This window comes from Paraburkholderia sp. BCC1876 (assembly GCF_902833695.1).
Classification (GTDB): Bacteria; Pseudomonadota; Gammaproteobacteria; order Burkholderiales; family Burkholderiaceae; genus Paraburkholderia.
Map to the genome: position 1 here is coordinate 1 of NZ_CADFGI010000002.1, position 922,746 is coordinate 922,746.

800 protein-coding genes, 8 tRNA genes, 1 rRNA gene, 1 other RNA gene, 9 pseudogenes and 5 riboswitches (1 of these 824 only partly in view) are annotated in these 922,746 nt (G+C 63.0%); of the genes and pseudogenes, 516 read left to right on the forward strand and 303 right to left on the reverse strand.

Features of this window, described 5'->3' with window-relative positions:
* From rrf to HWY05_RS06500, 4 genes are all read left to right on the forward strand, one after another.
* Window positions 1-112 (forward strand): 5S ribosomal RNA (gene rrf, locus HWY05_RS06485); the annotation flags it as partial.
* Between the two features lie 571 nt (window positions 113-683).
* A complete protein-coding gene (gene imuA, locus HWY05_RS06490) occupies window positions 684-1,520 on the forward strand; it encodes a translesion DNA synthesis-associated protein ImuA (protein ID WP_035562036.1) in 837 nt (278 codons plus the stop codon).
* A complete protein-coding gene (locus tag HWY05_RS06495) occupies window positions 1,423-3,168 on the forward strand; it encodes a DNA polymerase Y family protein (RefSeq protein ID WP_176057819.1) in 1,746 nt (581 codons plus the stop codon). Before imuA ends, HWY05_RS06495 begins: the two co-directional genes overlap by 98 nt.
* A 5-nt stretch (window positions 3,169-3,173) precedes the next feature.
* A complete protein-coding gene (locus HWY05_RS06500; protein WP_176057820.1) occupies window positions 3,174-6,662 on the forward strand; it encodes an error-prone DNA polymerase in 3,489 nt (1,162 codons plus the stop codon).
* Between the two features lie 99 nt (window positions 6,663-6,761).
* On the opposite strand, the gene HWY05_RS06505 is transcribed toward HWY05_RS06500, so the two are convergent.
* On the reverse strand, window positions 6,762-7,688 hold the full coding sequence (locus HWY05_RS06505) for an SDR family oxidoreductase (RefSeq protein WP_176057821.1): 927 nt from the start codon (window positions 7,686-7,688) through the stop codon (window positions 6,762-6,764).
* A gap of 13 nt (window positions 7,689-7,701) precedes the next feature.
* Complete coding sequence (locus HWY05_RS06510) at window positions 7,702-7,944, reverse strand: heavy-metal-associated domain-containing protein (RefSeq protein ID WP_176057822.1); 243 nt, start codon at window positions 7,942-7,944, stop codon at window positions 7,702-7,704.
* Window positions 7,945-8,068: 124 nt separating this feature from the next.
* On the opposite strand from HWY05_RS06510, the gene cueR reads away from it, so the two are divergent.
* The 3 genes from cueR to HWY05_RS06525 all read left to right on the forward strand — a co-directional run bounded on the left by cueR (window position 8,069) and on the right by HWY05_RS06525 (window position 9,542).
* Window positions 8,069-8,491, forward strand: coding sequence for a Cu(I)-responsive transcriptional regulator (cueR, locus tag HWY05_RS06515; protein WP_176057823.1), 423 nt, complete (start codon window positions 8,069-8,071; stop codon window positions 8,489-8,491).
* A gap of 317 nt (window positions 8,492-8,808) precedes the next feature.
* Window positions 8,809-8,955, forward strand: a complete 147-nt coding sequence (locus HWY05_RS06520) for a DUF3563 family protein (protein WP_081935903.1) — start codon at window positions 8,809-8,811, stop codon at window positions 8,953-8,955.
* 233 nt (window positions 8,956-9,188) lie between these two features.
* The gene (locus HWY05_RS06525) at window positions 9,189-9,542 is read left to right on the forward strand and encodes a hypothetical protein (protein WP_035551668.1); all 354 of its coding nucleotides are present in this window, start codon (window positions 9,189-9,191) and stop codon (window positions 9,540-9,542) included.
* A 212-nt stretch (window positions 9,543-9,754) separates the two neighbouring features.
* On the opposite strand, the gene rlmJ is transcribed toward HWY05_RS06525, so the two are convergent.
* Complete coding sequence (gene rlmJ / locus HWY05_RS06530) at window positions 9,755-10,600, reverse strand: 23S rRNA (adenine(2030)-N(6))-methyltransferase RlmJ (protein ID WP_176057824.1); 846 nt, start codon at window positions 10,598-10,600, stop codon at window positions 9,755-9,757.
* 213 nt (window positions 10,601-10,813) lie between these two features.
* Window positions 10,814-11,785 carry an aldo/keto reductase gene (locus HWY05_RS06535; RefSeq protein WP_035551665.1) on the reverse strand — a complete coding sequence of 324 codons (972 nt, stop codon included), beginning with the start codon at window positions 11,783-11,785 and terminating at the stop codon, window positions 10,814-10,816.
* A 223-nt stretch (window positions 11,786-12,008) separates the two neighbouring features.
* On the opposite strand from HWY05_RS06535, the gene HWY05_RS06540 reads away from it, so the two are divergent.
* Window positions 12,009-12,806 (forward strand): 3-hydroxybutyrate dehydrogenase, encoded by a 798-nt coding sequence (locus HWY05_RS06540; protein WP_035551664.1) that lies wholly within the window; start codon window positions 12,009-12,011, stop codon window positions 12,804-12,806.
* Between the two features lie 10 nt (window positions 12,807-12,816).
* A complete protein-coding gene (locus HWY05_RS06545) occupies window positions 12,817-14,055 on the forward strand; it encodes a patatin-like phospholipase family protein (RefSeq protein ID WP_035551661.1) in 1,239 nt (412 codons plus the stop codon).
* A gap of 107 nt (window positions 14,056-14,162) precedes the next feature.
* Here the strand turns inward: HWY05_RS06545 and HWY05_RS06550 are convergent, their stop codons facing one another.
* The gene (locus HWY05_RS06550) at window positions 14,163-15,362 is read right to left on the reverse strand and encodes an amino acid aminotransferase (RefSeq protein WP_035551658.1); all 1,200 of its coding nucleotides are present in this window, start codon (window positions 15,360-15,362) and stop codon (window positions 14,163-14,165) included.
* A 310-nt stretch (window positions 15,363-15,672) separates the two neighbouring features.
* Here HWY05_RS06550 and uvrB point away from each other — a divergent pair, with 310 nt between their 5' ends.
* The 5 genes from uvrB to HWY05_RS06575 all read left to right on the forward strand — a co-directional run bounded on the left by uvrB (window position 15,673) and on the right by HWY05_RS06575 (window position 21,538).
* Window positions 15,673-17,763 (forward strand): excinuclease ABC subunit UvrB, encoded by a 2,091-nt coding sequence (gene uvrB, locus HWY05_RS06555; RefSeq protein WP_035551655.1) that lies wholly within the window; start codon window positions 15,673-15,675, stop codon window positions 17,761-17,763.
* A 423-nt stretch (window positions 17,764-18,186) separates the two neighbouring features.
* Window positions 18,187-18,735: an iron transporter gene (locus HWY05_RS06560; protein ID WP_176057825.1), complete on the forward strand. Its 549-nt coding sequence runs from the start codon at window positions 18,187-18,189 to the stop codon at window positions 18,733-18,735.
* 155 nt (window positions 18,736-18,890) lie between these two features.
* Window positions 18,891-19,223 (forward strand): cupredoxin domain-containing protein, encoded by a 333-nt coding sequence (locus HWY05_RS06565; protein WP_035551649.1) that lies wholly within the window; start codon window positions 18,891-18,893, stop codon window positions 19,221-19,223.
* A 66-nt stretch (window positions 19,224-19,289) separates the two neighbouring features.
* Window positions 19,290-20,135 (forward strand): FTR1 family protein, encoded by an 846-nt coding sequence (locus HWY05_RS06570; RefSeq protein WP_176057826.1) that lies wholly within the window; start codon window positions 19,290-19,292, stop codon window positions 20,133-20,135.
* Window positions 20,132-21,538 (forward strand): 4Fe-4S binding protein, encoded by a 1,407-nt coding sequence (locus HWY05_RS06575; RefSeq protein WP_176057827.1) that lies wholly within the window; start codon window positions 20,132-20,134, stop codon window positions 21,536-21,538. The genes HWY05_RS06570 and HWY05_RS06575 overlap by 4 nt, the downstream gene beginning before the upstream one ends.
* A gap of 313 nt (window positions 21,539-21,851) precedes the next feature.
* Here the strand turns inward: HWY05_RS06575 and HWY05_RS06580 are convergent, their stop codons facing one another.
* The 4 genes from HWY05_RS06580 to HWY05_RS06595 form a co-directional block, all read right to left on the reverse strand.
* Entirely contained in the window at window positions 21,852-22,112 is a 261-nt protein-coding gene (locus HWY05_RS06580) for a hemin uptake protein HemP (protein WP_035551641.1), read from the reverse strand.
* Between the two features lie 217 nt (window positions 22,113-22,329).
* Entirely contained in the window at window positions 22,330-22,812 is a 483-nt protein-coding gene (locus HWY05_RS06585; protein ID WP_176057828.1) for an SRPBCC family protein, read from the reverse strand.
* A gap of 87 nt (window positions 22,813-22,899) precedes the next feature.
* Complete coding sequence (locus HWY05_RS06590) at window positions 22,900-23,298, reverse strand: OsmC family protein (protein WP_035551634.1); 399 nt, start codon at window positions 23,296-23,298, stop codon at window positions 22,900-22,902.
* Window positions 23,299-23,542: 244 nt separating this feature from the next.
* A complete protein-coding gene (locus tag HWY05_RS06595; protein WP_035551631.1) occupies window positions 23,543-24,421 on the reverse strand; it encodes a pirin family protein in 879 nt (292 codons plus the stop codon).
* A 123-nt stretch (window positions 24,422-24,544) separates the two neighbouring features.
* On the opposite strand from HWY05_RS06595, the gene HWY05_RS06600 reads away from it, so the two are divergent.
* The gene (locus HWY05_RS06600) at window positions 24,545-25,531 is read left to right on the forward strand and encodes a LysR family transcriptional regulator (RefSeq protein ID WP_176057829.1); all 987 of its coding nucleotides are present in this window, start codon (window positions 24,545-24,547) and stop codon (window positions 25,529-25,531) included.
* Between the two features lie 408 nt (window positions 25,532-25,939).
* Here HWY05_RS06600 and HWY05_RS06605 read toward each other — a convergent pair whose 3' ends face one another.
* The 12 genes from HWY05_RS06605 to HWY05_RS06660 all read right to left on the reverse strand — a co-directional run bounded on the left by HWY05_RS06605 (window position 25,940) and on the right by HWY05_RS06660 (window position 35,274).
* Window positions 25,940-26,359 (reverse strand): biopolymer transporter ExbD, encoded by a 420-nt coding sequence (locus tag HWY05_RS06605; protein ID WP_176057830.1) that lies wholly within the window; start codon window positions 26,357-26,359, stop codon window positions 25,940-25,942.
* A 16-nt stretch (window positions 26,360-26,375) separates the two neighbouring features.
* Window positions 26,376-27,107, reverse strand: a complete 732-nt coding sequence (locus HWY05_RS06610) for a MotA/TolQ/ExbB proton channel family protein (RefSeq protein ID WP_035551624.1) — start codon at window positions 27,105-27,107, stop codon at window positions 26,376-26,378.
* 27 nt (window positions 27,108-27,134) lie between these two features.
* The gene (locus HWY05_RS06615; protein ID WP_035551622.1) at window positions 27,135-27,836 is read right to left on the reverse strand and encodes an energy transducer TonB; all 702 of its coding nucleotides are present in this window, start codon (window positions 27,834-27,836) and stop codon (window positions 27,135-27,137) included.
* A 291-nt stretch (window positions 27,837-28,127) separates the two neighbouring features.
* Window positions 28,128-28,364 carry a (2Fe-2S)-binding protein gene (locus HWY05_RS06620; RefSeq protein ID WP_035551619.1) on the reverse strand — a complete coding sequence of 79 codons (237 nt, stop codon included), beginning with the start codon at window positions 28,362-28,364 and terminating at the stop codon, window positions 28,128-28,130.
* Between the two features lie 238 nt (window positions 28,365-28,602).
* On the reverse strand, window positions 28,603-29,499 hold the full coding sequence (gene murI, locus HWY05_RS06625) for a glutamate racemase (RefSeq protein ID WP_176057831.1): 897 nt from the start codon (window positions 29,497-29,499) through the stop codon (window positions 28,603-28,605).
* 156 nt (window positions 29,500-29,655) lie between these two features.
* A complete protein-coding gene (bfr, locus tag HWY05_RS06630; protein WP_035551614.1) occupies window positions 29,656-30,135 on the reverse strand; it encodes a bacterioferritin in 480 nt (159 codons plus the stop codon).
* A 206-nt stretch (window positions 30,136-30,341) separates the two neighbouring features.
* On the reverse strand, window positions 30,342-31,877 hold the full coding sequence (locus tag HWY05_RS06635; protein WP_035551612.1) for a fumarate hydratase: 1,536 nt from the start codon (window positions 31,875-31,877) through the stop codon (window positions 30,342-30,344).
* A 56-nt stretch (window positions 31,878-31,933) separates the two neighbouring features.
* Window positions 31,934-32,500 carry a TIGR00645 family protein gene (locus tag HWY05_RS06640; protein WP_244146534.1) on the reverse strand — a complete coding sequence of 189 codons (567 nt, stop codon included), beginning with the start codon at window positions 32,498-32,500 and terminating at the stop codon, window positions 31,934-31,936.
* A gap of 197 nt (window positions 32,501-32,697) precedes the next feature.
* Window positions 32,698-33,591, reverse strand: a complete 894-nt coding sequence (locus HWY05_RS06645) for a DMT family transporter (RefSeq protein ID WP_176057833.1) — start codon at window positions 33,589-33,591, stop codon at window positions 32,698-32,700.
* A 92-nt stretch (window positions 33,592-33,683) separates the two neighbouring features.
* Complete coding sequence (locus HWY05_RS06650) at window positions 33,684-34,295, reverse strand: hypothetical protein (RefSeq protein WP_156126625.1); 612 nt, start codon at window positions 34,293-34,295, stop codon at window positions 33,684-33,686.
* Between the two features lie 112 nt (window positions 34,296-34,407).
* Window positions 34,408-34,815 (reverse strand): hypothetical protein, encoded by a 408-nt coding sequence (locus HWY05_RS06655; RefSeq protein ID WP_035551603.1) that lies wholly within the window; start codon window positions 34,813-34,815, stop codon window positions 34,408-34,410.
* Window positions 34,816-34,974: 159 nt separating this feature from the next.
* On the reverse strand, window positions 34,975-35,274 hold the full coding sequence (locus HWY05_RS06660; RefSeq protein ID WP_063771778.1) for a ribbon-helix-helix domain-containing protein: 300 nt from the start codon (window positions 35,272-35,274) through the stop codon (window positions 34,975-34,977).
* 429 nt (window positions 35,275-35,703) lie between these two features.
* On the opposite strand from HWY05_RS06660, the gene sctC reads away from it, so the two are divergent.
* The 17 genes from sctC to HWY05_RS06745 are packed head-to-tail and all read left to right on the forward strand — an operon-like array spanning window position 35,704 to window position 49,879.
* Window positions 35,704-37,671: a type III secretion system outer membrane ring subunit SctC gene (sctC, locus tag HWY05_RS06665; protein WP_176057834.1), complete on the forward strand. Its 1,968-nt coding sequence runs from the start codon at window positions 35,704-35,706 to the stop codon at window positions 37,669-37,671.
* Window positions 37,661-38,758, forward strand: coding sequence for an FHA domain-containing protein (locus tag HWY05_RS06670; RefSeq protein WP_176057835.1), 1,098 nt, complete (start codon window positions 37,661-37,663; stop codon window positions 38,756-38,758). The genes sctC and HWY05_RS06670 overlap by 11 nt, the downstream gene beginning before the upstream one ends.
* On the forward strand, window positions 38,736-38,996 hold the full coding sequence (locus HWY05_RS06675; RefSeq protein WP_176057836.1) for a hypothetical protein: 261 nt from the start codon (window positions 38,736-38,738) through the stop codon (window positions 38,994-38,996). Before HWY05_RS06670 ends, HWY05_RS06675 begins: the two co-directional genes overlap by 23 nt.
* Window positions 38,997-39,011: 15 nt before the next feature.
* Window positions 39,012-39,359: a hypothetical protein gene (locus HWY05_RS06680; protein ID WP_176057837.1), complete on the forward strand. Its 348-nt coding sequence runs from the start codon at window positions 39,012-39,014 to the stop codon at window positions 39,357-39,359.
* Window positions 39,360-39,413: 54 nt separating this feature from the next.
* A complete protein-coding gene (locus HWY05_RS06685; protein ID WP_035562023.1) occupies window positions 39,414-39,899 on the forward strand; it encodes a hypothetical protein in 486 nt (161 codons plus the stop codon).
* Complete coding sequence (locus tag HWY05_RS06690; RefSeq protein ID WP_176057838.1) at window positions 39,899-40,210, forward strand: acyl carrier protein; 312 nt, start codon at window positions 39,899-39,901, stop codon at window positions 40,208-40,210. Before HWY05_RS06685 ends, HWY05_RS06690 begins: the two co-directional genes overlap by 1 nt.
* Window positions 40,210-41,181, forward strand: coding sequence for a type III secretion inner membrane ring lipoprotein SctJ (sctJ, locus tag HWY05_RS06695; protein ID WP_244146535.1), 972 nt, complete (start codon window positions 40,210-40,212; stop codon window positions 41,179-41,181). Before HWY05_RS06690 ends, sctJ begins: the two co-directional genes overlap by 1 nt.
* The gene (locus tag HWY05_RS06700) at window positions 41,178-41,840 is read left to right on the forward strand and encodes a hypothetical protein (RefSeq protein WP_244146536.1); all 663 of its coding nucleotides are present in this window, start codon (window positions 41,178-41,180) and stop codon (window positions 41,838-41,840) included. The genes sctJ and HWY05_RS06700 overlap by 4 nt, the downstream gene beginning before the upstream one ends.
* Window positions 41,834-42,649 (forward strand): FliH/SctL family protein, encoded by an 816-nt coding sequence (locus tag HWY05_RS06705; protein WP_176057839.1) that lies wholly within the window; start codon window positions 41,834-41,836, stop codon window positions 42,647-42,649. Before HWY05_RS06700 ends, HWY05_RS06705 begins: the two co-directional genes overlap by 7 nt.
* Window positions 42,646-43,617 carry a FliM/FliN family flagellar motor switch protein gene (locus HWY05_RS06710; protein ID WP_176057840.1) on the forward strand — a complete coding sequence of 324 codons (972 nt, stop codon included), beginning with the start codon at window positions 42,646-42,648 and terminating at the stop codon, window positions 43,615-43,617. The genes HWY05_RS06705 and HWY05_RS06710 overlap by 4 nt, the downstream gene beginning before the upstream one ends.
* Window positions 43,614-44,258: a type III secretion system export apparatus subunit SctR gene (gene sctR, locus HWY05_RS06715; protein WP_176057841.1), complete on the forward strand. Its 645-nt coding sequence runs from the start codon at window positions 43,614-43,616 to the stop codon at window positions 44,256-44,258. The genes HWY05_RS06710 and sctR overlap by 4 nt, the downstream gene beginning before the upstream one ends.
* Window positions 44,255-44,530: a type III secretion system export apparatus subunit SctS gene (gene sctS, locus HWY05_RS06720; RefSeq protein WP_035551582.1), complete on the forward strand. Its 276-nt coding sequence runs from the start codon at window positions 44,255-44,257 to the stop codon at window positions 44,528-44,530. The genes sctR and sctS overlap by 4 nt, the downstream gene beginning before the upstream one ends.
* 11 nt (window positions 44,531-44,541) lie before the next feature.
* Entirely contained in the window at window positions 44,542-45,276 is a 735-nt protein-coding gene (locus HWY05_RS06725) for a flagellar biosynthetic protein FliR (RefSeq protein WP_176057842.1), read from the forward strand.
* Complete coding sequence (locus HWY05_RS06730) at window positions 45,273-46,013, forward strand: EscU/YscU/HrcU family type III secretion system export apparatus switch protein (RefSeq protein WP_176057843.1); 741 nt, start codon at window positions 45,273-45,275, stop codon at window positions 46,011-46,013. The genes HWY05_RS06725 and HWY05_RS06730 overlap by 4 nt, the downstream gene beginning before the upstream one ends.
* Before the next feature lies 1 nt (window position 46,014).
* Window positions 46,015-48,093, forward strand: coding sequence for a flagellar biosynthesis protein FlhA (locus tag HWY05_RS06735; RefSeq protein ID WP_176057844.1), 2,079 nt, complete (start codon window positions 46,015-46,017; stop codon window positions 48,091-48,093).
* Window positions 48,090-49,451 carry a FliI/YscN family ATPase gene (locus HWY05_RS06740; RefSeq protein ID WP_176057845.1) on the forward strand — a complete coding sequence of 454 codons (1,362 nt, stop codon included), beginning with the start codon at window positions 48,090-48,092 and terminating at the stop codon, window positions 49,449-49,451. The genes HWY05_RS06735 and HWY05_RS06740 overlap by 4 nt, the downstream gene beginning before the upstream one ends.
* The gene (locus HWY05_RS06745) at window positions 49,451-49,879 is read left to right on the forward strand and encodes a hypothetical protein (RefSeq protein WP_244146537.1); all 429 of its coding nucleotides are present in this window, start codon (window positions 49,451-49,453) and stop codon (window positions 49,877-49,879) included. Before HWY05_RS06740 ends, HWY05_RS06745 begins: the two co-directional genes overlap by 1 nt.
* A 150-nt stretch (window positions 49,880-50,029) precedes the next feature.
* Here the strand turns inward: HWY05_RS06745 and HWY05_RS06750 are convergent, their stop codons facing one another.
* On the reverse strand, window positions 50,030-50,911 hold the full coding sequence (locus HWY05_RS06750) for a DUF1521 domain-containing protein (RefSeq protein ID WP_176057846.1): 882 nt from the start codon (window positions 50,909-50,911) through the stop codon (window positions 50,030-50,032).
* A 602-nt stretch (window positions 50,912-51,513) separates the two neighbouring features.
* Here HWY05_RS06750 and HWY05_RS06755 point away from each other — a divergent pair.
* From HWY05_RS06755 to HWY05_RS06790, 8 genes are all read left to right on the forward strand, one after another.
* The gene (locus tag HWY05_RS06755) at window positions 51,514-51,924 is read left to right on the forward strand and encodes a hypothetical protein (RefSeq protein WP_176057847.1); all 411 of its coding nucleotides are present in this window, start codon (window positions 51,514-51,516) and stop codon (window positions 51,922-51,924) included.
* Window positions 51,925-52,231: 307 nt separating this feature from the next.
* Entirely contained in the window at window positions 52,232-54,214 is a 1,983-nt protein-coding gene (gene acs, locus HWY05_RS06760) for an acetate--CoA ligase (protein ID WP_035562008.1), read from the forward strand.
* A gap of 142 nt (window positions 54,215-54,356) precedes the next feature.
* Complete coding sequence (locus HWY05_RS06765; RefSeq protein WP_176057848.1) at window positions 54,357-54,773, forward strand: DUF4212 domain-containing protein; 417 nt, start codon at window positions 54,357-54,359, stop codon at window positions 54,771-54,773.
* A 4-nt stretch (window positions 54,774-54,777) separates the two neighbouring features.
* On the forward strand, window positions 54,778-56,796 hold the full coding sequence (locus tag HWY05_RS06770; RefSeq protein WP_176057849.1) for a sodium:solute symporter family protein: 2,019 nt from the start codon (window positions 54,778-54,780) through the stop codon (window positions 56,794-56,796).
* Window positions 56,797-56,856: 60 nt separating this feature from the next.
* Window positions 56,857-56,947, forward strand: a tRNA-Ser gene (locus HWY05_RS06775).
* Window positions 56,948-57,390: 443 nt separating this feature from the next.
* On the forward strand, window positions 57,391-57,882 hold the full coding sequence (locus HWY05_RS06780) for a hypothetical protein (protein WP_176057850.1): 492 nt from the start codon (window positions 57,391-57,393) through the stop codon (window positions 57,880-57,882).
* Entirely contained in the window at window positions 57,875-58,603 is a 729-nt protein-coding gene (locus tag HWY05_RS06785; RefSeq protein WP_176057851.1) for a hypothetical protein, read from the forward strand. The genes HWY05_RS06780 and HWY05_RS06785 overlap by 8 nt, the downstream gene beginning before the upstream one ends.
* 183 nt (window positions 58,604-58,786) lie before the next feature.
* Window positions 58,787-59,728 (forward strand): reverse transcriptase family protein, encoded by a 942-nt coding sequence (locus HWY05_RS06790; protein WP_176057852.1) that lies wholly within the window; start codon window positions 58,787-58,789, stop codon window positions 59,726-59,728.
* Between the two features lie 64 nt (window positions 59,729-59,792).
* Here HWY05_RS06790 and HWY05_RS06795 read toward each other — a convergent pair whose 3' ends face one another.
* The 3 genes from HWY05_RS06795 to HWY05_RS06805 all read right to left on the reverse strand — a co-directional run bounded on the left by HWY05_RS06795 (window position 59,793) and on the right by HWY05_RS06805 (window position 63,279).
* Window positions 59,793-60,392, reverse strand: a complete 600-nt coding sequence (locus HWY05_RS06795) for a recombinase family protein (protein WP_176057853.1) — start codon at window positions 60,390-60,392, stop codon at window positions 59,793-59,795.
* A 153-nt stretch (window positions 60,393-60,545) separates the two neighbouring features.
* Window positions 60,546-61,814: a hypothetical protein gene (locus HWY05_RS06800; RefSeq protein WP_176057854.1), complete on the reverse strand. Its 1,269-nt coding sequence runs from the start codon at window positions 61,812-61,814 to the stop codon at window positions 60,546-60,548.
* Window positions 61,815-61,956: 142 nt separating this feature from the next.
* Window positions 61,957-63,279 carry a hypothetical protein gene (locus HWY05_RS06805; protein ID WP_176057855.1) on the reverse strand — a complete coding sequence of 441 codons (1,323 nt, stop codon included), beginning with the start codon at window positions 63,277-63,279 and terminating at the stop codon, window positions 61,957-61,959.
* A 399-nt stretch (window positions 63,280-63,678) separates the two neighbouring features.
* On the opposite strand from HWY05_RS06805, the gene HWY05_RS06810 reads away from it, so the two are divergent.
* From HWY05_RS06810 to HWY05_RS06840, 7 genes and pseudogenes are all read left to right on the forward strand, one after another.
* Window positions 63,679-66,189, forward strand: a complete 2,511-nt coding sequence (locus HWY05_RS06810) for a type VI secretion system Vgr family protein (RefSeq protein ID WP_176057856.1) — start codon at window positions 63,679-63,681, stop codon at window positions 66,187-66,189.
* A 52-nt stretch (window positions 66,190-66,241) separates the two neighbouring features.
* Window positions 66,242-69,082 (forward strand): lytic transglycosylase domain-containing protein, encoded by a 2,841-nt coding sequence (locus HWY05_RS06815; protein ID WP_244146538.1) that lies wholly within the window; start codon window positions 66,242-66,244, stop codon window positions 69,080-69,082.
* Between the two features lie 7 nt (window positions 69,083-69,089).
* On the forward strand, window positions 69,090-69,779 hold the full coding sequence (locus tag HWY05_RS06820; protein ID WP_244146539.1) for a hypothetical protein: 690 nt from the start codon (window positions 69,090-69,092) through the stop codon (window positions 69,777-69,779).
* Window positions 69,780-69,806: 27 nt separating this feature from the next.
* Window positions 69,807-70,058 carry a PAAR domain-containing protein gene (locus HWY05_RS06825; protein WP_176057857.1) on the forward strand — a complete coding sequence of 84 codons (252 nt, stop codon included), beginning with the start codon at window positions 69,807-69,809 and terminating at the stop codon, window positions 70,056-70,058.
* Window positions 70,059-71,024: 966 nt separating this feature from the next.
* Window positions 71,025-71,381: a lysozyme inhibitor LprI family protein gene (locus tag HWY05_RS06830; protein ID WP_176057858.1), complete on the forward strand. Its 357-nt coding sequence runs from the start codon at window positions 71,025-71,027 to the stop codon at window positions 71,379-71,381.
* A gap of 9 nt (window positions 71,382-71,390) precedes the next feature.
* Window positions 71,391-71,641: pseudogene (locus tag HWY05_RS06835) on the forward strand (PAAR domain-containing protein).
* 305 nt (window positions 71,642-71,946) lie between these two features.
* Entirely contained in the window at window positions 71,947-72,423 is a 477-nt protein-coding gene (locus HWY05_RS06840; RefSeq protein ID WP_176057859.1) for a hypothetical protein, read from the forward strand.
* A gap of 159 nt (window positions 72,424-72,582) precedes the next feature.
* Here HWY05_RS06840 and HWY05_RS06845 read toward each other — a convergent pair whose 3' ends face one another.
* Complete coding sequence (locus HWY05_RS06845; RefSeq protein ID WP_176057860.1) at window positions 72,583-73,524, reverse strand: LysR family transcriptional regulator; 942 nt, start codon at window positions 73,522-73,524, stop codon at window positions 72,583-72,585.
* 122 nt (window positions 73,525-73,646) lie between these two features.
* Here HWY05_RS06845 and HWY05_RS06850 point away from each other — a divergent pair, with 122 nt between their 5' ends.
* Window positions 73,647-75,068: an aldehyde dehydrogenase family protein gene (locus tag HWY05_RS06850; RefSeq protein ID WP_176057861.1), complete on the forward strand. Its 1,422-nt coding sequence runs from the start codon at window positions 73,647-73,649 to the stop codon at window positions 75,066-75,068.
* Between the two features lie 227 nt (window positions 75,069-75,295).
* Window positions 75,296-76,591, forward strand: a complete 1,296-nt coding sequence (cqsA, locus tag HWY05_RS06855) for an alpha-hydroxyketone-type quorum-sensing autoinducer synthase (protein ID WP_176057862.1) — start codon at window positions 75,296-75,298, stop codon at window positions 76,589-76,591.
* A gap of 19 nt (window positions 76,592-76,610) precedes the next feature.
* Here the strand turns inward: cqsA and HWY05_RS06860 are convergent, their stop codons facing one another.
* The 3 genes from HWY05_RS06860 to HWY05_RS06870 form a co-directional block, all read right to left on the reverse strand.
* Complete coding sequence (locus HWY05_RS06860; protein ID WP_035551502.1) at window positions 76,611-77,636, reverse strand: response regulator; 1,026 nt, start codon at window positions 77,634-77,636, stop codon at window positions 76,611-76,613.
* On the reverse strand, window positions 77,633-78,988 hold the full coding sequence (locus tag HWY05_RS06865; RefSeq protein WP_231584942.1) for a HAMP domain-containing sensor histidine kinase: 1,356 nt from the start codon (window positions 78,986-78,988) through the stop codon (window positions 77,633-77,635). The genes HWY05_RS06860 and HWY05_RS06865 overlap by 4 nt, the downstream gene beginning before the upstream one ends.
* 272 nt (window positions 78,989-79,260) lie before the next feature.
* The gene (locus HWY05_RS06870; RefSeq protein ID WP_035551499.1) at window positions 79,261-80,064 is read right to left on the reverse strand and encodes a LuxR C-terminal-related transcriptional regulator; all 804 of its coding nucleotides are present in this window, start codon (window positions 80,062-80,064) and stop codon (window positions 79,261-79,263) included.
* Between the two features lie 123 nt (window positions 80,065-80,187).
* Here HWY05_RS06870 and HWY05_RS06875 point away from each other — a divergent pair, with 123 nt between their 5' ends.
* The 6 genes from HWY05_RS06875 (at window position 80,188) to HWY05_RS06900 (ending at window position 87,929) form a co-directional block, all read left to right on the forward strand.
* Window positions 80,188-81,591: an APC family permease gene (locus HWY05_RS06875; RefSeq protein ID WP_176057863.1), complete on the forward strand. Its 1,404-nt coding sequence runs from the start codon at window positions 80,188-80,190 to the stop codon at window positions 81,589-81,591.
* Window positions 81,592-81,609: 18 nt separating this feature from the next.
* On the forward strand, window positions 81,610-82,734 hold the full coding sequence (locus HWY05_RS06880; protein ID WP_176057864.1) for a P1 family peptidase: 1,125 nt from the start codon (window positions 81,610-81,612) through the stop codon (window positions 82,732-82,734).
* 88 nt (window positions 82,735-82,822) lie between these two features.
* On the forward strand, window positions 82,823-84,076 hold the full coding sequence (locus HWY05_RS06885) for an MFS transporter (protein ID WP_176057865.1): 1,254 nt from the start codon (window positions 82,823-82,825) through the stop codon (window positions 84,074-84,076).
* A 57-nt stretch (window positions 84,077-84,133) separates the two neighbouring features.
* The gene (locus tag HWY05_RS06890) at window positions 84,134-85,051 is read left to right on the forward strand and encodes a LysR substrate-binding domain-containing protein (protein ID WP_176057866.1); all 918 of its coding nucleotides are present in this window, start codon (window positions 84,134-84,136) and stop codon (window positions 85,049-85,051) included.
* 222 nt (window positions 85,052-85,273) lie between these two features.
* Window positions 85,274-86,581, forward strand: a complete 1,308-nt coding sequence (locus HWY05_RS06895; RefSeq protein ID WP_176057867.1) for an MFS transporter — start codon at window positions 85,274-85,276, stop codon at window positions 86,579-86,581.
* 100 nt (window positions 86,582-86,681) lie between these two features.
* Window positions 86,682-87,929 carry an amidohydrolase family protein gene (locus HWY05_RS06900; RefSeq protein WP_176057868.1) on the forward strand — a complete coding sequence of 416 codons (1,248 nt, stop codon included), beginning with the start codon at window positions 86,682-86,684 and terminating at the stop codon, window positions 87,927-87,929.
* 67 nt (window positions 87,930-87,996) lie between these two features.
* Here HWY05_RS06900 and HWY05_RS06905 read toward each other — a convergent pair whose 3' ends face one another.
* Complete coding sequence (locus HWY05_RS06905) at window positions 87,997-88,944, reverse strand: DMT family transporter (protein WP_176057869.1); 948 nt, start codon at window positions 88,942-88,944, stop codon at window positions 87,997-87,999.
* Between the two features lie 124 nt (window positions 88,945-89,068).
* Here HWY05_RS06905 and HWY05_RS06910 point away from each other — a divergent pair, with 124 nt between their 5' ends.
* On the forward strand, window positions 89,069-89,989 hold the full coding sequence (locus HWY05_RS06910) for a LysR family transcriptional regulator (protein WP_176057870.1): 921 nt from the start codon (window positions 89,069-89,071) through the stop codon (window positions 89,987-89,989).
* 279 nt (window positions 89,990-90,268) lie between these two features.
* On the opposite strand, the gene HWY05_RS06915 is transcribed toward HWY05_RS06910, so the two are convergent.
* The gene (locus HWY05_RS06915; RefSeq protein ID WP_244146540.1) at window positions 90,269-91,156 is read right to left on the reverse strand and encodes a LysR family transcriptional regulator; all 888 of its coding nucleotides are present in this window, start codon (window positions 91,154-91,156) and stop codon (window positions 90,269-90,271) included.
* Window positions 91,157-91,426: 270 nt separating this feature from the next.
* Here HWY05_RS06915 and HWY05_RS06920 point away from each other — a divergent pair, with 270 nt between their 5' ends.
* The 3 genes from HWY05_RS06920 (at window position 91,427) to HWY05_RS06930 (ending at window position 95,417) form a co-directional block, all read left to right on the forward strand.
* Window positions 91,427-93,196, forward strand: a complete 1,770-nt coding sequence (locus HWY05_RS06920) for an adenine deaminase C-terminal domain-containing protein (RefSeq protein WP_176057871.1) — start codon at window positions 91,427-91,429, stop codon at window positions 93,194-93,196.
* Window positions 93,197-93,390: 194 nt separating this feature from the next.
* A complete protein-coding gene (locus tag HWY05_RS06925; protein ID WP_176057872.1) occupies window positions 93,391-94,101 on the forward strand; it encodes a DUF6198 family protein in 711 nt (236 codons plus the stop codon).
* A gap of 233 nt (window positions 94,102-94,334) precedes the next feature.
* The gene (locus tag HWY05_RS06930) at window positions 94,335-95,417 is read left to right on the forward strand and encodes a porin (protein ID WP_176057873.1); all 1,083 of its coding nucleotides are present in this window, start codon (window positions 94,335-94,337) and stop codon (window positions 95,415-95,417) included.
* Between the two features lie 339 nt (window positions 95,418-95,756).
* Here the strand turns inward: HWY05_RS06930 and HWY05_RS06935 are convergent, their stop codons facing one another.
* Window positions 95,757-96,737, reverse strand: coding sequence for a chemotaxis protein (locus tag HWY05_RS06935; RefSeq protein ID WP_176057874.1), 981 nt, complete (start codon window positions 96,735-96,737; stop codon window positions 95,757-95,759).
* 420 nt (window positions 96,738-97,157) lie between these two features.
* Here HWY05_RS06935 and HWY05_RS06940 point away from each other — a divergent pair, with 420 nt between their 5' ends.
* From HWY05_RS06940 to HWY05_RS06950, 3 genes are all read left to right on the forward strand, one after another.
* Window positions 97,158-97,718 (forward strand): DUF4142 domain-containing protein, encoded by a 561-nt coding sequence (locus tag HWY05_RS06940; RefSeq protein ID WP_035551469.1) that lies wholly within the window; start codon window positions 97,158-97,160, stop codon window positions 97,716-97,718.
* Window positions 97,719-98,001: 283 nt separating this feature from the next.
* Window positions 98,002-99,711 (forward strand): tetratricopeptide repeat-containing glycosyltransferase family protein, encoded by a 1,710-nt coding sequence (locus HWY05_RS06945; protein ID WP_176057875.1) that lies wholly within the window; start codon window positions 98,002-98,004, stop codon window positions 99,709-99,711.
* Window positions 99,712-99,801: 90 nt separating this feature from the next.
* A complete protein-coding gene (locus tag HWY05_RS06950; protein ID WP_035551465.1) occupies window positions 99,802-100,827 on the forward strand; it encodes an aldo/keto reductase in 1,026 nt (341 codons plus the stop codon).
* 132 nt (window positions 100,828-100,959) lie between these two features.
* On the opposite strand, the gene HWY05_RS06955 is transcribed toward HWY05_RS06950, so the two are convergent.
* A complete protein-coding gene (locus HWY05_RS06955; protein WP_035551463.1) occupies window positions 100,960-101,703 on the reverse strand; it encodes an SDR family oxidoreductase in 744 nt (247 codons plus the stop codon).
* A 138-nt stretch (window positions 101,704-101,841) separates the two neighbouring features.
* On the opposite strand from HWY05_RS06955, the gene HWY05_RS06960 reads away from it, so the two are divergent.
* Window positions 101,842-102,741, forward strand: coding sequence for a LysR family transcriptional regulator (locus HWY05_RS06960; protein ID WP_176057876.1), 900 nt, complete (start codon window positions 101,842-101,844; stop codon window positions 102,739-102,741).
* 168 nt (window positions 102,742-102,909) lie between these two features.
* On the forward strand, window positions 102,910-103,227 hold the full coding sequence (locus tag HWY05_RS06965) for a single-stranded DNA-binding protein (RefSeq protein WP_035551458.1): 318 nt from the start codon (window positions 102,910-102,912) through the stop codon (window positions 103,225-103,227).
* On the opposite strand, the gene HWY05_RS06970 is transcribed toward HWY05_RS06965, so the two are convergent.
* Window positions 103,197-104,129, reverse strand: a complete 933-nt coding sequence (locus tag HWY05_RS06970) for a LysR family transcriptional regulator (RefSeq protein WP_176057877.1) — start codon at window positions 104,127-104,129, stop codon at window positions 103,197-103,199. The genes HWY05_RS06965 and HWY05_RS06970 overlap by 31 nt on opposite strands.
* 145 nt (window positions 104,130-104,274) lie before the next feature.
* Between HWY05_RS06970 and HWY05_RS06975 the strand changes: the two genes are divergently transcribed.
* From HWY05_RS06975 to HWY05_RS07075, 21 genes are all read left to right on the forward strand, one after another.
* Window positions 104,275-106,038, forward strand: coding sequence for an acyl-CoA dehydrogenase family protein (locus HWY05_RS06975; RefSeq protein WP_176057878.1), 1,764 nt, complete (start codon window positions 104,275-104,277; stop codon window positions 106,036-106,038).
* Complete coding sequence (locus tag HWY05_RS06980; protein WP_244146541.1) at window positions 106,038-107,309, forward strand: CoA transferase; 1,272 nt, start codon at window positions 106,038-106,040, stop codon at window positions 107,307-107,309. The genes HWY05_RS06975 and HWY05_RS06980 overlap by 1 nt, the downstream gene beginning before the upstream one ends.
* Before the next feature lie 70 nt (window positions 107,310-107,379).
* A complete protein-coding gene (locus HWY05_RS06985) occupies window positions 107,380-108,693 on the forward strand; it encodes an MFS transporter (protein WP_035551451.1) in 1,314 nt (437 codons plus the stop codon).
* Window positions 108,694-108,853: 160 nt separating this feature from the next.
* Window positions 108,854-110,491, forward strand: coding sequence for an amino acid racemase (locus tag HWY05_RS06990; protein WP_176057879.1), 1,638 nt, complete (start codon window positions 108,854-108,856; stop codon window positions 110,489-110,491).
* Between the two features lie 287 nt (window positions 110,492-110,778).
* The gene (gene uvrA, locus HWY05_RS06995; RefSeq protein WP_176057880.1) at window positions 110,779-116,682 is read left to right on the forward strand and encodes an excinuclease ABC subunit UvrA; all 5,904 of its coding nucleotides are present in this window, start codon (window positions 110,779-110,781) and stop codon (window positions 116,680-116,682) included.
* Window positions 116,683-117,774: 1,092 nt separating this feature from the next.
* A complete protein-coding gene (locus HWY05_RS07000; protein ID WP_051980550.1) occupies window positions 117,775-118,437 on the forward strand; it encodes an energy transducer TonB in 663 nt (220 codons plus the stop codon).
* Between the two features lie 76 nt (window positions 118,438-118,513).
* Entirely contained in the window at window positions 118,514-119,431 is a 918-nt protein-coding gene (locus HWY05_RS07005) for a MotA/TolQ/ExbB proton channel family protein (RefSeq protein ID WP_035551446.1), read from the forward strand.
* Between the two features lie 12 nt (window positions 119,432-119,443).
* Window positions 119,444-119,866: a biopolymer transporter ExbD gene (locus HWY05_RS07010; protein ID WP_035551443.1), complete on the forward strand. Its 423-nt coding sequence runs from the start codon at window positions 119,444-119,446 to the stop codon at window positions 119,864-119,866.
* Between the two features lie 64 nt (window positions 119,867-119,930).
* Window positions 119,931-120,359, forward strand: coding sequence for a biopolymer transporter ExbD (locus tag HWY05_RS07015; protein ID WP_035551441.1), 429 nt, complete (start codon window positions 119,931-119,933; stop codon window positions 120,357-120,359).
* A gap of 9 nt (window positions 120,360-120,368) precedes the next feature.
* Complete coding sequence (locus HWY05_RS07020; protein ID WP_176057881.1) at window positions 120,369-121,574, forward strand: tetratricopeptide repeat protein; 1,206 nt, start codon at window positions 120,369-120,371, stop codon at window positions 121,572-121,574.
* Window positions 121,575-121,878: 304 nt separating this feature from the next.
* On the forward strand, window positions 121,879-122,454 hold the full coding sequence (locus HWY05_RS07025) for a cupin domain-containing protein (protein WP_035551439.1): 576 nt from the start codon (window positions 121,879-121,881) through the stop codon (window positions 122,452-122,454).
* 378 nt (window positions 122,455-122,832) lie between these two features.
* Window positions 122,833-125,568 carry a TonB-dependent receptor gene (locus tag HWY05_RS07030; protein WP_176057882.1) on the forward strand — a complete coding sequence of 912 codons (2,736 nt, stop codon included), beginning with the start codon at window positions 122,833-122,835 and terminating at the stop codon, window positions 125,566-125,568.
* 315 nt (window positions 125,569-125,883) lie between these two features.
* Window positions 125,884-127,764, forward strand: coding sequence for an extracellular solute-binding protein (locus tag HWY05_RS07035; protein ID WP_244146542.1), 1,881 nt, complete (start codon window positions 125,884-125,886; stop codon window positions 127,762-127,764).
* An 8-nt stretch (window positions 127,765-127,772) separates the two neighbouring features.
* Window positions 127,773-128,825: an ABC transporter permease subunit gene (locus HWY05_RS07040; RefSeq protein WP_176057883.1), complete on the forward strand. Its 1,053-nt coding sequence runs from the start codon at window positions 127,773-127,775 to the stop codon at window positions 128,823-128,825.
* On the forward strand, window positions 128,779-129,894 hold the full coding sequence (locus tag HWY05_RS07045; protein ID WP_035551433.1) for an ABC transporter permease: 1,116 nt from the start codon (window positions 128,779-128,781) through the stop codon (window positions 129,892-129,894). The genes HWY05_RS07040 and HWY05_RS07045 overlap by 47 nt, the downstream gene beginning before the upstream one ends.
* Window positions 129,891-131,540: a dipeptide ABC transporter ATP-binding protein gene (locus tag HWY05_RS07050; RefSeq protein WP_176057884.1), complete on the forward strand. Its 1,650-nt coding sequence runs from the start codon at window positions 129,891-129,893 to the stop codon at window positions 131,538-131,540. The genes HWY05_RS07045 and HWY05_RS07050 overlap by 4 nt, the downstream gene beginning before the upstream one ends.
* A 31-nt stretch (window positions 131,541-131,571) precedes the next feature.
* Entirely contained in the window at window positions 131,572-133,008 is a 1,437-nt protein-coding gene (locus HWY05_RS07055; protein WP_176057885.1) for a TldD/PmbA family protein, read from the forward strand.
* A complete protein-coding gene (locus HWY05_RS07060) occupies window positions 133,008-134,369 on the forward strand; it encodes a TldD/PmbA family protein (protein ID WP_051980549.1) in 1,362 nt (453 codons plus the stop codon). Before HWY05_RS07055 ends, HWY05_RS07060 begins: the two co-directional genes overlap by 1 nt.
* Before the next feature lie 43 nt (window positions 134,370-134,412).
* A complete protein-coding gene (locus tag HWY05_RS07065) occupies window positions 134,413-134,982 on the forward strand; it encodes a GNAT family N-acetyltransferase (RefSeq protein ID WP_347880800.1) in 570 nt (189 codons plus the stop codon).
* Entirely contained in the window at window positions 134,979-135,548 is a 570-nt protein-coding gene (locus HWY05_RS07070) for a GNAT family N-acetyltransferase (protein WP_176057887.1), read from the forward strand. The genes HWY05_RS07065 and HWY05_RS07070 overlap by 4 nt, the downstream gene beginning before the upstream one ends.
* A gap of 12 nt (window positions 135,549-135,560) precedes the next feature.
* On the forward strand, window positions 135,561-138,770 hold the full coding sequence (locus tag HWY05_RS07075) for a multidrug efflux RND transporter permease subunit (RefSeq protein WP_176057888.1): 3,210 nt from the start codon (window positions 135,561-135,563) through the stop codon (window positions 138,768-138,770).
* A 122-nt stretch (window positions 138,771-138,892) separates the two neighbouring features.
* Here HWY05_RS07075 and HWY05_RS07080 read toward each other — a convergent pair whose 3' ends face one another.
* Window positions 138,893-139,258 carry a DUF4148 domain-containing protein gene (locus HWY05_RS07080; RefSeq protein ID WP_051980548.1) on the reverse strand — a complete coding sequence of 122 codons (366 nt, stop codon included), beginning with the start codon at window positions 139,256-139,258 and terminating at the stop codon, window positions 138,893-138,895.
* Window positions 139,259-139,641: 383 nt separating this feature from the next.
* On the opposite strand from HWY05_RS07080, the gene HWY05_RS07085 reads away from it, so the two are divergent.
* The 5 genes from HWY05_RS07085 to HWY05_RS07105 all read left to right on the forward strand — a co-directional run bounded on the left by HWY05_RS07085 (window position 139,642) and on the right by HWY05_RS07105 (window position 144,590).
* Entirely contained in the window at window positions 139,642-140,319 is a 678-nt protein-coding gene (locus HWY05_RS07085; protein WP_035551424.1) for a response regulator transcription factor, read from the forward strand.
* 13 nt (window positions 140,320-140,332) lie between these two features.
* Window positions 140,333-141,730 (forward strand): HAMP domain-containing sensor histidine kinase, encoded by a 1,398-nt coding sequence (locus HWY05_RS07090; RefSeq protein ID WP_051980547.1) that lies wholly within the window; start codon window positions 140,333-140,335, stop codon window positions 141,728-141,730.
* Window positions 141,731-141,765: 35 nt separating this feature from the next.
* A complete protein-coding gene (locus HWY05_RS07095) occupies window positions 141,766-142,485 on the forward strand; it encodes a response regulator transcription factor (RefSeq protein WP_176057889.1) in 720 nt (239 codons plus the stop codon).
* Window positions 142,486-143,052: 567 nt separating this feature from the next.
* Window positions 143,053-143,460 carry a hypothetical protein gene (locus tag HWY05_RS07100; RefSeq protein ID WP_176057890.1) on the forward strand — a complete coding sequence of 136 codons (408 nt, stop codon included), beginning with the start codon at window positions 143,053-143,055 and terminating at the stop codon, window positions 143,458-143,460.
* Window positions 143,461-143,492: 32 nt separating this feature from the next.
* A complete protein-coding gene (locus HWY05_RS07105) occupies window positions 143,493-144,590 on the forward strand; it encodes a porin (RefSeq protein WP_176058420.1) in 1,098 nt (365 codons plus the stop codon).
* A 324-nt stretch (window positions 144,591-144,914) separates the two neighbouring features.
* Here HWY05_RS07105 and HWY05_RS07110 read toward each other — a convergent pair whose 3' ends face one another.
* Complete coding sequence (locus HWY05_RS07110) at window positions 144,915-145,193, reverse strand: DUF4148 domain-containing protein (RefSeq protein ID WP_176057891.1); 279 nt, start codon at window positions 145,191-145,193, stop codon at window positions 144,915-144,917.
* A gap of 326 nt (window positions 145,194-145,519) precedes the next feature.
* On the opposite strand from HWY05_RS07110, the gene HWY05_RS07115 reads away from it, so the two are divergent.
* Window positions 145,520-146,698, forward strand: a complete 1,179-nt coding sequence (locus HWY05_RS07115; RefSeq protein WP_035551415.1) for a porin — start codon at window positions 145,520-145,522, stop codon at window positions 146,696-146,698.
* Between the two features lie 139 nt (window positions 146,699-146,837).
* Here the strand turns inward: HWY05_RS07115 and HWY05_RS07120 are convergent, their stop codons facing one another.
* From HWY05_RS07120 to HWY05_RS07150, 7 genes are all read right to left on the reverse strand, one after another.
* Complete coding sequence (locus tag HWY05_RS07120) at window positions 146,838-148,337, reverse strand: efflux transporter outer membrane subunit (RefSeq protein ID WP_176058421.1); 1,500 nt, start codon at window positions 148,335-148,337, stop codon at window positions 146,838-146,840.
* Between the two features lie 37 nt (window positions 148,338-148,374).
* A complete protein-coding gene (locus HWY05_RS07125) occupies window positions 148,375-149,577 on the reverse strand; it encodes an efflux RND transporter periplasmic adaptor subunit (protein ID WP_035551412.1) in 1,203 nt (400 codons plus the stop codon).
* Window positions 149,567-152,824: an efflux RND transporter permease subunit gene (locus HWY05_RS07130; protein ID WP_176057892.1), complete on the reverse strand. Its 3,258-nt coding sequence runs from the start codon at window positions 152,822-152,824 to the stop codon at window positions 149,567-149,569. Before HWY05_RS07130 ends, HWY05_RS07125 begins: the two co-directional genes overlap by 11 nt.
* Window positions 152,825-153,067: 243 nt before the next feature.
* Window positions 153,068-153,742 (reverse strand): response regulator transcription factor, encoded by a 675-nt coding sequence (locus HWY05_RS07135; protein WP_035551406.1) that lies wholly within the window; start codon window positions 153,740-153,742, stop codon window positions 153,068-153,070.
* Window positions 153,743-153,758: 16 nt separating this feature from the next.
* On the reverse strand, window positions 153,759-154,682 hold the full coding sequence (locus tag HWY05_RS07140; RefSeq protein ID WP_035551403.1) for a LysR family transcriptional regulator: 924 nt from the start codon (window positions 154,680-154,682) through the stop codon (window positions 153,759-153,761).
* Window positions 154,683-155,006: 324 nt separating this feature from the next.
* A complete protein-coding gene (locus HWY05_RS07145) occupies window positions 155,007-155,381 on the reverse strand; it encodes a hypothetical protein (RefSeq protein WP_176057893.1) in 375 nt (124 codons plus the stop codon).
* A 345-nt stretch (window positions 155,382-155,726) separates the two neighbouring features.
* The gene (locus HWY05_RS07150; RefSeq protein WP_176057894.1) at window positions 155,727-155,960 is read right to left on the reverse strand and encodes a hypothetical protein; all 234 of its coding nucleotides are present in this window, start codon (window positions 155,958-155,960) and stop codon (window positions 155,727-155,729) included.
* 181 nt (window positions 155,961-156,141) lie between these two features.
* Here HWY05_RS07150 and HWY05_RS07155 point away from each other — a divergent pair, with 181 nt between their 5' ends.
* On the forward strand, window positions 156,142-157,137 hold the full coding sequence (locus HWY05_RS07155) for a helix-turn-helix domain-containing protein (protein WP_035551399.1): 996 nt from the start codon (window positions 156,142-156,144) through the stop codon (window positions 157,135-157,137).
* Between the two features lie 120 nt (window positions 157,138-157,257).
* Entirely contained in the window at window positions 157,258-157,809 is a 552-nt protein-coding gene (rfbC, locus tag HWY05_RS07160; RefSeq protein WP_176057895.1) for a dTDP-4-dehydrorhamnose 3,5-epimerase, read from the forward strand.
* A 48-nt stretch (window positions 157,810-157,857) separates the two neighbouring features.
* Here rfbC and HWY05_RS07165 read toward each other — a convergent pair whose 3' ends face one another.
* On the reverse strand, window positions 157,858-158,745 hold the full coding sequence (locus HWY05_RS07165; RefSeq protein WP_176057896.1) for an EamA family transporter: 888 nt from the start codon (window positions 158,743-158,745) through the stop codon (window positions 157,858-157,860).
* Between the two features lie 108 nt (window positions 158,746-158,853).
* Here HWY05_RS07165 and HWY05_RS07170 point away from each other — a divergent pair, with 108 nt between their 5' ends.
* Together HWY05_RS07170 and HWY05_RS07175 are read left to right on the forward strand one after the other, a co-directional pair.
* Complete coding sequence (locus tag HWY05_RS07170; protein WP_176057897.1) at window positions 158,854-159,726, forward strand: LysR substrate-binding domain-containing protein; 873 nt, start codon at window positions 158,854-158,856, stop codon at window positions 159,724-159,726.
* 80 nt (window positions 159,727-159,806) lie between these two features.
* A complete protein-coding gene (locus tag HWY05_RS07175) occupies window positions 159,807-160,436 on the forward strand; it encodes a GNAT family N-acetyltransferase (RefSeq protein ID WP_176057898.1) in 630 nt (209 codons plus the stop codon).
* Window positions 160,437-160,613: 177 nt separating this feature from the next.
* Here the strand turns inward: HWY05_RS07175 and HWY05_RS07180 are convergent, their stop codons facing one another.
* Complete coding sequence (locus tag HWY05_RS07180) at window positions 160,614-160,775, reverse strand: DUF1328 domain-containing protein (protein ID WP_035551387.1); 162 nt, start codon at window positions 160,773-160,775, stop codon at window positions 160,614-160,616.
* 204 nt (window positions 160,776-160,979) lie between these two features.
* Between HWY05_RS07180 and HWY05_RS07185 the strand changes: the two genes are divergently transcribed.
* The 11 genes from HWY05_RS07185 to HWY05_RS07235 all read left to right on the forward strand — a co-directional run bounded on the left by HWY05_RS07185 (window position 160,980) and on the right by HWY05_RS07235 (window position 172,089).
* Complete coding sequence (locus HWY05_RS07185; protein ID WP_176057899.1) at window positions 160,980-161,957, forward strand: LysR family transcriptional regulator; 978 nt, start codon at window positions 160,980-160,982, stop codon at window positions 161,955-161,957.
* A 124-nt stretch (window positions 161,958-162,081) separates the two neighbouring features.
* Window positions 162,082-163,581: a 2-hydroxymuconic semialdehyde dehydrogenase gene (locus tag HWY05_RS07190; RefSeq protein WP_176057900.1), complete on the forward strand. Its 1,500-nt coding sequence runs from the start codon at window positions 162,082-162,084 to the stop codon at window positions 163,579-163,581.
* Window positions 163,578-164,399 carry a 2-keto-4-pentenoate hydratase gene (gene mhpD, locus HWY05_RS07195; RefSeq protein WP_176057901.1) on the forward strand — a complete coding sequence of 274 codons (822 nt, stop codon included), beginning with the start codon at window positions 163,578-163,580 and terminating at the stop codon, window positions 164,397-164,399. Before HWY05_RS07190 ends, mhpD begins: the two co-directional genes overlap by 4 nt.
* 11 nt (window positions 164,400-164,410) lie before the next feature.
* Entirely contained in the window at window positions 164,411-165,361 is a 951-nt protein-coding gene (locus HWY05_RS07200; protein WP_176057902.1) for an acetaldehyde dehydrogenase (acetylating), read from the forward strand.
* 30 nt (window positions 165,362-165,391) lie between these two features.
* Window positions 165,392-166,429, forward strand: a complete 1,038-nt coding sequence (dmpG, locus tag HWY05_RS07205) for a 4-hydroxy-2-oxovalerate aldolase (protein WP_176057903.1) — start codon at window positions 165,392-165,394, stop codon at window positions 166,427-166,429.
* The gene (locus tag HWY05_RS07210; protein WP_176057904.1) at window positions 166,426-167,202 is read left to right on the forward strand and encodes a fumarylacetoacetate hydrolase family protein; all 777 of its coding nucleotides are present in this window, start codon (window positions 166,426-166,428) and stop codon (window positions 167,200-167,202) included. The genes dmpG and HWY05_RS07210 overlap by 4 nt, the downstream gene beginning before the upstream one ends.
* Window positions 167,199-167,627 carry a RidA family protein gene (locus HWY05_RS07215; protein ID WP_035551368.1) on the forward strand — a complete coding sequence of 143 codons (429 nt, stop codon included), beginning with the start codon at window positions 167,199-167,201 and terminating at the stop codon, window positions 167,625-167,627. Before HWY05_RS07210 ends, HWY05_RS07215 begins: the two co-directional genes overlap by 4 nt.
* A gap of 33 nt (window positions 167,628-167,660) precedes the next feature.
* Window positions 167,661-168,185 carry a 3-hydroxyanthranilate 3,4-dioxygenase gene (locus HWY05_RS07220; RefSeq protein ID WP_176057905.1) on the forward strand — a complete coding sequence of 175 codons (525 nt, stop codon included), beginning with the start codon at window positions 167,661-167,663 and terminating at the stop codon, window positions 168,183-168,185.
* Between the two features lie 26 nt (window positions 168,186-168,211).
* Window positions 168,212-169,234 (forward strand): amidohydrolase family protein, encoded by a 1,023-nt coding sequence (locus HWY05_RS07225; RefSeq protein WP_035551361.1) that lies wholly within the window; start codon window positions 168,212-168,214, stop codon window positions 169,232-169,234.
* 77 nt (window positions 169,235-169,311) lie between these two features.
* Window positions 169,312-170,541, forward strand: coding sequence for a kynureninase (gene kynU / locus HWY05_RS07230; RefSeq protein WP_176057906.1), 1,230 nt, complete (start codon window positions 169,312-169,314; stop codon window positions 170,539-170,541).
* 147 nt (window positions 170,542-170,688) lie between these two features.
* Window positions 170,689-172,089, forward strand: coding sequence for an amino acid permease (locus tag HWY05_RS07235; protein ID WP_176057907.1), 1,401 nt, complete (start codon window positions 170,689-170,691; stop codon window positions 172,087-172,089).
* Window positions 172,090-172,428: 339 nt separating this feature from the next.
* Here the strand turns inward: HWY05_RS07235 and HWY05_RS07240 are convergent, their stop codons facing one another.
* From HWY05_RS07240 to HWY05_RS07270, 8 genes are all read right to left on the reverse strand, one after another.
* Window positions 172,429-172,785: a hypothetical protein gene (locus HWY05_RS07240; protein ID WP_176057908.1), complete on the reverse strand. Its 357-nt coding sequence runs from the start codon at window positions 172,783-172,785 to the stop codon at window positions 172,429-172,431.
* Window positions 172,786-173,020: 235 nt separating this feature from the next.
* A complete protein-coding gene (locus tag HWY05_RS07245; RefSeq protein WP_176057909.1) occupies window positions 173,021-173,698 on the reverse strand; it encodes a response regulator transcription factor in 678 nt (225 codons plus the stop codon).
* Window positions 173,699-174,557: 859 nt separating this feature from the next.
* Window positions 174,558-174,968 carry a c-type cytochrome gene (locus tag HWY05_RS38710; protein ID WP_347880801.1) on the reverse strand — a complete coding sequence of 137 codons (411 nt, stop codon included), beginning with the start codon at window positions 174,966-174,968 and terminating at the stop codon, window positions 174,558-174,560.
* 74 nt (window positions 174,969-175,042) lie between these two features.
* A complete protein-coding gene (locus tag HWY05_RS07250; protein ID WP_035551346.1) occupies window positions 175,043-176,845 on the reverse strand; it encodes a hypothetical protein in 1,803 nt (600 codons plus the stop codon).
* Window positions 176,846-176,864: 19 nt separating this feature from the next.
* Window positions 176,865-177,905: a porin gene (locus HWY05_RS07255; RefSeq protein ID WP_035551342.1), complete on the reverse strand. Its 1,041-nt coding sequence runs from the start codon at window positions 177,903-177,905 to the stop codon at window positions 176,865-176,867.
* A 203-nt stretch (window positions 177,906-178,108) separates the two neighbouring features.
* A complete protein-coding gene (locus HWY05_RS07260; RefSeq protein WP_035551339.1) occupies window positions 178,109-179,134 on the reverse strand; it encodes a porin in 1,026 nt (341 codons plus the stop codon).
* Between the two features lie 133 nt (window positions 179,135-179,267).
* Window positions 179,268-180,245, reverse strand: coding sequence for an NAD(P)-dependent oxidoreductase (locus tag HWY05_RS07265; protein WP_244146543.1), 978 nt, complete (start codon window positions 180,243-180,245; stop codon window positions 179,268-179,270).
* Window positions 180,242-180,694, reverse strand: coding sequence for a VOC family protein (locus HWY05_RS07270; RefSeq protein WP_051980543.1), 453 nt, complete (start codon window positions 180,692-180,694; stop codon window positions 180,242-180,244). Before HWY05_RS07270 ends, HWY05_RS07265 begins: the two co-directional genes overlap by 4 nt.
* A 234-nt stretch (window positions 180,695-180,928) precedes the next feature.
* On the opposite strand from HWY05_RS07270, the gene HWY05_RS07275 reads away from it, so the two are divergent.
* Together HWY05_RS07275 and HWY05_RS07280 are read left to right on the forward strand one after the other, a co-directional pair.
* Window positions 180,929-181,891 carry an alpha/beta fold hydrolase gene (locus HWY05_RS07275; protein ID WP_176057910.1) on the forward strand — a complete coding sequence of 321 codons (963 nt, stop codon included), beginning with the start codon at window positions 180,929-180,931 and terminating at the stop codon, window positions 181,889-181,891.
* Window positions 181,892-181,952: 61 nt separating this feature from the next.
* Window positions 181,953-182,924 (forward strand): dihydrodipicolinate synthase family protein, encoded by a 972-nt coding sequence (locus tag HWY05_RS07280; RefSeq protein WP_176057911.1) that lies wholly within the window; start codon window positions 181,953-181,955, stop codon window positions 182,922-182,924.
* A gap of 122 nt (window positions 182,925-183,046) precedes the next feature.
* On the opposite strand, the gene HWY05_RS07285 is transcribed toward HWY05_RS07280, so the two are convergent.
* Window positions 183,047-183,706, reverse strand: a complete 660-nt coding sequence (locus HWY05_RS07285) for a GntR family transcriptional regulator (protein ID WP_035551334.1) — start codon at window positions 183,704-183,706, stop codon at window positions 183,047-183,049.
* Window positions 183,707-183,972: 266 nt separating this feature from the next.
* Between HWY05_RS07285 and HWY05_RS07290 the strand changes: the two genes are divergently transcribed.
* The 5 genes from HWY05_RS07290 (at window position 183,973) to HWY05_RS07310 (ending at window position 188,425) form a co-directional block, all read left to right on the forward strand.
* The gene (locus HWY05_RS07290; RefSeq protein ID WP_035551331.1) at window positions 183,973-184,902 is read left to right on the forward strand and encodes a fumarylacetoacetate hydrolase family protein; all 930 of its coding nucleotides are present in this window, start codon (window positions 183,973-183,975) and stop codon (window positions 184,900-184,902) included.
* A 96-nt stretch (window positions 184,903-184,998) separates the two neighbouring features.
* Window positions 184,999-186,090 (forward strand): ABC transporter substrate-binding protein, encoded by a 1,092-nt coding sequence (locus HWY05_RS07295; protein ID WP_244146544.1) that lies wholly within the window; start codon window positions 184,999-185,001, stop codon window positions 186,088-186,090.
* 94 nt (window positions 186,091-186,184) lie between these two features.
* On the forward strand, window positions 186,185-186,808 hold the full coding sequence (locus HWY05_RS07300; protein WP_176057912.1) for a VOC family protein: 624 nt from the start codon (window positions 186,185-186,187) through the stop codon (window positions 186,806-186,808).
* A 22-nt stretch (window positions 186,809-186,830) separates the two neighbouring features.
* A complete protein-coding gene (locus tag HWY05_RS07305; RefSeq protein ID WP_035551325.1) occupies window positions 186,831-187,574 on the forward strand; it encodes an ABC transporter permease in 744 nt (247 codons plus the stop codon).
* On the forward strand, window positions 187,574-188,425 hold the full coding sequence (locus tag HWY05_RS07310) for an ABC transporter ATP-binding protein (protein ID WP_176057913.1): 852 nt from the start codon (window positions 187,574-187,576) through the stop codon (window positions 188,423-188,425). The genes HWY05_RS07305 and HWY05_RS07310 overlap by 1 nt, the downstream gene beginning before the upstream one ends.
* Before the next feature lie 147 nt (window positions 188,426-188,572).
* Here the strand turns inward: HWY05_RS07310 and HWY05_RS07315 are convergent, their stop codons facing one another.
* Entirely contained in the window at window positions 188,573-189,433 is an 861-nt protein-coding gene (locus HWY05_RS07315; protein ID WP_176057914.1) for a spherulation-specific family 4 protein, read from the reverse strand.
* 57 nt (window positions 189,434-189,490) lie between these two features.
* A riboswitch (cyclic di-GMP riboswitch) is annotated at window positions 189,491-189,569 on the reverse strand.
* 721 nt (window positions 189,570-190,290) lie between these two features.
* Here HWY05_RS07315 and HWY05_RS07320 point away from each other — a divergent pair.
* From HWY05_RS07320 to glmS, 11 genes are all read left to right on the forward strand, one after another.
* The gene (locus HWY05_RS07320; RefSeq protein WP_176057915.1) at window positions 190,291-193,059 is read left to right on the forward strand and encodes a sugar ABC transporter; all 2,769 of its coding nucleotides are present in this window, start codon (window positions 190,291-190,293) and stop codon (window positions 193,057-193,059) included.
* Window positions 193,052-197,047 (forward strand): tetratricopeptide repeat protein, encoded by a 3,996-nt coding sequence (locus tag HWY05_RS07325; RefSeq protein WP_176057916.1) that lies wholly within the window; start codon window positions 193,052-193,054, stop codon window positions 197,045-197,047. Before HWY05_RS07320 ends, HWY05_RS07325 begins: the two co-directional genes overlap by 8 nt.
* A gap of 35 nt (window positions 197,048-197,082) precedes the next feature.
* Window positions 197,083-197,634: a transporter gene (locus HWY05_RS07330; protein WP_035551316.1), complete on the forward strand. Its 552-nt coding sequence runs from the start codon at window positions 197,083-197,085 to the stop codon at window positions 197,632-197,634.
* Between the two features lie 76 nt (window positions 197,635-197,710).
* Window positions 197,711-199,129 (forward strand): PelD GGDEF domain-containing protein, encoded by a 1,419-nt coding sequence (locus HWY05_RS07335; RefSeq protein ID WP_176057917.1) that lies wholly within the window; start codon window positions 197,711-197,713, stop codon window positions 199,127-199,129.
* On the forward strand, window positions 199,122-200,132 hold the full coding sequence (locus tag HWY05_RS07340; protein WP_176057918.1) for a hypothetical protein: 1,011 nt from the start codon (window positions 199,122-199,124) through the stop codon (window positions 200,130-200,132). The genes HWY05_RS07335 and HWY05_RS07340 overlap by 8 nt, the downstream gene beginning before the upstream one ends.
* Complete coding sequence (gene pelF, locus HWY05_RS07345; protein ID WP_035551313.1) at window positions 200,129-201,787, forward strand: GT4 family glycosyltransferase PelF; 1,659 nt, start codon at window positions 200,129-200,131, stop codon at window positions 201,785-201,787. The genes HWY05_RS07340 and pelF overlap by 4 nt, the downstream gene beginning before the upstream one ends.
* Window positions 201,787-203,160 carry an exopolysaccharide Pel transporter PelG gene (gene pelG, locus HWY05_RS07350; protein WP_035551311.1) on the forward strand — a complete coding sequence of 458 codons (1,374 nt, stop codon included), beginning with the start codon at window positions 201,787-201,789 and terminating at the stop codon, window positions 203,158-203,160. The genes pelF and pelG overlap by 1 nt, the downstream gene beginning before the upstream one ends.
* Window positions 203,161-203,294: 134 nt before the next feature.
* The gene (locus HWY05_RS07355; protein ID WP_176057919.1) at window positions 203,295-204,434 is read left to right on the forward strand and encodes an endo alpha-1,4 polygalactosaminidase; all 1,140 of its coding nucleotides are present in this window, start codon (window positions 203,295-203,297) and stop codon (window positions 204,432-204,434) included.
* Between the two features lie 76 nt (window positions 204,435-204,510).
* Window positions 204,511-205,410: an endo alpha-1,4 polygalactosaminidase gene (locus HWY05_RS07360; protein WP_176057920.1), complete on the forward strand. Its 900-nt coding sequence runs from the start codon at window positions 204,511-204,513 to the stop codon at window positions 205,408-205,410.
* Between the two features lie 63 nt (window positions 205,411-205,473).
* Window positions 205,474-206,496 (forward strand): UDP-glucose 4-epimerase GalE, encoded by a 1,023-nt coding sequence (gene galE / locus HWY05_RS07365; RefSeq protein WP_176057921.1) that lies wholly within the window; start codon window positions 205,474-205,476, stop codon window positions 206,494-206,496.
* A gap of 64 nt (window positions 206,497-206,560) precedes the next feature.
* Window positions 206,561-208,378: a glutamine--fructose-6-phosphate transaminase (isomerizing) gene (glmS, locus tag HWY05_RS07370; RefSeq protein ID WP_176057922.1), complete on the forward strand. Its 1,818-nt coding sequence runs from the start codon at window positions 206,561-206,563 to the stop codon at window positions 208,376-208,378.
* A gap of 193 nt (window positions 208,379-208,571) precedes the next feature.
* Here the strand turns inward: glmS and HWY05_RS07375 are convergent, their stop codons facing one another.
* The 9 genes and pseudogenes from HWY05_RS07375 to HWY05_RS07410 all read right to left on the reverse strand — a co-directional run bounded on the left by HWY05_RS07375 (window position 208,572) and on the right by HWY05_RS07410 (window position 214,313).
* Window positions 208,572-208,925: a hypothetical protein gene (locus HWY05_RS07375; RefSeq protein WP_035551269.1), complete on the reverse strand. Its 354-nt coding sequence runs from the start codon at window positions 208,923-208,925 to the stop codon at window positions 208,572-208,574.
* Between the two features lie 3 nt (window positions 208,926-208,928).
* Window positions 208,929-209,282: a hypothetical protein gene (locus HWY05_RS07380; protein ID WP_035551266.1), complete on the reverse strand. Its 354-nt coding sequence runs from the start codon at window positions 209,280-209,282 to the stop codon at window positions 208,929-208,931.
* Complete coding sequence (locus HWY05_RS07385; protein WP_035551262.1) at window positions 209,279-210,091, reverse strand: hypothetical protein; 813 nt, start codon at window positions 210,089-210,091, stop codon at window positions 209,279-209,281. Before HWY05_RS07385 ends, HWY05_RS07380 begins: the two co-directional genes overlap by 4 nt.
* The gene (locus HWY05_RS07390; protein WP_176057923.1) at window positions 210,091-210,627 is read right to left on the reverse strand and encodes a PAAR domain-containing protein; all 537 of its coding nucleotides are present in this window, start codon (window positions 210,625-210,627) and stop codon (window positions 210,091-210,093) included. The genes HWY05_RS07385 and HWY05_RS07390 overlap by 1 nt, the downstream gene beginning before the upstream one ends.
* Window positions 210,628-210,791: 164 nt before the next feature.
* Window positions 210,792-211,071: pseudogene (locus tag HWY05_RS38715) on the reverse strand (hypothetical protein); the annotation flags it as partial.
* Window positions 211,072-211,093: 22 nt separating this feature from the next.
* A complete protein-coding gene (locus HWY05_RS07395; protein WP_176057924.1) occupies window positions 211,094-212,311 on the reverse strand; it encodes a pyridoxal phosphate-dependent aminotransferase in 1,218 nt (405 codons plus the stop codon).
* Window positions 212,311-212,958 (reverse strand): dimethylmenaquinone methyltransferase, encoded by a 648-nt coding sequence (locus HWY05_RS07400; protein ID WP_244146545.1) that lies wholly within the window; start codon window positions 212,956-212,958, stop codon window positions 212,311-212,313. The genes HWY05_RS07395 and HWY05_RS07400 overlap by 1 nt, the downstream gene beginning before the upstream one ends.
* The gene (locus HWY05_RS07405; protein WP_176057925.1) at window positions 212,955-213,635 is read right to left on the reverse strand and encodes an RraA family protein; all 681 of its coding nucleotides are present in this window, start codon (window positions 213,633-213,635) and stop codon (window positions 212,955-212,957) included. Before HWY05_RS07405 ends, HWY05_RS07400 begins: the two co-directional genes overlap by 4 nt.
* Window positions 213,636-213,653: 18 nt before the next feature.
* Window positions 213,654-214,313 carry an RraA family protein gene (locus tag HWY05_RS07410; protein ID WP_176057926.1) on the reverse strand — a complete coding sequence of 220 codons (660 nt, stop codon included), beginning with the start codon at window positions 214,311-214,313 and terminating at the stop codon, window positions 213,654-213,656.
* Window positions 214,314-214,488: 175 nt separating this feature from the next.
* Between HWY05_RS07410 and HWY05_RS07415 the strand changes: the two genes are divergently transcribed.
* Window positions 214,489-215,424, forward strand: a complete 936-nt coding sequence (locus tag HWY05_RS07415; protein WP_176057927.1) for a LysR substrate-binding domain-containing protein — start codon at window positions 214,489-214,491, stop codon at window positions 215,422-215,424.
* Between the two features lie 27 nt (window positions 215,425-215,451).
* Here HWY05_RS07415 and HWY05_RS07420 read toward each other — a convergent pair whose 3' ends face one another.
* Complete coding sequence (locus HWY05_RS07420) at window positions 215,452-216,261, reverse strand: alpha/beta hydrolase (protein ID WP_176057928.1); 810 nt, start codon at window positions 216,259-216,261, stop codon at window positions 215,452-215,454.
* Between the two features lie 204 nt (window positions 216,262-216,465).
* Window positions 216,466-217,083, reverse strand: coding sequence for a LysE/ArgO family amino acid transporter (locus HWY05_RS07425; RefSeq protein ID WP_035551247.1), 618 nt, complete (start codon window positions 217,081-217,083; stop codon window positions 216,466-216,468).
* A gap of 98 nt (window positions 217,084-217,181) precedes the next feature.
* Between HWY05_RS07425 and HWY05_RS07430 the strand changes: the two genes are divergently transcribed.
* Window positions 217,182-218,075, forward strand: a complete 894-nt coding sequence (locus tag HWY05_RS07430; RefSeq protein ID WP_035551245.1) for a LysR family transcriptional regulator ArgP — start codon at window positions 217,182-217,184, stop codon at window positions 218,073-218,075.
* 27 nt (window positions 218,076-218,102) lie between these two features.
* On the opposite strand, the gene HWY05_RS07435 is transcribed toward HWY05_RS07430, so the two are convergent.
* The gene (locus HWY05_RS07435; protein WP_176057929.1) at window positions 218,103-218,798 is read right to left on the reverse strand and encodes a heavy metal response regulator transcription factor; all 696 of its coding nucleotides are present in this window, start codon (window positions 218,796-218,798) and stop codon (window positions 218,103-218,105) included.
* A gap of 415 nt (window positions 218,799-219,213) precedes the next feature.
* Window positions 219,214-219,624, reverse strand: a complete 411-nt coding sequence (locus HWY05_RS07440) for a hypothetical protein (RefSeq protein WP_176057930.1) — start codon at window positions 219,622-219,624, stop codon at window positions 219,214-219,216.
* Window positions 219,625-219,984: 360 nt separating this feature from the next.
* Here HWY05_RS07440 and HWY05_RS07445 point away from each other — a divergent pair.
* Window positions 219,985-221,448: pseudogene (locus tag HWY05_RS07445) on the forward strand (cytosine permease); the annotation flags it as partial.
* Between the two features lie 257 nt (window positions 221,449-221,705).
* Window positions 221,706-223,097 (forward strand): FAD-dependent oxidoreductase, encoded by a 1,392-nt coding sequence (locus HWY05_RS07450; protein WP_035551237.1) that lies wholly within the window; start codon window positions 221,706-221,708, stop codon window positions 223,095-223,097.
* 111 nt (window positions 223,098-223,208) lie between these two features.
* Here the strand turns inward: HWY05_RS07450 and HWY05_RS07455 are convergent, their stop codons facing one another.
* Window positions 223,209-223,580: a cupin domain-containing protein gene (locus tag HWY05_RS07455; protein ID WP_176057931.1), complete on the reverse strand. Its 372-nt coding sequence runs from the start codon at window positions 223,578-223,580 to the stop codon at window positions 223,209-223,211.
* A gap of 232 nt (window positions 223,581-223,812) precedes the next feature.
* On the opposite strand from HWY05_RS07455, the gene HWY05_RS07460 reads away from it, so the two are divergent.
* Entirely contained in the window at window positions 223,813-225,249 is a 1,437-nt protein-coding gene (locus HWY05_RS07460; RefSeq protein WP_035551231.1) for an aldehyde dehydrogenase family protein, read from the forward strand.
* 62 nt (window positions 225,250-225,311) lie between these two features.
* Here HWY05_RS07460 and HWY05_RS07465 read toward each other — a convergent pair whose 3' ends face one another.
* Window positions 225,312-226,262: a LysR substrate-binding domain-containing protein gene (locus HWY05_RS07465; protein ID WP_035551228.1), complete on the reverse strand. Its 951-nt coding sequence runs from the start codon at window positions 226,260-226,262 to the stop codon at window positions 225,312-225,314.
* Between the two features lie 117 nt (window positions 226,263-226,379).
* Here HWY05_RS07465 and HWY05_RS07470 point away from each other — a divergent pair, with 117 nt between their 5' ends.
* The gene (locus HWY05_RS07470; RefSeq protein ID WP_035551225.1) at window positions 226,380-227,552 is read left to right on the forward strand and encodes a M20 aminoacylase family protein; all 1,173 of its coding nucleotides are present in this window, start codon (window positions 226,380-226,382) and stop codon (window positions 227,550-227,552) included.
* A gap of 98 nt (window positions 227,553-227,650) precedes the next feature.
* Window positions 227,651-229,024 carry an MFS transporter gene (locus HWY05_RS07475; RefSeq protein ID WP_176057932.1) on the forward strand — a complete coding sequence of 458 codons (1,374 nt, stop codon included), beginning with the start codon at window positions 227,651-227,653 and terminating at the stop codon, window positions 229,022-229,024.
* Between the two features lie 814 nt (window positions 229,025-229,838).
* On the opposite strand, the gene HWY05_RS07480 is transcribed toward HWY05_RS07475, so the two are convergent.
* Window positions 229,839-231,089 carry an MFS transporter gene (locus HWY05_RS07480; RefSeq protein ID WP_035551221.1) on the reverse strand — a complete coding sequence of 417 codons (1,251 nt, stop codon included), beginning with the start codon at window positions 231,087-231,089 and terminating at the stop codon, window positions 229,839-229,841.
* Window positions 231,086-232,042, reverse strand: coding sequence for a PRC-barrel domain-containing protein (locus HWY05_RS07485; RefSeq protein WP_176057933.1), 957 nt, complete (start codon window positions 232,040-232,042; stop codon window positions 231,086-231,088). Before HWY05_RS07485 ends, HWY05_RS07480 begins: the two co-directional genes overlap by 4 nt.
* A 469-nt stretch (window positions 232,043-232,511) precedes the next feature.
* Between HWY05_RS07485 and HWY05_RS07490 the strand changes: the two genes are divergently transcribed.
* The 4 genes from HWY05_RS07490 (at window position 232,512) to HWY05_RS07505 (ending at window position 235,749) form a co-directional block, all read left to right on the forward strand.
* Window positions 232,512-233,894, forward strand: a complete 1,383-nt coding sequence (locus HWY05_RS07490; RefSeq protein WP_035551215.1) for an NCS2 family permease — start codon at window positions 232,512-232,514, stop codon at window positions 233,892-233,894.
* Between the two features lie 291 nt (window positions 233,895-234,185).
* The gene (locus HWY05_RS07495; protein WP_176057934.1) at window positions 234,186-234,608 is read left to right on the forward strand and encodes a metalloregulator ArsR/SmtB family transcription factor; all 423 of its coding nucleotides are present in this window, start codon (window positions 234,186-234,188) and stop codon (window positions 234,606-234,608) included.
* Window positions 234,518-234,946, forward strand: coding sequence for an SRPBCC domain-containing protein (locus tag HWY05_RS07500; RefSeq protein ID WP_176057935.1), 429 nt, complete (start codon window positions 234,518-234,520; stop codon window positions 234,944-234,946). Before HWY05_RS07495 ends, HWY05_RS07500 begins: the two co-directional genes overlap by 91 nt.
* Window positions 234,947-235,008: 62 nt before the next feature.
* On the forward strand, window positions 235,009-235,749 hold the full coding sequence (locus tag HWY05_RS07505) for a thioredoxin family protein (protein ID WP_176057936.1): 741 nt from the start codon (window positions 235,009-235,011) through the stop codon (window positions 235,747-235,749).
* Window positions 235,750-235,778: 29 nt separating this feature from the next.
* Here HWY05_RS07505 and HWY05_RS07510 read toward each other — a convergent pair whose 3' ends face one another.
* Window positions 235,779-236,642 (reverse strand): helix-turn-helix transcriptional regulator, encoded by an 864-nt coding sequence (locus HWY05_RS07510; protein ID WP_035551206.1) that lies wholly within the window; start codon window positions 236,640-236,642, stop codon window positions 235,779-235,781.
* Window positions 236,643-236,775: 133 nt separating this feature from the next.
* Here HWY05_RS07510 and HWY05_RS07515 point away from each other — a divergent pair, with 133 nt between their 5' ends.
* Complete coding sequence (locus tag HWY05_RS07515) at window positions 236,776-237,612, forward strand: carbon-nitrogen hydrolase family protein (RefSeq protein ID WP_176057937.1); 837 nt, start codon at window positions 236,776-236,778, stop codon at window positions 237,610-237,612.
* Between the two features lie 151 nt (window positions 237,613-237,763).
* On the forward strand, window positions 237,764-239,119 hold the full coding sequence (locus HWY05_RS07520) for an APC family permease (RefSeq protein ID WP_176057938.1): 1,356 nt from the start codon (window positions 237,764-237,766) through the stop codon (window positions 239,117-239,119).
* Window positions 239,120-239,227: 108 nt separating this feature from the next.
* Here the strand turns inward: HWY05_RS07520 and HWY05_RS07525 are convergent, their stop codons facing one another.
* Together HWY05_RS07525 and HWY05_RS07530 are read right to left on the reverse strand one after the other, a co-directional pair.
* Window positions 239,228-239,410 (reverse strand): hypothetical protein, encoded by a 183-nt coding sequence (locus tag HWY05_RS07525; RefSeq protein ID WP_035551199.1) that lies wholly within the window; start codon window positions 239,408-239,410, stop codon window positions 239,228-239,230.
* A 156-nt stretch (window positions 239,411-239,566) separates the two neighbouring features.
* The gene (locus HWY05_RS07530; RefSeq protein WP_176057939.1) at window positions 239,567-240,463 is read right to left on the reverse strand and encodes an NAD-dependent epimerase/dehydratase family protein; all 897 of its coding nucleotides are present in this window, start codon (window positions 240,461-240,463) and stop codon (window positions 239,567-239,569) included.
* Between the two features lie 105 nt (window positions 240,464-240,568).
* Here HWY05_RS07530 and HWY05_RS07535 point away from each other — a divergent pair, with 105 nt between their 5' ends.
* From HWY05_RS07535 to hutG, 8 genes are all read left to right on the forward strand, one after another.
* Window positions 240,569-241,465: a LysR family transcriptional regulator gene (locus HWY05_RS07535; RefSeq protein ID WP_035551193.1), complete on the forward strand. Its 897-nt coding sequence runs from the start codon at window positions 240,569-240,571 to the stop codon at window positions 241,463-241,465.
* A 339-nt stretch (window positions 241,466-241,804) separates the two neighbouring features.
* The gene (gene hutH, locus HWY05_RS07540; protein ID WP_156126614.1) at window positions 241,805-243,328 is read left to right on the forward strand and encodes a histidine ammonia-lyase; all 1,524 of its coding nucleotides are present in this window, start codon (window positions 241,805-241,807) and stop codon (window positions 243,326-243,328) included.
* 71 nt (window positions 243,329-243,399) lie between these two features.
* Window positions 243,400-244,095, forward strand: coding sequence for a histidine utilization repressor (hutC, locus tag HWY05_RS07545; protein WP_035551191.1), 696 nt, complete (start codon window positions 243,400-243,402; stop codon window positions 244,093-244,095).
* 66 nt (window positions 244,096-244,161) lie between these two features.
* Entirely contained in the window at window positions 244,162-245,850 is a 1,689-nt protein-coding gene (gene hutU, locus HWY05_RS07550) for a urocanate hydratase (protein ID WP_035551188.1), read from the forward strand.
* Window positions 245,851-245,852: 2 nt separating this feature from the next.
* Entirely contained in the window at window positions 245,853-246,509 is a 657-nt protein-coding gene (locus HWY05_RS07555) for a HutD family protein (protein WP_035551185.1), read from the forward strand.
* An 85-nt stretch (window positions 246,510-246,594) separates the two neighbouring features.
* A complete protein-coding gene (gene hutI / locus HWY05_RS07560) occupies window positions 246,595-247,812 on the forward strand; it encodes an imidazolonepropionase (protein WP_176057940.1) in 1,218 nt (405 codons plus the stop codon).
* Between the two features lie 15 nt (window positions 247,813-247,827).
* Window positions 247,828-249,225 (forward strand): formimidoylglutamate deiminase, encoded by a 1,398-nt coding sequence (locus HWY05_RS07565; RefSeq protein WP_176057941.1) that lies wholly within the window; start codon window positions 247,828-247,830, stop codon window positions 249,223-249,225.
* Window positions 249,226-249,271: 46 nt separating this feature from the next.
* A complete protein-coding gene (gene hutG, locus HWY05_RS07570; RefSeq protein WP_035551177.1) occupies window positions 249,272-250,084 on the forward strand; it encodes an N-formylglutamate deformylase in 813 nt (270 codons plus the stop codon).
* Window positions 250,085-250,374: 290 nt separating this feature from the next.
* Here hutG and HWY05_RS07575 read toward each other — a convergent pair whose 3' ends face one another.
* Window positions 250,375-250,512, reverse strand: a complete 138-nt coding sequence (locus HWY05_RS07575) for a hypothetical protein (protein ID WP_176057942.1) — start codon at window positions 250,510-250,512, stop codon at window positions 250,375-250,377.
* Window positions 250,513-250,864: 352 nt separating this feature from the next.
* On the opposite strand from HWY05_RS07575, the gene HWY05_RS07580 reads away from it, so the two are divergent.
* Together HWY05_RS07580 and HWY05_RS07585 are read left to right on the forward strand one after the other, a co-directional pair.
* On the forward strand, window positions 250,865-251,530 hold the full coding sequence (locus tag HWY05_RS07580; protein ID WP_176057943.1) for a hypothetical protein: 666 nt from the start codon (window positions 250,865-250,867) through the stop codon (window positions 251,528-251,530).
* A 74-nt stretch (window positions 251,531-251,604) separates the two neighbouring features.
* On the forward strand, window positions 251,605-253,479 hold the full coding sequence (locus HWY05_RS07585; RefSeq protein ID WP_176057944.1) for a DUF3857 domain-containing protein: 1,875 nt from the start codon (window positions 251,605-251,607) through the stop codon (window positions 253,477-253,479).
* Between the two features lie 82 nt (window positions 253,480-253,561).
* Here HWY05_RS07585 and HWY05_RS07590 read toward each other — a convergent pair whose 3' ends face one another.
* The 5 genes from HWY05_RS07590 to glgC form a co-directional block, all read right to left on the reverse strand.
* The gene (locus HWY05_RS07590; RefSeq protein WP_035551170.1) at window positions 253,562-254,710 is read right to left on the reverse strand and encodes a branched-chain amino acid ABC transporter substrate-binding protein; all 1,149 of its coding nucleotides are present in this window, start codon (window positions 254,708-254,710) and stop codon (window positions 253,562-253,564) included.
* 355 nt (window positions 254,711-255,065) lie between these two features.
* A complete protein-coding gene (locus HWY05_RS07595) occupies window positions 255,066-255,527 on the reverse strand; it encodes a hypothetical protein (protein WP_035551167.1) in 462 nt (153 codons plus the stop codon).
* Between the two features lie 125 nt (window positions 255,528-255,652).
* Window positions 255,653-256,519, reverse strand: coding sequence for a pyridoxal kinase PdxY (gene pdxY, locus HWY05_RS07600; RefSeq protein ID WP_035561912.1), 867 nt, complete (start codon window positions 256,517-256,519; stop codon window positions 255,653-255,655).
* 284 nt (window positions 256,520-256,803) lie between these two features.
* Window positions 256,804-258,264 carry a glycogen synthase GlgA gene (gene glgA, locus HWY05_RS07605; protein WP_176057945.1) on the reverse strand — a complete coding sequence of 487 codons (1,461 nt, stop codon included), beginning with the start codon at window positions 258,262-258,264 and terminating at the stop codon, window positions 256,804-256,806.
* Window positions 258,265-258,377: 113 nt separating this feature from the next.
* On the reverse strand, window positions 258,378-259,643 hold the full coding sequence (gene glgC, locus HWY05_RS07610) for a glucose-1-phosphate adenylyltransferase (RefSeq protein ID WP_035551161.1): 1,266 nt from the start codon (window positions 259,641-259,643) through the stop codon (window positions 258,378-258,380).
* A 521-nt stretch (window positions 259,644-260,164) separates the two neighbouring features.
* Here glgC and HWY05_RS07615 point away from each other — a divergent pair.
* The gene (locus HWY05_RS07615; RefSeq protein ID WP_176057946.1) at window positions 260,165-261,340 is read left to right on the forward strand and encodes an alpha/beta hydrolase; all 1,176 of its coding nucleotides are present in this window, start codon (window positions 260,165-260,167) and stop codon (window positions 261,338-261,340) included.
* A gap of 118 nt (window positions 261,341-261,458) precedes the next feature.
* Here HWY05_RS07615 and HWY05_RS07620 read toward each other — a convergent pair whose 3' ends face one another.
* Window positions 261,459-262,406 carry a LysR family transcriptional regulator gene (locus tag HWY05_RS07620; protein ID WP_176057947.1) on the reverse strand — a complete coding sequence of 316 codons (948 nt, stop codon included), beginning with the start codon at window positions 262,404-262,406 and terminating at the stop codon, window positions 261,459-261,461.
* A 187-nt stretch (window positions 262,407-262,593) separates the two neighbouring features.
* On the opposite strand from HWY05_RS07620, the gene HWY05_RS07625 reads away from it, so the two are divergent.
* Both HWY05_RS07625 and HWY05_RS07630 read left to right on the forward strand, forming a co-directional pair.
* Window positions 262,594-263,328, forward strand: coding sequence for an SDR family oxidoreductase (locus HWY05_RS07625; RefSeq protein WP_176057948.1), 735 nt, complete (start codon window positions 262,594-262,596; stop codon window positions 263,326-263,328).
* A gap of 72 nt (window positions 263,329-263,400) precedes the next feature.
* Window positions 263,401-264,003: an NADPH-dependent F420 reductase gene (locus HWY05_RS07630; protein ID WP_176057949.1), complete on the forward strand. Its 603-nt coding sequence runs from the start codon at window positions 263,401-263,403 to the stop codon at window positions 264,001-264,003.
* A gap of 135 nt (window positions 264,004-264,138) precedes the next feature.
* Here HWY05_RS07630 and HWY05_RS07635 read toward each other — a convergent pair whose 3' ends face one another.
* The 3 genes from HWY05_RS07635 to HWY05_RS07645 all read right to left on the reverse strand — a co-directional run bounded on the left by HWY05_RS07635 (window position 264,139) and on the right by HWY05_RS07645 (window position 267,759).
* A complete protein-coding gene (locus HWY05_RS07635; RefSeq protein WP_176057950.1) occupies window positions 264,139-266,343 on the reverse strand; it encodes an OsmC domain/YcaO domain-containing protein in 2,205 nt (734 codons plus the stop codon).
* Window positions 266,344-266,711: 368 nt separating this feature from the next.
* The gene (locus HWY05_RS07640) at window positions 266,712-267,281 is read right to left on the reverse strand and encodes a hypothetical protein (protein ID WP_176057951.1); all 570 of its coding nucleotides are present in this window, start codon (window positions 267,279-267,281) and stop codon (window positions 266,712-266,714) included.
* Window positions 267,271-267,759, reverse strand: a complete 489-nt coding sequence (locus HWY05_RS07645; protein ID WP_176057952.1) for a hypothetical protein — start codon at window positions 267,757-267,759, stop codon at window positions 267,271-267,273. Before HWY05_RS07645 ends, HWY05_RS07640 begins: the two co-directional genes overlap by 11 nt.
* A 290-nt stretch (window positions 267,760-268,049) precedes the next feature.
* On the opposite strand from HWY05_RS07645, the pseudogene HWY05_RS38245 reads away from it, so the two are divergent.
* Window positions 268,050-268,157 (forward strand): annotated as a pseudogene (locus HWY05_RS38245) (SAM-dependent methyltransferase); the annotation flags it as partial.
* Between the two features lie 63 nt (window positions 268,158-268,220).
* Here HWY05_RS38245 and HWY05_RS07650 read toward each other — a convergent pair.
* Together HWY05_RS07650 and HWY05_RS07655 are read right to left on the reverse strand one after the other, a co-directional pair.
* Window positions 268,221-268,667 carry a type II 3-dehydroquinate dehydratase gene (locus tag HWY05_RS07650; protein ID WP_035551139.1) on the reverse strand — a complete coding sequence of 149 codons (447 nt, stop codon included), beginning with the start codon at window positions 268,665-268,667 and terminating at the stop codon, window positions 268,221-268,223.
* A gap of 4 nt (window positions 268,668-268,671) precedes the next feature.
* Window positions 268,672-269,955: an MFS transporter gene (locus HWY05_RS07655; protein ID WP_176058425.1), complete on the reverse strand. Its 1,284-nt coding sequence runs from the start codon at window positions 269,953-269,955 to the stop codon at window positions 268,672-268,674.
* A gap of 188 nt (window positions 269,956-270,143) precedes the next feature.
* On the opposite strand from HWY05_RS07655, the gene HWY05_RS07660 reads away from it, so the two are divergent.
* On the forward strand, window positions 270,144-270,929 hold the full coding sequence (locus tag HWY05_RS07660; RefSeq protein WP_176057953.1) for an IclR family transcriptional regulator: 786 nt from the start codon (window positions 270,144-270,146) through the stop codon (window positions 270,927-270,929).
* Between the two features lie 69 nt (window positions 270,930-270,998).
* Here the strand turns inward: HWY05_RS07660 and HWY05_RS07665 are convergent, their stop codons facing one another.
* Together HWY05_RS07665 and HWY05_RS07670 are read right to left on the reverse strand one after the other, a co-directional pair.
* Window positions 270,999-272,447 (reverse strand): D-aminoacylase, encoded by a 1,449-nt coding sequence (locus HWY05_RS07665; protein ID WP_176057954.1) that lies wholly within the window; start codon window positions 272,445-272,447, stop codon window positions 270,999-271,001.
* Window positions 272,448-272,496: 49 nt separating this feature from the next.
* The gene (locus HWY05_RS07670) at window positions 272,497-273,795 is read right to left on the reverse strand and encodes a D-amino acid dehydrogenase (RefSeq protein WP_176057955.1); all 1,299 of its coding nucleotides are present in this window, start codon (window positions 273,793-273,795) and stop codon (window positions 272,497-272,499) included.
* Window positions 273,796-274,194: 399 nt separating this feature from the next.
* Between HWY05_RS07670 and HWY05_RS07675 the strand changes: the two genes are divergently transcribed.
* Window positions 274,195-275,418 (forward strand): MFS transporter, encoded by a 1,224-nt coding sequence (locus HWY05_RS07675; RefSeq protein ID WP_176057956.1) that lies wholly within the window; start codon window positions 274,195-274,197, stop codon window positions 275,416-275,418.
* A 145-nt stretch (window positions 275,419-275,563) separates the two neighbouring features.
* Entirely contained in the window at window positions 275,564-276,517 is a 954-nt protein-coding gene (locus tag HWY05_RS07680; RefSeq protein WP_176057957.1) for a LysR family transcriptional regulator, read from the forward strand.
* Between the two features lie 93 nt (window positions 276,518-276,610).
* Here HWY05_RS07680 and HWY05_RS07685 read toward each other — a convergent pair whose 3' ends face one another.
* Window positions 276,611-277,606, reverse strand: coding sequence for an LLM class flavin-dependent oxidoreductase (locus HWY05_RS07685; RefSeq protein ID WP_176057958.1), 996 nt, complete (start codon window positions 277,604-277,606; stop codon window positions 276,611-276,613).
* A gap of 306 nt (window positions 277,607-277,912) precedes the next feature.
* Between HWY05_RS07685 and HWY05_RS07690 the strand changes: the two genes are divergently transcribed.
* From HWY05_RS07690 to HWY05_RS07710, 5 genes are all read left to right on the forward strand, one after another.
* Window positions 277,913-278,992, forward strand: coding sequence for an LLM class flavin-dependent oxidoreductase (locus HWY05_RS07690; RefSeq protein ID WP_176057959.1), 1,080 nt, complete (start codon window positions 277,913-277,915; stop codon window positions 278,990-278,992).
* 11 nt (window positions 278,993-279,003) lie between these two features.
* Complete coding sequence (locus HWY05_RS07695) at window positions 279,004-279,840, forward strand: class II aldolase/adducin family protein (protein WP_244146546.1); 837 nt, start codon at window positions 279,004-279,006, stop codon at window positions 279,838-279,840.
* Window positions 279,841-279,920: 80 nt separating this feature from the next.
* Window positions 279,921-280,982, forward strand: a complete 1,062-nt coding sequence (locus tag HWY05_RS07700) for an ABC transporter substrate-binding protein (protein WP_208459083.1) — start codon at window positions 279,921-279,923, stop codon at window positions 280,980-280,982.
* A gap of 34 nt (window positions 280,983-281,016) precedes the next feature.
* A complete protein-coding gene (locus HWY05_RS07705; RefSeq protein ID WP_176057960.1) occupies window positions 281,017-281,625 on the forward strand; it encodes a cysteine dioxygenase in 609 nt (202 codons plus the stop codon).
* Window positions 281,622-283,223, forward strand: a complete 1,602-nt coding sequence (locus HWY05_RS07710; RefSeq protein WP_176057961.1) for a rhodanese-related sulfurtransferase — start codon at window positions 281,622-281,624, stop codon at window positions 283,221-283,223. The genes HWY05_RS07705 and HWY05_RS07710 overlap by 4 nt, the downstream gene beginning before the upstream one ends.
* Before the next feature lie 27 nt (window positions 283,224-283,250).
* Here the strand turns inward: HWY05_RS07710 and HWY05_RS07715 are convergent, their stop codons facing one another.
* Entirely contained in the window at window positions 283,251-284,162 is a 912-nt protein-coding gene (locus HWY05_RS07715; protein WP_176057962.1) for a LysR family transcriptional regulator, read from the reverse strand.
* A 277-nt stretch (window positions 284,163-284,439) separates the two neighbouring features.
* On the opposite strand from HWY05_RS07715, the gene HWY05_RS07720 reads away from it, so the two are divergent.
* From HWY05_RS07720 to astE, 13 genes are all read left to right on the forward strand, one after another.
* Window positions 284,440-285,333, forward strand: coding sequence for an ABC transporter substrate-binding protein (locus tag HWY05_RS07720; protein WP_244146585.1), 894 nt, complete (start codon window positions 284,440-284,442; stop codon window positions 285,331-285,333).
* A gap of 509 nt (window positions 285,334-285,842) precedes the next feature.
* A complete protein-coding gene (locus tag HWY05_RS07725; RefSeq protein ID WP_035551110.1) occupies window positions 285,843-286,394 on the forward strand; it encodes a lipoprotein in 552 nt (183 codons plus the stop codon).
* A gap of 22 nt (window positions 286,395-286,416) precedes the next feature.
* Entirely contained in the window at window positions 286,417-287,370 is a 954-nt protein-coding gene (locus tag HWY05_RS07730; RefSeq protein WP_035551107.1) for a patatin-like phospholipase family protein, read from the forward strand.
* A 388-nt stretch (window positions 287,371-287,758) separates the two neighbouring features.
* The gene (hisQ, locus tag HWY05_RS07735; RefSeq protein WP_176057964.1) at window positions 287,759-288,448 is read left to right on the forward strand and encodes a histidine ABC transporter permease HisQ; all 690 of its coding nucleotides are present in this window, start codon (window positions 287,759-287,761) and stop codon (window positions 288,446-288,448) included.
* 4 nt (window positions 288,449-288,452) lie between these two features.
* Window positions 288,453-289,166 (forward strand): ABC transporter permease, encoded by a 714-nt coding sequence (locus HWY05_RS07740; RefSeq protein ID WP_035551101.1) that lies wholly within the window; start codon window positions 288,453-288,455, stop codon window positions 289,164-289,166.
* A 109-nt stretch (window positions 289,167-289,275) separates the two neighbouring features.
* Complete coding sequence (locus HWY05_RS07745; protein WP_035551098.1) at window positions 289,276-290,067, forward strand: ATP-binding cassette domain-containing protein; 792 nt, start codon at window positions 289,276-289,278, stop codon at window positions 290,065-290,067.
* A 25-nt stretch (window positions 290,068-290,092) separates the two neighbouring features.
* Window positions 290,093-291,142: a GlxA family transcriptional regulator gene (locus HWY05_RS07750; RefSeq protein WP_035551096.1), complete on the forward strand. Its 1,050-nt coding sequence runs from the start codon at window positions 290,093-290,095 to the stop codon at window positions 291,140-291,142.
* A gap of 113 nt (window positions 291,143-291,255) precedes the next feature.
* The gene (locus tag HWY05_RS07755; RefSeq protein WP_176057965.1) at window positions 291,256-292,491 is read left to right on the forward strand and encodes an aspartate aminotransferase family protein; all 1,236 of its coding nucleotides are present in this window, start codon (window positions 291,256-291,258) and stop codon (window positions 292,489-292,491) included.
* Window positions 292,492-292,558: 67 nt separating this feature from the next.
* Complete coding sequence (gene aruF / locus HWY05_RS07760; RefSeq protein ID WP_176058428.1) at window positions 292,559-293,641, forward strand: arginine/ornithine succinyltransferase subunit alpha; 1,083 nt, start codon at window positions 292,559-292,561, stop codon at window positions 293,639-293,641.
* Window positions 293,638-294,675 carry an arginine N-succinyltransferase gene (gene astA, locus HWY05_RS07765; RefSeq protein WP_176057966.1) on the forward strand — a complete coding sequence of 346 codons (1,038 nt, stop codon included), beginning with the start codon at window positions 293,638-293,640 and terminating at the stop codon, window positions 294,673-294,675. Before aruF ends, astA begins: the two co-directional genes overlap by 4 nt.
* A gap of 2 nt (window positions 294,676-294,677) precedes the next feature.
* Window positions 294,678-296,141 (forward strand): succinylglutamate-semialdehyde dehydrogenase, encoded by a 1,464-nt coding sequence (gene astD, locus HWY05_RS07770; protein WP_035551085.1) that lies wholly within the window; start codon window positions 294,678-294,680, stop codon window positions 296,139-296,141.
* Between the two features lie 9 nt (window positions 296,142-296,150).
* Window positions 296,151-297,491 (forward strand): N-succinylarginine dihydrolase, encoded by a 1,341-nt coding sequence (astB, locus tag HWY05_RS07775; protein ID WP_176057967.1) that lies wholly within the window; start codon window positions 296,151-296,153, stop codon window positions 297,489-297,491.
* The gene (gene astE, locus HWY05_RS07780) at window positions 297,475-298,569 is read left to right on the forward strand and encodes a succinylglutamate desuccinylase (protein ID WP_244146547.1); all 1,095 of its coding nucleotides are present in this window, start codon (window positions 297,475-297,477) and stop codon (window positions 298,567-298,569) included. The genes astB and astE overlap by 17 nt, the downstream gene beginning before the upstream one ends.
* Before the next feature lie 130 nt (window positions 298,570-298,699).
* Here astE and HWY05_RS07785 read toward each other — a convergent pair whose 3' ends face one another.
* The 4 genes from HWY05_RS07785 to HWY05_RS07800 form a co-directional block, all read right to left on the reverse strand.
* Window positions 298,700-299,179, reverse strand: a complete 480-nt coding sequence (locus HWY05_RS07785) for a hypothetical protein (protein ID WP_176057968.1) — start codon at window positions 299,177-299,179, stop codon at window positions 298,700-298,702.
* Window positions 299,180-299,622: 443 nt separating this feature from the next.
* A complete protein-coding gene (locus HWY05_RS07790) occupies window positions 299,623-300,126 on the reverse strand; it encodes a hypothetical protein (RefSeq protein ID WP_176057969.1) in 504 nt (167 codons plus the stop codon).
* Complete coding sequence (locus HWY05_RS07795; protein ID WP_176057970.1) at window positions 300,123-300,794, reverse strand: hypothetical protein; 672 nt, start codon at window positions 300,792-300,794, stop codon at window positions 300,123-300,125. The genes HWY05_RS07790 and HWY05_RS07795 overlap by 4 nt, the downstream gene beginning before the upstream one ends.
* Window positions 300,791-303,484, reverse strand: coding sequence for a type VI secretion system Vgr family protein (locus HWY05_RS07800; RefSeq protein WP_176057971.1), 2,694 nt, complete (start codon window positions 303,482-303,484; stop codon window positions 300,791-300,793). The genes HWY05_RS07795 and HWY05_RS07800 overlap by 4 nt, the downstream gene beginning before the upstream one ends.
* Before the next feature lie 562 nt (window positions 303,485-304,046).
* On the opposite strand from HWY05_RS07800, the gene HWY05_RS07805 reads away from it, so the two are divergent.
* Entirely contained in the window at window positions 304,047-304,841 is a 795-nt protein-coding gene (locus HWY05_RS07805; RefSeq protein ID WP_035551072.1) for an ABC transporter substrate-binding protein, read from the forward strand.
* A 143-nt stretch (window positions 304,842-304,984) separates the two neighbouring features.
* On the opposite strand, the gene HWY05_RS07810 is transcribed toward HWY05_RS07805, so the two are convergent.
* Window positions 304,985-305,743, reverse strand: coding sequence for an acetoacetate decarboxylase (locus HWY05_RS07810; protein ID WP_176057972.1), 759 nt, complete (start codon window positions 305,741-305,743; stop codon window positions 304,985-304,987).
* A gap of 267 nt (window positions 305,744-306,010) precedes the next feature.
* Here HWY05_RS07810 and HWY05_RS07815 point away from each other — a divergent pair, with 267 nt between their 5' ends.
* Window positions 306,011-307,459 (forward strand): EAL domain-containing protein, encoded by a 1,449-nt coding sequence (locus HWY05_RS07815; RefSeq protein WP_176057973.1) that lies wholly within the window; start codon window positions 306,011-306,013, stop codon window positions 307,457-307,459.
* Between the two features lie 154 nt (window positions 307,460-307,613).
* Here HWY05_RS07815 and HWY05_RS07820 read toward each other — a convergent pair whose 3' ends face one another.
* Both HWY05_RS07820 and HWY05_RS07825 read right to left on the reverse strand, forming a co-directional pair.
* Entirely contained in the window at window positions 307,614-309,071 is a 1,458-nt protein-coding gene (locus HWY05_RS07820; protein WP_035551064.1) for an HDOD domain-containing protein, read from the reverse strand.
* Window positions 309,072-309,177: 106 nt separating this feature from the next.
* Window positions 309,178-310,992, reverse strand: coding sequence for a sensor domain-containing phosphodiesterase (locus HWY05_RS07825; RefSeq protein ID WP_035551062.1), 1,815 nt, complete (start codon window positions 310,990-310,992; stop codon window positions 309,178-309,180).
* 280 nt (window positions 310,993-311,272) lie between these two features.
* Between HWY05_RS07825 and HWY05_RS07830 the strand changes: the two genes are divergently transcribed.
* The 4 genes from HWY05_RS07830 (at window position 311,273) to HWY05_RS07845 (ending at window position 315,292) form a co-directional block, all read left to right on the forward strand.
* Window positions 311,273-312,604, forward strand: coding sequence for an EAL domain-containing protein (locus tag HWY05_RS07830; protein ID WP_176057974.1), 1,332 nt, complete (start codon window positions 311,273-311,275; stop codon window positions 312,602-312,604).
* A 280-nt stretch (window positions 312,605-312,884) separates the two neighbouring features.
* Window positions 312,885-313,448 carry a peroxiredoxin gene (locus HWY05_RS07835; protein ID WP_035551056.1) on the forward strand — a complete coding sequence of 188 codons (564 nt, stop codon included), beginning with the start codon at window positions 312,885-312,887 and terminating at the stop codon, window positions 313,446-313,448.
* A gap of 101 nt (window positions 313,449-313,549) precedes the next feature.
* Window positions 313,550-314,014 carry a hypothetical protein gene (locus tag HWY05_RS07840; protein ID WP_035551054.1) on the forward strand — a complete coding sequence of 155 codons (465 nt, stop codon included), beginning with the start codon at window positions 313,550-313,552 and terminating at the stop codon, window positions 314,012-314,014.
* 825 nt (window positions 314,015-314,839) lie between these two features.
* Window positions 314,840-315,292, forward strand: coding sequence for a hypothetical protein (locus HWY05_RS07845; protein WP_035551052.1), 453 nt, complete (start codon window positions 314,840-314,842; stop codon window positions 315,290-315,292).
* Between the two features lie 636 nt (window positions 315,293-315,928).
* On the opposite strand, the gene HWY05_RS07850 is transcribed toward HWY05_RS07845, so the two are convergent.
* The 4 genes from HWY05_RS07850 to HWY05_RS07865 all read right to left on the reverse strand — a co-directional run bounded on the left by HWY05_RS07850 (window position 315,929) and on the right by HWY05_RS07865 (window position 325,006).
* Window positions 315,929-319,243, reverse strand: a complete 3,315-nt coding sequence (locus HWY05_RS07850; RefSeq protein WP_035551049.1) for an efflux RND transporter permease subunit — start codon at window positions 319,241-319,243, stop codon at window positions 315,929-315,931.
* Window positions 319,244-319,246: 3 nt separating this feature from the next.
* Entirely contained in the window at window positions 319,247-322,369 is a 3,123-nt protein-coding gene (locus tag HWY05_RS07855) for an MdtB/MuxB family multidrug efflux RND transporter permease subunit (protein WP_176057975.1), read from the reverse strand.
* A gap of 18 nt (window positions 322,370-322,387) precedes the next feature.
* Window positions 322,388-323,809 (reverse strand): MdtA/MuxA family multidrug efflux RND transporter periplasmic adaptor subunit, encoded by a 1,422-nt coding sequence (locus tag HWY05_RS07860; RefSeq protein WP_176057976.1) that lies wholly within the window; start codon window positions 323,807-323,809, stop codon window positions 322,388-322,390.
* A 360-nt stretch (window positions 323,810-324,169) separates the two neighbouring features.
* Window positions 324,170-325,006, reverse strand: coding sequence for an IclR family transcriptional regulator (locus HWY05_RS07865; RefSeq protein WP_035551040.1), 837 nt, complete (start codon window positions 325,004-325,006; stop codon window positions 324,170-324,172).
* Window positions 325,007-325,570: 564 nt separating this feature from the next.
* Between HWY05_RS07865 and HWY05_RS07870 the strand changes: the two genes are divergently transcribed.
* Window positions 325,571-326,533, forward strand: a complete 963-nt coding sequence (locus tag HWY05_RS07870; protein ID WP_176057977.1) for a DUF1571 domain-containing protein — start codon at window positions 325,571-325,573, stop codon at window positions 326,531-326,533.
* A gap of 60 nt (window positions 326,534-326,593) precedes the next feature.
* Here the strand turns inward: HWY05_RS07870 and mntP are convergent, their stop codons facing one another.
* From mntP to HWY05_RS07895, 5 genes are all read right to left on the reverse strand, one after another.
* Complete coding sequence (gene mntP / locus HWY05_RS07875) at window positions 326,594-327,160, reverse strand: manganese efflux pump MntP (RefSeq protein WP_035551038.1); 567 nt, start codon at window positions 327,158-327,160, stop codon at window positions 326,594-326,596.
* Window positions 327,161-327,172: 12 nt separating this feature from the next.
* Window positions 327,173-327,340, reverse strand: a riboswitch (yybP-ykoY riboswitch).
* Between the two features lie 79 nt (window positions 327,341-327,419).
* Window positions 327,420-328,328 carry a cation diffusion facilitator family transporter gene (locus HWY05_RS07880; RefSeq protein WP_244146548.1) on the reverse strand — a complete coding sequence of 303 codons (909 nt, stop codon included), beginning with the start codon at window positions 328,326-328,328 and terminating at the stop codon, window positions 327,420-327,422.
* A gap of 29 nt (window positions 328,329-328,357) precedes the next feature.
* Window positions 328,358-328,948 carry a TMEM165/GDT1 family protein gene (locus tag HWY05_RS07885; RefSeq protein ID WP_051980531.1) on the reverse strand — a complete coding sequence of 197 codons (591 nt, stop codon included), beginning with the start codon at window positions 328,946-328,948 and terminating at the stop codon, window positions 328,358-328,360.
* 7 nt (window positions 328,949-328,955) lie between these two features.
* Window positions 328,956-329,146: riboswitch (yybP-ykoY riboswitch) on the reverse strand.
* A 126-nt stretch (window positions 329,147-329,272) separates the two neighbouring features.
* Complete coding sequence (crcB, locus tag HWY05_RS07890; RefSeq protein WP_035551031.1) at window positions 329,273-329,653, reverse strand: fluoride efflux transporter CrcB; 381 nt, start codon at window positions 329,651-329,653, stop codon at window positions 329,273-329,275.
* An 80-nt stretch (window positions 329,654-329,733) separates the two neighbouring features.
* Window positions 329,734-329,794, reverse strand: a riboswitch (Fluoride riboswitch).
* A 53-nt stretch (window positions 329,795-329,847) separates the two neighbouring features.
* Window positions 329,848-331,035 (reverse strand): ammonium transporter, encoded by a 1,188-nt coding sequence (locus tag HWY05_RS07895; RefSeq protein ID WP_176057978.1) that lies wholly within the window; start codon window positions 331,033-331,035, stop codon window positions 329,848-329,850.
* A gap of 409 nt (window positions 331,036-331,444) precedes the next feature.
* On the opposite strand from HWY05_RS07895, the gene HWY05_RS07900 reads away from it, so the two are divergent.
* The gene (locus HWY05_RS07900; protein WP_035561879.1) at window positions 331,445-333,220 is read left to right on the forward strand and encodes a sensor histidine kinase; all 1,776 of its coding nucleotides are present in this window, start codon (window positions 331,445-331,447) and stop codon (window positions 333,218-333,220) included.
* 69 nt (window positions 333,221-333,289) lie between these two features.
* On the opposite strand, the gene HWY05_RS07905 is transcribed toward HWY05_RS07900, so the two are convergent.
* Window positions 333,290-333,616: a hypothetical protein gene (locus tag HWY05_RS07905; RefSeq protein WP_035551025.1), complete on the reverse strand. Its 327-nt coding sequence runs from the start codon at window positions 333,614-333,616 to the stop codon at window positions 333,290-333,292.
* A gap of 201 nt (window positions 333,617-333,817) precedes the next feature.
* Window positions 333,818-334,399, reverse strand: coding sequence for a DJ-1/PfpI family protein (locus HWY05_RS07910; protein ID WP_035551022.1), 582 nt, complete (start codon window positions 334,397-334,399; stop codon window positions 333,818-333,820).
* Between the two features lie 325 nt (window positions 334,400-334,724).
* On the opposite strand from HWY05_RS07910, the gene HWY05_RS07915 reads away from it, so the two are divergent.
* The 4 genes from HWY05_RS07915 (at window position 334,725) to HWY05_RS07930 (ending at window position 339,396) form a co-directional block, all read left to right on the forward strand.
* Window positions 334,725-335,204, forward strand: a complete 480-nt coding sequence (locus HWY05_RS07915) for a hypothetical protein (protein ID WP_176057979.1) — start codon at window positions 334,725-334,727, stop codon at window positions 335,202-335,204.
* 88 nt (window positions 335,205-335,292) lie between these two features.
* A complete protein-coding gene (locus HWY05_RS07920) occupies window positions 335,293-335,772 on the forward strand; it encodes an Rrf2 family transcriptional regulator (protein ID WP_035551017.1) in 480 nt (159 codons plus the stop codon).
* 132 nt (window positions 335,773-335,904) lie between these two features.
* The gene (locus tag HWY05_RS07925; RefSeq protein ID WP_176057980.1) at window positions 335,905-336,552 is read left to right on the forward strand and encodes an NAD(P)-dependent oxidoreductase; all 648 of its coding nucleotides are present in this window, start codon (window positions 335,905-335,907) and stop codon (window positions 336,550-336,552) included.
* 183 nt (window positions 336,553-336,735) lie between these two features.
* Window positions 336,736-339,396, forward strand: a complete 2,661-nt coding sequence (locus HWY05_RS07930; protein ID WP_176057981.1) for a mechanosensitive ion channel family protein — start codon at window positions 336,736-336,738, stop codon at window positions 339,394-339,396.
* 146 nt (window positions 339,397-339,542) lie between these two features.
* Here the strand turns inward: HWY05_RS07930 and HWY05_RS07935 are convergent, their stop codons facing one another.
* Window positions 339,543-340,109, reverse strand: a complete 567-nt coding sequence (locus HWY05_RS07935) for a cysteine dioxygenase family protein (protein ID WP_244146549.1) — start codon at window positions 340,107-340,109, stop codon at window positions 339,543-339,545.
* 137 nt (window positions 340,110-340,246) lie between these two features.
* On the opposite strand from HWY05_RS07935, the gene HWY05_RS07940 reads away from it, so the two are divergent.
* The 6 genes from HWY05_RS07940 (at window position 340,247) to HWY05_RS07965 (ending at window position 347,050) form a co-directional block, all read left to right on the forward strand.
* On the forward strand, window positions 340,247-340,714 hold the full coding sequence (locus HWY05_RS07940; protein WP_176058431.1) for an Lrp/AsnC family transcriptional regulator: 468 nt from the start codon (window positions 340,247-340,249) through the stop codon (window positions 340,712-340,714).
* A 331-nt stretch (window positions 340,715-341,045) separates the two neighbouring features.
* Entirely contained in the window at window positions 341,046-342,506 is a 1,461-nt protein-coding gene (locus HWY05_RS07945) for a patatin-like phospholipase family protein (protein ID WP_176057983.1), read from the forward strand.
* 306 nt (window positions 342,507-342,812) lie between these two features.
* Window positions 342,813-344,351, forward strand: coding sequence for a TolC family protein (locus HWY05_RS07950; RefSeq protein ID WP_176057984.1), 1,539 nt, complete (start codon window positions 342,813-342,815; stop codon window positions 344,349-344,351).
* 6 nt (window positions 344,352-344,357) lie between these two features.
* A complete protein-coding gene (locus tag HWY05_RS07955) occupies window positions 344,358-345,491 on the forward strand; it encodes an HlyD family secretion protein (RefSeq protein ID WP_176057985.1) in 1,134 nt (377 codons plus the stop codon).
* A complete protein-coding gene (locus HWY05_RS07960) occupies window positions 345,481-346,539 on the forward strand; it encodes a DUF2955 domain-containing protein (protein WP_176057986.1) in 1,059 nt (352 codons plus the stop codon). Before HWY05_RS07955 ends, HWY05_RS07960 begins: the two co-directional genes overlap by 11 nt.
* A gap of 13 nt (window positions 346,540-346,552) precedes the next feature.
* The gene (locus HWY05_RS07965) at window positions 346,553-347,050 is read left to right on the forward strand and encodes a transporter suffix domain-containing protein (RefSeq protein ID WP_035550997.1); all 498 of its coding nucleotides are present in this window, start codon (window positions 346,553-346,555) and stop codon (window positions 347,048-347,050) included.
* A gap of 431 nt (window positions 347,051-347,481) precedes the next feature.
* Here the strand turns inward: HWY05_RS07965 and HWY05_RS07970 are convergent, their stop codons facing one another.
* Window positions 347,482-347,928 (reverse strand): DUF2471 domain-containing protein, encoded by a 447-nt coding sequence (locus HWY05_RS07970; RefSeq protein WP_244146550.1) that lies wholly within the window; start codon window positions 347,926-347,928, stop codon window positions 347,482-347,484.
* On the reverse strand, window positions 347,925-348,206 hold the full coding sequence (locus HWY05_RS07975; protein WP_035550990.1) for a hypothetical protein: 282 nt from the start codon (window positions 348,204-348,206) through the stop codon (window positions 347,925-347,927). Before HWY05_RS07975 ends, HWY05_RS07970 begins: the two co-directional genes overlap by 4 nt.
* A gap of 398 nt (window positions 348,207-348,604) precedes the next feature.
* A riboswitch (ZMP/ZTP riboswitch) is annotated at window positions 348,605-348,688 on the forward strand.
* Between the two features lie 155 nt (window positions 348,689-348,843).
* Here HWY05_RS07975 and HWY05_RS07980 point away from each other — a divergent pair.
* Together HWY05_RS07980 and HWY05_RS07985 are read left to right on the forward strand one after the other, a co-directional pair.
* Window positions 348,844-349,695 (forward strand): tetrahydrofolate dehydrogenase/cyclohydrolase catalytic domain-containing protein, encoded by an 852-nt coding sequence (locus tag HWY05_RS07980; protein WP_176057987.1) that lies wholly within the window; start codon window positions 348,844-348,846, stop codon window positions 349,693-349,695.
* A gap of 291 nt (window positions 349,696-349,986) precedes the next feature.
* Window positions 349,987-350,946, forward strand: coding sequence for a LysR family transcriptional regulator (locus tag HWY05_RS07985; protein ID WP_035550985.1), 960 nt, complete (start codon window positions 349,987-349,989; stop codon window positions 350,944-350,946).
* On the opposite strand, the gene HWY05_RS07990 is transcribed toward HWY05_RS07985, so the two are convergent.
* Window positions 350,943-351,887: a cupin domain-containing protein gene (locus HWY05_RS07990; RefSeq protein WP_176057988.1), complete on the reverse strand. Its 945-nt coding sequence runs from the start codon at window positions 351,885-351,887 to the stop codon at window positions 350,943-350,945. The genes HWY05_RS07985 and HWY05_RS07990 overlap by 4 nt on opposite strands.
* Window positions 351,888-352,209: 322 nt before the next feature.
* Here HWY05_RS07990 and HWY05_RS07995 point away from each other — a divergent pair, with 322 nt between their 5' ends.
* The 4 genes and pseudogenes from HWY05_RS07995 to HWY05_RS08010 all read left to right on the forward strand — a co-directional run bounded on the left by HWY05_RS07995 (window position 352,210) and on the right by HWY05_RS08010 (window position 354,403).
* Entirely contained in the window at window positions 352,210-352,821 is a 612-nt protein-coding gene (locus HWY05_RS07995) for an alpha/beta fold hydrolase (protein WP_035550979.1), read from the forward strand.
* Window positions 352,822-353,441: 620 nt separating this feature from the next.
* Window positions 353,442-353,781: pseudogene (locus HWY05_RS08000) on the forward strand (tlde1 domain-containing protein).
* Window positions 353,778-354,059 carry a hypothetical protein gene (locus HWY05_RS08005; protein ID WP_176057989.1) on the forward strand — a complete coding sequence of 94 codons (282 nt, stop codon included), beginning with the start codon at window positions 353,778-353,780 and terminating at the stop codon, window positions 354,057-354,059. The pseudogene HWY05_RS08000 and the gene HWY05_RS08005 overlap by 4 nt, the downstream one beginning before the upstream one ends.
* 134 nt (window positions 354,060-354,193) lie before the next feature.
* Window positions 354,194-354,403 (forward strand): hypothetical protein, encoded by a 210-nt coding sequence (locus HWY05_RS08010; RefSeq protein ID WP_035550973.1) that lies wholly within the window; start codon window positions 354,194-354,196, stop codon window positions 354,401-354,403.
* Window positions 354,404-354,451: 48 nt separating this feature from the next.
* On the opposite strand, the gene HWY05_RS08015 is transcribed toward HWY05_RS08010, so the two are convergent.
* Window positions 354,452-356,785 (reverse strand): FUSC family membrane protein, encoded by a 2,334-nt coding sequence (locus tag HWY05_RS08015; RefSeq protein WP_176057990.1) that lies wholly within the window; start codon window positions 356,783-356,785, stop codon window positions 354,452-354,454.
* A 201-nt stretch (window positions 356,786-356,986) separates the two neighbouring features.
* Here HWY05_RS08015 and recC point away from each other — a divergent pair, with 201 nt between their 5' ends.
* Genes recC through recD form a run of 3 tightly spaced genes read left to right on the forward strand, consistent with a single transcriptional unit; the run spans window position 356,987 to window position 366,191 of the window.
* Window positions 356,987-360,364, forward strand: coding sequence for an exodeoxyribonuclease V subunit gamma (gene recC, locus HWY05_RS08020; RefSeq protein WP_176057991.1), 3,378 nt, complete (start codon window positions 356,987-356,989; stop codon window positions 360,362-360,364).
* A complete protein-coding gene (gene recB / locus HWY05_RS08025; RefSeq protein ID WP_176057992.1) occupies window positions 360,361-364,059 on the forward strand; it encodes an exodeoxyribonuclease V subunit beta in 3,699 nt (1,232 codons plus the stop codon). Before recC ends, recB begins: the two co-directional genes overlap by 4 nt.
* On the forward strand, window positions 364,056-366,191 hold the full coding sequence (gene recD, locus HWY05_RS08030) for an exodeoxyribonuclease V subunit alpha (RefSeq protein ID WP_176057993.1): 2,136 nt from the start codon (window positions 364,056-364,058) through the stop codon (window positions 366,189-366,191). The genes recB and recD overlap by 4 nt, the downstream gene beginning before the upstream one ends.
* On the opposite strand, the gene HWY05_RS08035 is transcribed toward recD, so the two are convergent.
* Window positions 366,192-366,833, reverse strand: coding sequence for a VC0807 family protein (locus HWY05_RS08035; RefSeq protein WP_176057994.1), 642 nt, complete (start codon window positions 366,831-366,833; stop codon window positions 366,192-366,194). It abuts the gene before it with no gap.
* 165 nt (window positions 366,834-366,998) lie between these two features.
* Here HWY05_RS08035 and arfB point away from each other — a divergent pair, with 165 nt between their 5' ends.
* Window positions 366,999-367,403, forward strand: a complete 405-nt coding sequence (arfB, locus tag HWY05_RS08040) for an alternative ribosome rescue aminoacyl-tRNA hydrolase ArfB (protein WP_035550959.1) — start codon at window positions 366,999-367,001, stop codon at window positions 367,401-367,403.
* A gap of 23 nt (window positions 367,404-367,426) precedes the next feature.
* On the opposite strand, the gene HWY05_RS08045 is transcribed toward arfB, so the two are convergent.
* On the reverse strand, window positions 367,427-368,725 hold the full coding sequence (locus HWY05_RS08045) for an EAL domain-containing protein (RefSeq protein WP_035550955.1): 1,299 nt from the start codon (window positions 368,723-368,725) through the stop codon (window positions 367,427-367,429).
* Between the two features lie 591 nt (window positions 368,726-369,316).
* Between HWY05_RS08045 and HWY05_RS08050 the strand changes: the two genes are divergently transcribed.
* Window positions 369,317-369,607, forward strand: a complete 291-nt coding sequence (locus HWY05_RS08050) for a putative quinol monooxygenase (RefSeq protein WP_035550953.1) — start codon at window positions 369,317-369,319, stop codon at window positions 369,605-369,607.
* A gap of 121 nt (window positions 369,608-369,728) precedes the next feature.
* On the opposite strand, the gene HWY05_RS08055 is transcribed toward HWY05_RS08050, so the two are convergent.
* The 3 genes from HWY05_RS08055 to HWY05_RS08065 all read right to left on the reverse strand — a co-directional run bounded on the left by HWY05_RS08055 (window position 369,729) and on the right by HWY05_RS08065 (window position 371,438).
* The gene (locus HWY05_RS08055; RefSeq protein ID WP_035550951.1) at window positions 369,729-369,986 is read right to left on the reverse strand and encodes a hypothetical protein; all 258 of its coding nucleotides are present in this window, start codon (window positions 369,984-369,986) and stop codon (window positions 369,729-369,731) included.
* A 236-nt stretch (window positions 369,987-370,222) separates the two neighbouring features.
* Window positions 370,223-370,465 carry a hypothetical protein gene (locus tag HWY05_RS08060; RefSeq protein WP_035550948.1) on the reverse strand — a complete coding sequence of 81 codons (243 nt, stop codon included), beginning with the start codon at window positions 370,463-370,465 and terminating at the stop codon, window positions 370,223-370,225.
* Window positions 370,466-370,718: 253 nt separating this feature from the next.
* The gene (locus tag HWY05_RS08065) at window positions 370,719-371,438 is read right to left on the reverse strand and encodes a YdcF family protein (protein WP_244146551.1); all 720 of its coding nucleotides are present in this window, start codon (window positions 371,436-371,438) and stop codon (window positions 370,719-370,721) included.
* 265 nt (window positions 371,439-371,703) lie between these two features.
* Between HWY05_RS08065 and HWY05_RS08070 the strand changes: the two genes are divergently transcribed.
* Window positions 371,704-372,027: a hypothetical protein gene (locus tag HWY05_RS08070; RefSeq protein ID WP_035550943.1), complete on the forward strand. Its 324-nt coding sequence runs from the start codon at window positions 371,704-371,706 to the stop codon at window positions 372,025-372,027.
* Between the two features lie 285 nt (window positions 372,028-372,312).
* Here the strand turns inward: HWY05_RS08070 and HWY05_RS08075 are convergent, their stop codons facing one another.
* A complete protein-coding gene (locus HWY05_RS08075; protein WP_176057996.1) occupies window positions 372,313-372,567 on the reverse strand; it encodes a hypothetical protein in 255 nt (84 codons plus the stop codon).
* A gap of 307 nt (window positions 372,568-372,874) precedes the next feature.
* Window positions 372,875-373,261 (reverse strand): annotated as a pseudogene (locus HWY05_RS08080) (transposase); the annotation flags it as partial.
* A 409-nt stretch (window positions 373,262-373,670) separates the two neighbouring features.
* Between HWY05_RS08080 and HWY05_RS08085 the strand changes: the two are divergent.
* The 9 genes from HWY05_RS08085 (at window position 373,671) to truB (ending at window position 386,516) form a co-directional block, all read left to right on the forward strand.
* The gene (locus HWY05_RS08085) at window positions 373,671-374,573 is read left to right on the forward strand and encodes a LysR family transcriptional regulator (RefSeq protein WP_176057997.1); all 903 of its coding nucleotides are present in this window, start codon (window positions 373,671-373,673) and stop codon (window positions 374,571-374,573) included.
* A gap of 107 nt (window positions 374,574-374,680) precedes the next feature.
* Complete coding sequence (locus HWY05_RS08090) at window positions 374,681-375,922, forward strand: pyridoxal phosphate-dependent aminotransferase (protein WP_176057998.1); 1,242 nt, start codon at window positions 374,681-374,683, stop codon at window positions 375,920-375,922.
* 370 nt (window positions 375,923-376,292) lie between these two features.
* On the forward strand, window positions 376,293-377,345 hold the full coding sequence (scpB, locus tag HWY05_RS08095) for an SMC-Scp complex subunit ScpB (protein ID WP_035550928.1): 1,053 nt from the start codon (window positions 376,293-376,295) through the stop codon (window positions 377,343-377,345).
* 64 nt (window positions 377,346-377,409) lie between these two features.
* Entirely contained in the window at window positions 377,410-379,293 is a 1,884-nt protein-coding gene (gene rluB, locus HWY05_RS08100) for a 23S rRNA pseudouridine(2605) synthase RluB (RefSeq protein ID WP_176057999.1), read from the forward strand.
* Between the two features lie 606 nt (window positions 379,294-379,899).
* Window positions 379,900-380,358, forward strand: a complete 459-nt coding sequence (rimP, locus tag HWY05_RS08105; protein WP_035550921.1) for a ribosome maturation factor RimP — start codon at window positions 379,900-379,902, stop codon at window positions 380,356-380,358.
* Entirely contained in the window at window positions 380,355-381,830 is a 1,476-nt protein-coding gene (gene nusA / locus HWY05_RS08110) for a transcription termination factor NusA (protein WP_035550919.1), read from the forward strand. Before rimP ends, nusA begins: the two co-directional genes overlap by 4 nt.
* Window positions 381,831-381,924: 94 nt before the next feature.
* The gene (infB, locus tag HWY05_RS08115; RefSeq protein WP_035550916.1) at window positions 381,925-384,897 is read left to right on the forward strand and encodes a translation initiation factor IF-2; all 2,973 of its coding nucleotides are present in this window, start codon (window positions 381,925-381,927) and stop codon (window positions 384,895-384,897) included.
* A 200-nt stretch (window positions 384,898-385,097) separates the two neighbouring features.
* Entirely contained in the window at window positions 385,098-385,463 is a 366-nt protein-coding gene (gene rbfA, locus HWY05_RS08120; RefSeq protein WP_035550913.1) for a 30S ribosome-binding factor RbfA, read from the forward strand.
* A gap of 117 nt (window positions 385,464-385,580) precedes the next feature.
* Window positions 385,581-386,516: a tRNA pseudouridine(55) synthase TruB gene (truB, locus tag HWY05_RS08125; RefSeq protein WP_176058000.1), complete on the forward strand. Its 936-nt coding sequence runs from the start codon at window positions 385,581-385,583 to the stop codon at window positions 386,514-386,516.
* 127 nt (window positions 386,517-386,643) lie between these two features.
* Here truB and HWY05_RS08130 read toward each other — a convergent pair.
* The 4 genes and pseudogenes from HWY05_RS08130 to HWY05_RS08145 all read right to left on the reverse strand — a co-directional run.
* A pseudogene (locus tag HWY05_RS08130) lies at window positions 386,644-388,218 on the reverse strand (DHA2 family efflux MFS transporter permease subunit); the annotation flags it as partial.
* A gap of 19 nt (window positions 388,219-388,237) precedes the next feature.
* Window positions 388,238-389,482: an HlyD family efflux transporter periplasmic adaptor subunit gene (locus HWY05_RS08135; RefSeq protein WP_035550902.1), complete on the reverse strand. Its 1,245-nt coding sequence runs from the start codon at window positions 389,480-389,482 to the stop codon at window positions 388,238-388,240.
* Between the two features lie 78 nt (window positions 389,483-389,560).
* Entirely contained in the window at window positions 389,561-391,069 is a 1,509-nt protein-coding gene (locus tag HWY05_RS08140) for an efflux transporter outer membrane subunit (RefSeq protein WP_176058001.1), read from the reverse strand.
* Window positions 391,070-391,115: 46 nt separating this feature from the next.
* Window positions 391,116-391,634, reverse strand: coding sequence for a MarR family transcriptional regulator (locus tag HWY05_RS08145; RefSeq protein WP_035550896.1), 519 nt, complete (start codon window positions 391,632-391,634; stop codon window positions 391,116-391,118).
* A 344-nt stretch (window positions 391,635-391,978) separates the two neighbouring features.
* On the opposite strand from HWY05_RS08145, the gene typA reads away from it, so the two are divergent.
* The 6 genes from typA (at window position 391,979) to HWY05_RS08175 (ending at window position 401,831) form a co-directional block, all read left to right on the forward strand.
* Window positions 391,979-393,805: a translational GTPase TypA gene (typA, locus tag HWY05_RS08150; RefSeq protein ID WP_176058002.1), complete on the forward strand. Its 1,827-nt coding sequence runs from the start codon at window positions 391,979-391,981 to the stop codon at window positions 393,803-393,805.
* A 363-nt stretch (window positions 393,806-394,168) separates the two neighbouring features.
* Complete coding sequence (locus HWY05_RS08155; protein WP_035550890.1) at window positions 394,169-397,030, forward strand: 2-oxoglutarate dehydrogenase E1 component; 2,862 nt, start codon at window positions 394,169-394,171, stop codon at window positions 397,028-397,030.
* Window positions 397,031-397,176: 146 nt separating this feature from the next.
* The gene (gene odhB / locus HWY05_RS08160; protein WP_035550887.1) at window positions 397,177-398,454 is read left to right on the forward strand and encodes a 2-oxoglutarate dehydrogenase complex dihydrolipoyllysine-residue succinyltransferase; all 1,278 of its coding nucleotides are present in this window, start codon (window positions 397,177-397,179) and stop codon (window positions 398,452-398,454) included.
* Between the two features lie 146 nt (window positions 398,455-398,600).
* Window positions 398,601-400,031, forward strand: coding sequence for a dihydrolipoyl dehydrogenase (gene lpdA, locus HWY05_RS08165; RefSeq protein WP_035550885.1), 1,431 nt, complete (start codon window positions 398,601-398,603; stop codon window positions 400,029-400,031).
* 90 nt (window positions 400,032-400,121) lie between these two features.
* Window positions 400,122-401,219: a cell division protein ZapE gene (gene zapE, locus HWY05_RS08170; protein ID WP_035550883.1), complete on the forward strand. Its 1,098-nt coding sequence runs from the start codon at window positions 400,122-400,124 to the stop codon at window positions 401,217-401,219.
* Window positions 401,220-401,381: 162 nt separating this feature from the next.
* Complete coding sequence (locus HWY05_RS08175; protein WP_176058003.1) at window positions 401,382-401,831, forward strand: transposase; 450 nt, start codon at window positions 401,382-401,384, stop codon at window positions 401,829-401,831.
* A gap of 109 nt (window positions 401,832-401,940) precedes the next feature.
* On the opposite strand, the gene HWY05_RS08180 is transcribed toward HWY05_RS08175, so the two are convergent.
* The 4 genes from HWY05_RS08180 to HWY05_RS08195 all read right to left on the reverse strand — a co-directional run bounded on the left by HWY05_RS08180 (window position 401,941) and on the right by HWY05_RS08195 (window position 407,871).
* Entirely contained in the window at window positions 401,941-402,426 is a 486-nt protein-coding gene (locus tag HWY05_RS08180) for a DUF2147 domain-containing protein (RefSeq protein WP_035550878.1), read from the reverse strand.
* A gap of 296 nt (window positions 402,427-402,722) precedes the next feature.
* Window positions 402,723-404,429: a POTRA domain-containing protein gene (locus HWY05_RS08185; protein WP_035550877.1), complete on the reverse strand. Its 1,707-nt coding sequence runs from the start codon at window positions 404,427-404,429 to the stop codon at window positions 402,723-402,725.
* A 306-nt stretch (window positions 404,430-404,735) separates the two neighbouring features.
* Window positions 404,736-406,157, reverse strand: a complete 1,422-nt coding sequence (locus HWY05_RS08190) for a collagen-like triple helix repeat-containing protein (RefSeq protein ID WP_035550874.1) — start codon at window positions 406,155-406,157, stop codon at window positions 404,736-404,738.
* A 202-nt stretch (window positions 406,158-406,359) separates the two neighbouring features.
* Window positions 406,360-407,871 carry a collagen-like triple helix repeat-containing protein gene (locus tag HWY05_RS08195; protein WP_176058004.1) on the reverse strand — a complete coding sequence of 504 codons (1,512 nt, stop codon included), beginning with the start codon at window positions 407,869-407,871 and terminating at the stop codon, window positions 406,360-406,362.
* Window positions 407,872-408,529: 658 nt separating this feature from the next.
* Between HWY05_RS08195 and HWY05_RS08200 the strand changes: the two genes are divergently transcribed.
* From HWY05_RS08200 to HWY05_RS08265, 14 genes are all read left to right on the forward strand, one after another.
* Window positions 408,530-408,706, forward strand: coding sequence for a Flp family type IVb pilin (locus tag HWY05_RS08200; RefSeq protein WP_176058005.1), 177 nt, complete (start codon window positions 408,530-408,532; stop codon window positions 408,704-408,706).
* 137 nt (window positions 408,707-408,843) lie between these two features.
* Complete coding sequence (locus HWY05_RS08205) at window positions 408,844-409,344, forward strand: prepilin peptidase (protein WP_176058006.1); 501 nt, start codon at window positions 408,844-408,846, stop codon at window positions 409,342-409,344.
* 89 nt (window positions 409,345-409,433) lie between these two features.
* Complete coding sequence (locus HWY05_RS08210) at window positions 409,434-409,862, forward strand: TadE/TadG family type IV pilus assembly protein (protein WP_244146552.1); 429 nt, start codon at window positions 409,434-409,436, stop codon at window positions 409,860-409,862.
* 115 nt (window positions 409,863-409,977) lie between these two features.
* A complete protein-coding gene (cpaB, locus tag HWY05_RS08215) occupies window positions 409,978-410,925 on the forward strand; it encodes a Flp pilus assembly protein CpaB (protein ID WP_176058008.1) in 948 nt (315 codons plus the stop codon).
* A gap of 154 nt (window positions 410,926-411,079) precedes the next feature.
* Window positions 411,080-412,369, forward strand: a complete 1,290-nt coding sequence (locus HWY05_RS08220) for a type II and III secretion system protein family protein (protein ID WP_244146586.1) — start codon at window positions 411,080-411,082, stop codon at window positions 412,367-412,369.
* 132 nt (window positions 412,370-412,501) lie between these two features.
* Complete coding sequence (locus HWY05_RS08225) at window positions 412,502-413,743, forward strand: fimbrial protein (protein WP_176058010.1); 1,242 nt, start codon at window positions 412,502-412,504, stop codon at window positions 413,741-413,743.
* 3 nt (window positions 413,744-413,746) lie between these two features.
* A complete protein-coding gene (locus HWY05_RS08230) occupies window positions 413,747-415,120 on the forward strand; it encodes a CpaF family protein (protein WP_035550855.1) in 1,374 nt (457 codons plus the stop codon).
* Window positions 415,113-416,132: a type II secretion system F family protein gene (locus tag HWY05_RS08235; RefSeq protein ID WP_176058011.1), complete on the forward strand. Its 1,020-nt coding sequence runs from the start codon at window positions 415,113-415,115 to the stop codon at window positions 416,130-416,132. Before HWY05_RS08230 ends, HWY05_RS08235 begins: the two co-directional genes overlap by 8 nt.
* Window positions 416,133-416,134: 2 nt before the next feature.
* Complete coding sequence (locus HWY05_RS08240) at window positions 416,135-417,145, forward strand: type II secretion system F family protein (RefSeq protein WP_035550850.1); 1,011 nt, start codon at window positions 416,135-416,137, stop codon at window positions 417,143-417,145.
* A gap of 10 nt (window positions 417,146-417,155) precedes the next feature.
* Window positions 417,156-418,007, forward strand: a complete 852-nt coding sequence (locus HWY05_RS08245; protein ID WP_176058012.1) for a tetratricopeptide repeat protein — start codon at window positions 417,156-417,158, stop codon at window positions 418,005-418,007.
* Window positions 418,008-418,065: 58 nt separating this feature from the next.
* On the forward strand, window positions 418,066-418,467 hold the full coding sequence (locus HWY05_RS08250) for a DUF3613 domain-containing protein (protein WP_244146553.1): 402 nt from the start codon (window positions 418,066-418,068) through the stop codon (window positions 418,465-418,467).
* A gap of 79 nt (window positions 418,468-418,546) precedes the next feature.
* Window positions 418,547-420,262, forward strand: a complete 1,716-nt coding sequence (locus HWY05_RS08255; protein ID WP_231584929.1) for a TadG family pilus assembly protein — start codon at window positions 418,547-418,549, stop codon at window positions 420,260-420,262.
* 10 nt (window positions 420,263-420,272) lie between these two features.
* On the forward strand, window positions 420,273-421,664 hold the full coding sequence (locus HWY05_RS08260; RefSeq protein ID WP_035550837.1) for a sigma-54 dependent transcriptional regulator: 1,392 nt from the start codon (window positions 420,273-420,275) through the stop codon (window positions 421,662-421,664).
* A gap of 47 nt (window positions 421,665-421,711) precedes the next feature.
* Window positions 421,712-422,440, forward strand: a complete 729-nt coding sequence (locus tag HWY05_RS08265; protein WP_035550835.1) for a DUF2968 domain-containing protein — start codon at window positions 421,712-421,714, stop codon at window positions 422,438-422,440.
* A gap of 214 nt (window positions 422,441-422,654) precedes the next feature.
* Here HWY05_RS08265 and HWY05_RS08270 read toward each other — a convergent pair whose 3' ends face one another.
* Window positions 422,655-422,843, reverse strand: a complete 189-nt coding sequence (locus HWY05_RS08270) for a hypothetical protein (protein ID WP_176058014.1) — start codon at window positions 422,841-422,843, stop codon at window positions 422,655-422,657.
* A gap of 353 nt (window positions 422,844-423,196) precedes the next feature.
* Between HWY05_RS08270 and HWY05_RS08275 the strand changes: the two genes are divergently transcribed.
* A complete protein-coding gene (locus HWY05_RS08275) occupies window positions 423,197-423,424 on the forward strand; it encodes a hypothetical protein (protein WP_035550827.1) in 228 nt (75 codons plus the stop codon).
* A gap of 20 nt (window positions 423,425-423,444) precedes the next feature.
* Here HWY05_RS08275 and hfq read toward each other — a convergent pair whose 3' ends face one another.
* A complete protein-coding gene (gene hfq / locus HWY05_RS08280; protein WP_035550824.1) occupies window positions 423,445-423,984 on the reverse strand; it encodes an RNA chaperone Hfq in 540 nt (179 codons plus the stop codon).
* A 348-nt stretch (window positions 423,985-424,332) separates the two neighbouring features.
* On the opposite strand from hfq, the gene HWY05_RS08285 reads away from it, so the two are divergent.
* The 6 genes from HWY05_RS08285 to HWY05_RS08310 all read left to right on the forward strand — a co-directional run bounded on the left by HWY05_RS08285 (window position 424,333) and on the right by HWY05_RS08310 (window position 428,952).
* Window positions 424,333-424,473, forward strand: coding sequence for a hypothetical protein (locus tag HWY05_RS08285; RefSeq protein WP_176058015.1), 141 nt, complete (start codon window positions 424,333-424,335; stop codon window positions 424,471-424,473).
* Between the two features lie 139 nt (window positions 424,474-424,612).
* On the forward strand, window positions 424,613-425,143 hold the full coding sequence (locus HWY05_RS08290; protein ID WP_035550821.1) for a sigma-70 family RNA polymerase sigma factor: 531 nt from the start codon (window positions 424,613-424,615) through the stop codon (window positions 425,141-425,143).
* Window positions 425,143-426,078, forward strand: coding sequence for an anti-sigma factor (locus HWY05_RS08295; protein WP_176058016.1), 936 nt, complete (start codon window positions 425,143-425,145; stop codon window positions 426,076-426,078). The genes HWY05_RS08290 and HWY05_RS08295 overlap by 1 nt, the downstream gene beginning before the upstream one ends.
* A 320-nt stretch (window positions 426,079-426,398) precedes the next feature.
* The gene (locus HWY05_RS08300) at window positions 426,399-426,872 is read left to right on the forward strand and encodes a hypothetical protein (RefSeq protein ID WP_176058017.1); all 474 of its coding nucleotides are present in this window, start codon (window positions 426,399-426,401) and stop codon (window positions 426,870-426,872) included.
* Between the two features lie 33 nt (window positions 426,873-426,905).
* On the forward strand, window positions 426,906-428,483 hold the full coding sequence (locus HWY05_RS08305; protein ID WP_176058018.1) for an FAD-binding oxidoreductase: 1,578 nt from the start codon (window positions 426,906-426,908) through the stop codon (window positions 428,481-428,483).
* A 43-nt stretch (window positions 428,484-428,526) separates the two neighbouring features.
* On the forward strand, window positions 428,527-428,952 hold the full coding sequence (locus tag HWY05_RS08310) for a hypothetical protein (protein ID WP_035550807.1): 426 nt from the start codon (window positions 428,527-428,529) through the stop codon (window positions 428,950-428,952).
* Here the strand turns inward: HWY05_RS08310 and HWY05_RS08315 are convergent.
* The 8 genes from HWY05_RS08315 to HWY05_RS08350 all read right to left on the reverse strand — a co-directional run bounded on the left by HWY05_RS08315 (window position 428,949) and on the right by HWY05_RS08350 (window position 441,217).
* A complete protein-coding gene (locus HWY05_RS08315) occupies window positions 428,949-429,938 on the reverse strand; it encodes a DUF1571 domain-containing protein (RefSeq protein WP_176058019.1) in 990 nt (329 codons plus the stop codon). The two genes, HWY05_RS08310 and HWY05_RS08315, sit on opposite strands and share 4 nt — an antisense overlap.
* Before the next feature lie 41 nt (window positions 429,939-429,979).
* Entirely contained in the window at window positions 429,980-431,797 is a 1,818-nt protein-coding gene (locus tag HWY05_RS08320; RefSeq protein WP_176058020.1) for an AMP-binding protein, read from the reverse strand.
* A gap of 149 nt (window positions 431,798-431,946) precedes the next feature.
* Window positions 431,947-433,248: an acetyl-CoA C-acetyltransferase gene (locus tag HWY05_RS08325; protein ID WP_035550799.1), complete on the reverse strand. Its 1,302-nt coding sequence runs from the start codon at window positions 433,246-433,248 to the stop codon at window positions 431,947-431,949.
* A 37-nt stretch (window positions 433,249-433,285) separates the two neighbouring features.
* Window positions 433,286-434,257, reverse strand: a complete 972-nt coding sequence (locus HWY05_RS08330) for a MaoC/PaaZ C-terminal domain-containing protein (protein WP_035550797.1) — start codon at window positions 434,255-434,257, stop codon at window positions 433,286-433,288.
* Between the two features lie 2 nt (window positions 434,258-434,259).
* Complete coding sequence (locus tag HWY05_RS08335; RefSeq protein ID WP_035550794.1) at window positions 434,260-435,684, reverse strand: 3-oxoacyl-ACP reductase; 1,425 nt, start codon at window positions 435,682-435,684, stop codon at window positions 434,260-434,262.
* Between the two features lie 216 nt (window positions 435,685-435,900).
* On the reverse strand, window positions 435,901-438,399 hold the full coding sequence (locus tag HWY05_RS08340; protein ID WP_176058021.1) for an acyl-CoA dehydrogenase: 2,499 nt from the start codon (window positions 438,397-438,399) through the stop codon (window positions 435,901-435,903).
* A 320-nt stretch (window positions 438,400-438,719) separates the two neighbouring features.
* Entirely contained in the window at window positions 438,720-439,616 is an 897-nt protein-coding gene (locus tag HWY05_RS08345; RefSeq protein WP_176058022.1) for a TetR/AcrR family transcriptional regulator, read from the reverse strand.
* 386 nt (window positions 439,617-440,002) lie between these two features.
* The gene (locus tag HWY05_RS08350; protein WP_035550784.1) at window positions 440,003-441,217 is read right to left on the reverse strand and encodes an MFS transporter; all 1,215 of its coding nucleotides are present in this window, start codon (window positions 441,215-441,217) and stop codon (window positions 440,003-440,005) included.
* 420 nt (window positions 441,218-441,637) lie between these two features.
* Here HWY05_RS08350 and HWY05_RS08355 point away from each other — a divergent pair, with 420 nt between their 5' ends.
* The 3 genes from HWY05_RS08355 to HWY05_RS08365 all read left to right on the forward strand — a co-directional run bounded on the left by HWY05_RS08355 (window position 441,638) and on the right by HWY05_RS08365 (window position 444,850).
* Window positions 441,638-442,012 carry an MAPEG family protein gene (locus HWY05_RS08355; RefSeq protein WP_176058023.1) on the forward strand — a complete coding sequence of 125 codons (375 nt, stop codon included), beginning with the start codon at window positions 441,638-441,640 and terminating at the stop codon, window positions 442,010-442,012.
* A gap of 188 nt (window positions 442,013-442,200) precedes the next feature.
* The gene (locus HWY05_RS08360) at window positions 442,201-443,532 is read left to right on the forward strand and encodes a chloride channel protein (RefSeq protein ID WP_176058024.1); all 1,332 of its coding nucleotides are present in this window, start codon (window positions 442,201-442,203) and stop codon (window positions 443,530-443,532) included.
* 265 nt (window positions 443,533-443,797) lie between these two features.
* Window positions 443,798-444,850 (forward strand): hypothetical protein, encoded by a 1,053-nt coding sequence (locus tag HWY05_RS08365; protein WP_176058025.1) that lies wholly within the window; start codon window positions 443,798-443,800, stop codon window positions 444,848-444,850.
* A gap of 194 nt (window positions 444,851-445,044) precedes the next feature.
* On the opposite strand, the gene HWY05_RS08370 is transcribed toward HWY05_RS08365, so the two are convergent.
* Window positions 445,045-445,131, reverse strand: a tRNA-Leu gene (locus HWY05_RS08370).
* A 238-nt stretch (window positions 445,132-445,369) separates the two neighbouring features.
* Window positions 445,370-445,456 (reverse strand) — tRNA-Leu (locus HWY05_RS08375).
* A 341-nt stretch (window positions 445,457-445,797) separates the two neighbouring features.
* Here HWY05_RS08375 and rnr point away from each other — a divergent pair.
* The 3 genes from rnr (at window position 445,798) to rpiA (ending at window position 450,026) form a co-directional block, all read left to right on the forward strand.
* A complete protein-coding gene (gene rnr, locus HWY05_RS08380; RefSeq protein WP_176058026.1) occupies window positions 445,798-448,311 on the forward strand; it encodes a ribonuclease R in 2,514 nt (837 codons plus the stop codon).
* A 199-nt stretch (window positions 448,312-448,510) separates the two neighbouring features.
* The gene (gene rlmB / locus HWY05_RS08385; RefSeq protein ID WP_035550768.1) at window positions 448,511-449,254 is read left to right on the forward strand and encodes a 23S rRNA (guanosine(2251)-2'-O)-methyltransferase RlmB; all 744 of its coding nucleotides are present in this window, start codon (window positions 448,511-448,513) and stop codon (window positions 449,252-449,254) included.
* A gap of 76 nt (window positions 449,255-449,330) precedes the next feature.
* Window positions 449,331-450,026, forward strand: a complete 696-nt coding sequence (rpiA, locus tag HWY05_RS08390; protein WP_035550766.1) for a ribose-5-phosphate isomerase RpiA — start codon at window positions 449,331-449,333, stop codon at window positions 450,024-450,026.
* Between the two features lie 149 nt (window positions 450,027-450,175).
* On the opposite strand, the gene HWY05_RS08395 is transcribed toward rpiA, so the two are convergent.
* Window positions 450,176-451,372, reverse strand: coding sequence for a glycosyltransferase family 4 protein (locus HWY05_RS08395; RefSeq protein WP_244146554.1), 1,197 nt, complete (start codon window positions 451,370-451,372; stop codon window positions 450,176-450,178).
* 357 nt (window positions 451,373-451,729) lie between these two features.
* Here HWY05_RS08395 and HWY05_RS08400 point away from each other — a divergent pair, with 357 nt between their 5' ends.
* The 3 genes from HWY05_RS08400 (at window position 451,730) to HWY05_RS08410 (ending at window position 453,975) form a co-directional block, all read left to right on the forward strand.
* A complete protein-coding gene (locus HWY05_RS08400; RefSeq protein WP_176058028.1) occupies window positions 451,730-452,947 on the forward strand; it encodes a glycosyltransferase family 4 protein in 1,218 nt (405 codons plus the stop codon).
* Between the two features lie 309 nt (window positions 452,948-453,256).
* Window positions 453,257-453,556 (forward strand): type II toxin-antitoxin system HigB family toxin, encoded by a 300-nt coding sequence (locus HWY05_RS08405; protein ID WP_035550759.1) that lies wholly within the window; start codon window positions 453,257-453,259, stop codon window positions 453,554-453,556.
* Window positions 453,553-453,975, forward strand: coding sequence for a transcriptional regulator (locus HWY05_RS08410; protein WP_035550756.1), 423 nt, complete (start codon window positions 453,553-453,555; stop codon window positions 453,973-453,975). Before HWY05_RS08405 ends, HWY05_RS08410 begins: the two co-directional genes overlap by 4 nt.
* 152 nt (window positions 453,976-454,127) lie before the next feature.
* Here HWY05_RS08410 and HWY05_RS08415 read toward each other — a convergent pair whose 3' ends face one another.
* The 10 genes from HWY05_RS08415 to HWY05_RS08460 all read right to left on the reverse strand — a co-directional run bounded on the left by HWY05_RS08415 (window position 454,128) and on the right by HWY05_RS08460 (window position 468,034).
* Window positions 454,128-456,533 (reverse strand): polysaccharide biosynthesis tyrosine autokinase, encoded by a 2,406-nt coding sequence (locus HWY05_RS08415; protein WP_176058029.1) that lies wholly within the window; start codon window positions 456,531-456,533, stop codon window positions 454,128-454,130.
* A gap of 22 nt (window positions 456,534-456,555) precedes the next feature.
* Window positions 456,556-457,755: a polysaccharide biosynthesis/export family protein gene (locus HWY05_RS08420; protein WP_176058030.1), complete on the reverse strand. Its 1,200-nt coding sequence runs from the start codon at window positions 457,753-457,755 to the stop codon at window positions 456,556-456,558.
* 37 nt (window positions 457,756-457,792) lie between these two features.
* On the reverse strand, window positions 457,793-458,743 hold the full coding sequence (locus HWY05_RS08425; protein WP_176058031.1) for a glycosyltransferase: 951 nt from the start codon (window positions 458,741-458,743) through the stop codon (window positions 457,793-457,795).
* A gap of 2 nt (window positions 458,744-458,745) precedes the next feature.
* Window positions 458,746-460,140: an undecaprenyl-phosphate glucose phosphotransferase gene (locus tag HWY05_RS08430; RefSeq protein WP_035550747.1), complete on the reverse strand. Its 1,395-nt coding sequence runs from the start codon at window positions 460,138-460,140 to the stop codon at window positions 458,746-458,748.
* Between the two features lie 35 nt (window positions 460,141-460,175).
* Window positions 460,176-460,910: a Crp/Fnr family transcriptional regulator gene (locus HWY05_RS08435; protein ID WP_006048767.1), complete on the reverse strand. Its 735-nt coding sequence runs from the start codon at window positions 460,908-460,910 to the stop codon at window positions 460,176-460,178.
* A gap of 630 nt (window positions 460,911-461,540) precedes the next feature.
* Entirely contained in the window at window positions 461,541-464,117 is a 2,577-nt protein-coding gene (locus HWY05_RS08440) for a glycoside hydrolase family 2 protein (RefSeq protein WP_244146555.1), read from the reverse strand.
* Window positions 464,118-464,198: 81 nt separating this feature from the next.
* Window positions 464,199-465,302, reverse strand: coding sequence for a DUF1839 family protein (locus HWY05_RS08445; protein ID WP_176058033.1), 1,104 nt, complete (start codon window positions 465,300-465,302; stop codon window positions 464,199-464,201).
* A complete protein-coding gene (locus HWY05_RS08450; RefSeq protein ID WP_176058034.1) occupies window positions 465,299-466,396 on the reverse strand; it encodes an amino acid--[acyl-carrier-protein] ligase in 1,098 nt (365 codons plus the stop codon). Before HWY05_RS08450 ends, HWY05_RS08445 begins: the two co-directional genes overlap by 4 nt.
* A 4-nt stretch (window positions 466,397-466,400) precedes the next feature.
* Entirely contained in the window at window positions 466,401-467,603 is a 1,203-nt protein-coding gene (locus tag HWY05_RS08455) for an acyl-CoA dehydrogenase family protein (protein WP_176058433.1), read from the reverse strand.
* A gap of 179 nt (window positions 467,604-467,782) precedes the next feature.
* Entirely contained in the window at window positions 467,783-468,034 is a 252-nt protein-coding gene (locus tag HWY05_RS08460) for an acyl carrier protein (RefSeq protein WP_035550733.1), read from the reverse strand.
* Window positions 468,035-468,325: 291 nt separating this feature from the next.
* Here HWY05_RS08460 and HWY05_RS08465 point away from each other — a divergent pair, with 291 nt between their 5' ends.
* The 11 genes from HWY05_RS08465 to HWY05_RS08515 all read left to right on the forward strand — a co-directional run bounded on the left by HWY05_RS08465 (window position 468,326) and on the right by HWY05_RS08515 (window position 479,100).
* Window positions 468,326-468,859: a GNAT family N-acetyltransferase gene (locus tag HWY05_RS08465; protein ID WP_035550729.1), complete on the forward strand. Its 534-nt coding sequence runs from the start codon at window positions 468,326-468,328 to the stop codon at window positions 468,857-468,859.
* On the forward strand, window positions 468,859-470,427 hold the full coding sequence (locus HWY05_RS08470) for a hypothetical protein (RefSeq protein WP_176058035.1): 1,569 nt from the start codon (window positions 468,859-468,861) through the stop codon (window positions 470,425-470,427). The genes HWY05_RS08465 and HWY05_RS08470 overlap by 1 nt, the downstream gene beginning before the upstream one ends.
* Before the next feature lie 11 nt (window positions 470,428-470,438).
* Window positions 470,439-471,617, forward strand: a complete 1,179-nt coding sequence (locus HWY05_RS08475) for a glycosyltransferase family 4 protein (RefSeq protein ID WP_176058036.1) — start codon at window positions 470,439-470,441, stop codon at window positions 471,615-471,617.
* Window positions 471,614-472,771 carry a glycosyltransferase family 4 protein gene (locus HWY05_RS08480; RefSeq protein WP_176058037.1) on the forward strand — a complete coding sequence of 386 codons (1,158 nt, stop codon included), beginning with the start codon at window positions 471,614-471,616 and terminating at the stop codon, window positions 472,769-472,771. The genes HWY05_RS08475 and HWY05_RS08480 overlap by 4 nt, the downstream gene beginning before the upstream one ends.
* Window positions 472,772-472,784: 13 nt before the next feature.
* On the forward strand, window positions 472,785-475,166 hold the full coding sequence (locus HWY05_RS08485) for a hypothetical protein (RefSeq protein WP_176058038.1): 2,382 nt from the start codon (window positions 472,785-472,787) through the stop codon (window positions 475,164-475,166).
* Window positions 475,163-476,284, forward strand: a complete 1,122-nt coding sequence (locus HWY05_RS08490; RefSeq protein WP_176058039.1) for a glycosyltransferase family 4 protein — start codon at window positions 475,163-475,165, stop codon at window positions 476,282-476,284. Before HWY05_RS08485 ends, HWY05_RS08490 begins: the two co-directional genes overlap by 4 nt.
* A gap of 202 nt (window positions 476,285-476,486) precedes the next feature.
* A complete protein-coding gene (locus HWY05_RS08495; protein ID WP_176058434.1) occupies window positions 476,487-476,915 on the forward strand; it encodes a PAAR domain-containing protein in 429 nt (142 codons plus the stop codon).
* Between the two features lie 3 nt (window positions 476,916-476,918).
* Window positions 476,919-477,422 carry a DUF4123 domain-containing protein gene (locus HWY05_RS08500; protein WP_176058040.1) on the forward strand — a complete coding sequence of 168 codons (504 nt, stop codon included), beginning with the start codon at window positions 476,919-476,921 and terminating at the stop codon, window positions 477,420-477,422.
* On the forward strand, window positions 477,415-477,891 hold the full coding sequence (locus tag HWY05_RS08505; protein WP_176058041.1) for a hypothetical protein: 477 nt from the start codon (window positions 477,415-477,417) through the stop codon (window positions 477,889-477,891). Before HWY05_RS08500 ends, HWY05_RS08505 begins: the two co-directional genes overlap by 8 nt.
* Before the next feature lies 1 nt (window position 477,892).
* On the forward strand, window positions 477,893-478,375 hold the full coding sequence (locus tag HWY05_RS08510) for a restriction endonuclease fold toxin 5 domain-containing protein (RefSeq protein WP_347880802.1): 483 nt from the start codon (window positions 477,893-477,895) through the stop codon (window positions 478,373-478,375).
* Between the two features lie 8 nt (window positions 478,376-478,383).
* Window positions 478,384-479,100: an immunity 52 family protein gene (locus HWY05_RS08515; protein ID WP_176058043.1), complete on the forward strand. Its 717-nt coding sequence runs from the start codon at window positions 478,384-478,386 to the stop codon at window positions 479,098-479,100.
* Window positions 479,101-479,141: 41 nt separating this feature from the next.
* Here the strand turns inward: HWY05_RS08515 and HWY05_RS08520 are convergent, their stop codons facing one another.
* Entirely contained in the window at window positions 479,142-480,599 is a 1,458-nt protein-coding gene (locus HWY05_RS08520; protein ID WP_176058044.1) for an oligosaccharide flippase family protein, read from the reverse strand.
* Window positions 480,600-480,875: 276 nt separating this feature from the next.
* Here HWY05_RS08520 and HWY05_RS08525 point away from each other — a divergent pair, with 276 nt between their 5' ends.
* The 6 genes from HWY05_RS08525 (at window position 480,876) to lepB (ending at window position 487,966) form a co-directional block, all read left to right on the forward strand.
* Window positions 480,876-481,853: a glycosyltransferase family 2 protein gene (locus tag HWY05_RS08525; RefSeq protein ID WP_176058045.1), complete on the forward strand. Its 978-nt coding sequence runs from the start codon at window positions 480,876-480,878 to the stop codon at window positions 481,851-481,853.
* A gap of 162 nt (window positions 481,854-482,015) precedes the next feature.
* Entirely contained in the window at window positions 482,016-483,965 is a 1,950-nt protein-coding gene (locus HWY05_RS08530; RefSeq protein ID WP_176058046.1) for an alpha/beta hydrolase, read from the forward strand.
* Window positions 483,966-484,010: 45 nt separating this feature from the next.
* Window positions 484,011-484,844: a class I SAM-dependent methyltransferase gene (locus HWY05_RS08535; protein WP_176058047.1), complete on the forward strand. Its 834-nt coding sequence runs from the start codon at window positions 484,011-484,013 to the stop codon at window positions 484,842-484,844.
* Between the two features lie 420 nt (window positions 484,845-485,264).
* A complete protein-coding gene (locus HWY05_RS08540; protein WP_035550695.1) occupies window positions 485,265-485,987 on the forward strand; it encodes an FCD domain-containing protein in 723 nt (240 codons plus the stop codon).
* 142 nt (window positions 485,988-486,129) lie between these two features.
* Entirely contained in the window at window positions 486,130-487,149 is a 1,020-nt protein-coding gene (locus tag HWY05_RS08545; RefSeq protein ID WP_176058048.1) for a Gfo/Idh/MocA family oxidoreductase, read from the forward strand.
* A 115-nt stretch (window positions 487,150-487,264) separates the two neighbouring features.
* Entirely contained in the window at window positions 487,265-487,966 is a 702-nt protein-coding gene (gene lepB, locus HWY05_RS08550; protein WP_035550691.1) for a signal peptidase I, read from the forward strand.
* A gap of 70 nt (window positions 487,967-488,036) precedes the next feature.
* On the opposite strand, the gene HWY05_RS08555 is transcribed toward lepB, so the two are convergent.
* From HWY05_RS08555 to HWY05_RS08570, 4 genes are all read right to left on the reverse strand, one after another.
* Window positions 488,037-488,696: an amino acid ABC transporter permease gene (locus tag HWY05_RS08555; protein WP_035550687.1), complete on the reverse strand. Its 660-nt coding sequence runs from the start codon at window positions 488,694-488,696 to the stop codon at window positions 488,037-488,039.
* Between the two features lie 174 nt (window positions 488,697-488,870).
* The gene (locus tag HWY05_RS08560) at window positions 488,871-489,665 is read right to left on the reverse strand and encodes a cystine ABC transporter substrate-binding protein (RefSeq protein ID WP_176058049.1); all 795 of its coding nucleotides are present in this window, start codon (window positions 489,663-489,665) and stop codon (window positions 488,871-488,873) included.
* A gap of 169 nt (window positions 489,666-489,834) precedes the next feature.
* Entirely contained in the window at window positions 489,835-490,896 is a 1,062-nt protein-coding gene (locus HWY05_RS08565; RefSeq protein ID WP_176058050.1) for a quinone-dependent dihydroorotate dehydrogenase, read from the reverse strand.
* Window positions 490,897-491,027: 131 nt separating this feature from the next.
* Window positions 491,028-491,849: an arginyltransferase gene (locus tag HWY05_RS08570; RefSeq protein ID WP_035550679.1), complete on the reverse strand. Its 822-nt coding sequence runs from the start codon at window positions 491,847-491,849 to the stop codon at window positions 491,028-491,030.
* Window positions 491,850-492,100: 251 nt separating this feature from the next.
* Here HWY05_RS08570 and HWY05_RS08575 point away from each other — a divergent pair, with 251 nt between their 5' ends.
* From HWY05_RS08575 to HWY05_RS08585, 3 genes are read left to right on the forward strand one after another with little or no spacing between them, the layout of a single operon-like run.
* The gene (locus tag HWY05_RS08575) at window positions 492,101-492,538 is read left to right on the forward strand and encodes a hypothetical protein (protein ID WP_176058051.1); all 438 of its coding nucleotides are present in this window, start codon (window positions 492,101-492,103) and stop codon (window positions 492,536-492,538) included.
* A 30-nt stretch (window positions 492,539-492,568) separates the two neighbouring features.
* The gene (locus HWY05_RS08580; protein ID WP_176058052.1) at window positions 492,569-492,934 is read left to right on the forward strand and encodes a CHAP domain-containing protein; all 366 of its coding nucleotides are present in this window, start codon (window positions 492,569-492,571) and stop codon (window positions 492,932-492,934) included.
* 7 nt (window positions 492,935-492,941) lie between these two features.
* Window positions 492,942-493,400, forward strand: a complete 459-nt coding sequence (locus HWY05_RS08585) for a DUF3828 domain-containing protein (RefSeq protein ID WP_035561856.1) — start codon at window positions 492,942-492,944, stop codon at window positions 493,398-493,400.
* Here HWY05_RS08585 and aat read toward each other — a convergent pair.
* A complete protein-coding gene (gene aat / locus HWY05_RS08590) occupies window positions 493,391-494,134 on the reverse strand; it encodes a leucyl/phenylalanyl-tRNA--protein transferase (RefSeq protein WP_176058053.1) in 744 nt (247 codons plus the stop codon). The two genes, HWY05_RS08585 and aat, sit on opposite strands and share 10 nt — an antisense overlap.
* A gap of 9 nt (window positions 494,135-494,143) precedes the next feature.
* Window positions 494,144-494,689: an NUDIX hydrolase gene (locus tag HWY05_RS08595; RefSeq protein WP_035550671.1), complete on the reverse strand. Its 546-nt coding sequence runs from the start codon at window positions 494,687-494,689 to the stop codon at window positions 494,144-494,146.
* Between the two features lie 295 nt (window positions 494,690-494,984).
* Between HWY05_RS08595 and HWY05_RS08600 the strand changes: the two genes are divergently transcribed.
* The gene (locus tag HWY05_RS08600) at window positions 494,985-496,037 is read left to right on the forward strand and encodes an iron-containing redox enzyme family protein (RefSeq protein WP_244146556.1); all 1,053 of its coding nucleotides are present in this window, start codon (window positions 494,985-494,987) and stop codon (window positions 496,035-496,037) included.
* 172 nt (window positions 496,038-496,209) lie between these two features.
* On the opposite strand, the gene HWY05_RS08605 is transcribed toward HWY05_RS08600, so the two are convergent.
* A tRNA-Met gene (locus tag HWY05_RS08605) sits at window positions 496,210-496,286 on the reverse strand.
* 271 nt (window positions 496,287-496,557) lie between these two features.
* On the opposite strand from HWY05_RS08605, the gene HWY05_RS08610 reads away from it, so the two are divergent.
* A complete protein-coding gene (locus tag HWY05_RS08610) occupies window positions 496,558-497,055 on the forward strand; it encodes a heme-degrading domain-containing protein (RefSeq protein ID WP_176058055.1) in 498 nt (165 codons plus the stop codon).
* Window positions 497,056-497,059: 4 nt separating this feature from the next.
* Window positions 497,060-497,398 (forward strand): multidrug efflux SMR transporter, encoded by a 339-nt coding sequence (locus tag HWY05_RS08615; protein WP_035550665.1) that lies wholly within the window; start codon window positions 497,060-497,062, stop codon window positions 497,396-497,398.
* 43 nt (window positions 497,399-497,441) lie between these two features.
* On the opposite strand, the gene HWY05_RS08620 is transcribed toward HWY05_RS08615, so the two are convergent.
* Together HWY05_RS08620 and HWY05_RS08625 are read right to left on the reverse strand one after the other, a co-directional pair.
* A complete protein-coding gene (locus HWY05_RS08620) occupies window positions 497,442-497,822 on the reverse strand; it encodes a hypothetical protein (RefSeq protein ID WP_035550662.1) in 381 nt (126 codons plus the stop codon).
* 81 nt (window positions 497,823-497,903) lie between these two features.
* Complete coding sequence (locus HWY05_RS08625; protein ID WP_035550659.1) at window positions 497,904-498,095, reverse strand: hypothetical protein; 192 nt, start codon at window positions 498,093-498,095, stop codon at window positions 497,904-497,906.
* A gap of 264 nt (window positions 498,096-498,359) precedes the next feature.
* Here HWY05_RS08625 and HWY05_RS08630 point away from each other — a divergent pair, with 264 nt between their 5' ends.
* Both HWY05_RS08630 and HWY05_RS08635 read left to right on the forward strand, forming a co-directional pair.
* Window positions 498,360-498,629: a hypothetical protein gene (locus HWY05_RS08630; protein ID WP_035550656.1), complete on the forward strand. Its 270-nt coding sequence runs from the start codon at window positions 498,360-498,362 to the stop codon at window positions 498,627-498,629.
* Window positions 498,629-499,054, forward strand: a complete 426-nt coding sequence (locus tag HWY05_RS08635; protein WP_244146557.1) for a DUF1488 family protein — start codon at window positions 498,629-498,631, stop codon at window positions 499,052-499,054. The genes HWY05_RS08630 and HWY05_RS08635 overlap by 1 nt, the downstream gene beginning before the upstream one ends.
* A 44-nt stretch (window positions 499,055-499,098) precedes the next feature.
* On the opposite strand, the gene HWY05_RS08640 is transcribed toward HWY05_RS08635, so the two are convergent.
* The gene (locus HWY05_RS08640; RefSeq protein WP_176058056.1) at window positions 499,099-500,100 is read right to left on the reverse strand and encodes an NAD-dependent epimerase/dehydratase family protein; all 1,002 of its coding nucleotides are present in this window, start codon (window positions 500,098-500,100) and stop codon (window positions 499,099-499,101) included.
* Between the two features lie 135 nt (window positions 500,101-500,235).
* Here HWY05_RS08640 and HWY05_RS08645 point away from each other — a divergent pair, with 135 nt between their 5' ends.
* Window positions 500,236-501,048 (forward strand): TetR/AcrR family transcriptional regulator, encoded by an 813-nt coding sequence (locus tag HWY05_RS08645; RefSeq protein ID WP_176058057.1) that lies wholly within the window; start codon window positions 500,236-500,238, stop codon window positions 501,046-501,048.
* A gap of 46 nt (window positions 501,049-501,094) precedes the next feature.
* A complete protein-coding gene (locus HWY05_RS08650; protein WP_176058058.1) occupies window positions 501,095-502,225 on the forward strand; it encodes an enoyl-CoA hydratase/isomerase family protein in 1,131 nt (376 codons plus the stop codon).
* Window positions 502,226-502,277: 52 nt separating this feature from the next.
* Here the strand turns inward: HWY05_RS08650 and HWY05_RS08655 are convergent, their stop codons facing one another.
* Entirely contained in the window at window positions 502,278-502,703 is a 426-nt protein-coding gene (locus HWY05_RS08655; RefSeq protein ID WP_105508464.1) for a hypothetical protein, read from the reverse strand.
* 513 nt (window positions 502,704-503,216) lie between these two features.
* On the opposite strand from HWY05_RS08655, the gene ssuD reads away from it, so the two are divergent.
* The 4 genes from ssuD to HWY05_RS08675 all read left to right on the forward strand — a co-directional run bounded on the left by ssuD (window position 503,217) and on the right by HWY05_RS08675 (window position 506,642).
* Window positions 503,217-504,377, forward strand: a complete 1,161-nt coding sequence (gene ssuD / locus HWY05_RS08660; RefSeq protein WP_176058059.1) for an FMNH2-dependent alkanesulfonate monooxygenase — start codon at window positions 503,217-503,219, stop codon at window positions 504,375-504,377.
* Window positions 504,378-504,447: 70 nt separating this feature from the next.
* Window positions 504,448-505,281: an aliphatic sulfonate ABC transporter permease SsuC gene (gene ssuC, locus HWY05_RS08665; protein ID WP_176058060.1), complete on the forward strand. Its 834-nt coding sequence runs from the start codon at window positions 504,448-504,450 to the stop codon at window positions 505,279-505,281.
* Complete coding sequence (locus HWY05_RS08670) at window positions 505,281-506,369, forward strand: ATP-binding cassette domain-containing protein (RefSeq protein WP_176058436.1); 1,089 nt, start codon at window positions 505,281-505,283, stop codon at window positions 506,367-506,369. The genes ssuC and HWY05_RS08670 overlap by 1 nt, the downstream gene beginning before the upstream one ends.
* A gap of 57 nt (window positions 506,370-506,426) precedes the next feature.
* Window positions 506,427-506,642: a molybdopterin-binding protein gene (locus tag HWY05_RS08675; RefSeq protein ID WP_011488137.1), complete on the forward strand. Its 216-nt coding sequence runs from the start codon at window positions 506,427-506,429 to the stop codon at window positions 506,640-506,642.
* 17 nt (window positions 506,643-506,659) lie between these two features.
* On the opposite strand, the gene HWY05_RS08680 is transcribed toward HWY05_RS08675, so the two are convergent.
* The gene (locus tag HWY05_RS08680; RefSeq protein ID WP_244146558.1) at window positions 506,660-507,010 is read right to left on the reverse strand and encodes a hypothetical protein; all 351 of its coding nucleotides are present in this window, start codon (window positions 507,008-507,010) and stop codon (window positions 506,660-506,662) included.
* 162 nt (window positions 507,011-507,172) lie between these two features.
* On the opposite strand from HWY05_RS08680, the gene HWY05_RS08685 reads away from it, so the two are divergent.
* Both HWY05_RS08685 and HWY05_RS08690 read left to right on the forward strand, forming a co-directional pair.
* On the forward strand, window positions 507,173-507,370 hold the full coding sequence (locus HWY05_RS08685) for a hypothetical protein (protein ID WP_105508460.1): 198 nt from the start codon (window positions 507,173-507,175) through the stop codon (window positions 507,368-507,370).
* Between the two features lie 116 nt (window positions 507,371-507,486).
* Window positions 507,487-507,729 (forward strand): hypothetical protein, encoded by a 243-nt coding sequence (locus HWY05_RS08690; RefSeq protein ID WP_035550636.1) that lies wholly within the window; start codon window positions 507,487-507,489, stop codon window positions 507,727-507,729.
* Window positions 507,730-507,903: 174 nt separating this feature from the next.
* Here HWY05_RS08690 and HWY05_RS08695 read toward each other — a convergent pair whose 3' ends face one another.
* Window positions 507,904-508,170, reverse strand: a complete 267-nt coding sequence (locus HWY05_RS08695; RefSeq protein ID WP_035550634.1) for a hypothetical protein — start codon at window positions 508,168-508,170, stop codon at window positions 507,904-507,906.
* Window positions 508,171-508,606: 436 nt separating this feature from the next.
* Here HWY05_RS08695 and HWY05_RS08700 point away from each other — a divergent pair, with 436 nt between their 5' ends.
* Window positions 508,607-508,843, forward strand: a complete 237-nt coding sequence (locus HWY05_RS08700) for a type II toxin-antitoxin system HicA family toxin (protein ID WP_081935862.1) — start codon at window positions 508,607-508,609, stop codon at window positions 508,841-508,843.
* A gap of 22 nt (window positions 508,844-508,865) precedes the next feature.
* A complete protein-coding gene (locus HWY05_RS08705) occupies window positions 508,866-509,285 on the forward strand; it encodes a type II toxin-antitoxin system HicB family antitoxin (protein WP_035550630.1) in 420 nt (139 codons plus the stop codon).
* A 183-nt stretch (window positions 509,286-509,468) separates the two neighbouring features.
* On the opposite strand, the gene HWY05_RS08710 is transcribed toward HWY05_RS08705, so the two are convergent.
* The 3 genes from HWY05_RS08710 to HWY05_RS08720 all read right to left on the reverse strand — a co-directional run bounded on the left by HWY05_RS08710 (window position 509,469) and on the right by HWY05_RS08720 (window position 511,117).
* A tRNA-His gene (locus HWY05_RS08710) sits at window positions 509,469-509,544 on the reverse strand.
* An 89-nt stretch (window positions 509,545-509,633) separates the two neighbouring features.
* The gene (dusA, locus tag HWY05_RS08715) at window positions 509,634-510,584 is read right to left on the reverse strand and encodes a tRNA dihydrouridine(20/20a) synthase DusA (RefSeq protein WP_231585114.1); all 951 of its coding nucleotides are present in this window, start codon (window positions 510,582-510,584) and stop codon (window positions 509,634-509,636) included.
* Window positions 510,585-510,772: 188 nt separating this feature from the next.
* Entirely contained in the window at window positions 510,773-511,117 is a 345-nt protein-coding gene (locus tag HWY05_RS08720; protein WP_176058061.1) for a hypothetical protein, read from the reverse strand.
* A 369-nt stretch (window positions 511,118-511,486) separates the two neighbouring features.
* Between HWY05_RS08720 and HWY05_RS08725 the strand changes: the two genes are divergently transcribed.
* Both HWY05_RS08725 and cysC read left to right on the forward strand, forming a co-directional pair.
* Window positions 511,487-513,067: a sulfotransferase gene (locus HWY05_RS08725; RefSeq protein ID WP_176058062.1), complete on the forward strand. Its 1,581-nt coding sequence runs from the start codon at window positions 511,487-511,489 to the stop codon at window positions 513,065-513,067.
* The gene (cysC, locus tag HWY05_RS08730; protein ID WP_035550626.1) at window positions 513,064-513,600 is read left to right on the forward strand and encodes an adenylyl-sulfate kinase; all 537 of its coding nucleotides are present in this window, start codon (window positions 513,064-513,066) and stop codon (window positions 513,598-513,600) included. The genes HWY05_RS08725 and cysC overlap by 4 nt, the downstream gene beginning before the upstream one ends.
* A gap of 140 nt (window positions 513,601-513,740) precedes the next feature.
* On the opposite strand, the gene HWY05_RS08735 is transcribed toward cysC, so the two are convergent.
* Together HWY05_RS08735 and HWY05_RS08740 are read right to left on the reverse strand one after the other, a co-directional pair.
* Window positions 513,741-514,088, reverse strand: a complete 348-nt coding sequence (locus HWY05_RS08735; RefSeq protein WP_231584920.1) for a hypothetical protein — start codon at window positions 514,086-514,088, stop codon at window positions 513,741-513,743.
* Window positions 514,089-514,256: 168 nt separating this feature from the next.
* The gene (locus HWY05_RS08740) at window positions 514,257-514,469 is read right to left on the reverse strand and encodes a DUF3820 family protein (protein WP_035550621.1); all 213 of its coding nucleotides are present in this window, start codon (window positions 514,467-514,469) and stop codon (window positions 514,257-514,259) included.
* A gap of 160 nt (window positions 514,470-514,629) precedes the next feature.
* Between HWY05_RS08740 and HWY05_RS08745 the strand changes: the two genes are divergently transcribed.
* Entirely contained in the window at window positions 514,630-515,682 is a 1,053-nt protein-coding gene (locus HWY05_RS08745; protein WP_176058063.1) for an NADP(H)-dependent aldo-keto reductase, read from the forward strand.
* Between the two features lie 44 nt (window positions 515,683-515,726).
* On the opposite strand, the gene HWY05_RS08750 is transcribed toward HWY05_RS08745, so the two are convergent.
* Both HWY05_RS08750 and HWY05_RS08755 read right to left on the reverse strand, forming a co-directional pair.
* Window positions 515,727-517,010 carry an MFS transporter gene (locus HWY05_RS08750; protein WP_176058064.1) on the reverse strand — a complete coding sequence of 428 codons (1,284 nt, stop codon included), beginning with the start codon at window positions 517,008-517,010 and terminating at the stop codon, window positions 515,727-515,729.
* A 114-nt stretch (window positions 517,011-517,124) separates the two neighbouring features.
* A complete protein-coding gene (locus HWY05_RS08755; protein ID WP_176058065.1) occupies window positions 517,125-518,522 on the reverse strand; it encodes a M20 family metallopeptidase in 1,398 nt (465 codons plus the stop codon).
* 141 nt (window positions 518,523-518,663) lie between these two features.
* On the opposite strand from HWY05_RS08755, the gene HWY05_RS08760 reads away from it, so the two are divergent.
* Entirely contained in the window at window positions 518,664-519,650 is a 987-nt protein-coding gene (locus HWY05_RS08760; RefSeq protein ID WP_035550610.1) for a LysR family transcriptional regulator, read from the forward strand.
* Between the two features lie 246 nt (window positions 519,651-519,896).
* On the forward strand, window positions 519,897-520,319 hold the full coding sequence (locus HWY05_RS08765) for a hypothetical protein (RefSeq protein ID WP_035550606.1): 423 nt from the start codon (window positions 519,897-519,899) through the stop codon (window positions 520,317-520,319).
* A gap of 65 nt (window positions 520,320-520,384) precedes the next feature.
* On the opposite strand, the gene HWY05_RS08770 is transcribed toward HWY05_RS08765, so the two are convergent.
* A complete protein-coding gene (locus HWY05_RS08770; protein WP_176058066.1) occupies window positions 520,385-521,224 on the reverse strand; it encodes an ABC transporter permease in 840 nt (279 codons plus the stop codon).
* A 160-nt stretch (window positions 521,225-521,384) separates the two neighbouring features.
* Entirely contained in the window at window positions 521,385-522,299 is a 915-nt protein-coding gene (gene nodI, locus HWY05_RS08775; RefSeq protein WP_035550601.1) for a nodulation factor ABC transporter ATP-binding protein NodI, read from the reverse strand.
* Between the two features lie 332 nt (window positions 522,300-522,631).
* Here nodI and HWY05_RS08780 point away from each other — a divergent pair, with 332 nt between their 5' ends.
* Entirely contained in the window at window positions 522,632-523,096 is a 465-nt protein-coding gene (locus HWY05_RS08780) for a universal stress protein (RefSeq protein WP_035550599.1), read from the forward strand.
* 27 nt (window positions 523,097-523,123) lie between these two features.
* Here the strand turns inward: HWY05_RS08780 and HWY05_RS08785 are convergent, their stop codons facing one another.
* The 3 genes from HWY05_RS08785 to lexA all read right to left on the reverse strand — a co-directional run bounded on the left by HWY05_RS08785 (window position 523,124) and on the right by lexA (window position 525,075).
* Window positions 523,124-523,798: a DUF2939 domain-containing protein gene (locus HWY05_RS08785; RefSeq protein WP_176058067.1), complete on the reverse strand. Its 675-nt coding sequence runs from the start codon at window positions 523,796-523,798 to the stop codon at window positions 523,124-523,126.
* A 130-nt stretch (window positions 523,799-523,928) separates the two neighbouring features.
* Window positions 523,929-524,285 (reverse strand): hypothetical protein, encoded by a 357-nt coding sequence (locus HWY05_RS08790; RefSeq protein WP_035550593.1) that lies wholly within the window; start codon window positions 524,283-524,285, stop codon window positions 523,929-523,931.
* Between the two features lie 139 nt (window positions 524,286-524,424).
* Window positions 524,425-525,075, reverse strand: coding sequence for a transcriptional repressor LexA (gene lexA, locus HWY05_RS08795; RefSeq protein ID WP_035550591.1), 651 nt, complete (start codon window positions 525,073-525,075; stop codon window positions 524,425-524,427).
* A gap of 313 nt (window positions 525,076-525,388) precedes the next feature.
* Between lexA and HWY05_RS08800 the strand changes: the two genes are divergently transcribed.
* The 6 genes from HWY05_RS08800 to HWY05_RS08825 all read left to right on the forward strand — a co-directional run bounded on the left by HWY05_RS08800 (window position 525,389) and on the right by HWY05_RS08825 (window position 531,741).
* A complete protein-coding gene (locus HWY05_RS08800) occupies window positions 525,389-526,429 on the forward strand; it encodes a sulfate ABC transporter substrate-binding protein (protein ID WP_035550588.1) in 1,041 nt (346 codons plus the stop codon).
* A gap of 159 nt (window positions 526,430-526,588) precedes the next feature.
* The gene (gene cysT / locus HWY05_RS08805) at window positions 526,589-527,485 is read left to right on the forward strand and encodes a sulfate ABC transporter permease subunit CysT (protein WP_035550584.1); all 897 of its coding nucleotides are present in this window, start codon (window positions 526,589-526,591) and stop codon (window positions 527,483-527,485) included.
* Window positions 527,482-528,528 (forward strand): sulfate ABC transporter permease subunit CysW, encoded by a 1,047-nt coding sequence (gene cysW / locus HWY05_RS08810; RefSeq protein ID WP_176058068.1) that lies wholly within the window; start codon window positions 527,482-527,484, stop codon window positions 528,526-528,528. Before cysT ends, cysW begins: the two co-directional genes overlap by 4 nt.
* The gene (locus HWY05_RS08815) at window positions 528,528-529,586 is read left to right on the forward strand and encodes a sulfate ABC transporter ATP-binding protein (RefSeq protein ID WP_035550582.1); all 1,059 of its coding nucleotides are present in this window, start codon (window positions 528,528-528,530) and stop codon (window positions 529,584-529,586) included. Before cysW ends, HWY05_RS08815 begins: the two co-directional genes overlap by 1 nt.
* A gap of 98 nt (window positions 529,587-529,684) precedes the next feature.
* The gene (locus tag HWY05_RS08820; RefSeq protein ID WP_035550580.1) at window positions 529,685-530,611 is read left to right on the forward strand and encodes a CysB family HTH-type transcriptional regulator; all 927 of its coding nucleotides are present in this window, start codon (window positions 529,685-529,687) and stop codon (window positions 530,609-530,611) included.
* 86 nt (window positions 530,612-530,697) lie between these two features.
* On the forward strand, window positions 530,698-531,741 hold the full coding sequence (locus HWY05_RS08825) for an asparaginase (RefSeq protein ID WP_176058069.1): 1,044 nt from the start codon (window positions 530,698-530,700) through the stop codon (window positions 531,739-531,741).
* A 124-nt stretch (window positions 531,742-531,865) separates the two neighbouring features.
* Here HWY05_RS08825 and HWY05_RS08830 read toward each other — a convergent pair whose 3' ends face one another.
* From HWY05_RS08830 to gcl, 4 genes are all read right to left on the reverse strand, one after another.
* Complete coding sequence (locus tag HWY05_RS08830; protein WP_035550577.1) at window positions 531,866-532,267, reverse strand: DUF3597 domain-containing protein; 402 nt, start codon at window positions 532,265-532,267, stop codon at window positions 531,866-531,868.
* A gap of 573 nt (window positions 532,268-532,840) precedes the next feature.
* The gene (locus HWY05_RS08835; protein WP_035550574.1) at window positions 532,841-533,749 is read right to left on the reverse strand and encodes a 2-hydroxy-3-oxopropionate reductase; all 909 of its coding nucleotides are present in this window, start codon (window positions 533,747-533,749) and stop codon (window positions 532,841-532,843) included.
* 121 nt (window positions 533,750-533,870) lie between these two features.
* A complete protein-coding gene (gene hyi, locus HWY05_RS08840; protein ID WP_176058070.1) occupies window positions 533,871-534,680 on the reverse strand; it encodes a hydroxypyruvate isomerase in 810 nt (269 codons plus the stop codon).
* Window positions 534,681-534,835: 155 nt separating this feature from the next.
* The gene (gene gcl, locus HWY05_RS08845; RefSeq protein ID WP_035550570.1) at window positions 534,836-536,611 is read right to left on the reverse strand and encodes a glyoxylate carboligase; all 1,776 of its coding nucleotides are present in this window, start codon (window positions 536,609-536,611) and stop codon (window positions 534,836-534,838) included.
* 296 nt (window positions 536,612-536,907) lie between these two features.
* Between gcl and HWY05_RS08850 the strand changes: the two genes are divergently transcribed.
* The 10 genes from HWY05_RS08850 to HWY05_RS08895 all read left to right on the forward strand — a co-directional run bounded on the left by HWY05_RS08850 (window position 536,908) and on the right by HWY05_RS08895 (window position 544,913).
* Complete coding sequence (locus HWY05_RS08850; protein ID WP_035550568.1) at window positions 536,908-537,822, forward strand: LysR family transcriptional regulator; 915 nt, start codon at window positions 536,908-536,910, stop codon at window positions 537,820-537,822.
* Between the two features lie 175 nt (window positions 537,823-537,997).
* A complete protein-coding gene (locus tag HWY05_RS08855; protein ID WP_176058071.1) occupies window positions 537,998-538,792 on the forward strand; it encodes an RNA polymerase sigma factor in 795 nt (264 codons plus the stop codon).
* On the forward strand, window positions 538,782-539,915 hold the full coding sequence (locus HWY05_RS08860; protein ID WP_176058072.1) for a zf-HC2 domain-containing protein: 1,134 nt from the start codon (window positions 538,782-538,784) through the stop codon (window positions 539,913-539,915). The genes HWY05_RS08855 and HWY05_RS08860 overlap by 11 nt, the downstream gene beginning before the upstream one ends.
* A 156-nt stretch (window positions 539,916-540,071) precedes the next feature.
* The gene (gene rpsF, locus HWY05_RS08865; protein ID WP_035550559.1) at window positions 540,072-540,446 is read left to right on the forward strand and encodes a 30S ribosomal protein S6; all 375 of its coding nucleotides are present in this window, start codon (window positions 540,072-540,074) and stop codon (window positions 540,444-540,446) included.
* 53 nt (window positions 540,447-540,499) lie between these two features.
* Window positions 540,500-540,799, forward strand: coding sequence for a primosomal replication protein N (gene priB / locus HWY05_RS08870; RefSeq protein WP_035550556.1), 300 nt, complete (start codon window positions 540,500-540,502; stop codon window positions 540,797-540,799).
* A gap of 2 nt (window positions 540,800-540,801) precedes the next feature.
* Window positions 540,802-541,077: a 30S ribosomal protein S18 gene (gene rpsR / locus HWY05_RS08875; protein WP_035550554.1), complete on the forward strand. Its 276-nt coding sequence runs from the start codon at window positions 540,802-540,804 to the stop codon at window positions 541,075-541,077.
* 27 nt (window positions 541,078-541,104) lie between these two features.
* Complete coding sequence (rplI, locus tag HWY05_RS08880; RefSeq protein ID WP_035550551.1) at window positions 541,105-541,557, forward strand: 50S ribosomal protein L9; 453 nt, start codon at window positions 541,105-541,107, stop codon at window positions 541,555-541,557.
* Between the two features lie 134 nt (window positions 541,558-541,691).
* Window positions 541,692-543,080, forward strand: a complete 1,389-nt coding sequence (locus tag HWY05_RS08885) for a replicative DNA helicase (protein WP_035550548.1) — start codon at window positions 541,692-541,694, stop codon at window positions 543,078-543,080.
* Between the two features lie 196 nt (window positions 543,081-543,276).
* On the forward strand, window positions 543,277-543,903 hold the full coding sequence (locus HWY05_RS08890) for a DUF47 domain-containing protein (protein WP_035550545.1): 627 nt from the start codon (window positions 543,277-543,279) through the stop codon (window positions 543,901-543,903).
* On the forward strand, window positions 543,903-544,913 hold the full coding sequence (locus HWY05_RS08895) for an inorganic phosphate transporter (RefSeq protein ID WP_176058073.1): 1,011 nt from the start codon (window positions 543,903-543,905) through the stop codon (window positions 544,911-544,913). The genes HWY05_RS08890 and HWY05_RS08895 overlap by 1 nt, the downstream gene beginning before the upstream one ends.
* 89 nt (window positions 544,914-545,002) lie before the next feature.
* On the opposite strand, the gene HWY05_RS08900 is transcribed toward HWY05_RS08895, so the two are convergent.
* From HWY05_RS08900 to HWY05_RS08955, 12 genes are all read right to left on the reverse strand, one after another.
* A complete protein-coding gene (locus HWY05_RS08900; protein ID WP_176058074.1) occupies window positions 545,003-545,809 on the reverse strand; it encodes an SDR family oxidoreductase in 807 nt (268 codons plus the stop codon).
* Between the two features lie 119 nt (window positions 545,810-545,928).
* Window positions 545,929-547,050 carry a C40 family peptidase gene (locus HWY05_RS08905; protein WP_176058075.1) on the reverse strand — a complete coding sequence of 374 codons (1,122 nt, stop codon included), beginning with the start codon at window positions 547,048-547,050 and terminating at the stop codon, window positions 545,929-545,931.
* A 207-nt stretch (window positions 547,051-547,257) separates the two neighbouring features.
* Window positions 547,258-549,117, reverse strand: coding sequence for a PhoH family protein (locus HWY05_RS08910; protein WP_035550532.1), 1,860 nt, complete (start codon window positions 549,115-549,117; stop codon window positions 547,258-547,260).
* Between the two features lie 356 nt (window positions 549,118-549,473).
* On the reverse strand, window positions 549,474-549,935 hold the full coding sequence (locus tag HWY05_RS08915; protein WP_035550529.1) for a peroxiredoxin: 462 nt from the start codon (window positions 549,933-549,935) through the stop codon (window positions 549,474-549,476).
* 147 nt (window positions 549,936-550,082) lie between these two features.
* Window positions 550,083-550,976: a polysaccharide deacetylase family protein gene (locus HWY05_RS08920; protein WP_035550526.1), complete on the reverse strand. Its 894-nt coding sequence runs from the start codon at window positions 550,974-550,976 to the stop codon at window positions 550,083-550,085.
* 10 nt (window positions 550,977-550,986) lie between these two features.
* Window positions 550,987-552,033, reverse strand: a complete 1,047-nt coding sequence (locus HWY05_RS08925) for a bifunctional UDP-4-keto-pentose/UDP-xylose synthase (protein ID WP_051980521.1) — start codon at window positions 552,031-552,033, stop codon at window positions 550,987-550,989.
* Entirely contained in the window at window positions 552,030-552,977 is a 948-nt protein-coding gene (locus tag HWY05_RS08930; RefSeq protein WP_035550523.1) for a formyltransferase, read from the reverse strand. Before HWY05_RS08930 ends, HWY05_RS08925 begins: the two co-directional genes overlap by 4 nt.
* Window positions 552,974-554,017: a glycosyltransferase gene (locus HWY05_RS08935; RefSeq protein WP_035550521.1), complete on the reverse strand. Its 1,044-nt coding sequence runs from the start codon at window positions 554,015-554,017 to the stop codon at window positions 552,974-552,976. Before HWY05_RS08935 ends, HWY05_RS08930 begins: the two co-directional genes overlap by 4 nt.
* A 6-nt stretch (window positions 554,018-554,023) precedes the next feature.
* The gene (locus HWY05_RS08940) at window positions 554,024-555,175 is read right to left on the reverse strand and encodes a DegT/DnrJ/EryC1/StrS aminotransferase family protein (protein WP_176058076.1); all 1,152 of its coding nucleotides are present in this window, start codon (window positions 555,173-555,175) and stop codon (window positions 554,024-554,026) included.
* A gap of 297 nt (window positions 555,176-555,472) precedes the next feature.
* Complete coding sequence (locus HWY05_RS08945) at window positions 555,473-555,844, reverse strand: SMR family transporter (RefSeq protein ID WP_176058077.1); 372 nt, start codon at window positions 555,842-555,844, stop codon at window positions 555,473-555,475.
* 25 nt (window positions 555,845-555,869) lie between these two features.
* Window positions 555,870-557,591 carry a glycosyltransferase family 39 protein gene (locus HWY05_RS08950; RefSeq protein ID WP_176058078.1) on the reverse strand — a complete coding sequence of 574 codons (1,722 nt, stop codon included), beginning with the start codon at window positions 557,589-557,591 and terminating at the stop codon, window positions 555,870-555,872.
* Window positions 557,592-557,873: 282 nt separating this feature from the next.
* Complete coding sequence (locus HWY05_RS08955; RefSeq protein ID WP_176058079.1) at window positions 557,874-558,248, reverse strand: Mth938-like domain-containing protein; 375 nt, start codon at window positions 558,246-558,248, stop codon at window positions 557,874-557,876.
* 501 nt (window positions 558,249-558,749) lie between these two features.
* Here HWY05_RS08955 and HWY05_RS08960 point away from each other — a divergent pair.
* The 6 genes from HWY05_RS08960 (at window position 558,750) to HWY05_RS08985 (ending at window position 565,175) form a co-directional block, all read left to right on the forward strand.
* Window positions 558,750-560,000, forward strand: a complete 1,251-nt coding sequence (locus tag HWY05_RS08960; RefSeq protein WP_105508355.1) for a pyridoxal phosphate-dependent aminotransferase — start codon at window positions 558,750-558,752, stop codon at window positions 559,998-560,000.
* Between the two features lie 92 nt (window positions 560,001-560,092).
* Window positions 560,093-561,424: a homoserine dehydrogenase gene (locus HWY05_RS08965; protein ID WP_176058081.1), complete on the forward strand. Its 1,332-nt coding sequence runs from the start codon at window positions 560,093-560,095 to the stop codon at window positions 561,422-561,424.
* Between the two features lie 8 nt (window positions 561,425-561,432).
* Entirely contained in the window at window positions 561,433-562,884 is a 1,452-nt protein-coding gene (thrC, locus tag HWY05_RS08970; protein WP_176058082.1) for a threonine synthase, read from the forward strand.
* Window positions 562,885-563,127: 243 nt separating this feature from the next.
* The gene (gene glp, locus HWY05_RS08975) at window positions 563,128-564,378 is read left to right on the forward strand and encodes a gephyrin-like molybdotransferase Glp (protein WP_176058438.1); all 1,251 of its coding nucleotides are present in this window, start codon (window positions 563,128-563,130) and stop codon (window positions 564,376-564,378) included.
* Between the two features lie 26 nt (window positions 564,379-564,404).
* Window positions 564,405-564,662 carry a molybdopterin converting factor subunit 1 gene (gene moaD, locus HWY05_RS08980; RefSeq protein ID WP_035550499.1) on the forward strand — a complete coding sequence of 86 codons (258 nt, stop codon included), beginning with the start codon at window positions 564,405-564,407 and terminating at the stop codon, window positions 564,660-564,662.
* 36 nt (window positions 564,663-564,698) lie between these two features.
* Window positions 564,699-565,175, forward strand: coding sequence for a molybdenum cofactor biosynthesis protein MoaE (locus tag HWY05_RS08985; RefSeq protein WP_035550496.1), 477 nt, complete (start codon window positions 564,699-564,701; stop codon window positions 565,173-565,175).
* Between the two features lie 156 nt (window positions 565,176-565,331).
* Here HWY05_RS08985 and HWY05_RS08990 read toward each other — a convergent pair whose 3' ends face one another.
* Window positions 565,332-565,874 carry a group III truncated hemoglobin gene (locus tag HWY05_RS08990; RefSeq protein WP_176058083.1) on the reverse strand — a complete coding sequence of 181 codons (543 nt, stop codon included), beginning with the start codon at window positions 565,872-565,874 and terminating at the stop codon, window positions 565,332-565,334.
* A 377-nt stretch (window positions 565,875-566,251) separates the two neighbouring features.
* On the opposite strand from HWY05_RS08990, the gene HWY05_RS08995 reads away from it, so the two are divergent.
* Window positions 566,252-566,761 (forward strand): Rrf2 family transcriptional regulator, encoded by a 510-nt coding sequence (locus tag HWY05_RS08995; protein WP_035550491.1) that lies wholly within the window; start codon window positions 566,252-566,254, stop codon window positions 566,759-566,761.
* 119 nt (window positions 566,762-566,880) lie between these two features.
* Window positions 566,881-569,478 (forward strand): ATP-dependent chaperone ClpB, encoded by a 2,598-nt coding sequence (gene clpB / locus HWY05_RS09000; protein ID WP_176058084.1) that lies wholly within the window; start codon window positions 566,881-566,883, stop codon window positions 569,476-569,478.
* A 136-nt stretch (window positions 569,479-569,614) separates the two neighbouring features.
* On the opposite strand, the gene HWY05_RS09005 is transcribed toward clpB, so the two are convergent.
* Both HWY05_RS09005 and HWY05_RS09010 read right to left on the reverse strand, forming a co-directional pair.
* The gene (locus HWY05_RS09005) at window positions 569,615-570,043 is read right to left on the reverse strand and encodes a YidB family protein (protein WP_035550486.1); all 429 of its coding nucleotides are present in this window, start codon (window positions 570,041-570,043) and stop codon (window positions 569,615-569,617) included.
* 201 nt (window positions 570,044-570,244) lie between these two features.
* Window positions 570,245-570,808, reverse strand: coding sequence for a helix-hairpin-helix domain-containing protein (locus HWY05_RS09010; RefSeq protein WP_176058085.1), 564 nt, complete (start codon window positions 570,806-570,808; stop codon window positions 570,245-570,247).
* Window positions 570,809-571,169: 361 nt separating this feature from the next.
* Between HWY05_RS09010 and HWY05_RS09015 the strand changes: the two genes are divergently transcribed.
* Both HWY05_RS09015 and HWY05_RS09020 read left to right on the forward strand, forming a co-directional pair.
* Window positions 571,170-571,619 (forward strand): MerR family transcriptional regulator, encoded by a 450-nt coding sequence (locus HWY05_RS09015; protein ID WP_176058086.1) that lies wholly within the window; start codon window positions 571,170-571,172, stop codon window positions 571,617-571,619.
* Complete coding sequence (locus HWY05_RS09020) at window positions 571,616-572,053, forward strand: carboxymuconolactone decarboxylase family protein (protein ID WP_035550478.1); 438 nt, start codon at window positions 571,616-571,618, stop codon at window positions 572,051-572,053. The genes HWY05_RS09015 and HWY05_RS09020 overlap by 4 nt, the downstream gene beginning before the upstream one ends.
* A 176-nt stretch (window positions 572,054-572,229) precedes the next feature.
* Here the strand turns inward: HWY05_RS09020 and HWY05_RS09025 are convergent, their stop codons facing one another.
* From HWY05_RS09025 to trxA, 8 genes are all read right to left on the reverse strand, one after another.
* Entirely contained in the window at window positions 572,230-573,609 is a 1,380-nt protein-coding gene (locus HWY05_RS09025; RefSeq protein WP_035550476.1) for an MATE family efflux transporter, read from the reverse strand.
* A 2-nt stretch (window positions 573,610-573,611) separates the two neighbouring features.
* The gene (locus HWY05_RS09030) at window positions 573,612-575,369 is read right to left on the reverse strand and encodes a UDP phosphate-alpha-4-amino-4-deoxy-L-arabinose arabinosyl transferase (RefSeq protein WP_035550474.1); all 1,758 of its coding nucleotides are present in this window, start codon (window positions 575,367-575,369) and stop codon (window positions 573,612-573,614) included.
* Window positions 575,370-575,852: 483 nt separating this feature from the next.
* Window positions 575,853-576,119, reverse strand: a complete 267-nt coding sequence (locus HWY05_RS09035) for a type B 50S ribosomal protein L31 (RefSeq protein ID WP_035550471.1) — start codon at window positions 576,117-576,119, stop codon at window positions 575,853-575,855.
* Window positions 576,120-576,407: 288 nt separating this feature from the next.
* Window positions 576,408-577,241, reverse strand: coding sequence for a M90 family metallopeptidase (locus tag HWY05_RS09040; protein WP_176058087.1), 834 nt, complete (start codon window positions 577,239-577,241; stop codon window positions 576,408-576,410).
* A gap of 15 nt (window positions 577,242-577,256) precedes the next feature.
* Window positions 577,257-578,813 (reverse strand): MFS transporter, encoded by a 1,557-nt coding sequence (locus HWY05_RS09045; protein ID WP_176058088.1) that lies wholly within the window; start codon window positions 578,811-578,813, stop codon window positions 577,257-577,259.
* Window positions 578,810-579,286, reverse strand: a complete 477-nt coding sequence (locus HWY05_RS09050) for a MerR family transcriptional regulator (protein ID WP_176058089.1) — start codon at window positions 579,284-579,286, stop codon at window positions 578,810-578,812. The genes HWY05_RS09045 and HWY05_RS09050 overlap by 4 nt, the downstream gene beginning before the upstream one ends.
* Before the next feature lie 227 nt (window positions 579,287-579,513).
* Entirely contained in the window at window positions 579,514-580,782 is a 1,269-nt protein-coding gene (gene rho, locus HWY05_RS09055; RefSeq protein WP_006048863.1) for a transcription termination factor Rho, read from the reverse strand.
* Window positions 580,783-581,020: 238 nt separating this feature from the next.
* Window positions 581,021-581,347 carry a thioredoxin TrxA gene (gene trxA, locus HWY05_RS09060; RefSeq protein WP_035550463.1) on the reverse strand — a complete coding sequence of 109 codons (327 nt, stop codon included), beginning with the start codon at window positions 581,345-581,347 and terminating at the stop codon, window positions 581,021-581,023.
* Between the two features lie 464 nt (window positions 581,348-581,811).
* Between trxA and ffs the strand changes: the two genes are divergently transcribed.
* From ffs to HWY05_RS09100, 8 genes are all read left to right on the forward strand, one after another.
* An RNA gene (gene ffs / locus HWY05_RS09065) (signal recognition particle sRNA small type) lies at window positions 581,812-581,910 on the forward strand.
* A gap of 239 nt (window positions 581,911-582,149) precedes the next feature.
* The gene (gene dnaX, locus HWY05_RS09070; RefSeq protein WP_176058090.1) at window positions 582,150-584,939 is read left to right on the forward strand and encodes a DNA polymerase III subunit gamma/tau; all 2,790 of its coding nucleotides are present in this window, start codon (window positions 582,150-582,152) and stop codon (window positions 584,937-584,939) included.
* A 92-nt stretch (window positions 584,940-585,031) separates the two neighbouring features.
* Window positions 585,032-585,358 carry a YbaB/EbfC family nucleoid-associated protein gene (locus HWY05_RS09075; protein WP_007182071.1) on the forward strand — a complete coding sequence of 109 codons (327 nt, stop codon included), beginning with the start codon at window positions 585,032-585,034 and terminating at the stop codon, window positions 585,356-585,358.
* 256 nt (window positions 585,359-585,614) lie between these two features.
* Entirely contained in the window at window positions 585,615-586,211 is a 597-nt protein-coding gene (gene recR, locus HWY05_RS09080; protein ID WP_035550459.1) for a recombination mediator RecR, read from the forward strand.
* Between the two features lie 133 nt (window positions 586,212-586,344).
* Entirely contained in the window at window positions 586,345-587,619 is a 1,275-nt protein-coding gene (locus HWY05_RS09085; protein WP_176058091.1) for a CaiB/BaiF CoA-transferase family protein, read from the forward strand.
* 135 nt (window positions 587,620-587,754) lie between these two features.
* The gene (locus tag HWY05_RS09090; RefSeq protein ID WP_035550452.1) at window positions 587,755-588,792 is read left to right on the forward strand and encodes an ABC transporter substrate-binding protein; all 1,038 of its coding nucleotides are present in this window, start codon (window positions 587,755-587,757) and stop codon (window positions 588,790-588,792) included.
* 162 nt (window positions 588,793-588,954) lie between these two features.
* Entirely contained in the window at window positions 588,955-589,767 is an 813-nt protein-coding gene (locus HWY05_RS09095; RefSeq protein ID WP_176058092.1) for an ABC transporter ATP-binding protein, read from the forward strand.
* A gap of 90 nt (window positions 589,768-589,857) precedes the next feature.
* A complete protein-coding gene (locus HWY05_RS09100) occupies window positions 589,858-590,682 on the forward strand; it encodes an ABC transporter permease (RefSeq protein ID WP_176058093.1) in 825 nt (274 codons plus the stop codon).
* A 145-nt stretch (window positions 590,683-590,827) separates the two neighbouring features.
* On the opposite strand, the gene HWY05_RS09105 is transcribed toward HWY05_RS09100, so the two are convergent.
* Window positions 590,828-591,802, reverse strand: coding sequence for an NADPH:quinone oxidoreductase family protein (locus tag HWY05_RS09105; RefSeq protein WP_176058094.1), 975 nt, complete (start codon window positions 591,800-591,802; stop codon window positions 590,828-590,830).
* 281 nt (window positions 591,803-592,083) lie between these two features.
* Here HWY05_RS09105 and surE point away from each other — a divergent pair, with 281 nt between their 5' ends.
* The 6 genes from surE (at window position 592,084) to rlmD (ending at window position 598,274) form a co-directional block, all read left to right on the forward strand.
* A complete protein-coding gene (surE, locus tag HWY05_RS09110) occupies window positions 592,084-592,842 on the forward strand; it encodes a 5'/3'-nucleotidase SurE (RefSeq protein ID WP_035550443.1) in 759 nt (252 codons plus the stop codon).
* The gene (locus tag HWY05_RS09115; protein ID WP_176058095.1) at window positions 592,839-593,930 is read left to right on the forward strand and encodes a protein-L-isoaspartate(D-aspartate) O-methyltransferase; all 1,092 of its coding nucleotides are present in this window, start codon (window positions 592,839-592,841) and stop codon (window positions 593,928-593,930) included. The genes surE and HWY05_RS09115 overlap by 4 nt, the downstream gene beginning before the upstream one ends.
* A 5-nt stretch (window positions 593,931-593,935) precedes the next feature.
* Window positions 593,936-594,865, forward strand: a complete 930-nt coding sequence (locus tag HWY05_RS09120; protein WP_035550437.1) for a peptidoglycan DD-metalloendopeptidase family protein — start codon at window positions 593,936-593,938, stop codon at window positions 594,863-594,865.
* A gap of 11 nt (window positions 594,866-594,876) precedes the next feature.
* The gene (gene rpoS, locus HWY05_RS09125) at window positions 594,877-595,959 is read left to right on the forward strand and encodes an RNA polymerase sigma factor RpoS (RefSeq protein WP_035550435.1); all 1,083 of its coding nucleotides are present in this window, start codon (window positions 594,877-594,879) and stop codon (window positions 595,957-595,959) included.
* 4 nt (window positions 595,960-595,963) lie between these two features.
* Complete coding sequence (locus HWY05_RS09130; RefSeq protein ID WP_035550433.1) at window positions 595,964-596,740, forward strand: 3'-5' exonuclease; 777 nt, start codon at window positions 595,964-595,966, stop codon at window positions 596,738-596,740.
* Between the two features lie 115 nt (window positions 596,741-596,855).
* Window positions 596,856-598,274, forward strand: coding sequence for a 23S rRNA (uracil(1939)-C(5))-methyltransferase RlmD (gene rlmD / locus HWY05_RS09135; protein WP_176058096.1), 1,419 nt, complete (start codon window positions 596,856-596,858; stop codon window positions 598,272-598,274).
* Window positions 598,275-598,411: 137 nt separating this feature from the next.
* On the opposite strand, the gene HWY05_RS09140 is transcribed toward rlmD, so the two are convergent.
* A complete protein-coding gene (locus tag HWY05_RS09140; RefSeq protein ID WP_176058097.1) occupies window positions 598,412-599,272 on the reverse strand; it encodes an outer membrane protein assembly factor BamD in 861 nt (286 codons plus the stop codon).
* 38 nt (window positions 599,273-599,310) lie between these two features.
* Between HWY05_RS09140 and HWY05_RS09145 the strand changes: the two genes are divergently transcribed.
* From HWY05_RS09145 to HWY05_RS09210, 14 genes are all read left to right on the forward strand, one after another.
* Window positions 599,311-600,648 (forward strand): RluA family pseudouridine synthase, encoded by a 1,338-nt coding sequence (locus tag HWY05_RS09145; protein WP_035550426.1) that lies wholly within the window; start codon window positions 599,311-599,313, stop codon window positions 600,646-600,648.
* On the forward strand, window positions 600,645-601,502 hold the full coding sequence (pgeF, locus tag HWY05_RS09150; protein WP_176058098.1) for a peptidoglycan editing factor PgeF: 858 nt from the start codon (window positions 600,645-600,647) through the stop codon (window positions 601,500-601,502). The genes HWY05_RS09145 and pgeF overlap by 4 nt, the downstream gene beginning before the upstream one ends.
* Before the next feature lie 623 nt (window positions 601,503-602,125).
* Window positions 602,126-603,973, forward strand: coding sequence for a class I poly(R)-hydroxyalkanoic acid synthase (phaC, locus tag HWY05_RS09155; RefSeq protein WP_176058439.1), 1,848 nt, complete (start codon window positions 602,126-602,128; stop codon window positions 603,971-603,973).
* A gap of 159 nt (window positions 603,974-604,132) precedes the next feature.
* On the forward strand, window positions 604,133-605,314 hold the full coding sequence (locus HWY05_RS09160; protein WP_035550418.1) for an acetyl-CoA C-acetyltransferase: 1,182 nt from the start codon (window positions 604,133-604,135) through the stop codon (window positions 605,312-605,314).
* A 222-nt stretch (window positions 605,315-605,536) separates the two neighbouring features.
* On the forward strand, window positions 605,537-606,277 hold the full coding sequence (locus HWY05_RS09165) for a 3-ketoacyl-ACP reductase (RefSeq protein WP_035550415.1): 741 nt from the start codon (window positions 605,537-605,539) through the stop codon (window positions 606,275-606,277).
* 133 nt (window positions 606,278-606,410) lie between these two features.
* Window positions 606,411-607,031 carry a polyhydroxyalkanoate synthesis repressor PhaR gene (phaR, locus tag HWY05_RS09170; RefSeq protein WP_035550412.1) on the forward strand — a complete coding sequence of 207 codons (621 nt, stop codon included), beginning with the start codon at window positions 606,411-606,413 and terminating at the stop codon, window positions 607,029-607,031.
* Window positions 607,032-607,236: 205 nt separating this feature from the next.
* The gene (locus HWY05_RS09175) at window positions 607,237-608,259 is read left to right on the forward strand and encodes a tRNA-dihydrouridine synthase (RefSeq protein ID WP_176058099.1); all 1,023 of its coding nucleotides are present in this window, start codon (window positions 607,237-607,239) and stop codon (window positions 608,257-608,259) included.
* A 964-nt stretch (window positions 608,260-609,223) separates the two neighbouring features.
* A complete protein-coding gene (locus HWY05_RS09180; protein ID WP_176058100.1) occupies window positions 609,224-609,460 on the forward strand; it encodes a hypothetical protein in 237 nt (78 codons plus the stop codon).
* Window positions 609,460-610,188 carry a hypothetical protein gene (locus HWY05_RS09185; RefSeq protein WP_176058101.1) on the forward strand — a complete coding sequence of 243 codons (729 nt, stop codon included), beginning with the start codon at window positions 609,460-609,462 and terminating at the stop codon, window positions 610,186-610,188. Before HWY05_RS09180 ends, HWY05_RS09185 begins: the two co-directional genes overlap by 1 nt.
* 14 nt (window positions 610,189-610,202) lie before the next feature.
* Entirely contained in the window at window positions 610,203-610,643 is a 441-nt protein-coding gene (locus HWY05_RS09190; RefSeq protein ID WP_176058102.1) for a hypothetical protein, read from the forward strand.
* Window positions 610,644-610,912: 269 nt separating this feature from the next.
* Window positions 610,913-611,281: a hypothetical protein gene (locus HWY05_RS09195; RefSeq protein ID WP_176058103.1), complete on the forward strand. Its 369-nt coding sequence runs from the start codon at window positions 610,913-610,915 to the stop codon at window positions 611,279-611,281.
* A gap of 139 nt (window positions 611,282-611,420) precedes the next feature.
* On the forward strand, window positions 611,421-612,410 hold the full coding sequence (locus HWY05_RS09200; RefSeq protein WP_244146587.1) for a phage regulatory protein/antirepressor Ant: 990 nt from the start codon (window positions 611,421-611,423) through the stop codon (window positions 612,408-612,410).
* Between the two features lie 70 nt (window positions 612,411-612,480).
* Window positions 612,481-612,708 carry a hypothetical protein gene (locus tag HWY05_RS09205; protein WP_176058105.1) on the forward strand — a complete coding sequence of 76 codons (228 nt, stop codon included), beginning with the start codon at window positions 612,481-612,483 and terminating at the stop codon, window positions 612,706-612,708.
* Entirely contained in the window at window positions 612,695-613,249 is a 555-nt protein-coding gene (locus HWY05_RS09210) for a hypothetical protein (RefSeq protein WP_208459084.1), read from the forward strand. Before HWY05_RS09205 ends, HWY05_RS09210 begins: the two co-directional genes overlap by 14 nt.
* A gap of 59 nt (window positions 613,250-613,308) precedes the next feature.
* Here the strand turns inward: HWY05_RS09210 and HWY05_RS09215 are convergent, their stop codons facing one another.
* On the reverse strand, window positions 613,309-613,542 hold the full coding sequence (locus HWY05_RS09215) for a hypothetical protein (protein ID WP_176058107.1): 234 nt from the start codon (window positions 613,540-613,542) through the stop codon (window positions 613,309-613,311).
* A 150-nt stretch (window positions 613,543-613,692) separates the two neighbouring features.
* On the opposite strand from HWY05_RS09215, the gene HWY05_RS09220 reads away from it, so the two are divergent.
* The 14 genes from HWY05_RS09220 (at window position 613,693) to HWY05_RS09285 (ending at window position 619,234) form a co-directional block, all read left to right on the forward strand.
* Window positions 613,693-613,950, forward strand: a complete 258-nt coding sequence (locus HWY05_RS09220) for a hypothetical protein (RefSeq protein WP_176058108.1) — start codon at window positions 613,693-613,695, stop codon at window positions 613,948-613,950.
* Window positions 613,951-614,022: 72 nt separating this feature from the next.
* Window positions 614,023-614,169, forward strand: coding sequence for a hypothetical protein (locus HWY05_RS09225; RefSeq protein ID WP_176058109.1), 147 nt, complete (start codon window positions 614,023-614,025; stop codon window positions 614,167-614,169).
* 67 nt (window positions 614,170-614,236) lie between these two features.
* On the forward strand, window positions 614,237-614,401 hold the full coding sequence (locus tag HWY05_RS09230) for a hypothetical protein (RefSeq protein ID WP_176058110.1): 165 nt from the start codon (window positions 614,237-614,239) through the stop codon (window positions 614,399-614,401).
* Between the two features lie 64 nt (window positions 614,402-614,465).
* Window positions 614,466-614,843, forward strand: a complete 378-nt coding sequence (locus HWY05_RS09235) for a hypothetical protein (RefSeq protein ID WP_176058111.1) — start codon at window positions 614,466-614,468, stop codon at window positions 614,841-614,843.
* Window positions 614,844-614,883: 40 nt separating this feature from the next.
* Complete coding sequence (locus HWY05_RS09240; RefSeq protein WP_176058112.1) at window positions 614,884-615,489, forward strand: hypothetical protein; 606 nt, start codon at window positions 614,884-614,886, stop codon at window positions 615,487-615,489.
* Window positions 615,490-615,589: 100 nt separating this feature from the next.
* Window positions 615,590-615,736, forward strand: a complete 147-nt coding sequence (locus HWY05_RS09245) for a hypothetical protein (RefSeq protein ID WP_176058113.1) — start codon at window positions 615,590-615,592, stop codon at window positions 615,734-615,736.
* Between the two features lie 14 nt (window positions 615,737-615,750).
* Complete coding sequence (locus tag HWY05_RS09250) at window positions 615,751-616,281, forward strand: hypothetical protein (RefSeq protein WP_176058114.1); 531 nt, start codon at window positions 615,751-615,753, stop codon at window positions 616,279-616,281.
* Window positions 616,282-616,316: 35 nt separating this feature from the next.
* Window positions 616,317-616,829 carry a surface-adhesin E family protein gene (locus tag HWY05_RS09255; protein WP_176058115.1) on the forward strand — a complete coding sequence of 171 codons (513 nt, stop codon included), beginning with the start codon at window positions 616,317-616,319 and terminating at the stop codon, window positions 616,827-616,829.
* Window positions 616,826-617,776 (forward strand): hypothetical protein, encoded by a 951-nt coding sequence (locus HWY05_RS09260; RefSeq protein WP_176058116.1) that lies wholly within the window; start codon window positions 616,826-616,828, stop codon window positions 617,774-617,776. The genes HWY05_RS09255 and HWY05_RS09260 overlap by 4 nt, the downstream gene beginning before the upstream one ends.
* Window positions 617,777-617,871: 95 nt before the next feature.
* On the forward strand, window positions 617,872-618,180 hold the full coding sequence (locus HWY05_RS09265) for a hypothetical protein (protein WP_176058117.1): 309 nt from the start codon (window positions 617,872-617,874) through the stop codon (window positions 618,178-618,180).
* 64 nt (window positions 618,181-618,244) lie between these two features.
* Window positions 618,245-618,415: a hypothetical protein gene (locus HWY05_RS09270; protein ID WP_176058118.1), complete on the forward strand. Its 171-nt coding sequence runs from the start codon at window positions 618,245-618,247 to the stop codon at window positions 618,413-618,415.
* A gap of 17 nt (window positions 618,416-618,432) precedes the next feature.
* Window positions 618,433-618,675, forward strand: coding sequence for a hypothetical protein (locus HWY05_RS09275; protein WP_176058119.1), 243 nt, complete (start codon window positions 618,433-618,435; stop codon window positions 618,673-618,675).
* A complete protein-coding gene (locus HWY05_RS09280) occupies window positions 618,666-618,902 on the forward strand; it encodes a hypothetical protein (RefSeq protein WP_176058120.1) in 237 nt (78 codons plus the stop codon). The genes HWY05_RS09275 and HWY05_RS09280 overlap by 10 nt, the downstream gene beginning before the upstream one ends.
* On the forward strand, window positions 618,899-619,234 hold the full coding sequence (locus HWY05_RS09285) for a hypothetical protein (RefSeq protein ID WP_176058121.1): 336 nt from the start codon (window positions 618,899-618,901) through the stop codon (window positions 619,232-619,234). Before HWY05_RS09280 ends, HWY05_RS09285 begins: the two co-directional genes overlap by 4 nt.
* Before the next feature lie 333 nt (window positions 619,235-619,567).
* Here HWY05_RS09285 and HWY05_RS09290 read toward each other — a convergent pair whose 3' ends face one another.
* Window positions 619,568-620,416, reverse strand: coding sequence for a hypothetical protein (locus HWY05_RS09290; protein ID WP_176058122.1), 849 nt, complete (start codon window positions 620,414-620,416; stop codon window positions 619,568-619,570).
* Between the two features lie 308 nt (window positions 620,417-620,724).
* Here HWY05_RS09290 and HWY05_RS09295 point away from each other — a divergent pair, with 308 nt between their 5' ends.
* The 3 genes from HWY05_RS09295 to HWY05_RS09305 are packed head-to-tail and all read left to right on the forward strand — an operon-like array spanning window position 620,725 to window position 622,066.
* On the forward strand, window positions 620,725-621,480 hold the full coding sequence (locus HWY05_RS09295) for a helix-turn-helix domain-containing protein (RefSeq protein ID WP_176058123.1): 756 nt from the start codon (window positions 620,725-620,727) through the stop codon (window positions 621,478-621,480).
* A complete protein-coding gene (locus tag HWY05_RS09300) occupies window positions 621,481-621,807 on the forward strand; it encodes a hypothetical protein (RefSeq protein ID WP_176058124.1) in 327 nt (108 codons plus the stop codon).
* Between the two features lie 7 nt (window positions 621,808-621,814).
* Complete coding sequence (locus HWY05_RS09305) at window positions 621,815-622,066, forward strand: hypothetical protein (RefSeq protein WP_176058125.1); 252 nt, start codon at window positions 621,815-621,817, stop codon at window positions 622,064-622,066.
* A gap of 32 nt (window positions 622,067-622,098) precedes the next feature.
* On the opposite strand, the gene HWY05_RS09310 is transcribed toward HWY05_RS09305, so the two are convergent.
* The 9 genes from HWY05_RS09310 to HWY05_RS09345 all read right to left on the reverse strand — a co-directional run bounded on the left by HWY05_RS09310 (window position 622,099) and on the right by HWY05_RS09345 (window position 630,251).
* A complete protein-coding gene (locus HWY05_RS09310; protein ID WP_176058126.1) occupies window positions 622,099-622,428 on the reverse strand; it encodes a hypothetical protein in 330 nt (109 codons plus the stop codon).
* A 285-nt stretch (window positions 622,429-622,713) separates the two neighbouring features.
* Window positions 622,714-623,403, reverse strand: coding sequence for a GIY-YIG nuclease family protein (locus HWY05_RS09315; protein ID WP_176058127.1), 690 nt, complete (start codon window positions 623,401-623,403; stop codon window positions 622,714-622,716).
* 151 nt (window positions 623,404-623,554) lie between these two features.
* Window positions 623,555-624,502 (reverse strand): hypothetical protein, encoded by a 948-nt coding sequence (locus HWY05_RS09320; protein WP_176058128.1) that lies wholly within the window; start codon window positions 624,500-624,502, stop codon window positions 623,555-623,557.
* 1,268 nt (window positions 624,503-625,770) lie between these two features.
* On the reverse strand, window positions 625,771-625,899 hold the full coding sequence (locus HWY05_RS38610) for a hypothetical protein (RefSeq protein WP_279614120.1): 129 nt from the start codon (window positions 625,897-625,899) through the stop codon (window positions 625,771-625,773).
* Window positions 625,900-625,909: 10 nt separating this feature from the next.
* Window positions 625,910-626,305 (reverse strand): hypothetical protein, encoded by a 396-nt coding sequence (locus HWY05_RS09325; protein ID WP_176058129.1) that lies wholly within the window; start codon window positions 626,303-626,305, stop codon window positions 625,910-625,912.
* Window positions 626,306-626,307: 2 nt separating this feature from the next.
* Window positions 626,308-626,532, reverse strand: a complete 225-nt coding sequence (locus HWY05_RS09330; RefSeq protein ID WP_176058130.1) for a hypothetical protein — start codon at window positions 626,530-626,532, stop codon at window positions 626,308-626,310.
* A 39-nt stretch (window positions 626,533-626,571) separates the two neighbouring features.
* On the reverse strand, window positions 626,572-628,485 hold the full coding sequence (locus tag HWY05_RS09335; RefSeq protein ID WP_176058131.1) for a hypothetical protein: 1,914 nt from the start codon (window positions 628,483-628,485) through the stop codon (window positions 626,572-626,574).
* 158 nt (window positions 628,486-628,643) lie between these two features.
* Window positions 628,644-628,901, reverse strand: a complete 258-nt coding sequence (locus HWY05_RS09340) for a hypothetical protein (protein WP_176058132.1) — start codon at window positions 628,899-628,901, stop codon at window positions 628,644-628,646.
* Between the two features lie 15 nt (window positions 628,902-628,916).
* Window positions 628,917-630,251: a hypothetical protein gene (locus HWY05_RS09345; RefSeq protein ID WP_176058133.1), complete on the reverse strand. Its 1,335-nt coding sequence runs from the start codon at window positions 630,249-630,251 to the stop codon at window positions 628,917-628,919.
* 19 nt (window positions 630,252-630,270) lie between these two features.
* On the opposite strand from HWY05_RS09345, the gene HWY05_RS09350 reads away from it, so the two are divergent.
* From HWY05_RS09350 to HWY05_RS09400, 11 genes are all read left to right on the forward strand, one after another.
* Complete coding sequence (locus HWY05_RS09350) at window positions 630,271-630,465, forward strand: AlpA family phage regulatory protein (RefSeq protein WP_176058134.1); 195 nt, start codon at window positions 630,271-630,273, stop codon at window positions 630,463-630,465.
* Between the two features lie 4 nt (window positions 630,466-630,469).
* A complete protein-coding gene (locus tag HWY05_RS09355) occupies window positions 630,470-630,817 on the forward strand; it encodes a hypothetical protein (protein WP_176058135.1) in 348 nt (115 codons plus the stop codon).
* A 28-nt stretch (window positions 630,818-630,845) separates the two neighbouring features.
* On the forward strand, window positions 630,846-631,388 hold the full coding sequence (locus HWY05_RS09360; RefSeq protein ID WP_176058136.1) for a hypothetical protein: 543 nt from the start codon (window positions 630,846-630,848) through the stop codon (window positions 631,386-631,388).
* A 62-nt stretch (window positions 631,389-631,450) separates the two neighbouring features.
* Window positions 631,451-631,813: a hypothetical protein gene (locus HWY05_RS09365; RefSeq protein WP_176058137.1), complete on the forward strand. Its 363-nt coding sequence runs from the start codon at window positions 631,451-631,453 to the stop codon at window positions 631,811-631,813.
* Window positions 631,814-632,000: 187 nt separating this feature from the next.
* Window positions 632,001-632,171: a hypothetical protein gene (locus tag HWY05_RS09370; protein ID WP_176058138.1), complete on the forward strand. Its 171-nt coding sequence runs from the start codon at window positions 632,001-632,003 to the stop codon at window positions 632,169-632,171.
* 90 nt (window positions 632,172-632,261) lie between these two features.
* Window positions 632,262-635,216 carry a phage tail tip lysozyme gene (locus HWY05_RS09375; protein ID WP_176058139.1) on the forward strand — a complete coding sequence of 985 codons (2,955 nt, stop codon included), beginning with the start codon at window positions 632,262-632,264 and terminating at the stop codon, window positions 635,214-635,216.
* A 99-nt stretch (window positions 635,217-635,315) separates the two neighbouring features.
* On the forward strand, window positions 635,316-637,379 hold the full coding sequence (locus tag HWY05_RS09380) for a hypothetical protein (RefSeq protein ID WP_176058140.1): 2,064 nt from the start codon (window positions 635,316-635,318) through the stop codon (window positions 637,377-637,379).
* Window positions 637,380-637,391: 12 nt separating this feature from the next.
* Entirely contained in the window at window positions 637,392-638,303 is a 912-nt protein-coding gene (locus tag HWY05_RS09385; RefSeq protein WP_176058141.1) for a hypothetical protein, read from the forward strand.
* A gap of 92 nt (window positions 638,304-638,395) precedes the next feature.
* Window positions 638,396-639,013, forward strand: coding sequence for a DUF2634 domain-containing protein (locus tag HWY05_RS09390; protein ID WP_176058142.1), 618 nt, complete (start codon window positions 638,396-638,398; stop codon window positions 639,011-639,013).
* A 12-nt stretch (window positions 639,014-639,025) separates the two neighbouring features.
* Complete coding sequence (locus HWY05_RS09395) at window positions 639,026-640,375, forward strand: hypothetical protein (protein WP_176058143.1); 1,350 nt, start codon at window positions 639,026-639,028, stop codon at window positions 640,373-640,375.
* Between the two features lie 175 nt (window positions 640,376-640,550).
* Window positions 640,551-640,787 carry a hypothetical protein gene (locus HWY05_RS09400; RefSeq protein ID WP_176058144.1) on the forward strand — a complete coding sequence of 79 codons (237 nt, stop codon included), beginning with the start codon at window positions 640,551-640,553 and terminating at the stop codon, window positions 640,785-640,787.
* Between the two features lie 83 nt (window positions 640,788-640,870).
* Here HWY05_RS09400 and HWY05_RS09405 read toward each other — a convergent pair whose 3' ends face one another.
* The 3 genes from HWY05_RS09405 to HWY05_RS09415 all read right to left on the reverse strand — a co-directional run bounded on the left by HWY05_RS09405 (window position 640,871) and on the right by HWY05_RS09415 (window position 643,402).
* The gene (locus HWY05_RS09405) at window positions 640,871-641,200 is read right to left on the reverse strand and encodes a hypothetical protein (protein ID WP_176058145.1); all 330 of its coding nucleotides are present in this window, start codon (window positions 641,198-641,200) and stop codon (window positions 640,871-640,873) included.
* Window positions 641,201-641,251: 51 nt separating this feature from the next.
* Window positions 641,252-641,608 carry a hypothetical protein gene (locus tag HWY05_RS09410; protein ID WP_176058146.1) on the reverse strand — a complete coding sequence of 119 codons (357 nt, stop codon included), beginning with the start codon at window positions 641,606-641,608 and terminating at the stop codon, window positions 641,252-641,254.
* Between the two features lie 159 nt (window positions 641,609-641,767).
* Complete coding sequence (locus HWY05_RS09415; RefSeq protein ID WP_176058147.1) at window positions 641,768-643,402, reverse strand: recombinase family protein; 1,635 nt, start codon at window positions 643,400-643,402, stop codon at window positions 641,768-641,770.
* 17 nt (window positions 643,403-643,419) lie between these two features.
* On the opposite strand from HWY05_RS09415, the gene rimO reads away from it, so the two are divergent.
* The 6 genes from rimO to HWY05_RS09445 all read left to right on the forward strand — a co-directional run bounded on the left by rimO (window position 643,420) and on the right by HWY05_RS09445 (window position 649,798).
* Window positions 643,420-644,793 carry a 30S ribosomal protein S12 methylthiotransferase RimO gene (rimO, locus tag HWY05_RS09420; RefSeq protein ID WP_176058440.1) on the forward strand — a complete coding sequence of 458 codons (1,374 nt, stop codon included), beginning with the start codon at window positions 643,420-643,422 and terminating at the stop codon, window positions 644,791-644,793.
* Window positions 644,794-644,796: 3 nt separating this feature from the next.
* Window positions 644,797-645,747 carry a sugar kinase gene (locus HWY05_RS09425; protein WP_176058148.1) on the forward strand — a complete coding sequence of 317 codons (951 nt, stop codon included), beginning with the start codon at window positions 644,797-644,799 and terminating at the stop codon, window positions 645,745-645,747.
* 74 nt (window positions 645,748-645,821) lie between these two features.
* Entirely contained in the window at window positions 645,822-647,006 is a 1,185-nt protein-coding gene (gene bktB, locus HWY05_RS09430) for a beta-ketothiolase BktB (RefSeq protein ID WP_035550404.1), read from the forward strand.
* Window positions 647,007-647,195: 189 nt separating this feature from the next.
* A complete protein-coding gene (locus HWY05_RS09435; protein ID WP_176058441.1) occupies window positions 647,196-647,807 on the forward strand; it encodes a hypothetical protein in 612 nt (203 codons plus the stop codon).
* 169 nt (window positions 647,808-647,976) lie between these two features.
* Window positions 647,977-649,161 carry a cystathionine beta-lyase gene (locus HWY05_RS09440; RefSeq protein ID WP_035550398.1) on the forward strand — a complete coding sequence of 395 codons (1,185 nt, stop codon included), beginning with the start codon at window positions 647,977-647,979 and terminating at the stop codon, window positions 649,159-649,161.
* Between the two features lie 223 nt (window positions 649,162-649,384).
* Window positions 649,385-649,798: a hypothetical protein gene (locus tag HWY05_RS09445; protein WP_244146559.1), complete on the forward strand. Its 414-nt coding sequence runs from the start codon at window positions 649,385-649,387 to the stop codon at window positions 649,796-649,798.
* A gap of 254 nt (window positions 649,799-650,052) precedes the next feature.
* Here the strand turns inward: HWY05_RS09445 and serB are convergent, their stop codons facing one another.
* Window positions 650,053-650,892 (reverse strand): phosphoserine phosphatase SerB, encoded by an 840-nt coding sequence (gene serB, locus HWY05_RS09450; RefSeq protein ID WP_035550393.1) that lies wholly within the window; start codon window positions 650,890-650,892, stop codon window positions 650,053-650,055.
* 268 nt (window positions 650,893-651,160) lie between these two features.
* On the opposite strand from serB, the gene HWY05_RS09455 reads away from it, so the two are divergent.
* The 4 genes from HWY05_RS09455 to HWY05_RS09470 all read left to right on the forward strand — a co-directional run bounded on the left by HWY05_RS09455 (window position 651,161) and on the right by HWY05_RS09470 (window position 657,253).
* Window positions 651,161-652,390 carry a cytochrome P450 gene (locus tag HWY05_RS09455; protein WP_176058150.1) on the forward strand — a complete coding sequence of 410 codons (1,230 nt, stop codon included), beginning with the start codon at window positions 651,161-651,163 and terminating at the stop codon, window positions 652,388-652,390.
* A gap of 359 nt (window positions 652,391-652,749) precedes the next feature.
* The gene (locus HWY05_RS09460; RefSeq protein WP_035550388.1) at window positions 652,750-653,811 is read left to right on the forward strand and encodes a Ku protein; all 1,062 of its coding nucleotides are present in this window, start codon (window positions 652,750-652,752) and stop codon (window positions 653,809-653,811) included.
* 61 nt (window positions 653,812-653,872) lie between these two features.
* Window positions 653,873-656,869 (forward strand): DNA ligase D, encoded by a 2,997-nt coding sequence (ligD, locus tag HWY05_RS09465; RefSeq protein WP_176058151.1) that lies wholly within the window; start codon window positions 653,873-653,875, stop codon window positions 656,867-656,869.
* 66 nt (window positions 656,870-656,935) lie between these two features.
* Complete coding sequence (locus HWY05_RS09470; RefSeq protein ID WP_035550383.1) at window positions 656,936-657,253, forward strand: hypothetical protein; 318 nt, start codon at window positions 656,936-656,938, stop codon at window positions 657,251-657,253.
* Window positions 657,254-657,319: 66 nt separating this feature from the next.
* Here the strand turns inward: HWY05_RS09470 and HWY05_RS09475 are convergent, their stop codons facing one another.
* Window positions 657,320-658,273, reverse strand: coding sequence for a LysR family transcriptional regulator (locus HWY05_RS09475; RefSeq protein ID WP_176058152.1), 954 nt, complete (start codon window positions 658,271-658,273; stop codon window positions 657,320-657,322).
* Between the two features lie 146 nt (window positions 658,274-658,419).
* Between HWY05_RS09475 and HWY05_RS09480 the strand changes: the two genes are divergently transcribed.
* Both HWY05_RS09480 and HWY05_RS09485 read left to right on the forward strand, forming a co-directional pair.
* Window positions 658,420-659,436, forward strand: coding sequence for a zinc-binding alcohol dehydrogenase family protein (locus HWY05_RS09480; protein ID WP_176058153.1), 1,017 nt, complete (start codon window positions 658,420-658,422; stop codon window positions 659,434-659,436).
* Between the two features lie 316 nt (window positions 659,437-659,752).
* Entirely contained in the window at window positions 659,753-660,316 is a 564-nt protein-coding gene (locus HWY05_RS09485) for a DUF6013 family protein (RefSeq protein WP_035550375.1), read from the forward strand.
* A gap of 147 nt (window positions 660,317-660,463) precedes the next feature.
* On the opposite strand, the gene fetB is transcribed toward HWY05_RS09485, so the two are convergent.
* Together fetB and HWY05_RS09495 are read right to left on the reverse strand one after the other, a co-directional pair.
* Window positions 660,464-661,270, reverse strand: a complete 807-nt coding sequence (fetB, locus tag HWY05_RS09490; protein WP_176058154.1) for an iron export ABC transporter permease subunit FetB — start codon at window positions 661,268-661,270, stop codon at window positions 660,464-660,466.
* Entirely contained in the window at window positions 661,267-662,037 is a 771-nt protein-coding gene (locus HWY05_RS09495) for an ATP-binding cassette domain-containing protein (protein ID WP_244146560.1), read from the reverse strand. Before HWY05_RS09495 ends, fetB begins: the two co-directional genes overlap by 4 nt.
* Before the next feature lie 225 nt (window positions 662,038-662,262).
* Between HWY05_RS09495 and HWY05_RS09500 the strand changes: the two genes are divergently transcribed.
* Window positions 662,263-664,773, forward strand: coding sequence for an AsmA family protein (locus HWY05_RS09500; protein ID WP_176058155.1), 2,511 nt, complete (start codon window positions 662,263-662,265; stop codon window positions 664,771-664,773).
* A 268-nt stretch (window positions 664,774-665,041) separates the two neighbouring features.
* Here HWY05_RS09500 and HWY05_RS09505 read toward each other — a convergent pair whose 3' ends face one another.
* Window positions 665,042-665,536, reverse strand: coding sequence for a hypothetical protein (locus tag HWY05_RS09505; RefSeq protein ID WP_035550363.1), 495 nt, complete (start codon window positions 665,534-665,536; stop codon window positions 665,042-665,044).
* 404 nt (window positions 665,537-665,940) lie between these two features.
* On the opposite strand from HWY05_RS09505, the gene HWY05_RS09510 reads away from it, so the two are divergent.
* From HWY05_RS09510 to HWY05_RS09520, 3 genes are all read left to right on the forward strand, one after another.
* A complete protein-coding gene (locus HWY05_RS09510) occupies window positions 665,941-667,551 on the forward strand; it encodes an ATP-binding protein (protein WP_035550361.1) in 1,611 nt (536 codons plus the stop codon).
* A 240-nt stretch (window positions 667,552-667,791) separates the two neighbouring features.
* Entirely contained in the window at window positions 667,792-668,283 is a 492-nt protein-coding gene (locus tag HWY05_RS09515; protein ID WP_035550359.1) for a response regulator, read from the forward strand.
* 89 nt (window positions 668,284-668,372) lie between these two features.
* Window positions 668,373-670,346, forward strand: coding sequence for a response regulator (locus tag HWY05_RS09520; RefSeq protein ID WP_176058156.1), 1,974 nt, complete (start codon window positions 668,373-668,375; stop codon window positions 670,344-670,346).
* A gap of 144 nt (window positions 670,347-670,490) precedes the next feature.
* Here the strand turns inward: HWY05_RS09520 and mscL are convergent, their stop codons facing one another.
* The 4 genes from mscL to mfd form a co-directional block, all read right to left on the reverse strand.
* The gene (gene mscL / locus HWY05_RS09525; RefSeq protein WP_035550355.1) at window positions 670,491-670,937 is read right to left on the reverse strand and encodes a large conductance mechanosensitive channel protein MscL; all 447 of its coding nucleotides are present in this window, start codon (window positions 670,935-670,937) and stop codon (window positions 670,491-670,493) included.
* A gap of 89 nt (window positions 670,938-671,026) precedes the next feature.
* Window positions 671,027-672,061: a pyridoxal-phosphate dependent enzyme gene (locus HWY05_RS09530; RefSeq protein WP_035550352.1), complete on the reverse strand. Its 1,035-nt coding sequence runs from the start codon at window positions 672,059-672,061 to the stop codon at window positions 671,027-671,029.
* Between the two features lie 55 nt (window positions 672,062-672,116).
* On the reverse strand, window positions 672,117-673,343 hold the full coding sequence (argE, locus tag HWY05_RS09535) for an acetylornithine deacetylase (protein ID WP_176058157.1): 1,227 nt from the start codon (window positions 673,341-673,343) through the stop codon (window positions 672,117-672,119).
* Between the two features lie 208 nt (window positions 673,344-673,551).
* The gene (mfd, locus tag HWY05_RS09540) at window positions 673,552-677,034 is read right to left on the reverse strand and encodes a transcription-repair coupling factor (RefSeq protein WP_176058158.1); all 3,483 of its coding nucleotides are present in this window, start codon (window positions 677,032-677,034) and stop codon (window positions 673,552-673,554) included.
* A 121-nt stretch (window positions 677,035-677,155) separates the two neighbouring features.
* On the opposite strand from mfd, the gene ispD reads away from it, so the two are divergent.
* Both ispD and ispF read left to right on the forward strand, forming a co-directional pair.
* A complete protein-coding gene (gene ispD / locus HWY05_RS09545) occupies window positions 677,156-677,869 on the forward strand; it encodes a 2-C-methyl-D-erythritol 4-phosphate cytidylyltransferase (RefSeq protein ID WP_035550345.1) in 714 nt (237 codons plus the stop codon).
* Window positions 677,870-677,962: 93 nt separating this feature from the next.
* The gene (gene ispF, locus HWY05_RS09550) at window positions 677,963-678,442 is read left to right on the forward strand and encodes a 2-C-methyl-D-erythritol 2,4-cyclodiphosphate synthase (RefSeq protein WP_176058159.1); all 480 of its coding nucleotides are present in this window, start codon (window positions 677,963-677,965) and stop codon (window positions 678,440-678,442) included.
* A 95-nt stretch (window positions 678,443-678,537) separates the two neighbouring features.
* Here ispF and HWY05_RS09555 read toward each other — a convergent pair whose 3' ends face one another.
* From HWY05_RS09555 to ompR, 4 genes are all read right to left on the reverse strand, one after another.
* On the reverse strand, window positions 678,538-679,062 hold the full coding sequence (locus tag HWY05_RS09555; protein ID WP_035550339.1) for a carboxymuconolactone decarboxylase family protein: 525 nt from the start codon (window positions 679,060-679,062) through the stop codon (window positions 678,538-678,540).
* Between the two features lie 74 nt (window positions 679,063-679,136).
* Window positions 679,137-679,685 carry a peroxiredoxin gene (locus tag HWY05_RS09560; protein WP_035550336.1) on the reverse strand — a complete coding sequence of 183 codons (549 nt, stop codon included), beginning with the start codon at window positions 679,683-679,685 and terminating at the stop codon, window positions 679,137-679,139.
* A 197-nt stretch (window positions 679,686-679,882) separates the two neighbouring features.
* On the reverse strand, window positions 679,883-681,232 hold the full coding sequence (locus HWY05_RS09565) for an ATP-binding protein (RefSeq protein WP_035550334.1): 1,350 nt from the start codon (window positions 681,230-681,232) through the stop codon (window positions 679,883-679,885).
* Between the two features lie 44 nt (window positions 681,233-681,276).
* On the reverse strand, window positions 681,277-682,002 hold the full coding sequence (ompR, locus tag HWY05_RS09570; RefSeq protein ID WP_033379433.1) for a two-component system response regulator OmpR: 726 nt from the start codon (window positions 682,000-682,002) through the stop codon (window positions 681,277-681,279).
* A 239-nt stretch (window positions 682,003-682,241) separates the two neighbouring features.
* On the opposite strand from ompR, the gene HWY05_RS09575 reads away from it, so the two are divergent.
* From HWY05_RS09575 to HWY05_RS09585, 3 genes are all read left to right on the forward strand, one after another.
* Window positions 682,242-682,568, forward strand: coding sequence for a hypothetical protein (locus tag HWY05_RS09575; protein ID WP_081935856.1), 327 nt, complete (start codon window positions 682,242-682,244; stop codon window positions 682,566-682,568).
* Between the two features lie 181 nt (window positions 682,569-682,749).
* Complete coding sequence (locus HWY05_RS09580) at window positions 682,750-684,441, forward strand: DUF1800 domain-containing protein (protein WP_244146561.1); 1,692 nt, start codon at window positions 682,750-682,752, stop codon at window positions 684,439-684,441.
* A 74-nt stretch (window positions 684,442-684,515) separates the two neighbouring features.
* Window positions 684,516-685,733 carry a DUF1501 domain-containing protein gene (locus HWY05_RS09585; protein ID WP_176058160.1) on the forward strand — a complete coding sequence of 406 codons (1,218 nt, stop codon included), beginning with the start codon at window positions 684,516-684,518 and terminating at the stop codon, window positions 685,731-685,733.
* Between the two features lie 89 nt (window positions 685,734-685,822).
* On the opposite strand, the gene HWY05_RS09590 is transcribed toward HWY05_RS09585, so the two are convergent.
* Window positions 685,823-686,656, reverse strand: a complete 834-nt coding sequence (locus HWY05_RS09590) for a squalene/phytoene synthase family protein (RefSeq protein WP_035550326.1) — start codon at window positions 686,654-686,656, stop codon at window positions 685,823-685,825.
* Window positions 686,657-686,875: 219 nt separating this feature from the next.
* On the opposite strand from HWY05_RS09590, the gene HWY05_RS09595 reads away from it, so the two are divergent.
* A tRNA-Leu gene (locus tag HWY05_RS09595) sits at window positions 686,876-686,962 on the forward strand.
* Between the two features lie 104 nt (window positions 686,963-687,066).
* On the opposite strand, the gene HWY05_RS09600 is transcribed toward HWY05_RS09595, so the two are convergent.
* Window positions 687,067-687,354 (reverse strand): hypothetical protein, encoded by a 288-nt coding sequence (locus HWY05_RS09600; RefSeq protein ID WP_035550324.1) that lies wholly within the window; start codon window positions 687,352-687,354, stop codon window positions 687,067-687,069.
* Window positions 687,355-687,629: 275 nt separating this feature from the next.
* Here HWY05_RS09600 and HWY05_RS09605 point away from each other — a divergent pair, with 275 nt between their 5' ends.
* A complete protein-coding gene (locus tag HWY05_RS09605) occupies window positions 687,630-689,123 on the forward strand; it encodes a DUF3999 domain-containing protein (RefSeq protein WP_176058161.1) in 1,494 nt (497 codons plus the stop codon).
* A gap of 37 nt (window positions 689,124-689,160) precedes the next feature.
* On the opposite strand, the gene HWY05_RS09610 is transcribed toward HWY05_RS09605, so the two are convergent.
* Together HWY05_RS09610 and HWY05_RS09615 are read right to left on the reverse strand one after the other, a co-directional pair.
* Window positions 689,161-689,613, reverse strand: a complete 453-nt coding sequence (locus HWY05_RS09610) for a MarR family transcriptional regulator (protein ID WP_035550319.1) — start codon at window positions 689,611-689,613, stop codon at window positions 689,161-689,163.
* A 63-nt stretch (window positions 689,614-689,676) separates the two neighbouring features.
* A complete protein-coding gene (locus HWY05_RS09615) occupies window positions 689,677-690,822 on the reverse strand; it encodes a glycerate kinase (protein ID WP_035550314.1) in 1,146 nt (381 codons plus the stop codon).
* 409 nt (window positions 690,823-691,231) lie between these two features.
* Here HWY05_RS09615 and tig point away from each other — a divergent pair, with 409 nt between their 5' ends.
* The 8 genes from tig (at window position 691,232) to HWY05_RS09655 (ending at window position 700,494) form a co-directional block, all read left to right on the forward strand.
* Complete coding sequence (tig, locus tag HWY05_RS09620; protein WP_035550310.1) at window positions 691,232-692,578, forward strand: trigger factor; 1,347 nt, start codon at window positions 691,232-691,234, stop codon at window positions 692,576-692,578.
* A gap of 215 nt (window positions 692,579-692,793) precedes the next feature.
* On the forward strand, window positions 692,794-693,447 hold the full coding sequence (gene clpP / locus HWY05_RS09625; RefSeq protein WP_007182010.1) for an ATP-dependent Clp endopeptidase proteolytic subunit ClpP: 654 nt from the start codon (window positions 692,794-692,796) through the stop codon (window positions 693,445-693,447).
* Between the two features lie 184 nt (window positions 693,448-693,631).
* Window positions 693,632-694,903 (forward strand): ATP-dependent Clp protease ATP-binding subunit ClpX, encoded by a 1,272-nt coding sequence (clpX, locus tag HWY05_RS09630; RefSeq protein ID WP_035550307.1) that lies wholly within the window; start codon window positions 693,632-693,634, stop codon window positions 694,901-694,903.
* A 203-nt stretch (window positions 694,904-695,106) separates the two neighbouring features.
* Window positions 695,107-697,530 carry an endopeptidase La gene (gene lon / locus HWY05_RS09635; protein ID WP_176058162.1) on the forward strand — a complete coding sequence of 808 codons (2,424 nt, stop codon included), beginning with the start codon at window positions 695,107-695,109 and terminating at the stop codon, window positions 697,528-697,530.
* A 388-nt stretch (window positions 697,531-697,918) separates the two neighbouring features.
* Window positions 697,919-698,191 carry an HU family DNA-binding protein gene (locus HWY05_RS09640; RefSeq protein ID WP_035550302.1) on the forward strand — a complete coding sequence of 91 codons (273 nt, stop codon included), beginning with the start codon at window positions 697,919-697,921 and terminating at the stop codon, window positions 698,189-698,191.
* A gap of 75 nt (window positions 698,192-698,266) precedes the next feature.
* Window positions 698,267-698,342 (forward strand) — tRNA-Val (locus HWY05_RS09645).
* 51 nt (window positions 698,343-698,393) lie between these two features.
* A tRNA-Asp gene (locus HWY05_RS09650) sits at window positions 698,394-698,470 on the forward strand.
* 86 nt (window positions 698,471-698,556) lie between these two features.
* Entirely contained in the window at window positions 698,557-700,494 is a 1,938-nt protein-coding gene (locus HWY05_RS09655) for a SurA N-terminal domain-containing protein (RefSeq protein ID WP_176058163.1), read from the forward strand.
* Between the two features lie 138 nt (window positions 700,495-700,632).
* Here the strand turns inward: HWY05_RS09655 and HWY05_RS09660 are convergent, their stop codons facing one another.
* Both HWY05_RS09660 and HWY05_RS09665 read right to left on the reverse strand, forming a co-directional pair.
* On the reverse strand, window positions 700,633-700,974 hold the full coding sequence (locus tag HWY05_RS09660) for a hypothetical protein (protein WP_035550297.1): 342 nt from the start codon (window positions 700,972-700,974) through the stop codon (window positions 700,633-700,635).
* A gap of 119 nt (window positions 700,975-701,093) precedes the next feature.
* A complete protein-coding gene (locus HWY05_RS09665; RefSeq protein WP_176058164.1) occupies window positions 701,094-701,798 on the reverse strand; it encodes an arylesterase in 705 nt (234 codons plus the stop codon).
* Between HWY05_RS09665 and HWY05_RS09670 the strand changes: the two genes are divergently transcribed.
* On the forward strand, window positions 701,797-702,483 hold the full coding sequence (locus HWY05_RS09670) for an ABC transporter ATP-binding protein (protein WP_051980518.1): 687 nt from the start codon (window positions 701,797-701,799) through the stop codon (window positions 702,481-702,483). The genes HWY05_RS09665 and HWY05_RS09670 overlap by 2 nt on opposite strands.
* A 150-nt stretch (window positions 702,484-702,633) precedes the next feature.
* On the opposite strand, the gene pgi is transcribed toward HWY05_RS09670, so the two are convergent.
* The 3 genes from pgi to HWY05_RS09685 form a co-directional block, all read right to left on the reverse strand.
* Window positions 702,634-704,256, reverse strand: coding sequence for a glucose-6-phosphate isomerase (pgi, locus tag HWY05_RS09675; RefSeq protein WP_176058165.1), 1,623 nt, complete (start codon window positions 704,254-704,256; stop codon window positions 702,634-702,636).
* Window positions 704,257-704,548: 292 nt separating this feature from the next.
* Entirely contained in the window at window positions 704,549-706,138 is a 1,590-nt protein-coding gene (locus HWY05_RS09680) for an NAD(P)H-hydrate dehydratase (RefSeq protein WP_176058166.1), read from the reverse strand.
* Between the two features lie 106 nt (window positions 706,139-706,244).
* Window positions 706,245-707,540 (reverse strand): FAD-dependent oxidoreductase, encoded by a 1,296-nt coding sequence (locus tag HWY05_RS09685; protein WP_176058167.1) that lies wholly within the window; start codon window positions 707,538-707,540, stop codon window positions 706,245-706,247.
* Window positions 707,541-707,866: 326 nt separating this feature from the next.
* On the opposite strand from HWY05_RS09685, the gene purL reads away from it, so the two are divergent.
* A complete protein-coding gene (gene purL / locus HWY05_RS09690; protein WP_176058168.1) occupies window positions 707,867-711,961 on the forward strand; it encodes a phosphoribosylformylglycinamidine synthase in 4,095 nt (1,364 codons plus the stop codon).
* Between the two features lie 146 nt (window positions 711,962-712,107).
* Here the strand turns inward: purL and HWY05_RS09695 are convergent, their stop codons facing one another.
* The 5 genes from HWY05_RS09695 to HWY05_RS09715 all read right to left on the reverse strand — a co-directional run bounded on the left by HWY05_RS09695 (window position 712,108) and on the right by HWY05_RS09715 (window position 715,906).
* Window positions 712,108-712,887, reverse strand: a complete 780-nt coding sequence (locus HWY05_RS09695) for a peptidylprolyl isomerase (RefSeq protein ID WP_035550281.1) — start codon at window positions 712,885-712,887, stop codon at window positions 712,108-712,110.
* Between the two features lie 10 nt (window positions 712,888-712,897).
* Entirely contained in the window at window positions 712,898-713,218 is a 321-nt protein-coding gene (locus HWY05_RS09700; RefSeq protein WP_176058169.1) for a BolA family protein, read from the reverse strand.
* A gap of 1 nt (window position 713,219) precedes the next feature.
* Window positions 713,220-713,750 (reverse strand): septation protein A, encoded by a 531-nt coding sequence (locus HWY05_RS09705; RefSeq protein WP_012432930.1) that lies wholly within the window; start codon window positions 713,748-713,750, stop codon window positions 713,220-713,222.
* Window positions 713,751-713,862: 112 nt separating this feature from the next.
* Window positions 713,863-714,294 carry a peptide-methionine (R)-S-oxide reductase MsrB gene (gene msrB, locus HWY05_RS09710; RefSeq protein ID WP_035550275.1) on the reverse strand — a complete coding sequence of 144 codons (432 nt, stop codon included), beginning with the start codon at window positions 714,292-714,294 and terminating at the stop codon, window positions 713,863-713,865.
* 55 nt (window positions 714,295-714,349) lie between these two features.
* On the reverse strand, window positions 714,350-715,906 hold the full coding sequence (locus tag HWY05_RS09715; RefSeq protein ID WP_035550272.1) for a protein adenylyltransferase SelO: 1,557 nt from the start codon (window positions 715,904-715,906) through the stop codon (window positions 714,350-714,352).
* A 98-nt stretch (window positions 715,907-716,004) separates the two neighbouring features.
* Between HWY05_RS09715 and HWY05_RS09720 the strand changes: the two genes are divergently transcribed.
* The 3 genes from HWY05_RS09720 (at window position 716,005) to HWY05_RS09730 (ending at window position 721,357) form a co-directional block, all read left to right on the forward strand.
* Entirely contained in the window at window positions 716,005-717,681 is a 1,677-nt protein-coding gene (locus HWY05_RS09720) for a 3-(methylthio)propionyl-CoA ligase (protein WP_176058170.1), read from the forward strand.
* Window positions 717,682-717,898: 217 nt separating this feature from the next.
* Window positions 717,899-719,983 (forward strand): 3-hydroxyacyl-CoA dehydrogenase NAD-binding domain-containing protein, encoded by a 2,085-nt coding sequence (locus tag HWY05_RS09725; protein WP_176058171.1) that lies wholly within the window; start codon window positions 717,899-717,901, stop codon window positions 719,981-719,983.
* A 195-nt stretch (window positions 719,984-720,178) separates the two neighbouring features.
* The gene (locus HWY05_RS09730) at window positions 720,179-721,357 is read left to right on the forward strand and encodes an acetyl-CoA C-acyltransferase (RefSeq protein ID WP_035550265.1); all 1,179 of its coding nucleotides are present in this window, start codon (window positions 720,179-720,181) and stop codon (window positions 721,355-721,357) included.
* 28 nt (window positions 721,358-721,385) lie between these two features.
* On the opposite strand, the gene HWY05_RS09735 is transcribed toward HWY05_RS09730, so the two are convergent.
* Both HWY05_RS09735 and HWY05_RS09740 read right to left on the reverse strand, forming a co-directional pair.
* Window positions 721,386-721,889 carry an LEA type 2 family protein gene (locus tag HWY05_RS09735; RefSeq protein WP_035561810.1) on the reverse strand — a complete coding sequence of 168 codons (504 nt, stop codon included), beginning with the start codon at window positions 721,887-721,889 and terminating at the stop codon, window positions 721,386-721,388.
* 70 nt (window positions 721,890-721,959) lie between these two features.
* Window positions 721,960-722,337 (reverse strand): hypothetical protein, encoded by a 378-nt coding sequence (locus tag HWY05_RS09740; protein ID WP_176058172.1) that lies wholly within the window; start codon window positions 722,335-722,337, stop codon window positions 721,960-721,962.
* A 178-nt stretch (window positions 722,338-722,515) separates the two neighbouring features.
* Here HWY05_RS09740 and HWY05_RS09745 point away from each other — a divergent pair, with 178 nt between their 5' ends.
* From HWY05_RS09745 to HWY05_RS09765, 5 genes are all read left to right on the forward strand, one after another.
* Window positions 722,516-724,030, forward strand: coding sequence for a PLP-dependent aminotransferase family protein (locus HWY05_RS09745; RefSeq protein WP_035561807.1), 1,515 nt, complete (start codon window positions 722,516-722,518; stop codon window positions 724,028-724,030).
* 102 nt (window positions 724,031-724,132) lie between these two features.
* A complete protein-coding gene (locus tag HWY05_RS09750; protein ID WP_035550259.1) occupies window positions 724,133-724,618 on the forward strand; it encodes a PaaI family thioesterase in 486 nt (161 codons plus the stop codon).
* 150 nt (window positions 724,619-724,768) lie between these two features.
* Complete coding sequence (locus HWY05_RS09755; RefSeq protein WP_176058173.1) at window positions 724,769-725,767, forward strand: NADP-dependent oxidoreductase; 999 nt, start codon at window positions 724,769-724,771, stop codon at window positions 725,765-725,767.
* Window positions 725,768-725,786: 19 nt separating this feature from the next.
* Window positions 725,787-726,746 (forward strand): SDR family oxidoreductase, encoded by a 960-nt coding sequence (locus HWY05_RS09760; protein ID WP_176058174.1) that lies wholly within the window; start codon window positions 725,787-725,789, stop codon window positions 726,744-726,746.
* Between the two features lie 106 nt (window positions 726,747-726,852).
* A complete protein-coding gene (locus tag HWY05_RS09765) occupies window positions 726,853-727,812 on the forward strand; it encodes an alpha/beta hydrolase (RefSeq protein WP_176058175.1) in 960 nt (319 codons plus the stop codon).
* 194 nt (window positions 727,813-728,006) lie between these two features.
* Here the strand turns inward: HWY05_RS09765 and HWY05_RS09770 are convergent, their stop codons facing one another.
* Together HWY05_RS09770 and HWY05_RS09775 are read right to left on the reverse strand one after the other, a co-directional pair.
* A complete protein-coding gene (locus HWY05_RS09770; RefSeq protein ID WP_176058176.1) occupies window positions 728,007-728,852 on the reverse strand; it encodes an NRDE family protein in 846 nt (281 codons plus the stop codon).
* A gap of 23 nt (window positions 728,853-728,875) precedes the next feature.
* Window positions 728,876-729,955 carry a folate-binding protein YgfZ gene (locus HWY05_RS09775; RefSeq protein WP_176058177.1) on the reverse strand — a complete coding sequence of 360 codons (1,080 nt, stop codon included), beginning with the start codon at window positions 729,953-729,955 and terminating at the stop codon, window positions 728,876-728,878.
* A gap of 78 nt (window positions 729,956-730,033) precedes the next feature.
* On the opposite strand from HWY05_RS09775, the gene mltG reads away from it, so the two are divergent.
* The 11 genes from mltG (at window position 730,034) to HWY05_RS09830 (ending at window position 741,372) form a co-directional block, all read left to right on the forward strand.
* Entirely contained in the window at window positions 730,034-731,044 is a 1,011-nt protein-coding gene (gene mltG / locus HWY05_RS09780) for an endolytic transglycosylase MltG (protein ID WP_176058443.1), read from the forward strand.
* Entirely contained in the window at window positions 731,044-731,664 is a 621-nt protein-coding gene (gene tmk, locus HWY05_RS09785; RefSeq protein ID WP_035550239.1) for a dTMP kinase, read from the forward strand. The genes mltG and tmk overlap by 1 nt, the downstream gene beginning before the upstream one ends.
* Window positions 731,665-731,758: 94 nt before the next feature.
* Window positions 731,759-732,793, forward strand: a complete 1,035-nt coding sequence (locus HWY05_RS09790) for a DNA polymerase III subunit delta' (RefSeq protein WP_035550237.1) — start codon at window positions 731,759-731,761, stop codon at window positions 732,791-732,793.
* A gap of 77 nt (window positions 732,794-732,870) precedes the next feature.
* Window positions 732,871-733,404, forward strand: a complete 534-nt coding sequence (locus tag HWY05_RS09795) for a GNAT family N-acetyltransferase (protein WP_035550234.1) — start codon at window positions 732,871-732,873, stop codon at window positions 733,402-733,404.
* A gap of 77 nt (window positions 733,405-733,481) precedes the next feature.
* The gene (locus tag HWY05_RS09800) at window positions 733,482-734,273 is read left to right on the forward strand and encodes a TatD family hydrolase (protein WP_176058178.1); all 792 of its coding nucleotides are present in this window, start codon (window positions 733,482-733,484) and stop codon (window positions 734,271-734,273) included.
* A 68-nt stretch (window positions 734,274-734,341) separates the two neighbouring features.
* Window positions 734,342-735,082 carry an ankyrin repeat domain-containing protein gene (locus tag HWY05_RS09805; RefSeq protein WP_244146562.1) on the forward strand — a complete coding sequence of 247 codons (741 nt, stop codon included), beginning with the start codon at window positions 734,342-734,344 and terminating at the stop codon, window positions 735,080-735,082.
* 280 nt (window positions 735,083-735,362) lie between these two features.
* Window positions 735,363-735,719, forward strand: coding sequence for a Rap1a/Tai family immunity protein (locus HWY05_RS09810; RefSeq protein WP_035550226.1), 357 nt, complete (start codon window positions 735,363-735,365; stop codon window positions 735,717-735,719).
* A gap of 191 nt (window positions 735,720-735,910) precedes the next feature.
* Window positions 735,911-737,155: a mechanosensitive ion channel domain-containing protein gene (locus HWY05_RS09815; protein ID WP_176058180.1), complete on the forward strand. Its 1,245-nt coding sequence runs from the start codon at window positions 735,911-735,913 to the stop codon at window positions 737,153-737,155.
* Window positions 737,156-737,319: 164 nt separating this feature from the next.
* The gene (gene otsA / locus HWY05_RS09820) at window positions 737,320-738,732 is read left to right on the forward strand and encodes an alpha,alpha-trehalose-phosphate synthase (UDP-forming) (RefSeq protein ID WP_035550221.1); all 1,413 of its coding nucleotides are present in this window, start codon (window positions 737,320-737,322) and stop codon (window positions 738,730-738,732) included.
* Window positions 738,733-738,811: 79 nt separating this feature from the next.
* Window positions 738,812-739,978 carry an AAA family ATPase gene (locus HWY05_RS09825; RefSeq protein WP_176058181.1) on the forward strand — a complete coding sequence of 389 codons (1,167 nt, stop codon included), beginning with the start codon at window positions 738,812-738,814 and terminating at the stop codon, window positions 739,976-739,978.
* 326 nt (window positions 739,979-740,304) lie between these two features.
* Window positions 740,305-741,372: a glycosyltransferase family 4 protein gene (locus HWY05_RS09830; RefSeq protein WP_035550216.1), complete on the forward strand. Its 1,068-nt coding sequence runs from the start codon at window positions 740,305-740,307 to the stop codon at window positions 741,370-741,372.
* Between the two features lie 193 nt (window positions 741,373-741,565).
* Here the strand turns inward: HWY05_RS09830 and HWY05_RS09835 are convergent, their stop codons facing one another.
* From HWY05_RS09835 to HWY05_RS09845, 3 genes are all read right to left on the reverse strand, one after another.
* Entirely contained in the window at window positions 741,566-742,159 is a 594-nt protein-coding gene (locus tag HWY05_RS09835; RefSeq protein WP_035550213.1) for a YSC84-related protein, read from the reverse strand.
* Window positions 742,160-742,552: 393 nt separating this feature from the next.
* On the reverse strand, window positions 742,553-743,005 hold the full coding sequence (locus HWY05_RS09840; RefSeq protein ID WP_035550210.1) for a membrane protein: 453 nt from the start codon (window positions 743,003-743,005) through the stop codon (window positions 742,553-742,555).
* Between the two features lie 212 nt (window positions 743,006-743,217).
* On the reverse strand, window positions 743,218-743,514 hold the full coding sequence (locus HWY05_RS09845; RefSeq protein WP_176058182.1) for a PsiF family protein: 297 nt from the start codon (window positions 743,512-743,514) through the stop codon (window positions 743,218-743,220).
* A gap of 449 nt (window positions 743,515-743,963) precedes the next feature.
* On the opposite strand from HWY05_RS09845, the gene HWY05_RS09850 reads away from it, so the two are divergent.
* Together HWY05_RS09850 and HWY05_RS09855 are read left to right on the forward strand one after the other, a co-directional pair.
* Complete coding sequence (locus tag HWY05_RS09850) at window positions 743,964-744,260, forward strand: YciI-like protein (RefSeq protein WP_176058183.1); 297 nt, start codon at window positions 743,964-743,966, stop codon at window positions 744,258-744,260.
* 584 nt (window positions 744,261-744,844) lie between these two features.
* Entirely contained in the window at window positions 744,845-746,161 is a 1,317-nt protein-coding gene (locus HWY05_RS09855) for a transposase (RefSeq protein ID WP_176058184.1), read from the forward strand.
* Between the two features lie 341 nt (window positions 746,162-746,502).
* Here the strand turns inward: HWY05_RS09855 and HWY05_RS09860 are convergent, their stop codons facing one another.
* Together HWY05_RS09860 and HWY05_RS09865 are read right to left on the reverse strand one after the other, a co-directional pair.
* A complete protein-coding gene (locus HWY05_RS09860) occupies window positions 746,503-748,080 on the reverse strand; it encodes a mannose-1-phosphate guanylyltransferase/mannose-6-phosphate isomerase (RefSeq protein ID WP_176058185.1) in 1,578 nt (525 codons plus the stop codon).
* Between the two features lie 80 nt (window positions 748,081-748,160).
* Entirely contained in the window at window positions 748,161-748,517 is a 357-nt protein-coding gene (locus HWY05_RS09865) for a hypothetical protein (RefSeq protein ID WP_176058186.1), read from the reverse strand.
* A gap of 221 nt (window positions 748,518-748,738) precedes the next feature.
* Here HWY05_RS09865 and HWY05_RS09870 point away from each other — a divergent pair, with 221 nt between their 5' ends.
* The 10 genes from HWY05_RS09870 (at window position 748,739) to HWY05_RS09915 (ending at window position 761,769) form a co-directional block, all read left to right on the forward strand.
* On the forward strand, window positions 748,739-750,136 hold the full coding sequence (locus HWY05_RS09870) for an undecaprenyl-phosphate glucose phosphotransferase (protein ID WP_176058187.1): 1,398 nt from the start codon (window positions 748,739-748,741) through the stop codon (window positions 750,134-750,136).
* A 48-nt stretch (window positions 750,137-750,184) separates the two neighbouring features.
* Window positions 750,185-751,636 carry a UDP-glucose/GDP-mannose dehydrogenase family protein gene (locus HWY05_RS09875; RefSeq protein WP_176058188.1) on the forward strand — a complete coding sequence of 484 codons (1,452 nt, stop codon included), beginning with the start codon at window positions 750,185-750,187 and terminating at the stop codon, window positions 751,634-751,636.
* A gap of 105 nt (window positions 751,637-751,741) precedes the next feature.
* A complete protein-coding gene (locus tag HWY05_RS09880; RefSeq protein WP_035550193.1) occupies window positions 751,742-752,197 on the forward strand; it encodes an exopolysaccharide biosynthesis protein in 456 nt (151 codons plus the stop codon).
* The gene (locus HWY05_RS09885) at window positions 752,191-753,405 is read left to right on the forward strand and encodes a polysaccharide biosynthesis/export family protein (RefSeq protein ID WP_035550190.1); all 1,215 of its coding nucleotides are present in this window, start codon (window positions 752,191-752,193) and stop codon (window positions 753,403-753,405) included. Before HWY05_RS09880 ends, HWY05_RS09885 begins: the two co-directional genes overlap by 7 nt.
* 115 nt (window positions 753,406-753,520) lie before the next feature.
* The gene (locus tag HWY05_RS09890; RefSeq protein ID WP_176058444.1) at window positions 753,521-755,716 is read left to right on the forward strand and encodes a polysaccharide biosynthesis tyrosine autokinase; all 2,196 of its coding nucleotides are present in this window, start codon (window positions 753,521-753,523) and stop codon (window positions 755,714-755,716) included.
* 62 nt (window positions 755,717-755,778) lie between these two features.
* Complete coding sequence (locus HWY05_RS09895; protein ID WP_035561804.1) at window positions 755,779-756,714, forward strand: glycosyltransferase; 936 nt, start codon at window positions 755,779-755,781, stop codon at window positions 756,712-756,714.
* Complete coding sequence (locus HWY05_RS09900; protein ID WP_176058189.1) at window positions 756,711-757,865, forward strand: glycosyltransferase; 1,155 nt, start codon at window positions 756,711-756,713, stop codon at window positions 757,863-757,865. Before HWY05_RS09895 ends, HWY05_RS09900 begins: the two co-directional genes overlap by 4 nt.
* Window positions 757,866-757,868: 3 nt before the next feature.
* Window positions 757,869-759,341: a glucose-6-phosphate isomerase gene (locus HWY05_RS09905; protein ID WP_176058190.1), complete on the forward strand. Its 1,473-nt coding sequence runs from the start codon at window positions 757,869-757,871 to the stop codon at window positions 759,339-759,341.
* On the forward strand, window positions 759,338-760,606 hold the full coding sequence (locus tag HWY05_RS09910) for a glycosyltransferase family 4 protein (protein WP_176058191.1): 1,269 nt from the start codon (window positions 759,338-759,340) through the stop codon (window positions 760,604-760,606). Before HWY05_RS09905 ends, HWY05_RS09910 begins: the two co-directional genes overlap by 4 nt.
* Window positions 760,603-761,769 (forward strand): glycosyltransferase family 4 protein, encoded by a 1,167-nt coding sequence (locus HWY05_RS09915; protein ID WP_176058192.1) that lies wholly within the window; start codon window positions 760,603-760,605, stop codon window positions 761,767-761,769. The genes HWY05_RS09910 and HWY05_RS09915 overlap by 4 nt, the downstream gene beginning before the upstream one ends.
* Window positions 761,770-761,795: 26 nt before the next feature.
* Here the strand turns inward: HWY05_RS09915 and HWY05_RS09920 are convergent, their stop codons facing one another.
* From HWY05_RS09920 to HWY05_RS09940, 5 genes are all read right to left on the reverse strand, one after another.
* Window positions 761,796-763,298, reverse strand: coding sequence for a Fic family protein (locus tag HWY05_RS09920; protein ID WP_176058445.1), 1,503 nt, complete (start codon window positions 763,296-763,298; stop codon window positions 761,796-761,798).
* A gap of 260 nt (window positions 763,299-763,558) precedes the next feature.
* A complete protein-coding gene (gene gmd, locus HWY05_RS09925) occupies window positions 763,559-764,602 on the reverse strand; it encodes a GDP-mannose 4,6-dehydratase (RefSeq protein WP_035550178.1) in 1,044 nt (347 codons plus the stop codon).
* A 79-nt stretch (window positions 764,603-764,681) separates the two neighbouring features.
* Complete coding sequence (locus tag HWY05_RS09930) at window positions 764,682-765,482, reverse strand: SGNH/GDSL hydrolase family protein (RefSeq protein WP_176058193.1); 801 nt, start codon at window positions 765,480-765,482, stop codon at window positions 764,682-764,684.
* The gene (locus tag HWY05_RS09935; protein ID WP_176058194.1) at window positions 765,479-766,603 is read right to left on the reverse strand and encodes an acyltransferase; all 1,125 of its coding nucleotides are present in this window, start codon (window positions 766,601-766,603) and stop codon (window positions 765,479-765,481) included. Before HWY05_RS09935 ends, HWY05_RS09930 begins: the two co-directional genes overlap by 4 nt.
* Before the next feature lie 313 nt (window positions 766,604-766,916).
* Complete coding sequence (locus HWY05_RS09940) at window positions 766,917-767,354, reverse strand: hypothetical protein (protein ID WP_244146595.1); 438 nt, start codon at window positions 767,352-767,354, stop codon at window positions 766,917-766,919.
* Here HWY05_RS09940 and HWY05_RS09945 point away from each other — a divergent pair.
* From HWY05_RS09945 to HWY05_RS09955, 3 genes are read left to right on the forward strand one after another with little or no spacing between them, the layout of a single operon-like run.
* Window positions 767,260-769,428, forward strand: coding sequence for a hypothetical protein (locus HWY05_RS09945; RefSeq protein ID WP_244146588.1), 2,169 nt, complete (start codon window positions 767,260-767,262; stop codon window positions 769,426-769,428). The genes HWY05_RS09940 and HWY05_RS09945 overlap by 95 nt on opposite strands.
* Window positions 769,429-769,483: 55 nt before the next feature.
* Window positions 769,484-770,950, forward strand: a complete 1,467-nt coding sequence (locus HWY05_RS09950; RefSeq protein ID WP_035550169.1) for a flippase — start codon at window positions 769,484-769,486, stop codon at window positions 770,948-770,950.
* On the forward strand, window positions 770,947-773,397 hold the full coding sequence (locus HWY05_RS09955) for a glycosyltransferase family 4 protein (RefSeq protein ID WP_035550167.1): 2,451 nt from the start codon (window positions 770,947-770,949) through the stop codon (window positions 773,395-773,397). The genes HWY05_RS09950 and HWY05_RS09955 overlap by 4 nt, the downstream gene beginning before the upstream one ends.
* Before the next feature lie 228 nt (window positions 773,398-773,625).
* Here HWY05_RS09955 and HWY05_RS09960 read toward each other — a convergent pair whose 3' ends face one another.
* A complete protein-coding gene (locus tag HWY05_RS09960; protein WP_035550165.1) occupies window positions 773,626-774,855 on the reverse strand; it encodes an acyltransferase in 1,230 nt (409 codons plus the stop codon).
* A gap of 269 nt (window positions 774,856-775,124) precedes the next feature.
* Here HWY05_RS09960 and HWY05_RS09965 point away from each other — a divergent pair, with 269 nt between their 5' ends.
* Together HWY05_RS09965 and galU are read left to right on the forward strand one after the other, a co-directional pair.
* Complete coding sequence (locus tag HWY05_RS09965) at window positions 775,125-775,268, forward strand: hypothetical protein (RefSeq protein WP_176058197.1); 144 nt, start codon at window positions 775,125-775,127, stop codon at window positions 775,266-775,268.
* A 306-nt stretch (window positions 775,269-775,574) separates the two neighbouring features.
* Window positions 775,575-776,504, forward strand: a complete 930-nt coding sequence (gene galU / locus HWY05_RS09970; protein ID WP_081935854.1) for a UTP--glucose-1-phosphate uridylyltransferase GalU — start codon at window positions 775,575-775,577, stop codon at window positions 776,502-776,504.
* A 264-nt stretch (window positions 776,505-776,768) separates the two neighbouring features.
* On the opposite strand, the gene HWY05_RS09975 is transcribed toward galU, so the two are convergent.
* The gene (locus tag HWY05_RS09975; protein WP_176058198.1) at window positions 776,769-778,940 is read right to left on the reverse strand and encodes a malate synthase G; all 2,172 of its coding nucleotides are present in this window, start codon (window positions 778,938-778,940) and stop codon (window positions 776,769-776,771) included.
* Window positions 778,941-779,008: 68 nt separating this feature from the next.
* A complete protein-coding gene (locus tag HWY05_RS09980; RefSeq protein ID WP_035550161.1) occupies window positions 779,009-779,413 on the reverse strand; it encodes a heme-binding protein in 405 nt (134 codons plus the stop codon).
* A gap of 285 nt (window positions 779,414-779,698) precedes the next feature.
* Between HWY05_RS09980 and HWY05_RS09985 the strand changes: the two genes are divergently transcribed.
* Window positions 779,699-780,586: an MOSC N-terminal beta barrel domain-containing protein gene (locus HWY05_RS09985; protein WP_035550158.1), complete on the forward strand. Its 888-nt coding sequence runs from the start codon at window positions 779,699-779,701 to the stop codon at window positions 780,584-780,586.
* 42 nt (window positions 780,587-780,628) lie between these two features.
* Here HWY05_RS09985 and HWY05_RS09990 read toward each other — a convergent pair whose 3' ends face one another.
* Window positions 780,629-781,009, reverse strand: a complete 381-nt coding sequence (locus HWY05_RS09990) for a response regulator (protein ID WP_035550154.1) — start codon at window positions 781,007-781,009, stop codon at window positions 780,629-780,631.
* Window positions 781,010-781,151: 142 nt separating this feature from the next.
* Here HWY05_RS09990 and HWY05_RS09995 point away from each other — a divergent pair, with 142 nt between their 5' ends.
* Complete coding sequence (locus HWY05_RS09995; RefSeq protein WP_035550151.1) at window positions 781,152-782,360, forward strand: GAF domain-containing sensor histidine kinase; 1,209 nt, start codon at window positions 781,152-781,154, stop codon at window positions 782,358-782,360.
* On the opposite strand, the gene cobA is transcribed toward HWY05_RS09995, so the two are convergent.
* Window positions 782,357-783,130: a uroporphyrinogen-III C-methyltransferase gene (gene cobA, locus HWY05_RS10000; RefSeq protein WP_051980516.1), complete on the reverse strand. Its 774-nt coding sequence runs from the start codon at window positions 783,128-783,130 to the stop codon at window positions 782,357-782,359. The two genes, HWY05_RS09995 and cobA, sit on opposite strands and share 4 nt — an antisense overlap.
* A 741-nt stretch (window positions 783,131-783,871) precedes the next feature.
* Here cobA and nirB point away from each other — a divergent pair.
* From nirB to HWY05_RS10025, 5 genes are all read left to right on the forward strand, one after another.
* Window positions 783,872-786,418 (forward strand): nitrite reductase large subunit NirB, encoded by a 2,547-nt coding sequence (gene nirB / locus HWY05_RS10005; RefSeq protein ID WP_176058199.1) that lies wholly within the window; start codon window positions 783,872-783,874, stop codon window positions 786,416-786,418.
* A gap of 41 nt (window positions 786,419-786,459) precedes the next feature.
* Window positions 786,460-786,813, forward strand: a complete 354-nt coding sequence (gene nirD / locus HWY05_RS10010) for a nitrite reductase small subunit NirD (RefSeq protein WP_035550146.1) — start codon at window positions 786,460-786,462, stop codon at window positions 786,811-786,813.
* Between the two features lie 35 nt (window positions 786,814-786,848).
* Window positions 786,849-791,123 carry a bifunctional nitrate reductase/sulfite reductase flavoprotein subunit alpha gene (locus HWY05_RS10015; RefSeq protein WP_176058200.1) on the forward strand — a complete coding sequence of 1,425 codons (4,275 nt, stop codon included), beginning with the start codon at window positions 786,849-786,851 and terminating at the stop codon, window positions 791,121-791,123.
* A gap of 223 nt (window positions 791,124-791,346) precedes the next feature.
* The gene (locus HWY05_RS10020) at window positions 791,347-792,714 is read left to right on the forward strand and encodes an MFS transporter (protein WP_035550142.1); all 1,368 of its coding nucleotides are present in this window, start codon (window positions 791,347-791,349) and stop codon (window positions 792,712-792,714) included.
* Window positions 792,715-792,809: 95 nt separating this feature from the next.
* Complete coding sequence (locus HWY05_RS10025) at window positions 792,810-793,484, forward strand: type IV pili methyl-accepting chemotaxis transducer N-terminal domain-containing protein (RefSeq protein ID WP_035550138.1); 675 nt, start codon at window positions 792,810-792,812, stop codon at window positions 793,482-793,484.
* Window positions 793,485-793,561: 77 nt separating this feature from the next.
* Here the strand turns inward: HWY05_RS10025 and HWY05_RS10030 are convergent, their stop codons facing one another.
* Window positions 793,562-794,488 carry a LysR family transcriptional regulator gene (locus HWY05_RS10030; RefSeq protein WP_176058201.1) on the reverse strand — a complete coding sequence of 309 codons (927 nt, stop codon included), beginning with the start codon at window positions 794,486-794,488 and terminating at the stop codon, window positions 793,562-793,564.
* 145 nt (window positions 794,489-794,633) lie between these two features.
* Between HWY05_RS10030 and HWY05_RS10035 the strand changes: the two genes are divergently transcribed.
* Window positions 794,634-795,650, forward strand: a complete 1,017-nt coding sequence (locus tag HWY05_RS10035; protein WP_176058202.1) for an NAD(P)-dependent alcohol dehydrogenase — start codon at window positions 794,634-794,636, stop codon at window positions 795,648-795,650.
* A gap of 130 nt (window positions 795,651-795,780) precedes the next feature.
* Here the strand turns inward: HWY05_RS10035 and HWY05_RS10040 are convergent, their stop codons facing one another.
* Window positions 795,781-796,956: a porin gene (locus HWY05_RS10040; RefSeq protein ID WP_176058203.1), complete on the reverse strand. Its 1,176-nt coding sequence runs from the start codon at window positions 796,954-796,956 to the stop codon at window positions 795,781-795,783.
* A 284-nt stretch (window positions 796,957-797,240) separates the two neighbouring features.
* On the opposite strand from HWY05_RS10040, the gene aldA reads away from it, so the two are divergent.
* The 4 genes from aldA (at window position 797,241) to HWY05_RS10060 (ending at window position 803,082) form a co-directional block, all read left to right on the forward strand.
* Window positions 797,241-798,677 (forward strand): aldehyde dehydrogenase, encoded by a 1,437-nt coding sequence (aldA, locus tag HWY05_RS10045; RefSeq protein ID WP_176058204.1) that lies wholly within the window; start codon window positions 797,241-797,243, stop codon window positions 798,675-798,677.
* Between the two features lie 193 nt (window positions 798,678-798,870).
* The gene (locus tag HWY05_RS10050; RefSeq protein ID WP_231585112.1) at window positions 798,871-800,133 is read left to right on the forward strand and encodes an MFS transporter; all 1,263 of its coding nucleotides are present in this window, start codon (window positions 798,871-798,873) and stop codon (window positions 800,131-800,133) included.
* Entirely contained in the window at window positions 800,134-801,351 is a 1,218-nt protein-coding gene (locus HWY05_RS10055) for a mandelate racemase/muconate lactonizing enzyme family protein (protein ID WP_176058205.1), read from the forward strand.
* Window positions 801,352-801,420: 69 nt separating this feature from the next.
* A complete protein-coding gene (locus HWY05_RS10060) occupies window positions 801,421-803,082 on the forward strand; it encodes a GMC family oxidoreductase N-terminal domain-containing protein (RefSeq protein ID WP_176058206.1) in 1,662 nt (553 codons plus the stop codon).
* A 112-nt stretch (window positions 803,083-803,194) separates the two neighbouring features.
* Here the strand turns inward: HWY05_RS10060 and HWY05_RS10065 are convergent, their stop codons facing one another.
* The 3 genes from HWY05_RS10065 to tam form a co-directional block, all read right to left on the reverse strand.
* The gene (locus tag HWY05_RS10065; protein ID WP_035550115.1) at window positions 803,195-804,130 is read right to left on the reverse strand and encodes a LysR substrate-binding domain-containing protein; all 936 of its coding nucleotides are present in this window, start codon (window positions 804,128-804,130) and stop codon (window positions 803,195-803,197) included.
* Between the two features lie 431 nt (window positions 804,131-804,561).
* On the reverse strand, window positions 804,562-804,927 hold the full coding sequence (locus tag HWY05_RS10070; protein ID WP_035561788.1) for a hypothetical protein: 366 nt from the start codon (window positions 804,925-804,927) through the stop codon (window positions 804,562-804,564).
* 218 nt (window positions 804,928-805,145) lie between these two features.
* The gene (tam, locus tag HWY05_RS10075) at window positions 805,146-805,922 is read right to left on the reverse strand and encodes a trans-aconitate 2-methyltransferase (protein WP_176058207.1); all 777 of its coding nucleotides are present in this window, start codon (window positions 805,920-805,922) and stop codon (window positions 805,146-805,148) included.
* A 175-nt stretch (window positions 805,923-806,097) separates the two neighbouring features.
* Between tam and HWY05_RS10080 the strand changes: the two genes are divergently transcribed.
* Window positions 806,098-806,994, forward strand: a complete 897-nt coding sequence (locus tag HWY05_RS10080) for a LysR family transcriptional regulator (RefSeq protein WP_176058208.1) — start codon at window positions 806,098-806,100, stop codon at window positions 806,992-806,994.
* A gap of 40 nt (window positions 806,995-807,034) precedes the next feature.
* Here the strand turns inward: HWY05_RS10080 and HWY05_RS10085 are convergent, their stop codons facing one another.
* The 3 genes from HWY05_RS10085 to HWY05_RS10095 form a co-directional block, all read right to left on the reverse strand.
* Window positions 807,035-807,682 carry a GntR family transcriptional regulator gene (locus HWY05_RS10085; protein ID WP_035550107.1) on the reverse strand — a complete coding sequence of 216 codons (648 nt, stop codon included), beginning with the start codon at window positions 807,680-807,682 and terminating at the stop codon, window positions 807,035-807,037.
* A gap of 181 nt (window positions 807,683-807,863) precedes the next feature.
* Entirely contained in the window at window positions 807,864-809,222 is a 1,359-nt protein-coding gene (locus HWY05_RS10090; RefSeq protein WP_176058209.1) for an aspartate aminotransferase family protein, read from the reverse strand.
* A gap of 55 nt (window positions 809,223-809,277) precedes the next feature.
* Window positions 809,278-810,555: a glutamine synthetase family protein gene (locus tag HWY05_RS10095; protein ID WP_176058446.1), complete on the reverse strand. Its 1,278-nt coding sequence runs from the start codon at window positions 810,553-810,555 to the stop codon at window positions 809,278-809,280.
* Between the two features lie 316 nt (window positions 810,556-810,871).
* On the opposite strand from HWY05_RS10095, the gene HWY05_RS10100 reads away from it, so the two are divergent.
* Together HWY05_RS10100 and HWY05_RS10105 are read left to right on the forward strand one after the other, a co-directional pair.
* The gene (locus tag HWY05_RS10100; protein WP_176058210.1) at window positions 810,872-811,495 is read left to right on the forward strand and encodes a glutathione S-transferase family protein; all 624 of its coding nucleotides are present in this window, start codon (window positions 810,872-810,874) and stop codon (window positions 811,493-811,495) included.
* A gap of 192 nt (window positions 811,496-811,687) precedes the next feature.
* On the forward strand, window positions 811,688-812,068 hold the full coding sequence (locus HWY05_RS10105; protein WP_231584915.1) for a hypothetical protein: 381 nt from the start codon (window positions 811,688-811,690) through the stop codon (window positions 812,066-812,068).
* Between the two features lie 54 nt (window positions 812,069-812,122).
* On the opposite strand, the gene tssE is transcribed toward HWY05_RS10105, so the two are convergent.
* The 5 genes from tssE to tssK all read right to left on the reverse strand — a co-directional run bounded on the left by tssE (window position 812,123) and on the right by tssK (window position 817,232).
* Complete coding sequence (tssE, locus tag HWY05_RS10110; RefSeq protein ID WP_176058211.1) at window positions 812,123-812,581, reverse strand: type VI secretion system baseplate subunit TssE; 459 nt, start codon at window positions 812,579-812,581, stop codon at window positions 812,123-812,125.
* Window positions 812,582-812,713: 132 nt separating this feature from the next.
* Window positions 812,714-813,199, reverse strand: a complete 486-nt coding sequence (locus HWY05_RS10115; RefSeq protein ID WP_035550093.1) for an Hcp family type VI secretion system effector — start codon at window positions 813,197-813,199, stop codon at window positions 812,714-812,716.
* Window positions 813,200-813,355: 156 nt separating this feature from the next.
* A complete protein-coding gene (locus HWY05_RS10120; RefSeq protein WP_244146589.1) occupies window positions 813,356-815,152 on the reverse strand; it encodes an OmpA family protein in 1,797 nt (598 codons plus the stop codon).
* Window positions 815,152-815,886 carry a DotU/TssL family secretion system protein gene (locus tag HWY05_RS10125; protein WP_035550087.1) on the reverse strand — a complete coding sequence of 245 codons (735 nt, stop codon included), beginning with the start codon at window positions 815,884-815,886 and terminating at the stop codon, window positions 815,152-815,154. The genes HWY05_RS10120 and HWY05_RS10125 overlap by 1 nt, the downstream gene beginning before the upstream one ends.
* Entirely contained in the window at window positions 815,883-817,232 is a 1,350-nt protein-coding gene (tssK, locus tag HWY05_RS10130) for a type VI secretion system baseplate subunit TssK (protein ID WP_035550084.1), read from the reverse strand. The genes HWY05_RS10125 and tssK overlap by 4 nt, the downstream gene beginning before the upstream one ends.
* Before the next feature lie 541 nt (window positions 817,233-817,773).
* Between tssK and tssB the strand changes: the two genes are divergently transcribed.
* From tssB to tssJ, 10 genes are all read left to right on the forward strand, one after another.
* Window positions 817,774-818,286 (forward strand): type VI secretion system contractile sheath small subunit, encoded by a 513-nt coding sequence (gene tssB / locus HWY05_RS10135; RefSeq protein WP_035550081.1) that lies wholly within the window; start codon window positions 817,774-817,776, stop codon window positions 818,284-818,286.
* A 63-nt stretch (window positions 818,287-818,349) separates the two neighbouring features.
* Window positions 818,350-819,885: a type VI secretion system contractile sheath large subunit gene (gene tssC / locus HWY05_RS10140; protein WP_176058212.1), complete on the forward strand. Its 1,536-nt coding sequence runs from the start codon at window positions 818,350-818,352 to the stop codon at window positions 819,883-819,885.
* A 115-nt stretch (window positions 819,886-820,000) separates the two neighbouring features.
* Window positions 820,001-822,337: a type VI secretion system Vgr family protein gene (gene vgrG, locus HWY05_RS10145; protein ID WP_176058213.1), complete on the forward strand. Its 2,337-nt coding sequence runs from the start codon at window positions 820,001-820,003 to the stop codon at window positions 822,335-822,337.
* A gap of 60 nt (window positions 822,338-822,397) precedes the next feature.
* The gene (locus HWY05_RS10150) at window positions 822,398-822,646 is read left to right on the forward strand and encodes a PAAR domain-containing protein (protein WP_176058214.1); all 249 of its coding nucleotides are present in this window, start codon (window positions 822,398-822,400) and stop codon (window positions 822,644-822,646) included.
* A 10-nt stretch (window positions 822,647-822,656) separates the two neighbouring features.
* The gene (locus HWY05_RS10155; RefSeq protein WP_176058215.1) at window positions 822,657-823,928 is read left to right on the forward strand and encodes a hypothetical protein; all 1,272 of its coding nucleotides are present in this window, start codon (window positions 822,657-822,659) and stop codon (window positions 823,926-823,928) included.
* Window positions 823,925-827,500 carry an ImcF-related family protein gene (locus HWY05_RS10160; RefSeq protein WP_176058216.1) on the forward strand — a complete coding sequence of 1,192 codons (3,576 nt, stop codon included), beginning with the start codon at window positions 823,925-823,927 and terminating at the stop codon, window positions 827,498-827,500. Before HWY05_RS10155 ends, HWY05_RS10160 begins: the two co-directional genes overlap by 4 nt.
* Before the next feature lie 2 nt (window positions 827,501-827,502).
* Window positions 827,503-829,116: a type VI secretion system protein TssA gene (gene tssA, locus HWY05_RS10165; RefSeq protein WP_176058448.1), complete on the forward strand. Its 1,614-nt coding sequence runs from the start codon at window positions 827,503-827,505 to the stop codon at window positions 829,114-829,116.
* A gap of 11 nt (window positions 829,117-829,127) precedes the next feature.
* A complete protein-coding gene (gene tssF, locus HWY05_RS10170) occupies window positions 829,128-830,942 on the forward strand; it encodes a type VI secretion system baseplate subunit TssF (protein WP_176058217.1) in 1,815 nt (604 codons plus the stop codon).
* Window positions 830,939-832,039 carry a type VI secretion system baseplate subunit TssG gene (gene tssG, locus HWY05_RS10175; protein ID WP_176058449.1) on the forward strand — a complete coding sequence of 367 codons (1,101 nt, stop codon included), beginning with the start codon at window positions 830,939-830,941 and terminating at the stop codon, window positions 832,037-832,039. Before tssF ends, tssG begins: the two co-directional genes overlap by 4 nt.
* A gap of 13 nt (window positions 832,040-832,052) precedes the next feature.
* Window positions 832,053-832,625 (forward strand): type VI secretion system lipoprotein TssJ, encoded by a 573-nt coding sequence (tssJ, locus tag HWY05_RS10180; protein WP_176058218.1) that lies wholly within the window; start codon window positions 832,053-832,055, stop codon window positions 832,623-832,625.
* Window positions 832,626-832,694: 69 nt separating this feature from the next.
* Here tssJ and HWY05_RS10185 read toward each other — a convergent pair whose 3' ends face one another.
* Complete coding sequence (locus tag HWY05_RS10185) at window positions 832,695-833,057, reverse strand: darcynin family protein (RefSeq protein ID WP_176058219.1); 363 nt, start codon at window positions 833,055-833,057, stop codon at window positions 832,695-832,697.
* Window positions 833,058-833,159: 102 nt separating this feature from the next.
* On the opposite strand from HWY05_RS10185, the gene HWY05_RS10190 reads away from it, so the two are divergent.
* The 3 genes from HWY05_RS10190 (at window position 833,160) to HWY05_RS10200 (ending at window position 837,232) form a co-directional block, all read left to right on the forward strand.
* Complete coding sequence (locus tag HWY05_RS10190; RefSeq protein ID WP_176058220.1) at window positions 833,160-833,819, forward strand: TetR/AcrR family transcriptional regulator; 660 nt, start codon at window positions 833,160-833,162, stop codon at window positions 833,817-833,819.
* A gap of 229 nt (window positions 833,820-834,048) precedes the next feature.
* A complete protein-coding gene (locus tag HWY05_RS10195; RefSeq protein WP_176058221.1) occupies window positions 834,049-836,757 on the forward strand; it encodes a glycoside hydrolase family 19 protein in 2,709 nt (902 codons plus the stop codon).
* Window positions 836,750-837,232, forward strand: coding sequence for a hypothetical protein (locus HWY05_RS10200; RefSeq protein WP_176058222.1), 483 nt, complete (start codon window positions 836,750-836,752; stop codon window positions 837,230-837,232). Before HWY05_RS10195 ends, HWY05_RS10200 begins: the two co-directional genes overlap by 8 nt.
* Window positions 837,233-837,314: 82 nt before the next feature.
* On the opposite strand, the gene fabV is transcribed toward HWY05_RS10200, so the two are convergent.
* Window positions 837,315-838,511, reverse strand: coding sequence for an enoyl-ACP reductase FabV (fabV, locus tag HWY05_RS10205; protein ID WP_035550061.1), 1,197 nt, complete (start codon window positions 838,509-838,511; stop codon window positions 837,315-837,317).
* A gap of 303 nt (window positions 838,512-838,814) precedes the next feature.
* Here fabV and HWY05_RS10210 point away from each other — a divergent pair, with 303 nt between their 5' ends.
* The 10 genes from HWY05_RS10210 (at window position 838,815) to HWY05_RS10255 (ending at window position 851,814) form a co-directional block, all read left to right on the forward strand.
* Window positions 838,815-841,289: a transglycosylase domain-containing protein gene (locus tag HWY05_RS10210; RefSeq protein ID WP_347880805.1), complete on the forward strand. Its 2,475-nt coding sequence runs from the start codon at window positions 838,815-838,817 to the stop codon at window positions 841,287-841,289.
* A 519-nt stretch (window positions 841,290-841,808) separates the two neighbouring features.
* Window positions 841,809-842,777 (forward strand): glycosyltransferase family 2 protein, encoded by a 969-nt coding sequence (locus HWY05_RS10215; protein ID WP_197070197.1) that lies wholly within the window; start codon window positions 841,809-841,811, stop codon window positions 842,775-842,777.
* A 20-nt stretch (window positions 842,778-842,797) separates the two neighbouring features.
* On the forward strand, window positions 842,798-843,652 hold the full coding sequence (locus HWY05_RS10220; protein WP_035561770.1) for a formyltransferase family protein: 855 nt from the start codon (window positions 842,798-842,800) through the stop codon (window positions 843,650-843,652).
* Window positions 843,653-843,659: 7 nt separating this feature from the next.
* Window positions 843,660-844,061, forward strand: a complete 402-nt coding sequence (locus tag HWY05_RS10225; RefSeq protein ID WP_035550055.1) for a GtrA family protein — start codon at window positions 843,660-843,662, stop codon at window positions 844,059-844,061.
* Window positions 844,062-844,090: 29 nt separating this feature from the next.
* On the forward strand, window positions 844,091-844,930 hold the full coding sequence (locus tag HWY05_RS10230; protein ID WP_197070196.1) for a class I SAM-dependent methyltransferase: 840 nt from the start codon (window positions 844,091-844,093) through the stop codon (window positions 844,928-844,930).
* A gap of 8 nt (window positions 844,931-844,938) precedes the next feature.
* Window positions 844,939-846,099 (forward strand): dTDP-4-amino-4,6-dideoxygalactose transaminase, encoded by a 1,161-nt coding sequence (gene rffA / locus HWY05_RS10235; RefSeq protein ID WP_035550052.1) that lies wholly within the window; start codon window positions 844,939-844,941, stop codon window positions 846,097-846,099.
* A gap of 51 nt (window positions 846,100-846,150) precedes the next feature.
* Complete coding sequence (locus HWY05_RS10240) at window positions 846,151-847,842, forward strand: hypothetical protein (protein ID WP_156126605.1); 1,692 nt, start codon at window positions 846,151-846,153, stop codon at window positions 847,840-847,842.
* Between the two features lie 209 nt (window positions 847,843-848,051).
* A complete protein-coding gene (locus HWY05_RS10245) occupies window positions 848,052-848,432 on the forward strand; it encodes a hypothetical protein (protein ID WP_176058224.1) in 381 nt (126 codons plus the stop codon).
* A gap of 263 nt (window positions 848,433-848,695) precedes the next feature.
* On the forward strand, window positions 848,696-849,787 hold the full coding sequence (locus HWY05_RS10250) for a hypothetical protein (protein WP_176058225.1): 1,092 nt from the start codon (window positions 848,696-848,698) through the stop codon (window positions 849,785-849,787).
* Window positions 849,788-850,191: 404 nt separating this feature from the next.
* Window positions 850,192-851,814 (forward strand): TIGR04222 domain-containing membrane protein, encoded by a 1,623-nt coding sequence (locus tag HWY05_RS10255; RefSeq protein WP_176058226.1) that lies wholly within the window; start codon window positions 850,192-850,194, stop codon window positions 851,812-851,814.
* Window positions 851,815-851,861: 47 nt separating this feature from the next.
* Here HWY05_RS10255 and HWY05_RS10260 read toward each other — a convergent pair whose 3' ends face one another.
* Window positions 851,862-852,794 (reverse strand): phosphatidate cytidylyltransferase, encoded by a 933-nt coding sequence (locus tag HWY05_RS10260; protein WP_035550036.1) that lies wholly within the window; start codon window positions 852,792-852,794, stop codon window positions 851,862-851,864.
* Between the two features lie 36 nt (window positions 852,795-852,830).
* Complete coding sequence (locus tag HWY05_RS10265) at window positions 852,831-853,460, reverse strand: lysophospholipid acyltransferase family protein (protein WP_176058227.1); 630 nt, start codon at window positions 853,458-853,460, stop codon at window positions 852,831-852,833.
* A gap of 239 nt (window positions 853,461-853,699) precedes the next feature.
* Between HWY05_RS10265 and HWY05_RS10270 the strand changes: the two genes are divergently transcribed.
* The 4 genes from HWY05_RS10270 (at window position 853,700) to HWY05_RS38250 (ending at window position 858,024) form a co-directional block, all read left to right on the forward strand.
* A complete protein-coding gene (locus tag HWY05_RS10270; RefSeq protein ID WP_176058228.1) occupies window positions 853,700-854,296 on the forward strand; it encodes a CDP-alcohol phosphatidyltransferase family protein in 597 nt (198 codons plus the stop codon).
* 64 nt (window positions 854,297-854,360) lie between these two features.
* Window positions 854,361-856,124, forward strand: coding sequence for a bifunctional alpha/beta hydrolase/class I SAM-dependent methyltransferase (locus tag HWY05_RS10275; protein ID WP_176058229.1), 1,764 nt, complete (start codon window positions 854,361-854,363; stop codon window positions 856,122-856,124).
* Window positions 856,121-857,575 (forward strand): phosphatase PAP2/dual specificity phosphatase family protein, encoded by a 1,455-nt coding sequence (locus tag HWY05_RS10280; protein WP_176058230.1) that lies wholly within the window; start codon window positions 856,121-856,123, stop codon window positions 857,573-857,575. The genes HWY05_RS10275 and HWY05_RS10280 overlap by 4 nt, the downstream gene beginning before the upstream one ends.
* A 2-nt stretch (window positions 857,576-857,577) precedes the next feature.
* A complete protein-coding gene (locus tag HWY05_RS38250) occupies window positions 857,578-858,024 on the forward strand; it encodes a hypothetical protein (RefSeq protein ID WP_244146563.1) in 447 nt (148 codons plus the stop codon).
* 79 nt (window positions 858,025-858,103) lie between these two features.
* Here the strand turns inward: HWY05_RS38250 and HWY05_RS10290 are convergent, their stop codons facing one another.
* On the reverse strand, window positions 858,104-858,976 hold the full coding sequence (locus HWY05_RS10290; protein ID WP_244146590.1) for a glutamate/aspartate ABC transporter substrate-binding protein: 873 nt from the start codon (window positions 858,974-858,976) through the stop codon (window positions 858,104-858,106).
* 432 nt (window positions 858,977-859,408) lie between these two features.
* Here HWY05_RS10290 and HWY05_RS10295 point away from each other — a divergent pair, with 432 nt between their 5' ends.
* The gene (locus HWY05_RS10295) at window positions 859,409-859,612 is read left to right on the forward strand and encodes a hypothetical protein (RefSeq protein ID WP_176058232.1); all 204 of its coding nucleotides are present in this window, start codon (window positions 859,409-859,411) and stop codon (window positions 859,610-859,612) included.
* A gap of 24 nt (window positions 859,613-859,636) precedes the next feature.
* Here HWY05_RS10295 and HWY05_RS10300 read toward each other — a convergent pair whose 3' ends face one another.
* From HWY05_RS10300 to HWY05_RS10315, 4 genes are read right to left on the reverse strand one after another with little or no spacing between them, the layout of a single operon-like run.
* On the reverse strand, window positions 859,637-861,202 hold the full coding sequence (locus HWY05_RS10300) for an efflux transporter outer membrane subunit (protein ID WP_176058233.1): 1,566 nt from the start codon (window positions 861,200-861,202) through the stop codon (window positions 859,637-859,639).
* On the reverse strand, window positions 861,199-864,438 hold the full coding sequence (locus tag HWY05_RS10305) for an efflux RND transporter permease subunit (RefSeq protein ID WP_176058234.1): 3,240 nt from the start codon (window positions 864,436-864,438) through the stop codon (window positions 861,199-861,201). The genes HWY05_RS10300 and HWY05_RS10305 overlap by 4 nt, the downstream gene beginning before the upstream one ends.
* A gap of 4 nt (window positions 864,439-864,442) precedes the next feature.
* Window positions 864,443-867,514 (reverse strand): efflux RND transporter permease subunit, encoded by a 3,072-nt coding sequence (locus tag HWY05_RS10310; protein WP_176058235.1) that lies wholly within the window; start codon window positions 867,512-867,514, stop codon window positions 864,443-864,445.
* 12 nt (window positions 867,515-867,526) lie between these two features.
* On the reverse strand, window positions 867,527-868,786 hold the full coding sequence (locus tag HWY05_RS10315) for an efflux RND transporter periplasmic adaptor subunit (protein WP_244146564.1): 1,260 nt from the start codon (window positions 868,784-868,786) through the stop codon (window positions 867,527-867,529).
* Window positions 868,787-869,168: 382 nt separating this feature from the next.
* On the opposite strand from HWY05_RS10315, the gene HWY05_RS10320 reads away from it, so the two are divergent.
* From HWY05_RS10320 to HWY05_RS10330, 3 genes are all read left to right on the forward strand, one after another.
* On the forward strand, window positions 869,169-870,638 hold the full coding sequence (locus tag HWY05_RS10320) for a HAMP domain-containing sensor histidine kinase (protein ID WP_176058236.1): 1,470 nt from the start codon (window positions 869,169-869,171) through the stop codon (window positions 870,636-870,638).
* Window positions 870,623-871,969 (forward strand): sigma-54 dependent transcriptional regulator, encoded by a 1,347-nt coding sequence (locus HWY05_RS10325; protein ID WP_176058237.1) that lies wholly within the window; start codon window positions 870,623-870,625, stop codon window positions 871,967-871,969. The genes HWY05_RS10320 and HWY05_RS10325 overlap by 16 nt, the downstream gene beginning before the upstream one ends.
* Before the next feature lie 65 nt (window positions 871,970-872,034).
* A complete protein-coding gene (locus HWY05_RS10330; protein ID WP_176058238.1) occupies window positions 872,035-872,568 on the forward strand; it encodes a hypothetical protein in 534 nt (177 codons plus the stop codon).
* Between the two features lie 55 nt (window positions 872,569-872,623).
* On the opposite strand, the gene HWY05_RS10335 is transcribed toward HWY05_RS10330, so the two are convergent.
* Window positions 872,624-873,061, reverse strand: coding sequence for a F0F1 ATP synthase subunit epsilon (locus tag HWY05_RS10335; protein WP_035550004.1), 438 nt, complete (start codon window positions 873,059-873,061; stop codon window positions 872,624-872,626).
* 86 nt (window positions 873,062-873,147) lie between these two features.
* Window positions 873,148-874,026 (reverse strand): ATP synthase F1 subunit gamma, encoded by an 879-nt coding sequence (gene atpG / locus HWY05_RS10340; RefSeq protein ID WP_176058239.1) that lies wholly within the window; start codon window positions 874,024-874,026, stop codon window positions 873,148-873,150.
* A 262-nt stretch (window positions 874,027-874,288) separates the two neighbouring features.
* On the opposite strand from atpG, the gene HWY05_RS10345 reads away from it, so the two are divergent.
* From HWY05_RS10345 to HWY05_RS10360, 4 genes are all read left to right on the forward strand, one after another.
* On the forward strand, window positions 874,289-875,257 hold the full coding sequence (locus tag HWY05_RS10345; RefSeq protein ID WP_176058240.1) for a bifunctional enoyl-CoA hydratase/phosphate acetyltransferase: 969 nt from the start codon (window positions 874,289-874,291) through the stop codon (window positions 875,255-875,257).
* Complete coding sequence (locus HWY05_RS10350) at window positions 875,250-876,428, forward strand: acetate/propionate family kinase (RefSeq protein ID WP_176058241.1); 1,179 nt, start codon at window positions 875,250-875,252, stop codon at window positions 876,426-876,428. The genes HWY05_RS10345 and HWY05_RS10350 overlap by 8 nt, the downstream gene beginning before the upstream one ends.
* A gap of 118 nt (window positions 876,429-876,546) precedes the next feature.
* Complete coding sequence (locus HWY05_RS10355) at window positions 876,547-877,605, forward strand: alpha/beta fold hydrolase (RefSeq protein ID WP_176058452.1); 1,059 nt, start codon at window positions 876,547-876,549, stop codon at window positions 877,603-877,605.
* Window position 877,606: 1 nt separating this feature from the next.
* Complete coding sequence (locus HWY05_RS10360) at window positions 877,607-878,335, forward strand: helix-turn-helix domain-containing protein (protein ID WP_035549995.1); 729 nt, start codon at window positions 877,607-877,609, stop codon at window positions 878,333-878,335.
* A gap of 87 nt (window positions 878,336-878,422) precedes the next feature.
* Here the strand turns inward: HWY05_RS10360 and HWY05_RS10365 are convergent, their stop codons facing one another.
* From HWY05_RS10365 to HWY05_RS10375, 3 genes are all read right to left on the reverse strand, one after another.
* Window positions 878,423-879,523 carry a PAS domain-containing sensor histidine kinase gene (locus tag HWY05_RS10365; protein ID WP_176058242.1) on the reverse strand — a complete coding sequence of 367 codons (1,101 nt, stop codon included), beginning with the start codon at window positions 879,521-879,523 and terminating at the stop codon, window positions 878,423-878,425.
* Window positions 879,524-879,808: 285 nt separating this feature from the next.
* On the reverse strand, window positions 879,809-881,509 hold the full coding sequence (locus HWY05_RS10370; RefSeq protein ID WP_176058243.1) for a transporter: 1,701 nt from the start codon (window positions 881,507-881,509) through the stop codon (window positions 879,809-879,811).
* Window positions 881,510-881,626: 117 nt separating this feature from the next.
* On the reverse strand, window positions 881,627-883,063 hold the full coding sequence (locus HWY05_RS10375) for a glutamate decarboxylase (RefSeq protein WP_035549987.1): 1,437 nt from the start codon (window positions 883,061-883,063) through the stop codon (window positions 881,627-881,629).
* Window positions 883,064-883,359: 296 nt separating this feature from the next.
* Between HWY05_RS10375 and HWY05_RS10380 the strand changes: the two genes are divergently transcribed.
* The 5 genes and pseudogenes from HWY05_RS10380 (at window position 883,360) to HWY05_RS10400 (ending at window position 889,868) form a co-directional block, all read left to right on the forward strand.
* Window positions 883,360-884,886 carry a sugar ABC transporter ATP-binding protein gene (locus HWY05_RS10380; RefSeq protein WP_176058244.1) on the forward strand — a complete coding sequence of 509 codons (1,527 nt, stop codon included), beginning with the start codon at window positions 883,360-883,362 and terminating at the stop codon, window positions 884,884-884,886.
* Complete coding sequence (locus tag HWY05_RS10385) at window positions 884,883-885,947, forward strand: ABC transporter permease (protein ID WP_176058245.1); 1,065 nt, start codon at window positions 884,883-884,885, stop codon at window positions 885,945-885,947. The genes HWY05_RS10380 and HWY05_RS10385 overlap by 4 nt, the downstream gene beginning before the upstream one ends.
* 186 nt (window positions 885,948-886,133) lie before the next feature.
* A pseudogene (locus tag HWY05_RS10390) lies at window positions 886,134-887,309 on the forward strand (SfnB family sulfur acquisition oxidoreductase); the annotation flags it as partial.
* A gap of 37 nt (window positions 887,310-887,346) precedes the next feature.
* Window positions 887,347-888,729: an LLM class flavin-dependent oxidoreductase gene (locus HWY05_RS10395; RefSeq protein ID WP_176058247.1), complete on the forward strand. Its 1,383-nt coding sequence runs from the start codon at window positions 887,347-887,349 to the stop codon at window positions 888,727-888,729.
* Window positions 888,730-888,779: 50 nt separating this feature from the next.
* Window positions 888,780-889,868, forward strand: a complete 1,089-nt coding sequence (locus HWY05_RS10400; RefSeq protein WP_176058248.1) for a substrate-binding domain-containing protein — start codon at window positions 888,780-888,782, stop codon at window positions 889,866-889,868.
* Window positions 889,869-889,885: 17 nt separating this feature from the next.
* On the opposite strand, the gene HWY05_RS10405 is transcribed toward HWY05_RS10400, so the two are convergent.
* Window positions 889,886-891,163 carry an acyl-CoA dehydrogenase family protein gene (locus HWY05_RS10405; RefSeq protein WP_035561756.1) on the reverse strand — a complete coding sequence of 426 codons (1,278 nt, stop codon included), beginning with the start codon at window positions 891,161-891,163 and terminating at the stop codon, window positions 889,886-889,888.
* Between the two features lie 295 nt (window positions 891,164-891,458).
* Between HWY05_RS10405 and HWY05_RS10410 the strand changes: the two genes are divergently transcribed.
* The 4 genes from HWY05_RS10410 to HWY05_RS10425 all read left to right on the forward strand — a co-directional run bounded on the left by HWY05_RS10410 (window position 891,459) and on the right by HWY05_RS10425 (window position 895,857).
* A complete protein-coding gene (locus tag HWY05_RS10410) occupies window positions 891,459-892,445 on the forward strand; it encodes an aliphatic sulfonate ABC transporter substrate-binding protein (protein ID WP_244146591.1) in 987 nt (328 codons plus the stop codon).
* A gap of 206 nt (window positions 892,446-892,651) precedes the next feature.
* Entirely contained in the window at window positions 892,652-893,632 is a 981-nt protein-coding gene (epsC, locus tag HWY05_RS10415; RefSeq protein WP_035549978.1) for a serine O-acetyltransferase EpsC, read from the forward strand.
* 187 nt (window positions 893,633-893,819) lie between these two features.
* Complete coding sequence (locus HWY05_RS10420; RefSeq protein ID WP_176058249.1) at window positions 893,820-894,845, forward strand: sulfonate ABC transporter substrate-binding protein; 1,026 nt, start codon at window positions 893,820-893,822, stop codon at window positions 894,843-894,845.
* Between the two features lie 256 nt (window positions 894,846-895,101).
* Window positions 895,102-895,857, forward strand: coding sequence for an SDR family NAD(P)-dependent oxidoreductase (locus HWY05_RS10425; RefSeq protein ID WP_176058250.1), 756 nt, complete (start codon window positions 895,102-895,104; stop codon window positions 895,855-895,857).
* 60 nt (window positions 895,858-895,917) lie between these two features.
* Here HWY05_RS10425 and HWY05_RS10430 read toward each other — a convergent pair whose 3' ends face one another.
* A complete protein-coding gene (locus HWY05_RS10430) occupies window positions 895,918-896,796 on the reverse strand; it encodes a LysR substrate-binding domain-containing protein (protein ID WP_231584912.1) in 879 nt (292 codons plus the stop codon).
* 240 nt (window positions 896,797-897,036) lie between these two features.
* Here HWY05_RS10430 and HWY05_RS10435 point away from each other — a divergent pair, with 240 nt between their 5' ends.
* The 3 genes from HWY05_RS10435 to HWY05_RS10445 all read left to right on the forward strand — a co-directional run bounded on the left by HWY05_RS10435 (window position 897,037) and on the right by HWY05_RS10445 (window position 900,486).
* The gene (locus HWY05_RS10435; protein ID WP_176058251.1) at window positions 897,037-898,173 is read left to right on the forward strand and encodes a C45 family peptidase; all 1,137 of its coding nucleotides are present in this window, start codon (window positions 897,037-897,039) and stop codon (window positions 898,171-898,173) included.
* A 188-nt stretch (window positions 898,174-898,361) separates the two neighbouring features.
* Entirely contained in the window at window positions 898,362-899,114 is a 753-nt protein-coding gene (locus tag HWY05_RS10440; RefSeq protein WP_176058454.1) for an alpha/beta hydrolase, read from the forward strand.
* Between the two features lie 4 nt (window positions 899,115-899,118).
* Window positions 899,119-900,486: an MFS transporter gene (locus HWY05_RS10445; RefSeq protein WP_051980503.1), complete on the forward strand. Its 1,368-nt coding sequence runs from the start codon at window positions 899,119-899,121 to the stop codon at window positions 900,484-900,486.
* Between the two features lie 68 nt (window positions 900,487-900,554).
* On the opposite strand, the gene HWY05_RS10450 is transcribed toward HWY05_RS10445, so the two are convergent.
* A complete protein-coding gene (locus tag HWY05_RS10450; RefSeq protein ID WP_176058252.1) occupies window positions 900,555-901,013 on the reverse strand; it encodes a zinc-finger-containing protein in 459 nt (152 codons plus the stop codon).
* A gap of 309 nt (window positions 901,014-901,322) precedes the next feature.
* On the opposite strand from HWY05_RS10450, the gene HWY05_RS10455 reads away from it, so the two are divergent.
* The 11 genes from HWY05_RS10455 to HWY05_RS10505 all read left to right on the forward strand — a co-directional run bounded on the left by HWY05_RS10455 (window position 901,323) and on the right by HWY05_RS10505 (window position 913,239).
* Window positions 901,323-901,910, forward strand: a complete 588-nt coding sequence (locus tag HWY05_RS10455) for a chromate transporter (protein ID WP_035549961.1) — start codon at window positions 901,323-901,325, stop codon at window positions 901,908-901,910.
* Between the two features lie 33 nt (window positions 901,911-901,943).
* Window positions 901,944-902,480, forward strand: coding sequence for a chromate transporter (locus HWY05_RS10460; protein ID WP_035549959.1), 537 nt, complete (start codon window positions 901,944-901,946; stop codon window positions 902,478-902,480).
* 208 nt (window positions 902,481-902,688) lie between these two features.
* Window positions 902,689-904,002 carry a sugar ABC transporter substrate-binding protein gene (locus HWY05_RS10465; protein WP_244146565.1) on the forward strand — a complete coding sequence of 438 codons (1,314 nt, stop codon included), beginning with the start codon at window positions 902,689-902,691 and terminating at the stop codon, window positions 904,000-904,002.
* 114 nt (window positions 904,003-904,116) lie between these two features.
* Window positions 904,117-904,995 carry a sugar ABC transporter permease gene (locus tag HWY05_RS10470; protein ID WP_035549953.1) on the forward strand — a complete coding sequence of 293 codons (879 nt, stop codon included), beginning with the start codon at window positions 904,117-904,119 and terminating at the stop codon, window positions 904,993-904,995.
* Window positions 904,983-905,795, forward strand: a complete 813-nt coding sequence (locus HWY05_RS10475) for a carbohydrate ABC transporter permease (protein WP_105508178.1) — start codon at window positions 904,983-904,985, stop codon at window positions 905,793-905,795. The genes HWY05_RS10470 and HWY05_RS10475 overlap by 13 nt, the downstream gene beginning before the upstream one ends.
* Before the next feature lie 10 nt (window positions 905,796-905,805).
* Window positions 905,806-906,840 (forward strand): NAD(P)-dependent alcohol dehydrogenase, encoded by a 1,035-nt coding sequence (locus HWY05_RS10480; protein WP_176058254.1) that lies wholly within the window; start codon window positions 905,806-905,808, stop codon window positions 906,838-906,840.
* A 3-nt stretch (window positions 906,841-906,843) separates the two neighbouring features.
* A complete protein-coding gene (gene ugpC, locus HWY05_RS10485; protein ID WP_176058255.1) occupies window positions 906,844-908,019 on the forward strand; it encodes a sn-glycerol-3-phosphate ABC transporter ATP-binding protein UgpC in 1,176 nt (391 codons plus the stop codon).
* 42 nt (window positions 908,020-908,061) lie between these two features.
* The gene (locus tag HWY05_RS10490) at window positions 908,062-908,940 is read left to right on the forward strand and encodes an AraC family transcriptional regulator (RefSeq protein ID WP_176058256.1); all 879 of its coding nucleotides are present in this window, start codon (window positions 908,062-908,064) and stop codon (window positions 908,938-908,940) included.
* A gap of 56 nt (window positions 908,941-908,996) precedes the next feature.
* The gene (gene xylB, locus HWY05_RS10495; RefSeq protein WP_176058257.1) at window positions 908,997-910,457 is read left to right on the forward strand and encodes a xylulokinase; all 1,461 of its coding nucleotides are present in this window, start codon (window positions 908,997-908,999) and stop codon (window positions 910,455-910,457) included.
* Between the two features lie 121 nt (window positions 910,458-910,578).
* Window positions 910,579-912,417, forward strand: coding sequence for a leukocidin family pore-forming toxin (locus HWY05_RS10500; RefSeq protein ID WP_176058258.1), 1,839 nt, complete (start codon window positions 910,579-910,581; stop codon window positions 912,415-912,417).
* Between the two features lie 318 nt (window positions 912,418-912,735).
* Window positions 912,736-913,239 (forward strand): IS21 family transposase, encoded by a 504-nt coding sequence (locus HWY05_RS10505; protein ID WP_244146566.1) that lies wholly within the window; start codon window positions 912,736-912,738, stop codon window positions 913,237-913,239.
* 566 nt (window positions 913,240-913,805) lie between these two features.
* On the opposite strand, the gene HWY05_RS10510 is transcribed toward HWY05_RS10505, so the two are convergent.
* The 5 genes from HWY05_RS10510 to HWY05_RS10530 form a co-directional block, all read right to left on the reverse strand.
* On the reverse strand, window positions 913,806-914,942 hold the full coding sequence (locus HWY05_RS10510; RefSeq protein ID WP_176058260.1) for a hypothetical protein: 1,137 nt from the start codon (window positions 914,940-914,942) through the stop codon (window positions 913,806-913,808).
* Between the two features lie 152 nt (window positions 914,943-915,094).
* On the reverse strand, window positions 915,095-915,298 hold the full coding sequence (locus HWY05_RS10515; RefSeq protein ID WP_176058261.1) for a hypothetical protein: 204 nt from the start codon (window positions 915,296-915,298) through the stop codon (window positions 915,095-915,097).
* Complete coding sequence (locus HWY05_RS10520; RefSeq protein ID WP_176058262.1) at window positions 915,295-915,783, reverse strand: hypothetical protein; 489 nt, start codon at window positions 915,781-915,783, stop codon at window positions 915,295-915,297. Before HWY05_RS10520 ends, HWY05_RS10515 begins: the two co-directional genes overlap by 4 nt.
* A 106-nt stretch (window positions 915,784-915,889) precedes the next feature.
* Window positions 915,890-916,975, reverse strand: coding sequence for a phage late control D family protein (locus HWY05_RS10525; RefSeq protein WP_176058263.1), 1,086 nt, complete (start codon window positions 916,973-916,975; stop codon window positions 915,890-915,892).
* Window positions 916,975-917,190 (reverse strand): phage tail protein, encoded by a 216-nt coding sequence (locus HWY05_RS10530; protein ID WP_244146567.1) that lies wholly within the window; start codon window positions 917,188-917,190, stop codon window positions 916,975-916,977. The genes HWY05_RS10525 and HWY05_RS10530 overlap by 1 nt, the downstream gene beginning before the upstream one ends.
* A 56-nt stretch (window positions 917,191-917,246) precedes the next feature.
* Between HWY05_RS10530 and HWY05_RS10535 the strand changes: the two are divergent.
* Window positions 917,247-918,291 (forward strand): annotated as a pseudogene (locus tag HWY05_RS10535) (terminase family protein); the annotation flags it as partial.
* A complete protein-coding gene (locus HWY05_RS10540) occupies window positions 918,288-919,331 on the forward strand; it encodes a phage portal protein (RefSeq protein WP_176058265.1) in 1,044 nt (347 codons plus the stop codon). The pseudogene HWY05_RS10535 and the gene HWY05_RS10540, both read left to right, overlap by 4 nt.
* Before the next feature lie 177 nt (window positions 919,332-919,508).
* On the opposite strand, the gene HWY05_RS10545 is transcribed toward HWY05_RS10540, so the two are convergent.
* Window positions 919,509-920,672, reverse strand: a complete 1,164-nt coding sequence (locus tag HWY05_RS10545) for a DUF6602 domain-containing protein (protein WP_176058266.1) — start codon at window positions 920,670-920,672, stop codon at window positions 919,509-919,511.
* Between the two features lie 489 nt (window positions 920,673-921,161).
* Between HWY05_RS10545 and HWY05_RS10550 the strand changes: the two genes are divergently transcribed.
* A complete protein-coding gene (locus HWY05_RS10550; protein WP_208459085.1) occupies window positions 921,162-922,274 on the forward strand; it encodes a DNA cytosine methyltransferase in 1,113 nt (370 codons plus the stop codon).
* Window positions 922,267-922,746, forward strand: partial view of an ATP-binding protein gene (locus HWY05_RS10555; RefSeq protein ID WP_176058267.1) — the 5' end (the start) only. The gene runs 1,530 nt beyond the window's last position; the window shows 480 of its 2,010 coding nt (coding positions 1-480); the start codon lies at window positions 922,267-922,269; its stop codon lies off the right edge, out of view. Before HWY05_RS10550 ends, HWY05_RS10555 begins: the two co-directional genes overlap by 8 nt.

The following is a 922,746-nucleotide window of genomic DNA, read 5'->3' on the forward strand; positions in this document are numbered from 1 at the left end:
TGATGACCATAGCGAGTCGGTACCACCCCTTCCCATCCCGAACAGGACCGTGAAACGACTCCACGCCGATGATAGTGCGGATTGCCCGTGTGAAAGTAGGTAATCGTCAGGCTCCCTAGCAGAAAACAGAAACCCCACCCTAAAAGGTGGGGTTTCTGTCGTTTACGGCAGGGAAAATCGCAGATATACCTGCCGTCAACGCGTAGCGCGGGCAGGTAATCCGTCACATTGTCTCCTGACAGGCTCAAACGGCGTCTCAATCCCCGCCGGTTCGTTACGTGTCCACATCGCTCGCCCGCTCCAGTCGGCGCCAACTCCGACGTCCCCGTCTGCGCCCACGTGCACCTTCCCGATACGCTGCGTCACCCGGGCGCAGCGGACCAGTTTCCCTTCCAGTCCGCTCAGGCGCGCTTTCGCGCTGGCGTCTGATAGGTCATGCCTGCTGTAAAGCGATCCAGCCGTTCGCTCGCCTCGGTGATCGTCCACAGTGGGGCACGGTGCAACTGCTGGTCAAGCCAAACAAAACTTCATCCTTAAAGCGTCTTCCTTACGCACTTCGGGGCGCATCCCAGCCTTAACATCCATCTCAGAATACTGTATAAATATACAGTGAAACGCATCACCCCCGTGCCTGCTTGATGCTGGGCAGGGCGGAGCATTCCCTATTGAAAAAGAGCGTGTCTATGGCAGCAGCGATTCGGCTTGCAACCACCGCCTTGTCATCGCAATTGTCGCGTCAGATATGGCAGGGCAATGAGCTTGCCACAGCGGACTCGCGTGTGATTTCCAGCGGCTATGCCGAACTGGATCAATTGCTACCCGGACAAGGCTGGTCTGCAGGCGGTTTAACTGAGTTATTGATCGAACACGGTGGCGTGGGGGAGGTGCGTCTGTTGTCCCACGCGCTTCATCAACTGACCAGGCAGGCCGAACGGCACGTGCTGTTCGTGGCGCCGCCGTATCAGCTTTGTGCCGCGGCACTCGGGGCTTGGGGGATCGATGTCGAGCGGGTCTTATGGGTACGCGCTAGCGACGATCAGGCGCTGTGGGCCGCCACTCAGGCATTGAAGCAGGATGGCATCGGCGCGGTCCTGGTATGGCTGCCGAATGCCCGCGCCGATAAGGTCCGACGCTTGCAGGTGGCGGCTCAGGAATCGTCGTCGCTGGCATTTTTGATCCGCCCTGTCGAGATGGCCGCGCAGTCGTCACCAGCACCGTTACGCATGATCTGCGCGCCGCTCTTGCCGGCCAATGCACAGACGATCAACCGTCGGCAGTGGTTGCAGGAGATCGGTGTGTCGATCGATATCTTCAAGCGCCGCGGGCCTCCGCTAGCTGAGCCTCTGCGTCTCATTTTGCCTTTACAGAGCGCGTTGTTGCCGCAAAACCGAGTCGACGTCCATCAAGGACGAGAGATCAAACATGTTGTGGATCGCAGTCACATTGCCGCTCTTGTCGCTGGAAGCGGTGAAGCCCGCGCCGTTCCCGGATGGTTCGCCCGCGAAGCCGAATCAGTGTGAACCAAGCGACGAGGCCCGCGCACCTCGAAGTGGCGAAGACGTCACCGAGGGGCGTTGCTATGCGCTGGCCGATCATGCGCACATCCTGCTGCAGGATTTCGATGCCTTGCGCGCCGGTGTGCAAGTAGGTCATTCGCGATCCTATGCATTGGCGTTGGCGCCGGGTCTGAAACTGCTCGCCGCCGATGTCCCCCGCGAAACGCAGGCATTCGAAGCGATCGCGCTCGCTTTGCTGACCTACACGCCGAAAGTTTCGCTCGCCGACGCGCACACGCTTCTGCTGGAAGTGGGCTCCGGTTTGAGGCTGTTCGGCGGTTTGCGCATGTTGTTGTCGCGAGTGTCCGCGACGGTGGCGGAATTCGGCTACACCGCGCGTATCGCCTGCGCGCCGACTGCCTGGGGCGCGTGGCTGCTGGCGCAGGCGAAGGCGAAGGCCAGCAGGCAGGGGCGTCGCTGGCATGTGATAAAGGAGACGTCGCTCGCGCGCGTCCTCGACGGTTTATCCGTATCGCTGCTGCCAGTCACGCAGGCGCATCGCGATGCATTCGCGCATGTCGGCTGCAGTACGCTGGCCGATTTGCGTCAATTGCCGAGGTCGGGCGTCGTGCGGCGTTTCGGCAGCGGGATACTGGATCTGCTCGCGCAGGCGTATGGCACGCGGGCCGATCCGCGTGAGTCGTTTCGTGCGCCGGCGTCGTTTCATGCACAACTGGAATTGCCGTCGCGGGTCGAGAATGCCGATGCATTGCTGTTTGCCGCACGTCGACTGATTGTGCAACTGGCCGGGTGGCTGAGCGCGCATCACGCGGCGCTCAGCGCTTATACCTTGCTTCTCGAGCATGAATTGGCGTCTCGTCATGCGCCGAAGACATCGAGTTTGCGAGTCGCCTGGGCGATACCGTCGCGGGATGCCGAGCATTTGATCTGGTTGTTGCGGGAGAAATTGAATCAGACCGTTCTGGTGGCGCCGGTTATCGAGTTGAAACTGGTTGCGGATCAGATCGGTGACTATGCGGGGCAATCGGACACCTTGTTTCCGATGCCCGAGTCAGATGGCGAGTCGATTGCGCGTCTGCTCGAACGCTTGAGTGCGCGGTTGGGGCCGGAGAACGTGTTGCAGATGTCGGTGCGGGACGATCATCGTCCGGAGCGGGCAATGCGTGTGGAGGCGTACGAGGCGCAGGCGTTTTCACGCAAGAAGCGTTCGCCGGCGAAGGCGAGGGGAAAAGGCAAAGCGGATAAGACGTGGCTGACCGATGAGTTGCGGCGTGCCGCCGCGGAAGACGAGCAAGCAGGTGATGCGGCAGCGCAGGAAGCGCAAGCAATCCACGCAAGCCCCAACACCGCCAACAACTTCCCACCCTCCGCGCAAATCCCCCTCGACCTGCCCGACAGCGCATTACCTTCTCAACCTCGCCCGCTCTGGATGCTCGACAAACCGCTGCGTCTGATGATGCGTGACCAGCGGCCGATCTATCGTCGGCCGTTAAAAATGCTGACACGTACCGAGCGAATTGAAGCTGGGTGGTGGGACGGCAATCGTGTCGAGCGGGATTACTACGTCGCAGCCGACGATCGTGGTCACATGTTCTGGGTATACCGTGAACGCATTAGCGGCGAATGGTATTTGCACGGATTGTTCGGCTGAACATCATGACGAACTCGCAACCATCATCGCCCATTGAGCACGCGCTCGCGGCCAACTTGCCGGCGTATGCGGAGTTGCATTGCCTGACGAACTTCTCGTTTCTGCGTGGCGCATCGCATCCGCACGAACTCGTGGAGCAGGCCATGTCGTGTGGCTACAGTGCACTCGCCATTACCGACGAATGCTCGTTGGCGGGTGTCGTACGTGCGCACACGGCGTTAAAAGAAATCGAGCAGGAGCACGAACGTCAACTGACAGAATCCCACGAATCAAAACCCATCCCTCACCTGATCATCGGCAGCGAGCTCAATCTGACCGACGACACCGGCAAGCCCTTCTGCACGCTGGTTGCGCTCGCAACCAACCGCAACGGCTACGGTAATCTTTCCGAACTGATCACGCTGGCCCGCTCACGCGCGGACAAAGGCAGCTATCGCCTCGGCCCGTCCGACATCGCCGATTCGTTGCCGCATCTGGAACATCTGCAGGCGTTGCCGGACTGCCTTCTGATGCTCGTGCCGCAACGCACGGCGACGCTCGCTCATACGCTGCGTTGCGCGCATTGGCTCGCGTCGTTCGCGGCGCAGCGTGCGTGGATCGCGCTCGAACTCTGGCAAACCGGCAGCGACGATCTGCAGATCGACGCATTGCGGATGATTTCATGCGCGAGTGGTTTGCCGCTGGTCGCGGCGGGCGGCGTTCTGATGCATACGCGCTCGCGCAAGCCTTTACAGGACACCATGACCGCGATCGGCCTCGTTACGCCGCTCTCGGCCTGCGGCCACGCGCTCGAGGCGAACGCCGAGCGGCACATGCGCTCGCGCGTGCGGCTCGGCAAACTGTATCCGCGCGACACGCTCGAAGAAACGCTGCGGATCGCCGCGCTCTGCCGCTTCTCGCTCGACGAACTCAAATACGAGTATCCGGAAGAACTGGTGCCGGCCGGCGAATCGCCGTCGAGTTATCTGCGCAAGCTGGTCATGGCCGGCGCGGTGGAGCGCTGGCCCGACGGGATGGACCTGAAACGAATCGGTCAGATCGAGAAAGAACTGGGGCTGATCGCCGACCTGAAATACGAAAAGTATTTCCTCACCGTGCACGATATCGTGAGCTTCGCTCGCTCGAGAAACATCCTGTGCCAGGGGCGCGGATCGGCGGCGAATTCGATCGTGTGCTACTGCTTGCATGTGACGGAAATCGATCCGGTGCAGATGAACATGCTGATCGAACGCTTCATCTCGCGCGCACGCAACGAGCCGCCGGATATCGACGTCGACTTCGAGCATCAGCGCCGCGAGGAGGTGATTCAATATATCTATGCCAAGTACGGCCGTCATCGCGCGGCGTTGACGGCGTCGCTGATTACGTATCACGCTCGCAGTGCGCTGAAGGACGTCGGCAAGGCGCTGGGTCTCGAGGCGTCGTTGATCGAACGGATCAGCAAGTCGCAGCAGTGGTGGGACGGCACGGACGCGGTCGCCAAATATCTGGCCGAAGCGGGCTTCGACGCCAACTCGCACATCACGCAGAACCTGATTCGTCTCACCCGGGAGTTGCGTAGTTTTCCGCGCCATCTGTCGCAACACGTCGGCGGCTTTGTGATCGCGAAAGACAAACTATCGCGGCTCGTGCCGATCGAAAACGCGACGATGAAAGACCGCAGCGTGATCGAGTGGGACAAGGACGACATCGACGCGCTCAAGCTGCTGAAAGTCGACGTGCTGGCGCTCGGCATGTTGTCGGCGATCCGGCGCGCGTTGGAATTCGTCGCGCTGAGACGTGGATTTCCGCGCTTCAGAATGCAGGACATTCCGCGAGAGGATCGCGCCGTCTACGAGATGTGCGGCCACGCCGATACGATCGGCGTGTTCCAGATCGAATCGCGCGCGCAGCAAAGCATGTTGCCGCGTTTGAAGCCGAACAAATACTACGATCTCGTGATCGAAGTGGCGATCGTGCGGCCCGGGCCGATTCAGGGCGGCATGGTGCATCCTTATCTGCGTCGCAAGCAAGGTCTCGAAGCGGTCGATTACGCCAAGGACGAATTGCGGCCGGTGCTCGAACGCACGCTCGGTGTGCCGATTTTCCAGGAGCAGGTCATGCATCTGGCGATGGTCGCGGCGAAATATACCGGCGAGCAGGCCGATCAGTTACGTCGCGCGATGGCCGCGTGGCGGCGCAGCGGCAACATCGAAAAGTATCAGAAGGATTTGAGCGAGCGCATGCTCGAACGCGGTTATGAGCCGGCGTTTATCGAGCGCATCTGCAAGCAGATCGAGGGCTTCGGCGAGTACGGTTTTCCGGAGAGCCATGCGGCGAGTTTCGCGTTGCTCGTCTATCTCAGCGCGTGGCTGAAGCGTTATGAGCCGGCGGCTTTTCTGGCGGGCTTGCTGAACAGCCAGCCGTTGGGGTTTTATTCGCCGTCGCAACTCGTGCAGGATGCGAAGCGTCATGGCGTCCCGGTGTTGCCGCCCGATGTGACGCTGAGCGATTGGGAGTCCACGTTCGAGCGGCGCGATCATGAAGGGCAGCGGATCTCAGCGGACGAGACCTGTCTGCATCGTCAGTACGCCGTGCTATCCGCGCAGCAATTGCGTGATCTGGCGTTGCGGCGGTTGACGGTAAGCCGGACGATCCGTCGCGCGGCCAAACGTATGACGGCTCGCGTGTTTCAGGCGTCGAACACGTATGGCGCGCGCGGTCCCGCTGTGCGCATCGGCATGCATCTGATCAAGGGGCTGGCGCAGGGCGCCGCCGAACGCATCATGGCGGCTCGCCGCGACGCGCAGTTTGCCGACGTCGACGATCTGGCGCGTCGCGCGGCCTTGACGCGGCGCGATCTCGAAGCGCTCGCCGCGGCGAATGCGCTGGTCAGTATCGCGGGTCATCGGCGTGAAGCGTGGTGGGCCGTGACCGCGCAGCACACGGTGCCGAAACTGCTGCGCGACGCACCGATTGCCGAAGCGCCGTTGGCGTTGCCGCAGGCGGCCGAAAGCCGCGAGATCGTCGACGATTACGCCAGCATTGGCCTCACGCTCAATCGTCATCCGCTCGCGTTGTTGCGTCCGCGGCTTGCCCAGCAGCGTTTTCGCGCGGCGGCCGAACTTGCCGCGTGTCAGCACGGCACGCTGGCGCGGGCATGCGGCATCGTCACCGTGCGGCAGCGGCCGGGCACGGCGAACGGGACGGTGTTCGTTTCCATCGAAGACGAGACGGGGTCGGTCAATGTGATCGTCTGGCCGTCGCTGGTGGAGAAGCAGCGCAAGGTGTTGCTGGGCGCGTCGTTGCTGGCGGTTTACGGCGTCGTGCAGCGTGACGATGGTGTCGCAACTGGTGGCGATAACGGCAAGGCGGGGCAGACGGTGAATGGGAAGCCGGGCGGCAAGGGGAAGCGGAAAAACACGGGCGAGGTGATTCATCTCGTCGCCCATCGTCTTGAGGATCTTAGCGATTGGCTCGGCGAACTCGCCACGGCGAGTCGCGATTTTCATTGAGGTGGTTTGGGGTTTTGCGGTTTGCGGGTGTGGGTGGTTAGGTGGTTCGGCACTCGGGCACTCGGGCACCTGAGGCGCTCATGCCCACACCACACACACTTATTCCGCCGTATCACCGCGCCACGGAAACGCCGCCAACACCTGCCGGATCGCCGTATCGAACGGCGTACGGCGGCCGATCCCAAGCGCTTCGAGTCGATCCGACGCCAGATGGCAGTTATGCGGACGCGGCGTCGCATCGGTCGGCGTGTGCTGCGGCGTCAGTCGCGCGTCGACCTGTAATGCTTCGGCAAGACGAATCGCGATTTCGTACTTGGTCATCGGTTCGTCGCCCGACCATTGCACGATGCCGCGGATCGCTTCGTCGCGCGCGTGCCGTTCGAGCATCTGCCGGATCACGAACGCGATATCCGGCGTGAAGGTTGGATAGCGGATCGCCCAGGCATCCATGACCGCGGATTTGCCATCCGCCGACGCCGATGCCGATGCGGCGATCGCCGGCACGAGACTCGTCACCGCCGATTCCGCCCAGCCGACGATCGGCCCATACAGCAGCGGCAAACGCAGCACGCAGCCGAGATCGGTCGTGTCCAGCAGTGCGTGCTCGCCTTCGAGCTTGCTGCGTCCATAGGCGTTGAGCGGCGAAGGCGCGGCGTCATGCCGATAGGGCGGGTGGGCGCCGTCGAAAACGTAGTCGGTGGAGATCGACAGCGTCCAGGCGCCGCGCCGGTTTGCCGCGGCGGCCAGGGTGCGAACCGCGTCGACATTCAGTGCGCGGGCCAGCGCCGGATCGTGCTCGCACACGTCCGGCCGACGTTCCGCGGCGGCAATCACGAGCGCGTCCGGTGCTTCGCGCTCGACGAATTGCTCGACCGCGTGGGCGTCGCGAATATCCAGTGTGATGGCGTTCGGCGCCGGGCGGCTGAACGTCGTGGCGACGACTTGCCAGCCGGCCTGCTGCGCCAGTTCGCCGACGAGCGCGCGGCCGAGCAGCCCGGAGGCGCCAATGACAGCAACTTTGAACATGACGTGAACCCGCTTAGCGAAGCGCGCCGCCGCCTGCGGCGCCGCTGGTCACGCTTTTGACCGTGTAGCCGGCTTCGTCGATGGCGCCCTTCAGCGCGTCAGCCGATTGCGCCGATTGCGCCGATTCGACCACAACGCGTCCCGATGCCAGATCCACCTGAACCTGCGCGGCTTCGTCGTGCTCGCGGATTGCATTCGTCACCGCTGCCACACAGTGCTGGCAGCTCATGCCTTCTACCTGAAATTCGATCGTCATCGGGATGGGTCTCGGGGAAATGGATAGTGCGATAGTTGAATTATGCCTGCCGATCCGCACTTGAGTGCTAGACCCTCCCATCATGGGAAGGTGTAGGATCGATTCAAACCTTGGGGGAAGAGTGATGAATATCGGTGAAGCGGCCCGCTCGTCGGGCGTCACGGCGAAGATGATTCGCTACTACGAAAGCGTCGGCCTGCTGATGGCGAAGGCGCGTACCAACGCGGGTTATCGCGTATACGGTCCGCAGGAGGTTCACTCGCTACGCTTTATCCGGCAGGCGCGCCGGCTCGGTTTCCTGGTCGAAGACATTCGACGGCTGCTGGCGCTGTGGCACGACCGCTCGCGGGCGAGCGCCGAAGTGAAGGCGATCGCGCTGGAACATGTAGCCGAACTCGATCGCCGAATCGCCGAACTCACCGATATGCGTGACACGTTGGCGCATCTGGCGGACCATTGTCACGGCGACGACCGGCCCGATTGCCCGATTATCGAGCGACTCGCCGATACCGATCTGCGGTCGGGACATGGTTGTCATCCCGTCTGATGGTGCGTTTGATCATGCGTGAACGGCGGAAGGTGCAACCTGCGACAGAGTTTTATCGCAACCGGGTGGTATTTGCACTAAAAAAGTGCAAAATAATTCGGGGTGATATCGACTTCCAGGAAATCCTGGCTGTCAGCATAGATAAATCAAAGACTTAGCTGCACCGTTACCGTGCACCATTCCAAAGCGGAATGCACGTCATGCGGGCATTTCATTAGCAAGGTTGCACCATAGGGCTATAATCCGGGTTAACCCTTTTAGGGGAAATCCCTGATGAACAGTGCACCGGGGATTCAATCTGATCCTTGGAGAACATCATGTTTGCATACATTCTTGAAAAGCTGAGCACCTGGTTTGAAGCCGCAGAACGTAACCGTCGTGAAGCCTACCTGGCATCGTCGTCGGATATCGTTCAGTTGGAACAACGCATCCGCACGCTCGAAACCAACGGCTACTCGCTGTAAGTTTCATCCGTGTCACGTTGGACCGGCAGCGCTCGGCAGCGCAGCCTCTGCAGTCAGTGTTGAGCCCCGTATTGACGGGGCTTTGTCACATCTGGGCCCAGCAAAATCGCACAACGCGGCGCGCGCCACGCCCGTTCCTGGCGAATATCGACTAGCCTGGCGAGTGACGTCGCGGTAAGGTAAGACGTTTTTAGATTTTTCTCCGACGTTCTCAAATTCAACCGGTCCGTCCTATGCCTTCCGTCCGTTCGCTCAAATTCATCTTCGCCGTGGCCGCAGCGGTCTCGCTGACGACGATTTTTACCGCGCCGGTGGCATACGCCGCGTCGAGCACGAACACGACGCGCAAGCCGTTGATCCTCGACTCGCAGAACGGCATCAACGACGGCCAAAGCGGCACCGTACTGCAGACCGCGCCGCTCTCGCATCAGCCGATCGTCGGAGCGCAGCCCATCGCGGCGCCCACCGAGCTCGCGCCTAATTCGTCGATGCCTTACGTCGTCGCGCCGTATATCCAGTTGCCCACGGGCGGAAACACACCGCAGCCGCCACGGCCGCAGCCGCGCCCCGTGCCGCGATCGCAATAGGCGTCGGCGGCATATTCCGCCTGGTCGCTTCCTTTCGCCCAGATCTCCAGTAACACGTCGCGACGCACCGCCAGTGCCTGGCCGGCGTCGCTGCGTTTGCTCGCGCGCTACCGTGCGCGACAGATCGTCGTCGCGGTACTGAAATCGAAAGCGGATCAGATCAAGACGTTGGCCGACTTCAAACGCGCAAAGGTGGGCGTGAGTGCGCCACCTTAGTCGCCGCGATACTCGACCTTGAACTGCGCGGCCTTGTCTTCACCGAGCGCCTTAACCAGCCACGGCATCTGATCTTTAAGCGTTTTGGCCAGCGTATACGGCGGGTTCAGAATGAACATGCCGCTACCGAACAGGCCAAAACCATCTTCCGGCGGATTGCTCACCGTCAGGCTCACGTGCAGCCAGTTACGCTCCTGCAACTTCTTCAGTTGATCGGGAAAGCGCTGCGATTCAAGGCGCCGCACCTGCGGATACCAGACCGCATAGGTACCGGTCGGAAAGCGCTTCAGGCTCTCATCGACGCAGCGTAACGTGCGCGTGTAATCGCGTTTGTCCTCGTACGACGGATCGAGCAGCACCAGCGCACGGCGCGGCGCCGGCGGCAGCAACGCGAGGATGCCGTCGAAGCCGTCGCCGGCATACAGCATGGCCCGGCGGCCCGCGTCGCGGAAATTGTGGCGCAGCACGTCGATTTCGGTGGTGTGCAGTTCGAACAGACGCATGCGGTCCTGCTCGCGCAACTGCCGCCACGCAATGTAGGGCGAACCGGGGTAGAAGCGCAGTTGGCCGTCCGGATTGAGCGCGGCCACTTCGTCGACGTAATCGGCGAGCAACGGCGGCAGATCGTTGCGCTCCCACAGTTTGGCGATGCCGGTCTGGAACTCGCCGGTTTTGACCGCGTAGCCTTCCTTCAGCGAATAGACGCCGGCGCCCGCATGCGTGTCGATATACCAGTAGGCTTTGTCCTTCTGACCGAGATAGCGCAAGAGCTGCAACACGACGGCGTGTTTCAGGACGTCGGCGTGATTGCCTGCGTGAAAGGCGTGGCGGTAGCTAAGCATGATGAGGAGACGCTGAAAGAAGGCGTGCCGGCCGAGGTCGGATCCGGCGATGCGGGTGCAATATGGCTGCACAGCGGGCATAGAGCGCCGATGCGAGGCGCGGTCGCGTATTGTACGCGACGCCGCGCCGCACTTCGCGCATTGCAGCGAGTTCCGCGTAACACGGGCCGCGCTGCAGCCAGCCCCATGTTACGCGGCACGGCGCGAGTCCGGTCAGTCGTACGCGTCGCCGATAATGTCTTCGATCTTCTGCTTGATCTCCGGCGTGATTCGCGTGGCCACTTCGGCGGATTGCATGTTCTCGCCGATCTGTTCGACCCGCGATGCACCGGTGATCACCGTGCTCACATGCGGATTCTTCAGAAGCCAGGCGATTGCCAGTTGACCGATCGTGCAGTCCAGCTCGTCGGCCACTTCGCCGAGTTTGCCGACCACATTGTTCTTGCCCGAGTCGGTCAGTTGCTTGCGCAACCAGTCGTAGCCTTGCAACTGTGCGCGGCTATCGGCGGGCACGCCGTCGCGGTATTTGCCGGTCAACAGACCGGACGCGAGCGGACTCCACGTGGTCAGTCCAAGACCGATGTCCTCATAAAGCCGCTTGTATTCCTGTTCGACGCGTTTGCGATGAAACAGGTTGTATTGCGGCTGCTCCATGACCGGCTTGTGCAGATGATGACGCTCGGCGATGTCGTAGGCCGCGCGAATTTCGTCGGCGCTCCATTCGGACGTGCCCCAGTACAGCGCCTTGCCGCGCGTGATCATGTCGCTCATGGCCCAGACGGTTTCCTCGACGGGCGTGTTCGGGTCAGGACGATGACAGAACACGAGATCGACATAATCGAGCTGCAGACGCTTGAGCGAAGCGTCGATCGCGTTCATCAGGTATTTACGGTTCAGCGTGTGGTATTGATTCGGCGCTTCCGAAAGTCCCCAGAAGAATTTGGTCGACACGACGTAGCTCACGCGCGGCCACGCCAGTTCCTTGAGCGCCTGGCCCATGATTTCTTCCGACTTGCCGCCCGCGTAGACCTCGGCGTTATCGAAAAAATTGACACCGGCGTCGCGCGCCGCCGCGAGCGATTCACGCGCCGCGCCATGGTCGACCTGATTGCCGTAGGTGACCCACGAGCCGATGGACAGTTCGCTGACTTGCAGGCCAGAGCGGCCCAGACGTCGATAATTCATGCCTTCCTCCTTGTTGGTGATGCCACAGGAATCTCGCCGAAAACATCCAGTTTAAAGAGATCCGGGTCGATGTGCGTTTTACCGATGGAGTTCACACGGTTCATGCACAATAGCAGCGTTGGCCGCAGTGCAGCATTCGGCCAGACGGCCTATGCCGTTTGGCTGACTTCACGCCGCCCGCGGTCCGTGGTCTCATTGCTCATCAACTGCATGGAGGTTCTGGATGTCGTCACTGAACACGAATCTGAATGGCAAAGTCGCGGTAGTCACCGGTGCTGCTAGCGGCATCGGCAAGCAGATTGCGCTCACCCTTTCGGCAGCGGGCGCGGCGGTCGCGATCGCCGACCTGAATCAGGACGGGGCGAACGCCGTCGCTGAAGAAATCAACCAGGGCGGCGGCAAGGCAATCGGCGTGGCCATGGACGTCACGAACGAAGACGCCGTCAACCAGGGCATCGACAAGGTTGCCGCCGAATTCGGCTCGATCGATATTCTGATTTCCAACGCCGGCATCCAGATCGTTAATCCAATCGAAAACTATTCGTTTTCCGACTGGAAGAAAATGCAGGCGATTCACGTGGACGGCGCTTTCCTGACCACCAAGGCCGCGCTCAAGCACATGTACAAAGACGATCGCGGCGGCATCGTGATCTACATGGGCTCGGTCCATTCGCATGAAGCGTCGCCGCTGAAGTCCGCTTACGTGACCGCCAAGCATGCGTTGCTGGGCCTCTCGCGCGTGCTGGCCAAGGAAGGCGCGAAGCACAACGTGCGTTCGCACGTGGTGTGTCCGGGTTTCGTGCGCACGCCGCTGGTCGACAAGCAGATTCCCGAGCAGGCCAAAGAACTCGGCATCAGCGAAGAAGACGTGATCAAGCGCGTGATGCTGGGCGGCACGGTCGACGGCATCTTCACCACGGTGGAAGACGTCGCGCAGACGGTGCTGTTCCTCTCCACCTTCCCGACGGCGGCGCTGACCGGCCAGTCCTTTATTGTGAGCCACGGCTGGTACATGCAATAAGGAGGCGCCCATGGCGCAACGCAATCTCAAGCGGGCGCGCGTAGGTGCGCCCGGCGACGGGGAAGGCGAGGGCGCGGGTCCCGCGCCCGCTGCACACCCCGGCCGGCACCTCCATTTGCCCAAGTACGAAACCGTCGCCCTGGTGCTGCAAGGCGGTGGCGCATTGGGCGCCTACCAGGCCGGCGTCTATCAAGGGCTCTACGAGGCCGGCATCGAGCCCAACTGGCTGGCGGGTATTTCGATCGGCGCGTTGAATACGGCGATCATCGCCGGCAATCCACCGGAGAAGCGTGTCGAACGGCTGCTGCAGTTCTGGGAGACGATCTGCCAGCCGGCATTCGGTCCGCCGCTGCCGGCCTTTATCGAACACGCGCTCTTCAATTCCAGCGAGGCGATACGCAAGGCTTTCACGGCCACCCAGGCGATGGGCGCTATCGTCGAAGGGCAAAAGGGATTCTTTGTGCCACGTTTCCCGCCGCCGTTGCCCACGGTGTCCGGGCCGCCGCAAATGGCCAGCTACTATGACACCACGCCGCTGAAGGCTACGCTTGAAGCGATGTGCGATTTCGACCGGATTAACTCGAAGGAAATGCGCGTGTCGGTGGGGGCGGTCAATTGCGGTACGGGGAATTTCGCGTACTTCGATAACACGCATACCACGCTGAGGCCTGAGCATTTCATGGCATCGGGTGCGTTGCCGCCGGGCTTCGCGGCGGTCGAGATCGACGGTCAGTACTACTGGGACGGCGGTTTGATGTCGAATACGCCGCTCTACGAGGTGATGCAGTCCACGCCGCGTCACGACACGCTCGCGTTCCAGGTCGATCTGTGGAGCGCGATCGGGCCGGTGCCGGACAACATCACCGACGTTCAGGGGCGCATGAAGGACATTCAGTACTCGAGCCGTACGCGTCTCGTGACCGATATGCTGCAGCGGTCGCAGCGTTTCCGGCACGTGTTGCGCGAAGTGCTGGACCGCGTACCGTCCGATCAGCGCGACGATCCGTGGTGCAAGCTGGCCGACGATCTATCGTGCTCGAAGCGCTACAACGTGATGCATCTCATCTATCGGCAAAAGGAGTACGAAGGGCATTTCAAGGACTTCCAGTTCGGCCTGACGACGATGCGCGAACACTGGCAAAGCGGTCTCGACGATATCCACCGTTCGCTTGCGCAACCCGATTGGCTCGACATGCCGGATAACGATGCGGGTTTTGTCACGCACGATATTCATCGCGATTCACGTTGAGAAGATCGCAAGCCACAATCGCCACAAACGAAAAACGGCGCCCGCAAGGGCGCCGTTTTCACATCAACCAGGCGCGCGCGGAACAAGCCGCGCGCCGACAAGGCTTCTTACTTCAACACGTGAGCGATCGCGCTAGCCACGACGTCGAGATTGCGCGTGTTCAGCGCAGCCACGCAGATACGGCCGGTGCTCACTGCATAGATGCCGAACTCTTCGCGCAGACGGTCCACTTGCGGCGCCGTCAGACCCGAGTACGAGAACATGCCGCGTTGTGCGTTTACGAAGCTGAAGTCGCGATCCACGCCGCTTGCCTTCAGGCGTTCGACCAGACCGTTGCGCATGGCGCGGATACGGTCGCGCATTTCGCCCAGTTCCGTTTCCCACGTGGCGCGCAGATCGGCCGACGCGAGCACCGCAGCGACCACCGAGCCGCCATGCGTGGGCGGGTTCGAGTAGTTCGTGCGGATCACGCGCTTGAGTTGCGACAGCACGCGCGACGATTCTTCCTTGCTCGCGGTGATGATGGACAGCGCGCCGATGCGCTCGCCATACAGCGAGAACGACTTCGAGAACGACGACGACACGAACACGTTCAGTTCCGACGCGGCGAACAGGCGCACGGCGGCTGCGTCCGATTCGATGTTGTCGCCGAAACCCTGATACGCGATGTCGAGGAACGGCACCAGATTGCGCGCCTTGACGACTTCGACCACCTGCTTCCATTGCTCGACGCTGAGGTCGACGCCGGTCGGGTTGTGGCAGCAAGCGTGCAGCACGACGACCGTGCCCGCCGCGTAGCTGTTCAGCGCGCTCAGCATGCCTTCGAAGTTCACGCCATGCGTTTGCGCGTCGTAGTACGGGTACGACAGGACTTCAAAGCCTGCGCTTTCAAACAGCGCGCGGTGGTTTTCCCAGCTCGGGTCGCTGATCGCGACCTTGGCGTTCGGGTCAAGGCGCTTCAGGAAGTCCGCGCCGATCTTCAGCGCGCCCGTGCCGCCCAGTGCCTGCGCCGTCACGACGCGACCGGCCGCGATCAGCGCCGAGTCGTTGCCGAGCAGCAGCGTTTGCACGGCTGCGTCGTAGGCGGCGATGCCTTCGATCGGCAGATAGCCGCGCGGCAGCGCGGCTTCGACGCGCGCCCGTTCGGCTTCGCGCACGGCGCGCAGCAGCGGAATCTTGCCTTCTTCATTGAAGTACACGCCGACGCCAAGATTGACCTTGGTGGCGCGCGCATCGGCGTTAAAAGCTTCGTTCAGGCCCAGAATCGGGTCGCGGGGAGCAAGTTCGACGGCGGAGAACAGAGACATGATGGGTGGGCAGCAGTAGTGAAAAGAGGGCGGCGGCATCGAGCGCGGGGCGGCCCGGCCAGCTGCGTCTGACAAAAAACACTGGCGGGTGGCGGGCAGCTGCGAGCGAGCGCAACTTCGCATTGTAACGAATTCACGGCCTTTTTTCGGCCGACGCGGCCTGTCGAGGGGAATTAATTGCTTGAAAAACAGGCAGCCAGGCGCCACGTCGTAGCGAGGGATTGAGCCCAACCTCTACGCGGACCCGCTCAGCCCGGGCTCGCGCAACCCGTTAGAATAGTTCTTTGCCCAAGGCCCGGTGCCGCCCCACATGTCCGAACAACACCACACTGAAGCCGAAGACGCGCTCGACGAATCCAAATTCGTCACGTTCGAAGGCTCGCCGTTCCAGCTCTACCAGCCGTACCTGCCGGCCGGCGACCAGCCCACGGCGATCGACACGCTCGTCGAAGGCGTCGAAGACGGTCTGTCGTTCCAGACGCTGCTCGGCGTGACCGGCTCCGGCAAGACCTTCACGATGGCCAACACGATCGCCCGGCTGGGTCGTCCGGCGATCGTGTTCGCGCCGAACAAGACGCTCGCCGCGCAGCTTTATTCGGAGTTCCGCGAGTTCTTCCCGCGCAACGCGGTCGAGTACTTCGTTTCGTACTACGACTACTACCAGCCGGAAGCGTACGTGCCGCAGCGCGACCTGTTCATCGAAAAGGACTCGTCGATCAACGAGCACATCGAGCAGATGCGGTTATCGGCCACCAAGAGCCTGCTGGAGCGGCGCGACGTGGTGATCGTGGCGACGGTGTCGGCGATTTACGGTATCGGCAATCCGTCCGAGTACCACAAGATGATTCTGACGCTGCGCACCGGTGACAAACTCGGCCAGCGCGACATCATCGCGCGGCTGATCGCGATGCAGTACAACCGCAACGAAGCCGATTTCCAGCGCGGCTCGTTCCGCGTGCGCGGCGACACCATCGACATTTTCCCGGCCGAGCATGCCGAGATGGCGGTGCGCCTCGAACTGTTCGACGACGAAGTCGAAACGCTGCAGCTGTTCGATCCGCTCACCGGCCGCGTGCGGCAGAAGATTGCGCGTTTCACGGTGTATCCGTCGTCGCACTATGTAACGCCGCGCGATACGGTGATGCGCGCGGTCGAAACCATCAAGAACGAGTTGCGCGAGCGGCTCGAATTCTTCTATGGCGACGGCAAACTGGTCGAAGCGCAGCGCCTCGAGCAGCGCACCCGCTTCGATCTGGAAATGCTGCAGGAGCTGGGCTTCTGCAAAGGCATCGAAAACTACTCGCGGCATTTTTCGGGCGCGGCGCCCGGCGAGCCGCCGCCTACGCTGGTCGACTACCTGCCGCCGGACGCGATCATGCTGCTCGACGAATCGCACGTGCTGATCGGCCAGTTGAACGGCATGTACAACGGCGACCGGGCGCGCAAGGAGAACCTCGTCGACTACGGTTTCCGTTTGCCGTCGGCGTTGGACAACCGGCCGCTCAAGTTCAACGAGTTCGAGCGCAAGATGCGCCAGGTGGTGTTCGTGTCGGCCACGCCGGCGGATTACGAGCAGAAAACCGCCGGGCAGGTGGCCGAGCAACTGGTGCGACCCACTGGGCTCGTCGATCCGCAAATCGAGGTGCGGCCGGCCCGCAGCCAGGTCGACGACGTGCTCGGCGAGATCAACGAGCGCGTCAAAGTCGGCGATCGTGTACTGGTCACCGTGCTGACCAAGCGCATGGCCGAGCAGTTGACCGAGTTTCTGGCCGATCACGGCGTCAAGGTGCGCTATCTGCACAGCGACATCGACACGGTGGAGCGGGTTGAAATCATCCGCGATTTGCGCTTGGGCACGTTCGACGTGCTGGTCGGGATCAACCTGCTGCGCGAAGGGCTGGATATTCCGGAAGTGTCGCTGGTCGCGATTCTCGACGCGGACAAGGAAGGCTTTCTGCGCTCTGAGCGCTCGCTGATCCAGACCATCGGCCGGGCGGCGCGCAACGTGAACGGCAAGGCGATTCTGTACGGCGACAAGATAACCGACTCGATGCGTCGCGCGATCGACGAAACCGAGCGGCGGCGCACCAAGCAGACCGCCTTCAATCTCGCGAACGGCATTACGCCGCGCGGGGTGGTCAAGCGGATTCGCGACATTATCGACGGCGTGTACAACGTCGACGACGCGCGCGCCGAACTGAAGGAACAGCAAACGCGCGCGAAGTTCGAGGACATGTCCGAAAAGCAGCTCGCCAAGGAACTCAAGCGCCTCGAAAAGCAGATGATGGAGCACGCCAAGAATCTGGAATTCGAGAAAGCGGCGCAGACCCGCGACCAATTGGCGCTGCTGCGCCAACGCGTGTTCGGCGCGAACGTCGGCGATCACATCTCCGGCGTCTGATTCACGTATCGCCAGCACTCGAGGCGCGGCAGTCTGCCGCGCCTTTTCTTTTGATGTCGGACAAAGCATCGGCAAACGGCCGACACTGTCCCGACAACATCCCTACATAAGACCACCTGGCAGACCGACAGCTACCCGACATCGGGTCGGCGCGACACCTGTCGGTGCGTTCGAACGTTTCCTTAAGAATGCCTTAAGACCCCTCTGCCATAAGGCTTTGGGCACGGTCCAATTTGTTCTCACCCGCGATCGATGATAAACTCATTCAATATTGAGAATGGTTCGCATTAACGTTTTGGTATGCGCTTTGCTTACGGTCTGTGGGTGTTCTGAAAGATAATGGTCGCGCCAGCCGAGACGTGCCTGACCGCACTGTTCCAATGGATTTCATTCCAGTCTCACTGATAAAAACTAGGAGTTTCAATGCGGATTTCTTCATTTGTGCGCGGTGGCGCAGCAGCAGTGGTCGCCGTCGCGGCGCTCTCGGCAACGGCCGCGGAATATCCGATCGGCAAGCAGCAGATCCAGGGCGGCATGGAGATCGGCGCCGTCTACCTGCAGCCGATCACGATGGAACCCGAAGGCATGATGCGCAAGGCGTCGGATTCGGACGTTCATCTGGAAGCCGACATTCACGCAGTTAAAAACAATCCGACCGGTTTCGCCGAAGGCGACTGGATGCCGTATCTGCAAGTGCGTTACGAGCTGACGAAAGCCGGTTCGAATCAGACGCAGAAGGGCGACATGATGGCGATGGTCGCCAACGACGGTCCGCACTACGGCGATAACGTCAAGCTGCAAGGCCCGGGCAAATACCACCTGAAGTTGATCGTCGAGGCGCCGATGCAAACGGGCCACATGGCTTTCGGCCGCCACGTCGACAAGGAAACCGGCGTGGGCGCGTGGTTCAAGCCGATCACGCTCGACTACGACTTCACCTTCGCCGGTATCGGCAAGAAGGGCGGCTACTGATCGTCGCGGTTCGTCACGCCGCGCTGCGCTTGAGCGCGCTTGAGCGCTCTTGAATGCTCTTGAACGCGCGGCGCGACGTGATCGGAAGTGAATGAATGCAGCAGGCGGCGCGCTGGGAATCAAACCCGGCGCGCCGCGTTTTTCCGGAAAGGCTAATGAGAATTCACCGAAAGATCGCGCTTCTCGCCACCACCGCGTTGCTGGCGGGTGCGGCCCATGCCGTCGATTTGCCGACCTTCAAGCTGGAAATGAACGACGGCAAGCTGAACCCGGCTCGCATCGAAGTGCCGGCGGGGCAGCGGATCAAGATCGAAGTGCACAACATCGGCAAAGGCGCCGCCGAATTCGAAAGCGTGCAATTACGCAAAGAGAAAGTGTTGGCGCCCGGCGCGGATTCGTTCGTGGTGATCGCGCCGCTCGAGCCGGGCGAGTACAAGTTTTTCGACGACTTCCACCAGCAGGCGCAGGGCGTGATCGTCGCGAAGTAGTGGCTTGAAACGCGAGCGCGCGCCGTCGGCGGTTGCGTGTTCGTCAAAGCAGTCGAGGAGAGTTAGATGGGTCAGATTCTATTCATCGTGTGGCGGGAAAGTGTCGAGGCGTTGCTGGTCGTCGGCATCCTGTACGCGTGGCTGAAAAATGGCGACGACGATGCGCGTCGCGGTTTGCCGTACCTGTGGGGCGGCGTGGTGGCCGGTTTGATCGCGGCCGTGGCGCTCGGCGCCGCGCTGGTCGGTTTCACCGAAGTGCTGTCCGGCGACGCACAGGATTATTTCCAGACCGCGATGGTGCTGGTCGCCTGCGTGCTGATCGTGCAGATGGTGCTGTGGATGAAGCAGCACGGCCGCTCGCTCAAGCGCGACATGGAACAGTCGCTGCAGAAAAGCCAGCGCGATTCGAACTGGTGGGGCGTCGCGTTGCTGGTGGCGCTCGCGATCGCACGCGAGGGCAGCGAGACGGTGATCTTTCTGTACGGGCTGGGTTTCGGTCAATCGGGTCACGTGGACGGCAGTCAGATGCTCGCGGTCGTGCTCGGCCTCGGTCTCGCGTTTCTGACCTTCTATGTGCTGCAACTGGGCGGCAAGTTCTTTTCGTGGCGGCTGTTTTTCCGCGTCACCGAAATCATGCTGCTGTTCCTTGGCGCGGGGTTGTTTCAGACCGGCGTCGACAAGCTGATCGACAAGGAATTTCTGCCGACGCTCGTCGACCAGATGTGGAATTCGTCGGCGATTCTCGATGATTCGAGCACCGTCGGTTCGCTGGTCGCGACGCTCACCGGTTATCGCGCGCATCCGGCGTTGATGAATCTGCTCGCTTATGCCGTGTACTGGGCGGTTGTCTACCTGCTGGTGCGTCGTGCGAATCGCAAGCCGGCGCAGCAAGCGGCGGGGCGCGCAGCATGAGTCGCGCGATGACCCGTCCGGGGCGCCTCGCCGTGGCCGGGCAGTGGATGCAGCGTCATGGTTCCGCGATCCGTGGCATCCAGTGGGTGGTGGTGGCGGTGTATGCGTTTCTGATTCTCGTGCCGGCGGTGATGCCGCTGCCGGACGACACCGCGCATCTGTGGACCAACCTGACGCTCGCCGCGCAGTTCGTGTTCTGGGGCATCTGGTGGCCGTTCGTTTTGCTGTCGATGGTGATGCTCGGCCGTGTCTGGTGCGGCGTGCTGTGTCCGGAAGGCGCGCTCGCCGAATTCGCCAGCAAGTACGGTCGCGGCTGGGCGATTCCACGCTGGATGCGTTGGGGCGGCTGGCCTTTCGTCGCGTTCGGCATCACTACGATCTATGGCCAGATGGTGAGCGTCTACCAGTATCCGAAAGCCGTGCTGCTGGTGTTGGGCGGCTCGACGTTCGCGGCGATGATCATCGGTTTGCTGTACGGACGCGAAAAGCGCGTCTGGTGCAAGTATCTGTGCCCCGTCAACGGGGTTTTTTCGCTTCTGGCGCGCCTCGCGCCGTTTCACTACAAAGTCGATGAAGACGCGTGGCGCCATTCGTACAAGAACGGCGAGCATGGGCACCGCGTGATTCCGATCAATTGCGCGCCGCTCGTGCCGTTGCGCAACATGAAGGGTGCGGCGGACTGTCATATGTGCGGCCGTTGCAGCGGCCACCGCGATGCGGTTGCGTTGACGTGGCGCGCGCCGTCGACAGAAGTCGTGCAACTCGGCGACAAGCAGGCGAACGCATGGGACACCGCGTTGATCCTGTACGGTCTGCTCGGCATCGCGATCGGTGCGTTTCATTGGACCGCTTCGCGCTGGTTCATCGACATGAAGATGTTTTTCGCGACCTGGCTTGTCGATCACGACATCACCTGGCCGCTCGAAACCAACGCGCCGTGGTTCCTGTTCACGCATTATCCCGAGCAGAACGATGTGTTTTCGTGGCTCGACGGCACGATGGTGATTGGCTACATCGTCGCCACGGCGCTGGTGTACGGCACCGCGCTGCTGGTGTTGCTGATGGGTGCGACGCGCATGCTGGGGCGCTTTAGCACCGTGCGTCTGCATCATTTGACGCAAGGGCTGATTCCGATTGCCGGCGCCGGCGTGTTCCTCGGCTTGTCGGCTATGACGCTGTCGCTGCTGCGTGCGGAACATGTGTCGTTGTGGTGGGCGTCGGATCTGCGCATCGCCATTCTGGCGATTGCCAACCTGTGGAGCGCGTGGCTCGCGTGGCTGGTGACGCGCCGCTATAGCGAGCGCTTCGTGCAGCGCGGTCTTGCCATGTTGTGGTTCGGCGGGGCGCTGGCGGTGGTCGATAGCGCATGGTGGCTGATGTTCTGGGGCTGGGCTTCCAAATAGCGTCGACTGCATGCGCTGCGATCGCTTTCGCCGAGGTGCATGAACATGTCGGCCTCTGTCGCAAAACAAAAAGCCGTGGGATGAATTTCATCTCCGCGGCTTTTCCATTTTCTGCATGTCCGGCGCACGAACGTTTCGTGTTGCCGCAATGAGTGGGAACCAAAAAAAGCGGCCTGGCTTGCTGCGACGGCTGGCTTGGTGTCTGCACGAAGGGGTCTAGTTCTCACGTGCAAGCCGTCGTGGCTGGCTACTGCCTAACACCTCTCGAGGAGGTGGTCCCCACAATACCCGGTACGTACTGCTATGTTCGGTGCTACTTCGTCAGAATCAGCTTGCCTAAGCGCGTTGCACGCAGCTGGTAGGTTTCGCCGTTGTGCAGGATGCTGACGTGACTATTTCCCTGCAGCAGAGTGTCGCTGCGTACGGCCCGCTCCGATGTTGCCGCCGAACCATCAGCACGATCCGCAACAGGCTTTGCCGCGGTTGCCGTTGCCGTCGACGGTTTCGGACGGCTGGTCAGCGCGGCCGCCGGGCGGCGCAGGCTGAGTGTGGAAGGGCGGTTGAGATCGGTCATTCGTTTTAGCTGTTGGTCGATTCGATGGATTAATTCTAAATGATAACTATTCCCATTTACAAGAAAGAGAAATTCATCGGATTTAAGTTTCGATAGTCAAAGCGGGCTGGTGTGGTAGTGACGGAGAGAGATGAACGACCGCCCCCGGCAAGCGGTCTTGCGCTCGATGCGCAGCGCGCGGGCAGGGCGCCCGCGCGTATGTCAGTGTTTCAGTGTTTCAGTGCAGCGAACCCGGTTCCTGCTTGGTCTGCACGTACTGGCGGATCAGCCGCACGGTATCGATATCGTTCTCGCGATACGCCGACTTGACGATCTCCTGCGTCTGATGCGCGTCAGGATCCGTCGACTCCGGCAGCGTCGTCGCGTATTCGAAGCGCAGGAATAGTTGTAGCTCGTCCGGCTGCTCGATCGTCATGGTCAGCGAGCCGCCGACGTGGTCTGCGGTCGGCAGAATGTCGTAGCGCACGCTCTGGTCGTCCTGCAGCGTGACGCGGTCACGCACGGTCGCCTGACCGTAGTGCAGTTCCCGTTCGATGACATTGCCGGCGCGCGACAGGATCGTGCAACTGTCGAGACCTATCACGAACAGTTGCGGCTGTTCGGCGCGCAGCACGAGACCTTCCCACAGTTGGGCGCGGGTCATCGAGTCGACAAACGGATTCAACGGGTCGTTGATCTGGATAAGGTGTTCGAAATTCAAAACGACGGCTTCCTATGAAAGCGTTGCAATACGTGCGGTCTACAGCGCCGCGGCGAAGCGCAATTCGCCGCAGTCGCTCCTGGCCGCTTAAGCGACGGCGAGGCCCGAACGGATCGTGATCGGATGCGTGAGGATCTTGTGAACTGGGCACGCATTGGCAATTTGCAAGAGCCGTTCCCGCTGCTCGTCGGACAGATCGCCTTCCAGTACGATCTTGCGGTCGATGGTCGTGCCCGCGTCGCCGCTTGCCAGCGAGAGCTCGACGCGCACGTCGGCGAGCGGCCATTCCTTGCGCTGGGCGTACATCTTCAGCGTAATCGACGTGCAGGCGCCGAGGCTCGACAGCAGCATCGCGACGGGCGTCGGGCCGCGATCACCGCCGCCGGCTGACTCGGGTTCGTCGGCAAGCCAGGTGTGCTTGCCGTCGTCCAACAGGACCTGGAAATTCGTCGAGCCGATGTGGGCGGTGACGGTGGACTCTGCCATGCGCGCTCCTGAACAGGGACGGAAATTGCCGCGCGCCGCGTCCCGTTATGGATAAACGGCGCGGCGCGCGGAATGAATCGCTATTGTGAACGAATTTAACAGGCTTCGTGACTGGGCTGAGCGGTTCTGGCGGGCGGCGCGAGTGAGGCAGCGTGAGGCTGCAAACGCACTGCGAGCGACGGAGCAAACGCGGCAAGGGCGGCAAGGCGACCCGCCCCAACCCGACGTTGCCTCGCCGATGCACTCAGTGCGTGATCGCGCCCATGCGCCCGGCCTGATAGTCGACCACGGCCTGACGGATCTCGTCTTCCGTGTTCATCACGAACGGGCCGTAGCGCACCACCGGCTCCTTCAGCGGCACGCCGCCCAGCAACAGCACTTCGAGCGGTTCGGCGCCGGCCGTCAACGTGACGGATTCGCCGTCGTTCTGAAACACCACCATTTTCTGCGCGTCGATTTCCTGGCGCGCTTCGCCTTCGCCATAAAAGCCTTTACCCGACAGGCTATAAGCGAATACGCGATACTCGGCCGGCACCGGCTGCCGGATCGTCGCGCCCGGCTGCAGCGAGAAATGCTGATAGAGAATCGGCGTGCGCGTTTCGATTGCGGCTTTTACGCCGAGCGCCTCGCCGGCGATCACCTTGACGCGCACCTGGCCATCCGCGGACGTGCCCACCGGAATGCTCGACGACGGCATTTCCTGGTAGCGCGGCGCGATCATCTTGTCGCGGCGCGGCAGGTTCACCCACAACTGCAGGCCATGCACACGTCCGCCGGTCTGTACGAACGACGGGTCCGGCATCTCGCTGTGTACGACGCCCGCGCCCGCGGTCATCCATTGCACGTCGCCGGCATGCAGCGTGCCGGAATGGCCCGCCGAATCCTTGTGGCCGAACTGGCCCTCGAGCACGTACGTGACCGTCTCGAAGCCGCGGTGCGGATGGTCGGGCGCGCCTTTCGCCTCGCCCGGCGCGTAGTCGATCGGCCCCATTTCGTCGAGCAGCAGGAACGGATCGAAGTCCATCAGCAGGCGGGTCGGAAACGGACGGTGGACGATAAAGCCTCCGCCCTCGGTCGTGCGAACAGCGGGAAACGTGCGTTCGATCGTGCGGCTCGTGCTCATCAAAGTCACCTCAAAAAAATGGGGAATAGCGTTATTTTTGAAACATGGAGCTATTATAGGGACCGTTTTCAGGGGTGCCAGCCACCGCTGCGCAATGGATTGTTCTATTAATGGAACGATGAGATGAAGATCGATTCACACAATCTGAATGACCTGATGTATTTCTCGCAGGTCGTCGAACATGGCGGTTTTTCCGCCGCCGAGCGCGTGCTGGGGATCTCCAAGTCGCGCCTGTCGCGCCGCCTGACGGAGCTGGAAGCGTCGCTGGGTGTGCGCCTGCTGCAGCGCTCCACGCGCAAGCTGGCGCTCACGGAAGCGGGGCAGCTGTTCTATCAGCACTGTCAGGCGATGCTGGCGGAAGCGCAGGCGGCCGTCAACGTCGTGCAGCAGTTGCGCTCGTCGCCGCGCGGCACGGTGCGCGTCAGTGTGCCGGTCACGATCTCGCAGACCATCATGTCGCAGATCCTGCCGGAATTCATGCATCGTTATCCGGAAGTGCGCGTGGTGATGCGCGTGACCAATCGCGTGGTCGACCTGTTCGAGGATTCGATCGATGTCGCGTTGCGCGTGCGCTCCGATCCGCCGGAAAGCGCCAACATCGTGGTGCGGCCGCTGTGGCGCACGCAGCAGATGCTGGTGGGTGCGCCGAGTCTGCTGCAACAGAATGCGCCGCCGCTGCTGCCGGCCGATCTGAGCCGTTTTGAAACACTCGACGTGCCGAGCGGCGACGGACGTCACGTGTTCAATCTGATCTCGCCCGACGGCACGCGTCACGCGCACGAACACGAGCCGCGTCTCGTCACCGCCGACCTAATGATGCTGCGCGAAGCGGCGCTCTCCGGCGTGGGCATCGCCGCATTGCCTGAGATGATGTACGGCGCCGCATTGCGTGCCGGACAACTGTCGCCGGTCATGCCGGGCTGGACCTTCCCGACGCCGCAGTTGTACGCGGTTTTCGTGTCGCGGCAGGGCATGGTGCCGGCCGTGCGGGCATTCGTCGATTATCTGGTCGAGATGCTCGATCCGGACGAGGGCAAGCACATTACGGGCGAGTGCCCCGCGCGCGAGGAAAAAGCGGCGGCCCAGCCGATGCTGGCGGCGGTGTCGTAGCGGTGCTCGCAGGCAGCGGCATCGCTTTTAGCATTTAAGCGCGGGCTGTCATGAGTACTTTCAATGACGGTTTGCTTGAATGCACGCGCTGGCGGGCCTATATTGAAATCCCTTCGCTAAGGAGTCTCTTATGCGAAAACTCATGGCCGCTATGATAGCCGGCCTGATAGGGCTGACCGCGCTGTCCGTGTCGATCACGGCTGTCGCATGCAGTGACACGACGAGCTATCAATCTTCGAATGATGGCAAGTAGTCCTGCCGCCCGAAGGCGCCGAGTGCGCACAAAAAAAGGCCTTCATCTGACGATGAAGGCCTTTTACTTTTTGCCCTTGTTTTAAGGGCTTTCCGGTATTTTTCGGCGGACACGTTTCAAGCTGAAGGGTTGCCCTCGAAGCAGTTCAAAGACGCTTACTTGCCCTTGGGCTGCGTCACGAAACCGATCTTCGTAAGACCGCCGGCCTGCGCCGCCGACATCACTTCCGCCACTTTCTCGTACGGGACCTTGCGGTCCGCGTCCAGATGCAGTTCCGGCTGCGGATCCGCCTGCGCGGCTTGCGCGATCTTCGTGCTCAGCGTGGCTTCGTCGACCTTCTGGTCGTCCCACAATATGTTGCCGTCCGCGTCGATCGCGACCGTGACTTGCGCAGGCTTCGTGTCTTCTTTCTGACTGCTCGCGTGCGGCAGATCGATTTTGACCGCGTGACGAATCACCGGAATCGTCACCATGAAGACGATCAGGAGAACCAGCATGACGTCCACGAGCGGCGTCATGTTGATTTCGTTCATCAGGCCGTCGTCATCGTCGCTGGCGAAAGGGCTCATTGCCATCGGAGTGCCTCGTCGATCAGTGGTTGCGGGCCGCGAGACGCAGGCCGTCGCCGCGTTTCGACGACGACAAACGCGCGCCCGTCACGAAGAATGCGTGCAGACCGTGCGCGAAGCGGCTCAGCTTGGCGACAACAGACTTGTTCGCGCGCGTCAATGCGTTATAGCCGAGCACGGCGGGAATCGCGACGAACAGACCGAACGCGGTCATGATCAGCGCTTCGCCGACCGGGCCGGCAACCTGATCGATCGACGACTGACCGCTCGCGCCGATCGCCAGCAGCGCGTGATAGATGCCCCACACTGTGCCGAACAGGCCGACGAACGGCGCCGTGCTGCCGATCGACGCGAGAATCGCGAGACCGCTTTGCATACGCGCGACGCTTTCGTCCATGGTGTCTTTCAGGCAGCGCGTGACCCAGTCCGACACGTCCATGCGGTCATGCAGATGCGGCTGCGTCTGATGATGATGATCGGCCGCTTCCTGGCCCGACAGCGCCAGCGCGAGGAACGGGTTGTCCTGCGGCGTCGACGATTCCGCGCCGAGCTTCTTCACGCCGTCGGCGAGGTCGTCCGAGTGCCAGAACGCCTGTTCGGCGTTCTTCGTGAGACGCTTCAGGCGCATCACATTCCAGGCTTTGATGACGATTACGCTCCACGACATGACCGACATGATCATCAGCGCGAGCGCGATACCGCGCGTCACGAAATCCCCTTGCGCCCACACGTGCGCCAATCCGTAGTTTTGCATTGCAATTCCTTGTTTTTAAAATCTGCTTCAATCGTTCAGATTGAAGTCGTAAGGCTGGGTGTACGCCGCGCGAACCGGCTGACCGTTCTCGAGATAGGGCTTGCAGGCGCTCGCATGGACGGCCGCGACCGCGGCGTCGTCGAGACGGCTGAAGCCGCTGCTTTTCTTCAGTTCGACGTTCTCGATTTTGCCGCTCAGGCCGACCACGAATTTCACGTAGGCGGTGCCGGTCTCGCCGCGCCGCTTCGACAGCGACGGGTAATCGGGCCTGGCGATATTGCAGTCGAGATGCGAGACGTTCTTCGGCGCGGCGATCTCCATCGTCTGAGCGGCGATCGGCGGCGCAGCAGGCGCAGGCGGCGTCGGATCCGGGGCCGCAATCGCGGTCGGCGACGGCGCGGCTGCTTGCGGCAACGGCGTGAGAGTCGGCTTGGGCGTGAGAGTCGGCTTGACTTTGGGCTTGCTATGAACCGGCGTCGGCTTGGGCGGGGGCGGCGCGATCGATTGCAACGCGACCGGCGCGGCCAGCGGCGCCGGCGGCAGCAACTGCGCCGTCATGACGTGCGATTCGAGTACCGGCTGGACCGGATCGTGACGCAACGTCAGGACCACGGCAAGCAATGCGACGTGAATCGCCGCAACCACGGCTGTCGCGGTTAGGGCGCGTGAATTCATTCGGGCGGATGGAGCCGGCGTGACGCCGGCTGAAACGGTATGCGAGGCCTGCATGTTAGCGTGGCGGCGCGCTGTCGAAACAGCGCGTCAGACAAGACATCGTCATGTTCGGAAGATCAGCAGCGAAATGAACAAAGTAGTCACGAAACCAATCAGCAATTCCATCTCAAACTCCTTTTTAACGGGTGAGCGGGGCTAGCTAGCTGGCTGGTACGGATACTGGCTTGCTGACGGCAGTGGGATAAAACGTAAAGCGAACGCAAACGAGCGTAAAACAGGCGCGTGAAACAATCGGGACAGCGGGCGCTTTGCAGCGCGGCCGGAGCCGCGCAGTGAAACGTGACCTTAGGCGGCCTTGCGCTCGTAGAACGTCAACGGAACAGCCTGCGGATGATGCTCGAAGCCGCAACGGCTCGCGCACACGCCGCTTTGCATCATGACGTCGCGCACGGACTCGGCGCACTTGCCACAGCAGGACGCGACGCCCAGCTCGAACTGAAGCTCGTCGAACGAGTCCATGCCATCTTCGATCGAGGCACGGATCTTTCGGTCAGAAACAGACTTGCAGACACAGACAATCATGGCAGGGCGTCATAGCTAACGTTAATGCGAATTATTATCATTTTGTTTGGAGCGTTTGGCAAGCGTCCTGCATGATTTTTTGTAACAAAACCAGACTCTTAGAAGGGTTTCGTCTATAGGACAGATTCCGGCGCGAGGGGTCCGTGGAGCGAAAAAAACGGGCAATGAGGCGAAAAATCGCCGCAAAAGTACGCGCGAAGTCCCTCGGTGACGCAAAAGACGTCGCGCGGGAGCAGATTTATGCGGCTTGGGAGTTTGGTGCTGCGGTGCGGCGCGAAGGGATCAGTACGCGTTCGACATGGGCGTCGAGGTGCAGCAGCGTCGCGGCGAGCTGCTTCTGATGCGCGCCGTCGTCGGTGGAATAAAAGCGGGGCAGAGCAGGGGCGTGAGTGTCGCCCGCTGCTGCGGCGCGCAGACCGTGCTGGTCGAGTACGCGCTCAAGTTGGCGTGCAATGGCGACGCTCGTATCGATCAGCATCAGCCGGTCGCCGACGAGGTCGCGAATCGCCGCATCAAAGAACGGGTAGTGGGTGCAGCCAAGCACCAGCGTGTCGGCACCTGCGTCGAGCATGGGTTCCAGGTAGCTGCGCAGTAGCGCGCGCAGTTCCGCCGAGTCGACGTCGCAGCGTTCCACCGCTTGCACGAGGCCATGGCCCGGCTGGCAGAGAAAACGGCAATCCGAAGCGTAGCGATCGAGCAGCGCCTGAAAGCGCGCGCTACGCAACGTGACTTGCGTGGCGAGCACGCCGGCCACGCGGGTTTTCGACTGCAGCGCGGCGGGCTTGATACCCGGTTCGACACCGACCAATGGAATGGACAGCTTTTCGCGAACCAGCGCGATGGATTGCGCGGTCGCCGTATTGCACGCGACCACCAGCGCCTTCGCCCCTTGCTTGACCAGCCATTCGCCGATGGCGAGCGTGCGGTCGGCAATGAAGTCGTCGTCGCGTTCGCCATAAGGGGCGTACAGCGAGTCGGCGACATACAGCAGCGCTTCGTCGGGCAGTTGCGCCCGCACCGCCCGCAACACCGACAGCCCGCCCAGACCCGAATCGAAAATGCCGACCGGCGCGCGCGACGCAGTCGCGGCGGCGGTAACAGGTCGAACACCCGTGGACGGCAATTCTGTAGGCATAGGCGGAGAGGACGCGCGCGGCACGGCGGTCAACGAAAACTCAGCAAAACAGGGAAGTGCGCAAGTATATCGTCCGCGCGGCGCGGGTCATGAAGAACGCTGCAGGCAAAGCGCATTCCCATGAACCCGCGCGCGGCGCGTTCCAGCCTGTTTCGCTCAGGACCCGATCGGGCCCATGGCGGTTTGCTGGTAGTTCTGAATGCCGATCTTGTCGATCAGATCGATCTGCGTTTCGAGCCAGTCGATGTGCTCTTCCGTATCGTCGAGAATCTTCGTGAAGATTTCGCGCGAGATGAAATCGCGAACCGATTCGCAATACACGATCGCTTCTTTGCAGGTGCTTTGCGAAATCTGTTCGAGCTTCAGATCGCATTCGAGGATTTCTTTGGTTTCCTCGCCGATCAGCAGCTTGTGCAGGTCTTGCAGGTTCGGCAAGCCGTCGAGCATGAAAATACGTTCGATCAGCCAATCAGCGTGCTTCATTTCGCCGATCGACTCGTCGTATTCATGCTTGCCGAGTTTTTCGAGGCCCCAGTGCTTGTACATGCGGGCATGCAGGAAGTACTGGTTGATCGCGGTCAGTTCGTTTTTCAACTGCGAGTTGAGATATTCGATGACCTTCTTGTCGCCTTGCATGAGATGTCCTTGTAGGGGATTTGAATTTCCCAGAACAATAAACGGCGAAGCGCAAAAAGCCAAGGCAAAAATACAGTTTTATGCTTGATTTTGAAGGTTATTTTGCGTGATGAGTACCGTTCTCATTTCAGCCGAAAAAAAGCCGGGGTACGAGACCCCGGCTTGAGATTTATCGGTTGAAGAACTCAACCTGTCTCAATACAAATTCAAACTGTTGCGACCGGAATCTTGCCGATCTTCGCTTGCCATTCCTTCGGACCGGTCTGGTGCACGGAGGTGCCGTTCGAATCGACGGCGACGGTCACTGGCATGTCCTGCACGTCGAACTCGTAGATCGCTTCCATGCCGAGGTCTTCGAACGCCAGCACCTTCGCGCTGCGAATCGCCTTCGACACGAGGTACGCCGCGCCGCCCACGGCCATCAGATACGCGGCCTTATGCTTCTTGATCGACTCGATCGCCACCGGACCACGTTCCGCCTTGCCGATCATCGAAATGAGGCCGGTTTGCGACAGCATCGTTTCGGTGAACTTGTCCATGCGCGTGGCGGTGGTCGGGCCGGCGGGACCGACGGCTTCGTCGCGCACCGGATCGACCGGGCCGACGTAGTAAATCACGCGGTTCGTGAAGTCGACCGGCAGCTTTTCGCCCTTCGCCAGCATGTCGGCGATGCGCTTATGCGCGGCGTCGCGGCCCGTCAGCATCTTGCCCGACAGCAGCAGCGTCTGGCCCGGCGTCCATGCGGCGACCTGTTCCGGCGTCAGCGTGTTCAGATCGACGCGCTGGCTCTTCTCGGTGTCCGGTTCCCACTGCACCTTCGGCCATGCGTCGAGCGACGGCGCTTCGAGCTTCGCCACGCCCGAACCGTCCAGCGTGAAGTGCGCGTGACGCGTAGCGGCACAGTTCGGGATGATCGCGACTGGCTTGCTCGCGGCGTGCGTGGGCGCAGCCATGATCTTCACGTCGAGCACGGTGGCGAGACCGCCGAGACCCTGCGCGCCGATGCCGAGCGCATTGACCTTCTCGTGCAGTTCCACGCGCAGTTCTTCGATCCAGTCCTGCGGGCCGCGGGCGATCACGTCCTGAATGTCGATCGGGTCCATCAGCGATTCTTTCGCCATCACCATGGCTTTTTCGGCCGTGCCGCCGATGCCGATGCCGAGCATGCCCGGCGGGCACCAGCCCGCGCCCATGGTCGGCACGGTCTTCAAGATCCAGTCGACGATCGAATCCGACGGATTCAGCATCGCGAACTTCGACTTGTTTTCCGAGCCGCCGCCCTTGGCCGCCACCTGCACGTCCACGGTATTGCCCGGCACGATCTCGTAGTGGATCACGGCCGGCGTGTTGTCTTTCGTGTTCTTGCGGCCGCCTTCGGGCGGGCTCACGATCGACGCGCGCAGCACGTTGTCCGGGTTCAGATAACCGCGGCGCACGCCTTCGTTGATCATGTCGGTGACGCCCATGGTCGCCGAACCGGACTCACTCGCCCAGCGCACGTCCATGCCGACCTTCACGAACACCGTGACGATGCCGGTGTCCTGGCAGATCGGGCGCTTGCCTTCGGCGCACATGCGGCTGTTGGTGAGAATCTGCGCGATTGCATCTTTCGCGGCCGGGCTCTGTTCGAGTTCGTACGCGCGGCCCAGGGCCTGGATGTAATCGAGCGGGTGGTAATAGCTGATGTGCTGAAGCGAATCAGCAATGCTCTGAATCAGATCTTCCTGTTTGATGACGGTCATGGCTAGGCTCAGTGGGGACAATGGCGCTTGTTGTACTGATCGCAGGGCTGCGCGAGTCAGTCGTGCGCCTTCAGGGGAGTGGAACCGGTGGAGCCCAGCGCGTGCAATTCGGCGGGCTCCTGAAAATGTTTGGGGTGCGTGCTGGTGGTGAGGCGGTCGACCGCCGCCATGACCAGCGCCGACACCAGGAAGGCGACGTGGATGATCACCTGCCACATGATGGTGTGCGTCGAATTCTGGTCGGGGCTGATGAAGGTCTTCAGCAGATGGATCGACGAGATGCTGATCAGCGCCATCGACAATTTGACTTTCAGCACGCCGGCGTTCACGTGGTCGAGCCATTCCGGTTCGTCCGGATGACCCTCTACGCCCAGGCGCGACACGAAGGTTTCATATCCGCCGATGATCACCATGATCAGCAGGTTCGAGATCATCACCACGTCGATCAGGCCGAGCACGACCAGCATGATGTTGGTTTCGTCGAGCGTCATGGCGGCCGTGACGAGATGCCAGACTTCCTTGAGGAACAGCACGACATAGACGCCTTGGGCCACGATCAGGCCCAGGTAGAGCGGCACTTGCAGCCAACGGCTCATGAAGATGATGGCGGGCAGCGGGCGCATGGGGCGGCGCGTGCGGGCTGAGTCGGGGCGCGGAGCGGACATAGGCGGAGTCGGATGAAACGCAGGTGACGGAATACGGCCTCGATGCACCGGTCCGGCGAGCGGGGCGCACGGAGCGGAGACACAAACGGGGCGCAGACGACGCGGAGCACGGCCAACGGGTGGCCGGAAAAGTCCGCAACGGGCGCGCTATTGTATCAAGACGCCACCGGCGGCGTCCGTCCAACCCTCAGGCTGGCAAGCGCGATCCCCGTGACGACGCAGGCGAGCGCGATGCCGTGCGCGAGCGTCGGCCGTTCGCCGAGAAACGCGATGCCGTAGATCGCCGCAGCCACCGGCAGCACGGCGCTGAACACACCGGCCAGGCTGCCTGGCACGTGGCGGATGCCCTTCATCCACAGCCAGAACGAAAAGATGCTGGCCGATAGCCCGTACCACAGCACCAGCGTCCACACACCGGGCGGCACCGCGCGATAGTCGAACTCGAACAGCGCGCGGGCGCCGAGCGGCAGCATCAGCAACAGGCCGAACAGATGCGTGTACGCGCAGATGTCGATGGGCGCGAGGGTTTGCGTGAGGCGGCGCGACAGAATGATGTAGAGCGATTCGCAGCACACCGCGCCGAGAATCATCAGATTGCCGCTCAACGAAGTCTCGCCGCCCGCGTTCTGATCGACGTGCGCCAGATTGATCACGACCACGCCGACAATCGCCAGCGCGATCGACGCGAGCGCGCGGCCGTTCGGGCGCTCCTTGAGAATCAGCCACGAGAGCAGCGCGACGACCGCCGGAATCGTGCTCGTGATGACGCCGGCCGCCACCGCGCTGGTGCGCTGCACGCCGTTGAGCATCAGCAGCGTGAAGCCGAAGGTGCCGAACAGCGCCTGCAGAAACAGGTTGAACCACTCGCCGCGCTTCACGCGACGCAGTTTGGCCACGCGCAGCAACGGCCACAGCACCGCCATCGCGATCACGAAGCGCAGCAGCGCGAACAACGGCACGGGAACGAACTCGACGATCGATTTACCGATGCCGACATTGCTGCCGACCAGCAGCATGGAGGTAATGAGAAGGAGGGCGTAGCGGTTCAAGTCGAGACATCCGGATAAGTGCATTGCGCGCCGCAGTTTACCGGACGGGTCGTCGAATCGCACGGCCCCTCGCACTCGACGGCGGCCTCGCGTCAGCGGTGCCGTACTCCGCTGAAGAGGTCGTAGCGCGCCGCGCACGACGGATCCGCGCCGGCGAAATGGGCGACGACGCGCGCGCGGCCGGCGTCGGACGGCCCTGCGCTCGCCACGAAACGCAGCGCCTTCAGGCACAGCGTCGTGGCGGGCGGCACGACGACCAGATCGGGGAGCAACGCGCTCGACAGATTTTTCTGCGGGACCGATTCGTCGAAGATCGAGTAGAGCTCGCACAGGTCGTCGCGTGGATACGCCGAGGCCGTTCGCAGCGCCCAGGCGGCCGCGTGGCGTGGCAGCACGAAGGCGCATTGGGCGCCGAGGTCGGCGAACCGCCGCGCGTGTCCGCGCTGCAGCGCGGCGAGACCGGTTCGCGTGATATGCGACACACGGTACGAGGCGCCGGTGTAATCGGTCATGAGCGGAAGCGCATCGAGAAAAGCTTGCGCGGCTTGGTCGAGTGGCAACGCGTTGCGCAGCGCTTCATTGATGTGTAAATGGCCGCCGTCGATGAAATCGGTCATGGCCGGGTGACGTTCCGTGTTGGCGTGTCGAATCAGCGCGTCGAGCCGCTGGCGATCGGCGGGCTCAAGCCCGCGAAGAGTATTCATTGTGTTCAGAAAGAAAAGGCGAGGTAGGCGCGGGGCGGCGTGTCGTGACGCCGCCCCGGATCTGGCCGCCGGCGCAGCAACGCGGCGGCCGGCTGTTTTTTTCAGGCTGGCGTCAGGCGGTGCCGTTCCCCTGGCCGCCTTGCGCGCCCAGGCCGCCCATCAGCGAACCCATCATGCCGAGCAGCGGCGGCGCGAGTTGCATCACGGCGGACAGGACGGACTTGACGATGTTCATGATGCCGCCTAACCCCATGCCCATTCCGCCCGCGCCGCTGCCGCCCGCACCGGCGCCTGCCAGTCCCTGTGGGTCGACGTTCTGGCCGGGCAGGGCAAAAGGCTGCCGCATGCCGCCGGCACTTCGGGCAGCACCGGCAGCGTCGATACCGCCGTCGTCGTCAGGCGGAAACATGGGCACGGTGCTGAAATTCGCGTTGAACTGCATGCCGTTTTGCTGCGGCATCGATGCTTCGCCAAAATCGTACGGCATGTTGTTGCCGAAATTGTCGATCGTATTCGCCATAGTGAGAAAAATCCCTGATTAAAAGTTAAATCATTCAGTTGCGGTTTTCGCGTGGGCAATTGCGCGTGGTGATCGATCGTTGTCGAGTGTTGCTGGATAAAGCGAGTGATGGGCTCTGTTCGATGCATCTCCTTGTTCTGAATTATGCGACGTGAATAACTATTCCGGCGCGATCGTCTTCATATCGATGGGATATGTCTGTTCCAATATTTGTGTGACACAGATTATTCTGATAAAGCCGGTGAAATTGCAGATGGTTTCCTGTGTCATATCGATTTCACGCGCCCATTTGGAAATCAGTTTCCCCACTGTCAGTGATTCCTGGCGCGCGATTTCTTCGATGATTCGCCAATAAATTTCCTCGAGCCGCAAACAGGTTGCAAAACCGTTGATTCTGATCGAGCGAAGCTTCGGTCTGGCAAGGCCGGGCGCGAAATTGCAAAACTGCATCATCACCATACGAAGTTGCGTGTAGGAATCTGACGTGAGCCTGCCGAAATTACGTGATCGGTTCCTGAAAAATCGCCAGGAAATTTCGATAAAGAAAATTCGCTTCGAGGTGGATTGAGTGGGTCGTTTGTCATGATCGGATTAATCGATTAGCGGGTTGGTCAATCCTCTCTCTCTGTGAACGAAGTAGGTCATACAGGGGTACGACTTGCCGATATTTATATCTTCTTCGTATTTTTTGGATAAGACCGGTTTATTTCGGGATAAACCGGATCGTCGGATCGATATCCGCGGCTAATGGCGGTAATGGGTTGCCATGGCCGTTCGCGTCAAGGCATTAAGCGATCCGCTTACGTCCTACATGTGTATGACCCGGCATCGGCTGGTCGCCATTAAATTCTCTACAACGCTGTCAATGAACGTAGCCAGGGATTTTTAATGCTGATGATGTGGCGCAACTATTCGATTATCAGGACCGGTGACGGTCCGCCGTCCCGGTCGCCGTATGCGACCCGTGCCGCGCTGCGTCACATCGCGGGTCCGTTCGGGGCGGCCTGGGCGCTGTTGCCGCTTGCATCGATTGCATCGCTCGCCTCCCTTACATCGCTGGCACCGATTCCGGCGCATGCCGCCACGCCCGCATGGCACGGCACGCCGATTCACTACGCGGTGAACGGCGCGCCGCTGCCCGACGTGCTGCGCGACGTGCTCGCCGTCGAAGGGTTGAGCGCCGACATTGGCCGCGATGTGAAAGGAGCGGTCAACGGCCGCTTCGACGACACACCGGGCAACGTGTTCACACAGTTGACGGAGGCCTACGGGCTCGTCTGGTATTTCGACGGCAAGGCAATGCATGTGACGACCGCGGCGGACGTGCGCAGCCGGGTGATTCCGTTCGCGCCCATGACTCGTGAAGCGGTCGCCTCGCTGTTACGCAATCTCGATCTCGACGACGCCCGTCTGCCGATCAAATATTCGGCGACGACAGTGAAGGTGGCGGGGCCGTCGCGCTTTGTCGACGCCGTCGCGGAAGCGATCGATCAGGCGCAGCGGCAGACCACGGTCGCGCCGAATCCCGAAGACCCGGTGATCCGCATTTTCCCGTTGCGCTACGCGCAGGCGCAGGACATTCGCTACACGGTCGGGTCGCAGGAGCGGGTGATGCCGGGCGTCGCGTCGTTGTTGCGTCAGTTGATGGCGGATAACGGGCCGTATAACGGGGCGGGTAGCGGGCCGAGCAACGCGCCGCGCCCGCGCGCCGACGATGCCCGTGCGGATGCCCGCACCGCCGCGCGGACCGAAGCGCGCAATGCGCGTGGCGGACCGCCGCCGCTGCCGAGCCTGCTGGGGCTCGGTCTGGCGAGTGTGCCGCCGGCCGCTGGGAGTGCTGCGGGCGCTGCGGCGCCGTTGCCCGAAATCGACGGCAGCGTGCTGCCGTCCGCGCCGGCCGCGCGCCGCAACATCGTGGCCGACGCGCGCACCAACGCGGTCATCATCAGCGACCTCGCTTCGACGATGCCGAACTACGAGCGCGCGATTGCCATGCTCGATCAGCCGCAGGAACTGGTCGAGATCGACGCGGTGGTGATCGATCTGTCGTCGAACGCGGCGCGCTCGCTGGGCGTCAGTTGGGGCGGCGCGAACGGGCGGATCAACGGCGCATCCGGGGCCGCGAGCGCGCCGCTCTCGGTCGGCGCGGCCGCGCTGATGGCGCCGGCCAGCGCGGCGGCCGGCCTGAATCTGGCGACGCTGGTGGGGAACTCCGCGCAGTACCTGTTCGCCCAGCTCAACGCGCTCGAGACGACTGGCGAAGCGCGGGTGCAGTCGCGTCCGCGCGTGCTCACGCTGAACAACACGGAAGCGGCGCTGACGTCGCGCAGTTCGGTGTACGTGCGGGTCGCGGGCAATCAGGCCGTCGATCTCTACAACATCGACACCGGCCTGACGCTCAAGGTGACGCCGAACATCGAATCGAGCGGGGAGCCGCGCCGCAATATCCGGCTGAACATCCAGATCGACGATGGCGCGTTCAACGCGACGTCGTCGGTGGATGGGATTCCGCAGGTCGACAACCATTCGGTCGTCACGCAGGCGATCGTGCGCGACGGCGAAAGTCTGCTGATCGGCGGCTATCAGTACGAGCGCAGCGAGCGCACGACGTCGAAGGTGCCGCTGCTCGGCGACGTGCCTTACCTCGGCGCGCTGTTCCGCGATACGCAGACTAAGCATGAGCGGCTCGAGCGTTTGATTCTGATTACACCGCGGTTGAAGAGCGTGACCGGCGACGGTGCGCCGAATGTGACGCTGGCCGGTTCCAGCGCGGTGAGTGGCGCAGACGCACCGCCCACACCGCCCGCACCGCCGCTCGTGCAAAAAATGCCCTGGGAGGCCCGCGATGACCGCTGACGCGCAGATCGTCGTGATGGACGGCGTGCATACCGGCGCGAGCGTGGTGATGTCCGCCGGCCAGCCGTTGCGAATCGGCAGCGGCGGCGACGCGGATCTGATCGTGATCGACGACGGCGTCGAACCCCTGCATGCCACCGTCGAGTTGCAACACGACACGCTCTCGCTGGTGGCGCAGCACGATGGCGTCGCCGTGTTCGGGCGTCGCGTGCCGCCGGGACGTCGCGTGCAGATGCGGCGCGGCGCGTGGTTTTCCGTGGCCGGCGTGACGTTCCGCTTCGGCGGTCGCGATACGCCGGGTCCAGCGCTCGCACGGGACGCCGAACGGGCGTATCTGCTGCGTCACGAACCACTGGGCTATGTCGCGAAGCGCTGGTCCGACGCCGCGCCGGTAACGAAGGCGACGGCCTTCGGCGTACCGGTCGCGTTAGTGATGCTGGCGTGGCTCGGTTCGTCATCGCCGTCCGTCGAACCGCGTCTTACGCGCCACGAAGAAACGTTCCGGCTGGTGACGACGCGTGTCGATCCGAAGACCGGCGCGCTGGTCTACGAGGGCTATGTGCAGAGCGCGACCGATCTCGCCGCGCTGACCGCGCACGGCTGGTCGCGGCAACGGGCGCCGGTGATGCATGTGTTCGTGCTGGCGCAACTGGAGGAACAGGTCGGCGAATTTCTCGCGCGCTATTACCGCGGTGCCGAGGTGCGCGCGACCCAGCCCGGCGCGTTCAACGCGCTGCTGCCCGACGCTCACGGTTTTTTATCGCCTGAAGCATGGGATTACGCACGCGTGGCGCGTCTCGCGCGCGCCGACATCAGTGGCTTGCGCGAGCTGGCATTTCCCGGTCATGCGCAGCAAGGCGAACGGGTGCGCGTGCCGCTCGACGCGCTCGGCCTGAATCTGCTCGCGAGCCGTCACGCGGCCTGGCTGACGGATGCGCAGGGCGTGCGCTACTTCGTCGGCGCGCGCTTGCCGATCGGCCATGTCAGTCGCCTCTCGGCCTGCGCCGCGGAAGTCACGCGCGACGACGACGGCTCGATCTACGAATTCGTTGCGGATGCGGCCCATGCCCCCAAAAACTGCCGGTAAAAGCACGCTCGGGTCGTTTGGCGATTTGCCGCTCGAAGCGCAACTCGCCGCAGGCGGCGGCGCGGGCCGGACCATGATCGCGGCCCGGCTGACGGCGGAAATCAAACGCCTGAGCGACGCCGTGACGAACGCGTCGCCGGCGCTCAGGAAAGAACTGATTCTTCTTGTCGAGTGTTTGCGCGCGGCTCGGCAGGTGGTGGAAAGAAGCGCGAGCTTCGTCAACGTGCGCGGTAAATAGTAAGGAGTGGGAATCGTGAATCTGAACGGAATCAACAATTTTTTGCCCGGCGCCCCCAGTTCCGCGCTTAGCGAGAATCACAGCCTGTCCACCGGCGGGCTGCTCAGTTTGCTCGAGAAGATCCTCGCCAAAGAGAACGACAAAGTGAACGGCACGCTGCAGGAAGCCGAGAACGCCGACGGGCTCCAGCAGGGCATCGGTGCGAACGGCGCCGATGGTGCGCAAGGCAACAACCAGGGGAACGTCGAAATGCTGCGCGCCCAGCAGGCGGTGGGCGAACTCAGCACCTTTAACTCCGCCGCCACGAACATGATGAACAGCGTCAACGATTCGCAGAAGGCCGTGGCGCAGAACACCCGATAACGCTTTTTAACCAGGACGGAGGCGCCTTTTCGGCGTCTTCGGCGATCCATGCCGATGCAGGACGACAGCCTGGAATTGCTGATCTCGATCGGTCACCTTGCCCGCGTCTACCGTCGTTTCGACGACGCGCGCTATCTGTTCGAGCGGCTCGCGCTGCTGTATCCGCAGCGCGCCTTTCCGTACCTCGGGCTCGGGCTCGTCGAGGTCGATCGCGCGAATTATCGCGGTGCGTCGCGGCTATTCGCGAAGGCGCTCGAGGTCGTGCCCGACAACGCGCTCGCGTGGGCGTGGCTCGGCACGTCCCAGGTGCTCGACGGTCATTACGCGCTGGGGGCACGCACGCTGATGAAGGTGGTCGGCAGCGACGAGCCCAGTGCGAATTCGATGGCGGTGGCGTTTCTGAAGCTGCCGGAATGCGCGCCTTTTATTAACGCCAACGCCGATGCCGCGCACTTGCGCGCGTCCGGCGCGGCACGTCCCGCTCACGCCGCAGCCCCTCTTTCAACGATTGAACGATTGACTATTCGAGGCAGGTATTGATGTTGCAACTTCCGATCACAACGCTGCCGGCGCCCGCCGGCGCATCGGTCCCGATGTCGACCGCCGACGCCGGCGCTGGTGGCCCCGGTTCGCTGATGGAGCGTCTGCTGGCGCATGCGCAGAACGCACAGGACATGTCTGTGCAGCAACTGTCGGTGGATCTCGGCCGGCTCGCTTCCGGCCGCGTCTCGACCATCGACCTGTTGCGTCTGCAAGCCGACATGGGCGCGTTCACGGTGCGCGTGCAGATGACGGTGCGGGTGGCCGACCAGATCGGCAGCGCGATCCAGACGCTGTCGCAGCGAAGCTGATGCGCCGCGCCCTGATCGTGCTGCCGTTGCTGCTGCTCCTCGCCGGCTGCAAAACCTCATTGTTCGAAGGCCTGGACGAGGACCAGGCGAACCACATCGTGGCCGCGCTGAGTCACCACGGGATCACCGGCTACAAGGACCGCAACGCGGACAAGACGTGGAACGTCTCGGTCAACGACGGCGACGCGGTGATCGCCACGGAACTGGCGAGCGCGTACGCGCTGCCGCGCGGCGGCCACGCCAATCTCGGCGAGCTGTTCAGCCGCCAGGGACTGATTTCGAGTCCCGAGGAGGACCGCGTGCGCTACGTGTACGGGCTCTCGCAGGAGCTGTCCGAAACGCTCGAAAAGATGGATGGCGTACTGCTCGCGCGCGTACACATCGTGCTGCCGGCGAAGGACCCGATGGATCCCGCGCAGGACGCATTGCCGTCGGCGTCCGTGATGATGCGTTACCGCAGCGATTACAACCTCGACCTGCTGCGCGACCGGATTCGCGCGATCGTGGCGGGCAGTGTCGAAGGACTGACCTCCGCGCGCGTCTCGTTGACGCTGTTGCCCGTTACGCCGGTGCTGACGTTTCCCGGCAATTGCGGGCAAGGCGCCGATGTCGCCAGCGCCGCGGGCGGCGTGACCACGACGGATTGCGTGCATGACGTCGGCGGTGGTCCGGCGCGCGCCACGGCGATGCTGGCTGTGCTGGCGCTGGTCGTGGCGTCGGCGGCCGGTTTCGTGTGGCTGTGGCGCTCGGGACGGCGCACGTGGTTCAAACGCAAGCCGCGCGGTGGTCTGGCCGTCACGCGGGGCGGTGAACTTCAGGGTGGTGCGGGCAAGGGCGCGCGAGAAGCCAACGAAACTCGCGAGGCCGACGACGGGGACGACGGCGCGCAAGACGCCGCTCATGCCACCAACGCCACCAACACCTCAGGTGGCCAATCCCGATCAGCGGCCCGCCATGGAGACGACGCATGACTCTGCAACCTGTTCGGCTCTCCGTTCCGTCATCCGCAGAGCAGGCAAGCGGTCGGCATTCGAGCGCTGCAAACCTGGCGAGTCCGACATCGACCGCTCGATGCGCGCCGGCGTACTGGGCGCATCACAGTTGGCTCGAATCGGCGCGTCCGGTGCGTAACGAGCGTAGCGCGCGTGCCGCCCACGCGTTTCTGTTCGAGCGCTATCCGCAACTGGCCGAAGCGACGCTCGCAGACTGGTCATCCGACTTGCCCGTCTGGCCGCGACCGGCGTGCGCGCGACTGTGCCGCGTCGTCGCCGCGCTCGCGTGTGCGTGTTCGTTGCGGCGCATCGTGGCTGCGCAGGCGCGTACGGCGTTCGCCGTCAGCGTCGCGCCGCGCGTGCTCGACGCGATCCAGCGGCACCCGCGCGCGCTCGCGGCCGATCTGAATGTCGAACCGGCCGCGTCGCTGTTCGATCGTCACGACATGACGGCGCTTGGACTCGCGTTGGTGCAACGGGCCGACGCGGATTTGAGCCACGCGTTCTGGTGGAGTTTGCGGCTGCCGCGCGAGGTCGCGCAGTCCGCGCAGCGCTACGGTGTGCGCGGTTTGTCGGCGGTCGATGCCGCTGATCTGCTGGCCGACGCGAAACGTTTGATGGAGGTACCCCGATGCTGATCTGCCGGATGGGCGCATGGCGCATCGAATCGGATGGACATATGAGTGCGGATGAACTGGCGTCGCTCGAAGGACTGCGCGCCGTCGAAGCGGAGCGCGCGTCCGACGCGGCACGCGAACGCGGCCGTCTCGGCGAGCAGGTGCGCGAGTTGAAACGTCGCGCGTGGCGTCATGGACACGCGGCCGGCAAGCTTGCGGCGTTGCGCGATTACGCCGGACGCGACGCTGCGGCGGCGTTCGTCACGCAACGTCTGGAGGAGCGGCTTGCGCAGATCGTGCTGGGAGTGGTGAACGACATTGTCGGCGCGCTGCCGCCGTCGGCCGCGTTGACGCATCAATTGCGCCGTGCGGTGGCGGTGGCGCAATCGCAGCGGCTCGTTTCAATACGCGTGGCGCCGGCCGTGTTCGAGGAGACGGCGCGGCTGACCTCGACGATTCAGCGCGAACTCGGTGCGCCGCTTTGCACCGTGCTCGCCGATGCGGGATTGCCCGCGCATTCGTGCGTGATCGAGACCGAGGCCGGGGTGATCGATGGTGGGTTGACGGTGCAATTGCGCACGCTCGAGCGCGGTATTCGCGAGGGCGTTGCCGCGGTGTTGCGCCACTATGACCTGAGCGACGGCGCGGGGCGGACGATGGTCGATGCGATCGGGCAGGGCGTGCGGGAGACCGTGGCAATGCTGGCCGCGCCGATAGCGATACGGCCAACGCCCACGCCCACGCCCACGCCCACGCCCACGCCCGAACCCTCCACGCGACCCGCTCCGGCTCACGTCGTTCGCCACGTCGTCACCCGGGAGGCCGCATGACCCTCTGGCCCGACCTCGACACCCTCACGCTGGCCGACGCCGAGCGTCACAACCTCGCGCTGCGGCACTTCGGCTCGCCGCGCATCGTGCGCGCGGGCCGGCGCGCCTTCACGCTCGAATTCGAGCCGTGCCGCGCGCGCTATCCGTTGCGCCTGTCGGGCGTGGCGTCGCAAGCGCCGTTCAGCGCCGCCTGCGACGCCGGCGCGCTGCTGCCCGAACTCGCGGCGGAAGTGCCCGGCACGCTCGGCGCCGCCGCGCTGACGCATGTCGCCGACGCGTTGAGCGACTGGCTCTGCGCGCTCGAAGGTCTGTTCGGTTTCACGATCGATCTCACCGGCGTCGCCTTCGACACCGTTCCCGAAGCGGGCGCCTATGGCCTCGCCGTCACGCAGATGGCGAACGGCCGCACCGCTCACTTCTCGTTCTGCAGTCCCGCGGTCGATGCCTGGCTGCGTCTTCATGTCCCCGCGCCACCGGCCGCCGATGCGCTGCTGCGCCGTCTGTTCGTGCGGCTGCCGATCTGCCTGCCTGGCCCGTCGCTGTCGCTGCCGCGCCTGCGCAAGCTCGCGGTCGGCGACGCGTTGCTGTTCGATCGGGACGCGTGTTTTCTGCGCGTGCCGTTGCGACTCGGCGCGTGCCGGATTCTTTTGAAATTCACTGAGGAGCACACCTTGATAGACCAGGTCCTGAACGATGAAACCCCCGCCGTCGAAGTGACCAGCGAACTGCTGCCCATCGACTCCCTGACCTTCGCGTTCGACGCCGTGCTCGGCACGCTGTCGCTCTCGGTTGCCGAGCTGGCGCATTTGCGTCAGGGCTCGATCGTCGCGTTCCGTCTGCCCGCACGCGAGCGAACCGTGACGCTGTTGTGCCAGGGCATTCCGTTCGCGCGCGGCGAGCTGATCGAGATCGAGGGTTCGCTCGGCGTGCGCGTAACCCGGCTGACCCAGGAGGATCGGCCGGCATGAGCGCTCAATTCGACCAGTTGCAGACCATCGGCATGTTTTTCATGCTGGGTCTGCTGCCGCTGGCGGTCGTAATGACGACCTCGTTCACGAAGTTCAGCATCGTGCTGACATTGCTGCGCTCCGCGCTCGGCGTGCAGCAGGCGCCGAGCAACATGGCGATTTCGGGTATCGCGCTCGCGGCGACGCTGGTCGTGATGTCGCCGACCCTCGCGAAGATCGAGGCCGCGCTGCCGGGCGCGGACAGCGGCGAGTTCCAGTTGCCGCGACCTGCCGAACTTTTCCAGGCGGTGCGCGATCCGCTCGGCGAATTCATGTTCGCGCATTCGCGGCCCGACGAACGCAAGTTTCTGGTGGGCGCCGTGAAGCGTATCGACCCGGCGCGCGACGCCCGCGAGACCGATCTCAGCCTGCTGATTCCGGCGTTCCTGATCGGCGAAATCTCGAGCGGCTTCGAGGCAGGCTTTCTGCTGTATATCGCGTTTCTGGTGGTCGATCTGGTGGTCGCCAATGTGCTCACGGCCATGGGCATGGTGATGCTGTCGCCGAGCACGGTGTCGATCCCGTTGAAGCTGTTCATCTTCGTGTCGGTGTCCGGCATGTCGAAGCTGATGCACGCGTTGATCGTCGGTTACGTCAAATGAACGCGCTCCCGTCTCTCGCCACGTTGTCCAGCGACGCGCTGATGCTGGTGTTCTGGTTGTCGCTGCCCGCGCTCGCGGTGGCGACGATCGTTGGTCTGTTGATCGGCCTGTTGCAGTCGATCACGCAGATTCAGGATCAGAGCCTGCCTTACGGCGCGAAGATCATCTGCGTCGGTGTGGTGCTGATCGTGACCACGCCCTGGGCCAGCCGCGAGATGGCGCGGTTTTTCGCGCATGTGTTTACCTTCATCGCGGCGGGGCGTCTGCATTGAACCCGGACTACATGAGCTATTTCGCGGGTTACGCGTTCTGCACGATCCGGCCCGCCGTCGCGCTGTTCCTGATTCCGTTCGGGCAGAGCGGCTCGCTGGGCGTTCGGGTGCGCGTGCCGATGCTGCTCGCGTTGGCGATGCTGCCGCAACAGGTCGGCTGGCCGGCCGAAGTATGGCCGGCCCTGTGTGTCGAAGCGGCGGCCGGTGCGGTGCTTGGCTTGCTGCTCGGCACGATCTTTCATGCGGCGGCTGCGGCCGGCGCGGTGCTCGATCAGCAGGGCGGCTATGCGAGCGCGGCGATCTACGATCCGCACTTCCAGCAGGAGGCCGCGCTGTTCGAAACGCTGTTCTCGCAGTTCGCCGCGCTGGCGATGTTCACGGGCCCCGGCTTGCCGCTGCTGTTCGGCTTCTTCACCGATGCCTGGGTGCTGTGGCCGCCGGGCCGCTGGCGCATCGATCTGGTCGAGGTGTTGCGGCACGTCGCGCTGCGCGACACGACGGCTTCGCTAGCCGGCTCGTTTGCGGAAGGCTTGCGGCTAGCGAGTCCGCTGCTCGGTCTTGTGCTGTTGATCGACGTCGCGTTCGGCCTGATGACGCGCCACGCCAAACGGCTCAATCCGTTCGCGACCGCGCGCACCGTCAAGGCCATGGTGCTCTCGTTCGCCGCGATGCTCAGCGTGCCCGCGTTGTTCGAGCAGCTGCAGATCGTGTTCACCCATCTGATCCATTTGCGCTCCTTGCCATGAGCGACAAGAGCGAAGCGCCGACGCCCAAACGGCTGCGCCGCGCGCGCGACGACGGCGAGACCGCGAAGAGCATGCACCTGAGCGTCGCGTTCAGCGGTCTGTGCTGGTGGCTGTATCTGTTCATCGAAGCGCCGAATCTGTACGCGCTCGGCACGCGGCTGATCCTGGCGGTGACGACGCTCGACGCAAGCCTCCCGTTCGACGACCGGTTCGCGCGGACACTCGCGCTGTTGACGTCGTTCATGCCGCAGGTGCTGGGCACGCTCGGCGTCGGCGTGCTGGCCGCGGTGGTGCCGGAATTGATCCAGACACGCGGGCTGATCGCCCTGAAGCGCGTGAAGCCCGATCTGAAGCGGCTGAATCCGCTCAACGGTCTCAAGCAGATGTTCAGTCTGCGGCTCGTGTGGGACACGCTGCTCACGCTGTTGCAGTTCACGGTTCTGCTGTTGCTGTTCTGGCAGGCGCTGATCGCGTGGTTGCGGCAGCTCGCGCCGATCTATGGATTCGCGTTGCCGGCGCTACTCGGCTTCACGGCGACCTCGCACTCGCATCTGCTCGCGTGGATGGCCGCGTCGCAGATCGCGCCGGCTCTCGCCGACTATTTCGTCCAGCGGTTCTTGTGGCTGCGCACGATGCGCATGGACAAGAACGAAATCAAACGCGAATACCGCGACGACGAGGGCGACCCCTACGTTAAAAGTCGTCGCCGTGCGCTACACCGGGAGCTTGGTCAATAACATGCCGAACCGTTCCATTCTTAGTCGCTACGATCTGTCGGCGTTCTTCGCGCGGCACGCCGATCTTGCCGTCGCGCTCGGCCTGCTAGCGGTGCTCGCGCTGCTGATCGTGCCGGTGCCTCCGTTCGTGCTCGATCTGTTCATCTGCGTGAGTTTCGCCTCCAGCCTGACGATGCTGAGCACCACGCTGTATGTGTCGAAGGCCGCGGACCTCGCGAGTTTTCCGTCGTTGCTGCTGATCACGACGCTGTTGCGGCTCTCGCTGGCGATCGCGTCGACAAAGATGATTCTGCTGCATGCGCACGCCGGCCAGATCATCGGCGCGTTCGGTGAACTGGTGGTGGGCGGCAACGTGGCGGTCGGCCTCGTGGTGTTCATCGTGCTCGCGGCCATCCAGTTCATCGTGGTTGCGAAGGGCGCGGACCGGGTCGCCGAAGTCGGCGCGCGCTTCACGCTCGACGGCATTCCCGGCCGGCAGATGAGTATCGACGCCGATCTGCGCTCCGGCGTGATCTCGCCCGCGCAGGCGAGCCGGGCGCGCGCGGCGCTCGAACGCGAAACGTATTTCTACGGCTCGCTCGACGGCGCGATGAAATTCGTCAAGGGCGACGCGGTCGCGGGGCTGGTCGTCGCGCTGGTGAATATCGTCGGCGGTCTCGCGATCGGGATCGCGCAGCGCGGCATGTCGTTCGCCGACGCGCTGCATACGTACACGATTCTCACCGTCGGCGATGGCCTGGTGGCGCAGATTCCGTCGCTGATCGTGTCGGTGTCGGCGGGCATTCTGGTGACGCGCGTGGCCTCGGCCGACGGCGCGGACGCGCATCTCGGCGGCGATATCTACCGGCAACTGACGGTGCATCCGAAGGCGATCGGCATGGCGGGCGCCGCCTGTTGCGCGTTGGCCGCGATTCCGGGTTTCCCGCATCTGCAGTTTCTGCTGGCCGGCGGGCTGCTGGTGGTGCTGGCGATCACGCTGATGCGCAACGCCGCAGCCGCGACGAACTCGCAACGCGCGCTGATGCCCGGTATGACCCGCGACGGCGGCAACTACGTGCCGCGGATTCTCGACGACGTCGAACTGGGCACGAGCGCGACCTTGCGGTTGCGGCTTGGCCTGAAAGCGTTCGACGCGTTGCGGCCCGAAGCGCTGAACCGGCAACTCGGGCAGTTGCGGCGGCACCTGATGGTCGAACTGGGCGTGCCGTTTCCGGGTCTCGCGCTGCTGCGCGACGCGCGGCTCGCGCCGGAGCGCTACATCGTCGATGTCGAGGATGTGCCGTTCGCGAGCGGCACGCTGATCGCCGCGCATACGCTGTTGAGCGGCGACGGCAGCCACATCACGTTCGAAGGCACCGAAGGCTACCGGCCGCGTAGCGAGAAATCGGTGTGGGTGCCGAGCGCGCAGGCGACCTCGATCGACGATCCGGCGATTCGCAAAGCCAGCGTCGACGAAGCGCTGTGCGAGCACCTCGCCGAAGTGTGCGAGCGTTCGGCGGCCGATTTTCTCGGCACCCAGGAAACGCGCTTTCTGCTCGATCAACTCGGGATCGAATTCCGCGAGCTGGTGGCGCAGGCGGGCCAGGCCGCGAGTACGGTGCAGCTGGCCGGCGTGCTGCGGCAACTGCTGCAGCAGCGCGTGCCGATTCGCAATCTGCGGGCGATTCTCGAAGCGGTGGTGCGGGTGCCGGCGGGTGAACGCACGCTCGACCGGATGGTGCGCGAGGCGCGCATCCAGTTGGGGCGGCAGATTTCGCGCAACTTCGCCGACCTCGAATCGTGGACGATTTCGGCGGCGGTGCTGGAGCCGGGCTGGGAGGCCAGTCTCGAAGCGCAGATTCGCAGCGGGGCCGACGGCGAGCCGCTATGCGTGCTGTCCGCTGAAGAGATGGAGCGCGCGCAGCAGGTGCTGGGCGCGGACCTGTCGGGCATCGGATTGATCGTGACGAATGCGGTGCTGCGGCCGCATCTCGCGCGGTTATTGCGGGACTTTGGCTGGCGCACCGACGTGCTCGCGGTCGAAGAGATTCCATTCGACATCTATCGGATTCAGACCATCGCGACGCTGGGCGCCCCATGACGGAGCGCGCGATCAAGTCGTCGGGACAGAGCTGGCCCACGTTTGCGTCCGCGCCCGAGTTGCGCGGACGGGTGGTCGAAGCACGCGGCGTGATTGCACGGGTGGTGGGCGTGTCGTTGCGGATCGGCGAGAAGGTGAGATTGGTGCGACCCGATACGCTCGAGGCGCAGTACGGCGAAGTCGTCGGCTTCGCGCATGACGGCGCACTGGTGATGCCGCTGGCCGGACTCGCCGGGCTGTCGGATATCACCGAGGTGCAGGGTTGCGGCGCGTGGAGCAGCGTCGACGCGGCGGGTTTGCTCGGGCGCGTGGTGGACGGGCTCGGCAATCCGCTCGACGGAGGACCGTTGCCGCCACAACGGGACATTGCGCGAGGTTCGGCGGGTTCAGCGGGTTATATTGGTTCAGCCGGCGGCGAGATCACACTCAATCCGCTGGAGCGGCCGGTTATCACGACGCCGTTCGCCACTGGCGTGCGCGCGATCGACGGCCTGCTGACCTGTGGCGTCGGCCAGCGCACGGGCATCTTCGCGCCGGCCGGCGGCGGCAAGAGCACGATCATGGGGATGATCGCGAACGGTGCATCGACCGATGCGATCGTGGTTGCGCTGATCGGCGAGCGCGGCCGCGAGGTGGGCGAATTCATTCACGATCATCTCGATCACCGGCGCGCGTCGACCGTCGTGATCGCGGCGACGTCCGACCGTCCCGCGGCGGAGCGAATCAAGGCGGCGGAACTCGCGTCGCAGGTCGCCGTGGGATTGCGCGCGAGCGGGCGCAACGTGTTGCTGCTCTTCGATTCGCTGACACGCTACGCGCGCGCGTTGCGCGAACTGGGTCTCGCGGTCGGCGAGCCGCCGCTGCGCGGCGGCTTTCCGCCGAGCGTGTTCGCGCGCTTGCCGAAACTGATCGAAACCGCCGGCGTGACCGCGCAAGGCAGCATCACCGGTTTCTACACGGTGCTCGCCGATGAGGCCGATCTGTCGGACCCGGTCGCGGAAGAAGCGCGCTCGCTGCTGGACGGGCATATCCAGTTGTCGTCGAAACTGGGTGCGTCCGGCCACTATCCGGCGATCGATATCTTGCGCAGCCGCAGCCGGTTGATGAGCCGCGTCGCGGACAGGACGCAACTCGCCGACGCAAACGCAGTGCGCGATTGGCTCGCGCGTTATGAAGAGGTCGAGATGCTATTGCAGATCGGCGAATACGAGCGGGGACATGATGCGGAAACGGACCTTGCCATCGAGCGGCGCCCTGCGATCCAGCAGTTTTTGCGTCAACCGTACGACCGGAGCAGTGAATGGGACGAGACGCGCGCGCTGCTGCATGCGTTGCGCGCTGGTGGGAGGGCGGTGTGATGCGCGATGCGGCACGGGAAGCTGCGTTCTGGCGGCTACTGGTCAAAGTGCGCGGTTTGCGCGTACGGCGCACGCTGCGCGCGCTGGCCGACGCGCGGCGGCATGAACGGCACGCGGCGGATGCGCTCGCCGCGCGGTTCGCCGCGCTGGACCAGCACGCGGAGCAACGGCAACGGGTGCTGATGCTTTGTCGGCGTGACGCGCGCGTTGGCGCGCAATGGCATGCGACGCTGCGCGCGCACGACGCGCGCATGCCCGCCTTGCAGCGGCAATTGAGCGCCGCGCGCGACACGCATGCGGCGGCGCGCGCTGTAGCGGCGCACGCGTTGAGCGCGTGGCAGGTGGAGCGAGTCCGGCATGACGATGCGAAGGAGCGTGTGCGGGTGGCGACCGCGCGCCTCGTGGCCGGTGACGGAGAAAGCACTTAGCTTCAGGGATTGCCGGCAAAGCAGGCGTTCCGCCGGCAGTCTTTAGATCACTGCAAAATCGCCGGACGCCGCGAACACATAGAGGATGTGTTCGCGGCGTCCTTCGAGGACAACGCGCTGCGCTGTCGTCCCCCGTTTCGTGCGCTTGGCTTAGGCGGCTTTCTTGAAGTCGTCCGCGGTGGGTTGCTTGCCGGTGGCCGGGTCGATGAAGCCGCTGCCGTTGCGGGCGGCCACGATGGTGTAGCCGTCCGGCGTGGCGGCGTCGAGCGCGCGGCCGTTGTTGCTCTTCTGCACGCTGAGGGCCGCCGAGTCCTGCTGGCTCAGACCGGAGACCTGATACGCCTGATTGCCCTTGGTGATCGTGACCTGATCCGCGTACGAGACCGACGGGTTGTTCCCGGCCGCCTGGGTGCCCACGCTGATTTTGGTGTTGTCCGGCAGCATGAACGTCATCGGGCCGTTGAACATCGCCGACGTTTTGTTCGCGCCGTTGGCGTGTTGTTCGATATGCGGGTCACCGTAGATGTTCGTCGTATCGCCGGTCTGTTTGTTCGTCAGAAGCATCGACGAATTGGTTTTGCTGAAGTCGAGTTTGTAGTCGCCCAGATCGATACTGGTCTTGTTGTTGGCGACCGGCGTATTGCTCCATTGCGTCTGATCGGTTCGGCCGCGCTCGTTGCAGCCGCAGTACCGACCTTGCGACGTGCCGTTGCCGCCGCGCGAGTAGTCGCCGTAGCCGCTCTGACTGGTATTGCGGCCCCAGCTTGCCTGCATCGGTTGGGCAGCCGGCCCGCGATTGATCGTGGTGCCTTGCGCGAAGAACGTGCTGCTCTGACCATTCACCGTGTTCTGACCGACGACCGAGAAGGTGCTCTTCGAAAAGCCGCTCGCCATGTTCGACAACGGCGAGGACGCGTTGCGGCCGTTATTGAATGCCGGGGTTCGCGAGAGTGACGACGCGCCGCCGAACTGCGTGCTCAGTTGAGTCAGGTTTGGGAAGAAAGAAGACTGATTTTGCAACGTTGCTTGCATGTCGTGATTCCTGAAATTAAAAGAAACCAGGCTTGAGCCTGGCGAGCCGGGTCCGCGTCGCCGGATAGATTGGATCGGCGCCGCTTGATCAATAGTAGAGAGATGGAAACGCGATTCGGCGTACTTATATATAGCCGTCACGCTATATTTGAAGGCGACTGTTGCGTCTCGCCGGTCGTGACGATTCGTGCGGTCGTGCATCCAAATAGATAGGACCTGCTGACGGCGTCGCGGCGTTTCAATGGACCTGCATTTCTCCGATTTCTCTTTCATTCAGGGATAGCGAAATGAAGCTCCAGTCAGTCAGTAGTCAAGCGGTCGACCGCGAACCGGCGGTGGCCAGTCGAAGCGATGCACCGAGCGTTCGACCTGGGTCGGCGCCTGCGGTGTTCGATACGTCGGTGGCGTCGTCGGCGGCGTTTCAGTGCAGCGTCGGGGCAGCCGAACGGGGCAACAGGCCGCTTCATGGTGACGGCCTGCCGGGTGGAGCGCTGCGGTCTCCGCAACCCGGTACGTCGACTGACGGTGAAACGCAGCCGGTCCGTGGCCGGCCTGAGCCATCGTCGCCTGTGGCGAAGCGTCGGCGTGTCGACGAGCCACCCGTGGAAACTTCAAGCGCGCTGGTATCCGCCATCATTAACCAGGCCGAAGCCGGGTTGCCGGCCCATCAGATAGCGAACGATTTGCGCCTGTCGGAAGATACCGTTTTACATGTTGAGCTTTTACATTTGCAAAGCTCGCTGCTGGTCGTGGATGAACAGATCCGGATCGAGCGTGCCAACTTGCCGCCGAGTCCCGCTATGACGCCACCCGTGTCGCCGGAAGTTGTGCAAGCCGTGATCCGGGAATTGCGGGGCGGCGTCGACCGGCCGGATATCGCGCGCCACTTGCATCTGCAGGAGCAGGAGATCCTGGCCATCCACGGTCAGCTTCTCGACGATGAGTTCGCGCAACTCGATATGGACGCCTTCAAGGCAATGACCGGATCGTCGAGCGGCGAGTCGCCCGGGTAGGCGTTTAGTGTGAGCGCTTGCCGAGGCACGGGTTAACACTGATCCCGACGCAGAAGCGCGCCGACGTCTCCGGGCTAACCCTGGTGCCGATCGCGCGCACCCGCTCCACATAAGCATTGCCCCGTGCTGCCGATGACATTGCCGGAGCGCATCAGCTAACATAACAATCCCAGTATCTCTTGCACGATGCGCTGCGACGGCCTGATGTAAGTGACAGGTAAGTTGCGGCATTTATCCTGGCAGCATGCCGTTGACCGCTCGCGCGCCGGCACAGGTTTCAGGTTTGATTTTCACCAAGGGGTTGTCGATGTCTGCGATTGAATCGGTTCTTCAGGAACGCCGCGTTTTCCCGCCCTCCGCTGAAGCAGCGGCCGGCGCCGCGATCTCCGGCATGGATGCGTACCGGGCGCTCGCCGCCGAAGCGGAACGCGATTACGAAGGTTTCTGGGGGCGCCTCGCCCGCGAGACGCTTAGCTGGCATACGCCCTTCACCAAGGTGCTCGACGAATCGAACGCGCCGTTCTACACGTGGTTCGAAGACGGCCAGCTGAACGCGTCGTACAACAGCCTCGACCGTCATGTCGAAGCCGGCAACGGCGGGCGCGTCGCGATCGTTTTCGAAGCCGACGACGGCACCGTCACCAATGTGACGTATCAGGATCTGCTGCAACGCGTGTCGCGCTTCGCGAATGCGTTGAAGAAACGCGGCGTGAAGAAGGGCGACCGCGTGGTGATCTATATGCCCATGTCGATCGAAGGCATCGTCGCGATGCAGGCTTGCGCGCGGATCGGCGCTACGCATTCGGTGGTGTTCGGCGGCTTCTCGTCGAAGTCGCTCAACGAGCGCCTCGTGGACGTGGGCGCGGTCGCGCTCGTTACCTCCGACGAACAGATGCGCGGCGGCAAAGCGCTGCCGTTGAAGAATATCGCCGACGAAGCACTCGCCATGGGCGGCTGCGAAGCGGTGAAGAGCGTGATCGTTTATCAGCGCACCGGCGGCAAGGTCGCGTGGCACGAAGGCCGCGATTTGTGGATGCACGAACTCGCGCAAGCCGAATCGGATCAATGCCCGCCGGAGTGGGTCGGCGCCGAGCATCCGCTGTTCATTCTCTATACGTCCGGTTCGACCGGCAAGCCGAAGGGCGTGCAGCACAGCACCGGCGGCTATCTGCTGTGGACCGCGCAAACGCTGAAGTGGACCTTCGACTGGAAGCCCAGCGACGTGTTCTGGTGTACCGCCGACATCGGCTGGATTACCGGCCATAGCTACATTACGTATGGTCCGTTGACGCTCGGCGGCACCCAGGTCGTGTTCGAAGGCGTGCCTACCTATCCGAACGCCGGCCGCTTCTGGGACATGATCGCGAAGCACAAGGTCACGCTGTTCTACACGGCGCCCACGGCAATCCGCTCGTTGATCAAGTCGGCCGAGGCCGACCAGAAGGTGCATCCGAAGAGCTACGACCTGTCGTCGCTGCGCATTATCGGCACGGTCGGCGAGCCGATCAATCCCGAAGCGTGGGTGTGGTATCACGAGAACGTCGGCGGCGGCCGTTGCCCGATCGTCGACACGTGGTGGCAAACCGAAACCGGCGGCCACATGATCACGCCGCTGCCGGGCGCCACGCCGCTGGTGCCGGGTTCGTGCACGCTGCCGTTGCCGGGCATCATGGCCGCGGTCGTCGACGAAACCGGGCAGGACGTGCCGAACGGGCAGGGCGGGATTCTGGTGGTGAAGCGTCCTTGGCCTTCCATGTTGCGTAATGTGTGGGGCGATCCGGACCGCTACAAGAAGAGCTATTTCCCCGAAGAACTCGGCGGCCGGCTGTATCTCGCCGGCGACGGCGCGGTGCGCGACAAGGACACCGGCTACTTCACGATCATGGGTCGGATCGACGACGTGCTGAACGTGTCGGGTCACCGGCTCGGCACGATGGAAATCGAGTCGGCGCTGGTGTCGAATCCGCTCGTCGCGGAAGCCGCAGTGGTGGGCCGGCCCGACTCGACGACCGGCGAGGCCGTGTGCGCATTCGTCGTGCTCAAGCGTGCGCGTCCGGAAGGCGAAGAGGCCGTGAAGCTCGCCAACGAATTGCGCGCGTGGGTGGCCAAGGAGATCGGTCCGATCGCGAAGCCGAAGGACATCCGCTTCGGCGAGAACCTGCCGAAGACGCGCTCGGGCAAGATCATGCGTCGCCTGCTGCGTTCGCTCGCGAAGGGCGAGGAGATCACCCAGGACGTGTCGACGCTGGAGAACCCGGCGATTCTCGACCAGCTCGGCGAATCGCTGTGATGGGTTAGGGTTCGGGTCAGGCGTGCATCCCAGGATGCGCGCCTGACCGGATGACGCGATCTCTCACTCGAATCAGGCCGTAAAAAGCCACCGCGCGGACAATCCCGATTGCCTGCCCGGTGGCTTTTTGATACATAGGCGCATGGCCGCGCCGCATCACTCCTCTCACGCTACGTTGAATCCTCCACCCGAACCGCCTGCGGTGTCGGTGGCGATGGCGCGCGCGCATCGCAAGTACTGGCGCTTCAACGTCGCGCTGATCGCTACGTTGATGACGTTGGGCTTTCTCGTGTCGTTCGTGTTGCCGTTGATGGCGCCGGCGTTGGAGCATGTACGGATGGGCGGATTCAGGCTGCCGTTCTACTTCGGCGCGCAGGGCGCGATTCTGATCTATATGGCGTTGATCGTCGTGTATATCGTGCTGATGCAGCGCGCCGACCGCCGCTTGCTGCGCGCGTTCGAGGCGGATGCTGGCGTTGATGCAAATGCTGTTTCCGGCGCTGATCCTGGCGTTGACGCCAGCGCCGAGTCCAGCACCCCCGTGCCGCGCGGACGTTGAGCCCATGAAGCTCACGAATCGCCTGATCCGTTCATACGCGTTCTATACGCTCGGCTTCCTTCTGTTCATCTACGTGATGTGGCGCATTGAGCGCACCACCGGCCCCGGCGTGTGGATCGGCTATGTGTTCCTGTTCGTGCCGATCGCGGTGTATGCGGTGATCGGCCTGCTGTCGCGCACCTCCGATCTGGTCGAATACTACGTGGCGGGGCGGCGCGTGCCGTCCGTGTTCAACGGCATGGCGACGGCCGCCGACTGGTTGTCGGCGGCGTCGTTCATCGGCCTCGCGGGGTCGATCTATGCGACCGGCTACGACGGGCTCGCGTATCTGATGGGCTGGACCGGCGGCTATTGCCTCGTCGCGTTTCTGCTCGCGCCGTACGTGCGCAAACTGGCGCGCTACACGATTCCCGATTTTCTCGGCACGCGTTTTTCGAGCAACGCAGTGCGCGGGCTCGCGGCGTTGGCGGCGATTCTCTGTTCGTTCGTTTATCTGGTCGCGCAGATTCAGGGCGTCGGTCTGATCGCGACGCGCTTTATCGGCGTCGATTTTGCGGTGGGCATTTTCTGCGGGCTCGCGGGCATTCTGGTGTGCTCGTTTCTGGGCGGCATGCGCGCGGTCACGTGGACCCAGGTCGCGCAGTACATCATCCTGATCGCGGCGATCCTGATACCGGTGTCGATGATCGCGCACAAGGACGGCCTCGGCTGGCTGCCGCAATTCAGCTATGGGCGGTTGATGGCGCGCGTGGAAGGTCTCGAGAAACAGGTGCGCGACGCGCCGCTCGAACAGACCGTGCGCGACGACTATCGACGCCAGGCCGCCCGGATGCAGGTGCGGCTCGATACGCTGCCGCAATCGTTTATCGACGAGAAGTCGCGTCTCACGCAGGAGGTGGCCGATTTGCGGCGCCATAACGGTCCATTGCGCGAGATCAAGGAACGCGAGAAAGCGCTCGACCAGTTTCCCCGCGATGCGGCCGCCGCGCAGATCGTCTGGAGCCAGCGCCGCGATGAAATGCTGATGCGTGCCGCCGCGCCGGTGCCGATGCACGAGCCGTTTCCCGCAGCCAACGATGAGGAACGGCGCATTCATGAGCGCAATTTCCTGTCGCTGCTGCTGTGCCTTTCGCTGGGGACGGCGAGCCTGCCGCATATTCTGACGCGCTATAACACGACGACGTCGGTTGCGTCCGCGCGACGCTCGGTCGGCTGGACGCTGTTTTTCGTCGCGCTGTTTTATCTGACGGTGCCGGTGCTGGCCGTGCTGATCAAGTATGAGATATTGACCCACCTGGTGGGCCATCACTTCGCCGATCTGCCGCAATGGTTCACGCAATGGAATAGGGTGGAACCACGTCTGATCAGTCTGAACGATACGAACCTCGACGGCGTCGTGCGATGGAGCGAGATTCAGATGCAGCCGGACATGGTCGTGCTCGCCGCGCCCGAGATTGCGGGGTTGCCGTATGTGATGTCGGGATTGATTGCGGCGGGCGCGTTGGCCGCGGCGCTCTCGACCGCCGATGGTTTGCTGCTCACCATTGCGAATGCGTTGTCGCACGACGTGTATTACCACATGGTCGATCCGACGGCGTCGAGTCAGCGGCGTGTGACGGTCTCGAAGATTCTGCTGCTGGGGGTGGCGCTGTTCGCGTCGTATGTGGCGTCGTTGAATACCGGGAATATTCTGTTTCTGGTGGGGGCGGCGTTTTCGCTGGCGGCGTCGAGTCTGTTTCCGGTGCTGGTGCTGGGGGTGTTCTGGAAGCGCACCACGCGACTCGGCGCGGTGGCGGGGATGCTGGCGGGGCTGCTCGTGTGCATCTATTACATCGTCTCGACCTATCCGTTCTTCACGCAGATGACGGGCTTCGCCGGCGCGAGGTGGTTCGGGATCGAGCCGATCAGCTCGGGCGTGTTCGGCGTGCCGGCGGGGTTTCTGGTGGCGATCGGCGTGAGTCTCGTGGACCGGAAACCGGACGCCTATACGCGGGCGCTGGTGGACTACATCCGGCATCCTTAGCGCGGTTTGCAGAGGGGTGTGGCGCAAGGCCCGAAGTTTGCTATAATTCGGCTCCCCGCCGGAGAGATGGATGAGCGGTTTAAGTCGCACGCCTGGAAAGCGTGTATAGGTTAATAACCTATCCGGGGTTCGAATCCCCGTCTCTCCGCCAGAAATGGTGGAAAAACCCCGTAAAATCAATGATTTGCGGGGTTTTTTGTTTTTCGACTGGCAAGGCGACTATCAAATGTCTGGCGGTTATGCAGCGGATTGTATCGGCATCGATGAGCGGACGCGTAATCACGCAATTGGGTACTGCATCAGTCCAAGCTCGACTTGATAGCGATGCGTCAAACTACTTGACGGACTCCGGCACTTCAGATACGCAACCAAAGCGCTAGATGTAGTAGCGAATGCGGATGCCTACCGGTCGCGCCAAACTACCGCCCGCGTCTCGCCCTCATTTTGGTTTATTCGTATAAAGTTACGTATGATCGGCGTGTGACGCGCTTGCGAGCCTCGACCAAAGCATTGCTGAAACTGTTCGCCAGTGTGCAATGCTCGCAGGCGCTCGCGCGAGGGTATCGATGTTAAAGAAAAACGTAGGCCTTCATCGTGCAAATTGTTGCCCAATATCTGCAGCTCGAAGCGCAAAATCGAAGCGACGTTTTGGAGCGTGATCTCTTTGGCCGATCAGCATTTAACCGATACTACTATGCATCGTTTCTGGAGGTCAAAAAAGGCCTCGGCAGTCTTAAGACAGAATGGGCAACGATGGCTCACGCGGGTGTTCCGGAAGTGTTGAGAGGAACGGTCCAACGGGAACTCAAGCAAGGTATGCGGAAGGCACAAAAACTGTCAGACGGTGAAGTTGTCAGCTTGTGTGAACGAGCTAAATCGGCTGTTTTGGACTTGGCTGACCTGATGGAGCGTGGCTACGCTATTCGAGTCGCGGCCGACTATCATCCTGAGATATCTGTGGATTTTTCAGGCGGCTCAAACTTTACACTCAACACGGTCGCTGTGCGAGATGCTCGGTCGTGGCCTTCTCGCGCGGAGCTTTTCATGGGTGTAATTGTCTCTGCTTGGAAACAAGTGCATGCTTGATGCAATCCAAATTTCGCGCCTGCTTGAAGAGTTGCAGATTCGCACAGCGGGCGAGATCATTCAACCGAGTGCGCCCGGGGAAAGCTATTTCGTGTTTATTCCCGTAACGCGGGATTCCGATAATCGACAATTGCCCACAAACCGACGGCTTCAGGAGGCTAAGGCTGTACTACTTGATGCGGGCGCGACTGTGGAGTTCTTGTTGACCGATGAACAAACACATGACATCGAAGCAGGACTACGCGCAACGTTGCTTCACTCGTTTGCGGATGACGTACGCAACGTATTTCTGTCGCTAGGCGCTGACAGCGCTCGTGTATGGATCGAACCCAAAAGGGCGCTCGAAGGTCTCGTAGTAGCCGAGATGCGCGCGAAAGCGCAAGTCTACCTCGACGAACTGGATTGTCGGCTCGAATCACTTGATACGACCACGGGAGAAAACCTACCTAGCGTTCTTGCGTGCTTACGAGCCATCCGTCACAGTGCCCCGGTCACTACAACTGAGCTTAGAGACGAATTGATTCGACGGGGGTTCTCGATTCCCTCGCCGGGCTGGCTTGTTCGCCGTCTCGACGCGATGAGGCGAAGCGGAAAGATCGTCTGGGTCAATCACGGCAAATACGCTCTCTCGCTACAGACGTTGCAGGAACTCGGAACTGTCAAAGGGCGTTCTAGTCCAGACATCTCAAGGCTGCTTGCGTTGGCGCGCAACCGCCAGTAGACTTCGCGCTGCGGGAGCTTCGGCGCGGGTATGCATCATACCCACTCGCCAAGATCATGGACAGAAGGATTCCGACGAAATGGCCGGTGATCCTTCGAATCCCCGACCATTTCGTCGGCTCTAAACGAAAGAAAACTTTGCTAAATGAGGCTCCCGCAACCCCTCCTTGAGTCGCAGTATTTCTTGTATACGAGTTTGGGCGAATTAAGCCGTGCGCTCGGTGACGCCGCTCGGCCTGAAGAATTGGCGGAAATCGAGAGGCTGGTGCTCCTCGATCTGCCTCCCGTAAGCTCACGTATTCAGTTGGCGACCATTTTTGGCGTGAATCCAGGACTTATTTGGTCGTTCGAAAATCGGACTCGAAAGCACTATCGATCTTTTTTTATTCCAAAAGGCCAGACTACGCGTCGGATTGACGCGCCAAAGGTCGCACTTAAAGTTATACAGAAGTGGCTGTCGGTTCATCTCTCCCATGGTTTCAAGCCTGCAGATCATGTGTATGGTTTCGTTAGTGCTAGGTCGCACATACAAGCCGCCACACTGCACGTAGATGCGCAATGGGTGTTTTCCGTCGACATCCAAGATTTCTTTCCTACAACGCCGATCCAATTAGTTTCGGACTCGCTCGAAGCTATTGGCTTTGGTCGAGACGGAGCAATGTTGGTCGCTCGTCTCTCATGTCTCGCTGGCTTTCTTGCGCAAGGTGCGCCGACTAGTCCAGTCCTTTCGAATATTTGTTTCCGCCTTATCGATGAAGCACTGATAGCAATCGCGGCTCGTTACAGTATTCGGCTGACGCGTTATGCTGACGACATAGTTTTTTCGGGAACGGAAGAATATCCAGCGCAACTTGAGACTGATGTTAGGGCGCTATTCTCCGTTGGACCGTGGACTTTGGCCGAGCATAAGGTACGGGTCAACAAATTGCCGGAACGCCTGAAGGTCCATGGTTTGTTAGTGCATGGACCAAAAATACGATTGACAAAGGGTTATCGAAATAAGTTGCGAGCATATCGTCATCTTATGACGCACGAAAAGGTCGCCGAGGCTGACATCGCCAAAATAAAAGGCCATCTCAATTACGCGGCGTCTGTAGACAAATTCCGCGACGCGTCGGAAGACTAGGAATCGGTACACAAGTAAGCGCAATGTTGGAAATGGCTTGGCCGGATGCCCTTCGCATAGTCAATTAGAGGCGGCGTTCTTCAGCGCATGCCCGCTTGACAGTCGCTGTCCCTATTCCGAACTCATCGGCAGTGGCGCGAATGCTCGCGCCGTGCTCTTCTCGCCATGCCGTTATCGCGGAATAGTCATGTGACCGCACGCGTCCCTTGTATTTCCCTTCTGCTTTTGCGATCGCTACGCCGCGACGTTGCATCTCTGCTCGATTGCGGTAGTCCGCTTCGCCCTGCGCCGCCATGAATGCCAGCACGGCATCTCGGGTCGCTTTCTCGATGGGGTCTTTGGCTTTCCCGTCAAAAGCCATCCCGTTGAGTGTGCATTCGACGCGAACGCCGAGGTCCATTAAGCGGCGCATTGTTCGGTGCAGTTCGTCATAGCGGCGGCTAATGCGATCAAGCCAGCGCACGATGAGAACTCCGCCGTGTCGTAGATCGTGTTCGGCTCTGCGCCACTGTTCCCGCGCGTCAGGAGCAATGTGATAGCCGCTAACGCCCTCATCAATGAAAACGTCCTTCTCCTGCACGCCGTGGGCTCTGGCATCCTCGTACTGGCTCGCAGAGGACTGGCCGTCCGTGGTCGAAATCCTGCCGTAATAGAGCTTGCGCATGGTTTTTGGTGGATCGTTTGAATTGATGGCTCAATTATGCCATGTGGCTCAAATACGGTTAATCCTGTTGAGCTAGCCCCATTGACCCTGCTGCTTGGGTCGTTACGGCATACCCATATGAACCAATCCTCGATCCGGGTAGCAAGCGAAGTATTACCACTGACGGGATAAACACGCGCCGTCGTAAATTTTCTCGAAAAATGGAGTCAGCGCAACCTTGGCGTCACCACCGGTTAAGAAATCACCCTCTGCGCAAACCTCGTTTGCGAGAAACGTACCCCTCGGATGAAAATGGCTGCTGGCCCCGGGTTGCGCGGGAACTGCAAGTTGCCGGTCCTTGATCCCGTCGATACCCGCGCTCCAGTGGAGTTCTCCTGTCACTCCCAGGCGAGTGAGAACGTTGGCATAGTGTGATAGTGCGTTAGCAAAGATATTCTCAACATACGGGACTACCTTGGTCCGCGGTCCAGATGGCGAGTCGAGATACGCAACATCGATACTCCAGATTTCACCGCTATAGAAAAGTGATGTGACAGAGGGCGCAATGCCTCCCGGTGTCCCAACAAATATTCCGCGGCTATCTGTGCCGTTAAAGTAACTGAATCCGCCGTAGCCACCTATTAATAAACCAAGGTGTTCGCTTGATACTGTTATTGCTCCATGAAGATCGGATCGGGTCCACGTCTTGTTCTGGTCATACTTCGGCATAACTCTTAGCCACATCGCCGAGCCTTGTCCAAGAACTACCGGGCTATTGTGACCGAGGCCTGGAAAGAACTCGGCAACCCCGATGGCGGCCCTTTCCGGGAAAAGCCGTCCTCTGATACCGCTTTCGGGTCGAGACGCGAAAAGCTTTGGCAAGTCGTCTGCAGGCAAGGCCGAGCGATAGCTTGCGCTGCGGAGTACGGCTAGAATTGCATCGCCCAGCACCTTGGACAAGCTTCCCCGTACCGACTGCCGGTCACTTTCGCTTGCTGTTTCCGGGCAATTGAATGTTATTGGGTGCCGGTGATGACGAAGGTCAAATGGTAGGTTCTCGTTGTTCGGCTCGCCGTATGCGATGTTCATTACGGGGATAATTCGGCTATGGCCCAGCGTCTTCAGAGCGTAGCCATACTCAATCAAGACATTCGGATTCGGCGTTGGGCGGCCGTCCGCCCGTGTACCTACAAAGGTAAAGTCCGGAACAAAAACAGCGGCACGTTCTATCTTCGAGAAAATCGTCTCGACGATCGGCGGAAATCCAGGCGTGTCCTTGGTGTCGCGGTCGAGCATGACATTGGAGTCATCGCGATCCGGCTCTTCAACCGACACGGGCTCGTTAATAGCCTTGATTGCCTGCTCGAGCGAACGTTCAAGCAAATTCCTGCCAACCTTTGTGCTTCGGTCAGCCTGCCACGAGAAAAAGATGCGAGTTTCCATGTTCTGCCGGGCCTTCGATCAGTTGAGTTCGGGGTTGTCCAACGTATCCAGAAAAAACCAGTTCTTCATATCGATTCGCCTGCGAACTACCGGTCAGTAGCTATGTTCGCCAAGCCCTAACCGAACGGACATCATGACTGCATCAATCGGCTTGCGAAACCGCTTCATAGCGGCGCTTGCGGCGCGTCTTCTCGCGCGTAATCTGCGCCATGAAACTGCATTGGGCGCACCAGTTGCCAGACGTTATGTTTCTAGGCTGCGCCCACCATCGATGACCGCGCGCGCACTCCCATTCCAGCCTTGTCTGGTTATCAACGTAGGTATCGGACAGACACCGCCCGCCACGCTCTTCCGCGACCGCATGCATTGTTTCGATGCCGCGCCGCTGCCGGTCCTCGGTGCGACAGGTCGGGCACCAGCTTCCTTTAAGAATCTCTGAGCCCCACGCCATCCATTCATGCCCTCGCTCGCACTGAAACGGATAGCGGGTCTTTATACGTTGATAACCTGACGCCAGACATTTGCCACCCCAACGTTCGGCGGCTTGCTGAAGCTCCGCCAAACCATCCGGTCGGCGCAACCGGTCTACGAAGCATTGCGGGCACCATGCCTTGCGCATCACCTCCATGCCGCACGTTTCCCATTCATGCCCCTGAGCGCATCGGAACCGGTATTGCGCCATCTTTCCGTTGTACGTCGTGGAGAGACATTCCCCGCCGCGCTCGCGGGCACGCTCCTGTATCGGGAGAAGCCCACCTTCGGCCCACAGCTGGCGCTCGGCCCTTCTCATGTTTGAGCACGCTGGACACCAACGGCCCCCCAACGTGATATCTGCTGTCGTCTGAAACTCATGTCCAATTGCACAAACGAACCGGTATCGGCCATTCAACCCAAGATACGACCGGGTCAGGCACTCACCGCCCGACTGAGTGGCAATATCGCGCATCCGCTTCATGACACCTTCGACCCGGCAATGTTCGCACGCGATGCGGGCAACGCGTAGCAATTGCTGGCCGCCGCGCTCCCATTCGTGCCCCTGTGCGCACCGCAATCGATACCGGGCGTTCTGTCCGCGCCAATCCGTGTCAAGCAAAGCCGTTCCGGCATCGACAAACTTGCGGCGAATCAAGTCCAACTGTTCGTCGCGGGAACGTTGGGCTGACAGAACGGACGATTTCCGTTTTTGATAGCGGAGTAACAGCAGAACGGCCTGGTAAGCGGTTGAAACGTGGCCTTCCTGTGCAAGCGCGGCCTGCGTATAAGTCAATCCGCCAATCAACACAGATCGCGCCATTGCCGCGCTGCGATCAGATATCGGCCTGCCCAGTTTGCCGGGCCGTCTTGCCGCAGTGACCAGCATCTCGAATTCTTCGCGCGTCAGGCTTGGCAGGTGGGCAGACCGGCGTGGCATGCTGTTTTCTCTTCTGAAATTGATCGGATTATGCGTTATGGGATAATTCGTCACCTTTCTTCGCGACAGGGCCGCCGGCTTTGAAAGGATTCGTTAAGGTTTCGTTGAAGCGTATAAACATGCTTCCGGAATTCTTAATAAAAATGTCGTGTTTTATCTGTGCAGTAGAGTCGGCCAGTGTGTTTCAATTTACAAATTCTGACACGACCTCGATATGGCGTTCGCTATTGATTCCGGTAGAATCGCGCGCAGAACCAGGTAATCGATGCTGCTGGGCGATTGCCTTTCATGCAATATGGATAAATGTATTTTGAATTGTATGTCGCAACAGGTTTGATAACGGACCCAATGCCCGAAGACTCCGTCTTCCAGAGGCAATGATAGACGAAGTAAAAGAGGCCGCGCCACTCTGTATGGCGGCCAGGTTGTGTTTCCTGAACACGGGGTTTCCGCATGGCTTCCGAAGTGCTGGACAAAGCGCTGCGCGCCGGCTATACGCAGCTCGGCCGACTGATCAAACTAGATACGCCGCTTGGCGACGACTGGCTCGTACCAATGTATGTGAAAGGCTCGGGGCGGCTCGGAGCAAATTTCGACTTCACCGTTGACGCCGTGTCGACGTACGGCGAAAAGATCAAACTCAGCGCACTTGTGCTCAAGCCGGTCACCCTCTGGATTCAGCAGACCGACTCCAGCTATATGCCGATCCATGGTTATGTGCAGCATGCACGTCGTCTCGGAAGTGACGGGCCACTGACGTCTTACCAGATTCAGTTTTCGTCATGGTTGAGCCTTCTCAAGCTCAGCAGCGACTGCCGCGACTGGCAGGAAATCGACGGCAGGCAGATTCTCTCCGACGTGTTCGCTAAGACCCCGCAGGCTCAGGGACAGTATCGCTTTGATCTGCGTTCACCGATCCGCTCGTATTCGCAGCGTGTTCAATGGGAAGACGACTGGAATTTTGTCTACCGCAGCATGGAAGAGGTTGGCGTCTTTCCACGCTTTGAGTTTGCCAAAGACGGTAAATCCCACACGGTTGTCATTACGGACGATCTGTATTTCGTGCCGCCATTGCCGCAACAGATAGTGACATTCAGTCGTTCGGCGACAAACGAGGAGTTCGACGGCCTGACTCAGTGGAGTGAGCAGCAGGATTCGCAAAGCGAATCCATTACGACGAACACGTTCGACTACATGCGCCCTGACCTGCCGAAGGAAGTCAGTTCCCCGGCATTCAATCAGGACGAACTGCCCGCACAGGGAGAGAAATTCATTTATACCGGCGGGTACTCGTGGTCGGACAGCGACATGGGCGAACAGCAGGCGCGCATTCGCACGGAGGAAATGGCAAGCCGCTCGAAACGTTACTTCGGCGTCGGAAGCCTGCGGTGCGCGCTGCCGGGTTACTGGTATCAACTCGACGGTCACCCGGTTCACGACACCGAACCGGCAAACGACCGCGAAATGGCGATCATCGCCGTCGACTGGCTGATCCAGAATAACGTGCCGGGTATCGACGCGCTCGCGCAGTTTCCGCGGAGCCTGCGCGCCGAAGTCGAACAGGCGCGTGGAGCGGGCTCAGGATCGACGGTTCGCCATACGGACGGCAGTGCGGGATTCTTTCAGGTAGAGATCGAGGCACAGCGTCGGCGCGTGCCGTTTCGCAGTCCGCTCAAGCATCAGAAGCCCGAGATGCATCTGCAGACGGGCATCGTCGGCACGCCGGACAACGAAGAGATTTTTATCGACTCCCTGAACCGTTCGAAGGTATGGCTTTCGTGGAGTCGCAAGGACCGCAACGAACGCGCGTCGGCGTGGATACGCGCGGCGATGCCGGATGCGGGCAACCAGCGCGGCGGACACTTCGCCTTGAGGAAGGGTGATGAAGTGCTGGTCGGCTTCGTGAATGGCGATTGCGACCGGCCCGTGATTATCTCGCGGCTGCATGGGGGCGCGACGAAACCGGTGTTCCACTCGCATGGGCTGTTTTCCGGGCACCGCTCGAAGGAATACGGGGGCGACGGGTTCAACGAATTCCTGATGGATGACGCGAGCGGACAGAACCGCATGAGCCTGTCCTCGACGAGCTACGCGACGGGTCTTCAGATGGGGTATCTGATCCAGCATACGGACAACACGCGTGGCGCGTTCATCGGCACGGGCTTTGATCTGAAGTCGGGCGCTTACGGGGCGATCCGCGCCGCGCAGGGCATGGTCATTTCGACGCAGCCCGTCACGGCGCAACCGCTTGGCGTAGCGGCCGCGACCGGGCAACTGGCGGGCGCCGAGGCGGTCCTTGAAACCGTCTCCAAGGCGAGCGAGATGAACCGGGGCGAGAGTCTGCAGGACGGGCATGATGCACTCAAGACCTTTACCGATTCGACCCAGCACAGCGTGGCGGGCTCGGTCGGCAAAGGCGGCCGCACGGCAGGCGGCGGCACGGGCAATGCGAACGGATTTTCGAAAGCGGCCCTCGTGCTCACGAGCCCGGACGGTATCGCGGCGACCACGCAGCAATCGCTGCACTTCACGGCGGACGAGCACGTCAACGCGGTTGCCCGGAAGAACGTCATTCTTGCGGCCGGTAAATCCCTGCTCGCGAGTGTGATGGGCGGCATCAGCCTGTTCGCGCAGAACCTCGGCATCAAGCTGATTGCGGGCAAAGGGAAGATCGACATCCAGGCGCTCAGCGATGCGATGAACCTGCTTGCGCAACTGGACGTGAAAGTTGAGAGCGCGACGGGTCGGCTTGTCCTGACCGCGAAAGAGGAAGTGTGGATCGGTGCAGGCGGCTCGTATATCAGCATCAAGGGCGGAGGCATCGAGAACGTCACGACCGGGCACATCCTGGAACGTTGCGCGTCGTGGGACAAGCCGGGTGGGGCAAGTGCGACGAACCTCGATCCGTTGCAGGCAACACCCGTCGCGACGAAGGGCGGGCGCGGTCTGTCGTTTTCCGGCTGACCTCCGCCACTTGTAGACCATCTGTCATGAATAACAACGGGAACTGAATCCCATGAGCAATTCGCACCACGGCGCGCATCACCCTCACCCCGCGCATCCGCAGCAGGCTGCGACGACTCCGGCCACGCCCGCCGCACCGCCCTACAAACCGCTGGGTTTCAGCTTTCCGTTTGCGTCTGCCGGTAAGGACGACGCAGGCGACCCGATGACGTACATGAAGGCACTCGGCAATGCGCAGAACGGCTTCTATCCGCTCGGCGCAAACGGCTTGTGGCACGGCGGAGTTCACTTCGATGGAAAAACCGGCAACGCGCTGAAGCAGGACGTGGGCATCCGCGCGATTGCGGACGGTGAGGTGGTCGCGTACCGGCTCGATTCGAAATACCCCGAACTCGAATATAAGGACAAGCGTTCGGCACTGTATTCGACGGGCTTTGTGCTGGTCCGCCACAAGCTGCAGCTTCCGCCGCAACCGAAACAGGACTCGACCTCGCCGAACGCGGCCAGTGCGCCTGGCGCATCCAGCGCGGCAGCAGCCCCCGCTTCTGCGGCCAGCACGGCAAGCGCCCCGGCTGCTGCAAGCACGCCAGCTACTCCTGCGCAACCCCCGAAAGCTCCCGCCGCCGACACGCTGGTATTTTTCAGCCTGTATATGCACCTGCTGGATTGGGTCGGGTATGAACTGGCGATGGAAGCTGCCAAGGAAGCTCCCGTTGACCCAAACGCGCCGCAAATTCAGCCGATGCCGTTCTGGGAAGGTGACCGGTACTACCGGGTCGGCGCGAAGGCGAAGGACAAACAGGAGGTGCCGAAGCCGAAGCCCCTCGCGTCGGCCGCGCCCCTGACGCAACAGACGGGCAGCGACGATAGCGATCCGATCGGCGCCCTTATCCGGAATGATTTCAAATTGCCGCCGGCCGCTGGCGACACCAGCGATGCCACCGACGGATCGCCCCCACCTTCGCCCGTGTCCGGCATCCGCGTGCGCGATTCAGCCAACGGCAAGATTATCGGGCTGCTGCCGACAGGTTCGGAACTGATCGTCTCCACAACGGAAACGTCGGACAAGCCCGGTTGGGCGAAGATTGCATCGATCAGGAGCGGCGCGCCAGTCGGGCCGGTAGCGGGTCAACCAGCGTCACCACACGTGCCGTATGGCTGGGTGTATGTCAAGGAACTGGATGTCGTGATCGATCCGAAGCCGCTCGATCAGGTGGTGGTACTCAAGACGCCGTTTGCTGTGACGGCGGGCACCGTAATCGGATATCTCGGCCAGTATCAGGACTACACCGATTCAAGTTCGCTGCCCCCGGGGCGCACGCATCCTATGCTGCATCTGGAAACGTTTGCCGGGCCGGACCTTCAGGGTTTCATCAGCAGGAGCCGGGAACGGGCCAGACAGTTGCCACCAGCACAGGCGTTTCTGGAAATCTCGCCGGGCGCGCTGCTGGTAACGGACTTGCCCGAGCGCGACCAGACGCTGACGCAGATCGGCCTGCATCTGGTGCCGCTCGGCGATGCGCAAGGCTCATGCTGGGTTAAGGTGCAGCCGAAGACTGCGCCCGCTGCCCCGCCCGCAGCTTCGAATCACCCTCACCCCGGCAGTCATCCTGGGCATCCTCATCCTCAAACACAGCATCTCACTAACTTTGGGTCACCGTTATGGGTTGACGCCAGTCAGGCGAACCAGGTGACGACAGGGGTCGTGAAAGGCTGGAAAGACTTTCCTTTGGTGGTCGCTAACGCGAAAGGACCGGGCGCGGATTTTCGCGACGTGTTCCGTCGTGTCGATCTCGACAGGCTCGGCGCGCAAAACGTTGCGAAGGATGACAAAGGTCAGCACTGGTGGAACATCACGATTGGCACGAAGGACGGCGCCACTCGTCAGGGCTGGGTGTGTGAGAAGAGCCATCCGCTTACGCGTATGTGTGGTCCGTGGGACTGGCCCGGTTTTGATCTGATCGACCACAGCAGTATCAAGCCGGTCGACATGCTCAAGCGGTACCTGTACGTCACGCAGCAGTTAATTCAAGGCGAGGACAAGTCGGAATTCGAATCGAGCACGTCGCTTGTGAACGCCGGCGAACTCGTCACGAAGCTGGAAAAGGCGATCGATACAAATCACGACGGCAAGATAACGGCGCAGGAATTGAGGGATGCACAGCAGACGCCGTGGCTGGCCGAAGCGATTTCGCACCTGGTGGTGCGCTGTGAAAGCGAATGGGGCGGAGGTCCGGGCAAGTGGGATGACCTGTCACCGTTGATGAAGCAGCTTTTGTGGCTCTGGAAAAGTGAGCTTGAGCGGATCAACAGGTTGCAGTGGTGGGAACAGGTGACTGGTGTCGAGGGTTTCCCAAAGGAGCCGACGCCGTGGCACTTTCATCCGATTGGGCTGATTGGGAATTTCGTCACGAAACCTGTTAATCAGGTCAATGACTTCAATGAAGCAGATGCCCGAGATGCACTGCGATACATCTTCGACAAGTACGGCCGAAGCATCGCTGAGACTGTCGAGCGCATGTATCGAACGGAAACGCGACATTTTCAGTCCATGCAATATCGCCGGTGCGGTACGGGTGGTATGGAGGTCCACGGTGATGCGCCGTATTATGGTTGGTCACCGGATTTCTATGCCGAGTTACCTACTGGGACGTGGAGCGCATTCGAGGGCGCAGGCTTAAGTGGGGCTGGCGGGAATGCTCAAGTTACTGACAGACCGAAGGTATTCGTTGTTGTGTCTTCGGTCCGGGTCGGCATGGAATTTAAGGCAAAATACATCGTTCATTACAACGGGAATTATGCAAGATGGTTTTCGACCGACGCACACGCACAGGACGTTTACCGGTCGACGTTGCAGTCGATTTCCCCTCGAATCGTTAATTCGTTTCAGTGATCAGTTTATGAATATGAAATTCAATCCGTATTGGTTTTTTGCGCTGACTTCCATAATTTTTTCGCAGAGTAGCTACGCCTTGTCCGGGGCCTGCCAAAACGAACTGAGGGAATTGATCGTTCCATCGCTTCAGCACGTCTTCATGAAAAAGAAAGATATCCGTGTCGAAATGGAGGACCATACCAGTGGGGTCTACAGCGTGAGATTATTCGTTCCAGCCGACAGCCCGGACAACCTTGACAAACAGGTTTCCATTGGCTGGGTAAACCTCGATACGGGCACGATGCGGGCGCTGGACGTGACGCGAGACCCCGAACACCCTGACGTATTGAAGGTGGACGCGCGCAAATATAAAAACTTCGTTTCAATGTGTCTTGGCGACTTGCCGAAAACTGTTGGGAACTGTGAACAACTCAATGCTGTTGCCTCAAAAGATGCAACCCGGATTCCTAGTGATGCGGCCGGAAGGACTGTGATTGGGAAAGGGCGTCTTCAATTTTATTCGGCCCCCGATTTATCCTGCAAGATTGACGGGGTATTCGTTGTGGAAGCTGACTCGGTTGACGCCTATGCGGACTACGGAAAATTTACTTCCGTTGTCTATCTCAATTCTAAATCAAAAAATCTAGTAAATGGTTGGGTTGACTCTGATCGGTTGAAACCTAATGGCTTGGGAATTGCACCCCGGCAACCGTAATTTCGCTTAAATAAACACCGTCCAATAATGATGAATCTTATCCGTGTCGACGACGACACCGACCACGGCGGCAAGGTCGTGAGCGGCTCGACGACCATGCGTTACGACGGCCGCTTCGTCGCGCGCAAAGGCGATCGCATATCGTGCCCGAAGCATCCCGATGTGTCGCCGAACGTGATCGAGGAAGGCGATACATCAATGACGGACGGTGGCATCCCGATTGCGCGACACGGCCATCGCGGCACGTGCGGCTGTCATTTGATTTCGAGCTTGAGTTAAAGTTGGGTGGCCGGACTGCTCACCCTTTACGCCAAGATTTTTCAGAAACCCCGTGGAGTCTACGATTTGCGGGGTTTTTGTTTGGCCGCTGGCCAACTGGCTATCAAATATTGCATCTGTCGAATTAACGCGACGCACGCACTTGGGCTAGCTGAATAGGGCGTGGAAAATTATCCTTAAAAAGATCGTAGTCGCCGTTTCACACTGCGTGATCTTTGCCCTGTCGGTTCGAAGCAGGCGGGGGCCTTCCTGTGCAAGCCCGCGCGGCGTAATAGTCAAACATGATAGTTCCAATGGGGAGTTGATGGATGTGCTCAATAAATTTTATTAATGAGAGGCTAGAAGTGAGAACGCGATTGTCCTTCAAATGTAACCTGTGGGTATTGTTGTTTGTTTTTTCCATCAATGTGTTTGCTGAACCTACCGTTGGCGCATTGAACGTCCCTTCCATAAAAATGGACACACCCTACGGCAAGGTTCGGGAAATCATGTTTGAGCATGGATGGAGTCCATATCACAGTGCCAATGCCTTGGATTGCGCTCCAGGGGACGAAAGATGCAAAGGGCGTCCCGAAATGCAAGTGTGCTCTGACGTTGGGCTCGGTCAATGTTCCTGGTTATGGAAAAAGAACGAAAAGATCGTTCTTATAAAAACGCAAGATGACGATTTGTTTTACGGCGTCACTCGATACTACGAGCATTGAAATGCCGCTGTAACGCAGTCGTTGACCTGATGCTGATCAGGGCGGCAAGCTGCTAATTAGAAGGGAAGAAGGAGCTCAATTGCTCTAAAGCAACAAGAGCATGGATCGAAGATGCCGTCCGTCGAGCAAGAATCGCTGGCTATAGGTGTAGAAAGGAACACTCGGTTCGCGCGGAAAAATGCAGGGGCTGATGCCTTCCAAGCCAGATGCTTATGCGATAGCACTCCCAGCGCCATGCAATCCCTGATCTGTTGAGGGTGTTATGAGAAAAATCATTTATTTAGTAGTTTTTCTGTTTATGCCTCTGAGTTCATTTGCCAAGGCGTGCACCAGTGGAAATGTGTATGATGATTTATCATGCTCCGATCGAACTCTGGATATTTCAAAAAAAGATTTGAATGCGATTTATCAAAAAATATATGCCTCAACACAATACAAGAATGAGTTTGAGCAATCGCAAAAGGCTTGGCTTAATTATAGAGAAAAGCAGTGCAATGGTTATATTGCGGCCGAGGCCTCACAATCTCAAGGCGCTGGCTCTGGATTAATTACGAAAGACTGTCTCGTCTCGATCACTAAACAGCGAGTTGATTATTTGAAAACTCTTCTCGAGAAATAGCAGGTTGATATGATGAACCTCATTCGTGTCAATTACGACACCGACCATGGTGGCAAGGTAGTGAGTGGCTCGACGACGATGAGTTAGAGGGCCGCGTCGTTGCGCGCAAGGAAGATCATGTATCGTGCCCAAAGCACCCCGATGTGTCGCCGAACGTGATCGAGGAAGGCGATACATCAATGACGGACGGTGGCATCCCGATTGCACGACACGGCCACCGCGGCACGTGCGGCTGTCACTTGATTTCTAGCTTGATCTGACTGCGACTTTACAGGATCGACGCTCGCGATCGACGGAATGGGCAGTGCCAGATTTCCGCCGGGTTCATCATCGACAGGCCGACGTTCTTCTGACGACGATCTCTCGGTAGTGCGCAGCGAAAGACCGCTAACGGTAGAGCCGGGACGTTATGCATTTGTCTCAGTTCGGCCACGAACAGCCATTCCCGCGTCGATGCTCGAGGACATTGGACCGACCACTATGGCCACAAATCTGCCAACGGGACTGTCAGCAGTGGTACTTCGCTGGAAAGCTCAAAACGCATTCAAGGTATTGGGTGAGTGACATGTTGAAGATTTGGATCTCGACGTTATTGTTATCTTGCGGAGTCGCGCATGCTGCGGCCCCCGTGGTGTCATGCGACAAGGCGTATGCGGCTGAAGTCTCCCGGCCCGGTTTGTTGGCGATCACAGGACAGGATGGAAAGTTCTCACACGTGAAGATTGGCCACCATGTTGATGGCGGGAGATTCAGCCAGGACGATCGCTATCTGATTCTTTACGGAATGCCTGCGCAGGCGAATCCACAGTCTCCACAAACGAATTTTCTGACGCTTTATAAGCTGGGTGGTCAGCCGAAGACGATTGTTAGGCGCGTGTACGGCGGGGGGATTTATTCGGCGGATTTCAGCGCGGATGGGAAATTCGTCGCCGTCACGACACGCATAGGCGTCGATATTCTGGACGTTAAGAAAATTTCGTTCGAATCACACGATCCTGCCTATACGCCTAAATTCCCGCTACAAGCGTGCGACAGGCACTGAACTTCGCCGGGAATCGGATGGAATACTAATGCAGCTAAGAAAACTTTGTCCCTAGCCCTTCGTTCACATGGTTCGCCTTGGGATGCTGGCGCTGCTGCGCCGGCAGCTTACGCGGACGTCGCTTCATGATCGCGGGTTGTTTGCGCGAAATGCGACCCGTCAACTCTTCACCCCCGCACGCTTCCCCACCACCTTCCCCCGCACCTTCTTTCCCTCCGCCCCCTCCCGAATCACCCCAATCAACGCCCGCAACGCCGCCGGCACATGCCGGCGCCCCGGATAATACAAACACAATCCATCCATCGGCTGAGTCCAATCCACGAGCACGCGCACCAGCGTGCCGGCCTCCAGATCCGCGGCAACATTCCACTCCGTCAGATAAGCCAACCCCAGCCCCGCACGCGCGGCCTCCAGCATCAGATTCGGTTCATCGAGCGTCAACACACCCTTACCGTCGACACGCACCGTCTCTCCGCGCCGCTCAAACTCCCACTGATAAATCCCGCCACTCGGCATCCTGCTGCGAATACAGCTATGCGCATGCAAATCCGCCGGCGTACGCGGCGGTTTATACCGCGCGAAATACGCCGGACTCCCCACCACAGCGAACCTTTGCTGCTGCCCGAACGGCACCGCGATCATGTCCTGCGGCACGATGTCAGCGAGACGAATCCCCGCATCGAAACCATCGACGACGATATCGATCAACCGCCCCTCGGTGACCAGATCGAGCTTTACGTCGGGATAGCGCCGCAGAAACTCGATAAACATCGGCATAGCCTGCCGCGCCGCACCCACCGACGAGTTGATGCGCAACGTCCCCGCCGGCGTGTCGCGCAAGCTGCCGGCCTGTTCGATCGCGCCGCGAATCGTCGCGATTGCCGGCGCCACGCTATCGACAAACTGCGCGCCCGCTTCGGATAGCGACACGCTGCGCGTCGTGCGGTTGAAAAGCCGCACACCCATGCGCGCCTCCAGCGCCGCGACCGCGTGACTCAGCGCCGACGTAGACACACCGAGCTCGGTCGCGGCCGCCCGAAAACTACGATGACGCGCAACGGCCAGCACCGCTTCCAGTTCACCCAGTCCCGAAGTTCTCATTGTTCTAAATTGTTCAACAAGTCATGCCTGATTGTACGGCTAGTTATTGCAATGAGATCGATCTATCTTCTCCCTGTCAACCCATTCCCCGCCGCGTGAACGAAAAAGGAACCGAACCCACCATGCAACTCATCGACACAATCTACATCGACGGCCAATTCGTCACGCCGCACGGCAGCGAATTATTCGACCTCTTCAACCCGGCCACCGAACAGGTAATCGGCCGCGTGCGTCTCGCCGACGCGCAGGACGTGCAAGACGCCGTCGCCGCCGCGAAGCGTGCGTTCGCAAGCTTCTCCCGCACCAGCAAAAGCGAACGCATCGCGATGTTGAAGCGGATGCACGAAGCCGTCGCCGCGAAAGAAGACGAGCTCTACGAAGCCATCACCGAAGAGTACGGCGCGCCCGTATCGCGTGGCCGCTGGATGGCGCAACACGCGAGCAACGTGCTGCTCGAAGCGGCGAAAGTCTTGCAGGACTACGCGTTCACGCGCCGCGCCGGCACGGCCGAAGTGGTGATGCAGTCCCTGGGCGTCGCGGGTCTGATCACATCGTGGAATAGCAACGCGGGCTTCATCTGCGGCAAGCTGGCCACGGCGTTAGCGGCGGGCTGCACGGCCGTCATCAAGCCGAGCGAAATGAGCGCGATCCAGACGCGCATCGTCACCGAAGCGCTGCACGAAGCAGGCTTGCCCGCCGGTGTGTTCAACATCGTGACAGGTCGCGGCGAAACGGTCGGCGCGCAGATCAGCGCGCATCCCGATGTCGCGAAGATCTCGTTCACCGGTTCCACGGCCGTCGGCAAGTCGATTCTGCGCACGGCGTCGGAGACCCTGAAGCGGGTGACGCTCGAACTCGGCGGCAAGTCGCCGGTGATCGTGCTCGACGACGCCAACTTCGACGAAGCCGTGCCGCTCGCGATTCAGGCCGGCTTCATGAATAGCGGCCAGGCCTGTATCGCCGGGACGCGCATTCTGGTGCCGCGCGAACGGCTCGCGGAATTCGAAGCGCGTGTGCAGCAGGAGGTCGCGCGCACGCAAGCGGGCGATCCGCGCGATCCCAACACCACGGTCGGCCCAATGGTCAGCCAGAAACAGTGGGAACGCGTGCAGCGCTATATCCGCATCGGCATCGACGAAGGCGCGCGTCTGATCGCCGGTGGCGAAGGGCGCCCGGACGGTATCGACGCCGGCTGGTTCGTGCGTCCGACCGTGTTCAGCGACGTCACCAACACCATGACGATCGCGCGTGAAGAAATCTTCGGCCCGGTGCTGTCGATCATCGGTTACGGCGACACCGAAGAGGCGATCGCCATCGGTAACGACACGCCGTACGGTTTGCAGGCGTACGTGCTGTCGCGAGACAAAGCACGGGCCCATGAAGTCGCGTCGAGAATCGAAGCGGGACGCGTGCTCGTCAACACGCTCGCGCATGAACCGGCTGCGCCGTTCGGCGGCTTCAAACAATCCGGCATTGGGCGCGAGTACGGCACCTTTGGAATCGAAGCGTTCCTCGAACCGAAATCGTTGCTTGGGGTGCTGTGACGACGCACCGGGATGGGCCTTGTCGCGCATCGAAAAATGCGATGTTATGCATTTCGCATGTAGTCGCGTAAGCCACTCGGTACTGACCCGCCGATTGCATCCACTGCCGCTTGAAAAAAGACCTCTTTCTAGCAGGATTGCTCGCCCGGTTTTCCTGACACGTCATAAATGACGGGCTCACTATGGACCCGCTGACCGCTATTGGCAGCTAACCATAAGGAGCTTGTATGAAAAACGTTCTCGATCCCTTGACGCAAGGGCAAGGGTATCCGCACGCCGCGTTGCCTGACTTCGTGACATCGCGCGTCGAGCGCTATTTCCATGAACGTGTGCAGCAAACATGGGGAGGCGGCCACATCATGCGCGGTCGTCTGCCCGGTGCCGACGCGCTGCATCTATCGAGTAACGACTATCTGGCGATCGCCCGGCATCCGGACATCATCAACCGGACCGCCGACACGTTGTATGCGGACGGCAACGGCCTGCTCATGTCGGCGGTGTTCCTGCGCGGCGACTGTCCGCTGTCGCTGTTCGAAAACCGGCTTGCGAGATTCATGCGCGCGGAAGCCGGTGTGCTGTGCCAGTCCGGCTACGCGGCGAATATCGGTCTGATTCCGGCAATCGCCACCGCGCAGACCCCGGTGTATCTCGACATGATGGCGCATATGTCGCTGTGGGAAGGGGTGCGCATTGCGGGCGCGACGGCCATCGCGTTCCGCCATAACGACGCGAGCCATCTCGAGCAGCAGATCGCGCGGCACGGGCAGGGCGTGGTGCTGATCGATTCGATCTACAGCACGAACGGCAGCGTCTGCCCGCTCGTCGAATTCGCGGAAGTGTGCGAACGGCATGGGTGCGTGTTCGTCGTCGACGAATCGCATTCGCTCGGCACGCACGGTCCGCACGGCGCGGGACTCGTCGTCGAACTCGGACTCGAGTCGCGCGTCGCGTTTCGCACCGCCAGTCTCGCGAAGGCGTTCGCTGGCCGGGCAGGCTTTATCACCTCTGGCGCCGACTTCCAGGAGTACTTCAAGTACAGCGCGAATCCGTCGATCTTCAGCTCCACGCTACTGCCGCATGAGTTCAGCGGACTGGACGCCACCTTGTCGGTGATCGAAGAGTCGGACGAGCGGCGCACGAGATTGGCATCGAGCGCGGCCTGGTTGCGTGAGCGCCTGACGGAACTCGGGTACAACCTGAACGGTAGCGAGAGTCAGATCATCGCGCTCGAAGCGGGCACCGAGCAGCGCACGATCGTGTTGCGCGATGCACTGGAGGCGCGCGGCATTTTCGGCTCGGTGTTCTGCGCGCCCGCTACGCCGCGCAACCGCGCGCTGATTCGCCTGTCGGCTCACGCGGCGTTGACGGATGCCGAGCTTGAGCGGGTAGTGAGCGTTTGCCGCGACATTCGCAGCGAGGTCGAACTGGACAAATGGCCGTCCACGCGACGCCTCGGTGACGAATTGTCGCCACGCCGACGCAGCCGCGAACGCGTGGAAGCGGGCAGCGCCGTAGCGGCCTGATAGCTGCGGAACATGGCGCTCAGTTTCTCGAGCTCCATGTCTTTTCCATATCGCGGTCAAGCTTCTCCAGATAGCTGTCATAGCTGATCACCCGTTCCAGATCGAGTCCGGGCGGGTTAGGAATGACCGCGTACACATACTCCTGCCGGCCGCTCAATTGGGTCGCGGGATACATGTAGTCTTCCCACGTCGTGCATTGCGCGGGGTAGTCGCCGTCGGTTTGCCAGAAATAGGGCAGACGGCGGTGGCTATCGAGCTCGGCCAGAAAAGCCGCGGGCGCCTCCTGCGCAACGGCGATCTCACGCACGCCGCGCAATGTTTCCGGCGTATGAACGATCAGCAGATACGTGCTGCCTTTACTGTCGAGCATCAGCAGACCGCCAGGACTATACGAGAGATAGTGTTCGACGATGCCGAGCGCGCTCGAGAGCTCGGCCACGCGCGTAGCCAACCCCTCGTCGCGCAGAAAGGCGTACTCCGACAGGGCCAGCGTATCGAGTATCGAGTGGCCAATGTTGTCGAAATAGGCGTTTTGCATGTCGCGCACCGCGCGGTTCAGTGACGAGATTGCCGACACGTCCTGTTTACGGATGAAGCGGTCGATGATCCCCTCGTTGAAGCTCTGTACCGCGATGTGTTCGTCGGCCTTGCCGGTCAGCATGATCTTGCGCACGGCGGGGTTGGTCATGCGGCGGCAGAATTCCAGGCCGTTCATGCCGGGCATGTCGTAGTCGACCACCACCACCGAGGTCGCGCCGAAACGCTGCGCGTTGTGAACCTGGTTGCGCACGGTGTTGACGCTCAGCGAAATGACCTGCTGCGCGACGTCCTCGTCGGTACGGTCGCGGAACGGCGCGAAGATAGGCTGGTTCGGCGAACTCGGCAGGGAGCTGCTGTTGACGAACTGCAGCGCTTCGGCCGGCGAGCTGAAGAGCTGAAACGCGAGCTGCGAGTCGAGTTGCAGGCAAAGATTCGACAGGAAGGTCGGGCTGTCGTCGACGAACGTGACGGTCGTCGGAAAATAGAATGGCTTGATCGTGCTCATGTTCCTGTTCCAGCTCGGGGGAAGGTCAAGGTGAATTCGGTAAACATGCCCTCGACAGATTGACAGTCAATAGCGCCGCCCATGTCGCGCATCACGTCGCGGCAGAAAGCCAGGCCGATGCCGGTGCCGATCGACGCGTCGTCGACACCGGCCGGCGACGTATAGAAGCGGGTAAAGATGTGCGGAACGACATCCGGGGCAATGCCCACGCCGGTATCGCGGAACAGCAACTGGTTCGACCGCGGCCCGGTCACGAGCCGGACCGAGATCAGTGCGCTATCGACGCTCGCCATGCCGCGCAGCGCGTTCTTTAGCAGGTTGAAGAGCACGTGGGTCATCAGCATGTCCGCGCCGTGAAACGTGAAGTCCGTCGCGAGGTCGGTCAGCACCCGTTCGCGTTCGCCGTCGCGAAACGGATAGCGCTCGAGCGCCGCTCTGACGCACTCGCCGATCGAGCAATGCAAGGTGCCGTGCGAGAAGCCGCCGGTGAAGCGCGCATTGGCGAGCAGCATGTCGATGATGGCGTTCGAATGCAGCGCCTCCTGTTCGATCCGCGAGATGACGCCGTCCATCGACTGAAGATGGGCCAGGCGGATCTTCGGCACCGGCAGTTCGCCCTGCTGCGCGATGGAATAGGTTTCCAGCAGCGACGGCAGATAGCGGCCCAGACCTGAAGCGCCCGCGCGAATCGCGAGCAGCGGGGTCCGCAACTCATGCGCGATGCTGCCGGCGGTGGCGAGCATGGCCCGCTCCTGCTCGATCCGGATGCGCTCCATATCGTAGTTCGCCAGCACGCCGATCGCCACGGCGAACGAGAAAATGGCGAGATGGGTGGGATAGGCTGAGTTGAAGACGGCGGGATGGGTGGTCAGCCAGTAGGCGAGGCACGCCACGCCGATGCCGATCACGAAATTGAGCAGCAGCATCAGCCAGTCGAGCAGCAGCACGAGCACGAAGGCGGCGATCAACGCGCTCTGGATCCACACGTCGGAGCCGTTGTTCTTCAACAGCATGAACGTGAAGAAAAACGGCAACGAATAGAACACCGCCGCGTACCAGTAGTACGGCATGAAGCGCTTGAGCGATGCCGGCCAATGCTCGGCGAACAGCATGGGCATGAACAACAGGGAGCCGACGATCCGCAGCGGCAGATTCTCGTAAGGCTGCGGAAACAGATCGTGCCAGACGTAAAAATAAAGCGGAAAGCCAATGACCGCGACGATCGCGAGGGGGCGCATCCGGTTGTGCATGTATTGCAGGTTGCGGCCGGCGGGGACGAATGCCTGCGCGAGCAGCGAGCGCAGTGACGTGAGTTTGCGAATGCCCCACGGCGATACTCGGGTTGTACTCATCGGTGTCGAATAGGAATCTGCCAGAAATATCCGGATGGGCGTTCAGCCTGACGATCGTTTCCCCCGTGCCTGCCCGCCTGAGCGGTTAGGCAGGCGGCTGCAGCGCCCGATCCGGTCATTACATCATATTTATCGCAGTTGTTTGAACGCGAATTGAGCGGATTGTCGATGTATCGACGCAGCGCGGAGCCATTTATGCCGCATGCATTAAGCCGGTCGGGGCCACTGGCAGCGGCGTGAGAAAGCGGTCGTGAGCGCAACCCCGAACGCGCCTACTTCTCCTCGTGCCCCAGCGCCTGAATGAACAACGAAAACAGCTCCGGCTGCGTCGAGATGCCGAGCTTGTTGTAGAGGTTGCGCCGATGCACCTTCACCGTCTCCGGCGAAATCGTGAGCCGCTCGGCAATCGCTTTCGACGAATTGCCGCGCAGCACGAGCCGCGCGATCGACATTTCCCGTTCGGACAGCAACTCCGCGCCGAACCCGGCGAGCGCCCGTTCGACCCGGCCCGACAGATCGCCGCTGTCGGCGCGCTTGCCCGGTTCGGTGGCGAGACGCGTCTGGTGCTGACGGATCGTCGCGATCAGCCAGGGCGCGCAGACTGCCAGGCGTCCAAGCGCCTCGACCTCGAAGCGCGTCTTCGCACCGAGCGACAACGACACCACCTCGTGCGTCGGCGCGAGCTTCACGATCAGTTGCAATTCGTCTTCGCCGACTGCGTCGCGGAAATAACTCAGGAAGTATTCGCTCTGCCGGAACAGATCCGGCGCGACCTCTTCGAGCCGGTAGAGGCCGTCGGCGAGACCGTCGTGCGCGGCCTGCAAAAATGGATCGAGCAGGTACAGCCCGTTCAGATAAAGCGGCACCGGCGAGGGTGCGTCCGTGCCGCCGGTATCGAACTCGTCGAGCACGCGCGGCACGCCGTCGGGTCCGATCAGTACCGCCAACGCGTTATCGAACGGCATCACTTCGTCGAGCAGAAGAATCAGATTGCGCCAGAACCTGGGGCTGCCCAGATGATCGATCACGCGCGCCAGCGCCTGATGCATCGCTACTTCCGTGAACAGTCGATCCATGCGTCTCCACCTAATTGGCGTAACCCCAAGCGGTAATAGCGGCGCGCAAATTGGCTTCCTACACTCCGCCCAACGGTGCTCAAGTATGGGCGCTGACAAAATCATTGCAAAGGAGAGAGGACGATGGCGATCACCGAAACATCGGGCGCGGCGCAAGCCGTCTCCGTCGAGCTGGGCACGCCGCGCGCGCTGAAGCAGTCGCTCAGCGTGCGTGACGTGGTGATGATTACCGTATCGGGCGTGACGCCCGCCAGTTCGATCTTCGTGATCGCGCCGTTCGCGATCCAGCAGGCCGGCAGCGGCGCGGTGCTGTCGTTTCTTTTGGGCGGCGTGCTCGCGCTGGCCTTCGCGCTGTGCTACGCGGAATTGAGCGCGGCGCACCGCAGCGCGGGCGGCGAGTATGTAATGGCCAAGCGGGTGTTCGGCGCGTTGCCGGGCTATCTGACCTTTATCGCAGTGCTGGCGGTCAGCGTGTTCATCCCTGCGGTGCTGGCGAGCGGCGCGGCGCCGTATCTGAACAACGCGCTCGGCACGAGTTTCAGCAACCAGTCGGTGGCGCTGGCGATCGTGGTGCTCAGCTACGTGCTCGGCATGCTGAACATCAAGACCAACGCGTGGATTACCGGCGCGTTTCTGACGGTCGAAGTCCTGGTGTTATTGCTGATTGCCTACCTCGGTTTCTCCGAGCCGCATCGCGCGGTCAGTGCGTTGGTGCATCCGCAAGTGGCCAGCAATGCCACGCTGATTTCGGCGACCGCCGCCGCGATCATTCCGGCCGTGGGCACGGCGATTTTTTGCTACAACGGCTTCGGCGCCGCGGTGTTTCTCGCGGAAGATCTCGAAGGCGGCAATCGTAACGTGGCGAAGGCGGTGATCTTTTCGCTGCTGTTGATCCTGCTCGTCGAACTCGTGCCGTTGACGGCGATCGTGCTCGGCGCGCCGTCGCTGATCGATATGTCGAAGAGCGCCGATCCGATCGGCTACGTGGTGCGCGAATTGAGCAACCCGACGGTGATGCGGGTGGTGAGCGCGGGGATTTTCCTGTCGGTGTTCAACGCGATCATTGCGATTGTGATTCAGGTGGGACGTCTGCTCTATAGCAGCGGACGGCACGCGTTGTGGGTACGGCGCTGCAATCGCGCGTTCACGCAGATTCATCCGCGTTTCGACTCGCCGTGGCTCGCCACGTTGACGCTCGCGATTCCGTCGACGCTGCTGCTGTTCGTCTCCAGCCTCGACGACCTGACGGCGTTCACGGTCGATCTGCTGCTGGTGATCTACATGGTGATCGCGTTGGCGGCGCTCGCGAGCCGTATCGTGCGGCGCGACGTCGAGCATCATTACCGCATGCCGTTGTGGCCGCTGCCGCCGCTGGTGGCGCTGATCGGTGCGGGCTACGTGTTGTACACGACGATGCAGAGCGCGGCGAAGCCGACCGATCTGTACATCATCGGCGGATTGCTGGTGTTGGCGCTCGCGATGTACGCGGCGTGGGCACGTCATAGCGTGACGTTTCGCGAACTTTGAATCGAAGGAAGACAGGCAATGCGTACGAGAGAACTCGGCATCCGTATCGGACGTGGCACACCCGGGCGTTTCAATGCGATTACCGACGTCGCCGGCGTCCGGGTCGGGCATCACACGTTGAACATCGTAGCGGGGGACGCGTCGGTGCATACCGGCGTGACGATCATCGAGCCGCGCGCGGGCAGCGCGCGTTGGCAGCCGTGCTTCGCGGGTTGCCACGTGCTGAACGGCAATGGCGACGCGACCGGCCTCGAATGGATCCGCGAAGCCGGTCTGCTGACCACGCCGATCGCGTACACCAACACGCACAGCGTGGGCGTGGTGCGCGACGCGCTGATCGCCGCCGAGCGCGACGCGGTGGCGAGCGACGTCTACTGGTGCATGCCGGTGGTGCTCGAAACCTTCGACGGGCTGCTCAACGACATCTGGGGGCAGCACGTCACCGCCGACCACGTGCGGCGGGCGCGCGCCGAAGCACGCTCCGGCGACGTGCGGGAAGGCAACGTCGGCGGCGGCACGGGGATGATCTGCCATGAGTTCAAAGGCGGCATCGGCACGGCGTCGCGGGTGTTGAAAGCGGGCGAGGGCGGTTGGACGGTCGGTGCGCTGGTGCAGGCGAACTATGGGCGGCGCGACGCGCTGCGCGTGGCCGGCTATCCGGTGGGCGAAGTGCTGGAGCAGGTGCATTCGCCGTTTCGCGAGACCGCGGACGGGCGCACCGGCGAAGCGGGCATGGGCTCGATCGTCGTGACCATCGCCACGGATGCACCGTTGTTGCCGCATCAATGCACGCGGCTCGCGCAGCGCGGCAGTGTCGGTATCGCGCGGATGGGCGGCGGCACGGAAGACCCGAGCGGCGATATCTTCCTCGCGTTTTCGGTGGGCAACTCGGGGCTGCCGGTCGCGAACTATGGACGCGTCGGCGCGCCGACCACCGCCGTCGAGATGGTCAATAACGATCACATGTCCGCGTTGTTTTCGGCAGCGGGCGAGGCGGTCGAAGAGGCGATCGTCAACGCGCTGCTGGCCGCCAAAGATCTGAGCGCGCGAGGCGCCCGCGCGGAAGCGATCGGCGCGGAGCGCCTGCTCACCGCGCTTCGCGAAGTGGGATGGCGGCCCGATAGCGAAAGCCGTCGAGCCTGACTCACCGCGCGGCGCGAAATCACACGACTGCCGATCTTGCTCTAAACTAGCTGCCGCCCCAGCCAGCCTAGTCAAGAGCAAGACATCGATGCCTCCAGCGCCCGCCGACCCCTCACCCGTCAGTTTGCCGAAACACCCCGCGTTCCAACGTTTCTGGTGCACCCGCATTCTTTCCTCGCTGTCGTTCCAGATGCTCGCCGTGGCAATGGGCTGGCATATCTATGCGCTCACGCATAGCGCGTTCGCACTCGGCCTCGTCGGCCTCGCGCAGTTTCTGCCGATGTTCGTGCTGACGCTCGTGGTCGGCCAGGTCGCCGACCGTTACGATCGCCGCCGCATCGCCGCGATCTGCCAGGGACTCGAAGGCGTCGCGGCGTTGCTGTTCGCTTGCGGCACTTTCGGCGGCTGGATCAGCGCGCCGGTCATCTACGTGCTGGCGGCTTGCGTCGGTGCGGCGCGCGCGTTCGAATCGCCCGCGGTCGCGTCGCTGTTGCCGGCCGTCGTGCCGCGCGGTCAGTTGCCGAAAGCGACGGCGTGGGCCACCTCCGCGAATCAAACCGCGCAGATCGCCGGTCCGGCGTTGGGCGGTTTGCTGTACGGCATCGGTCCCGGCGCGGCCTATCTTGCGTGCATGCTGTCGTTCGCCGCTGCGGCCGCTGCGGTGTGGGGCATTCCGCTCCAGGCGCGGCCCGCCAATCGCGCACCGGTCACGCTCGAATCGGTGTTCTCGGGCATCGCGTTCATTCGCAAGCAGCCGGTGATTCTCGGCGCGCTGTCGCTCGATCTGTTCGCGGTGCTGTTCGGCGGCGCGACTGCGTTGTTGCCCGTATTCGCGCGCGACATCCTGCATACGGGGCCGCTCGGTCTCGGGCTGTTGCGCTCCGGCACCGCGATCGGCGCGCTCGCGGGCACCGTGTGGCTCGCGCATTTTCCGTTGCGCAAGCGGCCCGGCGCGGCGATGTTCGGCGGCGTGATCGCGTTCGGCGCGGCGACGGTGGTGTTCGGCCTGTCGCATGACTTCTTCGTGTCGCTGTTCGCGCTGATGGTGCTGGGCGCGTCCGATACGATCAGCGTGGTGGTGCGTCTGTCGCTCGTGCAATTGCGCACGCCGGAGGAGATGCTCGGACGGGTGAGCGCGGTGAATTCGCTGTTTATCGGCACATCGAACCAACTCGGTGAATTCGAATCCGGCGTGACGGCCGGATGGTGGGGCGCGCAACCCGCCGTGCTGGTGGGCGGCATTGCGACGATCGCGGTCGCGTTGCTGTGGATGCGTTTCTTCCCCGAACTCAAGCGGACCCGCACGCTGGAACCGGAAGACGGCCTCGCGCCGAGCCGTTGATCGACGCGGCCCGCGCGGCCGCTATGATGGCGTCATCGTCACCCGGTTTCCGTCATCATGCGCATCGCTCCTTTGCCCCCGCTGCAGTGCCTCGTCGCATTCGAATCGGCCGTGCGGCACGCCAGCTTCACCAAGGCCGCCGCCGAACTGCATTTGACGCAGAGCGCGATCAGCCGGCAGATCGCTCAACTGGAAGAGTTTCTCGGCCGCTCGCTGTTCGTGCGGGAGCACCGCGCTTTACGTCTGACGATCGCCGGTGAAGGCTACGCGAAGCAGGTGCAGTGGCTGCTCGCCAGTTGCTCCGAAGCGACCCTCGACGTGATGAAGCATTACGGCGATCAGGAATTGACGATTGCGTGTTCATCCGGTGTCGCGGTGTTGTGGCTCACGCCGCGGCTCGGCGCGTTTCGGGCCGCGCATCCGAACGTCAAGATCAGAATGATCGTGCGCGACGGACTCGCGTCGCTGTCGCCCGCGGAATTCGACGTGGGGCTGTACTACATACGTCAGCGCGCCGAACCGCATTTCACCGCGCGTCGTCTGTTCGATGAAGAGGTGTACCCGGTGTGTTCGCCCGGCTATCTCGCGGGCCGTGTGCTGGACCCGGCGGCGCTCGCGTACGAAACCCTGCTGGTGCAGGAGGACGGTCAGCGGCAATGGATGTCGTGGTCCGAATGGTTCGGCTTTAACGGCGTGCAATTACCGGCCGTGCCGCGCTCGGTCGTCGTCAATCATTATCCGCAACTCGTGCAGATGGCGATTCTCGGCCAGGGCGTGGTGCTCGGCTGGCGCAATATGATCGACGCGTGTCTGAACGAAGGCCTGCTGGTGCGCGCCACGCACGCTTCGGCGAGTCATGGCGGCGGCTATTACGTCGTCTCGCCGAACGACCGCTCGCAGAACCAGGCCGCCCGCACGTTTACGCGCTGGCTGTTCGAGCAGGCCGAAGAACAACGCGGCGGCGTGGCGACCTGAAGCGCACTGGAAAGGCCCGAAACGCGGTGAAAACAGTTTCGCATGCGCTGTACGCATGCATGCATGCGAATCTATCGTTTCGAAAACAATTCTGGTCTCACTAGGATCGGCGTTATGCATGCGAAGGCGCCGTTTAAGGTTCGAGGTTCGAGCACGGCGCGGCGAGTTGCCGATACTTCCGCCTGCCTCCCGCGTGAAACGCGGCCGATGAGGAAAGAGACCATGCAAGGAACGCTTGTATCCAACGCCACGATGTCCGTCGACACGCTCGCGCGGCAGCGGCGCCGCGCCATTGTCGCCACCGTGCTCGGCAATGGGCTCGAATGGTTCGACTTCACCGTCTATAGTTTTTTCGCCGTCATCATCGCCAAGCTGTTTTTTCCGACCGGTAACGAACTGAGTTCGCTGCTGCTCGCCGTCGCCACCTTCGGCGTGGGCTTTTTCATGCGTCCGGTGGGCGGCATCGTGCTGGGCGTCTACGCCGATAAAGTCGGACGAAAGGCGGCGCTGTCGCTGACCATTCTGCTGATGGCGCTCGGCACCGCGCTAATCGGCCTCGCGCCGACCTACGACCAGATCGGTTTGTGGGCGCCGGTGCTGATCGTGGTCGCGCGTTTGCTGCAAGGCTTTTCGGCGGGTGGCGAGATGGGCAGCGCCACGGCCTTTCTCACCGAATACGCGCCGGTGGAAAAGCGCGCGTTCTATTCGAGCTGGATTCAATCGAGCATCGGCTTTGCGGTGTTGCTGGGCGCGGCGGTCGGCACGTTCGTGACCGCGAGCCTGAGCGCCGACGCGCTGCATTCGTGGGGCTGGAGAATGCCGTTCCTGATCGGCATTCTGATCGGGCCGGTCGGCTATTTCATTCGCAGCCGCATGGATGAAACGCCCGCCTTCAGCGCGGTCGCCGACGAAGCCAAAAACGATTCGCCGCTCGCCGAAGTGCTGCAACGATTTCCGCGCGAGACCTTCGCGAGTTTTTCGATGGTGATTCTGTGGACCGTTTGCACCTACGTGCTGCTGTTCTATATGCCGACGTATTCGGTGCGCACCTTGCACCTGCCGCAATCCACCGGGTTCTCGGCGGGCATGTTCGGTGGTTTCATGATCATGTGTTTCGCGCCGGTGGTCGGCAAACTGGCGGATCGCTTTGGCCGCCGCCGCTTCCTGTCCGGCGCTGCGGCCGCGATCCTGCTGCTCGCGTGGCCGATGTTCGCCTATATCAATCGCGCGCCGGGACTCGCTTCGCTGATGGTGTTTCAGGGCGTATTCGGTCTGCTGATCGCGATGTACACCGGGCCGATTCTCGCCGCGTTCTCCGAGCTGTTCCCGACCAAGGTGCTCTCTACCGGACTGTCCGTTGCCTATAACTTCGCGGTGACGATTTTCGGCGGCTTCGCGCCGTTCTTCATTACTTGGCTGATCGCGTCGACCGGCAGCAATATGGCGCCCGCGATCTACGTGATGATCGCCGCGGCCATCAGCCTCACCGGCACGTTCTTCGTGCGCGAGTCGCGTCACCGCGACGCCTGAGCCAGCCTAAGTCAGCCAGAGTCAGTCTGCGCGCGGCCATTCTGCGTCGCGCGAATTCCTTTATCCAGTCAAGTCGGTCAAGTCAGTCAGGAAGACAGCAATGAGCATTACGGTAATCAGCGGCGGCAACGTACTCGATCTGACGCAGGGCGCGTTGCTCGAGCATCATCATGTCGTGATCGAAAACGGCCATATCGTCGAAGTCACCGATCGTCCGGTGGATCTGCCCAACGCACGCGTGATCGATGCGCGCGGCAAGACGGTGATGCCTGGGTTGATCGATTGTCACGTGCATGTGCTCGCTTCGCGGGCGAACCTCGGCGTGAACGCGGCGCAGCCGAATATCCTCACCGCGATTCGCGCGCTGCCGATTCTGAAGGCGATGCTCGGCCGCGGCTTTACCAGCGTGCGCGATGCGGGCGGCGCGGATTGGGGTTTGACGCAGGCGCTGGAAAGCGGCCTGATTCCCGGGCCGCGGATTTTCCCGTCGGGCAAGGCGCTGTCGCAGACCGGCGGCCACGGCGATTTCCGGCCGCGCGGCGACACGCTCGAACCGTGTTCGTGTGCGTTCCGTGCGGGCGCGATCGCACGGGTGGTTGACGGTGTGGATGCCGTGCGGCTCGCCGTGCGCGAAGAGATCCAGAAGGGCGCGACGCAGATCAAGATCATGGCGTCCGGTGGCGTTGCGTCGCCGACCGACCCGATCGGCAACACGCAGTATTCCGAGGACGAGATCCGCGCGATCGTCGCCGAAGCGCACGCGGCCAATACCTACGTGATGGCGCACGCGTACACCGGCCGGGCGATTTCGCGCACGATTCGCTGCGGCGTGCGCACGATCGAGCACGGCAATCTCGTCGACGAAGCCGCCGCGAACCTGATGCGCGAGCATGGCGCGTTCGTCGTGCCGACGCTGGTGACTTACGATGCGCTCGCTAAACATGGCGCGGATTACGGCTTGCCGGCCGATTCGCTCGCGAAGATCGAGACCGTGCGGCAAGCGGGCCGCGACTCGTTGCAGATCTACGCGAAGGCCGGTGTGCCGATGGGTTTCGGCTCGGACCTGCTGGGCGAGATGCACACGTTCCAGAGCGATGAATTGCGGATTCGCGCCGACGTGCTCGGCAATCTGGAGGCGTTGCGGTCGGCGACCACGATTGCGGCGGAGATCGTCGATCTGAGCGGCAAGCTCGGCGCGGTGAAGGCCGGCGCGATTGCCGATCTGCTGGTGGTGGACGGCGATCCGCTCAAGGATATCGGCCTGTTGACCGGGCAGGGCGAGCGGATCGCGTATGTGTTGCAGCGTGGCGAGGTGGTCAGCGAACGGGGTGCCGTAGCGTCGCGTTGAGCTGCGAGCTGCGAGCTGCGAGCGGGATAGCCCGCTGCTGCAGAAGACGACGCACTCGGGCGCTGTTTCAGGCGTCCGCGGTGCGCACTCGCCAGGCGGTCCAGCGCACGGTTGCCAGAACGGATGCCGCGACGATCAGCGCACCGCCGACCCACGCGCTCACCGAAATCCGTTCACCCAGCCACAGGCAGGCGAACACCGCGCCGAAGGCCGGTTCGCTACCCATCAGCAGCGACACGCGGGTCGGACTGCTGCGCTTGATCGCGAAGTTCTGCGCGAAGAACGCGAACAGCGTGCACGCCAGCACCAGATAGGCGATGTAACCCCAGAACGCCGGATGTCCTGCCAGCGACGGCGCCGCCTGCCACTGTTGCGGCGCGAACAGCCATGCCGCCGCCGCGCTGCCGAACGCCACCACGCCCGATTGAACGGCGGTCACCGTCAAAGGCGGCAACGCCGAATCGCGCATGACTCGCTTCGTCACGCACACCGTCAACGCACGCAGCAGCGCGGCGAGCAGAATCAGCGCATCGCCCGGATTCAAGCTGAGCGCGCCGTCGCCGGCCAGCAGCCATGCGCCCAGCAGAGACAGCGCCACCGCCATCCATTCGACGCGGCTCGGCCGACGCTTGAGCATCATCCATTCGACGAGCGGCGTCAGCACCACGCACAAGCTGATCAGAAACGCGGCGTTGGCGGCGCGCGTCAGCAGAATGCCGAAGGTTTCGCAGAGAAAGATGCCGAGCAGTAGCAGGCCCGCAATCGATACGCCGCGCAGTGTGCGAGCGTCGGCTGCGCGCAGATGGCGCAACGACGGCGAGAGGATCACGAAGGTGATGCCGAAGCGCAGTGCGAGCAAACCCAGCACCGGGTAGAACACCAGCGCGCTTTTGACCACGCCGTAGCTGGTGCCCCATACCACTGCGACTGCGAGCAGCATGAGATCGGAGATCAGGAGCAGGCGTTCCTGGCTCTTTTGTTGGGCTTGTTGGGCGTGTTGCTCGTGTTGCGACATGACGGACCTCCGGCGGATAAGTGCGTATTGTCCGGCTTTGCGTCTGCGGTGATAATCGGGTCGCCGTGCATAGCGTTTATGTCGCGAATGCATCAATCGATTTATCACCGACGAGTCCGCCACGATGACGCCTACCGAACTTTTCGCCTTGCTGCCGGATATGGCGGTGTTTGCGCGGGTTGTCGATGCGGGCAATTTTTCGGTGGCGGCGCGGCAGTTGGGCAGCACGCCGTCGACGGTCAGCCGGCAGATCAAGCGGCTGGAGGACGCGCTTGCGACGCGTCTGCTCGAACGGTCGACGCGTACGGTGCGCGTCACGGAATCGGGCGCCCAGGTGGCGCGTTTTTGTCGCGACATGGTGAGCGCTGCATCGGGCGCGGTCGATGCGGCCGGGCAACTGGCCGGTAGACCGCAAGGGAAGGTGAGCTTGAGCGCGCCGACGCAGTTTGCGAGGAGCGTGATTCATCCGCTGATTGCGGGGTTTCTGCGGGCTTATCCCGAGGTGGATCTGCAACTGCTGTTTACCGATCACGACGTGGATCCGCTCGCGGAGGATGTCGATCTGGTGATCCGCTTGACCGAGCATCCTCCGGAAAGTTTTGCGGGACGGAAGTTGGGGGCGGTGCGGTGGTTGCTGGTGGCGTCGCCGGAGTATCTGCTGGAGCGTGGGATGCCAGTGATGCCGCGCGATCTGCTCAAGCATGCTTGCATCTATCTCGGCGAAACCGCTGACGACAATCGGTGGCGCTTTCGGCGTGGAGCAGAGACGCAGAGCGTCGAGGTGAAGGGGCGCTACATTGCCAATCATGCAGGGGCGCGGATCGAAGCGGCGCAGCAAGGGTTGGGTGTGGCTAGCGTGCCGGAGTTTGCTGCTGCGGAGGCGCTGATAAACGGCGCGCTGGTGCAGGTGTTGGCGGATTGGAGGCTTGAGGCTCGGGCTTATGTCGGGGAGGTTTGGTTGCTGTATCCGCCGAATCGGTTTTTGCCGCCTAAGGTGAGGGTGTTGATTGATTATCTGGTCGGGCATGTTCGTGATGGGGGGTAGGGCTCTTTTTTGTGTTGGATTGTGTTGGCCTTTCCTTGATGTCATGGTGGTCTATTAGCGTCGCCCCTGTGCGGGGCGGCACCTACTTCTCTTTGCCGCGGCAAAGAGAAGTAGGCAAGAGAAAGCCGCTCACACCGCTAATTCTTAAGCGGGTCCCCCGCGCAGTCGCGGTAGTGGTGCATCTGGAATCTGTGTTCTCGCGCACTCCGCGTTCGTGACACAGCAGTCATTTTTCCGGCGGCGCTGCGCGCGCCCTCGTGATTGTTCTGCCCTGTTTTTTTATGTGCTTGTTGAGTCTAGGACGCCCACGATTTCTTCCGCGAGCAGTAAGCTCGCCAGGCCGTGTCCGTGCTTTTCGCGGCGTACAAGAGACAGCACGTTCTTGCTGAAGACGCGGTCGCGGATCTGCCGGTATGTGAGTACCTCCTGGCGGTACTCCTCCGCTATGTCGAACTTGCTAAGGAAGGCAATCGCCTCGCTCGCGGCGGCAAGGCGTTTCATCGTCTCGATCGAATTCGTTCTGAATGCCGGCTCGACACTGAGGCCGGCTTCCTCGAATGTGTCGGCAACAATGCCGTGGATCAGCATGGATCGATCAGCGAAAATCAACGGATACGACGTGCAGTGAGCCAGCGGGATCGACTCCATGCGCGCCAGTGCATGCGTCGGCGCAATCACGGCGCCAAGGCGCGTGTCCATCTCCCAAAGACGCTCCAGTTGCGGCGACGGCGGCAGGTTGAAGCCCAGTCCCAGATCGGCCTCGCCACTCACCAGCGCATCCAGAATTTCACGCACGAACATCACCCGGATCGAAATCTTGATGTGCGGATGCTGCGCGCAAAAACTCGCCGCCGCGGTGGAGGCGATTCCGCTCGCCAGCCCCGTGACGGTCGCAATGATCACCTCGCCCTTCTGCAACGTCTTCAGGTCGCGTATCTCCGCCTCGACCTGGCGGTATTCCAGCATCGTTCTGCGCACGTGAGCCAGCAAAATCTCGCCCGCCGGCGTCGGCCGTAATCCGCGTGGCAGCCGCTCGAATAACGGCTCGCCAATCTCCTCCTCAAGAAGCAGCAAATGCTTGTTGATCGCGGACGGAGCAATGTGCAACTTCTCACCCGCCGCACGGATGGAGCCGCAACGCGCAACCTCGTCGATGTAGCGCAGCAATCGTGAATGAAGCATGGTCGGCCACCCCCGTAGTCGGCGTAGCGTACTCGAAAAGTGCACACTCCGCTCAAAAAACGGTTCTTTTTAGAAACGCTCAATTCAGTCCTAATTGCATCAGTCGCGCCGCCTGGCGAAGGGATCTGAAAGGGTCGATCCCGCACGCGCTCGACCCAACTTTCCACAACTTTTGTTCTGGATATTTGCCGGCGATTTCTTCGTTGCGGTGCGGCAAAACGCAGGCTCAAACCAATTGATGAAAGTGAGACGACCATGTATCAAGAAGTCAGCGAGAGAAACGTCACGGCATCCGGGCAACGTGGCGAAGTGACTGCCCATTACGATCAGGTGAGAGCGATCTTCGAAGTTCTCAACGGAAAAAAGGAGGCCGATCTTCTCCTGAAGAATGTGAATATCCTCGACGTCCACAGCGAGACGGTCTATCAAGGATCCATTCTTGTTTACGACAAGCGCATCGTCGCGTTGAATCCCGATGAAGCGGCGATCAAGGTAAGGCAGATCTTCGACGGTGAAGGCCTCTATGCCATTCCAGGGCTGATCGACGCTCACGTTCACTTCGACGCGCAATTAGCCCATCCGGCCGCCTTTGCCGAAGCCATCGTCCCTTGCGGCACGACCACCATTTTTTCGGAGTGCCTCGATTTTGTGAGCGCGGCGGGCCCGGAAGCGGTGCAGGCCACCGAGCGACTGTTCAAGAACCACGAACGCCTACCGTATCGGGTGTATGCGTTCGCGCCCGGCAAGAAGACTTCGGTGGAAGTCACCGACGCGTTGCTGAAGATGGACCCGGTAATCGGCCTCGGCGAACTCGCGCACCTCACCTATAGCGTGGGCAATGACGACGATTTCCGCAAATCGGCCCTGGGGCGTGCCAAGGGTGGTTTCATGAACACGCACTGGGGCGTGACCACGCTCTCGGACATGATGCTGAACTACATGCCCGCGATCGGCGCCTTCGCCAACCACGACGTGTGGAAGGAAGACGACATCGAGAAAAGCGTCCGCTACGGCCTGCAGACGCAAATCAAATTCGGCGTGGGCAGCAGCGAAGTGATCAAGATCATGTTGCGCGCCATCGTCAAGCGCAAGTGGCCTGCCGAGAATTTTCAACTGTGTGCGGACAATATCTCGGTTGACCGGCTGATGACCCAAGGTCACATGGACTGGATCGTTTCGCTGTGCGCCGAAATGGGCATCGATCCGATCAAGGCGATCAAGATGGCGACGCTCTACACGGCGCGTGCATTCCGGATGGACAACAAATTCGGTTCGCTGACGCCGGGCCGGTTCGCCGATATCGTGCTGACGGACAGCCTCTCCAGGATCAATCCGCGTTTCGTTTTCAAGGACGGCGAACTGGTCGCCAAAGATCGTCAACTGTTGAAGCAGGCCGATGTCGACTATTCCGGCATGGTGAAAAAGCCGGTGCCCGGTCTCGGCGATCTGACGCCGGAGCAGCTCGACCTCGTCCCGCTCGAAGTCTCGGCGGATGGAACGCAGGCGAAGGTCTACCTGTTCGACGTCTATGGCCGCGGCCACGAAAAGTTCTATCAGGAAGTGTGGGTGCCGTTGCGCGATGGAAAAGTCGTCGCCGAAATAGGGGGCGTCAAGCTCAACCGTATTTCGGTCGTGCAGCGCTATACCAACGGCAAGCGCCATGTGGTGAACGGTCTGTTCAAAGGCGTCTATATCGATCGCGGCGCGGTGGCGACATTCTGGCCGGCGCCTAAAGCCTACTTCGTCGCGGTCGGGCAGGACAGCGCGGAAATGTGCCACAGCCTCCGGCAGGTCGACACCTATGCGGGTGGTTGTATCGTCACCGAAAACAAGGATGTCAAGGCGGTGCTGCCGCTGGACATCTACGGTGTCATGGCTAACATGGGCCTGACCGAACTGCTCGCCGCGACCCGCGCCATCGATGCCGCGCTGGAGGAGATGGGCAACCGCAATGAGGGCGAGCCGGTGGTGAACAAGCTGTTGACCTTGTTCATCTCGCTGGACCGTTTCGGCTTCATGGTTTGACGCCAACCCCAGCCAGGTAGGAGGAGACGGCCGGCGGGCACGCTGGAGCGCTGCCGGCCGACAGAGTTGGGAATGGCAGCGGCGCGTTCATTCCGGCGCGCCGCTGGAAACACCCCACCATAGCGCGGTGCCCGATCAAAAAACAAGCCGCGAACAGCACCGCACAAAAGCAGGAAGACAACCTAGGGACAGTCATGGCGCACCATGCAAGGGAAGCTGAAGTCATCGATACCGGTAGCCTGAAACGGCGCTGGATCACCTACGTGATTGGCATTTACATACTGACCATGGGCATTAGTCTGGCGATCAGGGCCGGCATCGGCATTTCGCCGCAAAGCAGCCTGACCCGCACGATGACCCTCGTGTACAAGCCGCTCAGCCAGGGAACGTACAACTTCATTCTCGAGTTGTTCATGTTGCTGCTGACTTATCTGGTCGCGCGAAAAGACTTCAGGCTGAAGAGCTTCGCCTCGTTGATTCCGGCCTTCGTGCTGGCGACGTGCCTTGACCTGAACCTGATGTTGACCCGGTCGATCGTCTTTCAGGCGTATTTCGAAAAGTTCTCCCTGCTGGTTTTTGCCGATGCGTTACTCGCATTCGGTTTGTTTCTGATGATCCGTGCGAATCTGGTGCTCATGCCGATCGACATGTTCGTCAACACGCTCTTCAGGCGCACGGGATTGAAGTGGGGGGACATCAAGACGAGCTTCGACTGCACGCTTCTGGTGATCAGTGCCGCGATCGGTTTCGCGCTGCTTGGCGGACCGAAATTCATCCGCGAAGGGACGTTCATGAACGCCATTCTGGTGGGGCAGTACATCAAGCTCTATTTCTTTCTATTCCACAGAATCAAAACGGCGATCGCGTCGCATTACCGAAGATCGCTGGAACATCGGCCGTATTAGCGTCAGCGCATCCGAACCCAGGACGATTGCCTGTTAGCGAGTCGAGGGCAATCGTTGCGGTTTTGCGTGCCGCGCCAGACCGACGCCACGCTGCCGCGTTCGACCTGCGGCCTGCCTGCGCGCCTCGAATTTCGCCTTAAGTCTCGGTTATACCCGTCATTACTCCTGGTTTGCGGACGTCGATCACGACGTCGGCATCCACTCGTCATTTGAAAAGTGAAAGAGGCGACAACATGCTGATGAAATGCACTCGCATTGCCACGCTGAGGAGAATCAACCACATTGCCGCGACCGTCGCCCTTATGGTGATAGGTGTTCACGCACAAGCACAGTCGAGCGTGCAGTTATACGGAATCGTCGACACGTGGATTGGCCTCCAGAAAACTCCTGGCAAGGCGTCTAGCTGGCAGGAGGGCGGCGGTGGTTTGTCCACGTCGTTCTGGGGCTTTGGCGGTCAGGAGGATCTGGGCGGCGGCTACAGGACGATTTTTGCTATCGAAGGTTTTTTCCGTCCGCAGAACGGCGCATATGGTTCGTTCAACGGCGACCCGTTCTTCTCACGCAACGCGTATGTTGGCCTCACGATGCCTGCCGGCACCTTCACGCTGGGACGCCAGAGCAGCCTGTTGTATTTGCAGGCATGCCAGTTCAATCCGTTTTACGCCTCGTTCACATTTTCGCCGACGATCCTGCAGATGTATGCGGGCCTTGGCACTTATCCGTCGTACAGGACGGATCAGGGAATCGTGGGCGGAACGGCCTGGAGCAATGCGATCCAGTACGCCACGCCTGATCTGCACGGATTGACTGGCCACGCGATGTACGCGTTTGGCAATAGTGGATCGGGGAACGGCAGCAAGCAGTATTCCGTGCAGGCGTCGTATCGGAACGGGCCATTTGCTGCCGGGGCCGTCTATCAATACGCGAACTTCAACTCGACGGCAGGCGACCTGAATTCCTTACTGGCTGGTTTCCACAGCCAGAGCGCGACGCAGCTTGCGGCATCTTATGAATTTTCGTTTGCGAAGCTGTACGGCGAATATACCTATACGAACGACGACGTGATCAACAGGGGCTTCCACGTCAACATGTTCGAGGGTGGCCTGAGCATACCGATTGGAACAAGCAGAATTCTTGCGTCTTACGCGTATTCACGCGATTCCGGCGGCCTCAACCAGAACCGCCAGACTGCAACGCTGGGATACGACTACCCGCTGTCCAAGAGGACGGATCTCTACGCCGTGTACCTATACGACCATTTCGCCGGCCTATCGTCCGGCGAGACTGCGGGAGTGGGAATTCGCACGCGATTCTAGGCGCGAAATGCAAAGCACCGCGACACCAAACGGACGAGGCGTACGACGCTTGATCAAGCGCCCAGCCAAAGATGGCGAGAGAAACCCCGAGGGCGCGCGCAGCGCCGCCGGAAGAATGACTGCTATGTCACGAGCGCGGAGTGTGCGAGAGCCCGGATTCCAGATGAGCCACTACCGTGGCTGTGCGGGGGACCCACTTAAGAATTAGCGGTGTGAGCGGCTTTCTCTTGCCTACTTCTCTTTGCCGCGGCAAAGAGAAGTAGGTGCCGCCCCGCACAGGGGCGACGCTAATACACCACCAGGAACGCAAGGAAAGGCCAAAAACCAAAAAAGCGCCGCTCAGGCCCCAACCTCCACAGGTGCCTTCCCAAGCGCATTCCGAATAGCATCCGCCAACTCCGCAGCAGCAAACTTAGCCACATACCCATTAGCGCCAGCATTCTTCACATGCGCCTCATTAGCCGCCCCGGTAAGCGAAGAATGAATAATGACGGGAATATCCCGAGTCCGCTCATCGGCCTTGATCTGACGGGTCAACATAAACCCATCCATCTCCGGCATCTCCAGATCGGTCAACACCAGCGCAATACTATCCTTAGCCCGCCCACCATTAACCTGCGCATCCCGCGCCACCTGCTGCAAGGTATTCCAGGCCTCTTCCCCAGTCTTGGTCATCACATAATCCGCTCCGATCGCAGTCAAAGCCTGCTCGATCAACTTACGAGCAAACCCCGAATCGTCAGCGGCAAGAATCTTGGCCCCGCGCCGAATCCCCAACGCCTCGCCCATCACCGACGCCGGATCGACAGCCGGATGCTGCGAAGGAAACACGTCCCGCAACACCTGCTCCACGTCGATCACCTGCGCGAGCCGCGAATCCCCCGTATTACCGTCGATCCGCGCAATGCTCGTCACCAGATTGCCACCCGCCGCGCCCTCGGCGGACAACACCTGATTCCACTCCAGCCGCACGATATCGTCGACTTCCTCAACCGCAAACGCTTGCGTCGAGCGCGCGAACTCGGTCACCAGCAAAATGTTCAAACCGCGCGTTGGCTCGCAACCCATCAATCTCGGCAGATCGATCACCGGAATGATCTGCCCGCGAATATCCACCGCGCCCATCACATACGGCGACGATCCGGCAATCGGCGTCACCTGCGGCATTGTCGAAATTTCACGTACCTTGAATACGTTGATGCCGTAAAGCTCATGCTGATCGCTGCCGGGAACCGAACCCAACCGGTACAGCAACAGCTCGAACTTGTTGGAACTCGTCAGGTTGGTGCGTTCGTCATTCGCGCGGTGATCTACGGCCATCGGCTCTCTCCAGAATTGCGGTGCGTGTGGTGACGCCATGCATCGCTACGTTCGACGCTGGCGCGCGCCCTACCTTTCTGTTATCGGCGCGATCGCCGGAAAATTCAGCGTTTCCTCGCGGTTTCAGCAGCATTCTTGACGTATGTTCTGGTTAACACCCACGCACTATCAGCGGCACGAAGCAGGCGGCCGCAATACAGGCCTGTCAAGGCATTCATATGAAGGTTACCTAAGGTTACAGAAGCCACAGCGTCGTATCACATGGGGTACGACGCGCCTCCTAGAATTCACAGCAATAAAAGCGTGGCGCCGTCAGCGGTCCGCAAGCTGACTGCAAGGTCGGAACGCGGTCGCGCGTTGCAGATTGACGCAGGGCGCACACGCATCGCTGTCGTTTCGCTTCCACCTCAAGGAGAACATATGATCCGCTTGCCTCTCGCAACAATCACCGGTGCCTGCATGGCCAGCCTGCTGCTCGTCGCCAACGTTGCCAACGCGCAAACCGCCGCGCCCGCGGCAGCCGATGCGAGCCGTCTGCATGCCGCCGACCAGGCGTTCATCGCCGACGGCACCCAGGTCGTCGCGACGCAACGCGACGCCGCACGCATCGCGACGTCCCGCTCCACGGATCGCGACGTCAAGGCCTTCGCCGAACGCGTCTCGACCGATAACGCGAAAATCTCCGATGCGCTGCGCGCGGCCAGCCCGCGCGGTGTCGACGTGCCGAAGAACGATCCGGATGCAGCGGTGCTGGCCAGCATCAACAATCTGCGCGGCGCCGATTTCGACAAGACCTATATCGAACAGGTCGCGCTCGTCGGCGAGCAGAAAGCGCTGTCGGCGTTCCAGGCGGAAATCGCGTCGGGCCGTGACGACCAGTTGAAGGCGGTCGCGAAGCAGGCGCTGCCGACCATCCAGGCGCACTACGCCATGGCGCAGGATCTCGCCAAGCGCAAGCATCTGGCCACCAGCACGCAGTAACGCGCGTCAGGCACGGTAAAACGCGGCACACGCGTCACGTTGCGGCGTGATGCGTGATGCGGCGTGCCTCGACATGACGCTGTGGGACCGCCCTGCCGCGAACGCGGCGGCACGGCTATCCCGCTCACGCAACTCACGCGGTATGCAGTCGGCCATTCGCATGCGGTCTTTTCGGCGATAATCGGCTTCGTTCTTTCGAACGCGATGCGTGCGCGATCAACGCGCTCCATCGCCCTCGACAGCGCTTTCACGATTCCACCCGCATTCAATTCAAGCTCACCGTATGGGCAAGCCTGCCAATCTGCCGCAACAGTTGGACTCGATGCTTCGGCAAGCCGTCGCGCTTCAACAGAACGGCGCCTTTGCCGAAGCCGAAGAACTCTATCGCGAGATTCTCGAACTCAAGCCTCGTCATTTCGACGCGCTGCAATTGCTGGGCGCACTCGCGCTGCAAGCCGGCCGTCTGGAAGAGGGCGTCGATCTGCTGAAGAAGGCGCTGGCGGTCAACGCCAAACAGGCGCCGATTCATTCGAATCTCGCTTACGCGTTAAACGCCTTGCAGCGTTTCGACGAAGGCCTCGCGAGCGCGGATCGCGCGCTGGCCCTGCAAGCAAAATTCCCCGATGCGTTGAACAATCGCGGCAACGCGCAAGCCGGTCTGAACCAGCCGCTCGATGCGCTCGGCAGTTTCGACCGCGCCATCGCGCTGACGCCGGCTTTCGCGCAGGCCTGGAACAATCGCGCGTGCGTGCTGCGCGATCTGGGCCGTCCCGCGGATGCGCTCGCCAGTTGTGATCACGCGCTGGAGTTACAGCCGAACTATCCCGATGCATGGAGCAATCGCGGCAATGCGCTCAGCGATCTGAACCAGCCGCACGACGCGGAGCTTAGCTACCGGCGCGCGCTTGAACTCGCGCCGGCTTTCACCGATGCATGGAATAACCTCGGCCTCACGCAGATCGACCTTGATCGGCACGCGGAAGCCCTGGCCAGTTACGAGCGTGCGCTGGCCGTGAATCCCACGGCGGCGGAAACGCATTGGAATGAATCGCTGTGTCTGCTGCAAATGGGGCAGCTCGAAGCCGGCTTTCGCAAATACGAATGGCGCTGGGAGCGCAACCGGATCAAGGCCGGCAAGCGCAGCTTCGCGCAGCCGCTGTGGCTCGGCGATTTTTCGATCGAAGGCAAAACGATTCTGCTGCATGCCGAACAGGGTCTCGGCGATACGCTGCAGTTTTGCCGCTATGTGGCGCTGGTGTCGAAACTCGGCGCTAAGGTCGTGCTCGAAGTGCCCGCCGAGTTGATGCGGCTCATGACGACGCTCGACGGTGTGGATCAGTTGATCGAAGCCGGGCAGCCGTTGCCGCCGTTCGATTGCCACTGTCCGTTGCTGAGTTTGCCGCTCGCCTTCAAGACCGACCTCGCGAGCATTCCGTCGGCAACGCCGTATCTGTTCGCGGATCGCGAAGCGGTCGAGCCATGGCGCGAGCGTCTCAACGAGCACGCAAACGGCCGACTCAAAGTCGGTCTGGTTTGGGCCGGCGGCAACCGGCCGCACGTCGCGGAATTGCGCAAGAACGACGCGCGCCGTTCGATCACGTTCGAGCGCCTCGCACCGATGCTCGACCTGCCGAACGTGCAGTTCTTCAGCCTGCAAAAAGGCGCGGCGGCAATGCAGCTAGTGGATAGCGATGCGGGCCGTCACACGGTCATCGACTACACCGAAGCACTCCACGATTTCGCCGACACGGCGGCACTCGTCGCCAACCTCGATCTGGTGATTTCCGTCGACACGTCCACCGCGCATCTGGCCGGCGCAATGGACAGGCCGGTGTGGATTCTGAATCGCTTCGACACCTGCTGGCGCTGGATGCTGGAGCGCACCGACACGCCCTGGTATCCGCGCGCCCGGCTATTCCGGCAGCCTGCATTAGGCGACTGGGACAGCGTGATCCATGCCGCGCGCAACGCGCTGGCAACGCTGACAACCTAGCCGGAAGCTGCCGTGCCAGCCGACGCGTTTCTGCCGACGCGCGTAGACTGAACCTCCGTTTATCGACGGCTAGGCCACGGAGATTCATCAATGGAATACAGACATCTGGGTGCATCCGGTTTCAAGGTCCCGGTACTGAGTTTCGGTACGGGCACATTCGGCGGCAAGGGCGAGTTCTTCGAAGCGTGGGGCTCCAGCGACGTCGCGGAAGCGCGCCGTCTGATCGACATCTGTTTCGACGCGGGCGTCACCATGTTCGATACCGCCGACATCTATTCGAACGGCGCGTCGGAGTCGGTGCTCGGCGAGGCGCTCAAGGGCAAGCGCGACAAGGCGATCATCTCGACCAAGGCGACCTTCCGTTTCGACGACAGTCCGAACAACGTCGGCTCGTCGCGTTTTCATCTGATTCAGGCGGTCGACGCCGCGCTCAAGCGTCTGCAAACCGACTACATCGACCTGTTCCAGTTGCACGGTTTCGACGCGAAAACGCCGATCGCCGAAGTGATGTCCACGCTCGACGATCTGGTGCGTGCGGGCAAGATCCGCTACACGGGCGTGTCGAATTTTTCGGGCTGGCATCTGATGAAATCGCAGGATGTCGCGGACCGCTACGGCTATCCGCGCTATGTCGCGAATCAGGCGTATTACTCGCTGGTGGGCCGCGATTACGAGTGGGAGTTGATGCCGCTCGGCATCGATCAGGGCGTCGGTGCGGTGGTGTGGAGTCCGCTCGGCTGGGGGCGTTTGACCGGCAAGATCAAGCGCGGCCAGGCGCTGCCCGAAACCAGCCGCTTGCATAAAACCGCCGACATGGGGCCGCCGGTGCCGGAGGAGTATCTGTTCCGCGTGCTCGACGCGATCGACGAGGTCGCTGCCGAAACCGGCAAGACCGTGCCGCAGATTGCGCTGAACTGGCTGTTGCAGCGGCCGACGGTGTCGACGGTGCTGATCGGCGCGCGCAACGAGGAACAGTTGCGGCAGAACCTCGGCGCGGTGGGCTGGAATCTGACGCCCGAACAGATGGCGAAGCTCGATGCGGCCAGCGCCGTGCGTCCCGCTTATCCGTACTGGCATCAGGAAGGGTTCACGGAGCGTAATCCGAAGGCGCTTTAAGCGTCTTTTGCTACCAAACGTAGAAACGTCGTTGCCTCGCCACGCGCTGCGGTCAAACGTGTTCTTACACGTTCAGCCGCCGCGCGTGGCGATTTCATTTCCGCGCCGTGTCTTGCGTCATGGCAGCTTCAATCAGGCCAATCCGCCGTTGGCGCGCAAGGTCTGACCGTTGACCCAACCTGCGTCCGGACCCGCGAGGAACGACACCACCCCTGCGATATCGTCCGGCTCGCCGAGGCGTTCCAGCGGCGGCATTTTCGCGTAGGTCTGGATCTGCTCGTCGCTCTTGCCTTCGAAGAACAGCGCCGTCGCAACCGGCCCCGGCGCGACCGCGTTGACGGTGATGTGACGGCCACGCAGTTCCTTCGCGAAGATCTGCGTGAACGCCTCGACCGCCGCCTTGGTCGCGGTGTAGATCGCGTAGCCCGGCAGATTCAGCGCGAGCACCGTGCTCGAAAAATTGACGATGCGGCCGCCGTCGTTCATTCGCTTGGCGGCTTCGCGCAACGTGTTGAAGGTGCCGCGCACGTTGATGTCGAAGGTCTGTTCGTACACGGCGTCGCTGGTGTCGGCGAGCGGCATGGGCTTGAATACGCCGGCGTTGTTGACCAGCAGATCCACTTTGCCCAACTGCTGTTCGGTGCTCTCGAACAGGCGGCGTACGTCGTCGGGATTCGACACGTCGGCTTTTACCGCGATGGCTTTGGCGCCTTCTGCCGAGAGTTTGGCGACGAGCGCGTCGGCTTCGGTTGAACTCGACGCGTAGTTGACGACGATCGCGAAACCGTCGTTCGCGAGGCGTTGCGCGACCGCCGCGCCAATGCCGCGCGAGGCGCCGGTGACGATAGCGACGCGAGCGTTTTTAGTGCTGTTCATGATTCGTTCCCTTTGGATGGAGAGTGGATGAGACACATCATGAGCGCTTTCGCTGTCGAGATAATCCGGCTAGACTGGGCATCATCATTCCATTTGCTTTAATAATGGGCGGCAAACCGCCTGCAAAGGGCGTTCAGCATGGATCGTTTCGAGGAAATGCGCGTGTTCGTGCGGATCGCCGAGCGGCAAAGCTTCACGCGCGCGGCGGACGATCTGCAGATTCCGCGCGCCACCGTCACCACGCTGATGAAGCGCATGGAGCAGCGGCTCGGCGCGCGGCTGCTGGAGCGCACCACGCGCACGGTGCGGCTCACGCCCGACGGCGAAGCGTATTACGGCCGCTGCGTGCGGCTGATCGCCGATATGGAGGAGGCCGAGGGCTCGTTTTCGAACCTCGCGCCGAAAGGGCTGCTGCGGGTGAATCTGCAAGGCACGTTGGCACGCTATTTCATCGTGCCGGCGCTGCCCGCGTTTCTCGCGCGTTTTCCCGATATCGAACTGATGATCGGCGAGGACGATCGCTACGTCGATCTGGTGCGAGAAGGGATCGATTGCGTGCTGCGGGCCGGCAATCTGCAGGATTCGTCGATGGTCGGGCGGCGCGTCGCGCTGCTGCCTCAGGTGACCGTGGCGAGCCCCGCGTATCTGGCGGCTTATGGCGAACCGGCCGATCCGGACGCGTTGTCCGCGCATCGGGCGGTCAATTATGTGTCGAGCGCGACCGGCAAGGCGGTGCCGCTGGAGTTCAGCGTCGACGGTCGCGAGGTGGCGATGGTGCTGCCGTCCGCGGTCTCGGTGAGCGGCGTGGAACTGTACACGGGCTCGGCGCTTGCCGGACTCGGCATCGTGCAGGTGCCGCGATACCGCGTGGCGGATGAACTGGCAGCGGGGCGCTTGCGGATCCTTCTCGCGGACTTCCCGCCGCCGCCGATGACGGTGTCCGTGCTGTATCCGCAGAACCGGCAGTTGTCGTCGCGGGTGCGGGTGTTCGCGCAGTGGCTGCGCGAGATTTTCGAAGCGTCGGGCGTCGGCGTGTGAATGCGCGAGCGGTCTTTTTGTGGCGAAGGGTTCGCGTGCGGCGCGTTCTTTTATGCGAGCGTTGCGGCGTCTCGTGGGATCATACGCACCGTGCTGGGCAATCCGGCTTTTTGCACGGCACGCCCCGAAGTCAGTCGCGTCGGGGCACGCAATAACAGGAGCAGGGCAATGATCGATGGACTGGTGGGCGGGCGCTTGTATGGCGAAGCGCAGATTCGCACGGGGCAAAACGGTAGACGTTTCGTGACGTGCAAGGTACGGGCGACCACCAACGACGGCGACACGATTTTCGTCAACGTGATCGCGTTCGACGACGACGTGCAAACCGCGCTACTCGCGCTGAGCGATGCGGACAGCGTCGCGCTGAGCGGCACCTTGACGCCGAAGGTGTGGACCGACAAGAACGGGCTCGTCAAACCGGCCGTGGACATGATCGCCCACCGTCTTCTGACCGCCTACGAAGGACGCCGCGAAGAGGGCGCCTGAGCCGTTTTTCGCGGCCCGCCGCCGTCGCCGCTGTCGCGCAGATAGTCGACGAAGCGGTCGGCGACCGGCTCCGCGTCGCCGCTTCTGCGCAAAAGCAGCACTTGCGATAGCAATGTCTCCCCCTTCAATGGCAGAAAACACACGCGCGGGTCCTCGATCTGCCGCAACGTGTACGGCACCAGCGCGACGCCCATGCCGAACCCGACCATCGTCACGACCGTCTGCCACAAACGCGCTTCATGGCGGATCAATGGGCTGAACCCGGCGCTCACGCACTGCGCGATGATCAGATCGTGATAATGCGGCGACACGGTGCGCGGAAACAGAATGAACGGTTCCTGCGCCAGCGCCTGCAAATCCACTTTGCGCCGCTTCGCCAACGGATGATCGGCCGGCAGGCAAATCAGAAACGGCTCGGAAAATACCGGTGTGGAAGTCACGTCGGACGGGAAATTGCCCCAATGCGCGCAGCCCATGTCGATCTGCATCCGCTGGATTGCATGCACCTGTTCGCTCGTGTTCATCTCTTTCAGCACGATTTCGACGCCCGGGTAATCGGCTTCGAATCGACGCACGGCCTGCGGCATGCCTCGGTACAGCATCGAATTCACAAAGCCGATTCTGAGCCGGCCCGCGAGCCCATGCGCCGAGCGAACCGTAATGCGTTCTGCCTCGCTCGCCTGCAATAACAGCCGCCGCGCCTCGCCGAGCAGCACCTGACCGGCATTGGTCAGCGCCACCGTTTTGTTGGTGCGCGCGAGCAGTTGCACGCCAAGCTGCTCCTCAAACTTGCGAATATCGAAACTGAGCGCGGGCTGCGAAATGAACAGCCGTTTGGCCGCGCGGCCGAAATGCAGTTCTTCGGCGACCGCCACGAAATAGCGCAATTGCTTCAGGTCCATGGCGGTCTCCGGTTTTCCGATCGATAAGCTGCGTCTATCGTACCGGAACTAAGTTGTATTAGACGATTATCGAAGCCGCTTCTATGCTGTTTCCACAAGGCGCAACCAGGGCCTGGGCTACAAGTTGGATGGAGACGAGACAAGCATGAGCGACATCACCGCGCAGCCGGCACCCGGCGCGTCCCATATTCCCGATAGCCGGGGCATCAATTTCTTCACCAGCGACCCCGATTTCGCGGGCCTGCTCAAACTGCATCTCGGCGAAGCGCTGTATCGGGAACTCGACAGCCAACTCGTCGAACTCGGCCAACGCGCGTCCGGTGAACTCGACATCTGGGCGCTGTCGGCCGACAAAAACACGCCGCAATTGCGCCATCGCACACGGCGCGGCGAAGCGCTGCAAAGTATCGACAAGCATCCCGATTACATCGCGCTGGAACGTGTGGCGTACGCCGAGTTGGGACTGGCGTCGCTGAGCCACGCAACCCGCGAAGGCCAGAAAACGCCGCCGCCGCTTGTCAAATACGCGCTGACGTTCCTGTTCGTGCAGGCGGAATTTGGTCTGTGCTGTCCGGTGAGCATGACCGATTCGCTCACCCGCACGTTGCGCAAATTCGGCGCGCCCGAACTGGTCGCGCGGTTTTTGCCGCGCTTGGCGTCGCGCGATTTCGACTCGCTGTTTCAAGGCGCGATGTTCATGACGGAGCAGGCGGCGGGCTCCGACGTCGCGCGGATCGCGACGCGCGCCACGCTGGAAACGGATGCGCAGGGCGCGCAAACATGGCGCCTGCACGGCGACAAATGGTTCTGCTCGAACGCCGACGCCGATCTCGCGATGGTGCTGGCGCGTCCCGATACCGCGCCGGCAGGCATCAACGGTCTCGCGCTGTTTCTGCTGCCGAAAACGCTGCCGGACGGCTCGCGCAACGCCTACCGGATCGTGCGGCTGAAGGACAAGCTCGGCAGCCGTTCGATGGCGAGCGGCGAGATCGTGCTGGAAGGCGCCACCGCGTATCTGATCGGCGAAGTGGGGCGCGGTTTTCATCAGATGGCCGACATGATCAACATGTCGCGTCTGTCGAACGGCGTGCGCGCGGCCGGCTTGATGCGGCGCGCTGTGACGGAAGCGCTGCATATCGCGCGTCATCGCGAAGCGTTCGGCCGCAAGCTGATCGATATGCCGCTGATGCAGCGTCAATTGCTCAAGATGATGCTGCCCGCCGAACAGGCGCGCTCGATGTTCATGCAGATCGCGCTACTGCTCGACCAGGCCGATGCCGGCGACCATCAGGCGGCGAAATGTGTGCGCATCCTCACGCCGTTGATCAAGTTCCGCGCCTGCCGCGACGCGCGCCGCGTGACCGGCGACGCCATGGAGGTGCGCGGCGGCACCGGTTACATCGAAGAATGGAGCGACGCGCGGCTGGTGCGCGACGCGCATCTCGGCTCGATCTGGGAAGGCACCAGCAATATCGTCGCGCTCGACATCGCCCGCGCGGCGAAACGCGACGGCGCGCTTGAACCGTTGCGCGCGTATTTGCTGGACCGGCTCGGCGCGGCCGGTTTGCCGGCGACGAGTCTCGCGTTGTTGCGCGCCACGCTGACGCGCGCCTGCGATGCGTTGGCGAGCGTCGCGGAAGCCGGCCGCGACGAATGGGTCCGGCAGGCGGGCACGGCGTTGTATCACGCGAGCACCGCGGTGCTGATGGCGTGCGAAGGCGTACGGCTCGCGCCGGATTACCGGCGTCTTGCGCTGAGTCATCTGGTGGTGCGGCATAAGTTGTTGCCGATCGATCCGCTGAATCCACGGAGTTCGGCCGATGAACCCGGCGTGATCGACGCATTGGTGAACGGCCGCGGCGTGACGCTAGAACAGGCGCTGCAAGTGTTGCCGGAAGGGAGCGCGTGATGACGGCGTCCAGTAGTGAAAAAAGCGCACAAAGCACCCAAGGCGCCCTGCAAGGCATCAAGGTCATCGACTTGAGCCGCGTACTCGGCGGCCCGTACTGCACGCAAGCGCTAGCCGATCACGGCGCCCAGGTGATCAAACTCGAACCGCCCGACGGCGACGAAACACGCGGCTGGGGTCCACCGTTCTACGGCGACACCGCGTGGTATTTCGCGGGCGTCAACCGCAACAAGCAGGGCATCGCCGTCGACCTGTCGCGCGACGAGGGCCGCGCGATCCTGTGGAAACTGCTCGAGGACGCCGATGTACTGGTCGAAAACTTCAAACCCGGCACACTCGCGCGCTGGGGCATGGACTACGAGCGCGATCTGCGCGAGCGTTTTCCGAAACTGATTCATTGCGCGGTCTCGGGCTACGGCCCCGACGGCCCGCTCGGCGGCTTACCCGGCTACGACGCCGCCATCCAGGCGATGACCGGCCTGATGAGCGTGAACGGCGAACTTGACGGACCGGCCACGCGCGTCGGCCTGCCGGTCGTCGACATGGTCACGGGCCTGAACGCGCTCGCCGGCATTCTGCTCGCGCTCGCCGAACGCGCGAGCAGCGGACGCGGCCAGTCGATCGATATCGCGTTGTACGACTGCGGCGTGTCGCTGCTGCATCCGCATCTGCCGAATTATTTCGGCTCCGGCCGCACGCCGCAGCGCAGCGGCAACGCGCATCCCAACATCACGCCGTACGACAGCTATCGCACCGCGAGCGCGCCGATCTTTCTGGCGGTCGGCAACGACCGGCAGTTCGCGCGACTGTGCGCGCATCTCGGCGCGCCCGAACTCGCCGACGATCCGCGCTATGTCGACAACCGCAGCCGCTGCGCGCATCGCGAGCCCTTGAAGGCGGCGCTCGAAAACCTGCTCGCCGCGCACGATTGCGAGCCGCTCGCGCAGGCGCTGATCAACGCGGGCGTGCCCTGTGGTCCGGTGCAAACCGTCGACGTGGTCGCGCGCCATCCGCATACGCTGCATCGCAGGATGGTGGTCGAGTTGGGCGCGTATCGCGGCACGGCGTCGCCGATCAAGCTCTCGCGCACGCCGGCCACGTATCGCAGCGCGCCACCGGCGCTCGGCGGCGATACGCGCGCGGTGCTGGATGGGTTGGGGATCGACGCGGCGACGCAGGAGAGGTTGTTCGAGGCGGGTGTGTTGCGCGGCGAGATGCCGAAGGGCTGTGAGCCCGAACCCGCTGCGCTCAACGTGAGCCCACCCGATTAATCACCGCAGTCCCCCGACGACGGCTCACAGAAGCCGCGCCATCCAGAAGAACGACCTTGGAGACAAACCCATGAATCGCGAGCCAGACGACCACGCCGCAGCCCGGCAACCCACGCGCGCCGCAGCGGCGGCTTTCGTGGGCACCACCATCGAGTGGTACGACTTTTACATCTACGCCACGGCCTCCGCGCTGATCTTCGGCAAGCTGTTCTTTCCCGGCGGCGATCCGTTCTTCGCGACGCTGGCGTCGTTCGGCACCTTCGCGGTCGGCTTTTTCGCGCGACCGTTCGGCGGCCTGGTGTTCGGCCATCTCGGCGACCGCATCGGTCGCAAGAAAGCGCTGGTGGCGACGCTCGCGATCATGGGCGTCGGCACGGTCGGCATCGGCTTTCTGCCGACTTACGCGAGCGCCGGTGTGTGGGCGCCGGTGTTGCTGGTGCTGCTGCGCGTCGCGCAGGGCATCGCGATCGGCGGCGAGTGGGGCGGCGCGGTGTTGATGGCGAGCGAACATGCGCCGCAGGGTAAGCGGACCTTCTTCGCGTCGTTCGCGCAACTCGGCAGTCCGGCGGGTTTGATTCTGTCGCTGATCGCGTTTCGCGCGGTGGCGTCGATGGATAAGGACGCGTTTCTCAGCTGGGGCTGGCGCCTGCCGTTTCTCGCCAGCGCGCTGCTGCTGGTGGTCGGTCTGCTGATCCGCGTGGGCGTCGACGAATCGCCGGAATTCAAGGCGCTCAAGGCACAGCGCCGGGTCGCCGCGCTGCCGGTCGTCGAAGTGGTGCGCGACGCGTGGCGCACGCTGCTGCTGTGTCTCGGCGCGAACGTGATCGGCGTGGCCGGTGCATGGTTCGTCAACACCTTCATGCTCAATTACACGACGCAGACGCTCGGCCTCGATCGCTCGCTGATTCTCGATTGTCTGTTCGTGGTCGCGTTCATCCAGTTGTTCACGCAACTAGGTTCGGGCTGGTTTGCGCAACGCATCGGCACCGGACGGTTCCTGAAAGGCGCGGCGGCGCTGGCGATGCTGTCGCCGTATCCGATGTTCGCGCTGGTCTCGACCGGCCGGCCGCTGGCGATCGTGATCGGCATCGCGCTCGCGGTGATGTGCATGTCGAGTTCGTATGCCGTGATGGCCGGCTTCATGTCGACCGCGTTCCCCGTGCGCGTGAGGTATTCGGCGATCTCGCTGTCGTACCAGCTGTGCGCGGCGCTGGCCGGCGGCTTGACGCCGCTGATCGGCACCGTGCTCGCGCATCGCTATCCGGGCGCCTGGTGGCCGCTGGCCGTGTTCTATAGCGTGCTGGCCGGGATTTCGCTGGTGTGCATCGGCACGCTGGAACGCCGCAAGCAAGGCACGACGCAGGCCGTCGTCGAAGCAGTCTGAACGACGCGCCGGCGTGTTGCCGCGCCGGTCTGAAAACAGATGGAAATTGTTTTTCGTGGTTAACCCCACGTCATACTCGCGCGACATAATGTCATCCTCAAGCGCGCAGAACTCGCCCGCCATTTAGGCGGACGAAAAAAAATGACAGGGGAAGGTCATCATGAATCGCTATCGTTCGCTGGGCGTTGTGACCGGCGCGGCGCAACTCGCCAGCGCCGACGTCTTGTGCCGGATGAGCGCGGCCTGGCGCCGGCCCGGCGCGGTGAAGCCGTTCGATCTCGTGCTCGAAGAGCGGAGCTGGCACGGCCCGGCTTCGCAGAGCGCGGCGAACGCCACCTTCAAGATTCACGTATTCGACACGCTGCGCGCTTTTGAAAAACGCGGCGTCGATGCAATCGTGCTGCCGTGCTTTCTCAGTCACACCTTTATCGACGAACTGTCGGCGAACGTCGCGCTACCTGTGGCGAACATCATGAGCGCGCTATCGGCGCATGTGCGCCAGGCGTTTCCGTCGGTGCGCCGGATCGGCGTGCTGACGTCCGACGCGATCCGCGACAACGGTCTTTTTGAGCGCTATTTCGAAGCCCCGGACTTCGACGTGCTGCATCCGCTCAACACAGCGGGCGTCGATTGTGTGACCAGCGCGGTGTACGGCGACGCGGGCATCCGCAGCGGTCATTTTTACGGCCGGCCGATCGAGTTGCTGCGCGCCGCTTGTGCGGACCTCGTCGCGCAAGGCGCCGAGATCATCGTGCCCGGTCTCGCCGAAATCGCGCTGGTGGCACGCGCGCTCGACACGCTGCCGGTGCCGTTCGTTGATGCCAATCTGGTCTACGCGCGCTACGTTGCCGCAGCGCAATTTACGCAGCCGGAGCGGCGCTTCAAGGTGGGCGTGCTGGGCGGCGTCGGCCCCGCGGCCACCGTCGATTTCATGAGCAAGCTGGTGCGCAACACGCCCGCCGCGCGCGATCAGGATCACATCAAGATCATGGTCGAACAGAATCCGCAGATTCCGGATCGTACCGAAGCGCTACTCGGCCGCGGAATCGATCCGACGCTCGCGCTCTACGCCGCGTGCAAGACGCTCGAAGACGGCGGCGCGGATCTGATCGCGATTCCGTGCAATACGGCGCATGCGTTCGTCGAACAGATCCAGCCGTCGCTGACCATTCCGATCGTGAATATGCTGACCTGTACCGCCGATTATCTGCGCGACGCTTTTCCCGACGTGCGCGAGATCGGCGTGCTGGCAACCACGGGCACGCTCGCCAGCGGCGTGTACGAAAGCGCGCTCGAAGCGAGCGGCTTCGTGCAGATCGCGCCGCGCGCGCCCGCGCAGACGCGGCTGATGAACGCGATCTACGGGCCGAACGGCGCGAAGGCGGGCTTCAGGTCCGGCGAGTGTTGCGAGGATCTTGGCGCGGCGATCGACGATCTGGTCGCGCAAGGCGTGCAGGTGATCGTGCTTGGATGCACCGAGTTGCCGCTGCTGATGGGTGATACCGCGCCGAGTGGCGCAAGTGGCGCGAGCGGCGCAAGTGTCACAGAAGGGCAGACGGTGCGCTTCGTCGATCCGACCGATGTGCTCGCGCGCCGCTGTGTGGCTTACGCGCTGGGTGCGAGCAACGCGCTGGAAAGCGCGGTCGAGGCGATCGCGCCGGAGGTTGGCGCACCGGCAGCGCTCGCTTCGGAATCCGCCGCGCCGCAAGCCGCGCCCCAAGCCGCCGCGCGGGACGCGAAGCGCGTGCGCGGCGCACGCACGCGGGTTCGCACTCGCGTGGAAGGTGTATTTAGCTAGGCCGGCCGCGCCGGCGCGTTATCGCGAGCCGGCGCGGTTCTGTCTCGCCATCCTGTTTCGTCCGACGCCGGTTCCGGCGCTTCTCCGATACGTGTTTCACGACGGCACAACGCTTGCTGACCGGTTGGTCAGCCTGTTCGTGTCATGGAAAACTGTATAAATATACAGTATAGTATCCCGTTGCAACCCGGGCTTCGGCGTGTGTCCCCGCCGGCTCAACTGCACCGAACTTGCGCGGTCGCGAGGCGTCCGTGAGAGGTGGCCCACTCCTTCAAACGGTCGAAAAATTGGCATCTAACGGCATCATCCAGATTCGCGGCGCGCGCCAGCACAACCTCAAGAACGTCGATCTCGACATCCGAACCGGCGAAATGACGGTCGTCACCGGCCCGTCCGGTTCCGGCAAGTCGAGCCTCGTGTTCGACACGCTGTACGCGGAAGGGCAGCGGCGCTACGTCGAAACTTTCAGCGCCTACGCGCGGCAGTTCCTCGACCGCATGGACCGGCCGCAGGTCGACCGGGTGGACGGCGTGCCGCCCGCCATCGCGATCGACCAGACCAATCCGGTGCGCAGCTCCCGCTCCACGGTCGGCACCATGACGGAGCTCAACGACCACCTGAAGCTGCTGTACGCGCGCGCGGCGGAGTTGTTCGACCGCCAGACGTCGCTGCAGGTGCGTCACGACACGTCGGAAACCATTTACGCCGAGCTCGTCGAACGTACCGCGCAGCAGGGCGCCGAACCGCGCCTCGTGGTCACGTTCCCGGTGGAATTGCCGGAATCCGCCTCCGAGCAGGAAGTGGAGCAATGGCTGTCGGCGAGCGGCTATACGCGCGTCCAGGCGCAGCGCGAGGTGGATTCGCCCACCGGCCGGCGCAAGCTGCTCGACGTGGTGGCCGACCGCTTCCGGCTGAGTTCGGTCGACAAACAGCGGGTGGTCGAGGCGATCGAGGCGTCGCTCAAACGCGGTGGCGGGCGCGCGAATATTTACGTGCTGCCGGCCTCGTCGGAAGGGCCGGAGAGCGAAGCGGCCGAGCCGGTGATCTGGCGTTTCTCCACCGGTTTGCATAGCCCGGAAAGCGATCTGCGCTATGCCGATCCGCAGCCGGCGCTGTTCTCGTTCAACTCGGCTTACGGCGCGTGCGAAGTCTGCCGCGGGTTCGGTCGCGTGATCGGCGTCGATCTCGGGCTGGTGATTCCCGACGCGCGCAAGACGTTGAGCGAAGGCGCGATCAAGCCGATGCAAACGCCCGCGTGGAAGGAGTGCCAGGACGATCTGATGCGCTACGCGGCGAAGGCCGGCATCCGTCGCGGCACGCCGTGGGGCGAGCTGACGGACGTTGAACGCGACTGGGTCATCAACGGTTCGCCGGACTGGAACGGCAAGTGGCAAACCCATTGGTACGGCGTCAAACGCTTCTTCGAGTATCTCGAATCGAAGGCGTACAAGATGCATATCCGCGTGCTGCTGTCGAAGTACCGCAGCTATACGCCGTGCGAGACCTGCGGCGGCGCGCGGCTGAAAACGGAATCGCTGTTGTGGCGTCTCGGCAGCAAGGCGAATGCGGACCAGGTGCTGCCGGAAGGCAAGCGTTTCATGCCGCGCGGCGTCGAGTGGACCCGTCCGCAACTCGAAGCGTTGCCCGGGCTGACCGTGCACGATTTGATGTTGCTGCCGATCGAGCGCATCCGCCGTTTCTTCGACGAAATCAGCCTGCCCAGCGCGTTGCTCGACGACGCGCTCAAGCTGCTGCTCGCCGAGGTGCGCACGCGCCTCAAATATCTGTGCGACGTCGGCCTCGGGTATCTGACGCTCGACCGGCAAAGCCGCACGCTGTCGGGCGGCGAGGTGCAGCGGATCAACCTGACTACAGCGCTCGGCACGTCGCTGACCAAGACGCTGTTCGTGCTCGACGAGCCGAGCATCGGCCTGCATCCGCGCGACCTGAACCGGATCGTCGAGGCGATGCATCGGCTGCGCGACGCGGGCAATACGCTGGTGGTGGTCGAGCACGATCCGTCGGTGATGCTCGCGGCCGACCGGCTGATCGACATGGGTCCGGGGCCGGGCGAACGCGGCGGCTCGATCATTTACGACGGCGTGCCGGAGGCGATCCGTTCGTCCGGCACGCTGACCGGCGAGTACCTCGGCGGTCGCCGGCATGTGGCGGACGCGGCCCACTGGTCGCAACGTCCGGTGGATGCAAAGACGCCGCGCATCGTGCTCGAAGGCGCGACCGAACACAATCTGCGCGACGTCACGGTAGAGATTCCGTTGCAACGGCTCGTCTGCGTGACAGGCGTGTCGGGCTCCGGCAAATCCACGCTGCTGCAGGACGTGCTGTATCCGGCCATGGCGCGGCACTTCGGTCTCGCCACGGAATCGCCCGGCGCGTTCCGCAGTCTGACGGGCGCCGACCAGGTCACGGATGTCGTGTTCGTCGACCAGTCGCCGATCGGCAAGACGGCGCGCTCGAATCCGGCCAGTTATGTCGGCGCTTTCGACGAAATCCGCAAGCTGTTCTCGAAGGCGCCGCTCGCGCAGCAGCGCGGCTACGGCCCGGGCATGTTCAGCTTCAATTCCGGCGACGGGCGCTGCCCGACCTGCGGCGGCTCGGGTTTCGAGCACATTGAAATGCAGTTCCTGAGCGACGTGTACCTGCGTTGTCCGGATTGCGACGGGCGCCGTTATCGCGCCGAACTGCTCGAAGTGAAGATCGAGCGCGGCGAACCGGCGCGTGCGTTGAGCATTGCCGACGTGCTCGAATTGACCGTCAGCGAAGCCACGGCTTATTTCGCGAAAGACGCCGAAGTCCTGCGCGTGCTGCAGCCTATCGTCGACGTCGGCCTCGAATACGTGAAGCTCGGTCAACCGGTGCCCACGCTGTCCGGCGGCGAAGCGCAGCGGCTCAAGCTCGCCGGCTTCCTCGCGGAATCGGTGCAGGCGAGTACCGCGCGCAGCGCGAACAAGCCGGTCGCGAAACGTCTGTTCATGTTCGACGAACCGACCACCGGCCTGCATTTCGACGACATCGCCAAGCTGATGCAGGCGTTCGGCAAGCTGCTCGCGAGCGGCCATTCGCTGATCGTGATCGAACACAATCTCGACGTGATTCGGGCGGCCGACTGGCTGATCGATCTCGGCCCCGAAGGCGGCGACGGCGGCGGCCGCGTGCTGTGCGCGGGCACGCCGGACGAGGTCAAGCAGTGCGCGGAGTCGCACACGGGCGTAGCGCTGCTGCAATACGATCGCGCCATGGACGCGGCGGCCGAACCGGCGTCGCAAGGCATTCCGTTGCAAAAGGCGTTGAGCGCGGCGCGCGCGCGGCGGGCGATCGAAGGCGAAGACGTAGTGCGGATCGTCAACGCGCGCGAGCACAACCTGAAAGCGCTGGACGTGGACATTCCGCACGGCAAGTTCAACGTGATTACCGGCGTGTCCGGTTCGGGCAAGTCCACGCTCGCGTTCGACATTCTGTTCCACGAAGGGCAGCGCCGTTATCTCGAGTCGCTGAATGCGTATGCGCGCTCTATCGTGCAACCGGCCGGGCGGCCGGAGGTCGACGCGGTGTACGGCATTCCGCCGACCGTCGCGATCGAACAGCGGCTCTCGCGCGGCGGCCGTAAGAGCACCGTCGCGACGACCTCCGAGGTGTGGCACTTTCTGCGTCTGCTGTATGTGAAGCTCGGCTTGCAGCATTGCATTCACGACGGCACGCCGGTCACTTCGCAAAGCGTCGAATCGGTCGCGGCGCAATTGCTGCGCGATCACAAGGGCCAGCATGTCGGGTTCCTCGCGCCGCTGGTGGTGAACCGCAAGGGCGTCTATACGGATCTCGCGAAATGGGCGAAGGCGCGCGGCAATACGCATCTGCGCGTGGATGGCGAATTCGTGCCGGTGGACCCGTGGCCGAAGCTCGACCGTTTCCGCGAACACACCATCGAACTGCCGGTGACCGACCTGATCGTGTCGGCGGATCATGAAGCCGAGTTGCGTGAGGCGCTTCACCAGACGCTGGAAATCGGCAAAGGCGTGATGCATCTGCTGGCGCCGCTCGACGGTCTGCATGCCGCGATTAGCGGCGGCAAGCCGACCGCGAAGCTGGGCGCGGTGAAGGTGCTGTCCACCAAACGTGCGTGCCCGGTGTGCGGCACCAGTTATCCGGAACTCGATCCGCGCATGTTCTCGTACAACAGCAAGCATGGCTGGTGTACCACCTGCGTCGGCACGGGCCTCGAACTCACGCGTGAACAACGCGCCGCGTACGACGACACGATCGTCGCCGACGACAATCGCGGCCGCGAGCAGAGCTTGCCGTCGGAAGAGCAGGAACCGGAAGGCCTCGTCGACGAACCTTGTCACGATTGCCACGGCACGCGGTTGAATCCGACTGCGCGCGCGGTGACGTTCAACGCGCAGGCGATCGTCGACGTCGCGCAATGGACCGTGTCCGATACGCGCACGTGGATCGAGACGTTGAAAATGAGCGGGCGCGACGCGGAAATCGCGCGCGACGTGATTAGCGAAATCGGCAGCCGTCTGCAGTTTCTCGAAGAAGTCGGGCTCGGTTATCTGAGTCTGGATCGCGCGGCGCCGAGCCTGTCGGGTGGTGAGGCGCAACGAATCCGGCTGGCTGCGCAATTGGGCAGCAATCTGCAGGGCGTGTGTTACGTGCTGGATGAACCGACCATCGGTTTGCATCCGCGCGACAACCAGATTCTGCTGAACGCGCTGCGTAAGCTAGGCGATAAAGGCAATACGCTGGTGGTCGTCGAGCATGACGAAGATACGATTCGGCGTGCCGATCACATCATCGATATCGGACCGGGCGCCGGGAAACGCGGCGGCACGCTGATCGCGCAGGGGAGTGTGAGCGACCTGTCTGCGCAACCGGATTCGTTGACCGGGCAGTTTCTCGCCAATCCGATCGTGCATCCGTTGCAGCCGCGTCGCGCAGTGACGGCGGCGAGTAAGCGTGCGCCCGCGGTGCCGGAGAACTGGCTGACCGTGCGCGGTGCGAAGCTGCACAATTTGCGCGATGTCACGGTGGGTATTCCGCTGTCGAGACTGGTCGCGGTGACCGGCGTCAGCGGTTCAGGCAAGTCCACGCTTGCCCGCGACGTGCTGATGACCAATCTGCTGGATGCGGTCGGGCGCTCGGTGCTGTCGTCGCCGGCCACGCGGCGGGCGCGCGCGGCGGCGGAAGATAAACCGGCGGCGAACCGTCGTTCGAGCGTGCTGGCGCGCTCGGCGCCGCGTGCGCCGTTGGACGTTACGCATGCGTGGCAAGGCTGCGATTCGATCACCGGATGGGAAACCATCGACCGTGTGCTCGAGGTCGATCAAACGCCGATCGGCAAGACGCCGCGTTCGTGTCCGGCCACGTATATCGGCGTGTGGGATGCGATCCGCAAGCTGTTCGCGGGCACGCTCGAAGCGCGTGCGCGTGGCTATACGGCCTCGCGTTTCTCGTTCAATACCGGCGAGGGGCGCTGTCCCGCTTGCGAGGGGCAGGGCGTGCGCACCATCGGCATGAGCTTTCTGCCCGACGTGAAAGTGGGTTGCGACGTGTGCCATGGGCAGCGCTTCAATCCCGAGACGCTCGCGGTCACGTGGCGCGGCAAGAATATCGGCGACGTGCTGACCATGGAAATCGACGAGGCCGTCGAGTTCTTCGCGCCGATCTCGAACATCGCGCATCCATTGCAATTGATGAAAGACGTCGGGCTTGGGTATCTCACGCTCGGTCAGCCGTCGCCCACGTTGTCGGGTGGCGAAGCGCAGCGGATCAAGCTCGTGACCGAGTTGAGCAAGGTGCGCGATGACATCACTCGGCGCGGGCAGAAGCCGCCGCATACGCTGTACGTGCTCGACGAGCCGACGGTCGGCCTGCATATGGCCGACGTCGCGAAGCTGATCCGCGTGCTGCATCGTCTCGCGGACGGCGGGCATAGCGTTGTGGTGATCGAGCACGATCTGGACGTGATCGCCGAGGCAGACTGGATCATCGATCTGGGTCCGGAAGGCGGCGTGGGCGGCGGCAGCATTGTCGCTGCCACGGATCCCGAAGGGCTGGTGCGCGTCGCGGCCAGTCATACCGGCGTGGCCTTGCGGCCTGTTCTTGCCCGGACGCAGACACAGACGCAGCACAACACGGCGATCGCGGCGGGCGAAGGGACGAACGGTTGAGGTGGTGGGGCGGCAGGGCGACGTAATGGGTCGTTGCCGCCCTGTTTCGACAGCTAGACCCGTGCGTCTGGTATTGCGGTGTCAACCTGTCTGAAACGCTGCGCGTGATGTTGGTGGCAATAGTTGCAACCAGTGAATATTAATAGTCGCAACCCGCTGGATATTAATAGTTGCAACCCGCGGACATTAACTGCGCGCTATTATTTTGACTGTTAGCTTTATGTAATTTATTGGAGTGTATTTGTAATAAAACAAAAGACGCCAGCCAGATGCGCATTTAGAGTGTCGTAAATACCGCTAAAAAGTTTTTTCAAACACGCTTTTCCTTCTGCTATCTTCTCGCCTTCGGCCGCGGTCTCGTTCCGGCGCCGATCATCACGTTGACCCTGCTGTTTCCGCTCCGCTCCGGCTGCCTGCAGCCACCGCGGAAAGCCCGCCTGGAAGGCGTTTCGCCTTGCCGCGGACTGGCTTCGTGAACCGCTCGAGTGTCCGTTGGTGCGCCCCGCATGAGCGGCGGCATCCTCAATGCTGGGTCGCGACAGGCGATTCGGCATCTGTTCGACATACGCTTATTCTTTTAAAGCGTCGCGAATACGGCATTAGTTAGAGGCTTCTCTCTAAACTTAGTATGCTCCCATCAAAAAAAGTTTGACCGCGCATTTTTTGTCCTGCTATCGTTGCCTCCCATGAAACGCATGTGACGTTGGCGCAAAAAGTTCCAGGCACTACCGCGGACCCTGCCCAATTCGTCACCGGCGTTGGATGCGAAAGAGAAATCCGCGGGACGAAATTAATCTATTAGTAGTTCTACTTAGACTAAGCGATCAGTGTCGCGGGACTTGTTGCGGCTGTTTCTCATGGCTGCACGTGTCGTCGAATCGGAGCTGGAAAGCACGGCAGTCGTTTTGCACTGCAAAACAAACCACTGCCCGATCAACGGGCTCGGCTGAAGTGGACGTTGTTTGCAGTTCCCCGAGGGCAATCCCTTCGGGCGTCATAAGCGCACTGCAGTTACAGAAATGGACGGTTCACGCCGGAGGAGTAAAGGTGGGTACGAAAGTTGAAGGACAATTTCCGGCAGCAGCGGCCCGGATGCAGAGGCCAGGACGACCCCGCGAGTTCGGGCGCAAGCAGCAAAACCCAGTACGCCGCTACGGCGGTATCGCAGCCGTTCTGCTCCTGCACGTCGTGCTGATTTATGCACTCGTCAACGGCCTTGCCACCAAGGTCGTGCAGGTCATCCAGCATCCCATTGAAACGAAGATCATCGAGCCGGTGAAACCGCCGCCGCCGCCGCCGTTGCCGACCGTGGAGTTGCCGCCGCCGAAATTTGCGCCGCCGCCGCCGCCGTTCGTGCCGCCGCCGGAAGTGCAGGTGCAGACGCCGCCGCAGCAGACCATCACGCACCAGTCCGCACCGGTCGTGTCGGCGCCGGCTGTGGCAGCACCGGTGGTTGCGCCGCCCGCGCCGACCAAGCCGGTCAGCACGGAAGTTGGCGTGGTGTGCCCGAATTCGGATCAGATTCGCTCGTCGATTCATTACCCGAAAGAGGCGCAGGAAAACAACGTCACGGGTGATGTGCTGATCGAGTTCGTGGTCGACCCGCAAGGCCACATCACGAATGAGCGTGTTGCCAAGTCGTCGGAAGATTCTTCACTGGATCGCGCTGCGTTCAACGCGGTCAAGCAGTTCACGTGCGTTTCCCAAGGCCAGGCTGTCCGTGTGCAAGTTCCGTTCTCGTTTAACCTGAACTGAGTGCACAGGCTGTTCGGTACCGGTAGCGATTTGTCAGTCTTGGTTTAGAAGTTGTACTAATGAACATGGAGCAGGCATGAAGAAGCGTACTCTCGCCGCATTGGCGGCAACCCTGTTGTTCGCCGTAACCACGGTGGATACCTTTGTAGCACCGCATATGGCTAATGCACAGGCTAGCGACGCCACCGCGTCGGCAGCCGCCGCACCGGCTTCGGCCGCCGCCACCGCTACGCCGCAAACGGCCTCGGCCGCCGACGACGCCGTGCCGCCGCCGCAGCCCGCCGCGTCCGAAACCGTCAACAACCCGTACGGCCTCGGCGCGCTGTGGAAGAACGGCGACTTCGTCGCACGCTTCGTGCTGATCCTGCTGGTGCTGATGTCGATGGGCAGCTGGTACATCATGATCACCAAGTTCTTCGAGCAGTTCCGTGCGAACCGCCGTGCGAAGAGCGCCGACGAACAACTGTGGACCGCACCGTCGCTGGTTGAAGGCGCGAAGCTGCTCGACGAAGGCTCGCCGTTCCGTTTCATCGCCGAAACCGCGATCGAAGCCGGCGAACATCACGACGAAGCGCTGCTCGAAGCAGTGGACCGCAACACGTGGATCGACACTTCGGTCGAACGTGCGATCACCAACGTGTCGAATCGTCTGCAAGACGGTCTGGCGTTCCTCGGTACGGTCGGCTCGACGGCTCCGTTCGTCGGTCTGTTCGGTACGGTGTGGGGGATTTATCACGCGCTGACGGCGATCGGTATTGCCGGCCAGGCGTCGATCGACAAGGTCGCAGGCCCGGTGGGTGAAGCGCTGATCATGACCGCAATCGGTCTGGCAGTGGCAGTGCCCGCCGTGCTCGGCTACAACTTCCTGGTTCGCCGCAACAAGTCGGTGATGGAGCGTGTGCGTGGATTCGGCGCACAACTGCACACCGTCCTGCTGGCAGGCAGCCGCCGCTCGGCGCGCGCCACGGCGCGTGAAGCCTCGCTGGCCCAATAAGCGGAGTCCGTCATGGCAATGAGCGTCGGGCAGGACGACAACGACGAGGTCATCTCCAGTATCAACACTACGCCGCTCGTCGACGTGATGCTGGTTCTGCTGATCATCTTTCTGATCACGATTCCGGTGGTCACGCACACGGTGCCGGTGCAGTTGCCGAAGGAAACGATCCAGCCGCTGCAGACCACGCCGAAGAGCATCGTCATCGCGGTCAACAAGGATGGCGACTTCTTCTGGAACGAGAAGCAGGTCGATGCGCCGACGCTGCTGGCACGACTGAAGACCGTGTCGGTGCAGACACCGCAGCCGGAAGTGCATGTTCGTGGCGATCAGTTGACGCGCTACGAATTCATCGGCCGCGTGATCACCGAGTGCGAACGCGCCGGTATCGCCAAGGTTTCGTTTATCACGGAGCCGCCGGCGCGCGGCGGCTAGGTTTGTATGGGACCGGACCCAGCGCTAAAGCGCCAGGTCCGGTCGACAGGAGTAGGAGTCGACAATGGGAATGAACGTATCGTCGGGCGGCGGCAGCGAGCCGGATGTGATGGTCGACATCAACACCACGCCGCTGATCGACGTGATGCTGGTGCTGCTGATCATGCTGATCATCACGATCCCTATCCAGACGCACGCGATCAAGATGAATCTGCCGGTCGGCAACCCGCCGCCGCCGATCACGCAGCCGGAAGTCGTGCAGATCGATATCGATTTCGACGGCACCACGACCTGGAATGGTCAACCGGTGCCGGACCGCGCCGCACTCGAATCGCGGCTCGCTCAGGTAGCGGCGGAACCGGTGCAGGCGGAAATTCATCTGCGGCCCAACAAGCTGGTGCCGTACAAGGATGTCGCGGCCGTGATGGCGTCCGCGCAGCGACTGGGCGCGACGAAAATCGGCCTGATCGGCAATGAGCAGTACATGCAATAGGAAAGGGCAATGCTAACGATCCATCAACGGTTCAAGCGCGCTGTGATTGCGGCCGCTGTCGGCGGACTGTCCGCGCTCACGATGCTGCCGCTCGCCGCTCATGCGGCGGACACCTTGCGGCCGGATGTGGCGAAGCCGCTGAACGCCGCGCAGGATCTGTATCGCGCGCACAAGTACAAGGACGCGTTGACGAAGATCGATCAGGCGGCCGCGGTGCCTGGCAAGACGCCGTATGAAAGCACCATGATCGAAGAGATGCGTGGTGCGGCCGCGGCGGCCGCCGGTGAATCCGGTATCGCCGCGCAATCGTACGAAACGCTGCTCAGCTCCGGCAAATTGAGCGGCGCGGACGAGCAACGTACGACCGCGGCGCTCGCGGGCATCTATTTCCAGCAGAAGAACTACGCGCAAGCGGCCAAGGTCGCGCAGCGTTATCTGAAAGCGGGTGGCGGCGATCCCGACATGCGCGTCCTGCTGGTTCAGTCCTACTACCTGTCGAACGATTGCGCGAGCGTGGTCAGTTTGCTGAAACCGGGCATCGACGCGCAGGCGCGCGCCGGTCACGCACCGGACGAGTCGCAACTGCAATTGCTCGGCACCTGTGCGCAGCGTGTGAAGGACGACGCAACCTATCGCGGCGCGCTTGAAAAACTGGTTGCCTATCATCCGAAGCAGTCATATTGGGATGACATGTTCGCGGCGATTCGCAATAAGCCCGGCTATTCGTCGGCGCTCGATATCGACACGTATCGCCTGCGTCGCGCCACCGGCTCGTTGTCCACCGCCGACGACTACATGGAGATGACCCAACTCGCCATCGTTGCGGGCACAACCGCCGAAGGCAAGCAGGTGATCGACCAGGGCTTTACGTCCGGCGTGCTGGGACACGATGCGCAGGCGGATCGCGAGAAGCGCCTGCAGGCACTCGCGGCGAAACGCGCGCAAGCGCCCGCCGACCCGGCCAACCCGGTCTCGCCGGTGAATGCCGGCTTTAACCAGGTGTTCGCGGGGCAGGTCAAGCAAGGTCTCGCCGCCATGGACGCCGCCATCGCGAAGGGCGGTCTCGACCACCCGGATCAGGCGCAACTGCATCTCGGCGTGGCGTACTACGTCGCGGGCGATAAAGCGCGGGCGTTGCAGACTTTCCGTACCGTGAAGGGCACAGACGGCTCGGCCGACCTCGCCCGTTTGTGGGTGCTGGTGGCGTCGAAGTAAGAAGCTGTTTTTTGCCGCCGTGTTTGATCAGGCGACGCGCGCTCGAATTAATCCTCTAGCAGTTCCGGGGAGGCGCGCTCGCCGTGTAGTGTCCACGCGCTCGCCGCTGCCTGGACAAGGTTGAACGCGCAACCAGCGCGGGGCTTACGGAGAGCATGGACGTCTCAGGTCAACCAACCTGATAGAGCGTTTCGTGGCGGCATCTCATCACGCTTACCCAGCGTGCTTCACGGAGAGTGTTGCAAATCATGGAACTTAATTAGCTTCTATCAAACTATTTTTGACTACGGGATTCTGTCTTGCTATGGTTTTGCCACTCGATAACAAGGCACAGGTAGCGGTCTCAATAGGAAGCAAAATCCGCGCGCTTCGCCAACGGCTCAAGCGCACGCTGGATGAAGTGGCAAAGACTGCGGGTATTTCCAAACCCTTTCTGTCGCAGGTGGAGCGTGGTCATGCAACACCTTCGATCACGTCGTTAGTAGGTATTGCACGCGCATTAGGCGTCACGGTGCAGTACTTCGTCGACACGCCGACCGAAGACCGGTCGGTGCGCAGGGGCAACGAATTGAAGTACTTCGGCTTCGACGGAAGCGCGAATATTTTTGGACGGCTGACGAACCTGTCGGTCGGCAGCAAGCTGGAAGTCATTCTCGTCAGAATGCCGGTGGGTCAGCACCCGTCGGAGGTCACGACGCACGCAGGGGAAGAGTTTCTGTATGTGATGAGCGGCGAGATATCGCTCACATTGGAAGGTACGACGTTCGTGTTGCAGGCTGGTGACACCGCGCATTACGAGTCCACTGTGCCGCATGCCTGGGCCAATACCGCCGGAGAAGAAGCGGTACTCGTGTGGGTAGGCACACCGCGGTTGTTCTAGTGCTGCACTCGGAGTTTCTCGCGAAATCAGTCGATTCATATCTGTAAGCATGACTTAAGTTTGGAAGGGTTGTTCGGGCGGGTTAAACCACCTGTCATCCCCGTATAGGTTGTACGACATAAGAAGTGAAAACAATTAGAAAGCGCTGCGCATTTCGTTTGTAATAATTTGGTAGTCCAAAATTGACTTATTTGAAGTACTCCGCCTGTCTGGCTGAACTTGCGGTGCCGGCATGTCTTCGCCGGTTAGAGAAGCCTTGAAGAGAGTGGAGTGGCTTTAACGGAGCGCGGCGCAAGATCGCCGTATATCGAGTAGAGAGATTCACAAGATCTCTCTCACATACAGCTGTGGCCTTACTGACGAGCGAGAAGGGGAAAAATGAAACAACGGGCATTGGCGCTGGCCATCAAAAGAATAATCTGGGCTGAACTGGCATTGACGGCCGCAATCGCCGTACCGGCGTTCGCACAAAGCCAGCCGGCCACGACGGGTGCGGCAGCAGGCGCAACGACTACGGAAAGCACGCCGGCTACGCCCGCGGCTGCCGCGTCGGGCGCCGCTGCGACACCGTCGGCGAATACCGCCGCGCCTGCCGCGGGTAAGGGCAACGTCCAGCAACTGAAGCGGTTCGAAGTTACCGGTTCGCTGATCCGGAGTTCCGACAAGGTCGGCTTCAATCAGGTGCAGACGGTTACGCAAAAGGACATTCTGAATAGCGGCGCCACGACGGTCGCCGACTTTCTGCGCGACACCTCGGCCAACTCGGCGAATAGCTGGAGCGAAGGCCAGTCCGGCAACTTCGCTGCAGGCGCTGCGGGTATCGCACTGCGCGGTCTGAGCGAAAAATACACGCTGGTACTGGTGGACGGACAACGTGTCGCGCCGTTCGCGTTCTTCTCGAACAGCGTCGACTCGTTCTTCGACTTGAACACGCTGCCGCTGAACGACATCGACCGGATTGAAATCGTCAAGACCGGCGCTGTGTCGCAATACGGCTCGGACGCTGTCGCAGGCGTGGTCAACATCATCACGAAGCACGACTTCCAGGGTCTGCAACTCGACGGCAGCTACGGCAGCGCGATCAACGGCGGCGGCGGCGCCGGCACGACCAAGTTCGGCGTGCTGGGCGGTTTCGGCGACCTGAACTCCGATCGTTTCAACGTGACGGCCGCTGCGAGCTATTACAAGTCGAACGGCTTTACGCTGGCCGACCGTGACTCGACGCGCAACCAGGACTTCACGAATCAGCCGGGCGGCTTCTCGCTGCTCGCACCGTCGTACTGGAATACGCCCGGTGGCCCGCAGGCGCTGAGCGGTTGCGGGTTCGGCGGCTCGGTGCACCCTTCGGCCACCAACTCGCTGACGGCGGGACAGCCGGGCACGGTGTGCGGCTATAACACCGCGGAAGGCACGTCGATCGCGCCGATGATGGAGCGCTTCAACGCCAAGGTTCACGCCGACTTCAAGATCAACGATCAGACGACCGCCTTCGGCGACTTCCTGATCAGCAGCAACACGACCACCACGAATGACGGTCTGTGGGGCAACGTGGTCGGCAATCCGCAGAATCCGACGCTGGTCATGAACCCGCAGACGAAGCTGCTCACGCCGTTCAACATCAACGTGCCGGCGGGCAGCCCGTACAACCCGTACGGCGTGGATACGCCGCTTACGTACGCGTTCCCGAACACGGTGTCGGAAAAGACGTATGCCACTTACTGGCGCGCGTCGACCGGTCTCAAGGGCTCGTTCGGTCTGCCGAACGGCGATTGGGATTGGGCAACGTCGGTCAGCCACTCGCAAAGCACGGTTTCGAACACGTACACGAACCAGCTGAACGCGAATGCACTGGCCAACATCTACCAGAACGGTACGTTCGACTTCGCGAATCCGTCGGCGACGCCTAATGGCTTGAACGGTCTGTATCAGGACGCGAACAACCTGGCGATCTCGAAGCTCGACACGGTTGATGCGACGCTGTCCACGCCGACGCTGTTCCATCTGCCGGCCGGCGATGTGGGCTTCGGTATGGGCGCGCAGTTCACGCACCAGAGCGAAGTGATGAACCCGGGCGCCGCGTTTGCAACGGGCGAGGTCATCAACCCGAATCTGCAGACGGTGAACGGTCAGCGTAACGTGGCGGCCGTGTACTACCAGGTCGACATTCCGATCATCCACAACCTGACGTTCAGCCAGTCGGGCCGTTACGACCACTACAGCGATGTGGGTGGTGCGTTCTCGCCGCGCTTCGCGTTGCGCTACCAGCCGGTGCAGGCTTTGACGATGTACACGTCGTACAGCCGCGGCTTCCGTGCGCCGACGTTCGTGGAAAACAGCAAGTCGCAAACGCTGGGTATCCAGGTGGACCAGGCATCGGGCCAGAACTACACGTCGATCACCGAGGGCAATCCGAATCTCGCCCCGGAACGTACGCGTAACCTGAACATCGGCTTCCAGTTGGCGCCGACCCGCACGACCGACATCGGCTTCGACTGGTACAAGATTCGCGTGGATAACGTGATCGGCCAGGGCTCGCCGTCGCAGACCGTGCTCGATGCCAACGGCAACCTGCTGTACAAGGTCATTCCGTACGCGAACCTGGGTTACCTCGACACGAATGGCTTTGAAGGTACGTTCCGCCAGGCACTGCCGACCACGACTGCGGGTACGTTCACCCTGTCGGGCGACTGGGCTTACGTGAACAGCTTCAAGATCGGCAGCCCGGGTAAGGCGCCGGTCAACGGTGCGGGTAACAACTACACCCTCACGCAACCGTTCGGCGGCAGCTTCCCGCGCTGGAAGGGCAACACCACTGTGGACTGGTCGTACCACAAGTTCGACGCGGCGCTCACGTGGCAGTTCACGGGTCCGTACGCACAGAACCTGTCGCCGGCCACGAGCAAAGTGGGTTCGTACAGCCAGTTCAACCTGATGGTGACGTACACGGGCTTCAAGCACTGGACGATCTTCGGCGGCATCGACAACATCTTCAATCGCACGCCTCCGTATGATCCGATCTTCGCGAACGGCACGCTGGATCAGAATGGTTACGACCAATCGATCTATTCGTACATCGGCCGCTTTGCACAGGTTGGCGCGACGTACAAGTTCTGATGTCTGAGCGATCAGGCTGAAGAATCATGAAGGATCTGCCGCTCCGGTTTCTTGCAGTCAAGGAACCGGAGCGGGTTGTTCTGGTCGAGTACTTTTCTTGCGACGACGGTGCATACGGGCTGTCGTTGCAACGGATCGACTCGCACCGGCAATGGCGACCGGCTGTTGCCGGGTCGCGGGTTGAATCGCGTTCGGGCCACAAGCCGGTGCGCACTGTATGGGCTGACGAAAAGAATGATGAAAACCGGACTGCTGCGCCTGCACGACGCATTAGGCTGTTCACTCGTCGCGATGCGCCGCGCCGCACGCGTGTCAATGACGACTGCACTAGCCAATGGCACATTCGGCGCTTTGGTCGTGCTCGCTGCGATCCCGCACGTGGCGCAGGCGAAACCGTCGATCGCGCAATACGATCAGCCGAAATACCCCGACAATTTCACGCACTTCGACTACGCGAATCCTGACGCGCCGACCAAAGGTTCGCTCAGTTTCGAGAACTACAACGAACTGCAAAGCTACGATTCGCTGAATCCGTTTCTGTTACGCGGCGCCCCTGCGCCCGACATTCAGAACCTGATGTTCGACACGCTGATGCAGCGTAGCTGGGACGAACTCGCGTCCGAATACCCGCTGATCGCGGACAACGTCGACGTTGCCGCGGACCTCAGCTCCGCGACCTTCCATATCAATCCCGCCGCGCGCTTTTCCAACGGCGACCCGATCACGGCCGCCGACGTCAAATATTCGTTCGACACGTTGACGAGCTCGCACGCTTCACCGGTTTTCAACGCGCAGTTCTCGGTGATCAAAAGCGCGACGGTGATCGATAAGAACACGATCCGTTTCGACTTCAAACACGCCGAGCGCGACGCGCCGCTGATTGCCGGCGATCTGCCGATCTTCTCGCCGAAGTGGGGCATGCAGGCCGACGGCAAACGCCCGCCGTTCGACCAGATCGCGACCCAGCCGCCGATCAGCAGCGGCCCTTATCTGATCGAATACCGCAAGAACGACAAGCAGATTTCGTATCGCCGCAATCCTGACTACTGGGCGGCGAATCTGCCGTCGCGGCGTGGCATGTTCCGTTTCGAGCGCATCACGTTCAAGCTGTACCGCGACCATTACACGCAACTCGAAGCCTTCAAGGCCGGCGACGCCGACGCGATCGTCGAGTACAGCGCCACTCAATGGGCACGCAAATACGTCGGCAAGAACTTCGACAACGGCTTGTTGAAGAAGGGCGATTTCAGCGACGGTCCCGCGCAGATGCAGGGCATGCTGATGAATCTGCGCAAGCCGATGTTCAAGGATCCGCGCGTGCGTCAGGCGCTGACCATGGCGCTGGACTACGACTGGATGAACCGGATGATGTTCTACGGTCAGTACCGGCGCACCAACAGCTATTTCGAAGCGAGCCCATTCGGCGCGACCGGTATGCCGGGCCCGAAGGAACTGGCCTTGCTCGAACCGCTGAAGGGCGAAGTGCCGCCCGAAGTATTCGGCCCGATGCTCAAGCAGCCGGACACGATTCCGCCGAACTCGCTGCGCGGCAATCTGCGCGCCGCACGCGATCTGCTCGCGCAAGCCGGTTGGCACTATCGCGACGGCGCGTTGCGCGACGAGAACGGCACGCCGATGGTGATCGAGGTGATGGACGACCAGCCCGGCATGGACCGCCTGATCCTGCCGTATATGCAGGCGCTCAGCACGCTCGGCATTCAGGCGCATATGCGTGAGATCGACAGCGCGTTGTACGAGAAGCGGCTCAACAACTTCGAGTACGACATGACCACGTTCATCTATCCGCCGGTGACGATTCCGGGCGCGGAACTGACGCGCCGTTTCGGCAGCGCGGCCGCGTCGGAAATCGGCTCCGAGAACTATCCGGGCATTCGTTCGAAAGCCGTCGATTCGCTGATTCACGCTGCGCTGTCCGCCGACAATCTCGACGATCTGGAAGCCGCGACCAAGGCCCTGGATCGCGTCCTGATCTATTCGTTCTATCTGGTGCCCGAGTACTACTCGCCAGGCGCGCGAATCGGCTACAAGACCACGCTCGGCTTTCCGAAGACCGTGCCGATGTCGTACCAGTACGAAGACTGGGTGATCAACTACTGGTACGTCAAAGCCCCGACCACCCAGTCCGCTTCAAACAACACCGCTGCCACCGCTGCATCAGCGGCCACGGCCCACTGAGGACCCGCATGCTTGCCTACATTCTCAGACGATTGCTTTTGATGGTGCCGACGCTGCTCGGCGTCGTCACGCTGACCTTTGTCGTCACGCAGTTCGTGCCGGGTGGGCCGGTCGAACAGGTGATGACGCAACTCCGCCACGGCACTGGCCGTGGCGGAGAGGCGGGGGCAGGGGGCGGCGGTTATCACGGCAGCCAGGGCGTCGATCCGCAACAGATCGAGCAGATCAAGAAGCAGTTCGGCTTCGATAAGCCGCCGCTCGAACGTTATCTGCTGATGCTCAAGCACTACGCGACTTTCGATCTCGGCCAGTCCTACTACGAGCACGAAAGCGTCTGGGGCGTGATCCGCGCCAAACTGCCCGTGTCGATCACGCTCGGGTTGTGGACGGTGATGCTCACGTATCTGATATCGGTGCCGTTGGGGATCTCGAAAGCGATTCGCAACGGCTCGCGCTTCGACACGGTGACGAGCGTGCTGGTGCTCGCCGGTTACGCGATTCCCGGCTTCGTGCTCGGCGTGCTGCTGCTGATGCTGTTCGGCGGCGGCACCTTCTGGCAGGTATTTCCGATGCGCGGCCTCACCTCGGATAACTTCAGCGACCTCAGTACCTTCGGCAAAGTACTCGACTATCTGTGGCACATCGTGCTGCCGGTCACGGCTTCAGTGGTCGGCAACTTCGCGATCGTCACGATCCTGACCAAGAACACCTTTCTCGAAGAAATCGGCCGTCAATACGTATTGACCGCGCGCGCCAAGGGCGCGCCGGAGCGCGACGTGTTGTGGAAACACGTGCTGCGCAATGCCGCGATTCCGCTGCTGACCGGTTTGCCGGCGGCCTTCGTCGGTGCGTTTCTGAACGGCAATCTGCTGATCGAAACATTGTTCTCGCTCGATGGCATGGGCCAACTGTCGTACGACTCGGTGATCCGCCGTGATTACCCCGTCGTACTCGGTTCGCTGTTCCTGTTCACGCTGATCGCCCTCGTAACCAAACTTATCGCAGACGTCTGCTATGTCCTCGTCGACCCCCGCATCCAATTCAACCGCCTGGACCGCTGACATGTCCGGTGCGGCGCACGCGGCGTCACCGTCTCCTTGGCGGCGTACGTGGCAGCGCTTCAAGCGGCAGCGTCTCGGCTACTGGAGCCTCGTGATCTTCGTGACGCTGTTCGTCATCAGTCTGTTCGGCGAGGTGCTGTCCAACGACCGGCCGCTGATGGTGCGTTACGACGGCCATTACTACTTTCCGATCGTGAAGGATTATTCGGAAAGGTTGTTTGGCGGCGATTTCCCGGCCAAGGCGAACTACCTCGATCCGTATATCCGCTCGCGGCTCGAATCGAACGGTAACTTCGCGATCTATCCGCCGAATCACTTCAACTACGACACGATCGACTACTTCGCCGCGAATCCGTATCCGGCACCGCCGACCTCGTCGAACTGGCTCGGCACGGATCAGTTCGGCCGCGACGTGCTGGCGCGGCTGCTGTACGGCTTCCGTCTGTCGGTGCTGATGGCGCTGGCGTTGACGGTGTCCGGCGTGGCGATCGGCGTTTTGACGGGCGCGGTGCAGGGCTTCTACGGCGGGCGCACCGATCTGATCGGCCAGCGCCTGATCGAAATCTGGAGTTCGATGCCGGACCTGTATCTGCTGATCATCTTCGCGTCGATTTTCGAACCGACGCTGTGGCTGCTGTTCATTCTGCTGTCCATGTTCGGCTGGCTCGTGCTGTCCGACTACGTCCGCGCCGAATTCCTGCGCAACCGTTCGCTCGATTACGTCAAAGCGGCGCGCACGATGGGGCTGTCGAACTGGCAGATCATGTGGCGCCACGTGTTGCCGAACAGCCTGACGCCGGTCATCACGTTCCTGCCGTTCCGCATGAGCGCGGCGATTCTGTCGCTGACCAGTCTGGACTTTCTGGGTCTCGGCGTGCCGCCGCCGACGCCGAGCCTCGGCGAGTTGCTGCAGGAGGGCAAGAACAATCTCGACGCATGGTGGATCTCGGTGTCGGCGTTTGCTGCGCTGGTGATCACGCTGTTGCTGCTGACCTTCATGGGCGACGCTTTGCGTAACGCGCTCGATACCCGTTCGCGTGGTTCCGCTTTCGGTGGAGGTCCGCGATGAGCGCCAGACAGAGTCCCGGTAACGTGCAAAACGGCCGGCCCTTGCTGGAAATCGACCGCTTTTCCGTCAAGTTCGGCGACAAGATCGCCGTGCATGAACTCAGTCTCTCGATCGCGCGCGGCGAGCGTGTCGCGCTGGTCGGCGAATCCGGTTCGGGCAAGAGCGTCACCGCGTTGTCGATTCTGCGTCTGGTCGAACATGCTGAACTGAGCGGCCGCATGCTGCTCGACGGTGAGGACCTGTTGCAGAAAACCGAGCAGCAGATGCGTGGTCTGCGCGGCGCCGATGTGGCGATGGTGTTTCAGGAGCCGATGACCGCGCTCAATCCGCTCTTCACGATCGGCAAGCAGATTGCCGAGAGCCTGCGTTTGCACGAAGGCTTGCGGCCCAATGCGGCGCGTCAGCGCGGCATCGAACTGCTTCGCCGCACGGGCATTCCCGAGCCGGAACGGCGCATCGACAGCTTTCCGCACCAACTGTCCGGCGGGCAGCGTCAGCGCGCGATGATTGCCATGGCGCTCGCGTGTCGTCCGCGTTTGCTGCTGGCCGACGAACCGACCACCGCACTCGACGTCACCGTGCGTCAGCAGATCGTCGATCTGTTGATCTCGTTGCAGGAGCAGGAAGCGGCGGAACGCGGCATGGCCGTGCTGCTGATTACGCACGATCTGAATCTGGTGAAGCGTTTCGCGCAGCGTGTCGCGGTGATGGAAAAGGGCGTACTGGTCGAAACCAATACGACCGAAGCGCTGTTCTCCCATCCGCAGCATCCGTACACGCGGCGCCTGCTGGACAGCGAACCGCAGCGCGCGGTCGAGCCGGTCGAGCCGGGCGCACCGCGCCTGCTCGAAGTGCAGGGGCTCGCGGTCGACTACAGCATGTCTGCGAAAGGTTGGCGTTCGCTGTTCGGCCGCTCGACGTTCCGCGCGGTGCAGGACGTCGATCTGAGCGTGCGGCGCGGTGAAACGCTCGGCATTGTGGGTGAATCCGGCTCCGGCAAGTCGACGCTCGCGGCAACCGTGCTCGGTCTGCAGCGACCGGCGGCCGGCGCGATTCATATCGACGGTTTGCCGCTCGCCTCGCTGAAGACCGCGAAATCGCGCCGTGCGCTCTATGCGCGCATGCAGGTCGTGTTTCAGGACCCGTTCGGCTCGCTGTCGCCGCGTATGACGGTCGAGCAGATCATCGGCGAAGGTCTGGTCATGCATAGTCCGGAACTCGATGCGAAAGCGCGGCGCGCGCGCATCGGCGGCTTGCTCGAAGAAGTCGGCATGCCCGCGGACGCGATGCTGCGCTATCCGCACGAGTTTTCCGGCGGCCAGCGTCAGCGGATCGCGATTGCCCGCGCGCTGGCTGTCGAGCCGGAACTGCTGGTGCTCGACGAGCCGACCAGCGCGCTCGACGTGTCGATCCAGAAACAGGTGCTGAATCTACTGACAAATCTGCAGAAAAAGTACAAGCTTAGCTATTTGTTCATTACGCACGATCTGGCGGTGATGCGCGCCATGGCGCACCGCGTGATCGTGATGAAGTCGGGCCGCATTGTCGAAGCGGGCGACACGCTCGACGTGCTGCATGCCCCGTCGCATCCTTACACGCAGTCGCTGCTGGCCTCATCCATGATCGTGCCGGAGCCGACCGCCTGATCGCTTTCCACGAGATCTACGAGACACGTGAATGATTGACGAACGTTGGGCGCAAGCCGCCCGTACGCTGACAAGCCGCGCGGCGTTCTGGTCGCTGCGCATTGTGGACGAGCAGATCGACGATCACGAGATCCGCAACGACATTGCGCAGCCGTTGCGCACCGTGCGCGATCGCGGCGCCATGTTGATTGCGTGGGTGGGCGCGGGTTCGGGCTATGCGGCCACCGCGAATCTCACGGCGGCGGGCCTGCAGGCGGCGCTCGATATCGCCACCGCGCGCGCGGAGGCGAGCGCGGCGTTGTCGCTGATCGATCATCGCGAGGTGGCGCGTCCCACCGCGAGCGGCCACTACGTGTCGCCGAATGCGCAACGCGCGTTGCCGAGTCGTGCCGAATGGCTCGACATGCTGGCCGCCGAATGCGCGAGCGCCAATCTCGATGCGAAGATCGTCGAGCGTGTGGCGGGCGTGCAGATCACGCATACCGACCAGCTCTACATGACCGGCGACGGCGTGCGGATCGACCAGCAATTCCGCTTCGTGATGCCGCAACTGAGTGTGGCCGCGCATGCGAACGGCGACACGCAGGTGCGCACGCTCGGCGGCAATTACGGCACGCTCGGGCAGGGCGGCATTGAAGTGCTCGCGCGCTTCGGTTTCGAAGGGTCCGGCGTGCGCGTCGCCAATGAAGCGCTGCAATTGCTGGCCGCCCCGAACTGCCCGTCGGGCAAACGTGACCTGCTGCTAATGCCCGATCAGATGATGCTGCAGATTCACGAGTCGATCGGTCATCCGCTCGAACTCGACCGCATTCTCGGCGACGAACGCAATTTCGCGGGCTGGAGTTTCGTCAAGCAGGACATGTTCGGTTCTTACCGCTACGGCTCGGAACTGCTGAACGTGACCTTCGACCCCGAGTTGCGTGAGGAAGCCGCCTCGTATGCGTTCGACGACGACGGCACCGTTGCCGACAAGCAGTTCCTGATTCGCAACGGCGTACTCGAACGGCCGCTGGGCGGCGCGCTGTCGCAGCAACGCGCGCGCATGTCCGGCGTGGCGAACTCGCGGGCGTCGAACTGGAACCGTCCGCCGATCGACCGTATGGCGAACCTGAACATCGAACCCGGCGAGAGTTCGCTGGAGCAGATGATCGGCAATATCGAACACGGCATTCTGATGCGCACCAACACGTCCTGGTCGATCGACGACCATCGCAACAAATTCCAGTTCGGCTGCGAATTCGGCCAGTTGATCGAGAACGGCAAGCTCACGCAGGTGGTCAAGCAGCCGAATTATCGCGGCATCTCGGCGAATTTCTGGCGCAGTCTGGGCGCGGTCGGCAATACCGGCACGCGCGAGGTGTATGGCACGTCGATGTGCGGCAAAGGCGAACCGGCGCAGATCATTCGCGTGGGGCATGCCTCACCGGCTTGCGTGTTTAGCGATATCGACGTGTTCGGAGGCGCCTGATGAACCAGTTCATTGCTTCGCGCGCCACGACGTCGGTCGACTGGCAGTCGCATTTCACGTCGCTGGCGGACGCGATCGAGCGCCTGCAGCAAGACGGCGAAACCACGCTCAGTTCGTTTGCCGGTGAACAGTCCGACTTTATCCGCTTCAACACGGGCAAAGTGCGGCAGACCGGCAGCGTGTCGCAAGGCAAGCTGACCTTGCGCCTGATCGACGGCGCGCGTCAGGCGTATTCCACGCTGACCGTGTGCGGCGATCTGCAACAGGATCTCGACGAAGTGAGCGCCGCGCTCGCCACGTTGCGCGAAGGCTTGCGCGATGCCGCAGACGATCCGCATCTGCTGTTCGATACCTCGAAATGGTCGCGCGCCACGCAACGCTCCGGCAAATTGCCGGAACCGGACGGCTTGTTGCGCACTGTCGCGCAAGCGGCGGAAGGCCTCGATTTCGTGGGTTTTTACGCGGGCGGCACGATCGTGCGCGGCTTCGCATCCACGAGCGGCAGCCGCGGCTGGTACGAAGTCGACAACTTCAACTTTAGCTGGTCGCTGTACGACCCGAGCGGCCGCGCGATCAAAACGAGTTATGCCGGCGACGACTGGAGCGACGCCGTGTTCAACCGCAAGGTGGAGCAGGCCGCCGCGCGTCTCGAAGTGCTTGCGCGCACACCGCGCGCTTTGGAGCCGGGCCGTTACCGCGCGTGGATCGCACCCGCCGCGCTCGCCGAATTGCTCGGCGTCGCGTCGTGGAGCGGTTTTTCCGCACGCGCGCAGGCGAGTTCGCGCAGCGAGCTGTACAAACTGCATGTGGGAGAAATCGTAGTCGACCCGCGCGTTTCGATCAGCGAAGATCTGAGTCTCGGCATTACGCCCAGCTTCAACGACGACGGCTATCTGCGCGACAGCGTCCCGCTGATCGAAGCCGGCCATAGCGCCGAACGTTTGACCAACGCACGCAGCGCGCGCGAATACGGTTTAACGCCGAACGGCGCGTTGGCGAGCGAGTCGCCGGTCGCGCTGTCCATGAAAGCGGGCGACCTGCCGGAAGAAGACGTGCTGGCGAAACTCGGCACCGGCCTCTATATCGGCAATCTCTGGTACGTGAATTTCTCGGACCGGATGAATTGCCGCCTGACCGGCATGACGCGTTTCGCGACCTTCTGGGTGGAAAACGGCGAGATCGTCGCACCGCTCGAAGCCATGCGTTTCGACGACAGTCTGTACCGGCTGCTCGGCAGCGAACTCGAACAACTCGGCGCGCAGGCCGAACTGCTATTGAGCGACTCGACGTGGGGCGAGCGCGCGACGGGCGGCATGCAACTGCCCGGCATTCTGGTGAGGTCCTTCGAATTGACGTTATAGGCCTATGGATCAACACTCAAAAACAAAATCAGATTCTGAGAGCTTGCCCGAGGGACTGACGCTGCGCGCGTTGCGTCCCACCGATTCGGAGCAATACCACGCCTTGCTGCAGTTGCCGGCGGTGGTCGACGGCAACCCGCACGTACCGTTCGAGTCGCTCGCGCAGACGCGCGAGTCGATCAGCAAAATCGATCCCACTACGATTGCCATGGTGGCCACGGTCGGCGACACGCTGGTCGGGTCGGCGCAACTGTCGCCCATGAAAGGGCGCCGCGCGCATGTCGGCTCGTTCAGCCTTTGCGTGCACGACGCCTGGCACGGGCGCGGCATCGGCCGCCGCCTGATGGTCGAACTGCTCGATCTTGCCGACAACTGGCTCGGCCTGCGCCGTCTCGAACTGAACGTGTTTGCCGATAACCGTGCGGCGCTGGCGCTGTATCACAAGTTCGGCTTCGAGATCGAAGCGCGTCAGCGTGGTGTGGTTCTGCGGCGCGGCGTGTTGATCGACAGTCTCATCATGGCGCGTTTTCAGGAACCCGCGCCGCTGATGTCCGGCCCGGCTGCGTCTGCTTTGAAAGCGGACGCGACGCACAGCAACGGAGCGAAGCCATGACAAACGACACGTTGCAGAGCGAGGCCACGGCGCTCGACAATCGCATCGCGATCAAAGCCTGCGAGCCGTCCGACATGGAAGCGTTCACCGCGATCATGAGCCAGCCCGGCGTACGGCGCGGTACATTGCAGCTCGGCTATCGCAGCGTCGAGCAGATCACCGCGTGGCACGAGCGGCGCCTCGGCAAGGGCGTGACGGTCGGCGCATGGCTGGACGGGCAACTGGTCGGCCACGCCGGGCTGAGTGTCTACCCGCGCGCGCGCGCGCACGGCGCGGAGCTCGGGATCTGCGTGCACGACGCGTATCATGGGCGGGGCGTCGGCACGGCGCTGGTGCGGGCGCTGGTCGACAGCGCCGACGGCGCGCTCGGGTTGCGTCGCATCGAACTCACGGTGTACGCGGACAACGCCCCGGCCATCGCGCTGTATCGCAAGTTCGGCTTTGTCGAAGAAGGCCGTTCGCGCGGCTATGCGCTGCGCGATGGCGTGCTGGCCGATGTGCTGCATATGGCGCGCCTCGCCGAGGCGCCCGCTTTCGCGCCTGTCACGCCAATCACGCCTCCCTGAAAGGACTAACGCGTGCCTTTCTTCTTTATCGACCGTCCGGTGTTTGCGTGGATCGTCGCGCTTGCCATTGTCGTGGCAGGCGCGCTCGCGATTCCGCAACTGCCGGTGGCGCAGTATCCGCGTCTGGCGCCGCCGCGCATCGTCATTTCCGCGAGCTATCCGGGCGCGTCGACCGAGGTGGTGGATGGGAACGTCGGCAGCATCATCGAGGAGAGTCTCGATGGCGCGGACAACATGCTGTACTACGAGACCACGAGCGACAACCTCGGCAACCTCGAAATCGACGCGACCTTCTCGCCCGGCACCAATCCGGACCTGGCGCTGGTCGACATCCAGAACCGGCTCAAGCAGGTCGAGCCGCGTTTGCCGCAGCAGGTCGTGCAGCAGGGCATCAGCGTCTTCAAGGCGGCCAATACATTCCTGATGCTGGTCGCGCTCACGTCCACGGACGGCACGCGCGACTCGGTGCAATTGAGCGACTATCTGAGCCGCTACGTGCTGCGCGAACTGAAGCGCGCGCCGGGCGTGGGCGCGGCCGAACTGTGGGACGCCGACGAAGCGCTGCGCGTGTGGGTCGATCCGATGAAACTGCGCGAGTACGGCATCGGCCCGACCGAGGTGAACGCCGCGATCAGCGCGCAGAACGCCACCGTCACGGCGGGCGCGATCGGTGACGCGCCGTTCGTGCCGGGGCAGCAGCTAACAGCCTCGGTGAGCGTCAAAGGGCAACTGATCTCGCCTGAGGAATTCGGCCAGATCGTCATCAAGGCGCGGCCCGACGGTTCGGCGGTGCGTCTGCGCGACGTCGCGCGGGTCGAACTCGGGCGCGACAATTACACGTTCTATTCGCGACTGAACGGCAGGGCATCGGCCACGGTCGGCATTCAACTGGGACCGCGCGGTAACGCGCTCGAAACCTCGAATGCGATTCGCGCGCGGCTCGCGGAATTGTCGAAGGGCTTGCCGAGCGGCGTCGCTGTCGAAATTCCGTTCGACAACGCGCACTTCGTGCAGATCGCCATTCATGAAGTGCTCGTCACGCTCGCGGAAGCCGTGGTGCTGGTGTTCTTCGTGATGTGGCTGTTTCTGCGCGATCTGCGCTACACGCTGGTGCCGACCGTGGTGATTCCGGTCACGCTGATGGGCGCGTTTCTCGCCATGTACGCGTGCGGCCTGTCGATCAACGTCTTCACGATGTTCGGCCTCGTGCTCGCGATCGGCATTCTCGTCGACGATGCGATCGTGGTGGTGGAGAGCGTGCATCGCGTGATGGAAGAGGAGGGCCTGCCGCCGCGCGAGGCGACCCGCAAGGCGATGTCGCAGATCGGCGGCGCGATTATCGGCGTGACCGCGGTGCTGACCGCGGTGTTCGTGCCGATGGCGTTCTTTCCGGGCGGCGTCGGCGGTATTTACCGGCAGTTCGCGGTGGCGATGATCGCGTCGATGCTGGTGTCGTCGTTCATGGCGTTGTCGTTGACGCCCGCGTTGTGCGCGAACTTGCTGAAGGCACACACGAAGTCGGTGCACCAGCGCGAGGCGCGGCGTGGCCTGCTCGGCTTCGCGGCGCGCGCGGCAAGCCGTTTCACCGCTGGTTTCGATCGCGCCGCGAGCGGCTATCGCGGGCTGACCGCGCGCATGCTGCGCCGGATCGGGCCGATGCTGGCCGTGTATGTCGTGCTGGTCGGCGTGTGCGGCGCGCTGTATTGGCACATGCCCGGCGGCTTTTTACCGAGCGAGGACGAAGGTCAGTTGCAGGTCATGGTGCAATTGCCCGCGGGCGCCACGCAGGAGCGTACGTTGGCCGTGGTGAAGCGTATGGAAGCGATTCTCCATGCCGAGCCGGCAATTGCGAACGTCACCAGTGTGATCGGCTGGAGCTTTGCCGGCAGTGGGCAGAACGTGGCCATGGGCTTCGTCGAGCTCAAGGACTGGGACAAGCGCGACACCGACGCGCTGGTGTTGCGCGACCGTCTCAACGAAAAGTTCGACAAGATTCTGGACGGCGACGTCGAAGCGCAATTGCCGCCCGCGGTGCCGGGCATCGGCCATTCGGACGGCTTCGTGTTCCGGCTCGAGGATCGCGGTGGGGTGGGGCTCGACGCGCTGAAGGCCGCGCGCGAGCAACTGTTCGCGCAGGCCAAGGCGAGTCCGATGCTGGCCTCGGTGCATTCGGAAGATCTGCCCGACGCGCCGCGCGTCGAGCTCATCATCGACCGGGCCAAAGCGTACGCGCTCGGCGTGCAGTTCGAACGCCTCTCCGACGTGCTGGGCAGCACCTTCGGCTCCACCTATATCGACGACTTTCCAGCCGGCGGCCGGATGCGGCGCGTGGTGATTTCCGCCGACGCCGCCACCCGCATGACCGAAGACGATCTGCTCGCGCTCGCCGTGCCGAACACGACGGGTGGCATGGTGCCGTTGTCGGCGATCGCAACCCGCCACTGGACCATCGGCCCGGTGATGCTGACGCGTTATAACGGCTACCCGTCACTTGACGTGAGCGGCCACGCGGCGCCCGGCTATAGCTCCGGCGCGGCAATGGCGGAGATGGAGCGGCTGGCCGGGTCGTTGCCGGTCGGCGTCAGCTACGACTGGGTCGACGCGGCGCGCGAGGAAACCGCGGCCGCGAAGCTCACGCCGATGCTGATCGGCCTGTCGCTGATGGCGGTGTTCATGGCGCTTGCCGCGCTGTACGAAAGCTGGACGATTCCGCTCGCGGTGCTGATGGTCGTGCCGCTCGGCGTGATCGGCGCGGTCAGCGCGGTGCTGTTGCGCGGCATGCCCAATGACGTGTACTTCAAGGTCGGCATGATCACCGTGATCGGCCTGGCGGCGAAGAACGCGATTCTGATCGTGCAGTTCGCGCGCGATCTGTATCAGAGCGGCATGCCGTTGTCGCGGGCCGTGACCGAAGCCGCGGGCGCACGCTTCCGGCCGATCGTGATGACGTCCGCGGCGTTTCTGCTCGGTGTCGTGCCGCTGGTGTTGTCGAGCGGTGCGGGGGCGGAGAGCCGCCGGTCGATCGGCACCGGCGTGTTCGGCGGCGTGCTGGCGGCCACGGTGTTCGGGCTGGTGTTCGCGCCGGTCGCGTTCCATGCGATCGCGTCGCTCACGCACGGCAAAAAGCGGCTGGCAGCGCTGCATCGCAAGCGCGACGAAAGGCGTGCGCAGCGAGCACGTTCGGGTGAGAACGAACGCGCGCAGTTCACGAACGGGCGTTGACGGAGACGTTGCGGGCTCAACCAGTTCGCAACGTCTCGTGTAGCTCGTGATGCTCGTGTAGCTTCAGGCCTTTCGCCAGGCGTTCCATGCGTTGAACCACACGGCGTCGCGTCATGCGACGCTCAGCCCGCCGGCTGATTCGCCACCGCCTGCGCCGCTGCGGGCGTCGCCGTGCCAACCGGCGACTGCGTTGCGCTGGCCGACACATGCGGCGCGGCCGGCATGCAGTCCGCGCGATATTCGGCTTGCAGCTTCTGCTGGGCGGCTTCGAGGTCGCTCGGATAGTCGTCGTCGTCGTTGCTGGGGCTGTAGCCTACCGCTTCGAGTTCGCCCAGCTCGTTCATCAATTGCTTGTGCGTCACTTCGCTTTTTAGCTGGGTGAACGGATAATCGTTGCATTGCTGCTGCGTGAGTCCGGGCGCGGCCATGGCCGATGCGCTGCCGATCAGCAACAGGGAGGCGAGCAGGGTCTTCGTTGCGAGTTTCATTTTTTACCATCCACGAGAAGGATCGAGTCGGACCGCCAGTACGATCGGCGGGATGGCTGTAGGCTAGTGGAGGCGGTATACCGAAGCGGCGTCGGCAAAATGAAATATGTTTTATCGAGGCGCGCGGCGGGTTTCAACCGCGTTTAAGCGCCTTTGGCGTTCTTGCGGCCAAACTTAAATATTTCTTCATGAAGCGGATATTCATCCGCCATGCGACCCCGCGTAGCCTGCTGGGATGCACTCGCGGCTAGCGTCGGCAGCCGCCGAAGCGCACGCCCGTGCACTGAATGCGCAAGCCGAATATGGCATCATGTCCTCCTACTGATAACCGGTCGCGCCCGCCGCTTGCATCGGTAGAGCTGGCTGCGGCGCATGCATTGATCATGTCGCGAGTACTCACGATCGAAGATGACGAAATTACCGCGAATGAAATTGTCGGTGAGTTGAAAAGCCGCGGCTTCACCGTGGACTGGGTGGCCAACGGCCGCGACGGCATGGCGCGCGCGATCAGCGAAGACTACGACGTGATCACGCTCGACCGCATGCTGCCCGGCGTGGACGGTCTGACGATTCTCACCACCATGCGCAGCATCGGCATTCAAACGCCGGTGCTGATGCTGAGCGCGCTGGGCGACGTCGACGAAAGGGTGCGCGGTCTGCGTGCCGGCGGCGACGATTACCTGACCAAGCCGTTCGATCCCGAAGAAATGACCGCGCGCCTCGAAGTGCTGCTGCGCCGCAGTCAAACGCCGGCCGCGCAACTCGAGACTCATCTACGGGTCGGTCCGCTCGAACTCGATCTGATTTCACGCAAGGTACAGCGCGACGGCGAAGAGATCGTGCTGCTGCCCACCGAATACCGCGTGCTCGAATTCATGATGCGCCATGCCGGCCAGACCATTACGCGCACCATGCTGTTCGAGGCGGTGTGGGGCTATCACTTCGATCCGGGCACCAATCTGATCGATGTGCATATGGGCCGTCTGCGCAAAAAAATCGACCCACCTGGCGTGACGCAAATGATCCAGACTGTGCGCGGCTCGGGCTATATCCTCGCATGAACCAATCTTCCTGATGGACACAACCTTCCCCGCTCAATCTGCGCTCGGGCGGCGCTGGCATTCCACCACCTTTCGCCTGCTCTCCATTTACGCGGTCATTTTTTCATTTTCGGTGATGCTGTTACTGGGCTTCATCGGCTGGGCCGTGACCGGCGATATGGAGCGCGAAACCGATGTGGTGATGGACTGGCAACTGATCTACTTCGACTCGCTGCCGGACACCGGTATCGCCGATGCGATCCACCGGCGCATCGAGCACGAGCGCATGCACACGAATTACTACGGCCTGTTCGCTCCGGACGGTCAATTGATTGCCGGCGACGTACTGGTGTATCCGACGCAGTTGCCCACCACGCGTAAAGGCAAGACGCTCGATCTGGCGCTCTCGATGGGGCGTAACGATCAGGCGCCGGTTGTGCGCGCGATGGCCGAGCGACGCAAGGACGGTTCGACGCTCGTGATCGCGCGCGATCTCACGCATATTCTGCGGATTCGCGAGGCGGTGATCGACGCGCTGGTGAGCGGCGGGATTGTCTGTCTGCTTGCGGGCGTGGCCGGCGGCCTGGCGTTGAGCGTGCGGCAAATGCGCCGGCTCAAGGCAATTCGCCGCGTCACGCAGCGTATTGCGCAGGGCGATCTCGCGCAGCGTTTGCCGATTGGCGGGCGCGACGAAGTGGATATGCTCGCGCATCTGGTGAACCATATGCTGGCCGAAGTCGAGCGCCTGATGAACGAAGTGAAGGGCGCTTGCGATGGCATCGCGCACGATCTGCGCACGCCATTGGCGCATGTGCGGACCTTGCTCGCGCACGCGGCGGAGCACACCGGAACGCTCGATGACGCCGAATTGTCGACGCTGGTGGAGCGCGCCCGCACCGAGACTGACGCGTTGCTCGACCGCTTTCGTGCGATGTTGCGGATCTCCGAGATTGGCACCTTGCAGCGGCGCGGCGGATTTGGTGAAGTGCAACTGGAGACGTTGATCCAGGAAGTCGGCGAGCTTTACGAGCCGCTCGCGGAGAGCCGGGCGATTCAACTTTCGGTGCATGCGCAACCGGTTGAAGCGATTCATGGCGATCGTGCGTTGCTGTTCGAAGCGTTGAGCAATCTGGTGGACAACGCAATCAAGTTCACGCCCGCAGGGGGTGTGGTGCGGATGGAGCTTCGGCAGACGTCCGCGGGGCCGCAGGTGGATATTATCGATAACGGTCCGGGCATCGCCGCCGATGAGCGCGACGCGGTGTTGCAGCGATTTTATCGTGGCGAGAGTACCCGGCATCTGTCCGGATCGGGGCTTGGGTTGAGCATTGTTTCCGCGGTGATGCGGGTGCATGACTTCACGATGAAGATCGGCAATGCGGAGCCGGGCGCGAAGATTTCCATCGAATGCTGGTCGAGGACGTTGGCATGAGCTTGCGTGCTTTTCTTGTCATGACGGGGGGGTGAATGCGCGTCCTGTTTGTGGGGCCGTCGCATCCGGAAGCGGCGTGGCTTTTCAAGGCGCTGCAGGAGAGTGCGCATAGTTTGCAGCGCGCCGACGATCTGCGGGATGGGGTTTTTCTTGCGGGGCAGGAGTCGTTCGACGCGATTGTTTTGATGGTGCTGGATGGGGGCGCTTATTCTGCGCTGCTTGAGTATGTGGCGGAGTTTGCGGGTGCGGGGAGCGGGGCGGCGATTGTGGCTGTTTTGGGGGGTGCTTCTGCGCAGGATCGGACGAGGATTTTGCGGGCTGGTGCGGATGCGTGTTTCTGTCAGCCTTATTCGTTTATTGAAATGCATGAGCGGATGCAGGCTTTACAGAGGGTGGGACGCGGTGGCGGTGTTGGTGGGGGCTCGGCTTCCGGGGCTTCTATGTCTGTCGCTGGGGGTTCTTCTGTTGAAGTGCCTTCGCTCGATGCTGCGACTCGGGAACTTGTTTTTGGGGGGCGTAGGGTGGCGGTTACGCGGCGGGAGTTTCTTTTGCTCGAGTGCCTGCTGCGGCAGGTGAATGCGCCTGTTGCCAGGGATCAGTTGATTCGCTACGCGTGGCCCGAGAAGGATGATGTTGATCCTTCTAGCGTTAATCTTGTTGTGTCCAGGCTTCGGAGGAAGATTCTTGGGGTTGTGCCTGAGGTTCGGATTGAGACTGTTAGTCGGTTTGGGTATCAGGTTTCTGTTGGTGCTTGATGGGGCTTTTTGGCCTGCTCGGCGGTCTGGGTTTGGTTTCTGCTGCTTTGGCCTTTCCTTGTGTTGGTAGTGGTCTATTAGCGATCCCCCTGTGCGGGGGGGCACCTACTTTTCTTTGCCTGCCGCAAAGAAAAGTAGGCAAAAGAAAGCGGCTCACACCGCTAACTCTTAAGCGGGTTTCTCGCACAGCCACGTTAGTGGCTCATCTGGAATCCGTGTTCTCGCACATTCCGCGCCGGTGACAAAGGCGTCATTCTTCCGGCGGCGCTGCGCGCGCCGCGGCGGTCGTTCAAGCATGGCCCCTGCTAAGCGGGTCTCCCGCGCAGCCGCCGTAGTGGCTCATCTGGAATCTGTGTTCTCGCACATTCCGCGCCGGTGACAAGGTGTCATTCTTCCGGCGGCGCTACGCGCGCCGTCGCGGTCGTTCACGAAGCCGGTAGTACTTTTCGGGCCATGCCGGTCCATTCTTGCCGCTTCGCCGAGGCGAAGCCGACGGCTCCCACCACACAAAGGCGAAGCGTCCGGTTCAAGGCCGACCGTTCCGGCGAGCGCATTGCGCGAGGCGGGATGAATGACGCCTTTGTCACGAAAGCGGAGTGTGCGAGAGCACGGATTCCAGATGCACCACTCCCGGTGGTGGACCACGAAACCCACTTCAGAATTAGCGGTGTGAGCCGCTTTCTTTTGCCTACTTTTCTTTGCGGCAGGCAAAGAAAAGTAGGTGCCCCCCCGCACAGGGGGATCGCTAATAGACCACTACCAACACAAGGAAAGGCCAAAAAAAAGACCAACAAACCAAGCAAAAAACCCAAAACCAAAACCTGGCAAAACCCCATGGTCAATGATCAATTAATGAAAAACCCAACGCACAAACTGAAATTCTGTCTTGCAGCGGCACCGCTTTCCAGCATAGCTATATTCACCCCCGTGGCAGCGAAAAAACAAGCCCCCACAGCTATCAGGCATCCTATTTAAACGAAAGGTGATTCATGAATCAGAAGATGAAGCTGGCACACTTGCTCGGAGCCCTGCTATGCGCCGGCCTGGCAACCACCGCGCATGCGCAAAGCAGCGTCACGCTCTACGGCATTCTCGATACCGGTATCGACTTCGCCAGCAACGTCAACGGCAACCACCTCTATCAGATGGCCAGCGGCGTCAGCGCCGGCAGCCGCTGGGGCGTGAGAGGTAAAGAAGATCTGGGCGGCGGCCTCGACGCGATCTTCGATCTGGAAAGCGGCTTCAACTCGAGCAACGGCAACCTCGGCAGCGGCCTCGCCTTCTCCCGTAATGCCTACGTGGGTCTCGACAGCCAGACGTTCGGTACCGTCACCCTCGGCCGTCAATGGGATCCGCTCGTCGACCTGATCGAGCCGTACTCGCTCAACGACAGCTACGGCGGCTGGTACTTCTCCCACCCGAACGATATGGACAACCTCGATAACGGCTTCGCCATCAGCAATGCCGTGAAGTACACGAGTCCCACTATCGGCGGCTTCACCGGCGAAGCACTCTATTCGTTCGGCGGCCAGGCCGGCCAGTTCTCGAATAACTCCGCCTATAGCGCGGCCGCGTCGTACACGAACGGGCCGTTCTCGATCGGCGCCGGCTATCTGCGTGTCAACGACCCGGAACAGGCTGTCCAGAGCTATCAGAACGGCTCGGGCTTCACCAACGCGGTGTACGGCAACTACCTGGCCAATGCGCGCAGCCAGGGCATCTTCGCGGCCGGTGCGTCCTATCAGTTCGACAAGTTCAAGCTGATGGGCAACTTCACCAACGTCGACTTCCAGCAAGGCGATGCCGGTCAGGACGTCAAGTTCCAGAACTATGAATTCGCTGGCACTTTCGCCGCCACCAGCCAGCTCAATCTCGCGGCCGGTTACACGTACACGGATGGCCGCGATCACGCGACCAACCAGGAACCGAAGTACCAGCAGCTCAACCTGAGCGCGGAATACGAACTGTCGAAACGCACCGCCGTCTACGCACTCGCGGCATTGCAAAAAGCCAGTGGCGGCGCGGTCGCGCAAATCGCCGGCTTCGATCCATCGTCGAACGGTAAGCAGGTGGTGGGCCGCGTCGGTCTGCGTCACTCGTTCTAAAACACAAAGTACTCGCACCAAATGAAAGAGAGCGCTGCCCGAAAGGGTAGCGCTCTCTTTTTTCATGAACCAAAGTAAATGTTGCAGTAACTGGGCGGCCCGACGCAATTGTCGGCGGAGGTCGGTGTGGTGCTCGTCGCGCAGCCGGATAACAGCAGTCCAGCAGCCACGGCGGCGACGGCGAACGAAGCGGTTCGTTTGATCGCGGTGCGAAGAGTCATCGATATGGGGGTGTCAATACAGAGCGTTGCGATGGGCAGTCAAGCGAGTCCAGACGACAGCGGCCACATGGCGCGCCGTCGGCTGGGGTTCAGCAGAAGCATCTCAGTGCGCGTAAATCGTCGAATTCAGATACGCCAGTTGACCGTCCTTCTCGGCGTGCACCAGTTCGCGATAAACCTGAGCGCGAGTCTTGCCGGGCGTGGCCTGGCCGTACGGCGCGACCCACGAGCCCGTCACGTTGCCGGTGGTGCTGGTGGTGTTCGCCGCCACTTGCATGGCCGGCGCGGCGTTCTGTTGCGTCGGCGCAGTGGTCGATTGAGCGAAGGCGGAAGCCGTTGCGGTTGCACCGATGAAAGCGATGGCGAGCGTCAGATATTTCATGTTCGTAATCCTCATAAATCAGGTTGGGTGGCACCGATGCGCGAACCTCAAGGGTTTCGTGGATCGGTTGATGAGAAGGATAGTCAAGCGGCGTTAGCGGATCGGCCGTGTGTGCATGAAAAGAAATTTATCTGCTGGAGCGTCGGCGAGGCGCTGATTCATCGGTCCGTCGCGGACATGTCATGAACATAAAAAACGTTTCATGAAACGACCGGTTTTGATCACGGGTGTGTCACCGCCGCTATTTACATTGCGGCTACCCGTACGGTGTGCGGGACCAGTCCGTTCTTGCGCGGACCGGTGCCTTCTCTTACCCGGAATCAAACATGAATAAAGCATTCGCAACCACACTCGTCGCGCTGGCCAGCACCCTCGGCGCGGCGGCACACGCGCAAAGCAGCGTGACGCTCTACGGGACGCTCGACACCGGCCTCGACTACATCAGCAATCAGAAGTCGGCTAACGGCGGCAAAAGCAACTGGATGATGGAAAGCGGCAACGTGAGTACCGACCGCTGGGGCCTGCGCGGTAACGAAGATCTGGGCGGTGGCTTGAGCGCGGTCTTCGATCTCGAGAACGGCTTCAATATCGACAGCGGCAAGTTCTCCAACGGCGGCGATGAGTTCGGTCGTCAGGCGTGGGTCGGGATCGCGAGCAAGCAGTGGGGTACGGTGACGCTGGGCCGTCAATACGACTTCCTGGTCGACTTCGTGGCGCCGTTGTCGGCGACCGGTTCGGGCTTCGGCGGCAATATCGCCGACCATCCGTTCGATAACGACAACCTGAACAACGACCTGCGCATGAACAACGCGGTGAAATACCGCAGCGCGACCTACTACGGGGTCACCGTCGGCGGCGCGTACGCGTTCAGCAATGCGGCGGGCGGCTTCAGCAACAACAACGCGTACAGTCTCGGCGCGCAGTGGGCGGGCGGTCCGTTCAACCTGGCGGTCGCGTACCTGCAGATCAACCAGCCGGGCGGCGTCAACCAGCCGGCCAATACCGGCGGCGCGGTGAGCAGCAGCGACGGCGACGCGGTGTTCACCGGCGCGCGTCAGCGCGTGCTCGGCGCGGCGGGACGCTATACGTTCGGCGCGGCGACGCTTGGCCTCGTTTTCACGCGGACCATGCTCAACGACCCGCATCAGATCACGCAGGGCGGCGCGTATTCGACGCTCAACGGCGATCTGCTGACCTTCAACAACTACGAGTTGAACGCCCGCTACGCGATCACGCCGGCGTTCACGCTGGGGGGCTCGTATACGTTCACGGATGGTCACTTCAGCACGGGCGGACAGAGCTACTCGCCGAAGTGGAACCAGTTCATGCTGCAGGCCGATTACGCGCTGTCGCGCCGCACCGATCTGTATCTGGAAGGCACCTATCAGCACGTGACGGGCGCGGATGGGATCGCGGTGCTGGGTAATGCGTCGATCTATTCGCTGGCGGCTTCGTCGAGCGACCGGCAAGCGGTCGTGGCGGTGGGCGTGCGGCACCGGTTCTAAGGCGTGCCACAGGCGCGGCTCTGAAGGGGCGCGCCTGAAAGAAGAAAAAGAAACGTCGCGGGTTCAGAGAACCCACGACGTTTTTTTGTTTGCGGCCGCAACGGTTTGCGACAAAACGTTGTTGAAGGCAGTCGCTCGTTTAACCTGCGGGGGCGACTGCGGCAGAGGCGCCAGAAGTACTGGAAGCGCCCACGGCAACCGGCATCGCCCGAAGTGGCATCGCCTCAACCTCAGGCGCGGCCTTGGCGCCGTCCGCCGACCAGCCGCCACCCAACGCCTCGATCAAGCCCACGGAAGCCAGCAAACGCCGCGTTTCGAGGTTCAACGCATCGATCTGCGTGGTCAGCTCGGTGGTCTGCGAGGTCACCACGTCCAGATAGCTGACCACGCCGTCGCGATAGCGCGACATCGACAGCGTCAACGTGCGTTGTGCGGCGATCAGCGCGGCGTTCTGCTGCGTGGCTTCATCGCCGAGATGATGCAGTTGCGCGAGGTTGTCCTCCACCTGCTGGAACGCGAGTAACACGGTCGCCTTGTACTTCGCGCCGTTCTCGGCGAGCTTGGCGCGCGCCTGATCGGTCATCGCTTCACGGCGGCCACCGTCGAACAGCGTGAGGACGAGACTCGGACCCACCGACCAGATTTCGTTGGGCGCCATCAACCATGGCGAAAGCGTGTCGCTTTGATAACCGCCGTCGAGACCGAGCGAGATATCCGGGAAGAACGCCGCCTTGGCCACGCCGATCTGCGCGTTCGCTTGCGCGACGCGTCGCTCGGCCGCCGCGATATCGGGCCGCCGCTGCAACAACGCGGCCGGCACGCCGGTCGGAATGGACGGCAGATAGGTCGTCGCCGTCACCGGCGCCAGCGCGAAAATCGACGCGGGCTGGCCGGTCAGGCTGGCGATCGCATGTTCGTAGAGCGCGCGGCGCGCGGCGATATCGTCGGCGGAGGCGCGCGCAGTATCCAACTGAGTCTGCGCGCGCGACACGTCGAGGTCCGACGCAATCCCACCGGCATGGCGGCTCATGGTGAGGGTGAGGGCGCGCTGGTAGGTGGCGATCGTATCGTTGAGCAACTGCTGTTGCGCGTCGAGCCCGCGCAGATTGAAATACGCGTTAGCCAGATCCGCCTGCAGGCTCAGGCGCACCGATTCGAGATCAGCCTCGCTGGCCTGCGCCGCCGCGTTGCCGGCAGCCACTTCGTTGCGGATCTTGCCCCATAGATCGAGGTCGTAGCTGATGCCGACGTCGACGTTATTGGTGCCGTACACCGAAGGCTGTCCCGTGCCCCGCAGCGGGCGGTTATCCGACTGCCGCTGACGTTCGACCGACGCTTCCGCGCCGATCGTTGGCAACAATCCCGAGCGGGCCTGCGCGAGATATGCAGTGGCTTCGTCGTGACGCGCCATCGCGGCGGCGACATTCGGGTTGGCCGCTGCCACCTGTTGTTCCAGATGATCGAGCACGGGATCGCGATACACGGTCCACCACGCGTCGCGCGGCACGCGGTCGGCCGGCCGCGCGAGTTGCCAGGCGCCGCCTTCCTTGAACGTGGTGGGAATGCTGGCGGCCGGCGCATGGTAGACCGGTGCGAACGAACAGCCGCTCACCAGCAGCGCGGCGGCTAAGGCAACCATTGCAACGTTCGCCACGTTCGCAACGCGCAAGCGGCGTTTATCCATGGGTGCTCTCCGCTGCGCGGCGCTCCGCCAGCGCCGTGCCCGGGGTGCCTTGCAGCCGCACTTCATCGCCCGAGGCGAGTGAGTCGGGCGGGTTGTCGATCACGCGGTCGCTTGGGTTCAGACCCGACGCGATCTCGACGTGCGTGCCGAGATCGGTCGCGATCGATACGGGTTTCAGCACCGCGCGGTTGTCGTTGCCGACCACGGCGACCTGCAAGCCGTGTTGCCGGAAAATCAGCGAACTCGCGGGAATCGACAACGCGTGGGCATTGGTCGGCAAATCGAAATGCACCTCGGTGTACTCGCCGGGGATCAACACGCCGTCTTTGTTGTCGACCGATAGTTGCACCAGCAACGTACCGGACGACGGCGTGATCGCGTCGTCGGTATCGACCAGTTTGGCGTTGAACTTGACGCCCGGACGTTCCGGCACGGTGAGCGTTGCGCTCATACCGGGCTGGATCGCGGCCGCTTCATCCTGCGGCACGCTGACATAGACGCGCAACTGGCGAGCGTCGGATACCGAGAACAGCTCCGGCCCATTGCCGCCACCGGCGTTGATCAGCGCGCCGATATCGGTCGTGCGTGCGGTGACGACACCGTCGAACGGCGCGGTAATGCGTTTGAACGATTCGAGCGCTTCCAGGCGGCCCACATTCGCCTGGGCCGCGGCGACCGTGGCCTGCTTTGCGACGAGGTCGCTGGTCTTCTCATCGGCGTCCTGCTGCGAAACCGAGTCCTGTTTCAGCATCTCCGTCCAGCGGTGCGCGGTGGACGCCGCGAGTTTTTCATTGGCCACCGAATTCTGCAGATCGGCGCGCGCCTGCTGCAACTGCTGATCGAGGTCCGGCGTGTCGATCACCCCAAGCAATTGGCCGGCTTTGACATGCGTGCCGATATCCGCGTACCACGCGTGCAGATAGCCGGACACACGCGCATAGATCGGCGCGTTGACGAAGGCGGACAGACGTCCCGGCAACACCAGCGCCTGCGCGTCGGCGTCGTGTTTGGGTGTGTACGCAACCACCGTCGGCACGGCTTGCTGCGCGGACCAGGTGGTCAACTCCTGCTTCGCGTGGACGCGGCTCGCGATACCGCTCGCCACGATGCCCGCCGCGACCAGCAGCGCGACGATACCGACGAGCCTCAGATGACGCAGCCGTTTGGGCGAATTGATCTCGATCTCAGTGGACATGATGGACTCCGGGTTCGGATGAAGAGTGGTCGTGAGAAGAAGCGGGCGAATGATCGTGCCCGGCGGCATCGCGCCGGTGCACGAGACTGAAGACGACGGGCACGAACAGCAGCGTGGCGAACGTCGCGCAGATCAGACCGCCGATCACGGCGCGACCGAGCGGGGCGTTCTGTTCGCCGCCGTCGCCGAGGCCGAGCGCCATCGGCGCCATGCCGATGATCATGGCGAGCGCGGTCATCAGCACCGGGCGAAAGCGCGTGAAGCCGGCTTCCATTGCGGCGACCAGCGCATTGCCGGTCACCGCGAGCCGTTCGCGCGCGAAGCTCACCACCAGAATACTGTTGGCGGTCGCCACGCCCATGCAGAGAATCGCGCCGGTCAGCGCCGGCACCGAGAGCGGCGTGTGCGTGGTGAACAGCATCCAGACGATGCCGGCCAGTGCCGCGGGCAACGCGGTGACGATCACGAACGCATCGCTCCACGAATGGAAATTCACGACGATCAGCAGAAAGATCAGCAGGATCGCCCCGAGCAGGCCGAGCGACAGACCGAGGAACGCGCTGTTCATGGTCTGCACCTGGCCGCGCAGCGTGACGATCGAACCCTTCGGTACGTCTTTCGCGGTGGCGTGCACGATGGTCTGAATCTTCGCGGCGACCGCGCCGAGGTCCTGACCTTGCGTCGTCGCGAACACGTCGTAGAGCGGCTCGATGTTGTAGTGCGACACGACCGCATCGCCCACGCCGCGTGTGATCGTCGCAATGCCGCCGAGAATCTGCGCCTGGCCGGCCTTGCTGGTCACCGGCAGATTGCTGAGGTTCGACAGCGACGTCATCCGGTATTGCGGCGTTTGCGCCACGATCGGATACGACACGCCGTTCTTCGGATTGAGCCAGTAAGTCGGCGACACCTGGCTCGTGCCGGACAGGCTCGCCACCACGGAGTTGGTGACGTCCTGTTCGGTAATGCCGAGCTGATCGGCGCGCGAGCGGTCCACGGAGACGGTGAATTGCGGATAGGTGGAAGCTTGCTGGATCCGCGTATCGGCGATGCCGGGAATCATCCGCATCTGGCGCATCACTTCGTTGGCGTAGCGATGATTCGCCGCCTGGTTCGGCCCGGCGACCTGCAGATCGATCGGTGCGGGCGCACCGAAATTCAGAATCTGACTCACGATATCGGCCGGCAGGAACGCGAACGTCGTCCCCGGAAACTGGCGCGGCAATGTTTCGCGCAAGGTGCGCACGTAGTCCGCGGTCGGCTGATGGTCCTCGTTCAGCGAAACGAAAATGTCGCCGTCCTGCGGGCCGGTCGTGCCGCTGTTGTTATAGGTCAGATTGATACCGCTGTTCGGCAAGCCGATGTTGTCGACGATGCTGCGCATTTGATCCGGCGGAATCGCGCGGCGCACCGCGTTTTCGATCTGATCGAATTGCGCGGCCGTGTCTTCGATCCGTGTGCCGATCGGTGCGCGTACATGGATCGCAATTTCGCCCGAGTCGATATTGGGGAAGAAATTGCGGCCGAGCCACGGCGCGAGCAGGAACGACGCGCCGACCACGATCAGAAACCCCGTCACGAAGCGCTTGCGGTGGGTGAGCGCGAGACCCAGCACGATCCGGTACACGCCACGCACGCGCTCGAAACGATGTTCGAAGCCGCGCTGGAAACGCACCAGCGGATTGCGCGAGCGCGGCGCGTGGAAGTGGCCGCCGTGCGGGTCCATCACGGCGGCGAGTTCGCCCGACGCGTGGCCGCCCGATGCATGCGGACGCAACAGGTATTGCGCCATCATCGGCACAAACGTACGCGACAGAATGAACGACGCGATCATCGCGAAGATCACGGCTTCGGCCATCGGCACGAATAGAAAACGCGCAATGCCGTTCAGCAGCAGCATCGGCACGAACACGATACAGATACACAGCAGCGACACGAACGCAGGCGCGACGATCTGCGCGGCGCCGTCCAGAATCGCGCTCCTCACGTCCTTGCCTTGTTCCAGATGCCAGTTGATGTTCTCGATCGTGACGGTGGCGTCGTCAACCAGAATCCCGACCGCCAGCGCGAGGCCGCCGAGCGTCATCACGTTGAGTGTTTCGCCCATCGCGGCAAGGCCGGCAATCGCGGCCAGCACCGCGAGCGGAATCGACGCCGCGATAATCACCGTGGAGCGCCAGCTACCGAGGAACAGCAGAATCATCAGCGAGGTCAGCGCGGCGGCGATCACGCCTTCGCGCGCCACGCCGCTGACCGCGCCTTTCACGAAGGTGGACTGATCGCCCATCGTGACGAGCTTCAGGCTCGGCGGCAAGGTTGCTTCGATACGCGGCAGTTGCGCCTTGACGCCCGCGATAATGTCGAGCGTCGACGCCGAGCCGTTCTTCAGAATGCTCATCAGCACCGCGCGATGCCCGTCCACGCGCACCACGTTGCTTTGCGGCGGATAACCGTCGCGTACGTGCGCCACATCACGAATGTAGATGGTTGCGCCATCCACGGTCTTGATCGGTAGCGCGTTGAGTTCGTCGAGCGCGAGCGGACTGTTGTTCAGCTTGATGTTGTATTCGAAGCGGCCGATCTTTTCGGTGCCGGCGGGAATGATCTGGTTCTGCTGCGCGAGCGCCGTGGCAACGTCGTTCGCCGAGAGCTTTTTCGCCTGCAAGGCCTGCGGATCGAGGTCGATCTGCACTTCACGAGTCTTGCCGCCGTACGGCGTCGGAATCGCCACGCCCGGCACGCTCAGCAATTGCGGACGAATGAAGTTGGTCGCGTAGTCGGCGAGTTTCTGTTCGTCGAGCGTATTGCTGGTGAGCGCCAGTTGCAGCACCGGCACCGTGGACGCGTTGTAGTTGAGAATTTGCGGCGGCGTGGTGCCGGGCGGCATCTGCTTGAGCACCGTCTGCGACACGGAGGTGACCTGCGCGGTGGCGGTGCGGATATCCACGGTCGGCTGGAAGAAAATCTTAACGATGCCGTAGCCGCGAAACGATTGCGACTCGATATGCGCGACGTCGTTGACGGTCGTGCCGAGCGTGCGTTCGTAGTAGCTGACGATCCGCCCGGACATGTCGTCCGGTTGCAGGCCGGCGTAGTTCCACACCACGCTGATCACGGGAATGCGGATGTCGGGAAAGATATCCGTCGGCGTGCGCAACGCGGCAAGCGGGCCGATCAACAGGATCAGCAGCGCCAGCACGATGAACGTGTAGGGCCGGGTTAAAGCCAACCGGACTATTTTTAACATCGAAGGCTGCTCCGTTCAGAGGCGCGATTGAATCTGCGCGGGCGTGTGTCAAGTGGGGCTCGCCCTGATGGCGCGACCCGGTACCGGCATTCTGGAGAGCGGGGCCTAACAGGCGTGGACTAATCAAATGAAACTAGTTTTAGGAAGCGGCGCGTGGTCCGTCATCGCATCGGCACGCGTGCCGCAACGACTTTAGCGCTGCAGGCAGCGCTAAAGTTCGTTCACCGCAACGGTTGGAATGCGTCAGCCGAACAGATAACCCGAACCGCGAATCGTGCGGATCAACGGACGCTCGCCGGGCGTGTCCACTTTCTTGCGTAAGCGGCCTACATGGACGTCGATCAGGTTGGTGCCGGGATCGAAACGGCAGCCCCACACGGCTTCGAAAATCATTGTGCGCGTGAGCACCTGGCCGGTGTGACGCATCATGAATTCGAGTACGCGAAATTCGGTGGGTTGCAGGTCGAGTTCGCGTTGCCGATGCATGACTTTGCGGCGGACCAGATCGAGTTCCAGCGCGCCGCTGCGCAGCAGCGTCTCGGCTTTCGCGTGACGTGGGCGGCGTCGCAACAACACTTCGACGCGCGCGAACATTTCCTCGGGCGAGAACGGCTTGGTCAGGTAATCGTCGCCGCCGGCACGCAGACCCTGAATGCGCTGATCGACGTCGGACATGGCGCTCATCACCAGCACGGGCGTTTCCATGCCGACGCCGCGCATGGTCGCGACGATCGTCAGGCCGTCGAGATCGGGCAGCATGCGGTCGAGCGTCACGACGTCGTAGTCGCCCGCCATGACCTTCGCCATGCCTTCGCGGCCAGTGCGTGCCACCTCGACGGAAAAGCCGCTGGCGGTGAGCGTGCGCACGATGTCGTGGGCGATCAGCTCGTCATCTTCTATGGTCAATATTTTGGGCATGATGCGCGAGCCCGGTTCAGGCGACCGCGCGCAAAGCGACCTGACGGTCCGGTGCGCGATACTGGCCGACCGCGAAGTCGATGAAGCTGCGCACGCGCATCGACAGATAGTTGCGGCCGGAGTAGAGAATCGACACCAGGCGCGGTCCGCCGTTGATCTCGAACTGTTCGAGCACGGGCACGAGCGCGCCGCGCGCGAGGTCGTCGGCAATGATCGGCAACGGCAGCAGCGCGATACCCATATGGTTCAGCGCCGCTACGCGCACCATCGCGCTGCTCGTCGCGGTGAGCGCGCTGCCGGTGTTGACGCGGTAAAGGCCGTCGGCGTCGGTGAACTCCCAGGTGCGCGACGAACCGTCGGACACCGTCAGCAGACCATGCCGGTTCAACGCGGCCGGATCGCGCGGCGTGCCGTTGCGCGCGAGATACGTGGGGGACGCTACCGTGATTTCGTCGACGCTGGTCAGCAGGCGGCTCACCAGCGTGGAGTTAGTGAGCCGGCGGTCGTCGGAGAAGCACACGTCGAAACCGCCTTCCACCAGGTCGATGTGCGTGTCGAACGTCGTGACGTCGAAGTCCACCCGTGGATGCAATGTGCGATACGAGGCCAGCAGTGCGCCGAGGCCCGCGCTGGCGAACGTCATGGGCGTCGCGATGCGCAGCGTGCCTTGCGGGTCGCGGGTGGTTTCCAGCAGCGTCGATTCCATCTCGTCGAGCTTTTCGATGATCGCGCGGCAACCGTCGAGATACTCGCGGCCCACGTCGGTCAGCGACAGACTGCGCGTGGTGCGATTCAGAAGACGCATGTTCAGATGCGCCTCCAGCGTGCCGACGCTGCGTGTGACCGCGGCCGCGGACATGCCTAACTGTCTTGCCGCAAGATTGAAGCTGGCGAGATCGACTACTCGTGTGAAGACACGCATCGCTTGTAGCTGGTTCATAGTGGAACAGTAGAGAAGGGCGATGGGATGCATCATCGGCGATGGCGAGTAAAACCGGACAGCTAGGTGGATTAAGTCTTTTTTAATTTTATGAAATGTTCATGAACAATGCAGATTACGCAGGACCGTCATGCCTGGATGAAAACATCGGGAAACCTAAGTAATGGGAGAGCGCGGACAAAAAAAGAGCGCGGACGGAGCCGCGCTTCGGAAAAAAGACTTGAAAGAAAGTAGCCGCTGCCACGCGGCTGGGCACAGTATAGGTGGGATGGGTGGCGCGTTGCGCGCGCATTCTGAAACGCTGTTGTGCGCGCAGCGCAATATTCAGTTGAGCATGCCGTGTACTTCGAGCGAGGCTTCCAGATGTTGCGTCAGCGCGTGATGCAACTTGGCGAGACTGTCGGTCGGTAGCGCGAAGCCGGCCCAGCCGAGTCCTGAATGACGCAGGAACACCACGGCGCCATCGTGCAGCGGATGCTTCTCGGTGTGCCAGCAGGGATCGACCTCGACCACATATTGATGTGTGCGCAACGGCTCTTTCGGCACTTCCGGGCGCATCATCGCGCGCAGTGCGCCGAGATGTTCGATCACGGCGTCCAGATCGGACACGTCGAGCAGCACCGCGCGACCTTCAATGTCGATGCGGATCGCCTGCTGTCCATACTCGTTGACTCTTTCGATGTTCATGGGGCGCGTCATGGCTCTGCTCCTTGCGGCTATCACGATGCCCAAATTATGGCCCCGCGATTCTTAGACGATCCTTAAAGTGCACGATCGGGGCATGAAACTTTGTTTAAGAACGCCGCACGACCTGCCCGTCGCCGCAGGGTTCAATCGTCTGAGGTTTTTTCTTGAGCCGTGGGGATTGGAAGCCGTTTAAGTCAGACGTAAAGGCGCCGGATGTTTCAATATCGAAACATTTTCTGTCGGTAAGAAATGGACTGAAAAATGCTTAAAGAACGGATTCGTATGATATCGGGGCCGGTATCAATGGAAGCGCAGATAAATTCCCGGTTTGCGAATAAAAATGCGATTGGATTGTCATTATTCGCGAAGTGTCGAGTTCAGGTTTGAAACACTTTTCGACGCATCGTGAATCACCCCGGACGGTAAATCAAACCCACGCTGGCTTGCGTACAGCCGGCGGCCAAGCGGCTGAAATGCGAGTCTGCACGCGGCTGTGCAGGCAGACGGCAAAATCGCACCGGGATTTCGCCACGCCACCACGCCGCGACAGGCCGTCTGCCGGATGAAACGCCAGATAATGTTTTTCTTCATACCTTGCGTTTCCCGATACGGATTTGTTTTTCAAATTTACTATAGCGAAGCATTCCGCTAACATCACGCTTAATCCGTTAAGCGGCGTTATCGGCGGTTTCAATCTTAATAACGCATTTTGCTGATATGGGCGCTAACGGGGCATCGGGGTCCACAACGTAGGCTAGTTTGGGGAAAGATCATGCCGCAGATGCACCTGGATACCGCGAGGATCACCTGGCTCCATACGCCGACATTGAACGTGCGTAGTGCGGCGCGGCGAATCGGCGTGGTGCTGTTCAACGGCTTCTGGCTGCTCGGGCCGGGCACGGTGATCGAAATGTTCCAGACCGCCAATGAACTCGCGGGTTCGCGAGCCGGCGAGGAGCCGCCCTACGAGGTGCAGTTTCTGTCCATGGACGGCGGCAGCGTCGCCAGTTCGTCGTCGGTGCGGATCTGGACCGACCGTATCGACACGCGCTACGGCAGCGGCTTCGACGTGCTGTATATCGCCGGTGGCCAGGGCGCGCAGACGGCCGCGCACGACGAGCGGCTGCTCAGCTGGCTGCGTTCGGTGCAAACGCGTACCCGGACCATCGAAGCGATCGGCGAAGGACGGCTCGTGCTGGACGCCGCCGGGCCGACCGAGTCCACCGGGCCGCAACTCAATCGCTTTCCTGCGGGCGCGTCGGCCGACAGCGCCTTCGGCGCCTCCAGTGATCGTAACGACTGCGCCCGCAGCGCGCTGATGTTCATCAAGCGCGACCTGGGCGCGGAACTGGCGCGCAGCGTCGCCGACCGCGTCATGCCCGGCATGGCCGCAACGTGGGTGCCGTTACCCGCGGAAGGCGGCACGCTCAGCGTGGCCGAGAAGATCCGCGCGGCGGCGCGCTGGATGGAAGCGAACTGCGATCGCCCGGTCTCGGTGGCGGATGCCGCGCAAGTGGCCGCCATGAGCGAGCGCAATTTCCTGCGGCGCTTCAAGCACGAAATGCAGCTCACGCCGTCGGACTATCTGCTGCAGGTGCGGCTACGGATTGCCTGCAATTTCCTGACCGAAACCGAATTGCCGGTCGACAAGATCGCGCGGCGCAGCGGCACCGGCAACGGCGATCGCCTCGCTAAAATATTCCGCAAACGGATGGCATTGTCGCCGACCGAATATCGCGCGCGCAGCCGGGTGGCGTCGGAGGTCTAGCGTTCTTTCAACTCGCGCGAGCGAGGGTAGGCGTGCCGGCGGTGCGCCTCATGACCGGTTGGCGCGGCCGCAACGGCGGTCGTCATCGCGCCGGGCAGGCTTTTTACGAGTACAGCGGCAATGGGCAACAAGGTCATCGCGACGGCATTGCCGGAGGTGAAGCTCATCGAGCCCGAAGTGTTTTGCGACGAGTTCGGTTTCTGCTTCGAGAGCTTCAGCACCGACGAGTTTACCGACGACGTCGCGCCCGGCTTCACGTTCGTGCAGGACCGGCATTCGCGCGCGGTGCGTGGCGTGTTGCGCGGACTGCACTATCAGGTGCAGCGTCCGCAAGGCCGCCTGATGCGCGTGGCGGTCGGTGAGGTGTTCGACGTCGCCGTCGACGTGCGGCTCAATTCGCCGAACTTCGGCAAATGGACTGGCGCGTATCTGAGCGCGGCCAATCATCGGCAGATGTGGGTGCCGCCGGGCTTCGCGCACGGCTTCGTGGTGCTGTCGCAGGCGGCGGAGTGTCTGTGGAAGACCACGGAGTACTGGTTTCCCGAACTCGAGCGCTGCATCGTGTGGAACGATCCGGATATCGGCATCGACTGGCCGATCGATTTCGCGCCGACGCTAGGCACGAAAGACGCCGCGGGCCGGCGGCTTTATGAAGCGGAAAACATCGCCTGAAAGGGAATGTAGCCGCGATCGTGACCGCGACGGCACAGGCCTTCACCGTCAACCCGTGGCCACCACCGCCCCGACACTCGCGGTGACGACCAGCAGCGTCCCCGCGATCTGCAAGACTCCCATCGGCTGATGCAGCACGACGAAGCCGGCCACCGCGCCGATCGCTGGTTCGACGCTCATCAGGATGCCGAATGACGCGGCGGGCATGCGCCGCAGCGCCACCATTTCCAGTGCGTACGGCAGCAACGGCACCAGCAACGCGAGCCCCGCCGTGGCGGCGATCTGCGCGCCGGCGATGTGGCCGCCGCTTTGCGCCAGGCCGAAGGGCGTGGCGATCAGCGCTGCGGCAAGCAGCGACACCGACAGTCCTTCGAGTCCCGCGAATAACGCGCCGGTCTTCTTCATCAGCACGATGTAGCTGCCCCAGCCGAGCGCCGCGCCGAAGGCGAGCAGCACGCCGAGCGGTTCGCCGATCCACCCGCCGCGATCACGCGACAGCAGCACCACGCCGGCAATCGCCAGCAATGGCCACAGCAGCGCCCGCAGGCGGCGCACCGCGAAGGTGGCGACGGCGAGCGGTCCGAGAAAGTCGATCGCGACCGCCAGTCCCAAGGGAATGCGCTGCAACGCCGAGAAGAAACACAAGGTCATGCCGGCCATCGCCGCGCCGAGCGCGCCGGCCGCGAACCAGTGCGCGCGCGAGTAGCTCAGCAGGCGCGGGCGCACCAGCAAGGCCAGCACCAGGGCGGCCCAGCTCAGTCGCAGCCACGTCGTGCTGAGCGATCCGTAGGCGGCCATGGTCGGTGCGGAGAGCGCGGCGCCGAACTGCACGCTCGCCATCGACAGCATGCACAGCAAGGCGGCCCACGGGGAGCCGGCGGGTTTTAGCGCGGACTGCGCGGGGCTCAGCGCCGGTTGGAGGGTGGTGTCCTGCATCGTCGTAGGTCGCTAATCGCCGTTGGTTCGAGTTCGTGGCCGCTATCTTAGCGGCGTGGCGGGTATTAAGATAAGTTGATATTTCTTATGCCCACTTCAGGAAAGCTGATGACCCGTGATCTCGACAGCAGTCTGCTGCGCGCGTTCGTAACCGTGGCGGAAACCGGCGCGGTGGGCGTGGCGGCCGCACGTCTCGCGCGCACGCAGGCGGCCGTCAGCATGCAGTTGAAACGGCTGGAGGAGGAGCTTGGGCAGCGTTTGCTCGACCGCTCGCCACGAGGCGTGCAACTCACCGAGGCCGGGCATGTGTTGTTGCCGTATGCGCATACCATCCTCGGCGCGGGCGCAGATGCACGGCGCGCGTTGAGTGCGGGGCAGGTCTCCGGCAGCGTGCGGCTCGGCATGCTTGAAGACATCGCGGTCGGACGACTGCCGCGCGCATTGCGGCGCTTTTCGACGGCGTATCCGCAGGTGGCGCTGGAGATTGTGGTCGACAGTAGCGAGGCGTTGTCGAACCGGCTCGGCGAGGGCGGTCTCGACGTGGTGGTGGGCGACCCCGCGCTGATCGATGCGACGCCGCTGCTCACGTGGACCCAGCCGCTCTTCTGGGTCGGCGCGCGCGGCTTCAGTCGCGAAGCGGACGCGCTGTTGCCGGTGGTGGCGTTTGGTGGCACATGTCTGTGGCAGCAACTGGTGCTGACCGCGCTGCGGCGCGCGGGGATCGCGTGGCGCATTGTGTGCACCAGCACCAGTTTGCCCGCGGTGCAGTCGGCGGTGGAGGCGGGGCTGGGCGTGTCGGTGCTGCTCGACGGCAATATCCGGCCGGAGTCGATGCGCGTGCTCGGTCAGGCCGACGGTTTGCCCGATGCGCCCACGGCGGACTTTGGGCTCTTCATGCGGCAAGTGCCGGGCAAGCATGCGGCCGCGGTTCAAACCTTGCACACGTTTCTATGCGAGGAGTTGCATCTCGGTCCTCAGTGAGTTTTTACGACATTTTTTCTTGAGACGCTGCTACCCCAAATCTACACTTCGAGCATCCTGACAAGCCTGAGGTGCTCACCGTGAAGCGACGTGCAACGCAGCAGCAATCCGTTCGTATCGACTACGTGTATCACGGCGTCGGCCGTGTCGAATTGCGCCGCTTCGATCCGGCGCGCGATTCATTTGTCGCGTTGACGGCGTTGCTGCATCGAGCCTTTGCACCGCTAGGCGAGGCCGGTCTCAATTGCACCTGTGTGGATCAAACGGTCGACACCACCCGTTCGCGCGCCACGCGCGGCGATTGCTATGTCGCGGTGTGCGAGGGCCGCCTCGTCGGCACGATGACGCTCTATGCGCCGGAGCGTGAATCTTCCTGCGAGCTCTACCGGCGCGACGATATCGCCAGCTTGCGGCAGTTCGCCGTGGAACCCATGTGGCAGGCGCGCGGCATCGGCACCTTGCTGATTGCGTTCGCCGATCATTGGGCCGCGACGCGCGGGTATGCCGAGCTCGCGCTCGATACGCCGCAACCGGCCGCACATCTGATCGCGTTTTATCGTGGGCAGGGGTTTCGGATCGTCGATTTCGTGCGCTTCGACGGCAAGCAGTACGACAGCGCGATCCTGAGCAAGCCGCCCGTGGCGACGCGTACGCTGGCTAACTGGTCGCATCGATTAAGTGTGCCGGCGCCGGTCGCGCGCGCGGCTTGAACGATGCGCTGAAGCGCGGCTTGAACGATGCGCTGAAAAGAATAAGCCCCGGTGCGCGCAGCAACTATTGCAATACCGTGTGGCAATTATTGCAATGAGGCCGCAACGAGCGCTGACGCGCGCACCGGGGCGGGGGCATCCGACCTGAAGAGTCGGACGCCGATGGGCTAAGGGCGCTCAGCGCCGCATCACGCCCATCAGCAAGGTGACGAGGAAGATCACCACGAAGATGAAGAACAGCACCTTGGCAATTTCCGTGGCGCCGGCGGCAATGCCGCCGAAACCGAACACTGCGGCGATGATGGCGATGATGAAGAAGATGACAGCGTATCGAAGCATGGGGCCTCCCACCGATGGATTGCTGGATTGAACTCGAAAACGGCCACGCGTTGTGGGCACGACGTGCTTTGACGGGGTGTGTGCCGGCGAGCGGAATAGAGCAATAGATGTGCCCAGCGTTGTCGAACCAGGGGCTGCCCCGGATCGGCCGCGCGGTTTTGTGCTGTTACCATCGCGGATCGTCGATTTCCGCGCTCCTTCGCCATGCAATCCAATCCGCTCAGCGAGATTTCCCTGATCCGCAAGCTGAAGCTCAATCAGCTCATGATCTTCGAACGTGTGCTGGAAACGCGTTCCGTCGTGCGTGCGGCCAATGAAATGCGCCTGACGCAACCGGCCGTCACCAAGGTCATTCACGAACTCGAGTCCTGTTTCGACGGCGCGTTGTTCGCGCGCTCGAATCGCGGCGTGGTGCCCACCGATCTCGGCCTGCTGCTCGGGCGGCGCGTCAAATCGCTGATGGCAGAACTGCGCTACATGACCGACGAGCTGAACGATTTTCGCCTCGGCACCAGTGGTCATGTGATCGTCGGCACACTGATTTCGGCGTCGGCGCGGCTCTTGCCCACCGCCATCGCGATGCTGAAGGCGCGCACGCCGAACGTGCTGGTGACGGTGCGCGAAGGCACTACCGCGCATCTGTTCCCGGCATTGGCTACCGGCGACCTCGATATCGTGGTCGGCCGCCTGCCCGAGCGTGAATTGCCGATTGCCAGCGCGTTTCCGCTGACGCACGAGGCGCTGTTCGACGAATCCCTGTGCGTGGTGGTCGGCAAGGGCTATGGCCCGGCGCCGGCGGGCGTCACGCATCTGGCGGCGCTGGTCGGTTCGCCGTGGATCCTGCCCACGCCCGATTCGCCCGCGCGGCTGTCGGCGGAACATCTGTTTCGCGCGGCCGGCTTGCCGTTGCCGACCGATATCGTCGAGTCGCTGTCGCTGTTGACGAACATCGGTCTGCTGCTCGACACGCCGCGTATCGCGCTGATGCCGCGCGTTGCGGCGCAGCAGTTCGAAGACGCCGGTTTGCTGCGGATTCTCGATCTGCCGGAGAGCGGCGCATTCGGCACGGTCGGCTTCTCGGTGCGCTCGCACAAGGAGCAGAGCGCAGCCTGTCAGGCCTTCGTGGAATGCCTGCGCGAGGCCGTCAGCGTGGCCGCGCCCGTGGCCGATGCGGCGGTTTGAGCCGGCCTGAACGGCCTGTTTCTGGTATTCCCCTTTAGCATACCCACCACCCAATCTTTGATTACCGCCGCGCGAGGCCTCGACCTTAGACTCCTGCCAATACTTCAATCGAGCAGGAGACGTTGTGACCTTCACCCCGGCCGCCGCGCAGCGCGCTCAATCTTCAGGTGCGTTACTTCGCCATTACGTGAATGGCGAATTCGTCGCCACCGCAAGCACTTTTCCTAACTTCAGTCCGGTCGACGGCCGCGAACTCGCGCAGGTCTGCGAGGCCGACGCCGCCACGGTTGACGCCGCCGTGCGTGCCGCCGTCGCCGCGCAACGCGCCGGCTGGCGCAACACCACGCCGGCGCAGCGCGCCGACTGGCTACACAAGATTGCCGACGGTATCCAGGCGCGTTTCGACGACTTCGTCGCCGCCGAAGTCGCCGACACCGGCCGTCCGCTCGAACAGGCCCGCAAGCTCGATATCGCGCGCGGCATCGCGAACTTCCGCACGTTTGCCGATCTGATCCGCACCGCCCATAGCGAGTTCTTCGAAACCCACGCCGCCGACGGCAGCGAACTGATCAACTACGTGACGCGCAAACCGCTCGGCGTAGTGGGCATTATTTCGCCGTGGAATCTGCCGTTGCTGCTGTTCACGTGGAAAGTCGCGCCGGCGCTCGCCATGGGCAATTGCGTCGTCGCCAAGCCTTCGGAGGAAACGCCGACTTCGGCCACGTTGCTGGCCGAAGTGATGCACGACATTGGTCTGCCGCCTGGCGTGTTCAATCTGATTCACGGTCATGGGCCGAATGCGGCGGGGGAATTCCTGACGCGTCATCCGGAGATCAGCGCGATCACGTTCACCGGCGAATCGCGCACCGGCAGCACGATCATGAAAACGGTTGCCGACGGCGTGAAGGAAATCTCGTTCGAACTCGGCGGTAAAAACGCGGCCGTGGTGTTCGCCGATGCGGACTTCGATGAAGCCGTGGCGGGCGTGCTGAAGTCGAGCTTCACGAATGCGGGCCAGGTGTGTCTGTGCAGCGAGCGCGTGTACGTCGAGCGGCCGATTTTCGAGCGCTTCGTCGCCGCGCTGAAGGAAAAGACCGAAGCGCTGCGAATCGGTGCACCGGACGATCCAGTGACAACCATGGGCCCGCTGATTTCGCGCGGGCATCGCGAGAAAGTGCTGTCGTATTTCCGGCTGGCGGTCGAAGAGGGCGCCACGGTCGTGACGGGCGGCACGGTGCCGCAATTCGGCGACGCGCGCGATCAGGGCGCATTCGTGATGCCGACCATCTGGACCGGCCTCGCCGATAACGCCCGCTGCGTGAAAGAAGAAATCTTCGGACCGGTGTGCCACATTGCGCCGTTCGATAGCGAAGACGAAGTGATCGGCCGCGTGAACGATAGCGCGTACGGTCTCGCCGCCAGCATCTGGACCACGCACCTGGCGCGCGGCCACCGCGTCGCGCGGCAGATCGAAACCGGCATCGTGTGGGTCAACGCGTGGTTCGTGCGCGATCTGCGCACACCGTTCGGCGGCACGAAGCTGTCGGGCATCGGCCGCGAAGGGGGCCGTCATTCGCTCGATTTCTATTCGGAACTGACCAACGTTTGCGTGAGGATCGCATGAGCGCCATCGACCTGAACGCCGCACGACTGCTTGCCGATGCGCTGTGGCAAGCGCAGCAGAACGGCGCCCCCATCGCACCGCAGCGCGCAGCTATTGCCGCGCTCGGCGGCGACGCGCTCGACGCCGCGTACGCGGTGCAGCGTCTGAACACCGAGCGCAAGCTCGCGAACGGCGATCGGCTGGTGGGTCGCAAAATCGGCCTGACGTCGAAAGCCGTGCAGACGCAACTCGGCGTCGATCAACCGGACTTCGGCATGCTGTTCGACGATATGTCGATTGCCGACGGTGAGGAGATCGCGCTGTCGCGCACGCAGCAGCCGAAAGTGGAAGCGGAAATCGCGCTGGTGCTCGCTCGCGATCTGCCGCACGAACGCCACACGATCGCCGATCTGATCGGCGCGACGGCTTACGCGTTGCCCGCGATCGAAATTGTCGGCAGCCGGATTGCCAACTGGGATATCCGTCTGACCGATACGGTGGCCGACAACGCCTCCAGCGGTCTGTTCGTGCTCGGCAACCGCCCGGTCAAACTCGACGCGTTCGACGCGATCCAGTGCGGCATGGTGATGGAGCGGCGAGGCGATCAGGTGAGCGTCGGCGTCGGCGCGGCCTGCCTCGGCAATCCGCTCTACGCGGCCGTGTGGCTCGCCAATACGATGACGCGCGTCGGCGCGCCGCTGCGGGCCGGCGACATCGTGCTGACCGGCGCGCTTGGGCCCATGGTGGCAGTGAATGCCGGCGACGTTTTTACCGCCCATATCGAAGGGCTCGGCTCGGTTAGCGCGAGCTTTGCCCATCACCCTGACTCCACGTCGTGAACGGGAACGCCATGCACGATCAACTTCAGCAGGACAAGCAGGCCGTCGCCATTATCGGCTCCGGCAACATCGGCACCGATCTGATGATCAAGGTGCTGCGAAACGCGAAGCACCTGAAAATGGGCGCGATGGTCGGTATCGATCCGGCTTCGGACGGCCTCGCGCGCGCCGAACGGCTCGGTGTGCCGACCACCGCGAACGGAATCGACGGCCTCGTCGCCATGCGTAATTTCAGCGATATCCGCATCGCGTTCGACGCCACCTCGGCCGGCGCGCATCATCGCCACGCAGCCGTACTGCGCGAGCACGGCGTGACCGTGATCGATCTGACGCCGGCCGCGATCGGGCCGTTCGTGGTGCCGGTGGTCAATCTGTTCGCGCATCTCGACGCACCGAACCTGAACATGGTCACGTGCGGCGGCCAGGCGACGATTCCTATCGTGCATGCGGTGTCGCGCGTCGCGCCGGTGCGCTATGCGGAAATCGTCGCATCGATTGCGAGCCGTTCGGCCGGGCCTGGAACGCGCGCCAATATCGACGAGTTCACCGAGACCACCTCGAAAGCGATCAAAACGGTCGGCGGCGCGACGCGCGGCAAGGCGATCATCGTGATGAATCCGGCCGAGCCGCCGCTGATGATGCGCGACACCGTCTACTGCCTGACCGAAGAAGACGCCGACACCGACGAAATAGAAAGTTCGATTCACGCGATGGTCGCCGCGGTGGCGAGCTACGTACCCGGCTACCGGCTGAAGCAGGCCGTGCAGTTCGACCGCTATACCGCGGCGAATCCGCTGGCACTGCATGCGAAGGAGCGCCGCGCGGGCCTGAAAGTGAGCGTGTTCCTCGAAGTGGAGGGCGCCGCGCATTACCTGCCTTCGTATGCGGGGAATCTGGACATCATGACCTCGGCGGCGCTGGCCGCGGCCGAGCAGATCGCGGCCAGCCGCGTGGCGGCGTGACGTGACGGCGAAGACACGAGGACAAACGCAATGACCGATAGCAACAAGATTTACGTTTCGGATGTGACGCTGCGCGACGGCATGCACGCGATCCGCCATCAGTACTCGATCGACCACGCGGTCGCGATCGCGCAGGCGCTGGATGACGCGGGCGTCGACAGTATCGAGGTCGCGCATGGCGACGGCTTGTCGGGTTCCAGCTTCAACTACGGTTTCGGCGCGCATACCGATCTCGAATGGATCGAAGCCGTCGCGGCAACCGTGAAGCGCGCAAAAGTGGCCACGCTGCTGTTGCCCGGCATCGGCACCGTCCACGATCTGCGCGCGGCTTATGACGCCGGCGCGCGCATCGTGCGGATCGCCACGCACTGTACCGAAGCCGATATTTCGAAGCAGCATATCGAGTACGCGCGTTCGCTCGGCATGGACACGGTCGGCTTTCTGATGATGTCGCACATGACCTCGCCGGATGCGCTGGCGAAGCAGGCGAAGCTGATGGAAAGCTACGGCGCGCAGTGCGTATATGTGGTCGATTCGGGCGGCGCGCTGAATATGCGCGACGTCGGCGAGCGTTTCGACGCGTTCAAGGCCGTGCTCGATCCGGCGACGCAAACCGGCATGCACGCGCATCACAATCTGTCGCTGGGCGTGGCGAATTCGATCGTCGCGCTCGAACATGGTTGCGACCGCATCGATGCGTCGCTGACCGGCATGGGCGCGGGCGCGGGCAATGCGCCGCTCGAAGTGTTTATCGCGGCGGTGGATCGCATGAAGCTGAATCACGGCTGCGACGTGAAAAAGCTGATCGACGCCGCGGAAGATATCGTGCGTCCGCTGCAGGAACGGCCGGTACGTGTGGACCGGGAAACGCTCGCGCTCGGATATGCCGGCGTGTATTCGAGCTTTCTGCGTCACACGGAAGCGGCGGCGGCGAAATACGGCCTGTCCGCTTTCGAGATCATGGTCGAACTCGGCAAGCGCCGGATGGTCGGCGGCCAGGAGGACATGATCGTCGACGTCGCGCTCGATATGCTCAAGGCACGCGAGCTGGCGAAGGAGGCCGCATGATCTCGCTGGACGCGATGGCCGAGCGCATCGACAACGCCGCGCGCCACGTGGACCCGATCGCGCAACTCACCACGGCCACGCCGTTTTCGCTCGACGAGGCGTACGGCATTCAACGCGCCTCGATTGAACGGCGCATTCATCGCGGCGAAAGCATGGTCGGCGTGAAGCTCGGCTTTACGAGCCGCGCGAAAATGATCCAGATGGGCGTGGATAGCCTGATCTGGGGCTGGCTCACCGACGCCATGCTCGACGAAGACGGCGGCCGCGTGGCGCTCGACCGCTTCATTCATCCGCGTGTCGAGCCTGAAGTCTGCTTTCTGACGAGCCGCGAAATCGATCGACCGCTGACCCTGCTCGAAGCCTCGCGTTACCTCGAAGCCGTGGCCCCGGCCATGGAGATCATCGATTCGCGCTACCGCGACTTCAAGTTTTCGCTCGAAGACGTGGTGGCGGACAACTGTTCGTCCGCAGGCCTGGTGATCGGCCCGTGGACCCGCAGCTTCGACGGTTTGCGCAATGCGGGCGTGACGATGCGCGTCGACGGCCGTGTCGTGCAGGCCGGCTCCACCGCCGCGATTCTCGGCGATCCGTTGCGCTCGGTCGTGCAGGCCTCGCGTCTGATTTCGCAAAGCGGGCTCGTGCTGCCCGCTGGCTCGCTGATCATGGCGGGCGCTGCGACTGCCGCTCATCCGTTGCCGGTCGACGCGCATGTGCGTTGTGTCGTCAATGGCCTCGGCAGTACCGAATTCACTACCTACCGACTCTCCCAATGACCGAACCGACCATTCAAGGGCGCGTGGTGCCCGGCAAAGCGAAACCGCGTGGCCGTTTCCCGCATGTGACGCGGGCCGGCGACTTCCTGTTCGTCTCCGGCACCAGCTCGCGCCGGCCGGACAATACGATTGCGGGCGCCAGCGCCGACGAGCTCGGCACCGTGCAACTCGACATTCGCGAGCAAACGCGCGTGGTGATCGAGAACATTCGCGATATTCTTCAGAGCGAAGGCGCGGATCTGTCGAACCTCGTCGAGATCTCGTCGTTTCTCGTCAACATGAACGACTTCGGTGGCTACAACGCCGTGTATGGCGAGTACTTCGACGAAACCGGCCCGACCCGCACCACGGTCGCCGTGCATCAATTGCCTCATCCGCATCTGCTGATCGAGATGAAGGCGGTGGCGTACGCACCGAAACGCTAGACACGCGCGATAAAACCAAACCAAGAGACAGCCATGCTCACGTACGGCAAACCGTTCAATTTCCCGCGCTGGATCGACGATCACGCGCATTTGCTGAAGCCGCCGGTGGGCAATCAGCAGGTGTGGCAGGACAGCGATTTCATCGTCACGGTGGTGGGTGGACCGAATCACCGCACCGATTATCACGACGATCCGCTCGAGGAATTCTTCTATCAGATGCGCGGCAATGCGTACCTGTATCTGTGGATCGACGACAAGCGCGAACGCGTCGATCTGAACGAAGGGGACGTGTTTCTGCTGCCGCCGCATGTGCGTCATTCGCCGCAGCGGCCGGAGGCGGGCAGCGTCTGCCTCGTGATCGAACGGCAGCGCCCGCAGGGCGTGGTGGACGGCTTCGAATGGTATTGCGACGACTGCGGGCAGCTCGTTTATCGCGTCGAGGTGCAACTCAAGAGCATCGTCAACGATCTGCCGCCGCTGTTCAATGCGTTCTATGCGTCGGAAGAGAAACGCCGCTGCGCGCATTGCGGCCATGTGCATCCCGGCAAGGCCGTCTGACTCAAACGATACCCGACAGAATCACGATGACACTTCGAATCGACATGCATTCCCACTTCTTTCCGCCGATCACGCGGGAGGAGGCCGCGCGCCTCGACGCGGACCACGCGCCGTGGCTGAAGATCGACGCGGACGGTGAGCGCGGCATGATCATGACCGGCGACAAGAGCTTTCGCCCGGTGTATCGGGCGCTGTGGGACCCGGCGCTGCGCATTGCGGAGATGGACGCGCTCGGCGTGGATATTCAACTGATGTGCGCGACGCCCGTGATGTTCGGCTATCGCTACGACGCTGGCGCCGCGCACGCGTGGGCCGCGCGCATGAACGACCAGGCGCTCGAACTCTGCGCGTACGCACCGCAACGTTTGATGGCGCTCGCGCAAGTGCCCTTGCAGGATATCGATCTGGCGTGCCGCGAGGCGACGCGCGCGCATCGCGCCGGCCACCGCGGCGTGCAGATCGGCAATCACCTCGGCCCGCGCGATCTCGACGACGAACATCTCGTCACCTTCCTCACGCATTGCGCGAACGACGGCATTCCGGTGCTGGTGCATCCGTGGGACATGATGACCGACGGCCGTATGAAAAAGTGGATGTTGCCGTGGCTCGTGGCGATGCCGGCGGAAACGCAATTGAGCATGGTGTCGCTGATTTTGTCGGGGGCATTCGAGCGGATTCCGAAGTCGCTCAAGCTGTGCTTCGCGCACGGCGGCGGCAGCTTCGCGTTCCTGCTCGGCCGCGTGCAGAACGCGTGGGAACAGCGCGATATCGTGCGTGAGGATTGCCCGAATCCGCCGGTGTCGTATCTCGATCGCTTTCACGTGGATAGTGCGGTGTTCGACCAGGGCGCGTTGCGACTGCTGGTCGACACGATGGGCGAGGATCACGTGCTGCTCGGTTCCGACTATCCGTTTCCGCTCGGCGAGCAGAAGATCGGCGATCTCGTCGCGCATCACCCGCAATTGAGCGACACGGCCAAAGCGAAGATTCTCGGCGCCAATGCGCGGCGTTTCTTCGATTTGCCGGTGGATGTCGCGCACACCGTTTAAACCGACTCCGGCAACGCGGCCCCATTGCGTTGCGTCAGTCCAGTCATTGCAATAAGAAATCACAGGAAACAAGCCAGATGATCACCCGGGAACACTGCGCCGCGCTCGATGCGGCCGATACCTTGGCCCACTGCCGCGCGCGCTTCGATCTGCCCGCCGACACGATTTACCTCGACGGCAATTCGCTCGGCGCGATGCCCTCCAATGTGCCCGCACGGATCGAGCAGGCGTTGAAACAGGAATGGGCGCACGGCCTGATCCGTTCGTGGAACGACGCCGACTGGTATCCGGCGCCGCAGCGCACCGGCAACAAGATCGCGAAGCTGATCGGCGCGGGGCAGGACGAAGTGATCGTTGCCGATTCGACCTCGGTGAATCTGTTCAAGGTGCTGGTAGCGGCCACGCGCATGCGGCCCGGCCGCAACGTGATTCTGGCCGAGCGCACTAATTTTCCGACCGACGTGTATATCGCGTCGAGCGTCGCGGAGATGACCGGTTGCGAATTGCGCTGCGTCGATCCCGAGGAGATCGTCGCGGCGATCGATGACAGCGTGGCGATCGTCTCGCTCACGCAGGTCAACTACAAGACCGGCAAACGCTACGACATGGAGACGGTGACGCGTCAGGCGCACGAGGCCGGCGCGCTGATCGTGTGGGATCTGTGCCACTCGGCGGGCGCGATGCCGGTCGGTCTGAACCGTTGCGACGTCGATTTCGCGGTGGGTTGCGGCTACAAGTATCTGAACGGCGGTCCGGGCGCACCGGCATTCGTGTTCGTCGCGTCGCGCCATATCGAAGCGATGCGTCAGCCGCTGACCGGCTGGCACGGTCATTCGAAGCCGTTTGAATTCACGCACGACTACGCGCCGCATCCGGGCATTGACCGCATGCTGACGGGGACCGCGCCGCAGCTCGGCGTGATTGCGCTGGAGAGCGCGCTCGAAGCGTTCGACGGTGTCGATCTCGACGTGTTGCGCGAGAAGAGCGTGGCGCTCGGCAATCTGTTTATCGAGTTGAGCGATCAGGAATTGAAGGGACTGGGTTGTACGCTGGCGTCGCCGCGCGACGCGGAGCAGCGCGGCAGCCAGGTGTCGCTCGGACATGCCGAAGGGTACGCGATCATGCAGGCGCTGATTGCACGCAATGTGATCGGCGACTTCCGTGCGCCGGATATTTTGCGCTTCGGTTTTGCGCCGCTGTATGTGCGCTACGTGGACATCTGGGACACGATCGCGCAACTCAAGGACATCATCTCCACCGATGCGTGGAATACCGACGAGTTCAAGGCGCGCAAGTCGGTGACCTGAGCGCGGTTGTGCAATGAACAGGCAAGCGCCGCGATGCGAGCCATAAAGAGTCGGACAAGAGCGTAATAGAGCAAGCGAGTAAGACGACAGCGCGGCACCGGCGGTTGCGTGCGACGCACGCAACCGCATCCAGGAGGAGACATAAAGATGACGCAAGAGCAGCGAGGCTTCGACACGATTGTCGAACGCGAAAAGGGATTGCACCGCGGACTGTCGACCGGGCAATTGTCGATGATTGCGATTGGTGGTGCGATCGGTACGGGTCTGTTTCTCGGCAGTGGATTTGCGATCGGGTTTGCCGGACCGAGCGTGCTGGTGAGTTATGCGATCGGTGCGCTGATCGCGCTGCTATTGATGGGGTGTCTGGCGGAGATGACCGTCGCGCATCCTACTTCGGGGTCGTTCGGGGCTTATGCGGAGCACTATATCGCGCCGTGGGCCGGGTTTCTGGTGCGATATGCGTACTGGTCGTCGATTGTTTTTGCGGTCGGCACCGAGGTGACGGCGATTGCCGTTTATATGAAGTACTGGTTTCCTGCTGTGCCTGGGTGGTACTGGATTGTCGGTTTTTCCGCTGCGCTGATCGGGATCAACTCGGTGAGCGTGAAGGTCTTCGGCGCGGTCGAGTATGTTTTCTCGATGCTGAAGATTGTGGCGATTGTCGGCTTTATTCTGCTTGGCGCTTATGTGGTGTTTGGGGCGCCGGCTCAGTCTTCTATCGGGTTTGCGAATTACACGTCGCATGGCGGGTTCTTTCCGAACGGCGTGTGGGGGATGTGGGTTGCGGTGATCGTTTCGATCTTTAGTTATCTGAGCATCGAGATGATTGCTGTTGCGGCCGGGGAGGCTCGGGATCCGCAGAAGGCTATTACGCAGGCGTTTCGCGCGACGATGGTCCGGTTGGTGTTTTTCTATCTGCTGACGCTGGCTTTGATGCTGGCTATCGTGCCCTGGAATGCGGCTGGGACCGATGAGAGCCCGTTCGTGCGGGTGATGGCGGCTACGCATGTGCCGGGGGCCGCTGGGGTTATTAATTTTGTGATTCTTGTGGCGGCGTTGTCGGCGATGAATAGTCAGCTCTATATCACTACGCGGATGATGTTCAGTCTTTCGCGGGCAGGGTATGCGCCTGGGCGGTTGGGGGTGCTGAGTTCTAAGGGTGTGCCTGTGGCGGCGTTGTGGCTTTCTACTGTTGGGATCGCTTTGGCTGCTGTGCTGAATGTCGTTTATCCCGATGCTTCGTTTGTTTTGATGATGTCCGTCTCCATGTTCGGGGCGATGTTTACCTGGTTCATGATTTTTGTTACTCATCTGTTCTTTCGGCGCGAACATGCACGGGCGGCGCTGGCGTTCAGGATGTGGGGGTTTCCTTTTACTTCGCTTCTCGGGGCTGGGCTTATGCTTGGGGCGCTTGTTACTACGTGGTTTACGAAGGAGTTCCGGTTGACGCTTGTGATTGGGGTGCCGTTTGTTGTTGGGTTGCTTGTTGTTTATTTTGTTTGGTATCGGAAGAGGGGTGGGCGGGCTGCCGGGGTTGAGGTGGCTTGAGGTAGGGTTTGGGTTTTTTGGGTTTTTTGGTCTGTTGGCCTTTCCTTGATTTGGTTGTGGTCTATTAGTGATCCCCCTGTGCAGGGGAGCACCTACTTTTCTTTGCCTGCCGCAAAGAAAAGTAGGCAAAAGAAAGCGGCTCACACCGCTAACCATTAAGCGGGTCCCCCGCACAGTTGCGGTAGTGGTGCATCTGGAATCCGTGCTCTCGCACATTCCGCGCTCGTGGCAAGGCGTCATTCTTCCGGCGGCGCTTCGCGCGCCGCCGGGGTCGGTCTTGCGCCGTGGCTTTGGGATTGGTTCTTCGCCGCTTTTGCATTTCACCCTGGCGGGACTCTCTTACGGACTTGTTCTTCCCCATGTTTTGGCCGAACCGATCGCGTCGTTTACCTTGCCTGTAAAAGCCGCGACTCCGGAATACTGGGGTTTGAACCACTCCGGTTCGCCCTTCATGTTGCTGACCTTTCCGGCGTAGCCTATTACCGGTAGCCCCGTTCTGTTGGATAACATTTGAGCGTTCGAGAACGGTCCCCCCGTGGCGCCGTAGCAAGATTGCAACTCGACGCGTTTGGTGTCGAAGGGGACGTCCTTCGCCCAACTCTTTGCCGCCGTGTAACCACTGGCACAATCGTTTGACTCGAGACGTTTTTCGGCCATGAAGGGCGCGCCGTGAGCTGAGATCTTGTGTGTAAACATGCTCTCTTCCTCGTGAGTGATGTTCTTACTCCCACACCGAAAAAACTTCCGGTAGACCGGGTTCGAACGTCTCGAAGAATAGTGATGCCATCATCCATTGGGTGTTCAAGGAGTAATACGAAGACCAATGTGGCGATACATTCGAAAGTACTCCGTGAATTCTTGCGCTCCGTCACGCTTCGTTCATTCAACTGTTGCCTGTTGCCGTTTGTTCTGGTGTCCCTCGCTGACGTTGCTAGCCGAATCGATAACCGGAGCCGCGCACTGTCCGGATCATCTGTTGCGCGCCGAGCTCGCCGACCTTTTTGCGCAGGCGGGCGACATGGACGTCGATCAGGTTCGTGTCGGGATCGAAATGGCGGTCCCATACGGCTTCGAAGATCATGCTGCGTGTCAGTACCTGGCCCGCGTGCCGCATCATGAATTCGAGTAGGCGGAACTCGGTCGGTTGCAGACAGAGTTTGTCCTGCTGGAACATGAGCGTTCGCTTCACGAGGTCGAGCCGCAATGAGTCGACGCGCAACATCGGTTGCGCTTCTTTCTTGAGCGACGGCCGTGTTCGTAGCAGCACTTCGATGCGGGCGAGCATTTCGTCGAACGAGAACGGCATGGACATATAGTCATCCGCGCCGGCGCGCAGGCCTTCGATGCGTTCATGCACATCGGCCACGGGACTCACCATCAGAATCGGCGATTGCGCGCCAATGCCGCGCAGCGTCGCCAGAACGCTCAGCCCGTCGAGATCCGGCGGTGTCCGGCTAAGAATCACGGCGTCGTAATCCGTGCTCATCAAGCGCCTGATGCCTTTGCGGCCGCTGTCCGTCACGTCGACGGAGATGCCGCCCGCATTGAGCGTGCGGGCGATTTTCTGCGCGACACACGGGTCGTCTTCAATGATCAAGATGTTCCACATGTCATGACCGGCATCGATTTAGCACTATCTGGGCACAGAATCCATCCCGACGTACACCAGCACGTTGTTCATCGACCGCTCAGCGCCGCAGGATGGGCTACAGGTGGTTAAACACATCCTCCCGCCGTTTTATTCCACCCCGCAATCGAAACCCAAGCCCACCTGCCGCCAAATGTTCGAAGCAGATAAAAATAATCATTAGACGGACGCACGAGCGAGGCGATGCTGAATCCAGCACCACCGACGATTGGCTCGACGCCGAGAACGCCGACGAGCGCGAGACGGAAGGAGAGAGCCAAGGGCGTGTGTCGCAGACAATGACTGTGCGAGGGCGAGGAATCCAGATGCTCCACTTTCTGGGGTAGGAAGCGATGTAGGGCGGCCGAGCACGATGCCAGAAGTGCGCTGGAGACCGCAAAAAAGCGAGTGACTTACGGACGACCGCGACGGCGCGCGCAGCGCCGCCGGAAGAATGACGCCTTAGTCACGAGCTCGGAATGTGCTAGAGCACGGATTCCAGATGAGCCACTACCGCAACTGTGCGGGAGACCCGCTTAGCAGCGGCCGTGCTTGAACGACCGCCGCGGCGCGCGAAGCGCCGCCGGAAGAATGACGCCTTTGTCACGAGCGCGGAATGTGCGAGAGCACGGATTCCAGATGCACCACTACCGCAACTGCGCGGGGGACCCGCTTAATGGTTAGCGGTGTGAGCCGCTTTCTTTTGCCTACTTTTCTTTGCGGCAGGCAAAGAAAAGTAGGTGCCCCCCGCACAGGGGGATCACTAATAGACCACAAAGAACACAAGGAAAGGCCAACACCCAAAGAGCACACCAAACCCCAGCCAACCGGCACCCCCCCACTACTTAACCCCAAGAATCCACCGAGCAAACCTCTCAGCATCAGCATGAGAAATCGCATTAGCCGGCATACTCGCCCCGGTATTCCACTTCCCCGAGCTCCCCTCAAGCATACTTTTCACAAGCTTCGCAACCGCATCAGGATCACCGCGATAGCGTTCGGAGATAGCCCGAAAGGGCGGCCCGACTTTAGTGGTATCGATGGAATGACAAGCGCGGCAAGTCTGCTCGCTGGCCGAGCTCGAGTGAGCGGCATTCGCAGCATCTCCGGCCGTAGCCGCAGCCGTAGCACCAAAGGCACCAGCACCAAGAGTCCCTCCAGCCACACCCACAAGAACCCAAAAGACCCGAATCCATTTCACAATCACACTCCAGACAAAAAGAACAAAAGAACAAAAAACAAAAAGCCCCACCGAACGAAACCGCCGGCAGGGCAAAAAGCAAAGCGCTCAATCCAAGAGCATGGAACAACAAAAACCCAAACCGCTCACCGCGGCGGCCAAGGCTTAGCCGGTGCGCCAATCACCGGCTTGCCCAACAACGGCGTCGACAACGCATACGCGCCATTCTCAGTAAAGGCCCAGATGATATTGCGGTCGTACTCGGTATAAATCGCCAGCACACCCTTCCCAAGCGTATAACTCGGCAACTCACTTTCATCCGCCAGAGCAGGCACAAAATACCCAGCAATAGTCGGCTTCTCCGGATTCCGCACATCGAAGATCTGCACACCGGCGTTATAGAACGAGTAAGGAATCACCCCTTGCCGCGACCCACCAGGTTGCCCAATAGCATTGGAACGCTTCGGCCCAAAGTTCCCCCCACGCTGGCAGAAGCTGGTGAAAGGCGCGCCCTCAGGCGGCGTAGGCTGAGGCAACTTCGCTGCTACCTTCAGATGCGAAGGATCGCGCGCATCGACGACAAAGATATCCTTATACGGCTCATAGCAATCGCGATTCATCGGATAACCGCTCGTCAGCACGAAGCCTGTGCGCTCGTACTGACTGACATCGGCATTGTCGTACTCGGTGCCCGCGAAACTCGGCGCCGTATTCACATTGCCGAGTACCTTCGGCTTAGCCGGATTCGACAGATCGAACGAGTACAAGCCCAGCCCGCCCATCGCGCCAAAGCCAATCTTGCCGCCTTGTTCCAAAGGCTTCGGCAAGAAGATGGGAATTCGCGACCCCATCCACGAAGTACGATTCCCCGCACGCGGATTCTGCAGATAAGCCTGCTCATGGGCGTCATTACCGAGAATCTGGCCCGGCACCGAGATCTGCGAAACGAACTTCGGATCGGCCGGATCCGACATGTCCCACACCTGATAGCCCGGCGAATACAGATAGTTCGGGTACTCGGTCAATCCGTAGCTGTCATCCGGCGCGGCCGACAGAATCATGTACTTGCCGCCGTAGTACTCCGGCGCATCGAGCGAACCCGAACCCTGTTGCTGGCCGACCGGCGCATCGGGATGCTTGTAGTCGGTGGTACGCGTCGCGATCAGCTTCCATTGGCTCGGCAGCGGGCCGTCCATTTCGAAGACCTTGAAGCCCTTCAGCGAGTTGTAGTGACGTTGCGCCTCGACCTTGTCCGGCTGCTCGCTCTTGTCCGTCATCAGCCCATAACGGCCAATTTCAAACGACGCCACCAGCACTGGCTTGCCAAGCTTCTTGCTCCACACGATGGTGGCGCCGCCCAGATAGTTGTGGACGTTGTTCGGATCGAAGTGCTCGGTCGGTCCTTTCGGACCCCACGTGCCGCCTTGCGAAAACACCACCTTGCCGTTGGCGGGATCGGTCACGTCCATGATCCGCAGATAGTCGCGGTCGTGAATGTAGAGGTAACGGTGACCGTCGAAGTCGGCGATATTGTTCCAGGCGTGAAAGGGCGAATCGACGAGCGGATAGAAGGCCAGCACCTTCACGTCCTTCGCGTAACTCTTCTTGTCCCACGTGGTCATTTCACCGGGGAAGCGCTGCCCCTGGTGAACTTCGGGCGTCGCTTTCGGCCACACGAACTGGCCGGTCGCCGGGTCCATGCCGTAGTCGACGCCCGGCTTGAGCGGCAGCGGCGGGCGATTCGGCGTCAGGCGCAGCCACGCGGCGAGGTACGGGTCTTTGACCGCGGGCGTGCCGGGCGTCGCCGATGCCGCCGCAGCGGTTGCGGCCGCGTCCGAGGCAGCCGCCACAGGTTGCGCCGCATCGCCGCTCGCGTACGCGGCGGCCGACATGAACGCCAGCAGCGCGCCGGTTGCGAGAGTTGATTTCAGATGGCTTGTGCGAAGCATGGGCTTCCTCCTTTTTGTATTAGAACGCGTGACGAATACCGAACTGGAAGCCGCTCGGATTCTGTCCCGCGTTCGGATAGACCTGGAACGTCACCGGATACGCGACCGGCACGTTGTTCTGGCTCTTCACGTGAGCGAACGTCGCATACAGGTCGGTGCGTTTCGACAAACCGTACAGGTAGCCGATCACGCCGCCGGTCGCGCTGGAAATGCTCTTGTTGTTGTCGTCGTGACGATGCACCACGCTGACATACACGCGGCTGCGGCCGTCGATATTCCAGCGCGCGCCGACCTGCGCGTCCCAGCCCTGCGAATTGAACGCGACGTACGGCGGATAAGCGTAATAGCCGTTGTACGTGTGATAGATCAGGGTCGGCTCGAAGCCGCCGAACTTGTAGACAGCGGCAAAGTAGTTATCGCGCGACGAATGAATCTGCGACGACTTGAAGATGTCCCGCGTGTACTGCAACTCGCTCACCGCGCCGATGAAGATCGGCCCGTGGCGATAGTCGAGGCTGGTGCTCAGGAAGCGTCCCGCGCGGGTGCTGTCGCCCACGCCGGTCGTGGCCATGATGCGGCCGGTGAAGCCGTAGAAACTCGGCGTCTTGTACTGGATCGCGTTATCCACGCGATACGACGCGTAGAAGAACTCCATGTTGTTGACCATACTGAAATCGGCCGCCCAGCTCGGATCGGCGTAGCCCGCAATCCAGTACGACGGCGTGAACTGACGCCCCATGGTCACTTCACCCCAGTTGCCCTTGAGACCGACGAACGATTGGCGGAACTGCGTCGACTGCACGCCGGTGTTCGCGGAGAACATCGGCTCGACGGTGAACACGGCCTTGTTGCCGCCGCCCAGATCCTCGACGCCGCTCAGGTTGAAACGCGAGTTGTTCAACCCGCCGCTCGACATGCGCGTGACGTTGCCGCCCGAGCCGGATGAGATCAGATGTTCGATGTTCAGGTCGACATAACCGGACAGCCAGACGCTCGACTGAGCATGTGCCCCGGCGCATGCAAGCATCATGGCGCCTGACACGAGAGTCTTCTTTTTCATTCCATCTCCAAACAAATCGTCGTTCTTTTCGTGTTGTTGAGAGTGCTGTCGTCGCGCGCGACAGCCGCGGTGCCTTCCTTTTCTGTCGTGTATACACAAACTGGAAAAAATTATACCCACGGCAAAATTTGGATTCCGAGCTTTATTTTTTTATACAAAACAGCGGTTTAGTTATAGCGGGTTGACCCGAATGGCATAGCGCGTCAAAACAGATGCCGGATTCCGGTCGCATAAGTCATGGCTGTGCCGTAACCGGAAAGCCGGTCGTAGACGGTCAGCAGGTACAGATCCGTGCGTTTGGAGAGGAAGTAGTCGAGCCCGGCGGAGCCCGTGTTGCGCCCGCTGACGGCGTTTTTCGGCGCGCTGCGGCGCGTGTAGGCCCATTCGGCGAGCGCGCTGAGTTGCGCGGTGAGCGGCACGAACAGGCCCGCTTCGAAGGTGTGCGCGCCGACGCCGGTTGAGTCGGTGCGCAGTCCTTGCAATGCGCCGTACAGTTTGAACAGCGAAAAATCGTACGCACCGCCGACGAGGTACGCGTTCTGTGTCGGCGATGCGACACCGGCCACCACGCGCGTGCGTTGCACGGTCGCGACAGCGGTGAGCGAACCGCCGGCATAGGTGGTGGATAACGCGGCGTTGTAGACGCCGTTCGCGCCCGCGAAGCCGCCGGGCGCATACACGGCCGTGGTGGTCAGGCCGTTCAGATTCGGACTGGTGTACTGAATGCCGTTGTTCCACACGGTATCGCCCGCGATGCTACCGCCGTACGGCGCGGTGAAGGTCTGCATCACCAGCGGCGAAAACAGGATCGACGCCTGAAACGGATTGACCGCCTGTTCGGCGAGGTAGAGCAGGTTGGTGTGCCGCCCGAGCGTGACGCGGCCGAACGGCCCGGCAATGCCGACGTACGAGTTGCGTCCCCAGAACGGATCGGCGGACGTGCGGCCGACGCCGCCGTTGGTCGGCTGGAAGAAGCTTTCGAGCACGGCGATCGCGCGATAGCCGGCGCCGAGTTCCTCGTTGACACGGATGCCCCAGTACGGCGCCGTGAGCCCGGGGCTTTGTTCGGCGATCGCGGCGGGCGGGCCGTTGCTGCGTTTGGTGTCGGCGATATCGAGGCCGACGAGTCCGTACAGCGTGACAGACGTCTGTGCATGAACCACGCGGGACGCGAGTCCCCATGCAGTGACGCAACTGAGCGCGAGCGCGCCCAACGATCGAACGTTCATGGCGGATCCTCTGGTGCGGTTGGGAACAGCGGGAATTGCGGGAACAGCGGGAACAGCGGGAACAGCGGGAACAGCGGGAACAGCGGGAACAGCGGACGACGGAGAGGGCGGCGCGATGCTGCGCCGCCCTGTTTCAGGCAGTGCGCACCGCGAATTCGATCGGTGCCTGGGCGAAGTGCTGCGACAGACTGGCGAGCAACGCATCGCGCTGCGCAATCCACGAAGCGAGCGAACGCCCCGCGATATGCGGCGTAATCAGCACGCCGGGATGATCGAGCAGCGCGCGCGGCACCTCGGGTTCGCTATCGATCACGTCGAGCCCCGCGCCCGCGAGCGCACCGTCGGCGAGCGCGTCGATCAGCGCCTGCGTGTCCAGCACCGAACCGCGCGACACGTTCACCACGTAGCCGTGCGGCCCGAGCGCCCGCAGCACGTCACGATCGATCAGATGTTTCGTCGCTGGTCCACCGTTGCAGGCGATCACCAGAAACTCGCTATCCCGCGCGAGTTCGACGAGGTCGCCGTAGTAGCGGCCGGGCGCGTCGGCATGCGGCTGACGTCCGTGATAACCGAGCGTGACGTCGAAGCCCTGCGCGCGCGCGGCGATCAACCGGCCGATCCGGCCCATGCCGACGAGACCCAGGCGCGCGCCCGTCAGCGTCGGCCGCTCGGCGCGCGAGGTGCGCCAATGGCCGGCGCGCACCGCGTCGGTAAGCGGCGCGTAGCCGCGCGCGAGCGCGAGCAGCAGACCGATTGCATGATCGGCGACGGTCGCCGCATTCGCGCCCGGCGCATGCGTGACGACGATGCCGCGTCGCGTGGCGGCGGCGACATCGACGTTCTCGTAACCGGCACCGAACGCGCTGACGATCTCGAGCGCGGGCAGCGCGGCCATCTGCGCGTCCGACAAACCGGTCGAACCGTTGGTCACTACCGCGCGCACGTTCGCCAGTTCAATGCGCGACGACAGTGCCTCGGTGTTTAAATTATCCGGGTGGTAGTGCAGCATGTAATCGTGCTGCAGCGCATCGAGCGTCGCGTCGGGCAGCGCGATCAACGCCAGCACATGCGTACCGCTCAAGCCCATGCCCATGCTCAGGCCCGCGCTCATTGCGAATCGGTGGACGGCGCAACGGTCGGCACAACAGCTGACGCAACCGTCGGCGCCACTTCCTTCACCGCGCCTTTCCAGCCGTTCTCGGTGATGTCGAACACGGTGCCGTCGGGCATCCGGTACTTCACTTCGTAAAACACGTTCGGATCTTTTTCATGGCGGCCCGTCAGATACGTGCCGCCGGCCGCGACCACACGCGCGGCGGTGTCGTCGACGTTATCCACCCACATGCCGAAGTGGATCACGCCGCGCACGTCCTTCAGGCCCGCGTAGCCGGGCACGGTTTCGTCCTTGAAGTTGAGCAGCGCCACGTTCATCGTGCCGTCGGTCATATAGATGCCGCGCATCGCGTTGCCCGCGCGGCGCATGCCGAACGCCTGCTCGAAAAATTGCGCGGCGGCTTCGGGATCTTCCACCGAGAGCGCGATATGACGGAGCTTGTCCATGAGATGTCCTTGGGTTGTCCTGACGATGAATCGCCCGCAGGCGAAGGGAGGGTTGTCGTGACTGTGAATCAAGTGTGTCCGCAACTTCACCAGGTATACTACGGATAACAAATGTATACACAAAAACAAATTGATATACCAGAATGGTCTTCATACGCTGATCGGGGCTAGCTCCGCTTAGGCGGCTTTGCTTCAGCAGCCCGCTGAATCGCCGCGATGTATGAAGGACCCCCGATGCAGACCTCGCAGGAACCGTTAGGCAGTCTGTCCGCCACGCTCAGGCAGCGCTTCGCGCAGATCGGGCCGGTGTGGGCGAGCGATATCAACGCGCACCGCGATCTGGTGATCGACGCGTATTCGCCGTTGGTGGCCGCGGCGCGCGATGCGGGCGCATCGTTCGAGGCGGCGCGCGACGTTCCGTACGGCAGTCATGAACGGCAGCGGCTCGATGTGTTCGCATCAGAAGAGACGCGACGCAAGGGCAATGCCGATGTGGTGCTGTTCGTCCACGGCGGCGCTTTTCTGCGCGGCAGCAAGAGTTTCAACGGACTGATCTACGACAACGTCTCGCGCTGGTTCGCGCGGCAGGGCTGTGTGGCGCTCAATGTCGAGTACCGCCTCGCGCCCGAAGCGTCGTATCCCGCAGGCGCTGACGATGTCGCCGCCGCGTTGGCGTGGGCGCATGCGCATGTCGTCGAGTTCGGCGGCGATCCGCGCCGGATCTATTTAGTCGGCCATTCGGCGGGCGGCGCACACGTCGCCAGCTATCTGTGCGATCCGCTGTTTGCAGGGCTGCGTGACGGCGAAAACGCGCAGGCTGTGGCGGGCGCGGTGCTGATCAGCGCGCGGCTCGCGGCCGATGTTTTCGCGGATAACCCGAATGCCGCCGGCGTGCGCGCCTATTTCGGTGTGGACGAATCACGCCACGCCGCGCGCTCGCCGCTGACCTACGCCGAACACTTCGATACACCGCTCATGGTGGTGGTCGCCGAATACGAGAACCCTTATCTGGATGCCTACGGCGCGGCTTTTTTCGAGCGCGTGCTGTGGGCGCGTCAACGCGCCGGCGACGCGCGAGCGAAACGCGCGCCGCGTTTCATGCAGATGCTGCGGCATAACCATACGTCGGTGGTCGCGCATTTCGATTCGGGCGAGACGTTGTTGGGGGACGCGATGCTTGATTTTTTTCGTGGGTAGGTGGGGCGCGCTACCGCGCCGATCCGCCGCCACTGTCCGCACGACTCACAAGGAGACCCGCATGTCCCGCAGCACGTCCCCGAACCACGCATCTGCATCCGCATCCCCGTTCGCGACACCGCGCGTATTCGCACCGGTCATCACGCCGTTCACCGCGGACTCAACCGTCGACGCGCCGCGCTTCGTCGCGTTCTGTCGCTGGCTGGTCGGGCAGGGCGCGGGGCTCGCGCTATTCGGCACCAACAGCGAAGCCAACTCGCTGAGTCTCGCCGAACGGCACGCGTTGCTGGACGACGTGATCGACGCCGGTATCGACCCCGCGCAGATGTTGCCGGGCACCGGCGCGTGCGCGCTGCCCGACGCGATCGCGTTGACGCGTCACGCGAACGAAGCCGGTTGCGCGGGCGCGTTGATGCTGCCGCCGTTCTTCTACCAGGGCGTCAGCGACGACGGCCTGTTCGCGTACTACGCCGACGTGATCGAAGCGGTCGGCTCGGACCGCTTGCGCGTGCTGCTGTATCACATCCCGCAGTTCACGGGCGTGCCGATCACGCACACGCTGATCGAACGGCTGATCGCCGCGTATCCGCGCACGGTGGTGGGTATCAAGGACAGTTCGGGCGATTGGGCCAACACGGCGGCCATGCTGGAGAAGTTTCCCGGCTTCGCGGTGTTTCCCGCGTCCGAGGCGTTGCTCGGTAAAGCGCTGCCGCTTGGCGCGGCCGGCTGCATTTCGGCAACCGCGAATATCCAGCCGCATGCGATTGCGAGTCTGCTGAACGCGGCGACGGAGGAAGAGAGAACGCAGTGGGAAGGCAAGGTGGCGACGGTGCGGCTGGCCGTGCAGGCGCAACCGATGATTCCGGCGCTGAAGAGCGTCGTCGCGCACTTCGCGAACGACGCCGCATGGAATCGCGTGCGCCCGCCGCTCACGCCGATGAACCCGGCGCAGTCCGGCGCGCTATTGCAGCAGTTGCAGGCGTTGGCGTTTTCGATGCCGTCGATGGCAGCGCTCGCGGCGGTGGCCGCGTGAGCATGATGTGGCCGTCGCCGGGTGGCCGCGTGGTGTTCAGCGGCTCAATGCCTGACTCCATGCCGAGCGCTCTCGCAGGGAGCAAGCCGACGCTTGAGCCGGCCTGCGCAGCGAGCCGAAACTCAGGCGTTCTCGCGTTCCGCGCGTTGCCGTTTGAGGCGGCCCAGCACCACGATCGACAGCCGCGCGGTGTGATCGCGCATGGCGTTGTACGCGCGTTCCGGTTCGGAGTTGAGGATTGCGGAAACGATCTCGCGATGTTCGTCGGTGGCCGACTCGAAGCGCGACGGCGAAGCCGGTTGCGCGGCGCGAAAGCCGGCGAGCCGCTGCCGCTGCACCGCCATGATCGACGCCAGCGACTTGCTTTGCGCGCCCTTGCAGATCAGTTCGTGGAAGTCGCGATTGAGTTCGAAGTACTCCGCTTCATCGCCGCGCGCGATCGCGGCGTTCATTTCGGTTTGCAGTTCTTCGAGCTGCTTCTTCTCGACGAGGCTCATGCGCTGCGCGCTCAGACGGCAGCACAGCGCTTCGAGTTCGCACATCGCCTCGAGCATGTCGGCCAGTTCGTCGATGCTGAACTGCGCGACCACCACGCCTTTGCGCGGCGTCAGCTCGACCATGCCGCGCGCGGCGAGCTCGCGCAGCGCTTCGCGGATCGGTGTGCGCGACGCGTTGAAGCGTTCGGCGAGCGCCGCTTCTTCGAGCTTCTGGCCGGGTTCGAGTGTGCCGTCGATGATCTCGTCGCACAGCAAACGGTAAATCCTGGAGGAGAGCGTGGTCATCGTGATGGTCGTGGGTTGAGCGAAACCGTGGGCAGGTGGCCCTCATTATGCGCCAGCGACCCAACCGCCTCAATCGCCACCGCGCATATCCGGCCTGTGCAAGCCCATGCAGTGTACGCGCGAACGTGTTCACGCCCCGATAAGTGTATACGAGGATTTTAATAAGAATACATGAGTGACTGAATGTATACGAATTGTTCGGTTCACTGATGAAGGTCCTCGGCAACTGACTGACTCCCTACAAACGCAAAAAAGCGAGGCAACACGTGACCTGGTTTGGTATCGCAACTTATGAATCGAATGGCCGCCGCGCCACTGGTCTGGCGGTCGGCGACGCGCTGTACGATGCGCAGGCGGCGTTGAAGCAAAGCGCGCCGAATGCATCCGGCGTGGGCATCGACGATGTCGGCAGCCTGATCGCCGGATGGGAAAGCGACGGCGCGGCGATCGTCGAACGGTTCGGCAACGCGGCCCGCGCGATCGAAGCCGGCACGCTCGATCTCGCCCCGCTCAGCGGCCACACGCTGTGCGTGCCGTACCAGCCGCGGCGGATTTTCGCGGCGGCGTCGAACTATTACGAGCACGCGCTGGAAATGGGCACGGAGCTGGCGCCGCGCGAGGAAAGCACGCCGTACATGTTCATGAAGGCCGAAACCAGCGTGGTGCCGACGCTCGCCAACGTGGTGATTCCGCCGCACGCGGAGCGGGTCGACTGGGAGGTCGAGCTGGCGGTGGTGATCGGCAAGACCGGCCGCCATATCGCGCAGCAGGACGCGTACGACTACATCGCCGGCTACACGATTCTGAACGACGTCAGCGCGCGCGACCTGAATCGGCGCACCGACTATCCGTTCAAACACGACTGGTTTCGCGGCAAGAGTTTCGATACCTTTGGTCCACTCGGGCCGTGGTTCGTGCCGCGCGCGTGTATCGCCGAGCCGCAGAATCTGCGCATGCGCCTCGCGGTGAACGGCGAGATGATGCAGGACGGCAATACGTCCGGGATGATTTTCAACATCGCCGAGCAGATCGAATATTTATCGACGATCCTCACGTTGCAACCCGGCGATCTGATCGCCACGGGCACGCCGACCGGCGTCGGCATGGGCCGCGGCATTTATCTGAAGGCGGGCGACGTGATGGTCGCCTCGATCGATGGTATCGGCTCGATTGAAAATCCACTGGTAGCGGGCTGAGCGGCGTCACGCTTGCCGCGCTTCTTTTTTCACTCCATTCCTGAACGGGGACACGACATGTTGCAGCGGATACGGCGCGCGTTTTTGCAGCGGATCATGCAGCGGCCGATTCGGCCGCTCATGCAGGAGATGCCGCAGCCGGTAGCGAAGCGGACTTCGGCGCGGCTCGTGCCACATGCCGTGCGGCCGGCGCGGTCCGCGCGGCGTATCGCAGCGAGCGCGGCAGCGCTCGCTGCCGTCGCGCTGTTGGCAAGCGCTCAGGCGCAAGCCGCCGACGCCGTGCGCGTCAATCTCGCGTGGCTGCCGCAGGGCAGCACCGGCGGCATTCTGCTCGCGCAATCGAAGGGCTATTACCGCGAGGCGGGGCTCGACGTCAGCGTGATGCGCGGCTACGGCGGCCAGCGCACCGTCAATGAAGTGGATGGCGGTCTGTTCGAGTTCGGCTACGGCGATCCGGTGAGCGTGATGCTGAACCGCGCGCATGGCGGCCATGCGGTGATGGTTGGCGCGATCAACACGCGCTGGCCGGGGGCGATGTGTTATCTCGAACGGCCCGGCTTCAAGGTAAATTCGCCAAAGGATCTGTCGGGGCTGACGCTCGGCGGCGGTGGGGCGTCGCCGGTGCAGAACATCATGCCGGCGTGGCTCAAACAGAACGGCCTCGCACCGGACGCGATCAAGACCGTGCGGCTCGACCCGGCCGTGATCAACACGGCGCTGCTGCAAAAGCGTATTGATCTGTCGGAGTGTTGGGAGGGCGCGAGCCTGCCGGTGCAGGTGGCGCTGGCCAAGCGCGCCGGTCAACAACTCGGCCGCGTGTTCTATCGTGATTTTGGTCTGGATATGATGGGCAACGGCCTCGTGACCACCGATACCTTCGTGGCCCAGCATCCCGACGTGGTCAAGCGTTTCGTCGCCGCGACCTATCGCGGCTATGCGCTGATGCGCGAGCATCCGCAGGAAGCGGCGGATGCGATCGCCGCGCAGTATCCGGTGCTCGACAAGACGATCCTGCTGCAACAGATCGTCGAGACCAACGGCCTGATTACCGACGACCCCGCCGACCACAAGACCGGCTGGCTGCGTCCGGCGCGCATGGAGTCGACGGCGGCCTTCGTGTCGCGCGCGTTCGGCACTGGCGCGAAGGTGAAGGCGGTCGATCTTTATACGAACCGATTCGTCGAATGAACCCGATCGGGAGGATGTGCTTCGCTCGGGCATCAGATGGGCGGCACGTCTTCCAACCAGCTCGCGCGGAGCGTGAGCGCAATGGAGACAGGCAATGAACAGTTTGCGTCCGAAGCGACTTGGACACATGGTGCTGATGGTGCGCGACATCCAGAAGTCCGCGCGGTTTTATACCGACGTGCTGGGCCTCAAAGTGTCCGACTGGATCGGTGATCAGATGGTGTTTCTGCGCGCCGGCAGCGATCATCACGATCTCGCGCTCGCCCAGCTACCGAAAGATTCCGCCGACTTCGACGATCTGCCGCGTTACTCGCGACCGGGTCTGGAGCACTTCTCGTATCTGATCGACAGCTACGAGGAAATGGAGCGCTCGGTGAAGGTGTTGCAGGAGCATGGCGTGGAGATCGTGCGCGGCATCGGCCGGCATGGTCCGGGCAATAACCTGTTCCTCGTGTTCAAGGATCCGGACGGTAATAACGTCGAGGTGTACTGCGAGATGACGCAGATCGGCGAGCGCGACGCGCACGAACCGCAAGTGTGGGAGCGCACGATCGAATCGTTCGATCAGTATCGCTTCGAGCGTTTCGTCGTACCGCCGCCGCCGCATCTGGTGGCGCAGAAGCAGGCGCAGGCGTCGGCGCAGAACGAGGCACAGGAAGCGGGTTCAACCGACCCTGCCGCCGACCCCGCACCGCGCGATCCGTCCGCTCATCCGTAATTCGAAACCCTTCGGAACCCTCATGAAGCGATTGATCGAAACCGTCTCGTTCTGGGTCGTGATCGGCCTGATCTGGGAATTCGGCGTGCGCTGGACCGGCACGCGCGACTACGTGCTGCCGGCGCTCTCGCAAGTGTTCGCGGCCGGTTGGGAAATGCGCGGGCAGCTGCTGTCGGACACGCTCACGACCGCCTGGGAAGTGCTCGCCGGTTTCGCGCTGGCGCTGGTCGGCGGTCTCGCGATCGGCTTGCTCGCCAGCATGTCGAGCATCGCGCGGCGCACCCTGTTTCCGCTCGTCACCGCATTGCAAAGCATGCCGAAGATCGCGCTCGCGCCGTTGCTGATCGTCTGGTTCGGCTACGGCTTCGCGTCGAAGCTGGCGGCGGCCGTGCTGTTCGCGTTCTTCCCGATCGTGATCGCGACGATGGGCGGACTCGCCGGTGTGCCGCGCAATCTCGACGAGCATTTCCGCGCGCTCGGCGCGTCGCCGGCGAAGACCTTCTGGCACTTACGCTTGCCGGCCGCGCTGCCCGCGCTGATCGACGGGTTGAAGATCGCGATGCCGCTGGCGGTGATCGGTGCGATCGTCGGCGAATTCATCGGCTCGGAGTCGGGGCTTGGCCATCTGATCGTATTCGCGACGTCGAATGCGCAGACGGCGTTGTCGTTCGCGGCGATCCTGATGGTGACCGGGTTGGCCATGCTGTTTTACTGGGCCGTCGAACTGGTGTCGCGCGGCGTGTGGTGGAGAGGAGTGACAGTCTGATGGCGATGGTCGACAAGTTGCGTATCGTGGAGCGCGCCCCGGCAAGCGACGCGTCGGTTCAAGCGTTGCCGCGCGACGGCACGGCGCCCGCGCTGATCGCGGTGGAGCAGGTGGGCAAGCGCTTCGCCGCGCGCGGCGGCGCGCAGGCCTTCAGCGCGCTCGACGACGTCTCGATGCAGATTCGCCAGGGCGAGTTCGTGTCGATCCTCGGCCCGAGCGGCTGCGGCAAGAGCACGTTACTGCGCATGGTGGCGGGCCTCGTGCCGTGCGACGCCGGCCGGATTCTGCTCGGCGACGAGCCGATCAACAAACCGGTGCCGGATATCGGCGTGGTGTTTCAGACCAGTAATCTGCTGCCGTGGCTGACGGTCGGGGCCAATATCCGGCTTGGCGCGAAGCTGCGCAATCTGCCGCGCGCGCAGGTCGAGGCGCGCTTGCCCGCGCTGCTGGAAACGCTCGGTCTGACGGCGTTCGCCGATCGCTATCCGCACGAGTTGTCGGGCGGCATGCGCCAGCGCGCGGCGATCGGCCAGATTCTGCTGCTGCAGCCGCGCGTGATGCTGATGGACGAACCGTTCGGCGCGTTGGATGCGCTGACCCGTGACCGCCTGAACGTCGAGCTGCTGAGAATCTGGCAGCAGAGCACGCTCACGGTGTTGCTGGTCACGCACAGCATCCACGAGGCGGTGTTTCTGTCGGACCGCGTGCTGGTCATGTCGGAACGACCGGGTCGCGTGATCCATGACGTCAAAATCGATTTGCCGCGTCCGCGCCAGCCGGAGCAGGTCAAGAGCGATCCGCGCTATGGGGCATATGTCTCGCAGTTGTCCGGGCTGATGGGCGTGTTCTAGATCACGCGGCGGCGCTACGAAAAGAGCGGCAGGCATCGTGGATGCAAGCCGCTCATTCAGCGGGTCAATCCGCCGCGACCGGCGTGTCCGGTGCGGCAGGGTATCGACATCTCGACCTATCAACCTATCGACCTACTGTTCGCGTGGTCAGGGCGCGATTGCGTTCGTGACTTCGGCGCTCCAGTAGGGCGGCAGCGCCTTATAAGGATTGGAGCCGCCCAGCGAGGTCACGTACACGCCGCCCGCGCCGTGCGTGCTCGCGTATTGCACGATGCCCGGCATTTGCGCGGCCGTCGCGCTATACACCATGTGGATGAAGCGGGTTTTCGGATACGCCGCCTGCCAGCTCAACGGCTCGTATTTCGCATAAGCCTTGGCGGTGCTTTCGAAAACGACGAAGGTGTCCGCCGTCGGCAAGCTCGCGTACAACTCCGGAATGTTGGTGCCCGGATTGGCGGTCACCGAGTACGTCGCGTTCAGGCCTTTGATGTAGTTGTAGAGCGACTGGTAGTACTGGATGTGCGCGATTTTGCTGTCGTTCGACATCTCGTCGATAAAGAAGCCGTCGACCTTGTAAAGCGCTACATACGCATTGATTTCGGCCACGACTGTGGAGAGCGAGCGCTTGCCATACGACGTGTGTACATAGCCGACCACCTTGCCGCCCGCCGCGCGAACCCTGGCTGTCGCGGCCGCGTAGTTCGGGTCGGTGGTGGTGCCGGGGCCGTTGTCCGGATTCAGGATGGCGGTGGTCGATACCTGATGAGCCGAGGTGACCATGCTGTTCCAGTCGGCCACGCTTTTTGTCGCGTTGAAGTAGGAAGGCACCACCAGACTGAGCGCGGCCGTGGTGCCCGCGAACGCCGTGCCGTGCAGACAACCGGCCAGCATGCAGGCCATCAGCGTGGCCCGTTTCAGCGCTTTGCCGGCGCGGGTCGCGCGGCGCTTCGTTTCGTTGGATTTATGAACAGCAACGCCGAGCGTACCCAACCCCTGGATTTTTTTCATCTGGCCTCCTGACCCGGTCTGTCGATGACCGTTGTCGATTGGCCCGCCGCGGTTACGGCGGGCAACTGGCAAACTCCCCAAGGGAGTCCCTATAGTTTTGCGTCGCCGGATCACTCCGGGTTTGCCAACTGCGCTAACGGCAATGCCCGCCGATTCCTTTAGGGGCTCGGCCGATAAATCATCTTGCATACGATGCCGCCGCGCCGATCCTGTCTTCGGACCCGCCGTCGGCTGCGGCGGAGCGGCTGAGACCAGGGTCTTCCCGATTCGCCGAGATTTTTTCTTCCGGTGTGGCGCGTGCGATGGATGAAATCGATTTTCGTCTGGTATTACGATTTATTACTTGCTGGGTCCGGCATTGGGGAAAGTTCGCCTTTTGCAAATTAAGGAGAATTGGCTTTTGCGAAACGATGTAAAAAAATCGCTAAAGCTTATTTGAAAAACGAACGGTGGTGCAGTTTTTACCCAATTATTGATCAGATGATTTGAGCGTGTTCATGGTGACTCGGGTTTGAGTGCGGCGTATTCCCAACACATCAGGCCAGGCTTTGCCGGACAGGGGATTTGCCGCGCAATCGTTTGCCTTGAGATTCAAGCAGATGCATTGCGTTGTATTCAGCCGCGGGAATGTCAACAATGGCTGAAGCTAGCTTGAGACGACTCAACTCATGTGCTATCTTCCACGGCCTTAACAAGAAACAAACACAGGCCGGTTTCGCATCCGGCGCGACGCCGCATTGGGTTGCGTAATTAATGCCAAACAGGCCGGCTCAAAAATCAGCAAGCGGAAATTTTCTCCCTGTGGAGATATCGCCGCTCGTGTTCAGTCAGCAGAGAACGGGGAAAAGATTTTGGCTATGAAGAAGCGGACCGGGACACGGGCCGGCGGGAATTCTCGCAAGGTAGCTGAACGAACCGGCAAACGGTTTTTCCAGCGCACCTTGATTGCAGTGCTGCTGGGTTCGAGCGCCGTTGCCCCGCTTGGCGTTCACCTCCAGGCCGCGCCGTTGCCGTCGGCATCGGCCGCGAATGGCGTTGCCACAGCCCCGCCGAATCTCGCTTTCTTCTACGCGGCCAATCCGCCGGTCGGCGAACTGCAGGCTTTCGACGCCGTGGTGGTCGATCCCGCCACGGGATTCGAGCCGCTGGCTCATCCGCTGCGCCATACCACGTGGATCGCGCGCACGACCGCCGGCCAGCCCGGTGACACCGCCGAAGCGTTTATCACCAGTCAGGTCGAGCCGTTGTGGCGGCGCGGCTATCGCGGGTTCCTGCTTGAAACGCCAGTCGCGATCGCCGCGGCCGCGCGCATTCGCGAGATGCATCCGGATGCGCGACTGGTCGCCGGTGGCGCCGACGTCACGCAGGCCGCGCTGCCGTATGCGAAATCGCTGTACGCGGTGGTCGGGGAGTCGCTCGTTCGTGGACTGGACGATAGCGGCCGGCCGGTCGAGGTGCCCGAAGCGCAGCGCGCGGATCGCCTCGCGAAGGCGCGTGCATTCACCCAGCAGACCGGTGTGCCGGTCGTCTCGGTCGAGTACTGCACGCGCAACGACCGTCAGTGCGCCCGCGAAACCGCGGCTCGCGTGGTGGCGGCCGGCATGCTGCCGTACGTGACCAGCCGCGCGCGCGACGTGGTCGGCATCGGCAGGATCGAAGTGTTACCGCGCAAGATTCTCGTCGTTCAGGACCGCGACACCAAAGAACCGCTCGACTTGAGCGCCGGTGTGCGCGATCTGGCCACGCCGCTCAATTACATGGGCTACGACGTCGAGTACGCCGATTTCTCGTCGCGTCTGCCTGACAACATTTCGCCGGATCGCTATGCCGGCGTGGTCGCGTGGATCCAGCGCGGCGCGGCGCCGGACCCCGAAGCCTGGCAACGCTGGGTCGCCGCCCGCGTGGCGGATCACGTGCCGGTCGCGTTTCTTGGTCAGTTCGGTTTCGACGCCGCCGGTTCGGCCGGCGCGGCGCTCGATCTGCAGGACGTGAGCGGCACGCTGTCCGCGCCGGTCTCGGTGGTCAAGAGCGATCCCATGGTCGGCTTCGAAATCAATCCGAAACCCGAGCCGCGCGATTTGCTGGGTGTGCGTGTCGGACCGCACAGCCAGTCGCTGCTGCGCATCTCGGCCAATGGCGTGCTGGTCGACCAGATCGCGCTCACCCCGTGGGGCGGTTACGCGCTGAGCCCTTACACCGTGGCCTCGCTCGACAGCATCGAGCAGGAACGCTGGGCGATTCAGCCGATGGCTTTCATGAAAGCCGCGCTGCATCTGCAAGACCTTCCGTCGCCGAGCGTCACGACCGAAAACGGCCGCCGCCTGTTCATGTCGCATGTCGACGGCGACGGCTTTGCGTCGCGCGCCGAATTCCCGGGTCCCGATTATTCGGGCGAGGCGCTGTACCAGCAGATTTTCAGCCGCTACAAGGTGCCGATGACGCTGTCGGTCATTGAAGGCGAGGTCGGCGCGAAGGGACTGCATGCGGACATCTCGCCGCGTCTCGAAGAGATCGCCCGCAAGATGTTCGCGCTGCCGAACGTCGAGATCGGCACGCACACGTATTCGCATCCTTTCCAATGGGAACATGTCGACAACAAGACCGGCGCCCAGGTGGACGTGGGCGGCGGCGATGCGGCGTTCTCGCTGAATATTCCGGGATATAAATTCAATATCGACCGTGAGATCACCGGTTCGATCGACTACATCAACTCGCGTCTCGCGCCGCCCGGCAAGAAGACCGTGATGCTGCAATGGTCCGGCGATTGCCAGCCGCCCGCTTTCGTCGTGCGCAAGGTGTATGAAGCCGGCGTCTATAACTTCAACGGCGGCGACACCGTTATCACGAAGTCGGCCAACAGCTGGACTAATATCGCGCCGATCGGCGTCGACAAAGGTCCGGGCGCCTACCAGGTGTATGCGCCGAACCAGGACGAGAACGTCTACACGAACGACTGGCAAGGCCCGTTCTACGGCTTTACGCGCGTACTCGAAACCTACGCGATGACGGACCGTCCGCTGCGTTTCAAGCCGATCGACGTCTACTACCACATGTATAGCGGCACCAAGGTGGCGTCGTTGCGCGCGCTCGACCAGATCTTCTCGACGGTGCTCAAGCAGCCGGTGCTGCCGGTGTATGTGACCGAGTACATCCGCAAGGTGCTGGACTGGCGCACTTTTGCCGTGGCGAAAGAGGTGGGCCCGCAAGGCGGCTGGGTGGTGCGTGGCGACGGCTCGGTGCGCGAGCTGCATTGGCCGCAGACTGCCAGACCGTCGCTGGATGCGGCGCAGGGCGTGACCGGTTTCTCTAACGGTCCCGACGGCACCTATATCCATATCGACGACGGCAGTGCGCGCTTCGCGCTCGGCGGCGCGGCGAGCGTGCCGTATATCGCCGAAGCCAACGGTTTCGTGCGCAATTTCCGCCGCACGCCGCAGGGTATGCATTTTGAATTTGCCGGTCACTATCTGCCGTTCGTCAAGCTGGCGAACGCGCAGTCGTGCAGGATCAGCATCAACAACCAGCCGGTTGCGGCCCGTCGCGACGGTGATTTCCTGCGTTTCGACACGCCGGCCGACATCGGCACGAAACTGAACTATCTGTCAGTCGAGGCCGCCTGTGGTTGATACCCGCCCTCGCATCGCGCCGACCTGGCTCGTCCTGCTGCTCGCGGGTGTCGTGCTGATGACGCTGTACCTCGTGCATCCGCGCGGGGGTCTGCGTAGCCGGATGACCTCGACCGACGCGCCGAGCGACCTGAGCATTGCTTATCTGGAAGCCTGGCTGCGCGTGCAGCCCGATAACGCCGAGATTCTGTCGGTGCTCGGCACGCAATACGTGCAGCTGGGCCGCAACGAAGACGCGAGGCGGATCGCCGTGCGCATGGCGGCCATGCCGTCCGAGGCGATGCGCCGCTCGGCGCAGTTGCTGCGTCTGACCGTCGATACGCGCGAGATTTTTGCGCTGCCCGTCAACGCCCCGGAGCGCGACGCTGCGCTGGTGCGTCTGCGCGCGCAGCTCGCGAATGCGGCCGCGTCGTCGTGGTCGACCGCCGACCTGCAGGTGCTGGCCGAGATGGCCGCATCGGTGAGTGCGCAACAACTCGCGGAGCAACTGTATGCGCGCCTCGCGGTCCAGGACCCGGTGCAGCAAACGCGCTGGAACCGCGAAGTGGTGCGCTTTGCGATGTACGGCGGCGACTATCGCGGTGCGGCCGACGGCTGGTTCCGTCTGCAGGCGAACGCGGCGACGTTCGACGCGCAGCGGCACTGTTTTATCGAAGGCATCCGGGCGCTGCAGGGCGGCAATCTGCTCGACGACGCGCTCGCTGCCGCCGACCAGCACGGCGCGGCTTTCGCGCACGATCACGAGACGCTGATCGTGTTGCTGAACCTGGCGCGCGCGGCGCATCGGCCGGATCTGGTCGATCGTTACGCGAAGGCGCTGGCCGGCTATGCGCAAGCTCAGCCGGACAACGGCGGTGCGCTGCGGCTGGTCGCGTTTATCCGCGAGCGCGAGCAGCTTGACGGCTCGCAACAGCCGTACGCTTATAGGGACGGTCCGCAAGCCGGTTCCGGCCGGGTGATGCGGATCGGCACGCACGGCCGGGGTGACGCGCACGTTGTGCGGGTGGCCGCAGCGGTGAATGCTGCGGGTGCTTCGTCGGTCGCGGCGGCATCGGGCACGAGCGTGGCATCCGCTGCGCCGGCAGCCTCCGCGTCGAGCTCCGCCGCCGCGTCGGGGACCGACGTCCAGGGCCTGCTGTATCAGTCTTTCCTCGAATCGAACGATTTGCCGAACGCGCAGCGCGTGGCGACCGCACAGGTCCAGAAGAATCCGGGCTCGGCGGTGTGGGCCAAACGCCTTGCTCAGGTCGCCGAATGGAATCATGCGTCGCCGCTCGCGTTGCAGATGTGGCTCGCCTACGCGCAGATCACGCAGGATCCGGACGGCTGGAAAAACGTGATGCGCCTCGCGCCGATGCTCAACGACGACAACGCCTATCTGGCGGCGTTGATTCAGGCGTCGAATGCGGCGCCCGGCGATCTGAAGCTGCTCGATTCGGTGGTCGCGACCTACGAGCGTCTCGGTCGTCCTGACGACGCGCTGACTTTCCTGCGCGGCCGTCAACACAATTCGCCGGCCGAAGCGATCGATTCCCGCCTGGGGCTGCTCGCCGAGCGCTCCGGTCACGACGACGAAGCGCTGACCTATTACCGCAAGCTGAATCAGCTCTATCCGGACAACACGCAATACGCGCTGCGCACGGCGAGCATGCTGTATCGTCACGGCGACTATAAAGGTGCGCTCAATGCACTCCTCGCGGCTCGCAAGGGTGCGAAAGACAACGACGTGCTGTTCTGGCGCAATGCCGCGCAACTCGCCCGTCTTCTGCAACGCGACGACATGGCAAACGACGCGTACAAGCATCTGTTGGCAAGCAATCAGGCGACACCCGAAGACCTGAGCGCGATGACGTACTTCTACGACGCGTATCCGATCGATGCGGCTCGCACGTCCGAACTGCAATTCCGTCGCGACCAGTCGCTACTCGCGCTGCAGGGGGCGATTCACTATTACACCATCGCGGAGCAGTTCGATCGCGTCGCGCAGTTGCTGGCAAGCCTGTCGCCCGCGCAACTGAGCGCGGCCGAACGCGATCCGGCTTTCCTGCAGGCGCGGGCCGAATATTATCTCGAGGTCGACCGTCCGTACGACGCGCTGCACGACCTGCAGGCCGCCTCGACATTGCCCGGCGCCACGCTCGAGTTGCGCGCCGCGTTGCTGTGGACGCTGGTCGACTACGGCAGCGGAGCGCAACTGCGCGACGCGGTGGCCGAGTGGCGCGACGCGCCCGCCCAGGCGCCCGCCTTGTGGGGGCCGCTGGCCGCCGCGCTGATGCGTCTGAACCGGCCGGAAGCGGCGCTCAGGTATCTGCGCCTGCAGTCGGCTTCCATGTCACGCGATCCGCTCTGGCAACTGACCTACGCGGAAGCGCAGGAGATGGCCGGCCGTGGCGATCGCGCGTGGTCGATCCGGCGCAATGTCTGGCGCCAGATGCAGCAGGAAGGGGCCGACATCCGCGCCAATAACGCGGCGGGTCAGGTCGCGTTGCGCACGCGGACGACGCAGGGCGGGGACGTGCGGGAGCAGTTGCTCGGCCGCCGCGTGACGCTCGCCTCGATCTTCGAGAACGGCGATGTGTCGAAGGCATTCCTGACCGATCTGCTCGCCTCTGACGCCGGTCGCAACGACCACACCGAGGTGCGCCGCACGCTGCTCGGCGATACGCCGGGCCTGCCGCCCGCGCAACTCAAGCCGGCAAAAGCCGCGACGGCGGCGCCGGATCAGGGGCGTCTGACTTCGTCGGTGGCGCGCGATGTGGCGCTGGCCTGGGCGATGTCTCAGGAAGCGAATCCGCTGGCGAAGCGCTGGCTGGCTCGCCAGTACGCGTCCGTGCTGTTGCAGCCTTCGGAGCAACTGATCGCGATCGCGCTCGCCGAGAACGACAAGCCCGCCATGGAGCGTCTGCTGGATCAGCAAGGCTCGCACTTGCCGCTCTACAACCGGATCGACGCGTCGATCGAGGTGGACCGTCCGGGCGCGGCCGAAGATCTCTCGTTTCAGGGACTCGAAGGCGCCCCTGACGATTCGGAAATGCATACCCGCCTGCAGCAGACCGCGTTGACCTGGCCGCAATCGCTCGATGCCACGGTCACGAGCTATGTCGAGCATCCGCTCGACTACATCGAACAAACGCTCGCGGGCAGCATCAAGGTGGCCGATCTGTACATGGTCGGCGTGACGGGTGTTCAGCGCTTCCAGCATTCGACCGATACCTCGCAGCTTACCGAGGTGCCGGCAATCGATCGCTCGGTGGAGTTTTTCGCCCGCCGGCAAACCTACGACACGGCCTTCCAGGTGAGCGCGGGGCGCCGCGAGGCACTCGACAGCTTCTACACCGTCGCGGTGGGCGCGGAGTGGGGCAGAAACTCGCCGCTGTCGTTCGAGCTCAAGGCCGGCCGTAACCAGACGGCGTTGGAATCGCAGGCCCTGCAGATCGGCGGCATGAAAGACAACGTGATCGGCACGGTCACCTATCACGCCACGCAGCACCTGTATGCAACCGGCACCGTCGAAGCCGACCGCTTCTATAGCCAGGCGCGTCACTACCTCGGCAGCGGCGTGCTGTCGACGGGCGAAATCGGCTATCGGATCCGCACCAACTATCCCGATTACACGATACGGCTGATCGGCGCGCACGGCGACTACAGCGCCAGCGGCGCGGCCGACGGCCTGATTTCGCGGCTGATTCCGGTGGCCGCCGGTCCCGCCACCGCGGCGTCGTTCGTCCCCCAGACGTACTCGCAATACGGGCTGTTCTTCGGTTTCGGCAACGATCTGATCGATCAGTACACGCGCGCGTGGCGGCCGTTTCTCGACGTCGGCATGCTGCACGACACGCTCCAGGGCTGGGGGCCGGAAGTCAGCCTGGGGCTCGCGGGCACCGTGTTCGGCGGCGACCATGCGGCAGTCTTTTTCTCACATCAGCGTGTGTCGCGTCTCGGCACGCCTGTGACCCAGATCGGCGCGCGTTATAGCTGGTTTTACTGAATCCCGGTTTCGAATCCATCCAAGGAGAATTCTTCATGTACGGCATCAAACAATTGGCTCGAACCAGCGCCTGGTGTGTCGCGGCAACCACGCTGGCCCTGATCGTGAGCGCCTGCGGCACGGTCCGCCAGACCTCGGGTCCGACGCTTTCGCGCGGCGACAAAGTGGCGGTGGTGTCGATCGCCAACTACACTGAAACGCCGGACGCCGGCCACAGCGCCGAGTCGATCGCGGCCAACACGCTGCGCGTCGGCGGCATTGCGGACGTGCGTATTGCGCCGGCCGATGCCAGCCGCAACGCGATGTTCGACACGACGCAACGCGGCGACGGCGACAAGGCGCTCGACTGGGCGCGCTCGCAGAATGCCCGTTACGTGCTCTCGGGCGCCGTCGAAGAATGGCGTTACAAGACCGGCGTGGACGGCGAGCCGGTGGTCGGCGTGACGTTCGAACTGATCGACGTATCGAACGGCGCCGTGGTGTGGAGCGCAACGGGTACGCGTACCGGCTGGAGCCGCTCGGGTCTGTCGAGCGTGGCCAGCTCGCTGATCGCCAAGGTGCTGTCGCCGTTGCAGGCGCGTCAGTAAGCTTATCCCCGGGTGGCCGGCTGGCGCGTGAAGCGCGGACCGCGCACCGGAACCCGATACGACAAGTGAAAAGGAAATGGCCGTGAATACCGCAGCCGTGGAAAACAACCCAGGCGCCTCGAAGCCGCGCCATGCGCATCCGTTCGGCAATCTCGGACGTGTGCGCCGCTTTCTGGCGCCCGCGGTGGCGCGGCCGTTCGCGATCGTGGAAACCATCGCGCTCGTGGTGGCCGTGCTGGCCCTGACGCACTGGTTTCATCCCGAAGACCCGTTGCTGCTGCACGCCGGCTACCCGTGGGTGTGGCTGGTGTCGCTGCTGGTGGCGCTGCGCTACGGCAGTCTGCTCGGTCTGCTGTCCGGCGTGATTATGCTTGGCGCATGGTCCTTCTTTTATCCGCACGGCAACGCGTTCCCCGCGATGTTTTTTGCGGGCGGCCTGATCCAGACCATTCTCGCCGGGCATTTCGGCGACACGTGGGGCACCCGCGCCGAGCGGGCGTCGTCGCTGAACGATTACCTGAACGACCGGCTCGTCGCGCTGACCAACAGTCACTATCTGATGCGCCTCTCGCACGAGCGGCTCGAGAAAGACCTGTTGTCCCGGCCGACCACGCTGCGCGATTCGATCACCGAATTGCGCCGCCTTTCCGTGGCGACGGACACGGCGCTGGCCGTGCCGGCCGCCGCTGCGCCGGGCGACACGCTGACGGGCGCGAGCGGTTTGCTCGAATTCGTCGCGCAGGCCTGCCAGATCGAAGTGGCGGCCTTGTACCCGGTGCGCGACGGCAAGCTCGGCACCCAGGCCATCGCGCAGATCGGCGACGCGTTCGAACTCGAAGCGAACGACGAACTCGTCACGCACGCGCTCACCACGCTGAGCGTCGCGCATCTGAAGAACGAAGACACCATGGTACCGGTTAGCCAGTATCTGGTCTGCGCGCCGCTGGTCTCGGCCGACGGTGAATTGCGCGCACTGCTGATCGTCAAGCGCATGCCGTTCCTGTCGCTCAATTTCGACAATCTGCAACTGCTGCTGGTGCTGCTCGGTTACTACGCCGACGGCGTCGAGCATTCGGCGTTCGTGCAGCGCATTCTCGACAGCGTGCCGAACTGCCCGTACGAATTCGCGCTCGACCTGAGCCGGTTGACGCGTCTGCAGCAGAAGGCGGGCGTGGCGTCGTCGCTGGTGGCGCTGGCGTTCCCGCGCGACGAAGAGGGCGATTCGCTGTTCGAACACGTCATGCGCCGCCGTCGTTCGCTCGACGTGATGTGGCCGGTGCAGACCGCCAAACAATCGGTGCTGGTGAACCTGATGCCGGCGACCGACACCACCGGGATCGAAGGCTATCTGGCGCGGATCGAGGCCAGCCTGACGGCCCAGTTCAACTCGGATCTGGAGCATTCGCGCGTCGGCGTTCATACGCTGCACCTCGAGGGCGACGAGCCGGGCGCGGCGTTGCTGCGTCTTCTCAAACGAAGCGGCCTCGATGTCTAAGCCCCTGTCCCTCATCGTGAGCGTGCTGGTCGCGCTGGTGGCGGCGGTCCTCCAGTATCTGGCGGTCGCGAGCCTGCTGACGCCGGCTGGCGCGATCGACCCGCTGCTGCGCTTTCTCGCGCTGCAGGCCGTGGCCGGGCTGGCCGAGGCGATCGCCTTGCGCTGCTGGCTGCCGCCGAACTATCGCGAACCGCGCGCGATGTCGCTGCTGTTCCTGTGGGCGGCGTGCACCTTCGTGCCGCTGTTCGGCGGCGTCGTGGTGCTGATCAGTTGCATCTGGGCCGCGCTGTTCCCCGGCCGCAAGGAAAGCGATCAACTCACCGACGTGCCGCGTCCGGAATTCGTCACCTATCTGGTGTCGCGGGTGTCGCACGGCGGCGGCGCGCGCCTGCAGGCGCGTCTCGCGAATACCCAGGTGTCGGCCACCGACCGTTTGTCGGCCCTCGTGGCGATCCAGAGCATGCCGACCCGCACTACGGGCACCTTGCTGCGCGAACTGCTCGCCGATCCGCTGGAAGACATTCGCCTGATTGCGTACGGCACGCTGGACCATGCCGAGAACGAAATCATGCAGAAGATCTTCCGCACCGGCAAAGCGCTGGAAGCCACCCATAGCGACGCCGAGCGCCACGCGCTCAACCGTCTGCTGGCCGAACTCTATTTCGAACTCGTGTACCAGAACCTGGTGCAGGGCGCGGTCTACCGTCACACGCTGCAACAGGCCGACCGCTACGCGCAGGCGGCGCTCGAAACCGATCAGAGCGACGCGGCGCTGTGGCTGATTCGCGGCCGTCTCGCACTGGCGAACGGTCTGCCGGATGCCGCTCACGAACATATTGCGCGGGCGCTGGATCTGGGCTTCCCGCGCGAACGGCTGGTGCCGTGGCTGGCGGAGGCGGATTTCCTGCGCGGCCACTATGCCAGCGTGTCGCAACTGCTCGGCTCGCTGGGTAACGCGGCCGCGTTGCCCACACTCAAACCGGTGGTGAAGTACTGGTCATGATCAAAGAACTTCCTGTACGTCGCGCCGCCGACGCCGATGTCTGCCTGCTGCTCGAAGGCACGTTCCCGTTCGTGCGCGGCGGGGTGTCGAGCTGGGTCAATGAAATGATCCGCTCCTATCCGACGACCCGTTTCGCGATCGTGTTCATCGGCAGCCGCCTGCAGGACTATTCGGGCGTTGCGTACGCGTTGCCGGATAACGTCGTGCATATCGAAACGCACTTCCTGTACGAGTCGGAGCGGGCCGACCTGCCGCAGCCGCGCGCGGTCGCCGGCGACGCCGCGGCCTTCGCGCGCTCGCAGGAATTGCACGATGCGCTGCGCGACACGCGCAGCGGCGTGGACGCCGGCGCGCTGATGGCCAGCATGATTCCGATGCTGGGCGAGAAAGGCGCGCTGAACGAGGCGGAGTTTCTGTCGAGCCGCGCGGCGTGGGACACGATCGTCGATCAGTACCAGAAGTACTGCACCGATCCGTCGTTCACCGATTATTTCTGGACCGTGCGGATCATGCACAAGCCGTTGTGGCAACTTGCCCGCGTCGCCGAAAAGCTGTTGCCGGCGCGGGTGTACCACACGGTGTCGACCGGTTACGGCGGCTTCCTCGGCGCGCTGATGCATTACCGCACCGGCCGGCCGTTGCTGATTTCGGAACACGGCATCTATACGAAAGAACGCAAGATCGACCTGCTGCAAAGCCAGTGGATTCGCGACAACCGCGGCGTGTTCGAGCGCGATATCTCGCGCGTCAGCTATTTCCGCGAGCTGTGGGTGCGCTTCTTCGAGGCGATCGGCAAGCTCGCCTATGACGCCGCCGACGACATCGTCGCGTTGTACGAGACCAACCGTCAGCGCCAGATTACCGACGGCGCGCGTGCCGAGCGCACGCAATGCATTCCGAACGGCATTGATGTCGACGGTCTCGCGCCGCTGGTGGCGCAGCGCAAACCGCGCGCGCATCGCGTGGTGGCGCTGATCGGCCGGGTAGTGCCGATCAAGGACATCAAGACCTTCATTCGCTCGATCTTTATCGCGTCGCGCAGTCTGCCCGATCTGGAAGGCTGGATCATCGGGCCGGAAGAAGAAGATCCCGCCTATGCGCTCGAATGCCGTGCGCTGGTGGAAAGTCTCGGGCTCGGCCGGAATGTGAAATTCCTCGGCTTCCAGCGTATCGACGAGATGCTGCCGCAGGTCGACGTGATCGCGCTGACCTCGATCAGCGAGGCGTTGCCGCTGGTGGTGCTGGAGGGCTTCGCCGCCGGCGTGCCCGCCATCACGACCGACGTGGGTTCGTGCCGCCAACTGATCGAAGGCGTCGACGAAGAAGATCGTGCGCTTGGCTCGGCCGGCATGGTGGTGCAGCTCGCGGACCCGGCGGCGTTCGCCCAGGCGGTGCTGTCGCTGCTCGCCGACGACGCGCGCTGGCTGGCCGCGCAGCAGGCGGGCCTGGCTCGCGTGCGCCGCTACTACACGAAGACGCAGATGATCGATCGCTATCGGGTGCTGTACGAGCGTCTGGCCGCGCTGCCGGATCGTAAGGCGAACGCTGCGGGCGGCGACGCCGCGCGCTGCCCGGTGAACCATGGCACTCAATCGAACGGAGCGGGCGCGCGTGCGCAGACCGCGGCGTCCGTTCAATCGCAGGAGACACGCTAATGGCGGGGATTGGCTTCGAATTGCGCAAGATCATGCGCCGCGACACGCTGATGGGCGTGGCGCGCGCTTATGCCTACGCGGGCTTGATCAGCTCAGGGCCGCTGATTCTGTCGATCTTCGGCATTCTGATTATCGGTTTGATCAGTCTCACGTCGGTGATACCGACCTTCGCGATCGTGCAGTTCCAGGTGTCGGTTACGTATCTGATCGCGTTGAGCCTGATCCTGACCGGGCCGTTGCAACTGTCGTTCACGCGCTTCATTTCGGACCGGCTGTTCGAGAAGCGCGACGATCTGGTGCTGTCGAACTATAACGGCGTGGTGCTGGTGTCGTCGCTGCTGGCGGCCGCGGTCGCCGTGATCGCGATGCTGGTCGGGTTTCGCAGCGAGCCGCTGATCTACCGTCTGTTGATGATCACGGGCTTCGTGGTGGTCAGCAATATCTGGATCGCCGTCATTTTCCTGTCCAGCGTGAAGCAGTACCGGCAGATTCTGCTGGTGTTCTTCGTCGGCTATGCGTGCGTGGTGTGTCTCGCGCTGGCGTTGAACGGCTATGGGCTGGTCGGTCTGCTCGGCGGATTCGTGGCGGGGCATATCGTGCTGCTGGCCGGTCTGTCGGGGCTGATCTATCGCAACTACCGCTCCGAGCGGTTCATTTCGTTCGAAGTGTTCGAGCGCCGTTTCGCCTATCCGAGTCTGGCGCTGGTCGGGCTGCTGTTCAATATCGGCGTGTGGCTCGACAAGTTCATGTTCTGGTATTCGCCGGGCACGGGCACCCGCGTGATCGGGCCGCTGCATGCGTCGGTGATTTACGACATTCCGATTTTTATCGCGTATGTGTGCGTGATGCCGGGCATGGCGACCTTCCTCGTGCGGATCGAAGCGGATTTCGTCGAGTATTACGACGCGTTCTACAACGCGGTGCGCAGCGGCGCCACGCTACGTCATATCAACGAAATGCGCGACATGATGGTCGGCAGCGTGCGCGCCGGCCTGTACGAGATCATCAAGGTGCAGACCATCGTGCTGTTGCTGATCATCGCCTTCGGCGAGCGTGTGCTGGCTTCGCTCGGCATTTCGCCGCTGTATCTGCCGCTGCTCGTCGTCGACGTGGTATCGGCGAGTCTGCAGGTGCTGCTGCTCGGACTGCTCAACGTGTTCTTCTATCTGGACGGACGGCGCATGGTGCTGCGGCTCACCGCCGGGTTCGTGCTGCTGAACGGACTGTTCACCGGCATCACGCTCAGGCTCGGTCCCGACTACTACGGCTACGGTTTCGCGCTCGCGTTGCTGGTCGTGGTGGTAGCGTCCGTCAAAGTGCTCGATAGAAAATTCATGTCATTGGAATACGAAACGTATATGTTGCGGGGTTGAAGGAGCGGCGCTGCCGTTTTCGATTCAAGATCGTGGCTGGCCTGCCGTTCATACGGTGAGAGCCAGACGCGTTGTGTGAATCGAAGCGGCGTGTCTGCGCCTTGCCCTTGTATCGTTCGACTCCGGATTCCAATATGTTTCAGCTTTTCCTTGGCCCCTTGCGCCGGGCTGCCCGCGCGTGTCTTGCCATCGAGCTGCGTCGCGCGGGTTGTCGCAGGTTGGGTTGGCGCGGCGCGGTGGTTGTCGTTGCGGCGGGTTTGCTGGCCGCGTGCGGCGGCGGTGGCGGCGGTTCGGGCGGCGCCGCGTCGGGCGCCGCGACCGCCGGGTCGGCGACGCCTTCCGGCGGCAGCACCGCTACGCCGACGCCCCCTGCCTCGATCACCACACCGGCGACGCCCGCGCCCGTGATCGCGGCGGCGCGTACGCTGCCGGTCGCGCCGGTTTGGGCCGTGTATTACGGCGATGCGAGCGGGCTCACCCTCAGCCAGGTGGCGTCGACCTTCAAGCTGATCGTGATCGACGCGGACCCCGGCACCGGCACGCCGGCGTTCTCCGCCGCGCAGATCGCGGCATTGAAGGCGAACGGCGCGAAAGTGTTGAGCTACCTGAATCTCGGCGCCTGCGAGAAATCGCGCACCTACTGGAGCACGGTGCCGTCCGGTTTCGTGTCGTGCGGCGCGAATACCGCCGCGCAACTCGGCAAATATTCGGGCTTCCCGGAGTACTGGATGAACCCCGCCAACGCCGACTATCAGAACCTGATCGTGAATTACGTCGCGCCGCGTCTCGCGGCCACCGGCGTGGACGGCTTCATGCTGGATAACTTCGAGATCGTCGGACACGGCACCAATACGTCGGCCGGTCCGTGTGACGCCACCTGCGCGCAAGGCGGCCTCGATCTCGTCAAGCAACTGCGCGACCGTTTCCCGAATCTGGCGTTGGTGCCTAACGCGGCGCCGGTGCAGGTCATCAACGGGAGCAGCGGTGGGGTGGCGTTTCCGTTGCTGATCGACGGTGTGCTCGCGGAGCAGGTCTATCTGCCGTCGGTGAGCACGTCGCTCGTGCAGCAGTTGCAGTCGTGGCAAAGCACGGAGCAGAACCTCGGGCGCAGCGGTTTTTTCGTCGGCTCGCTCGACTACACGTCGTCATGCACGGCGTCGTCGAGCGCGCAAACCGCGTGGACGGCGGCGCGTCAGGCGGGGTTTAGTCCGTCGATTTCGACCGAGGCGCTGGACAGTATCTGCTGGTGGTCGTTTCTGACTTCCGGTAGCTAGTAGCTAAGGCGGCGAGGCGCGCACAGCACGCGCAAGGCGGGCGGATTCGCTCGAAAATATTTAAGAGGGACGGGGTTTGGCTCAGCACGATGACGACCGGCGCTTTTCATTGCGCCACTTACTAGGCCTGATTAGCCGCTTCGCACGCATGGCCGCGTTCGGCGCGCTGGCGTCGGTGGCGCATGCGCAAGACGCGGTGAGCACGCCGGCGGGGCCTTCGATCGCGCTGTTCTATGGCGCGAATCCGCCGGTCGATGAATTGGCGCGCTTCGATGTGGTCGTGGTCGAGCCCGATGCGCGGTTCGATCCGCGCGCTCATCGGAAAACGCATCCCGCGTGGTTCGCCTATGTCAGCGTCGGCGAGGTGAACCCGGATCGCACTTATTTCAGCGCGATGCCGAGCACGTGGCTGCCGGCAGTCAACGAGGCGTGGGCTTCGCACGTGGTCGACCAGACGGCGCCCGAGTGGCCCGCGTTTTTCGTCGACAAGGTGATCGCGCCGTTGTGGAAAAAGGGCTATCGCGGCTTCTTCCTCGACACGCTCGACTCCTATCAACTGATCGCTAAAACCGACACCGCGCGCGCCGCGCAGGAAGCCGGCATGATCCGCGTGATCCGCGCGATCAAGTCGCGTTATCCGAAAGCCAGGCTCATTTTCAACCGCGGTTTCGAGATCTTGCCGCAGGTCCACGATCTCGCCTACGTGGTCGCGTTCGAGTCGCTGTATCGCGGCTGGGACGCGAGCAAGCAGGCTTATACCGAGGTGCCGCAAGCCGACCGCGACTGGCTGCTCGGGAAGGCCGCGACGATCCGCGAGCAATACCGGCTGCCGGTGCTGTCGATCGACTATTGCGATCCCGCCGACACCGCATGCGGACCCGCCACGGCGGCGCGTATCGCGGCGGACGGGATCGTGCCGTACGTCACCGACGGCGATCTCGCCACGGTCGGCGTGGGTCCGGCCGAACGGCCGTGACCGCGCGGGCGTCAGGCGCACGCCGGCCGGTAGTTCAAATCATCTGAAAACGGGGAGTGGGACATGGTCATGAAAGGCACGATTCTGGTAACCGGCGGCGCGGGCTTTATCGGCTCGCATACGTGCGTGGAATTGTTGAACGGCGGCTACGATGTGGTGGTGGTCGATAACCTCGTCAACAGTAACCGCGAGTCGCTCGCGCGGGTCGAACAGATCACCGGCAAGCGCGTGGCGTTCTACGAGAACGATTCGCGCGACAAGGCCGTGTTGCAGCGTATTTTCGACACGCATCCGATCACGGGGGCGATCCACTTCGCGGCATTGAAAGCGGTGGGCGAGTCGGTCAGCAAACCGCTCGAGTACTACGACAACAATCTCGGCAGTTTGCTGACGTTGCTCGGCGTGATGCGGGACCGCAACGTGAAGCAGTTCGTGTTCAGTTCGTCGGCCACGGTGTACGGCGTGCCGGAAACCTCGCCGATCGATGAATCGTTCCCGCTGTCCGCGACCAATCCGTACGGTCAATCGAAGCTGATCGCCGAACAGGTGCTGCGCGATCTGCAGCTAGCGGATGCGTCGTGGCGGATCGCCACGCTGCGTTACTTCAATCCGGTCGGCGCGCATGAAAGCGGGTTGATCGGTGAAGATCCGGGCGGCATTCCGAACAACCTGATGCCGTATGTCGCGCAAGTCGCGGTCGGCAAGCTCGAGAAGCTGCGCGTATTCGGTGGCGACTACGACACGCCGGATGGCACCGGCGTGCGCGATTACATTCACGTGGTCGACCTGGCGCGCGGCCACCTGGCCGCGCTCGATGCGCTCGTGCAGCGCGATGCGAGCTTCGTTGTGAATCTCGGCACGGGGCAGGGCTATAGCGTGCTGGACGTGGTGCGCTCGTTCGAGAAGGCCTCCGGCAAGCCGGTGCCCTACGAGATCGTGGCGCGCCGTCCGGGCGACGTCGCTTCGTGTTTCGCCGATCCGGCGGCCGCCGAGCGGCTGCTCGGCTGGCGCGCGCAATACGGTATCGAACGCATGTGCGCCGACCACTGGCGCTGGCAGTCGACCAATCCCGCCGGTTACGCCTGAAACCTGAATCGATTCGAAGCGGTTCGCTTCATCCCCATCATCCTGAAGTAGGAAAGCAAACACTATGTGCGGCATTGTCGGCGCGGTAGCGCAACGTAACATCGTACCGGTCCTGATCGAAGGACTGCGGCGCCTCGAATATCGCGGCTACGACTCCTGCGGTGTCGCCGTGCTGGCCGATGGCGGTCCGCGTCGCGCGCGCAGCACCGCGCGCGTCGCCGACCTCGAAACGCAAACGCTCGACACGCAGCTCGAAGGCGGCACGGGCGTTGCACATACGCGCTGGGCGACGCACGGCGCGCCGGTGACGGACAACGCGCATCCGATTTTCTCGAAGGACGAGTTGGCGCTGGTGCATAACGGCATCATCGAAAACTATGAGCCGTTGCGCGAGATGCTGCGTGGTAAGGGCTATGTTTTCGTTTCGCAGACCGATACCGAAGTGGTCGCGCATCTCGTGCATAGCCTTTATCGCGGCAACCTGTTCGCAGCGGTTCGCGAGGCGGTGACGCACCTGGAAGGCGCTTACGCGATTGCCGTGGAGCACAAGGATCATCCGTCGCTGGTGGTCGGCGCGCGCCAGGGGTCGCCGCTGGTGGTTGGGCTGGGCGACGGCGAGAATTTTCTCGCTTCCGACGCGCTCGCGCTGGCCGGCACGACCGAGCGTTTCATCTTCCTCGAAGAGGGCGATGTCTGTGAGTTGACGCTGGCGGGTGTGCGGATTATCGGCCGCGACGGTGCCGATGCCCAGCGCGAAGTGCGCGTGGTGACAGCGTATGGCGGTGGGGTTGAACTCGGGCCGTACCGTCACTTCATGCAGAAGGAAATCTTCGAGCAGCCGCGCGCGATTGCCGACACGGTTCCGCAAGGCGATTCGTTCGATGCGGCGCTGTTCGGCGAGCGGGCGGCGGCTGAGTTTGCTGGCATCGACAGTTTGTTGATTCTGGCGTGCGGCACGAGCTATTACTCGGGGCTGACCGCGAAATATTGGCTTGAGTCGATCGCGAAGATTCCGACTCAGGTCGAGATTGCCAGCGAATACCGTTACCGTGAGTCGGTGCCGAATCCGAAGGCGCTGGTGGTGGTGATTTCGCAATCCGGTGAGACAGCGGATACGCTGGCTGCGTTGAAGCATGCGCAGTCGCTTGGGCATACGCATACGCTGTCGGTGTGCAATGTGGCGACGAGTGCGATGGTGCGGCTGACGTCGTTGTCGTTTCATACGCACGCGGGACGTGAGATTGGGGTGGCGTCGACCAAGGCGTTTACTACGCAGTTGGTGGCTTTGTTCGTGCTCGCCGTTACGTTGGGGAAGATTCGCGGTGCGGTGAGCGCGAGCGATGAGGCTGATTACGTGCGTCAGTTGCGTCATCTGCCGGCGGCGTTGAATGCGGTGCTCGCACTGGAGCCGCAGATTATCGGGTGGGCGGAGAAGTTTGCTGCCAAGGAGAGTGCGCTGTTTCTCGGACGCGGTGTGCATTATCCGATCGCGTTGGAAGGGGCGCTTAAGCTTAAGGAGATCTCCTATATTCATGCCGAGGCTTATCCGGCTGGGGAGCTTAAGCATGGGCCGCTCGCGCTGGTTACCGATGCGATGCCGGTGGTGACGATTGCGCCGAATGATGCGCTGCTTGAGAAGCTGAAGTCGAATCTGCAGGAAGTGAAGGCGCGAGGTGGGGAGCTTTATGTGTTTGCCGATGCGGATACGCGGATTAGTAGCGAGGCGGGGATTCATGTGATCCGGATGCCGGAACACTATGGGCCGCTGTCGCCGATTCTGCATGTGGTGCCGTTGCAGTTGCTGGCTTATCACACGGCTTGTGCGCGAGGGACGGATGTGGATAAGCCGAGGAATCTGGCGAAGTCGGTGACGGTGGAGTGAGGGGGGCGTTTCCGAGTAGGAGGACCTATCCGTGATTTTGTGGGCGAGGCATATCATGAAGGATGAAAATCATTGATATGTCCTCGAAGGACCTTGGGGGACGAAGTATCCGGCCAACGTGCAATCCTGGCAGCGCGCCTGGGAACACGTGAACAGCGAGGCCGAGCCAATCACCGTCCCGCTCAGGCGTGAATCAGAAGGGCCTCGCTCCAGTGTTAGCAGTAAGACATGCGTAGACCAGACAAGCCGCAAAAAAAATGAACACTACGCCTGCAATAGCATGTGCTGCACGGCTCACCTTATCAACCCGGGTGAATAGCGTGCTCCCCAAAAGCAGAAGTCCTACCCCTGTGAAGAAATCGCTCGTCATTCCGCTGATGCCTCCGGCTTCAAGGCTATCTACGAAGCTCAGATATTTAAAACTCAGGAGACGCCGAACCTGGTCAATCGATTTGATGTCGACAATCGTTCCAATGACGAATAGCAGCCCGATCAACGACACAACGCTGGCCAAGAAAATCAAAAGTATCTTTGCTCGATTTTTCATTAGTCAGGCTACGGTGTAATAAGCTTCGCATTGGGCGTACACGACGATAGCGATGATGGCCAGAGACATCGTGAGCATGTAGGCAAAGCGCCTTTTCGTTGCGAAAGCTCCGAACGAAACCATGCCTACTACCGCACAGACAATTGCAATAAGGAACACGTAGAAGCGGCTTGCCAGCAATTCGGTCTGTGGTGTTCCGCGGTCGACATGATTGAGCCAATGCCACGTGATGGGTTTCAAGGCGATTGCCTCGCTCATGACGGATGGTTTGAACAGAAGCCATAAGGGTGGGGCGCCTGCGCCGATATAGCACAGTACCAGCGCCACGATGACGGCAATTGCAGTCTTAAGTCTCATATGTTGTTGAATTCAAGGAATTTCCAGCGAAGATGCAGGCTCATTGTGCCCCAAACGTCTGAGTCCCAGCCGTGATAGGTTCCATAGAGCCGTTGGTAAAGCCATTGCCCGTTTCTCCGCTCGTAGGTAGCTGCACCGACGGGCACGCCTAGATAAAGCGAACTCTCGCGATTGCCGGCATTCGTTGCGCGAAGCCACTTGCCCAACAGGAGTTTGGACATGATCTTGCGAGGGTTGGATTCGAGACCAGGAAAGTTGCCTTGCATGATTTCGACCCGGCTCACGCTAGCAGAGGTGACGACCTGTACATGCCCCTTGTTAAATTCGAGAAACAGGTCGCCGGGGAGCAGGTCTTTGTCGGCAACCGCTACGCAGTTTCTCGCAATGTCACTTGCCCCAGATGCTATCGCCACGTCGATTGCGAAACCTGAGGGCGTAGGCGGGCCGGATTTGTCTCCGGACTGATAGTCCTTATCGATATTCTTGAAGACGACAGATTGAGTCTGAATTTTTAGAGGTAATTTGTTGCGCGATGCAAATTCAATCAATACTTCGAATGCAAAGTCTTCGCAGGTAAACCGATTTGCGTCCTTGCCACCTGTCGGCGAACCATCAATGGGTTCCGTCGAGAGGTTGGCCATATCCACCTTGCGAGCAGCAATCTCCTTTGCTAACGCCGGGACCGCCGCATGGTATTGCGTAATCCAGCTAGCATTCCAAAGTTGTTTATGAACCCAGTACACCTTGCACTGAACAGTGACCGGGCTCTTGTCAGCTTGAGGCGTCAGCGTTCCGCTTCCTAACTGCATTATTCGGCCCCCGCGGCGTGCAACAGGAATTGCACTTCATGTGCGCTGTCTGCGGACACTAACTGGGTGATGCCGGCGCTGGATGTGACGCCCTGAACGGTTTGACCGTCCGAAGACTTGAGCATATAAGGCAGGCCTTCCACCGGTTCGCCATCGCTATTGATAATGCGAAAATGCTGGTCGTGAGCATTTGCCTCTTGTTCGAACGTCTTTCCATTTGGCGCGTAGCCCATCGCACCGAGCTCTTGAGTTTCGAAGCTCTGGTACATGTCCGACTGCGATGCAATCATAACTGGGTGTGGCTCGCACTTGCACAAGCAAATATCGCCGTCGAATGCTGCCTGCTTGCCCATCAAATCGCCTGGCCATCGTGGACCCTTCGCGACAATTTTTCCGACCGAGTTGCAAGCCGGACAAGACACTGAGCTACCCAGAAAAGCCAACTGAACGCCTTGATGGGTCATGCCCGGATTGCCATCCGTAATTGTCCCGTTTTGTGACGATTGATCCCCGACCTTGAGATAGTGCCGTTTCATTTCCCGAACCCGATATCTTATCGTCAGAACAATACCGACTGACGTCATCAGATGGCAAGAAAATCATCGGCTAGCAATCGAATTCATGCGTTTCGCATGTGGTTATGAACCGGGCGGTGCGGCAGACAGATGGCGTGCTTGAGAAAATGACGCCGTATATGCCGGCAGAAATTTCGGCTCACGGTTCGTCAAGTCGTCGAGCAAGTGCGACATATCGACAAGCCGCTACGCGATTCAATGTCGAACTTTTCCCCGAGGATTGCCATGTGCCATATACCGCGAGCAACGCTGCACTCAAGGCCTCCTGCCTCTGCCTTTCCAACAAACTTTGTCACGCGATTTCGTTCAGGTCGCCCGTCTCATCGTCGAGCGCTACAAGCAGCACACCCTTTGCTGTGCCCGGGCGTTGCAGCACCGTCGCAGTCCGCAACTACGCGCACGCCGGGCACTTCCCATCAAGCGTCCCCTACCCAGAAACCCTCTCACAAAACCGCCTAATCCCCTCACACGCCCGCTGCAACACCGCACTCTCCAGCGCATAAGCAATCCGCACATATGGCCCAAGCCCAAAAGCACTGCCGTGCACGGTCGCCACGCCTGCCTCGTCCAGCAGTGCATTCACCACATCCTCATCCGACAGCAGCCGTCTCCCCCCAGCCGTAACCTTCCCAATCAACCCCTCACAAGAAGCAAACGCATAGAACGCACCCTGCGGAACCTCACAACGCAACCCCTCAGTAGCATTAATCTCCCGCACCAAATGATCGCGCCGATGCTGAAAAACCGACCGCGACTCCCACACAAACTGTCGCGAACCATTCAGCGCAGCCAACGCAGCATGCTGCGAAATAGTCGACGCCCCCGAAGTCTGTTGCCCCTGCAACTTCTCCATCGCATCAATAAGCCACTTGGGCCCAGTTCCAAAACCAATCCGCCAACCCGTCATCGCATACGCTTTCGATACGCCATTCATCGTCAGCACACGCTCACGCAACCTTGGCTCGACCTGAGCCAACGTAAAAAACGTCAGCCCATCGAAAATAAGGTGCTCGTAAATATCATCCGACAGCACCATGACGTGTGGATGCGAAAGCAGTACCTCAGCCAAAGCCTCCAGCTCGCCACGACTGTAAACAGCCCCCGTAGGATTGGACGGCGAGTTGAGAATCAACCACCGCGTGCGCGTCGTAATCGCGCCTTCCAGCAAAGCGGGCGTAATCTTGAACCCACTCTCCACACCACATTCAACAACGACGGACTTCCCGCCGCACAGTTGCACGATCTCCGGATAGCTCACCCAATACGGTGCCGGAATAACGACCTCATCGCCTTCATTGAGCGTCACGGCAATAGCATTAAAAATGACCTGCTTTCCGCCATTGCAAACAATGGTCTGACGCCAGTCGGTATCGAGTCCATTCTCGCGCCGGAATTTATCCGCGACCGCTTCGCGCAAGGCCCGCATTCCAGCGACCTGCGTATAGCGAGTATGCCCATGCCGAATGGCGGCAATACCTGCCTCTCTCACATGCGCCGGGGTATCGAAGTCCGGTTCGCCCGCGCTGAGCGATATCACGTCGGCACCTTGCGCGCGCCGGGCGGCAACCCGGTCCATCACACCGTAGGTGGCCGAAGGCCTCGCCGATGCCAGAAAGCGATTGAGTTCGTTCACGCTGGTTGCCATCAGACTTGTCTCCACTTCAACAAACCGAGAAGATCGAGCGTGGTGCGACCGTTGCCGAGCGCGTCCATCATCTTCGCTTCTTTTTCCGCGCGAGCTTTGCCGTCAGCCAGTGTTGTCTCGACACTCGCGGCGGGAATAACAACGACACCGTCATCGTCAGCAACGACAAGGTCGCCTGCAGTGACCGGCGTACCGGCCAAACTGAACGGCAAACCAACAGACGGCGCGCTGTCCTTCAACGTGCCACGAACCGAGACGCCCCGAGCAAACACGGGAAAACGCCGCGCGGTCATGGCCGCGATGTCTCGCACACCACCGTCGATCACCAACCCCACCACGCCCGCCGCCTCGGCCGCGACAGTGAGTACCTCGCCCCAATACCCCGCGACAAAGCCGGATGCCGACACGACAAGAACACTGCCTCGCGGCACGCGTTCCATGGCGATGTGAATCGCCAGATTGTCGCCCGGCGCGCATTCGACCGGATAGGCCGCGCCCGCGACACACGCTCCTGCCCAGACTGTCCGGATAGCGGGATCGACAGAAGTGGTCGACTGGCCGGATGCTTCATACAACGTCGACGTGCCGAGTCGGCGAGCCAGTTCGAGCGCGGCGTCGTCGTAGTTCATCACGGTGTTCGTCATCATGCTTTCCGTTGGAGTGTGTGATAGCCAAGCTCGGCGCGCGCCTCGCGAATCGTCGCGCCCGTTGCAATGCGCTCGCGGATAGCGCACTCGACGGCTTCGATCTGCCGCGCGGTCTTGGCGACTTCGTACGCCCGTGCACGCGGCACGATCACCACGCCGTTTGCGTCCGCAATCACAATGTCGCGCGAGGCGACCCGCACCGTTCCTATCGCGATGGTGGTGTTGACCGACTCGACCTGCACACGGTCCTTGCCTGTGCGCATGAAACGACCGGCCGTGAAGAGGGGATAGCCATCGTCGAGCGCCTGGCTGACGTCACGACAAACGCCGTCGATGACCGTGGCGGCGATGCCGCGCAGACCCGCATACCGGGTCATGATGTCGCCCCACACAGTACAGTCGGTTCGACCGTCGTTATCGATCACGACGACGTCACCCTCGGCGACGTCGTCGATAAAATCGCCGACGGTGCCCGGCGGCACAGCCGCGGGAACGTATTTCACGGTGAAGGCCGGTCCCACGACGAGATGTGCATAGTCGGCGAGCGGCGCGATGCCGAGTGCCTGGCCATGCAGACCAAGCTTGTCCATCGCGTCGGAGACGCTGGGCGTATCGAGGCCGGTGAAGAGCGCGACCCGTGCCTCGTCTTCCGCGTGCGCTTTCCTGGGATTCGTCATGTGCATTACTCGCGAAAGTTATTGAGCGCGGATTGCTTCGAACTCTTTGTCGTGCATGACCTCGGCGACCGAGCGCCCCGCACGAACGGCGGTGACCATACCGTCCTGGCGGTGCGTAATTCTTTCGCCGAGCTCCAGCACTTCTTCGATTCGCGACGCGGGCACGAACACCGTGCCGCAGCGGTCGGCTATCACGTAGTCATCCTCGTGCACGGTGACGCCGGCAATCTGCACCGGCTGTCCCGAGTCGATCTGAACGACCCGGTTTCTCGCGCTAATCATCGTGATGCCGCGGCCATAAACCGGGTAGGCGATGGACTCGCTTCCTTCAATATCGCGGCTCACGCCATCGATAATCGAACCGCGAATCTTTTTCGCCATTGCGGCGTTCGCGAGAATGTCGCCCCAGCAGGAGATACCTTCAAGGCCGCCCGCGATGACGAGAACGCGATCGTCGGTGGTGACCGCATCGACGACCGGCGTAATCAGATGAGCGGTCGGCGCCGAATCGGTTTTGGGGCCAAGCTGAATGGTGCTGGCCCGGCCGACGATCTTCGGACAGTCCCACAGCGGGCGAAGGCCATACGTCGCGCCTTGAATGCCGAGAAAATCGAGCGCATCGGAGATCGTGTTGGTATCGAGCGAAGCAAGCCGGTCGAGCGTGGAAGTGCGGTTCATGACGAGGGTCCGGTTGGGCAGTGACGCAATCGTCGACTTCCTCGGCTGATATGTAAATTCGCCGTTGAATATCTCTCTGATACGATTTACGGATGAAGCAGGGCGGCCGTTTGCAGGCATAAAGACTGACCGATCGGCTCAACCGACCATCGCTCACACGCCAAGGGGCTTTGACATGACCACCATCGATTTCCGCCTCATCCGTCAACTCTGGATGTTCCTTGCCGTCGCCGAAGAAAAGCACTTTGGGCGTGCGGCGGAACGGTTGAACATGTCGCAGCCGCCTCTAACGGAACAGATCAAGGTGCTGGAGCAATCGCTGAAGCTAACGCTGTTCGAACGCTCTCGCCGAGGCACTCAACTGAGCGCGGCCGGCGCCGCGATTTTGCCGGCGGTCCGGCAGTTCGCCGATCAGGTGGAGCGTCTTGAACGTGTCGTGCGGGAAGTCGCGGCCGGTCAGACTGGTGTCCTGCAGGTGGGCGCGATTACGTCGGCCATGCTTGAAACGGTGCCGGCCGTATTGAACGCGTTGAAGCGCGACTATCCGAACCTGGCGGTGTTTATTCGGGAGATCGATAGCGTCGAGGCGATCCCCGCGCTGGAGGCGGGCGAGCTCGATGTCGCGTTTGTGAGGCTGGACGGGAACGTGGGGCATGGAATCGCGACGCTGCCGATTGCCGAAGATCGGCTCGCGGTTGCGGTGCCGCGAGACCATCCGCTGGCGGCACTTTCTCGCGTGCGTTTGCGCTCGCTCGCCGACGAATCGCTCGTCATGTCATCGCGGCAGATCAGTCCGGCTTACTTCGATTTTCTGACTGCGGTTTGCCAGTCGCACGGTTTCGCGCCGCGTGTGCTGCATGAAGTCCGCTCGGTGACGTCGCAAATCGCCTACGTGGGATGCGGTCAGGGCGTCGCGCTCGTGCCGTCGTCGATGCGAAAACTGGCTTCGGAAAATGTGGTGATTCGCCCGCTGAAGGAGCGCGTCATGGTCGTGACGGCCGCGCTTGCGTGGAACGCGAACCGGCATCATCCGATGGTCGACGCGGTGGTGTCCTGGGCGAAAGACAACACCGCCCGGAAGCAGAAGAAGGTCCAGGCGTCTGGCGCGTGATGGGCATCGGTCATGCCCAACATCGTCTTACTCGGGTACTACGTCGCCGATAAATAAAGCAATCCGTTTCCACATTTCAACCGGATTGGAGTACATCGGAAAATGGCCCGAGTGCGCTATGGAGGCCAGCGTCACGCCCGATTCCTGCAAATGCGGCAGATACGAGAGGCCGGCGTTCTGCTCGCCGAACATAAACATCTTCCGGCACGGCAGATCGACAAACCGGGTCAACAGATCGCCGTGGTCGGAGAGATGCACCATCGACGTAAAGATGCCGCGCACGGCTCCCGCGCGCACTTTGTGCCGCAGGCTCGCCGCGTAGAGCGAACTCGAGAAGTCGGGCGCGCCCCAGTTGCGGTCGACGAAGTCGGCAAAGAACTGCTGCGGGTCGTCAGACGGATGACTCACGATTTGCCTGCTCAGAAAGCAGTCCTCGGGCGCCACGTTGCCTTCGATGTCGATGAAGCTCAACACGCGTTCGCGCTCTTCATGAGCGAGCATCAACGACGTCAAGCCACCCATCGAATGTCCGACCAGATGGAAGCGCTGAACGTCCAGACGGTTCAGCACGGCGCGCGCCGTATCGACGAGAAAGGGGATGGATAGCGCGGACAGGTCGCCGCATTCGCTCTCGCCGCAGCCCGGCGCGTCGTAGGCGACAAACGGGCGACCGGCGAACGCGGGCAATCGGGCGATATCGGCATAGTCTTCTTTCGTGGAGCCGAAGCCGTGGAGAAAGACAATCGGCTCGCCGGTCCCCGATCTGTGCAGCGATGAAATGTTCAAGTCCACGCCTCGAACGTTCAGTTCAAGCTTTTCCCGCTTTGTGTCCAGCATCAATGTCTCCACGAGTGACGGCGAGAGTCGCGGGCATGTTGACGGCCCGTTCATCTGAATCTCACCATACTCGCGGATTGCGCTAGCTGTGTAAATTCGCTATTTCGTAACGCTGTGATAGGAATTTGATCGGGATTCGGCGGATGGAGCGCAATCGCCGAGCGATACAAAGCGCCATGTCGACGACTACCGCGTTCAGCGAGGCTATCGCAACTGCGTCACCGCAATCAGCAACACCATGCTCCCAATCGCACCGTCCAGCACACGCCATGCGGTAGCGCGACGAAACAGCGGCGCCATCGCCCGCGCTCCGTAACCCAGACCGACAAACCAGATCCCGCTCACCACCATCGCGCCGAGTGCGAACGCCAAGCGTGCACCTTCGGGCTCACGCGCACCGGCGGTGCCGATCAGCAAAAACGTGTCGAGATACACGTGTGGATTCAGCCAGGTAAGGGCGAGTGTCATCAGCACGATCGGCAGCGCGCGCTGCACGGGCGCCGCGCCGCTCGCTTCGGCCTGCAGCGCCGCATGGTCGGGCCGCACCGCGCGGCGCAGCGCGTTGAAGCCGAACCACGCCAGATACGCGAGCCCGACATACAGCATGGCGTGGACGAACACCGGAAAGCGTTTCACCAGCACGGATGCGCCGCCGACGCCCGCGCCGATCAGAATGAAGTCCGACAGCGCGCACAGCGCGACAATCTTGCCGACGTGCGAGCGCATGATGCCCTGACGCAGCACATAAGCGTTCTGGGCGCCGATCGTGACGATCAGCGAGGCGCACAAGGCGGCGCCGTGGGAAAAAGACAGCCAGTTCATGAATCGATCCAGTAGACGGGAGAGGCGAACGGGGCTAGTCTGCGGTTTCGCCTATCATAAGAGAAGCTAATTTACTTAATGCCGATTAAGGAACGCTAATGCTCGACTATGCTTTGCTCGATGCGCTCGCCGCCGTGGTGCGGCACGGCTCGTTCGACCGCGCGGCCAGCGAATTGAACGTGACGCCGTCCGCGGTCTCGCAGCGGGTCAAGCTGCTGGAGGAGCGGGTCGGCAGCGTGCTGGTCAAACGCGGCCAACCGTGTGTTGCGACCACCTCGGGCGCGCTGCTGTGCCGCCACACCGAACGCGTGCAATTGCTGGAGGCGGAGCTGACCGGCCGCCTGCCGGCACTACCTGGCGCGTTGGTCGAGCCGTGGCCGGCGCTGCGTGTGGCCGTCAACGACGACAGCGTCGGCACCTGGTTCATCGACGCGGTGGCGCCGTTCTGCGTCGAAAGGGAAATGCTGCTCGATCTGGTGGTGGACGATCAGGACCACACCGCGCAGCGGATTCGCGACGGCAGCGTGCAAGGCGCCGTCACCACGCAGGCCGAGCCGGTGCAGGGCTGCCGCTCCACGCGTCTTGGGCGCATGCGCTATCTGGCGGTGTGCTCGCCGGCGTTTCAGGCGCGCCATTTTGCCGACGGCGTGACGCGCGAGAGCTTGCGGCGAACGCCGTGCGTCGACTTCAATCCAAAGGATCAGTTGCAGAAACGCTTCATGCGCCGGATCACGCGAGCGGAACTCGATCCGCCGTTGCACTGGATTCCGCATGTGGCTGGTTTTTTGCGCGCTTGTGTGACGGGACTCGGCTGGGGCATGTGCCCGGAACGGATGATCGCCGCGCATCTGGCCAATGGTGAACTGGTGGAGATCACGCCCGGCAAGCATATCGATGTGGATCTCTACTGGCAGAGCTGGCGATTGTCGATCGGCTGGCTCGACGATTTCGGCGCGGTGCTGCGCCAGCGGGCCGCCGAGTTTCTCGACTGAAGCGCGGGGCGGCCGCCCCGCGCTGCATCAACCCGCCGGCGGGCTACGTTCTTCGAGCACGTAGCCCATGCCGCGCACCGTGTGGATCAGCTTCGGCTCGTAGTTATCGTCCACCTTCGCACGCACGCGGCGGATCGCGGCGTCGACCACGTTGGTATCGCTGTCGAAATTCATGTCCCAGACCTGCGACGCGATCGTCGAGCGCGCGAGTATTTCGCCGCGCCGGCGCATGAGCAGCCATAGCAGCGAGAATTCCTTCGCGGTCAGCAGGATCTTGTCGCCCTGGCGCGTGGCCTTGCGGCGCGTCAGATCGAGCGCGAGATCCGCCACATGGAGCGACGCGGCGTCCTGCACCGGGCCGCGCGTAGCGCCGCGCCGGAAAATCGAGCGCACGCGCGCCAGCAATTCGGCGAAATCGAGCGGCTTGACCAGATAGTCGTCTGCGCCCATTTCGAGGCCGCGCACCTTGTCGTTCAGATCGTCGCAGGCGGTGAGCAGTAGCACGGGGGTGGCGTGGGTCAGGCGCAGATTGCGCAGCAAGGTCCAGCCGTCCAGACCGGGTAAGACCACGTCGAGAATGATCATGTCGTAGTCTTCGGTCAGCGCGAGATGCTGGCCGGTCACGCCGTCTTGTACCCAGTCGGCGACAAACCCCGCTTCTGTTAGACCCTTCCGAAGATACGTGCCGTTTTTCGCTTCGTTGTCGACGATCAGAATTCGCATGGTCTTTCTCCTGTTGACGCCCGCTGCGCCGCGCCGCGCGAATCGGGCGGCGTGGCGGTGCAGGGCGGTTGAGGTTGAGCTCGGCGTCGTGAGCGTGCCGGGTGCGAGCGCCTGAAGCGCAGGGGCTGCAGGCAGCACGGCTGGCGAAGATGGGTCGATTCAAGGCCCTTTCGTGTCGTTAGACATGCATGTGAAACGATTATAGGAAGAGATTTTTTTGAGACGATTTATAACTCTGTCAGGTAGAGAAATTTATAACGGTATCCTTAGTATGTTATCGAGTTATACCACGGCAGGATATGAGTGGGCTGTCGAGTTGGGAATGGCGAAGGCGGGCGGTAGAGGTCGGCGTCGCGACCGTGAGGGCGGTGCGGGTTGTAGAGGTCGCCTATTAAAAGCGGCGGCGTACGAGGGCTCAGGCGCCAGCTCGGCAAGCTTCAGGCAGCGGTGTGACAGCCGCGAGATTCAGCGGAGCGCAGCGCGCGTCGGCCTGAACGTCACAACGCTGCGTCCGCGTCGGAACGTCACGTTGAAAGTGGGTTGCCAGTTCGAGCGATAGCAGACCGTGTACGAGTGTCGGCTCGTCACAAGCCTGCCGCGGCCAGATGACGGCGGCCTCGCGTTGCGCCGCCACGCCGTCGAACAGATGCGCGGGCTGGTTGAGCCAGAACGCCAGCGAGCCGATAACGATCGAGACCACGCCGCCGGCGAGCGACAGCGTCTCGCCCTGGCGTCGGAAGAAGCAGCGTATCGACGCAAGCGACACGACCGCCCTCGAATTCGGAATGCGTGTCGCCATGTCGCGCGTGGGTCGAGTACGTCGCATGAGTTACGTCCCGGAGTCAGGAATTGTCATCGTAGGAGGGCGTCGCCCATAGCAGGATGAGCGGCACATGACAATTTCGTCATGTTCGCGCGTGCCGGGGATTCCCGCGATTCGCATCGACGTTTTTACCCGCGGGGGCCTTCTTCCTGTCTCCACGCGGCGCCGACGGATACCCGGAAAGCCTTATGGATCGGACCTTCACGGTTACATCGTCCGAGATCGAAGTAAAGGTTGGGCGGTCGATATTTTTGCCTGCGCCGATTGTCTTTACAGTGGCGTCCAGACATCTCAAAAAAGTGGACGCCGCACCCCCGCGGCGAGCCATCGTGAATGACCTGGCCGTGACAGGAGTCGGAGACAATGAGCAGCAACGGCATTACCCAAGTCGAAACATTCGGTTTCGAACGCATCCCGGATCGCTCGCGTTACGCGCGGCCGATCGACCTCTTCCGCTTGCTGTTCGGCGGTTGCAATACTTTCTCGACGTCGGTACTGGGCAGTTTTCCCGTGCTGCTCGGTCTATCGTTCAAGGCCGGCGTCTATTCGATCGTGCTCGGTGTGCTGATCGGCTCGTGCATTCTTGCGCCGATGAGCCTGTTCGGTCCGCGTAACGGCACCAGCGATCCGGTGTCGTCCGGCGCGCATTTCGGTATTCACGGCCGGATCGTCGGCTCGTTTCTCGCGTTGCTGACTTCGGTCGCGTTCTTTTCGCTGGCGGTGTGGAGTTCGGGCGATGCGCTGGTGGGCGGCGCGAATCATCTGCTCGGCCTGCCGGTCAACTGGATGACACTGAGCTTCGCGTACGGCCTGTTCGCGGTGCTGGTGCTGACGGTGTGCATCTACGGCTTCCGCTTCATGCTGTGGGTCAACAAGATTGCCGTGTTGGCCGCGAGCCTGCTGTTCGTGGTCGGTATCGCCGCGTTCGCCGGGCCGTTCGATAGCGCGTACGCCGGCAAGGTCGCGCTCGGTTCGGTCGGTTTCTGGCCGGCCTTCGTCAGCGCCGTGCTGGTCGCGATGAGCAACCCCGTGTCGTTCGCGTCGACGCTCGGCGACTGGGCTCGCTATATTCCGCAGAACACGCCGAGAAAGCGCACGATCCTCGCGGTGATGCTCGCGCAACTCGCCACCTTCGTGCCGTTCTTCTTCGGCCTCGCGACGGCGACGATCATCGCCAGCAAGGCGCCGGATTTCATCGCGTCGAATAACTACGTGGGCGGTTTGCTGGCGATCTCGCCGAACTGGTTCTTTCTGCCAGTGTGTCTGATTGCGATTATCGGCGGCATGTCCACCGGGACCACCGCGCTGTATGGCACGGGACTCGACATGTCGAGCATGTTCCCTAAACTCTTGAACCGCGTACGCGCCACGCTGCTGATCGGCAGCCTCGCGATCGGCTTCATCTTTCTCGGCCGCTTCGCGTTCAATCTCGTCGAAAGCGTGTCGACGTTCTCGGTGCTGATCAATACCTGCAGTTGCCCGTGGATGATGATCATGATCATCGGCTTCGTCACGCGGCGCGGCTTCTATCTGTCGGACGATTTGCAGGTCTTCAATCGCGGCGGCCGTGGCGGTCACTACTGGTTCACGCATGGCTGGAACTGGCGCGCGATGGGCGCGTGGCTGCCGAGCGCGGCGATCGGTCTGTGCTTCGTCAATCTGCCGGATCAGTTCGTCGGTCCGCTCGGTCAGCTTGCCGGCGGTCTCGACATCAGCATGCCGGTCTCGCTGACGCTCGCCTGCACGTTGTATATCGCGTTGCTGCAGTGCTTTCCCGAGCCGGATGGCGTATATGGGCCGCTTGGGCGACGCTGGCTGCGAGGTGGATCGGTGGGCAATGCGGGCGTGCATCCGGTGGTGCCGGCGACTAAGCTGAAAGTAGCGGTGGCGCAGGCGGAACCCCAGACGCGGACGCAAACTCCAACGCAGCCGCGTCGCGCGGTGCGAGCGGGCAGTGAACACGGTGAAAACCGCGAAAACGAAAAAGCATTGGATACGCAGGACGCCGGTTGACGCGCATTTTCCGCGCAACCGGATCGATGAAGCACCCGGCAACAAGCATTCAAGTAGAGCAGGCAAACAAGATGAGCGAGTCAGTAAAGCGCGCGTTTGATGGAGTAAAACTGTTTCCGTTCTGGCTGGACAATCCGCGCGCGCCGGCTGTCGAACGGGAATTGATCGGTCCGACTTCGGCGGATCTGGTCGTGGTGGGCGGCGGCTTCACCGGTCTGTGGGCCGCGATTCAGGCGAAAGAAGCCGATCCGTCGCTGGATGTCGTGCTGGTCGAAGCGGGCAAGGTCGCGTACGGCGCATCGGGCCGACCGGGCGGGATCATTTCGACGTCTGTCATGCATGGCTTGCCGAACGCGACGCGCGTTTTTCCGCAAGACCTCGATGTACTCGAAAAACTGGGTCAGGAGAATCTCGACGGCTTCAAGGCGTCGTTGACGCGTTACGGCATTGAAGCCGATGTGGAATGGAACGGCGAGATGACGGTGGCGGTCGATCCGGGTCACCTCGATCATCTGAAGGGCGACTACGAGCTGCATGTGGCGCATGGTCACGACGTGGTGCTGCTGGACAGCGAGCGCGCCCGCGAGCAACTCGATTCGCCATTGTTCGCCGGCGCGATGTGGTCGCGCAATCGCAGCGGCACGATTCACCCGGCGAAGCTCGCGTGGGGGCTGAAGGCTGCCGCGCTGAAACTCGGCGTTCGACTGCATGAACATTCGCCGATCACGCGCCTCGAAGATCGCGGCGCGACGATGGTCGTGCACACGCAGGCGGGCAGCATCGTCACGCCGCGCGTGCTGCTCGGCACCGGCACCGCGGATGTCGGCGTGACCGACATCAAGCGCCGCGTGATGCAGGTGCGCGATCACATTATCGCGACCGCGCCGCTGAGCGATGAGCAGATGGCGCGCATCGGCTGGAAAAATCGGCAGGGCATCTACGACACGCGTACGCAGCTCAACTATTTCCGACTCACGAAAGATAACCGCATCATCTTCGGCGGCCGGGTGAGCTATCACTTCGGCGGCGATCCGAATCCCGCCGCGGATCGCGACGAGAGCACCTATTACAAACTCGCCGAAGCGTTTTACCGCACTTTTCCGCAACTTGACGACGTGCGCTTCACGCATGCGTGGGGCGGCCCGATCGATTACTGCTCGCGTGGCGCGGTGTTCGCGCGGCGCTATCACGGCGGCAAGAGTGTGTTCGTCGCCGGTTATACGGGCTTTGGCGTGGCGGGCAGCCGCTTCGGCGCGAAGATGGGCCTCGACATGCTGTGGAATCGCGACACGTTGATTACGTCGCTCGATATTTCGCGCAAAGGGCCCTCGTATATTCCGCCGGAACCGCTGCGCTGGATCGCCGCGAAGATCACCTTCAACGCATTCGACGGCGCCGACGATCGCGGCGGCTGGCGGCGTCTGTGGATCAATTCGATCAAGGCGCTGGGTTTTCCGATGTAACGGTTGAGCGGCGGCGGCGTTTTGTCGTTTTGTGCTTGCCGCCGGAATAAAAAAACCGCACCTTAGCGGGTGCGGTTTTCAGTGAAGCAAAGACGCGGTGAAGTGTAGGAATCAGCCGCAGTACACGATGCTGTATTTCTTGGTCGCGACCGGCATATGCCACGTGCCCGAGAAGCCCTTGTGCAGAATGAAGGCGTCGCCGACGGCATAGTGTTCGCTGCGGCCGTCGTCGCTGGTGATCACGACTTCGCCTTCAATCAGCACGCACACTTCGTGAATCGGCAGGTCGGCCAGTTTCAGCGTGCCCGCGTCGCATTGCCAGACGCCCGCGGAGAGCATGTTGGTCGCGTCGGAATACGCATTGAGCGCGTGCGGGGCTTTGGCGCCGTCGAGAATGACATCGGCCGGATCGTGCAGGGCCGGGTTCAGGCCGGTAGCGCCGGGGCCTTTAGCGTCGATGCGGGTGAAGGTGATGTTGCTCATGAGGCTCTCCTGGTTAATAGACTTGAAAATCGGGTTTCGAAGTTCTTGAATTCGACGATTCGATGCAGGGATCGAAGCTGAACCGGAGTCTGAGCCAAAGCGGCGTAGCGGTGAATTTCGATTTGAAGACATTCAGATTGAGCGGCGTCGATGTAAAGCGGGTGACGCCGCCACGGGTGCGATCCGCGCGCCCGGGATCTGACCCACCACATTTCATGTAAAGGACAAGCCCATGCAACACACCAGACAGTTTTACATCGACGGTCAATGGGTCGATCCGCTCGATCAGGGCGAGGCGAACACGCTCGACGTGATCGATCCGTCCACCGCCACCGCGTTCGAGAAAATTGCGCTTGGTAGCGCGGCGGACGTCGATCGCGCGGTTGCCGCCGCGAAGCGCGCGTTCCCCGCGTACAGCGAGACCACGATCGCGCAGCGTATCGATCTGCTGCAGGCGATACTCGACGTCTACCGCAAGCGTTACGACGACATGGTGCACGCGATCAGCCGCGAGATGGGTGCGCCGCTGCAATACGCGAACGACGCGCAGGCGTGGACCGGCGTCGCGCATCTGGAAACGATGATCCGCACGCTCGATACCTTCGACTTCGAGTCGATGAAGAACGGCATTCTGATCCGCAAGGAAGCGGTCGGCGTGTGCGGGCTGATCACGCCGTGGAACTGGCCGGCCTTGCAGATCACCACCAAGGTCGCACCGGCGCTCGCGGCCGGCTGCACGATGGTGCTCAAGCCTTCGGAACTGGCGCCGCTGTCGGGCCTGATCTTCGCGGCAATTCTCGACGAAGCGGGCGTGCCGGCCGGCGTGTTCAATCTCGTGAACGGCGAAGGCCGCACGGTGGGCGAGGCGATGTCGTGTCATCCCGACATCGACATGATGTCCTTCACCGGTTCGACGCGTGCGGGCGTGCAGGTCGCGAAGGCGGCGGCGGAGTCGGTCAAGCGGGTGCATCAGGAACTGGGCGGCAAATCGGCCAACCTGATTCTCGAAGACGCCGACTTGAAGCAGGCGGTGATGCGCGGCGCGCGGGCCTGTTTCGACAACAGCGGCCAGTCGTGCGATGCGCCCACGCGCATGTTCGTGCCGCGTGCGCGTGAGGCCGAAGCGCTGACGTATGCGAAGGAAGCGGCCGAAGCCCTGAAGGTCGGCCCGGCGAATGCCGAAGGCACCGATCTCGGTCCAGTGATCAGCGAAGCGCAGTTCGACAAGATCCAGCGTTTGATCGGCGTCGGCATGGAAGAGGGCGCCACGCTGGTGGCGGGCGGAGCGGGCCGTCCCGATGGCCTGAAAGACGGCTATTTCGTGCGCCCGACCGTATTCGGCAAGGTCACGCCGGACATGACGATCGCGCGCGAAGAAATCTTCGGACCGGTGCTGTCGATCCTTGCCTACGACTCCGAAGACGAAGCGATCGCCATGGCCAACGACAGCCTCTACGGTCTCGCCGGCTATATCCAGTCCGGTTCGATCGAGCATGCGCGCGCGGTGGCCCGGCGCCTGCGTACCGGTACGATCTATCTGAACTACGCGGACTACAATCCCGATGCGCCGTTCGGCGGCTTCAAGCAATCGGGCAACGGCCGCGAGTACGGCGAGTTCGGGCTGGAAGATTTTCTGGAGATCAAGGGCGTGGTGGGCTACGAGGGTTGAGCCCAGCCTGCGCCGACGCTGACGCTGACACGCACCTTCATGCTTTAGCGATTCAGGAATCGCTAAAGCAGTAATTCGATCGAATGAAACAGGCGGCGTTGCTCGGGTTCCTGCGAGCGCGCCGCTTCGTCGATCACTTCACGCAGACAGTCGAGAAAACACGTGGCCGCCGGACTTGTCGGCGCGCCACGGCGTGACGTGATGCTGACGATGGTTTCATCCACGGTTTCGCGCAGCGGCAGCGCCCACAGATTTTCTTTCGCGAGCGTCACTTCCGCGAGTGGCCACGGAAAAATGCTGAGCATGTCCGTGTGTGCGAGCAATCCCAATACGATGGCCAGCGAGTGCGCCAGATGAATGGTGTGCGGCACCCGCATGCCGCGCTTGCGGAACAGGTTGTCCGAGATCGATTCGCGGCTGGCCGGGTCCCAGTTCAGCACCCACTCCGCGTCTTCCAGTTCGAGCAGCGAGCGGCAACCGGCTTTCGGATGATCGCGCCGCGCCACCACGGCCGAATGCGTCGAAAACAGCGGCACGTTGTGAAACTCCGATTGCGGCGACGCGGGCGGGGGCCGGCCGATCGAAAAATCCAGACTGCCATCGCGCAGACGCGGTTGCACGACCGCGAGCAAACCCTCGAAAAATTCCAGTTGCACTTCCGGCATACGTTGCCTGAAGCGCTGCACCGTGGGCGGCAGAAACGTCAACGCGACCCATGGCGTGACGCCGATCGACAGCTTGCCGGCCGCCGCGCCGCGCAATGCGTCGATCTCCGCGTGCGCGCGTTGCAGTTGCCCCAACACCACTCTTGCATGCACGACCAGCGTCCGGCCGAACTCGGTAAACGCGACGCCGCTCGCGCTGCGGATCACCAGCGGCGCCTGCATATCCGCTTCCAGTTCGCGCACCGCCTTGGTGACCGCAGCGGGCGAAAGGCCTAACGAACGAGCCGCTGCCCGGATACTGCCGGTATCCGCAATCGCCGCTAAGGTACTGAGCTGATGCAGTTTCATCTGTCGATTCGGGGGAAGGGTGGCAACCAGAAGTTGCTGCCGCAACGATTCTACGCCTGCCGCTGGAAAATCGGCGTCGCTATGCTGGGTCACGCTTTTCATTGACGGAGACGACACGTGAACACCATGGCCATTCCGGCGGGCATCGCCGAACTCGAAGACGAAATGATCGCGCTGCGCCACCGCATTCATGCGCAGCCGGAGCTGGCGTACGAAGAGTTCGCCACCAGCGACCTGGTCGCCGAACGCTTGCAGGAATGGGGCTATACGGTGCATCGCGGGCTCGGTCAAACCGGCGTTGTAGGGCAACTGAAAGTAGGCGGCGGCACGCGCAAGCTGGGCCTGCGCGCCGACATGGACGCGTTGCCGATTCACGAAACGACCGGCTTGCCGTACGCGAGCAAGGTGCCCGGCAAGATGCACGCGTGTGGTCACGACGGTCATACGGCGATGCTGCTCGCCGCTGCCAAACATCTGGCGCGGGAGAAGGATTTCGACGGGACGGTGAATGTGATTTTCCAGCCGGCCGAGGAGGGTCAGGCCGGCGCGAAAAAGATGCTGGAAGACGGGCTGTTCGACAAGTTTCCGTGCGACGCCGTGTTCGCGATGCACAACATGCCGGGCTTTCCGACCGGCAAATTCGGCTTTCTGCCGGGCTCGTTCATGGCGTCGTCGGACACGGTGATCATCACCGTGACGGGACGCGGCGGTCATGGTGCCGTGCCGCACAAAGCGGTCGATCCGGTGGTGGTGTGCGCGCAAATGGTGCTGGCGTTGCAGTCGATCGTGTCGCGCAACGTCGCGCCGCTCGACATGGCGATCATCACGGTCGGCGCGATTCACGCGGGCGAAGCGCCCAACGTAATTCCCGAGACGGCCGAGATGCGTCTCTCGGTGCGCGCGTTGAAACCTGAGGTGCGCAATTACCTGCAGGAACGGATCACCGCCGTGGCGTGCGGAACGGCCGCGGTGTTCGGCGCCAGTGCGCAGGTGGATTACCAGCGCCGCTACCCGGTGCTCGTCAACGACGCGGAGATGACCGGCCTCGCGCGGCAGGTGGCACTCGACTGGCTCGGCGAAGACGGCCTGATCGCCGACATGCAACCGCTGACCGGCAGCGAGGATTTCGCGTTCCTGCTGGAGCGTTGCCCCGGCAGCTACCTGATCATCGGCAATGGCGACGGCGAGGGCGGATGCATGGTGCACAACCCCGGCTACGACTTCAACGACGACTGCCTCGCGACCGGCGCCGCTTACTGGGTGAAGCTCGCGCAGACGTTTCTCGTCTGAGGCCGGATGTGACGGGCCGCTTCGAGCCCGCGCGTGCGCTTTGACTTGTGCTGTGAAGTGCGCTTCGACCCAGCAGCAAGGACATCATGGAGACACAGATGGACTATTCCGCCACACCGCAATCCGCCGGCAGCGACGCGCTTGCTATGCAAGGCATGACGGCCGCGCAGCCCGTCGAACGCAAGAGCCACGCGAAAGCGATTGCCGCGATCACGCTGGGCAACGGCCTCGAGTTTTTCGACTTCACGATTTACAGCTTCTTCGCGACGATCATCGGCAAGCTGTATTTCCCGGTGGAGGGTCAGCTCGCGCAATTGATGCTGGCGGTTGGAACGTTCGGCGTGGGCTTCATCATGCGTCCGGTGGGCGGCATCGTGCTCGGTGCGTACGCGGATCGTGCCGGCCGCAAGGCGGCGATGAGCCTCACGTTATGGCTGATGACGCTCGGCTCGGCGATGATCGCGTTCGCACCGACGTATGCGGCGATCGGCATTGCCGCGCCGTTGCTGGTGATTCTTGCGCGTCTGGTGCAGGGGTTTGCGTTGGGCGGTGAGATTGGCGCGTCGACGTCGCTGTTGCTGGAGTATGGCAGCGACAAGACGCGCGGCTTTTATGGCAGCTGGCAGTTCGTGAGCCAGGGGTTGAATACGGTGTGCGGGTCGCTGCTTGGCGTCGCGTTGGCGGCGGCGTTGTCGACTGCCGCGCTGGAGAGTTGGGGCTGGCGCGTGCCGTTTGTGATCGGTATGGCGATGGGGCCGATCGGGATTTATATACGGCGTCATCTGGATGAGACGTTGCCGGGTGTCGAGGAGGGGGCGGATGGGCAGGTGGGCGTTCGGTCGTCGTCGGCGGTGCCGGCTTCGCAGCCGGTGCGCAAGCTGTTTCGCGAGCATTCGCGGGTGATTACGATGGGTGTGGTCACAACCATCGGCGGGACGGCGGCGAACTATATCGTGCTGTTTTATCTGTCGACTTACGCGATTCGGATTTTGCATCTGCCGATGTCGTCGGCGTTGTGGGCTGCGTGGACCGCGGCCGTGGTGACGGTGATCTGTTCGCCGCTTGCCGGGGCGTTGTCGGATCGGGTGGGGCGCAAGTGGGTGTTGGGCGTGTCGCGGGTCTTGCTGATTCTGGCCGTGTATCCGGCGTTTATGGCGATTAATGCTGTGCCTGATGTGGCGGTTTTGTTGTCGGTCGTGGCGGGGTTGGCGGTGCTGGTCGCGTTTACCGCTGTGCCTAATATCGTGATGCTGCCGGAGATGTTTCCTCGTGAAATTCGGGCTACCGGGATGTCGATTGTTTATTGTCTCGGGGTGTCTATCTTTGGTGGGTTTGCGCAGTTTTTTGCTACGTGGTTGATTCAGGTTTCTGGGAGTAATCTTGCGCCGGCCTGGTATTTGATTGGGTGTGGGGGGGTGTCTTTGTTGGCGTTGCCTTTTATGGCAGAGACTGCTGGTAGGGATATCGGGTGATAGGCTTTTTTTGCCTTTTGTGGCGCGTTTTCTCGGCTGTTTGCGCGTTGGCCTTTCCTTGATTTGGTAGTGGTCTATTAGCGATCCCCCTGTGCGGGGGGCACCTACTTTTCTTTGCCTGCCGCAAATAAAAGTAGGCAAAAGAAAGCGGCTCACACCGCTAGCTCTTAAGCGGGTCCCCCGCGCAATCACGGTAGTGGCTCATCTGGAATCCGTGTTCTCGCGCACTCCGCGCTCGTGGCACAGCAGTCATTCTTCCGGCGACGCTTCGCGCGCCCCCGCGGTCGTTCATCAAACCGGTGGTGAATTTTTGGGGTATTTCGGTGCCTCGCCGAGGCGAAGCCGACGGCTCCCCCACGGAAAAGCGAGGCGCTGGTTCCAGTGCGAGCCGTTCCGGCGAGCGCACCGCGCGAGGCGGGATGTATGACGGCTTTGTCACGAGCGCGGAATGCGCGAGAACACGGATTCCAGATGAGCCACAACCGTGGCTGCGCGGGAGACCCACTTAGCAGAGGCCATGCTTGAACGACCGCCGCGGCGCGCGCAGCGCCGCCGGAAGAATGACGCCTTTGTCACCAGCGCGGAGTGCGCGAGAACACGGATTCCAGATGCACCACTGCCGGTGGTGGACCACGAAACCCACTTAAAAATTAGCGGTGTGAGCCGCTTTCTTTTGCCTACTTTTATTTGCGGCAGGCAAAGAAAAGTAGGTGCCCCCCGCACAGGGGGATCGCTAATAGACCACTACCAAATCAAGGAAAGGCCAACGCGCAAACAGCCGAGAAAACGCGCCGCAACAGGCAAACCCCAGCCCTCACCGAGCAGCCTCCCCATCAGCCACCCCAGCCGAATCCTCAACCCGAGCCGAATCCCGAGTCTCCGGCATAGCCGCCCAAACCAGCAAAACCGCTAACGCCCCCGCAGCAGCGAGCCCAAAAAAGCTAACCGCATTTCCAAAGTGATCAGCCACAAACCCAGCAGCGGTCGTACTCAACGTAGCCCCGATCCCCGCAGCCAGCCCAAACAACCCGATACAGAGGTTGTAGCGTCCCTTATCGCCGGCAACATCCGCCGCGATCAGCGGCAACATCACGCCAAACACAGCAGCACTCAACCCATCGAGCATCTGCACCGGCACCAGCAAATAAGGGCTGCTAATGCCAGCAAACAGCAAAGCCCGAATCGGCAACGCCGAAAACCCCAACAACAGAATCGGCCTGCGCCCCCACCGCTCGGCGGAGCGTCCAACCCACGGCGACATCATCGCCACAATCGCCTGCGGCACGATAATGCACGCGGCAATCACGAGCTGTACGTTGTCGCCCATGCCGGCCGTCACTTCGCCCGCAGCGAGATTCAACATCGCCGCGTTCGACAAGTGAAACAGCACGATGCACGCCGCGAACAACAACATCCGCTTGTCACGCAACAACTCACGCAGACTCTCGCGTCGCTCGATCTGCTTGGGCGTCGGGCCGGCCTTCGGCAACTCGATCGTGTCGGTGCGCTGGATCATCGTCAGCGCGAACAACGCGGGCACGGCCAGCGCAGCGGTCAACCAGAACACCGCGCGCGGCGAATAGTATTCGCCGAATACGCCCATCAACCCCGCGGCCACCGCGCTGCCGATCGACGCCCATCGCGCATTGCGTCCCAGCCGGTCGCCGAGATTTGCCCGCCCGACCAGCGCGAACGAAATCGCCGCCAACGCCGGCGTCAACATGCAACTGGCAAAGCCATGGAACACTTCAGCAGCAATCACCGGCAGCACGGTCGGGCTCACGGCCAGCAGCACGGCGCTCAGAATGATCGCGAAAATCGCCCATGCGGCCGCGCCTTTCTTGTTGCGCAGAGCGTCGACAGCAGCGCCGCCCGGCACCTGGCTCACCATCGCGCTGATCGTGCCGACCGAGAGCGCCATGCCGATCTCGCCCTGGGTCCACTTATGCGACGCCAGATACGACGCGATGAACGGCCCAAACCCCGTCTGCACATTGGCGACGAAAAAATTCATCCAGTCGAGCGCGCGAAGACTGCGCGTGGTTACCAAAGTACGGCCGCTCATCGGGCCGCCCGTGCATTGGAACCTGCCGCGGCGGAAGCCGTCGCCGCAGGCGGTGCGGTCGCGGCGGCCGGCGCTGGCGGCGGTGCGGGCGATACGGCGCGCACCGGTTTGTCGCTGGCATACGGCGGCGTCGCGTTGATCTGCGCGTCGCTCAGATCGATCTGCGGATGCAGTTCCTTGTCTTTCGTGACGAAGTGCAACGCGGACCAGTTCGCGGCAATCGTGCGGCGCTCCGTACTGACCATGCCGTTGACGTCGAGCACGACCGCCTGCGGCTGCGCATTGCCATCGATCAGCACGTCGATCACGCGGCCGATCTTGGCGCCGTTCGCGCGTTCGACCGTGGCGTCGATCAGCGGTAATTGCACGCCGGCCGGTTTGGCGGCATTGGCCGGCACGGCGGCCGCGTTGAGCGTGATCGGTGCGGTCTTCGCGCTCGGCGTGAAGCGGAATGCGCTCCACGGGAAGTTCACCTTGCGGTCGCCCACCCCCAGGAAGCCCTGCAGATTCACGACCATCTCGCGCGGCTTGCCGCCGGCATCCGCGATCAGATCGACCGCGCGGCCGACGACCTTGCCGTCGGGCTTCTGCACTTCGCTATCGAGCAGCGTGCGCGCCTCGCTGCGCTCGATCGTGCGCAGCACGATCAGCGGCGCGGGCGTCGGCGGAGGCGGCGGGGGCGCGACGACGGGCGGCGGCGGCTCGACCTTGCGCGGCTTGACGATCGGCTTCGGCGGTTTTTTCGGCTGCTCGGGTCGAGCCGCTTCGGTTTCGACCGGCTCGGGTTCCGAGGCCACCACCGGCGCACTGGCGGGCTCGACAGGCATCACCGTGGCGTCGACGATCGGCGCCTGCTGCGGGCCCCACAGCAGGCTGCAACCGGACAGCGCAAACAGCGCGAACAGAGCAAGAATCGGCAAACGCCAGGCAGGACGCGAGAAACCGCCACTCATCAAGAAGGACTCCATGGGCCAGTGCAGAGGGCGGCCAAAGGTCGAAAAAGGCCGCCGCAGTTAAGACAGGAATGGGCCAGAGTGTAACCCGCGACGTCGGGCGGACCCGCTTTCGCAGGCCATCTGACAGGTGCGGTGTTAGCAGGGTTCATGCCGCGCACGACGTTTCATCTGCGGATTGCGCGCCGTTTTCGTGCGCCGAACGCCGCAAAACCCGCTCACATCTTCGTGACAAAGCGTAGGTGTAAACGCTTGGCTCGCCCGCCCAGTTTGCCGCTGGGTCAAAGATATAAGCGTCTCGACATGTCCGGCATGCCATTCATGCGATGGGAGACATATTTGTGTTGCCCTACATTTCGAGACAGCAAAAAACGACGACATTCCCCAATAAACCAACTCAACGAGACGAGACCCTGATGGCGCCCGCAGTGACGGCCGCTTCAGTACGCTGATAAAGGAGGCACTCATCATGATGGAACCCCACGCCCAACCGATTTCCGAAGTCGCCGTCGAATCATTCGACGGAAAGGGCTTTCTCGACCGCTATTTTGGAATCTCCGCACGCGGCAGTTCGCAGCGTCAGGAAATCGTCGCGGGCATTACGACCTTCCTCGCGATGGTCTACTCCGTATTCGTCGTGCCGGGCATGCTCGGCAAAGCGGGTTTCGATACCAGCGCCGTGTTTGTCGCCACGTGTCTGACCACGGCGTTCGGCTCGCTGCTGATGGGCATCTGGGCGCGCCTGCCGATCGCGATCGGCTGCGCGATTTCGCTGACGGCCTTCACCGCGTTCGGCCTCGTGCTCGGCAAAGGTCTGCATCCGAACGTCGCGCTCGGCGCAGTGTTCCTGATGGGTGTCGTGTTCACCGCGATTTCGGTGACCGGCGTGCGTTCGTGGATTCTGCGCAATCTGCCGAACGGTATCGCGCACGGCACGGGGATCGGCATCGGCCTGTTCCTGCTGCTGATCGCCGCGAACGACGTGGGTCTCGTCGTGAAGAATCCGGGCGCCGGCTTGCCGGTCGCGCTGGGCAATATCACGGCTTTGCCGGCGATCATGTCGGTAGCGGGTCTCGCCGCGATCTTCGGTCTGGTGCGCCGTCGCGTGCCGGGTTCGATCCTGATCGTGATTATCGTGATCTCGACGGCCGCCTTCTTCATCGATCCGACCATGTCGTATCACGGTGTGTTCGCGGTGCCGTCGCTGAGCGCGCCGGGCCACGCGTCGCTGATCGGCGCGATGGATATCAAGGGCGCGTTGTCGATGGCGGTTCTGCCTAGCGTGCTGGCTCTCGTGATGACGGCGGTGTTCGACGCGACCGGCACGATCCGCGCCGTCGCAGGGCAAGCCGGTCAGCTCGACGAAAACGGCCGCATCATCAACGGCGGCCGCGCGTTGACCGCCGATTCGCTGAGCTCGATTTTCTCGGGTCTGCTCGGCGGCGCACCGGCAGCGGCATATATCGAATCGACGGTCGGCGTGGCAGCCGGCGCGAAGACTGGTATGGCGGCAGCGGTGGTCGGCCTGCTGTTCCTCGTGGTGATGTTCTTCTCGCCGCTGGCTGGTCTCGTGCCTTCGTATGCAACGGCGCCGGCACTGATGTATGTGGGCCTGCTGATGCTGTCGAATGTCAGCAAGCTGCATATGGACGACATGGTCGACTCGATGTCGGGCCTGATGTGCGCGGTGTTCATCGTGCTGACCGCCAACATCGTGACGGGCATCATGCTCGGTTTCGCGACGCTGGTGATCGGCCGCGTGGTCAGCGGCGAATATCGCAAGCTGAACGTGGGCACGGTGGTGATCGCTGTCGTGCTGGTCGGGTTCTATCTCGGCGGCTGGGCGATCTGATCGTCCGCGTGGGGCCTCGTTCAACGAGTCTCATGGTTTGAAATAATTTCGCAGTAGCGCGAGAGCAGGGTGGTTTTTTGCAGGCCGCCAGGCTCGAACGTGTAGTCGGTTGTTCTCCACCTTGACGCGGTACGTCGCACGGCTTTATCTGCGATGTACCGCGTATCTTTTTTTCTGCGTCGCTGTCGGCCACTCCGCTTTTTCCAGCGTTCCTTCCCGCTTCGATCGGCTGCGTTGAGAAAACGCCCACCTGTCCTTGACTTCCTGACTTGCGTTTCTATACTTAACCTCATGGTTAAGTTTAACGAAGCCCTACTCGATCGCACGTTCGCGGCGCTCTCCGATCCCACGCGGCGCGCGTTGCTCACGCGTCTGTCCGGGCGTGAACTGTCGATCAGCGAACTCGCCGAGCCATTCGCGATGTCCTTGCCGGCCGTGATGAAACACCTCGACGTGCTGTCCGAGGCCGGTCTGATCACCCGCAGCAAGACCGGGCGAACGGTGGCGTGCCGTCTGTCGGCCGGACCGATGGAGGACGCCATGACGTGGCTCAGCCGTTATCAGCGTTTCTGGTCGGTATCGCTCGATGGTCTCGCCACTTTCGTCGAACAGGAGGAAGTCCCATGTCCGCCCAAGCCAGCCTCACCCTCCAGCGGCGCCTCAACGCCGCGCCCGCCAAAGTATTCCGCGCCTGGACGGAAGCGGCGCAACTGATCAAATGGATGAACCCCGGCGATACGCCGGTGGTGCGCGCCGAACTGGATGCGCGCGTCGACGGTCGGTACACGATCGTGTACCGCAAGTCGGACGGCCGCGAACTCGAGGCGAACGGGCAGTATCTGGAGGTGGTCCCGGATCGCAAGCTCGTGTTCACCTGGCGCTGGCGTCACAACGCGGAACATGAATCGCTGGTCACGGTCCTGCTGGAGCCGGACGGCGACGCCACGTGGCTGACGCTTACGCACGAACGCTTCACCGACGAAGCGCAGGCCGACGATCATCGCCGTGGCTGGTCGGGTGGACTCGATTCGCTGGAGCGCTACTTCGCGTGAGTGCGCCTGAATGGGTTGGACGTGTGTGATTCAACCTGCACCTTGCAGGAAAGGAGACGCAAATGGAACCGCAGCACCGGATGGGATCGAGAGAGGACTGGCTGGCCGCGAGCCGCGCGCTACTGGTCGAAGAGAAGGCGCATATGCGCGCCAGCGACGAGCTCGCGCGCAAACGCCGCGAATTGCCCTGGGTGAAGGTCGATAAGGCCTACGTGTTCGACACGCTGCAAGGGCGCAAGACGCTAGCCGAGTTGTTCGACGGACGCAGCCAGTTGATCGTTTATCACTTCATGCTGGGTCCGGATTGGGAGGAGGGCTGCGTGGGCTGCTCGTTCGTGTCGGATCACATGATCGGCATCGTCACGCATCTCGAACATCACGATGTGTCGTACGTGACGGTCTCGCTCGCGCCGCTGGCGAAAATCGAGGCGTTCAGGAAACGCATGGGGTGGGCGTTTCCGTGGGTGTCGTCGAACGGCAGCGATTTCAATTTCGACTATCACGTGTCGTTCACACCCGAAGAGGTGGCCAGCAAGAAAGCGTTCTACAACTTCACCGAGACCGACGTGGGAATCGACGAACTGCATGGCCACAGCGTGTTCTATAAGGACGAACGCGGCGACGTGTACCACACGTATTCCTGCTACGGACGCGGCGGCGAGCGGTTCATCAACACCTACGCGCATCTCGACGTCACGCCGAAAGGCCGCAACGAAACGAGAGGCATGACCGACTGGCTCAGGCATCACGACCGCTACCAGGATCAAAAGCCCAGCGGCGGTTGTGCCGCGTGCGGTACGTGACGCAGCGCGCTTCGCTTTAACCTGGGACGTCAGCCGCCCTGACGTCCCGCGTCATAGAACAACGCGAACAACTCCGACTGCGAGTTCACGTTGAGTTTCGTATAGATGTGCTTCTTGTGCGCGCGCACCGTCTCGAACGAGATGGCGAGTTTCTCCGCAATCGCGCGTGTCGAAAATCCGCTCAAGGTCAGCATGGCCACTTCGACTTCGCGCGCGGTGAGCGCGGCGCGGCCGCCCGCCGACGCGACCTGGGCAAACCGCGCCGCGTACGCGGGGGTGTCCGCCGGTGTGTCCGCCGGCAACGGGATGGGCGTTGCGCTGTCGGTTGACGTCTCGCCGAACGGCGGCGGCAACGGCGCGGCGTCGAACGTTTCATAAGGCAAACGTTGCCGCAACAATGCGATTACCCAAGGCGCGCACAGCGCGAGCACGGCAAGATCGCGCTCGCCATATCGCTGCGTCGCACCGAGTGAAAACGCGAGCGTGTGCCGGGCGTCGATCATGTAGTTGAAATGCACCTCGTCGCCGACGATGTTCTTCCTGAAGTACCGCTGGTAGTACTCGGTCATCGAGAAGTTGTCGGGCGCGACGTCGGCGAGCGTGACGAAGCCTGACGCCGGTTTGTCGGTGGCGGCGATATAGAACGGATCGAGTTGATACAGTGCGGCCAGGTAGTCCTGGAACATCGCGTCGACGGCGCCGTCCGGCGTGGGCGATTCGGCGCACACGAGCGGCGCTTCGCCGGGCGTGAAGCGCAACGCGACCCAGTTGTCGAAGACAACGTAGCGTTCGAGCGCGCGCGTGAGGCGCGTCCAGAATTGCGCGCTATCGAGTGCTTCGATAACCGCGCCGATCTCGCGATGAAAGGCCAGATCGCGCCATTCGAGTTCCATGCGTGCTCCGATGAGGGTAACCCAGCAGGGTAATTACGAACAAAAATATGTCTGGTAATAATAGGCCCAACCTGATCGCGGGCGGCTGATATGAGACGCTGCGTAACGCAAAGACGCAATAGGCGGAGACACAATGCTTCAACTCGAACTTGCGCAAATCCCCATCGTGGACGGCGCAACCGGCGTGGACGGCGCGAACGTGCAACGCGTGCTGCAAACCATCGGCCAGCGCGCCGCGGGCACGGATCTCATCGTGTTCCCGGAAACCACGCTGTCGGGCTTCCCGACACGCGACAACATTCGCACCGTAGCGGAACCGATCGACGGCCCCTCTCTCACGGCAGTGCGCCAGGCGGCGCGCGAAGCCCGCGTCGCAGTGGCGGTAGGTCTCGCCGAGCGCGACGGCAGCCGCTTCTTCAACACCACGGTACTGGTCGACGAACACGGCGAAATCGCGCTGCACTATCGCAAGACGCATCTGTGGGCGTCGGACGTCGGCGTATTCGAACCGGGCGACCGCTACGACGTGTGCAGCTTCAAAGGCCTGACCGTCGGCCTGCTGATCTGCTACGACATCGAATTTCCCGAAACGGCGCGCGCGGTCGCGTCGCTGGGCGCGGATCTGCTGCTCGTGACCAACGGCAACATGGACCCGTTCGGGCCGGTGCATCGTCGTGCGATCGTTGCGCGCGCCATGGAAAACCAGATGTTCGCGGCGCTCGTCAATCGTATCGGTTCGGGCGACGACAACCTGACGTTCCCCGGCGAATCGGCGTTGATCGATCCGTTCGGCGACGTGGTGTGCGACGCGGGCCAGCAGGAAACCGTGCTGCGGGCCACGCTCGACCGCACGCGCCTCGAAGGCGCGCGTGAACATTACCGCTATCTGCACGACGCGCGTATCGCGCTCGATCTCGCCACCGAAGACGGCGAAAACGGACAACGTGTGCGTGTGATTCGCGCGCGTTAAGTTGGATCCCGGCGCATCGCGGCACATCGAAAACAAGAAAACACCAGCGCGAACCCCGCGCATCCCGCAAGTCTGAACGACCCGGCTCGACCGGGGTGCGCCGCAAATCGCGCCCTGGCGACGCTCGCCCATTTGCAAGAGGAGACACCGCATGACTTCATCATCCGCCGCCGAACCCGCGGCCGCACACAGCACGCATCTGAAACGCACGCTCGGCCTGCCGTCGGTCCTACTGTTCGGCCTCGCCTACATGGCGCCGCTGATCGTGTACGGCACCTACGGCGTGCTGGCGAGCGCGAGCAACGACACTGCGGCGCTCGCCTATCTGATCGCGCTGATCGCGATCGCGTTCACCGCGCTCAGCTACGGCAAACTCGCGCGGCTCTTCCCGGTGGCCGGTTCGGCCTATACGTACACGCGTAAAAGCTTCAACCCGCACCTCGGTTTCATGATCGGCTGGGCGACGCTGCTCGATTACTTTTTCCTGCCGATGGTGATCTGGCTGATCGGCGCCGCGTATCTGAGCGCCGCGTTTCCGCACATTCCGAGCTGGATCTGGATCGTCGCGTTTATCGTGCTGACCAGCGCGCTGAACATTCTCGGCATCGAACTGGCGAACCGCTTCAACATCGTGCTGATGGTCGTGCAACTGGCGATCGTCGCGTTGTTCGTTGTGCTGTGCTGCCATTACGTGACGGCGGCGGCCGGTCCCGGCGGCCTGTTGTCGGCCGAACCGTTCTTCAAACCGCACGTGCCGTTTTCGGCGACCATGGCCGGCGCCGCGATTGCCGCGTACTCGTATCTCGGCTTCGACGCGGTGTCGACGCTCACCGAAGAAACCATTGCGCCTGAGAAGACCATGCCGCGCGCCATCGTGCTGATCGCGCTGATCGGCGGCGCGATCTTCGTGATCGCGGCCTACACGGTGCAGCTCGCGCATCCGGGCGCGGTCTTCAAGGACCCGGATTCGGCGGCCTTCGAAGTGGCGCGCAAAGTGGGCGGCGATCTCTTCGTGACAGTGTTTCTGGCCGGCTTGATTCTCGCGCAGTTCGCGTCGGGTATTTCGGCGCAGGCGAGTGTGGGGCGTCTGTTGTATGCCATGGGGCGTGACGAAGTGCTGCCGAAGCGCATCTTCGGTTTCGTGCATCCGAAGTTCAAGACGCCCGCGCTGAATATCGCTATTGCGGGCGCGATCGGTCTGGTCGCGTTGAAACTCGACGTGGCGACCTCGACGTCGTTCATCAACTTCGGCGCGTTCCTCGCGTTCACCGCGGTCAACCTGTGCGTGATCCGTCAGTTCTTCAACGCGAAGGGCACGGCGAATGCGATGGGGATCATCGGCGGCCTGCTGTTCCCGCTGGCCGGCGCGATTGCCGACGTGTGGCTGCTGGTGAGTCTGGAGAAGACCGCACTGGTGCTCGGGGCGGTGTGGTTTCTGCTGGGATTGTGCTATCTCGGCTGGATCACGCGCTGGTTTCGCCAGGCGCCGCCGGAAGTCGCGGTGTGATGCACGGGTGGGTGCGCGCGTGAGCCGCGTGCCCATCCGGATAGAGACGTCAAGTCGATAGAAAAGCCGATAGAAAAGCATATGACGCCGCGTCGCGCGGCGTCATGCTCAAAGCGCCATGTCGAAAGCGGGCTTGAGAAACAGCTCCATTGCCATCACGGCGAGGCCCATTGCGGCCGCCGCCAGTGTCAACGTGCCGTATTCGTCGTAACGTGCATCGTAAAGACACGCCACGACGAAAAGTATCGCCAGCAGGTTCGTCAGCCAGTCGAAATTCAGCGCCAAAGTCATCGATCAAATCCGGGCTCAGGGGCGACTCGCAAAATCGAATCGCACGATCAGTTGAGCGCGATTCTAGCGAGGTGAGCTTACGAATTCGCAACGGCGCCGCTTACACGGATTACGTTTTCGCGGGGGGACGTCCCGAAGAATGTCCCGCCGGATACATCACATCATGTCGTGTTCGATCCAGTCGATCACCGAGCTGCGTTTCGGTTGCCAGCCGAGCAGTTTGCGTGCGCGCACTCCGCGCACGCGGCTGTTCGAACCGAGGCCGTACGAGGCCATTTCGTAGCCCCATTCCTTCTGCGCTTCGTCGAGCGGCCAGTCTTGCGGCTCGCCGAGTTTCATCGCGCGCGCGATAGCCGCGCTCATGTCGCGGAACGACGCCTCGCCGCTTTCGACGAAATAGAACGTGCCGGCCGGCGTTTTCTCGAGTGCGAGTCGATACAGTTCGGCGACATCGTCGATATGCACGTTCGACCAGATGTTGCCGCCGCTGCCCACATGACGCACCACGCCGCTCTTTTGCGCCTGCCGCACGAGACGCGGCAACTGCACGCTCGCGCTGCCCGGCACCGCGCCGTGACCATAGATCAGCGTATTGCACAGCACCGCCGAACGGATGTTCTGGCGCGCGGCGTCGAGCACGAGCTGGTCGATCGCGACGCGGGCCGCCTTGTCGGCGGTGGGCGTGGGCAGCGCGTCTTCGTGATAGATGCGCGACTGGCCCGCTTCGCCACCCGACGCATCGCCGACGATGCTCGATCCGCTGGTATGCAACAGCACCTTGCCGGAGCCGGCGAGTCCTTCGATCAACGCTTTCACCGCGCCTTCATGGTCGCTGCTGGCGGCGTTGATGACGGCGTCCGCGGCTTGCGCTTCGGCAATCAGCAGCGCGCGGTCGTCGAGCGTGCCGACCACCGGTTCGATGCCGAGGCGTTGCAATTCGGCGGCATGGTCGGGATTGCGGATCAGACCGCGCACGCCGTGGCCGGCGCGCGCCAGATGCGCCGCGATCGATCCGCCGATAAACCCGCTTGCGCCCGTGATGAAGATCTTCAAGACGTTCTCCTGGTTGGAAACACGATGACAGGCAGCCAGTATCCGTCGTCTTGATTCTCGCAAAAAGCGTGTTAGTCTCAAATCAATCTTGACTTGAAATCAACAATGAAAACTTCCACGGATGAGCTGCTGGTGTTCGTCACCGTGATCGACAGCGGCTCGATCACCAAGGCGGCGGAGAAGCTGGAGCAGACGGTTTCCGGCGTGAGCCGCGCCCTCACGCGCCTCGAACAGAAGCTCGACACCGCGCTCGTGCGGCGCACGACCCGCCGTCTGCAATTGACCGAAGAGGGCGAGGCGTTCCTGCAACGCGCCCGGGCGATTCTCGCGGCGATGGAGGAGGCCGAGGAATCGGTCACGAGCGGGCGAGGGCGGCCTTCCGGGCGCTTGCGGGTGGATGCGGCGTCGCCGTTCATGCTCCATTGCGTCGCCCCGCATATGAAGGCGTTTTCGGCGCTCTATCCGGACGTGCGGCTGGAATTGACCAGCAGCGAGCGGATCGTCGATCTGCTGGAACAGAAGGTGGATATCGCGATCCGGATCGGCGCGCTGCAGGATTCGACGCTGCATGCGCGCGCGTTGGGCACCAGCAAGCTGCGGGTGCTCGCGAGCCCCGCGTATCTGGCCGAATATGGCGAGCCGAAGTCGGTGGAAGCGTTGCGCGCGCATCGATTGATCGGTTTTACGGCGCCGGAGCATCTGAACCGCTGGCCGTTGCGCGAAGGGCGCAAGGCCGGCGCCGAGTCATTCAGGATCGAACCGTCGATCACCGCGTCGAGCGGCGAAACCTTGCGGCAACTGGCGTTGTCGGGCTGGGGCGTGGCCTGTCTGGCCGACTTCATGACCGCCGCCGACGTGCGCGACGGCCGCCTCGTGCCGATTCTCGGCAACCTGCTGCGCGACGAGCGGCAGCCGGTGAGCGCGGTGTACTACCAGAGCGCGTCGCTGACGGGGCGCGTGCAGTGTTTTCTGGAGTTCATCGCGGCGCGCGTGAAGCTTTAGCCGCGCGTTTCGCGTGGTGCGTTCAGCCGGCTCTCCTATAACTCTTGAATCGACGTGGCGGTGTGGCGGTGGCTGTGGGTCGGGATCGGAAACCGCCGCAGGGCGGTTTTTTGTCCACTTGGCGGCTCATATTTTGAACGTGTATATACAAGTTGGGCGCAACAGGAACCGTTGCTGCGCCAATCGAGTCGCCGCCCGACCCCGCCGGCCTTCGCAGCAATATGCCGGACAGCTCGCGCCCTAATGGAAACTCCCAGGTCCGGGCGATTAAAAACAAGTTGTATATACAAGACGGTGCCGATAGACTTCTCTCAAATTGTATAGACAGGAACACACACCATGATGATTCTGAAGCCCGGCTACCTGACCCTCCCGCAACTGCGCCAGATCGCTCGCGAACACGTCGCGCTGCAACTCGATCCCGCCAGCCATGCCGCCATCGACGCCTGCGCGCAAGCCGTTGCCGATATCGCCGCGAAGGGCGAGCCGGCCTACGGCATCAACACCGGTTTTGGGCGCCTTGCCAGCACGCATATTCCGCACGACCAGCTCGAACTGCTGCAACGCAATCTGGTGCTGTCGCATGCGGTCGGCGTGGGTGTGCCGATGTCGCGTCCGGTGGTGCGTCTGCTGATCGCGCTGAAGCTGTCGAGCCTCGGCCGCGGCCACTCGGGCATTCGTCGCGAAGTGATGGAGGCGCTGATCACGCTGTATAACGCCGACGTGCTGCCGGTGATTCCGGTCAAGGGCTCGGTCGGCGCATCGGGCGACCTCGCGCCGCTCGCGCATATGTCGGCGGCGCTGCTCGGCGTCGGCGATGTGTTCGCGAAGGGCGAGCGCATGCCCGCCACCGAAGGCCTCGCGCTGGTCGGCCTCAAGCCGCTCACGCTGCAAGCCAAGGAAGGCCTCGCGCTGCTGAACGGCACGCAGGCATCGACCGCGCTCGCGCTCTACAACATGTTCGCGATCGAAGACCTGTACCGCACCGCGCTGGTGTCGGGCTCGTTGTCGGTGGACGCGGCGGCCGGTTCGGTCAAGCCGTTCGACGCGCGCATTCACGAACTGCGCGGCCATCAAGGTCAGATCGACGCGGCCACGGCTTACCGTTCGCTGCTCGACGGTTCGGGCATCAACGTCTCGCACGCCGATTGCGACAAGGTGCAGGACCCGTACAGCCTGCGCTGCCAGCCGCAAGTGATGGGCGCGTGTCTCGACCAGATGCGCCATGCCGCCAACGTGCTGCTGCTCGAAGCCAACGCGGTCTCCGACAATCCGCTGATTTTCCCGGACACCGGCGAAGTGCTGTCGGGCGGTAATTTCCACGCCGAGCCGGTCGCATTCGCCGCCGACAACCTCGCGCTCGCCGCCGCCGAAATCGGCGCGCTGGCCGAACGTCGCATCGCGTTGCTGATCGACGCGACGCTGTCGGGTCTGCCGCCGTTCCTCGTGCGCGACGGTGGCGTGAACTCGGGCTTCATGATCGCTCACGTGACGGCCGCAGCTTTGGCGTCGGAAAACAAGACGCTCGCGCATCCGGCGTCGGTGGATTCGCTGCCCACGTCCGCGAACCAGGAAGACCACGTGTCGATGGCGACGTTTGCCGCGCGCAAGCTCGGCGACATTGCTGAAAACACCGCGAACATCCTGTCGATCGAATTGCTCGCCGCTGCGCAAGGCGTCGATCTGCGCGCGCCGCACAAGACCAGCCCGAGCCTGCAAAAGGTGATGGACGTAGTGCGCAAGGACGTCGCGCATTACGAGCTCGATCACTACTTCGCGCCGGATATCGAGGCCGTGACGAAGCTCGTGCAGAACGGCACGATCGCGAAGCTCAGCCCGTTCGCGTTCGTCTCCGAACAGTAAGCTGCAAGTACGCACCCGGCTCACGTATTCAACTCATGTATTCAACTCACGCATTCAAGCCGAGCACGTTAATGAACGCACCCGCCTATCAGGGCATCAAGGACTTCATCCTCGCGCGCATTCATGCGGGCGAGTGGGCTGAAGGCGACCAGGTGCCGTCGGAAAACGAACTCGCGCGTGAGTTCAGCGTAGCGCGCATGACGGTGAACCGCGCGCTGCGCGAGTTGACCTCGGAGCAGGTGCTTACGCGGGTGCAGGGTTCGGGCACCTTCGTGGCGCGCCCCAAGTACGAATCGACGCTGGTGGCGATCCGCAGTATTTCCGACGAGATCGTCGCGCGCGGTCATCGTTATCAGGCGAACGTGCTGCATATCGGCGCGAGCATCGCCGACGCCGCGCTCGCCGAAGAGATGCAGGTGAGCGCCGGCAGTCCGGTGTTTCATTCGCGCGTGCTGCATTTCGAAAACGACGAACCGGTGCAGCTCGAAGAACGCTGGGTCAATCCGGCGGTGGCGCCCGAATACGCGCTGCAGGACTTCACCAACACCACGCCGAACCAGTATCTCGTGCGGGTGGCGCCGCTGCAGCGCGTCGAGTACCGCATCGAGGCGCTGGCCGCCGACGCCGACACGCGCGAGCTACTGACCATGGACGAACTCGAACCGTGCCTCGTGCTGCACCGGCGCACGTGGTCGCAAAGCCAGGTCGCGTCGATCGCGAATCTCTGGCATCCCGGCAGCCGTTATCGCTTCACCGGACATTTCTGAATCACCGTTTCCCCGACTCCGTTTCCGAACCTCTCCCGACCATCTTCAAGCATTCCGAGGGCCATCATGAACAACCCGAAGCACATCGACCCGCGTCTCGATCCCACCCGTACCATCCGCGCACCGCGCGGCGCGGAAAAGACCTGCAAGACCTGGATCGCGGAAGCCGCGTACCGGATGATCCAGAACAACCTGGACCCGGAAGTCGCCGAGCATCCGCATGCGCTGGTCGTGTACGGCGGTATTGGCCGGGCCGCGCGCAACTGGGATTGTTTCGATCAGATCCTCGCGTCGCTGAAAGACCTCAATGAAGACGAAACGCTGCTGATCCAGTCGGGCAAGCCGGTCGGCGTGTTCCGCACGCATGCCGACGCGCCGCGCGTGCTGCTGGCGAATTCGAATCTGGTGCCGCATTGGGCGACGTGGGAACACTTCCACGAACTCGACCGCAAGGGCCTGATGATGTACGGGCAGATGACGGCGGGCAGCTGGATCTATATCGGCAGCCAGGGGATCGTGCAGGGCACCTACGAGACCTTCTTCTCGGTGGCGAACCAGCATTTCAACGGCGACCCGAAAGGCCGCTGGATTCTGACCGGCGGTCTCGGCGGTATGGGCGGCGCGCAGCCGCTCGCGGCCACGATGGCGGGCTTCTCGATGATCGCGGTGGAATGCGACGAGACGCGCATCGACTTCCGTCTGAAGACGCGCTACGTCGATAAAAAAGCGCAGACGCTCGACGAAGCGCTCGCCATGCTGGAGGAAGCGAAGCAGGCCGGCAAGCCGGTGTCGATCGGTCTGGTGGGCAATGCGGTCGACGTGTTCGCCGAATGCGTGGCACGCGGCATCACGCCGGACTGCGTGACCGATCAGACCAGCGCGCACGATCCGATTCACGGCTATCTGCCGCAAGGCTGGAGCGTGGAAGATTGGCGCGAACGCATGAAGACCGCGCCGGACAGCATCATCACGCCGGCCAAGCAGTCCATGGCCAGGCAGGTGCAAGCCATGCTCACGCTGCAGGAACGCGGCGCGGCCACGCTCGACTACGGCAACAACATCCGCCAGATGGCGCTGGAAATGGGCGTGGAAAACGCATTCGATTTCCCGGGCTTCGTGCCGGCGTATATCCGCCCGCTGTTCTGCGAAGGCAAGGGCCCGTTCCGTTGGGTCGCGCTGTCGGGTGATCCCGAAGATATCTACAAGACCGACGCGAAGGTCAAGGAATTGATCCCCGACGATCCGCATCTGCACAACTGGCTCGACATGGCGCGTGAACGGATCGCGTTCCAGGGTCTGCCGGCGCGGATCTGCTGGGTCGGCGTGAAGGATCGTTATCGCCTCGGTCAGGCGTTCAACGAGATGGTCAGGACCGGCGAGCTGAAAGCGCCGATCGTGATCGGTCGCGATCACCTCGACACGGGTTCGGTGGCGAGCCCGAATCGCGAAACCGAATCGATGAAGGACGGCTCCGATGCGGTCAGCGACTGGCCGTTGCTCAACGCGCTGCTGAATACGGCGGGCGGCGCGTCGTGGGTCTCGCTGCATCACGGCGGCGGTGTCGGTATGGGCTTCAGCCAGCACTCGGGTGTGGTGATCGTCGCGGACGGCACGGATGCCGCGAAGGAACGCCTCGGCCGCGTGTTGTTCAACGATCCGGCGACCGGCGTGATGCGTCACGCGGATGCGGGTTATGAACTCGCGCAGGAAACTGCGCGCGAGGCGGGTCTGCATCTGCCGATGCTGGGCCGTTGAACATGGCGGACGTCGGCAATATGGCCAGCGTCACGCTGATTCGCGGCGCCGACCTCGTGGCGGCGCCGTGGAAGAACGGCGGCGGCGTCACGCGCGAAGTGGCGGCAGTGCCCGAGCAGGCGGGACTCGATAGTTTCGTGTGGCGCGTGAGCATTGCGGATGTCGCGCAAGCGGGACCGTTCTCGCGTTTTGCGGGCATCGATCGCACGCTCGTGCTGTTGTCCGGCGCGGGGATGTTGCTCGATGAAACGCTTGCGCCGGAGAATGCGCCGGCGAGCGAAGCTGCGTTGAGCGGTCTTGCGAACGTCGTGAAAACGCACGCGTTGACGCAGCCGCTCGACATTGCGCGCTTTGCCGGCGAGACGCCGATCGACGCGCGCCTCGTCGACGGCGCCACGCGCGACTTTAACTTGATGGTACGACGTGGCGCGGCGCGCGGCGAAGTCGAGGTTTGGCGCGACGCGACGCAACACGCTTTATCCGCCGACGTCGTGCTGTTGTACTGCGCCGAGGGCGCCGTATCGGTCAGCCTCGGCGACGCGGCCGCGCAGCCGCTCGCCACCGGCGACACGCTGCGCATCAACGCGCCGGACGCGCTGCACTGCGCGGTTCAAGGCGCGGGCGCGTTGCTCGCAATCCGCCTTCACTACGAACGATGACGACGCTTCGCGTGCCCGCGTCGCGATATCAAGGCGCGCGCACGCGAACCACCACAGACACGCAACGAGCTGCAACGAGCACGCGATGAAGCAAACCGTCTGGCATCACCTGAAACTGTGCCCGCAGGGCGATCCCCACCACACGCTGGCCGACGCCGCGATCGCCGTCGAAGACGGCCAGATCGTCTGGCTCGGCGCAGCCTCCGAACTCCCCCCGCATTACGCTAGCTGGCCGCGCGAAGATCTGCACGGCGCCTGGGTCACGCCCGGTCTGGTCGATTGCCATACGCATCTGGTGTACGGCGGCCAGCGCGCGGATGAATTCGCGCAGCGGCTCGCGGGCGTCAGCTATGAAGAAATCGCGCGGCAGGGCGGTGGCATCGTCTCGACGGTGCGCGCCACGCGTGCCGCCGACGAAGCGTCGCTATTCGCACAGTCGGCCGCGCGGCTCGAACCGCTGCTCGCCGAAGGCGTGACGACGATCGAAATCAAATCCGGCTACGGCCTCGACCTCGCCAGCGAACGCAAGATGCTGCGCGTCGCGCGTCAGTTGGGCGAGCGCTATCCGGTGACGGTCTATACGACGTTTCTCGGCGCGCACGCGTTGCCGCCCGAATTCGCGGGCCGCGCCGACGCGTATATCGACGAAGTCTGCAACACGATGCTGCCCGCGCTGGCCGACGAAGGTCTCGTCGACGCGGTCGACGTATTCTGCGAGCGCATCGGTTTTTCGCTGGAGCAAAGTGAGCGTGTTTTCAACGCCGCGGAGCGTCACAAGCTACCGGTGAAGATGCATGCCGAGCAGTTGTCGAACGGCGGCGGCACGGCATTGGCCGCGCAGCATCACGCGCTGTCCGCGGATCACCTCGAATTTCTCGACGAAGCCGGCGTTGCCGCGATGAAAGCATCCGGCACGGTCGCCGTGTTGCTGCCGGGCGCGTACTACTTCATTCGCGAGACGCAACTGCCGCCGCTCGATTTGCTGCGGCGCTATCAGGTGCCGATCGCGATTTCGACCGACAGCAATCCGGGCACGTCGCCCACCACGTCGCTGTTGCTGATGATGAACATGGCGACCACGCTGTTCCGTATGACGGTGCCCGAGGTGCTGCAAGGCGTGACGTCGCATGCGGCCCAAGCGCTCGGCAAAGCGGACACGCACGGTTCGCTGGCCGTGGGACGCGCGGCGGATTTCGCGGTGTGGTCGGTCGACTCGCTGGCCGAGCTGGCTTACTGGATTGGACGTCCGTTGTGCGCGCGAGTCGTGCGCGCGGGCGAGACGGTTTATACGCGCGTGAATTGAGCCAGGGCCTGAGAGATGACACAACTAGATCAATCGCTGTTCGCCGAGCACGCGTACCTGCCCGATGGTTGGCGCCGCAACGTGTTGCTCGAGTGGGACGCAAGCGGCACGCTGACGGCGGTTACGCCGGATACTTCTGCGGTACCTGCCGGCGTGCGGAAAGCCGCTGGTCCCGTGCTGCCCGGCATGCCGAACCTTCATTCGCATGCATTCCAGCGCGCAATGGCCGGCCTCACCGAATATCGCGCCTCATCTGGCACAGGCGCCACTGACAACTTCTGGAGCTGGCGCGACCTGATGTACCGCTTCGCCGCGCGCATCACGCCGGAAGGCCTCGCGGCGGTCGCGCAATGGCTGTACATCGAAATGCTGAAGGCGGGCTATACGTCGGTGTGCGAGTTCCACTACGTGCATCACACGCCGGACGGCAGCCGCTACGCGAATCAGGCTGAGCTCGCGCAACGCGTGGTGGATGCAGCGTCGGCGAGCGGTATCGGCATGACGATGCTGCCGGTGCTCTATCAGTACAGCGGCTTCGGCTCGCGTGCGCCGCGCGACGATCAGCAGCGCTTCATCAATACGCCGGAGAGTCTGCTCGATCTGCTCGGCACGTTGCGCGCGGCGCGTCCTGAAAGCGCCGCGTTGCGCTATGGCGTGGCGCCGCATTCGTTGCGCGCGGTCTCGGCGGAATCGTTGCGTACGCTACTAGGCGGCATCGATGCCAACGCGCCGGTTCATATCCATATCGCCGAACAGACCGCCGAAGTCGACGCGTGCGTCGAAACCGAAGGCGCGCGTCCGGTGCAATGGTTGCTGGATCGCTTCGACGTCGACAGCCGCTGGTGCCTCGTGCACGCGACGCATGTCGACGCAAACGAAACGCTGGCACTTGCGAAAAGCGGTGCGGTAGCCGGCTTGTGTCTGACCACCGAAGCAAATCTCGGCGATGGTCTGTTCCCCGCGCAGGAATATCTGGATGCGCAAGGCCGCATCGGCATCGGCTCGGACAGTCATATCGGCGTCGACTGGCGCGCGGAATTGCGCCTGCTCGAATACGGCCAGCGTTTGACGCGCCGGCAACGCAACGTGCTGGCGTCGGCGCAGTCCACGCATGTGGCAGACCGTCTGTTCGACGCCGCGCTCGACGGCGGCGCGCACGCCAGCGGCCGCGCGGTCGGCGCGTTGCAGGCAGGCCGCCGCGCGGACTGGCTGGTGCTCGACGCGGACCATGCGAGCATCGCCGAACATGCGCCGAGCGCGTGGCTGTCGGGCGTTGTATTCTGCGAGCATGGCGAGACGCCGGTGCGCGACGTCTACGCGGGCGGCGTTCAGGTGGTCGAGAACCGCCGGCATCGCGACGAAGAGGGCGCTTACGCGCGCTATCGCGTGGCGCTCGCCGATCTGCTCAAATGAGCGGCGCACCGTCGCGACTCATCCCTCTCATCGATTCCGGACTGACATGACTGCATTGAACACTCCGCCGGTTGTATCGCTGCATCGGGGCAGTTTGCCGTTGCTGATCTCGATCCCGCATATGGGCACGCAAATCCCGGCCGATATCGCCGCGACGATGACGCCGGTCGCGCAACGCACCGACGATTGCGATTGGCATCTGGACCGTCTGTATGCGTTCGCGAAGCGCATGGGCGCGTCGATTCTCGCGCCGACGTACGCGCGCTACGTGATCGATCTGAACCGTCCGCCCGACGGCGCGAACCTGTACCCGGGCCAGGACACGACTGGCCTGCTGCCCGTCGATACCTTCGACAAGGAGCCGTTGTATCTCGACGGCCATCTGCCCACCGACGCCGAAATCGCCCGTCGTCGCGACGCTTACTGGCAGCCGTATCACGACGCGCTGACGAACGAACTGGCCGCGCTGAAAGCGGAGCACGGCAAGGCGCTGTTGTGGGAAGCGCATTCGATCCGCTCGCACGTGCCGCGTTTCTTCGAAGGACGCTTGCCGGATTTCAATTTCGGCTCCTCGAACGGCGCGAGCGCGGTGGCGGGATTGGCCGAGGAACTGGCCGCCGTGGTCGAGCGGCATGGCGGCTATTCGGCGATCGCGAATGGACGCTTCAAGGGCGGCTATATCACGCGTCAGTATGGGCAGCCATCGCAAGGCGTGCACGCGGTGCAGCTCGAGCTGTCGCAGATCACGTATATGGAAGAGCACCTGCCGTACGCGTATGACGAAACGCTCGCCACGAAGATCGAGCCCTTGCTCGAAGCACTCGTGACCACCGCGCTGAACCACGTCAAGGCGGCCTGACCCCCGCGTCGCGCCGACGATTCAAACACCTCTTCCGCTTCCACGCGGTTCATGACGGGACGCCTTGCGTCGCCGTCATGTCCGCGTCGGCTCACACCGTCAAGGTGTAACAGCATGTGTCCGTGATTGCATGCTGCCGTTTTCGCGCAGAACGTATAGGGCGTCGCCGATGGCGCGTCGCGGCTGCGTCCACGCTGATTCCCCGCTGTCACCGATTCCGCGGCATAAAAAAGCCCCGCTCGTGACGGGGCTTCATCGATGCACGTGCGCCGCCGGGGCGCCGGACGCCGTTAGTGGCAGCGTTTTTCCCAATGATGATGGACGCGTACCTTGTGGCAGACCGGATGATGGTGGTCGTAAGCCTGTGCGGGAGCGATCGCGCTCAAAGCTGCGACGGCGGCGGCAACGGAGAGGACAAATTTCTTCATTACAAAATCCTTAATTCAAGTGGTGGCGCTATCGCTGCAGCACGACGCGTGCCGCAGCGAGTCGTCAGCATGCCACACCGAGCGCGACGGGCGTATGAACGCGCGATGAATCCGGGCGTATGAACGCGCGATGAATCCTTCGGTCAATGAATAACGGTGTTGGCCGCAATCCGAGAGCTGCGGCGGTTCGCAGCGCGATGACGCGACGTAGCGTGTAGTTTCGGCAACGCCGCGCGGCGCGCGATGTAACGCAGGGATTGCGCAGCGCGCCGCGCAGCGACTACCCTTTCAAAACGATGACGCGTGCGAGCGCGGCATCCCTACATCGGGCCATAAGATGGAAGACCCAGCGATGGAAGATTCCGACGAATTGCTGCTCCCGGTCTGGCGAGCGAACCTGGTGCTGTTGACCCGCGAGGTCGGCGCGGCGACCCGTCTCGCGCGCATGATGACCTTCTCCGCCAGCTATCTGAAACTGATGTTGTCCGGCCAGCGCGAATTCAGCGAGGAATTCGTGCGCGGCATCGAAGCGGTCACGGGTTTGCCGAACGGCTGGATGAACGCGCCGCATGACGAGCACGACATTCCACCCAACGCGCGCGAAGCGATCGACAACGAACAGCCGCTCGCGCGCTTTCGCGGCACCGCGCATCCGGTGCGGAAAAAGACCGTGCTGCGGCCGCCGGAACCGATCTTCGGCCAGCCGGCGGCGGCCAAACGCGTCGAGGAGGAAACGATCGATGCCGAAGCGCATCGGCGTCAGTTGCATCTTCGCAAGGTTCGCGATCTGGCGATTCAGGACGTGCGGCGTTTCGAGCGGCATCTGAGTCACGCGCCGGTCGAACTGACGGCCTTGCGCACGAAAGTGGAGGACGTGATCGCCGCCGCCGATCTCGACGATCCGATCCAGGCCGATCTTGCGGGGCGGCTGGAGCAGATCGAGAAGCATCGCCATTTGCTGCTCCGGCATGTGGAGCGATTGCAGGCGTTGCTGGCGCAGATCGGCGAGGGCGAGTGACGGCCGGTCGGGTCTTCAGGCGCCGCGTCGTTTGTCTTCACGTCGCCGCCACGTTGACGTTAGGCGGCGCGTGCATGGTCAGCGCCTTTGCCGACGACACCGCTTCATCCGCCGACGATCGCGCGCCCTCCACGATGGAGAGCGACGTCCACCTGTTCACGATCCAGAAAGACGGCTCCATCGAAGAGCACGACGACACGATCCTGCGCGCCAATACGACGAGCGGCGTCGACGACATCGCGCAACGCTATGTGTGGTTCAACAAGGACATCGAGCAGGTCCAATTGCTGGCCGCCGAAACGCTCGACCCGAACGGCGTCGCGCATCCGGTCGGCCCGGAAGCGATCCGCGACGTGCAGGAGCCGCGCTCGGCCGGCGCGCCGAGTTTCGAGGACGGCGTGTTGCGCACGGTGATTTTTCCCGGCGTGGAGCCCGGCTCGCGCGTGCATCTGGCGTTTCGCAAGACCCGCACGAAACCTTTGCAGGCCGGCACGTTCGCCTATCTGGTCGAGCCGACGCGCGACCCCGTCGACCTGCAACGCCTGATCTTCGACCTGCCCGCCGACGTGCCGCTTTACGCCGACGCGCGCGGCTACACCGCGTTGCCGCCGGTCACGACCAACGGCCGCACCCGCTACGAATTCGACTACCGGCACGGGCCTTACGCGCCGCTCGAAGCCGGCGCGGTGGGTTACGCGAACTGGGGTGACCGGCTGATGGTGTCGACGGTGCCGGACTTCGCGAGTTTCGCGGCGCGTTATCGCGGGCCCGCCGCCGACGCCACCATGAGCGATCCCGCGATCGTCCGGCTGGCGCAGCAGCTGACCGCTGGCAGCGTCGATCCGCGCGACAAAGCCCGCATTCTTTACGACTGGATGCGCCTGAATATCCGCTACGTCGCGTTGTTTCTCGGCGAGACGGCGGCGATTCCGCACAAGGCGATCGACATCCTGCATAACCGTTACGGCGACTGCAAGGACCACGTCGCGTTGTACAGCGCGTTGCTGGCGGCGGTCGGTATTCGCAGCGAGGCGGTGCTGCTCAACCTCGGGCCGTACTACAGCTTGCCGGCCGTGCCCGGTTACGGCAGCAGCGCAATCAATCACGCGATCGTGTGGATCCCCGAGCTGACGTTGTATGCGGATACGACGGCGGGCGGTGTGGCGTTCGGTTATCTGCCGCCGAGCGTGATGGACCGGCCGGTGCTGCTGGTCGACGACGGCGTGCTGTCGCGCACGCCGGCCACGCAGGTGCGCGAGCGCCGCGCGCGTCTGCAGCTCGACGTCGACGAACAAGGCTCGGCGAACTACGCGTACCGCGTCGAAGACACGGGGTACACGGCGGAACTCGAACGCAACACGTTCCGGCGAGCGACGCGGCAGCGCACGCAACTGATCGCCGCGAACCGGCTGTTGATGACGGGCCTGCACGGCACGGCGCAGCTACGCACGGACGACGTCAGCGCCACGCAAGGACCGTTCGCCACATCGATGCAGGGCAGCGTGGCGCACTTCGTCTGGTCGGACGGCACCACGGCGGTGCCGGCGTTGACGAGTCTGTCGGGCGGAATGAGTTCGCAGGTGCAGGCGTGGCTGGCGGAGCCGGCGAGAACGCAACCGTGGGCCTGTCTGGGTGGCGCGTTTGACGAGACGCTGGAAATGAGGTTGCCGCGCTTTGTCCGCGTGACGGATTTGCCGGTCGATACCTCGGTGCAGGACCGGTTTTTAACGTTCACGTCCCGCTATATTTTCGATCCATCGACGCGCGTGCTGCAGGTCCGGCGGCAACTGCGAGCCGCCTTCGATCATCAGATGTGTACCGCCGATGAATTCGCCGCCATGAAAGACGACCTCGTGCGGATCGAGCGGGACCTCGACGCCGAGCTGGTGGTCAAGGTGACCCATGTGGCCAAGGTGGCAAGTTCAACTTCAACTTCAACTTCGAAGTAGCACGGTTAGCGCCACGGAGTCGGCACGGCGTGAAGCCACGCCGTGCCAACCCCGCTTCAAGTCGCTAAAACAAACCCGCGCCTTAACCGCCGCTCTTCGTCACGATCGGCACCCACGCGCCGTTCTTGACCTGATACAGCGTCGACGACCCGCTCTTCAACGCGCCCGTGCTGTCGAACGAGATCTTGCCGGTCACGCCGTCGAAATCGATCGCCTTCAGCACCGGACGATACACATTCGGCGTGCTCGATTTGGCCTGCTGCATGGCCTTGATCGCGGCCCACGCGCCGTCGTAGCCGAACGGTGCGTACGACAGGATATCCACCCCGAAGCGCTTCTTGAACTTCGCGGAGAAGTCCTTGCCGCCCGGCAACTGCGCCAGCGGCCGGCCGTATTCCCACGCCTGAGCGCCTTCTGCGGCATCCCCGGCGAGCTTGATGAAGTCCTCGTCCATCACGCCGCCGCCGCCCACCAGTTGCGCGTTCAGGCTCAACTGTTTCATCCGCTTCGCGAAGCCGGCCGCCTGCGTGTCCAGGCCGCCGAAGAACACCAGGTCGGCATTGGTCGATTTGATCTTGGTGATCTGCGTGCTGAAGTCGACCGCTTTGTTGTCGGTGTACTCGCGCGTCACGATGGTGCCGCCGTGCGCTTTCACCGCCTTCTCGAACTCGTCGGCCTCGCCCTGACCGAACGCGGTCCGGTCGTCGACGATCGCGATGCGCTTGGCCTTGCTCACTTCCACCGCGTAGACGCCCGCGTTGCCGGCGTTCTGCGCATCGGTGGAAATCACCATGAAGGTGTTCGCGAAGCCGCGTCCGGTGATGATCGGGTTGGTGGCGGCCGGGTCGATCACCGGAATGCCGGCCTGCTCATAAATCTGCGAGGCCGGAATCGTGGTGCCCGAATTGAAGTGGCCGACTACCGCCGAGACGCCCGAGTCGACCAGCTTCTGCGCGGCCTGCACGCCGATGCGCGGGTCGGCCTGGTCGTCCTCGGAGACCAGCTGGAATTGCGTGACCTGGTCACCGATCTTGATCTTCTGCGCGTTGGCTTCCTCGATGGCGAGCCTCACGCCGTTTTCCAGATCCTTGCCGTAGCCGGCGTTGGCGCCCGTCATCGGCGCGGCGAAGCCGATCTTCACCGTCTGATCGGCGGAACTGGCCAGCGGCGCGAGTGCGAACAGGGCGCCAGTGATCAATGCGAGTGGTTTCAGCGTAGTGCGAAGACTCATGGTCTCTCTCTCCTTCCATCGACAGTTTCAGGGTGTGTGAAAGCGGCAAGGCAGTAACGCTGGATCGGCGCTCAAGCAGGGTGAGGCATGGCGCACATCGCAAGACTACGGATGATCGGTCGCCATAAACAATGCTGGAATACGCGCAGTAGCTGTCACACGCCGGGTAATCTGGCGCGAATATAGAAAGCCAATTTGCCGCCGTCTTGGCAGTTCGAGGCGCTTTGAATGAGCATTTCGGCACAGGGCCCGCAGCGCATACGCTGGCGGCCGGTCGGCGCGGGCGGATGGGTGCGGATTGCGGCACATGCTTAAGACGCCGGCGCGAGCGCGCCGGCGGTGGGGCTTGATGCTTTTAGTGCTCGCCTTGCTGGCGCAGCAACTCTTCACGCAGACGCAGCAGCGGCGCCTTGGTGTCGTCGTCGGCCCATGTGTCGAGGTCGTCGATCGCGCGCTGGCAGCCGTCGAGTACGAGGTCGATATCCACCGGCACGCCGTTGTTCAGCGCGAACTCGATGGTCTCGGCGAACTGCTGGCATTCGTCTTCGCCGTAGGAGATGTCGAGGTTGTCCGCGATCACTTCGGCGATGTTGCTGCGGGCGCGGTCGTCGGGCGTCACCATTTCGATGATGCCGCGCGCCACCGCCGGCGAGTAGTACAGCGCAATGTCGAGCCACTGCGCGGGATCGAAGTCGGCCTGATCGAACTGGTTCTCGAAGAACTCGATCGCTTCCTGTTCGTGGGTTTCGTCGGCGTCGACGCTGACGCACAACTGCTCAAAATATTCTTCCCGCTCGCTGCGGATATAGCCGTCCATCGATGCCTCGTCTGCTGAATGCTTGATGCCTGAAAAGTGGCGGATGGGCGAGGGCATGCTGCGATGCCTCGTCCACGCGGCAAGCATTATAGGACGTGAGCGGACGTGAGATGCCGCGCGGCGGCTTAAGCGCTGTCCGCCACCCACGCATCGAACCACTCGCGCGGCTGCGCGATTTCGTTCTGCGCGGCCACCAGTTCCAGCTCGTAGCGCCCGGCTTGCCAGGTCGCCTTGACCACCGCGTTCACGGCGGCCAGCGTATGTTCGAACGCCGCGCGAATCGAATCGCCTAGCAGCGTGCGCGCGACGAACACCGCGCTCGTCAGATCGCCGACGCCGACCGGTTGACGCGCGAACGGGTAGAGCGGGCGCTGGCCCATCCACGCCTCGCGCTCGGTGACGACCAGCATGTTGAAGCGGTCCGCCGGGCTGTTGCGATCGAGCAGATGCTTGACCAGTATCAGCTTCGGCCCACGCGCGATCAGTTCGCGGCAGGCGGTCACCGCTTCTTCGAGCGTCTCGATCTCGCGACCCGCGAGACGTTGCAGCTCGGTATGATTCGGCGCCATCGCGTCGGCCATTTCCGGCATGGTGCGGACCAGAAACTCCTGGATGCCCGGCTCGACCTTGCAGCCGCTCGCGGCGCCCATCACCGGATCGCAGAAGTACCAGGCGCGCGGATTGGCAGCCTTCACCGCCTTGACGATTTCCAGCACCGACTGCGCCTGCTCCGGCGTGCCGAGATAGCCGGACAGCACCGCGTCGCAACGCGGCAGCATGCCGATCGCGCCGATGCCTTCGACCAGCTCTTCCATTTGCGCGGCCTCGATCGCACCGCCGGTCCAATGGCCGTATTGCGTGTGGTTCGAGAACTGCACGGTATTGAGCGGCCAGACGTTGACGCCGAGCCGGCGCATCGGGAATTCGGCCGCGCTGTTGCCGGCGTGCCCGAACACGACATGGGACTGAATGCTCAGAACGTTTTTCGTCATGGTGTAGCCCGCGCAAGCGGTCATGCGCGATTAATGGAAACGGGAAGGTGCGCCGCGTTGGCGTGATCCGGCAGGAGCCGGACGCCTCATGCGGCGGGTTTGCTTCAGATCATGCAAGAAAAATGCACGCCCTGCAGGGTCAGGCAACAATACAGGAGTTTGCCGCGCGCGAGTTGATCCGGCCCTGTGGTGTTGCGTCGAACCATCAGACGGACGGCAGGTTATCGAAGCGCGCGCAACCGCGGCTGCCAGCGCACCAACCTGGCGCGCGTGCCGAAGTCCGCTCAGGTGAGCTCGCGATACAACGCCAGATAGCGCTCGGCCGACGCTCCCCAACCGAAGTCCTGGCGCATGGCGCGCCGCTGCGTTGCCTTCCATTCGGTGCGGCGGTCGTACAGCGCGAAGGCACGGCGGATCGCGCTGCCAATGCCTTTCGGCTCGAACCGTTCGAACACGAAACCGGTGGCGAGGTCGTCGGCGAGATTTTCGAGCGATGCGTCGACCACCGTGTCCGCGAGTCCGCCCACGCAGTGCACCAGCGGCAGCGAGCCATAGGCCAGCGCGTAGAGCTGGGTCAACCCGCAGGGCTCGAAACGCGACGGCACCGCGATCACGTCGCTGCCCGCGACGATCGTATGCGCGAGCGTTTCGTCGAAGCCGAGTTCCACCGCGACCGATTCCGGATGCGCGTGCGCGGCCCGTTTCAGGCCGTTTTCGAGCGCCGGGTCGCCGGTGCCGAACACCACCAGTTGGCCGCCGCGTTTGACAATTTCCGGCACCGCTTCGAGCAGCAGATCGAGGCCTTTCTGTTCGGTGAGCCGGCTCACCACGCCGAACAGCAGCGCGTCGCTTTTCTGCGCGAGGCCGAAGCGCTTCTGCAGCGCTTCCTTGCACGCCAGCTTGCCGGCGAGGCGCGTGGCGTTGTAGTGCGAGTCGAGCAGGGTGTCGCTGGCGGGGTTCCACACGTCGTAGTCGACGCCGTTCAGAATCCCGCTCAGATCGTGCGAGCGATGGCGCAGCAGTCCGTCCAGACCGCCGCCCTGAGCCAGCGTCTGGATCTCGCGAGCGTAAGTCGGACTGACGGTCGTGATGCGGTCGGTGTAGTAAAGCCCGGCTTTGAGGAACGACAACTGCCCGTAAAACTCGATGCCGTGCATCGTGAAAAAATCGTCCGGCAAACCGAGTTGAGCGAACTGCTGCGCCGGAAACACGCCCTGATACGCAAGGTTGTGCACGGTGAACACGCAACGCGCAAGCGGCCGGCCCGACTGGCGTTCCGCTGCTTTCAGATAGGCGGGCGCGAGCCCCGCATGCCAGTCGTGCGCGTGGATGATCTGCGGCGTCCATGCCGGGTCGAGGCGCTGCGCCAGTTGCGCGGCGACCCAGCCGAGCAGCGCGAAGCGCAGCGCGTTGTCGCCGTACGGCACGTGTTCGTCGTTCAGATACGGGTTGCCGGGCCGGTCGTACAGCGTGCCGGCGCGGATCACGTAGACGATCAGGCCGTTCGAGGGCAGGGTGCCGCGTTCGAGCGTCACGTCCGGCGCGTCGAAACGGCGGCCCAGGCGCGCGACCGGTTGCAGGTCGGTAAGGCCGGCGACGACCGCCGGAAAGCCCGGCAGCAGCACCCGCACATCGGCGCCGCGCTCGATCAGCGCGGGCGGCAACGCGCCCGCGACGTCGGCGAGACCGCCCGTTTTGAGGAGGGGATACAGCTCGCTTGCGACGTGCAGGGCGCGTATCGTCATAGGCCTTTGTCTCGTTGCGATGAGGGAATGCGGTCAGTCGGTTCTGTCGGCTCAGGGGCAACTTAGGCGCACAAGGGGCACCTCAGGGGCCGCCGTCGGCGACCCCGGCGGCCTTACTTCACCTTCTGCCGCAGCGCCTCGGGCGTGACCAGCACGACGCCGTCGTCGGTACGGTAGAAGCGTTCGGCGTCGCTCGCGGGATCTTCGCCGATCACCGTGCCGTCCGGAATCGCGCAACCGCGGTCGATCACCACCTTCTGCAGCCGGCAACTCGCGCCGACGGTCACCTGTGGCAACAAGACTGCCTCACTGATGTTACAGAATGAACTCACTTTGACATTCGACGACAACACCGAGCGCGAAATCTGCGACCCGGAAATCACGCACCCGCCGCACACCAGCAGATTGTTGCCCGTGCCTTGCAGCCCCTTCATGTCGCGCACGAACTTGGCGGGCGGCAACTGTTCCTGATACGTCCAGATCGGCCAGCTACGGTCGTACAGATCGAGCGTCGGGATCGTGGAGGCGAGGTCGAGATTGGCGGCCCAGTAGGCGTCGATTGTGCCGACGTCGCGCCAGTACGGCTCGACGTTCGGGTCCGACGACACGCACGACATGCTGAACGGATGCGCGATCGCCGTGCCTTGCGTGACGACGCGCGGCAGGATGTCCTTGCCGAAGTCGTGATCCGTTTCGATGCTGGAGATGTTCTCTTCGAGCAGCGAGTACAGATAATCCGCGTTGAACACGTAGATGCCCATGCTGGCGAGCGCGATGTCCGGCCGGCCGGGCATGGCGGGCGGGTCGGCGGGCTTTTCGACGAAGCCGGTCACGCGGCGGTTTTCGTCCACGGCCATCACGCCGAAGGCCACCGCGTCCATGCGCGGCACCTCGATACAGCCGACCGTGCAATCCGCGCCGCTTTCCGCGTGGTCGGCGATCATGCGCGTGTAGTCCATCTTGTAGATGTGGTCGCCGGCCAGCACCACCACGTACTTCGGCCGGATCGAGCGGATGATGTCGAGGTTCTGGAACACGGCGTCCGCCGTGCCGCGATACCAGTGCGCGCCTTCCACGCGTTGCTGGGCCGGCCACAGGTCGATGAATTCGCCGAATTCGCCGCGCAGGAAGCTCCAGCCGCGCTGCAGATGGCGCAGCAGCGAGTGCGCCTTGTATTGCGTGACCACCGCGATGCGGCGGATGCCGGAGTTCAGACAGTTGGACAGCGCGAAGTCGATGATCCGGTATTTGCCGCCGAAGTGCACCGCCGGCTTGACGCGTTTATTGGTGAGCGGCCCGAGCCGCGTGCCCCGTCCGCCCGCGAGGACGATGGCGAGGGTGGTGCGTTGCAGATCATTCAGCCGTGCCGGAGTGTCCATGTCTGTCTCCTTTGTCGACCGGGTCTGGCGCGGCGGCCCGGGTTCGCGCTTTGGCGCTTACTCGGGTCGTCACGCTCGTTCCGGTCGTTTGCAAGATGGTTGCTGGTTAGTATGTCCCGGATGATTGGTCGCTGGTTCTCTCCGCTGATGATTCGTGCTGCCAGGCGGCGCCCGTCTTCGCGGACCCGTCTGGTAGTTCTAGCACCGATTGGCCGCGAGCGAGTAGTTTGAATTGTGCGGAGGGTTGCCACCTGACCCTGTTGCGCACGATCAACCCTTGCACGAGGCGACTCCGTGCGGCACGACACATAGAGCGTGAGGTGGCGTTGCGCAATATGCGTGCCATCCGGGTGTGCGTCGCGTGTTGCCTCGCTTGCCGCCGCCCGAAGCCTGCGCGCGCGGCAGCAGAGTTTGGGTGGTGCGTCGTAGAATCGTGCGCTTCCGGCCGCGGTTCAGTGGGCGGCTTGCCCGAGGCTTCGATCGCGATGCTTCCCGTTACTTTCAGTTTGCAAAATATCCCGATGAGTTTTCGCCGCCGTTCCCTGCTCGCGATGTTGGGCGTTTGTGCGTTGACGGTTGCGCCCGCCGTGTTGGCTGCTTCGACGGGTTCGAGCGCTTCGACCGCCGCGACGGCCAGCGCCGCCGACGCCCCAGGCGCTGCCGCGGCGCCGGCTCAGGCCGTTCAGGGTGTTCAAGCCAGCCCGGTCGCGGGCGCGGCGGCCGCCGCCTCCATCGCCGCCGACAACGCCGGTCCCGCCTACGGTCCCGAGCTTCAGGGCTTCAACTATCCCGCGCCGGTCGAGCAATTCGACTTCACGTCGCAAGGCGTGGCGTTGCATATGGCGTACATGGATATCAAGCCGGCCAATCCGAACGGCCGTACGGCGGTCTTGCTGCACGGCAAGAACTTTTGCGCGGCGACGTGGGACGCGACGATCCGGCGCCTGAGCGACGCCGGTTATCGCGTGATCGCGCCGGACCAGATCGGCTTCTGCAAATCGAGCAAGCCCGAGCGTTACCAGTACAGCTTCCAGCAACTCGCGCGCAATACGCATGCGCTGCTGGCCTCGCTTGGCGTCAGCGACGCGACCGTGATCGGTCATTCGACCGGCGGCATGCTGGCGATTCGCTATGCGCTGATGTATCCGCGCGAGACGCAGCAGCTGGTGCTGGTGAACCCGATCGGGCTGGAGGACTGGAAGGCGAAGGGCGTGCCGTCGCTGTCGGTGGATCAGTGGTACGAGCGCGAGCTGAAAACGACCGCCGACGGCATTCGCCGCTACGAGCAGTCCACTTATTACGCGGGGCATTGGCGCGCCGATTACGAGCCGTGGGTGCAGATGCTGGCGGGTATGTATCGGGGGCCGGGTAAGCAGATCGTCGCGTGGAATTCGGCTTTGTTGTACGACATGATTTACACGCAGCCGGTGGTGTACGAGTTGGGGCAGTTGAGTATGCCGACGCTGTTGCTGATCGGGCAGAAAGACACGACCGCGATTGGCAAGGATGCCGCGCCCCCTGACGTGCGCGCGAAGCTTGGCCATTATCCGGAACTGGGCAGGGCGGCGGCGAAGGCGATTCCGCATGCGACGCTGGTCGAGTTCGCGGAGTTGGGACACGCGCCGCAGATGCAGGATCCGCAGGCGTTTCATAAGGCGCTGCTGGATGGGATGGCGGCGGTGCCGGGGAATCGGTAGGCGTTTGGGCGGGTTTGTGTGGCGCGGGGGGGCGGCCACGTCGTTCATCGTTGCGCGAAACTGACTGGGGTGAGGCTGTAGTTGGCCACAAGGCGACCCATCGAGGAGCGGCAGACCTTCACGCTTTTTTCCCTTTGCGTGACACGGAGCGCTTGTCTGAACCTTTCGAGAAGCGATGCCGATTACCAAGGAGCTCGACCAGCCATGTCTCACATTCGGACAACGAGTATCCGCGCCGCTGCGAGATCATGAACGTGAGGGGGCGCATGTGCCATGCGCGCCGTTGGAGTTCGACCAGTGTTCCATTCGCGAGGTCTTCCGCAACCAGATGATGCGGCATGTGCCCCCAGCATAAGCTTCCCCTGAGCAAATCGTGCTTTGCGCCGAGGTCATTCACCAGCCACTGGCGTTCACCGGCGACCCCCTGTTGCGTCTTTTCGGCATCGGGCTGATTGTCGGTGACGACGAGCTGGATGTGCCGGCCAAATTCCTCGCGCGAGATCGGCCCCGCGATTGCGGCCAGCGGATGCGATGACGCGCAGACGGTCACCATGTGCGCTTCACATAAATGCTGCCTTTCTATGGTCCCCGGGCTCAGCTCCGGCACGTCGGTGATCGTCACCGCCAGTGCACAGGTGCCTTCCAGAACCAGACGCTCGCCACCTTGCATGGTCGTCATGCGCAGATTGATTGCAGCAGTTGGAAAGTCCGCCTGCAGGCTACGCAGGCATTCAATCAGGTGTGCGCGCGGAAAATAGGTATCCACCGCAATCGAGACTTGCGGCACCCCGGCTTCAGCAATCGCCACCGCGCGCATCTTCATTTCCTCGGTGCGTGAGATCACCCCACGAGCATCGGGCAGGAGGCTGCGGCCTGCGGCCGTCAGCGTCGCTTTGCGAGCGTTGCGCTCGAACAGCACTACATCGAAGCCACTCTCGAGCGCGCTGATCGCGTGACTGATCGCCGACTGTGCACGCCTCAGCTCCCGTGCAGCGCCAGAAAAGCTTCCCTGGTCACACACGGCAACGAAGGCCCGAAGTTGATTGATGGTGACGTTATCGAGCATACGTATCCAAAGAGTAGATGGCTGCCATAGATATTTAGTCAATTGGCTTCATGAATCAAGACCTTCAGAATCGTGTTTGTCGCTTTTGTTTCGGCACTCACAGTTAAGGGGTTCGGGTTCCCGGTGTTCAGGTGGTTCATGAATACCGTTCCCTGCTTCCGCACAACTCCAACGAAGGATGCATGACATGAACAGACTGAATGGAAAGACCGCCGTGGTCACGGGTGGCGCTACCGGTATCGGCCGCGCCGCGGCTAAGCGCTTCATCGAGGAGGGCGCCTTCGTCTTCATCTTCGGCCGACGGCAGGAAGCGCTCGACGCCGCTGTCGCCGACCTCGGGCCCAATGTCCGCGCGGTGCGGGGCTCGGTCTCCGATCTGGCCGACCTCGACCGACTCTACGCGGCGGTGAAGGCCGAGCGCGGAACCCTCGACATCGTCTTCGCCAACGCCGGGGCGGGAAGCCAGCTTGCGCTCGGCAAGATCACCGCCGAGCACATCGACGAAACCTTCGACACCAATGTGAAGGGGACGATTTTCACGGTCCAGCAGGCGCTGCCGCTGATGGGCAAGGGCGGTTCGATCATCCTGACCGGATCGAGCGCCGGCACCACGGGCGCCCCGGCAATGAGCGCCTACAGCGCGAGCAAAGCGGCAGTGCGCAACCTCGCGCGGACCTGGGCGGAGGACCTGAAGGGCACCGGCATCCGGGTGAACGTGCTGTCGCCCGGGGCGACGGCGACCGAACTCGCGAAGGAAGCGCTAGGCGAGGAGGGTCAGAAGGTCTTCGCCTCGATGACTCCGCTCCAGCGCATGGCCGATCCGGCGGAGATCGCAGCGGTGGCTGCCTTTCTCGCGTCGTCGGACAGCAGCTTCATGACCGCCAGCGAAGTCGCCGTTGACGGCGGCCTGGCGCAACTCTGACCCGCTACGCCCTGCGAGTCACTCCATTCGATATCTGGAGCCCGTAGGGCGTGGTAAACCGAAGGAAAATAGATGAGCTACGCAATTATTGGCTTCGGCAAGATCGGCCAGGCGCTTGCCAAGGCGTTTGCCCGAAGCGGCATCGAAGTATCCGTTGCAACGACTCGCGACCCGGAAAGCTTTGCATCCGCCGCGGCCGCGATCGGACCCGGGATCATTCCCAAAAAACTGGCGGAAGCGGTCAAGGCGGACGTCGTCTTTCTGGCTGTCCGTTTCGAGTCACACCGGGATGTCGCGAAGGCGCTGCCCACCTGGAAGGGCAAGACCATCGTCGATGTGACCAATGCCTACGGCGTGCCCCCTGAGGAACTGCTGGAGGGGCAACCTTCTTCCAGGGCCGTCGCGCAGGCCTTCACTGGCGCCAGACTGGTTAAGGGCTTCAATCATTTGGGCGCGACCGTCCTTGGTCAGGATCCGGCTGTGCATGGCGGCAGGCGAGTCGTGTTCCTGGCGAGCGACGATGACGGCGCCGCAGCGGAGATCGGTACGCTTGCGGAAAATCTCGGTTTCGCGCCGATCAAACTCGGCGGGCTTTCGGAAGGCGGACTGCTAGTGCACGGTCGTGGAAATAGCTGGGGTCACCTGATCTTCAAGGACCTGGTCAAGTTCGACTGATGAATCTTGATCGCTAACTTCGACGCGATCTTGCCCAAGGCCCTTCGTCGATGCATGCAGACGCAGGGCCCGCAGGCGTTTCACATTTTGAGCAGGGGATGAACCGGATTATCGCGTTCATCCCCCACTCTCAACTTACTTCCCCGCACCCGCCGCATTGGCCCGCGCCGTATGCAGCTTTTTATAACTGTCGATCAGCCGATGGTGCCGATCGAGCCCCTCCAGTTTCATACTCGTCGGCGTCAAACCGTAGAACCGCACGCTGCCGTCCACCGAACCCATTACCGCGTCCATCCGGGCGTCACCAAACATCCGACGGAAGTTGACCTCGTAGTCGTCCATCTCGAGCTCGTCGTCAAGCATCACCTCCAGCACCACGTTCAACGCCTGGTAAAACAATCCGCGCTCGACCGTGTTGTCGTTGTACTGCAGGAAGGCGCCCACCAGTTCTTGCGCTGCCTCGAATTGCTGCAAGGCGAGATTGATAAGCAGCTTCAACTCGATAACGGTTAGCTGCCCCCAGTCGGTATTCTCGTCAAACTCGATGCCGATCAACGTGGCGATATCGGAGTACTCATCCAGCTCGCTGTTTTCCATCCGCTCAAGCATGGCGGCCAGGGCGGCATCGTCCAGACGATGCAGGTTCAAGATATCGGCGCGGAACAATAGCGACTTGTTCGTGTTATCCCAGATCAAATCGTCTACCGGATAAACCTCGGAATAACCCGGCACCAGAATCCGGCAGGCGACGGCGCCCAACTGGTCATACACCGCCGAATACACTTCCTTGCCCATCTCTTCGAGAATGCCGAACAAGGTCGCCGCTTCCTCGGCATTGGAGTTTTCACCTTGACCGGAGAAATCCCATTCGACGAACTCGAAATTCGCCTTGGCGCTGAAAAAGCGCCACGACACGACACCGCTCGAATCGATGAAGTGCTCAACAAAGTTGTTCGGTTCAGTCACCGCGTTACTGACGAAGGTGGGCTGAGGCAAATCGTTCAGGCCTTCAAAACTGCGCCCCTGTAGCAACTCCGTCAAACTCCGTTCCAGCGCCACCTCGAAGCTCGGGTGAGCGCCGAACGACGCAAACACACCGCCTGTGCGCGGGTTCATCAACGTGACGCACATCAGCGGGTAGACCCCGCCCAGCGACGCGTCCTTCACCAGCACAGGGAAACCTTGCTCTTCCAGGCCCTTGATCCCGGCCAGAATGCCGGGGTATTTCGCCAGCACTTCCTGCGGCACATCCGGCAGTGCGATTTCACCTTCCAGAATTTCACGCTTCACTGCCCGTTCGAAAATTTCGGACAGACATTGCACCTGCGCTTCGGCCAGCGTATTACCGGCACTCATGCCATTGCTGACGTACAGGTTCTCGATCAGGTTGGACGGGAAGTACACCACTTCGCCGTCCGACTGCCGCACAAACGGCAGCGAACAGATACCGCGCTCCACATTGCCGGAGTTGGTGTCGTACAGATGCGAGCCACGCAATTCGCCGTCGGGATTATAAATTTCCCGGCAATACTCATCCAGAATTTCAGCCGGTAGCGCATCTTTGCGGCCGGGCTTGAACCAGCGTTCGTTCGGGTAATGGACAAATGCCGCATTGGCGATGTCTTCACCCCAAAATGCAGCACCATAGAAATGATTACAGTTCAGGCGTTCGATAAACTCGCCCAACGCCGACGCCAACGCACTTTCTTTGGTCGATCCCTTGCCATTGGTAAAACACATTGGCGAGTGCGCATCGCGAATATGCAGCGACCACACATTCGGAACGATATTGCGCCACGAAGCAATTTCAATCTTCATGCCCAAGCCCGCCAGCAGGCCGGACATATTGGCGATGGTTTGCTCCAGCGGCAGATCCTTACCCGCAATATAGGTGCTCACATCCGAAGCCGGGTTCAGCGTCAGCAAGGCCTGAGCATCGGCATCGAGGTTTTCCACCTCTTCAATGACAAACTCGGGTCCGGCTTGAACGACTTTCTTCACGGTGCAACGGTCGATAAAGCGCAAAATGCCCCGGCGGTCTGCTTCCGACATATCCGACGGCAATTCAACCTGAATCTTGAAAATCTGCCGATAACGGTTTTCCGGATCGACAATATTATTCTGCGAAAGGCGGATATTTTCCGTCGGAATATTACGATTTACGCAGTACAGCTTTACGAAGTAAGCGGCGCATAAAGCCGATGAAGCCAGAAAATAATCGAACGGACCCGGTGCCGAGCCGTCGCCCTTATAACGGATAGGCTGGTCGGCTATGACCGTGAAGTCATCGAACTTGGCCTCAAGACGTAGCTTGTCGAGGAAGTTGACTTTAATTTCCATGGGGGAATCCTGAAATGGGGCATCAAATGACGATGCCGCCATTATCCGTCACCCGGTCCAGTTGCTGTTGCAGATCGCTCACATTGCTCGCGGTGTGCAGCGAAGCGCATGGACGCGCTCTCGCACTACTTCTTGCCGGAAGCGTTCCTGGATCGAGCCAGGCGCCGCTCCTCAACGTCGGCCCGATCCATTCTGGAAGCAAACCGCGAGGAGCTGATGCAGTTGACCCGAAAAAAGATGGGCTGAATAAACTTGAAAACGGGCCGTCCAGACCGTTGGCAATTTGCCGCGTGGGCTGACCTCTGGTCTGGCGAAGCCACCCCTTGCACCGGTCCTTTCTTCTGATCAGACTCGCCGCCTATTTGAGCCTAAGCCAGAGCGACGGCATCGACCGCTTCCTCTTTCACCGGGGGAGTGTGGGTCTGTCGGATTTGCTCGATCATCCGGGTTAACACATCGAAGACCGTTTCAGGCGCGACCTGCGTTGGGATTGACTTGCATGGATTCTGATGTGCGATCCAGTCACGATATTGCTTGATCTGTTTGACCTGCCCGATGAGATCAGCGTCCACTTCGCCTTTGAAAAGGTTGAGTATCTCGCCAAACCGCCAGTACTCCACTTCAGTTTCAAACTTTTCCGCCAGCCTGTTGGCATATTGCTGCGGATATCCCGTGGCCAGCAGACGGTTCGCCGTTTGCAGATGCTCGATGACGAACCGTTCGAACGTGGCAAACAGCGCCAGAATCGCAAGGTCGGCTGCCTGCTTTGCCGCATCTTCAAGGGCGATGTTTGCGTCCTCCGGCGTTGCCCCGGTGAACTGGGTGCGTCGGATGAGTTCCTCGTGCTGGTTTTGAATCGTGCGCGTGACAACCCTGAAGCAATCGTTCGCCACAGCAAATGCCTTGTAGACCGGATCCAGCGGATTATCAAAATTCATAGTCGGAGACGTCCGTGAGCAGGTCGAGAAACAGACTTTCATCAACGCGCTTTGGCCGGCGGACTATGGCCTCGATCCAGTACCAGCCATCCCGATCGATTCCGGAACGCATGGGTGTCGACGACGGGATTCTGCTTTTTCCACTGGCGACGGTTTGCGTCGAAAACGCGGGACTTTTTCCAACATAGAAAAGGAATGCATGTCTCGCCACGCGGCCGATGAGGTCCACTCTCCCGTGCGCGCCGACGATCTTTGATCCGACAGGCATGATCCTGGCGAGTGACGCTCCGTCTTTTTTGATGTAAAGGCTCGGGGCATCGTATCGCGCCATCAGCTCTTCATTGAGCGTTACAGCACCGCGTTCCACGGTTAGACCCTGTTCTCCGCACCAGGCAGTCACTTGCTCCAGAAAGGTCGCGATGCGCTGCACATACTCGACGGCAGAAAAGCCTGCGTCTTCGGTTTTCGGTTCAGCCACTATCTGTCCTCGTATTCTCACCATGCGCCCACTGCGGCCCGCCAACGCCAGCGCGCACAGTCGATATTTTTGCCCGTATCAGTGAGATATGAACGGATGTTCCCGTGCTCATATCCGAGGCGTCAGCCTACCATCGAATCCGTCGCGAAATCCTCGAAAATTGCGTGTTAACGGGGTATAGCCGACGTCGTCGGCCATCGCGTGAAATTGCGAGGATATTGGGAAGATTATCGTGAGGCATCCTGAGGGAAGACCGTTTGCGCAGAGGCTGTAGCTGACCAAAAAAGATCCTCTCCGCCGCAGGCGGTCAGCAAGCACCGATTCTCGCGGCGGCCGGCGCCGACGCCACGGTGTTCGACGCGTCAGCGAAGCAACTCGAGCAGGACGAGATGGTCGCGCGTCCCGTTTGGCACAAATGCTTGAGGCAGTTCCCCGCGTGCTTCAAAAATTGAGGAACCCGCTCATGTCGGGTTGCCCCACAGATCGTCAATCGCGCGGATCGCCAGCAAATATCCGTTCGCTCCTGCCCCGCAGATCACTGCCGTGGCCGCCACCGAGATCGTCGAGTGGCGATACTCTTCCGAACGCTTGTGGATGTTGGTGATATGCAATTCCACCACCGGCCGTTGGATGAGCTTGACCGCGTCGAGCACCGGAATCCGACCGAACGAAAAGCCGGCCGGGTTGATGATCAGCGCGGCGTCCTGCAGGAACGCTTCCTGGATCCAGTCGATCAGCGCGCTTTCGCTGTTGGTCTGACGGAAGACGCAGTCGAACTCGAGCGCGCCGGCGAGTGCCAGGCAGTTCTGTTCGATGTCCTTCAGCGTGGTGCTGCCGTAAATGTGAGGCTCTCTTACGCCCAGCATGTTCAGGTTGGAGCCATTGAGGATGTAGAGTTTTCGGGTCATGGTTTCAATGTGTGGAGGAGCGTTCCAGGACGGTGCCTCGGGTTTCCCGGGATACCGCGATCATGAGCAAGGAGAGCAGATTCAGCGAGCCGCACACCGCTACGATGGCCCACGGGGAACCGTGAAAGGCATTGAGCAGCGCCACCGCGACAATCGGCATGGGGCCGCCGGTGAGCAGGTTGGCTCCCGAGTACGACAGGGCGGACCCCGTGTAGCGCGCCTCAGTGGGAAAAGACTCGGCGAACCACACCGGCTGGATCCCACTCTGGAACTGGGTGAAGCCGAGGAACGCGCCCATCACGGCCATTGTCGCGGCGATCGAGTTCTGGTTGAGAATCGGGAAATAGATCAGACAGCAGATCAGCGTGCAGAACGAGCCGATCATCAGCGCACGTTTGCGTCCGATCCGATCGCTCAGATAGCCGCCCGCCAGCGCGCCCACGATGGCGCAGACATTGGCGATCATCAACAGCATGAAGCCGGTCTGCCTGGGCACGCCGAGGTGTTTGGTCAGATAGCTGAGCGAGAAAACCACGATCAGATAAAACAGCGCGGCCGGTCCGCAAAAGAACAGCGTCAGGCGAAGCGCGGTGCGCCAGTGGGTCTTGAAGACGATCCCGAGCGGATTGGCGGAGCGTACGCGTGCGCCACTTTTATTGAGCGCCTCGAATGCCGGCGTCTCACTGACCTTCCTGCGGATGTAGATGCCCAGCAGCACCAGGACGAAGCTTGCGAGGAACGGGATTCGCCATCCCCAGGCATCGAAGTCGTCCGATGAAAGCAGGGTGGCGAGCGTGAAAAGTGCAAAGTTGGCGAGAATCTGGCTGAGCGGAGAACAAATGCCCAGCAGGCCCGAATACCATCCGCGCCGCGCCGCGGCCGCATGCTCCACGGCCATCAATTGGGCGCCGGTCGATTCCCCGCCGAGCGCGAAACCCTGCACGATCCGCAATAAGACCAGCAGCGTCGGCGCGAGGATGCCAACCTGGTGATAGGTGGGCAGCAAGCCCATCAGGAACGACGACGCGCCCATCACCGAGACGGTGATCAGCATCAGTTTGCGGCGTCCCCAACGGTCGCCGAGCATGCCGCAGATCACCGCGCCCAGCGGGCGGGCGGCGAGCCCGGCCCAGAAACTCGCCAGCGAAGCGAGCAGCGCGGCGGTCGGGTCGAGGGACGGGAAAAACAGCTTCGGAAAGATCGTGGCCGCGACCACGCCATACAGCGCGAAGTCGAACCATTCGAGCGCTGTACCGACGGTTGCGCCGGCCACCGCGCGACGCGCCATCAGGTGGGCCTGCGCGGACTGTTGTTCCGCAGCGAGGTCTGAGTCTGCAAAAAATGACATGTCGTCTCCTGAGTTCTCGGTATGGTGAAACGTTCGTTTCTGGCGACGAACAAGTGCTATTGTTTGCGCTGCAAAGAACGGGCGTTCCACACCGGAACTGCATTTCACATCGTAGTAAATGGCGAGAAATGTCGCTCAAAAACGGCTTGAGAATTCTCGATTTTCTGACGTCGCAAGGCGAAGGCGCAGGCCTCGTGGCCATTGCCGACGCCTTGTCTCTGCCGCGCAGCACATGCCATCGCGTGCTCACCGAGCTCGTTGAAGGCGGGTATGTCCGGCAACTGGTCGAGCACAGCCGCTACATCCTGACCATGCGCATGACCTCGAACGGGCTCGAATTCCTGAGCCTGACGGGCATCGCCGATATCGCCCAGCCCATCATTGAACGCGTGGCCGCACAGACCGGTGAACTGGCACGGCTGTCGCTGGCGGACGGCGAGGCCATTATCTGGGTGGGTAAGGCGGACGGACAGCGCATCGGCTTTCGCTACGATCCGGACATGGGCCAGGCCGCCCGACTTTCATGCACGTCGACCGGACACGCATGGCTCATGACGATGACCGACGAACAGGCGATCGCACTCGTGTTGAAGCAGGGCTTCGGACAGCCGAACGAGTTCGGACCCAATGCGCCGACCACGATCAAAGCGCTGCTGGGTTTCCTGCACGCTGCGCGCGTGCGCGGTTACGCGATGATCGACGAGGTGTTTGCTCCGCGCATGTCCGCGGTGGCGACGCCCGTGGTGAGCGGTTCGCGCTGCGTCGGCGTGATCAGTTTGGCCGGTCCGCGGATGCGCCTGACCGCCGAGAAGATTCACGAGTACTCGGTGCTGCTGCGCGAGGCGGCGAACGAGCTTGCCCAGTTGAGCAACATGGCGGGATTCCCGGGTCGGCCGCCACTCGGCAAGGGATGAGGCGGCGCCCGACTAACGCTCTACGTGCGGTGAACCTGGCGTGCCAATGCCGATGACACGCTCGTCGATCTACCGACCCACCCGGCGAATCACCTCGCCCGCATGAACATTCACCGGTATCCCATCGCGACACGCAAACTGGCCGTTCACGAGCACCGCGTCGATGCCGCTGCTCACCCGCGTCGGGTGCTCGAAGGTGGCATGGTCGGCAATGCGCTGTTCGTCGAACACGACGAGATCGGCGCAGTAGCCCAGCGCGATTGCCCCGCGACCTGCCAGGCCGAAGCGTCGCGCGCTCAGCGCGGTCATCTTGTGGATCGCGGTTTCGAGCGTGAACAGGCGGCGCTCGCGCGTGTAGTGGCCGAGCACGCGTGGGAAAGTGCCCCATAGGCGCGGATGCGGCTGCGCGTCGTGCGCGAGGCCATCCGATCCGATCATGCTCATAGGGTGCGCGAGGATGCGCGACACGTCGTCCTCGCTCATCGCGAAGTAGATGGCGCCGGCCGGGGTCAACGAGGCCGCCAGCGTTTCCGGATCGACGTTGCGGGCTTTCGCGAGCGCGAACAGCGAGTGGCCCGCGGCAGTCGGGTCCGCTTTCGACCAGGTGACCAGCACTTCATCGGACTGTTTGACGCGTGCCGGCAAGAGCATCGTCGACGACGCGTTGTACGGGTAGCAGTCGAAGCAGACGGACTGATGCGCGGACGCCGCGTCGAGCATCGCGAGCGTCTCGGTGGAATGGCCATGATTATTGCGGCCGATGATCTTGTGATGCGACACGACCGTATCGATCGCGAGGGCGCGGCCGATATGCAGCGCTTCGCGCAGCGCGTCGTCGATGGCATCGCTTTCGTCGCGCAGGTGCATGGTCAGCACGCCGTTCGCGGCGTTCAGCGGCCGGCCGATGTCAATCACTTCCTGTGCGCTGGCCGCGCGAGCGGGCGGATAGTAGAGCCCGGTCGACATGCCGATCGCACCCCCTTCCAGCGCCTCGTCCAGGTCGCGCGACATGCGCGCGATCTCGTCGTGCGTCGCGCTCCGGTCGAGGTTCGCCATGTGCCGCGCGCGCAGCGTCGTGTGGCCGACGAGGCAGGCCGCGTTGAGGGCGGGCCGTGCATCGTCGAGCGCATCGAGGTAATCGGCGAAGCGCGAGAAACGCCAGACGTCGTCGTCGCCGAGCAGACTGAGCGGCGCGGGCGGATCGCGCATCACGAGCGGCGCGAGACTGATGCCGCAATTCCCGGTGACGACCGTCGTCACGCCTTGCGACAGCTTGGGGTGCGGACCGTCGACCGGCTCCAGCAGCAGTTGATCGTCGTGCGTATGCACGTCGATGAAGCCGGGCGCGACGATCCGTTCGCGGGCGTCGAAACGCTGCGCTGTGGGCACCCCGCGCAGGTCGCCGAGCATGGTAATGCGTCCGCCTTCCACGCCGACATCGCACGCCTTGCGCGGCGCACCCGTACCGTCGATTACCGTGCCGTTTTCAATGATCAGATCCAGCATTTTGTCAGTCATGCGTGTGTCTCGATGGGCTTGAGGAGGGGGCGGCGCGAAGCTTCGGCCATTATGACGGTGACGAATGCGCCACCGTCGCCAGCTCGCGCACGGCGTCGCGGTTCGTGAGCTGATACGGACGCAGATCGAGCTTGCCCGCACGGCCGCGGATCGCGTCGGTGACCAGGGCGGCGCTGGCGCCGGCCAGCGTGAAGCCGAGCGAACCCTGGCCGGTGTTGAGCCAGAGGTTGGCGAGCGGCGTGGCGCCAAGTAGCGGTTTGCTGTCGGGCGTCGCCGGACGGAAACCCGTCCATGCGCGCACCGACGAGAAATCGCCGCCGTTCGGCATGGTGGCCTGTGCCTGCGAAGTCAGCAGACGAATCCGCGCCTCATCTTCACGCGAACCCGCTGGCGTCATATCGACCATGCCGGCGACGCGCAAATGCTGCCCCAGTCTCGCGTACACCACCTTGTGATGAAGATCGGTGACGCTGACTTGCGGCGCAACGTGACGCTCGCCGACCGGCATCGTGAGGCTGTAGCCCTTGAGCGGATAGATGGGCAGATGGATACCGAGCGGCCTGACGAGCGCGGCGCTGTCGTTGCCCAGCGCGACCACGTACGCGTCCGCGGTAATCTCGCCTTGCGAGGTGAGCGCCGCGACAATCTCGTTGCCTTCGCGCCGCAGGCTGCGCACGGAGGTCCCGCAGACGAACTGCACGCCGTATTTCTCGACGGCCACGCGGGCCAGCTCGCGCGTGAACAGGTAGCAATCGCCGGTTTCCTCGGACGCCGTGTAAATGCCGCCGGCGAGTTTGTGCCGCAGCGAATCGAGCGCCGGCTCGGTATCGATACACGACGCGGCGTCGAGCGCGGTCTGTTGTGCGCCAAAGCGCGCCTGGAACTCCATCTGCCGACGCGCGCCGTCGAAGTCATGGCGATTACGGTAGACCACCAGCTTGCCGCTCGGGCGGAAGGCGAACTCCAGGTGTTCCGTCTGCATCAGGTCGTGCATGACGTCGCGGCTATACGCGCCGAGCTGCAGCAGTTCGATGGTCGTGCGTCGGCTGCGTGCCGTCGTGCAATTGAACAGGAACGCCGCGCACCAGCCCCATTGCGCGAGACTCAGACGCGGCTGGAAACGTAACGGCGCGGTCCGGCTCAGCAGCCATTGCGACAGGTTGCCCGGCACCGACGGCCCGGCAAGCGGTGCGACGTAGCTGTAGCTGAGCTGGCCGCCGTTCGCGAAGCTCGTTTCCATACCGGGTTGCGGATGCTGTTCGATGACGGTGACGCGCCATCCTTCGCGCGCCAGATAGTAGGCGGTAGTCACGCCGACGACACCACCACCGAGAACACAGACATGCATGACAGGTTGGTCCGAAGAGTAATTGCAGAGAGGGCGCCGGGGACGGCGGACACGTGTTGCGCACGGTAAGTCGTCAGTATGGGAACGCCGCCTTCCGGTCGCAATTGAGAAAACGAGCCCCGGTATAACCTGGAGTTAACACGCGTCGGCCCGAGCTTGCGAGATCGTGGGCGTGCGAAATTGGCGTCATTGAAGAGTTAACTGCAGGGTTAACTGCAGGGTTAACGGCAGGTTATGCCCGGCAAAAAAAATGCATTAGACGGGCCAATTTGGGCGGGAAACAATCCGCCTCGTCGTCACCCCGATCAATGAAGCCCGATGTTGTTGTCGCCGCGATCGATTGGGACAGTGTGGTCGAAGGCCGGTGAATCGAACAACCAACGCGAGGCGGGACGCGATATGGACACAACGTTTTCAAGGAAGCAGAAGACGGCCGCTTTGACGAGCCTCTTCATTGCGTGGGCGGCCGGTTACGCGGATCGCATCCTGATCAGCACCGCCATCATTCCGATCCGGGCCGAGTTCAACCTCGACGCGCGGCAAGCCGGCATCGTGCTGAGCGCCTTTTACTTCAGCTATGCGATCACGCAGTTGATCGGCGGCTGGCTGTCCGACAAGATCGGTTCGCGGATCGTCGTGGTGGCTTGCGTGGCCTCCTGGTCGTTCTTCACGGGCGCGACCGGCGTGGCCTGGTCGTTTGCGTCGCTGGTCGCGATCCGTCTGCTGTTCGGCATTGGAGAGGGCGCGTTCTCGCCGGCGAGTTCGGTGACGATCGCCGAAGTGTTTCCACGCAAAGAACGGGCGCGCGCCAAGTCGCTGCTGATTTCGACGACCTTCCTCGGCAATGCGGTGGGCTCCGGGCTCATCGGCCTGACCGTGGCGCGCTTCGGCTGGCGTAGTTCGTTCACGATGCTCGCGGTGATGGGTCTCGTCGTTGCGGCGATTCTCTGGGCCTCGTTGCGCGGCGGCATGAAAGCGCAGCGGGAGCGCAATGCCAATCGTCATCGCACGCTGTGGGGACCGCTGCTTCGCATGCCCGCGGCGTGGAAGATCGCGGCCATCTGGTTCTTTGCCAGCGTGCTCTATGTCGGGGTGACGTCGTGGATGCCGTCTTACCTGATGCATACGTATCATATCGATCTCGCGCACACCGGCATGGCCGTCGCCATTCCGAACCTGCTTGCGTTCATCGGCACCAACGCGGTGGGGTATCTGCTCGACCGGCGCGCAAAGGGACACGAGCGTGCGTTCATGATTGGCGGCGCGCTCGTGAGTGCGCTCTCCATCGCGTTGATGATCAACACCACCAGCATGACGCTGCTGATGGTTTATCTCACCGTCTGTCTGCTTGCGTTCAACTTCGTCTATGCCTCGGTCTTCGCGATGCCGCTGCGCTACTTCCCGGAACATCTGATCGGCAGCGCGACCGGCTTGATGAATTTCGGTGGCCAGATGGGCGCCACGCTCGCACCGATCGCAATGGGCGCGCTGATCAATGCGTCCGGCGGCGCGTATATCTCGGCGTTCTGGCTGCTGATCGGCTCCGCAGTCGGCGGTGTGCTGGTCGCGGCTACGTGGAAACCCATCGAACCGCGCATGGGCGAAAGCGTGCAGCCGTCGTGAGGGAGACCGGCAGTGCGGCGCCCGTGCGGCCAGGCATCGCGGTTATGTGGTGCGTGACGCTTGAGCTAAACTGGCTTGGGCATCCGTTGCTGAACAACAAAGCGGCTTCGCGGCGGTGACTTCCGGATGCCGCGCGAAGCCTGACATGCCGAAGCCTCTTCCTGTTTCGTCCACGACCATGCGTTTGCGCCACATCGAAGTCTTTCACGCTGTCATGCAGGCCGGCTCGCTGTCAGGCGCCGCCAGCCTCCTGAACATTTCGCAACCGGCGGCGAGCAAGATGCTCGCGCAGGCCGAGCACAGTCTCGGCGTGGCGCTTTTCAAGCGGCTGCCCAGCGGGCTGAAACCGACGCCTGAAGCGATGCTGCTGTTTCAGGAGACCAAGACGCTGCACGCGAGCCTGGATCGTGTCAGGCATCTCGCGCGCAATCTGGCCTCGCATCCCGGCGGCATGCTGCGCATCGGTTGTATTCCGAGTCTCGGTTTGAGTCTCGTGCCGAGGGCCGTCGCTGCTTTCACGCGAGTCTGCCCGGATGTCTCGATCGACATTCGCACCGAAAACCAGCAGACCTTGTCGGCGCTGCTGCTGACGCAGGAAATCGATATCGGTATCGCGTTCGAACCGGTGGCGATGGCCGGTATCGCTATCGAAGAACTCGGCCGGGCGCGAGCCGTCCTGTTCGGCGCCGTTAGCGACTGGCCCGCAGAGGCGCCGGTCCACCTGCGCGAGCTCGACTTGTCGAAGTGGATCAGCCTCGACTCTATGGACCCGCTCGGCTCGATCGTCAACGCGACGCTGGCCGGTTTCGACGAAAGCGGCCGCGTGCCGATGATCCAGGTCAAGACCTACTACCTGGCGCGCGCGCTGGTGGAGAGTGGCATCGGCTTTACGATCATCGACGAATACACGGCGCAGTCGGCAGCCGACACGTTTGCCGTCAGGCAACTCGAACCGGCGCTGTCAGTGGGCGTGTGCATGATGACGTCGATGAGCCATGCGGGCACGCAGGGACTCAAGGTGTTCGTTCAGCAACTCGAGAAGCAACTGGCAAAGATTCGGTCATTGCAGGCCAGTGAACTTCGCGCGCAGGCTACATGAGCGAAAGCTTGAGCGTGAGCCTGAGCCGCAACGCGAATGCAATAAAAAAGGGAGGCCACCTGGCCTCCCTTTTTACATCTCACGCCGCCGCGATTACTCGCCGGCCGCCAACTCGTCGCGTATTTGCGCGCCGATCTCGAACGAGCGCAACCGCGCCGTGTGATCGTAAATCTGCGCGGTGAGCATCAACTCGTCCGCGCCGGTCTGCGCGATCACCGACTTCAACCCTTCGCGCACCGCATCGCGATCGCCAATCACCGTGCACGCGAGCGAATGCGCGACGTTATTCAACTCCATCTCCGACGCCTGGAGCCGGTCGACCGGCGGCTGCAGCTGTCCAGGCGTGCCGCGCCGCAAGTTGATGAACTGCTGCTGCAGCGACGTGAACAGACGCTGCGCTTCGTCATTGCTGTCGGCGGCGAACAGATTCACGCCGACCATCGCATGCGGTTTATCAAGCGTAGCCGACGGCCGGAATTGCGCGCGATACATCTGCAGCGCGGTGAGCATGTAGTCGGGCGCGAAATGCGACGCGAACGCGAACGGCAAACCGAGCGACGCGGCCAACTGCGCACTGAACAGCGACGAGCCGAGCAGCCACAGCGGCACATGCAGCCCCGCGCCCGGCACTGCCTGAATGCGCTGCCCGGGCACCGCGTCGGCGAAATAACGCTGCAATTCGACGACGTCGTCGGGGAACGAATCGGCGCTGTTCTGCAGATCGCGGCGCAACGCGCGAGCGGTGCTCTGATCGGTGCCCGGTGCGCGGCCGAGACCGAGGTCGATACGGTCAGGGTAGAGCGACGCCAGCGTGCCGAACTGTTCCGCGATCACGAGCGGCGCATGGTTCGGCAGCATCACGCCACCGGAACCGACGCGGATCGTCTTCGTGCCGCCGGCCACATAGCCGATCACCACCGAGGTCGCCGCGCTGGCGATCCCGGTCATGTTGTGATGTTCCGCAAGCCAGAAGCGGCGGTAGTTCCATTTTTCCGCGTGCTGCGCGAGGTCGAGCGTGTTTCTGAAGGCATCGGCAGGCGTGGCGCCCGCGATGACCGGCGAGAGGTCGAGGACCGAGAAGGGGATCATTGTCTGTTGGTTTGCTATTTCCGGCGCTTTCGCGCGATGGGGCATTCTCGCAAAGGTTCCGGTTTTCTGCTGACGGTGCGCGGATGCCCACGTTAGTGGAGGGGTGTTTGCGCCCGGCAGGCGGGGAGGGGACTCGAACCCCACCACCCGTTACATGCAAACCCGATATAGATATGGCCGATCAATATTTAACAAGCGCATGTCGCGCTGCTACCTTAAACCCCTCGAACCCTTTGACCCCACCCTCGCATCCGGCGCTTCGCGCCAGCGCCCCGCCGGGCAGACACCATTCCGGGAGACCTCCACGTGTCCATCGAATTCATCGGCATGATCCAGACCCGCAAGGTGTCTGAAACGCACGCAGCGCAAGGTCCCGTGATCGACCTCGCTTACGTCGAGCAATTTGCCCGCGCGCATGAAGACGCGGGTTTCGACCGGATCCTTGTGCCGCATCAGTCGACGAGTCCCGACGCGCTGCTGACCATCTCGCACGCGGCGAGCGTGACCCGCAACGTGCACTTCATGCTCGCGCACCGGCCGGGTTTCGTCGCGCCGACGCTGGCCGCGCGTCAACTGGCGACGCTCGACCACTATTCGCGCGGCCGCCTCGCGGTGCACATCATTTCCGGCGGCGACGATACCGAGCAGCGCCGCGACGGCGATTTTCTGTCGCACGACGAACGCTACGCGCGCACCGACGAATATCTGCAGATCGTGCGCCGCGTGTGGACCGAGACGAAACCCTTCGATCATCACGGCAAGTACTACCGCTTCGAACAAGGCTTCTCCGAAGTGAAGCCGCTGCAGCAACCGCATATTCCGGTGTATTTCGGCGGTGCGTCGGCACCGGCGCTCGAAATCGCCGGCCGTCACGCGGATGTCTACGCGCTGTGGGGCGAATCGAAGGCGCAGGTTCGCGAGCAGGTGACCCGCGTACGCGCGGAAGCGGCGAAGCATGGCCGCACGGTGCGCTTCTCGGTGTCGTTCCGGCCGATTCTCGCGGCCACGGAAAGTGCGGCATGGGAGCGCGCCCAGCACATCCTCGAGGAAACGCGGCGGCTGCGCGCGGCGCAGGGGCTTGGGGTCGGCGGCCCGGCGCAGAGCGAAGGCGCGCGGCGTTTGCTCGCGGCATCGGGGGAATCGGACCGCGTCGACGAACGCTTGTGGACCGGTGTCGCGAAAGAGATCGGCGGACGCTCGAATTCAACCGCACTGGTCGGCACGCCGGAACAGGTGGCTGAGACGCTTGCCGAGTACTACGCGCTGGGCGTCACGACCTTCCTCGTGCGCGGTTTCGATCCGCTCGAAGACGCGATCGATTACGGCCGTGAGTTGATTCCCGCGACCCGTAAGCGCATTGCGCGTGTCGAACGCGTGGCGGCCTGAACGGAAACGTAATGACCGATCTTTCTCATGCCAGCGTCACCGTCACTGCGACCGGCATCGGCGGCACGCTCGAACGTCACGCGCCGCTACGCAAATTCTGGTTCGACGACGTCCCGCCGCGCGACAGCATCGCGGCGGAACGTCGTCATCGCCAGGAACGGCTCGCCGTCGCGTTTCGTCTGTTTGCGCGCTACGGCTTCGATCAGGGTCTCGCCGGCCATATCACCGCGCGCGACCCGGAGTGGCCCGATCACTTCTGGGTCAATCCGTTCGGCAAGCATTTCAGCCGCATCCGCGTTTCCGATCTGCTGCTGGTGAATGCCGACGGTGAGATCGTGGTCGGCGAAGGTCCGCTCAATCAGGCCGCGTTCGCGATCCACGCGGCGATTCACGAAGCGCGTCCCGACGTGATCGCGGCGGCCCACACGCATTCGCTGTATGGCAAAGCGTGGTCGACGCTGGGCCGCACGCTCGATCCGCTCACCCAGGATTCGTGCGCGTTCTATCAGGATCACGCGCTGTTCGACGATTTCCGCGGCGTCGTGCTCGATACCGACGAAGGCGCGCGTATCGCGGCCGCGCTCGGCGAGCGCAAGGCGGTGATTCTGAAGAATCACGGCATTCTGACCGCGGGCCCGAGCGTGGAAGCCGCGGCGTGGTGGTACATCGGACTGGACAACGCATGTCATGCGCAATTGCTGGCCGAAGCCGCCGGCGCGCCGCAAGCCATCCCGCACGACATTGCTACGCTCACGCACGAACAGGTGGGCCGCCCCGGCGGCGCGTTGTTCGCTTTCGAGAGCCTGCTGGAAGGGCTGGTTGAGGCTGAGCCCGACGTCCTGACCTGAACGCCAACGCTAAACGTAGAGCGCCAAACGTCTAGCGCCAAACGTCTAACGCCGCAAGCAACCCCACGGAACACCCCAACATGACTCAGCGTTTCGATACGCCGGTTTCACTCCGGCGTCGCCGGCTGGTGGCCGCGTTGCCGGCCGTCACCTGGCTTGGCGCAAGCGGCGGCCTGATGTCGTCCGCCGCCTCAGGCGCGACGTCCGCAACAACCCAGACCACCGCCGATCCCACCACGCAGCACCTCGATCTGAGCAAGGTGCGCCTGCGTGTCGCGACCTACAAAGGCGGCGACGCCACCTTGCTGAAAACCGCCGGCCTCGCCGATACGCCGTACACGATCGACTGGGCCGAATTCCAGTCGGGCAACGCGATGGTCGAAGCGATGAACGGCGGCTCGCTCGACATCGCCTCGGGCAGCGAAATCCCGCCGATCTTCGCGCGTCTGCAGAACGCCCAGGTCCGCGTGATCGCCGTCTACAAGGACGACGTGAACAACCAGGTCGTGCTGGTCCCGAAGGGCTCGACGATCCGTTCGATCGCCGATCTGAAGGGCAAGCGCGTCGGCTATCTGCGCGCGACCACCACCCATTACTACCTGTTGCGGATGCTCGAAGAAGCCGGGCTGTCGTTCAACGACATTCAGGCGACCTCGCTGGCGCCGCGCGACGGTTTCGCCGCCTTCAACGCCGGCTCGCTCGACGCCTGGGCGATCTACGGCTACAACGTGCCGCTGGCGATCTCGCGCTCGGGCGCGCGCGTGCTGAAGAACGCGAACGGTTACCTGTCGGGCAATTACCTGTATTACGGGCATCCCACGACACTCACCGAGCCACTGCAGCGGGCGGCGTCGGCGGACTTGCTGGTGCGGCTGCAACGCGCCTGCGCGTGGTTCAGCCAGCATCAGGACGCGTACGCGAAAGTGCTGTCCGCCGAACTGCGCGTGCCGGAAGAAGCGATCGTGTCGCTGTATCGCAACCAGAGCCAGCCGCGCCGCATTGCCGGCACCACGGCGGCGGATATCGCCAGCGAGCAGCAGGTGGCGGACACCTTCGCGCGCGCCGGGGTGATCGACCGTCATGTCGATGTCGCACCGCTGTGGACCGAGATCTTCAACGCCGCGCTCGCTCACGGTGCGTGAGCGGCTTAACCCCCACCTATCCTCCGATCATTCGATGACCCAAGCCCTGAGGCCGGACCGCCTGCGCGCGTTCGTCGGCCGGATCGAGTCGCTGGTCGACGCAGCGGCGCCCGAAGCGCACCTGCTCGACGCCGGCGCCGCCGCATTGCGCGAACTGATCGCCCACGACGACTGGCTGCCCGATGCCTTCGCGCAGCCCGATTCCGAGCGATATCAGCAATTCCTGTTGCACGCGGACTCGCGGCAATGCTTTTCAATCGTCAGTTTTGTGTGGGGGCCGGGGCAGGCGACGCCGGTCCACGATCACACCGTGTGGGGGCTGATCGGCGTGCTGCGTGGCGCGGAAATTGCACAGGCTTATCGCATCACGCCGGATGGCGCGCTGCAGGAGCAGGGCGCGGCCCAACGCCTCGATCGCGGGGACGTGGATGCGGTCTCGCCGGGTATCGGCGACATTCATCGCGTGAGCAATGCTTTTGGTGACCGTACGTCGATCAGCATTCACGTGTACGGTGCAAATATCGGCGCGGTGAGCCGTTCGGTTTATCCGGCCGGCGGCGGCCGCAAAGCGTTTATCTCCGGCTACTCGAACGACGTGTTACCGAATATCTGGAATGTCTCGAAGGAGTCTTCGATCTCATGAGTGTCGTTACAAACTTTCGTACCCGATCATTCGACGACGTGCGCCGCACACTGCTCGATCGCGAGGAAATCGCGCTCGTCGACGTGCGCGAGGAAGATCCGCACGCCCGCAGTCATCCGCTGTTTGCCGCTAATTTGCCGCTGTCGCGGCTCGAACTCGATGCGCCGGTCCGCTTGCTGCGTCGCGCAGTGCCGATCGTCGTGTTCGATTCGGGTGAAGGACTCGCCGAACGCGCCGCGCTGCGTTTGAGCGAGTTGGGCTATACCGACGTCGCGTTGCTCGAAGGCGGCCTGCAAGGCTGGCACGCAGCCGGCGGCGAACTGTTCCAGGACGTCAACGCGCCGAGCAAGGCGTTCGGCGAACTGGTGGAGAGCGAGCGGCATACGCCATCGCTGGCCGCGCCGCAGGTGCAGGCGCTGCTCGATCACGAAACCGACGTGGTGGTGCTCGACGCGCGCCGCTTCGACGAATATCAGACCATGAACATTCCCGGCAGCATCAGCGTGCCGGGCGCGGAACTCGTGCTGCGCGCGCGCCAGCTCGCGCCGGACCCGGCGACGCGGATCATCGTCAATTGCGCGGGGCGCACGCGCAGCATTATCGGCGCGCAGTCGCTGATCAACGCGGGCGTGCCGAATCCGGTCGCGGCGCTGCGCAACGGCACGATCGGCTGGACGCTCGCAGGGCAAGCGCTGGCGCATGGCAGCGCGCGCCGTTTCGAACCGATCGCCGACGACAAGCTGCGTCTGGCCGCCGCCGATGCCGCGCGCACGGTCGCGGATCGCGCGAAAGTGGGCCGCACGTCGCGCGACGAAGCGCGGCGCTGGGCCGGTGAAGCGGTGCGTACCGTGTATCGCTTCGACGTCCGCACGCCGGAAGAATACGAAGCGGGCCACGTGCCCGGTTTTCGTAGTGCGCCAGGCGGGCAACTGGTGCAGGAAACCGACATGTTCGCGCCGGTGCGCGGCGCGCGCGTGATTCTCGCGGACAACGACGGCGTGCGCGCCAATATGACGGCGTCCTGGCTCGCGCAGATGAACGTCGAGGTGTACGTGGTGGACGGCCTGACGGCTGCGGACCTCGGCGAGAAAGGCGCGGCACCGGCGGCACGCGATGCGCCGGCACCGCCGGCTGCCGATGAAATCACGCCGGCTGGCCTGGTCACGCTGCTGCAAACGCCGGGCACGGTCGTGCTGGATTTCACGACCAGCGCGAATTATGTGAAGCGACATATCCCGGGCGCGTGGTTCGTGATCCGCTCGCAACTCGCCGACGCGTTGCACAAGTTGCCGGCCGCTCAGCGATATGTGGTGACGTGCGGCAGCAGTGCGCTTGCGCGTTTTGCCGCGCCTGAGCTGGCGTCGTTGACGGGCAAACCGGTGCAGGTGCTGAGCGGCGGGACGGCGGCGTGGATCGAAGCGGGCTTGCCGCTGGAAAGCGGGGAGGCGCGGCTCGCGTCGCCGCGTATCGATCGTTACCGGCGTCCGTATGAAGGCACCGACAACGCGCGGGAAGCGATGAATGCGTATCTGGAGTGGGAGTACGGTCTCGTCGCGCAGCTTGGGCGCGATGGGACGCATGGGTTCCGGGTGATTTGAGTAGTAGGGCGCTCCTGGTCGGGGCGCTCAGGCCGCGCGTTGCCCTCGATTCTCCTTGAACTGCCGTTCAATCGCCGCGCCGAAGCGCTCCACCGGTTGCTGCAATTTGCCGAGCACGCGCGGATGCACGAGCCAGATATCGATCAGCGGCTTGAAGTCGCTGATCGATACGACATCGAGCTTATCGGCGTAAGCACTGGCCTGAAGTAGCGGCAACGGAACAAGACCGAGTCCATTGCCATCCGCGACCAGTTGCAACTGCAACTCGGTGCCGAGCGTTTCCAGATTCAGCTTCAACGCCAGCCCCAAACCCGTCAGCGCGCGTTGCAGGCCGTCGCGGAAACCGCAGCCGTCCGGATTCAACACCCAGCCAATCGACTGGCATTCCGCCAGCGTATGCGCGCGCTTTTTCAGCAGGCCTTTTTGCGCGACCGCCGCGAGTTTGATGCGGCCGAGCGAGCGCGCCGTGAGGGTGTCGTTGAAGGTCTTGTTGGCCGGCAACAGGATCGCGGCGGCGTCGAGTTCGCCTTGTTCCAGCCGTTGCAGCAACTGGGTGCCCCAGCCGGTCGACGCGCGCGGCTGCAACTCGGGGTAGGCCGCTTTCACACCGCGCATCGCTTCGCTGAGCGCGATATCCGCGATGGTCTGCGCGACGCCTAACCGCAGCGTGCCGACCGGCGGCGTGTCGCTGGCGACGATCTCGCGCAGCACGTCGAGTTCGCGCTGGATCACGCGGCATTGTTCGTAGACCACCCGGCCCGCGGCGGTCGCTTTCAAGGGCCGCGTGTTGCGGTCGAGCAGTTCGACGCCGAGTGCCTCTTCGAAATTCTGCAGACGGCGCGTAATGGCCGGTTGCGTGAGGCCGAGCGCGAGCGCCGCCTGTTGCAGCGACTGACAGCGAATCACGGTGACATAGGCGTCGATTTCGTCGATCTTCATGATGAGTTGAGCGAGGGTGATGGCGCGTGAAACGCGCGTGATCGGTGGCGTCGATGATACCCGCGGCGTCTCGCATCCACGCTCCTGTGCCGAAGAAAATTTGCATATTTGCTTAGCAGAATAATGCGTTTGTCTTATACGGAGAGGGGCCTTATCGTCAACGGCCATAGCGCTTAAAACCTCGACGCAAAACGCCTCCATGACGACTCTCCGTTTTTTTCTCGCTCCCCTCGTCGTGTCCAGGCCGCTTGGTCGCGCCGTGCTCGCGCTGTCGGCCATGCTGTGCACGCTGCCTTCGTACGCGGCCGATCTGCCCGTGCTCAAAGTTGGCGATCAGGCCTTGCAAACGCGCGGCATTCTCGAAGCGTCCGGCCAGTTGAAAGACCTGCCGTACAAAATCGAATGGTTCAACTTTCCGGCGGCGCAACCGCTCGGTGAAGCGTTGAATGCGGGCGCCGTCGACGTCGGCGGTCTCGGTGACGCGCCGCTGGTGTTCGCGCTCGCAGCGGGCGCGCGCGTGCGGGCCGTGGCGGCGACCCGTTCGAATCCGCAGGATCTGGCGATCGTGGTGAGCGAGCATTCGCCGTTGCACGATACGGCGAGTTTGAAGGGCAAGCGGATTGCGACGACGCGCGGCTCGATCGGCCACTATCTCGCGCTGGCTGCGTTGAAGAAAGCGGGCATTGCGCCCGGCGATGTCAACTTCGTTTTCCTCGCGCCCGCCGATGCGAAAGCGGCGCTCGCGTCCGGCAGCGTCGATGCCTGGTCGGTGTGGGATCCGTACACCGCGCTCGCCGAAGCGCGCGATCACGACCGCCTGATCGCGAACGGCGTGGGACTGTCCGAAGGACTCAGCTATCAGGTCGCGACGGAACGCGCGATCGCCGACAAGCGCGCGCAACTCGCGGACTTTCTGCGTCGCGTGGCGATCGGTCAGCGCTGGGCGCTCTCGCATCCCGACGAAGTCGCGGCGATGCAATCGCGCGTCACCGGCTTGCCGACCGATGTGCTGAAAACCGTTTATCAACGCGGCCAGGTGCATCCCGTCGCGATCGACGACAGCGTCGTCGCCGCACAGCAACGCACCGCCGATACCTACGAAGCCGCCAACGTGATCCGCGCGCATCTCGATGTGCGCGCGAGTTTCGATCGCAGTTTTCCTTTGCCTTGAGGTTGGGGCGCTGGCTCGTGCCGCGCGCCGCTTGCGAATCCTCTGCCAATTCGGTGTAAACGCGCTCTCGTCTAAACCCGCCAATCCATTTAGATTAAGTGCACTTGGAAGGCTTATCGAGGGACCAGGGCGGCCATACAAGCAGCGGTCCGTCACACCGGCGCTGGCGCAAGGCGAGAGGCTAAGGTCGCTCGCCGTCAGGTTCGGAGCGGACCGCTGCGTGTCGTCCCTGGCGCGCCGTTCGTCGTGCCGCGACGGCGGCGCTTCGATGCCGGTGACCTGGCGGTCGCTGCATCGTCCGCATTGATTTTCCCGGTTGACCGTATCGACCGTCGGCGACGCTTTGCACAGCGTCGCCTTTTTTGCGTGCCGCGTCGCGTCGCGCGCAAACACCCCACACCCACCTCGCTCGCGGTTTTCTCCGCACACGGTTATCCTGTAGTACACCCTACACAACACCCACCGCGATGCGGACCGTTACGCCGCCGCATCGGTACAGGAAATCCGCTGTGAGTCTCAAACCGCTAATTGCCGTCATGCTGGCCGCGTGCGTCGCGCTGACCGGCTGCGACCAACAACAGAGCGACCAGGCCGTGCAAAAACTCAAGGCATTCTTCAACGCCGTCAAACCGGACGCGCTGCTGCTGAAGGACATGACGCCGGGCGTCACGACCGAAGCGCAAATCCGCGATCAGATGGGCAAGCCGGAAACCGAGCGCACCTTCACCGACGGTTCGAAGCGCTTCGAGTATCCACGCGGGCCGGAAGGCTTGAATACGTATATGGTCGATATCGACCGTGACGGTAAATTGCAGGCCATCACGCAGGTGCTGACCGCGGCCAACTTCGCGAAGATTCACACCGGCATGAGCGAGGACGAAGTGCGCCGCCTGCTCGGCAAGCCGGGCCAGGTCGCGGTCTTTCCGCTCAAGCCGGAGACGGTGTGGAGCTGGAAGTGGCGCGAGCGCGGCGTGACCGAAGAGGGTATTTTCAACGTGCACTTCGACGAGTTTCACAAGGTTTATACGACATCGCGCTCGGACGTGATCCGCGGGCGCTAGACGACAACAGACGGGGAAAAAAATGATACGTCGACGTCGATACAGCCGTATCGGGCTGGTGTTGGGGGGCGGCGCCGCGCGCGGCTGGGCGCATATCGGTGCGATTCGCGCGCTGCACGACGCGGGCATCAAGCCGGACGTGGTGTGCGGCACGTCGATCGGCGCGCTGGTCGGCGCGGTCTACGCGAACGGCGACCTCGACTGGCTGGAGGAATGGGTCTCGCGGCTCACCTGGCAGACGGTGGTGCGCCTGCTCGATCTGCGTTTCTCGGGCGGCCTGCTCGGCGGACGCAAAGTGATCAAGCTGTTCGCGGACAAATTCAACGGCTGCTCGATCGCGCAACTGAACATGCCGTTCGCGGCGGTCGCGACCGAACTCGACAGCGGCCGCGAGACCTGGTTGCAGGACGGCAGCGTGTCCGACGCGGTGCGCGCATCGATCGCGATTCCGGGCATTTTCACGCCGGTCTGGCACAACGGCGTGTGGCTCGTGGACGGCGGGTTGAGCAATCCGGTGCCGGTGTCGGTCGCGCGTGGCATGCGCGCGGACTGTGTGATCGCGGTGGATCTGAACAACGACATTCTGAATGGCCGCGACTTCGGCGGCGCGGTGGTCGACACGCCCGCCATCGATCCGGACGCGCCACTGCCGGTCTCGCTGCGTCGTAACGGCAAGCCGTGGCCGCGCTGGCTGGCCCCGGCCGACACGCCCGTCACCCGCGACGTGCGCGTGCCGCCCGCACCGAGCGCGCGCGTACCGTCGATGCTGAGTTCGATCGCGCAGAGCATCGACATCATGCAGGTGCGTATTACGCGCAGCCGGCTGGCCGGCGAGCCGGCGGATATCCTGATCCAGCCACGGCTGGGCGGCATGGGGATTTTCGATTTTCATCGCGCGGGGCCGGCGATAGAAGAAGGGCGGGCGGCAGTTGAGCACATGCTGCCGGCAATCCGGTCGCGGTTGGGGATGGATTGAAGGGCTTAGGTGGCTGCGGGTGCGTCCGGCTACGCTCGGGCGCGCTCAGGTGCGTTCCGGCATGTTCAGCCGCACCGGACCGCCAATTCCGCCCGCACCGGCCGCGTCGCGTCTATCGAAAAAGCGACCCGAAACTTGCTAAATCGCGGCGGCATCTATTACCCGCGCCACGCCTTACAACAACATATCCCCTGCAAAACCAAGCGCTGCCAGCGCTCCCGTCCGGTAAACGGCGCAATGTTGCGTCGCAACACACCACCCCCGCACCATTTGAGCAATTAATTTTCGCTTGGGAGACTCCGCGCCATGCTGAATGCGTCGGGCAAGCGGATTGATACCCGTCGGCGCGTTGCAAGCACATCCTCAATCAACCTGGATGGAGACACGCGTGTTCCTATACGGCTTTGGTCCGGTGTTGCTGGCCGGCACGATCCAGACGATCGAGCTGTCCGTCCTGTCGCTGGTGGCCGCCGTGCTGCTCGGCCTCGCGGGTGCGGCGGCGAAACTCTCCTTCAATCGCCCGCTGCGGGCCGTCGCGACCGGCTATACGACGCTGATCCGCTCGGTGCCCGACCTCGTGCTGATGCTGCTGCTGTTCTACAGCATCCAGATCGCGGTCAACAACTTCACCGACGCGTTGAATCTGCCGCAGTTCGACATCGATCCGTTCGTGGCCGGCGTGCTGACGCTCGGCTTCATCTACGGCGCGTATTTCACCGAGACCTTTCGCGGCGCGTTTCTCGCGGTGCCGCGCGGCCAGCTCGAAGCGGGCAGTGCCTACGGCATGAGCGGCGCGCGCGTATTCACCCGCATCCTGTTTCCGCAGATGATGCGTTTCGCGCTGCCGGGCATCGGCAATAACTGGCAGGTGCTGGTCAAGGCCACGGCGCTGGTGTCGATCATCGGTCTCGCCGACGTGGTGAAAGCCGCGCAGGACGCCGGCAAAAGCACCTTCAACATGTTCTTCTTCATCCTGATCGCCGCGGCCATCTATCTGGCGATCACCACTGTGTCGAACCTCGTGCTGATCTGGCTGGAAAAGCGCTATTCGACCGGCGTGCGCCACGCGGAGCTCTAAGACCATGATCGACATTCTCAATCAATTCTGGCGCGCGTTTCTGTACTGGGACGGCCAGCGTCTGTCCGGTCTCGCAGTGACCTTGTGGCTGCTGGTGGCGTCGGTCGGGATCGGCTTTTTCGGGGCGATTCCGCTGGCGGTGGCGCGCGTGTCGAAGAAACGCTGGCTCTCGACGCCGGTGCGTCTCTACACCTACGTGTTTCGCGGCACGCCGTTGTACGTGCAACTGTTGTTGATTTATACCGGCATGTACAGCCTCGAATTCGTGCGCTCGCATGCGTTGCTGGACGCGTTTTTCCGCAGCGGTTTTCACTGCGCGATTCTGGCCTTCGCGTTGAACACCTGCGCGTACACCACCGAGATTTTCGCCGGCGCGATCCGTTCGACCTCGCACGGCGAAGTGGAAGCGGCCCGTGCCTACGGCATGAGCTGGTTCACGATGTACCGGCGCATTGTGATACCGTCCGCGCTGCGCCGGGCACTGCCGTTGTACAGTAACGAAGTGATCCTGATGCTGCACGCCACCACGGTCGCCTTCACGGCCACGGTGCCGGACATTCTGAAGGTGGCGCGCGACGCGAATTCGGCCACGTATCGCTCGTTCGACTCGTTCGGCCTCGCGGCGCTGATTTACCTGGTGGTGTCGTTCGCGCTGGTGGCAATTTTCCGCCGCGCCGAGCGTCACTGGCTGGGTTACCTGGCGGTGCGCACGCACTGACCTGCGGCGTGACCTGAATCGATCGTGCAACATTGGCATCGGGCGCTCAGTGCATCGCAGTAGTTGAGCGCCGTCGAAGACTGATCCGTATTTTCAAAGGGAGAGCATCTTGCTCCACACGACTCAAACCGAAGCTTGCAAGCTCGCCGTACAGGACATCCACAAGCGCTACGGCGATAACGAAGTGCTCAAGGGCGTCTCGTTGAACGCGAACAAGGGCGACGTGATCAGCATCATCGGCGCGAGCGGGTCGGGCAAGAGTACCTTCCTGCGCTGCATCAACTTTCTCGAACGGCCGAACGCCGGCCAGATCGTTGTGGACGGCGAAGCGGTCAAGACCAAAGCCGACCGCGCCGGCAATCTGGAAGTTGCCGATCACAAGCAGCTGCAACGCATCCGCACGAAACTCGCGATGGTGTTCCAGCACTTCAACTTGTGGGCGCACATGAACGTGATCGAGAACATCGTCGAAGCGCCGATTCACGTGCTCGGCATGTCGCGTCGCGAAGCCGAAGAGCGCGCGCGAGAGTACCTCGAAAAGGTCGGTCTCGCGCCGCGTCTGGAAAAGCAGTATCCGTCGCATCTGTCGGGCGGTCAGCAGCAGCGCGTGGCGATTGCCCGGGCGCTCGCCATGAATCCGGACGTGATGCTGTTCGACGAGCCCACCTCGGCGCTCGATCCCGAACTGGTCGGCGAAGTGCTGAAGGTCATGCAGAAGCTCGCCGAAGAAGGCCGCACGATGATCGTCGTCACGCACGAAATGGGTTTCGCGCGCAACGTGTCGAACCATGTGATGTTCCTGCATCAGGGCCGCACCGAAGAAGAAGGCTTGCCCGCCGACGTGCTGACCACGCCGCGCAGCGAACGGCTCAAGCAGTTCCTGTCCGGCAGTCTGAAGTAACGCGCGGCTCGCGCCGCTTCACTTGATGGCTCGCACGTCCAGCCCGGCCCGCACCACTCAGGTCGCTATCGTCGCCTTGCCGCCCGTGTCGATGTCGGGCGTCGGGCCGATCGTCGACGCGCTCAATCTCGCCAACGAGATCGACGGCCGCGCGCTGTACCGCGTGCAGGTCTGTTCGTGGGACGGCCGCGCGGTGCCGCTGGCGGGCGGCGCGCAGTGGCCCGCCGACGCCGCGTTCGGCGACGCGGTGTCGTGCGACTGGCTGATTATCGTCAGCGAACGGTTCCAGCAGTTCGCCGACTACCGTCTGTTTCTCGCCAGTCTGTCGCGCGTCGGACAGCGCACGCCGCTCGTCACCGGCATTCATCACGGCGTGTGGTGGCTCGCGATGGCGGGGCAGTTGTCCGGCTATCGCGTGAGCGTCAACTGGGAAACCTACCAGCAGTTCTCCGAGCAGTTCGAGCGCTCCATCGTCACCCAGCAGATCTTTGAAATCGACCGCGATCGCGCGACTTGCGCGGGCGGCCAGGCGACCGTCGACTTCATGCTGGCGATGATCGGCCGCGAGCACGGTCCCGAACTGGCCGAGCGGATTGCCGATACGCTCGGCGTCGGCGTGTTGCGCGCGGGCGAAGAGCGGCAGCGCATTCCGTTCGTGACCGCGCCGGGCGAACGGCATCCGCGTTTGAACGACGCGCTGATGCTGATGGAAGCGAATATCGAAGACCCGCTGACGACCGACGACATCGCGAATCTGGTGGGCGTGTCGCGGCGACAGTTGGAGCGGCTGTTTCGCCAGTATCTCGGCTCGATGCCGTCCAAATACTATCTGGGCTTGCGCTTGTCCAAAGCGCGCACGCAGTTGCAGCGCACCAGTAAATCGGTGGTGCAGATCAGCCTTGCTTGCGGGTTTTCGTCCGCGGCGCATTTTTCGAATGCGTACCGCGAACGCTTTGATGTCACACCGCGCGAGGATCGTCGTAACTGGATCGACAAGCAGACCGGCGCGAGCGGCGCGGCGGCCAGCGAACCGCGGCCGGGCGCGCTGATCGAACGGCCGGATCAGGCGGATTGAAAGCCAGCGGCTGCGCACCGAAGCTCATAGAAAGCGTCGCGTATGCGCAAGACGGTTCGCTTACGATTTCCTACACTACCTGTACTACCTCTCACCCGTAACGAGGATTTGCCATGAACGACCTGACAGTGACCCGCCAGACCTTTGACGAAGTGATGGTGCCGGTGTTTTCGCCCGCTGCCTTCGTGCCGGATCGCGGTCTCGGCTCACGCGTCTGGGATACGCAAGGCCGCGACTATATCGACTTCGCCGGCGGCATTGCCGTCACCGCGCTCGGTCATGCCCATCCCGAACTGCTGAAAGTGCTGCACGAGCAGGGCGGCAAGCTGTGGCACATCGGCAACGGCTATACCAACGAACCGGTGCTGCGTCTCGCCAAACGTCTCGAAGACCTGACTTTCGCCGACCGCGCTTTCTTCGCCAACTCGGGCGCCGAAGCGAACGAAGCCGCGCTGAAGCTGGCGCGCCGCGTCGCGTTCGAGCGTCATGGCGCCGACAAGGTCGAGATCATCTCGTTCACGCAGTCGTTCCATGGCCGCACGTTCTTCACCGTGAGTGTGGGCGGTCAGCCGAAGTATTCGGAAGGCTTCGGCCCGGTGCCGCAGGGCATCGTCCATTTGCCGTACAACGATATCGAAGCGGCGAAGCAGGCGATCGGCGCGAAAACCTGCGCGGTGATCGTCGAGCCGATTCAGGGCGAAGGCGGCGTGATCCCGGCGGATCCCGCGTTCCTGAAAGCGCTGCGCGAAGCGTGCGACGCGCACGGCGCCCTGCTGATTTTTGACGAGGTACAAACGGGGGTGGGCCGCAGCGGCTACTTTTACGCGTACGAGGAAACCGGCGTGACGCCGGATATCCTGACCACCGCGAAGGCGCTCGGCAACGGTTTCCCGATCGGCGCGATGCTGACCACGAACGAACTGGCCGCGCATTTCAAGGTCGGCGTACATGGCACGACGTACGGCGGCAATCCGCTGGGCGCGGCCATCGCGGAGAAGGTCGTCGAGTTGATCAGCGACCCGAATCTGCTGGAAGGCGTGCGTACGCGCAGCGATGCGCTGAAGGGCCACCTCGCGAAGCTCAACGAGCGTTTTGGTCTGTTCAAGGAAGTGCGCGGTAAAGGCCTGCTGATCGGCGCCGAACTGACCGACGCCTTCAAGGGCCGCGCGAAAGATTTCGTCACCGCTGCGGGTCAGCATGGCGTGATCATGCTGATGGCGGGTCCGGACGTGCTGCGTTTCGTGCCGTCGCTGGTCATGCCGCTCGACGATATGAACGAAGGCTTCGCGCGTCTGGCGAAGGCGATCGAAGAGATCGCCGGCGCCAAGGCCGAGGCAACGTCGAAGTGATTTTTTGCGCAAGACCGATGACGAGCCACAAGCACGGAATCATGCGTCACATTCAACAGGAACGATGATGCTCTTCGTACGCCCCAGCCGCCTCGCCGATCTCGACGCGCTCGAACAGATGGCGCGCACCGCGCAACCGGTGCTGCATTCGCTCCCGCACGACCGGGGCGCGCTCGAAGCGCGCATCGCGTTGTCGGAAGACTCGTTTCGCGCGGACGTCGATTTTCCGGGCGAGGAGTTCTATCTGTTCGTGCTCGAAGACGGGCAAACCGGCAAGCTGATGGGCACGGCGAGCATCGTCGCCGCAGCCGGTTATTCGGACCCGTTCTACGCGTTTCGCAACGACGCGCTGATTCATGCGTCGCGTGAACTGCACGTGAATCGGAAGATTCATGCGCTCACCATGTCGCATGAACTGACCGGCAAGAGCCGGCTCGCGGGGTACTACATCGATCCGTCGCTGCGGGGCGACGCCGCCGCGCATCTGATGTCGCGCGCGCGAATGATGTACATCGCGGCGAATCGCAAGCGCTTCACGTCCGAGGTGTTTTCGCTGCTGCTTGGCGTCACCGACGAGCACGGCGTGTCGCCGTTCTGGGAAGCGGTGGGGCGCAAGTTCTTCGGCCGCGATTTCGCCGACATCGAAATCGAATCGGGCGGCCGCAGCCGCACGTTTATCGCCGAAGTGATGCCCACGTACCCTGTGTATGTGCCGTTGCTGCCGGAAGCGGCGCAGCGCGTGCTCGGCGAGCCGGATTCGAAGGCCTTGCTCGCGTATGAGATTCACCAGGAAGAGGGCTTCGAGACCGACCGCTACATCGATATTTTCGACGCGGGCCCGGTGCTGACCGCGCAGGTGGATCGCAGCGCCTGCGTCACGCGCAACGAAACGCGCGTGGTGCACGACGCGGCCGCCGCGGCGAGCGGGTCGACGTATCTGATCGCCCATAACGGCGCCGACGGCGAATTCCGTTGCGTGCTCGGCGAGCTGGCGGCGGGCAACGCAGCGAACAACGCAGCGGACAAGACCCGCGGCGCGGCACTGCCGCACGCGTCGCGCGTCGCGCTCGGCGTGACCGAGGGCGACGCGGTGCGCTGTGTGCCGCTGCACGCGCCGCATCAGGATGAACATAGGGGAGACGCACAATGATCGTCGTTCGCGTTGTGCAACGAGGCGATGTGGACGCGCTGATGCGGCTCGCGCAGGAAACCGGCCCGGGTCTCACCACCTTCAAGCCGGATCGCGACGCGCTGGCGGCGCGGGTGGAACGCGCGCGCCGCACGATGGAAGACAAGGCCGAGCCGCATGAAGCCGGCTACTTCTTCGTGATGGAAGACACCGACACCGGCGACGTAGCCGGCGTGTGCGGTATCGAAACGGCGGTCGGTCTGCAACAGCCGTTCTACAACTATCGCGTGAGCACGGTGGTGCACGCGAGCCAGGACCTCGGCATCTGGACGCGGATGCGCGCGCTGAACATCTCGCACGACCTGACGGGTTACGCCGAAGTCTGCTCGCTGTTCCTGAGCCCGCGTTATCGCACGAGCGGGGTGGGCGGTTTGCTGTCGCGCTCGCGCTTCATGTTTCTCGCGCAGTTCCGCGAGCGGTTTCCGCAGCGTCTGTGCGCGGAATTGCGCGGTCATTTCGATGCCGAAGGCACGTCGCCGTTCTGGCGCGCGGTCGGCTCGCATTTCTATCAGATCGATTTCAACGCGGCGGACTATCTGAGTTCGCACGGCCGCAAGGCGTTCCTCGCCGAGCTGATGCCGCGCTATCCGGTGTATGTCGAGTTGTTGCCGCAGGAGGCGCAGGACTGCGTCGGTCTCACGCACAACGACACGATTCCGGCGCGCCGCATGCTCGAAACGGAAGGGCTACGTTACGAGAATCACGTCGATATTTTCGACGCCGGTCCGGTGCTCGAATGCCATATCGCCGACTTGCGCACGGTGCGCGAGAGCGTGCTGGTGCCGGTTGAGATCGCCGCCGCGACTTCGGAAGCGTTGAAGGATGGGCCGAAGTCGATGGTATCGAACACGTCGCTCGGCGATTTTCGCGTCGGCGTGGTGGCGGGCGTGCCGCAGGACGGCGTGTTCCGCCTGAGCGCCGCCGAAGCCGCCGCGCTCGACGTCAAGGCAGGCGACCTCGTGCGCGTGCTGCCGCAGAAACACAAACAAGGATGATCATGAGCGAGCTTTTCATCGACGGCGAATGGGCCGCCGGCACAGGACCCGTTTTCGCGTCGCGTAACCCCGGTACGGGCGCGACGGTGTGGGAAGGCCATAGCGCGTCGGCGGACGACGTCGATCGCGCCGTGCGCAGCGCGCGCCGCGCGTTCGCCGCGTGGTCGGCGTTGAGCCTCGACGAGCGTTGCGGCGTGGTGCGCCGCTTCGCTGCACTCGTGACCGAACGCAAGGAAGCGCTGGCCGAAGCGATTGGCCGTGAGACGGGCAAGCCGTTGTGGGAAGCGCGTACCGAAGCGGCGTCGATGGCCGCGAAGGTCGAGATTTCGATTCAGGCCTATAACGAGCGCACTGGCGAAAAGCGCTCCGCCATGGCCGACGGCACCGCCGTGTTGCGGCATCGTCCGCATGGCGTGGTGGCGGTGTTCGGGCCGTATAACTTTCCGGGCCATTTGCCGAATGGACATATCGTGCCGGCGTTGATTGCGGGTAATGCGGTCGTGTTCAAACCGTCCGAGCTGGCGCCGGCTGTCGCGGCGCTCACCGTGCAGATCTGGCGTGATGCGGGCTTGCCGACGGGCGTGCTGAACCTCGTACAAGGCGAGAAAGAGACGGGTATTGCGCTGGCGAATCATCGGCAGATCGACGGCCTGTTCTTTACCGGCAGCTCGGATACCGGCACGCTGCTGCACAAGCAATTCGGCGGCCGTCCTGAGATCGTGCTGGCGTTGGAGATGGGCGGCAACAATCCGCTCGTGATCGGACCGGTGGCCGATGTCGACGCCGCCGTGCATCACACGATCCAGTCGGCGTTTCTGTCGGCGGGGCAGCGCTGCACCTGCGCACGGCGGATTTTCGTGCCGAACGACGCGTTCGGCGACCGATTTCTCGCGCGTCTCGCGGAAGTCACCGCGCGCATTACCGTGGGCGAATACAATGCCGATCCGCAACCGTTCATGGGCGCGGTGATTTCGGCGCGCGCGGCTTCGCGACTCGTCGCCGCGCAGGAACGTTTGCTCGCCGACGGTGCGAACGCCCTGCTTAAAATGGAACAGCGCGACCCGAACCTCGGCTTCGTCACGCCCGCGATTCTCGACGTGACTCATGTGAAGGATCTGCCGGACGAAGAGCACTTCGGCCCGCTCGCGCAAATCATCCGCTACGGCAGTTTCGACGAAGCGATCGAGAAGGCCAACGACACCGAGTTCGGTCTCTCCGCCGGCCTGCTCGCCGACGACGAAGCCCTGTGGACGCATTTTCAGCGCACCATCCGCGCCGGTATCGTCAACTGGAACCGGCCGACCAACGGGGCGTCTTCCGGCGCGCCGTTCGGCGGTCCGGGGCGCTCCGGCAACCATCGGCCGAGCGCGTATTACGCCGCCGATTACTGCGCGTTCCCGATGGCTTCCGTCGAAAGCGCGCAACTGCAAATGCCCGCGAGCGTCTCGCCGGGCCTCCAATTCTAAGGATCGACGATGCAAGCCACTGAAGCCAATTTCGACGGCCTGGTCGGCCCGACCCACAACTACGCGGGACTGTCGTTCGGCAACGTCGCGTCGCAGAACAACGAGAAGTCGGTAGCGAATCCGAAGGCGGCCGCCAAGCAGGGTCTGCGCAAGATGAAGCAACTCGCCGACCTCGGTTTTCATCAGGGTGTGTTGCCGCCGCAGGAGCGTCCGTCGATGCGCCTGTTGCGCGAACTCGGTTTCTCCGGCGACGACGCCGCGGTGATCGCGCGCGTGGCTAAAGACGCGCCCGAGTTGCTGGCGGCGGCGAGTTCGGCGTCGGCCATGTGGACCGCGAATGCGGCGACCGTGAGCCCCTCCGCCGATACGCAGGACGGCCGCGTGCATTTCACGCCGGCCAATCTGTGCAGCAAGCTACATCGCGCGATCGAGCATGAGTCGACGCGCCGCACGTTGCGCGCGATGTTCAGCGACGCGGACCGTTTCGCGGTGCACGAGGCGCTGCCCGGCACGCCCGCGCTCGGCGACGAAGGCGCCGCGAATCACACGCGCTTCTGCTCGGAATACGGCACACGTGGGGTCGAATTCTTCGTGTATGGCCGCAGCGAGTATCGTCGCGGGCCGGAACCGAAGCGTTTCCCGGCACGCCAGACGTTCGAGGCGAGCCGCGCGGTCGCGCATCGTCACGGCCTCGAAGAGGCGGCCACGGTGTATGCGCAGCAGAACCCCGACGTGATCGACGCGGGCGTGTTTCATAACGACGTGATCGCGGTGGGCAATCGCAACACGTTGTTCTGTCATCAACTGGCGTTCGTCGACCAGAGCGCGGTGTACGACGAGTTGCGCTCGAAGCTGCTGGGTTTCAAGGCCGACTTCAACGTGATCGAAGTGCCGGACGCGCAAGTGAACGTGTCCGATGCCGTCACGTCGTATCTGTTCAACAGCCAGTTGCTGACGCGTCCCGACGGCAAGCAGGTGCTGGTGGTGCCGCAGGAATGCCGCGAAAATGCGCGGGTGGCGGCGTACCTCGACGATCTGACGTCGCACACCGGCCCGATCGACGACGTGCTCGTGTTCGATCTGCGCGAAAGCATGAAGAACGGCGGCGGCCCGGCGTGCTTGCGTCTGCGGGTGGTGCTGAACGACGCGGAGCGCGCGGCCGTGACGCCGGGCGTGTGGATCAACGACACGCTGTTCGGCCGTCTGGATGCGTGGATCGAGAAGCACTATCGCGATCGTCTCGCGCCGTCCGATCTGACCGATCCGCATCTGCTTCACGAGTCGCGCACCGCGCTCGACGAGCTGACGCAGATTCTCGGTCTGGGTTCGCTGTATGACTTCCAGCGCTGAGCACGGTATGACGGTCGCCATGCTCGACGATTTTCTCGCTTACACGCTAGCGGGTACGCGGCCTGCCGCGAATGAAACGCAGGGTGTGTGTGATAGCGGCGCGCGTTGGTCGTGGCTGGATGACGGCGTGCTGTTGATCGAACCCGCCGCGCAAGGGCAGGGCGCGATGCGCAGCGTGCTGGTGTCGGCGGGTGTGCATGGCGATGAAACGGCGCCGATCGAATTGCTGTCGTATCTGGTGCGCGATATCGCGCAAGGCGTCGCCGCGCTGACTTGCCGCTTGCTGGTGATTCTCGGCAATGTCGACGCCATGCGCGACGCGTGCCGTTATCGCGATGACGATTTGAACCGGTTGTTTAGCGGGCGGCATCTGCAAGTGCCGCAGAGTTATGAAGCGCCGCGCGCTGCGGCGTTGGAGCAGGCCGCGGTGCGGTTTTTCGCGGATTCGGGTTCGGGGGCGGCGGTGGCCTCGGCGTCGGCTTCTGACTCGAACGCGCCCGGCGAGCGCTGGCATATCGACATGCATACGGCGATTCGCGCATCGGCTTTCGAGCAGTTCGCGCTGCTGCCGCATACCGGCAAGCCGTTTTCGCGCGCGATGTTCGAATGGCTCGGCGAAGCACGTATCAGTGCGGTGCTGTTGCACACCACCAAGGGCAACACGTATTCGCATTTCACCGCGCAAGCGTGCGGCGCTGAAGCGTGCACGCTCGAACTCGGCAAGGTGCGGCCATTTGGACAGAACGATCTCGCGCGTTTCTCAGGCGCGGATGAAGCGGTGCGTCATCTGCTGGCGGGCACGCATGGCAACGCGCCAGCGCAGTTACCGCGCGTGTTCACCGTGATCGATCAGCTCACCAAGCAAAGCGATGCGTTCGAGTTGCTGGTGGCGGCTGATGTTGCCAATTTCACGCCGTTCGCGAAAGACACGCTGCTCGCCCGCGACGGTGACTATCGCTATACCGTGCGTCATGAGGAAGAGCGTCTCGTGTTTCCGAACGCGACGGTGAAGCCGGGTTTGCGTGCTGGTTTGCTGGTGGTCGACACGACCGACGATACGTTGTCGAAGCTCGTCTGAGCTTACGACTGCATCAACGTCACAGGGTGAGTGTGTCGCCGCCAGCTCCACAGTCGTAGTGCGTTGTATCCCTCGGTCGCGTAGGAGCGGTTTCTGCTCTTCGCGATCAGGTCAGATCAATGAACATCATTCAGTGCATATCGACTTTCGTCACGGGTGCCTCGTTGAGCCCGTCGAAAATCTTGTTCGAGAAACTCTTGTAGCTTGAGGCCTGGCATTTTTTATCGAAAATAATCTTCCCATTTTTCGATACATAGATATCACCGGGCGAGACCGAGGACACGACGTACGTGTACGGTTCTTTCGAGAACTTTAAATGCAGGCCACGGATACTGCCTTCGGAGACGTCGGTGATCTTGACCGTTCTGGCCGGCGGAACATTCTCAGGTGGAAATGCGAATGCATCGCCCTTGTTGCCGTATCGATACTGTACGTAGCCTCGGTTGGGAGTGGTGTTGTCCTTGGCGCAGACGGAAACCGTCTTCTGATTCTCCAACGGACAACTGAAATAGACGTACTCGTCTTCACTGCAGAGCGTCTGTTCATCCTGCGACGGCTGCGTCTGCGCAATCGCCACGTCATAGTTAACGAGCGACAACAGAGCAATCATGAACGCTCCTGCCATACGTATCACTTCAGTCCCTCCCAGTTGTCACGCGCTTGGATTGCCAGGTATGGCAGCAGAACTTTGGCGCAAAAATGCTCGGTAACAACCTATGCACGCTGTTCAGCGATCTTGACGTGTCGCGAGACGACCAACTTTGCCAGAGTTGTCTTTATCGGGTGCCACGCACGGGGCGCACTCAACCCTATCCTCGACGCGGCCTTCTGCGCATTTGGCCGTGCTTGGCGCGTCTCGCCTGCCTGCTAGCGGTGATCCGGCAAACCCGATGCCGGATACTCTTCACGCTCCTAACCCAGGCCACGCAGAAAAGTTAAGACCCATTTCCATCTCGCGTACAAACTCGCTCGATGCATTGGGGCTTAAGGTAAGAGCAGGCGGATAACGGGCAACGGTGCGATTCGCACGGACCGCACCTATCCCGTCCAGAATCATTGTCTGATGTCACGCACAGCAAAATATAAATCCCTGTTTTTTAAATTCAAGAGATAACCTCCGTGCACATTTTGAAATGCGCCGCTCTGTCCAAGTCCGTCAAAATTGAAACCAACACAGAAATACTGATGCTTTCCTTCTTTGGCAACACTCCATTGCGCTAGTGTCGGATTGAATGCCGTTGGCTTAACCTCGTCGTTATTTCCAATGGGTATGGCCTTGGACAGTTGATAAATCTTTCCAGAATAAATTAATGCCTTATCTGATTTTCTTTCGGCGTAGCCAATATCGACACCCTCATATTTGAAGATATAGCCGGCATTGAATCCGTCAGCATAGTCATCCTCCTGGAAAATTTCGTCGACGTTAATGTTTCGGATGGTAACGGAGGGCGCGACTGCCCGTGCCTGAAGGCAACTTTTAACCAGGTTTTCGCTTGGGGGGGCAGCCCATCCGATACTGGATGCAACCATGATTATTGCGGCGAACGCGCTTTTCATCGATATTCACTCCCACCCGTAACGTCCAGGTATTGCTGATTGTATTTCCAAAAAATTGTCCCGCCGATGCCTGCTGTTGAATCGTAAACGTGGTCATAACGTCCCGTTTCGACTTTTTCAGTTTTTACTTTTTTGGTTTTTTTATCTTTGGTCTTTACGATCTTGTATAAAATTACCAGTTTAGTAGAATCCTTGATGTCATATATGTTATGACTTGGATCGGTAATTTTTATGCCGTGTCTTACTTTAAAATGGTTGTCATAGTTTGACTTAATATCGGCGCCATCCCAAAAATAAGCGCCGTTCGATTTATCTGGGCCGCCCGCCAATGCGTTGCGTGCGGCTGCGATTGCAGCCTGCATGGCAGGATCCTTCCCAATCTGATCAGCCGTCGCCTTCATCATTTTGTTGTAGCGGGCGTTGCCATCACCAATCACGAATGAAAATGTTGGATCATTTTTTGTGAACGTGGCCATGTTGGAATAACCGCGGGAGTCGCGTTGCCGCACAAGGACGCTAGCGATAGCCATCATTTCATCGGAATTGTCCTGTAAAGATGCTTCTCCGTAAGCCATTGCCGCAAGTTGCTTCGTCTGCGCATCAATAGGCTGTGCCGCCGCCGGAGCGCTTGCGGGCAGTTGTGTGTCGGAGGGATTGGAACTGGTCATGCGCTTTTCCTTGCTGAGTCTCCTGCGATCCACGTGACTAGTTTCAAGGAAGGTTGCCCTGAAACGCTCACTGTTTCGCCGGAGGAATATTGGCCTTTCTTCGTATGGAGATCGCCGTCGCTATATAGGTCGTAGTGGTAGCCTTCGACCGGCGTGGTGCCGTTCTCCATTAACACGAAACTCTGTTCGACAATCTCTTCATCATCAGCAGCAGCGACGGGAAGAGATGGCAAGGCATAGCTTATGTCCGCCGGCCCGTTGAAGCTATGTTGACTCCCCTTGATATCAATCTTGCCCGGTGCATGAATTTCGATGTTGCCGTCCTTGATGCGAATGTATGCGCCACCCGATGTCAGCAGGATTTCCTGCTTCGCTGCGGCCTCAATCTTTTCCGTCGCGGACAGTAACTTCACCGTCTTCTGTGCCGTCAGTTCGATGTTGTCCGAGTGCGCCTGGATTTCGACCTTACCCTTGGCCGCGAAGAGCTTCATCCCAGCGTTTTGCACAAACAGGCTGAGCTTTTCCGCAACGCTCGCAATGAGCGATTTACCAGTAGCGATATGTGTGCTCTGTCCACTCACAAGGTTGGTCTGTGCGTCGCTGGCGATGTGAACAGATTTCTGCGTGGACAAGGCGATGCCGGAAGGGCTACCGACCAATATGACTGGTTCCTTGAACGCATTCGCGTTTCCGGTTCCACCGCCCGCTGTGTTACCGCCTGACGACGAACCCGACACGCTGTTCTGTGTCGCGTCCGTGTATGACTTCAGCGAGTCGTAGCCATCTTTGAGGCTTTCTGCCTGATGTGTCGTGCTGGCATTCGACATCGCTTCCAGCACGCTTTCCGAATTCACTAACTGTGAGGTTGTTTGCCGTGCATCCATTGGCTGTTCGGTCGACGGGTAGGTTGTGACATACAGGCCCTGGCCCGCACGCACCGCGCCGTAAGCATCCGATTTCAGGTCGAAGCCACTGCCGAGATAGGCCCCGCGAGTGTTGCCGGTCTGTGCGATCAGGTAACCCAGATGCAAATGTGCGTTTGTACTCGTTGAATAAAGCTGAACACGGTTCTGACCACTGGAGTCGTCCATCACCATCTGGTTGTAGCCGCTGCCTTGATATTCCTTTGACTTGTAGCCCGATAGCAGACCGTTGGAATGCCAATGCGGTTTCGTCGCGCCGTTGTAAACACGGCCTGTTACGAGGGGTCTATCGCAATCGCCGTCTATCCAGCTAATCAGGACCTCTTCGCCGACTCTCGGCACATGCACACCACCGTACCCGCCGCCGGTATCGGACATCGCGACGCGCACCCAACACGATGCTTTCTCGTCGCCGCTATTGAGCCGATCCCAATGGAAGCGAATCTTGATCCGATTCAGCGGATCGGTATAGACCTCTGCATTCGCAGGGCCGACAACAGTTGCCGACTGCAAGTGCATTGCTGGCTTGTGATGTTCGAAGGGGCTGCGATATGCAACCACCTTGCGTTGTGCTTCGATCTCAACGAAAAAGAAACCTTCGCTGCCATCCGCGTGTGTGACTTTCAGACCGGCATGGTTAGCTTTTACAGCGGCGAGTTCGCTCTTCAGACTGTGCGGGAAATCGGTAGCCTGACTGGACACCGGCAGATTGTTTTCGATGAACCAGGCGGTTTCGATAATCGCAAACTGGCGGTTTTGCTGGCTATCTGTCGCATGGCCGGGATGATCATCCAGATCGAACCAGCGACCCGCATCGGCACCACGCACACCGCCTGAGCCATAGAACCGTTTTGCCCGCGACTCCCACTCTTCCATACGGATTTTTGACAGCGCATCGCCCCTGTCCTGTTTGCTGTAGGTATAGGCTCCCGTGTATTCATACACTTCAGTCTGCTGGGGTAAGTTCCCCTGCGTGGGTAGTGTCGGAACGTTGGTGCCCTTCGGATTAAAGGACGAGCCCGGTGCCTTGTAATCGAAGGTGCGCGTTGTGAGCGTCGTGCTCTGAAGTGTTCGCGTTCCCGACCACTGCACTAGCGCATCGGCTTCGCTATTCGTGCCCGCGCGATAGAACTCAACACTCTGCAGCGAAAGTGGCTGGAACGTGTCCACGCTGTCCGTGAGGATGAATGTATGGGACTGTCCGTCGCTGGCCTGCTCGAAGTATCCGAATAGCCCCTCGTTTTCCATCAATCGGTGGACGAAATTCCAGTCGTCCTCGTATTGCATGCAGAACGAACGCGAGGGCAAGGGCTTGCTCAGGGCAAAGCGAAATGCACCCTGAGCCTGCGGATGTATGTTGAAGACGTCGGTCAGGATTTCGTCGGCTGGCTTGTCCTGCCAGATTCGCGCGTCTTTACGGAAGCGCAGAAAGTGCATCCACGATGCAAAACCGATCTGATAACTCGTCAAGCCACTGTCCGATCCGAGACGACGCGCGGTATGCACATAACCGTGATGAGGCAGATAGGACCTATCGGTCTGCTGAACCCAAAGCGTCACCGGTTGGGCGATCAGTTTCTTGAGTTCAATCGTATCGGAGGTAGACACGACATCAACTGTGAACTCATAGTAACGGCCAATTCGAGAATGACCAACGACTCGCTGGGGCACCAGGACATTATTTCCCAGTGACGTATCCAGCTTCAGCAGGCGATCACTCTGGACGAGTCCGCCAGTTATTGCCCCGATTATGTCCTGCGCTCCCATACAGCCTCTTCGTGTTAGCTAAACGAGCGACCGCGCTCGGCGCGATTTTACGAAACTCCAGACCGATGGACCAGATGTTCGATGCCCGTAAGTGTGAAGTGGCATAAATTTATGGAAATTAAATATGTGCTCGGCATACCCACGGATTTTTCAAACGATCTTTCCGATGTCTTTTCGGTCATCTCGCATTGACGGCATTTCGGGGCGTCAAGGGCAACGGCGGCTTTTGGGCGAAATGGATTAAGGCGCTTTGTCTGCTTGGTACCTTAAACGCAAAGTGGGTGGCGCTATTGCCGCTCACGCCGTCTCCCTTGAATCGATTCCCCCTTGCCTAATCGCGACACAATTTTGCACGTTTGAGGTGCATCGATTCGCACACTTCCGATGACCGCGCCAGCCCCCGCCCGCCAGGCGTGGCCGACGAAGCCTGTACAATCCCGGCCTCGCGGCTGTTGCGCTGCACCACACCGGCCGCACGAGTTTGAATCGCATTTTTGGCGCGGCAATCATGCTTGCCCGGATTCGGCTCCGTCTTATTCAATACCGTAGAGGAACACCCGTAATGAAGATGAATTGGCGAAACATGGCTGCGCTCGCGCTGTTCGCGACGGCAACGGCCGCGGCAGGCTCCGCATCCGCGGCGGATCTCAAGGAAGTGCGTTTCGGCGTCGAGGCGTCGTATGCGCCGTTCGAATCGAAGTCGCCGTCGGGCGAACTGCAAGGTTTCGATATCGATGTCGGCAACGCCGTGTGCGCGAAGTTGAAAGTGAAATGCGTGTGGGTCGAGAACGCGTTCGACGGTCTGATCCCCGCATTGCAGGCGCGTAAGTTCGACGCGATCAACTCGGACATGACGATCACCGAACAACGCCGTCAGGCGATCGACTTCACCGATCCGATCTACACGATCCCGAATCAGATGATCGCGAAGAAGGGCAGCGGTCTGCTGCCGACGCCGGCTTCGCTGAAGGGCAAGCACGTCGGCGTGCTGCAGGGCACGATCCAGGAAACCTACGCGAAGGCGCGTTGGGCGCCGGCCGGTGTCGACGTCGTGCCGTATCAGACGCAGGACCAGATCTACGCCGACCTGGCGTCGGGTCGTCTGGACGCGTCGTTCCAGGACGCGGAGGCCGCTTCGAAGGGTTTCCTGAAGAAGCCGCAGGGTGCGGGCTTCGACTTCGCGGGTCCGGCTGTGAGCGACGAGAAGCTGCTCGGCGCGGGCGTCGGCTACGGCATCCGCAAGGGCGACAAGGCGCTGAAGGACGAGCTGAACCAGGCGCTGAAGGCACTGAAGGCGGACGGCACGATCGACCGTCTGGCCGCGAAGTACTTCGATGTGAAGGTGGTGTTGAAGTAAAGCGCCGATCGAAGCAGCACGCTGCTTCGGATGGACAGCAAAACGGCAGCGTGAGCTGCCGTTTTGCTTATGAGGCGGCACTGCGTCTTTGCATCGCCGCGCCTCATTGTCAGGGCATCGCCCAACAGCAACTCACCTGCAACTCACCGTGCGTTCACCTTCGGCTGGTCGAGATAATCGAACACCACCTCGCCGAGACCGAGCGTCAGGTCGGCGAGCAGATGCCGCGCCTCGACGATCTCCAGCACCGGCAATTCCGCGACCGGCGCCAGCGCGTGCGGCGCCAGTTCGAGCGCGGCCGGACCGGTCCATGCGCCTTTCAGATCGATGTCCTGCAGGTAGTAACGCACCAGTTCGCAAATGCGCGGCGTGCCGTCCACGTGCGGAATCACCTTCAACAGAAAGTTCGGCGTTTCCAGGCGCTTCTTCTGCTGCGCGAGGTCGAGCTGCCGATGCTTGTAGCCCATCGTGCCCGTGGCGATTCGCACCGGGCCGTAATCGAGCGTGCCGACGAGCGTGTCGGTATGAACCGATAGCACCGGACTCGCGAGCTTCTTCGGAAAGCCCCACAATTCGCGACCGCCGGCGATCGGCGGATGATCGTCCAGATACATGGCGAGCGTGTAGCCGCCCGCCACGCCGTTATACGACACCGGAATCACCTGGCCGCTTTCCGTGTAGTCGCCGAAGCCGGTCGAGTCCGGCATACGGATGAACTCGTAGTGCACCAGCGGCTCACCGATCTCGAGCGGCTCGGGTACCACCGCGCGCAGTTTGTCCGGGTCGGTGCGGTAGGTGATGATCAGGAACTCGCGATTGATGAAACGATACGGGCCCATGGGAAATGCCGGGCTCGTGATCGGCATCGCGAAGGCATTCGACAGCACGCTTTTGACGTCCATATTTTTCCTTGGTGGTTAAAGGCAGGAGGAACGCTGTTGCACCGCATCACAGTATCGTCGATTCCGCGCGGTAGCTCTTTCCGACGTCTCTCCAATTATTTCGAGATATTGCTTCATTGACATGTCCGGGCATGGCGCGCTGCGCTAAAATCGCCGGGCGCATCGCGGGCGCCGCGGGTCTTTGGACCTTGAACGGCGTGCGTTGAATGCGGCAAAACCAAAATACAGCAGGCGGCGCCGGGTGGCGCTGAGCGGGGGATGACCTGAATGACCAACGTCGCAATCGAGAATCCGAGCCACACCAGCGCTGCGGACGATGCGCAACTCAATGCCAGCTTCGCGCGTCAGCCGATCCTGAATCGTGATGGCATGCTGTGCGGCTACGAAATCAAGGTGCTCGAGCCGGCAGTGCCGGTGAGTGCGGACGCGGCGAATACGCCGGCGGACGCCACGAGCGCCGCGGCTGATGCAATCGCTGCAACTGCGGCGGCTGCACAAGCCGGAACCGCAACCGGAACCGAAGCAACTCCCGACACTGACGCCGACGCGCAAGCGAACCGCGCACCCGATCCCGCACAGTTAGTGATGCGAGCCGTGATTCGCGGCTTGATCCACGGCAATCTGCGTGGCGCGCTCACGGGTCATCCGGCTTACGTCGATGTAAGCCGCGAGATGCTGCTCGACGATGCGATCCTGCGCTTGCCCGCCGAGCGCTTCATGCTCGAACTGTCGCCGTCGATGGTCGTCGACGACGCGCTGATTCTGCGCATCGTGCAACTGCATGGCCGCCGCTATCGCTTCGTGCTCGACGACGTGATCCAGCCCAACGAAACGTTCGCCAAACTGCTGCCGTACGTCGACGCCGTGAAGATCGACATCGCGCGTGCGCCGGCCGCGTTGCTGCCGAAACTGGCGAGCGTGCTGAAGTCGGCGGGCAAGCTGTTGATCGCGACGGGTCTCGATGCGCAGGCCGACTTCGAGACCGCGCATGGTCTCGGCTTCGATCGTTTCCAGGGTTACTTTTTCGCGCGTCCGCAGACCTCGATGACGCGTCGTGTCAGCGCGCCGCGTCATGCGTTGCTGAATCTGCTGCAATTGCTGGCGGGCGAGCCGACCGTCGCGCAACTCGAAGCCGAGTTGAAGCTGAATCCGGTGCTCGTGATGCATCTGATGAAGCTGGCGAATTCGAGCGGCCTGGCAGTCGGCCACAAAGTGACGACGCTGCGCGACGCGATCAACGCGACCGGCACCGACCGTATCGCGCGCTGGACGCAGTTGCTGCTCTACGCCGACGGCCGCAAGGTCGCGCTCGAAGACGATCCGTTGCTGCAACTTGCGGCGACCCGCGCGCGCTTCATGGAACTGGCAATCGAACGCCTACCCGAAGCCGGTCGCGACGAAGCCGACGCGGCCTTCCTGACCGGCGTGTTTTCATTCGTCGACGCGGTGTTCGGCGGTTCGCTCGAAAGCACGCTGAACGTGCTGACGCTGTCGCGTCCGATTCAATCCGCGATTCTGCAGCGCGAAGGCGTGTTGGGTCTGTTGCTGAGCGCGGTCGAGGCACTCGAGCGCGGCGCGTGGGACGAGATCGCCATGCTGTGCGAGCGTCTGACGCCGTTGACGGTGGAAGAGGTCGCGCAGATGGGACTGGCCGCGGGCGCATGGGCCGGTGTCGCGGATCGCAGCGCGGAAGGGCTGGAACGCATCGAGGATTGAGCGTCGCGGAACGAAGGCGTTCGATCGTAAAAGGCTGAAACAGCAAGGCCGGCATGCGCTGCATGCCGGCCTCGGCACATCTGTTGAAACCCGGCGTCGGGCAAATCCAGAATCAGGAGAGTGAAGCGTGGCGATTAACGATCTCGCCAGGTCTTCACATCGTCTCCATTTCCCGCATCTGCCCCAGGCCGAAAAAACGGCCTAACTCCTTGGCCAATTCATTCAGGACGCTCATTTCCTTTTGAGAAATTCGTCGTGGCTCCTGCGTGTGAGACCAGTCGCCGTAGAGTAGCGCGACCGTCTGATCGCTTTCGTCGACCACCGGTAGCAGCACGAAGGCGCGGGCGTCGTCGAACGAGCGGCGGAACCATTCCGGCAGCCGCGCGACCATTTTCGGATCGCGCGCGTTCTCGATGAAGATGCCCACCGAGTTCGCGATCGCGAGATGGAACACGTCGGGCTCGAACGCGGTGTTGAAGCTCAGTCTGGGGAGCGCCGCGTCGATCTTCGGACCCAGGCCCAGGCGCGCCTTGAACGTGCCGTTGCTGTGCTTGACGAACACCACCGTGCGCGCAAAGCCCAGGCCGGCCAGCACGGTTTCGGCCGCGAGCGCGAGTGCCGGCGCGAGCGGGCTGCCGTCGGGCAGGCCGCGCAGATCCTCGACGCCGACCGCGATGCGATCTTCCGGGCTGAGCGCTTCGCGGGCAATCGCGTCCGCGTTCGCGCGCAACTCGACGATCTCGGCCATCACGCCGTCACCGCCTTCTTCGCGGGCGAGCGCGAGGCTCATTTCGAGCAGCACTTCGGGGTCGGTGTTCAGGACGCGGCTATATTCCTGCGCCAGTTCGGCGATGCGTTGCTCGCGCTCCCAATCCGGCATGTTCTGCTGGGTGAGCACGCCGGCCACCGCCGTCGAGTAATTGGTGATGGCGCGCAGCCACTGCACCTGACGCGGCTGTTCGGTATCTTGCGGATCGAACTCGCCCATGCCCGAGCGGATCATGTCCGGCAGGCGCCAGCGCACCGCGGCTTCTTCGCCGATTTCGTCGAAGGTCACGCCGAGCACCAGCACGCAGGCATCGGTTTCGAGCGTGCCGGCGTCGATATGGCGGCGAATCTGATCCCACTCCGCGTCGAGATAGAACACCACCAGCAGCTTGCCGATCTGCCGCATCAACGTGCACACCACCGCTTCTTCGCCGGCGCGCAGATCGCCGCGCTCGGTCAGCTTGCGCGCGACGCAGCCCGACAGCAGGGTGCGGTTCAGTTCGAGTTTCGCGTCGATGCGGCGCGGCGCGCTGTGATGGAAGTGATCGACGATCTTCAGGCCAACCACGAGGTGGCCGACCGCGTCCATGCCGAGCACCATCAGCGCGCGCGACACCGTGGTGATGTTGCCGCCGAACGCCATATACATCGCCGAGTTGGCGAGTCGCAGCACCTTTTGCGTCAGGGCGAAATCCGACAGGACCACCTGCACGAGGCCGGTGAAGTCGAGGTCGTCATTGTTCATCGCCGCCATGGTGGTGCGCAGCGATTGCGACAGCATGGGGAAATCGCCGCGCTCGCTCATTCGCGTCCAGAGCCGGTCGAGCACCGCCGCCTTTACCATGTGAGTCCCGCCAAAGCCATACATGTTCCAATGAGTGCCACGCCAGTCCTGGTAGACCGGCTTGTTCCGCTGCATGATCCGCTACCTGAGCGCTCGACCTGCATTGCTACGCGGTATGCAAGTGAAGCGTGCGCGCTTCGAAACGCTGCGCGAGTTCGTCGGAGGGCAACGCCTTGCAGACTAGCCACCCCTGAATATGGTCACAGCCCATCTCGGTGAGCAGCGCGCGCTGCTCTTCCGTTTCGACGCCCTCGGCGACCAGTTCGAGATCAAGTGTCTGCGCCAGTCCGACGACCGCGCTAACGATTGCCTGATCGTTCCGGGAGGTTAGCAGATTCTCGACAAAACTCCTGTCGATCTTGAGTTTGGCCAGGGGGAATCGTTGCAGGTAAGCCAGACTCGAATAGCCGGTGCCGAAATCGTCGACCGCAAAACGGATGCCCATCGCCGTCAATTCTTCGAGCAGACCCTTGGCGTGCGCCGGGTCGTGCATCAGCAGGCTTTCGGTGATCTCGAACACAAGGCGGCGCGGGTCGATGCCGGTCAGCTCGATCGCTTCGCGCACCGAGTCCTTGAAACGCGGATCGCGGAATTGCTGCGGCGACACGTTGACGGCGACGTATTGCAGCGAGATTCCCTTCGCGTCCCACTGGATCAGTTGCATGCAGGCCACCTTCAACACCCAGTTGCCGAGGAAGTTGATCAGGCCGATCGATTCCGCGAGCGGAATGAACATCGACGGCGGCACCAGACCGTGTACCGGATGCAACCAGCGGATCAGCGCCTCGACGCCGACCACGCCGTGCGTGCGGCTGCTCGTGATCGGCTGGAAGTGCAGTGAGAATTCGCCATTGCGCACGCCGTCGTACAGATCGGCTTCGAGCTTCAGACGTTCGGCGTCGGCCGGGTTGTCGTCCGGGACATAGAAGGCGAGCGTGTTGCCGCCGGCCGCCTTGGCCTGCAGCAACGCATGGTCGGCCCAGCGCAGCAGATGGGTGTCGTGGCTGGCGTTGTCGTTGGCGTGGCGCACGTCCGGATAGAGCGCGATGCCGATGCTCGCCGACAGGTGAACCTGCTGGCCGCTATACACATAGGGTTGCTGGATCGCGGTCAGCAGACGCCGCGCCAGCGCCTCGGCGGCGGCCGCCGCGTCGGTGCGGTTGGCGGCGGGTTTGACGAGAATCGCGAACTCGTCGCTGGCCACGCGCGCCACTGTCTCGTTGGGGCTCGTCATGTTCAGCAGACGTCGCGACGTGTCGCGCAGCATTTCGTCGCCGGCATCGTAGCCGAGCGCGCGGTTGACGCGCTGATAGTCGTCGAGGTCGAGCAGCAGCAGGGCGGTCGGCGTGCCGTGCGCGTCCGCTTGCAGTTGGGCGTCGAGCAGCGCGGGGATCAGCGCCGACTGGTTGGCCAGATTGGTCAGGCGGTCCAGATGCAGCGCCTGGGTCAGACGTTCCTCGGTTGCGCGCCAGGCGGACACATCGAAGCCGGCGATCGCATAGCCGTCGGTGCCGTCGTGGCTGCTTCGCACCACGCGCAGTTCGACGGTGATCGGGTAGGTCAGCGACTTGATCAGGCCCAGCGTGGCTTTCTCGACGTTGCCGGTGGTCGCCGCGAGCGTCAGCAGCGCGTCGAGGCGCGGCACGTCGGCCGCTGCCACCAGATCGTGCAGCGTGATGGTCTCGAGGTACTCGCGGTGATAGCCGATGAAGCGCAGGCTGGCATCGGAGACGTAGATGAAGCGCAGCTCGTCGTCGATGTGCGCCAGCAGGTCGACGGCGCCGACCACCTGTTCCAGTTGCGCAGCACGGCTCGAGGCCGTCTGCGGTTTGACGTCCGCACGCCGGCCGAACGCACGAAGCCGGTCCATGACCGTGCGCAAGGAGCCCCGGCGGGGCGCGGTGATCCTGTTCGCTTCCATGTTTGTCGCTGGCAACCTGTATTCGTCTGCAGGCGGGGCGCTTTGCTCGCCGCCGGGATCGGACGGCCGAAAGGTTATCAGGCCGCCCCATCAGAACGAGATAACGACCGTCGGCGGGAAATCTTTAGCCGCTACTAAAAAAAACACGCGGTAAGGGAACGGCGGCGTCGATTCCATTAAAGTGGGATGGCCGGTTGTCCGTTAATGATTCATACCCGTTGTGCGGTACGACTGTGAGGTTGTTGCCGCGTCGTTTTCTGAATACTTGCTCCTGTGATCCATGTCTGAACGCCAATCTGTCTGGGCCATCCCCCGACTCGAGGTGCTTGACTCAACCGCCGAGCACGCCGAGCAGGCGTCCGCCGCGCAGTTTGTCTACCTCGGCCGCCAGCCAATCCTCGATCGCCACGGTGCGCTGAGCGCCTACGAGCTTTTGTTCCGCGCCGGCGCGCATAACTATGCCGAAGTCACCGACGACGCCCAGGCGACCGCCCAGGTGGTGGCCCGCGCGATCGGCGGGATCGGCGTGCAGGCGGCGCTGGGGCTGCATCGCGGCTTCGTCAATATTGACCGCGCGCTGCTGTTCAACGACATCGTCCATCTGATGCCGCCCGAGCGCTTCGTGCTCGAAATCCTCGAAACCGTGAAATTCGACGCGCACCTCGCGCGCCGGCTGGGCGAGTTGCGCCGGGCTGGGTTTCAGGTGGCGCTCGACGACGTGGTCGAACTGACGGACGACGTGCTCGCCGCGTTGCCGTATGCGGATATCGTCAAGATCGACTTTTTGCTGACCGAGCGGGCCGCGCTGCCGAAGCTGGCGTCGATGCTGCGGGCGCAGGGCAAGACGCTGATTGCGGAGAAGGTCGAGACGCGGGAAGACTTCGAGCTGGCCCGCGATCTGGGCTTCGATCTGTTTCAGGGGTATTTCTTCGCGCGGCCGCAGGTGCTGGCCGCACCGCGTAACCGGTCGCCACGGCCGGGCTTGCTGCGGCTGCTGGCGTTGCTGTCGCGCGATGCGGGGATCTTCGAGCTGGAAGCGGAGCTGAAGCTCAATCCCAGCGTGGTGGTGCAGTTGATGCGGCTGGTCAATTCGAGCGCCTTCGGGTTGGGGCGGAATATCTCGTCGTTGCGCGAGGCGATCATTGCAACCGGGACGCGGCAGATTGCGCGCTGGGCGCAACTGCTGCTGTATGCGGATAGTGGCGATCTGCCGTGGCGCGCCGATCCGCTGGTGCAACTCGCTGGTACACGGTCGCGGTTTATGGAGCTGGCGGCGGGGTGGCTGCGGCCATCGGATGACGATTTTGCCGATGCAGCCTTCATGACCGGGATTTTTTCGCTGGTGCATGTGGTGGTGGGCAGCACGCCGGCGGTGGTACTGGAGAAGCTGGGGCTCGCGCCGCCGATTCGTGATGCGATCGTGTCGCGCAGTGGGCCGCTCGGTGCCTTGCTGCGGCTGGCGGAGGCGGCGGGCGAGGGGATTGATGCGGCGGAGATCGCCGCGGCGGTCGATGCGCCTGCGGGGTTTGCGGCGTTGACGCCTGAGGTGCTGGCGGAGTTGAATCTGTCGGCGGCGGCCTGGTTCGGGGCGCATATCGAAGAGGCGGCTTGAGCGGGGGCACGGGTTATTGCGTCGCCGCATTGTTGCTTTGTTGCTTTGATTCGGGCTTTGCTTCGGGTTGTGGCTCGGGCTTCGGGTTAAACCCGCGAGCTTATATTCCCTTTCTTTTGCATCCCTTCGATGCGATCGTGCGTACCTTGCAGGTACGTGGTCCAATAGCGTGCTGCGACCGTAGCCGTGCTGTCGATCTGTCGATCTGTTGTGCTGTCCGGCGGCGCGGTCATGGACTCATTGGACGAATCGCGTGCATCAACGCTCGGAGGAACCGCAAATGAAGAAGAGATTCATACCGATGGCGCTCGCCGCTGTCATGTCGGCCGGCTTCGCGATCTATTCGCTGACGGCCTCGGCGACGCTCAAGCCGGGCGATGCCGCGCCGGCTTTCACTGCTGAGGCTTCGCTGGGTGGTAAGACCTATACCTATTCGCTCGCCGATGAGTTGAAGAAAGGGCCGGTGGTGCTGTATTTCTATCCGGCGGCTTTTACCAAGGGTTGCACGATCGAGGCGCATGAGTTCGCAGAGGCGGTCGATGAGTACAAGAAGTACGGTGCGACGGTGATTGGCGTGTCGCATGACAACATCGATACGTTGACGAAGTTTTCCGTGAGTGAATGCCGGAGTAAATTCCCGGTCGCGGCGGATGCGGATTCGAAGGTGATCGGCGCGTATGACGCGGGGTTTCCGATGCATGCGTCGATGGCGAATCGCGTGTCGTATGTGATCGCGCCGGATGGGAAGATTATTTACGAGTACACGAGTCTGTCGCCTGAGAAGCATGTTGAGAATACGCTCAAGGCTGTTAAGGAATGGGCGGCGGCGCATCCGCAGCAATAGGAGTTGTGGGTGCCTCTGGCGCAGTTTCTGCAATGGTTTTTTGCGGTGAGGGAGAGGCGTTGCTCGTGCTAGGCTGAAGTTCTTTGTCTTGTGAGCTTGTGATGCCGATTCTTGTCGTTCTCTTTGCGCTCGGCGCGGTGGTTTATGGCGCCGTGCGGGCGTTTTATGCCTTGCAGGCGGCTTTTGGGTTGGGTGTCGCGGTTGGCGTTGCCGTGCTGGCGGCTTTGATCTTGGTCGCTGCTGTTGCTGTTTGGTGGCGGCGTCGTCGGGATGTGGCGGCTAATGTTCGCGACGGCGATTGGACTCATTTGCTGCAAGGTGATTGGGGCTCTGTTCGGCTTGCTGCCGGCAAAAGGCTCTGTGAGGTTCGGCTCGGCGATCAGTTCGGGGCTTATATTTTTGCCGATTTGCTTGGGGCCGAGGTGCAGGTTCAAGGTGGGCAGTCTCAGGTCGCTCTTACGGTTAAAGACCCTAAGCGTCAAGTCTGGCTTCTGCCCATGACCAGTGAGCGGCAAGCCAGGCAGTGGACTCGGATTTTGTTGCTCGCTGTGGAGCAGAAGCTTTGATTTTTGCCTGCGGGGTGCTTTGGGTGGGTTCTTCGGATGTTGGCCTTTCCTTGCTGTCTTAGTGGTCTATTAGCGTTGCCCCTGTGCGGGGCGGCACTCACTTTTCTTTGCCTGCCGCAAAGCAAAGTAAGCAAAAGAAAGCGGCTCACACCGCCAGCTCATAAGCGGGTCCCCCGCGCAGCCACGGTAGTGGTGCATCTGGAATCCGTGCTCTCGCGCACTCCGCGGTCGTGACACAGCAGTCATTCTTCCGGCGGCGCTGCGCGCGCCGTGGCGGTCGTTCATGTACGGCCCCTGCTAAGCGGGTCCCTTGCGCAGCAGCGGTAGTGGTGCGTCTGGAATCTGTGCTCTCGCACACTCCGCGTTCGTGACACAGCAGTCATTCTTCCGGTGGCACCGCGCGCGTCGTCAAGGTACTTCATGTACCCGTCGCGGCGAATGAGTGACGCTGATCCGTTCGGCATCAAGGGGTTCTTGGCGCGCTGACAAGCACGTTGGGAAATTTCGGAAATGAGGCCGCCGTGCGCCATTTAGCCTAGGCGGGCGATCACTCCTGATGCCTTACGTTTTAGACTCGTTTTGTCGTGTATGTCACGACAAACGGGTTTCACAGCCTGTTAAACGCAACGTCCCACAGGCCTGCTAGCGCAGGCGTGCGGCTGCCTTTGCACGTCTCTTTCCATTGGGCGGGCCTTGGCGGGGGAGCCTCACGGCTCGCCGGTTTTTGGCGTTGCGTACCGGTCTGTGAACCCTGCCAATGTGCCCGCTCACCCAATTTTTTCAGGCTAGTGTCGGGCGATCCAAGTCAGCAACTGGAGATCGCACATGAGTAAATCCCCCAAGAGTTCTCGAACCGTTTTGCGCCCGTCGGTTGATGCCATTCAATACGAAAAACTTGCGCTATCGGCTTTCCGTCTTATTGAGCGGCAAATAGATCAACTGGAAAAACTATTGACGCTGGCAACTTCGATTTATCAGAACCCGGCTATCACGCTCGACGAGAGACATCGCCAGCGCACGCTTCTGGGACTCTGGATCGAAACCGGCGAAGACTATCGTCAAGAAGTCGAGGTGGACCGGGAGTTGTACGGCATCATCGCGCTGGATGCGAAGGGTGTTCCTCAAATGCATCTGACGGCGCGTCACGCAACGGAGCTTCTGACGACGGCGGGGCAACGGGCATCCGACAGCGGCGAGAATACCCCTGTGACCGGGCCGATGCCGAGCAAGCGAGTTCGCACCAAGACTTCATCGCGGCGCGGGGTGGTAGCGCACTAAGGTTGGCTCACGGCCGATGAAAGAGACGCGATCATGAATTGCCCTCGGGAGCTTGAACGGGCACTCGATTTTGGGTGTCCGATTCGCTGAGTGCGCGCTCGCCGATTGGGGACTACCGCAGCGCGATTTGACGCAGAGTGTGCGAGAACCCAGATTCCAGATGTGCCACTACCGTGCCTGAGCGAGAAACCCGTTAAAGAGCTGGCGGTGCGTGAACGACCGCCGCGGCGCGCGTAGCGCTGCCGGAAGAATGACTGCTGTGTCACGAACGTGGAATGTGCGAGAACACAGATTCCAGATGCACCACTACCGCCACTGCGCGAGGAACCCGCTTAGCAGGGGCCGTGCATGAACAACCGCGACGGCGCGCGCAGCGCCGCCGGAAGAATGACTGCTGTGCCACGAACGCCGAATGTGCGAGAACACAGATTCCAGATGAGCCACTACCGTGGCTGTGCGAGAAACCCACTTCAGAATTAGCGGTGTGAGCGGCTTTCTCTTGCTGACTTCTCTTTGCCGCGGCAAAGAGAAGTTAGTGCCGCCCCGCACAGGGGCAACGCTAATAGACCACTAAGAAAGCAAGGAGAGGCCAACACCACACGCACGCAACCAAAAGCGCCGCGCAGGCAAAAAAAATCAAACCGCCGCAGGCCGCTGCCGCCGAGCCTTCCTGGACTCCCACCGCACCCGAATCCGATCCATATAAAGATAAACAACGGGCGTGGTGTAAAGCGTGAGCATTTGACTGACGATCAACCCGCCGACGATAGCAATGCCCAGAGGCGCCCTCAACTCAGCCCCTTCTCCGCGCCCAAAAGCCAGCGGCAGCGCCCCAAGCAAAGCAGCACAAGTCGTCATCATAATCGGCCGAAACCGCAGCAAACACGCTTGATGAATCGCATCGCGAGAGGACAGCCCTTGCCGAGAAGCCTCAATAGCAAAGTCCACCATCATGATGGCATTCTTCTTAACGATACCAATGAGAAGAATCACGCCAATAAGAGCAATGATGCTGAACTCAGTCCTGAACAGCAACAAAGCCAGCAGAGCCCCAACCCCCGCCGAAGGCAAAGTCGACAGAATCGTGAGCGGATGAATATAGCTCTCATAAAGCATCCCAAGCACGATATAAACCGCCGCCAGCGCAGCCAGAATCAAAATCGGCTGATCCGACATCGACTGTTGAAACGCCTGCGCGGTGCCCTGGAAGCTGCCATGAATGGTGCCGGGCATCCCGATCTGAGCCATCGTGTCGTAAATCGCCTGAGTCGCCGTCGACAGTGACACACCCGGCGGCAAATTAAACGAAATAGTCGAAGCAACAAACTGGCTCTGATGGTTCACGGACAGCGGCGTATTCCCCGGCCCAAAACTGGCGATCGCCGACAACGGCACCATCGTCTCCTTGGAAGTCGACACAGCCGCCCCAGAAGAAGCACTCGACTTCCCACTCGCCGCAATTGAGTTGATCGCCTGATTCCGCGCCGAATCAGCAGCAATGCTTGCCACGCTGGAAGCCGTAGTCCCCGCCGCACCACCCGTAGACGCACTAGTGGAAGTAATCGCCGCCGCAGCAGCGGTCACCGTCCCCGCCGGCGCGTTTGTGGTCTGCGCACCGCTAGCACTCCCGCCCGACGTACTGACGTAAATCTGCTTCAGCATATCCGGGCTCTGCCAGTATTTCGGCGCGACTTCCATCACAACGTGATACTGGTTCAACGGGTTATAAATCGTCGACACCTGACGCTGCCCGAACGCGTCATACAAGGTGTTATCGATCTGCGCCGGCTTGATCCCCAACCGCGAAGCCGTCGCGCGATCGATCGTCACCATCGCTTCAAGGCCGCCTTGCTGCTGGTCCGAATTCACATCGGCGAGTTCAGGGCGCGCCTGCAGCGCTTCGGTCAGCAACGGCCCCCACTTGTACAGGTCGGGCGTCGAATCGGCGAGCAACGTGAACTGATATTGCGCGTTCGATTGCCGTCCGCCGACGCGAATATCCTGCACCGCCTGCAAGAACGTCCGCGCGCCGGCTACGTCGCCGAGCGGGGCGCGTAGTTGCTGGATCACCTGATCCGCCGACAACTTGCGCTCGCTCTTCGGCTTCAGCGTCACGAACATGAACCCGGAGTTGGTCTGCCGTCCACCGGTAAAGCCGGCCACGCTATCCACGGCGGGATTCTTGCCGACGATCTCCATCATCTCCGAGAACTTGCCTTTCATCGCCTGGAACGACGTGCTCTGGTCGGCCTGAATGCCGCCGATCATGCGCCCCGTGTCCTGCTGCGGAAAGAAGCCCTTCGGCACGATGATGTACAGCCACACGTTCAGCCCGATCGTCGCGATCAGAATCGTCACGATCAAACGCGGATGCAGCAGCGCCCATCCCAGCGTGCGCTCGTAGCCGCGCTGCATCTTCGCGAAGCCGCGTTCCAGCCACTGCGCGAAACGGCCTTCTTCCTTCTGCTCGTGCGGTTCGCGCAGCAGGCGCGAACACATCATCGGCGTGAGGGTGAGGGAGACGATCAGCGACACGCCAATCGCCAGCGACAGCGTCAGCGCGAACTCGCGGAACAGCCGCCCGACGATCCCGCCCATCAGCAGAATGGGCAGGAACACGGCGACCAGCGAGATACTGATCGACAGCACCGTAAAGCCCACCTCGCGCGCGCCGAGAAACGAAGCCTTCATGCGCGGCACGCCGTTCTCGATATGCCGTGAAATGTTCTCCAGCACCACGATCGCGTCGTCGACCACGAAGCCGGTCGCGATCGTTAAGGCCATTAACGATAAGTTGTCGATCGAAAAGCCCAGCATATACATCGCGCCGAACGTACCGATGATCGAAATCGGCACGGCGATACTCGGAATCAGCGTTGCGCGCCAGTTGCGCAGGAACAGGAACACGACCATCGTGACCAGGGCGACGGCGATCAGCAGCGTGCGCTCGGTGTCCTTCAGCGACGCGCGGATCGTGGTCGAGCGATCGCCCGCCGGCGCGATATCGACATCGGCCGGCAGCGACGCGTGCAGTTGCGGCAGCATCGCCATCACGCGGTCAATGGTGTCGATAATGTTCGCGCCCGGCTGACGGTACAGAATCACCAGCACCGAACGCTTGCCGTTGAAGAGGCCAAGGTTGCGCAGATCTTCGACCGAATCGACCACCTCGGCGACGTCGGACAGCTTCACCGCCGAGCCGTTGCGATACGCGATGATCAGATCCTTATACTGCGACGCCTTGCTCGCCTGATCGTTGGTATAGATCTGCACGCGGTTCGCGCCGAACTCGATCGACCCTTTCGGGCTGTTCGCATTCGCCGCGGCCAACGCCGCGCGCACGTCCTCGAGACCGATGCCGTAGTGGGACAGCATATTCGGCTCGAGTTCGACGCGCACGGCCGGATTCGCCGAGCCACTCACGTCCACCTCACCGACGCCGTCCACCTGCGACAGCGACTGCTGCAGCACCGTCGCCGCGGAGTCGTACAACTGCCCGGCGGTCAGCGTCTTCGAGGTGAGCGCCAGAATCAGAATCGGCGCGTCGGCCGGATTGACCTTGTGATACGTCGGGTTGCTGCGCAAGCTCGCCGGCAGATCGGCGCGCGCGGCATTGATGGCCGCCTGCACGTCGCGCGCGGCGCCGTCGATGTCGCGATTCAAGCCGAATTGCAGCGTGATACGGGTCGAGCCGACCGAGCTCATCGACGTCATTTCGGTGACGTCGGCAATCGAGCCGAGATGCCGTTCAAGCGGACTGGCCACGCTCGTGGCCACCGTATCCGGGCTCGCGCCCGGCAAGCTGGCCTGCACCGAGATGGTCGGGAAATCGACCTGCGGCAGCGGTGCGACCGGCAGCTTGGTGAACGCGAACACGCCGGCCAGCGCAATGCCGACCGCCAGCAGCGTGGTGGCGACCGGGCGGGAGATAAACGGACGCGACAGGTTCATCGCTCAGTTCCCTGCGTCGGTGGCGGGCGGAGTAGGCTTGCCACGGTTAAATCGTTCACGCGCGCGACGGCCGAGCGAGTCGAACGCGAGGTAGATCACCGGCGTGGTGAACAGCGTCAGCAACTGGCTGACGATCAGACCGCCCGCAATCGCGATACCCAGCGGCCGGCGCAGTTCCGAACCCGCGCCCGTGCCGAGCATCAGCGGCAGCGCGCCGAGCAGGGCGGCGAGCGTGGTCATCAGAATCGGCCGGAAACGCAGCAGACACGCCTGATAGATCGCCTCGCGCGGCGGCTTGCCTTCCTCGCGTTCGGCGTAGAGCGCGAAGTCGATCATCATGATCGCGTTCTTCTTCACGATACCGATCAGCAGCACGATGCCGATAATCCCGATGATGTCGAGATCGTGCCCGGTGATCAGCAGCGCGAGCAATGCGCCGACGCCGGCGGAGGGCAGCGTCGACAGAATCGTGATCGGGTGGATAAAGCTCTCGTACAGCACGCCGAGCACGATATACATCGTGACGATGGCCGCCAGAATCAGGAACAGTTCGTTCGACAGCGACGCCTGGAACGCCAGCGCGGCGCCCTGATAACGCGTCTGGAACGACGCCGGCAAGCCGATGTCCTTCTGCGCCTGGTCGATCGCCTTGACCGCGGCGCCGAGCGACGAGCCCTGCGCGAGGTTGAACGAGACGGTCGTGGCGGGGAACTGGCTCAGGTGCGTGACCAGCAGTGGCGCGGGCTTCTCGGTGAAGCGCGCGATCGACGACAGCGGCACCTGGCCGCCCGACGACGTGGAGGAGGGCAGGTAGATCGAATTCAGCGAGTCGGTGTAGTGCTGCATCGACGGCTGGGCTTCCAGGATTACGCGGTACTGGTTCGACTGCGTGAAGATGGTCGAGATGATGCGCTGGCCGAACGCGTCGTACAGCGCGCTATCCACGGTGGCCGGCGTGATGCCGTAACGCGACGCCGTGGCGCGGTCGATCTCGATGTACACCGACTGGCCGTTGTCCTGCAGATCGGTCGCGACATCGGCGAGTTCGGGCGACTGCTTCAAGCGGTCGACCAGCTTCGGCACCCACGTCGTGAATTCGCTGATATTCGGATCGGTCAGGATGAACTGATACTGCGTCGGGCTGACGGTCGCGTCGATCGTCAGATCCTGCACCGGCTGCATGAACAGCGACGCGCCCGCGATATGCTGCACATCTTTCTGCAACTGGCGGATCACATCGCTCGCGGTGTTGCTGCGGTCGTCGCGCGGCTTCAGGTTGATTAGCATGCGGCCGCTGTTCAGCGTGATGTTGCTGCCGTCCACGCCGATAAACGAGGTCAGGCTTTCCACGTCCGGATTCTTCAGGATCTGCGCGGCGAGTTCCTGCTGACGCTCGGCCATCGACGCATACGATACCGACTGCGGCGCCTGCGTGATCGCCTGGATCACGCCGGTGTCCTGCACCGGGAAGAAGCCCTTCGGAATGTACACGTACAGCACACCGGTCAGCACCAGCGTCAGCAGCGCGACGAACAAGGTGGAGCGTTGCCGGTTCAGCACCCACGTCAGCGCAACGGCGTAACGCGCGATCACCCAGTCGATCGAACGGTGCGCCTTCGCTTCGAAGCGATGGCTCTCGTGCGGCGGCGTGTGGCGCAGCAGCTTCGCGCACATCATCGGCACGAGCGTGAGCGACACCACCGCCGAAATCACGATCGTCACCGCCAGCGTGATCGCGAATTCGTGGAACAGACGGCCCACCACGTCGCCCATGAACAGCAGCGGAATCAGCACGGCGATCAGCGACACTGTCAGCGAAATGATCGTGAAGCCGATCTGCTTCGAGCCCTTCAGCGCGGCTTCGAGCGGATCTTCGCCTTCTTCGACGTAACGCGCGATGTTCTCGATCATCACGATCGCGTCGTCGACCACGAAGCCGGTCGCGATGGTCAGCGCCATGAGCGACAGGTTGTCTAGCGAGAAGCCGCACAGGTACATCACGGCGAGCGTGCCGATCAGCGACAGCGGCACCGACAGACTCGGAATGATGGTTGCGTAGACGTTGGCGAGGAACAGGTACATGACCAGCACCACCAGCACGACCGACATGGCCAGCTCGAACTGCACGTCGCGCACGGAGGCGCGGATCGTGGTGGTGCGGTCGGTAACGATCTGCACGTCGAGCGCGGCCGGCAGCGATTGCTGCAATTGCGGCAGCAGCGCCTTGATGCTGTCCACCACCTGAATCACGTTCGCGCCCGGCTGGCGCTGCACGTTCAGAATGATCGCGGGCGTTCCGTCCACCCACGCGCCGAGCTTGGTGTTCTCCGCGCCCTGCACGATGGTCGCGACGTCGGTCAGCATCACCGCGCGGCCGTTCTTGTAGGCGATCACGGCGCTCTTGTACGCTTCGGCGTCGGTCAGCTGGTCGTTCGCGTTGATCGTGTAGTTGCGCGTCGGGCCGTCGAAGTTACCCTTCGGCGTGTTGACGTTCAGGTTCGAAATCGTGGTGCGCAGATCGTCCAGATTCAGACCGTACGCGGCGAGCGCGCGCGGGTTCGCCTGAATCCGCACGGCAGGGCGTTGGCCACCCGACAGGCTCACCAGACCCACGCCCGCGACCTGCGAAATTTTCTGCGCGAGACGCGTGTCGGCCAGATCCTGCACATCGGTCAGCGGCATCGTCTTCGACGTGATGGCCAGCGTGATGATCGGCGCGTCGGCCGGATTCACCTTCGCGTAGATCGGCGGCGCGGGCAGGTCCGACGGCAGCAGATTGCCCGCCGCGTTGATTGCGGCCTGGACTTCCTGCTCGGCGATATCGAGCGGCAAATCGAGGCTGAACTGCAGCGTGATGATCGACGAACCGGCCGAGCTTTGCGACGACATCTGATTCAGCGACGGCATCTGCCCGAACTGCCGTTCGAGCGGCGCGGTCACGGACGAGGTCATCACGTCCGGGCTCGCGCCCGGATAGAAGGTCTGCACCTGGATGGTCGGATAGTCGACTTCGGGCAACGCGGAGAGCGGCAGGAAGCGCAGCGCGACGAGACCGACCAGCATGATCGCCGCCATCAGCAGCGCGGTGCCGACGGGACGCAGAATAAAGGCGCGGGATGGATTCATGCGGTAAGTGCTGTGCCTTTATTGCGAGTCTTGCGTCGCGTGTTTGCGATGGTGTCCACGCGTGCCGGATGCGCCCGAGGCCGCGGCTGCGCCGCTGGCACCGTGGGCGCCGCTTGCACCGTGTGCGCCCGACGCGCCGCGCGGCTTGTCGGCCGGAATCGTGATCTTGGCGCCTTCCTTCAGGCGGTCCGAACCGTCGATCACCACGCGCTCGCCAACCTGCACACCGGACTTGATGCTGGTGCGCTCGCCGTCCACCGGGCCGACCTTGACCGGGCGCACGGTGACCGTGTTGTCCGCCTTCACGACGTAGACGAACTGGCCCATCGAGCCGTTCAGCACGGCGGTAGTCGGCACGATCACCGCGTCTTTGATCGTATCGACCAGCAGGCGCGTGTTGACGAACTGATTCGGGAACAGCAGGTTGTTGGGGTTCTGGAAGTTCGCACGCAGCTTGACGGTGCCGGTGGTGGTGTCGATCTGGTTATCCAGCGTTTCGAGCGAGCCGCCTTCGAGCGACGTGGTATTGCTGCGGTCGTAGGCCGTGACCGACAGCTTCGCGCCCGTCTGGGTCTGCTGGAGGATCTGCTGCAGGTTGTCTTCGGAGGTCGTGAAGATCACGCTGATCGGCTGCAACTGCGTAATCACGACGAGGCCATTGGTCAGGCTCGGCGTCACGTAGTTGCCCGGATCGACCTGGCGCAAACCGACGCGCCCCGACACCGGCGCGGTGATACGCGCGTAGATCAGGTCGAGCTTATAGGTATCGATGTTCGCCTGGTCGGACTTGACCGTGCCTTCGTATTGCCGCACCAGCGAGGCTTGCGTATCGACCTGCTGACTCGCGATCGAGTCTTGTGAAAGCAGCGTCTGATAGCGCTTCAGATCGAGGCGGGCGGTTTGCAGCAGCGCCTGGTCGCGGGCGAGCGTGCCTTGCGCGTTTTCAAGCGAGATCTGATACGGGCGCGGGTCGATCTGGGCGAGCACGTCGCCCTTCCTGACCATCTGGCCTTCCTTGAAGAACACGTTCTGCAGCACGCCGCTCAACTGCGGCAGCACGGTGACGTTGGCCAGCGGAGTGACCGTGCCGAGCGCGGTCAGCACCACCGGCATTTCGCCTTGCGTGGCGGTGGCCACGTGAACCGGTTGCGCCAGGTTGGCCATGGCCGCGCCACGGCCGCCACGACCGCCGCCGCTCGCGCCACTGGCGCCGGCTGCTCCGCTTGCGCCGCCGCCGGGACCGCCCCACGGATGCCAGCGCCACAGCACGACGCCGAGGATCACCAGTGCCGCCACGATCAGCGCGATGTTCCGGCCGCGATGCCGCTTGACCGCGCCGGGCGCGGAGCCGGGCACATGCGCTGGGCCGCCGGTAGTGGACGGTTGGGAGGCCGGAGTAACAGGGCGAGTGGTTTCCGAATGCTTTTGTTGTTCGTCCATCGGTTCGGTCTGGTGGCTGGCTTTGAGGTGAGCCGCTCGCGCGGTCGAGCCGCTTCGACTACAGGCGGACCGGCACGCGGGCGTGACAGGCGGTTTCGACAGCGGGAGCGCCGTGCTTGTTCTGCGCGATGCTACCCGAGGCGCGGGACAAAGATGTTAACGCAATGCGGCGTCAATAAACGGTAGCCGGATGTTATCGAAGGGGATAACGCCCAGCCGGAGCCGCGGCCCGCGACGGGAATGCATGATCCTACGTCGTCGGCTCTGTAACAGTCCACCCGCGTTTTTTTCGTTTGATTACGAAGGTTACAGGATGTCTTGACGTTGTCATGGCCACCGGCCGGCGAGTGCCGCGGCGTATCAGGTGTCGAGTCGGCGCCCCGGCGTGCCGCCGATTTCGAGCATGATGTGTTCGACGCATTCGAGCAGGGCAGGCGCCGCGCGCGAAATCAGCCAGTCGCGCGGACACTGGTCGGCGGAGCCGCCGCAATTGACCGCATAGCGCTCACCGGACGGGCCGGTGAAGCCCAGTGCAATCGCGTTCAAGCCGTTGTGCCATTCGCCGGTGGCGATCGCGTAACCGCGTTCGATGGTGTCCTCAAGCGCCGCGTCAAGTCGGCTGCCGACGTGGCCCCAGTCGTCGCCTTCGGCGGCCTGCAGGCCGATCAGCAGCTTGTCCCGATCTGCGGGTGCGAGTGCGGCCAGATAGGCGCGGCCGATGGCGGTGCGGCTCAGATTCATTCGCGAGCCGATTTCGAGGCGCGACACGAGCACGGCCGAACGCGGACGGATCGCGTCGATCACCACCATGTCGAGACGGTCGCGCACGGCCAGATGCACGGACAGCGCGGTGCGTTCGGCGAGTGCGATCAGGAACGGCCGCGCGCGCGCCCGGATATCGAAGTTGCGCAGAAAGCCGTTGCTCAACTCCAGCACCGACGAGGTCAGCACGAAGCGCTCGCTGTCCGGCAGCCGGAACAGAAAACCCGCGCCGACCAGCGTGGCGGTGATGCGCGACACGGTCGGCTTGGGAATGCCGGTCAGTTCGGTCAGCTCGCGATTGCTGAGCGGCGCGTCGGCCGCGGCGACTGCGCGCAATACGGTCAGACCGCGGGCCAGCGCGGTGACTTCTTCGCTCGAACCGTCTTTGTCTTTCAGCGGATCCACGTCGGGCCGGGAGGGCTTAGGTCTGTTCATGTGGTTTTTGTGGAACTTTATTTCAGTTTTTTGAACACAGCCGCTTTGGCGACCGTCCCGAAAAGCGTCGTCAGGGAGCCCCAAAATGGGGCATCGACTGTATTTTTCATCAGAAGATTCATTGTATCGGAATATTTTGCCGGGACGAGCAGCGGCTCTTTAGATTTTGCTTGACTTAGTCAGCATAACCATAAAAAATGGAATCTCATTTCGAAAGACGGTTTCAGGTTCCGCATTTTGAAGTTCAGGAACCCGCCGTGGCCCGCGCAGTGTCTGGTCGAGTGTCTTCAAACAGTCCACCGTAACAGTCTGTGCCGTGCGTCCTTCTGGGCGCCGCATCGTTGGGTCAAATCTTTCGAATACCGTCTCTCAGGTTCTAGCACGGCCCTCGGAATGGCTAGAACTTTTTAAGGCGTCACGGCAACGTGACGCCTTTTTTTTCGCCTGTCGGATACGCGTGACATTTCCGGTAAGAGAGTTATTTTTAACCCCAGGGAATAATCGCGCGTGGCTGATGTTTAGTCGATAGGGCGTGCTGAATTCACGCGCCCGGCGGAGAACCCGATGCGTGGTCATAGACGTTCCGGCAGTCGCGTTAAATCGGATCACGGTTTCATCGTCGTGGTGGCGATGTGCGTCGCGCTGCTGGTTTCGCTGACGGCGCGCGCCGCGGCCGCCGACGAGGTTCAACGCGTGGCGCCGGTCGCCTGCAATGACGAAGCGACGTCGGGCGCGAGCGGTGGTGATCTGGCCGGCTTCGCCTGTTTGTCCGCGGGGGAGCAGGCAAACGTCATCCGTGAACGTATTGACGACGGCACGCTCGGCGCCATGCCGGACTCGCGGCTGATTGCGCTGATCGACGCAATGAAGCCGGAGGCGATCGTGGCCTACACCCGCGTCACGATTGGCGCCGGCAGTTCGTACGAATACTGGATGCGGCGTCGCGAACGGGTGAACGGGAAATGGCCGACGCAAGCCGATCATATGGAGGTCTACTGTCAGGACAGTCCGCAACGCGTGTACGTCAAGTGGCTGCCGGATGGCGCGCATGCGGGGCAGGAGATCATCTACGACGAGACCCGCGACCCGACACGTTTCCTGGGACATTTTGGCGGTGTGTGGCACTTCCTGTCCGGCAGATTCCAGGTCGACGGCACGTTTGCAAGGACCCAGTCACGCCATAGCGTGCGCGATCTCGGCTTGCAGTTCGTCGTCCACACGCTCGAACACGAAGAGGGCAGTTTCGAAGCGGAAGGTCTGAGCGCCAAACCGTCCCGTGTCGAAGTCGAGACCGCGAACAGCAAGCGGCTGCTCGCGCTCACCTGGGACGCGCCAGACGGGCCGCCCGCGCATTTCGCGCCACGCGTGACGCTGACCTTCGATCTGCACCGCCCGCAACTCCACAGCGTGATCGCGGCGGAGGCGAGCGGCGAGCCGCTCGAAGAGATCGACTTCGAGCAAATCGTGCCTCATGCATGGACGGATGAAGCCTTCGATCCGCATAACCCGAGCTACGACTTTCGTTAGCGCCTCGTGCCCGGAAGCCGAGGCTCGACGTATGGTCGGAACACGCTGGTTCGAAGGCGCTCAGAGCAACTGCAAATGCTCGACGAGAATCACGCAGCCGATGCCGATCAACACGACGCCGCCCGCCATTTCCGCGCGCTTGCCGACCACGTCGCCGATCACACGGCCAAGCAGCACGCCGATCGTGACCATCGTCGCCGTGGCCAGACCGATTGCCGCCGCGGTGGAGTAAATGTTGACGTCGACGAAAGCGAGACCCGCACCGACCGCCATGGCGTCGATACTCGTGGCGAAGCCCGTCAGCGCCAGCAACCAGAACGAGTGCGCGGCCGGTTTCTTTTCGTCGGCTTCGCTGGCCTTGAAGCCGTTGCGGATCATGCGGGCGCCGAGAATAGCCAGCAGCGCGAACGCGATCCAGTGATCCCACGCGGAAACATATTGCGCCGCCGCTTTGCCGATGAACCATCCAATCAGCGGTGTCAGCGCTTCGATTACGCCGAAGATGAGACCCGTGCGTAGCGCTTCGCGCCAGTGGGGACGATGCAACGTGGCGCCTTTGCCGATAGCGGCGGCGAAGGCGTCGGTGGACATGGCGAAAGCAAGGAACAGTGTGGCGACGGGATTCATGAAAGGAGGCGCTCAAGGTCGGGCGGAAACCGCGACACACCACGGCGCCCGACCGGTCGCGTGATGTGTCGATGGTCTTGCCAACCCAAGGGCTACCTGCACCACGGTCTGAGCGACCGAGAATGTTGACGCAGGCGCTTCTAAGCAAATAGAAGCCGGCTACTCCCCAAAGACAGCGGCGAGCATAGCATGATTGAAAGGCTTATGTAATGACGTTCGCGTGATCTCGTGCTCGCGATCCATCCGCAGCAGCAATGGGCTAGGCGACGAGGTCGTCCAGCCGTTCGTCCTTGATGCCCGCAGGCTCGAGATGGGCGACGACGTCGGCCGCCTGGAATAAACGCTGCGCTGCTTTTTCGGCGTTGTCGCCGATCGTATGGCCTTCTTCGACCGTGAGCGATCCGTCGACTTCCACGTGAAACTCGACGAAGAACCGGTCGCCGCCATTGCGAGTCCGCAGGTCGTGCAAGCCTTTCACGCCGTCGCAACCGAGCACCGCGGCTTCGATCCGCGCGCGATCCGTTTCATCGAGTTCGCGGTCGAGCAGTTGCAGCAGCGCATGCGCCGCCATGCCCCGCGCATTCCACAGCATGTACACGGAGATGGCCAGTGCGCCGATGGCATCGGCACGCGTCCAGCCGAGAAAACGTTCGAGCAGAAGCGCGACCAGAACCGCGAGATTGACGGCCACGTCGGTCACATAGTGAGCCCGGTCGGCGGCGATCGCGGTGGAACCGGTGCGCCGGACCACGAGCGTTTGCATACCGACGAGTCCGGCCGCGATCACCGAACTGCCCACGATCACCCAGATGCCGAAGCCGGTCTGATTCAGCGGCTGAGGCACGAACAGACGATGGATGGACTCCACGCCGAGTCCGAGCGCGGCACCTGCCAGCAGCAGCGCCTGGACAAAAGCGGCGACCGCTTCCGCTTTGCCGTGACCGTAGCGATGCCCGCGATCGGCCGGCCGCGCGGCATAGCGGACACCCGCGAACGTCACCGAGGACGCCACGACGTCCACCAGCCCATCGGCCGCCGAGGTCAGCAGGGAAATGGAGTCCGTTGCCAGCCACGCCCACACCTTGACGACGACCAGCCCCAGCGCGACCGCAAGCGCGATCACGGAGGCCATGCGTCGTAGTGCTTCGTCGGACATGCGTTCGGACATCGTGTCGGCCTCTCTAGCGGGACAGGGGATCAGAACATCGGGTGGGCGTCGGGGTAAAGCGCCGTGCGCAACGCCAGGCCACCGAGCACCACGAAGATGATCGCCGCCAGTATATGCACGGCCTTCGTCGGCAGACGGTCGGCGAACTTGTGTCCCAGATAGATCACCGGCACGTTGGCCAGCATCATGCCCAGGGTCGTGCCGGCCACCACACCGAAAAATTCGTGGAATCGCGCCGCCAGCGCGACCGTCACGATTTGCGTCTTATCGCCCATTTCCGCGATGAAGAAGGTGATCGCGGTCGTGCCGAACACGCCCATTGAATCTTTCATGGGCACGGTGTCGGCGTCGTCGAGCTTGTCGGGGATCAGAATCCACACCGCCATGACCGCGAACGACGCCACGACCGCCCAGTTCATGATCTCCGGCCGGATGACGCTGGCGAGCCAGGCGCCTAGCGCGCCGGAGCAGGCGTGATTGATCAGGGTCGCGGCAAACACGCCAAGTACGATCGGGATGGGTTTGCGATACCGCGCGGCCAGAACCAGCGACAGCAACTGGGTCTTGTCGCCGATTTCGGCGAGCCCGACCACGCTTGTGGAGACGAGGAATGATTGCATGGGGATTTTTTATAACCGGGCCGCACGGTCAATACACGATGACACGCACTCCCGCGACCCGGCTGGTGGGAGTGTGAGTCATCGGTCTTGCCAGGCGAAACGCTGCGCGCGCCATGACCGGTCTGGCGACCGGGCAAGTATGTTGACGCGAGCCCCTGAACATAAAGTCCAGGGCGGCTACTCCCCGAAGAGGGGCCGATTATAGCTGCCGGCTTGTGACCGGAGCAAGGCGTTTGGCCAGGTCGTGCGGCGCGTTCACTCGAAAGACGCCGCTCGCCGCGCGCTCCGTGCGCGTTTCAGTGCGCCGTTAGTTCGCCGTTGCCGTTAGCGCGACAGCAGCGAGACGGTGGCGATACCGAGCATGGTCATCATCAGCGACGCGCCGACGTGAAGCGCGATCTCGCCCGCCGCCCAGCCGAGCCGGCCGTCCTGCAGGCGTTGCACGACTTCCGCGGAAAACGTGGAGAAGGTCGACAGTCCGCCCATCAGACCCGTGATGACGAACAGCCGCCATTCCGGCGCGATCTGCGGCGCGCGCGCGAAACCGGCGACCGCGACGCCGATCACATAGCCGGCGATCACATTGGCGGCGAAGGTGCCGAGCGGCAGGCCGGTGAACAGGCCGTTCAGGCGGATGCCGAGAAACCAGCGGAATAGCGAACCGAGTGCGCCGCCAATGGCGACGGCGAGAATGGACCAATACATGGGAAGAGACCTGGCAAGACTGGAGTGTCGACAAACCGGGCGGGGCGGACGACGCGCGATGCCGCGTCCGCAATCATCCGGGCGTAGCAGGCATCATCAGCCCGAGGGCGGTTAAGGGAGAATGCCATCTCCAGCGCGCAAGTCTAACATCGGCGAATGCTGGTGGGGACAGGGTGGCGCAAGGCCGGCGCGTGTCACTCCGACGTCGCCGAGATCCGGTGAATCGACAGATCCGCACCGTTGTATTCCTCTTCCTGATCGAGCCGCAGGCCTACCGTCAGGCGAATCGCGCCGTACACCAGCGTGCCGCCGAGCGTCGCCACCGCGATGCCGCCCAGCGTGCCGACCAGTTGTGCGCCGAACGACACGCCGCCCATGCCGCCCAACGCGCGCAGACCGAAGATGCCCGCCGCGAGGCCGCCCCATGCGCCGCACAGCCCATGCAGCGGCCACACGCCGAGCACGTCGTCGATCCGCCAGCGGTTTTGCACGCACGTGAACATATAAACGAACAGCACGCCGGCGATGCCGCCCGTCACCAGCGCACCCAGCGGATGCATCAGATCGGAACCGGCGCACACCGCCACGAGGCCGGCCAGCGGCCCGTTGTACGTGAAGCCGGGGTCGTTGCGGCCCGCGAGCCACGCGGTCAGCGTGCCGCCGACCATCGCCATTAACGAATTGACGGCGACGAGGCCGCTGATCTTGTCGACGGTCTGCGCGCTCATCACGTTGAAGCCGAACCAGCCGACCGCCAGCACCCAGGCGCCCAGCGCGAGAAACGGAATATTCGACGGCGGATGCGCGGCGATCCCTCCATCGCGATGGTAGCGACCGTGCCGCGGGCCCAGCAGCAGCACCGCCGGCAGGGCGACCCAGCCGCCGAACGCGTGCACCACCACGGAACCGGCGAAGTCGTGGAACGGCAGGCCGAACACGTGAGTCAGCCAGTCCTGAATACCGAAGTGGCCATTCCAGGCAATCCCTTCGAAGAACGGATAGACGAAGCCGACCAGCACGAAGGTCGCGAACAGCTGCGGATTGAATTTCGAACGCTCGGCGATGCCGCCCGACACGATCGCCGGAATCGCGGCGGCGAAAGTCAGCAGGAAAAAGAAGCGCACCAGCGCGTAGCCGTTATGCGCGGCCAGGGTTTCGGCGCTGCCGAAGAACTGCACGCCATAAGCGATGGTGTAGCCGATGAAGAAATACGCAATGGTCGAGACCGAAAAATCCACCAGAATTTTGACGAGCGCATTGACCTGATTCTTTTTGCGGACCGTACCGAGTTCGAGAAACGCGAACCCTGCGTGCATGGCCAGCACCATGGCGGCGCCGAGCAGAAGAAACAGGGTATCGGTGCCGGTTTTCAGACTTTCCATCGATGTGTCCCGCTTAAAGGCAAAAAGCGGGCAGTGGATGCAAGAAGTGGGCCAAATGAGTGCGTGACAAACGCATTGGCGGTGCAATGTCGCACCGGAATGGGCGAAATGCTGTGATCCGGTTAATCATGTGGTCGGACCACATGCACCTCGAACCACGCAATAAGCACGATTTAAGTGCGTTCAAGTTCACGACAGGGCGTGATGGTTCAAAGTCGTGCGTGACCTTCTAAATTGCTTACTTTGCCTTCAATAACCCCACGATTTATGCGCATTCGCTGCGCGCGCTGACGTCGCCTGGCGGCTCAAGCCTGGTCGATGGCGTGGCCGCTTTGTTTCCTGTGCAAACGCCGACATAATGTGCCGTCCCGAGCACGATCTGCCGGCTACCGACTTCTACCGCGCACGCATGAGACTCACCACCAAAGGCCTGTTGCTGATCGCAATTCCGGCCCTCTTCGAACTGGCGCTTCTGTCCGGGCTGGTCAAGGCGCAGTCGGACGCGGCGCAAGCGGAGCGCTGGGCGATCCATAGCGAAGAAGTGCTGCGCCAGACCACCGCGATTCTCGATCCGGTGCTGGGCGAATCCGTGGCGCTGCGCGGCGCGGTACTCGCCAACGACACTCATTTCGTCACGCCGGTCATGGTGTGGATGGACGTCGACCGCCGTATCGATCAACTGGCCGAGCTGGTCGCCGATAACCCGGCGCAGGTCGAGCGGGTCGTGCAGGTCCGCCAGGCGGCGCAGGCGTATCGGCAATGGTCGGACCGCGTGCAGGACATGCTGCATTCCGGGCGACGTCGCGATGTGCTCGATCGTTTCCGCGACCTCGCGCCGGCCGACGTGCTCGATCGCTTCCGGCAGCAGGTGGCGGCATTCCAGTCTGAAGAACGACGCATCGACGCGCTTCGCTCGAACGCCGCGGAATCCGCGCGCGAACGTCAGCAGATTCTCGTGGTCGCGGCGGTGCTCGGCTCGTTGCTGTTCGTCGCGCTGGCCGTCTGGCTATTTACGCGCGGCGTGCGCGGCCGGCTTGCCGTGCTGTCCGACAACGCCGGGCGGTTGGCCGGCAATGAGCCGCTGGCGCCGATCGGCCCCGGCCGCGACGAAATCGCCCGGCTCGATCTGACCTTGCACGAGACCAGCCGGCGCCTGCTCGAAGCCGAGCGTATCCAGGTGCGTTTTCAGGCTGATCTCGCGCGCCGCGCCGGCGAACTCGCGCGAATCAACGAGACCTTGCGGCAACAGACTCAGGAAAACGAAATGTTCATCTACAGCGTCTCGCACGATCTGCGCGCGCCGCTGGTGAATCTGCAGGGCTTCTCGAAAGAGCTGATCCGCGCGTGCGACGAACTGCGCGCGGCGGTGCGCGAGTCGTCGCTCGGCGCGGAGGCGCGGCAGCGTATCGAGCGGGTGGTCGACGAGGACATCGGCGAAGCGTTGCACTATCTGCAGACGGCCGTGCTGCGCGCGTCGCACATTATCGACGCGCTGTTGCGGCTGTCGCGCGTCGGCCGTGTCGAGTACCGGCAGCAGAAGGTCGAGGTGCGCGATATCGTGCCGCGCGTGATCGACGCCATGCAAGGCTCGATCCGGGCGCGGCATGCGCATGTCAGCGTGCATGAATTGCCCGCGGTGTGGGGAGACCCGACCGCGCTCGAGCAGGTGTTCGCGAACCTGATCGGCAATGCGGTGAATTATCTGGACCCGGCGCGCGAAGGCCGGATCGAGATCGGCACGACGGCAGCACCGCCGGGCGTCCACTCGCTACGAATCTTCTACGTGCGGGACAACGGATTGGGGATTCCGGCGGTCGCGTTGCCGCGGCTATTCAATGCGTTTCAGCGGCTGCACGGCAATACGGTGGCCGGCGAGGGCATCGGTCTGGCGCTCGTGCGCCGCGTGGTGGAGCGTCACGGCGGACGCGTGTGGGCGGAATCGAAAGAGGGCGTGGGCACGACGTTTTATCTGTCGCTGCCCGAAGCCGAGGCGAGGTCGGCGCAACTGGCTGCCGAGTCGCGCGTTGCGCCGGCTGCGGCCGCGGCCGCGCCTGGAGTTCAACCGATTCGCGGCTTGCGCGATCGGCCGCTGGATTTCGAGGGACGTGACCGCCCGAACCTGATCGTGAACGGTAGCGCGGCAAACCCTGTCGTGGATGCGAAGCCGGGCGTCAGCGCGGGCTGATGCGGCAAGGGCTCGCCCATGCAAGATGGGGCAGGCCGACGGCGGATAGAACGGGATTGGGCGTGAGCGTCAGCACGCCGTGAAAAGTCGCCGGGGTTTGAGCAGGCGGCGGCCGCGGATCGACCAGTAGCAACCGAACGCCAGCAGAATGACGACGCCCGCCAGGGCTTCGAGTGGTTCGAGATGGTGGCCGCCCAGGCCTTCCAGTGTGACCAGGCTGCGCTCGATAATCAGCAGCGCTCCCCACAGCGAGCAGGCAGCCTGCGCCAGCAGACGCGTGCCGGCCAGACGCCGCGCGCGGTTCTCGCACGACCAGTCGGCCGGCGTGCGTGCGCAGAAGAAAATAATCGCCATCAACGTGACGGCGAGGATGACGATCCAATCGGTCAGTTCCATCGCAAGACCCTCCCAAGTCGATCGGCGACTATAGGAAGGCCCTCCGTTGAACACTATCGGACGAGTCTCAATTTGGGATGGGTGGCGGCGAGCGCGAATTGCCGCATCGGGCAACGCGCTCGCCGCTGGATCGGCGCTGAAGTGTCGACGTGTCGACGTGTTGACGCTAACGTTAAAGCTCAGCGCCGCGCTCAGGACGGATCAGAGTTCGATCCGGGTGCCGAGCAACACGAGGAATTGACGCAGCCATTCCGGATGCGCGGGCCATGCGGGCGCGGTGACGAAGTTGGCGTCGGTGATTGCCGCGTCGACCGGAATGTCGGCGTATTCGCCGCCGGCCATTTTCACTTCGGGGGCGCAGGCCGGGTAGGCCGAGATGCGCTTGCCGCGAATCACGTCGGCGGCGGCCAGCAGTTGCGCTGCGTGACAAATTGCCGCAATCGGCTTGCCGGCTTCGGCGAATTGCCGCACCAGTTCGATGACCTTCGGATTGAGCCGCAGATACTCCGGCGCGCGGCCGCCGGCAATGGCCAGCGCATCGTACTGACGCGGATCGGCGTCGTCGAACGAAGCGTTGAGCGCGAACAGATGGCCCGGCTTCTCGGTGTAGGTCTGGTCGCCTTCGAAATCGTGGATCGCCGTCTTGATGCGATCGCCCGCCTTCTTGTTCGGGCACACGGCGTCGACGATATGGCCGACTGCCTGCAGTGCCTGGAACGGCACCATCGTTTCGTAATCCTCGGCGAAGTCGCCAGTCAGGAACAGGATCTTCTTTGCTGCCATTGCATGCCTCCAATTGATCAACGCTACACATCGAACGCGGAAATACGCTTCGGGAGTCTACTCCAACGCGTTTGACAGAACCGCGACGGAGCCTGCAATTGACGTGAGCGATGAAGGTGGCGCGAGGTGGGGCCGCGTAGTGCGGGCCTGGTGCGGATGGGTGCGGTATGACTCAATACGCATTGTCGCAAACGCACGCTGAAGGTGGGACTGACGTCGCGTGCCTGGCCGTTCGAATGCCGGCTAAGGCCGATATGCAACGCGACGGCGTATCATTGGCGCGTTTTCGCAAGCGGAAGCCGCTCGACGCGGCTCACACTGAACCATGATTTCATTGCTCCATTCACCTTTGCTGCGCCGTGTCGCGGTCGTCCTCGTCGTATTCGGCGGGCTGGCTGCCTGTCAGAAGAATGACGCGTCGGCGGGACAGGTCGCCGGCACGCTCAATAACGCCGCGCAGGTCGCGAGTCAGAAGCTCGATCAGGCAGCCAGCTACGTCGGCCAGCAGGTCGACGCGACCAAAGACGCCGCCCAGCAGAACCTCGACTCGGCGGCCTCCGCGCCGACGATCAAGATCGACCCCGACGCGTTGGCGTCGACCGCGCAAGCGAATCTGCAGAACGCGGCGAATTCGGCCAACGCGCAACTCGGCAAGGCCGCTTCGCTGACTGGCCAGGGCCTCGAAACCGCCGGGCGCAAGCTGCAGGAATGGTCGGCGCAAAGCTCGGCATCGGCGGCGAATGCGTCGGCTTCGGGATCGTCCTCGGGCGATTCGAGCGACGCGCAAAAGCAGATGGACAAGTGACGGACCCGCTTAACCGGGGCGCCCGTTTGACAGTCGGATTAAATGTAATTACCATGGTTACACATTGTCGTCGCCGGGCAGGTTTGCTGTGAATACGAGTAGCCGGTTTGCATTTGCGGTACACGTGCTCGCGCTGCTGTCGTTGCAGGAGGGCGTGCCGCTCTCGTCGGACATGATCGCGGGCAGCGTCAACACGAATCCCGCATTGATCCGGCGGCTGTTGTCCATGCTGGCCGAGGCGGGTCTCACCACCTCGCAGCTCGGCGCGGGCGGCGGCGCGCTACTCGCGCGGTCGCCGGAGCAGATCAGTTTGCTCGAGGTGTATCGCGCGGTGGACGACGCGCAATTATTCGCATTGCATCGCGAGGAGCCGAATCCGGCGTGCATGGTCGGGCGTCATATTCAAGGTGTGCTGCGTGGCATCATCGATGACGCGCAACTCGCCATGGAGGCATCGCTCGGCGCACGGACGCTGGCCGACGCCACGGCCGACGTAGTGCGGGCCGAGCGGCAGCAGGAACGCAAGCGGCGCGCGCATCACGCTGGCGGCGACGTCGCGAAGAAGTAGCAGAAAGGGCGGGCGCATGGGCTGTCGACAAGACGCACGCGCCTGACGACCAACGGGGGCCTGGGCCCCTCTTTTTTTCGCGTTATATGTAATCAACGTGGTTACATATAAGCCCATAACAGGAGCATCGAAATGAGCAAGCAATTGAAGATCGCGTTGTTTGGCGCCACCGGCATGATCGGTTCGCGAATCGCCGCGGAAGCGGCCCGTCGCGGGTATCAGGTGACGGCGCTGGTGCGCAATCCGGCGCGTGTCCCGACCGACGTTGCGAATCTGACCGCGGTGCAGGCGGATGTGCTCGACGCGGCGAGCGTCGGCGCCGCGGTGCGGGGGCATGACGTGGTGGCGAGCGCGTATTCGCCGCCGCACGGCGAGGCCGCGGTGGTGAGCACGGCGACCCGGGCCCTGGTGGACGGCATGCGCGCGGCGGGCCTGAAGCGCCTCGTGGCGGTGGGCGGCGCGGGTTCGCTCGAAGTCGCGCCGGGCAAACAACTGGTCGACACGGAAGGTTTCCCGGACGCGTACAAAGCGGTCGCGCTCGCGCATCGCGACGTGCTGACGTACTACCGCGGCGTCACCGATCTCGACTGGACGTTCTTCGCGCCGGCCGCGCTGATCGCACCGGGCGAGCGCACGGGCGCGTTCCGCACGGGCACGAACACGCTGCTGGCCGATGCGGAAGGCAATAGCCGCATTTCGGCGGAAGACTACGCAGTCGCCTTCGTCGACGAATTGGAGCAGGGCCGTTTCGTTCATCAGATTGCGACCGTGGCGTATTGAGCTTATCGAGCTTTTTGAGTTTGACGGCGGACAGAACTGGCTTTCCAGCCTAGGACGGGACCGCGCGCGGTGCGCCTGTGAAGGCGTCGGCGCGCAAGCGTCCTAACATTCGGTTACGCATGTTCGGTCGCGCCCGATAAAACTGCGGCTACACTGGCGTCTCCCGTTTTCTTACGGATTGCCATGCAGTCATGCCCATCGCGGCGTGAATCCGAGGCTGCGCCGTCCAACGGCGGGCAGCCGGCGATTCACGCCGTCTTTCATTCTTCTGCGCTTCGTGACGGACCCGGCAGTCGCCGCGACCGTAGCGTCCGCGCGCGCTTTGCGGCGTGGTTTGGCGCGTGCTTCGGCATGTGGTTTGGCTCATGCGCAACTGCGTTGTGCGCCGCGCTGATCCTGTGCGCCGGATCGCTGCCCGCCAACGCCTGGGCCGCCGGCGCCGTCTCCAGCACGCCGGTCATTCCCGCGTTGCAGAGCCTGATCAACAGCGCGACGGCGAACCCGCCCGCTGCGGCTTCGGGCGCTTCGGCGGCGGATGCCGCTTCCGCGCCGACCGCCGCAAGCCAGGCGGAACTGACGCGTTCGCTCGACAGCGTGATCGCCACGCTCGACAACGACCGCCAGCGCACCGCGCTCGTCACCCAGCTCAAGAAGCTGCGCGCCGTCTCGCAGAACGTCGCGCCGCCTGCGCCGGTTCAGCCGAGTCCCGGCTTGCTCGGCGCGATCGCGTCGGGGATCGCGTCGTTCGAATCCGACGTGCATCAGGGCCGCACGCCGGTGCGCTATTGGGGCGGTCGCTTTAACGCGGCCGGCAACGAGCTGTACACGATCGTTTCGGGCCAGGGCCAGGAAAGCTTCGGCCGCATTCTGTTCTCGATGCTCGCGATGCTGGCCGGCTGGGGCGCCTGTGCCGGCGCGCTGGTCTATGTGCAGCACCGGCTGTACCGGCGTTTCGGCATTCTCATGGGGCTCAACCCGAATCCCACCACGGGCGAGCTGCTGATCTTCGCGCTGCGCCGTGTCGGGCCGTGGATCGTCGCGTTTGTCGCCGCGCTGCTGTTTGTCCGCGCGATGCCCGATGCGCTCGGCCGAACGCTCGGCATGGTGGTCGCGTATGCGATCGTCGCGGGTGCGGTGTTTTCGGCGATCTGCCTGATCATGTTCTCGCTGTTCGGCTCGGGGCATCGGCGGGTGGCGGTGCGCCTGCTGATCGATCACGCGCGGCGCGTGCTGTTCCTGGTCGGCGTGTGCGGGGCGCTCGGCGATGCGGCCGTCAATTACGACGTCGCGCATCAGCTCGGTTCGAATCTCGCCGCGTTGATTTCGACGGCGGCCAATATGACGGCCGCGATTCTCACCGGCTATTTCGCGCTGGCGTTCCGTCGGCCGATTGCGCATCTGATCCGCAACCGGCCTTACGAGCAACGCAACGACCACAAGGCCGCGACCGATGCGTTCGATGTACTCGCCGCGCTCTGGCATGTGCCGGTGCTGGTGTTGTCCACGGCGTCGATAGTCGCCACGCTCGGCGGCTCGGGGTCCAGCGAGAACGTGCTGCAGATTTCGGTGGTGACCGCGCTGCTGCTGGTGCTGGCGTTTTTCCTGTCGGCCGTTGTGTTACGCATGACGCGTCCGCGCAGCGCGCGCTCCCGTCGCCGCTCGCCGTATCTGACGCGCTTGCTGCGGTTTTGCGGCACGCTGCTGACGCTCTTCATCTGGCTATTTTTCTTTGAACTCGCGGCCCGTTTGTGGGGTGTGTCGCTCGCGGAAGTGATCGAGGAAAACGTCGCCGCGCGCGGTATCGCGCATGCGGTGACGGCGATCATCGCCACGGTGTTCATCGCGTGGCTGCTGTGGATTCTGGTGGACACCGCGATCACCGAGGCGCTCAGTCCCGGCGGCTCGCGCAACAAAGGACGCGGTCCGAGCATGCGGGCTCGCACGATGCTGCCGCTCGTGCGCAACGTGCTGCTGGTGTCGATCATGACGGTCGCCGGCATCGTCACGGCGGCCAACCTCGGGATCAACGTCACGCCGCTGCTGGCCGGCGCCGGGGTGATCGGTCTCGCGATCGGCTTCGGCGCGCAGTCGCTCGTGACCGACCTGATCACGGGGCTGTTCATCATTATCGAAGATACGATTTCGGTCGGCGACTGGATCGACGTGGACGGCGGTCACGCGGGCACGGTCGAGCATCTGTCGATCCGGACCGTGCGCCTGCGCGACGGGCAGGGCGCGATCCACGCGATTCCGTTCTCGCAGATCAAGATCGTCAAGAACCTGTCGCGCGATTTCGCGTACGCGGTGTTCGAGGTGCGTATGTCGTTCTCCACCGACGTCGATCAGATCACGCAGTTGATTCGCGAAGTCGGCGCCGATCTGATGGCCGATTTCCGTTACCGGCGCGAGATGCTCGGGCCGATCGAGGTGTGGGGACTCGACCGTTTCGATCCGAACTGGATGGTCGTGAAAGGGCAGATCAAGACGCGGCCGCTGCAGCAATGGAGTGTGGCGCGCGCGTTCAATCTGCGGCTCAAACGCAAGATGGACGAAGCCGGTATTGAGATTCCGGTGCCGCAGATGCGCGTGTACACGTCGTCGAAGGATAGCGAAGGGCAGCCTTTGCAGGACGATGAGATGTCCGGATTCGTGCCGCATGGGCATGCGCATGCGGAGACGGGCTCAGGGTCGGCTTCAGGTTCGGCGGCGCGAGGTGTGCATGCGCCGTTGGCGGTGGCGCGCGACGTGTCGCACGAACCGCGTCCGGCACCGCCGCCGACCGGACAGACCGCGCCGATCCCGCCGCAGATTCCTACGGCCGGCGAAGCGGGCGGGAAGAGTTGAGAGACGTTGCCGCGGATTGGGCCGACGGCGGTTGATACGCCGGCCGGTGACGTGTTCGACCGGCTGACGCGTTGCTGTCTTGTGCCGCAGTGAAAGTGTCCCGCTGCAGCGAGGTCAGGTCAGCACGTACGTTTAACGATCGATTATCAGATCAGCGCCGGTGCATCGGCCGTGCGGACGATGTCATTAACGTGCGTTGAAATCTGCGCGCCCGCGACGCCGTACACATGCAGCGAAACGGCCGCCGCATCGCTGCGATTGCCCAACTGATGAATCCCGCCGCGGCCGCCGCGCACGAACGACACCGCGCCTTGCTTGCGCGCTTGCGTACGCGTCGCGCTGGCGCAATGCTGTTCGCCGTTCCATTCAAATACCGTTTCGCTCAGCGTGCCGTCCAGCACCGCATAGCCGCACCACGTGTGGTGCGCGTGGACGGGGCTCGCCTGTTGCGGTAGCCACACCAGCGCGGCGATCGCATAGCGGCCGTGCGGATCGGCGGCCAGCAGATGACGGCGGTAGTTTTCCGCCGCGCCTTCGCGTTGCGCCGAGCTCAGCAAGTCTGGGTGGGCGGCGGCATCAGCGAGCGCGATGCGCATGCTGCGCGCGAAGAACGTGGAATCCGACGGCTCGGGGAATGTCGCGCAGGCCTCGAAGATCGCGTCGAGCGCATCGCACAGACGGGCGAGGGGGGCGGTACGAAGGGCTTGGCTCATGATCGTTGCGCAGCCGGGCGGCTGTCTGGGAGTTATTTTCGATAGCGACATTTATACCCGTTTGCTCGGAGAAAGAGTTTCCATATAATTCCCCTCGGAGTCTCAAAAGTAGAATAATTTCCTATGGGGGTGTCATGATGGGAATGGATATCATCGACCGGAAGCTGTTGGAGCTGTTGCAGGAGGATGCGACGATGCCGATCGCCGAGCTGGCGCAGCGCGTGAATCTGTCGCAAACACCTTGCTGGAAGCGGCTGCAGCGCCTGAAAGAGGCCGGCGTGATTCGCGCGCAGGTGGCGCTATGCGATGCGCGCAAGCTCGGGGTGGGCACGACGGTGTTCGTCGCGGTGCGCACGAATCAGCACACGGAGGAGTGGGCGCGGACCTTCACGCGCGCGGTGCAGCAGATACCGGAGGTGGTGGAGGTTTATCGGATGAGCGGGGAAACCGATTATCTGCTGCGGGTCGTGGTGTCGGATATCGACGACTATGACCGGGTTTATAAGCTGCTTATTGCCGCCGTGCCGCTTTATGACGTGAGTTCGAGTTTTGCGATGGAGCAGATCAAGTATTCGACGGCGCTGCCGGTGAGGTATCCGGCGTAATACAGGCCGGACAGGCCTGAGCGGCCAGACGTTCCACGTCGCGCATGACCCGCTCGATCCAGAAGCGTAGTGTGATGCGCGCATCGTTGGCCGAACTTGGCGCACGGCAGCGGCAGGAATCGACCGGTTGAATCCAGGGCCCAATCCGGTCGCTCATCGACAAGACTTTAAGTTGCGTATTTCGGTAGGCCTGCATATACACTGTCAAGGCATGCCAGGCAAAAGGAAAACAGCAAAGCCTCATCAGTTAACGCCTCGCCAGCGGCTCGGCGGTCCGGACCTCACGTCCCCTGCGTAACCCCCGTTTTTGCAATCGCATCGGAACACAGACATGTCTTCCATCAGGATAGCTCTGTCACTGATCGCTTCGTTGCTGCTAGGGGCCTGCGCAACGCGCCCCGTCAACCCGCCAATGGTTCAATACGAGTCACGTCAGGCAATGCAGTTCCAGAAGTTGGAACGTAACCGGGGCGACCCGCAAGACCTGGTCGTTCTCGCCTTTTCAGGCGGTGGCACGCGCGCAGCGGCATTCTCTTACGGCGTGCTTGAAGCACTGCGGCGCACCGAAATAGTCAGTAAGTCGGGCGAAAGAACACGTCTGCTCGATTCAGTCGACGTGATCACCGGCGTGTCGGGCGGCAGTTTTACCGCATTGGCTTACGGCCTGTATGGCGAGAAACTGTTCGACATATACGAGAGCAGCTTCCTTAAGCGCAACGTGCAGCGCGAACTGGTGTCCCGAATCCTCAACCCGTTGAACTGGCCCGCGTTGTCGTCGAAAGGCTGGGGGCGGTCCGATCTTGCCGCGGAGCTTTACGACGAAATCCTGTTCAAAGGTGCCACCTTCGACGATCTCAACCGCGCCAACGGCCCGACGATTGCCGTCAGTGCCACGGAGCTTTCGACCGGATCGCGACTGGTCTTTCTCCAGCAAACCTTCGACGTCATGTGCGCGGAACTGGGGCCGTTCAGGTTGTCACGCGCCGCTGCTGCGTCGTCGGCCGTGCCGGTCGTGCTTTCGCCAATCACTATCAATAACTACGGCGGCACTTGCGGTTACCACGAACCGGACTGGGTTCGTCAATTTACGGACACCTACAAGCCGCCACGGCCGGCCGGGAGGGTCCTCAAGCGCTTGCAGGAATTACGGGAGTTCGGCGACGCCGAAAAAGATCCCTATTTCCATCTTGTGGACGGCGGCGTCTCCGATAACCTGGGGTTGCGCGGAGTGCTGGACTTCATCGAAACGTTTGAGGCGTTGCGAGCAGCGGGCAAACCCACTCCGATTGATAACGTGCGGCGATTTATCATCTTCGTTGTGAACTCGGTTTCCTCTCCGAGCAATCAATGGAACACGTCCGAGGACCCGCCCGGAAGCCTGGATATTCTGACCAAAGCGGCGGGGGTACCGATCGACCGCTATTCCGGCGAATCGGTGGAATTGCTCAAAGACATTAACGCCCGATGGACAGCCTTACGCGAACTCCGCGACTCGGCCGCGTTCGCCAATAGCAAGGATCCCATGCCCACCTATGTCGCACACGCACCCAACGCCGATATGTATGTGATCGATGTGTCGTTCGGGGCGTTGAAGGACAGGGCCGAATATGACTACCTCAATCAGCTGCCGACGTCATTTCATTTGCCAGACGAGGCAGTCGACCGCCTTCGTGCCGCAGCCGGAAGGCTCATCATCGATTCGCCGGAATTCCAGCAGATGTTGAAAGATGCCGGAGCCCGGGTTGCCAATGAGCCTGTTAGCCCAACCCCGGTAGAGCGGGCAGCGAAGTAGCCGCCAATCCCGTTCGACTCGAAGCTGACCTCTGTGTGCCTAAAGCACCCACTCGTTAGACGATTCAAGGAACGTTGCTTCAGCGCACTTGAAATTGAGCGATCGCCGTGCGCGGGTGCTTGTTGTGTCGAGTCGCGTTCTGCAGTGCACATTAAAGTTCGCTCCTCCGGGGACCTGTCTTGCAGTAAAGGGGTACACCGTGTAAAACACGAAACGTTGCGCTCTGAAGTTCGATGACTCATCGCGATCAGTGGCGGCTACCACAGCCAGTGTTGCGGTCAGCATAACTGGTTGTGCGAGATAACCATGTCACCCTTCACTCGTCCGGATCGGTTACTGCTGATCGGCGCACTGTGCCTCAACGGCTGTGCACGCGTCGGGCCGGACTTCCACACGCAGCGCGAGTCCTGGGTCGAACACTGGAGCACCCCGGCTCTCGAGCAGGCCAGCGAGGTACGCTCACAACCTGACGCCCGGCAGTGGTGGCAGGTATTCGCGGATCCGTCGCTCGAACAGCTGATCGTTGAAGCGGATACTCATAACGCGGACGTGCAGATTGCCGGCCTGCGCGTGATGGAGGCCCGTGCCCAACTGGGCATCGCCCAGAGTGGACGTTACCCGCAAGTGCAGGTGGCCAGCGCCGACGCTCAATACCGGGATCGCAGGCAGTCGGTCGACCAGAATCCTCAGAGCCGCTTCTGGCAATACAGCGCGGGGCTCGACATCGGTTGGGAACTGGATTTCTGGGGGCGCTTCGGCCGCGCCATCGAATCGGCCGACGCAGCCTGGTTTGCCGCCAACGCAAATCGTGAAGATGTGCTGGTGCTGATGCACGCGCAACTGGCGCAGAGTTACTACGCGCTGCGAACCGCCGAGGCGCGCCTGCACATCGCTCGCGACAACGCCCGACTGCAAAAGCGCAGCTATGAGATCACCGAACGGCTGTTCAGGAGCGGCGAGAGCGACGAGCTCGATTTTCAGCAGGCCAAAACGCAGTACTTGAGCACGCTGAGCAGCATTCCCGACTTTGAAAGCCAGATAATGCGTGCCCGCAATGCCCTGGCTGTTCTGGTCGGCCGTCCTCCCGGTCCGCTGCCGGAACTGCAGGATACGGCGGGAAAGGACGGCGTCATTCCGCTTATAGACCGCGCGGTGCTGCAAGATGTGCCTGCTAACCTGCTGCAGCGCCGTCCGGACATCCGCGCCGCCGAACAGCAGATTGCGGCTCAATCCGCGCAAGTCGGCGTCGCCGAAGCCGATCTCTATCCATCGGTGACCCTGCTGGGCAGCATCGTCTGGTCCGCTGGCTCGGTGACGGGCGTGCCAAACGGCCTAGACCTGATCGGCGGTCCGAGTCTGCGCTGGAACGTGTTCGACCATGGTGCCATCAAGAACAACGTGCGCGTCCAGGACGCCCGCTTGCAACAGCTGATCGTCGCGTATCAGGACGATGTGCGCGAAGCGGCACGCGAGGCCGACGATGCCGCGACCGACCTGACGAACGCACTGGAGCGCGAGGTTATCCTCCGCGACGCTGCGCTGGCCGCGAAGCGCTCGCTGGCGCTAGCCAACACCCTCTACCGGGAAGGCTACTCGGACTTTCAGCGGGTGCTGGACGCCCAGCGCGCGCTATCCGCCCAGCAGGACGCCTATCTGCTCAACCGCAGCAGCGCCGTGAGCGACCTGATTGCCCTCTACAAGGCACTGGGCGGCGGCTGGTACAGCGAACAACCGCTTATCGACCCGGCCACTCGCCAACAGATGCAAAAGCGCACCGACTGGGGGGCGCTCATGGATGGGCCGGTCCCACCGACTGCCGACTCCACCGTTCCCGTGAAGAGGTAAGTTCCGATGAGTGAGACGCCGCCCTCTGCCGCTGCCCGTCCGCCGCCAGCGCCAGCACCCGCGCCCGCTGCCGACCCGTCGAAAAAAGGAATCAGGTGGGTTGTCGGGTTGATCGTCCTGAGCCTGGTCTGGTACCTGTTGGCCGACCGGCTCACGCCGTACACCCAGCAGGCGCGGGTACAAGCCTTCGTTGTGCCGATAGCGTCGGAAGTAGCGGGGCGGGTAACCCGGGTGTACGTAAAAAACAATCAGGACGTCAAAGCGGGTGCCGTCCTCTTCGAGGTCGATCCGGAGCACTACAGGATCGCCGTGGATCGTGCCCGCGCCGACCTCGAGTCGGTGCGTCGACAGATCGGCGCCAGCACAGCCGGCATCGATTCCGCCCAGGCCTCTTTGCGTGCGGCGCAAGCCGGCGAACTCAGGGCACGCCAGGATAGCGAACGCCTCGAACGCCTGTACCGTGAAGATCAGGGCACTATTTCGCAGCGGCGCCTGGAGCTGGCGCGCGCCAGTCTCGAACAGGCTGTCAGTCAGGTCGCCGCAGCCCGAGCCGAGGTGCAACGCGCGCGCGAACAGGAAGGCGGCAGCGAGGACGACAACGCCAGGTTCCGTAGCGCCGCTACCGGCCTGGAGAAGGCCGAACTCGATCTGGCCAGCACCCAGGTGCGAGCGCGCTCGTCAGGCCTGGTCACCGATCTGCGCACCGATGCGGGCCAGTTTGCCGCTGCCGGTAGCCCGGTCATGACGCTCATCGCTATCCACGATATGTGGATTAGTGCGGAAATGACGGAGAACAACCTGGGCCATGTGGAGCCAGGCACACCGGTTGCCATTGCCCTGGACGCCTTGCCGGGCGAGATATTCGAAGGGCGTGTGCGCAGCGTGGGCTACGGCGTCAATGTCGGCCCGAGCACACCGCCCGGTAGCCTGCCGACGGTACAGAACAGTCGCGACTGGCTGCGCCCGACCCAGCGCTTCCCGGTGGTCGTCGAATTTTTGCCGGGCGAGTTGGCCGCCATGAGAGGCGTGCGGGTTGGCGGCCAGGCCGAAGTCATGGCGTTTCCCATTCAAGGCAGTCTGCTCAATCTGCCCGGCCGCCTGTTCCTTCGCCTGATGAGCTGGCTCTCCTATGTCTACTGACACCGCTACGCGCAATAGGCGCGAGCCCCGCACCCAGCGTTCGATGCGACTGGCGAGCGGCATCGCGCTGTGCCTCGCTATCAGTTATGGTCTGAATCTGCCGATTCCGTTTATCGCGCCGGTGCTCGCGGTGTTTCTTGGTGCCACGCTCAATCGGCCCCTGTCGATCAAGGCCACGCTGGGCCTGACGCTGATGGTGACATTGACCACCGGCAGCGGTCTGCTGCTCGTCCCTTTGCTGCGCTACTTTCCATTCTGCGGCGTACTGCTGGTCGGCTTGTGTCTCTTCCTGGCCTTTCGCTTCGACCTGCGTGGTGGCAACAATCTGGTCACGACCTTCGCTGTCATTGGCCTCACCATGATTTCGTCGGCCGGCACCGCTGATTACGGGCTGGCCATGCTGGTCATCGGCGCCCTGGTCAAGGGACTCCTCGTTGCCGTGCTGGTGCATGCCTTAAGTCATTGGCTGTTTCCCGAATGCTCCCCTGCGCAAACGCCCGCTGTTGCCGCGCGCCTGGCGGACAACGAGACGAGCCGGCTGGCACTACGCGCTGCCCTGGTGGTACTGCCCACCTTCCTGTTGGCATTGACCAATCCCGCCGGCTATCTGCCGATCATCCTGGCGGCCGTCAGTCTCGCCCGACAGAGCTGCACGACTACGGCTCGCGGTGCTGCCCGCGAGCTGCTCGGCTCCACCCTGCTCGGCGGCGCACTGGCAATTCTGTTCTGGTGCGCGCTCAGTCTGTTTGTGCATCTGTGGATGTTCTTTCTATGGATGCTGCTATTCGGCTTACTGCTCGCGCGCAAGCTCTACACCCTCAGCCCAACGCGATTCCCACCAGGCTTCTGGCTGAACACCCTCGTCACCCTGAACATTCTGCTTGGCCAGTCGGTGCAGGACAGCGCCCTCGGCAAGGACGTCTATACCGCGTTCGCGGTGCGCATGGGGCTTTTTATCGCCGTCTCTCTTTATGCCTGCCTGGTGCTGCAACTTCTCGATCGACCACACCGCATACCGCGGCAATCTGGGGCTTTCAAGTCGCCGTAAAGGAGAAAGGATCATGACTTCGTTAGACATCAAAGCCGACGTACCGCCCGCGAGCGGATGGCGTTTCAAACTTGGGATAGGCATCTTCGTGTCCGCTTTCGCGTTGTGGCTGATCGTGCCGATCGCCGCTTCTCTGGGCGCGCCCGGAACAACCATTGCCGCACTGACGGGCACCATTTTCGTCGCGAACAAGGTTCTGCTTGTGACCTGTATCGCGGTGATGGGTAAGCCCGGTTTTCAACGGCTCAAGGCGACCGTGATGGGCCAGGCAAAACGTCTGGCGCCTACCAGGACTGTCGGGCCTGTCCGCCACGTGATCGGGCTGGTGATGTTCTGCCTGCCACTCGTTTCGGCAATGCTTGAAACCTATATCGACACGATCTGGCCAGGTCTAAGACCGAACATCTGGCAGGTTCAGGCGCTCGGCGATCTTATGCTGGTAGCCAGCTTCTTCGTGCTCGGCGGTGACTTCTGGAACAAGATTCACGCACTTTTCGTTCGCACGGTTTAAGTGGGCAGGAGAGGAAGATAGCTTGTCACGCCAGGCCGACCGCTGCGTGACGTCGATCGGCCGCACGCAACGTAAGATGCAAGTCAATCGCCTACCGCGTAAGCATGGGACACGATCAGAATGCGACGCTTTTGGATTGTCAACGGTCCTGGCGCCACGGCCAAATGGCCGATTGCCGACGGCTGGATGGTGGCTCCAGGTCTAAACAGCGGTGCCACCTGGGTGCCCCGCAGGTGGATTTTGCGGCGACTCATTTGATCTTAAAGGAGTTTCTGACGGGCTCGATCTGATCAAGTATTCGACGGCGTTGCCGGTGAGGTGTACGGCGTGAGCGCCGCGTGGCGGGGAATGCTTGGCCGGCGGTGCGCCGGCTGAACCCTCGACCTCAACAGCCGATTCAGCCGAGCACCCCCGTACCCGCCGTCGACGCCTTACTCCGCAGTCACCGCATCCGCCGTCTCGGCCTGCACCATGGCTCGCACGATCAGATAAACCGTGGGCAGGTCGTCATCATCAAGCCGCCAGTCGACGGGCTCGTCCAGATCCGCGCCCGACAGGCGACTGTCGCCGAATCGTAGAAACATCGAACGGACTGTCTCATTGTGCCTGGCCACGAAGCCGCGATTTTCGAAGACCAGTTCATCGATCGTCTGCAGCGTGCGCCAGGTCGGCGATTGCGCGCTACTTGAGTAACGGCGCCGGCCGCTGTCGATATGACGACCGGCGGTCGTTGCCATGATCTGCTGGAGGTCTAGCGAGGCGCTTCGAAGCGCACGTTCGAGGGCGACAGAGTTGATTTGACCGGCATCCGAATCGAGGTCAGTGGCGTTGATCATGCAGGTATCTTCCTTGGGGCTCGGGTCAACGGGCAGCTTCAAAGGCGCTGCTTCAAAGGCGCCTGAGTTCGCTGCGCCAGCAACAGGCGGATCTGGGCGAGATGACTGTCCCCGACCGTGCAATCTCCAACGGGTTGGCTGTGCTGCCGCGGCGCCGGTGGACGCACGCCGAGATAGCGGCACACCGCGGACAGATACGGCTTGCCGCTGCCGCCTAGATCTCGCGCAGCAGCCGCTACGCGGACGTCCCCGACATGCTTGCACAACCAGGCAAGCGTTTCGCGATCACCGTCGTTCAAGATGCGTATAAGGTAGGTCATGGCCTGATCCTGTATGGGCATACACCTGTAAATTTATACAGTATTTGACCGGGATGCAAGTCGAAAGTTGGACCTATCAGAGAGAGGGGGAAACTGTTCCTGCCTCGGGGTAGCGATTCTCCGGATGCCGACCCCCGGCATCGGCCGCTTTTTCCCATGGTGTCGGGCACGCCGCGCTGACAGCACACTTTCCCGTCAGGAACTATTTGTGAGGAATGACCGATGGAGGAAATGCCGGAGAGCCCGTCCGCGATGTGCAAGCGCTGCCTCGAGCAGGGCCGATGAGTCGTTTCCAATGTCGGCGAAGTCTGGGCGGACTCGCCGGAAGCAACTGCTCCTGGCATAGAGACGTATGTAGCGTGCCGGTTTGCGTAGCCACAAAAAAACCGACTAAGATAGCGCTTCTACGTGACTGGCGAGCAATAGATGGATCACCATCGGGAAGCGTAGACGGTAGAACGCCGTTCGCCTGGGCATCTTGATTAATCTCTTTGAGACTGCCCATGATGATTGCCCAAATCCATTCTCTGCCCACGCGGCTTGCGCTTAATCAATCGCGCTCCCAATTACACGCGCTTTGCCCTGTTCAGTATTTGAGCCTTGCCGGTTCCAGATTGGCCACGCAAGGGGAAAGCGCATGAGCATACTTCTCGATGGTAAAGCAGTAGCGGCGTTGCACGAGCGGGAATTGTCCGAACACGTTGCGGCCCTCAAGGCAAGAAATGGCGGGCAGACACCCATACTGGCCACGATCCTTGTAGGAGACGATCCTTCGTCCGCGACCTACGTCAGCATGAAGGGCAGTGCATGCCGGAGAGTCGGTATGGACTCGATCGTGATTAAGTTGCCTGCGAGCGCAACGACGGATGACGTGCTTTCCGCGATAAACAGGCTCAATGCCAACCCGGCGGTGCATGGCATTCTGCTTCAGCACCCGGTGCCTGCACATGTGGACGAACGCCTCTGCTTCGACAGAATATCCCTCTCCAAGGATGTTGATGGCGTCACCAGCCACGGCTTTGGCTTGATGGCGTTAGGCGAACCCGCATTCGGGTCCGCAACGCCCGCCGGAATCATGCGCTTGCTGGCTCATTACAAGATCGATGTATCTGGCAAGCGGGCCGTGGTCGTAGGGCGCAGTCCCATTCTCGGGAAACCGATGGCGCTTATGCTATCGAATGCGAACGCGACGGTCACGCTATGCCATTCGAAGACGTCAAATCTTGAAGCGGAAATTCGACGTGCCCAACTCATCGTCGGCGCGGTAGGAAAGCCGAACTTCATTCGTAGCGACTGGATTAGCGACGGAGCAATTGTTATCGATGCTGGTTACCATACCGGAGGCATAGGTGACATCCATCCCGATGGTCTGATGGGTCGATGCGCGGCGGTGACGCCGGTTCCGGGAGGGGTGGGGCCGATGACGATTTCAACGCTTATCGCCCAAACCCTCGGTGCCGCCGAACGTGTGTGGTCAACCATCCAATGAATGTCCGCTGCCGACAACGTTGACGGGCCGCTGCGGGTCGACAAGGGAAGTTCGTCGCAAGCTCTGGCAACTACCTGACGAGCGCTGGCCGAACTTCTCCTATGGCTTTGACGCTGTGATCAACGCCTCTTCACGTTAGCAGCGCGGTACAAGTACACTACCGGCCTAAGCAAATCCGGATTATCCAGTTCGCGCGCATGCACCGAATTTTCGCGGGCAGCGCGTTGCGCGGGTTCCGGTCCTCACTTCGTGAAGTCCCGTGCGGAACGCTCGATTCGCGTCAGAAATGCCATGGATTATTTTGCCGCAGTACGGGCCTTCGTTTGCGCAGCGGAACTGCAGAGCTTCAGCAAGACGGCCGTTGAAATGGCAGTCAAGACGTCGACCATTTCACGCTACGTGAGTGCGCTAGAAAACGATCTGGGCATTGCCCTGTTTAACCGGTCGACGCGCGGGCTCGTCCTGACGGAGGGCGGTAGGCTGTTTCGTGAGCACGCCATGGTTGCCCTACAGGCGCTCGATGACGCGCGGCAGGTCACGTCGTCACTGAATCTCACACCGCAAGGCGTGCTGCGCGTCACGATGCCCCCGGCATTCGGGCGCCGGCATATCGTGCCGCACCTGCCGGCGTTCATGACGCGCTATCCCGACATCGACCTCGATATCGTATCGACCGACGAAACGCTCAATATGATCGAAGTCGGCATTGATCTGGCGATCCGTATCGGTGCGCTGTCCGATTCGTCGTTGATGGCGAAACGCATTGCTCCGCATCGTCGTATCGTGTGCGGCAGCCCGGCGTATTTGCAGCGTAGCGGCACGCCGAATGTCCCTGAAGATCTGTCCGCGCACGATACGCTTCGTCTGTCGCTGTTACCGGACGACACCTGGTCGTTCACGCGCAGAGCCAATGCAAAGAGGTCGTCAGAGCAGACGCAAGTGCCGGTGCAATTGCAGGGGCGCTTGCGCGCAGACGACTCCGAAGCTGTGCTGGAACTCGCCGTGGCCGGCTGCGGCCTTGCGCTTCTACCGACGTGGCTCGCGTCCACGGCTCTGCGCGAAGGGCGTCTGCTGCACGTGCTGCCTGAATGGGAAGCGCGCACGGGACGCGCCGAACCCGCGATCTGGGCAGTCTATCCACCGAAGAAAATCGTCTCGTCGAAGGTGCGTGCGTTCGTGGCTTATTACGCCGGGGTGATTGGCGAGCCGCCGTACTGGGACGACGGACTCGCACTGGAGCTTCAGACTTAACGCGCGAAGCGGATGTCGAGCGTGCGCAGCCATGTCTGCAAGCCGGCATCCTGGATCGGAATCACATAGGCGCTTTCATCTGTTTCATTGAAGTGCGCGTGCCAGTAGCCCGGCGGCGTAACGAATGCCATCCCGGCTTCCCAATCGACGCGTGTCGGATTGGCAATGTTGCCGTTCTCATCCAGTTCCGTGCCGACCAGCGTGTAGACGCCTGGATTGCCACCGGCGATGAAGTCGAGCGCGATGGACTGGTGGCGGTGCGGCTTCTGCACGGAGTGGGGCGGCACGATACCGAACATCGCCCACAATACATGCGTGACCGTACGCGTCTGCGGGAAATTGACGTTGCCCATCAGCACGCTGATGCGGTTGCGGAGCCCCGCGTTGGCTTCTTCCGAGACCTTGCGCAATTCCGCCTGGGTCTGGGCGGCGGGGTAGAGCGTTGGGGCAAAGCGCGGCTGGACGCCCGTTGTACCGAGATAGGTGAGCAGCGGAGCGTCGTTCACGTAATAGAGCGTGGCGGTCGCGTCGGCGGTGAACACTGCAGTGTCGCCGCCAGGCAGCGTGAAGAAATCGCCCCGCGCGAACGGAAAGCGGCTCTCGCCCTGGGCCACGCTGCCGCTTCCGCTGATGACGTAGCAGACCTGGGAGGTCGCATTCGGCGCGAGCGTCAATGCCTCTGCCGCGTTGATGCGCAGGAAACTGGCGCTCAACCCGGGACCCGTCGCGGGACCGGGGCAGCCCAAATCAGCGGAAAGATCGAGTGGGACGATGCGGGTCGCGCCGTCCGCGTAGAGCGAAGGCTGGAAGCTGCGGAAAGGCACGCGCGAAATGAGCTTCGCGCCGATCGGATTGGCGGACGACGTGTATTCGAAGTATTGCGCGTCCGCAGTGGCGGCAGCGAGTTCGGCGGGAGGCGTCGGGGACGTTCTTGTCAACATAGTCAGCTCCTGTTGAATGGGGATGCTTCGTGCGGGCCTCTGAAGTTGGGGCTGGCGTCCGAAAGCTGAGCTGACTATAGGTGTGGAGCGCCGGCCTCAGAAGTGCCGGATATCGAAATCACCTTTGCACAAAAGGGCACGCTGTGGGTCCGCTTCGGGAGAGCCGCTGGCTGTTCGTGGTCGGCCACGGTTTGCTCGGGCACATTCGGCGGACGGAGTCCGGCTCGCCATTTGTGGCCGTTGGACTGTTGCCGGAAGTTTTTTGCGACCATCGGCGTATTCTCGCCGCTACACACCAATCCGGACATTGGAGAAACAACGCGTGCCAACACCATCGAAACTGCTCTTCCTGCCAGGCGCTTCGGGCAATACCGAGTTCTGGCGGCCGTTGGCGAATCAGCTAACTATTAGCGGCTCCAAGGTCATCCTGGGCTATCCGGGATTTGGCCAGGAGCCTTCCGTTCCAGACGTCAATAATTTTGACGACCTCGTCCGAACGGTGGTGTCCCACATTGACCAGCCGACCGCTTTAATCGCTCAATCGATGGGCGGGGTCATCGCTGTTCTGGCAGCATTGGAAAAGCCGGAGAGGGTCACTCATCTGGTTCTGACAGTCACGTCCGGCGGGATCGACATGAATGGATTAGGTGCACGGGATTGGCGCCACGGATTCGTTGGGGCCAACTCATCGCTGCCGGATTGGTTTGTGTCTTTCAAGTCGGATTTAACGCCTGAACTGCGAGGCATTTCTCAACCGGTTCTTTTACTCTGGGGAGATGCGGATCCGTTCAGTCCGGTCGCAGTCGGCCAGCGACTTTTTGAATTGTTGCCGGATGCGCGGTTGCATGTGGTCTCTGGTGGCAATCATGATCTGGCGAATGTTCATGCACAACAACTTGCGCCGATGGTTGACGCGCACTTGTTGCGGACATGAGGCGGGAGTTGCCGGGCGTCCGCTTTGCAAATAGGCCAATGGCAGAGATGGGCCGGCTACGGAAATCAATGCGGCGACCGTCCCCGGAACGTATGGTCTAACCGATCACCGGCAATCAGTGTTAGTGGTTGTGCCGTATTGGGTCGACGTGCAGTGGACCTGCTTCATCTGTCGAGCCTGCATTGATGCGCCGAAAGCCGCGTAGGCGGAATTGCGAGAATCATGCGCCGAAGTTCCACCCGCAATCAGTGTCGATACCCGATCAGTCTGAATTGAGGCGGCGTTATCGGGTTGGCGCTGCATAGCCTGACAATAGTGGCCAACACGCTCATGCACGTCGCTCATTCGCGCAAAGTGTGGTTCGATCGCTGCACACCATCCCGAGTACCACACTGAATCACGGTTTCCACGATTCAGCGCGGCGTATTCGCTGCCAGCCGCGGCCGCGTTGTCATTGTTTCTCCCTCAGTTTCGGGGAAGCATAGCAGGCCAGTGTGCTTCCCAAACGTGGGTTCCGTTGACCTGAATTTACAGGTGGCATGGGTTCTCCGGGATAGCGTTTTGCCAGGCCAGTAGTCGCGCGTAAAAAACGTCAACAGCTTATCGATCGGAAAAACAAAATGCCCGCCGTTTGCTTCTTCACGCTTAACTCGCAGCACATGTCGAGTTTGTTTTGCCCGGGTTTTGGCGGAGTGCCAGCCTTCTCCGGTACTGATAGGTATGTTAACGATCCCAATGCGACTGCTGTGGCTGAAAAAGGTCCGCTTCCTATGGGAACTTACTATATCGTTGATCGCCCAAGCGGTGGACGTCCTGGCAGTCTGGAGGAAGAGCGATGGTTGTATAACGCTGCCGAATCCCGAAATTTTTAATCGGCTTCGCGTATGGCTCAAACAGCAAAAGACCGGCAAGATTCCCGGCACGCAAACGAACTACTACGGCAAGGTCATCGTTAGATGAAAAGAACATTCGTTTCCGTCGCGCTGGCTTTGATATTGACGCTGCCGATATCCATCGCCATTGGTCGAAGCCCCTGGTTCAGCCAGTGGCTTGCGAGCGGCGCGGGGTGGGACGCGTTTGCCCCGTTACTGCGCCTGTGTGGAGCGGTCGGCATTGAGGATGACGAGAACATCGTCATTGACGTCATTCTGCTTGTCAGCTTCGCGCTGTCGCTGATTCTGGTGTGGTTTGCACGTCGCCTGATTGGACGATACAAAGACATGCGGGCGAACACGTGAGGCAGCCGTCGTCCAATCGCTCGGCTCACGCCCCTCCAAGCCCACCCACTGCAAGCCTCACGCAAGCTCACTCAGCGTAGAATGCCGCCTTCCCCGACACTAACCGCGACTGTTTCGCGAACCGAGTCCGCCTCATGAACAAACCCCCGCGCAAGAAGAACCCGACCATCGGCATTGCGATCTTCATCGTGGTCGCGGTGTTGCTGGTGATCGCCACGCTGTTCTACAACGCCATCACGGAGAAGCGCGAGTTCGACAGCGAGAGTGCACCCGCGCCGACGATTTCATCGGACGCGGCAGCCGCAGCGACCGTCGCGAAGCCAGCCAGCGGCGCCGCGCAGTAAGCCTGCGCTCACCGCGGCAATCCGTCGCTCAGCGCGGCAACCCCGCGCTCACTCTTCCGGCAGCCGGATCACGCTCGCATCCTTGCGAATCAGCGCTGCTGCCGCCAGCATCTGCTTGCACTGATGCGCAAGCAGCTTCATGTCGTGTACCGCGTCGGCCGACACATCCGCCGACTTCTCGGTATCGACCACCATCGCATCCAGTTCGCGGTTCAGTAGTTTGATCTGCTCGCTCTGATCGGCGGGCGGCGCCGTTCCGGCTTCAGCCTCGGTCAAATTGTCGCGGACCACGCTTAGCGCGCGCTGCAACGGTTGGAGCGAGACGCCTTCCACATGTTGCTGCGCGGACGTGCGAAGCAACGGCGCGGCCGCCGTGATCTGCGACGCCAGCACATGGCTGCGCACCAGCAGGCCATTCAGTTCCGGCACGAACTTCTGCGCGGACTTCGGCTCGAGCATCATGCGCTGGAACGCCTGCCCGAGATTGGCAAACGCCACGTGGACGTTCTTGCGCGCCAGCCGATAGCGATAGTCGCGGTCGAGCGCGGTTGCCGCCGCTTTGGCCGCCACCACCGGCTGACCCGACTCGATCGCCGGATCTGCCATCGCCGCCGCCGGCGCACGCGCGCCAGCCTCGGTCACGGTCGCCACCACGGCCGCCGCCGGCTTGCCGCTCCACCACCAGCTCGCTTCCAGATATTGTCGCGTCGCGCCGATCATCGTATTGACGAGCTTGCCCATCAATCGATATTCCCAGTACGGGAACAGATGGCTCGCCGCAATCGCGATCGCGCAGCCAACCACCGTGTCGATCGCGCGTTCGCCGATAATGCGCATGCTGCCCGGCGCAAGCAGATGGAACATCAGCAGCACATACGAGGAAGTGAACACCACGCTAGCCGTGTAATTGAACAGCAGCAGGCTGTAGCTCATCACCATCGACGCGAACATCACCACCAGCAGAATGTGCGGATCCTTCACGAAGATCATCAGCGCGATACTCACCGCGCAGCCGATCAGCGTGCCGACGATCCGCTGTCCATTGCGCTGCTTGGTCAGCGAATAACCGGGCTTCAGAATGATGACGGTGGTCATCACGATCCAGTACGCGTTAGTGAGCGGCAGCAAACGGCCCAGCCAGAACCCGACGGCGACGGCGATCGTTACGCGCAATGCGTGCCGGAAACTCGGCGAGGCCATGGTCAGGTTCGAGAAGATCTGCCCGAACGGCACACGCCGGCTCGATACGAAGCGGTTGAGCGCCTGGTCGAGGCGCAATTCGGTTTCGCCGGTGCTGGGATCGCTCGACAGGCTCTTGCGCATCTTGTCGATCAGCCGCGTAGCGCTCCAGATGCGCCGGAAATTTGCCGACACCGCGGAATACGCCTCGGGATTCTTGCGCGGCAAGTCATGCTTGCGCATCAACTCGATCTCGAACTCGATCGCGCGCAATTCCGCCTTGACGTTCGAGCGCTGGCGCGGCGGATGGTTTTGCAGCACCGCAAGCCCGATCTCCTCGAGATCGGCGGCCGCTTTGCGAATCAGGTCGCGGTAGAACACCAGCAGATCGGAACCGCCGAACGTATTGCGCACCAGCGGGTAATCGGTGTGTGCGCCGACAAACAGTTCGTGCAGGTCGACGGTATTGATGAACAGATTGAACAGCATCGCGCGACGCGGTTCGAGCTTGCCGCTCTTCAACTTGGGCAGGTTGCGCAGCACGATGTCGCGCGCGGCCTCCTGACGGTCCACCGCGGCGATCTGCTTGTCGACCAGATTGCGATAACACTCGTCGAGATCGTTGTCGAGGTCGTAGAACGCGGCGCGCGCGAGCAGATAGTCGGCGCACGCAAACACGCTCTCGGCCAGCGCCTGCTGTTCGATGCGGTGCATCATCCAGCGGCTCACGAAGGTCGACCAGTAGGTGTACCAGAGGCCGCCCACCAGAATCCACGACGCGTTGACGAGCGCCTGCATCGGCGTGAAATGCTCCTCCAGCGTCATGATCATCATGAACAGCGTGGCGAAGCTGATCTGCGGCCAGCGGTTGCCGTACACCACGATCAGCGACAGCACGAACGTGAGCGGCACGACCGTACACCACAGCGCCACCGGATTCACCGTGGCCAGCCCGGTGGCGAGCGCCGACAGGAAGCCGATCACCGTGCAGGCCAGCATTTCGTTGTGCTTGTACTTCAGCGGACCCGGCATGTCGACCACGCACGCGCCGAGCGCACCGGTCGCGATCGTGAAGCCGAGGTCGCGATCGTGGAACACGATCAGACACAGTACCGCCGGTAACGACACGCCGACCGCGATGCGCAAGCCGCCATAAAAGTACTGGCTGTAGAGGAATTTTTTTATTTCAACCGAATAGCGCATCGACTGCCTGGGTTGCACTCACTGGGGAAACACGGTTGAGGGACAGACTCAAACTGCCGTCGAGTCTAACTGATTTTGTCCGGGTTTCGACCTCGTCCGTTCGGCCAGGTTCTGCCCTGGGAGCGCGTTTGTTATGCTGTCGCTTCAATGGCCGGTGCGCTTTTCGCGCATAGCTCGTGCCGCACGTTTTCCCCAGGATCCATGCTCCAGCTCTTCTATTCGAACCGCTATGAAACCCTTGTCGGCGCGCTGCTCGACGACCTGGCACAAGCGCCGTCCGACCCCTGGACCGCGCAGCCGGTGATCGTCCCGAGCGCGGCGGTCAGGCGCCGGCTCGAACTCGATATCGCCGCGCGGCAGGGCATCTGCGCGAATGTCAATTTTGGTTACCTCGCGCAGTGGCTGTGGGCGCAGATCGGCGGCGTGATCGAAGTGCCGAAGCATTCGCCGTTCGCGCCGGACCGCCTCGTGTGGCGCTGCTACCGGTTGCTGGGTGACACGGGCGAAGCGTTGCCATGGAACGCGTCGCTGCGACTGCGCACCTATCTCGACGCGGCGGATGCGTCGATGCGCTACGAACTGGCGCGCCGCGTGGCCACGGTACTCGACCACTATCTGACCTATCGCCCCGAATGGTTGCTGCAGTGGCAGAAGGGCGGTTCGATCTTCGCCAGCGGCGCGTTGGACGAGACCGGCCCGCGTCTTGCCGGTGCAAGCGATGCGGCGCGCGAGGACGAGCGCTGGCAGGCCGCGTTGTGGCGCGCAGTGCTCGCGGAGTTGGCCGGCAACGCGCAGACGCCGGCCGCCGCCTTACCGCCCGCGTATCGTTTTCTGGAAGACATCGGCACGCTCGACCTCGAAGCAATTTCGAACGCGCGCTGGCCGGAAGCGGTGAGCGTGTTCGCGCTGCCGACCATGCCGCCGCTGCACGTCGCGCTGTTGCGGGCGCTGTCGCGTTGGGTCGACGTGCGTTTGTACGTGATGAACCCGTGCCGCGAGTTCTGGTTCGACGTGGTCAGCGCGGGGCGCGTCGAAGCGCTCGACGCGGCCGGGCAACTCGACTATCAGCAGGTCGGCCATCCGCTGCTCGCTGAATGGGGACGTCAGACTCAGGCGCAGTTGCACATGCTGCATGAACTGACCGAAAGCGCCGCGTCCGGCGAGACCGGCGACTTCACCGAAAACCCGGAACCGAGCTGGCTCGCCGCCGTGCAAAACGGCATTCTCGATCTACGGCCGGAAACGGATGCCGACGAGTTGCCGATCGAGCGCGGCATCGAGGTCCACGTCTGTCATAGCTTGTCGCGTCAACTGGAAGTGCTGCACGACCGCCTGCTAGGCTGGTTCGACGAGTTCGGCGATCTGCAGCCGTCCGATGTGCTGGTGGCCGTCTCCGACCTCGCGGCGGCCGGCCCGTTGATCGATGCGGTGTTCGGCACCACGCCCGCTGGCGACGCGCGCCGCATTCCGTATCGAATCACCGGTTTGCCGCCGTCGCAGGCCAATCCGGTCGCGCGTTTGCTGCTCGACTGGCTGGCCTTGCCCGAGCGCAGCGTCGGCGCGCCGGATCTGATCGAATGGCTGCGCGTCGACGCCATCGCCGCGCGCTACGAGATCGACGCGACGTCGCTGGAAGCCGCGCAGGAATGGCTGGCGGCGGCCGGTGCGCGTCGTGGGCTTGCGCCGGTCCCGCCGACCGGCGAGCACGTGCCGATCGCCCGACATACGTTCGCCGACGCGCTCACGCGTCTCTACCTCGGCTACGCCATGCCCGAAGGCGGCGAACCTGTCGACGCGTGGCTGCCGGTGGAAGGCGCGGGCGGTTCGAGTGCCGAACTGCTAGGCCGCCTGTCGCGTTTCGTCGACGACGTCGAGTCGTTCGCGGCGCAATGCGCGATCGAACGAACGCCCGTCGAATGGACGCAGTTGTTGCTCGAAACCCTCGCGCAGAGTGTCGACGGCGGCGTCGAGTTCGCCGATTCGCTGGCGGCCGTGCGCGACGCGATCGACAAGATGGGCGACGCGATGCAGGCCGGCGCGCAACACGTGCCGCTGCCCGCCGCGGTGGTGCGCGGCGCGCTCACCGAAGCGCTCGACGACCCGGCGCGCGGTGGCGTGCCCTGGGGCAGCGTGACGTTTTCGTCGCTGACCAGCTTGCGCGGCTTGCCGTACCGGATCGTCTGCCTGCTCGGCATGGACGACGGCGTGCTGCCCAGTCTCGCGCGGGCCGACGAGTTCGATCTGATGGCGGCGTTCGGCAAAGCCGGCGACCGCCAGCGCCGCGACGACGAGCGCAATCTGTTCCTCGATCTGCTGCTGGCCGCGCGCGACCAGTTGTTCATCGCGTATACGGGCCGCAGTATTCGCGACAACGCGCCGTTGCCGCCGGCCGCGCTGGTCGACGAATTGCTCGACCATCTCGCGCAGGTGTCGGCGGGCGAGGACGCGAGTCCGGCGGAAGTCGAGCGCGCGCGTCATGCGTTTATCGTCGATCACCCGTTGCAGGCGTTCGCGTCGGACTATTTCGTGCCGCACAACGAGCTGTTCAGTTACGACGCCGATCGCGCGGAACTGGCCACCCTGCTGGCCGCGCCACAGCATCCGGCGGCGGGGCCGTTCTTCGATCAACCGTTGCCGCCCGAAGACGCTGCGGAGCCGGTGGCCTTCGACGAATTCGTGCGCTTCTGGCGTCATCCGGCGCGGGCGCTGTTGCGCGACCGTCTGGGCATCGTGTTGTCGGACGCGCAAGGCGAGTTGCTCGACACTGAGCCGTTCGACCTGGACTACGCGGGGCGCGACGCGTTGGCGGAGCGTCTGTTGCCGGTGCTGCTCGACGTCGACATTGAAGACGACATCATGTTCGAACGCGTGCGCCGCGTGGCCGCCGCGAGTCCCGAATTGCCGGGCGGCGCGACCGGCGCGGTCTGGCGCGCGCGTGAACTCGGCGCGCTGCGCCAGCTTGCGGACAGCGTGCGCCGCGAGGTCGCCTCGGGCGTCGAGCGTTTGCCGTTCGTGCTCGACATTCCGTCTCGCTGGCCCGATAGCGCGGACATGGCCGGCGCGTTATTCGGTCCTCACGACACAGCGTTGCGCGAAGCGGCTCAAGCGCCGCTGCAACTACATGGCACCTTGAATTTGCTGACTGAAACCGGACAGGTGATTTTCCGCTACGCCAAGCCGACCGCGCGCGATTATCTGTCCGCGTGGCTCGCGCATCTGGTTTATTGCGCCGCGCGGCCGGATGGCCCGCGCCGCACCGTCTGGCATGGCAGCGGCGAGAGCTTCGAACTCACGCCGGTTGCCACGCCGCTCGACCAACTGGCGCCGCTCGCCGCGTTATTCAGGGCAGGGCGCAGACTACCGCTGCGCTTCTTCCCGAAGAGCGCGTGGACCAAGGTCAGCGAAAGCGACTCCGCCGCGCAAGGCGTCTGGATCAACGACCGCGTGCGCGGCGAATCCGACGACGCCGCGTTGCGCATCGCGCTGCGCGGCACGCCGCTCACGCTCGACGAACCGTTCGGCAGCCTTGCGTCGATCGTGTTCAAACCGCTGGTTCAACACTTGCGGAGCGCGTCATGAGCGGCGCCATGCACAGTTATGCGCTGGTCGCCGAAGAGCTCGACGTGTTCGGCTGTTCGCTCGACGGCGTGAACCAGATCGAGGCGTCGGCGGGCACCGGCAAGACGTGGAACATCTGCGCGTTGTACGTGCGTTTGCTGCTCGAAAAGAACCTGAACGCGGATCAGATTCTCGTCGTTACGTTCACGAAGGCGGCGACCGCCGAACTGCACGAACGGATACGCGGTCGTCTCGCGGAGCTGCATCGCGCGATCGAAATGGACGACGACGGCGGCGATCCGTTTATCCAGCGTCTCTTTGAAACGACGCTGGCGCCGGACAGCGGCATCGAGCGCGACGCCGCGTTGAAGGTAGTGCGGCGCGCGCTGCGCACCTTCGACCAGGCGGCGATTCACACCATTCACGCTTTCTGTCAACGCGCGTTGCAGGAGGCGCCGTTCGCCGCCGCCATGCCGTTCGCGTTCGAAATGGAAGCCGACGACGCCGCGTTGCGTTTCGAAATGGCCGCCGATTTCTGGCGCGAACAGGTCGAACCGATTGCGCACGCGCATCCCGCGTTCGCCGCCTGGCTGGTGGCCAAACGCGCCGGTCCCGCTTCACTCGACGAGCAACTCGCGCGGCGTCTGAAAAAGCCGTTGGCGCAATTGCGTTGGGGCACGGTGGACGCGAGCGGCGGCAACGCCGATCCGCAAGCCGGCTTCGACGCCGCTTGCGAAGTCTGGCAAGCGGAGCGCGATGGGATTGTCCGCCTGCTTGCCGACGCGCAAGACCGTCTGAGCAAGACCACGCACAAGCCTGACCATGTGAGTGCCGCGATCGCCGCGTGGACCGATTACTTCGCGCAAGGCGACTGCCATGCGCCGCCGCCGCGTGCTGCGTTGAAGCTCACCGTGTCGGCGTTGAAGAAGGCGACCAAGGTCAAGTTTGAACCGCCCGAACACGTGTTCTTCGAGCACGCGGAAGCGCTCGCGGCAGCCGTGATCGCGGCCGAAGCCGCGCAACGCGCGCGCTGGCTCTCGCTGGTCGAGAGCTGGCTCGACTACGCGCCGGCCGAACTGGTGGCGCGCAAGCGCACGCGCCGGGTGGTGTCGTTCGACGATCTGTTGTCCAACCTGTACCGGGCGCTTGACGCGAATCCGTGGCTGGCCGACGCCTTGCGCGCACGCTATCCGGCCGCGCTGATCGACGAGTTCCAGGATACCGATCCGCTGCAGTTCGCGATTTTCAGCCGCATCTTCGCGCCGGCCGGTCCGCTGTTCCTGGTCGGCGATCCGAAGCAGGCCATCTACAGTTTTCGCGCGGCGGATCTGCATACGTACCTGGCGGCGCGCGCGGCGGCGTCCGCGTGTTACACGCTGGCAGTCAATCAGCGCTCGACCGCGCCGATCGTCGAAGCGTGCAACCGTTTCTTCGAAGCCAATCCGCGGGCGTTCGTGCTGGACGGCCTCGACTATCAGCCGGTGCGCGCGGGCGAACGGCGCCGGGCGCCCTTCGTCGATCCCGACGCGAGCGGCGGCGATTTCCGCATCTGGACCTTGCCGCAAGGCGACGCCGCGCTGACCAAGCGCGACGCGCAGCGCGAAGCGAGCGAAGCGTGCGCCGCCGAAATCGTGCGTCTGTTGCGCGGCGCGCGACATGGCGCGGTGACGATCGGCGACGCGCCGCTCGCGCCCGGCAATATCGCGGTGCTGGTGCAAACGCACCGGCAGGGCAGTCTGATCAAACGCGTGCTGTCGGCGTGGGGCGTGGGCAGTGTCGAACTGGCGCAGGCCTCGGTGTTCGCTACGCTCGACGCCGAGCAGATCGAACGCGTGCTAGCCGCCGTCGATACGCCCGGCGATCTGCGCCGTCTGCGCGCCGCGCTGGCGACCGACTGGCTCGGTCTCGACGCCACGTCGCTGTGGCGCCTCGAGCAGGTCGCCGACGCACCCGCGCCCGCCGACGATCCCGCGCATGCCGCGGACGCGATGGGTTGGGTCGAGCGTTTTTCGCGCTATCGCATGCTGTGGCATGAGCGCGGCTTCGCGGTGATGTGGCGCACGCTGATGCGCGAACTGCGCGTCGCGCAGCGGCTGGTGGCGGGCGTGGACGGCGAGCGCCGGCTGACGAACGTGAATCATCTGGCTGAACTGGTGCAGGCGCGCGCCGCGACCCAGCCCGGGATCGCGCCCACGTTGCGCTGGCTCGCCGCGCAACGCACGCAGGGCGGCGGCGAAGACGCGCAGTTGCGGCTCGAATCCGACCGCAACCTCGTGCAGATCGTGACCGTGCACAAATCAAAAGGGCTCGAATACGCGGTGGTGTTCTGTCCGTTCCTGAACGACGGCGCGTTGCGCGATCCGCCGTCGTCCGGTTTGCCCGACGCACGCGAGTACCACGACGACGACGGCGCAGCGGTGCTGCATTACGGTTGCGACGACGAAGAGGCCGAACGCGCGTCGCGCTATGCGTCGCGCGAGCAGGCGGCCGAACGCGCGCGGCTCGTGTATGTGGCGTTGACGCGGGCGGTGTACCGCTGCTATCTGGTCGCCGGCACTTATCTGTCGTCGCGCTCGACCAAGGAGTCGCGCCGCAGCGTGCTGAACTGGCTGGCGGGCGGTGGCGCTGACAGTTTCGACGACTGGCTCGCCGAGCCGCCCGACGAAGCCGCGTTGGCCGCGAGCTGGCAGGCGCTGGCGGGCGGCCCGGTGACGCTGCAGCCGTTACCTAAGGTCGAGCGCCGCGTGCCGCTGGAGAGCTTGCAGGACAGCGGCGCGCGGATGCAGGCGCGCGCCAGTCGCCGGCCGTTGCGCGATCAGTGGCGGATGGCGAGTTTCAGCGGACTGATCGCGGCCGGCAGCAAGGCCGAGGAGATGCATGCGCCGGCTGAGGAAGTGCGCCCCGATCACGACGAGATCGCGGATGCGCTCGCGCCGCCGCCTATGCTCGTGCCCGCGCCGCAAACGCCGTCTTACGCGGACGACGACATTCTCGCGTTTCCGCGCGGCGCGGCGGCGGGCGAGTGTCTGCATCGCATGTTCGAACTCGCCGACCTTAGCGACCCGACCACGTGGCCGGATGCGATTCGTGGCGCGTTGCGCGAACGTCCGGCGCCGGCCGTGCCGGAACTCGCCGCGCGTCTGCCCGCGATGATGCATAACCTGCTGACGGACATCGTCAATACCGAACTCGTGCCGGGCATGACGCTCGCCAGCTTGAATCCGCAACGGCGGCTGAACGAACTCGAGTTTCTGTTCGCCGCGCCGTCGCTCGATTTCCCGGCGTTGCGCGGACTGCTGGTCGAACACGGCTATCCCGATGTCGCACTGGAACCCGGCGTGCTGCGGGGTTTCGTCAAAGGATTTATCGACATGATCGTCGAGCACGACGGACGCTTCTGGGTCGTCGACTGGAAGTCGAACCATCTGGGCGACACCGTCGCCGACTATGGGTCGGCGCCGCTCGAAGTTGCGATGGCGAGCCACGCGTATCACCTGCAGGCGTTGCTTTATACGGTCGCGTTGCATCGCTATCTGAAGACGCGGGTGCGTAATTACGCGTACGACACGCATATCGGCGGCTACCTGTATCTGTTCGTGCGCGGGGTGCGTCCGGATTGGCAGGATGCCGACGCGGCAGCCGGCGTGCATGTGCGCCGGCCCGCGTTCGAGCTGGTGGCGTTGCTCGACGCGGCCATGATTGGAGGTGGCGTATGAGCACGTTCGATCAGAACGTGTCCACGCCGCCGGAAATCGACGACATCGGCGTGAGTTTGCCCGCGCCGGCCGATTTCAGCGTCGCGCTGGCCGAGGGTTTTGCACGCCGCATCGGGACGTTGGCGCGGCGTGGCGGGGCGTCGACCGAAGCGGTGAAATGGGCGGCGCGGGGCGCGTTCGCCGCGAGCCGCGCGACCGATGAAGGCCACGTGTGCGTGCCGCTTGCGGTGCTGGCGCGGCGCTTCGATGCGTCGAGCGCTGAAGTGCGCGCGGCGTTGTTCGCGAGCGGCATGGCGAGCGATGGGTCGCAGACTTCGGCGGCGTTGCGGCCGCTGGTGATCGATGGGCAAGGGCGCTTGTACCTCGCGCGTTACTATGATTACGAGCGGCGCCTGGCGCGCTCGCTGGTGGCGCATGCGGGGGCGGGCGACGTTGCTGGAGATGGGCGTTCTACGCAGCGGCAGACAACGGTCGGCGCGGTGCATCCGGCGCAGGCGCTTGCCGTTGAGCGCGATGCCGAAGCGGCGACGTCTCGAAGTAGCGCCGATGCGGATGGCAAAGCGGACCTTGAAGCGAACGCACAAGCCAATGCAGCCGCGCTTCACCAACGCCTGCTGCGCTACTTCGGCCCACCCAGAGACGACGAAGTCGACTGGCAGCGCGTCGCGGCTGTCATGGCATTGTCGGGGCGCCTGACGATCGTCAGCGGCGGACCGGGCACCGGCAAGACCACCACCGTGGTCGGCGTGCTGGCCTGTCTGCTCGATGCCCGCGCCGATTTGCGCATCGCCCTCGCGGCGCCCACCGGCAAGGCCGCGCAACGCATGCAGGAAGCCTTGCTCGCGCGCGCCGGCGATTTGCCGCCCGAGCTGGCCGCGCGCTTGCCGCAGACGTCGTACACGTTGCATCGCCTGCTCGGCTTCGGGCCGGGCGGACGCTTCCGGCACCATCGCGACAATCCGTTGCCGTACGACGTCGTCGTGATCGACGAGGCGTCGATGATCGATGTCGCCATGGCCGCGCATCTGCTCGACGCGATCGCGCCGCAGACACGGCTCGTGATGCTGGGCGACAAGGATCAGCTCGCCGCCGTCGAGGCCGGCGCGGTGTTCGCCGAACTCAGCGCGCGGCCGGCGTTCACGCAACCCGGCTTGCAGCGGATCGCCGACGCTTTGGGCATCGACAAGGCGAGGCTCGCGCAGGCGTTGCCCGACGTCTCGCGCGGCGCCGACGAAGAGCCGGATGCGTTGTTCGCCCACGCCGACACCGCTGCGCCTGACGACATGGCGTCGTCCGCCTCCCATGCCCGCAATCCGCTGGCCGATTGCGTCGTCTGGCTCGAACGGAATTACCGGTTCGGCCTCGACTCGCCGATCGGTCGGCTGTCGGTGGCGATCCGCAACGGCACGGCTGCCGCTGCGCTTGACGTGCTCGTCATCGATCCGGTCGAAGCGTGCGCCGCGGCGCTACACGAAGACACCCAGGCGACGCTCGCCGAGCGCACCGTCGCGCGACTCGCCGCGGGCTTCGCACCGTATGCGGCCGCACTGGCCGAAGCACTCGCCGCCGACACGCCGGACCCGCTGCCGTTGTTCGACGCGCTGAACCGTTTCCGCATCTTGTGCGCGACCCGCTCCGGACCACGCGGCGTCGATCAGGTGAATACGGTCATGGCCGCTCAGGTGCGGCGCTCGGCTGGGGTGACGCTGGCGGTGGGCGCGCATTGGTTCGCCGGGCGTCCGGTGATGGTGACGCGCAATGACTACGCGCTGGGCCTGTTCAACGGCGACATCGGCATTGCATTGCCGGGGGCGGGCGGCGCGTTGCGCGTCTATTTCCGTACCGGCGACGGCGGTCTGCGAGCGGTCTCGCCCGCCGCGCTGCCGCCGCACGATACGGCGTTCGCGCTCACGGTCCACAAGTCGCAAGGCTCGGAGTTCGAGCACGCGGTATTGATGCTGCCGGCGGTATTCAGCCGCGTGTTGTCGCGCGAACTGGTGTACACGGCGATTACCCGGGCGCGTGAGCGGGTCGAAGTGATCGGTTCGCGGGCCGTGCTGGCGCAAGCGATCGCGACGCCCACGCAGCGCGATTCGGGGCTGGCGGCACGGATCGCGGAAGCGTGGCGCTGATTAACCGGCTACGCCGTCCGCCGGCACGCCTGCTTCGCTGCGTTTGCGCAGGCTCTTGCGATACCACATGGTCCAGACCGTCAGCGCGCCGTAAATGCCGTAGCCGACGAACGGCGACACTACCAGGAAGCGCTCGATCGGCCACGTCAGCGCCATCCACGATCTGAGCGCCGTTTCGCCGGTCAGGCCGACGCCCCACACGAGCGTCATCATGCGCAGCGCGGTGGAGAGGCCCGGCCGTTCCTGCACCAGCGCTTCGAAGCGCGCGGCGCCGCCTTCCGTTTCACGCGCGACGCTGGCGCGCGCGAGGTAAAAGATCAGTGGACGGCGCGTTGGCAGAGACAGCAGAAATGCCACGCCGATCGCGCCGGACACCAGCGACTCGCGCAACAACAGCATGCGCGGACTGCCGCCCAGCGCCATGGCGCCGATCGACAGCACGATGCCGCCCACGACGATCATGCTGAGCGCGTCGACGCGCCGGAAGCGCACCAGTTCGATCAGGCTCCAGAGGATCGGCGGCACCGCGGAGGCGATCAGCGCGCCGGTCTCGCCCAGATGCGGATGCGAATACCGGTACACGAGCCACGGCAGCAGAAAATTGACGACCAGTTCCAGCACAAAACCCGGACGGAGTTTCATATGAATTTACGCTGTAAGCGGAGAGCGCAGTATCCGCGAACCGGGGGCGTCGACGCAAATAGTTTTTCGCATCGGCGCTCGTGTCCGATAGTCCGTAGCCCATGACGGGCTGCGCGCCGCGCGCCTCGCTGTGTACACTGACGTCTCTTTGCCCAGACCCGCCTCATGACTTCCCGCTATCCGATCCCGCCGAACGAAATCGAGTTGACCGCCGTGCGCGCGCAAGGCGCGGGCGGGCAGAATGTCAACAAGGTATCGAGCGCCATTCATCTGCGTTTCGACGTGCAGGCTTCGTCGTTGCCCGAGGTGTTGAAGATGCGCCTGCTCGCGCTGTCCGATCATCGTTTGACGCGCGACGGCGTGGTGATCATCAAGGCGCAGGAACACCGCACTCAGGAGATGAATCGCGCGGCGGCGCTAGCGCGACTCGATGAGATGATCGAGAGCGTCAGCGTGACGCGCAAGCCGCGGGTCGCGACCCGGCCGACGCGTGCATCGAATCGGCGTCGGCTGGACGGCAAGGCTAAACGCAGCGAGATCAAATCCGGCCGCGGCCGGGTGGAGGATTGATTGGCGTGATGTGGGTGACGCGGCTAACGCTTACCGCCGCGCCCGCCATGACGCACATCCGCTGTGGTCGCGGTGGGCACAAAATCCACACACAGCACATGCGTCCCGCCGTCGCGCTCAAACGCAATCGCCGCGGTATAGCAGTCCTGACCGTCAGCCAGCGAATAATGCGGACCCATCATTGCGACGCGTCCCGGTGCGGCGAGCGCATGCTTGAAATAGGCGCGCCGCGACCAGTTGCTGCGTGTGTCGGTATAGAGCGGCGCGAGCCGCAGCGGCGGCGGCGGCACCGTGGCGGCCGTGACTGAAGGCTGCGTCTGCTCGCCCTGGCCGTCGGTGATAAACACCCGGCGCGCTTCGCTCAGATGCCAGATCTTTTGCGCTGCCTGACGCAGATCGCCGGTGGTTTTGAAGGTGTCGACGGCGGCCAGCACGCTTTCCGCGAAGCCTTCGAAACCGAGCCGCTGGTGGCCCGCATGCTCGCGTTCGTACGCGGCGAACTTGGTCCACATCGACTCGATCAACGCCGGCACTTTGGCGCACGCCGCCTGCACCGATCCCTTCGGCTGACCGAGCCAGAAACCTTGCACGAAGTCGACGTCGGCCTGCATCAGAATCATCAGCTCTTCGTCGGTCTCGACGCCTTCGGCCAGCACCAGCGTGCCGGACTGATGCAGCATCGCGATCAGATGGCTGATCATCGAATCGTCGCCCTCGCGCTTGCCCGCGCGCGCCACCAGCGACCGGTCCAGTTTGACGATGTCCGGACGGAAGCGCCACACGCGGTCGAAGTTCGAAAAGCCCGTGCCGAAGTCGTCGATCGCGATCAGGAAATCGCGCGGTTGCGACGCGGCGAGCATGCTGGCTACAGCGGATTCGTCGTCGGCGGGTTGCTCCAGCACCTCGATCACGATGCGTTCCTGCGGCAACCCGAAATGCGCCGACAGTTCGTCGATAAAAGTGCGTTGCGGCCAGCCTGTTTCAAATACCTGCGGACGGGTATTCAGAAACAGCCAGCCGGTGCTGATGCCTTGCTCCATGAAATTCGCCACATGCAGGCAGCGCGCGATGCGGTCGAGTTCGCGCGCGTCGGCGGCGGAGCGGGTGCCGGAGAACAGCACTTCAGGCGAGACCGGCAGGCCGACCGGATCGAACGCGCGCAGCAAGCCCTCGTAACCCACCACGCACTGATGCGTGACCGACAGCACCGGCTGGAACACGCTATGCAGCGTCAAGGCACGCCACGTCGCGGTCCAGCCGGACTCGTCCCGGACCAGATGCGGCAGCAGGCCGCTCAGAGTCAATTCGCTGACGCTTGGCATAGACGCGGGCATAAAGGCGGGCACGAGAGCGGACATGGTGACATCGCGGCAAGCAGGTGACGGGGCGCGCAAACTGCTTCGGCGCGCAACGGATGCACAGCCCATTCGTCGGCAGGGCAGGACGGATACAGCCCAGGAACGCGCAGAGCGATGCCAGCCATGCCGGACTCCGGCGGAGTATTCAAACCAGTCTAGCAGTTTGCAATTCGCATGAATGTGCGGGTTATCACAGACGCGGGGACAGAACTGAGGGCCACGCGAAACCGCCTGCGACAAGCTTATCCGGCGGCTTGCCGGGCCCGCTTCTCGCGCGATCTGCCTGAATCCGTGTGCGCGTTCGCCGTGCATGAGGACAGATTGCGCGGCTCGCAATCAATCGTCCGTATGAAACCGAGCGTAGCAGCGCAGTAAATGGGCACCCGCCAAAATTTAGGCCAGGACGGTGCTCAGACGTTTTGGGTGGTGCGGGCGGTGTTGTCAGGCGAGACGCGAGGCGGTGAAAGCGCTCGTCTCGCGGCGCGCGGCGGCCGCCTGCACGATTGACGCCCGGCGGGTATGCTGCTGCTTCTTTTCGTGAATTGGAGGTCAGGCATGTCGGAAATCGCAGTGGTCGCAATCTCGGTGGCGAAGCCGGGCTATGAAGAGCAACTGCGTCAGGCGCTCGAAGGTATCGTCGGACCGACGCGCAAAGAGCAGGGCGCGCTTCAGTACGACCTGCATCGCGACGTGCAGGAGCCGCGCCGGTTTGTGTTCATCGAGCGTTGGGAAAGTCAGGAAGCGCTGGCGGCGCATGCCAGATCCGCGCATATCACGGCGTTTAAGAACGCCGTGACGGACTGGGTCGAACACTCGGAACTTCGCGTGGTGTCGAAGATCGTGTAAGTGGTCGAATGAGCGATCGAACGACGGGTTCGATCGCTTGACCGCTTTGCGCAACGGCGAGCGGCTGGCGGTCCGGAAAACGGTCCGCGCGGCGCTCGCCGTTGGCGTTTACAGCGTGGGATTAATGCGTGGCTTGCGGGACGTCGAGGATCAGGATGATGGTCCAGTCGGCGTCGCCATCATGGTGATACTGGCGTTCCGCGACGATGAACGGTTGCTGCTTGCCGTCCGGGCCGAGAAACAGCACGTCGCCTTCCATCGGCAGGCATTCGACGGGCGGCAGCGCCAGAAACGCTTCCTGACCGCCGCGCGGCATCAGTTTTTCGATTTTCTTTGATGCTGCTTCGGTCCATTCGATATCTAGCTGGATGTTGCTCATGCTGTCCTCCGCACCAGGGTGCGCACGGGTTAGGGGAGTCCGGCTGGGCGCCGGACGGTGCGCGACTGTAGCACACCGTCAGCGAGGCGCCGCGGCTTTGCCGACGGACCATTAGACAACAAAAAAGCCGAAGCCGGCGGTGCCGGCTTCGGCTTTTCACCTTCGCGGCGAGGCCACGGGTGACGGTTGTCGTGCGCTAAAAATCCAGGCTGCGGATTCGTGCGGCGAAGCGGCGCTTACGAACTGGCGGCGTCGGCCTTGGCGGCCTTCTTATGATGCGGAGCCATCTTGTGATGTTTCATCGGCATGGCCGGTGCGCTTTCCATCGCCTGCTGACGGTTTTGCAAATCTTGCGCACGTTGTTCGACGTCGGCGGCCTTGGCCGGATCGGTGCTCATCATGACGCCGTTGTCCTGCGCATAAGCCGCGCCCGTTACGGCACTGAGGGAAACCAGGATCGCCAGGGACACTTTCTTCATCGTTACCTCCGCAGAGTGGTTTATGGACCCGAGTATTTGCCTGTCCAAACGGAAAGACAATGCATTCTAGCCAGCAATATCCGCTCCAGCAGATGGTTTTGTAACTGCAATGACAATTCGTTACATCTTGTTACGTTGCGTCAACACAGGGTGCCCGGGACGATTCCGTTCAAATGCGCACGATTGAAATGCATTGCGGATATGGCAAACATTCGCATCTCTAAATAAAGCGGCGTGTTGTGCCACTCGCGTTTCAAAACCAGCCAATCGCGCGATACACATAAAACTGCGCGATGCCGATCAACTCGTGCAATGCAGTTTCCGCGCTCACCAGATTGTCATAACGCGGGAGTACACCGAGCTGTGCGTGACGAGTGTTCGAGATCATCGGTTGCGGCTCGAGGCCGAAGCGCCGGAAGTCGAGCAGCGCGCGCGGCATGTGATACGCGGACGTGACGAGTATCAAGGTGTCGTAGGGCGATCGGTTGAGAATAGCCGATACGTTGCGGGCGTTTTCGTAGGTGGTGCGGCTGGTGTTTTCCAGCACGATATCCGCGCGCGGCACCTGGTCGCGCAGCAGATAGGGCAGATAGGTATCGGCTTCCGCCGCGCTATGCCGCTGCGGATTGCCGCCGCTGACGATCACCTGGCAGATGGCCGCGCTCCGCTTGCAGGCGGCGTAGTTCTGCGCGCTCACGGCAATGCGCGCCAGGACGTCGCGCGGCGGCACGAGCACATGGTCGTGGTCGTAGCGGGTGCCGCCGCCGAGCAGAATGATCGCGGTGCGCGGTCCGAATCTGACAGGCATCGCGGTCTGTTCGCGCGGCTGCGCGAGGTCCAGCAATGGCGCGGTGAGCCAGCCCGCGGCGAGCAACCAGAACACGGCAATTGCGCCGACGGCAAGGGGGCGGCGGGCGCGTTTCCATAGCACGATTGCTGCAAAAAAAAGCGCTAATAAAGTGAATAGAATCAATTTAAATGGGGTAACGTATGACTTTCGGGATAAATCTACGGGCTTGCTATCGCGCCGCAGCGGTTGCATCGTCGGCTCGTGGACAGAACGCTAACATGCCGTTCAGACGGGGGTTCCGAAAACGAGGCCAGGCAGCACCTGGCGGATTCGGCCGCACCAGATGCAGCCAGATTCCAGCCAAGGGCGGGTGCTGAGCGCGTCACTGGTGGCGCGGTGATGTGTTGGGCATAGATGTGTCATAGCTGCACTTTAAGAAAGAAGTGAGATGACCACGTATTCCAACGAAGCGGTACTTGAAGCGCTGCGGCGGGCGCAATATCGCCAGGTCCCATGGGCCAGAAGGCCGGGTGTTTTCCAATATCTTCGCGCACTGGGTCTGATGGACACCGTTCGTCAGCGCACCGTCGCACCGGCTCCGGGATTTCACGCACCTGTCGATATCGCCGTGCTCACCGAGCGGGGCAGAGCTGAATTCATGCGGCTCGCACACGACGAACGCCTGCTCAGCTGGACCGCACAGCGCATGAACGACTACGTCGTCACCCCTGCCGAAACGCGGCCTGCCGCCGCGCTCGAAGTCCGGCCCTAGCGCCGTAGACAGGGACGCTGACGCTGCTCTCCGGCCGCTTCGCGCGGCTGGAAGTGACGGTATTGTTGCCGCGGTTTTGCTCCTGTTCAAGCCCATCATTTCCATCAGTTCCACGGCGCCGAGGGTTGCCGGGCGGCTTCTGCTCGCGCCCAAAAAAAAAGCCCGTATCGCGAGGATACGGGCGTACCGGATTTACTACTGCCACGCTGTGCTAATGGCATTAAATCAGACTAACGCGATGCCACCTGGTTCCCCAGCGATTCAATTCGTCCGCGAGATCGCGACTTAACGACGTCGCGGCGCATTCTCGCGCGGCATTTCCGGCCGCGCGCGCACATTACTGGCGATATCGCCGCGCAAATCGCCGCGCGGCGCCGGCGGCGTGAAATCACGGCCGCGCGTTTCACCCTGTTGCCAGGCTTCCACGCTGGCCGTTCGTTCCGGCCGCCAGTTCCATCCTTCGGGGCGCTGCTGGGCAAGCGCCGGTACGGCCATTGATGAAATCACAATGCCGCACAGAAGCAGTGACATTGGTTTCATGCTGAGCTCCCGTCAAGCCGATCGATTCAAGGCCTGTTTGCATATCCATAAGGTATGCCGGGTTGCGAAAGCACGCTGTAAGTAATAGTAAATGGATGTTTCATCCGCAACAAACGCGCGGCTTCAGCGGTCTGAAGTCGCGCGATATCAAGCTGAGCCTGGCGGGAGGGGACGACTGTGGTGGGCGCGCCGAAGGCGGTGCCCATAACCGGATCCGGCGGGCGTCGACGCGGACGCACGGCGGCCCAGATATACGCCGGGCGCCCGCAGGCGCCCGGAGGCAAAACAATTCGCGTCAGGCCATCTTGACCGGCGCGCGCCACGATTCCGGATTAGTCCAGAACGCGCCACGCAGACGATCACGGCTCGGCGGTGCCGGCGGCTTCGCGGCGGTCGCGCCAATGCGGCCGCGCAGCGAAACTTCACGACCGCTCGTGTTGAGTCGCTTAACTATTTCGGCGAGCGTACCATCGGCCTGCCACTCGTCGAAACGGCGGCGGCAGGTCGGCGGCGACGGATAGCGGCCCGGCAGCTTGGACCAGCCTTCGCCCGTCGACAGCACCCACAGCACGGCATTGACCACCGCGCGGGCTTCCACGCGTGGCCGACCGCGCCGTTCGCTGCGTGCGGGCTCCGCACAGAACAAAGCCTCGACCAGCGCCCACTCGTTGTCTCTCAAATCGTCGAACAGCATCATGTTTCACCTCAGCGAAGCTAACTCCGGTGCGCTGCCCCGCGCCGCGCACTCTCCATGCACTCGATAGGCGAGTGCCAAGGGGGGTCGGGCTTGCCACGGTCTGCTATGCAGTCAGAAGTCATGGCGCCGACCCTGTGTGCATGTAAATGCAGGAAGTGTGCCAAGTTGAGTCCGACCGCCTGAAAGCCCAGTGACAGCGGGCCAGCGCGGGCGCTAGCTAGGGGCGTATAAGAATCCAAAAAACCCATCCCGCAAATCAGGACAATCACCAATCTTGTGCAATCAGGCCCGTCCAGCGTGCGTTTGCGCCTTATTGCTGCATTGCAGCGATGTGCTTAAAAGCGAGTAAGGAGAGCGGTTTCGCCATACAATGCGCATTAAAGGACGAAATTGATGAGGTCGGTAAATGAATGTGACGCTGCGGCAACTAAGGGTTTTCATTGAGGTCGCGCGCTTGCAAAGCTTCAGCCGGGCAGGGGATGAGATCGGTCTGACGCAGTCGGCGGTCAGTCGTTGTGTGCGTGAACTGGAGGGCGAGATCGGCCTGAAGCTGATCGACCGGACGACGCGCGAGGTGCAGTTGACGGACGTCGGCGGCAATCTGGTGTCGAGCGTGTCGCGGCTGTTGACGGATCTGGACGACGCGCTGCGCGAGATTCGCGAAATCGGCGAACAGCGGCGCGGCCGCGTGGTGGTGGCCGCCAGCCCGACGGTCGCGTGCCGCCTGATGCCCGGCGTGGTGGCGGCTTGCGGGCGGCAGTTTCCTTACGTCACGCTGGGTTTGCGTGACGACGTGCAAAGCGACGTGGTGCGCAAGGTCAAGTCGGGCGAGGTCGATTTCGGGGTGATCATCGGTCCTTTCTCCGCCGACGATCTGCTCAGCGAGTCGCTGATGACCGATTCGTTCTGCGTCGTGTCGCGCGACGATCATCCGCTGGCGCTGAAAACAAAGGTGGCGTGGACCGACCTCGAGGGCCAGCAGCTCGTCATGCTCGATTACGCGTCGGGCAGCCGGCCGATCATCGACGCCGTGATGCAGGAATACGGCGTAAGCGCCACGGTGGTGCAGGAGCTGGGGCATTCCGCGACCGTTTTTGGGCTGGTCGAGGCGGGCGTCGGCGTCAGCGTGCTGCCGTGGTTGGCGTTGCCGCTGCCGGCGGGGGCGTCGCTGGTGGCGCGGCCGCTGGTGCCGCGCGCCGAGCGGACGGTCGAACTGGTGCGGCGACGCGATCGCTCGCTGTCGCCGGCGGCGGAGGCGGTGTGGGGGCTGATCCGCGAACTGCCGGCGCGGGCGGAGGATTTGGGGTGAGGGGGCAGCCGGCTTCGCCGTTCCCTGAACAGCCCTCGCGCTAAACTATCGCCGGTGCTGAATTTCAGCCTTTATCCTCCACCATCTGTCTGTGTCTGGAAGTCTCGATGAGCGAATCGGATCTGCCTGTGCCCTCCGTCCCCAATGCGCGCGACGCCGTACGCTCACTGCGTCCTTCGCAGATCCGCGAAGTCGCCAATGCCGGTTTCGGCGTCGACGACGTGTTGCCTTTCTGGTTCGGCGAATCCGACCGGGTCACACCGGCCTTCATTCGCGACGCCGCCAGCGCCGCGCTGGCCGCCGGCGCGACGTTCTACACGCACAACCTCGGCATCGCGCCGCTGCGCGCGGCGCTCGCGGAGTATGTCGGCGAACTGCACGGCCCGACATCGGCCGATCACATCGCGGTCACGAGTGCGGGCGTCAACGCGCTGATGCTCGCGGCGCAGCTGGTGGTGGGCGCGGGCGACCGCGTCGTCGCGGTGACGCCGCTGTGGCCGAATCTGGTCGAGATTCCGAAGATTCTCGGCGCGCAGGTGGAAACCGTGGCGCTCGGTTATGGCGAACACGGCTGGCAACTCGACATGGCGCAGTTGCTCGCGGCGCTGACGCCGGACACGAAGATGCTGCTGGTCAATTCGCCGAACAATCCGACTGGCTGGGTGATGAGCCGCGACGAGCAGCGCACCGTGCTGGCGCATTGCCGGCGCCACGGCATCTGGATCGTCGCGGATGAGGTCTACGAGCGGCTGTACTACGCGGCCGTGGACGTCAGCGGCTCCGCTATCGTCGCGGGCGCGCCGCAATCGCGCACCGCGCCGTCGTTTCTCGATCTGGCCTCGCGCGACGAACGCGTGATCTGCGTGAACTCGTTTTCGAAGGCATGGCTGATGACTGGCTGGCGGCTCGGGTGGATTGTCGCGCCGGCCGCGTTAATGGACGACCTGGGTAAGCTGGTTGAATACAACACGTCGTGCGCGCCGGCTTTCGTGCAGCAGGCGGGCATCGCCGCCGTTCAGCAGGGTGAGCGTTTTACGCAGGAGCTGGTGCTCGATCTGAAGGCGTCGCGCGACCATCTGGTGCGCGCGCTCTCGGGCATTCCGGGCGTCGACGTCAAGGCGCCGCCCGGCGCGATGTACCTGTTTTTCTCGATGCCGGGCGCGACCCGCAGCCTCGAGCTCTGTAAAGCGATGGTGCGCGAAGTCGGTCTCGGCGTGGCGCCGGGCAGCGCGTTCGGGCCGCAGGGCGAAGGGTTCGTGCGCTGGTGCTATGCGTGCGACACGGCGCGGCTGGACGCGGGTGTCGAGCGTCTCAAGCGTTTCCTCGCACAACACGGCGCTGCGGGTTAAGTGGCTTGAGCGAATGGCGGAAAAGGGCGAGACGGGACCCGTTTGAACGGGATTGACCAAGAAAACTCTGTTTTTTGTCCAATTACTCCCGTTTTTTCTCAAAAGCATGTCCGCCAACGTCTTGCTGGAAAATGCGCCGGGGATTTCGTCTTTACGCACTGATTGTTTTTGCGTAATATGGCGCTCAGTCACGCGGTTCCTTTCAGGAATTTCGCTGCTCCGTCCGGCTGGGTTTGGCTCGATAGTCTGTTTCGCCACCCCCCGGTGCGTGCTCCCATCAATATGACCGATCAGAATCGGGCGAGCGCGTCTTCAGTTCCAAATCGTCTGTTTGATCCGGTTCTTTGACCACAGGGTCTGACCTAGCTGCATGAATACCCAAGAGGCGAAGATCGTCCTCGAGACTGCCTTGATCTGCGCGCAGGAGCCATTAAAGCTCGGCGAGTTGCGCAAGCTCTTTGCCGACGGCGTGTCGGCAGACACCGTTCGAACTTTGCTCGAAGACCTCAGGCACGACTGGTCTGGGCGCGGTGTGGAGCTGGTCGGGCTGGCGTCGGGCTGGCGATTTCAAAGCAAGCCCGCGATGCGCTCGTATCTGGATCGTTTGCATCCTGAGAAACCGCCGAAATATTCGCGCGCGGTGCTCGAAACGCTCGCGATCATTGCCTACCGGCAACCGGTCACGCGTGGCGACATCGAAGAAATTCGCGGCGTGACGGTGAATACGCAGGTCGTCAAGCAACTCGAGGATCGCAACTGGATCGAAGTGATTGGTCATCGTGACGTGCCGGGACGACCGGCGCTGTACGCGACCACGCGTCAGTTTCTCGACGACCTCGGCCTGAAGGCGCTCGACGAATTGCCGCCACTGGCCGATCCGTCGGCACAGTTGAACGCGGATCTGCTTGGCCAGCACGCAATCGAGTTTGCCGACATCGGAACCGCTGCGCAGGCTTCGGTCGAAGATGAAGAGGCTGCACCAGACGCGGCGATGGAATCCGGCGCTAGCGAGGCAGAAGTCATTGCCGATGAATCGCTTGATGCGATTACCGCAGGCGAAGATCAGGATATCCCGCAAGCAGCAGGTGAGGCGCCGCTGTCGGACGCTGGCACGGACGGTTCCGCGCCCACGCCGGAAACGCATCCGGCTGCCGCGAGCGTTCAGGCCGCGCAAGAACATGCCGAAGAAACGGCAAACGTTGAACCGCAGACCGGCGTCGCCGAGTCCGCACAGCATCACGATCCGGTCTCCCAGGCCGATCCGGCAATACCCGCGCACGACTCGGGCGTACTCCGCGATACGGAGCACGCCGCCGAGCCGAACCCGACCACGGCGGCGCACGACGATTCTGAGGATCGTCGCGATGCCGCACAGGACGCAGGCATTCTGACCGACGACGAACCCGAGTCGCGCAGCGCTTGACGTAACCGAACTTTTTTTGCCACGCCCGCAATGGGCGTGCGCGACCTGACATTTTGAGGTTGTTTTGACACATACCCACGACACCGATTCGTCCGAATCCGACCGCGCCGTGCCGTCGGCGCGTGCTGACGAAACGCGCAACAAGCAAGCGTCGGCTGCCGAGGGCGAACGCCCTGCGCAGACCGCGGAAGCAGACGGCGAAGACCGTCCGCGCCGCGGCCTGCGCCGCGGCCCGCGCAGCCTGATTGCGCGCCGCCGCGCCGGAGCAAAGACGAAGGGCGCCGAAGGCGCAGCCGCGCAAGGCGCGCCGGTCGTCACCGAAACGCCGCCGGATGGCGAAGTCGTCGCGCAAGTGCGGATGCCGCGCAAGGATGCGGGCGCGAAGGGTCAGGGGCCGCGCCGCAACGCGACCGCTGGCGCGAAGCGTGAAGGTGGTCAGCGCGATGGCGCGCCTCGTGAAGGCCAGCGTGAGCGTCAACCGCGTGAAGGTGGTCAGCGTCAGGGGCGCCGCGGCGCCGAGGCGCCGGTAGCGGCGGCTGCAGCGCCGGAAGCCGGTCAGGACGATCTGTTCTCGTACGTCACGTCGCCGGCTTTCGACGCGGATAACGGCACGACCGGCGGCGCGCCCGCGCCGATGGTGCGCCGTGGCAAGCCTGCTGCGCCCAAGCGCGTGCTGGCCGCCGACGACGACGCGCCCAAGCTGCACAAGGTGTTGGCCGAAGCCGGCATGGGCTCGCGTCGCGATATGGAAGAGTTGATCGTTGCCGGCCGGGTGTCGGTGAACGGCGAGCCGGCTCACATCGGCCAACGCATCATGCCGACCGACCAGGTCCGCATCAATGGCAAGCCGGTCAAGCGCAAGCTGGCCAACAAACCGCCGCGCGTGCTGCTGTATCACAAACCGGCTGGCGAAATCGTCAGTCATGCCGACCCGGAAGGCCGTGCGTCGGTGTTCGATAGCCTGCCGCCGATGAAAACCGCCAAGTGGCTCGCGGTCGGCCGTCTCGACTTCAATACCGAAGGTCTGCTGATGCTGACCACGTCCGGCGACCTCGCGAACCGTTTCATGCATCCGCGTTATAGCGTCGAGCGTGAATACGCGGTGCGCGTGGTCGGTGAGCTGGCCGAAGGCATGCGTCAGAAGCTGCTGCACGGCGTCGAACTGGAGGACGGTCCGGCGAGTTTCCTGCGCATCCGCGACGGCGGCGGCGAGGGCACCAATCATTGGTATCACGTCGCGCTCGCCGAAGGGCGTAACCGCGAAGTGCGTCGCATGTTCGAAGCGGCCGGCCTGATGGTTAGCCGCCTGATTCGCACGCGTCACGGCGCGATTTCGCTGCCGAAGGGCCTGAAGCGCGGTCGTTGGGAAGAGCTCGAAGACAATCAGGTGCGTGCGCTGATGGCGTCGGTTGGCCTGAAGGCGCCGTCGGAAGAACGCGGCAGCCGCAGTTCGGCGCCGGAGCGCAAGCAGCCAGATCCGATGCAAACGTCGATGGGCTTTATCAACCGTGAACCCGTGCTGATGTCGCATGGCCGTTTCGATCAGCAGCAGCCGCGCGGTCAAGGCCGGCGCGGTGCGGCAGGCGGCGGCTTCGGCGGTGGCGCAGGCGGTGGCGGTGGGGCCGGCGGCGCGGGTGGTGGTTACGGCAATCGCGGCACGGGCCGTAGCGCCGGTGGCTTCGCTGGTCCGATGGGCGGCGGCGCGGCCGGTCCGCGTGGCGGTCGCGATATCGACGGCAATCGCGCGCCGTCGGGCAATGGCAATCGTGCGGCGGGTGGCGGCAAGCGCACTAGCGGCACAGGCGCCAATCCCGGCAGCGGCGGCGGTCGCGGGCCGGGCGCCAACCGTGGCGGCAATGGCAACCGCGCGGGAAGCGGCAACGCTAATCCGGGCGGCGGCGCCAACCGTAGCGGCGGCGCACCGCGCGGCCGCACACGCGGGCGTTAAGCAGCCTTGGTGAGGTCTTGAGCGGTATAACGGAGTAAGTTGTTAGTTTTTCAAGCACCCGTTAAACAACCGTCAAGGCCTCTCTGACAGCAGAAAATCTATCGGTAACGGCCGGCCGCCAATCGTTCTTCAGCGATTGTCACAAGGCCGCCGTCAAAATCGATCGATCAGTCTCGCCGGTTTCATGCAACGCATAAAACCGCGCTACCGATAAAAGTAGGGGCAGGTTTCTTTTCCTCACACTGTCCGGCGCGGGCGGGCCGCGGCGCAAGTCGCCTTGCAAAAGCCCCGCAATGCCGTCATATCCCCGAAAGATTCCCATGAAATCAAGCGGAAATGCGCTTCACGCGGCGTTCTGCGGTTTGCGTTTGTCCCGAAAAATGGCTACAATCGCGGAGTCGCTGGGCGTGCGGCTTTTTATGTGCGGCTCAGGTGCGACCACCGGCAATAAGATGATGGGCGTTTAGCCCATTTTTTTTTGCCGCTCAGTTCATCGTGGTTCGGCATCTCGGGTAGCACGAACGTGCGCCAGCTTGGCGCGCGGCCCGCATTGGTTGTTTGCAAAACAAGCGGCAGGCTCGCTGCGCGAACATCTAAGAGGGCATTGTGCAACTGACGGAACTGATTGAAACCACGGTCGTGGGACTCGGCTACGAGCTCGTCGATCTCGAGCGCACCGGGCGCGGCATGTTGTGTATCTATATCGACCAGCCGGCCGGCATCGGGATTGAAGACTGCGAGAAAGTCACGCGTCAGCTCCAGCACGTTCTGACGGTCGAAAATATCGATTACGAGCGGCTTGAAGTGTCGTCGCCGGGTCTCGATCGCCCGCTTAAGAAGCTAGCGGATTTCGAACGCTTCGCAGGCAGCGAAGTGGTAATCACATTGAAAAAGCCATTGGACGGACGGAAATCGTACCGGGGCATCCTGCATGCTCCGCAAGGCGAAACGATCGGTCTGGAATTTGAAGGGAAGGAAGGCGCCGCGATGCTCGATTTCACGCTCGCGGACATGGACAAAGCACGCCTCGTTCCGAAAGTTGACTTTAGGAGCCGCAAACAATGAGTCGCGAAGTGTTGATGCTGGTGGATGCGCTGGCACGCGAGAAGAACGTCGATAAAGACGTGGTATATGCCGCGCTCGAAGCGGCTCTCGCTTCGGCCTCCAAGAAACTCTTCGAAGAAGATGCGGATATCCGCGTCCAGATCGACCGTGAAAGCGGCGAGCACGAAACGTTTCGCCGCTGGAAGGTCGTGCCGGACGAAGCCGGTTTGCAGGAACCGGATCAGGAAATCCTGTTGTTCGAAGCACGCGAACAGCAACCCGAAATTCAGCTCGACGAATACATCGAAGAACCGGTGCCGTCGATCGAATTCGGTCGTATCGGCGCGCAGGCCGCCAAGCAGGTGATCCTGCAGAAGGTGCGCGACGCTGAACGCGAGCAGATCCTGAACGACTTCCTCGAGCGCGGCGAGCACATCATGACCGGCTCGGTGAAGCGTCTCGACAAGGGCAACTTCATCGTCGAAACCGGCCGTGTCGAAGCGCTGCTGCGCCGCGACCAGCTGATTCCGAAGGAAAACCTGCGCGTGGGCGACCGTGTGCGTGCCTACATCGCGAAGGTCGATCGCACCGCGCGCGGTCCGCAGATCGAACTGTCGCGTACGGCGCCCGAATTCCTGATGAAGCTGTTCGAAATGGAAGTGCCGGAAATCGAACAGGGCTTGCTGGAAATCAAGGCGGCGGCCCGCGATCCTGGCGTGCGCGCCAAGATCGGCGTGGTCGCGTACGACAAGCGTATCGATCCGATCGGCACGTGCGTCGGTATTCGCGGTTCGCGCGTGCAGGCTGTGCGTAACGAGCTCGGTGGCGAAAACGTCGACATCGTGCTATGGTCGGAAGATCCCGCCCAGTTTGTGATCGGCGCCCTCGCGCCGGCAGCCGTCCAGTCGATCGTCGTCGATGAAGAAAAGCATTCGATGGACGTCGTCGTAGACGAAAACGAACTGGCGGTCGCGATCGGCCGCAGCGGCCAGAACGTGCGTCTTGCCAGCGAACTCACCGGCTGGCAAATCAACATCATGACGCCGGACGAATCCGCGCAAAAGCAGAATCAGGAACGCGGCGTACTGCGTGACCTGTTCATGGCGCGTCTCGATGTCGACGAAGAAGTCGCCGACATCCTGATCGACGAAGGCTTCACGAGCCTCGAAGAGATTGCCTACGTGCCGCTCAACGAAATGCTTGAAATCGAAGCATTCGACGAAGACACCGTTCACGAACTGCGTAACCGCTCGCGCGACGCGTTGCTGACGCAGGCTATCGCGAATGAAGAAAAGGTCGAAAATGTAGCGCTCGACCTGAAGAGCCTGGACGGCATGGACGCCGACCTGCTCGCGAAGCTGGCTGAACACCAGATCCAGACGCGCGACGAACTCGCCGAACTGGCTGTGGATGAACTGGTCGAGATGACCGGGATGGAAGAGGATGCCGCTAAGGCGTTGATCATGAAAGCACGTGAACACTGGTTCCAGTGAGAAATGACCATGGCGCACTAAATTGAACGCGGCCGTCAGGCCGCATGACCCGATGCTAACCGCAAGGAATCGGTCCTTGCATTAAGAGGAATGAATGGCGAGTAACAACGTAGCCCAATTTGCCGCGGAACTGAAAATGCCTGCAGGCGTGCTGCTTGAGCAGCTGCAGGCGGCTGGCGTCACCAAGGCGAGCGAAGCCGACTCTTTGTCCGAAACGGACAAAGCGCGTCTGCTCGACCACTTGCGCAAGTCTCACGGCTCGACTGATGCAGACAAGCGCAAGATCACGCTGACGAAACGGCATACGTCGGAGATCAAGCAGTCCGATGCGACGGGCAAAGCTCGCACCATTCAGGTCGAGGTGCGTAAGAAGCGCACTTTCGTCCGCCGCGACGAAGCCGCCGGTGAAGGCGGGGATGCATCGAATCATGTGGCCGAAGATGTCGAGGTCGAAGTTGACGATCTCGAACTGCAGCGTCGTGAAGAGGAAGCTCGTCACGAAGCTGAGCTGCTCGAAAAGCAGGCTCAGGAGCTGAAGGCGCGTCAGGAACAACTCGAACGCGAAGAAGCCGAACGTCAGGCGCGTGAGCAGGCTGCAGAAGCCGAGCGCCGCCGTGCGGAAGAAGACGCGGCGAAGAAGCGCGCAGCGGCTGCGGCCGAGGCGGCAGCCCGCGAGAAGACTCAGCAGCCGGCAACGCAAGCTGCGCAGCCGGTGACGGCCAAGGCCGAGCCGGTCGCTGCCAAGGCGGCTGAGCCGGTGGTCGCGAAGGAAAGCGAGCAGGACGACGAACGCGCCGCGGCAGAACGCGCAGCGCAACGCGAAGCCGCGAAGAAGGCCGAAGACGCAGCGCGTCAGGCAGCCGACAAAGCGCGCGCCGAGCAGGAAGAAATCGCCAAGCGCCGTGCTGCGGCAGAAGCCGAAGCACGTGCGATTCGCGAAATGATGAACACGCCGCGCAAGGCTCAGGTCAAGGCGCCGGAACCGGCACCGAAGCCCGCTGAGCCGGCCAAGGCTGTGGAAGCCAAGGGCACGCTGCACAAGCCGGCACGTCCGGCGGGTGAAGCGCCGGCACGTCCGGCTGCCAAGAAGCCGGCCGCTGCGGCTCCGGCTGCTACGACTACGCCGGCTGCCGGCGACAAGAAGAAGCCGGGTGGCGGTAAGGGCGGCTGGCAGGACGACGCAGCCAAGCGCCGCGGTATCAAGACGCGCGGCGATACGAGCGGCGGCGTCGATCGCGGCTGGCGCGGTGGCCCGAAGGGTCGCGGCAAGCATCAGGACCAGAACACCACGTTCCAGGCGCCGACCGAACCGATCGTGCGTGAAGTGCACGTGCCGGAAACCATCACGGTCGCCGACTTGGCGCACAAGATGGCGGTGAAGGCGTCGGAAGTCATCAAGTCGATGATGAAGCTCGGCCAGATGGTCACGATCAACCAGATGCTGGACCAGGAAACGGCGATGATCATCGTCGAGGAACTGGGTCACCACGCGGTTGCGGCCAAGCTGGACGATCCGGAAGCCATGCTGGTCGAAGGCGAAATTTCGGATGCGGAAGCATTGCCGCGTCCGCCGGTCGTCACGGTCATGGGTCACGTCGACCATGGCAAGACCTCGCTGCTCGACTACATCCGCCGCGCAAAGGTTGCAGCGGGTGAAGCAGGTGGGATCACGCAGCACATCGGCGCGTACCATGTGGAAACGCCGCGCGGCGTGATCACGTTCCTCGACACGCCGGGTCACGAGGCCTTCACGGCCATGCGTGCCCGCGGTGCGAAGGCAACCGACATTGTGATTCTGGTGGTCGCAGCCGACGACGGCGTGATGCCGCAAACGAAGGAAGCGATCGCCCACGCGAAGGCAGGCGGCGTGCCGCTCGTCGTCGCGATCAACAAGATCGACAAGCCGGATGCGAATCTGGAACGCGTGAAGCAGGAACTCGTCGCCGAAGGCGTCGTGCCGGAAGAGTACGGTGGCGAATCGCCGTTCGTGCCGGTGTCGGCCAAGACGGGCGCGGGCATCGACGATCTGCTCGAACAAGTGCTGCTGCAAGCCGAAGTGCTGGAATTGACGGCACCGGTCGAAGCACCGGCCAAGGGTCTTGTCATCGAAGCGAAGCTCGACAAGGGTAAGGGTCCGGTTGCAACGATCCTGGTCCAGTCGGGTACGCTGAACCGCGGCGATGTGGTGCTGGCAGGTAGCGCTTACGGTCGTGTGCGAGCCATGCTCGACGAAACCGGCAAGCCAACCAAGTCGGCGGGTCCGTCGATCCCGGTCGAAATTCAGGGTTTGTCGGAAGTCCCGCAGGCTGGCGAAGAAGTCATCGTCATGCCGGACGACCGTAAGGCACGTGAAGTCGCGCTGTTCCGTCAAGGCAAGTTCCGCGATGTCAAGCTGGCCAAGCAACAGGCCGCGAAGCTCGAGAACATGCTGGAACAGATGACCGAAGGCGAAGTGGCGTACATGCCGCTCATCGTCAAGGCCGACGTGCAAGGTTCGCAGGAAGCGTTGGTGCAGTCGCTGCTCAAACTGTCCACGGACGAAGTGCGCGTACAGATCGTGCACGGCGCCGTGGGTGGCATCAGCGAGTCGGACGTCAATCTGGCAACGGCATCGAAGGCGGTCATCATCGGCTTCAACACCCGTGCGGATGCGCAGGCTCGCAAGCTGGCGGAATCCAACGGTGTCGATATTCGCTACTACAACATCATCTATGACGCAGTAGATGACGTGAAGGCCGCGATGTCGGGCATGCTGGCGCCGGAGAAGCGCGAAATCATCACCGGTACGGTCGAAGTGCGTCAGGTCTTCAAGGTACCGAAGATCGGCGCGGTGGCAGGCTGTATGGTCACGGACGGTTTCGTCAAGCGCTCGTCGTCGGTGCGCGTGCTGCGCAACAACGTCGTCATCTTCACGGGCGAACTCGACTCGCTCAAGCGCTTCAAGGACGACGTCAAGGAAGTCCGTCAGGGCTTCGAGTGCGGTATGTCGATCAAGAACTTCAATGATATCGTCGAAGGCGATCAGTTCGAAGTCTTCGAGATCACCGAAGTCGCGCGTACGCTGTAATTCACGCGGCACGGCTCAACGGGCGGAGCGGGCTTTAACGCCCGCTCCGCCCGTTGGTTTTTGGGCCCGCCGTTTCGCGCAGGCGGTCTGACTTGTCGTGAATAGCATGGAGCCGCTCAGGCGTCGCTCCACGAACCATCGGCAGGCCGCAGCTGCGCGACCCACTTTTTTGCATCCGCCTAAGCGGATCACATAACACCATGCCTAAAAAACGTACTTCTCCCAATCGCAACGTGCAGATCGCCGATCAGATCCAGCGCGATCTGTCCGTTCTGCTGCGCGAGGTCAAAGATCCGCGTATCGGTATCGTCACGATTCAAAGTGTCGAACTGACGCCGGATTATGCGCACGCCAAGATCTATTTCACGACGTTGACCGGCGACCCGCAACAGACGCTCGAAGCGCTCACGCATGCGGCCGGTCATCTGCACAATCAGCTGTTCAAACTTCTGCATATCCATACGGTGCCGACGCTGCATTTCCACTACGACCAGACGATCGAGCGGGCTGTCGAGATGTCGAAGCTGATCGACGAAGCCAACGCCAGTCGCGCGAAAGAAGACTGAGTGCGCTGTGAGTTGCGGCTTAGGCTGCTTACGGCGCCGAAGCCGAAGCCGAAAGCATCAGCCCACGCCGCACCCAGCGTCGTTTTCCGTATCCATCGAAGACTCCGTCTTTCTGACATGACCGCACCTCAACGTCCCCGCGTGCCGCGTCGCGTGCTCGACGGCGTGCTGCTGCTCGACAAGCCGCTCGGCCTGTCGAGCAACGACGCGCTGATTCGCGCGAAGCGTCTCTATCTGGCGAAAAAGGCGGGCCATACCGGCACGCTCGATCCGCTCGCCACTGGTTTGCTGCCGTTGTGTTTCGGCGAAGCCACCAAGTTCTCGCAGGACCTGCTCGAAGCCGACAAGACCTACGAGGCCACCATGCGCCTCGGTATTCGCACGACCACCGGCGACGCCGAAGGCGAAGCGATCGACACGCGCGCCGTGACGTGCGACGAGGCCGCGGTTCAGGCGGCCATGAGCCGTTTTCTCGGCGAGATCACCCAGATTCCGCCGATGTATTCGGCGCTCAAGCGCGACGGCAAACCGTTGTACGAATATGCGCGCGCCGGCCAGACAGTCGAGCGGGAAGGGCGGCAGGTGACGATCCTCAAGCTCGAGCTGCTCGCATGCGCGCTGCCTGATGTGACGTTTCGCGTGACCTGCACCAAAGGAACGTACGTGCGTACGCTGGCCGAAGATATCGGCGAAGCGTTGGGTTGCGGCGCGCATCTGGTCGCGTTGCGGCGTACGGGTGTGGGTGCGCTGACGCTGGAGAATTCGGTGACGCTCGACGCGTTGTCCGACGCCACGGAAGCCGAGCGTGACGCGTGGCTGCAGCCGGTGGATGCGTTGTTGTCGACGTTCCCGTCCGTCGAGCTGAACGAAGACGCGACGCGCCGCTTTTTGCACGGTCAGCGGCTGAAGCTGTCCGAGTTGAGCATTAGCAGCGACGCAGCGAATGCGCCGCGCGTCAGAGTGTATGCAGCGGAAGGCCGTCTGCTTGGCGTCGCGAAGCCGGGTGAGGGTGTGCTGGCGCCCGAACGGCTGGTGGTCACCGCGCAGAGTTAAGCCGCTCGCTGACCGCAGCAACCAGACATACGCGCCGCAAATAAAAAGGCGGGACCGCTACCAGGCGGTCCCGCCTTTTTTCACATCGGGTTACGTCGTCTCTACAGCGCAGTAACCAACCCGAATCTCAATGCGCCGCCGCGGCCGCGGCACCCGCATCGCCACCCGCACGTTCCGGCCGCGCCATCCAGATCAGCGCGATCAGCGCGACGAAAATCCCCGCCGACACGAAGAACAGATCGTTCACGCCCAACTGCGCGGCCTGCTGCGTGGCCATCGAATTGAACAGACCATACGCTTGCGGCTGACTGAAACCGGCCGCGCCCATCTGCCGGATCGACTGATCGAACACCGGGTTATAGGCGCTCGCCTGCTCGGCCAGTTGCGCGTGATGCATGATCGTGCGGTGATCCCAAGCGGTCTGGAAGATCGAGGTGCCGATGCCGCCGCACATGATCCGCACGAAATTCGACAGACCCGACGCCGCCGGAATCCGGTTGCCCGGCAAGCCCGACAGCGTGATCGACACCAGCGGGATGAAGAACCCGGCCATGCCGATCCCCTGAATCAACGTGGGCACCAGCAGCGAATAAGTATCGACGCCGGTCGTATAGCGCGAGCGCATCCAGAAACACAGCGCGAACACGAGGAACGACAGCGTCGCGATATAACGCGGATCGGTGCGCGGCAACACCTTGCCGGTAATCGGCGACAGCAGCACCGCGAACACGCCGACCGGCGCCATCACAAGACCTGCTTCGGTGGCGGTGTAGCCGATATCGGTTTGCAGCCACAACGGCAGCAACACGAGGTTGCCGAAATAAAGCCCGTATCCGATCGACAGCGCGATCGTGCCGCTCGTGAAATTGCGCCGGCTGAACAGCGAAAGATCGACCACCGGATGCTCGGCCGTCAATTCCCACACGATAAAGAACGCGAGCGAGATCACTGCGGTGAGCCCCAGCACGACGACGGTCGTCGACGAGAACCAGTCGAGATCCTTGCCCTTGTCCAGCATGACCTGCAGCGAGCCGACCCAGAGGATCAGCAGGCCGAGACCGACGCCGTCGATCGGTGCTTTTCTGATCTCCGAATCGCGGTTGCGGAAAATCATCCACGTTGCCCCGGCGGCAATCGCGCCGACCGGAATGTTGACGTAGAAAATCCACGGCCACGAAATGTTGTCCGAGATCCAGCCGCCGAGAATCGGCCCGGCCACCGGCGCGATCAGTGTGGTCATCGCCCACATCGATAAAGCCATCGGCGCCTTGGCGCGTGGATAGCTGGCGAGCAGCAGCGTTTGCGACAGCGGAATCATCGGGCCGGCCACCGCGCCTTGCAGCACGCGCGAGGCGAGCAGGAACGGCAGCGTCGGCGCGAGGCCGCACAGCCACGACGAGATCACGAACAGAATGATCGACGCCATGAACAGCCGCACCTGGCCGAACCGCTGGGTGAGCCAGCCGGTCAGCGGCACGGAGATCGCGTTGGCGACCGCGAACGACGTAATCACCCACGTGCCCTGGTCGGACGACACGCCGAGGTCGCCCGAAATGGACGGAATCGACACGTTGGCGATCGACGTGTCGAGCACGTTCATGAACACGGCAAGCGACACCGCGATGGTGCCGATCACCAGTTGCGCGCCCTCGAGCGGCGGGTGAGGGACTTGCGCCTGAGCCTGAGCCATTAAAAAAACCTTGTATGAATCGTCGCGCCGCTTACATCAGTTTCGCAGCGGGCTTGGCCGGGGCCGCCGCGGCTGCCTGAGCCGGCTTCGGCGTGCCGCCGTTCGGGCCGGCGTTTTCCGCAATGATGCGGGCGATTTCCGCATCGGCCTGATCGCCGTACTTCTCGAACACGTTGGTCTGGTAGACCGTGTTCGGCGCTTCGCCGAGCTGGCCGCCGCTCTGGTCCTTGATGCTGACGTCGGCTTGCATCGACAGGCCGATCCGCAGCGGATGCTTTTCAAGTTCCTGCGGGTCGAGCGCGATCCGCACCGGCAGACGCTGCACCACCTTGATCCAGTTGCCGGTGGCGTTCTGCGCGGGCAGCAGCGAGAACGCCGAACCCGTACCCGCCGAGAAGCCGACCACCTTGCCGTGGTACACGACCGACGAACCGTACACGTCGGCCGTCAGTTCGACCGGCTGGCCGATGTGCATGTACTTCAGTTGCACTTCCTTGAAGTTCGCATCGACCCACACGCCGCCGAGCGGCACGATCGCCATCAGCGGAGTGCCCGGCGAAACGCGTTGGCCGACCTGCACCGAACGTTTCGCGACGTAGCCCGTGACCGGCGCCGGCAGGTTGTTACGCGCGTTGTTCAGGTACGCGTCGCGCACCTTCGCGGCGGCCGCCTGTACGTTCGGGTGATTCGCGATCGTGGTGTTGGCGGTCAGCGCGCGATTCGACGCCAGTTGTTGCTGGGCGGCGTCGACGGAGGCTTGCGCGCTCTTCACGGCGTCGCGGGCGTGCGAGATTTCTTCCAGCGACACCGCGCCGGTCTGCGCGACGGCCAGACGGCGCTTCAGGTCGTCCTGAGCGCGCGACAGATCGGACTGGCGCTGGGCGACTTGCGCTTCGTACTGGTTGTCGTCGGCGAACAGGCCGCGCACCTGGCGTACCGTTTGCGCCAGATTCGCTTCAGCCTGTTCCAGCGCGACGCGCGCGTCGGCCGGATCGAGCACGACCAGCGGATCGCCGGCCTTGACGGTTTGCGTGTCGTCCGCGTTCACGGCGACCACGGTGCCGGTGACCTGCGGCGTGATCTGCACCACGTTGCCGTTCACGTAGGCGTCGTCGGTGTCTTCGTGGAAGCGCGCGACGAGGAAGTAGTAAAGGCCGTAGGCGATCGCGGCGATCAGGATCACGATGACGAGCAGCGTCATCATGCGCTTGCGTTTGCCGTTGTTCGCCGGTTGGGCCGGTTGGGGGTTAGCCGCGGGCTGCTGGGGGGTGCTCATTGATGTGCTCCGGGTTCTCTTGAACGTCGTCGTTTATTCGGATGTTCTGCGTGTTCGGTGTGGCTTCGTGCGCTGCGTTCAGTTTGCCGCGGCGGTCGCGGCGGTGGCCGATGCCGGGGCATCGGTCGGCACCACGAGGCCGGTTTGCGTCGCGTCGAAACCGCCGCCGAGCGCCTTGATGAGGCCGATCTGCATATCGCGGCGGCGCATCTTCAGGCTGGTGACCGTCTGTTCGGCGGCGAGGCGATTCTGGTCGGCGGTCAGCACCTGCAACTGCGGCGACAGCCCGGCCTTGTAGCGGATCACGGCCAGCTGGTACGCCTTGGTCGACGCGTCGAGCGCGCGCTGGGCGTCGCCGGACTGCTGGTCGATCGAACGGATCGACGAGACTTGCGTCGCGACGTCCGACAGCGCGCTGATCAGCGTCTGGTTGTAGTTCGCCACGTCCAGATCGAAATCGGCGAAGCGGCCCTTCAACTGCGAGCGCAGCGCGCCGGCGTCGAAGATCGGCAGATGGATCGCCGGGCCGAGTTGCATCTGACGGCTGCCGGATTTGAGGAAGCGGCCCCAGCCGAACGCGTCGAAGCCGACGCCGGCCGCGAGATTCACGTCCGGGAAGAATTCGGCCTTGGCTTCCTTCACGTCGTGCATCGCGGCTTCTACTTGCCAGCGCGCGGCGACGATATCCGCACGACGCGCGACGAGGTCGGCCGGCAGGTTATCCGGCAGTGCCACGGCGTTGCCGTTGGTCAGCACCGGCTTGTCGATCTGCAGGCCGCGGTCCGGCCCCTTGCCGAGCAGCGCGCCCAACTGGTAACGCACCACGGTGATCTGGCCGTCGAGGTCGGTCAAATTCGACTGGCTGGTCGCGATGTTGCCGTTCGCCGTTTGCCGCTCAACATTGGTGTCGAGACCAGCCGCCACGCGACCGTTGGTAATGCGGCCGATATCCTGGCGGTTGGCGATTTCGCGCGCGGCGATGTCGCGGAACGCATAGAGCTGCGCGAGCTGGTTATACGAGCTCGCCACCGACGCGGCGAGCGTGACGCGCGCCTGCTGCATGTCGGCCTCGGCAGCCTTTTCCTGCGACACGGCCTGACCGAGGCGCTGGCGATTCTTGCCCCACAGGTCGAGATCCCACGACGCGCTGGCCAGCACGTTGTTTTCGCTATACCAGGTGCCGCCGTACGGAGGCGGGTAGAGCGCGTTGCCGGAGAACAGTTCGCGGGTCCACGAATAGCTGCCGTTCACCTTCGGATACAGCGCCGAGCGCGAGCTTTCGATATACGACGACGCCTTCGCGAGCCGTGCCTGCGCCTGCGCGATCGACGGGCTGCCTTCCAGCGCTTCCGCGATCAGCTTGGGCAACTGCGGGTCGCCGAACTGGTCGGCCCAGTCGAGCGACGGCCACTGGCCGCCCTGGCCCGACAGACTCTGGGAGGACTCGTACTGAGCCGGCGACGAGATCTGCTTGTCGCTTTTCATGCCGAAGTAGTTCGCGCACCCCGTGAGGGCGAGCGCCGTCACCGCGGCGGCGACAGCGGTCCGGCGCGAAAGCGCGGACGCGGACAGGGAAAGGGATTTCATCGCTCGACTCTTTGAGTGGAATTTAATGATGGACACTGCAAGCAATCTATGACGATTTGCTGTCGAAATTGCTTGCTGCATCACGGGTTAGTCCCGTTTGTTCACCGGAATTGACGAGCACACGGCGCAACATGCTCTTCAGAAAACCCACTTCTTCCGGCGTGAAGCCGTTCAGCAGGTCGTCCAGCACACCGTTGAAAATGGCCGGCATTTTCGCCGCGATCGCGTGACCTTCCGGCGTCAGCGCGAGGCGTACCACGCGCCGGTCTTCGTTGCTGCGCACCCGGGTCAGCAGACCGCGCTTCTCCAGCCGGTCGACCAGACGCGTGACGGCGCTTGCGTCGATGCCGTATTCGCGCGCCAGTTCGGCCGCCAGCAGGCATTTGCCGCTCGCCACCATGAACAGGATGCTGCCCTGCTGGCTGGTGATGCCCAGTTCGGCCATGCTGCGTTGCGTGATCAGGTTCGACATGGTCGATTTCACGCGCGACAGCAGATAGCCGACGCTTTCGCCTAGCTGATATTGGCTGAGGTCCGGCGTGGGAGTAGGAGAATGCTCCGTCATGATTCTCGTGCGAATGCAATGGTTGACTAGGCAGGAGTATAGAGGTCCGTTGGTTGACGCGGCAAGCGTTATTACAGCTTAGGCAAGGATCCCTTACGGCTCAAGGCATGATGCGCGCGGTTTTGCGTAGGGTTGCGCCGATCCGCGCGGGCAGGGTGTTCTGCGCCCGCGCGCGCCAAGGCCGCTCGCGCAATCAGGGAATACGAGATAGCTTCATTTCTGCGTGCTATAATGTTGGGTTCCCAAAAGTGCGCTTTGGGCTTGTCGTGGTTTCGTGGTTTATCTGGCAACCGATAAGTAACCGGCTAAGCAAGCGGCGCACTCCAACTGTCTCCAGGTTTCCTATGACCCGCGCCCTACGCAACATCGCCATCATTGCCCACGTCGACCACGGTAAGACTACGCTCGTCGACCAACTGCTCCGTCAGACCGCCACGTTCCGCGACAACCAGCAGGTCGTCGAGCGCGTGATGGACTCGAACGACATCGAAAAAGAACGTGGCATCACGATTCTGTCGAAGAACTGCGCGGTCGAGTACGAAGGCACGCACATCAACATCGTCGACACGCCGGGCCACGCCGACTTCGGCGGCGAAGTGGAGCGCGTGCTGTCGATGGTCGACTCGGTGCTGCTGCTGGTGGACGCGGTCGAAGGCCCGATGCCGCAAACCCGCTTCGTGACCAAGAAAGCGCTGGCGCTCGGCCTGAAGCCGATCGTCGTGATCAATAAGGTCGACCGGCCGGGCGCGCGGATCGACTGGGTGATCAACCAGACGTTCGACCTGTTCGACAAGCTGGGCGCAACCGACGAACAACTCGACTTCCCGATCGTCTACGCGTCGGGCCTGAACGGCTACGCGGGCTTGACGCAGGACGTGCGCGAAGGCGACATGCGTCCGCTGTTCGAAGCCGTGCTGCAACACGTTCCGGTTCGCCCGGCCGATCCGGCTGCGCCGCTGCAACTGCAGATCACGTCGCTGGACTATTCGTCGTACGTCGGCCGTATCGGCGTGGGCCGTATCACGCGCGGCACGATCAAGCCGGGTATGTCGGTCGCCGTTCGTTCGGGCCCCGACGGCGCGATCCTGAACCGCAAGATCAACCAGGTGCTGTCGTTCAAGGGCCTCGAGCGCGTGCAGGTCGAGTCGGCTGAAGCCGGCGACATCGTGCTGATCAACGGTATCGAAGAAATCGGTATCGGCGTGACCATCTGCGCACCGGAACAACCGGACGCGCTGCCCATGATCACCGTCGACGAACCGACGCTGACCATGAACTTCCTCGTCAATTCGTCGCCGCTGGCCGGCCGCGAAGGCAAGTTCGTTACGAGCCGTCAGATTCGTGACCGCCTGATGAAGGAACTGAACCACAACGTGGCGCTGCGCGTGAAAGAAACCGGCGACGAAACCACGTTCGAAGTGGCGGGCCGCGGTGAACTGCACCTGACCATTCTGGTGGAAAACATGCGTCGCGAAGGCTACGAGCTGGCCGTGTCGCGTCCGCGCGTGGTGATGCAGGAAATCGACGGCGTGAAGCACGAGCCGTACGAAAACCTGACCGTCGACATGGAAGACGGCCACCAGGGTGGCGTGATGGAAGAGCTGGGCCGCCGTAAGGGCGAAATGCTCGACATGGCGTCGGACGGCCGTGGTCGTACGCGTCTTGAGTACCGTATTTCGGCGCGTGGCCTGATCGGCTTCCAGTCGGAATTCCTCACGCTCACGCGCGGCACGGGCCTGATGAGCCACACGTTCGACTCGTACCAGCCGGTTCGTGAAGGCGCGGTGGGCGAGCGTCGCAACGGCGTGCTGATTTCGCAGGACGACGGCGCGGCTGTCGCGTACGCACTGTGGAAGCTGCAGGATCGCGGCCGTATGTTCGTGTCGCCGGGTGAGCCGCTGTACGAAGGCATGATCATCGGCATTCACAGCCGTGACAACGACCTGGTCGTGAACCCGATCAAGGGCAAGCAACTGACCAACGTGCGTTCGTCGGGTACCGACGAAGCGGTGCGCCTCGTGCCGCCGATCCAGATGTCGCTGGAATACGCGGTCGAATTCATCGACGACGACGAACTCGTCGAAGTCACGCCGCAATCCATTCGTCTGCGCAAGCGTTACCTGAAGGAACACGAGCGCCGTAGCGCAAGCCGTAAGGGCGCAGTGGACTAAGCAATATCCGCAGACAACCGGGCGCAAACCCGGTTCGCTGTCAGGCAAAAGCCACCTTCGGGTGGCTTTTGCCGTTTCTGCTCCCATGCAGGCTGATGCAACCTGCTGGCCAATTGGCCGCGTTTGCCGCAGGAGACTGTTACCTATCTTGAAAGTAGCCCGAAAGCCCCGTCAGAAAAGGCTTGAGCGGCAATCCGTCTGCTATCTGGAGTATCGGTTCTGTGATATGCTCCCCGGGTGCAAAGTTTTAGGTCCTTCCAAGCAAGACTTGATTCGCGCAATCCGCCAAACGGTCAGGCCGTGTCGCGGAAGGTTCTGTAACCCGCTATTTCTCGAGAAACTCGAAGAAAGGTGAGCGTAAAAATGATGAAGCAATTCCAGTCGAACTCTTATCTGTTCGGCGGCAATGCTCCGTACGTAGAAGAAATGTACGAAGCGTATCTCGACAATCCGGCGTCAGTGCCCGAGAACTGGCGCAGCTATTTCGACGCGTTGCAGAATGTTCCTGCATCGGACGGCAGCAATGCCAACGACGTGGCCCACGGCCCGATCGTCGAATCGTTTGCTCAACGGGCCAAGGCTAACGCCTTCATCCCGCGCGCTGCGACCGGCGGCGAAGATCTCGCTACCTCACGCAAGCAAGTCTATGTGCAGTCCCTCATCGGCGCATATCGCTTCCTCGGCTCGCAATGGGCCAATCTCGATCCGCTGAAGCGCCGCGAACGTCCCGCTATTCCCGAACTCGAACCCGCGTTCTACGACTTCACCGAAGCCGACCTGGACCAGGAGTTCAGCGCCACGAACCTGTATTTCGGTTTCGAGCGCGCGTCGCTGCGCGAGATCGTCAAGGCATTGCGTGACACGTACTGCGGCACGATCGGCGCCGAGTATATGTACATCAGCGATCCGGAACAGAAGCGCTGGTGGAAAGAGAAGCTCGAGTCGATCCGTTCGACGCCGAATTTCTCGAACGACAAGAAAAAGCACATCCTGAACCGTTTGACGGCCGCGGAAGGCCTCGAGCGCTTCCTGCACACCAAGTATGTCGGCCAGAAACGCTTCTCGCTCGAAGGCGGCGAAAGCTTCATCGCGTCGATGGACGAAGTCGTGCGTCACGGCGGCGCCAACGGCGTTCAGGAAATCGTCATCGGCATGGCCCACCGCGGCCGTCTGAACGTGCTGGTCAATACGCTGGGCAAGATGCCGGCGGACCTGTTCGCCGAATTCGAAGGCAAGCACGTCGACGACCTGCCGGCCGGCGACGTCAAGTACCACAAGGGTTTCTCGTCGGACGTCTCGACCGAAGGCGGCCCGGTTCACCTGTCGCTCGCGTTCAACCCGTCGCACCTCGAAATCGTCAACCCGGTGGTCGAAGGTTCGGCGAAGGCCCGTATGGACCGTCGCGGCGACGACAGCGGCCTGCAAGTGCTGCCGGTGCAGATCCACGGCGACGCGGCCTTCGCCGGCCAGGGCGTCGTGATGGAAACGCTGAACCTCGCGCAAACGCGCGGTTACGGCACGCACGGCACGCTGCACATCGTCATCAACAACCAGATCGGCTTCACGACGTCGGACCCGCGCGACTCGCGCTCCACGTTGTATTGCTCGGACGTGGTCAAGATGATCGAAGCGCCGGTGCTGCACGTGAACGGCGACGATCCCGAAGCGGTCGTGCTGGCTACGCAGTTGGCCATCGACTTCCGGATGCAGTTCCACAAAGACGTGGTCGTCGACATCGTCTGTTTCCGCAAGCTGGGTCACAACGAGCAGGACACGCCGGCGGTCACGCAGCCGCTGATGTACAAGACCATCGCCAAGCATCCGGGCACGCGCGCGCTGTACGCTGAAAAGCTGGTGCAACAAGGCGTGATCACGGCGGAAGAAGGCGACGATTTCGTCAAGGCCTACCGTAAGGCCATGGACGAAGGTCACCACACGGTCGACCCGGTCCTGTCGAATTACAAGAGCAAGTACGCGGTGGATTGGGTGCCGTTCCTGAACCGCAAGTGGACCGACGCAGCCGACACGGCCGTGCCGCTCGCGGAACTGAAGCGCCTCGCCGAACGCATCACCACGGTGCCGGAAAACTTCAAGGTTCACCCGCTGGTCGAGCGCGTTCTCAACGACCGTCGCGCGATGGGCCGTGGCGAAGCCAAGCTCGACTGGGGTATGGGCGAGCACCTGGCATTCGCGTCGCTGGTCGCGTCCGGCTATGCCGTGCGTCTGACCGGTCAGGACTCGGGCCGCGGCACGTTCACGCACCGTCACTCGGTGCTGCACGATCAGAACCGCGAACGCTGGAACGACGGCACGTACGTGCCGCTGCAGAACATCGCGGAAGGTCAGGCGAAGTTCAACGTGATCGATTCGGTGCTGTCGGAAGAAGCGGTGCTCGGTTTCGAGTACGGCTACTCGACCGCTGAACCGAATACGTTCGTCGCGTGGGAAGCGCAGTTCGGCGACTTCGTGAACGGCGCGCAAGTCGTGATCGACCAGTTCATCTCGTCGGGCGAAGTGAAGTGGGGCCGCGTGTCGGGTCTCACGATGCTGCTGCCGCACGGCTACGAAGGCCAGGGTCCGGAACACTCGTCGGCACGCATCGAGCGTTTCCTGCAACTGTGCGCGGATCACAACATGCAGGTCGTTCAACCGACCACGCCGGCGCAGATTTTCCACCTGTTGCGCCGTCAGATGATCCGCCTGTTCCGCAAGCCGCTGATCGTCGCGACGCCGAAGTCGCTGCTGCGCCACAAGGAAGCCGTGTCGGATCTGTCGGAACTGGCCAAGGGCGCGTTCCAGCCGATCATCGGCGAAGTGGACGAAGCGGTCGACGCGAAGAAGGTCAAGCGCGTGGTGGCCTGCTCGGGCCGCGTGTACTACGACCTCGTCGCGCATCGCCGCGAAGCGAAGCAGTACGACGTCGCGATCATCCGTATCGAACAGCTCTATCCGTTCGCGCACAAGCAGTTCGAAGCGGAAATGAAGAAGTACGACAACGCGACCGAAGTGGTCTGGGTGCAGGACGAGCCGCAGAATCAAGGCCCGTGGTTCTACATCGAGCATCACCTGAAGGAAGGCATGAAGGACGGACAGAAGCTGGCATACAGCGGCCGTCCGGCTTCGGCCTCGCCGGCAGTCGGCTACTACGCGAAGCACTACGAGCAGCAGAAGGCGCTTATCGAGGGCGCGTTCGGCCGTCTCAAGAGCTCGTCGATCGCTAAATAAGCAAAACAGACGAACCGGGAAAGCGCAGTGCGCTTTCCCGTGCCGCCGCTCACCGAACCCATAGAGGGTTCATCAACGGCAGGCATGGTTCGCAGGCGGTCGTCGTTCACCGCGCCGTCACCCGATACGTATTCAGGATATTCATAATGGCTATTGTTGAAGTCAAGGTTCCCCAGCTTTCCGAGTCGGTCTCGGAAGCCACGATGCTGCAGTGGAAGAAGAAGCCCGGCGAGGCTGTTGCAATCGACGAAATTCTCATCGAAATCGAGACCGACAAGGTCGTGCTCGAAGTGCCGGCACCCGCAGCCGGCGTACTCGCGCAAATCATCTCGAACGACGGCGACATCGTCGCCGCCGATCAGGTGATCGCGAAGATCGACACCGAAGGCAAGGCTGGCGCCGCTGCCGTCGAAGCCGAAGTGAAGCCGGCTCCGGTCGCTGAGCCGGCACAAGCCGCTGCTCCGGCCGCGCAAGCCGCCTCCGCAACGGGTGCGAACACCGCTGCTTCGCCGGCTGCCGGCAAGCTGATGGCGGAGAAGGGTCTGGCGTCGGGCGACGTCGCCGGCACGGGCCGCGACGGCCGCATCACCAAGGGCGACGTGCTGACCGCCGGCGCGCCGGCTGCCAAGGCCGCACCGGCTCCGGCCGCTGCCGCACCGAAGGCGGCCAAGCCGTCGCTGCCGGAAGTCAAGGGCCCGGCCTCCGCCGACCAGTGGCTGAAGGACCGCCCGGAACAACGCGTGCCGATGTCGCGTCTGCGCGCACGTATCGCCGAACGTCTGCTCGAGTCGCAGCAAACCAACGCCATCCTGACCACGTTCAACGAAGTGAACATGGCCCCGGTAATGGACCTGCGCAACAAGTACAAAGACAAGTTCGAAAAAGAACATGGCGTGAAGCTCGGTTTCATGTCGTTCTTCGTCAAGGCGGCGGTTCACGCGCTGAAGAAGTACCCGCTGGTGAACGCGTCGATCGACGGTAACGACATCGTCTATCACGGCTACTTCGACATTGGTATCGCGGTCGGTTCGCCGCGTGGCCTGGTGGTGCCGATCCTGCGCAATGCAGATCAGCTGAGCCTCGCTGAAATCGAGAAGAAGATCGCCGAGTTCGGTCAGAAGGCGAAAGACGGCAAGCTGTCGATCGACGAAATGACCGGCGGTACGTTCTCGATCTCGAACGGTGGTGTGTTCGGTTCGATGCTGTCGACGCCGATCATCAACCCGCCGCAATCCGCGATTCTCGGCGTGCACGCCACCAAGGAACGCGCTGTGGTCGAAAACGGCCAGATCGTGATCCGCCCGATGAACTACCTGGCGCTGTCGTACGACCACCGCATCATCGACGGTCGCGAAGCGGTGCTGTCGCTGGTGGCCATGAAAGACGCGCTGGAAGATCCGGCTCGTCTGTTGCTCGACCTGTAAGCACGAGTCGGGTTGGGCCGGCGTCGGCTTGTCATCGCACAAGTCGACGCCATATAAGCACTACGTCTTTCCAGCATTCCGCAGCACAGGAACGCCGCGCGCCTCGAAGCGTGGCCGCGCGCCGTTCCGCCATCAAAAGGATTGTCATGTCCAAAGAATTTGACGTCGTCGTGATCGGCGCAGGCCCCGGCGGTTATATCGCCGCCATCCGCGCAGCGCAGCTCGGCAAGACCGTCGCGTGTATCGAGAAATGGAAGAACCCGGCCGGCACGCTGAAGCTCGGCGGCACGTGCCTGAACGTGGGTTGCATTCCGTCGAAGGCATTGCTCGCGTCGTCGGAAGAATTTGAAAACGCATCGCATCACCTGGGCGACCACGGTATCTCCGTGGAAAACGTCAAGGTCGATATCTCGAAGATGCTGGCCCGCAAGGAAAGCATCGTCGAGAAGATGACCAAGGGTATCGAATTCCTGTTCCGCAAGAACAAGATCACCTGGCTCAAGGGTCACGGCAAGTTCACCGGCAAGACGGACGCCGGCGTGCAGATCGAAGTGAGCGGCGAAGGCGAGACGGAAGTCGTCACGGCAAAGAACGTGATCATCGCCACGGGTTCGAAGGCGCGTCATCTGCCGGGCATTCCGGTCGACAACAAAATCGTCGCCGACAACGAAGGCGCACTGACGTTCGACACCGTACCGAAGAAGCTGGCCGTGATCGGCGCCGGCGTGATCGGTCTGGAACTCGGTTCGGTGTGGCGTCGTCTGGGCGCGGACGTGACCGTGCTCGAAGCGCTGCCGGAATTCCTCGGCGCGGCTGACCAGTCGCTGGCTAAAGAAGCGGCCAAGCAGTTCAAGAAACAAGGTCTCGACATTCACGTTGGCGTGAAGGTCGGCGAAATCAAGGCAACGGACAAGAACGTCACGATCGCTTACACGGACAAGGACGGCAACGCGCAATCGCTCGAAGCCGACCGCCTGATCGTGTCGATCGGCCGCGTGCCGAACACCGACAACCTCGGCCTCGAAGCGATCGGCCTGAAGGCCAACGAGCGCGGCTTCATCGACGTCAACGACCACTGCGCGACGGCGGTGCCGAACGTGTACGCGATCGGCGACGTGGTGCGTGGCCCGATGCTCGCGCATAAGGCGGAAGATGAAGGCGTGCTGGTGGCCGAAATCATCGACGGTCAGAAGCCGCATATCGACTACAACTGCATTCCGTGGGTGATCTACACCGAACCGGAAATCGCGTGGGTCGGCAAGACCGAACAGCAACTGAAGGCGGAGGGTCGCGAAGTCAAGACGGGCCAGTTCCCGTTCATGGCGAACGGCCGCGCGCTGGGTATCAACAAGGCGGAAGGTTTCGTCAAGATGATCGCCGACGCGAAGACCGACGAACTGCTCGGCGTGCACATCATTTCGGCCAACGCATCGGACCTGATCGCGGAAGCCGTGGTGGCGATGGAATTCAAGGCGGCGTCGGAAGATATCGGCCGCATTTGCCATCCGCACCCGTCGCTCTCGGAAGTCATGCGCGAAGCGGCTCTGGCCGTGGACAAGCGCGCGCTGAACATGTAATCACGCGCACGCCTGACTGAACGCAATTCGGCATCACCACCAAGGCGGGCGGGTTCATTCCCTCCCGCCTTTCTTTTTTGCAGCAACCCAATGAACGTCACCGAATACTACGAAAAAGAACTGCAGACGCGCGGCTATCAATCGGACCCGGCGCAGCTCGCGGCGGTCGACCGCCTGCAGCGGTGTTTTGAAGAGTGGACCGAGTACAAATCGCGCCGCTCGAATGCGTTCAAGAAGCTGATCATTCACCCGGATCTGCCGCGCGGCGTCTACCTGTGGGGCGGCGTAGGGCGGGGCAAGAGCTTCCTGATGGACAGCTTCTACATGATCGTGCCGGTGCAGCGCAAAACGCGGTTGCATTTCCACGAGTTCATGCGCGAGGTGCATCGCGAACTGGAAGAGCTGAAAGGCACCGCCGATCCGCTCGACGAACTCGCGCGCCGCATTGCGAAGCGCTACCGGCTGATCTGCTTCGACGAATTCCACGTGTCGGATATCGCCGACGCGATGATCCTCTACCGTCTGCTCGACAAGCTGTTCGAAAACGGCGTGCAGTTCGTGATGACGTCCAACTACGATCCGGACACGCTGTATCCGGACGGCCTGCATCGCGACCGCATGCTGCCGGCAATCGAGCTCATCAAGAGCAAGCTCGACGTGGTCAACGTCGACGCCGGCATCGACTACCGCCAACGCACGCTGGCTCAGGTCGAGGTGTATCACACGCCGCTCGGCGCGGCGTCGGACAAAGCCTTGCGCGACGCGTTCGCGCGCCTCGCCGCGGTGCCTGACGAGAGCCCGATCCTGCGCATCGAAAAGCGCGAGCTGAAGGCGCTGCGTAAAGCGGACGGCGTCGTCTGGTTCGACTTTGCGACGCTCTGCGGCGGCCCGCGTTCGCAGAACGACTACCTCGAACTGGCGAGCCGCTTTCACGCGGTGGTGCTCTCCGGCGTGCCGCAGATGTCGGTGCGTATGGCGTCGGAGGCGCGCCGCTTCACGTGGCTGATCGACGTGTTCTACGACCACAAGGTGAAGCTGCTGATGTCGGCGGCGGTGCCGCCGGAAGAGCTCTATGTCGATGGCCCGATGGCGAACGAATTCACGCGCACGGTCTCGCGCATCGTCGAAATGCAATCGAAGGAATACCTCGATACGCCGCGTCGGATCGTGGATACGTCGCTGACCTGAGCGGTCGCGACAACTAGCTGGGCAATTCTTTTACGATAGGTCGCGCTCCGCTCACCGAACAGGCGACGAGCGCCGACGTATTTTCAAGATTCGGATTGATCTTATATTCCGGCTGCGGACGACTGGATATCTTCTGTCGAGGTTCTGACGAAGGAGAAACCCATGGATCCGTACCGTGATATCAATGATGAAGAATGGCAACGCGTTGCACCGTTGCTCCCCGAACTGAGGCCGCGTGCCGAACTGCGCGGCCGGCCTCTTGCCAATACCCGTTCGGTGCTGAATGGCGTGTTGTGGGTCATGTATAGCGGCGCCACCTGGTCCGCCATGCCGCGCAAATATCCGTCTTACCAGACCTGCCATCGTCGTTTCAAGGTGTGGTACGCGTCGGGTGTGCTCAAGCGCGTGACGGAGCAACTGTTCGGCGCAGCGAGCGAAGAGCTTTGCAGTTTGATGGAAGCGCGCATGAGAACGCATCTGGGCGCGGAACAGAAGAACGTCGACGCCGACCCAGGCCGCATCGTCACGCCGGGCGTGTACAAACCGGCGCCCACGACACCGCTACCGGTTTCGCCATTCGTCTTCGGGTCGCCTTTCAAGCACGCTGCATGACGATACCGATCTCCCTCACTTCACATAAACAAAACGGCCGAACGATGGCAATCGTCGGCCGTTTTTTTATGCTTCATTCCAGGCCGCGCTAAAGCGGCCTCGCGTTTTCTTACTGCTGACGCACCCATGTCTGCGAGCGGCCCAGCAGCGCAATGCCGATATAGCCGCGCACCACCAGCTTGTTGCCACCGTCTTCCAGGTGCATCTTGCACTTGTAGAGCTTGCCGTTTTCCGGGTCGAGAATCTGCCCGTGATCCCAGCCGTCGCCGTCCTTCTTCATGTCGTTGATGATCGTCATGCCGAGAATCGGCTGATCCTTGCGCGCGTCGGTGCAGGCGGTGCAGCGGCGATCCGGTTGGTCGTTCGGTCCGAGCCCCTTGACCACCTTGCCGGTGAGTGAGCCGCCGCCGTCTTGTGCGATCTGCACGAGCGCCTTGGGCTGGCCGGTGTGATCGTCGATGGTTTGCCACATGCCGATCGGGCTGTTGGTTTGCGCCATGGCCGTCATGGCGCTGGCCAGCAATACGCCGGCGAGTGCGGCCTGTTTGGCGGTGCGAAGCGCGATGGCACGCGCGCGTTGTGTGAATTGCATCATTGTCTTCCTCCTTGATTAAAGACAGCGCGATCATGGTCGCGCAGCGTTATCGGCATCTCGGGCGGCTTGCCGGGTTTGCGCCGCCGTGATGCCTTGTCCGGCCCCTCAGGTTCTCTGTTTCGCCTGGGTGGTGGCGCGCGGGTTGCGCGCCGCCGGCCGCACATCGTCAGCGCAGAATACGTGAAAGTGTGCGCGTCGTTTGATAGGGGACCCTCTAATCAGGACGCGGCACTTTCGCGGTTCAGGCATCGTTCAGGCATCGTTCAACCACCGCTCAAACGCATATCGCGCGAGCCTCAATTCAACTGGTACGAGAACGTCGCGTTGACGCGCGGCGCGCGCGATGCGCTTTCCACCGGCGCATCGCCGATCGCCTTGGCCACCGACAGATCCAGGCTGTAGTACTTCGCGTCGGAGATGCGGAAGCCGAACGCGATCGAAGAAAGTCGCGACGGCGACGGCGTGCCCGCATGCAGATAGACGCGCGCCATGTCGAACGACACGTACGGCGTGAGCGTGCGCAGATAGGTGAAGCCCGGCGTGAACGGACGGTTGACTTCGAACATCGCGCCCCAGCCGGAATCGCCCGACGCTTCACCCGGTTGATAGCCCTGCGCGAATCGTTGCGCACCGAACGAGATCTGTTCCGAGGTCGGCAGCGAGACGGCGCTGTACTGACCTGTCAGCGACACCGCGGTGCCGATCTTCATCGGCCAGTCGTTGCTTTGCGAAAAGCTTGCGCCGGTGCGTACGAAGGTGATCGACGCCGGGTTCGTGACCGGCGAACCCGGCACGTTCGAGTCGCCGGATTTCGACGCCCCGAGAATATCGAACGCCTTCGCCACGTTGATACTCGCGCGACGCACCTGGCCGGTCTGCACGTTGGTGTAATCGGCCTGCAATTGCATGACGCGCACCTGCGAACGCAAACCGATCTGCGCGCCGGTTTGCGTATTGTTGTAGCGATCCTCGTCGTGCGATGCGTACACCGACGCCGTGCCGATCACGCTCTGCGTGTTGCTCAACAGGATCGGATAGGCGAGCGAGCCGCCCACCTTGTCGTTGATCACCGTGCGCCCGATGTAAGAGGGCAGGCCGGGGTTGTCGACCGGATTGCCGCGATAGTGGGTCGCGTCGATCTTCGCGATCAGCCCGTTGCTGCCGATCGGCACCGCCGCGTGCGCGGCGAGATAGGTGACGTTGTCGCGACCCTTCGGCAGTAACGCCGACACGCTCAACTGTTCGCCGAGCGCGGTCAGGCCGTTTTCCGTGGCGGTCAGCAGTCCTTGCACGCCGGGGTGATTGAAGTCGATCCCCATGCTGACGTCGAACGGCTTGCGGTCCACGTTCAGTTCGAGCGTGGTGGCGCCGTCGGTGTTCTGCGGCGGCGGTACGTTCGCCGCGACCTTCACGCCCGGCAGCAGGCCGAGCACGTTGATATAGCGTTCGAAGGTGGCGCGCCGCAACGGCCGGTCGGCGACGATGTGGTCGGCGATCGCGCGGATCTTGTCTTCGACCGCGCCGGGCTTGCCCGTCACCTTGACCGCGGACACGTAGCCTTCCACCACGGTCACGCGCACCACGCCGCCTTCGAAGGTCTGCGCCGGAATGAACGCGAACGAGAGCGCATAGCCGCGATCCTGATATAGCTTGGTGACGCCGTTGGCGACCTCGATCAGATCGCCGATCGTGGTGTCCTTGCCGACGAGCGGCGTGAAGCGCGCCGCGACTTCGTCGAACGGAATCGACTTCACGCCCTCGACCTGCACGCGCGAGGGCGTCAGATGGCGGGCGAGCAGTTCCTGAAGTTGGGGCGCTTGCGGCGCGACCTGCACGGTCACGTTGGGTCCTTTGTCGGGCGCCTTGATCTGCGGCAGCGAGTCGAGCGGATTGCCGCCGACCGCACCGCCCGGACGCGCCTGGGCTTGAGCCTCCACCTGCATGGCGCTCGCCGCGAGCGCCGCGAGCACGATGGTCCATTTGCTGCCGTACCCGAGTTTCATCGGATTTTCCTCGTATGCCGTTCTTGTGCTGCGGCGTGCCGCCTGGCCGGGCGGGTCGCGATCGCTTATCTGTGGCTCGACGCATACTGCCATGCTTGCTTGTATTACGTCACGCGCTCCGTGGAGCTTGAGCGTCGACGGCGCAAGCGCGGAGCACGTGATCAATCGGACTGCTTATGCGTGATGCTTAAACTGCTTCGTTCGATACCCGATGTGTCTGGTCTCCGCGCTCCGGCGAGAGGCACCCAGAAGTGCGTCTCGCCGGATAACCCCCGCGCGCGGCATTCAGCGATGCCGTTAGGTGGACTACTTATGGCTGACCGGCAGCAGGCCGCCGAGCAACGTCGTCAGGCCGCCCGTCGGGCTGCTCGAGCCGCTCGTCGAACCGGCTGCTGAACTGAGCGTGCTGGTCAGTTGCCCGACCAGTCCGGTGACCGGCGCGAGCGCCTGGCCGCCGCCGCTTGCGCCGCCGGTGACGCCGGACAGCGCGCCCGTCAGCGACGACAGCGGACCTGCGCCGCTACCCGCGCCGCCCAGCGCGGACGTCAACGAACCCAGCGGCGTGCCGCCCAGCACCGACGTCAGCGAACTCAGCGGCGAACCGCTCAATCCCGAACTCAGCGCGCCCAACGGCGTGCCGCCGAGCGCCGACGTCAGACTGGAGAGCGGCGTGCCGCCGAGCAGCGTCGACAGCGAGCCGACCGGGTTGCTGCCGAGACCGAGGCTCGCCAGCGTGCTTTGCAGCGGCCCCAGCGGGCTGCTGTTGGACGGCGGCCCATTGACCACGCCCACATTGGTGCTGCCGACCAGACTCGTGATCAGACCGGGAATCGGCATCGCGCCATTCGGGCCGTTCGGGTTGACGAGGCCGCCGGCGTTCGTCACGGTATTGCCGAGCGAGCCGACCAGCGTGCCGAGATCCGCGCCGACCGGATTCCTGGTCGCTCCGCCCACTTGCGAGGCGGCCGAGCTCAACGTGCCGCCCACTTGCGCGAGCACGCCGCCCAGCGGCGCACCGAGTCCGGTCTGCGTGCCGACCGTCTGCGTGACGAGTCCGGCGGTCGTGACGATCGGCGTGATCGCGGTGCTGAGCGGCTGGGTGATCTGTTGCACCGGCCCGGAGTTGACCACGTTGCCGAGCGTCGCGCCGCCCGCGTTCAGCGCACCGGCGGTGGTGGCGAGCGCGCCGGCCAACGGCGTGGTGAGCGGCGACAGCGGCGCGAGATTGCCGGTGCCGAGACCGCCGACCGCGGTGCTCAGGCCTTGCACGACACCGCTCGTCGAACTGACCACGGAGCCGAGACCGCCCACGGTCGCGCCGACCGGATTAGAGCTCGTGCCGATCTGGCCGAGACCGTTGCTGACCGCGTTGGCGGCCGCATTGAGCGTGCCGCTGGTGCTCGACACCGCGTTGCCCAGGCCTTGCGTGACTTGCGGACTGAGGCCGGGAATGGTCGTCGAGGCGATCGTGTTGCCGAGGTCGCTGGTGGTTTGCGCGGCGGAGGTGACGAGGCCACTGGTGCTGGTGGTCGCGACGGTGCCGGAACCGCTGCCGCCCGAACCCGAACCGCCGCCGCTACCGGTGCCTGAGGTAGTCGGTGGCGCGCTGACGGTGCTGCCGCCACACGCGGCGAGCACGCTGGCGACCGCGACGGCGATCAACGGTGCGCGCAACGACGACACGGTCGCGCACGCCGCATGGAGAGTAAAAAAACGATGAGTGGACATGGTGCTCCTCTGTGTCTTCCAGGTGTGTCGTGTGTGCGGTTGGTCAAGTGCGCCGTTGCAACGGGTTTCTGAGCGGCGCGGCCCAGTTCAGCCGAGGTCGGGCAACCGGCTGCGGCCGGTGGGCCGCGTTCCGGTATGCCGTTCCTTGTAGTGCTTGTGTTGTCGGTACGGTGTGACTGCCTGCGAATCGCGCGGCAGCGGCTTACTTCTTACCCAGTCCGCCGAGCAGTCCGCCGACGAGCGAGGTCACCGGCGCCAGCGGGTTGCTGCCCGATCCTTTGCCGGAGGTGCTCGACAGCGACAGGCCGGCGCCGGAGTTGGTCGTGGCGGAGTTGGTCGTCGAGGTCGGCGTGGCGGCGGCCGTGGTGGCGACGCCGCCGAGCGCGTTGGTGACGCCCGACAACAGGCCGGTGACCGGAGCGAGCGGGCCGCTGCTGCCGCCGGCTGCGCCGGACAGGCCGCTCGTCACGCTCGACAGCAAGCCGGTAACGGGGGCGAGCGGGCTGCTGCCGCCGCTTGCGCCGCCGAGCGCGCCGGTCAAGCCGCTGAGCGGGCTGCCACCGGCGCCGCCGGTCAAACCGCCGAGGGCGCTGGTGATCGGGGCGAGCGGGCCGCTGCCGGCGCCGCCGCTCAAACCGCCGAGTACGCTGGTAAGCGGTGCGAGCGGGCCGCTGCCCGTGCCGCCGCCCAAACCACCGAGTACGCTGGTAAGCGGAGCGAGCGGGTTGCCGCCGCTGCCGCCGGTGAGCAGGCCGCCTACCGATGCGACCGTGGTGCCGGTATCGGTCACCGTATGGCCGAGCGCGGCCGTGATCGGGTTGCCGCCGGTTGCGGTCAACAGCGCGCCGGCCGTGCCGAGCCCGCCGCCCACTTTCGACAGCAGCGAGTTCAGCGGTGCGCCGAGTCCGGTGGTGTTGCCGACCGTTTGCGTGGTTGACGCCACCATCGTCGTGATCGGCGTGATCGCGGTGCTGAGGGTCTGCGTGACTTGCTGGACCGGGCCGGTCGAGAGTGCGTTGGTGAGCGTGCTGCCGCCATTCGTGACCGCGCCGCCGAGCGTCGTGACGACGCCGCCGAGCGGCGAGGTGAGCGCGGACAACGGCGCGAGCGGGCCGCTGCCGAGGCTCGTCACGAGGCTGCCGGCGTCCGTCACCGCGCCGCCGACATGACCCACGACGCCGCCCAGGCTCGACACCGTCGTGCCGACCGCGTTGCTGCCGGTGCCGAGTTGACCGAGGCCTTGCGAGACGCCGCCGCCGAGCGTCGACACCGCGGCGCCGACTTGCTGCACGATGCCGTCGGCGGCTTGCGTGGTTTGCGAGCTGACGCCCGGCAGGTTTTGCGAGCCGATCACGCTGCCGATGCTCGACACGGTCTGACCAGCATCGCCGATGATTCCGCCGCCGTTGTCCACTACCGTGCCGAGCGCGTTCGCAACCGGCGTCGTGCCGCTGGTGCCCGAGGTGCCCGACGTGCCGCTCGTGCCGGACGAACCGACGGTGGTGCCCGAGGTGCCGCTGGTGCCGGAGCCGCCCGAGCCCATCGAGCCGCTGCCGCTGGTGGACAGTGTGCCGCCGGCGGAGCCGCTGCCGTTGCTGCCGGTGCCGGAACTGAGGCTGCCGGAACCGCCGCAGGCGGCCAGCGTCAGCATCGCGGCAATGCTTGCCGCCATCAGGGTGGTCCGTACCGTCGTGTTGGTCGTTTGAATGTTCATGTCGCCCTCGCATCGCATGTGGTTGTTGGGTGCTGCTGCGTACCTATCTCTGCACGAGCCGTGCCATTTCGCCTGAGCAATTCGCAGGTTTTTTTCAGCACATGCCGCCGAGCCATACGCAATACGGCTCTGCGATGTTTTGATGGAGTGGGCGCTAAATCAGAAAGACGGTATTTGAAGCGATGCATTACGCATTAATCGACGTTGCGTAACGTAACGAGCCACGCGCGCCGTTACGGTGTACGGCGTAACGCACGCGCAAAGCGGGGACTGGCGCGCTTGAAACGTTCTGTTCAAACAAATAATTAGTGCAGCGAATCTAACTTATGGTTAGTACTATGTGCTGCAACGCACGAACTGCCGTTAACCTGTGTGAAGCGTTAAAACGCATAGGCTATAGGGATCAGGGAAGCGGACAATTGCTTAAATAAGATTGTTCGGCTATAAAACCCGAAAGCAGTAGAGATTGGCGACGGAGGTGCGTTATCGAACAGACAGCTGACACTGACGCGTTTTATTGAAGCAGGCTGCAAGGCGAGTGTTACCGCGGCGCAACAAACCGGACCATGAATGAGAGCTCAATGGTCCGTAGCGCTAAAGAATTCGCGGTTCGAGGCAGCTGGTAAACAAACGAAATAAACGAAGTCCGAGGGTAAAAATGAAAAAGTTCACACAACGCTTCCTGAGAGATAACAAGGGCGTGACGGCCATCGAATATGGGCTGATCGCGGGGTTGATCGTGCTGGTCATCGCGGCCAGCGTCGGGACCATCGGCGGCAATCTCAACAAGGTGCTGGCAGCGATTGCCACGCAAATAACCGTTCCGTCGGCGTAAAGCAACGCTGAAAGTCCCGCGGAACAGCCGGCAATTCGGCGTCCGCTCGTTTCGCGGCCTTTTTATGCCATAGCCATTATGGCTGATGCGGATTGCTTAGCAATCCGCATGGCATTGCTTCGCCTGTCGAGTGCGAAATGAAAGTTTTTCTCGGGATCCTGATATTTGTAGCGTGGGCCGTGGTGGTCGCCGTGTGCGACTATCGCCGTCGACGTATTCCCAATTCCGTTGTCGTGATCGGATTCGTCGCGGCATTTGGTTGCGCGCTCGGGCAATTCGGCCCATTCGGTGTTTCCCTTACACAGGCATTAATCGGCGCGTTGATTGGGCTGGTCGCGCTATTGCCGTTTTTCGCACTCGGGGTAATGGGCGCGGGCGACGTCAAAGTGTTCGCGGCGCTGGGCGCGTGGTGCGGTATGCATGCGTTGCTCGGCTTGTGGATGGCGGCGAGTCTTGCCGCAGGCATTCATGCGCTATGGTTGCTGACGGTGACGCACACCCGACTGGCCGACCTCGGCCGCGACAGCGGCCCGACCTTCGAGGTAGCGGGCAAAGCGTCCACGCCTTTTGCGGCGTGTCTGACGGTCGCGGCAAGCGGCTGGCTCACGCTGCAGGCGCTGAGCGGAGGCCTGCGATGAACCCGCGGCGCCTTCATGCTCGCGCTCCGCTAGCGGCGGCCCGACGCGCTCGTCTGTCCCGGCCTCGGCGCCAGGCGCAGCGCGGCACGATGACCGTCGAATTCGCGCTGATATTCCCGGTGTTCTTCACGGTGCTGTATGCCATCGTCAGTTTCAGTCTGATCATGATGGCCCAGCAAATCATGACGCTGGCCGCCGAAGAAGGGGCGCGCGCCGCGTTGAACTGGACCAGCAACACGTCGCTGCAAAGCGCGCTGACCAATCGCGGCAATAACGCATGTACCGCGGCGAATCAGCTGACTGCCGCGCTCGCCAAGCTGGCGGGAACCGCCATCACCTGCACGCCGACCTCCGCGCCTTGCGGGCCCGGCAACGCGATGCAATGCATCAATATCGCGCTGACCTACAACTACGCGAGCAAGCCGCTCGTGCCGGCCTTGCCGATCATGCAGAACGTGCTACCCAGCGCGCTGAACAGCCTCGCCACCGTTCAACTCAATCCGGAGAATATCCAGTGACGCACGCGCCGGCTCCACGCCTTTCCGTCGCTGCCCATGCGCAGGCGCCTGAGTTCGAGCGCGCGCGTGGTTATTCGCACGGCAAAGCATCGTTCAACCGACGCAGCGAGTTCTCATGCCGAATCTGACCAAAATTCTCGCCGGTGTGCTGATCGTGCTCGCGTTGCTGCTGGGGATCCTCGCGTGGACGTTGTCGCGCCGGCCGCCGCCGACCACGGTCACGGCCGCGCCGCAAGCGAGCTTCGCGGTGGTCGTGGCGACCCGCGTGCTGCCGGCCGGCAAGCCGATCACGGCCGACGAACTGCGCGTGCAGTCGCTGCCGATCAATCCGAACGGCACGTTCACCGATCCCGCTCAACTGACCGGCCGCGTGCCGAACGCCGATATCGGCGTGGATTCGCCGATTCTGGACACGCAGTTGGCGTCGGGACTGGCCGAGCGCGTCGAGCCAGGCGAGCGGGCTCTCGCCGTGCGGGTCGACGAAAGCAATGCGGTCGGCAACCGGCTGCGGCCCGGCAATTTCGTCGACGTTTTCTTTACGCTCAAGCGTGACGGCTCGATGGGAGGCAACGGCGAAATCGACCGTACCCAGGCGCGTCTGTTGATGTCGAAAGTGCGCGTGCTGACGTTCGGCAACGCAACCGCGAGCGGCGACAGCGCGGGCGATCCCAACGGCATGGTGCGCACCGCGGTGCTGGCGGTGCCGGTGGCCGACGTCGATCGTCTGATGCTCGCAGAAAGCGCCGGCCGTCTGATCTTCGCGTTGCGCAATCCCAAGGATCCCGAAGTCGCCGATCAGAGCGCGTTGCCGGCTTATCCAGGCGTGCTGAAGACCGCGCTGCGCGCGGGCGCGGAGCCGTTGCAGGATTCGACCCGCGCCGCGGCCGGCGTGGCGCTCGATACGTTGTCCGGCAGCAGCGGCCCGGCGGGGGCGGGCGCGCGGCTGCCGCCATTGCCGTCGCATATGCCGTTGCCGGCGACACGCGTCACGGCCAGTACGAACACTACAAAGAGCGGTATCGAAGTGATACGGGGTGGGCGCGCCGAAACGGTCGCCTGGTAAGCGGTTTAGGGAGCGGGCGGCCTGACTCGTCCATGACTACATGACAAAACGGATTGTTGTATCTGGCATGACCGCCTGCCTTGGGCTGACGCTCCTGGCGATATCGGTGGCGACCGACGCGGCCGGACCGGTGGTGGTACAGCGGGGCCAGGCCATGCAGGCAGCGACGCCGCTGCCGGGCGCGGCCGCGCCGACCATCGAACTGACGGTTGGCGCGCAGCGCTCGGTCGCGGGCGGCCATGCGTTGCAGCGGGTGGCGATCGGCGATCCGGCGGTGGCCGACGTGCTGATCATCAAGGGCGAGAAACGCGGCGGCGTGCTGCTGGTCGGCAAGGCGGCGGGCACCACCAGTCTGATGGTGTGGGAGCGCGATCGCGATGCGCCGCAGACCTATACGGTCAACGTGATCACCCCGGCGGCCGCATCGCTGCTCGGCCCTGACACGCCGAGCCTGAAGGTGCTCGGCGGCACCGCGGTGGTGGCCGGTTCGGCGGCGACGATGGAAGCGCATCAGCGCGCCGTGGTCGCGGCGGAGGGCTCGCTCGGCAAGGACGGCTCGGTGTTCGATACGTCGATGGTGGCGAGCCGCGCGGTGGTCCAGGTCGATGTCCGGGTGGTCGAGTTCAGCCGCACCGTGCTCAAGGAAATGGGCTTCAACTTCTTCAAGCAGAACAACGGTTTTTCGTTCGGTTCGTTCGCGCCGTCGGCGCTGACCTCGGTGTCGGCCACGGCGGGGCAGCAACCGCAGGTGACGAGTACGACGCCCATCACGTCGGCGTTCAACCTGCTGTTCAACTCCGCCACGCATGGGCTGTTCGCGAATCTGAGCTTGCTGGAAAACAACAACCTCGCGCGCATTCTGGCCGAGCCGACGCTGGTGGCGCTGTCCGGCCAGAGTGCGAGCTTTCTCGCCGGCGGTGAGATCCCAGTGCCGGTGCCGCAGGCGCTGGGTTCGACCTCGATTGTCTATAAGCCCTACGGCGTCGGGCTGACGTTGACTCCGACGGTGCTGAGTCCGCAGCGCATCGCGCTGAAGGTCGCGCCGGAAGCGAGCCAGCTCGACTTCACGAACGCGGTGACGATCAGCGGTGTGTCGGTGCCCGCGTTCACGACGCGGCGCGCGGACACCACCGTCGAACTCGGCGACGGCGAGAGCTTCGTGATCGGCGGGCTGATCGATCGCGAGACGGCGTCGAACGTGTCGAAGGTGCCTTTGCTCGGCGATCTGCCGGTGATCGGCACGTTCTTCAAGCAGTTGAACTACCAGCAGAACGAGAAGGAGCTGGTGATCATCGTGACGCCGCATCTGGTGTCGCCGCTTGCCAAGGGCGCAACCTTGCCGTCGACGCCGGGCGAGCAGTCCGAACAGCGCGACGCGCCGGTGTGGCGTTCGTTGATCGGCGGCGTGGCGGCACGCGACGCCGCGCCCGGCTTTTCGAAATGAACGCGGCGCTCGCGCGGGCGCCGCGCCGGTGGATTGAAGCAGCAAGCCGCAGGACGTGCGATCAGCGCACGTCCGCCGGCGGGCAGGACGAAGCGGCGGCCTTGCAGCCCATGCCGCATGAGGATGTTCCCCATGAACGCGAGAACGCATTCATTGACTGAACGGGCGGTCACCGACTATTTCGTGTTCGCGTCGCTCACCGACGGACACGTGCACTGGCTTACCGATACGCTGGTAGGCGCCGGCGTGGTCGAGTCCGCCACGCTCGATCCGACCATGCTGATGCAGCGCATCGCGACGCTCAATGCGTCGCTGGTGTTCGTCGACTTTTCAGGTGGCCGCGCGGCCGCGGCGAGTGCGGCAGCAAGCGCGGTGCGCAGCGCCTATCCGGGCATGCAGATCGTCGCGCTCGGCACGCTGGCCGAACCCGAAAGCGCGCTGGCCGCGCTGCGCGCCGGCGTACGCGATTTCATCGATATGTCCGCGCCGGCCGAAGACGCGCTGCGCATCACGCGCCAGGTGCTCGACAACCAGGTCGAGCCGGTCAGCCGCCATGGTCATGTGACCGCGCTGCTCGGCGCGCGCATCGGCATGGGCGTCAGCACGCTGGCCGCGAATCTCGCCGTGATGCTGCAACGGCGCGACGTCGCGCAGGGACGTCAGGCGGCGTTGCTGGATCTCGGCCTGCCGGCCGGCGACGGCTCGCTGCTGCTGAACACGCGCAGCGAATTCAATTTCGTCGAAGCCGTGCGCAATCTGCGCCGCTTCGATCAGACCTTCGTGTCGACCGCGCTGTCGCATCACGCGAGCGGCCTCGCGCTGACCACGTTGCCGCCGAACCTGGCCGACATGCGCGAGGTGTCGTACTCGTCGTCGATCGGTTTGCTGAACCGGCTGCGGGCGTTCTTCGATCAGCAGATCATCGACCTCGGCGGTTTTGCCAATAGCGAATTCATCGCGCACGTGGTGCAGGCCGCGGATGAAACCTGGCTGCTGTGCGACCAGGGCGTCGCGTCGATCGTGTCGGCCGTCGGCGTGCTCGACGCGCTGCGCGAGGAGGGCGTGGATACCGCGAACGTGCGCCTGATCGTCAACAAGTTCGACGCCGATCTCGGCCTGGCCGCCGCGCAGATCGCGCAGCGTCTGGATATTCCGTTGCTCGCCACCTTGCCGGAGCGGCGCGTCGCGCTCGGTCAGGCGGTCAACCAGGGGCATCTGCTGGTCGACGCCGCCGCGCGCGATCCGTATGCGCGCGCGCTCGAACCGTTGATCGAGCGTCTTGGCGGCGCGCAGCGCGCGGCCGCGCAGGCGCACGGTAAATCGGCGCTTGGCGCGCTCAAGCGTTTCATCCCAACCACTCACAAGCGGTCATAGACGATGGCAAAAGAGATCGAATTTGCCGACGACGCGCCTTCGTTCGCGCACAGCCAGCAGTTCCAGGACATCAAGAACGCTGCGCACGAACATCTGTTGACGCGTATCGAGGAACTCGGCTCGGAGTTCGGCCGCTGGTCGCGTAACGCGATCAACCAGTTCGTCGATCTGGAAATGGACAGCTTCGTCAGGCTGCGCCGGATTCCGATCAACGAGAGCGAAGTGCGCCTGATCGCCGAGGCGCTGACGAAAGAGCTGGCGGGCTTTGGGCCGATCGAGGACCTGCTCGCCGATCCGGCCGTCGAAGATATTCTGATCAACGGCTACAACGACGTGTACGTATCGCGGCACGGCATTCTCACGCGCATCCAGGTGCGCTTTGCCGACAACGCGCATCTGCTGCGGATCATCCGCCGCATTCTCGCGCCGATCGGGCGGCGTCTGGACGAGTCGAACCCGATGGTCGACGCGCGTCTGCCGAACGGCGGCCGGGTCAACGTGGTGATCGAGCCGCTGTCGATCGACGGCCCGATCGTGTCGATCCGGAAATTCCGTAAAGATCCGATGCGGCCGGACGACCTGCTCGCCAACGGCACCTACAACGACGAAATCGGCGCGCTGCTCGAAGCGGCGGTGGCGGCGCGCTGCAACGTGCTGGTGTCGGGCGGCACCAGTTCGGGCAAGACCTCGCTGCTGAACGCGCTGGCGTTTCATATTCCCGAGCCGGAGCGGGTCGTGACGATCGAGGACACGGCGGAACTGTCGCTGAACCATCCGCATGTGGTGCGGCTCGAAAGCCGGCCGGGCGGTTTCGACGGCGCGGGCGTGGTGACGATTCGCGACCTGCTGCGCAATACGCTGCGGATGCGGCCGGACCGCATCATCGTCGGCGAAGTGCGCGGCGGCGAGGTGCTCGAAATGCTGCAGGCGATGAACACCGGCCATGACGGTTCGATGGGCACCGTGCACGCCAGCTCGCCGCGCGAATGTCTGTACCGGCTCGAAATGCTGGCCGGCTTCGCGGGCTTCCAGGGCACCGAGTCGAGCTTGCGCCGACAGATCGCCAACGCGGTCGACTTCATCGTGCAGATCGGCCGGCTCTCGAATGGCCGGCGGCGGATTCTGTCGATCACCGAAGTCACCGGGCTGTCGGACAACATCATCGCAACCCAGGAGTTGTATCGCTACGAGCCGGTCATGACCGCCGAGGGCGACGAGCTGGACAACTGGGTATCGCTCGGCATTCATCCGCATTCGCCGAAGCTGGTGCGGTTCCGTCAGGCGTTGAGTGGCGGTGAGCCGCGCGGTAATGCGTTCGGCAATGCGGGCTTTGGCGGCGGTGGTTTTGGCGGCGGTAGCGGAGGCTTCAATGTCTAGCGCGGTGCTGGTCGTTGCGGCGCTCGCGCTCCTGTGCGCGGCGCTCGCGTTGCTGCTGTGGCAACGCAGCGCGCAACGCAAAGGCCAGGTGAGCACCGAACGTTTTATCGATAGCCGGATGGCGGCGGCCATGCCGGGCGCCGCGGGACCGGCCGGCCTCGCCGGCGGCCCGCGTGTCGCACCCGCCCGTGTCGCGGCGCAGGTCGCGATCGCGCCACAAGCGCCGCCCGCCGACGCGGGCTGGCTGGCTTCCTGCCGCTACCTGCTGGCGCGCGCGCGCTTCATGCTGCGCCACATGCTGGAGCGTGCGGGTATCGTCGACGCCAAACGGCCGTTCGCCACCAGCGGGGCGATCGTGCTGCTGTTGTGCGGCTGGGCGGGACTCGCCCGTGGCGTGCTCGCCGCGCTCGTGGTTTTCGCGATGTGCTGCCTGTTGATGTATTTTTTCCTGACGATGCGCGTGAACAAGCGTCGCCAGTTGATCGTGCGGCAATTGCCGCTGTTTCTCGACGGCATCGTGCGTCTGATCACGCTCGGCAATAGCGTGCCGGCCGCGTTCCAGGCCGCGCTGCAAACCACCGAAACGCCGTTGCGCGAATGTCTCGACAACGTCTCGCGGATGCTGCGCACGGGCGTCGAAATCGATCGCGCGCTGTATCAGGTTTCGTTGATCTACGGCGTGCGCGAACTCGAACTGGTGGGCTCCGTGCTGCGTCTGTCGGTGAAGTACGGCGGCCGTGCCGACGTGATGCTCGACCGGATGGCGTCGTTCATGCGCGATCTCGAACAGGCCGAGCGGGAACTCGTGGCGATGTCGTCGGAAACGCGGATGTCGTCCTGGGTGCTGGGGGCGTTGCCGGTGGGCATCGGCGGTTTTCTGATCGTCTCCAACCCCTCGTATTTCGCTTCGATGTGGTTCGATCCGAGCGGGCGGCAACTGGTTTATCTGGCGTTCGCGTTGCAGGTGGTCGGCGCCTGGCTGCTGTACCGCATGGCGAGCCTGAGGGATTGACGATGCAAGCCCATCAACTGTTCGCACTCGCGCTGGCGCTCGCGGCGCTCGCCTTGCTGCTGGTTGCCGGCCTGGTGCTCGCGCGGGTGGCCGCGCAGCGGCGCACCGAACGCACCCTGGGTCATGCGCTCGACGAACGCGCATTGCAGGCGGCGGCGCTGACCGCCGCGGCGGCTCGCGCCACGGACGGCGCGCCCGCCGCGTCGAAGACGGCGGTGCGCGCCGCGCGGCCGACGGGTTTCAAAGGCGTGTTCGAACATCTCGTGCATGTGGGGATCCGCTGGCTCGATACGCCGTTCGGACGCCAGGTGGTGGCTGAAGAAGATCGCCGCCTGCTCGAACAGTGCGGTTTCGTCGATACGCGCACGCGCGGCCTGTTCCTGGTGTCGCGCTTGCTGGGCGCGCTGGTGTTGCCCGTGGTGGCCGGTACGCTGGCGCGCGGACAGGTGGACGGCACGCGCTACGTGGTGCTGGTGGTCATCGCGATGATGGCGGGCTTCATGCTGCCGAAGATTCTGCTGAAGCGCCGCGCCGGCAAGCGCCGCCGTCGCGTGGTCGACGAGTTGCCGCTGCTGGTCGATTTGCTGCGGCTGCTGCAAGGCGTGGGTCTGTCGCTCGATCAAAGTTTGCAGGTGATGGTCAACGATTTTCGCAGCGTGTTGCCGGTGCTCTCGAACGAGCTCGAGATCGCCCAGCGCCAATTCGCCACGGGCCGCACGCGCGAGCAGTCGCTCAACCGGCTGGCCAGCAGCTACGACAACGAAGATCTGCGCGCGGTCATCCGTCTGCTGGTGCAGGTCGACCGGCATGGCGGTGCGGTGCAGGAGCCGCTCAAGCAGTTCGGCGACCGTCTGCGCGAAACGCGTCGCGCGATGCTGCGCGAACGCATCGGCCGGCTCGCGGTGAAGATGACGGGCGTGATGATCGTGACGCTGTTGCCCGCGCTGATGATCGTCACGGCGGGTCCTGGCGTGCTGGCCGTCACGCGTTCGTTTCATTCGGTGCATCAGTAAGGATTGCTCCATGGTTCAGTGTCTGCCTTTCGATTTCACCCGGCGTGTGTCGCGTTACGCGCCGGCTGTCGCCGCTTGCATGCTGCTTGGCGCTTGCACGTCGCAAGTGCTGACGGGTTACGGCGTCGGGCCGCAGGCCGAGCGCGCGGCGATGGCCCAGCAGCAAGCTAATCGCGATCCCGCGCCGGACACGCCCGGCGTGTATCTCGGCCTGATCGACAAGATGCAGGCGCAAGGGCTCTACTTCGCGTCGCTCGCGCATATCGACGCGTACGAAAAGCAGTACGGCGCGAGTCCGGACAGCCATCTGCTGCGTGCCGACGCGTTACGCATGACCGATCAGCCGGACGCGGCGGCGCAGGCATACGGTCTTCTGCTGAAGACGCCGTTGGCCGCGCGCGGCTACCGGGGGCTGGGGTTGATCGCCGGTGCGGCCGGCGATTTCGCGCGCGCCGCGCAAGCGCTGGAGCAGGCGTCGCAACTGGAGCCGACCGACGCGGTGACGCTGTCCGACCTCGGTTATGCGCGACTGCGTAACGGCGATGTGGATGGCGCGCGCGTGCCGCTGATGAAAGCGGGGGAACTCGATCAGAACAATCCGAAGATCGTCAGCAATGTGGTGCTCTATCTGCTCGCCAATGGCGAGCAGGGGCAGGCGCTGGCGGTGATGAATCAGCAGAAACTGACGCCGGACGTGCGCGCTGCGATTCGCAGCGACGCGGCGAAGGTGGCGGCGGCCGGGCGGGCTCAGACGCGCGGCGCGTCAGCGCCGGCGCAGCCACAAGCCGGACAGATGGGGACCGTCGCGAGCGTGCAGGGTATCGAACCGGCGCCGCGTTTGCTGCAGCGGTTCGCGCAGTGACCGGGCGAAGGCGACGCGAGCGTCGCACGAATGCCGGTTGGGTAATCAGGGGGCGGACATGACAGACAACAAAACAGGAACATGGGGTGGGGTGGCGCGGCGGCTGGGCATGGGCGCCGCGCTGGCGGCGTCGATCGGCGGTTCGGTCGGTGCGCTTGCGCAGACGGACGACGCAGCGCAGGCCGTTCAGCCCTCTCAGACGATGCAACCACCGGTGCGCGCCAGCGAAGTGGGGCATAGCACGCGCACGTGGCTCGACCTGCAGAGCAGCAACGCGCAAGCGGCGCCGGCGCTGCCGATGCTCGGCGCGGAAGCCGGCCTCGCCTATCGGCGGTACATGGAATCGTTCAAGAGCAAGATTCCCGATCTCTACGGCTCGATGCTCAACACGACCGGCAGCGGCGGTGGCAGTGGCGGCGGCAGCGGGTCGGGCGGCGTGACCGGCGGTGGCGCTAACTGACATGCGCGGCCGCCCGTCGTCCGTGACGCGTCCCGACCGCTGCGCGCGCCCGCGTGCGCCGCGCCGCACCGGCACGCGCATGCACGGTCAACGTGGCTCGATCGCCGTACTCGCGGTGATCTGGCTGAGCGTGGCGATTGCGGCGCTCGGCGTGCTGGACGTCGGCAACGTGTATTTCGCGCGCCGGTCCTTGCAGCGCACGGCCGATCTGGCGGCGCTGGCGGCGGTGCAGATGATCAGCTCGTCAGGCGGCTGCACGGCCGCCACCACCGCCGCGCAACAGAACGCGGCGGCCAACGGCTTCAGCGTCGGCGGCACGACGACGATCGCCACCACCTGCGGACGCTGGGACACCAGCACCAGTACCTACTTCGGCACGACCGGCAATCCATTGAACGCGGTTCAGGTGCAAACCAGCCAGGTGATACCGTATTTTTTCCTCGGACCGAACCGCACCGTCGCGGCCACGGCGACCGCGCTGGCATCCAACATCGACGCGTTCTCGCTCAGCACCGGCATCGCCACGATCAATACGCAACAGTCGGCGTTGCTCAACGCGATTCTCGGTGGTTTGCTGAATACCAGTGTGGCGTTGACCGTGGGTAATTTCCAGAGTCTCGCGGGGGCGACCATCAAGCTGTCGGATCTGATGGTGGCGCTGGGTGCTTCGTCGATGCAGGGCCTGCTCTCGACCACCGTGACTTATCAGCAGTTGATGCTGGCGATGGTCCAGGCGTTGCAGGCGGGCGGCGATACCGTCAATGCCGCGATCCTGCAGACGCTGGCCGTCACGGTGCCGGGCGGACAGAACATCACCATCGGGGACAACGGGCAGAGCGCGCCGGGACTGCTTGCGCTGGGTCTGTCCAATCCGAACGCCGCGGCAACCGCGACGATCGACGCGCTCGACGCGGTGATGGTCGCCGCGCAGATCGCGCAGAGCAATCCGAACGGCACGGGGCCGGTGATCAACGTGACGACCGGGCTGCTCGGGGTGGCGGGGATTTCGTTGCAGATCATCAATCCGCCGGTGCTGGCGGTCGGCGAGGGCGGGACGACGACCGTCAATGGTGTGACCACGGGCCGCACGATGGCGCGCACGGCGGTGGCGAACGTGACCATCAATCTGCTACCGGCGCTGTTGCCGCCGTTCACGGTGGGTCTTCCGCCGCTGGTATCGGCGTCGATCGCCACGCTGAATACGCCGCTCGTGGTGACGTTGGGCGTGGCCTCCGGTACGGCGACGTTGAACCCGGTCGACTGTGAAAGCACCAAGGCGGCCACCACCGCGACGATTCAGGTGGCGCCGGGCATTCTGAACGCCTGTATTGCCGGCGATGCGTCGTGTAGTAAACCGGTCAACGTGGCGACGGTCACGGCGACGTTCCTCGGTCTCACCGCGCAGGTCGCCAATGTCGTCCTGAACAACGTGCGCTTGCCGGTTAATCCCGGTACGACGACGCCGCTGGTATTCAATGGCTCGTCGGGTAGCTTCGACTACAGCCAGAGTGCGAACTCCAACGCGCTCGGCAGCGATGGTTCGGTATTGACCACGCAATTGCTCGGCAGTCTGGGCACCCTGCTGAAGGTGTCGCTTTTAAACAATCTGATCGATATCTCGTCGCTCCCGATTGTCGGCAACTTGGCGAGTTCCTTGACACCGGTGCTGCAACCTGTCTTCAACCTGCTCGACACTGTGCTCATTCCGACGCTCTCGCTGCTCGGCGTGCAAATCGGCACGGCCACCGTCCACAACATGTCGCTGACATGCGGCGTCCCGCAACTGGTCAACTAGCCTATTCACGATGAGAACCACCGCCAAAATCGAGGAACTCGATATCTACGTCTGGGAGGGCAAGGCCGATATCGTCGACCGGGTCGCACGCTGCATGGCGAGCTTCGACGTCGAAGTGATCCGCGCGGACGATGTCGCGATTTCGCCTGAACGGACCGCGTCGCGGCCATCGCTCGCAATCATCAGTGTCTCGGTGATCGACAGCGGCGCGCTGGTCCTGCGCGACTGGCAGGCCGCGCACGGCATCCCGGTCGTGTGGGTCGGCGCCGCGCCGCGCGACCACGATCCGTCCAGCTACCCGTCCGAGTATTCGCACATTCTGCCGCTCGACTTCACCTGCGCCGAACTGCGCGGCATGGTCATGAAGCTGGTCGCGCAGATTCGCGCGCACAGCGCCAAGACGCACGAATCCGACGCGATGATCGCCAACTCGGAGTGCATGCAGGCGCTGCTGCACGAGGTCGACACCTTCGCCGACTGCGACACGAGCGTGCTGGTGCATGGCGAGACCGGCGTCGGCAAGGAGCGCATCGCGCAACTGCTGCACGAAAAACATACCCGCTACGGGCAGGGCCCGTTCGTCGCGGTGAACTGCGGCGCGATTCCGGACGGCCTGTTCGAATCGCTGTTCTTCGGCCACTCGAAAGGCTCGTTCACCGGGGCGGTCGTCGCGCATAAAGGCTACTTCGAGCAGGCCGACGGCGGCACGCTGTTCCTCGACGAAATCGGCGACTTGCCGCTCTACCAGCAGGTCAAGCTGCTGCGCGTGCTCGAAGACAGCGCGGTCACGCGGATCGGCTCGGCCACGCCGGTCAAGCTCGATTTCCGGCTGGTGGCGGCCAGCAACAAGGTGCTGCCGCAACTGGTGAAGGACGGCACGTTCCGCGCGGATCTCTACTACCGGCTGGCGGTGATCGAGTTGAAGATTCCGTCGCTCGAAGAGCGCGGCGCGGTCGACAAGATCGCGATCTTCAAGGCGTTCATTTCGCAGGTGGTCGGCAACGAGCGTCTGTCGGCGTTACCCGATCTGCCTTACTGGCTCGCCGACGCCGTTGCCGACACCTACTTCCCCGGCAACGTGCGCGAGCTGCGCAATCTCGCCGAGCGGATCGGCGTGACGGTGCGCCAGATTGGCGCGTGGGACGCGGCCCGTCTGCAGCGGCTACTGGCGCTGGCGCGCAGCACGCAGCCGGTGCCCGCCGAGAGCGCGGCCGAGGTGCTGGTGGACCGCAGCAAATGGGACATGGCGGAGCGCAACCGCGTGCTCGCCGCGCTCGACGCAAACGGTTGGCGTCGCCAGGATACGGCGCTCTATCTGGGCATCAGTCGTAAGGTTTTATGGGAGAAGATGCGCAAGTACCAAATTTTCGACGAAGAGCCCGAAACCCGCGAAAGTGAGTAATAATGAGACGGTTGTACTAAAACAAAAACTGTTTAAGCAGGAATTACATGGACCACAAGTCGAAACTACGACAGATCACCCTGGCCGCTTTCATCGCGTTGGGGGCCGTGCAAGGCGTCTATGCGCAGGCTTTGCCGGACAGCAGCGCAAGCGCTGGCGGCGGTGCTGGCGTCGTTTCCCAGCCGGCCACGACGACCGCGTTGCCGGCCACTACGCAAGCCGGAGCGGCCCAGACCACCGCTTTGACGCCGGACGAGGCGAAGCAATCCGCCGCGGGGAATGTCGCGGAATTGCAGCAGATGATCCACGGCGCGGATCTGGCGGAGTTGCGCACCACGTACAACGGCAGCTACGGGGCGAGCCTGCTGTTTTATGGCAAGGAGATGACGTACTACGTGGCGTTGTTCCAACAGAAGAATTTCTGGCGCGTCATCAAGACGCAGGACGCCACGCGGGCCGACATGATCTATAAGGATTTCGTGCGCCAGACGATGCAACTGTCCGACGTCGAAATTCGCCGCACGCAGCTCGAAGCGCAGAAAGCCTTCACGGAGCGCATGATCGCGCTGTCGCAAGATCGCGCGAATCGTCTGCAGGCCGATCTCGACGTCGCGCGTCAGCAGCAGAGCATCGTGGCGAGCCAGCAGCAACAGAGCCGTGCCGAAGCATCGGCGCTGGCACAGCAGAAGGCTGCCGCGCAAGACCAGTTGCGCGCCGCGCAACGCCAGGTGCGCGATCTGCAGCGTCAACTGGAAAGCGGCTTGCCGTCGCACTGAGTGCGATGGTTTGAAGGCCTCGCGGACCGGTAATGCAGTGTGAATGGCGCTGCGTGGTTTGCTTGAGGATGGGGCGGGTCGACCGCCTTATCGTTGTCTTCGAGCCGTTATCTATACAGACATAATCAGGCGGCTTGCGGGCCGCCTGATTCATTGTGGGTCGCCTTCGGCATCGGCATCGCCCTCGGCAGCCGCGCGCTGCGGCGGCGTATCGCTAATGCTGCTTCTTTCCCTGCGAAGACGTTTCTTTTTCCGACGAGCGATGCGGATCGGTTGTGTCGACGGCGATCGGGTCGCTGGCGGGAAAGCTTTCGTCGAGCGCCTCGTCGAGGCGGCTGTCGTCGGACTCCACGGGCGGTTCTGCTTGCGCGGGATGAGCCGCGGGGTGCTTCTTGCTGGTCATGACAGGCTCCATTCGAAGAGAGGCGGTTCCCCAGCATAGCGCATGGCGGCCGTCGACGAGCATCGGCCGAACGGCCTAAGGCGTCGCACACGGCAAGCATCCCCGTTCAATCGCGGCGCGCAAAAAACCACTCGCCGAAATCGACGCCAAACAACACTTCAAATCATCCGGCATCAACTCGTTTTCCGTGTGTCGCTGTCCGGCATAAACGGCAAGCAAGGGGCCGCGACATTCACCGGCCGCGTGGGCCGGCGCTCACACCCTGTCGCACGACGTCAACCGGCAGTGTCCAATTCGGTAGGGACGCGGGCTGACACCCGCGGACCCTCGCGAATCACCAGGCAGCGAATAACATGGACCGGAAAAAAACTGCGAGCGGGCCGCGCTTCAACGCGTTGCACGTCGTGGAAGCAGAACTGGAACATCTGGATTGGGCCACGCGGCAACCGGCGCTACGCATGCTGGACGCCGGTTATTGGCGCCGCCGCGTGATGGCGGTCAAGAGTGGATTCGAACTGACAGAGCAGCAGCTAGTGCGTCTGGAGAAAATCTTGATGCGGCTCGGCCATCCTACGGAATAGCCGAGCGCCGAAGCGGCTGCTTACTCGCTGCCGCCGTTGTTGCCGTTACCACCATTGCCGCCATTACCACTGTTGCCGCTATGACCGCCATGATTGCCGCCGCCGTGGCTGCCGCCGTCGCCACCGCCCGTGCCGAACAGACGCCGGCGGCGCGTGACGACCACGGGGCCGTCTGACGTGCTGCCGCTGCTGCGGTCGGGTGCGGGACGGTCGGATGACGGTGCGCCATACGACTCGCGGGGTTCACGCGGTTCGCGCGGCTCGCGATGGTCACGCGGCTCACGCGAGCCGTGCGGACCCCGCGTGGTGTGCTCGCCATGTGACGGGCGCCCCGTGCGCGGCGCCGGACGTGTGCCGGTGTCGAGCTGGATCGTCGAGATCGCGCGCTTGTAGATGCCTTGCAGGCCGACAGGCGTGCGCAGCATCACCAGGTACTGATCGAACGACTCGATGCACCCCGTCAGGCGAATGCCGTTGACGAGATAAATCTCGACGCGCTTTCGTTCTTTGCGCGCTGCGTTCATGAAGTCGTTTTGCGGGTGCGATTCTGCGGAAGCCATGGACAATTCAGGTTAGAAAAACGGTTGTTCGCCGCGATTCTACCCTGTGTGGGGGCGGAACGCGTCGACGGGCGAACTGCCTTCACTATAACGGCTTGTGCGCACATAAGCATCCGTTAACGCCTGGCTGTAACGTTGCGTTACGAATCTGCCGATGAATGGCGCATTGTTCCGCCATGCCCGCGCGTTCGGGGCGTCGATGGCGGAAAAAAGATAGCGCGTGACGACGCCGCGAACGGAATAAATCGTCGCTCGTCTGCGTTATGACAGGAAGGGCAGCGACGCATTGTGCGCGAGGCCGACTGGATGCCAGGCTGACGCATGTCGCCGGCAGTGAGGAGACTCAACATGAAATCGTCCCGCGTTCTTTCCGCCATCTTCGTGGTGCTCGCGCTTGCGCTAGGTTCGCTCGCGACGAGCGCCTGTACCTCGGCGACCGACACCGGTGCGTCGAGCAGCAGCGGCAACGGCAGCAGCGGCGGGTATTGATGCAACGAGTGCCACAAGTGCAACGAGCGTTGCAAGTATTGCAAGTGCCCCCGAACCTGCCATGTCGCGCGAGTTCCTCCGGGCGGAGCCCGTCCAACCTGGCGCGGCCCGGCATTTTCCTGGGAGCGTCGCTGACTGGATGAACTTCGAAGCGGAAGTGATCTCCTGGCTGCCGCAGTTGCGTCGCTACGCGCGCGCACTGACGGGCGACAGCGCATGGGCCGACGACCTCGTGCAGGATACGGCGGAGCGTGCGCTCGCCCGTTGGACCGCGTTCCGTCCGAACAGCAATCTGCGCGCGTGGCTTCTCACGATTTTGCGGCATCTGTATATCGATCAGCTGCGCGGGCGCCGCGAGATTACCGTCGACGACGACAGCGCGCCGTGGCGTACTCTCGAAGCGCCGCAGGGCGAGGTGGACGGTCTGGTACTGCGCGATTTGCAGCGCGCGTTGTACTGCCTGCCGCTCGAGCAGCGTGAGGTGTTGTTGCTGGTTGGGGTGGAGGAACTGTCTTATCAGGAAGCGTCGCGTGCGCTCGGCGTGCCGGTCGGCACGGTGATGTCGCGGCTCTCGCGTGCGCGTGAGCATTTGCGCGTGTTGTTGACGGAAGGGCCGGCGCAGGAGTCGGCGCGCAAAACTCCGCCGTTGAAAGTGGTGAGAAATCCGTGATGAATAACGACGACCACGAAGCCGGCTTGCCCGACGGGCTCGATCTGCGAGCGCTGTCGGCATGGGTCGACGATGAATTGCCGGCCGCCGAACGCGCCGCGCTCGAAGCGAAACTCGAGCAGCATCCGCAGGCCGCCGCACGGGTCGCGGCGTGGCGCGCGCAGAAGGCCGCGCTGCGGGTGCTGTGCGGTGCGCCGCTGCGGGGTGAATATGACGCGCGCGGCGAACGTAGCGACCGCGCCGAACAGGGTGAGCGTAGCGAGCATGGGGACCGCGCTGACCGCGACCGCGACCGCGACCGCCGCGAATATAACGGTCATGCCAACGCTACACCGGAACCGACTTTCATCGTCGTGCGCCGTGCGGCGCCATGGTGGCAACGCGTCGGTATCGCGGCGTGCTGGCTCGTCGCCGGTGCCGGAATCGCGCTGGCTTTGGGGCCGCTCGCGCCGCGCCTGACAGGCGGCGCGTGGGGCGGTCTGGGCGGCCAGCCGCCGAGCTTCGCCGAGCGGGCGGATGTCGCCTATGCGGTGTACACGCCGGAGCGGCGTCATCCGGTGGAAGTGGCCGCGAGCGACGAAGAGCATCTGATCAACTGGCTCTCCAAACGCCTGAACCGGCCGTTGTCGGTGCCGTCGTTGCAGGAGTACGGTTATTCGCTCGTGGGTGGGCGTCTGTTGCCCGGCGAAGCGGGGCCGGCCGCGCAGTTCATGTACGAGAACGCCGGCGGCGCGCGGCTCACGCTGTACGTGACCGGCACCGCACGCGACGAAACCGTGTTCCGCCTGTTCCGCGACGGCAACCGTCGCACCTTCTACTGGATCAGCGACGGCATGGGCTACGCATTGTCTGGGCCGATCGCGGAGGGCAAGCTGCGCTCCATTGCCGTCGACGTATGCAGCGCGCTCGGCGGCAAACCGGAGACGTGGCAGTGACTTTGCAACCCGCCGTGCCCGCGCACCGCGTGTTGCGATGAGTCTTGCGACAGGCTATGAATGATAAAAAACGCGCCGTTCCCAGACCGGCCATTTGAGCTGCAACACGTGGTAACAGAAACACGTCGCGCTTCGTGCGACCGGCCGGAATAGCTTCGCGCGACGCTTCGTTTACTCGTTGCTGGATCCTGCAAGCGCATGCCCCGATACATGCATGCGCGTCTTCATCGCAAGGTTTCGGGCAAGGCAAACCGACGGGGTCTTTACGGTGTCGATGCGTCCTTCGCGTCGCAACGCCGACGCGTCGAGGCAGCGACATCATGCTCACCTTTCATCAGTTCGGCACGAGGCTCGGTTCCGGCGTAGCCTGTCTGTGTCTGACCGCGCTTTGCGCCGCGCCGGCCGGCGCACAAACGGACGCGGACGTGCCGTTGGCCGATACGTCGACATGCCGGTTCGTCGTGGGTCAGGCGGAAATCGACGGCGTCATGCAGCAGGTTAGCGGACGCGCGTGTCCGCAACCGGACGGTAGTTGGCAGATCGTTCAGGACGACGCCGGGGCGCTCGCGCCGGCCTATTACTACGATCCGTGGTACTGGGGGCCACCAGTGGTGTTCGGGGTCGGCGTGTCGGTTATTTTCGTCGACCGTTTTCATCATTTTCATCACATGGATCATGTCCGCTATGTGCGTGGATCGTATGGCGTGGGTGGTCGCGGCGGCTGGCACGGCGGGTCGTCCGTGCATGTGTGGGGCGGTGGCGCGCACATGGGGGGTGGCGGCATGCATCGCTAGCGCGCGGCGGCTATCGCCCGCGAGGGAGACCTCTTGACCCGTAGCCTGCCGCCGGAAGTCTCCGCCGCGCAGTTCGATCGTGCGCTTGCCGGTTGGCGGGCGATCGTCGGCGAGCCGCACGTGGTGACGTCGGCGGCGGGACTCGCCGCGTATCTCGATCCGTTCGCGCCCGGCGAGCCCGCCGCGTTTTCGGCGAGCGCGGCGCTGCTGCCGGCCTCCGTCGATGAAATCCGCGCCGTGCTACGGATTGCCAACGAATTCCGCATTCCATTGTGGACGGTCTCGACCGGCCGCAACTTCGCGTATGGCGGCGCGGCACCGCGTTTGTCCGGATCGGTCGTGCTCGATCTGCAGCGGATGAACCGCATCATCGAAGTGAACGAGACGCTCGCCTACGCGCTGGTCGAACCGGGCGTGAGTTACTTCGATCTGTACGCGCATTTGCGCGACAAGGGTTACCGGCTATGGGTCGATCCGCCCGCGGCCGGTTGGGGCAGCGTGGTCGGCAATACGCTCGAACGCGGCTTCGGCTACACCGACTACGGCGATCACGCGGCAACGCAGTGCGGCATGGAAGTGGTGCTCGCCAACGGCGACGTATTGCGCACGGGCATGGGCGGGATCGATATCGGCACCGCATGGCAGTTGTATCGGCCGGGCTACGGGCCGTCGTTCGACGCGATGTTCATGCAGTCGAATTACGGCATCGTCACGAAGCTCGGCGTCTGGCTGATGCCCGCACCGCCCGCGTATCTGCTCGGCGAAATCCAGTTTCAGCACGAAACGGATCTCGATACGATCGTGGAAATCTTGCGGCCATTACGGCTCGACGACACGATCCGCAACAACGCGGTGATCGAAGGCGGGTTGCGTCGCGCAGCGGGACTGTCGGCGCGCTCGCGGTGGTACGAAGGCACGGGCGCCATGCCCGAGAGTGCGGTGACGGCCATGCTGGAGAAGCTGAACGTCGGTCGCTGGAATCTGCATTTCGCGCTCTACGGCACGCCGGAATTGATCGACGCGCGCTACGCGATCGTGCAGCGCGCGTTCGCTCGCGTGCCGCAGGCGAAGTTTTCCGCCACGCGCTATACAGGCGATGCGCAACCCGTAGCGGGCGGCGACCGCAACCTCGCCGGCATTCCGGCGATGAGCGCGTTTCGCATGCTCGACTGGCGCGGCGGCGCGGGCGCGCACGTGGACTTCGCGCCGGTGTGTCCGGCGAGCGGGCGCGACGCGTTGCGTCAATACATGATGATCAAGACGCGCGCCGCGGAATACGGCTTCGATTACTACGGCGGATTTACGGCGGGCGTGCGTCATCTGCATCACATTTTTGCAGCGATTTTCGATCGCGACGACGCGAACCAGCTTGAGCAGGCCGGCGCGTTGCTGCGCTCGCTAATGAGCGATGCGCGTGCGGCGGGATACGGTCAATATCGCACGCATCTCGCGTATATGGATTTTGCCGCCGCGCAGTATGGATTCAACGACGGCGCGTTGTTGCGGTTATCGGAAACGATCAAGGATGCGCTCGATCCGAACGGGATTCTCGCGCCGGGTAAGCAGGGAATCTGGCCGGAGAAATGGCGGGATCGGCGGGGATATACGTGAGCGCGTTGGGCACGTACGCGACTCGCGGCGACAGGATCAGGCAATGGATCGACGCACTTTCATGATGAGCGGCGCGTGGTTGTCGAGTGCGGCGTGGCCGTTGCTTGCGGATGCCGACGGGCGCCTCGACACGCTGGCGATTGTCGACACCACGTTGACGCACGGTCCCGCATTCGCCGACTACGCGAGCCGTCTGAAGCTTCCGCTCTTCGAAGCGAACGACGACGTCGGCACGCTCTGGTACACGACGCTCGCGCCGCTTCTCGATCGAACTTCGTTGAGGATGCAACTGTCGTTGATCGGCCTCACGCGGGCTTCCGATTATTTCGTTCTCAAGCAACTCGCCACACGCGCAGGGTATCGGTGCGGGCGGTGCGAGCGGTGCGACGCACACGGCGGAAAAATCAACGCATCAACCTCGCCGTTTGCCCCTGTCGCCTTCGTCTTCACCGCCCACCCTCAACGCTAAAACTTATACGCCTTGTTCTTCGGATCGAAGGTCGAATCGTCGAAGGTTTTCGGCGTGATGGTGTCGAACACGATCTTCTCGAAGAGCTTGCCGTCGTTGTTATACGACTCGACGGTGCGGAAATACGGATGCCGCAGATCGAGCCCGAGCGTTTCCTTCTTCGCGTAGAACTGCGGCTGGCCGGTCGGCGTTTCGAAAGTGAAAGCGACCACGCGCACGCCGTCGATCGTTTGGACCTCCACCTGGGTCGAGCGCGGCAAGCCGGCCTCGACATATTTCTTGCCTTCCGACAGGTACTGAGCGGCAATGTACTCGGTGCCGAGATCGCGCACCTGGTGATTCGATTGCGCACGAGCCAGCGCGCCGTTCAGCGAGGTCCACAACGGCATCACGTTCATGATGCCGCCGAGATGCCCGTACATTTCATCGGTGCGCTTGGACTCGTCGTAGATGATTTCCTGGCCCGCATGCGCGCCGTCGGGCAGCCACTTCGCGTAGATCCGCAGCGGGTCGTGCGCGAGACGCACCAGCATGTGATCGGGCTTGTCGGGCCACTGGCCGTGAATGCGTTCCGAACGTGACATCGTGAACTCGTACGACGGGTAGCCGTTCGGTCCTTCCTTGATATAGCGCGGCAAGGTCAGCGGATCGAGCGACTGGAACAGCGCGACAAGTTGCGCCTCGTCGAGCTTTTCGAGCGCACCGCTCTGTTGCGCGGCGCGCAGCCATTTGACCTGCTGGTCCAGCGTGAGCTTGCCGACCTGAGACGACGGCGTGGTCGGTGCCTTGACGCTGGAGGCGGTATCGAGCGGCGGCGGGGTGTCGTCGTTTTGCGCGAACGCGGACGGCGCGGCGAGACTGAAGGCCAGCGCCGCCAACGCGCCGGCCAACGTTGCACGCGACGACGCCGTGCGCGATGCGCGGCGCCCGACAAGACCCATGACCGCCGACAAGCGGCGCGAGCGTGCGGACAGGCGGTGCTTCATGAATCTCTCCGAAAAGTAAGCGACGCAAAGCGCCTTGCCTGTCAGGCAGCCTTTTGCTTCGCGAGTTCCTCGTCGCGCAGCGCGCGGCGCAGAATCTTGCCGACGTTGGTTTGCGGCAGCTCGTCGCGGAACTCGACGAGCTTCGGCACTTTGTAGCCCGTCAGATTCTTGCGGCAATGGGCGATCACCTGTTCCGCGGTCAGCGACGGGTTGCGCTTGACGATGAACACCTTCACGCGCTCGCCCTGGGCTTCGTCGGGCACGCCGATTGCGGCCACCTCGCGCACATCCGGATGCGCGGCGATCACGTCTTCGATTTCATTCGGATAGACGTTGAAGCCCGACACCAGGATCATGTCCTTCTTGCGGTCGATCAGGCGAATGAAGCCGCGCGAGTCCATCACGCCGATGTCGCCGGTAGCGAGCCAGCCTTCGTCGTCGATCACCTTGGCGGTTTCGTCCGGGCGATTCCAGTAGCCTTTCATCACCTGCGGTCCCTTCACGCACAATTCGCCCGCTTCGCCGATGCCGGCCCAACTGCCGTCGTCTTTCTTGAAGCGCACCTGGGTGGACGGCGCGGGCAGACCGATCGAGCCTTCGAAGTCGCGCATGTTGCTCAGATCGACCGGATTCATCGAGACGATCGGCGAGCATTCGGTGAGGCCATAGCCTTCGATGATCGGCTTGCCGGTGACGGCCTTGAAACGCTCGGCCACCGACTTCTGCGTCGCCATGCCGCCGGCCATCGCGAGTTTCAGGTTCGAGAAGTCGCGCTTGCAGAACTCCTCGTTGTCGAGGAACGCGTTGTAGAGCGTATTCACGGCGGTCATGCCGGTGAATTTCTCGTGACGGATGATCATCATCACGCGTTTCATGTCGCGCGGATTGGCGATCAGGATGTTGCGCCCGCCGAGTCCCATGAAGATGAGCGCGTTCACCGTCAGCGAGTAGATGTGATAAAGCGGCAGCGGCGTGAGTACGGTTTCGATCTCGCCGGTCAATTGGCCTTCGGACCACGCTTTCGCCTGCAGCAGATTGGCGATGATGTTCTTGTGCGTGAGCATCGCCCCCTTGGCGACGCCGGTGGTGCCGCCGGTGTATTGCAGGAATGCGATGTCGTTGTGCGCGAGACGCACGGGCGTGACCGGCCGCGTGTAACCGGTTGCGAGCGCGCTGAGCAGCGGCACCGCTTGCGGCAGGTTGTACGCGGGCACCATCTTCTTCACGTGACGCAGCATGAAGTTGAGCAGACGTCCCTTCAGATTCAGGCCGTCGGCGAGCAGATCGCCGAGACCCGTCACGATGACGTTCTGGATCTTGGTGCCGGGCAGCGAGTCTTCCACCGTCTTCGCGAAGTTCTCGAACACGATGATCGTGGTCGCGCCGCTGTCCTTCAACTGATGCGCGAGCTCGCGCACGGTGTACAACGGATTCACGTTGACCACCACGCCGCCGGCTTTCAGCACGCCGAACAGCGCCACCGGATACTGGAACGTGTTCGGCAGCATGATAGCGACACGCTCGCCGGGCTTCACGCCGATGCTCTGCAGATACGCGGCGAACGCGGTGGCCTTGCGGCCCAGTTCGCCGTAGGTCAGGTTCGCGCCGACGCTCACATACGCAACCCGCTCGCGGAACTTGGCGACGCACTCGTCGAAGAACTGCGGAATCGATTCGTATTGTCCGACGTCGATGTCATGCGGTACGTCCGACGGGTAGGAGGCATACCAGATGCCGTCGGTGTTCGGCGCTGCATGCGTGGCGCTGGTCGCATGCGCGGCATTCACAGCATTCACAGCATTCACGGCGGCCGACGCCTGATCGGCGGGCGAGAGCGGGGTTTGAGCGGGCTGGGTCATCGGTCGTCTCCAGAAGCGGTGGCTTCATCTGTTTGTGTGCTGGTCGTGCGGCCAGTCATCCGAGCGTGCGTCGAAGCAATCCAAAGCAAAGTTTGCAGCAATCTTTCGTGAAGCAACACTATTCGTTGAGGCGAACGAGGTGCGGCGGATCAACGCTCCAGAATCGCCACCACGCCCTGGCCACCCGCCGCGCAGATTGAGATCAACCCGCGCGCGGTGCCGGCTGGCTTGTCGAGTTGCGCGAGCATTTTCGCGAGACCGGCGACGATGCGCCCGCCGGTCGCCGCGAACGGATGGCCGGTGGCAAGCGAGCTGCCGTTCACGTTCAGCTTCGCGCGGTCGATCGCGCCGAGCGGCCCGGGCAAGCCGAGCTGCGTGCGGCAATATTCGTCATCCTGCCACGCGGTGAGCGTGCACAGTACCTGGGCGGCGAACGCCTCGTGAATTTCGTACAGATCGAAGTCCTGCAGCGTGAGGCCAGCGCGCGCGAGCATGCGCGGCACTGCATAGGCCGGCGCCATCAGCAGGCCTTCTTTCTTGTCGAAATAGTCGACCGCGGCGGTTTCGGACCAGCTCAGATAGGCGAGCACCGGCAAGCCATGTCGAGCCGCCCAGTCCTCGCTCGCGAGTAGCACGGCGGAGGCGCCGTCGGTGAGCGGCGTCGAATTGCCGGCGGTCAGCGTGCCGGCGTCGCGGTCGAATACCGGCTTCAGGCTCGCGAGTTTTTCGAGCGTGAGGTCGGCGCGCAGATTGTTGTCGCGCGAGAGGCCGCGATACGGCGTCATCAGATCGTTGACGAAACCGCGTGCGTACGCTTCGTTGAGCTTGCGGTGGCTGTCGTACGCGAGCACGTCCTGCGCCTCGCGCGAAATGTTCCAGCGCTTGGCCATCAGCTCGCAATGCTCGCCCATTGACAGGCCGGTGCGCGGCTCGCCGTTGCGCGGCAACAGCGGCTTGAAGAACATGCCGGGCCGCAGTTTGGTCAGCGCGCCGACGCGCTGCCCCGTGCTGCGGCTGCGATTCACTTCGAGCAGGATCTTGCGCATCCGTTCGTTGACGCCGATCGGCGCGTCCGAGGTCGTATCCACGCCGCCCGCGATGCCCACTTCGATCTGCCCCAGCGCGATCTTGTTGGCGACGAGGATCGCCGCTTCGAGTCCGGTGCCGCAGGCCTGCTGTACGTCGTAGGCGGGCGTTTCCTTCGCGAGCGTGGTGGACAGCACCGCTTCGCGCGTCAGGTTGAAGTCGCGCGAATGCTTGATGACGGCGCCCGCCGCGACTTCGCCCAGCCGCTCGCCGTGCAGGTTGTAGCGATCGATCAGGCCTTGCAGCGTGAAGGTCAGCATGTCCTGATTCGACGCGGTCGCGTACGCGGTGTTCGAGCGGGCGAACGGAATCCGGTTGCCCCCGACAATGGCTACGCGGCGCACGGCTGGCTGCGGGTGGGTCATGCTCGGCTCCTTGAGGTTCTTGTTGTGATGCGGCGGCTCATAGCAGTTTCCACTGCATGCGGCCACGCAGATGCGGTTTTTCGCCGCTGATGTCGCGCACTTCGATATCCCGTTCGATCAGCGAAGCCGACGCGCTCCACAATGACGCCTCGCCGGGCAGCAGCATCGGCAATTTGAATTCGGCGCTGAGCGTGCCTTCGGCGAGCGGCTTGGGCGGCTGCAGCGCGGCGGCGGCGCGCGCCAGCGTCCACATGCCGTGCGCGATCGCGCGCGGAAAACCGAAGGCTTTCGCGGACAGCGCGCTGAGGTGGATCGGGTTGTAGTCGCCGGAGACCTTCGCGTAGTCGCGGCCCAGTTGCGACGGCAACTGCCAGCGCGCGATACGCTGCAGCGCCTCGGGCCCGAGTTCGAGCGGCGCGAGCGCGCTGCCGGTCGCCGGCACGCCGCGTTTCAGATAGACGCTGTCGCCGTCCCACACCGCTTCGCCGCGCCGGTACAGGCGCGTGTGCAGGACGAACGCCTGACCCTTGTCGTGACGCAGCAGCGCGCCGAACTCGACCTCGACGCGCAGCAGGTCTTTATAGGCGAGCGGGCGGCGCAGGCGCACGTGATTAGCCAGATGCACGAGCCCGAGCGCCGGCCACGGAAACGCGGGATCGGTCAGCATCAGCAGATGCAACGGAAACGCGAGCAGATGCGGATAGGTGAGCGGCACGCCGTGCTCGGGGATGAAGCCGCATACACGCGCGTAACGCCAGACCGCGCCTGGATCGAGCGCGACGGCGGGGCGCACGAGGCGCAGCGCCGGCAGTTGCGTGGGCCGGCCGCGCTTGACGATGCCCGACAATGCGCGCGCATAGAGTTTGGCCGGCGCGGGCAGCGGTTCGACCACGACGGTTTTGGGCCGGACCGCGTCGGCCCGGCGCTCGCCGAATGCGCTGGATGCGTCGGATGTACCCGATGCACCGGATGCGCCGCTGTCGTCGAACGGATCACCGGGCTCGGCCATGCTCACGCTCCAATCAGGCTTTGGCCGCACACGCGCACGATCTGGCCGCTGACCCCCGCCGACCCCGGATGCGCGAGCCACGCGATGGTCTGCGCGACGTCGACCGGCTGGCCGCCCTGGCTCATCGAGTTCATGCGGCGGCCGGCTTCGCGAATGGCGAGCGGAATCTTCGCGGTCATCTGCGTTTCGATAAAGCCGGGCGCGACCGCGTTGATCGTGATGCCGCGCGCGCGCAAATGCGGCGCCATGCTCTGCACCCGGCCGATCACGCCGGCCTTCGACGTCGCGTAATTGGTCTGGCCGAGATTGCCGGCAATGCCGCTGATCGACGACACCGCGACGATCCGGCCGCCGTCGCGCAGAATGCCGGCGGCGAGTAACGCGTCGTCGATCCGTTCCTGCGCGCTGAGGTTGATGTCGATGACGTTTTGCCACGCGGCGTCGGTCATCTTCGCGATGGTTTTGTCTTTCGTGATGCCGGCGTTGTGCACGACGATGTCCACGCCCTGTTCGTCGAGCGCGGCGGCGATCTGTGCGGGCGCTTCGGGCGCGGCGATGTCGAACGCGAGCGCGGTGCCGTTCAGTTGACGCAGCGTGGCGTCGAGCGCGTCGCGCGCCGACGGAATGTCGATGCCGATCACGTGCGCGCCTTCGGCCGCCAGCGCGCTCGCAATCGCGGCGCCGATGCCGCGTGCCGCGCCCGTGACGACCGCGCGCCGGCCGGCGAGGGGTTGGGTCCAGTCGAAGTCGGGCGGGGGCAAGGTGGGGCTGGTGGCGGTGCTCACCGTGCCGATCCGCACCACCTGACCCGACACATACGCCGAGCGTGGCGACAGAAAAAATCGCAACGTCGCTTCAATCCCGCTTTCAGCGCCGCGTTCGACATAGACGAGGTTCGACGTGATACCGCGCCGCGCCTCCTTGCCGAGCGAGCGCGTGAGGCCTTCGAGCGCGCGCTGCGCGGTCCACTGACGCGGATTCGCGCAGCTCTCCGGCGGCCGCCCCAGCACGACGATGCGACCGCACTTGCCGAGCGAGCGCAGCGTGTCGTGAAAGAAACCATGCAGCGGTTCAAGCTGGCTGCTGTCTTCAATGCCGCTCGCATCGAACAGCAGCGCGGCAAGCCGACCGTGCGAACCGCCATCCGCGGCTTCGAAGCGGCCGGTCATCAAACCGCGGCGATTCGCGAGCGGCACCCATAGCCCGGCGCTTTCATGCGCGACGCTGGTCACGCCGATGCTCGCCACCAGATTCGCGAGCGCGTCCAGCAGATGCGGTTCGCGGCCCGCGCCGAGCGCCACCATGCCGCTGAATTCGGGCTGGTCCGCGCGATAGCGGTGCAGCACCTCGGGCTTCGGCAAGCCGAGCGAACGCGCGAGGCGCGCGCCGAACGGCGAGTTGACGAAGTTCAGGTATGAGTCGTTCATAGAGTGATTTGCTCCGCTGGCCACGTCCCGTACGAATTCTCCCCGGCGGGCGCCTCGAAGCTTGCCCCGTTAAGGCATGCCTCGTTGAGCGCCACTTCAAGGGGTGCCTCGAAGCCGGCCCCCTTGTGGGACGTCAAACGTGTGTCAGTGTGCACTGAGTTCGGCGCCACGGGTGCGCCATCCCCGGATGTTTTTTTCATACGGTTCTTTCCGCGCTCAAGCTGCCATTTCCAACGCCTTTTCGAGCGACTCCTTGCGCTTCTGCAAACTCGCGAACAGGTCGAAGTCGGCGGGGAAGTCGTCGACCTTCACGACGTGCGCGCCGTAGCGGGCATAGTCGTCCAGCACGCGGCGCTCGTCGGCGTCGATCAGGCCTTGGCGCTGCGCCGCGTCGGTCCACGCGCCCAGTTGCGGCAGGCTTTGCGGCATCGGTTCGAGCAGGCCCTGCTTGACGGCTTCACGCAGCTTCTGGTCGATCTGCGTGAAGCGCGGATTCAACTGGAACACCAGTTCGCCGTAGCCGAGCGCATCCACGTCGGGATGCGGCACGTACGAGTCCGACACCAGGCGGTCGCGCGCCGCGCCGGGCGTCTGCATCAACTCGGCGATCTCGCTGCCGAGACTGTCGGCCGGCTCGCGGTAGGGCAGCCCGAACGGGAACGCGAGCACGCGCACGAGGCCCGCGGCGAGGCGGTTCGGATAGTTGGCGAGCACGCCGTCGAGCGCGTGTTGCGCCTTGTACAGCGAGTCTTCCACCCCCCAGCGCACCAGAGGCAGATCGTCCTGCTGACGGCCTTCGTCTTCGAAACGCTTGAGCGTTGCCGAAATCAGGTAGAGCTGCGACAGCACGTCGCCCAGTCGTCCGGAGAGGCGTTCACGACGCTTCAGGTCGCCGCCGAGCACGAACATGGAGACATCGGCGAGCAACGCGAATGCGGTCGATATACGCGTCGCCGCGCGGTAGTACGCGTGCAGCGGCGCGTACGCCGTGCGTGGCGCGGCGATCACCGCGCCGCCCGTGACGCCGTAGACCAGACTGCGCACCACGTTGGACAGCGTGAAGCTGACGTGGCCGAAGAACGCGTCGTCGAAATCGCGCAAGGCTTTAGCGTGATCGGTTTCGCGGGTCGCGGCCATTTCCTTCAGCACGTACGGATGACAGCGAATCGCGCCCTGGCCGAAGATGATCAGGCAGCGCGTCAGAATGTTCGCGCCTTCCACGGTGATCGCGATTGGCACCTGCTGATAGGCGCGCGCGAGAAAGTTCGACGGCCCCATGCAGATGCCCTTGCCGGCGGCGATATCCATGCCGTCGTTGATGACCATGCGGGCGCGTTCGGTGATGTGATACTTCGCGATCGCCGAAATCACCGACGGTTTTTCGCCGAGGTCGACCGCATGCGCGGACAGGCGCCGCGCGGCGTCCATCACGTACAGGTTGCCGCCCATGCGGCCGAGCGCTTCCTGCACGCCCTCGAACTTGCCGACGGCGGTGCGGAACTGGCGGCGTACCGCCGCATAGGCGCCGGTGCCGCGCACGGCAATTTTCGCCATGCCCACATTCGACGACGGCAGCGAAATCGCCCGGCCCGCCGCAAGACATTCCATCAGCATGCGCCAGCCGTTGCCGACCTGCGCGCGGCCGCCGATCACCCAGTCGAGCGGAATGAAGACGTCCTTGCCCGAGTTCGGACCGTTCTGGAACACCGCATTCAACGGCCAGTGACGGCGGCCGATATTCACACCCGGATGGTCGGTCGGAATCAGCGCGCAGGTAATGCCGGGTTCATCGTTCGAGCCGAGCAGATGGTCGGGATCGAGCGCGCGGAACGCAAGGCCGAGCACGGTCGCAATCGGACCGAGCGTGATGTAGCGCTTGTCCCACGTGACGCGAAAGCCCAGCGTTTCACGGCCTTCGAACGTGCCCTTGCAGACAATGCCGACGTCGGGAATCGCTGCGGCGTCGGAACCCGCGTATGGACTCGTCAACGCGAAGCAGGGGATTTCTTCGCCGCGTGCGAGGCGCGGCAGATAGTGGTTCTTTTGCTCTTCGGTGCCGTAGTGCATCAGCAATTCGGCGGGGCCGAGCGAGTTCGGCACCATCACCGAAACGGCGGCGGCCGAGCAGCGCGTGGCGAGCTTCATGATGACCTGCGAATGCGCGTACGCGGAGAACTGTTTGCCGCCGTACTGCTTCGGAATGATCATGCCGAGAAAGCCGCGTTCCTTGATGTACTGCCAGGTTTGCGGCGACAGGTCCTGCCAGATCATGGTGGTTTCCCAGTCGTTCGCGAGATCGCAGAGCTGCTCGCATTCGACGTCTAGGAACGCCTGTTCTTCCGCCGTCAGCGTGGCGGGACCGTAGCCGAGCAGCGTGTCCCAGTGCGGGCGTCCCGAGAACAGTTCGGCGTCCCACCAGACCGTGCCGGCTTCGATCGCGTCGCGCTCGGTCGGCGACATCTCCGGCAGGATCTTGCGGAATACGTCGAGCACCGGTTTCGTGAGCCACGCGCGGCGCAGCGGCTTCACCGCGAGGACAAGGGCAGGGAGGACGAACACAATCGCGAGCAACGTCGTCGCCACCGGGCCCGTTGCGCCGCTGATATGCGCGGCTGCGACCCAGACGACCAGGAAGGCCAGCCACCAGGCGGCGCGCGCCTGAACGTAGACGAGCGCGAGGGCGGCAATAACGAGCACTAGGATGAACCACGGCATGACGTTTCCTCCTGTTTCGATGGTGCGTGCGAACGCCTCCACGGGGCGCGGACGGGCTCGCGTTCTGTTGATTCCGTTTCTGCGGTTCGCGGGCGGCGTTGCCGGTGTCGTGTCTCCGTTCTCGGTTCGACACCGCGACGTCGCTTAGGTGCGGGTTTTAGACGGGCTGTTCGACTCTGCGTTTTTCATGAGCACGTTTCATTCCGCGTTGCGCGTGGACGGACCGTCACGGTGCCGTCCACGTTGAACTGCTCGACGTATTGCTTTGCTTTTGCGTTGCGTTTGCATTGCTTCTGCTTTGCCTCGCATGCGTGTTGTGGTCACGCCGTGCCGTGCAGTGCGTGCTGAAACGAACTTGCGTCCATCGCGCCGCCGCGATGTTCGCCGTCGCGCGTATCCGCTGCATCCGCTTCTGTCGACTGCATTGCGCCTTGCGCCGATTGCGCCGATTGCGTCACGCCGGCGGGGTTCGCCGCCTGCGCGGCGCTTTGCAGCGGACAGTCCGCACCGCTCTCCGTCGCGTCGCCCAGCACCGCGGCGAACGCGGCCAGTTGCGTACTGTCGGGCAGCGGTGCCTTGAGCGCGGCCACCATCAGCGACGCAAGACGCGCGATCAACTGCAGGTCGTTCATCGACTTGCCCTGCGAGAACTCGGAGATCAGGCTGTCGGTATCGGTGCCGGCCAGCACACCCGACAACGCGCCGATCGCGAAGTGCAACCGCCAGCCGAGTTCCTCGCGCGGCAGATGCGGCAACGCACGCTGAAACGCGTCGAAAAAGCGCACGGCCACCGACTCGTAATGCGCATTCAGAAAGTCGCGAATGAAGGACGACGGATCCGTATACGCGCGCCCCAGCAAGCGCAGAAACGCCTTGCCGCCCACCCGCGGATCGCGCGACAAACGCAGCGCCGGAATGAACATCGCGCCGAGCACGTGCTCGCAGGTCAGACGTGCGCCGAGCATGTCGTCGAAGCGGTCGAGCAGCTTGAGACGCTCCTGATTGAGCTTGTCGAGGCGGCGCGACAGCATCGAGTGAATCAGCGATTCCTTGCTGCCGAAGTGATAGTTGACTGCCGCGAGATTCACTTCGGCCCGCGAAGTAATCTGGCGCAGCGACATCGCCTCGTAGCCGCATTCGATAAAGAGGGTTTCCGCGGCGTCGAGGATGCGGGACTTCGTATCGCCGGCGTGCCGGCCTGTTGTGCGAACTGCCATGTTGCGTCTCCCAGTTGCCGGGCGTCCGGCCCGCAAACAAGCGATTCAAATGTTTATTTGAAACAGCCGTTTTTTTCAGGATAAGAAGGATGAGGACTGCGATCAAGTGTCTGCTGTGGACTAACTCCTCTAGAAGACCTGACGAAAGTCTGGCTTTCCCGGTTTGCGCGGTGCGTCAAAACGCGCGGAAATAAAAAAGGCCGTTCCGATCGAAATCGGAACGGCCTCGTATGGCGTTGCTACTCTGTTTGGCCCTGCTTATAGCTGCATTCTCTATGCGACGCTGGCTTCGCGTCGTGGCGGATCGAGCCGCCTTTGCGCCTATTGTGCCCTAATGCGGCCGCGAGTGGGCCAGCAAAATAGCTGTTTAGTTCGAACGCTTGAATCTAGGCCACGGCCTCTTTCGCCGACTGCGTCATGTCGATGCCGCGACGCTCGCGGCTAAACGGAATCAGCACCGCGATCACCACCGCGACGATGCCGATCACCGTGCCCATGATCAGCGCGTAGTTGTTGCCGTGCGCTTCCGCGGCGCTCGCTTGCAGCGGGCCGTTCACCGACGCGATCAGATTGCCGAGCTGATACACGAGACCCGGGAACGTGGCGCGGATTTCATCGGGCGAGATTTCGTTCAGGTGCACCGGAATCACACCCCATGCGCCTTGTACGGAGATCTGCATCAGGAATGCGCCGAGCGCGAGCAGAATCGGCGTGCTCGAAAACGCCCACAGCGGCAGCACCGGCAACGCGATCAACGCGGCGATAAAGATGGCGCGCTTGCGGCCAATCTTCTCCGACAACGAGCCGAAGAACAGCCCGCCGCAAATCGCGCCGACGTTCAGCGTGATCGTGATCCACGACACCGTGTGCGCGTCGAACTGATGCTGCACGCGCAGGAAGGTTGGATACAGATCCTGCGAGCCGTGCGAGAAGAAGTTGAACGCGGTCATCAGAATGATCGCGTAGATCGACAGGCCGACGTTCTGCTTCAGCGTAGCGAGCAGACCCGGACGGGTTTTCTTTTCGAGCGTCTTGAACGCGGGCGACTCCGGCACGTGCGCGCGCACATAGAGCACGAGCAGCGCGGGCAACACGCCGACGAAGAACATGCCGCGCCAGCCGATGTATTGATAGAACACGCCGAACACCACCGACGCGAGCAGGTAGCCGCTCGGGTAGCCGGCCTGCAGCAATCCGGAGACGAAGCCGCGCGATTTCGGCGGGACGGTTTCCATGGTCAATGCGCCGCCGACGCCCCATTCGCCGCCCATCGCGATACCGAACAGCGCGCGCAGCACGAGCAGGGTGGCCAGGTTCGGCGAGAAGCCGGACAGCAATTCGAGCAGCGAGAAGCACGCGATGTTGACCATCAGCGTGGGACGGCGGCCGTATTTGTCGGCGAGCCAGCCAAAAATCAATGCGCCGACCGGACGCATCATCAAGGTCAGCATGATGCCGAAGGCAACCGCCGGGATTTTCGTATTGAACTCCGCCGCGATATCTTTCAATACGAACACCATTAGAAAGAAATCGAATGCGTCGAGTGTCCAGCCCAGATAGGCGGCGATCGTGACGTTTCTCTGTTCCCGTGTCCAGCTCATTGATTGTTCTCCTGAGTCTCTAATAACCCGTGTGTGACGACGGGCGGCTCTGCAGCCCCGCAGCCCCGTGGCATGGGCTTTGAGCGAGTGTACGCCGAGCGTTAAGCGCTTGCATGAATGAACGCACTTTTATCCGTATTAATCCCTGGAACGGAATTGATGCCGCATTGCGATGCAGGCTTTATGTTTGGTTAATGTAATTATTGTATTGATTCTGTTTTATTTTAAGTTGGTTATTTGTAATGTTTGTTTAATGTCGGTTCGAGTCGGGAAAGGGTCGATTTGATAGCTGCATGGCGGGCGCGGATAGAGGCGCCGCTCGCATGATTCCGGTTGGCGGCGTGCGAAGACGGCGGGTATAACAGCGGCTCACGGCGTCCGCGCTGCAGTGACTACATTGACAGGGGAGACCACCAAACTATGACCATTCCGCATCTATGCCTGCTGATTGTTGCGCTGCTGCCGTTTCCGTGGACGATGCTCGCGAAAGGCAGCAAGCGTTACGACAACCGTGCACCGCGTGCGTATCTCGCCGGACTCGACGGCTGGCGCGCGCGTGCGCAAGCTGCGCATCAGAACGCGTGGGAAGCGCTGGCGATGTTCACTGCTGCGATCGTCGTGGCCGCCCAGGCAAGCGGGGCGAGCACGAGGGTCGACGCGCTGGCGATTGCGTTTGTCGTCGTCCGTGTGCTGCATGGCGTGTTTTATGTCGCGAATCTGGCGTCGCTGCGTTCGCTGGCGTGGTTTGTCGGCGTGGCGTGCGTGGTGTCGATCTTCGTTGTGTCGATGCATTGAGTCGGGCGGATTGCGTTGTTGTTTCGGTGACGCGCAAGCGGCCCCCACCGAAACAACCACGCCCGAAAGGCAGGGCGTCTAACCTATGCGTTAAGCGCATTAGTCGAGATTAAAAATTAATTGGACTCATGCTGCGTTGCGAAATAATATGGCGAAATTCACTCCCCTTTTGCTTCCGCTTACGCGCTATGTCCGTCAAATCCCTCACTTCACAACCGGTGCGCCGCGAACGGGGTTCGCTGCCGGCGCTGGCCGTGGTCACCTTGCTGACCGGCCTCGGCGCCGGTCTCGGCGGCATGTTGCTCGCGTTGCTGCTGCACGGCATTCAGCACCTTGCCTACGGTTATAGCGTCACCCATCTGATCAGCGGCGAAAGTTTTCTGCAGGGCGTGAGCGCCGCGGCGCCCGAGCGTCGCGTGCTCGTGCTGATGTTGTGCGGACTGGTGGCGGGGCTCGGCTGGTGGGCGCTGTATCGTTTCGGCCGCCCGCTCGTGAGCATCCGGCAAGCCGTCAAATCCGACGATCCGCAAATGCCGCCGCTGAGCACAACCGTTCACGCTGTGCTGCAGATCGTCACGGTCGCGTTGGGTTCGCCGCTCGGCCGTGAGGTGGCGCCGCGTGAGATCGGCTCGATGCTGGCCGGCTGGCTGTCGCGGCGGGCGGGGTTGTCGGTCGCGCAGAGTCGCATCATGGTGGCGTGCGGCGCGGGCGCTGGGCTTGCCGCGGTCTATAACGTGCCGCTCGGCGGCGCGGTGTTCGTGCTCGAAGTGCTGCTCGGCACATTCGGCTGGACGGCGTTGGTGCCGGCGATCGTGACGTCGGCGGTGGCCGCGCTGGTCGCGCAGGCGGGATTGGGCAACGAGCATCAGTACCTCGTGCCGTCGCTGACGCTGAGCGTGTCGCTGGTGGTGTGGTCGGTTGTGTGCGGGCCGATTTTCGGTGCGGCGGCGTGGGGTTTCACCGAGATCACGAAGCGTTCGCGCGCAGCGGCGCCGAAGGATTGGCGTCTGCCGGTGTTGTCGCTGCTGAACTTCGCGATCGTCGGCGTGCTGGCCATGCATTTTCCGCAACTGCTCGGCAACGGCAAAGGACCGGCGGGCCTCGCGTTCGACGGCGGCTTGACGATCGGCCTCGCCGCGATGCTACTGGTGCTGAAGGTCGTGATCACCGTCAGCAGTTTGCGCGCGGGCGCCGAAGGTGGTTTGCTGACGCCGGGACTCGCGAATGGCGCATTGCTGGCGATCGTGCTCGGCGGACTGTGGAGTCTGGTGTGGCCGGGCGCCTCGTTGGGCAGCTTCGCGGTAGTCGGTGCGACGGCGTTTCTGGCCGCTTCGATGCAGATGCCGATTACGGCTGTCGTGCTGATGTTCGAATTTACCCGCGTGAGCCAGGACTTTTTGATTCCTGTGCTGTTCGCCGTCGGCGGCGCGTATCTGGGTTTTCAGGCGTGCGCGAAGTGGTTGCCGTCGCTGCAGTTGGGTTTCGGTTTCAATTGGGGCGCGGGGAGTAAAGCGCGATAAGTTTTTTGCGCGTGGCCTCTGGCCTTTGCGGACGTTGTTATACGGTCGGCGCGAAGGCCTACTACTCGCCGCGTCGTCCCGCCCATTCGCGGTTTCTTCCAAGGCCATTGCAGGGCGGCCCCTGCGATAGAGTTCGCCAAGCCTGGCCGCTATGATTTTAATCCCCTCTATAATGCTACCCTAAGAAATAAGACAAAAAATCAGGTTGCTGTATTTCGCAAATTTTTTGAATAGTGGTGGTTTATTTGTGATCGGGGAATCATCTATGGATGATCGTGTTTTTTTGTTAAAACCGTGCAGGGCTACTGATGCTCAGCCGGCAATGAGTCCAGTCAGGGTGGCGGCGAAGCAGTTGGCGGGCATCGAAACATGCGTGATATTGGATCTGAATATTCTCAATCGTTTCAAGGAATATCTGGGCTGTTCAGCCGTTGGCCGATCTGAAGAGTTACGTGGCGATATCGAATCAATAAAAAAATATCTCGATACCCCCTTCATGCTGACAGCGGCGGGTTTTGCTCTGGGTGAGGCGGACGAGTCTTATCTGGACGTGCTGGTCGATTCGTATGAGAGTTTTCTGAAAGCTGAGTTGCCTGGGTATGTCGATGCTCCAAATTCCGTTCCGGCCGGAACAGATCGTGCCCGGTCACGTAAATATCTGCTCTTGCCGGAATCGGAACAACAGCTTTTCTCTGTTGCACATCTCGCGCTACTCAAGATCCACGATATCCTGATCCATGAGAAAAAGGCATCGCCGGAGGCCAGGTTTGACCTGTACCTTGAATATATGGATGGCGTTGCCGACGTTATTCCGGGTATTGAAACAGAAGTTGCGAAGCACTGCTTTTTTGTTTCGCCCGAAGAATCGGGCGATGAATTTACAAAAAAATCCAGATCGGTGCGGAAGAATTTTAATAAAGGAGGAAAAGGAGAAGTGCGGGTCGATAGAGTTCTGAATGGAGCACGAGACATCATGTACATTCGAAGTGCTGCGATGATGGATGGTAAGAGTCTCGACGGCAAGGTTCAGGACACGTGGTTGCTCACGTGTGACGCGGGCGTCGCGGCACTTAGTAATCTGATTTACTTTTACCCGGTGGAGGGCGAAAGGGCGAAATTCACCACGTTCGTCGATAGCTCCTTTCGGGAAAAGAATAGCTTTTGGCGTTATGCCGACCGGACAACGGAAAGTCTTCTAAAGGAGCGGAGTTCGACTCGCCATAACAGGCAGGGCTTCTGTGACGAGGCGCACATCCGATCACTCACGGATCTGGCGCGAGAGCTCAGTGTGAGCCTTGCGAAGCCATCACAAGTCTGAATGCGTCGGTTGACGGCAGCGTACACGCGTCGAGCCCAATAGCGAACGATGCTTGTGGAAGAGACTGATCCGATCAGCGAGGAGGTCGGTACGAAGTAGGGTGCCGAAAGTCTTCGGACAAACAAAAAACCCCGTAAGACGATTAATCTTACGGGGTTTCTCGAACTACTTTCGGCTTAAGCCGGAACAACTTGTGGTGCCCAGGAGAGGACTCGAACCTCCACGGTGTTGCCACCGCTAGGACCTGAACCTAGTGCGTCTACCAATTCCGCCACCTGGGCACGTGTTCAAACTAGACCGCTATTTTAGCGTGAAGATTCAGCGTGTCAACCCTGCCGACAAACAAACTTCGCTGCTTCAACCGCCCGGTTAAATCGTGCGGCGAAGTGAAACTTCACCACCGACTACCGTCCTGCCAACTCCATGAAAACTACCCGATTGCTTCCCAACCGCGGGAACCGGATCAACTAGTCTCACACAAAAAGTAAAGCCGCCCGTAGGCGGCTTTACTTTTGAATCTGGTGCCCAAGAGAGGACTCGAACCTCCACAGTGTTGCCACCGCTAGGACCTGAACCTAGTGCGTCTACCAATTTCGCCACCTGGGCAGGTGATGAACTGCAAAGAACGCCATTATAGCGACCGATTCAGGCCTGTCAAGCGTTTCTGGGAAGTTTCTAAGAACTTGCTTAAACATCGCGATAGCGAGTCCGCACGCGTTTCGCGACGATGTCATATCGACGGCACAGCGACTATTGACGGGCCGCTTGGCGCGCGAGACGGGTGTTAGAATGCCCCGCAGTAGTTCGTTGGCACGGTGCACACACGCCCGTCGGACTCAGCCTTGAACGAGCCGGACCCGAGAGAGTCTTTCCTGTGCAATCGCAAGTGCAACTCAAGCGCCAAGCAAACGCTTCCTAAAGCCGAGCCACATCGCCGACCGACGTCCATGCAACGAGAAAAAATCATCGACAAGCCCTTGAGCAAATTCCCGTATCCGATTCCAAGCCGCGAAGAAATTCTGGGCGTCCTGCGCACGAGCGAAGCGCCACTGGCCGCGAACGACATCGCCGAAGCCCTGTCGATCAAGCGCCAGGAACGCGAAGGATTTTTCAAGCGCTTAGGCGCCATGGAGCGCGACGGCCAGATCCGGCTCGATCAGCGCAATCTCTACCAACTCACGCATCCGTCGAACTTCGTCGGGGGCCGTGTGCAAGGTCATCGCGACGGTTTCGGTTTCCTGATTCGCGACGACGGCCAGGACGATCTGTTCCTGCCCACCGGCGAAATGCAGAAGGTCATGCACAACGACCGGGTGCTCGCGCGCATCGTCGGGTATGACCGGCGCGGGCGTCCGGAAGGCCATATCGTCGAGGTCACGGACCGCGCCAACAAGCGCGTGATCGGCCGTCTGCTGAACGAGAACGGCGCGTTGATCGTGGCGCCTGAAGACAAGCGTATCGGCCACGACATCCTGATCCAGCAGAACACCAAGAAGGCCAAGGTCGGCCAGGTGGTGGTGGTCGAGCTGACCGATTTCCCGAGCCGTCATTCGCAGCCGCTCGGCCGCGTGGTGGAAGTGCTCGGCGATATCGACGATCCCGGCATGGAAATCGAAATCGCGGTGCGCAAGTACGGCGTGCCGCACGAGTTCAGCCAGGCCGCGCTCGACGAAGCCGCCAGGCTCCCCGACGAAGTCCGTCCGGTGGACGCGCGGCATCGCATCGATCTGCGCGACGTGCCGCTCGTCACGATCGACGGCGAAGACGCGCGCGACTTCGACGACGCCGTGTACTGCGAGCCGGTGCAGGTGGGCCGTGGCGATGGCTTCCGCCTGATCGTGGCGATCGCGGACGTCTCGCACTACGTGCATCCGAAGAGCGGGCTCGACGCCGACGCGATCGAACGCAGCACCTCGGTGTATTTCCCGCGCCGCGTGATTCCGATGCTGCCGGAGAAGCTGTCGAACGGTTTGTGTTCGCTGAATCCGCACGTCGACCGTTGCGTGCTGGTGTGCGACATGATCGTCACCGCGCGCGGCGAAGTGAAGGCCTATCAGTTCTACCCCGGCGTGATCAATTCCGCCGCGCGTCTGACCTACACGGAAGTCGCCGCGGTGCTGAAAAACACCAAGGGTCCGGAGGCCACGCGCCGCGCTGCGTTACTGCCGCAGTTGCAGAATCTGTACGGCGTGTACAAGTCGTTGTTCGCGGCGCGTCAGAAGCGCGGCGCGATCGACTTCGACACCACCGAGACGTACATCGTCTGCAATGCGCAGGGCAAGATCGAACAGATCATCCCGCGCACCCGCAACGACGCACACAAGCTGATCGAGGAATGCATGCTGGCCGCGAACGTCTGCGCGGCCGACTTCCTCAAGCGCAACAAGCATCCGGGTCTGTTCCGCATCCACGCGGGCCCGACCCCGGAAAAGCTCGAGAATCTGCGTACGTTCCTGCGCGGCATGGGCCTCTCGCTGGCCGGCGGCGACAAACCGCACGCGAGCGACTACGCCGCGCTGATGGCGCAGATCCGCGAACGGCCCGACGCGCAGATGCTGCAAACCATGCTGCTGCGCTCCATGCAGCAAGCGGTCTACAGCCCGGACAACATCGGCCACTTCGGTCTCGCGTATGAGGCGTATGCCCACTTCACGAGCCCGATCCGCCGTTATCCCGACCTGCTTACGCACCGCGCGATCTACGCGATCCTGCAGGGCCGCAAGTATCAGCCGGAGGCGCCGCAAGGCGTCGAGTTGAACACGGCGCTGTCGCCGCGTGCTCGCGCCATGCAGCAGGCCGACGAAGAAAAACGCGGCCGGGCGCGCGCGAACAATGTGGCGATCTGGGAAGAGCTCGGTCTGCATTGCTCGGCCAACGAACGCCGCGCCGACGAAGCCTCGCGCGACGTCGAAGCCTGGCTGAAGTGCTACTTCATGCGCGACAAGCTCGGCGAAGAGTACGGCGGCATGGTGAGCGGCGTCACGTCGTTCGGTATTTTCGTGCAGCTCGATTCGCTGTTTATCGAAGGCCTCGTGCACGTCACCGAACTCGGCTCGGACTACTTCCAGTACGACGAGATCAAGAACGAGTTGCGCGGTGAGCGCACCGGCATCCGCTACCGTTTGTCGGATCGCGTGCGCGTGCAGGTGAGCCGCGTCGATCTGGATGCGCGCAAGATCGACTTCCGCCTCGTGCGCGATACGCCGATCAAGCCGCCGGCAGCGCGTGGCGCGTTGGCCGACAAGTCGTCGGGTGAAAGCGGCGGGGCGCGTGTACGCTCGTTGCCGCCCATGGACGGCGGTGGCGGTGGTAACGCCTCCGCGCCGGGAGCACGGCGCAAGAAAGCGGCGCCGGCGCAAACCGTCGCGGTGAAGGAAGCGCGCGCGGCGCGCGGCGCGGCGAAGAAGCATGGCGCCGCGGCCAAGCCGGCAGCGAAATCGCAGGCTCGCAAGAAGCGCTGAAGCGGCCTTGTTTTAGAACCGCGCGCATCGGGTACGGAGCAACGTACCGGTTGCGCGCGGTGTTCGTTTTAACGCGGTCAAGTAATCGAGCAAAACCTGCAAGCGGGTAGCGTAACGAAGCGCCCAGCCAAGTACTCAAGCTCGTCTTCATCACAGCAGCGCGCGTTGCAGTCGCGCTCAATCAAAGGTTGTATCAGTCATGTCACGTCTCAAGGTTTTATACGGTTTCCACGCAGTGACCGCGCGTATGCGTCACGATGCGTCGACGGTCGAAGAGGTCTATTACGACGCAACGCGTAAAGATCGTCGCATGACCGAATTTCTGCACACGGCGAAAGAAGCCGGCGTGCGTCTGATCGCCGCCGACGAAACGCGTCTGTGGGGACTCTCGCACACCGAGCGTCACCAGGGCGTGGTGGCGCGCGCGACCGACATGCCGCTCGCGCAGAACCTGGCGGAACTGCTCGACGGTATCAACGGTAAGGCGCTGATTCTGGTGCTGGACGGCGTGACCGATCCGCACAACCTCGGCGCGTGTCTGCGTGTGGCGGATGCCGCCGGCGCGCATGCGGTGATCGCCCCGCGCGATCGCGCGGTCGGGTTGAACGCGACGGCGGCGAAGGTCGCGAGCGGCGCGGCGGATACCGTGCCGTACATCACCGTGACGAATCTGGCGCGCGCGCTGCGCGAGTTGAAGGACGCGGGCGTGTGGGTGGTCGGCACGGCCGACGAGGCGACCAAAAGCCTGTACGAAACCGAGCTCGACGGTCCGGTCGCGTTGGTGATGGGTGCGGAAGGCGAGGGCATGCGCCGTCTCACGCGCGATACCTGCGATATGGTGATGCAGATTCCGATGGCCGGCACGGTGGAGAGTTTGAACGTTTCCGTGGCGAGCGGCGTCTGTCTGTTCGAAGCGGTGCGTCAGCGTTCGGTGAAGAAGTAATTCGCGGAAGTAATCCCCGAGCCCCCACGCGCCACTCCGGTAAACTAGCCGTTTTTACTGCACGCCAGCCTCTCCCATGACTCAAGACGAACTCAAGCAACTGGTCGGCCAGGCCGCCGCCGACTACGTGAACGCCACCGTGCCGGAAGGCTCGATCATCGGTGTCGGCACCGGCTCCACCGCGAACTGTTTCATCGACGCGTTGGCCGCCAGCAAGTCGCGCTATCGCGGTGCGGTGTCGAGCTCGCTCGCCACCACCGCGCGTTTGCAATCGCATGGCTTCAAGGTGCTCGACCTGAACGAAATCGATTCGCTGCGCGTGTATGTGGATGGCGCCGACGAGATCGACCACAGCGGCGCGATGATCAAGGGCGGCGGCGGCGCGCTGACGCGCGAGAAAATCGTCGCGTCGGTGTCGGACGTATTCGTCTGTATCGCGGATGCGAGCAAGCTGGTCGACACGCTCGGCAACTTCCCGTTGCCGATCGAAGTGGTGCCGATGGCGCGTACCGCGATCGGCCGCCGCATCACCGCGCTGGGCGGTGTGCCGGTGGTCCGTGTGACGAAAGAAGGCGTGCCGTTCATTACCGACAACGGTAACGAAATCATCGACGTCAAAGGTCTGCGCATTAGCGATCCGCGCACGCTGGAAATGCATGTCAACGCATGGCCGGGCGTGGTGACGGTGGGTCTGTTCGCAGGCCGTGGCGCGAATCTGTGCCTGCTCGGTACAGATACCGGCGTTGAAACGATCGAGTACAGCAAGGACTGATCGAGCTTCGTTTGAGCCGCGCGTGAGTCTGTTGAAAAAGGCTTGCGCGCGCATTCTTCAGTGGGTTTCAAAACCCCACGACGGTCCGCGCATCCACTAGCGCCGCGACCCAAGCATCAACCACGCATCAACCTACGCTTCTTCCCGCCTCATCGCGCAGCCCGCCGGATCGCCTGCGTCATCTTCTCCAGATACTGCTCCACCGAAAACGCCGACCGCGCATCATCCCGCGCCTGTCGCGCAAGCCGCTGCGCGAGTACGGGATCGTCGCGCAACGCGCCGATCGCGTCCGTCAATGCGCCGACGTCGCCAGGTTTCACCAGCCAGCCATTGTGCCGATGCCGCACGATCTCGGTCACGCCGCCCGCCGCCGCGGCAATCACCGGGCGCGCCGCCGCCATGCCTTCGACGATCACACGGCCAAACGGCTCGGGCTCTGTCGACGTGTGCAGGATCACATCCATCGCGCTCATCCACGCGGGCACGTCGTCCTGAAAGCCCGCGAAGTGCACGCGATCCGCAATCCCTAACGCCGCTGCCTGCTCGTGCAGGCGCTGCGCGTACGCGTCCTCACCAAAGAGCGGCGCACCGACCAGCACAAGATGCGCCCCAGGCAAACGCGCGATCGCGTCGAGCGCGACGTGCTGGCCTTTCCACGGCGCGAGCCGGCCGAAGAGACCCGCGAGCCACGCATCGGCGGGCAAGCCGAGCCGCCGCCGCAACGCGGCGATGCCAGCACCGTCGGCACTAGTAACGGCACCGTCGGCACCATCAACACCTTCCACACGGCTGAACGCAGCCGCATCGATGCCGTTGTAGATCACCGGCACCGAGTCCGCCGCGACACCCGTCAACGCCGCGAGCGAGCGCGCCGAGGCCTGCGAATTCACTATTACCTGATCGACCGCGAAACGCACCAGCCATTTGACGACATTCAACTGCACGCGGCCGAAATGGTTGCGCGTAAGAATATCGTGCTGATACCAGATCACCGGTTTGCGATGCAGCGGTTTGCCGAGCACGCCGAGCACCAGCGCCTTTTGCGTATTAAGAAACAGCACGTCGAAATCGCGTGCGCGCGCGGCGATTGCCCGCACCTGGCGAAACATGCCGGGTAGGACGCGCAAGCAGTTCCATCCCGACGCCTGTCGCGCGATGCCCGACACGCGCGCATCGCTGATCACCTGCACGCGCGCGCCAAGCGCTTCGAGCCGCGTACGGAACGGACCGTCGGACAGCAGCACGACTTCGCTGTAGGCGGCGCAATGTCCGGCCAGTTGCAGCAGTGCGAATTCGGCGCCGCCGAGCTGTCCGCTCTGATCGACGAACAGCACGGTGGGCGACACGGGCGCACGCGCGGCTTCGATCGTCGTTACGTCTGAAGCGAAAGGCGCGACAGGCGCAACGGAAGCAACGGAGCCAGCAGAACCCACAGAAGCGCCCAAAGCAGGCGACGCACCAGACGTCTCGATCGGTACAGGCTGAATACGCGGCAAAGCATGAAGAGGAGGCGAAGCGTCGATCGTCGGGCGCATAGGAAGGCGAGTGATTGAGAGGCGCGGATTCGCAAGAGGCGAACCGCGATGCTTAATTATTCGCGCACTGTCGCGCGTCGAATGTGGGCACGCGCACGCACGGCAAACGATGCGACACCTACACTCTTCGCTAAGCCCTGGAGGCGTTTATCAATAGGTGGGGAGATCATGAGAGTGGCGATCGTGCACGACTGGCTCGTCGCACCGGGTGGCGCCGAGAAGGTGCTCGAACAGATCATCGAATGCTTTCCCGACGCGGATCTTTTCAGTCTTGTCGACTTCCTCGAAGACCGCAGGCCGCTCGGCGGAAAACCGGTCACCACGTCGTTCATTCAGCGCCTGCCGTTCGCACGGCGGCGCTATCGCGCGTATCTCGCGTTGATGCCGCTAGCGGTCGAACAGTTCGATCTGTCCGGCTACGATCTGATCATTACGAGTTCCTACGCGGTCGCCAAGGGCGTGCTGGTCGGCCCGGATCAAACCCACGTGAGCTACGTGCATTCGCCCATGCGCTACGCGTGGGATCTGCAGCATCAATATCTGCGTGAAGCGAATCTGCTGACCGGCCCGAAGTCATGGGCCGCGCGTGCCTTGCTTCACTATCTGCGCGGCTGGGACTCGCATTCGGCGAACAGCGTCGATCGTCTGATCGCGAATTCGCAATTCGTCGCACGACGCGTGATGAAAACCTATCGACGTGACGCGGCCGTGGTGCCGCCGCCCGTCGACGTGCACGAATTCGAACTGTGCACGACCAAGGAAGACTTCTATCTGACCGCGTCGCGGATGGTGCCGTATAAGCGCATCGATCTGATCGTCGAGACGTTCAGCGCGACGCCGCACCGGCAATTGATCGTGATCGGCGATGGGCCGGAAATGGCGGCAATTCGCGCCAAGGCCGGCCCGAACGTGACGATTCTCGGCTACCAGCCCTTCGAAGTGCTCAAGGACCATTTGCAACGCGCGCGCGCGTTCGTGTTCGCCGCTGAAGAAGACTTCGGCATCGTGCCGCTCGAAGCGCAAGCCTGCGGCACACCGGTGATCGCATACGGCAAGGGCGGGGCGCTCGAAACAGTGGTGCCGATCGGCGAGCCGCATCCCACAGGCGTGTATTTCGCGCGCCAGACCGTGGTGTCGATGCTCGGCGCGATCGATCGTTTCGAACGGCAACGTGACCAGATCACGCCGGCCGCGTGTCGCGCGAACGCCGAACGTTTTTCGGCGGCGGTGTTCCGGCGCGCGTTCATGGCCGAAGTCACGCGCACGATCGCCGCGGGCGGGCTGCGCCAACGGCTTAGCATCGTGGAACGCAACGAACCGGACCTCGCCGCGCCCGAGTTGGGATGGTCCGGCGAGCCGGCACAGGAAAGCAGTTGGGGACGTTGAAGCACGCGTGCGCAGGAATATGGTTTAAACCGGCGCGTGTGTGCGCGTACGTGTGCGTCTGCTCGCGACGATGCGCACGCATGCGCCGCCAGCAGTCCGCGCGACCGTTCGACGTCGCCAGGCTGTCTCGTTATTCGCATATTGCGAAGTTCTCAAGACGCGAATAAAATGCTTTCAGTCGTACCGCAATACCCGATCAGCAGGCATTTGTCTTATGCCATCCGGCCAGCTATCGGCGCCGTGCCGCAATGTTTAGCCTTGCAGGTAGAGCGTGCATGTTCAGCCCGCCAAACCAGGTGAGGAAATACGATGCGGGTTATTTCAAAGAAGGCGTTGCTGGACTTTATAAACAGACATCCGGGTGCGCGCAGTGCGCTAATGACGTGGTATTCACTGGCGCAGGCTTGCCTCGCGTATGGCTATAACGACCTGAAGCAGACGTTCGCCGCCGTGGACTACGTGCCGCCGCAATACACCGTTTTCGATGTAGGCGGCAACCGGTTCCGGATCGTCGCGGCGATTCACTACAACAGGCAGTCGTTATTCGTTCGTCATGTATTGACGCATGCGGAGTACGACCTTTGGACGAGGAAGAATTTAAACTCATGAATGCCGATCGCCTTCCGGGAGCCTTTCCCGACATCGCTCAAACCTGGGTCGCGCTGCGAGCCCAGTTGCCGATCATGCCCATCCGCAACGAGCAGGATTACCAGCAGATGGTGCGTGTCGCCAACTCGCTCGCCGATCATCTGAACGGCGACGAGGAAGATCCGCTCGCCGATCTGTTCGCGATCGTGACCGACCTGATCGAACGCTGGGAAGAGCAGCACGTGGAGATTCCCAAAGCGGAGCCGCGCGAGGTATTGCGGCATCTGCTGGAAACGCACGGGCTCAAGCAGAAGGATCTGATGGGTATCGCTTCGCCCACCGTGGTGAGCGATATCCTGGCGGGCCGGCGGGCGATCAGCAAAAAGGTCGCCAAGGCGCTCGCCGTGCGTTTTCATACCGACGTCAGCGCGTTTCTGTAAAAACGGCGCAGCGTGGTTTGCGTGCGGCGCATGCATTCAAGCCACGCACCCAAACCACGCTGCGCGCTCGTCGAGAAAACCAGAAGGGGCTGCGCCTGATTCAGGCGCAGCCCCTTCTGGTTGACGCTCTGCCGATCTAACTACCGTCCCACCTACTGCGGCGCATGAATATCCGGCGGATCGCCGGCGGAATACGTGTATGCGTACGCGTAGTCATAGGTGCCGTAGCGATTGTGGCTCTTCAACGGCACCGCATTCATCACCCCGCCCACCACGCGAGCCCGCGCACGCCGCAGTTTCTTCAGCGCTTCGGCCAGGTGTCCTTCGGTATGAGCGCCGGCGCGCATCACCAGCACCGTCGAACCGGCCAGATTGGCGACGACCGCGGCATCAGCCACAGCCAGCAGCGGCGGCGTGTCGACGATCACCAGATCGAAGTCCTGTTCGAAGCGCGCGAGGATTTCGCTGAAGCGCGCCGACGTCAGCAACTCCGACGGATTCGGCGGATAAGCGCCCGCCGCGATGAAGTGCAAGCCGTCCACGCCGGTCGTGCGCGCCGCGGTCTCCAGATCGACCTGACCTGTCAGCAGTTCGGTCAAGCCGCCGTTCGGCGAGCGGCCGAGATATTGCGCGAGCCGGCCGCGTCGCAGATCGGCGTCGATCAGCAGCACGCGCTTGCCGGACTCCGCGATCAGCGCGGCGAGGTTCGCGCACAGAAAGCTCTTGCCGTCCGACGGCGCCGGGCTCGTGATCGCGACGATACGGTTCGGCGCTTCGAGCAGGCCGAACTGCAGCGTGGCGCGCAGCCCGCGCAAGCCTTCCACCGTCGAATCGTACGGATGCGTCTTGACCAGCAGCGGCCGCATCGGCGTCTTGCCGGACGGAATCACGGTCTGCGTCCCGACCGGCACGCTGGCGCGGCGGCGCGCCTTGCTTGCCGCCGCCGTCGCACCGGGCCGCAGCCGTGCGATCACACCCGACTGCAACGCAGGTACCTCGGTCGGCGTGGAGCGCGGCGCGGGCAGGGCGGCCCGGCGCTGGGCGCTCAACTGCTTGTCGGCGCGCGCCTGTTCGGGACTGAACGCGATCGAGCCGAAAATCGGCAATTGAAAACGCCGCTCGACGAACTCGGGATCGGCCACACCGGTGAAGAACGTACGGCGGCAGAACGCAAACAGAATGCCGCCGATCACCCCGAGCAGCGTGCCCGCCGAAATGATCAGCGCGGACTTCGGCCGCACCGGCTGCGACGGCAGCAACGCGTCGTCGATGATATGCACGTTGCCGATCGTGCCGGCGCGCGAAATCGACAGCTCCTGGGTTTTGTTCAGCAGCGCCACGTAGATTTCCTCGGCGACCTTGGCGTCGCGTTGCAACGCGAGGGCATTGCGCTCGGAACTCGGCAGCGTGGTGAAGTGATCTTCGAAGCGCGCTTTCTCGCGCGTCAACGCGGCCATTTGCGCATCGACCTGCTGCACCTCCGGCGCTTCCTGCGTGAAGCGTTGCAGCAGTTGCGCGCGCTGAATGCGCAACGTGGCGATCTGCTTTTCGTAATCGAGGCCACCGGCGAGATACACGCCGGCTTCCTGAGTCGGCTGGAACGAACCCACTTTCGACTGATACTGCGACAGCGCGGTCTCCGCCTTCTTCACCTCGTCGCGCAGATGCGGCAACTCGCTGTTCAGGAACGTGAGCATATGGCTCGCTTCTTCCTGCGCGCGCTCGGTGCGCTGCGCCAGATACGAGGCCGCCACCGCGTTGGTGATCGCGGTGATCGCGTGCGGATCGGTGCCCATGAACGACAGTTGCACGACGCCGGTGTCGCGACCTTTTTCGCTGACCTGCAGGCCGGCGGCGAGACCTGAGACGGCGTCGAGCTGGTTGAAGCGGGTCACGTAGAAGGTCGTGCCGGGGCGCGCCACCAGCTTCTTGACGAACAGCGTGACGTCGCTGCCAGTGGCGGGTTGACCGGCCACGCCGGTTAGGATCTCCTCGCCGTACGCATCGGTGAGTTGATAGCGGCCTTCGTCGAGCACATGCAGCGTCAGACGCGCGCCTTCGAGCGCTTTCGGCACCGTGATCGAATCGACCGCGAATTGCTCACCGCCCCATGCATACGAACGCATGCCGAGGAAAGCGCCGAGCGGTTTACCGGGATGCGTAAATATCGACGTGATCTTGCCGAGCACCGGCATGGTCTTCGCCGAGGTGCTGAAGTTCAGCTTGAACTGCTCGACCACCGGTTCGACCACCGCGCGGCTCTTGATGATTTCGATCTCGGCGTCGGTATGCATCGGGCCGGCCGTCGGCACGAGCGAGGGTGAATTCGGGTTCTGCGCGCCGCCGTTATTGCTTTGCGTGTCGACCTGCAACAGTGCGTCGGCGGAATAGATCGGCGTGGCGATCTTCGTATAGATCACCGCGGCGAGAATGATGCTGCCGGCAATGCCCAGCACCCACCAGATCTGATCCATCACCGTGCGCAGCAGATCGCGCATGACCGCGTCTTCGTCGCCGCCGGGCGGCGGGCCCGGCTCCAGCATGTCGTACGTACTCATAGGAGACTCCGTTGCGTGCGCATTATCTGGAGAGCTGCACGGTGTAGAACAGCGACTGCAGTGTCGGCGTGATCTGTTCGAGCGCACGGTTGAAGCGCGCCGCACTCGAGACCTGCACGTACACCACGTCCTTCGGTTGCAATTCGAACTTGGTCATCAGCATCAATGCGTCGACCTGGGTCATGTCGAGCTGATAGACATCCGGCGTGAGCGTCTTGTCGGCGCCGCGCACCACGTAGACGAAGCGCGGATCGCCGGTTTTGACGTCGAGGCTGCCGGCGCCTGTCAGCGCGTCGGCGAGCGTCAGGCGGCCGCGGTTCATCGGCAGCGAGGTCGGCTTGTTCACTTCGCCGAGCACGAACACGCGGCTATTCGAGCGGTCCGGCACGTCGATGATGTCGCCGTCCTTGAGCAGCACGTTCTGTTGCGGATCGCCGGTTTCGAGCAGCGCGGCGACGTCGACGGTGTAGCGTTTGCCGTTGCGCGTCACGCCCACGTTCTGCAGATCCGCGTCGGGCAACGCGCCGCCCGCGCGATTGATCGCGTCGAGCACGGTGAGCGGCGCGTCGGTGATCGCCTCCGAAGCCGGCGTGCGCAGGTTGCCGGTGACCTGCACCGACTGGCTGTTGAAGCCCGAGACGCGCACGTCGAGCTGCGGATCGCGAATGGTCTTCGACAGGCGCTTCGTCAACATTTCCTGGACCTGCTGCGCGTCCATGCCTTGCACCTTGATGCGGCCCACGCGCGGGAAGAAGATCGTGCCGTTGTTGGCGACGCGCACGGTGAGGCCGCCTTCGCCGCCGCCCGACAGCGCCGGCGCGATCGGCGTCGCGCCTTGCGTCTGCGTCGGTCCGGGCGAGGGCGCCGCGCCGCCGCCGGCGCCCGGCAGCGGTGGCAGGCTCGCTACGCCGGTGCCGCCGCCGGTCAGTTCCGGGTGATCCCAGACGATGATGCTCACCTGGTCGCCGATACCAAGCCGGTAGTCGTAACCCGCACGGGTCTGCGCGGTCAGGCACGACAGCGGGCAGACGGCCGGCACCGCCGCCGCGCGCTGCTGACGGAAGTACGCGACATCGATCGCATGCACCGGAAACTTGTCCGCGGTCTGCTCGGGCGGCGCGGGCGGTGTCAGGCGGTTGGTGTCCAGATACGGCCCCGGCGCCAGCGAACAGGCGCATAGAGAGGCCGCCGCGAGCCCGGCGGCGATCATCTTGATAGTCATTGTTTGGTCCCTCGCGTGAAGCTTGTGCGCCATTGCCTCAACGCACCGCTTCCTGCCATGCCCCGCGCATTGCGCGTAAACCGACCCACCATTTGCGCAGCGCCAGCGCCACACCGCCGCGCTCGAATGCCAGCGACAACGCGCGCACGAACCCCGGGTCCGCGCGGTTGCCGATCAGCGTCGAGTACGCGACGAATGCCCATCGGCCCGCGGGCGTCAGGGTTTCGCACATGATGAGTCGGAGATTAAAAGACGCGTTATAGAAAGCCGCGTCGTTGAATTTGAAGCGTTGGTCGTCGTCGAAACGTTCCGCGGGGTAGTGGTCGACGGCCACCCGCGGGTCATACATCAGCTTCCAGCCGGCATGCTTCACGCTCAGGCTGAACGCCATGTCGTTATGGACCTGCGCGCCGGTGCCGCGCAGTCGGACGTCGAAACGCAGCGCGCGCACCGCGTCGCGCCGGTAGCTCATATTCGCGCCCTTCAGAATGTCGACTTCGCGTGCGTCGCCGACCCCGAGGTGATGATTGCCGGTGATCATGCCGGCCGCCGTGACCTTGCCCACGCGCTGCCGTTCGCCGTCCAGCACGCGGCCTTTTTCATGCACCCAGTCGCGTCCGCCGAGGCCACCGAGACGCGGGTCGTGTTCGAACGCGGCGGCGATCCGCGCCACCCAGTCGGCGTGCGGCGCGGCGTCGTCGTCGGTGATGGCGAGCACGTCGCCGCGGGCGGCATCGAGCCCGCGATTGAGCGCCGCGACCTGGCCCGGCGTGTCGACCAGCGCCACCGTGAGCGGCAGCGTGCCCGGCAGCGCCGGATCGCGCAGCGCGGTGTGCGTCATGGCGTCGTCGCTGCGCGCTATCACGATCACTTCGTCCGGCGCGCGCGATTGTCGTTGCAACGCCGCGAGGCAGCGCGCGAGGTCGGCTGGCCGGCGATAGGTCGGCACGATCACGGAGACTTTCAGCAACGGTTTCCTGAGTGGCATGGTCAGAATGCGTTGTGGCCGACAAAGCCTTTGAAGATTGTGATGAGCACAATCTTCATGTCGAACCAGAACGACCAGTTATGGATATAGAACAGATCGAACTTGACGCGCGCCTCCATCTTTTCCACCTTGGTGGTAGCGCCGCGATAGCCGTTGACCTGGGCCCAGCCGGTGATGCCCGGCTTGATGCGGTAGCGGTACATGTAGCCGTACACCTGATCCTTGTAGAGATCGTCGTGTTCGACCGCGTGCGGACGCGGACCGACCACCGACATCTGCCCGAGCAGCACGTTGAGAAACTGCGGCAGCTCGTCGAGACTGGTGCGGCGCATGAAACCGCCGAGTTTCGTGATGCGCGCGTCGTGGCGCGTGGCCTGCGTGATCTGGCCGTGCGCTTCGTGATGCACGGTCATCGAGCGGAACTTGTAGATCGCGAACGGCTGGCCGTCCACGCCCTTGCGCGTCTGGCGGAAGAACACCGGTCCCGGCGAACTCAGCTTGATGCCGATCGCGAGCACGACGAACACCGGCGCGAGGGCGAGCAGCGCGGCCGCCGCGAACAGGCGGTCAAAGATCAGCTTGGGCCACATTTGCGGCGACGAGAACGGCGTCGCGCTCAGATTCAGCGTCGGTAAACCGACGACATCGACCAGCGCATGGTTGAACAGCGACAGACTGCGCACGTCGGGAATGAAGCGGAGATTCACGAAGTCATTCCTGAACAGCCGCGTGAAGCGATAGATCGTATGTTCTTCGGAGAGCGGCAACGCGAGCCACACCTCGTTCACCTGTTCGTCGCGCACCTTGTTGACGAACGTATTCAGATCGGTCAGCACCGGCAGGCGTTTCATTCGTGCGCCATAGGCGCCGGCGCCGTCGATGCGGGTGTCGCTCGTATCGAACACGCAGACCGGTTTGAAGCCTGCTTGCGGCGCGTGTTCGAGATGCGCGAGCAGCGTGCGCGAGAAGCCGGGCGCCCCGACGATCGCGACGGTGCGGAAGTTCATGCCGCGACGGCGCACACTGCGCAGCGCCACGTGCACCACGCACTTGGTGACGACGATCAGCGCGCCGGAAATCAGCGTCGAATAGCCGAACCACAAACGCGACACGGCATCCATGCGATGCAGCGTAAACGCCAGCACGAGCGCGGTGGCGACAACGACCAGCCAGGCGGCGGCAACGCGCGCCAGCATCGAGCTCAAGGCTTTGCCGCGCCACGTGTCATACACCCCGAAGCCGGGAAACAGCAGCAGCACCAGCACGCAGTTGAAGGCGATCAACAGGCGCTCGGTGTCGGACAACGCGATCGGCGTCGAAAAGCGCATCCAGTGAGCGAGCAGGCCTCCCGCAATCACGAAGAGTGCGTCGAGGCATCGCGCAGTATTCCTGAACATGATTGAAATTACCCGATAGTCGAACGAGGCCCTGCTTATTCGACCGTTTCGGCCTGACGCAGACGCGGCAGCAGGCGGTCGAATTCGCGCTTGACGAGGCCGTAGCATTCGCAGGCACGGGCTTCGAGGCCTTTGCGGTCGAGCACCTTGATGTGCCCGCGGCTGTGGTGAATCAGGCCTTCGTCGTGCAACTTGCCGGCCGCTTCGGTAATGCCTTCGCGGCGCACGCCGAGCATGTCGGCGATCAGTTGCTGGGTCACGGTCAGATCGTTCGACGCCACGCGGTCCACTTCGATCAGCAACCAGCGGCACAGTTGCTTGTTCAATGCGTGGTGACGATTGCAGGCGGCGGTTTGCGCGACCTGGGTCAGCAGGGCGTGCATGTACAGCAGCATCAGCCGGCGCAGGAAGTCCGAACGGGCGAACTGTTGCTTGAGCGCCTGTGCGCTCATGCGGTACGCGAAGCCGGCGCATTGCACCTGCACGCGGTTCGGCATGGTTTCGCCGCCCGTGAGCACCGGCACGCCGGTCATGCCTTCGCGGCCCACTGCCGCGATTTCGACGGAGCTGCCGTCTTCCATCGTCGAGAGCATCGAGATGATCGCGGTGGTGGGGAAGTAGACGTGATGGATGCGTTGACCGGAGTCGCACAGCAACTGCTCAGTGCGCAGGTGAACCAGTTCGAGATGCGGAGCTAGCGCCTGCCATTCGTGGGAAGGCAATGCGCCGAGCAAATGGTTGCCGTGCAGATCTGATTGAAGTGTCAACATGATCGGTCCTCGCGTGGAAGTCGCGCGCTGCGTGACTTCCTGTTTTTGATCCGATGCCTGCATCCTTGATAACGACGTGCTGCCTGGCGAGCAGCGAGGATGAACAGGACCGGCCCCGTATTGGCCTGGTGCGCCGCCGCCGTTTTTGTCGATCTCGTTTGCGGTGACGCGGTGTTGCGCTCTTCCTTTAGCGAGGAGCGTGCCAACCTTGGGGAAAACCAGCACTGGTGCGGCGCAGCGAGCGAAGACTTGACGATGCGCGAAGCAAAATGTGGCTTTTTGTTTCAAATCTGTACAACACACGAATCCCCGGCTGGTCTCGCGCGGGGCTTTTTTATCCGACTCAAGTCATTGATCGGATTGGGTTTGTGGGTGTTGGGCAGGGCCTTGCAGAGGGTGTCTCACGGATGCAATGCCCTTTGCATGAGGGTTGTCGAGGGGTGTCCGGGATGTGCCGGATTTGATTCAGAACTGTTCTATACGCTGCGTACGGTGCCGTACGAATCGCCGGGTTCGCGCCGCCGGGTGTCGGGCAAATTCCGACAGTGATTCCGCAGACCAGACAGGTCGCTTCGCGCAGCGCGAGGTTTCATGCGGTTCTTGAAGGACTCGTACGATCGACGCGCGGGCTCAGCCGTAAAAAGTGGCGGAAATCGCATTGACGGCGCGCACTTCTCCGGCCGGCGCCGCGCATGTTGCGTCAGCTTTAAACACGGGGTTGGGTGCGGACGCAACCATTTCGCGAAGTTCGGCATGTGGGATGAGCGGCACGACGCAAGGGCGGTTCGGCGGTAGATGAAACCAGTCGCGCGCGGCCCGGTAGTGTGTGTCATTGATATGAACGAAGCGCGCGAAACGCTTCGTTTCGATGACGAGCTGCCAGCCGTCGCCCGCCGGACTGCGCTCGACCGTCACGCTCAAGCCCAGATCATGGCGCTCGGCGACGCGCCGCTCCGGCAGATGAAACGCTTCAGACACAACCCGGCCGTCCGCCGCGTCGCGTAATGTCGCAATCGTGACGTCGTGCGCGCGCGGGCCGAAGCGGTACGCGTGCGTGAAATCGAAGAACTGGCCGAGGCAGTCGGCGGCGCTCAGGCGCTGCGCGCTGTGCGGCGCGAGTTCGACCGCGCGGCTCGCGGATACCACCTTCACACAGCCGTCACGCAGGCAGACCAGTTCCAGTTGCGCGTGCAACGGTTCAGCACGCTCGTTCAGCAGATGAATATCGAGGCCGTTGAGGCCTTCGTCGGTGATGGCCACCTGTGTGGGTTGGAGCGTCTGCGCGAGGCCGTGCAGCGCGCTTTTAGGCCGTCCTGTGGCGTCGATCACGCCCCAGCCGGCGCCGGGGCGCAAGTCCTGCAGTTGCCAGACCAGCGCGCCGCCGCAACCGGAGCCCGCGCGGCGCCATTCGGCGAACACGTCGCTCATCAGATCGGCGACCACTGCGCGCGACAGATCCAGGTAGCGCTCCGGGTCTTCGTAGCGCAAGCGCGCCGGCTCCACGCCGTAGAGCGACTGCAGGTAGTGGTCGCGCACGTCGTCGAAATCCCAACCCGCGCCGGGGTCTCGCGGCACCGCGGCTTTCCAGCGCGGATCGTGCGCGTGGATCGTGCCGAGCGCGTCGTGCAGCGTGGCGTTGTCGGGCACGTTGGCGAACGCGAGGCACTCCGCCGCAAAACGCACCTGCGCGCGCCGCACGTCGTCGAGCGGCCGTTGATACGCGCCGACACCGTAGTAATGGGTGATGCCCTCATTAGTCGAAAACGGCCATACGCCGCCTGACGGCGAATTGCCGACGTACGGCACATCCGGGCGTTCGCGCGCGGCGATCGCGGGCAACTGTTCGGTGAATAAAGGTTGCGCGCGCATCGAAGGCGGCAGGCCGAACATGGCCGCCTGCTGGTCGACTTCGCTGCCGCCGCAGAGCACCGCGAGCGCCGCGAAGCGGCGCGTGCGGGTCAGAAACTGAGTGGCTTCGCGTTCGATCGACGCGCTGAATGCGGCGTCGTTCGGGTAGTCGAAATTCGCCAATGCGAAGTCTTGCCAGATCAGCAGGCCGTATTCGTCGGCGAGTGCGTAGAACGTATCGGATTCGTACACCATGGTGCCGCCCACGCGCAGCATGTTCATGCCTGAGTCGCGGGCCAGCGCGAACGCGTGGCGCAATTGCGCCTCGCTGCCGGCGAGCGTGACGATATCCGCGCTGGTCCAGCAGGCGCCGCGACAGAACACCGGCGTGTCATTGATGCGCAACGCGAAGCCCATGCCGGCCGCGCCGCGTTCCACTTCGATGCTGCGAAAACCGATCGAACCGAGCGAATGCGACGACGGCTCGGCTGACACACGCGCGTCATCGAGCTGCAATGTCAGGGGATACAACGTGGGTTCGCCGTGCGTGTGCGGCCACCAGCGTTGGGCGTGAAGTACACGGACGCTGCCGCTCAATGTGTAAGCGTCGGTCCATTGCAAAGACGAAACGGCGTCGCCGCAATTTAACGATGCATGACAGTCGCCGCCAATCTGCGGATGCACAAAACGTAGCGTTATCGAAACAACGCCGTCGTCGTGATCGACGCGACTCGTCAGATCGAGCGTGTCGATCGCGTGACGCGCGTCGCTCAGCAATTCGATGGGCCGCCATGGTCCAACCGCCTGGACCGAAGGACACCAGCCCGGCATATGTCCGAGCAAGGTGGTGCGCACATTGCGAAGTGTGGGCGGCGTCACGAGCCGGGGCCGCCAGCGCGCGCGCGAGCGTTTGGCCGTGAGTGCGGGAGTCAGCGAACGGAAGCACAGCGCGAGCGTGGTATCGCCGTTCAGTTCGATGTCGAGATCGTGCGCGACGAACATCGAATCGGAATCGAGACGCTTCACGCCGTCCACCCACACCTCGGCGAGCGTGGCGAGACCGTGCAGCCGCAAGCGACGTCGGCCGATGCCGTTGAGCGCGAGCCGATACCAGTGATCGTCGAAGGCGAGCGGGGCGGGGTGCGTGACGTCGAACTGACCGGCGGCACGCCGCGCGCTCGCGATCGTGCCGGGCACCGGCGCGGCGAGCCAGCCTTGCGCAGGCAGGTCGGCGGGCGACGCGCAAGCGCCTGGCGGCGTGCTGACGCATTGCCAGCCGCTGTCGAGGCGTTGCGGCCACAGCGAGTCCGCCGGCAAGCCATGGGCTTCGGTTTCGGCGGGCGTCGGGTCGATCGTCATTACATCCACGGCGAATCCCCGAGTGTTCTTTGAAGCGTCAGACGATTCGTCACAAAGTCACACCATCAAAACATTGCAACGTCATGCCACCAGCGCGGCGAGCGGCGGCAGCGTCTTCTCATAAGCGCTTTCGAGTACGTCGAAACAGTCGTCGCACAGGTCGCGGCGCTTGCGGGCAATCGCCCGCACGAGCCGGAACTGCATCACCATCGACTCCGCCGCGATGCTTTGCGCGGCGGCTGGGATCGTGGCCGGCATCTCGAAGCCTTGCGCGCCAAGCCACAGCAGATACTTCGACAGAAACTCGAAGTTCGCGCCGAGCTGACGCATCAGGTTGAACGAGTACGGATGGAAGAACGCCTCGCCGCGTTCGAGCAGCATGTCGAGATGCGCGGGGAATGCCGCGCGCCATTGCGACACGGGGTTCGTCAACGGCCGACGGCTCAGATGCGCGCACAACAATTCCGCCGAGGTTTCCGCGAGCGCGGTACCTTCGAGCGCGGGCCGCGCCTGCTTGGCGAATTCCACATACGGAAACAGCAGGTCGGGTTGCTGCGCGAATTGCGGCAGCTTGCGGAACACGCCGTCGTAGTCGTCGCCGTCGAGCTGGTGATAGCCGGTATTGTGAAAGTAGCCGAGGCGGCGCGCGGCGGGATCGATAAAGTCGATGCCCACCGTGGTCTTCGGATGCTCGCGCCGGTACGACGTGGCGCGCGTGTTCGGCAGATAGAAGCCGTCCACTTCCACCAGCACGGTATGGCCGCGCTGGGTTTGCGCGAGCACGCGGGTTTCGAGCGAATCGTAAATGGCCAGTTCCTGCACCTGGGTGCCGTACAGCCGCTCGAGGTCTTCGAGCGGGAATTTGAAGAACGTGAACTGATCGCCTTCGAAGTCCTGCGTGACGGTGAACGCCAATGCCGCGCGTGGATCGAGTCCGAAGCCGTGCAGCAGCTCGATCCACAGATCGACGTAGCAATTGGTCTCCTGCCACACGCGCTCGCCCTGATGCAGCGCATGCGGCGCGTGCTGCCGCAAATGCGCGGCGGGCGTGACGAGTGCGGCGGGCGCCGTGGGCGTTGCGGGCACGCCCGAGGAGGCGCCGTCCTGAGCGGGCAAATCGACGCGGCGCCCCAACGGGAAAGCGGCTTGCGGCCCCGTCGGCGCAGGTGTCAGCGACGGGTTCATGCGCGCTCTCCGGCGCCGGGCGCAGTGGCGGGCAGCGTCTGCATGCCGTGCGCCACGCGTGCCTCGGTATCGCCCCACAGCAGCGCGCGTACGTCGTCGGGCCACGCATTCACGTCGAGCCCATGATGCCGGAACAGCGCGAGTGTGATGCGTTCCATGCCGAAGCCGACACAGCCGGTATGCGCGACCTCGCCGTCGTCGCAGGCAATCTTCCAGATCGCGCCGAAGTGGTCCATGTGATAGTTGAACGACAGGCAGGCGGTCTTGCCGCGCGGATCGGCGATCGGAATCAGCAGCTCGAACTTGAGCGCCTGAGCGCGCTGGCTGTCGGCGACGATCTTGCCGCCGCGGCCGAAGAACGGGTCGTTGGCGAGATCCACTTCGACCGGCAGTTGCAGCAGCGTGACGAGCAGCGAGCCGCGTTCGATCCACATCTGACGGAACGCCATCACCTGCTCAGGACTGCCCAGCCGCACGTATTCGCGCTGCCGGAACATCTGCATGCGGCCGGGATCGAGCGACGGTTCGTGGCGGAAGCAATACGACAGCACGTCGATCGTGCGGCCGTCCGCCGGCAGCGGACCGCGCCGCGCCATTACCGGATAGATCGGATAGCAGGCGGCCGGCGTCAGCACCACGCGAGTGGGCTTCTGCTGTTCCATCCACGCATCCGCGCGGTCGTCGTCGCGCTCGGTCATCGCGTCGTCGAGCGCGCGCAGCAGACGCTGGTGGCCCATGTCGTTGCCGCAGAACGAGTGGATCGTGCCGGCCAGATTCGGGAAGCTCTTCAGATATTCGCTATCTTCGAAGTCGGTGCGGCGCATGGCCGGCGGAAAGCGCAGCACTTCCGGCTGCTGGTCCGCGCCGAGATGCGTGATCGCCACGTTCAGGCGGTCCAGCACGTCTTCGAAAATCTGGCTGCGGCCGTACAGGCCGTTTTCACCGGTGTCGATCAGCAGGCCCGCGGCGATCAGTTCGTCGCGGAAGTTCGGCGCGGCGGGTTGCTCTGCGGAAGCAGCGGCAGAAACGGAAGCAGCGTCAGAAGCCGCGTCATTCGCGCCGGCCAGTGCGGCGGTGTCGGTCATGTTGTTCATTTTGTCAGGCTCTCCCCGGAGCGGCAGGCCGTTGCGCGAGCAACAGACTCGCCGTGTTCTGTGCGATGCGGTCGTTGTTGATCATCAGCGGCGCGGAGTGCAGGTCGCGCAAATGGCGGCCGACGCTATACGGTGTGCCGTTCTTGTAGCCCGCCATGCCGCAGATCATCAGCACCTCATGCACGACCTGCAGCGCCATGTTGGAGATGCTGGTCTTCAGCGTGTTCATGTCGGAGGCGAAGCCGAGCTGGGCCGCGAGCGGCGCATCGGCCTGCGAGCGGCCATGACGCGCGTCGTGCGCGGCGCGGGCGGCGTCCAGCGCGACCGCGAGGCGCGCCTGCATCATCTGCAGCAGGCCGACCGCTTCGGCAAGGCGCAAGCCGGCCGGCGGCACCGCGCCGGGTGTCGAGCGGGCCTGGGCGCGGAAGAAGGCTTTCGCGCGATTCACCGCGTCGCCGGCCACGCCGGTCCAGACGGACGCCCACAACGTATGCGAGACCGGCAGCATGGTCTGGTCGGCGATCTCGGCGAACGGGGCCGGCAGAATCTGTTCGGCGAGACCACCCGCGACCAGCCGGAAGCCTTCGCTGCAGGTGCCGCGCATGCCCATCGCGTCCCAGCCGCCGCGTTTTTCGAGCTGCGTTTCTTCGCGTAACGCGACGATCAGCACCTGATCGGCCGCGGCCGATTCGGCGGTGCGGCGCGCGGTCACCAGAATGCCGTCCGCGTGCGCGCCGTACGAAATCGTCGGGGCGAGCTTTTCAATCCGAAAGCGCGCGCCGTCGAGTTCGACCGAACAGGCGCTGGTGCGCATGTTGCCGCCGATGGTTTCCTCGGACGTCGCCGAAGCCAGCAGCCATTGCCGCTCGACCAGTTGCGCGAGCAACTGTCGATGCCAGGCCGAGCCGCTGCCATGCGCTGCGATACACGCCACCTGGATCTGATGCATCGCGAACACCATCGCGGTGGACGCGCAGCCTTGCGCGAGGATCTCGCAGATCGCGCCGACTTCCGCGAGCGAGAGCCCGGCGCCGCCGAAGGCGACCGCCACCATCACCGAGAGCAGGCGCTCGCGTTTGAGCGCGTCGAAGGCCTCGCTCGGGAAACGCGCGTCGCGGTCCACCGCGTCGGCGAACTGCGCGGCGATCGCGGCGCAGCGCTGGGCGGCGGCGCGCCAGCCGGGCTCGGGTTCGACCGCCGTGAGCATGACGGCGGCGTCGCCGCCGGGCTGGGCGGCGGACACGGTGGCCTTATCGGCTTGTGCGGCATCGGCTTGTACGGCGTCGGCGTGTGCTTCGGCGGCCTGTGCGGCGACCGCCTGCGCTGCGGCGGCCTGCACGAGCGGCCCCGCCGCCTGGGCGGCGGCCGCGTCCAGCAACGGCGTGTTCATGCTGCCGCCTTCGCCTGTTGCAGTTCGGTGATCGCGGCGGCCATCGAATCGATGCTGGAGAACAGCCGGCGCGTCAGCAGCCGGTCCGGAATCTCGATATCGAACTGATCTTCGATTGCCAGCATCAGGTGCACGGTCGCGAGCGAGGAGAGGCCTGCGGCGTACAGATCGGCGTCGTCGGCCAGGCTGTCCGGCGGGACATCGAGGCGGGCCGATTCGGAAAGGATGCGTCGCAATGCGGTTTTCATGGTGTGGTGCCCCCTGATTGTTGAACTTGGAACGGTCTCTCGGATGGTTCTCATGGAAAACGACTGCATGTGGTGGTTGCAGGGTGGTGGTTGCCGCGATGGACACGGCCGTTTTCCAATAAGTCGTATTTAAGAATTGTCAAAGCCCAGCGTCAGTGCGATGCCGCACGGAAACGCGCGTTTCGCGGACGTACCGTGTAGCCATGACAACGTGCCGGCCTGTCGAGCCAGGCCGTCGAGGGCGGCGGGCGAAGCCGCGCTCGCTGAACTTATTGACCGCTGGGGAACGTGATGAACTGGAAAACGCTGGAATTCGAGCAGCTTTCGGCACGCGAGCTATATCTGATTTTGCGCGCGCGCAGCGCGGTGTTCGTGGTCGAACAGTCGCATGTCTGTCTTGACGCCGACGGCCGTGATGAAAACTCGCTGCACGTGTTCGCGGTGGAGGACATCGCGCGGCCCATGCCGATCCTCGCCTACGCCCGTTTGCAGCCCGGCGACGCGGAAGATCCTGAAATCACCATCGACAAGGTGCTGACGAGCCCGCTGCGGCGCGGCGACGGCACCGCCGAACTGCTGATCGAACGTGTGTTGCAGGCGATGGCGGAACGCTGGCCGGGACACGCCGCGCGGGTGAGCGCGCCGCTCGGCTTGCGCGACTTCTACGAGCAATTCGGCTTTCGCAAGACCGAAGGACCGTATCTGGAACACGGCGTGCCGTTCATCGGCCTGACGCGCCAGGTGCGCAGCAGCGCGCCGCGCTTCGGTACGCGGCGCCGCGAGCGCGACGGCGCGGTGCTCGTCAATACCTTCGAGCTGTTGTGATGGGGCGGATGCTGGTCACGCCTTCGCGTGCCGCTCAGCTCGCCGTCCCGAAGCCACTGAAGCCGCCCGGGCCGCCCTACGGCGAAGCGCCGGCGGCGCCGCCAGCGGCCACCTCAGGTACGCCAACGAAAGCCCTGCGTCATCCGCTGCGCCTGCCGTTGGCGTTATTCGCCGTGACCCTGCTGCTGGTGCTGCTGCATCAGGGCCGGCTGGTCGAGTTTTTCTTCCCGCTCGGCGCGTTCGGCGTTGCGCTGGTGTTGTACTGGCGCTCGCCCGCGCATTACCTCGGCTTCGTCTGCTGGCTGTTTTTCCTGACGCCGGAAGTGCGGCGTCTCGCCGACTTCGTCAATGGCGCGTTCAACGACCAGAGCCCGATCATGGTCGCGCCGTTGCTGGCCGTTGCGCTGACCGGGCTGACGCTGCTCAAGCACGTCACGCTGCTGGGCCAGCGCCGCGCGGCGCCGCTGGTGCTGATCGTGATCGCGCTGTTCTACGCGTATGTGATCGGGATGGCTCAGGTCGGTCCCGCACCGGCCACCTACACGCTGATCAACTGGCTGTATCCGGTGATGGTGGCGTTCTACCTGACCGTGACATGGCGTCATTACCCCGACTATCACCGGGTGCTGCTCAAGACCTTCGTGTTCGGCGGACTCTTGATGAGCCTGTACGGCCTGCTCGAATTCGTCTCGCCAATGCCGTGGGACGCCTTCTGGCTGATCGCGTCGAAGATGCAATCCGAAGGCCAGCCGGTGCCGTTCGGCATGCGCGTGAGCAGCACGATGAATTCGTGCGGCCCGTTCGCGGTCACGCTGATGGCGTTACTGCTCATGTCGTTCGCGGCGCGCGGCAAGGCGCGCATCGTACTCGGCTGCGTGGGCATTCCCGCGTTGCTGCTGACCAGCGCGCGCAGCACGTGGGGCGGTTTCGCGATCGCGCTGGTGTACTCGTTCGCGATGCTCGACGGCAAAAGCCGCCTGCGTTTGCTGGCCGGCGTGCTGGGTCTGGCCGTGATGGCCACGCCGTTGATGATGATCGACCAGGTTGCGGAGCCGGTCATGGCGCGCTTCAGCACGATGCAGGACCTCGGCCAGGACAACAGCTATCAGGCGCGCGCGGAGTTCTACAAGAGCTTCTTTTCGTCGGCGTTCACGGATATCGCGGGGCAGGGCTTCGGCTCGATCGGGCTGGGCACCAAGCTCTCCGACAACAAATCGCAGGCCATGGTCGATTTCGACAGCGGCCTGATGGAAGTGCCCTTCGTGATGGGCTGGCCCGGCACGCTGCTGTATACGGCTGGCGTGCTGATGCTGATGTGGCGCGCGTACCGTGCGAGCCGCCTGCATCCCACCGATCTGATGGCGGTGTCGGGCGTCGGCGTGGCCGTGGCGATTTTCTCGATGATGATTTTCATCAACACGCTGACCTCCGTGTCGGGAATGTTCTTCTTTCTCGGCGTGACCCTGCCGGTCATTTCGCTGCGCTACGCGCGCGAGTGTCAAACGCCGCGGCCCGCTTCCGGCGCGGCCGCTCGACGCATCGAACAGTACCTGAAGAAAGTCAGATGAAGGACCACAGGATGAGGATTCTGATCGTCACCCATGTCGTGCGTAAAAACGATGGGCAAGGGCGAGTCAACTACGAGATCGTGCAGGCGGCGCTCGCGGCGGGTCATAGCGTGACGCTGCTCGCCGCCGAAGCGGCCGCCGAACTGATCGAGCATCCGCGCGTGCGTTTCGTGCGGATTGCCGGCAGCCGTCTGCCGACCAAGCTCGTGCAATACCAGATGTTCGCGTGGCGCTGCGGCGCGTGGATTCGCGCGCATCGCGACGAGTTCGACGTGGTGCACGTGAACGGTTTTATCGCGTGGGCGCGCGCGGATGTCAACGCGGCGCATTTCGTCCACGACGGCTGGTATCGCTGCGGCTTCTATCCGTTTCGATTGCTGCACAACCTGTATCACGCGTATCAGGTGATCTACACGCTGCTGAATATCGCCTGCGAAAAATGGGCGTTCCGCCACGCGGACGTGATCGTGCCGGTCTCGCAGAAAGTGGCCGGCGAGGTGCGCGCGCTCGGCATCGGCGCGGCGCGCGTGCAGGTGATTCATAACGGCGTCGACGTCGGCGAATTCACGCCCGGTGCGCCGGAACGCGAGCGTTTCGGCTTGCCGTCCGCACCGTTCATGCTGCTGTTCGCGGGCGATCTGCGCATGTCGCGCAAGAATCTCGACACCGTGCTGCACGCACTCGTGCAGACCCGCGCCGACGTGCATCTCGCCGTCGCCGGGATTTTGCACAATAGTCCGTATCCGGCGCTGGTGGCGTCGCTCGGTTTGACGCAGCGGGTCCACTTCACCGACATGGTGATGGACATGCCCGCGCTGATGCGCTCGGTCGATGCGTTCGTGTTTCCGTCGCGCTACGAACCGATGGGCCTGGTGTTGCTCGAAGCGCTGGCCGCCGGCTTGCCGGTGATTACCGTGCGCACCGCGGGCGGCGCGGAAGTGATCACCGCCGGCAGCGGCATGGTGCTCGCCGATCCCAACGACGCGACGGCGCTGGCCGCCGCGATCGAACGTCTGGCCGGCGACCCGGCCTATGCGCGAAGCCTCGGCGCGGCCGCGCGCGAAGTAGCCGGCACCTTGAGCTGGCACGCGATGGCCGAGCGCTATCTGGCCGTCTATGAACAGGTACACGCGCGGCGCACAGCCCACGCGATGCCGTCCAACTGCGCGAGCGCGCCGGTGAAATTATGAGTGGGACTTCAATCGATTCGCTGCAGATCGGCATGCACTGGTTCAACGAGCGGCCCGGTGGCCTCGATCGGATGTTCAAGGCCTTGATCGACACGCTGCCCGACCAGGGCGTCAGCGTGCGCGGCATGGTGGCGGGCAGCCCCGGCGTGTTCGACGCGTCGGGCGGCCGCGTGCTGGCGTTCGCCGGTGTGCAGGAGCAACTGGGCGCGCGGCTGTGGGGCTCGCGGGTGCAATCGCGTGCGCTGCGCGCCGCGAAGATGCCCGACGTCGTCGCCTCGCATTTCGCGCTGTATGCGGCGCCGACCGCCGGCGTGTTTCGTCGCGTGCCGAAGGTCGTGCATTTTCATGGGCCGTGGGCGGCCGAATCGTATCCCGGCGGTGGCGGCGGCTGGTCGCGCGCGGCGCGTGTCGCCCTCGAACGGTTCGTCTATCGCGGTGCGACGCGTCATATCGTGCTGTCGCGGGCCTTCGGTCAACTGCTTCATGAGACCTATGGCGTGCGCGAGGAACGGATTCGCGTGGTGCCGGGTTGCGTCGACGTTGCGCGATTCAATGTGCGCGCAACGAAAATCAAGGCGCGCGAGCGGCTCGGTTTGCCGCAGGATCGTCCGCTGCTGTTCTGTATGCGCCGGCTCGTGTCGCGCATGGGGCTGGAGGATCTGATCGACGCGATGGCGATCGTCAAGCCCGAGCTGCCCGACGTGCTGCTGACCATCGCGGGCACTGGGCCGCTGGAAGAGCAGTTGCAGGCGCGGATCGTCGCGCGCGGGCTGGAGCGCAACGTTCAGCTCGTGGGTTTCGTCGCGGATGACAAAGTGCCGCTGTGGTATCGCGCGGCCGATCTGTCGGTGGTGCCGACGGTGTCGCTCGAAGGTTTTGGTCTCACTACCATCGAATCGCTGGCGGCCGGCACGCCGGTGCTGGTGACGCCGGTCGGCGGGTTGCCCGAAGCGGTGGCGCCGCTGTCGGCGGAACTGGTGCTGCCGTCGGGCGGCTTCAAGGCGATCGGCGAAGGCATCATGGAGGTGCTGCTCGGCCAACGCGTGGTGCCGGACAACGCGGCGTGCCGCGCGTATGCGCGCAAGCATTTCGACCGGGCGGTCGTGGCCGCGCAGGTCGCCGCCGTCTACCGCGAAGCGATCGACGCGTTCTGACGCGGCCGTGATCATGCGACGTCCCACGCGCAAAACTTTCGAACGGGCGGTGTGCGCCGCGGCGCTGGCGTTGCCGGTGCTGGTGCTGCTGAGCGCCGGCGGATCGGGCGGTGCCGTGACCGGCGCGGGCGCGACGTTGGCGCGCGCTGCCGAGGCAGCCGGCGCGCGCGCGCTGACCGTCGCCTCCGCCGCTGTGCCGGCGGCCGAAGCGCTGGCGGCGCTTGCGCATCCGTCGTTGTCGTATCGGACCTCGTGGGTCGGCAATACGTGGGGCTACGCGGACAAGCGCTGGATGCAGATCGACGTGCAGGCGATCGCCGTCGCACCGAATGGCGACGTCTTCACGAATGCGCCGTGGGACGAAGGCGGCGGTGAACTCGGTCAATACCGCAACGGCGAACTGGTGAGGCACGGCGGCGAGTCGCACGGCTGGGGAATGATGGGCGGCGACGCGATCGCGGTGAACGACGAATACGTCTACACCGCGCAGACGGTGGTGAGCCTCGGCAACGAGGAAGCCAAACATCGGCCGACACCGCGCGAGGGTGAAGAGTGGACCGGCGTGGCGCGCCGTAGTCGTGCGGATATCAGCGACGGCGTGCCGTTTGCCGGGCAGGTGAAATTTCCGGGCGGGCATCTCGCGTATCTGCTGATTTCGGCGTATCCGGCCAAGGGGGATTACGCGATTCGTGGCCTGGCCGCGGACGAAACACGGCTCTTCGTCGGGAACCAGCTCGACAATCGCGTGCAGATGTTCGACGCGCAGACCATGCAGCCGGTCGGCAGTTTTCCGGTGCATGAGCCAGGCCGTCTCGCGCTCGCGCCGGACGGTTCGCTGTGGGTCATCGAGAACAGCCGCACGGAGGGTGCGCGGCGCGTGGTTCACCATGCGCGCGACGGTGCTCGGCTCGGTGAATTGGCGTTGCCTGCCGGTGTGGTGCCGGTGGATCTGACCGTCGATACGCGTGGACGTCTGCTGGTCGCTGATAACGGCGTGCGTCAGCAGATACTGATTTTCACGGCGGCGTCTCAACCCGGCGAGGGCATGCAACTGTCGGCGAGCTTCGGCCAGCAGGGCGGCATCTATGCAGGCCGGGCCGGCGCGCCGGGGCCGCAGCGCTTCAACGGACTGACTGGGGTTGGCGTGGATCGCGCGGGCAACCTCTACGTGTCGATGAACGGCGCAGGCCCGCGTCCGTTCGGCGCGGGACCGAGCACCTTCGACGGTGCGCTGCTCGAAAGCTACACGCCGGACGGTGCGCAGCGTTTCAGTTTGCAAGGGCTGCTGTTCGTCGACGGCGCGCAGTTCGTGGACGGCGAGCCGCCTTCCATTTACACCGGCAGCAAGCGCTTCACGCTCGACCTGTCGCGGCCCGCCGGTGAAGAGTGGTCGTACGCCGGTTACACGGCGGACCGTTTCCGCTATCCGTACGACCCGTACTTTCATCTGTATCTCGGCGGTCAGCGCGGCATGCCGATGGTGCGCGACGTGCGCGGCCATCGGCTGCTTTATACAACCGATATGTACTCGTCGTATCTGCGCATCTATCGTTTCGCCGACGACCGCGAGACCGCGATTCCGTCGGGACTCTTTTCGCAGGCGCATATCGATGGCACGTGGCCGCCCAACCAGCCGCCGCAGGGCGAATGGATCTGGCGCGACGCCACCGGCAAGGGCGATTTCTCCGCGTCCGCGTTCGATCAGAACACTGGCAACACCAACGCGCCGCCGCTGCGCGCGTGGTGGGTCGATAGTCATGGCGATATCTGGCAGGGCACCGAATCGCAGGGTATCCGCCAGTTTCCGTTGCAGGGTTTCGACCACGCCGGCAATCCCATCTACCGCTATTCGGCGATGCGGCAGTACCCGCCGCCCGCGCCGTTCTACCGGATCGCACGGATGAATTATTTCCCCGACGACGACACGATGTTCGTCTCCGGTTCGACGCCCGCGCATCCGTTCGTGCAGGACAACTGGAATAGCGCGGGCTCGCAGCTCGCGCGTTACGACCACTGGAAGAGCGGCAAGCCGGTGCTGCGCTATGTGATCGGCTTGCCCGATCGCGGCTCGCCGGACTGGTCGTCGATCAGCGGCTTCGCGGTGGCGGGCGACTACGTGTTCGCGATCGAAACGCGCAGTGCAATCGTGCGGGTCTACGACCGCGCCACGGGACACGACGTCGGCCGTTTGTCGCCCGGCCGGGAAGTCGGCTCGAAAAGCGGCTGGGCCGATGTGCCGATGCCGCTCACCGCGCACCGCCTCGCGTCGGGCGAATACCTCGTGCTGGCTGAAGAAGACGCGTACGGCAAAGCGCTGATGTATCGCTTCATGCCACCGGCTGCGTCGCAAGCGGCCGCGCCACCTCATTCAACGAATGTTGCGCAAACCCCATGAAAATCATCCATCTCGCCAATCACGCGCGCTGTATCGGCAATGGCATCGTCAACGTGATGATCGACCTTGCGTGTCTGCAGGCGCGCGCCGGGCACGAGGTGATCGTAGCCTCGGCGGGCGGCGGTTTCGAGGAACTGCTGGCGCGGCACGGCGTGCGTCACGTGATGCTGCCGCAGTCGCCCAAGCCGTCCCGTGTGCCGGCGATGGTGGCTGCTTTCAGGCGGCTGGTCGCGCAGTTCGATCCCGACGTCGTGCATGCGCACATGATGACCGGCGCGTTGATCGCACGTTTTAGCGCGTTCAGCCGGCGCTTCGTGCTGGTCACGACAGTGCATAACGAGTTTCAGCGCACGGCTTCGCTGATGGGCGTCGGCGATCACGTGGTGGCGGTCAGCGACGCGGTAGCCGTCGCGATGGCGAGGCGCGGCATTCCGCGTGAGCGGCTGAGCGTCGTGCGCAACGGCACGATCGGCACGCCACGGCTTACCGGGACGCCGGTGGCGTCGACGCCGCAGTTGGCGCATCCGTGCATCGTCACGGTGTCGGGCATGTATGAGCGCAAGGGCATCGGCGATTTGCTGAGTGCGTTCGCGCTGTTGCGCCGACGCGTGCCGGACGCGATGCTGTATCTCGTCGGCGATGGGCCCGATCGCGCGGCCATGGAAGCGCTCGCGGTGACGTTGGGTGTCGCGGAGCAAACGCGCTTTGAAGGTTTCGTGGCCGATCCGCGCGGGTATCTCGCGCAGGCCGATGTGTTCGTGCTGGCCTCGCACTATGAGGCGGCGGGGCTCGTGCTGTGCGAAGCGCGTGAGACGGGGCGCGCGATTGTGGCGACCCGGGTGGGAGGCATTCCGGAAATGCTCGATGGCGGTGAGGCTGGTGTGCTGGTGCCGGTGCTCGATCCGGCTGCGCTGGCCGACGCGCTCGGACATTTGTTGACGGATGCCGATGCGCACGCCACGTTGTGCGCGCGAGCGCCGCTCAATCTCGACAAATTCGGCGTGCAGCAGGTGAGCGACGGATATCTCGCGATCTATGAACGGACGTTGGCCAGTTGCCAGCCGCGTCGGTTTGCGACGATGGTGACTTCCAATCTCGCGGTGCCTGAGAAGTCTTGAGTAAAAATTAGCTCGAAAAGAGACGCGCTATGAGTGTTGGTGAGACGGATTACTGAACAATCTTGTTTGTTCTGAAGTGTGCGTTTCTTGTTTGAGACGGAGCGGGTCTAGACGGCCGCGCTACCTGCTAGTCCAGGCAGGTAGCGCGGCCGTTTGCGTTATGAAATCCTTCGTCGCCTGTTTGACGAACGAAGGAAAATCAGTGGTGAAACGCGCCATCATTCGCGAGGGTGACACGACGTCACACGGCGGTCGTGTACTCGAAGGTAACGACAAATCAATGATCGACGGACGAGCAATAGCGGGCGTCGGACACAAGGTGCTCTGTCCGCTTTGCAAAGGTGTGTTTGCGATCTCGGACGATTTGCTCGGGCGTCGTTTTTCGCATCGGATGCATGGGCGCGATACGGCGGTTGATGGCATGCGCACCACTTGTGGCGCGGTGCTGATCTCGTCTCAGTCCCGAATGACAATCGAAGATAGCGGTGAGGTTGATGCTTATCGAGGCGGCGGTGACGCTGACGATGCTCGATCGGCCGATGTTCAATCGTTCGGCTCTGCGCCGACGCTTTGCGTCGAATGCCTGAGAGCCGCTACCGAAAGCGGTGCGACGACCGTGATGCGAGGGTAGGGCATGCCGGTGTCGACACTCGAAAGTTATCTGACGCAGCGTCGGCTACAGACCTCGTTGCCGGTTCGGCTCTACGCACTCATTGACGGCCTGCTTTATGGCGACGCGTTCGGCGCGACAGCGCTTGAACGGAGTTCCGCCGCGATTGCTTTATTCGATGAGACGCCGGACGCTTCTCTCGCCGATGCGGGGCCGTGGCTGATCGATTTCGAAGATGCTTCGATGGCGATACGGCACGAACTGCTGGAGCTTGCGGCGGGGGCTTCGGGTGTGTCGTGGCTCACTACGGCGTATCAGTTTCGATCGCTCACGCGGGAATTGCGCGAGCGGTTGGACGTGCGGATGCCGAACGGTGGCACGGCGCTATTGCGCTTCTATGACGCTCGCGTTTTGGGCGATATCGCGCGGGTGTTGTCGTCGTCGCAACGTGCGGCGTTTTTTGTGCCGGCCTTCGACTGGTTGGTGCAGATCAATGGCGAACTGATCAGGGTGCATCCGGATGATTGAGTTGACTTCGGAACAGGTCGCGGCGCTTGCCGATATCGACGCTAAAGGTTTTGTCGAGCGGGTGCGGCAGGATCTGATGAGCGAAGAGCCGGAACTGGTGGATGCCGTTTTTCTTTGGACGCGGTTGTGGCGTGCGTTTAATGTCGCGCGAGGAATCGGTATTCGGGAAGATGCCCATCTCGTCGAGTTTCTGCGACTCGAAGCTTACTCGCCCGGTTTCTATGAGAAGCCTGCGATGCGTGGCTGGATCAAGCGTTCGGCTAACTCGGCTAGCTCGGCCGACGCGCGGTTTCATGATTTTCTGTGTGTGTTGCGCTGGCGAATTGAACATCCTGAGTTTGTGGGAGGGTTGACGTATGGGGACGATACTGGCGCCGTTGCTGGAGAGCGCCGTCGCGGAGTTTGGGCCGGTTTTGTTGAGCGCTGGCAGAGCTTTATTGGGTGGTGCAATAACGGCAGCGACAGGTAGCGTGTCGGGTGACAAGTCGAAAGAGGACAGCAAGGCCACGCCTGCGGTGCGAACGCTCCCGCGTACTGGCGAGAGCTGCAAAAAATGTCCGCCGGAACAAGCAGGGCTTGCACTCAGACGATCGCACTACATGAATGCGGCACCGCGAGAATATCAAGGCCGTATTACGGGCCGGCCGTATAACGTCGCGGAAGGATGGAGCGAGGAATGGCACTGGTCGAAAATTGATTTCGACGGTTTCAAGCCTGCCGAATGCCTGTTGCAGGAAGCTAAAGGCAATTACGACCAGTTCGTCGATCAGCCTTGGGCAGTAAGGTCTTTTAAGGGATTTGACGATATGGCGGCAATGATCATGGCGCAGAGCGAAGTCGTGGCAGAGAACCCGCCAGCCCGGCTGATGTGGTACTTCCAAGGGCCTAAAACGCGGCAAAAAATGCTTGAAGTATTGACTCAGTATGGCGTTCCATCAGTTGTCGTGTCATGAGGAAACACGTGAAAATCAATGCGCAGTTTCGGGACCTGACGCTGTCACCGCTTGACTTCATGGAGGTATTAAACCGGCTCGGTTCGATCATTGATTCGATAGCGCAGAAGCGTGGCGATGTTCAGAAGAACACATGGCGTCTGAAAGGAAACTCGCGGGCTGATGCCGGCCTGTACCCAGCGTTCGACGAAGGTGGGGCGTCACCGGCCGCTCTTGCTGTTCTAAAAGAAGAATTCCGGAACTCACCCAATCGGACTTATGTGTCGATCTGGGACGGGAGCGACGCGGCGGCATCCGGGGTCAGTATGGTGTGTCACGTGGGACGCCCAGGTGCGTTGAATCTGTTCGTTGTCGAGATGCTTGGAGAGTATGCGCTGGCCGAGCTTACGACTGTCGCCAGCATCGTCACGTGTACTGTGCAGGAATTTAATCCTGCATACGTGGGAGTGTCTCCAAAGGGCTATTTTGAAAAACGCGTCTTCGACGACAAACCCGGCGTCGGCTGGATGCTCTATCTGCCGAAGCTCATCACCGCACAACAGGTGCCGGAAGCTCGCGCGCTGATTCCTGTCCCTGAGCATGGCAAGAACCAGACCGGCACGATCATCATAAGCGTAACCGACGCCGTCTTCTCGATAGACAACCCCGAGCACATCGAAATTGCCAACCGCATCGAGATCCGCCTCGTCGATCAGGATCTGCTACCTCGCTACGTGGACCTTTGAACCAGACGGCAGCCGACCAGTCCGCTCACGGGAAAAACAAACTAACTCATCGACAACGTCACCCGCGCCCAAACCTTATAAACCACTCCACGCAATTCACTCGACCCATGCAACGACAACCCCAGATTCGCCGCCGCTAGCGCGAGCGCCGCCAGAATACTCACCGGCAGCGCGCTAATCGTCTCGGCCAACGCGAGCGCCACAAGCAGGAACATCAGATGAACCAGCATATTGCGCACAATGGACCACACATGCAGCCGCGAGAACACCAGCAACACCGCATAGTCGAAGAAACTCTTCAGCACCACGACAGCCGCCGCGCCCATGATCCCGAACCAGTGAATCCCGCACCACAGCGCGCCGGCGAACACCGGTAGTTCGATCCAGCTCACCCCGGCAATAGCTGCCGGACTAGTCTGCGCCTGGATCAGAATCCCCAGAATGCCCGACTGCCCACTCAGCCACACCCCCAGCACAAGCACACTCGCAACCGGCGCCGCAGCCGCCACCGTCGGCCCGAGCCACAGCATCAAAAACGGTTTCAGCGCGAACAATGCGACGATCACGCAAGGCGTGAACGCGCCGTTCAGAAACGCGAGCGCCCGGTGCGCGAGCGCATCCGCATCCGCGCGCGACACCGCCGAGAGACGCGGAAACAACGTGCGCACCATCGCAACCGGCAGCAGATTCAGACGCGTAATGAGGTTCTGCGGCGTCGCGTAGTAAGTCACGAAGCGCGCGCCGAGCAACGCGCCCACCAGCACCCGATCGAGCGTCGATGCAATCATGTTGGCGCCGGAAAACAGCAGCATCCAGCGGCCATAACGAAACAGCTCCGCCATCACGCGCCATTGCGGCATCCGCACACGTCGAATCCCGATGGCGCGAAACGCGGCCGCGCCGAGCATCACGCCGGCAATCAAACGCGCCAGCACGGCCGCCGGTATCACGACCGCCAGCGACGGCGAAAAACAGAAAATCGCCGCCAGCGGCAGCAGTTGAAACAGCGCGGTCCCGATCGTCTGGTTGATGTTGAAACTGGTGAAACGCTCCACGCCGTTGATCGCGCCGGCAAACACCCACGAGACGTTCGCGATCGGCACGGCCACCGCAATCCACGGCAAACTCGCCATCACTTCGCGTTGAAACTCGGGTTCGATTTTTACGCCGTGCGTGATGTAAATGAACGTGCCGAGATAAATCAGCAGGCCGCCGACAATGCCGGTGCCCAGGTTCATGAACCACGCGCTCCAGAAGATCCGCTCGATCGAATCGTCGTTGGCGGCGCGCGCCTTGGAGATCTGATTTTCCGTCGCGAGACTCGTGCCGAGATCGAGCACGCTGAAGTAGCCGATCAGCGCCCACACCAGATTGATGACCCCGTAGCGCTCCACGCCCATCAGGTGGATGTACGCCGGCACGGTCACCAGGGAAACGAAGGTCGGTGCGATCGCTCCCGCGAAGTTGATGAAGATGTTCCTGACGATACTTCGTTCCATGGTGCGCTTGTCCGGCGGCTGAAGTCCTTCAATGGTGGGGGGCGTCCCGGACGCCGTCGGTTCGCGGCCGCACCCTGCGGCATGCGTGGCACGTTGGCGTCGGCCCGTCGCAGCCCCGAATAGTGCCCTGGTGCCCCGTGTGCCTGTGTGGGTGGCCGTACAGATAGTTGCGATGCGCCAGGGTTAAATGAGTAGCCAACAGAGGGCCGGGCCGTTTCGACACCCTCGGCACCCTCGGCATCGGCACCCAGTGCCGCTATTTAACGGGGCTTGACCATGAAGCAGGGCGAGAGCGGCGGGAGTGGATTGAACGCACGGTTGATCTCCCTATGCGTTCCCACCTGCAACCGGCCTGCGTTGCTCGAACAGGCCATCGACAGTTGTCTCGCGCAAACCTACGGCGAATTCGAAATCGTCATTGGCGACGACTCGGCCGACGATCGCGCGCAAGACGTCGTGGAACGCTGCCGTTCGCGCAGCACACGGCCTATCCGCTACGAACGCAATACGCCGCGGCTCGGCCAGGCGGCCAACGTCAACCGGCTATTCGCACGCGCGCAGGGCGCCAGGCTCGTGCTGCTGCACGACGACGATCTGCTCGAGCCAGGCGCATTGGCCTGTCTGGACGCGTGCTGGCAGCGCTACCCGGCATTGACCGCCGCGTTCGGCAAACAGCGTGTGATCGCCGACGACGGCACGCCGCGCCCGCAAGCCACCGAACGGCTGAACGTCGACTACCGGCGCGTGCCGGAACGCGCCGGCCGGCTGCCCGTGCCCGCGTTGGCCGGCATCGACCAGATGTTCCCGAACAACGGCTACCTCGTCGATACCCTAACGGCGCGCCGGATCGGCTATCGCACGGTGGCGGAAGTGGGCGAGGCGTGCGATTTCGATTTCGGTCTGCGCCTGAGCGTCGACGCCGCCGCGATCTGTTTCGTGGACGAATTCGTGTCGATCTCGCGCGAAACGGCGCAGTCCATTTCGACCCATGCGTTGCCTGCCATGCACGCGTTCGCGCAACTGCGCGCGAGCCGCGTGCCGGCCGCGGCGCAGGCCGCCCGCGACGACGCGTTACGCCGGGTCGCGCCGCGCGCCGCGTCCGCGTATGCGCGAGCCGGCGAACCGGCCAACGCGTGGCGTGTGCTGCTATCGAAGCATTACCCGATGCGCGACAGACTGCGCGCGCGGTTTTTCTATCACGTGTTGCTAGCGGCCCGTTCGACGTTCGCGCTGCGTACGCCGCACGGCGGCTGAATCTATTTTTTGCATCGTTTCATTGCAGCTCGTCTTTCGCACAACAACGCTATCCGTGCCGCCCGCGCCTCGAAGTAGCAGGGGCTATGTGGCAAGGCGTACAGAGGATAGGTATGAGGTTTGTTGTAATGCTTGAAAGGTAAGCACAGTGAGGAGCGAAGCGTGAGGCCAGTAGTCTTCGATGGTCAGTTCGGTTGGTTCCATCCGGCGAATGGGCCGCATGGCGTGGTGTTGTGTTCTCCGTTCGGTTATGACGCGCTCTGCACGTATCGCGGTTTGCGCAGACTGGCCGAGCGACTCGCCGAACGCGGCATGCCGGTGTTGCGCTTCGACTATCCCGGCACCGGCGACTCGGCCGGCGACGCGAGCGAACCCGGCCGTTGGCGCGCGTGGATCGACAGCATCAAGGAGGCCGTCGCGTGGCTGCGCGAGTCCACCGGCGTCGCGCGCGTCAGCCTGTGCGGCTTGCGTCTGGGCGGCACGCTGGCCGCGCTCGCGGCGCAGGAACTCGGCGGCGTGGACGGCCTCGTGCTGCTCGCGCCGGTGCTGTCCGGCAAGAACTATCAGCGTGAGTTGCGCGCGCATTACCGGCAGTGGCTGTCGATCCCGGCATCGATGGATTGCGTTCATGAACCCGATACCGACGCCTTCGTCGAGGCCTACGGTTTTCGTCTCTATCAGGACACGCTGGAGAGTCTGCGCGCGGTCGACTTGCGACGCGACGCGGAGCAGCCCGCCGCGCGCGTTCTTGTGCTCGATTCGCTGGACGCCGGACGCGTCGACGCGCTGGTCACGCACTATCGCGAGCAAGGTCTCGAAGTCGAACGGCAGCCGTTCGACGAATACAGCAAGTTCATGCTGGAATCGCTCGACAGCGAGCTTCCGCGAGCGGCGTTCGCATCGATTGAAAACTGGCTGACGGATCGTGACGGTAACGCGGTGGCGAGCGCGCGCGTGAACGTGAACGTCGGCGACGATGAGAACCACGCTGCTGTTCATTCAGTCACTCATGTGGCCACTCACGCAACGGACCACCTCGCCGGCCATCCCGTCGCGCCGAACGTGGTCGAGACGCCGGTCTGGCTCGACGGCGGCAGATTGTTCGGCATCTACTGCGCGCCGGCCGCGCGCTGCGAAGCGCATGCGAGCGCCACCGCGCCGGCCGCGTTGCTACTCAATACAGGCGCCGTATCGCGAATCGGCAATGCGCGGCTCGGCGTGCGTTTCGCGCGGCGTCTCGCGCAACAGGGCATCAGTTCGCTGCGGGTCGACCTTCGCGGTCTGGGCGACAGCCTGCCTTCCGTCGACGGCCTGAACCTCGACGCGTTGTACGCGCCCGAAGGCGTCGACGATGCCGCGTGCGCGGCCCGCTGGCTGAACGCGCAAGGCCATCGCGGCGCGGTGGTGCTCGGCATTTGCGCGGGCGCGTACATCGGCCTGCATGCCGCCGCGCGCGAACCCGCCGTGACCGGCGCGGTGCTGGTCAATCTGCAGAAGTTCACCTGGCGCAACCTCTGCGACGAGCAAGGCAAGCCGGCGGTTGCGCCCGCAACCTTCGGCTCGACGCGCAGCTATCTGCGCTCCATGTGCCAGCCGCGTAAATGGCTGCGCGTGCTGAAGGGGCAGTCGGGCGGCTTGCCGGTGGCGCGCGAACTGACGGCGCGCTTCACGGCTCGCGTCGCCGCGACACTGGCCGACCGGCTCGAACGCGTGAGCGGCATCGAACTGGGCGCGCGCGAAGCGCACCGCCTGATTGCCGCGGTCGATGCCAAAGGCGCCGAGACCCGTCTCGTGTACGGCGTGCTCGACGAAGGCGTCGAGGAACTGGAATGTCACTTCGGCGCGCACGGTGCGCGGCTGCGGCGCTTTCATCACGTTCGCGCGGCGTTTTGCGAGCGGACCGATCACGCGATCCTGTCGTCGAGCGCGCAGGAAAACGTGATGTCGTACTTCGAGAATTTCTATCGCGACAGCTTCAGCGGGATCGCGCGGACCGACACCGAACCAGCCCACGACGCGCGTGCGACGCGCTCCCGCTGGCGGCAGTCGAGGGCCGCGCAATGGCTTGTAAAGCGGGCGCGCGCGGTTCGTCTATTCGGAGAAGCTTCATGATTGCGCGGGACGTCCCGCACAGGTGAGCTTCAGGGGAGGAGCGCCATGCATCGTCAAACCGAACTGGATCGCATCAATCGCGTTGCGTGGAATTCGGCCGACGCCGCGCGCGTCTTCACCCAGGAGAAGACCTTCTCGGACGCTGGCGAGGAGGCCGCCTTCGGCTGGCTCGCGCCGCGTTGCAGCGGAGCGCCGCTGCTCGATATCGGCGTCGGCACCGGCCGCACGATTCCGTTGATGACCGCGATCTCGAACGACTACACCGGCGTCGACTACACCCAGAGTCTGCTCGACCTGGCGAGGTCGCGCTATCCGACGCGCGATTTGCGGCACATGGACGCGCGCGATATGTCGGCGTTGCCGTCAGGCCACTACGGACTCGCCGAGTTCAGCTGGAATGGGATCGATTGCGTCGACTACGACGACCGCGTGCGCATTCTCGAAGAGATGTATCGCGTCGTGCGACCGGGCGGCTATGTGCTGTTCTCGTCGCACAACCGTGGCGGCCCAGGCTATCTGGAGAACATCTGGCAGCTGTTGCCGCACTTCACGCCCAACCCGCTCAAACTCGGCTGGCGCACGCTGATTTCCGTGCGGCGCTTTCAGCTCGGCACGCTGAACTATCTGCGCCACGTGAAGCTGAATCACGACTACGGCGCTTATGCGGTGAAGACCGCGGCCGCCCACAACTTCGGCATTGTGATCGTCTATACGACGCTCGGCGAGCAGCGCCGCCAACTCGTGCAGGTCGGCTTGCAGAGCGACGCGGTGTTCGGTAGTTGCGAAGGCAACCGTATTCCCGACGATGTCGAAGACAGCGGCGCGTGGTGGTTTCATTTCATCGCGCACAAGCCGCTGGCCGCCTGTCGCTTCGATTGAGATGGCGCATTTGAGATCGAGCCCTTCGGGATCGCGCACGCCGCGCGATCGAGCCGCGCCGTCATCGTCTGCGCCGAACGTGTCGGTTCGGACGCCGTCCCGTCTCTTTCCGCCAGCGGCGCGCCACTGCGCCGTGTCGGTCAGACAATTCGCTGCGCTACGTGCGTCTTCGCACTATGCAAATTTTGCAACGCAGGCACGCTTGGGACGCAAGCTTATGGCCCATCAAAATATGCGGCGTTACACGGACGAAACAATTCTTCAGAGGGATAACCCTGTCAGGACGTTTCCCAACTGGCGCATCTGTTTTGAAGCTAGCAACGTATCGTAAAACAACCAGGCAGCATCAATAAAACGACACACGAGGGCCGCTTGATCAACAGGCTACGCGGGGGCAAACACCGCTTCGGGGAGAGTGTCATGGAACAGGCAAACAAGGATCGATCGCTGGTGAGCAAAGTCATGGACGGACTGGTCACCGGCATCGTCGAAGAGAAGTACGGCGCCATCCTGCCACCGCAGGATGTGCTGTCGAAGGAGTTCGATGTCAGCCGCACCGTCATGCGCGAGGCGCTGTCGATGCTGCTCGCGCGCGACATGCTGGACGTGCGGCCGAAGATCGGCACGCGCATCCGGCCGATGAGCGATTGGCGGATGATCGACGAGGACGTCGTGCAGTGGCGTTTTCGCGCGAAGCCCGATCCGCTGTTTCTGCGCGACGTGATCGAGTTCCGCATTCTGATCGAACCGCGCGCGTCGGCGCAGGCGGCCGCGCGCGGCAGCGCCGCCGATATCGCGGCGATTCGCGAGGCGTTCGAGGCGTTCCGGGCGATCCGGCCGGGCGAGCCCGGCTATCAGGAAGCCGACGAGTTGTTCCACACCCGCATCGTGGTGGCGAGCGGCAATCAGTTCTTCAAGCAGATGGCGGCGATCATTCGCGGCGCGCTGTCGACGGTCAATCCGATCGTCACCACGCGGGAAGGGCTGTGGGAGACGGCGGTGAATTCGCATCGGCGAGTGGTCGACGCGATCGAACGGCGCGATCCGAAGGAAGCCGAAATCGCCTCGCTCGCGATGATCGATTACACGGCGGAAGAAATCGGCGGTCAGTTTTCCGGCGAACCGCCCGTCACGCGCGAATAAGCGCAACCGCTGCCGCGACGGCGGCAGGCGGATGGTCTTCGACGACCTGGCAGCACGAACGACGCGAGCTCATGTTCACGCGTGAGCGAGCGGCATGCGCGACAATAGCGCCTGTTCGGAACTGCATGGACTCGAAGAAACAATGACTACGACGTCAACATCCGCGGCAAACGCGACTCCGCAATCTTCAACGGACCGTGTGATTCGCTGGGGGATCGTCGGCACCGGCCGGATTGCCCGACGCTTTGCGCAGGGGCTGGCGTTCGTGCCGCACGCGCAACTCAGCGCGCTGTGGTCACGCCGGGCGGACCCTGCCCAGGCCTTTGCCGAAGAATTCGGCGGCGAGGTCTGCGCGAATTTCGACGCGCTGCTCGCGAGCGGCATCGACGCGCTTTATATCGCGACCGTTCAAGACAGCCACGCCGACTACGCGATCGCCGCATTGCAAGCCGGTCTGCACGTGTTGTGCGAGAAACCCGCCACGATCAACCAGCCGCAGCTCGAGCGTGTGCTCGAGGCCGCGCGCGCCGCGCAACGGCTCTTCATGGAAGCCATGAAGCCGCCGTTCTATCCTCTCTACAGAAAGTTGCGCGCGCATCTAACGGCCGAGCCGATCGGCGAGGTGGGACTCGTACGCGCCGGCTGTTCGGTGCCGGGTGTGCCGGACGATCATCCGTCGCTGTCGTTCGAGCATGCGGGCGGCGCGCTGCTCGATATCGGCATCTATGAGATCTTTCTCGCGGTCGACTGGCTGGGCGCGCCGCGTGAGGTGCAGACGCTCGGGCGGCTCGGAGTCACCGGCGTCGATCTGTTCGCGAGTCTGAACAGCCAGCACGAGCGCGGTATCGCGCAGTTGTTCTGCGGACTCGATCTGCACGGCAAGGGCGACGCGCTGCTCATGGCCAAAGGCGGCCATGTGACGATTCACGAGCCGTGGTGGAATCCGTCGCGCGCCACGATCCGTTACGCCGATGGGCGCGTGGTCGAACTCGACGAGCCGTTCGAAGGCGGCGGCCTGAACTACGAGACCGCGCATTTCTGCGAGCTGATTCGTGCGGGGCAACTGGAGAGCCCGCTGATGCCGCACAGCACGTCGGTGCAGATGATCGCGATGGCCGACGCCGCGCGCGCGGCGCTGGGGCTGAAGTTCGCGGGGGAGTGAGGGCTGCGCCGCGTGGCTCGCCGAGGCGGTGGTACGATTTGCGCGGGCCACGCCGCGCGTTCAATAGCGCCGTTGGCCCGCAGCTTTCGAACACCTTCCACTGGAGCCGCTTGCCATGCGCATGCTTGGAAAATTGTGGCGCGACAACAAGAGCCTCGTCGCGTTTCTGTTCTTGATGGTGCTGTTTCGCAGCGCCGTGGCCGACTGGAACGTCGTGCCGAGCGGCTCGATGCTGCCGACCATCCGCGAAGGCGACCGGATTTTTGTCGACAAGATGGCCTATGATCTGCGCGTGCCGCTCACGCACATTACGATCGCGCATCTGCATGATCCGCAGCGCGGCGATATCGTTACGATCGATTCGTCGGCCGCGCATGAGTTGATCGTCAAGCGTTTGATCGGCGTGCCGGGCGACCGCGTGGCGATGCGCGACAACGTGCTGTACGTGAACGGCGTGCGCGCCGATTACCAGCCGCTGAAGCTGAAGCCGCTGCCGGGCGATGCGACCTCGCCGGGCGATTATCTGACCGAGCGCTTCGACGGCGTCACGCACACAATGCGGCTCGCGCCCGACGCACCCAGCCCGCGCAATTCGTTTGGGCCGGTAACGGTGCCGCCGGGCGAGTATCTGATGCTCGGCGACAATCGCGACGACAGCGCCGACTCGCGTTACTTCGGTTTCTTTCCGCGCAAGGAGTTGATGGGCCGCACGCGTCACGTGGCGTTCTCGCTCGACCCGGACCACTACTACGCGCCGCGATTCGAGCGCTTTGGTGCTGCGCTGGATCCGCACGCTGCGCCGCTCGCGAGCCGCTAGACGCGAGCCGCGAGCTGGGCGATTTTCCGGACTCACGGCAGATGCACCGCAAGACGCTCGAAGCGGATGCTCAGTTGCGCGACGGCAGCGCGAGGCGTCGTTCGTACCAGCGCTGCACCCCTTCGAGCAGTTGACACAACACCCAGTAGACCGCGGCCGCGGCCAGATACAACGGCAGCGGCTGATAGGTCGACGCGATGATTTCCTGTGCGCTGCGCAGCAGTTCGGTGACGGTAATCACCGACACCAGCGACGTGTCCTTGATCAGGCTGATCAAACTGTTCGACAGACTCGGCACGGCAATGCGCAGCGCCTGCGGTGCGATCACATAACGCAGCGTCTGGCGGCGTGAGAGACCGAGGCTGTACGCGGCTAGCCATTGGCCGTTGTGAATGCCCAATATCGCACCGCGCATGCTCTCCGACAGATACGCCGCGACGTTCGCCGACAGCGCGATCACGCCGGCCGGCGTGGGATCGAGCGAAATGCCGAAGCTCGGCAAGCCGTAGTAAATCACGAAGATCTGCACCAGCAGCGGCGTGCCGCGCATCACGCTGACGTAGATGCGCGCGAGCCACTTCAGCACGCGGTTGTGGCTCACGCCCATCAACGCGAGCACGGCGCCGGCCAGCAGGCCGAAGAACATCGACAGAACCGCGAACTTGACCGTCAGGACGGCGCCCTGTGCAAGCACAGGAAGCGATTGGACGAGCAGGGAAGTGGTGGACATGAGCGAGGGCGTCGGGTCGGGTTGGCGTGAGGTTGGCGTCGGGGTGCCGTCGGATTGCCGTCGGGGTTGACGCGCAAAGCGCACATCATAAACGTCGGCGGATTTTCAGGCGTGGTGCAAAAAGCGAAGGGCGGCATCGATCACGATGCCGCCCTTCGTTTCATGCCGCGCCGCTTACTTGATCGGCTTGCTGACGTCGATACCGAACCACTTGTCCGAGATCTTTGCGAACGTACCGTCCGCTTCGAGCTGGTTCATCGCGTCGTCGATCGCCTTGGCGAACTTCGGATTGCCCTTCTTGAACGGAATGCCCGACGGGTTGCCCGCGCCGACGTTCGCGCCGCTGCGCAGCGGCAACTGCGAGTTCTTCATCAGATACGCGAGCATCAGACGGTCGTTGAGCGCCGCGTCCAGACGGCCGGCGGCCAGATCGCGCAGGTACTCGGGCGCGCCCGGATACGTCTTCACGTCGATGCCCGGCACGGCCTTGGCCATGTCCATGTAGTTCGTGCCCAGCGCGACGCCGAGCTTCTTGCCCTTCAGGTCGTCGAGCGACTTGAACTGGCGCGTGTCGTCCTTACGCTGGATCAACTGCGCCGCCGAGTACGTGTAAGCCGGCGAGAAGTCGAGCACCTGCTTGCGCGCATCCGTAATGCCGACCTGGTTGGCGATCACGTCGAACTTGCCCGCCTGCAAACCGGCGATGATCCCGCTCCACTCCGTCGTGACGAATTCCGGCTTCACGCCTAGTTTGGCCGCGACCGCTTTGGCGACGTCGACGTCGTAGCCGACCAGTTCGCCCGACGGCATCTTCGAGTTGAACGGCGGGAAGGTGCCTTCCAGGCCGATGCGCAACGTGCCGCGCTGTTTGACCTGGTCGAGCAGATCGTCCGCGTGCGCGGCGACGGCGGTGAACGACGCGCCGATCAGACCGGCGACCAGAAGCTTTTTCAGCAAGCCCAATTTCATCCTGTACCTTTTTGTTCGTCTGGCGTTTTAACAGACGAAAGCATAACAAAGCAGACTATCGAAACCTAAATACTGTTTGTTTATGTCTATATTCCCATGCGGATTGCATGGATAGCGAGGGCGGTATGAACGGACTTGAGGTCCGCGCCACCGCCGTCGTCATGGCCGCTTAACGCAACGCCTGCGCGCATTCGGCCACGAGCGCCGGGCCACGGTAAATAAAGCCGGTGTAAAGCTGCACCAGCGACGCCCCGGCCGCCAGCTTGGCGCGCGCGTCATCACCCGAGAAAATCCCGCCGACGCCGATGATCGGCACCGTGTCGCCCACTTCGGCGCGCAGCTTGCGGATCACCTCGTTCGACGCGTCGAACACCGGCTTGCCCGACAGGCCGCCGGCTTCGTCGCCGTATTGCATGCCGGCCACCGCGGTGCGCGACAGCGTGGTGTTGGTGGCGATCACGCCTTCGAACCGGTGGCGCAACAGCGTGTCGGCGATCGACTTGATCTGCTCGTCGTCGAGGTCCGGCGCGATTTTCAGCGCGAGCGGCACCAACTTGCCGTGCAGGTCCGCGAGACGCTGCTGCTTGTCCTTGAGCGCCGCGAGCAGCGCGTCGAGTTCGCCCGCGCCTTGCAACTGGCGCAGGTTCTTCGTATTCGGCGACGAGATGTTGACCGTCACGTAGCTCGCGAACGGGTACACGCGTTCGAGGCAGTACAGGTAGTCTTCGGCGGCGCGTTCGATCGGCGTGTCGGCGTTCTTGCCGATGTTCAGCCCGAGCGTGCCGCGATAGCGCGCGGCCTGCACGTTCTTCACGAACTGGTCGACGCCCGCATTGTTGAAGCCCATCCGGTTGATCACCGCGTTCGCCTGCGGCAGACGGAACATGCGCGGCCGCGGATTGCCCGGCTGCGCGCGCGGCGTGACCGTGCCCACTTCGATGAAACCGAAACCGAGCGCGGCCAGACCGTCGATGCACGCGCCGTCTTTATCGAGCCCCGCGGCGAGCCCGACCGGGTTGCGGAACGTCAGCCCCATCACGGTGCGCGGCGCATCCGGGACGCGCGGCGCGAGCGCGCCCGCGAGGCCGGTACGGCCGGCGGCGCCGAGGATGCGCAAGGTCAGGTGATGAGCGTCTTCCGCGTCCATGCGAAAGAGTTGGGCGCGTACAAGCGGGTAGAGGGAACTGAACACGGGACGAAGCCGGGCGGCCGGAAAATGGGAACCCTCCATTTTAACGGCTTTGAGGCTTTAATGAGACTGATTGAAAGCGGGGCGAAGGGTGGGGTGCGGGTTTGGCGTTCCCGGGTGCGTAACTCGGGCGGAGCCCGAGGTGTATTCCGGGCCTTAAGCCGCTGGCAGGATCAGGGCCGCAGCGGTCCGCGCCGGCCGTGGATCGCCAGATCGACGGGCGGCAAGTCGATGCTGTCTGGGTCGAGCACGTGCCACGCACCGTCGATCAAGCCTTCGAGCGGCCGGAAATTCGCCTTGTACGCCATCTTCGGGCTTTCGCGGATCCAGTAGCCGAGATACACGTACGGCAGCTTCAGGCTGCGCGCCTGTTCGATCTGCCAGTAGATGTTGTAGGTGCCGAAGCTGGTGTGCTCCAGGCCGGGCTCGAAAAACGTATAGACCGACGAAAGTCCGTCGCCGAGGATATCGATCATGCTGATCATGCGCAGAATGCCGGGCACGTCAGGTTGATCCGGCCACGGTTCGCGAAACTCGACCAGCCGCGAGTTGATCCGGCTTTGCAGCAGGAACTGTTCGTACTGGTCGCGGCTGTCGCGGTCCATGCCGCCGCCCGCATGCCGCGCGGATTGATAGCGCATATAGAGCGCGTAGTGTTCTTCGTCGTAGTGCAGCGGCGCGACGGTCGCGATCAACTGGCCATGCTTTTTCCAGACGCGGCGCTGGGTGCGGTTCGGCTCGAACTGGTCGACCGGCACGCGCACCGGCACGCAGGCGCGACAGCCGTCGCAATACGGGCGGTAGGTGAACACGCCTGAACGCCGGAAGCCGGCCTTGACGAGATCGGTGTAGACGTCGGAATTGATCAGGTGGCTGGGCGTGGCGACCTGCGAGCGCGCGATGCGGCCATCCAGATAGCTGCAGGGATAGGGCGCCGTTGCATAAAATTGCAGCGCGGAAAGCGGTGAAAGAGGCAGCTCGTTGGGATGAGTCACGTTGGCAGCTCTCGAAGCGTCTCTGGTAATGCAAACCCGGCGAGCCTTGCGGCTCACGACCCGTGGCTCGGTAGGCGACGGATCCGGATTCGGCCTGATTCTTCCCGCCTGGCTGTCTCTCGGCGCCAGCGCGGGTGTTGCCTGGTCAATCAATCGTTTCGCATGGCCGGTCGGCAGCGGGGCGCGCCGGAAAGCTTGCATAAACGGTAACACGAAAATTTTCGCGGGGCTGCGGCGATGAAGCTCGGGTATTGAATCATCAAACGGGCGGCGCGAGTTGTAGCGATAAGTATATTGCGGATGCGGGCGGGCTGTTTCTCCGTGTTGTGCCTGATGGCAGGAGATCGTTGGATGGCGGCGCGCGGGCGTTGGTCGCTTGGGATCTTGCGGGGCAACGGTGTCGGCTGTTGGCCGCTGCTGTCGCAGAAGCGATGGTGGGTGGCCAGACGGCGCATCAGGGACGAAGAGGGCTGCTTGCGGTGCTGACGGAATCAATTAATTCCGGCATTTGTTCGAGTCCGTCTGTATTTCTGGTTTTGATGGTAGTCGTCACTTATCACTTTTTTATTATTATGCTGGGTGATTATATATATAATATTTACTATCTATTTGTTTGGTTGGTGTATGAAATGCCGCTGATTTTGTCAAAAGATGTCACAGTAACCACCTGCGATCCCATGGCGCGTTAGCATTCAGCTTTCAACTGCGAGGGCGCTTGAATGCCTTGGGATAAATCGGCTGCGGTGATCTACTTGCAATCGCATGCGGAAGCAACTAGTCACGGCCGCTGTGCTCGATATGTCCGCGAAGCGATTCAACGCGGCGGCATTATGTTGATACACACGCATTCCGCATACAATTACGGTGCATCCCTCGTCTGTGCCGGGTTTTACCCTGTATTGCGCGGAGTGTCGAAAAAAGGCGATGTAGTTGTGATCCAGCCGATCGCCGGGCATGATGACGGTCATATGGCGATGTACGACGGACAGATATGGATATCCGACTTCAGACAGCTGCATGGTTTTTATCCGGGTCCAGCGTATCGCACAGCGCAGCCGCGCTACAAGATGTATCGACACGACTGAGGAATCGATGAGAAAAGTCTTGGTATTCTTAACTACTGCTTTTATTTTTTCATCAGGTTCGTTTTTGCCGACCGCATTTGCGGAGGAAAAACCGGGGTCGCCTGAGGCGAGTGTCAAAGCGTTTTACGCCTGGTTTATCAGGCAGGACGCTGAAGATCGCGGATATCCGTTAATGAGCAAAGAGATTTATCGATACGTCTCAAAACCGACGGTTAATCTGCTGAGAACGCAATATAAGACCAGCAGCCTGCCCGGCGACGCCGAATATTTCACCAATGTCCAGGACTTCGACGAAGCTGACTGGACGGCGCATATCGTTCCTCACCCGGCGATCATGCTGGATGACGTGGCGCTTGTCCCCGTGACGTTTGGATCGACGGACAAAAAGACCAACGTGGTGTTCCTGCGCAAAGTGGATGGCGCCTGGAAAATCACCAAGGTAGTCGACACGCGGGACTACAAATAAGACTGCTTCGCGACGAGTTCCGACAGCACCGCCTTGTCGAAGCGCCACGGAATCGGCGGTGCGCCGACCGTTGCGCGTACATGTGCGACGAACGCCTTGCGCGCGATTTCACGCCCGCCGAGCGAGGCCAGATGCGACGTGTTCTGCTGACAATCGATCAACTCGATGCCGTGGCTTCGCAAGTGGCCGATGAGCGCGGACAACGCAATCTTCGAGGCGTCCGTGACTTCCGCGAACATCGATTCGCCGAAGAACATCCGGCCGAACGATACGCCGTACAAACCGCCCACGCGCTTGCCCTCGAACCAGCTTTCGATGCTGTGCGCATCGCCGACACGATGCAGCGACGAATACGCTTCGACCACGTCCGCGGTAATCCACGTGCCGCGCTGACCGCGCCGCGGCGCCTGCGCGCACGCGCGCATCACACCGGCGAAATCATGGTCGACGCGGATTTCCCACGCGTCGTCGCGCAGCACGCGTTTGAGCGTCTTGCGCAACGACGGCGATAGTTTGAATTCGGCGGGCCGCAGGATCATGCGCGGGTCGGGGCTCCACCACAGCACCGGCTGGCCGTCCGAGTACCACGGGAAAATGCCGCGCCGGTAAGCGTCGATCAGCCGCGACGGCAGCAGGTCGGCGCTGGCGGCCAGCAGCCCCGGCGCGCCGCTGGCGGCGCCGAGAGCGCGCTCGACAGAGGGAAACGGATCGTCAGGTCCGAGCCAGGGCACCATGGGCGCCGCTCAACCTTCGCGCAGCGAGCGGAAGATGTCGCCCGTGTGCAGGCCGAAACTGCCGGCGGCACGGTCCGCGAAAAAGAAGCGCAAGGTCTGGCCGACGGTGGGGAAGGCGATCTCGTCCCACGGAATTTCGTGTTCCTCGAAGAGTTTGACTTCGAGGCTTTCCTCGCCGGCGGCAATGTCGAGATCGAGCAGCCGCGCCATGTAGAACAGGTGCACCTGATGCACGTGCGGCACGTTCAGCAGCGAGAACAGGCTCTGCACCTCGACGCGCGCGCCGGCTTCTTCCAGCGTTTCGCGCGAGGCGGCCTCGGCGGTGGTCTCGCCCATCTCCATGAAGCCCGCGGGCAGCGTCCAGTAACCGTAGCGCGGCTCGATCGCGCGACGGCACAACAGCACCTTGTCGTCCCAGACCGGGACGGTGCCGACCACGTTGCGCGGATTCTGATAGTGCACCGTGCCGCAACTGCCGCAGACGAAGCGCTCGCGGTTGTCGCCCGGCGGAATGCTCAGGCTGACGCCGTGGCCGCAGACAGAACAGAATTTCATAGGATGGGGACGAGAAAGGGTGTTGGGAGTTTATCACTGGGCCGAGGTTTCCCTGACGGCTCGCGATAGGCACGAAAACTCGGCGCGCCGGCGTGCGTCGCGAACGCATCCGACGCCGCGCAAGGGATATTTCCGTCCATCGGCCAGGCTTTGTCCGACGTGCGAAATCCCACGCGCAATCTGATGTTCGATACGGAACGCGTTCTATAGTATCGAGCGCTTTGATCGGGTCCACAAAAACTAGAAGGGGTTAAGCATGAACGAGGCACAAACAAAAAATAAGGCGGATTGGCCTATGAACGGAATCAGCGCCACGCCAGCGCTTCTGGCGTCCGTCCTGTCGATGCCGCTCGATCTCGCGGTTTCCGCGCTGTGCGATTGCGCGGAACTCGAGGAATGGGTCGAGCAGGAGCCCGGTTGGGAGGCGCGGTTTCTCGACCAACTGAAGATCGCGCTGAATCGCGCGTTTGCCGATCGCGATCCGGTGGCGCTGAGGGAAGTGCATCACGCGCTTTTTTCGCTTTACGACCTGCACGTGATGGACGGCACGTCGCCGCGTACGGCGAATCAATTCAATCCGACGTTGACGCGTGTTCGCAGTCGCATCGAGCGTGCGTGGATCGAGAGTGAAGTGGCGCGGCTCGACATCGAAACCGGCGCGTCCGATAGCGCCGCGATGGTGCGCTCGCTGAAGGATCTGTGGGCGCGGCATCCGGTGGCGGCGCATCCGCTGTTCGATTTTCTGGAAAAGGACGCGTCGCGGGATCAGGTGATCGCGTTTTTCAAAAGCGACAGCGCGTTGAATATCCGCTTCTTCGATCTGCTGCTGTTTTCGATGGTTGGATCGAGAGAGGGCGTGCGTAAAGAACTCGCGCAAAACTTCTGGGACGAATCCGGACGCGGCGAAGCCGCCCGCAGTCATGTGAGTCTGTTCCAGCATCTGCTGGAAACCGTCGGGGTGGGCCGTGCGCACGACAATCACGCCGGCGAACTCGGCTGGCAAGGATTGGCCGGCCACAACCTCTTCATGCTGACCTGTCTGAACCGCCGTCACTACTTCAAGCTGCTGGGCATCATGGCGATGACGGAGTTGCTGGACCCGTCGCAATACGAAAAGCTGGCGCGTGGATGCCGGCGCGTCGGCTTGGGCAATCTCAACGAGCTCGATTACTACGACGAGCATGTGACCATCGACGTGATTCACGGCGAAGGCTGGCTGGCCAATGTGATCGTGCCGATCGTGAATGAGACGCCGTCGGTGGGTACGGATATTTTGCTGGGCGCGGCGTTGCGGCTGGCGAGTTGCCGTGACTACTACGACGCGCTTTATGCGCAGCTCACGGCGTAGTTATTGAATCGCGTCTGACCGACTGATTGATCGACTGGCTCGTGTGCCTGCGTGAACGCGAGTCAGTCAGGCGGGAACGTAAGTGAATGATGCGAACAGCGCAGGTCGATAAGCCGGCCCGGAAAAGCGAAAAGGCCTGATTTCGTGAGAAATCAGGCCTTTAAATGCTTGATGGTTGCGGGGGTAGGATTTGAACCTACGACCTTCGGGTTATGAGCCCGACGAGCTGCCAGACTGCTCCACCCCGCGTCCGTCGAAGAAAAGAGTATAGCGTACGCAGCACGCCTCTGCAATAGCTATTTAAGAATCGACTTCACTCCGCGCTTGAATTTGCCTGATGACGCGTTCGCAAGTCGTCGCACGCATTGCCGGCGTCGTATGCCGGAAGGCCGTCGTAAGGCGCTACGCTAGAATCCAGGTTCGCTTCGCGCGGCGCGTCGTATGCGGCATTGGCCGTACTCATGCATCGACGCGCGCCTCGACGCCGGAATCGCCTTAACTCTTACTCGCTCCGAACGCCATGGATATCGCACACGATCTGCAGATGATTGCCGCCCAGGAACACGCGCTGGTGTTCCCTCAATTCGACGCCGACCGCGCATGGCAGGTTGGTGTCTATCTGCACGAGGTCGCGAAAGCGCGCGGTATCGCCGCCGCCATCGACGTGCGCACCTTCGGTCAGCCGCTGTTCTTCAGCCTGCTCGACGGCGCGACGCCGGACAACGTGGATTGGGCGCGCCGTAAGGGCAACGCGGTCGCGCATTTCCGGCGCAGTTCGTACGCGATCGGTCTGAAGATGCAGCAGGCCGGCAGCACGCTGGCCGACAAGCACGCGTTGCCGGCCAGCGAATACGCGTCGCATGGCGGCGCGTTTCCGTTGACGGTGACCGGTGTCGGCGTGATCGGCTCGATCACGGTGTCCGGTCTGCCGCAGCGCGCCGATCATGAGCTGGTGGTGGAAGCGCTGTGCGCGCATCTCGGCCATGACTACAGCAAGCTCGCGCTTGCAAAGGCCTGACGCGATGCGGATGCCTCCTTATGCACTGCTCGGCATCGCGATCGTCGCCGAAGTGATTGCGACGTCGGCGATGCGGGCCTCGGAAGGTTTCTCGCGGCCCGTGCCGTCGACGGTTGTCGTGATCGGCTACGGCATCGCGTTTTACTGCCTGTCGCTGACGCTCAAGAGTATTCCGGTCGGCATCGTCTACGCGGTGTGGTCGGGCGCCGGCATCGTGCTGATCACGCTCGTCGCGCTGGTGCTGTACCGGCAGGTGCCGGATCTGCCGGCCATCATCGGGCTAGGGCTGATCATCGCCGGCGTCGCGGTGTTGAATATCTTTTCGAAGATGCAGGCGCATTGACGCGTTGACGCATTGACGTTTCTACAGGCGGCACGCCGGGCGCTTACTTGCAGCGCACGATCATCGAGCGGTTCTTGACGTTCGCCGACACGACGTTCGTCACGCTGCCGCCCGCGGCGCCGCCTTCGTCGTTGTCTTTCGACACGATGTCATAGCCGGTCGCGCCGCAGGCCTTGCCGGCCTGCACGTAGCACGAGGCCCAGCTCGACGCGGCGTCCGCGCCGCTGCAATTCACCGCGAAGCCGGTCTGGCCGTTCGGCAGATTGATCAGCGACGTGGTGTTCGACGATGCGCAGCCGGCGAGGCTCATGCCGAGCAACACGGCAGCGGGTAGCGCGACGGGTAGGGACACCTTACGCAACATGGCGAGCGTGGCGCTCAGGCAGAGGTGGGTGGCGCGGCGCGATTGCGTCATGTATTGCATCGTGAGGTTTCCTTTCAGATAGATGTCCGGGGCTCGCCGGTTCGGCGTGAGGCGGAGAGGGAAGAGGCCCAGGCGCCAACCCTACGGCGTCTCGATCGTGATGCCCGCTGCGCTGACCAGCCGGCGGCTTTCTGTGCCGCTGACGGTGGCCGCGTCTTCCCAGATGCTGATGGCTTTCGGAATGTCGATGCCGTGGCTTTCGGCGTAAGCAAACCATCGATTCGCCGCATCCGGCTCGGGCAGTTCGTGGTTCCGCAGAAAATATTTTCCCATATTGCGCTCGCTGAACTCGAAAAGGCGTCTCCCGTCAGCACGGATCGTGCCGCGGAGTCTGTTCGACCGGCCGGCGCGGCACAAGTGCGATCCGGTGTAGCCGGGGCGAACTTATCGGCTGGCGAAGCGCCTTACTTACTCGCCGGTTGGCGATTGATACAGAGGGCGCCGGGAGCACTCATGCGTTAGATGCGCTCAACACGGCGTCCGCACCAACGCCGGACGACACAAATCGCTACATCAACTGCAACGAGGAGAACGAAGATGGCTGAACGGGTCAGCGGACCTTATCGCGGCTATTACATCAGCGCCGCCGCGCGCCTCGTGCCGGCCAACGCGGCGCCGGCCCATGCCGTCGGCGGGACCTACATCGGCTCGGTGAGTCTCGCGGAACTCGGCCCGGACGATCCGCACCGGATCGAGACCTTACTGGAACTCGGCGGCGAGCAGCGTTTCGGCAGCGAGGAGGAGGCGCTCGGCTTCGTCGAACAGGCGGCGCGCGACTACGTCGACCGGCTGCTCGGAGGTCACTGATGACGACGCGCGACGCGAAACAGCAGGCCGTCGCAGGCTGGACCATGGTCCGGCCGCGCGAGTACCATAGCGGGGTTCTCCGGGACCGGCGGATGCGCGCCGGCCCCGATCTCCCGCCGGATACTTCTGATGAGGCGACCATGGAAATTCGGTTTCCCGCGGACGCGCCTGCTTACCGCGATTCCAATCTCACCGTCGTTTTTCCCGCCCTGGTGAATGGCGAACCCGTGCCGTGCGCGATCTCGGTCGAGGCGCTCGAAGACCACTTCGGCGCGTACAGCGAAAACCTCGAAGGCTGGCTGCGCGCGTTCGACGCCGGCCGCGAGCGCATCGAGGCCGTGGCGCGCGAGCATCTGCAGATCAGTAACGGCACGCCCGTGCTGCTAAAGAGCGGACACTTCCCGCCGGGCAACATGGCGGGGTGAGCCGCGCGGCGGTTCGGTTTCGCACTTGAACCCGCCGTCCTGAATCACGCCGCTTTCGCCGCTCCACCACCGCCTGCCGCAGCCTTTGCCGAAGCCGCCTCGCGCGCGGCTTCGAACGTCTGCCGGATGCCTTCCTCATACGACGTTTTAGCAATCGGCCCAATCAATCCGGTCAACGCCGAGTCGTCCATCACGACCGGTTCGGTCATCAGGTAGTTCATCTCCACCAGCTCGCGCATCAACGGATTGAACAGGCCGAGCACGCGCAGCATGGTCTTGCCGGCAATCATCAGCTTCGGTTTCTGGCCGGCCAGCGCGTAGGCTTGCCGCGCCATTTCGCGCTGCGTGATCGTGCCCACGCCGGCCAGATGCCACCAGCGTCCATACGCCTCGGGCGTACGCGTGAGTTTTTCGACCACTGGTCCGGCATCCGGCAGATAGATGAACTCGTGTTGCACATCCACGGGGCCGATCATCTGTGCGCGCGTGCCGCTGGCCGCGCCTTCGAACACGCCGTTCACCAGGCTGCGCTCGATCCCTGGGCCGTAGAAATCGGGCAGGCGCAGCACCAGCGTCGACAGACCGTTGCGGCCGTGCGCCGCGAGCACCAGCTTTTCCTGCGCGAGGCGCATCTGGCCTTTGAACGTGTGCGGCTCGCGCGGATGATCTTCGCGAATCGGATTGCTGCGCGCGCGGCCGTACGGGTACACCGTGCCGATCAGAATGAAACGTTCGACACCCGCCGCCGTCACGCCGGCGAGCGTACGTTCCATCAGCGGCGGATGCTCGGCGAAGCGGTCGTAGGGCACGCCGACCAGATAGATCACGGTTTGCAAGCCGGCGGAGGCTGCCTGGATCGAAGCGGGATCGTCCGGATTCCAGGTGACGATTTCGGCGTGCGGATCGTGGCCAAACGCCGCCTCGAGCGGCTGACGCGAGCGGCCGACCACGCGGTAATCGCGCCCTGCGGCGCTCAGCGCCGCAGCAATGATCTGACCAGCCGCACCCGCGGCGCCGAACAACCCGACTTTCCCGTTTGCTTCCATGACGACTCCTTGAGATGGCGCCAGATCGCGCCGCGAGTGAATTTGCCTGATGACTTAAAATTTAGTGAACACCGTTCAGTGAACAGTGTTCAGTTTAATTTGACTTTTCAGTTTGTCAACCCGAAAATAGAAGTCATGGGAATCGCTGAACGAAAGAACCGCCAGAAGCAGGCACTGCGCGAACGCATCCTCGATGCCTCGCGGCGCATCGTGATGCGCGAAGGCTTCGCCGCGCTATCCATGCGCAAGATCGCCGACGCCATCGAATATTCACCGGCCACGCTCTACCTTCACTTCGCAAGCCGCGACGAGATCGCGCAGGCGTTGTGCGAGGAAGGTTATGCGCAATTGCTGGAGACGTTCGTGCCGCATGCGCGGATCGCCGATCCGGCTGAGCGGCTGAAGGCGCTCGGGCGCGCTTATATCGCGTTCGGGGTGGCGCATCCGCAGACTTACCGGTTGATCTTCATGGAAGATCCGAGCTACACCGGCGCGGCGTTGGGTGGGGCGGCCCGCAAGGCGCAAGCGTCGGCGGACGAGGAGGCGGGCGCGGAAGTTGACGATGCAACGACGTCGTCGGCGAAGAAGCAGGCTGCGGCTAGGGAACCCGCCACGGCGGCCACCGCATTGTCGGACTCGGCAGCGCACACGGACGACGACCCCGGCGCCGCCGCGCTTCATATCATGCTCGGCGCGCTCGAAGAGCTGAAGGCCGCGGGGCGGCTATCCGCATCGGCGGACGTGGGCGTATGGGCCGAGGCCTTCTGGGCGACCTTGCATGGCATCGTTGCGCTGAACCTCACGTGCCCGGTGTTCCCAACGGCGCCGCTCGACACGGTGCTGAACCTGACGCTCGACGTCTGGTTTGGCTCATCCAGCGCCGTTCCCGAACCCGCCGTCAAACCCACGCCCGAGCCGCGCGCCAAACCGAAAGCCGCGAGCGCGTGATAACGTTCAGTTCCATTTCAATTTGCGCCGTCGCGCGTAGCACGCCATGTCCATTTCCGCCTCGCCCGCCGTCAGCGACGAAGTCGCGACTTACGTAGCCAATCGCATCGGCTTCATCGAACTGGAGCGGCCGAAGGCGCTCAACGCGCTGTCGACCGGCATGATTCGCGCAATGCACGCGGCGCTCGACCAGTGGCGCGACAATCCCGACGTGATCGCGGTCGTGGTGCGCAGCCAGCATCCGCGCGCGTTCTGTGCGGGCGGCGATATCCGCTTTCTGTACGAGTCCGCGCAACGCGGCGAGCATGACGCGCGCGACGTGTTCTTCATCGAGGAATATCAGCTCAATCACGCCATCTTCACGTACCCGAAGCCGTATGTCGCTCTGATGAACGGCGTCGTGATGGGCGGCGGGATGGGCATTTCGCAGGGCGCGCATCGCACCGGCGGCCTGCGCGTCGTCACGAACTCCACGAAGATGGCGATGCCCGAAACCCGCATCGGCCTGTTTCCCGACGTCGGCGCGAGCTGGTTTCTGGCCCGCACGCCGGGCGCGATCGGCCGCTATCTGGCGGTGAGCGGGGAGACCATCGGCGCCGCGGACGCGCTGTACGCCGGCCTCGCCGATGTCTATCTCGACGACTCGGCGTTGCCCGCGCTGGTCGACACCTTGCGCAGCGAGCTGTTCGAGCGCGGCGCGGAGGTGGTGGCGTGCGTGGAGCGCGAAGCACTGGCGCATCAGGTCGTGCCGTCGCCCGAGGCTTCGTCGCTGGCCAATGCGCGGGAGTTGATCGACCGGCATTTCGCGCTGCCCGACGTCGCGCGGATTCTCGCGTCGCTCGAACAGGCACGCGACGGCGACAGCGGCGAATGGGCCGAACAGATGATCGCGGTGTTGCGCGAACGCTCGCCGTTGTCGATGGCGGTGTCGCTGGAAGTGGTGACGCGCGCCGAGTCTTCGATGGCGGACGTGTTGCGCTGTGACCTCGATCTGACGCGTTCGTGCTTTACGCGCGGCGATACGGTCGAAGGGATTCGCGCGCGCATCATCGACAAGGACAATGCGCCGCGCTGGCGTTTCGCGCGTATTGAAGACGTGAGCGCGGCCGACGTGGACAAGATGTTCGAAAGCCCGTGGCCCGCGAGCGAACACCCGTTGCGGGATCTGCGCGGTTAGGTTCGCTTCGCTTCGGTTCGACTTGGGCGCGCTTAGGTTCGCCCAGGCTCGCTTACTCCTCGTCCTCACTCGCCATGAAGGCGCGCATGAACACTAGCGCGCCCCAGCCCCACATTGCATTGGCCGCGAACCCCACCGCGAGGCGCGGCAGCATGTTGCCGCTCGGCCAGATGCCGCGCAGCGGATCGACCACGAACACGCTCGCCGCCGTCAATGCAATGCCGCCGAACACGAAGGCCGGCACCCACGGCGCGCGCCGTTGCGGCGCGACGCGCAATAGCCACGCCATCAGCACGGCCCAGAATGCGCTCCAGATAGCATTGGCGATGAATTCCGGTAGCCCGAGCGGTAAAAACGGTGCGGTGGAAAAACCCGTCGGGTCGATTAGCCCGGCTGCGTGCAACAGCGCCAGCGTCGATTCGTGAAAGAACAGGGAAGCCAGGAAACCGGCGACGAACGGCAGGATGAGTTTTTGCATGCAGTGCACCGCGAGAGCTCAGGCGGCGCGGTTCGCGCGGCCTGCACCGGGTTATTGGAAACGTGCGCCATTATATCTAGGGACCTTTGCTTTCCTGCGTGCACGGCGCGCAACAGCCGTATGCTTTAACGTCGGGCTAATCACGAAAGTGGAAAACCTAAGCTAAAAAAAATCGTTCAAAAGCTGCGGCCCGATCCCTAGACTGCTTCTCCATGCAGACGGTGTTTGCCACCGTCGCCCATTTAATCGAGCGCAGCACGCGCACGTCTGGTCGAGGGAAGCTGTCGCGATGTCCTGCCTGATGCCGATCTTCATCCGCCGCCCGGCGTACGCGCGCCGACGCTGTCGTCGCTAGCCGGCGCGGTTACCGCCACTTTTTCTTGATCCTCTTTTGCGTTGCATCGCCGGGCCGCTGACAGACGGCTGCCCGTGGGATGCGCGCGGCCGGCGTGTGCGCGGACAGATTCCGCGGCGTCTTCATTCAAACCCGTTTCGAACAAGCAGGAGCAGCACATGAATGTGTTCTGGTTCATTCCGACTCACGGCGACAGCCGCTATCTCGGTACGTCCCAAGGCGCACGCGCAGCCGATTACGACTACTTCCAGCAGATCGCCGTGGCTGCCGACACGCTCGGCTACGAAGGCGTCCTGCTGCCGACCGGCCGTTCATGCGAAGACGCATGGGTGGTCGCGTCGAGCCTGATCGCTGCGACCAAACGTCTGAAGTTTCTGGTGGCAATCCGTCCGGGCATTTCGTCGCCGGGACTGGCGGCGCGCATGGCGGCGACCTTCGACCGCCTGTCGAACGGACGTCTGCTGATCAACGTCGTGACCGGCGGCGACGCGGCCGAGCTGGAAGGCGATGGCGTGTTCGTCGATCACGATACCCGCTACGAGATCACCGACGAATTCCTGCATATCTGGCGCAAGCTGCTCACCGCATCGCATACCAACGACGCGATCGATTTCGACGGCAAGCATCTGAGTTCGAAGGGCGGCAAAGCGTTATATCCGCCGGTGCAGAACCCGCATCCGCCGCTGTGGTTCGGCGGTTCGTCGCCGGCCGCGCACGACATGGCGGGCGAGCATATCGACACTTATCTGACGTGGGGCGAGCCGCCCGAAGCCGTGGCGAAGAAGATCGCGGACATTCGCGCGCGCGCCGCGGCGCACGGCCGCACGATCAAGTTCGGGATTCGTCTGCACGTGATCGTGCGCGAAACCGAAGAAGAAGCGTGGGCCGCCGCCGACAAACTGATCAGCAAGCTCGACGACGAAACCATCGCGCGCGCCCAGGCGTCGTTCTCGAAGATGGACTCCGAAGGCCAACGCCGCATGGCTGCGTTGCACGGCGGCAAGCGCGGCAGCCGCGCGGAGCTGGAGGTCTATCCGAATCTGTGGGCGGGCGTGGGCCTCGTGCGCGGCGGCGCGGGCACGGCGCTGGTCGGCAATCCGGAGCAGGTGGCGGCGCTGATGAAGGAGTACGCCGCGCTCGGCGTGGATACCTTCATTCTGTCCGGCTATCCGCATCTGGAGGAATCGTATCGCTTCGCGGAACTGGTGTTTCCGCTGCTGCCGAACCGGCAGAACAAGGCCTCGAATGGACCGCTGTCGGGTCCGTTCGGCGAGATCGTCGGCAATAACTATTTGCCGAAGGCGGCGAGTTCGAGCTGAGCGCGGCGCGCTCCTCTTGCACCCGTCGCACCCGTCGCATCCGGCGATGCGGCAATCAGGAAAAGTCATCATGGCTCAAGCTACCGTGAATGCGGATCGAAACGAAAACGCGCGCGAGCGATCCGGCGTGTTGCGCCGGATCGGTGCGCATGTCGCGCCATGGCTCGCGCCGCTCGCGATTCTGCTGGCGTGGGAACTCGCCGCGCGCAGCGGCATGCTATCGACGCGAGTGCTGCCCGAACCGCTCGCGGTCGTGAAGGCGGCGTGGTCGCTGATCCAGTCCGGCGAAATGTGGGCGGACGTCAAGGTCAGCACGTGGCGGGCGGTGTCGGGCTTTGCGATCGGCGGCGGGATCGGTCTCGTGCTCGGGCTCGCGACCGGCTTGTTCAAACCCGCCGAAATCGCGCTCGATTCGACCGTGCAGATGGTCCGCAACATCCCCGCGCTGGCGATGATTCCGCTGGTGATCCTGTGGTTCGGTATCGAGGAAGAGGCCAAGGTATTTCTGGTCGCGCTCGGCGTGTTTTTCCCGATCTACGTGAACACGTTTCACGGTATTCGATCGGTCGACGCGAACCTGATCGAAATGGCGCGCAGTTATGGCGTGAAGGGTTTCGCGTTGTACCGGCATGTGGTGTTGCCGGGCGCGTTGCCGTCGATTCTGGTCGGCGTGCGTTTCGCGTTCGGGCTGATGTGGGTCACGCTGATCGTCGCCGAGACGATTTCCGCGCAGTCGGGTATCGGCTACATGACGATGAACGCGCGCGAGTTCCTGCAAACCGATGTGGTGGTGGTCGGCATTCTGCTGTACGCGGGACTCGGCAAGCTCGCCGACGTGCTGGCGAAGAGCCTGGAGCGCGTGTCGCTGCGCTGGCATCCGGCTTATCAACGAGGAGCGAAATGATGAACGCGACGACTCTTTCGGCGTCGTTTGGCGGGATCGCGGGTAGCGATCTCGAAGCTGAGCTGGCGCAAACGCGTGTTGTCGATCGTGATGCTGGGGAAGCGGCGGGATTTGAGTTTGACGATGCGTCGCATGAGGTTGCTCAGGTGGGGGCGGTGCGTGCTGTTGAGGTGTCGGCGCGTGGCGATGCGCGTGGGGCTGCTGAAGTGCGTGATTTTGCTGCGGGGGCGGTGGCGCGGTTGGTTGAGGGGGGCGGCGCCGGTTCAGACGCGGATTCCGCCGCAGGGTCAGCCGATTACTCGGTGCAGTTGCGCGGCGTCGGCAAGCAGTACGGCGAGCGCAAGGTGCTGGCCGATTTCGATCTGTCGATCGAGCGCGGCAGTTTCGTGGCGATCGTCGGCCGCAGCGGCTGCGGTAAATCGACGTTGCTGCGGCTGGTCGCCGGCCTCGAAAAAGCCAGCGTGGGCGTGCTCGACAAACGCGCCGAAGACGGCGGCCCGCTCGACACTCGCATCATGTTTCAGGACGCGCGCCTGTTGCCCTGGAAGAGCGTGCTGCAGAACGTGATGCTCGGCCTCGGCCGCAGCGAGCGCGACGATGCGCGCGCCGTGCTCGCCGAAGTCGGCCTGCTCGAACGCGCCGACGACTGGCCCGCGCAGCTTTCCGGCGGGCAGCGTCAGCGGGTCGCGCTGGCGCGGGCGCTCGTGCATCGTCCGCAATTGCTGCTGCTCGATGAACCGCTCGGCGCGCTGGATGCGCTGACGCGGATCGAAATGCACGCGCTGATCGAGCGTCTGTGGCGCGAGCATCGTTTTACCGCATTGCTGGTCACGCACGACGTGCACGAAGCCGTCGCGCTCGGCGACCGGATTCTGCTGATCGAAGAAGGGCGGATCGCGCTCGATCAACCGGTGCCGCTCGCGCGTCCGCGGGCGCGTGCGTCGGCGGGTTTCGCGGCGCTCGAAGACCATGTGTTGCAACGCGTGCTGAAGACCGCGCCGAATGACGACGCGCTGTCGTATCGCGCCTACGCGGTCCGTGACGAAGGCCGTGTCATGCGGCCGACCGAGGTCCGCTGGGCCGTCTGAGATTGCTTGCCTGACCTGTTTTTTCAATCGCTTTTCTGGACTCTGGAGTCACCCGATATGAGCATTTCCGCAATCAACGTACGCAATCAGTTCAAAGGCAAGGTCAAGGAAATCATCCGCGGGCCGGTGGTATCCGAGGTCGATGTGGATACGCCGTTCGGTATCGTCACCTCGGTCATCACCACGCGCTCGGTCGATGAACTCGACCTGAAGGTCGGCTCGGAAGTGGTGGCGCTGGTGAAGTCGACGGAGGTGTCGATCGCGCGTCTTTGAGGCCGGTGCTGGACGCGCTATTTCGCGTTCGCGCCGCTGGCGGGCGGCTCGCGCATCATCCGGTCGTTGGTCGGTTTGGGCGGACGCTTGACCGGCATGTTGTCCGGGTTGCTCGAACCGCCGGAGCCTGAGGCCGCCTCCGGCGGTTTGGCCATTGGGGCGTTGCTGTCCTGGTGTGGGGGCGGGTTGGTTTGGACGCTTTGTACGGTTTGCACGGGCCGAGGCGTTTGGGCGAACGTCAGCGGGCCGCTCAAACCGAATAGCGTGAGCGCGATGCTCGCCTTCAATGCGGTGGTCAGTGCTTCGTTTAGCGTTGCATTCGACGTTGCGGTCAACATTTTTAACGCCGCTGATCTGCTTCGTTTCATGTCCTTCTCCTTTGCGAGTCCGGCCTTGTCTGGCCGGATTCCGCGCGCGTCCGACGTGTCGCATCCGACACCCTGCACACGCAATCCCTATGCCTCGACGCATGGCTGCATACCGCGCTGAAAGTTGCTAGGATGAATTGATCATCCCGACGGGAGACGGCGATGTCTAAATCATTGAGTCCCGAAGCGATCGAAGCATTGCGGCGCCTGAACGATGTCGGCGTCGGCCAGCCTGCGCCGGCCTTTGCGCAGGCCGTCGCGGCGGAATTGCTGGCGAGCGGCCTGGTTACCGAAGCGGGCAGCGGCGAGGTCGAGATCACCTGCAACGGCCGGCAGTATCTGTCGGGCGATTGCGATTGATCGTCAGGGTAGGGTTGCGCGATGCGCGAGCTGGCGCTCGCAGGGGAGGTGCGGCCGTGCGTCCGTCCCAGGACCGATTTCCATAGCTCACACCACGAGTCACCACGGAGGCGACCATGGAGCCGAAAGGCCTCGACATGGGGGATTACCGGGAGCGCTATCAGGACTACGACATCGAGGTCGCGGTCGAGCAGGTACTGACCGGCGTCAAAGCGCATTTCCGGGTGCTGCGGGGCGGCGCCGTGGTGATCGAGTGGCGGCTCGTGCGGATCGACAGTCTCTGGCCGACCGAACATGCTGCGGCGGAGGCGGCTTTCCGCGCCGGGCGCGAAACGATCGATGCGGGCATCGCCGCCTAGCCTCGGCAGCGCATGCGGCGCTGAGTCGAGATCGACGACACAGCGGTGAAACCCGCGTCAATCCGGCACTAACCGCTGTAAACGCAAACTGGGCGCCGGCATGAATACATCATGCGCGGCGCCCAGTTTTGTTTATCTGCTGCCCGTGGCGGCAGCAGATTCAACAACGACTGCTTAGTGGCCGAAGAAAACCGACTGCGGGCCCGAAGTCGCTTCACGCGTACCCGATTGCGACGACACGCTCTTCACGCCGCCGTAAGCGTTCGATTCCGATTGAACGCGTTCTGCAGCGACGGTTTGAGCGTTCTGGCCTTGTTGCGAAGCCGGGGCGCCAACCGACGGACGATACGACGGTGCCGGGCCGTAGCCGCTAGCAAAAGCGGGAGCGGCGATCGAGGCAGAAACAGCAACCAGCACAGCGGCGATAAGCTTGGTGTTCATGGTGTGACTCCGTTAAACGTTTCGACTTCAGTTCAGGATGGCGTCGCAGGGGCCGGTGGGGTGTGTCTGCAACGTCGATGGAAGGCAGTGTATACCCCTACTATCGAGAATTTGTGCTGATAATTTGAAATTACTATTCTCGATATTGAAATAATCGGCCGGAGGCAGGCGGGAGAAGGGCGAGCGACGTTCCGACCCCGATGGGCGGGCGGGTTTGGGGAGGAAAGACCCGCTCGCGGAGCGGGTTATCGGCGGATGTGCACGAAAAGCGCGGGTGGCAAGTTCGGTTTGCGCGGAGACTTCGGCTCGATCTCCATTGCTCGGCATGAACTGTTTGCCGTGATCTATCCGATGCAACTTTAATGTTGCATTTTTAGTTTTTTGATACAACATATTTGTTGTACTAATTTCTCTCTGACTTACCGAGAGGGGGAGCATGAAGTACAGCGAGTTTAGGAAGTGGCTGAGGAAACAGGGTGCGACCTTCGAGCGGCACAGAAGCGGTTCAAGTCACTATCGGGTCACGCTGAACGGTAAGACGACCATTTTTCCCGATCACGGAGCCAAGGAAATGGGTACCTTCCTTGTCGAAGCGATCAAGAAGCAGTTGGTATCCAATGAGCCGGGGCAGCTCAGACCGGTCCGATCGTTCGCGGCCTTTGTGTTTTCTTGAAGCGGTACCACTGGAGAATCGTATGTTGTCGTATCCCATCGAGCTGACGCCGGATTCAAATGGCACGCTTCTCGTCACGTTTGCGGACGTGCCTGAAGCGCTCAGCGTTGGAGAGAACGAAGATGATGTAATCGTGCAGGCTCTCGACGCGCTGGAAGCGGCACTTGAGATCTACGTTTCGGAAAAGCGGCCCATTCCGTTGCCGTCCAGGGCGAAGCGCGGCCAGCACGTCGTGACCCTGCCGGCGCTGGTCACATCAAAAGTTCTGCTGGCAAATGAAATGCTGCAGCAGAACGTGCGCAAGGCGGAGTTGGCGCGCCGGCTGAAAGTGAATCAGGTGCAGGTCGATCGCCTGCTCAATTTCAGGCATTCGTCGAAGATCGAGATGGTCGAATCCGCGTTCGCCGTGCTTGGCAGGCGCCTCGAAGTGAGGCTCGTCTGAGCCGGCTTGCCGCATCATCAATGAAACCCGCTTCGGCGGGTTTTTTTATTGTTCTCGCGAAGAGCGGAGGGACTGCGGTCATCACCCGATAAAGAGCGGGCTTCGACTCAGAGACCCAAAACAAAAACGGCGTTGTGATTTCTCACAACGCCGTTCGTCAAACTATTTACTGCTTGAATTCTTTGGGGTGGCTGATGGGGCTCGAACCCACGACAACAGGAATCACAATCCTGGACTCTACCAACTGAGCTACAGCCACCACTGACATCTGCTTGACTTGCCTAAAAACTCTGGCTCGTCGATGAAGAAACGAGATTATACGAACAAGATTGGCGTTTGCCTAGTCCTTTATTCAAAAATTTCGACTGGCTCACGCAGATGCTGTCTTGCCTCGTCGAAGATGCTCAGATCGCGCGCGGCGAGACGCTTGCTATCCGACAACACGCGGCGCCATCCACGCGCACCGGCTTCGCCGCGATACAGACCGAGCGCATGGCGCGTGATCGCGCCGAGGTACGTGCCGCGCGCCATTTCAGCCGCGCAATACTCGATCAGTTTCGCTTCGACCTGCTCGCGCGTTAGCGGCGTTTGCGTCGAGCCGTAGAAGCGTGCGTCGACGTCGGCCAGCAGATACGGGTTGTGATAAGCCTCGCGCCCGAGCATCACACCGTCGACGTGCTGAAGATGCGTTTCCACTTCATCGAGCGTTTTGATGCCGCCGTTAATGATGATCTCCAGATGCGGGAAATCACGTTTCAACTGATAAGCGTAGTCGTATTTGAGCGGCGGAATCTCGCGGTTTTCCTTCGGACTCAAGCCCTTCAGAATCGCGTTGCGCGCGTGCACGACGAAAACATGGCAGCCCGCCTCGGCGATCGTGCCGACGAAGTCGCGCACGAAACTGTATTCCTCCACGGCGTCCACGCCGATCCGATGCTTGACCGTCACCGGCACCGAGACGGCGTCACGCATGGCCTTCACGCAGTCGGCAACGAGCTGCGGCTCGTTCATCAGGCACGCACCGAATGCACCGCGTTGTACGCGCTCGGACGGGCAGCCGCAGTTCAGATTGATCTCGTCATAACCCCATTGCTCGCCCAGTTTGGCCGAGCGCGCCAGGTCGGCCGGCTCGCTGCCGCCGAGTTGCAGCGCGACCGGCGCTTCTTCCGGCGTAAACGCGAGATGGCGCGGCACGTCGCCGTGCAGGAGCGCGCCGGTCGTGACCATTTCGGTGTAAAGCCAGGTATGGCGCGAGATCACGCGATGCAGCGACCGACAGTGACGATCAGTCCAGTCCATCATCGGGGCGACGGATACGCGGCGGGGACTGGGAGTTTGAGGTGAAGACATGAGGCGGCCAACGGCTTGATTCAAAACGCCGATTTTACCGCAATGCGTGAAATCGCCGGTCTCGACTGACGATTTCGTCTGCGTTGCCGAATAACTCGGAAAAACCCGGAACAACGCAGAGCAATAACACCCTCGCCTCAACGTCCCCGTCCCGAGCCGCCGCCGCTCCACGAACTACCACCGCCATGGGACCCACCATACCCGCCCCCGTGATAGCCACCGCCGCCGCCATGCCAGCCACCACCGTGCCAGCCACCGCGACCATGCCAGCCACCACCACGGTAATAACAACAACCGCCCCAGCCGCCCCAGATTCCGACCGAACCATAAACCGGTCCATACGGCGGCCCGTATCCGTAACCATAGTCGGGGTAATACGGTTGCGCGTACCCATACCCATAGCCATAAGGCGGTGCGACCGCACAACCGGTGAGCGTTGCCGCTACCGCCAACAGCGCTATCGATGCAATGAGCCTGCTCACGATTTTCTCCTGGCGATTTGCTCCTGCTATATGAATCAGAAAAATCGCGCGCGCAGGAGTTCAGCGCCATTTGTGTCCGCAGATTACGGCTGATCGATCGTTGCCCGCATCGACGAAGCATCGACAAAGATGCCACGCCATAGCCGCCAAGCATTGCAGAGGCCTTGCAAAGTGTCGCCGTGACTTCGTGTTGTAACAGTTAGTTAAAATTTCGAAACGTAACTGTATGGCGAGCCTGTTAATTTCGCGTCAGACAATACCCCTCGAGTTCAGCGCGTGAGTTGCTCTCGCGCCGCGCTGAACGACGAGGACGCATCCGCCCACTGCCAGGACCGCTCAATGCGCAGCCTGCGAAAGAAACAGCCGTCAATGAAGCACGATCCACAACCGGCTACCGCATCCGAATGGTGCGCCGAAGGCGAAGCCTGCGCCGCGCGCGGCGACCTCGAAGGCGCGCTGCAGCGCTTCGACACCGCGCGCGCGCTCGACCCCGCCAACGCCATCGTCCATGAGCGCCGCGCCGCGACGCTCGCCGTTCTGAACCGTTTTCCCAACGCCGTGCAGGCGTATCGCGCAGCGGCCGCGCTCGATCCGCTCAACGCTGACACGTATCACGGCCTCGGCTGGTGCTTCGAGCAGATGCACCGGCTCGAATCCGCGCTGGACGCGTATCGCGAAGCCGTGCGCCTCAATCCGAAGGCCGACGGTTCGCACAACAATCTGGGCAACTGTCTGCACGCGCTCGGCCGCTTCGACGAAGCGCACGAAGCCTATCGTCACGCGATCGAAGCCGCGCCGACGGCGCCGCTCTATTACCGCAACTTCGTGCAGTCCAAACGTCTCGCCGTCGACGATCCGGTGTTCGCGGCGATGGAGCATCTGGCGAACCATGCCGATTCGATGACGCGGGACAATCAGTCGGAGATCCACTTCGCGTACGGTCAGGCGCTGTCCGACATGGGCCGCAACGACGAAGCGTTCGACCAGTTCCTGATGGCCAATGCGCTGCGCCGTCCCGGCGTGCGTTATGTCGAAGCGGAGGCATTGAGCCTGTTCTCGCACTTGCCGCAGATGCTCGGCGCGGAGGTGCTGGCGGCCAAAGGCGGATTAGGCGATACGTCGGCGGCGCCGATTTTTATCGTCGGCATGCCGCGCTCGGGGTCCACGCTGATCGAACAGATTCTGGCGAGTCATCCGAAGGTGTTCGGCGCCGGCGAGCGCACGGAATTCGGCGAGGCGCTGGTGAGCGGCATCCATCGCGGCCTGGACGATCCGTTGAAGATCGATATCGAAGGGCTGCCGGACGCCGAGGCCGCGCCGTTGCACGCGCTCGGCGCGGACTACCTGCGGCGTATCTACGACGCGGTGCCGGAAATCCAGACTGCGATGCCGGGCGGCGAGCGCTATACGCATTTCGTCGACAAATATCCGTTCAACTTCATCAACGTCGGGCTGATTCACCTGGCGCTGCCGAACGCGCGCTTCATTCATAGCAGCCGTTCGCCGTTGCAGACCTGCCTGTCGATTTTTTCGCGAATTTTTCATGACGTGCCGTTCGGTTACGATCTCGGCGAACTGGGCCGTTACTACCGCGCTTACGATGCGTTGATGAAGCATTGGCAAAGCGTGCTACCCGAGGGCGTGATGATCGAAGTCAAATACGAAGAGCTGGTCGACGATCTGGAAGGCCAGGTGCGTCGCATCCTCGCGCATTGCGGGCTCGACTGGGACGAACGCTGCCTGTCGTTTCATCAGACAACACGTCAGGTGAGCACGGCCAGCGCGGCGCAGGTGCGTCGTCCGATCTACAAGACTTCGTTGCAGCGCTGGCAGCCGAGGCGAGCGTTGCTGCAGCCGTTGTTCGACGGTCTGGGTCCGGAGCTGGCGGCGAACGAAGTAAACGCCGCCCCCGGCACAGTCAATGCAAATCACCCGGAGCGTCCGGCATGAGCGTATCGCGTGGTGCGGTGATCTGGATGACGGGGTTATCCGGCGCAGGTAAATCGACCCTGGCCAACGCGTTGCATCAACGCTTGAATGACATGGGGCAGGCGTCGATCGTGCTCGACGGCGACGTGTTGCGGCGCGGCTTGAACGCCGACCTCGGCTTCACGCACGAGGACCGCACCGAAAACCTGCGCCGCGTCGCTCACGTCGCGGCGCTTTTCATGCAGCAGGGTTTTGTCGCGATTGCCGCAGTGATTTCGCCCGAGCATCAGCATCGGCGCGCGGCGCGTGAGATTGTCGGCGAAGGCTTCGTTGAAGTCTTCGTGAACGCGCCATTGGCCGTATGCGAGGCGCGCGATGCGAAGGGACTCTACGCACGCGCTCGCCGCGGCGAAATTCCGCATTTCACCGGTATTTCCGATCCTTTCGAAGCGCCGCTCGCACCCGACGTGGTGATCGAATCCGACCGCTTGCCGGTCGACCAAGCGGTGGACCGGTTGCTCGCACAAATAGCGCAGAGTCGTTTGCCGGCTTAACGCGTTTTGTTCTTCCGACGCCGCGTGCCCTCACAGGCCGCGCGGCGCGTCACCATCAAACCCGCACAAGCTCATTGCCTGGCGCTCGACACAGGCACGGCCACGGCTCACGCACGTCGCGTCTGCGTGCGCGTCGGCGTTCAATGCAACAAGCCCGGATGATGCAAAGCAGGGTACACGCCGATGATAAACGCCGCATAAATCGCGGCCATGGTCACGCCGGCGGCGGTGCCCCAGATATCGCGCGACGCGGCGCCCTGGCGGAAATGCACGGGCAGTCCGACCACCAGATAGCCGATCAGAAAAAACGCGAGGACCGCACGCACGGGCGAGAGGTCGTGGCCGATAAATTCCAGCAGTGCGGAGAGACTGAATTCAGACATGAAGAGGCAGGCAATGACACGTGCGAAGGAGTGTTCAAACCACGGTGCAAACCACGCGTCAAACCATTCAGGACTGCGCGAGGGCACATGCGGATTTAAGTCCACGCACGCGTGCTGCGCAAGAAAAAGTCTGTATGAATTTGTACAAGCCTACATTGCTTGCACGTTGCCTGCGCAACGACTTTCATCCGGCTTCGCAGTGCTTCAACCTGCTTTCAATGCTTAACTCGACGACGTATCACGCAAGCGTTTCGCGAAGAATGGGTAAGGATGTCAGCGCTTACGTAAAGGCTCGAGTAACGGCTTCAAACCGTTGTGATCGATCTCTTGCATCAACGCGATCAGCCGGCCAATTTCGCCGGGCGGAAAGCCCTGGCTGGCAAACCAGTTCAGATAGTGACCCGGCAGGTCCGCAATCACGCGGCCTTTATATTTCCCGTAGGGCATCACGCGCGTGACCAGCAGTTCGAGGTGTTCGGGGTTCATGGTGCAAAGGTCGGCAAAAAAACGCGGTGAGCGGGGAAATGGGCAATAACGCGCAACAAGAGGACAAGGTTCGCCGCCCGTGCATTTTAGCCTCGCTGCAGGCTATTCGCCGACATGGTAACGTCGCCGGTTCCGTTCACACAATCAACAGGACAGTTCAATGGAATACCGCAGACTCGGCGACTCCGATGTGCAGGTCAGCCTGATCGGTCTCGGCACCATGACATGGGGCGAGCAGAACACCGAACAGGAAGCGCACGCACAGATTGATTACGCGCTCGATCACGGCATCAACCTGATCGACACCGCCGAAATGTATCCCGTGCCGCCGCGCGCTGAAACGCAAGGCTCGACGGAGCGCTTCATCGGCACGTGGCTCGCGCAGCATCGCAGCGCGCGCGAGAAGATCGTGCTCGCCACCAAGATCGCCGGCCCGGCGCGTCAACCGCATAACCCGCGCCATATTCGTGGCGCGGGCAATCAGTTCGACCGGCCGAACCTCACCGAGGCGCTGAACGACAGCCTGAAGCGTCTGCAAACGGACTACGTCGATCTGTATCAACTGCACTGGCCGGATCGCAGCACGATGACGTTCGGCCGCCCTGCGTATCCGTGGGTCGACGACGAGTACACGGTGCCGATCGAAGAAACGCTGTCGGTGCTCGCCGAATTCGTGAAAGCCGGCAAGGTGCGTCACATCGGTGTGTCGAACGAAACGCCGTGGGGTGTCGCGCAATTTCTGCGTGCGGCGGAAAAGCTCGGCTTGCCGCGCATCGTCAGTATTCAGAATCCGTATAGCCTGCTCAATCGCACGTATGAGGCCGGGCTGTCGGAATACGCGCATCGCGACAACGTCGGCCTGCTCGCGTATTCGCCGCTCGCGTTCGGCTGGCTGTCGGGCAAGTACGAGGGCGGCGCGCGCCCGGCCGGCGCGCGCATCTCGCTGTTCGAACGTTTCCAGCGCTATAGCAAGCCGCAAGCCGTGCAGGCGACCACGCGGTACGTGGAGCTGGCGAAACGTCATGGCCTGTCGCCCGCGCAATTCGCGCTGGCCTTCGTGAATAGCCGGCCGTTCGTGACCAGCAATCTGATCGGTGCGACCTCGCTCGATCAGCTGAAGGAAAACATCGGCAGCGCCGACGTCAGACTGTCGCCGGAAATCCTCGCGGAAATCGATGCGCTGCATGAATTGCAGCCGAATCCGGCGCCCTGAAGCGTTGGTGACGCGTTAGCGGTGCGGGTGAAGCTCGAAGAAGCTCAGCGAATCTTCAGCTTCGCCCGCACCACATAAAGCGCCAGCAAACTGGCCGCTGCACAGAACATCAGATAAAACCCCGGCGCGAGTTTATTGCCGCTCGCATCGATCAGCCACGTGATCACGAACGGCGCAAAACCGCCGAACACTGTGACGCCGATGTTGTAGCTGACCGAGAGACCGGTCGCGCGTGTCTGCGTCGGAAAGATCTCCGACATCAACGCGGGCAACGCGCCGAAATACGTCGCCTTCAAGATGCCGATCCAGATCAGCGCAAGCAGCATCGTCGCGAACGACGGATGCGCATTCATATACACAAAGGCCGGATACACCGTCAGCAGCATCAGCACGGCGGCGAACGCCAAGATCCGGATACGCCCGAGCGAATCGGACAGATGACCGGCGAACGGCGTCAATATCGTCAGCACGAAGCCGGTCGCAAGCGTCGCCGCGAAGCCGGTCGACGCGGGCAGATGCAATTGCTTGATCGCATAGGTCGGCATGTACAGGATCATGTAGTTCGCCGCCGTCGAAATGATCAGCGAGCCGACCGCCAGCAACATGCGCAGCTTTTGCGTACCGAACAGATCGCGCAGCGGCGTGCGGGCTTTCGGCTCGGCCGCGAATTCCGCGCCTTCGTCCACGTAACGGCGAATGTAGAAACCGACCGGACCGATCGCGAGGCCGAACAGAAACGGCACGCGCCAGCCCCATGATTCGAGTTGCGCTGCGGTGAGCTGGCTCGTCAGCAGCGCGCCGAAACCGGACGCGAGCAGCGTGGCGAGACCTTGACTCGCGAACTGCCAGCTCCCCATGAAGCCGCGCCGCTCCGGCGCATGTTCGACCAGAAACGCGGTCGAGGCGCCGAATTCACCGCCCGCCGAAAATCCCTGCACGAGGCGCGACAGCATGATGCCCGCGGGCGCCCACAAACCGATCGCCGCATACGGCGGCATCACGGCGATCGTCAACGTGCCGACCATCATCAACGCGATCGACAGCAACAGCGACGCCTTGCGTCCGGCGCGATCCGCGAGCGAACCGAGCACGAGTCCGCCGAGCGGGCGGATCAGATACGAAATACCGAAGGTGCCGAGCGTGAGCATCAGCGAGATCGCTTCGGTGCGCGCCGGAAAGAACAGCTTCGCGATCGTCACCGCGAAGAAGCCGTAGACGACGAGGTCGAACCATTCGAGCGCGTTACCGATCGACGCCGCGAGAATGATGCGATGGGCTTTCGCGGCGGACGGCCGCGCGGCGCTGGCTTGCAAGGTGGACGTGATCATCGTGAACGTGTTCTCGTGACGAATGCGGCGGGGCGAATGGCGCGGGCCCGGGGACTGATCTGACGCTGGTCAGGGCTTCGCGAACTGTTTGTGCGGATGTGGAACGGGACTGCCTCAGGCGGCGTTTTTCAGATGCGGCGAGTTCTCGCCGAGATCCCAGAACAAACCCGCCATGATCTGCAGACCTTCACGCACCACGGGGCCGAGCAGATGCTCGTTCGGCGCGTGCTGCGAGCAGGCCGGATACGAGTGCGGCACCCAGATGGTCGGCAGACCGAGCGTGTCGGCAAAGACTTCATTGGGCAGCGTGCCGCCCAGATTCGGCAGCACGGCGGTTTTCTTGCCGGTGGTCTGTTCGAGCGACGCGACCGCCCACGTGACCCACGGGTCGTCCGGATCGAGACGCGTGGCCGGCGCGCCGCGCTCGACGTCGATCTGCACCAGCGAAAAACCGTGCGCGTCCAGATGCGCGCGCAGATGCCGTTCGAGATTGCGCCAATCGGTGCCGACCACGAAACGCAACTGACAATGCGCGAAGGCCGACGACGGAATCGCGTTGACCGGGTTCTCCGGATTGCCCGCCTTGAAGGCGAGCACTTCGAAGCTGTTCCAGCCGAACACGCGTTCGGGCGCGCTCAGGCCGGGCTCGCCCCAGTTGTCGTCGACTTCGGGGTCGCCCGGACCGCCGCCGACGGTGATATCGGCGAGCGCACGGCGCACCGCCTCCGAAATTGGCGGCGGGCGCAAACCGTCGACGGCGATCACCCCGCGCGCATCGACGAGGCTCGCCAGCGCGTTGGCCAGCACCGTTGCCGGGTTGCGCAGCAGGCCGCCCCAGTTGCCCGAGTGATGCGCGCCGTCGCGCAGATTCAGCGACAGCTTGAAGTTCACCGAACCGCGCGAGCCGAGGAACACGGTCGGGCGGCGCGCGGCGAGACGCGGGCCGTCGGAGGCGATCAGCACGTCGGCGGCGAGTTCGCCCGCGTGCTCGCGGCACACCGCATCGAGCCCCGGCGAGCCGGTTTCCTCGCCCATTTCGATCAGCAGCTTCGCGTTGAAGCCGAGCTGGCCGCCGCGCGCGGCCAGCACGCTCGCCAGCGCGGCAAGGTTGATGCTGTGCTGACCTTTGTTGTCGGCCGTGCCGCGGCCGTACCAGCGTTCGCCTTCGATCGTCACGGCCCACGGCGTGAGCGGCGCGCGCCACTGGCTGTCGTAGCCGCGCACCACGTCGCCGTGGCCGTAGATCAGCACGGTGGGCAGATGGGCCGCTTCGTGGCGTTCGGCGATCAGGAAGGGTCCCAGGCCGCTGACCGGGTTATCGACGACGCGTGAGGTGAAACCGAGCCCTTCGGCTTCGGGCGCGATTTCGTCGGTCAGATACGACAGCAGCGTCGCGGCGCGATCGCTTTCCTGACTCTCGGTGCGAAAACCCACCCGGCGGGTGAGGTTCTCGAGAAAGGCGCCGGATTCGAAATGCTGTGTCGCGTGTTCGATGGCCTCGTTGCGGCTCATGGTGTGTCTCCAATGCGGGGCGGACTGCGGATGCGGGACAAGGTGCAGCATCGAACCGATTCTAGGAGGCCGTTTTTTTTGTCACAATGATCGTATTTCGAAGCTTGCGTTGCCGAAAAGGCAAAGGTTGAGACACACCCTATGACACTTTCCCTGCACGGCATCGCGCTCCGCTATTTCGTCGAAGTCGCGCGCACCGGCTCGATCAGCGACGCATCCGCACGCCTGCATGTCGCGATATCGGCGATCAGCCGGCAGATCGCGCGGCTCGAAAGCGAACTCGGCGTGGCGCTGTTCGAACGGCGCCCGCGCGGCATGGCGCTGTCCGAAGCCGGCGAGCGGCTGCTCGCCTACGCGCACCGCAGCCTGCTCGAAGCGGAACACGTGATGAAGGAGATCGGCGGCCTCGAGAGCCTGCACGGCAGCATGATCAAGATCGTGAGTTCGGAAGGGTTCGCCGCGGATTTTCTGCCTGGCGCGATGGCGAGTTTTCGCAGCCAGTATCCGGGCATCGACTTCACGCTTTCGGTGGTGTCGCCGGGCGAGGCCACCCGCCGCGTGCGCGACGGCGACGCCGATCTCGCGCTGACCTTCAGCCTCGCGCCGGAGAAGGGCGTCAAGGTCGAACACACCGAATCTGCGCCGGTGCTGGCGCTGCTGCGCGCGGATCATCCGCTGGCCGCGCGCGCGAAGGTGTCGCTCGCCGATCTGCGGTCTTATCCGCTGGTGCTGCCTGTGCCGGGCACGACGATTCGCCAGTTGATCGACATTACCTGTGCGCTCGAAGGCATCCTGCTCGAGCCCGATCTCACCTGCAACAACAGCGGCGCGATGTACCGCTATGCGCAGAAGAGCGGCGCAATCATGTTCACGGGTCTGCTGTCGGTGCGCGACCGTTATGTCGGCGACGGCTTCGTCGTGATACCGCTGACCCATCCGCAACTGCGCCAGCGCAGCATCCAGTTGCAGACCATGGCCGGGCGCGAACTGCCGACGGCGGTGCGGGCGTTTCGCGATCATCTGATCGCCGCCATCGGCGGCCCGAAGCAGGCGGAGAGCGGCGGTCCCAAGGTAGCGCGAAAACGAAGCCCGCGCGGCGGTTCGCGCTCGAAGCCCGGCGCGACGTAATAGGCGCGCGTCGGCATAGCCAATTGAAAGCCAAATGTCCCTGTCGGAACGCGAATCACGACCTAAACTGTGGTGGACGGGGCGGGCTGTCGAACTGCGCCGCACGGCGTGCGATGTAGCAATGCATGGCCGGAGGGGGTCCCTTTTGGGGACGCCAATGGTAGGATTCAGCCCGAAAAATGGAGAGCGGCGCGCAAGTGCAACGGCGCGCTGTCCACAACAGAGCGATAGGACTCAGGACATCGAATGGCGCAACAAAAAACAAACCCAAAACTTGAGCAGGCGCTGACGCGCGGGGATCTGGCGATCCGTCAGGCAAATTCGGCACGGGCGACGGCACTGCTGCGCGCGCTGGGCAAGATGATCGTGGAAGCCTCGGCGACGATCGGCGTGGAAGCCTTCACGCTGATTCCCGACGGCGACAAGATCTACGATCCGGCCGATGGCCTGTGGCCGCAGGAACTGCAGGTTTCGCTCGATGGTCCGGTCGAGGAATCCGATCCGGACGAGGTGCGCACGGTGCGTCTGATCGCCGACGATCCGGCCACGGTGTTCCGCGTCGAATGGCAGCGCGCCGACGGCAAAATCGGCCGTCAGGATGGCGGACCGTTCGCGACGGTCGCGTTCATCTCCGACGTGGATATTCCGTGGACGGACGACGAAGACTGAGCGATGTTTTCATCGCCGGGGGTGGTGGGCGCTGAAGGACGTTGAAGGGCGCTGAAGCGATAAGCCTATTTCATCATCCTGCGACGGAACAGCACCGCCGCAACGATAAACCCGCCCACCGCATACACGGCCAGCACCGCGAGGTGCAGCGCGGCGTGCTCGACCGGCCGGCCCAGCATGGCCGGACGGATCAGATCGACAGCGTGCGCGAGCGGCAACACCCCCGTGACCGCGCGCGCCGCGACCGGCAACTGCGAAGTCGGAAAGAACACGCCCGACAGCAGCATCATCGGCGTCAACACCAGCGTCTGATAAAACATAAAGAAGTCGTACGATGGCGCGAGCGCCGTCACGATCATCGCGATGCTCGCGAACGCGAGCCCGGTGAGTACGATGACCGGCAACGCGAGCAGCATCGACGGGAAATTCGCATAGCCCAGCGTGCCGGCCACCAGCATGATCGCCACACCCGACAGCATCGATTTGCTGCCTGCCCACATCACTTCACCCAGCACGATATCGCCGAGCGTCAGCGGCGTATGCATGATGGCTTCCCATGTGCGTTGCACGTGCATACGCGAGAAGCCCGAATACATCGACTCGAAGCTCGCCGACATCATCACGCTCGAAGCCACCGTGCCGGCCGCGAGGAACGCGATGTACGACACGCCGTCCACATGCCCGACCATGATCCCGAGTCCGAAGCCGAGACCGAACAGATAGATCATCGGATCGGCCAGATTGCCGAACATCGACGCGATCGCGAGTTTTTTCCACACCAGAAAATTGCGGCGCCATACCGCGACCCAGTTCACCGCGTTCGTCGGGAACGCGCCGAAGGGTTCCTGGGCGGAGGGCTTGTCGCTGGGGGCGTGATCCGGGGTGTCGTAGGTGCGTGCGTCCATGGCGTGTCTCGTGCTGTTTGCCCGAGGGATTTCCTTCGGGGCGTTGTTATGGCGATCAGGTGCGGCGGTCGGTGGCCAGCGCGCTGCACGTGATGCGCGAGATGCTTGCAACATGGGTGAATGATCAATGCGTTCGATGCACTCAATGCGCTCGCAACGATCAGTCCTGCATTTCGCGGCCGGTGAGCCGCAGAAACACATCTTCAAGATTCGCCGGCCGGTGCAGATAGCGCAGATCGGCGCGCTGTTTGAGCCGGGCATGCACCGGTTGCGCGTCGTTCACATAGCAGAACAGCGTCTCGCCGCTGATCTCGGTACGCTCGACCAGCGGCGCGAGTTCATCGCGCAACGCCACCGGATCGGGGCCGAAAATCTCGATCACGTCGCAGCCGATCTCCGAGGCGATCAACTCGCTCGGCGCACCTTCGGCGATCTTGCGGCCCTCTTCGATCACGCATAGCCGATGGCAAAGCCGTTCGGCTTCTTCCATGAAATGCGTGGTCAGCAGAATGGTCTTGCCGCGCGCGAGCAACGAGCGCAGCCGCTCCCAGATCAGATGCCGGGCCTGCGGATCGAGACCGGTGGTGGGTTCGTCCATGATCAGCACGTCGGGATCGTTGACGAGCGCGCGCGCCAGCGTGAGGCGCCGCTTCATGCCGCCCGACAGTTCGCTCACACGGGCGTCGGCCTTACTTTCGAGCCGCGCGAATTCGAGCAGCGACGGCACCATCGCGCGGCATTGCGCGGCGCTCAAACCGAAGTAGCGGCCGAACACCAGCAGGTTTTCGCGCACGGTGAAATCGGGATCGAGATTGTCGAATTGCGGCACCACGCCGACCCGCGCTCGCGCCACGCGCGCGCGGCCCGGAATCGGCTCGCCGCACAGACGGATCGCGCCGGCATCCGGCGCGGCAATGCCGAGCAGCATGCGCAACGTGGTGGTCTTGCCCGCGCCATTCGGGCCGAGCAGGCCGAAGCATTCGCCGGCGTTCACATGAAACGACAACCCGTCGACGACCGTCTTGTCGCCGTAGCGCTTTTTGACCTGATGGAATTCAATGGCGGCTTCAGACATGGATCGAACGTGGCTCCGGGAAAGGGCGCGACTGATGCGAATGAGCGCAATGACCGTAATGACCGTAATGACCGTAATGACCGGGCAGGCTGCCTATTCTAGGACATCGATTGGCCGACGATGCCTGGCACCCGGGCGTCCAGAAGGGCTTTCTTGCACTGCGGCATGGGGTCCCGGCGCCGTGCCATTGCGTTGCCATAGCCGTGTCATTGCCGCGCCGTCGCCGTGCGCACCGGTTTAGGGCGCAGTTAGCGTTTTCCATCCCTTGCAAGCTGAATTGCGGCGCACCATGATTGATTCAAAGCGCGCTTTCCGCGCGAAGGGAGAAAATCATGGCGAGCTACCAAAAAATCCTGCTGTGCTACGACGGCTCGCGCGAAGGTCGTAAAGCGCTACGTTGCGGCGCCGATCTCGCGTTGGATCTGAAAGCGGAAACGCATTTGTTATCCGTTGTGGATATGCGCTCCAGCATTGCGCAAAGCGCGGGCCTTCTCACCGACGTGGCGTGTGGCAGCTTCGAAAAATCCGCCCGCGACATTCTGCAGGAAGGCGTGGACTGGCTCACCGAGCGCGGCGTCACCGCGCAAGGGCATTTCGCCTTCGGTCATCCGATCGACGAGATCGCCAATCTCGCTAACGAGTTGAATGTCGATCTCGTGGTGGTTGGCCACCGTTGCCGCACCGGTTTGTCGCGATGGTGGATGGGCGCCGGCAATACGCCGCTGCTCGACCGCATTTCGTGCAGCATTCTGGTGGCGTGCTCTTCCGCGCAGGAGCAGCAGCAAGCGGCAGCTTGATGGGTTGAGCGGGGCGAGCTCAGCGCGTCACGGGTTTAGATCCACCGCGGCCAGCTTCCACGTGAACAACCCCTCGCGCGCGAAGATCGCCGAGTAACGCGCGTCGCCCGCGCCATGCTGGTACGTGACGACGAATTCGTTGAGGCCACGGTAGCCCGCTGTAGTTTGCGGCGGCGTCGCGGCCGTGTTCGCGTTGTTGGCCGCCGCATCGGGCTGGGTTGGCGCTGCGGGTGCTGCGGGTGCTGCCGGCGGTGCCGGTGTCGGCTCAGGCGTCTCAGCCGCGGACGGATTATTCGCCGCGGGTGGCACCGGTGGCCGCTCGCCAGGGTTGCCGCGCGGCGGCATGCCGTTCAGCAACGCGGCCACGCCATCCGGCGTTGCATAAGCGTCCACGAGCGGACCCATCAGTGCCACGCCGATCATCGCGCCAATGGCGGCGAGCGGATTGCCGTTGCTGTGCGCGTCGAGCCGGCGCGTCAGCAGGCCGGTCACCTGCTGTTTCAGGCTCTCGCGCAACGCGGGGAAATCGACGTATTGATTGACGGTTTGCGCGTCGCGCGCATCTGCTGCGCGTTTAAGATTGTTCAGCGCGAGATACGGCGACGCATACGCGAAACCTAGCGCGGCAATCACCACGATCACCATTAGCGTAACGATCAGCGGCCGGGTGGCGCTGCTCTTCGTGCGGGTCGAAACAGCCATCGAGTGAGACTCTCTATCAGGTGTGATCTAACGTGGACCGCGGCCACGCCAAAACGATCCCTGATTGATTCCGGTAATGCGAGTGAACAACCGGTTCAGAACAGAACCCGATCGCTTAGAACCGAACCACTCAGCCTTCGAACACCGCGCCGTGCACATTCGCTTCTTCGGCGATGCAACGGTCGATCATGCGGCAGACGGCGTCGACCGTGCCGACCATGATAAGCCGCGACGGCCCGTGATAAACCCGCACCGGCGCGCGCCGCGCCGGCTCCGCCGTATTCAGGCCCGAGTTCAACGACACGCGCGCAAACGCCGGCAACGAAGACGGCAGCGCCGCCTGCAAATTCGACGCCTCGTCGAGCGAATCGAACAGCGAGGGTGTGCTCGCCGTGGATGCCTCGATCAACGAGCAGGGCACCAGCTTGCGCAGATGACGCAGACGACCGAACTGGCGAAAAGGCAGCAAGCGGGCAAGGCGTTCCATGAGTCTCTCCAGGCGATGCAAAGATGATGCAGCGTGAGTACGACGTTGATGCGGGGTGAATGTGGCTCGGGGCGGCGTCAGGGCGGCGTTGTCTGAACAAGCCAACGAACCGGCAAACGCCCCAGCACGAGCAAACCGCTTAAAACTCGCCCGGGCGAATCAGACCGACGGCGATCCCTTCCAGCGCGAATTCCGCGCTGCCGGTTTCAACGAAGATGTTTTCGTAATCGGGATTCTCGGCAATCAGTTCGATGCCGTTCGGCCGGCGCTTCAAGCGCTTGACCGTCACGTCGTCGCCGAGCCGCGCGATGATGATCTGGCCGTCTTTGGCCTCGCTCTTCTTCTGCACGGCGAGCAGGTCGCCGTCGAAGATGCCCGCGTCGCGCATGGACAACCCGCGCACCTTCAGCAGGTAGTCGGGCTTGCTCGAGAACAGCGCCGGATCGCACGCATAGTGCTGCGCGATATGTTCCTGCGCGAGGATCGGGCTACCCGCCGCCACCCGGCCGATCAGCGGCAAGGACAGTTGCATGATGCTCGCGTGCGGCAGCGTGAACTGGTACGGCGAGTCTTCCGACCCACCCAGCAGGCGAATGCCGCGCGATGCGCCGGCCGCGAGTTCGATCACGCCTTTGCGAGCGAGCGCGCGCAGATGCTCTTCTGCGGAGTTCGCGGAGCTGAAGCCCAGCTCCGCGGCGATCTCCGCGCGGGTGGGCGGAAAACCGGTGCGTTCGATAGCCCGGCGGATCAGATCGAAAACCTGCTGCTGTCGTGCGGTGAGTTTGGTCATGGTCACTGTATGTATGAACAGGTGCCTGTATTTTTATACAGTATTCCACGCAATTCAAGCTTTACTTTAAGTTCGTCGCTTCGGGTGCCGCTACAGCGCCGCAAAAGGGCGTTCTAACACCCACTTTCGTGCCGCAACGCCTTACCCAGCTGTCATTACCACTTTTGAGTATTAAAGAATGAAGAAACATTATTTTTAATGATGAAAGCGCTTCGATAGACTGGCCTCCGAGTTGGCGCTCATGTGCACGTGACCGCGACGTAGAACAACACCACACGCTGTTTTAGCGGACCACAACGCGGAGAAAGTTGACATGAACCACCAAGGTACGGGGCTGGCAGGCAAGACCAGAAAAATCATCGCGGCGCTCGCATTGGGCGCGGCCGGGGCGCTCGGCGTGATGGCGCAGGCGCACGCCGCCGACACGACGCTGCTGAACGTCTCCTACGATCCGACTCGCGAGTTGTATCAGGACATCAATCAGGCGTTCGGCAAGGAATGGAAGGCGAAGACCGGCGAGACGATCACCTTCAAGCAGTCGCACGGCGGCTCCGGCGCACAAGCGCGCTCGGTGCTCGACGGTCTGCAGGCAGACGTGGTGACGCTGGCGCTGGCCTACGACATCGACGCGCTGGCCAGCAAGGGTCTGCTCGACAAGGGCTGGCAGAAACGCTTGCCGGACAACGCGTCGCCGTACACGTCGACGATCGTGTTTCTGGTGCGCAAGGGCAACCCGAAGCACATCAAGGATTGGGACGATCTGATCAAGCCGGGCGTGTCGATCGTGACGCCGAATCCGAAGACCTCGGGCGGCGCGCGCTGGAACTACCTCGCGGCGTGGGCGTATGCCGAACATCAGCCGGGCGGCAACGACCAGAAAGCGAAGGAGTTCGTCGGCAAGCTCTATAAGAATGCCGGCGTGCTGGATTCGGGGGCGCGCGGCGCGACCACCAGCTTCGTGCAACGCGGTATCGGCGACGTGCTGATCGCGTGGGAAAACGAAGCGTTCCTGTCGCTGAAGGAATTCGGTCCGGACAAGTTTGAAATCGTCGTGCCGTCGGTCAGCATTCTGGCCGAGCCGCCGGTCGCCGTGGTGGACAAGGTCGTCGACCGGCACGGCACGCGCAAGGTGGCCGAAGCGTATCTGAACTTCCTGTACAGCGAAGAAGGCCAGGAGATCGCCGCGCGCAACTTCTATCGTCCGCGTTCGAACAAGGTACCGGCCGAGCTGACCGCCAAGTTTCCGAAGCTGAAGCTGTACACGGTGGACGATTCGTTCGGCGGCTGGACCAACGCGCAGAAGACGCACTTTGCCGACGGCGGCGTGTTCGATTCGATCTACTCGCCGCAGTAAGGCCGGCTTGTCCGGTCGATGTGGACGCAACGATATCGACCGGCCAGCGGCACCGCATGACCCCCGAGCGCGCCCCATGGGCGCGCTTTTGGCCGCCAGGGCCCGGCGGCCGGAATTCGGTCCTCGCAACACCGGCATCAACCTGAACGAGTAACCAGCATGACGACGTTGACCTTCCGAAAACCGAGCGCGTTGCCCGGTTTTGGCTTGACCCTCGGCATCACCGTGGCTTATCTGAGCCTCGTGGTGCTGATTCCGCTGGCGGCGACCTTTCTCAAGACCGCCACGCTCGACTGGGCTCAGTTCGTACGCGCGGTGAGTTCGCCGCGTGTGCTCGCGTCGTATCGCCTGACGTTCTTCTCCGCGCTCGGCGGCGCGCTGATCAACGCGGTGTTCGGCTTTCTGGTCGCGTGGGTGCTGGTGCGTTACACGTTCCCGTTCAAACGCATCGTCGACGCCGTGGTCGATCTGCCGTTCGCGCTGCCGACCTCGGTGGCCGGCATTTCGCTCGCGGCGGTGTACGCGGGCAACGGCTGGATCGGCCAGTTTCTCGAACCGCTCGGCCTGAAGATCGCGTTCACGCCGGCCGGCGTACTGGTCGCGCTGACCTTCATCGGTTTGCCGTTCGTGGTGCGCACGGTGCAGCCGGTGCTCGAAGAGTTCGAACGCGAACAGGAAGAAGCCGCCGCGTGCCTCGGCGCGTCGCGCTGGCTGACGTTTCGCCGCGTCGTGCTGCCCGCCGTGTTTCCCGCGTTGCTGACCGGTTTCGCGCTGGCGTTCGCGCGGGCGCTGGGCGAATACGGCTCGGTGATTTTCATCGCCGGCAACGTGCCGATGAAGTCGGAAATCACCTCGCTGCTGATCATCACCAAGCTCGAACAGTACGACTACGCGGGCGCGACCGCGATCGCGGTGGTGATGCTGGTTGTGTCGTTCCTGATGCTGCTGTTCATCAATACCTTGCAATGGTATTTGCAACGCCGCACGGGTCGCGGTGGCGCGGGTCCGGCGCCGGCTGCGGTGAGCGTCGCGGCGATTGGCGGAGGTGCGCAATGAGCCGTCAGTCTGTGAGTGATGTGAACGGTGTGAAGGCCGCGACCTCAAGCGCCGCCGCCGTTGCACCGCGCGCGCCCCTGAACGTGTCGCGCCGCCCCGATCCGGTCACCGAAGCGCCCGTGGTGCGCTGGCTCCTGACCGCCGTCGCGCTGCTGTTTCTCACGCTGTTTCTGGTCGTGCCGCTGGTCGCCGTGTTCTATCAGGCGTTGAGCAAAGGCCTTGGTTTCTATCTGGAATCGCTCGCCGATCCGGACGCGTTGTCGGCGATCAAGCTGACCGTGATTACCGCCGCGATCGCCGTGCCGCTGAATCTCGTGTTCGGCCTCGCGGCGTCGTGGTGTATCGCCAAGTTCGAATTCCGCGGCAAGGCGCTGCTGACCACGCTGATCGATTTGCCGTTCTCGGTCTCGCCGGTGATCTCGGGCCTGATCTATGTGCTGATGTTCGGCGCGCAGGGCTGGTTCGGCCCGTGGCTGATCGACCACGACGTGCAGATCATCTTCGCGGTGCCGGGCATTGTGCTCGCGACGATCTTCGTCACGTTCCCGTTCGTCGCGCGTGAACTGATTCCGCTGATGCAGGCACAAGGCAACGACGAGGAAGAAGCCGCTCACGTGCTCGGCGCGTCGGGCTGGCAGATCTTCCGCCGCGTCACGCTGCCGAACGTCAAATGGGGCCTGCTGTACGGCGTGATTCTGTGTAACGCGCGGGCGATGGGCGAGTTCGGCGCGGTCTCGGTGGTGTCGGGCCACATTCGCGGCCAGACCGACACGATGCCGTTGCACGTCGAAATTCTCTACAACGAATACAACTTCTCGGCGGCGTTCGCCGTGGCGTCGGTGCTGGCCTTGCTCGCACTCGTCACGCTGGGGCTGAAGCTGCTTGCCGAGCGCCATATGTCGGCGGAACTGTCGGCCGCGCGCGACGTGCCCGCGTATGCCGGTCCTGTCGCGCTGGCCGCTGCCTCGTCGTCGTCATCATCGTCATCGTTCAAGGCAACGCCGGTCTCGCCGCAACACCCGCTCAAGCAAGGAGAGCTGTAATGGGTATCACTGTTCGTAACCTGCAGAAGCGCTTCGGCGATTTCGTCGCGCTCGATAACGTCTCGCTCGACTTTCCGCCGGGTGAACTGGTTGCGCTGCTCGGGCCGTCGGGTTGTGGCAAGACCACCTTGTTGCGCGTGATTGCCGGGCTCGAATACGCGGACGGCGGCCAGGTCGAGCTGCAGGGTCAGGACGTCGCGACGGTCGGTGCGCGCGAACGTGAAGTGGGTTTCGTGTTCCAGCATTACGCGCTGTTCCGTCATATGACGGTGTTCGAGAACGTCGCGTTCGGCTTGCGCGTGAAGCCGCGCAAGGAGCGGCCGTCGGAAGCGGTGATTCGCGAGAAGGTGCATGAACTGCTGAAGCTCGTGCAGCTCGACTGGCTCGCGCAGCGTTATCCGTCGGAATTGTCGGGTGGTCAGCGGCAGCGGATCGCGTTGGCGCGCGCGCTCGCGGTCGAACCGAAAGTGCTGCTGCTCGACGAACCGTTTGGCGCGCTCGACGCGAAGGTGCGCAAGGAATTGCGTAGCTGGCTGCGGCGCTTGCATGACGATCTGCATATCTCGACGATCTTCGTCACGCACGATCAGGAAGAAGCGCTCGAAGTGGCCGACCGTATCGTCGTGCTGAATCGCGGGCACGTGGAGCAGGTGGGCAGTCCGCAAGATGTGTACGACCATCCGCAAACCTCGTTCGTGTACGAGTTTCTCGGCGCGGCCAACCGTCTGCACGGCAACGTCGATGCGAGCGGTTTCGTGGTGGACGGCGCCGCGTTGCCGGTATCGATCAAGGCCGATTTCAGCGGCCCGGCGTTTGCCTATGTACGGCCGCACGACCTTCAGTTGTATCCGCAAGCGTCCGGTCATCGCGAAGGAATCGTGGTCGACGTGCGGCGCGTGGTCACGCTCGGCGGCTCGGTGCGGGTCGAACTTGCGGGCCGCGAGGGCACGCTGCTCGAAGCCGAGCTGGATCGCGAGTCGTGGCGCGATCTGCAACTGGCGGTCGGCGACGGCGTGACCGCCGTGCCGCGCGCGTTGCGGGTGTTTCCGGCGCAATAGTAGGGCGCCTGTCCGGAGAGCCTGGCAGGCAAGGCATCAAACTCGGTGTTTCAATCAAACTCAAATAACTCAACTCTGGCTGAACCGGAGACATACAGATGAACTTCCAGCAATTGCGCTTCGTGCGCGAGGCCGTGCGTCAGAACATGAACCTGACCGAGGTGGCGAACGTGTTGTACACGTCGCAGTCGGGTGTATCAAAACAGATCAAGGATCTGGAAGACGAACTCGGCGTCGACATTTTCATTCGACGCGGCAAGCGCCTGACAGGTCTCACCGAGCCGGGCAAGGCGGTGCATCAACTGATCGAGCGGATGCTGCTCGATGCGGAAAATCTGCGCCGCGTGGCGCGTCAGTACGCCGATCAGGACAGCGGCCACCTGGTCGTGGCGACCACCCACACGCAGGCGCGTTACGCGTTGCCGAAGGTGATCCGTCAATTCACCGAGGTATTCCCGAAGGTGCATCTGGCGTTGCGCCAGGGCAGTCCGCAACAGATCGCGCAGATGATCATCAACGGCGAAGCGGATATCGGCATCTCGACCGAAGCGCTCGACCGCTTCCCCGATATCGTCACGTTCCCGTGCTACTCGTGGCATCACATCGTGGTCGTGCCGAAGGGGCACCCGCTGGTGGGCCGGTCGAATCTGACGCTCGACGAGATCGCCGAATTCCCGATCATCACGTACGACCAGGATTTCACGGGACGTTCGCACATCGACCAGGCGTTCGCGAAAGCGGGTGCGTTGACCGACGTCGTGCTGACCGCGATCGATGCCGACGTGATCAAGACTTACGTCGAACTCGGCATGGGGATCGGCGTGGTCGCGGCGATGGCCTACGATCCGAAGCGCGATACCGAACTGGTCGCGCTCGATACGCAGCACCTGTTCGAAGCGAGCACCACGCGGGTCGGTTTGCGCAAGGGCGCGTTCCTGCGCGCATACGCGTACCGGCTGATCGAAATGTTCGCGCCGCAATTGAACGAAGCGGAAATCGCGGCGCAGTTGCGCGAAGCGGTTTAACGCTCATAACCGAAACGAACCGAAACGAACGGACATCCGTTTTTTCACGCATGGCGGCGCGCGGCGCATCGCTTACAATCGCCGCCATGAATACTCTGACTTCCTCTTCCGCCGCGCCTTCGGGCGAAGGCGCTACGCCGCCGTTGCCCTGTATTGCGGTGCTCGCGACCGGCGGCACGATCGCCGGCGCGGCCGCGGACGCCACCAACACCTCCGGTTACCAGGCCGGTGTGGTCGGCGTCGAGCAACTGCTTTCCGTGGTGCCGGCGTTGTCCACGGTGGCGCGCATCGCGCCCGAGCAGATTGCCAGCGTCGACAGCAAAGACATGACCATGCCGTTGTGGACCACGCTCGCACAGCGCATCAACACGCTTCTGGCGACCGACGGGATCGACGGCGTGGTGATCACGCACGGCACCGATACGCTCGAAGAAACCGCCTACCTGCTGCATCTGACCGTCAAGTCGGATAAGCCGGTGGTGCTGACCGCGGCCATGCGTCCGGCGTCGGCGTTGTCGGCCGACGGTCCGTTGAACCTGCTGAACGCGGTGACCGTCGCGGCGCATGCGGGCTCGCGCGGGCAGGGCGTGCTGGTGGCCTTCAACAACAAGATTCACAGCGCACGCGACGTCGTCAAGACGAGCACCTACGCGGTGGACGCGTTCCAGTCGCCCGAGATCGGCGCGCTCGGTTGGGTGCAGGACGGCCGGGTCGAATTCCAGCGTGCCGTGGTGCGACCGCATACGCTGGCAACCGAATTCGTGATCGGGCCGAAGTGGCCGCATGTCGAGATCGTCGCGAGCTACGCGGGCGTGTCGCGAATCGCGGTGGATGCGCTGGTGGCCGCCGGCGTGCGCGGTATCGTCGTGGCGGGCACGGGCAACGGTTCGATCCACATGTCGATGCAGCAGGCACTTGCCGACGCAGCGTCGCAGGGCGTCGCGGTGGTGCGTTCGTCGCGCGTGGGATCGGGGCATGTGATGCGCAACGGCGCCGCCGCCGACGACGCGCTCGGTTTCATCAGCGCGGGTTCGCTGAATCCGTACAAGGCGCGCGTGCTGCTGATGCTGGCGCTTGCCGCAGGCGGCACGGGGCCGGTGGCGCTGCAGAAGACGTTCGATACGTACTGATTGATTGCGGATTGCGCGCTGGGCGACGCAGCGCAGATGAAGCTTCAATGACAACGCGGCGCCCGGTTAAGAACCGGGCGCCGCGTTGTTGTTTCTGCTTAAGCTTGATTCGACGAGCGGGCGCTTAGGCCGCCAGATCCGGCGGCAACTTGCCGCCATTCGCCGCGAGCGCCTGCATCACCTGTTTATGCAGCCAGATGTTCATGCTTGCCGAGTCGTTCGTGTCGCCGGTGTACTTCAATTCCTGGGCGAGCTGCTTGCGATGCTCGAGGCTGCTGTCGACGCCGAGCGCCTTCAGCGTGTCGACGATCGACGTGCGCCAGTTCAGCGTCTGGCCGCTCTCGCTCACGAACTGGTCCATGACCGCCGCGACGTCGACGTCGGCCAGCGGGGCGGGCGCCGGTGCGGCGTCCGGCGCGGCAGCTTGCGCAGCGGCCGGATCCGGGGTCGGCTCAACCGCGGGCGCAGGCTGATCGGGCTTCGCTTTGCCGAAGAGCTTGTTGACGATGTCACCAAAGATACTCATTCTGAATCCTTTGCAGAGGGGTTACTGGCGCAAGCAGTCTTCGCTCACGGGTTGAACACTGGTTGCGAAACGGGCGAATAAAACAGAGGCCCGCGTTGCCGCGTGTGGCAAGCCGCACGCGAACGCAGAGCCGCCGGCAACCAGACTCAACGAGTGTAGGAGAAAAGCACGGACCGATGTGTCAAATAAGGTCGCGAAGAGAGGAGGGAGTTGCAAGCAAATGAAAGCGGGCTTGCGACTGGACCTGCAGCCCATCAGGCGGAGGCAAGCGCACGCCGAGGGTTGAACTCAGCGGCGCGCGGGCGGTGTGCGTGATGCACCCGCTGCGAGAGATTGGCTGAAAAAGCATAAGCATGAAATCCGACAGCCGGACACCCGACGACGACGTCTGACCGACCAAGGCTTCCCCGGCGCCGCCGGGTGCCGCTGCGGACCCCACTTGCCGCTCTCAGCCCAGAGCGGCACGATTTGCCCGTTCCGCCGTGCATGTGCACGACGAACCGGGCGCCCCACCTGCGATCGTCACGACGTTGCGAACGCAACCATCACGACGATCTGTAACGACAATCCCTATTACGCAGCCTTGGCTTCGCTACCCGGCGCTTGCGCGACTTCGTAGTTCGCCATGATTTCCAGCGCGCGCACCATGGCCGAGTGATCCCATGCCTTGCCGCCGTTTGCCGCGCACACGCTGAACAGTTGCTGCGCGCTCGCCGTATGCGGCAGCGCGATACCCAGCTTGCGTGCGCCGTCGAGTGCGAGGTTCAGATCCTTCTGGTGCAGTTCGATGCGGAAGCCCGGATCGAACGTGCGCTTCGTCATACGCTCGCCGTGTACTTCGAGAATCCGCGACGAGGCGAAGCCGCCCATCAGCGCTTTACGGACACGCTCCGGATCGGCACCCGAACGCGATGCGAACAGCAGTGCTTCAGCCACGGCTTCGATGTTCAGCGCGACGATGATCTGGTTCGCGACCTTGCAGGTTTGACCCGCGCCGTTGTCGCCGATCAGCGAGATGTTCTTGCCCATCAGTTCGAACAGCGGCTTGGCCAGCGCGAATGCCTTTTCCGGGCCGCCCACCATGATCGTCAGCGTCGCTTCGCGCGCACCGACTTCGCCGCCGGACACCGGCGCATCCAGGTAGTCCGCGCCCAGCGCGTTGATCTTCTTCGCGAAGGCCTGCGTGTCGAGCGGGGAGATCGAGCTCATGTCGATCACCAGCTTGCCTTGCGTGAGGCCGGCAGCGACGCCGTCGTCGGCGAACAGCACGTTGGCGACGTCAGGCGTGTCCGGCACCATGATGATGACGATGTCGGCGGCTTGCGCGACGGCGGTCGAATCAGCGACCACGCTCGTCGTTTTGCTCAGATCTTCCGGCACCGGATACGCGCCGTTCACGAACAGCGTGTGACCGCCCTTGATGAGGTTGCGCGCCATGTGCGCGCCCATGATGCCGAGGCCGATAAAACCGATCTTTGCCATGTGTCTGAATCTCCAATGTTGTTTGGGGTGCCCCGTTGCGGGGCTGCCCAAGGGAGCATCCCTCGGGCGTCATGCGCCTGATGTCGCTCGTTGAGGCCTCGTGCGTCAGGCCTCGAAGCGCTCAGGCAGCGGCGTGAGCTGCGCCGCGGGTCTGCCCGGCCACGCTCTGCACCCAGCCGAGGCCGGCAGCAGTGGTGGTGCGCGGCTTGTATTCGCAACCGACGTAACCGTCGTAGCCAAGCGAATCGAGCAGATTGAACAGGAACGGGTAGTTGATTTCGCCGGTGCCCGGTTCGTTACGGCCCGGGTTGTCGGCGAGCTGGATGTGCGCGATCTGCGGCAGGTTCTTCTTGATGGTCGCCGCGAGTTCGCCTTCCATCCGTTGCATGTGATAGATATCGTATTGCAGGAACAGGTTGTCCGAACCGACTGCGTTGATCACGTCGAGGCCTTCGCCCGAACGGTTCAGCGCGAAGCCCGGAATGTCGTACGAGTTGCACGGTTCGACCAGCAGCTTGATGCCGGCTTTCTTCAGTTCGCCGGCGGCGAAGCGCAGGTTCTCGACGATGGTCGAGCGCGCTTTGTCCGCATCCACGCCTGCCGTCGGAATGCCGACGAGGCAGTTCAGTTGCGGCACTTTCAGGGCGCTCGCGTATTCGATTGCGCGGCCCACGCCTTCCTGGAATTCGCCGACGCGATCCGGCAGGCACGCGATCCCGCGTTCGCCCGCTTCCCAGTTGCCCGCGGGCAGGTTGTGCAGGACCAGCTTCAGGCGGTTCTGTTGCAGACGCTCGCTCAGTTCGGCGATCTGGTACGGATACGGGAACAGGAATTCGACGGCGTGGAAGCCCGCGTCCGCAGCGGCCGCGAAGCGGTCGAGGAACGGGACTTCGTTGAATAGCATGGTGAGATTCGCTGCAAATTTCGGCATGGTGCGTCTGTCTCTCTGGTCGGTCAGTGGAATAACTTCGTGCAGCTTGTGGCGTGTCGTGCGGCGATCAGGCGGCGCGTTGCGGTGATGCACCGCCGCGCTGCCCAATCGTCCTCACGTCATTTCATCTACTTCTACTTACAGCGTCACGCAGTTCAGTCGAGCATGCTGATCGCGGTCGGCGCGTCTTCGCGCTTCTCGGCCAGTTCTTCGAACTCGTTGATCGCGTCGATCTCGGTGCCCATCGAAATGTTGGTCACGCGTTCCAGAATCACTTCGACGATCACCGGCACGCTGAACTCGGAGAGCATCGACTGCGCTTTCAACAGCGCCGGCTTCAGGTCTTCCGGCTTGTGCACGCGGATCGCCTTGCAACCCAGGCCTTCGGCAACGGCCACGTGGTCCACACCGTAGCCGTTCGTTTCCGGCGCGTTGATGTTCTCGAAACCGAGCTGCACGCAGAAGTCCATGTCGAACGCGCGCTGCGCCTGACGGATCAGGCCGAGGTACGAGTTGTTCACCACCACGTGCACATACGGCAGCTTGAATTGCGCGCCCGCGGCCAGTTCTTCGATCATGAACTGGAAGTCGTAGTCGCCCGAGAGCGCCACGATCTGACGTTGCGGATCGGCTGCGCGCACACCCAGCGCTGCCGGAATCGTCCAGCCGAGCGGGCCTGCCTGGCCGCAGTTGATCCAGTTGCGGGCCTTGTAGACGTGCAGGAATTGCGCGCCGGCGATCTGCGACAGACCGATCGTGCTCACGTAGCACGTATCGCGGCCGAACACCTGGTTCATCTCTTCGTAGACGCGCTGCGGCTTCATCGGCACGTTGTCGAAGTGGGTCTTGCGCTGCATCGTCTGCTTGCGTTGCTGGCAGTCGGCAACCCAGGCGCTACGATCCTTCAGCTTGCCGGCGGCCTTCCATTCCTGCGCCACTTCGATGAACAGTTCCAGCGCGGCTTTCGCGTCCGACACGATGCCGAGGTCCGGGCCGAACACACGGCCGATTTGCGTCGGCTCGATGTCCACGTGCACGAACTTACGACCCTTCGTGTACACCTCGACGCTACCCGTGTGACGGTTCGCCCAGCGGTTGCCGATACCGAGCACGAAGTCGGAAGCGAGCATCGTCGCGTTGCCGTAGCGGTGCGAGGTTTGCAGACCGACCATGCCGGCCATCAGCGGATGGTCGTCGGGAATCGCGCCCCACGACATCAGCGTCGGGATCACCGGCACGCCGACGGTTTCGGCGAAGGTCACGAGCAGGTCTTCAGCGGCTGCGTTCAGCACGCCGCCACCCGAGACGATCAGCGGCTTTTCCGCGTCGTTGAGGAATGTCAGTGCGGCTTCGATCTGCTTGCGCGACGCTTTCGGCTTGTAGACCGGCAGCGGTTCGTACGTGTCGATGTCGAATTCGATTTCGGCGAGCTGCACGTCGATCGGCAGGTCGACCAGCACCGGACCCGGACGGCCCGAGCGCATCAGGTGGAACGCCTGCTGGAACACGCGCGGCACCAGCGCCGGTTCACGCACGGTGACGGCCCACTTGGTGACGGGCTTGGCGATCGATTCGATATCGACGGCCTGGAAGTCTTCCTTGTACAGACGCGCACGCGGCGCCTGGCCCGTGATAGCCAGAATAGGAATCGAGTCGGCCTGAGCGGAATACAAACCGGTGATCATGTCGGTGCCGGCGGGGCCCGACGTGCCGATACACACGCCGATGTTGCCCGGTTGAGCGCGCGTATAGCCTTCGGCCATGTGCGACGCACCTTCGACGTGACGCGCCAGCACGTGGCTGATGTTGCCTGCCTTGCGCATGGCCGAGTAGAACGGGTTGATCGCGGCGCCCGGTACACCGAACGCGGTGTCGATACCTTCTTTTTCGAGCACCAGCACAGCTGCGTCGACGGCTCTCATCTTGGCCATGAATGTCTCCTGAATGTCTGGAAATTGGCGAACTAAGGGTGTTGAACGCACTGTAGGCCTGACCTAAAGGTTTGATAAGATCAGTCCGGGTCGCTTATTTCGAAACAAAAAGTATCGAATCGCAGCGGCGCGCGGCCGCTTGCGCGGTTGAGCGGCGCGAGACCGCGCAGGGCTGCGGCAAGGTGTCGCGCAGCGGGCCGGTGCGCGGTTCAGGCCCTTGAGACAAGACCGCAACGGGTTTGCATCAGACCCAGGGTAAGTGCTGAAGCGCGGCCCGGGGTCGATAGGAGACAAAGATGGATCGCTTCAAACAGATCGAAACCTTCGTGCGCGTGGCGGACGCCGGCAGCCTCGCGGCGGCCGCGCTGGAAGAGGGTGTGTCGCCGGTGATTCTGGGGCGGCGCATCGACGCGCTGGAAAAGCGCCTTGGCGTGAAACTGATGTATCGCTCGACGCGCCGCCTGGTGGTGAGCGAAGACGGCGCCGCGTTTCTGGAGCGCTGCCGCGGCCTGCTGACCGAATGGGATCAGGCGGAAAACGAGTTGAGCGCCGGGCGGCGCGCGGTGAACGGCCACCTGATCGTGTCCGCGCCGGCGGCATTCGGCCGCAAACACGTCGCGCCGCTCGCGCCGGACTTTCTCGCCGACAAGCCGGAATTGCAGGTGTCGTTCAATCTGACCGACCGCGTGGTCGACCTGGTGCGCGAGGGCTACGACCTGTCGATCCGGATCGGCGGCGCGGTCGATCCGAACTTCGTCGCGGTGAAACTGGCGACCAACCGGCGCGTGGTGTGCGGCACGCCCGACTATTTCCGCCGCCACGGCAAGCCGAAAACCCTCGAAGACCTGCCGCAGCACAACTGCCTCGCGTTCAATCTGCAAGGCGGCCAGAACCGCGGCTGGTACTTTCGCCGTAACGGCAAACTGGCGACCGTGCGGGTGGGCGGCACGCTCGATTGCAACGACGGCGAATTGCTGCATCGCTGGGTGTCGGAAGGGCTCGGGCTCGGCTGGCGCTCCACATGGGAGATCCAGCAGCAACTGGCGCGCGGCGAACTGGAAACCGTGCTCGACGAGTTCGCGCTGCCCGACTACGACATCCTCGCGGTGTATCCGCAGCAGCGCTATGTGCCGGCCAAGGTGCGGTATTTCATCGACTATCTGAAAGAGGTGTACGCCAGCGAGGATTACTGGAACCGGGCGGCTTATTAGCGGCTTGTTAGCGGCTTATTCGTAGCTGGCCGGCATCGGCGCGCGCTGTTTGTCTTCTTATTTAGCGGTTTCGCTGCCGACGCGGGAATAAACTCGGCCTGTCGCCGGTTATGTGGTTATGAACGCCTCACGCCACGCCACGATTCGCCTAGCTGCAATGCCCTGGAGGGCCCAGGTGGTCCAGACCGATTCAGACGCCGCGCGCGCGCACGGCGATGCGGATTCCGCAACCGATGCCGCAACCGATGCCGCCAGGAGCCGCCGTTTCCAGCAGCTCGCGCTGCCGCATCTGGATGCGGCGTACAACCTCGCGCGCTGGCTGTGCGGTAACGGCAGCGACGCCGACGACATCGTCCAGGAAGCCTTCATGCGGGCGTTCCGTTTTTTCGACACGTTTCGCGGCGACACCGCTCGGCCCTGGCTGCTGGCGATCGTGCGACGCACCTGGTACACGGAATGGCGGCGGCGCGCGTCGTCGCACGAAACGGTCGAGTTCGACGACACCATGGACGACACCGCGTTCGAGGGCTGGAGCGTCGGCGGTGCGGATCCGCAAGCGCTGCTGATCCGCGACGAGGATGCGAAGCGCGTGCACGAGGCGCTGGCGCTGTTGCCGGTTGAGTATCGGGAGGTGCTGATCCTGCGCGAACTGGAAGAAATGGGCTACCGCGAGATCGCGATCGTGGCCGATGTGCCGATCGGCACGGTGATGTCGCGGCTTGCGCGGGGGCGGCGCAAGCTGGCCGCGCTGTTGACGGCGGCGCCGGGTGGTGGCAAGGCGGGGGCGGTTGGTGCTTCGGGCGGTGGTTCAGGCGGCGCTTCGGGTGCTGCTTCGGGTGCCGCTTCGGTCTGCGCTTCAGCCGCCGCTTCTGCCACCATCACGCCGCTGCGGGCATCCGCCAACGGACGGCCACTCAATAACCCCGGCGGCAACGCCGGCCACGCTCAGGAGACGCCAGATGGACTGTAACGAAGCACGGCCGCTCCTCGATGCGAACGCCGATCATGAATTGCCCGCGCCGGATGCGCGGCGTGTCCAGCAGCATATCGAGAGCTGCGAGGCCTGCCGGCGTGAGAGCGAGAATCTGGGCGCGTTGCGGGGCGCATTGCGGGCGGCGACTTATCATCGCGCGCCGCAGTCGCTGCGAGCGCGGATTCTGGCTGGCTTGCCGGCGATGGAAGGGGCTGTCGCAGCGGCTGAGCCGCTGACGGCGACCGATGGAGCGGACATTGCGATTGGACAGCCGCTAACGTCAACCGAAAGGCCGGGAGCCGTGAACGAACAGCAGCTAACGGCGACCGAACGGCCGGGAGCCGTGAACGAAGGGCCGGCCACGGCCGCAGACGATCTGGGCGCAACGGGCCAGCAGCCGGACCGCGCGATGGACGCCGGCAAGGCGCCGTCACGTCCGCGCCGTCGGCGGAACTGGTTTGCCGGCTGGCTGGATGGCTGGCGTCTGCCGTCCGGCGGCTTCGGTCAGCCGATCGGCATGGGCGGTGCGGGCGGTGGGAGGGGCGCGTCCCGCTTGCTCGCGCCGGGCTGGCTTGCCGCGCTGGCCGTCGCGCTGTGCGCTGGAGCCGCGGTGGTGACCCTGAACCTGAGCCGTCCCGCCGACCTCTCGCCCTTCGCCGATGAGCTGGTGGAAAGCCATGTGCGCGCGCAGGTCTCCGGCCGCGACATCGACGTGATTTCGACCGACAAGCACACGGTCAAACCGTGGTTCAACGGCCGGCTGGACTATTCGCCGCCGGTCGAAGACCTCGCGGCGAGCGGCTTTCCGCTGGAGGGCGGGCGGCTGGACTACCTCGCGCATCAGCGGGTGGGCGTGCTGGTGTACCACTACCGCAAGCATGTGATCGACGTGTACGTCTTTCCGCAGGCGGGTTCCGGCGGCCCGGGCCGCAGCACGGAAGGCGCCGCGCCCACGGCCCCCGCGACGCTCGAGCGCGAAGGCTACTCGATCGCCCACTGGAACGCGGCGGGCATGACCTGGTGGGCGATCACCGACGCCGCGCCGGATGCGTTGACCGGTCTGGAAGCGGCGCTGAAAGCGCGCCTCCAGTCGGGCAGCGAACGTTCGGAGGGCAGTTGACGACTAAACCCTTGAAAACACACCCGATTCGGGCCGCGGATTAACGGGATATCTTGCAACCCGGCCCCATTCGGGTTACACTCTTTGGCTTCTCACTTGCCACACCGGTTCGACGCCCGGGTGGCTTAAATCCATAAGTCAGCACAAGGAGTGAATATGCGTCATTACGAAATCGTCTTTATCGTGCACCCGGATCAAAGCGAGCAAGTGCCCGCAATGATCGAGCGTTACAAGTCCACGATCACCTCGCACGGTGGCCAGATCCACCGTATCGAAGACTGGGGCCGTCGCCAACTGGCCTACATGATCGAGAAACTCGCTAAGGCTCACTACGTCTGCATGAACATCGAATGCGATCAAACCACGCTCGACGAGCTGGAACACGCATTCAAGTTCAACGACGCTGTTCTGCGTCACCTCATCGTCAAGCTGAAGAAGGCCGAAACCGGCCCGTCGCCGATGATGAAGGAAGTGCAGCGCGAAGAAGCCAAGAAGTCGGCTGCTACGCAACCGTCCGAAGCGCAGGCTTAAGACACACTATTTAAGCTACCAGAGACTCCAGCGTCGCTTTTGCCCAAGGCTCCATGAATCGGCTGCAACTTACGGCCAGCGTCGTCGAACGCGAACCGGTGCGGTATACCCCCGCCGGCGTTCCGATTGCAGGTTGCACGTTGCATCACCGCACGGAAGTCGTCGAAGCCGGTATTACCCGGCAAGTCGAACTGACCATGCAGGCGGTAGCGGCAGGCGAGGCGAGCGGTAAGCTCGAAAGCTGTCAGATGGGCGTGGAAACGCTCTTCACCGGCTTTCTGGCAAAAAAGCACCGCAACGCAAGAACTCTGGTATTTCACATCACAGCATTGCAGGACATTGGAAAGGACTGAACATGCCCCGCCCGACTGGTAAGAAATTCGACAAGCGTCGTCAGCAACAAAATCCGCTCTTCAAGCGCAAGAAGTTCTGCCGTTTCACGGCCGCGAATGTCGATCACATCGACTACAAGGACCTCGACACGCTGAAGGACTTCATCGGCGAAAACGGCAAGATCACGCCGGCGCGTCTCACGGGTACGAAGTCGCATTATCAACGCCAGCTGGATACGGCAATCAAGCGCGCACGTTTCCTCGCGCTGGTGCCGTACACCGACCAGCACAAGGCCTAACCCGACGACGCGATAAGGAGCATCCGAATGCAAATCATTCTTCTGGAAAAAGTCGTCAATCTGGGTAACCTGGGCGATATCGTGAAGGTTAAGGACGGTTACGCACGTAACTTCCTGATCCCGAACAAGCAAGCTCGCCGTGCAACGAAGGAAGCTTTGGCTGAATTCGAAGTTCGCCGCGCTGAACTCGAAAAGATCGCCGCTGAGAAGCTGGCGGCCGCTACGGCCCAAGGCGAAAAGCTGGCAGGCTCGACGGTTCAGATCAACCAGAAGGCCGGCGTTGACGGTCGTCTGTTTGGTTCGGTGACGAACGCCGACATCGCTGACGCACTGGTCAAGCAAGGCTTCGCAGTGGAAAAGGCGCAAGTGCGTCTGCCGGAAGGCCCGCTGAAGCTGGTTGGCGAGCACGCAGTTCAAGTTTCGCTGCACACCGACGTTCTCGTCGATGTGACGGTGGCTGTGATCGGCGAACACGTCTAAGCATCAAAGTCGTATTGGCCAGGAAGTTGCTGGCAAAAGGCAGGGGCCGGGTGACCGGCCCCTGTTTTTTTTGTGCCCGTTTTTTAGTTTTCTCGCTGCCCGCAGCCGCCTGATTTACCCGATAATTCCTCTCCATGAACGCACCGTCCAAAGATCCCCAAATCGAGTCGCTGAAGGTCCCACCGCATTCGATCGAGGCCGAGCAATCGGTGCTGGGCGGCCTGCTGCTCGATAATGCGGCGTGGGACCGCATCGCCGACTTCCTGTCGCAGAGCGATTTTTACCGCTACGACCACCGCATCATCTACGAACACATCGGCAAGCTGATCGCGGCCACGCGGCCGGCCGACGTGATCACGGTGTACGAAGCGCTCGGCACGTCGGGCAAGGCGGAAGAGGTCGGCGGTCTCGCTTACCTGAACGCCCTCGCGCAGAACACGCCGAGCGCGGCCAATATCCGCCGCTACGCGGAAATCGTGCGCGATCGTGCGGTGTTGCGCCGACTGGTGTCCGTCGCCGACGAAATCTCGGCGGACGCGTTCAATCCGCAGGGCAAGGAAGTCCGCCAGTTGCTGGACGAGGCGGAGTCGAAGGTGTTCTCGATCGCCGAAGACGGTGCGCGGGGTACGCAGGGCTTCCTCGAGATTGGGCCGCTGCTGACTCAAGTGGTCGAACGGATCGACACGCTGTACCACACCGCCAATCCGAGCGATGTGACCGGCACACCGACCGGCTTCGTCGATCTGGATCGCATGACTTCGGGCATGCACGGCGGCGAATTGATCATTGTCGCGGGTCGTCCGTCGATGGGTAAAACAGCGTTCTCGATGAACGTCGGCGAATACGTGGCGGTCGAGTACGGCCTGCCGGTCGCGGTGTTCTCGATGGAAATGCCGGGTTCGCAACTGACCATGCGTATGCTCGGCTCAGTCGGCCGGCTGGATCAGCACCGCATGCGTACCGGCCGGTTGACCGACGAGGATTGGCCGAAGCTCACGCACGCCGTCCAGAAAATGAGCGAGGCGCAGATTTTCATCGACGAAACCGGTGGTTTGAACCCGATGGAACTGCGTTCGCGCGCCCGCCGGTTGTCGCGGCAATGCGGCAAGCTCGGGCTGATCATCATCGACTATTTGCAGCTGATGAGTGGTTCGTCGTCGGCCGGTGAGAACCGCGCGACCGAAATTTCGGAAATCTCGCGTTCACTGAAGAGTCTCGCCAAAGAACTCGACGTGCCGGTGATCGCGTTGTCCCAGCTCAACCGGGGTCTCGAACAGCGCCCGAACAAGCGGCCGATCATGTCCGACTTGCGCGAATCCGGCGCTATCGAGCAGGACGCCGACGTGATCCTGTTCATCTACCGCGACGAAGTTTACAACCCGGACAGTCCTGACAAGGGCACCGCGGAGATCATTATCGGCAAGCAGCGGAATGGTCCGATCGGCCCTGTTCGGCTCACGTTCCATGGTCAATTCACGAAGTTCGATAACTTTGCCGGTGCACAGAATTTCTATAGCGATTGATCGGCAGGCCGGTAAACAAGCTCGGTAACACGCACACGAAAGCCTCGCTGAAAGCTCACGGGAAATCCGCCGGGAAGGGAAGCGGCAAGCACAGCGCCTGTTGTAACGGCGCTTTCGAAAGTGTGATCGGGGACTCGGAACGGTACAATGTGGCGGTTTTATGTCAGCCACACCGTGACCAATTTTCGGGATCCCAATGTTCGGTCGATTCATGCCCACCGAGGGCAAGTTCTTTGAAATTTTCAATGCGCACGCAGCGTGCATCGTCTCAGCAAGCCGTGAGCTGGAACTGCTGATCGACAATCTGCAAGACGCCGAGACCCACAAGCAGAACGTGCAGAAAGCCGAAAAGGCTGCCGACAAGCTCACGCACGAAACCATCGACCTGCTGCACAAGACCTTCATCACGCCGCTCGACCGCGATGAAATCCACAAGCTGATCACCACGATGGACGACATCCTCGATCTGATGGAGGACGTCGCCACTGCCATTTCGCTGTACGACGTGCAGGCCGTGACCTCCGAGGCGAGCCAGTTGGCGCACATCTGCACGGCGACGTCCGAGCGCGTGCAATTCGCCGTCGGCCTGCTGTCGGACATGAAGCAGGCGAGCCAGATCCTGAAGGCCTGCGAAGACATCGACCGGCTGGAATCGGAAGCCGACCGCGTGCTGCGTTCGGCCATGTCGAAACTGTTCCGCGAAGAAGACAACGTCAAGACCCTGATCAAGCTGAAGGCAATTTACGAATTGCTCGAGACGATCACGGATAAGTGTGAGGACGTAGCGAACATCATCGAAGGCATCGTGCTGGAAAACGCATAATGCAATCGATACAACTTGCTATCTGGGTCGTTGCCGGCCTGGTTGCCGTCGCGCTGATTTTCGATTTCATGAACGGTTTTCACGACGCGGCGAATTCGATCGCGACGGTCGTGTCGACCGGCGTGCTGAAGCCGCAGCAGGCGGTGGCCTTCGCGGCCGCGTTCAACGTGATCGCATACTTCGTGTTCCACCTGAAGGTGGCCGCGACCGTCGGCAAAGGCACGATCGACCCGCACATCGTCGACCATTACGTGATTTTCGGCGCGCTGGTCGGTGCGATCGGCTGGAACATCATCACCTGGCATTACGGTATTCCGTCGAGCTCATCGCATGCGCTGATCGGCGGACTGGTCGGCGCGGCGCTGGCCAAGTCGGGCTGGGGTTCGCTGAATTTCGACGGTCTGATAAAGACGGTCGCGTTCATCTTTATCTCGCCGCTGCTCGGCTTCGTGCTCGGGTCGTTTTTCATGCTGGCGGTGTCGTGGATCTACTTCCGCACGCCGCCCAGCAAGGTCGACCGGCGTTTCCGGCGTTTGCAACTGGTGTCGGCGGGCCTGTATAGCCTCGGCCACGGCGGCAACGACGCGCAGAAAACCATCGGCATTATCTGGATGCTGCTGATTGCGACCGGTTATGCATCGTCGATCGCGGATGCGCCGCCGCTGTGGGTGATCGGCGGTTGCTATCTGTCGATGGGTATCGGCACGCTGTTCGGCGGCTGGCGGATCGTCCGCACGATGGGGCAGAAGATCACCAAGCTCAAGCCGGTCGGTGGTTTTTGCGCCGAGTCAGGTGGGGCGATCACGCTGTTCACCGCGTCGTGGCTCGGCATTCCGGTGTCCACCACGCATACCATCACCGGCGCGATCGTGGGTGTCGGCGCAACGCGGAAGTTGAGCGCGGTACGTTGGGGCGTGGCCGGGAACATCGTCTGGGCGTGGATTCTGACGATTCCGGCTTCCGCAGCGCTCTCAGCGGCCGCCTGGTGGCTCGGCCATCGTTTGCTGTAGTTTGCTTTTGCCGTAAGGGCGCAGCGCCGGCGTTTCATGCGCGCCGCGCCGCCCCTTCGGTAACTAACGCTTGAATAACAGCGCGCCGCTCAGATCAGCGGCGCGCTGCCTCCATCCATCGGGACAATCGCGCCCGTCACATAGCTCGCGCGGCGGCTCGCCAGAAACAGCGCGACGTCGGCGATTTCCTCCGGTTTGGCATAGCGGCCGAGCGGCACCTTGGCTTGCCCGCGTGCGAGCGCGTCCGCGCTCTCGATGCCTTGCTGGGACGCTTCCAGCTTGACCGCTTCCTCGACGCGCTCAGTCAGCGTCGATCCCGGATTGATCGCGTTGATGCGGATGCCGTAGCGTGCGTAATAGTGCGCGAGGCCGACGGTGGCGAGCATCAGCGCGGCATTCGCGGCGCCGCCCGCAATGTGGATGTCGCTCGCGATCTTGCCGCCCATGCCGATGATGTTCACGATCGTGCCCGGTTCGGCGCCGCTGTTGGCCTTCACGCGTTCGGCCATGCGCCGCAGCACTTCCTGCTGCGGGTAGATGTAGGGGAAATACTTCGCTTCCATGGTGGCGCGGAACGCGTCGGCATCGAGCGTTTCCGGGTCGTAGCGGCGCGCAGCGCCCGCGCTGTTGATCAGCACGTCGATCGGGCCGACCGCGCTGCTGACTTCTTCGACGATATCCGCAGCGCTGTGTGGTTCGTGCAGATCGGCTCGGGTTCGGTGTACGTGCAGGCCTTCCTGCTTCAACTGCTCGTAAGCGCGCGCGAGATTGGCGGGGTCGCGCGAGACGATTGCGACTTTGGCGCCTTCCAGGGCGAACGCGCGGGCGCAGGCGAGACCGATTCCTTTGCTGCCGCCTGTGATCAATACCACCTTGTCTTTCAGCCCAAGATCCATCGTCACCACCCGCTGTCGGAAGAATATCGATGACGATAGCAGATCGGCGGCGCGGGTGTAGCGGGGCGTCTTATGCCTGCAGACACCGCGCCGACGAACAGCGCACCAGGCAAAGATGGTTAGAAGTTGCCGTTGGCGAAGCGGGCGATCGGGTCGTCGGTGGTTTGCGTCGGAGCGGGGATGCCGCGCGAGGCTGTCGACGCTCGCATGATCTGCACGCCGCCATTCGCATCGGCGCGCTGAGCCTGCTGAGCCTGACGTGCGGCCACCGATGCGGGCGGGGGCGGTTCGAACGCATCCGCGGCGGCGTCGATCGGGTCGGGCGCACGAGTGGACGCCGTCTGCGGGATGGCGCGTGGGGTTGTCGGCTGCTGAGCGGGGGCTGTGCCGAGCGTGCCGTCGTACGCGCTGGCTTGAGCGGCCGGAACCGGCGTCGGCGACACGGCGCCCGCCGCGCGGGCCTGGATTTGCGCGGCGCTCATGCCGGGCGGCGGCGGTTCGAACGGATCGGCTTGCGGAGCCGCTGCGGCGGTGACGGCTTGCGCCTCAGCGGTCAATGGCGCGTGAGGCGCGGTCGCGACGCGCGTCGCCGACTGCGCATAAGCCGGCGCAGCCTGCTGTGCCACCGGCGCAACCCGCTCCGGCAGCGGTGCCGCGGCCTGATAGCTCGGCGTATCGAACGGCGCCGGCGTCGCGGCCGGCGCGGCGACGCGGCGAATCCCGTCGAAGCGCTTGGCCCAATAAGGGTTGGTCAGATAATCGAGCCGCACGGTGCCGCCCGTCGACGGTGCATTGACGAAGCGCAGCTTGCCGACATAAATGCCGACATGCGAATGCGGCCGTCCGGTCGTGTTGAAGAAAATCAGGTCGCCCGGCGCGATCTCGTCCGGCTCGATCGACTCGCCGCGTCCGCTCATATCCGCCGTGGTGCGCGGCAGATTCACCGAAGCCGCCCGCGCAATGACATAGCGAACCAGTCCGCTGCAATCAAAGCCGCTATCCGGCGTATTGCCACCCCAACGGTATGGAATGCCGACCAGCCCCATCGCCTGAATCGAGATTTCCTCGCGGCCGATGCTGTGATCCACGAAATTCGGAAAGCCCGGCGGCGGCGCATGATAAGCGCCGTTGGCGACGACGATCGAACTGCCCGACGAGCCGCGCGATGACGTCTTCTGCGGCGCGCCGGCACAGGCGGCAAGCAGCAGAACGGTCAGCAGGGACAAGGCGAGTCGGCGCATGAAGACGAGGAGAGCGGGTAAACGCTCGTTTAACGGCGGACGATTTCGGGATAGTAGCCCGTGGCGCATCGCTCCGGCAAGAAGTCTTGACAAATTACTTGAAGTTCATGCGCTAAGTGTTGCTCCGCGCAAAACGCGTCGGCAATAAAAAAGCTGCCTCCGGAAGACTCCGGAGGCAGCTTCGGCAAGCTTCTAACTAATTGAAATTTAAAGAATTTCCGACGCGTAATCGGCAAGCCGCGAACGTTCGCCGCGCGCCAGCGTGACGTGCCCGCTGTGCGCCCAGCCCTTGAAGCGGTCGACCACGTAGGTCAACCCCGAACTGCCTTCGGTCAGATACGGCGTATCGATCTGCGCGATGTTGCCCAGACAGATGATCTTCGTACCCGGACCCGCGCGCGTGACCAGCGTCTTCATCTGCTTCGGCGTCAGATTCTGCGCCTCGTCGATGATCAGATACTTGTCCACGAACGTGCGGCCGCGCATGAAGTTCATGCTCTTGACCTTCAGGCGCGAACGGATCAGCTCCTGAGTCGCGGCGCGGCCCCATTCGCCGGCGGCGTCGTCGGTTTTCTGCAGGACTTCGAGGTTGTCGTCGAATGCACCCATCCACGGCTGCATTTTTTCCTCTTCCGTACCCGGCAGGAAGCCGATGTCTTCACCGACCGGCACCGTGGCGCGCGTCACGATGATCTCGTTGTAGCGCTTGTCGTCGAGCACCTGCGCCAGACCGGCCGCGAGCGCGACCAGCGTCTTGCCTGTACCGGCCTGACCCAGCAGCGTGACGAAGTCGATCTCCGGATTCATCAACAGGTTCAGCGCGAAGTTCTGCTCGCGGTTACGCGCCGTGATGCCCCACACGTTGTTCTTGTGGTGGCCGTAGTCGCGCAAGGTTTGCAGCAGCGCCGTCTTGCCGTTCAACTCGCGCACCAGCGCATGGAACGCCGGTTCGCCGTTTTGCGGCTCCAGATAGACGAACTCGTTGACCAGCATCGACGCGCACAGCGGACCCGTCACCCGGTAATACGTTGTGCCGGTTTTGGTGTCCTGCCAGCTCTCCATGCCCTTCGCGTGCCTGGTCCAGAAGTCCTGCGGCAGCGCGCGGATGCCCGAGTACAGCAGATCGCTGTCTTCGAGCACCTGGTCGTTGAAGTAATCTTCGGCGGGCAGGCCGAGCGCATGCGCCTTGATGCGCATGTTGATGTCTTTCGACACCAGCACGACCTGGCGATCCATCCGGTCGCGCTGCAACGCGCGCACGACGCCGAGAATCTGGTTGTCGGCCTTGCCTTCCGGCAGGCCTTCCACCGGTTCGATGGTGGCCAGCGTGGTCTGGAAGAAGAGACGACCGGACGCTTCGCGGCTGCCCAGACGGGCGAGCGAAATGCCGTCGGAGATATTGCCGGCGTTGGCCACCAGCGCGTCCAGCGTGCGGCTCACCTGGCGAGCGTTACGCGCGACTTCCGACATGCCCTTCTTGTGGTTGTCGAGTTCCTCCAACGTCATCATGGGCAGATAGACGTCGTGTTCCTCGAACCGGAACAGGCAGCTTGGATCGTGCATCAGCACGTTCGTGTCGAGCACGAACAGCTTCTGCACTTCGGCCGGGTCGGCGCTCGTGCTGCGTTTTTTGCCGGCGCCGCGTGTGGCGGGCGCAACGGCTGCGGGTGCAGCGGCGTCGGCCTGCTTCGCGCTCGGCGCGCGCGCAACCACCGGTTGTGCCGCGGGTGCGGCCGGCTCGGCGTGCGGACGGGCGGCGGGAACCGGCTGCAACAGGGCAGCGGTTTGCTTCGTTTTGCGACTGCGCGCCGGAGCAGCCTGCTCCGCGGAAGCATTCGCAACAGGGGTTGCCGACGACGCCGGCACGGTCCGCAAGGTGGTCGCAGCATTGGCGGCATTCGCCATTGGCTTGGCGACGTTCGCGCGGCCGTAATCGGCCGACTCTGCGGCTTCCCCGTCGCCAGCCTGTTTCTTCGAGGCGGAGCGCGCCGGCGTAGCGGCTTTAGCCTTGTATTCGTCAGGCGGCAGGAGATTGCCGAGCTTGCTGGGGGGAGTAGGCAAAGGCATGGTTTCCCTCGAATTAATCGGGTCACATATCGTGCGCCGCCTGTCGCATTCTGCTGGTGCCAATGAGTGCGCACGCAGTTTGCGCCCGGAGGCGCGCATTCGGTCTAGAGATGCCGGTTCGCCTGGGTTTCGATCGGCTCCTTAACGGAAGCACGCAGCCGAGTGAACGAACGGCCGCGCGCAATTAAAAAAGCCGCCGCCCCGGCGTACGGGGCAAGCGGCTCGCCTTCAATGCTCGCGTTGCGCCTCACGACTCCGACAGCACCGGCAGATCCGGTAAAACGGCCGTCGAGTCTGGCGCAGCGGCGAATAATTTGGGGTGGACAGGCACTCATTGCGGTCCAATATAGCGCGCCTCAAAGTGCTTGTACAGCCTCCAGAATGTCGTCGACGTGGCCGGGCACCTTCACGCCGCGCCACTCCTGGCGCAGCACCCCTTCGGCGTCGATGAGGAACGTGGAGCGTTCGATTCCCCGTACTTCTTTGCCATACATTTTCTTCATTTTCATGACGCCGAACAGCGCGCACAACGTTTCTTCCGGATCGGAGATCAGCGGGAACGGCAATTCGAGCTTCGCCTTGAAATTGTCATGCGAGCGCAGGCTGTCGCGCGACACGCCGAGGATTTCCGCGCCGGCCTTCTTGAACTTCGGATACAGGTCGCGGAACTGCAGGCCTTCGGTCGTGCAGCCCGGCGTGTTGTCCTTCGGATAGAAATACAGCACCACCTTCTTGCCCCGCAGTTTGGACAGCGTGATCTCGCCGCCGGTAGCGGGGGCGGTGAAGTCGGGGATGGGTTGGTCGACTGCGATGGGCACGAGGTTCTCCGGTTGTTATGGTCGGCGCCGCAGCAGGGCTGTGGCGGCGTCGGCCTGGCATCGAGGCTGGGGGAGGTGGCCGGCGCGCGGCATGGTCTCGCGCGGCGGCCGGTTCGTCAGGCGGGCTGCCGACGGTTGGCGGTCCGCTCAGGGCTGGACAATCAACTCGCCGGAGCGGCCTGGAATTTCGCCCCACGTAACAGGGTACGATGGCAACGTGTCGCGGTCTAGCGTGGCGTAGTAATCACCCATGGTCGCGAAGGTATGACCTTGCGCGCGCCAGCCGTCCAGTAGCTGTTCGAAAACCGGCGCGAGCTTTTGCCCTTCGAGTTCCGCGTGCAGCGTGAACACCTGATCGTGCGGATTGTTTTCGGTGTGCTTCAGCATCCATGCGGCGACGTTGTGCAGTTCGACGCCGTCCACGCCGAGCACTTCGTCGAGCGTGGGCAGCGTGGTGGGCATCTGCACGTGCGCGAGCGTCTTGCCGTCGACCACCGGCAGATACGGCGAACGGCCCCGGCCGTCGGACGCGTAACGCATGCCCCACGCGTCGATCTGCTCGAACGCGTGGCCGTTCATCTGCCAGCCGGCCGCGCCATGCGTGACCGGCGGCGCACCGAACACGTCGACGAACCGGTCATGGCTTTTGCGCATTTGCGCGGCGGTCCATGCGCGGTCTTTCACGCGCACGTTGTCCTGCCAGTACACGTGGTCCCACGTATGAATGCCGCATTCGAAGCCGGCTTCGTGGATCGCGCGCATTTCCGCCGACGTCTTCGCGCCGATGTCCGGACCGGGCAGCAGCACGCCGTACATCAGCTGTTTGACGCCGTAATGTTCGACCACCGAAGTGCGCGACACCTTCTTCAGAAAGCCCGGCCGCAATACGCGGCGCATCGCCCAACCGGTGTGGTCGGGCCCGAGGCTGAACAGGAAAGTGGCGCGCGCCTTGAAGCGGTCGAAGATGCGTGCCAGATTCGGCACGCCTTCGCGGGTGCCGCGCAGCGTGTCGACGTCGATCTTCAGAACGATACGGGCCAAGGATCAGCCCTTATTGCTGTTCGACGAGCGCACGGGCTTCGCCGACGTGGCCGCGATACGCTTCGAAAATCTTGCGCAGCGCTTCGTCGAAGGTCGACTTCGGCGCCCAGTCGAGTTCCTGCATCGTGTTGTCGATCTTCGGCACGCGGTTCTGCACGTCCTGGTAGCCGGCGCCGTAGTACGCGCCCGACGAGGTTTCGACCAGTTGCACGTTCTTTGCAAGTTCCGCGTATTCCGGGAATTCGGCCGCGAGCGCCAGCATCTTGTGCGCGAGCTCGCGCACCGAGAAGTTGTTGGTCGGGTTGCCGATGTTGTAGATCTTGCCCGTGGCGACGCCGTCCTTGTTCTCGATGATCTTCATCAGCGCGCCGATGCCGTCGTCGATATCCGTGAACGCGCGCTTTTGCGCGCCGCCGTCCACCAGGCTGATGTTCTCGCCGCGCACGATATGGCCGAGGAACTGCGTGACCACGCGCGAGCTGCCTTCCTTCGGCGTGTAGATCGAGTCGAGGCCCGGGCCGATCCAGTTGAACGGACGGAACAGCGTGAAGTTCAGGCCTTCCATGCCGTAACCCCAGATCACGCGGTCCATCAACTGCTTCGAGCACGCGTAGATCCAGCGCGGCTTGTTGATCGGACCGTACGACAGTTGCGATTCTTCCGGATCGAACTGCTCGTCCGTGCACATGCCGTAGACCTCGGACGTGGACGGAAACACGAGGTGCTTGCCGTACTTCACGGCCGAACGCACGATCGGCAGGTTCGCCTCGAAGTCGAGTTCGAACACGCGCAGCGGCTGCTTCACGTACGTGGCGGGCGTGGCGATCGCGACCAGCGGCAGGATCACGTCGCATTTCTTGACGTGATACTCGACCCATTCCTTGTTGATCGTGATGTCGCCTTCGAAGAAGTGCATCCGCTCATGATTGATCAGGTCGCCCAGACGTTCGGTCTGCATGTCCATCCCGAAGACTTCCCAGTCGGTCGTTTCGAGAATGCGTTTGGACAGGTGATGGCCGATGAAGCCGTTCACACCCAGAATCAGGACTTTTTTCATGAGGAGCGAGGAATTTGGGAGGGAATCTGAGTGAGCTGGGCGAATTCGGCCGGCGTGACGACAGTTTCGCTGCCGTCTAGCTGGCGCCGCAACTCGTGGATCGTGATCGCGCGACCGTCGCCGCAGATCGCGAAAACGGCATTATCGCTTACGTGCAGGCCCGGGGGCAAATCCGAGCGAAGCGCGCCGGGCGCGGCCAGGCGCGCGCGCGCGACGATGAAACGCTGTCCGTCGAGATCCGTGAACGCGCCGGGATAGGGCGGCGCCACCGCGCGGATCAGGTTGTAGACCTGCTGCGCGGATTGCGTCCAGTCGATGCGGCCGTCTTCCGGCTTGCGCCCGCCGTAATAGCTGCCGTGCGTGAGATCGTTCGGCAGATGCGGCGCTTCGCCGGCCAGCAAGGCGGGCAGCACGCGCCACAATGTTTGCTCGGCGGCCACCGTGACTTTGTCGAACACTTGCGCAGCGGTGTCGTCGGGCAGGATCGGCACCGGCGTCTGCGCGATGATCGCGCCCGCGTCGGGCTTGGCGGCCATTTCGTGCAGCGTCGCGCCGGTCTCGGTTTCGCCGTGGATCACCGCCCAGTTGGTCGGCACGCGGCCGCGGTACTTCGGCAGCAGCGAGCCGTGCATGTTGTAAGCGCCCCGTGCGGCGAGCGCCAGCAGGTCGACCGGCAACATGTGGCGGTAGTAGAACGAGAAGATGAAGTCCGGCCGCGCGGCACTTACCGCGGCGCGCAGTTCGGCGCTTTTCGGATCCGCCGGCGTGACGACCGGAATGCCGTGTTCGGCCGCGATCGAAGCGACGCTGCCGAACCAGATGTTCTCGGTCGGGCTGTCTTCATGCGTGACGACCAGCGCCACCTCGACGCCGCGCGCGAGCAGCACCTGCAGGCAGCGCACGCCGACGTTGTGATACGCGAATACGACGGCGCGCGGCTTCATGGATTCGGCCCCTGATCGACCAGCGGCGCCGCCTGCACGGCCTGCACGACCGCTTGACGCGGCGCTTCGGCCACGGTCGTGCCGTCGCGTTGTTCGAGAATGGTCTGCACCAGATAACGGGGCCGCGCGCGCACCTGCTGATAAATCCGGCCGATGTATTCACCGAGCAGCCCGAGCGCGAAGATGATCACGCCGAGCAGGAAGAAGATCACGGCGAACAGCGTGAACACACCTTGCACTTCCGCGCCGATGATAAAGCGGCGAATCAGCAGCAGCACGAACAGCGCCGCGGAGCCGAGCGACAGGATCACGCCGATGAACGACAGCCATTGCAGCGGGACCACCGAAAAACCGGTCACGAGGTCGAAATTCAGGCGGATCAGCGAATACAGCGAGTACTTCGATTCGCCGGCAAAGCGCTCTTCGTGCGCGACTTCGATTTCGACCGGATTCTGCGCGAAGGTGTACGCGAGCGCCGGAATGAACGTGTTGATTTCGCCGCACCGATTGATCGTGTCGATGATGTGCCGGCTGTAAGCGCGCAGCATGCAGCCCTGGTCGGTCATCTTGATACGGGTGATGCGCTCGCGCAGCCGGTTCATCGCGCGTGAAGCCTTGCGGCGGAACAGGCTGTCCTGGCGTTGCAGACGAATCGTGCCGACGTAGTCGTAGCCTTCGCGCATCTTCGAGACGAGCTTGGCGATTTCTTCCGGCGGGTTCTGCAGATCGGCGTCGAGCGTGATGACGATCTCGCCGCGCGATTGCTCGAAGCCCGCGAGAATCGCCATGTGCTGGCCGTAGTTGCCGTTCAGCAGGATCACGCGGGTGGTGTCGGGGCGCGCGCGGAACTGCTCGGCGAGCAGCGCGGCGGATTTGTCGCGGCTGCCGTCGTTGATGAAGATCACTTCATAACCGGTGCCGAGCGCGTCGAGCGCCGGGTACAGGCGCGCAAACAGCGCAGCCAGCCCGGCTTCCTCGTTGTAGACCGGGATGATGATCGACACTTCCGGTGCGACAGCGCGATGTTCCGAATAACTCATTTCCGCTTATTTTCCGTATTGTTCGCAAATTTCATTGACCGCGCGGCAGACCCGCGCCACGTCGCTTTCGTTCATCTGCGTGAAGAGCGGCAGCGTGACGGTGCTCGCGCCATAGCGCTCGGCGTGCGGGAACATGCCTTCCCGGAAACCGCGCGCTTTATACAGCGAGAACAGATGGATCGCCGGGTAGTGCACGCCCGAGCCGATGCCGCGCTCTTTCAGTTCGCCCATGAAGCCCGCGCGGTCGATTGAGAGTTTCTCGAGCGGCAGCGTGACCAGGTACATGTGCCAGTTGCTGTTGTCGAAGTCCGCAAGCGGCAGGCCCAGGCCCAGCTTGACCGCAGCGCCGCCCGCGAAGCCGTCGAAGTAGGCGCGCGCCAGTGTGCGGCGCTGCGCGGTGAAGCGCTCGATATGCGGCAACTGGCCGAGGCCGACGCGCGCGGCGACGTCCGTCAGGTTGTACTTGCCGCCCAGCAGCTCGCAGTCCATGCCGTCGAAGCCTGACCGCGTGATGCCTTGCAGACGGTACTTCTGCGCGAGGATCGCTTCTTCCTCGTTGTTGAGCACCAGCGCGCCGCCTTCGATCGAAGTCAGGTTCTTGTTCGCGTGGAAGCTGAACGACACGATGTCGCCCAGCTTGCCGATGCGCTCGCCATTCCAGCTCGAACCGAACGCCTGCGCGGCGTCTTCGATCACGCGCAGCTTGTGCGCGCGGGCGATTTCATACAGACGGTCCATATCGACCGGCAGGCCGGACAGATACACCGGAATCAGCGCCCTGGTGCGCGGCGTGATGGCCTTTTCGAGCAGATCGAGGTCGATATTGCGGGTGGCCGGATCGATGTCGACGAACACCGGCGTCGCGCCAACCTCATAGATCACATTGCTGGTCGAGACCCACGACGCGGGCGTCGTGATGACTTCGTCGCCTTCGCCCACGCCGGCAATGCGCAGCCCGATTTCGAGCGTCGCCGTGCCGGAATTGAACGTGCGCACCGGACGGCCGCCGCAGAACTCGGAGAGCGCCGCCTCGAACTTCTGATTCTGCGGACCGGTGGTGATCCACCCGGAGCGCAGGACCTCGGCGACACCCTGAATCGTTTCTTCATCGATTTCAGGTTTCACAAACGGCAAAAACGGCACGGTTGGCTGGGTCATGAATGCTTCGCTCGATTGAAAGGCTTGTCAGCCAGAGGGCGCGCAGTAAACCACAAAGTCCGCGCAAACCCAAGGCCACAACTAAAAAAGGTGCAACCGCACAGCATACCGCGGTCAAGCTTACGTCTTGCTGAGCCGGCGTGGCGGCGTGTTCATGGCGCTCGCCGGCGGTCTCTTTTCGCAATCAGCCTGCCGTCGGTCTGAGCCGTTGAGCCGCTGCGCTCCTGGAGCACCAGGACGCGCAGGCAATAAACGGTAATAAATCGGCCCCGGCAAATCGCTGCCGCGCCGTGACGCCTAGCTGCGCGCCAGAATCAGCACGCCGATCAGGATCACGCCGATCCCGATCAGCTTCTGCACCGACATGACTTCGCCGAACAGATACCACGCGGCGAACGCATTGACGACGTAGCCGAGCGACAGCATCGGATAGGCGATCGACACGTCGACCCGCGACAGCCCGACGATCCACACGACGAGGCTGATCACATAGCAGGCCAGCCCGGCGATGATCGGCGGCTGGGTCGCGATCCGGAAACCGATGGGCAGGATGTTCGCACGGGTGAATTCGAAGTGTCCAACGGCATTCGTTCCGGCTTTGAGCAGCAACTGCGCGCAGGCGTTCAACGTCACGCCGGCGAGGATACAGAAGAGGGATATCGGGTTCATCGAACGATCTGTTCCTGAGATGGGGTCACGATTGCGGTTTTTCCAGCATGGGCGCCGTGCCCGAAGCCGGAGGCGGCTTCGCGACCACGACCCGGCGCGAATCTTGGGCGATCACCTGCATCGGCAGTCCGGTTTTCAGCAACTGGTCGTAGGTGGACGGCGGGATCAGCGCGAGCGCGTAGCGGTCGGCCTTCCAGCGCTCGACCCAGGCGTCGACGCTCGGCAGCCACTTCTGCGGTTCGACGGAAATGCCGAACGCCAGTTCGTCGGGGTGCGCGACCATGATCATCGTGTGGTCGACGTAGAACGGCAGCGTGTGGTCGAGCACGCCGACCGAGTAGAACGGCGTGTCCGGCGGCAGCTTCGCGATCTCGGCCTTGATGGCGGGCGCGAGCGGCGCGCCGGAACTCAACCGGCCGAACACTTCGTGACCGGTGCCGGCGATCGTGCCCAGCAGCAGCCACGCCGCGCCGAACGTGGCGAGCGCGCCGAGGCCGCCGGCCCGGCTGCGGCGGTTCAGCCACAACGCCGCCAGCGTCAGCACGAACGCCACGCCGAGCGCCGCCAGCACCCAACTGCGGTATTCGGCATACAGCTCGGCGGGATTGCGCTCGCTGCCGAAACGCGTCATGAACAGCGCGCCGAACGCGACGACGACGAGAAACAGCGCATAGCCGGCCAGATGGCGGCGCAACTGATCGCGCGTGACGAGCGGCAGGTACATGCCGATCACGAGCGCGATGGGCGGGGCGATCGGCAGCGTGTAGGACAGCAGCTTGGAGTGCGACGCACTGAAGAACAGGAAGATGAAGCCGGTCCACACCAGCATCAGCGTGACCGGTGCGAAGCCGTTCGGCTGGCGCGGCAGGCGCAGCGCGTGGCGCAGGCTCTGCACGGTCACCGACAGCCACGGCAGGAAGCCCACCAGCAGCACCGGCACGAAGTAGTAGAACGGTCCCGGCCGGTTCTGCTCAGGCGTCAGATAGCGCTTGAACTGCTGGACGATAAAGAAGAAGTTCAGGAATTCGGGGTTGCGTTGCTGCACCAGCACGAACCACGGCGTGACGATCGCGAAGAACACGATCAGACCGCCGATCAGATGCAGACGCTTCCAGACGGCCCAGTCGCGCGCGATCAGCGTGTAGAGCACCAGCACCGCGCCCGGCAGGATCAGGCCGACGAGGCCCTTGGAGAGCACCGCGAGCGCCATCGCGCCCCAGCACACCCACATCCACGCCCGCACGTTCGCGGTCGGCAGGTTGGGGCGTTGCGCGAGCAGCAGCGCACACAGCGTCAGCTCCATCCAGAACGACAGGCCCATGTCGAGCGTGTTGAAGTGGCCCATCAGGTTCCAGTACGGCGACGTGGCCAGCACGATCGCGGCGAACACGCCGGTGGCCGCGTTGAACACGCGCGCGCCGGTGAAGCCGATCAGCAGCACGCCGGCAAAGCCCGTCAGCGCCGTATAAAGCCGCGCCTGCCATTCGCCGATGCCGAACCAGGCGAACGTCAGCGCGTTCGCCCAGGTTTGCAGCGGCGGTTTCTCGAAGTACTTGTAGCCGTTGTAGCGCGGCGTGATCCAGTCGCCGGTGACGAACATCTCGCGCGCCATTTCGGCGTAGCGGCCTTCGTCGCTCGGCAGCAGATGGCGCCAGCCGAGCGGCACGAACCAGATCGCGGCGAGTGCCAGCACGAGCAGCAGGATCGTCGTGCGGTTGAGCGGTAGCCTCGACGGCATATCGTTCATGGGTTTTTAACCTGTTTGGCGACGCCGCGCGGGGCGGCGAAGCGGTGTTGTCTGGAAATGTTGGGCAACGGCGCCCGGTTCCGATGGCGCGCAGTGTACGTTATCGGCCCCGACGCGGCCAGGTGCGCGGTCTGTCTTGCGGCGCGAACTTGCTGGATTGCGGGTAGGGAAACGTCCGCCGCTTGCTCTACGGCCCGTACGCGAGCCGGATCGACGCCACGCCGCCGCACAAGCGCACCAACCGGACATCAACCGGACGCCAACCCGCTCCCGCGGCTCCCGCTAACCTTCGATTAGCAGCGCGACCGCGACCTTGCGGCCCTCGGCCATCAGAATGTTGTACGTGCGGCAGGCGGCCTTGAAGTCCATGGTTTCGACGCCGATGCGCTTCGCGGTCAGCGCGGCGGTCAGCCGCGGATGCGGAAACCGCAGCCGTTCGCCGCTGCCGAACACCACCACTTCGGGTGCGGCGTCCACCAGCATGGCGAAATGCTCGGCGCTCAACTGATCGAACGAGGAGACGGGCCAAGGGATGACCGGCGCGTTCGGCAGCACGAGAATGCTGCCCGAATGACGCACCAGATTGATTTCGACGTAGTCGGCGCCATAACCGGTGACGGTGTTGAGGGCGCCGCTGGCATCCTGATGTAATTTCAAATTCGTTTTCCGAAGTCGTCGTGGGACATCTTGCGAGCCCGTGACCCGGCCGCACGGGACGCAGGCGGGGCGGGGCGACGCGAGTCGTAGGACACGAGAGGGCCGATCCTTTCCACAGCGCGGCCCACAGCGCTCCAAGGGCCGAAAAGGCTTGCCGTTGCGGTTGGTGCATTGCGGAAGTCGGCCAAAATCCGCTAAATTATAACTTTTTAGCCGCCTTGCGGCGCCCCTCGCCGAACCGCCGCCACAAGCCGCGTTGACGATACGGGGCGCGACCCACCGGCTACCTGCCCCGGTTTTGCCGCTTTCGCGCGCCTTTCGGCTGTGTTTCGACCCACAGCCGGTCAAGGCGGTGAAACCCGCGTCTGGCGGCCGTCGCCGGCCGAATCGCGGCCACCTCGCGACCGGACTGCGACCGAATCGCGACCGAATTCCCCGTATCGGCGAACCGCCCGGCGTTGCGCGCCCGCGCCGGTTCGCCCAAGTCATCAACCAGGATCCGTGCCCGCCGTGAAACCGATACTCAAGTCCAACAAGTTGTTGAATGTCTGCTACGACATTCGCGGGCCCGTCCTCGAACATGCGAAACGGCTCGAAGAAGAAGGTCACCGCATCATCAAGCTGAACATCGGCAATCTCGCGCCGTTCGGCTTCGACGCGCCGGACGAGATCATTCAGGACATGATCCTGAACCTGCCAGGTTCGTCGGGCTATTCCGATTCGAAGGGCGTGTTCGCCGCGCGCAAGGCGATCATGCATTACACGCAGCAAAAGGGCGTGCACGGCGTCGAACTGGACGACATCTACATCGGCAACGGCGCCTCCGAGCTGATCGTGATGGCGCTCCAAGGGCTGCTCAACGACGGTGACGAAGTCCTGCTGCCGGCTCCCGACTACCCGCTGTGGACCGCCGGCGTGAGCCTGTCGGGCGGCACGCCGGTGCATTACATCTGCGACGAGTCGAACCGCTGGATGCCCGACCTCGACGACATCCGCGCGAAAATCACGCCGAACACGCGCGCGCTCGTCGTGATCAACCCGAACAACCCGACCGGCGCGCTGTATTCGGACGAACTGCTGCTCGGCCTGATCGAGATCGCGCGCCAGCACGGCCTCGTGATTTTCGCCGACGAGGTCTACGACAAGATCGTCTACGATGGCAAGCAGCACACGGCGCTCGCATCGCTGTCCGAAGACGTGCTCACCGTCACGTTCAACAGCCTGTCGAAGAGCTACCGCGCCTGCGGCTACCGCGCCGGCTGGATGTTCATCTCGGGCCTCACCGCCGGCGAGAACCGCCGTCACGCGAAAGACTATTTCGAAGGGCTCGGCATTCTGGCCTCCATGCGTCTGTGCCCGAACGTGCCCGGCCAGTACGCGATCCAGACCGCGCTGGGCGGCTATCAGAGCATCAACGACCTGATCCTGCCGGGCGGCCGCCTGTACAAACAGCGCGAACTCGCGTATGACATGCTGACGGCGATCCCCGGCGTGAGCTGCGTGAAGCCCGAAGCGGCGCTGTACATGTTCCCGCGCCTCGACCCGAAGATTTACCCGATCCAGGACGACCAGCAGTTCATCCTCGATCTGCTGCTGGAAGAGCGCGTGCTGCTCGTGCAGGGCACCGGTTTCAACTGGAAGACGCCGGATCACTTCCGCGTCGTGTTCCTGCCGAACCTGGACGACCTCGCGGATTCGATCAACCGGATCGCGCGCTTCCTCGACGGTTACCGCAAACGTCACACCGCCTAGCGCAGAATATGGAGCAGGGCGCGGCCCACCCGCGCCGTGCCACGCGCCTCCCCGATTTCCCTTTTAAACCTCTAATCGAAAACACACGCTGCATGGAACCGATCAAAGTTGGACTGCTGGGCTTCGGCACGGTAGGCAGCGGCACCTTCACGGTACTGCGCCGCAATCAGGAAGAAATCAAACGCCGCGCGGGCCGCGGCATCGAGATCGCGCGCATTGCCGTGCGCAATCCCGCGAAAGCGACAGCGGCGCTCGGCACAGAAGCCGGCACGGTGGCGCTGACCGATGACTTCAACGCGGTGGTCGACGATCCGTCGATCGATATCGTGGCCGAAATGATCGGCGGCACGGGCGTGGCGCGCGATCTGGTGCTGCGCGCGATCAAGAACCGCAAGCACGTGGTCACCGCCAACAAGGCGCTGCTCGCGGTGCACGGCACGGAGATCTTCGAGGCGGCGCGCGCCAACGGCGTGATGGTGTCGTTCGAAGCGGCGGTGGCGGGCGGCATTCCGATCATCAAGGCGCTGCGCGAAGGGCTCACGGCCAATCGCATCCAGTACATCGCGGGCATCATCAACGGCACCACGAACTACATTCTTTCGGAAATGCGCGACCGCGGGCTCGACTTCGCGACCGCGCTGAAGGCCGCCCAGGAGCTGGGTTATGCCGAAGCCGATCCGACCTTCGACGTCGAAGGCGTGGACGCCGCGCACAAGGCGACGATCATGAGCGCGATCGCGTTCGGCGTGCCGGTGCAGTTCGACCGCGCTTACGTGGAAGGCATCAGCAAGCTCGCGGCGATCGACATCAAATACGCCGAGGAACTCGGCTATCGGATCAAGCTGCTCGGTATCGCGCGCCGTACGGACAAGGGTATCGAATTGCGCGTGCATCCCACGCTGATTCCGGAAAAGCGCCTGCTGGCGAACGTGGAAGGCGCGATGAACGCGGTCGTCGTGCATGGCGACGCGGTGGGCACCACGCTGTACTACGGCAAGGGCGCGGGCGCGGAGCCGACGGCGTCGGCAGTCGTCGCCGATCTGGTCGACGTGACGCGTCTGCATACCGCCGACCCGGAGCATCGCGTGCCGCATCTGGCGTTCCAGCCGGACAGCCTGTCGAGCACCCCGATCCTGCCGATCGAAGAAGTGACGAGCGGCTACTATCTGCGCCTGCGAGTGGCGGACGTGACCGGCGTGCTGGCCGATATCACGCGCATTCTGGCGGATACGGGTATCTCGATCGACGCGTTGCTGCAGAAGGAATCGGAGCAGGTCGACGCGAACGGCAAGGGCGAAACCGACATCATCCTGATCACGCACGAAACGGTCGAAAAGCACGTCAACGCCGCGATCAAAACGATCGAGGCGTTGAGCACCGTTGTCTCGCAAGTCACGAAGCTGCGCATGGAAGCGCTGAACTAGGCCGAACTATGAACTATCTTTCCACGCGCGGCGCCGGAGCCGGCGAGCGCCACACCTTCTCCCAGATTCTGCTGGGCGGTCTCGCGAAAGACGGCGGCCTGTATCTGCCGGCCGAATACCCGCGTGTCACCGCCGACGAATTGACGCGCTGGCGCACGCTGCCGTACGCGGACCTCGCGTTCGAGATCCTGTCGAAATTCAGCGACGACATTCCCGCCGAAGACCTGCGCGCGCTGACCCGCAAGACCTACACGGCCGCGACCTACTGCAACGTGCGCGACGACGAAAGCGCCGCGCAGATCACGCCGCTGAAGACGCTCGGCGTCGAGAATGGCGCGCCGCTCGCGTTGCTGGAGCTGTCGAACGGGCCGACGCTCGCGTTCAAGGACATGGCGATGCAGTTGATCGGCAACCTGTTCGAGTACGCGCTGGCCAAACACGGTCAGACGCTGAACATTCTCGGCGCGACCTCGGGCGACACCGGCAGCGCCGCCGAATACGCGATGCGCGGCAAGCACGGCATCAGCGTGTTCATGCTGTCGCCGCACAAGAAGATGAGCGCGTTCCAGACCGCGCAGATGTACAGCCTGCAAGACCCGAACATTTTCAACATCGCGGTGGAAGGCGTGTTCGACGACGCGCAGGACATCGTCAAGGCGGTCTCGAACGATCACGCGTTCAAGGCGAAGCACAAGATCGGCACGGTCAATTCGATCAACTGGGCGCGGGTTGTCGCGCAGGTCGTGTACTACTTCAAGGGCTATTTCGCCGCGACGAAGTCGAACGACGAGCGTGTGTCGTTCACGGTGCCGTCGGGCAATTTCGGCAATGTGTGCGCGGGTCACATCGCGCGCATGATGGGTCTGCCGATCGAGAAGCTGGTGGTCGCCACGAACGAAAACGACGTGCTCGACGAGTTCTTCCGCACCGGCATCTATCGTGTGCGCAAGGCCGCCGAGACGTATCACACGAGCAGCCCGAGCATGGATATTTCGAAGGCCTCGAACTTCGAACGCTTCGTGTTCGATCTGCTGGGCCGCGATCCGGCGCGCGTGCTGCAACTGTTCCGCGACGTCGAAGAGAAGGGCGGCTTCGACCTCGCCGCGAGCGGCGATTTCGCGCGCGTGCAGGAGTTCGGTTTCGTGTCGGGCCGCAGCAGTCACGAGACGCGCCTGGAAACGATCCGCGACGTGTTCGAGCGTTACGACACGATGATCGACACGCATACGGCCGACGGCCTGAAGGTGGCGCGCGAGCATCTGCAGCCGGGTATTCCGATGATCGTGCTGGAGACGGCGCAGCCGATCAAGTTCGGCGAAACGATCCGTGAAGCGCTGCTGCGCGAACCGGAGCGGCCGGCCGCGTTCGAGGGGCTGGAGTCGCTGCCGCAGCGATTCGAAGTGTTGCCGGCCGATGTACAGCGCGTGAAGGAATTTATCGTCGCGAATACGGGCGGTTGAGTTTTTTCGTGGGTGCGTGAGTCAAGTGGCTCACGCACGTTGGCTGGCTGAATAGCTGGCTGGGCGGGCAGGCATGACAACCCGCCAGGAATCATTGCCGCCACCCTCCGCGGCAAGTGCCCCAAACACCATAAATCCCCCCATAACGCGCCGTGGCACATGCCGCAGGCGTCGGCCGCTACAATATTCCTTTAACCCGCGGCTTCGAAACCAGAGATGTCCACACCCACGCCCCGCGCTCCGATGCTCGCTACCGCTGAAGCGTTGGCGACCCTGCTCAGCGCTGCAAGCCCGATCGACGGCGTCGAATCGATTCCCACGCTGGAAGCACTGAATCGGGTTCTGTCAGCCGACGTCACGTCGCCGCTCGACGTCCCGCCGATGCACACCAGTTCCATGGACGGCTACGCGATTCGCGTGGCGGACCTCACGGACCCCGCGGCCGCTGGCAACAAGCGTTTGCCGGTCTCGCAACGCATTCCGGCCGGCCACGCGCCTCAACCATTGAAGCCCGGCACCGCAGCGCGAATCTTCACGGGCGCAACGGTGCCGCCCGGCGCGGACGCCATCGTGATGCAGGAGCAAACCGAAGTCACCGGCGACGAAGTCACGATCCTGCACAGCCCGCAACCGGGCGAGTGGATCACGGCGCAAGGCGCGGACATTCGCAGCGGCTCGGTGATCCTGCCGGCCGGTACGCGATTGACGCCGCAAGCGTTGGGACTGGCCGCCTCGGTCGGTTGCGCGACGCTGACGGTGCGGCGGCGCGTCAAGGTCGCGGTTTTCTTCACCGGCGACGAACTGACCATGCCGGGCGAGCCGCTCAAGCCCGGCGCGATCTACAACTCCAACCGCTTCACGCTGCACGGTCTGCTGGACAAGCTCGGCTGCGACGTGACCGACTACGGCATCGTCGCCGATAAGCTGGACGCGACCCGCGCCACGCTGCGCGAGGCCGCCGTGGCGCATGACCTGATCCTGACGTGCGGCGGGGTGTCGGTGGGCGAGGAGGATCACGTGAAGCCGGCGGTCGAGGCCGAAGGCCGTCTGTCGATGTGGCAGATCGCGATGAAACCCGGCAAGCCGCTGGCGTTTGGTGCGGTGCGGCGCGGTGCGGCGCTCGGTGCGGCGCTTGAAGGGGCATCCGCATCGGAAACGTTCTTCATCGGCCTGCCGGGCAACCCTGTTTCCAGCTTCGCTACGTTCCTGCTGTTCGTGCGCCCGTTCATCCTGAGCCTCGCCGGCGTGCAGACGGTTGTGCCGCGCACGCTGTCGTTGCGCGCGGACTTCACGCAGAGCAAAGCCGATCGCCGCAACGAATTCCTGCGCGCGCGCATCAACCCGGCCGGTGGCCTCGATCTGTTTCCGAATCAGAGTTCGGCGGTGCTGACATCGACGGTGTGGGGCGACGGGCTGATCGACAATCCGCCGAACCACGCGATCAGCGCCGGCGAGACCGTGCGCTTCATTCCCTTTTCCGAATTGCTGAACTGAGGCCGGCACGCGCCGGCGGCATCCCGATGAAGATTCAATTGCGATATTTTGCGAGCGTGCGTGAAGCGCTCGATCTGGCCGATGAAACGGTCGACCTGCCGGACGGCATCGCCACCGTCGGCGACGTGCGCGCGTGGCTGCGCGTGCGTGGCGGCGCCTGGGCCGACACGCTGGCCGAAGGCCGCGCGCTGCGCATGGCCTGCAATCACGTGATGACCGACGCCGGTACGCGCGTTACGGAAGGCTGCGAGGTCGCGTTCTTTCCACCGGTCACGGGCGGCTGATCGCTCGCCGCCTCACCCAACCATCAGGAGCCCCAGATGCCGGTTCGCGTCCAGACCGAAGACTTCGACCTCACCGCCGAGGTCGCCGCGTTGCGCGCGCGTAATCCGAAGATCGGCGCGGTGGCCTGTTTCGTCGGCACCGTGCGCGATCTGAACGAAGGCAGCGCGGTCGAGACGATGGAACTCGAACACTATCCGGGCATGACGGAGAAATCGCTGGAAGCGATCGTCGTCAGCGCGCGTGAGCGGTGGCCGGGGATCGAGGTGCTGATCGTGCACCGGGTCGGCAAGCTTTATCCGCTCGATCAGATCGTGCTGGTGGCGACGACCGCGGCGCATCGCGGGGACGCTTTCGCGTCGTGTGAATTCGTGATGGATTATCTGAAGAGCGAGGCGCCGTTCTGGAAGAAGGAGAAGACGGAGGCCGGCGAGCGCTGGGTCGACGCCCGCGTCACCGACGACGCCGCGCTGGCGCGCTGGGGCATCGAGTCAGGGAACCGGGCGGAGAAGTAAATGTGCTGGTTCGGAGCCGCCTACGTCTCGGCGGATAGAGCCCGCTCAGGAGCGGCTTACCTTCGTGGGTCGGTCGCAGCGACGACTGCTTGCAGGAACCGGTTACGGCCGCTATCAAGCCTTTAAACGGCCTTTGGCCTGGCGAGCCGGAGAGAATCACTCATCCATTGCCCGGCCGATAATCCGCGTCGGAAAGGGTTCACCCGGCCGTCGCGCCGCCTCATGGGCATCCTCTTCATCCCGCGCACGCTTTGGCGCGACGCGCTCCAGCAGCGCCTGCTGTTCCGCTGGAATCCTGTAATCCCAGCCGAAGCGGCTCAACTGCAAACTCTGCGCGATGCGTAGCGCCGGCTCCATGAAACGGATCGCGGCGACCGGCTCGTAGCGCGACTCCACCGTATCCAGAAACAGATACAGCCAGCGGCTGAAGTGCTGCGGCTCGACGCCTTCGAGCGGCTGATGCGCCTGTTGCACGTTGCCGCGATACTGTTTCGCGCCGAGCACGAGGCTGCCCCAGAACAGACACATCTTCGGCAGATGCTCGTCCCAGCGGCCCGCCAGGCTGGCATCGAAAACCGGACCGAGCAGCGCGTCCGCACGCACGCGGTCGTAAAAGGCATAGACGAGTTCGCGGACGTTCGCCTCGGTGGGTTCGGCGGCGCGCTCGACGGCGGGTGCGGCGGGGAAAGACGGGTTCATGCGGATTCCAGAAAATGCGGCTGGCTGAATTGGCCAATAATTGGCCACTGAATGTGGCAATGACCGTAGCCAATGAGTAGGCCCAATGACGGCAATCGACGACGTCCATCTCCACACCGCGCCACAGACCGTCAGGAATGGCCTCAAAGAGGGGCAAACTCAAAGAAGTAAGCCGCGAAACCCGTCCTTTTCGTATGAATGAACTACGCGGGAAACGTTACCATTACTGCCGAAAGATAAACTCCGTCTGTCAGCGCAAAACAATAAAACATGCGTTGCGTTCGCATCTTAGGGCGAACAGGCGGTCCTGGGCAACCCTTGCGTCGGCGCGGTTTTCCTCCGGATCGCGGCTTGCGCTCATCGTGATACCTGCACTTATGAGACTGACCGACTACACGGATTATTCGCTGCGCGTTCTGCTGTATCTCGCTGTCCGTGGCGAGGGATTATCGACGATTCAGGACATCTCGGATGCATACGGAATATCCAAGAACCATTTAATGAAAGTGGTTCAGCAACTCGGCGAACTCGGCTGGGTCGAGACCGTACGCGGGCGCAACGGCGGCCTGCGGCTGGCCGATAAAACCAACGCGTTGACCGTCGGCGAAATTGTGCGTGCCACGGAAAGTGACTTCGCGCTGGTCGGCTGTTTTCCCGACCAGCAGGGCGCGCGCCGCTCGTGCGTCATTACGCCGCAATGTCGTTTGCGTGGCGCGCTCGAAGCGGCGCGTAATGCTTTCCTTGCCGAGCTCGACCGGCATACCATCGGTGAGGTCGCGCAACCGCATGGGCCGCTGGCGGCGCTGCTCGGTTTGAGCAGCATCATCCCGATCATGCCGCTCGCGCCGGTTGGACCGGCCGGCAGCAACCCCGCGCCGGTGTCCTGAGGACGGCCAGGCAGTTCGTTCGCGTCAAATGTTAAATAGTTGCCGCGAAGGGCAAAAAAGCGCTTGAAACCTGGGAAAAACGCCTCATTTTGGTGGTAATCGAAATTGGAGGTCTCCTGATGAGAATCGACAAACTCACCACTAAATTCCAGGAAGCACTGTCAGACGCGCAGAGTCTCGCGGTCGGTCATGACAATCAATACATCGAACCGGTTCATGTCCTGTCGGCGCTCGTCGCGCAGCAGGATGGTTCGGCGCGCTCGCTGCTGTCGCGGGCCGGCGTGCATGTGCAGGCGTTGCAAACGGCGCTCAACGACGCGATGACACGCTTGCCGCAGGTGCAGGGCACCGACGGCAACGTGCAGATCGGCCGCGAGCTGACGGGTCTGCTGAATCAGGCGGACAAGGAAGCGCAGAAGCTCAACGACACCTTCATCGCGAGCGAGATGTTCCTGCTCGCGGTGGCGGACGACAAAGGCGAAGCCGGCCGTCTCGCGCGTCAGCACGGCCTGTCGCGCAAGTCGCTCGAAAGCGCGATCGCGGCGGTGCGCGGCGGCTCGCAGGTGCATAGCCAGGACGCCGAAAGCCAGCGCGAAGCGCTGAAGAAATACACCGTCGACCTGACCGAGCGCGCGCGCGCCGGCAAGCTCGATCCGGTGATTGGCCGCGACGACGAAATCCGCCGCTCGATCCAGATCCTGCAACGCCGCACCAAGAACAACCCGGTGCTGATCGGCGAGCCGGGCGTGGGTAAAACCGCGATCGTCGAAGGTCTCGCGCAGCGCATCGTCAACGGCGAAGTGCCGGAAACGCTCAAGGGCAAGCGCGTGCTGTCGCTCGATATGGCGGCGTTGCTGGCCGGCGCCAAGTATCGCGGCGAGTTCGAAGAGCGCCTGAAGGCCGTGCTGAGCGACATCGCGAAAGACGAAGGGCAGACCATCGTCTTCATCGACGAAATTCACACCATGGTCGGCGCGGGCAAGGCCGAAGGCGCGATGGACGCGGGCAACATGCTCAAGCCGGCGCTCTCGCGCGGCGAGCTGCATTGCGTCGGCGCCACCACGCTCGATGAATACCGCAAGTACATTGAAAAGGACGCCGCGCTCGAACGCCGCTTCCAGAAGGTGCTGGTCGACGAGCCGTCGGTGGAAGCCACCATCGCGATTCTGCGCGGCTTGCAGGAAAAGTATGAGCTGCATCATGGCGTCGATATCACCGACCCGGCTATCGTCGCGGCGGCAGAGCTGTCGCATCGCTACATCACGGATCGTTTCCTGCCGGACAAGGCCATCGACCTGATCGACGAAGCCGCGTCGAAGATCAAGATGGAAATCGATTCGAAGCCGGAAGAAATGGACCGGCTCGACCGTCGCCTGATCCAGTTGAAGATCGAACGCGAAGCCGTCAAGAAGGAAAAGGACGAAGCATCGCAAAAGCGTCTGCAGTTGATCGAAGAAGAAATCGAAAAGCTGAACCGCGACTATTCCGACCTCGACGAAATCTGGACGGCGGAAAAAGCCGCGGTGCAGGGCAGCGCGCAGTTGAAGGAAGAAATCGAGAAAACCCGCGCGGAAATCGTCCGCCTGCAGCGTGAAGGCAAGCTGGAGAAGGTCGCCGAGTTGCAGTACGGCAAGCTGCCGGGGCTCGAGGCGCAACTGAAGGAAGTGACCCAGGCCGAAGCGAACGAGCAGAGCAATCCGACGCGTCGGCGGTTGTTGCGCACGCAGGTCGGCGCGGAAGAAATCGCGGATGTCGTGTCGCGTTCCACTGGCATTCCGGTCTCGCGCATGATGCAGGGCGAGCGCGAAAAGCTGCTGCAGATCGAAGAAAAACTGCACGACCGCGTGGTCGGTCAGGACGAGGCGATCACCGCGGTGGCCGATGCGATCCGCCGTTCGCGCGCGGGTCTGTCGGATCCGAACCGGCCGTACGGCTCGTTCCTGTTCCTCGGTCCGACCGGTGTGGGCAAGACCGAGTTGTGCAAGGCGCTGGCGTCGTTCCTGTTCGATTCGGAAGATCACCTGATCCGGATCGACATGAGCGAATTCATGGAGAAGCATAGCGTCGCGCGTTTGATCGGCGCGCCGCCGGGCTACGTCGGTTACGAAGAAGGCGGTTATCTGACCGAAGCCGTGCGTCGCAAGCCGTACAGCGTGATCCTGCTCGACGAAGTCGAGAAGGCGCATCCGGACGTGTTCAACGTGCTGCTGCAAGTGCTCGACGACGGCCGCATGACCGACGGCCAGGGCCGCACCGTCGACTTCAAGAACACGGTGATCGTGATGACCTCGAATCTCGGTTCGCAGGTGATTCAGGCAATGGTCGGCGAGCCGCAGGAAGCGGTGAAGGACGCGGTCTGGGAAGAGGTGAAGCTGCACTTCCGGCCCGAGTTCCTGAACCGGATCGACGACGTTGTGGTGTTCCATGCGCTCGACCGCTCGAATATCCAGTCGATCGCGCGGATCCAGTTGCAGCGTCTGCACGAGCGGCTGGCCAAGCTCGATATGCAACTGGTGGTGTCGGACGAAGCGCTCGAGCACGTCGGCAAGGTCGGCTACGATCCGCTGTTCGGTGCGCGGCCGTTGAAGCGCGCGATCCAGCAGGAGATTGAGAACCCGGTCGCCAAGCTGATTCTGGCCGGCAAGTTCGGTCCGAAAGACGTGATTCCGGTCGAGGTGGATGACGGCAAGCTGGTGTTCGAACGCGTCGTGCATTGAGCGCAATGCGCTCGCGTCGGGCGCGGCTCGATGAATAGAAAAGCGGCAACGAAGTGATCTTCGTTGCCGCTTTTTTTTCGCCTGATTTCTTTACCCGATCAACGGGTAGCTGCAGCTACGCGCGAGCGTCGTGGCTTCAGGCGCTGCCCTTGTTGAACAACGCCGACAGGCCACCCAGCGCGCCGAGCACGGTCGTCGAATTGAGCTTGCCTTCGGCGGGCACTTCGCCTTCCGGCGTGGCGGCATTGACGACGTGCGGCAGAATCTGCGACAGCAGGCCCGTGACCTGGTCCGGCTGCACGCCGGCCTTGGCCGCGAGGTTCGTGACGGCGTCCGAACCGAGCACGCTGTGCAGCGCGTCGGCCGAGATCGGCTGGTTGTCGCCGTTGCTGACCCACGACGTCACGACGTCGCCGAGGCCCTTTTCCTTGAAACGGTCGATCAGGCCATTCAGCCCGCCGGGCTGGTTGTTGACGAATTCGAGGGCGGCTGAAACCAGGGCTTGCTGGCCGCCGCCTTCAGGCGATTTGCCAATCAGGGAACCGATAGTGTCGAGTAGGCTCATGACGGTCTCTCTTGAATGCCGACGCGTGTCTGACGAGTCGGCGGGTGAAAACGCCGCGCGGTTGCGCGGCGCCGTGTGAAGCAGGCCTGGCGACGGTTAAACGATGCTGCCGGGTTTAGCGCGGCGCGGTGATGCTGGGATCACACACGTCTTGCTTCACCCATCGCACGGAACGCGCGCTGCCTGCGCTTGCCCCCCGGGTTATGCGCCGCCTGAACCTGCCGCGGCCGATGCTGCCTTGCTCTTCTTTGCCTTCTTTTTCGATGCCTTGGTGCTGGATGCGTCGGCCGGCGCGCTGGCTGTCGCGGAAGCCGCCGCCGCAGCGGAGGCCGCCGCCTTGCTCTTCTTCTTCGACGGCTTCGCGCTCGACGCATCCATCGGCGCAGTTGCCGTGGTCGCGGCGGTCGTAGTCGCTGCTGTCGTTGCTGCCGGCGTTGCTTTGCTGCTCGCGCTGCTGCCCGACTTCGTCGCGGCCTTGGCGCCGGTCGGCGGGGTGGCTGAACCGTTAATGGTCAGCCCGGCTGCTTCGAGGTTCGTGACCGACTTCGTGCCGATGCCTTTGACGCGTGCGGCGAGATCATCGGCATTCTTGAACGGGCCATTTTTGGTGCGTTCGTCGATGATCGCTTTGGCATGCACCGGGCCGATACCCTTGACCGATTCGAGCGCCGCCTGATCGGCGGAATTCACTTCCACGGCAGCGGCAAATCCGGCCGACAGCGATAAAGCCAAAGCAACGCAAAGCATTAAAAGCTTCTTCAGCATGGCAAGCACTCCATTGAGGGCAAAAAAGTTAGCCGCGAAAGACAACTCAAGACAACTCAGAACGATTCAGGACGAGTCGGAACAACCCGGAGCGGCTCGGGACGACACACCTGTCAACCGCGCGCTGCGCTTAAGCATAGAACAAATCGCGCGCCCTTATTGGCGAACGCGGACGATTTATACCGATCGATTTGTGACAAGTAAATCTGTGTGGACAAGATTTAAAGCTTTTGCCTGTTGAACAGGCATTGATGAGTTTATCGATCAATTGCCGCACGCCATAAAAGATAACAATACAGACAAATGACAGCATCGCGCGCTTGACTTAGAGTGCACTCGAAGTCCTAACCTGAGTTCCGTCATGTCGACTATCTCCAAAGCACTCACCATCGGGCAGGTCGCGCAAACGCTCGGCGTGTCCGCGCACACGCTGCGCTATTACGAACAGGCTGGCCTGATTCGGGCGGTCGGGCGGACGGAGGCGGGTCATCGCCTGTATTCGGCGGCCGATCTCGACTGGCTGCGCTTCGTGATGCGTCTGAAGGCGACCGGCATGCCGATCGCCGGGATGCAGGCGTTTGCGGCGCTACGCGCCGACGGTCAGCCGACCATGGGGGCGCGGCGCGATTTGCTGGTGGCGCATCGGGATGCGGTTTTGGCGCGGATCGCCGAGTTGCAGCTCAATCTCGGCGCGATCGTCGACAAGATCGCTTATTACGAAGCGGCCGCGCAAGCACCAATTGCGGATGGTTCGACACGACACACCGACGAACCCCAGGCGCTTTCACATTCGGAAAAGGACTCACCATGAACCACGCACACAACGATCGCTATACCCGAGGCTGGGACAAACTGAAGGAAATCGACGGCTCGGCCGGCGAACAGGTTATCGCCGCGCTCGCGCCGATTGCGCCGGATTTCGGCCGGCTGCTGATCGAGTTCGGTTTCGGCGATATTTATAGCCGGCCGCAGCTCGATCTGCGGGCGCGTGAGATCGCGACGATTGCGTCATTGGCGACGCTCGGTTGCGCGCAGCCGCAGTTGAAGGTGCATATCGAGGCGGCGTTGAACGTCGGCTGCACGCGCGAGGAGATCGTCGAGGTGTTTATGCAGATGGCGCTTTATGCGGGCTTTCCGGCCGCGCTGAATGCGTTGTTCGCAGCGCGTGAAATTTTCGAGCGGCATGATCGGGAGGCTGAGGCGGCGCAGGCAATGTTGACGCCTGAAGCGGCGCACGCCGGCTGACATTTTCCTGTGTCGGCGGGGTAGGGGATCACAAGCGGCTGCTTCGCGCGGCCGCTTTTTTATGGATGCGAACGCAACTAACTGTCGGGTAGAACAGGCCACTTTGAGACATGGCGCGTCGGTGGATGAGTTCGAGTCGGTGGCGGGCTACCCAAGACCAGCTTCGACGCTTCCTATCAAACCGCCGAATCGACCGGCAGCCCCGCACCCTCGCGCAAATACCGCTTGCTTACCGTCCGCCAGTACATCAGCAAACCGATACCGGCGATCGCCAGGCTCAACGTATTCGCGACCCAGAAACCCCGTGCGCCGGTCAGCCACTCCGGCGTCACGCCGGTCACATTGAAGCCGAGCATGTAGCCGCCGCCCAGTCCCACGCCCCACAACGCAACCGCGTAGATCACGGTCGGCACGACCGCCACCTTATACGCGCGCAGCACGAAGGCGGTCGTGATCTGCAGCGCGTCGAACAGGTGATAGCACACGACGATCAACACCAGCGGCAGCGCCGCCGCCGCGACCTGCGCATTGGTCGTATAGCCTTCGATCACATACGGCCGCAGCACCAGCATGATCGCGCCGTAGCAGCAGGCGATCGCCATCGCCATCACGATGCCGTGGCGCGACAGCGTACGCGCCGCTTCCGGGCGATGCGCGCCGAGCGCCTGCGCGACCAGCGTCGACGATGCAATGCCGATCGACAGCGGCGTCATATACAGCACCGCGCCGATGTTGCCGGCGATCTGATGGCCGGCGAGCGTCGTCGTGCCGAAGCGCGCGATGAACAGCGCCATGAACGTGTACGACGTGACTTCGATCAGGTACGACAGGCCCATCGGAATGCCCAGCCGCAACTGCGCCGCCTGACGACGCCAGACCGGCCAGCAGAAGTGCGCGAAGATCTCGAACGGCTTGAACAGATCGACGCGCGTCAGCAGCACCATGCCGAGCGTCGCGAGTCCCCAGTTGATGAGGGTGCTGGCGAGCGCGCAACCCGGCCCGCCGAGCGCCGGCAAACCGAACCCGCCGAAGATGAACCAGGTGTTGAGCGGAATCTTGAGCAGCAGCGCGCCGATCTGCAGGATCATCACCAGCCGCGGCTTGCCGACCGCATTGGTGATCGAGCTATAGACGCGAAACGTGAGGCCGGCCGGCAGGCCGAACGCCAGAATCCGCAGATACGCGACCGTGCGCTCGTGCAGCGCCTCGGGCACGCGCGCCACATGCAGCACGGGCCCCGGAAAATACAGAATCAGGAAGCCGATCACGGTGAGCGCCAGCGCGAGCCACAGCGCCTGACGGACTTCTTCGCCGATCTCGGCGTAGCGGCGCGCGCCGTAGAGTTGCGCGGTGATCGGCTGCAACGCGGTCAGAATGCCGGTCAGGCCGATGTAGACGGAAATATAGATCGACGAGCCGAGCCCCAGCGCGGCCAGATCGACGGCCGAATAGCGGCCGACCATCGCCGTATCGATCACGCCGAACGCGATGATCGCCAGTTGGCCGATCAGCACGGGCCAGGCGAGCGCGGCGATTTTCCGTACGTCGGCGAGCATGGTCAGTCGGGCTTCTTGTGCCAGCTGCGGCGTTTGACGACCGGCGGCTTGGGCCGGTCGATCCGCACGTACAGGCGGAAACGTTCGTCGCGGTCGGCCACGCGGCGGCCTTCCCACACGAGCTTCCAGATGTAGTCGGGCATCGAGCTCGGGTCGCCGTATTCCTGAGTGTCCTGGCGCAGGATCACGTCGCAGTCCTGGTCGAACGCGAAGTGCATGTCGCCGAAATAGGCGAACGTCGCGATCTGCGCATTGCCCAGACGCACCGGCGAAATGCAGGTGTAGTCCTCCGGCAGATGGCTCGCGATCTGTTGGGCAACGTCTTTATAGGTCCGGCTGTAGTTGACGACCGGCAGCGCCAGCGTCATCAGCAGAACCCACATCAGCGTGGTGCCGGCGCTCGAGAGCACGACGCTGCGCCACAGCACCTTCGGATGACGCGCGAGGCGCCAGCGCACCAGCAGGAACCAGCAGACCGTCACCGCGACCGCACAGACGAACGACAGAATCTTGAACTGCGGCGCGAAGCCCGGCGCGAGACGCGCGAGGTTGCGCGCGAGCGGATGCGGGAAACCGGTCAGCCCGGCCACGTACACCAGCCAGACGAAACTGCCGAGTATCGTGAAGCTCAGGAGCGCGAACCAGTCGATCGCGTTGATCGCGCCGCGCTTGAGCGTGGGCAGCGCGAACGCGGCCAGCACCGCGAGCGGCGGCAACAGCAGCATGTAAAGCCGGTTCGACTGATGGCTTTGCAGGACCACCAGCACCAGCAGCGGTCCGATCACCGACAGCGGAATCGCCACGTGCGGCGCGCGCCGCAGCCCCGACCAGCTGAACCACGCCCACAAGGCGAGCGGCCAGGCGGGCCACGTGAAGAGCGGCAGGTTTTTCAGCGCGTATGCGGCGACCGAGCCGGGCGGGCCGGCGAACGAACTCAAGCTGACGTGAACCCACTGATTCAGATACCAGACGGCGTCGTCGGGATAGGCGGTGAGCGCGGCGATCGGCCAGGCGAGCGCCAGCACGAGCGCGACCGGCAAGCCGGCCAGCGGCAGCCAGCGCGAACGCGCCTCGCGCACGATCAGCGGCATGGCCAGCGTGCCGAGCAGCAGCGCGCCGACCAGCACGGGGCTGCTCGCCAGCGTGACGAGGCCGAGCGCGACGCCCCACACCAGCGAGCCTTGAATGGGTTTGTCGATGGTGCGCACAAGTCCATACACCATCATCGCAATGCCGACGAACTGCGCCAGTTGCGGCGTGGTCTCGTGGCCGCGTTCGGCCAGTCCGAAGCAGGCGAGCAGGATCAGCAGCGCGCCGTCGGCGAGCGTGCGGCCGTAGTCGCGCGGTTCCGGCTCGCCGCCGAATGCGTATTTGAACGGTTGGACCTCGGCGCGCCGGCCGAGCAGGTAGGCGGCGTACCAGACGAACGCGCAGGCCGCGCAGAACAGCAGGCCCGTGAAAACGCGCGACGCGTTGCTCGCGTCGACCCACGGCGCAAGCGCGCGGATCGCGCTGGCGCCGAGCCAGTAGCCGAGCGGGCCGTCTTCGGTGATGTATTTGCCGACCAGGTTCGGCAGCAGCCAGTCGTGGGCGCCGCCGTTCGCCATGGTCCACATGACGCCGAAGCCTGCTGCGTCCTCGTTCTTCCACGGATCACGGCCGAATAGCCCGAACGACGCGTAGACGATACAGATAGTCAGCAGCAGCCAGCGCGGCAGGGCACTCGTCGCGGAGGCAGTGAGGCGAACGACAGGTCTCATGCGGTGTGTAGGTATTGGATGAGCTAACTTAAGCGGTGCAGCCTGGGACCGGACCGGTGGTCCGGCTGGAATGGCTAATCTGGAGCATCCGGCATTGTAGTCGTGCCGTGGGATGCGCGTCACGGCCGGTAACGGCGCGCAACGTGGTTGGGGGAGGCGGTAACACAGGGCGTGGCGTGCTGCGTCGGAGCGTGGTTTTGCGTCAGGGTCTTGCCGGCCTCTGAGGGGCGGGCGGTCTGACGCGGCCGGCTGGAAAGACGTACGAGGGCAGCGGGCAACGCGGCGGGTAGGGCGCGCGTGGCGTCGCAGTCCGTATGGAACCGGTCTCGCGACATGCAATCAGTTCGCCGTCGAAGCGCGCTCCAGCCAACGTCAGCGCACCCGAAGCGCACCCCGAGCGCCAGCTTCAGCGACAAAAAAGGGCAGCTCGCGCTGCCCTCTTTTCTGCTTCGCTGCCGGCCGAAACCGGCGACGAGGCGGGTATTACTTTGCTGCTGCCTTGCCGGTAGCGCGCGTGCCGAACTTCTTGTTGAACTTCTCGACGCGGCCTGCCGTGTCCATGATCTTTTGTTGACCGGTGTAGAACGGATGCGATTCCGACGACACTTCGATCTTGGCCAGCGGGTAGGTCTTGCCCTCGAATTCGCCGGTCTCACGCGTGATGATGGTGGAGCGCGTCACGAACTTGAAGTCGATCGACATGTCGATGAACAGAACTTCGCGGTAATTCGGGTGAATGCCTTCTTTCATGGTCTTTCCTTTAATCTGGCGGTAGCCAACCCGCGTGCGACCGCTGTTAAATGCGAACCGCATCTAGGCGCGAGCCACTTGCCTATGGTCGAAAAACGGCGATTATGCCAGAAAATCGGTCGCTTGACGACTTTTGTGCCAGCTTTTTGCGAGCACCTGGCGTGGTTCCGGCCGTTATCCGGGAGATCTGCGCGCTGAACACGCCTGAGCGGCTGAAACGCTGGCCTGGCGGGCGCTGCGGACTTGTTTTGAATTGCGCGCCGTGACCGGATTGCAACGTTACGCCGGTCAATCCGCGGTAAACGTCAGTCCGACTCGCGCCGGATCCTGCCGGTAAAAGCGCGCCAGCAACCGGTACAACTCCGGGTAGGCCGCCTCGAACGCCTGCGGCTGCACGAATAGCGCCTCGCTGCAAACGGCAAAAAATTCCGACGGATGGTCCGCCGCATACGGATCGATCAGCGACTCGCGCTCGAAGCGCGCCCAGCGCCGCTCCGGTACCGCATCGGCTTTCGCGCAGAACTGGTCGTAGGCGTGATCGAACACGTCCGCCCACGCCTGCGCGTCGAGCGGCGCGTGCCAGCGGCGCATCAGCGGCGGATGGCCGTCCGCCTCGCCGTTCAGCATGTCGATCTTGTGGGCGAATTCGTGAATCACCACGTTGTAGGCGTCCGTGCCGTCCGTCATCTGCGCGTCTTCCCACGACAACACCACGGGGCCGCCTTCCCACGCCTCGCCGCTCGCGTCCTGCTCGACTTCGTGGACCACGCCGTCTTCGTCCTCGACCGTCTTGCGGATCACGAACTCGCCCGGATAGACGATCACGCCGACCCAGCCGCGATACAGGTCGAGGCTCAGATTCAGCACCGGCAGGCAAGCCTGGGCGGCAATCGCCACGGTCATCGAGTCAGTGAGTTCGAGCTCGTGCGCGGTCGAAAACTCCTTCTGCGCGATGAACAGGCTGGTCAGTTCGCGCAGCCGCGCCAGGTCCGGCGCTTCGAGATGCGCGAGGAACGGCAGACCGTCGAGCGTGGCTTGCCATAATGCGTCATCGATCGCGTAGTCGCGCAGCGCGCGGTCGCGGCGGCGCGTGCCCAGCCATTGGGTGAGTTTCGTGAGCATGACCTGATGCAACCTTTAGTCGATCTGTTTTTGCCACGCGGCAAAGATGCCGCCGCATATCGCAATGCCGACGAGGAAGGTGAAGCCGTCCAGCGAGGCCAGAAAGCTGGCCTGGGTCGCGACTGTCCGGCTGATTTCCACGATTGCCAGCGAATGCGCCTCGGACGGCGAGCGGCCGCCGGCGGTGAACCCTTGAGTCAAGGCGGCAAGCGAGTTCTGGAATAACGGATTGTACGGATTCACGAACTCCGCGAGGCGAGTTTGATGCAGCGCCTGGCGATGCTGTTCGACGATGATGACCGAAGCCGTCGCGAACGAGATAGTCAGTTGCCGCACGATATTTTTCAACCGGTAGCCGTGCGTGAATTCTTCGATCGCGAAGATTCTGAAGGTCAGATTGGCGACCGGCAGCACGATGAACAGCAACAGCAGGCCGCGCAACAGCAATGGCACGATCAGCGCCGCCTCGCCGACGCCGGGCGACATGCGGGTCATCCACGCCGCCGCGAACGCGGCCACCGCGAAGCCCGGCACGATGACCCACTTCTTGCGCGGCAGCAGCTTTGCATAGCGCAGATAAACGAACAGCGCGCTGGCCGATATCAGCGATGTGACGCCAACCAGTCGTCCGGTGTTTTCGACGGGATAACCGAGGCCGCTCTCGAGAAAGCGCGAGATCAGATAGCTGAACACGGTCGAGATGTAGTAATAGAACATGTACAGCACGAGTCCGACCTGAAAGACCTTCTCGCGCAGCGCATGCAGACGCATCAGCGGCGACGGATGATGCCATTGCTGATACGCGAACCAGCCGAGCGCGGTAATGCCGGCGACCGTCAGCAGAATCAGGCCGGGTGACGCGCTGAACAACTGGAAGCGCACCTGCTGCATGACGATTTGCAGCGCGCCCTGGGCGAACGCGAAGATCAGGTATGGCCAGAAATGCGCCGCGCCGCGCTCTTCGGGCAGGCGGTTGCCGGCGTTGGGCAGCGCAAGCAACGCGAGTATGGCGAACAGAATGCCGACCGGCGCGGTGCATAGAAAGAGCGCGCGCCAGTCGAAATGCGCAACCAGTTGACCGCCGATCAGCGGCGCGAGCGCGCTGCTCAATACGATCAGCACGAGAAATGCGCGAGTGGCGGCGGGCCGCTGCTGCGGCGTGAAGCTCATCTGGATCAGAATGCGGCAGGTGCCCATCATCGGGCCGATAAAGTAGCCTTGAACGCCGCGCGCGAACGCGAGTTCGATCGACGATTCGCACAGCGCCGCAGCTACCGCGCCGGCCGCATAGAGCAGCATGCAGCCGGCGACATAACGCCGGTAGCCGACGCGCTCGACCCACCATTGCTGCTGCAGGATGCCGAGCACGGCGGCGACCGCATAGGCGCTCGAGGCCCACACGAGTTCGTCGGGCGAGGCGTTGATGCCGCCGGCGATATAGCTCGTGAAAAACGAAAAGATCGAGTTGTCGAAGTAGTCGAGGCCGGTGACGACGGCCAGCACCCAGGGGAAAAAATCGCCGCGCAGTTTGTCGACGCTGAATAGCGGCGCGCGGGGGGAGGCCGCGGTCATTTCGATTTGGCGCGCGCGTTGCGCCGTTGCGCCAGCAACGCCTCCGCGTTTTCACCCGCGAGGCGCCGCTTCAGATAATCGACGTCGGGGCTCAGTTCGGCGCGCAGCTTTTGCGCTTCCTTGAGTTCCCGGCGCATCGATTCGATACGGGCGTCGAGCGCTTCGACCTGTTGCGCGATGGCGTCGTGAATCTGCTGCAGCGATTCGGTCGAATAGCGCAGGCCGCCGTCGACGGGTTCCAGCGGCCGCTTGAGCATTTCGGTCACGCTATGCAGCGAAAAACCCAGCGAGCGCAACCGCAGAATGCGCCCGAAACGTTTCAGATCTTCCTCGTCGTAAAGCCGGTAGCGACCCTCGCTGCGCGTGGGCGAAACGAGGCCGCGTTCCTCGTAGTACTTCAGGGTGCGCGGTGTGACGCCGAGCCGTTCGGCGGCGTCGCGCACCGTGAGCAGAGTGGGGGAATCCGTTGGCATAAGTGGTGGTGCCGCTATCGCAGGAAACCATCGCATTGTACTTCAACGTGTACGTTCACGTACATGTTGGGTTGTCGACCCGCATTCGGCGAACAGAATCTCTGAGTCGAAAATCCCGCCATCCCGCCGCACGGACGAAAAAAAGCCGCTCGTTTGCGGCGAGCGGCTTTCTTTTACGTGTGACGGGCTTGCGAAGCCGGTGCAGTCAGGTCGGCGTGAAGCCTTACTTAGCTGCCGCCGCCGCGACGCATCATGTCGAAGAATTCGGAGTTGCTCTTCGTCTGGCGAATCTTGTCGAGCAGGAATTCCATCGACTCGACTTCGTCCATGTCGTGAATGAACTTGCGCAGCACCCAGATCTTTTGCAGCACTTCGGGCTTGATCAGCAGCTCTTCGCGGCGCGTGCCGGACTTGTTCAGGTTGATCGACGGGTAGACGCGCTTTTCAGCGAGACGGCGTTCCAGGTGCACTTCCATGTTGCCGGTGCCCTTGAACTCTTCGTAGATCACGTCGTCCATGCGGCTGCCGGTTTCGATCAGTGCCGTACCGATGATGGTCAGCGAACCGCCTTCCTCGATATTGCGCGCGGCGCCGAAGAAGCGCTTCGGACGTTGCAGCGCGTTGGCGTCGACACCACCGGTCAGCACCTTGCCGGAAGCCGGCACGACCGTGTTGTAGGCGCGCGCGAGACGTGTAATCGAGTCGAGCAGAATCACCACGTCGTTCTTCATTTCGACGAGGCGCTTGGCTTTTTCGATCACCATTTCGGCGACTTGCACGTGACGCGCGGCGGGTTCGTCGAACGTGGAGGCGATCACTTCGCCGGCCACCGAACGCTGCATTTCGGTCACTTCTTCAGGGCGTTCGTCGATCAGCAGCACGAACAGCACAACGTCGGGATGGTTCTGCTTGATCGCATGCGCGATGTGCTGAAGCATCACGGTCTTGCCGGACTTCGGCGAGGCCACCAGCAGGCCGCGCTGGCCCTTGCCGATCGGCGCGATCATGTCGATGATGCGGCCCGTGACGTTTTCTTCGCCACGCATTTCACGTTCGAGCAGCAGCACCTTGTTCGGGTGCAGCGGCGTCAGATTTTCGAACATGATCTTGTGCTTCGAGGCTTCCGGCGGCTGGCCGTTGACCTTGTCCACTTTCACCAGCGCGAAATAGCGTTCGCCGTCTTTCGGCGTGCGCACTTCACCTTCGATCGTGTCACCCGTATGCAGGTTGAAGCGGCGGATTTGCGACGGGCTGATGTAAATGTCGTCCGTGCTGGCGAGGTACGAGGTTTCCGGCGAACGCAGGAAGCCGAAGCCGTCCGGCAGCACTTCGAGCGTGCCGTCGCCGAAGATCGTGTCGCCTGTTTTGGCGCGTTTTTTTAGAATGGCAAACATCAGTTCCTGCTTGCGCAGGCGGTTTGCACTTTCGATCTCGAGGCCATTGGCCATCTCGATCAATTCGGACACGTGCAGAGTCTTAAGCTCGGATAAATGCATACGGAGAACCCGCAGGAGAAGGTGCGACGAAATGAAATCTGGGAGGAGAGTGAGCGGAACCGCTCAAGGACTTACACGTCTTTTCGACGTTTTGCGGATTCTAGCATAGCACACGCCAATTTCCGTCAGTGCGACGGCATGGCATCTTTCTTGTTGAGCGTGTTGCCGACTGACAACATGCTCAACTCAGCGCACATGCGGACCGCGAGGGGTCCGCTGCACGCCGATGCGCATTGCTTTACAGGTTGCCGTCGAGGAACGCGGTGAGTTGCGACTTCGACAGTGCGCCGACTTTCTGCGCGGCGACTGCGCCGTTCTTGAAGAGGATCAGCGTGGGGATACCGCGCACGCCGAACTTGACCGGCGTCGATTGATGTTCGTCGACGTTGATCTTGGCGATTTGCAGGCGATCGGCATAATCCTTCGCGACTTCGTCGAGGATCGGCGCGATCATCTTGCACGGACCGCACCATTCAGCCCAGAAATCGAGCAGCACGGGTTTATCGGATTTCACGACGTCCTGTTCGAACGATGCGTCGCTAATATGCTTGATGTTTTCGCTCATTGTATGAATACCTCTATCGGTTCGAGGCCCGCCTGAATTGCTCGCCACGATACGTCAAAATCTAGGGAAACTTCCGTTCGCTTTGCCGCAATCGGAGCCCCACCGACACACGCCTGACAAGTCGTCGACTTATGCTGACATGCGCGGAAGGCACGCGCTTGCGGGTCATCCGTACGGCAGTTTAGCTTAATTCGCTATGCGTTGCCGGGGGCGATAGTACTCATCAGGAGCAGAGGGGGCCGACACCTGCCGATGAATCGCCGCGACGTTTTACTGACCGCCACGCAGCCTATCTGGTGGCGGGCGCGGCAAACACAAGTGCGCGGCACGCGCCGGTTGCGCGCAGCACGTTGCGTTGCCTTTGCGTTATCTAGAACGTGCGAAGGTTGCGATTCGGCGCGTCGATGTCACTTTGATCGTATTAACAGTCGCGCGACGGCCCAAGCGGTGATAGAATGTTTCGTGACGGGCCTCCTCGCATGGAGGGATGGTCAATCTGGTCAGGTCGGGAACGAAGCAGCCACAGCCGTTTTCCACCAGTGCCGAGGGTTAGGCTCGTCACCTTCCTTTTTTCTGTTTTGTCGTCGTTTTTCTCCGCGTCACCTCCCATCTCCTGTTTTACCCTGAGCTATGCGCAATGCCGCAATTCTCATGCATGCCGTGAGATCGCAATCGCGTTTTCCGCTCGTCCCCGCCATTTTTTTCTATCGGTCCGTTAGCCCGTTTCAATGAAGCGGTCACACGCGTTCGCGCGCCGTCTCGAATCGGTTTTGCGCGGCATCGTTACTGATACAATTTCCGGATGACCTATCAAGTTCTCGCACGCAAATGGCGGCCGAAGGATTTCGCTTCGCTCGTCGGACAGGAGCACGTGGTGCGCGCGCTCACGCACGCGCTCGACGGCGGCCGTCTGCACCATGCCTATCTGTTTACCGGCACGCGCGGCGTCGGCAAAACCACGCTGTCGCGCATCTTCGCCAAGGCGCTGAATTGCGAAACCGGCGTGACGTCCACGCCGTGCGGCGTGTGCCGCGCGTGCCGCGAGATCGACGAAGGGCGTTTCGTCGATTATGTGGAGATGGACGCGGCGAGTAATCGCGGTGTCGACGAAATGGCGGCGCTGCTGGAGCGCGCGGTTTATGCGCCGGTCGACGCGCGCTTCAAGGTCTACATGATCGACGAAGTGCACATGCTCACCAACCACGCCTTCAACGCGATGTTGAAGACGCTGGAAGAACCGCCCGCGCACGTCAAGTTCATTCTCGCCACCACCGACCCGCAAAAGATTCCGGTCACGGTGTTGTCGCGCTGTCTGCAGTTCAATCTGAAGCAGATGCCGGCCGGCCATATCGTGTCGCATCTCGAGCACATTCTCGGCGAAGAGAAGGTGCCGTTCGACGCGCAGGCGCTGCGCCTGCTCGCGCGCGCTGCCGACGGCTCGATGCGCGACGCGCTGTCGCTGACCGATCAGGCGATCGCGTACTCGGCCAATCAGGTCAATGAAGAAGCGGTGCGCGGCATGCTCGGCGCGCTTGATCAGAGTTACCTGATCCGCCTGCTCGACGCGCTCGCCGACGGCGACGGCGCGGCGGTGCTCGCGGTTGCCGACGAGATGGCGCTGCGCAGTCTGTCGTTTTCGACCGCGTTGCAGGATCTGGCGAGCTTGCTGCATCGAATCGCTTGGGCGCAGTTCGCGCCGTCGTCGGTGCTGGACGAGTGGCCGGAGGCGGCCGATCTGCGTCGTTTCGCGGACGCGCTCAGCGCCGAGCACGTGCAGTTGTTCTATCAGATCGCAACGATCGGCCGCAGTGAGTTGGGCCTCGCGCCCGATGAATACGCCGGTTTCACGATGACGTTGCTGCGCATGCTGGCGTTCGAACCGGCGCCTACGGGCGGCGGTGGCGGCGCGGTGGGCGCGAGCCGTGCGCCGGGGGCGGCGGGTGCCGGTGGTGCAAGGCGCGCCGGTGCGCCGGCGGTGGCCGCGCAGCAGGGCGCAATGGGTTCCTCGGCCGGAGCTGCGGCTGTATTGGCTGCGGCCGTAGCGTCGCCGTCGGCGGCGAGTTCGCGCGAAACGATGGTCGCACCGGTGTCGAACAGCGAGTCGCAGACTCGTCGTGCGATGGAGACACCGCGTGTCGCGCCCGGAACGGCGGCCGCATCGGCGACCGCGACAACTGAGGTGGTGTCTGCCACTGCCACTAATGCTGCCGAGGCAACTCCGCTGGCGCCATGGGACGATGCACCCGTTGAATCCATGGCGAACGAAACGCCTGTGGCGTCGGCAGTGAACGCCGCGACCGCAGTTGATGGTTCAGCAGCATCTGACGTGAGCGCCAAGGCCGAATCTGAAGTCTCGGCAGTCAATGACATCGACGGCACGGCTGCTTCAGATATCTCTGCAACGCCTGACGTCGACGTTCCGGCTACTTCAGAAGCCGCCGCAGCGTCTAACCTGAACGCCCCGATTGCATCCGAAGCTGCCGCGCCCGGCCTTCATGCCCCGGCTGCGATGGAAGTCCCCGCGGCATTGGACAACCTCAGCGCCTCCATCGCAGCACAAGCTTCCTCCGCATCCAGCAGCCTCGAACACCAGCAACCCGCGTCGGCACCCACCGCACCTGCAACCGCCGCGTTCGCACGCGCGGAAGAGGCCGCGTCCGCCGTCGCATCGCAGGAACCGTCGCCTGTCGCCGACGTCCCGCCGCGTCGTGCCGGCGGAGCAAGCGCCGCGCTCGACGTCCTGCGCAGTGCCGGTTTGAAAGTCTCGTCGGATCGTGGCCGCGCCCCAGCAGCGGCCGCCGCGCCCACGCCGAAACCCGCCGCACCGCGCGTCGTCGTCCCGGTGCCGACGCCGGGCGCGCCACGCCGCGCGCCGCAGCAAGACGCTGCGCCGGCCGTTCCCGCAGCCCGCGCAGCGTCGCCCGCCCAACGCGATGGCACCCAAAGCAACGGCGCCGAGCAGAACGGTTCGCCGGTGGCTCCGTGGGACGACATGCCGCCCGACGACTACATGCCGTTGTCGGCCTCGGACGACGGCTACTACGGCCCGCCCGACGACAGCTACATGCCGGTCTTCGACAGCGGTCCGGACGACGTGCGCATGAACGCCGCGCCCGCGCCGTCGCCCGCGCCGGCGATCGACAAACGCCCGCTGCCGCCCGCCGTGCCGCTCGACCCGTTGGGTTTCAATGGCGACTGGCCGGCGCTTGCCGTCGACCTCCCGCTCAAGGGCATTTCCTATCAACTCGCGTTCAACAGCGAACTGATGGCGCTCGAAGGCAACACGCTCAAACTGAACGTGCCGGTGCCGCAGTACGCGGAAGCGTCGCAGGTCGCCAAACTGAAAAGCGCGCTCGCCGACAAGCTCGGCCGCAACGTCGAAGTGCTGGTCGAAGTCGGCGCGGCCCGCCGCACCGCCGCCGCGCACGACGCCGCGACGCGCGCGCAGCGCCAGCAGGAAGCGGAGCGCGAGATCGGCGCCGATCCGTTCGTGCAGTCGTTGATCCGCGAGTTCGGCGCGAGCATCGTGCCCGGCTCGATCCGCCCGATTTCACCGGACGCCGGCTCAGCCGGCGCGCCGTCGGTCCACTGATTCGCCGCGCGGTAAGCCGGTAGGCCGACAGGCCCTAACGTGCGGAACGCGCCCGATTTCCGAATTTCACGCTATCTAGAAGGAGCATGTCCATGATGAAAGGTCAACTCGCCGGGCTGATGAAGCAAGCCCAGCAGATGCAGGAAAACATGAAGAAGATGCAGGAGCAACTCGCTCTGATCGAAGTCGAAGGGCAGTCGGGCGCCGGTCTCGTGAAGGTGACGATGACCTGCAAGAACGACGTGCGCCGCGTCTCGATCGACCCGAGCCTGCTCGCCGACGACAAGGACATGCTGGAAGACCTCGTCGCCGCTGCGTTCAACGACGCCGTGCGCAAGGCCGAAGCCACCGCCCAGGAAAAAATGGGCGGCATGACCTCGGGCCTGCCGCTGCCGCCGGGCTTCAAATTGCCGTTCTGAACGACACCGCCGCAAGGCGGAGTCGGCGCCGCGGCTGTCGCAGCCACGGTGCGAACGGAACGCGCGAACCGCGCATGCTGGCAGTGCAGCATCCGCGGCGCGCCTGTTCCGGTAGGACACAAACCGGCTGCGGTTCGCTGGAGGTTCGCATCGTGCGTGCCTCGCATGCGAACCCAGGCCGCGATGGTAGAAACCGATTGCCTCAACCGCATCGTGATCCGCCCACCCGGGCCATTCCACTTCGACGCCGATCCGCATGAAACAACCTTCCGCCTTGTCGGCGCTCGTCGAAGCGCTGCGCGCGCTGCCCGGTGTCGGGCCGAAGTCGGCGCAACGCATGGCCTATCACCTGATGCAGCACGACCGCGACGGCGCTGAAAAACTCGGCCGCTCGCTGCTGTTCGCGACCGAGCATCTGCAGCACTGCGAGAAGTGCAACACCTTCACCGAGGCACAGATCTGCGAGACCTGTCTCGACGAGGAGCGCGATCCTTCGCTGCTGTGTGTCGTCGAAACGCCAGCCGACCAGATCATGCTCGAGCAGACCATGACCTATCGCGGCCTCTATTTCGTGTTGATGGGACGGCTCAGTCCGCTCGACGGTGTCGGCCCCAAGGAAATTCATTTCGACCGGCTGGTCAGGCGCGCGTCGGACGGCGTCGTGAAGGAAGTCGTGCTGGCCACCAATTTCACTAACGAAGGCGAAGCCACCGCGCACTACCTCGGGCAAACGTTCAAGGCGCGCGGTCTCGCGGTCACGCGTCTGGCGCGTGGCGTGCCGGTGGGCGGCGAGCTGGAATACGTCGACGCCGGCACGATTGCCCGCGCGATGCTCGACCGTCGCTCGATGTAACGCTCGTCACCGCTGCATCGCTGCATCGCGCGCGGCGGCGTCGCAAAAGCTTTCGTCGCGAACGCGTGCGCCGCCAGCGCGTCCGGTCGTCGCGGTGCACGCCGCGTAGCCCAGCCTAGAACCAAGGAGACCCATGAGCGCCACTCCCGAATCCCACGTGAACGCCGCGCCTGAAGACATCCCCGGCGCGCAGGCCACCCAAACCCAACCCCCCGCCGGCCCGCTCGCGGGCGTCAAGGTGCTGGAACTTGGCACGCTGATCGCCGGCCCGTTCGCCGCGCGTTTTCTCGGCGAGTTCGGCGCCGAGGTCATCAAGATCGAAGATCCCAGGGGCGGCGACCCGCTGCGCAAATGGCGCAAGCTTTATCCGGAAGTCGGCGGTACGTCGCTGTGGTGGGCCGTGCAGGCGCGCAACAAGAAATCCATCACCATCAATCTGAAGGCCGAAGAGGGCAAGGAAATCGTGCGACGTCTCGCGAAAGAAGCGGACATCGTCGTCGAAAATTTCCGGCCGGGTTTGCTCGAGAAACTCGGGCTTGGCTATGACGTGCTGTCCGCGGAAAACCCCGGCCTCGTGATGGTGCGTCTGTCCGGCTACGGCCAGACCGGACCGTATCGCGACCGGCCCGGTTTCGGTGCGATCGCCGAGTCGATGGGCGGCTTGCGCCATATCACCGGCTATCCGGATTTGCCGCCGCCGCGCATCGGCATTTCGATCGGCGATTCGATCGCCGCGCTGCACGGCGTGATCGGCGCGCTAATGGCGCTGCATCACAAGCAGGTGAACGGCGGCAAAGGGCAGGTGGTCGACGTCGCGCTGTACGAGGCCGTCTTCAACATGATGGAAAGCGTGGTGCCCGAATACGGCGTGTACGGCATGGTGCGAGAGCGCACCGGCGCATCGCTGCCGGGTATCGTGCCGTCGAATACGTATCCGTGCCGCGACGGCAGCATCGTGATCGGCGGCAATAGCGATCCGATCTTCAAGCGCCTGATGGTGGCGATCGAACGCGACGATCTCGCGAACGATCCCGGCCTCGCGCATAACGACGGGCGCGTGCCGCGTACGTTGGAAATCGACGCCGCGATCGCCACCTGGCTCGCCACGCGCACCATCGACGAAGCGCTTGCGGTACTGAATGCCGCTGATGTGCCGGTTGGCCGCATTTACAGCGTCGCGGATATGTTCACCGATCCGCAGTTCATGGCGCGTCAGATGATCCAGCGCTTCAAGTGGCAGGACGGCAAGGAAATCACGCTGCCGGCGGTCACGCCGAAGCTGTCGGCCACCCCCGGCGAAACGCGCTGGCTGGGTCCCGAACTGGGTGAACATACCGATGAAGTCCTGCAATCGCTAGGTTATGATGCTGACGACATTGCAAGGTTGCACGCACAACAGATCGTCTGAATGCGATTGAGTTGCGCGCGCGCTTTTGCGAAGGGTGCGCGAGCAGTGAAACGAACACCACTTCAAACGCGGCGCCCACGAGCGTCGCGGTAAAAAGAAAGAACCGGACAACAAAAAGTTTGGAGACATCAGACCATGCAACGCAGATCCTTCCTCGCCGGCACGGCCGCGCTTGCGGGCGCCTCGCTCGGCGTCTCGCCGCTCGCCTTCGCGCAGGGCAAACCTGAAACGTCCAAAGTCGCGATCGCGGTCGGCGGCAAGAATCTGTTCTATTACCTGCCGCTCACCATTGCGGAGCGTCGCAATTACTTCAAGGACGAAGGGCTCGACGTCGAAATCTCCGATTTCGCGGGTGGTTCGCAAGCCTTGAAGGCGGCCGTGGGCGGCAGTGCGGACGTGGTGTCCGGCGCGTTCGAACACACCTTGCTGTTGCAGGCGCAGAAGCAGATGTTCCGCGAGTTCGTGCTGCAGGGCCGTGCGCCGCAAATCGTGCTCGCGGTGTCGAAGAAAACGCTGCCGAATTACAAATCGATCGCCGATCTGAAGGGCAAGAAAATCGGCGTGACCGCGCCGGGTTCGTCGACCTCGATCATGGCGAGCTTCGTGTTGGCGAAGGCCGGATTGAGCGCGAAAGACGTCGCGTTTATCGGCGTGGGCGCGGGCGCCGGCGCGATTGCCGCGTTGCAGTCGGGGCAGATCGACGCGATCGCCAATCTCGATCCGGTGATGACCAAGCTCGAACGCACCGGCGAGATTCGCGTCGTGTCGGACACGCGCACGCTGGCCGATACGCGCAGCGTGTTCGGCGGCGACATGCCGGCAGGCTGCCTGTACGCGTCGCAGAGTTTCATCGCGAAGAATCCGAACACCACGCAGGCGCTGACCAATGCCATGGTGCGCGCGCTCAAGTGGCTGCAAACGGCGACCGGCAGCGAGCTGATCAATACCGTGCCGGAAGGCTATCTGCTCGGCGACCGCGCGGTCTATCTGGACGCCTGGCAGCACGTGAAGGAAGCCATGTCGCCCGACGGCCTGATGCCCGTCGACGGTCCCGCGACCTCGTTGAAGACCTTGCAGGCGTTCGACCCGGCGGTGCAGGGCAAGCCGATCGATCTGTCGAAGACGTGGACCAACGACTTCGTGAAAAAAGCGCTGGCGACCGTCAAGGCGTAAGCGCCGCGACGCGTACAAGGTCGAAGGCGACGACGTGCGCCGCTGTTGCGCGTTTCGCAAGCGGCCGCGCCGTCGCGATGTCGCGCCTTCACGCCATGAAGCCGCCATATGCCACGACGACTTCTAAAGCCTCAACCGACCTCCGAACAAGCGAGCTGAACGATGACCGTTGCCGCCCTGGCGCTCGACAACATCACCTGCACGTTCGCTGCGCGCGACAACCGCGCGCAGCGCTACACGGCCGTGAAGCACACCACGTTACGCATCGCGCCGGGCGAGTTCGTCTCGGTGGTCGGGCCGACCGGTTGCGGCAAGTCCACCTTGCTGAATGTCGGCGCCGGTCTGCTTGAGCCGTCGTCGGGCACGGTCAGCGTATTCGGCGAGCCGCTCAAGGGCATCAACCGCCGTGCCGGCTACATGTTCCAGGCGGACGCGCTAATGCCGTGGCGCCCGGCTATCGATAACGTGATGGCCGGCCTCGCGTTTCACGGCGTGCAGCCGGTCGAAGCCCGCGCCAAAGCCGACGAATGGCTGAAGCGCGTCGGCCTCGGCGGTTTCGGCGACCGCTATCCGCATCAGTTGTCGGGCGGCATGCGCAAGCGCGTCGCGATGGCGCAGACGCTGATTCTCGATCCCGACATCATCCTGATGGACGAGCCGTTTTCCGCGCTCGATATCCAGACGCGTCAGTTGATGGAAAACGAGTTGCTCGACCTGTGGGCGGCAAAACGCAAAGCGGTGCTGTTCATCACGCACGATCTCGACGAAGCCATCGCGATGTCGGATCGCGTGGTGGTGCTGTCGGCGGGACCGGGCACGCATCCGATCGGCGAATTCACGATCGATCTGCCGCGTCCGCGCGACGTCGCCGAAATCCGTGCGCATCCGCGTTTCGTCGAATTGCACGCGCAGATCTGGAGCGTGCTGCGCGATGAGGTGCTGAAGGGGTATCAGCAGCAACTGACCGCCGTTTAGACGCGACTGTGCCGGTATCGCGCCGGGGTAAGAAAGCGCGGCATGAGCGTCTGAACGTGGACTAATCCATCGTCGAAGGCAAACCGAGTCATGTGGAAGACGTTGCGCCCGAACCGGGCGAATCTGGTGATCTGGCAATGGCTACTGCTGTTGCTGTGTTTCGTGCTCTGGTACGTGCTGACCAGTCCGACGCTGCTGCCGCCGTTCTATTTCGATGATCCGAACAAGGCTGCGTTCTTCTTCGGCGAACCGCAGAAGGTGCTGCAGCGCATCTGGGAGTGGTTCACGGGCGGCGAGATCTATCTGCACCTGTGGATCACGCTGGTCGAGACCGTGCTCGCGTTCGCGCTCGGCACTGGGCTCGGACTCGGCGTCGGTTTGTGGCTCGCGCTGTCGCCGCTGGCGAGCGCGCTGTTCGATCCGTACATCAAAGCCGCCAACTCGATGCCGCGCGTGATTCTCGCGCCGATCTTCGGCGTCTGGTTCGGTCTGGGCATCTGGTCGAAGGTCGCGCTCGGCGTCACGCTGGTGTTCTTTATCGTGTTCTTCAACGTCTACCAGGGTGTGAAGGAAGTCAGTCCGGTGGTGCTCGCCAACGCCCGCATGCTCGGCGCGAACCGCAAGCAGTTGTTGCGCTTCGTGTATTTGCCGAGCGCGATGAGCTGGGTGTTTTCGAGCTTGCATACGGCGGTGGGGCTGGCGTTCGTCGGCTCGGTGGTGGGGGAGTATCTGGGCTCGGCGCGCGGCGTCGGCTATCTGATTCTGCAAGCCGAAGGCACCTTCGACATCAACACGGTGTTCGCCGGGATTCTGGTGTTGACCGCCTTCGCGCTGATTCTCGATGCGATTGTCGGCGTCGGCGAGCGGCGTTTGATGAAGTGGCAACCGAAATCGGGTGAGACGGAAAAGTTGTAGGCGCAACGATAGCGAGGCGCAAAAAAAACGGCGCGTGGTTTGAAAACCGCGCGCCGTTTTTTTGGGTTTTTAAGGCTGTTTTGTAAGGCCGCTGTTCGACGGTTCGCTGCGCTTCAGGCAGCACCGTCCGGCAACAGCCCGAAGGCTAGGGCGTAATCACCACCTTGCCGATCACACGCCGCTCGGCCATATCGCGCAACGCGCGGCCGGTGTCTTCCAGCGCGTAGCGCGCCGACACGTACGGCTTGAGCTTGCCCTCGCCGATCCACTGGGTCATCTGCTGGAACGCCGCGTGATTGCGCTGCGGCTCGCGCTTCGCAAAATCGCCCCAGAAAACGCCGACCAGACTCGCGCCCTTGAGCAGCGTCAGATTGAGCGGCAGCTTCGGAATCTCGCCATTGGCGAAGCCGACCACCAGATAGCGGCCGCGCCAGCCGATGCTGCGGAACGCCGGCTCCGCGTAGATGCCGCCGACCGGGTCGTAGATCACGTCGGGACCTTTGCCGTCGGTGAGCGCCTTGATGCGCTCGCGCAGGTCTTCGGTGCTGTAGTTGATCGTCGCGTCCGCGCCGTGCTTCACGCAGGTGGCGAGCTTCTCGTCGCTCGATGCCGCCGCGATCACGCGCGCGCCGAGCGCCTTGCCGATCTCGACCGCCGCGAGGCCGACGCCGCCGGCCGCACCGAGCACCAGCATCGTCTCGCCGGCCTGCAAGGCGCCACGATCGACCACCGCGTGATGCGAGGTGCCATACGCGAGCGTGAACGCCGCGGCGACATCGAAGTCGACGCCGTCCGCCAGCGGCACGCACGCGGCGGCCGGCGCCAGCGCCTGCTCCGCGAAGCCGCCCTGGCCGGTGAAGGCGACCACGCGCGAACCGGGTTTGAACTGGCTCACGTCGGCGCTGACCGCGCGCACCACGCCCGCGACTTCCGAGCCGGGCGTGAACGGCAGCGGCGGTTTGAACTGGTATTTGTTCTCGATGATCAGCACGTCGGGGAAATTGACGGCGGCGGCCTTGACATCGATCACCACGTGACCGGGCGGCGGCTCGAGGTCCGGCAGATTGTCGACGACCAGGCTCTCCGGCGGGCCGTATTGATTACAGCGAATCGCGCGCATCGTGTCTCCATATCGATCAGGGTCTTACTGGGGATTTTCTTCGAGGTACGGCAAGCGTGTCGAGTGTAAAACAATCCGCACGACCGTGCGTTTTTTTCCTCGCGGCGCTCACGATCGAGGGGGCGGGACGCGCTCTATAGGCATGCCGTCATGCGACCCGCGCCGGTCGTCATCACCCTCGCATGTGCGTCGTGCATACGGGGCGGAGGCGGGGCGAACACGAGGCGAACACGGGCCGCCGTGTCGTCCGCGCGCCATCTTTCCTCGGTTACAATCGCCGCATGCGAATCCTACTCAGCAACGACGACGGTTATCTGGCGCCAGGCCTTGCTGCGCTTTACGAAGCGCTCAAGCCGATCGCAGACGTCACCGTGATGGCTCCCGAACAGAATTGCAGCGGCGCGTCGAATTCCCTGACGCTGTCGCGGCCGCTCTCGGTCCTGCGTTCGGCGAACGGTTTCTACTACGTGAACGGCACGCCCACCGACTCGGTGCATATCGCGCTGACCGGCATGCTCGACCATACGCCCGACCTCGTAGTCTCCGGTATCAACAACGGTCAGAACATGGGCGAAGACACGCTGTATTCGGGCACCGTCGCCGCCGCTACGGAAGGCATCATGTTCGGCGTGCCGGCCATCGCGTTTTCGCTGGTCGACAAGGACTGGGTGCATCTCGACGACGCGGTGCGCGTCGCCACCGAGATCGTCGCGCATTATCTTGAACAGCCGTTGGCTGGGCATCCGTTGCTGAACGTGAACATTCCCAATCTGCCGTACGAGCAACTCAAAAGCTGGCAGATCACGCGTCTCGGCAAGCGGCATCCGTCGCAGCCGGTGATCCGCCAGACCAATCCGCGCGGCGAACCGATCTACTGGATCGGCCCGGCGGGCAGCGCGCGCGACGCGAGCGAAGGCACGGACTTCCACGCCGTCGCCAATGGCCACGTGTCGATCACGCCGCTGCAGCTCGACTTGACCCATACGCAAATGCTGCCCGCGGCGCGCGACTGGTTGCGCGCCGGCAGCAGCGCTTCATGACGAGCGAGCGCGCCAAGCGTTTTCCGCTCGGCCTCGAGGACCTGGTGCGCGAACCGCGCCGGCCCGAAGGGCGCCCGGGCGAAATACGCGCGGCGGCGTTGGCCGCGAGCGCGGCGCTGAACGCGCGGCAGCAGCCGGCGAAGAAGTCGCCGGCTGGCGCGGGCGGTAAGGCGCAAGCTAAGCCGCAAGTCAGCCCGCAAGCTAAGCCGCAAGCGACGGTGCAAGCACGAGCGCAGGTTCAGTCTCCGGTGCAGGCCAAGCCGCAAGTACCGTCCCAGCTCGTCACTTCGCCTAAGCCGCAAGCCGCGGCGTCAGCCAAAGCGCCGCTCAAACCCGCCATGCCGGGCTTGAGCACGCGCGCGGCTTCGCATCCGGCGCCATCGGCGAAACCCCGCGCGAGCGAGCGCACCGCCGCGCCGAACGTCGCATTGAACGGCGCCCTGGCACTGACTTCGGAACGGGTTCGCGAACGGATGGTCGAACGCCTGCGTGCGAACGGCGTGACCGATCAGCGCGTGTTGAACGCGATGTCGGTCGTGCCGCGTCACATGTTCGTCGATCCGGGCCTCGCGGCCCAGGCTTACGAAGATGCGGCGTTGCCGATCGGTCATCACCAGACGATCTCCAAGCCGTCGGTCGTCGCGCGAATGATCGAACTGGCCGCGGCCGGCCGCGCGTTGAACTCGGTGCTCGAGATCGGCACGGGTTGCGGTTACCAGGCGGCGGTGCTGAGCCAGGTGGCGCGCGAGGTTTACTCGATCGAACGCATCAAGCCGCTGTCCGAACGCGCCAAGACAAACTTGCGTCCGCTGCGCATTCCGAACATTCGCCTGCATTACGGCGACGGGCGGCTAGGCTTGCCGGCGGCGGCGCCGTTCGACGCGATCCTGATCGCCGCGGCGGGGCTCGACGTACCGCCTGCATTACTTGAACAACTCGCGATCGGCGGCCGTCTGGTTGCGCCGGTCGGCTCGCAGGAAGGCCAGAATCAGGTGCTGACTCTGGTCGAGCGGACCGGACCCGCGCAATGGCGCGAGTCAAGGCTTGATCGCGTTTTCTTTGTACCCTTAAAATCCGGAGTGATTTAACACCGATGAGTATGTTGCGCGCCATGCAAAGAACCAGCCTGAATGTCCCGATGACCGTAACCCAGCGTAGCGTGTGCGTGCTCGCCTTGTCCCTGCTGATGACGGCATGCGCGACGAGGCTCGACCAGGCGCCCGTGATCGACCGCTCCGGCAGCGGCGCGCTCGGCACGCAGGCTGCGCAGCCGCCGGTGCCGCTCGGCCCGCCGCCGCCCGGCTACTATCGTGTGAAGCCGGGCGACACGCTGTATCGGATCGCGCTGGAAAACGGCCAGAACTACCGCGACATCTCGACGTGGAACAATCTGACCAACCCGAATCAGATCGAAGTGGATCAGTTGCTGCGCGTGGTGCCGCCGGGTGCGAACACCGCGGCGCTGACGCCGGGTGTGTCGACCGCGCCGATCGGCAACGGCGGCGCCGTGCAAAGCGCGCCGCTCGGCAGCACGCCGCCGGCCGTGGGCGCGGCGGCAGGTGTTGCCGCGCCGCCGATCTACGGCTCGGGCGCGAACAACGCATCGCTCACGCCGCCGGCGCCGGGCGCCGCCAGCGATTCGGGCGCCGCGGCCGGCAATGTGAGCTTCGCGTGGCCGGTGCGCGGGCCGCTCCTCGGCACCTTCAACGATTCGACCAACAAGGGCGTCAATATCGGCGGCGCGGCGGGCGACCCGGTGAAAGCCTCGGCGGATGGCCGGGTGGTTTATGCCGGAAATGGGCTGCGTGGTTACGGCAATCTCATTATCATCAAGCATGATGCAACTTATCTCACGGCGTATGCACACAACCGCGCTTTGATGGTAAAAGAGGGAGACGCGGTAACGAAGGGGCAGAAAATCGCTGAGATGGGCAATAGCGATTCCGACCGCGTGATGTTGCATTTCGAAGTCCGCCGGCAGGGTAAACCTGTCGACCCACTGAAGTATTTGCCGCCGCAATAAGCGAAACGACCATGCCGAAAACGAAGCGCCGCCCGCCGCAAGCCGAGTCTGGAAAGACCAGCCAAGCTGTATCCGCTTCGGTGGACGAAAGCGGCGCTTCGGAAGTGGAAGAAGAGATCGCCGAAGAGCGCGATCTCGACGAACGTCAGAGCGGCGCGGAAGAGGGCGGCGACGCCCGTGAAAGCACGCCCGAAGCCGCGCCCGACGCCGACGATTTCCGCGCGTTGTTGCAAGCCGAGCTGACGGCCGACACCATTCAGCACTACCTGAACCGCATTAGCGTCAAGCCGCTGCTCACCGTCGAGGAAGAGCAGAAATACTCGCGTCTTGCGAAGGCCGGCGAATTCGACGCGCGGCAGGTCATGATCGAACGTAATTTGCGGCTCGTGGTCAGCATTGCCAAGGGTTATCTGAACCGCGGCGTGCCGCTGCTCGATCTGATCGAAGAGGGCAACCTCGGCCTGATGCACGCGATCGAAAAATTCGATCCGACGCGCGGCTTCCGCTTTTCGACTTACGCGACCTGGTGGATCCGCCAGAGTATCGAGCGCGCGATCATGAACCAGGCGCGCACGGTGCGTTTGCCTGTTCACGTGATTCGCGAGCTCAATCAGGTGCTGCGCGCCAAGCGCCATCTGGAAAAGAATTCGATGAACTCGGGTGAGGCGGCCGAGCGCCGCGACGCCAGCATCGACGACATTGCCTATCTGACCGGCAAGACCACCGACGAAGTCACCGACATCCTCGCGCTGAACGAGCACACCGCGTCGCTGGACGCGCCGCTCGATCTCGATCCGGCCAGCAGCCTGCTCGACTTGCTGTCCGACGACCAAAGCCAGTCGCCGGACGCCGAAGTCCAGCATCGCGAACTGGAAACGCTCACGCGGGCGTGGCTCGCGCGGCTGTCGGACAAGCATCGTCATGTGATCGAGCGCCGCTTTGGGCTCAACCACATCGAACCCGCCACGCTCGAAGAGCTGGCCGACGAAATGGGCCTCACGCGCGAGCGTGTGCGCCAGATCCAACAGGAAGCGCTGGTGCGTTTGAAGCGCTTCTTCGCCTCCAATGGCGTTCGCAAGGACGCCGTTCTCTAGACTGATGACACCGATTCTTGTATTCGACATCGAGACGATTCCCGATGTCGCCGGCATTCGCCGCCTCGACAATTTGCCCGCCACACTGAGCGACGCCGAAGTCGCCGAGCACGCGTTCGCCGCGCGCCGCGAAAAGACCGGCGGCGATTTCCTGCCGCATCACCTGCAACGGGTCGCGGCGATTTCCTGCGTATTCCGCGACAACAACGGCTTCCGCGTGCGCTCGCTCGGCACGCTGCAAGACGGTGAAGCCGCGCTGGTGCAATCGTTCTATCGCGTGATCGAGAAGTACACGCCGCAGCTCGTGTCGTGGAACGGCGGCGGCTTCGATCTGCCGGTGCTGAACTACCGGGCGTTGGTCAACGGCATCCCCGCTCCCCGCTTCTGGGACCTCGGCGAGGACGACCGCGAGTTCAAGTGGAACAACTACATCAGCCGCTACCACGCGCGTCACACGGATCTGATGGACGTGCTCGCCATGTACCAGGCGCGCGCCAACGCGCCGCTCGACGCGCTCGCCAAGATGTGCGGCTTCCCCGGCAAGATGGGCATGGACGGCAGCCAGGTGTGGCACGCGTACCAGGAAGGGCGGATCGAAGAAATCCGCAATTACTGCGAAACCGACGTCGTGAATACTTACCTGTTGTATTGCCGGTTCCAGCTGATTCGCGGCGCGTTTTCCGCCGAAGAATATGCCGACGAAATCAATCTGGTGAAAAATGCGCTCGCGCAGGAGGCGGCGCCGCAATGGGCCGAGTATCTGGCGGCGTTCGATCAGTAGCAGGCCGATAGCCCGCTAGCCCGCTCGCCGTTGCCGCTTCGTTTGCCGAATCGCGGGCAACGCGGGCGCTTCGTCTACAATCTCGCCTTCCCCCAAGTTTGTCAGGAAGTCGCAGGTGTCCCGAACTGCCCCCCATCGTCGCTCGCCGAAGCGACAGAAGTCGTCCCGGCCGGCGCCCGCACTCGTCGTCACCGGCAACGAGCCGGTCATTGAAATCGTTTCGCTCGATATGGAAGCGCGCGGCGTCGGCCGCGTCGAGACCGAAGACGGCACGCCCGGCAAGGTGATTTTTGTCGAAGGCGCGTTGCCCGGCGAGCGCGTCAGCTATTCGACGCATCGCAGCAAGGCGAAATTCGAACAGGCCGAGGTCGTGCAGGTATTGCGTGAAAGCGTGATCCGCACCCAGCCGAAATGCAGCTACTTCGATACCTGCGGCGGCTGTTCGATGCAGCATCTCGACATCCGCGCGCAGGTCGCCGTCAAGCAACGCGTGCTCGAGGACAATCTGCAGCATCTGGCCAAGCTGCGTCCGGAAACCGTATTCCGGCCGATTCACGGCCCGGCTTGGGGTTATCGCTATCGCGCCCGTCTGGCGGTGCGTTTTCTGCCCGAAAAGGGCGGCATGCGGATCGGCTTCCACGAGAAGAAGAGCAGCGATATCGCCGACATGAAGACCTGCGAGGTGCTGCCGCCGCATATATCGGCGATGCTGATGCCGCTGCGCTTCATGATCCGCAAGCTGTCGATCTACGAGCGTCTGCCGCAGATCGAGCTGGCGGTGGGTTCGTCGATCACCGCCATGGTGCTGCGCATCCTGGCGCCGATTACGGAGGCCGATGAACAGGTGCTGCGCGATTTCGCCGACCAGCACAAGGTGCAGTGGTGGCTGCAGCCGGGCGGCCCGGAAACGGCCGCGCCGTTCTATCCGCTTGACCAGCAGCTCGACTACACGCTGCCGGAATACGGCATCCGTATGCCGTTCAAGCCGACCGATTTCACCCAGGTGAATCACGCGATCAACCGCGTGCTGATCAGCCGCGCGTTGAGGCTGCTGGCGCCGGCGCGGTCCGACCGGGTGCTGGATCTGTTCTGCGGGATCGGCAATTTCACGCTGCCGCTCGCGCGGATCACGCGGGAAGTGGTGGGAATCGAAGGCAGTGAGGCGCTGACCTCGCGCGCGCTCGAGAATGCCGGGCTGAACGGTGTGGCGGGACATACGTCGTTTGCGTGCCGCAACCTGTTCGAAGTCACCGCCGACGACTTCCGCGCGCTCGGTCACTTCGACAAATTCCTGATCGATCCGCCGCGCGAAGGCGCGCTGGCCGTCGCCCGCGCGCTCGTGGAGATTGCGCAAAGCGGCAATGGTCCGCTGCCGAAGCGCATCGTCTATGTGTCCTGCGCGCCCGCTACGCTCGCGCGCGATGCCGGGTTGCTGGTGCACGATGCCGGCTACCGGTTGGTGGGCGCGGGCGTGGTGAACATGTTCCCGCATACGTCGCATGTGGAGTCGATTGCGTTGTTCGAGCGGGATTGAGTGCGGCGGCTGCCGGGTCGTAAGGCCTGCAAGCCGTACAAGCCGAGCTAGCCGCACAAACAAAAACGCCACGACCTTGGGTCGTGGCGTTTTTTCTTTCCAGGCTGACGCTGAATTTCAGCGTGCCGTGGTGCGGCTTAGAATTGCCACCACGACTTTTCCTTACCCGGCCGTGCATGACCCGTGATGTACGGGCTGTCCGGGAAGGTGCCGGCCAGCACGCGCTTGGTGTCGTCGGCCAGTTGCGGCTGGTTCAGCTTCTCGTACGACAGCATCATGATGTGTAGTGCGTCTTCAATAGCCGGTGCGTTCTTGTATTGCGTCAGCGCCAGTTGCGCGCGATTGATCGCGGCGACATACGCGCCACGGCGGTAGTAGTAATCCGCCGCGTGGACTTCGTGCGACGCCAGTGCGTTCACGATATAGCGCATGCGTTGCGCGGCGTCCGGTGCGTACTTGCTGTTCGGATACTTGTCGACCACGATCTTGAACGCGTCATACGACTCGCGCAGCGACTTCGGATCGCGCTCGCTCATGTCCTGACCGGAGAAGCGGCCGAACAGACCGAGGTCGTCGTTGAAGTGGATCATGCCCTTCAGGTAGTACGCGTAGGCGATATCCGGGTGATCCGGGTGCAACTGGATGAAGCGGTCGATCGCCTGGTCGGCGGCGGCATTTTCGTTATCTTTCCAGTTGCAGTACGCCACGTTGATCTGCGCCTGCTGCGCGAAGTGGCCGAACGGGTCGCGCCCCTCGAGCATTTCGAAGTACTTCGCGCACTTGCCGAAATCACCACCGGTCAAGGCGTCGTTCGCCTCCGTATATAATTTGTTGTTGTTCCACGTTGCCGTTTCGTCGGTCTTCTCCGGCAGGCCGTGACAAGCCGCAACAACGGCGACGGCTGCGGCACACGCAATGTATCCGGCCACTTTACGGGCCGCCTTCTTGATGGCCGCCAAATTGATCGCCGCTTTAGTGATGGTGTTCAAGGCTCGCATTTTCCAGTCTAGCTTTACGTCCAGGTGACCCAGACTCAATGACCCGCTCAAATACTCCAGGTACCGCAACCGGTGCCGGGAATAGCAACAAAGATTATAGCGTAAGCGCTGACCCCTCCGACGCGTTGGGCGTCGATTCCCTCGACGACGATCTCGGCAGCGACGCGCTAGACGCCGTCGACCCGCAAAGCCTTGCGCCGACGGTGGCTAACCGCGTCACGGACGAGACCCCGCGCTACATCGTCGTGCCCGACGAGATGGCCGGCGACCGGCTCGATAAGGTGCTGGCGAGGGTATTCCCCGAGTTCTCGCGTAACCGCCTGCAGAGCTGGATCGAGGCGGAGCGCGTGCGGATCGACGGCAAGCCCGCCAAGATCCGCCAGCCGGTGCCGCTCGGCGCGACCATCGAACTCGTGCCGGATCTGCTGCCCGAACAGCTCGCGTTCACGCCGGAGCCGGTGCCGCTCGAGATCGTCTATGAAGACGATACGCTGGTGGTCATCAACAAGCCGGCCGGCATGGTCGTGCATCCGGCTGCCGGCAACTGGAGCGGCACGCTCCTGAACGGCCTGCTGTACCGCTACGGCGACGCGGCGGCGGGCTTGCCGCGCGCGGGTATCGTGCACCGGCTCGACAAGGAAACTTCCGGGCTGATGGTGGTGGCGCGCACGCTCGAAGCGCAGACCGATCTGGTGCGCCAGTTGCAGGCGCATACGGTTAAGCGCCGGTATCTCGCGCTGGTGTGGGGCAACATGCCCGAAAGCGGCACGATCGACGCGCCGATCGGCCGCGATCCGCGTGAACGCACGCGCATGGCGGTGGTGACGGGCGCGACGGGCAAACCGGCGCGCACGCATTTCCGGCGCGTCGAAACGGCGATCTGGGAGCGCCAGCCGGTGACCGCGATTACCTGCGATCTGGAAACCGGTCGCACCCATCAGATTCGCGTGCATTGCGCGCATATCGGGCATCCGCTGCTGGGCGATCCGGTGTATGGGCACGCGCGCGGCAAGCGCTCGGTCAAGCCGCTGCCCGGCGGCTTCGCGCGTCAGGCGCTGCATGCCTGGCGGCTGGGGCTGACGCATCCGAAAACCGGCCGCACGATGAACTGGCGCGCCAATGTGCCGGAGGACATGGAGGCATTGTCGGTGGCCTTGGGTCTCGGGCGAGACGACGCGGGCGAGTTCGACGAGACGTATTACGAGGACGACGACTACGACGCGTCGCTCGACGGCGATGCCGACGAAGACGGCGCGCTCGACCACGACGACGCGGACGACGATCACGATCACGACGGCGAAAACGATCACGACGGCGACCACGGCGACGACGATCAGGACGAAGCCGGCCCCCACGACAAGGACGATCGCACATGAGTGTGCCGGAACTGAGCTTTGCCGATCTCGTTCAGCCCGCGTGGAACGTCTCGCCGCGCGTGCGCGCGCTGGTCACCACGCGCAACGGCGGCGTGAGTCTGCCGCCGTTCGGCCGCTGGCAGGACGGTGCGGAGCAGCCCGGCGGCCTGAATCTGGGCATGAAAGCCGGCGACGATCCGGCCGCGGTCGCGATCAACCGCGCGCGGCTGCTGGCACTCGCGGGCGTGAGCGAGGCCGCGTGGCTCGAGCAGATTCACGGCGCGGGGATCGTGCGCGCGGAAGACGTGCTGGCGCAGCGTCACGCGAGCGATACGCCGACGCGCGCCGATGCCAGCATCACCGATCGTCCCGGCACCGTCTGCGTGGTGATGGTGGCCGACTGCATGCCGGTGCTGTTCTGCGACGAAGCGGGTCGCGCGGTCGGCGCAGCGCACGCGGGGTGGCGTGGCCTGGCGGCGGGCATCGTCGAACAGACGGCGCAGCGCGTCGCCGAACTCGCGGGTGTCGAGACGGGCGCATTGCACGCTTATCTCGGACCGTCGATCGGGCCCGATGCATTCGAGGTCGGTGCAGACGTGCGTGACGCCTTCATGAACGGCGTGGACGGCGCACAACGCGAGGCGACGGCGAATGCGTTCGTCGGGCATCCGCACAATCCGGGTAAATATCTCGCCGATCTGCCGGCGCTGGCGCGTTTGCGTTTGCAACGGCTCGGTGTGACGCGCGTGGTCGGCGGCGATCTTTGCACGGTCACGCAACGCGATCGTTTCTATTCCTATCGCCGCGATCGCGAGACCGGCCGCATGGCCGCGCTGATCTGGCTGGACGATCAGGTAAAGGCGATCGCCGACTAGTTCAGCTACAAAAAAACGCTACCCACGCCCGCATGACCACGCCTTGTTTCACCGGCGCGATCATGCGGGCGTGCTGCGTTTGGGGATCCCCTGGAAGCCTGCCGGAAAGCCCGCGGCCCATTCCTGCGGACCCGCGTATGAGGGTTTGTTCGGAGGCGCGGCACGCTATTTTGCTGCACTGCCGGAATTCTCTGAGCTAGCGCAAAACTGCCGCAAAAAAGCGCCACACGCGAACGGATAAACACACATAAGCCCATGCTCTATGGGAGCTTTTTTCGCCTGTTCGCACTTCCGTTCACTCATGTCGCAAAAGCGCGATCTTCTACACAGGGAAAACGATAATTAAAAAACTATCGCACTGCGGCAAAATCAGGAACAAGCATTGACATGCCTTGCGATGGGGAGCAAGAATGTTCCTCACGGCTCCTCGTGCAGGACAGGGCGTGACGAGGTCGCGAGCAATCGCCCACTTGCGCACGAACCTGCCTCTCAACCCGTCCGCAAGGACTTACCGGTCAAAAGCAGGCATGGCAGCATCACATTCCTCAGCTTCCCCCAGCACGGACTCCTCGAAGGAGCAGACGCAGCAGGCCGGTACGAGCGGTGCAACGCCAGCCGCAGGCATGCAGCAATTACTCGACCTGTGGATGAATGCGTGGCGTTCGGTCGGAACGACACCGGGCGGCAACGGCTTGCCGTTCGCCATGCCGCAGATGCCCACTGTCCCGAACATGCCGCAAATGGGCGTCCCGCCCGTGGCGGGATTCGGTTTGCCGCCCATACCGTCGTTCCCGGGCATGCCCGACTTCAGCAAGCTGGCCGCGGGCGGCATGCCGTCGCTGCCGTCCTTCGCCGGCTTGAATATTCCGAGCGCCGCGATTCCTTCGGAGCGGATGCAAAAACTGCAGGCCGATTATTCGCGTGAAGCGCTGGAGTTGATCCAGCAAGCCACCTCGTCGGCTGTCAAGGTCCCCGAACTCAAGGATCGCCGCTTCAGTTCCGAAGCCTGGAGCGCGGCGCCGGCCTATGCGTTTACCGCCGCCTGGTATCTGTTGAACGCGCGCTATCTGCAGGAAATGGTCGACGCGCTCGACACCGATCCGAAGGTGCGCGAGCGGGTCCGTTTCGCGGTCCAGCAGTGGACCGCGGCGGCCTCGCCGAGCAACTTCTTCGCGTTGAATCCGGAAGCCCAAAAGACCTTGCTGGACAGCAAGGGCGAGAGCCTGCGCCAGGGCGTGATGAACCTGCTCGGCGACTTGCAGCGCGGCAAGATTTCGCAGACCGACGAATCGCGTTTCGTGGTCGGCGAGAACCTCGCGAACACCGAAGGCTCGGTCGTGTTCGAAAACGAGCTGATGCAGGTGATCCAGTACAAGCCGCGCACGGCTACCGTGCGCGAGCGGCCTTTGCTGATCGTGCCGCCTTGCATCAACAAGTTCTACATTCTCGATCTGCAGCCGGAGAATTCGCTGGTCGCGCACGGGCTCGATTCGGGGCACCAGGTGTTCCTGATTTCGTGGCGCAATGCGGATCAGTCGATCGCGCATAAAACGTGGGACGACTACATCGGCGACGGCGTGCTGCGCGCTATCGAAACGGTCAGCAAGATCAGCGGCCGTGAGCAGATCAACACGCTCGGCTTCTGCGTGGGCGGCACGATGCTCGCCACCGCGCTGTCAGTGGCCGCGGCGCGCGGCGAACATCCGGCGGCGTCCATGACCCTGCTCACCGCGATGCTCGACTTCACCGACACCGGCGTGCTCGACGTGTTCGTCGACGAGCAGCATGTGCAGATGCGCGAGCAGACCATCGGCGGCAAGAGCGGCTCGGCGCCGGGACTCATGCGCGGTATCGAATTCGCCAACACGTTCTCGTTTTTGCGACCGAACGATCTGGTGTGGAACTACGTCGTCGACAACTACCTCAAAGGTCGCACGCCGGTGCCGTTCGATCTGCTGTACTGGAACAGCGACTCGACCAGCCTGCCGGGCCCGATGTACGTCTGGTATCTGCGTAATACCTACCTCGAGAATCGTCTGCGCGAGCCGGGTGCGTTGACCACCTGCGGCGAGCCGGTCGATCTGTCGAAGATCGACGTGCCGACCTTCATCTACGGTTCACGCGAAGACCATATCGTGCCGTGGCAAACGGCGTATGCGTCGGTGCCGCTGCTTAGCGGGCCGTTGAAGTTCGTGCTCGGCGCGTCGGGTCACATCGCGGGCGTGATCAATCCGCCGGCCAAGAAGAAGCGCAATTTCTGGATGCTGGAAGGCGATGCGAAGACGCTGCCGGAAAGCGCCGACGCATGGTTCGACGCGGCGACCGAAGTGCCTGGCAGCTGGTGGCCCGAATGGTCCACGTGGCTCGACCAGTACGGCGGCAAAAAGGTTAAACCGCGCGCGGCGGCCGGTTCGGCGGACTATCCGGTCATCGAGCCGGCGCCGGGACGTTACGTGCGGCAACGGGAGTAGGTTTGACCGCGCGTCACAGCGCGGTGTCGCGTGCCGTTGCAGAGGTTGCAACGCGCGCGACTGAACGAGTCAGAGCGCAAGTGCTGCGAGATTGAGCAACGAGATTTTTAACTTGACGGGCTGCGGCGCAGTTGGCTGGCTTGCCCGGAGGATATAGAAATGACTGATGTTGTGATCGTATCGGCCGCCCGTACGGCAGTGGGCAAATTCGGTGGGTCGTTGGCGAAGGTCGCCGCGCCCGAGCTTGGCGCCACGGTGATTCGTGCCGTACTCGAACGGGCCGGTCTGAAGCCCGAGCAGGTGAGCGAAGTGATTCTGGGTCAGGTGCTGACCGCGGCTTCCGGCCAGAATCCGGCGCGTCAGTCGCTGATCAAGGCGGGCTTGCCCAATGCCGTGCCGGGCATGACGATCAACGTGGTGTGCGGCTCGGGCCTGAAGGCCGTGATGCTGGCAGCCAACGCGATTATCGCGGGCGACGCCGACATCGTGATTGCCGGCGGCCAGGAAAACATGAGCGCCGCGCCGCACGTACTGCCGGGCTCGCGCGACGGTTTCCGCATGGGTGACGCGAAGCTGGTCGATTCGATGATCGTCGACGGCCTGTGGGACGTCTACAACCAGTACCACATGGGCGTGACGGCGGAAAACGTCGCCAGGGAATACGGCATTACGCGCGAGCAGCAGGACGCGTTTGCAGCGGCGTCGCAGAACAAGGCGGAGGCCGCGCAGAAGGCCGGCCGTTTCGACGACGAAATCGTGCCGGTCGAGATTCCGCAACGCAAGGGCGAGCCGCTGCGTTTCGCGACCGACGAATTCGTGCGCCACGGCGTGACGGCTGAATCGCTGTCGGGTCTGAAGCCGGCGTTCTCGAAGGAAGGATCGGTGACGGCCGCCAACGCGTCGGGTCTGAACGACGGCGCCGCCGCGGTGCTGGTGATGTCGGCGAAGAAGGCCGAAGCGCTCGGCCTCAAGCCGCTCGCGCGCATCAAGGCATACGCCACCTCGGGTCTGGATCCGAAGGTGATGGGCATGGGCCCGGTGCCGGCTTCGCGCCGCTGTCTCGAGCGCGCGGGCTGGACGCCGGCCGACCTCGACCTGATGGAAATCAACGAAGCGTTCGCCGCCCAGGCGTGCGCGGTGAATCAGCAGATGGGCTGGGACACGTCGAAGATCAACGTGAACGGCGGCGCGATTGCGATCGGTCATCCGATCGGTGCGTCCGGTTGCCGGATTCTCGTCACGCTGCTGCACGAAATGCAGAAGCGCGATGCGAAGAAGGGTCTGGCGTCGCTGTGTATCGGCGGCGGCATGGGCGTCGCGCTGGCGATCGAGCGCGATTAACCGGTTCGGGTTCGGGTTCAACAGGTAAGTGTGTCGTGCGGGACGGGCGTCCATGAGGCGCCGGTTTCGCGTCACGTAGGAATGCCGCGCGCCGCAGGGCAGCAGGGAGCGTGTGGCTGAAATGGCCTCGTCGGCCGGTCGCCCGGCGGCAGCGGAGATGAAGTATCAGGCGAGGGAAGAGGCGCCGGTCGGCGCCTCGAAAACGATAACGGAGTGTGGTTTATGACACAGCGAATTGCGTACGTAACGGGCGGGATGGGTGGCATCGGCACGAGCATTTGCCAGCGGCTGCACAAAGAAGGCTACAAGGTGGTCGCGGGCTGCGGCCCGAACTCGCCGCGCCGTGTGAAGTGGCTCGAAGAGCAGAAGGCGCTGGGCTACGATTTCATCGCGTCCGAAGGCAACGTCGGCGATTGGGAATCCACCAAGGTCGCGTTCGACAAGGTCAAGAGCGAAGTCGGCGAGATCGACATTCTGGTGAATAACGCCGGTATCACGCGCGACGTCGTGTTCCGCAAGATGACGCACGAAGACTGGACGGCGGTGATCGACACCAACCTGACCAGCCTGTTCAACGTCACCAAGCAGGTGATCGACGGCATGGTCGAGCGCGGCTTTGGGCGGATCGTCAACATCTCGTCGGTGAACGGTCAGAAGGGCCAGTTCGGCCAGACCAATTACTCGACCGCGAAGGCCGGCATTCACGGCTTCACGATGTCGCTGGCGCAGGAAGTGGCCACCAAGGGCGTGACGGTCAACACCGTGTCGCCGGGCTACATCGGCACCGATATGGTCAAGTCGATCCGGCCGGACGTGCTGGAGAAAATCGTCGCAACGATTCCGGTGCGTCGTCTCGGCCAACCGGACGAAATCGGTTCGATCGTCGCGTGGCTCGCGTCGGAAGAATCGGGTTTCTCGACGGGCGCTGACTTCTCGCTGAATGGTGGTTTGCATATGGGCTGAGTCACCGGCGCGCCGCTCACAAGGCAGCGCGCCATGGCTCAGATGGTTCCGGCGGCGTCTCGCTGCGCAATGGCCCGATTGCGCAGCCGGTATGACGCCGTTTCCGCGCTCAACTCGCGCTCAAAGGCGTTAAATGACTACTACTACAAAGAAAACAGCCGAACGACTGATCAAGAAATATCCGAATCGTCGGCTCTACGATACCGAGACAAGCACGTACATCACGCTGACTGACGTGAAGCAACTCGTGCTGGATCAGGAGGATTTCAAGGTCATCGATGCAAAGAGCAACGAGGATCTGACGCGCGCCATTCTGTTGCAGATCATTCTCGACGAGGAAAGCGGCGGCTTGCCGATGTTCTCGTCGTCGATGTTGTCGCAGATCATCCGCTTCTACGGTCATGCGATGCAGGGCATGATGGGCACGTATCTCGAGAAGAACATCCAGGCCTTCATCGACATTCAGGCGAAGCTCGCCGACCAGTCGAAAAATCTGTACGAAGGCAAGGCGATGAATCCCGAAGTCTGGTCGCAATTCATGAACATGCAGGCGCCGATGATGCAGGGCATGATGACCAGCTACATCGAGCAGTCGAAGAACATGTTCGTGCAGATGCAGGAGCAGATGCAGACCCAGGCGAAGTCGATGTTCGCCACGTTCCCGTTTACGCCAGGTGGTCCGGTCAATGCCGGCACGGCGCCGGGTAATCCGCAGGCCAATCCGCAAGGCAATCCGGAGCCGGAGAAGAAGTAAGCGCTCAGGGGCGGGCGGTCTGGCCGCGGGCGCATGGCGTCGCGCGGTACAATCGCGGCCTGCGTGTGTGGGGCATTTTCTTCGGAGAGGGCGCTCTGGCCGCCCATTCCATCCCCACTCCGACGGTCAATCTCATGTTTCGTGGATGTCCCACTCCCACCTGTTTCCGGCAACAGCGCTGCGTTGACGCGGCGCTCGCTTCGCCGTGAGCCGGTTGTTTCTCGCCCCGATGGAAGGGGTCGCCGATTACGTGCTGCGCGACGTGCTGACCAGCACGGGCGGCTTCGACGGGTGCGTGTCCGAATTCGTCCGCGTGACGGGCTCGCTGCTGCCCGATCGCGTCTACGAACGGGAAGCGCCTGAAATCCTGCACGGTGGCCGTACTCGCAGCGGCACGCCGACGGTGATCCAGTTGCTCGGTAGCGATCCTGAATGGATGGCCGCCAACGCGGAGCGTGCGGCTCGGCTATCACCGCATGGGGTCGATCTGAACTTCGGCTGTCCCGCGAAGATCGTCAATCAGCACGGCGGCGGGGCGATGCTGCTGGGCGACCCTGAACAACTGCACCGGATTGTTTCGGCCGTGCGCGCGGCGGTGCCGGCGAGCCTGCCTGTGACCGCGAAAATGCGCCTCGGCGTGGCCGATACATCGCTCGCAATTGACTGCGCGGTGGCGCTGGCGGAAGCGGGCGCGGCGTCGCTCGTCGTGCATGCCCGAACCCGCGACGACGGTTACCGGCCGCCGGCCCACTGGGAGTGGATCGCCGCGATCGACGCCGCCGTCGACGTGCCGGTCATTGCGAACGGCGAAGTATGGACGGTGGCGGACTGGGAGCGATGCCGGGCGGTCAGCGGCTGTGAGGACGTGATGATCGGACGTGGCGCGGTGTCGGATCCGTTTCTGGCGCTGCGCATACGCGGCCTGATGGCGCGAAATCCCTCCGATGAGGAATGGCCGATCGTGTTGGGTTATATCGCCGGGTATCTGCGTAAATTGCAGGCTCGTGCCACGCATCTTCACGAGCACGGGCGCGTCAAGATGTGGCTGAGCTACCTGAAGCGCACCTGGTCGCAAGCCGTTGAGCTGCATGCGTCGATCCGAAGGTTGCAGGATTCGCGGGAGATTCTTGAGGTGATCGAAGCGTCGTTGGCGCCCAAGGGTTTTGCGCCGGATCCTACGACAATCGGAGTGTTGCCAGGCGAGCGTCGGTTGCTTACGATCCTATAACGATCAGGCCCTGCCTGATCGACCGTCGAACGGGGCAACTCGGCGACAAATACGGTCCTGGACCGCCAGGCAGCCGCTTAAGCGGCTGTTTTCATTTGCAGCGGCCAACCAGAGCATGGTCCGCTTGCAGCGCACATGGCGCTCACGCGGCGCGCGAACAGCCGCCCGCCAGCACGGTACAATAGCAGGTTGCGTGTGCGGGCGTTCGCCCGGGGCTGTGTCGTCGCCTCGCAGGCCGTATTGCATCGTCTTGCACCGTCCCCATTGTCGTTACCGTCACCGCTATACGCCGGACCCACCCTATGTCGCAGACCACTTCCCCCGCCGCGCCGACCGCTTCAGCTCCGAAGGTCGGATTCGTTAGCCTCGGCTGCCCGAAAGATAGTTGAAGTAAACCTCTAATGGCCCCGGCCAGTCTGCTGTAACTCGTTGATTTAAAAGCAAAGCTCAAGTTTGAGCCTTCGCGCCTCATGACGACGGCGCAACGCCGGGCGACGCCCGCGCCCCACGAATCCATCCGACCGACCCGAAGGCCGTCCGAATGAACCGGCGCGCTTAATCTTCCTCGAACGCATACAACTGTTAAGTCATAAGGGCATGCGCGATATTCGCGGTTGTCGAATAAGACGGATTCTGCGCCGCAGAAACAATCGTTCATCTACAAGGGATTCAGGGTGGATTCTGCGCAAGGGGCAGAGCGCAAAGCCTTACGGGGCGGGGCGGGGCGGCAAATTCTGTGCTGGACGTAGAAGGGGGTGGGCGGCATACTCGCGTCCACCAAATGAAAAAGCCACCCGGCAAGGTGGCTTTCTCGGAACCTTCGATTGCGCCGAAGGGGGAAGCAAAATCGTCTGTGCTCGTAGGGAGTCGGACGGAAGGAATGTTAGCCGCTTGCCGTATTCGTTGCAAGCAGAATTAGCGTCTTCATGCTTACCCAATCGGCGCTTCCAACCCAGGAAGTGCTATGCCTACCCTGCAACATCCCGTAGTTCTCTCGGCGGCCGATCATGCCCGCCAATCCGCATCGTTCCGCACCTATGTAACCGGCGTCCCGGGCGTGAAGTTCTGCCAGAAGGCCGGTGCGTTCAAGGCGTCCTGCGTCGGCGCAAACGGCAAGCCGGTGAAGCTGGGCTCGTTCGACTCGCTTGACGATGCCGTGACGGCAATCAGCCGCGCATACGAAGCCGTGGAGGGTGCGTAATGTCTATCATCCGCGCCCCGCGTCCGCAGGAAAAGTTCTACATCCTCGACAAGAAAATCTCCGAAGACAAGCGCCTCTCATGGGCTGCGCGCGGTCTGCTGATTTTCCTGCTCGGCAAGCCCGATCACTGGAAGGTGAGCATCCAGAACCTCATCAACGAGACCGCCGAGTCTGGTGCGCCGCTCGGTCGCGATGGCGTTCGCAAGATCATCAACGACCTGAAGGCAGCAGGCTATATCACGCGCATCCAGTCGAAGACGGAAGGCGGCGAGTTCGGCGAAGTCGAATATCAGGTGAGCGAATCACCGCTGACGGAATATCCGTCGCCGGTTGAACCGTCGCCGGTCAATCCCCCACAAGTAAGTACTGATTCTAAAAAAGGACTGAGCAAAGCAGTAAGGAATGACATTGGGCAAGTTCCTGCGGAACCTGCTCGCCGCGACATTTCCGGCAAGCCGGTGAAGGCAAAGCGCAAAACCCCGGCGAAAAGCATGGATCACGGTGAAGCCATCGCCATCCTGAAAGACAAAGGCGTCGAAGAACAGGTTGCCCGCGATTGGATTCAGACCCGTGAGTGGAATCGCGGCATCGTCGTGCCCTCTGTCATTGAGCGCCACGAAGCAGAGGCGCAGCAGGCCGGTATCACGCTTGACGACGCATTGCGCTTCATGTGCAACACCAGCGTCTTCGACTTCACGGCGGAAATGTACGCCGAGTACGCGGAATAACCGGAGCCAGGATCATGACGACCATCAACCCGTTGAGCAGCCCGCTCGAAACCATGCGCGCCATCGCCCGCAAGCGCGACCCGGCTCGCACGCTGACCGCCCCGAATGCGAAGGCGCAGCGCGACGCGGACAAGGCTGCATTGCAGGCCGCAGTGAAGATCGCGAAGGCGGCGCACGACGCCGCGGTGAATGCGCTCGATGACTTTGAGCGCGATCCGCGCAACCATGTGTATGACACGCTCGAAGACGCAGAGGCGACGCTGCATGAGGCTCTGCGCGACATCGCGAGCGCTGACTGCGAAGGCTCGCACAACTGCGGCGCGTCAGAATACCGCCAAGGATTTTTCGTCGGCCGCGCTGAGTACGTCGCTATCGCGTCCGTTGAGTACAACCGCCACGACAAGACCTTCTACTACGTCGAAGAGTTCGATATGCGCATCGAGCCGGTCGCGTAGACCCATCGCAAGCCGCTCGCATACCATCGCCGCTACGCTGGCATCGGCGAATGGCCGCGAGCCGCTCTAAAGCCCTCTAAATCAATCTGCCTCATTCGCAGAGCGAAGCATCGAAGCCCGGTGAAACCGGGCTTTTTTGCGCCTCTGTTACAAAAAAGATCGCCATATTCAACAAGGATTTTCTTAAATAGTCGCGATTCCTGCCTTGTGTGGGCTTTGTCGCGTCATTAGAGTTCGGCCATCAACACCGCAACAAGGCGCATACCAAAATGAAAATTTCGTTCTTCATCGAACCCGGCAAGACGCTCCCCGCCGCCCTGCGCCCGTACGGCAGCATGAGGCATCGCCACGCAGTCGTCGGAATGACGCTGCTGCAAAACCCGGATGGCTCGTTTGAGATCGTCGCCGCGTCGCGCAATGCGATTGACGACGAACAGGTGACGCGCATGAAAGAGTCCATCGCCGGGATTGACGCAGCGGCCGAGCGCGAGGCAGCGAAGGCGGCGCAAAAGGAAGGCGAGAAAGCCGCGAAGCGTGCCGCCGCGCTGGCTCAAAAGCTGGGCATCCAGAAGGCAAAGGTCGATGCAAAGCAGGCGCGCATTGACGCGAAGAAGGCGCTGAAGAAGGCGCAGCAGTAAGGCAGAAGTGGGAAGGCCGGAAGGTGTTGGCGCACCGACCGGCCTATGTGAAACCTGGCGAACCGCATATGCCAGTCTGAGGACTCCTAAGAAGGAGCCGAATGATGGCGCGGGACGCAGAATTTGGCAAGTGAAAAAAATGGTATCGAATCAAATTGCAGAAGTCCGCGCCGGTCATGGCTACCTGGATGTCGCGACGAAGGTGGTCACGTCCGAACTGTGCCGCGTGAGCGAGCATGGCGAGATCGTCACCGATTCGCTGGTTATCGCTGAAGAGTTCGGCCGCGCCCACAAAAACGTGCTGGCGTCGCTTGACGGGCTGATCGAGCGCGGTCGCTTAGGTGGGCTTGATTTTAAGCTCACCTCGTACACCGACAACTCGAACCGCCAGAAGCGCATGATCGAACTGAGCGAGCGCGGCGCGATGATTGCAATGCCGTTCATTGGCGGCACGAAGTCTGAAGAGGGTCAAGTTCGCCTGGTGAGCGCGTTCATTTCGATGCGCGAGCGCGTTCATGCACTCGAACACGCGAAGGCCGCCGCCGTGAAGCTGCCGAACGCCAAAGAACTCGCGATGCTGGTTATTGCCGAGTCCGACCGCGCCGACGCAGCCGAGCAGCGCGCCGAAGACGAGCAGCGCCGCGCCATCCGCGCAGAGGCCCGCGCCGATCTTCTGTCTGGCAAGGTAGACGAGCTTTTGCCCGCGGCGCATGCGCTCGATGACCTTGTGGCGACGCCGGGCAGTGAGTGCGGTACGGATGCCGCAAAGACGCTGGGCGTGTCGCCGAAATGGCTGTTCCTTTACATGCAGTCGATTGAGTGGATTTATAAGCGCGGCGTGCGCTCTGGCGGCCAGGCTGCGTCGATCCCGTGGACGATGACGGATGAAGCGTGGAAGGCTGGCTACGTTGAGCGCAATGTCGGTCACCGCGAGGCACGCAAGCCGAACGGCTCAGTCGTGTTCCTGCCGACGAACACGGTCTACGTGACGCGCGAGGGGCTGAAGGAACTCGCGAAGCGCATCGCCGTGCTGCGCGCCGACGGCAAGGAACTTCCGACGACGCTCGAACTGATCCAGTCGCACCTTTCCCGCGTTGACGCGCAGAAGAAGGCGAAGCGCGGCAAGTAATCGACGGGCTCCCCAGCCACGGCAACCGCTCGAACCACGGCGCAATTCCAAACCACGCATAGGAGCCATCATGGCCGCAACGAAGAAGACCCACGCACGCATCGCAAACCACGCCGCAGCCGCTCACGCCGATCCGGTCGCGAGTGCCCGCGCGCATATGGACGCATCCGCCGAGGATGTCCGCAGCGCGCACCGCGCCCTGGTTCTGGCGCAGCGCGCCCACGCCGACGCGAAAACGGCATGGCTGCGTGAGATCGAAGACCGCGACACCGCCGAGCGCGACCATGCAGCAGCCTAATTCCGCCCCGCGCAGCGTCGTATCGCGTCTGTACTGCCTGCGCCGCTACAGCCTGCGCCTGAGTCGCGATCTTCACGAAGCAAGCCGCTGGCTGCGCGGCGCTCGCGAGTGGCGTCATAAGACCGGCGCGAATATCGCGATGGTCGAACAGCAAGAGGCGCACTGGACCCGCGTTATGGGTAACATCGGCCGCGCGTTCATCGAGGCTGGCGCAGAGCTTGTGCGCCTGAGCGAAGAGATCGACGCGACGATGACAGTGCAGCAGCGCGTGGACCTGATCGGCGCTGGCCGCTATCGCGCCGGGTTCGCGCCGAGCACGACGTTTTCCGGCCTGGTCGCCAACGGCTTCGAGCTTCCGACGTGCCGCAAGGGCAAGCCGCGCGCCGACGGGCCGCTTTTTCTCCTGCTGGTGGCGTTCCACTCGGCAGCGATCCGTGAGCGCGCCGCTCGCGAGAACGAAGTCGCCACTGAGGCACTGGTAGCGCAGCGCGTAGAGGCCAATCTAGGCTTCGTACACGAGCCGCCGACCATGTTGCAGTGATTCGGTCGCGCCAATGAAAAAGGCCCGGGGTTACCGGGCCTTGTCGTTTCTGCTGCTGGTTACTTCCTGCGCTTCTTCGTATCGCGCGGATCGGGGGCGTCTTCGATTTGCTGGCGAATCCAAGTGGATGCGCTGCCCTTCGGGTCTGCCGCCTTTCCGAGCGCCGTCGCTTTTTCCCATGCCTCATCCGACAAGCGAACCTTGCGGATCGGTGTTTCGCCGCCGTCCGGGTTGAACGCCTTCCGGCCACTTCCGGCCCGAGCGCCGCCGTGCGTGTTCCTTTCTTCTTCCATGCTGCCCCCGCCTAAATGTTGATGCCCAATTATAGCTCGAAAGTGTGGACACAACATTTTCAAGAAAACACTTGAAAGTGTGGCTACATATGTTCTATGATTCGATCCATAGCAGGGCCACACAACCAACCGACTCCCCGGAGATACACCATGAAGCTGAAGAACCCGCTGCGCACCATGACGGCCGCCGAACAGGATCAAAAGCGCCTGGAGCGCTCAAAGCTGGAACTGGCCGAACTCGAATGCTCGCTCGAAGCGACGCTTGCCCACCGCGACATGCTGCGCGCCCGCATTGCCCGCCTCGAAGCCAATGGTGCAGAGCCGATCCATCGCGGCATCCCGGCCCGCCCGGCGCTGCGTGGCGTGGCAAACGAACTCGAAGGCGTTCGCCGCATCCTCGCCTCCTAACCATCAACCATCCCGAGGAAACTCCTAATTCATCAATTTTCAGTAGTGCGATGTTTTAAAAGGAGTTTTGCCATGTTGCATCAAGATAAGACTGATGTTTTTGCCTGCATCCGCGAGCTTGCAGAACTTTTCGAGCCGGTGATTGCCGAGGTCCGCGCGAATACCGCATGGATGCGCGAGTTTAACGAGGCGCTGCAAGGAAAGCGCCCCTGCCCGTAAGTCGAATCTAAGAATCGTGTTTTACCGTGGCCCGGTCGGTTACCGGGCGACTCACCTTAGATAGATCATGGAAAAATCAAACACCGACCGGGCACACCCCGACGACAAAGACGTGAGCGACGCGCTTCGCGAGCAGGCTGTTATCTATGGCCGCCAAAAGCTGCCTCCTGGCATCCCCGAAAGCGCTCTCAAATTAGACGAGCCGCCACGCAAAATCGACGGCTACAAATAACCAACAAACCAACGCCGCGCGGGATGGCTCGCGCGGAAATATTTAGGATACCTGGAGATCAATCATGGCATGGCTCTGTTTCAACGATTCGTTTCTGTCCGTCGTCGCATCCGACAAAGACCCGAAGGTGCTTAACGTGCGCGCTCGCCGCGTCGGCGACATCGAAGCCGTGTTCGGCAAGACGTATCCCGTCGTCACGCTGCCCGCCAGAGACTACGCATTCCGCGCCTTTATTCCGCGTGACGTTGTAGCGAACGTGGTGGCCGCCAAGCTGGCCGCGACGGACTACACGAATTTTAAGGATTCTGTCGCCGATCACCACTTGCACGAAGCCTATGCGCGCACCTGGTCAACCATGGCTGCATTGCAAGAGTGCCCGCCGTACTCAACGAAGCCGCGCCCGGGTTTCCGCGCGCATCCGCTGCGCCTGCCGAAAGCCTAACCCGTCGCTCCCCGCCGACCCACACAACACAGAGAAAATCATGCCGAGATACCTACGCCTTTCCCGTCGCGAGTCGCGCCAAGACGACAAGCCGCGCGCCAAGACCCTCGCCGAACTTCCCCGCGTGCTGGCCGCCGCGCCCGCGCAGCACGCTCTTTTCGAGCCAACGCAGACCGGCGAAGCGTCGCTCGCCGCAATCGCCGAGATTCTGGACGCGCCCAGCGAGCGCCATATGCCCTTCAGTGGCGTCGATACGCTTCTGATAAGGGCGCAGCCTTCCAAGGCTCAAGCAACCCGCCTGAGCGCCGCCCTGATCCGTGCATGCGCCGCGTTCGACCGCTGCCGCGTCGTGTCCCGCGATGCGCGCACAAAGCAGGTTTGTGAAAGCTGGTCGGCGCGCTGCTTCTCCGCGCTGCGCTGCGCGGAAAAGATGCTTGAGGATGGCGAACGCAAGATTGCGCGCTATGACGCCGTGGATACGCTTTTGACGGCTCTGTTTGCGGCCGACTCGGTGCTTCAGTTGCTGATGGATGGCGCGGATTGCGGATCGCTCGGCGACGCAGCAGCCGACGGCCACATTGCCGTCATCAAGGCACTGAGCGCAGAGGCCGCGCCGGTTGTTGATCGCGCAGAGGTCGCGGCATGATCGCCAGTCTCATGAATCGTAAGACGGCCATAGGTTTCGCGCAGGGCTTGATCTTGTCGCTGGGCGTCGCGTTGCTGGTGGCGCTTGTCGTGCTCTCACCATGAGCGAGCAGGAATTCTGGAATGGCCTGATTTTCGGTTCGTGCATCGGCGGGTTGATTGGTGGCCTGTCGGTGGTGGTGGCGCAGCTTCTCAGACGGGTTCTGCGCCGCTCGCCGCGCGATGAAGTGGACTGGTTCGATCTATAAACAAGGGGTTCGTCGTGGACGTTTTCGCAAGCATCATGGGCATTTCGAGCAGTCAGGCGTGGTCGCTGGTCGGCGCGCTCATTCTGGCCGCGCTGTTCGGCGGCTTCCTGCTTCGCTTCTGGAAAGTCGCGTTGGTCGGGGTCGTCGCAGTTCTGGTGATCGGCTTTGCTCGCGAGCACGTCCAAACGAATCTGACGATGCCGCAAGCGGACGCAACAGCGCAGCCGCAATATCGCGATGTCGTACCGCAGGTGATCCCGTACAGCGGGCCGCCTTCCGATGCCGAGCAGGACGCAATCGACGCAGCCAGCGCGGCAAGCGCAACCGTCGCGCCGGAACCCGAGCTACCGGCCGACGAGCGCGCGTATCTGGACAAATGCGCCGCCGATGGCGAGAACTCTCGCGAGGAATGCGTCCAGTTGTTCTCGGAAAAGCGCTACGTGGAAGAGGGCGCGAGCGAGCCGCAGGAAGCGTCCGATGCGCAACCCGATCAACCGGCGAACCTGAACGACACAGAGCGCGCCACCACGACTGATTCGCAGTAACCAATTTATAAAAAGACCTTAATTTTAGACTCAATATGAAAAAGATAATCACTGCCTCAGTGGCATCATTCGCCGCTGGCGCTGCGTTCGTTGGCGCGATCAACTTGACTCGCCCGGTGCAGAATGCGCAGGCCGCCAATGCGGTTGCGGCCTCAACGCCAGCGGTTGCAGCAAAGCACGCTGAAGCCGAATCTGACGCAACGTGGAGCCTGATTAAAAAGACGCCTAGCGGTGTAACGCTGTACGTCACAAAGCCGGTTGCCGCCGATTTTGGCGTTACCGTTTGGTTGAAAATGACCCGCGATGACAATGCGCCGATAGACGGAAAGCCTGTATCGAAGGTGGTTAGTAGCGCGATCATTGGTTGCAGCACTGGTCAGATTCGCATGGGCGAAATTCTTACATACGATCCGAGTGGCGCAATTTCTTCCGACGTGAAACTTCTCGGCAACGATTCAAGGTGGGTAGACGTTCAGCCGGGCTCGATTGAGGAGAGTGTGATTCGCTTCGTCTGTCTGCCGAAAGACTCGCAAGGGGCCGCACAATGAAAAAGACCGTCATTCTCGCCACCATGATCGCGGCATCGCTCGCCGGTTGCGCTGCTACGTGCGTCCCCGTGACGACGCACGACGCGCAAACGGGCTATTCGCATACCGAGTGCGTGCCAGCAGCGCCGTCAGACGCGTATGCAGCAAACCCGACGTGGAGCGCCCCCGACACGCAGGAACCGGAACCGGACCACGCCAACCATGCGTATGACTTCCCTGTGGCGAGCATGCTGCCGTGGGCGCAAGACATTCCGACGTACGCGACAGGCGACGCAGTGCCGATCAAATGGATGGCTGGCCCGTTCGCGAGCCAGGCTGAAGCTGACGCTGCAAAAAAGGAGATTGCCGATCAGGCGGCGTTGAGTAAGGCTCAAGAGCACGAACGGGGAATGTCGGGGGCATTCGATTTTTGCGTTGGATACGAGCTTCCCGACAGGCTCGGAATTCCGACCCACATGGCGCATATGTGCCTTACGGCGGGGCCGTTCGCGAGTCAGGCAGATGCCGACGCTGCGCGCGAGAAGGTTCATGAGTATCTGACTGGCACGGGCGATGAGGCTGCAATTCAGAAGGGGGAGCGGGATGCCGCTGCGGCTGCAATAGCTCGCCAGGATCGCGAGGAGAACGCGACCTACAACGCGGTGAAGGTGTTCGCGTACGCCGAAGATAATGCCGGGACATCGCTGCTGACGCACTCACGCTGCCCGCTTCCCGGCTATCAGGGCATCGCCTTCATGCTTCGCACCGACCGCTACTATCGCGGGCGCTGGATGGGCTGCTGGAAGGCCAAGCCGGATACGCAATTCGGGACCGGCGACTTCATCGAATTCAATGCGTTGCTGGTTGACGGCAAAACGGGCTGGAAGTTCGCGCCGCAGTTCGGGCACTCCATGCGCGCCAGCGAGTTCGTGAAGGGTGATCCGCGTCGCGAACGCGCCTTCGAATAAATTTGTGCGTCCCGCGCAGATTTAGCTTGATTGTGTGGCCCTGTATCGTTATGATTCACTCATCGAAACACAGGACCCCTAACGGAACCAGCGCCATGCAAACAACCGTCCAAATCGCCGCCCGCGCACGCCGCACCGCAATTCACTTCGTTGCGAAGAAGGTGGGCTGCTCGCCTGAAAAGCTGCTCGAACGCGTTGCGCGGCCGGCCGCCAAATACGATCCGCTTCGCGCCGCGCTGTACCTGGCGTGCGCAGAGGCCGCCGACGCGATTGCTGCGAGCGAGCCCGTAGAGGCCGCGCATTGGGCCGCAGCCGAGAACGTGGACGGGTGGGTAACGTCGCGCATCGGTCGCCTCTACGGTCAGAAGCTGGTGAGCTATTGGGCTCCGACGGCGACGGCGTAATTCTCCCCTAAGCCCCGCCCGGTACGGTGGGGCACAAAACCCATATTCAACAAGCGAAATGAACATGACTAACGTGCAGGTCGAAATAGCGCTCGCTCTGTCCTTCGTGTTCGGAATGATCGCGGCGGTTGACATCATCAACTACCGCTACCCGATGACCAAGCGCGAGGGATTCATCGCCGCCGCCATCATCGTTGTGGCGGTCTGCTGCCCGTTCGCGCCGTTCGTATTCTGATCTCGTAGAGCCTGACCATGAAGAAACTGCTTTTACTCGCGGCCGTCGCCGCAACGATGCTGATGACCGGCTGCGCCGCATTGTGTTCGCACGCTGATGATCCTGATGCGTGCGTTGCGCGCTCACAAAATATCGCGATGGCGATTGGTGCGGGGATGGCCGGTGGTGCTGCCGCAGTGGAGGCGTCGCGCCCCGTGTACGTCGTGCAGCCGCGCCCGCTTATCTGCCGCAATTACGGAAATTACGTGCAATGCAATTGAGCATCCATTTTCTGATCGTGAAGTGCCTGCCGTGGCTTCTCTCGCTGATGTCCCTGTCGTGCGCGTGGCTGGCCGGTAACGGCTCGAAGCGCGCATGGCAGATCGGCATAGCAGCGCAGTCTCTGTGGGCCGTCTACGCGGTCTATACGCAAGCCTGGGGGCTTCTTCCGACGTTCGCGGCACTCGGATTCATCTACACACGCAATCTGCTGAAGGCAAAACCATGACGAAGCGCGCCTACCTGGTCGGCAATGAAGACCACGACGTAATTTCCGTTCACTTCGACGTTACCGCGAGCAGTGAGGATGCGGCCCGCGCTGCCGCAAAAGACCTTCTGGCCGCGATGAACGTGGACGATTGCGAAATCACCAAGGATGCGGACAACGTAAGCGACGATGGCGAGCCGCACTTCCTTCTGCAAGCCAAAGGCTGCGGCGTGGAGTCCGCTACGTTCTGCGGGCACGCGAAAGACGAGGCGCACATGCGCGAACAGGTGCGCGAATTCATTGCGTGGCTGGATACGTCGGAAATCGTACTCATTGACGTGATGGACCTGTGAAGTCTCTCAGGTGGCGCGTCACTCGCGCGCCGCTTTTCTCCCCGGCTGCCGGTGGTGGTCGGGGATTTTTTTCGTTGTGGAATATAGGTTTCTTGTGATGCGCGGTGCGCTCGGATCGTGACGCCATGATGATCCCACGCATACGCGCAGCAGATCGACGCGAGTATCGACTGCATTCTACGCAGTGGGAATGGCGACGGGAATGCAAAACTCCCCCGATCCCCATGCGTTCACACGCTCACGCGTGCCTGCTGGCGTAGAACGCCTGACCGACGCAATCGGTTGTTGAAAGAAAGCCCCGGCGCTGAATCTCCCTGCGTCGGGGCTTTTGCATTACGAGTTCTGCGCCTCGCGCTTCACGGCCTCACTGAGCGCTGCCTGCGCCAGCGGTTGCATATCGCTCGCGACCTTCGCCGCGATGTTCATGCCCGGCCGCGCCGGAATCTGCCAGCCAGCCGACTTGTCGCTCATCGTGCGGAACGTGAGATAGACCGAAGACTTCGCGCCCGGCGTGCTCGCGTCCATCTTGACCATGCCAGCGTACAGCTTGCGCTCCTTCGCCGACACGCCCGCCGCCTTCATGGCCGCGTTTGTGACCTTGCCGCCCCACTTGTATTGCATGCGCGGAACCACGCCCGCGCTGTGCGGCTGATTCGCCATCGGCGTCATGCCGCTGCCCGGCGACAGAAACGTGAGTTCGCCCGTCTGGCGCGCGCCGCTGTTGCTTGCGACGCTGCTCATTTCCATGTCCTTCGCGAGTTCGTACACGCTCGGCGGCATGGCCGGGCCGTGGGCGACCATATCTGGCGTTGACTTCAGCATCGGAATGACCAAAAAACGGTTTCCCTTCTGCGACACGCGTACTTTGCTCGAAGTCGCGAGCATCCGCTTGAGGTCTACCGGGGGACGCCCGGCTTCGATGGGCTGCGCGTTCGGATAGTCGGAATAGACCTCTGCGTGCAGATCGTTGAGCCAGCGGACCTTGATCGACGCGATATAGGCTTGCTTCTCGCCATTCCATAGCCGCGCCGTCGCGACGCGCTCTTTCCATAGCACTGCGGTTGCGTTCGCCGTCGCTGCTACGGCCTTGTGCAAGAGCGGCAAATTGCCCTTGTTCATGACCGCCCCGAGATTGGGGACGTTCGGAAGGGTGAAGGACAGACTGAAATTGAGACCGGCCATGATGTTGCGCTCCTGTTCTATGGGCTCATGGTGCCGTCACGCCCGCCGCCCACGCCAAGGTATTGCCGTGGTCGCCCGAAGGGCTCAAGCGCGATTCTGGCGAGCCGCTGACCGATGCGGGAATTTCCGCATCCCTCGCGCCACGCTTTGCCACATTCCCGCCGCCCATACCCGTCCATACCCGACGCATACCCCATACCCCGGACGTGATGCCACGATGGCATGAACGGGCGCGCTCACTGCCGCCGACCGGCGCACGGTGCCACTTCTGGCACTTCCGACCGCGAAACCCTATGTAAGTGATTGATATGGCTAAGAAAATCCTGACTCCTGACGAAATGGCCGAAGCGCGCCGCCTCTATGAGAAAGAGGGCTGGGGTTATGGCCGTATCGCCACGAAGTTTTCGGTCTCGAAGCCCACGGTGCAAGGCTGGGCGAAGAATTGGCAGCGTGATTACGGCGTCGCTCCTCTGCCTGCGGGGAAGAAAGCCGATGCTGGTGCTGGTGCCGCTGCTTCGCAGGCTAAAGTTACAGAAAACGCCGTGCCGAGCGAGACCCAGGGGGCCGCCACATACCCCGGTATGGTCGCCAGTGAGCCCGCTCGCGTCGTGGCCGATGTCTACGTTGCGCCCGCCGCGCCGGCGAACGACTACGCCGACGAAATCCGCATCCCCGACGGCCTGGACGAAGTGGATCGCGAGGAGTTCGTGAAGGCCGCCATCGTGGGCCGCCAGCGCGCGATCAATGGCCGCCACCTGAAGGAACTGAACGCGGCCCGCTCGAAGCTGTACGAGTCGCTGAAGAAGGCCGGGACGAAAGAGGGTGCCGGGACCGCGCTCGCGAGCCAGCGCAACGTGGCCGCGCTGATCGCGTTGCAAGCCGCGGAAATGGAAGCCGAGCTTCAGCGCGTCCGCTTGGAAGTTGCCGAGTTCGTAGGGAAGCCCCTGAAGCCGTCGCCGTGCCGCATCGTCGTCCACATGCAGGAAGGCGCTCAGATCGGCGGCGCAGAGGTCTACGGCCCGAACGCATTCGAAGTGATAGACCAACAAGGGAAGGTGATCTAAATGGCTAAGAAACCGTTGTTGAATAAGGCGAAATTCTCCACCGAACAGATCGAGCGCAACCTGAATGCGCTTGCTGCGCGGCATGGAATCACACTCCCTGCATTGCAGGAAGTCTCGAAGTCCACGACGACCATCCGCGTGATCCTGGCCGACGCCGACGCTGCCCGGCTGGCACGTGCGCACATGGGCGCGGATGCGCTGGTGACTCGCGACGATCCGGCGTATGCGCTGCCGCCGCTGCCGCTGCCGGTGGTTGCGAAGGGTCTGCGCTCAATGCAGGCCCATTCGCGCCGTGCCCGCGTGCCCCGCATCCGCACCAACGACTAGGACCGATATGACCGTGCTGAACTACAACCCGAGCAGCGACAACGCATGCGACCTGTTCGAGCGCTCAATCAGTGCGTTGATGCTCGAAATGTTGATCGACGGGTGCCCGCCGCATATCGTGGACAAGGCCGTCGATAGCCTGCGCAGGGACTTCGATAACACGCGCCTATACCTGCGTGACCTCGAACGCGGCGCGGCCCGTGTGAAGCGTTTTGGCTGCTTCAGGGTGGATCGCTTCCGGTGCGCGATGGCGGGGTAGTGTTGGCGGTGAAGCGGCGACCCTTCGCCGAATCAGAGCCCGTAGGCGCTTACGAAATTCATGTACAGCCGGTAAATGTCGTTCGCGATGGCGCGCCCGGTGCTGTTTCGAATCGACTGCATTGTGTGTTCGAGCGCGCTGTTCAATACGTCGCCGGCCGCGTCGTGCTCCGGGCCTTTCCGCGTGAGGCGGTGGATGATGCTCTGCCAGTCTTCGCGCAGTTCGGGCGGGAGTTCCTGGGCGGTCAATTGGGCAAGCGCCCAATGCGCGGCACGCAGGCGCTCGCGTACGTCGCCCTCGCGCGTGGCGAGCCGGTGGAGTGCGTTGGTCAGTTTTTCCCGTACCCTCGAATAGCGTCGCATCGTTCGTCCCCGTGGTGTTCGACTGCGCGAGTGTAGCGCGGGGCGGGGTGGCCCCTCGCAGGGGCGTGTGCAAATCTGCATAGGGGATAGCGAAGCGCGATACCCCTCGCCGAGAAAGCGGGAATTCCCGCTATCCAGTCCGGGAAGGTCAGAAATCAAAACTGAATCCTGACCCGCGAAAAGATGACTCAAATCTGAGTCATGAATCAAATCAAATACTTAGTCAGAAACCAAATTTGGTTCCTCTCCCGCATAGAGGGTGATGATCCAAATCTGGATCATCTATCAGGCTGCGCGGCTGGGTGCGCCCGGCTTCGTGGAGACATACGGGACCATGCCAGGCGCGAGACCTGAATAGCGCATGGTTTTCGCAAGGGTCGCGGCGTTGTGGTTGCCGCCCATTGCGCCCAAAAGGTCGCGAAGATCGAGAGGGCGGCCCTCGTTGGCGAGCTTCACCGCGGCGACGATGAAAAGGCTGCGGCGCGCTTCGCGTTCAGCCCGCGCCAGTAGCTCGACGTGGTCGGGGATAGGCGGCTTGGGCGGCTTCTGTGAGCGTTTCGGGCGTGACGGGCTGGCATTCAGCAAGACGACGCGGCCCGCTGCCTGCGCGGCGAATGCGGCGTCAAGCCATGCGTTCTCGCGGTCGTGCAGATCGTCCTTATCCGCCAACTCGACAACATCGAAGACGTGTGCGCCCGCGCCGTAGGTTTTGAACGACGCGAGAACCGCCTTAGCAGCGCCGCCCGAATTGCTGTTGGTGACGTGCGAGCGCCAGCGAAGGCCGATATCGGTTGAGCGGCCGAAGTACATAGCGCCTGCCGGATTGGTGATGCGGTAGATGCCGCACACGCCATTAGCCTGCGTGCTCGTGTGGCCGAGGCCAGGCGCGTTGATGTCGATTTTCTGTTCGTTCATATTGCGTCGAAAAAGATGGCCCAAATTTGGGTCATGAATGAAATCAATGACTTGCGACATGCTTCAAAACTGAATCATCCCCAGCGCGGACCAATAGCCGGAATCCCGGCTATCTCGGCGGTCGATTGCTGGAATCCCAGCTATCCTTATAAATCAATGGCTTAGGCCAATAACCGGAATTCCGGTTATCGAAAGCAGGAATTCCTGCTATCTAGGCGCGACAAGGGTTTGCGGGCGATTCCGGGTAAGCCGCCGCGTTCGCATGGATACCCTGATTCGGGGTGCCCTTCGCCACGCCGACCTTGCGCATGCAGCCGCACGACTGCGTCCATCCCTGCAAGAGCGAGTCGGCGCGCGTCGTCTTCGATCCGCCGCACTCGCAGCGGCACAGCCAGAAGGCAGCGCGTCCGTTCGATCCTGGCGGCTGCGGTGCCCGCGATTGCACGGTGAGGCGTCCGAAGACGCGGCCCGGCTCGATGGGCGTCACCGTGCGTCCCTTGCTCCATTCCCCGGCGCGCTTGCCGAGTTCGCGCATGTGCTCGGCGTTCTTCTCGGCGCGTACGCAGCCGCAGGACGGCTCTGTGCCGCTCTTGAGTGCGTGCCTGATGGTTGCCCCGTTCATGACCTTCTCGACGGCGCAGGCGCAGCGTACGTGCCAGCGTTCAATGCCGCGCTTTCCCTTCGGTGCAGGTGACGTGATGGTCAGGCGGCCGAACACGTTGCCGGTCGCGATGGGCACGATAGGCGGGCGGCCATGTGATCGGACGTTCGCGCGAGCCTTGCGGACATTCTCTGCGCGCAGGCATCCGCATGACTGGACCTCGCCGCTGCGCAGACGGTCGCTACGGGCTTCCTTCGTGCCGCCGCAGGTGCAGGTGCAGGTGCAGCGCGACGCGCCGCTTGCAGCGCTTTCTATGCGGCCAGTGACGGTCAAGTGCCCGAACGTCTGGCCGATGGCGATGGCCCCGCGCTGAACCGTGGCGCGGCGCTCGCGCTCGCGCTCGCGGCGGGCTGCGCCCTTCACTGCCGGATCAAGGTGAGCAGGAAACGGCGTACCGTGGACGATAAGCCGCTTGCGCAGCGTGTTGAACTTCACGCCGCTGGATGCAGCGAGGTCGATCAAGTCTTTGCCCTCGAAGGTGAGGCGTGCGCGTCCCATTCGTTGTCCTATGCGTGTGTTGTTGCTGCCAGCGTTGTCGGTGCGCGTGTGCCGTAGCCGCTCGCCGCTCGGGCATCCTCCGTGAGTCGCTTCGCGACGGGCGGATGGCCCCCCCGTGAGAGCCTAAATGCACGTCTTTCAGGATGTCGGTGATGCCCTCGCCGGGCGACGCGCAGCGTCTCACGTAGGCGCTACTGACTGCGTTGATCGCCGCGGCGTGATGCAAGCGCTGCTGCAAAACCGCTTCGAATGAGTAAACAGAACCTCACCCGTAAAAAAAATCGCGGCAGGTATATCGCTCGTTAGGGTAGCTGCTGCGCCTGAGTGCGTTCAGTCAACATCCTGGCCGGTTCTCCCCGGACCTTCACTGCGTTTATTGAGTCGGCGCGATACCGATTCTTCAGGGCTGGGTTATGGCCCCCTGTGAGCTTTCTTCCTATCCCGCGTGCCTTTTGCGGCATCGCATGTGATCCAGAAAAGACAAAGCCCGCAGTTTGTACTGGTAGCTCGAATTGACGTTTCTCAGGCGTCTGGCTCTGGACGAGAGGCGATCTCAAACAGAGCCATCATTCGGGCTACCGCTACATTCTGCGGGCCGTGGTGATGCTTTTGTGCTGCTGTGCTGTTGCGCCGGATCGCCTCCTATCGTGCGGGTGAGAGGGCCGCTCGACATGCAACGAAGCGGATATTGCCGGCGCATCATCAAAGCTGCAACAACAAAATGAACGACTATCCCTCATTGAGGGAGACTTCTTTTCATCGCGGCACTTCGAAGGGGTAATCGAACCGTTTCGAAACCCTTCGATGACCCTTTGAAGCCCCTTAGAAGGGGCTTAGGTAACGCTCTGCAAACGCATCGGTAACGCATGAGTAACGCTTGCTGCGTTACCCGATCTAGCGCCGAAAACAGAGAAAACCCATATTCAACATCGCTTTCTTGCTCGCGCATTAGGTGCCCGTGTCCGCATCCGAATTGACCGCATTGCGTAAAATGTCACGCTGTTATGCGGACAAACTGCGGACAGATCGCGGACGCCTTGCGGACTTTCTCCGACTTTTTGCGGAGAAAACTCGGACAGAAAGCGCCGAACAGCGGAAGGTTATCGGATGGTTCGCGGAAGGATAACCTTCTGGCTAACCTCTGGCTCAACCATCGGATGCCGGATGGCTCTGCTATGCCTGAGCCACAAAGCAAAATCCCGACAAAACCGTTATTCAACAACGATTTTATCGGGATTCTGCGTTCGACGCAATAACTATATGCACTCCTAAGCAGAATTTACAGGGCGCGCGGTCTGCGTGAGCTTCTGCAATGCTGCCCGCTGGAACAGGTGCAGCGTCAGGGCCGCGTTGAATAGCGACGGCGGCGGGGCGGGGTGCTTCGTGGTGGTGGTCATGATGATCCTCTCAGGCTGTCTTTCTGCGCTTGCCGAGCGGGTGCCCGTGCGCCTTGATGCGTTGTCGGATGGCTCGCGACGTAACGCCCAGTTCCGCCGCCCACTCGTTGATCGTTTTGCTGTCGATTGTCCAGACCTCGCCATGCGGGCGACTGGTGCCGCCAATGTTCGACTTTCCGCGAACGACGCCCATTGCCACGCGAATACAGCCGCATGAGAGGACTTTAGAGCGGATCACGTCGGATGCGACCACTACCTTATCGGGATTCCCGCAATCGCAGCGAACAATCCAGCGGCTGCGCCCGGTGCCGACTTTGTACTCAGACACGGTAACGAGGCGGCCGAATCGTGCGCCGGGCTCAAAACGGACGCGGGGCGGCCTGCCCATGGGCTTGCTGATATTCATGCTTAAGCGCTCGCGTGGCGGCTGAATTCCAGACCGGCGATGGCGATGCCGAAGCGGATGCAATCGCCAAGGTCCGCGCCGTCGGGAATCTGCGAATCGAAGACGTACTTCGACGCCTCGCGACTGATCCAGTGCAGCACGCTCGCGTCGAACAGCGTGCCGGTGGTGCGGGTGACGGCGCGGCGGCCGAACTTCGTGAATAGGTGGATGGTGCCGATGGTGGTCATGCTGGTTCCTGGTGTGGATCGTGTGGTGCTATGTTCGTGTCACGCGGATTTGTAGCCGTTCAACTCGAAGGCAACCTGTACGAGCGCGCGAGCCGTGACTGCGATGGCGCGCGGGCTCTTGCCGATAGCGGGGCGCTCAGGTGCCGGTGCTGCTGCCTCGCGTTCTGCGCGGCGTTGTGCCTTTTCGAGCTTGCGCAGTTGCTTTCCAGTCAATGCCTTCTGCGGCTTCACGGGAGCGGCTGCAACGGGCTCGATGACCGGCTCTGACGTATCGGTATCGGCAACGTCTTCATCGGCTTGTGCGGGCACGTAATCGCCGGTCAGGCTGCATCCGGTGGCGAGAACGAGATCGGCTTCGGTGATGCCCTTCGGCGCGTCGTCGCGCTGGCTGTGCATGAAGTGAGCGGCGAACTGATCCGCCGTCATGCCGCTATGCGTGTTTCCGAGCGCAACCGGCGCGGCGACTTCGACAACATCCTCTTCCGGCTCGATTGCGGGCTCGCTGGCGGCCTCGAAGGCTTCGGTGGATGCCTCGACATGGACGCGGGCGGGCGGCGGCTGGATTGCGGCGCGCTTGCCTTCGAACGGTGAGCCGGTTTCGACCATGCGCTTCGCCAGGGCGGCGACTGTCTGGCCGGTGCGCTCAGACCATTCGCCCAGCGTCTTGCCAGCGAAAACCATATCGGCATTCGATGGGATGCCGAACTGTGCCGCGATCTTTTCCGGTGCCACTTCGAACCGCGCCGCGGCGTTGGCGATGTCGTACTCGACGCCGCGACCGTCGCGAACAGTGACGCCAGCCCACTCAGAATCGTCCGTGACGGTCTTCGCGCCCTCTGCCGGTGCGATGGCATCGGCAACCGGCGCGGACGGCTCAACGGGCGCATACGCGAGCACGCCGCCGTCGTCGTCAAGACGGTGCAGCGGGTCAGCTTCGGCGTGGCCGTCGCTGACTGCATACACGCGCGCCGCGCGCTTCGGTGCAGCGGGCGCAACGTAGCGCCATGGGCCGGGATTGATGCCGGCGAGCAGCCACTGAGCCAGATCGCGAAGGCCAGACCCGTCGCGTTCGGTGAGTGCATCGCGCAGCATCGCGCCGAGCGAGTCGGCGTATTCGGCCTGAGACTCGACACTCTTGCCCGCGCGCAGCAGCTTGGCGCGGCGCGACTGCTTGGCGATGGCCGCCAGTTTCGTTTCTGGCTTCGCTGTGGGCTTGGCAAACGGCACATGCACCTTCGGCTTGCGCGGGTTGTTTGCGGCCCATAGCGGGTCTGCGGTGTCGTCCAGTGACGCGGCCACGCCATTGAAGCTGACTGCGGTGAGCTTGGCTTTTCCGTCGAACGCGCGTTCGAGCAAGCGACGGATTTCGGGGACTCCGGAACGAAGCGAGATTGCCACGTCTTCGAACGCCGCCTCGCCGACGATGTAGCTGATGACGGTGTCGCGCAGGATGGCTGAGTTGTGCTTTCTGGACGTGTTGCCCTTGGAGTTCACAAAGCCATGAAGTCCTTCCTGATTGCGGTTGAAACACGAGACGCAGAGCGTTGTTTTGCGCGAGCCGCCCTTCAGGAACGCGGAGCATTTATGGACCGTCTTGAGGCGACCGATGATGCGCTCAGAGTGCTCGTCGCGGCCGTTGCGACCGCAACGAATGCAGCTTTGCTGTTGCGCGCTACCGGGAAGGCTGCGACCGCCGTGAGTTTCTTTTGGGTTGACGATCCGGCCGCGAGAATGGGCCTTACCAACGCTGCAACCGATGCACGATACAAGGCCGCGCTCATGCTGGGCAGCGCAGGCGGATGCGGTCAGGGTCGCATGCAGGCGCGGGCAGGCGAAGACGGACATGCCGGTCTCGGCTTGGACCTGATAGACGACGTGTGAGGGCGTGAATGCGGCGAGGGGAGCGGATGCGCGGGTGACGTGTGTGACGGTGTCGAATGAAGAGTAACCCATGTTTTCCCGCTCCCTATGTGACTAGGGATGCAGATTGGTGTCACGTCCACGGCTTGATTCGGAGTCAACAAAATCCTTTTCGAATAAGGCTTTTGTGTGGCGAGCGAGCAACAAAAAAGCCCGGCGAACCGGGCTCGAAACCATGCAGATATGCACAGTTAGCCGCCGCGCCCTTCGAGCACGCTGATGATGTTCTGCGGAATCGAACCCGGGCCGCCCAGCGCGAGAGCCGAACTGATCGCCGTCGCCGTCTGTGCGTCGATAGCGCCGTGGGCAAGCGCCATGCTCGCGCCGTGCTCGATTTGCTCGGCGGAATACTTCGGCGCGACGGAACGCAGGCCGCGCACGCCGGTAGGTAGGGATTTTTCGAGAGGCGTGGCGACTTCGAGCGCTGCCTTCAGGTCGGAAAACTTCATGGTGTGATGCTCCTTTTACTTGCCGTGGTGGATGGACTTCAGGCGCTGCATTACGCCGCCGTCGATTGGGTGGCCGAGACTCAGGCAGGTGTTGACGTGGATTCCTTCCGTGCCGCTGATCGCGCCGGATTGCATGCCCTTCGCGCACGCTGCCTCGACCTCAGAGCGGGTCAATAGGCGCGTGGGCGTCGCGGCGGTCTCGCCAGTCAGCTTCTTCAGAAGATGATCCGGGCAATTCCCGGTCATGTTGACGTGGTGCTGAATCGCCTGCGCTTCAGCGCCTGTGATGGCTCCCGCGTGCAGGGCGGCGGCTGCGCCTTTGAGCAGTTCTTCCGGGCTGTAGCGCGGCTTCGGATCGCCGCCGATGGTGGTGCTCGCGACACGCTTCGAGAGGGATTGCTTGCGCATGGCGCTGCCGCCCGTGAGAGTGGCCGAATTCGAGCCGTAGCCAGCTTCGAGCGACTTGACGAGTTCTTCGTTGCCGACCGCCCGCGCCAGGCCAAGCAAGCGCGCTTTGACGGTCGCCATCGTGACGGGCTTCGTGGATGGCTTCGTGATCGACTTTGCGAGAGGCTTCGTGGTGACGGTGATCGGCTTCGCAACGGGCGCGTGTGCCGCAACGCCGTAGCGCGACTCGAACGAATCGAAGTCGCCGCTATCGGTGACGGTGGACTTCGCGAGCGTGGCCGGTTTGCTGCAATAGAGCGAGTTGAGCACGCTGAGAGTGCGGGCGCGCGCTTCCTCGTCGCTCACAAGCGCCTTCATGAACGAACCGAAGCCCTTCTGCACGCGATCCTTCATAACCTGAAACGCGCCGAACGCACTGCCTTGGGCCTTGCTCAACGAACGGCCTGCATTGGTGGCGCGCTGCTCGCGGGCGTCGCTCATGCGGGCGAGTGCATCGTCTTCGCTTTCATTGCGAGTGCGGGGCATGCCCTGTGCGACCGGCTTGCGCTTCGGCACGCCGCGCAAAAGCGGATCGGGGCCATGCGAACGGCGGATGACGGCGGCCGGATTACTGGGGGCGTCGCTGCTTTCGTGCGTGTTGCCGCTCGCGCGCAGGTGGTGGTGAAGCGCCGCCGAATAGTCTTCCGCAGTGCCAAGGTTTTTCAGAAGTGCGGCGTGGCGCGGCACGGCGTTAAGGTCTTGCTCGCGACTGGTGGCGGGTGATGGGCGGTGCATGGATGCTCTCCTATGTGATGACCTCAATTGAGCCATCCCGACTCGCTGGCTTGGGTAAGTGGTGCGAATGACGCGATTTATTTTGTTTGCGCCTGAAAAATTCGTGACGCCATAGTTGAGTCCATCGAAGCACAAGACGCGAATGACGCGAATGACGCGAATGACCAACTAACCCGGAGGTAACCCAGTGGATACCGTTGCCGGGCAGGGTGCGGACCTTATCTCAATCGGTGAAGTGGCTGAAATTCTGGCCGTGTCGAAGAGTACGGCGGCCCGCATCTCTGCCAGCGAAGATTTTCCGAAGCCGTTCCGCCTGAATGCGAAGACGGCGAAGTACAGCAAAACAGCCGTGCTCGCATGGCTCCAGTCGAAGCAGGGATAAGGCTATGACGATCAAACCGAACACGAAACGCCAGGAGGGCGCGACGATGTCGAAAGAAGAACTGGGCAAGAAAATCGCAAAGGCGAAGCTCGACTTGAACACGAAGCTGCTCACGGGCGAATCCACGACGGCCGCACGCGCCGCGCTGCGCGAACTCGAAGACGAACTCAAAGCCATCGAACGCGCGCAGGCTGACCAGAAGGCTGCGCAGGAAGCCGCACAGCGCTCTTTCGAAGAGGTGCGCAGCAACCGCATCGCCGAGAACGCGCAGACGCTTGCAGAGGCTCGTGCGGCCCGCCTGCAATCGCTCGTTCGCCCCATTCCCGATATGCGCAGCAGCGCCCACGCCTAACAGCATCCAGAACCGTAAAGGAAAGATCATGTCCGAACTGAAAGCACAACCGACCCCGGCGCTCATCGCCCTCGCCAACGCCCGCGATGCACTCGTTGCAGTGACGGAACGCGCCGAAGCCATGCACGCGCAGCAGTCCGCGATCCTGGTGAAAATCAGCGACGCGCAGGCAGCAGCCGCGAAGGCGCTCTCGGATTTTCGCGCAGGCAAGATTGACGAAGCGACGGCCGCACTGCGCAAGGCATCCGCCGACGCCGACGAAGCCGACCTTCAGAATCTCGCGAGCCAGGGCGCTGCTGCGTTGCAGGCCGTGAATGCCGAGCAGGCCCGCGCACGCTCGCTGGCAGCGCAAGCGGAACACAACGCTCGCCACGAAGAAAGCACGCTGGCCGCGAAGGCACTGGACGACCATATCCGCGAACTCGAAGCCAAGTTGGTCGAAGCAGTGAAGGCTCGCGTCGCGTTGCAGAACATGATTGCCCCGGTGAAGTTCGCTCAGAACTCGTGCTTCAAGGTGTACCGCGCATCGGAACAACTCAAGAGCATCGTCGTTCATTCGGTGATTCTCTAACCATCCACGGGCCGCCTCGCGCGGCTCAAACAAACACTCTATTCTCGTAAAAGGTAACTGATATGCGCGCAGCACATGCAACCGACTTCGTTGTTGACGTTGAAAACATCGGCCGCTTCACCTTCGCCCGCCGCAAGATGGGCGACGTGGCAAAGATTCGCAGCCGCTACAACGTCATGACGGAATCGAACTACACGCCGGAAGGCTACATTGCCGATATGTCGTCGTGGGCCGTCGTAACGCTGCAAACGCTGATGGTCGCGCAGCCGGATTCGTTCAACATTGACGACCTCGACCCGCTGGTTGACCCGGACTGCGAAAAGAAAATCACCGCGATCTACAACGTCCTGCGCAATAAGGAGGACTCTTTTCGTCCCAAACAAGCGCAAGGAAGCGAAGTCGCGGGGGAAGGAACTAGCGAATAGTTACGAGCTTTGGTATCGCGACCGATATAACCTGCCGCCGAATCATCCGCTGTTTCTCGAAGTTAGCGCGGAAGACATTGAGGCCGAATGGTGGGCGTATCACTATCGCGATTCCAAGGCGTCCGTCGAATTCGATGACGACGACGAAAACGCGGCAAGTGACTTCGAAGCTGAAGCGCGGCGTGAGATGGAAGAGATGGAAGCGGCGGCGGCTGCGGCAGGTATGACTCTCGAAGAGTACCTGAAGCCCGCACCGAAGCCCGCAGAGGCCTCTGAATCGGTCGCAGAGCCGCTTGCTGGTAACGGCGCAGAGCCTGACCTTAACGACCCCGAAGAGTGGGGTGAGAGCATCGTCTAAGAGAGCCCCTTCGGGGGCTTTTTTATTGCCCGTTGCGAGCGGACGTGATGCGAGCATGGGTTATCGAATACGTGCTATGGAGCGGTGAAAATGGCTGATGTGAAGATCGGAATTAACGGCGGCGGTGGCTCCCCGGGTCAAAGCGGGGTGGATGCAGAGGCGAAGAAAATCGAAAAGCTCGCCAAGGCTCTTAGCCAGGTGGGCGCTGAAGTAGCCAAGCTGTCGAAGCTGAATTTTGAGCCGCCGAGCATCAAAGACTTCTCGCGCAGCATGGCTCAATTGGAAGCCCAATGGAAGCAGGCGATTCAGGCCATGCCTCAATTGCGCCGCGCCATGTCGCAGTCGGGGCAGGCTGGCGTTGGTCTGGCGAATCTCGACTTCGCCAAGATGACCCCCAATCCCGCGACGGCCGCAAGGTGGAAGCGGGAGGCGTACGCGCGAACCGTTGCCGGGACTGCATACGATCTCTCGCTGTACAACGCCGTCAATTCGACCGGGCACGCCATCCCCTCGAAGGGTGCTGATTTCGGCCCAACGAATGCGCAGGCTGCGAACCTTCGCGCAAAAGCCGATGCGGCAAACGCGAAGGCTGCTGAAAAGGCGGCGGCGAAGGTAGCCAAAGACTCCGACACGGCCCGCCTTCGCGAAGATCGCGCCAACGAACGCGCGAAGATGCGCGAAGTGACCGCCGCGACGAAGCGGGCAGCGAAAGAGGATTCTGCAAGCTCTGTGCGCCGCACGCGGGCATGGCGCGGCGCGGCAGGCAGCATTGGAACTGCGGTAGGCACGGCTGCGGGTGCTGCTGGTGGTGGTATCGGCCAGATCATCGGCGGCGGCATTTCTGGCGCGGCCGGAGCATTCGGCGGTGGCGGCGGTATTGGCTCGATGCTGGGCGGCGGTGTTGTCGGCATGATTACTGGCGGCCTCGCAATGGCCGGCCAGTTCATTTCGCATGGCGTTGAACTCGCCGGTAATCGCGCCGGGGACGCGGACACGCTGAAGCGCCAAATGGGCGATCTCGGAGTGTCGTTCAGCGACCTCATTGCCGGGACCGAAAAGTTTAACCAAGGGCTCGGCGTATCTAGCGCTGAATTTGCCAAGCTCGAATTGTCCGCAGAGGCTGCGAGCGGCGGCCTGTATCGCACTGCTGACGAAGTAGGTCGCGCTACTGCTGGCGGCGTAGGTTTCGCTCGCGCGTTCGGCATGGACCCGTCGCAAGGCATCAATACGCTTTCCGGCTCGCAGCGCATGGATTCGCACGCGAGCCTCAACGAACTGGCTGTGAAGTTCGCGAACGCCATTCAGGGGGCACAAGGGAAGGCTCTGCCGGGCGAAGTGGCCGCGATCATTCAGGGTATCGGCTCGCAACAGAACCGCCTTACCGCCGATGCGCCGAACCTCGACCGCATCGGCAATATGTTCAATTCGGTTCTCAAGAGCATGCCTGGCATGACCGCGTCGCACGCGGCTGGCATCCTGGGGCAAGCGAATTCCGCCACGCAAGGCATGATGGGCCGCGAAGCGACCGCGAACCTGGCTATGCGCGCATTCGGCGGCCTCGATCCGATTCAGGCGGATTGGTTGCTTGAGGGCGGATTGGGCGCAACGGTTTCTTCGCGGCTCGGCAAGGGCAGCAACTATGCTGGCTTTACGGGTGGCGGCATGAGCGGCAACACGACCGTCGCAAGCATGCTCATGCGCCAGATGCGCGCCGATCTCGGAATCAAGGGCGTTACCGGCACGGAACAGCAGCAAGAGCTTCTGGCGAACGGCATCAAAAACGCATTCGGCCTTAGCTCAATGGATGACGCCGTCGCGCTGTCGAAAATGAGTTCGAGCGACACCGATAGCCTGATGGGATACGTCAAAAAGAATCACATTGACCTCAACAGCATGAACCCTGAAAGCCTCGCGCGGCTGACGGGGCTGTCGAAGACGGATTCGTTTGCGGGTGTTGATGCCGTCTATCAGGACATGCGCGGCGGCCTGACCGACGACGAGCGCGATGTTCTCGACAAGAAAGAGAAGGCCGCGCAGTCTGGCAATCCGCAGGATGTGGCGTCGTTCAAGGCTGAAATTGGCCGTGTCGCGAGCGGCATGGGTCAATCAGACGACCTCGGCACGAACATGCGCCAGGCTGCGAAAGACCTTGACGACATCGCAACGAACATCGGCCAGCGCATCGCCCCGGGTATCACCAGCATGGAAAGCTGGCTCGAAGCGCTGGCGAAGAAGATGCTGGGCATTGGTGGCGAAATGGGACCGCCAAGGCCCGATACGAGCATTCCTGATCCGAGCACTACGGCTGGCATGGGCGCTGCATCGCATCCGCAGGGCGCGGGCTCTGGTGGCCTTGGCGGCGATATGACCTCGCGCGCCGCAGCGCTGAAGTCGTACCTGCTGTCTCAGGGGGTGCCGGAAGCGCAGACGGACGGCATTCTCGGCAACGCCGCACGCGAAAGCTCGGTGACTGCTAACGCATGGAACCCGGACCACACGATGTATGGCCTGTATCAGTTCAACGGCGCGAATCGCAAGGCGTACGACGTTTGGGCGAAGGCCAATAAGCGCCCCGGCATGTTCGATAGCTCGGCAATCGACCAGACAGATTTCATGTTGAGCCAGATTCGCAAGGGTGGCAGCGAGTACGGCCGCATGGGCGCGTTTTGGAGTGCCACTTCCCCGGGCGTTGCTGGCACTGCGTTCGACTCCGGGTACGAACGCCCGGCGAGCGTCGCGCAGGAGAACCCGATTCGTTTCGACCTCGCGAACCGCATGGCGCAGATTCCTGCGGCTGACCAGGCAAAGCAGGCTGAAGCCGTCGCCAAGGCCAACGCTGACGCTGCGCGCTACTCCGCATCGTACGGCGGCAACATGGGCGGATTGAGCGGGGCTGGCGCGAATATCTCGGTGGTGCTCGAACACACGAATAACAACATCGCCGACGGCCGTATCAAGTCGCAGAAGGTGACGAAGACCTTCCATGCGCCTCTTGCGCAAGGGTCCACGCCGCGCTTCAGGTTCTCGACCGATACCGCCAGCTAAATCATCGCGCCCGCTTGTATAGGGGCGCTCTCCTTTCTCCGATCCGTCGGACGTGATGCCAGCCTATGTCTATCGAATTCGACATAGGCAGCAGAGAAAATGAGGGTATCCCAAAGGCGTCCTGGCATTAAGGTCTATCTGCATAAAGTGGTGGGCCGCAGTAGCGTGAGCGACGCGGCAGGCAGCAGCGCGCCCGTTGCTGGCCGCTATGCACTGCCGACCAATAACGGCACGGTCGCGAACATTATCGACATTACGCCGTGGCTCGGCGAGGGCTCTGTCGTCCGCACGCAGCGATCCGTTCGCGAGGGCACTGGCGGCTTCTCGATCACGATGCTCGACCGCTACGACGCGGCGGTGCAAGACACGCTATACACGATGATCGAACCGCTCGACATTGTGGAAATTCGCTTCGCTGGCGACGCATACAAATACGCGACGGGCCCCGCCACGAACGCAGCGGCGCAGCATCAAGGCGGCAGTGGTCCGGGCCAGCTTCCAATTCAAATGTGGGGATGGATTACCGATGTTGAGCGCATTGAGAGCGTCGGCGGCAGCGACGGCAAGCCTCATTGCGGGCTCGAAATTTCGGGTCATGATTACTCTAAGATTCTGCAACTGATGCAGCTTTCGAATTTATCTGGCACGCCGACGCAAGGGAACCTCATTCAGACGTATCCGATGTTTGCCAACTTCGGCACGCTTCACAACATGCAGGATACTGCAACGTTTTTGACCCAGTTTATCGGGTCGTTCGCTGCGGCAAATGCAGATGGAAGCGCGCCGAAGCAACCGAACAACAGCGTCAACGGCTACATTCAGAAGATGATTCTGGCGGCGACGAGCGCCGAGAAAACGAACCCGCCGACGCCATCCCTTCAGAGCCAATTGACGACCGCGCAGCAGACCGTCAGCGACCTGCAAGCGCAGTATCAGCAACTCACAGCCCCGTCGCTTACGAGCGTGATTAGCGCGGTGGCTGGTGCCGTTGGCGTTACGACGAGCCAGGCGAGCCAAGCGCAGGCTCTCACCGCGCAGATCGCGCAAGCGCAGCAGCGGGTGAGCCAGCTTCAGGCGACCATCGCCGTGAATAGTCGCCCGCAAACGGCGATGATCCTGCCTATCACGCTCGACATTCAGGTGCCAGATTGCAGCGTGACAATCAACATCGGGCAGGTGGCGGGAAGCAGCGCATTCAGCATCCTTCGCGACTACTTCGACACGAAGAACGGCTGGAACGAAATGTTTATTGAGGATCGCGATGCCGGGCCGTGGGGTGATGCTGGCCCGTACCTGGTCTATCGCCCCGCGCCGCTGCTGGACATCGCATCGCGCCTGCCGATTCAGCCGATTCTCAGGGACGCAAACGGCAATCCGGTATCGACCTCTTCCGTCGCGCAGCAGAACAATCCGACGTATCCGGTCGCGAACACGCTGACCATTGATCGCGGCGATATCACGTCGATTTCATCTAAGCGCGATGACCGGAACATTGGCAATTACTTTTGGGTGGAGTGCGCCGCGTTCGATATCTACATGGACCAAATGAACAGGGTCTATGCGCTCGCGCCTGCAACGCCGGGCAACGAAATGTATCAGGCCGGTCTTCCGAACTGCAATCCCGCCGTCTACGGCCTTCGCCAGATGACCTCTTCGACCTCGATGGGCGGCCCGAATCAGCAGAACAACGGCAACGGCATGCCCGATGGCCCCGAGCGCGAAGCGGTAAAGCAGACCCTCATGGGGTGGATCAATGATCGGCGCGGCCGGCTAATCCAGATGAATAAGGACAACGTCGTTTTCGAGTCGGGCACGCTGCGCATGAAGGGTAACGAGAACCTTCGCCCTGGCATGTACGTCGCGGTCTTTAACGGTGCGTCAGTTTCGGGGTCGGCGAATAGCGGTGCGCCTGCATCCTTCGGCGCGCAGCCGTCGCAGAATCAGTCGCTGTACTACGCGCACAACGTCACGCACACGTTCGAAGTGTACGGCAACTATTTTTGCGACGCAGAGTATGACCGGGGCACTGGCTTCTCAGACCGCCTGACTTCGCAAGTCCCGCAGTTCTTCACAGAGCGCGCGCAGCCGACCGATCCATCAACCCTTGGCGCATCAAAGCCATCGCTTCTTTCGACAATCAGCAACGCAATTTCGAGCCTCTAAGGACTGTTTAAAATGAATCTGTATAGCGGTTTGTCGCTCGCCGTTGTCGTCGCGGTGCATCCAGAAGGAAACTCGATTGACGTTGTCGATTCCGATAGCGGCGCATGGATTGGAAATGTGCAAGTCATGTCGCACACTGGCAGCAGCAACACGGGGCATATGGACCTCGCTGATATCGGCATGCCCGTCGGCGTGTCTCAGTGGGATTTGACGCAAGCCCCTGAGCGCTACGTGCAGGCGCTGCTGTCGCACGTCAAGGGGATGCCTATTGCTGTCGGTTTTTTGATGCCCCAAATCACGCAGATGACCTTCCAGCGCTCGAACTTCCGCGTGAATCGCCACGCGTCCGACGTGTACGAAACGACGAACGCCCAGGGTGACCACGAATTCTCGCATCCGTCAGGGTCATTTATGCGCTGGGGGCAAAATCCTGAGCACGAAGACCTGACCGGCGCAGACTGGGACGGCCAATGGCAGATCACGCAGAACAAGGGCTCTGCGCCGCACCTGAATATCACGGTCGCGAATGCGGGATCGCCGGTCGCGACGCTGCACTTCGACCCGCAGGGGAATGTCACGCTGACGCACAACGGAAACCTGACGGTCAACACGAAGGGCAACGCCGCGGTGACGGTCGGCGGCACGACCGAACTCGACTCGTCGGGCAACGTGACCATCAAAGCCCCGCAAACGACCGTAGAGGGGCCGCTGACTGTCACTGGACCCTTCGCCTTCCAGTCTGGCATGACGGGCTCTGCTGGCAGTGGCGGCGGCGCAACGATGCAGATTCAAGGCGATGCGACATTCTCTGGCACGGTGACCGGCCAAACCGACGTGGTGGCGGCGGGTATCAGCGGCAAGGGCCACAAGCACACGTCCGAATCGCCGGGCACGCCGACGAGCACGCCTATCGCTGGCGCGTAACGCAGAGGCCACCTTCGGGTGGCTTTTTTCATGGCTCGGCTGCGCGTGTAGTGATGCCAACATTGAGCCATTACCCTTGCAATGGTGACCTGATGCCTTCGATTTTTGATACCCCGCTGACCGGGTTCCGGTTCGTCAATACGCAGCACGGCGACACGCTTCAGGAGTTCGCCGCGCGCGTCATGGGCGACGCGACGAACTGGGCCATGCTGATCGGCATGAACAACCTTGCGCCGCCGTACCTGACGGACGACCCGGCGCAGGTGACGGATGGCGTCGTGCTGAATGGCTCGCCGCTGATGGTTCCGGCTGCCACGCCCGCGCCTTCTGATGATCCGAATGACGTTTTCAAGACGGACGTGCTACTCGACGCCGACGGCTTCCTCTCGATCACGGACAACGGCGACCTCGCGACCGTGTCTGGTTCAGCGAACCTCGTGCAGGCACTGGAAAACGCGCTCGATACCGACCAAGGCGAACTGATCTATCACCCCTCGTACGGCTATCGCGGACGCCGCCTGCTGGGCTCGAAGAACGGGGCGACGGCTGGCCTGATGGCCGCGCGCTACGCGAAGCAGACCGTCGCCGCCGACTCGCGCATTTCGAGCGTGACTAGCTCGACGGCGACCGTGCAGGGCGATGCAATCGCGACCGTCGTGCAGGCGGAAACCGTCGTTGGCACGAAGGTGCCCGTCGCAACGACGATCTAACAAGGATTCGCAATGAGCTTCAGCCTTCCAACGCAACTCACGCTTCCCAGCGCGCTTCAGGCGCTGCAAGCCCCGACGAACACCACGCCGAGCAGTCGCCCGATCTCATTCACGATTGACGACCTGACGGCCCCGGCAGCGGCCACGCCAAGCGGCCTTGATGGCGTGCTCAGTCTCGTCGGCTCGGCGCTCGGCATCGGCGGCGGATCGAACCCGCCGACCTCGTACAGCTTCGGCATCCCGCCCGAATCGCTGACGCGCACCGAAGTCAATCGCGTGGCGGTTCAGAACGCGCTTGGCGGCGCATGGGTGGATGACTTCGGCCCGGGTATCACGCAGATTCAATTGAGCGGCACGACGGGCTGGCGCGGCTTCAATGGGACTGACGGCCTGACGCTGTTTCAGAACCTGCACACGCTGGTGATGAAGACGTGGAACCAGAAGCGCCAGGCCGCAATCACCAAGGGTCTCGACCCGTCGCAAGTGGAACTGATCTTTGCGGACGGCATCGATGGGACCGTGGACGTGGTTATTCCAACGAATTTCACGCTGCGCCGCTCGAAGCAGAGCCCGCTTATCGCGCGCTACGACATTTCGCTGCTGGTGACCGGCGATGCGCCGCCGCCCGCGCAACCCGGCTTCCTTCAGAGCCTCGCGAACGCCTTGGGCTTGGGCAGTTTGTACACTGCAATCGCGACAATCGGCTCGGTCATCAAATCCGCCGTCGGCGTCGTCAGTTCGGTGATTGGCGCTATCACTGGGGCAATCAACACTTTCCTGGGCGTTGTATCGCAGGCGCTGTCGTTCGTTGCAGCATTCCAGAACACGAACGCAGGGCAGGTGGCTTCGATGATCGGCTACACGACGGCGATTGCGCAGGCTGGCACGCAGGTATTCGCGACGCTGGGCGCTTTGCCGGGTCTCGATGCGAACGATATCGGCTGGTGCATGACTGGCTATTCCGCGCTGTCTGACGCGGCGTGCGTGTGCTCTAACGTGTTCGCTCAAGCCGCCAAAACTTTCCCGGTCTATACGGGCCTGTACGGCGCTTCGAACTGTAGCTCGACGGTCCCCGGCTCCTCGCCGCAGAGCCAATACGCACTGGCGACGCCGGGCTCGAACGCCTCGAATCCATGGTACGACGTTATCGGCACGCCGCCGCCGCCGCCCGCCATCAACGTTTCGCAGCCCGCAGTGGTGGCGCTCGCGACGCTCAACGGGACTGACTGCGTTCTTTCGCCGCTGACGCCGCCGCAGATCGGCTCTTTGCTGGCGACCATCAATACGGGCGTGAGCGTGAACATGAGTTCGGGCACGTCGAATGTGACTAGCTCGCCAGCCGGATCGGTCATGAGCGGTTGATGTGGTATCTGTCGTGATGGAAAATGGGAACTGTGACGCGACTTAGATCATCCCGTCACGCTTGACGTAGTCATTCAGCCCCGCACGGTGCGCGCCGTGGCGGGGCTTTTCTTCGCCTATGCGCGGCGCGGGCGTGATGCGAACCTGAGAGCCAACAAACTTTCAGGGATTCAACATGTCCGCAGGCGTTCGCGTAGTCGTTAAAGACAACCTCAACCAGACCTTCGATCCATCGTCGTGCAGCCACGCGCTGACGTACGACGCGCACGGCAATCTGCTGACCGACACGGCCACGGAAAGCAACGGTGCGACCGTGCGCGTAAAGACCTTCACGTACGTGCAGGTGGGTACAGCGTATTTTGTCGAAACCGAATCGCTATGGATCAACGAGAGTTCGTCGCTTGAGGTCTGAGGCGGGCTCGCGCGCCGTCGCATAGGCGCTGGTATTCGCCGGGCGGCGCAAGGCCGCTGGCGAGCCTATTCGCGAGCGCCGGGCTATTCGTCAAGCCACTTCGCCGTTTCGTTGATAGCGGTCTTGATGCGCTGTCGGCACACTGCCGCCGTGATGTTCCCGGCGTCGCGCGCGATGGTGAAGCCGATCACCATTTTCGCAAGATTGATGAACAGGGCCGGGGCGTTCTCACCAAGGAAGTCCGCGCCGGTTACGTGCGCCTGCCCGACTATGCTGTTTGCGATGGCGTCGCCGGTCAAGCCCATCTTCTTTTCGCCGTTCTCGTGCAGATCGGCCACGAACTTCGCGAACCCGCGCACGACCGCCTTCGTGTTGAGCGTGAGGTCTTCGTCGCTGCTTTCTTCGTCGTGCATGGCCGCCGCTCCCCGAAAATTAGAAAACCGGCGCTGGGCCGGTTCTATCTGCTACTGCGCCAGGATTTTTGCTATCAGGTTATTCAGCATGGTCTTCAAGATCACCATGGCCGAATCCTCATCCGCGCCGCACTCTACGATTCTAGCCGCGTTCGATGCCTGCGCCGCCGAGAAGCGCAGTAGTTCGATGGCTGGCGGGTGCATTCTGAAGCCGGGCGGCAACGCGCGAAACAGGAACCGCTCTTGTGCTGCCGTCAGGGTGACCAACTTCGCCATGTCGGCGGCGTGCTTCTCAATCGCGGCGACCGGGTCCAACTCCTCGCCAGCGACCCACTTGCCGCGCATCGCCGTCGCGAACGCAGCCACGCCGAAAATCAACGCCTCAAACGATTCTTTGTCCATGGTCATTCCCCGTTGATCCTGCGCCAGAAAACGAAAAAGCGGGCGAGCAGATTTCTCTGGCTCGCCCGCTTTGGGTCATGTTGTAGCAGTCCGGGCCCTAACGGCTCCCGTGCCTGCCATGTCATGCTACTCCATGCGCGCCATGGCTGCGCTAGTGGCTCCCCTCTACGATGGCATCGCGAACCCGGGCGGATGCGGCACGTCTTGCAGACCGTAAAGCTCCCCGGTCTTCGAGTCGAACTCAATAAGCCGCGTAACGCCGCGCTTGCCGACCAGTTCGAGCGCAATCCTGCCCTCAACGCCGGATAGGCCGCGCCGGATTAGCCCAATGTGGGCGAACGTGTCGGCAACAAGCTGCCGCACTTTCATTCGCGCGTCGTAATCCAGTGCTTCCACGCCTTCGGCGAGTTCGGCCCAAGCCTGCGCCGCGGCGGGCGTAGCCGTGCTCGACGCTGCGAGTTCGTGTTCCAATTGGTCGATAGTGTTACGCTCGACCTTCAGGCGGTCTTCGAGTTCGCGAGCGCGCCTCACGAACGCTGCCGGTGCGCCGTCAGGGTCCGACAAGAGCGCATCCGTCACCTTCTCTATCTGGCGCTCAGTCTCTGCCGCCTGCGCTCGCGCCTGCGCAAGGCGTGCGGCGCGAGCCACTTCATCGCCGTCGCCTGATGTCAGGCGCGTCAAGTTCATTTGGTCCGAGCAATACGCCATGAGCGCCCGTTCGACCGGCACGACGCTACAGCTTCCGCCTACCGGACATCCTGTGTTGTGTGAGTAGCCGACGCATATCAGGCGGCGGTGGCCGTCCTGCGGCCTGCCGTCTGCTTTGCGCTTCCTGCCCATCAAATTCTGTGCGACTACGGCGGTTCCGCAATACACGCAGCGGGTGATTCCGAGACCCGTGAGGATGCCGGGTATTTCGCCTTTGCCCTTGCGCGTCCCGCGCTGATCGGCCGCGTACTGAAGCTCGGAAAACTGCTCAGGCGAGAGGAGGGCCGGGTAGTATCCTTCGAGCCGGAATTCCTCGCCGTCCACTTCGAGAGTCTTTTCGCCTACCAGCGCGCGGTTTCGGATGATCTTGTAAAGCTGCGTCGCGCCGTTGTTACCGTTCGCGCTCATGCTCAAGCCGCGCTCGGTAAGCTCGCGCACGGTACGCACCGCGCCGTGACCATCCAGAAACATTTGGATCATGAGGCGAATGGCGGCGGCGCGCTCGGGCATGAGTTCGAACCGGCCATCCACCGCTTGCGTCCAGTGCGGGTCTTTGCCGTTGCGGATGATGCCGCGCCAGGTGCCCGCGACCCAGCCTTGGCACTGGCGGCGGATCGCGGCCTTCACGCGCTTGCTCTTTGTGTCCGACTCCTCATGCGCGCGGATCATTGTAAGAAGGCTGTAAACAAGGCCCATCGGGTCTTTCTTCAGCACTTCGCGGCTGTACTCTCGGCCATCGCTGGCGGTAATCACGCGGATTCCGGCCCCGATGATGGACGACAACTGACCCTGCGCCAAGATCGGCTCTGCGCGGCTCAGGCGGTCCAGACCCTCAACGACGAGCACGCTGCCGGTCGGAACCTTCCCGTCTTCAATGGCGCGCAGGAAGACGCCGAGCGCGCCGTTTTTGACGTGGACCTGGTGATAGGCGGATAGCCCTTCGTCCCGCATGCTCAGGGTGTCGTCAAGCTCTAAGCCGTGCTCGGCGGCCCAGCGCCGGGCGTACTCGGTCTGTCGCTCAACCGATGATCCCGCCGCTTGTTTTGGGTCGCTGAACCGCAAATAGGAATAAACTCTCGCCTTTGTCGTCATTGGCTCTCCCCTTGAAAATGTTACCGAATTCTGCTGCAAATCCCCGTATAGGTATAGTATCCCTCGGGTGCCCGAAAGCCCTCGTCGATTCCGAGCAGATCATCACCCAGTTGCGCGCCGAAGGTTACGAGATTTCCGGCACCTACGACGGCGCGGACCTCGTGGTCGTCAATACCTGCGGCTTCATCGACGAGGCGGTGCAGGAAAGTCTCGACGCGATCGGCGAAGCGCTCAATGAAAACGGCAAGGTGATCGTCACCGGCTGTCTGGGCGCGAAGAAGAGCGCGAGCGGCTCCGGCCTGATCGAAGAAGTGCACCCGAAGGTGCTGGCCGTGACCGGCCCGCACGCGCTGGGCGAAGTGATGCAGCACGTGCATACCCATCTGCCGAAGCCGCACGATCCGTTCATTGATCTCGTGCCCGCCGCCGGCGTGAAGCTCACGCCGCGCCACTACGCGTACCTGAAAATTTCCGAAGGCTGCAACCACCGCTGCACGTTCTGCATCATCCCGTCGATGCGCGGTGACCTCGTGTCGCGCCCCGTCGCCGACGTGATGCTCGAAGCGGAAAACCTGTTCAAGTCCGGCGTGAAGGAACTGCTGGTGATTTCGCAGGACACGAGCGCCTACGGTGTGGACGTCAAATATCGCACGGGTTTCTGGAACGGCAAGCCGATCAAGACGCGCATGACCGACCTGGTCGGCGCGCTCGGCGAACTCGCCGCGCAGTACGGCGCCTGGGTGCGCCTGCACTACGTGTACCCGTACCCGAGCGTCGACGACGTGATTCCGATGATGGCCGACGGCCCGTACAAGGGTCACGTGCTGCCGTACCTTGACGTGCCGTTCCAGCATGCGCATCCGGAAGTGCTCAAGCGCATGAAGCGCCCGGCCAACGCCGAGAAGGTGATGGAGCGTGTGAAGAAGTGGCGCGAAATGTGCCCGGATCTGACGATCCGCAGCACGTTCATCGCCGGTTTCCCGGGTGAAACCGAAGAGCAGTTCCAGACGCTGCTCGACTTCATCCGCGAAGCGGAACTGGATCGGGTCGGCTGCTTTGCGTACTCGCCGGTGGAAGGCGCCACGGCCAACGAACTCGACGGTGCGTTGCCCGACGAAGTCCGCGAAGAACGTCGCGCGCGTTTCATGGAAGTGGCCGAAGAAGTCTCGGCGAAGCGCATCGCGAAGAAGGTCGGCAAGACGCTGAAAGTGCTGGTCGACGAGATCAATGCCGACGGCGGCATCGGTCGCACCGCGGCAGACGCGCCGGAGATCGACGGCGTCGTGTATATCGCGCCGACAACCAAGGCGTCGAAGCGCTACAAGGTCGGCGATTTCGTGTCGGTGAAGATCACCGGCGCCGACGGCCACGATCTGTGGGGCGAGGTTTAAACAATGACGGTTAGCGCAACCGCTGCCCAGCCGGCACGGACTCCCGAGATCCTCGCGCTCGGCGAGGCGATGATCGAATTCAACCAGTCGGCGAAAGATCAGCCGAACTATCTGCAAGGCTTCGGCGGCGATACGTCGAACTTCTGCATCGCCGCCGCGCGGCAAGGCGCACGGACCGGTTTCGTGTCCGCGGTCGGCGCGGATCATTTCGGTCGTCTGCTGATCGATCTGTGGGAACGCGAGCTGGTGGATACGGCGCTGGTCAACGTCGATCAGCACGCGTCCACCGGCGTGTATTTCGTGTCGCACGGGCCTGACGGCCACGCGTTCGACTATCTGCGCGCCGGTTCGGCCGCGAGCCGCTATGCGCCGCGCGATCTGCCGCGCGACGCGATTGCCGCGGCCAAGGTCGTTCATCTGTCCGGAATCAGCCTCGCGATCAGCCTGAGCGCCTGTGACGCGGCGCTGGAAGCGATCGCGCATGCGCGTGCCAATGGCGTGCGCGTGAGCTTCGACACCAACCTGCGTTTGAAGCTGTGGCCGCTGGCACGGGCTCGCGCCGTGATGCTCGAGGCGATCCGCCAGACCGACATCTGCCTGCCGAGCTGGGACGACGTGACCGACCTCACCGGTTTGACCGGCCGCGACGAAATCGTCGATTTCCTGTTGTCGCACGGCCCGCGCGTGGTCGCGCTCAAACTCGGCAAGGAAGGCTCGTACATCGCGACGCCGGACGAGCGGCGCGTCGTGCCGGGCTATACGGTCAATGCCGTCGACGCCACCGGTGCGGGCGACTGCTTCGGCGGCGCGTTTATCGCGCGCGTGGTGGCGGGTGACGATCCCTTTACCGCGGCGCGCTATGCGAACGTCGCCGCAGCGCTGTCCACGCAAGGCTACGGCGCGGTCGCGCCGATTCCTTCGCGGGCAACCGTCGAACAGCAATTGGCGGCCTGACGCCACGCGCCTGGAAGTAAAGCGCGGCAGGCCCCCGGCAAGATTATCTTGAGAGACTAGAAGAGGAGCGAGCGATGCAACGAGACGTAGTGGTGGTGAGCGGTGTGCGTACGGCAATCGGCGGTTTCGGCGGCAGTCTGAAGGATTTTCCGCCGACCGATCTCGGCGCACGCGTCGTGCGTGAAGCGCTGGCGCGCGCCAACGTATCGGGCGACGAAGTCGGGCACGTGGTGTTCGGCAACGTCGTGCACACCGAGCCGAAAGACATGTATCTGGCGCGCGTGGCCGCGATCAACGGCGGCGTCGCGCAGCACGCGCCCGCGTTGACCGTGAACCGCCTGTGCGGTTCGGGCTTGCAGGCCATCATCTCGGCCGCGCAAAGCGTGCTGCTCGGCGACGCCGACATCGCGATCGGCGGCGGAGCGGAAAACATGAGCCGCGCGCCGTACTCGATGCCCGCCGCCCGCTTCGGCCAGCGCATGGGCGACGCGCGCCTCGTCGACATGATGGTCGGCGCGCTGAACGACCCGTTCCAGTCGATCCACATGGGCGTGACCGCCGAAAACGTCGCGCGTCAGTACGACATCTCACGCGAAACGCAAGACGCGCTCGCGCTCGAATCGCATCGTCGCGCGGCCAACGCGATCGCGAACGGTTACTTCAAGGACCAGATCCTGCCGATCACGATTCCGTCGAAGAAGGGCGACGTCGTGTTCGATACGGACGAACACGCGCGCCTGAACGCCACGCCGGAAGACTTTTCCAAGCTCAAGCCGGTGTTCGCGAAGGAAAACGGCACGGTCACGGCCGGCAACGCGTCGGGCATCAACGACGCCGCCGCGGCCGTCGTGCTGATGGAGCGCAGCGTCGCCGAGCAGCGCGGCATCAAGCCGCTCGCGCGGCTGGTGTCGTATGCGCATGCGGGTGTCGATCCGGCGTACATGGGTATCGGTCCGGTGCCGGCCACCCGCAAGGCGCTGGAGCGCGCGGGTCTGACGGTCGCCGATCTCGACGTGATCGAAGCCAACGAAGCGTTCGCCGCGCAGGCTTGCGCGGTCAGCAAGGAGCTCGGCTTCGACCCGGCCAAGGTGAATCCGAACGGTTCGGGCATTTCGCTCGGTCATCCGATCGGGGCGACCGGCGCGCTGATTACCGTGAAGGCGCTGTATGAGTTGCAACGTGTCGGCGGCCGCTATGCACTGGTGACGATGTGCATCGGCGGCGGACAAGGGATCGCGGCGATCTTCGAACGGATCTGAGTCTGATTCCGCGTCCGAGATTCGAGATCTGAAGCTCGCGACGGTCGCGATCGTCGCGAGCAGCTAGCAAGCAGGTAGCAAGCAACGAGGAAGGTTTTGATGCAGGAATTGAACGCGAAAAACGCAGCGAAGAACGCAGCAGAGCGCGGAGCAAAGCACGCTGCAAAGCGGCGGCGCGGTTGGGCCGTGATGAGTGTTGCCGCGTTGCTGTGTGCCGGCGCGGGGGCGTGGATGCCCACGCAGGCCTGGGCGGAAAGCGACGCGGTGAAGGAACTGGCGGCGCCTCCGGCGATCCAGTTGCCGCTCAAGCCGAGCCCCGAGTTCGCGAAATTCCCGCGCTACGCCGGCATGCTGGGCGCGCGTCAGATCGTGCTGCGACTCGGCGCGAAAACCGACGATCCGTCCGGCGTGCACGGCGAGTATCAATTCACGGACACCGGCGAGGTGATCCTGATCGCCGGCGACCGCGACGGCGACACGCTCGAAGTCGAGGAATCGAACGACGGCACGCATATCACCGGCAACTGGGTCGGCAAGTTCGCAGCGGACGGCTCGGTGGCGGGCGATCGTATGAATGTCGACGATTCCGACCCGCAGCCGTTCGATCTGAAGCCGCTGGCAGCGGGACAGGCGGTGCCGCGTCCCGGCGCACCGGCCTCGGCGACTGCGGCGGTCGGCGCGAATCAGGCGGTCGCTGCACCGCAGGCGTCCGCGGGCGGAGTGGTTGCCGCGCCGGGTTCGACGCCCGCAAACGGCGGCCATGCCGTGGGCGGCGTCAGCAATCTGCAAACCGGCGAATGAAGCCGCTCACGCGCGGGCCTCACAGTCCGCGCGTGAGCGAGTCCGTGCGCGCGTCCATGCACGAGACAACACCACGCCGGTTCGCCGACTCTGTCGGCTGCGACCGCTGCGGCGTCTGTCCTGAAACCGCATACTCTTCGTCTCTGTCTGTCTTTCACCGAATCTCACCATGACCCAATCCAAACTCAAACGCGCTCTGCAAACTCGTATCGTGCGAGCCGAGGACCAGCTCACGCCGGGCTTCGAGTCGTTCTCGACGCCGGTCACGCGCGCGTCGACGGTCGTGTTCCCCGATCTCGCGACCATGCGCGCGCTCGACTGGAAAAACGACGCGCAGTGGCGCTACGGCCTGCACGCCACGCCGACTTCGCTGGTGCTGGCGCAGCGGCTGGCCACGATCGAAGGCGGCCATCACGCGCTGCTGCAGCCGTCCGGGTTGTCGTCGATTTCGAACGTGTATTTCGGCCTCGTCAAGGCGGGCGACGACGTGCTGATTCCCGATAACGTCTACTCGCCGAACCGCGATCACGGTGACTGGCTGGCACGCGATTTCGGCGTCACGGTGCGCTATTACGATCCGCTGATCGGCGCGGGCATTGCCGATCTGATCCAGCCGAACACGCGGCTGATCTGGCTCGAAGCGCCCGGCTCGGTGACGATGGAAGTCGCCGACGTGCCGGCGATCACGGCGGTGGCGCGGGCGCGCAACGTCGTCACGGCGATCGACAACACGTGGTCGGCCGGGCTCGGTTTCCGGCCGTTCGACCACGGCGTCGACATTTCGGTGCAGGCGCTGACCAAATACCAGTCAGGCGGCGGCGACGTGCTGATGGGCGCGACGATTACCGTCGATCGCGAACTGCATCTGAAGCTGAAAGCGGCGCGTATGCGCATGGGGATCGGCGTGTCGTCGGACGATTGTTCGCTGATTCTGCGCAGCCTGCCGAGCATGCAACTGCGCTTCGCGCAGCATGACCGGGCGGCGCTCGAACTCGCCACCTGGCTGAAGACGCGGCCTGAAATCGCCGCGGTGTTGCACCCGGCGCTGGCCGATTGCCCAGGTCACGAGTTTTTCAAACGCGACTTCACGGGCGCGGGCGGTTTGTTTTCCGTGGTGTTCGACGGTCGCTACAGCGCGGCGCAAATCGACACGTTCTGCGAGTCGCTTGAACTCTTCTCGATCGGCTGGAGCTGGGGCGGCGCGCAGAGCCTCGTGATGCCGTACGACGTCGCGTCGATGCGTACTGCCGGGCAATGGCCGCATCGCGGCACGCTGGTGCGCTTCTACATGGGTCTCGAAGAAGCGGCGGATCTGCGCGCGGATATCGAACAGAGTCTGGCGGCGTTGGGTTGAACGACTGAGCCGTATCCCGCGAAGATTCGAAGGATCGTGAAGCCCATCGGGACATGCTCCCGGTGGGCTTTTTTGTTTGTCAAGATAGCCGGTTGACCTGACCATCCGGCCGAATGTTCAGCGCGACGTTGCGCCGCTACGATGGTGTGCATCCCGACTAGCGGTTGCCCCATCATGGTGAGTGTCGATGAATCTATTCTTCTGGACGTTGCTGAATCTTGGCGTGCCGATCATCGGCCCGATCTTTACGCTCGCGCTCGTCGCCCCCGCGCGCGGCTGGCGCGCCGCGGGAACACTGATCGCCGCGTCGGTGAAAGACGGCCAACTGCTCTGGTGTGCGACCGGTTTATGTGCGTCCGCGATTTATGAGGGATTGACGGAGTGGGAGCGCGGGAGCGACAACGTGTCGATGCTGGAGATCGGCACGGTGGCCTGTTGTCTGGTTGGCTTTTCGTGTTCGGTCATCGTCATGGCGTGCCTGCTCGACGCGCATGACGAACGGGCAAGAGCAAGGGGGCGCGCTCAGCGCACCGCGTTCGTTGCCGGAGGATTTCCGCGAGCTGCGATCGGCACGTCGATTTTCCTGGTGGCTGCCGCCGCTATTTTGTTTGCATTCATTCACGCCTATCCACTATAGGTTTTTTCAGATAGCAGGGCATTTAGACTGCGGTTTTCAGCGAGGTACGTATGAAGACAATAGCCACTTATTTCGAATCCAGCGAAAACGTCGAACGCTTTGTGGTGCGCGTCGGCACCTTTGCGACTGTCACTGCACTGCTCACGTCCGTGGCACTTCTTATCGATATCCTAAATAGATAAGCCACCCGGTCAACGCCGGTCGGCAGGATTTCGGCTGGCGGCACTTCGTAAAAGTCCGCCAGCGGTTACGCTTCAGAACAGCCGCAACAAACCATCCAGTCCCACGTAGTTGAACGCCACGCTAGCCGCTTCGCGCACCACCGGCTTTGCGCGGAATGCCACGGACAATCCGGCTTCGGCCATCATCTTCAGATCGTTCGAGCCGTCGCCCATGGCAATCGCGCGAGTCGGCTTGATGCTCAACTGGGTGCAGATTTCGCGCAGCGTGCGTGCTTTCACGTCGGCGTTGACGATCTCGCCGATCACCTTGCCGGTCAGCTTGCCGTCCACGATTTCGAGCGTGTTGGCGCGGATGAAATCCAGGCCCAGGCGCTGCTTCAGTTTTTCGGTGAAGAACGTGAAACCGCCCGACACCAGCAGCGTTTTTAATCCGGCGGCCTTGGCGCCCGCCAGCATCTGTTCCGCGCCGGGCGAGAGTTGCAGCCGTTCTTCGTAAACACGTTCGAGCGCGCTGGCGTCGAGACCCTGGAGCAGGGCGACGCGACGCGTCAGGCTCTCGTTGAAATCCTTGATTTCGCCGCGCATCGAGGCCTCGGTGATCGCGGCGACTTCGGCTTTCAGGCCGCAGAAATCGGCGATCTCGTCGATGCATTCAATCGTGATCAGCGTCGAATCCATGTCCATCGCGACCAGCCCGAAGTCACGCAGCTCGCGGCCGGCTTCGACAAAGGCGTAATCCAGTCGATGGGTAGCGCAGTAGACATCAAGGTCGGCGCGCTGGTCGACGTTGGCGTCGGCAATGCGAAGCGCGTTCGCGTCGATCGGGGTGGCGTGCGAGCCGCGTGCCAGCGCGATCAGCGTTTTGTGATGGTCGACGGAAAGAGGAGCAGGGCTTTGAATGACGAGGTTCATGGACGACGCAGAGACGCAGAAGAGGACGGGGACGCAGCGCGCGCGGAAAATCCCGCTATTGTAACGGGTCGTCGGCGGGCGTTCGGGGAGCACGGGCGGGTGCAATCCTGACCTGCGCGGTTCATACTGGCGCATCGAACGACGCCTCTTCGTCGTTGCAGCCATCGACGCCGCCTCAGCTACGCAAGCGCCACCCGGCGCCTCGCACGGCACGGCACGAAGTGCAACGACACAAACCAATGAGGCGCACCCCTTACGGAGACAACGCATGCCCCCGGCGACCGCCAGCGATCCATCCACCCTCGCGCGCGAGTTCGATCTGCGCCATCTGAACCCCGCGTTCTACGCCGACCCCTATCCGGTTTACCACGCGCTACGTACACACGAGCCGATCCGCCGCATGCCCGACGGCTCCTTGTTTCTGACAAGGTTTCGCGACGTCCAGGCCGTCTATCGCGATCCGAAAACCTTCAGCTCCGACAAGACCGTCGAATTCAAACCGAAGTACGGCGACTCGCCGCTCTACGCGCATCACACAACGAGTCTGGTTTTCAACGATCCGCCCCGTCATACGCGCGTGCGCAAACTGATCGCGGGGGCGTTGACGGCGCGCGCGATCGCGGCAATGGAACCGGGGCTGGTCCGTCTGGTCGATGGTCTGCTCGACGCGGCCGCCGAACGCGGGCGCCTTGATCTGATTGGCGAGTTTGCATCGGCGATTCCGGTCGAGATTATCGGTAACCTGCTCGACGTGCCGCACGCCGAGCGCGAGCCGTTGCGCGACTGGTCGCTTGCGATACTCGGCGCGCTCGAACCGTCGCTGACCGACACGCAACTCGAGCGGGGCAATCGCGCGGTGAGCGAATTCGTCGCCTATTTGCGCGATCTGGTCGCGCGGCGGCGGCGCGAGCCGGGCGACCCGCAGCACGACGTGCTGACGCGTCTGATTCAGGGCGAAGAGGGTGGCGAGCAGTTGTCGGAGATGGAACTCCTGCAGAACTGCATTTTCATTCTGAACGCCGGGCATGAGACGACCACCAACCTGATCGGCAACGGCCTCGTCACGCTTACCGAGTGGCCTGAGGCGCGCGGCGCTTTGTTGGCCGAGCCGTCGCTGATCGAGTCCGCGGTCGAGGAATGTTTGCGCTTCGAAAGTTCGAATCAGTTGGGCAACCGGATGGCGACGGTCGACACCGAGATCGGCGGCGTCGCGGTCGCGCGCGGCACGCCGCTCACGTTGTGCATCGGCGCGGCCAATCGCGATCCCGAGCAATTCGCGGAGCCGGACCGGTTCGATATTCGTCGCACGCCGAACCGGCATCTCGCGTTCGGCTTCGGCATTCATCAGTGCGCGGGGTTGTCGCTCGCGCGGCTGGAGGCGCGGATTGCGATCGGCCGGTTTGTGCAGCGGTTTCCGGATTACCGGCTGGACGGTGAGCCGACGCGCGGCGGCCGCGTGCGGTTTCGAGGCTTCGCCGCGGTGCCGGTGGCGCTGTAGGCGCGGCCGGTGGCTTGGAGCGCAGCGGCTGGTTTCTTGGCAAGGCGGCCGACTTTGTAGCGCAGCGGCGGGTTTCTTGGCGAGGCGGCCGACTTCGTAGCACAGAGGTTGGCTTCGTAGAGCGAAGGCTAGCTTCGTACAGTAGCGGCGGGTTTCTTGGCGCGGCGGCCCGCTTCGTAGGGTAGCGCCGAGCTGCATAGCGGAACCCGGCTCCGTAGCTTTTGCCAGTCTGACGCAAGACTTACAACCCGCGTCTCGACGCAGTCAGCGCCGCATCACCGCGCTGCGCGCCGATCCGCAGCGTCACCCCGTGGCACGCCATCTGCTTCACCTAAGCTCTCGGGCCAACGGAGCGGACGATGGCACACATGATCTGGAAGGGCGCAATCAGCTTCGGCCTCGTCCACGTGCCGGTGCAGTTGTATCCGGCGACGCAGTCGGAGAAAGTCGGTTTCAATCTGCTGGACAAACGCACGATCGACCCGATCGGCTACAAGCAGATCAATAAGCGCACGGGCAAAGACGTGACGCGCGAGAACATCGTGCGCGGCTTCGAATACGAGAAGGACAAATACGTCGTGCTGTCGGACGACGAGATTCGCTCGGCGAATCCCGAGTCGACACAGACGGTCGATATTCTCGCTTTCGTCGACGCGCCGGCCATCTCGTTCCTCTATCTCGACACGCCCTACTTCCTGACGCCGGACCGCAAGGGTGAAAAGGTCTACGCGCTGCTGCGCGAAGCGATGAAGGCGACCGGCAAGATCGGCGTGGCGAACGTCGTACTGCACAACAAACAGCATCTTGCCGCGCTGATTCCCGTCGGGCCCGTGCTGGCGCTCAATACGCTGCGCTGGGCCGCCGAGGTGCGCGACTTCGACGAATTCAAGCTGCCGGCCGACGGCATGAAAGCCGCCGGCGTGAGCACGCGCGAACTCGACATGGCGAAAAAGCTGATCGAGGACATGAGCGACGCCTGGGACCCGTCGAACTATCACGACACGTTCCACGACGACATCATGTCGCTGGTCGATCGCAAGATCCGGGCGGGTAAGACCGAGGAGATCACTGAAGTCGAAACGCCGCGCGAGTCGCGTCGCTCGGCCGATATTCTCGATCTGTCCGATCTGCTCAAACGCAGTCTGGGACGCGGCAAAGGCAAGCCGGCGACCGGCGGCCGCAAGCGTGCCGCCGCCGATGAAGACGACGCAGGCGATACGGGCGACGAGGCGGATGCCGAAGCGAGCGCCCCGGCTCGCAAAAAACCTCGTTCGACGCGCGGAGCCGGTGCGGCGAGCACGACGCGCAGTCGGACCAGCAGTGCCGGCGACGCAAGCCGTGCCGCATCAAAGTCAGCGAAGAAGTCAAAGGCCGCATCAACATCCGCACCGGCAGCGCGTAAACGCCGCGCGGCCGCTTGACGACCTGCCCCACGCGCGACAGACAGCCCACACTCTTCCAATCCGCGACGACGTCACCGCCATGACCGACCGACTCGATCTCTACACCCGCAAGCGACGTTTCGACGACACGCCGGAGCCTTCGGGCGTGCGCGTCGGCGGCAAGAAAACCGCACGAAAAAGCGCGTCGCGCGACGCGGACCACGCCTTGTCGTACGTGATCCAGGAGCATCACGCTCGTCGTCTGCATTACGATTTTCGCCTAGAACTGAACGGTACGCTGCTGTCGTGGGCCGTGCCGAAAGGGCCGAGTCTCGATCCGTCGGTGAAGCGGCTTGCGGTGCATGTCGAGGATCATCCGGTCGAGTACGGTTCGTTCGAAGGGGAGATTCCGCCGGGCAATTATGGCGCGGGGACAGTGATCGTTTGGGATCGTGGCACGTGGGAGCCGCTTGGCGGCACGAAGGAGGCAGTTCGATCCTACGAGGCGGGCAAGCTCAAGTTCAGGCTCGATGGGGACAAGCTGCACGGCGGCTGGACGCTCGTGCGCAGCCACATGCGCGGCAGCGGCGACAAGGAGCAGTGGCTGTTGATCAAGGAGCGCGACGACGAAGCGCGCGAGGAAAGCGAGTATGACGTGCTGATGGCACGGCCGGGGAGTGTGCTGGGCGACAGTGCTTCTTCGCGGGGTAAAGGAGCGAAGACGGCGGCGCGAAGCCGCGCCACGCCGAAGCGGGCAGAGCGGGGTGCAGGCAAGGATCTCGACGACAAGCCCGACAAGGGCTCCGACAAGGGCTCCGACAAGGGCACCGCCGCTCATTCCCACACTCACCCCGCAAAAAAAGACCGCAGCAACCGCCCCGACATCGTCGCGACACGTACGGCCCAGTCGCTGCGTGAGCTTGCCCAATCACCGTCGATAGAAGGCGCGCTCAAAGCCCGCTTGCCCGCCACGCTCAAGCCGCAACTGGCAACACTCATCGACAGCGCTCCGCCGGGCGACGCGTGGTCGTACGAAATCAAGTTCGACGGTTACCGCATCCTGACCCGCATCGACTCAACAGCCAAAACCGCCGGGATCAAGCTATTCACCCGCGCCGGCAACGACTGGACCGCGAAGTTCGGCAAGCAGGTCAAGGCGTTCGGGCGCCTCGGCGTGGACAGCGCGTGGCTCGACGGCGAAGCGGTCGTGCTCGACGAACACGGCGTGCCGAGCTTCCAGGCGCTGCAAAACGCGTTCGACGCGAATCGCCCGCAGGACATCGTCGTCTATCTTTTCGATCTGCCTTTCCTGAACGGCTTCGACTTGCGCGGCGTGCCGCTCGAACAGCGCCGCGCCATCCTGCGTGCGCTGCTCGAGGAAGTCGACGACACGGTGCTGCGCTTTTCGAACGATTTCGAATTCAGCGCCGACGATCTGCTGAAAAGCGCCTGCGATATGGCGCTCGAAGGCATCATCGGCAAGCGACGCGACAGCGGTTATCTGTCGGGGCGCTCGTCGTCGTGGATCAAGCTGAAGTGCCGGCGACGCCAGGAGTTCGTGATCGGCGGCTACTCGGAGCCGGCCGGTAGCCGCGCGGCGTTCGGGGCGTTGCTGCTCGGCGTCTACGACGGCAACGGTCAATTGCGTTACGCGGGACGCGTCGGCACCGGCTTCGACGCCGCGCTGCTGCGCTCGCTCAAGAAGCAGCTCGATGCTCACGAGACGCAACGCATGCCGTTTGCCTCAGCGCCGCGCGAGCGCAGCCGCACGCCGGTCCATTGGATCGAGCCGGTGCTCGTCGCCGAGTGCAACTTCGCCGAATGGACTGGCGATGGCATCGTGCGGCAGGCGTCGTTCGTGAGTTTGCGCAACGACAAACCGGCGCGCCAGATCGTCAAGGAAGCCCCCCGTCAAGGAGCCGACGTGCAGGAACAAACCGATACCGCGTCCGACGCTGCGCCGAAGAAGCGCGGTGCGAGGAAGACGACTGCAGCTAGAACTGCCGCGACAAAAACTGCCGCGACAAAAACCGCTGCGACAAAGGCCGCGACGACGAAGACTACTGCGCCGAAAAGCGCAACGAAGGAATCCGCGTCGTCGAAAAGACCCACCGCAAAATCCACCACGCCCGCCACCGCAACAAAACGCGCGACAAAGCCCGTCACCGCCAAATCAGCCAAATCAGCCAGACCCACAGCATCCCCCACCGAAGTCGCCAACGTGCGCGTCTCGCACCCCGACCGCGTGATCGACAAAAGCACCGGCACGCACAAAATCGACCTCGTGCGCTACTACGAATCCATCGCCGACTGGATGCTGCCGCATCTGAAAGACCGGCCGGTCTCGCTGGTGCGGGCGCCCGAGGACATCGGCGGCGAATTGTTTTTTCAGAAGCACAGTCAGAAACTGTCGATTCCGAACGTCGAGCAGCATCCCGGCCTCGACCCCGGCCATCCGCCGCTGATCACCGTCGACACGCTCAAGGCGCTGATCGGCGCGGCCCAGATGGGCACGGTCGAATTCCACACATGGAATGCCGTCGTGTCGAACATCGAGAAGCCCGACCGGATGGTGTTCGATCTCGACCCAGACACATCGCTCGACTGGCAGCGCATGATCGAGGCCGCGCATCTGACCCGTTCGCTGCTCGAAGAGTTGGGCCTTGCGTCGTTCTGCAAGACGAGCGGCGGCAAAGGGCTGCACGTGGTCGTGCCGCTCGCGAAGCAGGCCGGCTGGGACGACGTGAAGGGCTTCTCGCAAGCCGTCGCGCAGCACATGGCGGCCACGCTGCCCACGCATTTCAGCGCGAAGATGGGCGCGCAGAATCGCAAGGGGAAAATCTTCGTCGACTATCTGCGCAACAACCGCGGCTCCAGCACGGTGGCCGCCTTCTCGGCGCGCGCGCGGCCCGGCCTGGGCGTTTCCGTGCCGCTGTCGTGGGACGAAGTCGCCGCCACCACGGCCGGCGATCAATGGTCCATCGAGAACCTGCACGAGCGGCTGGCGGACCTCAAGCGCGATCCGTGGGCCGACTATGCAAAGACGCGTCAGCGCCTCACCGCGGCCATGAAAAAACGGCTGGAAGGTGCGCGTTAACGACAATCGGCAATCGACGATCGGCAATCCAGCCCATCACCTCGTTCGATCAACAAGGAGTCAACCATGAAGACCACCCCGCAATCGTCGGACGGCGACAGGAAGGCCGATCCGCACGCCGACAAACAGCCCCGTTCGATGCAGGAGGCGTCCGCGCCCTTGCCGCACGAAACCGATCAGCAGCCGGAATCGCAACATGAAGGCGGTCCGCGCCATGTCGGCAAGCAGGCGCATCGCGATCTGGAGCGCGGGCTGAAGGACACCGACCGTCGCGGTGGCGACGAGTATCAGCAGAAGACCCAGAACGACGCGCACACCGACATCAACTCCGATGGCAAAGGCACAGGCAAGAGCAAAAGCACCGGCGGCAGCGGCAAGCATTGACGAGGCCGACCGCCGACCGCCGACCGTCGAGCCTCAACCGCCGACCATGCCGTCGCGCTAAAAATCTCACGCATCCGCCGCATCCCAATACGGCGGATCGCCGAAATGCCCGGCAAGAAACTCGATAAACGCGAGCGTTTTGGGCGGCACGAAAGCGCGGCTCGGATACACCGCCCAGATCGCCACCTGCTCGGCGAGCGGATAACTGTCGAGCACGCTGACCAGTTCGCCGCTGCGTAGATAGGGCGCCACGTCCCACGTCGATTTGAGTGCGATGCCGAAGCCCGCGAGCAACGCGTCGCGGATCACTTCGCCGTTATCCGTCACGAGGCGTCCGCTCACGCGCACGTCGAGCGGCCCGGCTGGCGTCACGAATCCCCAGTCGCGCTGGTCCGACAGGATCATGCATTCGTGCTGCGGCAGATCCGACGGATGACGCGGCGTGCCGCGCTCCGCAAGATAGCGGGGCGACGCGCACAGCACCCGGCGGTTCACCGCGAGACGACGCGCCACCAGCGACGAATCCTTCAGCACGCCGATCCGGATCGCCACGTCGATGCCGGCGTCGACCAGATCGACCAGTTGATCGGTCAGCCGCAAATCGACGCTCACGCCAGGATGGCGGCGCAAGAATTCGCTGATTACCGGCGACACATGCTGGCGCCCGAACGACGACGGCATCGACACCCGCAGCCGGCCCTGCGGCTCGGCCTGGCCGCGACCAACCGCCGCGCGCGCCGCCGCGGCGGCATCGAGCAGCGCTTCGGCGCGCGTCATGAAGACTTCACCGTCCTGCGTGAGGCTGATGCGACGGGTGGTCCGATGCAGCAATCGCGCGCCGAGCAGCTTTTCGAGTTGCGCGATCCGCGAACTGGCCACCGCCGCCGACAAGCCGAACTCGCGGCCGGCCGCCGACACATTGGCGAGCAACGCGGCGCGCACGAACAACGCGACGTCGAGCAGGTCGAGCCGCTCGCGTTCGGCGGACGAAGATCGGGGCAATGGGCTGGCAGGCGTCATTCTTCTGAAAATCAAAAAGATGTTTCAGAGATTATGCCGGTTTTGCGCGAATAAGAATCGCCGTACGATGACGTTCATGGGATCGACGACGTGGCGCGATGCAGCGTCGCCGATCCTTCCCCTCATCCGAACGAACAGGAGTCTGTATGAAAGCCGTTGGTCTCTACCGTTATCTGCCGATCGACAACGCCGAAGCCCTGGTGGACCTCGACATTCCGAAACCCGACGCCACCGGCCGTGACCTGCTGGTCAAGGTCGAGGCCATTTCGGTCAATCCGGTCGACGCCAAGGTGCGCGCGCCGAAAGACAACGTCGAAAAAGAACCGCGCATTCTCGGTTGGGACGCGGCCGGCACGGTCGTCGCGGTCGGCCCGGAGGTCACGCTGTTCAAGGTGGGCGATCCGGTGTTCTATGCGGGCAGCATCACGCGGCCGGGCGCGAATAGCGAGTTTCATCTGGTCGACGAGCGGATCGTCGGGCACAAGCCGGCATCGCTCGATTTCACGCACGCAGCCGCGCTGCCGCTGACGGCGATCACCGCGTGGGAAGCGCTGTTCGACCGCCTCGGCGTGTCGCCGCAAGGCACGGACGAAGGTCGCACGGTGCTGATTTTCGGCGGCGCGGGCGGGGTCGGCTCGATCGGCATTCAACTTGCCAAACAACTGGCGAAGCTGAAGGTGATCGCGACCGCATCGCGTCCCGAATCGGCGAAATGGGCCACGGAGTTGGGCGCGGATCACATCGTCGATCATTTCGGCGATATTCCCGCGCAACTGAAAAAGCTCGGCATCGATCAGGTCGACTACGTGCTGATGTTCAACGACACCGACAAGAATTTTCCGGCGGCGGCGGAAGTGCTCAAACCGCAAGGCGGCATCTGCACGATCGTCGAGAACAGCAAGCCCGTGCCGGTCGAGTTGCTGAAGGCGAAGAGCGCGGCGTTCCACTGGGAGTTCATGTTCACCCGCTCGATGTTCGGCACGCCCGACATGATCGAGCAGCATAAGCTGCTGACCGAGGTGGCGCGGCTGGTCGACGCGGGCGCGTTGCGCACGACCGTCGGCGAGGATCTCGGCACGATCAATGCCGCGAATCTGCGCCGTGCGCATCAATTGCTCGAAGCGGGGCGCGCGATCGGCAAGCTGGTGCTGACGGGTTTCTGAAGCGCGCCGTCGGCTGAAAGCGCTTTGACGATGCAAGGCCGGCGCCGCAGCGATGCGCGCCGGCCGTCGCGCGTTTTCCGCTTCACACGCGCAGAAAACGCTGCGCCGCAAGCGGGGTAACACCCGATCTCCGCGCAGCGCGCGCGGCCTCCCGAGGCGTTAGACTGGTGACGCATCATGCGAAAACAGTTGCGTGTCTCGCGACCCGGCTGGCGAGTCCAGCCTTGGCCCGGTCACCGCTCGGCCCGCACCGGGCGGTGCCTTGGCAGTCGCGCTGAAAAACAGGCACGCAGCGGCACAACAACGAGGTGACAGTATGAGCTCCAGCTTCAAACTCTCCGCCGTGTCCGTTGTCGCTTCTCTCGCTTGCGCGCTCGCGCCCGGCCTGTTCGTGCCGGCGGCGCACGCGGCCACGCCGATCACGGTGACCTCCCAATCCGCGCTCGACGGTCCGATCCGTTACACGGTGCGCGTCACGTCGAAGCAGTTCGGCAATTCCCAGGAAACGCGCACGATCCGCTCCGGCGAATCGGACGACTTCACGTGGAAAACCGTGCCGCCGGGCGGCCCGGTCGCCGCCACGGATGCCTGCCCGAACTACGCGTCGCTACCGGTCGATACCAACGGCGCGATGATCCGGCAGACGCAGATCCGCTTCGCGCCGGTGGTCGCCGCCGACGGCACCGCGAGCGTGCAACTGAGCTTCCAGGCGCAGACACCGCACGGCATCAAGACGGTGACGAACGGCGGCAAAACGCTCAAGTGTCCGAACGACGTGAGCGTCAGTCAGATTCTGCGTTTCACGATGCCGGTCAACGGCAGCACGAAAACGCTGACGCTGAACGACGGTACGGAAGTGGCGGTCAGCGCGAAGCGTTGAGGGGTGAGTTGAGCGGCGTGGCTGCAACCGGCGCACACGGGGTTTGCGAGCCCTTGCCGGTCGCAGCCTTTGAGCGTGGCATTCTGGTGTTGCCCCCCGGCGTTGCATGCTGGCGTTGCTTGCCGGCGTTGCGCTTAACGTCACACCTCAGCGCCGCGCCGCCGCGCGCTCCACCAGCCGCGCCGACAGAAACCGGTGTTCCGCCGAAAACAGCCGCCGGTAAGTCAGCAGCACCGCGCCCACGGTCCCCAAGGCCGACGACGCCGCGATCAGAAACATGATCACGATCTGATAGCGCACGGCCTGCAACGGCGACTGACCGGCCAGCACCTGGCCGGTCATCATGCCGGGCAGACTCACCACGCCGACCACGGCCATCTGGTTCAGCGTCGGCATCATGCCCGCGCGTACCGCCTGGCGCGCCGGCACCTGCGCGGCTTCCCAGCGCGTCGCGCCGAGCGCGAGCGCCATGTCCACGCGGTCGCGCCGCGCGGTCAATTCCTCGGTCATCCGTTCGATACCGAGCGACACGCCGGTCAGCGTATTGCCGAGAATCATGCCGAGGATCGGAATCGCATATTGCGGTTCGTACCACGGGTGAATCCGGATCACGACGAACAGCCCGACCGCGCCCACCAGCCACGAACTGACCCAGATCGACAGCACGCTGTCCGCGCGCTGACCGGCATACGTGCGGCTGCCGCGCTGCGCGCCCGCGAAACCGGCGATCAGCGTCATCACGATCATCAGCGGCAGCACCACGAACCAGTGGTCGTAACGGAACACCCAGCCGAGCACGTAGCCGATCGCGAGCAACTGCACGACGGTGCGCAGCGCCGCCCACGCGAGCTGGCGTTCGAGATCGAGCTTCAGCGCCACCGACACCACGCCGTTCACGACGATCAGCAGCGCGGCGATCGCGACGTCCCAGAGACTCAGGTTTTGCAGGGTCATTGGCCGAGCTCCTGGTGGTCCTGCGGTGAAGCCTGAGGCATCGGCGCGGCGGAGCGTGTCGGATCGGCTTGTGCGGCTTGCGTGGCTTGCCCGGTGTCGTCGAGCACACCCGCGCGCATGGTCAGATGCCGCTCGCTCATGCGCGCGGCTTGCGCCGGATCGTGCGACACCCAGATCGACGCATGACGGCCCGGCTCGGCGTCGAACCACGCGCGCACCAGCCCTTCGATCGCGTGCGACGACTCCGGGTCGAGCGACGCGGTCGGCTCATCGAGCAGCAGCACTTCGGGCGCGAGTTGCAGCACGCGGATCAGCGCGGCGATCTGCGCCTCGCCGCCGGACAGCTCGCTTGCGCGCTTGTCGAGAAAGTCGGCGCCGCGGCCGGCCTGAACGGCGAGGCTCGCCGCCCGCGCGCGATCGAAGCGCACGTCGCGATATGCGCGCAGCTCGAACGGATAGCGCAGATTGTCTTCGACGCTGCCGTCGAGCAACGCGGGCCGTTGACGGATATACGCGACGTTACGCCGGTAACGCGGAATCACGGACCGTTCCACCGGCGCGCCATGCCACACGATGCGTCCGGCATCGAGCGGATCGAGCAGCGCGAGCGCGCGCAGGAACACGCTCTTGCCTGAGCCGGACGGCCCGGTGATCGCGACGCGCTCGCCCGCGTACAAAGCGAAACGGGTCGGCTGCAACAGCATCTGGCCGCGCTGCGCGTCGCGGCGGGCAACGCCGTCGGCGAGGACAAAGGGAACATCGGTCATGAGTGAGGTGCGGGGTGGTTCGGCTGCGGAGGGCGTGTTCTGAAAGCCGCCGCGACCCGGTCATGACGCCCGTCAACCTCGGGTCATCGCTGCCGGTCTGCGGCCGGGCCATGCGGCATGATAAAGCCACACGAGCCGCAGGCCGCGCACCCCTCGCAGTCGACCGTAATCGGGCACGATACGTGCTGCCCGATACGCTACGTAGAAATAAAGCGGAGCTTTTCAATGGCAGGGTCGAGCACAGTCGGGCGACGGATCGGAAAAATCATCGGATGGATACTCGCGATCATCGTGGTCCTGATCGCCGCGCTGGTGATCTTCATTCTGACCTTCGACTGGAATCGCGCCCGCCCGTACATCGACGACAAGGTCACGCAGGCGATCGGCCGGCCGTTCGCGATCAACGGCGATCTGAAGGTCGGCTGGCGGCATCCGGTCGGCGAAACCGGTTGGCGCGCCTGGGTGCCCTGGCCGCGCTTCTCGGCGGCCAACATCACGGTGGGCAACCCCGACTGGACGAAGCAGCCGCAGTTCGCCACGCTCGACGAGATCGACTTTCAGGTCAAGGTGCTGCCGCTGCTGGCGCACGACATCGTGATTCCGGCAATCAACCTCGTGAATCCGTCGGTCGATCTCGAACGCCTGCTGGACGGGCGTAATAACTGGACGTTCAAGCTGGCGTCGTCGAGCGGGCCGTCCGAATGGAAGCTCGACCTGCACGATATCGCGTTCGCGAAGGGCAACGTCGCGCTGTCCGATCAGCAGAAGAAGGTCGATCTGCAGATGGCGATCGACACGCTCGGCCAACCGATCCCGATCGGCGAAGCGATGAAGCAGCAGGAAGAGGCGTCGCGCAAGTCGTCGGCGGAGGCGATCGGCCGCGCGGGCGCCAGCAAGCTGACCGCGCAGGCCAATGCACAGGCGGCGTCGGAGGCTGCTGCGGCCTCGGCGGCGGCGGCTTCCGGGGCCTCGGCGACGGAGATCAACGCGTCGGGCGTCACGCCGGCCACGGGCGCTTCGGGCGCGCTGGTCGCCGGTGGCGCGAGCGAGGGCGCAAGCGCGGCCGCGTCGGCATCGGGCGCGACGGCAGCAGCGACGGCGAGCACGGCGGCCGGCAGCGACGCCAACGCAAGCGGCGCACCGAAACGTGAGATTCCGCCGTACGCCATCGGCTGGACCATCAAAGGGACTTACAACAAGACGCCGGTCTCCGGCAGCGGCAAGGTGGGCGGCGTGCTGGCGCTGCAGGACGCGGACCGGCCGTTCCCGGTGCAGGCCGACGTCAAGGCGGGCGATCTGCACGTCGGCCTGGTCGGCACGATCACCGATCCCGCGCATCTGGCGGCGGTCGATCTGCGTCTCTGGCTGCAAGGCAACAGCATGGCGCGACTCTATTCGCTGACGGGCGTGACCTTGCCCGATACCCCGCCCTATGCCACCGAAGGACGTCTGGTCGGCCAGTTCAAGTCCACCGGCAACGTATTCAAGTATGAAAATTTTACAGGTCGGGTGGGCGGCAGCGATCTGAACGGCTCGCTGACCTACACCGCGCGTGAACCGCGTCCGCTATTGCAGGGCGAACTGGTGTCGCATCTGCTGCAATTCGCCGATCTGGCGCCGGTGATCGGCGCCGATTCAAACGCCAGCAAGGCCAAGCGCGGTGACGCGACCGCGCAGCCGTCCGGTAAGGTGCTGCCGGTCGAGGAGTTCCGCACCGACCGCTGGAAGGCGATCGACGCCGACGTGAAATTCACCGGCCGGCGCATCGTCAAGAATACGGATCTGCCGATCACGGACCTCTACACGCACGTGGTGATGACCGACGGCGTGCTGTCGCTGGAGCCGCTCAAGTTCGGCGTGGCCGGCGGCTCGCTCGCGTCGGACATTCATCTGGACGGCAGCACGACGCCGCTGAAGGGGCGCTTCGCGACGTCGGCACGGCATCTGAAGCTCAAGCAACTGTTCCCGAACTTCAAGACGATGCAAAACGCGCTCGGCGAAATCAACGGCGACGCCGCCTTGACCGCGACCGGCAATTCGCCGGCGGCGCTGGCGGCGACCTCGAACGGCGAGGTGAAGGCGCTCGTCACCGACGGCACCGTGAGCCGCCTGATCATGGAAGCGGCGGGCCTGAACGTGGCGAACGTGGTGTACGAAAAGCTGTTCGGCAATCGCGACGTGAAAATCAACTGCGCGGCCGCCGATTTCGTGGCGACCAACGGCGTGCTCGATTCGCGCGTGTTCGCGCTCGATACCGACGATGCGGTGATCAACATCGACGGTAATGTGAATCTGCGGGACGAAAGCATGGATCTGGGCGTGCATCCGCATACCAAGGGCTTCCGGGTGTTTTCGCTGCGCTCGCCGCTGTACGTGAAGGGCACCTTCAAGGATCCGCACGTCGGCGTGAATGCCGCGGCGCTGGCGCTGCGCGGCGGAGCGGCGGTCGGGCTCGGGCTGATCAATCCGTTTGCCGCGTTGATTCCGCTGCTCGCGCCGAGCAACAACAAGCCGCTGCCGTGCGCGCAACTGCTGGCTCAGGTCCGGCAGGCGCCGACTGCGCCGCCGCCGGGCGTCAAGGAGCAGCCCAAGGCCGCTATTTCACTGGATGGCGCGCCGGTCAATAAGGCGTCGGGTGGCGCGTCGTCGGCCGCTGCGCCTGCCGCTGCACCCGCGTCGAGCCGGAAGCCCGCCACGATGTCGCCGGCCAGCGCCGCCGAGTACAAGGGGAGCTGATGTTAATGACGCTATTACCTGCGGACTGGTTGAGCTGGAGTGTGGGCGGCGGCTTGTCGCTGGTCTTCCTGTGGCTGATCAGCGTACCGCCGACGCACGACCGTGGCGCAAACCACATCGACGCTCAGCCAAAACCGCCACGCCGCGCGCATACGCGCAGGTGCTACCGGGCAAGATTGGATCATTCAGGGCGAGCGAGAAAAGGCAACGCCGCCTGATAAAACCAGCGGCGTTGTCGGATAGGGAATGTTTGGAACGGGAGACGCGCCTAGCGTAGCGATCTCGGTGCGGCATCTCCTGCCGCATCCTGCCGACGCACCCCGCGACGGGCACCACCGATGCGCGTGGCGCCGAACTCCGTCAGGATCTTGCTGCGCGCCCGGCTGGCGAAGACCAGAAAGCCGAAGCCATCCGCTTCATACCAGTAGCCGCCGTTTTCGAGGCCGTCGAGCGGTTGTTCCAGCGCGTTGGTAATGGATTCGATGCAGCGCCGCCGCAATTCGGCCGGCGCCGGATAGGGCGGTTGCGCGCCGCGCACGCTGCATAAGAGCACGTCGAGCCCGGGCAGCACATGCGCATAGAGGACCGGCTCGTCTTGCGCGCGAGCGCGCGCAATCTTGGTGTCGAGCTGACCGAACGGCTTGAAATGCCGTAGTACCGCGAGGAACGACTCGTCGCCGTCCACCTTCGCGCGCCTACGCTTTTTCGGGAAGGCCATAAAAATTCGCCTGAAAAAGAATTGCAAGAAACGCAGCGTCCTCATGCGACCACTCCCGGCTTCGCGCGCCGCACGTCGATCTTTTATAGCATACGACAAGGCCGGATTCACGGTGATTCGACGGCTACGCCGACCTCACCGCCTCCCGCACGAATCATGCCGAACCGCCTCGCCGCGCGCTTTCCCTTCCCAGCACATCTGCCTCCATGATAGACGCACGACGCGCCGAATAAACAACTCGCATCAATAAAAAAGTCACTTTTGTGTGGGCCAGCGCATCTTGCCGCTACGTTGAAATATCTCGGATTCACGTCGATAATGGCCCGTCCGGCTGCACCGCGCCGTACCGCCGTTCCGGCATCGCGGCGGCGCGCGCGCACGCACCGCGAGACGCGACCGGCCCTCGCGAGCCGCCGCGGCCTGACCGACCCTTCGACCTTCGGGCGAACATGAAATTATTCACCAAGGGTCTGCTGCTGATTGCCGTGCCGAGCGTGGTCGAGCTGGCGCTTCTTGGCGTCGTCTTCGATACCCAGGAGCAGACAGCGCAGGCTGCGCAGTGGGTCTCCAACAGCAAGCAGATCCTTTATCAATCGTCGGCGATTGTCGACCCGCTGCTGCGTCAGGCCGCGCGGGTTCGCACGGGCATGGCCGTCGGCGATCCGTCGTTTATCGACCGCCATACGGTGTGGGTCGATCTCGGCGACCGGCTGTCAAATCTCGATACGCTGGTGGCCGATACGCCGCAACAGGTCGAGCGGGTTCACAAGATGCAGCGCGCGATCGAGGCTTATCGCGCGCAGACCGTCGAGATTTCGCAGGCGCTGCACGCCGGGCGCAGCCCGGCTACCTTCACCGCGCTCGAAACCGAGCCGCTGCCGCAGCAGATCGCGCTGTTTCGCGACGAACTGGCGGCGTTCGCCGACGAGGCGTCGCGGCTCGACGCCGAGCGCGCGGCGGCGCTCACGCGGCGGCGCGAACGTCAGCAATACGCGCTGATCGCCGCAGTGCTCGGCTCGATGCTGATCTGGGCCGCCACTGCGGTGGTGTTCGCGCGCAGTATCGGCAGGCGGCTGGAAGTGCTGACCGGTAATGCCGAACGGCTAGGCAACGGCCGCACCCTGGCGCCGCCGTTGTCGGGTAACGACGAGATCGCCGCGCTCGACGCGGTGCTGCATCAGACCGGCGCCCGTCTGCGCGCGGCGGAAGCCGACCAGGCCATGATGAAGACGCGGCTCGAAGCGCGTGCGCAGGAGTTGGCGAGCGTCAACGAAGAACTGCGTCAGGAGACGCAAGATAATGAAATGTTCATCTACAGCGTGTCGCACGACTTGCGCTCGCCGTTGGTGAACCTGCAAGGTTTTTCGAAGGAACTGCAGGTTTCGTGCGACGAACTCGACAGCATCGTCGACGCGGCCGGCCTGCCGCAGGGCGAGCAGCGACGTATGACGCATATTCTGGACGGCGACGTGCGCGAGTCCCTGCAATATCTGCGCACCGCGGTAACGCGTGCCGCCGCGATCATCGACGCGCTATTGCGCATCTCGCGCGCCGGCCGGCTCGAATACCAGTGGCAGCGGGTGAGCGTCGGCCGGGTGGTCGGCCGGGTGGTCGACGCGCTGCAGGGCGCGATCGCGCAGCAGTCGGCGGTGGTTACGGTGCGTGAATTGCCCCCCGCGTGGGGCGACCCCGGCGCGATCGAGCAGGTCTTCGGCAACCTGATCGGCAACGCGCTGAACTACCTCGACCCGGCGCGCCGTGGGCGCATCGAGGTCGGCGCGCTGGAGCCCGATCCGATCGACGAGTCCGAGCCGCGCGCCGTGCGCACGCGCACCTATTACGTGCGCGACAATGGCCTCGGCATTCCGGCGGCTTACATGTCGAAGGTATTCCGCGCGTTCCAGCGTCTGCATGGCGACGTCGCGAACGGCGACGGCATTGGTCTCGCGGTGGTGCGGCGCACGGTGGAGCGGCATGGCGGGCGTGTGTGGGTCGAGTCGGCGGAAGGCGCCGGGTCGACGTTTTTTGTAGTGTTGCCGGAACAGCCCACGCGGAATTGACTCGCGGCGTTGGGCCCGGCGGTTGGTATGGGTGTTGGTGTTGGTGTTGGTGTTGGTGTTGGTGTTGGTGTTGGTGTTGGTGTTGGTGTTGGTGTTGGTGTTGGTGTTGGTGTTGGTGTTGGTGTTGGTGTCGGCGTTGGGATTCGGCCTGGGTTGATCTTGTGCCCAATCGCCAAAAACGCCGCGACTAGAACAATTCAGAAGCGGTATGGTTCAGCTACCTGTTTGCACGGAGAGCGTATGAGTCACGGGGAAACGGTCAGCATCGTGCTGATCGAAGATGACGACGGTCATGCAACGCTCGTGGAGCGTAATCTGCGCCGTGCCGGCGTGTCGAATGGTTTCGTGCGCTTTCGCGACGGGCAGCAGGCGCTCGACTATTTCTTCGGCCCGGCGCCGGCCATCGATCCTGACGCGGATCCCGCCACGGCGATCCCCGCGCGCGAGGATCTGACGAACTTTGTCGTGCTGCTCGATCTGAAAATGCCGCGGGTGGACGGTTTCGAAGTGCTGCGTCGTCTGAAAGAGTCGCCGCAGACCGCCGCGGTGCCGGTGATCGTGCTGACTACCACCGACGACCCGCGCGAGATCGCGCGCTGCTACGAGCTCGGGTGCAACGTCTATATCACCAAGCCGGTCGAATACGATGCTTTTATCGAAGCCGTGCGCCGGCTCGGCTTCTTCCTGCAAGTGGTGAAGCTGCCGTCGGGCCATCGCCTCGCGGCGCCGTAAGGCCGCGCCCGTCGAGCAGCGCGCCCATGAAGCTGGCCGAAAGCCGCGCATGACAACCTGATCCACCCGAACCCGTGAAAGAATTCCGCATGACCGAAGAAGTGTCCACGCAGCAAGCCGCCTATGTGCTGGTCGTCGACGACGACGAAGGCATCCTGCGGCTCGCGCGCAAGTCGCTTGAACGCGCCGGCTGCCGGGTCGCGATCTGCGCCGGCGTCGAAGCGGCCCGCGAGCGGCTCGCCGGCGGCGCGCCCGATCTGCTGGTGCTCGATTACCAGTTGAGCGGACCGGAGACAGGACTCGACTTCTTTCGCCGTTTGCGTTCGGAAGGTGTGCGGATTCCCGCCATCCTCGTGACCGGTTTTACCGACGAATCGCGCGTGATCGAAGCGTTGCGCGCGGGCGTGTCCGACGTGGTGCCGAAATCCGGCGATTACCTCGATTACCTGCCCGAAGCCGTCGAGCGGGTGCTGTCGCAAGTGCGTTTGCAGCGCGCGTCGGACGAAGCCTTGCTGCTGCGCGATCGCGAGCAGCATTACCGCACGCTGTCGGAGGCGTTGCCGCACCTCGTGCTGACCTGCAACGCCGCGGGCGACTGCGATTTTCTGTCGAAGCAGTGGTACGACTACACCGGTCTCCCCGACAGCAGTTCGTACGGTCTCGCGTGGCTCGATGCCGTGCATCCGGACGATCGCGAGGAAATCCGCCGCACCTGGCTCAACGCGGTGACGAGCCATGCCGGCGACTATCGGCACGAGTTGCGGATTCGCCGTCACGACGGCGAATACCGCTGGTTCGACGCCCGCGTCGTGGCGATGCGCGACGCCGAAGGTCAGGTCAGCAAGTGGTTCGGCAGTTGCACGGACATTCATTCACAACGCGAGGCGATCGAGGAGCGCGAGCGGCTGCTCGCGTCGGAGCAGGCCGCGCGCCAGATCGCCGAAGACGCCAACCGCGCCAAAGACCGCTTCCTCGCGATGCTGTCGCACGAATTGCGCACGCCGCTTACGCCGGTGCTGGCCGGCGCCAGCGTGCTGGAAATGATCCCGGATCTGCCCGAGCAGGCGCGCGCGAGCGTGCGCATGATTCGCCGCAACGTCGAACTCGAAGCGCGGTTAATCGACGATCTGCTGGACCTCACGCGGGTGGCGAACGGCAAGCTGCGTTTGTCGCTGGAAACTGTCGACGTGCACGAAGTGATGGACAGCGTGCTCGAACTGTTCCGCAGCGAGATTCAGGTGAAGCAGCAGGACGTGCATGTGCATAAAGACGCGCAGCATCACTACGTGCTGGCCGACCGCGCACGCTTGCAACAGATGCTATGGAATCTGATTCGCAACGCCGCCAAGTTCACGCCGGACGGCGGCCATATCTATTTGCGTACCCGCGACGAACGCATGCAGGTGCAGATATCGGTTGAAGACACCGGTATCGGCATCGAGCCGGAACAGATCGGCAAGCTCTTCAATGCGTTCGAGCAGGGCAATCAGAATATGACGCGCCAGTTCGGCGGCCTGGGCCTAGGGCTCGCGATCACCAAGGCGCTGACCGATGTGCATGGCGGCACGGTGATCGCGCAAAGCCCCGGTGCGCATTGCGGCGCGACCTTCACGATCACGCTGCCCACCGCCGCGGCGCCGGCCGGTCCGCCGCCGGTCGTGGCACCCGACCAGGTGCGCTCGGGCGTTTTGCTGACCATCCTGCTGATCGAAGACCACGAGGATACCGCCGAGGTCATGGCGCAACTGATCCGCAGCCTCGGTCACGACGTGACGGTAGTGGGCCGCGTGGACGACGCCCTGGCCGCCACGCAGTTGCAGACGTTCGAGCTGATTGTCAGCGACGTGGGTTTGCCCGACGGCACAGGCCTCGACTTCATCAAGGCGTTCCGCGAGCATTCGGATGCGCCGGCGGTGGCGCTGACCGGCTTCGGCACCGACGAAGATGTGCGCCGTTGTGTGGCCGCCGGTTTTACTTCGCATCTGACGAAGCCGGTCAACTTCGGCCAGCTCGAGGCGATGATCGACAGCGCGGTGAGTCTGAAAGCGCAGAAGGGCGCTTAACGCCTTTGCTTTGTCGTGTTGCGTCGTGTTGCGTCGTATCTCGGCGCGTGATGTTTTGATCGAAAAAAAGCCTGTTGCGATTTTCATCGCAACAGGCTTTTTCTATTCAACCTTGCCTCGGCTAACACACCGGAGGCGCCGGTTTTAACGCGGTGAATTCTTTAACGAATCGCGGATTTCACGCAGCAGCAGCACGTCTTCCGGCGTGGGCGCCGGTTCTGCGGCTGCGGCTTCAGTCGGCTTGCGCAAATTGTTAATGAATTTGACCATCAGGAAAATGATGAACGCGAGAATCAGGAAGTTGATCAGCACGGTGATGAACGAGCCGTAACCGAACACCGCCACGCCCGCCGTCTGCAAGTCTTTATACGACTCGGGGCTGCCTTTGAAGCTAGCCGGAATGTCGCCGAGGCGAACAAACTTATTGGAGAAATCGAGGCCACCGGTGACAAGCCCGACAACCGGCATGATCAGGTCTTTAACAATCGAATTGACAATGGTGGAGAACGCGCCGCCGATAATCACACCGACCGCCAGATCCATCACGTTGCCCTTAAGGGCAAATTCCTTGAATTCCTTGACCATGCTCATAGAGGTTCCTCCCAGATATCGATTAGCGAATGATACCAACCTGAGAAGGATAGGCTAGTCCTTTGACAAGGAAAGCCAAGAGCGGATTGCTATTCAGGAAACTGTGACGCGCTATGACGTGCGCGTTCAATATGCGCGGCAAAACTGACCGGGTCGGTATTGGTGCCGCACAACAGCACGCCCACGCGCTTGCCCTGCAACTGTTCGCGCAGCGGTCCGAGCAGCGCCGCGGTGGCGGCCGCGCAGGCCGGTTCGACGGCGAGCTTCAGTTGTCCGAATAAGGTCAGCATGGCGGCGCGTAATTGATCGTCGGAGACGGTGACGAGCTGGTCGATATGACGGCGGCACAACTCGTAGCTGTATTCCTCGGTATGCGGCGACATCAACGAATCGGCAATGCCGTGCATGTGGCCCATCTTGACCGTGTGATTGGCGGCGAAACTCTTGCCCATTACGTCCGAGCCTTCCGGCTCGACGCCGTACACATGCACGCGCGGATTCGCGAGCCGCATGGCCGTGGCGACACCGGCGGCGAGGCCACCGCCGCCGATCGGCAGCACGACCGCTTCGAGGTCGGGCGTTTGCGTGGCCCATTCGTAGCCGAGCGTGGCCGACCCTAGCACCGTGCGATAACCGTTGAACGGATGCACGAAATAGCGGCCTTCTTCAGCCTCGATACGACGCACCAGTTCGAAGGCTTCGGCAATATCTTCGGCGAATACGATCTCGGCACGATACCGCCGGCACAGCGCGACACGCGCCGGATTGGCCGCGCGAAACAGCACCACCTTCGCGCCGATGCCGAGCCGCATGGCCGCATACGCCACCGCCACCGCATGATTGCCGCCCGACACGCAGGTCACGCCGGCGCTGCGCTGGGCTTCGTCCAGCGCGAGCAGGTTGGTGAACGCGCCACGCGCCTTGAAGCTGCCGCCCGCCTGCAGCAGTTCGAACTTGAAGTTCACCACGGTGCCTTCCAGCGACGCGAAGTCGAGCCGGTCGAATACCGGCGTTCGCGTCACCCACGGCGTCAACGCAAAATGCTGAGTGGCGATGTCGTCGAGCGTGGGAATCGGCTCGCCGTCGATCGTGTGGTCCGTGTGCTGCGGTGTGGCGGTTGACATGGCGTGTGGGTGTTGTTGGTCGGTATGAGTAAGACCTTTTTTGTGCCGCTCGGTTTCAGTGTGCGTGCGCGTCCACCGACATGCTGTGAATGAATTTTTGCAGGAAGTGTTCGCAGGCGACCAACTGGTCCAGTGCGACGAATTCGTTGGCCTTGTGAGCCTGCTGGATGTCGCCGGGGCCGCACACAATGCTCGGAATACCCGCCAGCGAAAACAGGCCCGCTTCGGTGCCGTAGGCGACCTTGCGCTTGTCCTGGTCGGCGGTGAGTGCGCGCACGAGCTGCGTGATCGCGGCTTGTTCAGACGAATCGAGCCCGGGCGCCGCAGCGATCTTGGTGATCTCGATCGCTGCCGATGGATGCTCGCGCAACATTTTCGGCAACAGCGTTTCACGCGCGTATTGATCGATGCGCGCGAAGATCGGTTCGGGGTCGAGCGTGGGCAGGTTGCGAAATTCGAACTGGAATTTGCATTCGGCCGGCACGGTGTTGATCGCATTGCCGCCGATGATCGTGCTGGTCTGCGAGGTGGTGAAGGGCACGTCGTAGAGTTCGTCGAACGGGCCTTGCTCGCGGAACTGATCGGCCATGTCGCGGATATAGCAGATCAGGCGCGCGGCGTATTCGATCGCATTCAAGCCCTTCGGCGTGAGCGACGAATGCGCGGCCTGGCCGCGCACGCAGCACTGGTATGCGTTGATGCCCTTGTGCGCCACGATCGGGCGCATGCTGGTCGGCTCGCCGACAATGCAGCCGTCCGGCTTCACGCCGCGCTTCATCAGGTCCGCGATCATTAGCGGTGCGCCGGCGCAGCCGACTTCTTCGTCGAACGAGAGGGCGAAGTGAATCGGCTTGGCGAGCTTCGTGCGCTGCATCTCGGGCACGAGCGCCAGCGCCGCGCCGATAAACCCCTTCATGTCGCAGGTGCCGCGGCCGTACAGCTTGTCGCCGCGAATCTCCGGCTTGAACGGATCGCTGTCCCACTGCTGACCGTCCACCGGCACCACGTCGGTATGACCCGACAGCACCACGCCGCCATTGGTCTCGCCGTTGTGCGCCGGAATCGTCGCGAACAGATTGGCCCACTTGCCGCTTGGGTCGTGCGTGAGCGTGGCGTCGACACCGACCGCGCGCAGTTCGTCGCGCACGGTTTCGATCAGGCCGAGATTCGGATTGCGGCTGACCGTGTCCATCGACACGAGGCGGGTGATCCAGGGGAGCGAAAGCGAGGCGGCGGAAGCGGATGTTGACGAGGACTGCGCTGATTCAGCGACGTGAGACATGACAAGACTCCGGCATTTGAGTCTTTCGATCATACCCAAAAAAAACTCACCCGTATGCTGCGGAGCGCGTTTGCGCACCGCAGCATGAACCGAAAGACGCTAGACGTCCCCCGTTTTTCTCACGTTGCACGCATGGGTGAGGGCGCGGGTGCGTGCATGAGTGTGTGCGCTCGTGCAACCATACATCACGTCGTAACGGCGGAATTCATCATCGCGCAGCGGCGGTCGGCGCCGTGCCGCGGCTCGGCGAACCGAGCGCGCGCAACGTCTCCTTGACCGTCGCGACACGCACCGCGAGATCCGGGCTGCGCGTTTCGATGCGCAGCTTGTCCTGACCCGCGAGCTTGATGTGCTTGTGCTTCTGCACCATCTCGATGATCCGCATGGCGTCGATCGGCGGGTTGGGGATGAACTGCAAACCGATCACCGTTTCGCCCGCATCGATCTTCGAAATGCCGAGCGGCTTCGCCGCCAGCCGCAACCGATGTGTCTCCACCAGCGCAAGCGCTTGCGGCGGCAACTTGCCGAAGCGGTCGATCAGCTCTTCCTGAATGCTGTCGATCGAATCGTTGTGTTCGCAATTAGCCAGGCGCTTGTACAGCGACAGACGCTCCTGCACGTCGCCGCAATAGTCGGCGGGCAGAATCGCCGGCGCGTGCAGGTTGATCTCGGTCGTGGCGGCGAGCGGCGCGGTGAGGTCGGGCTCGCGGCCTTCCTTGAGCGCCTTCACCGCGTCGTTCAGCATGTCGGTGTAGAGCTGGAAACCGATCTCGTGAATCTCGCCCGACTGCTTGTCGCCGAGCACTTCGCCGGTGCCGCGAATCTCCAGGTCGTGCATGGCCAGATAGAAGCCCGAACCGAGTTCCTCCATCTGCTGGATCGCTTCGAGGCGGCGTTGCGCCTGCTTGGTCAGCCCTTGCGGATCGTGCACCAGCAGATACGCGTACGCCTGGTGATGCGAGCGGCCCACGCGGCCACGCAACTGATGCAATTGCGCGAGACCGAACTTGTCGGAACGGTGCAGCAGAATCGTATTGGCGCTCGGCACGTCGATGCCGGTTTCGATAATGGTCGTACACAGCAGCACGTTGGCGCGTTGGGCGACGAAGTCGCGCATCACGCGTTCGAGTTCGCGCTCATGCATCTGACCGTGCGCGACCGCGATACGCGCTTCGGGCACGAGTGCTTCGAGCATCTGCCGGCGATTCTCGATCGTCTCGACTTCGTTGTGCAGGAAGTACACCTGGCCGCCGCGCTTCAGTTCGCGCAGCATCGCCTCGCGAATCACGCTGTCTTCCTCGCGACGCACAAAGGTTTTGATGGCCAGACGCTTTTGCGGCGCGGTGGCGATCACCGAGAAATCGCGCAGGCCTTCGAGCGCCATGCCGAGCGTACGCGGGATCGGCGTGGCGGTCAGCGTGAGCACGTCCACTTCGGCGCGCAGCGCCTTTAGCGCTTCTTTCTGACGCACGCCGAAACGGTGTTCCTCGTCGATCACCACGAGCCCGAGGCGCTTGAACTGCACGTCGGAGGAGAGCAGCTTGTGCGTGCCGATCACGATGTCGACCGTGCCTTCGTTGATCTGCTGGATCGCGGCATTCACTTCTTTGGTCGACTTGAAGCGCGACAGTTCGGCGATCCGCACCGGCCAGTCGGAGAAGCGGTCGGTGAAGGTCTGCGTGTGCTGTTCGGCGAGCAACGTGGTGGGCGAGAGCAACGCGACCTGCTTGCCACCCATCACCGCGATGAAAGCCGCGCGCAACGCGACTTCCGTCTTGCCGAAACCGACGTCGCCGCACACCAGGCGATCCATTGGCTTACCGCTCGTCATGTCGCCGATCACGGCGGCGATCGCGGCGGCCTGGTCCGGCGTTTCCTCGAAGCCGAAGCTCTCGGCGAACTTCACATAGTCTTTCGGTTCGAGCGCGAACGCATGGCCTTCGCGCGCGGCACGGCGCGCGTAGAGATTCAGCAGTTCGGCCGCGGTGTCGCGAATCTGTTGCGCGGCTTTGCGTTTGGCCTTTTCCCACTGGCCCGAACCGAGCGAATGCAGTGGCGCGCTTTCCGGATCGGCCCCGCTATAGCGCGAGATCACGTGCAACTGGGCGACCGGCACATACAGCTTGCTGTCGCCGGAATATTCGAGGTGCAGGAACTCGGTTTCGCCTTCGCCGAGGTCCATGGTGACCAGACCCATATAGCGGCCGATACCGTGCTGCGAATGCACGACCGGATCGCCGATCTTCAACTCGGAGAGGTCGCGCACCATCGAATCGACGTTGCTCGCCTGCTCCTGGCGGCGGCGCCCGGCGCGACGCGCGAGCGGCCCGTAAAGCTCCGTTTCGGTGATGACCGCGATACCGTCGATCGGCACGGCAAAGCCGGTGGCGAGCGGCGCGACGCCTAGCGAAAAACGCGAGTCGCCGATCAGCCAGTCCTGGAAGCTGTCGCTCGAAGCCGGCCGCAGCTGGTTGTCGGCCAGCAACTGCAGCAGCGTTTCACGGCGGCCTGCCGATTCGGCGGCGAACAGCACGCGGTTCGGCGTGGTGGCGAGATAGGCGCGCAGCGCGGCCACGGGATCGTCGGCATGGCGGTCGATCGCGAGATTCGGCAGCGGGGTCGACCAGCCGCCGCCCGCGCTGACGGGCAGCACGAGACGCGCGAACGGCTTGGCGAACGTGTAGAAATCCTCGTCCGACAGGAACAGGCGCTGCGGCTCCAGGATCGGCCGGTCGCGATCGTGCGACAGGAAGTTGTAGCGCTGCTTCGTGTCGTTGGTGAAGCGCCGGATCGCCGCGTCCAGATCGCCGATGAACGCCAGTTGCGCGCCTTCGGGCAGATAGTGGAACAGCGTCGCGGTGTCCTCGAAGAACAGCGGCAGATAGTATTCGATACCCGCCGACGGCACGCCGTTGCCGATGTCTTTATAGATCGACGCGCGGCTCGGGTCGCCTTCGAAGGTCTCGCGCCAGCGGCTGCGAAATGCGGTGCGCGCGGCTTCGTCGAACGGAAATTCGCGGCCCGGCAGCAGGCGCACGTCTTTCACCGGATAAAGGCTGCGCTGCGTGTCCGGATCGAACGCGCGGATCGAGTCGACCTGATCGTCGAACAGGTCGATCCGGTACGGCAGCGGCGAGCCCATCGGGAACAGGTCGAGCAGCGAGCCGCGCACGCAGTATTCGCCGGGACGCACCACCTGGCTCACGTGTTCGTAACCGGCCAGCGTGAGTTGCGCCTTGAGCTTGGCCTCGTTGAGACGCTCGCCCTGGGCGAACGAGAACGTATAGCCGGCGAGGAACGACGCCGGCGGCATCCGGTACAGCGCGGTGGTGGCGGGCACCAGCAGGATGTCGCAGCGGCCTTCGCCTAGGTCGTGCAGCGTGGCGAGGCGCTCGGACACCAGGTCCTGGTGCGGCGAAAAGGTATCGTAAGGAAGGGTTTCCCAGTCGGGCAGCAGGCGCACCCGCGCCTCGGGCGCGAAAAAGCTGATTTCCTGCGACAGACGCTGCGCATCGACGGCGCTTTCGCACACGACGGCCAGCAGCGGCACCTTCTCGCGGTAGGCGAGATGGTAGCGGGCGATCAGCAGCGCGTCGGACGAACCGTGCGTGCCGTCGAAGGCGAAACGCTGGCCGGCCTTGACAAGCGCGACGGGCGGGGAGGACTGCGATGATGCGGCGATGTCTGGCATAGAAGAAAAAAGGCGGCCTCGGGCTCACACGTGAGCGGCAAGTTTACGCGTGTCCGGGCATGGATGCGAAGGACCTATTATAAAATCCGTCCTTTACTTTGACTTCGCGGCCTCCGCCCTCGTGACTTCCCGTCTATTTGCCCTGATTCCATCCGCCGGCACCGGCAGCCGTTCCGGCGCCGCGATGCCCAAACAATATCGCACGGTAGCCGGGCGCGACATGCTGCATTACTCGCTGGCGGCCTTCGACGCCTGCAGCGAATTCGCCCAGACCCTGCTGGTGATCGCGCCCGACGACCAGCACTTCGACGGCCGCCGCTTCGGCCGGCTGCGCTTTGCGGTGCGCCGCTGCGGCGGGGCGTCGCGCCAGGCGTCGGTGCTGAACGGGCTGCAGGCGCTCGCCGAGTTCGGCGCGCACGACGACGATTGGGTGCTGGTGCACGACGCGGCCCGGCCGGGCATCACGCCCGCGCTGATCCGCGCGCTGGTCGGTGCGCTGAAGGACGACGCCGTGGGCGGCATCATGGCCTTGCCGGTGGCGGATACGCTGAAGCGGATCGACGCGGCGTCCACCGACGGCCGCATCGCCCGTACCGAAGCACGCGACGGTTTGTGGCAGGCGCAGACGCCGCAGATGTTCCGCATCGGCATGTTGCGCGACGCGATTCTGCGCGCGCAGGCCGACGGTCACGATCTGACCGACGAGGCGAGCGCGATCGAATGGCTGGGACATGCGCCGAAGCTCGTGCAGGGCAGCTTGCGCAACTTCAAGGTGACCTATCCGGAAGATTTCGAGCTGGCCGAGGCGATTCTGAGCCGGCCGTCGGCTTCGTGATGATCAATTTCGGTCTGAATTCGGACCGGTTTCGATCGATCGCAATTTCAGTTTTAATTTCAGTGAATAAGCGGACTTAAGGACTTGACGCATATGGATTTCAGAATTGGCCAGGGGTATGACGTGCATGCGTTGGTGCCGGGACGTCCGTTGATTATTGGCGGCGTGACGATTCCTTATGAGCGCGGCTTGCTCGGGCATTCGGACGCCGACGTGCTGCTGCACGCGATCACCGACGCGATTTTCGGCGCCGCGGCAATGGGCGACATCGGCCGTCATTTCTCCGATACCGACGCGAAGTTCGCCGGCGCGGACAGCCGCGTTTTGCTGCGCGAGTGTTATGCGCGCGTGACGGCGGCGGGGTTTTCGATCGCGAATGTGGACAGCAGCGTGGTCGCGCAGGCGCCGAAGCTCGCGCCGCATATTGAAGGCATGCGCGCGAATATCGCGGCCGATCTCGGCCTGCCGCTCGAGCGCGTCAACGTGAAGGCGAAGACCAATGAAAAGCTCGGTTACCTCGGGCGAGGCGAGGGGATCGAAGCGCAGGCCGCGGTGTTGCTGATCAAGAGCTAACGGCGGGTTGGGCTGAAGGAACCCGAATCGGCTCATTCAGGAGACGCGCGCGCAGCGGCGATTAAATCATCGTGCTGCGCGCGCTGACCGAAGTTTTATTTACCCTCGGCGGCAATACATTGCGCGGTGGCATTAATCACCGCCGCGATCCGGCCGACATCGCGCAATTGCGTGGCACTCATGCCTTCGGCTACCAGCGTATCGAAGTGCGACTTCACGCAAAAATGGCATTTGCCGATAATCGACGCCGCCAGCGCATACATCTCGAAGCGCCGTTTATCCACGCCGCCATGCGACGCATAAGCGTTCATCCGTAATTGCGCCGGCTGCGATTTCAGATCCGCGCTGCCCGTCATCTCGACGTACGGATACCAGACGTTATTCATGCCCATCAACGCAGCGGCGGTGAGCGCGCCATTCGTTTCTTCCGGCGACAACACGCCCGCATTGCGAATCGCGTCGACGATCACCGTGCACTTCGCGGCGAACGCCGCCGCCAACGCCACGCCGACCGCATCGTTTCCTTCGAGCGATGAGCGCGCAATCGTGCCGTCCAGATTCAGCCGGATGTCCTTGGCGTAGTCCGGCACGCGCGCCTTAATCGAAGACAAGAATTCCATTGTTATCTCCTATCGGGTTGTCGATAAAAAAGCCCGCGGCTTTTTCAAGCTTGACGGGCTTTTGAAGACACGGCTTACAGCGTTGCGCCGCCGACCGAGCGGTTGCACGGACATAGTTCGTCCGTTTGCAGACCGTCGAGAATCCGCAGCACTTCTTCCGGATTGCGGCCCACGTTCAGGTTATTCACCGACACGTGCTGGATCGTATTGTCCGGATCGACAATGAAAGTGGCGCGCAATGCGACGCCGGCTTCCTTGTCGCGCACGCCGAGCTGGTCGATCAACTCGCCTTTCACGTCGCCGAATGCGTAATGATTCAGCTTGTCCAGGTCTTTATGCTCGCGGCGCCAGGCCAGCTTCACGAATTCGTTATCGACACTGCCGCCCAGCAGCACGGCGTCGCGTTCTTCGAAGTCGTTGGCCAGTTTGCCGAACTCGACGATTTCGGTCGGGCACACGAAGGTGAAATCCTTCGGGTAGAAATAAATGATTTTCCACTTGCCCGGGAACGACTGCTCCGTGATTTCTTCGAACGCCGAGACGCCGTTTTCTTCGTGATGGTTGAAGCCTGGCTTGGCAGCGGCAATGGTGAACGCTTCGATTTTATCGCCAACGGTTTTCATGCGAATACTCCTTCGTAAGTTGGAAAAACAGCATGTCTTAGGCTCCGAACTCGTTACACGAGCGCGTCACACGGTGTCCCCTATGGTTCTATTGAACCACCCGTTCTATAGCGTCAAGCTAATCGAACGGGTGGCAATTATTCAATGCGGCCGTGGGCCGCAGGCGGCGCGCCGAGGCGCCTGACGCCGGTTTCCGCTCAGGCGCCCTTGGCCAGCGGGAACTCGATCGTGACCTCGAGACCCGGGCCCGGCGTGCGGTTGCGCAAACGCAGCGCACCGCGGTAGCGGCCCACGAGGCGCTGCACGATGGCCATGCCGAGGCCCGTGCCGTTCGCCTGCGTGCGCGCCGAGTTCACACGATAAAACGGCCGCGTGACAAGCGCCAACTGGTCTTCCGGAATGCCGGGGCCTTCATCGACCACGGACAGTTCAACCCGCGAGTGCGACACCCGCGTTTCCAGAATCACGTGCGGAATGCCGTCGCCGTCGCTCAGACCGTACTTGCGAGCGTTCTCCAGCAGATTGCCGACCACCCGCCGCATGTCGGTTTCATCGGCCTCGATCACCGCCGACGGCGCGAGCCGCGTGATCAGCCGCATGCTGTCTTCGCTCTGCATACGCGCAGCCAGTTCTCCTGCGATCACCGAAAGGTCGACAGGTTCCGGAACACGTTGCACGGGCCGCGCGTAATCGAGGAAGCGGCCGATGATCATGTCCATCTGCTCGATGTCGTCGACCATCGCGTCTTTGGTGCTTTGATCGGACGGGCTCATTTCGGTTTCGAGCCGCAGCCGCGCGAGCGGGGTGCGCAGATCGTGCGAAATCCCCGCGAGCATCAGCGCGCGGTCGGCCTCGAGCTGTTCGAGGTCCTGCACCATCTGGTTGAAACTGCGATTGGTTTCGGCGGCCACACCCATGCCGCGCTCGGGCAGCGGTTCGGGCGACTGGCCCGAGCCGACCTTGCGCGCGGCCATGGCGAGGCGCGCGAACGGCCGATTCACCAGACTCGTGATGAACGCCGCGCCGAACAGCGAGAGCGCCAGCGCGAACACGCCCCAGCCGGCCCATTGCAGCCCGGTGGCGTTGTCGAGCTGATCGCGGTCGAGGGCGACCCAGTAGTCGTCGTCGTCGATCTTGAAGCTGATCCAGACGCCGGGAATGTCGTTCACGCTCTGCGCGATGACCGTGTCGTCGCCGAGCCGGCCGCGAATGTCATGTTCGATCAGGCGGTTCAGCGACTCGTCGGGCTGGAGCTTGTATTTGTCGGTGGTTTCGCGCGGGTACACCCGCACCCCTTCATTACTCTCCAGATCCTGCAGCAGTGCGCGCCGCAGGTCGGGATCGGAATAAAGGAGGGCGGTGCGCGTGAGCTTGACGATCGCCACGAGCTGCAACGCCACGCGCTGCGCGCGCGGCTCGCGTTCGATCACCCGGAAGCTCTGGAACCAGGCGGCGAGACTGACTGCGATCAATAGCGCGATCAGCAGAAAGGTTCGCCAGAAAAGGCCGCCGAACGCGAGCGTCAGGAGGCGCCGGTCGATCCGCATGGGCCCTTCTTATCTGAAATCAAAAACAGGAGGCGAGAACAAACTCAGGCTGCACCGTCGGGGATGAACACGTAACCCAGACCCCAGACGGTCTGAATGAAACGCGGGCTGCCCGGATCCGGCTCGATCAGCTTGCGCAGACGCGAGATCTGCACGTCGAGGCTGCGGTCGAACACTTCGTATTCACGACCACGTGCCAGTTCCATCAGCTTTTCACGCGACAACGGCTGGCGCGGATGACGCGCGAACACCTTCAGCACGGAGAACTCGCCCGTGGTCAGCGGGATTTCCTGGCCGGCCTTGGTGAGCGTGCGGGTGGCGAGGTTCAGCGCGAACTCGCCGAACTCGAACACCTCGGTGGTTTCCGACGGCGCGCCCGGCAATTCGGACGGCGACTGGCGGCGCAGCACCGCGTGAATCCGCGCGACCAGTTCGCGCGGGTTGAACGGCTTGGGCAGATAGTCGTCGGCGCCCATTTCGAGGCCCACGATACGATCGACGTCTTCACCCTTGGCCGTCAGCATGATGATCGGCGTGCGGTCGTTACTGCCGCGCAAACGCCGGCAAATCGACAGGCCGTCCTCGCCGGGCAGCATCAGATCGAGCACGAGCAGATCGAAGCGCTCACGCACCCAGAGCTTGTTCATGGACGGCGCGTTCTCGGCGACATAGACATTGAAGCCCTGTTCACCGAGGTAGCGGCGCAACAGATCGCGCAGGCGCGGATCGTCGTCGACGACGAGGATTTTCGAAGGGTTTTTAGTTTCCATGGTCGGCATCTTAGCGCGATTAGAAAGGGGTGCGCGGTTGCATCATTTATCGGGTTACAGTCAGTTACAAAATTTACCCGCACTGTGGCACGACGTAAAGCGGGGGCAGGTAGACTGCTTTACTGAATGCGGCTGTTCGGTGGATACTTCACTCGACTAAAAACTCTCGCACCCGGCTAGTTACCGGGGTCTGTATACGCATTTGAGGTAGCCGGTTGCCGCGCCACGAAGGGAAAAACATGAAGGGAGGGGTTTGGCCAAATGTGCGCCTGAGCGTTATTGCACTGGCAGTTGCCGGTACGCTCGCAGGCTCACTGGGACCCACGCTCGCCCATGCCCAGCCTTCCGCCGACAGAGCTGCGAGCGAACACGCGCCCAGACCCGGCAACCCCAAGGTCAATCGCCATAACGCCAATATCGAGCGTCCCGCTTCCGACGTGATGTTGCGCACCGCAGTCCCTCCCGATCTCGATCAACGTCGTCGTGACGGCCATATGACGCCCGACGAACGGCGTCTGTTACGGCAGCACATCGAAGATGCTGTCCGCGAACTTTATAAGCGATAGCTATTTCCGTGCCTGCCCCTAGCCGGCATCTCGCGCATCGTCCTTGCGTGAAAAATTTCGTTGCACTTCCCTCGTCAACTTTCCCGCCCAATCTGCCGTTGAGTCGTCAGAGCCGAGCGCCGCTTGCCACGCCAAGATGGACAAGCGCCGCTCCGTGACCTTGCGTCAACCCGGATGATCCATGATGAAATTGCCAGAACGTGGTAATCGCGGCACGGTGTTGGCCGCATCGGCCAGCGTGCTCGCGGCGGTGGTCTGTGCGGTGGTCTCCGCTACGCCGGCGTCGGCCGTGCAGCAGCAGGGTGCGCCTCGTGTTCCGCACGCGAAGCATCGGCCCACGGCATCCGCGGCGGCCGATACGTCCGACAGCGAGCAAGGCCTGCTCGACGCCGACGACGCGCGCTTCTTCCTGACGCGTGTCGGCTTCGCGCCGGACAGCGCCGAGGTCGCCCAATACGTGGGACTCACGCGCGCCCAGGCCGTCGACAAGGTGCTCGCGGGTAGCCGAACCGAAGCGCTGACGCCGCTGCCCGAGTGGGTGCTCGAACCGATCCCGACGCGCGAGGTCCGTAAAACGTGGAGCGACGATCAGCGCCGCGACGAGCAGCGTCTGCGTGGCCAGCGGTACGACGCGTTACGCGCATGGTGGGTGCGCGAGATGCTCAGCACGCCGTCGCCGCTGACCGAGCGCATGACGCTGTTCTGGGCCAATCACTTCACGTCCGGGCAGGACAAGGTCGGGTATCCGCAGCAGATGGCGCAGCAGAACATGCTGCTGCGTCGCGACGCGCTCGGCAACTTCGGCGAGATGCTGCACGACGTCGCGAAAGATCCGGCGATGCTGCAATACCTCGACGGCGCGAGCAATCGCAAGGGCAAGCCCAATGAGAATTTCGCCCGTGAGGTGATGGAGCTGTTCACCTTGGGCGAAGGTCATTACAGGCAGCGCGATGTGTCGGAAGCGGCGCGCGCTTACACGGGCTGGAGTCTCGATCCCGATACGCAGGCCTACGTGTGGCGCGCGAACCAGCACGACGACGGCGAGAAGACGGTGCTCGGTGAGGCCGGCCCGTTCGATGGCGACCAGGTGCTCGACATTCTGCTCGCGCGGCCGGATACGGCCACCTTCGTCACGACCAAACTGTGGCGCGAATTCGTGTCCGACACGCCGGACCCGGCGCGAATTGCGCCGATCGCGGCGCAGTTCCGCGCGAGTCACTACGACATCAAGGTTGCGTTGCGCGGCCTGTTCATGAGCGACGCGTTCTGGGACGACGACGATCGCGGCGTGCTCGTGAAGTCGCCGGCGGAATTCGTGGTGGGCACGCTGCGCGCGTTCGATATTGGTTACGACAACACCGCGCCGTTCGCCGCGGAGATCCGCAACCTCGGCGAAAACCTGTTTTATCCGCCGAACGTCAAAGGTTGGCCGGGCGGCACGACCTGGATCAACAGTTCGACGTTGCTGGCCCGCAAGCAGTTTGTTGAGCAGTTGTTCCGCGCGACCGAAGCCGCGAGGCCGCGGCCGATGGGCAAGCCGGTGAACGGCGCGATGAACAATGTGATGAACGGCGCGATGAACGGCAAGGTCGCGGCAAGTGGCGCACCGGCTAGCGGTAAGGCAGGTAATTCGCCGTTACAACGTGTGATCGCGCGAACGGGTCAAAACGCGCAAGGCGGCGTACGCTTCGATATCGACACGTGGCTCGCGCATTACAACACCGCGCCGACGGCGAAGCCGGGGTTGTCGGCGGAGTTGCAGTTGCAGCACGCGGTCTTGCCGCTGACGCCGGTGGACGCGATCGAAACCGATTCGACCGCGAGCGCGTACCTGGAAGCGTTGCTGATGGACCCGGCTTATCAGTTGAAATGAGCTGTTGAAGCTAGCCTTTGAGGCGAGCCGTTGAAGCAAGCCACTCACGCCATAACGATCGAACGAGGTGCAGGATGAAACGACGCAGCTTTCTCTCGATGGGCGCCGCCGCGAGCGCGACGCTCTGGCTGCCTCGCGCGTTCGGCGCGCAACTCGATGGCCTTGGCGCCTCGCGGTCGCGTGGCTACGACAACCTGCTGATCCTCGTCGAACTGAAAGGCGGCAACGACGGCTTGAACACCGTGATCCCGTTCGCCGATCCGGCTTACTATCAATTGCGCAAGAACATTGGCATCAAACGCGAGCAGGGCATTCAGCTCGACGAGCGCACCGCGCTGCATCCTTCACTGCAGCCGTTGATGCCGCTCTGGCACAGCCAGCAACTGGCGATCGTGCAAGGCGTGAGCTACACGCAACCGAACCTCTCGCATTTTCGGTCGATCGAGATCTGGGACACCGCCTCGCGCTCCGACCAGTATCTGCGCGAAGGCTGGCTGACCCGCGCGTTTGCACAATCACCGGTGCCGCCCGGTTTTGCCGCCGACGGCGTGGTGATCGGCAGCGCCGAAATGGGACCGCTCGCGAATGGCGCGCGCGCGATCGCGCTGGTCAATCCGGCGCAGTTCGTCAAGGCTTCGCGCCTCGCGACGCCGGTCTCGCTGCACGAACGCAACCCGGAACTCGCGCATATTCTCGACGTTGAAAACGACATCGTGAAAGCGGCGGACCGGCTGCGTCCCACGCAAGGTCAGGCGCAGTTGAAGACGGTGTTTCCCGGCGGTGCTTTCGGCAGCTCGATCAAAACGGCGATGCAGGTTTTAGCGGCCGGCGATACGTCGCAGGAAAAACCGAAGAGCGGGCAGGGCGTGGCGGTGATCCGTCTGACGCTGAACGGGTTCGACACGCACCAGAACCAGCCGGGTCAGCAGGCGGCGCTGCTCAAGCAACTGGCGGAAGGTTTCGCGTCGATGAAGTCGGCGCTGACCGAACTCGGCCGCTGGGACGACACGCTGGTGATGACCTATGCCGAGTTCGGGCGCCGTCCGCGTGAGAATCAGAGCAACGGCACGGACCATGGGACGGTGGCGCCGCACTTCGTGATGGGTGGGCGCGTGCGCGGCGGGTTGTACGGCGTGCCGCCGGTTCTCGCGCGACTCGACGGCAATGGCAACCTGCCGGTCGGCGTGGATTTCCGGCAGCTTTATGCGACGGTGTTGGGGCCGTGGTGGGGGCTCGACGCGTCGACGATTTTGCAGCAGAAGTTCGAGCCGTTGCCGTTGTTGCGCGCGTGATGCGGGGGCGCGTTGAGGGGCGCTTAACGACCGGCACTTGACGAGCGTCGCTTCACAACGACCCAACAGCCGTCCCGCGCGCCGCGCGTCTACTTCGCGCGCCACGCGATCCACAGCTTGCGAACCGGCGTCAACGCGATGCGTTGATGCAGCACGTGATAACCATCGCGTTCAATCTCATCCAGCAGCGCCAGCGCGAGCGCGGCGAGCGCGAGCAGCGTGCGCTGTGCGCGGCGCTCGGCAGCAGGCACGGCCGCGAGCGCGGCATGCAACGCGTCACGCGCGCGAGTCGTCTCGAAGCGCATCAGGTCGGTGAACGCATCGGTATATTTCCGATTGATCAGATCCGCCGCGGTCACGTTGAAGCGCTGCATCTCGTCGATCGGAATATAGATGCGGCCGTGACGGGCATCGTTGCCGGTCTCGACCACGAGTTGCGCGAGTAGCAGCGCGTCGCCGAGTTGCACGGACCAGCTCGAAACCTGCTCGCCGTCCGCTGCGCTCCTGGTCGCCGCGCGCGCCACCAGCGCGGCGAACGTGCCGCCGACGCCTTGCACGTAGCGTCGCAGATTCGGATAGTCGAGATAGCGCGCCTGGTCGAGGTCCATCTCGAAGCCGGCGAGCAGGCCCTGCAGCGCCGGATACGCCGCCTTCACGTCGGGCAGGTACGCGGCCAGCGCCTTCGACACAGGATGCGACGGCGAGCCCGAGGCCAGCGCGGCCAGTTCGTTTTGCCACCACGCGAGTTTCGTCCGGCCGATCGTCGGATCGCTGGTTTCCTTGACCGTTTCCTCGAACTCGCGGCGTAGCGCGAACAGCGCGGTGAGCGTCGGCCGGCTTTTCGCGGACGCCTGACGCAGCGCGTAGTAAGTGCCCGATCCGGGTGGTGCCGCTTTCTGCTGGCAATAGTCGTCGAAATTCACTGGATTGGGCGTGTGGGGAACAGGCGGCAAAGAAGGGGCACGTGGTTCGTGCATCGAGCCAAAAATTGTAGCATCGGCGCCGTCCGGACAGATGCCCGGCAGATGCAGACAAGCGCGAATCTATCGGTTAGAATCTCGCGCTTACGGTTTCGGGCGCGAGTTTTGAACGCGGCCGCAAGCCTGCAGGACATCGGATAGGCGCATCGCGTCGATCCGGCTGCGAGGGTGGCGAAATTGGTAGACGCACCAGGTTTAGGTCCTGACGCCCGCAAGGGTGTAGGGGTTCGAGTCCCCTCCCTCGCACCATTAATCTGTAGTGAAGAACCCCGTTAAGTCTTTGGACTGACGGGGTTTTTTGTTTCCGGTCTGACTTTTTCGCTGGGCGCCGGGCAGGTGCTGCCCGGCTGTGCTCAAGCTTCCGGTGCGTCGGGTTGCGCCTGCATACCCGGCAGCTCGGCTTGCGCCGCGCCTTCGAGGAAACGGCGGGTCGAGTCGAACGCCTGCAGCATCGGCTCGGGCCATGGCGTTTTCAACATCACGGCCTGATGGTTGTCGAATGCCGACGACAACAGTTTCGCCAGTTCAGGCGAACGCAGATGACGCAGCAGCACACTGACGGCAATCGCCGTCGCCTGGCTCGCGCCGGCGGTCTGGAGTTCCGAAGCGGTGAGAGCCGCGACCTGTTTGTTGATGTCCACTGAAACTTCCTTGGATGAAATGTGGGAGATTGAAGGCTCGGTGGCCGCTGCCGAATTTTGACATGGTTGACGGGTCGCCGCGTGGCGGCGAGATGGTGGCTGTGTCCTTCGTGTGGTTCAATGCGCTGCTCTCGCGGCGCGTGTGCTCTGTTTAAGCTGTTGCATGTGAGCGTTGTCGAGCGGATTGTGTTGTTCATCGGCAGGGGTTCGATGTGGCTGCTCGTCGGCTGCATCCAGCCGTTGCCGCCCGAGGCTGTGGTCCTGGAAACCGAGCAATGAAGCGTGTCCTGAAACTGACCGGCTGGTGTTGTGCGTTCGTGTTCGCGTGGGCATCGGCGCCGGTGTCGGCCGCCGACAATTTCGCAGAGCGTTTTGCGCTGCAACTCGACAACGGCGCTTCTTTTTATAGCGTGACGTTGCCCGCCGCCGTCTACGCGGCGAGCCAGCGCAGCGATCTGGGCGACGTGCGCGTTGTCGACAGCGCCGGCGAAGCCATGCCGTATTCACTCGAGATACCACGCGACGCCGCGCGCGGCGCGCCCACGTTGCGTCCGGTGAACTGGTTTCCGTTGCCGCCGGCTGTGCCCGGCGCCTCCAGCGCGCCATTCGGCGTGGCGATGGCCGCCGACGGCTCGCTGCGCGCCACCGCAGCCCCGCCGGCCCGCGAACAGCACGACACGGATCTGATCGACGCGGGGCGTGCGGCGCGCGCGGGTCGGGTGAGTGCATTGCTCGTGCACCTGCGGGACGACAATTACCAGGGGCGCGTCACGGTCGAAGCCAGCGACGATCTACGCCACTGGCAACCCGCCGGCGACGCGCAACTGCTCAAGGTCAACGCCAACGGCAGCGCGCTGAGTCAGGACCGTGTCGAACTGGACGGCGCGCCGGCGCGCTATCTGCGGCTGCATTGGCTCGACGGCACGCCCTATGTCGAGTCGATCGACATGGAAGTGCAGGCCGTCGCCGTCCACGCGCAACGCGCCGACGCGCAGCGGACGTGGCGCGAAGGCATCGTCGCTCATGCCGGGCCGAAACCGGGCGAGTATTTCTTCGCGACGGGCGGCCCGTATCCGGTCGACCGGCTGCGGCTGAATTTGCCGCAGCCCGATACGGTGGCGCCGGCAGTTGTTTATTCGCGCACGGGTCTCGACGCGCCTTGGCGTGAAGTGTCGAGTGCGACGCTGTTCCGCTTGCACAACGGCGCGGTCGAGCAAAACAATCCGTCGCTCTCGTTCGCGCCCGATACCGATCGTCAATGGCGGGTGGTGGTCGATACGCGCAATGGCGGACTAGGTAACGGAACCTTGACGGTGGCCGCCGGCTGGCGTCCGGCGACGCTGCTTTTCGCCGCGCGTGGGGTCGCGCCGTTCGCGCTGTCGGTGGGGAGCGTCGCGACCGTATCGGCGGCAGTGAGTCGGGATGAGCTGTTGGCGGGCGCGTCATCGGTTGTGGCGACGGCGCGCGTGGGCGACGCGTTGTCACTTGGGCCGGACGCCGATGGTCAGCCCGCGCCACCGGATGCGCGGCGTCGCTACCTGATAGGGGCGGCGTTGTTGTTGGCGGTGGGCTCGCTCGCCGCGCTCGCATGGCGGCTCGCGCGCGGTGCTCGCGCCCATGCGCAGGCGGGCGGGGCGAGTGGCGCGATGGCGAATGGTTTGCCAGTCGAATCCGGAGCAATGAACGCTCCGGCTATTGATGCGGATGCTGCGCGGTCCGGCGTCAACGCCAGTGTCAACGTCAACACCAAAGGTGACGGCAAAGCCTGAGTTCAGCGTATGCCGACCCGGCCGCCGCTTTTGCGTCTCACTCCTCGCGCGCCATCATCGTTTCGATGATTTTGTCGAGCGAATGGCCGAACGCGATTTTTTCCTGCTCGTCGAGGCAATCGAACAGGTCGCCGTTCCACTTGCGCGCGATCGGCATCACCTTCCGGTACAGCGCGCGACCCTCCGGGGTCAGCGACACCAGCACGACGCGGCCGTCTTCGGCGCTCGGCTCGCGTTTCACCAGCCCTTGTTTGATCAACGCTTCCGCGGCGCGGCTCGCCTGACTCTTGTCGAGGTTGGCGTGCCGCGCCAGTTCCATGATCGAGAACGGTCCAAACGAGCCCACCGATGCAATCACGCGCGCCTCAGGCAAGGTCACGCCGAGCTTGTCCTGATAGCGCTCGCTGATACCACGCTCGGCAAGCTTGTTCAGCACATGCAGGCGGTACGTGAGGAACTGCTCGAGCCCGGCTTTGGCGGAGTCCTTCATGGTCTTCCCGTAGTGAGTGATGCGGTCGCGGCGCTGTGATTGTTGCCGCAACCGTCCCGTCGGTCAACGCGCGCCGAATTTCAGGCGCGTCAATTGTTCGGCCGCGTCGGCCAGCAGACGCGCCGCGTCGCGAATCGCGACCTCGAGCGTGATCGGGCCGGGCGCCGGCGAGAAGCAGCCGCTGAAGTATTCGGCGAGCCGCGGCAGGGCCGCGGAGTCCACCGCGCCGGACAGCAGCGTGGCCGGCACGCCCGCAGCCTGTGCATGGCGGCACGCAATGAAGGGTGCTTTGCCGTGCAGCGTTTGCACGTCTGACCGGCCTTCGCCCGTGATCAGCCAGTTCGCGCCTTCGAGCGCGGCGTCGAGGCCGATTTGCCGTGCAACGGTTTCCGCGCCCGGCTCGAATTGCGCGCCGAGCATATGCAGCGCGAAGCCGAGGCCGCCGGCCGCACCCGCGCCCGGCAGGTCGCGCGCGCTGCGCCCGAGCGCCGCTTCGAGCAGATCGGCGAAGCGGGTGAGAGCCGCGTCGATCGACGCGATCTGCTCCGGCTTCACGCCTTTTTGCGGACCGAACACTGCAGTGGCACCGTGCTCACCGGTCAGCGGGTTGTCGACGTCGGACATGCCGACGAATTGCGTGTCTTTCAGCCGCGCGTCGAGTTGCGACACGTCGAGCCGCGCGACGCGCGCGAGCTGTTCGGGTGTGGCGTCGAGTTCCTGATCCTGGGCGTCGAATAGTTTCAGACCGAGGCCGGCGAGCAGGCCGGCGCCGCCATCATTCGTGCTGCTGCCGCCAAGCGCTACGTAAAAGCGCCGCACGCCCGCGTCCAGCAGCGCGCGGATCGCTTCGCCCATGCCGCGCGTGCTGCGCGCCTCGACCGGCACGCCCATGCCCACCGGATCCGTAATGCCGACTACTTCCGCCGTTTCGACGATCGCGCTGCCGTCGGCGAGTAGGCCCGTGAGCGCGTCGCGTACCGGACCGGCCGCACCGCGCACGCTGAGCGTGCGGCGTTCGCCGCCGCTGGTGAGCATGGCGTCGAGCGTGCCTTCGCCGCCGTCGGCCATCGGGCAGATACGCACTTCGGCGTCAGGGCGGGCGCGGCGAATGCCTGACGCGATCGACTGCGCGACCTGTTCCGCGCTAAGCGAGCCTTTAAAAGAGTCGGGAGCAATGACGACGACGGGCGAGGACGGCGAATTCGGCATGGTGTCTCTGATAGTTTGGAATCGTGGCGAGGGCGGGTGCGGCGACGACACTGCGGAAGAAGTGCGGGCGCAGCCCCGAGCGCGTGCGTCACTTTATCAGCATGGGCGCGCCGACTGAATATGTCGAACGGCATAGCCGGGATCGTCCGAACCTGGCGGAAACCGCGCCGAAACGGCGTGGAAAGCGGCCCGAATCGCGAGAAAAAAGCAGCGAATCGAGGAATCCCGCTTGGGCGCGCAAATAGTTTGCTAAAATATTCGGCTCTTTGGACCCAACCGTGCTGCCGGCGGCCTGCAAGCCCGCGGCGCAGGCGCGCAATCGACGCAACGCCACGCTGTCAAGCGACGTCGAAAAGCGGCACGGAGAAGATAACTGATTCGCTCGAATAATTTTAGGACGATTGAAGCCATGGCTAACGTTGTTGAGAACCTCGGCAAGCTCGAACGCCGCGTCACGATTTCCCTGCCGAAGGACGCCGTGCAGAAGGAAGTGGACTCGCGTATCCGTCAACTCGCGAAGAACGTGCGCATGCCGGGTTTCCGCCCGGGCAAGGTGCCGCTCAAGATGGTGACGCAACAGTATTCGGGTCAGGTGGAAGCCGAAGTCCTGAGCGACAAGGTCGGCAAGGAATTCTTCGACATCAGCCGCGCCGAAAACCTGCGCGTCGCCGGTCAGCCGAGCTTCGCGCCGAAGTCCGACGCGGTTGAAGGCGACTACGCTTTCGACGCGACCTTCGAGGTGTATCCGGAAGTGAAGCTGGGCGACGTCGCCACGGCTGAAATCGAGCGCACCACGACCTCCATCAGCGAAGCGGAAATCGATCGCACGCTGGAAATCCTGCGCAAGCAGCGCGTGCACTTCCACGCTCGCGGCGAAGCCGGCGACCATGGTGACGGCGGTGCGGACACGGCAGCGAAAGAAGGCGATCGCGTGTCGGTCGACTTCGTCGGCAAGATCGACGGTGAAGTGTTCCAGGGCGGTAGCGCTGACGACTTCGCTTTCGTGCTGGGCGAAGGCCGCATGCTGCCGGAATTCGAAACGGCTGCAACGGGCCTGAAGGTCGGCGAGTCGAAGGAATTCGACCTGGCGTTCCCTGAGGACTACCACGGCAAGGAAGTCGCCGGTAAGACCGCGCAATTCACGATCACGATGAAGAAGATCGAGTGGCCGCATCTGCCGGAAATCGACGCTGAATTCGCGAAGTCGCTCGGTATCGAAGACGGCGATCTGACCAAGATGCGCGCTGAGATCAAAGACAATCTTGAACGCGAAGCGAAGCGCCGCACGCAAGCCATCGTCAAGAACCAGGTGATGGACGCGCTGCTGAAGATTTCGGAACTGGACGTGCCGAACGCGCTGATCGAGCAGGATCAGGAACGCCTCGTCGTGATGGCGCGTCAGGATCTGGAGCAACGCGGCGTGCCGAACGCCAAAGACGCACCGATCCCGGCTGCCATGTTCAAGGACCAGGCCGAGCGCCGCGTCAAGCTGGGCCTCGTGCTGGCCGAGCTGGTCAAGGCCAACGAACTGCAAGCGAAGCCGGAGCAGATTCGTGCCGAAGTCGACGAATTCGCGAAAAGCTACGAAGACCCGAAGGAAGTCGTCCGCTGGTATTATTCCAACCAGCAACGTCTTGCAGAAATGGAAGCGTACGTCGTTGAAGCCAACGTCGTCGATTTCGTCCTCAGCAAGGCCAAGGTGACGGACAAGGAAGTAAGCTTCGAAGAACTGGCAAGCGCAACGGCGCAAGCGTAAGCGTCGCTGCAACGGCGTGCCGGCTGTCGGAGTGACGGCCCGCACGCCGTTTTTTTGTGCGGCGAATAGGTCGTGAGCATGCGTTGCATTTTGCATGGCGTTTTGCGCCACCTTGCAGCCGGCGCTCGCACTGATCGCGCACTTGAATACGGGCTTGTCGACCACACCTGTCTAGCATCTAATAGTTAGAATATTTCCAGACAAGGATCCATTGCATGACCTTTCGCGCCCAAATGCTGGACACGTTGACCTCCCAGTCGTCCCGGGATCTCGAAGCGCAGGCGCTCGGACTGGTGCCGATCGTCGTGGAAACGAGCGGCCGGGGCGAGCGCTCGTATGACATCTATTCGCGTCTGCTGAAGGAACGCATCGTGTTCCTGGTCGGCGAGGTGAACGATCAGACGGCCAATCTGGTTGTCGCGCAGATGCTGTTCCTTGAAAGCGAAAATCCGGACAAGGACATCAGCTTCTACATCAATAGCCCGGGTGGCTCGGTGTCGGCTGGTATGGCGATCTACGACACGATGCAGTTCATCAAGCCCGACGTTTCCACGTTGTGCATGGGACTCGCGGCCAGCATGGGCGCATTCCTGCTGGCGGCCGGCGCGAAGGGCAAGCGTTTCGCGCTGCCGAACTCGCGCGTGATGATTCACCAGCCGCTGGGCGGCGCACGTGGTCAGGCATCGGACATCGAAATTCAGGCGCGCGAAATCCTGTATTTGAAGGAGCGTCTGAATCACCTGCTGGCGCACCATACCGGCCAACCGGTCGAGCGTATTGCACGCGACACCGACCGCGACAATTTCATGTCCGGCGATGACGCGCAAGCCTACGGCCTGGTCGACCAGGTCGCGCACAAGCGCCCTTGATCTGGTGCGGCCTTGCCCTGAAATGAGGCAAGGCCGTCGTCCGATCGGTTTGTGAAATAATCAAAACTCGTCCGAGCGCCTGCGGCAAACGCCGTCACCTTGGCTCAGCCCCTGCCGCGCCCCAACTGTGAGGCCGGGGCAAACGGCGTATCATGTAATCGAGTGTCCGGAGGCTCACACATCTATGGCGGACAAGAAAAGTTCTAACAGCGAAAAGCTGTTGTATTGCTCGTTTTGCGGCAAGAGCCAGCATGAAGTCAAAAAACTGATTGCCGGCCCGTCGGTGTTCATCTGCGATGAATGTATCGACCTGTGCAACGAAATCATCCGTGACGAAGCTGCAGGCGCGGGCATCGAGGCGGGCTTGTCCAAGTCCGATCTGCCGAGCCCGCAGGAAATCCGTGAAATCCTCGACCAGTACGTGATCGGTCAGGAACGCGCGAAGAAGATTCTCGCGGTGGCGGTGTACAACCACTACAAGCGCCTCAAGCACCTCGACAAGAAAGACGAGATCGAGCTGTCCAAGAGCAACATCCTGCTGATCGGCCCGACGGGCTCCGGCAAGACCTTGCTCGCGCAGACGCTGGCGCGTCTTCTGAACGTGCCGTTCGTGATTGCCGATGCAACCACGCTGACGGAAGCCGGCTATGTCGGTGAAGACGTCGAGAACATCATCCAGAAGCTGCTGCAGAACTGCAATTACGAAGTCGACAAAGCCCAGCGCGGCATTGTCTACATCGACGAAATCGACAAGATCAGCCGCAAGTCCGACAACCCGTCGATCACCCGCGACGTGTCGGGTGAAGGCGTGCAGCAGGCACTGCTGAAGCTGGTCGAGGGCACGATGGCGTCGGTGCCGCCGCAGGGCGGTCGCAAGCATCCGAATCAGGACTTCATCCAGGTCGACACGACCAACATCCTGTTCATTTGCGGCGGCGCGTTCGACGGACTCGAAAAAGTCATCGTCGATCGTACCGAGAAAACTGGCATCGGCTTCGGCGCCAGTGTGAAGAGCAAGCAGGACCGCGACGCCGGCGAAGTGCTGCGCGAAGTGGAGCCGGAAGATCTGATCAAGTTCGGTCTGATTCCGGAATTGATCGGTCGTCTGCCGGTGGTGGCCACGCTCGGCAAGCTCGACGAAGTCGCGTTGATGAAGATCCTCGTCGAACCGAAGAACGCGCTGGTGAAGCAGTACCACAAGCTGTTCAATATGGAACGCGTCGAGCTCGAAATTCGCCCGGGCGCGTTGCAGGCTGTGGCGCGTAAGGCGATTCGTCGCAAGACGGGGGCACGGGGTCTGCGCTCCATCCTGGAACAGGCGTTGCTTGACGTGATGTACGATCTGCCGGCAATGAAAGGCGTTAGCAAGGTCATCATCGACGACAACGTGATTGATGGCGACGGCAAACCGCTGCTGATCTATGAAGACGCGCCAAAAGTGGCGGGTTCGAACTGATCGGCTTTCGGGTTCTGCAAAAAAAGCCGTTCATGGCGACGTGAACGGCTTTTTTCGTTTATCGTGTGGTTAAGGATGCTTGTTTTCACTATGGAGTCACTGAACCTTCGGAGTCACTGAACTTTTCCCACACGCGGAGGCTTGCAATATTTTCTGCTGGCCTCACCTATCGAACGAACTGATTCCACTCATGGGGAAATGAAATGTCAGGAACCCAACTCCTCCCGCCGGAACGCATTACGCTCCCGCTGCTCCCGCTGCGTGACGTAGTCGTTTTCCCGCACATGGTGATTCCGCTCTTCGTAGGCCGCCCGAAGTCGATCAAGGCTCTCGAAGCAGCGATGGAAGGCGGCAAGCACATCATGCTCGTCGCCCAGAAAACGGCTGCGAAAGATGAGCCGACCGAAAAGGACATGTACGAAGTAGGGTGTATTGCCAACATCCTGCAAATGCTGAAGCTGCCCGACGGTACCGTGAAGGTGCTCGTCGAAGGCTTGCAGCGCGCGAAGACGCTTTCCATCGAAGAACAGGAAACGCAGTTCTCGTGCGAAGTCATGCCGCTCGAACCCGACCACGCCGACAGCGCTGAAACTGAAGCGCTGCGCCGCGCGATCGTGTCGCAGTTCGACCAGTATGTGAAGCTGAACAAGAAGATCCCGCCGGAGATCCTGACGTCGCTGTCGGGTATCGACGAGGCGGGTCGTCTGGCCGACACGATCGCGGCGCATTTGCCGTTGAAGCTCGACCAGAAGCAGCACATCCTCGAAATGTTCCCGGTGATCGAGCGCCTCGAGCATCTGCTCGCGCAACTCGAAGCTGAGATCGACATCCTGCAGGTCGAAAAGCGCATCCGTGGGCGTGTCAAACGCCAGATGGAGAAGAGCCAGCGCGAGTACTACCTGAACGAGCAGGTCAAGGCGATCCAGAAGGAACTCGGTGAAGGCGAAGAAGGTGCGGATCTCGAAGAACTCGAGAAGCGCATCACGGCTGCCCGCATGCCGAAGGAAGCCAAGAAGAAGGCCGACGCCGAGCTGAAGAAGCTCAAGCTGATGTCGCCGATGTCGGCTGAAGCAACGGTCGTGCGTAACTACATCGACACGCTGATCGGCCTGCCGTGGCGTAAGAAGAGCAAGGTCAACAACGACCTCTCGAATGCGGAACGCGTGCTCGACGAAGACCACTTCGGTCTCGAGAAAGTGAAGGAACGCATTCTCGAGTATCTCGCGGTCCAGCAACGTGTCGACAAGGTGAAAGCGCCGATCCTGTGCCTCGTTGGGCCTCCGGGTGTCGGTAAGACGTCGCTGGGTCAGTCGATCGCTCGCGCCACGAATCGCAAGTTCGTGCGTATGGCGCTCGGCGGCGTGCGCGACGAAGCCGAGATTCGCGGTCACCGTCGTACGTACATCGGTTCGATGCCCGGCAAGATTCTGCAAAGCCTGACCAAGGTCGGCGTGCGCAATCCGCTCTTCCTGCTCGACGAAGTCGACAAGATGGGTCAGGATTTCCGCGGCGATCCGTCGTCGGCCTTGCTCGAAGTGCTCGATCCGGAACAGAACCATACGTTCGCCGATCACTACGTCGAAGTCGACTTCGATCTGTCGGACGTGATGTTCGTGGCGACGTCGAACTCGCTGAACATTCCGCCGCCATTGCTCGACCGGATGGAAGTGATCCGTCTGTCGGGTTACACAGAAGACGAGAAGGTCAGCATCGCGCAACGTTATCTTTTGCCGAAGCAGAAGAAGAACAACGGCCTCAAGGAAGGTGAGGTCGATGTGACGGAAACAGCGATCCGCGACATCATTCGTTACTACACGCGTGAAGCGGGCGTACGTTCGCTCGAGCGTGAAATCTCGAAGATCTGCCGCAAGGTCGTGAAGATGCTTCTGCTGAAGAAGGCGGAAGGCGCGGTGAAGGTCGACGGCAGCAACCTCGACACGTTCCTTGGCGTGCGCAAGTATGACTTCGGTCTGGCGGCGAAGGAAAATCAGGTTGGCCAGGTCACGGGTCTCGCGTGGACGGAAGTGGGCGGCGATCTGCTGACCATCGAAGCTGCGGTGATGCCGGGTAAAGGCAACGTGATTCGCACGGGTTCGCTCGGCGACGTGATGAAGGAATCTGTCGAGGCAGCACGTTCGGTGGTTCGTTCGCGCTCGCGTCGTCTCGGTATTAAGGACGAAGCGTTCGAGAAGCAGGACATTCACATCCACGTGCCGGAAGGCGCCACGCCGAAGGACGGTCCTTCGGCCGGTATCGCGATGACGACCGCGCTGGTGTCGGTACTGACCGGAATTCCGGTGCGTGCCAATGTCGCGATGACAGGCGAAATCACGTTACGTGGCGAAGTTCTGCCGATCGGCGGCCTGAAAGAGAAGCTGCTGGCGGCGCATCGCGGCGGTATCAAACTGGTGCTGGTTCCGGAAGAAAACGTCAAGGACTTGACGGAGATCCCGGACAACGTGAAGAACGCAATCGAAATCGTGCCGGTCCGCTGGATCGACAAGGTGCTCGAACTGGCGCTCGAACGTGTGCCGCAGGCATTGCCGGATGAAGAGCCGAAACCTGCTACGCCGGTCGCGGCTGAGTCAGGCAAAGACGTCGGTGCGACGGAAGTCGTGAAGCACTAATCTTCAAGCGTTAAAGCGGCGCGCGGCGAAAGCTGTTTGCCGGACAAAAACCCGCGGTTATGCCGCGGGTTTTTTATTGCCCGCTTCTTTTATCGCTCGGTTATCGCTTGATCGCCATTACGCGTTTCGCAGCGCCTCCGCAGCACCGGGTTTCCCAACCTTTGAACAATCTGCGACCTACGCGCCGACTGGTTGCACATACATCGATTCGCGGCAAGATTTGGTGATAAGCGGGCCTTTGCAAATCCCTCTGAATCAGGCTCAACCCCGCTTGACACAAGGGTTTCGGCCAATTCTAATGACTCGGCTCGGCGTAGCCCGCCGGCCGCGTGGAACCAGGCGCAGCAGAGCGCCATCACGATTGCCATAAACATTCTCGGGGGTTGGAATGAACAAGACGGAATTGATCGATCACATTGCACAGCAAGCCGACATTTCGAAGGCTGCGGCGGGCCGCGCGCTCGACGCCGTGATCGGCGGTGTCAAAGGGACGTTGAAGAAGGGTGAATCGGTGACGCTGGTCGGCTTTGGTACGTTCGCGGTCGGCAAGCGCACCGCACGCACGGGCCGCAATCCGCGCACCGGCGCCGCGATCAAAATCAAGGCGGCAAAGGTGCCCAAATTTAGGCCTGGCAAAGCTCTGAAGGATGCGCTAAACTAATGGGCTTGCTGCTTGAGAAATCGAGCGGCAGAAAATAAGCAAGCTGATTCACTAAAGTGGATTAGATCGTGAAACGGGTGCTTAGCTCAGTTGGTAGAGCGGCGCCCTTACAAGGCGTAGGTCGGGAGTTCGAGCCTCTCAGCACCCACCAGTTTCCGGTTTAGTCGAGTGTCTCAGTCAGTGCAGTATCAGTGCAGTACAAGGAGTGGTAGTTCAGTCGGTTAGAATACCGGCCTGTCACGCCGGGGGTCGCGGGTTCGAGTCCCGTCCACTCCGCCAGTATCCTCGAAAGGCGAACTACGGTTCGCCTTTTTTATTGCCCGCTGTTGTAAGATCGGGCGTTCTGTTTTTGGCACCCCTCACGCATGCTCGATTTTTTCCGTAATCACAAACGCCTGATGATGGTCATGCTCATCCTCGTCATTGTGCCGGGGTTGGGTTTTGTGGGTATTCAAGGCTTCCGCGGCTTCTTTGACGAAAGTGCGAATGTCGCGAGCGTCAACGGTCACAAGATCACGCGCGCCGAATACGACGACGCAATGCGTCAGCAGCTCGACCGTGCCCGTCAGATGCTCGGCGCGCAGTTCGACATGAAGTCGTTCGACACGCCTGAACGCCGTAGCGAAATGCTCGACGGTCTGATCGAGCAACGCGTGCTGGCCGACGAAACGCAGCGTCTGCATCTGACTGCGTCGGACGACGCGGTGCGCCGCGTGCTGCTGAACGACCCGGTGATCTCGTCGCTGAAGAATCCCGATGGTTCGATCGACGTCGAGCGTTACAAGCAGTTGCTCGCCATGCAAGGCATGACGCCCGATCAATACGACGAGCGCGTGCGCTACAGCATCGCCACGCAGCAATTGCCCGTCTCGATCCAGAGCAGCGCGTTCACGTCGAAGACGCTCGCGCAGCATCTGACCGAGCTCGCCGAGCAGCAGCGTGAAGTGCAGGGCATCGCATTCCATCCGCGCGACTACGCGGCGAAAGTGCAGCCCACCGACGCGCAACTGCAGGCGTATTACGACGCGCACAAGAACGACTTCGCCACGCCCGCCACCGCCACGATCCAGTATCTGGTGATGTCGCCGGCCACGCTGGCGGCGTCGGCGCAGCCGAGCGACGCGGATCTGAAAAAGTACTACGACGACAACATCGCGCACTTCCGCACGGACGGCCAGGTGAGAGCCAGCCACATCCTGATCGCGGCGCCGAAAGACGCGAGCGCGGCCGACAAGGCCAAGGCGAAGCAGAAGGCTGAAGACCTGCTCGCGCAGGTCAAGGCGCATCCGGATCAGTTCGCGCAGATTGCGCAGCAGAATTCACAGGATCCGGGTTCGGCGTCGAAGGGCGGCGATCTGGGTTACTTCGGTCCCGGCATGATCGCTGGCGGCAAGGCGTTCGACGACGCAGTGTTCGCGTTGAAGAAAGACGAAGTCAGCGGCATCGTGCAAACGGACTTCGGCTATCACATCGTCAAGGTGACGGACGTGAAGCCGGCCGTGACCCGGCCGTTCGACGAAGTGAAAGACCAGATCTCGAAGGACCTGAAGACGCAACTCGCGACCAAGGCATTCAGCGACGATTCGGAAGGCTTCACGTCGATCGTCTACGAAAAAGCGAAGAGCCTGCAACCGGCCGCGGACAAGTACAAGCTGCAAGTGCAAACCGCTACGGTGACGCCGCAGCCGGATCCGAAGCTGCCGGCTGGCAGCCCGCTCGGCAATCCGAAGTTTCTGGCCGCCGTGTTCGCCAGCGACGCAGTGACCGCGCGCAACAACACGCAGGCTATCGACGTCGGCGGCAACACGCTGATCGCGGCGCACGTCACGGATTACAAAGCGGCCGCCGTACCGGCGCTCGATGCGGTCAAGGACGCGGTGCGTCAGAAGGTGATCGCGGTTCAGTCGGACGAAGCTGCGCACAAGGACGGTATCGCGAAGCTGGCCGACTTTGCAAAGTCCAGGTCGACCGCGGGATTCTCGTCGCCGCTGAAGGTGTCGCGCAATGATGCACAAGGCATGCCGCCGGCAGCACTGAGTGCAATCTACAAAGCGGACGCGCAAAAATTGCCGGCGTACGTCGGTGTGGACCTCGGTGACGACGGTTACGCGATCTATCGTGTGAACGCGGTGGTTGCGGGCGCACCGATCGATCCGCAGCGTCTGGCTGCAGCGCAGCAACAGATTGCGCAAGTCGACGCGCAGTCCGAAGCGGAAGCGTATCTGCAGGCTGTGCGCGCGCGTTCGAAGGTGAAGTTCTTCGGCGCGTTGGACAGCAGCAATGCGCAGGCGAGCGGCGAATAAGCGTTCGCGCTGATCGATGCAAGAAACAAAAAAGCCCCGCAAATCGCGGGGCTTTTCATTTGGCGAGTAGTCCAGAGTCTCAGACGCTTAATTGATACGGATCGCCAAACGGATTGCTGCAGTGCTTCAAAGTGAGGATCACAGGCAACCGCTGATGGCGCCGGTAGCGTCGCTACCCGCACCGCCGTTCGCGCGGAAGCCCACCCACGTACCCTTGCCGGAATACGACGGACGCACCACCGCGGCCGCGCCACTAGGCGGTTGCTGGCCCGGAACGTAGACGTCCATGGCCTGATCGTTAGCCATCGTGTCTTGCGACACGACCTGCTGTTGCGAGCTATCTGCCCATTTCTGCGCGATGCAGGTGGCAACGGCCTTCACCGGTTGCTGGCTTTGACCGACAGATTGGACGCCTGCAGGCGGTTGAGCGGCGCAGGCAGAAATTGCCACGGTCAAAGCGATTAACGGTAGGTATTTCACGTTATCTCCTCAAGAGACGCTCAAAAATCGAGCCGGGTTACACGGGATTACGAAAGTGTCAGATAGACCTTACCGATCCGTGTTCCCAAAGTTCTGGAAACAAGTTGTTAGCGCGCTGTTCAGCGCGGCGAACTTGGTCGAAGGAGCGGCTTAACCACAGGCCACACGTTATTGAGTAGCACTGGCTGTGCCTGCTGGGTCGGATGCATCTGATCCGCCTGGAACATGTCCGGTCTGTCGGCGATGCCGGCGAGCAGGAACGGCACCAGCGCGACATGCAATTGCTGCGACAGTTGGCCGTACATGGCATGGAACTTTTGGGTGTAGTCGGGGCCGTAATTAGGCGGCACATACATGCCCACCAGCACGACCTTCGCGTGACCCTGTTGGGCCTGTTCGACGATCGTGCGCAGGTTGTCGTCGGTGGTGGAGAGCGGTACGCCGCGCAAGGCGTCGTTAGCGCCGAGTTCGACGATCACGATGCTCGGCTTCAGGCGCTCCAGCAATGCCGGCAAACGGGCGCGTCCGCCGCTGGTGGTGTCGCCGCTAATGCTTGCATTGGCGACGCTATAATCGATTCGCTCGGTGGCAAGGCGCTGGCGCATCAAGGCAACCCAGCCCGTGTCGCGAGGCAGGCCGTACTCGGCGGAGATGCTGTCGCCGAGCACGACGATCACCGGCCTGGCCGGTTCGGGCGCGTTGGCGGCACGCGCCGCGACGGGCAGCGCAAACAGGGTGGCGGCCACCAGGCCCAAGCCGAATGCCGAAGTCGGCGCCGCGGCGCGCGGCGCGATGGCAAGCACTTTCAACCTACGCTTCACCATGCTAAACAAAACTGATCCAGTCATTGAAGTGCGGGGTTTGTGCAAGAAGGTTAAGGATGCGACGGGCGAACTGACGATTCTCGACAACATCGATCTTGCTATCGATGCCGGCAGCAGTGTGGCGATCGTCGGCGCATCCGGGTCGGGCAAGTCTACGCTGCTCGGCTTGCTCGCGGGATTGGACAGCGCGAGTTCGGGCTCGGTTCGACTACTCGGTCGCGAACTCACCGAATTGAGCGAAGACGAGCGGGCCGCATTGCGCAGCGGTTCGGTTGGTTTCGTGTTCCAGTCGTTTCAACTGATGCCGCATTTGACGGCGCTCGAAAACGTCACGTTGCCGCTCGAGTTGCAGGGCGGCGTCGGCACACGGGAAGCCGCGACGCGTGCGCGTGGTTTGCTGGAGCAGGTGGGGTTAGGGCAGCGCACGGGTCACTATCCGAAGCTTCTTTCGGGCGGCGAGCAGCAACGTGTGGCTTTGGCACGCGCGTTCGTCACGCATCCGGCGATCCTGTTCGCGGACGAGCCGACCGGCAGTCTCGACGCAGCCACCGGCCACGCCGTGATCGACCTGATGTTCGAGATGAATCGCGCGAACGGCGCCACGCTGATTCTGGTTACGCACGATATCGAGCTGGCGCGTCGCTGCGATACGACTGTGACGATCGAGGCGGGTCGGCTGGCTTGAAGCGACCTGGTAACGAGCCTCGCGCCAAACCAGCGTCACAAAAACCGCCGCACCAACCGGTTACACCAACCGTCGCACCAAAAGCAAAGCGGGCCACGAATGGCCCGCTTTTTTATTGCTCAATCAACGCGATCTCCCGCGCGACTCAACTCACTTCTTCAACGCCGCGCGCGCCCGCGCGATCAACGCCGACGTCGACGAGTCATGCTTCTTCTCATCCACGCTCGCCGAGGTCAGATCGGCCTCGACCACCTTGCCGAGAATCTTGCCGAGTTCGACGCCCCATTGATCGAACGGATTGATGTTCCACACCGACGCCTGCACCAGCACCTTGTGCTCGTACAACGCGATCAACGCGCCGAGCGAGCGCGCGGTCAGCGCGTCGACCAGCAGCGTGCTGGTCGGCCGGTTGCCCGGAAACACCAGATGCGGCGCGAGTTCCGGCTTGTCCGGGCCGGCCACTTTCTTCGCTTCTTCCAGCGTGCGACCGAGCATCAGCGCTTCACTTTGCGCGAAGCAGTTGGCCAGCAGCTTCGGATGATGGCTGACGAGCGGATGCTCCGGCGTCATCACGGCGATGAAGTCGATCGGCACGATCGTCGGACCCTGATGCAGCATCTGGAAGAACGCGTGCTGGCCGTTCGTGCCCGGTTCGCCCCACGTCACGGCGGCGGTCGGGTAATCGACCATCGCGCCATCGAGTCGCGCGGACTTGCCGTTGCTTTCCATCTCGAGTTGTTGCAGATACGACGGCAGGAAATGCAGCGCATTCGAATACGGCGCGACCAGATAGCTTTGCGAGCCGAAGAAGTTGCGATACCAGATGCCGATCATGCCGAGCAGCACCGGCAGGTTCTTCTCGAGCGGTGCGTTGCGGAAATGCTGGTCCATCTCGTTGGCGCCGGCGAGCAGTTCGCCGAACTGCTGCGGGCCGACCGCGATCATGATCGACAAGCCCACCGCCGACCACAGCGAATAGCGGCCGCCGACCCAGTCCCACATCTCGAACACGTTCTCTTTGGCGATGCCGAACTTGACCACTTCCGACGGATTCGCCGACACGCCGACAAAGTGCTTCGCCAGCGCGCTTTCCGGACAACCCTTCTCGACGAACCAGTCGCGCAGCGAGCGCGCGTTGGTCATGGTTTCGAGCGTGGTGAACGTCTTGGAGACGATGATCGCGAGCGTTTCCTCGGGATCGATCTGCTGCATGACGTTGTACAGATCGGCGCCGTCCACATTCGACACGAAGTGCGTGGTGATCTCGGGCGTGGCCAGATGATGCAGCGCATGCACGACCATTTTCGGCCCGAGGTCCGAGCCGCCGATGCCGATGTTCACCACATAGCGGATCCGCTTGCCGGTGTAGCCGGTCCATGCGCCACTGCGCACCTGGTCGGCGAACGCGGCCATCTTTGCGCGCTCGGCCTGCACCTGGTCGAAGAACGGCGCTTTCGGGTCGGTGGCGCGCAATGCGGTGTGCAAGGCGGCGCGGCCTTCGGTCGGGTTGACGACCTCGCCGGCGAACATCGCGTCGCGGCGCTTTTCGACGCCGGCTTCACGCGCGAGTTGCACGAGCAGCTTGAGGGTGTCGTCGGTAATGCGGTTCTTCGAGAAATCGGCCGCGAGACCGCCGCCGGCGAACGCGAAGCGCTCGGCGCGGGTGGGGGCGGGATCGTTCTCGGGGGCGAACCAGTCGCGCAGGTGCGCATCGCGAATCTTCTCGTAATGCGTTTGCAGCGAGGACCAGGAGGGGAGCGAGTTCTGCGTCATAGCGTCCGTCTAACCAAGGGCACGAAGGAAGGCGAGCGCGTGAAGCGCCGCCGAGGATGAGGCAACGATGCTGTTAGAGCGATGCCGCGCGGCCGGTGATGCACGGGGCGGTGGGGAGGCTTCGGGCGTTCGCTGCGCGATGCGAACGTGCGCGGAAGCTTCGCCGCCACCCGCTTCGAATCCGACGCGCGGCGCAGTCGTTCAGTATAGCGGCCTTGTGTGAAGGGTGACAGGCAGGCGCGCTTTGGCGGCGCGGTGCAGAGTTTGGGATGCGGGCGCCGCGTCCCACGTCTCACCCTTCCGTCGCCGGATAAAACAGCCGGTTCAGCAAACTCCGCACCATCGGCGCCAGTTCGCCCGCCGTCAAGCCAGCCGGACCGTGCCCTTGCGCCGTCAGCGTGTCGGCGGCGAGGCCGTGCAGATAGACGCCCGCCAACGCCGCTTCGTAGCGCGGCAGATGTTGCGCAAGCAACGCGCCGATGATGCCGCCGAGCACGTCGCCGGTGCCGCCCGTTGCGAGCGCGGCGTTGCCGGTCGGATTGATCGCGAGGCGGCCGTCGGGCGCGGCGATGATCGTGCCGGTGCCTTTCAGCACCACCACGCTGGCAAAGCGCGCCGCCAGCGCACGCGCCGCGCCGAGCCGGTCGCGCTGCACGCCGGGCGCGTCGGTGCCGAGCAGGCGCGCGGCTTCGAGCGGATGGGGCGTGAGAAGGCACGGATCGCCTTGCACGCCGCGCGCGGTGAGTTCGGCCGCGAGCGACGGATCTTTCGCGATCAGATTCAGCGCGTCCGCGTCGAACAGCTTCGGCATGTCGAGTTGCAGCACGTCATGCAGCACCTGGGTGGCGCGCTCGCGCTCGCCCATGCCGCAGCCGATCGCGAGCGCGTCCATCTTGTCGAGCGGCAGCGCGTCGATCGCATGCAGCATCAGTTCGGGATGCGGCGGATCGTAGGGCGGCGCGCCGTCGCCCAGCAGCGCGACGTGCACTTTGCCCGCGCCGGTGTACAGCGCCGCGCGCGACGCGAGGATCGGCGCGCCGCACATGCCGGTGTCGCCGCCGACCACGGCGAGGCTGCCGAAGGTGCCCTTGTTGGTGGCGAAATCGCGTGGCGGCAGGAAGCCGGCGAACAGGTCGGGCGCATTGAGTTGCACGGCCGTGCGTTTGCTGGAGTCGATGCCGATCGGCGCAACGGTGACCGAGCCGGCGAGGTCGCGGCCTTGCGCGGTGAACAGCCCCGGTTTGGCGGCGATAAAGCTGATCGTGTGCGTGGCGTGCACGGCCACGCCGTCGCTTTCGCCGACCACCGTGCCGGTGTCGCTGTCGAGGCCGCTGGGGACGTCGAGCGCCAGCACGCCGCCTTTGCGCGGCCGCGCCTTGGCGCGCTGCGAAAGCTGCCGCGCGACCGTCGCGAAGACGCCGTCGAGGGCGCGTGTCAGGCCGATGCCGAACATGCCGTCCACGAGCCACGTGTAGCTGTCCAGCGACGCGGGCGGCGCCGTGCTGATCGCAACGCCGGCTGCGCGCGCCAGTTCGAGAGCCCAGCGGGCGTCGTCCGGTTTCACGTCGACCGGCATGCACAGTTCCACGGCAATGCCGTCCTTGTGCAGCTCCGTCGCGAGGACCAGCGCGTCGCCGCCGTTATTGCCGGGGCCGGCGATCAGCCACACCTTCTGCTTCGCGCGTTCGATCGACGTGTCGCGTGTGATGAGTTCCTGCAGGAAGCTCGCCGCGGACTTGCCGGCGCGCGCCATCAGCGTGTGCTCGGGCAAGCCGGCCGCGGCCTGCGATTCGGCGAGCCGCAGGTCGGTCAGCGTCAGTAAAGGCAGCGCCTTGTTGTGAGGGCGGGTGAGGGTAGGCGGGGTGAGGTCGGCTTCGGTCATGGCGGCGGGCGATTCGCCCTGGCGCAAGGCCCGAGGCGAGGAAGCTGGAGAAGCCGCTATGGTAGTGCCGATGAGCGCGCCGCGCGAACCCATCGGCCGGCTGCGACTAGAAGCGGTCCGCGCGCAGCGCCGCCAGCGTGTCCGCGGGCACATCCGGCGTCTGACCGGACATCAGATCGGCGATCAGTTTGCCCGCGCCGCAAGCCAGCCCCCAGCCCGCCGGGCCATGACCGACGTTGACGAAGAGGCGCGGATGCACCGCGTTGCCGATCACCGGCAAGCCGTCGGGCGACAGCAGTTTGACGCCTTCCCACGGCAGCGCCGCCGAGATCCGCGCCGCGCCCGGAATCCAGTCGTGCGTGGCCTGGCCGAGCAGCGCCAGCGCTTCTTTGGTCAACGCTTCGCCAAGCGGCTTGTCGATCTGTGCGGCGCTCTGCAGCACCGCGCCACCCGCAATCCGCAGCCGATGATTCATCCGGCTGATCGCAATACGCTTGACCGCGTCGACGATCGCTACATGCGGCGCGCATTCTTCATGCGCGATCGGCGCGACCAGCGTATGCAGGCGCAGCGGATGCAGCGGCAGGCGCAGGCCGAGCGGTTCGAGCAGCGCGAGGCTGCCGTGCCCGGCGGCCACGACGACCGCGTCCGCATGGATCACGTCGACCTCGCGCGAGCGCGACGACGCGCCCGGCCGCGGCGCCAGTTCCACCGACGCGCGCTGACCTTCGAGACGGATCGCCGAGACTTCGCAGCCAAGCATGAATTGCACGCCGCCTTGCGTATCGAGCGTCTGCTTGATCAGCTTGGCGAACAGCGGCGAGTTGGCCGTGCGTTCCTGATCGAACAGCACGCCGCCGGCGAACTCCGGCTCGGCGCGCACCGAATGCTCGAACGCGCTGCATTCGGCGGGCGTCAGCACGTGATGCGGCACTTCGTTCTGGCGCAGCAGGTCGAGCGCCGGCTGGGTCTGCTCCCACTCCTGCGCGGAGCGCACCAGGTACAGCAAACCGCTGGTTTGTTCGAATTCGAGGCCGAAGCGCGCTTCGACGTCGGCCATGGCGTCGCGCGACAGTTCGATCAGCGGACGCAGCCGGGCATATTGGCGGCTGAAGGCCTCGGGGTCCTGCAGCGTGGCAAGTTGTTTGACGAACTGGCGCGCCGGCCCGGTGAAGCCGGTCTTGCTGATGACGCCGTTTCTGGCGTTCTGCCGGCTCGCCATGAAGGTCGGGCCGAACCAGACGTCGAGCGGCGTGGGCAGCACGGTGCCGCCGTGGCCATAGGTCGCGCCTTGCGCCACCGTGGCGTGACGCTCGACGACGCAGACCCGGTGACCGGCCGCGCGCAATTGATAAGCGGTGGCGACGCCCGCAATCCCGCCGCCGATGACGATGACATCCATGTTCTGATTCGAATGGCCGACGGGACGCCGAAGCGGCGCGCTCCCGTTGAGCGTGACATGCGGCGCGCATTGCCCGGCCTGACTCATTGCCTCAGGCCGCTCGCGCCGATCTGGTGAAAGGGCGAATGATAGCAGCCAAAGTGCTCGCGCGGCCACGCGGGCGGCACGCCGGAAAGCGTCGCGCGGCGCGGCGCGAGCGGGCCGAAAGCGCACCGGCAAGGCGGCCGGAAGCCCTTTCCCGGGGTATAATCTCGGACTTCTTTTCCGCCTCACGTCGCCTGCACGCGCGACTTCTCGGCATCACTGAGCGACGCAAAGTCAAGTCCATGGCCCACTTCTCGTGTTTCCCCGGCGCTTCGGCCCTTTCCGATTTCCGTCAAACCCGCCTGCTCGACACGCTTACGCGCATCGACCCGAACATCACCGGCGTGCGCGGGCAGTATCTGCACTTCGTCAACGCCCAGAGCGAGCTGTCCGCTGAAGACACGGCGAAGATCGAAGCGCTGATGCACTACGGCGATCCGCTCGAAGAAAGCAAAGAGCGCGGCACGGCCGAAACCTTCCTCGTGGTGCCGCGCTTCGGCACGGTGTCGCCGTGGGCCAGCAAGGCCACCGACATCGCGCATCTGTGCGGTCTCACGCAGGTGCGCCGGATCGAGCGCGGCGTCGAGTACACGGTCACGCTGAAAAGCGGCCTGCTGGGCGGCAAGAAGGCACTCTCCGACGAAGCCCGCGCGGCTGTCGTCGCCGCGCTGCACGACCGCATGACCGAAAGCGTGTCGAGCTCGCGCGAACACGCGCTGCATCTGTTCGACGAACTGCCGGCCAAGCCGCTGCAAACCGTCGACGTGCTCGGCCACGGCCGCGGCGCGCTGGAAGCGGCGAACACGGAACTGGGCCTCGCACTGGCGGACGACGAAATCGACTACCTGGTCGACGCGTTCACGACACTCGGCCGCAACCCGACCGACGTCGAACTGATGATGTTCGCGCAGGCCAACAGCGAACACTGCCGTCACAAGATTTTCAACGCGGACTGGAGTATCGACGGCGAGAAGCAGGACATCTCGCTGTTCAACATGATCCGCAATACCGAGAAGCTGAATCCGCAAGGCACGATCGTCGCGTATTCTGACAACTCGGCGATCATGGCGGGCGGCATGGCCGAGCGCTGGTTCCCGCGCACGCCGGCCGACCTCGGCGCAAGCGAACTGCCGGAACATTACCGCCGTGGCGTCGAACTCACGCACACGCTGATGAAGGTGGAAACGCATAACCACCCGACCGCGATCTCGCCGTTCCCGGGCGCGTCCACCGGCTCGGGCGGTGAAATCCGCGACGAAGGCGCGACCGGTCGCGGCGCACGTCCTAAGGCGGGTCTGGCCGGCTTCACGGTGTCGAATCTGGCGTTGCCGGACGGCGTCGAGGCATGGGAAAACGCGCGCGACGTCGCGCAGCCGCTCGCACACCGCAATCCCGCCGAGCAGCACGAAGCGTACGGCCGTCCGGACCGCATCGCATCGCCGCTGCAAATCATGATCGACGGCCCGCTCGGCGGCGCCGCGTTCAACAACGAATTCGGCCGGCCGAATCTGGGTGGCTATTTCCGCGCTTACGAGCAGAACGTCGCGGGTCTGGTGCGCGGCTATCACAAGCCGATCATGATCGCCGGCGGCATCGGCAATATTTCGGACCAGCACACGCATAAGCACGATCTGCCGGAAGGCTCGCTGCTGATCCAGATCGGCGGCCCGGGCATGCGGATCGGCATGGGCGGCGGCGCGGCGAGTTCCATGGCGACCGGCACCAATACCGCCGAGCTCGACTTCGACTCGGTGCAGCGCGGCAACCCCGAAATCGAACGCCGGGCGCAGGAAGTCATCAACGCGTGCTGGCAGCTCGGCGACAAGAACCCGATTCTGAGCATTCACGACGTCGGCGCGGGCGGTTTGTCGAACGCGTTCCCGGAAGTGGTCGACGGCGCCAGCAAGGGTGCGTTGTTCGATCTGCGCAAGATCCAGCTCGAAGAGAGCGGTTTGTCGCCGCGCGAAATCTGGTCGAACGAAGCGCAAGAACGTTACGTGCTGGCCATCGCGCCGGCCGATCTGCCGGCGTTCGAAGCCATGTGCCTGCGCGAGCGCTGCCCGTTCGCGGTGATCGGCACGGCGACCGCCGAGCGTCAACTGAAGGTGATCGACTCCGAGCAGAACGCGGACAGCGCGCATCAACCGGTCGATATGCCGATGGAAGTGCTGCTCGGCAAAGCGCCGCGCATGCATCGCGACGTCAAGCGCGTCGAGCAGAAGCTGGAACCGGTGGACGTCACCGGGATTGCGTTGCCGGACGTCGCGGTCAGCGTGCTGCGTCACCCCACGGTCGCGAGCAAGTCGTTCCTGATTACCATCGGCGATCGTTCGGTGGGTGGCACGACCGCGCGTGACCAGATGGTCGGCCCGTGGCAAGTGCCGGTGGCCGACGTTGCGATCACCACGATGGACTACGCGGGTTTCCGCGGCGAAGCGATGACCATGGCCGAGCGCACGCCGCTCGCCGTGATCAACGCGCCGGCGTCGGGCCGCATGGCGGTCGGCGAGGCGGTCACGAACATCGCGGCTGCACCGATCGCGTCGCTCGACAAGCTCAAGCTGTCGGCGAACTGGATGGCCGCATGTGGCGCAGCCGGTGAAGACGCCGCGCTGTACGACACGGTCAAGGCGATCGGCATGGAACTGTGCCCGGCGCTCGGTATCAGCATTCCGGTCGGTAAAGATTCGCTGTCCATGCGCACCAAGTGGGAAGACCACGGTGTTGCGAAAGAAGTGGTCGCGCCGGTCTCGCTGATCATCACGGCGTTCGCGCCGGTTGAAGACGTAAGGAAGCACCTCACGCCGCAACTGCGCCGCGCCAACGGTACAGATGGCGTGGGCGACTCGGTGCTGATCGCGATCGACCTCGGTCGCGGCAAGCATCGTCTGGGCGGCAGTATTCTCGCGCAGGTCACGCAGCAGGTCGGCGACACGGTGCCGGACGTCGACGATCCGGAAGATCTGAAGCGTTTCTTCGCCGCGATCCAGGCGCTGAATAGCGAAGGCAAGCTGCTCGCGTACCACGACCGCTCGGACGGCGGCCTGTGGGCGACGGTGTGCGAAATGGCGTTCGCGGGTCACGTGGGCGTGTCGCTGAATGTCGACATGCTGGTGCTCGATCCGAACCACGAATCCGATTACGGCGACGCGAAAGACTGGGCCAAGCAGACCAGCGGCCGCCGTGAAGACCGCACGATCCGCGCGCTGTTCAACGAAGAACTCGGTGCCGTGATCCAGGTGCGTGCAACGGACCGCGACGCGGTGCTCGCCGCATTGCGCGAACACGGCCTGTCGGCGTGCTCGCATGTGATCGGCAAGCTCAACGAGCGCGACACGATCGAAATCTATCGCGACGCGAAGAAGATCTACGAAGCGCCGCGCACCGACCTACATCGCACGTGGAGCGAAGTGAGCTGGCGTATCTCGCGTCTGCGCGATAACCCGGCTTGCGCCGACGCCGAATACGACATGCTGTCGGACGCGGCCGATCCGGGCATTACGCCGGTCTTGAGCTTCGATCCGAAAGAAGACGTGGCCGCGCCGTTCATCGGCAAGAGCGCGCGTCCGCGTGTCGCGATCCTGCGTGAGCAGGGCGTGAACTCGCACCTCGAAACCGCGTACGCATTCGACCGCGCCGGCTTCGACGCGCACGACGTGCACATGAGCGATCTGCTGGCAGGCCGCGCCAATCTGGCGGATTTCGCCGGGGCGGTGGCGTGCGGCGGCTTCTCGTACGGCGACACGCTAGGCGCGGGTGAAGGCTGGGCGAAGGCGATTCGCTTCAACGCGCAACTGGCCGACATGTTCGCCGCGTTCTTCGGTCGCGAAGACACGTTCGCGCTGGGCATTTGCAACGGTTGCCAGATGATGAGCAGCCTCGCGTCGATGATCCCGGGCGCGCAAGCCTGGCCGAAGTTCACGCGCAACAAGTCGGAGAAATTCGAAGCGCGCTTCTCGCTGGTCGAAGTGCAGGCTTCGCCGTCGATCTTCTTCAACGGTATGGAAGGCTCGCGCATTCCGGTGGCGATCGCTCACGGCGAAGGCTATGCGGACTTCTCGCAGCAGGGCGACGCGTCGAAGGTGGCCGTGACCATGCGCTTTGTCGATCACCGTGGTCAGGCGACCGAGCAGTATCCGTTCAACCCGAACGGATCGCCGGAGGGCATCACGTCGGTCACCACGCCGGACGGCCGCTTCACGGTGCTGATGCCGCACACCGAGCGCGTGCATCGCGCGGTGCAGATGAGCTGGCATCCGGAAGGCTGGGGTGAGGGCAGCACGGACGCAAGCCCGTGGCTGCGCGTGTTCCAGAACGCACGCCGCTGGTTGGGCTGAGGCTGAGGTTGAGCAGAAACAAAAAACCGCCCGAGGGCGGTTTTTTTGTCTCACACACCGAGCAAAACGTAAAACAACCAGGTCATCAAAGCAAAAAAGCCGCCGAGGGCGGCTTGTTCGTTTCAGCCAGTGGGCAAGTAACCCGCTTACTGAATCTTCGCGTTCTTACGCAGGCCTTCTTCGAACGCTTGCAGCTTTTCCTGCTGGATCTGCTGCACGATCTGCGGACGCACCTGTTCCAGCGGCGGCGGCGTGATAGCGCGCGTATCGTCGAGGCGAATGATGTGCCAGCCGAATTGCGTATGCACCGGCGTGTCGGTCATCTGGCCTTTCTGCAGATGCGTGGCCGCGTCCGCGAATTCAGGCACATAAGCCTTCGGGTCGGACCAGTCCAGGTCGCCGCCGTTCTTGCCCGATCCCGGGTCCTTCGAGTATTGCTTGGCGAGATCTTCGAAGCTTGCGCCGGCCTTGATCTTCGCGATCAGGTCCTTTGCCTGCTGTTCGTTGTCCACCAGGATGTGGTGCAGGTGATATTCCTTGCCGCCCGCATCTTTGATCAGCGCGTTGTAACGCGCCGTGACTTCGGCGTCGCTCGGCGTGTTGTTCTTCACGAAGTCTTCGATCAGCGCGCGCAGCACCACGGTTTGTTGCGCGACGGCGATTTGGGCCTTGATGTCCGGACGATTCGGCAGGCCGCGACGCAGGGCTTCCTGCATCAGGATTTCGCGATTCACCAGCTCTTCGCGCACAGCCGTTTGCAGTTGCGGCGTGTTTTGCTGGCCTTGATGCACCAGTTGTTCGATCAGCGCGTCGGCGCGTGCCTTCGGAATCGGCGTGCCGTTCACGACAGCGATGTTCTGTGCAAATGCAGGTGCGGCCGCGAACGCAGCCAGCAATACCCAAAGGTGGGTTTTCTTCAAGGTCATCGGAAGGTTCCTAGCGGGGCAACAAAGCGAATTCTTCGGGCGTATACGCCGTGATTGCAAGGGCATGAATGCCGCGCTGCATGGCATCGGCCAGCGCATCATACACCATGCGATGCCGCGCCACGCGGGCCTTGCCGGCGAATGCGGCGGCCACGATCGTGACACTGAAATGACCGCCGGCCGAGGCGCCGGCATGGCCCGCGTGCTGCGCGCTGTCGTCGCTGATCTGGATCGACGCGACCGGCGCGAGCGCGGCGGTGAGGCGCGCTTCGATCAGCGCGGCACGCTCGGCGGTGGTGGCGTGCATGAAAACATGGGTGTCGGTGGTCATGTCATTCTTCCTTCATGTACTTCGACAGCCACAAGCTCTGTCCGACGATAAACACCACGAGGCAACCGGTCGCGCCGAACAGCTTGAAATTGACCCACTGGTCGGTGGTGTAGTTGTACGCGACGAACAGATTGACGAGCCCGAGCAGTACGAAAAAGATCGCCCAGACTACGCTCAGCTTGCCCCAGATCGCGTGCGGCAGCGTGATCTGCTTGCCCATCATCGCTTCGATCAGGTTCTTGTTGAAGGCCAGTTGCGAGACGATCAGCGCAACGGAAAACGCCCAGTACAGCACGGTCGGCTTCCACTTGATGAAAGTGTCGTTATGCAGCACGAGCGTCGCGCCGCCAAATACGGTGACGACGCCGAGGCTCACCCACAGCATCGGATCGACCTTGCGGTGACGGAACGCCACCCACGCGATCTGCACCAGCGTGGCGACGATCGCCACTGCCGTCGCCGTGAAAATGCCCCAGATCTTGAAGGCGACGAAGAACAGGATGATCGGGAACAGATCGAACAGGAATTTCATTATCTGGTCGGGAATTCGCAGAAGGAGTCGAGGGATGAGGGACGCGGCGCGAAACGGCCGGCGGCGCCTGCAACGCAGGCCCCACCGGCAATGCGCCGGACTCCGCGCTGCGTTACTTGGGCTCGAATTGTAACGCAGCCGAATTGATGCAGTAACGCAGACCCGTCGGCGCCGGGCCGTCTTCGAACACGTGACCCAGATGCGCGCCGCAGTTCTTGCATTGCACTTCGATGCGCAGCATGCCGTGCGCGCGGTCGGTTTTCTCGGCGATCACTTCGCCGTTGATCGGCTTGAAGTAGCTCGGCCAGCCGCAGCCGGCGTCGAACTTGGTGTCGGATTCGAAGAGCGGCGTGCCGCAGCACACGCAGTCGTAAATGCCGCGATCCCAGTGGTCGTGATAGCGGCCGGTGAACGGGCGCTCGGTGGCCGCGTGGCGCGTCACCTGGTATTCGACGTCGGAGAGCTGCTTGCGCCACTCGGCGTCGTCTTTCTGCACGGCGGGGACGTCGGGGGTGTTGGGGTTGAGGTCGTCGGGCTTGTTCATGGTCGGGGTTCCTGTCTCGGGCTTGTTTTGGGGACTGCACTACGGCTTCGGCACGTCACGACGAGCAGCTCACTTCCAGCGAACTCGCCCAGTCGGGCGGCAACCCCGCATACGCTTCATGCTCGGGCTGTTCGTCGAACGGGCGGCGCAGTACCGCCGCCAGACGCTCCACTTCCGAAAAATCCTTCTCTTTCGCGTGGCGGATCGCCGTTTCCGCCAGATGATTGCGAAGAATGAATTTGGGGTTGACCCGGTTCATTGCAATGGCGCGCGCGGCGTCGTCGCGTGTTTCATGGGACAGGCGCGCGCGGTAGTCGTTCGCCCACGCGTCGAACGCGGCGCGGTCGAGGAACAGGTCGCGCACCGCCGTGTCGCCGCTCGCGTCGTGTCGCGACACGCGCGCGAGATGGCGGAACGTCAGCGTGAAATCGGCGCGGTTGGCGTGCATCACCTCGAACAGACGATTCACCAATGTGTCGTCGCCGTCGCGTTCGATCTCCAGGCCGAGTTTCGCGCGCATGCGCCGTTCCAGCGCCGGCGCGAAACGCTCCTTGAAACCGCCGAGCACGCGCTGCGCGTCTTCGATCGCCTTGTCGCCGCGCACGCTTTCGTCGTGCTGTTCGCCGAGCAGCGGCAACAGCCCTTGCGCCAGACAGAAGAGATTCCAGTAGGCGATCTGCGGCTGCATCTTGTAGGCGTAACGGCCTTGCGAATCGGAGTGATTGCAGATGTAGCCGGCGTCGAAACCGTCCATGAAACCGAACGGACCGTAGTCGATCGTCAGGCCAAGAATCGACATGTTGTCGGTATTCATCACGCCGTGGCAGAAGCCGACCGCCTGCCATTCGACCATCAGGTCGGCGGTGGATTTCACGGCTTCGCCGAGCAGCGCGAGATAGGGGTCGTCGGCGTCGCGGCAATGCGGATAGAAACGCTCGATCACGTGATCGGCGAGCGCGCGCAGCGCGTCGGTGCGATCGTTCGAATAGAAATGCTCGAAGTGGCCGAAGCGCACGAAACTCGGCGCGACCCGCGTGACCACCGCGGCGGTTTCGATTTCTTCGCGCCGCACCGGCTGATCGGAGCCGACCACGCACAGCGCGCGAGTGGTCGGAATGCCCAGGTGATGCATGGCTTCCGAACACAAAAACTCGCGGATCGACGAGCGCAGCACCGCGCGGCCGTCGCCCATGCGCGAATAGGGCGTGCGCCCCGCGCCTTTGAGTTGCAGCTCGAAGCGTTGGCCGTTATGCGCGACCTCGCCGAGACCGAGCGCGCGACCGTCGCCGAGCTGGCCGGCCCACACGCCGAACTGATGCCCCGAGTACACCGACGCATACGGCAGCGCCTCGGCGGGCCATTCGCGCGTGGCGTTGCCGGAGAACAGTTCGGCGAAACCGGGGTCGCCCTGGAGGCCCGGCTCTAAACCGAGCAGCGCGGCGGTCTCCGCGGAGAAGCCGACCATGTAGGGCGCATTGAGCGGCGCCGCCGGCAGACGGGTCAGGAAGACGCTGCCGAGCCGCGCGAACGCGTTTTCAGGCGCGCTGACGAGTGCATTGGAAAGAGCCGCTAACGGCCCGGATAACCCTGCAAAGCTTGGGGAAAACGACATGTTGAGCGCCTCTGGATTAACCGATATTGTAAGTCCGCTCCCGCGGCGCTGCAGGCTGGCGTCCCATTGAAGCAACCAGAACGAGGAGACCTCTCTTTATGACGACGCCGCTGCCTGGACAGATGATGGACGTGCCGCTCACCGTATCCTCGTTGCTCGCGCATGCCGCGCGGCATTTCGGCGGCACCGAAATCGTGTCGCGGCGTATCGAAGGCGACCTGCATCGCTACACCTACCGAGATTGCGAAAAACGCGCGAAGCAGCTCGCGCAGGCGCTGATCGCGCTGGGCGTCGAACCGGGCGAACGGGTGGCAACGCTGGCATGGAACGGCTACCGGCATCTCGAAGCCTATTACGGCACGACCGGCTTCGGCGCGGTGTGCCACACGATCAACCCGCGTCTCTTTCCCGACCAGATCGCCTACATCGTCAATCACGCCGACGACGCCTACGTGATGTTCGACACCACGTTTGCGCCGCTGGTCGACGCGCTCGCGCCGCAGTGCCCGAAAGTGCGCGGCTGGATCGCGCTCGCCGACGAAGCGCATCTGCCGGCCATGCAAACGCCGGTGTTCAGTTACGAAACGCTGGTCGACGCGCAGGACGGCAACTTCGCGTGGCCGGAGCTCGACGAGCGCCAGGCCTCCTACCTTTGCTATACGTCCGGCACCACCGGCAATCCGAAGGGCGCGCTGTACTCGCATCGCTCGACGGTGCTGCACGCGTTCGGCGCGGCGTTGCCCGATGCCATGAGCCTGTCCGCGCGCGACGCCGTGCTGCCGGTCGTGCCGATGTTCCATGTGAACGCATGGGGCATTCCGCACAGCGCGCCGTTGACCGGCGCGAAGCTGGTGTTTCCCGGCAAGGACCTCGACGGCAAGTCGCTGTACGAATTGATGGAGAGCGAACGCGTCACGTATTCCGCCGGCGTGCCGACCGTGTGGCTCGGTTTGCTGAACTATCTGCGCGAGGCGGGCGTGCGGTTTTCGTCGTTGAATCGCACGGTGATCGGCGGCTCGGCGTGTCCGCCGGCCATGCTGCGCGCGTTCGAGGACGACTACGGCGTGCAGGTGATTCACGCATGGGGCATGACCGAAATGTCGCCGCTCGGCACGCTGTCGAAACTGACGTGGGAGCAATCGCAACGTCCGCTCGCCGAGCAGCGCAAATTGCTGGAAAAGCAGGGCCATGTGCTGTACGGCGTCGATATGAAGATCGTCGGCGAAGACGGTCGGGAGTTGCCTTGGGACGGCGTTGCGTTCGGCGATCTGCATGTGCGCGGACCGTGGGTGATCGACCGGTATTTCCGCAAGGACGATTCGCCGCTGGTGGACGGCTGGTTTCCAACCGGCGACGTCGCGACGATCGACCCGGACAGTTTTCTGAACATCACGGATCGCTCGAAAGACGTGATCAAGTCGGGTGGCGAATGGATCAGTTCGATCGACGTCGAGAACGTCGCGATCGCGCATCCGGCGGTGGCGGAAGCGGCCTGCATCGCCTGCGCGCATCCGAAGTGGACCGAGCGGCCGCTGCTGGTGGTCGTCAAGCGCGCGGGCTTCGACGTGACGCGCGAGGAACTGCTCGCGTTCTACGACGGCAAGGTCGCCAAATGGTGGATTCCCGACGACGTCGCCTTCGTCGACGAACTGCCGCACACGGCCACCGGCAAACTGCAGAAGCTGAAGCTGCGCGATCTGTTCCGCAATCATGTGCTGCCGTCCGCATTGGAGGACGAGAAGGATTGTCCGCTGGTTAGGGGAAACCCCGCCTAACGGTAAATTGAACGAGCGTGCTTTTTTGTGTATTCTGCCTGCTGACCCCGGTTAATCGAGCAGCGAGTTGGTTACGAGTCGGCGTATGAGTCGTTGAGCGTGTCGCCCACTCGCCGGCAACAAGCGGACAATGATCCGACTCGGTGAACCGGACGGGCGGCGCGTCATGCGCCGCCTCAACCGCAACATGGCATGAATCGCATGGAGGCAGGCAGAGATGGCAGTGGACTACACAACTCATGACGGCGTGGCCGTCATCACGCTGAACAATCCTCCCGTGAACGGCCTCGGTCTGTCGACGCGAGCGGGCATTGTCGACGGAATCGAGCGCGCGCAGAACGATCCGGCCATCAAGGCCATCGTGCTGACCGGCGCGGGCAAAGCCTTTTCGGGCGGCGCCGACATCACCGAATTCAACACGTCGAAAGCGACCCAGGAGCCGACGCTCGCCACCGTCATCAAGGTGGTGGAAAGCAGCGCGAAACCGGTGATCGCAGCGATTCACAGCGTGGCGATGGGCGGCGGTCTGGAATTGGCGCTCGGCGCGCATTACCGGATCGCGGCGCCCGGCGCACAGATCGCGCTGCCGGAAGTGAAGCTCGGCATTCTGCCGGGCGCGGGCGGCACGCAGCGTCTGCCGCGCGCCATCGGCCTCGAAGCGTCGCTCAATATGATCGTGTCCGGCGCGCCGGTCCTGTCCGAGAAACTGGCCGATTCGGGTCTGTTCGACGAAATCGCGCAAGGCGATCTGGCCGACGCGGCGCTCGCGTTCGCTCGCCAGGTCGGCGCGAAGGCAGGCCCGCATCCGCGCGTGCGCGATCGCAAGATCGAGCATCCGAACGCGGCCGGTTTCATCCAGTTCACGCGCAACACCGTCTCGGCGATGGCGAAGAATTTCCCCGCGCCGCTGAAATGTATCGACGCGGTGGAAGCCGGCGTGCAGAACGGTTTCGACAAGGGCCTCGCATTCGAACGCGATTGCTTCATCGCGCTGGTGCAGACGCCCGAGAGCCACGCGCTGCGTCATGCGTTCTTCGGCGAACGCGCGGCCAGCAAGATTCCCGATGTACCGGCCGATACGCCGGTGCGCGATATCGCCCAGGTGGCGGTGATCGGCGCCGGCACGATGGGCGGCGGCATCGCGATGAACTTCATCAACGTGGGCATTCCCGTCACGCTGCTGGAAACGAAACAGGACGCGCTCGATCGCGGACTCGCTACGATCCGCAAGAACTACGAAGCCAGCGTGAAGAAGGGCAAGCTTAAGCCCGAGGCGCTCGAACAGCGCATGGCGTTGATCACATCCACACTGTCCTACGACGACCTCAACAAGGCCGACCTGATCGTCGAAGCGGTGTTCGAGGAACTCGGCGTGAAAGAGCAGGTGTTCAAGCGACTCGACGAAGTGGCCAAGCCCGGCGCGATCCTCGCGTCGAACACGTCGACGCTGGACGTCGACAAGATCGCCGCGTTCACGAAGCGTCCGCAGGACGTGGTCGGCATGCACTTCTTCAGCCCGGCCAACGTGATGAAGCTGCTCGAAGTGGTGCGCGGCAAGGACACGGCGAAAGACGTGCTCGCCACCGTCATGAAGCTCGCGAAGAAGATCAAAAAGACCGCGGTGGTCTCGGGCGTGTGCGACGGCTTTATCGGCAACCGGATGATCGAGCAGTACATCCGTCAGGCGCTCTTCATGCTCGAGGAAGGCGCGCTGCCCGCGCAGGTCGACAAGGCCATCGAGAAATTCGGTTTTGCGATGGGCCCGTTCCGCATGAGCGATCTGGCCGGCAACGACATCGGCTGGGCGATCCGCAAGCGCCGCTATCAGGAACATCCCGACATGCACTATTCGAAGATCGCCGATCGTCTGTGCGAGACCGGGCGCTTCGGCCAGAAGACCGGCGGCGGCTGGTACGACTACAAGGCGGGCGACCGCACGGCGTATCCGTCGAAGGTGGTCGACGAGATGATTGGCGCGTTCTCGAAGGAAGCCAACGCCGAGCGCCGCAAGATCAGCGACGAGGAAATCGTCGAACGTCTCGTGTTCGCGCTCGTCAATGAAGGCGCGAAGATTCTCGAGGAAGGCATCGCGTCGAAGGCGTCGGATATCGACATGGTCTATCTGACCGGCTACGGCTTTCCGCTGTATCGCGGCGGTCCGATGCTGTACGCGGATACCGTCGGGCTCTACAACGTCGAGCGCGCGATTCGCCGCTATGCGGCGCGGCCGAACGGCGACGCGTGGCAACTCGCGCCGAGCATCGCGGAACTGGCGGCCAAGGGTCGCGGGTTCAACGGCTGAGGCTTCAAGGGCCATAGGCCCTTCGAGTGAAATGACTGAGGTGGCGCGTGCGTGTCCGCAAACTGCCGTACGGCGAAGTGCCGGCACGCCGCCATCGACATCGGGAAGGTCCGACCAACTTGTAGGGGACGAGAGTCAGCGCTAATGCGCCCACTCTGACCAATACGCTCACTCTCGTCGAAACAGGAGATTTGCATGACTGACGCCGTAATCGTATCGACCGCCCGCACGGGCCTCGCCAAATCCTGGCGCGGCGGTTTCAACATGACGCACGGCGCGACGCTCGGCGGCCACGTGACGCAGGCCGCGGTCGAGCGCGCGAACCTCGATCCGGCGCGCGTCGAAGACGTGATCATGGGCTGCGCCAATCCGGAAGGCGCGACGGGCATGAACATCGCGCGGCAGATCGCGCTGCGCGGCGGCCTGCCGGTCAGCGTGCCGGGCATGACGGTGAACCGCTTCTGTTCGTCGGGCTTGCAGACCATCGCGCTCGCCGCGCAACGCGTGATCGCCGGTGAAGGCGACGTGTTCGTCGCGGGCGGCGTGGAATCGATCTCGTGCGTGCAGAACGAGATGAACCGCCACATGATGACCGAAGGCTGGCTTAGCCAGCACAAGCCGGAAATCTACTGGTCGATGCTGCAGACCGCGGAAAACGTTGCCAGGCGCTATTCGATTTCGAAGGAACGTCAGGACGAATACGGCGTGCGCTCGCAGCAGCGCGCCGCGGCCGCGCTCGAAGCCGGCAAGTTCAAGGACGAGATCGTGCCGTTGACGGTGCTGGCCGGCGTCGCCGATAAAGCGAGCGGCCGGTTGTTCACGAAAGAAGTCACCGTTAGCAGCGACGAAGGCATTCGCGCCGACACCACGCTCGAAGGCGTGTCGAAGATCCGTACCGCGATGCCGGGTGGCGTCGTGACGGCGGGCAATGCGAGCCAGTTTTCGGACGGCGCGTCGGCCTGCGTGGTGATGAACGCGAAGGTCGCGGAGCGTGAAGGCCTGCAGCCGCTGGGGATTTTCCGCGGCTTCGCGGTGGCCGGTTGCGAGCCGGACGAAATGGGTATCGGGCCGGTGTTCGCGGTGCCGAAGCTACTCAAGCAGGCCGGTTTGAAGGTCGAGGACATCGACCTGTGGGAACTGAACGAGGCGTTCGCGGTGCAGGTGCTGTATTGCGCCGACAAGCTCGGTATTCCGCACGACCGCCTGAACGTGAACGGCGGCGCGATCGCGGTCGGCCATCCGTACGGCGTGTCGGGCGCGCGGCTGACCGGCCATGCGCTGATCGAAGGCAAGCGGCGCGGCGCGAAGCTGGTGGTCGTGACGATGTGTATCGGCGGCGGCCAGGGCGCGGCGGGGTTGTTCGAAGTGGTGTGAGGCGGTCTGCCAGCCCGGTGTGCCAACCTTAAGGCATTGCCATGCCGAGCGCCGGCAGGCTCAAGGTCCCTTGATCGACGAAACGTGTCGTGCTCGTCAAGCCGCCCGCGAGCTTGCCGCGCAGCAGGTAGGGAATTTGCCCCGACTGCGCGACGCCCGCGAACGCGAAGGCCTGGCGCACCGCGGCGAAGGCCGGCACGGTCAGCGGCACATTGACGACGGTTTCGCCATAGCGCGGCACCGTGCCGCCCTGATCGCTGACGCCGCTGGCGAACGGCTTGCCGTTCAGTTCGAGCGCGAGGGATACGCCGTCGAAGCTCACCGCCGATTCATTGGGGTTCTGCACCCGCAGTTTGACGTTGAAGCGCATTTCGAGGCCCTGGCTGTCGATCGGTTCGATGCCGGCCACGTTCACGCGCAACGGGTCGCCGCCGAACAGGCTGGCGCAACCGTTGAGCGTCAGCGTGACGACGGCGCCGAGGGCGGCCAGACGAACGGGACGGCTGGACAGCAACGCGCGAAGAAAGGACATGACCGGCACCTCGAAGGAAGCGGGTTGGATCATGCATTGTACTGGGCAACGATGAGCCGGACGGCGCGTGTCAGGCGGTGCGTCGCCACCAGGTTTTGACGAGCCCGGCCAGCGATTGCGGCGCCTGGCGCATCAGGTCGTACAGGTTGTTTTGCAAGCGCGGGGGCTGCAACACGAACGCCGCCGCGTGCCCCTGAACCGCGCTGATCGACACGACGCCGCGTTGCGGCGTTACGAAACACTCGCCTTCCTGCAAGCTGATCGTGGTGACGGGCACGGCGTCGCCGAGCCAGGCCAGCGAGTGATCGCGCAGTTGCAGTTGCAGCGCGCCTTCCACCGCCACGATCGCGGTGCGCGCGCGCAGGTCGTGCAGGGCCAGTTGACCGGCGGGCAGGCGCGAGGGCACGGCGTCGCGAGAGGAGAAGGCGCGAGATTGACGGAGCGACATGAGCGATTCCTTTAAACCGTTTTCATGCCACACAGCTTAGGGAGTCCGTCGACGTGAAAACAGCCGCAACGCCTGACTATCTGAACCGGTGCAGTAGGGCCATTCAGCGTGCTGTATCGGTCCGAATGGCGCCGATGTGTATCTGTTGCAGCACGCGAACAGTCCGCACCATCGTCGCATGACACAGTCCACTTCCTTGCAAGACAGCTCGCCGTCGGCGGAGCGCGCGGCGGATAGCCAGCCGCTCTATCGGCAACTGGCCGACCAATACCGTCGCGCGATCGGCAACGGCGTGCTGCGCCCGGGCGACCGCATGCCGTCGATGCGCGCATTCATGCAGCGCCACAGCGTGAGTCTCGCGACGGCGACCGAAAGCTACCGCGTGCTCGAACGCGCCGCGCTGATCGACGCCCGGCCGCGTGCCGGCTATTTCGTGCGGGTGCCGCCCGCCGCCGCGTTGCCGGCCGCCGCCGAACCGGACGCGGCGGATCTCGCCTTGCAGCCGGGCGCCGCGCAATTCGTCGGGATTCACTCGACGATTTCGGCGATCGTGTCCAAATACCGGCGCTATCCGGACGCGCTCAATCTGGGCGGCTCGACCGCGTCGCCCGATCTCTATCCGACCGCGGCGCTGCAGAAAACCGCGCTGCGCGCGTTGCGCCGGCAGCCCACCTTGCTGACCGCCACCGGCCACGATCACGGCGATCCGGCGTTGCGCGCGGTGATTGCGCGGCGCGTGCTCGAGGCCGGCATCCAGATCGGTGCGGACGACGTCATCATGACCCATGGCGGTATCGAAGCGATGAACCTCGCATTGCGCGCCGTGACTCAACCGGGCGACACCGTCGCGGTCGAGTCGCCGTGTTTTTTCGGCCTGCTGCAGGCACTGGAAAGCCTCGGTTTGCGCGCGCTCGAAATTCCGGCCAGTCCGAGCACGGGTCTTGCCGTCGAAGCGCTGGCGTTCGCGCTGCACACGCATCCCGACATCAAGGCCGTGGTGGTCGTGCCGCACCTGCAGAACCCGCTCGGCAGCGTGATGCCCGACGCGCACAAGGCCAGACTCGTCGAACTGTGCTCGCAGGCCGGCATTGCGCTGATCGAGGACGATCCGTATCGCGAACTCGTCGACGCGGCGTCGTCGCCGCGCTCGCTCAAGGCCTGGGACACCGACGGCACCGTGATCCACTGCACGTCGTTCAACAAGACGCTGGCGCCCGGCTTGCGGGTCGGCTGGATCAACGGCGGCCGCTGGCATCCGCGTGTCGGCATGCTGAAGTTCGCGCAGTCGCGTCATAACGAGCCTTTGGCGCAAGTCGTGCTCGCCGAATTTCTGGAAACCAGCGCGTATGAGCGGCATTTGCGGCGCTTGCGCGACCGGCTGCGGATTCAGCGCGAGCGGATGGCGGCGGCGATTGCCGCGTCGTTTCCGGACGGCACGCGTTTCACGCCGCCGGGCGGCGGGATGTTTTTCTGGATCGAGCTGCCGCGCGAGGTGTCGTCGGCGGCGTTCTTCGAGGCCGCTTTGCGCGATGGCATTCGCGTGATGCCCGGCACCGTGTACTCGAACGCGGGACGCTTCGATCATTTCATTCGCCTGAGTTGTCCGAGTACGGATATCGAGCAGGCCGACGAGGCGGTGCGCAAGCTCGGCCGACTCGCCACGCGGATGGCCACGCATGCGAAAACGCCATAGCGGGTATCATTTCCCGCTGCTGATCGCCGAACCCGCACAACCCGCTCGACCCGTATCGCGTCGTGATTCATCGCGCGTCGAGCACGAATTCAGATAACCGCAATGACCGATTCAACTTCATCCAAAGCCAATAGCGCGACCTTGCCCGAGAGTCCGTTCGTCGACCGGCTCGGCGCGCAGCTCGTGTCCGCGGCGGACGGCGTCAGCGAAGTCGTACTGCCGCTGCAGCCCGATCATATGAACACCTGGGACGTCGCGCACGGCGGCGTCACGATGACGCTCGCCGACGTCGCGCTAGCCATGGCCGCGCGCAGTCTGGCCGGCGACGGTGTGGGCGTGGTCACCGTCGAAATGAAGGTGAACTTCATGCAACCGGGCCGCGGCGAGTTGCGCGCGACCGGTCGCGTGCTGCATCGCTCGACCACCATGGCCTATTGCGAAGGCGAGATTCGCGACAGCGAAGGGCACTTCGTTGCCAAGGCGCTCGGCACGTTCAAATACATGCGACGCCTCGCGGTGGGCCGCGAGGTGACGCAGCAGCGCTTGCGCAGCGATCCGTCGGCGAAACCCGGTCCGAGCGACGGTTGATTGCCCGCGGCGTGCAGGTGCACCGACGTGTCTGTGTATCTGCATGTGCTGTCCGAACACCGTGCGCGCCGCGCCGCTTTTGCTTCTTGCGACTAGCACCCGTTTCAAATTACTCGCCGATCAAACCGGCAACTCATGGAGACGAACGACATGCCCCAGATCAACCGTCAACTCGTGCTGGCTTCGCGTCCGCAAGGCGCCGTCACGCCGGACAATTTCAGGCTCGTCGAGACGCCGCTCGCACCGCTCGCCGACGGCGAATTGTGCGTGCGTAATCACTTCCTGTCGCTCGATCCGTACATGCGCGCCCGCATGAACGACAGCAAGTCGTACGCGGCGCCGCAGCCGCTGGACGAAGTGATGGTCGGCGGCACGGTCGGTGAAGTGGTGGAGTCGAAGAACCCGAAATTCGCGGTAGGCGACAAGGTCATCGCGATGTTCGGCTGGCAGGAATACGGCGTCTCGAACGGCGCGGGCGTGCAGAAAGTGGACGATACGCATGTGCCGCTGTCGGCCTATCTCGGACCGGTCGGCATGCCCGGCGTCACCGCGTGGTACGGGCTGAACCGCATCATCGCGCCGGAGGCGGGCGAGACCGTGGTGGTCAGCGCGGCGAGCGGCGCGGTGGGCAGCGTGGTCGGGCAACTGGCGAAGCTGGCCGGCGCGCGCGCGGTCGGCATTGCGGGCGGTGCGGACAAGTGTCGCTATGTGGTCGAGACGCTCGGCTTCGACGCCTGCGTCGACTACAAGGCCGGCAATCTGTATCAGGACCTCAAGGCGGTGACGCCGGATGGCGTGGACGGCTACTTCGAGAACGTCGGCGGTGAAGTGCTCGACGTGACGCTGGCGCGCATGAACGCGTTCGGCCGGATCGCGCTGTGCGGGTTTATCGCGGGCTACGACGGCCAGCCGTTGCCGCTCAAGCATCCTTCGCTGATGCTCACGCAGCGTTTGCTGGTGCAAGGCTTTATCGTCAGCGAGCATATGGAAGTGTGGCCGGAAGCGCTGAAGCAGCTCGGCACGCTGGTCGCGCAGAACAAGCTGCAGTATCGCGAGACCATCGCGCAAGGTCTGGACGCGGCGCCCGAGGCATTCATGGGACTGCTCAAAGGCAAGAATTTCGGCAAGCAACTCGTCAAGCTGATCTGAGCCAACCAGGGGGCGCACGATGTTCGAATTCACAGGCAAGGTGGCGGTGATCACCGGCGCGGCGAGCGGCTTCGGCCGTGCGTTCGCGGACCAGGGCGCGGCGCTTGGCATGAAGCTCGTGCTGGCCGACGTGAATCCCGAGGCGCTCGCGCAAACCGTCGACGCCTTGCGCGCCGGCGGCGCCGAAGTGATCGGCGTGCCGACCGACGTCGCCAGCGCGGCCCAGGTCGAAGCGCTCGCGCAGGCGGCGCTCGACGCGTTCGGCAAGGTGCATCTGCTGTTCAACAACGCGGGCGTGGGCTCGGGCGGCTTCCTGTGGGAAAGCTCGGTGAACGACTGGTCGTGGGTGTTCGGCGTCAACGTGATGGGCGTCGCGCACGGCGTGCGTGTTTTCACGCCGATCATGCTGGCGCAGAACGAGCCGGCGCATATCGTCAATACGGCGTCCGTGGCGGGCTTGCTGTCGCCGGCCGCGATGGGCATCTACAACGCGTCCAAGCATGCGGTGGTGTCGCTCACCGAGACGCTGTATCACGATCTGCAACTGGCGCAGGCGGCTCAGGTGACGCAAGCGGCGCAGGCGGCAGAAGCGGGGCAAGGTGCGCAAGGTGTGCAAGGTGTGCAAGGTGCGGGTGCGGCTGGTGCTCTGGTGGGCTGTTCGCTGTTGTGCCCGGCCTTCGTGCCGACCGGTATCGCCAACGCCGAACGCGCGCGCCCCGCAACACTGCGCAACGACAGCGGCCCGACCCGCTCGCAGATCGCCGCGGGCAAGCAACTGCATCGCGCGGTGCAGTCGGGCAAGCTGAGCGCCGCCGACGTCGCCGATATCACCTTCGAAGCGATCGCCGCACGGCGTTTCTACATCATCACGCACCCGGGCATCATGGCGACGGTGGAACTGCGCCATGAGGATATCGAGCATTTGCGTAACCCGACCGATCCGATGTCGCTGAAGCCCGAAGTGAAGAACGCGGGTTAGAGGATCGCCAGCATGACCGGCGAGTTGCCGCATCGTGATGGGTTGCGATGCGAGGTTCGCCGGATCCTTTCTACTTTTTTGGCGCCTTTGCGCCGTTAGACGCACCATGCCGCTGAATCCGAAGATCGAGCAGGTGCTCGACATGATCGCGCGGGCCAAACGTCCGCCGCTTCATGAAATGACCGCGCAACAGGCGCGCGCGTCGTATGAAAAAAGCGCACCGATCCTGGAGATCGCCAGCGCGCCGATGTTCTCCGTCGACGATCTGCGCGTGCCCACGCGCGATGGCGCGACGATTCGCGCGCGTCTTTATTTCCCGGTCGAACCGGGCTGGGCTGAACCGGTTCCGGCGCTGGTGTATTACCACGGCGGCGGCTTCACGGTGGGCAGCGTCGACACGCACGACGCGCTATGCCGCATGCTCGCGCGCGACGGCGGTTGCGCGGTGTTGTCGGTGGATTACCGTCTCGCGCCCGAGCACAAGTTTCCTACTGCGGTCGATGACGCGTTCGACGCGTTGCGCTGGCTGCACACGCACGCGGCGGAATACGGCATCGATGAAAACCGGCTGGCGGTGGGCGGCGATAGCGCGGGCGGCACGTTGGCGACGGTCTGCGCGGTGCTCGCACGCGACGCGGATATCGAACTCGCGCTGCAATTGCTGATTTACCCCGGCACGAGCAGCCATCAGCAAACGGAATCGCATGCGCGTCTGGCCAATGGGTACCTGCTGTCGGGCGAGACGATTCAGTGGTTCTTCGATCACTACGTTCGCGACAGCAGCGATCGCGACGACTGGCGTTTCGCGCCGCTCGACGGCCAACGCGGCGCGCCCGCTTTCAGCGGCCTCGCGCCGGCCTGGATCGCGACCGCCGAATACGATCCGTTGAGCGACGAGGGCGACGCCTACGCGGAAAAGTTACGCGCCGCAGGCAACCTGGTCATGTTGCGACACTACCCGGGCATGATCCACGAGTTCTTCAAGATGGGCGGCTTCGTGCCGGATGTGGCGCAAGCGCATGCCGATGCCGCCGCGGCATTGCGCGGGGCGTTCGGCGTGGAATAGCGGTGGGTGTGGTGCGGTGTGGCTGCGTGCCTTGGCGATGTGGACTAGCGGCGTCGCCATTCAGGTTGCAGCGTGTCCGACTACTGCTGCCCGCAACAGGCGAGCCGTCAGACCGCCTATCCGGCGATCTCAGGTTGCAGCGTGTCCGACCGCTGACCGCTCTGCTCGCAACAGGCGAACCGTCAGACCGCTTATCAGGCGATCTCACGTTCAATATTGAACGCGAAGCTGCGCTCGAAATCGCCGGGCCGCACGATCCGGTGCGAGCCGTTATCGTCGCTGCGCTCGGCCACTGCGACGCTGACCACATCGCCCTGCGCGGCCACGCGCAACGCGGTTGTGCCGCGCGTGCCGTATTCCGGCGTTTCGATAAACGCCGCCGACAACGCCCGTTCGCGTTCCAGCGGAATACCGGTGGACGGCAATTCGTCGTCGCGTGCGAGGCGCGGGTCGCGCATCAGATCGATCAGCCGTTCGAGCGGCGGCATGGTCTGGGTTGCAAGCAGGGCGCCCAGTTCCGCGCGCTTGTTGACGAGCTTCGGCCACGCGGTATCGAGCACCGCGTTCGAAATGCCATGCGTGCCCGCTGCGAGCAGCGCGGGCGCCAGCGACGAACGGTTGCAGTACCAGCCGAGTTCGCGGCGTGTCCAGTCGCCCACCAGCAGGTTGAAGCCGTTGTAGATCTCGCCGGTTTGCGCGACGTGTTGCAGATAGGCGAGCGGCGTGTCGAGCGGCTGACCGTGTGCGTCGCGCGCGGCGCCGCTCAGCCAGTCGCTGACGAGTGTGCCGCGGGTCGGCGCGTCCGCGCGCATTTCATGCGGCGCGCGGTAATTGGTCAGCGCGGCAAAACGGCCGTCGCGCGATACGCCGAGCCACGTGCCGCCGCCCACCAGATCGCGGCCGGCCAGCACGGCTGGCGCGTCGTGCCACCAACTGACCGGTTCGGCGGTGCGGCGAAAGAATTCGTCGCGGTTCGCGGCGAGCGTGAAGAGCGGGCCGTCGACCGCATCGGGTCGCCAGTCGAAGACGATCAGGCACATCGGGGGAGGGTCTCCTTTGCCGCTCAAACTTCAGTCGGCAACCCATACGGCAGCGGCAGAAGCCGCAACCCCGCACCTTCCGCCGCGCCCAGATGCACCGAGCCGTTTTCCAGCGCGGCGAGCTTGATCTCCACCAGCAGATCGACGCCGCCTTCCGGCGCCGATGCCGCATTCACGACCATCCCACACGGCTGACCCGGATCGTCCGAGTGAAACAGCTCCGCGCCCGCCTTGACCGTGTCCAGTTCGCCGGCCACATTCGCCAGCGACGTGCGCCGCTTGATCGTGCCGCGATACTGGCTGCGTGCCACGACTTCCTGACCCGGATAGCAGCCTTTGCGGAAGTTCACCGCGCCGAGCACGTCGAAATTGACCATTTGCGGCACGAACTGCTCAACCACCGGCAGGGTGATGCGCGGTTCGCCGGCGCGAATGTCGAGCCAGTCCCACACCGCCGGCGACACGCGTTTGAGCTTGTCCTCTAAAGCCGGCAGATGCGCTTCGATCTGCGCCTTCGGGCCGATCCACAGATAACGCAGCCGCTCGAGCGCGTCCGGCACGCGAATCAGCGAGCCCGCCGGGCCGTCCACCTTCACATGCACGCCGTCCGGCAGCGCGTCGAACACGCCCGACAGCGCATGACGCACGTCGCCGGCGAGGCCGATCACCGCGACTTCGCCGCTCGCGTCCACCAGTTTGGCCTTGGCGCGCAGCACGAACATCGACAGCCGTTTTTGCACCGCGGCCTGCACGTCTTTCGACACCAGCAGGCGGATCGCCTCGCCGCTGCGCCACGTCAGGAACGACGCCAGCAGCCGCCCCTTGGCCGAGCAATAGCCGGCCAGCCGCGCGTTGGCGGCGTCGAGATGCTGGGTGTCGTTGGTGAGCTGGCCGTGCAGGAAGCTCGCCGCGTCGTCGCCGATCGTGTCGATCACGCCGAACTGCGTGAGCGGCATGTAGGCGCCGTGCTGGACGACGGCGTCGAATTCATCGGCGGACGGACGCGGCAGCACGGGCAGCGCGACGGACGAAGCCGGCGCGGCGGCAGCAGCGGAAGGGTTGACTGAGGCAGTGCCTGAAGCGGTAGCGAGCGGTGTGTTCATGGATTCGGAGAACAGTCAATTCTGACTTTAGCTAAGGCAAACAAGTATTATATGCAGTCCACTCCTGTCCCGTTCGGCATGTCCCTCCTGAAGAAATGTTTCGTCGCCGGCTCACTCGTCGTTGTGCTGACCGTAGCCGCCGTTGCAGCCGGCTATCACTGGGCCACCAGCCCGCTCGATCTGAACCCCGCGCAACTCGACGTCACCGTCAAACCGCACAGCAGCCTGCGCAGCGTCACCTTGCAACTGAATCGCGGCGGCGTGCCGGTCGAGCCGGAACTGTTCGTCGCCATGACGCGGCTGCTGGGGTTGCAGAGTGAGCTGAAATCGGGCAACTACGAGTTCAAGACCGGCGTGAGCCCGTATGAAGTGCTGCAAAAGATCGCGCGCGGCGACGTCAACGAATACGTGGCGACCATTATCGAAGGCTGGACCTTCAAGCGCATGCGCGCCGAACTGGACGCCAATCCGGCGCTCAAGCACGACACGGCCGGCCTGAGCGACGCCGATCTGATGACGGCGATCGGCGCGCCGGAAGCGTCGATCGGTAACGGCGAGGGGCTGTTTTTCCCCGACACCTATCTGTTCGACAAGAACACCAGCGACCTCGACGTGTACCGTCGCGCGTATCACCTGATGCGTCAGCGTCTGGACGAAGCGTGGCTCGCGCGCTCGCCGAACCTGCCGTACAAGACGCCGTACGACGCGTTGACCATGGCGTCGATTATCGAAAAGGAGACCGGCAAGCCGTCTGACCGGCCGATGGTGGCGGCGGTGTTCGCCAACCGTCTGCGGGTGGGCATGCCGTTGCAGACCGACCCGACCGTGATCTACGGCATGGGCGACAGTTACACGGGGCGCATCCGCAAGAAAGACCTGCAGACGGACACTCCCTACAATACCTACACCCGGATGGGTTTGCCGCCTACGCCCATCTCGCTGCCCGGTGTCGCATCGCTGCAGGCGGCGATGAACCCGGCGCAAAGCACCGCGCTGTATTTCGTGTCGCGCGGCGACGGCAGCAGCATCTTTTCCGACAACCTCGGCGATCACAACAAGGCCGTGGACAAATACATTCGAGGGCAATGATGGCGCGGGGCAAATTCATTACGTTTGAGGGCATAGACGGCGCCGGCAAGACCACGCATCTGAGCTGGTTCCGCGAGCGCCTCGAGCACAAGGTGGCGAGCACGGGCCGCGCGGTGGTCATGACGCGCGAACCGGGCGGCACGCCGCTCGGTGAGCAGATTCGCGAGATCGTGCTGCATCAGAAGATGGACCTCGAAACCGAGGCGCTGCTGATGTTCGCACTGCGCCGCCAGCATCTGGCCGAAGTGATCGAGCCGGCGCTCGCGCGCGGCGACTGGGTGCTGTCGGACCGTTTCACCGACGCGACCTTCGCCTACCAGGGCGGCGGCCGCGGGCTGCCGCGCGACAAGCTGGAAACGCTGGAGCGCTGGGTGCAGGGCGGTTTTCAGCCGGATATGACGGTGCTGTTCGACCTCGACCCGGAAGTCGCCGACGAACGGCGCAGCGCGGTGCGCGATCCGGATCGTTTCGAGAGTGAATCGACGGCGTTCTTTAACCGCACCCGCAGCGAATATCTGCGTCGCGCGGAAGAGGCGCCGTACCGGTTCGCTATCATTGACTCTTCGCAGACCATCGCGCGCATTCAGAAGCAGCTTGAAGAGTTGATTGCAGTTCTTTGATTTTAAAAGAATATAACCCTGGTTTATAACGGTCGGCAAAGTTCGAGTGGCATCTCGCTTTACTTCGCTAGCCGATTGATTTCAAAGAGAAACGATGATTTATCCGTGGCAAGCCGATGACTGGAACCGCCTGCAACAACTGCGCGGCCACTGGCCGCATGCGTTGTTGCTGCATGGACAAGGCGGCATCGGCAAGCTGCGCTTCGCGCAGCATCTCGCGCAGGGGTTCCTGTGCGAGGCGCAGCTGGCCAACGGCGAGCCGTGCGGTGCCTGCGTGGCCTGCAACTGGTTCACCCAGGGCAACCATCCGGATTACCGGATCGTCGTGCCCGAGGCGCTGGCCGCCGAAGCCGGCCTGAACAGCGCCGCGGACGAAAAAGCGGACAAGGCCGACGCCGACGAAGGCAAAAAGACCCGCGCGCCCAGCAAGGAAATCAAGATCGAGCAGATTCGCGGCTTGCTCGACTTCGTCGGCGTGGGATCGCACCGCGGCGGCGCGCGCGTGGTGGTGCTGTATCCGGCCGAAGCGCTGAACATCGCCGCAGCCAACGCGCTGCTGAAAACGCTCGAAGAACCGCCGGCGGGCGTGATGTTCCTGATGGTGTCGGCGCGGATCGACCGTCTGCTGCCCACCATCATCAGCCGTTGCCGCCAATGGCCGATGAGCGTGCCGGCGCCGGAACTGGCCGCGACATGGCTGGCCGCGCAGGGCGTGGCCGACGCGCCCGCGTTGCTCGCCGAAGCCGGCGGCGCGCCGCTCGCGGCACTTGCGCTCGCCAGCGACGAGAACCGCGCACTGCGCGACTGGACTCTCAAGCAACTGGCCGCCGGCCCCGGGTGCGATGCGTTCGCCTGCGGCGAGGCGCTGCAGAAGCTGCCGGTGCCGCTGGTGCTCGGCTGGCTGCAACGCTGGATGTACGATCTGCTGGCGCAGCGCACCGCGGGCGCGCCGCGTTATTTCCCGCAGGCTTCGGCGGCGTTGACGCGCTGCGCGTCGCAGGCGGACGCCAGCGCGTTCGCGCGTTTCATGCGGACCGTGACGCGTCAACGCGCTGTCGAGAACCATCCGCTGAATGCGCGGCTGGTGTTCGAGGAGCTGTTTCTCGGCTACCGCGAGTTGTTCGCGTAGGGCCGCTGCGGTTTTTAAGCCCCGTTTGGGTCCGTTCGGGTCTTCTCCCTGACTATCTACCTCACGTTCAACGCACCATGAGCCTTGCCTACCGCGATGCCACGCTCGACGATCTGCCCGCCATCGTCGCTATTTACAACTCGACCGTGCCGTCGCGGCAAGTCACCGCCGACCTCGAACCGGTCAGCGTCGAAAGCCGTCTGGCGTGGTTTCACGCGCACGGCCCGCATAAGCGTCCGTTGTGGGTGGTGGAAGATTCGCAGCAGCCCGGCCGCGTGATCGCCTGGTTGAGCTTTTCGGATTTCTACGGCCGGCCGGCCTATCTGCGCACGGCGGAAGTCAGCATTTATCTCGACGAAAGCGCCCGTGGCCACGGCCTCGGCAAGCAACTGCTGGCGGCGTCGCTGGCGGCCGCGCCGGCGCTCGGCATCGACACGGTGCTGGGTTTCATCTTCGGCCACAATGATGCGAGCTTGCGGCTGTTCCGCGGCTTCGGCTTCGACACGTGGGGTTCGTTGCCGCGCGTAGCCGTGCTCGACGATGTGGAGCGCGATCTGGTGATTCTCGGCAAACGCCTCGACGCGCCGACGGAAGCCGCCGAAGTCGAATAAACCCGACCAGGAGCGACTAATAAGGCCGACCGAAGCCGCCCGATTCACCTCACGCCATTTTTACGCAGGACCTCACCATGTTTGTCGATTCGCACTGCCACATCAACTTCGAAGGACTCGCCGACCGCCTGCCGCAGGTGCTCGAGAATATGCGCAGCCATTCGGTCACGCATGCGCTGTGCGTGTCGGTCGATCTGGAGACGCTGCCGTCGGTGCTGGAGATCGCCAGCCAGCACGACAACGTCTACGCGTCGGTGGGCGTGCATCCGGATCACGAGGACATGCGCGAGCCGAGTCTGGCCGAGCTGATCGAACTGGCCGCGCATCCGAAGGTGGTGGCGATCGGCGAGACCGGACTCGACTACTACCGTCTGGAAGGCCGCACGATCGCCGACATGGAGTGGCAGCGCGAGCGCTTTCGCACGCATATCCGCGCGGCGCATGCCACGGGCAAGCCGTTGATCATCCACACGCGCTCGTCGTCGGAAGACACGCTGCGCATCATGGCCGAGGAGCGCGCGAGCGAGCCGGGCGGCGTGATGCATTGTTTCACCGAGCCGTGGGCCGTCGCCGAACAGGCGCTGGCGCAGAATTTTTATATTTCGCTGTCGGGCATCGTCACGTTCAAGAGCGCGACCGATGTGCAGGACGTCGCGCGCCGCGTGCCGCTCGAGCGTCTGCTGATCGAAACCGATTCGCCGTACCTCGCACCCGTGCCGTATCGCGGCAAGCCCAATGAACCTGCGTACGTGAGTTATGTCGGACGCTACATCGCGCAGCAACGCGAGATGCCGGACACGGCGCTGGCCGCCGCGACGACGCAAAACTTTTTCCGGCTCTTCAAGATTCCCGTGCCGGCTGGCGCGTGACCTTATAAAGTCGATAAAATTCAAAAGGATAGGGAAGGTTCCTAAAGCACAATATGAGAAATATTCCGATGTCGATCGCTGCTATTCAAAAGACTTCCGCCGCGCGCACTGGGCGGGTTCCGGCGCGCCGCAGCGTGTTGCGCGCGTCGCGCGCGCTGCGCTCGGTGTTCGCGGCCACGCTGGCTTGCGTCACGTTGAGCACGCTGATCGCGTCGCCGGCTCAGGCCGCGCCGATCGACTCGCTGATCAAGTCGGTCAAATTCGACGACGTCGACGGCGTCAACAAATTGCTCGCCAAGGGCATGGACCCGAACAGCGTCGATAACCAGGGCATTCCGCTGCTGGTGATCGCCGCGCGCGAAAAGTCGGACAAGGTGGGCGCCGCGCTGCTGGCGAATCCGAAGACCAACATCGAGATTCAGGACAAGGCCGGCGAGAACGCGATGATGATGGCCGCGCTGAACGGCGACCTCGATTTCGTCAACCAGTTGATCGCGAAGGACGCCGAAGTCAACAAGAAGGGCTGGGCGCCGCTGCACTACGCGGCCGCGAACGGCCACGACGACGTCGTCAAGGTGCTGCTCGATCATTCCGCGTATGTCGACGCCGGCTCGCCAAACGGCACCACGCCGCTGATGATGGCGGCGCGCGGCGGCCATGTGTCGACGGTGAAGCTGCTGCTCGACAACGGCGCGGATCTGACGGTGAAGAACCAGATCGGCCTGACGGCGCTCGATTTCGCGAAGACTTATAAAGAGCCGGACGTGGTTGAAGGGCTGACCGCGCGGCTGCAGCAGATGCAGAAGTAAAGGGCGCGGGAATGGGGAGCGCGCGCACAGCGCGCCGACGGGTAGAGGGCCGAGGTGCCGGAATGGCAAAGCACCAAGGCACCAAAGTACCGAAGTGCCGAAGCGTGAATGCGGCACAGCGCCGTTCCCTCGTTCCCCGCAGTTTTGCCTGTAGATAGCGCCAGTTGACGCGCTTGCGCTTCGCAAAACAGTGCAGAATGACGACTTTGGCGCGCCGCTTGAGCGCGCCGTCCGGATGCGGCGAAAGACCGCCTGATAAACGACCCTGGAAAGGAACACCATGCTGCGGGCTTTGATTTTCGCCAGCGCGCTCGCCGTACCACTATCGGCAGCCGCGTTCACGGGGGGCGACCTCAACAAGCTGTGCACCAAGACGGACGTGGCATCGCGCAGTGCATGCGCGGCTTATATCGAAGGCGCCGCCGACGGCATCTTCAATACCATCGACGCAATCGGCGGCACGACCGGGCCGCGAGTCGGCCAGTATTTCTGCTTGCCGCAGGACGCGCGCTCGGCGCAGTTGACCGACGCGGTGCGCAAGTACATCGCGGAAAATCCGATCGTCGCGGGCTATAACGCCAGCACGGCGATCTCGCTGGGGCTCGGCAAGGCGTTTCCTTGCAAGAGCGGTAATTGATCTGAATGACGTCGAGCGCCCGACGCGTGCTTAACGAGCGCGCGCCGGGCGCTTGGCGCTGATCGCGCTTTCTTCTCCGGCCTGGCACGATATGGGCTGAATCGGTCTGAAACCCGCCCCGGGTTTGTGTTCGACCCGCCGTCGTACGGCCCATCCATCCCTCTCCCTCAAGTCACGAGGACCATGCCCCCATGCCCACTCTCGACGACTTCGCCCGTATCGCCGAAGCGCCGCTGCATACCTGGCTCGGCGCGCTGATCGTGTCGGTCGTCGCGGCGCTGCTGGCGCTCGGCATCCAGCGGGTCGGCGCGCGCATCGTCACGCGCATCGCGCGGCCTTATCCGCTGACCAGCGTGGTGCTGCGCTATATCGACAAACCGTCGCGTCTGTTCCTCGTGATCCTCGCGCTTGAAGCCGTGTGGTGGGAGGCGCCCGATACGCTCACGTTCATCACGCCCCTGCGCGACGCCGCCGGCATCGCGATGATCGGCGCTATCACGTGGCTGTCGGTGCGCTCGGCGGCCGCGATCGGCGAAGCGATCATTCAGGCCCATCCGCTCGATACCGCCGACAACCTGCAGGCTCGCCGCATCCATACGCAGGCGCGCGTGCTGGCGCGTTCGGTGATGCTGGTGATCGTGATTATCGGTGTGGGCGGCGCGCTGATGACCTTCCCGAACGTCCGGCAGATCGGCGCGAGCCTGCTGGCGTCGGCGGGCGTCGCCGGATTGGTGGCCGGTATCGCGGCGCGGCCGGTGCTCGGCAATCTGATTGCCGGCCTGCAGATCGCGCTGTCGCAGCCGATCCGCCTCGACGACGTCGTCGTGATTCAGGGCGAGTGGGGGCGCATCGAGGAAATCACCGGCACATACGTGTCGGTGCGTCTGTGGGACCAGCGGCGGCTGATCGTGCCGCTGCAGTGGTTCATCGAAAATCCGTTCGCCAACTGGACGCGCAGCAGTTCGCAGATCATCGGCACGGTGTTTCTGTACGTCGATTACCGGATGCCGCTCGCGCCGCTGCGCGAGGAGCTGGCGCGCATCGTCGAGGCCGCGCCCGAGTGGGATCGCCGCGTGCAGGTGCTGCAGGTCACCGACGGCACCGAACGGTCGATGCAGTTGCGCGCGCTGGTCAGTTCGCTCGATTCGGGGCTGAACTGGGATTTGCGCTGCCGCGTGCGCGAGGGGCTGCTCGAATTTATCCAGCAGCACTATCCGCAGTACCTGCCGCGGGCGCGCGCCGACGTGTCGGCCGAACTCGAGAACGGCAAGGGCGAACCGCTCGACTGGGTGCCGCGCGGTTTGCATACGCCGGCCGGTAGCACGGTTGCGCATACTGAGGCCGATCCGGTGGCGAGCCGCAGCGGCCGGCTGCCGGTGACGGATGCAGACGCTGCGGCCCAGGCTGCGCAGGTGAAGGCGCAGGAAAAAGTCTGACGGAAGGGCGTGGCGTGGCCGTAGCTCGCCACCGCCAACCGTATTCATCCGCTTGCAGATCGATGCAACTGATCGGGCACTAAAGCGGTCGAATGGTCCACTGACTCACGAATCCGGCGCGGCAGGGGCGTGCTTCGCGCCGCACGAACCAAGGAGGACACATCATGGGCCGACTTATCGTCGTGTCGAATCGCGTCGCCACGCCGACGGAAACCAAGGGCTCGGCCGGCGGTCTCGCGGTCGGCGTATTCGGCGCGCTGAAAGACGCGGGCGGCGTGTGGTTCGGCTGGAGTGGCGACGTGGTCAGCGAGACCGTCGCCAATGCCGGTCCGACGCTGGAGCAGGACGGCGCGGTGACCTTCGCGACCGTCGGCCTCACACGCAAGGATTACGACCAGTACTACCGCGGATTTTCGAACGCGACGCTGTGGCCGGTATTCCACTACCGCAACGACCTCGCGCGCTACGAGCGCGAAGAATACGCGGGCTACCGGCGCGTCAACGCGTGGCTCGCGCACAAGCTGATCAAGCTGCTCGAACCCGACGACGTGATCTGGGTTCACGACTACCATCTGATCCCGTTCGCCGAAGCGTTGCGCAACGAGGGCATCACGAACCGCATCGGTTTCTTCCTGCATATTCCGTTTCCGGCGCCGCAGATTCTGCTCAACATTCCGCCGCATGAAGAGCTGGTGAAGTCGCTGTCGTGCTACGACCTGCTGGGCTTTCAGACCGCCACCGACGAACTCGCCTTCCACGACTACGCGACACGCCACGCGCGTGGCTCGGTGAGCGCGGACGGCCACGTCGAAGCATTCGGCCGCAAGCTGCGCACCGGCGTCTACCGGATCGGCGTGTTCCCGGATGAGATCGCCGAGCAGGCGCAGCGCTACGAAAGCCGCCAGCATGTGCTCGACCTCAAGCAGAGTCTCGAAGGACGCAAGCTGATCATGAGCGTCGACCGGCTCGATTATTCGAAAGGGCTGGTCGAACGCTTCCGGGCCTTCGAGCAATTGCTGGAACGCTCGCCCGAATGGCGCGGCAACGTCACGCTCGTGCAGATCGCGCCGCCCACCCGTTCGGACGTCGTCACGTATCAGAAGATCCGCCAGGATCTGGAGTACGAAGCAGGGCGCATCAACGGTCGCTACTCGGGGCTCGACTACACGCCGATCCGTTATCTGAACCAGCAATACGATCGATGGAAACTGATGTCGCTGTTTCGCGAGTCGCAGATCGGTTTCGTGACGCCGTTGCATGACGGCATGAATCTGGTCGCGAAGGAATACGTCGCCGCGCAGAATCCGGACGATCCCGGCGTGCTGGTGCTGTCGATTTTCGCGGGCGCGGCGGCCGAGTTGAGCGGCGCGTTATTGGTCAATCCGCACGACGCAATCGGCATGTGCGAAGCGTTGCAGCGCGCGTTGCAGATGCCGCTCGACGCGCGCCAGCGGCGTCACGAGATCAACATGGCGGCGCTGCGCAAGAACGATCTCGGCGTGTGGCGCGATACGTTCCTGGAGGATTTGCGTAGCGTGCCGGTGCAGAAGCCGGGTAAGGGCGGCGGGCATCGGTGATGAGGCGTGTTGAACGGAAGGTTTTATCGCGCGGGCGGTCGCTCGCGTTGCGCGTCGCCTTCAACCGGGAGTCGTCCGCATGCTGACGACGCTAGCCATCGCCGGTTACCGGTCGTTGCGCGAACTGGTCGTGCCGCTCGGCCGGCTGAACGTGATCACCGGCGCGAACGGCAGCGGCAAGTCGAGCGTGTATCGCTCGCTGCGTCTGCTGGCGGAAACGGCGCGCGGCGGCGTGATTACGTCGCTGGCGCGCGAAGGCGGTTTGCCGTCCACGCTATGGGCCGGTCCCGAGCGCTTCTCGCGCGGCATGCTGGCGGGCGAATTGCCGATCGAGCCGCTGCGCCGCAAGGATCCGGTGAGCCTGCGGCTCGGCTTTGCCGGCGATCAGTTCGGCTACGCGATCGATCTCGGTCTGCCGCCGCTCAACAGGGACACGCTGTTCCCGCTCGACCCCACCATCAAGCGCGAGTGCATCTGGAGCGGGCCGGTGCTGCGGCCGTCTGCGTTGCTGGTCGACCGGCAGGGGCCGGCGCTGCGCACGCGCGACGAGCAGGGTGACTGGCAGACCATCCCGCAACCGGTCGCCAGTTTCGACAGCATGATGACGGAGTTCTCCGACCCACGGACCGCGCCCGAGATGATCACGGTGCGCGAGCAGATCCGCTCGTGGCGCTTCTATGACCATTTCCGCACCGATGCCGCCGCCGCCGCGCGTCTGCCGCAGATCGGCACGCATACGCCGGTGCTGTCCAACGACGGCGCGGACCTCGCCGCGGCCTTGCAGACCATCCGCGAGATCGGCGATCCCACGGCGCTCGCCGCGGCCATCGACGACGCTTTTCCCGGCTCGCAACTCGACATCTCGACGCAGGACGGCCGCTTCGAAGTGATGATGCGGCAGCACGGCCTGCTGCGGCCGCTGAAGGGCGCGGAGTTGTCGGACGGCACCTTGCGCTATCTGCTGCTGGTCGCCGCGCTGCTGACGCCGCGTCCGCCCGCGTTGCTGGTGCTGAACGAACCGGAGACGAGCCTGCATCCTGATCTGCTGCCGGCGCTGGCCCGCCTGATCGCGCAGGCGGCGTTGCATTCGCAGGTGCTGGTGGTGTCGCATGCGGCGCGCTTGATCGCGGCGCTCGAACGCGAAGAGGAGAGTCAATCCATCGTGCTGGAAAAGCATTTCGGCGCCACCCGGATTGCCGACGCGGACGATCGCGACCTGCCCGCGTGGAAATGGCCGGCGCGATAATTGCGGCCTGGTGATTGGACGGCCCGGTACGCGCCCAAAGCGACCTCAGGCGGCCTCGAAGCGGGCCCGAGACTGAACAGGCAACCCCCTGCGGTGTTTGCCCGACTGTGCCCAACGCCCCGCGCAATGTAAGCTGAATGTAACAGCGCCAGGGAAATGCAAGACGTGGCGCTTTTTGTTGTCCTGTGGTGAATAATGATTCGATGCCGGTCATGCAGATGCGCTTTGCATCGACCGGCGCAATCGGCGTCGCCCTGCGCGGAGAGCGTCCCTGAACACGCCCCGCCGCCGTGCGCAAGCCGTCAGTTTACGGAGACAAACCTGCTATGAAGATTGCCCAGATCGCCCCTTTGACCGAATCGGTGCCGCCCAAGCTGTACGGCGGCACGGAGCGCGTCGTGTCGTACATCACCGAAGCGCTGGTCGAGCTTGGCCATGACGTGACGCTGTTCGCGAGCGGCGACTCGGTGACCAGCGCGAAGCTCGAGCCGGTGTGGCCGCGCGCGCTGCGTCTCGATCCGGGCATTCGCGACCGCGTGGCGCCGCACATGCTGTTGATGGAGCTGGTGCGCCGCCAGGCCGATCAGTTCGACGTCCTGCATTTTCACCTCGACTACTACTCGTTCTCGGTCTTCAAGCGTCAGGACACGCCGTTCGTCACGACGATGCACGGCCGCCTCGACCTGCCCGAACAGCAGCCGGTGTTCGACACCTTCAACACCGCGCCGGTGATTTCGATTTCGAACGCTCAGCGCCATCCGTTGCCGCAGGCCAGGTGGCTGACCACTGTCTATCACGGCTTGCCGGAGCAGCTCTACACGCCGCAGCCGGTCGAGCAAAAGTACCTCGCGTTTCTCGGCCGGATTTCGCCGGAAAAGCGCGTTGACACCGCGATCCGCATAGCTGGCCGCTGCGGTATGCCGATCCGCATCGCCGCCAAGGTCGATTCCGCCGACCGCGAGTACTTCGAGCGCGACATCCGGCCGTTGCTGGATCTGCCGCACGTCGAGTTTATCGGCGAGATCGCGGATCATCAGAAGGCCGAATTTTTGTCGGGCGCGCATGCGTTGCTGTTTCCGATCGACTGGCCGGAGCCGTTCGGCCTCGTGATGATCGAGGCGATGGCGTGCGGCACGCCGGTGATCGCGTTCAATCGCGGCTCGGTGCCGGAGGTGCTCGAAGAGGGGGTGACGGGCTTTATCGTCGAAGACGAAATCGGCGCGGTGGCGGCGGTGAATCGCCTGCACAAGATGCCGCGCGCGGGCGTGCGCCAACGCTTCGAGGAACGCTTCACGTCGCACCGGATGGCGCAGCAGTATGTGGACGCGTATCAGTCGGTGATTCGGGCGCAGAAGCGGTCGCGTTTCAAGGTGATCGACAAGTCGGGAAGCTGAGGCGGAGCGGGCTCGCTTGCTGCCCGCTGCGCCCGGTACGGCACGGCAAAAAAAACGGCGATGCGTCTATCACGCATCGCCGTTTTTTCATGGTCGCTTGACGCCGCCGCTTGCCACCACCTCACGCCGCCGCGCACGGAACCGGGCGGATCAGAGGCAGGCGCGCCAGACCAGCACGCTGGTTGCGACGCGTTTAGATCTTCAGGCGCGAAACCTTGGTGCCCTGCAGCGACAGATCGCCCATCAGGCCGGCATTCGTCAGCACGAATACCTCGACCGGCGCGGTGGCCGTGGTCGTGTCGACGGCGCCGTTCGCGCCCATTTTCACCAGCGCGACGGAGGCGTCGCCGCCCACCGACCAGCCGTCGGCATTGCGGAATTTGTCCAGCGCGTCTTGCGTCATGAACAGGAAGATGATGGCCTTCGACTGTGCGCCCGCCTGCAGGCCGAACGAGCCGGAAATGGTGCTGTAGTAGCCGACCGTGCCGCCGCCCACGCGCAGCGAGCCTTCGCCGTACTGACCGCCCACGATGAAGCCCGCTTGCAGCACCGACGGGAACACCAGCACGCCGCGCGCCTTCGAGACGAGTTCGCGCGAACCCTGCACGGTGGTGTACAGGCGCGACATGGTGCCGTCGACGCTGGCGTCGATCGACTGACGCTTCGATGCGTCGGTGGACGAGGTGTTTTTATTGTCGCTGTTGGACGTAGTCGTACAACCAGCGAGTGCAAGGCCTCCGAAAGCGAGCGCAGCGGTCGTCTTCAACATGAAGTTTCGTCTTTGCATCGTTTTTCTCCGTGATGGTTCCGGGTCGCAACGCCGGATGAATTGGCGGGTTGCCTATGAGTTATATCACACGCAAACGGAAAAGGCGTGCCTCGCTGCCAGGCGTGAAGCCTTGTGTGGCGGGGCTTTGCGGGTAATCGTAAGACGCAGTGCAGTAACTTTGACCTGGTGCAAAAGAGTCCCGGATCGGACCCGGCGGCGTGTTCGAACGGGTTCCTGGCGAATCGAAGGAGACGCAGATCGGCGTCACCGGCACTCAGTCACCGCGGTTCAAAACGTCCCTTTTTACCGATTCCGGCCTTGCCAGGCAGCGCTGCAATTGAACTGAAAGTGTTGCCGCGACGCCTCAGTTCGGCGCTGCCGGAGGTCGTCGTCAGCCCTCGTCAGCCGCCCTCAGCTATGGTTCGCCGGACTCTTGACCGGCGGCGGTGGCCGCCGCAACGCACGCCGCACCATGCCGATCAGCACGCCGATCAGGAACAGCGTCACGGCCGGCACGATCCAGTAGCCGACGAATGCATGCCACAGGTAAGCCATCAAAGTGGTGCGACGCACGCTGTATTCGTTGCGCGCGTCCTGCTGGCGCGGCGCGTTGGCGGCCAGCACGTCGGCCGGGCAGCCGGCGGCCTGCGCCTCGTCGGGCTTGCCGTGGCAGCGCGCGGGGGCGCCGGCGGCGCGTTGTGCGTCGGTGAACGTCCAGCTGGTCAGCGCGCGATCGAGGTCGACGGCGTTGTACGCCATTTCCTCGCGGATCTCGCTGACCGCCACGATCGCCACGGGCACCGCCCAGAATATGATGACGACCAGCCACCGCCTCAACCAGCGGTTTTTATGCTTCGTTACCATCCTTGCCTCCGATCGATGCTCTGCAGCACCAACGACAAGATGGCGGCCCGTCTAATGTTGTGTGTGAGGGTGGGCCGTCTCCGCCGCCATCATAGAAGAAAAACGGGGCGTTCGCGCGACCGGGATGTCGGCTCGATGGAGGGGTGATGCGCCGCGCTTGAACGCGCGGCGCCATGTCGACGGCGCCGCAATGCGGCGCCGCTCCACGCGGCTTAGTTAGCCGGCGCGGAGGACAGGCAGGTCTTCATGAACGCCTTGCGGTCGTCGCCTTTCTTGCCGGTGGCTTGCGTATTGCAGGCCTTCATCTTGTCCTGCTGGCTCATCGGCGCGGCGGCGGCCGGTTTCGCGGACAGACAGGTCTTCATGAACGCCTTGCGGTCGTCGCCTTTCTTGTCGGCGGCCTGCTTGTTGCAGTCGGCCATTTTGGTTTGCTGGCTGTTCTGCGCGAATGCCGACGAAACGAGAACGGCGCCCAGTACCAGCGTAGCGATAGCGGATTGGATTTTCATGTGACACTCCATCGGTGGTGAAAACGTTTTTGGTCGTTCATGCGCGCGGGCGTCAACGGCATCTAGGGCCCCTCGGCATAACCATTATGGCAAATGCTATCTGCCAGAACGGACAAAAGCGCATTCCGGTTGACAGACGCGGACGCTGGTTTTCCCGTACGCGGTGGCGCTCAGGCGACGCCGGTGCGGGGATTCGGCGAATAGCGGCATTGAAAAATCATGCTATGCATTCCAGATCAATTGCGATGGCTATTTCAAATAGATTAAACGGTCGCCATTCCTGATTGATCAAAGAAAATTAGCGCGGAGCATGAATATTGCTGCGAATGCAACTGAATAGTAAATCGGCATGCAATTCCGCTGTCGACCGCATTGGTAATATTGACCAGAAAGCTCGACTCGCAGGTGTCGGCGTGGGCGGGCGTCCACCTTGTCTCAGGAGGTTCTCCATGCATTACCTGTTGATGTATGAGCTCGTGCCCGACTACCTCGAACGACGCGGCGCCTATCGCGACGCGCATCTGCAATGCGCGTGGGCGGCAGTGGCCGGCGGTGAATTGCTGCTTGCCGGCGCGTTGGCCGAGCCCATCGACGGCGCGGTCCTGCTGTTTCAGAGCGATTCGCCGGCTGCCGCAGAAGCCTTTGCCAGAGCCGATCCGTATGTGATCGCCGGCCTTGTGACGCACTGGCGGGTACGCGCGTGGACGACCGTGGTGGGCGAGGGCGCGACTCATCCTGTGCGCTAGAAACCACAGATCGATTTCACTCGAAGCGTGTCACGTGCAATGCGACATGCATGCGTTCAAGCGGACCGATCTGTCATGGCGGCGCTGCGCGTCATGACGCATACGCACTCTCCACACGGCACTCGTAGCGACCCATCCACGCGCCGTCGCGAGTGCCAAAATGCATGGAAATGCGATACCGCATAAAGGCTGGATTTGTAAAGGCCATTCGCCACATTTACCCTTGCGTTGTGCTGTGCAATAGTGAGGGTTGGGGCCGAGGCGACCCGCATCTCTGTGACGGCAATACGTGAAATGACGCAGCAAAAAGAACAAGATTGTTTCTATCCGTAACACTTGTCTCAACGATATTCACGCAAACCCTGGGAATGGTATGCTTCGTGCACAAATTCTCCCATGCACGAGTGAGACCACGTTTTGTGCTTCGGAATAGGGACAAACCGCACCATGTCAGGGCGGTATTGACCAGCCAACAGAACGTACAGAACATTTTTGTGCAACCGCGGGCTGCACACGGATCGTGAAAGTTGAATCCGTGGCGAGTCCAAAGCCGCGGCCCGGCCAGGCTGCGTGGAGAAAACCCAATGTTTTTCGATGAGCTAAGCAATGACGAATGGGCGCTGCTGGCAGCGCTTGTCTCCGATGAGCCGGCCGTCCGTCTAAACCGACGCGGTCGGCCGCGCGCCGAACCACGCATCGTCGCGAATGCGGTCCTCTGGATTCTGACAACCGGTGAGCCCTGGTCGAAACTGCCAGGCCGTTATCCGTCGGGTCCGACCTGCCGGCGCCGTTTCGAAGAGTGGCAGTTGAACGGCACGCTGCTCGAGATGGTTCGGCTGTTATCGCAAACCGGGCGTACCTTCGCGTACGTTCCGCAACCGGCCCCGCCCGCCGCGACCAAGCCGGCCGCGCCGGTGGTCGTCGCACCGAGCGTGCGCGACGAAAGTCTGCGTGGCGTGTCCTGGAAGAGTCCCGAGTCGTGGCAGGCGCCCGGCGTGTCGAGCAGCCTGAGCAACTGGCGTTCGGCCGACCCGATCGCCGATATCACGCGTCAGTTGTCGGGTCTCGCGAATGCGCAAGCGCCGCAAACGCTGCAGCAGCCGCATCAACCCGTCGCGCGTGCGCCGATGGCGCCGGGCCGTTCGTTCGCGGCTGCGGGTGTATCCAATGGTGTGTCGGCCAGTGTGTCCACCGGCGCTTCCGCCTTCGCGCCCGCCATGCGTCCGCCGATGCGCGCCGTGTTGCCCCGCCTCGACGAAGCGGCCGCCGTGGGTCAAGCCATGGACCTGCTGGATGCCGCGATTTCGTCGGCGCGCCACACGAGTCCGCCGGACGACGACCTGCGCAGTCCGCTGTCGATGAGCCTCGCGCCGCGCGGCACGCAGATCGACGATCCGCGTGGCTTTACGATTTTCGTCGCGGCGGAGCAGGTGCCCAACGTGATGTATCGCGCGTGGGCGGAGATCATGAAAGACGGCAGGCGCGTCGAGCGTTCCGGCCTGGTCGGCCCGCGCTTCGCCGATGCGGACGAAGCGCAGCAGTACGCGCTCGACTGGGCGCTGCAATGGATCGATCGCGAATGCCTGACATTGGCGGCCGCGGAAGTTGCGCCTCCGGTTGAGGAAGTCGTGGTGCTGGAAGAACGTGCCGCCGCGCAGGTGCATTCGCCCACGCCATCGCACGTTGCGCCGGCGCGTCCGCTGCCCGTCCGGCGTCATGTGCCGGAGCCCGTCACGATCAATCACGGCGCGCCGTTGCATGGTCCGCTGCACGCGTTTCGTGGACCGTTGCGCCGTTATCCCAGCGAGCCGGTCGTGACCACGGTCGTCAGCGCGACGACGGAAAGCACGTCGGCGGAACGGTATCCGTCTTATCCGGAGTTCATCTCTCACGCAGGATGAGCGCGGCGGCTGGCAGTTAAAACGCGCTTAAAACGAACGCGGTCGAAACCCGGCAGCAAGCGCAAGCAAGCGCAGTAACAGAGTGAGATTGGCAAGTTTGGCGACTGGCGCATTGATAAGCGCGGCGACAGAAGAAAGTCTGGCAGTACCCCGCGGCCGGTAGGAGCAACCGCCGCAGGTTCCCGCTTCATTCAGTGTGATTCAAGCCTTGTTTTCGCAGTCCCCGATGGACCCTGGACGGACCCCGGATCGACCCGTGGCGGACCGCCGTTCGACGACGGCCCAGGCCAGGTTGGCTTGATGATTGGCTTGCGCAGGCGCCTTGCAGGCGCCTGATGGCGTTACTGTCGGCCGTACGTATCGTCGAACCGCACGATATCGTCTTCGCCGAGATACGAGCCGGACTGCACCTCGATCATTTCGAGCGGCATCTTGCCCGGATTCTCGAGTCGATGCGTGACGCCGAGCGGAATATAAGCCGACTCGTTTTCGGAGACGATAAAGCGTTCCTCGCCACGCGTGACGAGCGCCGTGCCGCGCACCACGATCCAGTGTTCGGCGCGGTGATGATGCATTTGCAGCGAGAGCCGCGCACCCGGTTTCACGACAATGCGTTTGACCTGGAAGCGCTCGCCGGTGTCGACGGAATCGTAGTTGCCCCACGGGCGATGCACCTTGCGATGGTTGGCCGCTTCGAGCCCGCCGTCGCTGCGAATCCGTCCGACGATCTTCTTGACGTCCTGCACGCGCGATTTATCGGCCACGAGAATCGCGTCGGCCGTTTCGACCACCACCAGATCCTGCGTACCCACGCAGGCAATCAGCCGTCCTTCCGAATGCGCGAAGGTCGATGCCGCGCCTTCGAACATCACGCGCCCGCGGCCCACGTTCTGGTCGGCGTCTTTCTCCGAGATGTCCCAGATCGCGTCCCACGATCCCACGTCCGACCAACCGGCCTGCAACGGCACAACCACGCCCGAGGCGGCGCTTTGATCGCTGCCGAGCTGTTCCATCACCGCGTAATCGATCGAGTTCGACGGCGACGCGCTGAACGCATCGCGCTGCAGGCGGAAGAAGTCGCCGTCCGCCTTGCCGCCCGCGTAGGCTGCGTGGCAGGCTTCGTAGATGGCCGGCTGGAAGTGGCGGATCGCCTTCAGCCACGTCGACGCGCGCATGATGAAAATGCCGCTGTTCCACCAGTACTCCTTCGACTCGATATAGCGCTGCGCCAGTTCGAGATGCGGCTTTTCGACGAAGCGATCGAGCTTGTGCGCGCAGATTGTGCCTTCGCTGCCGGTGTTTTCCGCATCGTCAGGGATGCCAGGCGATGCGCCCGATGCCTCCGACGCTCCCAGCGCCGCGCCGATCCGGATGTAACCAAAGCCGGTTTCCGGCCGCGTCGGCACGATGCCCATCGTCACGATATGACCGGCCACCGCCTGCTCCACGCCGGCCGTCACGGCCGCGTGGAAGCCCGCGAGGTCGGTGACCGCGTGATCGGCGGGCATCACGACCATGATGCCGTCGTCGTCCTGCGCGGCGATCGACAGCGCGGCTACGGTCAGCGCCGGTGCGGTATCGCGGCCGGCGGGTTCGAGAATCAGGCGGGTCGGTTTGCCGCTCGTGCGCAATTGCTCGGCGGTGGTGAAGCGCTGCTCTTCGTTCGCGACCACGACCAGCTGATCGGTGAGCGGATAGCCGGCTTCGAGTCCTTCGAGCCGCCGCGTGGTGGACTGCAGCAGCGAATCGTCGCCGAGCAGGCCGATCAACTGTTTGGGATGCTGTTCGCGCGACATCGGCCACAAACGCGTGCCGGATCCACCGGCCAGAATCACGGGATGAACCTTGAGCTTGACGTTCAGGGGCTTAGCTTGCGTGGACCGGGTGTCGGCGGGCGTGGCCGTAACCGGAGCTGTCATGATGGACTCCTCGAGGCTGGGTGAATGCGTCGAGTTTTATCATGAAGAGCAGAATCAATAAAAGCGCGTTAAATAGAAAACTATATAAAACGGCCGATAAAAATAGCGAATTCCGTGAAGGAAAAATGTCCGATGGATTTTTTAAAAAGAAAAATTACCCGAAAAAAATAACGGGTGATTTTTTTAGCGCGATGCTTGCACAAACGTGACGCAACAGGCGTCTCGTAAGCTTCTCTCTCCGAACGACCAGAAAGCATCGAAATGGCCCGCTTAGCGGCCTTCAGCTTGCCTATCGAAAGGCAATCCGGTAACAATTGCCGAGCAAAAATCGAAAAAAATGCTGAAACTTTGACCGATACAATTTGAGATATTTTGCGGTCTTGCAGTGGGAATTTTAATAAAGCTTTATCTATACCTGTACGAGGGTATTCACTCATTTCGACTCGCCTTTCCCGGTTCGGCTGTTCAGCCGGTTTTCTAAATTGGGAATGGCGAGGCAATTAGCTGGGCTTCATTTTTTTACTGCGTCGCGCATCGATCCGCCGAACGCGGAGACCGGCGTCGTGTTCGGGCGCCGGAGCACGCTGAAGAAAAACCGCGCGACGGATTTTTAATCAACCAACGGATGGCACTTGACTGACGAACTGAGGGGCAGCGCATGCTGAGCGTTCTATCGAGAATCATCGACATCGCCATGGTCGTGCTCGGCGCGACGCTGGCGACAGCCGTGCATAGCGGGAAATTCGTGTGGCTGGACGACATGCAGCGAGTGTCGCTCGCGTTCGACTGTCTGCTGGTGGTGGTGTTTTTCCCCGCGCTGGGCATCTATCAGTCGTGGCGCGGCAAGCCGCTCTACGACCTGCTGTGCCGGGTCGCCGGCGGCTGGGTGATGGTGGAAGTCACCGGCGTGCTGATCAGCTTCAGCCTGCACCGTTCGGACAGTCTGTCGCGGCTGTGGCTCGTCTACTGGGCGGTGGCCACGATCGTGCTGCTGGTGGTCACCAAGGTGATCGTCTATTCGGTGCTGCGCAGTCTGCGCCGCGAAGGCTTCAATCAGCGCGCGGTGGCGATCGTCGGCGGCGCGCCGTATGGGCGCTTTCTGATCGAACAGATGCGCGGCCGTCCGGAAGCGGGCTTCACGCCGATCGTGGTGTTCGACGAGGAAGGCACGATCAACCCGTATGAAGACCCGGACGCGGCCAATGCGATCGACGGCGTACCGGTGGAACGCGACTATCAGCGCATGTTGCAACTGGTGCGCCAGCGCGCGATCCGCGAGCTGTGGCTGGCCTTGCCGATCTCGAAGGAAAAGGCGATTCACCGCTTCGTGATGGACCTGAAGAACGACTTCGTGAACATCCGCTTCATTCCGGACGTGCGCAGCCTGACGCTGTTCAATCAGCCGATGGTCGACCTGCTCGGCGTGCCCGCGATCAACCTGGCCGCGTCGCCGATCACCGATCTGCGGGTGCTGCCCAAGCGCGTGTTCGACCGTCTGTTCGCGCTGGCCGCGTTGACCGCGCTGGCGCCGGTCATGATCGTGATTGCGGTGATGGTGAAGGTGAGTTCGCCGGGTCCGGTGTTCTTCCGCCAGAAGCGCAAGGGTATCGACGGCAATCAGTTCGAGATCTACAAGTTCCGCTCGATGAAGCTGCACCAGGAAGAGGCCGGCAAGATCACCCAGGCCACGCGGCGCGATCCGCGCATCACCGCGGTCGGCGCGTTCCTGCGGCGCACCAGTCTCGACGAGCTGCCGCAGTTCATCAACGTGCTGCGCGGCGAGATGTCGGTGGTCGGCCCGCGTCCGCACGCGCTCGAACACGACGACATCTACAAGGATCTGGTGAAGGGCTACATGCACCGCTACCGGATCAAGCCGGGCATTACCGGCTGGGCGCAGATCAACGGCTATCGCGGCGAAACCGACCGCATCGAAAAGATGATGGGCCGCGTCAAGCTCGATCTGTACTACATGCAGCACTGGACCTTCTGGCTCGACATCAAGATCGTCGTGCTGACGCTGTGGAAAGGATTCGCAGGCAGCAACGCTTACTGAGTCCTTCACCGCACTCCTGAATCAACCTTATTTCGCGAGGTGTAATACATGAACCTGACGATCATCGGTAGTGGCTACGTAGGGCTCGTGACGGGCGCCTGTCTGGCCGACATCGGCCACGACGTGTTCTGTCTCGACGTCGATCAGCGCAAGATCGACGTGCTCAACAACGGCGGCGTGCCGATCCATGAACCGGGTCTGCAGGAAATCATCGCGCGCAATCGCAAGGCCGGCCGCCTGACGTTCTCGACCAACATCGAAGCGGCGGTCGCGCACGGCGACATCCAGTTCATCGCGGTGGGCACGCCGTCGGACGAAGACGGTTCCGCCGACCTGCAATACGTGCTGGCCGCCGCGCGCAACATCGGCCGCCATATGACGGGCTTCAAGGTGATCGTCGACAAATCGACGGTGCCGGTCGGCACGGCCTCGCGCGTGCGCGACGTGATCGCCGCCGAACTGGCCGCGCGCAACCTCAATCACATGTTTTCGGTGGTCTCGAACCCCGAGTTCCTGAAGGAAGGCGCGGCCGTGGACGACTTCACGCGGCCCGACCGCATCGTGCTCGGTTGCGACGAAGACGTGCCCGGCGAAAAAGCCCGCGAGCTGATGAAGCGCCTGTACGCGCCGTTCAACCGCAATCGCGAACGCACGCTGTACATGGACGTGCGTTCCGCCGAATTCACCAAGTACGCGGCCAACGCGATGCTCGCCACGCGTATTTCGTACATGAACGAGCTGGCCAATCTGGCCGACCGCGTCGGCGCGGATATCGAAGCGGTGCGCCGTGGCATCGGCTCCGATCCGCGCATCGGCTACGACTTCCTGTACGCCGGTTGCGGCTACGGCGGGTCGTGCTTCCCGAAAGACGTGCAGGCACTGATCCGCATCGCCGCTGATCACAAGGCGAACCTGCGCATTCTCGAAGCGGTGGAAGCCGTCAACGACACGCAGAAGCAGGTGCTGGCGCACAAGATCGTCGCGCGTCTGGGCGAAGACCTGTCGGACCGCACGTTCGGCGTCTGGGGCCTCGCGTTCAAGCCGAATACCGACGACATGCGCGAAGCGCCGAGCCGTCCGCTGATCGCCGAACTGCTGCGCCGTGGCGCGCGCGTGAAAGCGTACGACCCGGTCGCGATCGACGAATCGAAGCGGGTGTTCGCGCTCGACCTGAAGGATGTGCCGCAGCAGCACGCGCGCCTCGAGTTCGTGAAGGAAGAGATGGACGCGGCGGAGAGCGCCGACGCGCTGGTGATTCTCACCGAATGGAAGGTCTTCAAGAGCCCGGACTTCGATTCGCTGAAACAGATCCTCAAGACGCCGCTGATTTTCGACGGCCGCAATCTGTACGAACCGGACGCGCTGCTCGAACTCGGGATCGAGTATCACGCGATCGGCCGTCAGCACGCGTTGCGCAATGCGCCGGGCAAGGTCGGCGCGAACGGCGTGCCGCTCACGCCGGCGGACGTGGCCGAGTCCGGCCGCCGCGCCGTCGCTTAACGCGCAAGCGGGCTGCATGCGGGCCGTAACCGGGCCGCACCCGGGCTGCATGCAACCGCCCCGCAAGCGGCCCACCGAATCACCTCGCGCTTCAAGGAGCCTGCCATGTTCGCCAATGTACTGATCGTCTGCCACGCCAACGTGTGCCGTTCGCCGGCCGCCGAGATGCTGTTCAAGTCCCGGCAACGCGCGGTGTCGCGGCCGTCTTCGGCGCCGATCGCGTTTCATTCGGCGGGCCTGCGCGCGATGGACGGCCACGGCATGGACCCGGTGATGCGCCGCCTGCTCGCCGAGCAGGGCGTCGCCTCCGGGATCCATTACTCGCGGCGTCTGAACCGCAATCTGGTGCGCTCAGCGGACCTCGTGCTGGTCACCGAGCGCGCCCAGGTGGGCGCGGTCGAAGCGCTCGACCCGGCCGCGCGCGGCAAGGTCTATCCGCTCGGCAAGTGGGAAGCCGACTCCGACGTCGCCGACCCGCACGGCTGCGCGGAAACCGCTTATAGGGAGAGTCTCGTGCTCATCGAACATCTGGTCATGGGATGGCTGAAAAAAATATGCTGATGAAAAAACTCGCACCGCATTCAGCGGCGAACTTCAAATCGAAACTCGCCGCCTCACTTTTGCTGACGTCCTTTCTGTCGGCCTGCGCCACCGCACCGGGCAATTATCTCGACACGTCGCGTCTGAAAGACGACGGCCAGCATCAGTCGCAGCCCGCCGAAACCTATCCGGTGCATCTGATCGATTCGCAGCTCGTGGCCGCGCAGGCGCAACAGGCCGCCGCGAAGACCCAGGTGCTGCCGACCTCGACCATCAGCGATCCGTCGCAGTACGTGTACCGGCTTTCGCCGCAGGACATTCTCGGCATCACCGTGTGGGATCACCCGGAATTGACCACGCCGCAGGGCAGCACGCTGTCGGCGGGCGGCAACACCACGCAGTCGGTGGGCGGCGCGTTGCAGCAGCCGTACACGGCCGCGCTGCCGGGCCAGGCCGATCCGTACGGCCAGACCATCGCCGCCGACGGCACGATCTTCTTCCCGTTCGTCGGCCGGATTCGCGCCGCGGGCAAAACCGTCGGCGAGCTGCGCGATCAGTTGAGCAGCGGCCTCGTGCGCTATATCCGCAATCCGCAGGTCGACGTGCGCGTGCTGTCGTATCGCGGCCAGAAGGTGCAGGTGACCGGCGAAGTGAAGACGCCGGGCCCGCTCGCGGTCAGCGACGTGCCGCTTACGCTGGTCGACGCGATCACGCGTTCGGGCGGCACGAATTCGGACGCCGATATCCAGCGCGTGCGCCTCACGCGCAACAACAGGCTCTACGTGCTCGACGCCGATCGCATGCTCGACAAAGGCGACACCACGCAGAACGTGATGCTGCAGAACGGCGACGTGATCAACGTGCCGGACCGCACCGACAGCCGCATCTTCGTGATGGGCGAAGTGAAGACGCCGATCCAGGTGCCGATCATTCGCGGCCGCATGACGATCGCCGACGCGCTCACGCAGTCGGGCGGCATTCTCGACACGGACGCCAATCCGCGTCAGATCTACGTGATGCGCGGCATGAAAGACCATCCGACCACGCCGGACGTCTACCGCCTCGACATGACGCAGCCGGACTCGATCATGCTGTCCTCGCAGTTCCAGTTGCAGCCGCTGGACGTCGTGTATGTGGGCACCGCCGCTTCGACCACCTTCAACCGTGTGTTGCAGCAGATCCTGCCGAGCGTGCAGACCTTGTTCTACCTGAAACAACTGACGCGCTAGGCGCCGTCGCCAGGCCCGCGTCACACCGCCAGCCGGCGGGGTGACGCGGGACCGAAGCAAACACGGATGTAACCGATACGGGAAGCGAATTGTGAGCAATCAACTCTCTCCACACATGGGCGGTCCGGTCAGGACCGAAGAAGAGGACATCGTCCTCGGGCAACTGATCCAGGTGATCCTCGACGACATCTGGTGGCTGATCGCGATCGCCGCGGTGATCGTCGCGATTGCCGGTGCTTACTGCCTGCTCGCCAAGCCGATCTATTCGGCCGACGCGCACGTGCGCGTCGAGCAATCCGACAACACGTCGCAGGCGCTCACGCAGACGCAAACGGGCGCGGCGATCACCACCGGCTCGACCTCGCTGCCGACCGACGCCGAAATCGAAATCATCAAGAGCCGTGGCGTGGTCGGCCCGGTCGTGCAGGACCTGAAGCTGAACTTCAGCGTCACGCCGAAGACGATTCCGCTGCTCGGTAGCATTTCGGCCAAGCTGGCCGCGCCGGGTCAACTGGCGAAGCCGTGGTTGGGCCTGTCGTCGTATGGCTGGGGCGGCGATGTGGCCGACGTCGATTCGATCGACGTGGTGCCCGCGCTCGAAGGCCAGAAGCTCACGCTGAAGGTGGTCGACGATCAGCACTATGCGCTATTCGCCGGGAACGGCGCGCTGCTGCTGCGCGGCCAGGTCGGCCAGCAGGCGCAGGGCGGCGGCGTGACGATGCGGGTCAACAAACTGGTCGCGCGTCCGGGCGAGCAGTTCACCGTGGTGCGCGCCAACGACCTCGACGCGATCACAGCGTTCCAGTCGGCGATCACCGTGCAGGAGCAGGGCAAGCAGACCGGCGTGATCCAGATCTCGCTGGAAGACAAGAGCCCGGAACACGCGGCGCTGGTCGCCAATGCGCTGGCGCAGTCGTATGTGCGCCAGCACGTGTCGAACAAGCAGGCCGACGCGATCAAGATGCTCGACTTCCTGCAAAGCGAAGAGCCGCGTCTGAAGGCCGATCTGGAGCGCGCGGAAGCCGCCTTGACCGCGTATCAGCGCCAGTCCGGCTCGATCAACGCGAGCGACGAAGCCAAGGTGTACCTGGAAGGCAGCGTGCAGTACGAGCAGCAGATCGCCGGTTTGCGTCTGCAGATGACGCAGCTCAGCGAGCGTTACGGCGACGACCATCCGATGCTGGTGGCCGCGCGTCAACAGATGGCCGAGCTGGAAGCGCAGCGCACCAAATATGCGGACCGTTTCCGCGACCTGCCGGCCACCGAAGTGAAGGCCGTGCAGTTGCAGCGCGATGCGAAGGTGGCGGAAGACATCTACGTGCTGTTGCTGAACCGCGTGCAGGAATTGTCGGTGCAGAAAGCGGGCACGGGCGGCAACGTACATATCGTCGACGCCGCGTTGCGCCCGGGCGCGCCGGTCAAGCCGAAGAAGGTGCTGATCCTGTCGGCGGCGGTGATTCTCGGCCTGATCGCGGGCACCGGCTTCGTGTTCCTGCGCCGCAATATGTTCAAGGGGATCGACGATCCGGATCAGATTGAGCGTGCGTTCCATCTGCCGGTGTTCGGCCTCGTGCCGTTGAGCGCCGAACAGGCGGTGCTCGAAAGCGCGTTCGAACGCGGCGGCGAACGTCTGCGTTCGGTGCTGGCGAATGCGCGGCCCAAGGACATCACGGTCGAAAGTCTGCGCAGCCTGCGCACCTCCATGCAGTTCACGATGATGGACGCGCGCAATCGCATCATCATGCTGACCGGCCCGATGGCCGGCGTCGGCAAGAGCTTCCTGACGGTCAACCTCGCGGTGCTGCTCGCGCATTCGGGCAAGCGCGTGCTGATGATCGACGGCGACATGCGGCGCGGCGCGCTCGAACGTTATCTGGGCGGCGTGCAGGACAACGGTTTGTCCGAGTTGCTGAGCGGCCAGATCTCGCTCGAAGAAGCGATCCGCAGTTCGAACGTGGAAGGCCTGAGCTTCATCTCGTGCGGCCGCCGTCCGCCGAATCCGTCGGAACTGCTGATGTCGCCGCGGCTGCCGCAATACCTCGACGGGCTCGCCAAACGCTACGACGTGATCCTGATCGACACGCCGCCGGTGCTGGCGGTGACCGATGCGTCGATCATCGGCGCGTATGCCGGTTCGACCTTCTTCGTGATGCGCTCGGGCGTGCACAGCGAAGGCGAGATCCAGGACGCGCTGAAGCGTCTGCGCGCAGCCGGCGTGCATGTGCAGGGCGGCATCTTCAACGGCATGCCGCGCTCGCGCGGCGGCTACGACCGTGGCTACGCGGCGGTGCAGGAATACCTGAGCGCCTGAGCGGAACGCGTTTCCCGGGTTTTTCCGACCCTCGCGCAATGACGATACAAAAGGACATCACGATGAAAGTGACGGTACTGGTTCCGACTTATCGCCGCCCGGCCGATCTGGCGCGCTGCCTCGCGGCACTGCAACGCCAGTCGCGTGCGCCCGACCAGGTGGTCGTGGTGGCGCGCGCCGACGACGAGGCGACCCACACCTGTCTGCGCGATCCGGCGGTGCCGGGTGCGCTGCCGCTGTCGGTGGCGCTGGTCGAGGCGCCCGGTCAGGTCGCGGCGCTGAATCGCGGGCTCGACGCGGCCAGCGGCGACGTGATCGCGATTACCGACGACGATGCCGCGCCGCACGTCGACTGGGTCGCCCGGATCGCCGCCGCGTTCGAAAGCGATGCGCGCCTCGGCGCGCTCGGCGGGCGCGACTGGGTGCACGAAAGAGGCCGCGTGCTGGATGGCGAGCGGCAACGGGTGGGCAAGGTCACGGCGTCCGGCAAGATCATCGGCAATCATCATCTCGGCGCCGGCGGCGCGCGCGAAGTGGACATTCTGAAGGGCGCCAACATGAGCTACCGCCGCGACGCGATCCGCACGATCCGCTTCGACGCGCGCTTGCGCGGCGCGGGCGCGCAGGCTCACAACGACATGGGCTTCAGCCTCGCGGTGAAGCGCGCCGGCTGGAAGCTGGTGTACGACCCGCGCGTTGCGGTCGACCATTTTCCCGCCGAGCGTTTCGACGAAGACGGGCGCAACGCGCAAACCATGGCGGCGTTGCGCAATGCCGCGTTCAACTTCCATCTGATCCTGCGCGACCAGTTGCCGCCGCTGCACCGCGAAACCGCGTGGTGGTGGTGGACGCTGGTCGGCACGCGGGCCTATCCGGGACTCACGCATGCGGCGCTCGCGTTGCTGTCGAACCAGGCCGGGGTGAAGCTGTCGCGCTGGCGCGCGGTGCGCGGCGGCGCGCACGAGGCGCGCCGGGCGCGAAGCGGAGTGGCCGCATGAGTACAAACGTTCACGTTCACCTGTTTTACGGCGCGGACCCGCGCTTTTACCGGCCGGGCGACAACATCGGCTGCCTGTACGGCTATCACCACGCGCAGTCCGACGGCTTCGCGCTGAGCTATTCGCAGGACGCGCCCGAAAACAAACCGGTGCGGCTGTTGCGGCGCGCGTTGAAGGCGGCGCTGGGGTTCGATTTCATCCATACGTGGCGCAATCGTGCCGAGATGCTGCGCGCGGACGTAATCTGGACGCATACCGAGCAGGAATGGCTCTCCGCCGCGCTGATGCTGTTGCTGAGCGGCCGCAAGGCCGGAGCCGAGGCTTCCCCCTTGCTGCTCGCGCAAAGCGTGTGGCTGCTCGATAAATGGCCTTCGTACGGGATTTTGCGTAGCTGGCTGTATCGCAAGCTGCTGAGCCGTGCCGATCAACTGACCACGCTCGCCACTGAAAACGCCGCGCTGTGCCAGCGTTATTTCGATCGCGACGCGACGCCGCTGCTGTATGGGCTGAACACCCAGGATTTCCCTGTCAACGCGCCGACCGAATGGCTGCCGCATGCGCCGATCCGCATTGCCGCGATCGGCAACGATCGCGACCGCGATTGGGAAACGCTGATCAAGGCCTTCGGCAACGATTCGCGCTACACGGTCAAGCTCGCGACGCGGCGGCGGATACCCGCGTCGCTGCGCGCGCCGAACGTCGAGATCGCGCTGTTTTCGGGCATTAAAAAGCAGCACGAGTTGTACGACTGGGCCGATCTGATCGTCGTGCCGCTGCGGCCGAATTCGCATGCCTCGGGGATCACGGTGATGCTCGAAGCGGCGGCCGTCGGCAAGCCGATGGTGGTCACCAACGTCGGCGCGTTGCAGGATTATTTTCCGGCCGGCGAGGCGCTTTATATTCCGCCGTTCAATCCGCAGGCGCTGCGCGAAGCGGTCGACCAGCTCGCCGCGTCGCCGCTGGACGGCTTGCGTCAGGCGCAAGCGGCGGCGGCCGGTTTGCTGGCACGCGACCTGACCACCCAGCACTACGCGATGCAGCACGTGCGGATTACGCAGGAGATGCTGCGCGCGCGCGCCGCTCGCACGCAACCGCAGGCGAGGGCGCAAACCTCGCGGCCCGCCGCGCGTGAATCACGCGGAGGTCTCTAAGCGATGTCGACCATCACGCACACCGCCCCATCCGGCGCGAACCGCGCGGGACGCAGCCGGTCCGGCGGGGCGCAGGAGTGGGGTCCGCCGGCCTTGCTGTGGCTGATCACGGCGGTGTTGATCATCGCGCATCAGGGCACGGTGCTGACGCTCGCGTTTCCGGTGCTGGCGATCCTCACGGGCTTGTGGCTCTACTTCAAGAGCCCGGCGCGCTACATCGGCTTCATGTGGTGGCTGTGGTTTCTGAGCCCCGAAGTACGGCGTCTCGCCGACTGGTCCAAAGGCGCGTTCACGCCCACCAGCCTGATCCAGGTCGCGCCGCTCGCGGTGACGATGATCAGCGCGCTTTCCCTGCTGCGCTACTACCGGCTGCTCGCGCAACGGCGCGGCCTGCCGGTGCTGCTGATCCTGCTCGGCCTGATCTACGCGTTCATGGTCGGCGTGATGTCGAGCGGGCCGCTGGCAGCCACCTACGACCTCGCGAACTGGCTGTATCCGATCCTGATCGGCTTTCACATCATGGCGCACACGCGTCAGTATCCGCAGTACCGCGACACCATCGTCAACACGTTCATCTGGGGCATGCTGGTGATGGGCGGCTACGGCCTCGTGCAGTTTTTCATCATGCCGCCGTGGGACGCACTGTGGATGCTCGGCTCGCAGATGAACTCGCAAGGCGACCCGGTGCCGATGGGCGTGCGCGTGTTCAGCACGATGAATTCGTCGGGCCCGTTCGCGTTCGCGATGATGGGCGCAATGGTGTACGTGATGGCGGCAAACCACCGGGTGCGCTGGATCGCCGCGGCGCTCGGCTTCTTCGCGTTCGCGCTGAGCCTCGTGCGCTCCACGTGGGGCGGCTGGGTGATCGCGCTGCTGGTCCAGCTGGTCAAGTCGAACAACAAGGTGCGGGTGCGTATCGTCGCGAGCGCGGTGTTGCTGGCGGGCCTGTGCGTGCCGCTGCTGGCGGTCGGCCCGGTTGCCGAGCGGATGCAGGCGCGGCTCACCACCATCGTCAATCTGAACGACGACCAGAGCTACGCCGCGCGTAACGAGTTCTACGCGACCTTCGCGAAAACCGCGTTTACCGACGTCTCCGGTGAAGGCATGGGCGCGACCGGCACCTCGACCAAGCTCTCGAACGACGGCGGCCAGCTCGGCCAGTACGGCAACTTCGACAGCGGAGTGATGAATATCCCGTTCGTGCTCGGCTGGCCCGGCACGCTGCTCTACATGTCCGGCATCGTCTGGCTGGTGGTGCGCGCGGTGCTGGCCTCGTTCAAGCTGCGCAACGACAAGTTCGTCTCGGCCTGCCTGAGCCTGAGTCTCGCGACCTTCGCGATGCTGGTGTTCACCAACTCGCTGGTGGGCACGGGCGGACTGTTGCTGTTCATGAGTGTTTTTTCGATCCTATCCGCGGTGCACTACGAAAAAATCAACCGCAGACGCACGCTACTTTTCCACGGAGGCACTGATTGAGAGTCGCCATAGTCACGCACGTCGTGCGCCATAACGACGGCCAGGGGCGCGTCAACCACGAGATCGCGCGGGCCGCGCTCGACGAGAACATCGGCGTCACGCTGGTGGCCTCGCACGTCGCGCCGGATCTGCTCGCGCATCCGAACGTTCGCTGGGCGCAGATCAAAGTGGGCCGCTGGTGGCCCACCAATCTGCTGCGCCAGCAGGTGTTTGCGTTCAAGAGCACGCTGTGGCTGCGCGCGCATCGCCGCGAATACGACGTGCTGCACGTGAACGGCTTCATCACGTGGATACCTGCCGACGTCAATACCTCGCACTTCGTGCACAGCGGCTGGTTCGGCAGCAAGTACTACCCGTTCGGGCTGACCAAGGGCGTGTGGTCCGCGTATCAGTCGGTCTACACGCGCTGCAACGCGCTGCTCGAACGCTGGGCGTACCGGCGCTCGAAAGTGATCACCGCGGTGTCGCAGAAAGTCGCCGACGAAATCCGCGCGATCGGCCTGACGCCCGATAACCGCGTCGACGTGATCTACAACGGCGTGGACACGCAGGGCTTCGCCGCCGCGACCGGCGACCGCGAGAAGTTCGGCTTGCCGAAGGACGCGTTCCTGCTGCTGTTCGTCGGCGATCTGCGCACGCCGCGCAAGAACCTCGGCACCGTGCTCGCCGCGCTCAAGCATCTGCCCGACTACGTGCAGATCGCGGTGGCCGGTTTTCTGCCGGGCAGCCCGTATCCGGATGAGGCGAAGGCGCTGGGCATTGCGCATCGCGTGCATTTTCTCGGGCTGGTGAAGGAGATGCCGGTGCTGATGCATTCGGTCGACGCGTTCGTGTTTCCGTCGCGCTATGAAGCGATGAGCCTGTCGCTGCTCGAAGCGATGGCGGCGGGCTTGCCGGTGGTCACGGCACGCACCGCGGGCGGCGCTGAAATCATCACGCCGGAATGCGGGATCGTGCTCGACGATCCGGACGATCCCACGGCGTTGGCCCGCGCGGTCGCGCGTCTCGCCGAGCATCACGACGCGCGCCGCGCGATGGGCGTCGCCGCCAACGAACTCGCGACCGGCTTCGGCTGGGCGCGGATGGCCGAGCAGTACATCGCGCTTTACCGGCAACTCGCGGGGCAGCAGCAGAATCGCCGGCGCAGCGAGGCGGAAGCGGCGGCGGTCGCGAAGACCGACGCGCTGACGCTGAACACGCTGGCGGGACAGAAGGCATCGTTCGACCATCACAACTCACAGAACGCACAGGGGCATCAATCATGACGACGAGTTCAATCAAATCGCTGCAGATCGGGATGCACTGGTTTCCCGAGCGCGCGGGCGGTCTTGACCGCATGTATTACTCGCTGGTCGGCGCGCTGCCGGGCGCGGGCGTCGCGGTGCGCGGCGTGGTGGCCGGCTCGGCGAAAGTCGCCGCGGACACCGGCGGCGCGATCAACGGTTTCGGTTCCGCCGCGCAATCGCTGCCGCTGCGGCTGATGGCGGCGCGCCGCGCGTTGCGCGAGGAAGTTGGCCGGTCGCGGCCCGACGTGATCTCGTCGCACTTCGCGCTGTACACGTTTCCGGGGCTCGACGTGACGCGCGGGATTCCGCAGGTCTCGCATTTTCAGGGACCGTGGGCCGACGAGAGCCACGTGGAAGGCGCCGACTCGCTCGGTCAGCGCGCCAAGCGTTACCTGGAGCAGTCGGTGTATGCGCGCTCGTCGCGGTTGATCGTGTTGTCCGAGGCGTTCGGCAAGATCCTCACGTCGCGCTACGGCATCGCGCCGGAGCGCGTGCGCGTGGTGCCGGGTTGCGTCGACGTCGAGCAGTTCAATCTGCCGATCACGCCGGCCGAAGCGCGTCTGAAACTGCAGTTGCCGCAAGACCGGCCGATCGTGCTGGCGGTGCGGCGGCTGGTGCGGCGCATGGGTCTCGAAGATCTGATCGACGCGATCCAGTTGCTCAGGCAGAGCGCGCCGGACGTGCTGCTGCTGATCGCGGGTAAAGGGCGGCTCGAAGGCGAATTGCAGGCGCGCATCAGCGCGGCCGGCTTGGAAGATAACGTCAAGCTGCTGGGCTTCGTGCCCGATCAGCATCTGGCGGCGTTGTACCGCGCGGCGAATATCAGCGTGGTGCCGACCGTGGCGCTGGAAGGCTTCGGGCTGATCACGGTCGAGTCGCTGGCGTCGGGCACGCCGGTGCTGGTAACGCCGGTGGGCGGCTTACCGGAAGCGGTGGCGGGGTTGTCGCCGAATCTGGTGCTGCCGGAGACCGGCGCGAAGGCGATTGCAGCAGGGCTGGCCGGTGCGTTGAACGGCACGCTGAAATTGCCGGATGCCGATGCTTGCCGCCGTTACGCGCGGGAGAATTTCGATAACTCGGTGATCGCGAAGCGGGTCGCCGCGGTGTATGCCGAAGCGATCGCGGCGGGTGGGGTGCATTGAGGGGGAGGGAAGCGATGGCGGGGCGCTTAGGCGGCCCGGCTGCCGTCGGCGTTGAGTAGACGGAAGTCGGCAGCGGATTCTTCGAACGCGTTGGCACCGCGCATGGCCAGTACGACGTCGGTAATTTCCGCGTAGTCGAACGCTGCGCACCAGCTACCCATGCGCGATAGCGCCTGGATGAGCGGCCCCGGCCGCCCGCCTTGCGTGAGTGCCCGCAGACAATCGACAAACTGCGGGTGAAATAGCGTAGGAATAATGATGCGGGAGCGCCCGCATCGCGACAGTTCCGCGTTCATCACCAGTCTGGATAGCCGCCCGTTGCCATCTGCGAACGGATGCACTTCGGCCACGAGAAACAGGTAATAAATGGCTCGTCCGATTCCTTCCGGGATCGTCAGCGCAAGGCGCGATCCTTCCGCGAGGGTGCCGCGTACGTGCGAGGGTTCGACAAACCGGGTCGTGCCCGCGTAGTTTGCCTCGAGCTTGAGGTGGCCCGGGTTGGCCTCCGGCCTGCGCTCGAGCATGACACGGTGGTGCTCCTGCAGTACATCGACGAAGTCGTCGCCGACTGGCGGCACCGCCGCCCGGGTTTCCGTTCGGTGGGCGAGATTGAACACACCGAGAATGTCATGCGAATCCTTCGGGCGTTGAACTACGATCTGATTGCGTAAAACGATGCCTTCCGCTTCTTCCACGGAGAATCGGGTGCCTTCGACGAAGTTGGAAAAATACGATTCAAGAAACGCAAAATAGATTCGCGTATTGCCTTGTGCGGCGACGTCCGCGATATCGGGCAGTATCGCCGTGCGCAACTCAGTGGCCAGGGTGTTGAAGAGATGGATACGCTCCATGTCGATGGGCGTGCCCGGGGCGATTGCCAGGCCGGCTCGGGTTTTGAGCACGCCCTTTGAATGTGTGCTGAGCAACGCGCCGATCAGCCCATTCAGTGCCGCATAGCTGGCCGTTGCGCCAAGCGGTTCGGTCAGTGCACGGGCGCGGTCCCGGATCTGATTGAGACCAGATTCCTTATTCGCGTTCAGACAGGTGATGAGTCGTTCTTCAATCGCATCGCGCGTTGCGCGGGTGGTTGCCGAACCGCGACTGAGATTCTCCAGAAGCGCCCGCTCTTGCGATGCCCAGTAAAGGTCGAGCGAACCGAGGCGAAGGTCGCCGGGTTGCGGGGACGGCCCTTTCGTCAGCACCAGCGTGAGGCCCGGATAACGGATGCGCCGGTTAAAGCGTGTGGGGTGAGACAGCACAATTTCGTTGGACGCAGTAATACCGCTTGCAAATGCGCTCAGGTGCGAGACGACTGCGCCCGGCACGGCGTGCGCCGCGACTTTTTGCCAGTTGCGATGGATTTTGCCAACGATCTCCGCCTCACTGCCTGATTCGACGTACACGCCCGGTCCGACGCGCGTCAGGACGCCTTCCTTCGCGCGGCGCTGCAAATTGCGGTTTCGCGCAGGATCGGCGGACGAAAAAAATAAGTCGTCTGATTGTCGTTTTTCAGCTTTAGAGAGGCTCACGCGGTGCAAGGTTGTCGTTTTCCAGCTTTCAATTTAGCATATTTGTCGTTTTCTAGCTAAAACAAAGTGAACGCCGCCGTGATCCCGATTGTCGTTTTCTAGCTTATCCGCTCGCCAGGCTGGCGTAATTTGTCGCAATCCAGCTAACAAAGTGGCCATTTTGTCGTTTTTTAGCTTTTAGGCATGTGCGCAGGCTGCCCATGCCTCAGCGGGCTCGCCGCTTTCGCAGAGAGCCCGCGCCGTTTCCCGACTCAGAACGATCAAAACGTCTCGTGCTGTTCGTTACGCGTCAGGTCCGCATGGACCATCATGTGGCACAACTGTTCGAGCGTCGTTTCCGGCTTCCAGCCGAGCATGTCGCGGGCCTTGTCGGCGCAGCCGATCAGCAGGTCCACTTCGGCCGGACGATAGAACTTCGGATTGACGCGCACCAGCGTCTTGCCGGTGGCGACATCGATACCGGTTTCGCGCTCTTCCTTGCCCGACCATTCGAGCTGATAACCCGCCCCGGCGAAGGCCATACGCACGAAGTCGCGAACCGTCTCGGTGCGGCCGGTGGCGAGCACGAAGGTGTCCGGCTGCTCGGCCTGCAGCATGCGCCACATGCCTTCCACGTATTCGAGCGCGAAGCCCCAGTCGCGTTTCGCGCTCAGGTTGCCGAGTTCCAGGATGTCCTGTTTGCCGAGCTTGATCTTGGCGACGGTGTCGGTAATCTTGCGCGTGACGAATTCGCGGCCACGCAGCGGCGATTCGTGATTGAACAGAATCCCGCTGCTCGCGAACAGACCGTACGACTCGCGATAATTGATGGTCGACCAGTGCGCGAACAGCTTGGCGACGCCATACGGGCTACGCGGATAGAACGGCGTGTCCTCACGCTGCGGCACGGCTTGCACGAGGCCGAACATTTCCGACGTCGACGCCTGGTAGAAGCGCGTCTTTGGATTCAGAATGCGGATGCCTTCCAGCAGATTCAGCGCGCCGACGCCCGTCACTTCGGCGGTGGTCACCGGCTGATCGAACGACACGCCCACGAAGCTCTGTGCCGCGAGGTTATACAACTCGTCGGCCTGCGCCCCTTCCAGCAGGCGCAGCGTCGAGCCGAGGTCGGTCAGATCGTGTTCGACCAGACGCAGATTCGGATGAGCAAGCACGCCGAGCTCACGAATGCGCCAGAAGTTGACGGAGCTCGTGCGCCGGTAAGTGCCGGTCACGTGATAGCCCTTGTCGAGCAACAGTTTCGTCAGATAGGCGCCGTCCTGTCCGGAAACGCCGGTGATGATCGCTTTGCGTGGTTGGCTCATAGCTTGCCTTCATATTGGTAAAAGAGAAAAAACAATCGACACTCGCGCCCGGTAAAGCACATGGACCTGAAAAAGAGCCTCAACGTGTGCCGTCCAGCAGTCGCCGCACCATCGGTTCGACGACCCGGCAATCCTGTTCCGCCTTCAGGCGGTACAGGTCCGGCTTTGGATGCGCGCCGTCGGACATCAGCGTTTTCCAGTCCGGCAAGCTGCTCACGTACGCGAACTGGTCGACCAGCGGCACCTGCTGTTCGGCGGCCACGCGGCGCGTCATCGCAACCATCGCGGCGAGCCGCGCATTGAGACGGTTGTCGGGCATTGGGTTCGAGGTCTGCAGAACCGGCTGCTTGCCGAGCGCGCGGGCGCTCGTCACCAGCGCCGTTTCGGCCGCGTAAAACTGCTCGGGCGTCTGGTTCTGCATGACTTCGTTGATGCCGTAATTGATCAGTACGATCTGCGCGGGCGACGCGGCCAAACGCGCCTGCCACGGCAGACCGGCAGTGGGGCCGGCGCGGCGATTGCCCGTGCCGTCGCGCAACTGGGTGGCCATCGTGCCTCCCACGCCGTAGTTCGTGACAAGAACCCGCTCGCCGACGCGCGCCTGCAAATCGTCCTGCAGATACACGACGGCGTTGCGCGACTGCGGACCGCAGTGGCCGTCGCTGCAGGTGATGCCGAGCGTGGTCGAATCGCCGTAGGCTTCGATCAGCACCTGCGCCTGCGCGGCCCTGGCGGGCAGCGCCGCGGATGAGGCTTGCGCCGCGTCGGCGCGGCTAGCGTGAGCCGTCAAACTCACGCAGGCCAGCGTCGCCGCAGCGGACCACGGCCGCATCCGCAGCCCGCTCCACGCGCTCGCGGCGAGCCCTGCGCGGCGACTCATGCGCGGCTTTGAGGCGCACGCGGCGCGGTCCCGGTCACGCCGGAACCGACACCTGAAGCGACGCCGGAACCGACACCCGACGGCGCCGGCGCGTGGCCGTTCGCTGCGCCGAAAATCAGCCGCTTCTCGAATGCGAACCACGTGATGCTGGCGTAGACGAGCGTGATCGCGAGCGCCAGCGCGGCAGTCACAAAGCGGTTCAGCTGCAGCGGCCACAGCATGTACAGCACGCTCAGATGAATCAGATAGATCGTGTAGCTGATGGTGCCGATATAGACCAGCACGGGATTGCACAAAAGCCGCTTGACGATGCCCTTGCTCTGCAACGCGATCACCACGACCGACGTGCACAGCACCAGCGAAACGCTATAAAGCCCGGCGTTCGACAGCGGCGTATTGGCCGCGCGAAACCGCGGGTAGTGCAGGTGCAGCCAGGCCAGCACGGCGAGCGCCGCGAAAAATCCCAGCACGGCGAGACCCTTGTACGGTTCGAGTGCATCGCGATCGCGCCGCACGGCGACCGCCAGCAGCGCACCGGCCGCGAGCAGATCCATGCGGAACGGCGTCAGGTAATAGATCGGCCAGAACGAATCGAACCACGGCGTGGCGAACCCGCGCAGCAACGGCACCAGTACGATCAGCGCGGCCGCCACGTAGCCGAGCACACGCTCGGGCAGCAGCAGGATCACGAACGGCCAGAAGATATAGAACTGCTCTTCGACCGCCAGCGACCACAGCACATTCAGGCTGTCGTGACCGCTCTGATTGAGCGCGTCGCCGATATTGGTCGCGAAGAACGCATACCACTGCCAGTGCTGCGCCCAGCCGAAGCCGAACAGGATCGACGACACCACCATCAGCAGCACGTACGGCGGCAGGATGCGGCGCGCCCGCCGTGCGTAGAAATAGCCGAAATACGACTGCTGGCGCGCCTTGCGCTCGAGCAGAATGCCGGTGATCAGAAAGCCGCTTAGAACGAAAAACAGATCGACGCCCATCCACAGCGGCGCTTTCAATGCGTGCTGCGCGAACACGGCGAGGACCGCGATGGCGCGCAAGCCATCGAGCTGCACGATGCGGCGAGAGTGAGAAGGTGATGAGGGCAGTGCGCTAGCAGTCATGAACCGTCCATGGTGTGAAGCGGGGAGGCCGCGCGAGGGTCGGCGCAGCGCAGGCACGCCCGCTTCGCGTCGCAACGAAAGTGCAATTGATTCTAGGGAAAAGAAAATCGCGAAAAAACGGGAATGAATTGGATAAATGAATCAGTTTGCAACAGGGTGTTTCGTTATCCATTCGCAATGGATTTTTATGCTTGTGTTCAGGCCTGTCGCGCCGATGACGCAGCGCGTAATAAGTGCAGCCTGCCGTGCCATAGCATCGGTAAAGATGAATCGCAACGTGCGGATGAAGAGGTGCGGCGTGGTTAATTTCCGGTTAATCGATTTTTAAATCGATTTCTTTCAGGATGCTTGAAGCGTCGAATATTTTTGAATTATTTTCGATTTTCGTCGCGAGGTTTTTTCCGCGTAATGTGAGCCGTGCGGATTGGGTGGCGAGGGAAGGCGCGCGCGCCGCACGCGCATCCCGTTCACGGCGATCCGCCGCGTTGTCTTGCTCACGTTGTCCCGCTGTTTCGCTTGCGTGCCGGATGGCACGACCCGGTCTCACGTTCTTGTTCTGCTTCTTTCGATGCCCGCGCGGGCGTAGGTCCGCGCGCGGCGCCGCGCTGACTGGAGGAAATACCTTGCGCCGTTTCACGTTCAAAAGCTGGTTCGCTGTGCTCGCCTGTGCCACCGGTTTCGCCGCGGCATCGCTCAGCGTCACGGCCGGCGCGGAAACCGCGTTGAACGCGAAGACTTCATGGATCGGCAATACCTTCGGTTTCGGCGACGGCAGCTGGGCGCAGATCAACATCACCGCGATCGCAGTCGCGCCCGACGGCAAGGTCTATACGAACGCACCGTGGGACGAAAGCGGCGCCGAAGCGAGCGTTTATCAGAACGGCAAGATGCTCGGCTTCGCGGGCGGCACGCACGGCTGGGGCAATAGCGGCGGCAGCGCGATCGCGGTGAACCGCAAGTATGCGTTCGTCGCGATCGGCGTCGGCAACGAGAAGGGGCGGCTGGTCGAACAGGGCGTATGGCCGGAGAAGGGCAAGCAGTGGTTCGGCATCTCGCGGCGGCAGATCGCCGACCCGAAGCTCGCCGCGCCGTTCCAGCCCGCCGCGAAGGCCGCGGATCCGCACGCGCAACTGGCGGCCGGCTTCCTGGTGATGAACGAAGTGCCGACCGGCACGAGCGCGGAGATCGGCGGCCTGGCGGCGAACGACAGCACGCTCTACGCGGCGAACACCGCACGCGATCGCATCGAGGTCTATGACGCCGAATCGATGCAGCAGAAAACCACCTGGAGCGTGCACGAACCGGGCCGCCTTGCGCTCGCGCCCGACGGCACGCTGTGGGTCTTGAGTGGCACGCTTAACGATCGCGCGCCGCACGTCGAGCACTACACGCCGACGGGCAAGCGCATCGACGAGACGCTGACGTTGCCGGCCGACACGGTGGCCGTCGATATCGCGGTCGACGCGCAAGGCCGCCTGCTGATCGCTGACAACGGCCCGCGTCAGCAGGTGCTGTTCTTTAGCAAAAGCAATGGCCGCTATGCGGAGTCGGGCTCGCTCGGCGAGCGCGGCGGCATCTTCAGCGGCGTCGCCGGCAAACCCGGGCCGCAGCGTTTCAACGGACTCACCGGCGTGGGCGTGGACGCGCGCGGCAACGTCTACGTGTCGACCAACGGCATCGGGCCGCGCTACGACCCGACCGGCGCGGGTCTCGGCGCGACGCTCGAAAGCTATGCGCCGGACGGCAAGCGCAACTGGCAGGTGCAAGGGCTGCTGTTCGTCGACGGCGCGTGGATCGATCCGGCGCGCCCCGACAGTGTCTATACCGGCAACAAGCGTTTCGAACTCGATCTGTCGAAGCCCGCCGGGCAGGACTGGAAATATGCGGGCTTTCTGTCGAACCGTTTCAAGTATCCGGACGATCCGGTGTTTCACACCGATCAGTATCCGGGCCTGCCGATCGCCCGTCAGTTGAAGGGCCGCACGTTCCTGTATCTGACGGACATGTACGCGGACCATCTGAAGATCTATCGCTTCGATCCGCAGCACGACGGCGAGACGGCGATTCCGTCGGGCTTCATCGCCGGGCGTGAGCGCGCAGTCGCGAAAGTGCCGAATGCGCCGCCGGGCGGCGACTGGATCTGGCGCGATACGAACGGCGACGGCAAGTTCAACACCGACGAATTCACACTTAACACGAGCGGCACGAAGCTCGCGGGCGGTTGGGGCTGGTGGGTGGATAGCGCCGGCGATATCTGGCGCACGCGCGACAGCAAGGGCATTTACCGCTTCCGGTTCGGCGGTCTCGATGCGAAGGGCAACCCGGTCTACTCGTATTCGAACCTGACGCAGTACCCGGTGCCGCCGCCGTTCACGGAACTGCATCGCGCGATTTACGAACCGGCCACCGACACGATGTACGTGACCGGTTACACGGCGGACACACCGGTCGATCGCGGCTTCTGGAAGGAAGTGGGCCGCGTGCTGGTGCGCTACGACAAATGGTCGAGCGGCAATCCGGTGCAGCGCTATTCGATCACGCTGCCGTGGCAGACGCAGAGCAAACCCATCGCCACGATCATCGGCCTGACCGTCGAGGGGCAATACCTGTTCGGCGTCGAACCGGTCGGCGCGGTGCACGTGTGGGACAAGGACAGCGGCAAGGAAGTCGGCGTGATCCGGCCGGGCCCGGAAGTGGGCCGCGCGTCCGGCTGGGTCGACGTGCCCAACGGCATCAGCGCCGCGAAGCGCGCCGATGGCGAGTACCTCGTGTTCGTCGAAGAAGACGCGCGCGGCAAAGTCATGATGTACCGGTGGAAACCTTGAAGCACTCCGTGATTCAGGCGCGCTTCAGCAACCGCAGTCAAAACCAAGGCATCCGATGGACAAAGGCATTCTCAAGAACGTAGCGATCAATTTCTTCGGGCTGGTCCTGCCGACCTTCGTCTCGCTCGTGACCGTGCCGTCGTATATCAAGCTGCTCGGCGTCGAGCGCTACGGCGTGATCAGTCTCGTGTGGACACTGATCGGCTACTTCGGGATTCTCGATCTCGGCATGAGCATGGCCGCGCAGAATCACATCTCGAAGGCGCGGGCTTCCGGCGACAAGGACGAGTGCGTGCGCGTGTTCTGGAGCGCGACATGGCTCAACCTGGCGACCGGCGTGATCGGCGGCCTGATCATCTATTTCGGCGCGTTTCTGTACACCGCGTATTTCACCAAGGTGTCGCCCGAGTTGCAGCACGAGGTGTATATGGCGCTGCCGTGGCTCGCGGTGGCGATTCCGATTGCCAATGTCTCGTGGGTGTTCGCCGGCGCGATCAACGGCGCGGAGCGCTTCGGTGTGTACAACACCAATCAGACCATCGGTACGTTCCTGTTCCAGTTGCTGCCGCTGGGCGCCGCGCTGTGGCTTGGCGCGACCTTGCAGAACGTGCTGGCCGCCGCCGTATTCGCGCGGATTCTGGCCGCGCTGATGCTGGGCCGTTCCGCGCTGAAGGTGCTGGAAATTCGGCGCATTCGGGCGCCGCAATTCGGCGTCGCGAAGGGGCTGTTCAACTTCGGCGGCTGGATGCTGATTGCGAGCGTCACCACGATGGTCGCCGACTCGCTCGACCGCGTGATGCTCGGCACGAGTCTCGGCGCGCGCTTTGTTACGTATTACACGGTGCCGCAGAACCTCGTGACGCGGCTCAATATCGTGCCGACCGCGCTGGTGCGCACGCTGTTTCCGCGTTTGTCCGCCGTGGGTCGCGCCGACGCCGACGCCATCACGCAGCAGTCGCTCGAATTTCTCAATGGCGTGTTCACGCCGGTCGCGCTGGTCGCGATGCTGGTGCTCGATCCGTTCCTGCATCTGTGGGTCGGCAATGAGATCGCGACCGTGGCCGCGCCGGTGGGCCGGATCATGATCATCGCCGTGTGGCTCGTCGGGCAGGCGAATGTGACGCGGATTCTGATCCAGTCGCAGGTTCATCCGGCGACCGCCGCGCGGGTCGGTTTGTTCGAATTGCCCTTGTTTGCCGGGGCATTGTGGTTCGGCATCTCGCATTTCGGTCTGACCGGCGCGGCGGTGGCAGTGGCCGGCCGCGCGCTGTTCGACTACGCGGTGCTGCTGCATTTCGCCGCGATTCGCGCACGCCAGATCGCGCTCGACATGCTCGCCCATCTCGCGTTTCTGCTGGCCAGCCTGTGGCTCGCCAGCTTTCTGCCGGGTCTCGCGCTGGCGATCGTGGCCGGCCTGCTGATGGTCGGCGCGAATCTCGCCTGGTCGTTCACGATGACCCCCGCTTTGCGCGATCTTGCGCGTTCACTGCTGTTGCGACTGAATCCGAGGAAAAGCGCATGAACCACGAAGTCCTTGAAGACGAAGCCGTGCTGCGACCCGCGACGCGCAGCGCACTGGCCGAGCTCACCAGCGTGCCTGGCGTGCAGGCGCCGCCGCGCCGCGCCGCGTTGCGCGCCGATAAAACCGTGCGCGTGGCGATCGTGCACGACTGGCTCGTTACCTATGCGGGCGCCGAGAAGGTGCTCGAGCAGATCGTTGCGTGCTTTCCGGATGCGGATCTGTTCAGCCTGGTCGATTTTCTCGACGACCGCAGCTTTCTGCGCGGCAAGCGGGTGACGACCTCGTTCATCCAGAAACTGCCGCTCGCGCGCACCAAATACCGCACCTATCTGCCGCTGATGCCGCTCGCGATCGAACAACTCGATGTCTCCGCGTACGACGTGGTGATTTCGAGCAGCCACGCGGTGGCCAAGGGCATTCTGACCGGGCCCGACCAGGTGCATATCAGCTACGTGCATTCGCCGATCCGTTACGCGTGGGATTTGCAGCACCAGTATCTGCAGCAGTCGAAACTGACCAACGGGCCGAAGTCGGCCATGGCGCGGCTGATTCTGCATTACATCCGCAACTGGGATATCCGTACGTCGAACTCGGTGGATGGCTTTGTCGCCAACTCGGATTTCATCGCGCGGCGCATCAGGAAGGTTTATCAGCGCGACGCACAGGTGATCTTTCCGCCAGTGGACGTGGAAGCGTTTTCGCTCTGCACCGACAAGGAAGATTTCTATCTGACCGCCTCGCGGATGGTGCCGTACAAGAAGATCGACCTGATCGTCGAGGCGTTCGCGCGGATGCCCGAGCGCAAGCTGGTCGTGATCGGCGACGGTCCCGACATGCAGAAAATCCGCGCGAAAGCGGGGCCGAACGTGGAGATCATGGGCTACCAGCCGTTCAAGGTGCTGAAGGACCGCATGAGCCGCGCCAAGGCGTTCGTCTTTGCCGCCGAGGAGGACTTCGGTATCTCCGTGGTCGAGGCGCAGGCCTGCGGCACGCCGGTGATCGCCTACGGCAAGGGTGGCGCGCTCGAAACCGTGCGCGACGTGTCCGAGTCGCGGCCCACCGGCATGTTTTTTGACGAGCAGAATGTCGAGTCGATCATTGCGGCGCTCGAGCGTTTCGACGACCACGTGAAGCGTTTTTCGCCCGCGGACTGCCGTCATAACGCCGAGCAATTTTCCGCGGCGCATTTCCGCGAACGCTTCTTCTCGCATGTGCGCGCCGCGGTGCCGGCATTGCGCACCGCGACGCTGCCGCCGTACGTGCCGTACAAGGCGGAAGCCGCGGCCGGCGCGCCGCGCATTCTGGCCGTCGATCAAAGCGGCGTGCTCGGTGGCGCCGAGTTGTCGCTGCTGGAAATCGTCAAGGCGTTGCGCTCGCGGATCGAGGTCGTGCTGTTCGACGACGGCCCGTTCCGCACGGCGCTCGCCAAAGCCGGCGCGAGCGTCGAGGTGCTGGAAGCCGGCGCGTTGCGTAATGTGCGCAAACAGGGCGGTTCGCTGCCGAAGGGCCAGGCGCTGAAGGGGCTGCTCTCGCTCGTGCGCGCCACCGCGAAACGCGCGCGCAAGGTCGACGTGATCTACGCGAACACCCAGCGCGCGATGGTGATCGGCGCGCTCGCCGGCAAGCTCGCGCGGCGGCCGGTGGTGTGGCATCTGCGCGATATCGTCAGCCCCGAGCATTTCGGCGGCAAGCAACTGGCCATCATCAAGTGGTGCGCGCGGTTCGGTCTCGCGCACGTGATCGCCAATTCGGCGGCGTCGGCGCGCGCGTTCACCGAACTCACGCAGTTCGACGGGAAACGCGTCGACGTGGTGTTCAACGGCATTTCGGCCGCGCCGTTCGACGCGCTGCGCACGGTGCCGCAGGCCACGCTGCGCCAGCGGCTGAATCTGCCGCAGGACGCGTTTCTGGTCGGCTCGTTCAGCCGCCTCGCGCGCTGGAAAGGGCAGCACGTGCTGCTCGAAGCCATGGTGCTGAATCCGCAGATGCACGCGGTGCTGGTCGGCGCACCGCTGTTCGGCGAAGACCAGTACGAGATCGAATTGCACGCGTTCGTGGCCGCTCACAACCTCGGCGAGCGGGTGCATTTTCTCGGCTTCCAGCACGATATCGCGGCCTGCATGTGCGCGGTCGACGCGGTCGTTCATACGTCGATCACGCCGGAGCCGTTCGGCCGCGTGATCGTCGAAGGCATGCTCGCGCAGCGGCCGGTGGTGGCGGCGCGTGCGGGCGGCGTGCTGGAGATCGTCGACGACTATGAGAACGGCGTGCTGTGCACTCCCGGCGACGCGCACGGTCTCGCCGATACGCTCGCCGAACTGCGCTCGAACGACGAACTGCGCAACCGGCTGGTCAGGAACGGCTATCAGACGGCGCTGAGCCGTTTCGGCACGACAACCTATGTGGACGGTGTCGCGCGGATTCTGAAGGGCGTGGCGGGGCGGTAAAACGGTCCGGCGGCGGCTTTAAGTTCTGGCCTCAGTGTTTCCTGGGGCTTGGGACTTTCATGCCGCCGCCGGCAGTGACGGTTCCGGGAGCAAGTCTGTGAAGCGGGCTTTAAAGCGGTTTTGACGCGGGGGTGTAGGCAGGGGCTTGGCCGGTTCCTGTCGTTGGCGCAGCGGAGCGAAAGTCTCGGGACTTTCGCTCCGTTTTTTTCGCGTGGGATCGCGTGGAATTCAGGCCGGCGTCCCAGTCGCTTTTTTGGGTTTAAAACTCGCGGACCATTTCATGGCCGGCAACTCGACCAGCCGGTAGAACACATACGCGACCGGAATGGCCACCAGCATGTAGCCGAACGACGGCCAGATCGTCATTTGCAGCGACGAGCGGAACAGCAGCGACGACAGCAACACGAAGATCGGCAGATGAATCAGATACAGCGAGAAGCTGAAATCGCCTAAACGCGACAGCACGCGTGTGCCCCACGCATTGCCTTGGGTCGCGTTGCCGCGGTCCAGCGCCTGGTACAGATAGAACGCGAAGCCGATCGCCCAGAACTGGAACGCGCCGTACTGACCGAAATGGAACGCCGCGCAGCCCAACGCGATAAAGCCGGCTGCCAGCGCGTAGAGCCACACCGGAGAGCGCTTCTTCTGCGGCGTGCCGGAGGAGGCTTTGGCGTCGGCGATCCACGCGCCGAGCGTCCACGCGAACCAGTACGACGTGAAGAACTGGATATCGTGCCGTTCGAGCACATAGGCCGATACCACATTGACGACGGCGACCAGCGCCAGCACGTTGGTCATGCCGATCCGGCGACGCAGCGCGAACAGCAGCGGGTAGATCGCGTAGAACTGCACTTCGAGCGACAGTGTCCACAGTGCGCCGTTCGAGCCGTACGTCTTGCCGGCCACGCCTTGCAGTGAGAACAGATTGACGAGGAACGCCTGCAGGCCGATCTCGCGGATCTTGTGGCTGACGGGCGGCAACTGCAGGCTGAACCAGTCGAGCGCGAAGGTCAGCAGCAGCGCCGCGAGCAGCACCGGATAAATCCGCGCAAACCGGCGCACCCAGAAATTGCCCGCGTCGAGCCGGTAGGCCGGATTGGCGGCGAGCCGCAACGCGCCGCTGCGATGAATGCAGTAACCGCTAATCACGAAGAAAATCGGCACACCCGCCGAGCCCCATGCAATCGGAAAGGTCAGATACGCGGCCAGCGTATTCAGACTGAACGAATGCCCCGCATTCTGGTGAAACGCCTGCATGCCGACCCACTCGATCTGCCGGCAATGAAAATACGCGACCAGCAACGCGGCGAAACCCCGCATGGCGTCGATCACATGCTCCTTGCCGACGCTCGTGGCGCGTGCTTCGTCCTGCGCGCGCGCCACGCGGACGGCTCGTGGCGAAGAAGGCGGCAGATGCGGCAGGGATGAGCCGGCGGCATCGAGTGCGGGGTCGCTCATGCGCGGTCCTTGGTTTGAAGGAGGTGAAAGGTAAAAGGCAAAGGCGGGTGAAAGCGGACGGATGGGCGCATGCCGTGCACGCCCGCGGTGCGTTACATCGTAGTGCAGCGCGGCGGCAAAAAAATCGCTAAAAAATTGCGGAATGAATTGAATTGGGTAACGATTTTGTGACGAATTGTAATTGAGCATAAGCAGATGCGGCGCTGAATTATTTACTGCTTTTGTCATGCTAATTTAAGTCACGGATTCTCTTGACCCGAGGTGAAGTCATGAACCTGCATTTACTCGCCGGCATTGCCGTGCTGTTGCTCCTTGTCGCCGCCTCCGCTTACCGGGAAGCGCTGCGCAACGAGCCGATCCGCCGTTACCGGGTGACTTCGGGCAAGCTGCCCCAGCACGACGAGAACGAATGAAGTGCCCAATCCGGCGGGCCTCCGCGGCGCCGGGCGTCGCGTGACCCGACGCACGTCGCTGAACCGCGCAACTGAGCCTGACAAGTAAGATTTTCGGACTTTCGGAAAAATAATTCGATTGAGATACGTAATTGTTGCTGGCCGTTTATCACGATGCGGCATATCGAAATTCAATCCAATTATTTATTCGGGGCGAGAAAATTTTCACGTATGAACCCGTTTGATTTTTTTGCTAGTCTTGCCGGCGGCATCGATTGGCCGCCGGGCCCGCGAACACTCTAATTTCTAACCGATGGAATGCCTACCATGCTGAAAGTCACCAAAGCCGTGTTTCCCGTAGCGGGCCTCGGGACACGATTCCTGCCGGCTACCAAGGCAAGTCCGAAAGAAATGCTGCCGGTCGTCGACAAGCCGCTGATTCAGTACGCGGTGGAAGAAGCGGTTGCGGCCGGAATCACCGAGATGATCTTCGTAACCGGCCGCAGCAAGCGCGCGATCGAAGACCATTTCGACAAGTCGTACGAGATCGAAGCCGAACTCGAAGCGCGCAACAAGCAGAAGCTGCTGGATCTCGTACGCAGCATCAAGCCCGCCAACGTCGACTGTTTCTATGTGCGTCAGGCTGAAGCGCTCGGTCTGGGCCACGCGGTGCTGTGCGCCGAGAAACTGGTGGGCGAGAGCCCGTTCGCCGTGATTCTGGCCGACGACCTGCTGCACAGTTCGAAGCCGGTAATGAGCCAACTGGTCGATACGTTCAACCACTATCACAGCTCGGTGATCGGCGTCGAAACCATTGCGCGCGAAGACAGCCGCTCGTATGGCGTGGTGGATGGCCGCGAGTGGGAAGACAACGTGATCAAGATGTCGGGCATCGTCGAAAAGCCGGCGCCGGACAAGGCGCCGTCGAATCTCGGCGTGGTGGGGCGCTACGTGCTGATGCCGACCATCTTCAAGCATATCCGCGCGCTGAAGCCGGGCGCAGGCGGTGAGCTGCAATTGACCGACGCGGTGCAGTCGCTGCTGACCGAAGAGCAGGTGCTCGCGTATCGCTACTTCGGCACGCGTTTCGATTGCGGCAGCAAGCTGGGCTATCTGAAGGCGACGGTGGAATTCGCGCTGCGCCATCCGGAAGTGAAAGAGGAATTCGAGGCGTATCTGCAGGCTTATATGCAGGGTAAAGGGCAGATCAATGGCCAGGCCGGCACGGCGACGCAATACACGGCCGAAGCGGCTTGAGGATTTGAACGGTCGAGGGCTCCGATGAGCCCCAAGGCGGAGCCGGCGATCGGCGCGAGTTGAACAGGGCGTACCAGGCGCGACTCGTGTCGATTGGGAAACGGCGGCCGCTGCAAACGCATCACGCAGAAGCAACGCGCAGCAGCACCGCGCACATTAAAACGGGCACCGCTTTACGTGGCGCCCGTCTTTTTTTGCGCGGTTCGAACGTCGTGATCAAAAGCCGTTCAAGCCATTCAAGCCGCGCTGAAGGCAGAAAACCGCTCAGCCTTTCTTCACTTCCAGCCGGAACTTATGCAGCAACGGTTCCGTATAGCCGCTCGGCTGCTGACGTCCTTCGAACACCAGCGCCTGCGCGGCCTTGAACGCGATCGTGTCGAAGCCCGGCGCCATGGGCAGGTAATGCGGGTCGCCGGCATTCTGCTCGTCGACCACCTTCGCCATGCGCCTGAACGTCTCCTCGACCAGTTCACGCTTCACCACGCCGTGATACAGCCAGTTGGCGATATGCTGGCTCGAAATGCGCAGCGTGGCGCGGTCTTCCATCAGGCCGACGTTGTGAATGTCCGGCACCTTCGAACAGCCCACGCCCTGATCGATCCAGCGCACCACGTAACCGAGAATGCCCTGCACGTTGTTGTCGATCTCGCTGCGGATTTCGTCGTCGCTCCACTTCGCCGTTTCGACGACCGGAATCGTCAGCAGGCCGTCGAGCAGTTCGTCGCGCACCTGTGCGTAATCCGTGCGCTCCAGTTGCTGCTGGACCGCTTGCACGTCGACCTGGTGATAGTGCAACGCATGCAGCGTGGCGGCGGTCGGCGAGGGCACCCAGGCGGTGTTGGCGCCGGCCTTCGGATGCGCGATCTTCTGTTCGAGCATGGCGTGCATCAGATCGGGCATGGCCCACATGCCCTTGCCGATCTGCGAGCGGCCACGCAGGCCCGCGCTCAAACCGACCAGCACGTTGCTGCGCTCGTACGCGGCGATCCATGCGCTCGACTTCATGTCGCCCTTGCGCATCATCGGACCCGCTTCCATCGCCGAGTGCATCTCGTCGCCGGTACGGTCGAGGAAACCGGTGTTGATGAACGCGACACGCTCCGACGCTTCGGCGATACAGGCGAGCAGGTTCACGCTGGTGCGGCGCTCCTCGTCCATGATGCCCATCTTGATCGTATTGCGCGGCAGCTTCAGCAGGTCTTCCACCCGCGCGAACAGCTCGCTTGCGAACGCGACTTCGGCCGGGCCGTGCATCTTCGGCTTGACGATATAGATCGAACCGGTGCGCGAATTCAGTTGCTGCTTGCGGTCGTGCAACGCGCACAGCGTGGTGATCACGGCGTCGAGAATGCCTTCCGGAATCTCCGCGCCGTCTTTCGTGAGCACGGCCGGATTCGTCATCAAATGACCGACGTTGCGGATGAACAGCAGCGAGCGGCCATGCAGCACCACCGGCGCCGTACCGTTCGCGGCAACGTACACGCGATCCGCGTTCAGACGGCGCGTGAAGGTCTTGCCGTTCTTCGTGACTTCTTCGGTCAGCTCGCCGTTCATCAGGCCGAGCCAGTTGCGATAAAGCAGGACCTTGTCGTCCGCATCCACCGCCGCGACCGAGTCTTCGCAGTCGATGATCGTGCTCACCGCCGCTTCGACCACCACGTCTTTCACGTGCGCGGAATCGGTCTTGCCGATCGAGTCGTTCGCGTCGATCTGGATCTCGAAGTGCAGGCCGTTGTGCTTGAGCAGCACCGCCGACGGCGCGCTCTCTTCGCCCTGATAGCCGATGAACTGCGCCGGCGTTTTCAGTTCGCCGGTGCCGTTCTTCAGCGTGACGACCAGCTTGCCGCCTTCGACGCTATAGCGGGTCGCGTCGGCATGCGAGCCGTTCGCGAGCGGCGCGGCCTGATCGAGGAATTCGCGTGCATAGGCGATCACCGCGGCGCCGCGCACCGGGTTGAAGGCCTGCTGTTTTTCCGCGCCGTTCGTTTCGGGAATCGCGTCGGTGCCGTACAGCGCGTCGTACAGGCTGCCCCAGCGCGCGTTCGCCGCGTTCAGCGCGTAGCGCTGATTCGACAGCGGCACCACCAGTTGCGGGCCGGCCTGTTCGGCGATTTCGGTGTCCACGTGGTCGGTCGTGGCTTTGACGCTGGCGGGCATGGGCACGATATAGCCAATGCCTTCGAGAAACGCGCGATACGCACGCAGATCGCGCACCGGGCCCGGATTGGCGCGATGCCAGCCGTCGAGTTCGGTTTGCAGGCGGTCACGCTCGGCCAGCAGCGCACGGTTTTTGGGCGCCAGCTCGTGCACGAGGGCGTCGAAACCCGACCAGAAAGCTGCGCTGTCGATTCCGGTGCCGGGCAGGGCTTCGGTTTCGACGAACTGGTCGAGGTTGGCGGCGACCTGCAGTCCGCCGCGCGGGTTCATCTGAGTCATCGACTGCTCCATCTGTCTGAATGGGGCCGATGAGGGGGCATCGGCCCGCGTTGAGCTACAACTGCGGTTTAAACGGCCAGCGCCTGAATGCCGGCTTTGGCGATCTGTGCATCCTGATCGGACTTGACGCCCGACACGCCGACCGCGCCGATCACGTGGCCTTCGACGATCACCGGCACGCCGCCTTCCAGGGTGCCCAGCAACGGCGCGCTCAGGAACGCGGTGCGGCCGTTGTTGATCATGTCTTCGTATACCTTGGTTTCACGGCGGCCGATCGCCGAAGTGCGGGCCTTTTCCGTCGCGATGTACGAACTGGCCGGCGCGCTGCCGTCCAGCCGCAGCATGCCCAACTGGTGGCCGCCATCGTCGACCACCACGATTGCGACGGCCCACTGATGCTTCTCGGCCTCGGCGCGAGCGGCCTCGAGGATGCGGGTCGTTTCAGCGACGGTCAACACGGGTTTGCTCAGCATAATGAATTTCCTGTCTCGGGTTATGGTAAGGATGCTTCTATAAATTCAATCCAGTGACGCTTTGACGCTAAGCGAGGGCCGTCGCGCAGCCCGGTGATTTTACGTCCAAGCGCGGTTCGAACAAACCGCTGCATGACGCATGCCGGCTATCGGTGATGCGGCGAAGGCGGTTCGAAGCGGACGCGCCGTCCTGCCGGGCCTTACAATCGAGCTTCAAAGACCAGCTTCAAAGCTGAGCTTCAAAGACCAACCACCTGAGCGCCGCCCCACGCGCCGACCCACACCATGCCGACCATCAGCGAGCTTTTCGTCTATCCGATCAAATCCTGTGCGGGCATCGCATTGAGCGAAGCGCGCCTGCTTGCCACCGGGCTCGAATACGATCGGTGCTGGATCGTCGTCGACCCGGCCGGCGCGATGCTCACGCAGCGTGCGTATCCGCGCATGGCGCTGATCAAGGTCGAACTCGGCGACACGGAGCTCGTGATTCGCGCGCCCGGCATGAGCGAATTGCGCACGCCGCTCGACGCCGCGCGGCTCGATGCGCCGCGTAAAGTGCAGACCCAGGTCTGGCGGGACGCGGCCTATGGTCTCGACACCGGCGAGGCCAGCGCGGCCTGGTTCTCCACGTTTCTCGGCGTGCCGGCGCGGCTGCTGCGTTTCGATCCCGAGCACGAGCGTACCGTCGATCCGGATTACACCGGGAGCACCGGCGGCGCCAACACGTTATTCGCCGATGGTTTTCCGCTGCTGGTGGTCGGCCAGGCGTCGCTCGACGATCTGAACACGCGGCTGCAACGCAAGGGCGCGCCGTCGATTCCGATCGACCGGTTCCGCCCGAACGTCGTGCTGACGGGGCTCGACGCATACGAGGAAGACTACGTGGAGACGTTGAGCGTCGATGCCGGCGACGCGGCTGATGGGGTCGCCGCGGTGCAACTGCAATTGGTGAAGACCTGCGCGCGCTGTCCGATGCCGACCGTCGACCAGGCGACGGGCGCACCCGATCCGGACTGGCCGGACGAGCCGACCGACACGATGAGCACGTACCGGGCGAATCCGCAGCGCAACGGTGCGTTGACGTTCGGCAATAACGCGCTCGTGGCGAGCGGCGCCGGCGCGTGGTTGCGGGTGGGGCAGACGGTCGAGGCGGAGTTGGGCTTCGGCGATTGAAACGCCGCTTGAAACGCTGCTCAAACCACGCCTAACCCCCGCTCAATGCCGCCTCGATCCGTTCAACGCGGCGAGAATCACCGGCATCGGAACGGGTTTGACGAAATGGTGATTGAAGCCCGAACGTAGTGATTCACTGCGTTCCTCGGCGCGTTGGAGTCCGCTGACCGCGACCAGGGTCGGCGCCGGCACATCGCCGACGGAGCGGATCCGGCGCGCCACCGCGCGCCCGTCGAGGCGCGGCATCTCGACGTCGAGCAGCGCGGCGGCCGGATGCCAGGCGCAATACTGCGCCAGCGCGTCGAGCCCGTTGCGGGCGGTGCGGATGTCGAAACCCTGGGCGCTGAAATAGAGCGTGTAGGCGGCCAGCAGATCGGGGTCGTCGTCGGCGATCAGCAGGCGAGCCGTTTCCTGAGTAAACATCGGCTTCCCCTATGAATATTCCTGGTATGTGTATTCCTGGTAGTGAGCAATTTGAAGTCCCGATAGAATTATTGCGCGACGTTTTTTCGTTTTCCGGCCCGCTCTCAGGCCCTCCGCGCAAAACATCCAGCACCATTTATTTATGACGAATCTACCGCTCGGCAATAGCGAAGACGCGCAAATCGCGCGCGACATCGAGGCGGTCCAGCGTATCGGCGCTGTGCCCGCGATCCTGCGCCTGATCTGCAAAAACACGGGGATGGGCTTCGCCGCCGTGGCCCGGGTCTCTGAGCGTAGCTGGACCGCCTGCGCGGTGCAGGACGAAGTGAATTTCGGCCTGATGGCGGGCGGTCAGCTCGAACTGCAGACCACGCTGTGTTTCGAGTCGCGCGCGGCGCGGGCCACCATCGTGATCGACAATTTCGGCAAGGACCCGGTTTATCACGGCCATCACACGGCGCGAATCTACCAGCTGGGCAGTTATATTTCCGTGCCGATCATTCTTCCCGACGGCAGCTATTTCGGTAATCTCTGCGCGATCGACCCGAATCCGGCCGAGGTCTCGAACCCGCGCACGCTGAGCATGTTCGAAGGATTCGCGGACCTCATAGCGATGCAGCTCGTGACCGAAGGGCGTCACGAAGCCGCGCAAACGGCCCTGATTCGCGAGCGGGAAACCGCCAGCCTGCGTGAGCAGTTCATCGCCGTGCTCGGCCACGATCTGCGCAATCCGCTGTCGGCGGTCAGCGCGACCGCCGAACTGCTGTCGTTACGCAAGAACGAGCCCGATCTCGTGAAAATCGGCCAGCGCCTGAAATCTTCCACGTTGCGCATGGCGCGTTTGATCGACGACGTGATGGACTTCGCGCGTGGCCGGCTTGGCTCGGGCATCGGCGTGTCGATCGACGAGGTCGACGATCTGGCCGGCGCGCTGCGGGCGGTGGTCGCGGAAGTGCGCGAGGCCAACCCGCAGCGTCTGCTCGCCGACGACATCGCGATTACCACGCCGGTGCGCTGCGACCGCACGCGCGTGCAGCAGTTGCTGTCGAATCTGCTCGGCAATGCGGTGACGCACGGCGACGCGGAGTTTCCGGTGCGGGTGCAGGCGCGCATCGAGCGCGCAGAGCTGGTGCTGACGGTGATCAACGGCGGCAACGAAATCGCCGCGGACGTGTTGAGCAAAGTGTTCGAGCCTTATTGGCGGCCGCCCACCAGCAAGCCCGGCGGCGGGCTGGGGCTGGGCTTGTATATCTGCAAGCAGATCGTTTCCGCGCACGGCGGCACGATGGAAGTCCGGTCGTCGGCGCAAGAGGGCACGTGTTTCGTAGCGCGCTTGCCGACCGGCGTTTAAGCGTATCGGGCGGCAAGGTCGGGGAATCGACTCATGCCGTCAAGACGGAATGCTTCGCTCTCGCCAATCGCATCGCCCACCAGAATCACCGCGGGGCTGCCGAAGCCGGCGCTCGCGGCATCGGCGGCCAGGCGGTCGAGCTGAGTCGCGAGGCGCCGTTCGTCGGCGCCACCCGCCCATTGCACGACAGCCGCCGGCGTATCGGCCGGCAGATTCGCGAGCAACGCGGCGGCAAGACTTTCGATGCGTCGCATCCCCATATAGATCGCCAGCGTGGTGCGTGTGGCGGCGAGCGCGGCCCAGTCCGGCTCGTCGTGATTCTCCGTGTGAGCGGTGACGAAGCTCACGCCGTGGCAATGGCGCCGATGCGTGAGCGAAATGCCCAGCGCCGCCGCGGCCGCGAAGCCCGACGAAATCCCGTTGACGATCTCCACGGTAATCCCCGCCTCGCGCAGCACCGCGATCTCTTCACCCGCGCGCCCGAACAGCAGCGCCTCGCCGCCTTTCACCCGCACCACGTGCAAGCCTTTGAGCGCGTAGCGCCGCATCAGCCGCTCGATAAACGCCTGCGGTGTCGAGCGGCAGCCGCCGCGCTTGCCGACGCGAATCACGCGCGCTTGCGGTGCAAGGGTCACGATCTCGGGATTCGCGAGATCGTCGAGCAGCACGACGTCGGCGGATGCGAGCGCTTTCGCCGCCCGCAGCGTCAGCAGGTCGAGGTCGCCGGGTCCCGCGCTCAATAGCGTGACCTTGCCGGGGTTCGTGTTCATCGCGATGTTCCTGGTGGTTCGTGGTGGTTCGTTTCGTGATGCGTGCAGGCGGCCGGTAGTCGCACCGTCGGCGTAAAAAAAAGCGTCCGCACGTGATTATCACGAGCGGACGCCGTTGTCCGTTGCTTTCTGATTTCGCTTCTGGCGAAAACCGCTTCTGGTGAAAACGAAACACCGCGCTGTGTTTCGTTCGAGGCCAATGCGGTGCTTCATGCCATGCATGTCATGCGCTCGTTCGGGCCGCGTTGCCGGAACGGTTCAACGGTGACTGATGCAAGGACTACGCCACGCATGGGCACTGCGGGTTCGAAGTCACGCCACGCGTCGCCGGCCGCTTCATCAATGCAGCGTTGACGTTCCCCTTCGTTAGCCGGGCGCCGCACGCGTACAGTGCTGCGTCGCACCATCCCTGTGCTTTACTGCATCAAAACGCATCGCGCCGGTAGCTTGCCGCACGCGCGTGCCATTCCCGTTCAAGCCCCGCGCCACGGCCTCGCCGCGTGCAATTCATCGCGTTGGCACGGCCTTTGCATAATGCCGTGCCATCGGATCAACGTGGATCCGTCGCGAGCGCAACACAAAGTGCTCGCCGCAGCACAGGTCAGGACAACGGCGTCCCCCGGATTCAGTCATCGACTGGATTCGCGGGACGCCGTTTTCGTTTCCGGAAGCGTTTTTCGCTGTTGTCGCGCGGCGGCGTACGGAACCCAGCAAGCCCAGCACATTGAGGACACCGCGGTCATGAAAATCATCGTTATCGGTCACGGGATGGTCGGCCACAAACTGGTTGAATGCCTGGCGCAAGATGCCGCGCACGGGCTCGACATCACCGTGCTGTGCGAAGAGTCGCGGCCGGCCTACGACCGCGTGCATCTGTCGGCGTTCTTCGCGGGCAAGAGCGCGGACGATCTGTCGCTGGTCGAGCCGGGTTTCTTCGAACGGCAGAACGTGCTGCTCAAGCTGAACGCGAAAGCGGTCGCGATCGATCGCGCCGCGCGCACCGTGACGGTCTCGACGGGCGAGACCTTGCCCTATGACAAGCTGGTGTTCGCCACCGGCTCGGTTCCGTTCGTGCCGCCGGTGGCGGGCCGCGAGCGCGCCGACTGCTTCGTGTACCGCACTATCGACGATCTCGAAGCGATGCAGGAATGTGGCGCGCGCTCGACTACGGGTACGGTGGTGGGCGGCGGGCTGCTCGGTCTCGAATGCGCGAAGGCGCTGCGCGATATGGGCCTGCAAACGCATGTGGTGGAATTCGCGCCGCGTCTGATGGCGGTGCAGGTCGACGACGGCGGCGGCCGCGTGCTGCGCACCAAAATCGAAGAACTCGGCGTGACGGTGCACACGCAGAAGAACACCACGGCGATCGTGGATGGCGAAGCCGGCACGCACCGCATGCAGTTCGCCGACGGCAGCCATCTCGACACCGACATGATCGTGTTCTCCGCGGGCATCCGTCCGCGCGACGACCTGGCGCGCGAAAGCGGCCTGACGCTCGGCGCGCGCGGCGGCATCGTGATCGACAACGCGTGCCGCACCAGCGACCCGCACATCTACGCGATCGGCGAGTGCGCGTTATGGAACGGCCAGTTGTTCGGCCTCGTCGCACCGGGCTACGAAATGGCGCGCGCGGTGGCGAAACAGTTGCAGGGCGAAACGACCGGGGCCGAATTCGCCGGCGCCGACATGAGCACCAAACTGAAGCTGATGGGCGTCGACGTGGCGAGTATCGGCGACGCGCACGGCAACACGCCGGGCAGTCGCGCCTATCAGTTCAGCGACGAACGCAAGCAGGTCTACAAGAAGCTGGTGGTCTCCGAATGCGGCAAGTATCTGCTGGGCGGCGTGATGGTCGGCGACGCGAGCGAATACGGCACGCTGTTGCAGATGATGTTGAACCGCATCGAGCTGCCGGAGGCGCCTGAATTCCTGATCCTGCCGCAAGCCGACGGCACCGCCAAACCGGCGCTCGGCGTCGACGCGTTGCCCGACGCCGCGCAGATCTGCTCGTGCAACAACGTATCGAAGGGCGCGTTGTGCGCGGCGGTCGGTGCGGGCGCAACCGATATCGGCGCGCTCAAGTGCGCGACCGGCGCGGGCACCTCGTGCGGCGGCTGCGTGCCGCTCGTCACGCAGGTGATGAAGGCCGAGATGAAAAAGCAGGGGCTCGCGGTCAACAACCATCTGTGCGAGCACTTTCCGTTTTCGCGCCAGGAGTTGTATCACCTCGTGCGGATGGGCGAAGTGCGCAGCTTCGGCGAATTGCTCGCGAGGCAAGGGCATGGTCTCGGTTGCGATATCTGCAAGCCGGCGGCGGCGAGCATTCTCGCGTCGTGCTGGAACGAGTTCGTGCTGAAGAAAGAGCACGCGCCGCTGCAGGACACCAACGATTACTACCTCGCCAATATCCAGCGCGACGGCACGTACTCGGTCGTGCCGCGCATGGCGGGCGGCGAAGTGACGCCCGACGGCTTGATCGCCGTCGGCCAGGTCGCGAAGAAATACGGGCTGTACACGAAGATCACCGGCGGTCAGCGGGTCGATCTGTTCGGCGCGCGCGTCGAGCAATTGCCGCTCATCTGGGAAGAACTGATCGCCGCCGGTTTCGAATCCGGTCATGCGTACGGCAAGTCGCTGCGCACGGTGAAGTCGTGCGTCGGCTCGACGTGGTGCCGCTATGGCGTCGGCGATTCGGTCGGGCTCGCGGTCGAAATCGAGAACCGCTACAAGGGTCTGCGTACGCCGCACAAGATCAAGTTCGGCGTGTCGGGCTGCACCCGCGAATGCGCGGAAGCACAGGGCAAGGACGTCGGCATCATCGCGACCGAAAAGGGCTGGAATCTCTACGTGTGCGGCAACGGCGGCATGAAGCCGCGCCATGCCGAACTGCTCGCGTCGGATCTGGATAAAGATACGTTGGTGCGTTACATCGACCGTTTTCTGATGTTCTACGTGCGCACGGCCGACCGTCTGCAACGCACCAGCGTGTGGCGCGACAACCTCGAAGGCGGACTCGCGTATCTGATCGACGTGGTCGTCCACGATCGTCTTGGCGTGGCCGCCGAACTCGAAGCGGACCTGCAGCACGTGGTCGATACGTACGAATGCGAATGGAAGAAGGCCGTGACCGATCCGGAAACGCGCAAGCGCTTCCGTCACTTCGTCAACAGCAGCGAGCCGGACCGCAACGTGACGTTCGTCGAAGAGCGCGGCCAGATCCGGCCGGCCACGCCCGCTGAACGGCAAACCCGGCTGGCGGCGATTCCGGTCGTCGTCGAAACCGTCTGATCCCATTCACGCGTGTTGCGTTATTTACCGAGGACTTCGCCATGAACCAAGACCGTGTGCCGCGTGTCTGGCAGCCCGTTTGCCCGCTCGATGAAATCGTCCCCAACACGGGCGTCTGCGCGCTCGTCAACGGCGAGCAGGTGGCCGTATTTCACGTGCACGACAGTCATGCACACGCCACCGTCTACGCGATCGAGAACTTCGATCCGGGCTCGCAGGCGGCGGTGCTGTCGCGCGGACTGATCGGCAGTCTCGGCGAACGCGTCGTGGTCGCTTCGCCGATCTACAAGCATCACTTCGATCTGCGTACCGGCGAGTGCCTGGAAACGCCCGCGTATTCCGTCAGCGCGTTCGATACGCGCGTGGAAAACGGTCAGGTGTGGGTCGCCGTTTGATCGCCCGCTAACTGTATTGAGCCACGTTGCCCGCCATGTCTTCCTCTAACGTTAAAACGGTATGCCCTTACTGCGGCGTTGGCTGCGGCATGGTGCTGCACGTCGAGGACGGACAGGTCGTGAAGATTTCCGGCGACAGGGAACATCCGGCCAACTTCGGACGGCTCTGCACGAAGGGGCAATCGGCGCACGTTGCGTTGCGCAAGTCAGGGCGTCTGGAAGGCGCGTTCGTGCGTCACGCGCGCGACCAGGATCCGGCGCCGCTGCCCATGGCGCAGGCGATCAGCAGCACGGCGGCGCGCTTGCGCGGCCTGCTCGACGAACATGGACCGGACGCGCTGTCGTTCTACGTGTCCGGGCAGATGTCGATCGAAGCGCAGTACCTCGTCAACAAGCTCGCCAAGGGTTTCGTCGGCACCAACAATATCGAATCGAACTCGCGTCTGTGCATGGCGAGCGCGGGCAGCGGCTACAAGCTGTCGCTCGGCGCGGACGGCCCGCCGGGCTCGTATGACGATCTCGATCACGCCGACGTGTTCTTCGTGATCGGCGCGAATATGGCCGACTGTCACCCGATTCTGTTCCTGCGGATGATGGATCGCGTGAAGGCCGGCGCGAAACTGATCGTTGTCGATCCGCGCCGCAATACGACCGCCGACAAAGCCGATCTGTTCATGCAGATCAAACCGGGCACCGATCTCGCGTTGCTCAACGGCCTGCTGCATCTGCTGCACGAAAACGGCCAGACGGATACTGCTTTTATCGCCGAGGCCACCGAAGGCTGGGACGCGATGCCCGCGTTTCTGGCGGATTACACGCCTGAGAATGTCGCGCGCATCACGGGCTTGCCCACCGAAGCGATTCGCCGTGCGGCCCAGATGATCGGCACGGCAAATGAGTGGATCAGCTGCTGGACCATGGGCCTGAATCAAAGCACGCACGGTACGTGGCATACCAACGCGATCTGCAACCTGCATCTGGCGACGGGCAAGATCTGCCGGCGCGGCAGCGGGCCGTTTTCGCTAACCGGCCAGCCGAATGCGATGGGCGGCCGCGAAATGGGCTACATGGGTCCGGGTTTGCCGGGCCAGCGGTCGGTGCTGGTGGAGGAAGACCGCGCGTTTATCGAGGCGCTTTGGGAGATTCCACCCGGCACGTTGAAGACCGAAGTCGGCACTGGCACGATCGATATGTTCACGCGCATGGCCGCGGGCGAGATCAAGGCCTGCTGGATCATCTGCACGAATCCGGTGGCGAGCGTCGCGAACCGGCAGAACGCGATTGCCGGTTTGCGCGCGGCGGAGCTGGTGATTTCGCAGGACGCGTTTCTCGACACCGAGACGAATCGCTACGCCGACGTGCTGCTGCCCGGCGCGTTATGGGCCGAAGCGGAAGGCGTGATGATCAACTCGGAGCGCACGCTCACGCTGATGCAAAAGGGCATCGAGCCGCCGGGCGCGGCGTTGCCGGACTGGCAGATCATTGCGCGCGTGGCGTGTGAAATGGGTTTTGCCGAGGCCTTCAGCTATGAGAGCGCCGACGAAGTGTTCGCGGAAATCACGCGGGCGTCGAATCCGAAAACCGGCTACGACCTGCGTGGCGCGAGCCATCGGCGGTTGAAGGAAACACCGTTGCAATGGCCGCTGGCGGCGGACGATTCGAACGCACGCAATCCCGTGCGTTACGTCAACGACGGCGTCAGCCAGACGCTGAAAGCGTTGCCGGACGGCAGCCATCCACGGCTCGCGTTTCCGACCGCCAGCGGACGCGCGATGTTTTTCGCGCGCGCTTATGCGGCGCCGGCCGAAGTACCCGACCGCGAATTTCCGATCGTGCTGAACACCGGCCGTTTGCAGCATCAATGGCACACCATGACCAAGACCGGCAAGGTCGCGATGCTCAACAAGCTGAACCCCGGGCCGTTCGTCGAGATTCATCCCGAGGATGCGGCCACGCTCGGTATCAAGGCCAAAGACCCGGTGGAGATTCGTTCGCGCCGCGGCCGCGCGGTGTTGCCGGCGGTCGTGACCGAACGCGTGAGCGCGGGCCACTGCTTCGCGCCGATGCACTGGAACGACGTGTTCGGCGACGACCTGTGTATCAACGCTGTGACAAGCGATGCAATCGATCCGGTCTCGCAGCAACCCGAACTCAAGTTTTGCGCGGTCGCGTTGAGTGCGGTGCGCGTGGAGGTTGGCGAGTCGGTTTTGAACGATGACGCGGTTAAGTTTGCCGCCGCATCTGCATCTGCGTTGGCGGTGGGCGCGACCGCCACGTCGGTGGATGTTGCAACGGCCAGCGCCGAGGATCTGTCTATGCCGCATATCGAAGCACTCACCCGTTTGTTGCAATTGCCGCCGACGCCCGCGCCGTCGTTCTCCGATGCCGAGCGGACTTATCTGGCGGGTTTCGTCAGTGGCTTGCGCTCGGCGCGGGAGCAGGGCGTTAGTGGAGACAGCAGCGCCGTGCCGGTTTTGCCGATCAGCGCGCCGTTCGATGCAACAAAACGCCTCTACCTGGACGGTTTGCTCGCGGGGCTGTTTAGCCGCAGCGCGCCGCTCGCTGCATCAGAGGCCATGCCCACCTCGCTCGCGCACACGCCCTCAGACACGTCGCAAACATCCGGCGTGCGGATCGCACGCGCACGGCCCAAGGTCACGCTGCTATGGGCCTCGCAAACCGGCAATACCGAATCGCTCACTGAGCGCTACGCCACGCGTCTGATGGAGTCGGGTTTTGAAATCCGCACCTCGTGCATGGCGGATTACGACGTGTCGGCGCTGGCCAAAGCGCAATACGTGTTGCTGATGACGAGCACGTTCGGCGATGGCGATCCCCCCGACAACGCGCAAAGTCTCTGGACGGAATTGGGCACGGACGTAGTTGCGGACGCAGCCACGGACGCCGCGCCCCGTCTCGACGGCGTGCGCTTCGCTGTCCTTGCGCTCGGCGACCGCAACTACGATCAGTTCTGCGGCCACGGTCGCCGTCTCGACGAACAACTCGCGGCCAAAGGCGCGCGGCGACTGATGGAGCGAGTCGATTGCGACAGCGACTATCAGCAAAGCGCCGACGCGTGGCTCGAACGCATCATCGTGCGCATTAAAGAGGAAGATGCCGCGCTACATGCGGTGCCGCCCGGCGGCATGATCAACGCGGTGATCCCCGGCGCCGTGCCGAGCAAAGCGCAGCCGGCCGCGTCGCGGCTCGTCGCGAATCTGCGTCTGAACAAGCAGGGCGCGGCGAAAGACACGCGCTACTTTTCACTCAGCACGAACGAATCCGGCCTCGAATACGAAACGGGCGACGCGCTGGGCGTCTGGCCGAGCAATTGTCCGGAGCTGGTCGATGAATTGATCGGCCTCACCTGCACCAACGCCGACGCGTTGGTGCAGGTGGCGGGCGCGGGCGAGATGCGTCTGGCCGACGCGCTGCACCGGCACTACGAGATCGCACGGCCGAATCCGGATGCGCTCGCGTTGATCGCCGCGCGCAGCGATAACGGCAAGGGCAGCGGTAAAGGCGCGCTGCGCGATCTGCTGACGCCCGAGCGCAAGGCCGATCTAAAGCAATGGTTGTGGGGGCAACAGCTAGCCGACGTGTTGCACGAGTTTCCGGTGAAGCTCACCGCCGCCGAATTGACCGGCATGCTCAAACGCCTGCAACCGCGCCTGTATTCGATCGCCTCGAGTCCGAAAGCGCATCCCCGCGAAGTGCATCTGACGGTTTCCGCCGTGCGTTACAGCAATGGCCGGCGTCATCGCAAAGGCGTGTCGTCGACGTTTCTCGCCGATCGCGCCGGCGACGTCGACGTGCCGGTGTTCGTGCAGAAGTCCGCGCATTTCCGGCCGCCTCACGGCGCGGACACAGCGATGATCATGGTCGGCCCAGGCACCGGCGTCGCACCGTTTCGCGGCTTTCTGCACGAGCGGCGTGCACGTGGCGACAGCGGGCGCAACTGGCTGTTCTTCGGCGAGCAGCATGCGTCGTCCGATTTCTACTATCGCGATGAACTCGAAGCCATGCGCGACGACGGTCTGCTCAACCGGCTCGACGTCGCGTTCTCGCGCGACCAGGCGGACAAGATCTATGTGCAGGACCGCATGCGCGAGCAGGGTGCGCAACTGTGGTCGTGGCTCGAAGACGGTGCGCATTTCTACGTCTGCGGCGACGCCAATCGCATGGCGAAAGACGTCGACGCCGCGTTGAAGGACATCGTCGCGCGACACGGCGGCATGAGCGACGAAAAAGCGCTCGACTACGTGAGCCGCCTCGCGCGCGAAAAGCGCTATGCACGCGACGTTTACTGAAGATTGAGACGGGGTGAAAAGCGGCCCGCCGAGGTCGAAGTTTCAGGTTTCAAAGAGTACGCAGGCGAGCGTCAAACGACGGACCCGGATGGCATGGAGGTTGCATGTCCAGGCCGGTTTTCAACCTTGTCGACCATTCCGGTGCATGGCAAAAAGCACGGCACCACGCAGCGTCATACGTTGCGGCCGGATAGACGAACAATCAGTTTTATGAGGATGTCTGATGAAAAACGTGATGAGCTCCCTCAAGAGCGGGGACTGGCGCGCGCTGGTGGCGTGCTTCCTCTATTTCGACACCGGCTTCACGGTCTGGGTGCTGTACGGACCGCTCGCGCCGTTCATCAGCAAAAGCATTGCGATGACGCCCGCGCAGCAAGGTTTTCTGGTGGCCGTGCCGGTGCTGTCGGCGGCGATTCTGCGCGTGACGCTCGGCAATCTCTATCAGTCCGCGCACGGCAAACGTATCGCGCTGATGGGCGTGCTGTTGTCGGCGGTGCCGACGATCGTGCTGCCGCTCATGGCGTCGGTGCCGTCGTACACGGAGCTGCTGGTGCTGGGCGTGTTCCTCGGGGTCGGCGGTGCGAGTTTCGCGGTGGCGCTGCCGATGGCGGGCAGCAACTATCCGCCGAAGGTGCAGGGACTGGTGCTGGGTCTGGCCGCGGCCGGCAATATCGGCGCGGTGCTCGACGGTTTCCTGTTCCCGCAACTGGCCACGCACTACGGCTGGCAGATGGCCGCCGGCGGCGCGCTGCCCTTGCTCGCGATTGCCGCGATCACGCTGTATTTCTGGGCCAACGACGCGGGCATCAAGTCGGGCAGCGTGCTGCGCGCATTCAGCAGTTTCGCGGTGACGCTGGTGGGGTTGATCGTGCTGGTGCTGCTCGTCGAAGCCGGTCTGTTCGGCGCGGGTAAGACCGGCGTGCTGCTGTTGCCGGTGATCGGCGCGCTGCTGGCTATCGCGGTGCTGCCGAAGCGTTATCGCGCGGTGCTCGGTGAGCGCGATACGTGGGCGATCATGCTGGTGTACAGCATCACGTTCGGCGGTTTCGTCGGCATGTCCTCGTATGTGTCGCTGCTGCTGACTAACCTCTATCAACTGTCGAAGATCGACGCCGGCCTGTTCATGGCGTTGCTCGCCGCGACCGGCGCGATGGTGCGCCCGCTCGGTGGTCTGATCGCCGACAAGGTGTCGGGTGTGCGCGCGCTGACCTTCCTGCTGGCGATCATCTCGCTGTGCGACTTCGTGTTCGCCGCTGCGATGCCGTCGATGGTGGGCGGCATCGCGTTGCTGTTGTGCCTGTACGTGGCCTTCGGTCTCGGCAACGGCGCGACCTTCCAGCTGGTGCCGCATCGCTGGGCGGGGCGTACCGGGTTGATGTCGGGCATTGTCGGCGCGGCGGGCGGGATCGGCGGCTTCTATCTGCCGGTCGTGATGGGCATCGCGAAAGAAAGCACCGGCAGCTATCAGATGGGCTTCGCGACTTTCGGCGCGCTGGCCGCCTGCGCGTTCGTCGCGATCGTCGCGCTGCGCCGTCCGTGGATGGCGTGGTCGATGCAGACCGGCGTAATGCACGCGCACGCCACGGAGTGACGCATCAACCCGGCCATGCCGGCGCGTTCGTTGCCGCGGTTTTACGCGACGAACGCGCCTGCGGCGGGGACTCTCGACATCGTTAAGAAGTGACCATGAGCATTACCGCACAAAGGCTTCACGTTATACCGGCCGATACGGACGTCTCCAGCGAGGTGATGAGTTCGTTGATCAACATGGCCGGACGTCAGCGGATGCTGTCGCAGCGCATTGCGTTGAAGGCGATGCTGGCGTTCCAGCAATTCGACGGCGCGCTCTCCATTGCGCGCGACACCTTGCGCACGTTCGCCGACAGTCACGCGGCGCTGGTGCAAGGTCGCGACGGCTTGCCGGGATTATTCTCACCGGCGCTGCGTGACGCGTTTCATGGCAATGGCCAGGTGGCGCAGAAGATCGCCGACTTTATCGCGCTGGCCACGGCGGCGCTCGATGCGATCGGACGCGCCGCGCCGCAGTCGGAGGACACGCTCGCCGCGTTGATCGGCTCGGTCGATCCGTTGCTCGCGCAACTGCATGGCGTCACGGCCGTGTATGAAGAGGAGAGCCGGCGGATTGCGCGAGCGCAGAAGAAAGAGCAGCAGAATCTGATCGAACGGATCAAGGCGATCGCGAAAGAGGCGCATATCGTCTCCTTCAACGGGCAGATCGTCGCGAGCCGCACGGATGTGACGGGGCGTGAATTCGCGGTCGTGGCCGGCGTGATGACGTCGATTACGAAGGAACTGGAGGCCGTGGTTAGCGCGTTCGTGAAGAAAACCTCGGGCGGTTGAGGTTTTGCTGTCGCGCGTGAGATTTACCGGGTGTGCGCCGCTTTAATGAATTGGCGCATGACGTCCCGCGCGAATCTTCAACTCTTATCGACGATGCCCTCCGCGAGCACAGCGGGCACGCGCGCCGCGAGTTCGTCGATCACGACGCGCATTCGCGACGGCAAATGGCGCGTCTGTTGCCATGCGAGATGCAGATCGATGCGCTGTCCGGGCAATGCCGGCAGCACCTTCACCAGCACGCCGCTCGCCATGGCGTCGGCGATCAGCCAGCACGGCAGACAGGCGATGCCCGTGCCCGCCACGGTAGCGGCAAGAATGGTTTCGAGATCGTCGAAACGCAGGCGGTGCGGAATCACGATGTTCTGCAAGACACCGTATTCATCCGGAAGCTGCCATGCTGCTTCACGCCTGCCACGCGCATAGAAAATGCCTTGATGGCGCTGCAAATCCGCCACCGTGTCAGGTGTGCCGTTTCTGGCCAGATAAGCGGGCGCCGCGCAAAGCGCCATGATCTGTTCGCCGAGCCTGCGCGCCACCAGTCCCGCTGGCGCGCGATTCAATGGCCCGCCGCGCACCACCAGGTCGATGCCTTCTTCGACCAGGTCCATCACGCGATCGGTGAAACTGATCTGCAACTCCAGCTTGGGATAACGCTGCGCCAGTTCCAGCAGAATCGGCGCGACGCAACGTCGCCCGAACAGCACCGGCATGCTGACATGCAGCCTTCCTTGTGGATCCTGACGGCCCGCTGTCAAGGTCGCTTCGCCCGCGTCGAGTTCGGCGAGCGCGCGCACGCAGCGTTCGTAAAACGCGTGACCGTCTTCGGTGAGGCTCTGACTGCGCGTGGTGCGATGAAACAGCCGCGTGCCGAGTTGCTCTTCCAGACGCGCGATGGTCTTGCCCACCGCCGAACGCGACAGATGCATGCGCTCGGCGGCCAGCGCGAAACTGCCGGCTTCGGCGGCGTTGACGAACGCGGCGATGCCGCTCAGACGGTCTCTCATGGAACACGCTCCCTTGGCTCGATGCGCGACGATAGCGGACTGACTGGCGCCAAAAACGCTACAAACTGACGATCAGATACCGCCACTGTAGCGTTTATAGAAACCGTAGACTCTTTTCATCGAAAACGTTCAGGCGGGAGCCGATATGCAAACGATGGGTCAATGGGTCTTACGCGAAGCCGGTGCGCACAATCTGCGGCTGGAAGAAAAGGCAATGCCGACGCCCGGCGCGGGTGAAATCGTGGTGCGGGTCGCGGCGGTGTCGCTGAACTATCGCGACTTGTGGTTTATCGCCGACGAGCAGACGGACACGTCGGCGACGCTGCCGGCTACGCCCGGTTCGGACATGGCCGGCACGGTGGTCGCGACCGGTGCCGGCGTGACGCGTTTCAGCGAGGGCGACGACGTGCTCGGCACGTTCTGGGCGGGTTGGGTGGACGGTGAATGTCCGCCCGACGCGAGTGTGCTCGGCGGCTCGTTGCCGGGCGTGCTGGCGCATTACGTGGTGCTGCACGAATCGTGGGCCGTGCGCGCGCCGCGCTCGCTGAGCGCGGTCGAAGCCAGCACGCTGCCGTGCGCCGGCCTGACCGCGTGGTTCGCGCTGGTGGAGAAGGGCGCGGTCCATGCGGGGCAAACGGTGGTGATGCAAGGCACCGGCGGCGTCGCGTTGTTCGGCGTGCAACTGGCGCGTGCGCATGGCGCGCAGGTGATCGCCACCACGAGCAGCGCCGCCAAGCTGCAGCGCGTGCTGGAACTGGGCGCGACGCATGGCATCGACCGTAACGCCACGCCCGACTGGGAGCGTGTCGCGCGTGAGCTGACCGGCGGGCGCGGCGTCGATCATGTGTTCGAACTGGCGGGCGGCGAGAACCTCGGTGCTTCGTTGCGCGCGTTGCGGCAAGGCGGCCGTATTTCGCTGATCGGCACGCTGGATGGCTACAGCATGTCGCTGCCGAGCATTCCGAGTTTCCTCGGACGGCCGACGATCCAGGGCATCGGCGTTGGCCATCGGCGCGCGCTTGACGACCTGGTGCGCGCGGTCGATGCGCTCGCACTCAAACCGGTGGTCGATACGGTCTATGCATTCGACCAACTGCCGGCCGCGCTCGCGCATCTGGAGCGGGGGGCGTTCGGGAAAGTGGTGGTGAAAGTCGGCGATTGAGTCTCGCGGGCGAACAATGGACGATGCACGTTGCGAACGTGTTCAAAGAATGCGAGCTGTATACGGAACGTGAACATCGGAAAAACCTGAACACGGCGGGGCCTGCTGCCGCCCCGCCGGTTGCCTTCAATTAGAACTTATGCCGCAACGCGACCCGCACGGCCACCTGGGTGCCCGTCGACGACGGCGCCTGCACGCCCGGAATGAATGCGTCGTCGAGAATCGAGTGGGTCGAACTGCCCGCCACCTTCTGATATTCGCCCTGAACGTAGACGTCCGTGCGTCTGGAAAGGTTGTAGTCCGCCATCAGACCGACCGAGTGAATCTTCGGCTTCACGCTGCCTGACGACGCGTCGTAGTTCTCCATGGTGTAGACATACTGTGCCCCGACGAAGAACGCCGGCGTGAACTGGTATTTGCCGTTCACTTCGAAGTTCTGGTACTTCAGCGTATTCAACGTGACGCCGGCCGCAGCCAGCGGAATGCCGATATAGCCGTTGCCGGTCGGGTTCTGGTAGTTCGAGTTGGTGTACGCAAACCCCGCAGTCGCGGAGCCGAACGTGTAGTTGATGCCGCCGCCGAACACGCGCATGCGGCCGGCGATAAAGCTCGCGTCGTTCGCGGTGATCGCGCCGGTGGAGCCCACGCCCGGATTGTCCGCCTGCAGGTAGGCCGCCGCGATCAGCAGCCCGCCGTTCGCGTACTGTCCGCCGAAGCTGTACGCGCGGTTGTTCGCGAAGTTGGTGTCGTTGCTGAAGCTATAGACGCCGCCGAACTGGAAGCCCGCGATATCCGGGCTCGCGTATTTCACGCTATTGCCGAGGCGGAACGAGTTGTCGGTGTTGTCGTTGTCGTACGGATGCGCGAACAGATAGCCGGCCCAGTTGCCGTTGGCCGTGGTCTGCGCGAGGTAATCGACCACCGAGTCGTACTGACGTCCCAGCGTGACCGTGCCGAAACGGTTGTCGCTCAGGCCCACATAGGCCTGGCGGCCGAACATGCGGCCACCCTGGCCCAGACGGCCGGAGCTCACGTCGAAGCCGTTTTCCAACTGGAACACCGCCTTCATGCCGCCGCCCAGGTCTTCCGAACCCTTCATGCCCCAGCGGCTGCCTTGCGCATAACCACTCGCCATTTCCCACACCGCGCCGCGGCCGGCGTTGTTGGTGTAGTCGATCCCCTCGTCGAGCACGCCGTACAGGGTCACGCTGCTTTGCGCGAAAGCCGGCGTCGCCGCCAGCGAGGCGAGCGCCGCGAAGCCGGCGAGGGTGGCGGTAGTGGCCGTGGCCAGGCGGTTCTTTTTCATTGTCGAGCTCCAGACGTTGGTAATGAGCGGCCTTCGGTCCGGGTGGCTGGAACGCCGCCCGCGAGGCCGCTGCTTTTTGGCGAAGCCCGGATTCTGCAATTCGGAATGGGGATCGGCGTATAAGGTCGATCCCTGGATAAACATGATTTTTTCGAATGTTTGTCACGCAAATTATTCGCTTGTGGGTCGCCCTGACGAGGAGAAAAATTCCGTTCATGCAACTTAGGCATGAAGGCGATAGCCGGAGGCCATGCGTTTTGCACCACGCCATTCAGGAGACGACCATGCGAATCGAGCGGAATTTTTCTAACGGACGGTTCAACGAACCCGCCACCGGATCCGCGAGCGACGAACTCATCGCCGTCCATAACCCGGCCACCGGCGCTGTGATCGCCCATGTCACGGCGGCCACGCCGGCCGAGACCCTTGCCTCGGTCGACGCCGCCGCTGCCGCGCAGAAGGGCTGGCGCAAGCTGCCTTCCGCCGAACGCGGCGCTTATCTGCACAAGCTCGCCGACGCGCTGACCGAATGCGCGCCTGCCATTGGCGCGGCGCTCGCGCTGGAGTCGGGCAAGAGTGTCGCCGACGCCACCAACGAAGCCATCTACGCCGGCCAGATCACCCGCTATCACGCCGAATGGGCGCGCCGTATCGAAGGCGAAGTGATTCCGAGCGATACGCCCGACGAAAACCTCGTGCTGCATCGCGAGCCGATCGGCGTGGTGGCCTGCCTGATTCCGTTCAACTATCCGGTCTACACGTTCATGCGCAAGGTGGCGCCCGCGTTGATCGCCGGTAATACGGTGGTGGTGCGTCCGAGCAATAACACGCCGACGTCCGCGTTCGAAATCGCCCGCGCCGTCGAAAAGGCCGGCTTGCCCGCGGGCGTCGTGAACATTCTCGCGATGAATCACGCGACCGCCGAAGCGCTCTGCACGCATCCGAAGGTCGGCATGATCACGCTGACCGGCAGCGTCGGCGCGGGCCGCAAGGTGCTGGATTACTGCAAGGCGAATATCGCCAAGCCGTCGCTCGAACTGGGCGGCAAGACACCGGCGATCATCGAAGCCGACGCCGATCTGGAGAAAGCCGCCCGCGATCTGGTGGCGTCCAAGACCACGCACTGCGGTCAGTTGTGTACGGCGATTGAACGCGTCTACGTGCAGGAAAGCGTGCATGACCGCTTCGTCGCGCTGCTGAAACAGCATATGAGCGCAGTGGAAAGCGGCGACCGCAGCGAACAGCCCGCGCTGATGGGTCCGCTCGTCAACGAAGCCTCGCGCCAGTCGATTCACGCCATGGTGGAACGTGCGGTCGCGGCGGGCGCCACACTCGAAACCGGCGGCACGCTGCCGTCCGGCCCGGGCTTCTTCTATCCGGCCACGTTGCTGACGAATTGCCGTCAGGACATGGAAATCATCCAGGAAGAGACCTTCGGTCCGATCATGCCGGTCGTCAAATACCGCACGCTCGACGAAGCGCTGGAGATGGCGAATGACCACCAGTTCGGTTTGTCGTCGGTGTTGTACACGGAGACCTATCGCGCCGCGATGAAGGTCGCCAACGGCATCGAAGCGGGCGAGCTGTATGTGAACCGCACGCCGGCCGATCCGTATCAGGGCTTCCACGCCGGCTGGAAACGCTCGGGTCTCGGCGGCGACGACGGCAAGCACGGCATGCTCGAATTCACGCAGACCCGTCTCGTGGTCATGAAGTACTGAAGCAGAACCGGCGCGCGCCGCACGCTTCAAGGCACGGCGCGCGTTTTATCCACCCGCAGTTAAATCCATAACAAAACATATTGGAGACCCGGCGGCCGTTCACGCCGGCACGGTGTCTCTAAGGAGCGCTCACGTGTCATCGCAACCCGTTCGTCACGCCGCCTCGCTCGCTTTAAGCGACGCCGAAGCCGCACTGCAAAAGAATAAAACCCAGCGCTATATCCAGCTCATGCTGCTGGTGATCGCCGCCGGCGCGATCTATCCGATTCTCTATCTGCGGCAGGTGTATCAGCCGACGATGCTCGAAGTGTTCCACATCACCGATAGCCAACTGGGTTATCTGTATTCGTCGCTGGGCACGATTTTTCTGGTGAGCTATCTGCCGAGCGGCTGGCTGGCCGACCGTATTGCACCGCGTCTGCTGATCTGCTTTTCGCTGATCGCCACCGGCGTACTGGGCTTGTGGTATTCGACCGCGCCGTCGTTCCCGATGCTGATGCTGATCTTCGGCGGCTGGGGTTTGTCGACCGGTTTGACGTTCTGGGCCGCCGTCATCAAACGCGTGACGATGATTGCCGGCGCGCAGGAGCAGGGCCGTTTCTTCGGTTTGCTCGACGGTGGCCGCGGCCTGATCGAAGCGATGCTCGCGACCATCGCGATCTCGCTGTTCGCGTGGGTGACGCAGACCAAAGGCGAAACGGTCGCGGCCGGTTTCAAGCTGGTCGTTTATATGTACGCGATTTTGTGTATCGCGCTCGGCGTGATTCTGGCGTTGGTCAAAGATCCGCAAGGCGCGGAAGATGCCGCGGCCAATCGCGCATCGCGTCAACGCAGCAACGTGCTGGTCGATCTGAAAACGCTCGCGAAGATTCCCGAGCTGTGGCTGGTCGCGGCCATCGTGTTCTGCGGCTATCAGGTGTTCTGGGCCACCTACAGTTTTTCCGCTTATCTGCACGAAGGCGAGATCGGCCTGACCGTCGTGATGGCCGGCACGATCACCACGCTCAAACTGTGGATGCGGCCGATCGGCGGCATTGGCGGCGGCTTTCTCGGCGACCGTTATTCCAAGGTGTCGGTGCTGGTGATCGCGCTGTTTCTCGCCGCGCTGTCGCTGCTTGGCCTGATGGCCGCGCCGCGTATTTCGAGCCACGTGCTGCTGGTGTTCCTCGTGCTGTTCATCGGCATTCTGACGTACGCGATTCGCGGCCTGTACTGGTCGCTGCTGGACCGCTGCAATATTCCGGTCACCACGATGGGTCTCGCGATCGGCCTGATCTCCGTGCTCGGTTATTCGCCGGACGTGTTCCTGCCGCTGATCAACGGCTATCTGACGCAGACCTTCCCGGGCGTCTTCGGCTATCAACTGTATTTCGGCTATGTGGCCGCCATGGCGGCGCTCGGTGGGTTTGCCGGGCTCGCGCTGAGAAACATGCTTAACAGAAAAGAGGGTGCGTAAATGAAAGTTGTCTCGCTCGAAACGCATATCGTCGCCGTCCCGCCGCCGCATGTGGGCGGCATGTACTGGATCTTCGTCAAGCTCAAGACCGATTGCGGTATTGAAGGCGTCGGCGAAATCTATTCGGCGACGTTTCATCCGAAGGCGATGACCACCATCATCGACGATGTGTTCGGCCGTTATCTGCTCGATAAGGACCCGCATCATATCGAGCGGCTCTGGCGCGAAGCGTATTCGAGCGGGTTCACGCAACGCCCCGATCTGACGATGATGGGCGTAGTCAGCGGCCTCGAAATGGCGTGCTGGGACATTATCGGCAAGGCGGCCAACAAGCCGGTATACGAGCTGCTGGGCGGCATGGTGAATCAGCGTTTGCGCTCGTACACGTATCTGTATCCGAAGAACAGCCGCGGCGAGTACGACTACGACGATCCCGATCTCGCGGCCGAATGCGCGCTCGAGAACGTGAAGCGCGGCTTCACCGCGGTCAAGTTCGATCCGGCGGGTCCGTACACCGCGTATTCGGGCCATCAATTGTCGATGGAAGTGCTGGACCGTTGCGAGACGTTCTGCCGGCGCGTGCGGGAAGCCGTGGGCAGCAAGGCCGATCTGCTGTTCGGCACGCATGGTCAGATGGTGCCGTCGTCGGCGATTCGTCTTGCGAAGCGGCTCGAAAAATACGATCCGCTGTGGTTCGAAGAACCGGTGCCGCCGGGCCAGGAAGGCGCGATGGCGCAAGTCGCGCGGCACACCAGCATTCCGATTGCGGCGGGCGAACGCCTGACCACCAAGTACGAGTTCTTCAAGCTGCTCGAAGCGGGCGCCGCGTCGATTTTGCAACTGAACGTGGCGCGCGTGGGCGGCCTGCTCGAAGCGAAGAAAGTCGCGACGCTGGCCGAGGTGTACTACGCGCAGATCGCACCGCATCTGTACAACGGACCGATCGGCGCGGCGGCCAGTATTCAGCTCGCAACCTGCACGCCGAACTTCCTGATTCAGGAAAGCATCGGCACATGGGACGGTTTCCATGCAGCGGTGTTGAAGAAGCCGATTCAATGGGAAGACGGCTACATCATTCCGTCGCAGGAACCGGGCTTGGGCGTCGAGTTGAACATGGACGTCGTCCGGCAGCACACGCCGTACACCGGCGAGCGTCTGCATCTGCAAATGGCCGCACAACCCGTCGACGTGAAAGACCTCGCGCCGGCCAAGGGTTGAAGTGGATCGGCCCCGGTTGACCGTGGCATCAGTATTCAATGGATTGGGCGCCGTCTGGCGACATAGAGCATGAACTACGATTACATCATCGTCGGCGCGGGTTCGGCGGGCTGCATTCTCGCCAATCGCCTGTCGGCGTCGGGCCAATATTCGGTGCTGCTGCTGGAAGCGGGCGGCAAGGACAGCTCGTTCTGGTTCAAGATTCCGGTGGGTTTCACGAAGACGTATTACAACGAAACCTACAACTGGATGTACTACAGCGAGCCCGAACAGGAACTCGACAACCGGCCGATCTATTGTCCGCGCGGCAAGGTGCAGGGCGGCTCGGGCTCGATCAACGCGATGATCTACGTGCGCGGCCAGCCGCATGATTTCGACGATTGGGCTGCGGCGGGCAACCCGGGCTGGGCGTTTCGCGACGTGCTGCCGGTTTTCCGCAAGCTCGAATCGCATCCGCTCGGCAACACGGAATATCACGGCGCGGACGGCCCGATCCGCATTTCGCCGATGAAAGACGACGTGCACCCGATTTGTCACGTGTTTCTCAAAGGTTGCGACCAGGCCGGTTATCAGCGCAGCGACGACTTCAACGGCGCGAACTTCGAAGGCGCGGGCATCTACGACGTGAATACGCGTAACGGTCAGCGTTCGTCGAGCAGCTTCGAGTATCTGCATCCGGTGCTGACGCGCAAGAACCTGACGGTCGAGCGCGAGGTACTCGTGAGCCGCGTGCTATTCGACGGCAATCAGCGCGCGATCGGCGTGAGCGTCACGCAAAACGGCGCGGCGCGGCAATTCACGGCGAACCGTGAAGTGATTCTGTCGGCGGGCGCGGTCGATTCGCCGAAGCTGCTGCAATTGTCCGGCGTGGGCGACAGCGCGTTGCTCGCGCGGCATCGCATCGCGATGGTCAAGGAACTGCCTGCCGTGGGTCGGAACCTGCAGGACCATCTGTGCGTGAGCTTCTACTACCGCGCGAATATCAAGACGCTGAACGACGAAATGCGGCCGCTGCTCGGCAAGCTGAAACTCGGCTTGCAGTATCTGCTGACGCGCAAGGGGCCGCTGGCGATGAGCGTGAACCAGTCGGGCGGTTTCTTCAAAGGCAACGAGCACCAGACGCAGCCGAATCTGCAGCTCTATTTCAATCCGCTGTCGTATCGCATTCCGAAGAGCAACAAGGCGAGTCTCGAACCGGAACCGTATTCGGGTTTCCTGCTGGCCTTCAATCCGTGCCGTCCGACCAGCCGTGGTTCGATTGAGATCGCGTCGAACCGCGCCGAAGATGCCGCAAAGATTCGCATCAACGCACTCACCACGGAGAAGGATATCGACGAGGTGATTCAGGGTTGCGAGCTGGTGCGCGAGGTGATGTCGGCACCGGCACTGAAGGCGATCACGGTCGAGGAAATCTCGCCGGGGCCGCAGGTGAATACCCGCGAAGGCTTCTTGCAGTACTTCCGCGAGCAGTCGGGTTCGATCTATCACCTGTGTGGTTCGTGCGCGATGGGTGACGATCCGCGCACCTCGGTGGTCGATGCGCGTTTGCGCGTGCACGGCATGGCTGGTCTGCGCGTGGTCGATGCGTCGATTTTTCCGAACATCACGTCCGGCAATATCAATGCGCCGACCATGATGGTCGCGGAAAAGGGCGCGGGGATGATTCTCGAAGACGCGGCGAGCGAAGCCGCGCATCAACCGAAGGCAGCGGAGATGGCTGCGGCGGCTTGATCGCAGATGGTTTGAGTTGAGTTCTTCAACGCAATAAAAAACCGCGCCGATGCGAGAGTATCGGCGCGGTTTTTCTATGTCCGCTCGCGCGGCACTATCGCTATCGTACGGATCACAGCGGGTCGCCCAGCGGCGCCGACTCCGACGAATCGAGCGCCATGCCGCTCAGCCAGATTTCCTGTTGCAGCCAGTCACGAAACAGCGCCACGTGGGGCAGATCGTCTTGTCCCTCGCGCGTGACGAACCAGTACGACTGGTGGCCGTCCACATGGACGTTCAGCACGGGCACGAGCAGGCCTTCGGCGAGTTCGCGACCAATCATGTGACGATCGGCGATTGTGACGCCGAGCCCGTCGATCGCTGCGCGAATGGCGTGGTCGAGCAGATCGAATTCATAGCCACCGCTGGTGTCGACATTGTCGATGCCGGCTGCCTTCAGCCAATGCTGCCAAGTGAGATACCGCTGATCGGCGCTGGCGAGCACATGCAGCAGCGTGAACTGATTCAGGTCGAGCGCCGCGCGGCCTGCCTGGCGCGCGAGCAGACCCGGTGCGCAGACAGCGATGTGCCGTTCGTTCATGAGCAGACGATTGTCGAAACCTTCCCATTCGCCGTTGCCGAAGCGGATTGCGCAGTCGAGCACGCCGGACTCTGCGAGGTTATCGTCGACGCGGGTTGACAGGCTGAGTTCGAGATGCGGATAGGCGTCACGCAGGCGGCCCAGACGCGGCATGAGCCAGCGGCTCGTGAAGGTGGGTGGTGCGTTGATGCGCAGCCGGTTACGGTGGGTTTTATCTTGCAGACTGCGCACCGTGAGTTCGATGCGATCGAACGAGTGTTGCAGCGCCTGCAGGAGGATCCGTCCGGCGGCGGAGAGTTCCAGATGATGATGATGACGTTGCAGTAACGTCTCACCGAGTTGCGTCTCCAACTGCCGGACTTGCCGGCTGACCGCGCTTTGGGTGACGTTGAGCAATTCCGCGGCGCGGGTAAAGCTGCCCGTACGGCCGGCGACTTCGAAGGCTTTGAGCGCGTTCAGCGCGGGCATTTTGCGTTTCAAGGTGATCGACCGGGTACGTGACGCGCGACGGCGCGGTGCCCGGTATTTTAGCTGCCAGCTTGCCCACCCGGCGCGAGGATTAGCGCGACCCAGCCACCGCAGAGCGAGAAACCCAAAAAGCCCCGGAATTGAAGAACGACCGTGGGGCGCGCGCAGCGCCGCCGGAAGAATGACGGCCTTGTCACGAGGGCGGAAGGTGCGAGAACTCAGATTCCAGATGAGCCACTACCATGGGCTGCGCGTGGGAGCCGCTTATGGGCTGGCGGTGTGGGCCCGCTTTCTTTGCTTACTTTCTTTGCGGCGGCAAAGAAAGTGAGTGCTGCCCCGCACAGGGGCAACACTAATAGACCACTGCGACATCAAGGAAAGGCCAACACCCTGCGAAACCAACCAACCGACGTCGCCGACCAGGCAACCCCTTAATCAGCCACCCGCCGATCAGCCAGCGCACTCTGACAATCCCCAAAAACCTGCCGCACAAGCCTGGCTTGGGGATCCAACTCAACCGTATCGAGAATTTCCTCAACCGCATCCCGAGCCCAATCCGCCTCGACAAACCCGGCATGCCGCCTGGCAATCTCAACAGCGGTAGCGGACAACTTGGCGATACTCAGCCAATCCGCCTCCCGCGACCGCCGGTCGAGCCACTTATGCGCGGCCTGCACATGAAACGCCGCGTCGGGCCAATCCTCATTCAGGTAATAAGCGCCAAGACTCCCGCATGTGAGCCAGCACAACAGCTCAAGACGGTCACGTGGACTCAGATGGTGGCGTACATCACTCATGGCGACGCTCGCTGCGGTAATGGGCATGTCAGTGAGAACGGCAACCACCGTCCTCCGCTTTCACTGAACAATATCACGCAGAATTCGCGAGCGGCAAAGTCTGACGTACCCTGGCGCACCTTTCCCATCAGCGCGTCATGCCGCACGCGCCCAAGCGCACGAAACCGACCGCCAGCGCGCGGTTTCGCCGCCCCGACGAACCGCGCGACCCCGCAAATCTAGCGCGTAGCGACGACAAAAAGCCGCGGAAACGGCAGCAACACCGCGCCGTCGTCCAACGCCGGATACGCCCGCGCCATCTCGTCCCGATAGCGCTGCAGGAAAGCCGGCTCTTCGGCCTCGTCGAGTTGGGCCAGAAACGGCCGCAGCGCGCTGCCCTTGAACCACTCGACCACCGCATCCGCGCCGCCCGTCAGTGGATGATGGTAGACGGTGCGCCACACGTCGACCCGCGCGCACAACGGCTTGAGCAGCGAGTAATACCAGGCCGCGCCATGCCGCATGGTGCGTTCGACCCCCGCCAGCTTTGGCGCCCACGGGCCATCGAGCGCGATTTCGCGCAGCAGGCGGTGCGCCGGTTCGTCGAGATTGTCCGGCATCTGCACCGCGAGGCTGCCGCCCGCCGCGAGTTTCGTCACCAGCGACGGGAACAGCCGCTCGTGGTCGGGCACCCATTGCAGCACGGCATTGGCGAGAATCAGATCGTACGGTCCCGGCGCGTCCCACGTGGAAATGTCGACCACGTCGAACTGGAATTGCGGCAGGCGTTTGCGCGCGGCGGCGACCATGTCGGCGGAACTGTCCAGACCGCTGACCGCCGCGCCCGGCAGACGCGCGGCCAGCGCTTCGGTGGAATTGCCGGGCCCGCAGCCGATGTCGACCGCAACCCGCACGTCCGTGGCCGGCACCGCCGCCAGCAGATCCTTGACCGGACGCGTGCGCTCGTTTTCGAATAGCACGTACTGTTTCGCATACCAATCCGTCGTCGATGTCATGTGACGCTCCTTTTGTGTTCGTGGGTGTTTGTGGGTGGTCGTCGGTGGGCGATAGCGGAGTCCGGTCGTCGCCGGTCCCGTGTGGGGTATCTTGAACCGATCCGATACGGCTATTCTCGGCGGCGTCGCACGCAGAGTAAAATGAATTTATCTTCCCGATTCCTTCATTTTTCTAATGAAAATCGACACGCTCGGTGTTCAGGCCTTCGTCGCGATTGCCGATCGCGGCAGCTTTCAAAGCGCGGCCGATTCGCTGCACGTCACGCAAACGGCCATTACGCAGCGTCTGCGTAAGCTCGAAACGTATCTCGGCGTCACGCTGATCGAACGGACCACGCGCTCCATGGCGCTGACGGAAATCGGCCGCAGTTTTCTGCCGCAAGCGCGGCGGCTTCTCGGTGAACTCGCCGACGCGCTGGTTGAAATCCGCGAAACCGGCGTGGCGCGCCGTGGCGATGTATCGATCGCCTGCGTGCCGACCGTCGGCGTGCAGTATTTGCCGCGCATTCTGCAAGCGTATTCCGCGCGCTATCCGCATAACCGCATCAAGATTCTCGATCACGCGTCGTCGGCGGTGGAGGCGGCGGTGCTGCGCCGGGAGGTCGAGTTCGGCATCAATATCGCGCGCGATCATCATCCGGATCTGGCGAGCGTGCCGTTGACCGAAGACCGTTACGTGCTGATTTGCCACCAGGATCATCCGCTCGCGAAGCGGCGGCGCCTCGCGTGGCAGCAGTTGCAGTTGTATCCGCTGATCTTTGCCGGCGAGGTGAGCGGCAACCGCGCGTTGCTGGACGTCGCGCTGGAGACGAGTGAACTGGCGTTGCGCTCGTTTTACGAAGTGCAGCGTAGTTCGACGGCGGTGGGGCTGGTCGCGCAGGGGGTGGGCGCCGCCGTGGTGCCGGCGCTGGCGTTGCAGAAGGGCGCTTATCCGACGGTTCGGACCATCGAGCTCACGCATCCGGTGGTGTCGCGCACGCTGGTTCTCGTCGCGCGTAAAACCGCGCAGTTGTCGCCGGCGGCGCAGGCGTTGTACGACATGATTCTCGAACAGGCGACGCTGAAGGTTTGAAGGCTTGAAGACCTGATGCTTTGAATCAGTGGACTCGCCGCTAATCGCACTGTTCGCGCAAACAGATCGCGGCATGGCTTAAATCGCGTTCGATTGCCCGGCGTACACCGGTGGCGTCGCGCGCGGTCGCGGCGCTCAGGAGTTCGTCGTGGGCGTCGTTGAGCGTGTCGGCAAAGTGCGCGTCGCCAAACAGCAGATTCGAAATCGGACCGACCTGCAGCCACACCGTCTCGATCAACTCAAGCAGCAGCGGCGAGCCGGCCGCGCGGTACAGGATCAGGTGGAATGCTTCGTTGGCGTCGAGATAGCTTTTGGGGTTCGCGGTGCGTAACGCGTCGACCATGTGCGCGTTCAGTTGCGCCAGCGTCGACAGGTCGTGCGACGTGAGATGCGGCACGCCCAGTTCAGCGGCCTGACCTTCGAGAATCAGACGCACACGCAGCACGTCGTCGAATTGCGCCTTGGACAGACGCGGCACCGTGACGCCGCAATTGGGTACGTTGACGAGTGCCGATTCGGCCGCGAGCCGCTGCAGCGCGGCACGCACCGGCATTTCGCCGACGCCGAGTTCAGCCGCCACGTGACGGATCTTGATGCGCTCGCCCGGCACGAAGCGGCCGATGGTTAGCCATTGCCGCAGCGCGTCGTAGGTCTGGTCCTGCAGCGTCTGGTGAAGCGAAGTTTTCATAGAGCGTGTTGCGCGCGCCGTGGAAAGGGTGCGGGAATAGGGCGGCGGTCTAGCGTGGCGGGCCGTTGTGCGGTTTGTGCGTTTCTGTTGCTTCTCGTTCGTCTCGTGTTTCTTGCGCCTGGTGCGCGAGCCTCGTTGCCCGAGGCTGCGCGACTTCGCACGAGGGCATATGCAGCCCGTCTCACACCAATTCGCCAAGGCAATCGTCGAACGCACCGATCAACCGGTCCACGTCTTGCAACGACGTGTCCGGACACACCAGGATCATGTTGTGAAACGGCGTGATCAGCACGCCGCGATTGAGCAGGTAAAGGTGCACGATCTGCTCGAGTTCGGGGTCGAGTTGCCGTCCGGCTTCGGTGCCGTTGCGCGGCGGCTGCGGCATGAACTGGAATTCGCTGCGCGCGCCCACCCGCGTCACGCACCACGCGAGCCCGTGCCGCGCGATCGCATCCCGAAGCCCGCTCTCGATGCGCTCGGCGAGCGCGAACATATGCGCGTAGGCGGCGTCGGTCATCACCTCGGCGAGCGTGGCGCGGATCGCGCTCATGGCCAGCATGTTCGCGGTGAGCGTGGTGCCGATGCCCGAATGGCCCGGCGGCGCGTCACGCTTGGCGCGCTGCGCGCGTTCGGCAAGCTCCGCGCTGAAGCCATACACCGCGCACGGAAAACCGCCGCCCACCGGCTTGCCGAGTACGAACAGGTCCGGTTCGAGCCCGTGCGCTTTCGTATATCCGCCCGGTCCGCAACTGATGGTGTGCGTCTCGTCGATCGCGAGCAGCGTGCCGTAGCGCCGCATCAGCGCCTGCGCCTGCCGCCAGTAGTCCGGCTCGGGCAGCACCATGCCGATGTTGGTCATCGCCGGTTCGGCGAGCACGCAGGCGACGTCGCCGTCTTTCAGCGCGTGTTCCAGCGCGGCGAGATCGTTGAATTCGATCACGCGGGTCGCTTCGAGCAGATCGTGCACCTGGCCGATCAGACTGTCGCGCTGCGCCGGTTTGCCGTCGACGAGGTCGACGAACACGTCGTCCACCGTACCGTGATAGCAGCCGTTGAAAATGACGATCTGCTTGCGTCCGGTCGCCGCGCGCGCCCAGCGCAGCGTGAAGCGGTTGGCGTCGCTCGCGGTCATTGCGAACTGCCAGTAGGGCAGCCCGAAGCGTCGCGCGAGTTCTTCGCCGACCCACGCGGCGTCTTCGCCCGGCAGCATCGTGGTCAGTCCGCGCGCGGCCTGGGCAGCCAACGCGCGCGCCACGGGCGGCGGCGAATGGCCGAACATCGCGCCGGTGTCGCCGAGGCAGAAGTCGGCGTAACGATGGCCGTCCACGTCCGTAAACGATGCGCCACGCGCTTCATCCACGTACAGCGAGAAGGGCGTGGACCAGTCGTTCATCCAGTGCAGCGGCACGCCGAACAGCAGATGGCGCGCCGCGCGTTCGGACAGCGCGCGCGAGGTCGGCATGGCCTCGACGAACGCGCGACGCTCGCGCTGGACAAGTGCCTGCGCCCGTGTCCAGTTGATGCCATGACGGGTATTCAAGGGTGGACTCTTTAATGAGGGGTTCATGCGTGGTCCGCGTTCAGAAGTCAGACATTCAGACGAGCAGTTGCAGATGCTCGCGTTCCCACGCGGTGATGCCTTGCGAGAAGGTCTCGAATTCCTTTTCCTTCACCGAACAATAGGCATGCACGAAACTCTCGCCCAATACATCAGCGAGTTCGGTGCATTTCATCAGCGCCTTGAGCGCGTCTTCCAGGCCGCGCGGCAATTCGTATTCGAGGTCGTACGCGCTTTCGACCATCGGCGCCGAGGCTTCCTGCTGCTCCACCATGCCGAGATAGCCGCAGGCGAGGGTGGCGGCCATGGCCAGATACGGGTTCACGTCGACGCCCGGCACGCGGTTCTCGAGTCGCCTGCCGTCGGCGTCGGAGTTCGGCACGCGGATGCCGCAGGTGCGGTTGTCGTAGCCCCAGCGCACGTTGATCGGCGCGGCGGTGAAGCGCGACAGGCGCCGGTATGAATTCACGTATGGCGCGAACATCGGCATGGCTTGCGGCATGTACTTCTGCAAGCCGCCGATGTAGTTGAAGAACAGCGGACTCGCCGAGCCGTCCGGCTGCGAAAAGATATTCCGCCCGCTTTCACGGTCGACGATGCTCTGATGGATATGCATCGCGCTGCCCGGTTCCTGCTCCATCGGCTTGGCCATGAAGGTGGCGAAAATGCCGTGCCGGTACGCGGTTTCGCGCACCGCGCGTTTGAACAGGAACACGCGGTCGGCGAGATCGAGCGCGTCGCCGTGCGAAAAGTTGATCTCCATCTGGCCGGCGCCGACTTCGTGCACGAGCGTCTCGACGCCGAGCTGCGTCATCTCGCAGAAACGCGACAGATCCTGGAAGAACGGATCGAATTCGTTGACCGCATCGATCGAAAAAGACTGGCGGCCCGCCTCGTGGCGACCCGCGCGGCCGAGCGGCGGGCGCAGCGGTTCGTGCGGATTCTTGTTCTGCGCGATCAGGTAGAACTCCATCTCCGGCGCCACCACCGGCCGCCAGCCGCGCTCCTCGTACAGCTTCAGCACGCGCCGCAAGACCGCGCGGGGCGAGATGCCGATCGGCTGGCCGTCGAGTCCGACGCAATCGTGAATCACCACCGCGACCTGTTCGATCGCCCACGGCACGAGCCGCACCGTGTTCGGATCGGGAATACACACCATGTCGGGATCGCTCGGCCCCACAAAGCGCTCGAAATCCGCGAACTCGCCGTTGACGGTGATCATTAGCAGCGCGTTCGACATGTGCATCTTGCCCTGCGCGAGGAACAGGTTCTTCGGCACGATCTTGCCGCGCGCGACGCCCGTCATGTCCGGCATCACGCATTCCACTTCATGGATTCGGTGATGCTCCAGAAATTCGCGCAGATCGTCGCGTAGGTCGCTTGGCAAGATGGACTCCAGTCGGTTGATGAAGGCGGCGCGTCGCGCTGCCGGGTCGGAAGCTGGGTTGTTTTGCATTGTGAGATTTGATCAAATAATCGCATGGTTTTTGGGTTTTGGGTGGGTTGGGGCGATCAAAATGGTGTGTGTCTGGCGTTGAGTTGCTTTGAGTTGGGGTGAGTTTCGCTGGCCTGGTGGGGCGCTGGCGAACTGTCCATGTTGTTGATGGCACTTCGCCGCTACGCTTTGAACTATGCTAAAAATACTCGGCAAGACCTCATCGATTAATGTCCGCAAGGTGCTGTGGACTTGCGCCGAACTCGGTTTGGCGTTCGAGCAGGAAGACTGGGGCGCCGGCTTTCGCGCCACCGATACGCCGGAATTTCTCGCGCTGAACCCCAATGCAATGGTCCCCGTGATCAGAGACGGTGAATTCGTGCTGTGGGAATCGAATTCGATCATCCGTTACCTTGCCGGCCGTTATCACGGCGAGTCGCTCTACCCAACCGATCCCTGCGCCCGCGCACGATGCGATCAATGGATCGACTGGCAGGCGAGCGAACTGAACCGCGCGTGGAGCTACGCGTTTCTGGCGCTCGTCAGGCAGTCGCCGCTCCATCAGGACCCACGGCAGATCGAACTGTCGCGCGCGAACTGGGCGCGGCAGATGGGACTCGTGGACCAGCAACTGGCGCGAACGGATGGGTTTATCGCGGGGACTTCGTTTTCGCTCGCCGACGTTCCGATTGCGCTGTCGATCAACCGCTGGCTGGAGACGCCGCTGCGGCATGACGATTTCCCCGCGGTCACGGCCTATCTGGCGCGCCTCGCCACGCGTGACGGCTACCGCAAGTATTGCCGTAACGGCACGCCGTGAGGCTCGCAATGCGTTGTACGCCGCGGACGGCTTTCTTTCTGTCTCTTCCTCTCTTTCGGAACCTGAGCGCAGGTCCCGGTACGTTTCGTCGTAGCGGCGTGGTACTTTGCGCCGCTTACAAAAACCCAATGTAATGCTTGCGAAATCCTCTTTGGGTCGGGCATCTGCGCGGGATGACCCGGCTCGCCTACAATGGCCGTTTTTGCGACACAGCCTGAAGGTTCAACGATGCGTGTATCAACATTGGCGCTGGCACTGCTGACAGCGTGTTTCACTCTCAACGCGAACGCCGAGATGACGGCCGCCCAGTACCGGAAATGGGCTCACACGGATAACAACTCGGTCTACGCGGCCTACATTACCGGCACGATCAACGCGCTGGGTTGGGCGAACGGCGATCTGGTCGCGAAGAAACGCGCGCCGCTCTTTTGTCCGCCGACCGACCTTGCCATCGGCAACCAGAACGTCTATCCGCTGCTCGACGAGTTCTTCACCAACCATCCCAGTATTTCGGATGATTTTCCGGTCGGCCTTGCGATCCTTCGTTCACTGCAGGCGGCGTTTCCCTGCTGATGGCTAAGCGCTGCGGGCGTCGGCTGGAATGCTGCTTGATGGCTTGATGGTGCTTCATCGTGGTCTTCCGTGTTCGTCGCGTTGCCGTGGTTTGCGCTTGAGGCGCAGGCGTCCCGTTGGTTCGAAGTACGTGCCGAAGCGCACGAGCCTGGTCTTCCTCAGATGACAGGTCATCACGTAACGCACCGTGATGCCCGGATCAGCGTCCTCGTCGAGATTGTTATCGTCGATTTCTATGTCGATCGAGCCGATTCTCGGTTCGTAAGCGAGCAGCGTGGCTTCCATCTGTTGCTTGAGAAGATGCGCGGAAGCCGGCAGTGCCTTATAGATATTCGTCAGATCGGGCAGCCCGAAACTCGGCACGTGCTTGAGCGATCCGGCTCGTGTATTCAGAATCCGCTCGACATTACGCATGACGCTCATGACTTCCAGCGTCGGGGCACTGTGCGCGCTGAGCGGTTCGCCGCCGATGTGTCCAAGCAGCATGTCGTATAGGGATGGACCGGTTGGCATGGTGTGCGTACTCAGGCGTTTGCTGAACTGAAGCGTGAATGAAAAGATCGGCGTGCGAAGCGGACGGGTGATCGGATTGTGGCTGTTGGATTGCGGTTGATCGAACCGATAACCCGTCTGACGATCGCGGCGTCACGAGCGTTCGTTCCAGGTGTCCTTGTGGATGATGTTCCCGTCCTTGTACGACCAGGTGATCGTTTCGTAGCGCAGTTCGACGTCTTCGAGATGGTTGTGTTTCTCGTACGCCGGATTCTTGATGTCGAGCATCTTCGGACTCACTGCGACCACCTTCACGTTGTCGAGTCGGGTGTTGAAATACTCCTTTTCCTTGCCCGCGTCGTCGATTCGATACCATTTGATTTCGATAGACTTCAGCGTCTGACCGCTCGTCACAGCTTTATAGAAGTACGGCGTTGACGCGTCGGTTTCCTTCGTCAAGGTGATAGGTTTGTGCACGCGCGTGCCGGTCAGCTTGCCGGTATTCGAATCGGTCGGGATGCTCACGCCGTGGTCGAAGGCCACGATTTCGACACTACCCTCGCGTCCCTGCACGGTCACCGAACCTTTGATGTCGGCGCCACCATCGTCCTTGATCCACATGTATGCGGGAATTGCCATTGCGTGACTCCTTTTCTATGACTGTGTGTGAACACTGCCCGATCGGTCCAAGCCTTCCAATCCTGAAGCAGCATGCTTCGGGCGATAAAACATCCAGAAGCAGTGTGCTTCGGGCGCTAAAAACGATGAGCGTTATGCGTTCAAGTGCCTGTGCGTTCAAGTGCCTGTCGCAATCGATATGTCGGGCACCAGAGTGATTTCCACGCGGCGATTTCGTGCGCGCCCCGCGTCGGTGCTGTTGTTCGTGAGTGGCCGGGTTTCGCCATAGCCCTGAATCGCGAAGCGCGTGGCCGAAAGACCCGAGGCATCGATCAGCCAGTCGCGCACGGCGCTTGCGCGTGCGACCGACAACCTCTGATTGCTGTCCGGGTTGCCGACGTTGTCGGTGTGGCCTGCGACAAGAATCCGCTTGTCGGGATGCGCTTTGATCAGGTCGAGCGCAGCAACGATTGAGCGTGTGGAACCCGCTTTGAGCACCGACGTGCCACTGTCGAACAACGACATGCTGTCGAGCGTGATGACCGATGGTAGTGGAGGCGGCGCCTGATAGGACGCGATTGCATTGTCGAGCACGGGTGTAAGCGCTGCTCCCCGATACATGCCGAATGACAAACTCAGTGGTACGCCTGTGCGCGCGTATCGGTCGAACCGGTCGCGTTCCGCAATGAGCGTTTGCAGCGCATCGCGGCGTGCATCGTCGTGAGTGGACGCGATCGCGGCAAACCGGCCCAGTTCGGTGCCGACGCGGGTCAATATCTGCTGGTTGTGGTGCGCCGCGCCCCACATCGCGAGCGCAATCGTGACGGCGAGCAGCGCGACTACTTGCAGCAGTGCTGTCTGGCGGGGTGACGTCCGCGGACGTTTGGGTAGCGCTTCGAGCAGCGGCTGAGGTAGTGGCCACGGTGAACTCGACGCAGGCAGCGGGGCAGGCTGAATGTGGGTTCGAACCGCCACGTCGCGCATCCACGGCGTGCCGGGGTGGCTTGCCGGTCCGCAGTCAATCCAGCCCACGCCGTAGAGCGACAATGGTGTGGCAGGGTGTCGCCGGTCGGCGAGTGCGCTGATTACCACGCGATGAGTCCAGTCGATTAGCGAGGCTAGCTTCGCCGCGCATGCCGCGGGGATAGGATTGCCGCGTGCCTTGTCGTATGCCTGGTGGGCTTCGATTTGGGCTCCAATTTCCGCCGCGCGGATCACGGTTTCGAAGTGCGGAGTTTCGAAGTGCCACGTGGTTTGAAGTCGCGTGGCGGACGATACGCCGTACCACGACGCTGCGCCGAGGCTAGCGTCGGTCGCCGTCAGGCGCTGATACATCGCAATATAGCCAGGCAGTGTTGCGCCAAGCGCGCGCGACGCGTCGGAGACAGCCTGACGCGCGAGGCTTAGTTGCTGCTTCAACGTGTCTTCTGTGGCGTGGAGCGCGGGTGCGATGGACAACACGACGCCGTCGGGTGCGAGGCCGTTGCGCCATTGTTGGACGGCGACCACTAGCGACGGCAGATCCTGCAACCGGTCCACCCGTAGCCAGATGGCTCCCTCGCCGATATACGCCAGACGCTCTTCGTGGCCTTCGCGATTGAACAGGTCAGCGAGCCCATCGCCCAACACCATTACGAGCGGCATGCGTGTGCCTGGATCGAGCGAAAAGCCAGACGGAAGGCCGAGCCTTAACTCAAGCGGGAGATCGGTCGTAGTCGAGCCCAATGCGGCGATCACGCTCCGGCTCTGCGCGCGAATCCTGTCGAGTTGCCATGTACGCGCGACGATCGCCACCAACGCAAGCAGCACCAGAATTGCCGAGAGCGAATACGTCAGCACGCGTCTGCCCGGTGGCAGCACAACGATGTCGGCAATCGCCAACATGGCCGCGAAGATGATCATCAGGCGCAAAGGATAACCAAAGCCTGCGAGAGGGACGCGCTTCAGCACGCTTGGAGACACAATCGGGGCCATCACGATCTGACAGCCGGCAGTGGGGCGAGCAAATGGGCAAGTTGAACGTCGAGCGCGTGACTCCAGACAAAGTAGACGAGCACGGAAATCACACAAGCCGTGCTCGCGATCGCCCACGGCGACACATAGCGGAGCCAGTCGGTCAGACTGACACTGCCGTGATCTGCGATCAATCTGTGATGCACTGCGGGGCGAAGTTTCGCGATCTGCGTTTCGAGTGCGACGATTAGTGCAGCACGCTTTTCTTCACCCTCACGCGCATAGCGGCCCGTGAATCCGAGCCCAAGAACCGCCGAGTAGCACTCGAGCAGATCGATGTTCGGTGGTGTTTCGCGCATACGCTCAGTGAGTCGCTCGAAAACGTAGTCACCTGCGTTGTGTTTGCCGAACCGTTCGACTTGCAACGGTTGCGCATTCCATTGATGTTTTTGGTCCAATGGTAAATATCTGAGGATCGTCTCATCAAGCAAACCGCACTGGGCGTACAGCGCGTCCTCCCGCACGTCTGCGGCAATGCCGCGTTGCTCGAGGGTTGCCGCGAACACCGCCACCAATTCCAGGCAGCGCTTGCGCAGGATCGGCACGGATTGGGCTATTCCGCCCTGATTGAGTGTGCTTACCTGCAGCGCGGTGTCGCGCAGCAAACCTCGGATACTGGCGCGCGAACCGTGATGCGCCGCAGACTGGTTTTCCAGCAGAGCGACATCGCGCGAAACGTCAACAAAATAGCTCATGAATGAAGCACCGCGTAGAGCTCGATCGACGCGTCTGGCACCGAGCCTGGCAGGTAAATCTGGCATGCGCGCGCAGCCAGCATCCTCGTAAAAGCGGGGTTGTTAGCGTCAAGTGCGAAGTAAAGATTGTCCAGTCGTACTGGAATGGCTGCCGGCACGCGCTGGACGGCTTTAACAGGAATGCCCGCGAGCGCGGCGTTGACAATCTCTTCGACGTCGTTGGGCGCGCCGAGCTTGCATAGCCGCAGCACCTGGTCGATAAGATCGAACGGCGGCAGCGACGCATTCACCGACAGGTAGTAGTCAGCGCCGGCCACCACCCGCTCGTCCAGGAACTGGCCGGACCATGTCGTGGCGTTCTTGCGCGTTAGCGCGATCGGGACTACGCGCGATGGAATGATCGCGTCGAGGAGATCGCGGATCAGCGCTTCCAGCGTCGCGAAGATTTCATTCTGATGCGCATGGTCGTACACCGGAACGTCGGTAAGCCGCGCGCCGGTCGAAAACGTAGTCAGCACGCTTGCCAACTGCGCGAGCAGGTCATAGAGCCGGACAGGTGGCTGGTTCGAATGCGTGGCAAGCAATCTTAGCTGCGGCCAGTAGCTGTGAATACTGTGCAGGAGCCAGAACAGGGAGACGTCGGCGATGCCATATTCAACCACCTGTTCCACACGCTCGCGTTTGCGCGCGCCAAGTGCCTCGCTCTTCGCGAGCAGGATGTCCGCAAGCCGCTTGATTCGCTCCAGGTGCAGTGGGTGGGCCGCCAACGTCAGGCACGGCGGCACGTAACGAGGGTCCATCTGGAACTGGCCGTCGACACCGCGTGTGAGCCTTGCGATTGCACACAGTGTGTCGTCCGCATGTGATTCAAAGTCAAAGAGCAGTCGCACGGCATGGCGTTCGACAGCGATTTCCGCTTCTGTTGTGCCGTTCAGATCCGTGACGCGGACAAACTCGCGGTATGAACGACGCGGGCGCACAAGTGTTGTCCCATCAAAACGGCAGTTGCTGCCGGTCGCGTTGAGCAGCGGTACGGCAGCGTACACGACCATACTCTGCAGATCGTCCGGTATACCGCGCGTCAGGTCGCGAGCGGGAGGTAACACACCAGCTAATGTTGTATCGACAGGCGTACCGTCAGGAAAGCGAATCTTGAGTCTCGCGAGCTTGAGTCGGCCGGTGGCGAGCGCCTCTTCGTCGATTTCGACGCCGAGCGTTCCCCACGGCTCGCACACTGCGGCCGATGCGAGTTGGCGGTGCGCGAAATCCACCCAACGTTCCTGCTGCTGGAAGTGCTGCTGGGTGAGTATCAGGCCCTCGTGCCACAAGGGTTTGTCGATTCGCATGAATAGGCTCTTTACTATTTTGCCTGTTTTTAATGACGGATTGTATATGTCGTTAGGCATGTCGACGTACGCAATTAGTTTAATTCCATGTTCGATTTGATGTGAAAATTAAATTGAAAAAAATCGTCAAGAGATTCTGATTTTGTCTGTGAGATTTGAGAATTTGTATTGCTGACTTTACGGGGGGGGTGGTTGCCGGTTTATGGTTGAAAGCTTTGCCTGTATTGCTTTGTATGCCGAAGAGGTATCTCCAAATTAAGTTGTGGAAACTTCTCTATTTTGAGAAATAAGGGTATTTTTCCTAATTTAAATTATTCAGAATAAATATGAATTGAGATGGGTTTATTTGATTGACCTAATGCCGTCTGGAGTGTTTAATTGGTGACGGAAAAATGCGCTGATTTGATAGTCGCCATGGTTATCTCGACGTGTTTTGCGAGCGTGATAGGTGTGTCTGCTCGTTGTGTGAAATAAGGATCGTGCTGCGCGAAATGTCGGTCGCGATCTTCCTCTGTGATCCAATCTTTTCCAGGGAACCCCCATGGACAGCTTCCAGCGAGAAATCCCAAAGAGCCGCGTACAGATCACGCTCGACCTCCACACGGGCGGCGCGCAGAAAAAGGTCGAGTTGCCGCTGAAGCTGCTAGTGGCTGGCGACTTCAGCGCGAGCGACGAGCAGACGCCGCTCGCGGAGCGCAAAAAGATCAACGTCGACAAAAACAACTTCGATTCGGTTCTCTCCGACCTGAATCCCGCACTGAAGATCGCGGTCGAGAACACGTTGGCAGCCGACGGCTCTGAGCTGCTGGTATCGCTTGGTTTTAAGTCGATGAAGGATTTCGAGCCGGAGCTGGTCGCGCGTCAGATTCCCGAACTGAAGGCGCTGCTTGCCATGCGCAATTTGCTGCGTGACCTGAGGTCGAATCTTCTCGACAACGGCACGTTCCGTCGCGAGTTCGAAAAAATCCTGAGAGACAAGTCGCTTTCGGAGCGGCTGTGCGGCGAGCTCGGTCAGATCGCCACGACAGCGGCACAGCCCGCAGGCCATACCTGAGGCAAGTCGGCACAAAGCGGCGTGCACACGGCACATCCCGGACAACGGTAGCGATAGGACATCATGGAACGCAACGAACCACAACCAACAGGCGCAACGGGGACGGCGGTATCGGCTCATCACAATGTTTACCAGTCGCTGTGCAGCAAGATCAACCTGAGGCCCGTCAACGAAGCTCGCCCGCTCGAGTCCTTCCAGGACAACCATCTGCTCTCGGAGTCGTCGGCCGACGAACGGCTTGCGCGAGCTATGAGCGTGTTCCTCAATCTGGTGAGCGAGGGCAGCAGGCCGATCGATCGTCTCGACAAGTCGTTGCTCGATTTTCACATTGGGCGGCTCGACAGGCAGATCAGCCGCCAACTCGACGCCGTGATCCACTCGCGCGAATTTCAGGCGTTGGAAAGCCGTTGGCGCGGCCTGAAGTTCACGGTCGACCGTACGGACTTTCGCAAGAATGCAAGGATCGAGTTGCTCGATGTATCGAAAGACGCCCTGTTGCGCGATTTCGAAGACACGCCGGAGATCGTTCAGAGCGGCTTGTACCGTCACACGTACATCGAGGAATATGACACGCCGGGCGGTCAGCCGATCAGCGCCATGATCAGCGATTACGAGTTCACGAATTCACCGCAAGATATCGGTTTGCTGCGCAATCTCTCGAAGGTGGCGTCGGCAGCGCATATGCCCTTCATCGGATCCGTGGGGCCGAAATTCTTCGGTAAGGAAACGATGGAAGAGGTTGCCGCGATCCAGGATATCGGCAACTACTTCGACCGCGCGGAGTACATCAAATGGAAGAGCTTTCGTGATACGGACGACGCACGCTATATCGGTCTGACCATGCCGCGCGTGCTCGGGCGCTTGCCTTATGGGGCGGATACTACGCCGGTGCGCAGTTTCAACTATGAGGAGGCCGTGAAAGGCCCCGATCACGACCGCTATCTGTGGGTCAACGCGTCGTTTGCTTTTGCCGCGAACATGGTGCGCAGTTTCGTGAGCAATGGCTGGTGCGTGCAGATTCGTGGGCCGCAGGCGGGCGGCAAGGTTGAAGAACTGCCGGTTCACCTGTACGACCTCGGCACCGGTTATTTGCCGAAGATTCCGACCGAAGTGCTGATTCCGGAAACGCGGGAATTCGAGTTCGCTAACCTCGGGTTCATTCCGCTGTCGTTCTATAAGAACCACGATTTCGCGTGCTTCTTCTCGGCCAGCTCGGCACAAAAACCTGCTCTGTACGAGACCAGGGAAGCAACGGCGAACAGTCGCATCAACGCGCGCCTGCCCTACATTTTTCTGCTTTCACGGATCGCGCACTACCTCAAGCTGATCCAGCGCGAAAACATCGGCACGACCAAAGACCGGCGTCTGCTCGAACTCGAGTTGAACAACTGGATCAAGGGCCTCGTGACTGAGATGAAGGACCCCGGCGATGAATTGCAGTCGTCGCATCCGCTACGCGAGGCGAAAGTGACGGTGGAGGACATCGAGGACAACCCCGGTTTCTTTCGCATCAAGCTTTTCATCGTGCCGCACTTTCAGGTGGAAGGAATGGATATCGGGTTGTCTCTGGTGTCGCAGATGCCGAAGGCGAAAAGCTGATTGGACGTAGGGCGTGCGATCTGCTGGAGCAGGTTGAGACAAGTCTCTGACGTTTTGTTGAGCGCTGCTGCGTGATTGCTCGTGAACTGGACGCGTTAGTAATAAGGAATGTGCAATGGGATCGATGGTTCTGCCGAAGCAGGCATACACGCTGAAACTGGCGCCGCAGCCGGCGCCGTTTTCGGTATTGAAGTTTGCGGGCCATGACGCGCTCAGCCAGCTGTACCGCTACGAAATCGACTTCACGAGTCCGGTTGCGGACATCCCGATGGACCAGGTGCTGGGGCGACCAGCGCGGTTCATGGTTCAGTCAGTGGATTCGAATGCGGTTTATCTGCAGAAGATGGCCGGCGAGCACGCGGCGAAGTTTGGCGGGCTGCCCAGTGCGCACACGGTGCACGGCATCGTCACGCAGTTCGATCAATTCGGCACGTCGGCCGACGAAACCCATTACCGTCTGGTCATCGAGCCGCGCACGGCGGATCTGGCTCGTGCAGTGACCAGCCGTTTGTTCCAGAAACAAACCGTGCACGAGATCATCGCGGACGCGCTGCGGCACAGCGGGTTTCGTGAAGGCGTCGATTTTCGGTTCAGCCTGCGCGCGCAGTACCGCCGGCACGACTACATCACGCAGTTTCACGAGACGACGCTGGCGTTCATCCAGCGGATCGCGGCGGACGAAGGCATCTGGTTTCGCTTCGAACAGGCGAAGGGACACGAGGTCATCGTGTTTGGTGACGATCTCGATGCTTACGCGCGTCGCCAACGGGTTGTAACGTTGCGACGCGATGCGGGTCTGGAAAGCGTCGGTGCGGAGTCCATCAAGTCGCTTGAGCGGCATATGCGCCGCGTGCCCGAAGCAGTCCAGTTGAACGACTACAACCATCGTCAGGCGGGCGTGCCGCTGCTCGTCGAGCAGAATGCCGCGAAAGACGACCGGACGACGAACGCCGTCGAATGCCTCTGGGGCGAACACTACGAGACGCCGGATGAAGGTCGGCGGCTGGCGAAATTGCGTCACGAGGCGCATCTCGCGCAGCAGATTACCTACGCGGGCAAGGGCAACGCGTTCGGGCTGGAAGCGGGAGAGGTGCTGGGACTGGACAGCAATCCCCTGGATGCACCGCACGGTCTGTTGGTCATTTCGGTCGCGTCGCGCGGCGGGCGCAGCGACGCTTACTCCAACACGTTCACGGCAATCCCGTCTGACCGGGTCTGGCGTACGCCGGTTGTGCCTGAGAAGCGGCCGGTGATCCACGGCATTCTGCCTGCGCGGATTACGTCACCAGGCGATTACCCACGCGCCTATTTGACTGAGGAAGGCTGGTACGTGATCAGGCTGCCATTCGATCTCGACGCATGGAGCCCAGGTGGTACAAGCCGGCCGGTGCGACTTGCGAAGCCGTATAGCGGTGACAACTATGGTCATCACTTCCCGCTGATCGATGGAGCGGAGGTGGCGATCATCTTTACGGCGGGAGACCCCGACCGGCCTGTGATAGTCGGTGCGATGCACGACAGCCTGCATCCTGATCCGGTGAATAACATGAATCACACGCGGAACCTGATCCGCACCGCCGCGCGGAATGAACTGCGGATGGAGGATAAGCAGGGCAGCGAGCACATCCATCTGACGACGCCGTTCCAGTCCAGCGAGCTGAACCTGGGTCATATGGTCGACGCGCAGCGCAAGGAACGCGGGCAGGGCGCGGAGTTACGCACGGACGAACACGTTGCGATTCGCGGTGGTAGAGGGATTTTGATCTCGGCTGACGCGCAGCCCGCGGGAAATGGGACGCAGCTCGACATGCGGACTGCGCAATCACTTCTGGAGCAGGCGCTTGAACAGATGGAAACGCTCGCAGACGCCGCCCAGGCAGCACAGGCGATTGCCGCGGAGTATGCCAAACAGAAAGCGTTGCTTCACGACAGGTTGGCCGGCTTGAAACAGGCGGCCATTCTGCTTACGGCTCCGGCAGGCATGGGCCTTGTCTCCGGCAGTCATCTGCAGGTGAGCGCGAGTCAGAATCTGATCGCCACGGCGGGCAGCAGCGTCGATATCGGCGTCGTCAAAAGGTTCACGGTCGCTGCCGGCGACGCGATATCGCTGTTTGCGGCGAAGTTTGGAATCAAGCTCTTTGCTGCGAAAGGGAAGGTCGACATTCAGGCCCAAAGCGACGCGATGAATCTTGCCGCCTTAAAAGACGTATCGATCACCAGTACGGACGGCAAGTTGATTCTATCGGCCGATAGGGAAGTATGGATCGGTGCAGGCGGGTCCTATATACGGATCACGCCGCAGGGCATAGAGAACGGCACGCCGGGCGACATCCTCGAAAAGTGTGCGGCGTGGGACAAGCAGGGCGCGAACTCGATGCGGATCAAGCCAAGCTTTCCACCTCCGAAGGACTTTCGGAATGCTCAGAAAGGATTCTTCAGCTTCTCCCAGTAGCTGGTCCGTTGTTCCCTCGTACCGATTTCGTATCCCCCACTCCCTACAACAGGACAAACCATGCCAAATCTAATCCGCCTGGGTGATCCCACTGACCATGGAGGCCAAGTCATCAGCGCGTCATCCACAATGCGCTACGACGGCCGGTTCGTTGCGCGTAAAGGCGACCAGGTGTCCTGTCCCAAACACAACCTGCGGCCCAACTTGATCATCGACGGTGACGAGTTGACCATGGACCACGGTGTACCGGTCGCGCGGCATGGCTACCGGACGATGTGCGGATGCCGTCTGATTTCAGGCCTTTTGTGAGTCGAGCGTCATGCCGGTAGACCTGCCCATTGCATCGTCGACGGATACGCTGCCCGAGTCGCCACGCGTCATCGTGTGGGTGGGTCTGTTTGCGCTTGTCATGCTGGCCGGCGCGGAGTGCACATTACTCACCTGGCCCAAAAGCGAACCCACCGGCTCGAGCTGGTTCTGGACGAAACTGCTTGTGCTACCGGCACTGGGATTTTTCGTCGCATTCGGGCTTCGACTGTTCTATTACGAACAGGAATCAGATCGGGTTCGCGCCGAAGAGGAAACGTTAAAAGACGATCAGGCGAAAGCGCGCCTTTTGGGAAGCGAACCCCTGGCGGTACTGGAATGCCGCTATCTAAGCGCGCTAAAAGACGGACGAGCCGCCAACGAGACAGCATCAACACATCCGATCCTAAGCGCCCAGGTGCCGCATTCAGGCGGCACTGCGGTGCGGCACACGGCTCTGAAATTGGGCGAAGCCCGGACCCTTCTCGAACGCTATCGAGCGTGCTTCCTTGAAATACTGGACGGAGTCGGCCCTGCCATTTGCGCGTTGCCGCGAGACCTGCCATTCAATGTCTGCCTTGCGTTGGCCGCCAATCCCGAAAGTCCAGAACAGGACGATCTGTCGGCAATCTGGCAAGACTGTTGGCGAGAGAGCGGCCTGCGGCCCGCTAAGGCATCGCGGCTTGCCGCAGAACAGGGGTTGATGTCGCTGGACGAATGGCTGGACAGCCGGGGCGGCGCCGCGCTGGAGAAAATCACGCTCTACGTCTCGGCGCAACTGCACGTCACGCCGCCGCACAACAGCGCGGAAGCGGCTGTTGCACTGCTACTCGGATGGCCGCCGTTGCTTGAACGGCGTGGACTAAAGCCGCTCGCGATGCTGCACCGTCCGGTCAAAGCCGAACCCGGTGCGCTTGACGACGCGATTCTCAAAGCGCTGTTTTGGGGACAATCGGCGTCTACCGAGATCGGCGACCTATGGCAGGCTGACCTTGCCGCCGACGACAAACCCGCCATCCTGCAAAGTGCTTCGGCTCTGTCGCTGGGGGTTTCAAAAACCGGGGACCTGTCCAGTCTGCACGATATCGACATCACGCTAGGCCACGCCGGGGCCGCAGCAGGCTGGCTCGCGGTCGCGTTTGCCATCGAGCACGTTGCACGAGTCCATACCCCGCAACTCATCGTTCATCGGGCAGGATCGCTGCAACTGGTCGTCGTGAACCCAGTTGCAAAATCTGCCGCAAGACCCACCGCCGACACAACAGAGAAGGCGCCCACGCCATGACTCTGAAAAAAGTCTCCGGCTACTGGATTCTGATTTTCACGTTGACGGCGTTCGCCGCGCTCTTCGTGTACTTCGACGGAGTGGAACTGGATCCCTCGCCCTATCGTCGAGTGGCTGTCGTCCTGACCATCGGCGTGATCGCGTTGCTCGCACGCGCTCATCTCGCGTCCGCCTGGCGTTTTGCCGCGCACCATGCACCCAGCCGTAAAAAAGAGCAATACGAGCGAGATCCGTCGGCAAGAATTGGCGCGGCGAAACTACCGGAGGTCGATCTCACCGAACACCGCTATGAAAACCTGGCGCTGGCGCTAAGAAACCGTCACGGCTGGCGGTGGCGCTATCGTGATCGTTGGGTTCTCGTAGTCGGAGATAGTCCGCTAATCGAGCGCCTTGCACCCGGCTTGACGGAATCGGGTTATGCGATCGTCGGCGGCACCGTTCTGCTTTGCGCCCGGCCAATTGGCGATCGACTCGATACCGCGTGGCTCGAGCGGATCCGGCGCACACGCCGTCGCTGTCCAGTCGATGCAATGGCGATCATCGTGAGAACGCGGATCGGCGCGCAGCCGCCGTTCGACGATGCGAGCCTGGTCCAGCGCCTGGCGCGCCATGCTCATGCGTTGCGCTGGTCCGCGCCGGCGTACGTCGTGAACATAGCCGGGATCGGCGGCGAGACGTCGGTGCGTCACGAAGTCATCGGCTGTACGTGGTCGACTGCACAGTTGCGGCCCGATGCGATCGAGGCCTCCCTGCAAGGCCTCGCAAACGACCTGGCTGAGCTCGGTGTGATGCGCCTGACGAACGATGCCGCAGACAGCTATGCCGCCGGATTGTCCACACATATCGCATGGTATCGATCGGCATTGTCCGCGCTCGTCGTGCGGATTGGGCGGTCGCGCGTCGAGCGTGCCGCGATTCACGGCGTGCTGTTCACGCCGCTTTTCGACGAACGGAATACGGCCTCGACGTCAGGCCAGCAAGACAACGAACACGCTAGCAACGCAGACCACCAGAAGCCTGAAAATACTTTGTCGTTCGACGCCAACCGCGGCGATATGGTTTCAGCCATCTGGCAAACAATCGCAGCCCACAGCCGCCGCTTCCGAGGTCGTCCGATAGGGTTATCAGCGTTCACGTCCGCCGCCTGGATCGCAACGGCCTGCGTTGCATGCTGGATCGCCGGCACCAATCTGTCGGGCTTCACCCACCGCGCCACCATCCAGACGGCCGCCGCGACGACCGTCAAGCTCTCGAGCACTCAAGACCCGACCGATGCCGCACTCGCGCTCGATAGCCTGCAGAAGCAACTCGACACGCTGGACGTCAGGCAACGCGATGGCACACCCTGGTACACCCGCTTCGGTCTGAATCGCAACGCCGACCTTCTCGCGGCGCTTTGGCCACGCTATGAAGTCGCAAGCAATCGGATTCTGGTTCAACCAATCCGCGCCGTGCTCGAAGCCCGGCTACGGCAACTCAGCTCGCTCTCCGACGCTGAAATCGTCGGCGGTGGCGACCGGCAGATCACAGCGGCCCACGCAACGCTCAAAACCTATCTGATGCTTGCGCGGCCGGAACACACGGACGCAAAATTTCTCACCGCTCAACTGCTTGCCATGGGCCAACCGACGCACCCGCAGCACGCCGCACTGAGCGACGGTGCATGGCGAGACCTTCAGCAGCGTCTCGTGACCTTCTACGCGGATCACCTCGGGCATCGCGCATCGAGCGATGACGGGGCGCTAGCCATCGTCCCCGACGCATCGCTCGTCAGTGCTGTTCGTCAGACCCTGATCGGTGTGATCGGCCTGCAGAATTCGACCGATGTGCTCTACCGGCAGATCCTTGACGAAAACCGTGGCAAGTACCCGCCGCTGTCGCTCGCCACGTTGCTGGGCGACACCAGCAGCCGCGGCCTGTTTAACACCACGACCACCTTGCCCGGCGTCTTCACGCGCGCGGCGTGGGACGAACGCATCTCGAAAGCGATCGACGCCGCTGACGAACAGCGCAGCGTTGGCGGCGACTGGGTGCTGTCCGATCCTCACACGAGCAAGCCGTCTGCATCGACGCTAAAGGCCGAACTGCGGCAACGCTATTTCAACGACTACGCGCGCGCCTGGCAGCAGTTCCTCAACAGCATTCGCTGGCAGCAGGACGCGACGCTGTCCGGCACGATCGATCAGTTGACGCTGCTTGCCGATCCGCAGCGCTCGCCGCTTGGCGCGCTGATGAAGGTGATCGTCTATCAAGGTCATGCCGGCGCGCTTGGGCAGTCGCTCTCCGACACGCTGATCGACAGGGCGCAACAACTCGTCGGCGCCGCCGAACAGAATCCGTCGAAGGCAACTCATGCACGAACCACAGCGCCGCTCGCTACCGCATTCGGCCCGCTGCTGCACCTGGCAGGCGGCGACGATTCCGGCGGTTCGGACAACAACGACACGGCGTCCGCGCAGTTCGCGGCGACCGTCGATCTCAGCGTACAGCGCTATTTGGAGCGCGTCACGGCCATGCGTTTGAAGTTGCAGCAGATCATGACCGGCAGCGATCCGGACGCATCGTCTCGTGCCGCCGCGCAAGCCGTGCTGCAAGGGCGCACGTCGGATATCGCCGACAGCCGCGATTACGCCAGCCGCGTGGCCGCGAGTCTGGGCGAGCAGTGGACCGGCTTCGGCGATCTGCTGCAACAACCGCTCGACCAGACGTGGCGTGTGGTGCTGCAGCCTGCGGCGGCGAGTTTGAGCGACGTCTGGCGCAACGGTGTCGTGGCCGACTGGAACAAGGTTTTCGCCGGTCGCTATCCGTTCGCGGATTCCGACAACGACGCTTCGCTGCCGGAAATGGGCCGTTTCATGCGCATGGACAACGGCGTGATCGCGCAGTTCGTCACGACGCAACTCGCCGGCATCGTCGAGCGGCAGGGCGATCGTTGGGTGTTGGCGCAGGGGGCGAACCGCACTGCATTGACGGTCGATCCCACCTTCCTCGCCGCGCTGAACAAGCTTACGCGGGTGTCGACGGTGTTGTTTCCGTCGGGGGAGGCCCACGTGCGTTTTGAGTTGCGCGGCGTCCCCACGGCGGGCGTCACCGACACGAGGTTGGTGCTGTCGGGCCGCGAGTTGCACTACTTCAACCAGCAGGAATCATGGACGCCATTCGTCTGGCCGGGCGACACGCTGGAAAACCACTCGCGCATCGAATGGCAGACCGAACAGGGCGGCTTGCGCGCCGCGCTGGACGCACCGGGTCGCTTCGGTCCGATCCGGCTGTTCGAACGCGCGAGCGTGACGCCGCAGGATAGCGCCCGCTATCTCATCAGTTGGTCGCCGGACCAGAGCGCTGGCCTGCCGCTGAACGTGCAGTTGCGCAGCGAGGTGGGGAAAGGGCCGCTCGACGTCCTTGCGTTGCGTCACTTTTCGCTGCCGTCGCGAATCTTCATCGGCGGTGGCGCGAAGGCTGCACAGAAGCTGGCCGACGCGTCGGCACCTCCGTTGCCGCCTGCGGCGCTCGCCGCGGCAAAGCACGCTGCCACACCATTGCCGGAAGGCGCCACGCTGGAGTCTGAATGAGCATGCTGCCGAATCTTCTGAAAAACCTGTTTCCATCCCGCGACGCCGAGCAACGGATGCGCGAGCGCATCGTCCGTTGGGACGCCTGGCTGCAACCCATCGCGGGCGGCGGCATTGGCGGCGTGGGTCGCGATCCCGGTTACGAAGACGCATTTTTCGCGCTGAAAGACGAGGTCACCCGGCTTTCGCGCATCGACGACGCGCTGATCGTCGCCACCTGCGAGCAGTTGCTCAAGGAGGTCGGCAAGGATCTGCGGGTGGCCGGGTACTATGCATTCGCCCGGCTGCGTCAGGACGGACCCGCGGGCCTTGCCGATGGACTGGATCTGATCGCCGCGCTGATCGACCGTTTCGGCGAAGCGTTGCTGCCCGCTCGTCCTGTAGCGAAGAAGGCCGCAATCGAGTGGCTTGCCACGACGCGGATTGTTGATCCACTCGCGAGCCAAGGCGCGTTCGCACCAGCGGATTTCGAACGCGCGATCGCCGCGCTGGATCTGCTGATCACGGCGACGAACCAATGGAACGAGACGGCTCGCCCGAACCTGCAGGCGCTGATGGTCCGCTTCGAGCGCAATGACACGCCGAGACCGAACCATGAAGCAGACCACGGAGCAGCATCAGCCGGCACGCAGACCGCTCGAAGCGCACAGACTAGACAGACCGCACAGACCGCCGGCAGCGTGTCTTCCATGCACGAGCTACTCGATCAGGCTCGCGCGATGGCGGCCTATCTGCGCGAGCAGCAAAATGGCTATCTGCCATCCGCAAGGCTCGTGCGTGGCGTACGTTGGGACACCCTGTATGAGCCGCCACCCGCCGACGTGGAGGCACGCACGCGTCTCGTGCCGCCACGCGCGGAGTTACGTCAGCAGATGAAGCTGCTCGTACTGCAAAAACAGTGGCATGAACTGCTCGAACGTGTGGAAGGGGCGTTCATGGAGGGGGCAAATCATCTGTGGCTCGACTTGCAGTACTTCCAGCATGTCGCGCTCGATCACATCGGGGCACCGTACAGCACCTGGCGCGAGCTGCTGCGGGCCGACATCGCACTGTTTCTCGACCGGCTGCCCGGCATCGAACGGCTGGCGTTCAACGACGGCACGCCTTTCGCCGACGACACCGCCCGCGAATGGATTGCGCGGCACGCGGTCGTGCGCGATCTGGAAGCCGGCGAGGCGATTGCACCGTTGCCGGTTACGGCGCACCAACACCTCGACGTCGCCGACGATTGGGCCGAAATCGAAGCGCAGGCGCGCGAACTGAGCACGAACCAGACGCTCGAAGCGGCCTTCGTCTGGCTGGAGTCGCTGCCCGGCGTCAGGAGCGAGCGCCGGCGTTATCTGCAACGCGTCGTCATGGCGCGCGTCGCCGATCACGCCGGGCGGCCGGAGATCGCCACGTCGCTGCTGAGCGAACTGGACGCTGCCGTGCAATCGCTGAAGCTGATTCAGTGGGAGCCCGCGCTGGGCTTCGACATCAAGCACCAGTTGCTCAAGTCGCTCAAAACGCTTGGCCGCCGCAAGGACGCCGACAAGCCGGCGCTGGCCCGTCGTGTGGAACATCTGCAGGGCGAGCTGATCGTGCTCGACCCGGCACGCGCGCTGGCCCTGTCATAACCCGAGTTTCCATGAGCCACGACAATCCGATCCTGCGCTATTACGACGCCGAGATGCGCTATCTGAGAGAGGCCGGCAAGGAGTTCGCCCAGGCGCATCCCGACCGGGCCCGCATGCTCAATCTCGATCGCGTGGGCGACCGCGATCCGTACGTCGAACGGCTTTACGAGGGCTTCGCGTTTCTGAGCGGGCGTTTGCAGCAGAAACTGGACGACGGATTACCCGAGCTGACCGAAGGACTCGTCAGTCTGCTGTGGCCGCATTACCTGCGCATGATTCCGTCGCTATCGATCGTGGAATTTACGCCGATCGAGGAGAAATTGCAGAGAACCGAATGCCTGGCCGCCGGCGTGCCGGTGCGCTCGGCACCGATCGCCATGCCACTCGCGGCGGCCTCTCACGGTGCGGCGCCGAGGGCCGTGCACTGTCTGTATCGCACGACCCGGGCCGTGAGTTTGCAACCGGTCCGTCTGCTCAACGCCGCGCCGGCCGTACGTCACGACGGACGTTCGGTGATCGGTCTGCAGTTCGAGATCGACCGGTCCGCGCGCCGTGACGCGACCGATCTCTCGCGTCTGCCGCTTTATCTGAACGCCGACCTGTCAACGGCGTTCGCGATGCATCTCGCGCTGACCCGGCAGGTGGCGTCGATCGCGTGGCGGATTCCGGAAGTGCGCGGCGGCGATGCGCTGCCGCTAGGTGGCGTCAGCATCGAACCTGCGGGATTCACGCTCGAAGAGCGGTTGTGGCCGAAAGCGGATGCGGCGTTTTCGGGTTATCAACTGCTGCTCGAATATTTCAGTTTCCGGGAGAAATTTCTGTTCGTGGATCTATGCGGTCTGGACGCGACCCAACTGCCCGCCGACACGACCCGCTTCGAACTCGAAATTCTCCTCACGCACCATTACCCATCCGACCAGCGCTTTACGGTGGACAACGTGCGCCTCTTCTGTGCGCCGGTCATCAATCTGTTTCCGCTAGATGCCGAAACGGTCCAGGTCGATCACCACGAAACCGAATACCGGGTCGTGCCGGCGGGCCACGCGGCGGGACACGTCGAAACGTATTGCGTCGAGGCGATCGAGGCGATCGATCACGACAACGCAGAACGTTACGAGTACGTGCCGTTCGCGACTTTCCGGCACCGTGGCGGCATGCTGCGGCACGAAGCGCCTGAGCGCTATTTCCATACGCGGGTGCGCCAGAACGGCGCGGGGCTGCATGAAACGTGGATCGTTCTGGGCGGCCACGCATGGGAGAGCGCGACGGATCTGCCGGAAGAAAGTCTGTCGCTGCGCGTGACCGGCACGAACGGCATGTTGCCGAGAAAGGGCCGGCACGAGGTGAGTCTCGACGAACTCGGCGCCGGCGTGCCGAATGTCGCGAGGGTGCGAAATCTTGTTGCGCCGACGCTGCCGTTGTATCCACCGACGGGCGATCGCTTTCAATGGCGGGTGTTGTCCCATCTCGCACCGAACTTTCTGTCGCTGATGAACGCCGAGGTGTTGCGCGGCGCATTGGCGCTGTATGAGTGGACTGGCGACGAACTGAACCGGCGCCGTCTCGCGGGCATTCTGCATGTGTCGGAGGCACTGCGCGAGGAGGTGACGGGCGGCGCGGTCGAACGTGGCGTGCTGATCGAAGTCACGCTCGATAGCCACGCGTTCGCGGGCGAGGGCGACCTGATGCTGTTCGGTGAACTGCTGCACCGGTTTTTCGCGTTGTATGCCGAGATCAACCTGTTCACGCAGCTTGAGATAGTCAGCTTGCCTTCCCAGGCCCGCATCGCCTGGCCACGCAGCAAGGCGCTGCGTTGTCCGTTATGACCGCGCGTGTTTCGTCGCAGGTTTTTCCGGCGGAGCTTGACCCGTTCGTCGCGTCGTTGCTCGGCCGCGCGCCGACGATGAGCTTCATGCAATTGTGCCGGTTACTGGAACTGCGTGTGCCTGACCATCCGGGTTTCGGCACGCAAGACACGCCCGAATTCGAACCGGTGCGCTTCCGGCCGCGCCAGCGTGTGGGCTTTCCGGCCGGCGAGGTGGCGTGCGTCGATCTCGACGTCGAACGTCCCGGCGCGGCGCCGACGGTGCGCACCACCTTCATGGGCTTGTACGGCGTGGACGCGGCGATGCCGTCGCATCTGATCGACGATATCGTGCTGCGCGAGGAAGGGCATGAAGCGGTCGAAGCCTTTCTCGATCAGTTCAACCATCGCTTCGTCACGCTGCTCTATCGCGCGTGGAAGAAATATCGCTATCCGATCGGCTTTCGTGCCGGAGGCGCTGACAACCATTCGCGGAATCTGCTATGTCTCGCGGGTTTCGGTTGGGGTGGTAAACCGGCGCGTGCCGGGTTGCCGGACTCGCGCGCGTTGGCGCTGCTCGGACTGCTGATTCAGCGAACCCGTACGTCCGAAGGGCTCGCGGGTGTGGTCGCGCTAGCTGTCCCGGGCGTCGAGGTGCGCGTCGATGAATTTCATACGACGCTCAAGCGGGTGGGCAAACCCAGCCCGCTGGGTTGCGTCGCCGGGGCGGGGCGCGCGCCTCACGGTCTCGGCGGCGGCTACGTGCTTGGCGCACGGCTGGCGTATCGCAGTGGCGCAGTGTGTGTGACGTTGCGGCCAGCCGACGTGCGCCAGACATACGACCTTCTGCCGGGAGCAGCGTTGCATCGCGAACTGATGGCGTTTCTAAAGCTCTATGTCGGCGTCAAGGCCGACGTTTTCGTGCAGATGGAGATGTCCTCGCGCTTCGCGCCGGCGCCTGTTGTCGGCGCGTCGTATGAGGGACCCGCGCCCCGGCTCGCGTGGACCACCGTGTTGCCTTCTTCCTCGGATCGTTTGTTGACGATTCCGCTTGGCGTTTGCGAGGCGTTTCCATCGGCCGCCGCCAACCCGTTTCTCGACGCTGCATGCGTCGCCTAAGTCCGGAGTGTCCATGTTTTTACGCCCGATTGTCACCGGTTTCGTATCGATCGCCATGCCGTCGAGCTGCGGCGCCTGGCAAGCCGTTTCGGAGACGGGCACGGGCGTTTACCGCGCGGTGTTTTACAGGCAGATCAAGACGGTCGATGTCGATTTCGTCGCGCGGGCATCCATCAATCCGGATGAAGCCAATCGGCCTTGTTCAGTGGCCGTACGCGTCTATCAGCTGAAAGACCGCAAGCGGTTCGACGCCGCGTCGTACAGCGACTTGCTGACGAACGACAAAACCTTGCTCGCGCAGGACTTGCGGGCGAGCGCGGCGGCGGTGGTGAATCCGGGTGGCGCCGTAAGCCTGTCTGAGCCGGTACAGACGGATACGCGGTACGTCGCGATTGTGGTGTTTTACCGGGAGCCGAGCCCGAATGGTCAGTGGCGCACGGTGATTCCGAGGAAAAAACTGTCGACAGATAAGCCGCTGAAACTGGAGTTGATCGATCGGACGCTGGTGGCGCAATCGCAATCGCAATCGCAATCGCAATCGCAATCGCAATCGCAATCCGATCCAGAAAAAACGAAGACCGATTGACGCTAGGTAGCGCGTCGCCGACGCCGCTACGGCACCTTCCCGGCCTGTTTATCCACGAAGGTGTTCGGTTCAAGCCGCCGGCAGTGCCGCGTCCCGGTTGTAGGCCTGAGCAACGGCGTTTTCCACGCCGGGCAGAATCTCGACGACGTCATAGAAGCGATCCCAGAGCGGCGTCATGCGCAACGCTTCGACAACCATTTCATAGGCGTGGTGGCTGCTCGCGTCCCATACCCAGATGTCGGTGACGCGGGCCGAGTAGAACTCGATGTCGTAGTACCGCAAGGTCACTTCGTCGGCATGCCTCTTGAGGATCGGCAACACGTGTTCGTGCAGCAGGCGGGCGCGTTCATCGTCGGACAAGGCGAGCCATTCGGGCTTCGTTTTGACGAGCATGAAAACGGTCAACACGGTTTTTTTTGCAGAGAAGGTCATGAGATCAGGTTTCAGTCGAGGGCTAAGAGGTCGATCGGGTCTTTGCGAAAAACAGGTTTAGAATACGAGCGATCACTCACGTTTAAAACTCGCATTTCAGCCATGGCCAAATCCACTGCTGCACAGCGTCTGAAACCCCGTAAAGCACCGGTTCAGCGGCGTTCGGCGCAAACCGTCGAAGCCGTGCTCGAAGCGGCCGCTCGCATTCTGGAGACGCAAGGGCTCGTCGCCTGCACGACCAACGCGGTCGCCGAGCGTGCCGGCGTCAGCATCGGCTCGCTCTATCAGTACTTCCCGAATCGCGATGCGTTGACGGTGGCACTGATCGAGCGCGAGACGGCGCAGTTGATCGTGGACATCGAGGCGGCGGCGTTGGTGGAGAGTTCGCGGGGCTGCGTGCAGGCGATGGTGCGCGCGGCGGTCGCGCATCAGATGCGCCGGCCGGCGCTGGCGCGCGTCATCGATTTCGAGGAACGCAGGTTGCCGCTCGGTGAACGCAACCAGCGGCTGACGGATCTGGTTCATGCCGTGCTGATGAGCGCACTGACGGAGAAGCGGGACGCGCCTGAGTTGAGTGACGCCAGTCTGGTCGCGCACGATTTGCTGGCGATCGTGCACGGCATGGTCGACGCCGCCGGGCAGCGTGATGAACGTGATGCGGTTGCACTGGAGGTGCGTGTGATGCGCGCGGTGGATGGGTATGTGGCGCAGTCGCAGCGGGTGGGTGGGACACGGCGGGGTGATGAAGAAAATGCGGAATAGGTGGATTTTTTCTGCTTGATTGGGATGCCGAAATTTCCACAACAAGATTTGGAAAAGTAGGCAATTTCGTATGAGGAATATGGCTTAATCTTTTGAATGTGCTGCTTGGGGAACTGCGAAAGCGGGCATGCGAAAGCACAGTCGAGGTCATCTGACGCTGCGTGGGCAGCACAGGCGATCGCCACTGAGCGCTCATTCGAAACCGGTATAAGCCAGAGTATTTCAATCAATGTCTCTCAGCTTCAAGTATCCGATCACCCGATCAGACGGCAGCGAGTTCAAGTCGGCGAAGGAACTGTTCGACCATCTGAACGGCGAAACCGCAGGTTTTTACCTGCTAGGTACTCACGGCTTCTGGCATGGCGGACTGCATATCAGCGACGCCACCAGCGGGTATCTGGCGGACACCCGGCCGATCCGCGCGATGGCCACGGGAGAGGTGGTGGCCTACCGGCTGAACGACGACTACCGGACGTCGACATGGGGTGAGGGTACGGATGCGCAGACGTTGAAGTATTCGACGTCGTTCTGTCTGGTGCGGCATCGTTATGAGTCGCCGCGTAAGGCTTCGACTGCGGGTTCAACATCGCCGGGGCCGCGGAACACGCTCGTCTTCTACAGCCTGTATATGCACCTGTTGCCATATAGCGGCTATGCACAGCGTGTCGTGGTGCAGGGAACGTCTGCAGTCGCGTATGAGAGGCGTCCGACGATTGCGGACACGTCGTCGGATTCTGGTGCGATGTCTGTGTCGGGCTTTGCTTCATCACTTTCCGGGCTCCACGACGTGCCGTCGGTGAATCCGGCTATTGCGTTGCCATCGGGCACTGAGTTGTCGGTGCTGGATGAAGTGCAATCGACGGCGGGCAATCAGATAACAAAGCTGCTTTACGTCGTGGTCAACGCGGTACAGGTGTCGGGCAATACGACATCTCGAGCGATAACAGCCGGACAACACTATTGGATCGCAACTCATGGCGTCCAGCTAGAGACCGCGACCGGTGCCGATATCCGAAAGCGCCCGTCGTACTGGAAGTCGAACCGGAAGGCGACCGGAACGGTGTTGCATGAAGTCAGCGCCAGAGGCGAGCCCTCCGCTCAGAATGTCGCGGGCGCTGTCATCCATACCGTGCCACCGGGCACGACCGTCAAGATTGAGCAGGAGAAGCTACTCAAGCAGGGCAACAAGATGAAGCCCTTCGCGCAGGTGACGATACTGACGCTCGGCCCGGGCAAGGCAGGGCCGGTTGCCGTGGGCGCCACGGTGTGGATCAGGTCGAGCAGGACTGATCTTTCGCGCGACCCGCTGATCCCTGATCTCTTCAACGTCGTGACCTGTAATCCCCCAATTCCGATCGAAGCAGGCGACACCATCGGTCACCTTGGCCTGTACGAAACGCCCGGCCAAGGCAATCACGACAAGATGACTCGCCAGCAGGTTCATCTTGAGATATTCACCGGCGATCCGAAATTCAACGACTTCTTCGCGAATGCGGCGGGACTGACCGAAGGCCGGAAGTTCAAGATGGCGGGTACGGACGGAGCGCCTGCAAGGGAAGAGGTATCGGCCTCAGGAGTCAGTACTTTTACGCCCGGCACAGATCCGCTGCTTTTACCGGTTGTGGTCGACACGACACCCTCACTGGCGAAGCTCGACGCGCACCACAAGAAATGGTTTCCGGTCGAGGGTATCGGAGAAGGTGGCGTGTTGACAGGCTGGGTGCCTGAGAGTCGTCTTCAACGTGTCGTGCAATACGACTGGTCAAAGCTGGGTTTCCGGCTGGTCGAGGAGACGAACGCCACTGCGAACGGCTATATGGATCCGGAAAACGTGCCGGAGTTTTTCAGGAAACTCTACCGGCTCATCGATCAGCATCCGGACAGCGATATCACGGCCGATGAACTTGCCGCGGCGAATCACAACCCCGTCGTACGCAATGCGCTTGCGCACGTTGTTGCGAGACATCCGAGTGAATGGCAAGGGAAGTCCGATGCGGCCAGGTGGAGCGTGCTGAAGGAAAAAGACGCGCTGCTGAAGAACGATCCGAAGCGGCTTAAGCACGAGCTCGAGCGGATCGATCAGCTTTCCTGGTGGGACGAGATCGAGGGGGTGGAGGACTTTCCGGCGTCGTCGCACGTTTGGCATTTCAACCCGCTGACGTTCCTCGACAGCATGGCCGACGCGGACGACCTGATCACATTGCAAATGTTAAGGATCGTGGACCCCGATACAGCCGAGTCCTATCATCGGGAAGTCTTGCCTTACCTGAACAGATCGGCCCGAAAATATGGAATAGACAAACCAAAACGGATCGCACATTTTCTCTCCCAGATCGCGGTGGAAAGTCATTTTAAGAATCTGGAAGAGGGGCTGAGCTATAGCGTCAAGGGAATGAAAAAGAAGTTTGGATGCAAGTCTCCTCCCAGTGGCGCCCATGCAGGGAAATTTCATGAAACGCCGGCAGATGTAGTCTGCAACTTCGGCCAATTAAGAGGCAAGTTATGGACGGAGGCTGATCATTACGCACATCAGCCGGAGCGTCTGGCGAACTACGTGTATGCCAACAGGATGGATAACGGGGGCGAGGAGACTGGCGATGGCTATAAGTATAGGGGGCGGGGAATTATCCAATTGACTGGCAAGCGGAACTACACGCGTTTCAAAGATTCCCATAACCAGAAATTTCCAGATGACCAACGGGATTTCGTTTCGAATCCAGACGTCGTACTTTCGAGTCTTGACTACGGGGTCGAGACGGCGTTTTTCTACTGGGAAAATGTTCGCGCCAATTCCGTCTGCGACGACTCGAATTCAACCGTCGCAACCATCACAAAATTGGTTAATGGTGGCCTCAACGGATACGCGGAGAGAAAAAATTCATTTAATCGAATCGCTTCTTTGCTTGACGTGCCGCAGGACAACCAAGGTCATGATTAAAAAAATAGCGCTTTCGTTGTTCCTGTCAGGCGGATTGCTGCATGGCGTTCGTGCGAGTGAATTTTGCCAGCCTAACGAAGAGGTTGCGTTTAACTGTATGCATAGCCACAAAATCGCCGAACTGTGCTATTCGAAAGACACAAATAGTTTCATTTACAGGTTCAGGTCCAGGAATAAAGTTTATCTTGCCTATCCGGAAAAAACATCTGGCTCGGCGGGTGAGTTTCTTGTGAGCAGTAGACCTTATCCTGGCGGCGGAGAAGGACACGTAAAATTTTCTAGAGAAGGCTATACGTATTATATCTATGACAGAAATAGAACGACTCGCCAGTCCCTTGAGACGAATGCGGGTGTTATTGCGGAGAAAGAGGGAAGAAGAGTCGAGAATTTTCGATGCACAAACGATGCATCCATTCATGCGAGCGCATACGAAAATCTTCGTGAAGAGGACTATAGAGGGATAGACCTCGAGTAAGTCATGAATTCATCCGCAAACCCACAAAACGGGGGTGTCCGCGCAGCACAAAGCAAAGCATTGCAGCGCACCCCCGCCCCGATCAAACCTGCACCAACCCCGGAATCGCCACATCCGGATTCACATCCGCCTCATAATCCACGCCCGCGATCTCAAAGCCGAACAGACGCAAAAAGTCCGTCTTATAGCCGCTGAAATCCGTGAGTTCGTAGATATTGTCGTTCGTCACCTGGCCCCACAGCGCTTGCACTCGCGCCTGCACGTCCGCGTCGAGTTCCTTGTAATCCGCGCGCAAACGGCCTTCATCGTCGAGATGCGGCGCCGCGCCGTACAGGCTGTCCTTGTAAAGGCCATACACCTGCTCGATGCAGCCTTCGTGCGTGCCTTTCTCCTTCATGACCTTGAAGAGCAGCGACAGATACAGCGGCATCATCGGAATCGCGGAACTGGCCTGCGTGACGACCGCCTTGAGCACGGAAACGCGCGCATCGCCGCCGTGGGCCGCGAGCTTTTCGCGAATGCCCAGCACCTTCTGGTCGAGGTCTTTCTTGGCCGCGCCAATCGAACCGTTCCAGTAGATGTCGTGCGTGATCTTCTCGCCGAGGTAGGTGAACGCCGTGGTCTTCGCGCCGTCGGCGAGCACGCCGGCTTCGAGCAGCGCGTCGATCCACATCTGCCAGTCTTCGCCGCCCATCACCGCGACGGTGTCGTCGATCTCAGCCTGCGTGGCGGGTTCGAGGACCGTTTCCTTGATGACTTCCTTGTCGGTGTCGATGCCGCGGAACGTCACGGACTTGCCGATCGGCTTCAGCGTGGAGCTGAACACTTCGCCGCTCGTCGGATGCTTGCGCTTCGGCGCAGCGAGACTGTAGATCACCAGATCGACCTGGCCGAGATCGCGCTTGATGACGTCGATCGTGCGTTGCTTGACTTCGTCGGAGAACGCGTCGCCATTGATACTCGTCGCATACAGGCCTTGCGCCGTGGCGAATTTCTCGAACGCGGCGGTGTTGTACCAGCCTGCCGTGCCCGCCTTGGTTTCGCTGCCGGCGCGCTCGAAGAACACGCCGAGCGTGGCGGCGTCGGCGCCGAACGCGGCGCTGATGCGGGCGGCGAGGCCGTAGCCGGTGGATGCGCCGATCACGAGCACCTTCTTCGGGCCGTTGGCGATGGGGCCGCGTGCCTTGACGTAGTCGATCTGTTCGCGAACGTTGGCTTCGCAGCCGGTCGGATGGGTCGAAACACAGATGAAGCCACGCACGCGCGGTTTGATGATCATGAAGCACCTCTTGTCGGAATTGCCGACATTATAGTAGGCCGCGATTGTTTGCCGGCATGGCGTCTGTGCACCGCTGTTCCCGGCCATCCAAAGCCGGTTACAGCGAGCCAAAGCACGTCAAAGCGCGCCACCACCGGCCGCACGGCCGCCCAAAAAACGCAAAAATCCAGCCGCCGCCCGGCGTCTTGGTAGGATTGCGCCTTTCCCAGCAGACGGTAAGCTAGATTGACGCGCCTGATCATCCCCCTCCTGGCGGCCTTGGACAAAGGCCTTACCCGAGTGAACGCGCCTATCGCGCGGGCCATGTGGCATGTGCGCCATCCGACCCGGCGCGGCCTCGCGTGGGCCGTTGCGGCCAGTCCGTTGCTGCTGGTGCTGTACGTGCTGGTGCTGATTCCGTTCACGCCCAGCATCGGCGATATTCGCAAGGCCAAGATCGAGCAGCCGGCGCAGATTCTGTCGGCGGACGGCAAGCTGCTGGCCGAATTCAAGCCGTCCAACCGCGAGTGGGTCAAGCTCAAGGACATTTCGCCGAACGTGGTGAACGCGCTGATCGCCACCGAAGATCACCGCTTCTACCAGCATTGGGGCCTCGACTGGCGCCGCACGGCATCGGCGGCGCTGCATACGTTTTCCGGCGACCGCCAGGGCGGCTCGACGATCACGCAGCAGCTCGCGCGCAATCTGTATCCGGACGAAATCGGCCGCGCGCCGACGCTGACCCGCAAGATCAAGGAAGCGATCACGGCCTTCAAGATCGAGGCGCTCTACACCAAGGACGAGATTCTCGAGACCTACCTGAACACGGTGCCGTTCCTCTATAACGCGTACGGCATCGAGATGGCGGCGCGCACCTATTTCGACAAATCGGCGTCCGACCTGACCGTGCTGGAAAGCGCGACGCTCACCGGCATGCTCAAGGGCAACAGCTACTACAACCCGGTGCTGAATCCCGAGCGCGCGTTGCAGCGGCGCAATACGGTGCTCGGTCAAATGGTCAAGTACGGCAAGCTGACGCCCGCCGCCTTTCAGACGCTGCAGCGCAAGCCGTTGCGGATCGATTTCGAGCGTCAGACCGAGCCGCCGGGCCCCGCGCCGCACTTCGCGCAACAGCTGCGCAAGTGGCTCGCCGCGTGGGCCGATCGCAACGACTACAACCTCTATGCCGACGGCCTCGTCGTGCGCACCACGATCGATTCGCGTCTGCAGACCATGGCCACCCAGGCGGTGACGCTGCAGGGCAACCAGTTGCAGGGCATCGCCAATTCGGCGTGGGGCACGCGCTCGGGCTGCTCGAACGGCCGTGATCTGTTGCAAACCTTCCTGCGCGAAACGCCGGAGTATCAGGCCGCGAAAAGCACGGGCCTGAGCGACGCGGACGCATTGAAGCAGGTCTCATCCGACCGCGGCTTCGTGCAGTCGCTGTGCGAAACCAAGACGCGCGTGCAAGCCGATTTTCTGGCGATGGACCCGCGCAACGGCCAGATCAGGGCATGGGTCGGCAGCCGCGACTTCACCCAGGACCCGTTCGATCACGTGCAGCAGGCACGTCGTCAGCCGGGTTCGACTTTCAAGCCGTTCGTCTATGCGGCAGCCTTCGAAGCGGGCGCGAAGCCGACCGACACGTTCGTCGACAAGCCCGTCGAAATCCAGTTGGCCGGCGGCGAAGTCTGGCGTCCGAACGACGAGGACGAACCGAGCGACCGCGCGATCAGCCTGCGCGACGGTCTGGCGTTTTCGCGCAACCGCATCACCGCGCAACTGATGGAAACGGTCGGCCCGAACAAGGTCGCACGACTCGCCCGCGCGATGGGTGTGCGGGACAGCGAACTGGACCCGGTGCCGTCGCTCGCGCTGGGCACGAGCCCGGTCACGCTAAAAGAAATGGTCTCGGCCTACGGCACGATCGCCAACCTCGGCGGCTACGTGGAGCCGGTCATGGTCACGCGCATCGAAAACCGCAAGGGCGATGTGCTGGCCGAGTTCGCGCCGGTGTCGCCGAAACAGGAACTGCCCGCCGACGCGGACCGCATGCTGATCGACATCATGCGCGACGTCGTGAATCGGGGCACCGGATCGAGCATTCGCAGCCGCTTCGGCGTACGCGGCGATGTCGCGGGCAAGACGGGCACGACGCAGGGCAACGCGGACGGCTGGTTCATCCTGATTCATCCGCAACTCGTGGCGGGCGCGTGGGTCGGCTTCAACGACAGCCGCGTGACCCTGCGCAGCGACTACTGGGGGCAGGGAGCGCATAGCGCGCTGCCGATCGTCGGCGATTTCTTCCAGCGCGCGCAGCGCTCGAAGCTGGTGGACAGCCGCGTGAAGTTCGCGACGGAGCAGGAGCCGGGCTGGTTTGCCGAGCGCACCGGCCGCTTGCGTGACTGGTTCCAGCAGGTGTTGTCGTCGCCTGAAAAGCCTGAGGCGCCGGTCGTGACGCGCAGTACGACGCGTCGTGCGGCGCCGGCGCCGGCGCCGGCGGTGGTGGCGGGGGCTTCGACGGCGGCGTCTTCAGGGGCTTCGGTGTCTTCGGCGTTTTCGGCATCTTCCGCATCGGCGGCGTCCGCTGCGGCGACCGAGCCGCGCGCGTTGCCGCCGTTGCTTGGCATGCCTGCATCGGCATCGGCGCCGGTGGCGGCGAGCGGACCGGTCGACGGCGAAGCGCGCGGCAATGGCGAAGCCGCTTCCTCGCCTACACCCACACCGGACGATATCGGATCGCCGGACACGGGCGGCGCGTCGGCGAATGCGCCGACGGGCGGTAATGCTTCACCTTGAGGGAAGAGCCGGCCCAGTTCAGTGGCAAGAGCAAGGGTCCGGCGGCGTGTGGCGTCCGGCTCGATCCATCACAGCGAAGACTATGAACCCAAACCTATAGGCCCAAACAGACGAGGGCGCTGCCCGTTCCGTTGCCGAAAGTCGCGGGCCGGCGGCCGTTGTGATGACCTCGGCCGACATAGCGACGCGCCCGCGCCTCGCATGGCGGCAAATGGACAATCCGAGACCACCGTGGGGGCCGCGCGGATCTCTTGCGACCCGTTAGACATCGCCCTCGAAGGTCCATTCAGCATTTTGTCAGGCGTGCGATCGCACCGTTCGCGTGCCGTGTAAAATACCCGACCAAAATGCCGGTTTTTCAGCACGTCAGAGACTTCGATAGGCGCGCCCCGTTGCTGAACGGTCGCCCACCAGAAAACGGGTGCGCTCGCCGGGCCCTCGAACTCTAACCGGTTCCCCATCTCGAAGGGAACACACGTTCGAACAAAATCGAATCGGCAATCTACAAACAGGATTTCGATGCAAGGAATTTCCGTTGTCGTCCCCGTATACCGCTCCGCAGCAACGCTTCAGCCTTTGGTCGAGCGGCTGATGCCCGTCCTTCAGCGGGCCGCGGAACGCCATGAAATTATCTTTGTGGAAGATGGCGGACTCGACACGTCCTGGACCGTAATAGAAGCGCTCGCGGCAAGTCATCCGCAGGTAAAGGGCATCCGGCTCAGCCGGAATTATGGTCAACACAACGCGCTGCTGTGTGGCATCCGGGCAGCAAACTACCCGGTGGTCGTCACGCTGGACGACGACTTGCAGCATCCTCCAGAGGAAATCCCGCGACTCCTCGCCCAACTCGAGGCTGGATTTGACGTCGTCTACGGTGCACCCGAACGCGAGCAGCACAGTTTTCTGCGCGACAAGGCGTCGATCGTCACCAAAATCGCGCTGCAGAATGCAATGGGCGCGCAGACCGCGCGCCACGTCAGCGCATTTCGTGCGTTCCGTACTGGTTTGCGGGACGCTTTCGTCGCGTACCAAAGCCCGTTCGTGTCGATCGACGTTCTCCTGACATGGGGCACCACGCGCTTCACGCACGTCATGGTTCGGCACGATCCGCGCGCTGTCGGCGTGTCCAACTACACCCTTCGCAAGCTCTTCACCCATGCGATGAACATGGTGACCGGCTTCAGTACTGTGCCGCTGCAGATTGCCAGCTTTGTCGGCTTTGGTTTCACCGCCTTCGGAATTGTGCTGTTCTGTTACGTGCTTGCCCGCTACTTCATCGATCGGACCACTGTTCCCGGTTTCCCGTTTCTTGCGTCGATCATCGCCATCTTTTCCGGCGCCCAGTTGTTTGCGCTTGGCATGATCGGTGAATATCTGGCTCGCATGCACTTTCGCAGCATGGGTCGGCCCGCCTATGCGATTGCCAGCGTACTGAACCGTTCTGAAGAGCAGGTCGCGCCGAACCGCGTAGAGGGCGCGGTCAAGTGAAAAAGCTCACACTCTTCCTGATGACGAAGAAGGGCTATACGCTGCTTGCCGATCTCATCGCGCAATTTCACCCCTTGTTCGAACTCGTGGTGATCGGCCGGGACGCTTCACTGGACAACGATTACCACGACGAAATTGCCGGCCTGTGCGAGCAATATGGATTGCGCACGCGCGAACGCACGCCCGAGCTCACGATCGACACTGATTTCGCAATGGCCGTTTCGTGGCGCTGGATGATTGATTTTCCGGCCGAGCGGCTGATTGTTTTCCATGATTCGCTGTTGCCGCGCTATCGTGGATTCAATCCGCTTGTATCCTGCCTGATCAACGGCGAGGAACAGATCGGCGTCACCGCGTTGCAGGGCGCAGAACAATACGACGCGGGGCCGATACTCGCGCAGTCGAGTACGCGCATCCAGTACCCCTGCACGATCGCCCGTGCCGTCGATCTCGTTGCCGCGAACTACCGCGAGACAGCGGAATGCGTGCTGCGGCAATTGGCGGGTGGTGGCCCGCTTACAGCGATTCCCCAGGATGAGAGCCTGGCGAGCTTCAGTCTCTGGCGAGACGACGAAGATTACTGGATGCAGTGGGAGCGCCCGGCGACCTGGTTGGCTCGCTTTGTCGATGCGGTGGGCTCACCCTACAAGGGCGCTCATACGCTGGTCAACGGTGAATCCGCGCGCGTACTCGCCGCGCAACCATTGCCGGATGTTCGGGTTGAAAACCGCGAAGCTGGAAAAGTGATCTGGATGGAAGATGCCTGTCCCGTCGTGGTTTGCGGTGAAGGCCTGCTTCGTGTGACTGAACTGATCGACGGTGAGACCGGCGCATCGTTGCTGCCGCTCGAACGCTTTCGCACGCGTTTCGGATAGCCGTTCCATGCAGACAAGCAGGCAACTGGCAAGATTCGTGATAGTTGGCATCGCCTCCAACGCCGTTCTATATGTGCTGTATCTCTTGGCCACGAGTATGGGTATTGGGCACAAAGTCGCAATGACCGGCCTGTTCGCGCTAGGAATCGGTCAAACCTTCTTCTTTAACAAGAAATGGTCGTTCCAGCACAGCGGGCAGAATGGATCGACATTCATTCGCTATCTTGCGGCTTATTGCGCCGCCTACGGCATCAACCTGGTGGCAATGATGATATTCGTGGATCGCTATCATGTTTCAGATCGACTCGTGCAAGCCGTCATGATTGTTGTGGTCGCCGCTTTCATGTTTGTCGCACAACGCCTATGGGTCTTCCCGGCATCCAGCCGGTCTTTTGTGGAACAGGAATGAAAGTTTGTCCAAGATGTGGGGACGCCAACGTGAACGACGCGTGGCATTGCGACGCTTGCGGAGCAACCGCGCCTACGGTGGAGGGTGTTCTTTCTTTGAGTCCGACCCTGTCGAATGCGACTAGTGGCTTTCGTCCGGAATATTTCGAGCGCCTTGCCGAAGTGGAGGAGCGCAACTTCTGGTTCCGGGCGCGCAATCGGCTCATCGTCTGGGCCGCGTCGCCATACATGACGCCCGCCGCGCACTTCTGCGAGGTCGGCTGCGGCACGGGCTACGTGCTGGCGGGACTCGCCAACGCATTTCCGGCCACGAAATTCTCCGCAACGGAAATCTACGCGGACGCTCTGGCGTTTGCTTCCCGGCGCGTGCCGCACGCTTCGTTCTATCAAATGGATGCGCGGCACATTCCGTTCGACGGCGAATTCAACGTGATGGGCGCATTCGACGTGCTCGAACACATTGAAGAGGACGAGCGCGTCCTCGCGGAAATGCATCGTGCCCTCGCACCAGAAGGGCAGTTGATCATTACCGTCCCACAGCATCCATTCATGTGGAGTCAACAGGACGAGCAGGTTTGCCACGTGAGGCGTTACCGCGCTGCGGAAATGCGTCAGAAGTTGCAGAACGCCGGGTACACCGTCCGATTGATGACGTCGTTCGTCAGTCTGCTGTTTCCGCTGATGTATCTGACCCGGCGGCGTCCCCGCGTCGACGATGCCGATTACGACATGACGGCCGACCTTCGGCTCGGCCGCTTGACCAACGGTATTCTTGAAGGCGCAATGAGCCTCGAAAGCGCATTTATACGGCGGGGCCTGCGCATACCATTTGGTGGCTCCCTGCTGATTGTTGCCCAAAAGAACCGCTGAGATTAATCATGACTGCTCCTTCATTCGCGATTCCGTTCAATCGTCCGTACATGACGGGCAAAGAATTAACGTACATCACGCAGGCGCACTCACAAGGGCACCTCGCTGGCGACGGACCGTTCACCGAACGGTGTCACACCATGCTGGAGGAAGGCACAGGATCGCTGCAGGCCTTGCTCACCCACTCATGCACGGCCGCGCTTGAGATGGCTGCGCTGTTGCTGGACCTGCAACCCGGCGATGAGATCATCATGCCGTCGTACACGTTCGTGTCGACGGCCAATGCATTCGCCTTGCGCGGTGCGGTGCCGGTATTTGTCGATATCAGACAGGACACACTCAATCTCGATGAACGGCTGGTCGAGGCGGCGATCACGCCGCGAACCCGCGCGATCGCCGTGGTCCACTACGCGGGCGTGGCGTGTGAAATGGACACCTTGCTGGCCATTGCCGAACGCCATGGCCTTTTCGTCATCGAAGACGCTGCTCAAGGCGTGATGGCGACTTACAAGGGTCGGACGTTAGGGGCACTGGGCCAGCTCGGCGCGTACAGTTTTCACGAGACAAAGAACGTTATCAGCGGTGAAGGCGGGGCTCTGCTTGTCAATCGTGAAGATTTGCGCCTGCGGGCTGAAATCATTCGTGAGAAAGGCACTGACCGCAGCCGCTTTTTCCGCGGCGAGGTCGACAAATACACCTGGCAGTCGATCGGTTCTTCTTTCTTGCCGAGCGAACTGACTGCGGCGTTTCTATGCGCGCAACTCGAAGAGGCCACGGATCTCACGCGTCGCCGGCTTGCGCTCTGGGATAACTATCACACGTTGCTTTCCCGGCTTGAGACGGCCGGGGCGTTAAGGCGCCCGGTTATTCCCTCCGAGTGCGCACACAACGGCCATATGTACTACGTGATTCTGGACAAGGCGGCCGACCGGCAGCACGTTCTGAGTTCGCTGAAGGCTAAGGGCATTCACGCTGTGTTTCACTATGTTCCGCTTCATTCGGCGCCGGGCGGTCAACGCCTCGGACGATCGCACGGCCCACTTCCCGTAACGGACGACATGGCCAGCCGTCTGATCCGCCTGCCATTGTGGATCGGCCTGACGAACGACCAGCAAATGCATGTTGTGGACGCACTTGCCCGAGCCATCGAGAACGTCGGCGGCATGTAATAGATGTCCAACCGGACGCGTGTTATTTCAGGCAAGCGATAATAAATTTTCATGATGTCAAAGCCCGCAGATTTTCAGGTCAGGCAGCACTCTCCGTCTCTTGCTGTTCTGGTTATTGTTGTATTGGCCGTGTTTCTGTTGATCGTGGCGGCCGGCCTGTTCGTCCCCGTTTATAGCGACGAAGCCGCGACGAAAATGATGCGCGGCATGTTTTTCGCGAATGACTGGAAATACAACACGCTCCTGCCGCAATGCAATCGGGACTATTTGCGCAGCGTTCCCGCTTTGCTTTACCCGGGAGCGTTCGCCTACGACCTGATCTATGGACGCGCGACGCCGCTCGGCATACGGCTTCTCGGTATGGCTACCGACCTGTGCTGGCTCGTGCTCACGGCTGGGGCAATCCGTGTTCTGACGAAGCCGAAGCATCTGCACTGGGCGTTGCTTGCCGCGGTTACGTCGGTATGCGGACTGGGGGTCTTGCCTTTGACACTGGTCATGGCGCGCGGCGAGCAGGTCATGCTCGTTCTGCTCACGCTGTTCCTGTGCCTGCCTGCATTGACGGCGCGCTTTGCAGGAAGCACCAGTCGCGCGAGGGTATTGGCCTGCGCGATCCTGTTTTGCCTCGCGGTGTCGGTCTTCTTCTACACCCACCCCAAGACCCTGTTTTTCTTTCCGGTCGTGTTGACGTCGTGCGTGCTGTGTTTCTGGCGACATAGCCGGGCGTTGACACTTGTCGTGGCGGGCTTCGTGCTGGCGACGGTGTGGCAAAGCCTCGTTTTCGCCGGCGCGCTGACAAAATGTGCCGGCGCGCCGATGTTTTCGTCGCAATGGCTATCGCTAGTGACGCCAACGGGTCAGTTGCTTTCTGATCCGCTGGGATTCCTCAATGCACTTTGGGTGAATGTCCACACCGCGCCTGGCGCGATTGTCGATCAGCTGATTTTTGCTGACCAGTATCAGTCAGCCTGGCTTGCCGCATCACCGGGCGTTGCTGCAATGCCGTTGATCACGTGGATCAACCCGCTCATTCGCGCTGTGATCGTAGCGATCTTCGGCGTTGCCGCGATCCTGCCGCCGCTTGGCTTTGCGTTGAAACTCATGCGGCGCCGGCTGGACGGTGCGGCTTGCTGCATGGTGGCCTTGTGGCTTGGTCTGTTCGGGCACATGGCCTTATATCGATCGTGGAACTTCTATACCGGCACGCTGACGGTTCCTCTCGCGGCTCTGCTTGCCGTCTCGACCCTGGTGGCACTCGGCTCGCTGATGCCCGCCCGAATCGTTAAAGGCATCACGATCGCCGCGCTGTTTTCGTTGAGTCTGCTCTTCGTGGGTAGCGCGGCACTGCTGCTGTCGAAAGTGCTGCCCCCAACGATCGAGAATCAGCGCACAGCGCAGATCGGGCTGCCGGGTCAACCTCTGTCGATCCCGGCGCTCGGTTATGGCCGCGAGCGAAACCAGATTCGCGAGTTCGCGGCGCAGTGCCACGTCCAGGGCGACGCTTCCCGTCACCTGGTCATCGACAATCTGACCTTTTTCGCATTCGACGGCCTGCGCGAACCGCTCCAATCCGACTACGTCAATGACCAAGCCTTCGGCGTGGACTATCCAGGCGAAGCGACAATCAAGTTGTTGAAAGAGGCGGGGGCGCGTGACATCGTTGCCCAGTGCGGGTTGCTGTCACCGACTTTATTGGCTCATGCTCACCGCGAGGGCAATCTTTGCTGCCTTCATCTGGACTGAGCAGACTGGCATAACAAACCCTGTACGGCATGGTGATCCGCTGGCCGCCCCCAGCGCGCCGCGATCCCGTCCTGCCTGCACCTCCACTTACATCCGGTGACATTGTTAAGCCCCTCGCAACAGTGTTTTCAGTCGGTGAGGCTGATCTTCGTCACGCGATTGCGGATAATTTCATCCTCGATGAACCGGATAAAAAGTGCAGGTGATATATGTTCAACACGGTCCCGGAGCGGCGCCCCGAGCGGCAGGCGGCTTCCGTTGCGTTTGGCGGGCGGGGTTCCCAGGATTCCTCGTCCAGCGGCTGGCGCGCGCTGATCGCCGCCGCGCTCGCGTGTGCGAGTCTCGTGGGGTGTGCGTCGGCAACCGACGTCGTCGCCACGGACAAACCCGGCACCTACACGGTGGCCGCCAGCGCGACCGGCGGCCGGATGGCCTGGGCGCGCGCGCACGAGCACGCCATGAGCGAGGCGCGCGACTATTGCGAGAGTCGCGGCATGATGACCAGCGTGACGACGGAAAGCGTGAGCGGCGTGCAGATGCTGACCGAGCATGGGTCGTCGGTTAATTTCGAGTGCCATCCGAAGTTCTGATCGCGTATTAACGGCCGCGTCCCTGTTGGACTATCTATCGCGACTTTATCGGCGCAACCCAGGATGATATTGCCGATTCCGTAACCGGCGAATATGCCGTACTCACAGCGAATGAAAAAATGCTGGCCGCATACGGATTTTAACGACGCCGACTCGATTTATTCCGTGCTAATGGGCATCATTTTTCGGGTTTGCATTGGCGAAGAAAGAACTGTTGGGTATTCTCTCGTGCAAAGTCGAAACTATTCCAAAGGCACACAACCATGGCAATCTCCAGCGATAGCCTGACCCGTCCGGCGCGGCTCCTGCAACTCGCTTCCTGGGCGATCGCGATCGTGTTCGCCGTGTTTCTGAATATGCTCGGCAGCCTCGTGATCCGCGACATGGCCTTCGCGCCGCGCGGCGGCCCGCCAGCGATCGAGCAATTTGCGGACGTCCCGGCTAAAGCGCGGCTGGACGCAGCGAAACGCGACCTGCAGGCGCAGCACGACACGCTGGATGAGAAGGCGCAAACGCTCGAGGTGGCGCATCGCCGCGCTGTCAAAGACTACGCGGACGCGCGAGAAAGTTTCCGCAACTGGCTGGCCACCCGCTCGGTAACGGGCGACAGCACGCGCGACCCGGACCTGCAGGCGCGCACGCGCAAGCTGGACGCGTTGCAGGCGGTGGCGATCGTCTGGCAGCATCAGATCGATGCGCTCGACGACCAGCAACGCGCGCTGGCAGTCAGGCAGGCGCAGTTGGACACGCAAAGCGCCAATGCGGACGCGGCAGCCGAACGCCGCTTCGACGAGGCGACGCGGCACTATGAATTGCAGGTGTTCGGTCTGCGGCTTGCGCTGACGCTGCCGATTCTGCTGATTGGGATCTGGTTGTTCATCCGCTACCGCAAGGCGCGTTACTGGCCGTTCGTCTACGGTTTCGGCCTGTTTGCGTTGAGCGCGTTTTTTATCGAACTGGTCCCGTATCTGCCTGACTTCGGCGGCTATGTGCGGGTGCTGGTCGGCATCGCGCTGACCGTGTTCGCCGGGCTGTACATGATGAGGGCGTTCCAGCGCTACGCCGAGCGCAAGCGTATCGAGTTGCAGCAGGATCAGGGCGAGCGCGCACGCGCCATTGGCTATGACAAGGCGGTTCGCTCGCTGGAAAAGAAGCGCTGCCCGTCATGCGACAAACAATGGAATCTCGGCGGCGACGACTCCACGTTCTGCGTGCATTGCGGACTGAAGCTCTTCAATCTATGCGCATGCCTCGGCCGGAATTTCTTCTTCTTTCCGCATTGCCACCAATGCGGAGCCGCGCAGGACAATGCGGCGCCGGCTTCCGAGGCTGGCGCGTCGCCGCACACTCAATAGCGGGAAAGATCGCCTGCGCGAATCGGGCTATCGGATATGAACCGGAAAGACGCGGTGCGATGCCGTTCATTCGACAATCGCGCAGCGGATAAATCCTCATGTGCGAGTGCGGCTTTGACGTTGCCATCTAAACGCTATACGCCGGGCGTTCTACTCGATTAGAATCCAATGCGATTAACCGGCTTAAAAAACGGCGTGCTCGTTTCAGTTTAAGAGGGTGGCCATTTCCCAACAGTTCGGCGCGTGTTTGTCGAATGATTGCGCCGCGAGGTTTTTACCATTCCATGCGCCGATATTCAAACCCTACGTTGCCGGCTGTCACGCCGCCAATCGCACCAATCGCACCAATCGCACCAATCGCACCAATCGCACCAATCGCACCAATCGCGCTCTCGCCGCAGCCCATGAGCGCCGCCCAATGCGCGCTGATCGAACGCCTCGACGCGTATTCGCTCGACGCGCCGAACGTCGCGCTGCCGTACAGCGTGCGCCTCGCGCAGCGCGAGGGCTGGTCGAGCGACCATACCGCCGAGGTGATCGCCGAATACAAGCGCTTCACGTTTCTCGCGGTGTCGACGGGGCAAGTCGCGACGCCGTCCAAAGCGGTGGATGCCGCGTGGCATCTGCACCTCGAATACACCCGGGAATACTGGGACGTCTTTTGCGTTCAGGTGTTGGGCGTGCCGCTGCATCACACACCGGGCAATGGCTCGCCCGGCGAGGCTGAGGGTTATGCGCGGGCTTACGCACAAACGCTCGACGACTACCAGCGCCTGTTCGGCACGGAGCCGCCCGCGGCGGTCTGGCCGCGTTTGCCGTCGCGGGCTAGCGCCGTGCAGATTGCGGAGCCGGACGATGCAAAGTCACACAAAGAGCACAAAGACCACATCATCACCCGCCTTGCACGCCGCTGGAGCACCTACCGCGAGCGCCGCTTGCCGCTCAGCGGCCTGGCCTGGCTCACGGCCGCCGTTGCCACATACGCGTACGCGGGCGACTTCACCACCATCGACTTCAACGTCCTGAACTACGCGGGACGAGACTTCCTGCAGTTCTATCTGGCGCTATGTTTCGGTGTTCTGCTACTGATCTACTGGGCGCAAAAATTCGAACACCGTCGACGCACATGGGGCGTCCACGGCGCGCCTCACGCGATCCGCTCGATGACGCCCGACCAGGCCGCGTTCCTCACCGGCGGTGTGCAACGCATGGCCCGCGTCGCGACGCTCGCGCTAATCGATGCCGGCGCGATCAGCTTTTCGCCTTTCCCGAGCGGAAAGCCCTCCGTGAAGGCCGAGAATATCGCCATGGCTGGCCGTTATGCGTCGGAGTGGCAATGGTTGCGGTCGAGAAAAGACGGACGGGCCGATTACGTGGCGTTCCGCGCGCAATTGATGCTGCAGGAAAAATCGTTCGACGCGGAGTTGATCGAAAGCGGCTGGCTATGGAAGCGCGGCGGCATGGAGGGTTTGCTGTTCGTCGCGCGTGCGCTGGCGCTGTGTGTGGCGGCACTCGGCTTCGCGAAGATTTGCGTCGGCATGAGCCGTGACCGGCCGGTCTTGCTGCTGGTGATCGGCGTAATCCTGTTTGCGCTTGCCTATGTGATCGTCATGAAGCGGCTGCCGGGCTTGGGCCGCAGCGGGCCGACGAAGGGCGGCCAGCAGGCGCTTGCGGAATGCAGCGCGCGTTTTGCGGTGGCGTGGAGTCTGTCTGGCCAGCAGGGCCAGCAGAAACAAGCGGGCCAACCAGGCCAACCCGCCCAACCCCGCGAGCAGAGCGCACCGAACGACGCAGGTTTATCCGACGCGCTGCTGTGGCGCACGGCGCTACTCGGTGTCGGGGCGCTGTCGGGCACGGCATGGGCCACCTATGAGCGCGCCCTCAACGTGCCGGCGGTGGTGAGCAGCAGCAGTTCCGGCAGCGGCATCGACGGCAGCAGGTGCAGCTCCAGCAGTTGCAGTTCGAGCAGTTGCAGCAGTTCCAGCAGTTGCAGTTCAAGTAGCTGCGGCGGTTGCTCTAACAACTAAGCCGCAACTAAGCCGCAACCAGGCCGGACCTAAGCCGCACCGGCCCCTCAATTCACATACAGATACCGCACCAGGTGAAAAAACACCGGCGCGGCAAAGCAGATCGAATCGACGCGATCGAGCGCACCGCCGTGTCCGGCGATCATCGACCCCCAGTCTTTCGCCCCGAGCGAGCGTTTCACCGCGGACAGCACCAGTCCGCCGACGAACCCCGCCAGCACGATAGCGAGCGACATCAGAAACGCCGCGCCGAAACTGAACGGCGTGATCCGGTAAAGCGCCGCCCCCGACAACGTAGCGAGCAGCCCGCCGCCGATAAACCCCTCGACGGTTTTCGAAGGACTCAGCTTCGGCGCGATCTTGCGTTTGCCGAACAGCTTGCCGACCACGTACTGAAACACGTCGCTGATCTGCACCACCAGCAGGAAGAAGAACAGCAACAGCGCGTTTTCGCCCTGATAGCCGGGAATATCCAGAATCAGCAGCGCGGGCGCGTGACTCAGGCCGTAGACGCACACCATCAACGCCCAATGAATCTTCGAACTGCGGCTGAGGAACTCATGCGTGTCCTGCGTGAGCGCGGACACCAGCGACAACGTGATGAACAGATGCACCGGCACGAAGATCGAGAACATGCCGTACCAGTTCACCCATAGCAGCAGGTACTGCACCGGAATGGCAATGAAGAAGCAGATAAACAGCGTGGTGTGATCGCTCGGCGAAGTGGGCGTCAGCGTGATGAATTCGCGCAGCGCCATATACGACACGAAGGCGAACACGATGTAAGTGGCGGTCGACCCCAGGCCGATCGCGATCGCCATGATCGCGATCATTCCCCACCACGCGCGAATCCGCTGATTCAGATTGGCGATGGTCGTGCTGCGCCCGCCGTCGCGCCAGGCGAGCAGGCCGCCGATCACCGAAGCGATCGCCAGAAAGCCGGTCAGGCCGGCCACGAGTTCCCAGAACGCGGTTCTCATCGTGTGTGTTTCCCCGTTGTTGTTATGCGAGTCCCGTCAATCCGCGTGGCTTACCGGCGAAAGTTCGACGATGCGCTCCCGTGCGCGCTGCAGAAAGTCCGCCTTGGGCTCGTTATCGGCCAGCGTGATCGTGGCGCCGAAATGCACCTTGCAGATCAGCGGCACTGGCCAGATCGCGCCCTTGGGCATGATGCGCTGCAGGTTCTCCAGATAGACCGGGCACAACTCGACCGTGGGAAACTCGCCGGCGAGCCGGTACAGGCCGCTTTTGAACGCCTGCGGCAAGGCCTCGGCGCTGCGCGTGCCTTCCGGAAAAATAATGATCGAATAGCCGAGCCGCAATGCTTCGCGCACCGGCTCCAGCGGATCGCCGTCGCCTTCTTTCTTGCGGTCGATCAGCACCACGTTGAGCAGGTTATTGGCGATATGCACCTTGGCCTTGCCGCGCTCCCAATAGTCGCGCGCCGCGACCGGCCGCACCTGTGAGCGCAACTCGCCGGGCAGCGCGGCGAGAATCGCCAGCGTGTCGACGTGGCTGGTGTGATTCGAGAAATAAATCTTCTGCGTTGCGTTCGGTGTGCCGTGATGCCAGACCGGATAGGCGCCCGCCACGAGACGCACCACACCCAGCAGACAATCGCGTTGCCATGCGTGCCAGATACTCATTGAATCCGACTCATTGATTGCGCCATTCTGAACGCCGGTGGCGTTTCGGTCGCGGCATTATGACGATTTTTTCTGACGATCACCACATCGATTTAAAGAGCAGGGTGAATCTTGACCTTTCCTCCCATTTAAATGACGATGTCGCTGTTTCTAATAGCTCGAAAAAACCGCTCGCGATAATTTCGTTTCCGGGCAATTCGTGTATGGGCCGGTCAACCCGTTTGAACTGTTAAATAAATATGAGCGTCTACGCACTCAAACCGAAGTTCCAGAATCTGCTGCGGCCTTTGGTGCGCCAGCTCGCGCGCGGCGGCGTAACGGCCAATCAGGTCACGGTAACGGCAGCGCTCGGCTCGATCGTGGTGGGCGGCGTCGCGGCGGCGGGCTTTTACCGGCTGTTCCTGCTGATTCCGATCTGGCTATTTCTGCGCATGGCGCTCAATGCGGTCGATGGAATGCTGGCGCGTGAATTCGGACAAAAGAGCGCGCTCGGCGCGTATTTGAACGAGTTAGGCGACGTGATTTCCGACATCGCACTCGTTTTACCGTTTCTGGCCATTCCCGCATTCAATGCCGCGGATATCTGGGCGTTCGCGCTGGCCGCCGTGGTAGTCGAATGCGCGGGGTTGATCGGGCCGCTGGCGGGCGCCACGCGCCGCTACGACGGCCCGCTCGGCAAGAGCGATCGCGCGGTGGTGATCGGCGCCTTCGGCCTGTGGATCGGCCTCGGCCTGACGGTCGCGCCGTGGGCCACGTGGCTGTGGCGCGTGCTGGTTTTGCTGGCGCTCGTGACGATTGGCCAACGGGTGCGCAACGGGGTCGCCGAGGCGCGCTGAAGCAGAAACCCGGCGGGGCACGCAGCCAGGCCGCGAGTACCATTCCACGTTCGAGGGGACTTCCATGACGATCCGCACTGCCGGGGAACACACCTTTGTCACGCACGACGGCGAGGCGCTGTTCTACCGCCATTGGCCGGTGGCCGGCGAACGTTGCCGTGGCGCCGTGCTGCTGTTTCATCGAGGTCACGAACACTCGGCGCGCATGGCGCATCTCGTCGACGAACTCGATCTGCCCGAGCATGCGTTCTTTGCGTGGGACGCGCGCGGCCACGGCCATTCGCCGGGCGAACGCGGCTATAGTCCGAGCGCGGCGGCGTCGGTGCGCGACGTTCAGACGTTCGCCGAGCATATCCGCGACACCTACGGCATCGCGATCGAAGACATGACGGTGATCGGCCAGAGTGTCGGCGCCGTGCTGGCCGCCGCGTGGGTGCACGATTACGCGCCGCCGCTGCGCGCGTTGGTGCTGGCCGCGCCGGCCTTCAGCATCAAGCTTTATGTGCCGCTCGCATTGCCGGCTTTGCGGCTCATGTACAGGCTGCGCGGGCGCTTCTTCGTCAATAGCTATGTGAAGCCGAAGCTGCTGACGCACGACCCCGAGCGCGTCGCGAGTTACCAGTCCGATCCGCTGATCGCGCGTGCCATCGCGGTCAACATGCTGCTCGATCTGCACGACATGGCTCAACGCGTGGTAGCCGACGCCGCCGCGATCAAGGTGCCGACGCAAGTGCTGATTTCCGGCGCCGACTGGGTCGTGCGCCGGCAGCCGCAGGACCAGTTTTACGAACGGCTGAGCTCGGCGCGCAAGGAGCGCATCGTGCTCGACGGTTTCCATCACGACACGCTCGGTGAGTTGGAGCGCAGCCGCGCCATCGCGCCGGTTCGTGCATTCGTGCTACAGGAATACGATGCGCCGAGCGCGCCGGTCTCGTTGCTCGACGCGCATGAGCGCGGGCCGTTCCATGATGAATTCGCAGGCCTGAAACAACCGCCGCAACCGTTGGTGGGCGCCTACTGGGCGTTGGTGCGCGGCGGTTTGCGGCTGTCGTCGTGGTTCTCTTCGGGGATCGCGCTCGGGTTCCAGCGCGGCTTCGATTCCGGCTCGTCGCTCGACTATGTGTACCGCAATCGCGCGGAAGGGCGTTCGCCGCTCGGCCGGCTGATCGACCGCAACTATCTCGACTCGATCGGCTGGCGCGGCATTCGTCAGCGCAAGATTCATATCGAAGCGCTGATCGCCGATGCCATCGCGCGTCTTCGGCGCGAAGGTCAGCCGGTGCGGATCGTCGATATCGCCGCGGGGCACGGGCGCTATGTGCTCGACGCCATTGGCGCGGCCGCACTGAGCCGAACCGGCATCGAACATATTCTGCTGCGCGACTACAGTCCGCCGAATGTCGAGGCCGGCCGCGCGCTGATCATTCAGAAGGGCTTCGGCACGAAGGCGCGTTTCGAACAAGGCGACGCGTTCGACGCCGAAGCGCTCGCCGCGCTCGAACCGCGTCCGAATCTTGCCATCGTGTCCGGGCTATACGAACTGTTCAGCGACAACGCGATGATCCGCGCTTCGCTCGGCGGCCTCGCGCGCTCCGTCGCGCCCGGCGGTTACCTGGTTTATACGGGGCAGCCGTGGCATCCGCAGTTGGAATTCATCGCGCGGACGCTGAAGAACCATCGCGGCGAGGCGGCGTGGGTGATGCGCCGCCGCTCGCAGGCCGAGCTCGATGAGCTGGTGGCGAGCGCGGGCTTTCGCAAGATCGCGCAACGTATCGACGAGTGGGGCATCTTCACCGTCAGCGTCGCGCAACGGGTCGCGGACGTATGAGTAGCAGCGGCGCACGCACCGACGCAAGCGCGTGGCCCCGCGACGCAGCCGCTGCGCGGCCGGCGACTTTTGCACTGAAATGCGTGCTGCTGGCGGCCATGGGTCTCGTGTTCTTTTCGACCTATGGCTTCGCGAACTGGCTGGCCGGACGGCATGCGAGCGTGCCGTCGTTCGCGTTCGGCTGGGAGCATGCCATTCCTTTCTGGCCGTGGACGATCGTGCCGTACTGGTCGATCGATCTGTTGTACGCGCTGTCGTTTTTTCTGTGGCGTTGGCGCGATGAACTGCTCGATCACGTCAAGCGGCTGTTGACGGTGCAGGTTATCTCAGTGGTGTGCTTTATTGCGTGGCCGCTGCGCTTCAGCTTCGAGCGGCCGGCCGCTGGTGGCATGAGCGGCGCGCTGTTCACGCTGCTCGCGGGTTTCGACAAGCCGTTCAACCAGGCGCCGTCGCTGCATATCGGTTTGCTGGTGGTGTTGTGGGCCGTGTATGCGTTGCATGCACGCGGCGCGTGGCGTGGGCTGCTGCACGGCTGGTTCGCGCTGATCGGCATTTCCGTGCTGACCACCTATCAGCATCACGTGATCGATGTGCCGACCGGCGCGGCGGTGGGCTGCTTCGCGCTGTTTCTGTTTCCGCTTCGGCGGGGCGATGGAACGTCCCGCTCGCGTGCCGTCGACGAACCGGTCATGCCCATCGTGCTGGCTCACGCCCGCCGCCTTGCGCGACGCTATGCGGCATTGGCCCTGGTGTTTTTGATTGCCGCCTGCGTGACGATTCCGCATTCGCCGTTCGCGGCGTTGCTGATCGGCTGGATCGCGCTGGCCGTGCTGTGCGTCGCGATTGTCTATTGGCGTGTGGATGCCGGGTTGTATCAGAAGAGCGAAGCGGGCGGTCTCGCGTGGGCGACCGCCGCGCTGTTCCTGCCGACTGTGGTCGGCATGTTCATCAACTCGCGCGCGTGGACGTTTCGTCATGCGTCGTCGTCGCCGGTGGGTCACTCGGTGCTGGTGGGACGTACGCCGACGCGTCGTGAGGCGAGGCTGGCGCGTGCCACCGCGATTGTCGACCTGACCGCTGAAATGCCCGGCTGGGCCCGGCGCGATCCCGCGATCCGCTATGTGTGCGTGCCGCAACTCGACTTGCTGCCGCCGACGCTCGCGCAATTGCAGCAAGCCGTCGCCGCAATCGAGATGTTGCGCGAGCAGGGGCATACGGTGCTGGTGTGCTGTGCGCTCGGCTATTCGCGCAGCGCGTTGACGGTGGCCGCGTGGCTCGCGGCGCATTTGCAGTTGAACGATGCGCAAGCCGCGCTGGCGCTGCTGCGGGAAGCGCGTCCGCAAGTGGTGTTGCGGGCGCCGAGCGTGGCGCTGTTGCAGCGGTATATCGACTGGCGATTGCCAATGCGGCATGAAGCGCCACGCGACCCGCGCCCCGGACCTGAGGTTTGATCATGAACGACACACCCGCCAGCGTGCAATTCAAAATCGCCGCGGCGCGCGGCCTGCTCGACGCCGGACTGATCGTCGCGATCTGCACTCAGGTGGCAGCTTGGGTGGGGCTCGCGCTCGCTTTCGCACTGGGCGCGTGGCCGTGCGTAGCGGTGGTGTGCGTGAGCGGCGCGGTGGCCGTGCTCGCGCTATGGCTGTTGATTCGCGTCGCGATCGATCGCCGGTTGTTCAGCACGCTCGCGCATTCAATCGCGTTGACGAATGAAGACGACGCACTCGCGGCACTCGACCACGCGTTGCAGCGGCTCGGCTGGATCGACGAAACGAAGGCCGGACGCACGCTCGACGCGCGTGTGCGCGGCGTCGCCCGTCTCGTCCGGCTGGTGACGATACTCGCGGTCGTGCAAGTGCTCGTCATAGCCGTCGCGGCACTGATCGGCGCGTTCTGAACCGGCCGCGCACGCAATGACGCGTCGTCGTAATCGCGCGAACACGCACCCGTGGCCGGGCAACGCCGGTTCGCAGCCCTTATTCGAACGCCGTATCGTTCGGATTCGCGTAGACCTTTTTCAATGAGTCGCTCATCGGGAAGTCGAACGTGAGGTTCTTCGGCGGGACCGGTTTCATGAACCACTTGTCGTACATCGCGTTGATCTCCTTGCCCTTCATGATCTGCTGCATCGCATCGTCGACGACTTTCTTGAACTCAGGGTCGTTTTTCCGCAGCATGAATCCATAAGCCTCGGACGATTGCGGCGTGCCGACCAGCACCCAGTCAGCGGGCTTCGCCGTTAGCGAGCGCGCCCCCGCCAGCAAAACGTCATCCATCATGTACGCCACCGCGCGGCCGGTTTCCAGCGTCAGGCGTCCCTCGCCGTAGTCTTTGGCGCTGATGATCTGCATGTTCATTTTCTTCTCTTCGTTCATCTTTCTCAGGATGCGCTCGGACGTCGTCCCCTGATTGGTCACGACCGTCTTGCCCGCGAGATCCGGAAAATCCTTGATGCCGGAGTCTTTGCGCGTCAGCAGCCGGGTCGTGGCCACGAAGAACGTATCGGAAAACGCGACCTGATTTTGCCGGGCGGCAAGGTTGGTCGTCACGCCGCATTCCAGATCGACGGTGCCGTTCTGGACCAGCGAAATGCGGTTCTGCGACGTCACCGGAATGAACCGGACACGCAGTTCGGACCGTTTCGTCTTCGCCTTCACGGCGTCGATGACCTTGTTGCATAGGTCCTGAGAAAAGCCGATGACCTGGTTGTCGCTGTCCACATAGGAAAACGGGACCGACGTCTCGCGATGGCCGATCGAAATCAGGCCGTTGGTTTGAATCTTCGTCATGGTCGGCGTTGCGTCTTGCGCGAGCACGCCCTGTGCGGCCGATGCCAGCACGACCAGCATCAACAATTTTTCCCGGACCATCTCATTCCCCAGTGATATCGAACGATCGTTAGCGGCACGCCATGGCGCCTGGATCCATATGTTGCAGTAAACAAAATAATAACAACATATGTTAACTCCCTACGTGCGACGAGTTTCAGCCGTTGCGGGCGGAAAGGGCCGACGCTTGAATTCGATAGGGTTTCGATAGATCGCGGTACGGATCGTGAGGGATTGCGCACGATCGTGAGCTTTTTGCCGCCGGAATCGCGGCGAGTTACGCCGGTTTACGCGTGCTCGACGGCGGAGGGCGCACCACGCCGGGCCTGCGGGCGGATTGACCGCCGCGAAGCCCGCGTGCCCGTAAGAAGCGGAAACGTGTCTGTAGCCAAACTGTCGCGGCGTCTGACTACTATCGTCTCATCGCCACGCTTTGATGAACGGAGGTGCCGGATGCTTAGCCATCACGAACTCGCGACGCTCATGCTGTTTCGCGACACGGAGAAACGTATCGAGCCGTTGGACCCCGACGTGCTGGCGTTACGCCGGTATGCGCTCGTCGAAGTGCGGCAGCGTCAGCCGCATGAAATGACGCTGCAGTTGACCCGTCGGGGGCGCGAGTTGCTGGCGCGGTTGCAGGGCGGCGAGAAGGAGTGAGCCGGGCGCCAGGTCGCGCAGCGCCTAGGGCGCCGGAGTCGAAGTTGCAGCCGACGCAGACGCCGTAGTCGCAGTCGAGGTTGAAACCACCGGCGCTGATGCCACCACCGGCCCAGACGCACCCGCATTGCTCCCCGGCGCTCCATCCCACTGCCAGCCACCGCCCAGATTTTTAATCAGCGTCACGCTCCCTTGCGCGAGCAACGACTGACTATCCGTCAACGATTGCGCCGCCTGCAACAACGTCAACTGTTGCGTCAGCACGCTTTCCTCGCTCGCCGTCCCGGCCAGCAACTGCGCCCGCTGGCTCGCGAACAACTGCTGGTTGCGCTGATAGATCTCGCCATACGCCGCGGCCTGCTGCTGCAAATGATTGATCGACGACAGACTGTCCTCGACACTCTGAAACGCCGTCAGCACCGCGCCGCGATAGTTCGCGACATCTTCATCGTAAGTCGCGCGGGCTTCGCGCACCGCGGCGCTGCGCGCGCCGCCGTCGAAGATCGTCGCGGCCAGATCGGGCCCCAGCGTCCACACGCGGCTCGGCAGCGAGAACAGGTGCGCGAACGCGTTGTGCTCGAAGCCGCCTTGCGCCGACAGATCCAGCACCGGGAAAAACGCCGCTTCGGCCGCGCCGATTTTCGCGTTCGCGGCGGCGGCCGTGCGTTCCGCGCTCACCACGTCGTAGCGCCGTTCGAGCAATTGCGACGGCAACGCCAGCGGCACCGAGGGATTGGCGAACGCGTAATCCTTTTTCGGCGGCAGCGAGAAGCCGGAGGGCGGCACGCCGATCAGCACGGCGATCGCATGCTCGTCCTGTTCGCGCGAGGTTTCGGTGGTCTGCAATTGCGCGACCACGATCTCCAGCGTGTCTTGTGCGGTCAGCACGTCGTCGTTCGACGCGGTGCCTTGCAGAAACGCGGTGCGCGTAATGTCGAGAATGCGTGCGTCGATTTTTTGCTGCTGTTTCAGCGAGTCGATATCCAGATCGGCCTGGCGCAACGCGAAATAATCGTTGGTGAGCGTGGCCGCGATCGACAGGCGTTCGCCCGCTAACTGCGCGTCGCTAGCTTGCGCGCTGGCTTTCGCGGACTCGACCTCGCGCCGCACTTCGCCCCACAAGTCCGGCTCCCAGCTCGCCGTGGCCGTGGCGCTGACCGAATTCCGTATGCCGGCCACGGTGCTGCCCGTCGTGCTGCTGATACCGGAACTGGCCGCGCCATTGCCGGTGCCGCTACGCGTCGCCGAAAGACCCGCCGTGATCACGGGGAAGAGGCTCGCGCGGTTGGCGTCGACGGTGGCCTGCGCGAGCCGGTACGCGGCTTCGGCCGCGGCGATCGACTGATTCGCCTTGAGCGAGCGGCCGATCAGATCCGTCAGCGTGTCGTCCTGATAGACCTGCCACCATGTGCTGGACAGCGACGCTTGCGGATCGGCCTGCGCGCGTTGCCAGTTCACGCCTTCCTTGAACGTCGCGGGAATCGCCACCGTGGGTTGGCTGTAATCCGGCCCGACCGCGCAGCCGGTCATGCACAGCGTCGCCAGCCCCACGCCCAAGCCCGCAACCGCGCTCAACACTCTGCTCTTCATGATGTTGCTTCCTTCCCGTGACGTCGACGGCGCAGACGCTGGTACGCGCGGTCGAGCCACAAATAGATGACCGGCGTCGTATATAGCGTGAGCATCTGGCTGAAAATCAGTCCACCGATAATCGAAATGCCCAGCGGCTTGCGGAATTCCGAGCCGTAGCCGGAGCCGAACACGAGCGGCAGCGCGCCGAGAATGGCCGCGCTGGTCGTCATCATGATCGGGCGAAAACGGATCAGACAGGCGCGCGTGATGGCCTGTTCGGCGGGCAGATTGGATTGCCGTTCCTCGGTAATCGCGAAGTCGATCATCATGATCGCGTTCTTCTTGACGATGCCGATCAGCAGGATCACGCCGACCAGCGCGATGATCGACAACTCCGTATTGGTGACCAGCAGCGCGATCAGCGCGCCGACGCCGGCCGAGGGCAGCGTCGACAGAATCGTCAGCGGATGCATCAGGTTCTCGTACAGCATGCCGAGCACGATATACACGGTGAGCAGCGCGGCGACGATCAGGATCGGCTCGCTTGCCACCGATTGCTGGAATACCTGCGCCGTGCCCGCGAAGCTGCCGACAATGCTCGCCGGCATGCGGAGTTGCGCGACGGCTTCGTCAACCTGCTGCGTGGCCTGACCGATCGACGCGCCCGGCCCGAGATTGAACGACGCCGTGACGGCCGGGAAGGTGCCCTGATGGTTGATCGAGATCGCCGTTTGCGCGATCGAGAAATGCGCCATCGCGGCCAGCGGCACCAGCGCGTTGCCGTTCGACAGCACGGCGGTGGAGGGCGTCGCCGTACGGCTGCCCGGACCGGCCATGGCCGCCGCGCTGGCCGCCGCCGCCGCAGCGGACGCCGCGTTCGCGGAGGTCGCCACGCTCGGCGCCGTGGATGTGCCGCCGCCCGTCGAACCGCTGCCCGAGGTGGCGGCCGCACCGGCCGGCACATAGATCGCCTTCAACGCGGCCGGATCGGTCCAGTACTCGGGCGCGAGTTCCATCACCACGTGATACTGGTTCGCGGACTTGTAGATGGTCGACACCTGGCGCTGCCCGAACGCGTCGTACAGGCCCTGATCGATCGACGCGAAATTGACCCCCAGCCGTGCCGCCGTATCGCGATTGACGACCACGCTCGCCTGCATGCTGTTGTCCTGCTGGTCGGTGTTGATGTCCTGCAGCATCGGCAGCTTGTGCATGGCGGCGACCACCTTGGGCACCCATTTGTCCAGATCGGTCTGCTCGTCGGCGGTCATCGTGAACTGGTATTGCGCGCCGCTTTGCCGGCCGCCCACGGTAATGTCCTGCGCCGATTGCAGGAACAGCCGCGCGCCGGGAATATTGGCGAGCGAGCGGCGCAACTGCGCGATCACCTGATCGGCGCTCGCCTTGCGCGGCCCGAGCGGTTTGAGCGTGACGAACAGCAGCGCGGTATTGACCGAATTCGAACCGCCGACAAAACCGCCCACCGCCTGCACGTTCGGATTCTTCAGCACCAGTTGATTGATCTTGAGGAATTTCTGCTGCATCGCGTGATACGAAATGCTCTGCGACGCCTGCACCTGACCGATCAGGCGCCCGGTGTCTTCCTGCGGGAAGAAGCCTTTCGGAATCACGATATACAGCAGCACGTTCAGCGCCAGCACCAGAATCGTCACGATCCCCATCAGCACCGGATGGCGGATCACCCAACCCAGCGTGCGCGCATAGAAGCGGTGAAAGCGCGAATTGGGGTATTCGTTGTAGTCGTGCGCCTGGCCGGTGCTGCGCAACGCGATGCTGGAGAGCATCGGCGTGACGGTCAGCGAGATGATCATCGACATGATGATCGCCACCGACAACGACACGGAAAACTCGCGGAACAGCCGTCCGACGATCCCGCCCATCAGCAGCAGCGGAATGAACACCGCGATCAGCGAGACGCTGATGGTCAGCACCGTGAAGCCCACTTCGCGCGCGCCGGTCAACGCCGCCTGCATGGGCGGCTCGCCGCGCTCCATGTGACGCATGATGTTCTCGACCACCACGATCGCATCGTCGACCACGAAGCCGGTCGAGATGGTCAGCGCCATCAGCGAGAGATTGTTCAGGCTGAAGCCGAGAAAGTACATCACGCCGAAAGTGCCGAGCAGCGACAGCGGCACGACGATCGCGGGGACCAGCGTGGTGCGCCAGTTGCGGAAAAACGCGAAGGTCACCGCGGTGACCAGCAGCACCGAGATCGCCAGCGTGATCTCGACGTCGAGCAGCGACGCGCGGATCGTCGACGTGCGGTCCATCAGAATGTTGAGGTTGATGGTCGGCAGGATCGACGCTTCGAGAAACGGCAGCGCGGCCTTCACGTTGTTGACCGTGTCGATCACGTTCGCGCCCGGCTGCTTGTAGACGATCAGCAGCACCGCCGGCTTGCCGTTCGACAGGCCGTAGTTCTCCAGATTCTCTACGTCTTGCCGCACATAGCCGAGATCGGAGATGTGCACCACGTCGTTGCCGCTCTGCTTGACGATCAGCGGCGCGTAGTCGGAGGCGTTGTAGAGCTGGTCGTTCGCGCCGAGGTTGTACTTCAACGGCCCGACGGCGGCCGAGCCTTTCGGCAGATCGACGTTGGCCGTGGCGATCGCGCTGCGAATCTGTTCGAGGCTCACGCCGTAGTGATTCACGCGGTCCGGGTTCAGTTCGATCCGCACCGCGGGCAGCGCGCCGCCGCCCACGGTGACATCGCCGACGCCCGGCGTTTGCAGCAACTTCTGCTGCAGCACGGTCGACGCCGCGTCGTAGAGCTGGCCGCGCGTCGCCGAGTCGGAAGTGAGGCTGACGATCAGGATCGGCGCGTCGGCCGGATTGACCTTGCGGTAGGTCGGGTTGCCGTCCAGATTGGCCGGCAGGTTGGTGCGCGCGGCGCTGATCGCGGCCTGCACGTCGCGCGCGGCGCCGTTGATGTCGCGATTCAGATCGAACTGCATCGTGATACGGGTCGCGCCGAGCGAGCTCACCGAGGTCATCTGCGTGATGCCGGAGATCTGGCCGAACTGGCGCTCCAGCGGCGTCGCGACCGAGGTGGCGACGGTGTTCGGGTCCGCGCCCGGCAGCGTAGCCTGCACGCTGATAGTCGGGAAATCCACCTCGGGCAAGGGCGCTACCGGCAGCAGCTTGAACGCCAGCGCGCCGAACAGCGCGATACCGATCGCTAGCAGCCCGGTCGCGATCGGACGCGCGATGAACGGTTCGGACAGGTTCATCGCGTCACTCCGCCGCAGGCGCGGGTTGGTCGCGTTTGCTGAAGCGGTCTTCGACGCGGTGCATCGCGAGATACATGACCGGCGTGGAGAACAGCGTCAGCAACTGGCTGATCACCAGCCCGCCGATAATCGCGATCCCCAGCGGATGCCGCAATTCCGAACCCATGCCGGTGCCGAACGCGAGCGGCACCGCGCCGAACAGCGAGGCCATCGTGGTCATCAGGATCGGCCGGAAACGCAGTTCGGCGGCGCGGCGGATCGCTTCCACCGCAGGGAGCTTTTCGTTGCGCTCCAGCTCGAGCGCGAAGTCGATCATCATGATGGCGTTTTTCATGACGATGCCGATCAGCAGCACGATCCCGATCAACCCGATGATGTCGAACTGCGTGCCGGTAATCACCAGCGCGAGTAAGGCGCCGAGCGCCGCCGACGGCAGTGTCGACAGAATCGTTACCGGGTGAATGAAGCTTTCGTACAGCACGCCGAGCATCAGATACACCACGATAATCGCCGCGCCGACCAGAAACGCCTCGTTCGACAGCGACGACTGGAAGGTCGCCGCCGTGCCTTCCAGCGACGCCTGCACGGTCATCGGCAGGCCGATCTGCTTCTCGATGTCGGCGAGCCGCGTGACGGCCGTGCCGAGCGTATAGCCGGGCTGCAGATTGAACGACACGTCGGCATACGGGAACTGCCCCTGGCGGTTGATCGTGACCGGCGCGTGGACCAGCTTCATCGTCGCCATGCTCGCGAGCGGCGCGACGCTGCCCGACGCGGTATCCACATAAAGGCCAGAGAGCAGGTCGGACAGGTTGCCCGAGGTTTTGTCGGCGACCAGCACGACGTGATACTGATTCAGCTGCGTGTAAATGGTCGACACCTGGCGCTGGCCGAACGCGTCGTACAGCACGTCGTCGATCGCTTGCGGCGTGACGCCCAGGCGCGACGCGGTGGCGCGGTCGAACGTCAGTTGAATCTGGTTGCCTTGTTGCGACGCCTGGCTTTGCACGTCGGCGAAGGCCGGGTCTTTTTTAAGCGCGTCGATCAGCCTGCCGGTCCATACGTTCAGCACGTTCGGGTCCGTGGCCTGCAGGCCGACGCGGTAGCTGGTGGTCGAGATCGTGTCGTCGAGCGTCAGATCCTGCACCGGATGCAGGAACAACCGCATGCCGGCGAGGCTCGCGGTCGCGTCCGACAGACGCCGGATCACGGCGGCGCTGCTGTCGCGATCGCCTTTGTCCTTCAGGTTGATCAGCACGGTGCCCTGGTTGAGCGTCGGGCTCGTCTGATTGATGCCGACGAACGACGACAGACTCGCCACCGCCGGATCTTTCAGCAGATCGCTCACCAGTTGCTGCTGCTTCTGCACCATGTACGGAAACGATATGCTCGGCGCCGCCTGCGAAATGCCTTCGATCAGGCCGGTGTCCTGTTCGGGGAAGAAGCCCTTGGGCATCAGCAGCAGAATCGCGAAGGTCAGCGCGGCGGTCAGCGCCACGGAGAGCAGCGTCAAACCGCGATGCTCCAGCACCCAGCCGAGGCCCTGCACATAGCGGCGATTCACGCGGTCGAAGAAATCGACCCGGTGTTCTTCCTCGTGCGCCTTGAACATGCGCGAGCACATCATCGGCGTGAGCGTCAGCGAGACGAATGCCGAGATCACGATCGCGATGGCCAGCGTCAGCGCGAATTCGCGGAACAACCGGCCGACCACGTCGCCCATGAACAGCAGCGGAATCATCACCGCGATCAGCGACACCGACAGCGAGATGATCGTGAAGCCGATCTGTTTCGAGCCTTTGAGCGCGGCTTGCATCGGCGTGTCGCCGGCCTCGATGTAGCGCGTAATGTTTTCGATCATCACGATCGCGTCGTCGACCACGAAGCCGGTCGCGATGGTCAGCGACATCAGCGTCAGATTGTTCAGCGAGAAGCCCAGGCCGTACGCGACGGCGAGCGTGCCGATCAGCGAGAGCGGCACCGTCACCGCCGGAATCACCGTGGCGGCCACCTTGCGCAGGAAAATGAAGATCACCATCACGACCAGCGCGACCGCCACCGCGAGTTCGTATTCCACATCCGTGACCGACGCGCGGATGGTCTGCGTGCGGTCGGTCAGCACCGCGACCTTGAGGGTGGCCGGCAGGCTGGCGCGCAATTGCGGCAACAGCTTCTGTACGCGGTCCACCACGTCGATCACGTTGGCGCCCGGTTGCCGCTGGATGTTCAGCACGATGGACGGCGTGCTGTTGGTCCAGGCGGCCTGCTGCACGTCTTCGGCGGCCTGCACGGAGGTGGCGATCTGCGCGAGGCGGATCGGCGCGCCGTTCTTGTACGCGAGCACGATGTCGGGGTATTGGTCGGCCGATTGCAACTGGTCGTTCGCGCCGATCGAATACGCCTGGTACTTGCCGTCCAGATTGCCCTTGGCCTGGTTGACGTTGGCGTTGCCGAGCGCGGTGCGTACGTCGTCGAGCGAGAGGCCGAGCGAGTTCAGCGCGCCCGAATTCGCTTCGATGCGCACCGCCGGGCGCTGGCCGCCGCTGATCGTCACGAGGCCGACGCCGGAGATCTGCGAGATCTTCTGCGCGAGACGGGTGTCGGCGAGGTCTTCGATTTTGGTGAGCGGCAGCGTGTTCGAGGTCAGCGATAACGTCAGTACCGGGGCGTCGGCGGGATTGACCTTGCTGTAGACCGGCGGATAGGGCAGGTTGGCCGGCAGGTAGCTCGCGGACGCGTTGATCGCCGCCTGCACTTCCTGTTCGGCGACGTCGAGCGACAGCGACAGGTCGAACTCCAGCGTGATGACCGAGACGCCGTTCGAACTGGTCGAGTTCATCGTCTTCAGGCCGGCCATTTCGCCGAGCTGCACTTCGAGCGGCGCGGTGATCGACGAGCTGACCACGTCCGGGCTCGCGCCCGGATACTGCGTGTAGACCTGGATGGTCGGGTAGTCGACCTCGGGCAACGCCGAGACCGGCAGCAGGTGATAGCCGAGCAGGCCGGCCAGCAGCACGGCGATCATCAGCAGCGTGGTCGCGATCGGCCGCTCGATGAAGGGGCGCGAGATGTTCATGGAGACCGGCTGTTAGTTGGAGGCGGGAGAGGCGGCGGCGCTTGAAGCACTTGGAGCACTTGAGGCGCTGGCGGCGGAGGATGCCGCCGCGCCTGCCGCGCCCGCCGTTGCCGATGCCGACGCGCTCGCTCCAGACGCCCCAGCCGGCGGCCCCGCCACCACCCGCACCGCCGAGCCGTTATCGAGCTTGTCGGCGCCGTCCGTCACCACCTGCTCGCCGGCTTTCACGCCATCGTCGAGAATCGCCGTGTTGTCGCCGCTAACCGGCCCCGCCTTCACATTGCGCAGCGCCACCTTGTTGCCCGCGCCGACCACGAATACGAAATCGCCGTTCGTGCCGTGCTGGATCGCCGCGGTCGGAATCACCGGAATCTGCCGGAGCGTATCCGCCTGCATCCGCGCATTGACGAACTGGTTTGGAAACAGCGCGTCGCCGGACTGCGGGAACTCCGCCTTCACCTTGACCGTGCCGGTGGCGGTGTCGACCTGGTTGTCCACGGCGAGCAAGGTGCCGTGCGACAGCAGCGTTTTCTTGTCGCGGTCGTAGGCGAGCACGGCGACCGCGCCACGCGACATGGCGCGATGAATCTGGCCGAGATAGTCTTCCGGCACCGCGTACACGATGGTCGCCGGCTGCAACTGCGTGATGACCGCGACGCCGGTCGTGCTGGTCGTCGTGATGTAGTTGCCCGGATCGACCAGGCGCAGACCGACCACGCCGTCCACCGGCGACGTGATCGTGCAGTAGCTGACCTGCACCTGCAGGTTCTTCACGTTGCCGGTATCGGACACCACCGTGCCCTGATTTTCGTTGACGGTCGCGATCTGCGTGTCGAGCGTCTGCTGCGTGATCGAACCGACCTTGATCAACTGACGGTAGCGCTGCAGATCGAGTTGCGCGTTGGCGAGCGCGGCCTTGTCGTGCGTCAGCGTGCCTTGCGCCTGCACCAGTTGCGCTTCGAGCGCGCGCGAATCGATCCGCGCGATCACCTGGCCGCGATGCACCAGTTGGCCTTCCTTGAAGTCGACCGAATCGAGAATGCCGTTGACCTGGGTGATGATGGTCACGGTGCGCGTCGGCGTGACCGTGCCGAGCGAATCGATATAGACCGGCACGTCGGCCAGTTTCGCCGCGACCGCCGAGACCGGCGTGCCGGGCGGCACGGCCGGCGTCTTGCGCGCGGGATGCCGGAAGAAAAGCAACCAGACGGCCACCACGATCAGCAGCACGAGGACGGCGAGCGCCGGCCATTTCAGGTTGGTTCTTTTCACGTGCGCCTCGTTCGATCAGACAGGGTGGTTTGCCGGCTATGCTCTGCAACCACCGTGCCAACAGTGCGATGCCGATGCCTTCGGGTTCGCGCACGCTCAGGCGGCGGCCGGTTGTCGCGATTCACGACGCAAGGTGTCGCAAATCAGGACAATGTCGGGCGCACGACGGTCGACCGTGCGTGTTTCAGAGGCCGTTGCGCCAAACCCGGCAGCCTCGCCACGCCTTTGAAATGCCCGCCGATGGCCGAATGACCTGCTCAAGCGCCCATCCATGCCGGATAGCTTCGCTCTGGCATACCATTCGCATCAGGGAGTGCGGCGGAGACTCTGCGGCTGAGGGACTGCGCCAGAGTCAGCCAGAGATAAAACACGGGACAACACCATGCTTCGATCGTTACGCGGCCGGCTGATCGTGCTGCTTGCACTGCTGGTCGTCGCCGCAGGCGCAACCGCCTGGCTGATGGTGGGGCTGTTCCATCAATCGGCGGCCGCACAGGTTGGCCAGGCCGCCGCGGAAAACGCTCGCGCCTGCGACGCGATCGCGTCCGCCTACCGTCTGCATAGCGCCGACTGGGGGGCCGCGCCGCCCGCGCTCGACGACACCGCCGCGCGCGGCCGTCTGAGCGCCGTCGTGCAGAACGCGTTGCGCAACCGGCCGGGCGTGCAGGGCGGCATCTGGCACGGCGACACGGGCTCGCTCGCCTACGCGTTTCCAACTTACGACGGCGCCGCGCCGCGCACCGACCCGCCAGGCGGCGAGCTACCACGCATTCGCGAGATCAATGCCGCCGCGCTGACCAGCGACCGCGCGGCCAGTCACCGCTACGGCGCGCGCTCGCAAACCTTGCTGATCTCAGCCTGTCCGCTGCCGGGGCCGATCCCGCATCTGACGGCGTGGACGATGACATGGACCTTCACCTTCGCGGGCCGCAGTTACTATCAACTGATGGCGGGGCAAGCCGTGCTGCTGGTGACGGTGCTGATCGCGGCCGCGCTGCTGACCCATCTGACGATGACCTGGTCGCGCCATGTGTCGCAGATCGAGACGGCGCTCAGTTCGTACGACGTGGCCGACCTGCCGGTGTTGCCGCCCACCCGCGAGCGCGAGCTGGACCGCATCGTCCTCGCGCTGAACGAGGCCGGCCGGCGGCTATCGGTCGCGCGGCAGCGGGGCGACACGCTCGCGCGGCAGATGGCGACCGCCGAGCGTCTCGCCGCGATCGGCCGGGTGGCCGCCGGCGTCGCGCATGAGATCCGCAACCCGATCGCGGCGATGCGGCTGAAAGCGGAAAGCGCGGTCGCGGGCGGCGCCGAGCGTCAGCCGCAAGCGTTGCGCGTGATTCTCGGCGAGATCGAACGGCTCGACGCGCTGGTGCGCCGGTTACTGAGCATCACCGAACACGACGAACCGAAACGCGAGCGGATCGAAGTCAGCGCGTTTCTCGACGCCTGCGTGGCTCAACATACGGAGCGTGCCGCCGCCCGGCAGTTGACGATCGCGAGTTCGGCCGACTGGCAGGAGGCGCGCTTCGACCCGGACCAGGTGCAGCGCGCGCTCGACAATCTGATTCTGAACGCGATCAACGCCGCGCCGGCCGGCAGCCGGATCGAGGTCGCCGCGCTGCATCGCGCGGAGGCGCTGGTGCTGTCCGTGCACGATCGCGGCTCGGGGCCACCCGCCGATATCCAGGATCATCTGTTCGAACCCTTCGTGACCGGACGGCCCGACGGCACCGGTTTAGGCTTGTCGATCGTGCGCGAAGTCGCGGTGGCGCACGGCGGCGCCGCGCGTTTCGTATCGACCGACCACGGCACTACTTTCGAGATCATCCTGCCATGCCCCACATCCTGATCGTCGACGACGACGCCACCATGCGCGACGCGCTCGCCGAAGTCGTGGTCGATCTCGGCCACACCGCCTGTCTCGCCGCCGATGGTTTGAGCGCGCTGGCCCTGCTCGACACCGAGCCGGTCAGCGCGATGTTTCTCGATCTGCGCATGCCCGGCATCGACGGACTCGAGGTGCTGCGCCGGTTGCGCGCGCGGCCCACGGCGCCGGCGGTGACGGTGCTGACTGCGCACGCCACCGCGTCCAATACGATCGAAGCGATGCGCCTGGGCGCGTTCGATCATCTGACCAAGCCGATTGGCCGCGCCGATCTCGCGCAGGTGCTGCAGCGCATGCTGTCGAGCGTCGCCGAGCCGGGCGCGAGCTTTCCGGCGGAAGAGGCCGAGGCGATCATCGGTTCGAGCGAGGCGATGCGGACCGTGCAGAAGACCATCGGCGTGCTCGCCGATAGCGACGCCACCGTGCTGATCACCGGCGAGACCGGCACCGGCAAGGAAGTCGTGGCGCGGGCGATTCACGAACACGGGCTGCGTCACGACCAGCCGTTCGTCGCGATGAATTGCGCGGCGATTCCGGTCGATCTGCTGGAGAGCGAGTTGTTCGGTCACGCGCGCGGCGCGTTCACCGGCGCCACCGCCGATCGCGACGGCGCATTTCGTCAGGCCGCGCACGGCACGCTGTTTCTCGACGAGATCGGCGATATGGACATGGCGATGCAGGCCAAGATTCTGCGCGCGTTGCAGGAGCGGGTGGTCGTGCCGGTCGGCGGCAAACCGGTGCCGGTCGACGTGCGCGTAATCGCCGCGACTCACCGTGATCTGCTGCGCAGCGTGCGTGACGGGAGTTTTCGGGAGGACCTGTTTTACCGGCTGCACGTGGTGCCGATTCATCTGCCGCCGCTGTCGGCACGCATTGCGGATATCGTGCCGCTCGCCGAGTATTTTCTGACGCGCGTGGCTGCGGGCAAGCGCCTGTCCGCCGATGCCGCCGCGTTGCTGATCCGCTTTGCGTGGCCCGGCAATGTGCGCGAACTGAAGAACGCGATGGAGCGCGCCGCGGTGATGGTGCGCGGCGAATACATCCACGCGACGGACCTGACGTTTTTGCAGGACGCACGCTCGCCGCAGGATTTAGCGCTTGAGTTCGACTGGCCGGATGAGGACTTGCCTTCCGCGCTGGCAAGGCTCGAAGAGATGCTGATTCGCCGCGCGCTCCGCCATAGCGGCAACAATCGCACCGATGCCGCGCGGCGTTTGAACGTCAACCGGCAACTGCTGTATGCCAAGCTCAAGCGCTATGGGATCGATGTAGCGGATTCGGGGCGCGATACGTAGGTGGGGTGAGGGGAGAGGTGATAATGGGCGTCCTTTTTATAACGCAACGAAAAGAGAACGCCGCAATGAAACGCATCCCCTCACACCGACGCCCGACTTACGTTCAATTGATGGCGGGCGCTGTGCTCGGCGTCGCCCTCGCATTCGGTTCCGTGCTTCCTGCTGTTGGGCAAACCGCTGCACAGACCGACACGCAGAGCGATGCCCAGACCGATCAGGCAGTCGATGCGCGGATGGACTTTCTGTTCGGCTCCCACGTGCCGTACCGCCAGTTCTTCGACCAGTTGCAACAGGCCGTGGCGCGCGCCGACAAACCGGCCGTCGCGGGCATGGTCAAATATCCGATCACCGTCGCGTTGCATGGCAAGAAAGTGACGCTGCGCACGAAGCGCGACTTCGTCGCGCATTACGACGCAATCTTTACGCCGAAGCTGGTCGATCTGGTCGCGCATCAGACCTATGCGACGTTGTTCTCGCGTGATCAGGGCGTGATGATCGGCGGCGGCGAAATCTGGTTCAGCGGCATCTGCCGCGACAAGACCTGCAAGGACGTGTCGGTCAAGATCATTACGCTGAATCTGGATTCGTTGAACGGCTGAGTAGCGTTGCCGCCGTTGCCGCCACTGTTATCGCCGCCGTCCGCGCGGCGTTCCGCTACTCCTGCGCGCCGCGCCGCAGCGCCAGCATGAAGAAGCGCGCTATTTCATCCGCGAGTTCGGCTTTGGCCGCCGCGAAATCGAAACCCGGGCGGCGCGTGTCCGCATAGCGCGCCCGCAAGGTTTGCGCTTCGCGGCGTGCGTCGTTGGCCTTGGTGGAATCGAGTTCCGGCGTGCGAACCGCGTGATCCGCCAGCACGATCACGGACTCGGGCAATACCTCGAGAATGCCGCCCGCGACGAAAATATGCTGTTCAACGGTCGTGCCTTGCTCGTGAACCGTGACCACGCCCGGCTTGATTTTCGTCAGCAGCGGCGCGTGTCGCGGGAAAATACCGAGTTCACCGATCTCGCCGGGCAACACGATGAAGCTCGCCTTGCCGGAATAAAGCATCTGCTCGACGCTCAGAATGTCGACTTGCATAAAACTTTCCATCACCGAGGTCCTCTCGTTCGCAGCCTGGGCGGCACTCAAGCCCGAAAGCCCGTAAGCCCGTAAGCCGATAAAAAGCCTAAGGCCACCTACACGGCCGCCGCGCCGCCGACGATCTCGCACAGTTCCGTCGTGATCTGCGCCTGGCGGGTCTTCTGATACAGATGCCGCAGATCGCGAATCACGCGGTCGGCATTCTCGGTCGCCGTCTGCATCGCGAACATCCGCGCGCATTGCTCGCAGGCGTTGTTCTCGGCCACCGCCTGGTAGATCAGCGCTTCGACATAGCGGAGCAATAACGCATCCACCACCGGTTTAGGACTCGGCTCATACAGGTATTCGGTCCGCACCGCGCCGGCATGCTCAACTTCTTCGCCCTCGCGCCGCATTTCACCGAGCGGCAAGATCCTGTCGATGCGCGGTTCATACGAGAGCGCGCTGCTCAGGTGGTTGTACGCCACGTAGACCTCGTCGAGGTGGCCGGCGAGAAAGCCGCTCAGCGGCACGCTCACCGCGCCGAAGAAAGACTCGAAGTGCAGATCCGCGCTCAACGCGGCGGTTCGCGCGACGATATGGGCGCCGTGCCGCATCAACGGGCCGGCGCCGCGCGCGCCGATCACGATCACCTCGGCTTCCACGCCGCGGCGTTGCCAGTCATTGAGGTTTTCGGCGCAACGCATCAGCAGCCGGCTATTGAGCGGACCGCATAGGCCACGGTCGGTGCTGACCACGATCAGCCCGACCCGCGCGATCCGGGCGCGCTTGACGAACAACGGCGACACATAGTCGGGACTGTCCTCGCGCGAACGCAGCGCGATTTCGCGGATCCGTTCCGCGTACGGACGGAACGTGCGGGCGCGCCGCTGCGCATTGGCCATTCTCGTGCGCGCCATCATTTCCATCGCGCGGGTGATCTTGCGGGTCGCCGACACGCTGCGGATCTTCGAGCGGATTTCGCGGATGTGCATGCGCCCATTCCTTCTTCACGTGGTAGAGGGCCGGCACGAGCAAGGCATCCCTATCGAATCCCTTCGTCGCGCGGTTCATCACAGAGTAAGGCGTTCCATACCGGGTGCGGCTTGAGTTAGATCAATGGCCCAGGGATTCACCCTAATACTATGGATTCGTCGCGGCACGGCGACGTCGCGCCTCGCGCCTCGCGCAACGACCCACCCGATGCCCTGCAGGAATCCACCCTTCAACACGCTGTTTTTCAGGAGTGTGCTGCTCATGTCCGAGCCCCGTCCGCATCGGCACTACGATGCACTGATTGCCAGTTGCCATGCGCTCACGCCCGTGCGAACCGCCGTGGCTCACCCGTGCGACGAGGTCTCGTTGCGCGGCGCAGTGGAAGCTTCTGAGGCCGGCTTGATCGTGCCGACGCTGATCGGTCCGGAAGGCCGCATCCGTCGTCTGGCGGCGTCGCTCGAACTCGATCTGGCCGGCTGCCGCGTCGTCGATGCGCCGCATAGTCACGCTGCCGCCACGAAGGCGGTCGAGCTGGTGCGCGCCGGCGAAGCGGACGCGCTGATGAAAGGCAGCCTGCATACGGATGAGCTGCTGGAGGAAGTGGTCCGCAAGGACACCGGCATTCGCACTGAGCGGCGTTTGAGTCACGTTTTCATCATGGACGTGCCGACCTATCCGAAGCCGCTTTTCATCACGGACGCCGCCGTCAACATCTTCCCGACGCTGGAACAGAAAGCCGACATCGTGCGCAACGCGATCGAACTCGCGCACGCGCTGGGGATCGCGTTGCCGAAAGTGGCGGTGCTGTCCGCGCTGGAAACCGTCACGTCGAAAATCCCATCGACGCTCGACGCCGCCGCGCTCTGCAAAATGGCCGATCGCGGGCAGATCAGCGGCGCGATCATCGACGGTCCGCTCGCGTTCGACAACGCGATCAGCGCGCAAGCGGCGGCGATCAAACATCTGAATTCGCCCGTGGCCGGCGACGCGGACATTCTGCTGGTGCCGGACCTCGAAGCCGGCAACATGCTGGCCAAGGAACTGACCTATCTGGCGAAGGCGGACGCGGCCGGCATCGTGCTCGGCGCGCGCGTGCCGATCATCCTGACGAGCCGCGCCGACAACGAGCGCGCCCGCATGGCGAGTTGCGCGGTCGCGGCGCTGTATGCGCATCGCAATCGCGTGGTCACGCAGGCGCTGGACGCGATCTGGGACATCCAGCATGCGTGAGCCTCTGCTGATTCTGAATGCGGGATCGTCGAGCCTCAAGTTCTCCGTCTATGAAACGCGCGCGGATCGCTCGCTCGTGGCCGGCGCGCATGGCGCGGTCGAAGAGATCGACACGGCGCCGCGCCTGCGCGTCAGCGATGCGGACGGCCACGAACTCGCCGATGCGGCGGTGTCCGGGCAGGGGCATCGTGGCGCCATCGCGGCGATTCACGACTGGTTCGCGTCGCACGTGGGCGGCGAGTCGGGCTTCGACGGCATCGGCCATCGCGTGGTGCATGGCGGCCCCGACTACGCCGAACCGGTCAGGATCGACGCGACGGTGTTGCGCGCCATCGAAGCGCTGACGCCGCTCGCGCCGTTGCATCAGCCGCATCACGTCGCGGCGATTCGTGCGGTGGCCGCGTTTGCGCCCGCCGTGCCGCAAGTCGCGTGCTTCGACACCGCGTTTCATCACAGTCAGCCGCCGCTTGCGCAGGCGTTCGCGTTGCCGCGCGAACTGACGGACAAGGGTATCCGGCGCTACGGGTTTCATGGGCTGTCGTACGAATATATTAGCGGCGCGTTGGCCGACATCGCGCCGCACCAGGCCCGCGGTCGGGTCGTGGTCGCGCACCTGGGCAACGGCGCCAGCATGTGTGCGCTGCGCGACGGCCGGAGTGTCGCGAGCACGATGGGGTTCACCGCCGTCGACGGTCTGCCGATGGGCACGCGCACCGGCGCGCTCGATCCGGGCGTGGTGCTGTACCTGATCCAGCACGAGGGCATGAGCCCCGACGAGGTCGAGCATCTGATCTACGAGCGCTCGGGTTTGCTGGGCGTGTCCGGCCTGTCGAGCGACATGCGCGTGCTGCTCGCGAGCGAGTCGCCGGCGGCGCGCGAGGCGGTTGACCTGTTCGTCTATCGCGCCGCCCGCGAACTCGGCTCGCTCGCCGCGGCACTCGGTGGACTCGACACGCTGGTGTTCACGGCCGGCATTGGCGAACACGCGGCGCAGATTCGCGAGCGCATCGGCGAAAGCGCGGCCTGGCTGGGCGTGGAAGTGGATCCGTCAGCCAACCAGCGGCATGGTCCGTTGATTTCGACCGCCGCGTCGCCGGTCGCCGTCTGGGTCTTGCCGACCGATGAAAACCTGATGATCGCCCGGCACACGCGCCGGCTGCTGGACCGCTGAACCTGTTCACGCGTTGCTTGCCGGCCACCCCGACTCTTTCCTTTCGAAGGACATGATGAACGATTCCTCCACCACGCCGAACCCGGCTTTTGCGTTTGCTCTGCCGTTTTTCTGGCCAATGGCCGCCGCCGCCGCGATGCTGAAGACCAGCGCGGATCTGTCGGCGAAGAACCTCGCGTTTCTCGCCGAAGAAGAGAAAATTCACTTCGAACTGCGTCCCGCGCTGGCTTCCGCAAACCGGCCCTTGCTCGATCTGCGCACCATGGTGTTCCGCGATTATTCGACGCCAAACGCGAGTGGCGTGCCCACGATCGTCGACGCGCCTTATGCCGGGCACAGCGCGATGATCGCCGACTATCAGCCAGGACAAAGCCTGATGGAGACGCTGCGCGACAACGGGCTCTCACGGCTTTATCTGACCGACTGGAAGTCGGCCACCGACGACATGAAAGATCTGGAGATCGATCAGTATCTGGCCGAGTTGAATGTCTGCGTCGACGAAGTAGGCGGCCGCGTGAATCTGGTCGGGTTGTGCCAGGGCGGCTGGATGGCGGCCATGTATGCGGCGCGTTTTCCGCACAAGGTGGCGAGCCTGGTGCTGGCGGGCTCGCCGATCGACACCGACGCGGGCGACGGTCCGGTCAGAAAGATGGCGCATACGTACCCCACGTCGTTCTATCAGGAACTGGTCGACATGGGACGCGGCGTGATGCGCGGCAAGCTGATGTTGCGCGGCTGGAAGAACATGCATCCCGAACAGCATTACATGACCGACCATATCGACCTCTACGAGCATATGGACGACCCTGAGTATCTGCGCAAGGAGGAAATTTTCGAGAGCTGGTACGAGAACCCGATCGATCTGCCGGGCCGCTGGTATCTGCAGGCCATCGTTCAGCTCTTCAAGGAAAACCGCTTCGCCAAAGGCACATTCGTCGCGCTCGGCCAGACGCTCAATCTGCAGGCCGTCACGTGCCCGGTCTATCTGCTGGCTGGCGAATCGGACGACATCACCACGAAAGAGCAGGTGTTCGACGCCGTGAAGTATCTCGGCACCGCGCCCGGCAAGATCGTCAGGAAGCTCGTGCCGGGCGGCCATATCGGCCTGTTCATGGGCTCGCGCACGTTGAAGGACGCGTGGCCGGAGATCGCGGCGTGGATTCGCGCGGCGGCATGATATGAAAGACGATGTTTCCCCGGCGTCGCGCTATCGACCGTCGATCTTCGCCGCGCCGTTCAGGAAGACCGGCGACGGCAGCGCGGTGGAACTGCTGTCCGTCGCCGAACAGGACGCGCTGATCGACGCCTCGCGGCTGGTCAGCGTCAGGCGTAATACGGTGCTGTATCCCGAAGGCGGGACGGCGGAGTTCGTCTACAACATCGTCAGCGGCGTGGCGGAGACGTATCAACTGCTGGCCAACGGTCAGAAGCGCATTACCGCGTTTCTGTTTCCACGCGACCTGATGGGGCTCAGCCTCAACGGGACCTATGTGGCAACCGGCCAATCGCTGACCGCGTTGACCGCCTACCGGATTCCGCTCGACGCGCTCGAGGCGATTCTCGAACACGATCCGCGTCTGGACTTGAGCCTGCTTTGCAAGCTGTGCCACGAGCTGCGGCGCTCGCAGCATCATGCGCTCACCGTCGGGAAAAACGACGCGGTGGCGCGCATCGCCAGTTTTCTGCTGTGGATCGAGCATGCGTATGCGATGCCGGAGCGAGCGGCCGGCGAACTCGCGCTGCCGATGGCGCGGCATGACGTGGCCGACTATGTCGGGTTGTCGGTGGAGTCGGTGAGCCGCGCCTTGCATGCGCTCGAAACGCAGGGCGTGATTCGTCGCAAGGGGCCGCGTCTGATTACGCTGCTCGACATGGCCGCGTTGCGGGCGTTGGCGGGGACGCAGTGAGTGGTCCGCTGGCCGGTCGCGTTGCAAGATGAAGGCGGCGTGGCGGACGTGTCGCCACGACCCCCCCGGTAGCGGACGTTGCAGCCGTCAGTCCCCGCTCGTGTCACTCGGCTCGATCGCCTCCAGCGGCAGGCTGACCATGACGCTGAAGCCGCCGCCCGGCGCGGTGTCGATCTGCACCGTGCCGTTCAGCCCGCGAGCGCGCTCGCGCATGCCCACCAGGCCGAACGACGTTTCGCCCGCCAGTTCGACCGGCGCCGCGCCTCGACCGTTGTCGACGATACGCAGCACACAGCGGCCTTTTCCCTGACCGGATTGCCGGCTCAGTTCCACGCTGACCCGGTCCGCTTGCGCGTGCCGCGCGACATTGGTCAGCGCTTCCTGGACCATATGAAACAGCGCGGATTCCGCCGCTTCGTGCAGGTTCAGCGGCGGGTTGGGCAGCGACGTAGCGACCGCGATGCCATAGCGTTGCGTGAAATCGTCGATCAGCCATTCGAGTGCGGACGCGAGTCCGAGCGTTTCGAGCGCGATTGGCCGCAAACCCGTCGCGATCCGGCGCAACGAGGCGACGGTGTCGTCGATCACCCGGGCCATGTCCGTGACACCGGACTGAATGCCGGCATCGAGTGAGCCTCGATCGCGCAGGCCGTGTTCCAGTTCGGCCAGCGACATCTTGAGCGCGGTCAACTGCTGGCCGAGGTCGTCGTGAAGCTCGTGCGCAATGCGGATCTGTTCCTCTTCGCGCGCGGCCTGGATTCGGGCCGCGAGACGGCTGACCGCTTCCAGTTCCGCCACTCTGCGGCGCTCGGTCAGATCCTGGGTCACTTTGGCAAAGCCGCGCAACGCGCCGGACTTGTCGCGGATCGCGGTGATCACCACGTTCGCCCAGAATTGCGAGCCGTCGCGGCGAATCCGGATGCCTTCGTTTTCGGCGCGCCCGTAGGCTGCGGCGCGTGCCAGCAGCGCGCCGGGCTCGCCGGCCGCGATGTCCTCGCGTGCATGAAAGATCGAGACATGACGGCCGAGCACCTCGTCCGCGCCGTAGCCTTTCATTTTCTGCGCGCCCGCATTCCAGGTGACGACATGGCCCGACGGGTTCAGCATGAAGATCGCGTAATCGTTGACGGCGTCGACGAGCAGACGAAAGCTCTCATTGGTCTGGAAACGACGGCGCAACAGGTTCATAGCCACGGACCGGCGGCGGTCGTGTCGTTCATCATCTTCTCCAGATAGACAGCCGATTGGGACGGTAGATAAGCAGCGGGGGCGCGCGTGGACCAGCGAACCGACCCGAACTGAACGCCCGAAAGGGGCCGGCATCGGCGCTATTGTCGATGGGGGGAGGTGGAAGCAACATTGATTCGAATCAAAATTGGCCCTGCGTTAGCAAGGGCCAATTTCGAAGCGGCGCAGAACGCGCCGCGCAGGCGGGTAAAACTCGGCAAGGCTCGATAAAACCCGATCAACGGCTCAACGCGCGAGGATCATCGCGAAGTAACCGAACACCGTCAGCAGAATGCCGGACACCGCGTAGCCGACCGGAAAGCCGATCCACGGCACCGTGCTGTCGATTTCCTTGGCGGCTTCCCGCGCCGGTCCCGAGTGACTGCGCGCACCCGCCACGCCGCCCATCAGGATCGCCGGATTGATCTTGAACAGATGAAAGCCGATCGCCCAGACGATGAACGGCGGAATCGTGCAAGCCACGAAACCCAGCAGGAAAATTTTCAGCGCGATGGCGCCGTCGAGTTGCGACAGCAGATTCGCGCCGGCATTGACGCCGACAATCGCGACAAAGAAGATCAGCCCCATGTCTTCGAGAATGTTGCGCGCCGCGTTAGGCGTATTGCCGAAGAACCGCACGCGCGACACCAGCGACGACACGATGATGCCCGACACCAGCAAGCCGCCGGCATTGCCCAATCCGACCGACGAACCGAAGGCCGGCACCTGGATCAGGCCGATCAGAAAGCCGAGGATCATGCCGAGCGAGAGCGTCAACAGATCGGTCGCGGTGCTGGGTCGCGCGATGATGCCGAGCATCTCGCCGGCCTTGGCGACCGCGCTGCGCAAGCCGACCAGTTGCAGCACATCGAGCCGCTGCAATTGCGTTTCCAGCCCCACCGGCAACGGCGCGCCACCACGCTGGATGCCGATCAACTGCACCTGGCCCGCGATCGGCGAGGACGCGAATTCCTTCAATGCGCGGCCGATGACCTTGCGGTGCGTCACCACGATTTCGGCCTGATCCAGCGGAATATTGAGCACGCGCGCATCGGGCACTTCCGGGCCGATCAGCCCCATATGATCGGTCAGCGCGTCGAGACTGCCGCCCAGCGCGATCACGTCGCCCACGCGCAGCGCCAGTTCGGGATCGGCGCCGAGCAGATCCGGGCCACGCTCCACGTTCTCGATCTGATACTCGGCGAAACGCGCGCGGAACTGCGTAATCGTGATGCCGTCGAGTTCGCTGTTAGCCAGCCGGTAGGCGCGCAGATCGAACGGACGGTAGCCGCTCAAACCGGCGTCGTCGACGTTCGGCACACCGTGCTCCTTTTCGTATTCTTTGGCCGCCTTGCGCGCGTCGACCCGCCACCAGCGCGGCAAATACTTGCAGATCAGAATGATGCCGACGGTGCCCCAGATATACGTGATGCCGTACGACAGCGCGATCATCGCGGTCGCGTCGCCCTGGGTCGTGCCGGGCGGCAGCGGCACCGCGCCGGAGGTGATGGCCTGTTCGGCCGAACCGATCGCCGCCGACATGGTTTGCGAGCCCGCGAGAATGCCGCCCGCGGAGCCGAGCGGCAATTGCAGCCATTTCGTGCCGATCACCACGATGCCGAGTCCGAGGAACGACGACACGATAGCGAGAAACGTGAACTTCAGTCCGTCGCCTTTCAGACTGTTGATGAACGATGGCCCGACGCGCAGCCCGACGCCATACATGAACAGGTAATAGAACAGGCTCTTCGTAAAGTTGTCGAGCTGGAAGTGCACGCCGTAGGCGGCGCCCCAGGTCGCCACGCCGCAGCCGACCACGATCGCCGACGCGACCGCGCCCAGGCCATAGCCTTTTACGGTCCAGCGTCCCATCCAGATGGCCAGGCCGACGACGAGAAACAGCAGCACGTACGGGTTGTTTTGCAGAAACTTCAGGAATGCAATCATCTTGCCTCGCGATCCGTGCACAGGGAAAAACGCCGCGGTGCGCCCAGGGCGGGCGTCGCGGCGCAAGGTAAGGGTGCGGGCGTGGGCGGTGACGCCCGGCCGTCGTTAGGTCCTTGTTCAGGCGTTTTTCAGCGGCACGTTCAGCGGCACCTTCAGAGGGACGACGTGCGCGCCGTGACTGAAGGTCGGCCCGGCGTCGGAATTCGGCACGGGGTTCTGCCGCAAGTAGTCGATGCCGCGCCGCAGGTCGTCGAGCAGCAGACCGATCAGATCGCGGCTCACGCCGTGGCGGATCAGCACGCGTTGCACGACCACCTGCTGACGATCGGCGGGCAGCGGATAGGAGGCGATCTGCCAGCCGCGCATCCGCACCCGTTCGGACAGGTCGTACAGCGTGAAGCCGTGCGTTTCGCCGTCCTTGAGCTTGTAGCAGACGGCGGGGAGTCCGTCCTTGCCGTCGTAGACGAGTTCCAGCGGGCCGATCTTCGCGATCTCCGCGGCGAGCCATTGCGCGGTGTCCGAGCAGGCCTGCTGGATACGCGTATAGCCTTCGCGGCCCAGCCGCAGGAAGTTGTAGTACTGCGCGATGATCTCGCCGCCCGGCCGACTGAAATTCAGCGCGAAGGTCGCCATGTTGCCGCCGAGATAGTCGACGTAGAAGATCAGGTCTTCCGGCAGATCGGCTTTCGAACGCCAGACCACCCAACCCACGCCGAGCGGCGCGAGGCCGTATTTGTGGCCGGATGCGTTGATCGACTTGACGCGGTCGATCGTGAAGTCCCAGTCGAGCTCGCGCTGAATGAACGGCGCGACGAAGCCGCCGCTCGCCGCGTCGACGTGAATCGGAATATCGAGGCCGATATCGCGCTGCATGGCGTCCAGTTCGCGAGCCAGTGCCGCCACCGGTTCGTAGATGCCGGTAAACGTGACGCCCAGCGTGGCGACCACGCCGATGGTGTTTTCATCGCAGAACTCGCGCAGGTCGTGCGGCTGCAGACCGAGCGCGCCGTCGCGCAGCGGCACCTCGCGAATCTCCACGTCGAAGTAGCGGGCGAATTTCTTCCAGCAGATCTGCACCGGGCCGCAGACGAAGTTCGGTTTGTCGGTCGACAGGCCCGCCGCTTCGCGCTTTTTCTTCCAGCGCCATTTCAGCGCGAGGCCGCCGAGCATCGACGCTTCGCTCGAACCGGTGGTCGAGCAGCCGATGGTGTCCCACGACTTCGGCGCGTGCCAGAGGTCGGCGATCATGTGCACGCAGCGGTTTTCGATCTCGGCGGTTTGCGGATACTCGTCCTTGTCGATCATGTTCTTGTCGACCGCGTCCGCCATCAGCTTCTGGACTTCGGGTTCGACCCACGTCGTGCAGAAGGTCGCGAGGTTCTGCCGCGAATTGCCGTCCAGCAGCAACTCGTCGCGGACCAGGTTGTAGGCGGCGGAGGGCGCCGTCGAATGCTCGGGAAGCCGGAATTTCGGCAGACGCCGCTGCGAGGAACTGGCCGAGTAGACGTCTTCGATCGCTTCGTCGTGCGTTTCAACCGTTTGATGCAATGCCATACAGCTCTCCCTTTCCGTGGAATGGCCTGCCGCGGGGATCGGGCTCATGGGCGTGCGAGCCGGGCGGCAGTGCGAGTCATGCGCCGCCAAGAGTAGAGAGGATTCGAAATGCGCCGTTGATGTGGATCAATCGCGGACTAAAGCGGAAGAACCGGCGGCGGCTCAATGATGCGAGGGCGTGACGCGAGCGCGCTATGGCGTGCGTCCGATCGCTGCAAAGCTAATCACTTTTGCTTGTTTTCCCTTCCTTTTGAAGCGCTTTAGTATCCGTCATGCCTATCACAATCAGGATACGTATGAACGGGCAGAACGGGTCGCGAGCGCGGCACGAAGGCGCGGGTGAGCCGGTGTTGACGGCCTCGGGACTCACGAAACAGTTCGGCGCGACGCTCGCGTTATCGAACCTCGATCTGTCGATTCACGCCGGCGAAGTCGTCGCGTTGATGGGCGCCAACGGTGCGGGCAAGTCGACGCTCGTCAAGATTCTGAGCGGCGTTTACGCGCCGGATGCCGGCACGTTGACGCTGGCCGGGCAAGCTTATCGACCGGCTTCGCCCCAGGCGGCGAAGCAACTCGGCATTGCCACCGTGCATCAGTCGATTGCGGATGCGGTCGTGCCGTCGCTGTCGATCGCGGACAACCTGTTGCTCGACCGTTTGTGCGATCCGGGCTCGCCCTGGCGCGTGCCGCCGGCGGCACGTCGTGAGGCGGCGCGACCGCTGGCCGAACGGGTCGGACTGGACGTCGATCTGGCCGCGCCGCTCGACTCGCTGTCGCTCGCGAGTCAGCAACTCGTGACGCTGGCGCGCGCGTTGGCGTCGCGTCCCAAACTGCTGATACTCGACGAACCCACCGCCAGCCTGTCCGCCGCCGAAGCCGACCGTCTGTTCGCACGGCTCGCGCCGTTGCGCGACGAAGGCGTCGCGATCCTGCTGGTGTCGCATCGGCTCGGCGACTTGCGGCGCGTGGCCGACCGCGTGGCGATTGTGCGCGATGGACGTCTCGTCGCCGACCTGCAAGCGCCGATCGATTTCGATGCCGCCGTGGAGACGATGATCGGGCGGCCGCTGCCGCCCGCGCGAACCCAAACGGCACACCACGCGGCGTCGCTCGAAGCGTGCTTTAGCGCGCGCGATCTTCAGTTGACGCCGACCAGTCTGCCCTTCGACCTCGACGTTCAGCGCGGCGAGATCGTGGCGATTGCGGGTCCAGTCGGCGGCGGCAAATCGCGGCTCGCGCGGACGATCTTTGGCGCGGCACATGCCAGCGGCGGTCGGATGACGTTCGACGGCAAACCCTGGCGTCCGCGCTCTCCGGCCGACGCAATTCGCGCCGGAGTCTTTCTCGCAGGCGAGGATCGCTGGCGCAGTTCGCTGTTTCCCGACAGCGTGCCGTTCGCGTCGATTGCGGGCACGCTCAGTTTTCCGTTCCTGTCGCGCTGGTTCCGGCGCGGCGTGGTGCACGAAGCGGCCGAGCGCGCTGCTGCGAGCGAAGCAATCAAGACCTTCGGCATTCGCTGCACCGGTCCCGACGATCGTTTGACGCGGCTCTCCGGCGGCAATCAGCAGAAAGTCGTGCTCGCGCGCTGGCATGTCGAACCCGCGCGGCTCTTACTGCTCGACGAACCGTTTCAAGGCGTCGACGCCGGCGCACGCGCCGATATCGTCGATACCTTGCGGCGGCACGCGCCCGAACGCGCGACCCTCGTTTTCGTCAGCGATCTTGAAGAAGCGCTGGAGATTGCCGATCGCGTCGTCTGGTTCGATCGCGCGACGCTCCAACGCTCACCCACTCACGAACTCAGTCCCCAGGTTCCGTCATGAAACCCGCCACTCCTTCTCTTGCCGGCGATACGTCGGCCGGCCGACGCGCACGTCCCACGTTGCGCGGCTTACGCGGTTTGCGCGATCAGTTGGAGCGCACCGGCATTCTGCTCGTGCTCGCTTTGCTGATCGCCGTATTCGCCATCAAGGAACCCGCGTTTCTGAACCTCGACAACCTGTTCAGTATTCTGCAAGCGGTATCGATCGTCGCGTTGCTCGGGATTGGCGTGACGATCACGCTGGCGGCGGGCGGCTTCGATCTGTCGGTGGGCAGCGTGGCCGCGTCCGCACAGATGGCGGCCAGCTACGTGCTGATCGTGTGGCACGGCGGCGCGCTCGGCGCGGTTGCCGCCTGCGTGGCGCTCGGCGTCGCGGCCGGGCTGTTCAACGGCCTGCTGATCACGCGGCTGCGCGTGCCGGATCAACTGGCGACGCTCGGCACACTCTTTCTGTTAGCCGGTCTGCAACTGATCCCGACCGGCGGCCGCTCGCTTGCCACCGGCACGGTGCTGCCCGACGGCACGGAAGCGAGCGGTGTGTTCTCCGATGCGTTTCTGGCGCTCGGCCGTCTACGTGTTTTCGACGTGGTGCCGCTGCCCGTGCTGATTCTCGTCGCCGTCACGGTGCTGGCCTGCATCGCAATGGAAACGACGCGTTGGGGTCGCGTGATCCATGCGATCGGCGGCAATGAAACGGCGGCACGACTGGCGGGCGCACCGACCGCGCGCTACCGGATCGCGGCCTACGTCGCGTCCGGCGCGATTGCGTCGCTGGGCGGCGTGCTGATCGCCGCGCGCGTGGGACGAGGCGACGTGAGCGCGGGTCACTCGCTGCTGCTCGATGCGGTTGCCGCTGCGTTGATGGGCTACGCGGTGTGGGGCGCGAAACGGCCCAACGTGTTCGGCACCGTGGTCGGCGCGGTGTTCGTCGGCGTGTTGCTCAATGGGTTGACCATGCTGAACGCGCCGTACTACATGCAGGATTTCATCAAGGGCGTGCTGCTGGTGCTCGCGCTGGCGTTCACCTTCAGCGTCGGACGGCGTAGCGACTCGCGTGCGTGAGTTGCGCGGCGCGCTGCGCGAACCGTTTGCCATCCGAAGGAATATCGATTGCCGAATCGTTCAGTTTGCGCCCGCGACACCCGCTGATAGATTGAGCGAACGGTCATTCAAACGGAGACTCCCATGGCAGAGGTTGACGAAGCGGCATCATCGAACACGCTCGACGTGAAGCGGCAGGCGGTGCGTATCATCGCCGACGACGCGCAGGCGATCGCGGTCGCGCATGAACTCGCCGTTCGGCTCGCGCAAGGCGCGGCCACACGCGATAGCGAACGCCGCTTGCCGCACGAAGAGATCGACTGGTTCTCGCAATCGGGGTTATGGGCAATCACGGTGCCGAAAGCCTATGGCGGAGCGGGTGTGTCGTTCGTCACGCTGACCGAGGTGGTGAAGATCGTTGCGGCAGCGGATCCGTCGCTCGGACAGCTACCGCAGAATCATTTCGGTCTGGTCGATGTGATCGCGCTGACTGGATCGGAAGCGCAGAAGCAGTACTTTTTCGCGCAGGTGTTGAACGGCAAGCGCTTCGGCAACGGCTTTTCGGAGAAGGGCACGAAGAACGTACTCGACCTGAAAACCAGCGTAACGCGCGACGGCGACGATTACGTCGTGCAGGGCACCAAGTTCTATTCGACCGGTGCGTTATTCGCCGATTTTGTCCCGGTGCTGGGGCTCGACGCCGAACGTAAAGGCTGGCTCGCCTACATTCCGAAGGGCACACCGGGACTGACCGTGATCGACGACTGGTCGGGTTTCGGTCAACGCACCACGGCCAGCGGCACGGTGGTGCTGGACCACGTGCGCGTGCCGGCTTCGCATGTGTTGCCGGCGCACCGCGTGTCTGATTTCCCGACGCTCAACGGGCCGGTCTCGCAGATCATCCAGGCCGCTATCGACGCCGGCATCGCTAAAGCCGCGCTCGACGATACGCTTACGTTCGTGCGTTCGCGCTCGCGGCCATGGATCGACAGCGGCGTCGAGCGCGCCAGCGACGATCCGCTGACCGTGCGCGAGATCGGCCATCTGCATATTCAACTGCACGCCGCCGAGGCCTTGCTCGAACGGGCCGCGCGCGTGATCGACGTAATCGCCGCGCAAGCTGAAACGAGCGAGGACGACGTGGCGCGCGCTTCGGTCGCGGTCGGCGAAGCCAAAGTATTGACCACGGAAGTCGCGCTGCTCGCCGGTGAAAAACTGTTCGAACTGGCCGGCACCCAATCGACGCTCGCCGAACACAATCTCGACCGCCATTGGCGTAACGCCCGCGTCCACACGTTGCACGACCCCGTGCGGTGGAAGTACCACCTCGTCGGCAACTACTACCTGAACGGCGTCAAGCCGGCGCGCCATCCGTGGAATTGACGCGGTTCCCACGTCACACCTTCAAACACACACCATCATGGCCAGAGAAATCCGCCTCAACGCGTTCGACATGAACTGCGTGGGCCATCAGTCGCCGGGCTTATGGGCGCATCCGCGCGACACGTCGTGGCGTTACCGGCAACTCGACTATTGGACCGACCTCGCGAAGCTGCTTGAACGCGGCAAGTTCGACGGCCTGTTTATCGCCGACGTGCTGGGCATTTACGACGTCTTCAACGGCAATGGCGACGCCGCGATCCGCCAGGCCGCGCAAGTGCCGGTCAACGATCCGATCCTGCTGGTCTCGGCGATGGCGAACGTGACCGAGCATCTCGGCTTCGGCGTGACCTGTTCGCTGTCGTATGAGCATCCGTATCCGTTCGCGCGACGCATGTCGACGCTCGATCATCTGACCAACGGCCGGGTCGGCTGGAATATCGTCACGTCGTACCTGGATAGCGCCGCGCGCAATATCGGTCTGCCGGCGCAAGCCAGTCACGACGATCGCTATGCGCTTGCCGAAGATTACCTGGAGGTCTGCTACAAGCTGTGGGAAGCCTCGTGGGAAGACGATGCGGTCGTGCGCGATACCGCGCGGCACGTGTTCACCGAGCCGTCGAAGGTGCATCCGATCAATCATCGCGGGCCGTTTTTCGACGTGCCGGGCATTCATCTCTGCGAGCCGTCGCCGCAGCGCACGCCGGTGCTTTATCAGGCCGGCGCATCGAAACGTGGCAAGGATTTCGCCGCGCAGCACGCCGAGTGCATCTTCATCGCCGCGCCGTCGCGCACGATTCTGAAAAGCTTCGTCGCCGATATCCGCGCCCGTGTGAAGTCGTTCGGCCGCGATCCGCACGACGTGCTGATTTTTAACCTGCACACCGTGATCACCGGCAAGACTTCGGCGGAAGCGCACGCGAAACACGCCGACTATCGCCGCTATACCAGCGACGAAGGCGCGCTCGCGCTGATGTCCGGCTGGACCGGCATCGATCTGTCGAAGTACGACCTCGACGAGCCGTTGCGCTATGTCGAGAGCAATGCGGTGCAGTCGGCGGTGGAGGCGCTCTCCAGCGCGGACCCCACGCGGGTTTGGACCGTGCGCGAGATCGCCAGGTGGGGCGGCATTGGCGGACTCGGGCCGCTCTCGGTGGGCAGCCCGCAGGAGATCGCCGACGAATTGCAGTCGTGGGTCGAGGAGACCGACGTGGATGGTTTCAATCTCGCCTATGCGTTGACGCACGAGAGCTTTACGGACTTCGTCGATCTGGTCGTGCCGGAATTGCAGCGGCGCGGTGTCTACAAGACGGATTACGCCAGCGGCTCGCTGCGCGAAAAACTGCATGGCAAGGGGCCACGGCTCGCCGAACCGCATCCGGGCGCGGCCTATCGCGTGCGAACGCCCGCGCATGCCGGCTAGCATCGGCTCGTTCACAAATAAAACGTCGCTTAACCGGTTGGAGATCATTGATGAGATCGTTGCTTCGTCGCAGGCTGAATGTGAAACTCAAGTTGGCTACGCTCGCTGTTCTGGCGGCTACGGTCGCGGCGAGTGCCGCCGTTGCCGTTACCACCACCGCGCAGGCCGCGCCGCTCAAGGGCGCGCCCACGCCGTTCGACAAAGGCGGCGTGAAGGTTGCGCTCGTCAACTATCTGTCCACGGGCGATTTCTTCCAGGCCTATGAAGCCGGCGCGCAGAAGCAGGCGAAAGCGCTCGGCATCGATCTGCGCATTTACGAAGGCCGACAGGATGCCGCCGAACAGCGCGAACAGATCCAGCAGGCGATCAGCCTGGGCGTGTCGGCGATCATCGTGAATCACGGCTTGCCCGAGTCGCTGAAGGACGTCGTGCAGCGCGCATTGGACAAGGGCATCAAGGTCGTCGCGTTCGACGTCGATCTCGGCAATCCGAAAGTGCCGCAGATCGAACAGAGCGATCGCGATCTGGCGTCGCTGCTGCTCGATCAGGCCGTCAAGGACAATGGCGACGGCTTCGCCGCCGGCTATGTCTACGTGGCCGGCTTCGCGCCGCTCGACCGGCGCGACGCGGTGTGGCGCGACTTCAAGGCCGCGCATCCGAAGGTGCAGGAAAAAGCGCGCTGGGGCACGGTTGACAATCCGATCGCGCAATCGGTGGCGAATCAGGCGGCCGCTGCGTATCGCGCGCATCCTGACATTCGCGTGGTGTTCGCGCCTTATGACGAGTTCGCGCGCGGCGCGAAGCTTGCCGCGGACGAAGCGAACCTGTCGTCGAAATTGCGCATTTACAGCGCCGACATCTCGACCTCCGACATCGAAGCGATCCGCGCGCCGAACAGCGCCTGGGTCGCGACGGCGGCGACCAATCCGGCGGTGGTCGGCGCGGTGTCGGTGCGTGCTGCTGCCTTGTTGCTGGCGGGGCAGGAGCCCGCGCATCGGATCGTCGTCAAGCCGACGCTAATCACGCGCGACGACCTGGTGAAGAACAACATCCGAACGATTGCCGAACTGGGTGAGAAATTCCCGGCGTTCCGTTTGAGCGATGCGGCTACGGCAGGGTGGATTCCGACGGCGGAGTAAGCGTCAACGACGGCGGCTTACGCTTCAGACTGGTTCGCGTCTTTCTTGTGCGCCAAGCTGAAGCGTTCGCTCGGCGGCGTGCCGTTCAGATGAAACGCGCCGATGGCCTGCTCGCGCTGGATCGCCGGGTTATGCGACGAGATCACGCGTGCATTGCGCCAATGGCGATCGAGCCGCAGCCGCTCACTCGTCGCCGACGCGCCGCCCACTTCGAACAGCAGCGTGGTCGCTTCGAGCACTTGCGCGATCACGATCTGTTGTGCCTGGTAGGCTTCGATGTCGAGCGCGATGTAGGTCGCTTCAGTCGCGAGGCCGGCCGCGCGTGCCTGCGAGGCACGTTCCAGACTTTCCGCAAGTGCATTCACCAGGCTTGCCGCCGAATAGCTCAAGCTCGCCAGCCGGCCGATCACGCGCTGCACGAGCGGGTTGTCGCGCGGACTCGATTTGCCGGGCACGCCGAATGTGCGGGTATGCGCACGGGCGAAGGCGATCGCATCGCGCAGCGCGGCACGGGCAATGCCGGCCAGCGTCGCGAGGTGCACGTTCTGATAGAACGCGATCTGGAAAGTATCGTGCTGCGGTTCCGATAAACGATGCCGCAGCAGGATCTGTTCTTCCGGGACTTCGACGTTATCGAAACGCGTTGTGCCACTCGCGGTGAGGCGCTGGCCGAAGCCGTCCCAGTCGTCGATACGGTTCACGCCGGGCGCGTCGCCGCGCACCATCAGATTGACGTCGTATTCGCCGTCGTGCGCGTTGACGTTGATCCAGTCGGCGTACAGCGAACCGGTGCTGTAGTACTTCTCGCCGTTCAGGCGCCAGCGTTGGCTGTCGTGCGGATCGCGGGTGAGAGTGACGGAGTTGTGTGTCGACGCCGTGCGCTCCGACAACGCGGCGCCGACCAGTTCGCCGTTCGCCACGCGGGTGAGCCAACGCGCGCGGATCGCCTCGTCGCTGTCTTCGAGACGGTTTTCGATGAAGCCGAAATTGAGCCGCAGAATTTGCGGCAGATTCGAGTCGGCTGCACCGAGACTGATAAGCAGACGGAAGAATTGCGGCAGCGTGACGCCGCCACCACCATAACGTTGCGGCACGCGCAGCGCGGGGAAGCCGGCTTCGCGCAACCACTGCACGGCTTCATAAGCGAGTTCGCGATGCTGCTCGCGTGCCACGGCGCCTGCGGCGATGCGTTCGAAGACGTCGGCGAAACGGGCCTGCAAGGCGGCGTCGCGGTCGCCGTCGGCGTGCGATGCGGGGATAAGCGCGTCGAGATGCTGCTGCGGGAGGGTCGTCATGCTGAGCGAAGGAGGGTCGTGGCAACGCGTAAACATAAGCATGGCGAGCGGAATGAACAAACAACGAAACGCCATATGAATATCTCGATCCGATACGCGACGTCGATCCTCGCCGTTATCCGCGTACCTGCTAAGCATAGTTAAAACGCTCGTTTATCCGGGCGATCCGGCGTTGTTAGGATCGGAGTTTCGTCGTAGACACTGACTGGATATTCGCGCCGTGACCCTCTCCATTTTTCGTTCGCTTGCCCGCGCGGCCTTGGCCTCGCTGTTCGCCGTGAGCATGAGCGTGAGCATGACCATGAGCGCCGCCCACGCGCAGACCGTTACACCCGTTGCCGCGCCGGTGAAACTGCGCATCGGCTATCAGAAGTCCTCGACGCTCATCACCATCCTCAAAGCGCGCGGCTCGCTCGAACAGGCATTGGCGCCGCCAGGCGTGACCATTACGTGGAACGAGTTCGCCAGCGGTTTGCCGTTGACCGAAGCGCTCAACGCCGACGCGGTCGACTTTAGCGTCGACGTGGCCGATACCGTGCCGGTGTTCGCGCAGGCCGCGCATGCCCGGTTCGTGTATGTCGCGCAGGAAGCGCCGTCGCCCGGCGCGCAGGCCATCATCGTGAAACGCGACGGGCCGCTGCATACGCTGGCGGATCTGAAGGGCCAGCGTATCGCGGTGACCAAGGCCGCGGGCAGCCACTATCTGCTACTCGCCGCGCTCGCCAAAGCCGGCCTCGCACCGGCGGACGTGCGCATCAGCTATCTGACGCCGGCCGATGGACGCGCCGCGTTCGAGCGCGGTAGCGTGGACGCCTGGATCACCTGGGACCCGTATGTCGCGTCGGTCGATAAAGCGCCGGACGTCCGCATTCTCGCCAACGGCGAAGGGCTCGCTTCTTATCAACGCTACTACCTGGCGTCGAGCAGTTTCGCTGCGGCGCATCCGGACGTGATCGCCACGGTGTTCGCGCAACTGACCGCGGCGGGCGACTGGGTGCGCGCGCATCCGGACGACGCGGCGAAGCTGCTCGCGCCGATCTGGGGGCTCGACGCGGCGACGATCGAGCGCGCCAACGGTCGCCGCAGCTATGCGGTACGCGCTGTGGAGACCCGGCATTTCGGCGAGCAGCAGAAGATCGCCGACACCTTCTATCGCGCGGGTTTGCTGCCCGCACCGGTCGACACGGCGACGGCGTTGCGCTGGAATTTCAGCACGAAGCGGGCCGAAGCGGCTTCGGCATCGACGACGGCGACAACGGAGACAACGGCGTCGACCAAGTAGGCCGCAGCGACCAAACCGATGCTTCTTTAGAAATCACAATAAATTGGTTCGGCTGCGGCGGGGTCTCTCGCATAGTGTCTCCTGATGGCGATAGGCGGTTGCTTTCGCCGCGGCGCCGGCAACGGTTGGCGCGTCCACAGGCTGCCGTGGATTCAGGACTGAAGCGTCCTTAGCGTCCACGTCGCACTTTACGGGGAGTAATCGCTGTGGCTGTGTTTGATGTCGACGAGATCGTCCTCGCGTTGCAGACGGTCCGCCAGCAATGGCGTGAAGTGCAGAAGCGCTCGCTCGAACCCGGAGGTCGCGAATTGCCGGGGCGTGAAGCGCTCGCGCAAATCATCGATACGCTCAAGGGCGTGCTGTTTCCAATGCGGCTCGGGCCGCCCGATCTGCGCCAGGAAAGCGAGAATTTCTACGTCGGTCACGCGCTCGACGCCGCGCTGCATGGGCTGTTGAGTCAGGCACGGCTGGAACTGCACTACCGCAGCCGCCACGACCCGCCGCCCGCGGCGGTGATCGAGGCGCAGGCCGGCGTCGCGGTGCGCGCGTTCGCGGCGCGCCTGCCGGCGATTCGTAGTCTGCTCGACAGCGACGTGCTGGCGGCCTATCACGGCGACCCCGCCGCAGGCAGCGTAGACGAAGTCCTGCTGTGCTATCCCGGCGTGCTGGCGATGATCCACCATCGGCTCGCGCATGAACTGTATGGCCTGGGCTTGCCGCTGCTGGCGCGTATCGTCGCCGAACATGCGCATGCGCAGACCGGTATCGACATTCATCCAGGCGCGCGGATCGGCGCGGGCTTCTTCATCGATCATGGAACGGGTGTGGTGATCGGCGAGACGGCCATCATCGGCGAGCGGGTGCGCTTGTATCAGGCGGTTACGCTGGGCGCGAAGCGTTTTCCACGCGACGGGCAAGGGCATCTGACGAAAGGCCACGCGCGTCATCCGATCGTCGAGGACGATGTCGTGATCTATGCGGGCGCCACCATTCTCGGCCGCGTCACGCTCGGCCGCGGCTCGGTGATCGGCGGCAATGTGTGGCTCACACAGGACGTCGCGCCGGGTTCGCATGTCACGCAGGCGGTGTCGCGCAACGAAGGCACGAGTCCGGCGGTGGTGCATGAACTCACGCCTTCCTTTGCACGTAGCGTCGTGCAAGCGGTGGCGGCCGGCGCGCCACGATGAACGGACCGCTCGTGAGACGCATGCGCGTACTGTCCGGCTGGTCGCAGACGTAACTGCCCGGGTACGCCGGGCTCAACCGGGCAGGGCGGCAACCGTTCATAACCTTATGAACTTTGGTTGGTTGCCCGGCACGGTGCGAGCCGCTAACTTCAACGATTTAGCGTCCACCTCTCTACCTGGCAAGCGTATGACATCCCGCGACCCGTTCCACCCTGATACCCCGGCCCTCACCGATCTGGGCGACCCGCGTCGGCGCACGCTGCTGAAGGCCGCCGCGGCCGGCGTGGCGAGTTTCGCCGCCGGCACGCTGTTGCCCTCGCAGCAGGCGCGGGCGCAAGCGCCGTCCAATGGCAAAACCTTGCGCGTCGGCTTTCAGAAATACGGCAACTTCGTGGTGCTCAAGGCGCGCGGCACGTTGGAAAAGCGCCTCGCCGCGCAGGGCGTGTCGGTGCAGTGGCTCGAATTCCCGGCGGGTCCGCAGCTTCTCGAAGGCTTGAACGCGGGTGCCGTGGATGTGGGCACGGTGGGCGAAACGCCACCGATCTTCGCGCAGGCCGCTGGCGTCGACTTCGTCTACCTCGGCAATGAGCCGCCCGCGCCGAAGGCCGAGGCGATCGTCGTGCCGCACGACTCGCCGATTCGCTCGGTCGCGGCATTGCGCGGCAAGAAGGTCGCGCTGAACCGCGGCTCGAACGTACACTTTTTGCTGGTCAAGGCCCTGCAGCAAGCCGGCTTGTCGTACACCGACATTCAGCCGGTCTATCTGACGCCGGCCGACGCGCGCGCCGCCTTCGTGCAGAACAGTATCGACGCCTGGGTGATCTGGGACCCGTATCTCGCCGCAGTGGAAAAGCAGGCCAACGCGCGCGTGATCGTCAATGGCGAAGGTCGGGTGCGCAACACGCAGTACTACGTCGCCGCGCGCAAATTCGCCGATACGCAGCCGCAGTTGCTGCGCGAACTGCTGGCCGAACTCGATCAGGTCGACAAGTGGAGCCGCGATCATATTCCGGCGGTGGCGAGCCAGTTGTCGCCGCTCGTCGGACTCGACGCGCCGACGCTCGAACTGGCCTTGAATCGCAGCAGTTTTGGCGTGCAACCTATCGATGCCGCGACGCTCGATTATCAGCAGCAGATTGCCGATACGTTTAGCGAGCTGAAGCTGATTCCGAAGAAGCTGATCGTGTCGGATGCGAAATGGCGTGCTGCGTGACCTGACAGCCTGACGCTGACGCGACAAACGGCGCGTGGTCTTGCGTGAAACAGCAGTCTTGCCCGACAACGCGCGTCGACACGGCGCGCCGCTAACGTCACGCGAGCACCGCGCCGTTAGCGCGCCAGCAAGCTCGGCGCAGCGCGATTACACTGGCGCGATCTTCCTCGGGTCGGTGGCGTGTGCAGATGTCGCGTCAGCTTCGCCTCTGCGCATTCATGCGTCCCTCTGTCAAAGCGCCTCAATGGAGAACACCATGAGTGAAACGGTCGTATCGAACCCGGCGCCTGCGCGTCTTGCGTGGATCGCTGGCGTGGGGGCGAGCGCCGGACTCGGCGCGGCCCTGGCGCGCCGATTTGCGCGCGAGGGTTTCAGTGTGGCGGTAACGGGCCGCTCGCAGGAACGTCTGGCGATCGTCGTCGACGAAATTCGTGCGGCAGGCGGTCAAGCGCAGGCGTTTCCCGGCGACGTCACCAGCGAGCGTGATCTGAATGCGATCGCACAGCAACTCGCGCAGCATGGCACGCTCGAAGTCGCGATTTTCAACGCGGCCGGCGCGACTCGTGCGCCGACGCTCGAACTCAGCGCGGAGCAGTTCGAGGCGGCCTGGCGCGTCACAACGTTAGGCGGCTTTCTGTTTGCCCGCGCGGCCCTGGAGCCTTTGCTCGCGGCCGGTCGCGGTTCGTTGCTGTTCACCGGCGCGACGGCGGCGCTGCGCGGTCGGCCGCCGTTTGCCGCATTCGCGTCCGCGAAAGCCGGTCTGCGTTCGCTCACGCAAAGTCTCGCGCGCGAGTTCGGTCCACGCAATATTCACGTGGCGCATGTGGTGGTGGACGGCGGGATCGACGGCGAACGTCTGCGTACGTCCGCGCCGCAGCGGGTGGCCGAGCGCGGCGCAGACGGCCTGCTGAACCCCGACGAGATCGCCGACGCTTATTGGCATCTGCATCAGCAGGGGCGCACGGCGTGGTCGCAGGAAATCGATCTGCGGCCGTTCAACGAATCGTTCTGAGTTGATGGGCTGTTGAGCGGGAGGCGGAGCGCGTTACGGCGCACGGATAACGACGCACCCTCACTCCGCCAACGCCGCGAGCAACTGGTTCTTGACGATCGCGGTGGCCAGCGGCTGCCGCCCAAACTCATACCAGCCGATATGCCGGCGCCACGCCGTGCCCGGAATCGGCCTGACCGACAACAACGGATCGTCGTCCCACGCGGCATGCCGCAGACGCGGCACGATCGACACGCCCACGTTCTGCCGCACCAGATCGGCAATCGCGGCGATCGAATTCATTTCCAGAATCGGCTTGACGTCGGCGCGCAAGCGCCGAAGCAGACTCGTGACATGCGAGCCGGTCAGCGACGACGTCTCGAAGCCGATAAACGGCAAACGCTTGAGCAGCGCGCTCACAGTCGCGTCGGCCGGCGCGCTCGCCGGATTGACCAGCAACACCAGCGGCTCATCGTAAAGACGCTCCCATAACTCGGGCAGGGTGGTCACGCGCGGTTCGCTGACGATCACCGCCGCATCGATTTCCCCCGCCCGCACCTGGCGCCCGAGTTGGGCGCTGTCGCCGTGCGCGAGGCGCACGTTCAAACGCGGATACGAGACCTTCAGGCGGATCACGTTGGCCGCCAGAAAGCCCATTGACGACACCGTCGAGCCGATCGTGATCGAGCCTTCCACGCTGAGCTCGTCCGCGACGCCGCGCAATAGCGAGTCGTACGCGGCCACGACCGCGCGTGCCTGCTCGATGATCGAACGGCCGGCGTCGTTCAACTGGATGCTGCGCCCGCTGCGGTCGAACAGTTGACGTTCGCACACGCGCTCCAGCGTGCGCATCTGCGCACCCACCGCCGCGTGCGTGAGCGCGATGCGGTCGGCGGCGGCCGCCATCGTGCCGTGCTTCTCAATGGCGAGAAACGTGCGCAGCATTCGAATTTCACTCATGCCGAATTCTCCTCAACAGCCTTCTGGACGTGCGTTCGGCGCACGAATTTCGCTCACCGGCCTACGCTTCATGATCGCACGAAACGAAAAAAATTCTTTCCTTTCTGTAAAGAAAATAACGCTTTTTATTTTATTTACGGCTCGTGAAAATCGTTGGGTCAGCCATCCAGTCGATGTCGTCAGCGCAAGGCCGCAGGCCGCGTGGCGGCGTCGCTCGCAGCCAGGGCGAGGAGTCCCAACATGTCGCAAACCCAAGCGTTTTCGCAATTTCCTTTTATCAGCGTGTCCGGCAAGCCGCACGAGCGCGGGGTGCAATACGGCCGCGCGGCCGCGGTGCGGGTGCGCCTGAGCGCGTCCCGTTACGGCCAGACGTTGCGCAATCTCGGCTATAGCGAGGCGTCGCAGACGGCGCTGATCCGCTCGCTCGAACAGGTGATCGGCGACTTCCAGCCGGCCTATCTGGACGAGATGCGCGGCATCGCCGAAGGCGCGGACGTGCCGTTCGAAGACATCGTGATGATCAACGCCCGCACCGAGGTGCTGGCCAAAGCGCGCGCCGAAATGGCGCTGCAAGCCGACGACGAAGACGGTTGCACGGGCGTGCTGGTGCTGCCGTCGCGGTCGTCGAACGGGCAATTGATCCATGCGCAAAACTGGGACTGGAAGGCCGATTGCGTCGATACCGGCATCGTCTTGCGCGTGCGCAACGACGACGGCCCCGACTTCCTGACCTTCGTCGAAGCCGGTGGCCTCGCGCGCAGCGGGCTCAACGCGGCGGGCGTGTCGATCACCGCGAACTATCTGGAGTCCGAGCGCGATTTCATGCAGATGGGCGTGCCGCTGTCGCTGCTGCGTCGCCGCGTGCTGGAAGAACCGGTGTTTTCGAACGCGTTGCGGGTGATCGCCACCACGCCGAAATCCTGTTCCAACAACATCATGCTCGGCATGGCCGAGGGCTTCGGCATCGATTTCGAATGCGCGCCGAACGAGGCGTTTCCGATCTATCCCGGCGACGATCAGTTGATCGTGCACGCGAACCACTGGGTCAGCCCGGTGGCGCGCACCAAATTGCTGGACACCGGTTGCGAGAGCTCGCCGGACAGCTATTACCGCGACTGGCGCGTGCGTCAGTTGCTGAACGCCACGCCGATGGTGGACCGCGACGCCGTCAAGGCCGCGCTGTTCGACGCATTCGGCACGCCGTTTTCGGTGTGTCGTCCGCCGCGTCCCGGCACGCGCCACACGATGACCGCGACCGTCGCGATGATCGTCATGCAGCCGGCCGCAGGCGAAATGGATGTCGCGCCGATGCCCGCGCTCAATCGCGTTTTCACGCGCTACAGCCTGCATCACGAGCCGCTCGCCGAGGTGGCTTGAGCGGTGGCGGTTGGCGTGGCACGGCTTGAAAGCGATATTTGAAAACCACATTTGAAAACGTCAGAGGGGAATGACAGATGTTCGATGCAGAGAAGCGCTCCGCACCCGGTCATGAAAAAGCGCAGGCGCTATACGACCTGGGTTCGACCACCGTGTACGCCAGCCGCCACGACGCGCGCTTTCCGTACGTGCTGTACGTGCCGCCCGAAGTCCTGACGCCCGGCAACGACGTGCAACTCGTGGTCGCGATGCACGGCACCGGCCGCCAGTTCACGCAATACCGCGACGCGTTCGCGCCGTTCGGCCGCTGGAACCGTTGCATCGTGCTGTGTCCGCTGTTTCCGGTGGGCGTGCGTGGTGACGGCGATCGCAATGGCTTCAAGCGTTTGATCGACGGCGATATCCGTTACGACCAGGTGCTGCTCGACATGGTCGGCGAAGTGGGCGAACGTTATGGCAAACGCTTCGAGCAGTTCGCGCTGTTCGGCTATTCGGGCGGCGGGCAGTACGTGAACCGCTTCGCGTACGCGCACCCGGAGCGGCTGTGGGCCGCGTCGATCGGTGCGCCGGGCAACGTCACCGTGCTCGATCACACGAAAGACTGGTGGTTAGGCCTGGGCGGTTTCGAACGCCACTTCGGCAAGCCGTTCGATCTGGCCGCGTTGCAGCGTGTGCCGGTGCAAATGATCGTCGGCCGCGCAGATCTGGAGACCTGGGAAATCACCGTGCCCGAAGACAGCGCGATGTATCTGCCGGGTATCAACGACGCCGGCGCCACGCGTCCGGAACGGTTGCGCACGCTGCAGGCGTCGTTCGAAGCCGCCGGTGTCCGCGTGCGTTTCGATGAGCTGGCCAATATCGCCCACAACGGCATGCAGGTCGTCGACGTGGTTCAGGATTTCTTCGCACAGACGTTGCGCACGCTGCGAGCCGGAGGTTAAACCCATGCACACCCCAAGCGATCCGGCCAGGCTCTGGAAAACCATCGTGTCGACCGTAATCGGCGGCACGTTCGAGTGGTTCGACTTCATGGTGTACTCGTATTTTTCGAGCATGATCGCGCGGGTGTTTTTTCCTACCGTCGATCGTAGCGGCGCCTTGCTGCTGACCTTCGCGACGTTCGCGGTCGGCTTCCTGGTGCGTCCGCTCGGTGGTGTGCTGATGGGCATGGCCGCGGACCGCGTCGGTCGCGTCAAGGTGCTGTCGTGGATCATGGTCCTGATGTCGGTGGGCTCGCTGATACTGGGGCTGACGCCGGGGTACGCGACGCTGGGGCTGCTCGCGCCGCTGCTGGTGGTGATCGGCCGTCTGGTGCAGGGTTTCGCGGTGGGCGCGCAGTTCGCGCTGTCGTCGGTGACGATTTACGAGGTCGCGCCGCCCGGACGCAAGATGTTTTACGGCAGCTTCAATATGTTGTCGATCGGCGTCGCGGCGATGTTGTCGTCGGGCTGCAGCTACCTGCTGTCGAAACATTTGTCGCATGCGGATCTGACGGCGTGGGGCTGGCGTGTGCCGTTCCTGATCGGCGCGCTGGTCGGGCCGATCGGCTTCTATATTCGCCACCATGTCGACGAGTCGGACGAATTTCACCGCATGCAGGCGCGGCCCGCGGCACGCGCGCCGGTGAGAGAAAGGATGCGCGACTTTGTGCGCGATAACGGCGACGCCGTGGTGTGCGCGATGGGCGTGATGATCGCCGGCACCTCGCTGAACTACGTGTGGAATGCGTATCTGCCGACCTATGCGCAGATGCAGTTGCATCTGTCGCTGAGTTCGTCGCTGCAAGGGGTGTTCGTCACGAGCATCGTGATGTGCGTGCTGTCGCCGGTGTTCGGCTTGCTGGCGGATCGTGTCGGCGCGTACCGGCTGTTTTTCTTCTTTATCGCGGGCTGGCTGATCTGCGTGTTTCCGCTGTTTGCGTACCTGCTGGCCGAGCCCACCGAGAGCAGTCTGATGGTCGTGCGACTGATCGGCATTCTGTTCCTGACGCTGCAGGGCGCCGCGCATCCGGGGATGCTGGTGAAGATTTTCACCGTGCAGGGGCGCTCCACCGGCGTGGCCATTTCGTACAACACGTCGGTCATGCTGTTCGGTGGGCTGGCGCCGTTTTATATCTCGCTGGTGGCGCACTTCACGGACGCGCGCTTCATTCCGCCGAGCTACCTGTTCGGCACCGGCGTGCTGGCGATCCTGCTGGTGCTCGGTACGCGCACCGGGCGGCGGGTGTTGCAGGCGGACCGGGAGGAACGTGGGCACGGCACGGCACACGAGGCGGGCATGCAGCGCGAAAATTCAACGGGCGACGCTGTTTAAGGCGGCTTGAATCTGGTGCTTGGGCCTGGTGCTTGGGCCTGGTGCTTGAGGCCGCCGCTTGAACCCGCTCAAGCGCGATCGTCCGGCGCCGCCGCGCGGCGTTGCGCGATGAAAGCCTCGACGTGGGCGATCGCCTGCTCGCATTGTTCCAGCGACAGATTATGGATCGACGCCGGCAGCGGATCGAACGCGAGTTGTTCTGCCACCCAGCGGATCGCCTTCGCGCGCGCTTCGAACGGATTCACCCGGTCACGCCGGATCTTGCCCGCGACCAACGGTTCGAGCACATCGTGCAGGCGGCTTTTGGCGTCGCGCAACGCGGCGTCGGCGAGTCGCCCTAGCGGCACGTTGCGCGTGCTGCGCGCGTGAATGCCGATCCACGCCTGACACGCGGCGCAGATCCACACCGGGCCGTGATCGTCACGATACGGATAGCTCTCGTCCCCGCTGCGCGCGAGCACGGCACGCGTGCCGCAGTAATCGCAATCGGGTTGGGGAAGGGCTTTGACGGGGCGGCCTACACGCAAGACTTGGTTCTCCGGTTGAGTTGACGGGTTGGAGTTCGCGGGTTTAGGCCCGTGGGTTTAGACCTGCGAGTTTAGACCTGCATTCCCGCGATTTTAACGGGCTTGGCGCCGCCCATGCCCAGAATCCAATCTGCGGCCGGCAGCCCTGCGTGTGAGCGTGTGCGGATATGATTCAATCAATCCGCGTCGTTGGGAGGCAACGACGTCTCAAACTTTCACCCGCCTTGCAAAGCGCGTAGGGAGAAGACCTTGGTCAAAGGTACAGAAGATACAGACGGAACTGACGGGCATGAAGCACACGACCCGGCCGTGAAGCGCGAAACCCTCGCGTCACGCAAGGGTCCATCGTCCGGCGACGTGAGCGCGCTCGGGCTCTTCCTGATTTTTACCCGCATCGGACTGACGAGTTTCGGCGGCGGCCTGAGCGGCTGGTTCCTGCGCGAGTTCGTGCAGGACCGGCAGTGGCTGACCGAAGAGGAATTTCTCGACGGCCTTGCGTTGTCGCAGGCGCTGCCGGGCGTCAACGTCAAGAATCTGGCCATCTGGATCGGCTATCGCCTGCTGGGCTGGCGCGGCGCGGTGGCCGGATTTTGCGGCATCGTGTTTCCGCCGGCGGTGACGATCGTGCTGCTCGGCGTGTTCTTCTCCGCGATCGCCTATCTGCCGCTCACGCATATCGCGCTGGCCGGCGCGGCGGCCGCGGCCATCGGGTTGTCCTTGAGCATGGCGATCACGGCGGCCCGCCGACTGCCGCGCCGGCTGTTTCCGTACCTCGTGCTGATCGCCACCTTCGCGGCGGCCGCGTTGTTCCGCGTGTCGCTCGTGTGGACCGTGCTGATCGCCGGTGCGCTGAGCGTCGGCTACGAATATCTCCGTTCGTCTCCGCAGCAGCAGTAACGAGCGTCCGCCAACTTTATCCCGCGCTATTCCGTGTCCAGAAATCTAGTCGCACTGTTCGCCGTATTCGCTCCGCTTTCGATCGTCACGGTCGGCGGCGGGCAGGGCATCATCGCCGAGGTTCAGCGGCAAGTCGTCGACGTGCATCACTGGATGACGCACGCGCAGTTCCTCAGCGACTTCGCGATCGCGCGACTCGCGCCGGGGCCGGCGTCGTTGCTGGCAACCTTGATCGGCTGGCAGGTCGGCGGTCTGGGCGGCGCACTCGTCGCGACGCTGGCCCTGTTCGGGCCGACGGCGTTCCTGATGTACGGCGTCGTGCATGTGTGGAACCGGCACGAAGGCGCGCGCTGGCTGAACGCATTGCAGGCCGGTTTGCGGCCGGTCGCCGCGGGTTTGATACTCGCGGCGGTCTACGTGCTGATGAAGGAACTCGACGGCGGCTGGATCGCCTGGCTCACCGCCGCGGGCGCCACCGTCCTCGTGATGAAGACGCGGATCAACGCGATCGTGTTGATCGCGGGCGGCGCCGCGTTGTTCGTCGCGGTGCATTACGCGGGTCTGCTGTAGTTGTCCTTGTGCTGCTTGTAGTTCGACAACCCCGCGCGTCGCTCACTCAACGACTCCATTCCCCTCACTGACACATTTTGTGCAGCGCACCCAATGTGCGCGCAAAAAGTATCAGCACGTTCCGCCTTTTGCAGTGGCTGGCCCCTGGCCCCGGCCACTACAGTTCTCATCACCGTACGCATGCTCTGCCGCCCAATGCAGCGCCCGTATGGCGATACCAAAGAACATTCCAAAAGCGGAGACAAGAGTGAAATCCATTCATTGGTTGACAGCGTGCGCGGTGGTGGGCGTGAGCCTTCCCGTGCTGGCGACGGCGCAGACCTGCAACGTTCCGGTGCTCAAGGTGCTGGCGCAAAAGAGCCTCGGCCTGACGGTCATGGAGAAGTCGCTGCCCGATTATGAAAAGCGCAGCGGCACCAAGGTTGAAATCAATTACTTCGGCGAAAACGACCGGCGCTCCAAGTCGCGGCTGGATGCGTCGACAGGTGCGGGTTCCTACCAGATCTACTACGTCGACGAAGCGAACATCGCCGAGTTCGCGTCGGCCGGCTGGGTTGTCCCGCTCCTGAAGTACTATCCGAAAGACGCCGACTACGACGACTTCCTGCCGGGCCGGCGCGCGGTGGCGAGCTATAAGGGCGTCGCGTATTTTGCGCCGCTGATCGGCGGCGGCGACTTCCTGTTCTATCGTCGCGACCTGCTGGAGAAAGCGCATCTGCCGGTGCCGAAGACACTCGACGAACTCGTCGCCGACATCAAGAAGCTCAATGCGCCGCCGAACATGTATGGCTGGGTGGCGCGCGGGCAACGCGGCTCGGGCATGAACGTATGGCGCTGGGCGCCGTTCATGCTCGCCGAGGGCGGCACGTGGACCGACAAGAACCAGGCGGCGGCCTTCAATTCGCCGGGCGCGGTGAAGGCCACGCTGCTGTATCGCGATCTCTTCAAATACGCGCCTCCTGGCGCGGCCACCTACGACTGGAGCAACGCGCTGGAAGCATTCCGCTCCGGCAAGGTCGCGTTCATGATCGAATCGACGCCGTTCGCCGACTGGATGGAAGACCCGACCAAATCGAGCGTGGCGGACAAGGTGGGCTACGTCAGGCCGCCCGCGCCGTTGCCGTCCGCGGCCTATGGACACGGCCTGGCGATTTCGTCGGTGGGCGCCAAGGACGAATGCACCCGCCAGGCCGCCGGCAAATTCATTGCCTGGGCGACCGGCAAGGACCAGGAGCAGGCCCGCCTGCGCGACAACGTCTTTAGCGACTACAACCGCACCAGCACGATCAAAAGCGATTACTTCCAGAAGCACGTCAAGCCGCAGATTCTCGCCGGCCTGAACGACACCAATCCGGTCACCAAGGTCACGATCTGGTCGAGCCCGCAGTGGCCCGATATCGGCGACAACCTCGGCATTGCGCTCGAGGAGATCTTCACCGGCACGCAGCCCGATGTTCAGGCCACCCTGAACGACGCCGTGCAGTACGCGCAGGACGCGATGGAGCACGGCGCGAAGAAGTAACGTGGCCGCCCCCTGGCCGTGGCTTGCATGCCGCGCGCCGCTGGGGCACTGCAGATCGGATCGGGGTCGCGCGCGAACAGGGCTTCGTGCGTGACCTCGCTGTCGGAGACATCAATGTTCAATCGGGGCAAAACCAGCCTGCCGTTCGTATTTCTTGGACCGCCGCTTGCCGTGATGGCGGTCCTGGGTCTCGTGCCCACCATCGCCGCCATCAATCTCGCGCTGCGGAACCGCGTGCTGCGCTATCCGGACAGCGAGTACGTGTGGTTCCGCAATTTCGCGCGACTGTTTTCGGACCGGCGCTTCCTCAATTCGATCGAGGTCTCGGCGATCTGGGAAATCGTCACCGTGGTGGGCGCCGTCGCCGTCGGTGTACTGATTGCGATCTACCTGTTCGAACAGATTCACGGCCGGCTGCGCGGCGTCATTTCGCTGCTGCTGATCGTGCCGGTGCTGTTGCCGCGCGTGTCGGCGGCGTTTATCTGGAAATTCATGTATTCGCCGCTCACCGGCATTCTGAGCTGGTTGCTCGGGCTGCTCGGCATCGACAACACGGCCTTCCTGTCCGACCCGCACCTCGCGTTGTATGCGGTGGCGCTCGTCGACATCTGGCAATGGGGACTGTTTTTCGCGGTGGTCGTGCTGAAGCTGCTGGAGACGCTGCCGCCCGAACCGCTCGAAGCCGCGCGGCTCGATTACGCACGCACCTGGCAGGTCTACGCGTATATCGCGTTGCCGATGCTGAAGGTGCCGATCATGAGTCTGGTGTTCATCAAGATGGTCGAATCGCTGCGCTCGTTCGATCTGGTCTATGTCATGACCAAAGGCGGACCGGGCATCACCACGGAAACGCTCGACATGTACGCGTATTCGCAAGGAATCGGCTTGTCCGGGAAAGTGTCGTATGCGTCGAGTATGGCCGTGCTGATGATGGTGGCGACCACGCTGATTTTCACTTTCATCTGGAAGCGGGTGAACAAATGGGAAGACTGATTTCGCGCGGCGCTGCATGGTCGTTTGGCCTCGCGCTTGCACTGGTGGCCGTGTTTCCGATCTTCTGGGCGTTCCTCAATTCGCTGAAGAACCTGCTCGACATCGTCACGCCGACGCCGCGTTTCATCTTTACGCCGACGCTCGACAACTACCGCCAGGTCGTGTCGAGCCCCGAGGTGCTGATCGGCCTGGGCAATAGTTTGTCGATCGTGGGCTTTGCGGTGCTGCTGGGAGCGTTGCTCGGTGTGCCTGCTGCTTATGTGATTGCGCGGTATCACGTGCCGGGCAAGCGCGACATTCAGTTCTTTCTGCTGTCGCTGCGGTTTTTGCCGCCGGTGGCGGTCGCGATTCCGTTGATTGCGATCTGGGTCGATCTGGGCTTGTACGACACCAAACTTTCGATGGTGGTGACGTATCTGCTGGTCACGCTGTCCACCATCACCTGGTTGTCGATCCCGGTGTTTCAGCGTCTGCCGCGTGAAGTCGAAGAGGCGGCCACGCTGGACGGCTACGGCCCGTACGGTGTGTTCTGGCGGATCGCGTTGCCGATCAGCGCGACCACGCTGATGGGCGGCATCGTGTTCAGCTTCGTGCTGGTCTGGAACGAACTGATGATCGCGCTCGCACTGACCTCGTCGAGAAGCGCGACGCTGCCGGTGGTGGCGTCCGCGTTCACGTCGCTCGGGCAGGAAGTGCCGTGGGGCGTGATCAACGCGTCCACGGTGCTGCTCGCGTTACCTCCGATTATTTTCGTCGGCGTGCTGAGCCGGCTGTTGAACTCAATGCTCAAAGGCAAGTAAGGAGAATGTTTTGAAAGCCCTCGTACTCGAAGAAGCGCGCCGGCTCGCGCTGCGCGATATCGATCTGCCGCTCGAGGTCGGACCTCGCGACGTCAGGATCAAGATTCATACGGTCGGCGTGTGCGGCAGCGACGTGCATTACTACACGCATGGGCGCATCGGTCCATTCAAGGTCGAAGCACCGATGGTGCTCGGTCATGAAGCGTCCGGCACGGTGGTGGAAACCGGCAGCGAGGTCACGCATCTGCGGGTGGGCGACCGCGTGTGCATGGAGCCGGGCGTGCCGCAATTCGATTCGCCCGCGACGATGCGCGGTCTCTACAACCTGGACCCCGCCGTGCGTTTCTGGGCGACACCGCCGATTCACGGTTGCCTGACGCCTTATGTCGTGCATCCTGCGGCCTTCACGTTCCGGCTGCCGGACAATGTGTCGTTCGCGGAGGGCGCGATTGTCGAACCGTTGTCGATCGGCTTGCAGGCGGCGAAGAAGGCGGCCATGAAACCCGGCGACGTCGCCGTCGTGATCGGCGCTGGAACGATCGGCGCGATGACCGCACTGGCCGCGTTGGCCGGCGGCGCATCGCGCGTCATTCTCGCGGACGTGATCAAGGAAAAGCTCGCGCTGTTCGCCGGCAATCCGGCCGTGACCACCGTGAACGTACGCGAGCAGAAGCTGACCGACGTCGTTCAGGACGTCACCACAGGGTGGGGCGCCGACGTCGTGTTCGAAGCGAGCGGCAACGCGAAGGTCTACGACGACCTGTTCGATCTGCTTTGCCCGGGTGGCTGCGCGGTGCTGGTCGGCATGCCGGTGGATCGTGTGCCGCTCGACGTCGTCGCGATGCAGGCGAAAGAGGCGCGCCTCGAATCGGTGTTTCGTTACGCGAATGTGTTTCCGCGCGCGCTGGCGCTGATCAGCTCAGGCATGATCGACGTGAAGCCGTTCATCTCGCGCAAGTTCGCGTTCGCCGACGGTCTCAAGGCGTTCGAAGAGGCGGCGGCGGGGCACCCGAACGACGTCAAGATTCAGATCGAAATGGATTGAGCCATGGCTAAAATCGTTTGCAAAGGTCTGACTAAACAGTACGACGGCGGCCCGCCGGTGCTGCATCCGCTCGATATGGAAATCGACGACGGCGAGTTCGTCGTCCTGCTCGGGCCGTCCGGTTGCGGCAAGTCCACGATGCTGCGCATGATCGCGGGTCTCGAAGGCATCAGCGGCGGCGATCTGGCGATCGGCGAGACGGTCGTGAACGACTTGCCGGCGCGCGAGCGCAACGTCGCGATGGTGTTCCAGAACTACGCGCTGTATCCGCACATGACGGTGTACGACAACGTCGCGTTCGGTCTGCGCCGTCTCAAGGTGCCGGCCGCGGAGATCGATCGTCGCGTGCGTGAAGTGGCCGCGATGCTGAACCTCGACGCGTTGCTCGACCGCAAACCGCGCGCCATGTCGGGCGGCCAGCAGCAGCGCGCGGCGATCGCTCGCGCGATGATCAAGACGCCCGAGGTGTTTCTGTTCGACGAGCCGTTGTCCAATCTCGACGCAAAGTTGCGGGCGCAACTACGCGGCGATATCAAGCGTTTGCATCAGCGCCTGAAAACCACCACGGTGTACGTGACGCACGATCAACTCGAGGCCATGACGCTCGCCGACCGCGTGATCCTGATGCGCGGCGGACGGATCGAGCAGGCCGGTACGCCGTCCGATCTCTACCATTTTCCGCAGACATTGTTTGCCGCAGGCTTCATCGGCACACCGGCGATGAATCTCGTGGCCGGTGTGGTCGAACGACTCGGCGACACCTGTTTCGTCGATGTGCAGGGCGAGCGTTGGCCGCTTGCCGGTGCGCGTTTCGCCGGATTGCATCGCGGCCAGGCGGTGAAGCTGGGCATCCGGCCGAACTATCTGAAGCTGGCGTCAGCCGAAGAAGAACCCGGCATGCTCAGGCTGAGCGGAAACGTCGAATTGATCGAACTGCTGGGCGCGGAAGCACTCGTCACGTTCAATTTTGCCGGCGAGCGGATGGCCGCGCTGATCCCGGCGAGCGACTTGCCGCAGCGCGATAGCGTGGTAACGTTCGAGTTCGAAGTCGCCGACCTGCACGTTTTCGACGCCGGCACGGAGCAGAACGTTTCCTTGCCCGTTGCGCAGCGCACCGCGCAAAAGTTCGGCGGTGCGCCGCGTCAGGATGCGGGCGTGCAGGGCGCGGCTTTGCACTGACAAAAAAGCGCGGCGTCGAGACGGCCGAGAAGGAGACACGGTATGAATCCAGACCTGGAGTTGGTGCACACGCGGCGCGACGAATCGTTTCGCGCGTGGGCGCACGATTACCCGCATACGGTGGCCAAATGGCACTTTCATCCGGAGTATGAGATTCACGTGATCCGGGCGTCGACCGGCAAGTTTTTTGTCGGCGATTTCATCGGCGATTTCGCGCCGGGCAACCTGGTGCTCACCGGACCGAATCTGCCGCATAACTGGATCAGCGAAGTGGGCGAGGGCGACGCCGTGCCGTCGCGCGACGTGGTGCTGCAGTTTTCGCGCGACGCGGTCGAGCGGATGGCGGCCGCGTTCACCGAACTGCATGCGATCGTCGGCCTGATCGACGACGCCGCGCGCGGCATTCAGTTTCCGGATGCCGTGGGTCTGGCGATTGCGCCGAAGATGCTGGAACTGGCCGTGTCGCACGGCTGCCGTCGCGTCGAACTGTTGATGTGGATCTTCGACCGCCTGTCGTCGTGCAGCGAGCGCAGGTTGCTCGCGGGGCCTTCGTACGATGTCAACGCGCATCGCTACATGCAGTCCACGATCAACCAGGTGCTCTCGTATATTCAGCAGAACCTGCCGGGCACGTTGCGCGAAGCGGATGTCGCCGAACTCGCCGGCATGAGCGTCAGCACGTTCACGCGCTTTTTCCGGCGGCACACTGGCTGCACGTTCGTGCAGTACCAGAACCGGTTGCGTATCAACGAGGCGTGTGAATTGCTGATGTGCTCCACGCTGAGCGTGACGGAGATCTGCTATCGCGTCGGCTTCAATAACCTGTCGAATTTCAATCGTCAATTCCTGGCAACGAAGGCGATGCCGCCGTCGAAATTTCGCGCGCTGCATCAGCTCAACGAACACATGATCGCGGCCTGACCTTGCACCTGTCTGCATGACATGACAGTCAGGCCGCCAACACGAGGACGACACTCTTGACCTTCCTTGGCATCGACCTCGGCACCTCCGAGGTAAAAACACTCCTCACTGACGACGCGTCGACGACGATCGCCACCGGTAGCGCGCGACTCGAGGTCGAGCATATTCATCCGCATTGGTCCGAGCAGAGTCCGCAGGCGTGGTGGCATGCCACGCTCGATGCGATCGCACAGGTGCGGGCCGCCGATCCTGGCGCCTTTGCCGCGCTGCGCGGGATCGGTTTGTCCGGGCAGATGCATGGCGCGACCTTGCTCGATCGCGCGGGACAGGTGTTGCGTCCGGCGATTCTGTGGAACGACACCCGTGCGTTTGCCGAGTGTGTGGAACTCGAAGCGCTGGTGCCCGAATCGCGTTCCATCACCGGCAATCTGGCGATGCCGGGTTTCACCGCGCCGAAATTGCTGTGGCTGTCGAAGTACGAACCGGCCGTGTTTCGCGCCGCGCACAAGGTGCTGCTGCCGAAGGATTACGTGGCGTGGCGGCTCAGCGGCGAATTCGTCTCCGACATGTCCGATGCGTCGGGCACGCTGTGGCTCGATGTTGCGAAACGCGACTGGTCGGACCGGATGCTCGCGGCGACCGGCTTGTCGCGCGAGCATATGCCGAGGCTGGTGGAAGGCAGCGACGCGGCCGCGCAGTTGCACGACGGCTTGCGGCGCGAATGGGGCATTGCGGGTTCGGTGACGCTGTGCGGCGGGGCGGGCGATAACGCGGCGAGCGCGATCGGCATGGGCGTCGCCGACGCGGGCAGCGCGTTTCTGTCGTTGGGGACGTCGGGCGTATTGTTCGCCGGCACTGAGCGATTTGCACCGAATCCCGCGCAGGCGGTGCATGCGTTCTGTCATTGCTTGCCGGAGCGATGGCATCAGATGAGTGTGATTCTGTCGGCGGCGTCGAGTCTGGCGTGGCTGTCCGAGTTGCTGGGGAAGGATGTCGCCGAACTGGTCAATTGCGCGGAGAGCGCGGATGCGCAGAACGCGCCGTTGTTCTTGCCGTATCTGAGCGGTGAACGGACGCCGCACAACGATGCGAATGCCAAGGGCGTGTTCTGGGGCTTGACGGGCGCCCATGGTGACGCCGACCTCGCGTATAGCGTGATGGAAGGCGTGGCTTTCGCGATGGCCGACGGGTATGCGGCTCTGCAGGGCGCGGGGACTTCGCTGGAGACGGCGTCGTTTATTGGCGGCGGTTCGCGTAGCCGGTTTTGGGCGACGCTGTGCGCGACCGCGACGGGCGTGGCGATGCGGCGGCATCAGGGTGGCGATGTTGGCGCGGCGTTGGGGGCTGCGAGGTTGGCGCGGCTGGCGGTGACGAAGGAGAGCGTGGGGCTGGTTTGTACGGCGCCGGAGACGGTTGAGGTTTGTGAGCCGGACGCCGCAAAGCGGACTTTGGCCGAGGATCGGCTTGCGCGGTATCGGCGGATTTACGCGGCGCTTAAGGACGAATTTGCGCGGTAGGCCGTCCACAAAAACGTTCGTTGGCCGCGTAAGCGCAATCCCGCGCCGCGGCAGTTTAGCGCTTCTCAGAAGCGCTACTTTGGCTAACTATCCTTCCTGACTTTGCGCGCCAGGAGGCGAGATGAAAGGAATCGGGACACCCCATCTATTCGCGGTTCCGTTATTGATCAGCGGACTCATTGCTCCCATGACCGGTGCAAATGGCATGGATATCGTCCGCTCGCCAGTCGCTGCGGTGTTTGAACAATTCGACTCGCAGAACCTGGATGGCATAAGCTATATCGGCGGAGTAAATTCAGGCGATATCAGAAATTTGTCGCGCATCAGAAAAATGGTTCTGGAAGAAGGGCGACGGTATTTCGTTGACCTGGGCGGCCTGAGCGAATCTCAAAAGAAAAATATAAAGCAGGGCATTCAGACTAATCTTGGGGTAAGTTTTGAGTCGGATTGGCTGTTCATTGGACGGCATAAAAATAATCTGATTTTCACTCCACTGCGTAGTCTGGATGATGCCGCGCTAAGGGTCGCGGTGAATCGTGCAGACGAACCAGCAGCGTCAACTGCGTATGGACGGAACCCAAAGTCTGAGGATCAGGCGACGCTACCTCATGTGGCATTTTATGTTGATGTCAACCGCCCGATTCATGACTGGGAATGTACCTTTCCGAACTCGCATTTCTGGGAGAAAGGCAGTCGTACATTTTGTAATAACGGCAACATCTCGCTGGTTTATCGCGTCAATTTGATGCGCTCGCTGGCATTTGGCCTGGGAGGGTCGGCAACGCCGGACGCGAAACTGGTCAGAATCTCGCTCGACGAGCAGTCTGGCGGGGCAGGCATTCAACTCAACGATAGAAAACTGAGCTGGAGGGAAGCCTACACGGATCGTACCGTGGTGGATGGATGGACTGCCAGCCACTCAACGGATGCAATCGCAAAAGATTACAGGTTCACGATCGATGCTGTTGATGTTTCCGGAAATGATCAAAAAACCGCATCGATTCTCAAAACCTATCCCGCCTCGAACTTCAATGCCAACTTTGAACATACCGAAGTTTCTGGTTTTGAAATTGGAGTTGGCAGAGGGATAAAATCGACCAGAAGCGCGCCGAAGCTAAAGCTGGAACCTCAGTTTTCTTATCGTCAGGATCTGACTTTGAGTTATAAAACAGAGGACTACCGCGTCGTGAGGTCGTCGCCGGACTCAAGCAAAATTTCATTTATATGGGAACGGCAGCAATATCCCACGGCTGAATCGCTTCTTAACGTTTCGACCAGTCCGGCCTGGGATAATCTGTACCCGATTGACTCTGAAAAAATTAGCGCACTGAGTTACCGTGGAATTACGCCGAATTTTGACGTCATCTACAGGGCCGCGCCTGCCGCGAAAGGCGTCACACGGTTTTACATAGACTCGTCCGTCAATATATGGGCAATCTATGACGCAATTTATCAGCATTTTTACGTAGTCGGCACGCACAAGTCGTATCAGGCCAAGGAGCAATGGCAGAAGTACCGACGAGTGTCGGAAGTCGTACATTTCGACGTCGACTGGGATCATCCGGTTTTTACCGGAGGTCGTCCCGTCAACATTCAACTGGGTGACCAGAACAATTCCTGCATCGCGAATGGTTCGCAGGGTAAGGTGATCATTGAAGCTTGCGACCTCAAAAGTAACGCGCAGTCGTTTATTTACGATCAGTACGGCCGGTATGTCAGCGCTGCAAACGCCGGGCAATGCCTCGACGGCAACGACTTGACCTCATTTAAACCATGTGATGCAAGTTTGACTCAACGTTGGGAATGGAAGGATCCGGCGGACATGCTGGAGAACGAATATGTGGCGGGCAGTTTCCTCGCGCATGACATGGGTAGTAATCGGATGACGCTCGCCAGTCCTGGGGCGTCGAATGTAAGTACGAGGATGCTCACGAAGTTTACGGATATCTTCAGCGAGTAGATGGGGGCGTTGGAGTGTCGTTATGGTGATCGTCCCGGATGTGGTCATGCGAGCCTGCCGCAATCAGAGCGGAAACGCCGAGCATGGCACCGGCTGCAAAACACGACATCTGTATCTTGCTGAAACACGACATTCTCATATTGCTGCTACAGACGGATTGTTGATAATTTATCTTATGTCAAATGAACTTGCCAACCTTGGTTCTTCGTTGCTTACAATTTGTTGCGCCCCCTGCAGAATTGTAATGCTTACGTTAGATTTCGCGACCTTCAGACTTCAGAGGGTTTCCAAGTGTTCGCAGAGCAACGACATGGCGGCTTGCATGAGTTTCTGGAGCTGACCGGCGGACTCTCAATCGCCGAGGTCGCCAGAAAGCTGCGCTGTTGCTCGCGAACCATCCGCAATTACGTCGCCGGCCGCTCCCCGATTCCTTGGCATCGCATCGAACTGCTTCGCCTGCTCGCGCTTGACGCGCGCGCGGCGTCTGAGAATCAGAACGTTCCACCGCCCGCCGACGAACCTTCCCTCGTCGCCAATATCGATCCCGACCCGGCAGCGCCGGACGTCCCGCCGACCGAATTGCTCGCCTGGGTCGGCGTGCACGCGCCGCACTTCCTGTCGAGCCGGCGCAGCTTCGCCCTTTACGTTCGTGGATGGAATGTCGTCGACAAAATTCGACGGGCCAAGTGCGAAGGCACGTTTTCAGCGGTGCTTGCGCGTTGGCGCGAGCAGACCGTGGAGTTGCCGCGCATGTGGCGTTCGGGGCGGCTGTTTGCGGGTATTGGCCCGCCCGCGTACCTAGATAAAAAAACGGCGTCGTGACGAACCGGCGACGCCACGCGCACCGGTCAGAAGTCGAGTTGGTCCGCCGCGATGCCAAGTGCGGACGCAATCTATTGGCGCGAAGATTTCTACGGCCTCTCGATGCTTTCCTGCTGCAGGTAGCCAACTGGCTGATGCCCATGCGCGCAGCGACTTCGACCTGCGTCAGTCCGAACTGTTCGCGCCCAGCGCAAGCCGGCGTTGCGCCGTCCACAGTTACACTCACACTCTCCCCACCAACGGATGCGGAGCGCATCCAACGTACGGCCGGCAGCAATCAAAATTCAGAGACGGACCAACCTAGCGTTGAGCAGGCGGAACTACTCACGCATCGATTCAGTTAAGTCGCCGACTGTCCCCTGTCAACCCCGGCCGGTCAGCGCACAGGCCGCTCGCCCACAACAGACGTTCGCCTATTGGGGCGAACGCCGCGGGATTGACCGGTGGACGGCGTGCGGGTCGAGCAGGAATCGCCGCATTCTGACCGTACGGATCTTTGTCAATTCCCAGGATTACTTGGCGAACAGAGTGGGGACGGCCCGTAGCGCGAGCAAAGCTGTGTTTGCCTAAGAGACCGCCCGCAAGTTGAGCGCGCTACGAGCCTGCAACGTAGCTTCCAAGCCACTGCCAGCGAGCGGATGCAAAGCGTTGGGGTTCCAGAGGAAGCTCGCTTTGACGTTCACGTTGTTGGGGCTCTTGGCCTCAATAGAGTCGTCCTCGAGAAAGACGACGCCCGACAAATGTTTGGTTACCTCGCCCGCTAAAATCTGCGATTTGATCTTGCCGTTGAAGTTGTTCGCGGGAACGGGTGAAGAAAGATAGTCGGAGAAGAAATGGTCACCCAATTGCCTGAAGAACAGGTTTTTTGAGTCGTCGAAATGGAATACTCTTTCCCCTGCCCACGGAAAAATAACGAACACGATCACTGTGGGCTCCACTTTCGAGAACTTCTTTGCATGCCCGAAAAGCAGCCTATGATGGTTCATTGCGTGTTCTGACGGCGAATAGCTGCTTTCGCCAGTCATCACGCCGGGACTCCAAGCGAATTTATACGACAACCCAGGAATGACTTTGCTGATAAGACTTGAGGGACGGACATCTACGTCGACGCCGTGATTCAGCTCATCCAGCAATTTTTGGCGACTGGTCTGATAGGTAACGAAATCGTCGCCGAGATTGTACGAAGGAAGGATCGTCAAATTCTTGATCTTCTTCGCCCCACGGAAATCTTTGAAAATTCCTTCGAGGATCCCGCCAATCTTATCGGAAAGTAGCTTCGTGTCCATCGAAACGCCGAGCTTGGGAAATCTCATGTCATGATTCGCGTCTTGCATTCCCATTTCCGACGCCAGCGTCTGGGACGCGGACACTGTGTGGTCCAGGACAATATTCCCGGGCCCGGTACTGGCATCAGCCAAGAAATAGTCGAGTGCACAAAGCTCAGCGTAGGCTCCATCCCATCCGGAAGTGGCGATCTTGTTGATCGCAGCGACGGTTTCCGTGCGAAGGCTCGCGTCCGCCGCGACTGAAGCAGCGAGCCGGCGAAGGCGTTGCTCGAAGTTGGCGGAAAATTTAGAAAATGTCGCAGGGTTACCGAGAGCGCCAGTCACATGGTTGTAACTCGGATCAGCCACGTTAAAGTTGGCTGTCCCTGCACCGAAAATACCATCGACAAGTGCCGCGTAAATTCCCCGATCAGTCATGCTTCGCACCTCATATTTAATTGTGATGCCACTATGCTAGCCGAATAGCCGCCCCAAGCAAACCGTGGCGAGTGTCTGTTCATGGCAGATTGCGGTCTTCGGCGCTTATCAGGCGCAAGATCTCAGTCGAGGCGCCTAGGCTGTTCGCACAGTCAGGCTGGTGGGGTGCGATCCTTTAGAAGTTTGCGCATCCGCCTGTTATCGAGAATCAACGCGACGAAAACGACGACGAGCAGGATCTCGGTTGCATAGGTTCCCGCCGCCGCAGAAAACAGCCACGCGAGAGCCGCGCATCCGACTGCTACCGCGATCAGTGCGGCCCGGTCAATCCACCATTCTTTCGAACCAACTTTCATTGCATGCCCACCGCTTGCAGCCGACCGGCCGGGATGATTGCTTTTTTCACAAATGCAATTCGGCCAGGCGCGCCGACCGCGAAAATTTCGGGGTTCGTTTGCATGACAAAAAGCGTTTGGGCAGGAACACGAATGCCGGTGTCGAACGTGAATTTCTGAACGCCCTTCGCGGTCGCGTTCGGCGTCGAACCACAATCGAGATATGCGTCGGTGGCGACCATCAGGCTGCCGACAGCGGCGCCGAGCCAGAAGGATGCGTAGATAGCCCCGAACGCGAGTAGCTTTTCACTCGCCGTCGTCGCGCCGATGATTTCGCCAATCGATGCAGTCTTGCCCAGCTTCTCTGCGGCGGCGACCATTGCGCCGACGCGGGCCAGCACATTGGCGGGCGCGGTGGAAATGCTCGAAGGAACGTCGAGCCCGAGGGCGTCCATGTTGTCTTTAAAGGCTTTGTAGAAGCCCGCTCCGGTGCATGCTATCGGCATCGCATTCGCTCCCTTTGAGTGGCCGCACCGGCCGCGCAATCTACGGCACTCATGCGGTATGCATGTCCGGTCAAAACTGACCGTCAACACTCTATCAAAAGAATACCTAACCGCCCTTGCGAAAGTGCGAGCGGTGCCGGTCGGTGGTCGGATCGTCGCGCATTTCCATTTCCAGCACAGTTTCGAAACCACTATCGTTGATTGTATGCGTCGTCTTCTTCACAAGCCACGGCGTTCCGTCGATCTCCGGTTTGAAGCCGGAAACGGTCACAGGCATTTCGGGGAACGCATCGGGCCGCGCGCGAGCGAGCGTGTAGTCGAATGTCGCCTGGCTGCGCTGCGTGCGGTCATACTCGGCTTGCGCCGCCGCGCGCGCTTCGGCTTCGGTCGCGTAGTCTTCCGGCAGCACCTTCATGTTTTTATTGTTCTCACCGCCGATCACAACCGACTTGCGTTTGCCCTTCGCGTTGGAGTGGTAATGCGCGCGCACGCCCGAATAGCTCTCACGTTGCGCGACGTGGTAGCGATGCTTGTCGCCGCTCGAACGCGTCAATTCGATCACGCCTAGCGCCTTGCCGCTCACCGTCTTGCCGGTGCCGATCGGCATGAACAGCAGGCGCAAATCCTTCACGTTCATCACTGCGTCGTAGCGCTTCGCGAGGCGCGTCAGAAACGACATGTCGCTTTCGTGGGTCTGGTCGATGTGGTCGATCAGGATATTCGCGAGCGTGTCGCCGATCGTCGGCTTGAGCGAATGACGGATTGCGATCGCGCGCACGATCGCGCCGATCTTCTGCCCGTGCCAGCTCTTTTCACGGCGTTCGTGCATTTCGTTGGTCATCGAGGCCGAGCGTGCGCGCACGGTGATCGTATCCGGTGCGCCGCCATGTTCGGCCTCGTTGACGGTGAATGTCCCCTTGTCGGTCAGCGGCTCGCCGACCCATCCAATCGAAACCTTGATTTCCGCGCCGCGCTTCGGGATTGCAAGGTCGTTTTTCGAGTCGTCGAGTACGAGGTCGAGCATGTCGGCTTCGTCGCCGCGTGACTCTGAAATCGACAGGGAAATGAGGCGCGGTGCAATGAGGCTCGACAGATCGCGGCCGTCGAGCGTTACGCGGTAATCGGCTTGCGGCTCGACGCGATCGACCGGGTCGGCCGTTCGCCCGGTGGCGTTGTTCTTGTCGGCAAACATTATGCGTCTGCCTCGTTTGCCTTCTGCGCTTTCTGCTTCACCATCGAGAGCATCTCATCATCCACGCGTTTCAGCGTCAGCGAAAATTCGATCTTTCGCGGGATGCCTTCGGGCGTGTGATAGGTCTGCGTTTCGGTCTGCGTCATGATAGTGAAAGCGCCGTATACATTGCCGGCGCCGTCCACCAGCACATACGCGTCGCCGGCGTCGCCCATCGTCGCCAGTTCCTTGAGTGATGCAATCGAGCCGATCGACTCGGGCGCCACGGTGCACCGCGCAGAGCTATCACGGCAACTTCTATTTCGATGAGTATTTCTGGGTCGGCGGCTTTCGCAAGCTGAACAAGGTCGCCTCCGGCATGGCGATGCATAGCAAGTGGAGAAAAACCTATTTCTCCACGCCGTCGAGCATGCAGCACGAAGCCTATTCCTTTTGGACCGGTGACCATTTCAACCGCGGCCGCGCGAAGGTCGATCACCTGCACCTTGACGTGACGCATAAGGCGCTCTCACGCGGCCGGCTCTGTGAGGACCGGCAGTGGCGCCAGATCGTCACGGTAGAGGACGCCGTCGCCGGCGGCTGCAATCTGTTCGATCTTGACGAACTGCGGCTCGAATACAGCCCCGAGGAATATCTGAATCTGCTGATGTGTCATTTCATCGACGACACGGCATCGATTTTCCCGCTCGCGGACCTGCAGCGCTGCATGGTGGATTCGTGGGAGCTTTGGGAAGACTTTAAGCCACTGGCGCCCCGCCCTTTCGCGTACCGCCCTGTATGGGTCGGCTATGACCCGGCGCTATCCGGCGACTCTGCCGGCCTGATTGTGGTGGCGCCGCCGGCGGTGCCGGGTGGCAAGTTTCGCGTGCTGCACAAAGAGCAATGGCGCGGCATGGACTTCGAAGCCCAGGCCGATGCCATCCGGCGCATCACGCAGGAATACAACGTCGAGTACATGGCGATCGATACGACCGGCATCGGCCAGGGCGTGTACCAGCTCGTTCGCCAGTTCTACCCGAACGTCGTCGCGCTCAACTACTCGCCAGAGGTCAAAGGCCAGCTCGTTCTCAAAGAAAGGTCTATCGGTGATCGGCAAGGGCCGACTCGAGTTCGATGCTGGTTGGACCGATCTCGCACAGTCGTTCATGGCCATCCGCAAAACCATGACCGCCAGCGGCCGGAAAGTCACCTATGAGGCCAGCCGCAGCGAGGAAACCGGCCACGCCGATCTTGCATGGGCATGCCTGCACGCACTCGGTAATGAGCCGCTGGAAGGCGTCACAACCAACAACACAGGTTTGGAGTTCTCAAATTGAGCAAGCGCAAACAACGCCACACACACGCCGCGGCGCCCGCGCAGGTCGCAACGCCGCCAGCGCGCGCCGAGGCCTTCACATTCGGCGACGCGATGCCGGTCATGGACCGGGCCGAGATTCTGGATTACGTCGAGAGCTGGTCGGCTGGTGAATGGTTTGAGCCGCCGGTGTCGTTCTCCGGCCTGGCGAAGTCGTTTCGCGCCGGCGTCCATCACAGCTCCGCGATTTACTTCAAGCGCAATGTGCTGTCGTCCACGTTCATCCCCCACAAGCTGCTCACGCGCGAGGAATTCGACAGGTGGGCGCTTGACTTCATGGTGTTCGGCAATGGCTACCTTGAAAAGCAACAGAACCGAATCGGCGGGACGCTCGCGCTCAAACGCGCGCCGTCAAAATACATGCGCCGCGCGACTGATTTACAGCGGTATTTTCAGGTCAACGGCATTCAGGAAAAATACGAATTCGCGGCCGGTAGTGTTCATCATCTGATGGAGCCGGATATCAACCAGGAGGTGTATGGCCTCCCCGAATATCTCGGCGCGTTACACGCGGCATGGCTGAACGAATCCGCGACGCTGTTTCGTCGTCGCTACTACGAAAACGGGTCTCACGCCGGGTTCATCCTGTACATGACGGATGCCGCTCAGAAGCAGGAAGACGTAGACGCGTTGCGCGAGGCGTTGAAGAACAGCAAGGGACCGGGAAATTTCCGCAATCTGTTCATGTACGCGCCACAGGGCAAAAAGGAAGGGATCCAGCTCATTCCTGTGTCCGAGGTCACGGCCAAAGATGAGTTTTTCAACATCAAGAACGTGACGCGCGATGACCTGCTTGCCGCCCATCGCGTACCGCCGCAGCTTATCGGTGTAGTGCCGAGCAATACCGGCGGATTCGGTGCAGCGGACACGGCCGCCGAGGTATTCGGCGCAAATGAAATCGAACCGCTCCAGCGCCGGTTCACTCAACTCAACGAGTGGATCGGCGACGAAGTCGTGCGCTTCTCTCCTTACAGTATCAAACGGGCGGCCGCCAAAGTCTGAGCATTGTCCGCGTGTTACGGCTAATCCATTGGCGCCCGCTGGCACAAGTCGCGACCGTCGAGACGCGGATAAGTCGAACGGCACGTCTCGTCAAGCAGCGGAAAATAATCCAAGAGGTCTGCCGGTCTGACCATCGGCATCGGTCGAGATGGTAAAAAAGGGGCTCGTGCGACATGACTATTCAAACGTGTCCCATTCAGAAGGGGGCAGGCTATTGGCGGCTAAAATATAGGGCACACGGTCAATCACGATATCGAAGACGTTGAGCAAAGTTGAAAAATGATCCTTTGGACCATTACCATCGGTGGGCGGATTTGCTCTCAACTCGTCAATACCTGGCAAATTGTCCGGGTTGTACAGATAGACCAGCGTATTCATTTGGGTCGAATTTTCGTCTACGCCGCCAGGCAGTGCACCAAATCTTTTTTTAAGAATTTCTGAATATTTAATCTTTTCAGTTTTCGAGCACCAATCGACAATTTTTTCCAAGGTTGATTCTTTCAAACGCGCGGAGACCAGACGCTTATCGTCCATCATCAATTTCGCCTCCGTTACTCGGCCGAAAACAGAAAATCGCCCAATTTTAATTCCGGGATCAAAGTAACGTTCCAGCTCAACCGGACCAAGCTTCATACGCGAACATAGATCATGTAGCGCGCAGTAGAATTTGAATAGGCTGTCATTTTCGTACTTGATCGAAGTTGTCATCGATTTATCTGAAATCGCCTCACTATCTATGCAGCTATCGAAACCAGACTGATGGTAAATGCACCCAACTCCCAAAACACAAATGTAGTTAGGCCAGAACTCTGGCGAATTTTTTTCTTCCCATTCGTTCAGATTTTCCCACAACGAATCGAGTGAATTTCCGCTCAATGCATATGCAAATACGACACCAAACGGCTTAGGCCTTGGCCTTGCAATCACGTACCCGTGCGCAAGCGGTTCAGCGATCGCCCCTCCGAGAGATATCTCCTTGAACGCTTTTATTTTTTCCAACGAATCAATTAACTCCGTCTTTGATAATCCAGATTTAACCTCAATAATTCCATAAACTGAATCTATTGGGTAAATCTGGTTAATTTCATCATAGTGCAGAGAAAGGCCGTGGATTGAGTCATATACGATGATGTCGCATTGTCGTGAAACGTCCCGGACGTGGCCGACTACTTCTCCCGCACCCAATCCATATTTGGCAGGCAATCGTCCTTTCGCCAAGAAATCGCGAAGGGTATTCTCACGCGCAGTGCCACGCGTGCCTTTATGTGCGAAGTGCGCGGCTTGTTCAAAGTCATTGCGCATTTTTTCGCTAACTGAGCGGAACAGTTTTTTAGCATCCATCGGTCTAGCCTCCACTGTAGTTGGTGGTCAATGTATCGCAGCGGATGGGGGGTGGTCCCAAATAATCCGAAACCGGGCAAGACAGGAACGATCGAAGGCGAAAGCAAAGCAGCGGTCGATCTTCTATGGCCGCTTAGGGAAGCCTGCGCGGCCTAGAACGAACGCTTCGAGAGCAAAAACGATAAGGCTCCTGAGCATTTTCCGCCCCTACAGCGGGTTTGCGGCTGTCGGTCAAGGGGCCAACGACCTATATTTCGCGTGCTCGTCGCAGGAGACGTAGGATCCCCACGCTTTCAAGATCGCAGTCCCCCTCCCCGCCTGCCCTCCTCTTTGACCGCTGGTTTTGATGCACTACGCTGTTGGCCGATGCGACGCCAATCCGCGCGAGATTCGGGGCGATTTCGGAGCCAGCCGTGTGATGCGATGTGATGCGCGCGGTGGGGGCGTCAGTTACAATCGCGCGAACCTTAAACCAACAAAATTTGAGCGATGGACGATCGAGCCACATCTGCATACTCTGCCAACGCTCCCACTGCGGTGCTCGATGCGCCAGACCATGGCCTCTGTCCGTCCAATACTGCGCTGAATCAAACGCAAATATTGTCGTTTTTCTGCGGCGCTGGCGGATTGGACCTCGGATTTACTGAGGCCGGATTCGACGTTGTATTTGCTGCAGACTATGCGCGAGCAGCCGTCGAAACGCACAACACGAACGCGGGTAAACCCGTAGCCAGGCTGTTGGATTTATCCGCTGCGTCCGCTCGCGAGGTTCAGAAACTGGTTGAAGCGGAGCGTCCTGGAGCTATGCCGCGAGGCGTTATCGGGGGTCCCCCGTGCCAAGGTTTTTCTCGCGCGAACACGCAACGGTCTAAGGCAGACCCGCGCAACGATCTTGCCAAACATTACGCGAAAATGATTTCGGAGCTGGCGGATGTATATCCGCTCGATTTCTTCGTTTTCGAAAATGTGCCCGAGTTACTTGCGATCGAGAACATTTCAATATTGCGGAGTTTAAAGGGAACGCTGTCACGCAAATTTCAGATTTTTACAGCTTGTTTGAACGCGGCAGATTTCGGGGTTGCTCAAACTCGCCAGCGCGTTTTTATTGTGGGTTTACGAAAGCGAGTGGGTCATCCGCAGAAATTTGCCTTTCCCGCGCCAACAGCTAACATCCATGCGACAGTAGAAGACGCGATTGCGGGGCTGCCTGACCCTACTTTTTTCCACCGATCGCTCACGCCTGAGCTGATACCGTTCCATCCCAATCATTGGACGATGCAGCCGCGTTCGCCGCGATTTGGTCCGGATCTCGTCACAAGTGGACGCTCGCTCATCCGTCTTGCATGGCATAAGCCAAGTCGGACTGTCGCGTACGGACATCGCGAAATACACGTTCATCCCAATGGGATGCGCAGGCTCAGCATTTACGAGGCCATGTTGCTTCAAGGTTTCCCACCAACTTACCGACTATCAGGGAACTTGAGTGAGCAGGTCACTCAGATATCCAATGCTGTGCCGCCGCCTGTAGCATTCGCTATCGCATCAGCACTGATAGCGCAAATTTACACCAACGCTAATATGCTTGCCTCGACCGATGACTGACGCCCGACCAGGTTCCGAGAAGGCGCTTCTCGAAGAAGTAAAAAGCGCCAGAGCCGCCGGAGCCATTGTAACGGCGACCTTGAAGACCGATGAGAGGGTCTTCGCGCGTATTACTGATGGTATTTACCGCGAGCCAGCTTCAGCGTTACGAGAGCTAATTGCCAACGCGTACGACGCTGACGCAACTGAGGTTCGGGTAGATACGGACGCCCCGCGATTTTCTCGTATCGTTGTTCGCGACAACGGGCATGGCTTGACTGAAGAAGCGCTGATACATGTGATTTGCCACATCGGCGGCAGCCTCAAGCGGACTGAACGCGGTAGCGAGTTTAACGTTGTCAGTAGCACTGACCCTACGCTAAGTCCCAAGCAACGTAAGTTGATTGGGAAGCTAGGTATTGGGCTTTTTTCTATCTCGCAGCTTACGCATCATCTGCTTATCGTAACGAAGGTAAAAGGTGAGGCGGTTCGA

Coding starts and splice junctions, on each gene's coding strand:
- HWY05_RS07615 (WP_176057946.1), top strand. CDS start 260,165: ATGAGTTTTCGCCGCCGTTCCCTGCTCGCGATGTTGGGCGTTTGTGCG.
- HWY05_RS10350 (WP_176058241.1), top strand. CDS start 875,250: ATGCGTGAGCCTCTGCTGATTCTGAATGCGGGATCGTCGAGCCTCAAG.
- HWY05_RS07475 (WP_176057932.1), top strand. CDS start 227,651: ATGGACTATTCCGCCACACCGCAATCCGCCGGCAGCGACGCGCTTGCT.
- rimO (WP_176058440.1), top strand. CDS start 643,420: ATGTTACCGAATTCTGCTGCAAATCCCCGTATAGGTATAGTATCCCTC.
- HWY05_RS09230 (WP_176058110.1), top strand. CDS start 614,237: ATGGAAAAATCAAACACCGACCGGGCACACCCCGACGACAAAGACGTG.
- HWY05_RS06590 (WP_035551634.1), bottom strand. CDS start 23,298: ATGGCAGAGTCCACCGTCACCGCCCACATCGGCTCGACGAATTTCCAG.
- tssB (WP_035550081.1), top strand. CDS start 817,774: ATGGACAGCTTCCAGCGAGAAATCCCAAAGAGCCGCGTACAGATCACG.
- HWY05_RS09860 (WP_176058185.1), bottom strand. CDS start 748,080: ATGACAGCTCCGGTTACGGCCACGCCCGCCGACACCCGGTCCACGCAA.
- HWY05_RS07975 (WP_035550990.1), bottom strand. CDS start 348,206: ATGACCTACCTTATACGCATCTTGAACGACGGTGATCGCGAAACGCTT.
- HWY05_RS09485 (WP_035550375.1), top strand. CDS start 659,753: ATGAGCTCCAGCTTCAAACTCTCCGCCGTGTCCGTTGTCGCTTCTCTC.
- aruF (WP_176058428.1), top strand. CDS start 292,559: ATGCTCTTCGTACGCCCCAGCCGCCTCGCCGATCTCGACGCGCTCGAA.
- HWY05_RS07665 (WP_176057954.1), bottom strand. CDS start 272,447: ATGACTGACAAAATGCTGGATCTGATCATTGAAAACGGCACGGTAATC.
- HWY05_RS07045 (WP_035551433.1), top strand. CDS start 128,779: ATGTCCTCGTCGACCCCCGCATCCAATTCAACCGCCTGGACCGCTGAC.
- HWY05_RS07440 (WP_176057930.1), bottom strand. CDS start 219,624: ATGCGACGTACTCGACCCACGCGCGACATGGCGACACGCATTCCGAAT.
- HWY05_RS09270 (WP_176058118.1), top strand. CDS start 618,245: ATGACTAACGTGCAGGTCGAAATAGCGCTCGCTCTGTCCTTCGTGTTC.
- HWY05_RS09365 (WP_176058137.1), top strand. CDS start 631,451: ATGCGCGCAGCACATGCAACCGACTTCGTTGTTGACGTTGAAAACATC.
- HWY05_RS10280 (WP_176058230.1), top strand. CDS start 856,121: ATGAGTAGCAGCGGCGCACGCACCGACGCAAGCGCGTGGCCCCGCGAC.
- HWY05_RS06970 (WP_176057877.1), bottom strand. CDS start 104,129: ATGGACCTGAAGCAATTGCGCTATTTCGTGGCGGTCGCCGAAGAACTG.
- HWY05_RS07300 (WP_176057912.1), top strand. CDS start 186,185: ATGAACAGTTTGCGTCCGAAGCGACTTGGACACATGGTGCTGATGGTG.
- HWY05_RS09615 (WP_035550314.1), bottom strand. CDS start 690,822: ATGCCGAATTCGCCGTCCTCGCCCGTCGTCGTCATTGCTCCCGACTCT.
- HWY05_RS08260 (WP_035550837.1), top strand. CDS start 420,273: ATGAGAACCACCGCCAAAATCGAGGAACTCGATATCTACGTCTGGGAG.
- HWY05_RS07625 (WP_176057948.1), top strand. CDS start 262,594: ATGAACAGACTGAATGGAAAGACCGCCGTGGTCACGGGTGGCGCTACC.
- HWY05_RS09810 (WP_035550226.1), top strand. CDS start 735,363: ATGCTGCGGGCTTTGATTTTCGCCAGCGCGCTCGCCGTACCACTATCG.
- HWY05_RS10220 (WP_035561770.1), top strand. CDS start 842,798: ATGACGAAGAAGGGCTATACGCTGCTTGCCGATCTCATCGCGCAATTT.
- dnaX (WP_176058090.1), top strand. CDS start 582,150: ATGACCTATCAAGTTCTCGCACGCAAATGGCGGCCGAAGGATTTCGCT.
- HWY05_RS10365 (WP_176058242.1), bottom strand. CDS start 879,523: ATGAACCTGTTGCGCCGTCGTTTCCAGACCAATGAGAGCTTTCGTCTG.
- HWY05_RS09360 (WP_176058136.1), top strand. CDS start 630,846: ATGTCCGAACTGAAAGCACAACCGACCCCGGCGCTCATCGCCCTCGCC.
- HWY05_RS06795 (WP_176057853.1), bottom strand. CDS start 60,392: ATGCGCAAGCTCTATTACGGCAGGATTTCGACCACGGACGGCCAGTCC.
- HWY05_RS09100 (WP_176058093.1), top strand. CDS start 589,858: ATGTGGAAGACGTTGCGCCCGAACCGGGCGAATCTGGTGATCTGGCAA.
- moaD (WP_035550499.1), top strand. CDS start 564,405: ATGAAGATTCAATTGCGATATTTTGCGAGCGTGCGTGAAGCGCTCGAT.
- HWY05_RS06925 (WP_176057872.1), top strand. CDS start 93,391: ATGGCGCACCATGCAAGGGAAGCTGAAGTCATCGATACCGGTAGCCTG.
- HWY05_RS07305 (WP_035551325.1), top strand. CDS start 186,831: ATGAAGCGATTGATCGAAACCGTCTCGTTCTGGGTCGTGATCGGCCTG.
- rho (WP_006048863.1), bottom strand. CDS start 580,782: ATGCATTTATCCGAGCTTAAGACTCTGCACGTGTCCGAATTGATCGAG.
- HWY05_RS08540 (WP_035550695.1), top strand. CDS start 485,265: ATGGAACAGGCAAACAAGGATCGATCGCTGGTGAGCAAAGTCATGGAC.
- HWY05_RS06930 (WP_176057873.1), top strand. CDS start 94,335: ATGCTGATGAAATGCACTCGCATTGCCACGCTGAGGAGAATCAACCAC.
- HWY05_RS09105 (WP_176058094.1), bottom strand. CDS start 591,802: ATGCGCGCGATTCGCTGTAATCAATACGGCCCGCCGGAGAGCCTGGTC.
- HWY05_RS08175 (WP_176058003.1), top strand. CDS start 401,382: ATGGATCCGTACCGTGATATCAATGATGAAGAATGGCAACGCGTTGCA.
- HWY05_RS09720 (WP_176058170.1), top strand. CDS start 716,005: ATGACGACGCCGCTGCCTGGACAGATGATGGACGTGCCGCTCACCGTA.
- HWY05_RS08465 (WP_035550729.1), top strand. CDS start 468,326: ATGAACTGGAAAACGCTGGAATTCGAGCAGCTTTCGGCACGCGAGCTA.
- clpP (WP_007182010.1), top strand. CDS start 692,794: ATGACCTTTCGCGCCCAAATGCTGGACACGTTGACCTCCCAGTCGTCC.
- rpoS (WP_035550435.1), top strand. CDS start 594,877: ATGCCGAAAACGAAGCGCCGCCCGCCGCAAGCCGAGTCTGGAAAGACC.
- serB (WP_035550393.1), bottom strand. CDS start 650,892: ATGAACCTCGTCATTCAAAGCCCTGCTCCTCTTTCCGTCGACCATCAC.
- tam (WP_176058207.1), bottom strand. CDS start 805,922: ATGACATCGACGACGGATTGGTATGCGAAACAGTACGTGCTATTCGAA.
- HWY05_RS06570 (WP_176057826.1), top strand. CDS start 19,290: ATGGGTCAGATTCTATTCATCGTGTGGCGGGAAAGTGTCGAGGCGTTG.
- HWY05_RS07340 (WP_176057918.1), top strand. CDS start 199,122: ATGTCTAAGCCCCTGTCCCTCATCGTGAGCGTGCTGGTCGCGCTGGTG.
- HWY05_RS07025 (WP_035551439.1), top strand. CDS start 121,879: ATGGTTTTGCCACTCGATAACAAGGCACAGGTAGCGGTCTCAATAGGA.
- imuA (WP_035562036.1), top strand. CDS start 684: ATGGCAGCAGCGATTCGGCTTGCAACCACCGCCTTGTCATCGCAATTG.
- HWY05_RS08860 (WP_176058072.1), top strand. CDS start 538,782: ATGGACTGTAACGAAGCACGGCCGCTCCTCGATGCGAACGCCGATCAT.
- HWY05_RS09655 (WP_176058163.1), top strand. CDS start 698,557: ATGCTCGATTTTTTCCGTAATCACAAACGCCTGATGATGGTCATGCTC.
- HWY05_RS09030 (WP_035550474.1), bottom strand. CDS start 575,369: ATGAGACCTGTCGTTCGCCTCACTGCCTCCGCGACGAGTGCCCTGCCG.
- HWY05_RS06860 (WP_035551502.1), bottom strand. CDS start 77,636: ATGAGCACGATCAAGCCATTCTATTTTCCGACGACCGTCACGTTCGTC.
- HWY05_RS07595 (WP_035551167.1), bottom strand. CDS start 255,527: ATGGACGGCTATATCCGCAGCGAGCGGGAAGAATATTTTGAGCAGTTG.
- HWY05_RS09895 (WP_035561804.1), top strand. CDS start 755,779: ATGAAAGTGACGGTACTGGTTCCGACTTATCGCCGCCCGGCCGATCTG.
- HWY05_RS09195 (WP_176058103.1), top strand. CDS start 610,913: ATGAAAATTTCGTTCTTCATCGAACCCGGCAAGACGCTCCCCGCCGCC.
- HWY05_RS06710 (WP_176057840.1), top strand. CDS start 42,646: ATGACCCTCTGGCCCGACCTCGACACCCTCACGCTGGCCGACGCCGAG.
- HWY05_RS07640 (WP_176057951.1), bottom strand. CDS start 267,281: ATGAATTTTGATAATCCGCTGGATCCGGTCTACAAGGCATTTGCTGTG.
- HWY05_RS38610 (WP_279614120.1), bottom strand. CDS start 625,899: ATGACCACCACCACGAAGCACCCCGCCCCGCCGCCGTCGCTATTCAAC.
- mltG (WP_176058443.1), top strand. CDS start 730,034: ATGTCCCTCCTGAAGAAATGTTTCGTCGCCGGCTCACTCGTCGTTGTG.
- HWY05_RS06560 (WP_176057825.1), top strand. CDS start 18,187: ATGCGGATTTCTTCATTTGTGCGCGGTGGCGCAGCAGCAGTGGTCGCC.
- HWY05_RS09800 (WP_176058178.1), top strand. CDS start 733,482: ATGTTTGTCGATTCGCACTGCCACATCAACTTCGAAGGACTCGCCGAC.
- HWY05_RS10520 (WP_176058262.1), bottom strand. CDS start 915,783: ATGCCGATAGCATGCACCGGAGCGGGCTTCTACAAAGCCTTTAAAGAC.
- HWY05_RS08945 (WP_176058077.1), bottom strand. CDS start 555,844: ATGAACCCGATATCCCTCTTCTGTATCCTCGCCGGCGTGACGTTGAAC.
- HWY05_RS09850 (WP_176058183.1), top strand. CDS start 743,964: ATGCATTACCTGTTGATGTATGAGCTCGTGCCCGACTACCTCGAACGA.
- HWY05_RS09890 (WP_176058444.1), top strand. CDS start 753,521: ATGGGCGGTCCGGTCAGGACCGAAGAAGAGGACATCGTCCTCGGGCAA.
- HWY05_RS07850 (WP_035551049.1), bottom strand. CDS start 319,243: ATGAACCTGTCGCGTCCGTTTATCTCCCGCCCGGTCGCCACCACGCTG.
- HWY05_RS09985 (WP_035550158.1), top strand. CDS start 779,699: ATGCCGACCATCAGCGAGCTTTTCGTCTATCCGATCAAATCCTGTGCG.
- HWY05_RS10475 (WP_105508178.1), top strand. CDS start 904,983: ATGGGAAGACTGATTTCGCGCGGCGCTGCATGGTCGTTTGGCCTCGCG.
- bktB (WP_035550404.1), top strand. CDS start 645,822: ATGCAACGAGACGTAGTGGTGGTGAGCGGTGTGCGTACGGCAATCGGC.
- cpaB (WP_176058008.1), top strand. CDS start 409,978: ATGCCGAATCTGACCAAAATTCTCGCCGGTGTGCTGATCGTGCTCGCG.
- HWY05_RS09190 (WP_176058102.1), top strand. CDS start 610,203: ATGACGACCATCAACCCGTTGAGCAGCCCGCTCGAAACCATGCGCGCC.
- HWY05_RS08800 (WP_035550588.1), top strand. CDS start 525,389: ATGAACCACCAAGGTACGGGGCTGGCAGGCAAGACCAGAAAAATCATC.
- HWY05_RS09875 (WP_176058188.1), top strand. CDS start 750,185: ATGAACCTGACGATCATCGGTAGTGGCTACGTAGGGCTCGTGACGGGC.
- HWY05_RS10300 (WP_176058233.1), bottom strand. CDS start 861,202: ATGAAGAGCAGAGTGTTGAGCGCGGTTGCGGGCTTGGGCGTGGGGCTG.
- HWY05_RS10150 (WP_176058214.1), top strand. CDS start 822,398: ATGCCAAATCTAATCCGCCTGGGTGATCCCACTGACCATGGAGGCCAA.
- HWY05_RS09455 (WP_176058150.1), top strand. CDS start 651,161: ATGCCCCCGGCGACCGCCAGCGATCCATCCACCCTCGCGCGCGAGTTC.
- HWY05_RS08755 (WP_176058065.1), bottom strand. CDS start 518,522: ATGAGCCGCAACGAGGCCATCGAACACGCGACACAGCATTTCGAATCC.
- HWY05_RS08545 (WP_176058048.1), top strand. CDS start 486,130: ATGACTACGACGTCAACATCCGCGGCAAACGCGACTCCGCAATCTTCA.
- HWY05_RS10370 (WP_176058243.1), bottom strand. CDS start 881,509: ATGATTGCATTCCTGAAGTTTCTGCAAAACAACCCGTACGTGCTGCTG.
- HWY05_RS07730 (WP_035551107.1), top strand. CDS start 286,417: ATGATACGTCGACGTCGATACAGCCGTATCGGGCTGGTGTTGGGGGGC.
- HWY05_RS09040 (WP_176058087.1), bottom strand. CDS start 577,241: ATGCTCACGAAACTCACCCAATGGCTGGGCACGCGCCGCCGCGACCGC.
- HWY05_RS07480 (WP_035551221.1), bottom strand. CDS start 231,089: ATGAGCGGCCGTACTTTGGTAACCACGCGCAGTCTTCGCGCGCTCGAC.
- HWY05_RS07710 (WP_176057961.1), top strand. CDS start 281,622: ATGAGTGTCGTTACAAACTTTCGTACCCGATCATTCGACGACGTGCGC.
- HWY05_RS09185 (WP_176058101.1), top strand. CDS start 609,460: ATGTCTATCATCCGCGCCCCGCGTCCGCAGGAAAAGTTCTACATCCTC.
- HWY05_RS09460 (WP_035550388.1), top strand. CDS start 652,750: ATGGCACACATGATCTGGAAGGGCGCAATCAGCTTCGGCCTCGTCCAC.
- msrB (WP_035550275.1), bottom strand. CDS start 714,294: ATGAACAAGCCCGACGACCTCAACCCCAACACCCCCGACGTCCCCGCC.
- hutC (WP_035551191.1), top strand. CDS start 243,400: ATGAACGCACCCGCCTATCAGGGCATCAAGGACTTCATCCTCGCGCGC.
- HWY05_RS07400 (WP_244146545.1), bottom strand. CDS start 212,958: ATGATGACGAACACCGTGATGAACTACGACGACGCCGCGCTCGAACTG.
- HWY05_RS10190 (WP_176058220.1), top strand. CDS start 833,160: ATGGCCAAATCCACTGCTGCACAGCGTCTGAAACCCCGTAAAGCACCG.
- HWY05_RS06770 (WP_176057849.1), top strand. CDS start 54,778: ATGAAGCTCACGAATCGCCTGATCCGTTCATACGCGTTCTATACGCTC.
- rbfA (WP_035550913.1), top strand. CDS start 385,098: ATGCCTAAAAAACGTACTTCTCCCAATCGCAACGTGCAGATCGCCGAT.
- rplI (WP_035550551.1), top strand. CDS start 541,105: ATGCAAATCATTCTTCTGGAAAAAGTCGTCAATCTGGGTAACCTGGGC.
- HWY05_RS06920 (WP_176057871.1), top strand. CDS start 91,427: ATGTATCAAGAAGTCAGCGAGAGAAACGTCACGGCATCCGGGCAACGT.
- HWY05_RS09115 (WP_176058095.1), top strand. CDS start 592,839: ATGACGAGCGAGCGCGCCAAGCGTTTTCCGCTCGGCCTCGAGGACCTG.
- HWY05_RS09580 (WP_244146561.1), top strand. CDS start 682,750: ATGATGAAATTGCCAGAACGTGGTAATCGCGGCACGGTGTTGGCCGCA.
- HWY05_RS06605 (WP_176057830.1), bottom strand. CDS start 26,359: ATGGCAATGAGCCCTTTCGCCAGCGACGATGACGACGGCCTGATGAAC.
- mntP (WP_035551038.1), bottom strand. CDS start 327,160: ATGAATCCCGTCGCCACACTGTTCCTTGCTTTCGCCATGTCCACCGAC.
- rpsF (WP_035550559.1), top strand. CDS start 540,072: ATGCGTCATTACGAAATCGTCTTTATCGTGCACCCGGATCAAAGCGAG.
- HWY05_RS10185 (WP_176058219.1), bottom strand. CDS start 833,057: ATGACCTTCTCTGCAAAAAAAACCGTGTTGACCGTTTTCATGCTCGTC.
- HWY05_RS06965 (WP_035551458.1), top strand. CDS start 102,910: ATGATCGATGGACTGGTGGGCGGGCGCTTGTATGGCGAAGCGCAGATT.
- HWY05_RS08090 (WP_176057998.1), top strand. CDS start 374,681: ATGAGCGAATCGGATCTGCCTGTGCCCTCCGTCCCCAATGCGCGCGAC.
- thrC (WP_176058082.1), top strand. CDS start 561,433: ATGAACTATCTTTCCACGCGCGGCGCCGGAGCCGGCGAGCGCCACACC.
- HWY05_RS07945 (WP_176057983.1), top strand. CDS start 341,046: ATGTCTTCCATCAGGATAGCTCTGTCACTGATCGCTTCGTTGCTGCTA.
- HWY05_RS06885 (WP_176057865.1), top strand. CDS start 82,823: ATGCCTCCAGCGCCCGCCGACCCCTCACCCGTCAGTTTGCCGAAACAC.
- HWY05_RS09830 (WP_035550216.1), top strand. CDS start 740,305: ATGAAGATTGCCCAGATCGCCCCTTTGACCGAATCGGTGCCGCCCAAG.
- HWY05_RS08195 (WP_176058004.1), bottom strand. CDS start 407,871: ATGAACATTCAAACGACCAACACGACGGTACGGACCACCCTGATGGCG.
- HWY05_RS10445 (WP_051980503.1), top strand. CDS start 899,119: ATGCACACCCCAAGCGATCCGGCCAGGCTCTGGAAAACCATCGTGTCG.
- HWY05_RS08430 (WP_035550747.1), bottom strand. CDS start 460,140: ATGTTCAGGAATACTGCGCGATGCCTCGACGCACTCTTCGTGATTGCG.
- HWY05_RS10030 (WP_176058201.1), bottom strand. CDS start 794,488: ATGAGAGACCGTCTGAGCGGCATCGCCGCGTTCGTCAACGCCGCCGAA.
- HWY05_RS06615 (WP_035551622.1), bottom strand. CDS start 27,836: ATGCAGGCCTCGCATACCGTTTCAGCCGGCGTCACGCCGGCTCCATCC.
- HWY05_RS07960 (WP_176057986.1), top strand. CDS start 345,481: ATGTCTACTGACACCGCTACGCGCAATAGGCGCGAGCCCCGCACCCAG.
- HWY05_RS07055 (WP_176057885.1), top strand. CDS start 131,572: ATGATTGACGAACGTTGGGCGCAAGCCGCCCGTACGCTGACAAGCCGC.
- HWY05_RS09585 (WP_176058160.1), top strand. CDS start 684,516: ATGAAACGACGCAGCTTTCTCTCGATGGGCGCCGCCGCGAGCGCGACG.
- HWY05_RS07130 (WP_176057892.1), bottom strand. CDS start 152,824: ATGTTAAAAATAGTCCGGTTGGCTTTAACCCGGCCCTACACGTTCATC.
- HWY05_RS07255 (WP_035551342.1), bottom strand. CDS start 177,905: ATGAAAAAGAAGACTCTCGTGTCAGGCGCCATGATGCTTGCATGCGCC.
- HWY05_RS08055 (WP_035550951.1), bottom strand. CDS start 369,986: ATGAGCAACATCCAGCTAGATATCGAATGGACCGAAGCAGCATCAAAG.
- HWY05_RS06830 (WP_176057858.1), top strand. CDS start 71,025: ATGAGAAAAATCATTTATTTAGTAGTTTTTCTGTTTATGCCTCTGAGT.
- HWY05_RS06975 (WP_176057878.1), top strand. CDS start 104,275: ATGAGCGACATCACCGCGCAGCCGGCACCCGGCGCGTCCCATATTCCC.
- HWY05_RS09180 (WP_176058100.1), top strand. CDS start 609,224: ATGCCTACCCTGCAACATCCCGTAGTTCTCTCGGCGGCCGATCATGCC.
- gcl (WP_035550570.1), bottom strand. CDS start 536,611: ATGGCCAAGATGAGAGCCGTCGACGCAGCTGTGCTGGTGCTCGAAAAA.
- HWY05_RS08145 (WP_035550896.1), bottom strand. CDS start 391,634: ATGACGGAGCATTCTCCTACTCCCACGCCGGACCTCAGCCAATATCAG.
- galE (WP_176057921.1), top strand. CDS start 205,474: ATGGTCATGAAAGGCACGATTCTGGTAACCGGCGGCGCGGGCTTTATC.
- HWY05_RS09285 (WP_176058121.1), top strand. CDS start 618,899: ATGACGAAGCGCGCCTACCTGGTCGGCAATGAAGACCACGACGTAATT.
- HWY05_RS06700 (WP_244146536.1), top strand. CDS start 41,178: ATGACTCTGCAACCTGTTCGGCTCTCCGTTCCGTCATCCGCAGAGCAG.
- HWY05_RS08315 (WP_176058019.1), bottom strand. CDS start 429,938: ATGAAGCACCGCCTGTCCGCACGCTCGCGCCGCTTGTCGGCGGTCATG.
- HWY05_RS08780 (WP_035550599.1), top strand. CDS start 522,632: ATGGCGAGCTACCAAAAAATCCTGCTGTGCTACGACGGCTCGCGCGAA.
- HWY05_RS07155 (WP_035551399.1), top strand. CDS start 156,142: ATGCCGCAGATGCACCTGGATACCGCGAGGATCACCTGGCTCCATACG.
- hutU (WP_035551188.1), top strand. CDS start 244,162: ATGAACAACCCGAAGCACATCGACCCGCGTCTCGATCCCACCCGTACC.
- tssA (WP_176058448.1), top strand. CDS start 827,503: ATGCTGCCGAATCTTCTGAAAAACCTGTTTCCATCCCGCGACGCCGAG.
- HWY05_RS08830 (WP_035550577.1), bottom strand. CDS start 532,267: ATGAGTATCTTTGGTGACATCGTCAACAAGCTCTTCGGCAAAGCGAAG.
- HWY05_RS09865 (WP_176058186.1), bottom strand. CDS start 748,517: ATGAGTGAATACCCTCGTACAGGTATAGATAAAGCTTTATTAAAATTC.
- HWY05_RS08930 (WP_035550523.1), bottom strand. CDS start 552,977: ATGAAGCCGCGCGCCGTCGTATTCGCGTATCACAACGTCGGCGTGCGC.
- murI (WP_176057831.1), bottom strand. CDS start 29,499: ATGCCTACAGAATTGCCGTCCACGGGTGTTCGACCTGTTACCGCCGCC.
- HWY05_RS07035 (WP_244146542.1), top strand. CDS start 125,884: ATGACGACTGCACTAGCCAATGGCACATTCGGCGCTTTGGTCGTGCTC.
- HWY05_RS08290 (WP_035550821.1), top strand. CDS start 424,613: ATGAACTTCGAAGCGGAAGTGATCTCCTGGCTGCCGCAGTTGCGTCGC.
- HWY05_RS07285 (WP_035551334.1), bottom strand. CDS start 183,706: ATGACCACGCTCTCCTCCAGGATTTACCGTTTGCTGTGCGACGAGATC.
- sctR (WP_176057841.1), top strand. CDS start 43,614: ATGAGCGCTCAATTCGACCAGTTGCAGACCATCGGCATGTTTTTCATG.
- HWY05_RS08825 (WP_176058069.1), top strand. CDS start 530,698: ATGAATACTCTGACTTCCTCTTCCGCCGCGCCTTCGGGCGAAGGCGCT.
- tssG (WP_176058449.1), top strand. CDS start 830,939: ATGACCGCGCGTGTTTCGTCGCAGGTTTTTCCGGCGGAGCTTGACCCG.
- HWY05_RS08045 (WP_035550955.1), bottom strand. CDS start 368,725: ATGCCAAGCGTCAGCGAATTGACTCTGAGCGGCCTGCTGCCGCATCTG.
- nirB (WP_176058199.1), top strand. CDS start 783,872: ATGAAAATCATCGTTATCGGTCACGGGATGGTCGGCCACAAACTGGTT.
- crcB (WP_035551031.1), bottom strand. CDS start 329,653: ATGTATTGGTCCATTCTCGCCGTCGCCATTGGCGGCGCACTCGGTTCG.
- HWY05_RS09280 (WP_176058120.1), top strand. CDS start 618,666: ATGCAATTGAGCATCCATTTTCTGATCGTGAAGTGCCTGCCGTGGCTT.
- HWY05_RS08885 (WP_035550548.1), top strand. CDS start 541,692: ATGAACGCACCGTCCAAAGATCCCCAAATCGAGTCGCTGAAGGTCCCA.
- rpiA (WP_035550766.1), top strand. CDS start 449,331: ATGACTCAAGACGAACTCAAGCAACTGGTCGGCCAGGCCGCCGCCGAC.
- HWY05_RS07275 (WP_176057910.1), top strand. CDS start 180,929: ATGCAGACCTCGCAGGAACCGTTAGGCAGTCTGTCCGCCACGCTCAGG.
- HWY05_RS06540 (WP_035551664.1), top strand. CDS start 12,009: ATGTCGTCACTGAACACGAATCTGAATGGCAAAGTCGCGGTAGTCACC.
- HWY05_RS10330 (WP_176058238.1), top strand. CDS start 872,035: ATGAAACGCATCCCCTCACACCGACGCCCGACTTACGTTCAATTGATG.
- odhB (WP_035550887.1), top strand. CDS start 397,177: ATGGCTATTGTTGAAGTCAAGGTTCCCCAGCTTTCCGAGTCGGTCTCG.
- HWY05_RS08565 (WP_176058050.1), bottom strand. CDS start 490,896: ATGGAGGGTTCCCATTTTCCGGCCGCCCGGCTTCGTCCCGTGTTCAGT.
- HWY05_RS09315 (WP_176058127.1), bottom strand. CDS start 623,403: ATGTCGCAAGTCATTGATTTCATTCATGACCCAAATTTGGGCCATCTT.
- HWY05_RS08245 (WP_176058012.1), top strand. CDS start 417,156: ATGGTTCAGTGTCTGCCTTTCGATTTCACCCGGCGTGTGTCGCGTTAC.
- HWY05_RS09705 (WP_012432930.1), bottom strand. CDS start 713,750: ATGAAATTCCTGTTCGATCTGTTCCCGATCATCCTGTTCTTCGTCGCC.
- HWY05_RS07250 (WP_035551346.1), bottom strand. CDS start 176,845: ATGCTTCGCACAAGCCATCTGAAATCAACTCTCGCAACCGGCGCGCTG.
- HWY05_RS08670 (WP_176058436.1), top strand. CDS start 505,281: ATGAACGCGACGACTCTTTCGGCGTCGTTTGGCGGGATCGCGGGTAGC.
- HWY05_RS09935 (WP_176058194.1), bottom strand. CDS start 766,603: ATGACTGCTAGCGCACTGCCCTCATCACCTTCTCACTCTCGCCGCATC.
- HWY05_RS06750 (WP_176057846.1), bottom strand. CDS start 50,911: ATGCAAGCAACGTTGCAAAATCAGTCTTCTTTCTTCCCAAACCTGACT.
- HWY05_RS10490 (WP_176058256.1), top strand. CDS start 908,062: ATGAATCCAGACCTGGAGTTGGTGCACACGCGGCGCGACGAATCGTTT.
- HWY05_RS07905 (WP_035551025.1), bottom strand. CDS start 333,616: ATGGAACTGACCGATTGGATCGTCATCCTCGCCGTCACGTTGATGGCG.
- HWY05_RS08440 (WP_244146555.1), bottom strand. CDS start 464,117: ATGACGATCGACCCGACGCCCGCCGAAACCGAAGCCCATGGCTTGCCG.
- HWY05_RS09560 (WP_035550336.1), bottom strand. CDS start 679,685: ATGAAAACCGTTGGCGATAAAATCGAAGCGTTCACCATTGCCGCTGCC.
- hutI (WP_176057940.1), top strand. CDS start 246,595: ATGAAGCAAACCGTCTGGCATCACCTGAAACTGTGCCCGCAGGGCGAT.
- HWY05_RS08365 (WP_176058025.1), top strand. CDS start 443,798: ATGGATGATCGTGTTTTTTTGTTAAAACCGTGCAGGGCTACTGATGCT.
- HWY05_RS08600 (WP_244146556.1), top strand. CDS start 494,985: ATGAACGGAATCAGCGCCACGCCAGCGCTTCTGGCGTCCGTCCTGTCG.
- HWY05_RS10360 (WP_035549995.1), top strand. CDS start 877,607: ATGAAAGACGATGTTTCCCCGGCGTCGCGCTATCGACCGTCGATCTTC.
- HWY05_RS08745 (WP_176058063.1), top strand. CDS start 514,630: ATGGAATACCGCAGACTCGGCGACTCCGATGTGCAGGTCAGCCTGATC.
- HWY05_RS10335 (WP_035550004.1), bottom strand. CDS start 873,061: ATGGAAAGTTTTATGCAAGTCGACATTCTGAGCGTCGAGCAGATGCTT.
- HWY05_RS06520 (WP_081935903.1), top strand. CDS start 8,809: ATGTTTGCATACATTCTTGAAAAGCTGAGCACCTGGTTTGAAGCCGCA.
- HWY05_RS38250 (WP_244146563.1), top strand. CDS start 857,578: ATGAACGACACACCCGCCAGCGTGCAATTCAAAATCGCCGCGGCGCGC.
- HWY05_RS08250 (WP_244146553.1), top strand. CDS start 418,066: ATGACAGACAACAAAACAGGAACATGGGGTGGGGTGGCGCGGCGGCTG.
- pgi (WP_176058165.1), bottom strand. CDS start 704,256: ATGACGCAGAACTCGCTCCCCTCCTGGTCCTCGCTGCAAACGCATTAC.
- glmS (WP_176057922.1), top strand. CDS start 206,561: ATGTGCGGCATTGTCGGCGCGGTAGCGCAACGTAACATCGTACCGGTC.
- HWY05_RS09395 (WP_176058143.1), top strand. CDS start 639,026: ATGAGCTTCAGCCTTCCAACGCAACTCACGCTTCCCAGCGCGCTTCAG.
- HWY05_RS08255 (WP_231584929.1), top strand. CDS start 418,547: ATGCACGGTCAACGTGGCTCGATCGCCGTACTCGCGGTGATCTGGCTG.
- HWY05_RS09015 (WP_176058086.1), top strand. CDS start 571,170: ATGTCGACTATCTCCAAAGCACTCACCATCGGGCAGGTCGCGCAAACG.
- HWY05_RS09530 (WP_035550352.1), bottom strand. CDS start 672,061: ATGTCAACCGCCACACCGCAGCACACGGACCACACGATCGACGGCGAG.
- HWY05_RS07010 (WP_035551443.1), top strand. CDS start 119,444: ATGGCAATGAGCGTCGGGCAGGACGACAACGACGAGGTCATCTCCAGT.
- HWY05_RS07210 (WP_176057904.1), top strand. CDS start 166,426: ATGATCTCGCTGGACGCGATGGCCGAGCGCATCGACAACGCCGCGCGC.
- HWY05_RS08310 (WP_035550807.1), top strand. CDS start 428,527: ATGGATCGACGCACTTTCATGATGAGCGGCGCGTGGTTGTCGAGTGCG.
- HWY05_RS07515 (WP_176057937.1), top strand. CDS start 236,776: ATGCTTCAACTCGAACTTGCGCAAATCCCCATCGTGGACGGCGCAACC.
- HWY05_RS07520 (WP_176057938.1), top strand. CDS start 237,764: ATGACTTCATCATCCGCCGCCGAACCCGCGGCCGCACACAGCACGCAT.
- HWY05_RS09305 (WP_176058125.1), top strand. CDS start 621,815: ATGACCGTGCTGAACTACAACCCGAGCAGCGACAACGCATGCGACCTG.
- HWY05_RS10070 (WP_035561788.1), bottom strand. CDS start 804,927: ATGAGTGATGTACGCCACCATCTGAGTCCACGTGACCGTCTTGAGCTG.
- vgrG (WP_176058213.1), top strand. CDS start 820,001: ATGGGATCGATGGTTCTGCCGAAGCAGGCATACACGCTGAAACTGGCG.
- HWY05_RS07705 (WP_176057960.1), top strand. CDS start 281,017: ATGACCCAAGCCCTGAGGCCGGACCGCCTGCGCGCGTTCGTCGGCCGG.
- aldA (WP_176058204.1), top strand. CDS start 797,241: ATGCGAATCGAGCGGAATTTTTCTAACGGACGGTTCAACGAACCCGCC.
- nodI (WP_035550601.1), bottom strand. CDS start 522,299: ATGTCTGAAGCCGCCATTGAATTCCATCAGGTCAAAAAGCGCTACGGC.
- HWY05_RS09140 (WP_176058097.1), bottom strand. CDS start 599,272: ATGCGAGCCTTGAACACCATCACTAAAGCGGCGATCAATTTGGCGGCC.
- HWY05_RS09805 (WP_244146562.1), top strand. CDS start 734,342: ATGTCGATCGCTGCTATTCAAAAGACTTCCGCCGCGCGCACTGGGCGG.
- HWY05_RS10195 (WP_176058221.1), top strand. CDS start 834,049: ATGTCTCTCAGCTTCAAGTATCCGATCACCCGATCAGACGGCAGCGAG.
- HWY05_RS10160 (WP_176058216.1), top strand. CDS start 823,925: ATGACTCTGAAAAAAGTCTCCGGCTACTGGATTCTGATTTTCACGTTG.
- HWY05_RS10375 (WP_035549987.1), bottom strand. CDS start 883,063: ATGGCATTGCATCAAACGGTTGAAACGCACGACGAAGCGATCGAAGAC.
- HWY05_RS08275 (WP_035550827.1), top strand. CDS start 423,197: ATGGACCGGAAAAAAACTGCGAGCGGGCCGCGCTTCAACGCGTTGCAC.
- HWY05_RS07415 (WP_176057927.1), top strand. CDS start 214,489: ATGACCACCATCGATTTCCGCCTCATCCGTCAACTCTGGATGTTCCTT.
- HWY05_RS09955 (WP_035550167.1), top strand. CDS start 770,947: ATGAACCACGAAGTCCTTGAAGACGAAGCCGTGCTGCGACCCGCGACG.
- HWY05_RS09225 (WP_176058109.1), top strand. CDS start 614,023: ATGTTGCATCAAGATAAGACTGATGTTTTTGCCTGCATCCGCGAGCTT.
- galU (WP_081935854.1), top strand. CDS start 775,575: ATGCTGAAAGTCACCAAAGCCGTGTTTCCCGTAGCGGGCCTCGGGACA.
- HWY05_RS06595 (WP_035551631.1), bottom strand. CDS start 24,421: ATGAGCACGAGCCGCACGATCGAACGCACGTTTCCCGCTGTTCGCACG.
- argE (WP_176058157.1), bottom strand. CDS start 673,343: ATGTCTCACGTCGCTGAATCAGCGCAGTCCTCGTCAACATCCGCTTCC.
- uvrB (WP_035551655.1), top strand. CDS start 15,673: ATGTCCGAACAACACCACACTGAAGCCGAAGACGCGCTCGACGAATCC.
- HWY05_RS07110 (WP_176057891.1), bottom strand. CDS start 145,193: ATGAAATATCTGACGCTCGCCATCGCTTTCATCGGTGCAACCGCAACG.
- HWY05_RS09950 (WP_035550169.1), top strand. CDS start 769,484: ATGGACAAAGGCATTCTCAAGAACGTAGCGATCAATTTCTTCGGGCTG.
- HWY05_RS08075 (WP_176057996.1), bottom strand. CDS start 372,567: ATGAAACCAATGTCACTGCTTCTGTGCGGCATTGTGATTTCATCAATG.
- zapE (WP_035550883.1), top strand. CDS start 400,122: ATGAACGTCACCGAATACTACGAAAAAGAACTGCAGACGCGCGGCTAT.
- HWY05_RS10545 (WP_176058266.1), bottom strand. CDS start 920,672: ATGGATGCTAAAAAACTGTTCCGCTCAGTTAGCGAAAAAATGCGCAAT.
- HWY05_RS09725 (WP_176058171.1), top strand. CDS start 717,899: ATGGCAGTGGACTACACAACTCATGACGGCGTGGCCGTCATCACGCTG.
- HWY05_RS06810 (WP_176057856.1), top strand. CDS start 63,679: ATGGCTTCCGAAGTGCTGGACAAAGCGCTGCGCGCCGGCTATACGCAG.
- HWY05_RS08700 (WP_081935862.1), top strand. CDS start 508,607: ATGAAGTACAGCGAGTTTAGGAAGTGGCTGAGGAAACAGGGTGCGACC.
- pelF (WP_035551313.1), top strand. CDS start 200,129: ATGATCAAAGAACTTCCTGTACGTCGCGCCGCCGACGCCGATGTCTGC.
- HWY05_RS09815 (WP_176058180.1), top strand. CDS start 735,911: ATGCCCACTCTCGACGACTTCGCCCGTATCGCCGAAGCGCCGCTGCAT.
- HWY05_RS07430 (WP_035551245.1), top strand. CDS start 217,182: ATGCTCGACTATGCTTTGCTCGATGCGCTCGCCGCCGTGGTGCGGCAC.
- HWY05_RS07925 (WP_176057980.1), top strand. CDS start 335,905: ATGAGCAAGCAATTGAAGATCGCGTTGTTTGGCGCCACCGGCATGATC.
- HWY05_RS08285 (WP_176058015.1), top strand. CDS start 424,333: ATGAAATCGTCCCGCGTTCTTTCCGCCATCTTCGTGGTGCTCGCGCTT.
- HWY05_RS07860 (WP_176057976.1), bottom strand. CDS start 323,809: ATGGACGAACAACAAAAGCATTCGGAAACCACTCGCCCTGTTACTCCG.
- HWY05_RS06670 (WP_176057835.1), top strand. CDS start 37,661: ATGACCGCTGACGCGCAGATCGTCGTGATGGACGGCGTGCATACCGGC.
- rpsR (WP_035550554.1), top strand. CDS start 540,802: ATGCCCCGCCCGACTGGTAAGAAATTCGACAAGCGTCGTCAGCAACAA.
- HWY05_RS08415 (WP_176058029.1), bottom strand. CDS start 456,533: ATGAGTACGTACGACATGCTGGAGCCGGGCCCGCCGCCCGGCGGCGAC.
- HWY05_RS10275 (WP_176058229.1), top strand. CDS start 854,361: ATGACGATCCGCACTGCCGGGGAACACACCTTTGTCACGCACGACGGC.
- HWY05_RS06875 (WP_176057863.1), top strand. CDS start 80,188: ATGGCGATCACCGAAACATCGGGCGCGGCGCAAGCCGTCTCCGTCGAG.
- HWY05_RS09095 (WP_176058092.1), top strand. CDS start 588,955: ATGACCGTTGCCGCCCTGGCGCTCGACAACATCACCTGCACGTTCGCT.
- HWY05_RS07280 (WP_176057911.1), top strand. CDS start 181,953: ATGTCCCGCAGCACGTCCCCGAACCACGCATCTGCATCCGCATCCCCG.
- HWY05_RS09265 (WP_176058117.1), top strand. CDS start 617,872: ATGCAAACAACCGTCCAAATCGCCGCCCGCGCACGCCGCACCGCAATT.
- HWY05_RS10245 (WP_176058224.1), top strand. CDS start 848,052: ATGTTCAACACGGTCCCGGAGCGGCGCCCCGAGCGGCAGGCGGCTTCC.
- HWY05_RS07825 (WP_035551062.1), bottom strand. CDS start 310,992: ATGGAAGCGAACAGGATCACCGCGCCCCGCCGGGGCTCCTTGCGCACG.
- HWY05_RS09520 (WP_176058156.1), top strand. CDS start 668,373: ATGACCGAAGAAGTGTCCACGCAGCAAGCCGCCTATGTGCTGGTCGTC.
- HWY05_RS07720 (WP_244146585.1), top strand. CDS start 284,440: ATGCTGTGCACGCTGCCTTCGTACGCGGCCGATCTGCCCGTGCTCAAA.
- HWY05_RS07845 (WP_035551052.1), top strand. CDS start 314,840: ATGAGTAAATCCCCCAAGAGTTCTCGAACCGTTTTGCGCCCGTCGGTT.
- HWY05_RS08325 (WP_035550799.1), bottom strand. CDS start 433,248: ATGACCCACCCGCAGCCAGCCGTGCGCCGCGTAGCCATTGTCGGGGGC.
- infB (WP_035550916.1), top strand. CDS start 381,925: ATGGCGAGTAACAACGTAGCCCAATTTGCCGCGGAACTGAAAATGCCT.
- HWY05_RS08340 (WP_176058021.1), bottom strand. CDS start 438,399: ATGCCGTGGTTCATCCTAGTGCTCGTTATTGCCGCCCTCGCGCTCGTC.
- HWY05_RS10065 (WP_035550115.1), bottom strand. CDS start 804,130: ATGCCCGCGCTGAACGCGCTCAAAGCCTTCGAAGTCGCCGGCCGTACG.
- ispF (WP_176058159.1), top strand. CDS start 677,963: ATGGATTTCAGAATTGGCCAGGGGTATGACGTGCATGCGTTGGTGCCG.
- HWY05_RS07390 (WP_176057923.1), bottom strand. CDS start 210,627: ATGAAACGGCACTATCTCAAGGTCGGGGATCAATCGTCACAAAACGGG.
- HWY05_RS06845 (WP_176057860.1), bottom strand. CDS start 73,524: ATGAGAACTTCGGGACTGGGTGAACTGGAAGCGGTGCTGGCCGTTGCG.
- HWY05_RS08770 (WP_176058066.1), bottom strand. CDS start 521,224: ATGGACGCACGCACCTACGACACCCCGGATCACGCCCCCAGCGACAAG.
- HWY05_RS06945 (WP_176057875.1), top strand. CDS start 98,002: ATGGGCAAGCCTGCCAATCTGCCGCAACAGTTGGACTCGATGCTTCGG.
- HWY05_RS08500 (WP_176058040.1), top strand. CDS start 476,919: ATGCCGGTGTCGACACTCGAAAGTTATCTGACGCAGCGTCGGCTACAG.
- HWY05_RS06580 (WP_035551641.1), bottom strand. CDS start 22,112: ATGACCGATCTCAACCGCCCTTCCACACTCAGCCTGCGCCGCCCGGCG.
- HWY05_RS08650 (WP_176058058.1), top strand. CDS start 501,095: ATGTCCATTTCCGCCTCGCCCGCCGTCAGCGACGAAGTCGCGACTTAC.
- pdxY (WP_035561912.1), bottom strand. CDS start 256,519: ATGACGAAAAACGTTCTGAGCATTCAGTCCCATGTCGTGTTCGGGCAC.
- HWY05_RS09510 (WP_035550361.1), top strand. CDS start 665,941: ATGAAATTATTCACCAAGGGTCTGCTGCTGATTGCCGTGCCGAGCGTG.
- HWY05_RS07685 (WP_176057958.1), bottom strand. CDS start 277,606: ATGATCCCCTTCTCGGTCCTCGACCTCTCGCCGGTCATCGCGGGCGCC.
- bfr (WP_035551614.1), bottom strand. CDS start 30,135: ATGCAAGGCGACAAGAAGGTCATCGAATATCTCAACTCGCAGTTGAAA.
- HWY05_RS07930 (WP_176057981.1), top strand. CDS start 336,736: ATGCAGTCATGCCCATCGCGGCGTGAATCCGAGGCTGCGCCGTCCAAC.
- lon (WP_176058162.1), top strand. CDS start 695,107: ATGTCAGGAACCCAACTCCTCCCGCCGGAACGCATTACGCTCCCGCTG.
- HWY05_RS10060 (WP_176058206.1), top strand. CDS start 801,421: ATGAACTACGATTACATCATCGTCGGCGCGGGTTCGGCGGGCTGCATT.
- mfd (WP_176058158.1), bottom strand. CDS start 677,034: ATGCCAGACATCGCCGCATCATCGCAGTCCTCCCCGCCCGTCGCGCTT.
- HWY05_RS09330 (WP_176058130.1), bottom strand. CDS start 626,532: ATGACCACCATCGGCACCATCCACCTATTCACGAAGTTCGGCCGCCGC.
- HWY05_RS10410 (WP_244146591.1), top strand. CDS start 891,459: ATGACCATGAGCGCCGCCCACGCGCAGACCGTTACACCCGTTGCCGCG.
- HWY05_RS08680 (WP_244146558.1), bottom strand. CDS start 507,010: ATGAAACGAAGCAGATCAGCGGCGTTAAAAATGTTGACCGCAACGTCG.
- HWY05_RS10420 (WP_176058249.1), top strand. CDS start 893,820: ATGACATCCCGCGACCCGTTCCACCCTGATACCCCGGCCCTCACCGAT.
- sctJ (WP_244146535.1), top strand. CDS start 40,210: ATGCGCCGCGCCCTGATCGTGCTGCCGTTGCTGCTGCTCCTCGCCGGC.
- HWY05_RS07525 (WP_035551199.1), bottom strand. CDS start 239,410: ATGACTTTGGCGCTGAATTTCGACTGGCTGACGAACCTGCTGGCGATA.
- HWY05_RS08265 (WP_035550835.1), top strand. CDS start 421,712: ATGGACCACAAGTCGAAACTACGACAGATCACCCTGGCCGCTTTCATC.
- HWY05_RS10345 (WP_176058240.1), top strand. CDS start 874,289: ATGTCCGAGCCCCGTCCGCATCGGCACTACGATGCACTGATTGCCAGT.
- mscL (WP_035550355.1), bottom strand. CDS start 670,937: ATGAGCATGGTCAAGGAATTCAAGGAATTTGCCCTTAAGGGCAACGTG.
- HWY05_RS06690 (WP_176057838.1), top strand. CDS start 39,899: ATGTTGCAACTTCCGATCACAACGCTGCCGGCGCCCGCCGGCGCATCG.
- HWY05_RS10355 (WP_176058452.1), top strand. CDS start 876,547: ATGGCCGCCGCCGCCGCGATGCTGAAGACCAGCGCGGATCTGTCGGCG.
- glp (WP_176058438.1), top strand. CDS start 563,128: ATGCTCGCTACCGCTGAAGCGTTGGCGACCCTGCTCAGCGCTGCAAGC.
- HWY05_RS08010 (WP_035550973.1), top strand. CDS start 354,194: ATGAACAAACCCCCGCGCAAGAAGAACCCGACCATCGGCATTGCGATC.
- HWY05_RS08610 (WP_176058055.1), top strand. CDS start 496,558: ATGGATATCGCACACGATCTGCAGATGATTGCCGCCCAGGAACACGCG.
- HWY05_RS08210 (WP_244146552.1), top strand. CDS start 409,434: ATGACCGTCGAATTCGCGCTGATATTCCCGGTGTTCTTCACGGTGCTG.
- HWY05_RS06865 (WP_231584942.1), bottom strand. CDS start 78,988: ATGAGTACAACCCGAGTATCGCCGTGGGGCATTCGCAAACTCACGTCA.
- HWY05_RS06950 (WP_035551465.1), top strand. CDS start 99,802: ATGGAATACAGACATCTGGGTGCATCCGGTTTCAAGGTCCCGGTACTG.
- lepB (WP_035550691.1), top strand. CDS start 487,265: ATGCGCATGCTTGGAAAATTGTGGCGCGACAACAAGAGCCTCGTCGCG.
- HWY05_RS10025 (WP_035550138.1), top strand. CDS start 792,810: ATGAGCATTACCGCACAAAGGCTTCACGTTATACCGGCCGATACGGAC.
- HWY05_RS06525 (WP_035551668.1), top strand. CDS start 9,189: ATGCCTTCCGTCCGTTCGCTCAAATTCATCTTCGCCGTGGCCGCAGCG.
- HWY05_RS08815 (WP_035550582.1), top strand. CDS start 528,528: ATGGGTATCACTGTTCGTAACCTGCAGAAGCGCTTCGGCGATTTCGTC.
- HWY05_RS07830 (WP_176057974.1), top strand. CDS start 311,273: ATGTCTGAACGCCAATCTGTCTGGGCCATCCCCCGACTCGAGGTGCTT.
- HWY05_RS06640 (WP_244146534.1), bottom strand. CDS start 32,500: ATGCGCCCGCTGCCCGCCATCATCTTCATGAGCCGTTGGCTGCAAGTG.
- HWY05_RS10395 (WP_176058247.1), top strand. CDS start 887,347: ATGGCCAGAGAAATCCGCCTCAACGCGTTCGACATGAACTGCGTGGGC.
- HWY05_RS09505 (WP_035550363.1), bottom strand. CDS start 665,536: ATGAGGACGCTGCGTTTCTTGCAATTCTTTTTCAGGCGAATTTTTATG.
- HWY05_RS10435 (WP_176058251.1), top strand. CDS start 897,037: ATGTCGCAAACCCAAGCGTTTTCGCAATTTCCTTTTATCAGCGTGTCC.
- HWY05_RS10290 (WP_244146590.1), bottom strand. CDS start 858,976: ATGCTGGTCGTGCTGGCATCGGCCGCACAGGGCGTGCTCGCGCAAGAC.
- HWY05_RS07590 (WP_035551170.1), bottom strand. CDS start 254,710: ATGAGTCTTCGCACTACGCTGAAACCACTCGCATTGATCACTGGCGCC.
- HWY05_RS07740 (WP_035551101.1), top strand. CDS start 288,453: ATGATCGACATTCTCAATCAATTCTGGCGCGCGTTTCTGTACTGGGAC.
- HWY05_RS09425 (WP_176058148.1), top strand. CDS start 644,797: ATGACGGTTAGCGCAACCGCTGCCCAGCCGGCACGGACTCCCGAGATC.
- HWY05_RS07575 (WP_176057942.1), bottom strand. CDS start 250,512: ATGAAGAAATTTGTCCTCTCCGTTGCCGCCGCCGTCGCAGCTTTGAGC.
- scpB (WP_035550928.1), top strand. CDS start 376,293: ATGAATACCCAAGAGGCGAAGATCGTCCTCGAGACTGCCTTGATCTGC.
- HWY05_RS06550 (WP_035551658.1), bottom strand. CDS start 15,362: ATGTCTCTGTTCTCCGCCGTCGAACTTGCTCCCCGCGACCCGATTCTG.
- HWY05_RS08350 (WP_035550784.1), bottom strand. CDS start 441,217: ATGAGCTGGACACGGGAACAGAGAAACGTCACGATCGCCGCCTATCTG.
- HWY05_RS08630 (WP_035550656.1), top strand. CDS start 498,360: ATGGCTGAACGGGTCAGCGGACCTTATCGCGGCTATTACATCAGCGCC.
- HWY05_RS10240 (WP_156126605.1), top strand. CDS start 846,151: ATGATGTCAAAGCCCGCAGATTTTCAGGTCAGGCAGCACTCTCCGTCT.
- HWY05_RS09845 (WP_176058182.1), bottom strand. CDS start 743,514: ATGAAAATCCAATCCGCTATCGCTACGCTGGTACTGGGCGCCGTTCTC.
- HWY05_RS09555 (WP_035550339.1), bottom strand. CDS start 679,062: ATGGAATTCTTGTCTTCGATTAAGGCGCGCGTGCCGGACTACGCCAAG.
- HWY05_RS07215 (WP_035551368.1), top strand. CDS start 167,199: ATGACCGAACCGACCATTCAAGGGCGCGTGGTGCCCGGCAAAGCGAAA.
- HWY05_RS06505 (WP_176057821.1), bottom strand. CDS start 7,688: ATGTTCAAAGTTGCTGTCATTGGCGCCTCCGGGCTGCTCGGCCGCGCG.
- otsA (WP_035550221.1), top strand. CDS start 737,320: ATGGGCCGACTTATCGTCGTGTCGAATCGCGTCGCCACGCCGACGGAA.
- HWY05_RS09355 (WP_176058135.1), top strand. CDS start 630,470: ATGACGATCAAACCGAACACGAAACGCCAGGAGGGCGCGACGATGTCG.
- HWY05_RS09880 (WP_035550193.1), top strand. CDS start 751,742: ATGTTCGCCAATGTACTGATCGTCTGCCACGCCAACGTGTGCCGTTCG.
- HWY05_RS08985 (WP_035550496.1), top strand. CDS start 564,699: ATGCCGGTTCGCGTCCAGACCGAAGACTTCGACCTCACCGCCGAGGTC.
- HWY05_RS09515 (WP_035550359.1), top strand. CDS start 667,792: ATGAGTCACGGGGAAACGGTCAGCATCGTGCTGATCGAAGATGACGAC.
- HWY05_RS07465 (WP_035551228.1), bottom strand. CDS start 226,262: ATGAAACTGCATCAGCTCAGTACCTTAGCGGCGATTGCGGATACCGGC.
- HWY05_RS09255 (WP_176058115.1), top strand. CDS start 616,317: ATGAAAAAGATAATCACTGCCTCAGTGGCATCATTCGCCGCTGGCGCT.
- HWY05_RS09480 (WP_176058153.1), top strand. CDS start 658,420: ATGAAAGCCGTTGGTCTCTACCGTTATCTGCCGATCGACAACGCCGAA.
- HWY05_RS09605 (WP_176058161.1), top strand. CDS start 687,630: ATGAAGCGTGTCCTGAAACTGACCGGCTGGTGTTGTGCGTTCGTGTTC.
- HWY05_RS09670 (WP_051980518.1), top strand. CDS start 701,797: ATGCTAAACAAAACTGATCCAGTCATTGAAGTGCGGGGTTTGTGCAAG.
- HWY05_RS09475 (WP_176058152.1), bottom strand. CDS start 658,273: ATGACGCCTGCCAGCCCATTGCCCCGATCTTCGTCCGCCGAACGCGAG.
- HWY05_RS08295 (WP_176058016.1), top strand. CDS start 425,143: ATGAATAACGACGACCACGAAGCCGGCTTGCCCGACGGGCTCGATCTG.
- HWY05_RS07220 (WP_176057905.1), top strand. CDS start 167,661: ATGCTCACGTACGGCAAACCGTTCAATTTCCCGCGCTGGATCGACGAT.
- aat (WP_176058053.1), bottom strand. CDS start 494,134: ATGGTGCCCTGGCTCGGACCTGACGATCCGTTTCCCTCTGTCGAGCGC.
- HWY05_RS09995 (WP_035550151.1), top strand. CDS start 781,152: ATGACGAATCTACCGCTCGGCAATAGCGAAGACGCGCAAATCGCGCGC.
- HWY05_RS08435 (WP_006048767.1), bottom strand. CDS start 460,910: ATGTTGACACTTCAATCAGATCTGCACGGCAACCATTTGCTCGGCGCA.
- HWY05_RS09760 (WP_176058174.1), top strand. CDS start 725,787: ATGTTCGAATTCACAGGCAAGGTGGCGGTGATCACCGGCGCGGCGAGC.
- HWY05_RS09145 (WP_035550426.1), top strand. CDS start 599,311: ATGACCCGCTCAAATACTCCAGGTACCGCAACCGGTGCCGGGAATAGC.
- HWY05_RS07080 (WP_051980548.1), bottom strand. CDS start 139,258: ATGAAACTCGCAACGAAGACCCTGCTCGCCTCCCTGTTGCTGATCGGC.
- astA (WP_176057966.1), top strand. CDS start 293,638: ATGATCGTCGTTCGCGTTGTGCAACGAGGCGATGTGGACGCGCTGATG.
- HWY05_RS09960 (WP_035550165.1), bottom strand. CDS start 774,855: ATGAGCGACCCCGCACTCGATGCCGCCGGCTCATCCCTGCCGCATCTG.
- HWY05_RS07330 (WP_035551316.1), top strand. CDS start 197,083: ATGTACGGCATCAAACAATTGGCTCGAACCAGCGCCTGGTGTGTCGCG.
- clpB (WP_176058084.1), top strand. CDS start 566,881: ATGAGAATCGACAAACTCACCACTAAATTCCAGGAAGCACTGTCAGAC.
- HWY05_RS06815 (WP_244146538.1), top strand. CDS start 66,242: ATGAGCAATTCGCACCACGGCGCGCATCACCCTCACCCCGCGCATCCG.
- glgA (WP_176057945.1), bottom strand. CDS start 258,264: ATGACGATACGCGCCCTGCACGTCGCAAGCGAGCTGTATCCCCTCCTC.
- HWY05_RS07125 (WP_035551412.1), bottom strand. CDS start 149,577: ATGTCCACTGAGATCGAGATCAATTCGCCCAAACGGCTGCGTCATCTG.
- HWY05_RS06960 (WP_176057876.1), top strand. CDS start 101,842: ATGGATCGTTTCGAGGAAATGCGCGTGTTCGTGCGGATCGCCGAGCGG.
- HWY05_RS09370 (WP_176058138.1), top strand. CDS start 632,001: ATGGAAGAGATGGAAGCGGCGGCGGCTGCGGCAGGTATGACTCTCGAA.
- HWY05_RS10295 (WP_176058232.1), top strand. CDS start 859,409: ATGCTTAGCCATCACGAACTCGCGACGCTCATGCTGTTTCGCGACACG.
- HWY05_RS07450 (WP_035551237.1), top strand. CDS start 221,706: ATGAGCGAGTCAGTAAAGCGCGCGTTTGATGGAGTAAAACTGTTTCCG.
- HWY05_RS09165 (WP_035550415.1), top strand. CDS start 605,537: ATGACACAGCGAATTGCGTACGTAACGGGCGGGATGGGTGGCATCGGC.
- HWY05_RS07885 (WP_051980531.1), bottom strand. CDS start 328,948: ATGCAATCATTCCTCGTCTCCACAAGCGTGGTCGGGCTCGCCGAAATC.
- HWY05_RS09025 (WP_035550476.1), bottom strand. CDS start 573,609: ATGCTCGCCGACGTACGGAAAATCGCCGCGCTCGCCTGGCCCGTGCTG.
- cueR (WP_176057823.1), top strand. CDS start 8,069: ATGAATATCGGTGAAGCGGCCCGCTCGTCGGGCGTCACGGCGAAGATG.
- HWY05_RS07985 (WP_035550985.1), top strand. CDS start 349,987: ATGGATTATTTTGCCGCAGTACGGGCCTTCGTTTGCGCAGCGGAACTG.
- HWY05_RS07020 (WP_176057881.1), top strand. CDS start 120,369: ATGCTAACGATCCATCAACGGTTCAAGCGCGCTGTGATTGCGGCCGCT.
- HWY05_RS08935 (WP_035550521.1), bottom strand. CDS start 554,017: ATGAGTTATTCGGAACATCGCGCTGTCGCACCGGAAGTGTCGATCATC.
- cysT (WP_035550584.1), top strand. CDS start 526,589: ATGACGACGTTGACCTTCCGAAAACCGAGCGCGTTGCCCGGTTTTGGC.
- HWY05_RS09825 (WP_176058181.1), top strand. CDS start 738,812: ATGCTGACGACGCTAGCCATCGCCGGTTACCGGTCGTTGCGCGAACTG.
- HWY05_RS07785 (WP_176057968.1), bottom strand. CDS start 299,179: ATGATTGCTCTGTTGTCGCTCGTTAACTATGACGTGGCGATTGCGCAG.
- pgeF (WP_176058098.1), top strand. CDS start 600,645: ATGAGTGTGCCGGAACTGAGCTTTGCCGATCTCGTTCAGCCCGCGTGG.
- HWY05_RS08060 (WP_035550948.1), bottom strand. CDS start 370,465: ATGAAGAAAGTGTCCCTGGCGATCCTGGTTTCCCTCAGTGCCGTAACG.
- rlmJ (WP_176057824.1), bottom strand. CDS start 10,600: ATGCTTAGCTACCGCCACGCCTTTCACGCAGGCAATCACGCCGACGTC.
- HWY05_RS08890 (WP_035550545.1), top strand. CDS start 543,277: ATGTTCGGTCGATTCATGCCCACCGAGGGCAAGTTCTTTGAAATTTTC.
- HWY05_RS06985 (WP_035551451.1), top strand. CDS start 107,380: ATGAATCGCGAGCCAGACGACCACGCCGCAGCCCGGCAACCCACGCGC.
- HWY05_RS07070 (WP_176057887.1), top strand. CDS start 134,979: ATGACAAACGACACGTTGCAGAGCGAGGCCACGGCGCTCGACAATCGC.
- HWY05_RS08505 (WP_176058041.1), top strand. CDS start 477,415: ATGATTGAGTTGACTTCGGAACAGGTCGCGGCGCTTGCCGATATCGAC.
- HWY05_RS07015 (WP_035551441.1), top strand. CDS start 119,931: ATGGGAATGAACGTATCGTCGGGCGGCGGCAGCGAGCCGGATGTGATG.
- ligD (WP_176058151.1), top strand. CDS start 653,873: ATGACCGACCGACTCGATCTCTACACCCGCAAGCGACGTTTCGACGAC.
- HWY05_RS09090 (WP_035550452.1), top strand. CDS start 587,755: ATGCAACGCAGATCCTTCCTCGCCGGCACGGCCGCGCTTGCGGGCGCC.
- HWY05_RS07180 (WP_035551387.1), bottom strand. CDS start 160,775: ATGCTTCGATACGCTGTCATCTTCTTCATCATCGCCATCATCGCCGCA.
- HWY05_RS10015 (WP_176058200.1), top strand. CDS start 786,849: ATGTCTTCCTCTAACGTTAAAACGGTATGCCCTTACTGCGGCGTTGGC.
- HWY05_RS10250 (WP_176058225.1), top strand. CDS start 848,696: ATGGCAATCTCCAGCGATAGCCTGACCCGTCCGGCGCGGCTCCTGCAA.
- HWY05_RS09410 (WP_176058146.1), bottom strand. CDS start 641,608: ATGACCATGGACAAAGAATCGTTTGAGGCGTTGATTTTCGGCGTGGCT.
- HWY05_RS06935 (WP_176057874.1), bottom strand. CDS start 96,737: ATGGCCGTAGATCACCGCGCGAATGACGAACGCACCAACCTGACGAGT.
- rfbC (WP_176057895.1), top strand. CDS start 157,258: ATGGGCAACAAGGTCATCGCGACGGCATTGCCGGAGGTGAAGCTCATC.
- HWY05_RS07495 (WP_176057934.1), top strand. CDS start 234,186: ATGGTTAAGTTTAACGAAGCCCTACTCGATCGCACGTTCGCGGCGCTC.
- HWY05_RS07660 (WP_176057953.1), top strand. CDS start 270,144: ATGTCGCTCAAAAACGGCTTGAGAATTCTCGATTTTCTGACGTCGCAA.
- HWY05_RS10080 (WP_176058208.1), top strand. CDS start 806,098: ATGAAAATCGACACGCTCGGTGTTCAGGCCTTCGTCGCGATTGCCGAT.
- HWY05_RS07000 (WP_051980550.1), top strand. CDS start 117,775: ATGCAGAGGCCAGGACGACCCCGCGAGTTCGGGCGCAAGCAGCAAAAC.
- HWY05_RS07135 (WP_035551406.1), bottom strand. CDS start 153,742: ATGCCCAAAATATTGACCATAGAAGATGACGAGCTGATCGCCCACGAC.
- HWY05_RS06900 (WP_176057868.1), top strand. CDS start 86,682: ATGAGCATTACGGTAATCAGCGGCGGCAACGTACTCGATCTGACGCAG.
- rffA (WP_035550052.1), top strand. CDS start 844,939: ATGACTGCTCCTTCATTCGCGATTCCGTTCAATCGTCCGTACATGACG.
- HWY05_RS08205 (WP_176058006.1), top strand. CDS start 408,844: ATGAAAGTTTTTCTCGGGATCCTGATATTTGTAGCGTGGGCCGTGGTG.
- HWY05_RS09840 (WP_035550210.1), bottom strand. CDS start 743,005: ATGGTAACGAAGCATAAAAACCGCTGGTTGAGGCGGTGGCTGGTCGTC.
- HWY05_RS08140 (WP_176058001.1), bottom strand. CDS start 391,069: ATGAAATCCCTTTCCCTGTCCGCGTCCGCGCTTTCGCGCCGGACCGCT.
- HWY05_RS06740 (WP_176057845.1), top strand. CDS start 48,090: ATGACGGAGCGCGCGATCAAGTCGTCGGGACAGAGCTGGCCCACGTTT.
- truB (WP_176058000.1), top strand. CDS start 385,581: ATGACCGCACCTCAACGTCCCCGCGTGCCGCGTCGCGTGCTCGACGGC.
- HWY05_RS08240 (WP_035550850.1), top strand. CDS start 416,135: ATGCAAGCCCATCAACTGTTCGCACTCGCGCTGGCGCTCGCGGCGCTC.
- HWY05_RS09870 (WP_176058187.1), top strand. CDS start 748,739: ATGCTGAGCGTTCTATCGAGAATCATCGACATCGCCATGGTCGTGCTC.
- HWY05_RS07085 (WP_035551424.1), top strand. CDS start 139,642: ATGTCGCGAGTACTCACGATCGAAGATGACGAAATTACCGCGAATGAA.
- HWY05_RS09745 (WP_035561807.1), top strand. CDS start 722,516: ATGACACAGTCCACTTCCTTGCAAGACAGCTCGCCGTCGGCGGAGCGC.
- HWY05_RS07100 (WP_176057890.1), top strand. CDS start 143,053: ATGAATGACGCCTTTGTCACGAAAGCGGAGTGTGCGAGAGCACGGATT.
- HWY05_RS08750 (WP_176058064.1), bottom strand. CDS start 517,010: ATGATCACGTCCACCTTGCAAGCCAGCGCCGCGCGGCCGTCCGCCGCG.
- HWY05_RS09020 (WP_035550478.1), top strand. CDS start 571,616: ATGAACCACGCACACAACGATCGCTATACCCGAGGCTGGGACAAACTG.
- HWY05_RS06880 (WP_176057864.1), top strand. CDS start 81,610: ATGCGTACGAGAGAACTCGGCATCCGTATCGGACGTGGCACACCCGGG.
- HWY05_RS07805 (WP_035551072.1), top strand. CDS start 304,047: ATGAAGATGAATTGGCGAAACATGGCTGCGCTCGCGCTGTTCGCGACG.
- HWY05_RS09680 (WP_176058166.1), bottom strand. CDS start 706,138: ATGACCGAAGCCGACCTCACCCCGCCTACCCTCACCCGCCCTCACAAC.
- HWY05_RS09990 (WP_035550154.1), bottom strand. CDS start 781,009: ATGTTTACTCAGGAAACGGCTCGCCTGCTGATCGCCGACGACGACCCC.
- HWY05_RS08535 (WP_176058047.1), top strand. CDS start 484,011: ATGCATCGTCAAACCGAACTGGATCGCATCAATCGCGTTGCGTGGAAT.
- recD (WP_176057993.1), top strand. CDS start 364,056: ATGAGCACGTTCGATCAGAACGTGTCCACGCCGCCGGAAATCGACGAC.
- HWY05_RS09325 (WP_176058129.1), bottom strand. CDS start 626,305: ATGAATATCAGCAAGCCCATGGGCAGGCCGCCCCGCGTCCGTTTTGAG.
- HWY05_RS09755 (WP_176058173.1), top strand. CDS start 724,769: ATGCCCCAGATCAACCGTCAACTCGTGCTGGCTTCGCGTCCGCAAGGC.
- HWY05_RS06660 (WP_063771778.1), bottom strand. CDS start 35,274: ATGGTGATGATGCAGTTTTGCAATTTCGCGCCCGGCCTTGCCAGACCG.
- HWY05_RS08705 (WP_035550630.1), top strand. CDS start 508,866: ATGTTGTCGTATCCCATCGAGCTGACGCCGGATTCAAATGGCACGCTT.
- HWY05_RS06650 (WP_156126625.1), bottom strand. CDS start 34,295: ATGAATACTCTTCGCGGGCTTGAGCCCGCCGATCGCCAGCGGCTCGAC.
- HWY05_RS10085 (WP_035550107.1), bottom strand. CDS start 807,682: ATGAAAACTTCGCTTCACCAGACGCTGCAGGACCAGACCTACGACGCG.
- HWY05_RS08230 (WP_035550855.1), top strand. CDS start 413,747: ATGGCAAAAGAGATCGAATTTGCCGACGACGCGCCTTCGTTCGCGCAC.
- HWY05_RS07500 (WP_176057935.1), top strand. CDS start 234,518: ATGTCCGCCCAAGCCAGCCTCACCCTCCAGCGGCGCCTCAACGCCGCG.
- HWY05_RS09500 (WP_176058155.1), top strand. CDS start 662,263: ATGGCAGGGTCGAGCACAGTCGGGCGACGGATCGGAAAAATCATCGGA.
- HWY05_RS08625 (WP_035550659.1), bottom strand. CDS start 498,095: ATGGGAAAATATTTTCTGCGGAACCACGAACTGCCCGAGCCGGATGCG.
- tssK (WP_035550084.1), bottom strand. CDS start 817,232: ATGCGAATCGACAAACCCTTGTGGCACGAGGGCCTGATACTCACCCAG.
- HWY05_RS09470 (WP_035550383.1), top strand. CDS start 656,936: ATGAAGACCACCCCGCAATCGTCGGACGGCGACAGGAAGGCCGATCCG.
- HWY05_RS08450 (WP_176058034.1), bottom strand. CDS start 466,396: ATGAACAACATGACCGACACCGCCGCACTGGCCGGCGCGAATGACGCG.
- HWY05_RS10215 (WP_197070197.1), top strand. CDS start 841,809: ATGCAAGGAATTTCCGTTGTCGTCCCCGTATACCGCTCCGCAGCAACG.
- HWY05_RS08330 (WP_035550797.1), bottom strand. CDS start 434,257: ATGGCCGAGCCCGGTGATCCGTTCGACGACAGCGGCGCATCCGGTGCA.
- acs (WP_035562008.1), top strand. CDS start 52,232: ATGTCTGCGATTGAATCGGTTCTTCAGGAACGCCGCGTTTTCCCGCCC.
- HWY05_RS07980 (WP_176057987.1), top strand. CDS start 348,844: ATGAGCATACTTCTCGATGGTAAAGCAGTAGCGGCGTTGCACGAGCGG.
- HWY05_RS07265 (WP_244146543.1), bottom strand. CDS start 180,245: ATGAGCGCGGGCCTGAGCATGGGCATGGGCTTGAGCGGTACGCATGTG.
- kynU (WP_176057906.1), top strand. CDS start 169,312: ATGATCACCCGGGAACACTGCGCCGCGCTCGATGCGGCCGATACCTTG.
- lexA (WP_035550591.1), bottom strand. CDS start 525,075: ATGACCAAACTCACCGCACGACAGCAGCAGGTTTTCGATCTGATCCGC.
- atpG (WP_176058239.1), bottom strand. CDS start 874,026: ATGCACATCCGCGAAATCCGCTCGAAGATCCGCAGCGTGTCGGCGACC.
- HWY05_RS08525 (WP_176058045.1), top strand. CDS start 480,876: ATGAAGCAGGGCGAGAGCGGCGGGAGTGGATTGAACGCACGGTTGATC.
- fetB (WP_176058154.1), bottom strand. CDS start 661,270: ATGACCCTGCAAAACCTGAGTCTCTGGGACGTCGCGATCGCCGCGCTG.
- HWY05_RS07680 (WP_176057957.1), top strand. CDS start 275,564: ATGCCGAAGCCTCTTCCTGTTTCGTCCACGACCATGCGTTTGCGCCAC.
- HWY05_RS06500 (WP_176057820.1), top strand. CDS start 3,174: ATGACGAACTCGCAACCATCATCGCCCATTGAGCACGCGCTCGCGGCC.
- HWY05_RS08470 (WP_176058035.1), top strand. CDS start 468,859: ATGGGGCGGATGCTGGTCACGCCTTCGCGTGCCGCTCAGCTCGCCGTC.
- HWY05_RS09405 (WP_176058145.1), bottom strand. CDS start 641,200: ATGCACGACGAAGAAAGCAGCGACGAAGACCTCACGCTCAACACGAAG.
- HWY05_RS07425 (WP_035551247.1), bottom strand. CDS start 217,083: ATGAACTGGCTGTCTTTTTCCCACGGCGCCGCCTTGTGCGCCTCGCTG.
- HWY05_RS07385 (WP_035551262.1), bottom strand. CDS start 210,091: ATGCAGTTAGGAAGCGGAACGCTGACGCCTCAAGCTGACAAGAGCCCG.
- HWY05_RS08460 (WP_035550733.1), bottom strand. CDS start 468,034: ATGAAAACCGCATTGCGACGCATCCTTTCCGAATCGGCCCGCCTCGAT.
- HWY05_RS10550 (WP_208459085.1), top strand. CDS start 921,162: ATGGACGATCGAGCCACATCTGCATACTCTGCCAACGCTCCCACTGCG.
- phaR (WP_035550412.1), top strand. CDS start 606,411: ATGACTACTACTACAAAGAAAACAGCCGAACGACTGATCAAGAAATAT.
- HWY05_RS08300 (WP_176058017.1), top strand. CDS start 426,399: ATGCTCACCTTTCATCAGTTCGGCACGAGGCTCGGTTCCGGCGTAGCC.
- HWY05_RS06940 (WP_035551469.1), top strand. CDS start 97,158: ATGATCCGCTTGCCTCTCGCAACAATCACCGGTGCCTGCATGGCCAGC.
- HWY05_RS07095 (WP_176057889.1), top strand. CDS start 141,766: ATGCGCGTCCTGTTTGTGGGGCCGTCGCATCCGGAAGCGGCGTGGCTT.
- HWY05_RS07090 (WP_051980547.1), top strand. CDS start 140,333: ATGGACACAACCTTCCCCGCTCAATCTGCGCTCGGGCGGCGCTGGCAT.
- HWY05_RS07185 (WP_176057899.1), top strand. CDS start 160,980: ATGCAATCCAATCCGCTCAGCGAGATTTCCCTGATCCGCAAGCTGAAG.
- HWY05_RS06495 (WP_176057819.1), top strand. CDS start 1,423: ATGTTGTGGATCGCAGTCACATTGCCGCTCTTGTCGCTGGAAGCGGTG.
- purL (WP_176058168.1), top strand. CDS start 707,867: ATGGCCCACTTCTCGTGTTTCCCCGGCGCTTCGGCCCTTTCCGATTTC.
- HWY05_RS08765 (WP_035550606.1), top strand. CDS start 519,897: ATGGCGCAACAAAAAACAAACCCAAAACTTGAGCAGGCGCTGACGCGC.
- HWY05_RS09120 (WP_035550437.1), top strand. CDS start 593,936: ATGAGTATGTTGCGCGCCATGCAAAGAACCAGCCTGAATGTCCCGATG.
- HWY05_RS07955 (WP_176057985.1), top strand. CDS start 344,358: ATGAGTGAGACGCCGCCCTCTGCCGCTGCCCGTCCGCCGCCAGCGCCA.
- HWY05_RS07320 (WP_176057915.1), top strand. CDS start 190,291: ATGAAGAAGCGGACCGGGACACGGGCCGGCGGGAATTCTCGCAAGGTA.
- HWY05_RS07165 (WP_176057896.1), bottom strand. CDS start 158,745: ATGCAGGACACCACCCTCCAACCGGCGCTGAGCCCCGCGCAGTCCGCG.
- HWY05_RS06870 (WP_035551499.1), bottom strand. CDS start 80,064: ATGGATCGACTGTTCACGGAAGTAGCGATGCATCAGGCGCTGGCGCGC.
- HWY05_RS10095 (WP_176058446.1), bottom strand. CDS start 810,555: ATGCCGGACATGACGGGCGTCGCGCGCGGCAAGATCGTGCCGAAGAAC.
- HWY05_RS07435 (WP_176057929.1), bottom strand. CDS start 218,798: ATGCGAATTCTGATCGTCGACAACGAAGCGAAAAACGGCACGTATCTT.
- HWY05_RS07715 (WP_176057962.1), bottom strand. CDS start 284,162: ATGAAGATCGACGAAATCGACGCCTATGTCACCGTGATTCGCTGTCAG.
- HWY05_RS08895 (WP_176058073.1), top strand. CDS start 543,903: ATGCAATCGATACAACTTGCTATCTGGGTCGTTGCCGGCCTGGTTGCC.
- HWY05_RS09685 (WP_176058167.1), bottom strand. CDS start 707,540: ATGGATGTCATCGTCATCGGCGGCGGGATTGCGGGCGTCGCCACCGCT.
- HWY05_RS07375 (WP_035551269.1), bottom strand. CDS start 208,925: ATGAAAAATCGAGCAAAGATACTTTTGATTTTCTTGGCCAGCGTTGTG.
- HWY05_RS09240 (WP_176058112.1), top strand. CDS start 614,884: ATGCCGAGATACCTACGCCTTTCCCGTCGCGAGTCGCGCCAAGACGAC.
- HWY05_RS06910 (WP_176057870.1), top strand. CDS start 89,069: ATGACGCCTACCGAACTTTTCGCCTTGCTGCCGGATATGGCGGTGTTT.
- HWY05_RS10325 (WP_176058237.1), top strand. CDS start 870,623: ATGCCCCACATCCTGATCGTCGACGACGACGCCACCATGCGCGACGCG.
- HWY05_RS08455 (WP_176058433.1), bottom strand. CDS start 467,603: ATGCTCACGGCGGTCGAACCCGAGCCCGGCTGGCGCGCCGCCGCCCAG.
- HWY05_RS07380 (WP_035551266.1), bottom strand. CDS start 209,282: ATGAGACTTAAGACTGCAATTGCCGTCATCGTGGCGCTGGTACTGTGC.
- HWY05_RS06980 (WP_244146541.1), top strand. CDS start 106,038: ATGACGGCGTCCAGTAGTGAAAAAAGCGCACAAAGCACCCAAGGCGCC.
- HWY05_RS07395 (WP_176057924.1), bottom strand. CDS start 212,311: ATGGCAACCAGCGTGAACGAACTCAATCGCTTTCTGGCATCGGCGAGG.
- HWY05_RS08185 (WP_035550877.1), bottom strand. CDS start 404,429: ATGAAACTCGGGTACGGCAGCAAATGGACCATCGTGCTCGCGGCGCTC.
- lpdA (WP_035550885.1), top strand. CDS start 398,601: ATGTCCAAAGAATTTGACGTCGTCGTGATCGGCGCAGGCCCCGGCGGT.
- HWY05_RS09245 (WP_176058113.1), top strand. CDS start 615,590: ATGAGCGAGCAGGAATTCTGGAATGGCCTGATTTTCGGTTCGTGCATC.
- HWY05_RS07815 (WP_176057973.1), top strand. CDS start 306,011: ATGACCAACGTCGCAATCGAGAATCCGAGCCACACCAGCGCTGCGGAC.
- HWY05_RS08135 (WP_035550902.1), bottom strand. CDS start 389,482: ATGAGCACCCCCCAGCAGCCCGCGGCTAACCCCCAACCGGCCCAACCG.
- astD (WP_035551085.1), top strand. CDS start 294,678: ATGAGCGAGCTTTTCATCGACGGCGAATGGGCCGCCGGCACAGGACCC.
- hutG (WP_035551177.1), top strand. CDS start 249,272: ATGACTGCATTGAACACTCCGCCGGTTGTATCGCTGCATCGGGGCAGT.
- HWY05_RS10310 (WP_176058235.1), bottom strand. CDS start 867,514: ATGAACATCTCGCGCCCCTTCATCGAGCGGCCGATCGCGACCACGCTG.
- HWY05_RS08085 (WP_176057997.1), top strand. CDS start 373,671: ATGAATGTGACGCTGCGGCAACTAAGGGTTTTCATTGAGGTCGCGCGC.
- HWY05_RS06620 (WP_035551619.1), bottom strand. CDS start 28,364: ATGATTGTCTGTGTCTGCAAGTCTGTTTCTGACCGAAAGATCCGTGCC.
- HWY05_RS08990 (WP_176058083.1), bottom strand. CDS start 565,874: ATGAACCCGTCTTTCCCCGCCGCACCCGCCGTCGAGCGCGCCGCCGAA.
- HWY05_RS10100 (WP_176058210.1), top strand. CDS start 810,872: ATGCTAAAAATACTCGGCAAGACCTCATCGATTAATGTCCGCAAGGTG.
- HWY05_RS10260 (WP_035550036.1), bottom strand. CDS start 852,794: ATGAGAACCGCGTTCTGGGAACTCGTGGCCGGCCTGACCGGCTTTCTG.
- HWY05_RS07270 (WP_051980543.1), bottom strand. CDS start 180,694: ATGGACAAGCTCCGTCATATCGCGCTCTCGGTGGAAGATCCCGAAGCC.
- gmd (WP_035550178.1), bottom strand. CDS start 764,602: ATGAGCCAACCACGCAAAGCGATCATCACCGGCGTTTCCGGACAGGAC.
- HWY05_RS06635 (WP_035551612.1), bottom strand. CDS start 31,877: ATGACCGTCATCAAACAGGAAGATCTGATTCAGAGCATTGCTGATTCG.
- HWY05_RS09340 (WP_176058132.1), bottom strand. CDS start 628,901: ATGAAGTTTTCCGACCTGAAGGCAGCGCTCGAAGTCGCCACGCCTCTC.
- HWY05_RS06705 (WP_176057839.1), top strand. CDS start 41,834: ATGCTGATCTGCCGGATGGGCGCATGGCGCATCGAATCGGATGGACAT.
- HWY05_RS07225 (WP_035551361.1), top strand. CDS start 168,212: ATGACACTTCGAATCGACATGCATTCCCACTTCTTTCCGCCGATCACG.
- HWY05_RS08850 (WP_035550568.1), top strand. CDS start 536,908: ATGGATCGCTTCAAACAGATCGAAACCTTCGTGCGCGTGGCGGACGCC.
- HWY05_RS08615 (WP_035550665.1), top strand. CDS start 497,060: ATGCGGATGCCTCCTTATGCACTGCTCGGCATCGCGATCGTCGCCGAA.
- HWY05_RS08355 (WP_176058023.1), top strand. CDS start 441,638: ATGACCATTCCGCATCTATGCCTGCTGATTGTTGCGCTGCTGCCGTTT.
- nusA (WP_035550919.1), top strand. CDS start 380,355: ATGAGTCGCGAAGTGTTGATGCTGGTGGATGCGCTGGCACGCGAGAAG.
- HWY05_RS10510 (WP_176058260.1), bottom strand. CDS start 914,942: ATGACTGATCGGGGAATTTACGCGGCACTTGTCGATGGTATTTTCGGT.
- HWY05_RS09130 (WP_035550433.1), top strand. CDS start 595,964: ATGACACCGATTCTTGTATTCGACATCGAGACGATTCCCGATGTCGCC.
- HWY05_RS07505 (WP_176057936.1), top strand. CDS start 235,009: ATGGAACCGCAGCACCGGATGGGATCGAGAGAGGACTGGCTGGCCGCG.
- HWY05_RS09795 (WP_035550234.1), top strand. CDS start 732,871: ATGAGCCTTGCCTACCGCGATGCCACGCTCGACGATCTGCCCGCCATC.
- HWY05_RS08485 (WP_176058038.1), top strand. CDS start 472,785: ATGCGACGTCCCACGCGCAAAACTTTCGAACGGGCGGTGTGCGCCGCG.
- HWY05_RS07145 (WP_176057893.1), bottom strand. CDS start 155,381: ATGACGCGCCCCATGAACATCGAAAGAGTCAACGAGTATGGACAGCAG.
- HWY05_RS08685 (WP_105508460.1), top strand. CDS start 507,173: ATGTCTAAATCATTGAGTCCCGAAGCGATCGAAGCATTGCGGCGCCTG.
- HWY05_RS08345 (WP_176058022.1), bottom strand. CDS start 439,616: ATGGCAGTTCGCACAACAGGCCGGCACGCCGGCGATACGAAGTCCCGC.
- HWY05_RS07655 (WP_176058425.1), bottom strand. CDS start 269,955: ATGGCGCGTCGCGCGGTGGCCGGCGCAACCGTCGGTACAGCGCTCGAA.
- HWY05_RS09380 (WP_176058140.1), top strand. CDS start 635,316: ATGAGGGTATCCCAAAGGCGTCCTGGCATTAAGGTCTATCTGCATAAA.
- HWY05_RS09010 (WP_176058085.1), bottom strand. CDS start 570,808: ATGCTGAAGAAGCTTTTAATGCTTTGCGTTGCTTTGGCTTTATCGCTG.
- HWY05_RS07650 (WP_035551139.1), bottom strand. CDS start 268,667: ATGACCCGAAAACTCTACATCCTCAATGGCTCCAACCTGAACATGCTG.
- HWY05_RS08335 (WP_035550794.1), bottom strand. CDS start 435,684: ATGAACGACTCATACCTGAACTTCGTCAACTCGCCGTTCGGCGCGCGC.
- HWY05_RS07750 (WP_035551096.1), top strand. CDS start 290,093: ATGGCTCGCACGTCCAGCCCGGCCCGCACCACTCAGGTCGCTATCGTC.
- HWY05_RS08050 (WP_035550953.1), top strand. CDS start 369,317: ATGTCGGAAATCGCAGTGGTCGCAATCTCGGTGGCGAAGCCGGGCTAT.
- HWY05_RS06725 (WP_176057842.1), top strand. CDS start 44,542: ATGAGCTATTTCGCGGGTTACGCGTTCTGCACGATCCGGCCCGCCGTC.
- rlmB (WP_035550768.1), top strand. CDS start 448,511: ATGTCACGTCTCAAGGTTTTATACGGTTTCCACGCAGTGACCGCGCGT.
- sctS (WP_035551582.1), top strand. CDS start 44,255: ATGAACGCGCTCCCGTCTCTCGCCACGTTGTCCAGCGACGCGCTGATG.
- HWY05_RS08220 (WP_244146586.1), top strand. CDS start 411,080: ATGCAGGCAGCGACGCCGCTGCCGGGCGCGGCCGCGCCGACCATCGAA.
- HWY05_RS08320 (WP_176058020.1), bottom strand. CDS start 431,797: ATGACCCAGCCCGCTCAAACCCCGCTCTCGCCCGCCGATCAGGCGTCG.
- HWY05_RS10430 (WP_231584912.1), bottom strand. CDS start 896,796: ATGAGTGAAATTCGAATGCTGCGCACGTTTCTCGCCATTGAGAAGCAC.
- HWY05_RS08035 (WP_176057994.1), bottom strand. CDS start 366,833: ATGAAACTCCGTCCGGGTTTTGTGCTGGAACTGGTCGTCAATTTTCTG.
- HWY05_RS09310 (WP_176058126.1), bottom strand. CDS start 622,428: ATGCGACGCTATTCGAGGGTACGGGAAAAACTGACCAACGCACTCCAC.
- HWY05_RS09290 (WP_176058122.1), bottom strand. CDS start 620,416: ATGGCCGGTCTCAATTTCAGTCTGTCCTTCACCCTTCCGAACGTCCCC.
- HWY05_RS07150 (WP_176057894.1), bottom strand. CDS start 155,960: ATGAAGAAAAACATTATCTGGCGTTTCATCCGGCAGACGGCCTGTCGC.
- ompR (WP_033379433.1), bottom strand. CDS start 682,002: ATGGAAACTAAAAACCCTTCGAAAATCCTCGTCGTCGACGACGATCCG.
- HWY05_RS07315 (WP_176057914.1), bottom strand. CDS start 189,433: ATGAAAAAAATCCAGGGGTTGGGTACGCTCGGCGTTGCTGTTCATAAA.
- HWY05_RS09740 (WP_176058172.1), bottom strand. CDS start 722,337: ATGTCGCTCCGTCAATCTCGCGCCTTCTCCTCTCGCGACGCCGTGCCC.
- HWY05_RS10125 (WP_035550087.1), bottom strand. CDS start 815,886: ATGAGCTATTTTGTTGACGTTTCGCGCGATGTCGCTCTGCTGGAAAAC.
- HWY05_RS07940 (WP_176058431.1), top strand. CDS start 340,247: ATGGGAATGGATATCATCGACCGGAAGCTGTTGGAGCTGTTGCAGGAG.
- HWY05_RS08760 (WP_035550610.1), top strand. CDS start 518,664: ATGACACTTTCCCTGCACGGCATCGCGCTCCGCTATTTCGTCGAAGTC.
- HWY05_RS10155 (WP_176058215.1), top strand. CDS start 822,657: ATGCCGGTAGACCTGCCCATTGCATCGTCGACGGATACGCTGCCCGAG.
- HWY05_RS07005 (WP_035551446.1), top strand. CDS start 118,514: ATGAAGAAGCGTACTCTCGCCGCATTGGCGGCAACCCTGTTGTTCGCC.
- HWY05_RS07810 (WP_176057972.1), bottom strand. CDS start 305,743: ATGGACGTCAAAAGCGTGCTGTCGAATGCCTTCGCGATGCCGATCACG.
- HWY05_RS08580 (WP_176058052.1), top strand. CDS start 492,569: ATGCCTTGGGATAAATCGGCTGCGGTGATCTACTTGCAATCGCATGCG.
- HWY05_RS08905 (WP_176058075.1), bottom strand. CDS start 547,050: ATGCGCCGACTCGCCTTGTCCCTGCTGACCGTTCTGCTGCTTGCCGCC.
- HWY05_RS06600 (WP_176057829.1), top strand. CDS start 24,545: ATGAAGATCGATTCACACAATCTGAATGACCTGATGTATTTCTCGCAG.
- HWY05_RS09235 (WP_176058111.1), top strand. CDS start 614,466: ATGGCATGGCTCTGTTTCAACGATTCGTTTCTGTCCGTCGTCGCATCC.
- HWY05_RS09200 (WP_244146587.1), top strand. CDS start 611,421: ATGGTATCGAATCAAATTGCAGAAGTCCGCGCCGGTCATGGCTACCTG.
- pelG (WP_035551311.1), top strand. CDS start 201,787: ATGGCGGGGATTGGCTTCGAATTGCGCAAGATCATGCGCCGCGACACG.
- HWY05_RS09980 (WP_035550161.1), bottom strand. CDS start 779,413: ATGCTGAGCAAACCCGTGTTGACCGTCGCTGAAACGACCCGCATCCTC.
- HWY05_RS09335 (WP_176058131.1), bottom strand. CDS start 628,485: ATGGGTTACTCTTCATTCGACACCGTCACACACGTCACCCGCGCATCC.
- HWY05_RS09885 (WP_035550190.1), top strand. CDS start 752,191: ATGCTGATGAAAAAACTCGCACCGCATTCAGCGGCGAACTTCAAATCG.
- HWY05_RS10040 (WP_176058203.1), bottom strand. CDS start 796,956: ATGAAAAAGAACCGCCTGGCCACGGCCACTACCGCCACCCTCGCCGGC.
- HWY05_RS07555 (WP_035551185.1), top strand. CDS start 245,853: ATGGCGGACGTCGGCAATATGGCCAGCGTCACGCTGATTCGCGGCGCC.
- HWY05_RS07295 (WP_244146544.1), top strand. CDS start 184,999: ATGCAGCGGCCGATTCGGCCGCTCATGCAGGAGATGCCGCAGCCGGTA.
- dusA (WP_231585114.1), bottom strand. CDS start 510,584: ATGGACTGGACTGATCGTCACTGTCGGTCGCTGCATCGCGTGATCTCG.
- HWY05_RS06745 (WP_244146537.1), top strand. CDS start 49,451: ATGCGCGATGCGGCACGGGAAGCTGCGTTCTGGCGGCTACTGGTCAAA.
- tig (WP_035550310.1), top strand. CDS start 691,232: ATGGCTAACGTTGTTGAGAACCTCGGCAAGCTCGAACGCCGCGTCACG.
- HWY05_RS07260 (WP_035551339.1), bottom strand. CDS start 179,134: ATGAACGTTCGATCGTTGGGCGCGCTCGCGCTCAGTTGCGTCACTGCA.
- HWY05_RS06785 (WP_176057851.1), top strand. CDS start 57,875: ATGCTTGATGCAATCCAAATTTCGCGCCTGCTTGAAGAGTTGCAGATT.
- HWY05_RS07115 (WP_035551415.1), top strand. CDS start 145,520: ATGAATAAAGCATTCGCAACCACACTCGTCGCGCTGGCCAGCACCCTC.
- HWY05_RS10055 (WP_176058205.1), top strand. CDS start 800,134: ATGAAAGTTGTCTCGCTCGAAACGCATATCGTCGCCGTCCCGCCGCCG.
- HWY05_RS10380 (WP_176058244.1), top strand. CDS start 883,360: ATGAACGGGCAGAACGGGTCGCGAGCGCGGCACGAAGGCGCGGGTGAG.
- HWY05_RS07835 (WP_035551056.1), top strand. CDS start 312,885: ATGAAGAAGAGATTCATACCGATGGCGCTCGCCGCTGTCATGTCGGCC.
- HWY05_RS07820 (WP_035551064.1), bottom strand. CDS start 309,071: ATGGTAAAGGCGGCGGTGCTCGACCGGCTCTGGACGCGAATGAGCGAG.
- HWY05_RS09320 (WP_176058128.1), bottom strand. CDS start 624,502: ATGGGACGCGCACGCCTCACCTTCGAGGGCAAAGACTTGATCGACCTC.
- astE (WP_244146547.1), top strand. CDS start 297,475: ATGACTTCCAGCGCTGAGCACGGTATGACGGTCGCCATGCTCGACGAT.
- HWY05_RS08645 (WP_176058057.1), top strand. CDS start 500,236: ATGGGAATCGCTGAACGAAAGAACCGCCAGAAGCAGGCACTGCGCGAA.
- HWY05_RS08620 (WP_035550662.1), bottom strand. CDS start 497,822: ATGCAATACATGACGCAATCGCGCCGCGCCACCCACCTCTGCCTGAGC.
- HWY05_RS08445 (WP_176058033.1), bottom strand. CDS start 465,302: ATGAACCCGTCGCTGACACCTGCGCCGACGGGGCCGCAAGCCGCTTTC.
- HWY05_RS08690 (WP_035550636.1), top strand. CDS start 507,487: ATGGAGCCGAAAGGCCTCGACATGGGGGATTACCGGGAGCGCTATCAG.
- HWY05_RS06655 (WP_035551603.1), bottom strand. CDS start 34,815: ATGGCGAATACGATCGACAATTTCGGCAACAACATGCCGTACGATTTT.
- hutH (WP_156126614.1), top strand. CDS start 241,805: ATGATGATTCTGAAGCCCGGCTACCTGACCCTCCCGCAACTGCGCCAG.
- HWY05_RS08270 (WP_176058014.1), bottom strand. CDS start 422,843: ATGACCAGCAAGAAGCACCCCGCGGCTCATCCCGCGCAAGCAGAACCG.
- HWY05_RS06820 (WP_244146539.1), top strand. CDS start 69,090: ATGAATATGAAATTCAATCCGTATTGGTTTTTTGCGCTGACTTCCATA.
- HWY05_RS08400 (WP_176058028.1), top strand. CDS start 451,730: ATGAGAGTGGCGATCGTGCACGACTGGCTCGTCGCACCGGGTGGCGCC.
- HWY05_RS08585 (WP_035561856.1), top strand. CDS start 492,942: ATGAGAAAAGTCTTGGTATTCTTAACTACTGCTTTTATTTTTTCATCA.
- HWY05_RS10465 (WP_244146565.1), top strand. CDS start 902,689: ATGGCGATACCAAAGAACATTCCAAAAGCGGAGACAAGAGTGAAATCC.
- HWY05_RS09075 (WP_007182071.1), top strand. CDS start 585,032: ATGATGAAAGGTCAACTCGCCGGGCTGATGAAGCAAGCCCAGCAGATG.
- cysC (WP_035550626.1), top strand. CDS start 513,064: ATGAGCGTATCGCGTGGTGCGGTGATCTGGATGACGGGGTTATCCGGC.
- HWY05_RS06735 (WP_176057844.1), top strand. CDS start 46,015: ATGCCGAACCGTTCCATTCTTAGTCGCTACGATCTGTCGGCGTTCTTC.
- HWY05_RS07420 (WP_176057928.1), bottom strand. CDS start 216,261: ATGCTGGACACAAAGCGGGAAAAGCTTGAACTGAACGTTCGAGGCGTG.
- clpX (WP_035550307.1), top strand. CDS start 693,632: ATGGCGGACAAGAAAAGTTCTAACAGCGAAAAGCTGTTGTATTGCTCG.
- HWY05_RS08235 (WP_176058011.1), top strand. CDS start 415,113: ATGTCTAGCGCGGTGCTGGTCGTTGCGGCGCTCGCGCTCCTGTGCGCG.
- HWY05_RS06765 (WP_176057848.1), top strand. CDS start 54,357: ATGGCCGCGCCGCATCACTCCTCTCACGCTACGTTGAATCCTCCACCC.
- HWY05_RS07405 (WP_176057925.1), bottom strand. CDS start 213,635: ATGACGAATCCCAGGAAAGCGCACGCGGAAGACGAGGCACGGGTCGCG.
- HWY05_RS07120 (WP_176058421.1), bottom strand. CDS start 148,337: ATGGTTGCCTTAGCCGCCGCGCTGCTGGTGAGCGGCTGTTCGTTCGCA.
- tmk (WP_035550239.1), top strand. CDS start 731,044: ATGGCGCGGGGCAAATTCATTACGTTTGAGGGCATAGACGGCGCCGGC.
- HWY05_RS09975 (WP_176058198.1), bottom strand. CDS start 778,940: ATGACTCAGATGAACCCGCGCGGCGGACTGCAGGTCGCCGCCAACCTC.
- arfB (WP_035550959.1), top strand. CDS start 366,999: ATGACTTCCCGCTATCCGATCCCGCCGAACGAAATCGAGTTGACCGCC.
- recB (WP_176057992.1), top strand. CDS start 360,361: ATGAGCGGCGCCATGCACAGTTATGCGCTGGTCGCCGAAGAGCTCGAC.
- nirD (WP_035550146.1), top strand. CDS start 786,460: ATGAACCAAGACCGTGTGCCGCGTGTCTGGCAGCCCGTTTGCCCGCTC.
- HWY05_RS08910 (WP_035550532.1), bottom strand. CDS start 549,117: ATGCCTTTGCCTACTCCCCCCAGCAAGCTCGGCAATCTCCTGCCGCCT.
- HWY05_RS09930 (WP_176058193.1), bottom strand. CDS start 765,482: ATGAGTCGCCGCGCAGGGCTCGCCGCGAGCGCGTGGAGCGGGCTGCGG.
- HWY05_RS06545 (WP_035551661.1), top strand. CDS start 12,817: ATGGCGCAACGCAATCTCAAGCGGGCGCGCGTAGGTGCGCCCGGCGAC.
- HWY05_RS09835 (WP_035550213.1), bottom strand. CDS start 742,159: ATGCAAAGACGAAACTTCATGTTGAAGACGACCGCTGCGCTCGCTTTC.
- HWY05_RS10035 (WP_176058202.1), top strand. CDS start 794,634: ATGCAAACGATGGGTCAATGGGTCTTACGCGAAGCCGGTGCGCACAAT.
- HWY05_RS08740 (WP_035550621.1), bottom strand. CDS start 514,469: ATGAACCCCGAACACCTCGAACTGCTGGTCACGCGCGTGATGCCCTAC.
- HWY05_RS08015 (WP_176057990.1), bottom strand. CDS start 356,785: ATGCGCTATTCGGTTGAAATAAAAAAATTCCTCTACAGCCAGTACTTT.
- HWY05_RS08425 (WP_176058031.1), bottom strand. CDS start 458,743: ATGCCACTCAGGAAACCGTTGCTGAAAGTCTCCGTGATCGTGCCGACC.
- mhpD (WP_176057901.1), top strand. CDS start 163,578: ATGAGCGCCATCGACCTGAACGCCGCACGACTGCTTGCCGATGCGCTG.
- HWY05_RS09435 (WP_176058441.1), top strand. CDS start 647,196: ATGAGTGTTGCCGCGTTGCTGTGTGCCGGCGCGGGGGCGTGGATGCCC.
- HWY05_RS07950 (WP_176057984.1), top strand. CDS start 342,813: ATGTCACCCTTCACTCGTCCGGATCGGTTACTGCTGATCGGCGCACTG.
- HWY05_RS09005 (WP_035550486.1), bottom strand. CDS start 570,043: ATGAGCCTACTCGACACTATCGGTTCCCTGATTGGCAAATCGCCTGAA.
- HWY05_RS08405 (WP_035550759.1), top strand. CDS start 453,257: ATGCGGGTTATTTCAAAGAAGGCGTTGCTGGACTTTATAAACAGACAT.
- HWY05_RS08070 (WP_035550943.1), top strand. CDS start 371,704: ATGACCACGTATTCCAACGAAGCGGTACTTGAAGCGCTGCGGCGGGCG.
- ssuC (WP_176058060.1), top strand. CDS start 504,448: ATGGCTCAAGCTACCGTGAATGCGGATCGAAACGAAAACGCGCGCGAG.
- HWY05_RS08475 (WP_176058036.1), top strand. CDS start 470,439: ATGAGGATTCTGATCGTCACCCATGTCGTGCGTAAAAACGATGGGCAA.
- rnr (WP_176058026.1), top strand. CDS start 445,798: ATGCAACGAGAAAAAATCATCGACAAGCCCTTGAGCAAATTCCCGTAT.
- HWY05_RS07795 (WP_176057970.1), bottom strand. CDS start 300,794: ATGACCAGTTCCAATCCCTCCGACACACAACTGCCCGCAAGCGCTCCG.
- HWY05_RS07790 (WP_176057969.1), bottom strand. CDS start 300,126: ATGAAAAGCGCGTTCGCCGCAATAATCATGGTTGCATCCAGTATCGGA.
- tssE (WP_176058211.1), bottom strand. CDS start 812,581: ATGCCAACCGGTCCATCCCTATACGACATGCTGCTTGGACACATCGGC.
- recC (WP_176057991.1), top strand. CDS start 356,987: ATGCTCCAGCTCTTCTATTCGAACCGCTATGAAACCCTTGTCGGCGCG.
- HWY05_RS08950 (WP_176058078.1), bottom strand. CDS start 557,591: ATGAACGATATGCCGTCGAGGCTACCGCTCAACCGCACGACGATCCTG.
- HWY05_RS06890 (WP_176057866.1), top strand. CDS start 84,134: ATGCGCATCGCTCCTTTGCCCCCGCTGCAGTGCCTCGTCGCATTCGAA.
- HWY05_RS07040 (WP_176057883.1), top strand. CDS start 127,773: ATGCTTGCCTACATTCTCAGACGATTGCTTTTGATGGTGCCGACGCTG.
- HWY05_RS09375 (WP_176058139.1), top strand. CDS start 632,262: ATGGCTGATGTGAAGATCGGAATTAACGGCGGCGGTGGCTCCCCGGGT.
- HWY05_RS07460 (WP_035551231.1), top strand. CDS start 223,813: ATGCAACACACCAGACAGTTTTACATCGACGGTCAATGGGTCGATCCG.
- HWY05_RS07240 (WP_176057908.1), bottom strand. CDS start 172,785: ATGTTTACACACAAGATCTCAGCTCACGGCGCGCCCTTCATGGCCGAA.
- HWY05_RS07580 (WP_176057943.1), top strand. CDS start 250,865: ATGGAAGATTCCGACGAATTGCTGCTCCCGGTCTGGCGAGCGAACCTG.
- HWY05_RS07050 (WP_176057884.1), top strand. CDS start 129,891: ATGAGCGCCAGACAGAGTCCCGGTAACGTGCAAAACGGCCGGCCCTTG.
- HWY05_RS10200 (WP_176058222.1), top strand. CDS start 836,750: ATGATTAAAAAAATAGCGCTTTCGTTGTTCCTGTCAGGCGGATTGCTG.
- HWY05_RS08360 (WP_176058024.1), top strand. CDS start 442,201: ATGTCCGTCAAATCCCTCACTTCACAACCGGTGCGCCGCGAACGGGGT.
- HWY05_RS07455 (WP_176057931.1), bottom strand. CDS start 223,580: ATGAGCAACATCACCTTCACCCGCATCGACGCTAAAGGCCCCGGCGCT.
- HWY05_RS07310 (WP_176057913.1), top strand. CDS start 187,574: ATGGCGATGGTCGACAAGTTGCGTATCGTGGAGCGCGCCCCGGCAAGC.
- HWY05_RS08225 (WP_176058010.1), top strand. CDS start 412,502: ATGAACGCGAGAACGCATTCATTGACTGAACGGGCGGTCACCGACTAT.
- hyi (WP_176058070.1), bottom strand. CDS start 534,680: ATGCCGAAATTTGCAGCGAATCTCACCATGCTATTCAACGAAGTCCCG.
- HWY05_RS10225 (WP_035550055.1), top strand. CDS start 843,660: ATGCAGACAAGCAGGCAACTGGCAAGATTCGTGATAGTTGGCATCGCC.
- sctC (WP_176057834.1), top strand. CDS start 35,704: ATGCTGATGATGTGGCGCAACTATTCGATTATCAGGACCGGTGACGGT.
- HWY05_RS08925 (WP_051980521.1), bottom strand. CDS start 552,033: ATGAAAAAAGTCCTGATTCTGGGTGTGAACGGCTTCATCGGCCATCAC.
- HWY05_RS09085 (WP_176058091.1), top strand. CDS start 586,345: ATGAGCGCCACTCCCGAATCCCACGTGAACGCCGCGCCTGAAGACATC.
- tssJ (WP_176058218.1), top strand. CDS start 832,053: ATGTTTTTACGCCCGATTGTCACCGGTTTCGTATCGATCGCCATGCCG.
- HWY05_RS09965 (WP_176058197.1), top strand. CDS start 775,125: ATGAACCTGCATTTACTCGCCGGCATTGCCGTGCTGTTGCTCCTTGTC.
- HWY05_RS06730 (WP_176057843.1), top strand. CDS start 45,273: ATGAGCGACAAGAGCGAAGCGCCGACGCCCAAACGGCTGCGCCGCGCG.
- HWY05_RS07030 (WP_176057882.1), top strand. CDS start 122,833: ATGAAACAACGGGCATTGGCGCTGGCCATCAAAAGAATAATCTGGGCT.
- HWY05_RS09440 (WP_035550398.1), top strand. CDS start 647,977: ATGACCCAATCCAAACTCAAACGCGCTCTGCAAACTCGTATCGTGCGA.
- HWY05_RS08785 (WP_176058067.1), bottom strand. CDS start 523,798: ATGGCTGTTTCGACCCGCACGAAGAGCAGCGCCACCCGGCCGCTGATC.
- HWY05_RS09400 (WP_176058144.1), top strand. CDS start 640,551: ATGTCCGCAGGCGTTCGCGTAGTCGTTAAAGACAACCTCAACCAGACC.
- HWY05_RS09735 (WP_035561810.1), bottom strand. CDS start 721,889: ATGTCCTTTCTTCGCGCGTTGCTGTCCAGCCGTCCCGTTCGTCTGGCC.
- HWY05_RS08655 (WP_105508464.1), bottom strand. CDS start 502,703: ATGCAAAAACTCATCCTGCCGTTCGTCGCCGGTTTCCTGGCTTCCCTG.
- HWY05_RS10400 (WP_176058248.1), top strand. CDS start 888,780: ATGAGATCGTTGCTTCGTCGCAGGCTGAATGTGAAACTCAAGTTGGCT.
- HWY05_RS08725 (WP_176058062.1), top strand. CDS start 511,487: ATGAAGCACGATCCACAACCGGCTACCGCATCCGAATGGTGCGCCGAA.
- HWY05_RS07910 (WP_035551022.1), bottom strand. CDS start 334,399: ATGGCAGCAAAGAAGATCCTGTTCCTGACTGGCGACTTCGCCGAGGAT.
- HWY05_RS07620 (WP_176057947.1), bottom strand. CDS start 262,406: ATGCTCGATAACGTCACCATCAATCAACTTCGGGCCTTCGTTGCCGTG.
- HWY05_RS10020 (WP_035550142.1), top strand. CDS start 791,347: ATGAAAAACGTGATGAGCTCCCTCAAGAGCGGGGACTGGCGCGCGCTG.
- HWY05_RS08675 (WP_011488137.1), top strand. CDS start 506,427: ATGAGCATTTCCGCAATCAACGTACGCAATCAGTTCAAAGGCAAGGTC.
- HWY05_RS07170 (WP_176057897.1), top strand. CDS start 158,854: ATGACCCGTGATCTCGACAGCAGTCTGCTGCGCGCGTTCGTAACCGTG.
- HWY05_RS08480 (WP_176058037.1), top strand. CDS start 471,614: ATGAGTGGGACTTCAATCGATTCGCTGCAGATCGGCATGCACTGGTTC.
- HWY05_RS07510 (WP_035551206.1), bottom strand. CDS start 236,642: ATGGAACTCGAATGGCGCGATCTGGCCTTTCATCGCGAGATCGGCGCG.
- HWY05_RS09790 (WP_035550237.1), top strand. CDS start 731,759: ATGATTTATCCGTGGCAAGCCGATGACTGGAACCGCCTGCAACAACTG.
- HWY05_RS07695 (WP_244146546.1), top strand. CDS start 279,004: ATGACCGATCTTTCTCATGCCAGCGTCACCGTCACTGCGACCGGCATC.
- HWY05_RS07535 (WP_035551193.1), top strand. CDS start 240,569: ATGAAAACTTCCACGGATGAGCTGCTGGTGTTCGTCACCGTGATCGAC.
- HWY05_RS08190 (WP_035550874.1), bottom strand. CDS start 406,157: ATGTCCACTCATCGTTTTTTTACTCTCCATGCGGCGTGCGCGACCGTG.
- HWY05_RS09900 (WP_176058189.1), top strand. CDS start 756,711: ATGAGTACAAACGTTCACGTTCACCTGTTTTACGGCGCGGACCCGCGC.
- HWY05_RS07485 (WP_176057933.1), bottom strand. CDS start 232,042: ATGAGTGGCGGTTTCTCGCGTCCTGCCTGGCGTTTGCCGATTCTTGCT.
- HWY05_RS10120 (WP_244146589.1), bottom strand. CDS start 815,152: ATGGCCCCGATTGTGTCTCCAAGCGTGCTGAAGCGCGTCCCTCTCGCA.
- HWY05_RS08995 (WP_035550491.1), top strand. CDS start 566,252: ATGAGACTGACCGACTACACGGATTATTCGCTGCGCGTTCTGCTGTAT.
- HWY05_RS07410 (WP_176057926.1), bottom strand. CDS start 214,313: ATGAACCGCACTTCCACGCTCGACCGGCTTGCTTCGCTCGATACCAAC.
- HWY05_RS10405 (WP_035561756.1), bottom strand. CDS start 891,163: ATGACGACCCTCCCGCAGCAGCATCTCGACGCGCTTATCCCCGCATCG.
- HWY05_RS07200 (WP_176057902.1), top strand. CDS start 164,411: ATGCACGATCAACTTCAGCAGGACAAGCAGGCCGTCGCCATTATCGGC.
- HWY05_RS08155 (WP_035550890.1), top strand. CDS start 394,169: ATGATGAAGCAATTCCAGTCGAACTCTTATCTGTTCGGCGGCAATGCT.
- HWY05_RS06800 (WP_176057854.1), bottom strand. CDS start 61,814: ATGGAAACTCGCATCTTTTTCTCGTGGCAGGCTGACCGAAGCACAAAG.
- HWY05_RS09765 (WP_176058175.1), top strand. CDS start 726,853: ATGCCGCTGAATCCGAAGATCGAGCAGGTGCTCGACATGATCGCGCGG.
- HWY05_RS09565 (WP_035550334.1), bottom strand. CDS start 681,232: ATGCGGATCGACCGGCGCCTCCTGACGCTCGCGTTCGGCGGCCTTTTC.
- HWY05_RS06825 (WP_176057857.1), top strand. CDS start 69,807: ATGATGAATCTTATCCGTGTCGACGACGACACCGACCACGGCGGCAAG.
- HWY05_RS06955 (WP_035551463.1), bottom strand. CDS start 101,703: ATGAACAGCACTAAAAACGCTCGCGTCGCTATCGTCACCGGCGCCTCG.
- HWY05_RS06575 (WP_176057827.1), top strand. CDS start 20,132: ATGAGTCGCGCGATGACCCGTCCGGGGCGCCTCGCCGTGGCCGGGCAG.
- HWY05_RS08695 (WP_035550634.1), bottom strand. CDS start 508,170: ATGAACACCAAGCTTATCGCCGCTGTGCTGGTTGCTGTTTCTGCCTCG.
- HWY05_RS07935 (WP_244146549.1), bottom strand. CDS start 340,109: ATGAGCCAAGCCCTTCGTACCGCCCCCCTCGCCCGTCTGTGCGATGCG.
- HWY05_RS09575 (WP_081935856.1), top strand. CDS start 682,242: ATGAAGGGAGGGGTTTGGCCAAATGTGCGCCTGAGCGTTATTGCACTG.
- HWY05_RS09275 (WP_176058119.1), top strand. CDS start 618,433: ATGAAGAAACTGCTTTTACTCGCGGCCGTCGCCGCAACGATGCTGATG.
- HWY05_RS07675 (WP_176057956.1), top strand. CDS start 274,195: ATGGACACAACGTTTTCAAGGAAGCAGAAGACGGCCGCTTTGACGAGC.
- HWY05_RS07635 (WP_176057950.1), bottom strand. CDS start 266,343: ATGGAAATTAAAGTCAACTTCCTCGACAAGCTACGTCTTGAGGCCAAG.
- HWY05_RS08595 (WP_035550671.1), bottom strand. CDS start 494,689: ATGAAATTCTGTTCTGTCTGCGGCCACGGCGTCAGCCTGAGCATTCCG.
- cqsA (WP_176057862.1), top strand. CDS start 75,296: ATGAAAAACGTTCTCGATCCCTTGACGCAAGGGCAAGGGTATCCGCAC.
- HWY05_RS08900 (WP_176058074.1), bottom strand. CDS start 545,809: ATGGATCTTGGGCTGAAAGACAAGGTGGTATTGATCACAGGCGGCAGC.
- ugpC (WP_176058255.1), top strand. CDS start 906,844: ATGGCTAAAATCGTTTGCAAAGGTCTGACTAAACAGTACGACGGCGGC.
- HWY05_RS09260 (WP_176058116.1), top strand. CDS start 616,826: ATGAAAAAGACCGTCATTCTCGCCACCATGATCGCGGCATCGCTCGCC.
- HWY05_RS07670 (WP_176057955.1), bottom strand. CDS start 273,795: ATGCATGTCTGTGTTCTCGGTGGTGGTGTCGTCGGCGTGACTACCGCC.
- HWY05_RS06565 (WP_035551649.1), top strand. CDS start 18,891: ATGAGAATTCACCGAAAGATCGCGCTTCTCGCCACCACCGCGTTGCTG.
- HWY05_RS09390 (WP_176058142.1), top strand. CDS start 638,396: ATGCCTTCGATTTTTGATACCCCGCTGACCGGGTTCCGGTTCGTCAAT.
- glgC (WP_035551161.1), bottom strand. CDS start 259,643: ATGGACACTCCGGCACGGCTGAATGATCTGCAACGCACCACCCTCGCC.
- HWY05_RS07700 (WP_208459083.1), top strand. CDS start 279,921: ATGACTCAGCGTTTCGATACGCCGGTTTCACTCCGGCGTCGCCGGCTG.
- HWY05_RS09715 (WP_035550272.1), bottom strand. CDS start 715,906: ATGTCGTTTTCCCCAAGCTTTGCAGGGTTATCCGGGCCGTTAGCGGCT.
- HWY05_RS06685 (WP_035562023.1), top strand. CDS start 39,414: ATGCAGGACGACAGCCTGGAATTGCTGATCTCGATCGGTCACCTTGCC.
- HWY05_RS10500 (WP_176058258.1), top strand. CDS start 910,579: ATGAAAGGAATCGGGACACCCCATCTATTCGCGGTTCCGTTATTGATC.
- HWY05_RS08835 (WP_035550574.1), bottom strand. CDS start 533,749: ATGGCAAAGATCGGTTTTATCGGCCTCGGCATCATGGGCGCGCACATG.
- HWY05_RS07235 (WP_176057907.1), top strand. CDS start 170,689: ATGACGCAAGAGCAGCGAGGCTTCGACACGATTGTCGAACGCGAAAAG.
- cobA (WP_051980516.1), bottom strand. CDS start 783,130: ATGAACACGAACCCCGGCAAGGTCACGCTATTGAGCGCGGGACCCGGC.
- HWY05_RS08640 (WP_176058056.1), bottom strand. CDS start 500,100: ATGGAAGCAAACGGGAAAGTCGGGTTGTTCGGCGCCGCGGGTGCGGCT.
- HWY05_RS10305 (WP_176058234.1), bottom strand. CDS start 864,438: ATGAACCTGTCCGAACCGTTCATCGCGCGTCCGATCGCGACCGGGCTG.
- HWY05_RS07895 (WP_176057978.1), bottom strand. CDS start 331,035: ATGGAAAGTCTGAAAACCGGCACCGATACCCTGTTTCTTCTGCTCGGC.
- HWY05_RS10530 (WP_244146567.1), bottom strand. CDS start 917,190: ATGGGCGACGCCGGCGACGCGTATGTGCTGGTGGACGGCGCCGGCAAT.
- HWY05_RS07965 (WP_035550997.1), top strand. CDS start 346,553: ATGACTTCGTTAGACATCAAAGCCGACGTACCGCCCGCGAGCGGATGG.
- HWY05_RS08520 (WP_176058044.1), bottom strand. CDS start 480,599: ATGGAACGAAGTATCGTCAGGAACATCTTCATCAACTTCGCGGGAGCG.
- HWY05_RS08820 (WP_035550580.1), top strand. CDS start 529,685: ATGAACTTCCAGCAATTGCGCTTCGTGCGCGAGGCCGTGCGTCAGAAC.
- cysW (WP_176058068.1), top strand. CDS start 527,482: ATGAGCCGTCAGTCTGTGAGTGATGTGAACGGTGTGAAGGCCGCGACC.
- HWY05_RS10105 (WP_231584915.1), top strand. CDS start 811,688: ATGGCCGTTTTTGCGACACAGCCTGAAGGTTCAACGATGCGTGTATCA.
- HWY05_RS07990 (WP_176057988.1), bottom strand. CDS start 351,887: ATGTTGACAAGAACGTCCCCGACGCCTCCCGCCGAACTCGCTGCCGCC.
- HWY05_RS10270 (WP_176058228.1), top strand. CDS start 853,700: ATGAGCGTCTACGCACTCAAACCGAAGTTCCAGAATCTGCTGCGGCCT.
- HWY05_RS08490 (WP_176058039.1), top strand. CDS start 475,163: ATGAAAATCATCCATCTCGCCAATCACGCGCGCTGTATCGGCAATGGC.
- HWY05_RS09770 (WP_176058176.1), bottom strand. CDS start 728,852: ATGTGCCTGATCGTCTTCGACTGGCGACCCGATGCGGTCGACGGCCCG.
- HWY05_RS06675 (WP_176057836.1), top strand. CDS start 38,736: ATGCCCCCAAAAACTGCCGGTAAAAGCACGCTCGGGTCGTTTGGCGAT.
- HWY05_RS09215 (WP_176058107.1), bottom strand. CDS start 613,542: ATGGAAGAAGAAAGGAACACGCACGGCGGCGCTCGGGCCGGAAGTGGC.
- HWY05_RS06610 (WP_035551624.1), bottom strand. CDS start 27,107: ATGCAAAACTACGGATTGGCGCACGTGTGGGCGCAAGGGGATTTCGTG.
- HWY05_RS09665 (WP_176058164.1), bottom strand. CDS start 701,798: ATGGTGAAGCGTAGGTTGAAAGTGCTTGCCATCGCGCCGCGCGCCGCG.
- HWY05_RS10210 (WP_347880805.1), top strand. CDS start 838,815: ATGTGGCATGTGCGCCATCCGACCCGGCGCGGCCTCGCGTGGGCCGTT.
- HWY05_RS06990 (WP_176057879.1), top strand. CDS start 108,854: ATGAATCGCTATCGTTCGCTGGGCGTTGTGACCGGCGCGGCGCAACTC.
- HWY05_RS08555 (WP_035550687.1), bottom strand. CDS start 488,696: ATGTCCACCACTTCCCTGCTCGTCCAATCGCTTCCTGTGCTTGCACAG.
- HWY05_RS08965 (WP_176058081.1), top strand. CDS start 560,093: ATGGAACCGATCAAAGTTGGACTGCTGGGCTTCGGCACGGTAGGCAGC.
- HWY05_RS08790 (WP_035550593.1), bottom strand. CDS start 524,285: ATGGAACGCCTTGCCCGCTTGCTGCCTTTTCGCCAGTTCGGTCGTCTG.
- HWY05_RS09045 (WP_176058088.1), bottom strand. CDS start 578,813: ATGACCGCGGCCTCCCCCCGCGCGCCGCTATTCAGCGTCGACAAACTG.
- ssuD (WP_176058059.1), top strand. CDS start 503,217: ATGAATGTGTTCTGGTTCATTCCGACTCACGGCGACAGCCGCTATCTC.
- HWY05_RS09300 (WP_176058124.1), top strand. CDS start 621,481: ATGGCTAAGAAACCGTTGTTGAATAAGGCGAAATTCTCCACCGAACAG.
- HWY05_RS07585 (WP_176057944.1), top strand. CDS start 251,605: ATGGTCAGCGCCTTTGCCGACGACACCGCTTCATCCGCCGACGATCGC.
- HWY05_RS09915 (WP_176058192.1), top strand. CDS start 760,603: ATGACGACGAGTTCAATCAAATCGCTGCAGATCGGGATGCACTGGTTT.
- HWY05_RS07140 (WP_035551403.1), bottom strand. CDS start 154,682: ATGAACCAGCTACAAGCGATGCGTGTCTTCACACGAGTAGTCGATCTC.
- HWY05_RS10320 (WP_176058236.1), top strand. CDS start 869,169: ATGCTTCGATCGTTACGCGGCCGGCTGATCGTGCTGCTTGCACTGCTG.
- HWY05_RS06535 (WP_035551665.1), bottom strand. CDS start 11,785: ATGAATTATCGACGTCTGGGCCGCTCTGGCCTGCAAGTCAGCGAACTG.
- HWY05_RS08940 (WP_176058076.1), bottom strand. CDS start 555,175: ATGACCCAGCCAACCGTGCCGTTTTTGCCGTTTGTGAAACCTGAAATC.
- HWY05_RS07865 (WP_035551040.1), bottom strand. CDS start 325,006: ATGAACAGACCTAAGCCCTCCCGGCCCGACGTGGATCCGCTGAAAGAC.
- HWY05_RS09220 (WP_176058108.1), top strand. CDS start 613,693: ATGAAGCTGAAGAACCCGCTGCGCACCATGACGGCCGCCGAACAGGAT.
- HWY05_RS09385 (WP_176058141.1), top strand. CDS start 637,392: ATGAATCTGTATAGCGGTTTGTCGCTCGCCGTTGTCGTCGCGGTGCAT.
- HWY05_RS06840 (WP_176057859.1), top strand. CDS start 71,947: ATGTTGAAGATTTGGATCTCGACGTTATTGTTATCTTGCGGAGTCGCG.
- fabV (WP_035550061.1), bottom strand. CDS start 838,511: ATGATCATCAAACCGCGCGTGCGTGGCTTCATCTGTGTTTCGACCCAT.
- HWY05_RS07490 (WP_035551215.1), top strand. CDS start 232,512: ATGATGGAACCCCACGCCCAACCGATTTCCGAAGTCGCCGTCGAATCA.
- astB (WP_176057967.1), top strand. CDS start 296,151: ATGCAAGCCACTGAAGCCAATTTCGACGGCCTGGTCGGCCCGACCCAC.
- typA (WP_176058002.1), top strand. CDS start 391,979: ATGACCCGCGCCCTACGCAACATCGCCATCATTGCCCACGTCGACCAC.
- tssF (WP_176058217.1), top strand. CDS start 829,128: ATGAGCCACGACAATCCGATCCTGCGCTATTACGACGCCGAGATGCGC.
- HWY05_RS07915 (WP_176057979.1), top strand. CDS start 334,725: ATGATTTCATTGCTCCATTCACCTTTGCTGCGCCGTGTCGCGGTCGTC.
- HWY05_RS10470 (WP_035549953.1), top strand. CDS start 904,117: ATGTTCAATCGGGGCAAAACCAGCCTGCCGTTCGTATTTCTTGGACCG.
- HWY05_RS07245 (WP_176057909.1), bottom strand. CDS start 173,698: ATGTGGAACATCTTGATCATTGAAGACGACCCGTGTGTCGCGCAGAAA.
- HWY05_RS09050 (WP_176058089.1), bottom strand. CDS start 579,286: ATGCCAACGGATTCCCCCACTCTGCTCACGGTGCGCGACGCCGCCGAA.
- HWY05_RS09415 (WP_176058147.1), bottom strand. CDS start 643,402: ATGACGACAAAGGCGAGAGTTTATTCCTATTTGCGGTTCAGCGACCCA.
- HWY05_RS07755 (WP_176057965.1), top strand. CDS start 291,256: ATGAACGACCTGACAGTGACCCGCCAGACCTTTGACGAAGTGATGGTG.
- HWY05_RS08410 (WP_035550756.1), top strand. CDS start 453,553: ATGAATGCCGATCGCCTTCCGGGAGCCTTTCCCGACATCGCTCAAACC.
- HWY05_RS09610 (WP_035550319.1), bottom strand. CDS start 689,613: ATGAAGGACTCCGCCAAAGCCGGGCTCGAGCAGTTCCTCACGTACCGC.
- HWY05_RS10265 (WP_176058227.1), bottom strand. CDS start 853,460: ATGAGTATCTGGCACGCATGGCAACGCGATTGTCTGCTGGGTGTGGTG.
- HWY05_RS09035 (WP_035550471.1), bottom strand. CDS start 576,119: ATGAAAGAAGGCATTCACCCGAATTACCGCGAAGTTCTGTTCATCGAC.
- HWY05_RS10255 (WP_176058226.1), top strand. CDS start 850,192: ATGAGCGCCGCCCAATGCGCGCTGATCGAACGCCTCGACGCGTATTCG.
- priB (WP_035550556.1), top strand. CDS start 540,500: ATGAATCGGCTGCAACTTACGGCCAGCGTCGTCGAACGCGAACCGGTG.
- HWY05_RS09730 (WP_035550265.1), top strand. CDS start 720,179: ATGACTGACGCCGTAATCGTATCGACCGCCCGCACGGGCCTCGCCAAA.
- HWY05_RS09495 (WP_244146560.1), bottom strand. CDS start 662,037: ATGACCGATGTTCCCTTTGTCCTCGCCGACGGCGTTGCCCGCCGCGAC.
- HWY05_RS08560 (WP_176058049.1), bottom strand. CDS start 489,665: ATGAAATTGGGCTTGCTGAAAAAGCTTCTGGTCGCCGGTCTGATCGGC.
- HWY05_RS10115 (WP_035550093.1), bottom strand. CDS start 813,199: ATGGCAATTCCCGCATACATGTGGATCAAGGACGATGGTGGCGCCGAC.
- HWY05_RS08200 (WP_176058005.1), top strand. CDS start 408,530: ATGAAAAAGTTCACACAACGCTTCCTGAGAGATAACAAGGGCGTGACG.
- HWY05_RS08005 (WP_176057989.1), top strand. CDS start 353,778: ATGAAAAGAACATTCGTTTCCGTCGCGCTGGCTTTGATATTGACGCTG.
- HWY05_RS07060 (WP_051980549.1), top strand. CDS start 133,008: ATGAACCAGTTCATTGCTTCGCGCGCCACGACGTCGGTCGACTGGCAG.
- HWY05_RS07900 (WP_035561879.1), top strand. CDS start 331,445: ATGAGACTCACCACCAAAGGCCTGTTGCTGATCGCAATTCCGGCCCTC.
- HWY05_RS06895 (WP_176057867.1), top strand. CDS start 85,274: ATGCAAGGAACGCTTGTATCCAACGCCACGATGTCCGTCGACACGCTC.
- HWY05_RS09160 (WP_035550418.1), top strand. CDS start 604,133: ATGACTGATGTTGTGATCGTATCGGCCGCCCGTACGGCAGTGGGCAAA.
- HWY05_RS09640 (WP_035550302.1), top strand. CDS start 697,919: ATGAACAAGACGGAATTGATCGATCACATTGCACAGCAAGCCGACATT.
- HWY05_RS07335 (WP_176057917.1), top strand. CDS start 197,711: ATGGCCGTGAATACCGCAGCCGTGGAAAACAACCCAGGCGCCTCGAAG.
- trxA (WP_035550463.1), bottom strand. CDS start 581,347: ATGAGCGAAAACATCAAGCATATTAGCGACGCATCGTTCGAACAGGAC.
- HWY05_RS09855 (WP_176058184.1), top strand. CDS start 744,845: ATGTTTTTCGATGAGCTAAGCAATGACGAATGGGCGCTGCTGGCAGCG.
- HWY05_RS09695 (WP_035550281.1), bottom strand. CDS start 712,887: ATGACCTTGAAGAAAACCCACCTTTGGGTATTGCTGGCTGCGTTCGCG.
- HWY05_RS08420 (WP_176058030.1), bottom strand. CDS start 457,755: ATGACTATCAAGATGATCGCCGCCGGGCTCGCGGCGGCCTCTCTATGC.
- HWY05_RS09775 (WP_176058177.1), bottom strand. CDS start 729,955: ATGAACACACCGCTCGCTACCGCTTCAGGCACTGCCTCAGTCAACCCT.
- HWY05_RS06850 (WP_176057861.1), top strand. CDS start 73,647: ATGCAACTCATCGACACAATCTACATCGACGGCCAATTCGTCACGCCG.
- HWY05_RS09205 (WP_176058105.1), top strand. CDS start 612,481: ATGGCCGCAACGAAGAAGACCCACGCACGCATCGCAAACCACGCCGCA.
- HWY05_RS07630 (WP_176057949.1), top strand. CDS start 263,401: ATGAGCTACGCAATTATTGGCTTCGGCAAGATCGGCCAGGCGCTTGCC.
- HWY05_RS10525 (WP_176058263.1), bottom strand. CDS start 916,975: ATGTTTGCCGACAAGAACAACGCCACCGGGCGAACGGCCGACCCGGTC.
- phaC (WP_176058439.1), top strand. CDS start 602,126: ATGCAGCAATTACTCGACCTGTGGATGAATGCGTGGCGTTCGGTCGGA.
- HWY05_RS08635 (WP_244146557.1), top strand. CDS start 498,629: ATGACGACGCGCGACGCGAAACAGCAGGCCGTCGCAGGCTGGACCATG.
- HWY05_RS06905 (WP_176057869.1), bottom strand. CDS start 88,944: ATGTCGCAACACGAGCAACACGCCCAACAAGCCCAACAAAAGAGCCAG.
- hfq (WP_035550824.1), bottom strand. CDS start 423,984: ATGGCTTCCGCAGAATCGCACCCGCAAAACGACTTCATGAACGCAGCG.
- dmpG (WP_176057903.1), top strand. CDS start 165,392: ATGACCGATAGCAACAAGATTTACGTTTCGGATGTGACGCTGCGCGAC.
- HWY05_RS07565 (WP_176057941.1), top strand. CDS start 247,828: ATGACACAACTAGATCAATCGCTGTTCGCCGAGCACGCGTACCTGCCC.
- HWY05_RS10385 (WP_176058245.1), top strand. CDS start 884,883: ATGAAACCCGCCACTCCTTCTCTTGCCGGCGATACGTCGGCCGGCCGA.
- HWY05_RS10425 (WP_176058250.1), top strand. CDS start 895,102: ATGAGTGAAACGGTCGTATCGAACCCGGCGCCTGCGCGTCTTGCGTGG.
- tssC (WP_176058212.1), top strand. CDS start 818,350: ATGGAACGCAACGAACCACAACCAACAGGCGCAACGGGGACGGCGGTA.
- HWY05_RS09905 (WP_176058190.1), top strand. CDS start 757,869: ATGTCGACCATCACGCACACCGCCCCATCCGGCGCGAACCGCGCGGGA.
- HWY05_RS06510 (WP_176057822.1), bottom strand. CDS start 7,944: ATGACGATCGAATTTCAGGTAGAAGGCATGAGCTGCCAGCACTGTGTG.
- HWY05_RS07355 (WP_176057919.1), top strand. CDS start 203,295: ATGTTTCAGCTTTTCCTTGGCCCCTTGCGCCGGGCTGCCCGCGCGTGT.
- HWY05_RS09700 (WP_176058169.1), bottom strand. CDS start 713,218: ATGACCACCGACACCCATGTTTTCATGCACGCCACCACCGCCGAGCGT.
- recR (WP_035550459.1), top strand. CDS start 585,615: ATGAAACAACCTTCCGCCTTGTCGGCGCTCGTCGAAGCGCTGCGCGCG.
- HWY05_RS07840 (WP_035551054.1), top strand. CDS start 313,550: ATGCCGATTCTTGTCGTTCTCTTTGCGCTCGGCGCGGTGGTTTATGGC.
- HWY05_RS09210 (WP_208459084.1), top strand. CDS start 612,695: ATGCAGCAGCCTAATTCCGCCCCGCGCAGCGTCGTATCGCGTCTGTAC.
- HWY05_RS07870 (WP_176057977.1), top strand. CDS start 325,571: ATGCGTGGTCATAGACGTTCCGGCAGTCGCGTTAAATCGGATCACGGT.
- HWY05_RS07855 (WP_176057975.1), bottom strand. CDS start 322,369: ATGAATCCATCCCGCGCCTTTATTCTGCGTCCCGTCGGCACCGCGCTG.
- HWY05_RS07800 (WP_176057971.1), bottom strand. CDS start 303,484: ATGGGAGCGCAGGACATAATCGGGGCAATAACTGGCGGACTCGTCCAG.
- HWY05_RS09295 (WP_176058123.1), top strand. CDS start 620,725: ATGGCTAAGAAAATCCTGACTCCTGACGAAATGGCCGAAGCGCGCCGC.
- HWY05_RS09750 (WP_035550259.1), top strand. CDS start 724,133: ATGACCGATTCAACTTCATCCAAAGCCAATAGCGCGACCTTGCCCGAG.
- HWY05_RS07880 (WP_244146548.1), bottom strand. CDS start 328,328: ATGTCCGAACGCATGTCCGACGAAGCACTACGACGCATGGCCTCCGTG.
- HWY05_RS08180 (WP_035550878.1), bottom strand. CDS start 402,426: ATGATGCAATTCACACAACGCGCGCGTGCCATCGCGCTTCGCACCGCC.
- HWY05_RS10515 (WP_176058261.1), bottom strand. CDS start 915,298: ATGAAAGTTGGTTCGAAAGAATGGTGGATTGACCGGGCCGCACTGATC.
- surE (WP_035550443.1), top strand. CDS start 592,084: ATGCGAATCCTACTCAGCAACGACGACGGTTATCTGGCGCCAGGCCTT.